Origin of the sequence: Halorussus lipolyticus, from assembly GCF_029338375.1 — an archaeon.
Classification (GTDB): Archaea; Halobacteriota; Halobacteria; order Halobacteriales; family Haladaptataceae; genus Halorussus; species Halorussus lipolyticus.
This window is the reverse complement of record NZ_CP119804.1, coordinates 1,942,354-2,839,453: the sequence shown is the minus strand read 5'-3', so window position 1 is coordinate 2,839,453 and position 897,100 is coordinate 1,942,354. Positions and strand designations below refer to the sequence as shown.

Annotated in this window: 862 protein-coding genes, 14 tRNA genes, 3 rRNA genes, 1 other RNA gene, 3 pseudogenes and 1 CRISPR repeat array (2 of these 884 running past the window's edge); of the genes and pseudogenes, 461 read left to right on the top strand and 422 right to left on the bottom strand. The window is 63.4% G+C overall.

Annotated features, from left to right (window positions below; all coding sequences use genetic code 11):
- Together P2T57_RS14275 and P2T57_RS14270 are read left to right on the top strand one after the other, a co-directional pair.
- Positions 1-504 carry the 3' end of a PGF-CTERM sorting domain-containing protein gene (locus P2T57_RS14275; protein WP_276299884.1) on the top strand. The gene continues 813 nt to the left of window position 1, outside the view, so the window shows 504 of its 1,317 coding nt (coding positions 814-1,317); its start codon lies beyond the left edge, outside the window; its stop codon occupies positions 502-504.
- A gap of 92 nt (positions 505-596) precedes the next feature.
- Complete coding sequence (locus tag P2T57_RS14270; protein WP_276299883.1) at positions 597-2,006, top strand: dihydrolipoyl dehydrogenase family protein; 1,410 nt, start codon at positions 597-599, stop codon at positions 2,004-2,006.
- Here P2T57_RS14270 and P2T57_RS14265 read toward each other — a convergent pair.
- Positions 2,003-2,176, bottom strand: coding sequence for a YHS domain-containing protein (locus tag P2T57_RS14265; protein ID WP_276299882.1), 174 nt, complete (start codon positions 2,174-2,176; stop codon positions 2,003-2,005). The genes P2T57_RS14270 and P2T57_RS14265 overlap by 4 nt on opposite strands.
- Before the next feature lie 479 nt (positions 2,177-2,655).
- Here P2T57_RS14265 and P2T57_RS14260 point away from each other — a divergent pair, with 479 nt between their 5' ends.
- From P2T57_RS14260 to P2T57_RS14250, 3 genes are all read left to right on the top strand, one after another.
- Entirely contained in the window at positions 2,656-3,021 is a 366-nt protein-coding gene (locus P2T57_RS14260; RefSeq protein ID WP_276299881.1) for a hypothetical protein, read from the top strand.
- Positions 3,022-3,616: 595 nt separating this feature from the next.
- The gene (locus P2T57_RS14255; protein ID WP_276299880.1) at positions 3,617-4,099 is read left to right on the top strand and encodes a FlaD/FlaE family flagellar protein; all 483 of its coding nucleotides are present in this window, start codon (positions 3,617-3,619) and stop codon (positions 4,097-4,099) included.
- Between the two features lie 81 nt (positions 4,100-4,180).
- On the top strand, positions 4,181-6,925 hold the full coding sequence (locus tag P2T57_RS14250) for a PAS domain S-box protein (protein ID WP_276299879.1): 2,745 nt from the start codon (positions 4,181-4,183) through the stop codon (positions 6,923-6,925).
- A 71-nt stretch (positions 6,926-6,996) separates the two neighbouring features.
- Here P2T57_RS14250 and P2T57_RS14245 read toward each other — a convergent pair whose 3' ends face one another.
- Genes P2T57_RS14245 through P2T57_RS14235 form a run of 3 tightly spaced genes read right to left on the bottom strand, consistent with a single transcriptional unit; the run spans position 6,997 to position 10,634 of the window.
- Positions 6,997-9,540: a heavy metal translocating P-type ATPase gene (locus P2T57_RS14245; protein ID WP_276299878.1), complete on the bottom strand. Its 2,544-nt coding sequence runs from the start codon at positions 9,538-9,540 to the stop codon at positions 6,997-6,999.
- A gap of 3 nt (positions 9,541-9,543) precedes the next feature.
- Positions 9,544-10,344, bottom strand: a complete 801-nt coding sequence (locus tag P2T57_RS14240) for a sulfite exporter TauE/SafE family protein (RefSeq protein WP_276299877.1) — start codon at positions 10,342-10,344, stop codon at positions 9,544-9,546.
- Positions 10,345-10,349: 5 nt separating this feature from the next.
- Complete coding sequence (locus P2T57_RS14235; RefSeq protein WP_474198308.1) at positions 10,350-10,634, bottom strand: DUF8131 family protein; 285 nt, start codon at positions 10,632-10,634, stop codon at positions 10,350-10,352.
- A 100-nt stretch (positions 10,635-10,734) separates the two neighbouring features.
- Here P2T57_RS14235 and P2T57_RS14230 point away from each other — a divergent pair, with 100 nt between their 5' ends.
- The 5 genes from P2T57_RS14230 to P2T57_RS14210 are packed head-to-tail and all read left to right on the top strand — an operon-like array spanning position 10,735 to position 14,090.
- Positions 10,735-10,968 (top strand): hypothetical protein, encoded by a 234-nt coding sequence (locus P2T57_RS14230; protein WP_420028502.1) that lies wholly within the window; start codon positions 10,735-10,737, stop codon positions 10,966-10,968.
- Positions 10,969-10,983: 15 nt separating this feature from the next.
- Positions 10,984-11,505 (top strand): cytochrome c oxidase subunit II, encoded by a 522-nt coding sequence (locus P2T57_RS14225; protein ID WP_276299874.1) that lies wholly within the window; start codon positions 10,984-10,986, stop codon positions 11,503-11,505.
- 1 nt (position 11,506) lies between these two features.
- Positions 11,507-13,234 carry a b(o/a)3-type cytochrome-c oxidase subunit 1 gene (locus tag P2T57_RS14220; protein WP_276299873.1) on the top strand — a complete coding sequence of 576 codons (1,728 nt, stop codon included), beginning with the start codon at positions 11,507-11,509 and terminating at the stop codon, positions 13,232-13,234.
- Positions 13,231-13,428 (top strand): CbaC protein, encoded by a 198-nt coding sequence (locus P2T57_RS14215; protein ID WP_276299872.1) that lies wholly within the window; start codon positions 13,231-13,233, stop codon positions 13,426-13,428. The genes P2T57_RS14220 and P2T57_RS14215 overlap by 4 nt, the downstream gene beginning before the upstream one ends.
- Positions 13,428-14,090, top strand: coding sequence for a DUF7546 family protein (locus P2T57_RS14210; RefSeq protein WP_276299871.1), 663 nt, complete (start codon positions 13,428-13,430; stop codon positions 14,088-14,090). Before P2T57_RS14215 ends, P2T57_RS14210 begins: the two co-directional genes overlap by 1 nt.
- 72 nt (positions 14,091-14,162) lie before the next feature.
- Here P2T57_RS14210 and P2T57_RS14205 read toward each other — a convergent pair whose 3' ends face one another.
- The 3 genes from P2T57_RS14205 to P2T57_RS14195 form a co-directional block, all read right to left on the bottom strand.
- A complete protein-coding gene (locus tag P2T57_RS14205) occupies positions 14,163-14,402 on the bottom strand; it encodes a hypothetical protein (protein WP_276299870.1) in 240 nt (79 codons plus the stop codon).
- A gap of 100 nt (positions 14,403-14,502) precedes the next feature.
- Positions 14,503-14,577 (bottom strand) — tRNA-Ile (locus P2T57_RS14200).
- A gap of 310 nt (positions 14,578-14,887) precedes the next feature.
- Positions 14,888-14,960 (bottom strand) — tRNA-Asn (locus P2T57_RS14195).
- Between the two features lie 124 nt (positions 14,961-15,084).
- Here P2T57_RS14195 and cca point away from each other — a divergent pair.
- Both cca and P2T57_RS14185 read left to right on the top strand, forming a co-directional pair.
- On the top strand, positions 15,085-16,449 hold the full coding sequence (gene cca / locus P2T57_RS14190) for a CCA tRNA nucleotidyltransferase (protein WP_276299869.1): 1,365 nt from the start codon (positions 15,085-15,087) through the stop codon (positions 16,447-16,449).
- Between the two features lie 762 nt (positions 16,450-17,211).
- Positions 17,212-18,234, top strand: coding sequence for a matrixin family metalloprotease (locus tag P2T57_RS14185; protein WP_276299868.1), 1,023 nt, complete (start codon positions 17,212-17,214; stop codon positions 18,232-18,234).
- Positions 18,235-18,807: 573 nt separating this feature from the next.
- On the opposite strand, the gene P2T57_RS14180 is transcribed toward P2T57_RS14185, so the two are convergent.
- From P2T57_RS14180 to P2T57_RS14170, 3 genes are all read right to left on the bottom strand, one after another.
- Positions 18,808-19,905, bottom strand: coding sequence for an aminopeptidase (locus P2T57_RS14180; RefSeq protein ID WP_276299867.1), 1,098 nt, complete (start codon positions 19,903-19,905; stop codon positions 18,808-18,810).
- 171 nt (positions 19,906-20,076) lie between these two features.
- Positions 20,077-20,595, bottom strand: a complete 519-nt coding sequence (locus tag P2T57_RS14175; protein WP_276299866.1) for a twin-arginine translocation signal domain-containing protein — start codon at positions 20,593-20,595, stop codon at positions 20,077-20,079.
- A 320-nt stretch (positions 20,596-20,915) separates the two neighbouring features.
- Positions 20,916-21,995, bottom strand: coding sequence for a CNNM domain-containing protein (locus P2T57_RS14170; RefSeq protein ID WP_276302116.1), 1,080 nt, complete (start codon positions 21,993-21,995; stop codon positions 20,916-20,918).
- 172 nt (positions 21,996-22,167) lie between these two features.
- Here P2T57_RS14170 and P2T57_RS14165 point away from each other — a divergent pair, with 172 nt between their 5' ends.
- Positions 22,168-22,638 carry an Lrp/AsnC family transcriptional regulator gene (locus P2T57_RS14165; RefSeq protein WP_276299865.1) on the top strand — a complete coding sequence of 157 codons (471 nt, stop codon included), beginning with the start codon at positions 22,168-22,170 and terminating at the stop codon, positions 22,636-22,638.
- 42 nt (positions 22,639-22,680) lie between these two features.
- Here P2T57_RS14165 and P2T57_RS14160 read toward each other — a convergent pair whose 3' ends face one another.
- Together P2T57_RS14160 and P2T57_RS14155 are read right to left on the bottom strand one after the other, a co-directional pair.
- Entirely contained in the window at positions 22,681-25,311 is a 2,631-nt protein-coding gene (locus tag P2T57_RS14160) for a valine--tRNA ligase (protein WP_276299864.1), read from the bottom strand.
- 196 nt (positions 25,312-25,507) lie between these two features.
- Positions 25,508-25,843, bottom strand: a complete 336-nt coding sequence (locus P2T57_RS14155; protein WP_276299863.1) for a hypothetical protein — start codon at positions 25,841-25,843, stop codon at positions 25,508-25,510.
- 230 nt (positions 25,844-26,073) lie between these two features.
- On the opposite strand from P2T57_RS14155, the gene P2T57_RS14150 reads away from it, so the two are divergent.
- Both P2T57_RS14150 and gnd read left to right on the top strand, forming a co-directional pair.
- Positions 26,074-26,781, top strand: coding sequence for an endonuclease/exonuclease/phosphatase family protein (locus P2T57_RS14150; protein ID WP_276299862.1), 708 nt, complete (start codon positions 26,074-26,076; stop codon positions 26,779-26,781).
- A gap of 72 nt (positions 26,782-26,853) precedes the next feature.
- Positions 26,854-27,759: a phosphogluconate dehydrogenase (NAD(+)-dependent, decarboxylating) gene (gene gnd / locus P2T57_RS14145; protein WP_276299861.1), complete on the top strand. Its 906-nt coding sequence runs from the start codon at positions 26,854-26,856 to the stop codon at positions 27,757-27,759.
- 587 nt (positions 27,760-28,346) lie between these two features.
- On the opposite strand, the gene P2T57_RS14140 is transcribed toward gnd, so the two are convergent.
- Positions 28,347-28,964 (bottom strand): DJ-1/PfpI family protein, encoded by a 618-nt coding sequence (locus P2T57_RS14140; RefSeq protein ID WP_276299860.1) that lies wholly within the window; start codon positions 28,962-28,964, stop codon positions 28,347-28,349.
- 581 nt (positions 28,965-29,545) lie between these two features.
- Here P2T57_RS14140 and P2T57_RS14135 point away from each other — a divergent pair.
- The 3 genes from P2T57_RS14135 (at position 29,546) to P2T57_RS14125 (ending at position 31,820) form a co-directional block, all read left to right on the top strand.
- Positions 29,546-30,124, top strand: a complete 579-nt coding sequence (locus P2T57_RS14135) for a 2Fe-2S iron-sulfur cluster-binding protein (protein ID WP_276299859.1) — start codon at positions 29,546-29,548, stop codon at positions 30,122-30,124.
- 91 nt (positions 30,125-30,215) lie between these two features.
- Complete coding sequence (locus P2T57_RS14130; protein ID WP_420028544.1) at positions 30,216-31,697, top strand: MATE family efflux transporter; 1,482 nt, start codon at positions 30,216-30,218, stop codon at positions 31,695-31,697.
- A 50-nt stretch (positions 31,698-31,747) separates the two neighbouring features.
- A tRNA-Arg gene (locus tag P2T57_RS14125) sits at positions 31,748-31,820 on the top strand.
- 310 nt (positions 31,821-32,130) lie between these two features.
- Here the strand turns inward: P2T57_RS14125 and P2T57_RS14120 are convergent.
- From P2T57_RS14120 to P2T57_RS14095, 6 genes are all read right to left on the bottom strand, one after another.
- A complete protein-coding gene (locus P2T57_RS14120; RefSeq protein ID WP_276299857.1) occupies positions 32,131-32,613 on the bottom strand; it encodes a DUF8154 family protein in 483 nt (160 codons plus the stop codon).
- On the bottom strand, positions 32,610-33,269 hold the full coding sequence (locus tag P2T57_RS14115) for a nucleotidyltransferase domain-containing protein (protein ID WP_276299856.1): 660 nt from the start codon (positions 33,267-33,269) through the stop codon (positions 32,610-32,612). Before P2T57_RS14115 ends, P2T57_RS14120 begins: the two co-directional genes overlap by 4 nt.
- A gap of 172 nt (positions 33,270-33,441) precedes the next feature.
- On the bottom strand, positions 33,442-34,572 hold the full coding sequence (locus P2T57_RS14110) for a FecCD family ABC transporter permease (protein WP_276299855.1): 1,131 nt from the start codon (positions 34,570-34,572) through the stop codon (positions 33,442-33,444).
- Positions 34,565-35,521, bottom strand: a complete 957-nt coding sequence (locus tag P2T57_RS14105; protein WP_276299854.1) for an FAD-dependent monooxygenase — start codon at positions 35,519-35,521, stop codon at positions 34,565-34,567. Before P2T57_RS14105 ends, P2T57_RS14110 begins: the two co-directional genes overlap by 8 nt.
- A gap of 2 nt (positions 35,522-35,523) precedes the next feature.
- On the bottom strand, positions 35,524-36,714 hold the full coding sequence (locus P2T57_RS14100) for an ABC transporter substrate-binding protein (RefSeq protein ID WP_276299853.1): 1,191 nt from the start codon (positions 36,712-36,714) through the stop codon (positions 35,524-35,526).
- Between the two features lie 159 nt (positions 36,715-36,873).
- On the bottom strand, positions 36,874-38,145 hold the full coding sequence (locus tag P2T57_RS14095) for an ABC transporter substrate-binding protein (RefSeq protein WP_276299852.1): 1,272 nt from the start codon (positions 38,143-38,145) through the stop codon (positions 36,874-36,876).
- A 198-nt stretch (positions 38,146-38,343) separates the two neighbouring features.
- Here P2T57_RS14095 and P2T57_RS14090 point away from each other — a divergent pair, with 198 nt between their 5' ends.
- Positions 38,344-39,216, top strand: a complete 873-nt coding sequence (locus P2T57_RS14090) for an ABC transporter ATP-binding protein (protein ID WP_276299851.1) — start codon at positions 38,344-38,346, stop codon at positions 39,214-39,216.
- 39 nt (positions 39,217-39,255) lie between these two features.
- Here P2T57_RS14090 and P2T57_RS14085 read toward each other — a convergent pair whose 3' ends face one another.
- From P2T57_RS14085 to P2T57_RS14050, 8 genes are all read right to left on the bottom strand, one after another.
- Complete coding sequence (locus P2T57_RS14085) at positions 39,256-40,077, bottom strand: HpcH/HpaI aldolase family protein (protein WP_276299850.1); 822 nt, start codon at positions 40,075-40,077, stop codon at positions 39,256-39,258.
- A 15-nt stretch (positions 40,078-40,092) separates the two neighbouring features.
- Positions 40,093-41,910 (bottom strand): IucA/IucC family protein, encoded by a 1,818-nt coding sequence (locus P2T57_RS14080; RefSeq protein ID WP_276299849.1) that lies wholly within the window; start codon positions 41,908-41,910, stop codon positions 40,093-40,095.
- Positions 41,911-42,077: 167 nt separating this feature from the next.
- Entirely contained in the window at positions 42,078-43,415 is a 1,338-nt protein-coding gene (gene glnA2 / locus P2T57_RS14075) for a gamma-glutamylputrescine synthetase (protein WP_276299848.1), read from the bottom strand.
- Positions 43,416-43,439: 24 nt separating this feature from the next.
- Positions 43,440-44,867, bottom strand: coding sequence for a lysine N(6)-hydroxylase/L-ornithine N(5)-oxygenase family protein (locus tag P2T57_RS14070; protein WP_276299847.1), 1,428 nt, complete (start codon positions 44,865-44,867; stop codon positions 43,440-43,442).
- Positions 44,864-45,451 (bottom strand): GNAT family N-acetyltransferase, encoded by a 588-nt coding sequence (locus P2T57_RS14065; RefSeq protein ID WP_276299846.1) that lies wholly within the window; start codon positions 45,449-45,451, stop codon positions 44,864-44,866. Before P2T57_RS14065 ends, P2T57_RS14070 begins: the two co-directional genes overlap by 4 nt.
- Complete coding sequence (locus P2T57_RS14060; RefSeq protein ID WP_276299845.1) at positions 45,448-47,289, bottom strand: IucA/IucC family protein; 1,842 nt, start codon at positions 47,287-47,289, stop codon at positions 45,448-45,450. The genes P2T57_RS14065 and P2T57_RS14060 overlap by 4 nt, the downstream gene beginning before the upstream one ends.
- Before the next feature lie 11 nt (positions 47,290-47,300).
- On the bottom strand, positions 47,301-48,791 hold the full coding sequence (locus P2T57_RS14055; protein ID WP_276299844.1) for a pyridoxal phosphate-dependent decarboxylase family protein: 1,491 nt from the start codon (positions 48,789-48,791) through the stop codon (positions 47,301-47,303).
- The gene (locus P2T57_RS14050) at positions 48,788-50,167 is read right to left on the bottom strand and encodes a diaminobutyrate--2-oxoglutarate transaminase (protein WP_276299843.1); all 1,380 of its coding nucleotides are present in this window, start codon (positions 50,165-50,167) and stop codon (positions 48,788-48,790) included. The genes P2T57_RS14055 and P2T57_RS14050 overlap by 4 nt, the downstream gene beginning before the upstream one ends.
- A 416-nt stretch (positions 50,168-50,583) precedes the next feature.
- Between P2T57_RS14050 and P2T57_RS14045 the strand changes: the two genes are divergently transcribed.
- On the top strand, positions 50,584-52,104 hold the full coding sequence (locus tag P2T57_RS14045) for an MATE family efflux transporter (RefSeq protein ID WP_303657549.1): 1,521 nt from the start codon (positions 50,584-50,586) through the stop codon (positions 52,102-52,104).
- An 81-nt stretch (positions 52,105-52,185) separates the two neighbouring features.
- On the opposite strand, the gene P2T57_RS14040 is transcribed toward P2T57_RS14045, so the two are convergent.
- From P2T57_RS14040 to P2T57_RS14030, 3 genes are all read right to left on the bottom strand, one after another.
- On the bottom strand, positions 52,186-53,184 hold the full coding sequence (locus P2T57_RS14040; RefSeq protein ID WP_276299842.1) for an ornithine cyclodeaminase family protein: 999 nt from the start codon (positions 53,182-53,184) through the stop codon (positions 52,186-52,188).
- Positions 53,185-53,420: 236 nt separating this feature from the next.
- Entirely contained in the window at positions 53,421-53,735 is a 315-nt protein-coding gene (locus P2T57_RS14035) for a DUF5789 family protein (protein WP_276299841.1), read from the bottom strand.
- 236 nt (positions 53,736-53,971) lie between these two features.
- A complete protein-coding gene (locus P2T57_RS14030) occupies positions 53,972-54,376 on the bottom strand; it encodes a CBS domain-containing protein (protein WP_276299840.1) in 405 nt (134 codons plus the stop codon).
- A gap of 225 nt (positions 54,377-54,601) precedes the next feature.
- Here P2T57_RS14030 and P2T57_RS14025 point away from each other — a divergent pair, with 225 nt between their 5' ends.
- Entirely contained in the window at positions 54,602-55,093 is a 492-nt protein-coding gene (locus P2T57_RS14025; RefSeq protein ID WP_276299839.1) for a DUF5790 family protein, read from the top strand.
- Positions 55,094-55,123: 30 nt separating this feature from the next.
- Here the strand turns inward: P2T57_RS14025 and P2T57_RS14020 are convergent, their stop codons facing one another.
- Both P2T57_RS14020 and P2T57_RS14015 read right to left on the bottom strand, forming a co-directional pair.
- Positions 55,124-55,861, bottom strand: coding sequence for a creatininase family protein (locus tag P2T57_RS14020; protein WP_276299838.1), 738 nt, complete (start codon positions 55,859-55,861; stop codon positions 55,124-55,126).
- 350 nt (positions 55,862-56,211) lie between these two features.
- A complete protein-coding gene (locus P2T57_RS14015) occupies positions 56,212-56,562 on the bottom strand; it encodes a dihydroneopterin aldolase family protein (RefSeq protein ID WP_276299837.1) in 351 nt (116 codons plus the stop codon).
- 138 nt (positions 56,563-56,700) lie between these two features.
- On the opposite strand from P2T57_RS14015, the gene P2T57_RS14010 reads away from it, so the two are divergent.
- Positions 56,701-57,309, top strand: coding sequence for a translation initiation factor IF-2 subunit beta (locus P2T57_RS14010; protein ID WP_276299836.1), 609 nt, complete (start codon positions 56,701-56,703; stop codon positions 57,307-57,309).
- A 125-nt stretch (positions 57,310-57,434) separates the two neighbouring features.
- Complete coding sequence (azf, locus tag P2T57_RS14005; protein WP_276299835.1) at positions 57,435-58,217, top strand: NAD-dependent glucose-6-phosphate dehydrogenase Azf; 783 nt, start codon at positions 57,435-57,437, stop codon at positions 58,215-58,217.
- Between the two features lie 3 nt (positions 58,218-58,220).
- On the opposite strand, the gene P2T57_RS14000 is transcribed toward azf, so the two are convergent.
- Together P2T57_RS14000 and P2T57_RS13995 are read right to left on the bottom strand one after the other, a co-directional pair.
- Complete coding sequence (locus P2T57_RS14000; RefSeq protein ID WP_276299834.1) at positions 58,221-58,838, bottom strand: DUF309 domain-containing protein; 618 nt, start codon at positions 58,836-58,838, stop codon at positions 58,221-58,223.
- A gap of 221 nt (positions 58,839-59,059) precedes the next feature.
- Positions 59,060-59,132, bottom strand: a tRNA-Arg gene (locus tag P2T57_RS13995).
- A 129-nt stretch (positions 59,133-59,261) separates the two neighbouring features.
- Between P2T57_RS13995 and P2T57_RS13990 the strand changes: the two genes are divergently transcribed.
- Entirely contained in the window at positions 59,262-59,819 is a 558-nt protein-coding gene (locus P2T57_RS13990; protein ID WP_276299833.1) for a hypothetical protein, read from the top strand.
- 110 nt (positions 59,820-59,929) lie between these two features.
- Positions 59,930-61,366: a single-stranded DNA binding protein gene (locus tag P2T57_RS13985; RefSeq protein WP_276299832.1), complete on the top strand. Its 1,437-nt coding sequence runs from the start codon at positions 59,930-59,932 to the stop codon at positions 61,364-61,366.
- Positions 61,367-61,382: 16 nt separating this feature from the next.
- On the opposite strand, the gene P2T57_RS13980 is transcribed toward P2T57_RS13985, so the two are convergent.
- Positions 61,383-61,607: a hypothetical protein gene (locus P2T57_RS13980; protein WP_276299831.1), complete on the bottom strand. Its 225-nt coding sequence runs from the start codon at positions 61,605-61,607 to the stop codon at positions 61,383-61,385.
- A 449-nt stretch (positions 61,608-62,056) separates the two neighbouring features.
- Here P2T57_RS13980 and P2T57_RS13975 point away from each other — a divergent pair, with 449 nt between their 5' ends.
- The 4 genes from P2T57_RS13975 to P2T57_RS13960 all read left to right on the top strand — a co-directional run bounded on the left by P2T57_RS13975 (position 62,057) and on the right by P2T57_RS13960 (position 64,418).
- Complete coding sequence (locus P2T57_RS13975; RefSeq protein ID WP_276299830.1) at positions 62,057-62,488, top strand: histone family protein; 432 nt, start codon at positions 62,057-62,059, stop codon at positions 62,486-62,488.
- A gap of 136 nt (positions 62,489-62,624) precedes the next feature.
- A complete protein-coding gene (locus P2T57_RS13970; RefSeq protein WP_276299829.1) occupies positions 62,625-63,644 on the top strand; it encodes a histone deacetylase family protein in 1,020 nt (339 codons plus the stop codon).
- A 61-nt stretch (positions 63,645-63,705) separates the two neighbouring features.
- Entirely contained in the window at positions 63,706-64,215 is a 510-nt protein-coding gene (locus P2T57_RS13965; RefSeq protein WP_276299828.1) for a hypothetical protein, read from the top strand.
- 17 nt (positions 64,216-64,232) lie between these two features.
- Positions 64,233-64,418, top strand: a complete 186-nt coding sequence (locus P2T57_RS13960; protein ID WP_276299827.1) for a hypothetical protein — start codon at positions 64,233-64,235, stop codon at positions 64,416-64,418.
- A gap of 17 nt (positions 64,419-64,435) precedes the next feature.
- Here P2T57_RS13960 and P2T57_RS13955 read toward each other — a convergent pair whose 3' ends face one another.
- Positions 64,436-66,949: a heavy metal translocating P-type ATPase gene (locus P2T57_RS13955; RefSeq protein ID WP_276299826.1), complete on the bottom strand. Its 2,514-nt coding sequence runs from the start codon at positions 66,947-66,949 to the stop codon at positions 64,436-64,438.
- Positions 66,950-67,400: 451 nt separating this feature from the next.
- Positions 67,401-67,788, bottom strand: an RNA gene (rnpB, locus tag P2T57_RS13950) — RNase P RNA component.
- Between the two features lie 194 nt (positions 67,789-67,982).
- Between rnpB and P2T57_RS13945 the strand changes: the two genes are divergently transcribed.
- Entirely contained in the window at positions 67,983-68,585 is a 603-nt protein-coding gene (locus P2T57_RS13945; protein WP_276299825.1) for a TIGR00296 family protein, read from the top strand.
- Between the two features lie 51 nt (positions 68,586-68,636).
- Here P2T57_RS13945 and P2T57_RS13940 read toward each other — a convergent pair whose 3' ends face one another.
- A complete protein-coding gene (locus P2T57_RS13940) occupies positions 68,637-69,788 on the bottom strand; it encodes a nicotinate phosphoribosyltransferase (protein ID WP_276299824.1) in 1,152 nt (383 codons plus the stop codon).
- 249 nt (positions 69,789-70,037) lie between these two features.
- The gene (locus P2T57_RS13935; protein ID WP_276299823.1) at positions 70,038-71,558 is read right to left on the bottom strand and encodes an Hvo_1808 family surface protein; all 1,521 of its coding nucleotides are present in this window, start codon (positions 71,556-71,558) and stop codon (positions 70,038-70,040) included.
- Positions 71,559-71,718: 160 nt separating this feature from the next.
- Between P2T57_RS13935 and P2T57_RS13930 the strand changes: the two genes are divergently transcribed.
- Together P2T57_RS13930 and P2T57_RS13925 are read left to right on the top strand one after the other, a co-directional pair.
- The gene (locus P2T57_RS13930) at positions 71,719-72,291 is read left to right on the top strand and encodes a cysteine hydrolase family protein (protein ID WP_276299822.1); all 573 of its coding nucleotides are present in this window, start codon (positions 71,719-71,721) and stop codon (positions 72,289-72,291) included.
- A gap of 21 nt (positions 72,292-72,312) precedes the next feature.
- Entirely contained in the window at positions 72,313-72,831 is a 519-nt protein-coding gene (locus P2T57_RS13925) for a DUF4385 domain-containing protein (RefSeq protein ID WP_276299821.1), read from the top strand.
- A 9-nt stretch (positions 72,832-72,840) separates the two neighbouring features.
- On the opposite strand, the gene P2T57_RS13920 is transcribed toward P2T57_RS13925, so the two are convergent.
- The gene (locus tag P2T57_RS13920; protein WP_276299820.1) at positions 72,841-73,719 is read right to left on the bottom strand and encodes a DUF8155 domain-containing protein; all 879 of its coding nucleotides are present in this window, start codon (positions 73,717-73,719) and stop codon (positions 72,841-72,843) included.
- A 55-nt stretch (positions 73,720-73,774) separates the two neighbouring features.
- On the opposite strand from P2T57_RS13920, the gene P2T57_RS13915 reads away from it, so the two are divergent.
- Complete coding sequence (locus P2T57_RS13915; RefSeq protein ID WP_276299818.1) at positions 73,775-74,482, top strand: lipoate--protein ligase family protein; 708 nt, start codon at positions 73,775-73,777, stop codon at positions 74,480-74,482.
- A 168-nt stretch (positions 74,483-74,650) separates the two neighbouring features.
- Positions 74,651-75,952, top strand: a complete 1,302-nt coding sequence (locus P2T57_RS13910; RefSeq protein ID WP_276299817.1) for a dihydroorotase — start codon at positions 74,651-74,653, stop codon at positions 75,950-75,952.
- A 437-nt stretch (positions 75,953-76,389) separates the two neighbouring features.
- Here the strand turns inward: P2T57_RS13910 and P2T57_RS13905 are convergent, their stop codons facing one another.
- From P2T57_RS13905 to P2T57_RS13875, 7 genes are all read right to left on the bottom strand, one after another.
- A complete protein-coding gene (locus P2T57_RS13905) occupies positions 76,390-76,548 on the bottom strand; it encodes a hypothetical protein (RefSeq protein WP_276299816.1) in 159 nt (52 codons plus the stop codon).
- A gap of 37 nt (positions 76,549-76,585) precedes the next feature.
- Positions 76,586-77,011, bottom strand: coding sequence for a DUF7268 family protein (locus P2T57_RS13900; RefSeq protein WP_276299815.1), 426 nt, complete (start codon positions 77,009-77,011; stop codon positions 76,586-76,588).
- Between the two features lie 3 nt (positions 77,012-77,014).
- Positions 77,015-77,971: an ABC transporter permease gene (locus P2T57_RS13895; protein WP_276299814.1), complete on the bottom strand. Its 957-nt coding sequence runs from the start codon at positions 77,969-77,971 to the stop codon at positions 77,015-77,017.
- Positions 77,968-78,981, bottom strand: coding sequence for an ABC transporter permease (locus P2T57_RS13890; protein WP_276299813.1), 1,014 nt, complete (start codon positions 78,979-78,981; stop codon positions 77,968-77,970). The genes P2T57_RS13895 and P2T57_RS13890 overlap by 4 nt, the downstream gene beginning before the upstream one ends.
- Positions 78,982-79,090: 109 nt before the next feature.
- Positions 79,091-80,827: an ABC transporter substrate-binding protein gene (locus P2T57_RS13885; RefSeq protein ID WP_276299812.1), complete on the bottom strand. Its 1,737-nt coding sequence runs from the start codon at positions 80,825-80,827 to the stop codon at positions 79,091-79,093.
- A 115-nt stretch (positions 80,828-80,942) separates the two neighbouring features.
- Positions 80,943-82,613 carry an ABC transporter substrate-binding protein gene (locus tag P2T57_RS13880; protein WP_276299811.1) on the bottom strand — a complete coding sequence of 557 codons (1,671 nt, stop codon included), beginning with the start codon at positions 82,611-82,613 and terminating at the stop codon, positions 80,943-80,945.
- 116 nt (positions 82,614-82,729) lie between these two features.
- Entirely contained in the window at positions 82,730-85,231 is a 2,502-nt protein-coding gene (locus tag P2T57_RS13875) for an ABC transporter ATP-binding protein (protein ID WP_276299810.1), read from the bottom strand.
- A 623-nt stretch (positions 85,232-85,854) separates the two neighbouring features.
- Here P2T57_RS13875 and P2T57_RS13870 point away from each other — a divergent pair.
- From P2T57_RS13870 to P2T57_RS13860, 3 genes are all read left to right on the top strand, one after another.
- Entirely contained in the window at positions 85,855-86,286 is a 432-nt protein-coding gene (locus tag P2T57_RS13870) for a universal stress protein (protein ID WP_276299809.1), read from the top strand.
- A 380-nt stretch (positions 86,287-86,666) separates the two neighbouring features.
- Positions 86,667-87,815, top strand: coding sequence for a DHH family phosphoesterase (locus P2T57_RS13865; RefSeq protein WP_276299808.1), 1,149 nt, complete (start codon positions 86,667-86,669; stop codon positions 87,813-87,815).
- Positions 87,812-88,627 carry a BtpA family protein gene (locus P2T57_RS13860; protein ID WP_276299807.1) on the top strand — a complete coding sequence of 272 codons (816 nt, stop codon included), beginning with the start codon at positions 87,812-87,814 and terminating at the stop codon, positions 88,625-88,627. The genes P2T57_RS13865 and P2T57_RS13860 overlap by 4 nt, the downstream gene beginning before the upstream one ends.
- On the opposite strand, the gene P2T57_RS13855 is transcribed toward P2T57_RS13860, so the two are convergent.
- The 3 genes from P2T57_RS13855 to P2T57_RS13845 all read right to left on the bottom strand — a co-directional run bounded on the left by P2T57_RS13855 (position 88,624) and on the right by P2T57_RS13845 (position 90,718).
- Entirely contained in the window at positions 88,624-89,622 is a 999-nt protein-coding gene (locus tag P2T57_RS13855; protein WP_276299806.1) for a carbohydrate kinase family protein, read from the bottom strand. The two genes, P2T57_RS13860 and P2T57_RS13855, sit on opposite strands and share 4 nt — an antisense overlap.
- A 65-nt stretch (positions 89,623-89,687) precedes the next feature.
- Entirely contained in the window at positions 89,688-89,966 is a 279-nt protein-coding gene (locus P2T57_RS13850) for a hypothetical protein (RefSeq protein ID WP_276299805.1), read from the bottom strand.
- 326 nt (positions 89,967-90,292) lie between these two features.
- Positions 90,293-90,718: a DUF5807 family protein gene (locus P2T57_RS13845; protein WP_276299804.1), complete on the bottom strand. Its 426-nt coding sequence runs from the start codon at positions 90,716-90,718 to the stop codon at positions 90,293-90,295.
- Positions 90,719-91,225: 507 nt separating this feature from the next.
- Here P2T57_RS13845 and P2T57_RS13840 point away from each other — a divergent pair.
- Both P2T57_RS13840 and P2T57_RS13835 read left to right on the top strand, forming a co-directional pair.
- Positions 91,226-91,807: a DUF1684 domain-containing protein gene (locus P2T57_RS13840; RefSeq protein WP_276299803.1), complete on the top strand. Its 582-nt coding sequence runs from the start codon at positions 91,226-91,228 to the stop codon at positions 91,805-91,807.
- A 3-nt stretch (positions 91,808-91,810) separates the two neighbouring features.
- Positions 91,811-92,017 (top strand): hypothetical protein, encoded by a 207-nt coding sequence (locus tag P2T57_RS13835; protein WP_276299802.1) that lies wholly within the window; start codon positions 91,811-91,813, stop codon positions 92,015-92,017.
- A gap of 3 nt (positions 92,018-92,020) precedes the next feature.
- Here the strand turns inward: P2T57_RS13835 and P2T57_RS13830 are convergent, their stop codons facing one another.
- Positions 92,021-92,701: a class I SAM-dependent methyltransferase gene (locus P2T57_RS13830; protein ID WP_276299801.1), complete on the bottom strand. Its 681-nt coding sequence runs from the start codon at positions 92,699-92,701 to the stop codon at positions 92,021-92,023.
- Positions 92,702-92,780: 79 nt separating this feature from the next.
- On the opposite strand from P2T57_RS13830, the gene P2T57_RS13825 reads away from it, so the two are divergent.
- The 3 genes from P2T57_RS13825 to P2T57_RS13815 all read left to right on the top strand — a co-directional run bounded on the left by P2T57_RS13825 (position 92,781) and on the right by P2T57_RS13815 (position 95,415).
- Entirely contained in the window at positions 92,781-94,259 is a 1,479-nt protein-coding gene (locus P2T57_RS13825) for a hydroxysqualene dehydroxylase (RefSeq protein ID WP_276299800.1), read from the top strand.
- Positions 94,260-94,318: 59 nt separating this feature from the next.
- Positions 94,319-94,759 (top strand): DUF2391 family protein, encoded by a 441-nt coding sequence (locus P2T57_RS13820; protein ID WP_276299799.1) that lies wholly within the window; start codon positions 94,319-94,321, stop codon positions 94,757-94,759.
- A 68-nt stretch (positions 94,760-94,827) separates the two neighbouring features.
- Positions 94,828-95,415: a DUF7090 family protein gene (locus P2T57_RS13815; RefSeq protein ID WP_276299798.1), complete on the top strand. Its 588-nt coding sequence runs from the start codon at positions 94,828-94,830 to the stop codon at positions 95,413-95,415.
- Between the two features lie 504 nt (positions 95,416-95,919).
- Here P2T57_RS13815 and P2T57_RS13810 read toward each other — a convergent pair.
- Positions 95,920-96,032 (bottom strand) — tRNA-Lys (locus P2T57_RS13810).
- A gap of 260 nt (positions 96,033-96,292) precedes the next feature.
- Here P2T57_RS13810 and P2T57_RS13805 point away from each other — a divergent pair.
- The gene (locus tag P2T57_RS13805) at positions 96,293-97,585 is read left to right on the top strand and encodes a M20/M25/M40 family metallo-hydrolase (protein ID WP_276299796.1); all 1,293 of its coding nucleotides are present in this window, start codon (positions 96,293-96,295) and stop codon (positions 97,583-97,585) included.
- A gap of 48 nt (positions 97,586-97,633) precedes the next feature.
- Complete coding sequence (locus tag P2T57_RS13800) at positions 97,634-98,500, top strand: hypothetical protein (RefSeq protein WP_276299795.1); 867 nt, start codon at positions 97,634-97,636, stop codon at positions 98,498-98,500.
- A 6-nt stretch (positions 98,501-98,506) separates the two neighbouring features.
- Here P2T57_RS13800 and P2T57_RS13795 read toward each other — a convergent pair whose 3' ends face one another.
- Complete coding sequence (locus tag P2T57_RS13795) at positions 98,507-99,175, bottom strand: DUF7119 family protein (RefSeq protein WP_276299794.1); 669 nt, start codon at positions 99,173-99,175, stop codon at positions 98,507-98,509.
- Positions 99,176-99,241: 66 nt separating this feature from the next.
- On the opposite strand from P2T57_RS13795, the gene P2T57_RS13790 reads away from it, so the two are divergent.
- The 4 genes from P2T57_RS13790 to P2T57_RS13775 all read left to right on the top strand — a co-directional run bounded on the left by P2T57_RS13790 (position 99,242) and on the right by P2T57_RS13775 (position 103,363).
- Positions 99,242-99,499: a hypothetical protein gene (locus P2T57_RS13790; protein WP_276299793.1), complete on the top strand. Its 258-nt coding sequence runs from the start codon at positions 99,242-99,244 to the stop codon at positions 99,497-99,499.
- 102 nt (positions 99,500-99,601) lie between these two features.
- Positions 99,602-100,540 carry an oxidoreductase gene (locus tag P2T57_RS13785; protein ID WP_276302114.1) on the top strand — a complete coding sequence of 313 codons (939 nt, stop codon included), beginning with the start codon at positions 99,602-99,604 and terminating at the stop codon, positions 100,538-100,540.
- Between the two features lie 344 nt (positions 100,541-100,884).
- Positions 100,885-101,709 (top strand): DUF7983 family protein, encoded by an 825-nt coding sequence (locus P2T57_RS13780; protein ID WP_276299792.1) that lies wholly within the window; start codon positions 100,885-100,887, stop codon positions 101,707-101,709.
- 352 nt (positions 101,710-102,061) lie between these two features.
- The gene (locus P2T57_RS13775; RefSeq protein WP_276299791.1) at positions 102,062-103,363 is read left to right on the top strand and encodes a 5'-deoxyadenosine deaminase; all 1,302 of its coding nucleotides are present in this window, start codon (positions 102,062-102,064) and stop codon (positions 103,361-103,363) included.
- Between the two features lie 18 nt (positions 103,364-103,381).
- Here P2T57_RS13775 and P2T57_RS13770 read toward each other — a convergent pair whose 3' ends face one another.
- Positions 103,382-104,614, bottom strand: a complete 1,233-nt coding sequence (locus P2T57_RS13770; RefSeq protein WP_276299790.1) for an MBL fold metallo-hydrolase — start codon at positions 104,612-104,614, stop codon at positions 103,382-103,384.
- 122 nt (positions 104,615-104,736) lie between these two features.
- Between P2T57_RS13770 and P2T57_RS13765 the strand changes: the two genes are divergently transcribed.
- Positions 104,737-105,126: a hypothetical protein gene (locus tag P2T57_RS13765; protein WP_276299789.1), complete on the top strand. Its 390-nt coding sequence runs from the start codon at positions 104,737-104,739 to the stop codon at positions 105,124-105,126.
- Here the strand turns inward: P2T57_RS13765 and P2T57_RS13760 are convergent.
- The 4 genes from P2T57_RS13760 to P2T57_RS13745 all read right to left on the bottom strand — a co-directional run bounded on the left by P2T57_RS13760 (position 105,123) and on the right by P2T57_RS13745 (position 108,648).
- A complete protein-coding gene (locus P2T57_RS13760) occupies positions 105,123-105,959 on the bottom strand; it encodes an RNA ligase family protein (RefSeq protein WP_276299788.1) in 837 nt (278 codons plus the stop codon). The genes P2T57_RS13765 and P2T57_RS13760 overlap by 4 nt on opposite strands.
- Before the next feature lie 425 nt (positions 105,960-106,384).
- The gene (locus P2T57_RS13755; RefSeq protein WP_276299787.1) at positions 106,385-106,729 is read right to left on the bottom strand and encodes an AzlD domain-containing protein; all 345 of its coding nucleotides are present in this window, start codon (positions 106,727-106,729) and stop codon (positions 106,385-106,387) included.
- A complete protein-coding gene (locus tag P2T57_RS13750; protein ID WP_276299786.1) occupies positions 106,726-107,454 on the bottom strand; it encodes an AzlC family ABC transporter permease in 729 nt (242 codons plus the stop codon). Before P2T57_RS13750 ends, P2T57_RS13755 begins: the two co-directional genes overlap by 4 nt.
- 456 nt (positions 107,455-107,910) lie before the next feature.
- Entirely contained in the window at positions 107,911-108,648 is a 738-nt protein-coding gene (locus P2T57_RS13745) for a sporulation protein (protein ID WP_276299785.1), read from the bottom strand.
- A gap of 194 nt (positions 108,649-108,842) precedes the next feature.
- Here P2T57_RS13745 and P2T57_RS13740 point away from each other — a divergent pair, with 194 nt between their 5' ends.
- Positions 108,843-108,980 (top strand): hypothetical protein, encoded by a 138-nt coding sequence (locus tag P2T57_RS13740; RefSeq protein ID WP_276299784.1) that lies wholly within the window; start codon positions 108,843-108,845, stop codon positions 108,978-108,980.
- Between the two features lies 1 nt (position 108,981).
- Here P2T57_RS13740 and P2T57_RS13735 read toward each other — a convergent pair whose 3' ends face one another.
- Together P2T57_RS13735 and P2T57_RS13730 are read right to left on the bottom strand one after the other, a co-directional pair.
- Positions 108,982-111,087, bottom strand: a complete 2,106-nt coding sequence (locus P2T57_RS13735) for a CHAT domain-containing protein (protein ID WP_276299783.1) — start codon at positions 111,085-111,087, stop codon at positions 108,982-108,984.
- Positions 111,088-111,174: 87 nt separating this feature from the next.
- The gene (locus tag P2T57_RS13730; RefSeq protein ID WP_276299782.1) at positions 111,175-112,014 is read right to left on the bottom strand and encodes a DUF7504 family protein; all 840 of its coding nucleotides are present in this window, start codon (positions 112,012-112,014) and stop codon (positions 111,175-111,177) included.
- A 171-nt stretch (positions 112,015-112,185) separates the two neighbouring features.
- Here P2T57_RS13730 and P2T57_RS13725 point away from each other — a divergent pair, with 171 nt between their 5' ends.
- Both P2T57_RS13725 and P2T57_RS13720 read left to right on the top strand, forming a co-directional pair.
- Positions 112,186-113,658, top strand: a complete 1,473-nt coding sequence (locus P2T57_RS13725; RefSeq protein ID WP_276299781.1) for an aldehyde dehydrogenase family protein — start codon at positions 112,186-112,188, stop codon at positions 113,656-113,658.
- A 532-nt stretch (positions 113,659-114,190) separates the two neighbouring features.
- Entirely contained in the window at positions 114,191-115,318 is a 1,128-nt protein-coding gene (locus tag P2T57_RS13720; RefSeq protein WP_276299780.1) for a hypothetical protein, read from the top strand.
- 560 nt (positions 115,319-115,878) lie between these two features.
- On the opposite strand, the gene P2T57_RS13715 is transcribed toward P2T57_RS13720, so the two are convergent.
- On the bottom strand, positions 115,879-116,418 hold the full coding sequence (locus P2T57_RS13715; protein ID WP_276299779.1) for a hypothetical protein: 540 nt from the start codon (positions 116,416-116,418) through the stop codon (positions 115,879-115,881).
- Positions 116,419-116,616: 198 nt separating this feature from the next.
- On the opposite strand from P2T57_RS13715, the gene P2T57_RS13710 reads away from it, so the two are divergent.
- The gene (locus tag P2T57_RS13710; RefSeq protein WP_276299778.1) at positions 116,617-117,360 is read left to right on the top strand and encodes a DUF8081 domain-containing protein; all 744 of its coding nucleotides are present in this window, start codon (positions 116,617-116,619) and stop codon (positions 117,358-117,360) included.
- A gap of 25 nt (positions 117,361-117,385) precedes the next feature.
- On the opposite strand, the gene P2T57_RS13705 is transcribed toward P2T57_RS13710, so the two are convergent.
- Genes P2T57_RS13705 through P2T57_RS13695 form a run of 3 tightly spaced genes read right to left on the bottom strand, consistent with a single transcriptional unit; the run spans position 117,386 to position 121,007 of the window.
- Positions 117,386-118,207: an ABC transporter permease gene (locus P2T57_RS13705; RefSeq protein ID WP_276299777.1), complete on the bottom strand. Its 822-nt coding sequence runs from the start codon at positions 118,205-118,207 to the stop codon at positions 117,386-117,388.
- Complete coding sequence (locus P2T57_RS13700; protein WP_276299776.1) at positions 118,204-119,064, bottom strand: ABC transporter ATP-binding protein; 861 nt, start codon at positions 119,062-119,064, stop codon at positions 118,204-118,206. Before P2T57_RS13700 ends, P2T57_RS13705 begins: the two co-directional genes overlap by 4 nt.
- Positions 119,061-121,007: a NosD domain-containing protein gene (locus tag P2T57_RS13695; protein WP_276299775.1), complete on the bottom strand. Its 1,947-nt coding sequence runs from the start codon at positions 121,005-121,007 to the stop codon at positions 119,061-119,063. The genes P2T57_RS13700 and P2T57_RS13695 overlap by 4 nt, the downstream gene beginning before the upstream one ends.
- Before the next feature lie 138 nt (positions 121,008-121,145).
- Here P2T57_RS13695 and P2T57_RS13690 point away from each other — a divergent pair, with 138 nt between their 5' ends.
- Complete coding sequence (locus P2T57_RS13690; protein ID WP_276299774.1) at positions 121,146-121,814, top strand: nitrous oxide reductase accessory protein NosL; 669 nt, start codon at positions 121,146-121,148, stop codon at positions 121,812-121,814.
- A gap of 27 nt (positions 121,815-121,841) precedes the next feature.
- Here the strand turns inward: P2T57_RS13690 and P2T57_RS13685 are convergent, their stop codons facing one another.
- Positions 121,842-122,540, bottom strand: coding sequence for an SOUL family heme-binding protein (locus tag P2T57_RS13685; protein ID WP_276299773.1), 699 nt, complete (start codon positions 122,538-122,540; stop codon positions 121,842-121,844).
- A 308-nt stretch (positions 122,541-122,848) separates the two neighbouring features.
- Between P2T57_RS13685 and P2T57_RS13680 the strand changes: the two genes are divergently transcribed.
- From P2T57_RS13680 to P2T57_RS13670, 3 genes are all read left to right on the top strand, one after another.
- Complete coding sequence (locus P2T57_RS13680) at positions 122,849-123,376, top strand: hypothetical protein (RefSeq protein WP_276299772.1); 528 nt, start codon at positions 122,849-122,851, stop codon at positions 123,374-123,376.
- Between the two features lie 76 nt (positions 123,377-123,452).
- Positions 123,453-123,851 carry a 30S ribosomal protein S6e gene (locus P2T57_RS13675; protein ID WP_276299771.1) on the top strand — a complete coding sequence of 133 codons (399 nt, stop codon included), beginning with the start codon at positions 123,453-123,455 and terminating at the stop codon, positions 123,849-123,851.
- A gap of 54 nt (positions 123,852-123,905) precedes the next feature.
- Positions 123,906-124,346: a DUF7112 family protein gene (locus tag P2T57_RS13670; protein ID WP_276299770.1), complete on the top strand. Its 441-nt coding sequence runs from the start codon at positions 123,906-123,908 to the stop codon at positions 124,344-124,346.
- 285 nt (positions 124,347-124,631) lie between these two features.
- On the opposite strand, the gene P2T57_RS13665 is transcribed toward P2T57_RS13670, so the two are convergent.
- A complete protein-coding gene (locus P2T57_RS13665; protein WP_276299769.1) occupies positions 124,632-125,681 on the bottom strand; it encodes an RNA-guided endonuclease InsQ/TnpB family protein in 1,050 nt (349 codons plus the stop codon).
- A 206-nt stretch (positions 125,682-125,887) separates the two neighbouring features.
- Between P2T57_RS13665 and P2T57_RS13660 the strand changes: the two genes are divergently transcribed.
- Entirely contained in the window at positions 125,888-126,946 is a 1,059-nt protein-coding gene (locus P2T57_RS13660; protein WP_276299768.1) for a YhjD/YihY/BrkB family envelope integrity protein, read from the top strand.
- 53 nt (positions 126,947-126,999) lie between these two features.
- Here P2T57_RS13660 and P2T57_RS13655 read toward each other — a convergent pair whose 3' ends face one another.
- From P2T57_RS13655 to P2T57_RS13635, 5 genes are all read right to left on the bottom strand, one after another.
- Complete coding sequence (locus tag P2T57_RS13655; protein WP_276299767.1) at positions 127,000-127,140, bottom strand: hypothetical protein; 141 nt, start codon at positions 127,138-127,140, stop codon at positions 127,000-127,002.
- A gap of 129 nt (positions 127,141-127,269) precedes the next feature.
- The gene (alaS, locus tag P2T57_RS13650; protein ID WP_276299766.1) at positions 127,270-130,068 is read right to left on the bottom strand and encodes an alanine--tRNA ligase; all 2,799 of its coding nucleotides are present in this window, start codon (positions 130,066-130,068) and stop codon (positions 127,270-127,272) included.
- A 179-nt stretch (positions 130,069-130,247) separates the two neighbouring features.
- Positions 130,248-131,963 (bottom strand): hypothetical protein, encoded by a 1,716-nt coding sequence (locus tag P2T57_RS13645; RefSeq protein ID WP_276299765.1) that lies wholly within the window; start codon positions 131,961-131,963, stop codon positions 130,248-130,250.
- Entirely contained in the window at positions 131,960-132,763 is an 804-nt protein-coding gene (locus P2T57_RS13640) for an ABC transporter ATP-binding protein (protein WP_276299764.1), read from the bottom strand. Before P2T57_RS13640 ends, P2T57_RS13645 begins: the two co-directional genes overlap by 4 nt.
- A 478-nt stretch (positions 132,764-133,241) precedes the next feature.
- On the bottom strand, positions 133,242-134,273 hold the full coding sequence (locus P2T57_RS13635; RefSeq protein ID WP_276299763.1) for a replication factor C small subunit: 1,032 nt from the start codon (positions 134,271-134,273) through the stop codon (positions 133,242-133,244).
- Between the two features lie 169 nt (positions 134,274-134,442).
- Here P2T57_RS13635 and P2T57_RS13630 point away from each other — a divergent pair, with 169 nt between their 5' ends.
- From P2T57_RS13630 to P2T57_RS13605, 6 genes and pseudogenes are all read left to right on the top strand, one after another.
- A complete protein-coding gene (locus tag P2T57_RS13630) occupies positions 134,443-135,507 on the top strand; it encodes a bactofilin family protein (protein ID WP_276299762.1) in 1,065 nt (354 codons plus the stop codon).
- A gap of 42 nt (positions 135,508-135,549) precedes the next feature.
- A pseudogene (samp2, locus tag P2T57_RS13625) lies at positions 135,550-135,744 on the top strand (ubiquitin-like small modifier protein SAMP2); the annotation flags it as partial.
- Positions 135,745-135,831: 87 nt separating this feature from the next.
- A complete protein-coding gene (locus P2T57_RS13620; RefSeq protein WP_276302113.1) occupies positions 135,832-136,380 on the top strand; it encodes a peroxiredoxin family protein in 549 nt (182 codons plus the stop codon).
- Positions 136,380-136,796 (top strand): GNAT family N-acetyltransferase, encoded by a 417-nt coding sequence (locus P2T57_RS13615; RefSeq protein ID WP_276299761.1) that lies wholly within the window; start codon positions 136,380-136,382, stop codon positions 136,794-136,796. Before P2T57_RS13620 ends, P2T57_RS13615 begins: the two co-directional genes overlap by 1 nt.
- 465 nt (positions 136,797-137,261) lie before the next feature.
- Entirely contained in the window at positions 137,262-137,462 is a 201-nt protein-coding gene (locus P2T57_RS13610; protein WP_276299760.1) for a hypothetical protein, read from the top strand.
- Positions 137,463-137,520: 58 nt separating this feature from the next.
- Positions 137,521-138,138, top strand: a complete 618-nt coding sequence (locus tag P2T57_RS13605; RefSeq protein ID WP_276299759.1) for a hypothetical protein — start codon at positions 137,521-137,523, stop codon at positions 138,136-138,138.
- A 308-nt stretch (positions 138,139-138,446) separates the two neighbouring features.
- Here P2T57_RS13605 and P2T57_RS13600 read toward each other — a convergent pair whose 3' ends face one another.
- A complete protein-coding gene (locus P2T57_RS13600) occupies positions 138,447-139,847 on the bottom strand; it encodes a phosphoglucomutase/phosphomannomutase family protein (protein ID WP_276299757.1) in 1,401 nt (466 codons plus the stop codon).
- 124 nt (positions 139,848-139,971) lie between these two features.
- Here P2T57_RS13600 and P2T57_RS13595 point away from each other — a divergent pair, with 124 nt between their 5' ends.
- From P2T57_RS13595 to P2T57_RS13585, 3 genes are all read left to right on the top strand, one after another.
- The gene (locus tag P2T57_RS13595) at positions 139,972-141,222 is read left to right on the top strand and encodes an MFS transporter (protein ID WP_276299756.1); all 1,251 of its coding nucleotides are present in this window, start codon (positions 139,972-139,974) and stop codon (positions 141,220-141,222) included.
- Positions 141,223-141,307: 85 nt separating this feature from the next.
- Positions 141,308-141,913, top strand: a complete 606-nt coding sequence (locus P2T57_RS13590) for an NADPH-dependent FMN reductase (protein WP_276299755.1) — start codon at positions 141,308-141,310, stop codon at positions 141,911-141,913.
- Between the two features lie 24 nt (positions 141,914-141,937).
- Positions 141,938-142,855, top strand: coding sequence for an SDR family oxidoreductase (locus P2T57_RS13585; RefSeq protein WP_276299754.1), 918 nt, complete (start codon positions 141,938-141,940; stop codon positions 142,853-142,855).
- A gap of 107 nt (positions 142,856-142,962) precedes the next feature.
- Here the strand turns inward: P2T57_RS13585 and P2T57_RS13580 are convergent, their stop codons facing one another.
- From P2T57_RS13580 to larB, 3 genes are all read right to left on the bottom strand, one after another.
- Positions 142,963-143,211: a GIY-YIG nuclease family protein gene (locus P2T57_RS13580; RefSeq protein WP_276299753.1), complete on the bottom strand. Its 249-nt coding sequence runs from the start codon at positions 143,209-143,211 to the stop codon at positions 142,963-142,965.
- Positions 143,212-143,268: 57 nt separating this feature from the next.
- Complete coding sequence (locus P2T57_RS13575; protein ID WP_276299752.1) at positions 143,269-143,424, bottom strand: DUF7563 family protein; 156 nt, start codon at positions 143,422-143,424, stop codon at positions 143,269-143,271.
- A 207-nt stretch (positions 143,425-143,631) separates the two neighbouring features.
- Positions 143,632-144,423 carry a nickel pincer cofactor biosynthesis protein LarB gene (larB, locus tag P2T57_RS13570; RefSeq protein ID WP_276299751.1) on the bottom strand — a complete coding sequence of 264 codons (792 nt, stop codon included), beginning with the start codon at positions 144,421-144,423 and terminating at the stop codon, positions 143,632-143,634.
- Positions 144,424-144,603: 180 nt separating this feature from the next.
- Here larB and P2T57_RS13565 point away from each other — a divergent pair, with 180 nt between their 5' ends.
- The gene (locus P2T57_RS13565) at positions 144,604-144,771 is read left to right on the top strand and encodes a DUF1931 family protein (RefSeq protein ID WP_135823380.1); all 168 of its coding nucleotides are present in this window, start codon (positions 144,604-144,606) and stop codon (positions 144,769-144,771) included.
- 174 nt (positions 144,772-144,945) lie between these two features.
- Here P2T57_RS13565 and rpiA read toward each other — a convergent pair whose 3' ends face one another.
- Positions 144,946-145,632 carry a ribose-5-phosphate isomerase RpiA gene (rpiA, locus tag P2T57_RS13560; protein WP_276299750.1) on the bottom strand — a complete coding sequence of 229 codons (687 nt, stop codon included), beginning with the start codon at positions 145,630-145,632 and terminating at the stop codon, positions 144,946-144,948.
- A gap of 120 nt (positions 145,633-145,752) precedes the next feature.
- On the opposite strand from rpiA, the gene P2T57_RS13555 reads away from it, so the two are divergent.
- Together P2T57_RS13555 and P2T57_RS13550 are read left to right on the top strand one after the other, a co-directional pair.
- The gene (locus P2T57_RS13555; protein WP_276299749.1) at positions 145,753-146,556 is read left to right on the top strand and encodes an ABC transporter ATP-binding protein; all 804 of its coding nucleotides are present in this window, start codon (positions 145,753-145,755) and stop codon (positions 146,554-146,556) included.
- Positions 146,556-147,797 carry an ABC transporter permease gene (locus P2T57_RS13550; protein ID WP_276299748.1) on the top strand — a complete coding sequence of 414 codons (1,242 nt, stop codon included), beginning with the start codon at positions 146,556-146,558 and terminating at the stop codon, positions 147,795-147,797. The genes P2T57_RS13555 and P2T57_RS13550 overlap by 1 nt, the downstream gene beginning before the upstream one ends.
- A gap of 3 nt (positions 147,798-147,800) precedes the next feature.
- Here the strand turns inward: P2T57_RS13550 and P2T57_RS13545 are convergent, their stop codons facing one another.
- Positions 147,801-148,103, bottom strand: a complete 303-nt coding sequence (locus P2T57_RS13545) for an amphi-Trp domain-containing protein (protein WP_276299747.1) — start codon at positions 148,101-148,103, stop codon at positions 147,801-147,803.
- Between the two features lie 250 nt (positions 148,104-148,353).
- Between P2T57_RS13545 and P2T57_RS13540 the strand changes: the two genes are divergently transcribed.
- The gene (locus P2T57_RS13540) at positions 148,354-148,662 is read left to right on the top strand and encodes an ArsR/SmtB family transcription factor (RefSeq protein ID WP_276299746.1); all 309 of its coding nucleotides are present in this window, start codon (positions 148,354-148,356) and stop codon (positions 148,660-148,662) included.
- A gap of 279 nt (positions 148,663-148,941) precedes the next feature.
- Entirely contained in the window at positions 148,942-149,913 is a 972-nt protein-coding gene (locus P2T57_RS13535) for a hypothetical protein (protein ID WP_276299745.1), read from the top strand.
- A gap of 50 nt (positions 149,914-149,963) precedes the next feature.
- Here P2T57_RS13535 and P2T57_RS13530 read toward each other — a convergent pair whose 3' ends face one another.
- A complete protein-coding gene (locus P2T57_RS13530; protein WP_276299744.1) occupies positions 149,964-151,097 on the bottom strand; it encodes an ORC1-type DNA replication protein in 1,134 nt (377 codons plus the stop codon).
- Between the two features lie 217 nt (positions 151,098-151,314).
- Here P2T57_RS13530 and P2T57_RS13525 point away from each other — a divergent pair, with 217 nt between their 5' ends.
- Together P2T57_RS13525 and P2T57_RS13520 are read left to right on the top strand one after the other, a co-directional pair.
- On the top strand, positions 151,315-152,136 hold the full coding sequence (locus P2T57_RS13525; RefSeq protein ID WP_276299743.1) for a hypothetical protein: 822 nt from the start codon (positions 151,315-151,317) through the stop codon (positions 152,134-152,136).
- A gap of 122 nt (positions 152,137-152,258) precedes the next feature.
- Positions 152,259-152,771, top strand: a complete 513-nt coding sequence (locus P2T57_RS13520) for a hypothetical protein (protein WP_276299742.1) — start codon at positions 152,259-152,261, stop codon at positions 152,769-152,771.
- 102 nt (positions 152,772-152,873) lie between these two features.
- On the opposite strand, the gene P2T57_RS13515 is transcribed toward P2T57_RS13520, so the two are convergent.
- Together P2T57_RS13515 and P2T57_RS13510 are read right to left on the bottom strand one after the other, a co-directional pair.
- Positions 152,874-154,865, bottom strand: coding sequence for a MutS-related protein (locus P2T57_RS13515; protein WP_276299741.1), 1,992 nt, complete (start codon positions 154,863-154,865; stop codon positions 152,874-152,876).
- Positions 154,866-154,962: 97 nt separating this feature from the next.
- On the bottom strand, positions 154,963-155,544 hold the full coding sequence (locus tag P2T57_RS13510; protein WP_276299740.1) for a hypothetical protein: 582 nt from the start codon (positions 155,542-155,544) through the stop codon (positions 154,963-154,965).
- A gap of 229 nt (positions 155,545-155,773) precedes the next feature.
- Between P2T57_RS13510 and P2T57_RS13505 the strand changes: the two genes are divergently transcribed.
- Entirely contained in the window at positions 155,774-156,106 is a 333-nt protein-coding gene (locus P2T57_RS13505) for a winged helix-turn-helix domain-containing protein (RefSeq protein ID WP_276299739.1), read from the top strand.
- Between the two features lie 53 nt (positions 156,107-156,159).
- Here P2T57_RS13505 and P2T57_RS13500 read toward each other — a convergent pair whose 3' ends face one another.
- The gene (locus P2T57_RS13500) at positions 156,160-156,792 is read right to left on the bottom strand and encodes a hypothetical protein (protein WP_276299738.1); all 633 of its coding nucleotides are present in this window, start codon (positions 156,790-156,792) and stop codon (positions 156,160-156,162) included.
- A 140-nt stretch (positions 156,793-156,932) separates the two neighbouring features.
- Here P2T57_RS13500 and larE point away from each other — a divergent pair, with 140 nt between their 5' ends.
- Positions 156,933-157,814, top strand: a complete 882-nt coding sequence (larE, locus tag P2T57_RS13495; protein ID WP_276299737.1) for an ATP-dependent sacrificial sulfur transferase LarE — start codon at positions 156,933-156,935, stop codon at positions 157,812-157,814.
- Between the two features lie 232 nt (positions 157,815-158,046).
- On the opposite strand, the gene tatC is transcribed toward larE, so the two are convergent.
- Entirely contained in the window at positions 158,047-158,880 is an 834-nt protein-coding gene (gene tatC, locus P2T57_RS13490) for a twin-arginine translocase subunit TatC (RefSeq protein WP_276299736.1), read from the bottom strand.
- A 93-nt stretch (positions 158,881-158,973) separates the two neighbouring features.
- Between tatC and P2T57_RS13485 the strand changes: the two genes are divergently transcribed.
- From P2T57_RS13485 to P2T57_RS13460, 6 genes are all read left to right on the top strand, one after another.
- On the top strand, positions 158,974-161,229 hold the full coding sequence (locus tag P2T57_RS13485) for a twin-arginine translocase subunit TatC (protein ID WP_276299735.1): 2,256 nt from the start codon (positions 158,974-158,976) through the stop codon (positions 161,227-161,229).
- 206 nt (positions 161,230-161,435) lie between these two features.
- Positions 161,436-161,609, top strand: a complete 174-nt coding sequence (locus tag P2T57_RS13480) for a ribbon-helix-helix domain-containing protein (RefSeq protein ID WP_276299734.1) — start codon at positions 161,436-161,438, stop codon at positions 161,607-161,609.
- A complete protein-coding gene (locus P2T57_RS13475) occupies positions 161,602-162,345 on the top strand; it encodes a queuosine precursor transporter (protein ID WP_276299733.1) in 744 nt (247 codons plus the stop codon). Before P2T57_RS13480 ends, P2T57_RS13475 begins: the two co-directional genes overlap by 8 nt.
- A 72-nt stretch (positions 162,346-162,417) precedes the next feature.
- Entirely contained in the window at positions 162,418-163,191 is a 774-nt protein-coding gene (locus tag P2T57_RS13470) for a DUF7537 family lipoprotein (RefSeq protein ID WP_276299732.1), read from the top strand.
- Positions 163,192-163,283: 92 nt separating this feature from the next.
- Positions 163,284-163,490: a DUF8132 family protein gene (locus P2T57_RS13465; protein ID WP_276299731.1), complete on the top strand. Its 207-nt coding sequence runs from the start codon at positions 163,284-163,286 to the stop codon at positions 163,488-163,490.
- Positions 163,491-163,621: 131 nt separating this feature from the next.
- A complete protein-coding gene (locus tag P2T57_RS13460; protein WP_276299730.1) occupies positions 163,622-163,831 on the top strand; it encodes a hypothetical protein in 210 nt (69 codons plus the stop codon).
- Positions 163,832-163,849: 18 nt separating this feature from the next.
- Here P2T57_RS13460 and P2T57_RS13455 read toward each other — a convergent pair whose 3' ends face one another.
- The 9 genes from P2T57_RS13455 to P2T57_RS13415 all read right to left on the bottom strand — a co-directional run bounded on the left by P2T57_RS13455 (position 163,850) and on the right by P2T57_RS13415 (position 172,939).
- The gene (locus tag P2T57_RS13455) at positions 163,850-164,605 is read right to left on the bottom strand and encodes an SAM-dependent methyltransferase (RefSeq protein ID WP_276299729.1); all 756 of its coding nucleotides are present in this window, start codon (positions 164,603-164,605) and stop codon (positions 163,850-163,852) included.
- A gap of 143 nt (positions 164,606-164,748) precedes the next feature.
- Entirely contained in the window at positions 164,749-166,905 is a 2,157-nt protein-coding gene (locus tag P2T57_RS13450; RefSeq protein WP_276299728.1) for a universal stress protein, read from the bottom strand.
- On the bottom strand, positions 166,905-167,063 hold the full coding sequence (locus P2T57_RS13445) for a hypothetical protein (protein WP_276299727.1): 159 nt from the start codon (positions 167,061-167,063) through the stop codon (positions 166,905-166,907). The genes P2T57_RS13450 and P2T57_RS13445 overlap by 1 nt, the downstream gene beginning before the upstream one ends.
- A gap of 458 nt (positions 167,064-167,521) precedes the next feature.
- Positions 167,522-168,382, bottom strand: a complete 861-nt coding sequence (locus tag P2T57_RS13440; RefSeq protein ID WP_276299726.1) for an aminotransferase class IV — start codon at positions 168,380-168,382, stop codon at positions 167,522-167,524.
- A gap of 51 nt (positions 168,383-168,433) precedes the next feature.
- Positions 168,434-169,351 (bottom strand): ferritin family protein, encoded by a 918-nt coding sequence (locus P2T57_RS13435; RefSeq protein ID WP_276299725.1) that lies wholly within the window; start codon positions 169,349-169,351, stop codon positions 168,434-168,436.
- Positions 169,352-169,379: 28 nt separating this feature from the next.
- The gene (locus tag P2T57_RS13430; protein WP_276299724.1) at positions 169,380-170,369 is read right to left on the bottom strand and encodes a hypothetical protein; all 990 of its coding nucleotides are present in this window, start codon (positions 170,367-170,369) and stop codon (positions 169,380-169,382) included.
- A 73-nt stretch (positions 170,370-170,442) separates the two neighbouring features.
- On the bottom strand, positions 170,443-172,104 hold the full coding sequence (locus tag P2T57_RS13425) for an NADH-quinone oxidoreductase subunit D (RefSeq protein WP_276299723.1): 1,662 nt from the start codon (positions 172,102-172,104) through the stop codon (positions 170,443-170,445).
- The gene (locus tag P2T57_RS13420; RefSeq protein ID WP_420028501.1) at positions 172,101-172,805 is read right to left on the bottom strand and encodes an NADH-quinone oxidoreductase subunit B; all 705 of its coding nucleotides are present in this window, start codon (positions 172,803-172,805) and stop codon (positions 172,101-172,103) included. The genes P2T57_RS13425 and P2T57_RS13420 overlap by 4 nt, the downstream gene beginning before the upstream one ends.
- Entirely contained in the window at positions 172,802-172,939 is a 138-nt protein-coding gene (locus P2T57_RS13415; RefSeq protein WP_276299722.1) for a hypothetical protein, read from the bottom strand. The genes P2T57_RS13420 and P2T57_RS13415 overlap by 4 nt, the downstream gene beginning before the upstream one ends.
- Positions 172,940-173,152: 213 nt before the next feature.
- Between P2T57_RS13415 and P2T57_RS13410 the strand changes: the two genes are divergently transcribed.
- Complete coding sequence (locus P2T57_RS13410; protein ID WP_276299721.1) at positions 173,153-174,307, top strand: acyl-CoA dehydrogenase family protein; 1,155 nt, start codon at positions 173,153-173,155, stop codon at positions 174,305-174,307.
- A gap of 21 nt (positions 174,308-174,328) precedes the next feature.
- Here the strand turns inward: P2T57_RS13410 and P2T57_RS13405 are convergent, their stop codons facing one another.
- Both P2T57_RS13405 and P2T57_RS13400 read right to left on the bottom strand, forming a co-directional pair.
- A complete protein-coding gene (locus tag P2T57_RS13405) occupies positions 174,329-176,140 on the bottom strand; it encodes an AMP-dependent synthetase/ligase (RefSeq protein WP_276299720.1) in 1,812 nt (603 codons plus the stop codon).
- Between the two features lie 244 nt (positions 176,141-176,384).
- A complete protein-coding gene (locus P2T57_RS13400) occupies positions 176,385-177,233 on the bottom strand; it encodes a class I SAM-dependent methyltransferase (RefSeq protein WP_276299719.1) in 849 nt (282 codons plus the stop codon).
- 500 nt (positions 177,234-177,733) lie between these two features.
- On the opposite strand from P2T57_RS13400, the gene P2T57_RS13395 reads away from it, so the two are divergent.
- The 5 genes from P2T57_RS13395 to P2T57_RS13375 all read left to right on the top strand — a co-directional run bounded on the left by P2T57_RS13395 (position 177,734) and on the right by P2T57_RS13375 (position 181,931).
- Complete coding sequence (locus P2T57_RS13395) at positions 177,734-179,152, top strand: sodium:solute symporter family protein (RefSeq protein WP_276299718.1); 1,419 nt, start codon at positions 177,734-177,736, stop codon at positions 179,150-179,152.
- 46 nt (positions 179,153-179,198) lie between these two features.
- Positions 179,199-180,224: a methyltransferase gene (locus P2T57_RS13390; RefSeq protein ID WP_276299717.1), complete on the top strand. Its 1,026-nt coding sequence runs from the start codon at positions 179,199-179,201 to the stop codon at positions 180,222-180,224.
- Positions 180,225-180,369: 145 nt separating this feature from the next.
- Positions 180,370-181,113, top strand: a complete 744-nt coding sequence (locus P2T57_RS13385; protein ID WP_276299716.1) for a DNA polymerase sliding clamp — start codon at positions 180,370-180,372, stop codon at positions 181,111-181,113.
- A gap of 73 nt (positions 181,114-181,186) precedes the next feature.
- On the top strand, positions 181,187-181,414 hold the full coding sequence (locus P2T57_RS13380; protein WP_276299715.1) for a UPF0175 family protein: 228 nt from the start codon (positions 181,187-181,189) through the stop codon (positions 181,412-181,414).
- On the top strand, positions 181,389-181,931 hold the full coding sequence (locus P2T57_RS13375; protein WP_276299713.1) for a PIN domain-containing protein: 543 nt from the start codon (positions 181,389-181,391) through the stop codon (positions 181,929-181,931). The genes P2T57_RS13380 and P2T57_RS13375 overlap by 26 nt, the downstream gene beginning before the upstream one ends.
- Here P2T57_RS13375 and P2T57_RS13370 read toward each other — a convergent pair.
- Complete coding sequence (locus P2T57_RS13370) at positions 181,928-182,518, bottom strand: DUF7474 family protein (RefSeq protein WP_276299711.1); 591 nt, start codon at positions 182,516-182,518, stop codon at positions 181,928-181,930. The genes P2T57_RS13375 and P2T57_RS13370 overlap by 4 nt on opposite strands.
- A gap of 297 nt (positions 182,519-182,815) precedes the next feature.
- Between P2T57_RS13370 and P2T57_RS13365 the strand changes: the two genes are divergently transcribed.
- Positions 182,816-183,262, top strand: coding sequence for an MOSC domain-containing protein (locus tag P2T57_RS13365; RefSeq protein WP_276299710.1), 447 nt, complete (start codon positions 182,816-182,818; stop codon positions 183,260-183,262).
- Between the two features lie 21 nt (positions 183,263-183,283).
- Here P2T57_RS13365 and P2T57_RS13360 read toward each other — a convergent pair whose 3' ends face one another.
- Positions 183,284-184,075, bottom strand: coding sequence for an aldo/keto reductase (locus tag P2T57_RS13360; protein WP_276299709.1), 792 nt, complete (start codon positions 184,073-184,075; stop codon positions 183,284-183,286).
- 94 nt (positions 184,076-184,169) lie between these two features.
- Between P2T57_RS13360 and P2T57_RS13355 the strand changes: the two genes are divergently transcribed.
- Positions 184,170-184,391, top strand: a complete 222-nt coding sequence (locus P2T57_RS13355; RefSeq protein ID WP_276299708.1) for a hypothetical protein — start codon at positions 184,170-184,172, stop codon at positions 184,389-184,391.
- Here P2T57_RS13355 and P2T57_RS13350 read toward each other — a convergent pair.
- On the bottom strand, positions 184,388-184,858 hold the full coding sequence (locus tag P2T57_RS13350; protein ID WP_276299707.1) for a cupin domain-containing protein: 471 nt from the start codon (positions 184,856-184,858) through the stop codon (positions 184,388-184,390). The two genes, P2T57_RS13355 and P2T57_RS13350, sit on opposite strands and share 4 nt — an antisense overlap.
- Before the next feature lie 181 nt (positions 184,859-185,039).
- On the opposite strand from P2T57_RS13350, the gene P2T57_RS13345 reads away from it, so the two are divergent.
- Positions 185,040-185,360: a 4Fe-4S dicluster domain-containing protein gene (locus P2T57_RS13345; protein WP_276299706.1), complete on the top strand. Its 321-nt coding sequence runs from the start codon at positions 185,040-185,042 to the stop codon at positions 185,358-185,360.
- 40 nt (positions 185,361-185,400) lie between these two features.
- Here P2T57_RS13345 and P2T57_RS13340 read toward each other — a convergent pair whose 3' ends face one another.
- Together P2T57_RS13340 and P2T57_RS13335 are read right to left on the bottom strand one after the other, a co-directional pair.
- Positions 185,401-185,565, bottom strand: coding sequence for a DUF6757 family protein (locus P2T57_RS13340; RefSeq protein WP_276299705.1), 165 nt, complete (start codon positions 185,563-185,565; stop codon positions 185,401-185,403).
- A gap of 426 nt (positions 185,566-185,991) precedes the next feature.
- Positions 185,992-186,783 carry a PHP domain-containing protein gene (locus P2T57_RS13335; RefSeq protein WP_276299704.1) on the bottom strand — a complete coding sequence of 264 codons (792 nt, stop codon included), beginning with the start codon at positions 186,781-186,783 and terminating at the stop codon, positions 185,992-185,994.
- Between the two features lie 123 nt (positions 186,784-186,906).
- On the opposite strand from P2T57_RS13335, the gene P2T57_RS13330 reads away from it, so the two are divergent.
- Positions 186,907-187,191, top strand: a complete 285-nt coding sequence (locus P2T57_RS13330) for a DUF5789 family protein (protein ID WP_276299703.1) — start codon at positions 186,907-186,909, stop codon at positions 187,189-187,191.
- 231 nt (positions 187,192-187,422) lie between these two features.
- On the opposite strand, the gene P2T57_RS13325 is transcribed toward P2T57_RS13330, so the two are convergent.
- Positions 187,423-188,439, bottom strand: coding sequence for a DUF5784 family protein (locus tag P2T57_RS13325; RefSeq protein WP_276299702.1), 1,017 nt, complete (start codon positions 188,437-188,439; stop codon positions 187,423-187,425).
- Positions 188,440-188,628: 189 nt separating this feature from the next.
- On the opposite strand from P2T57_RS13325, the gene P2T57_RS13320 reads away from it, so the two are divergent.
- Complete coding sequence (locus P2T57_RS13320; protein WP_276302111.1) at positions 188,629-188,805, top strand: DUF5786 family protein; 177 nt, start codon at positions 188,629-188,631, stop codon at positions 188,803-188,805.
- A gap of 62 nt (positions 188,806-188,867) precedes the next feature.
- Here the strand turns inward: P2T57_RS13320 and P2T57_RS13315 are convergent, their stop codons facing one another.
- Positions 188,868-189,731, bottom strand: coding sequence for a YkgJ family cysteine cluster protein (locus P2T57_RS13315; protein WP_276299701.1), 864 nt, complete (start codon positions 189,729-189,731; stop codon positions 188,868-188,870).
- A gap of 77 nt (positions 189,732-189,808) precedes the next feature.
- Here P2T57_RS13315 and P2T57_RS13310 point away from each other — a divergent pair, with 77 nt between their 5' ends.
- Complete coding sequence (locus P2T57_RS13310; protein ID WP_276299700.1) at positions 189,809-190,126, top strand: DUF7967 family protein; 318 nt, start codon at positions 189,809-189,811, stop codon at positions 190,124-190,126.
- Between the two features lie 119 nt (positions 190,127-190,245).
- Here the strand turns inward: P2T57_RS13310 and P2T57_RS13305 are convergent, their stop codons facing one another.
- Positions 190,246-190,569 (bottom strand): HalOD1 output domain-containing protein, encoded by a 324-nt coding sequence (locus P2T57_RS13305; RefSeq protein WP_276299699.1) that lies wholly within the window; start codon positions 190,567-190,569, stop codon positions 190,246-190,248.
- Positions 190,570-190,685: 116 nt separating this feature from the next.
- Between P2T57_RS13305 and P2T57_RS13300 the strand changes: the two genes are divergently transcribed.
- Positions 190,686-190,895, top strand: a complete 210-nt coding sequence (locus P2T57_RS13300; protein WP_276299698.1) for a DUF7561 family protein — start codon at positions 190,686-190,688, stop codon at positions 190,893-190,895.
- Between the two features lie 89 nt (positions 190,896-190,984).
- Entirely contained in the window at positions 190,985-192,850 is a 1,866-nt protein-coding gene (locus tag P2T57_RS13295) for a helicase C-terminal domain-containing protein (protein WP_276299697.1), read from the top strand.
- Between the two features lie 226 nt (positions 192,851-193,076).
- On the opposite strand, the gene P2T57_RS13290 is transcribed toward P2T57_RS13295, so the two are convergent.
- From P2T57_RS13290 to P2T57_RS13250, 9 genes are all read right to left on the bottom strand, one after another.
- A complete protein-coding gene (locus P2T57_RS13290) occupies positions 193,077-194,291 on the bottom strand; it encodes a mechanosensitive ion channel family protein (RefSeq protein WP_276299696.1) in 1,215 nt (404 codons plus the stop codon).
- 210 nt (positions 194,292-194,501) lie between these two features.
- Positions 194,502-194,681 carry a hypothetical protein gene (locus P2T57_RS13285; RefSeq protein ID WP_276299695.1) on the bottom strand — a complete coding sequence of 60 codons (180 nt, stop codon included), beginning with the start codon at positions 194,679-194,681 and terminating at the stop codon, positions 194,502-194,504.
- Between the two features lie 83 nt (positions 194,682-194,764).
- Positions 194,765-195,784 carry a class I SAM-dependent methyltransferase gene (locus tag P2T57_RS13280; RefSeq protein WP_276299694.1) on the bottom strand — a complete coding sequence of 340 codons (1,020 nt, stop codon included), beginning with the start codon at positions 195,782-195,784 and terminating at the stop codon, positions 194,765-194,767.
- Positions 195,774-196,907: a 60S ribosomal export protein NMD3 gene (locus tag P2T57_RS13275; protein WP_276299693.1), complete on the bottom strand. Its 1,134-nt coding sequence runs from the start codon at positions 196,905-196,907 to the stop codon at positions 195,774-195,776. Before P2T57_RS13275 ends, P2T57_RS13280 begins: the two co-directional genes overlap by 11 nt.
- A 255-nt stretch (positions 196,908-197,162) precedes the next feature.
- Positions 197,163-198,062 carry an NAD-dependent epimerase/dehydratase family protein gene (locus P2T57_RS13270; protein ID WP_276299692.1) on the bottom strand — a complete coding sequence of 300 codons (900 nt, stop codon included), beginning with the start codon at positions 198,060-198,062 and terminating at the stop codon, positions 197,163-197,165.
- A gap of 177 nt (positions 198,063-198,239) precedes the next feature.
- On the bottom strand, positions 198,240-198,782 hold the full coding sequence (locus P2T57_RS13265; RefSeq protein WP_276299691.1) for a hypothetical protein: 543 nt from the start codon (positions 198,780-198,782) through the stop codon (positions 198,240-198,242).
- A gap of 318 nt (positions 198,783-199,100) precedes the next feature.
- Positions 199,101-200,435, bottom strand: a complete 1,335-nt coding sequence (locus P2T57_RS13260) for an aminotransferase family protein (protein ID WP_276299690.1) — start codon at positions 200,433-200,435, stop codon at positions 199,101-199,103.
- Between the two features lie 63 nt (positions 200,436-200,498).
- The gene (locus P2T57_RS13255) at positions 200,499-201,287 is read right to left on the bottom strand and encodes a CPBP family intramembrane glutamic endopeptidase (protein WP_276299689.1); all 789 of its coding nucleotides are present in this window, start codon (positions 201,285-201,287) and stop codon (positions 200,499-200,501) included.
- Positions 201,288-201,460: 173 nt separating this feature from the next.
- Complete coding sequence (locus P2T57_RS13250; RefSeq protein WP_276299688.1) at positions 201,461-202,288, bottom strand: hypothetical protein; 828 nt, start codon at positions 202,286-202,288, stop codon at positions 201,461-201,463.
- 91 nt (positions 202,289-202,379) lie between these two features.
- On the opposite strand from P2T57_RS13250, the gene htpX reads away from it, so the two are divergent.
- From htpX to pspAB, 3 genes are all read left to right on the top strand, one after another.
- Entirely contained in the window at positions 202,380-203,243 is an 864-nt protein-coding gene (htpX, locus tag P2T57_RS13245; RefSeq protein ID WP_276299687.1) for a zinc metalloprotease HtpX, read from the top strand.
- A 71-nt stretch (positions 203,244-203,314) separates the two neighbouring features.
- On the top strand, positions 203,315-204,262 hold the full coding sequence (locus P2T57_RS13240) for a hypothetical protein (RefSeq protein ID WP_276299686.1): 948 nt from the start codon (positions 203,315-203,317) through the stop codon (positions 204,260-204,262).
- 87 nt (positions 204,263-204,349) lie between these two features.
- Entirely contained in the window at positions 204,350-204,955 is a 606-nt protein-coding gene (pspAB, locus tag P2T57_RS13235; RefSeq protein ID WP_276299685.1) for a PspA-associated protein PspAB, read from the top strand.
- Positions 204,956-205,023: 68 nt separating this feature from the next.
- On the opposite strand, the gene P2T57_RS13230 is transcribed toward pspAB, so the two are convergent.
- Positions 205,024-206,106 carry a hypothetical protein gene (locus tag P2T57_RS13230; RefSeq protein WP_276299684.1) on the bottom strand — a complete coding sequence of 361 codons (1,083 nt, stop codon included), beginning with the start codon at positions 206,104-206,106 and terminating at the stop codon, positions 205,024-205,026.
- Positions 206,107-206,406: 300 nt separating this feature from the next.
- Here P2T57_RS13230 and P2T57_RS13225 point away from each other — a divergent pair, with 300 nt between their 5' ends.
- The 3 genes from P2T57_RS13225 (at position 206,407) to P2T57_RS13215 (ending at position 210,195) form a co-directional block, all read left to right on the top strand.
- On the top strand, positions 206,407-207,672 hold the full coding sequence (locus P2T57_RS13225; RefSeq protein ID WP_276299683.1) for an outer membrane protein assembly factor BamB family protein: 1,266 nt from the start codon (positions 206,407-206,409) through the stop codon (positions 207,670-207,672).
- Positions 207,673-207,951: 279 nt separating this feature from the next.
- Positions 207,952-208,986 (top strand): DNA repair and recombination protein RadA, encoded by a 1,035-nt coding sequence (gene radA, locus P2T57_RS13220; protein WP_276299682.1) that lies wholly within the window; start codon positions 207,952-207,954, stop codon positions 208,984-208,986.
- 219 nt (positions 208,987-209,205) lie between these two features.
- Positions 209,206-210,195 carry an AI-2E family transporter gene (locus tag P2T57_RS13215; protein ID WP_276299681.1) on the top strand — a complete coding sequence of 330 codons (990 nt, stop codon included), beginning with the start codon at positions 209,206-209,208 and terminating at the stop codon, positions 210,193-210,195.
- Positions 210,196-210,354: 159 nt separating this feature from the next.
- Here P2T57_RS13215 and sufU read toward each other — a convergent pair whose 3' ends face one another.
- From sufU to P2T57_RS13200, 3 genes are all read right to left on the bottom strand, one after another.
- Complete coding sequence (gene sufU, locus P2T57_RS13210) at positions 210,355-210,783, bottom strand: Fe-S cluster assembly sulfur transfer protein SufU (protein WP_276299680.1); 429 nt, start codon at positions 210,781-210,783, stop codon at positions 210,355-210,357.
- A 60-nt stretch (positions 210,784-210,843) separates the two neighbouring features.
- Entirely contained in the window at positions 210,844-211,290 is a 447-nt protein-coding gene (locus tag P2T57_RS13205) for a hypothetical protein (protein WP_276299679.1), read from the bottom strand.
- A gap of 61 nt (positions 211,291-211,351) precedes the next feature.
- Positions 211,352-212,596 (bottom strand): aminotransferase class V-fold PLP-dependent enzyme, encoded by a 1,245-nt coding sequence (locus tag P2T57_RS13200; protein WP_276299678.1) that lies wholly within the window; start codon positions 212,594-212,596, stop codon positions 211,352-211,354.
- Positions 212,597-212,729: 133 nt separating this feature from the next.
- Between P2T57_RS13200 and P2T57_RS13195 the strand changes: the two genes are divergently transcribed.
- Positions 212,730-212,951, top strand: coding sequence for a hypothetical protein (locus P2T57_RS13195; RefSeq protein WP_276299677.1), 222 nt, complete (start codon positions 212,730-212,732; stop codon positions 212,949-212,951).
- Between the two features lie 111 nt (positions 212,952-213,062).
- On the opposite strand, the gene P2T57_RS13190 is transcribed toward P2T57_RS13195, so the two are convergent.
- Both P2T57_RS13190 and P2T57_RS13185 read right to left on the bottom strand, forming a co-directional pair.
- Positions 213,063-213,353 carry a DUF424 domain-containing protein gene (locus tag P2T57_RS13190; protein ID WP_276299676.1) on the bottom strand — a complete coding sequence of 97 codons (291 nt, stop codon included), beginning with the start codon at positions 213,351-213,353 and terminating at the stop codon, positions 213,063-213,065.
- Entirely contained in the window at positions 213,350-214,102 is a 753-nt protein-coding gene (locus tag P2T57_RS13185; protein WP_276299675.1) for a tetratricopeptide repeat protein, read from the bottom strand. Before P2T57_RS13185 ends, P2T57_RS13190 begins: the two co-directional genes overlap by 4 nt.
- Before the next feature lie 90 nt (positions 214,103-214,192).
- On the opposite strand from P2T57_RS13185, the gene thpR reads away from it, so the two are divergent.
- From thpR to P2T57_RS13165, 4 genes are all read left to right on the top strand, one after another.
- Entirely contained in the window at positions 214,193-214,750 is a 558-nt protein-coding gene (gene thpR, locus P2T57_RS13180) for an RNA 2',3'-cyclic phosphodiesterase (protein WP_276299674.1), read from the top strand.
- A gap of 73 nt (positions 214,751-214,823) precedes the next feature.
- Positions 214,824-214,976, top strand: coding sequence for a 50S ribosomal protein L39e (locus tag P2T57_RS13175; protein ID WP_276299673.1), 153 nt, complete (start codon positions 214,824-214,826; stop codon positions 214,974-214,976).
- Positions 214,976-215,254 (top strand): 50S ribosomal protein L31e, encoded by a 279-nt coding sequence (locus P2T57_RS13170; protein WP_276299672.1) that lies wholly within the window; start codon positions 214,976-214,978, stop codon positions 215,252-215,254. The genes P2T57_RS13175 and P2T57_RS13170 overlap by 1 nt, the downstream gene beginning before the upstream one ends.
- 4 nt (positions 215,255-215,258) lie before the next feature.
- Positions 215,259-215,924 carry a translation initiation factor IF-6 gene (locus P2T57_RS13165; RefSeq protein ID WP_276299671.1) on the top strand — a complete coding sequence of 222 codons (666 nt, stop codon included), beginning with the start codon at positions 215,259-215,261 and terminating at the stop codon, positions 215,922-215,924.
- Positions 215,925-216,137: 213 nt separating this feature from the next.
- Here the strand turns inward: P2T57_RS13165 and P2T57_RS13160 are convergent, their stop codons facing one another.
- Positions 216,138-216,302 (bottom strand): hypothetical protein, encoded by a 165-nt coding sequence (locus P2T57_RS13160; RefSeq protein WP_276299670.1) that lies wholly within the window; start codon positions 216,300-216,302, stop codon positions 216,138-216,140.
- Between the two features lie 248 nt (positions 216,303-216,550).
- Here P2T57_RS13160 and P2T57_RS13155 point away from each other — a divergent pair, with 248 nt between their 5' ends.
- From P2T57_RS13155 to ftsY, 11 genes are all read left to right on the top strand, one after another.
- Positions 216,551-216,865, top strand: a complete 315-nt coding sequence (locus tag P2T57_RS13155) for a DUF8134 family protein (protein ID WP_276299669.1) — start codon at positions 216,551-216,553, stop codon at positions 216,863-216,865.
- Between the two features lie 105 nt (positions 216,866-216,970).
- Positions 216,971-218,746 (top strand): nitrite/sulfite reductase, encoded by a 1,776-nt coding sequence (locus P2T57_RS13150; RefSeq protein ID WP_276299668.1) that lies wholly within the window; start codon positions 216,971-216,973, stop codon positions 218,744-218,746.
- A gap of 2 nt (positions 218,747-218,748) precedes the next feature.
- On the top strand, positions 218,749-219,066 hold the full coding sequence (locus P2T57_RS13145; protein ID WP_276299667.1) for a DUF6360 family protein: 318 nt from the start codon (positions 218,749-218,751) through the stop codon (positions 219,064-219,066).
- A complete protein-coding gene (locus P2T57_RS13140) occupies positions 219,059-220,666 on the top strand; it encodes a CbiX/SirB N-terminal domain-containing protein (RefSeq protein ID WP_276299666.1) in 1,608 nt (535 codons plus the stop codon). Before P2T57_RS13145 ends, P2T57_RS13140 begins: the two co-directional genes overlap by 8 nt.
- Complete coding sequence (cobA, locus tag P2T57_RS13135; protein WP_276299665.1) at positions 220,663-221,532, top strand: uroporphyrinogen-III C-methyltransferase; 870 nt, start codon at positions 220,663-220,665, stop codon at positions 221,530-221,532. The genes P2T57_RS13140 and cobA overlap by 4 nt, the downstream gene beginning before the upstream one ends.
- Positions 221,529-222,620, top strand: a complete 1,092-nt coding sequence (locus P2T57_RS13130) for an anthranilate phosphoribosyltransferase (RefSeq protein WP_276299664.1) — start codon at positions 221,529-221,531, stop codon at positions 222,618-222,620. Before cobA ends, P2T57_RS13130 begins: the two co-directional genes overlap by 4 nt.
- Positions 222,621-222,893: 273 nt before the next feature.
- Positions 222,894-223,334 (top strand): ArsR/SmtB family transcription factor, encoded by a 441-nt coding sequence (locus P2T57_RS13125; RefSeq protein ID WP_276299663.1) that lies wholly within the window; start codon positions 222,894-222,896, stop codon positions 223,332-223,334.
- Entirely contained in the window at positions 223,327-223,758 is a 432-nt protein-coding gene (locus P2T57_RS13120; RefSeq protein ID WP_276299662.1) for an arsenate-mycothiol transferase ArsC, read from the top strand. Before P2T57_RS13125 ends, P2T57_RS13120 begins: the two co-directional genes overlap by 8 nt.
- A 199-nt stretch (positions 223,759-223,957) precedes the next feature.
- On the top strand, positions 223,958-224,134 hold the full coding sequence (gene rpl18a, locus P2T57_RS13115; protein ID WP_276299661.1) for a 50S ribosomal protein L18Ae: 177 nt from the start codon (positions 223,958-223,960) through the stop codon (positions 224,132-224,134).
- Positions 224,134-224,598 carry a prefoldin subunit alpha gene (gene pfdA / locus P2T57_RS13110; RefSeq protein WP_420028543.1) on the top strand — a complete coding sequence of 155 codons (465 nt, stop codon included), beginning with the start codon at positions 224,134-224,136 and terminating at the stop codon, positions 224,596-224,598. Before rpl18a ends, pfdA begins: the two co-directional genes overlap by 1 nt.
- A gap of 6 nt (positions 224,599-224,604) precedes the next feature.
- Positions 224,605-225,690, top strand: coding sequence for a signal recognition particle-docking protein FtsY (gene ftsY / locus P2T57_RS13105; RefSeq protein ID WP_276299659.1), 1,086 nt, complete (start codon positions 224,605-224,607; stop codon positions 225,688-225,690).
- Between the two features lie 44 nt (positions 225,691-225,734).
- Here ftsY and P2T57_RS13100 read toward each other — a convergent pair whose 3' ends face one another.
- Positions 225,735-226,004 carry a hypothetical protein gene (locus tag P2T57_RS13100; protein ID WP_276299658.1) on the bottom strand — a complete coding sequence of 90 codons (270 nt, stop codon included), beginning with the start codon at positions 226,002-226,004 and terminating at the stop codon, positions 225,735-225,737.
- Positions 226,005-226,396: 392 nt separating this feature from the next.
- Here P2T57_RS13100 and P2T57_RS13095 point away from each other — a divergent pair, with 392 nt between their 5' ends.
- The 5 genes from P2T57_RS13095 (at position 226,397) to P2T57_RS13075 (ending at position 230,220) form a co-directional block, all read left to right on the top strand.
- Complete coding sequence (locus P2T57_RS13095) at positions 226,397-226,549, top strand: hypothetical protein (protein WP_276299657.1); 153 nt, start codon at positions 226,397-226,399, stop codon at positions 226,547-226,549.
- A gap of 119 nt (positions 226,550-226,668) precedes the next feature.
- The gene (locus P2T57_RS13090) at positions 226,669-228,069 is read left to right on the top strand and encodes a signal recognition particle protein Srp54 (protein ID WP_276299656.1); all 1,401 of its coding nucleotides are present in this window, start codon (positions 226,669-226,671) and stop codon (positions 228,067-228,069) included.
- Positions 228,070-228,319: 250 nt separating this feature from the next.
- Positions 228,320-228,919: a magnesium transporter gene (locus P2T57_RS13085; protein ID WP_276299655.1), complete on the top strand. Its 600-nt coding sequence runs from the start codon at positions 228,320-228,322 to the stop codon at positions 228,917-228,919.
- A complete protein-coding gene (locus P2T57_RS13080; protein WP_276299654.1) occupies positions 228,920-229,477 on the top strand; it encodes a magnesium transporter in 558 nt (185 codons plus the stop codon).
- 59 nt (positions 229,478-229,536) lie between these two features.
- Positions 229,537-230,220: a hypothetical protein gene (locus P2T57_RS13075; RefSeq protein WP_276299653.1), complete on the top strand. Its 684-nt coding sequence runs from the start codon at positions 229,537-229,539 to the stop codon at positions 230,218-230,220.
- Between the two features lie 15 nt (positions 230,221-230,235).
- Here the strand turns inward: P2T57_RS13075 and kynU are convergent, their stop codons facing one another.
- Together kynU and P2T57_RS13065 are read right to left on the bottom strand one after the other, a co-directional pair.
- Positions 230,236-231,546, bottom strand: coding sequence for a kynureninase (kynU, locus tag P2T57_RS13070; RefSeq protein ID WP_276299652.1), 1,311 nt, complete (start codon positions 231,544-231,546; stop codon positions 230,236-230,238).
- A 339-nt stretch (positions 231,547-231,885) separates the two neighbouring features.
- Positions 231,886-232,785 carry a DUF6544 family protein gene (locus P2T57_RS13065; RefSeq protein ID WP_276299651.1) on the bottom strand — a complete coding sequence of 300 codons (900 nt, stop codon included), beginning with the start codon at positions 232,783-232,785 and terminating at the stop codon, positions 231,886-231,888.
- Positions 232,786-233,003: 218 nt separating this feature from the next.
- On the opposite strand from P2T57_RS13065, the gene P2T57_RS13060 reads away from it, so the two are divergent.
- Positions 233,004-233,993: an alpha/beta hydrolase gene (locus tag P2T57_RS13060; protein WP_276299650.1), complete on the top strand. Its 990-nt coding sequence runs from the start codon at positions 233,004-233,006 to the stop codon at positions 233,991-233,993.
- Positions 233,994-234,061: 68 nt separating this feature from the next.
- On the opposite strand, the gene P2T57_RS13055 is transcribed toward P2T57_RS13060, so the two are convergent.
- The 3 genes from P2T57_RS13055 to P2T57_RS13045 form a co-directional block, all read right to left on the bottom strand.
- Positions 234,062-245,077, bottom strand: coding sequence for an OmpL47-type beta-barrel domain-containing protein (locus tag P2T57_RS13055; RefSeq protein WP_276299649.1), 11,016 nt, complete (start codon positions 245,075-245,077; stop codon positions 234,062-234,064).
- Positions 245,078-245,350: 273 nt separating this feature from the next.
- Positions 245,351-245,767: an RNA-binding domain-containing protein gene (locus P2T57_RS13050; RefSeq protein WP_276299648.1), complete on the bottom strand. Its 417-nt coding sequence runs from the start codon at positions 245,765-245,767 to the stop codon at positions 245,351-245,353.
- Positions 245,764-246,348: an AAA family ATPase gene (locus P2T57_RS13045; RefSeq protein WP_276299647.1), complete on the bottom strand. Its 585-nt coding sequence runs from the start codon at positions 246,346-246,348 to the stop codon at positions 245,764-245,766. The genes P2T57_RS13050 and P2T57_RS13045 overlap by 4 nt, the downstream gene beginning before the upstream one ends.
- A gap of 261 nt (positions 246,349-246,609) precedes the next feature.
- On the opposite strand from P2T57_RS13045, the gene P2T57_RS13040 reads away from it, so the two are divergent.
- Positions 246,610-246,762, top strand: a tRNA-Arg gene (locus P2T57_RS13040).
- A gap of 995 nt (positions 246,763-247,757) precedes the next feature.
- Here P2T57_RS13040 and P2T57_RS13035 read toward each other — a convergent pair.
- Positions 247,758-248,852 (bottom strand): aminopeptidase, encoded by a 1,095-nt coding sequence (locus tag P2T57_RS13035; protein WP_276299646.1) that lies wholly within the window; start codon positions 248,850-248,852, stop codon positions 247,758-247,760.
- 124 nt (positions 248,853-248,976) lie between these two features.
- Here P2T57_RS13035 and P2T57_RS13030 point away from each other — a divergent pair, with 124 nt between their 5' ends.
- On the top strand, positions 248,977-250,005 hold the full coding sequence (locus P2T57_RS13030) for a threonine aldolase family protein (protein WP_276299645.1): 1,029 nt from the start codon (positions 248,977-248,979) through the stop codon (positions 250,003-250,005).
- A 132-nt stretch (positions 250,006-250,137) separates the two neighbouring features.
- Here the strand turns inward: P2T57_RS13030 and P2T57_RS13025 are convergent, their stop codons facing one another.
- Complete coding sequence (locus P2T57_RS13025) at positions 250,138-250,272, bottom strand: DUF7859 family protein (RefSeq protein WP_276299644.1); 135 nt, start codon at positions 250,270-250,272, stop codon at positions 250,138-250,140.
- Between the two features lie 95 nt (positions 250,273-250,367).
- Between P2T57_RS13025 and P2T57_RS13020 the strand changes: the two genes are divergently transcribed.
- The gene (locus tag P2T57_RS13020; protein ID WP_276299643.1) at positions 250,368-251,015 is read left to right on the top strand and encodes an ArsR/SmtB family transcription factor; all 648 of its coding nucleotides are present in this window, start codon (positions 250,368-250,370) and stop codon (positions 251,013-251,015) included.
- A gap of 211 nt (positions 251,016-251,226) precedes the next feature.
- On the opposite strand, the gene P2T57_RS13015 is transcribed toward P2T57_RS13020, so the two are convergent.
- Positions 251,227-251,736 carry a metallophosphoesterase gene (locus P2T57_RS13015; RefSeq protein WP_276299642.1) on the bottom strand — a complete coding sequence of 170 codons (510 nt, stop codon included), beginning with the start codon at positions 251,734-251,736 and terminating at the stop codon, positions 251,227-251,229.
- 260 nt (positions 251,737-251,996) lie between these two features.
- Here P2T57_RS13015 and P2T57_RS13010 point away from each other — a divergent pair, with 260 nt between their 5' ends.
- Positions 251,997-252,971: a cation diffusion facilitator family transporter gene (locus P2T57_RS13010; protein WP_276299641.1), complete on the top strand. Its 975-nt coding sequence runs from the start codon at positions 251,997-251,999 to the stop codon at positions 252,969-252,971.
- On the opposite strand, the gene P2T57_RS13005 is transcribed toward P2T57_RS13010, so the two are convergent.
- Entirely contained in the window at positions 252,972-253,289 is a 318-nt protein-coding gene (locus tag P2T57_RS13005) for a winged helix-turn-helix domain-containing protein (protein ID WP_420028542.1), read from the bottom strand.
- 101 nt (positions 253,290-253,390) lie between these two features.
- Between P2T57_RS13005 and P2T57_RS13000 the strand changes: the two genes are divergently transcribed.
- Positions 253,391-255,571: an ATP-dependent DNA helicase gene (locus tag P2T57_RS13000; RefSeq protein WP_276299639.1), complete on the top strand. Its 2,181-nt coding sequence runs from the start codon at positions 253,391-253,393 to the stop codon at positions 255,569-255,571.
- A gap of 184 nt (positions 255,572-255,755) precedes the next feature.
- Here P2T57_RS13000 and P2T57_RS12995 read toward each other — a convergent pair whose 3' ends face one another.
- From P2T57_RS12995 to P2T57_RS12985, 3 genes are all read right to left on the bottom strand, one after another.
- On the bottom strand, positions 255,756-259,481 hold the full coding sequence (locus P2T57_RS12995; protein WP_276299638.1) for a PAS domain S-box protein: 3,726 nt from the start codon (positions 259,479-259,481) through the stop codon (positions 255,756-255,758).
- A 220-nt stretch (positions 259,482-259,701) separates the two neighbouring features.
- Complete coding sequence (locus P2T57_RS12990) at positions 259,702-260,208, bottom strand: 2'-5' RNA ligase family protein (RefSeq protein WP_276299637.1); 507 nt, start codon at positions 260,206-260,208, stop codon at positions 259,702-259,704.
- A 109-nt stretch (positions 260,209-260,317) separates the two neighbouring features.
- Positions 260,318-260,749 carry a hypothetical protein gene (locus P2T57_RS12985; RefSeq protein ID WP_276299636.1) on the bottom strand — a complete coding sequence of 144 codons (432 nt, stop codon included), beginning with the start codon at positions 260,747-260,749 and terminating at the stop codon, positions 260,318-260,320.
- A 438-nt stretch (positions 260,750-261,187) separates the two neighbouring features.
- On the opposite strand from P2T57_RS12985, the gene P2T57_RS12980 reads away from it, so the two are divergent.
- The 10 genes from P2T57_RS12980 to P2T57_RS12935 all read left to right on the top strand — a co-directional run bounded on the left by P2T57_RS12980 (position 261,188) and on the right by P2T57_RS12935 (position 271,485).
- Positions 261,188-262,432 carry an argininosuccinate synthase gene (locus tag P2T57_RS12980; protein WP_276299635.1) on the top strand — a complete coding sequence of 415 codons (1,245 nt, stop codon included), beginning with the start codon at positions 261,188-261,190 and terminating at the stop codon, positions 262,430-262,432.
- 3 nt (positions 262,433-262,435) lie between these two features.
- Positions 262,436-263,932, top strand: coding sequence for an argininosuccinate lyase (argH, locus tag P2T57_RS12975; RefSeq protein ID WP_276299634.1), 1,497 nt, complete (start codon positions 262,436-262,438; stop codon positions 263,930-263,932).
- A gap of 172 nt (positions 263,933-264,104) precedes the next feature.
- Complete coding sequence (lysW, locus tag P2T57_RS12970) at positions 264,105-264,269, top strand: lysine biosynthesis protein LysW (RefSeq protein WP_276299633.1); 165 nt, start codon at positions 264,105-264,107, stop codon at positions 264,267-264,269.
- A 1-nt stretch (position 264,270) separates the two neighbouring features.
- Positions 264,271-265,164: a lysine biosynthesis protein LysX gene (gene lysX / locus P2T57_RS12965; protein WP_276299632.1), complete on the top strand. Its 894-nt coding sequence runs from the start codon at positions 264,271-264,273 to the stop codon at positions 265,162-265,164.
- Positions 265,164-266,243, top strand: coding sequence for an N-acetyl-gamma-glutamyl-phosphate reductase (gene argC / locus P2T57_RS12960; protein WP_276299631.1), 1,080 nt, complete (start codon positions 265,164-265,166; stop codon positions 266,241-266,243). The genes lysX and argC overlap by 1 nt, the downstream gene beginning before the upstream one ends.
- Positions 266,240-267,205 carry an acetylglutamate/acetylaminoadipate kinase gene (locus P2T57_RS12955; protein ID WP_276299630.1) on the top strand — a complete coding sequence of 322 codons (966 nt, stop codon included), beginning with the start codon at positions 266,240-266,242 and terminating at the stop codon, positions 267,203-267,205. Before argC ends, P2T57_RS12955 begins: the two co-directional genes overlap by 4 nt.
- The gene (locus P2T57_RS12950; protein ID WP_276299629.1) at positions 267,202-268,341 is read left to right on the top strand and encodes an aspartate aminotransferase family protein; all 1,140 of its coding nucleotides are present in this window, start codon (positions 267,202-267,204) and stop codon (positions 268,339-268,341) included. The genes P2T57_RS12955 and P2T57_RS12950 overlap by 4 nt, the downstream gene beginning before the upstream one ends.
- On the top strand, positions 268,338-269,453 hold the full coding sequence (locus P2T57_RS12945) for a [LysW]-lysine hydrolase (RefSeq protein WP_276299628.1): 1,116 nt from the start codon (positions 268,338-268,340) through the stop codon (positions 269,451-269,453). Before P2T57_RS12950 ends, P2T57_RS12945 begins: the two co-directional genes overlap by 4 nt.
- Positions 269,450-270,409, top strand: a complete 960-nt coding sequence (gene argF / locus P2T57_RS12940) for an ornithine carbamoyltransferase (RefSeq protein ID WP_276299627.1) — start codon at positions 269,450-269,452, stop codon at positions 270,407-270,409. Before P2T57_RS12945 ends, argF begins: the two co-directional genes overlap by 4 nt.
- Positions 270,410-270,657: 248 nt before the next feature.
- Entirely contained in the window at positions 270,658-271,485 is an 828-nt protein-coding gene (locus P2T57_RS12935) for a manganese catalase family protein (protein WP_276299626.1), read from the top strand.
- A gap of 25 nt (positions 271,486-271,510) precedes the next feature.
- Here the strand turns inward: P2T57_RS12935 and P2T57_RS12930 are convergent, their stop codons facing one another.
- Together P2T57_RS12930 and P2T57_RS12925 are read right to left on the bottom strand one after the other, a co-directional pair.
- Positions 271,511-271,975, bottom strand: a complete 465-nt coding sequence (locus P2T57_RS12930) for a hypothetical protein (protein WP_276299625.1) — start codon at positions 271,973-271,975, stop codon at positions 271,511-271,513.
- Between the two features lie 184 nt (positions 271,976-272,159).
- Positions 272,160-272,648, bottom strand: a complete 489-nt coding sequence (locus tag P2T57_RS12925) for a hypothetical protein (RefSeq protein ID WP_276299624.1) — start codon at positions 272,646-272,648, stop codon at positions 272,160-272,162.
- Positions 272,649-273,450: 802 nt separating this feature from the next.
- On the opposite strand from P2T57_RS12925, the gene P2T57_RS12920 reads away from it, so the two are divergent.
- Entirely contained in the window at positions 273,451-274,410 is a 960-nt protein-coding gene (locus P2T57_RS12920; RefSeq protein WP_276299623.1) for an alpha/beta hydrolase, read from the top strand.
- Positions 274,411-274,429: 19 nt separating this feature from the next.
- On the opposite strand, the gene P2T57_RS12915 is transcribed toward P2T57_RS12920, so the two are convergent.
- On the bottom strand, positions 274,430-274,897 hold the full coding sequence (locus P2T57_RS12915) for a histidine kinase (protein WP_276299622.1): 468 nt from the start codon (positions 274,895-274,897) through the stop codon (positions 274,430-274,432).
- 146 nt (positions 274,898-275,043) lie between these two features.
- On the opposite strand from P2T57_RS12915, the gene P2T57_RS12910 reads away from it, so the two are divergent.
- The 3 genes from P2T57_RS12910 to P2T57_RS12900 all read left to right on the top strand — a co-directional run bounded on the left by P2T57_RS12910 (position 275,044) and on the right by P2T57_RS12900 (position 277,213).
- Entirely contained in the window at positions 275,044-275,193 is a 150-nt protein-coding gene (locus P2T57_RS12910) for a hypothetical protein (RefSeq protein WP_276299621.1), read from the top strand.
- Positions 275,194-275,344: 151 nt separating this feature from the next.
- Entirely contained in the window at positions 275,345-276,619 is a 1,275-nt protein-coding gene (gene thrC / locus P2T57_RS12905) for a threonine synthase (protein ID WP_276299620.1), read from the top strand.
- A gap of 93 nt (positions 276,620-276,712) precedes the next feature.
- Entirely contained in the window at positions 276,713-277,213 is a 501-nt protein-coding gene (locus tag P2T57_RS12900; protein WP_276299619.1) for a hypothetical protein, read from the top strand.
- A gap of 1 nt (position 277,214) precedes the next feature.
- Here the strand turns inward: P2T57_RS12900 and P2T57_RS12895 are convergent, their stop codons facing one another.
- From P2T57_RS12895 to serA, 6 genes are all read right to left on the bottom strand, one after another.
- Positions 277,215-278,450, bottom strand: coding sequence for an MFS transporter (locus P2T57_RS12895; RefSeq protein ID WP_276299618.1), 1,236 nt, complete (start codon positions 278,448-278,450; stop codon positions 277,215-277,217).
- 96 nt (positions 278,451-278,546) lie between these two features.
- Positions 278,547-279,794, bottom strand: a complete 1,248-nt coding sequence (locus P2T57_RS12890; RefSeq protein ID WP_276299617.1) for an ABC transporter substrate-binding protein — start codon at positions 279,792-279,794, stop codon at positions 278,547-278,549.
- A gap of 270 nt (positions 279,795-280,064) precedes the next feature.
- Positions 280,065-280,292: a hypothetical protein gene (locus P2T57_RS12885; protein WP_276299616.1), complete on the bottom strand. Its 228-nt coding sequence runs from the start codon at positions 280,290-280,292 to the stop codon at positions 280,065-280,067.
- 16 nt (positions 280,293-280,308) lie between these two features.
- A complete protein-coding gene (locus tag P2T57_RS12880) occupies positions 280,309-281,133 on the bottom strand; it encodes a M48 family metallopeptidase (RefSeq protein WP_276299615.1) in 825 nt (274 codons plus the stop codon).
- A 102-nt stretch (positions 281,134-281,235) separates the two neighbouring features.
- Positions 281,236-281,391 carry a hypothetical protein gene (locus P2T57_RS12875; RefSeq protein ID WP_276299614.1) on the bottom strand — a complete coding sequence of 52 codons (156 nt, stop codon included), beginning with the start codon at positions 281,389-281,391 and terminating at the stop codon, positions 281,236-281,238.
- Positions 281,392-281,714: 323 nt separating this feature from the next.
- Positions 281,715-283,301 carry a phosphoglycerate dehydrogenase gene (gene serA, locus P2T57_RS12870; protein ID WP_276299613.1) on the bottom strand — a complete coding sequence of 529 codons (1,587 nt, stop codon included), beginning with the start codon at positions 283,299-283,301 and terminating at the stop codon, positions 281,715-281,717.
- A gap of 644 nt (positions 283,302-283,945) precedes the next feature.
- Here serA and P2T57_RS12865 point away from each other — a divergent pair.
- The 3 genes from P2T57_RS12865 to fer all read left to right on the top strand — a co-directional run bounded on the left by P2T57_RS12865 (position 283,946) and on the right by fer (position 286,911).
- Positions 283,946-285,091, top strand: a complete 1,146-nt coding sequence (locus P2T57_RS12865; RefSeq protein ID WP_276302110.1) for an inorganic phosphate transporter — start codon at positions 283,946-283,948, stop codon at positions 285,089-285,091.
- A gap of 165 nt (positions 285,092-285,256) precedes the next feature.
- Positions 285,257-286,459 carry an inorganic phosphate transporter gene (locus P2T57_RS12860; protein WP_276299612.1) on the top strand — a complete coding sequence of 401 codons (1,203 nt, stop codon included), beginning with the start codon at positions 285,257-285,259 and terminating at the stop codon, positions 286,457-286,459.
- A 62-nt stretch (positions 286,460-286,521) separates the two neighbouring features.
- Positions 286,522-286,911: a ferredoxin Fer gene (fer, locus tag P2T57_RS12855; RefSeq protein ID WP_276299611.1), complete on the top strand. Its 390-nt coding sequence runs from the start codon at positions 286,522-286,524 to the stop codon at positions 286,909-286,911.
- A gap of 300 nt (positions 286,912-287,211) precedes the next feature.
- Here fer and P2T57_RS12850 read toward each other — a convergent pair whose 3' ends face one another.
- Positions 287,212-287,697 (bottom strand): hypothetical protein, encoded by a 486-nt coding sequence (locus tag P2T57_RS12850; RefSeq protein ID WP_276299610.1) that lies wholly within the window; start codon positions 287,695-287,697, stop codon positions 287,212-287,214.
- 294 nt (positions 287,698-287,991) lie between these two features.
- On the opposite strand from P2T57_RS12850, the gene P2T57_RS12845 reads away from it, so the two are divergent.
- Complete coding sequence (locus tag P2T57_RS12845; RefSeq protein ID WP_420028500.1) at positions 287,992-288,978, top strand: A24 family peptidase; 987 nt, start codon at positions 287,992-287,994, stop codon at positions 288,976-288,978.
- Positions 288,979-289,235: 257 nt separating this feature from the next.
- Here P2T57_RS12845 and P2T57_RS12840 read toward each other — a convergent pair whose 3' ends face one another.
- The 3 genes from P2T57_RS12840 to P2T57_RS12830 are packed head-to-tail and all read right to left on the bottom strand — an operon-like array spanning position 289,236 to position 292,242.
- Positions 289,236-290,153: an ABC transporter permease gene (locus tag P2T57_RS12840; RefSeq protein WP_276299609.1), complete on the bottom strand. Its 918-nt coding sequence runs from the start codon at positions 290,151-290,153 to the stop codon at positions 289,236-289,238.
- A gap of 1 nt (position 290,154) precedes the next feature.
- The gene (locus P2T57_RS12835; protein WP_276299608.1) at positions 290,155-291,090 is read right to left on the bottom strand and encodes an ABC transporter permease; all 936 of its coding nucleotides are present in this window, start codon (positions 291,088-291,090) and stop codon (positions 290,155-290,157) included.
- Positions 291,091-291,093: 3 nt separating this feature from the next.
- Positions 291,094-292,242, bottom strand: coding sequence for an ABC transporter substrate-binding protein (locus P2T57_RS12830; protein WP_276299607.1), 1,149 nt, complete (start codon positions 292,240-292,242; stop codon positions 291,094-291,096).
- A 286-nt stretch (positions 292,243-292,528) separates the two neighbouring features.
- On the opposite strand from P2T57_RS12830, the gene P2T57_RS12825 reads away from it, so the two are divergent.
- From P2T57_RS12825 to P2T57_RS12815, 3 genes are all read left to right on the top strand, one after another.
- Entirely contained in the window at positions 292,529-293,644 is a 1,116-nt protein-coding gene (locus tag P2T57_RS12825) for an ABC transporter ATP-binding protein (RefSeq protein ID WP_276299606.1), read from the top strand.
- A 106-nt stretch (positions 293,645-293,750) separates the two neighbouring features.
- Positions 293,751-294,416 (top strand): hypothetical protein, encoded by a 666-nt coding sequence (locus P2T57_RS12820; RefSeq protein ID WP_276299605.1) that lies wholly within the window; start codon positions 293,751-293,753, stop codon positions 294,414-294,416.
- Between the two features lie 62 nt (positions 294,417-294,478).
- On the top strand, positions 294,479-296,590 hold the full coding sequence (locus P2T57_RS12815) for a S9 family peptidase (RefSeq protein WP_276299604.1): 2,112 nt from the start codon (positions 294,479-294,481) through the stop codon (positions 296,588-296,590).
- A 495-nt stretch (positions 296,591-297,085) separates the two neighbouring features.
- On the opposite strand, the gene P2T57_RS12810 is transcribed toward P2T57_RS12815, so the two are convergent.
- Entirely contained in the window at positions 297,086-297,313 is a 228-nt protein-coding gene (locus P2T57_RS12810; protein ID WP_276299603.1) for a DUF7569 family protein, read from the bottom strand.
- Between the two features lie 261 nt (positions 297,314-297,574).
- Here P2T57_RS12810 and P2T57_RS12805 point away from each other — a divergent pair, with 261 nt between their 5' ends.
- Positions 297,575-298,432, top strand: a complete 858-nt coding sequence (locus tag P2T57_RS12805) for a universal stress protein (RefSeq protein WP_276299602.1) — start codon at positions 297,575-297,577, stop codon at positions 298,430-298,432.
- Positions 298,433-298,447: 15 nt separating this feature from the next.
- Here P2T57_RS12805 and upp read toward each other — a convergent pair whose 3' ends face one another.
- Positions 298,448-299,125, bottom strand: a complete 678-nt coding sequence (upp, locus tag P2T57_RS12800) for a uracil phosphoribosyltransferase (RefSeq protein ID WP_276299601.1) — start codon at positions 299,123-299,125, stop codon at positions 298,448-298,450.
- A 41-nt stretch (positions 299,126-299,166) separates the two neighbouring features.
- Between upp and P2T57_RS12795 the strand changes: the two genes are divergently transcribed.
- The 3 genes from P2T57_RS12795 (at position 299,167) to P2T57_RS12785 (ending at position 301,369) form a co-directional block, all read left to right on the top strand.
- A complete protein-coding gene (locus P2T57_RS12795) occupies positions 299,167-299,343 on the top strand; it encodes a hypothetical protein (protein ID WP_276299600.1) in 177 nt (58 codons plus the stop codon).
- Positions 299,344-299,415: 72 nt separating this feature from the next.
- A complete protein-coding gene (locus tag P2T57_RS12790) occupies positions 299,416-300,102 on the top strand; it encodes a DUF5828 family protein (protein ID WP_276299599.1) in 687 nt (228 codons plus the stop codon).
- Positions 300,103-300,178: 76 nt separating this feature from the next.
- Positions 300,179-301,369: an inorganic phosphate transporter gene (locus P2T57_RS12785; protein ID WP_276299598.1), complete on the top strand. Its 1,191-nt coding sequence runs from the start codon at positions 300,179-300,181 to the stop codon at positions 301,367-301,369.
- Positions 301,370-301,514: 145 nt separating this feature from the next.
- Here the strand turns inward: P2T57_RS12785 and P2T57_RS12780 are convergent, their stop codons facing one another.
- Positions 301,515-302,918: a hemolysin family protein gene (locus tag P2T57_RS12780; RefSeq protein WP_420028499.1), complete on the bottom strand. Its 1,404-nt coding sequence runs from the start codon at positions 302,916-302,918 to the stop codon at positions 301,515-301,517.
- Between the two features lie 113 nt (positions 302,919-303,031).
- Between P2T57_RS12780 and P2T57_RS12775 the strand changes: the two genes are divergently transcribed.
- The 5 genes from P2T57_RS12775 (at position 303,032) to P2T57_RS12755 (ending at position 306,152) form a co-directional block, all read left to right on the top strand.
- Entirely contained in the window at positions 303,032-303,355 is a 324-nt protein-coding gene (locus tag P2T57_RS12775) for a glutathione S-transferase N-terminal domain-containing protein (RefSeq protein WP_276299597.1), read from the top strand.
- Position 303,356: 1 nt separating this feature from the next.
- Positions 303,357-303,875 (top strand): redoxin domain-containing protein, encoded by a 519-nt coding sequence (locus P2T57_RS12770; protein WP_276299596.1) that lies wholly within the window; start codon positions 303,357-303,359, stop codon positions 303,873-303,875.
- 64 nt (positions 303,876-303,939) lie between these two features.
- Entirely contained in the window at positions 303,940-304,653 is a 714-nt protein-coding gene (locus P2T57_RS12765; protein WP_276299595.1) for a M23 family metallopeptidase, read from the top strand.
- Between the two features lie 110 nt (positions 304,654-304,763).
- Entirely contained in the window at positions 304,764-305,507 is a 744-nt protein-coding gene (locus P2T57_RS12760) for a peptidoglycan DD-metalloendopeptidase family protein (RefSeq protein WP_276299594.1), read from the top strand.
- A gap of 48 nt (positions 305,508-305,555) precedes the next feature.
- Positions 305,556-306,152, top strand: coding sequence for an L-threonylcarbamoyladenylate synthase (locus tag P2T57_RS12755; protein WP_276299593.1), 597 nt, complete (start codon positions 305,556-305,558; stop codon positions 306,150-306,152).
- A 212-nt stretch (positions 306,153-306,364) separates the two neighbouring features.
- Here P2T57_RS12755 and P2T57_RS12750 read toward each other — a convergent pair whose 3' ends face one another.
- Together P2T57_RS12750 and P2T57_RS12745 are read right to left on the bottom strand one after the other, a co-directional pair.
- Complete coding sequence (locus P2T57_RS12750) at positions 306,365-307,033, bottom strand: CRISPR-associated protein Cas4 (protein ID WP_276299592.1); 669 nt, start codon at positions 307,031-307,033, stop codon at positions 306,365-306,367.
- Positions 307,034-307,431: 398 nt separating this feature from the next.
- Positions 307,432-308,034: a conditioned medium-induced protein 4 gene (locus P2T57_RS12745; RefSeq protein ID WP_276299591.1), complete on the bottom strand. Its 603-nt coding sequence runs from the start codon at positions 308,032-308,034 to the stop codon at positions 307,432-307,434.
- A gap of 116 nt (positions 308,035-308,150) precedes the next feature.
- On the opposite strand from P2T57_RS12745, the gene P2T57_RS12740 reads away from it, so the two are divergent.
- The 4 genes from P2T57_RS12740 (at position 308,151) to P2T57_RS12725 (ending at position 312,403) form a co-directional block, all read left to right on the top strand.
- Positions 308,151-308,732, top strand: a complete 582-nt coding sequence (locus tag P2T57_RS12740) for a biotin transporter BioY (protein ID WP_276299590.1) — start codon at positions 308,151-308,153, stop codon at positions 308,730-308,732.
- A 13-nt stretch (positions 308,733-308,745) separates the two neighbouring features.
- Positions 308,746-309,468, top strand: a complete 723-nt coding sequence (locus P2T57_RS12735) for an energy-coupling factor ABC transporter ATP-binding protein (protein WP_276299589.1) — start codon at positions 308,746-308,748, stop codon at positions 309,466-309,468.
- Positions 309,465-310,199 (top strand): energy-coupling factor transporter transmembrane component T family protein, encoded by a 735-nt coding sequence (locus tag P2T57_RS12730; protein WP_276299588.1) that lies wholly within the window; start codon positions 309,465-309,467, stop codon positions 310,197-310,199. The genes P2T57_RS12735 and P2T57_RS12730 overlap by 4 nt, the downstream gene beginning before the upstream one ends.
- An 83-nt stretch (positions 310,200-310,282) precedes the next feature.
- Complete coding sequence (locus P2T57_RS12725) at positions 310,283-312,403, top strand: (Fe-S)-binding protein (RefSeq protein WP_276299587.1); 2,121 nt, start codon at positions 310,283-310,285, stop codon at positions 312,401-312,403.
- 32 nt (positions 312,404-312,435) lie between these two features.
- On the opposite strand, the gene P2T57_RS12720 is transcribed toward P2T57_RS12725, so the two are convergent.
- Both P2T57_RS12720 and P2T57_RS12715 read right to left on the bottom strand, forming a co-directional pair.
- The gene (locus tag P2T57_RS12720; protein ID WP_276299586.1) at positions 312,436-312,837 is read right to left on the bottom strand and encodes a hypothetical protein; all 402 of its coding nucleotides are present in this window, start codon (positions 312,835-312,837) and stop codon (positions 312,436-312,438) included.
- A 281-nt stretch (positions 312,838-313,118) separates the two neighbouring features.
- Complete coding sequence (locus tag P2T57_RS12715) at positions 313,119-313,694, bottom strand: DedA family protein (RefSeq protein ID WP_276302107.1); 576 nt, start codon at positions 313,692-313,694, stop codon at positions 313,119-313,121.
- A gap of 262 nt (positions 313,695-313,956) precedes the next feature.
- Between P2T57_RS12715 and hemB the strand changes: the two genes are divergently transcribed.
- The 5 genes from hemB (at position 313,957) to P2T57_RS12690 (ending at position 318,501) form a co-directional block, all read left to right on the top strand.
- A complete protein-coding gene (gene hemB, locus P2T57_RS12710) occupies positions 313,957-314,937 on the top strand; it encodes a porphobilinogen synthase (protein WP_276299585.1) in 981 nt (326 codons plus the stop codon).
- Positions 314,938-315,355: 418 nt separating this feature from the next.
- Positions 315,356-317,023 (top strand): ammonium transporter, encoded by a 1,668-nt coding sequence (locus P2T57_RS12705; protein ID WP_276299584.1) that lies wholly within the window; start codon positions 315,356-315,358, stop codon positions 317,021-317,023.
- Complete coding sequence (locus P2T57_RS12700) at positions 317,020-317,145, top strand: hypothetical protein (RefSeq protein WP_276299583.1); 126 nt, start codon at positions 317,020-317,022, stop codon at positions 317,143-317,145. Before P2T57_RS12705 ends, P2T57_RS12700 begins: the two co-directional genes overlap by 4 nt.
- A gap of 142 nt (positions 317,146-317,287) precedes the next feature.
- Positions 317,288-317,698 (top strand): DUF5518 domain-containing protein, encoded by a 411-nt coding sequence (locus P2T57_RS12695; protein ID WP_276299582.1) that lies wholly within the window; start codon positions 317,288-317,290, stop codon positions 317,696-317,698.
- A 152-nt stretch (positions 317,699-317,850) separates the two neighbouring features.
- On the top strand, positions 317,851-318,501 hold the full coding sequence (locus P2T57_RS12690; RefSeq protein WP_276299581.1) for a DUF7504 family protein: 651 nt from the start codon (positions 317,851-317,853) through the stop codon (positions 318,499-318,501).
- Between the two features lies 1 nt (position 318,502).
- On the opposite strand, the gene P2T57_RS12685 is transcribed toward P2T57_RS12690, so the two are convergent.
- Positions 318,503-318,943: a DUF7522 family protein gene (locus tag P2T57_RS12685; RefSeq protein WP_276299580.1), complete on the bottom strand. Its 441-nt coding sequence runs from the start codon at positions 318,941-318,943 to the stop codon at positions 318,503-318,505.
- Between the two features lie 117 nt (positions 318,944-319,060).
- Here P2T57_RS12685 and hemL point away from each other — a divergent pair, with 117 nt between their 5' ends.
- The 4 genes from hemL to P2T57_RS12665 all read left to right on the top strand — a co-directional run bounded on the left by hemL (position 319,061) and on the right by P2T57_RS12665 (position 322,896).
- Positions 319,061-320,401 (top strand): glutamate-1-semialdehyde 2,1-aminomutase, encoded by a 1,341-nt coding sequence (gene hemL / locus P2T57_RS12680; protein ID WP_276299579.1) that lies wholly within the window; start codon positions 319,061-319,063, stop codon positions 320,399-320,401.
- A 66-nt stretch (positions 320,402-320,467) separates the two neighbouring features.
- Positions 320,468-320,938: a hypothetical protein gene (locus tag P2T57_RS12675; RefSeq protein WP_276299578.1), complete on the top strand. Its 471-nt coding sequence runs from the start codon at positions 320,468-320,470 to the stop codon at positions 320,936-320,938.
- Between the two features lie 60 nt (positions 320,939-320,998).
- Positions 320,999-322,156, top strand: a complete 1,158-nt coding sequence (gene hemC, locus P2T57_RS12670; RefSeq protein ID WP_276299577.1) for a hydroxymethylbilane synthase — start codon at positions 320,999-321,001, stop codon at positions 322,154-322,156.
- Positions 322,153-322,896, top strand: coding sequence for a uroporphyrinogen-III synthase (locus tag P2T57_RS12665; RefSeq protein ID WP_276299575.1), 744 nt, complete (start codon positions 322,153-322,155; stop codon positions 322,894-322,896). Before hemC ends, P2T57_RS12665 begins: the two co-directional genes overlap by 4 nt.
- Before the next feature lie 305 nt (positions 322,897-323,201).
- Here the strand turns inward: P2T57_RS12665 and P2T57_RS12660 are convergent, their stop codons facing one another.
- On the bottom strand, positions 323,202-323,855 hold the full coding sequence (locus tag P2T57_RS12660) for an RNA 2'-phosphotransferase (protein WP_276299574.1): 654 nt from the start codon (positions 323,853-323,855) through the stop codon (positions 323,202-323,204).
- A gap of 351 nt (positions 323,856-324,206) precedes the next feature.
- Here P2T57_RS12660 and P2T57_RS12655 point away from each other — a divergent pair, with 351 nt between their 5' ends.
- Positions 324,207-325,676 (top strand): RecJ family nuclease, encoded by a 1,470-nt coding sequence (locus P2T57_RS12655; protein WP_276299573.1) that lies wholly within the window; start codon positions 324,207-324,209, stop codon positions 325,674-325,676.
- 818 nt (positions 325,677-326,494) lie between these two features.
- Complete coding sequence (locus tag P2T57_RS12650) at positions 326,495-326,815, top strand: DUF5783 family protein (RefSeq protein WP_276299572.1); 321 nt, start codon at positions 326,495-326,497, stop codon at positions 326,813-326,815.
- A 357-nt stretch (positions 326,816-327,172) separates the two neighbouring features.
- Here P2T57_RS12650 and P2T57_RS12645 read toward each other — a convergent pair whose 3' ends face one another.
- Positions 327,173-328,312, bottom strand: a complete 1,140-nt coding sequence (locus P2T57_RS12645) for an AMP-binding protein (protein WP_276299571.1) — start codon at positions 328,310-328,312, stop codon at positions 327,173-327,175.
- 305 nt (positions 328,313-328,617) lie between these two features.
- Between P2T57_RS12645 and P2T57_RS12640 the strand changes: the two genes are divergently transcribed.
- From P2T57_RS12640 to P2T57_RS12630, 3 genes are all read left to right on the top strand, one after another.
- The gene (locus P2T57_RS12640; protein WP_276299570.1) at positions 328,618-329,850 is read left to right on the top strand and encodes a cytochrome P450; all 1,233 of its coding nucleotides are present in this window, start codon (positions 328,618-328,620) and stop codon (positions 329,848-329,850) included.
- Between the two features lie 93 nt (positions 329,851-329,943).
- Positions 329,944-330,303, top strand: a complete 360-nt coding sequence (locus tag P2T57_RS12635) for a NifU family protein (RefSeq protein ID WP_276299569.1) — start codon at positions 329,944-329,946, stop codon at positions 330,301-330,303.
- Positions 330,304-330,397: 94 nt separating this feature from the next.
- Positions 330,398-331,903 carry a sulfatase gene (locus tag P2T57_RS12630; RefSeq protein ID WP_276299568.1) on the top strand — a complete coding sequence of 502 codons (1,506 nt, stop codon included), beginning with the start codon at positions 330,398-330,400 and terminating at the stop codon, positions 331,901-331,903.
- Between the two features lie 214 nt (positions 331,904-332,117).
- Here the strand turns inward: P2T57_RS12630 and P2T57_RS12625 are convergent, their stop codons facing one another.
- The 7 genes from P2T57_RS12625 to P2T57_RS12595 form a co-directional block, all read right to left on the bottom strand.
- The gene (locus tag P2T57_RS12625; RefSeq protein ID WP_276299567.1) at positions 332,118-333,143 is read right to left on the bottom strand and encodes a lysylphosphatidylglycerol synthase transmembrane domain-containing protein; all 1,026 of its coding nucleotides are present in this window, start codon (positions 333,141-333,143) and stop codon (positions 332,118-332,120) included.
- Positions 333,144-333,254: 111 nt separating this feature from the next.
- Positions 333,255-334,175, bottom strand: coding sequence for a ketopantoate reductase family protein (locus P2T57_RS12620; RefSeq protein ID WP_276299566.1), 921 nt, complete (start codon positions 334,173-334,175; stop codon positions 333,255-333,257).
- Between the two features lie 74 nt (positions 334,176-334,249).
- Positions 334,250-335,794 (bottom strand): hypothetical protein, encoded by a 1,545-nt coding sequence (locus P2T57_RS12615; RefSeq protein ID WP_276299565.1) that lies wholly within the window; start codon positions 335,792-335,794, stop codon positions 334,250-334,252.
- A 101-nt stretch (positions 335,795-335,895) separates the two neighbouring features.
- Positions 335,896-336,234 carry a DUF7130 family rubredoxin-like protein gene (locus tag P2T57_RS12610; protein ID WP_420028498.1) on the bottom strand — a complete coding sequence of 113 codons (339 nt, stop codon included), beginning with the start codon at positions 336,232-336,234 and terminating at the stop codon, positions 335,896-335,898.
- A 476-nt stretch (positions 336,235-336,710) separates the two neighbouring features.
- Positions 336,711-341,846 carry a DNA polymerase II large subunit gene (locus P2T57_RS12605; RefSeq protein ID WP_276299564.1) on the bottom strand — a complete coding sequence of 1,712 codons (5,136 nt, stop codon included), beginning with the start codon at positions 341,844-341,846 and terminating at the stop codon, positions 336,711-336,713.
- Entirely contained in the window at positions 341,847-342,266 is a 420-nt protein-coding gene (locus tag P2T57_RS12600) for a PPC domain-containing DNA-binding protein (protein WP_276299563.1), read from the bottom strand.
- 103 nt (positions 342,267-342,369) lie between these two features.
- Complete coding sequence (locus tag P2T57_RS12595; protein ID WP_276299562.1) at positions 342,370-342,540, bottom strand: DUF7556 family protein; 171 nt, start codon at positions 342,538-342,540, stop codon at positions 342,370-342,372.
- Positions 342,541-342,833: 293 nt separating this feature from the next.
- Between P2T57_RS12595 and P2T57_RS12590 the strand changes: the two genes are divergently transcribed.
- The 12 genes from P2T57_RS12590 (at position 342,834) to P2T57_RS12535 (ending at position 357,648) form a co-directional block, all read left to right on the top strand.
- Positions 342,834-344,675: an ABC transporter substrate-binding protein gene (locus P2T57_RS12590; RefSeq protein ID WP_276299561.1), complete on the top strand. Its 1,842-nt coding sequence runs from the start codon at positions 342,834-342,836 to the stop codon at positions 344,673-344,675.
- Positions 344,676-344,888: 213 nt separating this feature from the next.
- Entirely contained in the window at positions 344,889-345,905 is a 1,017-nt protein-coding gene (locus P2T57_RS12585) for an ABC transporter permease (protein WP_276299560.1), read from the top strand.
- A 1-nt stretch (position 345,906) separates the two neighbouring features.
- On the top strand, positions 345,907-347,298 hold the full coding sequence (locus P2T57_RS12580) for an ABC transporter permease (protein ID WP_276299559.1): 1,392 nt from the start codon (positions 345,907-345,909) through the stop codon (positions 347,296-347,298).
- Positions 347,298-348,380, top strand: a complete 1,083-nt coding sequence (locus tag P2T57_RS12575) for an ABC transporter ATP-binding protein (RefSeq protein ID WP_276299558.1) — start codon at positions 347,298-347,300, stop codon at positions 348,378-348,380. The genes P2T57_RS12580 and P2T57_RS12575 overlap by 1 nt, the downstream gene beginning before the upstream one ends.
- Positions 348,377-349,708 (top strand): ABC transporter ATP-binding protein, encoded by a 1,332-nt coding sequence (locus tag P2T57_RS12570; RefSeq protein WP_276299557.1) that lies wholly within the window; start codon positions 348,377-348,379, stop codon positions 349,706-349,708. The genes P2T57_RS12575 and P2T57_RS12570 overlap by 4 nt, the downstream gene beginning before the upstream one ends.
- Positions 349,709-350,158, top strand: coding sequence for a DUF7555 family protein (locus tag P2T57_RS12565; protein WP_276299556.1), 450 nt, complete (start codon positions 349,709-349,711; stop codon positions 350,156-350,158). It begins immediately after the preceding gene.
- 215 nt (positions 350,159-350,373) lie between these two features.
- Positions 350,374-350,958, top strand: coding sequence for a DUF7529 family protein (locus tag P2T57_RS12560; protein WP_276299555.1), 585 nt, complete (start codon positions 350,374-350,376; stop codon positions 350,956-350,958).
- A gap of 464 nt (positions 350,959-351,422) precedes the next feature.
- Positions 351,423-352,271 (top strand): CBS domain-containing protein, encoded by an 849-nt coding sequence (locus P2T57_RS12555; protein ID WP_276299554.1) that lies wholly within the window; start codon positions 351,423-351,425, stop codon positions 352,269-352,271.
- Positions 352,268-354,019 carry a glycine--tRNA ligase gene (glyS, locus tag P2T57_RS12550; protein ID WP_276299553.1) on the top strand — a complete coding sequence of 584 codons (1,752 nt, stop codon included), beginning with the start codon at positions 352,268-352,270 and terminating at the stop codon, positions 354,017-354,019. Before P2T57_RS12555 ends, glyS begins: the two co-directional genes overlap by 4 nt.
- Before the next feature lie 2 nt (positions 354,020-354,021).
- The gene (locus P2T57_RS12545; protein WP_276299552.1) at positions 354,022-354,606 is read left to right on the top strand and encodes a dolichol kinase; all 585 of its coding nucleotides are present in this window, start codon (positions 354,022-354,024) and stop codon (positions 354,604-354,606) included.
- 141 nt (positions 354,607-354,747) lie between these two features.
- Positions 354,748-357,141: a DEAD/DEAH box helicase gene (locus tag P2T57_RS12540; RefSeq protein ID WP_276299551.1), complete on the top strand. Its 2,394-nt coding sequence runs from the start codon at positions 354,748-354,750 to the stop codon at positions 357,139-357,141.
- Positions 357,142-357,339: 198 nt separating this feature from the next.
- On the top strand, positions 357,340-357,648 hold the full coding sequence (locus tag P2T57_RS12535) for a hypothetical protein (protein ID WP_276299550.1): 309 nt from the start codon (positions 357,340-357,342) through the stop codon (positions 357,646-357,648).
- Here P2T57_RS12535 and P2T57_RS12530 read toward each other — a convergent pair.
- Together P2T57_RS12530 and P2T57_RS12525 are read right to left on the bottom strand one after the other, a co-directional pair.
- Positions 357,635-358,027, bottom strand: a complete 393-nt coding sequence (locus P2T57_RS12530; protein ID WP_276299549.1) for a universal stress protein — start codon at positions 358,025-358,027, stop codon at positions 357,635-357,637. The genes P2T57_RS12535 and P2T57_RS12530 overlap by 14 nt on opposite strands.
- A 24-nt stretch (positions 358,028-358,051) precedes the next feature.
- Positions 358,052-358,867, bottom strand: a complete 816-nt coding sequence (locus tag P2T57_RS12525) for an Sjogren's syndrome/scleroderma autoantigen 1 family protein (RefSeq protein ID WP_276299548.1) — start codon at positions 358,865-358,867, stop codon at positions 358,052-358,054.
- A 209-nt stretch (positions 358,868-359,076) separates the two neighbouring features.
- Here P2T57_RS12525 and mdh point away from each other — a divergent pair, with 209 nt between their 5' ends.
- Positions 359,077-359,991: a malate dehydrogenase gene (gene mdh, locus P2T57_RS12520; protein ID WP_276299547.1), complete on the top strand. Its 915-nt coding sequence runs from the start codon at positions 359,077-359,079 to the stop codon at positions 359,989-359,991.
- 146 nt (positions 359,992-360,137) lie between these two features.
- On the opposite strand, the gene P2T57_RS12515 is transcribed toward mdh, so the two are convergent.
- Both P2T57_RS12515 and P2T57_RS12510 read right to left on the bottom strand, forming a co-directional pair.
- Positions 360,138-360,797: a metallophosphoesterase family protein gene (locus tag P2T57_RS12515; protein WP_276299546.1), complete on the bottom strand. Its 660-nt coding sequence runs from the start codon at positions 360,795-360,797 to the stop codon at positions 360,138-360,140.
- 69 nt (positions 360,798-360,866) lie between these two features.
- Positions 360,867-361,454 carry an IMP cyclohydrolase gene (locus P2T57_RS12510; RefSeq protein ID WP_276299545.1) on the bottom strand — a complete coding sequence of 196 codons (588 nt, stop codon included), beginning with the start codon at positions 361,452-361,454 and terminating at the stop codon, positions 360,867-360,869.
- Positions 361,455-361,617: 163 nt separating this feature from the next.
- Between P2T57_RS12510 and P2T57_RS12505 the strand changes: the two genes are divergently transcribed.
- Positions 361,618-361,690: transfer RNA gene (locus P2T57_RS12505), tRNA-Gln, on the top strand.
- Between the two features lie 125 nt (positions 361,691-361,815).
- Here P2T57_RS12505 and P2T57_RS12500 read toward each other — a convergent pair.
- From P2T57_RS12500 to P2T57_RS12480, 5 genes are all read right to left on the bottom strand, one after another.
- Entirely contained in the window at positions 361,816-361,965 is a 150-nt protein-coding gene (locus tag P2T57_RS12500; protein WP_276299544.1) for a hypothetical protein, read from the bottom strand.
- A gap of 105 nt (positions 361,966-362,070) precedes the next feature.
- Positions 362,071-363,366 (bottom strand): sulfatase-like hydrolase/transferase, encoded by a 1,296-nt coding sequence (locus tag P2T57_RS12495; protein ID WP_276299543.1) that lies wholly within the window; start codon positions 363,364-363,366, stop codon positions 362,071-362,073.
- 253 nt (positions 363,367-363,619) lie between these two features.
- The gene (locus tag P2T57_RS12490; RefSeq protein ID WP_276299542.1) at positions 363,620-363,817 is read right to left on the bottom strand and encodes a hypothetical protein; all 198 of its coding nucleotides are present in this window, start codon (positions 363,815-363,817) and stop codon (positions 363,620-363,622) included.
- 288 nt (positions 363,818-364,105) lie between these two features.
- Positions 364,106-364,621 (bottom strand): KEOPS complex subunit Cgi121, encoded by a 516-nt coding sequence (gene cgi121 / locus P2T57_RS12485; RefSeq protein ID WP_276299541.1) that lies wholly within the window; start codon positions 364,619-364,621, stop codon positions 364,106-364,108.
- Positions 364,618-366,870, bottom strand: a complete 2,253-nt coding sequence (locus P2T57_RS12480) for an ATP-dependent DNA helicase (RefSeq protein WP_276299540.1) — start codon at positions 366,868-366,870, stop codon at positions 364,618-364,620. The genes cgi121 and P2T57_RS12480 overlap by 4 nt, the downstream gene beginning before the upstream one ends.
- A gap of 714 nt (positions 366,871-367,584) precedes the next feature.
- Here P2T57_RS12480 and P2T57_RS12475 point away from each other — a divergent pair.
- From P2T57_RS12475 to P2T57_RS12465, 3 genes are all read left to right on the top strand, one after another.
- Entirely contained in the window at positions 367,585-368,535 is a 951-nt protein-coding gene (locus P2T57_RS12475) for an ATP-grasp domain-containing protein (RefSeq protein WP_276299539.1), read from the top strand.
- A 235-nt stretch (positions 368,536-368,770) separates the two neighbouring features.
- Complete coding sequence (locus P2T57_RS12470; RefSeq protein WP_276299538.1) at positions 368,771-369,685, top strand: hypothetical protein; 915 nt, start codon at positions 368,771-368,773, stop codon at positions 369,683-369,685.
- Between the two features lie 53 nt (positions 369,686-369,738).
- Entirely contained in the window at positions 369,739-369,984 is a 246-nt protein-coding gene (locus P2T57_RS12465; protein ID WP_276302105.1) for a ferredoxin, read from the top strand.
- A 402-nt stretch (positions 369,985-370,386) separates the two neighbouring features.
- On the opposite strand, the gene P2T57_RS12460 is transcribed toward P2T57_RS12465, so the two are convergent.
- The 6 genes from P2T57_RS12460 to P2T57_RS12440 form a co-directional block, all read right to left on the bottom strand.
- Positions 370,387-371,172, bottom strand: coding sequence for a DUF7089 family protein (locus tag P2T57_RS12460; protein ID WP_276299537.1), 786 nt, complete (start codon positions 371,170-371,172; stop codon positions 370,387-370,389).
- Entirely contained in the window at positions 371,172-371,264 is a 93-nt protein-coding gene (locus P2T57_RS20370; protein ID WP_420028497.1) for a hypothetical protein, read from the bottom strand. Before P2T57_RS20370 ends, P2T57_RS12460 begins: the two co-directional genes overlap by 1 nt.
- Positions 371,265-371,308: 44 nt before the next feature.
- Positions 371,309-372,787 (bottom strand): MATE family efflux transporter, encoded by a 1,479-nt coding sequence (locus P2T57_RS12455; RefSeq protein ID WP_276299536.1) that lies wholly within the window; start codon positions 372,785-372,787, stop codon positions 371,309-371,311.
- A 99-nt stretch (positions 372,788-372,886) separates the two neighbouring features.
- On the bottom strand, positions 372,887-373,693 hold the full coding sequence (locus P2T57_RS12450; protein ID WP_276299535.1) for an OapC/ArvC family zinc-ribbon domain-containing protein: 807 nt from the start codon (positions 373,691-373,693) through the stop codon (positions 372,887-372,889).
- Entirely contained in the window at positions 373,693-374,082 is a 390-nt protein-coding gene (locus P2T57_RS12445) for a DUF2073 domain-containing protein (protein ID WP_276299534.1), read from the bottom strand. The genes P2T57_RS12450 and P2T57_RS12445 overlap by 1 nt, the downstream gene beginning before the upstream one ends.
- Positions 374,083-374,086: 4 nt before the next feature.
- Complete coding sequence (locus P2T57_RS12440; RefSeq protein WP_276299533.1) at positions 374,087-374,728, bottom strand: Era-like GTP-binding protein; 642 nt, start codon at positions 374,726-374,728, stop codon at positions 374,087-374,089.
- Between the two features lie 1,539 nt (positions 374,729-376,267).
- Between P2T57_RS12440 and P2T57_RS12435 the strand changes: the two genes are divergently transcribed.
- Entirely contained in the window at positions 376,268-377,791 is a 1,524-nt protein-coding gene (locus P2T57_RS12435; protein WP_276299532.1) for a Cdc6/Cdc18 family protein, read from the top strand.
- A 246-nt stretch (positions 377,792-378,037) separates the two neighbouring features.
- Here the strand turns inward: P2T57_RS12435 and P2T57_RS12430 are convergent, their stop codons facing one another.
- Entirely contained in the window at positions 378,038-378,898 is an 861-nt protein-coding gene (locus P2T57_RS12430) for a S26 family signal peptidase (RefSeq protein WP_276299531.1), read from the bottom strand.
- A 246-nt stretch (positions 378,899-379,144) separates the two neighbouring features.
- On the opposite strand from P2T57_RS12430, the gene P2T57_RS12425 reads away from it, so the two are divergent.
- Positions 379,145-380,809, top strand: coding sequence for a DNA-directed DNA polymerase II small subunit (locus tag P2T57_RS12425; protein ID WP_276299530.1), 1,665 nt, complete (start codon positions 379,145-379,147; stop codon positions 380,807-380,809).
- Positions 380,810-380,911: 102 nt separating this feature from the next.
- Here P2T57_RS12425 and P2T57_RS12420 read toward each other — a convergent pair whose 3' ends face one another.
- Positions 380,912-381,337, bottom strand: coding sequence for a GNAT family N-acetyltransferase (locus tag P2T57_RS12420; protein WP_276299529.1), 426 nt, complete (start codon positions 381,335-381,337; stop codon positions 380,912-380,914).
- A 115-nt stretch (positions 381,338-381,452) separates the two neighbouring features.
- On the opposite strand from P2T57_RS12420, the gene P2T57_RS12415 reads away from it, so the two are divergent.
- From P2T57_RS12415 to pheT, 4 genes are all read left to right on the top strand, one after another.
- The gene (locus tag P2T57_RS12415; RefSeq protein WP_276299528.1) at positions 381,453-382,538 is read left to right on the top strand and encodes an RAD55 family ATPase; all 1,086 of its coding nucleotides are present in this window, start codon (positions 381,453-381,455) and stop codon (positions 382,536-382,538) included.
- 121 nt (positions 382,539-382,659) lie between these two features.
- Positions 382,660-383,838, top strand: a complete 1,179-nt coding sequence (locus P2T57_RS12410; protein WP_276299527.1) for an aspartate kinase — start codon at positions 382,660-382,662, stop codon at positions 383,836-383,838.
- 373 nt (positions 383,839-384,211) lie between these two features.
- Positions 384,212-385,720: a phenylalanine--tRNA ligase subunit alpha gene (pheS, locus tag P2T57_RS12405; protein ID WP_276299526.1), complete on the top strand. Its 1,509-nt coding sequence runs from the start codon at positions 384,212-384,214 to the stop codon at positions 385,718-385,720.
- Positions 385,720-387,444 (top strand): phenylalanine--tRNA ligase subunit beta, encoded by a 1,725-nt coding sequence (gene pheT, locus P2T57_RS12400; protein WP_276299525.1) that lies wholly within the window; start codon positions 385,720-385,722, stop codon positions 387,442-387,444. The genes pheS and pheT overlap by 1 nt, the downstream gene beginning before the upstream one ends.
- A gap of 76 nt (positions 387,445-387,520) precedes the next feature.
- Here the strand turns inward: pheT and P2T57_RS12395 are convergent, their stop codons facing one another.
- Positions 387,521-388,576, bottom strand: a complete 1,056-nt coding sequence (locus P2T57_RS12395; RefSeq protein WP_276299524.1) for a quinone-dependent dihydroorotate dehydrogenase — start codon at positions 388,574-388,576, stop codon at positions 387,521-387,523.
- A gap of 45 nt (positions 388,577-388,621) precedes the next feature.
- Complete coding sequence (locus P2T57_RS12390; protein WP_115798291.1) at positions 388,622-388,819, bottom strand: hypothetical protein; 198 nt, start codon at positions 388,817-388,819, stop codon at positions 388,622-388,624.
- Between the two features lie 251 nt (positions 388,820-389,070).
- On the opposite strand from P2T57_RS12390, the gene P2T57_RS12385 reads away from it, so the two are divergent.
- The 8 genes from P2T57_RS12385 (at position 389,071) to P2T57_RS12350 (ending at position 398,234) form a co-directional block, all read left to right on the top strand.
- Positions 389,071-389,379: a non-histone chromosomal MC1 family protein gene (locus tag P2T57_RS12385; RefSeq protein WP_276299523.1), complete on the top strand. Its 309-nt coding sequence runs from the start codon at positions 389,071-389,073 to the stop codon at positions 389,377-389,379.
- Positions 389,380-390,328: 949 nt separating this feature from the next.
- Positions 390,329-391,800, top strand: a 16S ribosomal RNA gene (locus tag P2T57_RS12380).
- Positions 391,801-391,950: 150 nt separating this feature from the next.
- Positions 391,951-392,022 (top strand) — tRNA-Ala (locus P2T57_RS12375).
- Between the two features lie 229 nt (positions 392,023-392,251).
- Positions 392,252-395,166 (top strand): 23S ribosomal RNA (locus P2T57_RS12370).
- 138 nt (positions 395,167-395,304) lie between these two features.
- Positions 395,305-395,426 (top strand): 5S ribosomal RNA (gene rrf / locus P2T57_RS12365).
- Together the 16S, 23S and 5S rRNA genes with 2 tRNA genes alongside form the textbook arrangement of a ribosomal RNA operon.
- A 130-nt stretch (positions 395,427-395,556) precedes the next feature.
- Positions 395,557-395,632 (top strand) — tRNA-Cys (locus P2T57_RS12360).
- 197 nt (positions 395,633-395,829) lie between these two features.
- Positions 395,830-396,249 carry a hypothetical protein gene (locus tag P2T57_RS12355; protein WP_276299522.1) on the top strand — a complete coding sequence of 140 codons (420 nt, stop codon included), beginning with the start codon at positions 395,830-395,832 and terminating at the stop codon, positions 396,247-396,249.
- Between the two features lie 2 nt (positions 396,250-396,251).
- Positions 396,252-398,234, top strand: a complete 1,983-nt coding sequence (locus tag P2T57_RS12350) for a right-handed parallel beta-helix repeat-containing protein (RefSeq protein WP_276299521.1) — start codon at positions 396,252-396,254, stop codon at positions 398,232-398,234.
- 14 nt (positions 398,235-398,248) lie between these two features.
- Here P2T57_RS12350 and P2T57_RS12345 read toward each other — a convergent pair whose 3' ends face one another.
- The 3 genes from P2T57_RS12345 to P2T57_RS12335 are packed head-to-tail and all read right to left on the bottom strand — an operon-like array spanning position 398,249 to position 401,522.
- Positions 398,249-398,959: a 5-formyltetrahydrofolate cyclo-ligase gene (locus P2T57_RS12345; RefSeq protein ID WP_276299520.1), complete on the bottom strand. Its 711-nt coding sequence runs from the start codon at positions 398,957-398,959 to the stop codon at positions 398,249-398,251.
- Between the two features lies 1 nt (position 398,960).
- Complete coding sequence (locus tag P2T57_RS12340; RefSeq protein WP_276299519.1) at positions 398,961-399,962, bottom strand: Gfo/Idh/MocA family protein; 1,002 nt, start codon at positions 399,960-399,962, stop codon at positions 398,961-398,963.
- A 30-nt stretch (positions 399,963-399,992) separates the two neighbouring features.
- A complete protein-coding gene (locus P2T57_RS12335; RefSeq protein WP_276299518.1) occupies positions 399,993-401,522 on the bottom strand; it encodes a molybdopterin-dependent oxidoreductase in 1,530 nt (509 codons plus the stop codon).
- Between the two features lie 157 nt (positions 401,523-401,679).
- Here P2T57_RS12335 and P2T57_RS12330 point away from each other — a divergent pair, with 157 nt between their 5' ends.
- Complete coding sequence (locus P2T57_RS12330) at positions 401,680-402,489, top strand: hypothetical protein (protein WP_276299517.1); 810 nt, start codon at positions 401,680-401,682, stop codon at positions 402,487-402,489.
- A 163-nt stretch (positions 402,490-402,652) separates the two neighbouring features.
- Here P2T57_RS12330 and P2T57_RS12325 read toward each other — a convergent pair whose 3' ends face one another.
- The 3 genes from P2T57_RS12325 to P2T57_RS12315 form a co-directional block, all read right to left on the bottom strand.
- Entirely contained in the window at positions 402,653-402,853 is a 201-nt protein-coding gene (locus P2T57_RS12325) for a DUF8123 family protein (protein ID WP_276299516.1), read from the bottom strand.
- A 119-nt stretch (positions 402,854-402,972) separates the two neighbouring features.
- Entirely contained in the window at positions 402,973-404,031 is a 1,059-nt protein-coding gene (gene endA, locus P2T57_RS12320) for a tRNA-intron lyase (RefSeq protein ID WP_276299515.1), read from the bottom strand.
- A 44-nt stretch (positions 404,032-404,075) separates the two neighbouring features.
- Entirely contained in the window at positions 404,076-404,858 is a 783-nt protein-coding gene (locus P2T57_RS12315; RefSeq protein WP_276299514.1) for an endonuclease NucS domain-containing protein, read from the bottom strand.
- Between the two features lie 107 nt (positions 404,859-404,965).
- Here P2T57_RS12315 and P2T57_RS12310 point away from each other — a divergent pair, with 107 nt between their 5' ends.
- Together P2T57_RS12310 and P2T57_RS12305 are read left to right on the top strand one after the other, a co-directional pair.
- The gene (locus P2T57_RS12310; protein ID WP_276299513.1) at positions 404,966-405,496 is read left to right on the top strand and encodes a DUF7342 family protein; all 531 of its coding nucleotides are present in this window, start codon (positions 404,966-404,968) and stop codon (positions 405,494-405,496) included.
- 2 nt (positions 405,497-405,498) lie between these two features.
- Entirely contained in the window at positions 405,499-405,930 is a 432-nt protein-coding gene (locus P2T57_RS12305) for a toxin-antitoxin system TumE family protein (protein ID WP_276299512.1), read from the top strand.
- Between the two features lie 28 nt (positions 405,931-405,958).
- Here the strand turns inward: P2T57_RS12305 and P2T57_RS12300 are convergent, their stop codons facing one another.
- Positions 405,959-406,876 (bottom strand): spondin domain-containing protein, encoded by a 918-nt coding sequence (locus tag P2T57_RS12300; protein WP_276299511.1) that lies wholly within the window; start codon positions 406,874-406,876, stop codon positions 405,959-405,961.
- 203 nt (positions 406,877-407,079) lie between these two features.
- On the opposite strand from P2T57_RS12300, the gene P2T57_RS12295 reads away from it, so the two are divergent.
- Together P2T57_RS12295 and P2T57_RS12290 are read left to right on the top strand one after the other, a co-directional pair.
- Complete coding sequence (locus P2T57_RS12295; RefSeq protein WP_276299510.1) at positions 407,080-407,727, top strand: HAD family hydrolase; 648 nt, start codon at positions 407,080-407,082, stop codon at positions 407,725-407,727.
- 429 nt (positions 407,728-408,156) lie between these two features.
- Complete coding sequence (locus P2T57_RS12290; RefSeq protein WP_276299509.1) at positions 408,157-410,511, top strand: DEAD/DEAH box helicase; 2,355 nt, start codon at positions 408,157-408,159, stop codon at positions 410,509-410,511.
- A gap of 15 nt (positions 410,512-410,526) precedes the next feature.
- Here P2T57_RS12290 and P2T57_RS12285 read toward each other — a convergent pair whose 3' ends face one another.
- On the bottom strand, positions 410,527-411,930 hold the full coding sequence (locus P2T57_RS12285) for an MATE family efflux transporter (RefSeq protein WP_276299508.1): 1,404 nt from the start codon (positions 411,928-411,930) through the stop codon (positions 410,527-410,529).
- 162 nt (positions 411,931-412,092) lie between these two features.
- Between P2T57_RS12285 and P2T57_RS12280 the strand changes: the two genes are divergently transcribed.
- Positions 412,093-412,728, top strand: a complete 636-nt coding sequence (locus tag P2T57_RS12280; RefSeq protein WP_276299507.1) for a class II aldolase/adducin family protein — start codon at positions 412,093-412,095, stop codon at positions 412,726-412,728.
- Between the two features lie 91 nt (positions 412,729-412,819).
- Here P2T57_RS12280 and P2T57_RS12275 read toward each other — a convergent pair whose 3' ends face one another.
- The 3 genes and pseudogenes from P2T57_RS12275 to P2T57_RS20365 form a co-directional block, all read right to left on the bottom strand.
- On the bottom strand, positions 412,820-413,161 hold the full coding sequence (locus P2T57_RS12275; RefSeq protein WP_276299506.1) for a DUF378 domain-containing protein: 342 nt from the start codon (positions 413,159-413,161) through the stop codon (positions 412,820-412,822).
- A gap of 153 nt (positions 413,162-413,314) precedes the next feature.
- On the bottom strand, positions 413,315-413,758 hold the full coding sequence (locus tag P2T57_RS12270; protein ID WP_276299505.1) for a potassium channel family protein: 444 nt from the start codon (positions 413,756-413,758) through the stop codon (positions 413,315-413,317).
- 219 nt (positions 413,759-413,977) lie between these two features.
- A pseudogene (locus P2T57_RS20365) lies at positions 413,978-414,904 on the bottom strand (pentapeptide repeat-containing protein); the annotation flags it as partial.
- Between the two features lie 121 nt (positions 414,905-415,025).
- Between P2T57_RS20365 and lipA the strand changes: the two are divergent.
- The 13 genes from lipA to P2T57_RS12205 all read left to right on the top strand — a co-directional run bounded on the left by lipA (position 415,026) and on the right by P2T57_RS12205 (position 427,535).
- Positions 415,026-415,973, top strand: a complete 948-nt coding sequence (gene lipA, locus P2T57_RS12265) for a lipoyl synthase (RefSeq protein ID WP_276299504.1) — start codon at positions 415,026-415,028, stop codon at positions 415,971-415,973.
- Positions 415,974-416,265: 292 nt separating this feature from the next.
- Positions 416,266-417,387 carry a pyruvate dehydrogenase (acetyl-transferring) E1 component subunit alpha gene (gene pdhA, locus P2T57_RS12260; protein ID WP_420028496.1) on the top strand — a complete coding sequence of 374 codons (1,122 nt, stop codon included), beginning with the start codon at positions 416,266-416,268 and terminating at the stop codon, positions 417,385-417,387.
- Positions 417,388-417,390: 3 nt separating this feature from the next.
- A complete protein-coding gene (locus P2T57_RS12255; protein ID WP_276299502.1) occupies positions 417,391-418,392 on the top strand; it encodes an alpha-ketoacid dehydrogenase subunit beta in 1,002 nt (333 codons plus the stop codon).
- Positions 418,393-418,395: 3 nt separating this feature from the next.
- The gene (locus P2T57_RS12250; protein WP_276299501.1) at positions 418,396-419,913 is read left to right on the top strand and encodes a dihydrolipoamide acetyltransferase family protein; all 1,518 of its coding nucleotides are present in this window, start codon (positions 418,396-418,398) and stop codon (positions 419,911-419,913) included.
- Positions 419,914-419,993: 80 nt separating this feature from the next.
- Positions 419,994-421,022 (top strand): LLM class flavin-dependent oxidoreductase, encoded by a 1,029-nt coding sequence (locus tag P2T57_RS12245; RefSeq protein ID WP_276299500.1) that lies wholly within the window; start codon positions 419,994-419,996, stop codon positions 421,020-421,022.
- A 75-nt stretch (positions 421,023-421,097) separates the two neighbouring features.
- Positions 421,098-422,315 carry a threonine ammonia-lyase gene (ilvA, locus tag P2T57_RS12240; RefSeq protein ID WP_276299499.1) on the top strand — a complete coding sequence of 406 codons (1,218 nt, stop codon included), beginning with the start codon at positions 421,098-421,100 and terminating at the stop codon, positions 422,313-422,315.
- Between the two features lie 95 nt (positions 422,316-422,410).
- Positions 422,411-423,835: a dihydrolipoyl dehydrogenase gene (gene lpdA, locus P2T57_RS12235; RefSeq protein WP_276299498.1), complete on the top strand. Its 1,425-nt coding sequence runs from the start codon at positions 422,411-422,413 to the stop codon at positions 423,833-423,835.
- A 469-nt stretch (positions 423,836-424,304) separates the two neighbouring features.
- Positions 424,305-424,514 carry an HVO_0649 family zinc finger protein gene (locus P2T57_RS12230; protein ID WP_276299497.1) on the top strand — a complete coding sequence of 70 codons (210 nt, stop codon included), beginning with the start codon at positions 424,305-424,307 and terminating at the stop codon, positions 424,512-424,514.
- Between the two features lie 92 nt (positions 424,515-424,606).
- Positions 424,607-424,828, top strand: a complete 222-nt coding sequence (locus P2T57_RS12225; protein WP_276299496.1) for a hypothetical protein — start codon at positions 424,607-424,609, stop codon at positions 424,826-424,828.
- A 386-nt stretch (positions 424,829-425,214) separates the two neighbouring features.
- Positions 425,215-426,027: a prephenate dehydratase gene (pheA, locus tag P2T57_RS12220; protein ID WP_276299495.1), complete on the top strand. Its 813-nt coding sequence runs from the start codon at positions 425,215-425,217 to the stop codon at positions 426,025-426,027.
- A gap of 68 nt (positions 426,028-426,095) precedes the next feature.
- Positions 426,096-426,548, top strand: coding sequence for an archaeal heat shock protein Hsp14 (gene hsp14 / locus P2T57_RS12215; protein WP_276299494.1), 453 nt, complete (start codon positions 426,096-426,098; stop codon positions 426,546-426,548).
- A gap of 38 nt (positions 426,549-426,586) precedes the next feature.
- Positions 426,587-427,039, top strand: a complete 453-nt coding sequence (locus P2T57_RS12210) for a peroxiredoxin (RefSeq protein ID WP_276299493.1) — start codon at positions 426,587-426,589, stop codon at positions 427,037-427,039.
- A gap of 52 nt (positions 427,040-427,091) precedes the next feature.
- Complete coding sequence (locus P2T57_RS12205; RefSeq protein WP_276299492.1) at positions 427,092-427,535, top strand: hypothetical protein; 444 nt, start codon at positions 427,092-427,094, stop codon at positions 427,533-427,535.
- A 24-nt stretch (positions 427,536-427,559) separates the two neighbouring features.
- On the opposite strand, the gene P2T57_RS12200 is transcribed toward P2T57_RS12205, so the two are convergent.
- On the bottom strand, positions 427,560-428,027 hold the full coding sequence (locus P2T57_RS12200) for a hypothetical protein (RefSeq protein ID WP_276299491.1): 468 nt from the start codon (positions 428,025-428,027) through the stop codon (positions 427,560-427,562).
- Positions 428,028-428,328: 301 nt separating this feature from the next.
- On the opposite strand from P2T57_RS12200, the gene P2T57_RS12195 reads away from it, so the two are divergent.
- The 3 genes from P2T57_RS12195 to P2T57_RS12185 all read left to right on the top strand — a co-directional run bounded on the left by P2T57_RS12195 (position 428,329) and on the right by P2T57_RS12185 (position 432,343).
- Positions 428,329-428,937 (top strand): OsmC family protein, encoded by a 609-nt coding sequence (locus P2T57_RS12195; protein WP_276299490.1) that lies wholly within the window; start codon positions 428,329-428,331, stop codon positions 428,935-428,937.
- 196 nt (positions 428,938-429,133) lie between these two features.
- Entirely contained in the window at positions 429,134-432,025 is a 2,892-nt protein-coding gene (gene leuS / locus P2T57_RS12190; protein ID WP_276299489.1) for a leucine--tRNA ligase, read from the top strand.
- Positions 432,026-432,082: 57 nt separating this feature from the next.
- On the top strand, positions 432,083-432,343 hold the full coding sequence (locus P2T57_RS12185) for a DUF7535 family protein (protein ID WP_276299488.1): 261 nt from the start codon (positions 432,083-432,085) through the stop codon (positions 432,341-432,343).
- 165 nt (positions 432,344-432,508) lie between these two features.
- On the opposite strand, the gene P2T57_RS12180 is transcribed toward P2T57_RS12185, so the two are convergent.
- From P2T57_RS12180 to citZ, 7 genes are all read right to left on the bottom strand, one after another.
- Positions 432,509-433,504 carry an ornithine cyclodeaminase family protein gene (locus P2T57_RS12180; RefSeq protein ID WP_276299487.1) on the bottom strand — a complete coding sequence of 332 codons (996 nt, stop codon included), beginning with the start codon at positions 433,502-433,504 and terminating at the stop codon, positions 432,509-432,511.
- 233 nt (positions 433,505-433,737) lie between these two features.
- The gene (gene thsB / locus P2T57_RS12175; RefSeq protein ID WP_420028495.1) at positions 433,738-435,396 is read right to left on the bottom strand and encodes a thermosome subunit beta; all 1,659 of its coding nucleotides are present in this window, start codon (positions 435,394-435,396) and stop codon (positions 433,738-433,740) included.
- A gap of 313 nt (positions 435,397-435,709) precedes the next feature.
- Positions 435,710-435,791: transfer RNA gene (locus P2T57_RS12170), tRNA-Ser, on the bottom strand.
- Positions 435,792-435,977: 186 nt separating this feature from the next.
- Positions 435,978-436,187, bottom strand: a complete 210-nt coding sequence (locus tag P2T57_RS12165) for a DUF7981 family protein (protein WP_276299486.1) — start codon at positions 436,185-436,187, stop codon at positions 435,978-435,980.
- Between the two features lies 1 nt (position 436,188).
- Entirely contained in the window at positions 436,189-436,569 is a 381-nt protein-coding gene (locus P2T57_RS12160; protein WP_276299485.1) for a Rid family detoxifying hydrolase, read from the bottom strand.
- 358 nt (positions 436,570-436,927) lie between these two features.
- A complete protein-coding gene (gene ilvA, locus P2T57_RS12155) occupies positions 436,928-438,139 on the bottom strand; it encodes a threonine ammonia-lyase (protein ID WP_276299484.1) in 1,212 nt (403 codons plus the stop codon).
- 467 nt (positions 438,140-438,606) lie between these two features.
- On the bottom strand, positions 438,607-439,746 hold the full coding sequence (citZ, locus tag P2T57_RS12150; RefSeq protein WP_276299483.1) for a citrate synthase: 1,140 nt from the start codon (positions 439,744-439,746) through the stop codon (positions 438,607-438,609).
- Positions 439,747-439,857: 111 nt separating this feature from the next.
- On the opposite strand from citZ, the gene P2T57_RS12145 reads away from it, so the two are divergent.
- Positions 439,858-441,075: a potassium channel family protein gene (locus tag P2T57_RS12145; protein ID WP_276299482.1), complete on the top strand. Its 1,218-nt coding sequence runs from the start codon at positions 439,858-439,860 to the stop codon at positions 441,073-441,075.
- A 26-nt stretch (positions 441,076-441,101) separates the two neighbouring features.
- On the opposite strand, the gene P2T57_RS12140 is transcribed toward P2T57_RS12145, so the two are convergent.
- From P2T57_RS12140 to P2T57_RS12125, 4 genes are all read right to left on the bottom strand, one after another.
- Positions 441,102-441,440 carry a DMT family transporter gene (locus tag P2T57_RS12140; RefSeq protein WP_276299481.1) on the bottom strand — a complete coding sequence of 113 codons (339 nt, stop codon included), beginning with the start codon at positions 441,438-441,440 and terminating at the stop codon, positions 441,102-441,104.
- A 112-nt stretch (positions 441,441-441,552) separates the two neighbouring features.
- Positions 441,553-441,840, bottom strand: coding sequence for a DUF7536 family protein (locus P2T57_RS12135; RefSeq protein WP_276299480.1), 288 nt, complete (start codon positions 441,838-441,840; stop codon positions 441,553-441,555).
- Between the two features lie 377 nt (positions 441,841-442,217).
- Entirely contained in the window at positions 442,218-443,102 is an 885-nt protein-coding gene (locus P2T57_RS12130) for a metallophosphoesterase family protein (RefSeq protein WP_276299479.1), read from the bottom strand.
- Between the two features lie 66 nt (positions 443,103-443,168).
- The gene (locus tag P2T57_RS12125) at positions 443,169-444,497 is read right to left on the bottom strand and encodes an MFS transporter (protein ID WP_276299478.1); all 1,329 of its coding nucleotides are present in this window, start codon (positions 444,495-444,497) and stop codon (positions 443,169-443,171) included.
- A gap of 299 nt (positions 444,498-444,796) precedes the next feature.
- On the opposite strand from P2T57_RS12125, the gene P2T57_RS12120 reads away from it, so the two are divergent.
- The 5 genes from P2T57_RS12120 (at position 444,797) to P2T57_RS12100 (ending at position 451,424) form a co-directional block, all read left to right on the top strand.
- Positions 444,797-446,839, top strand: a complete 2,043-nt coding sequence (locus P2T57_RS12120) for a hypothetical protein (RefSeq protein WP_276299477.1) — start codon at positions 444,797-444,799, stop codon at positions 446,837-446,839.
- 280 nt (positions 446,840-447,119) lie between these two features.
- Entirely contained in the window at positions 447,120-447,797 is a 678-nt protein-coding gene (locus P2T57_RS12115; RefSeq protein WP_276299476.1) for a hypothetical protein, read from the top strand.
- Between the two features lie 714 nt (positions 447,798-448,511).
- A complete protein-coding gene (locus P2T57_RS12110) occupies positions 448,512-449,192 on the top strand; it encodes a DUF7504 family protein (protein WP_276299475.1) in 681 nt (226 codons plus the stop codon).
- Positions 449,193-449,324: 132 nt separating this feature from the next.
- Complete coding sequence (locus tag P2T57_RS12105; RefSeq protein ID WP_276299474.1) at positions 449,325-450,281, top strand: succinylglutamate desuccinylase/aspartoacylase family protein; 957 nt, start codon at positions 449,325-449,327, stop codon at positions 450,279-450,281.
- Positions 450,282-450,284: 3 nt separating this feature from the next.
- Positions 450,285-451,424 (top strand): pyridoxal-phosphate dependent enzyme, encoded by a 1,140-nt coding sequence (locus P2T57_RS12100; protein ID WP_276299473.1) that lies wholly within the window; start codon positions 450,285-450,287, stop codon positions 451,422-451,424.
- A 120-nt stretch (positions 451,425-451,544) separates the two neighbouring features.
- Here P2T57_RS12100 and P2T57_RS12095 read toward each other — a convergent pair whose 3' ends face one another.
- A complete protein-coding gene (locus P2T57_RS12095; protein WP_276299472.1) occupies positions 451,545-452,876 on the bottom strand; it encodes a tRNA(Ile)(2)-agmatinylcytidine synthase in 1,332 nt (443 codons plus the stop codon).
- Positions 452,877-453,026: 150 nt separating this feature from the next.
- Between P2T57_RS12095 and P2T57_RS12090 the strand changes: the two genes are divergently transcribed.
- Positions 453,027-453,989 carry a transcriptional regulator gene (locus tag P2T57_RS12090; protein ID WP_276299471.1) on the top strand — a complete coding sequence of 321 codons (963 nt, stop codon included), beginning with the start codon at positions 453,027-453,029 and terminating at the stop codon, positions 453,987-453,989.
- A gap of 118 nt (positions 453,990-454,107) precedes the next feature.
- Here P2T57_RS12090 and P2T57_RS12085 read toward each other — a convergent pair whose 3' ends face one another.
- From P2T57_RS12085 to P2T57_RS12050, 8 genes are all read right to left on the bottom strand, one after another.
- Positions 454,108-454,365: a glutathione S-transferase N-terminal domain-containing protein gene (locus P2T57_RS12085; protein ID WP_276299470.1), complete on the bottom strand. Its 258-nt coding sequence runs from the start codon at positions 454,363-454,365 to the stop codon at positions 454,108-454,110.
- Between the two features lie 329 nt (positions 454,366-454,694).
- On the bottom strand, positions 454,695-456,110 hold the full coding sequence (locus tag P2T57_RS12080; protein WP_276299469.1) for an arylsulfotransferase family protein: 1,416 nt from the start codon (positions 456,108-456,110) through the stop codon (positions 454,695-454,697).
- Positions 456,111-456,149: 39 nt separating this feature from the next.
- Positions 456,150-456,443, bottom strand: coding sequence for a hypothetical protein (locus P2T57_RS12075; RefSeq protein WP_276299468.1), 294 nt, complete (start codon positions 456,441-456,443; stop codon positions 456,150-456,152).
- A 97-nt stretch (positions 456,444-456,540) separates the two neighbouring features.
- On the bottom strand, positions 456,541-457,962 hold the full coding sequence (locus tag P2T57_RS12070; RefSeq protein WP_276299467.1) for an NCS2 family permease: 1,422 nt from the start codon (positions 457,960-457,962) through the stop codon (positions 456,541-456,543).
- 179 nt (positions 457,963-458,141) lie between these two features.
- Complete coding sequence (locus P2T57_RS12065) at positions 458,142-458,858, bottom strand: phosphoribosyltransferase family protein (RefSeq protein WP_276299466.1); 717 nt, start codon at positions 458,856-458,858, stop codon at positions 458,142-458,144.
- Positions 458,859-458,988: 130 nt separating this feature from the next.
- Complete coding sequence (gene pyrE, locus P2T57_RS12060; RefSeq protein WP_276299465.1) at positions 458,989-459,510, bottom strand: orotate phosphoribosyltransferase; 522 nt, start codon at positions 459,508-459,510, stop codon at positions 458,989-458,991.
- Between the two features lie 77 nt (positions 459,511-459,587).
- Entirely contained in the window at positions 459,588-459,944 is a 357-nt protein-coding gene (locus tag P2T57_RS12055) for a winged helix-turn-helix transcriptional regulator (RefSeq protein ID WP_276299464.1), read from the bottom strand.
- Positions 459,945-460,429: 485 nt separating this feature from the next.
- On the bottom strand, positions 460,430-460,975 hold the full coding sequence (locus P2T57_RS12050; protein WP_276299463.1) for a CDP-2,3-bis-(O-geranylgeranyl)-sn-glycerol synthase: 546 nt from the start codon (positions 460,973-460,975) through the stop codon (positions 460,430-460,432).
- A gap of 216 nt (positions 460,976-461,191) precedes the next feature.
- On the opposite strand from P2T57_RS12050, the gene P2T57_RS12045 reads away from it, so the two are divergent.
- Together P2T57_RS12045 and P2T57_RS12040 are read left to right on the top strand one after the other, a co-directional pair.
- Entirely contained in the window at positions 461,192-462,028 is an 837-nt protein-coding gene (locus P2T57_RS12045) for a proline dehydrogenase family protein (RefSeq protein ID WP_276299462.1), read from the top strand.
- Between the two features lie 354 nt (positions 462,029-462,382).
- On the top strand, positions 462,383-462,994 hold the full coding sequence (locus tag P2T57_RS12040; protein WP_276299461.1) for a DUF502 domain-containing protein: 612 nt from the start codon (positions 462,383-462,385) through the stop codon (positions 462,992-462,994).
- Positions 462,995-463,090: 96 nt separating this feature from the next.
- On the opposite strand, the gene P2T57_RS12035 is transcribed toward P2T57_RS12040, so the two are convergent.
- On the bottom strand, positions 463,091-464,026 hold the full coding sequence (locus P2T57_RS12035) for a branched-chain amino acid transaminase (protein WP_276299460.1): 936 nt from the start codon (positions 464,024-464,026) through the stop codon (positions 463,091-463,093).
- Positions 464,027-464,181: 155 nt separating this feature from the next.
- Here P2T57_RS12035 and P2T57_RS12030 point away from each other — a divergent pair, with 155 nt between their 5' ends.
- Positions 464,182-465,537 (top strand): aspartate aminotransferase family protein, encoded by a 1,356-nt coding sequence (locus tag P2T57_RS12030; RefSeq protein ID WP_276299459.1) that lies wholly within the window; start codon positions 464,182-464,184, stop codon positions 465,535-465,537.
- A gap of 993 nt (positions 465,538-466,530) precedes the next feature.
- On the opposite strand, the gene ribB is transcribed toward P2T57_RS12030, so the two are convergent.
- Both ribB and P2T57_RS12020 read right to left on the bottom strand, forming a co-directional pair.
- Positions 466,531-467,187, bottom strand: a complete 657-nt coding sequence (gene ribB / locus P2T57_RS12025) for a 3,4-dihydroxy-2-butanone-4-phosphate synthase (RefSeq protein WP_276299458.1) — start codon at positions 467,185-467,187, stop codon at positions 466,531-466,533.
- On the bottom strand, positions 467,184-467,891 hold the full coding sequence (locus P2T57_RS12020; RefSeq protein WP_276299457.1) for a CTP-dependent riboflavin kinase: 708 nt from the start codon (positions 467,889-467,891) through the stop codon (positions 467,184-467,186). Before P2T57_RS12020 ends, ribB begins: the two co-directional genes overlap by 4 nt.
- Before the next feature lie 185 nt (positions 467,892-468,076).
- Between P2T57_RS12020 and P2T57_RS12015 the strand changes: the two genes are divergently transcribed.
- Both P2T57_RS12015 and P2T57_RS12010 read left to right on the top strand, forming a co-directional pair.
- Positions 468,077-468,439, top strand: a complete 363-nt coding sequence (locus tag P2T57_RS12015; protein ID WP_276299456.1) for a cupin domain-containing protein — start codon at positions 468,077-468,079, stop codon at positions 468,437-468,439.
- 57 nt (positions 468,440-468,496) lie between these two features.
- Positions 468,497-468,940: an ArsR family transcriptional regulator gene (locus P2T57_RS12010; protein WP_276299455.1), complete on the top strand. Its 444-nt coding sequence runs from the start codon at positions 468,497-468,499 to the stop codon at positions 468,938-468,940.
- Positions 468,941-468,958: 18 nt separating this feature from the next.
- Here P2T57_RS12010 and twy1 read toward each other — a convergent pair whose 3' ends face one another.
- A complete protein-coding gene (gene twy1, locus P2T57_RS12005; protein ID WP_276299454.1) occupies positions 468,959-469,936 on the bottom strand; it encodes a 4-demethylwyosine synthase TYW1 in 978 nt (325 codons plus the stop codon).
- Positions 469,937-470,133: 197 nt separating this feature from the next.
- Between twy1 and P2T57_RS12000 the strand changes: the two genes are divergently transcribed.
- The 5 genes from P2T57_RS12000 to argS all read left to right on the top strand — a co-directional run bounded on the left by P2T57_RS12000 (position 470,134) and on the right by argS (position 479,531).
- Positions 470,134-471,696: a Na+/H+ antiporter NhaC family protein gene (locus P2T57_RS12000; RefSeq protein ID WP_276299453.1), complete on the top strand. Its 1,563-nt coding sequence runs from the start codon at positions 470,134-470,136 to the stop codon at positions 471,694-471,696.
- Positions 471,697-471,879: 183 nt separating this feature from the next.
- Positions 471,880-474,747, top strand: coding sequence for a transglutaminase-like domain-containing protein (locus P2T57_RS11995; RefSeq protein ID WP_276299452.1), 2,868 nt, complete (start codon positions 471,880-471,882; stop codon positions 474,745-474,747).
- A 185-nt stretch (positions 474,748-474,932) separates the two neighbouring features.
- On the top strand, positions 474,933-475,655 hold the full coding sequence (locus tag P2T57_RS11990; protein ID WP_276299451.1) for a hypothetical protein: 723 nt from the start codon (positions 474,933-474,935) through the stop codon (positions 475,653-475,655).
- 265 nt (positions 475,656-475,920) lie between these two features.
- On the top strand, positions 475,921-477,690 hold the full coding sequence (locus tag P2T57_RS11985) for an outer membrane protein assembly factor BamB family protein (protein ID WP_337250801.1): 1,770 nt from the start codon (positions 475,921-475,923) through the stop codon (positions 477,688-477,690).
- 80 nt (positions 477,691-477,770) lie between these two features.
- Positions 477,771-479,531: an arginine--tRNA ligase gene (argS, locus tag P2T57_RS11980; RefSeq protein WP_276299449.1), complete on the top strand. Its 1,761-nt coding sequence runs from the start codon at positions 477,771-477,773 to the stop codon at positions 479,529-479,531.
- A 174-nt stretch (positions 479,532-479,705) separates the two neighbouring features.
- Here the strand turns inward: argS and P2T57_RS11975 are convergent, their stop codons facing one another.
- Positions 479,706-479,840, bottom strand: coding sequence for a hypothetical protein (locus P2T57_RS11975; RefSeq protein ID WP_276299448.1), 135 nt, complete (start codon positions 479,838-479,840; stop codon positions 479,706-479,708).
- Positions 479,841-479,882: 42 nt separating this feature from the next.
- Positions 479,883-481,706, bottom strand: coding sequence for a cell division ATPase MinD (minD, locus tag P2T57_RS11970; RefSeq protein WP_276299447.1), 1,824 nt, complete (start codon positions 481,704-481,706; stop codon positions 479,883-479,885).
- Between the two features lie 191 nt (positions 481,707-481,897).
- Between minD and prf1 the strand changes: the two genes are divergently transcribed.
- Together prf1 and P2T57_RS11960 are read left to right on the top strand one after the other, a co-directional pair.
- Entirely contained in the window at positions 481,898-483,139 is a 1,242-nt protein-coding gene (gene prf1 / locus P2T57_RS11965) for a peptide chain release factor aRF-1 (RefSeq protein WP_276299446.1), read from the top strand.
- A 128-nt stretch (positions 483,140-483,267) separates the two neighbouring features.
- Positions 483,268-484,425, top strand: coding sequence for a tryptophan--tRNA ligase (locus P2T57_RS11960; protein ID WP_276299445.1), 1,158 nt, complete (start codon positions 483,268-483,270; stop codon positions 484,423-484,425).
- A gap of 143 nt (positions 484,426-484,568) precedes the next feature.
- On the opposite strand, the gene P2T57_RS11955 is transcribed toward P2T57_RS11960, so the two are convergent.
- Entirely contained in the window at positions 484,569-485,561 is a 993-nt protein-coding gene (locus P2T57_RS11955) for a radical SAM protein (protein ID WP_276299444.1), read from the bottom strand.
- A gap of 122 nt (positions 485,562-485,683) precedes the next feature.
- Here P2T57_RS11955 and P2T57_RS11950 point away from each other — a divergent pair, with 122 nt between their 5' ends.
- Positions 485,684-486,775 carry a DUF373 family protein gene (locus P2T57_RS11950; protein ID WP_276299443.1) on the top strand — a complete coding sequence of 364 codons (1,092 nt, stop codon included), beginning with the start codon at positions 485,684-485,686 and terminating at the stop codon, positions 486,773-486,775.
- Between the two features lie 33 nt (positions 486,776-486,808).
- Here P2T57_RS11950 and P2T57_RS11945 read toward each other — a convergent pair whose 3' ends face one another.
- Positions 486,809-487,651, bottom strand: a complete 843-nt coding sequence (locus tag P2T57_RS11945; protein WP_276299442.1) for a polyprenyl synthetase family protein — start codon at positions 487,649-487,651, stop codon at positions 486,809-486,811.
- A 312-nt stretch (positions 487,652-487,963) separates the two neighbouring features.
- On the opposite strand from P2T57_RS11945, the gene P2T57_RS11940 reads away from it, so the two are divergent.
- Positions 487,964-488,548: a BGTF surface domain-containing protein gene (locus tag P2T57_RS11940; protein ID WP_276299441.1), complete on the top strand. Its 585-nt coding sequence runs from the start codon at positions 487,964-487,966 to the stop codon at positions 488,546-488,548.
- A gap of 30 nt (positions 488,549-488,578) precedes the next feature.
- Here P2T57_RS11940 and P2T57_RS11935 read toward each other — a convergent pair whose 3' ends face one another.
- The 5 genes from P2T57_RS11935 to P2T57_RS11915 form a co-directional block, all read right to left on the bottom strand.
- Entirely contained in the window at positions 488,579-489,193 is a 615-nt protein-coding gene (locus P2T57_RS11935; RefSeq protein ID WP_276299440.1) for an ArsR/SmtB family transcription factor, read from the bottom strand.
- Between the two features lie 63 nt (positions 489,194-489,256).
- Positions 489,257-490,549, bottom strand: a complete 1,293-nt coding sequence (locus tag P2T57_RS11930) for a S8 family serine peptidase (RefSeq protein ID WP_276299439.1) — start codon at positions 490,547-490,549, stop codon at positions 489,257-489,259.
- 237 nt (positions 490,550-490,786) lie between these two features.
- Entirely contained in the window at positions 490,787-491,737 is a 951-nt protein-coding gene (locus P2T57_RS11925; protein WP_276299438.1) for an electron transfer flavoprotein subunit alpha/FixB family protein, read from the bottom strand.
- A complete protein-coding gene (locus P2T57_RS11920; RefSeq protein WP_276299437.1) occupies positions 491,734-492,525 on the bottom strand; it encodes an electron transfer flavoprotein subunit beta/FixA family protein in 792 nt (263 codons plus the stop codon). Before P2T57_RS11920 ends, P2T57_RS11925 begins: the two co-directional genes overlap by 4 nt.
- Before the next feature lie 98 nt (positions 492,526-492,623).
- Complete coding sequence (locus tag P2T57_RS11915) at positions 492,624-493,808, bottom strand: helix-turn-helix transcriptional regulator (RefSeq protein WP_276299436.1); 1,185 nt, start codon at positions 493,806-493,808, stop codon at positions 492,624-492,626.
- 155 nt (positions 493,809-493,963) lie between these two features.
- Between P2T57_RS11915 and P2T57_RS11910 the strand changes: the two genes are divergently transcribed.
- The gene (locus tag P2T57_RS11910; protein ID WP_276299435.1) at positions 493,964-495,193 is read left to right on the top strand and encodes a DUF7096 domain-containing protein; all 1,230 of its coding nucleotides are present in this window, start codon (positions 493,964-493,966) and stop codon (positions 495,191-495,193) included.
- 124 nt (positions 495,194-495,317) lie between these two features.
- Positions 495,318-495,779 carry a type IV pilin N-terminal domain-containing protein gene (locus tag P2T57_RS11905; RefSeq protein WP_276299434.1) on the top strand — a complete coding sequence of 154 codons (462 nt, stop codon included), beginning with the start codon at positions 495,318-495,320 and terminating at the stop codon, positions 495,777-495,779.
- 229 nt (positions 495,780-496,008) lie between these two features.
- Here the strand turns inward: P2T57_RS11905 and P2T57_RS11900 are convergent, their stop codons facing one another.
- Positions 496,009-496,635 carry a methyltransferase domain-containing protein gene (locus tag P2T57_RS11900; RefSeq protein WP_276299433.1) on the bottom strand — a complete coding sequence of 209 codons (627 nt, stop codon included), beginning with the start codon at positions 496,633-496,635 and terminating at the stop codon, positions 496,009-496,011.
- Positions 496,636-496,805: 170 nt separating this feature from the next.
- Here P2T57_RS11900 and ahaH point away from each other — a divergent pair, with 170 nt between their 5' ends.
- The 8 genes from ahaH (at position 496,806) to P2T57_RS11860 (ending at position 504,997) form a co-directional block, all read left to right on the top strand.
- Positions 496,806-497,138, top strand: coding sequence for an ATP synthase archaeal subunit H (gene ahaH, locus P2T57_RS11895; RefSeq protein WP_276299432.1), 333 nt, complete (start codon positions 496,806-496,808; stop codon positions 497,136-497,138).
- Positions 497,125-499,326, top strand: coding sequence for a V-type ATP synthase subunit I (locus P2T57_RS11890; RefSeq protein WP_276299431.1), 2,202 nt, complete (start codon positions 497,125-497,127; stop codon positions 499,324-499,326). Before ahaH ends, P2T57_RS11890 begins: the two co-directional genes overlap by 14 nt.
- 223 nt (positions 499,327-499,549) lie before the next feature.
- The gene (locus P2T57_RS11885) at positions 499,550-499,813 is read left to right on the top strand and encodes a F0F1 ATP synthase subunit C (protein WP_420028541.1); all 264 of its coding nucleotides are present in this window, start codon (positions 499,550-499,552) and stop codon (positions 499,811-499,813) included.
- Between the two features lie 23 nt (positions 499,814-499,836).
- Positions 499,837-500,418 (top strand): V-type ATP synthase subunit E, encoded by a 582-nt coding sequence (locus P2T57_RS11880; protein WP_276299429.1) that lies wholly within the window; start codon positions 499,837-499,839, stop codon positions 500,416-500,418.
- Entirely contained in the window at positions 500,415-501,476 is a 1,062-nt protein-coding gene (locus P2T57_RS11875; RefSeq protein WP_276299428.1) for a V-type ATP synthase subunit C, read from the top strand. Before P2T57_RS11880 ends, P2T57_RS11875 begins: the two co-directional genes overlap by 4 nt.
- Positions 501,473-501,814, top strand: coding sequence for a V-type ATP synthase subunit F (locus P2T57_RS11870; RefSeq protein WP_276299427.1), 342 nt, complete (start codon positions 501,473-501,475; stop codon positions 501,812-501,814). Before P2T57_RS11875 ends, P2T57_RS11870 begins: the two co-directional genes overlap by 4 nt.
- On the top strand, positions 501,811-503,577 hold the full coding sequence (locus P2T57_RS11865; RefSeq protein WP_276299426.1) for an ATP synthase subunit A: 1,767 nt from the start codon (positions 501,811-501,813) through the stop codon (positions 503,575-503,577). The genes P2T57_RS11870 and P2T57_RS11865 overlap by 4 nt, the downstream gene beginning before the upstream one ends.
- A gap of 4 nt (positions 503,578-503,581) precedes the next feature.
- Positions 503,582-504,997: an ATP synthase subunit B gene (locus P2T57_RS11860; protein ID WP_276299425.1), complete on the top strand. Its 1,416-nt coding sequence runs from the start codon at positions 503,582-503,584 to the stop codon at positions 504,995-504,997.
- Between the two features lie 207 nt (positions 504,998-505,204).
- Here the strand turns inward: P2T57_RS11860 and P2T57_RS11855 are convergent, their stop codons facing one another.
- Positions 505,205-505,498, bottom strand: coding sequence for a hypothetical protein (locus P2T57_RS11855; RefSeq protein WP_276299424.1), 294 nt, complete (start codon positions 505,496-505,498; stop codon positions 505,205-505,207).
- Positions 505,499-505,623: 125 nt separating this feature from the next.
- On the opposite strand from P2T57_RS11855, the gene P2T57_RS11850 reads away from it, so the two are divergent.
- The 6 genes from P2T57_RS11850 (at position 505,624) to P2T57_RS11825 (ending at position 509,464) form a co-directional block, all read left to right on the top strand.
- Complete coding sequence (locus tag P2T57_RS11850; RefSeq protein WP_276299423.1) at positions 505,624-506,322, top strand: V-type ATP synthase subunit D; 699 nt, start codon at positions 505,624-505,626, stop codon at positions 506,320-506,322.
- A 66-nt stretch (positions 506,323-506,388) separates the two neighbouring features.
- Positions 506,389-506,796: a DUF6276 family protein gene (locus P2T57_RS11845; RefSeq protein ID WP_276299422.1), complete on the top strand. Its 408-nt coding sequence runs from the start codon at positions 506,389-506,391 to the stop codon at positions 506,794-506,796.
- Positions 506,797-506,893: 97 nt separating this feature from the next.
- A complete protein-coding gene (locus P2T57_RS11840) occupies positions 506,894-507,109 on the top strand; it encodes a DUF6684 family protein (RefSeq protein ID WP_276299421.1) in 216 nt (71 codons plus the stop codon).
- Positions 507,110-507,255: 146 nt separating this feature from the next.
- Positions 507,256-507,729 carry a TRAM domain-containing protein gene (locus tag P2T57_RS11835; protein ID WP_276299420.1) on the top strand — a complete coding sequence of 158 codons (474 nt, stop codon included), beginning with the start codon at positions 507,256-507,258 and terminating at the stop codon, positions 507,727-507,729.
- Between the two features lie 85 nt (positions 507,730-507,814).
- On the top strand, positions 507,815-508,336 hold the full coding sequence (locus P2T57_RS11830; RefSeq protein ID WP_276299419.1) for a Tfx family DNA-binding protein: 522 nt from the start codon (positions 507,815-507,817) through the stop codon (positions 508,334-508,336).
- 342 nt (positions 508,337-508,678) lie between these two features.
- Entirely contained in the window at positions 508,679-509,464 is a 786-nt protein-coding gene (locus tag P2T57_RS11825) for an SDR family oxidoreductase (protein ID WP_276299418.1), read from the top strand.
- 56 nt (positions 509,465-509,520) lie between these two features.
- Here the strand turns inward: P2T57_RS11825 and P2T57_RS11820 are convergent, their stop codons facing one another.
- Positions 509,521-509,649 (bottom strand): hypothetical protein, encoded by a 129-nt coding sequence (locus tag P2T57_RS11820; protein WP_276299417.1) that lies wholly within the window; start codon positions 509,647-509,649, stop codon positions 509,521-509,523.
- A gap of 225 nt (positions 509,650-509,874) precedes the next feature.
- On the opposite strand from P2T57_RS11820, the gene P2T57_RS11815 reads away from it, so the two are divergent.
- Both P2T57_RS11815 and P2T57_RS11810 read left to right on the top strand, forming a co-directional pair.
- Entirely contained in the window at positions 509,875-510,801 is a 927-nt protein-coding gene (locus tag P2T57_RS11815) for a hypothetical protein (RefSeq protein ID WP_276299416.1), read from the top strand.
- Between the two features lie 45 nt (positions 510,802-510,846).
- The gene (locus P2T57_RS11810) at positions 510,847-511,359 is read left to right on the top strand and encodes a hypothetical protein (protein ID WP_276299415.1); all 513 of its coding nucleotides are present in this window, start codon (positions 510,847-510,849) and stop codon (positions 511,357-511,359) included.
- Between the two features lie 30 nt (positions 511,360-511,389).
- Here P2T57_RS11810 and P2T57_RS11805 read toward each other — a convergent pair whose 3' ends face one another.
- The 3 genes from P2T57_RS11805 to P2T57_RS11795 are packed head-to-tail and all read right to left on the bottom strand — an operon-like array spanning position 511,390 to position 513,027.
- Positions 511,390-512,436: a mannose-1-phosphate guanylyltransferase gene (locus tag P2T57_RS11805; protein WP_276299414.1), complete on the bottom strand. Its 1,047-nt coding sequence runs from the start codon at positions 512,434-512,436 to the stop codon at positions 511,390-511,392.
- 2 nt (positions 512,437-512,438) lie between these two features.
- Entirely contained in the window at positions 512,439-512,717 is a 279-nt protein-coding gene (locus P2T57_RS11800) for a DUF7091 family protein (protein WP_276299413.1), read from the bottom strand.
- Between the two features lie 40 nt (positions 512,718-512,757).
- A complete protein-coding gene (locus tag P2T57_RS11795; RefSeq protein ID WP_276299412.1) occupies positions 512,758-513,027 on the bottom strand; it encodes a DUF7322 domain-containing protein in 270 nt (89 codons plus the stop codon).
- 223 nt (positions 513,028-513,250) lie between these two features.
- Between P2T57_RS11795 and P2T57_RS11790 the strand changes: the two genes are divergently transcribed.
- From P2T57_RS11790 to P2T57_RS11775, 4 genes are all read left to right on the top strand, one after another.
- Entirely contained in the window at positions 513,251-514,189 is a 939-nt protein-coding gene (locus P2T57_RS11790; protein ID WP_276299411.1) for a replication factor A, read from the top strand.
- Position 514,190: 1 nt separating this feature from the next.
- Positions 514,191-514,868 (top strand): RPA family protein, encoded by a 678-nt coding sequence (locus P2T57_RS11785; protein ID WP_276299410.1) that lies wholly within the window; start codon positions 514,191-514,193, stop codon positions 514,866-514,868.
- 201 nt (positions 514,869-515,069) lie between these two features.
- Positions 515,070-515,306 carry a DUF8118 domain-containing protein gene (locus tag P2T57_RS11780; protein ID WP_276299409.1) on the top strand — a complete coding sequence of 79 codons (237 nt, stop codon included), beginning with the start codon at positions 515,070-515,072 and terminating at the stop codon, positions 515,304-515,306.
- Positions 515,299-515,592 (top strand): hypothetical protein, encoded by a 294-nt coding sequence (locus P2T57_RS11775; protein ID WP_276299408.1) that lies wholly within the window; start codon positions 515,299-515,301, stop codon positions 515,590-515,592. Before P2T57_RS11780 ends, P2T57_RS11775 begins: the two co-directional genes overlap by 8 nt.
- A gap of 124 nt (positions 515,593-515,716) precedes the next feature.
- Here P2T57_RS11775 and P2T57_RS11770 read toward each other — a convergent pair whose 3' ends face one another.
- Positions 515,717-516,121 (bottom strand): universal stress protein, encoded by a 405-nt coding sequence (locus P2T57_RS11770; RefSeq protein ID WP_276299407.1) that lies wholly within the window; start codon positions 516,119-516,121, stop codon positions 515,717-515,719.
- 116 nt (positions 516,122-516,237) lie between these two features.
- Between P2T57_RS11770 and P2T57_RS11765 the strand changes: the two genes are divergently transcribed.
- Positions 516,238-516,768: a DoxX family membrane protein gene (locus P2T57_RS11765; protein WP_276299406.1), complete on the top strand. Its 531-nt coding sequence runs from the start codon at positions 516,238-516,240 to the stop codon at positions 516,766-516,768.
- Positions 516,769-516,833: 65 nt separating this feature from the next.
- On the opposite strand, the gene hutH is transcribed toward P2T57_RS11765, so the two are convergent.
- Genes hutH through hutU form a run of 4 tightly spaced genes read right to left on the bottom strand, consistent with a single transcriptional unit; the run spans position 516,834 to position 522,493 of the window.
- Positions 516,834-518,468, bottom strand: a complete 1,635-nt coding sequence (hutH, locus tag P2T57_RS11760; RefSeq protein ID WP_276299405.1) for a histidine ammonia-lyase — start codon at positions 518,466-518,468, stop codon at positions 516,834-516,836.
- Entirely contained in the window at positions 518,461-519,705 is a 1,245-nt protein-coding gene (gene hutI / locus P2T57_RS11755) for an imidazolonepropionase (RefSeq protein WP_276299404.1), read from the bottom strand. Before hutI ends, hutH begins: the two co-directional genes overlap by 8 nt.
- Positions 519,702-520,676: a formimidoylglutamase gene (hutG, locus tag P2T57_RS11750; RefSeq protein WP_276299402.1), complete on the bottom strand. Its 975-nt coding sequence runs from the start codon at positions 520,674-520,676 to the stop codon at positions 519,702-519,704. The genes hutI and hutG overlap by 4 nt, the downstream gene beginning before the upstream one ends.
- A complete protein-coding gene (hutU, locus tag P2T57_RS11745; RefSeq protein WP_276299401.1) occupies positions 520,673-522,493 on the bottom strand; it encodes a urocanate hydratase in 1,821 nt (606 codons plus the stop codon). Before hutU ends, hutG begins: the two co-directional genes overlap by 4 nt.
- An 87-nt stretch (positions 522,494-522,580) precedes the next feature.
- Here hutU and P2T57_RS11740 point away from each other — a divergent pair, with 87 nt between their 5' ends.
- The gene (locus P2T57_RS11740) at positions 522,581-523,225 is read left to right on the top strand and encodes a helix-turn-helix domain-containing protein (RefSeq protein WP_276299400.1); all 645 of its coding nucleotides are present in this window, start codon (positions 522,581-522,583) and stop codon (positions 523,223-523,225) included.
- Here the strand turns inward: P2T57_RS11740 and P2T57_RS11735 are convergent, their stop codons facing one another.
- The 3 genes from P2T57_RS11735 to P2T57_RS11725 all read right to left on the bottom strand — a co-directional run bounded on the left by P2T57_RS11735 (position 523,226) and on the right by P2T57_RS11725 (position 526,675).
- Entirely contained in the window at positions 523,226-524,056 is an 831-nt protein-coding gene (locus P2T57_RS11735; RefSeq protein ID WP_276299399.1) for a mechanosensitive ion channel family protein, read from the bottom strand.
- 161 nt (positions 524,057-524,217) lie between these two features.
- Positions 524,218-525,252 (bottom strand): cytochrome d ubiquinol oxidase subunit II, encoded by a 1,035-nt coding sequence (locus P2T57_RS11730; RefSeq protein WP_276299398.1) that lies wholly within the window; start codon positions 525,250-525,252, stop codon positions 524,218-524,220.
- Entirely contained in the window at positions 525,245-526,675 is a 1,431-nt protein-coding gene (locus P2T57_RS11725; RefSeq protein ID WP_276299397.1) for a cytochrome ubiquinol oxidase subunit I, read from the bottom strand. Before P2T57_RS11725 ends, P2T57_RS11730 begins: the two co-directional genes overlap by 8 nt.
- A 261-nt stretch (positions 526,676-526,936) precedes the next feature.
- Here P2T57_RS11725 and P2T57_RS11720 point away from each other — a divergent pair, with 261 nt between their 5' ends.
- Entirely contained in the window at positions 526,937-527,347 is a 411-nt protein-coding gene (locus P2T57_RS11720) for a DUF8146 domain-containing protein (RefSeq protein WP_276299396.1), read from the top strand.
- Between the two features lie 4 nt (positions 527,348-527,351).
- On the opposite strand, the gene P2T57_RS11715 is transcribed toward P2T57_RS11720, so the two are convergent.
- Positions 527,352-527,807: a DUF5814 domain-containing protein gene (locus P2T57_RS11715; protein WP_276299394.1), complete on the bottom strand. Its 456-nt coding sequence runs from the start codon at positions 527,805-527,807 to the stop codon at positions 527,352-527,354.
- A 182-nt stretch (positions 527,808-527,989) separates the two neighbouring features.
- Here P2T57_RS11715 and P2T57_RS11710 point away from each other — a divergent pair.
- Positions 527,990-528,062 (top strand) — tRNA-His (locus P2T57_RS11710).
- A 435-nt stretch (positions 528,063-528,497) separates the two neighbouring features.
- Here the strand turns inward: P2T57_RS11710 and P2T57_RS11705 are convergent.
- Positions 528,498-529,178 (bottom strand): SOS response-associated peptidase, encoded by a 681-nt coding sequence (locus tag P2T57_RS11705; RefSeq protein ID WP_276299393.1) that lies wholly within the window; start codon positions 529,176-529,178, stop codon positions 528,498-528,500.
- Complete coding sequence (locus P2T57_RS11700) at positions 529,178-530,365, bottom strand: CBS domain-containing protein (protein WP_276299392.1); 1,188 nt, start codon at positions 530,363-530,365, stop codon at positions 529,178-529,180. Before P2T57_RS11700 ends, P2T57_RS11705 begins: the two co-directional genes overlap by 1 nt.
- 193 nt (positions 530,366-530,558) lie before the next feature.
- Here P2T57_RS11700 and P2T57_RS11695 point away from each other — a divergent pair, with 193 nt between their 5' ends.
- A complete protein-coding gene (locus P2T57_RS11695) occupies positions 530,559-531,722 on the top strand; it encodes an RNA-guided endonuclease InsQ/TnpB family protein (protein WP_420028494.1) in 1,164 nt (387 codons plus the stop codon).
- Between the two features lie 88 nt (positions 531,723-531,810).
- On the opposite strand, the gene P2T57_RS11690 is transcribed toward P2T57_RS11695, so the two are convergent.
- A complete protein-coding gene (locus P2T57_RS11690) occupies positions 531,811-532,257 on the bottom strand; it encodes a hypothetical protein (protein ID WP_276299390.1) in 447 nt (148 codons plus the stop codon).
- 87 nt (positions 532,258-532,344) lie between these two features.
- Entirely contained in the window at positions 532,345-532,797 is a 453-nt protein-coding gene (locus tag P2T57_RS11685) for a winged helix-turn-helix domain-containing protein (protein WP_276299389.1), read from the bottom strand.
- Between the two features lie 359 nt (positions 532,798-533,156).
- On the opposite strand from P2T57_RS11685, the gene P2T57_RS11680 reads away from it, so the two are divergent.
- Complete coding sequence (locus P2T57_RS11680) at positions 533,157-533,531, top strand: cupin domain-containing protein (protein WP_276299388.1); 375 nt, start codon at positions 533,157-533,159, stop codon at positions 533,529-533,531.
- Between the two features lie 6 nt (positions 533,532-533,537).
- Here the strand turns inward: P2T57_RS11680 and P2T57_RS11675 are convergent, their stop codons facing one another.
- Entirely contained in the window at positions 533,538-533,714 is a 177-nt protein-coding gene (locus tag P2T57_RS11675; RefSeq protein ID WP_168215847.1) for a hypothetical protein, read from the bottom strand.
- 216 nt (positions 533,715-533,930) lie between these two features.
- On the opposite strand from P2T57_RS11675, the gene P2T57_RS11670 reads away from it, so the two are divergent.
- The 8 genes from P2T57_RS11670 to P2T57_RS11635 all read left to right on the top strand — a co-directional run bounded on the left by P2T57_RS11670 (position 533,931) and on the right by P2T57_RS11635 (position 545,945).
- Positions 533,931-535,985, top strand: coding sequence for a DEAD/DEAH box helicase (locus P2T57_RS11670; protein ID WP_276299387.1), 2,055 nt, complete (start codon positions 533,931-533,933; stop codon positions 535,983-535,985).
- A gap of 89 nt (positions 535,986-536,074) precedes the next feature.
- Positions 536,075-536,371, top strand: a complete 297-nt coding sequence (locus P2T57_RS11665) for a HalOD1 output domain-containing protein (protein WP_276299386.1) — start codon at positions 536,075-536,077, stop codon at positions 536,369-536,371.
- 80 nt (positions 536,372-536,451) lie between these two features.
- Positions 536,452-538,278 carry an SLC13 family permease gene (locus tag P2T57_RS11660; RefSeq protein WP_420028493.1) on the top strand — a complete coding sequence of 609 codons (1,827 nt, stop codon included), beginning with the start codon at positions 536,452-536,454 and terminating at the stop codon, positions 538,276-538,278.
- A gap of 138 nt (positions 538,279-538,416) precedes the next feature.
- A tRNA-Pro gene (locus tag P2T57_RS11655) sits at positions 538,417-538,489 on the top strand.
- Between the two features lie 684 nt (positions 538,490-539,173).
- Positions 539,174-539,833, top strand: coding sequence for a hypothetical protein (locus P2T57_RS11650; protein ID WP_276299385.1), 660 nt, complete (start codon positions 539,174-539,176; stop codon positions 539,831-539,833).
- Positions 539,830-540,996, top strand: a complete 1,167-nt coding sequence (locus tag P2T57_RS11645) for an AAA family ATPase (RefSeq protein ID WP_276299384.1) — start codon at positions 539,830-539,832, stop codon at positions 540,994-540,996. The genes P2T57_RS11650 and P2T57_RS11645 overlap by 4 nt, the downstream gene beginning before the upstream one ends.
- Before the next feature lie 6 nt (positions 540,997-541,002).
- Positions 541,003-542,274, top strand: coding sequence for an McrC family protein (locus tag P2T57_RS11640; protein WP_276299383.1), 1,272 nt, complete (start codon positions 541,003-541,005; stop codon positions 542,272-542,274).
- Positions 542,275-542,492: 218 nt separating this feature from the next.
- Positions 542,493-545,945 (top strand): Eco57I restriction-modification methylase domain-containing protein, encoded by a 3,453-nt coding sequence (locus P2T57_RS11635; RefSeq protein ID WP_276299382.1) that lies wholly within the window; start codon positions 542,493-542,495, stop codon positions 545,943-545,945.
- Between the two features lie 426 nt (positions 545,946-546,371).
- Here the strand turns inward: P2T57_RS11635 and P2T57_RS11630 are convergent, their stop codons facing one another.
- Positions 546,372-546,614: a winged helix-turn-helix transcriptional regulator gene (locus tag P2T57_RS11630; protein WP_276299381.1), complete on the bottom strand. Its 243-nt coding sequence runs from the start codon at positions 546,612-546,614 to the stop codon at positions 546,372-546,374.
- Between the two features lie 175 nt (positions 546,615-546,789).
- On the opposite strand from P2T57_RS11630, the gene P2T57_RS20360 reads away from it, so the two are divergent.
- From P2T57_RS20360 to P2T57_RS11590, 9 genes are all read left to right on the top strand, one after another.
- Positions 546,790-547,209, top strand: a complete 420-nt coding sequence (locus tag P2T57_RS20360; protein WP_420028492.1) for a DUF7344 domain-containing protein — start codon at positions 546,790-546,792, stop codon at positions 547,207-547,209.
- 74 nt (positions 547,210-547,283) lie between these two features.
- Complete coding sequence (locus P2T57_RS11625) at positions 547,284-548,408, top strand: CRISPR-associated protein Cas4 (protein ID WP_276299380.1); 1,125 nt, start codon at positions 547,284-547,286, stop codon at positions 548,406-548,408.
- Positions 548,395-548,964, top strand: a complete 570-nt coding sequence (locus tag P2T57_RS11620) for a hypothetical protein (protein WP_276299379.1) — start codon at positions 548,395-548,397, stop codon at positions 548,962-548,964. The genes P2T57_RS11625 and P2T57_RS11620 overlap by 14 nt, the downstream gene beginning before the upstream one ends.
- On the top strand, positions 548,961-549,491 hold the full coding sequence (locus P2T57_RS11615; RefSeq protein ID WP_276299378.1) for a hypothetical protein: 531 nt from the start codon (positions 548,961-548,963) through the stop codon (positions 549,489-549,491). The genes P2T57_RS11620 and P2T57_RS11615 overlap by 4 nt, the downstream gene beginning before the upstream one ends.
- On the top strand, positions 549,488-550,498 hold the full coding sequence (locus P2T57_RS11610; RefSeq protein WP_276299377.1) for a tyrosine-type recombinase/integrase: 1,011 nt from the start codon (positions 549,488-549,490) through the stop codon (positions 550,496-550,498). Before P2T57_RS11615 ends, P2T57_RS11610 begins: the two co-directional genes overlap by 4 nt.
- Positions 550,499-551,162: 664 nt before the next feature.
- Positions 551,163-551,732: a helix-turn-helix domain-containing protein gene (locus P2T57_RS11605; RefSeq protein ID WP_276299376.1), complete on the top strand. Its 570-nt coding sequence runs from the start codon at positions 551,163-551,165 to the stop codon at positions 551,730-551,732.
- 12 nt (positions 551,733-551,744) lie between these two features.
- On the top strand, positions 551,745-553,013 hold the full coding sequence (locus P2T57_RS11600; protein ID WP_276299375.1) for a tyrosine-type recombinase/integrase: 1,269 nt from the start codon (positions 551,745-551,747) through the stop codon (positions 553,011-553,013).
- 186 nt (positions 553,014-553,199) lie between these two features.
- Positions 553,200-554,099, top strand: coding sequence for a site-specific integrase (locus tag P2T57_RS11595; RefSeq protein WP_276299374.1), 900 nt, complete (start codon positions 553,200-553,202; stop codon positions 554,097-554,099).
- Positions 554,096-555,223, top strand: coding sequence for a tyrosine-type recombinase/integrase (locus P2T57_RS11590; protein ID WP_276299373.1), 1,128 nt, complete (start codon positions 554,096-554,098; stop codon positions 555,221-555,223). Before P2T57_RS11595 ends, P2T57_RS11590 begins: the two co-directional genes overlap by 4 nt.
- Before the next feature lie 355 nt (positions 555,224-555,578).
- Here the strand turns inward: P2T57_RS11590 and P2T57_RS11585 are convergent, their stop codons facing one another.
- Together P2T57_RS11585 and P2T57_RS11580 are read right to left on the bottom strand one after the other, a co-directional pair.
- Positions 555,579-557,123, bottom strand: a complete 1,545-nt coding sequence (locus tag P2T57_RS11585) for a pentapeptide repeat-containing protein (RefSeq protein WP_276299372.1) — start codon at positions 557,121-557,123, stop codon at positions 555,579-555,581.
- Between the two features lie 91 nt (positions 557,124-557,214).
- Complete coding sequence (locus P2T57_RS11580; protein WP_276299371.1) at positions 557,215-558,579, bottom strand: pentapeptide repeat-containing protein; 1,365 nt, start codon at positions 558,577-558,579, stop codon at positions 557,215-557,217.
- Between the two features lie 342 nt (positions 558,580-558,921).
- Here P2T57_RS11580 and P2T57_RS11575 point away from each other — a divergent pair, with 342 nt between their 5' ends.
- Positions 558,922-560,268 (top strand): hypothetical protein, encoded by a 1,347-nt coding sequence (locus tag P2T57_RS11575; protein ID WP_276299370.1) that lies wholly within the window; start codon positions 558,922-558,924, stop codon positions 560,266-560,268.
- A gap of 362 nt (positions 560,269-560,630) precedes the next feature.
- Here the strand turns inward: P2T57_RS11575 and P2T57_RS11570 are convergent, their stop codons facing one another.
- The 3 genes from P2T57_RS11570 to P2T57_RS11560 form a co-directional block, all read right to left on the bottom strand.
- The gene (locus tag P2T57_RS11570) at positions 560,631-561,557 is read right to left on the bottom strand and encodes a DUF8159 domain-containing protein (RefSeq protein ID WP_276299369.1); all 927 of its coding nucleotides are present in this window, start codon (positions 561,555-561,557) and stop codon (positions 560,631-560,633) included.
- Between the two features lie 45 nt (positions 561,558-561,602).
- Positions 561,603-562,145 (bottom strand): hypothetical protein, encoded by a 543-nt coding sequence (locus tag P2T57_RS11565; protein WP_276299368.1) that lies wholly within the window; start codon positions 562,143-562,145, stop codon positions 561,603-561,605.
- A 271-nt stretch (positions 562,146-562,416) separates the two neighbouring features.
- Positions 562,417-563,430 (bottom strand): tyrosine-type recombinase/integrase, encoded by a 1,014-nt coding sequence (locus tag P2T57_RS11560; protein ID WP_276299367.1) that lies wholly within the window; start codon positions 563,428-563,430, stop codon positions 562,417-562,419.
- A gap of 1,138 nt (positions 563,431-564,568) precedes the next feature.
- Between P2T57_RS11560 and P2T57_RS11555 the strand changes: the two genes are divergently transcribed.
- The 8 genes from P2T57_RS11555 (at position 564,569) to P2T57_RS11520 (ending at position 573,690) form a co-directional block, all read left to right on the top strand.
- A complete protein-coding gene (locus P2T57_RS11555) occupies positions 564,569-564,970 on the top strand; it encodes a hypothetical protein (protein WP_276299366.1) in 402 nt (133 codons plus the stop codon).
- Between the two features lie 918 nt (positions 564,971-565,888).
- Positions 565,889-569,572: an LAGLIDADG family homing endonuclease gene (locus P2T57_RS11550; RefSeq protein WP_276299365.1), complete on the top strand. Its 3,684-nt coding sequence runs from the start codon at positions 565,889-565,891 to the stop codon at positions 569,570-569,572.
- 95 nt (positions 569,573-569,667) lie between these two features.
- A complete protein-coding gene (locus P2T57_RS11545; protein ID WP_276299364.1) occupies positions 569,668-569,952 on the top strand; it encodes a DUF7854 family protein in 285 nt (94 codons plus the stop codon).
- A gap of 113 nt (positions 569,953-570,065) precedes the next feature.
- Positions 570,066-570,698 (top strand): DUF7504 family protein, encoded by a 633-nt coding sequence (locus P2T57_RS11540; RefSeq protein WP_276299363.1) that lies wholly within the window; start codon positions 570,066-570,068, stop codon positions 570,696-570,698.
- A gap of 48 nt (positions 570,699-570,746) precedes the next feature.
- Positions 570,747-571,103 carry a DUF7855 family protein gene (locus P2T57_RS11535; RefSeq protein WP_276299362.1) on the top strand — a complete coding sequence of 119 codons (357 nt, stop codon included), beginning with the start codon at positions 570,747-570,749 and terminating at the stop codon, positions 571,101-571,103.
- Complete coding sequence (locus tag P2T57_RS11530; protein ID WP_276299361.1) at positions 571,100-571,933, top strand: DUF7856 family protein; 834 nt, start codon at positions 571,100-571,102, stop codon at positions 571,931-571,933. The genes P2T57_RS11535 and P2T57_RS11530 overlap by 4 nt, the downstream gene beginning before the upstream one ends.
- A 168-nt stretch (positions 571,934-572,101) precedes the next feature.
- The gene (gene hisI / locus P2T57_RS11525) at positions 572,102-572,542 is read left to right on the top strand and encodes a phosphoribosyl-AMP cyclohydrolase (protein WP_276299360.1); all 441 of its coding nucleotides are present in this window, start codon (positions 572,102-572,104) and stop codon (positions 572,540-572,542) included.
- 2 nt (positions 572,543-572,544) lie between these two features.
- Positions 572,545-573,690: a DUF7118 family protein gene (locus P2T57_RS11520; RefSeq protein WP_276299359.1), complete on the top strand. Its 1,146-nt coding sequence runs from the start codon at positions 572,545-572,547 to the stop codon at positions 573,688-573,690.
- Between the two features lie 15 nt (positions 573,691-573,705).
- Here the strand turns inward: P2T57_RS11520 and glmM are convergent, their stop codons facing one another.
- Positions 573,706-575,070, bottom strand: a complete 1,365-nt coding sequence (gene glmM, locus P2T57_RS11515; RefSeq protein ID WP_276299358.1) for a phosphoglucosamine mutase — start codon at positions 575,068-575,070, stop codon at positions 573,706-573,708.
- A 282-nt stretch (positions 575,071-575,352) separates the two neighbouring features.
- On the opposite strand from glmM, the gene P2T57_RS11510 reads away from it, so the two are divergent.
- Together P2T57_RS11510 and P2T57_RS11505 are read left to right on the top strand one after the other, a co-directional pair.
- Entirely contained in the window at positions 575,353-576,204 is an 852-nt protein-coding gene (locus tag P2T57_RS11510) for an HVO_0234 family beta-propeller protein (protein ID WP_276299357.1), read from the top strand.
- Between the two features lie 156 nt (positions 576,205-576,360).
- Entirely contained in the window at positions 576,361-577,218 is an 858-nt protein-coding gene (locus P2T57_RS11505; protein ID WP_276299356.1) for a ribose-phosphate diphosphokinase, read from the top strand.
- 20 nt (positions 577,219-577,238) lie between these two features.
- Here the strand turns inward: P2T57_RS11505 and ileS are convergent, their stop codons facing one another.
- Positions 577,239-580,436 carry an isoleucine--tRNA ligase gene (gene ileS, locus P2T57_RS11500; RefSeq protein ID WP_276299355.1) on the bottom strand — a complete coding sequence of 1,066 codons (3,198 nt, stop codon included), beginning with the start codon at positions 580,434-580,436 and terminating at the stop codon, positions 577,239-577,241.
- A gap of 395 nt (positions 580,437-580,831) precedes the next feature.
- On the opposite strand from ileS, the gene P2T57_RS11495 reads away from it, so the two are divergent.
- The 4 genes from P2T57_RS11495 to P2T57_RS11480 all read left to right on the top strand — a co-directional run bounded on the left by P2T57_RS11495 (position 580,832) and on the right by P2T57_RS11480 (position 583,855).
- Complete coding sequence (locus P2T57_RS11495) at positions 580,832-581,260, top strand: HIT family protein (protein WP_276299353.1); 429 nt, start codon at positions 580,832-580,834, stop codon at positions 581,258-581,260.
- A 345-nt stretch (positions 581,261-581,605) separates the two neighbouring features.
- Entirely contained in the window at positions 581,606-582,394 is a 789-nt protein-coding gene (locus P2T57_RS11490) for an AAA family ATPase (RefSeq protein ID WP_276299351.1), read from the top strand.
- Between the two features lie 104 nt (positions 582,395-582,498).
- Positions 582,499-583,347, top strand: a complete 849-nt coding sequence (locus tag P2T57_RS11485) for a hypothetical protein (RefSeq protein WP_276299350.1) — start codon at positions 582,499-582,501, stop codon at positions 583,345-583,347.
- Between the two features lie 82 nt (positions 583,348-583,429).
- The gene (locus tag P2T57_RS11480) at positions 583,430-583,855 is read left to right on the top strand and encodes a hypothetical protein (RefSeq protein WP_276299348.1); all 426 of its coding nucleotides are present in this window, start codon (positions 583,430-583,432) and stop codon (positions 583,853-583,855) included.
- 195 nt (positions 583,856-584,050) lie between these two features.
- Here the strand turns inward: P2T57_RS11480 and P2T57_RS11475 are convergent, their stop codons facing one another.
- The gene (locus P2T57_RS11475) at positions 584,051-584,572 is read right to left on the bottom strand and encodes a DUF7858 family protein (RefSeq protein WP_276299347.1); all 522 of its coding nucleotides are present in this window, start codon (positions 584,570-584,572) and stop codon (positions 584,051-584,053) included.
- A gap of 172 nt (positions 584,573-584,744) precedes the next feature.
- Between P2T57_RS11475 and P2T57_RS11470 the strand changes: the two genes are divergently transcribed.
- On the top strand, positions 584,745-585,620 hold the full coding sequence (locus P2T57_RS11470; RefSeq protein ID WP_276299346.1) for a transcription initiation factor IIB: 876 nt from the start codon (positions 584,745-584,747) through the stop codon (positions 585,618-585,620).
- Here the strand turns inward: P2T57_RS11470 and P2T57_RS11465 are convergent.
- The 4 genes from P2T57_RS11465 to P2T57_RS11450 form a co-directional block, all read right to left on the bottom strand.
- A complete protein-coding gene (locus tag P2T57_RS11465) occupies positions 585,602-586,294 on the bottom strand; it encodes a P-loop NTPase (RefSeq protein ID WP_276299345.1) in 693 nt (230 codons plus the stop codon). The two genes, P2T57_RS11470 and P2T57_RS11465, sit on opposite strands and share 19 nt — an antisense overlap.
- Positions 586,291-586,737, bottom strand: a complete 447-nt coding sequence (locus P2T57_RS11460; protein WP_276299344.1) for a DUF7857 domain-containing protein — start codon at positions 586,735-586,737, stop codon at positions 586,291-586,293. Before P2T57_RS11460 ends, P2T57_RS11465 begins: the two co-directional genes overlap by 4 nt.
- A gap of 66 nt (positions 586,738-586,803) precedes the next feature.
- On the bottom strand, positions 586,804-587,424 hold the full coding sequence (locus P2T57_RS11455; protein WP_276299343.1) for an IMPACT family protein: 621 nt from the start codon (positions 587,422-587,424) through the stop codon (positions 586,804-586,806).
- 55 nt (positions 587,425-587,479) lie between these two features.
- Entirely contained in the window at positions 587,480-588,694 is a 1,215-nt protein-coding gene (locus tag P2T57_RS11450) for an AI-2E family transporter (RefSeq protein WP_276299342.1), read from the bottom strand.
- Between the two features lie 517 nt (positions 588,695-589,211).
- Between P2T57_RS11450 and P2T57_RS11445 the strand changes: the two genes are divergently transcribed.
- Complete coding sequence (locus P2T57_RS11445; RefSeq protein WP_276299341.1) at positions 589,212-589,712, top strand: DUF7384 family protein; 501 nt, start codon at positions 589,212-589,214, stop codon at positions 589,710-589,712.
- 193 nt (positions 589,713-589,905) lie between these two features.
- Entirely contained in the window at positions 589,906-590,187 is a 282-nt protein-coding gene (locus P2T57_RS11440) for a hypothetical protein (protein WP_276299340.1), read from the top strand.
- Between the two features lie 356 nt (positions 590,188-590,543).
- Here the strand turns inward: P2T57_RS11440 and P2T57_RS11435 are convergent, their stop codons facing one another.
- From P2T57_RS11435 to P2T57_RS11420, 4 genes are all read right to left on the bottom strand, one after another.
- Positions 590,544-592,445 carry an LEA/WHy family protein gene (locus P2T57_RS11435; RefSeq protein WP_276299339.1) on the bottom strand — a complete coding sequence of 634 codons (1,902 nt, stop codon included), beginning with the start codon at positions 592,443-592,445 and terminating at the stop codon, positions 590,544-590,546.
- Between the two features lie 141 nt (positions 592,446-592,586).
- On the bottom strand, positions 592,587-593,579 hold the full coding sequence (locus P2T57_RS11430) for an ABC transporter ATP-binding protein (RefSeq protein WP_276299338.1): 993 nt from the start codon (positions 593,577-593,579) through the stop codon (positions 592,587-592,589).
- 55 nt (positions 593,580-593,634) lie between these two features.
- The gene (locus P2T57_RS11425; protein WP_276299337.1) at positions 593,635-594,696 is read right to left on the bottom strand and encodes an ABC transporter permease; all 1,062 of its coding nucleotides are present in this window, start codon (positions 594,694-594,696) and stop codon (positions 593,635-593,637) included.
- 4 nt (positions 594,697-594,700) lie between these two features.
- Positions 594,701-595,795 (bottom strand): substrate-binding domain-containing protein, encoded by a 1,095-nt coding sequence (locus tag P2T57_RS11420; RefSeq protein WP_276299336.1) that lies wholly within the window; start codon positions 595,793-595,795, stop codon positions 594,701-594,703.
- A 61-nt stretch (positions 595,796-595,856) separates the two neighbouring features.
- Here P2T57_RS11420 and P2T57_RS11415 point away from each other — a divergent pair, with 61 nt between their 5' ends.
- Positions 595,857-596,546, top strand: a complete 690-nt coding sequence (locus tag P2T57_RS11415; protein ID WP_276299335.1) for a TOBE domain-containing protein — start codon at positions 595,857-595,859, stop codon at positions 596,544-596,546.
- 107 nt (positions 596,547-596,653) lie between these two features.
- Here the strand turns inward: P2T57_RS11415 and P2T57_RS11410 are convergent, their stop codons facing one another.
- The 4 genes from P2T57_RS11410 to P2T57_RS11395 form a co-directional block, all read right to left on the bottom strand.
- Positions 596,654-597,520: a dihydrodipicolinate synthase family protein gene (locus P2T57_RS11410; protein WP_276299334.1), complete on the bottom strand. Its 867-nt coding sequence runs from the start codon at positions 597,518-597,520 to the stop codon at positions 596,654-596,656.
- A 757-nt stretch (positions 597,521-598,277) separates the two neighbouring features.
- Positions 598,278-598,448, bottom strand: a complete 171-nt coding sequence (locus P2T57_RS11405; RefSeq protein ID WP_276299333.1) for a hypothetical protein — start codon at positions 598,446-598,448, stop codon at positions 598,278-598,280.
- Between the two features lie 202 nt (positions 598,449-598,650).
- On the bottom strand, positions 598,651-599,304 hold the full coding sequence (locus P2T57_RS11400) for a potassium channel family protein (RefSeq protein ID WP_276299332.1): 654 nt from the start codon (positions 599,302-599,304) through the stop codon (positions 598,651-598,653).
- Positions 599,305-599,353: 49 nt separating this feature from the next.
- Positions 599,354-599,713, bottom strand: coding sequence for a response regulator (locus tag P2T57_RS11395; protein ID WP_276299331.1), 360 nt, complete (start codon positions 599,711-599,713; stop codon positions 599,354-599,356).
- A 131-nt stretch (positions 599,714-599,844) separates the two neighbouring features.
- Between P2T57_RS11395 and P2T57_RS11390 the strand changes: the two genes are divergently transcribed.
- Together P2T57_RS11390 and P2T57_RS11385 are read left to right on the top strand one after the other, a co-directional pair.
- Entirely contained in the window at positions 599,845-600,222 is a 378-nt protein-coding gene (locus tag P2T57_RS11390; RefSeq protein ID WP_276299330.1) for a winged helix-turn-helix domain-containing protein, read from the top strand.
- A 1-nt stretch (position 600,223) separates the two neighbouring features.
- Positions 600,224-600,499 (top strand): DUF7521 family protein, encoded by a 276-nt coding sequence (locus tag P2T57_RS11385; RefSeq protein ID WP_276299329.1) that lies wholly within the window; start codon positions 600,224-600,226, stop codon positions 600,497-600,499.
- A 103-nt stretch (positions 600,500-600,602) separates the two neighbouring features.
- Here the strand turns inward: P2T57_RS11385 and P2T57_RS11380 are convergent, their stop codons facing one another.
- Together P2T57_RS11380 and P2T57_RS11375 are read right to left on the bottom strand one after the other, a co-directional pair.
- On the bottom strand, positions 600,603-601,175 hold the full coding sequence (locus tag P2T57_RS11380; protein ID WP_276299328.1) for a DoxX family protein: 573 nt from the start codon (positions 601,173-601,175) through the stop codon (positions 600,603-600,605).
- A gap of 109 nt (positions 601,176-601,284) precedes the next feature.
- Positions 601,285-601,758 carry a universal stress protein gene (locus tag P2T57_RS11375; protein WP_276299327.1) on the bottom strand — a complete coding sequence of 158 codons (474 nt, stop codon included), beginning with the start codon at positions 601,756-601,758 and terminating at the stop codon, positions 601,285-601,287.
- Between the two features lie 195 nt (positions 601,759-601,953).
- Between P2T57_RS11375 and P2T57_RS11370 the strand changes: the two genes are divergently transcribed.
- Together P2T57_RS11370 and P2T57_RS11365 are read left to right on the top strand one after the other, a co-directional pair.
- A complete protein-coding gene (locus P2T57_RS11370; RefSeq protein ID WP_276299326.1) occupies positions 601,954-602,430 on the top strand; it encodes a universal stress protein in 477 nt (158 codons plus the stop codon).
- A 29-nt stretch (positions 602,431-602,459) separates the two neighbouring features.
- A complete protein-coding gene (locus P2T57_RS11365) occupies positions 602,460-602,693 on the top strand; it encodes a DUF7511 domain-containing protein (protein ID WP_276299325.1) in 234 nt (77 codons plus the stop codon).
- Positions 602,694-602,709: 16 nt separating this feature from the next.
- On the opposite strand, the gene P2T57_RS11360 is transcribed toward P2T57_RS11365, so the two are convergent.
- Positions 602,710-603,009, bottom strand: coding sequence for a DUF2249 domain-containing protein (locus P2T57_RS11360; protein ID WP_276299324.1), 300 nt, complete (start codon positions 603,007-603,009; stop codon positions 602,710-602,712).
- A gap of 135 nt (positions 603,010-603,144) precedes the next feature.
- Here P2T57_RS11360 and P2T57_RS11355 point away from each other — a divergent pair, with 135 nt between their 5' ends.
- Together P2T57_RS11355 and P2T57_RS11350 are read left to right on the top strand one after the other, a co-directional pair.
- Positions 603,145-603,768 (top strand): helix-turn-helix domain-containing protein, encoded by a 624-nt coding sequence (locus tag P2T57_RS11355; protein ID WP_276299323.1) that lies wholly within the window; start codon positions 603,145-603,147, stop codon positions 603,766-603,768.
- A gap of 268 nt (positions 603,769-604,036) precedes the next feature.
- Entirely contained in the window at positions 604,037-604,162 is a 126-nt protein-coding gene (locus P2T57_RS11350) for a hypothetical protein (protein ID WP_276299322.1), read from the top strand.
- Positions 604,163-604,329: 167 nt separating this feature from the next.
- Here the strand turns inward: P2T57_RS11350 and hemG are convergent, their stop codons facing one another.
- Entirely contained in the window at positions 604,330-605,634 is a 1,305-nt protein-coding gene (gene hemG, locus P2T57_RS11345; protein WP_276299321.1) for a protoporphyrinogen oxidase, read from the bottom strand.
- An 82-nt stretch (positions 605,635-605,716) separates the two neighbouring features.
- Positions 605,717-606,118: a hypothetical protein gene (locus P2T57_RS11340; RefSeq protein WP_276299320.1), complete on the bottom strand. Its 402-nt coding sequence runs from the start codon at positions 606,116-606,118 to the stop codon at positions 605,717-605,719.
- Here P2T57_RS11340 and mobA point away from each other — a divergent pair.
- Positions 606,117-606,824, top strand: coding sequence for a molybdenum cofactor guanylyltransferase (gene mobA / locus P2T57_RS11335; RefSeq protein WP_276299319.1), 708 nt, complete (start codon positions 606,117-606,119; stop codon positions 606,822-606,824). The genes P2T57_RS11340 and mobA overlap by 2 nt on opposite strands.
- Before the next feature lie 98 nt (positions 606,825-606,922).
- On the opposite strand, the gene P2T57_RS11330 is transcribed toward mobA, so the two are convergent.
- From P2T57_RS11330 to P2T57_RS11320, 3 genes are read right to left on the bottom strand one after another with little or no spacing between them, the layout of a single operon-like run.
- Positions 606,923-607,426: a molybdopterin-dependent oxidoreductase gene (locus P2T57_RS11330; RefSeq protein WP_276299318.1), complete on the bottom strand. Its 504-nt coding sequence runs from the start codon at positions 607,424-607,426 to the stop codon at positions 606,923-606,925.
- Positions 607,427-607,451: 25 nt separating this feature from the next.
- Complete coding sequence (locus P2T57_RS11325; RefSeq protein WP_276299317.1) at positions 607,452-608,642, bottom strand: radical SAM protein; 1,191 nt, start codon at positions 608,640-608,642, stop codon at positions 607,452-607,454.
- A gap of 7 nt (positions 608,643-608,649) precedes the next feature.
- On the bottom strand, positions 608,650-609,180 hold the full coding sequence (locus tag P2T57_RS11320; protein WP_276299316.1) for a halocyanin domain-containing protein: 531 nt from the start codon (positions 609,178-609,180) through the stop codon (positions 608,650-608,652).
- A 119-nt stretch (positions 609,181-609,299) separates the two neighbouring features.
- Here P2T57_RS11320 and P2T57_RS11315 point away from each other — a divergent pair, with 119 nt between their 5' ends.
- The 3 genes from P2T57_RS11315 (at position 609,300) to P2T57_RS11305 (ending at position 611,536) form a co-directional block, all read left to right on the top strand.
- The gene (locus P2T57_RS11315) at positions 609,300-609,905 is read left to right on the top strand and encodes a DUF7998 family protein (protein ID WP_276302102.1); all 606 of its coding nucleotides are present in this window, start codon (positions 609,300-609,302) and stop codon (positions 609,903-609,905) included.
- Positions 609,906-609,985: 80 nt separating this feature from the next.
- Positions 609,986-610,342 carry an ArsR/SmtB family transcription factor gene (locus tag P2T57_RS11310; protein ID WP_276299315.1) on the top strand — a complete coding sequence of 119 codons (357 nt, stop codon included), beginning with the start codon at positions 609,986-609,988 and terminating at the stop codon, positions 610,340-610,342.
- Between the two features lie 231 nt (positions 610,343-610,573).
- On the top strand, positions 610,574-611,536 hold the full coding sequence (locus P2T57_RS11305) for a DUF5787 family protein (protein ID WP_276299314.1): 963 nt from the start codon (positions 610,574-610,576) through the stop codon (positions 611,534-611,536).
- 25 nt (positions 611,537-611,561) lie between these two features.
- On the opposite strand, the gene P2T57_RS11300 is transcribed toward P2T57_RS11305, so the two are convergent.
- A complete protein-coding gene (locus P2T57_RS11300) occupies positions 611,562-612,179 on the bottom strand; it encodes a type IV pilin domain-containing protein (protein ID WP_276299313.1) in 618 nt (205 codons plus the stop codon).
- Positions 612,180-612,511: 332 nt separating this feature from the next.
- On the opposite strand from P2T57_RS11300, the gene P2T57_RS11295 reads away from it, so the two are divergent.
- Together P2T57_RS11295 and P2T57_RS11290 are read left to right on the top strand one after the other, a co-directional pair.
- The gene (locus P2T57_RS11295) at positions 612,512-613,153 is read left to right on the top strand and encodes a universal stress protein (protein WP_276299312.1); all 642 of its coding nucleotides are present in this window, start codon (positions 612,512-612,514) and stop codon (positions 613,151-613,153) included.
- A gap of 112 nt (positions 613,154-613,265) precedes the next feature.
- Positions 613,266-613,922 carry a molybdenum cofactor guanylyltransferase gene (locus P2T57_RS11290; RefSeq protein ID WP_276299311.1) on the top strand — a complete coding sequence of 219 codons (657 nt, stop codon included), beginning with the start codon at positions 613,266-613,268 and terminating at the stop codon, positions 613,920-613,922.
- A gap of 337 nt (positions 613,923-614,259) precedes the next feature.
- On the opposite strand, the gene yqeC is transcribed toward P2T57_RS11290, so the two are convergent.
- The gene (yqeC, locus tag P2T57_RS11285) at positions 614,260-615,018 is read right to left on the bottom strand and encodes a selenium cofactor biosynthesis protein YqeC (RefSeq protein WP_276299310.1); all 759 of its coding nucleotides are present in this window, start codon (positions 615,016-615,018) and stop codon (positions 614,260-614,262) included.
- A gap of 138 nt (positions 615,019-615,156) precedes the next feature.
- Between yqeC and P2T57_RS11280 the strand changes: the two genes are divergently transcribed.
- Positions 615,157-616,593, top strand: a complete 1,437-nt coding sequence (locus P2T57_RS11280) for an arylsulfotransferase family protein (RefSeq protein WP_276299308.1) — start codon at positions 615,157-615,159, stop codon at positions 616,591-616,593.
- A gap of 14 nt (positions 616,594-616,607) precedes the next feature.
- Here the strand turns inward: P2T57_RS11280 and P2T57_RS11275 are convergent, their stop codons facing one another.
- A complete protein-coding gene (locus P2T57_RS11275) occupies positions 616,608-617,432 on the bottom strand; it encodes an MBL fold metallo-hydrolase (RefSeq protein WP_276299307.1) in 825 nt (274 codons plus the stop codon).
- Between the two features lie 613 nt (positions 617,433-618,045).
- On the opposite strand from P2T57_RS11275, the gene P2T57_RS11270 reads away from it, so the two are divergent.
- Positions 618,046-618,711 carry a chymotrypsin family serine protease gene (locus tag P2T57_RS11270; protein WP_276299306.1) on the top strand — a complete coding sequence of 222 codons (666 nt, stop codon included), beginning with the start codon at positions 618,046-618,048 and terminating at the stop codon, positions 618,709-618,711.
- A gap of 14 nt (positions 618,712-618,725) precedes the next feature.
- Here P2T57_RS11270 and P2T57_RS11265 read toward each other — a convergent pair whose 3' ends face one another.
- The 3 genes from P2T57_RS11265 to P2T57_RS11255 all read right to left on the bottom strand — a co-directional run bounded on the left by P2T57_RS11265 (position 618,726) and on the right by P2T57_RS11255 (position 623,035).
- On the bottom strand, positions 618,726-619,025 hold the full coding sequence (locus P2T57_RS11265; RefSeq protein ID WP_276299305.1) for a hypothetical protein: 300 nt from the start codon (positions 619,023-619,025) through the stop codon (positions 618,726-618,728).
- Between the two features lie 719 nt (positions 619,026-619,744).
- On the bottom strand, positions 619,745-621,139 hold the full coding sequence (locus P2T57_RS11260; protein WP_276299304.1) for an ATP-binding protein: 1,395 nt from the start codon (positions 621,137-621,139) through the stop codon (positions 619,745-619,747).
- Positions 621,140-621,244: 105 nt separating this feature from the next.
- Positions 621,245-623,035 carry a flippase activity-associated protein Agl23 gene (locus tag P2T57_RS11255; RefSeq protein ID WP_276299303.1) on the bottom strand — a complete coding sequence of 597 codons (1,791 nt, stop codon included), beginning with the start codon at positions 623,033-623,035 and terminating at the stop codon, positions 621,245-621,247.
- A gap of 631 nt (positions 623,036-623,666) precedes the next feature.
- Here P2T57_RS11255 and P2T57_RS11250 point away from each other — a divergent pair.
- Entirely contained in the window at positions 623,667-624,812 is a 1,146-nt protein-coding gene (locus P2T57_RS11250) for a thiolase family protein (protein WP_276299302.1), read from the top strand.
- 27 nt (positions 624,813-624,839) lie between these two features.
- Positions 624,840-625,478: direct repeats of the CRISPR family, unit length 38 nt; unit sequence GTTTCAATCCCGATGTGGGTTTTCTGGGTTCTGCGACA.
- Between the two features lie 153 nt (positions 625,479-625,631).
- Here P2T57_RS11250 and P2T57_RS11245 read toward each other — a convergent pair.
- Positions 625,632-627,500 (bottom strand): NAD-binding protein, encoded by a 1,869-nt coding sequence (locus P2T57_RS11245; protein ID WP_276299301.1) that lies wholly within the window; start codon positions 627,498-627,500, stop codon positions 625,632-625,634.
- Between the two features lie 143 nt (positions 627,501-627,643).
- On the opposite strand from P2T57_RS11245, the gene P2T57_RS11240 reads away from it, so the two are divergent.
- The gene (locus tag P2T57_RS11240; RefSeq protein ID WP_276299300.1) at positions 627,644-629,884 is read left to right on the top strand and encodes an N-6 DNA methylase; all 2,241 of its coding nucleotides are present in this window, start codon (positions 627,644-627,646) and stop codon (positions 629,882-629,884) included.
- A gap of 17 nt (positions 629,885-629,901) precedes the next feature.
- Here P2T57_RS11240 and P2T57_RS11235 read toward each other — a convergent pair whose 3' ends face one another.
- The 4 genes from P2T57_RS11235 to P2T57_RS11220 all read right to left on the bottom strand — a co-directional run bounded on the left by P2T57_RS11235 (position 629,902) and on the right by P2T57_RS11220 (position 634,954).
- Positions 629,902-631,884: an AMP-dependent synthetase/ligase gene (locus tag P2T57_RS11235; protein WP_276299299.1), complete on the bottom strand. Its 1,983-nt coding sequence runs from the start codon at positions 631,882-631,884 to the stop codon at positions 629,902-629,904.
- Between the two features lie 63 nt (positions 631,885-631,947).
- Positions 631,948-633,189, bottom strand: a complete 1,242-nt coding sequence (locus P2T57_RS11230) for a Gfo/Idh/MocA family protein (RefSeq protein ID WP_276299298.1) — start codon at positions 633,187-633,189, stop codon at positions 631,948-631,950.
- 91 nt (positions 633,190-633,280) lie between these two features.
- Positions 633,281-633,904, bottom strand: a complete 624-nt coding sequence (locus P2T57_RS11225) for a hypothetical protein (protein ID WP_276299297.1) — start codon at positions 633,902-633,904, stop codon at positions 633,281-633,283.
- Between the two features lie 135 nt (positions 633,905-634,039).
- Positions 634,040-634,954 carry an MBL fold metallo-hydrolase gene (locus P2T57_RS11220; RefSeq protein WP_276299296.1) on the bottom strand — a complete coding sequence of 305 codons (915 nt, stop codon included), beginning with the start codon at positions 634,952-634,954 and terminating at the stop codon, positions 634,040-634,042.
- Between the two features lie 416 nt (positions 634,955-635,370).
- On the opposite strand from P2T57_RS11220, the gene serS reads away from it, so the two are divergent.
- Positions 635,371-636,753, top strand: coding sequence for a serine--tRNA ligase (serS, locus tag P2T57_RS11215; RefSeq protein WP_276299295.1), 1,383 nt, complete (start codon positions 635,371-635,373; stop codon positions 636,751-636,753).
- Here the strand turns inward: serS and P2T57_RS11210 are convergent.
- A complete protein-coding gene (locus P2T57_RS11210) occupies positions 636,750-637,163 on the bottom strand; it encodes an EamA family transporter (RefSeq protein ID WP_276299294.1) in 414 nt (137 codons plus the stop codon). The genes serS and P2T57_RS11210 overlap by 4 nt on opposite strands.
- A gap of 141 nt (positions 637,164-637,304) precedes the next feature.
- Here P2T57_RS11210 and P2T57_RS11205 point away from each other — a divergent pair, with 141 nt between their 5' ends.
- Complete coding sequence (locus P2T57_RS11205; protein WP_276299293.1) at positions 637,305-638,732, top strand: FAD-dependent oxidoreductase; 1,428 nt, start codon at positions 637,305-637,307, stop codon at positions 638,730-638,732.
- A 5-nt stretch (positions 638,733-638,737) separates the two neighbouring features.
- On the opposite strand, the gene P2T57_RS11200 is transcribed toward P2T57_RS11205, so the two are convergent.
- Positions 638,738-639,109 (bottom strand): nuclear transport factor 2 family protein, encoded by a 372-nt coding sequence (locus P2T57_RS11200; RefSeq protein WP_276299292.1) that lies wholly within the window; start codon positions 639,107-639,109, stop codon positions 638,738-638,740.
- Between the two features lie 78 nt (positions 639,110-639,187).
- Here P2T57_RS11200 and P2T57_RS11195 point away from each other — a divergent pair, with 78 nt between their 5' ends.
- Positions 639,188-640,267 carry a DNA primase large subunit PriL gene (locus tag P2T57_RS11195; RefSeq protein ID WP_276299291.1) on the top strand — a complete coding sequence of 360 codons (1,080 nt, stop codon included), beginning with the start codon at positions 639,188-639,190 and terminating at the stop codon, positions 640,265-640,267.
- 376 nt (positions 640,268-640,643) lie between these two features.
- Here the strand turns inward: P2T57_RS11195 and P2T57_RS11190 are convergent, their stop codons facing one another.
- Complete coding sequence (locus tag P2T57_RS11190) at positions 640,644-640,844, bottom strand: DUF7472 family protein (protein WP_276299290.1); 201 nt, start codon at positions 640,842-640,844, stop codon at positions 640,644-640,646.
- 458 nt (positions 640,845-641,302) lie between these two features.
- On the opposite strand from P2T57_RS11190, the gene P2T57_RS11185 reads away from it, so the two are divergent.
- The gene (locus P2T57_RS11185) at positions 641,303-642,022 is read left to right on the top strand and encodes an SWIM zinc finger family protein (RefSeq protein WP_276299289.1); all 720 of its coding nucleotides are present in this window, start codon (positions 641,303-641,305) and stop codon (positions 642,020-642,022) included.
- Between the two features lie 267 nt (positions 642,023-642,289).
- Here the strand turns inward: P2T57_RS11185 and hjc are convergent, their stop codons facing one another.
- Entirely contained in the window at positions 642,290-642,781 is a 492-nt protein-coding gene (hjc, locus tag P2T57_RS11180) for a Holliday junction resolvase Hjc (protein WP_276299288.1), read from the bottom strand.
- A gap of 139 nt (positions 642,782-642,920) precedes the next feature.
- On the opposite strand from hjc, the gene P2T57_RS11175 reads away from it, so the two are divergent.
- The gene (locus tag P2T57_RS11175; protein ID WP_276299287.1) at positions 642,921-643,751 is read left to right on the top strand and encodes a formate/nitrite transporter family protein; all 831 of its coding nucleotides are present in this window, start codon (positions 642,921-642,923) and stop codon (positions 643,749-643,751) included.
- 4 nt (positions 643,752-643,755) lie between these two features.
- Here the strand turns inward: P2T57_RS11175 and P2T57_RS11170 are convergent, their stop codons facing one another.
- From P2T57_RS11170 to P2T57_RS11150, 5 genes are all read right to left on the bottom strand, one after another.
- A complete protein-coding gene (locus P2T57_RS11170; RefSeq protein WP_276299286.1) occupies positions 643,756-644,706 on the bottom strand; it encodes an alpha/beta fold hydrolase in 951 nt (316 codons plus the stop codon).
- 193 nt (positions 644,707-644,899) lie between these two features.
- Positions 644,900-646,183, bottom strand: coding sequence for an adenosylhomocysteinase (locus P2T57_RS11165; RefSeq protein WP_276299285.1), 1,284 nt, complete (start codon positions 646,181-646,183; stop codon positions 644,900-644,902).
- 232 nt (positions 646,184-646,415) lie between these two features.
- The gene (locus P2T57_RS11160) at positions 646,416-647,189 is read right to left on the bottom strand and encodes a hypothetical protein (protein ID WP_276299284.1); all 774 of its coding nucleotides are present in this window, start codon (positions 647,187-647,189) and stop codon (positions 646,416-646,418) included.
- 186 nt (positions 647,190-647,375) lie between these two features.
- Complete coding sequence (locus P2T57_RS11155; protein ID WP_276299283.1) at positions 647,376-648,674, bottom strand: amidohydrolase; 1,299 nt, start codon at positions 648,672-648,674, stop codon at positions 647,376-647,378.
- Positions 648,675-648,719: 45 nt separating this feature from the next.
- Positions 648,720-649,994, bottom strand: coding sequence for a threonine synthase (locus P2T57_RS11150; RefSeq protein WP_276299282.1), 1,275 nt, complete (start codon positions 649,992-649,994; stop codon positions 648,720-648,722).
- A gap of 592 nt (positions 649,995-650,586) precedes the next feature.
- Between P2T57_RS11150 and hisG the strand changes: the two genes are divergently transcribed.
- The 3 genes from hisG to P2T57_RS11135 are packed head-to-tail and all read left to right on the top strand — an operon-like array spanning position 650,587 to position 652,210.
- A complete protein-coding gene (gene hisG, locus P2T57_RS11145) occupies positions 650,587-651,453 on the top strand; it encodes an ATP phosphoribosyltransferase (protein ID WP_276299281.1) in 867 nt (288 codons plus the stop codon).
- A 53-nt stretch (positions 651,454-651,506) separates the two neighbouring features.
- A complete protein-coding gene (locus P2T57_RS11140; RefSeq protein ID WP_276299280.1) occupies positions 651,507-651,764 on the top strand; it encodes an AbrB/MazE/SpoVT family DNA-binding domain-containing protein in 258 nt (85 codons plus the stop codon).
- Positions 651,764-652,210 carry a type II toxin-antitoxin system VapC family toxin gene (locus P2T57_RS11135; RefSeq protein ID WP_276299279.1) on the top strand — a complete coding sequence of 149 codons (447 nt, stop codon included), beginning with the start codon at positions 651,764-651,766 and terminating at the stop codon, positions 652,208-652,210. The genes P2T57_RS11140 and P2T57_RS11135 overlap by 1 nt, the downstream gene beginning before the upstream one ends.
- Positions 652,211-652,292: 82 nt before the next feature.
- On the opposite strand, the gene P2T57_RS11130 is transcribed toward P2T57_RS11135, so the two are convergent.
- Positions 652,293-652,637 (bottom strand): DUF7473 family protein, encoded by a 345-nt coding sequence (locus P2T57_RS11130; RefSeq protein ID WP_276299278.1) that lies wholly within the window; start codon positions 652,635-652,637, stop codon positions 652,293-652,295.
- Between the two features lie 106 nt (positions 652,638-652,743).
- Here P2T57_RS11130 and P2T57_RS11125 point away from each other — a divergent pair, with 106 nt between their 5' ends.
- Positions 652,744-653,613 (top strand): DUF8172 family protein, encoded by an 870-nt coding sequence (locus tag P2T57_RS11125; RefSeq protein WP_276299277.1) that lies wholly within the window; start codon positions 652,744-652,746, stop codon positions 653,611-653,613.
- 210 nt (positions 653,614-653,823) lie between these two features.
- Here P2T57_RS11125 and P2T57_RS11120 read toward each other — a convergent pair whose 3' ends face one another.
- Positions 653,824-654,384 carry a TATA-box-binding protein gene (locus P2T57_RS11120; RefSeq protein WP_115797963.1) on the bottom strand — a complete coding sequence of 187 codons (561 nt, stop codon included), beginning with the start codon at positions 654,382-654,384 and terminating at the stop codon, positions 653,824-653,826.
- A 198-nt stretch (positions 654,385-654,582) separates the two neighbouring features.
- Here P2T57_RS11120 and P2T57_RS11115 point away from each other — a divergent pair, with 198 nt between their 5' ends.
- Positions 654,583-655,605 (top strand): methyltransferase domain-containing protein, encoded by a 1,023-nt coding sequence (locus P2T57_RS11115; RefSeq protein ID WP_276299276.1) that lies wholly within the window; start codon positions 654,583-654,585, stop codon positions 655,603-655,605.
- A 1-nt stretch (position 655,606) separates the two neighbouring features.
- On the opposite strand, the gene P2T57_RS11110 is transcribed toward P2T57_RS11115, so the two are convergent.
- The 6 genes from P2T57_RS11110 to P2T57_RS11085 form a co-directional block, all read right to left on the bottom strand.
- A complete protein-coding gene (locus tag P2T57_RS11110) occupies positions 655,607-656,044 on the bottom strand; it encodes an acyl-CoA thioesterase (RefSeq protein ID WP_276299275.1) in 438 nt (145 codons plus the stop codon).
- A 29-nt stretch (positions 656,045-656,073) separates the two neighbouring features.
- The gene (locus P2T57_RS11105) at positions 656,074-656,457 is read right to left on the bottom strand and encodes a hypothetical protein (protein ID WP_276299274.1); all 384 of its coding nucleotides are present in this window, start codon (positions 656,455-656,457) and stop codon (positions 656,074-656,076) included.
- A 48-nt stretch (positions 656,458-656,505) separates the two neighbouring features.
- Complete coding sequence (locus tag P2T57_RS11100) at positions 656,506-657,162, bottom strand: DUF7504 family protein (protein WP_276299273.1); 657 nt, start codon at positions 657,160-657,162, stop codon at positions 656,506-656,508.
- Positions 657,159-658,055 carry a GAF domain-containing protein gene (locus tag P2T57_RS11095; RefSeq protein ID WP_276299272.1) on the bottom strand — a complete coding sequence of 299 codons (897 nt, stop codon included), beginning with the start codon at positions 658,053-658,055 and terminating at the stop codon, positions 657,159-657,161. Before P2T57_RS11095 ends, P2T57_RS11100 begins: the two co-directional genes overlap by 4 nt.
- A gap of 77 nt (positions 658,056-658,132) precedes the next feature.
- Entirely contained in the window at positions 658,133-659,158 is a 1,026-nt protein-coding gene (locus tag P2T57_RS11090) for an AAA family ATPase (RefSeq protein ID WP_276299271.1), read from the bottom strand.
- A gap of 588 nt (positions 659,159-659,746) precedes the next feature.
- Positions 659,747-661,837: a DUF7282 domain-containing protein gene (locus P2T57_RS11085; RefSeq protein ID WP_276299270.1), complete on the bottom strand. Its 2,091-nt coding sequence runs from the start codon at positions 661,835-661,837 to the stop codon at positions 659,747-659,749.
- A 224-nt stretch (positions 661,838-662,061) separates the two neighbouring features.
- On the opposite strand from P2T57_RS11085, the gene rnz reads away from it, so the two are divergent.
- Positions 662,062-662,988: a ribonuclease Z gene (rnz, locus tag P2T57_RS11080; protein WP_276299269.1), complete on the top strand. Its 927-nt coding sequence runs from the start codon at positions 662,062-662,064 to the stop codon at positions 662,986-662,988.
- A 96-nt stretch (positions 662,989-663,084) separates the two neighbouring features.
- On the top strand, positions 663,085-664,293 hold the full coding sequence (locus P2T57_RS11075) for a hypothetical protein (RefSeq protein ID WP_276299268.1): 1,209 nt from the start codon (positions 663,085-663,087) through the stop codon (positions 664,291-664,293).
- A 50-nt stretch (positions 664,294-664,343) separates the two neighbouring features.
- Here P2T57_RS11075 and P2T57_RS11070 read toward each other — a convergent pair whose 3' ends face one another.
- Positions 664,344-664,541, bottom strand: a complete 198-nt coding sequence (locus tag P2T57_RS11070; RefSeq protein ID WP_276299267.1) for a hypothetical protein — start codon at positions 664,539-664,541, stop codon at positions 664,344-664,346.
- 345 nt (positions 664,542-664,886) lie between these two features.
- On the opposite strand from P2T57_RS11070, the gene P2T57_RS11065 reads away from it, so the two are divergent.
- The 4 genes from P2T57_RS11065 to P2T57_RS11050 all read left to right on the top strand — a co-directional run bounded on the left by P2T57_RS11065 (position 664,887) and on the right by P2T57_RS11050 (position 670,981).
- Positions 664,887-666,971, top strand: a complete 2,085-nt coding sequence (locus P2T57_RS11065; protein ID WP_276299266.1) for a bifunctional metallophosphatase/5'-nucleotidase — start codon at positions 664,887-664,889, stop codon at positions 666,969-666,971.
- 99 nt (positions 666,972-667,070) lie between these two features.
- Positions 667,071-669,080 (top strand): DUF460 domain-containing protein, encoded by a 2,010-nt coding sequence (locus P2T57_RS11060; protein ID WP_276299265.1) that lies wholly within the window; start codon positions 667,071-667,073, stop codon positions 669,078-669,080.
- Positions 669,081-669,148: 68 nt separating this feature from the next.
- A complete protein-coding gene (locus P2T57_RS11055) occupies positions 669,149-669,517 on the top strand; it encodes a MarR family transcriptional regulator (RefSeq protein WP_276299264.1) in 369 nt (122 codons plus the stop codon).
- A 483-nt stretch (positions 669,518-670,000) separates the two neighbouring features.
- Positions 670,001-670,981, top strand: a complete 981-nt coding sequence (locus tag P2T57_RS11050) for a tyrosine--tRNA ligase (RefSeq protein WP_276299263.1) — start codon at positions 670,001-670,003, stop codon at positions 670,979-670,981.
- Positions 670,982-671,104: 123 nt separating this feature from the next.
- Here P2T57_RS11050 and P2T57_RS11045 read toward each other — a convergent pair whose 3' ends face one another.
- Entirely contained in the window at positions 671,105-671,308 is a 204-nt protein-coding gene (locus tag P2T57_RS11045; protein WP_276299262.1) for a DUF7470 family protein, read from the bottom strand.
- Between the two features lie 97 nt (positions 671,309-671,405).
- Here P2T57_RS11045 and eif1A point away from each other — a divergent pair, with 97 nt between their 5' ends.
- From eif1A to thsA, 5 genes are all read left to right on the top strand, one after another.
- Entirely contained in the window at positions 671,406-671,696 is a 291-nt protein-coding gene (eif1A, locus tag P2T57_RS11040) for a translation initiation factor eIF-1A (RefSeq protein ID WP_128477100.1), read from the top strand.
- A 419-nt stretch (positions 671,697-672,115) separates the two neighbouring features.
- Positions 672,116-672,784, top strand: a complete 669-nt coding sequence (locus tag P2T57_RS11035) for a nitroreductase family protein (RefSeq protein ID WP_276299261.1) — start codon at positions 672,116-672,118, stop codon at positions 672,782-672,784.
- Positions 672,785-672,832: 48 nt separating this feature from the next.
- Complete coding sequence (gene rio1 / locus P2T57_RS11030; RefSeq protein WP_276299260.1) at positions 672,833-673,696, top strand: serine/threonine-protein kinase Rio1; 864 nt, start codon at positions 672,833-672,835, stop codon at positions 673,694-673,696.
- A 57-nt stretch (positions 673,697-673,753) separates the two neighbouring features.
- On the top strand, positions 673,754-674,302 hold the full coding sequence (locus P2T57_RS11025) for a KH domain-containing protein (RefSeq protein ID WP_276299259.1): 549 nt from the start codon (positions 673,754-673,756) through the stop codon (positions 674,300-674,302).
- A gap of 423 nt (positions 674,303-674,725) precedes the next feature.
- Positions 674,726-676,417, top strand: a complete 1,692-nt coding sequence (gene thsA, locus P2T57_RS11020; protein WP_420028491.1) for a thermosome subunit alpha — start codon at positions 674,726-674,728, stop codon at positions 676,415-676,417.
- 27 nt (positions 676,418-676,444) lie between these two features.
- On the opposite strand, the gene P2T57_RS11015 is transcribed toward thsA, so the two are convergent.
- The 3 genes from P2T57_RS11015 to lrp form a co-directional block, all read right to left on the bottom strand.
- Complete coding sequence (locus P2T57_RS11015) at positions 676,445-676,621, bottom strand: hypothetical protein (RefSeq protein WP_276299258.1); 177 nt, start codon at positions 676,619-676,621, stop codon at positions 676,445-676,447.
- A 122-nt stretch (positions 676,622-676,743) separates the two neighbouring features.
- Positions 676,744-677,409 (bottom strand): helix-turn-helix domain-containing protein, encoded by a 666-nt coding sequence (locus P2T57_RS11010; RefSeq protein WP_276299257.1) that lies wholly within the window; start codon positions 677,407-677,409, stop codon positions 676,744-676,746.
- Positions 677,410-677,482: 73 nt separating this feature from the next.
- Positions 677,483-677,944, bottom strand: a complete 462-nt coding sequence (lrp, locus tag P2T57_RS11005) for an HTH-type transcriptional regulator Lrp (RefSeq protein WP_276299256.1) — start codon at positions 677,942-677,944, stop codon at positions 677,483-677,485.
- A gap of 125 nt (positions 677,945-678,069) precedes the next feature.
- Between lrp and glnA the strand changes: the two genes are divergently transcribed.
- Complete coding sequence (gene glnA / locus P2T57_RS11000; RefSeq protein WP_276299255.1) at positions 678,070-679,440, top strand: type I glutamate--ammonia ligase; 1,371 nt, start codon at positions 678,070-678,072, stop codon at positions 679,438-679,440.
- 48 nt (positions 679,441-679,488) lie between these two features.
- Here glnA and P2T57_RS10995 read toward each other — a convergent pair whose 3' ends face one another.
- From P2T57_RS10995 to P2T57_RS10985, 3 genes are all read right to left on the bottom strand, one after another.
- Positions 679,489-680,316 (bottom strand): phosphatase PAP2 family protein, encoded by an 828-nt coding sequence (locus tag P2T57_RS10995; RefSeq protein WP_276299254.1) that lies wholly within the window; start codon positions 680,314-680,316, stop codon positions 679,489-679,491.
- Positions 680,317-680,349: 33 nt separating this feature from the next.
- Entirely contained in the window at positions 680,350-681,597 is a 1,248-nt protein-coding gene (locus P2T57_RS10990) for a YihY/virulence factor BrkB family protein (protein WP_276299253.1), read from the bottom strand.
- Between the two features lie 62 nt (positions 681,598-681,659).
- A complete protein-coding gene (locus P2T57_RS10985; protein ID WP_276299252.1) occupies positions 681,660-682,769 on the bottom strand; it encodes a tRNA (guanine(26)-N(2))-dimethyltransferase in 1,110 nt (369 codons plus the stop codon).
- Between the two features lie 514 nt (positions 682,770-683,283).
- Here P2T57_RS10985 and P2T57_RS10980 point away from each other — a divergent pair.
- The gene (locus tag P2T57_RS10980; RefSeq protein ID WP_276299251.1) at positions 683,284-683,631 is read left to right on the top strand and encodes a hypothetical protein; all 348 of its coding nucleotides are present in this window, start codon (positions 683,284-683,286) and stop codon (positions 683,629-683,631) included.
- 294 nt (positions 683,632-683,925) lie between these two features.
- Here the strand turns inward: P2T57_RS10980 and P2T57_RS10975 are convergent, their stop codons facing one another.
- Together P2T57_RS10975 and hisH are read right to left on the bottom strand one after the other, a co-directional pair.
- Positions 683,926-684,192 carry a hypothetical protein gene (locus P2T57_RS10975; protein ID WP_276299250.1) on the bottom strand — a complete coding sequence of 89 codons (267 nt, stop codon included), beginning with the start codon at positions 684,190-684,192 and terminating at the stop codon, positions 683,926-683,928.
- A gap of 298 nt (positions 684,193-684,490) precedes the next feature.
- Complete coding sequence (gene hisH / locus P2T57_RS10970; RefSeq protein WP_276299249.1) at positions 684,491-685,153, bottom strand: imidazole glycerol phosphate synthase subunit HisH; 663 nt, start codon at positions 685,151-685,153, stop codon at positions 684,491-684,493.
- A gap of 233 nt (positions 685,154-685,386) precedes the next feature.
- Between hisH and P2T57_RS10965 the strand changes: the two genes are divergently transcribed.
- The 6 genes from P2T57_RS10965 to P2T57_RS10940 all read left to right on the top strand — a co-directional run bounded on the left by P2T57_RS10965 (position 685,387) and on the right by P2T57_RS10940 (position 694,650).
- Positions 685,387-686,700: a thermonuclease family protein gene (locus tag P2T57_RS10965; RefSeq protein ID WP_276299248.1), complete on the top strand. Its 1,314-nt coding sequence runs from the start codon at positions 685,387-685,389 to the stop codon at positions 686,698-686,700.
- A 244-nt stretch (positions 686,701-686,944) separates the two neighbouring features.
- Positions 686,945-689,041, top strand: a complete 2,097-nt coding sequence (locus P2T57_RS10960) for a thermonuclease family protein (protein ID WP_276299247.1) — start codon at positions 686,945-686,947, stop codon at positions 689,039-689,041.
- A gap of 285 nt (positions 689,042-689,326) precedes the next feature.
- On the top strand, positions 689,327-690,283 hold the full coding sequence (locus P2T57_RS10955) for a PhnD/SsuA/transferrin family substrate-binding protein (RefSeq protein WP_276299246.1): 957 nt from the start codon (positions 689,327-689,329) through the stop codon (positions 690,281-690,283).
- Positions 690,284-690,332: 49 nt separating this feature from the next.
- The gene (gene phnC / locus P2T57_RS10950; protein ID WP_276299245.1) at positions 690,333-691,115 is read left to right on the top strand and encodes a phosphonate ABC transporter ATP-binding protein; all 783 of its coding nucleotides are present in this window, start codon (positions 690,333-690,335) and stop codon (positions 691,113-691,115) included.
- Complete coding sequence (gene phnE / locus P2T57_RS10945) at positions 691,108-692,103, top strand: phosphonate ABC transporter, permease protein PhnE (protein ID WP_276299244.1); 996 nt, start codon at positions 691,108-691,110, stop codon at positions 692,101-692,103. The genes phnC and phnE overlap by 8 nt, the downstream gene beginning before the upstream one ends.
- A 327-nt stretch (positions 692,104-692,430) precedes the next feature.
- Positions 692,431-694,650 (top strand): outer membrane protein assembly factor BamB family protein, encoded by a 2,220-nt coding sequence (locus tag P2T57_RS10940; protein ID WP_276299243.1) that lies wholly within the window; start codon positions 692,431-692,433, stop codon positions 694,648-694,650.
- On the opposite strand, the gene P2T57_RS10935 is transcribed toward P2T57_RS10940, so the two are convergent.
- The 4 genes from P2T57_RS10935 to P2T57_RS10920 form a co-directional block, all read right to left on the bottom strand.
- On the bottom strand, positions 694,647-694,901 hold the full coding sequence (locus P2T57_RS10935; RefSeq protein ID WP_276299242.1) for a hypothetical protein: 255 nt from the start codon (positions 694,899-694,901) through the stop codon (positions 694,647-694,649). The genes P2T57_RS10940 and P2T57_RS10935 overlap by 4 nt on opposite strands.
- Before the next feature lie 78 nt (positions 694,902-694,979).
- Positions 694,980-695,570: a uracil-DNA glycosylase gene (locus P2T57_RS10930; RefSeq protein WP_276299241.1), complete on the bottom strand. Its 591-nt coding sequence runs from the start codon at positions 695,568-695,570 to the stop codon at positions 694,980-694,982.
- Between the two features lie 52 nt (positions 695,571-695,622).
- Positions 695,623-696,183 carry an endonuclease dU gene (locus tag P2T57_RS10925; protein WP_276299240.1) on the bottom strand — a complete coding sequence of 187 codons (561 nt, stop codon included), beginning with the start codon at positions 696,181-696,183 and terminating at the stop codon, positions 695,623-695,625.
- Between the two features lies 1 nt (position 696,184).
- Complete coding sequence (locus tag P2T57_RS10920; protein ID WP_276299239.1) at positions 696,185-696,367, bottom strand: DUF5786 family protein; 183 nt, start codon at positions 696,365-696,367, stop codon at positions 696,185-696,187.
- An 83-nt stretch (positions 696,368-696,450) separates the two neighbouring features.
- Here P2T57_RS10920 and P2T57_RS10915 point away from each other — a divergent pair, with 83 nt between their 5' ends.
- Positions 696,451-697,062, top strand: a complete 612-nt coding sequence (locus P2T57_RS10915; protein ID WP_276299238.1) for an MBL fold metallo-hydrolase — start codon at positions 696,451-696,453, stop codon at positions 697,060-697,062.
- 54 nt (positions 697,063-697,116) lie between these two features.
- The gene (locus tag P2T57_RS10910) at positions 697,117-697,422 is read left to right on the top strand and encodes a MazG-like family protein (RefSeq protein ID WP_276299237.1); all 306 of its coding nucleotides are present in this window, start codon (positions 697,117-697,119) and stop codon (positions 697,420-697,422) included.
- A 4-nt stretch (positions 697,423-697,426) separates the two neighbouring features.
- Here P2T57_RS10910 and P2T57_RS10905 read toward each other — a convergent pair whose 3' ends face one another.
- Together P2T57_RS10905 and P2T57_RS10900 are read right to left on the bottom strand one after the other, a co-directional pair.
- Entirely contained in the window at positions 697,427-697,609 is a 183-nt protein-coding gene (locus P2T57_RS10905; RefSeq protein ID WP_276299236.1) for a hypothetical protein, read from the bottom strand.
- Between the two features lie 131 nt (positions 697,610-697,740).
- Positions 697,741-697,890, bottom strand: coding sequence for a 50S ribosomal protein L40e (locus tag P2T57_RS10900; protein WP_276299235.1), 150 nt, complete (start codon positions 697,888-697,890; stop codon positions 697,741-697,743).
- Between the two features lie 226 nt (positions 697,891-698,116).
- On the opposite strand from P2T57_RS10900, the gene P2T57_RS10895 reads away from it, so the two are divergent.
- Positions 698,117-699,337: a right-handed parallel beta-helix repeat-containing protein gene (locus P2T57_RS10895; protein WP_276299234.1), complete on the top strand. Its 1,221-nt coding sequence runs from the start codon at positions 698,117-698,119 to the stop codon at positions 699,335-699,337.
- On the opposite strand, the gene P2T57_RS10890 is transcribed toward P2T57_RS10895, so the two are convergent.
- The 3 genes from P2T57_RS10890 to P2T57_RS10880 form a co-directional block, all read right to left on the bottom strand.
- Entirely contained in the window at positions 699,338-699,850 is a 513-nt protein-coding gene (locus P2T57_RS10890) for a DUF367 family protein (RefSeq protein ID WP_276299233.1), read from the bottom strand.
- A gap of 636 nt (positions 699,851-700,486) precedes the next feature.
- Positions 700,487-701,650: an acyl-CoA dehydrogenase family protein gene (locus P2T57_RS10885; RefSeq protein WP_276299232.1), complete on the bottom strand. Its 1,164-nt coding sequence runs from the start codon at positions 701,648-701,650 to the stop codon at positions 700,487-700,489.
- An 81-nt stretch (positions 701,651-701,731) separates the two neighbouring features.
- Positions 701,732-702,148, bottom strand: a complete 417-nt coding sequence (locus P2T57_RS10880) for a DUF7344 domain-containing protein (RefSeq protein ID WP_276299231.1) — start codon at positions 702,146-702,148, stop codon at positions 701,732-701,734.
- 165 nt (positions 702,149-702,313) lie between these two features.
- Here P2T57_RS10880 and P2T57_RS10875 point away from each other — a divergent pair, with 165 nt between their 5' ends.
- Positions 702,314-702,823: an HPP family protein gene (locus tag P2T57_RS10875; RefSeq protein WP_276299230.1), complete on the top strand. Its 510-nt coding sequence runs from the start codon at positions 702,314-702,316 to the stop codon at positions 702,821-702,823.
- A gap of 23 nt (positions 702,824-702,846) precedes the next feature.
- Here P2T57_RS10875 and P2T57_RS10870 read toward each other — a convergent pair whose 3' ends face one another.
- From P2T57_RS10870 to P2T57_RS10850, 5 genes are all read right to left on the bottom strand, one after another.
- Positions 702,847-704,412: a DUF7537 family lipoprotein gene (locus tag P2T57_RS10870; protein WP_276299229.1), complete on the bottom strand. Its 1,566-nt coding sequence runs from the start codon at positions 704,410-704,412 to the stop codon at positions 702,847-702,849.
- Between the two features lie 343 nt (positions 704,413-704,755).
- The gene (locus P2T57_RS10865) at positions 704,756-705,472 is read right to left on the bottom strand and encodes a type 1 glutamine amidotransferase (protein WP_276299228.1); all 717 of its coding nucleotides are present in this window, start codon (positions 705,470-705,472) and stop codon (positions 704,756-704,758) included.
- Positions 705,473-705,589: 117 nt separating this feature from the next.
- A complete protein-coding gene (locus P2T57_RS10860; RefSeq protein ID WP_276299226.1) occupies positions 705,590-706,255 on the bottom strand; it encodes a DUF8127 domain-containing protein in 666 nt (221 codons plus the stop codon).
- 26 nt (positions 706,256-706,281) lie between these two features.
- Positions 706,282-707,451 (bottom strand): class I adenylate-forming enzyme family protein, encoded by a 1,170-nt coding sequence (locus tag P2T57_RS10855; RefSeq protein ID WP_276299225.1) that lies wholly within the window; start codon positions 707,449-707,451, stop codon positions 706,282-706,284.
- Positions 707,452-707,513: 62 nt separating this feature from the next.
- Positions 707,514-708,314 carry an alpha/beta fold hydrolase gene (locus P2T57_RS10850; RefSeq protein WP_276299223.1) on the bottom strand — a complete coding sequence of 267 codons (801 nt, stop codon included), beginning with the start codon at positions 708,312-708,314 and terminating at the stop codon, positions 707,514-707,516.
- 534 nt (positions 708,315-708,848) lie between these two features.
- Here P2T57_RS10850 and P2T57_RS10845 point away from each other — a divergent pair.
- From P2T57_RS10845 to P2T57_RS10830, 4 genes are all read left to right on the top strand, one after another.
- A complete protein-coding gene (locus tag P2T57_RS10845) occupies positions 708,849-709,784 on the top strand; it encodes a twin-arginine translocation signal domain-containing protein (protein ID WP_276299222.1) in 936 nt (311 codons plus the stop codon).
- A 2-nt stretch (positions 709,785-709,786) separates the two neighbouring features.
- Positions 709,787-711,484, top strand: coding sequence for a pyrroloquinoline quinone-dependent dehydrogenase (locus tag P2T57_RS10840; RefSeq protein WP_276299221.1), 1,698 nt, complete (start codon positions 709,787-709,789; stop codon positions 711,482-711,484).
- Positions 711,485-711,487: 3 nt separating this feature from the next.
- Positions 711,488-712,750, top strand: a complete 1,263-nt coding sequence (locus P2T57_RS10835; RefSeq protein ID WP_276299220.1) for a cupredoxin domain-containing protein — start codon at positions 711,488-711,490, stop codon at positions 712,748-712,750.
- A gap of 109 nt (positions 712,751-712,859) precedes the next feature.
- Entirely contained in the window at positions 712,860-714,023 is a 1,164-nt protein-coding gene (locus P2T57_RS10830) for an HD domain-containing protein (protein WP_276299219.1), read from the top strand.
- A gap of 45 nt (positions 714,024-714,068) precedes the next feature.
- On the opposite strand, the gene P2T57_RS10825 is transcribed toward P2T57_RS10830, so the two are convergent.
- Both P2T57_RS10825 and dps read right to left on the bottom strand, forming a co-directional pair.
- A complete protein-coding gene (locus tag P2T57_RS10825) occupies positions 714,069-714,746 on the bottom strand; it encodes a hypothetical protein (protein ID WP_276299218.1) in 678 nt (225 codons plus the stop codon).
- A gap of 326 nt (positions 714,747-715,072) precedes the next feature.
- A complete protein-coding gene (gene dps / locus P2T57_RS10820) occupies positions 715,073-715,825 on the bottom strand; it encodes a DNA starvation/stationary phase protection protein Dps (RefSeq protein ID WP_276299217.1) in 753 nt (250 codons plus the stop codon).
- Positions 715,826-716,054: 229 nt separating this feature from the next.
- Between dps and P2T57_RS10815 the strand changes: the two genes are divergently transcribed.
- The 4 genes from P2T57_RS10815 (at position 716,055) to P2T57_RS10800 (ending at position 718,646) form a co-directional block, all read left to right on the top strand.
- Positions 716,055-716,669, top strand: a complete 615-nt coding sequence (locus tag P2T57_RS10815; protein WP_276299216.1) for a DUF7529 family protein — start codon at positions 716,055-716,057, stop codon at positions 716,667-716,669.
- Positions 716,670-716,783: 114 nt separating this feature from the next.
- Positions 716,784-717,833: a DUF7972 family membrane protein gene (locus tag P2T57_RS10810; protein WP_276299215.1), complete on the top strand. Its 1,050-nt coding sequence runs from the start codon at positions 716,784-716,786 to the stop codon at positions 717,831-717,833.
- A gap of 61 nt (positions 717,834-717,894) precedes the next feature.
- Complete coding sequence (locus P2T57_RS10805; protein ID WP_276299214.1) at positions 717,895-718,239, top strand: toxin-antitoxin system TumE family protein; 345 nt, start codon at positions 717,895-717,897, stop codon at positions 718,237-718,239.
- Positions 718,240-718,244: 5 nt separating this feature from the next.
- The gene (locus P2T57_RS10800; protein ID WP_276299213.1) at positions 718,245-718,646 is read left to right on the top strand and encodes an HVO_A0114 family putative DNA-binding protein; all 402 of its coding nucleotides are present in this window, start codon (positions 718,245-718,247) and stop codon (positions 718,644-718,646) included.
- A gap of 23 nt (positions 718,647-718,669) precedes the next feature.
- Here the strand turns inward: P2T57_RS10800 and P2T57_RS10795 are convergent, their stop codons facing one another.
- Entirely contained in the window at positions 718,670-719,404 is a 735-nt protein-coding gene (locus tag P2T57_RS10795; RefSeq protein ID WP_276299212.1) for a DUF5806 family protein, read from the bottom strand.
- A 106-nt stretch (positions 719,405-719,510) separates the two neighbouring features.
- Here P2T57_RS10795 and P2T57_RS10790 point away from each other — a divergent pair, with 106 nt between their 5' ends.
- Both P2T57_RS10790 and P2T57_RS10785 read left to right on the top strand, forming a co-directional pair.
- Entirely contained in the window at positions 719,511-719,879 is a 369-nt protein-coding gene (locus tag P2T57_RS10790) for a universal stress protein (protein WP_276299211.1), read from the top strand.
- Positions 719,876-720,394, top strand: coding sequence for a GNAT family N-acetyltransferase (locus P2T57_RS10785; RefSeq protein ID WP_276299210.1), 519 nt, complete (start codon positions 719,876-719,878; stop codon positions 720,392-720,394). The genes P2T57_RS10790 and P2T57_RS10785 overlap by 4 nt, the downstream gene beginning before the upstream one ends.
- A 156-nt stretch (positions 720,395-720,550) precedes the next feature.
- Here the strand turns inward: P2T57_RS10785 and P2T57_RS10780 are convergent, their stop codons facing one another.
- From P2T57_RS10780 to P2T57_RS10755, 6 genes are all read right to left on the bottom strand, one after another.
- Positions 720,551-721,006 carry a universal stress protein gene (locus P2T57_RS10780; RefSeq protein ID WP_276299209.1) on the bottom strand — a complete coding sequence of 152 codons (456 nt, stop codon included), beginning with the start codon at positions 721,004-721,006 and terminating at the stop codon, positions 720,551-720,553.
- Positions 721,007-721,191: 185 nt separating this feature from the next.
- Positions 721,192-721,326 carry a hypothetical protein gene (locus P2T57_RS10775; RefSeq protein ID WP_276299208.1) on the bottom strand — a complete coding sequence of 45 codons (135 nt, stop codon included), beginning with the start codon at positions 721,324-721,326 and terminating at the stop codon, positions 721,192-721,194.
- Between the two features lie 90 nt (positions 721,327-721,416).
- Positions 721,417-723,834, bottom strand: coding sequence for an ATP-dependent DNA helicase (locus tag P2T57_RS10770; protein WP_276299207.1), 2,418 nt, complete (start codon positions 723,832-723,834; stop codon positions 721,417-721,419).
- Positions 723,835-724,187: 353 nt separating this feature from the next.
- Entirely contained in the window at positions 724,188-725,261 is a 1,074-nt protein-coding gene (locus P2T57_RS10765) for an ABC transporter ATP-binding protein (RefSeq protein ID WP_276299206.1), read from the bottom strand.
- On the bottom strand, positions 725,258-727,063 hold the full coding sequence (locus tag P2T57_RS10760) for an ABC transporter permease (RefSeq protein ID WP_276299205.1): 1,806 nt from the start codon (positions 727,061-727,063) through the stop codon (positions 725,258-725,260). The genes P2T57_RS10765 and P2T57_RS10760 overlap by 4 nt, the downstream gene beginning before the upstream one ends.
- Position 727,064: 1 nt before the next feature.
- The gene (locus P2T57_RS10755) at positions 727,065-728,222 is read right to left on the bottom strand and encodes a thiamine ABC transporter substrate-binding protein (RefSeq protein ID WP_276299204.1); all 1,158 of its coding nucleotides are present in this window, start codon (positions 728,220-728,222) and stop codon (positions 727,065-727,067) included.
- Between the two features lie 214 nt (positions 728,223-728,436).
- Here P2T57_RS10755 and P2T57_RS10750 point away from each other — a divergent pair, with 214 nt between their 5' ends.
- Positions 728,437-729,426: an AI-2E family transporter gene (locus P2T57_RS10750; RefSeq protein WP_276299203.1), complete on the top strand. Its 990-nt coding sequence runs from the start codon at positions 728,437-728,439 to the stop codon at positions 729,424-729,426.
- Between the two features lie 14 nt (positions 729,427-729,440).
- Here the strand turns inward: P2T57_RS10750 and P2T57_RS10745 are convergent, their stop codons facing one another.
- Positions 729,441-732,764, bottom strand: coding sequence for a right-handed parallel beta-helix repeat-containing protein (locus P2T57_RS10745; RefSeq protein ID WP_276299202.1), 3,324 nt, complete (start codon positions 732,762-732,764; stop codon positions 729,441-729,443).
- A 484-nt stretch (positions 732,765-733,248) separates the two neighbouring features.
- Positions 733,249-734,034, bottom strand: coding sequence for a sulfurtransferase (locus tag P2T57_RS10740; RefSeq protein ID WP_276299201.1), 786 nt, complete (start codon positions 734,032-734,034; stop codon positions 733,249-733,251).
- A gap of 234 nt (positions 734,035-734,268) precedes the next feature.
- Between P2T57_RS10740 and P2T57_RS10735 the strand changes: the two genes are divergently transcribed.
- Positions 734,269-735,135 (top strand): sulfurtransferase, encoded by an 867-nt coding sequence (locus tag P2T57_RS10735; RefSeq protein WP_276299200.1) that lies wholly within the window; start codon positions 734,269-734,271, stop codon positions 735,133-735,135.
- 21 nt (positions 735,136-735,156) lie between these two features.
- Here P2T57_RS10735 and P2T57_RS10730 read toward each other — a convergent pair whose 3' ends face one another.
- Complete coding sequence (locus P2T57_RS10730) at positions 735,157-736,023, bottom strand: SDR family oxidoreductase (RefSeq protein WP_276299199.1); 867 nt, start codon at positions 736,021-736,023, stop codon at positions 735,157-735,159.
- 110 nt (positions 736,024-736,133) lie between these two features.
- On the opposite strand from P2T57_RS10730, the gene P2T57_RS10725 reads away from it, so the two are divergent.
- The 8 genes from P2T57_RS10725 to P2T57_RS10690 all read left to right on the top strand — a co-directional run bounded on the left by P2T57_RS10725 (position 736,134) and on the right by P2T57_RS10690 (position 743,702).
- The gene (locus tag P2T57_RS10725; RefSeq protein WP_276299198.1) at positions 736,134-736,937 is read left to right on the top strand and encodes an acetoacetate decarboxylase family protein; all 804 of its coding nucleotides are present in this window, start codon (positions 736,134-736,136) and stop codon (positions 736,935-736,937) included.
- Between the two features lie 51 nt (positions 736,938-736,988).
- Positions 736,989-738,101: a sensor histidine kinase gene (locus P2T57_RS10720; protein ID WP_276299197.1), complete on the top strand. Its 1,113-nt coding sequence runs from the start codon at positions 736,989-736,991 to the stop codon at positions 738,099-738,101.
- Positions 738,102-738,184: 83 nt separating this feature from the next.
- Entirely contained in the window at positions 738,185-738,829 is a 645-nt protein-coding gene (locus P2T57_RS10715) for a rubrerythrin family protein (protein ID WP_276299196.1), read from the top strand.
- Positions 738,830-738,962: 133 nt separating this feature from the next.
- Positions 738,963-739,124: a hypothetical protein gene (locus P2T57_RS10710; RefSeq protein WP_276299195.1), complete on the top strand. Its 162-nt coding sequence runs from the start codon at positions 738,963-738,965 to the stop codon at positions 739,122-739,124.
- A 163-nt stretch (positions 739,125-739,287) separates the two neighbouring features.
- A complete protein-coding gene (locus P2T57_RS10705) occupies positions 739,288-739,656 on the top strand; it encodes a hypothetical protein (RefSeq protein WP_276299194.1) in 369 nt (122 codons plus the stop codon).
- 74 nt (positions 739,657-739,730) lie between these two features.
- Entirely contained in the window at positions 739,731-741,791 is a 2,061-nt protein-coding gene (uvrB, locus tag P2T57_RS10700) for an excinuclease ABC subunit UvrB (RefSeq protein WP_276299193.1), read from the top strand.
- Positions 741,792-742,162: 371 nt separating this feature from the next.
- Positions 742,163-743,263 (top strand): sulfite exporter TauE/SafE family protein, encoded by a 1,101-nt coding sequence (locus P2T57_RS10695; RefSeq protein ID WP_276299192.1) that lies wholly within the window; start codon positions 742,163-742,165, stop codon positions 743,261-743,263.
- A 1-nt stretch (position 743,264) separates the two neighbouring features.
- Entirely contained in the window at positions 743,265-743,702 is a 438-nt protein-coding gene (locus P2T57_RS10690; protein ID WP_276299191.1) for a universal stress protein, read from the top strand.
- A gap of 22 nt (positions 743,703-743,724) precedes the next feature.
- Here P2T57_RS10690 and P2T57_RS10685 read toward each other — a convergent pair whose 3' ends face one another.
- Positions 743,725-743,925, bottom strand: coding sequence for a hypothetical protein (locus P2T57_RS10685; protein WP_276299190.1), 201 nt, complete (start codon positions 743,923-743,925; stop codon positions 743,725-743,727).
- A gap of 172 nt (positions 743,926-744,097) precedes the next feature.
- Complete coding sequence (locus P2T57_RS10680; protein ID WP_276302100.1) at positions 744,098-745,159, bottom strand: SPFH domain-containing protein; 1,062 nt, start codon at positions 745,157-745,159, stop codon at positions 744,098-744,100.
- Positions 745,160-745,356: 197 nt separating this feature from the next.
- Here P2T57_RS10680 and P2T57_RS10675 point away from each other — a divergent pair, with 197 nt between their 5' ends.
- The gene (locus P2T57_RS10675; RefSeq protein ID WP_276299189.1) at positions 745,357-745,692 is read left to right on the top strand and encodes a hypothetical protein; all 336 of its coding nucleotides are present in this window, start codon (positions 745,357-745,359) and stop codon (positions 745,690-745,692) included.
- Between the two features lie 114 nt (positions 745,693-745,806).
- Entirely contained in the window at positions 745,807-745,941 is a 135-nt protein-coding gene (locus tag P2T57_RS10670) for a hypothetical protein (RefSeq protein WP_276299188.1), read from the top strand.
- A gap of 73 nt (positions 745,942-746,014) precedes the next feature.
- On the opposite strand, the gene P2T57_RS10665 is transcribed toward P2T57_RS10670, so the two are convergent.
- From P2T57_RS10665 to P2T57_RS10655, 3 genes are read right to left on the bottom strand one after another with little or no spacing between them, the layout of a single operon-like run.
- On the bottom strand, positions 746,015-747,325 hold the full coding sequence (locus P2T57_RS10665) for a YcaO-like family protein (RefSeq protein WP_276299187.1): 1,311 nt from the start codon (positions 747,323-747,325) through the stop codon (positions 746,015-746,017).
- Positions 747,285-748,403 carry a TOMM precursor leader peptide-binding protein gene (locus P2T57_RS10660; RefSeq protein WP_276299186.1) on the bottom strand — a complete coding sequence of 373 codons (1,119 nt, stop codon included), beginning with the start codon at positions 748,401-748,403 and terminating at the stop codon, positions 747,285-747,287. The genes P2T57_RS10665 and P2T57_RS10660 overlap by 41 nt, the downstream gene beginning before the upstream one ends.
- On the bottom strand, positions 748,400-749,344 hold the full coding sequence (locus P2T57_RS10655) for a SagB/ThcOx family dehydrogenase (RefSeq protein WP_276299184.1): 945 nt from the start codon (positions 749,342-749,344) through the stop codon (positions 748,400-748,402). The genes P2T57_RS10660 and P2T57_RS10655 overlap by 4 nt, the downstream gene beginning before the upstream one ends.
- 155 nt (positions 749,345-749,499) lie before the next feature.
- On the opposite strand from P2T57_RS10655, the gene P2T57_RS10650 reads away from it, so the two are divergent.
- Positions 749,500-750,120 (top strand): CPBP family intramembrane glutamic endopeptidase, encoded by a 621-nt coding sequence (locus P2T57_RS10650; protein ID WP_276299183.1) that lies wholly within the window; start codon positions 749,500-749,502, stop codon positions 750,118-750,120.
- A 124-nt stretch (positions 750,121-750,244) separates the two neighbouring features.
- Entirely contained in the window at positions 750,245-750,373 is a 129-nt protein-coding gene (locus P2T57_RS10645) for a hypothetical protein (protein WP_276299182.1), read from the top strand.
- A gap of 67 nt (positions 750,374-750,440) precedes the next feature.
- On the opposite strand, the gene P2T57_RS10640 is transcribed toward P2T57_RS10645, so the two are convergent.
- Both P2T57_RS10640 and P2T57_RS10635 read right to left on the bottom strand, forming a co-directional pair.
- Positions 750,441-752,225, bottom strand: a complete 1,785-nt coding sequence (locus P2T57_RS10640; protein WP_276299181.1) for an excinuclease ABC subunit C — start codon at positions 752,223-752,225, stop codon at positions 750,441-750,443.
- A gap of 9 nt (positions 752,226-752,234) precedes the next feature.
- Complete coding sequence (locus tag P2T57_RS10635) at positions 752,235-752,843, bottom strand: hypothetical protein (protein ID WP_276299180.1); 609 nt, start codon at positions 752,841-752,843, stop codon at positions 752,235-752,237.
- A 214-nt stretch (positions 752,844-753,057) separates the two neighbouring features.
- Between P2T57_RS10635 and P2T57_RS10630 the strand changes: the two genes are divergently transcribed.
- The 5 genes from P2T57_RS10630 to P2T57_RS10610 all read left to right on the top strand — a co-directional run bounded on the left by P2T57_RS10630 (position 753,058) and on the right by P2T57_RS10610 (position 756,426).
- The gene (locus P2T57_RS10630) at positions 753,058-753,321 is read left to right on the top strand and encodes a DUF7967 family protein (protein ID WP_276299179.1); all 264 of its coding nucleotides are present in this window, start codon (positions 753,058-753,060) and stop codon (positions 753,319-753,321) included.
- A 137-nt stretch (positions 753,322-753,458) separates the two neighbouring features.
- Positions 753,459-754,382: an ABC transporter ATP-binding protein gene (locus P2T57_RS10625; protein WP_276299178.1), complete on the top strand. Its 924-nt coding sequence runs from the start codon at positions 753,459-753,461 to the stop codon at positions 754,380-754,382.
- A complete protein-coding gene (locus tag P2T57_RS10620) occupies positions 754,379-755,263 on the top strand; it encodes an ABC transporter permease subunit (protein ID WP_276299177.1) in 885 nt (294 codons plus the stop codon). The genes P2T57_RS10625 and P2T57_RS10620 overlap by 4 nt, the downstream gene beginning before the upstream one ends.
- Before the next feature lie 76 nt (positions 755,264-755,339).
- On the top strand, positions 755,340-755,957 hold the full coding sequence (locus P2T57_RS10615) for a winged helix-turn-helix domain-containing protein (protein ID WP_276299176.1): 618 nt from the start codon (positions 755,340-755,342) through the stop codon (positions 755,955-755,957).
- The gene (locus P2T57_RS10610; RefSeq protein WP_276299175.1) at positions 755,950-756,426 is read left to right on the top strand and encodes a toxin-antitoxin system TumE family protein; all 477 of its coding nucleotides are present in this window, start codon (positions 755,950-755,952) and stop codon (positions 756,424-756,426) included. The genes P2T57_RS10615 and P2T57_RS10610 overlap by 8 nt, the downstream gene beginning before the upstream one ends.
- A gap of 8 nt (positions 756,427-756,434) precedes the next feature.
- Here the strand turns inward: P2T57_RS10610 and ligA are convergent, their stop codons facing one another.
- Positions 756,435-758,513: an NAD-dependent DNA ligase LigA gene (gene ligA / locus P2T57_RS10605; protein ID WP_276299174.1), complete on the bottom strand. Its 2,079-nt coding sequence runs from the start codon at positions 758,511-758,513 to the stop codon at positions 756,435-756,437.
- Positions 758,514-758,727: 214 nt separating this feature from the next.
- On the opposite strand from ligA, the gene P2T57_RS10600 reads away from it, so the two are divergent.
- A complete protein-coding gene (locus P2T57_RS10600; RefSeq protein WP_276299173.1) occupies positions 758,728-759,552 on the top strand; it encodes a hypothetical protein in 825 nt (274 codons plus the stop codon).
- 2 nt (positions 759,553-759,554) lie between these two features.
- Here P2T57_RS10600 and P2T57_RS10595 read toward each other — a convergent pair whose 3' ends face one another.
- From P2T57_RS10595 to P2T57_RS10585, 3 genes are all read right to left on the bottom strand, one after another.
- Entirely contained in the window at positions 759,555-761,000 is a 1,446-nt protein-coding gene (locus tag P2T57_RS10595; protein WP_276299172.1) for a methyl-accepting chemotaxis protein, read from the bottom strand.
- On the bottom strand, positions 761,000-761,548 hold the full coding sequence (locus tag P2T57_RS10590; RefSeq protein ID WP_276299171.1) for a hypothetical protein: 549 nt from the start codon (positions 761,546-761,548) through the stop codon (positions 761,000-761,002). Before P2T57_RS10590 ends, P2T57_RS10595 begins: the two co-directional genes overlap by 1 nt.
- Before the next feature lie 151 nt (positions 761,549-761,699).
- Positions 761,700-761,936: a PRC-barrel domain containing protein gene (locus tag P2T57_RS10585; protein ID WP_276299170.1), complete on the bottom strand. Its 237-nt coding sequence runs from the start codon at positions 761,934-761,936 to the stop codon at positions 761,700-761,702.
- A gap of 170 nt (positions 761,937-762,106) precedes the next feature.
- Between P2T57_RS10585 and P2T57_RS10580 the strand changes: the two genes are divergently transcribed.
- The gene (locus P2T57_RS10580; protein WP_276299169.1) at positions 762,107-763,294 is read left to right on the top strand and encodes a pyridoxal-phosphate-dependent aminotransferase family protein; all 1,188 of its coding nucleotides are present in this window, start codon (positions 762,107-762,109) and stop codon (positions 763,292-763,294) included.
- A gap of 153 nt (positions 763,295-763,447) precedes the next feature.
- Positions 763,448-763,621: a hypothetical protein gene (locus tag P2T57_RS10575; RefSeq protein ID WP_276299168.1), complete on the top strand. Its 174-nt coding sequence runs from the start codon at positions 763,448-763,450 to the stop codon at positions 763,619-763,621.
- Between the two features lie 269 nt (positions 763,622-763,890).
- Here P2T57_RS10575 and P2T57_RS10570 read toward each other — a convergent pair whose 3' ends face one another.
- Complete coding sequence (locus P2T57_RS10570) at positions 763,891-765,147, bottom strand: C39 family peptidase (RefSeq protein ID WP_276299167.1); 1,257 nt, start codon at positions 765,145-765,147, stop codon at positions 763,891-763,893.
- Between the two features lie 246 nt (positions 765,148-765,393).
- Here P2T57_RS10570 and P2T57_RS10565 point away from each other — a divergent pair, with 246 nt between their 5' ends.
- The gene (locus P2T57_RS10565) at positions 765,394-765,930 is read left to right on the top strand and encodes a hypothetical protein (RefSeq protein WP_276299166.1); all 537 of its coding nucleotides are present in this window, start codon (positions 765,394-765,396) and stop codon (positions 765,928-765,930) included.
- Between the two features lie 496 nt (positions 765,931-766,426).
- Here P2T57_RS10565 and P2T57_RS10560 read toward each other — a convergent pair whose 3' ends face one another.
- Together P2T57_RS10560 and P2T57_RS10555 are read right to left on the bottom strand one after the other, a co-directional pair.
- Entirely contained in the window at positions 766,427-767,644 is a 1,218-nt protein-coding gene (locus P2T57_RS10560; protein WP_276299165.1) for an MFS transporter, read from the bottom strand.
- Between the two features lie 54 nt (positions 767,645-767,698).
- On the bottom strand, positions 767,699-768,784 hold the full coding sequence (locus tag P2T57_RS10555) for a S66 family peptidase (RefSeq protein WP_276299164.1): 1,086 nt from the start codon (positions 768,782-768,784) through the stop codon (positions 767,699-767,701).
- Between the two features lie 114 nt (positions 768,785-768,898).
- Between P2T57_RS10555 and P2T57_RS10550 the strand changes: the two genes are divergently transcribed.
- From P2T57_RS10550 to P2T57_RS10535, 4 genes are all read left to right on the top strand, one after another.
- Positions 768,899-769,096, top strand: a complete 198-nt coding sequence (locus P2T57_RS10550; RefSeq protein WP_276299163.1) for a hypothetical protein — start codon at positions 768,899-768,901, stop codon at positions 769,094-769,096.
- Positions 769,097-769,213: 117 nt separating this feature from the next.
- Positions 769,214-770,554 carry an O-acetylhomoserine aminocarboxypropyltransferase/cysteine synthase family protein gene (locus P2T57_RS10545; RefSeq protein ID WP_276299162.1) on the top strand — a complete coding sequence of 447 codons (1,341 nt, stop codon included), beginning with the start codon at positions 769,214-769,216 and terminating at the stop codon, positions 770,552-770,554.
- The gene (gene metX, locus P2T57_RS10540; protein ID WP_276299161.1) at positions 770,551-771,795 is read left to right on the top strand and encodes a homoserine O-acetyltransferase MetX; all 1,245 of its coding nucleotides are present in this window, start codon (positions 770,551-770,553) and stop codon (positions 771,793-771,795) included. Before P2T57_RS10545 ends, metX begins: the two co-directional genes overlap by 4 nt.
- A gap of 394 nt (positions 771,796-772,189) precedes the next feature.
- Positions 772,190-774,748 (top strand): Hvo_1808 family surface protein, encoded by a 2,559-nt coding sequence (locus tag P2T57_RS10535; protein ID WP_276299160.1) that lies wholly within the window; start codon positions 772,190-772,192, stop codon positions 774,746-774,748.
- On the opposite strand, the gene P2T57_RS10530 is transcribed toward P2T57_RS10535, so the two are convergent.
- Positions 774,749-775,051 (bottom strand): DUF7964 domain-containing protein, encoded by a 303-nt coding sequence (locus tag P2T57_RS10530; protein WP_276299159.1) that lies wholly within the window; start codon positions 775,049-775,051, stop codon positions 774,749-774,751. It lies immediately after the preceding gene.
- Positions 775,052-775,161: 110 nt separating this feature from the next.
- Between P2T57_RS10530 and P2T57_RS10525 the strand changes: the two genes are divergently transcribed.
- The 5 genes from P2T57_RS10525 (at position 775,162) to P2T57_RS10505 (ending at position 778,725) form a co-directional block, all read left to right on the top strand.
- Positions 775,162-776,247: a S1C family serine protease gene (locus tag P2T57_RS10525; RefSeq protein ID WP_276299158.1), complete on the top strand. Its 1,086-nt coding sequence runs from the start codon at positions 775,162-775,164 to the stop codon at positions 776,245-776,247.
- Positions 776,248-776,464: 217 nt separating this feature from the next.
- A complete protein-coding gene (locus P2T57_RS10520) occupies positions 776,465-776,734 on the top strand; it encodes a type II toxin-antitoxin system HicB family antitoxin (protein ID WP_276299157.1) in 270 nt (89 codons plus the stop codon).
- 5 nt (positions 776,735-776,739) lie between these two features.
- Positions 776,740-776,991, top strand: a complete 252-nt coding sequence (locus P2T57_RS10515) for a type II toxin-antitoxin system HicA family toxin (RefSeq protein WP_276299156.1) — start codon at positions 776,740-776,742, stop codon at positions 776,989-776,991.
- A 73-nt stretch (positions 776,992-777,064) separates the two neighbouring features.
- A complete protein-coding gene (locus P2T57_RS10510; protein WP_276299155.1) occupies positions 777,065-777,970 on the top strand; it encodes an NAD(P)H-binding protein in 906 nt (301 codons plus the stop codon).
- Positions 777,967-778,725: a DUF7530 family protein gene (locus P2T57_RS10505; RefSeq protein ID WP_276299154.1), complete on the top strand. Its 759-nt coding sequence runs from the start codon at positions 777,967-777,969 to the stop codon at positions 778,723-778,725. Before P2T57_RS10510 ends, P2T57_RS10505 begins: the two co-directional genes overlap by 4 nt.
- Here P2T57_RS10505 and P2T57_RS10500 read toward each other — a convergent pair.
- The 3 genes from P2T57_RS10500 to serB all read right to left on the bottom strand — a co-directional run bounded on the left by P2T57_RS10500 (position 778,722) and on the right by serB (position 781,437).
- A complete protein-coding gene (locus tag P2T57_RS10500; RefSeq protein ID WP_276299153.1) occupies positions 778,722-779,750 on the bottom strand; it encodes an NAD(P)/FAD-dependent oxidoreductase in 1,029 nt (342 codons plus the stop codon). The genes P2T57_RS10505 and P2T57_RS10500 overlap by 4 nt on opposite strands.
- A 409-nt stretch (positions 779,751-780,159) precedes the next feature.
- Positions 780,160-780,708 carry an Hsp20/alpha crystallin family protein gene (locus tag P2T57_RS10495; RefSeq protein WP_276299152.1) on the bottom strand — a complete coding sequence of 183 codons (549 nt, stop codon included), beginning with the start codon at positions 780,706-780,708 and terminating at the stop codon, positions 780,160-780,162.
- A 90-nt stretch (positions 780,709-780,798) separates the two neighbouring features.
- Positions 780,799-781,437 carry a phosphoserine phosphatase SerB gene (serB, locus tag P2T57_RS10490; RefSeq protein WP_276299151.1) on the bottom strand — a complete coding sequence of 213 codons (639 nt, stop codon included), beginning with the start codon at positions 781,435-781,437 and terminating at the stop codon, positions 780,799-780,801.
- 105 nt (positions 781,438-781,542) lie between these two features.
- On the opposite strand from serB, the gene hisA reads away from it, so the two are divergent.
- A complete protein-coding gene (gene hisA / locus P2T57_RS10485; RefSeq protein WP_276299150.1) occupies positions 781,543-782,271 on the top strand; it encodes a 1-(5-phosphoribosyl)-5-[(5-phosphoribosylamino)methylideneamino]imidazole-4-carboxamide isomerase in 729 nt (242 codons plus the stop codon).
- On the opposite strand, the gene P2T57_RS10480 is transcribed toward hisA, so the two are convergent.
- Positions 782,268-782,477 carry a hypothetical protein gene (locus tag P2T57_RS10480; RefSeq protein WP_276299149.1) on the bottom strand — a complete coding sequence of 70 codons (210 nt, stop codon included), beginning with the start codon at positions 782,475-782,477 and terminating at the stop codon, positions 782,268-782,270. The two genes, hisA and P2T57_RS10480, sit on opposite strands and share 4 nt — an antisense overlap.
- A 132-nt stretch (positions 782,478-782,609) precedes the next feature.
- Between P2T57_RS10480 and hisB the strand changes: the two genes are divergently transcribed.
- Positions 782,610-783,197: an imidazoleglycerol-phosphate dehydratase HisB gene (gene hisB / locus P2T57_RS10475; protein WP_276299148.1), complete on the top strand. Its 588-nt coding sequence runs from the start codon at positions 782,610-782,612 to the stop codon at positions 783,195-783,197.
- Between the two features lie 173 nt (positions 783,198-783,370).
- On the opposite strand, the gene P2T57_RS10470 is transcribed toward hisB, so the two are convergent.
- Positions 783,371-783,979: a hypothetical protein gene (locus P2T57_RS10470; protein WP_276299147.1), complete on the bottom strand. Its 609-nt coding sequence runs from the start codon at positions 783,977-783,979 to the stop codon at positions 783,371-783,373.
- A gap of 251 nt (positions 783,980-784,230) precedes the next feature.
- Between P2T57_RS10470 and P2T57_RS10465 the strand changes: the two genes are divergently transcribed.
- Positions 784,231-784,734, top strand: a complete 504-nt coding sequence (locus P2T57_RS10465) for a TrpY family transcription regulator (RefSeq protein WP_276299146.1) — start codon at positions 784,231-784,233, stop codon at positions 784,732-784,734.
- Between the two features lie 36 nt (positions 784,735-784,770).
- On the opposite strand, the gene P2T57_RS10460 is transcribed toward P2T57_RS10465, so the two are convergent.
- The 7 genes from P2T57_RS10460 to P2T57_RS10430 form a co-directional block, all read right to left on the bottom strand.
- Positions 784,771-786,132 carry a P-loop NTPase gene (locus P2T57_RS10460; RefSeq protein WP_276299145.1) on the bottom strand — a complete coding sequence of 454 codons (1,362 nt, stop codon included), beginning with the start codon at positions 786,130-786,132 and terminating at the stop codon, positions 784,771-784,773.
- Between the two features lies 1 nt (position 786,133).
- On the bottom strand, positions 786,134-786,718 hold the full coding sequence (locus P2T57_RS10455; RefSeq protein WP_276299144.1) for a hypothetical protein: 585 nt from the start codon (positions 786,716-786,718) through the stop codon (positions 786,134-786,136).
- Positions 786,719-786,724: 6 nt separating this feature from the next.
- Positions 786,725-787,603 carry a HEAT repeat domain-containing protein gene (locus tag P2T57_RS10450; protein ID WP_276299143.1) on the bottom strand — a complete coding sequence of 293 codons (879 nt, stop codon included), beginning with the start codon at positions 787,601-787,603 and terminating at the stop codon, positions 786,725-786,727.
- Complete coding sequence (locus tag P2T57_RS10445) at positions 787,600-788,607, bottom strand: ethylbenzene dehydrogenase-related protein (protein WP_276299142.1); 1,008 nt, start codon at positions 788,605-788,607, stop codon at positions 787,600-787,602. Before P2T57_RS10445 ends, P2T57_RS10450 begins: the two co-directional genes overlap by 4 nt.
- Positions 788,600-789,352, bottom strand: a complete 753-nt coding sequence (locus P2T57_RS10440; protein WP_276299141.1) for a TorD/DmsD family molecular chaperone — start codon at positions 789,350-789,352, stop codon at positions 788,600-788,602. The genes P2T57_RS10445 and P2T57_RS10440 overlap by 8 nt, the downstream gene beginning before the upstream one ends.
- A gap of 93 nt (positions 789,353-789,445) precedes the next feature.
- On the bottom strand, positions 789,446-790,627 hold the full coding sequence (locus P2T57_RS10435; protein WP_276299140.1) for a 4Fe-4S dicluster domain-containing protein: 1,182 nt from the start codon (positions 790,625-790,627) through the stop codon (positions 789,446-789,448).
- Entirely contained in the window at positions 790,627-793,809 is a 3,183-nt protein-coding gene (locus P2T57_RS10430) for a molybdopterin-dependent oxidoreductase (protein WP_276299139.1), read from the bottom strand. Before P2T57_RS10430 ends, P2T57_RS10435 begins: the two co-directional genes overlap by 1 nt.
- A 523-nt stretch (positions 793,810-794,332) precedes the next feature.
- On the opposite strand from P2T57_RS10430, the gene P2T57_RS10425 reads away from it, so the two are divergent.
- The 8 genes from P2T57_RS10425 to nirK all read left to right on the top strand — a co-directional run bounded on the left by P2T57_RS10425 (position 794,333) and on the right by nirK (position 801,951).
- Positions 794,333-795,181: an extracellular solute-binding protein gene (locus P2T57_RS10425; protein WP_276299138.1), complete on the top strand. Its 849-nt coding sequence runs from the start codon at positions 794,333-794,335 to the stop codon at positions 795,179-795,181.
- Between the two features lie 25 nt (positions 795,182-795,206).
- Positions 795,207-795,434, top strand: a complete 228-nt coding sequence (locus tag P2T57_RS10420; protein WP_276299137.1) for a DUF2249 domain-containing protein — start codon at positions 795,207-795,209, stop codon at positions 795,432-795,434.
- Positions 795,431-796,804, top strand: a complete 1,374-nt coding sequence (locus P2T57_RS10415; protein WP_276299136.1) for a hypothetical protein — start codon at positions 795,431-795,433, stop codon at positions 796,802-796,804. Before P2T57_RS10420 ends, P2T57_RS10415 begins: the two co-directional genes overlap by 4 nt.
- A gap of 194 nt (positions 796,805-796,998) precedes the next feature.
- Positions 796,999-797,391: a cupin domain-containing protein gene (locus P2T57_RS10410; RefSeq protein ID WP_276299135.1), complete on the top strand. Its 393-nt coding sequence runs from the start codon at positions 796,999-797,001 to the stop codon at positions 797,389-797,391.
- Positions 797,392-797,477: 86 nt separating this feature from the next.
- Positions 797,478-797,705 (top strand): DUF2249 domain-containing protein, encoded by a 228-nt coding sequence (locus tag P2T57_RS10405; protein ID WP_276299134.1) that lies wholly within the window; start codon positions 797,478-797,480, stop codon positions 797,703-797,705.
- Positions 797,706-797,724: 19 nt separating this feature from the next.
- On the top strand, positions 797,725-798,030 hold the full coding sequence (locus P2T57_RS10400; RefSeq protein ID WP_276299133.1) for a cupin domain-containing protein: 306 nt from the start codon (positions 797,725-797,727) through the stop codon (positions 798,028-798,030).
- 366 nt (positions 798,031-798,396) lie between these two features.
- Positions 798,397-800,691, top strand: a complete 2,295-nt coding sequence (locus P2T57_RS10395) for a nitric-oxide reductase large subunit (protein WP_276299132.1) — start codon at positions 798,397-798,399, stop codon at positions 800,689-800,691.
- A 195-nt stretch (positions 800,692-800,886) separates the two neighbouring features.
- Positions 800,887-801,951: a copper-containing nitrite reductase gene (gene nirK, locus P2T57_RS10390; RefSeq protein WP_276299131.1), complete on the top strand. Its 1,065-nt coding sequence runs from the start codon at positions 800,887-800,889 to the stop codon at positions 801,949-801,951.
- A gap of 235 nt (positions 801,952-802,186) precedes the next feature.
- Here nirK and P2T57_RS10385 read toward each other — a convergent pair whose 3' ends face one another.
- On the bottom strand, positions 802,187-803,335 hold the full coding sequence (locus P2T57_RS10385; protein WP_276299130.1) for an SMP-30/gluconolactonase/LRE family protein: 1,149 nt from the start codon (positions 803,333-803,335) through the stop codon (positions 802,187-802,189).
- A gap of 288 nt (positions 803,336-803,623) precedes the next feature.
- Here P2T57_RS10385 and P2T57_RS10380 point away from each other — a divergent pair, with 288 nt between their 5' ends.
- A complete protein-coding gene (locus tag P2T57_RS10380; protein ID WP_276299129.1) occupies positions 803,624-804,805 on the top strand; it encodes a sodium:calcium antiporter in 1,182 nt (393 codons plus the stop codon).
- Positions 804,806-804,872: 67 nt separating this feature from the next.
- On the opposite strand, the gene P2T57_RS10375 is transcribed toward P2T57_RS10380, so the two are convergent.
- Positions 804,873-804,944 (bottom strand) — tRNA-Thr (locus tag P2T57_RS10375).
- 65 nt (positions 804,945-805,009) lie between these two features.
- Positions 805,010-805,708 carry a DUF7114 family protein gene (locus P2T57_RS10370; RefSeq protein ID WP_276299128.1) on the bottom strand — a complete coding sequence of 233 codons (699 nt, stop codon included), beginning with the start codon at positions 805,706-805,708 and terminating at the stop codon, positions 805,010-805,012.
- Between the two features lie 60 nt (positions 805,709-805,768).
- Between P2T57_RS10370 and P2T57_RS10365 the strand changes: the two genes are divergently transcribed.
- Both P2T57_RS10365 and P2T57_RS10360 read left to right on the top strand, forming a co-directional pair.
- Positions 805,769-806,470 carry an enoyl-CoA hydratase/isomerase family protein gene (locus tag P2T57_RS10365; protein WP_276299127.1) on the top strand — a complete coding sequence of 234 codons (702 nt, stop codon included), beginning with the start codon at positions 805,769-805,771 and terminating at the stop codon, positions 806,468-806,470.
- A gap of 394 nt (positions 806,471-806,864) precedes the next feature.
- Entirely contained in the window at positions 806,865-807,149 is a 285-nt protein-coding gene (locus P2T57_RS10360) for a DUF5808 domain-containing protein (protein WP_276299126.1), read from the top strand.
- Positions 807,150-807,587: 438 nt separating this feature from the next.
- Here the strand turns inward: P2T57_RS10360 and pan2 are convergent, their stop codons facing one another.
- The 3 genes from pan2 to pepF form a co-directional block, all read right to left on the bottom strand.
- Positions 807,588-808,823: a proteasome-activating nucleotidase Pan2 gene (gene pan2 / locus P2T57_RS10355; protein ID WP_276299125.1), complete on the bottom strand. Its 1,236-nt coding sequence runs from the start codon at positions 808,821-808,823 to the stop codon at positions 807,588-807,590.
- Between the two features lie 108 nt (positions 808,824-808,931).
- A complete protein-coding gene (locus P2T57_RS10350) occupies positions 808,932-810,659 on the bottom strand; it encodes a methyl-accepting chemotaxis protein (RefSeq protein ID WP_276299124.1) in 1,728 nt (575 codons plus the stop codon).
- Between the two features lie 162 nt (positions 810,660-810,821).
- Entirely contained in the window at positions 810,822-812,615 is a 1,794-nt protein-coding gene (gene pepF / locus P2T57_RS10345) for an oligoendopeptidase F (RefSeq protein ID WP_276299123.1), read from the bottom strand.
- 112 nt (positions 812,616-812,727) lie between these two features.
- Between pepF and P2T57_RS10340 the strand changes: the two genes are divergently transcribed.
- Positions 812,728-814,056: a M28 family peptidase gene (locus tag P2T57_RS10340; protein WP_420028540.1), complete on the top strand. Its 1,329-nt coding sequence runs from the start codon at positions 812,728-812,730 to the stop codon at positions 814,054-814,056.
- A gap of 221 nt (positions 814,057-814,277) precedes the next feature.
- On the opposite strand, the gene truA is transcribed toward P2T57_RS10340, so the two are convergent.
- The 7 genes and pseudogenes from truA to P2T57_RS10305 form a co-directional block, all read right to left on the bottom strand.
- On the bottom strand, positions 814,278-815,081 hold the full coding sequence (gene truA, locus P2T57_RS10335; RefSeq protein WP_276299121.1) for a tRNA pseudouridine(38-40) synthase TruA: 804 nt from the start codon (positions 815,079-815,081) through the stop codon (positions 814,278-814,280).
- 443 nt (positions 815,082-815,524) lie between these two features.
- Positions 815,525-815,911: an SHOCT domain-containing protein gene (locus P2T57_RS10330; protein ID WP_276299120.1), complete on the bottom strand. Its 387-nt coding sequence runs from the start codon at positions 815,909-815,911 to the stop codon at positions 815,525-815,527.
- A gap of 45 nt (positions 815,912-815,956) precedes the next feature.
- On the bottom strand, positions 815,957-817,264 hold the full coding sequence (hisS, locus tag P2T57_RS10325) for a histidine--tRNA ligase (RefSeq protein WP_276299119.1): 1,308 nt from the start codon (positions 817,262-817,264) through the stop codon (positions 815,957-815,959).
- A 112-nt stretch (positions 817,265-817,376) separates the two neighbouring features.
- Positions 817,377-817,958, bottom strand: a pseudogene (locus P2T57_RS10320) (DUF7411 family protein); the annotation flags it as partial.
- A 1-nt stretch (position 817,959) separates the two neighbouring features.
- Complete coding sequence (locus P2T57_RS10315) at positions 817,960-818,301, bottom strand: DNA-binding protein (protein ID WP_135824657.1); 342 nt, start codon at positions 818,299-818,301, stop codon at positions 817,960-817,962.
- Positions 818,302-818,426: 125 nt separating this feature from the next.
- A complete protein-coding gene (locus tag P2T57_RS10310; RefSeq protein ID WP_276299117.1) occupies positions 818,427-818,882 on the bottom strand; it encodes a 30S ribosomal protein S19e in 456 nt (151 codons plus the stop codon).
- A gap of 65 nt (positions 818,883-818,947) precedes the next feature.
- Positions 818,948-819,991 (bottom strand): lysylphosphatidylglycerol synthase transmembrane domain-containing protein, encoded by a 1,044-nt coding sequence (locus P2T57_RS10305; RefSeq protein ID WP_276299116.1) that lies wholly within the window; start codon positions 819,989-819,991, stop codon positions 818,948-818,950.
- Between the two features lie 374 nt (positions 819,992-820,365).
- On the opposite strand from P2T57_RS10305, the gene thiL reads away from it, so the two are divergent.
- On the top strand, positions 820,366-821,244 hold the full coding sequence (thiL, locus tag P2T57_RS10300) for a thiamine-phosphate kinase (RefSeq protein WP_276299115.1): 879 nt from the start codon (positions 820,366-820,368) through the stop codon (positions 821,242-821,244).
- Positions 821,245-821,300: 56 nt separating this feature from the next.
- Here the strand turns inward: thiL and P2T57_RS10295 are convergent, their stop codons facing one another.
- From P2T57_RS10295 to P2T57_RS10285, 3 genes are all read right to left on the bottom strand, one after another.
- On the bottom strand, positions 821,301-821,588 hold the full coding sequence (locus P2T57_RS10295; RefSeq protein WP_276299114.1) for a type II toxin-antitoxin system RelE family toxin: 288 nt from the start codon (positions 821,586-821,588) through the stop codon (positions 821,301-821,303).
- Positions 821,563-821,772, bottom strand: a complete 210-nt coding sequence (locus tag P2T57_RS10290) for a hypothetical protein (protein ID WP_276299113.1) — start codon at positions 821,770-821,772, stop codon at positions 821,563-821,565. Before P2T57_RS10290 ends, P2T57_RS10295 begins: the two co-directional genes overlap by 26 nt.
- Before the next feature lie 239 nt (positions 821,773-822,011).
- The gene (locus P2T57_RS10285) at positions 822,012-823,127 is read right to left on the bottom strand and encodes a site-2 protease family protein (protein ID WP_276299112.1); all 1,116 of its coding nucleotides are present in this window, start codon (positions 823,125-823,127) and stop codon (positions 822,012-822,014) included.
- A 123-nt stretch (positions 823,128-823,250) separates the two neighbouring features.
- Between P2T57_RS10285 and P2T57_RS10280 the strand changes: the two genes are divergently transcribed.
- Positions 823,251-823,871, top strand: a complete 621-nt coding sequence (locus tag P2T57_RS10280) for a C2H2-type zinc finger protein (RefSeq protein WP_276299111.1) — start codon at positions 823,251-823,253, stop codon at positions 823,869-823,871.
- 10 nt (positions 823,872-823,881) lie between these two features.
- Here the strand turns inward: P2T57_RS10280 and P2T57_RS10275 are convergent, their stop codons facing one another.
- Positions 823,882-824,679, bottom strand: coding sequence for an NAD+ synthase (locus P2T57_RS10275; RefSeq protein WP_276299110.1), 798 nt, complete (start codon positions 824,677-824,679; stop codon positions 823,882-823,884).
- A gap of 269 nt (positions 824,680-824,948) precedes the next feature.
- Between P2T57_RS10275 and P2T57_RS10270 the strand changes: the two genes are divergently transcribed.
- Positions 824,949-825,019 (top strand) — tRNA-Gly (locus P2T57_RS10270).
- 208 nt (positions 825,020-825,227) lie between these two features.
- On the opposite strand, the gene P2T57_RS10265 is transcribed toward P2T57_RS10270, so the two are convergent.
- Together P2T57_RS10265 and P2T57_RS10260 are read right to left on the bottom strand one after the other, a co-directional pair.
- Positions 825,228-826,565 (bottom strand): cytochrome P450, encoded by a 1,338-nt coding sequence (locus P2T57_RS10265; RefSeq protein WP_276299109.1) that lies wholly within the window; start codon positions 826,563-826,565, stop codon positions 825,228-825,230.
- 4 nt (positions 826,566-826,569) lie between these two features.
- A complete protein-coding gene (locus P2T57_RS10260) occupies positions 826,570-827,319 on the bottom strand; it encodes a UbiA prenyltransferase family protein (protein ID WP_276299108.1) in 750 nt (249 codons plus the stop codon).
- Positions 827,320-827,559: 240 nt separating this feature from the next.
- Between P2T57_RS10260 and P2T57_RS10255 the strand changes: the two genes are divergently transcribed.
- Both P2T57_RS10255 and P2T57_RS10250 read left to right on the top strand, forming a co-directional pair.
- On the top strand, positions 827,560-828,897 hold the full coding sequence (locus P2T57_RS10255; RefSeq protein ID WP_276299107.1) for a cytochrome P450: 1,338 nt from the start codon (positions 827,560-827,562) through the stop codon (positions 828,895-828,897).
- A gap of 159 nt (positions 828,898-829,056) precedes the next feature.
- Positions 829,057-830,205, top strand: coding sequence for a PrnB family protein (locus tag P2T57_RS10250; protein ID WP_276299106.1), 1,149 nt, complete (start codon positions 829,057-829,059; stop codon positions 830,203-830,205).
- A gap of 9 nt (positions 830,206-830,214) precedes the next feature.
- Here the strand turns inward: P2T57_RS10250 and P2T57_RS10245 are convergent, their stop codons facing one another.
- Entirely contained in the window at positions 830,215-831,132 is a 918-nt protein-coding gene (locus P2T57_RS10245) for an alpha/beta fold hydrolase (RefSeq protein WP_276299105.1), read from the bottom strand.
- A 203-nt stretch (positions 831,133-831,335) separates the two neighbouring features.
- Here P2T57_RS10245 and P2T57_RS10240 point away from each other — a divergent pair, with 203 nt between their 5' ends.
- The 3 genes from P2T57_RS10240 to P2T57_RS10230 all read left to right on the top strand — a co-directional run bounded on the left by P2T57_RS10240 (position 831,336) and on the right by P2T57_RS10230 (position 834,009).
- Positions 831,336-831,764: an ester cyclase gene (locus P2T57_RS10240; protein ID WP_276299104.1), complete on the top strand. Its 429-nt coding sequence runs from the start codon at positions 831,336-831,338 to the stop codon at positions 831,762-831,764.
- Between the two features lie 2 nt (positions 831,765-831,766).
- Positions 831,767-833,092 (top strand): cytochrome P450, encoded by a 1,326-nt coding sequence (locus tag P2T57_RS10235; RefSeq protein WP_276299103.1) that lies wholly within the window; start codon positions 831,767-831,769, stop codon positions 833,090-833,092.
- 95 nt (positions 833,093-833,187) lie between these two features.
- Positions 833,188-834,009 carry a fumarylacetoacetate hydrolase family protein gene (locus P2T57_RS10230; RefSeq protein WP_276299102.1) on the top strand — a complete coding sequence of 274 codons (822 nt, stop codon included), beginning with the start codon at positions 833,188-833,190 and terminating at the stop codon, positions 834,007-834,009.
- On the opposite strand, the gene P2T57_RS10225 is transcribed toward P2T57_RS10230, so the two are convergent.
- The 5 genes from P2T57_RS10225 to P2T57_RS10205 form a co-directional block, all read right to left on the bottom strand.
- The gene (locus P2T57_RS10225; protein ID WP_276299100.1) at positions 834,006-835,175 is read right to left on the bottom strand and encodes a pyridoxal phosphate-dependent aminotransferase; all 1,170 of its coding nucleotides are present in this window, start codon (positions 835,173-835,175) and stop codon (positions 834,006-834,008) included. The two genes, P2T57_RS10230 and P2T57_RS10225, sit on opposite strands and share 4 nt — an antisense overlap.
- On the bottom strand, positions 835,172-836,152 hold the full coding sequence (locus P2T57_RS10220; protein WP_276299099.1) for an amidohydrolase family protein: 981 nt from the start codon (positions 836,150-836,152) through the stop codon (positions 835,172-835,174). The genes P2T57_RS10225 and P2T57_RS10220 overlap by 4 nt, the downstream gene beginning before the upstream one ends.
- Before the next feature lie 30 nt (positions 836,153-836,182).
- Positions 836,183-837,691 (bottom strand): aldehyde dehydrogenase family protein, encoded by a 1,509-nt coding sequence (locus tag P2T57_RS10215; RefSeq protein WP_276299098.1) that lies wholly within the window; start codon positions 837,689-837,691, stop codon positions 836,183-836,185.
- A gap of 9 nt (positions 837,692-837,700) precedes the next feature.
- Positions 837,701-839,446: a thiamine pyrophosphate-binding protein gene (locus P2T57_RS10210; RefSeq protein WP_276299097.1), complete on the bottom strand. Its 1,746-nt coding sequence runs from the start codon at positions 839,444-839,446 to the stop codon at positions 837,701-837,703.
- A 211-nt stretch (positions 839,447-839,657) separates the two neighbouring features.
- Complete coding sequence (locus P2T57_RS10205) at positions 839,658-840,353, bottom strand: helix-turn-helix domain-containing protein (protein ID WP_276299096.1); 696 nt, start codon at positions 840,351-840,353, stop codon at positions 839,658-839,660.
- A 138-nt stretch (positions 840,354-840,491) separates the two neighbouring features.
- Between P2T57_RS10205 and P2T57_RS10200 the strand changes: the two genes are divergently transcribed.
- Positions 840,492-842,150, top strand: a complete 1,659-nt coding sequence (locus P2T57_RS10200; protein ID WP_276299095.1) for an NADH-quinone oxidoreductase subunit D — start codon at positions 840,492-840,494, stop codon at positions 842,148-842,150.
- Positions 842,151-842,225: 75 nt separating this feature from the next.
- On the opposite strand, the gene P2T57_RS10195 is transcribed toward P2T57_RS10200, so the two are convergent.
- Positions 842,226-842,948, bottom strand: coding sequence for an Ig-like domain-containing protein (locus P2T57_RS10195; RefSeq protein ID WP_276299094.1), 723 nt, complete (start codon positions 842,946-842,948; stop codon positions 842,226-842,228).
- A 281-nt stretch (positions 842,949-843,229) separates the two neighbouring features.
- Positions 843,230-843,928: an Nmad3 family putative nucleotide modification protein gene (locus tag P2T57_RS10190; protein WP_276299093.1), complete on the bottom strand. Its 699-nt coding sequence runs from the start codon at positions 843,926-843,928 to the stop codon at positions 843,230-843,232.
- A 201-nt stretch (positions 843,929-844,129) separates the two neighbouring features.
- On the opposite strand from P2T57_RS10190, the gene P2T57_RS10185 reads away from it, so the two are divergent.
- Positions 844,130-845,290 (top strand): Fic family protein, encoded by a 1,161-nt coding sequence (locus P2T57_RS10185; protein WP_276299092.1) that lies wholly within the window; start codon positions 844,130-844,132, stop codon positions 845,288-845,290.
- A 28-nt stretch (positions 845,291-845,318) separates the two neighbouring features.
- Here P2T57_RS10185 and P2T57_RS10180 read toward each other — a convergent pair whose 3' ends face one another.
- Positions 845,319-845,591 carry a DUF7577 domain-containing protein gene (locus P2T57_RS10180; RefSeq protein WP_276299091.1) on the bottom strand — a complete coding sequence of 91 codons (273 nt, stop codon included), beginning with the start codon at positions 845,589-845,591 and terminating at the stop codon, positions 845,319-845,321.
- An 89-nt stretch (positions 845,592-845,680) separates the two neighbouring features.
- Here P2T57_RS10180 and P2T57_RS10175 point away from each other — a divergent pair, with 89 nt between their 5' ends.
- Positions 845,681-846,949 (top strand): aryl-sulfate sulfotransferase, encoded by a 1,269-nt coding sequence (locus P2T57_RS10175; RefSeq protein WP_276299090.1) that lies wholly within the window; start codon positions 845,681-845,683, stop codon positions 846,947-846,949.
- A gap of 3 nt (positions 846,950-846,952) precedes the next feature.
- On the opposite strand, the gene P2T57_RS10170 is transcribed toward P2T57_RS10175, so the two are convergent.
- From P2T57_RS10170 to P2T57_RS10160, 3 genes are all read right to left on the bottom strand, one after another.
- Positions 846,953-848,047: a PQQ-dependent sugar dehydrogenase gene (locus tag P2T57_RS10170; protein ID WP_276299089.1), complete on the bottom strand. Its 1,095-nt coding sequence runs from the start codon at positions 848,045-848,047 to the stop codon at positions 846,953-846,955.
- A 152-nt stretch (positions 848,048-848,199) separates the two neighbouring features.
- The gene (locus tag P2T57_RS10165; RefSeq protein WP_135824642.1) at positions 848,200-848,451 is read right to left on the bottom strand and encodes a DUF7123 family protein; all 252 of its coding nucleotides are present in this window, start codon (positions 848,449-848,451) and stop codon (positions 848,200-848,202) included.
- Between the two features lie 300 nt (positions 848,452-848,751).
- On the bottom strand, positions 848,752-849,549 hold the full coding sequence (locus P2T57_RS10160; RefSeq protein WP_276299088.1) for a molybdopterin synthase: 798 nt from the start codon (positions 849,547-849,549) through the stop codon (positions 848,752-848,754).
- A 460-nt stretch (positions 849,550-850,009) separates the two neighbouring features.
- Here P2T57_RS10160 and pyrH point away from each other — a divergent pair, with 460 nt between their 5' ends.
- The 4 genes from pyrH to P2T57_RS10140 all read left to right on the top strand — a co-directional run bounded on the left by pyrH (position 850,010) and on the right by P2T57_RS10140 (position 854,875).
- Positions 850,010-850,738, top strand: coding sequence for a UMP kinase (gene pyrH, locus P2T57_RS10155; RefSeq protein WP_276299087.1), 729 nt, complete (start codon positions 850,010-850,012; stop codon positions 850,736-850,738).
- Positions 850,735-852,534 carry a lysine--tRNA ligase gene (lysS, locus tag P2T57_RS10150; RefSeq protein WP_420028490.1) on the top strand — a complete coding sequence of 600 codons (1,800 nt, stop codon included), beginning with the start codon at positions 850,735-850,737 and terminating at the stop codon, positions 852,532-852,534. The genes pyrH and lysS overlap by 4 nt, the downstream gene beginning before the upstream one ends.
- A gap of 110 nt (positions 852,535-852,644) precedes the next feature.
- Positions 852,645-852,974 (top strand): hypothetical protein, encoded by a 330-nt coding sequence (locus P2T57_RS10145; protein ID WP_276299086.1) that lies wholly within the window; start codon positions 852,645-852,647, stop codon positions 852,972-852,974.
- Between the two features lie 86 nt (positions 852,975-853,060).
- Positions 853,061-854,875, top strand: coding sequence for a site-2 protease family protein (locus P2T57_RS10140; protein ID WP_276299085.1), 1,815 nt, complete (start codon positions 853,061-853,063; stop codon positions 854,873-854,875).
- Positions 854,876-854,962: 87 nt separating this feature from the next.
- On the opposite strand, the gene P2T57_RS10135 is transcribed toward P2T57_RS10140, so the two are convergent.
- On the bottom strand, positions 854,963-855,484 hold the full coding sequence (locus P2T57_RS10135; protein ID WP_276299084.1) for a PadR family transcriptional regulator: 522 nt from the start codon (positions 855,482-855,484) through the stop codon (positions 854,963-854,965).
- A 184-nt stretch (positions 855,485-855,668) separates the two neighbouring features.
- Between P2T57_RS10135 and P2T57_RS10130 the strand changes: the two genes are divergently transcribed.
- The 4 genes from P2T57_RS10130 to P2T57_RS10115 all read left to right on the top strand — a co-directional run bounded on the left by P2T57_RS10130 (position 855,669) and on the right by P2T57_RS10115 (position 861,034).
- Positions 855,669-857,204 carry a heme-binding protein gene (locus tag P2T57_RS10130; protein ID WP_276299083.1) on the top strand — a complete coding sequence of 512 codons (1,536 nt, stop codon included), beginning with the start codon at positions 855,669-855,671 and terminating at the stop codon, positions 857,202-857,204.
- Positions 857,205-857,348: 144 nt separating this feature from the next.
- Entirely contained in the window at positions 857,349-858,254 is a 906-nt protein-coding gene (locus P2T57_RS10125) for an acyltransferase (protein ID WP_276299082.1), read from the top strand.
- A gap of 101 nt (positions 858,255-858,355) precedes the next feature.
- Entirely contained in the window at positions 858,356-860,050 is a 1,695-nt protein-coding gene (locus P2T57_RS10120; protein ID WP_276299081.1) for a sensor histidine kinase, read from the top strand.
- A gap of 24 nt (positions 860,051-860,074) precedes the next feature.
- Positions 860,075-861,034, top strand: a complete 960-nt coding sequence (locus P2T57_RS10115; RefSeq protein ID WP_276299080.1) for an AEC family transporter — start codon at positions 860,075-860,077, stop codon at positions 861,032-861,034.
- Between the two features lie 20 nt (positions 861,035-861,054).
- Here P2T57_RS10115 and P2T57_RS10110 read toward each other — a convergent pair whose 3' ends face one another.
- Genes P2T57_RS10110 through P2T57_RS10100 form a run of 3 tightly spaced genes read right to left on the bottom strand, consistent with a single transcriptional unit; the run spans position 861,055 to position 863,148 of the window.
- On the bottom strand, positions 861,055-862,692 hold the full coding sequence (locus P2T57_RS10110; protein ID WP_276299079.1) for a bifunctional N(6)-L-threonylcarbamoyladenine synthase/serine/threonine protein kinase: 1,638 nt from the start codon (positions 862,690-862,692) through the stop codon (positions 861,055-861,057).
- Between the two features lie 4 nt (positions 862,693-862,696).
- A complete protein-coding gene (locus P2T57_RS10105; protein WP_276299078.1) occupies positions 862,697-862,831 on the bottom strand; it encodes a 30S ribosomal protein S27ae in 135 nt (44 codons plus the stop codon).
- Positions 862,831-863,148, bottom strand: coding sequence for a 30S ribosomal protein S24e (locus P2T57_RS10100; RefSeq protein ID WP_276299077.1), 318 nt, complete (start codon positions 863,146-863,148; stop codon positions 862,831-862,833). Before P2T57_RS10100 ends, P2T57_RS10105 begins: the two co-directional genes overlap by 1 nt.
- A 188-nt stretch (positions 863,149-863,336) precedes the next feature.
- On the opposite strand from P2T57_RS10100, the gene P2T57_RS10095 reads away from it, so the two are divergent.
- Both P2T57_RS10095 and P2T57_RS10090 read left to right on the top strand, forming a co-directional pair.
- Positions 863,337-863,720: a hypothetical protein gene (locus tag P2T57_RS10095; RefSeq protein WP_276299076.1), complete on the top strand. Its 384-nt coding sequence runs from the start codon at positions 863,337-863,339 to the stop codon at positions 863,718-863,720.
- A gap of 310 nt (positions 863,721-864,030) precedes the next feature.
- Entirely contained in the window at positions 864,031-864,780 is a 750-nt protein-coding gene (locus P2T57_RS10090) for a hypothetical protein (RefSeq protein ID WP_276299075.1), read from the top strand.
- On the opposite strand, the gene P2T57_RS10085 is transcribed toward P2T57_RS10090, so the two are convergent.
- The 6 genes from P2T57_RS10085 to P2T57_RS10060 form a co-directional block, all read right to left on the bottom strand.
- Positions 864,772-865,323, bottom strand: a complete 552-nt coding sequence (locus tag P2T57_RS10085) for a GTP-dependent dephospho-CoA kinase family protein (protein WP_276299074.1) — start codon at positions 865,321-865,323, stop codon at positions 864,772-864,774. The two genes, P2T57_RS10090 and P2T57_RS10085, sit on opposite strands and share 9 nt — an antisense overlap.
- 7 nt (positions 865,324-865,330) lie before the next feature.
- Complete coding sequence (spt4, locus tag P2T57_RS10080) at positions 865,331-865,528, bottom strand: transcription elongation factor subunit Spt4 (RefSeq protein WP_276299073.1); 198 nt, start codon at positions 865,526-865,528, stop codon at positions 865,331-865,333.
- Positions 865,529-865,530: 2 nt separating this feature from the next.
- On the bottom strand, positions 865,531-866,103 hold the full coding sequence (locus P2T57_RS10075; protein ID WP_276299072.1) for a DNA-directed RNA polymerase: 573 nt from the start codon (positions 866,101-866,103) through the stop codon (positions 865,531-865,533).
- A 1-nt stretch (position 866,104) separates the two neighbouring features.
- Positions 866,105-866,485 carry a DUF188 domain-containing protein gene (locus tag P2T57_RS10070; RefSeq protein ID WP_276299071.1) on the bottom strand — a complete coding sequence of 127 codons (381 nt, stop codon included), beginning with the start codon at positions 866,483-866,485 and terminating at the stop codon, positions 866,105-866,107.
- Position 866,486: 1 nt separating this feature from the next.
- Complete coding sequence (locus P2T57_RS10065) at positions 866,487-867,719, bottom strand: translation initiation factor IF-2 subunit gamma (RefSeq protein ID WP_276299070.1); 1,233 nt, start codon at positions 867,717-867,719, stop codon at positions 866,487-866,489.
- A 116-nt stretch (positions 867,720-867,835) separates the two neighbouring features.
- Positions 867,836-867,991: a hypothetical protein gene (locus tag P2T57_RS10060; RefSeq protein WP_276299069.1), complete on the bottom strand. Its 156-nt coding sequence runs from the start codon at positions 867,989-867,991 to the stop codon at positions 867,836-867,838.
- Positions 867,992-868,161: 170 nt separating this feature from the next.
- On the opposite strand from P2T57_RS10060, the gene P2T57_RS10055 reads away from it, so the two are divergent.
- On the top strand, positions 868,162-869,106 hold the full coding sequence (locus tag P2T57_RS10055; protein ID WP_276299068.1) for a winged helix-turn-helix domain-containing protein: 945 nt from the start codon (positions 868,162-868,164) through the stop codon (positions 869,104-869,106).
- 25 nt (positions 869,107-869,131) lie between these two features.
- On the opposite strand, the gene P2T57_RS10050 is transcribed toward P2T57_RS10055, so the two are convergent.
- From P2T57_RS10050 to P2T57_RS10040, 3 genes are all read right to left on the bottom strand, one after another.
- A complete protein-coding gene (locus P2T57_RS10050; protein WP_276299067.1) occupies positions 869,132-869,389 on the bottom strand; it encodes a hypothetical protein in 258 nt (85 codons plus the stop codon).
- Positions 869,390-870,877, bottom strand: a complete 1,488-nt coding sequence (locus P2T57_RS10045; protein ID WP_276299066.1) for a response regulator — start codon at positions 870,875-870,877, stop codon at positions 869,390-869,392.
- An 89-nt stretch (positions 870,878-870,966) separates the two neighbouring features.
- A complete protein-coding gene (locus tag P2T57_RS10040) occupies positions 870,967-871,506 on the bottom strand; it encodes an XTP/dITP diphosphatase (RefSeq protein WP_276299065.1) in 540 nt (179 codons plus the stop codon).
- Positions 871,507-871,641: 135 nt separating this feature from the next.
- Between P2T57_RS10040 and P2T57_RS10035 the strand changes: the two genes are divergently transcribed.
- Positions 871,642-872,160, top strand: coding sequence for a pyruvoyl-dependent arginine decarboxylase (locus P2T57_RS10035; protein ID WP_276299064.1), 519 nt, complete (start codon positions 871,642-871,644; stop codon positions 872,158-872,160).
- A gap of 81 nt (positions 872,161-872,241) precedes the next feature.
- Entirely contained in the window at positions 872,242-872,634 is a 393-nt protein-coding gene (locus P2T57_RS10030) for a DUF5811 family protein (RefSeq protein ID WP_276299063.1), read from the top strand.
- A 12-nt stretch (positions 872,635-872,646) separates the two neighbouring features.
- Here P2T57_RS10030 and P2T57_RS10025 read toward each other — a convergent pair whose 3' ends face one another.
- From P2T57_RS10025 to infB, 3 genes are all read right to left on the bottom strand, one after another.
- Positions 872,647-872,919, bottom strand: a complete 273-nt coding sequence (locus P2T57_RS10025) for a DUF8015 family protein (RefSeq protein WP_276299062.1) — start codon at positions 872,917-872,919, stop codon at positions 872,647-872,649.
- 292 nt (positions 872,920-873,211) lie between these two features.
- Positions 873,212-874,207 (bottom strand): WD40/YVTN/BNR-like repeat-containing protein, encoded by a 996-nt coding sequence (locus P2T57_RS10020; RefSeq protein ID WP_276299061.1) that lies wholly within the window; start codon positions 874,205-874,207, stop codon positions 873,212-873,214.
- 288 nt (positions 874,208-874,495) lie between these two features.
- Positions 874,496-876,298, bottom strand: a complete 1,803-nt coding sequence (gene infB, locus P2T57_RS10015; RefSeq protein WP_276299060.1) for a translation initiation factor IF-2 — start codon at positions 876,296-876,298, stop codon at positions 874,496-874,498.
- A gap of 540 nt (positions 876,299-876,838) precedes the next feature.
- Between infB and P2T57_RS10010 the strand changes: the two genes are divergently transcribed.
- Entirely contained in the window at positions 876,839-877,084 is a 246-nt protein-coding gene (locus P2T57_RS10010) for a PRC-barrel domain-containing protein (protein ID WP_276299059.1), read from the top strand.
- Complete coding sequence (locus P2T57_RS10005; protein ID WP_276299058.1) at positions 877,085-877,549, top strand: NOB1 family endonuclease; 465 nt, start codon at positions 877,085-877,087, stop codon at positions 877,547-877,549.
- Between the two features lie 36 nt (positions 877,550-877,585).
- Here the strand turns inward: P2T57_RS10005 and P2T57_RS10000 are convergent, their stop codons facing one another.
- From P2T57_RS10000 to P2T57_RS09985, 4 genes are all read right to left on the bottom strand, one after another.
- The gene (locus tag P2T57_RS10000; protein WP_276299057.1) at positions 877,586-877,729 is read right to left on the bottom strand and encodes a CopG family transcriptional regulator; all 144 of its coding nucleotides are present in this window, start codon (positions 877,727-877,729) and stop codon (positions 877,586-877,588) included.
- A gap of 170 nt (positions 877,730-877,899) precedes the next feature.
- On the bottom strand, positions 877,900-878,997 hold the full coding sequence (locus P2T57_RS09995) for a CPBP family intramembrane glutamic endopeptidase (protein ID WP_276299056.1): 1,098 nt from the start codon (positions 878,995-878,997) through the stop codon (positions 877,900-877,902).
- 82 nt (positions 878,998-879,079) lie between these two features.
- Positions 879,080-879,985: a BGTF surface domain-containing protein gene (locus tag P2T57_RS09990; RefSeq protein WP_276299055.1), complete on the bottom strand. Its 906-nt coding sequence runs from the start codon at positions 879,983-879,985 to the stop codon at positions 879,080-879,082.
- 66 nt (positions 879,986-880,051) lie between these two features.
- Positions 880,052-881,344 carry a glucose-6-phosphate isomerase gene (locus tag P2T57_RS09985; RefSeq protein WP_276299054.1) on the bottom strand — a complete coding sequence of 431 codons (1,293 nt, stop codon included), beginning with the start codon at positions 881,342-881,344 and terminating at the stop codon, positions 880,052-880,054.
- 188 nt (positions 881,345-881,532) lie between these two features.
- On the opposite strand from P2T57_RS09985, the gene P2T57_RS09980 reads away from it, so the two are divergent.
- Positions 881,533-882,078 (top strand): DUF8056 family protein, encoded by a 546-nt coding sequence (locus P2T57_RS09980; protein ID WP_276299053.1) that lies wholly within the window; start codon positions 881,533-881,535, stop codon positions 882,076-882,078.
- 78 nt (positions 882,079-882,156) lie between these two features.
- Positions 882,157-882,636, top strand: coding sequence for a DUF5812 family protein (locus P2T57_RS09975; RefSeq protein WP_276299052.1), 480 nt, complete (start codon positions 882,157-882,159; stop codon positions 882,634-882,636).
- Positions 882,637-882,666: 30 nt separating this feature from the next.
- Here the strand turns inward: P2T57_RS09975 and P2T57_RS09970 are convergent, their stop codons facing one another.
- Both P2T57_RS09970 and P2T57_RS09965 read right to left on the bottom strand, forming a co-directional pair.
- Positions 882,667-883,032 (bottom strand): DUF7968 family protein, encoded by a 366-nt coding sequence (locus tag P2T57_RS09970; protein WP_276299051.1) that lies wholly within the window; start codon positions 883,030-883,032, stop codon positions 882,667-882,669.
- A gap of 100 nt (positions 883,033-883,132) precedes the next feature.
- Complete coding sequence (locus P2T57_RS09965; protein ID WP_276299050.1) at positions 883,133-883,798, bottom strand: hypothetical protein; 666 nt, start codon at positions 883,796-883,798, stop codon at positions 883,133-883,135.
- 173 nt (positions 883,799-883,971) lie between these two features.
- Here P2T57_RS09965 and secF point away from each other — a divergent pair, with 173 nt between their 5' ends.
- From secF to P2T57_RS09940, 5 genes are all read left to right on the top strand, one after another.
- Positions 883,972-884,853, top strand: coding sequence for a protein translocase subunit SecF (gene secF, locus P2T57_RS09960; RefSeq protein WP_276299049.1), 882 nt, complete (start codon positions 883,972-883,974; stop codon positions 884,851-884,853).
- On the top strand, positions 884,850-886,436 hold the full coding sequence (locus P2T57_RS09955; protein WP_420028489.1) for a preprotein translocase subunit SecD: 1,587 nt from the start codon (positions 884,850-884,852) through the stop codon (positions 886,434-886,436). The genes secF and P2T57_RS09955 overlap by 4 nt, the downstream gene beginning before the upstream one ends.
- 79 nt (positions 886,437-886,515) lie before the next feature.
- Positions 886,516-886,782, top strand: coding sequence for an AbrB/MazE/SpoVT family DNA-binding domain-containing protein (locus P2T57_RS09950; protein WP_420028539.1), 267 nt, complete (start codon positions 886,516-886,518; stop codon positions 886,780-886,782).
- A 3-nt stretch (positions 886,783-886,785) separates the two neighbouring features.
- Positions 886,786-887,139, top strand: coding sequence for a type II toxin-antitoxin system PemK/MazF family toxin (locus P2T57_RS09945; protein WP_276299046.1), 354 nt, complete (start codon positions 886,786-886,788; stop codon positions 887,137-887,139).
- Between the two features lie 54 nt (positions 887,140-887,193).
- Entirely contained in the window at positions 887,194-887,475 is a 282-nt protein-coding gene (locus P2T57_RS09940; protein WP_276299045.1) for a hypothetical protein, read from the top strand.
- Between the two features lie 107 nt (positions 887,476-887,582).
- On the opposite strand, the gene P2T57_RS09935 is transcribed toward P2T57_RS09940, so the two are convergent.
- From P2T57_RS09935 to P2T57_RS09920, 4 genes are all read right to left on the bottom strand, one after another.
- A complete protein-coding gene (locus tag P2T57_RS09935; RefSeq protein WP_420028538.1) occupies positions 887,583-888,215 on the bottom strand; it encodes a ribonuclease H family protein in 633 nt (210 codons plus the stop codon).
- A 157-nt stretch (positions 888,216-888,372) separates the two neighbouring features.
- Entirely contained in the window at positions 888,373-888,648 is a 276-nt protein-coding gene (locus tag P2T57_RS09930; protein WP_276299043.1) for a MarR family transcriptional regulator, read from the bottom strand.
- A 253-nt stretch (positions 888,649-888,901) separates the two neighbouring features.
- On the bottom strand, positions 888,902-889,291 hold the full coding sequence (locus P2T57_RS09925) for a DUF7383 domain-containing protein (RefSeq protein ID WP_276299042.1): 390 nt from the start codon (positions 889,289-889,291) through the stop codon (positions 888,902-888,904).
- 94 nt (positions 889,292-889,385) lie between these two features.
- Entirely contained in the window at positions 889,386-889,721 is a 336-nt protein-coding gene (locus tag P2T57_RS09920) for a DsrE family protein (RefSeq protein WP_276299041.1), read from the bottom strand.
- 97 nt (positions 889,722-889,818) lie between these two features.
- On the opposite strand from P2T57_RS09920, the gene P2T57_RS09915 reads away from it, so the two are divergent.
- The 4 genes from P2T57_RS09915 to P2T57_RS09900 are packed head-to-tail and all read left to right on the top strand — an operon-like array spanning position 889,819 to position 892,816.
- The gene (locus tag P2T57_RS09915) at positions 889,819-890,109 is read left to right on the top strand and encodes a hypothetical protein (protein ID WP_276299040.1); all 291 of its coding nucleotides are present in this window, start codon (positions 889,819-889,821) and stop codon (positions 890,107-890,109) included.
- Positions 890,106-890,624, top strand: a complete 519-nt coding sequence (locus P2T57_RS09910) for a DUF3368 domain-containing protein (protein WP_276299039.1) — start codon at positions 890,106-890,108, stop codon at positions 890,622-890,624. Before P2T57_RS09915 ends, P2T57_RS09910 begins: the two co-directional genes overlap by 4 nt.
- 36 nt (positions 890,625-890,660) lie before the next feature.
- Positions 890,661-891,986: a tRNA pseudouridine(54/55) synthase Pus10 gene (locus P2T57_RS09905; RefSeq protein ID WP_276299038.1), complete on the top strand. Its 1,326-nt coding sequence runs from the start codon at positions 890,661-890,663 to the stop codon at positions 891,984-891,986.
- Positions 891,987-892,042: 56 nt separating this feature from the next.
- Complete coding sequence (locus tag P2T57_RS09900) at positions 892,043-892,816, top strand: DUF2270 domain-containing protein (RefSeq protein ID WP_276299037.1); 774 nt, start codon at positions 892,043-892,045, stop codon at positions 892,814-892,816.
- A 19-nt stretch (positions 892,817-892,835) separates the two neighbouring features.
- Here P2T57_RS09900 and P2T57_RS09895 read toward each other — a convergent pair whose 3' ends face one another.
- Positions 892,836-894,284 carry an MATE family efflux transporter gene (locus tag P2T57_RS09895; protein ID WP_276299036.1) on the bottom strand — a complete coding sequence of 483 codons (1,449 nt, stop codon included), beginning with the start codon at positions 894,282-894,284 and terminating at the stop codon, positions 892,836-892,838.
- A 630-nt stretch (positions 894,285-894,914) separates the two neighbouring features.
- Between P2T57_RS09895 and P2T57_RS09890 the strand changes: the two genes are divergently transcribed.
- From P2T57_RS09890 to P2T57_RS09880, 3 genes are all read left to right on the top strand, one after another.
- Positions 894,915-895,553: a class I SAM-dependent methyltransferase gene (locus P2T57_RS09890; RefSeq protein ID WP_276299035.1), complete on the top strand. Its 639-nt coding sequence runs from the start codon at positions 894,915-894,917 to the stop codon at positions 895,551-895,553.
- Between the two features lie 51 nt (positions 895,554-895,604).
- The gene (locus P2T57_RS09885; RefSeq protein WP_276299034.1) at positions 895,605-896,489 is read left to right on the top strand and encodes an undecaprenyl-diphosphate phosphatase; all 885 of its coding nucleotides are present in this window, start codon (positions 895,605-895,607) and stop codon (positions 896,487-896,489) included.
- A gap of 182 nt (positions 896,490-896,671) precedes the next feature.
- Positions 896,672-897,100 carry the 5' end (the start) of a sugar phosphate nucleotidyltransferase gene (locus P2T57_RS09880; RefSeq protein ID WP_276299033.1) on the top strand. It continues 831 nt past the right edge of the window, so only the first 429 of its 1,260 coding nucleotides appear in the window; it begins with the start codon at positions 896,672-896,674; the stop codon falls past the right edge of the window.

The window sequence follows — 897,100 nt, the reverse complement described above, 5'->3', positions numbered from 1 at the left end:
AACCGGACGACCCACGAGGGGACGATTCTCGTCACCAGCGTCTCCGAACAGGCCCTGAACGCGACCGAGGGCCTCGAAGTCGCTGTTGACGGCGAGTCTGCGGTCGAGGCCCGAACGTACAGCCAACTCCGGAGCGCGGTCGGAAGCGACCAGTCGCGCTACGTCGTCGAGAGCGCGGGGAGCGCCTCGGCGAGTGCGAGCGCCGACGTGCTGATTGCGGTCAACCACTTCTCCGAGCGCACGGTTTCGATGCGGTCGGCGTCCGCGAGCGAGACGACGACGCAGGCCGACGACACGACCGCGGGCGAGTCCGACCAGACGACCCAATCGGGAGCGAGCAGTGAGACGACGCAGGCCGGAGCGAGCGACGAGACCACGAGCGAGAGCGCCGAGACCAGCGTCGTGGACGACGAGACCGACAACGGCGCTGGCGTCCCCGGTTTCACTGTCACGGCGACTGTCGTGGCGCTCCTCGGGGCGGCCCTGCTGGCGCGGCGTCGATAGCCGGATTCCGTTTTCGATTCGTCGCCGATTTTCTCCCGGCCGGGCGTGCCGGGGCCGAACGCCTAAATCCGTCGGGCGTCGTGTCTCAGAACATGACAGCTCACGTCGTTATCGTCGGGGCCTACGGGAGCGCCGGCGTTGCTGTAGCGCAGGAACTGGCCGAGGAGGACGATGTGAAACTGACCCTCGTGGACGACGGGGAACCCGGTGGGGGCCTCTGCATCCTCAAGGGGTGCATGCCCTCGAAAGAGATTCTCTCGGCCGGGGAGGCCCGATTCAAGGCCCGCCACGACCACCGAATCGAGGGGGTTCCGGAGGTGGACCTCGAATCGGTCGTGGCGACCAAGGACGAACACATCCACAACTTCGCGGACCACCGCCGGTCCGCGGTCCACGACCTCGCCGAGCGAGAGAACGTCGAGTTTCTCCACCGGACTGCCCGGTTCGTGGACGACCACACCGTCGCGGTCGGCGACCGAGAAATCGAGGCCGACTACGTGGTGGTCGCCACGGGGTCGTCGGTCAACGTGCCGGACCTGAACGGGATGGACGAGGTGGACTACTCGACCAGCGCCGACGTGCTGGACCGGACCGAGTTCCCGGACTCGGGGGTCGTGATGGGATTCGGCTACATCGGACTGGAGATGGTGCCCTACCTCTCGGAGGCCGCCGAGATGGACCTCACCGTCGTCGAACACGACGACTACCCGCTGGACGAGGCCGACGACGAGTTTCAGGAGACGATACTCGACATCTACCGCGAGGAGTTCGACGTGGACGTGCTGACCAACACGTACGAGCAGTCGATAGAGAAGACCGCAGACGGCGGAGTGCGCCTCCACGTCGAGCGCCGGGACCAGCGCGAGACCGTCGAGGCCGACGAGTTATTCCTGTTCACCGGGCGGCGGCCCGCCGTGGACCGCCTCGGACTGGAGAACACCGCACTCGAACCCGGAGCGGGGTGGGTCGCCGACACGATGCAGGCCCGCGACGACGACCGGATTTTCGTCGCCGGCGACGCCAACGGCCACGAACCCATCCTGCACGTCGCCAAGGAGCAGGGCTTCCTGACGGCCGAGAACGTTCTCCGGCACCGCGAGGACGCGGAGTTGAAGCCCTACCGGAACACCCACCACCACGTCGTCTTCTCGGGCCTCGGGGTCTACCCCTTCGCTCGGGTCGGCGTCTCCGAGAGCGAACTGGTCCGGGAGGGACGCGAGGACACCGACTACGTGGCCGTCACCCGCGAGGCCAGCAGTGACGGCGTGTTCAAGACCAAGGCGGTCCCCCGCGGACTGGCGAAACTCGTCGTGGACGCCGACGACGGGACCGTGTTGGGGTATCAGGGCCTGCACTACCACGCCGACGTGATGGCGAAGACGATGCAGGTCGCGGTGGAGATGGGGTTAGACGTGCGCGAGATTCCCGACCGGGCGTATCATCCGACGACGCCCGAGATTCTGGACGGCCTGATTCGAGAAGCTAGCAAACGACTCGACTAAGCGTACTCGTCTGGGTCGTCCTCGAACTCCCGGCGGTGTTCCTCCGAGCAGAAGACGTAGGTTTCGCCCTCGTATTCGACCTGCGCGATAGCGAACTCGTCGTCTCGGTAATCGGTCTCCTCGGGATTCGACGCCTCCACGTCGGCACTACAGACAGTGCACTGGGCCATCGTCGGACCTGCGACGGCCAGCGCGGAAAGGATTGGGGCCGGAGCGATTCGACGTGCCTAACACATCTATTTATTTCTTTAAATTGCAAATATATTTTCTAAACACGTATATAGGAGTGTCTGAACAACCACCCCGGCGCGCGCTGGGCGGCGCTCTCGTGCGCCGCCCGAACCGCGCGAGGGATGAGTAGCGCAGGCCGGAGCGAAGCGGAGGCCGAGCAACGCAATCGGTTGGGGAGGGTGTGGCCCGCGGTTGCGGTGCGGGGCGGTTGCGGGAGACGGCGTTGCTCACGCCTGAAGCTAGCTCTTTCTCTCTTTCATTCCTCCGGCACGCTCTCACTACTCACCACCTCCGGCACACTTCCCCGAATTCGCTATCCCATCAAGTCTCATTCAGCCACCTCTCCGGGAAAACCCAAACAAACTAAAAATCCGAGGTAGCCGCAACCTATTCGTAGCCGAGCGGCGAACTATCTCCCATGGCAATTCTGGAAATCAATCTCGAAAAACCCGCGCTCGTAGAGGAGTACCAGTATCCCGCGAGGACCACCGCGGAGTCCGAGACGCCGACCGAGGAGTCCGCCGAAACAGACTCCTCGGGCGGGAGCAAGGCCAAGGTCCTCGGCCTGCTGGGCGTGCTGGCCGGGGTCGGCCTGCTGGTCTGGAAACTCAAGACCCGCGGCGGGAGCGAACAGACCGACTTCGAGGACTTCGACGACCCCGAGTTCGACGACGAGGAGTTCACCTCCGACGAGGGTGGGTCGAAGGGGAAGGTCGCGGGCCTCCTCGGTCTCGTGGTGGGTGTCGGGGGTCTCCTCGTGGCGGTGCAGAAGCGCCGAAGCTGAGAAGTCCGTTTTCTCTCGGGTTTTGGTTCGTTTTCGACACCACACAGCACCGGGACCGTACTGCGTGTGTTCCGTGACGGCTAGTTCTGAGAGGTCGTGACGATTACCGCTAAGAGGTAAGAGACAGAGAAGCTAGCTTCAGGCGTGAGCAACGCCGTCTCCCGCAACCGCACCGCGACGGCGGACCACACCCTCCCCAACCGATTGCGTTGTCTGCGAACCACGTTCGCAGATCAGCGAGACGCGGAGCGTCTCGCAAGCCTCGTCGTGGTCCGAGAGAGCGAAGCTCTCTCGTCATCACGAAAATCGAAGATTTTCGAAGACTGCACTCGCTTCGCTCGCGCAGACCTCGCGCGATTCGGCGCAGTCACGACACCGGCGGACAATCCGCGTCCGCCGAGCAGTCACTCGCTTCGCTCGTGACGACCGCGCCAGCACGCGCCGAGACGGAAGTTCAGCCAGCGAGTTACCGCCAGATACCCATCTCTCACCCACTCGGAAGTCCACAACCAACCCCGACCTGCGTTTGGTCCGTCAGCAAAATGGCAAGAAAATTTAAATGGACAGTGCGAGATACCCGAACGTACCCGCATCCATGCCGCCGACGACTGGAGACTACGACCTGCGCGAACTGCGCCGCCTCGCGGACCCCGACCGGGAGACCCCCGACGAGTTCGCCGACGAGGGCGAAGCACTACCGGCCGCGCCCGACGAGGTTCTGCGCCACAGCGAGCGCAACGAACTCGTCCGCCTCCAGAGCCAGTTCTCGGCGGCGGGGGCGCTCCCCGAGAAGCCGTATCTCGAACGCATGCCCGACCAGTACAGCACTGAGGTCGTCGTCTTCGAGTGGCTCGATTTCCTCATCAACAAGGCCGGATTCGAGAACACCGGCAACGCGCTGGAGTACTACGCCGAAATCGGCTGGATAACCGAGGCGGTCCGCGAGGAACTGCGCGAATACATGCGCGGATTCTCCGAAGTCGAGAGCTTCGACCCCGACGTGCCCGGTCCGGCCGACCTCAACATGGACGACCACGTGCTGAGTCTGGTCTACATCGCGCGACTCGCGTCGGTCTGAGGCCGCCATCGCTCCGAACGGAGGCGTGACACTATTGGCGCGTCAGTTGCTACAGGAGGTAATGGGAGTCGAGGGTCTACCATGAGGGGTCCCGAGGAGCACTCGTCGGACGGCGAACAGGCAGGTCCTCCGGCGCTCGGTGAGGGGTTTTTCGAGGAGTTAGTCGCTCGGTCCAGTGATGCCGTGATTACGGCCGACGCCGACGGGCGAATCGTCTACGCCAACGACGAGGTTGAGCGACTCCTCGGCTACGCGCCCGAGGACCTCCACGGCCGGGAGTTCGTGGAGTTCGTGCCGGACCGACTTCGGGACCGCTACGACGGGTGGTTCGACCGCTACGCCGAGGGCGACGCCGGAACCCCCATCGGCAGGGAGTCGTTCGAGGTGACGTGGCTGACCGCCGACGGCGACGAGATGCGCCTCTCGGTGTCGGCGTTCGTCCACGGCGACGACGAAGCCTTCTTCACCGGATTCGTCAGGGAAGCGCCGACCCACAGCCACTCGGTCGAACGCCTCCGCGAGGAGGAGGCCCTCATCGAGGAGATTTTCGACACTAGTCCGGTCGCCTTCGCGGTCAGAGACGCCGAGGGGAATCTCCTCAGGGCGAACGAGCGGGCGGCCGAACTGGTCGGCGTCGGGTCGGACGAGTTGGTCTCGGACGGCGACGACGACTGGACCGTCTACGACACCGACGGCGAACCCCTGTCTGACGACGAGTATCCCGTCGAGCAGGTCCTCGAAACCGGCGACCCGGTGTACAACGAGGAGGTGCTGGTCGAGCAACCCAACGGCAAGCGCGTCCACCTCTCGGTCAGCGCCGCGCCGGTCCACGACGACGGTGAGGTTCGGCGGGTGGTCAGTGCGGCCGAGGACATCACGGAACTCAAACAGACCCAGTTCGAACTCGAACAGCGGCGCGACGAACTCGAAACCGAACTTTCCGAGGTGTTCAGCCGGGTCACGGACGCCTTCTTCGCGCTCGACACCGACTGGAATTTCACGTACGTTAACGACGAGGCCGAGCAACTCCTCCGGCGTAGCGAGGAGGACCTGCTGGGCGAGAGCGTCTGGGAGAAGTTCTCCGCGGCGGTGGGCACGACCTTCCAGCGCGAATACGAACGCGCCATGGACGACCAAGAGCCGGTGTCGTTTGCCGAGTACTACCCGCCGCTCTCGACGTGGTTCGAGGTCCGGGCCTACCCCTCCCAGACCGGTCTCTCGGTGTACTTTCAGGACGTGACCGAGCGCAAGGAGCGAGAGCGGGAACTCGAACGCTACGAGACCATCGTGGAGACGGTCGAGGACGGCATCTACGTCGTGGACTCGGACAACGAGTTCTCGATGGTGAACTCGGCGTTCGCCGAGTTGGTCGGCTACGACGAGGCGGAACTGGTCGGCACCGACCCCTCACGGCTCTACGACGACGAGACTCGGGAGACTGCGGTGAGACTCATGCGGGAGATAATCGACGGCGAGCGGTCGTCGGCGACCATCGAGCATCCCCTCCGGACCGCGGACGGCGGGTCGTTCTCGGCCGAGACCACCTTCGTCGTGCGAGAGACCGAGGAGAACGAGTACGAGCGCGTCGGGGTGACCCGCGACATCACCGAGCGCAAGGAGCGAGAGCGGGAGCTACAGAACCGCGTCGAGCAACAGCGCGTCCTCTCGGAGTTCTCCCAGTACGCCCTCCAAGCCCGGTCGCTGGACGATTTGTTCGACCGGGCGGTCGAACTCGTCGCCGACGTGTTGGGCCACGACTACTGCAAGGTGCTGGAACTCTATCCCGAACAGAACGAACTCCTGCTTCGGAACGGCGTCGGGTGGCGCGAGGGCATCGTCGGCGAGGCCACGGTCGCCAACGACCGCGGGTCGCAGGCGGGCTACACCCTGCTGGCCGAGGAGCCAGTCGTGGTCGAGGACTTGGACGCCGAGGACCGATTCTCGGGGCCGGAACTGCTGACCTCCCACGGCGTCGAGAGCGGTATCAGCACGATAATCGGCACCCCGGACGACATCTGGGGCATCCTCGGGACCCACCACACCGAGTCGCGGACCTACGCCGACCACGACGTGCAGTTCGTCCAGAGCATCGCCCACATCCTGCTGACCTCCATCCAGCGCCAGCGACACGAGGAGGCGCTCCGCGAGCGCAACGAGCGCCTCGACGCCTTCGCCAGCATGCTGGCCCACGAACTCCGCAACCCCCTCGAAATCGCCCAGATTTACCTCGACATGGGCATCGAAAGCGTCGGCAGGCGTGAGGTCGAGGGAGAGGACGACGACGACGCCACGTCGGCCTTCCGAGAGGTCGAACGCGCGCTGGACCGCATCGAGGAGATGATAGACACCCTGCTGGTCGTGACCCGGCGGGGCGGCGACGTGGACAGCACTGAACCGGTCGCGCTCGGCGAGATGGCCGCCGAGTGGTGGGACGAGGTGGACCCCGACGGGAGCCTCGAAGCCGAGGCCGACCGGGAGATTCTGGCCGACCCCTCGCGCCTGCGCCAACTCCTCGAAAACCTCTACCGGAACGCGGCGGAACACGGCGGCCCGGACGTGACGGTCACGGTCGGCGATTTGGGCGACACATCGGGCGATGGGTCGGGGACCACCGGGTTCTACGTCGCCGACGACGGGCCGGGTGTCCCCGCCGAGGACCGCGACCGGATATTCGACCCCGGCTACTCGACCAGCAACGTGGGCATCGGGTTCGGTCTCGCGGTGGTCCAGCAGTTGGTCGAGGCCCACGACTGGGAGTGCAAAGTCACCGAGAGCGAGGACGGCGGCGCGAGATTCGAGTTCCGGGGCGTCGAGACGCCGGAGTAGAGAAATAAAACGCTGTCTTTAAGAATTTAAATTCAATAGAAAGCGAAGAAAATCATTTCTTTCTGGGGTTCCTACCGCAAGGACCGCGCCGAGTTCGCCACGACGACGAGACTGCTGGTGCCCATCGCCACCGCCGCAAAGAGCGGGTTCAGCAGTCCCAGAATCGCCAGCGGGACGGCCACGGCGTTGTAGAGGAAGGCCCACCCGAGGTTGGTCCGGATGCGCCGGTTGGTCCCCTTCGCCACGGCGAACACCGAGGCCACGGCGTCGAGGCCGCCGTCCACGACCACCGCGTCGGCGGCGTCGCCCGCGAGGTCGGTCCCGGTTCCGAGCGCGATGCCGATGTCGGCGACGGCCAGCGCGGGGGCGTCGTTGCTTCCGTCGCCGACCATCGCCACCGTGCCGCGGGACCGGAGGCGCTCGACCGTCTCGGCCTTGGCCTCCGGGGGCACCCCGGCGAAGACCTCCGAGACGTTCGGGTCGGCGCGGAACTGCCCCACGGCGCGCTCGTGGTCGCCGGTGAGGACCACCACATCGCGCCCGGCGTCGGCCCCAGCGATGTCGGCGACGGCCTCGCGCCACCCCTCTCGGGGGCTATCGCCGACTGCCACGACGCCCCGGACCCGGCCGTCCCACCCGACTGCGACGGGAACCCGCCCGTCCTCGCGGGCCGATTCGACCGCGCACCGGAGGTCCGAGGAGAACGCGAATCCCCGCTCGGCAAGCAGGTCAGGGTGGCCGACCGCCGTCTCGACCCCCGCGAGTTCACCGGTGAACTGGCCCGTGACTCCTCGGTCGTGGACCGCGACGCTCTCGGGGTCGATTGCGACCGCCGGAGTCCCGGTTTCTGCAGACCCGGTGGTGTCGGCGGTTCCGGTCTCCTCGCTACCGGCCTCCGCGATGGCATCCGCAATCGGGTGCGCCGAGTAGCGTTCGAGCGCCGCGGCGCGGGCCAGCACGTCGTCGGCATCGACTTCCGCGCCCGCCGAGGAGACGGCCACGTCCTGCACCGCCATCTGGCCGTCGGTCAGTGTCCCGGTCTTGTCGAGGACCACCACGTCGGTCTCCGGGGCGGACTCGAACACCGCGTCCGAGGCCACCACGACGCCCTCGTCGGCGGCCTCGCGGATGCCGGAAGCCACGGCCAGCGGCGTGGCGAGACCGAGTGCGCAGGGACACGAGACGATGAGGACCGTCAGGCCCGCCAGCAGGGCGTCGGCGACCGGCGCGCCGGAGACGAGTCGCCACCCGGTCGCGGCCACCGCGAGGAGGGCGACGGTCGGGACGAACAGGGTCGCCAGTTTGTCGGCGAGGCGCTGGACGCCCGACCGGGAACTCTGAATCTCCCAGAGGAGGTCCACGAGTCTGTCGAGCGTGCTTTCGGCTGACTCGCCGACTTCGACCACGAGCGGTTCGTCGGTGACGACGGTGCCCCCGACGACCGAATCGCCGGGCCTGCGGGTCTCCGGGAGGGATTCGCCGGTCACGAGCGATTCGTCCACCGCCGCGGTGCCGGAGACGACTTCGCCGTCAACCGGGATGCGCTCGCCGGGGCGGACCAGTACCTCCTCGCCGGGCGCGAGGTCGGCGACCGGGACTGCCTCCTGTTCGCCGTCGCCGGTCACGCGAGTCGCTTCCGAGACTCTGGCGCTCGTGAGTTCCGAGAGGCCGCTGGCGGCCTTGCGCTTGATGCGGTCCTCGTAGTAGTTGCCCAGCGTCACGACCAGCACGATGGCGACCGACACGTCGAAGTAGACGTGGGTGCGGCCGACGAGGACCGCCACGGCGCTGTAGAGGTAGGAACTCACCGCCGCCAGCGAGACCAGCAGGTCCATGTTGGGTTGGCCCGCCCGAAGGCTGACGACTGCGCCCCGCAGGATGGGATAGCCGGTGTAGAACAGCACGATGGACGACATCAACCAGACGTTGCCGAACAGGTAGAGACCGTCGAACCCGCCCAAATCGACCAGCGGGTCGTAACCGAGGTAGGTCGGGTAGAGAAACAGAAGGTACCACACCATCACCATCATGCCGAAGATGCCGCCCCCGAGCAGGAACCGGACGATTTGGGTGTCGGTCCGGTCGTCGTCGCCGGAATCGCTCTCGGGGTCGCCGACCGCGTAGCCGTACCGGCCGAGTTTCCGGGTGAGGCCGTCGAGGTCGGTCTCGTCGTCGTAGGCGACCCGGAGCATGTCGGTGGCGTAACTGGCCTCGGCGGCGTGGACGCCCTCGGCGTCGGCCGCCGCCGACTCGATGAACGTCTCGCAGGTCGCGCAGTGCATCCCCTCGACCGAGAGGTAGGTCTGGTCGGCGTCGTCGGGGGCCTCCTCGACCCCGCCTGTGTCGGTCGCGCGGTCCTCGCGGACCTCCTCGGGGTCGGCCGACTCCACGTCGTCAAGCGTCCGAGCGATTTCCAGACACCCCCGACAACAGTAGCCACCGGGGGAATCACGGTCTGTCACCGGGGAATCGCCGGTCGGCAGGCCACACAGAGTACACTCGCCGGGGGTATCCACGGGACTCGAGTCGGCGGTTAGCGACTCGTCATGGACCGCTCCGGACGTTTCGACACACTCCTCGTTTGTCTCTAGGCCGTCGTTAGTTGTCTCACTCATGGGCTATCCTATCGGCTGGTACTTCGGCGCGGGGAGCGGAAGCGACACCCGCGGCACGTCGATTCCCAACAGCACCAGTCCGTGCGCGACCATCAGGTAGCCCAGCACGACGAACGCGACTCCGAGGAGTCGGTGCAGTCGCTTGCTGGCCGACAGCGACCCGAAGACGGTTCCGTACACCAGCAGGGTCGGGAAGGTCCCGAGACCGACCAGCGACAGCAGGAAGGCCCCTCGAACCGGGTCGCCGAGCGCGAAGGCGTAGACGTAGGCTGGGTAGGTGATGGGACACGGCAGGAGCGCGTGGACCAGTCCGAGGCCCGCGATGCGAGCGTCGCCGACGAAGGCGTCTACCCGCCGGGTCAAGACCCCGCTCACTTTGCCGAACAGGCTATCGACCGGGCCGAGCGAGGGGTGGGCCGCCGACCCGCCGACGTAGGTGACGCCAGTGGCGGCGATGAACGTCCCCGCGAGGACCGCCGTCGTCGCCTGCACGCCGGTTCCGGCCGCGAGAACTCGGTCCATCGCGCCGACCGTCACCCCGCCGACGAGCGCCAACACCGCCCCGACAATCGCGTAGCCAGCGGTCCGCCCCAGATTGAACAGGACGTGCTGGCGGACCTGCCGGAGCGTCAGGGTGTCGTCGGCAGTCTCCTCCTGCGCCCGGAGTCGGTCGGCGTAGACGCTCACCAGCGGTCCGCACATGCCGAGGCAGTGGGCACCGCCGAGGAATCCGACGACGAGGAACACTGCGGCGTCGAGGGTTCCGGTCGGGAGCGCCGGTCCGTGGCCGTGCAGGGGGAACATGAGAGTCAGGTCGAGTCGGTCGTTTCGGCAGTGCGCTTCTCGCGGGCGCGTTCGTCGTCAGTGCGCTCGCCGTGGTCGTGACCGTGGTCCTCCTCGGTGGGCGACGTGAGGAGGTAGAGACTGCCGAAGATGAGGACGACGTTGACGACGGCGACAACCGCCAGCAGGCTCCGACCCAGCGCGAACAGCGCGACCGGGGCGAGCGCCAGCAGTGTCACCACAGTTAAACTCCGAGGCGAACGGTTCGACACGACCCTTTTTATGCCAAATCGACTCTGAGACGACTCCATACGAACCGGTAGCAGTACCAGTACTAATCCCATTTCGCCGGTTTTCAGGGTCTGGGAATCGGCTTCTTTCGTTAAATATCCCGTGTTCGTATCGACGCTTATGTCGATGGAATCGGAGACAGAGAGTGCAATACGCGAGGAGGTGCCCGACCAACCTCGCGGCTACGTGGTCGGGTCAGCGCCCGACAGCATCGAACGCGAAATCGGACACGACGAGTTCGACCCGGTTGGTACGCTCGTCCTCATCTTCGGCTACTTCGTGATTCTGGTCGTGATGTGGCTGTTCATGTACTTCGTGGAGTTCCTCGGCCGGGGAATGACGGTGGTCGGATAACCGAGGTGAACAACGATGGAGATACACGCTTACGAGAAACTCTGGCTCGGCGCGGCGCTGTTGCTCATCGTCGGCTTCATCGCCACCGTCTCCTACGGGGCAATCGGGGCCGGCGTCGAGATGATAGACGACGAGGGCGGGACGGTGGACCCGCAGGCCCTCGACGAACACCCCCAGTTTAGCGAACCCGGCGTCTACCAGTCCGGACCGAACGAGTACGAGGTGTACGTCATCGCCCGGCAGTTCGCGTTCCAACCCGGTACGGGCGAGCCGATTCGGGTCCCGGCCGACAGCACCGTGACCTTCCACGTGACCTCGGCCGACGTGATTCACGGCTTCGAGGTCGTCGGCACCAACGCCAACACCATGGCCGTCCCCGGACAGATTTCGACGTTCACAGTCGAAGTCGAGGGACCGAAGGAGTACGGTCTCCTCTGTAACGAGTACTGCGGGTCGGCCCACCACGCGATGGAGGGCACGATGAAGGTCGTCCCGGAAGACGAGTTCAACGCCAGCGCCACGGCGGGGGGTGCCTGAGATGGCGACGTTCGTAGACCGGTACCCCGACGAGGCCGCGGTCGTGAAGGCCTGCCTGACCGTCTCGTTCACCGCGCTGGCCATCGGCGCGTTCTTCGGACTGGTGCAGGCGCTTCACCGGACGGACTACTTCCGGTTCATCAGTTCGGTGGACTACTACACCGTGCTGACGGGCCACGGCGTCCTGCTGGCGCTGGTGTTCACCATCTTCTTCCTCGTCGGGTTGTTCACGTGGGCAGTCGTCCAGAGCCTCGAACGCCCGATGCCGGACATCAGGCTGACGTGGGCGTGGTTCGGACTGACCACGACCGGTGCCGTCTTCGCGGCAGTCGCAATCCTCGCAGGCCTGATTCCGAGCATCGACATGAGCGCCGACGTGCTGTACACGTTCTACGCTCCCCTGCAAGCCCATCCCCTGTTCTACATCGGACTGGCGATGTTCATCGTCGGGACGTGGCTGGCGGGGGCCGACTGGTTCCTCGCGTACCGCGACTGGCGCGGTGACAACCCCGACGAGCGCATCCCGCTCCAGACGTTCATGGTGCTGACGACCATGCTGATGTGGTACCTCTCGACGCTCGGCGTGGCGGTGTCGGTCGTCGTCTTCCTCATCCCGTGGTCGTTCGGTCTCGTGGAGACGGTCAACCCCCTGCTGACTCGGACGCTGTTCTGGTACTTCGGCCACCCCGTGGTGTACTTCTGGCTGATGCCGGCCTACCTGATGTGGTACACCGTCCTGCCGAAGTTGGCGGGCGGTCGGCTATTCAGCGACCCCCTCGCTCGGGTCGTGTTCGTGCTGTTCCTGCTCCTCTCGACGCCGGTCGGCATCCACCACCAGTATCTGGACCCCGGCATCGCGGAGGGCTTCAAGTTCATCGCCATGACCAACACCATGTTCCTCCTCCTGCCGAGTCTGCTGACCGCGTTCACCGTGGTCGCGTCGGTCGAACACGGTGCCCGCCAGCGCGGCGGCAAGGGGTACATCAAGTGGCTCGGCGCGCTCCCGTGGCGCGACCCGGCTTTCACTGGGATGGCGCTCGCCGGGGCGATGTTCGCGGCTGGCGGCTTCTCCGGCATGATTAACGCCGGGATGAACATCAACTACCTCATCCACAACACGCTGTGGGTGCCGGGCCACTTCCACCTGACCGTGGGTACCGCGGTGGCGCTCACGATGATGGCCGGGTCCTACTGGCTCGTCCCCCAACTCACGGGCAAGCGCCTCTACAGTCGGCCAATCGGTCTCCTGCAGGTCGTCATGTGGTTCGTCGGCATGGTGTTCATGTCGAACGCGATGCACCGGGCCGGACTGGTCGGCATCCCGCGCCGGACCGCCGAACCCCAGTACCAGAGCTTCGACTTCAACGCGGTCATCGGGACTGTCGGCGAACTACAGGCCCAAATCGCGCTCGGCGGGACGCTGTTGTTCCTGTCGGTCGTGCTGTTCGTCTTCAACATCCTGCTGTCGGCCATCGAGGACCCCATCGAGAACCCGGTGGACGACAGTCTGCCCGCTCCCCTCTCGGGTGCCAGCGGGAGTCCGCGGGTCCTCGACGACCTCCGACTGTGGACCGCCATCGCGGTCGTGCTGGTGATTCTGGCCTACACGCTCCCGCTGGCCAGCATCGTCGGCGACGCCGGGTGGTTCGGAAACGTGCCGGGCGTCCCGGTCTGGGTGTCGGCGAACGTCGAGGCGCTGGGCGACCTTCTCAGGGAGGTGGTGGCATGACGCTCTCGCGCGCCCAACTCCTCGTGCTGGTGGCGTTCAGCATCCCGGTCGCAATCGAGCTTCGGGTGCTGTTCGGCTTCTTCGGCATCGACCTACCGCTGGTGGCGGTCGTCGCCTTCGAGGCCGTCTTCCTGCTACTCATCGCCGTGGCGTACATGGTCGGCGCAGAACCGAAGTCGGCAACCAAGCACTGATGGCCACCGACACCGCCTCGAATCCCGACCGGGCGCTCCGGACCCCGGCGCGGGCCGCCCGCCTCCTCGTCGCGCTCACGGTCGCCGAGGCGGCGGTTCTGGGCGGGTATCTCGCGGTGTCCGAGACCGAGGTCCTGTCGCTCCGGTACCTCGCCTATCCAGCGATTTGGACCAACGCCGCGGTTCTGGCGGTGACCTACGCCGAGATTCCGCGACCCACCGACCGCCGGACCTACGCGGCGCTCGCCACCGGGGTCGGCTACTTCGTCCTTCTCTGCGCCGCGGGCGGACTGGCCTCGGCGGGCCACGGGTCGGGCCTCGGGTCGGTTTCGCTCCTCGGGGCGATGCCCGGATGGGGACCGCTGGTGGTCGTCTCGGGCGGGGCAGTTCACCTCACGCTCGTCCCCTTCAAACTGGTCGGCTACGCCGGACTGGCGACGCTGGCCTACGGGGCACTGGCCCGAGCGAGTCGAGGAGTACTGGGGAGCGCGCTGGGCCTCGTGACCTGCGTGAGTTGCACCGGGTCGGTCCTCGGCACGCTTCTGGCGGGTATCGGGGGGTCCTCGGTGGCCGTCTCGGCGATGTTGGCTCGGTCCTACGACCTTTCGACCGCCGTGTTTCTCCTCGCGGTCGGCGGGCTATGGGTCGGGTTGAAGCGATAGCCTCGGTTTCGGATTTCGATTTTCGTCCCGAGAGAATGACAACCGGCAGGAACTCGCCGCGAAGAAACAGTCTCAGACGCTCCGCCGCGGCCGCCGACCCATCTGGTTGCGGAGCCACATCGTCAGCACGACTGCGAACGCCGCCAGCGAGACCCCAGATAGCACCGACACCGCGAGGTCGGCCGAGATGGTGAGGCCAGTAGGAGCAAGCACGGCGTATCCGGCGACGGCAGTCAACACGACGCCGAGGACGACGAACAAGCCGATGGCGACGCGAAGCGGGTCGAATCGCTCGGTGAATTTGGTGGTCATGATTCATCCGATACTACGCGAGAGAACGTCATCAAAGGGGAATCCAATTCTCAGGTTCTGAAAATCGGGGCGGGTGTCGGAGCGTAGAATCACCGGGGGATGGGCCCTGACGGATTCGAACCATCGACCACTCGGTTATGAGCCGAGCGCTCTAACCAGACTGAGCTAAGGGCCCGACACATCTACGTATCCCGTGGCACCCTTTTAGCCTATCGCTTCAGGTGATACGGCAGAGGAATTTGCCCCGGACGAAGAACGCAATTAGCGAGGAGGCTATCTGTCGAGATGAGACTGCTCGAAGTTGTGAGCGAGAGAACAGCGCCGTCGCCGGGGCTCGAACTCGCCGAGATGTTCCGGGCGTGCGGCGCTTCGCGCCGGTCCGGGCGTGCAACTCGTCTGCTCGAGCCTGTCGATGAAACGCGATTACTCGCGGACAGCAGTTGCTCGGAGATAAAACTCCTCGCTCGATGTCCGCGAGAAAGTAGCGCCGTCGCCAGGGCTCGAACCTGGGACCACCACGTTAACAGCGTGGCGCTCTACCAACTGAGCTACGACGGCTTCCTGCTACATTTCTGCTTATGCGCGAGTCATTAAATAGGGCTTTCGCTTTCGCCCGAGGGAAGGCATTAGTTAACGCACCAAGACGACACGTTTTCGGCGGGGGGTAGCGAATCCACCGGTAATGACCGGCGAGGACGATTTCGAGGAGGTAGTCGCTGAGGTGGGCGAGCGAATCGACCCGGACGAGGCCGAACGCGGCCGGATGACCGAGGCAGTCGCAGACCTGACCGAGCGAGCAGACGACGCCATCGCGGACCTGCCAGTCTCGGGTGACGTGATTCAGGTGGGGAGTACCGCCCGCGGGACGTGGATTAGCGGCGACCGGGACATCGACCTGTTCGTGCGGTTCCCCGCCGACGTGGCGCGCGAGGAGTTGGAGTCCTACGGGTTGGAAGTCGGCCACGCGGTCCTGCCCGAGGGCCGCGAGGAGTTCGCCGAGCATCCCTACGTCACCGGCGAGTACGACGGCTTCGACGTGGACCTCGTGCCCTGTTACCGCCTCGACTCGGCGACCGAGATTCAGTCCGCGGTCGATAGGACGCCCTTCCACAACCAGTACCTCGACGCGCGCATCGACGCCGACCTCGCGGGCGAGGTCCGCCTGCTCAAGCAGTTCCTCAAGGGCATCGGGGCTTACGGGAGCGACCTCCGGACGCGGGGATTCTCGGGGTATCTGACCGAACTCCTCGTGCTGGAGTACGGCGGCTTTCGGGAGGTAATCGAGGCTACTGCGGACGACTGGCACCCGCCGGTCCGGTTCGACCCCGAGGACCACGGGACCGCCGAGTTCGACGACCCGCTCGTGGTCATCGACCCGACCGACCCCGAGCGCAACGTCGCGGCGGTCTGTTCGGCCGAGAACGTCGCGCGCCTTCAGCACTACGCTCGGGAACTGCTGGCCGACCCCCGCGAGGAGCTATTCTTCCCCGAGTCGGGCGACCTCCTCGGTCCCGAGGCGGTCCGCGACGAAATCGCGGTCCGCGGGACCACCCCGATTGCGGTCCGGTTCGAGGCCCCCGACGTGGTGGAAGACCAGTTGTACCCGCAACTCCGGAAGTCGCTGGCCGGGGTTCGGGACGAGTTGGGCCGGCGGGGGTTCGATCCGCTCCGAGCGACCGCGTTCGCAGACGACGACGCGGTGCTATTCGTGGAGTTGGAAGTGGCCGAGCGCCCCGCGGTCGAGCGCCACGAGGGGCCGCCGGTCCACGTCCGCCAGCACGCAGAAGGATTCTACGGCAAGTACGCCGACGACCCGGACTGCTACGGTCCGTTCATCGACGGCGACCGCTACGTCGTGGAGCGCCGACGCGAGTTCGAGACCGCCGAGGAGTTCTTGGCCAGCGAGGCCATCTTCGACGTGGCGCTAGGGGTTCACGTCGAGTCGGCCTTAGACGACGGCTACGACGTGCTGGTCGGCGAGGCGGTCGGCGAGTTGGCCGAGAAGTTCGGCGCAGAGTTGGCCGCGTTCTTCGACCCGAAACCGTAGTCAGAAATTATTTTTGCGACAAACGGAACTGCGGTTTTGAGAGTTCTCGCGTTCGGAACCGCAGGAATCGACAGGAAAGCAGGAACCAGCAGGACAGCAGTATCCTCGAAAGCCCTCGCGCGGTTCGCGGTCGTTCAGCGACATATCTGCGCCTCTCCGCGCCGGAAGACAAACCGCGTCTTCCGAGCCATCGTCGTCCGAAAATCGGAGATTTTCGTGATCACGAAAGGCTTCGCCTTTCGAACGACCTCACTCCGTTCGGCGAGACACTGCCCGGCGCAGATAGAGGTCGCTGAGACGACCACGGGCCGTCGGCCCGCGAACCCCGCTCGCCCTTTCAGTCCGCCGAGGACAGCAATCGGTCGGCCGAGCGTTTGCTGGCAGTTGGTCGGGCAAGTCGCTACGAGTAGGAAATAAAATAGATTCTTAAAGAACCAATTTTATGTTTAAAAGAAATAAGAGGTCACTTCTTGCCCGTGATAACCTCGGTCTCCCTCTCGTCGTCGGGACTCTCGGCCTCGATTTCGATTTCCACGAGGACGCCGGTATCGAGCAGACTGGCGACCCGGCCGTCGTACTCGCCGGGATGTGCAGTCGGTCGAAAGCGTCGCCGCGGGCCTCACCGACCCAGTTAAGCCCGTCTTTCGCCACCGGTCGGGGACCCTTAGCAACCGGCCGAGAACCTTAGCCCCCTACTGCGGATTCCGCCCGGCGTGAAACGCACGCCAAGTTTGATACGTGGTAGCGTTGTCGTAGGTTTCGATGTGGCGAACACTGTTCGTCGCGGGCCTCCTCGTCCTCGCGGGTTGCGCCACCGAGGCCCCGAGTTCCGCGACGGACGACCGCACCGGAGGCGAGCGGGCGCTAACTGCCGACGAGACGCCGGACCGTCCGAACCCGTGGGGTGACGACGAGTTAACGGTCGCTATCAACAACACCGCGAACTCCTCGCGGAACTTCCGGCCGCTGGTGGCCGACGCGCTGGATTTCTGGGCGAACAACAGCACGCGCTGGGCCGGATTTGCCATCGACTACGAACTGAGACCCAACGCATCCAATCCCGACATCATCGTCGAATTCGTGGACAGCATCGAGTCCTGCGCCAACGTCTCCGACCCGGCCGGATGCGCGCCCTACGTCAATTACGGCGGCGGAGTCTCCCGACCGGTGACCATCGAAGTCGTCGGGTCGTATTCCAACGACTCGACCCTGCTCATCCTCAAGCACGAACTCGGCCACACCCTCGGGCTGAACCACACCGCCGACCCGCAGTCGGTGATGGCTCCCTCCTCGCAGTTGCGGACCCTGCCCCGGCCCAACGCCACCGAGCGCAGACTGCCGTGGAACGACGCCAACTTCAGTGTCTACCTCGCTGACGAGAACGCCACCAACCCCGGCACGGTCCGCGAGCAGGTCCGCCACGCCCTCGACTACTACGCCCGAGGAGCAGACGGAACTGTCCCGGCGAACGTCTCCTTCGAGTTCGTAGACAACAGAACCGAGGCCGAAGTGGTCGTGGAGTTAGGCGACCAGTTACCCTGCCGGACCGGCGACAGCGGTTCGTGCGGCCGAGTCCGCGGCACCGACCCCGACGGCGACGGCGCGCTCGAACGCTACGACCACCTCCGAGTGACCGTCAGCGGCCTCGACACCGAGGCAGTCGGCTGGCACGTCGGCTACTGGCTCGGCTACGGGTTCGGCTTCGAGGACGACGCCGAGTGGCCCGACCCCTTCCGGAACGCGAGTTACGACGAGCGCAGAAGCGAGTGGTGGACCGACGAGTAGTCTCGAAGCTCTGGGTTCACTTCCGAACGACCGACAGGGGAAGGGGAAAGGGAGGAGAATCGTCCGTGGCGTCCCGGTTCCGTGGACCGGGGCCGACCCACCGCCACCGGACCCGACGGCAGGGGGAGTCGTCGCGTCGTTCCGTGTGGTTTGGTGGCGATTGGGTCTACCGCTTCGGGGAGCGTGTGCCTCGTTGGGCTTCTGCCGGGACCGTTCGCTCCGTCGGGGCGTGCGTGTAAAGAACGTCGGGAACCGGCAGAAAGGGTAACTATTTTTATAAAAACTACTTCAGGCGAAATCGCTCGCTACGCCTCGAACCCGTCTTCCCACCGGAAGGTGCCAGTTCGACCTTTTTCCTCGTCGGGCCGCCTCCGGCGACCGCTCTCTGCTCACGGCTTCGCCGTTCGCACGGTACGAGGGACTCCGTCCCTCGCTCCTCGCAAAAACGCCGATGAAAAACCGCGATTACTCCTCAAACCCGTCTTCCCACCGGAAGGTGCCAGTTCGACCTTTTTCCTCGTCGGGCCGCCTCCGGCGACCACTCCTCGCAAAAACGTCGATGAAAAACCGCGATTACTCCTCAAACCCGTCTTCCCATCGGAAGGTGCCGTTGCGCTGAACAACTTCGCCGTCGATTTCCATCCGGGAGTCGTCGCTCATGTCGGTAATCATGTCCACGTGGACCGCGCTCTCGTTGCCCTCCTCGCCCTCCGGCAGGCAAGAGGAATAGGCCCGACCGACCGCGAGGTGGATGGTGTCGCCCATCTTCTCGTCGAACAGGATGCTGTCGGTGAAGCGATTGATGCCGCGGTTCATCCCAATTCCGAGTTCGCCCAGTCGCTTCGCGCCCTCGTCGGTTTCGAGGATGTCGGTCAGCGCCTGCTCGCCCGTCTCGGCCGACCAGTCTACGACCGCGCCCTCCTCGAAGGTGAGGTGGACGCCCTGAATGCGCTCGCCGTTGTGGGTCATCGGCACGTCGAAGTAGACCTCGCCCTCGGGGTTCTCCGGGGCGGTGAACACCTCGCCGCTGGGCAGGTTGTGCGAGTCGTAGGCCACCGACGCCGCGCTGTTGACCGCGGTTCTGCCTTCGATGGACATCGTGAGGTCCGTGTCCTCCTTGACGATGCGGACCTCGCTCCCCTCGTCCAGCAGGTCCTTCATGTTCGCCATCTGGTCGGCGAGTGCCTCCCAGTCGCGGAGGACGGCATCGTACACGAAGTCCTGATACTCCCGGTAGTCCATCCCGGCCTGCTGGGCCAGCGCGCGAGTCGGGTGGATGGTCGAGACCCAATCGCTGTCCATCCGAACCTCTCGGATACCCGACCGGGACTTTCGGTAGGCAGACCGCTTCTCGCCCGGAATGGCGGCCTTGGCGGCCGTGTTGCGCTTCGCCCGGAGCGACAGCACCGAGTCGGCCCGTTCGAGCATCTCGGTTTCGAAGTCGGGGTCTTGGTCGAAGTCGCCGTCGTGACTCCGGACGAACGCCGACTGCACCTCGTCGGAGACGTAGGTCGTCAGGTAGTTAGCACCTCGCTCGCCGAGTTTCTCGGCCACCGCGACCGCGAGGTCGTGGGCACCTTCGTCCACTCGGACGACGACGTTGTCGCCCTCCTCGACGCGGGCGCTCCAATCGACTAAGACCTCTGCGTGGTCGTAGATTCGCTGGTCCATGTCGTCGCAGTAGGGCGTCGAGGTGATAACGGCGATGATTCTCGGCGTGAGTTCCCACGTATCGCGCTCGGCGAGGTCGGTGTTCTCTCCGCGAATAAAAAGAGTGTATTCGGCGTGTGCGATTGATAGTCAGTTTGGAGACGGCAGTCTCCGGAGTCGGCGACTGCTCGCTTAGAAGCAGTTACAGCGACCGTAGAAGGTGTCGCCGTTCTGATAGCACTTCTGGTAGTCGTAGGACGAACTACAGGACTCGTCACTACACCAGCAGTTGTGGCTCATCGTATCGACGTCCTCGGTGGTCACGCCGTCTTCCGGGTCGTAGAACGTCACGGTGTCCTCGGACCAGAGAACACCGAAGGCGCGCTCCGAGTCGGGTTCGACGTGGGTCACGAGGAAACCGTCGTCAACCTGCGTCTCGCCGACGACCTGCGTGGTGCCGTCTTCGGTCTGACTCCGGCGGGGGTTCGAGAGGTCGTCCATGGCGACATCGACGCCCTCCGACTGGAGGAGACCGAGCAGGTCGCTACCGTGGGTACGGACCTCGGTCTTGAGCGCGTCTTGCTCGATTTGCTCGACGTTCGCGGTCTTCTTCGCGGTGACGTTGGCGGTCGCACCGACCGCGAGGGCACCGGTCGCGGACGTTCGCTTGAGGAATCGTCGTCGGTTCAGGATGGGTTCTTTGTCGCTCATATTGCATTACAAACTATACCCACCCTATACTTATTGATTTCTAACTAATTAATATATAATACTTTATTGCTAGATAGAAGGGTCAATATTGTTAGAAATCTAATTATTTACTAGGTTCGAGTGGTGAGACCGGCACAGCACGGTGCCCCGAAACCGTTCGCATCGTCCATCGAACGAGAAAATCACTCCCAATCCGCACGCAATTATTTAGTGGTTCTTAAAATACCAAAATATAGTATAGAGACACCCACAGACAACTGAGCGCCGAGGAGCAACGAGACAACTCCGAGGACCCGTCGTTAACTGGTGGCCGAAGGCCCTCAACTCGGGACTGCGCCGGGGCGACCCCGCTCGTCGAGCGGGTCCTCGATTTCGCCCATCACGGCTTCGAGCGCGTCGGTCGCCGTCAGCAGGCCGACGACCTCACCCTCCGCGAGGACCAGCGCCAACTCTTGGCTCTCGGCTTGGAACTGGTCGATGGCGTCGCTGACGGTCGTGGAGGCCGAAACCGTCATCGGCGGTGCGGCAACGTCCTCCAGTCCGAGTTCGCCGTCGCGTAGCTCGTCTATCCGGTCGAGGACGACCGGCACGTAGACGATACCCCGGAAGTCCTCCTCGTCCTCTCCGACGAGGGGGTAGCGGGTGTGGGGCGAGGAGGACATCCGACTGAGGTTCTCCTCCATCGAGTTCTCCGTCGAGAGGAACACCACGTCCTCGGAATCGACCATCACCGACTCGACGGCCTTGTCCCCGGCGGCGAGCGCGCTCAGGACCTCCTCGTGGCGCTCGTCGGAGAGTTCGCCCCGTTCCAGCACCGAGTTGAGTCGGTTGTGGAGTTGCGCGCGAGTCTCTATGGCGTCCTCCTCGGTTTCGAGCCACGCGCCCGTCATCTCGATGCCGAACAGTTTGAGCGTCCACTTCGCAACGTAGTCGCCGAGCGTGATGAGCGGCGAGATAATCTTGTAGAACCAGTAGAGCGGCGTGGCACCGTATCGGCAGACCATCCGCGAGCGTTCGACGCCGAGGTAGGTCGGTGCCTGTTCGCCGTGGGTCAGGTGGATGAGATTGATGATGGCGTAGGCGATAATCGCGCCCGCTCCAATCGTCGCAAGCGTCGTGCCGGCGAACAGTGGCGCGAACAGCGCCGCCAGCGCGGGTTCGGCGACGATACCGACCGCGATGCTGGACGCCGTGATGCCGACTTGACAGGTTGTCAGGTAGAGTTCGAGGTTCTGGGTCATCTCCCACGCTCGTTCGAGGCGGGAGTCGCCGTCCACGAACTCGCTTTCGGTGAACTGGCGAGCGCGCGTGAGCGCGAACTCGATGGCGACGAAGAAGCCGTTCGCCAGAATGAGCAACAGTCCCGCGATTAGCCGGAGGCCGATTTGAGCCGTACCCATCGACGCTGACATTGGCCGGGTGTTAGGGAGCCAGCGGTTAGTGTTTTTTGGGTTTCCGCCAACGCCTTTAAATATAAGAATCTCGTTCTGACATCGAGACGCTGAATAGATGTCAGTCCGGGCGACTCCAGTGAATCACCGTTATTACGCTCCAGTCACAATCCACGTCGAAATGGGAGTTCGAGAACTCGACGGCTTGGACAAGCAAATCGTCTACGCGCTACAGGAAGACGCCCGCCGCACTTCGTCGAGCGACATCGCCGAGAAACTCGACGTATCCCCGAGTACCGTCCGGAATCGAATCCAACAACTCGAAGCGGACGGCGTTATCCGCGGCTACCACGCCGACGTGGACTACGAGGAAACCGGCTTTCAACTGTTCACGCTCATCGTCTGCACCGCGCCGATTCCCGAGCGCGAGGAGTTAGCCGAGAAGGCGGTCGATGTCTCTGGCGTGGTCGAGGTCCAAGAGGTGATGAAGGGCGAGGGCAACGTCCTCGTTCGGGCGGTGGGCACCGACGGCGACGACCTGAGTCGCATCGGCGAGGAGTTAGACGAACTCGGTCTGAAGGTCACGGACGAGGACATCATCCGGGACACCCATCGCCACCCCTACCATCAGTTCGAGAACGGCGGCGAGTGAGAAATCGACGCCGGAGAACTCAGCGACCGGGAAACGGCGGAGTTAGGGGAAGACCAGAATCGTCGCGCGCTCGGTCTCCAGCACTTCGACCTCCTCGCCGCTCTCGGCGCGGTACTCCTCTTCGATGCCGACGGCGTCGCCCTCGATGGTGACCTCCTCGCCATCGACGGTGAGGGTAATCTCGCCCTCGATTTCCTTCTGGTTCTTGAGTTGGGTCAGGTCGGCGGATTCGAGCGCGCCGATGACCTGTCCGGCCTTGTCGCGGAACTGCGGACCGATGGTGCTGTGGTCGGGGTCGATGCCGACCGGGACGAGTTCGACGTTGGGTTCGCCCTCCTCGGGGTAGACCGGCGCGTTGACGGCCTCGCTCAGGTCGTAGGTGTCCCACTCTCTGCCGTACTCGGAGTAGATTTCCACGCGGTCGAGGTCGGCGTTGAGCGCCATCCCCTCGTCGGACTTCCACGCGCGAATCTCGCTGGCAACTTCCGCGATGAGGTCGCCCTTCTTGGCGGCCTCGTCGTCGGCGAACTCGATTTCGGGCCACGCGGCCTCGTGGACGCTCCCGTCAGTACCGGGGAGATAGTGGTACACCTCGTCGGCGAAGTGGGGCGAGAACGGCGCGAGCATCCGGACCGAGGCCGAAACCGCGGTGTAGAGTGCCTTCCGGCCAGCGTCTCGCTCGCCGGGCCGACCCTCGTAGAGGCGGCCCTTGACCAGTTCGAGGTAGTCGTCGGCGAGGTCGTTCCAGACGAACTCCCGGAGTTTGCGGAGCGCAGAATCGAACCGGTAGGACTCCATGTCGTCGCGGACGGCCTCGGCGGTTCGGGAGAGTTTGGTCAGAATCCACTTGTCGGCGTCCCGATAGGCCGGCGCGTCGATTTCGGGGGTGTCGTCGTCGAAGTGGTCGGCCGAGAACTGGAAGATGTTCCAGAACTTGGTGAGGAACCGCGAGGCGGACTTGACCTCCTTCCACTGGAACTGGATGTCGCTACCGGGTTGCCCGCCCAGCGCGAGGGCCTGTCGAACCGAGTCGGCGCTGTACTCGTCGATGGCCTCCTCGGGACCGACCGCGTTCCCTCGGGACTTGCTCATCTTGTTGCCGTCCTCGCCGAAGACCATCCCGTTGACCAGCGACTCGTCCCACGGAATCTCGTCTTCGAGCGCGGTGACCCGAAGCAGGGTGTAGAACGCCCACGTCCGGATGATGTCGTGACCCTGCTCGCGGAGCGTGGTCGGCGTGAACTCGTCGTCCGGCCAGCCCTGAACGTGCATCGGCGAAATCGAGGAGTCCATCCACGTGTCCATCACGTCGGTCTCGCCCTCCCAGTCGCTCCCGCCGCACTCCGGGCAAGCGTCAAGTTCGGGGTCGGTCTCGGTCGGGTCCAGCGGGAGTTCGCCGATTTCGGCGATGTGGATGTACTCGCAGTCGTCGTTCCCGCAGAACCACGCCGGGATGGGCGTGGCGAAGACGCGCTGTCGGGAGATAACCCAGTCCCACTCCATCCCCTCGGTCCAGTCTTCGAGGCGGTCGTACATGTGGTCCGGAATCCACTCGACCTGCTCGGCCTTCTCCAAAATTTCGTCTTGGCGGACCTCCACGAACCACTGTTCCTTCGAGAGGATTTCGATGGGGGTGTCACACCGCCAGCAGGACCCGACCGACTGCTCGGTGGGTTCGGTGTCTTGGAGGTACCCCTCGGCTTCGAGGTCGTCAGCGATGAGTCCCTTGGCCTCATCGACACTCAGACCCTCGTAATCGCCCGCGAGGTGGTTGAGGTGGCCGTCCTCGGTGAAGACCGAGCGCAGGTCTAAGTCGTGTTCGGCCCACCAGTCAACGTCCTGCTTGTCACCGAACGTACAAATCATGACCGCGCCGGTCCCGAAGTCGCCGTCAACGTCGTCGTCGGCCAGCAGTTCGACCTCGTGACCGAACAGCGGGACCTCGAAGGTGTCGCCGATGCGGTCCTCGTATCGCTCGTCGTCGGGACTGACCGCCATGCCGACGCAGGCTGAAAGCAGTTCGGGCCGGGTGGTCGCAATCTCGATGTCGTCGTTGCCGACGCCGGGGAAGGTGACGTAGTGGAGCGTCCCCTCGCGGTCGATGTTCTCGACTTCCGCGTCCGCGATTGCGGTCTCACACCGCGGGCACCAGTTGACGGGATGCTCGTCGCGGTAGATGTAGTCGTTCTCGTCGGCCTCACTGGACATCTCGACGAACGACCGCTGGGTCTTCTCCCAGTAGTCTTCGTCCATCGTGCGGTACTCGGCCGACCAGTCCTGCGAGAAGCCCAGCGACTGCATCGTCTCTTTCATCCCGTCGATGCGACGCTCGGTGTACTCGATACAGAGGTCCCGGAACTCCTCGCGGGGCACGTCGGTCCGGTGGATGTCCTCCTCCTCTTCGACCTTCACCTCGGTCGGCAGGCCGTGACAGTCCCAGCCCTGCGGGAACAGCACGTCGTCGCCCAACAGGCGATGGAACCGCGCCGCGAAGTCCATGTAACTCCAGCCCAGCGCGTGGCCGAGGTGGAGCTGACCGGTCGGGTACGGCGGCGGGGTGTCGATGACGTAATCCGGTTCGCCCTCGGGGTTGTAGATTTCGGAGCCTCGCCACTCCTCTTGCCACTTCGGTTCGACTTGCTCGGGGTCGTAGCTGTCGGGAACGTCAGTCATGGTGTAGCTGTAGCTGACTCTGTCGGGTCGTCAGTTCGGCGAGAAGACGCGCCGCTGGATTATACTGTTCGACGTACTACCGACACAGTCAGCCTCATACGTTATCGGAGTAGATGGGTACTGATAAAGGTTCTCGTCTGCGTGTGGGTTGTTCGGCGCGATAGCCGTGCTGGCGTGGTTCTCGTGACGCGACTCGTCACTCGACGGATTGATTCGTGACGGTACTCACGAACCCAGTCGCCTGCTCCTCGGAATCGAATTGGTGTATATCGAACGCCACAACCGCTTGCTCACCACCGTACAGTTGCATAGTGACACCGATATCCTCTCCCTCGAATTCGCCAACCTCGCCAACGTTTACTTCCTCGAACGACTCCTGTTCGGAGAGTCTGTATTCGATGGTGTAGGTGCTTTTCTGGATTTCCCACTCGTCCTCGATTAATCGGGCACTGCCCATCGCCGCGAACGTTGCTTTTTCATTCTTGCTCTCCCGGAAACTAGGAATATTCTCGTATTCACGTTCGAATACCACCTCGCCATTGCGAAGGACGCGAATATCGACCCGTTGCTCGCTAGCAGTTCCGTTGTGAATTCGAACGAACCAGAGACGATACTGCTGAAGCCCGGATATAAATCGAGTACACCCGGTACTACCGACAACACCGGACGTTACTGCGAATAGAACTGACCGACGTTTCATAATCTCTACTGCCTAACACCGCTGTCGAACGATTTATTTAAAAATGTTGTTTTCGGTATTACATGACGGCGCTGGCGACGTGGAACTGCAACATGGCATTCCGGAAGAAGCGAGACCAGATACTCAGGTACGACCCCGACCTACTCGTGATTCAGGAGTGTGAAAACCCAGAGACAAAAGGCGATTGGTCGGAATTTTCCGACTGGGTTTGGGTCGGTGAGAACGCGAACAAAGGCCTCGGTGTCTTCGCCAGAAACGGAATCACACTCGAACTCACGGACGACGAGAAGACAGAGAGTCGATACGTTATCCCAGTGAAAGTAGACGGAGCGAGAGACCTACTTGCGGTGTGGGCGATGAACGACGAGACGAATCCGAGAAAACGCTACATCGGACAGGTATATACTGCCCTCGAACAGTATCACGAGTTCGTTGCATCCGGTGCAATTGTCGCTGGTGACTTCAATTGGAACGTTATCTGGGACGAGTCGCCGAAAAGCCCACTCCGCGGAAACTTCGCCGAGACAGTCGAACTCCTTAACGACCTCGGACTTCGGAGCGTCTACCATCACCACACGGACGCCGAATTTGGAGACGAGGAGGACCCGACTTTCGTCATGCACAAGAAGCGCGAGAAGTCGTACCACATCGACTACATCTTTGCTCCGGAGGGAGCGGTAACCGGGATGCGGAACTATAGCATCGGTACTTACGACGACTGGATCGACGCTAGCGACCACGTACCGACCGTGGTGGAATTCGAGGACTGACGATTCGGATACTCGATTTCCGAACGGAGCAGAACCGCAATCCCTACCTCCTACCCCCGACCATTCTCCCGCATGCAACTGGGCGTCATCGGACTGGGCCGGATGGGCCGCATCGTCGTGGACCGAGTACTCGACGCCGGCCACGACGTAGTAGCGTTCGACTTGGACGAGGAGGCCGTCGCCTCTGCCGCCGACGCAGGAGCGACCCCCGCCAACTCCGTCACCGACCTCGCCGAGCGACTGGGCGACGAGAAGCGAATCTGGTTGATGGTCCCCGCGGGCGAGGCGGTGGACGCCGCGCTGGACGACCTCGAATCGCACCTGACCGACGAGGACATCGTGGTGGACGGCGGTAACTCCTACTTCGAGGACTCGACGCGCCGGGCCGAACAGACCCCGGCGGCGTACCTCGACTGCGGGACCTCCGGCGGTCCCGCCGGGGCCGAACTCGGCTTCTCGCTGATGGTCGGCGGACCGGAGTGGGCTTACGACGAGATGACCCCAGTCTTCGACGCGGTGGCGACCGGACCCGAGGGTCACGACCGGATGGGTCCCGCGGGGTCGGGCCACTACGTCAAGATGGTCCACAACGGCGTCGAATACGCCCTGATGCAGGCCTACGGCGAGGGCTTCGAACTCCTCGCGGAGGGCCGGTACGACCTCGATTTGGAGGCCGTCGCCCGGACGTGGAACAACGGCGCAGTCATTCGCTCGTGGTTGCTCGAACTCTGCGAGGAGGCCTTCCGCGAGGAGGGCACCGACCTCGGCGACGTGGACGACTACGTGGCCGGAGGTTCGACCGGGACGTGGACCGTCCAAGAGGCCCTCGAACAGGAGGTTCCGGTGCCGCTCATCTATCAGGCGCTCGGCGAGCGATTCGGGTCGAGAGCGCGAGACGACGGGCGATTCTCCCGGCGACTGGCGAATCGGCTTCGCTACGGATTCGGGCGGCACGAGGTCGCACGCCGCGAGGAGTGACGCGGCGAAGTAGCGAGCGCGCACCGTCCGGAACGAGCGGGTCGAGCGAGCGACGTTGAAAATTCCAGTTTTTTTAGTATGGAAATTATGAGTATAATAGTTTGAAGTTAGATTTATTTAGAAAAATATTAGGTATGTGTATCGGTAACGGGCAACTGGAGGTGAAAAACGATGATTAGCATCTTCCCCCAGAACCCGTACATCTGCATCAGCCCCTGCATGTAAGTAGGGCCACACGAACCGCACCATAATTTCGTCTCGGACGTTTTTGCGCTCGCCACGTGATAGACACATGTGTCTAATGTGTTAGCATTCCTAAATACGTCTAATAGACAGCTATTTCATTTCCCAGACAAGCGCGGACGCGCAGACTAACTACTGGACCCGCCATTATACCGGACCCGCCTTTACCGACCTCACCCCCGATGGCTCGGCGTCCAGTACCGGAAACGACCTTCGTGGCGCTCGAAGCGACCGACGACGGCTCTCGGTCGAACACCGGAATGCTGACCTTCATGGACGACCGCACTCCCCAGCGAGCGTTCATCCGGACTCAGTGCCAGACCGCCACGGTCGGCGGGGCGCTTTCAGCCCTCGTACACGTCACCCCGCGGTTCGTACTCGATGGTTTCTGCAACGTCCTCGGAAACGTCCTCGCCGCAGAGCCGTGCGACGAGGTGGAGCGCCAAGTCGAGACCCGACGTGACGCCCCCGGCGGTCAGCACGTCGCCGTCGTCCACGACGCGGGCGTCCACGGTTTCGGCGTCAGTTCGGGCATCGGTCTCTCTGAGGTCCGCAAGCGCGCTGGCGTGGGTGACGGCGGGCCGACCATCCAGCACTCCGGCCTCCGCGAGGAGCATCCCGCCGGTACAGACCGCCGCTAGTTCGACGCCCCGCTCGTGCAGGTCCGCGATGGCGTCGGGCAGGTCGCCTTGCTGGGCCTCGGCCCACGCGCTCGCGTCCGCACGGTCGTTCCACCCTCCTCCGGGTACGAGAACGAGGTCCGGGTCGGCGTCGGCGAGGAGGCCGTCGGTCCCAATTCGGAGACCGTGGCTGGCCGTGATTTCGTCTCGGGGGTCGAGAGTTCGCAGGCTCACTTCGAGGTCACACCCCCGGTCGGCGGCGTTGGAGAAAACCTCGTAGGGCGCTATCGCGTCGAGTTCGTCGAAGCCCTCGTAGACCACGATGACGATTTGGGTTGTCATACTCGTTTCTCGGGAGTGTGTGAGTAAAAGGGTAGGTGCTTGTTTGCCTCGGCGTGATTTTGGTTGCGAACAGTAGAGCCAGTGGTTTTGTCTTCTTGAAGCCCTGCCCGCTACGAAACAGTTCCGTATCGAGAGCTACCGCGGGAACCGTCAAGATGAACACTTCTTGAAGCCCCCGCCCGGTCGCGGTCTCTCCGGCGGATATTCGGCGCTCTCCACACCGCCTGCGCCGAATAGGGCCGCCGGAGACGACCACGGCCTTCGGCCGCGACCGAGCGGCCCCTTCATCCACCCGTGGTGGTTCGTCTAACCGGGAGTTTGCCGGTGGAAAGTGCCACTGAGCGCAGGCCTCACACCTCCCCAACCTCTTGCGTTGCTCGGCTTCGCCTGCGCTACTCATCCCTCGCGTGACGACGGCGCGGCATGAACGCCGCGCCAGCACGCGCCGGAGTGATGGTCGAGTCGCAGGTTTCGCTGGGACCCCATTCACCCGGCGAATCGACGCCCGAGGCCGAACACCCTCGGGCTAATTCCGGCGGTCAATCACAATGCTGTTAAACCACCCTTCCGTAGTCCCGCGCATGGTAGACGCACTGGGTCTGGGACTCGGGCTAACGCTCGTCCTCATCGCGGTAGCCCTTCACTACTCGGAGGGCACCGAGTGGCGAACCCCCGACGACATCTCCCAAGAGGTGCTCGAACGGCGGGCCGAGACCGTGGCGGAGACTGACTTCCCCGAGCCGATGAACCGCTCCATCGGCGGCGGTGGCGGCGCGGTCGCCGTCGGCGGCGGCGGTGCCGAGGGTGAACTCGAAGGCGAGGACGGCGAGGACGAAGGCTTCGACCCCGCCTCCATCTCGGACGACGAGGTCGAGTACTTCGAGGTCGAATACGTCAACGAGGGCGAAACCATCGAAGTCGCCAACAACGAGACGGTGCTGGAAGCCGGCGAGGACGAGGGCTGGGACCTGCCCTACGCCTGTCGGCAGGGTCAGTGTCTCTCGTGCGGTGGCAAGGTGCAGGACGGCGACGCCAGCGAGTACGTCCGACACAGCAACAACGAGACGCTCGGCGAAGACGAGGTCGGAAAAGGGTACATCCTGACGTGTACCGCCTACCCGACCGACGACTTCAGCCTCGAAACGAACGAGACGCCCTGACGATTTCCGCCGACTAATCCGGTCTCTTTTCCCGACGACGGGTGTCAATTTCAACCCAAAGCATTGAAATCCTAAGCGGTTCTGAAGACGGATAGTGACATCCACGCAGTCTGACGGAATTACGGACGGGGGGCTGGTGCGTCCGTTGTTCCATCTCGCGTGGCCAATCGTGGTCACGCAACTGTTGCAGGTCGCCTACAACGTCGCCGACGCGTTCTGGCTCGGTCGCTACTCGGCCAACGCGGTCGGCGCGATTAGCCTCGCGTTTCCGCTCATCTTCTTCCTCATCGCGTTCGGTGGGGGATTCAACGTCGCGGGCAGTACCTTGGTCGCCCAGTACATGGGCGCGGACAGCGACGGGTCGGCCGGGAAAGTCGGCGGCCAGACGCTCGGGTTCGTCGTCACCATCGGCGTCGTCCTGAGCGTCGTGGGCCACTTCGGCGCGGGACCGATGCTCTCGCTGTTCCCCAGCAACGTCGCCACCGCCACCGATGTCGTTCCGCTGGCCGAGCAGTACATGGAAATCTTCTTCCTCGGCCTGCCGTTCATGTTCGGCTTCCTCGCGTTCTCGGCGCTCCTGCGGGGCTACGGCGACACCCGGACGCCGATGCGCGTGATGGCGATTACGGTGGTCCTCAACGTCGTCTTGGACCCAATTCTCGTCTTCGGCGTCGGGTCGGTCCCCGCGCTCGGCATCGAAGGCCAACTCGTCCCGGAGATGGGCATCGAGGGCGCGGCGGTAGCGACGCTGGTCGCCCGCGCCGTCGGCGGCCTCGTCGGGGTGTACGTCCTGTTCTTCACCGACACCGGCCCCGACGTGCGACTCGCCCACCTCGCGCCGGACCTTGACTATATCGAGGACATCGTTCGCATCGGGGTTCCGTCGGCGCTCGAACAGTCGGCGGGCGCGCTGGCGATGGTGATGCTGACCGTGATGATAGTCACCTTCGAACCGGCCGTCATCGCGGCCTACGGACTCGGGAACCGACTCATCTCGCTGGTCTTCCTCCCGGCGGTCGGCCTCGGCAAGGCGACCAACACGATGGTCGGCCAGAACCTCGGCGCGGGCAAGGCCGACCGGGCCGAACGCGCGGTCAAACTCGCGGCCAAAGTCGGTGCCGGCGTGATGCTCGCGTTGGCAGTCCTCGCCGCGCTCTTTCCGAAACCCATCGTGGAAGTCTTCATGGCCACCGGCACGGCCGAGGCCACCCGGACCGTCGAGTACGCCTCCGAGTATCTCCGCATCCGGACCATCGAGTTCGCCTTCATCGGCGTCTTTCAGGTCCTCGTCGGGGCCTACCGCGGCGCTGGCAACACCAAAATCGCCATGGCCCTCTCGATGATTACCCTGTGGCTCATCCGTGTACCCGCCGTCTACCTGCTGGCGTTCGAGACCTCTCTCGGCCCGACCGGAATCTGGATTGGCGTCGCTCTCGGTCACATCGTCGGTGCAATCGCGGCCGCAGTCTGGTTCACCCGCGGCACGTGGAAGGAGGCCGTCATCGACAGCGACCAGACCAATAGCTCGGTTGGGTCCGAACCGGAGGCCGACCGCGCCGTGGCCGAGGACTGAGTTGCGGCGACCCCAATGGTTAAGCCCGCGAGCGAAGTATATCCGTCTGAGGGCGGCTAGTTCAGCGGACAGAACGCTTGGTTCCGGACCAAGAGGTCATGGGTTCAAATCCCATGCCGCCCGTGATTCTGCCGCGAGTACTACGGCGAGCAGTTCATCTGCTCGTCATTCACGAGCAGTGAATCACGATGCTGGATTTGAACCTCTGCCAGTCGCACGCCTGCGAAGCGACCGCAGGGAGCGAGCAGGACCGTCTGGCTCCGGGTTCAAATCCCATGCCGCGCGCGTACACTCTATTTCACGTTTCTCAGGATCTATTTCGATAAATTCTTATTCTAGTGATCTTCCTCCTCGTTCGATAATCGAACGGAATCACCGACGAGAGTTATCTATCGTGGCTCGACAGAGGACTAGATACAAATCGTGTCCTCGGTCACTCACAGAGGCAGTCCTGCGTTCGCGTCAACGCGACCACCTCCTCGTGGAGCGTTTCGGCGAGCGAAAAGACCGTCTCGGCGCGATACTCGCCAGCGATGCCCGTGCGATAGTACGATTCTGACCGATTCTCGACCCAGAGCTTTTCGAGTCGGTCGGCGACGTCCTGCGAGAACAGTCCTGCACGGACGCCCTCGTCATAGACCTCGGTGTGTCGCTGACCGGCAACGTCGTATCCCTTCTCCTCGACGTAGAACTGTATCGACCGCTCGATGGCGACGAACGACGCTTCGATGATCACCGTGAAGTGCCCATTGCGTTCAAGGAGAAAGCCCGCGGCGTCGAGGAGTCGGCACGCCTTCCGTAACTGGAGGACCGACGAATCGGAGACGTACTCCAATCCGACCTCCGGATTCTCGGGCCTGCGCTGGAAGGCGTCCTCCGCATCGCCGAGTGCTTCCGCCAGTTCGTTCGAGGTCATTCTCCATCACCGCCGAACACGTCGCGCTTCACTCGGTCGAGTGTCTCGGTCTCGTGTAAGGCAATCCCCTCTTTCAGAATCGGTCGGAGGTCTTCGCCCCGATTGCGGGCACTTTCGACCGACTCGACGAACATTTCGAACTCGTAACGCTGGCCGTCGATGGGTTCCGCTTCGAGGTCGCGCTTCACGTCCGAAATCGTCCGACGCGCGGTTACCAGTTCGTCGTCGTTCTCGACCAGCACGAACACGTCGATGTCGCTCACGCGGTCGGCCTCGCCGCGAGTCACGCTTCCGAAGCAGACGATTCCCGCGACGGAGGGAACCGCGTTGACGACTTGCTCCACGAACGCGCGAAGCGGTTTCCGGAACTCGGCCTGCGGAATCTCCAGAAACGGGTCGTCGGCCTCGCGGAGTCGCGTCTCCTCGATTCGATAGAGAGTCTTCCGGCCGCTGTCGCGCCGGACGATTAGCCCGAGCGCTTCGAGCAGTGAGAGCGCCTTCGAGACGCTCGGCCCGCCGAATCCGGTGAGTTCCTGTAGCTCGCTGTTCGTGAACTCGTCGGTCGGGTTCTGCGCCGCTATTTCGAGGATGTCGTCCATCGCCTCGTACCTGAAAATCTGGTCGTCGGGGAGCGGGAGTCGTATCTCGACGCGCATCTTTGTTATATCTGATGTAATAGTTTACATCTCATATAATAGTTTACTCCCACTGCGAGCGGGATATTGACTGAAAGACGGTCAGCACTTCGATTGGGATAGGTATCGAGAAGCCCCCTCCGCCAGAAATGAAGTCGTCGTTCTCGGTCCGAACGAACGCCCATGCCGCCCGTTATATCTCGCCCAGTTGTTCCTGCTTGCGCATCAGGTAGAGGAAGTACGGGCCGCCGATGAGGCCGGTCACGATGCCGACCGGCATCTGGGCGTTCGCGCCGAGGAGGACCTGCATCCCCAACCGGGCACCCACATCGGCGGAGACCATCAGCGCCGGGCCGGCGAACACGCACCCGAGGACGAGTTTCTTGTAGTCGCTTCCGACGATGTTCCGGACCATGTGGGGGACAATGAGGCCGACGAACCCGACGATGCCGGCCACTGCGATGCTGGCGGCCGCCGCGAGGACCGCAACGCCCGAGAGCGCGAACCGGACCTTCTCGACGCTCATGCCGAGCGATTTCGCGGTGCGTTCGCCCAATAGCAGAACGTTGAGTTGGCGGGAACTCACGAGGGCCAGACCCATTGCCACGAGACTCCACGGGACGACCATCCGAACCTGCTCCCAGTCGGTGCCGGTCAGCGACCCGGTGGTCCACGCGATTGCGGATTGGACGACGCCGATGTCCTGCGCGAAGAAGAACAGCGCCGTCTGGAGCGACTGGAAGACGGTGCCGACGATGACGCCCGCAAGCACCAGTCGGACCGGGGACGTGCCGTTCTGCCACGCAATCGCGTAGACGATGAGGAAGGCGATTGCACCGCCGAGAGAAGCGATGAGGGGCAGGAATGCCGCCAGTCCGGAGAATATCACGAGCGTCAGCAAGATTAACAGTCCGGCCCCCGACGAGACACCGAGGATGAACGGACTGGCGAGTTCGTTCCGGGTGACGGCTTGGAAGATGGCACCCGAAACGGCGAGGTTCATGCCGACGAAGATGGCGACGAACACGCGGGGCAGGCGGATGTTCCAGACCACGAGGCTTCGCTTGCTTATCTCGGGGATTTCCCCGCCGAGGAGGAAGGCGTTCCACGCTCGGGGGTCGAGAATCACGTTCGGGTTGAACACGGCCTGCCACGCCTCCACGAGCGACATGGAGAACGCGCCGAAACTCACCTGTACGAGGGCGCTGACGACCGTGACGGCGAGGCTTCCGAGACAGAGGACGGCGAGCGAGCGGTCGAACCAACTCGTGGCCCCGTCAGATGCGGATTGGCGTACTCGTCCCAACCAAGATTGTTCACTCATGGTTCGATTCGATTGGTCGCTCGTCACCTGATTCTGTCGGTTCCCCGACGTGTTCGTGGATGGTCCCGTCGTCGATGGCGTCCAGCACTCGCTTTGGGCCGATTACCTCGACCAGTCGCTCCAGACCGCGTTCCGACAGGTCTGCGACCTCGGCCTCGGTGCGGGCGGTGTCGAACGCCCGGTCGATGTACTCCTCGCGGAGGTCGGCGAGGCCTTCGTCGTCCGCGTCGTAGTCGTCGCCGACTTCGTTTGCGAACCACTCGCGCCATCGGTCCCGGTCTTCCCACTCGCCCGAGAACTCCGCGTCCGGGCGGAGCCAATCGTAGTGGGCGGCGACGCCCTCGGGGTAGCCCCGATTGCGCCGGTAGTCTTCGATGAGGCATCGAGCGACGTGGGCACCGTTACCGGCGGCGACGATGGCCTGCGCGCTTCGGGCATCGGCGGGCGAGGCGACGTACAGTCCCTCGATAGGGGTCCGGCCGTCGTCGTCGGGGTAGTCGGGGTCGAAGCGTTCTTCGAGTTCGCCGTGATGTTCGTGCATCTCGAACATGGCTTCGTCACCGAGGTCACGGAGGTACGAACCGTCGTACCACGCCGCGACCACGACGTACTCCGCCTCGACTCGCCGACCTTCTTGGGTCTCGACCACGAAGCCCGATTCGTCGTCCCGACTGACCGAGACGACCATCTCGGGGACGAGTTCGCACCCGACCTCCTCGGCGTGGGCGTGCATCAACTCGTGGAAGGTGTCGATGTCGATGCCCGCCGGGAAACCGAGGTAGTTCTCCAAGTAGGCGCACCGTTGTAACGCCGCGTTCCCGCGGTCGAAGACGACGGTATCGAAGCCGTACCGGGCGGTAAAGACGCCTGCCGAACAGCCAGCGGGTCCGCCGCCGACGACGACCACGGTGTCGTCGGGCGAGGAGTTCGCGGGCGATTCAGTACTCATGTTCAGAGGTTCCCGTTAACGATGTCGGCGACTCGCTGGCGGTCGAACAGTTGGTCCTCGTAGTCGTACAACTGCTTCGCAGTGCGCTCGGTCAGCACGAGGTTCGTAATCGGGCCTTGGTAGAGGCCGCCCGCCCGGTAGACGTCACCGTTCTCGACGGCGGTGAGTGCGCTCGCCGTCCCGTGGTTCTGCAGGAACTGGACGACGGTGTTTTGGAACTTCTTCCGGGACATCGACTCGTAGCCCCGGAGCATCAGCACTTCGGGGTCCACTTCGAGGAGCGTTTCGAGGTCGATGGACGCTCTGCTTCCGTGGAAGTCCTTGATGTTCGTCTCCGCGAGGGCGTCGTTGACTTTGAGGTCCCGCAGGTGCTTGAACCCGGTCCCGCCACCGATGATGTACGGGTAGAACTTCTCGGGGTTGTCGCCCACGCCCCAGAGGACGGCGACGGACGGTCGCTCGCCCTGTTCGGGCACGACCGGAGCGAGGTTCGCCAAGAAGTCGTCGTGGAGTTTCTCGAAGGCGTCGTATCGGTCGGTGCGCTGGAAGACCTGCGCGAGTTTCTCGAAGGCCTCGTAGAGGGTGTAGTACCGGTACTCGGAGTGCCACGGGTAGTGCTGGGCGTAGATGCAGTTCCCGAAGAACGGGCCGACGTTCTCTCGGAGTTCGTCGACGTCGGCCTGCTCCCACCCTTTGAACCGATTCATCAGGAAGTTCGGGTCGATGACGTGAACGTCGCCGTCGAGTTCGTAGAACAGTTCCTTGCTAACGCCGTCTTGGTACAGCGACACCATGTCGCTCTTGTCCACCGAGACGCCCGGAATCTCGTCGTAGTACTGGGTGTGGTACCGACCGGTGAGCCAGACGGCCTTCGGCGGTTCGCGTCCCAGCGCGATGCCCATGTCCGCCCAACTCCCGTTGTTCGCTACCCACGTCTCGGGGACCGAATCGAACGTAACGTCGCCCATCGGCTCTATCGACACCGTATAGGACTCGTCTTCCGCAGTCGTCGTTTCGGTCTCCTCGGCTGTGGTCGTCGTTTGGGTGTCGGTCGTCGTCGCGGTGGTCGATGTCCCGTCTGCTCCGTCTCCGCCGGTACACCCCGCGAGGAGGCCGCCGGTCACGACCGCTCCGCCGTACTTGATGTAGTCTCTGCGTGTCGGTGTATGCTCCCCACCAGCGTTCTTCACCATGTGTTTTAGGCCACCCTAAAACTTGAAAGTGGTTTCGATTTCACCGGGCCTGCCAACCGAGGACTCGTCGGCGTCCGGATGGCGGGTGAGCGCCGGGTTTCGGGTACCGGGTTACTGCTAATTGCCTAAAGAAACGTATTTGATTTGTTAAGCAACTTTTCAGTTGCCCGTGACGATTCCCGCAAGCTCCTCACGGTCGAATAACTGTTCGTCGGCGGGGATGTCGGGAAGCGTGTCGTCGGTCACGTCGCCCGGCCACTCGCCGAACTCGTCGGGGTAGAGTTGCTTGCCCAGCATCTCCGTCTGGAACAGGTTGATGATGGGACCCTGATAGGGCGTGCCGCCGATGTAGAGGTTGTCTTCTTGGACCGCGGTGAGTTCCTGTCCCAGCGAACTGCTTCGCAACTCCTCGACGGTCGCCTGCGTGGCGTCCTTGCCCTTCCAGTCGCGGTAGTTGACCGCGAAGTGGAGGACGATGATGTCGGGGTCAACCTCCAGCAGGCCTTCGTACCCGAGGGTCACGCTCGACTGGCCGCCGTACTCTCCCTCGAACGCGTCCCGGACCTCCATGTCCCGGTACTGCTTCTTGCCGTAGGTCTTCTCCAGACCCGTGTGGGGATTGTAGACGGTGAACCCGTCCGCCGTCTCGGGGTTGTTCCGGGCGTTCAGCACGCCGACGGTCGGTTTGTCGGACTGGGAGGGGACCCGCGAACGCATCTCGTCCATGGCGGTTCGGTAGAACTCGTTGAGCGCCGTCGCCCGGTCGGACACCTGAAACACGTCGCCGTAGCTACTGACGAACTCCGGGATGGAGTAGTAGGGATACGACTCCCCGTCGGGCCAGTTGGGCCACCCCTCACCGCGCTGACGACGGCTTACGTTCCCGAAGAATGGGGCGATGTTGTCGTGAATCTCCTCGACTTCGCTCTCGTCGCTTCCGTAGTAGGAGATGTACCGGTTCGGGTCGCTCGCCAACAGGTCCGGGTCGAGTTCGTACAGGAACTCCTTTCGCACCGACCAGTCCTCGGTCAGCACCCGGTCGAGCGAGTCCGGGTCGGGGGCGGAGACGCCGGGGAGTTTGTCGTAGAATCCGGTAAACCAGAACTCCGGGCCTTCGGCCGCGACGATTTTGTCGCTCTGGCCGAGGGCGGTCATGACGTCCGCCGTGAAGCCCCATCCACCGACGAAGTTCTCGGGAACGGATTCGAGTTCGAGCGTCCCGACCGGTTCCATCGTCGCCGAGTAGGTGGACTCCTCGGTGGTCGTCTGGGTTTCGGCCTCGGTGGTGGTTGTGGTGGTGTCGGCCGCGTCCGTCGTGGTCGATTCGGAACCGCGGTCTCCCGAACAACCGGCCAACAGACCGCCGCCGATGACTGCTCCGCCGTACGTTACGTAGTCGCGTCGTGTCAGTCCGTCCGCTTCGTCGGCCATGGTTTTAGGTCAGCCTAAACATTATATATGGTTTGCGGAACATATCCTAATTAAAGAAGATTGTATTGGTCGCGTACCGAAGCTCACGCGCCGGTTTCGAAAGCTGGCCGTCGCCGCGAATACGAACCTTTTTCTTTAGGGATGCCTAAAATCTCCGCCAGCAATAGCTCGCGGGGCGAGGAGACACGGTGATACTTGATGTCCACGTACTCTGATTCGGAAGACACGGCCGAGGAGCAAGCGAGCAGACAGGTGTTCGACGGCGGAGACGCCGACCACGAGTCGAAGCAAGCGAGCGTCCTCCACGCCGAGGACCTCGCGCTCGGGTATCCCACCACCGAGGAGCCGGTGGTGGAGTGCAACCGCATCGACGTGCCCGAGGGCGAGATTACCGCGCTGGTCGGACCGAACGGGTCGGGCAAGTCCACGCTGTTGAAGGCGCTCTCGGACCACCTCGAACCCGACGAGGGGTCGGTCGTCCTCGACGGGCGGTCGATTCAGGAGTACGACGACAAGGAGTTAGCCCGCGAACTCGGCCTGCTCTCCCAAGAGAACGACGCGCCGGGGAGCATCACGGTCGAGGACTTGGTGTATCACGGTCGCTACCCGTATCGGGGTTTCTTCGACTCGGCGACCGACGACGACCGCGAGGCTGTCGAGCGCGCTATCGACCTCGCGGGCGTCGAGGACATCCGCGACGAGGAGGTCGGCAACCTCAGCGGCGGCCAGAAGCAACTGGCGTGGATTGCGATGGTCCTCGCACAGGACACCGACGTTCTCCTGCTGGACGAACCGACCACCTTCCTCGACTTGCACCACCAACTGCGGGTGATGGAGGTCGTCAGGAAACTCAACGAGGAGGAGGGCGTCACGGTCGCCGTCGTCCTCCACGACATCGCGCAGGCGGCGCGGTTCGCCGACTACCTCGTCGCGCTGGACGACGGCGAACCCTACGACTGGGGACCGCCCCGAGAGGTCGTGACCGAGCAACTGCTCGCCGACGTGTTCAACGTGGACGCCGCGGTCACCTACACTCCCGACCCCGAAATCATCCCGAAGCAGTCGCTGTAGCCGGTCGCACTGGTTTTTCAGCGGCCCGAAGACCGGGCGTCACGGACCGCCGGACTCGTCGACCCAACCGATTCGCTCCTCGACCGCTTCCGCGACGAACGTGAATTCGTCGCCCAGACTCACGAGTCGATACCCGCGGTCGGTCGCCTCGCGGACCTCCTCAGGTCCCGCGAAGTTACTGTTCTGGAACCCCAGCAGGGGGACGCCGTGTTCGACGCACGTCTCTCTGACACGCTCGACCAGCGCCCGCACCTCGGGGTCGTCGTACTCGTGGGTTCGGCCCATCGAGACGCCGAGGTCGCCCGGTCCCGGAAAGACGAACCCGAGTTCCGGAACGGCGGCAATCTCCTCGACGTTCTCGACCGCGGTCCGGTTCTCCACGAGGACGCCGACTTGCACGTTCTCGTCCTCGACCTCGTGATACGGCCGGTCGCCGCCGAACGCCGCCCCGTAGCCGCTGGCTCGTCCCTGCGAGAGTCCTCGGTCTCCGGGTTCGCCGTCGTACTCGAACCGGGCCGCGCGGACGGCGCGCTCGACTTCGCCGGCCGTCTCGACTCGCGGGACGACGACGTTTCGGACCCCTGTGTCGAGGACCTTCCGTATCGTGGACGGTTCCCCGTTCGGAAGCCGGACGACGAGTTCGGTCCCGCCGCACTGGGCGGACCGGACCAGTCGCTCCAAGTCGGGCGCGTCGAGCGGACTCCCGTTCTTGTGTTCCAAGTCCACCCACACCCAGTCGAGACCGAGCTTTCCGTACACCTCTATCAGGCGTTCCGAGGCGGTTTCGACTCCCGCGCCCAGATACACCTCGTCGGTCGCTCGGAGGTCCGCGAGTCGGTTGCGCTGTTCCGGTATGGTCACGGTCGGGTCCCTCCGTCACTCCCCGCGCTCGGCGGGTTCGAGGTCCGCCAGCGCGTTCGAGACAGTCCCGTGGGCGTTGACCTCGGGCGGTTCGTGGTCGATGTCGTAGCCGTACTCGACCATCCGGTTGCGGTTGAGACACACCTTGTCGAACTCCGGCTTGAACAGGTCGAACAACTCGAAGCGTTCTTCGAGTTCCGGGAACTGGGACTGGTAGCGTTCGATGCTGGCCCGGACCTGCCGCCAGAGGCGCTGTTCGTCGTAGCCCTCCTCGCGGTTCAACAGGTCGGCGACGTACCGGAGGACGCAGACGAACAGCGTCCCGACGATGTGCTGGCACAGCCCCTCGGGCGGTCGCTGGTGGATGATTTCGTCGTGTTCGTACAGGCCGTCGGGGAGTCGGTCGAGTTCCGGAAGCCACTCGTCGCTGACCGCGATTTCGTCCACGTAGTCCTTGATTGCGAGGCGGGTCGGCTGGCCGTCCCGCAGGACGAGCATCGTGTTCGTCCCGTGGGGCATGAACACCATTCCGTAGCGATAGAGGTAGTGGAGCAGGGGCGGGAGGAGCACGTCGAAACAGTCGGCCAGCCACTCGTCGATGGACGACCCGGCCCGGTCGGCGAGTTTCGAGACGACGGGCGTCCCGTCGGTGTCTCGGTGCATGAGCGCCGAGAGGGTCAGGACCTCCTCGTCGTCGTCCACGAGGGCCTCGACGCTCTCGCGCCACACCGACCCGAGGAGTTCGTGGTACTGGTAGGGCGCGTCGTCAATCTGCGAGAACTCGGGGTGGTCGTAGTTGAGGCTGGCAATCTCGCCCGGCAGTACGAGATTGCAGTCGTCCCGGAGGAAAGCGTCGTCGTCACGAATCGACTTGACGTACTCCGTGACGCGGGGCGCAGACAGTGCCTGCTCGCCCGGCAGGCCGCGGTAGACGATGGTGTTCAGCACCCGAATCGGGACCTTGACGTGGGGCTTCTCGGGGTCGTCGATGTTGGTGAGCGTCCGAATCGACTGCTGTGGGAGGTAGGTGTTCGGGCCGGTCCCGAGGGGAACGATGTCGTCGGCGGCGATGTCCTTGGCGAACAGTTGGGCGACGGTGTTGTCCCACTGCCACTGGTGGACCGGCAGGAAGTAGTAGTCGTCGGGATTGTGGCCCTCGGTCCGGAGGGTGTCCTCGAACGACGCCGCGGCGTCGCCCAACTGCTCGTGCATCAGCGACTCGTAGTCCAGTCCTTCGATGCTCCGGAAGTCGGCGCGCTCCCGATTGACAGCGACCCAGACCAGCGACTGGGTTTCCTTGAGTTCCGGCGCGTACGACCGGTAGTCGTCGTAGCCGAAGCCGATGCGACCCTTGTTGATGGTGAACCACGGGTGGCCCTCCATCTCTCCCTCCACGGCCGCGTAGTCCATGTCGAGGAGGCTCTCGGTCGCGTCTTCCTTCCGAGCGTCGATGTGGGCGTCCGCGACCAGCGTGTTGTTGTACTCTCGGATGAGGTGGCTCGCCGTCTCGGGGGCCACGCCGAGGGCCTCTCTGGCGTCGAGGAGGTACTGAACCGGGTCGGTCGCGGGAGTCCAGTCGTCGTCCTCTCGGCGCTCGATGCTGTCGGCATCGACGCGGTAGCTATCGAACGGTCGGGACTGGGCTGTGAACCGGTAGGCCACGTCGCCGTAGTCGAGTCGGTACCGGGTCCACTCGCCGTCGGTTCCCGCCTCGGTGGGGTCGAGTAACTCCTCGTAGAGGAACTCCTCGAACATCTTTGCGAGGAGGTCGTGGCTCACGTCGGTCCATCGCTCCGTTTCGAGTGCGGTCGTCAGCGTCTCTCTCCCGTTCATGCTTCGTCCTCTGTCGTGGCCGCGTTCGCGGTGTCGGTCCTCGCTCGCATACAATTTTTAGGCCGACCTAAAAACACAAAAGCGTTACTATGGAACGACGGCGAGCTACATTTATCGACCCGGTGAGAGGGAATCTACCGCGAGACGATGGTCCGGCCGACGTTCGTTCAGAACGTCTGTCGGAACATCTCTCGTTGCCACGTCGCCGCGCTGTCCGTGAATAGCTCCCACTCTTTCCGCTTGACTGTCATGTACGACTCGAACAGGCGGTCCCCGAGCGCGTCTCTGAGAACGTCGTCGTCAGCGAGCGCGTCGAGGGCCTCCCCGAGCGTCGTCGGCAACCGCCGAACTCCTCGTTCTTCCAGCAGTTCGTCGTCGCAGTTCGCGGGGTCGGCGTCGAGTGACGGTCCGGGTTCGGTCTCGTTCCGAATCCCGTCCCGACCCGCGGCCAGAATACCCAGTACTGCCAGATACGGGTTCGCGGTGTTGTCCGCGGGGCGGAACTCGATTCGGGTCGCCGTCTCGCGCTGGTCGGACGCCACCTCGGGCACGCGAACCGCCGCCTCCCGATTGCCGACACCCCAGCAACTGTACGCCGCCGCCCCGGCCTGTGGTTGGAGGCGCGCATAGGAGTTGACGGTCGGCGAGGTGAGCGCGAGCAGGCCCCGCATGTGGTCGAGAATCCCGCCGACGAAGTGGCGTCCCGTCGGACTCAATGGCTCGTCGGCGTCGGTCGGTGCGAACCAGTTGGTGTCGCCCCACAGCGAGAGGTGGACGTGGCAACCGTTCGTCGTCGCGTCGAAGGGGTACGGGAGGAAGGTCGTTTCGATGTCATGAGACGCCGCGACGCTCGGAATCGTCTCCCGGAGGAAGACGTAATCGTCCACCGCTTCGAGGCCCTCGCGGTGGTCGGTGACGAGTTCGTGCTTGCCGGCCGCGTACTCCGCGACGTGCTTTTTGACCTCGATGCCCTGCGCTTCGAGGGCGTCGATGGCGTCGATAATGACCTCGTGGAAGTCCCGGATGCTGTCGGTGGTGTAGAGACCTCTGTGTCCGACTCGCTCGTCCTCGTCGCCCGACGAGTAAAAGAGGAATTCGGTCTCCAGCGCGAGGGACGGCACCATGTCGTCGGCCTCGAACTCCGAGACGAGTTCCGCTAGCGCCGAGCGCGGGTCCGCCGTCCACGGCGTCTCGTCGCCTATCTCGCGCATCGAACAGCAGACCGCGGCGACGTTCTCCTCGTGGTCGAGGACCCGGAAGGTCGAACGGTCGGGCACCAGTCGAACCTCGCCCACGGCGTCGAAGCCGGCGTCCTTGCTTCGGTGGCCGAGCGCGTTGAACGACTGGACCAGTTCGGGCAGTGCGATGCCTGATTCGAGCGCGTCCGCTAACTGGGACCGCGTGACCGTGTGGCCGTGAACCACGCCGTCGTTGGCGACGTACAGCAGTCGAACGAGCTTCACGTCGTCTTCCCTACACTTCTCCGTGATAGTCTGTGTGTCCATGTTCGAGTCTCCTGCGTGGCGGTGTCAGTCGTCCTGCGTCGGCGTCGGGGTCGATTCGCTCTCGCGCTGGCCGGAACGGGAGGAGTGACGAGACGAGTTCGGCGCGCGCTCGGTGAACCGCTCGACCGAGAAGTCCTGATACACCGTGTCGTCGTCCTCTGGGTAGACCTCGCGGCCGAACAACCGGTTGACGAACTTGGTGTTGCGATAGCAACCGAGTCCGAGGTCGGGGACGCCGACCCCGTGGGTGTGGAGTTCGGCGTTCTGGAGGAACACGTCGCCCGCCACGTCGAGAGCGAGGCGGTGGTCCTCGGTCACGCCGAACCGACCCTGTTCGTCCCAAGCGATGGCGTCCTCGATTGGGTCGAGGAAGTCGGGAATCGGGCGCTGGTAGCCCGTGCCGAGAATCACGACGTCGCTCTCGTGGACGAAGGACTCGTCGGCCTGCCACTGGTGGCAGTCGAGGGCGTAGGCGTCACCCACCGGTTCGATGTCCCGGACCTCGGTCATGGCGAACAGGCCCACGTCGGGATTTCGGTCGCCGATGGAGCGCCGGTAGAGGAGGTCGTAAATTTCCGCACTCGTCTCGGGGTCCACGCCCTTGTAGAGCAGGTCCTGATTCGGAATCAGGTCGTCTTTGACCTCCTGCGGAAGGTCGTAGACGTACTGCTCGTACTCGGGAGTGAAGTGCTGAAGCCCGAGTTTGGAGTACTCCATCGGGAAGAACCCGTCGGAGCGCGTGAGCCAATCGAGTCGGTAGTCGCCCTCTGGTTGGTTGGCAAGCAGGTCCTGAAAGACCTCGGCCGCGCTCTGGCCCGACCCGACCACCGTGACGGAGTCGGCGTCGAGACACCGCTCGCGCCGGGACCGATAACCGGAGGTGTGGAACACGTCCTGCTCGGGGTGGCCTCGCAGGTCCTCGGGGACGTGAGGCTGACTGCCGATGCCGAGCGCGAGGTTCCGGGCGCGATAGGTTAGCTTTTCGTCGGTGTCGAGGTTCCGGGCGGTGACCGTGAAACAGGAGTCCTCGTCGTCCCACTCGACCTCCTCGACCCGGCGACTGAACCGACAGGAATCGAGTCGCTCGGCGACCCACCGGAGGTAGTCGTCGTACTCCCGGCGGGGAATCTGGAAGGTCTCGTAGAAGTAAAACTCGTAGAGGCGGTCCCGCTCCCGGAGGTAGTTGAGATAGCTGTGGGGGTTGGTCGGGTCCGCCATCGTCACGAGGTCCGCGAGGAAGGGGACTTCGAGGGTGGTCCCCTCGATTAGCATTCCCTCGTGCCACGCGAACTCCTCGTCCTGTTCGAGGAACACCGCGTCTACCTCGGTGTCCGTCTCGGTATTCCCATCTCGATTCGCGCCGTCGAGGAGCGCCGCCAGACCGAGGTTGAACGGGCCGAGACCGACCCCCAGAACGTCGTGAATCGTCTCGGTCTCGTCTCGGTCGCTCATGCTAATACCTCCTGCTCGAACCGCTCGCGCTCACAGACCATCAGCAGGGCCGTCTTCTCGTCCATCTCTATCTCACAGCGAGGCTCGAAACCGACTCGTTTCAGGATGCTGTGGACCGTCTCGTTACGCACGTCCGGTTCGCCCACCACGCGGTCGGTCTCGGGGTGGCGGAACTGCATCTGGAGCATCGCCCGCATGAGCGACTCGGCATAGCCGTGGCCCAGATACTCCGGCGGACCGAGGAGCATGTGGAATCCTTGGTCGGCCGGGTCGGCGTCGTAGTAGTCGGCGATTACGTCGTCGATGGCCCAGTAGGCCTCGAAGTAGCTCATCGGCACGTGGTCGAGGTGGCCGATGTACGGCGTCATGTGGTCGTCGGCCAGTTTCCCTTCGAGGGTGTTTTGGAACTTGGGGAGCGGGTCGTTGAGCGACCAGTCGGGCAGGACGTGTTCCTCGTTGAGCCACGAGTGAAGCATCCCGAGGTCCGACATCTCGACCGGCCGGAACGATACCGTCTTGTCTATCTCGTCGTCGTAGGTCTGGAAGTCGTAGGGTTCGGCGACGACGCCGCCGGGGCCTTTCATCGCTGAGTCACCTCCGGCTTGGTCTCGGTGACGATGGCGTTGTTCACGTCGGCGTAGACCGACTGGTTCTCCAGTTCGCCCTCCAGTTCGTCCATGTCGTGGAACCGCGTGAGGAGGTTCGCCTTACAGGGCAGGGCCTCGTCTTCGAGCAGGCCGTCGAGGAGCGACGACCACTCGGCGTCGAATCTGCGGCAGTACTCTAGCTCGTCGCGCAGGAGTTCGAGCAGGTCGCGCTCGTCCACGAGGCCCGCCGTCCCGAAGGCGTTGATGACGCCGAACATGTTGTTCAGCACGACGTAGTACCGCAGGCGCTCGTCGGAAATCCAGTCGGGGACGATGTTCTCGCCCCGGTCGCCGAGGCCCGGCACGCGTTCGTCGTGTTCGTCGTACTTGGCCTCGGGGAGGTAGAAGCCCTGATTGTCCCGGTAGTAGAACTCGTCGGGGTAGCCATCCGCCAGTTTGACGACGCTGTTCTGCTGGTGGGCCTCGACGCCCAGTCCGCGTTCGAGGAACAGCCACATGAACGGCCGGAGCGAGATTTCGAGGTACTGGCGGAACCAGTCTCGACTGACGGCGTCGGTGCTTCGGTCCTCGCGCTCGGCGAGGGTCTCGATTATCTCGCTCAGTCGGGAGCCGTCTCCGGCGATTTTGTCCTGACAGAGGCCGACGACCGGCGTGGCATTCCGGCCCTCGTCACCCCGGAAGGCGTTCTCGCGCAGGACGACCTCGAAGCCGGATTCGTCACCCTCGCCGATGTCGAGCGTGATTGCGGCGGGGTCGCGCACGACATCGAAACTCGGGAACTTCGAGTCGAGTTCGTCGCCGAGGTCGGTGTTCAGCAGGTCGGTGATGCCGACCGCGCGGTCGAGTTCCGGGCGCTTGTTCGTCCGCTTGGAGTTGGTAATCTTGACGTTCAGCGACCCCTTGACCATGAACGGCGAGTCGGGCGCGTAGAGGGTCCGAACCGAGGAGGTCGGCGAGAACTCCCGGCCGACCTGCCCGAGCGATTCGAGGCCGTCGCCCAACTGCTCCTGCACGTGGTCCTGTCCGAGGAGGTAGTCGGCCTGCCACGGGTGGAGGGGAATCAGCACGTCGTCGCTCTCGACGTGCTTCTCGACGAACTCGTCGGAGACGGTGGGGTCGTCGCGGAGCGACTGTTTTATCCACTCGCTGGTGGACGCCACGTCGCCCGTGTCGATTTTCACGGTGCCGTCGAGCGACGAGTCCTGCCACACGAGGTCGGGGTCGGCCCGGAAGTAGTGCAGGGAGAACGACCCTTCCATCTCGGGGGCGTAGGTCGGCGACTCGTGGGGCGCGATGCCCTGTCGGCTCTTGGGGGTCGGGTGCAGAAGGTGGCCGAAGACCAGCGACTGCTCGGCGTCCCGGAAAGTGGTGTCGAAGCCGTAGAGTTGCTCCTCGTCGTCCCGGCGGGCGTCCACGAACCGGGCAACGTTCTTGCAACTCTTGATGACCCGCAGGAGGAGTTCGTCGCGGTTCCCGGTATCGTCGCGCGCGGTGGAGAGTTCCTTGGTCACCAGCGAGGCCAGCGTCACGTAGTCGAGTTCGAGCGTCTCGTCGCCCTGCTGGTAGTACGCCGGCAGGTCGAACAGGTGACGGTCGGTCGGCGACTCGTAGCGAAGCGGGGCGTAGACGGTCGTGTCCTGCTCTGGCAGGGGGACCCGAGCCACCTCGTCCCGGCCGTGGGTCGGGACCGGAACCGCGTCGTCGTCCACGACTTCGTAGTCGCCGGTCTCCCGGAGGTAGCAGTTGAGGAAGCTGTGCAGGGTCGCCGATTCTGCGATTTCGGTCGCGGTCTGGGTGGTGTCGTTCTGGGTCATGGGTTAGGTGATTATCGTCGGAGCGTCTGGTCCGCCGCAGTGATGGTTCGCGCACGGTTCCGCACGGCGTCGAGAACGTCAGCCACGTCCTCGACGGTCGTCTTGGGGTTCAGCAGGGTGAACTTGAGGCTGGTCGTGCCATCGACCTCGGTCCGGCCGACTACAGCGTCGCCGTTCCGGAGGAGGGCCTCCCGAAGCGCGGCGTTAAGCCGACCCACCCGGTCGTCGCCGATGTCCTCGGGGCGGTACCGGAACACGACCGCGTTGAGCGTCGGGTCGTTGACGAGTTCGAAGTCGGGGGCGTCGGCCAGCAGGCCCGCCACCTCGTCGGCGAGGACCAGCGTGGACTCGACCAGTTCGGCCAGTCCCTCCCGGCCGAGAGTCCGGAAGGTGACGTAGGGTTTCAGCGCGTCGAAGCGCCGGGTGGTCTGGACCGACTTCGAGACCAAATCGGGCGCGTCGAGACCGCCCTCCTCGGGGTTGAGGTAGGCCGCCGACCGGCGAATCAGGTCGAAGCGGTCGTCGTCGCCCACGAGGAGCGCCCCGCAACTGATTGGCTGGTAGAACAACTTGTGGAAGTCCACCGCCAGCGAGTCCGCCCGGTCGATTCCGGCCAGTTTCTCGCGGTGGTCCTCGGAGAGCGCGAGCGCCCCGCCGTAGGCCGCGTCCACGTGGAACCAGAGGTCGTGGTCGTCGGCTCTGTCGGCCAGTTCGCCGAGCGGGTCGATGCTCCCGAAGTCGGTGGTGCCCACGGTGCCGACCAGCGCGAACGGTTTCCGGCCGCGGTCTTCGAGGTCCGCGAGCGTGGCGTCGAGTGCATCGGGGTCCATCCGGTAGTCGTCGTCGGTCGGCACGGTCACAACCGCGTTCTCGCCGAGACCGAGGTGGGCCGCCGACTGCCGGGCGGTGAAGTGAGCCGCCTCCGAACAAAGAATTCGCATTGCTTTAGCATTGTGTGGAAGGCCCGACTCCTTGACCCGGCGGCCGAACCGCTCGCGGGCGAACCAGTTGCGCGCCAGCAGGAGGGCTTGGAAGTTCGACTGGGTGCCCCCGCTGGTGAACACGCCGTCTCCCGACGACCCGTAGCCGAACAGGTCGCAGAGTTCACCAATCATCTCGCGCTCAACGTGGGTCGCGGAGGGACTCTGGTCCCACGAGTCCAGCGACTGGTTCGTCGCCGAGATGGCGGTCTCCGCGGCGAGACCGGGCACCAGCGGCGGGCAGTGGAGGTGGGCGATGCACGACGAGTCCGAGACGCCGACCGAATCGGCCAGCACCTCGTCGCCGACCTCCGCGATGGTCTCGGCGAGGGGTTGGCCCTCGTCGGGCAGGCAGTCGCGCTCGGCGAAGCGGTCGGCGAGTCGGTCGGAGTCAGCACCCGAGTAGGGCGTCGCGCTCTCTCCGAAAGCCCCGGTGACGGCCTCGCTGGCCTGCGAGACCGCTTTCCGGTAGGCCTCGTTCCCGGCCTCGGTGCCGAGAAAGAGGTCGTCGGCGCTCGTCATGGCGACACGTGACCTCCCTCCGGCCCGCCGTTCCGCTCCGCAATCGCCTCAGCGACCGCCTCGCGGAAGATTCGGCCGATGTCCTCGATTTGGCCCTTCGAGACGATGAGCGGCGGGAGGAACCTGACCGTCGCACCCTCTCTGCCGCCTCGCTCCACGATGAGACCGCGGTCGAAGCACTCGGACTGGACGGTCTCGGCGAGGTCGGCGTCCGGCGGGTGCGCGCCGAGACTATCGGGGTCGGCCGACGCATCGACCATCTCGGCCCCGAGCATCAGGCCCTTGCCTCGCACGTCGCCGACCTCCGGGAATCGGTCGGCCGCGGCGTCGAGGTGGGTCCGGAGGACCGCGCCCATCTCGTCGGCGTGACTCGGCAGGTCCTCCTCCACGATGTACTCGATTGTGGCCTTCCCGGCGGCCATCGCCAACTGGTTGCCCCGGAAGGTGCCGGCGTGCGCTCCCGACTCCCAGTCGTCGTACTCCTCGTCGTAGAGGACGACCGAGAGGGGCAGGCCGCCGCCGACTGCCTTCGAGAGAGTCACCACGTCGGGGGTGATGCCGGCGCGCTGGAAGTCGTAGAGGTCGCCGGTCCGGCCGAGTCCCGACTGAATCTCGTCCACGACGAGGGGCACGTCGTGTCTCCGAGTAATCCGGCGCATCTCCCGAAGCCACTCGGCGGGCGGAGCGATGGACCCCCCTTCGCCCTGCACGGGTTCGAGGACCATCGCGGCGGGGTCGGTGAATCCGCGCTCGGAGTCGGCCAGCAGTCGCTCGACGTACTCGCTGGCGACTTCGTGGCCCTCCTCGCCGATGCCGAAGGGACACCGGTAGGGATAGGGGTAGGGCAGGTGATGGACGTTCTCCATCGCGCCGCCGATGTCCTCCTTCGGTTCGGTGTCGCCCATCAGGCCGAGCGCGCCGTGGGTCATGCCGTGGTAGCCCCCGCGGAAGGAGAGGACCGACCGGTTGCCGGTCGCGGTCTTGGTGAGTTTCAAGGCGGCCTCGATGGCGTCGGTGCCCGCGGGACTACAGAACTGAATCTTGGCGGTGTCGGCGAACTCGTCGGGGAGACTGTCGTAGAGGGTGTCCACGAACGCCTCCTTGATTGGCGTCGTCACGTCGAGGGTGTGCATCGGCCGGTCGGCCGCCATCGCGTCCTCGATGGCCTCGACCACGACCGGGTGGTTGTGCCCGAGGTGGAGCGTCCCCGCGCCAGCCAGACAGTCGTAGTAGGTGTTACCGTCGGCGTCGGTGACTTCGACGCCGTTAGCCTCCCGAATCGCCATCGGGAGATACCGGGGGTAGCTCCTCGCGTTCGACTCCCGGTCGGCCTGCTTGGCGAGGAGTCTGTCGTTCGACGCGTCCGCGTAGGTCATCTCAGACCGCCTCCTCGGCGTCGGCGGGTCGCTTCGTCACCTGTACGACTCGGGGTGGGGTTCGTCGCTTCACAGTTTTTAGGCCGACCTAAAAATTCAAAAGTATTTCCATCCGCTCTAATTCTTGTAATTTAGGTTAACCTAAAAGTTATAAAGACGACACGCATCTCTCCGACTGGGCGTCCTGAGCGAGTTCACGACTCGGAATTTTTTAGGCGTGCCTAAAACAGTTTCGCAGTACGGGAGTCGTGGTAATCGGAGTCCAATCTCACACTGGTTGTGCCCCAAGGTACCATACCTCGGAAACCTCTTTGTCGTTCACCTTACTTGTGCAAGATACGCCGCGTCGTCCGCAGTGAACCGCGCTTCCGACCAACACGCAACCTTCAAACCCACCCGTTTCGTTTCGAAGTATCATGAACGCCACAGGCTCCGACGATACGATTACCGAGGGTGGCCTCCTCGGCCCGATGTTCCGGCTTGCATGGCCCATCGTCGTCATCCAACTGCTACAGGTGACGTACAACATCGCCGACACGTTCTGGCTCGGACGACTGTCGGCCGACGCGGTGGGCGCGCTGAGCCTCGCGTTCCCGCTCATCTTCCTCCTCATCTCCATCGCGGGCGGGTTCACCACCGCCGGGTCGATTCTGGTGGCCCAGTACACCGGCGCGGACAGCGAGGGGTCGGCGGGCAAAGTTGCGGGCCAAATCCTCTCGTTCGTCACGATTCTGGCGCTCGGGTTGAGCGTCCTCGGCTACTTCGCCACAGAGCCGATGCTGGCGGCGCTCCCGAGTCAGGGCGCGACCACCGAGCAGGTCGTCCCGCTGGCGGGCGACTACATGGAAGTGTTCTTCCTCGGCCTGCCCTTCCTGTTCGGCTTTTTCGTGTTCACGTCCCTGATGCGAGGCTACGGCGACACCCGAACCCCGATGCGCGTGATGATTGTCAGCGTGGCGCTCAACGTCGTGTTGGACCCCCTCCTCATCTTCGGTCTCGGGCCGATTCCCGCGCTCGGCATCGACAGCGCGGTCATCTCGGGGATGGGCATCGAAGGCGCGGCGCTGGCGACCATCCTCTCGCGGGGCGTCGCCAGCGCACTCGGGTTCTACGTCCTGTTCGTCGCCGGGGCCGGACCCGACGTGGAGGTCGGGTATCTGATGCCCGACCTCGGGTACATCTGGGACATCGTTCGCATCGGCGTTCCCTCGGCGCTCGAACAGTCGATGAGCGCGCTGGCGATGATTACCCTGACCGCGATGGTAGTCCAGTTCGCGCCGCCGGTGGTCTCGGCCTACGGGTTAGGTAATCGGTTGGCCTCGCTCGTCTTCCTGCCCGCGATGGGTCTGGGCCGGGCGACCAACACGATGGTCGGTCAGAACCTCGGGGCCGGCAAGTCCGACCGGGCCGAGCGCGCGGTCTGGATAGCCGCCAAGGTCGGCGCAGGGGTCATGTTCGTGGTCGCAATCATCGCCGCGCTGTTTCCCGAACCCATCGTCTCGGTGTTCATGGCCACCGGCACGGAGGCCGCCCAAGAGACGGTCCGGCAGGGTTCGACCTACCTCCGGATTCGGTCGGTCGAGTTCACCTTCATGGCCGTCTTGCAGGTCATGCTCGGGGCCTACCGGGGCGCTGGCAACACCAAGACCGCGATGGGATTCTCGATGGTCGCACTCTGGATAGGCCGGGTGCCGACGGTCTACTATCTGGCGTTCGTCGCCGGGATGGGTTCGACCGGCATCTGGATAGGCATGGCGCTGGGCAACACCCTCGGGGCCATCGCGGCCGCGCTCTGGTTCACCCGCGGGACGTGGAAGGAAACGGTCATCGACGACGAGGAGGCGGGGATACCCGACGCCGACGAGACCCCCGCCGGACCGACATCTGAGACGGCCGACCCGGACCTCTCGGAGACCGCGAGAACCGACGGGAAGTGACGATTCGGCCGGCGGCAAATAATTATATTCTCTAGAGAAATAATATTATTTCCAGAACATATAATTGGGTGTGTGGAACCACTACAACTCCACTTGCTCGCCAACACCCTGCTCCTCGGCCTCCTCGAAAACGTACTCTCCGGTTGCCGCGTCCAGCACCGCGGTCCCGACGCTCTCGACCACGATGATTTCGCCCTCGGAGTCGCGGCCGGCGCGGTCCTCGAAAACCTCCGAGAGCGGAACGAGGTCGTCCGCCCCGATTTCGGCCGCCAGCGTGTCGCCGATTTCGGCGGCCTCCTCGGGCACGTCCGCGAAAATCTGACTCGCTCGCTCGAAGGTTTCGGTGTCCAACTCACGCATCTCGGCGGTGTAGGCTCCGACCGCGACCACGAGCGTTCCGGGTTCGAGTGCGTCGCCGGGAAAGACCGGTTCGGTCGCAGTGGTTGTGGTGACGACCACGTTCGCGCCCGAGACGGCCGACTCCGGGGATTCGACCGCCTCGGCGTCTACGCCCAACTCCGACCGCAGGTCGTCGGCGCACGCTTCCTTCGAGTCGCTGGGCGAGTAGACTCGGACCGATTCGAGGACAGTCGCGGCGTCGATGGCGCGGGCCTGCCAGCGTGCTTGGGTGCCAGCGCCGAGGAGACCGAGGGTGACTGGCTCCTCGGCCAACTCGCGCGCCGCCAACCCGCCGATGCACCCCGTGCGGGCGTTGGTGATTCTGGTCCCGGCGAAGTAGCCCGCGGGGAGGCCGGTGTCGGCCTCGGTCAGCGCGAGTTGGGCGTTGACGGTCGGGAGACCTCGGTCGGCGTTGTCCTCGTGGACGCCGACCAACTTCGTGGCGTAGAACCGCGCGCCGTGGAGATAGGCGGGCATCACGAGGCCGGTGCCCTTGGGTTCGGAACCGTCGCCGTCGCCAGCGTCGGACGCGCTGAGTCCCGCGCCGACAGGGAAGTGGGGGCGTTCCGGGCGTTCAACTTCGCCCCGGCCCTGTTTGACGAAGGCCTCGTGGACGACCGGAAGCAGGTCCTCAAGGTCGAGACAGTCCGCCACGTCGGAATCGGAGAGGACGCGAACCATGCCCGGCGATTCGGCCGCCGGGGCGTTAGCGGTTTCCCCTGCGTTGGATATTTCGGTCAGCGACCGTCACGCGAACGAAATGAGCGTGACCTCGGCAGTCACAGCCCGCGCAGGCCGCAGGCCGAGCAGGAATGTCTGCCGGTGGCGAGCGAACTGGGGGCTTTCGAAAACGTATCCGCGGCTATACTGCCGAAACCGCCCGGATTGAGTATAGCCACACAAAACAAGACGTTTTCCTAGAACGATTCGTCCGTGTTCTCGCCCTCGTTGCCGGCCCCGCGGTCGGAGTAGCCCTCGCGGCCCACGGCGTCGGCACTGACCCGGTTCAGGATGGCCTGCTCCACCTCGTCGGCCGACTGGAAGGTCTCGTCGCCGCCCGTGACCATGACCTCCCGAAAGCTCTCCTCGCCGTCCGGGAGGCCGATTTCGTAGTCGCCGTACTGTTCCATTAGCTCCTCGGCGTCGAGGGGGTAGTCGGCGTCTCGCAGGTCGTCTTTCAGGTCGCCGAGTTCGAGTCCCATCTCGCGGCTATCGTCGCCAGATTCGGTCATGACGGGGCTACGCCGTGAAATCGAATAAGGCGTATGGCCCCTTTGAAGTAGGGCATTCGGGAAAGTTGTTGGAATCGTAATCGAGGTCTCGAAAGTCCTCGCGCGCAGTGTCCTCGAAAGCCCTCGCACTTTCAGTCCGCCAAGGCGGGTGGTTGGGTCGCCGAGCGAAACCTGTCGGTAGTCGAGGAGTGCGCTACGTCGAAAATTGCTCGCTGTGGGTCGAAAAACCGAGGAGGCTACGACGGACTCGGTGTCTGGACGTGGGACATGTAGGCCGTGATGTCGGTCGTGGTGACGATGCCGACGACGCCCTCGTCGTCGTCCACGACCGGGACGTGGTGGAAGCCCTCCTCTATCATCAGGTCGGCGATGTCCCGGACCTCGGCGTTGGCGTCGGTGGTCGTCACGTCAGTCGTCATGTAGGCCTCGACCGTCGCGTCGGTAGCCCACCGCTGTTCGGCCGCGATGTGAACGAAGTCGGTGGCGGTGAGGATGCCCGCGAGGACGCCCTCGTCGTCGGTGACGATGACCGACCCGATGCCTTCGTCTATCATCCGCTCGGCGGCGACGTGGGCCTCCGTGTCCGGGGAGACTGTCTCGACTGGCGAGGACATGAGTCGTCCGACGAAAATGTCTTCCATATCGTTACATTTCCTCTCGTCGCTGATAAGTATTCGCCCCGAGGCGAATCCCGTCGCGGGCGTCGCCGGGGTTCCCGATTGGATGCTTCCCGGTGAGCGTTTTCGGTCCGGACTGCCAATCGGGTCGTTGCTTTCGATTTGGCTCGGGTGGTCCCCGGCGAGTAGCGGGGTTTCACTTCCGGTTTCGGGCATGGTTTTAAAAGGTCCGGCACCAAACGGAAACGTATGAGCCAATCGACACTCGACGAGGACGAGCTATTCGGCGAGGCCGCAAGCGAGGTCCGCGAGGACGTGGAGGCCAGCCTTCAGCAGGCGAGCGAGGCCCTACCCGACACCGACGACATCTGGAACGTCGAGGCCGACAACACCCTCGGCGCGCTCAACGCGCTCCGGTCGGCCCTCGACGCTGGGGACGCCGCCGACCACCTCCGGGACGCCAAGAAGTGGTACATGATGGGCGAGCGCGCCGACGCCTTCGAGGAGGCCGACGACCTCGAAGCCGAAATCGGCCGGGTCGAGGAGGCCATCGCCGACATCGAGGACGCCAAGGAACAGGTCGGGGACCTCGCCAGTACGGTGCCGGGTCTCAAGAACACCCTCGAAGAACTGCAGGCCGAAGCGGACGAGAGCGAGGCCGACGAGGCCGAAACCGACGAATCCGAAGGCGACGGGGACGCCGACGACGCGGACGCCGAAGAAGCCGAACCGGCCGAGTAAGTCCACCGAGACGGAATCGCTCGTCCGCCGCTACTTGTGGGGCGGGAGCGTCACGTCACGCGATTCGACCGCCTCCAACAGCGACACCAGCGCCTCGCCGGCTAGCGCCAGCAAGTCCTCGCCGCGCTCTTTTGACCCCTCCGCGGGGTCGCCCACGACGCCGTTTTCGGTGAACTCGGCCGAGTCGTAGGCCAGATTCGCGTAGCTCACCCACTCACCCCACCCGTCGCTTGCGCCCTCGCGGGCCTCCTCGATGCGGTCCTCGCGCACCAACTCGGGGGCGACGTGCCGGAGCATCGCGGTTTCGAGCGGGCCGCCGTGGCCCATGTCTCCGCTGTGGTCGCCGACGGCCTCGAACCACGTGAACGGGACGGCGTAGGCTGTGTCGTGGCGGACGATGGTTCCCGCGACTTCCCGGAGCGCGCCGACGTTGCCCCCGTGGCCGTTGACCAGTACCACCCGGTCCCAGCCGTGATGAGCGAGGCTGGCGACGGTCTCGCGGACGTAATCGCGGAAGGTGTCGGGGCTGACCCAGAGCGTGCCGGTGAACTGGCGATGCTCCTCGGCGACGCCGACCGGGATTGGGGGCGCGACGACGACCTCGCCATCGTAGGTGGAGGCGGCCTCCTCGGCGACCTCCTCGGCGGTCACCACGTCGGTTCCGAGCGGCGCGTGGGGACCGTGCTGTTCGGTGCTTCCGACCGGGAGGAGCGCGAGGTCGGTTTCGGCGGCGTCGGCCTCAGTCCACGTCGATTCACGGAGGTTCATACTCGACGAGACGGTGGGTTCGGACTTGTAGGCGGTGGATTTGGGTTTCGAGAGCGTCGTGTTTGAAGCCGAAGCCGGAACTGGGGTCTCGAACGTCGTCGCTCGATTCGACAATCCACGGGACGCGCCCGACGAGCGCCGACAGGTGCGAGTCGGGCGGGGAGGTACGGGGCGCGGTGCGGTTGCGGTCTGCGGTGCTGTGCGGGGCGGTTTGCGGTGACTCCTTCGCTCAAGCAGTAGCTAGCTTCGTGACGGCTACTGACAGGGAAACTCTGACTGTAGCGTGATTGTGGGGTCCACAGAGAACGAAATACAATTCCTAAATATAGAAATTGGATTTTTTAGGAACTCTATTTCTCGCTCACGGACTCGACTTTCATCAGCGGATAGCCGTCCTCCATCTCCATCCGGGTGCGGACTTCGACGTCCTCGTGGTCCACGACGATTTCGACCTCCATGAACCGGCCCGTGAGTTCGGTGTACCCATGGTCTATCTCCGCTTCCAACTTCTCGGTCAGAATATCGACGGTCACGGACTCGCAGAAGGGTTGGTTCTCGATGGACTCCTCGATGGCGGTTTCGAGACTCGGCGCGGAGTCGGGACTGACCGGCGTGCCCGCGAACTGGTGGTAGAGCGCGCCGAACTTGATTCCGGCCTCGAAACAGGCCGAATCGCGGTCGGTGGGGTCGGTGGCAGTCATGACCGAGACGACGCGCGCCGGGGAAAAAAGCCGCCCGGTCGGGCATCGTCGTCCGTGTCCCGCCGTGGGACCCCTCCGACCGGGCCGTGTCTCTCCCAAACACGGAACGCCTTTTAATGTCCAACACCTGATTCGCCTATGGACTACACATCTAACCTCGACCGAGCGATGGACGCGACACCGGACTTCGAAGGCGAAGGCGACCGATTCAGTTACCCGGACTCCAACGCACAGAAGGACGGCGCGTTCACGCGACTCACCAACCTCGGCGACATCGCCGACGCACTCGGCCGCGACATCGAACACGTCCACAGCGCGCTCCAGCGCGAACTCGGTACCAACGGGAAACTCGAAGACGGCCGCGCCCGGTACAACGGGACCTTCTCCGGTTCGGACTTCGACGCCGCCTTGGATAGCTACGTGCAGGAGTTCGTCCTCTGTTCGGAGTGTGGCCTGCCGGACACCCGCCTCGTCCGCGAGAACCGCAACCTGATGCTCCGGTGTGACGCGTGTGGTGCCTTCCGGCCCGTGACTAAGCGTTCGACCTCCAGCCAGAACCAGAACCGCGAGGCCGTCGAGGAGGGAAGCACCTACGAGGTCAAAATCACCGGCACGGGTCGCAAGGGCGACGGCGTGGCCGAGAAGGGCAAGTACACAATCTTCGTGCCCGGTGCCCAAGAGGGCGACGTGGTGCAGGTCTACATCAAGAACATCAGCGGCAATCTGGCGTTCGCGCGACTGGCATAACTCCCGGTCTGTCGTCCCGTTCTTCTTCATCTCGATTTTTCACGCGACCGAGAGCGACGACTCTGCGGACCGGCCTTCGGACGAATCGTACCTTACTTATCATCCCATTCCCTCTCTCAACCTGAATGGACGACCCAGTCCTGCTTACGGGCGCGGAAGGCCGCGTCGGGCAGGCCATCCTCTCGGACCTCTCGGGCGAGTACGACTGGCGACTGCTCGACCGAGACCCGCCGACCCGCGACACCGACCACGAGTTCGTGGTCGCCGACATTACCGACGAGGAGGCCGTCCGCGAGGCCGTCGAGGGCGTCGGTGCCATCGTCCACCTCGCTGGCGACCCGCGCCCAGAGGCCCCGTGGAACAGCGTCTTGAACAACAACATCGACGGCACCCGGAACGTCTTGGAGGCCGCCAAAGACGAGGGCGTCGAGAAGATTGCGTTCGCCTCGTCGAACCACGCGGTCGGGAACTACGAGACCGACGAGCGCACTCCCGAGATGTATCGGCCCCACGACGAGTTCAAACTCGACGGCGAGGAACTCCCGCGGCCGAGCAACCTCTACGGCGTGAGCAAGGCGACCGGCGAGATTCTGGGTCGGTACTACCACGACGAACACGGCCTGAGCGTCGTCTGCGTCCGCATCGGCAACCTGACCAAGAACCACCCGCCGAAGGACTACGAGCGAGGACAGGCCATGTGGCTCTCCCACCGAGACTGCGCCCACCTGTTCGACCGGTGTCTCAAGGCCGACTACGACTACGAAATCGTCTACGGTATCTCGGACAACGACCGGAAATACTACTCCATCGAGCGCGCCAAGGAAGTGCTGGGCTACGACCCGCAGGACAACTCCGCGGAGTTCCCCAACGCTGAGTACGACGAGCATCCGCCCGAGAGCAAGCCCTAATCGTCAGTCGAACAGTCCGTCTACGTCCTCTTCTTTGTGGTCGCGTTTTCCCACCGCACCCTCCATTCGCTGAAAGATGATTCCGCGATTAGCGGCGTCGCGCGCGAAGTCCATGACGAACGTGACGAACTGGCTAGTTGCCTGTTCGGAATCGAGGTCGTCGCGGGCGTAGTCGATTGCCTTCTCGATGATTTCCTCGTCGTAGCCGTACTCCTCGGCCAGTACCTCGGCGACGACCGCGCTGGCCTCGAATCGCAGGTCCTCGGCGAGGAGCGCGGTGTCCTCGTAGGTCAGTTTCGGCGGTGCAACGCGCTCGACGTGTTCGGGGTCTGCGGCGACTGCTCGGAGGTAGGCCCGGACCTCGCCGACGTTGACCGCGCGGTAGTCCGCCGGGAGGCCAGCGAGGTAGTCTGCACCGCTCTCGGCGAGACCCCGGACGCCCTCCCAGTTGGCGTGCTGGGCGTGGTGGACCGCCGCGGTGAACTGGATGAGGCCGTGGAGGAACCGCTCGTCGTCGGTCTCAGGTTCGAGGCCGAGCCAATACTCCTCCCACGCGTCGTGGGCCGCGTGGAACTCGCCGTCGTTGTAGATGGCGATACCGGCCCGGAGGTGGTCTCTCATCTGTTCGGAGGTTCGGGGTCGGCGGGGAAGGGTCCTTCGGGATTAGAGAAATACCCGTCGCTCGTCGGTTGGTTACAGCAGAAACGTCCTGACGGAGATTTGAACTCGCCGAGACGGTCCGGGCGTGCGACTCGTCTGCTCAAATCTCCGCGATGGAGTTTCCGCGACGCAGAGTTGCGAGAGCCATGGAAGGCTCTCGCGGTGTTGCGTCGCGGCAGAAACGTCCTGACGGAGATTTGAACTCCGGTCCCTGGCTCCGCAAGCCAAGAGGATAGTCCACTACCCTATCAGGACTCATCTCTACGTATGCCGGTTCCATTAATAGGGGTTACGGTCTGATTACGCAGTGGCACAGCGACGCAAGGACAAATAACAATTTTTCCATCCGCGATATATTTGAAACTGCGCGTCGTGGCGCTCTGTATGGAGCGACGAAAACTACTCGCAAACTTCGGTGCGATACTCGGTACCGCGTCTCTCGGTGGGTGTCTGAGTCAGTACGAGGAGGCCGCCGGCGGCGTGGACGAGACCACCACCGGGACCACTGCAAAGCGAGAGACGACGACAACGACACGGCCGCCGACGCTCGCGGGCACGACGTTCGAACTCACCGACGCCGGGTGCGGTCAGCCGACCAACGAGGCCGAGGTCGGTTTCGACGCGGAGAGCGGGTCCGTCAGCGTCACCGGGACGATTTCGGGGTCGAACGCCTGCTACGTGGCCGAACTCGCCGACGCGGGCTACGACCCCGAGACCGGGACGCTGGAACTGACCGTGGCCTCGATGCAGAAAGACGAGGCCGGGGCCTGCGCCCAGTGTATCGTGGAAATCGACTACGAGGCCACCGCCTCGTTCGAGGACGGACTGCCAGCAGAGGTTCGCGTGGTCCACCAAGCGATGGGCGAGGCCGAGACCGTCACGACCGCGGCAACCGCGACAGCAACGACGGCCGGGGCGACCACGACCGCCGACTCCGAGTAGAACCAGATAGCGGCCGAGCGTTTATATCCGAAGACGGGACGAAACCTCCTCACGATGGCGTACCGACACAGACATACACCAGCACCCACAACCAGTTTTCGAGAAAAACAATGGGCGCGATAGAGGACGTTTACGCCGACCTCGACGCCGACGTGTCGCTGGAGGAGTTCCGCGAGGCGGTCGAGGAGAAGGTAGAGCAGATGGGCGGTCTCGCCGACGAGGAGACGGCCGCGATGCTCATCGCCCACGAGTTAGACGAGGAAGGTGGGGAAGTCGAGAGCATCGCCGACATCGAACCCGGAATGGAGGAAGTCAAGTTCGTCGCCAAGGTCGTCGGCGTCGGCGACGTGCGGACCTTCGAGCGCGACGACGAGGACCGCGACGACGGCCGAGTCCTCAACGTCGAGGTCGCAGACGAAACCGGGTCGATTCGAATCACGTTCTGGGACAAGCAGGCCGACGCTGGCGAGGAAGAACTGGAAGTCGGCGACGTACTCCGAATCGCGGGCCGACCCAAGGAGGGGTACAACGGCGTCGAGGTCAACGTCAACGACGCCGAACCCGACGCCGAGACCGACATCGACGTACAGGTACAGGACACCTACAACGTCGAGGACCTCTCGCTGGGTCTCTCCGACGTGAACCTCCGCGGGAAGGTACTGGACACCGACGAGATTCGGACCTTCGACCGCGACGACGGGTCCGAGGGCAAGGTCGCCAACCTCAAACTCGGCGATTCGACCGGTCGCATCCGGGTGACCCTCTGGGACGAGCGCACCGAACACGCCGACGAGTTCGACCCCGGCGTCTCGGTCGAAGTCGTGGACGGCTACGTCCGGGAGCGCGACGGGAGTCTGGAACTCCACGTGGGCAACCGCGGTGCAGTCGAAGAAATCGACGAGGACGTCGAGTACGTCCCCGAGACGGCGGACATCGACGGCCTCGAAATCGGCGACGAGGTGGACATCGGCGGCGTCGTGCGCGAGACCCAAGACAAGCGCACCTTCGACCGCGACGATGGCTCGGAGGGCCAAGTCCGGAACATCCGCGTGCAGGACGACACCGGGGACATCCGAGTGGCGCTGTGGGGCGAGAAAGCCGACAAGGACATCGCGCCGGGCGACGAGGTGCAACTGGCCGACGTCGAGATTCAGGACGGGTGGAAAGACGACATCGAAGGCTCTGCGGGGTGGCAGTCCACCGTGACCGTCCTCGGCGAGGCCGACCCCTCGGCGGGGTCGAACGCCAGCGGAGGCGACGACGCCGCGAGCGCCGGAAGCGACAGCACGGGCCTCGGTTCCTTCGGTGGCGACGGCGGCGGGGCCGCGGCCAGCACTGCCGAGACCGCAAGCAACGGCGGGACGGAAGCGACCGGCGAGCAAGTCGAGTTCACGGGCACCGTCGTTCAGGCGGGCGACCCGATTATTCTGGACGACGGCGACGAGACCGTCAGCGTCGAGTCCAGCGCCGACGTGACCCTCGGCGAGAAAGTGACCGCGCGCGGCGAACTGCGCGACGGGACGCTCGACGCCGACGACGTGTTCTGACCTCTCGGCGGTTGTTTCAGCTCTCGAACGGTTCTTCGTCGCGGTGATTGTCCGCGTTCTCCTGCTCGCCAGCGGCGTCCTCGCGCTCCTCGTCCTGCTCGACGCGGGTCTCGTCTTCGAGTTCGTCCTCGCGGGCCTGTTCGGCTTCGGCCTCGTCTTCGTCGGTCTCCTCTTCCTCGCCGGGCGCTCGCTTCTCCTCGGCCATCTCGGTGTCTCGCTCGTGAGGATTGTCGTCCGACATGGCGTGGTATTGGGTAGCGAGACGGTTATGTCTGCTGGCAGTTCGGGGCGGATTAGTGCCGTAAAGGAATATTTAGATATATTTGGGAATTATTTGTGTATCTCTTAGAAACACCCTCATTTCTAAACCCAGTTTAGATGGTCCAGAGGAGTTTTCTGCGAACCGAGGTGTTTGCAGAGAGGAGGTAGGTGGGTAGTCCTCCCTCTGTGGAATCTACCGCGCGCGACCGTAACCAGCACCATGACCGCCCCGCAACTATCAGACAACCGCCTCACGCCGGTGCGGCGAATCAGGATTCGGAGTCGAGTAGACGAGGACCGGCGTACACTCCGACGACAGACCCCAGTGACCGAGTTTGCGGAGAAGCGGCAAAACCGTCCGAAACGGGAGCAGGTGCCTCGAAAGACGCTTCGGAAAGAACTAAGGGCGCGAGATTCGCGGGTTGGAACATGAGCGTCGAGTTGCCGTTTGCTCCGGTAGACACGATTATCAGGCGGAATGCAGACGAACTTCGAGTCAGCGCGGACGCCGCAGAGGAGTTAGCGCGCCGGATTCAGAACCACGGCGCGGACCTCGCCAAGGACGCCGCCGAACACGCGACGGCCGACGGGCGAAAGACCCTGATGAGCGAGGACTTCGGCGTCGAGCAGGTCGTGGACAAGAGCGACCTCGAACTCCCCGTCGCGCCCGTGGACCGCATCGCGCGACTGGAAATCGACGACAGCTATCGGGTGGCGATGGACGCCCGCATCGCGCTGGCGGACATCCTCGAGGACTACGCCGACAACGTGGCCAAAGCCGCGGCCACCCTCGCGCGCCACGCCGACCGGCGAACGGTCAAGGCCGAGGACATCGAGACGTACTTCAAGTTGTTCGAGTGACTCCCGGTTCGGGTCGGAGACGCCGGCACCGCCCCCGACGGGAGCGAAGCGATTAAATTCCGTTACGTTCCAATGATAGACGTGCTATCGACTCCCGAATCTCCCCCGCAGTCGAGAGCCACCTACGCTTAAATACATGAACTTCGGCTACAGCGAGGAGTGTCTCGCCCACGATACCGGCGAGCGCCATCCCGAGAACCCCGACCGACTCCGCGCCATCAGGGAAGGACTGGCGCGAAAGCACGGCGTCGAATACGTCGATGGCGACCCAGCGACCGCTGACTGCGTGAAAGCGGTCCACGACACCGACTACGTCGCGGAGTTCCGCGAGTTCTGCGAGTCGGGTGGCGGGAACTGGGACCCCGACACCGTGGCGGTCCGAGCGACGTGGGAGGCCGCGCTCCAGTCGGCCGGGTTGGCCTGCTGGGCCGCCGAGGCCGCCCTCGACGGCGAGGACGGTCGGAACACCCCCTTCTCGCTCGGCCGACCGCCGGGCCACCACGCCGTCGAAGACGACGCGATGGGTTTTTGCTTCTTCAACAACGCCGCAGTCGCGGCCCGCCACGTCATCGAGGCCGACGACCGGGATGCCGAGTCGGTCGCCATCTTCGACTGGGACGTGCATCACGGCAACGGGACCCAAGACATCTTCTACGACGCCGGCGACGTGTTCTACGCCTCGCTTCACGAGGAGGGCCTCTATCCCGGCACGGGCGACATCGGAGAGACCGGCGAGGGCGAGGGCGCGGGCACCACCCTCAACGTCCCGCTCCCGGCGGGCGCTGGCGACCCCGAGTACCGCGACACCTTCGACGAGTTGATTCGACCCGCCCTCCGGGACTTCGACCCGGACCTCCTGCTCGTCAGCGCGGGGTTCGACGCCCACCGCCACGACCCCATCTCCCGGATGCGGGTCTCGACGGAGGGTTACGGCATGCTGACCGACCGCGTGCGGGACCTCGCCGACGAGATGGGTTCGGCGCTCGCGTTCGTCCTCGAAGGCGGGTACGGTCTCGACACCCTCTCGTCCAGCGTGGCCGAGGTCCACGAGACCTTCGACGGCAAGCGTCCGCTGACGCCCGACGACGAAGCTGACGACGACGTGACGGAGTTAATTGCAGAAGTTCAGGAGTCACATCCGATTTTTGAGGAATAAGGTTCCTCTTTCCATCTAAGATTCGATATGTTTTTCAGCAGGAAATGAGTCGAAATAGCTGATGTCGGACATCGACTTCGACGACCCATTGGTATTTCCCTCTCACTCGGGGGAAACCGAGGAACTACTCTACTGCTACTATGGAGTTGATAATTGGAAACGTCCCACTAAGTTTACCGTCCGACTTCAGCAGGCAAGCCACCGAAGAGAAGATGGAAAGCTCGTACTCAAAGACGTTGCTCGATTTGACCACAACGGACACAGCGCTTTTGAGTGGAATCCAGCAACGGGAGATGGATTTCACATTGACGTGTATCCAAACGGTGAGAAAGAGAAAGTTTGGCTCGCAACACCGCCAGCGGGTGTCAACTACGATGTGCTGAACGAGAGATACCCGCCGTCAGAACGCATTCACGCGACGATGGAATACTGCCGAGATGTTTTTGTAGACGATTCGAATCGAGCATATCTTCTCCAAGTTCGACAGGGGCAAGTAGAGTTCGAGCACCATAAGGTAGGGCTTGCCCCACCGTCGTCAATAGTAGAGTCGTCCGAACGCTTATTTGGATAGGTTAAGTAATGATACGTATGAATCACCACGTCGTTGACCCACCGGAAGACCCCCATCACAGCCAAGAAGAAGTCCTCGAATCCGTAGCAAACCGTCGTGGTATCACAGTCGAAGAACTAAAAGAACGCCGTAAAGCGGCTGGCCTTGACTCCGAGGTGGAAAACGACGGCGAGGGGTCCGAAGAGGTAAGAGTCGAAGGTTAGTTCGGCAATTTCTTGCGCTATTCTTCGGGTTCGACTCTCGCCAGTCGCATCGCGTTGCCGGTCACGCCCAGACTCATGCCCATGTCGCCGACCAGAATCGCCATCGCCACCGAGACCAGTCCAAGAGGAGCGCCGACCGCAAGCACGGCCTTGACTGCGAGACTGGCCCAGATGTTCTGGCGGATGACCGCGTTGGCCTTCCGCGAGAGGCGATAGAGGTAAGGCACCTTCCGGAGGTCGTCGCCCAACAGCGCGATGTCTGCCGTCTCGATGGCGGTGTCGGTCCCTGCCGCGCCCATCGCCACGCCGACCGTGGCGGCGGCCAGCGCCGGGGCGTCGTTCACGCCGTCGCCGACCATGGCGACGGTGCCGTGTCGCTCGGTGAGGTCTTCGACCGCTTCGACCTTCTGCTCGGGGAGGAGTTCCGCCCGGTAGTCGTCCACGCCGACCTCCTCGGCGACGGCGCGGGCCGTGCCCTCGTTGTCGCCGGTGAGCATGACGCACTCGACGCCCCAGTCCTGCAATCGGGAGACCGTCTCGCGCGCGGACGGCCGAACCTCGTCGGCGATGGCCAGCACGCCCTCCAACTGGTCTTCGGTGCCGACGAGGACGACCGTTTTGCCCTCGCGCTGGAACCGGGGCACCACGTCGGCCAGCAGGTCGAGGCAGTCCTCGCGGTCGTCGCACTTGCTCTCGGCGGCGTCGGCGACGACCTGCCCGCCGTCGGTACTCAGGTGGACGTGTTCAAGGTCGAAGCCCAACTCCGCGAACAGCGCGGGCTTGCCGGCGTAGTGGGTCACGCCGCCGAGGTCCGCGCGGACGCCCTTCCCGGTCAGACTCTCGAAGTTCTCGATGGGGCGGTCCTCCCCGTGTTCGTCGTGGGGGTTGCTGGTGCCGTGAGCATGCTCTACAATTGCTTGCGCAATCGGATGTTCGCTCCGACGTTCGAGGTCGTGGGCGCATCCCAGTAAATCCTCCTCGTCGTTGCCGTTCAGCGGGACCGCGTCGGTCACGGCCAACTCGCCCTCGGTCAGCGTCCCGGTCTTGTCGAAGGCGACTGCTTCGACCGCGCCCATGGATTCGAGGTGCGGGCCGCCCTTCACGAGGACGCCGTTCCGGGCCGCGCTGGTGACCCCCGAGACCACCGAGACGGGCGTCGAGATGACGAACGCGCAGGGGCAAGCCACCACCAGCAGGGTCAGGCCGCGGACGAACCACTCGCGGAACTCGCCGCCCAACAGCAGAGGCGGGCCGAACGCGGTCACGAGTGCGCCAGCCACGATGATGGGCGTGTAGTAGGCCGCGAACTTCTCGATGAACTGCTCGCGGTCGGTCCGGTCGCGCTGGGCGTCCCCGACCAACTCGATGACCTGCGAGAGCGTTGTCTCGTCGGCCTCGGCGGTGGCCTCGACTTCGAGGTAGCCCTCCTCGTTGATAGTCCCGGCGTACACCTCGTCGTCCTCGGACTTGTCCACAGGGACGCTCTCGCCCGTGATTGGGGCCTGATTCACCGCGCTGGTTCCCTCCAGCACCCGGCCGTCCACCGGAATCTTCTCGCCGGGCCGGACGACCACGGTTTCGCCGACGCCGACCTCCTCGACCGGGACGGTCTCCTCAGTCGTCGCCCCGTCGGCGTCCGTGCGCCTGACGGTCGCGGTGTCGGGCGAGAGGTCCATCAACTCCCGGACCGAGTTGCGCGCGCGGTCCATCGAGAAGCGTTCGAGGAGTTCCGCGATACTGAACAGCACCGCGAGCGTCGCGGCCTCGAAGTAGAGACCGACCGCGACCGCAGAGACGACGCCGGTCCCCATCAGCAGGTCGATGTCCAGACTCAAGTTCTTCGCCGAGTAGTAGCCGTTCCGGAGAATCTCTTGTCCGGCGATTCCGGCCGACAGCAGAAGTAGGACCGCCGAGAGGTGGAACTCGCGCCCGACCGCCGAGAACAGGAGCGCGTCGGCGCTCGTCAGGAAGAACTCCAGCAGGAGACCGACGACCATGAACCCGGCCCCGGCCCACGTCTTGAGCGCCCGAGGACTCGTCCAGACGTCGCTCGGCCCGGCCACGTCCGGACCGCCCTCGTCTCCGGTCGCACTCTCGACTTCGTAGCCTGCGCTCTCGATGGCCGCGACGACTCGCTCGCGGTCGGCGTCGCCGGCCACGCGGACCTCGCCGGTCGCCGGGCGCGTCTCGAAGGACGCGACGCCCTCGACACCTTCGAGGGCGTTCTCGACTTTCCCGGCGCAGGACGGACAGTCCATCTCGGGGACCGACAGGCCGAGTTCGTCCTCGCCGTCGCTCGACTCGACTGCGTACCCGGCGGCCTCGACGCGCTCTCGGATGTCGCCAGCGTCGGTCTCCTCGGCGTCGTAGGTAACTGCGAGCGTGCCAGTCGTCGGGGCAGGGTCGGTCTCGCGCACGCCGTCGAGTCGTTCGACGCTCCCGGTTACTTTTCCTGCGCAAGAGGGACAGTCCATCTCGGGGACCGAGAGTCGAACCGTCCGCTCGCGCTCGTCGCGCTCTGCTGTCGTCATTAGCTGTAGATAGTCACTCAGTAGTTATTAATTGCACTGTCAGAGAAACCGCTTCAGGTAAGAGTTATTAATAACTTACTCCGATTCAGTTGTTAAGGTCGGCGAAAGTGGCCCTTTCTCTCCGAGAAAGCTCACGTTTCCGGTTTCGTGAAACGGTTCACGAGCGTTCATTGCGTTACGAACCGGTCGTAACCGCGAACAATGTCTAACTGTGTGTCCGACTTATTGTGAAAGACCCCCAAATCACGCTCAATGAGCGCCTTCGAGACCGGGCCGAAAACGAACGCCGTCAAAATCGGGGCCGCAGTGACGGTCCTCGCGGCAGAGATACTGGTCGGACTCGGACTGCTGGTCGTCGTGTTGGGGTAGCACGCGGGAACCGCACCGAGGAGACGAGCGAAGCGACACAGACGACGAAAGCGCGAGAGCGTCCGCTAGTCGGGTAGAATGTGGCTGAGGGGAGTAAGCCCCCTTCTGTTCTTCCGAGTATTCGGCTGAGCGTCCGCGCAGTCGTCCGGGCTACCTAATCCGCACGGACTTGCACCAGCGAGGATTCGCCGTTCCATCCGTTCTCTCCGTTCGCGTGGCGTAGCCACAAGCGTGGCCTTGCCACGTCGTCCTCGGTGGGTTAGCTCCCCGTTCCTTTACTCGGCGTGAGCCGTTGTCGGTTCGGGTTCGCGCACCTCATCGGTCCCGGAGAGGGGTCTCGTTTCTGTTCCAGAGCCAGCGGTCTCCCGCTCCGGACTTGCGTCCGGTCGCCTGCCCGGACGGTGGGGGGACTTTCCTCACGTGCCCGCCGGCGTCGCCGACAGGCTCGCGGGAACCCGGCTCCCTCTGCCAACCGACTGTAGCGCCCCGCCGGGTTTAAGCGGTTCGGTGAGGCGGGGCCAAAAGTGGCGAAATCCGAGATTACGCGGGCGAGAGGCCCTCGTTACCCCGTGATAATCTCTCCCACGTGAAACGTAGTGGGACATTTCCGTGTTTAGTATTGAAGGGAAGACTTGAAGGTACTTCCGGGCTTAGGGGATTGTGTATGGCACAGGCTCAGGCAGTAACTCTTTCCTACGAGGATGGTACGCGGGCCGTAGAACTCGCACGCGAATCCGTCGAATCCTACGTCATCAACGGGCAACGCGAACAGCCCGGTAGCATGCGCGAGGCCTTCTACGCGCGAACCGGTGTGTTCGTCCGGCTCGCGTCCACCCGAGGACGCGGCCGACTCCGGGGGTGTGACGGGGCGTACGAAGGTACGGACCAACTCGGCCACCTCATCGTAGACTCGGCCATCAGCGCCGCCAGCGACACCTCGTGTGGCTCCGAGGTCGAGGAGGCCGAACTTCCAAACCTGAAAATCTCGGTCTGCGTCGTCCGTGACACCGAGTTCTCGGAGAATCCGGTAGACGACATCGAACTCGGTACCCACGGCGTCGCCATCGAGGGCCGAGGAGAACAGGCGTGGATGTACCCGACGGTTCCCATCGAGAACAACTGGAGCGTCTTCGAGTACCTCGACCGAACCTGCCGAAAGGCCAACCTTCCCAAGGGCGCGTGGGAGGACGACGACGTGATGGTGACGCTGTTCGACGGGCAGGTCTTCAGCGAGCGCGAACCTGAGGGCACGGTCGAAGAACTCTAACGCAGGATTTTTCCGTACTTTCCGAAAACGCCACGACCGACAGCGAAACAGCTACGCTTCCTCTCGGAACCCGACCGCCTCGGCGTCGTCCAGCGCGCGCTCGGCGGCCTCGTCGATGTCGAACTCCCGGACGATTTCGCCGTCCCGGATGAGGGGTTCGAGGAGGGCCTCGCCACCTTCGGGGTCGGCGCGGTCCGCGAGGCCCACATGGTGGCCCCCATCGGGCGTCCGGAAGACCTGCTTCTTGCCCGAGAGTTTGCCGCGCTTGGCGACGAGTTCGCCGTCGAGTTCCACGATGTCGAGCGCGAAGTCAAGCGGGTCGGCGTTGCTGACGTGGCCGCCGACGCCGAACCCGTCGGCGAGGTCCCGGAGTTCACGGAGGTTTTCGGGACCGAGGCCACCGCTGACGAAGATTTCCACGTCCTCGTAGCCGCGGGCGTCGAGTTCCCAGCGGACTTCGCGGATGATGTGGCGGAAGTCGCCGCGGCGGGAACTCGTGGTATCGAGACGAACCCCGTCGAGGGCGTCGCCAAGAGCTTCTGCGGCGCGGATGCTCTCGTCCTTCTCGTCGGAGTAGGTGTCGCAGATGGCGATGCGGGGGACCTCGGGCGCGACTGCCTCGTCAAAGGCCTTCCACGCCTCCTCTTGGTCGCCGAAGGCGATGACCAGCGCGTGGGGCATGGTCCCGCTGGCCTCTCTGCCCAGCACTTCGCCCGCCGCGACGTGCGAGAAGCCGTCGAGGCCCGCGATGAGCGCGCCGCGCTCCACCATCGGCGCGATTGACGGGTGGACGTGGCGCGCGCCGAAACTCAGGACCGACGAGTCGGGTGCCGACCGCCGCGTTTCGAGGCCAGCGGTGGCGACCCCGCTCTGGTGGGAGAGGAATCCCAACAGCGAGGTCTCGTACCGGGCGAAATCGAGGTAATCGCCCTCGATTCGCATCACCGGCCCGCCGTCGAACAACTGGCCCTCGCGCATCGCGTCGGCGTCGATGGGGAGGCCTTCGAGGAGTCGGGCGGTGTCTTTCAGGCCCGCCAGCAGGTCGAACTCGCCGGTCGGGAACTGGTCCTGCGTAATCTCGGCGACCACGCGCGGGTTCCGGTCGGCCGCAGAGAGGGTCTCCTCGGTCCGCAGAAAGTAGGCGTCGGTGGCCGTTCCGTCGCCGATGGCCTCCTCCGACAGTACGTCGAATCGGTCGCTCACCGCCACCACCTCGGGAGAGTCATGACGGGACGTTCTCTCGCTGGAGCGAAAAAGTTCCCGCTTGCAGGTCGAACGAGAGAGCCGAGGGAACGCTTCGAGCGGGCGGAGTTTCGAAAGCCGTCCGTCGAGTTACTAGACGGGAACAAAAATATTCGTCTCGGAATTGTATAGAAGTGTCTAAGAAACAGTTACGTTTCTCGTCGCGTCGAAGCGCACCAAAAAACGAGAACCGCGAAACGGGAACCGCGATTACTGCTCCGGTGCCGCGCCCTCGCGGACGTTCGAGAGTTCCGAGACGGACGGTGCGTTCACGATGACCACCGTGTCGCCCTTCTGCTCGACGTAGAAGGCGTCGTTGAACTCCTTGTCCGCCGGAATCTTCCACGTGTTCGTGCGACCGTCAACCTTCTTCGCACCGTTGTACTTCAGGACTTTGCGGTAGCCCTCCACGAACTCCTCGGCGTCCTGCTGGGAGTCCCAGACCGACTTCCAGACGTAGCCGGTCTCGTTAGTCGCGGCGTCGTCGTTGGTGTAGACCGCGAGTTTGTCGCCGTCCCAACCGGTCGAGTAACTGCTGTTGTAGTTCAGCGGGTCGAACTCCTGTAACTGGTTGGACCCCTGCTTCATGTTGAAGAAGTCCCGAGCGGGGATGATTTGCTCCTGACCCTGACTCGGGTAGTAGGGGTACATGAACATCGCAAGCATGCCGGCTTCGCCCACGCTCCCGTAGTTCGGCCGACCATCGAGTTTGAGGCGCTCCCAGCCGTTGGTGGCCTTGTTCTCGATGGAGAAGTTGGCGGGGGTGTCCTCGCCGTACTTGTCGGGGTGGATGACCTGCTCGGTGCTGGCCGGCGGGTTCTGGTAGACCTCGTTGACCGCTTCCCAGCCGCCCTGCTGGTGAATCTGCTTGACGAACGCCGGGCCGTCACTGTAGGGCTGGAACTTGATGAGGTACGGTCCGATGTTGGCGAGACCACTGCTCGAACCCGAACCGGAGTCGGGGGTCAGACAGTCGCCGTTCCACTCGTTGTTGCACTTCTGGGAGTAGAGATAATCGACGTAGTTACCGTCGCCCTCGATGATGCCGTCCTTGGCGTTGTGGAGTTCGCGCGTGGACTGGTCGTAGCTCGAGAGGTTGAACTGCTGGTCCTGAAGCGCGTGGAACAGCTCCTGAGAGAGCGTAATCTCGTCGAGTTTCGGCGTCGAAACGTTCTCGGAGACGACGACGATTTTCTGCTGAGACGGACTGTAGTAGCCGCCGACCGACGACCCGGAGTTCTGGCCCTGCACCGCGATGGAGTCGGTCGATTCGTTTATCATGAACAGCGATTCGTACTTCACGTTGTCGAACAGTTGCCTGTCCTCGGGCGTCGAGCGATTCGACCGACTCTCCCGGAACTCGTCGCGCGTCTGGATTTCGACCGGAACGCGCTCCTCGAATTCGAGTTGCCGGACCTGCTCGACGCGGGCCATCGAGCGAGCGACGACCTTATCGAGTTCCGAGTCGTTCAGCCCGTCGTTGGGGTTCACGGCGATGGTCTCGTTGTACCAGTAGCCCGCTTCCCAACCCAGAACGTCGGTCTTCGGGTCGTCGGGCTTGACGACTCGTTCCGACTGGGTGGTGTCCGACCCCGACTGGGTGGTCTCGGCCCCAGCGTCCGGAGTCGTCGTGTTAACGTCCGTATCGGTCGTCGTCCCCGCGCCGGGGGCCTGCGAACAGCCCGCGACGACGAGCATGAGAACGACCGCGATTGCGATTGTCGTGCGCATTTCCTGTGACCGTTACGTAGGCCTACACGCTCAAAAAGCTCTTGATGGACGGGTGAAATTAACCGGCTCTCGGCGTGATTCACGGCGAGAGGACCGCTCGGCCGGTTGTGCGCGACTGGCCTCGAAAAGCGTTTTTGGCCGTGCGTCGCTACGACAAGATATGAGCTTCGACCCAGCATCGACCGCAGTCGTCGTCGTGGACATGCAAAACGGCTTCTGCCACCCCGAAGGGAGCCTCTACGCACCTGCCAGCCAGCAAGTCCTCGCGGACGTGACCGAAGTCGTCTCGACGGCGCGCGAGGAGGGCGCGTCGGTCGTCTACACCCGAGACGTGCATCCCCCAGAGCAGTTCGAGGACGCCCACTACTACGACGAGTTCGACCGCTGGGGCGAACACGTCGTGGAGGGGTCGTGGGACGCGAAACTCCACGACGACTTGGACGTGCGCGACGAGGACCACGTGGTCGAAAAGCACACTTACGACGCTTTCTACCGGACGAACCTCGAAGGCTACCTCGACACGCACGGCATCGACGACCTGCTCCTCTGTGGGACGCTGGCGAACGTCTGTGTCCTCCACACCGCCGGGAGCGCCGGCCTCCGGGACTACCGGCCCGTCATCGTGGAGGACGCGCTGGGCTACATCGAGGAGGACCACAAGGAGTACGCGGTCGAACACTCGGACTTCCTGTTCGGCGAGGTGACGACGAAGGAGGCCATCGAATTCGAGTGAGTCGAGCACGTCGGTCTACCCGTGACCGACCCCGACGCCGGTTCCGGCGACACCGAGACTGACGACCCCGAGTACGACGTGAACTTTCGAGAGAATCCCGAGGAGTACGAGGTCGGCCGGGGCGAGCAGGGCGCGTTCAAGGTCCAACCTTACAAGAGCGAACTCCTGCCGAACTGGACCATCAAGACCCTCGACGCTGGCGAGGAGTCCGCCGAGACCATCTTCGAGCAGTTCCAGCAGTACAAACGGGACGGCGACTTCGTGGGGATGGACATGGCTCGGAAGTACCTCCAGATGGGGTACACGAGAGCGATGCGCTACGCCAAGTATCCCGGCGGACAAAAATACGAGGACAACGAGGCGCACCGCGCCTCGAACGGGAGCGGTGAAACCGCGAACCGCGAGGAGCGCGAACCCCAAGAGTGGTACGACGAGGAAAAACGCGAGATAGCCCTCCGATTCGAGACCAAGTGGGAGCAGGTCCGCGAGGACGACAAGTACCAGCGACTGAGGGACGAACACCGCGAGAAGCACGGATAGGCCGCCGACTTACTCGAACGAGATTTCGACCTCGACCGTCTCGCCGACCTCGAAATCTACCTCGGGACAGACCAATTTCGCGCCCAGCGCCTCGCGCGCGAAGAAGAACGAGAGGCCGGTAATCGGCGTTCCGTTCGCCAGCACCGTCAGGTCGTCCCACGAAATCGTCCGGTCGGCGGCGGCGGCAGTGGCGACCTGCTGGCCCGCGAGCGCGACTGACTCCGGAACGTCGTCCGAATCGGCACCGACGAGGCCCCCGCCGTCGTAGTGGGGAAGGCCGCCGTCGAGGACGCCATCGCCATCTGCTGAAATCCCCGCAAACTGCGTTCCGGGCGCGGGGTGGTCCGGCGCGTCGAGAATCGCGTAGGTCTCGCCCGCTGTGACCACTTCGCCCCGGCCGTCCCACGGGACGCCCGAAATTTCGAGGTCGTCCGCGAGTTCGAGTGGGAGCGACCCCGAGGCCCGGAAGGGGTTGGCGTCCGGGTCCCGGAATCCGAGGTGGATGTGGTTGTCCACCCACGGCGCGAAGAACCCCGAGCGCACCATCTCGCCCAGCGAGTCGCCGCGGGCGATTTCGTCGCCGGGTTCGACCGCCGGGTCCACGTGGAGGATTCGGGCGAGGAGGTCGCCGGTTTCGACCACGATGAGGTGGTCCTGTTCCACGGCGTAGGGTTTCGGCGGCGCGGAGACCGACCGCGTGGCGACGACCTCGCCCGAGACGGGACTCGGCGCGGCGGTTTCACGGGCGTCGTTGGACTGCGCTTTCCGCCAGTCGCCTTCGTGGGGATAGAGGTCGATAGCGCACCCCTCGTCGTGGGCGGCGTAGGGCGAGTTGTACAGCGAGAATCTGGGGAAGCGTTCGAGGAGTTCGGGGCCGACCCTGACCATCGTCGTCCTCTCGGAGACGCGAGGGTTTAGGTACTCCGAATGTGAAAGGTTCGGCATGCGCGTACTTCGCGGCCGGGCGGCGAGTCGGGACGCCGACCGGGAGGTCGTCGCCGGGATGCTCGAACGGGCCGCCGAGACCGGCGAGGGGTCGGTCCGGGTCTGGCGGCCCCACCGGCAACTCGCGTTCGGGCGGCGGGACGCTCGGGCCGACGATTACGAGGTAGCAACGAAGGTCGCCGACGCCTGCGGGTTCACGCCGGTCCAGCGGTCGGTCGGCGGTCGGGCGGTTGCCTACACCGGTAGCACCATCGCGTTCGCCAAGGTGGTCGCGCTGGACGACATGCGGGTCGGCATGGACGAACGCTACGAGGACACCACCCGAGCCATCCAGCGTGCGCTCTGGCGACTCGGTGTGCCCGTCGCCCGAGGAGAACCCGAGGCGAGTTTCTGTCCGGGCGACTACTCGCTCCAGCGCGACGGGAAAATCGTCGGCATCGCCCAGCGCGTCCGGAAGAACGCGGCGCTGGTCTCGGGCGTCGCGGTGGTCAGGGACCACGCCGAAATCGCCGACGTGCTGGAACCGGTCTACGCCGCGCTCGACGTGCCCTTCGAGGCGAAATCGGTCGGGAGCGTCGCCAAGGCCGGCGGGAGCGACGACCCCGAGGAGGTCGCCCGGACCATCGAGGAACTGCTGGTGGGCAACCAACCGGAAATCGTCTCGATTGCGGACATCGCCGACGTGGAACCCGACAGCGACTACTGACGCGGTTCTGGGAGGCGACTGCCGCCCGAACCGGGGGTTTCTAAAACACGTTTTCGGCAACTATCCGGCCTTCAGAACTACCAGAAGTAACGCCCGTAACCGCACAGTCCCATTTTCGGAGAAACCATATCGGGAGGCTTAGGACGCCCACCCTCCAACCGACGACCAATGCTCACCATCCGGAACGCGACGCTCGCCGACGGCCGAGAAGTGGACGTGCGAATCGACACGTCCGCGGGCAGAATCGCGGGCGTCGGTTCGACCCTGACCCACTCGGGCGAGTCCATCGACGCAACCGGGAAACTCCTCTTGCCGGGGATGATAGACACCCACGTTCACTTCCGACAGCCCGGTTTCCCCCACAAGGAGACGTGGGAAACGGGGAGCAAGTCGGCCGCCGCGGGCGGCGTGACGACCGTCGTGGACCAACCGAACACCGACCCGCCGACCGTGGACGGCGAGGCCTTCGACCGGAAGGCGGACCTCGCAGAAGCGTCCTACGTCGATTACGGCATCAACGGCGGCGTCACCGAGGACTGGAACCCGGACGAACTGTTCGACCGGCCGCTGTTGGCGCTCGGCGAGGTCTTCCTCGCGGACTCGACCGGCGACATGGGTATCGAGGAGGACCTCTTTCACGAAGCAGTCGAGCGCGCGACTGACGAGTACCGGGTCGTGACGGTCCACGCCGAGGACGCCGACCTGTTCGACGACGAGGCCAAAGCGCGCGCGGACGACGACTACGATGCGTGGAGCGCCTACCGGACCGCCGAGGCCGAGGCCGCGGCGGTCGAGCGCGCGGTCGAAATCGGCGACGAGGCCGACGCGAACGTCCACATCGCCCACACCAGCACGCCGGAGGGCGTAGACGCCGCGAAAGCGGGCGGTGCGACCTGCGAGGTTACGCCGCATCACCTGTTCCGCTCGCGCGACGACTACGACGAGTTGGGCACCTTCGGTCGGATGAACCCGCCGCTCCGGAGCGAACAGCGCCGGGAAGCCATGTTCGAGCGCCTCGCGGACGGCACCATCGACATGGTGGCGACCGACCACGCGCCCCACACCCGCGAGGAGAAGGACGCGGGCATCTGGGACGCCCCCAGTGGCGTCCCCGGCGTCGAAACCGCCCTGCCACTCCTGCTCGAACAGGCCCGCAAGGACAACCTGAGCTACGAGCGCGTTCGGGACCTGACCGCGGCCAACCCCGCCGACGTGTTCGGACTGACTCGCAAGGGGAAGGTCGAGCAGGGCCTGATGGCCGACCTCGTGCTGGTCAATCCCGACGCGACCCGCGAGATTCGGGGCGAAAATCTCCACTCGAAGTGCGGGTGGACGCCATTCGAGGGGATGCAGGGCGTGTTCCCCGAGCTGACGATGGTTCGCGGAAACGTGGTCTACGACGCGGGCGAATACGACGAAGTGGCCGACGGCGAGTTCGGCGACCCGGTCGGTGAGAACGTCCGCGGGTGAGGAACCCGACCGGCCACGACCGAGGGAAGTCAACGATTGCCAACCGAGCAGAGACTAGACGTGGAGAATTTAGCGAGTCTGGAAACGAATCCGTTTTCTTGCGGACAACCGACCAATTCGAACGCGCAGAGACGAAAGAGTTGCCCAAAAAGCCGCCATTATGTTCGTATCTGCCGTATCGAGTATCGTCGGCGCACTCCCGCCGACTGGCGCACCGCTACGAACGACCATCAACCACTTGGGTACTCGTCCGCCGACGGAATCCGGGAGGCCTTGGAACGGCCTCCTAAATCCGGGAGGCCTTGGAAAGGACTCCGCCGACGGGGCCTTGCTCGGACCCCGTCGTTGCTACGGAACTAAAGACAACTAGAGGCGCGGCTAGCAAATAATTATACGCCTCAAAGAAATAATTAGACACGTCTCCGTTCGTACTTCGATTACACTACCCCGTCGCGGACGATTGGCGCGACGGCGTAGGCGAGCGCGCTGACCGCCAGAACCGCGGCGAACGCGCGGCCGGGTTCCTGCGAGGCCTGCCAGAGGACGAACGCCAGTCCGAGGCCGACGGCGACGGCTTGGCGAGTGGTCTCGTTCATGTCGGGAAGTACGGTAGCCGTGACTTAAAACAGGGTTCTACACCACGCTTCCGACGACCCACGTCGCCAGACTCGCACCCATCATCCCGCCGACGCCGACGCTTCCCAGCACCGTCATCGCGCGCCGGGAGTCGGCCTCCGACCAGTCCGAGCGCCCGCCGATGTAACGCTGGAAATTCTCCATCCCTCTGCCCGCGAACACCGACCCCGACCAGCCTAACAGCGAGAAGCCGAAAACGAGCGCGCCGACTGCAAACACCTTCTCGCTGGCGAATCGGACCGTCTCGCCCGAGAGGACCACGACCGGCACGGCAATTCCGGCTAGCACCGCGCCGAGGAGAAGCGCGCGGCCGAGTTGCCGGACGCGCTCACGAGGAGTCGGCGAATCGTCGCGGGTTCCGTCCCCGCCGGTCGCCCGGTCGGAGTGCGGTCGGCCGGAGTCGGTCGATTCGCCCGAGTGCATCGGTCAGTCCACGGTTTCGCGCATCCGGGGGTCGAGCGCGTCGCGCATCCCGTCGCCCAGCAGGTTGAACCCGAGGACGGTGATGGCGAGGAACAGACCGGGGAAGAACGACCACCACCAGTCGCCGGTCAGCAGGCCGTTCTTCACGCCGTTCGACAGCATCAGCCCCCACGAGGGCGTCCCAGCCTCGGCACCGAACCCGAGGAACGAGAGCGCCGCGAGGTCGATGATGGCCAGACCGAAGTTGAGCGTGGACTGGACCGTGATGGGCGCGAGGCAGTTGGGCAGGATGTGGCGGACGATGACCCGCGGGTCCTTCGCGCCGAGGGCCTCGGTGGCCTCGATGTACTCGTCTTCCAGCACCTTCAGCGCCGCGCCGCGGACGACGCGGGCGAACCGCGGCGTGTACACCAGCGTCAGCGCGATGACGACCTTCCAGAGGCCGGTGCCGAAGATGGCGACCAGCGCCAGCGCCAGCAGGAGACTCGGGAAGGCCAACAGCACGTCCATCGTCCGCATGATGATGTTGTCGGTGATGTCACCGTAGTAGGCCGCCAGAATGCCGAGGCCGACCCCCAGCACCGTCGAAGCGCCGACCGTGATGGTGCCGTACTTCATCGCCAGCCACGTCCCGTAGAGGACCCGCGAGAAGATGTCCCGCGACTGGATGTCGGTCCCGAACAGGTAGGCGAACGTGCCGTACTCGCCGGTGATTGCGGTCTTCTTGCTCAGCCAACTCGGCGGCGCGAGGTTCGGGTTGGTCCCGATTTGGCTCTGTGTCACCGCCCCGAGGTCGATGAAGACTCGGGAGTAGACCGCGATGGCCACCATCGAGAAGATGATGGCGAGTCCGGCGACGGCGAGGCGATTCGACAGGAGTTCGGAGAGGAACGGGGAGGCGCGGAGTCGCTCGACGACGCCGCGCTGGCCCACGTCCTCGGTTTGGGTTTCGGTACTCATTGTTCAATCCGTGGGTCGAGATACGAGTAGGTCACGTCCACGAGCAGGTTCACCAGCGTGAACAGGCCCGCGAACATCAGGACGGTGCCCTGCACGACCGGGTAGTCGCCCACCTGAATCGCGTCCACCAGCAGGGTGCCGATGCCCGCAATCCCGAAGACTGTCTCGGTCAGGACCGCGCCACCCAGCAGGGTGCCGAACTGGATGCCGATGACGGTCACGACCGGGATGAGCGCGTTCCGGAAGCCGTGCTTGAGGATGGTAATCTTCGAGCCTTGGCCCTTGGCGCGGGCGGTCCGCATGTAGTCCTGCCGGATGACCTCCAGCATCGACGAGCGCATCATCCGGGAGATGAGCGCCATCGAGTAGATGCCGATGACTGCGGCGGGCAGGAACAGGTGCATCGCCGCAGACTGGAAGGCCGCGAAGTTACCCCTGACGAGCGTGTCGAACGTGATGACGCCCGTGATGGGGTTGATGTCGAACTGCGAGGCGATACGGCCACTCGCCGGGAACCAGTTCAGCACCTGCGCGAACAGCAGGATGAGGAGCGGACCGCTCCAGTAAATCGGGACGCTGATACCGGCCAGCGCGCCGATTCGGGTGGCGTGGTCGCTGAATGCGTCCTGTTTGATGGCTCCGAGCAGTCCCACCGGAATACCGAACAAGATGCCGAGGAACTGGCCGTAGAGGGCCATCTCCAGCGTGACCGGGAGCTTGAATCGCAGAATCTGCTTGACCGGCGTGCCCTTCTGAATCTGGTAGGAGTCGCCGAAGTCCAACTGGACTGCCTCCAACAGGAACCGGCCGTACTGTACCCAGATGGGGTCGTTCAGTCCGAGTTGTGTCCGGACCTGCCGGACGAATTCCTCGGACGCCCGCTGACCCGCGATGACCCGCGCAGGGTCGCCCGGCGCGAGGTGCAGGATGGCGAACACGAACGTCGCCACCCCGAACAGCACCGGGACGAGGAGCAGGAGTCGTTTGATAACGAACCGCTTGGAAATCATTCACTCGGTGAATTGACCGCAGGGGTCAAAAAAGGCTCGTTACTCCGGTACCGTCGTGGCGCGACTTCCCCGAAGGGAAGGGTGTTCGGAAGTCAGTCGGCGTGCGTTACTACTCGAGCGAGACGAGGTTGAGGAAGGGACCGCCGATGGGCGGAACCTTGTACCCGTTCACGCGGTTGGCGACGCCGCGGAGTTCCTTCGCGTGGTTGAGGGCCACCCACGGGCACTCCTCGTGGAAGATTTCGCCGGCCTTCTGGTACTTGGGCTTACGCTCGCCCGTCTTGTAGGTCGATTGGCCGTCCTCGGTGAGCTTCATGAACTCGGTGTTGGCCCACGCGGCGGCGTCGAGGGTGTTGACGCTATCGTGGTTGTCCGGGTTGATCCAGTCCTGCCCGTCCGGGACCTCGCTTCGGTCCACGCCGGGGTGGAGCAGAGCGTAGTAGAAGTTGTCCGGGTCGCCGTTGTCGGTGTTCCAGCCGAGGAAACAGGCGTCGTGCTTGTAGCTGTCGGTGTAGTCGAGGAAGGGGTTGAACGGCTGGGTCTTGATGTTGACCGTGATGCCGACCTTCCCGAGGTTCGACTTGACGACCTGTGCGGCCTGATTCGGCGAGGGGTTGTAGGGACGCGGGTTCTTGAACGTCGCTAGCTCGAATTCGAGACCGTCACCGTGTCCGGCCTCCTTCAGGAGCGATTCGGCCTTTTCGAGGTCCTGCGGATAGGGGTCGAGGTCCTTGTTGTACCCCATCACGCTGGACGGGATGGGCTGGCTGGCCTCCGAGGCGATACCCTTGAAGATGGTATCCACGATGGACTTCGTGTCGATGGCGTAGTTGATGGCCTGCCGGACCTTCTTCTTCCGGAAGGGCTTGAACTTCGACATGTTGAACGCCATGTAACCGACGTTGATGCCGGGTCGTTCGAGCAGTTCGGCCTTGTCAGAGCTATCGACGACCTGCGAGGCCTGTGCCCCGAGGCCGTCGATGATGTCGGCACCGCCCGAGACCAGCGTCTGGGCGCGGGAGGTGTTCTGGCCGACCGCGGTGAACACAACTTCGTCCACCTTGGCCTTCTCGTCGCCCCAGTAGTCCTCGTTTTTGGTCAGACGAATCCGGGCGTTGCCGGTGTCCCAACTGTCGAACTTGAAGGGGCCGGTCCCGACCGGGTTGTTCTTGAGTTCCGTGCCGTACTCCTCGATGGCCTTCAGCGAGTGGACCTTCGAGCAGAACATTGCGAAGTTCTTCAGGATGGGCGCGTAGGGCTTTTTGAGGGTAACGGTGACCTCGTAGTCGCCCGACTTCTCGACCGAATCAATCCAGTTGCCCAGCGCGTAGGGACCGTAGGACGAGGCGTACTCCTGACCGGGGTAGTGCTTGTAGTCCTTGTCCACGAAGCGTCGGTAGGTCGCCACGTAGTCGTCGGCGGTGAACTCCTCGCCGTTGTGGAACATGACGCCCTCGCGGAGGGTCATGCTGACCGTCTTGCCGTCCACACTCCAGTCGGTCGCCAGACCGGCCTTGAGCGAGGTCTTGCCCGGTTCGAACTCAATGAGACCGTCGTAAATCTGGTTCGTGACCTTGGCGTCCTCGCCGCTGGTCGTGTTCTGGAAGTCGAGGGTGCCCGAGTCGTTCCCGCGGGCGAAGGTGAGGGTGCCGCCCGAACTCTGGGACTCCTCGGTGGTCTCCTCGTCCTCCTCGGTCGTACCACCCATCGACTCGGTGGTCTCGTCGGTGGTCGTGCCGTCGCCTTCGTCGTCGCCGCCGGTACACCCGGCGAGCGTGGCGGCGGCCGTCGCACCGCCGGCCGCTTTCAGGAAACTGCGCCGCTTCAGACTGTCATCTGTCGCCATAGACCACCATGCACACACCTCCCACATAAGTATGCCGGACCTGAAGAAAGCAAAAATAAAAACCTAACTCGGCATTGAGTGTTGTTTCACCGTCTCTCGAAAAAGAAGCCGGCGATTAGTTAGAAAGACGGACCTGTTTGAGGAACGGCCCGCCGATGGGCGCGACCACGAAGTTCTCGACGTTGTTGCCGATGCCCCGCAGTTCCTTCGCGTGGTCGATGAACACCCACGGAGCCTCGTCGTGAGCGATTTGGGCCGCCTGCTTGTAGAGGTCGGCGCGCTCCTGCTGTTCGTAGGTCTGCTGGGCCTGCTCGGTGACCTCCATGAAGTCGGTGTTGGCCCACGCCGCCACGTCGAGGGTGTTGAAGCCCTCGGTGTCCCAGCTAACCCAGTCCTGTCCGTCAGGCACGTCGTCCTGCGAGACGCCGGGGTGAAGCAGGGCGTAGTAGAAGTTGTCGGGGTCGGCGTTGTCGGTCATCCACCCGAGGAAACAGGCGTCGTGCTTCCCGGTACTGGTGTAGTTCAGGAAGGGGTTGAACGGCTGTTGGTTGATGTTGACCGTGATGCCGACCTCGCTGAGGTTCGACTTGACCGTCTGGGCCGCCTGAACCGGCGAGGGGTTGTACGCCCGCGGGTTCTGGAACGTCGCCAACTCGAACGTGAAGCCGTCACCGTACCCCGCGTCGTTCAGGAGTTGCTGGGCCTGCTCGGGGTCGTGCGGGTAAGGGTCTAGCTCCTCGTTGTAGCCGAACAGGTTCGACGGAATCGGTTGACTCGCCTGCACCGCGATGCCCCGGAAGATGGTGTTGACGATGGCCTCGGTGTTGATAGCGTAGCTGATTGCCTGCCGGACCTGCTTATTCCGGAAGGCCTCGACGCGGGCCATGTTGAACGCCATGTAGCCGATGTTGATACCGCTCGTTTCCAGCAACTCCGCCTGCTCCGCCCCGTCGACGATTTGGGCCGCCTGTGCCCCGAGGCCGTCGATGATGTCCGCGCCGCCCGAGATGAGCGTCTGGGCGCGGGTGGTGTTCTGGCCGATCGCGGTGAACACGACTTCGTCCACGTTGGGTCCCTCGCCCCAGTAGTTCTCGTTGGCCGAGAGTCGGATGCGCTGGTTGCCTTGGTCCCAGTTCTCGAAGACGAACGGGCCGGTCCCCATCGGATTCTGGCTGAGGTCGGTCCCCCGCTCCTGAATCGCCTGCTCGGACAGGACGCTGGAGGCGAACATGGCGAGGTTCCGGAGGAAGGGCGCGTACCGCTGTTGCAACTGGATGGTCATCTCGTAGTCGCCGTTCTTCTCGATGCTCTCGACCCAGTTGCCCAGCGTGAACGGCCCGTACGACGAGACGTAATCGTCGCCGGGATAGTACTCGTAGTCCGAGTCGGTGAACCGGCGATACGTAGCGATGAAGTCGTCGGCGGTGAACTCGTTGCCGTTGTGGAAAGTCACGCCCTCACGGAGCGTCACCGTCGTCTGCTGACCTTCGAGTTCCCACTCGGTCGCCAGACCGGCGATAAGTTCGGACGTTCCCGGCTCGAACTCGATGAGTCGGTCGTATATCTGGTTCGTGACCTTCACGTCCTCGCCACTGGTGGTGTTCTGCGGGTCGAGCGTGCCCGAGTCGTTCCCCCGAGCGAAGGTGAGGGTTCCGCCGCCCCCTTCTTGTTGGACCTCCTCGGCTCCTCCGGTGTCTACGTACCCGGCGACCGAGGCGCTCGCCGCCGCTCCTCCTGCCGCTTTCAGTAGGCTCCGTCTTGAAACGGATGTGTCGTTTGAAGTCATCCAATCCTATCAATCAATCATTTTGGATAAAAGCGTACGGGAGGGGATTGGCGGGCGATTCGGTTAGTTCAAAACTCGTATCGGTCCGGAACCATCGAAAAAAGGGCCGAATCAACCTACGCCGAATCGGGTTGGTCGTAGAGGTGGCAGGCCGAAGGATGAGCCTCGTCTTGCAGAACCGGGTCCTTACGCTCACAGACGCTCTCGAAGTGTTCGCGCAGGAGCGACGCCGCGCCCTCCCAATCGCCGTCAGCCAGATGGCCGAACGACTCGGAGACGATTTCTCGCGGTCGGCCCTCGGGTTCCGTCTCGAAGAAGTGGTCCCAGAGGACGTTCTCGAACGCCTGTTCGGAGGCCGCGGGTCGCCCGCCGTCCGCGACAGTCGCTGTCTCGGCCTGCGCGCCCTCGCTCTCGGCGGCCTCGTCCCACATGGCGTCGAGGTCGATGGCCTCGTCCTCGACGCGCTCGCGGTAGTCCATCACTTCGCGGTAGGCCTCCTGTTCGATGTCGAGGTTCTCGGGCGGGATAATCTGGGGGCACCGCGTCCGGAAGTGACACCCCGAGGGCGGGTCGATGGGCGAGGGCACGTCGCCTTCGAGGATGATGCGGTCGTCGGTGTCGATACGGGGGTCGGGTTCCGGAATCGCCGACAGCAGGGCCTGCGTGTAGGGATGCTTGGGGTCGGCGAACAGTTCGTCGGTCTCGGCGACCTCCACGATTTCTCCCAGATACATCACCGCGATGCGGTCGGAGATGTGCCGGACCACCGAGAGGTCGTGGGCGATGAACAAGTAGGTCAGGCCGAACTCGTCCTGCAAGTCCTCCAGCAGGTTGAGAATCTGGGCCTGCACCGACACGTCCAGCGCCGAGACCGGTTCGTCAGCCACGATGAAATCGGGGTCCACGGCGAGGGCGCGGGCGATGCCGACGCGCTGGCGCTGACCGCCGGAAATCTCGTGGGGATAGCGGTCGAACTGACCGGGTTCGAGACCGACCGCCTCCATGAGTTCCGCAACCCGGTCCCGGCGCTGTTGCTTGCGCGAAGTCCCCTCCGGCGGGGCCTCGTCGGGCAAGCCGTGGATTTTCAGCGGTTCCATGATGATTTGCCCGACTGTCATTCGGGGGTCGAGGCTCGACAGCGGGTCTTGGAAAATCATCTGCATGTCCTTGCGCTTGTCGCGCAGTTCCTCGCGGTCGAGCGCCGAGAGGTCGGTGCCTTGGAAGACGATTTTGCCTTCGGTCGGGTCTTCGAGGTGAAGCAGGGTCCGACCCGCGGTGGACTTGCCGCACCCGGACTCGCCGACGAGGCCGACCGTCTCGCCCTCGTAGATGTCGAAGCTCACGCCGTCCACGGCTTTGACGCTCTCTATTTCGTCGGCCAGCCACTCGTCTATCATGCCATCGGCCCGCGAGAAGTGCTTTTTCATGCCATCGACTTCGAGGATTCGCTCGCCGATGTCGTGGTCGTCGGTGGTGATGGCGTCTAAGTCCTCGCCGTACTCGTCCCTGTCGAAGTCTTCGAGGACGCACTTGGCGCGGTGGTCCACTTCTTCGGGACCGTGCTGGAGCTTCGGAATCTCGCCCTGCGTACACTCGGGTTGTGCCCACGGACACCGGTCGGCGAAGTGACAGCCTTCCGGCATGTCGATGAGGTCCGGGACGTTGCCCTCGATGGGGGTCAGGCGTTGTTTGTCCTCGCGCGGGATGGATTCGAGAAGCGCGTAGGTGTAGGGGTGACTCGGGTTGTGGAAGATTTCGTCCACCGGACCGACCTCCACGATGTCACCGGCGTACATCACCGCCACCCGGTCGCAGGTCTCGGCGACCACGCCGAGGTCGTGGGTGATGAACAGGACGGACATGCCGAGTTCGTCCTGCAAATCGTTGATGAGGTCGAGAATCTGGGCCTGAATCGTCACGTCGAGGGCGGTGGTGGGTTCGTCCGCCACGAGGAGTTTCGGCTGACAGGCCAGTGCGATAGCGATGAGGACGCGCTGGCGCATCCCGCCCGAGAACTCGTGGGGGTACTCGTCCACGCGCTCGGTCGGTTCCGGGATGCCGACCTCCTCGAGCATGTCGATGGTGTCCTGCAGGACCTCCTCGTCGATGTCCTTCCCGCCGAGACTCGGCGCGATTTCCCGGACCGCGTTCCACCACGAGTCCTTCCTGCGACCGCCGTACTGGTGGAGTCGCAGGCTCTCGGCGACCTGCTCGCCCACGGTCAGCGCCGGGTTGAGCGAGGTCATCGGGTCTTGGAAAATCATGCTCATCTCTCCGCCCCGAATCTCGCGCATCGCGTTCTCGGGGGCCGAGAGGAGGTCGAGGTACCCCTCGTCGGGGAAGACAAACTCGCCGACGCCCTTGGGGTAGCGCTCGGCGAAGTCGGCCGTTAGCTCCTCGTGGTAGAACTCGGCTTCCCCGCTCGCAATCCGACCGGGGTCGTCCACCAGTTGCATCAGCGACAGCGCGCTCACGCTCTTACCGGACCCCGACTCGCCCACGAGACCGACCGTCTCGCCCTCCCGAATCGTCAGGTCGAAGTCGTCTACCGCCTCGACCACACCGCGCTCGGTGTTGAACTGCGTCCGCAGATTCGAGATTGACAGTAAGTCACTCACAATTAGTCGGAAGTGGTAGGTCCGCGGGCAAATACCTTTCCACTTTTGCGGGGGCCGCGACGCCGAGACGGCGAGCGGCCAGCAGTCGAGAACTCGGACCGAGAGGCGAGTTCGTCCCGTCTCTCGATTCCGTGGTCGTTCGCTCGATTCGTTGGCCCGTGTGTCGTGTCCTCTGGCGGGGTGTTCTGTTCTCTCTGCCGGGTTGTTTTCTTCTACTCTACGTTTTCTCCGGCGCGCGCTGGCGCGGTCGCTTGTGACCGCGCCGAACCGCGCGAGGGACGAGCAACGGACCGAAGGGAGTAGCGCAGGAGGTTGGGGAGGTTCGAGGGCCGTGCTGTACGGTGCGGTTGCGGTAGACGGCGATGCTCAAGCCTGAAGTTAGCTTCCCCGTCACTTCCCATGCTCCCTGCCTATCATTTCTCCCACGTCTCTACCCCGACGCTTCTATCGCGTCTCGGCGGCGGTACCATCCCACTGACTGACGAAAGCAATCTAAACCAATTCTAAAGCAATAATATTTGATTTTAGGAAAGCGTTAAGAAATCTTCGGCCCGATAGGCCACGAATCATCCACGAAGCGTCCGGCACCGAAGTTTAAGAGGCCCCCGACAGTAGGACCGGCCATGATAGATTCCGTCGTCATCGCCACGGACGGGTCCGAGAGCGTCACCCGCGCCGTCAAGGTCGCGCTCGACCTCGCCCGGCGGTTCGACGCCTCGGTCCACGCGCTCTACGTGGTGGATACTGGTGAGGTGGACTCCTCGCCCGAGGAGCTACGCGACGAACTCCGCAACGCGCTCGAATCCCAAGGCGAGGACGCCCTCGATGCGGTCCGGAACCACGCAGAGCGCGAGGTCACGACCGCGGTCCGCGAGGGTCGCCCGGCGGCCGAAATCACCGAGTACGCCCGCGAGCAGGACGCCGACGTGGTGGCGACCGGGACCCGCGGTCGGCACGGCGAGAATCGCTTCCTCATCGGGAGCGTGGCCGAGCGGGTGGTGCGGTCGTGTCCGGTGCCGGTGCTGACTGTGCGGCAACTTGAGGACGAAGGGTAGGGCGTCGATTCTGGTTCTGGAAACGACGGGACTGCGACCGTCAAAAGTAGAACCGAGACGAACAGCAGAATCAGCGTAAGCCGCAGAATCGGTGTGGTGGTGTCTTCTGAAGCCCCCGGCCGCTCGCGGTCGCTCCACGACATATCCTCGGCTCTCAACACGGCCCGCCTCGGATAGGGGTCGTGGACCGACTAAAGTGAACGCGACCGACCGGCCCCTTCACCCCACCACGGTGGTTCTCCGGTCAAGCGTTCGCTCGTGGTTCGCGTCACCGAGCGCGTCCGCCGCGGCGGGCGGTCTCCTCGGGCTGTTACCCTGTCACACACTCTGTGCCGGTCCACAACCGAGGATTCTTCCCCGCTCCGCCCGGATGGAAACCCATGAAAGACTACGTTATCGACGACGACAACCTCTCTCTCGAACGCAAATCCATCCTGCCGGGCGAGGGCTTCTTCGTCCCGGATTCGGTCGAGGAGGCCAAAGAGGAGGCCGAGGCCGAGGACACCCTGACCGGTGCCGAGGTCGCAATCGTTGCCGACCCCGACGCCGACGGACTGGCCTGCACCGCGCTGGTCCGGGAGGCCTACGGCGAGGGCGCGCTCATCGACGCCGGCCCTCACGACCTCGAAGACGCCCTCGAACGAGTCGTAGAGTACAGCGAACCCGGCGCGACCGTCTTCGTCTGCGACCTCTGCCCCGACACCTACGACGAAGTGGGCGAGTCGCTGGAGGTCCTCGTGGAGCAGGCGGGCGAAGTCGTCTGGTACGACCACCACCAGTGGACCGACACAGTGGCCGAGGCGGTCCGCGACGCGGGCGTCGAGTTGGTCGTCGGCGACAGCGACGAGGAGTGTACCGCCGACGTGGCCGTCCGCTCGCTCAACTACGACTTCCCGGACTACCTCGTGGAACTCGCGGCGGTCACCCGCGACCACGACCTCTGGATTCGGGACGACGAGCGAAGCGACGACCTCGCGGACTTCTCCTACTGGGCCGAACCCGAGGAGTACATCGAAACTGTCGCCGAACACGGCGCTGACCTCCCCGAGGACGTAGCGGAGTTCCTCGCCGAGATGCGCGTCGAGAAGGACGCCCTCATCGAGAAGGCCGTCGCCCGCGCCGACATCGAGGAAATCGGCCCGTGGACAGTCGGCGTGACCTACGGCCGATGCTCCCAGAACGAGGTCGCCGAGGCCCTCCGCCAGCAGGGAACCGACGCCGCCGTAATCGTCAAACCCTCCGGAAGCGCCTCCATCCGCGGCACCGACGAGTTCGAGCGCGCCCACGAAGTCGCCCGGCAGGTCAACGGCGGCGGCCACCCCAAGGCGGCGGGGTGCAAGCCCCGAATCTACGACGACATGCTCGACTACGCCCACCACTGGACGACCCGCGGTGCGACGGCCAAGCAGGTCATCATCGAGGCTTTCTACAATCTCGACTGGGACGACGAGGGCGAAGGCGGAGAGGCCAAAGACGCCGAGACCGAAGACGGAGACACCGAAGACAGCGAGGCGGAAGCCGAGGAATGACGACAGCGAACCTCGCAGACGCCGAGAAGCCACTCGTCGGCATGGTCCACCTACCCGCCCTGCCCGGCGCGCCCGAGTTCTCGGGCGACTTCGAAGGAGTCCGGCAGGCCGCCCTGCGGGACGCCCGGCGACTCGAAGCGGGCGGCGTTGACGCGCTGATGCTCGAAAACTTCGGGGACGCGCCCTTCTACCCCGACGACGTGCCCAAACACGTGGTCGCCTCGATGACCCGCGTCGCCGCGGAAATCGCTGAGGAGGTAGACCTCCCCATCGGAATCAACGTCCTCCGGAACGACGCCGAGGCCGCGCTCTCGGTCGCGTCGGCAGTCGGAGCCGAGTTTGTCCGAGTAAACGTCCACGTCGGAGCGCGAGTCACCGACCAAGGAATCGTGGAGGGGAAGGCCCACGAGACGGTCCGCCTCCGAGAACAACTGAACGCCGAGGCCGCCATCTTCGCGGACTTGGACGTGAAACACTCGGCCCCCCTCGCCGACCGGCCCCTCGATGCCGAGGCCGTGGCCGAACCAATCGAACGAGGACTGGCCGAGGGCGTGGTCGTCTCCGGCGCGGGCACCGGTCACGAGGTCCCGGCGGACCACCTCGCCGCGGTCGCAGAGGCGCGGGACGAAGCGGGACTGGACGCCCCCGTTTTCATCGGAAGCGGGGTGACGCCCGAGAACGCGGCCGACTTGCTCGAAGTCGCCGACGGGGCTATCGTCGGCACCGCGCTGAAGGAGGGCGGCGAGACGACCAACCCCGTCTCGGTCGAGCGAGTCGAGGAGTTGGTCGCGGCCGCAGACGAAGTGCGCTAACTTCCGAGGAACTGCGCTACTTCTTCCGCGGTCGGCAGGCCGCCGCGGGCGTTCTCGGCGGTACAGTTGAGCGCGGCGGTGCCAGCGGCGAATCGCCCGGCGTCTTCCGGGGCGCGATTTCCGAGAAGCCACCCGTGGAGCAGGCCCGCGGTAAAAGCGTCACCGGCACCAGTGGTGTCGGCGGTCTCGACCTCGAACGCGGGGATTTCGATGATTTCGTCTTTCTCGGTTAGCAGGAGCGCGCCGTCGGTCCCGCGAGTGAGGGCGGCCCGGCGGACTCCTCGGTCCCGGAGGAGTTCGATTGCTTCGCGGGGGTCCTCGCCGAGGTACGACCGGGCAGAGACCTCGTTGGCGACGAACAGGTCGCAGACCGGCAGGAGGGCGTCGATGGTCTCCGGACGGGTGGCGCGATTCTGGAGTTCCGAGAGCGGACCCGCGAGGTCGAAGGCCAGCGGCGGAAAATCGTCGTCGGGGCCGGTATTTGCGGCGGCGTCGGCGAGAGCAGAGACCACCGGGTCCGGGGCGTAGGCGCTGGTGAACACGAGGTCCGCGTTTCGGAGGTAGTCACGGTCGGCGGCGTCGAGTCGGAGGTTCGGGACGCTCTCGCCGCCCGCGATTATCATGCGCTCGCCGTCGGGGCCCCGGAGGACCAGCGAGTAGGAGGTCTGCTCGTCGGGGTTTCCGCGGCGGACGCGCCGGGCGTCGATGCCCCGATTTCGGAGGTCGGCCAGCACGCGGTCGGCGGCCTCGTCGTCGCCGAGTCGGGCCACGACGCCGGTGTCCCGGCCCAAGCGAGTGAGTGCAGACGCGACGTTCGCAGAGACGCCGCCGACTGCGGTCTCCTCGTCGCGGACGAACGCGCCGCCGTCGGGTTCCGGGAGGTTGGTCAGCGCGTACATTCGGTCCACGAGGGCGCTCCCGACCGCGGCGACCTCGGGGGCGGGTTCGCTGGCGTCCGTCGGCGGAGTTTCCCCGGTCTCCTCGGAATCGGTCATCGGCGAAGTCGAGGCACCGCGGGATGAAACCGCTTACGACGACAGGCCGGCGGGTCGAGGGTGCCTCAGGGTTTCCGGAACTCGTAGGAGAGGTCCCCGCCCTCGACGCGGATGGCCTCGGCGTCGTGGTCGAAGTAGAGGGCCTCGACGCCGCCGTCCTCGAAGTCGTGGAGGGGCATTCCGGCAGAGACCCGGCCGTCCTTGGTGACCGAGAAGGTGGCGCTTCCGACCGCAATCTCGATGCCCTCGCCGCTCTCGGAGATGTCGCCGCCCGCCGCGAACTCGCGGAGGTGGCTGACGATGCCGTTCCAGTCCTCGATTGCGACTCGCTCGTAGTCCCCCATGGCGGTCCTGCGGCAGAGAGCGGGAAAACGGCTTGGGCTAGAATCGACGCGCTCCTCGGGGACGCTCCAAGTCTCCGACTGACGGAAAACAGAGGCGATACTGACCACCGGCAACGCTCGGTGGCACGGCTGACCGTCTGGGTGGACTGAAAGGGGCCGCCCGGTCGCGGGCCGGAGGCCCGTGGTCGTCTCTGCGGGCCACTATTTCGCGCCGGGCGGTGCGGAGAGGCGCGAAATATCCCGCAGAGCGACCGTGACCGGGCGGGGGCTTTCTAAAATGTCTTCGCGTTACCGATTACAAACGAGACCGAAACTATCGAAGAACGCTACTCCTCGTCGCCCGCGACCCACTTGTCCGAATACGCCGTGCCGCACTCGCAGTAGGAGTAGGCGTGGATGACATCGCCCTCACCGTAGAGGCCGCCGACCTCCTCGTTTTGCTCCTCGGCGAAGGCGAAGACGAACTCGCTGTCACCGTCGCAGTCGGGACAGTCGCCACCTGCGAGGTCCCGCGCTATTTCGCCGCCCTCGGTGCCCATCGCCTGCTTTGCGAACCCCATCGCGTCCATGCCGGTGGCAGTCTTGAACACGCTTCGGCCTTGGTCGCCCTCGACGACGAGGACCACGCCGTCTTCGACCTCCTCGCCGTGCTTCGCCAGTCCGTCGCCCTCGCCGTCGACGAACGAGTCCGCGAGGAACACCGCTACGTCCTCGGGTCGCTCGCCGGCGAGGAACTGCTCGCGCTTGTCCATACCGCTGGTAGGGAGTAGGACGGGAAAAGACCCGCGTTCTCGTCGGCGACTGCTGGAAAACGTGACTGGAATCTTGCAACCCCACCAAGGCGGATTTCCTTCGCCCCTACTCAGGGTCGTCGATACTCTTCGCCGACACAGTCAGACCCCAAGGCCTGACTTTCAAGTCAACACAGTCCCAACGGCTCGGCACCAACCGAAGACCGAGGAGACACGACAACATCAGCGCAACCAACAGTAGAGAGATAATCCAGACTTTCATTTGTACCGCGCGGTGTTGCCGCACCGTGCGGGTTTTCATACCACAGATTGTCAGAGCGTCTAGTCGGTCCTATCTCTTCGAGAATTGTAGAGGTGATTTTAGCATATCTATATGTTTATCTAAGCAATCTAAATATTTCTTTGCGGCGGGTTAATGACGGTTGGTCTGTACGTCGTTCGACTCACGGCGAATTCACGGACAGCATGATGAGAAACATTACCCGGCGCGAACGACTACGGCCGACCATGACCGACGGCGCGAACAACGCAGAGTCCGACGACTTCGACCCCGAGGAGTGGCGCGAACAACTCCAGTCCCACCGCCAACAGAAAGACGACTTCTTCGCCGAGCATCGCCAGTCGCCCATCCCGCCCGAGGACCGCGACGACTTCGACGGCCTCGACTACTTCGACCCCGACCCCGACTATCGCGTCACCGCGAGCGTCGAGGCCCACGACCAACCCGAACCGGTCGAGATGGAGGTCAGCGCGGGCGCTCCGCAACGATACCTCCGAGTCGCCACGCTCCACTTCGAACTCGGCGAGGGCGACGACGCCGAGTCGCTCGAACTCTCAGCCTACCAGCAGGAGGGCCAAGACGGCCTGTTCGTCCCCTTCCGCGACAAGACCACCGGCCAGCAGACCCACCAAGACGGCCGATACATGGAGTTCGAAATCGAGGGCGACCTCTCGGACACCGACGAACTCCCGCTGGACTTCAACCTCGCGTACTCGCCCTTTTGCGCCTACAGCGAGACGTTCGCCTGCCCGCTTCCGCCCGAGGAGAACTGGCTCGAAGTCGAGATTCGCGCGGGAGAGAAGGCCTGAATCATGTCCGACCTGAAGACCCGAATCCGGCGCGTCCTCGCCGACCAACGGGAGGAGCGCGGGACCGACACCGTGAGCAAGGCGACGCTGGATGTCGTGCTAGCCGGTCCCGACGTGGAACCGGGTGACGTGGAGCGCGCGCTGACCGAGATGGTCGAAGACGGAGCAGTGAATCGAGACGGCGACAGGTACGAGTTAGCCGGCGAGTAGCGTTCAGGGAGCGACGCCGACCGTCAGCAGGGTCCCGAACTCCCGATAGCGTTCAACCATGTCCTCGCGCGAGTCCCAACTGTCGGTGGGGAACTCGCTTTCGTCCGGAATCTCGGTGTCGCGGTCCGGGATATTGTCCTGTTCGGCGACGTAGAGGCCCGCATCGCGGAAGGCCTCGCGGTACTCGTCTGCCGACCAGCGCGTCATCTCCACCTCGATGTTGTCCTGCCACGAGTGGGAATGGACGTTCTCGTCGTAGTAGTTCACGGCGCAGAAGAAGGTCCCGCCGGGCCGGAGGACGCGGGCGACCTCCCGAAGGGTCTGGTGGGGGTCGTTGGCGTAGTAGAACGCCTCCATCGTGAACACGTGGTCGATGCTGTCGTCGGCGAAGGGCAGGTGGTCGAAGTCGCCGACCAGAAAGCCGACCTGCGAGTCGTCGGTGTAGTCGGTCGCGTTGCGCGCCATCTCGGGCGACCCGTCGAGACCGTAGGCCCGGCCCGCAGACTGGGTGTCTCGAAGCGCGCGGACAGCGTACCCGCTTCCGGTTCCGAGGTCGAGGACCGTCTCGCCCTCCTCGACCGGCATCCGAGCGAGTACGTACTTCGCGGTGTTCCAGTGGCGGTCCTCCATCCCCTTGTCGCGGCCGTCGGCCGCCCAATCGTCGAACTCCTCGCGGACGCTCATGGAAGGGTGGAGTCGGTTCATCCACAAAACGGGTTCGGTTCTCGAAAATCTTTTACCGTCACTAAGTAACTAAATTATTATGAATTCGGGCAACGAGGAGGACGTACTGGTCGTCGGCGGTGGCCTCGCCGGGATGACCGCGGCCTACGAACTCCAACGACGCGGGTGCGACACGACCATCGTGGAAGCCACCGACCGACTCGGCGGGAAGGCCGGGGCTTCGATGGTAGACGGCAACGTCGAGGAACACGGCTATCATATCTTCCCGGAGTGGTACGAGAACGTCTGGCGCATCGTGGACGAACTGGGGATTCGGGACAACTTCGAGGGCGTCTCTGACTTCCACCAGTTGCGCGACGGCGACCATCCCAACTACCGCACTTTCCGGAATCTCACCTCGGCGCGGTACCTCTTTCACAACCTCCGGGCCGGCGTCATGTCGCCTACGGACATGTTCCTGTTCTTCTACGCCTCGCTCGACCTGATGTCCCAACCCTACCGCCGCCGGGACGCGCTCGACCAAATCACCATCAATGGGTTTCTCAAGTCCAGATTCTACGGGAAAGAGTCGGTCGCCAAGCGATTTCAGGACTTGATTCTCAAGGGCATCTCGGTACCGACCTACGACGTGAGCGCGATGACGATGCGGAACATGATGCGCTACTGGGCACGCAACCCCCTACCGATGCACAGCATCCTGCGGACCGACCTCCAGTCCGGCCTCATCGACCCCTTCGAGGAGCGCCTCCGAGAACTCGGATGCGACATCGAGAAGGAGACTCCGGTGGTCGAACTCGTGCCGGGCGAGGAGGGCATCGAATCGGTGGTCGTGGAGACCGAGGACGACGGTCGAGTCGAGCGGTCGGCCGAGTCGGTGGTGCTGGCCGTCCCCGTCGAGAAGGCCGTGGACCTCGTTGACGACGACCTTCACGAGGCGGCACCCGAACTGTCGAACCTCAAGTACCTCGACTCGCGCCCGATGGCGGCGCTCCACGTTCACTTCGACCGGAAACTGCCCGAGATTCCCCGCGACCACGTGAACCTGCTGGGTTCGGAGTACGGTCTCTCTTACGTCGATGTCTCCCAGTGGTGGAACGACGAGGACGACGATGGGACTGTCCTCAACCTCATCGCCTCGGACTACGAGACGCTTCGAGGACTGGACGACGAGACGGCGACCAGCGAACTGCTGGACGACCTGCGGCCCTATCTCCCCGACTTCGACGACGACGAGGTTCGCACAACGTACCTGCAACCCCACGACGACGAACCGCTGTTCATGAACGAGGTCGGCATCTGGAAGTACCGGCCCGGTCCCACGACCAGTCTCTCGAACCTCTATCTGGCGGGCGACTACTGTCGCTCGCACGCCGACCTCGTGTCGATGGAGGGCGCGGTCACGACCGGACTGCACGCCGCGAACGCGGTTCGAGCGGACCGACGACTGGACCGACCGGTGAACGTCCGCAAGCCCGATACCTACCCCCGCGAGTTGCTCGTCCTCGGGCGACTCCTGCTGGCACCGCTGGCGCTGGTGGCCCGCCTCGTCTCGGACTGACCGGCGCATCCGGTGAGGCAGGCAAGAGTCTTTTATCCGAGCGGTGTGTCACGGCGCGTATGGTCGGACGAAAGAAGCGATACGCGCTCGCCGACTCGGCCCAGCAGATAGTCGGCGGGTTCCTCCTCGCGGGTCCGTTCGTCGTCACCGAGGAGGTCTGGGTACTCGCCACCGACATGACGCCCTTGCAGGCGCTCCTGACGGTTCTCATCGTGTTTCTCATCGGCTACGGCGCGCTCTACAAGGCCGACGACGACCGGGACCCCGACCGCGAGTCCGAAGTCGCGGGTATCCCGACGCGGTTCGTCTCGCTGATGGTGGTCTCGTTCGGGTCGGTGGCCATCCTCTCGGTGGCGTTCGGCGCGCCCGGCACCTTCCTCGGCGAAACGTTCGTGGACGGCCAACCCTCGATGGAGACGGTCCGCATCACCCTGCAGGCGGTCAGCGTCGGCGCGGTGTTCAGCGTGGTCGGCGCGGCGACCGCAGACAGCGTGTTCTGAGCCGATTCCCCTCCCGAATCGCCGGTTGACCCGCATTCTTAAGTCGCCGCGACGTATTATCCGTGGATATGGATTATCAGCTCGCCATCGAAAACACCCCCGAGACGATACCCGGCGGCACCGGCGTCCTCCTCCTGCACCCGAGTACCGGCGAAACCGACCGCATCGACACCGACTTCCTGAAAGCCGACACGGACCACTTCCTCGTCATCTCGACACGAACCACCGCGCGCGAAGTCAAACAGAAACTCGACCACTACGACGTGGACGAGAGCAAAGCCGAGATTCTGGACACGCTGAGCATCGAACGCGGCTACTCCCGGCGAAGTACTGAGAACGTCCACTACGTGTCCTCGCCCGACGACTTGGAGGGCATTCTGGAGATTACCCGCGAGTTCCTCGAAAAGACCGACGGCAAGCGCAGAATCAGTCTGGACTCCATCACCGAGATGGCGTACTACGCCGACGAATCTCAGGTTCGGGACGTGATTCGCCAGATTCTGGGCCTCCTCCGCGAACACGACGCGGTCGGCCTGTTCCACCTCTCGAAGGGCGTCCACGACGAGGAGCACGTCGAGAAGTTCATGGGGCTTTTCGACGCCATCATCGACCTCGACCGGGACGGCGAGGTCAACAGCGACTTCGAGAAGGTCTGAGAGGCTGAGACGCCGGTTTGATTTCGGCGGAGAGCGTTCTGAGTTGATTCTCTCTCGAACCGGACTCCTCGTTTGGTTGTCCTTTTCGGGGCATTCCAGTCTGGCCTATTTTCGTTCCGGCGCGCGGGAGTGCGCGCAGAACTGCGCGCACTCCTCGTGCGAGGGACGAGCGAATGACCGCAGGGAGTGAGCGAGGAGGCTGGGGAGGACGAGGTGCGGTGGTGGTGTGGGCGCTGTAGACTCCTGTGTTCAAGTCTAAAGCTAGTTTCCTGTCGCTAACTCTTTCCGCTTGAACCTGAAAAAGAAATCACAGTCTAGGATTGGAACGACGGAAAAGCGGGCTGGAAGGGATTTGAACTACGTCAAGACGTTCCGGGATGCTCGCTTCGCTACGCTTCCGGGCATGCGACTTGCCTCATTCAAATCCGTCCAGTATCGCACTTTGCGACTCGCGGAATGACGAGCGCACAAGGCGCTCGCCGTGTTGCTCGTCGCAAAAGGTAGCGGGCTGGAAGGGATTTGAACCCCTGGCCGTCTGGTGTCTTCCACGACCATCCGGAATATCCGGGTGTGCCGTGTTAAAAGCCAGACGCTCTGCCTAACTGAGCTACCAGCCCTCAATTCACCGATAGCACCGGGCGCAGTTAAACGTTTACTATTTCTTGGAGGGCGCTTCGGTGCTACGCTCTCGCCGGTGAGAGATAACGCCGACTCCACAGAACCCCGGCGAAAACAATATTCTGCCTTTCAGCAAACAGAACAATTCCTAAAAATAGGAATATATGTCCTAAACACGTCTAATTATCCCTCTCATAGAAGCCAAGTACAACCCCGGCGAGTAACAACCTTTACCCCCGCTTGCTCAGTCGAAACACGCATGAACGACTTCGCCGCCGAGTGCGAGGCCGACCTCCGAGAGTTGACCGAGGACCTCCTGCGGTTCGACACCACCGAGGAGAACGAAGCCCCGGCCCAAGCCCATTTCCGGGACCGACTCGCCGACCTCGGGTTCGAGACCTACGAGTGGACCGCAGACGCCGACCTCCTCGCCGACCACGACTCGTTTCCGGACGACCCCGGCGAGATTCCGGTCGCAAATCGGCCGAGCGTGGGCGGGGTCCTCGAATTCGGAAACCCCGATGCCGGGCCGACGCTGCTGTTGAACGGGCACATCGACGTGGTGCCGGTCGCCCGCGAGTCGTGGTCGAGTAATCCCTTCGAACCGACGTGGCGCAAAGACGACGAGACCGGCACAGAGACCCTGACCGCCCGAGGAGCGGCCGACATGAAGTCCGGCCTCGCAACCTGCGTCTTCGCCGCGAAGCATCTCGAAGCGGCCTCCTCGGGCCTCGACGGCCGCCTCGTGGTCGAGAGCGTGGTCGGCGAGGAGGCTGGCGGCGTCGGCGCGGCCGCGGCGGCCCTGTCGAACCCCTACCCCTTCGAGCGCGACGCCGCGGTCATCGCCGAACCGACCGACTTGCGGCCCGTGACGGCCGCCGAGGGGAGCCTGATGAAGCGCCTCCGCCTCACCGGGCGGTCGGCCCACGCCGCGACTCGGTGGCGCGGGGTTGACGTGCTTCCGTACTTCGAGGAGATTCGCCGGGCTTTCCGCGAGTTGGAAACCGAGCGCGGCGAGTCGGTGACCCACCCCCTCTACGAACGATTCCCGGTGCCGTGGCCGGTCGTGGTCGGGCGCGTCGAGGCCGGCGACTGGGCCTCGTCGGTCCCGGCGGAGTTGACCGCCGAGTTCCGAATCGGCGTCGCGCCGGGCGAGACAGTCGCCGAGGTCGAGGACGCCTTCGACCAGCGACTCGCCGAAATCGTGGCGAACGACGACTGGTTAGCCGACCATCCCCCGGCATTCGAGCGATTCTCGGTCCAGTTCGAACCCTCGGAAATCGACGCCGACGAACCGGTCGTCACCGCGGTCCAGCGCGCCATGCAACGAAACGGACTGCCCGAATCGGACACCGACCCCCGCGGCGCGACCTACGGCGCGGACGCCCGCCACTACATCGACGCCGGCATCCCGACCGTGATGTTCGGACCGGGAAGCATCGAGCAGGCCCACTTCCCCGACGAGACGATTGTCTGGGACGACGTACTGACGGCAGGGCAAGTTCTTTCAGAGACAGTAAAGGAATTCTTAGAAAATAAAAATTCGAAATAACCTCTTATGATAGGTGGATTTATATGATGAATAGAAAACCATTCTAACATGGTTGGGAAAGGCAAGGATGTGAATAATATAATAGGTGAGAAAGAAGATATTCGAACTTTAGTTGAGTGGCAACAACAAAGATACCACCAATTAAAAAACAGTTCATTGGCACTATTGAGTGGCTTTCTCACTTTACTAGCGATTATAGCAACAATAATATCACCAATAGACCCGGATCTGATATTATCTTTCCCTACTTCAAAGGCGATTAGGCAATCAGCAAGCGGATTTATATTTGGATTTGCTACTGTTTCTGCTGTCATCATACTAAATTATTTGATTGCAATGTTCACGTTCTTATTATCGTCTATATTCGCGGTATTTGGAATGTATAAGCTCTACAATATCGTATCAAACCCACCATTAGAACCAAATTTAAGCGAAGAAAATTTATTTACATCAAAAACAAAGAGGGTAGAAACCGGCGGATTATCTAACTATATTCCAATAGAAGAAAAGTTACGGTCTTCCTTCTATGAAAATCAGCATCTCATTAGTTCTACTCGCCGTGACTTTAAAATGGCACTTCTGAGGCTACCTGCGGCCCTTGGTGTTGGTCACTATGCTACCCAGATCTATTTCCATACTGTTTCTTTGAATCTTGCCGACTTGCTTTATTATGATACAATTCTTCTCTTACCTGCATCAATTTCAACTCTATTTTTAAGTAAGATACTTAGCGCGGAAGAAAGCCAAGACTCCAAACCGGACTCAATGGTTCAAGAGATTATTAAAGACGAATCAGGTAGATTTCCTAATGACTTTATTAATGCTGAGAGATGGACTGCTGGAATAAATAATCTGCTGACCTTTCTTCTTCTTCTTACGATAATTCTCGAAATGGGATGGAAATACGTAATCTGATATTCGTCATGAGAGTTTCTCGTCCAGCGCCTCGGCGACCACCTCGTCGGGGTCTTTGCCCTCCAGCGCGGCGGTCCGGCGGAGTTCCCGGTAGGTGTCGGCCGGGAGCGACAGCGAGAGTTCGCCGGGGGCGACCCCGTGGTCGCGCAGGGCGTCCTCGACCGGTGTGCCGCCGTTGACCGAACTGGCGACCGACCGGACCTCCCGAACCGTCAGGTCGCCGTCGAGGACGGCCCACGCGAGGTCGAATCGCTCCTCGCCGCCGACCCGAGCGATGTGCTTGGCCGCTGTCGGCGCGATGTGACCCATGGCGACGTACCGCCGGATGGACTGGGGCAGGTCGTGAACTCGCGCCCACTTCCGGATGAACGCGACGGTCACGTCGCCGCCCGCGCGTTCGGCGGCGTTTTTGTACGAACCTTCGCCACGGACGAGTGCGGCGCAGGCCGCCGCGCCCCGGAGCATAAACACGTTGTCGTCTCCTCCGGCGGTGTTGTCGGCGAACTGGCCCACCGTCTCGGCGGCCTCGGCCACGCTCTCGGGGTCGTTCGGGTCGAAGGCCTTGGCCTGCTCGGCGTCCTGTCCGGTGACTGTCTCGTCGCCCCGGACCACTGGCTGGCCGACCGGCGACTCCCGGTCGGTCGGCGGTCCCTCGTCGGGTCGCTCGTCGCTCATCGGTCGAACGATGGGTCCGGTCGGTCAAAAGCCCGCGGGTCGGGACAACGTTCGCAGGTTGGGACGATGCCCGCAGGTGCCGGAATCGGGGTCGGCGACGAGCGACGAATCGCCAGCGGGCGGACAGGTCATCGCTCGGCAGAAATCGCTTTCCGCGTCCGGAGCGTCTTTGACGCGATGAGGATTCTCACCCGACTTGCAGGGAGGCGTCGCGCCGACGACGGCCGGAAGTACGTCTGCACGCTCTGCGGCGCGACCTACGACGAGCGCTCGGTGGTGGTCTGTCCGAAGTGCCGTGGGTTCGTCGTCGCGCGCGAGAAGTAGGTCGGCGAAAGCGGGCGATGGCTTTCAGTGGTCCGCGCTCTTAGTCGGAGTATGGCACAGACTGGGAGCGAATCGCGGACCGGAAACGAGTCGATAGCCGGGATGCCGGAGATGGACGACCGAACCGTGGTCGTCACGGGCGCGAACAGCGGACTCGGCTACGAGGCCACCCGAGCGTTCGCCCAGAAGGGAGCGCACGTCGTGATGGCCTGCCGGAGCGAGGAGCGCGGCGAGGACGCCACGCACAAAATCCGGCGGGCGGACTCCCGGCGGATTCGCGGGTCGCTCGAAGTGGCCGAACTCGATTTGGCGGACCTCGACTCGGTTCGGTCGTTCGCCGACGAGTTCCGGGACGCTCACGACGACCTGCACGTCCTCTGTAACAACGCCGGGGTGATGGCGATTCCCCGGAGCGAGACCGCAGACGGCTTCGAGATGCAATTCGGCGTCAACCACCTCGGCCACTTCGCGCTGACCGGGCACCTGCTGGACCGACTGCGGGAGACTTCGGGCGAGACGCGAGTCGTGACCCAGAGCAGTGGGGTCCACGAGCGCGGGGACATCGACTTTTCGGACCTCCAGAGTGAGCGAGAGTACGACAAGTGGGACGCCTACGCCCAGAGCAAACTGGCCAACGTGCTGTTCGCCTACGAACTCGACCGCAGACTCAACGAGTCGGGCGTCGAGGACGTGGTGAGCGTGGCGTGCCATCCGGGGTACGCCGACACGAACCTCCAGCGCAGAGGCCCCGAGATGGCCGGTTCGACGGTGCGGCTCTGGGCGATGAAGGCCGCGAACGCGCTCCTCGCACAATCCCAAGAGCAAGGCGCGCTCCCGATGCTGTTCGCCGCCACGGCCGGGGGCATCGACGGCGGCGAGTACGTCGGTCCCGGCGGGTTCATGAACATGCGCGGCAAGCCCGAGGTCCAGCGGTCCAGCACAATCTCTTACGACCGAGACCGGGCCGAGCGCCTCTGGGAGGTCTCCGAGGAGTTGACCGGCGTGACCTACGACCTCGAACGCGAAGCGACGGCGGAGTAGAACGACCGTATCATCACGGATGTCCCACACTTCGGCGCGTGCTGGCGCGGCCTCTGGTGGCCGCGCCGAACCGCGCGAGGGACGAACGACTGAGCAACGCGAAGGAGTGAGGAGGTTGGGGAGGCGTGAGGCACGCGCTCGTGCCGCTTTCCACGAGTTACAGCCTGCGCAACAAGCCTCCGTCTGGGTGGACTGAAAGGGGCCGCCCGGTCGCGGACTTTCTAAACCATCGTCACGACAGTTTAAGCCACCGTCACGACAGTTCCGGCGCGACTCCAGATAGCTCGAACTGGCCTTCCTAGCCGACGAAAGTTTATCCCGAATCACGACCCAACCCCTACCAAATGACCGAGGAGACCGACTACGACCCGATTCCGTGCCCGGTCGGCGACTGCACCTACCGCGACAGGATTCGCTCGGTCGCCGGACACGTCAGCAGACGCAACGACGACGCCCACTCGTGGGACCGCTTCGACTACGACGGTGCCCGCGACTTCGTGATGACCGAGAAGCGCCGCCAGCGCGGCGAACTCGACGGCGACCGGGCGAGTGGCGAAGCCTCCGAGAAGACCACCGGAGACTCCTCGACCGATTCCACGGCCACCGACTCCGGGCGGTCCCCCGGCACGCCCCACGACTCGGCCGAAATCGAGGCGACCGACATCGAGGAGGACGACTTCGAACTCGGCTTCGAGCGCGACGCACTGGTCCTGCTGGAACTCGCCCGGAAGTACGACCTCTCGTCGCTGGACGACCTCGGGACCTTCCAGTTGGCTGACCTCTACTCCCTGCTGGCGGACTTGAAGAACTCCGCCGACGACGCCCGGAAGGAGGTTCGTGACGAACTCCTTGAGCAGGTCCGCGAGGACAGAAGTATCTCGGCCGACCTCGGGAGCGTCAACCGCACGACCTACCAGTATCGCCGGGTTCGGGACGAGCAAGCGGTCCGCGACGCGCTCGCCGACGCCGACGTGGACCCCGAGGAGGTCCGAGGCTTCGACAAATCGAAGCTCAAGGACGCTATCGAGGACGCAGATTTGGACGAGGACGCGGTGTTCGACATCGAGAAGCGTCCTCAGATTCGCATCTCCGACTCGAACGACGACCGGCGACGGGAGCGATTCGAGCGGTTGGACGACGAGATTCGGTCGCTAGCAGACGAGAGATGAGAAGGAGGCTAAGAGAGATTAAAATATTTGTTTAGCAATTCTATATATGTCTCTAACTGTTGTATAGGTGGTCCATCTCGGACAACTTGCAATAGCCCGTCGCTTCTGGACAGGAGGTGGTTGAGAGAAACCGGGAAAACAGCGGCGATGGTTTCGAAAGCCTTCGCGGGCCTCGCCCTTTCAGTCCACCGTCGGAGACAAGCTCCGACGAGTCTGCACTCGCTTCGCTCGCGCAGACGCCGAGGAGGTGTCTGTGACACCGAGTAAAGCATGTAGATGCCAGTCCGTATCTGAATGTCCTCGACTCCGAATCAACAGCTATTTCCCGAATTCAGTTCCTACACGTTCTGGGATGTTACTTCAGGGAACGGTCGTCGCGGACGCCGAGACGGTGTACGAGGAGGGCGCAGTCGTCGTCGAAGGCAGTGAAATCGTCGCCGTCGGCGACCGCGAGGAGCTAATCGAGACCTACCCCGACCACGAGCGAAAGAAGTACGACCTCCTCGCGCCGGGCGTGGTCGGCGGGCACGTCCACTCGGTCCAGTCGCTCGGTCGGGGTATCGCCGACGATACCTCGCTCCTCGACTGGCTGTTCGACTACGTGCTTCCGATGGAGGCCGGTCTCGACGCCGAGGGGATGCGAATCGCGGCGGAGTTGGGCTACCTCGAACTCCTCGAATCGGGCGTCACGACCGCCATCGACCACCTCTCGGTCCGCCACGCAGACGAGGCCTTCGAGGCGGCGGGCGAGTTGGGCATCCGCGCCAGAATGGGCAAGGTCCTGATGGACACCGAATCGCCCGACGGCCTGCTCGAAGACACCCAGAAAGGGCTGGACGAGACCGAGCGCCTGATTCGCAAGTATCACGACACTCACGACGGGCGCATCCAGTACGCCGTCACCCCGCGCTTCGCCGTGAGTTGCACCGAGGAGTGCCTCCGAGGCTCCCGCGAACTCGCCGACAAGTACGACGGCGTTCGAATCCACACCCACGCCAGCGAGAACCAAGACGAAATCGAGACCGTCGAGGACCGGACCGGCAGACGGAACATCGAGTGGCTTCACGAGGTCGGTCTGACCGGCGACGACGTGGTGCTGGCCCACTGCATCTGGACCGACGACGAGGAGCGCGAACTGCTGGCCGAGACCGGCACGCACGTCACCTACTGCCCCTCGTCGAACATGAAACTCGCCTCCGGCATCGCGCCAATCGTGGACTACGTGGACCGGGACATCAACGTCGCGCTGGGCAACGACGGCCCGCCGTGCAACAACACGCTGGACCCCTTCACCGAGATGCGACAGGCGAGTCTCCTCCAGAAGGTCGAACACCTCGACCCGACGACCACGCCCGCCGAACTCGTCTTCGAGATGGCGACAGAGAACGGCGCGAAGGCCGCTGGCTTCGAGAACGTCGGAAAACTCCGACCCGGATGGAAGGCCGACATCGTGGGCCTAACCACCGACATCACTCGCGCCGTGCCACTCCACGACGTGTTCTCGCATCTGGTCTTCTCGGCCCACGGCGACGACGTGGAGTTCACGATGGTCGATGGGCAAGTCGTCTACGAGGACGGCGACCTGACGACCGGCGACGCCGACGAGATTCGGCGAAGGGCGAGGGAGTACGAACTGCCCTTCGGCGTGGAGTAGACGGGGTGAGCCGAGAAGTCAGGCTTCGACCGTCTCGCCTAACTCCGGCGCGCTGGCCTCGAAGTCTGCTTCTCGGAGTTCCCCCGCGAACTCCTCGCACCGGTCGCCGTGGTTCACCAGCACCTCGGCGTCCCGGTAGGAGTCGAGGAAGGCCAACAGGCCCTCGCGGTCGGCGTGGGCCGAGAAGTCGTAGGCCTCGACTTGTGCGCTGACCGGCATGACCCGACCGTCGATTTCGGCGCGTCCGGAGTCCAGCAGTTCCCGGCCGGGCGTCCCCTCGACCTGATACCCTGTGAACGCGATTTTGTTCGTCGGACTCCCGCGGATTTCGGGCACGTAGGTCATCGCCGGGCCGCCCGAGAGCATCCCCGAAGTCGTCACGATGACCGTGTTCTTCTCGGCGATTCGCTTGCGCTGACCATCCCGGCCAGTAACGAACCGAGCGTTGGACTTTGCCCGCTGGAGGGCATCTGAATCCCGGATGAACTCGGGGTACTGGCGCGCGATTCTGGTGACTTGCTGGCCCATGCCATCGACGTAGCAGTCGAGGCCGTGGGCCTCGCAGACCATCAGTATCTCCTGCGTTCTGCCGATGGCGAACGCCGGGACGACGACAGTTCCACCCTCCCAGATGGTCGTTCGGACGCTCTCGGCGAACGAGTCCTCAACCTCGCTTCGGGGGTCGTGGTCCACGTCGGAGTAGGTCGATTCGGTAATCACGATGTCGGCCTCAGGCCGGGCGGTGGTTCCCGACAGCAGTTGCGTGTCCTCGGTGTGAAAGTCGCCGGTGTAGAGGAGTCTGGTCTCGCCGTCGTCCACGAGGACGTGGGCACTCCCCGGAATGTGGCCCGCGTCGAAAAACGTAATCTCGTAGCCTGCGGCCTCGAACTGCTCGCGGTAGCCGTGGGTCTGTGAAACTTGGCTCATTCGCTTGACCTCGGTGTGGGTAAACGGGCAGTCGTAGCTCCCGCCGTGGAGTTTGAGGGTGTCCTCGGCCAGCACGCGCGTCAGGTCGCGGGTCGGCGGAGTCCAGTGAATCGGCGGCCGGGCATCGCCTGATAAGAGGGAAGGGACTGCTCCAACGTGGTCTAAGTGGCCGTGGCTCACCACCACGGCGTCCGGGTCGTGGTCGCCGACCGGGAAGGAGGGCGGATTGCCGGTGGCCATCCCGTAGTCCAGCAGAAGCGAATCGTCGACCAGAATCGCGCTCCGGCCGATTTCTCGCGCTCCGCCGAGAAATTCGACGTTCATTGACGGCCAGTAGTCGGCCGAGGCCTTTTCGTTCGTCGGTTCCCCAGAGGAGTCGCCAGTGACCCCCAGTCGGTCCTCGACAGAATCCTCAAAAGTCCCCGGACCGTAGCCTCCCACAGCAGATGGACAGGACACTCGAACTTCCAAACGGGGATGTCGTCACCCCCGAAGACGTGTTCCTCTACAACAACTACCCGTATCGCGTCCGGTTCCCGGACGCCGAGGAGGACGCCGACGGGACCCGAGCGAGCGAGTACGAATTCGAGTTCTCGCCCCTCTACTGGGGCGGCGGCGAGATGGACATCCCTTTCCGGGAGCGCGAGGCGCTGGTCGAGCAGTGGGGCGAGGACTCGCGGGGCACCATGACCGCCGACGAGTGGGGCCAGTGGCTCGCCGAGGCCCGCAGTGACGACCGGTTCGGCGACGACGAACTCGACGCGCTGGCCCGCGAACTCCCCGGTTCTGCGAGCGGTAGTCTCGTGGACCGACTACGAGACGCGCTCTCGTTCTAAGTTTCGAGAAACTCTTGGGTCCGTCCTGCGAATGCCGACCGAAAGGCGCTCCACTCGACCGAGGAGCCATCGTGGAAAAACCGGTGGGACTCCTCGCGGGCGATGGCTTCGACCGCGCGCTCGAAAACCGCGTCGAAGGTGACGGGCCGGTCGCGGGTTTCCAATCTGCGAACGACCTCCTCGACGCGCTGGCGAGTCGCGTACCGGTCGGCGAGGTCGTCGGCCGAGGCCGAGAGCGGTTCGGCGTCGTCCGACTCGAAATCGGGATTGGGAATCACCGCGCGCCCGCCGGTCTTGTTCCGGACCACGACGCCTTCAGCGGGACCGTCGTACCACTCCGAGTCGGGAATTTCGTAGCTCTCGGGGTCGAAGTCGGTAGCCCGGACCTCCTTCTGGACGGCGTTGACTGGGGCGAGACCGAGGCGGTCGTAGACCTGTTCGACCGAATCCGGCGGAAGGAAGCGGTCGTCCGACGAGTTCCACACGTCGAAGCCCAGCACCGCGGGCGTCCGGTCCCAGTCGTAGTCGATAGCCTGTCGGACCGTGGCCTCGGCGAAGAAGACGACCGAGGAGGGCGCTTCGACCGAGGCCCGGAGCGCGTCCCGGTCGAACTCCTCGCGGACGTGCCGGACCGCGTGGTGGTACGGCGGGGGCACGTCGTCAGCGTCCGAACCGTAGACCCGTTCCCGGCCGCCGAATTCGAGGACGCCCGACTCCCGGAGGCGAAACCGGAGGTGGAGGCCGTCGATTCGCTCTTGAATCCAGAGGTGCCCGGAGTCGAACAGGTCGGCGGGAGCGTCCTCGGCGCGGGGAACCGGCGGGAACTGTTTCATGCGAGCGAGTTGTCCGCGGTCCGAGGTAAGGGTTGGCGTTCGGAAATGATATTGATTCCTTTAGAATTAAATATGTATTTTAAAGATGTGTAATTGTTTCTCTGAGCTGGTCGAGGAGGCTCCTCCGAAACCCGAAAGCCAGCGTTCGGGTTCCACGAGAGAGCGCCGGGACGGACCAGCACGCAACGACACAGCACCGTAACGACACAGCACCGCGCCCCGTGCCTCCCCGCACCGCGAGCGCCAACTGGCGCTCGCGGTGCGCGTCCCGTGGACTGGACGGTCGGCGCGTCACGTGGATTGAACAGTCGGCGCGTCACGTGGATTGAACAGTCGTCCTGTCTTGCGGATGAACAGTCGGCGCGTCCTTCGGTTCCGGCATCGAGCGCCTTCGACGCCGAGGCCGTCGGAAAAGCACTGCTGGCTCAGAGCGGAAGCCACTCCAGCGTCCAGAGCGCACCCATCCCGACCACGATGGTCCAGAGCATGCTCTCGGTCCGCCACGCGACCACCGCCGCCAGCGACCCCGCCAGCAGTCTCGTGTTATCCACGCCCAGCGCGAGCGCACCGTCGAGGTAGACCAGTCGCGGGACCACGAGGGCGGTCAGGACCGCGGCGGGGACGAACTTCAGCGCGCGTTCCAGCCACGGCGGGACCTCGCCGAGGCGACCGAACAGCGCGATGAACGAGAGTCGAATGGCGAAGGTGCCGACGCTGGCCCCGACGACAACCAGCCAGATTGACACACCGCCGAGCGGTTGGGCGGTCACGACTGCTCTTGCACCTCCCTCGCCCCCGTGCCGACGCCTTCGGCCACCACGCCGGCGACGATGCCCCCGAGTGCGGCGACCAGAATCCCGACGTTGAACGGGAGGCCGACCCCCGCGACGGCGAGGACCCCCGCCACGACGCCCGCGAGGTACGAGGGCGCGCCGTCAAGCGCCGGAAAGAGCAGGCCCATGAACAGCAGGGGGATGGCGAAGTCGAGTTGCCAGCTTTGGGGGACGCGCGCGCCGAAGACGATGCCGACGACGCTCGACCCGACCCACGCCGTCCAGAGCGGAACCGCGGTCCCGAGGTAGTACCACCGGCCCGCGCCGGTCGGGTCCGGAGCGTTCGGCCCCTCGAACTTGGCGACCGACAGCGCGTAGGTCACGTCGAGCAGGAAAAACGAGACCACCAGTTTCCACCGCGCCGAGAGGTCCCGGAAGTGCGCTCCGAGAGAAGCACTGTACATCAGGTACCGCAGGTTGACCACCAGCGCGGTCAGCACGACCACCGCCAGCGGTGCGCGCTCGCCGACCAACTCGACCGCCGCGACCTGTGCGGCCCCGGCGAACAGCATCCCCGCGAACGCCGCGGCCTGCACCGGGTCGAAGCCCGCGCCGACCGTCGCCACGCCCGCGATGACGCCGAACGGGATGTTGGCGGGGAGCGCCGGAAGCACGTCCCGGACGCCGGAGCGAAACGCCGAGCGAGCGTCGGACCCGGACATGCCCGTAGCTACGGACGAGCGCCGGCAAGAAGATTGGTAAAGCGGTCAGACGTGCGAGGCAGGTTCGAGTGCGCGACTGCCGACCGACAACCACGTTTCGGCCGGACAATCAAACCACCGAGGAGGCGACCAGCCGACCAGACCACCGTGGGTGGTCCTCGTGAGCGGAGCGAACGAGTGGCTCGGAAGTCACAGCCCGCGCAGGCCGCAGGCCGAGCAGGAATGTCTTCCGGTGGATGAAGGGGCCGGCCGGTCGCGGGCCGTCAGGCCCGTGGTCGCTTGCTCGGCCACTATCTGCGCCGGGCGTTGCTGAGAGGCGCAGATATGCCGAGCAACGACCGCGACCGGCCGGGGGCTTCAAGAAGCGTTCACGGCGGCGATTCTGTTCCGACTACGATTTTCATCGAATTCGTAGCGATACGCTTCGACTCGGGTAAAAAAAGGGATACGAGTCTCTCAGGCGAATTTCGAAATCGTCCGCTCCAAGTCGTCACGAATCGCATCCACGTCTGCGTCCCGGACCGTCAGACTCGTCTTCGACTCGTCGGTCTCGGCCAACTCGCTGAGGAGGCCGCCCCGGCGGTCGATTTCCACGAACAGCGTTAGCTTCTCGGGAGTCTCGGCGACGACCAGTTCCACCTCGTCCAAGTCGCCCCGGAAGGGACCCGCCTGCGGGCGGAACTCGAATTCTTGGACGAACCGGTTGCCGGTTCCGTACCGGTCGTAGGGGTCGGCCTCGCACTCGGCGCTCCGGAAGGAAAAGCCGAGGTCCTCCATCGCCTCGAAGACCGCCTGCAAGCGTGGAGTCGGTTGCACGTCGAGGGAGTCCTTGTCCTCGGGGTCTACCGCCCAGTCGATGTCGAGTTCGGTCTCGACCCACACGTCCACGTTACCGAGTGTGACTGGCGTCCCGTAGGGAATCTCGATTTCGACCGCGCGGGTCTCCTCGTGGTCGGGTTCGATGGTCAGGTCCTCGGTCAGGGTGAACCGGTCGATGTCGGCCTCCTCGTAGCCGTCCTCGGTGGCGTACCGGGTCTCCAACTCGAATCGAATCGCGCCGACCTCCTGCTCGGCGGACCCGCCGCTGACGTTGACTTCTGCATCGACGGTTTCACCGGGCGTTACGGTCGCGGAGGACAGGACGGTATCGACGGACGCGTTGCCGATGCCGACGGAAGCGAGAACTTTCTTCATGGCTTCGGGCTACTCCTCGTAGCCGAGGGTCGTGTATCTTTGGGCGACGAACGAATCTCTCACCCGGAGCAGATTGCTCGAACCGTCTCTAGCCTTTATCCAGCCACAAGCTTGAAGTAGATATGATAACCTAGGTAAGTATTTGAGAGAATATCGAAAAATAAACTAAACACCCCCGACTGATTTTTTATTACATGTCCGTTATCGAGAATGCGGTCGAACGCGTCACAGGTAGCGAAAAAGTAGTTCACCTCGCGTGGTTGCTCGTCCTGCTCCTCGTGGAGACCGGTCACGTCGTGGCCGGCGGCGGTACCGGAAGCAGTGGTCCGTAAATTAGCTCTGATTTAGCCATTCGTGAACGAGGACTAATTCATCATCGACTATCAACGGCGCGTAGGGTTGGTCGCTGTGGAGGTCTGCGATACGCTCTCGTGTCGTCTCGAAGCGGTACGGCCCGGTAGAAAGGAAGTGCGGACCGTCGTCAAGATACGTCGTCGAAATGCTTCCGATACCGTGGTCTCTGGTCGGGTATCCGTATCCTGTTAGCGAAAATCTATCTCCGTCGCCGGGTTCGACCGTGTACATTAGCGGAATCACGTCGTCGCTCTGAGTCAGCGTAAAACCGGGGTCCCCGACCGCGATGTATCGGGACCCGACGAACGTGGATTCGCGGGTGATGGCGAGTGCGCTTCCGATACTGAAACCTGCCTGAAACAGTTTTGCCAACGTCTCGCCAAGTTCAACCGCGGCGGGGTTTCCTACGTTACCGAGGCTTACGATGCCGCCGTGACATCCGGCCTCAACGAGCGCCACACCTTGATTGTGCGACCGGCATGCGTTGAGAAGGAAGGCTTTCATTCCGGCCTCGTCGAGGGTCTGTGCGTCTACTACCCCGTCAGAACACTCGAACCCACGGCCGTCGATATGGCCGACGTAGTGAAACAGGTCGGTCGGTGTCTGTAACAACTCTCGGAGTTCGTCGGCCGCCACGTCGAAGTGGACGCTCGGGTCGAACGAAATCGCCTCACGTGGGCCGTACACTTCCGCAATCGCGTCCCACTCCTCGCGCATCTGCTCGTCGTTGCAGACGACAGTGATGTCGATGACTCCCTCGCTTGCGTCCTCGGATTCGTGCCCGAACGCCTCCGGAAGCACTTTCGTCCCGCGTATCGGCGTCCCATCACCGACCCACGCCTGTTCAAGTGCATCTGTGTCAGGCATCTGGACGTACTCCTCGAGGGGCGGGACTCCTTGTCTCGACGGTGGACTGGCGTTTCTCTCAGGACTCCGCACCGCACTCGTACCCGAAGTCTCCCCCCGCTTGAAATCGTCTATCGCATCTCGCGTCTCGCGCATCTCCTCCGACTCGTCGTAGGTCGGTTGGGGCGGCGTCCGGAGAATCGGAAAATCGTTGACTAAGTATGGAAGCACTTCGATATTTTCGGCGGACGGTCGGACGTAAGTGACTCTGTGCCACTTCGGCATCGCTTCGGCCAGCACCGAGTATGGAATCGAAAAGTACGTCTGTAACTGCTCCTCGATTGTTGCGTCATAGAGCGTCTCGAAGTCGATATCGACAGACGAATCGAACTGCTGGCGATTAGCCAACTCAATAGGATAAAAGCCCTCGGTACGAGTGAGGCAGTCGAGGAGGAACGTCCGTTTCAGGGCACGAACGACCTCGTCTTGGAAACTCTCACCGCCCTCAAAACGGTGTTCGAACTCGCCGGCGGTCAATCGTGGCGTCTCGCCCGGAACGACTTCCGCGCCGAAGTAGTACGCCAGCGGCGCGACCGGGTAAATCGCGTCGAGTCTCGGCGGAACCTCGATAGTGACGCCGGTCTCGGACGTCGCAAGTTCGTCGGGAATCGCCAACTCGTCGCCGCGCTCGACGCGGGGCGGATGGCCGCGCAGAGTCGGCCACGACCGCTCGCACGTCGTGGTCTTGAGCGCCGACCCGAACGTCGAAACGGCGGCCATCACGTCCTCCGGGTCGTCTGTCGTAGTCACAGTCGCCTCGGGCGATTCGTGGAAGGACCGCGCACCGACTTCGACCGTCGTCTCGCGGTCGAACTCGATTCGCATCGACTCGGTGTCCGATTCGACGCTGATACCGGCCTCGACCCGGAGATATAGCTTGATAGGTGCGTTGAGTTCGAGGAGGTACTCACCGGGCGGGAACTCGGCCGACGCATCGTGAGCGAGGTCGTCGAGAACTTCGTCGGCGGGTTGGCGAACGTAGGTCAGCGCCATGTACGGAAGCCGTAGAATTTTCGTCTCGACAGTCGCCGCTGACGTGACCGGAAACTCGAACGCCTCCGGGTCGGCAGGCGCGAGTTCGACCGGCGTCGGCGTCGAAAAGATAAACCGGCGGGTCTCGATTGGGTCTACGACCTCGAATCCGGTAGTATCGTCGAGCGTGTCGAACCTCGGTGGCATCTGAGTCCTCCTGAAGTACAACCGTTTCAGTAGTCCGCGGGTAGGCTACGAAACATCTCGGCCGGGGGTACTCGAACTTTTCGCCTCTCAGAGGGAAACCCACGGCATGGTCACGTCCGAGTCCGGAAGGTGCCAGCGCTCCTCCGGGCGGTGCAGTCGGGGCGAGTCGTCTGCCGAGGAGTCGTCGCCAGCGGCGCAGTCGCCCGGTCGCTCGGTCGTCGTCCGGAGTTCCACGATAGCGTCGAACTCGTCGGCGAGGACCCGCCGCGGGTCGCTGTCGTAGGCCACCGGCAGGACGTAGTGGGCCATCGCGTTCCGGGCGTGAACTCGGTCGCCGACTGCCCGGAGGAACTCGCGGATGGCCTCCAAATCGTAGTGGTCGAACAGCGGCCCGAGCGAGTCGATTGCCAGACGGACCTCGGCGGGCCGGTGGCTTCGAGCGCCGAACTCCTCGACGGCCGAGACGAGTTCCCGGCGGAATGCGGTGAGGTCGCCGTCGCTCACGTCCACCGCGGGAGGAGTCGGCGTCGTCTCGTGACGAGCGTCGTTCGTCCCGGTTCCGGGGGTGAAGACAGTATCAGCAGTCGCCGCGGTCGGGGCAGTATCGGCGGTGCGCTGGGACCCGACCGAGTGGGAGACGAGTTTGGTCGTCTCCGACCGGGGACGAGGAGCAACGTCGTCCGGTGGAATCCTGTCGCGGACGCTCTCGGGAGTCGCGTCGGTGAGGCCGAACACGCGCCATCGGCGGGCGTCGGCGTCGCCGACCATGCTCTCGCTCGCGCGGGTGAACAGTTCGCGGGGAACGTCGCCGACGACAAGCAGGTTACAGCCCTCGCGCTTGAGTCGCCGGAGTCGAGACTGGAAGGCGACGATGTCTTCGCCGGGCGAATCGGTCCCGCGTTCGTTTCTGGAGCCGCCGTCACTCATTTAAGGGGAGTTTTCCCCCGACGTGTTATAAACTTTCGTTCACTGGCCGAGTGTGTTCGAGTAATCAAATTGGGCGGTGTACGAACCCCGCCGGCACTCGTTGGTGGTGGAGGTGAGTCCGACCGGCGGCACTCGGTTGGGTTTTTGCCTCTCCAACACCAAGCCAGAGTCGTGACGGAACGAGGCTTCACCACCGACGACAGTTGGAACGCACTGTATCTGGACGGCGAGTGGGTCGAGGACGAGGACCGAGACACCATCGCAGTCGAGAACCCGGCCACCCGCGAGCAACTCACCGAGGTACCTGCGGGGACCGAGGAGGACGTAGACCTCGCCTACGAGTCTGCGGCCGAGGCCCAAGACGACTGGGCGGACAAGTCGGCCGACGAGCGCAACGAGGTCATCGAGAACGCCATCGGGATTCTGGACGAGAAGCGCGACGAGATTCTCGAATCGCTGGCGGTCGAATCCGGCAGTGCCAACGCCAAGGCGTTCGCCGAGTGGCAGACCGCCAAGGGGATGGCCCACCACGCCACCGGGTTCGGCGAGAAGATGGGCACCGAAGAACACGACTCGATGATTCCCGGCAAGGAGAACGAAGTCGAGCGCGTCCCCGAGGGCGTCGTCGGCGTCATCTCGCCGTGGAACTTCCCGTTCAACCTCTCGCTCCGGGCAGTCGTCCCGGCGCTGGCGACGGGCAACAGCGTCGTGCTGAAGCCCGCGTCCTCGACGCCCGTGGTTGGGGGTCTCCTCATCGCGCGCATCTTCGAGGAGGCCGGCCTGCCCGACGGCGTGCTGAACGTCGTGACCGGCAAGGGGTCGGACATCGGCGACCGGATGGCCTCCCACCCGGAACTCGACGTGATGGCGTTCACCGGTTCGACCGAGGTCGGCAAGCGCGTGGCCTCGCTGGCGGGCGAGACGCTGGCGCTCCCCGCGATGGAACTCGGCGGCAACAACCCCTACGTCGTCACCGAGGACGCCGACGTGGACGCCGCGGTCGATAGCGCGGTGTTCGGGTCGTTCCTCCATCAGGGCCAGATTTGCATCTCCATCAACCGCCACCTCGTTCACGAATCCGTCTACGACGAGTACGTCGAGAAACTCGCCGAGCGCGCCGAATCGCTCCCCATCGGCGACCCGCGAGAGCGCGAGAACGTCATCGGGCCGGTCATCGACGAGGGCCAGCGCGACGACCTCATCGACTACATCGAGGAGACCGTCGAGGCGGGCGCGACCCTCGAAACCGGCGGCGAGGCCGACGGCCTGTTCGTGGAACCGACCGTCCTCTCGGACGCGGAAAACGACATGCCCGCGGCCTGCAACGAACACTTCGGCCCCATCGCGCCGGTCATCCCCTTCTCGGACGAGGACGAAGCGGTCGAACTCGCCAACGACACCGAGTACGGTCTCGCCGGAGCGGTCCACACCACCGACCTCGACCGAGGACGCGACCTCGCGGACCGCATCGACGCCGGTATGGTCCACGTCAACGACCAACCCATCAACGAGGAGCCAGCCATCCCGTTCGGCGGCATGAAGGCCTCGGGCATCGGCCGCTACGACGGCGACGAAATCTTCCACGAGTTCACCCAGACCAAGTGGATTTCGGTCCAGAACGAACCGCGGGAGTACCCCTTCTAAACGGCCTTTTCGGGAGTAGTCGCCGCTGGCGACTGCTTTTCGATTTTTCTCGGGCGCGCGCGTTGCCCGCGCACGCATGAGAGATAGTCGTTACTCTCCTCGGCACGCCAACCACGGACATAACAGATAATTGCTTTAAGCAACCGGAATATTTCCCCGACGTTTCGGCCCGGATTTGTCGAGTCGAGTTCGTGACGAGTACGGCCCAGACGAATGCCGCATAAGTATAATTTTTGTTATATTTATCCGCCGGTCAGCGGAACGAATCGCCGGTCGCGCGGCCTCGGTTGGGAGGCGGTTCGACGGCGCGCCGGAGCGCGCGCGAGAAAATCCCGCTCTTTTCGACCGAAGTACCGTATATTACCCTCTGAGGGTCTGTCGGACCGAATCTTTTCTTGCAAGGTAGTACTTTTATACATCAACCTAAGTAACTTAGCCCGAAGCGGCGAAATAGCATCATAATCCCATTTTCTACCGAGGTAATCTTTAATTTAGCAAAATCTTTATTAGTAATAGATATATACGGACTGATATGGCAAACAAGTTCGCAGGCGAAATCGAACGGATGCAAAGCGACAAAACGCTCACGACTGTACCCGAAACCGGTGGCCAGCAGACCGGGGAAAAGGTAACTGTCCCGACAATGTCTGCAGTGGACGACACCGCGACTGTCGGAGACTTAGATATCCCGTTCGACAAGCGAGTGCGGAAGCAGATACTCAACGACGTCGAAGCGACGAAACTTTCGTCTGACATCAAGGAAATCGTTCAAGACGACGGCGTCCTCGGCGACCGAGAACTGTTTACGTGGAAGTGGCTTCGATACATTTTCGGCGAACCGATGACGCTAGAGTGTGTCGGAGACGAGTACGAGCAGACGGCATACGAGGCCAAGACGCTCATTAGCATCTACATTACACTAATCGACGACGTCGGCGAGCAACTCGACGACAAGACGACCTTCTGGGAACTGGCCAAGACTGCCTATCCCGAAGTCGAACCCGACTGGGAGCGGGACGACATCAACTCCAACTACGCTCGAAGTATCAAGCGGGTCTGGACCGCACTCATGGACCGTCTCCGCTCGTCTCCTCGTTTCGAGGAGTTCCGAGAGACGTTCATGTTCAACCTCCGGCACAACGTCCAAGCGATGGAATACGCCCAGCAGTCGTCCAACTCCCGTGCGCTCATGAACCCCGAAGAGACGTGGCACTACGACACGCAGGCCATCGGCCTGTACCTGTTCTGGGGTATCGACCTGATGTTCTCACCCTCGTTCGAGAGGAGCGATTTCCGAGAGTTCCGGCGAGTCGTGTACAACCTCCAGCCGATGTGGCGACTCGGGAACTGGATCATCACGTGGGAGCGAGAGGTCTACGAACACGACTACAGCGCCGGTATTTTCGTCGAGGCCATCAATCAGGGAGTCATCGACGAAACCGACCTCGTGCGCCTCGAAGAGGGCGAACTGGACCCCGAGGAGGTAATCACCCGTATCAAATCGTCGGGCATCGTCGAGCAGTTCATCGCCGACTGGAAGCGCCGTCGTGACGAACTCTACGAGCGCGATTTCGGAATGACCTCGCTCGACAGCGACAAGATGGTTGCGATGATGGAGTGGCTGATGCAGAGCCACTTTGCGACCGAAGGCTACCGCTAGTGAGACTCAGAAGCGAAAAACGGCTCTGTCGAAGAACTCGGCGCTATTGAAAAGTTGCGGGCGAGATGGCTCTTCAGGCGAGAGCTAACTGTTTCGACCAGTAGAGGATTCTCCACATACTTAAGTCAGTAATTTAACTTCTGCGTGGCCACGTCCTTGTTCTCACGGAACAATAGAGGCCAAAGGCCGAGTGGCGCACTCAGGCGGGAATACAGCCGACACTTATTTTCAGCCTTTACCAGATGGAGGGATAGCAGACAATCGGTGACTGTCCAACCTTCGAGGACGCAGTCGACAAATGAAGGGCGGAACGATACGCAAACACGCTATCCCGATTCGGGGCCATCGTGGACTGGCCCACGAACCGTACCCACCGCCTTCCCTGCAACCCGAAGGTTCGCTCGTTGAGGGCAGTGCACTAGCAAATAAGTATCCTCGCTCGAGAAGAATCGGTTCGACTCCAACGCGGTATGGGAGTAGAATTTGTCGTGATTTCGATATTTGTCCGGAAACCCGTACACGCCCCCTAAGCGTTGAGCGCTGACTCGATTACCGGAACTCTACCAAGTTACGTCCCACGCGAAGCGTTCGTCACCTTCTGGTTCCGCCTCTTCGAACGCAGGCATGGCATCGCTCGGTCCGTACTCCTCAATGAGGCCCTTATACACACCCTGTACGAACGACTTCGGAAGCGGGTACGCTTCGTCGACTCCGAGACGCCCAGTTCGTCCGTCGATATCATGCAGATACCTGCCGCCGGGATACTCCCTATCCGAGTTTTGGAACTGTCTGTTGTGTTCCTCCAAGAGTACGTCGAACGCCTCGCCGAGGTCCGTGTCGTCCGGAATCGGGACCGTTTTCGCCGACGCCTCGCCACCCCGTTTCATCGTATTATCGCCGACTTCTTCTTGAATTTTCAAGTACCCCTCGACAACGTTGCCGAATTCGTACATTTCTTCGGGCTTCACTTCTCCACCGAGGGCTTTCTCGAACATCTCACGAGTCTTCTTCTCGAACACGGACGATACTTCCCCTGCCGCTTGGATGAATGCGAGACTGTACTTGCCAGCTATCTCTGCATTTTCGTCGTAGTTAGCCATATAATGCTAAATCGACCGCATAATAATAAATATATTGAAAAAGTAGATATTTTTGACATATGATGCCTTCTATCCAGTATTATGCTACGATTTGACATCAAGTGCAGGTTGAAAAGCCTCCGTACCCGATTCAGAAATCCAGTTCTCGCCGCACCGCCATCTTCAGATTCAAATGCCCTCCCCGACCAGACACCGACAATGAATCCCGGTTCCGACCCGTTTCTCGTCGCCGTCAAGGACAGCGCGAGAGAGGCCAACAGACCAGTCAGACAACTCGTGCGCGAGGAGGGCGACCGACTCGAATTCGACTCGAAGGCCGAGGCCCACCGTCGCGCCAGAGACCTCTCGGCCGACAGCGAGACGGTGAAAGTCCAGCGGGCCGCACCGCAGGACCCCGAGGAGGTCGATGGCTATCTCGTGGCGTGGCCCGAGCGAAAGCGGTGGGACCCCGAGGGGTCGCCGACCGAGGGACTGACCTTCGACACCGAGGCCAACCAGTACGGCGCGCTCGGCGAGGCGGTGGTCTGCTCGCCCGAGGTCAACCCGCCCTTGCTGACCCACTTCGCGCGGGTGGACGCCGACCTCGCCGACCGCGAGGCCGACGACGTGCGCGTCGAACTCGACCGTGACCCCGAACCCGTCACCGTCGGCACGAGCAAGCGGTGGGAACCCGACTGTCGAGCAGTCGTCCGCCTCGGCCCGAACCGGCCGGTCCTGACCGAGTACTGGTGCGAGGTCAAGGCCGGAGACGGGTCGTTCGAGCGAAGCCAGCGCGAGGCGATGGCTGTCAAGGCCCGCGAATCGACGGTCCTCAAGATTCGCGTCGAGTTGGACGACCTGCCCGAGAGTTACACCGCGTGGGTCCGGAAGGTCGAACCCGGAGAGGGCGGCAGTGAGGACGATTCGTACCGCATCAACGCCAGTCTCGGCGACTTCTCGTAGGAAGAACCCCGTTTCCGAGCCTCGACTACCGCCGCGTCCCAGACCAGACCGTCACGACCGCCACCGCGAGCGCGCCGACCAACCACGCCAGCAAACCGAGGACGCTCGCTGTGGGAGACGCCGCGGGTGCGCCCGACGCGACGCCGCCGACAACTATCTCCAGCACGAGGCCGCGGAAGGCGCTGTTCGGACTCAGCGCGAGGACGACATCAAGTCCGCCCTCGGGAACGACCCCGCCCGCGAGGCCCGCGACGATGCTCGCGTCGAACCCGACCACCAGCGCGACGCCGAGGGCAATGGCCACGACGAGACCCGAGCGCGTCGTTCCGGCAGTGGTGGACACCGCCAGCGCGGCCGCCATCAGAACCAGCGCGAACAGCGAGGTGAGCGCGACGAACCGCAGGTAGACCAGCGGCGAGTCGGTCGCGGCGTGGGAGGCGATGACCTGCGTCCCGACGCCGCCGAACGCGGGCACGAGGAGCGCCACCGCCAACAGGGGCGCGACCACCGCGACCAGCAGGGCGGCCGCGCGCCCCAGATACACCCCGAGGACGAACGTCGCCCGCGAGACGGGGTAGGTCCGAATCACGTCGAGTTCGCCCCGCTCCTCGTCGCCGAGGACCGACCGGTAGCCGAAGGCCAGCGCCAGCGCGGGCACCAGCACCTCGACCGGCGTGAGCAGGTCGAGGACGAGGGGAACGTAGCCGATTGGGTCCGCGGTCCACGCCAGCACCGCCACGACGAGCGCGAACCCGCCGGCCAGCGCGAGGAAGGCCCGCGTCCGGACGACGGTACTCAGTTCCCGACCGACGACCGCGAACGCCCGGTCGAGCGACCGACGATTCACTCGTCGTCACCTCCGGTGGACCGAACGCTCGCCGAGGGTGCGGTCGAGTCGGCCGCGTCCTCGGCATCCGCTTCTTCCGTGCGCTTCGCGCTCCCGACGCTGACCGCGCCCTCCTCGCCGCCCGTGAGTTCGAGGAAGGCCCCGCGGAAGTCGTCGGTCTCGGTCCGGGCCACGAAGTCCGCTGGCGACCCGGACATCACCACGTCGCCGTGGTCGAGGAGCAACACGTCGTCGGCCTTCCCCGCGCCGGTCAGGTTGTGGGTCGCCAGCAGAATCGCCATCCCGTCGTCCGCGAGGTCAGCCACCACGTCGAAGACGTACTCGGTCATCCGGGGGTCTAGGTCGCCGGTGGGTTCGTCCAGCACGACCAGTCCGGGGTCGCCCAGTATCGCCTGTCCGACTCCGAGGAGTCTGGTCATCCCGCCCGAGAGGGCGTCCACCCGGCGGTCGGGCACCGACGACAGGCCAACACGGTCGAGGACGGCCGAGACGTTCACCTCCTTGTCCAGCAGGTCGGCGTAGAACTGAAGGGTCTCCTCGACGGTGAACGTCGGTCGAAAGGCGGGACTCTGTGGCAGATAGCCGATTCGACGCCCGCTGTCGGGCGACCGGTTAATCGCCACCCGGCCCTCGTCGGGGGCGAGCAGACCGAGGACCGCCCGCAGGAGCGTGGTCTTGCCCGACCCGTTCGGCCCGACCAGCGCGGTGACGCTCCCCTCAGCGACCGAAAACGAGAGGTCAGCGAACACGTCCACGTCGCCGAACGAGTGGCCGAGGTCCGCGACTTCGAGGACCTGCGTCTGGTTGCCTCCCTCCGCTACCTCCCGTTCGCCGTCGGACTGAGTGGGGTCTGTCATTGCGTTCCTCCCGTCTGATTCGCGCCAGTCGCGTTTGCCGCGCCGGTCTCCTCGGCCACGATTTCCGGCCGAACCGGGTCAGCCAGCGGTGCCTCGTCCACGACCCCGTTGGGTCGGAGGCCGGGGACGACGCCCTGAAGCGCCCGGAGCGCGGACAGCGCGGGCGAGTCCGCCAGCGTCTTCGCGCCGGACACCTCGTCTACCCGGCTATCGACCGGGCCGGTCGGGTGGAAGGACCGCTCCAGCACGCCGTCGCCGTCGGTGTCGCCGCCGGGCGCGCCCGACCAGTAGTTCCCCCGGCCGTCGGCGGTCCAGACCCGGAGCGGACCGAGCATCGAGGAGACGTACTCGTCGTTGTCAACGAAGTCGTTCTCGGTGACTAGGTTGGTCGGGATGAGCGACGACGCCCGGAACCCAACGTCGTTGTCGACGACGACGTTGCGCTCGTAGATGGAGGTTTTCGAGGGCGCTTCGATGCCGTAGTGGTTGTTCACGACCACGTTATCGGCGACGTAGGACGCCCGCCCGCCGACGTTGACGCCCGAGTAACTGTCTCGGACCTCGTTGCCGACGATGAGGTTGCCCTCGGGTCGCGTCATCACGACCACGCCCATGCTCGCCCCCGAGGCGGTGTTGTTCGCCACCAGCGCGTCGGATGTGTACATCTCGTGGACGCCGAATCGCATCCCGCCCTCGCCGACCATCCGGTTGTTCCGAATCACGATGCCGTCCGCGAGGTGGGTGTAAACCCCGTCTCGCCCGCCGACGAACGTCGAGTTCTGGACGACGAGTTCCGAGCGCATCACCATCACGCCCATGAAGCCCTCCTGCCAGTCGTCGCTCCCGTTGACTCGCACGTCGTCTACGACGGTGTGCTGGCTCCAGCGCACGACGACACCGTTCGCCGGGGTGTCCACCGTCACGTTTCGGACCAGCGACTCGTTCGCCGAGTCGAGGGTGATGCCCGCGTCCCCGTACCCGTAGCCGAGTTGGACGCGGTAGTCCCACTGGTCCGAGCGATTCGTCGAGAGGTTTTCGGCCGAGAGGGTGGTGCCGACGCCCGAAATCCGGAGGTCGGCGACTGCCACGCGCGAGGAGATTGCGGTCACGACAGTTCCGTTTCCGTTCCCCCGGAGGAGCGTCGCGTCGCCCGCACCGCGGAGCGTCAGGGGCTTGTCGATGGTGACGTTCGCGTCGTAGGTCCCCGGCGGGACGCGGACGGTCGTATTTGGCGGGGCAGTTTCGACCGCTGTCGAGAGCGTCGGGGCGTCATCGCCGACCACGACAGAGACCGGCCGGTCGAGGAGCGACTCGGTGTCAGCGACCCGGCGGTCGGCCCACGAGTGGCGATTGCGGACCTCCTGCTGGAAGGCCTCTCGGGTCGCGGCCCCGGTGCCGAACGACAGCGAGCGAATCTCGTCCCAGCGCCGGATTTCGCCGCCGTACTGGTCGGCGAACTCCTCGGCAGACGCCTTCGAGGAGTATGGTACAATTGTTTCCCCTGCGGGCGTTCGGGCGCGACTCCCGACGACGAAGTACGCCTCGTCGGCAGGCACCCACCCGACATAGGTCGAAGGGTTGTCGGGTCGCCGGAGGAGTCCGTCGTCGCCGACCCGCAGTTTGGCCTCGGCGTAGTCGCTGACGTAAATCGTGAGCGGGACGCCGAACTGGCGGGTGTGGCCCTCGCGGCCGAGTTCGTCCACCAGCGAGGTGACGCCGTGGTAGCCGACGACGTATCGATATTGAGAGTAGAACACTTCTGCGCGCGGGATTTCGATGTCCCGCTCGTGTGCCTGAACGGTCGCGGCCGCCGTCATCCCCATGTCGATGGTGTCGGAGAACGGAACGGGGTCGGGGCGCTGTGCGCCCACGTCAACGGCGAACGAGGCGCTACTCACCAGCAGGAAGGCGAACAGGACGGCGAGGACGTGTTTCGGGTTCATCTCGGAACTGGGCGACGGTCCGCAGGGGAACGCGTCTCGGGAGCGTATAGACACCGCTCACTTTTACCCCCTTCTCTCGATTATCGGTTTCCGAGAAACACGCAAGGCGTATTGTGCCGCTGGTTCAAACCTACGCGCATGGACTCTCGGGACGGAGGCGGACCTCGCCGCCACCACACGCTCGACCACGGCCACGACTGCGGAGATAGCCACGGCGAAGACGGGACCCACACCGATGGCACCGACCAACGACGCCGGAGCGTCCTCCGGGCCAGCGCACTCGGCGTCACGGCCTCGCTCGCGGGGTGTCTCGGCGGTCTGACTGGTGACGGTGGCCAAGCACCGGCGGCAGTTCCGCTCGCCGGAGACCTCGCCTGCGACGTCTGCGGGATGGTCATCGGGAAGCATCCCGGCCCGAACGGCCAGATTTTCTACGGGGACAACAGTCCGGAGGGCCACGACAACCCGGCGCGCTTCGACTCGCTGAAGCGGTGTTTCTTCCCGTACAAACTCGAACACGAGCAGATGGGCTGGAACATCGACGCCGCCTACGTCACCGACTACTCGTCGGTCGAGTACGACGTTTCGACACAAGGCAGTGCGACGACCATCTCGTCGTTCACGGACCCCGAGTCGTTCGCCCGCGCCGAGGACCTCAACTACGTCGTGGACAGTGAGGTCGAAGGGGCGATGGGTCCGGACTTCGTACCCTTCTCGAACGACGAGGACGCCGCCTCCTTCGCCGACGAGTACGGCGGTGAAGTCGTCGAGTACGGCGACATCGGCGAGGCCCTCGTCGGGAAGTAGCGTCGGGCGTTCGGAGTTCGGTTTCGGCTACGTTTTCTCGACGGCCTCGTGGTCCACCTCGACCGCGACCTCGTTCCGGCGCATGAACGGCGGCGTCCACGGGTCGTCGTACTGGAGGAGCGTCGGTCGGGTCCGGGGTTCGATACCGCGCGCGTCGAGGGCGTCGAAGAGCGCGTCTCGATGCCGGCGAACCCGGTCCTCGGTGGCGTACCACGAGAAGGACTCGACGGCGAGCGTCCGGGCCGGTTCGACCGCGAGTCGGACCGCGGTGTCGGTCGGAATCGGCGCATCGCCCGGCCCGTAGTCGGCCGGAAGGTAGAACGCCATCGTGACCTCGCCCGAACCGGACTCGGTGCGGACCGGCGTCGTCATCGAAATCTCCTCGCCCTCGGATTCGACGGTCTCGCTTCGCCGGGTTCGGACCGGCGCGGTCATCGGGAGTTTCGCGCCCTTGCTCGCCACTGGGGCGGTCATCGCCACCTCGTCGCCCGATTCGTTCTCGCCCGAGATGTACCGGAACAGTCGGTTGAACGCGGTGGCTTCGTCCTCGGCGGTGGTCTCGGCGAGGACGAGTCTCGGGTAGCGCCGGAGTTCCACGCCGTCGAACTCGGCGACGGTTTCGGAGGGGACCTCCTCAGTCGAGCGGTCAACGTAGGCACCCCACCCGACCCACGCTGTGAGGAGGCCGCCAGCGCCGGCCAGCAGTGCCTTGGTTCGAGTTCGCATAGGTCAGGTACGGCACGGACAGGGAAAAGTTTCCACGCTAAATTGAACGGCCGGAGCCGAGCGACCCCCGTCGTGACGACCGGGCTGAACAGCAGAATCGGACCGGAGTGTAGTAGATTCTGCACGTCGCAACCCGGTAAGAGAAATCGATACAATTGTAACAGAACCATATATAGAGTTTAAAGAAATGTATAGTTGTTCGAGGGTCGGGTCTGCGACGACGGAGGGCTACGTCTCCCGCTATCGGTCCGGCGCGGCCGAAGCGGGCCGCAGACCGAACTAAGTCGCTTCGGGTCGAACCATCGTCCATGAAGGTGACACGATTAGCCCTCCCGCTCGCGCTCGTCGCGCTGGCCGTTCTGGCCGGGTGTGCGACCGTTTCGACCGACGAGACCGAGACGACGCCGATACCCACCGGGAGCCAGACGTTCACGGTCGAGATGACGGGCGACTCGTCGGCGACCTACGTGGTGACCGCGCGCCTCGTCGCCGACCCCAACGAGGCCGTCGCCGTGACCTACGCCAACGGGACGAACCGGACCGTCTCGGTGCCGCCGGGGCAGGGCGCGGTCACGTTCGGCCCCGAATCGGGCGCGACCCGCGTCGAACCGCGAAACGAGACGGTCGGGGGCGTCTTCTTCGAGGGGACGGCCAACTTCTCCGTGACGGACGAGGACGTGCCGGCGACCGGAAACGCGGTCTTCACCGTCCGGCGGAAGGGCGAGGAGGTCCTCACAGCGTGGGGGTTCGTCAGGTGCGACGGCCACGTCGCCGACCTCTCGCTGAGCGTCACCGCGTCGGGCGTCTCCGGCGTCGGCCTCGGGTGCGAGTTGTGACGAGGAGTCTTCCGGAACCGCTGGGGTGCCGGGGCACTTCGACGTATTTTTAGGGAGCGTCCTCTTTTTCTTCCGTATGGCAGACTTTCAGGTCGTCGTCGCGGACCCCGACTCCGGGGCGACTTACCAGCGCGACGTGGACGGACAGGACGCGAACCGATTCCTCGGCAAATCCATCGGCGAGGAAGTAGACGGCGATGCGCTCGGTCTCGACGGCTACACGGTCGAGATTACCGGCGGTTCCGACTTCGCGGGTCGCCCGATGCGCGGCGACGTGTCCGGACCGAACCTCAAAGAAGTCCTCCTCGACGGCGGCGTCGGCTACGAACCGTCCCGCGACGGCGAGCGAAAGCGCGTGACCGTCCGCGGCGGCGAGGTCAGCGACGCTGTTGCTCAGCTTAACGTCAAAATCACCGAGGCCGGCGAGGGGTCCGTAGAGGACCTCCTCGGCGACGGCGACGGCGACGACGAGTAGATTTCGACCGCAGGCGTTTTCTCTCTCACCCTCTTAGGCCCGATAGCATCCGCTATGGCCGACCGTATCCCGAGCGACCACTCCTCGCTGACGACAGTCCGGGCGACCCTCGCCCAGAGCGGCGGACTCGACCGCCCGAAGATAGAGATTCCCGACGACGACGCAGACCAGTTTCCCGACGGCGAACTCGTCCGGGTTGTCGCCGACGACACCGAGTACCGCGCCCACATCGAGACGCCTCTGACCGCCGACGGCAGAGAGATTCGGGGCCTCTACGACTCGCCGAGCGTGGCCCGCGACCCCGAAAGCGGCGACAACCGACTCGGCGACTGGGCCGACAACACCGGCGTCGAGTTCGGCCAGTCGGTCCTCGTGGACGTCATCGAGGCCGGATTCAAGTACGGCCTGCGCGAACCCGGCGAGCGGGCCTTCTACGAGGCCACCGAGTCGCCCGACGACAATCTGGCCGACATCGCCCAGCAACTCGACGGTTGACATCCTCCCCGCCCTAAAGGGCGAGGATTCCCCGAAGGGGATATTCAGGTTGCGCGTTTCCTCGGGCCTCAAGTACGCTTTCGCGTGGGCCGTCAACAGTCGCCACCGAGTTGTGACCAACGGTGTGCTTTCCAGCGCGTGTAGCCCTGTCAATGGGGCCTTCCTCCCCGCATACAGCGAGCGTCAACAGCGTGGGACAACGTCCCACGAGCAATCGGGCATAGCCCGATGACGACGGCTGGCTATTCAACCAGCGAGGTAGCACGGTTCGCCTCACCCGAAGTGTTAGGCCGTGCATGGTTCTCCCTCCCGTTGTGCGATGTTCTCCGACGCGTTCAGGTCGGCGTGGCGTCCACGGTTGCACTCCGAACACGAAAAGTGGTCGCCATCACGGGTCCCCATCGAACCACACGCCGAACATCGCTGGCTGGTATGGTAGGCGTCAACCTTCTCGACGCGAATACCAGCGCGTTCGGCCTTGTACGTGATGAACTGTTGGAGTTGGTGGAAATGCCACGAGTGGACGCCCGACCACGAACTGTTCTCGCGGATACCTTCGAGGTCTTCTATCCGAATGACGGGGTTCTCGAACTGTTCCGCGAACGTGATGAGACGACGGGAGAGTTTGTGGTTCAAGTCCTTGATTCGACGCTGTTCTTTGTCACCCACACGGTTCCGTGCGCGAAGCGCACCCGCTTCCGAAAGCGAATCGCGTAGGGAACGATATTTGCGCCGAACGTACTTCGCCTCACCACCAGACACCAGCAGTGACTCATCTTCGCCGTAGGCCGTCACAGCGAGGATGTGCCGTTCACCAATATCGACACCAATGGGCGTCTCGCCCGACGTGTCGGCGTCGTAATTGATGTTGAACGTACAGTACCAGTCGTCGCCACGGCGGTACACTTGTAGGCGTGTCTTCTTGGCGTCCCCTTCGACCAGTCGGTCTACGGGGTCAGCAATGTCGTCGTACACTTCTATCGGGGTGTACCACCATTGGGAGACGCATGGGAAGCCGACGACGACCGTTCCGTTCTCGGTCGTGTCAATCTCCCAGTTCTGATTGTTGACGGCGAACGGCTGACTCTCTCGGTAGCGAACCTCTCCGTCCTTGTTGTGGTCGGACTTCGCCTCTCGAATGGCTTGATTCTGAATGGCCGAGTAGAGTCCGTTGTTGATGCTGGCCGTGGTCACGGATTTGTCGAAGTCGCCGTTCTTCCATCCGTCGATGCAGAACTGTTTGATGTCCCGGTAGAGACGAGAGGCGTGTTGCCACTCTTTCCGCCGTGAGAGGGATGGATTGTGGAACTTCGTGGTGATAGTCACCGTGACCATTACGTTTATAATTAGTCACAATTTCCTAAATATCTGTTGGAATATCAGGTCGTACTATTGTTGGTAGATTGTGTAGCCGATTGTCGGATTCATCCCCGCCCTGAAGCGCGGGGCTTTCTCCTCGTACTTCCGTAAGTCGGGGCCTCCGTCGTACGTCCGCCTGCCGAGGCAGAGACGTTTTGTTGTGTGCCATCTTGTAGCAAGGCATGGGGGTGCGCGACGACGCGGAGCGAGTCGTGCGGAACTCGTGGCGGGAGGTCCAAGCCGAGGACATCACGTTCATGGCCGGGAGCATCGCGTACCACGCCTTCGTCTCGATGCTCCCGCTCCTCGTGTTCCTCCTCGTGGTCCTCTCTGCGGTCGGCAACGAGGCGTTCACCGCCGAACTGGCCGCGGTCACCGAGCAGTTTCTGACCCCCTACGCTCGGGACCTGCTGGTCGAATCGCTCGACGTGACCTCCGCGAGGACCGGCGTGTCGCTCGTCGGGGCCGTGACCCTGCTGTGGGGCATGTCGAAGATTTTCCGAAGCCTCGACGTGGCGTTCTCGAAGATTTACGACTCCCAGCGCGAGAAGACGCTCCTCGGCAAGGTCGAGAACGCGCTGGTCGTCTTCTTCGGACTCGGGGTCGCGGTCCTCGCGTTCCTCGCTGTCGGAGCGGTGTCCGCGCTGGTCCCAACCCTGCCGTATCCGGCCGTGCTGAATCCCCTCCTGCTCGTCGTCGGCCTCGCCGTCGCCTTCCTGCCGATTTACTACGTCTTCCCCGACGTGGACGTGACGCTCCGAGAGGTCGTCCCCGGCGTGGTCGTCGCCGCGCTCGGGTGGACCGTCTTGGAGAGCGCGTTTCAGGCCTACGTCGCCTACGCCGGCCGGTACGAGGCCGTCTACGGCACGCTCGGGAGCGCCTTCCTCCTGCTCATCTGGCTCTACTTCAGTGGTCTGATTCTGCTTCTCGGCGGCGTCGTCAACGCTGTCCTCGCGGGCCGGACCGGCGACCGGAACGCCCTCGACGGAACCGACGACACCGGGACCGAGGCAGTCGGAACCGAACCCCGCCACATCGGAGGAGACACCGCCGAGGCCGACGGCGGAACTGGGGGCGACGAGCGACCCGACGCCGACACGCGGGACCTCGAACGACGAGTTCAGCGACTTGCCGCCGAAAACGAACGCCTCAAGCGTGAGAACGCCGACCTGACCCGGAAACTGACTCGACGTCGCGGGTCGATTCTGATGCGAGCGAAACAGTGGCTGTTCGGCGAGTGACGAGGCGGCGGCAACCGGAGCGTCGAAAACGAGGAGCGCGGGGGAAGCGGGGGTCAGTCGGCGTAGAAGTCGGTTAGCAACTGCTCTAACTCGTAGTCACCGTCGCTCTCGTCAGAGACTACACGGGGATTGTCGTCGTCGTCGTCCGAGAGCGCGTCCACAGAATCGGGTGCCGAAGGCTGGTCGGTTGTCACGTTTGTACTCCATCCGAGTGTAGGGACGCTGGTAACTTGAGTATGTTGTGGGACTCAGTACGTGGGAATTACTGCCACCATATATAGAAAAATAGCAAAAAGAGGGTGAAAAGAGGTTCTACGGGCGTTTCAGGCGTTCAATACCTGCTTCAGCACTTCGGGGGCCTCGTCGAGGGCCTCGTCCAGTTTCTCGGCGTCGGGACCGCCGCCCTGCGCGAAGTCCGGCGGGCCGCCACCGCCGCCGCCGACCTTCTGGGCGAGTTCGCCGACGACTTCGCCGGCGTTGACACCCACGCCGTCGGGCACTGCGACCACGAACGTCGCGCCGTCTGCACCGCTTCCGATGACCGCGATTTTGCCCTCGTCCACGAGAGCGTTGGCAGTCGCCCGGAGTTCGTCCATGTCGGCGTCGAGGCGCTGGACGACTGCGGTCGCCTCGCCGACTTCGACCTCCTCGCCGCCTCCGCCGCCGGAGGCCCGCGCCTCGGCGAGTTGTTCCTTGAGGTCCTCGATTTGCTTGCCCCGGTCCTTCCACTCGTCGAAGAACCGCTGAGCGGTCTCGGGGACCTCCTCGGTGGCCACGTCGAGGATGTCCGCGGCCTCGGCGAGCGCGGTTTCGGTGCGCTGGGTGGCCTCGATGGCGGCGTCGCCGGCCGCGAAGGTGAGTCGCTCCACGCCGTCTTGGACGCGCTCGGTGTTCAGAATCTTGATGGTGCCCACGTCGCCGGTCCGCCGAACGTGGGTCCCGCCGCAGGCCTGCACGTCCTCGGAGACGTGGATGAGGCGGATGTTCTGGCCGGCCGGAATGCCGCCCTGATAGAGGTCGAAGCCGTACTCCTCCTCGGCCTCGTGGCGGTTGGGCCACTCCTGTTGAACCGTGGTGTTCTCCATCACGAGTTCGTTGGCCACCATCTCGATTTCCTCTTTGGTCTCGCGGTCGATGCGCTCGTAGTGGCGCACGTCGATGCGAGAACTGTCGATTCCCTTCTGGGCACCCGCCTGCCGGACGTGTTCGCCCAGTACCTCGCGGGCCGCGTGGACGACGAGGTGGGTCGCGGTGTGGTGGCGCATCAGGCGACGACGGCGCTCGCGGTCGATTTTCCCGCGAACGATGTCACCCTTGCCGACCTCGGCGTCGGTCCGGTGGAGGACCACGCCGTTTTCGATTTGCACGTCGCTGACTTTGACGCTCGCGTCGTCGGTGGTGAGCGTCCCGCGGTCGGCGGGTTGGCCGCCGCCCTCGGGGTAGAACATGGTCTGGTCCAGCACCACGTCGTACATCGTCTCGCCGTCTTCGCCCTCGCCTTCTCGCTCGAACACGTCGAGGACGACGGCCTCGAAGTCGGTGCCGTACTGGTCCTCGTAGTACTGGCGCTCGGTCTTGGGCAGGTCGGCGAGTCGGTCGTCCTCGTCTTCTTCGTCCTCGAAGGCTTGGCCGCCGTCGTGGCGCGAGGCCACGACGCTGTAGAAGTCGTCGGGCACGTTGACCGCGGTGCCGAAGTCGCTGGCTATCTCCTCGACCATATCGGGTTGGATGCCGTGGGAGTCGTAGAGTTCGACCAGTTCGTCGGTCGGGATGGGTTGGCCCTTCTCGGCGTACTCCTTGGCGAGGCGTTCGACCCGACGACCGCCCTGTTCGAGCGTCTCGCGGTACTTCTCGACCTCGGTGCGAACGATGTCGCGGATGGTGTCGCGGTTCTCGTAGTCGAGGCGCTCGGCCTGCATGTCCACGAGTTCGTCAAGCGGGGCGTCCACGCCCACGTTGTCGCAGAGGCGCTTGGTCCGGCGCAGAACCATCCGGGCGAGATAGCCCGTGCTGACGTTGCTCGGGACGATGCCGTCGCCGAGCATGTACGCCAGCGTCCGGCAGTGGTCGGCGATGGCGTAGATGTCTTCGAGGGGTTCGAGGAGACTTTCGAGTTCCGCGGTCGAAACGTCCAGTTCGCGGGCGATGTTGTCGCGGGCGGCCTCCATGTCCTCGGCCTCGTCGATGTCCATGTGGCCGGCGAGTTTGGACGCGCGGTGGACGAGGGTCTCCTCGTCGTCGGTGTGGTCGATGCCCGCGTTGTCCTTGAGGAACGAAATCATCTCGGGATAGACGGCCTCGTAGACGGTCGGGGTGCCTTGGCTGACCCACGTCCAGCGTTCCAGCCCGTAGCCGGTGTCCACGACGTAGGTGTCCATCTTGGAGTACCGGTTACCGTCCTTCATCTCGTACTCGCCGTCGGGGTCCTGCTCCATCGACATGAAGACCAGCGTGGCGAGTTCCGCGCCCTTGTAGATGACCTCGATTGCGGGTCCGGCGTTGCCTCCGCCGACCCACGGGTCCTCGATGTAGGTGATGTCCTCCAAGTCGGCCCCCATCGACTCGAAGAACTCGTCGCAATACTGGACCGTCTCGTCCTTCCAGTAGACCTCGCCCGAGTAGGCGTACTGGTCGGGGTCCTCGATGTCGTCTCGGGCGTTGAACGCGTGGTGGGCCATCATCTCGAAGGCCATCGTGTGACGCCCGGTCTTGCCCACGTTGTCGATGTCCTGCATCCGGATGCAGGGTTGGCTAATCGTAAGGGGGTTGGCGGGCGGCGGGGTCTGGCCCGAGGTGACGAGCGGCTGGAAGTCGTAGATGGACGCTTGGGTCAACAGTACGTCGTCGCGCCACCGGTTGGCCGCGACCGGGTAGGGGTCGATTCGCTCGTGGTCGTTGTCCTCGAAGAACGAGAGGAAGGCCTCTCGCATCTCCTCTAAGGTGTGTTGTTCCGGGAATCCGGGGTCGTCGATGAACTGGTAGTTCTCGCAGGGCGGTTCGCCGCAAGTCGTGCGGTCGGTGTCGCGCGTCCAGAAGAAGTCACCGCAGTCGGTACACTCCTTCCTGACGAAGCCCTCGTCCTCGAAATAATCGAGGCGGTACTCCTCCTCGAGTTCGCTCATATTATGCGTAAGTCGCCAACGAACGGGTAAAACAGTTCCGCAACGTGTGAGCGCGTCCCGCGTCCCGACCGCAGTCACGTCTGACGAGGACAGCCGGTCGAAAAGCAGTGGAGAAATAATCACAGTTGTTTAAGAAATATTCTATTGTGTTAAAAGAGTATATATAATCCCCCAGATACTCAGTCCACGGTGAACTCCTCGAACTCCCGCGTCGCGTACCGGTAGGCCGCCGCCGGTCCGAGGAGGCCGACCGACACCCCGAGGCCGGCCCCGAGTCCGGTCACGACCACCTGCGGGAACCCGACCAACCCGCCGACGAATCCCGCAATCGGCGGCACCAGAACGACTACCGCGCCCACCGCGCCGCCCAGCAACGCAATGGAGTAGGCCGCGAACGCGCCCTTGCTCGGCATCGTAATCTCCCTGCTCCGGAACACCTCGACTGTGCCGAACCGCGGAAAGAGGACGCCCACGCCGACCGCGAGTGTCGCCCCGGCGACGACGAGGAGCGCGCTCACGCCGGCCAACGCAATCCACCGCGCGGGGTCGAGCGGACTCAGCGCGCCGGCAACAGCGACTGCCGCGGTCACGACCGGAACCCCGACCAGCGTCGCCGAGACGACGTGCCCGACGACGAACTGCCGACCCGAGACGCCCGACAGCAGGGTGGCGGGCAGGACCGCGCCCTCGTCGCCGAGGGGGTTCAGGACCATCGCGCCGACCGCCCACGCGCCGTAGAGCGCGACCAGCGCGGGCAGGGAGGTCGGGACGCCGCTCTCGAACGCAGACCGGAGCGGCGCGTAGAGGAAAAAGAGGGGATAGGCGACGTAGAGGAGTCGAATCGGCGTGCGCTTGGCCCGCCGCCACGCGGACAGCGTGACGGTGCGAGTCGGTCGGGCTAGCACGCCGTCGAACGCCGAGAGTGCGCGCTCGCCGATGCTCGCGCTCTCTGCTCCCGATTTCGCCGAGGTCGGCGCTCCAGTGTCGGTCGTCCCGCCGGGCGCGACCCGTCCGTTCCGGTCGGCGTGGGCCTCCGCCGACGGTTCGTCGCGCTCTACCTGCGCCCGGTCGGCGTACCACAGCGTCGTCGCCGAGCGAATCCCGACTCCTGCGAACGTCGGGAGCAAAATCCCGGCCAGCGCCCCCGCGCCGAGGACGTGGACCGGAACGGCCTCGATGCCCGGCAGACCCAACAGAACGGCGTCGCCGAACCACGCCAGCGGCGTGTTCCGGAGCGTGCGCTGGAGGAGCGAAATCACGTCGTTGAACGCTTGGGACGTGACCCCGAGGAAGTAGAGGCCGAACGCGACCACCAGCAGGGCGGTCTTGTGCCGGGCCAACCACGGCGAGCGCATCGTGGCCCACTTGACGCCGATGCCGACCGGAAAGCCGATGGACAGCGCCACAGCGAGCAGAATCCCGGCGGTCGCGGGGACGGCGACGAGGGGTGTAACCACGCCAGCGCCGACCGCGAGCGCGGTGGCAATCGTCACGACCGGAATCGCCGCGACCAGCGCCATCCGGGCGTACTCCGCCAGCAGGAGGCCGAGCGCGGCGTCCCGCGCCGGAACGGTCGTCAGAATCCCCTCGGGCGAGTCGAGTTCGCCCTTCTTGCCCGCGGTCCGGGCGGCGGACAGCACCGCGAGGCCGACCCACCCGACCGCAGTCGCGCCGCGAACCGCGTCGAGGACCGGAAACTCGAAGGGAATCGCAGGGAGCGACTGGCCGAGTCGGTAGGCCAGAAACCCGCCGCCGACGGTCGGCAGGGCGACCCAGAACAACAGCGCGACCCCGAACGCCGCGGTCCGGGTGGTGCTGGACCGGACCGCCCGGACGCTCCGGCGAACTTCCACCCGCGCGATTCGGACCGCGTGCGAGAGGTCGGGCGTCCTCATCGCGCGAACCCCGAGCGTTCCGCGGCGTCCTCGGTCGGGCGCTCGCTAGTCACTTCGAGGAAGACCTCTTCGAGCGTGGACTCCTCGCCGGATTCGGCCCGGTGGGTCAGCGACTCGGGCGACCCCTCGGCCACGAGTCGGCCCTCGTGGAGGACGCCCACCCGGTCGGCCAACTCCTCGACCACCGGGAGGATGTGCGTCGAGAGGAAGACGGTCATCCCCTCCTCGCGGAGTTCCGAAATCAGGTTCCGAACAGTCCGGGCCGCGCGGGGGTCCAACCCCGAGGTGGGTTCGTCCAGAAACAGCACGTCGGGGTCGTGCAGGACGGCCTGAATCAGCGCGGTCTTCTGTTTCATCCCCTTCGAGTAGGTCGAGATGCGGTCGTCGGCGTCGTCCGCGAGGTCGAATCTCGCCAGCAAATCGCGGATTCGCTCGTCGGCCACCGATTCGGGCAGGTCCCGGAGTCCCGCGATGTACGCCAACTGCTCGCGGCCGGTCAGTTCCTCGTAAATCGGTGGCTCCTCGGGCAGGTAGCCCAGATGCCCGACCACCGCGTCCCGGTCGGTGATGGGTTCTCCAGCGACCCACGCCTCGCCCGACGAGGGCCGGGTCAGCGTCGTCAGCATCTGCATCGTGGTGGTCTTGCCCGCGCCGTTCGGCCCGAGGAAGCCGAAGACCTCGCCCCGAGCGACCGAAAACGTGAGGTCCCGAACCGCGGCGTCGTCGCCGTATCGCTTGGTCAACTCGTCGGTTCGGATTGGTGGCTCGGCAGAATCGGGAGCGTTCGACCCGTGGCTCATGCTGACCGATTCACCGACGAGCGACAAAAAACTGATTCGCCGCGGTTCGGTCGGCCGTCGGTCGTTCGCCTGTCAGTCGTCTGCTACCGACGACGCTGTGTCCTTGACTGTGGACGCAGGCGAATCCGACCGCGCGCTGAGCGGTTCGGACCCGCAGTTCACGCAGGCGAAACTGTCATCGACGGTTTTGACGACGGGCGCGTTGCATTCGATGCACTTGAGCCTCGCGTCCCGTACCTGTCGCGGATAGCGTCCCATGATGTACTCCCGAACAGGTACACCGGTCCGGAGTATAAGCCAGACGGCCGTTCGAAACCGTTCGCCGGGATAATGCGGCGTTTCCCGGACCGAGCGCGGATTTCGAATCGCGGAACGTTCCGGAAGTATCGCGGAGAAACTGCGGTCTCACCGAAACGGCCGATTGTGACGAATCAGTCCCGCGCTAACGCCTCGCCGCGACGCCGGCCAATCGCGACCCTCACCGGTCTTCCAGCGACAGCGACGCCAGCAGGGCCTCCAACTGGACGCGCTCGTTCGCCCCTTCACTGATTCGGTAATCGACTTCGCCCACCCGGTCCATCAGGCGGACGGTGGCCTCGTCGTCCAAGTCGAACTCCCAGACCGACCGATGGAGTTGGTCGATGATGTCGCCGCCGGCCATCCCCTTCTCGGTCAGCATCTCGTCCAACTTCTTGCGGGCCTTGCTGAACTCGCCGTCGATGGCGCGGCGGACCATCTCCTCGATTTCCTCGGGCCGGGCGGTGCTGGTGATGGAGAAGACAGCCTCCTCGTCCACGACTTCGCCCATCACGGCCGCGGCCTGCAAGGCGTTGATTGCCTTGCGCATGTCGCCGTCGGCGGCGTAGACCAGCGCCTCGACGCCCTCCTCGGTCGTCTCGATGTCCTCCTGCTCGGCGACTTTCCGAATCTGCTCGGTGACGCCCTCGTCGGAAATCGGGCCGAACCGGAAGGTCGCACACCGCGACTGGATGGGGTCGATGATTTTGCTGGAGTAGTTACACGAGAGGATGAACCGGGTGTTCGACGAGAACTGCTCCATCGTCCGGCGAAGCGCCGATTGTGCGTCGGAGGTAAGCGAGTCGGCCTCGTCCAAGAAGATGATGCGGTAGTTGTACCCGCCGAACGACGACCGCGCGAAGTTCTTGATGCGGTCCCGAACCACGTCGATGCCGCGCTGGTCGGAGGCGTTGAGTTCGAGGAAGTTGCTCTCCCAGTCGTCGCCGTAGAGTTCCTTGGCGATGGCTACCGCCGAGGTCGTCTTGCCGACGCCCGCCGGTCCCGAGAACAGTAAGTTCGGCAGGTCGTCGCGTTCTACGTAGCGACTCAGGCGCGCCGTGATGTCGTCGTGGCCGGCCACCTCGTCCAGTCGCTGGGGCCGGTACTTCTCGATCCAGATTTCGTCCCGCCCGGCGTCGGGGGCCGGTTCGTCACTCCCGGTTGCCTCCTCGGCGTCACCCGCCTCGTCGGCCTCGTTCTCGACCTCGGTCATGTGACAGAGCAAGGGCTTGCCGGTCTTAAACTCCCCGAGGTCGCGGCAGGTCGAAATCTCGGTTACGGGTCGAGCGTCGGCCCGGCGGGACGGCGGTAGGAGGCACTTAACCCACCAGCGGAGCGAAAACCGGGCAATTACTATTTGTCGGGAAATGGACAGAGGAGATATGGACAAGCGACTCGTGGCGCTGTTCGCTGTGCTGGTGGTCCTCGCCGCAGTGCCAGCGCCCGCCGCGGCCGAAGTGACGCGGACCGGCGGCACCGTGGTCGTCGAGGAGGACGAGACGATAGACGACGACCTGACCGCGTTCGCCGGGACGGTCATCGTCCGAGGCACCGTCGATGGCGACTTGACCGCCTTCGCCGGTGACGTGTTCGTGGAGGGTCGGGTGACCGGCGACATGACCGCGCTCGGCGGCAACGTCAGAATCGCCGGGGAAGTGACGGGCGACGTGGATGCGGTCGGGGGCAACGTCGTCGTCAGCGAGGACGCCCTCGTCGGCGGGCAACTCGAAGGCGCGGCCGGGAACGTCGTCGTGGAGGGCGAGGTCCAGCAGGGCGTTCGGGTCGGCGCGGGAACCATCACGCTCGGGCCGAACGCGGTCGTCGGCGGGGATTTCGTCTACGACGGCGACTTGAACCGGGCGGAGGGCGCGCAGGTCGCTGGCGAGATTCGCCAAGAGTCCGACATCGGTCTCGACCTCGGGTTCACCGGGCCGCTGGTGCCCAACTGGGTCGGGTGGGTGTACGGCTTCCTCGTCAACCTCGTCCTCGGCGCGGTGGTCCTGCTCGTCTTCCCGCGGTTCTCCGGGGGTATCGCTGACAGAGCGACCGCAGACCCCCTGAAGTCCGGCGGAGTCGGTCTCCTGCTGTTCGTCGGGATTCCCGTCCTGATGGTGATTCTGTTCGTCTCGCTGGTCGGGATTCCGTTGGGCCTCATCTTGGCGCTGGTCTACGCGCTGGTGTTATGGCTGGGGTACGTCTACGGCGCGTTCGCGGTCGGAACGTGGCTCCTCGGGATGGCGGATACGGGCGGGCGATGGCTGGCGCTGTTCATCGGCCTCCTGCTGGCCGCGATTGTCGGATTCGTGCCGATTCTCGGGGGTCTCGTCCAGTTCCTCGTCCTGCTACTGGGACTGGGCGCGCTGGGTCTGGGCGGTCGGAGTCAGTACCAGCGACGACGGGCGGACCGCGACCGGGAGTCGGATGTCGGCTCTGAGCCGATGTCGTAGCACCCCGACACGCTTACCACCCGCGCCGCGGAAGAACCGGGCATGAACGTGACAGTCGAGGTCGTCGGCGAGGAGAGCCACGACCTCGAAGTCGAGGACGCGACCTACGCCGACCTGCTGGCCGAAGTGGGCCTCAGTCCCCACGAGGTCTCGGTGATGGTGGACGGTCGGCCGGTGCCCGAGGACCAACCCGTCGAGGCCGACCACGTGAAGGTCCTGCGACTCATCAAGGGCGGGAGCGGGCCAGAAGACGCTGAGGGCGGTCTCGGGCCGGAGTCCGAAACCGCCGGGTCGGCGTTCGACCGCGAGCGCGACGAGTTGGGCGTGAGCGAACTCGATTTCGAGTTGCCCAACGCCGGGGCGGGACCGGACCCCCTCCGACTATCGGCGCTCGCCGAGCGCAAGGGCGACCGGACCGTCGAGAGGAGTCCGGCGAGTCGCCTGCCGGGGGAAAACGACGCCGTAGTCCTGTTCTTCCAGCGCGACTACCACTGCCGGAACTGCCGCGAGCAGGTGCAGGCAGTCGCCGACCGCTACGACGAGTTCCGCGACCGGCGGGCCGCGGTGGTCTCGGTCCTGCCCGAGTCGCGGAAGAAAGCCGAGAAGTGGCAGAAGAAACTCCACCTGCCCTTCGCGCTGGTGGCCGACGAGGAGAAGACGGCGGGCGACCAGTACGGCCAACCCACCCGGTTTGGCAAGTTGGGAAAGCTCTCGGACCTCGTGGGTCGGATGCCGGAAGTCGCGGTGCTGGACGCCCGCGACGGGAATCTGCGACTCCACGCGGTCCACCGCGGCGACAGTCCGGGCGACCGGCCCTCGGTGGACGACGTGCTGGCGATGGTCGATAGGATGCTCGAAGACGACTCGGAGTGATGGCCCGCGAGACGAGCGCCGGGAGCGCCACGGTCCGAGAGGCCGATTCGGGCGACCGACTCGGCGTGCGCCGAGTCCTCGACGCCGCGATGCTGGACGTTCGGGACGACCTCGGCGAGCGAATCGACGCCGAGGACGTACTGGTCGCAGACGAGGGCGAGAGCGATTCGATTCTGGGCGCGCTGGTCCTCGTGCCCCGGAATCGGGGCGCGCACATCGACGCCGTGGCGGTCCGGCGAGCGCGCCGGGCACAAGGCGTCGGAAGCGCGCTGGTCCGGACTGCGGCCGAGCGCCGCGCCCCGCTGACCGCCGAGTTCGACCCCGGCGTGCGACCGTTCTACGAGTCACTCGGCTTCGAGATTGCGCCGGTCGAGGACGACGGGAATCGGCTACGAGGTCGGTACGACGGGGAGTGACGTGAGAATAGGGTAGATTCTGACCGGCGTGCGCGAGCAACGCGCGCGAGGGACGAGGACCGCAGGGTGTGAGCGAATGCGAACCCCGAGGCTGGCGAGACGCGCCGCGTCTCGCTGATCTGCGAACGTGGTTCGCAGAGACCGCAGGAGGGTGGGGAGGACGAGGTGCGGTGCTGTGCGGGAGACGGCAATGCTCAAGCCTGAAGTTAGCCTCGTTTTCACTTCACCGTTGGCCCGCTTCGTTTCCAATCTACTGCTGGTCCACGCGAAGCGCAGGGATGCGGCGACTCGCAGAACCACTCGACGGCCAGAAGAATATTTATGGTTTGTAAAGAAATAATTTTCTTTCCTAAAGCCCCATATACAATTCTCTATCGCCTCTCATCTGCCTGAACTTGCGCCAACGCTGAATCACGAGACCCAGAATCCAACAGAGCCAACTGTCCGGACTCCGGTCTCAATCGCATGGACGAAACGCGACGCCGACGATTGGCGGTCATCTGGGCCGCGTTCTCGGTCGTAATGGCCTACGTCACGCTCGCGGATGGTGTGGAGATGGGGACTAGTGACCTCCTCGGCGGGGTCGCGGTGGCGATAGGCCTCGGGTTGGCGTACCTCTACTACGCGAATCCCAGCGGGATGTTAGACTTCGGGGAATCGGAGTAGGATGTTAGACTAAAATCCGAAGTGTTATTGTTCCAGTTTAATCATAGTCGAACAATCCGTGAGCGACGACGAAGAGAAACTGACAGTAGAGTCTTCACTGTACGCCCTTCGGTTGAGTCACGACAAATTGAACGAAACACTCGAAGGTCAAATCGACGAGGCAGAACACATTGATACAAAGGCCATGTCGCTCCTTCGGGTATCGTTCACATTTTCTGGAGTTGTGGCCGCAATCGCCTATTATATCGCTCGACAACGAACTGATACGACCCTCGGGACCGTCGATAATCCCTTTACGTATGCTGGAGTTCTATTCGGCGTTCTGAGTGTCTTCGCGGCATTTGGGACTGTCTACCATACGAAGTTAGAAACCGAAATTACGGTCGATGATATTACCAAACAGGCAACATTCGGCCGAAAGGAAATGTTCGTAACGTTTGTTCAAACCTATCCAAAATACATCGCCAGAAATGACGAGAGACTAAACAAAGACAGGGCATTACTCTCTATTTCACAAGCGTTACTGGCTATTTCCGTCGTTTCCACTATTATTAGTGGTGTAGTTTACGTGAACAACCGTTCCTTCGAGTTTTACGGAATTCTCGCAGTCACGTTCGTCGTCGGGTGTATAGTAGGTCTTTTTGTCGCGCTTCTGCTGGCTATTGTCAAACTGTGAGCGATGGAAAGGAAGACTGGGAGAAAATGACACACGTTTTGTCAGGACTAGGTATCAGTTGAACATTCCTTCCAGCATCGTCCTAACATATATATGGAATAGCGTCTTAGCTACCAATATGACCGAAGCCGAACGCCACCGAGAGGAGGTCAAAAACTCCGAGGGCCGCGTCCTGACGAATCGACCGGACTGGTCTGCCCTGTTAGCACGTGCGTTCGACCGGTAATCTCGGCTTTTCTCTTACCGTTTGCGAGTCGGTTAGGTGTTTTCTGGGCGCTTTCTACGTGACTTCCGTCGAACCGACGAAATTACACCAGCGGTTCGACCAGTCCGCGCCCGGCGTCCAGTAACTCCGACACTCTGTCCTCGCTATCAGCCTCGGCGTAGACCCGCATCTTGGGTTCGGTCCCGCTCGGCCGGACCAACAGCCACGACCCGTCTTCGAGGAGAATCTTGAACCCGTCGGTGTCGTTGACCGTCTCGACGCGCTCGCCGGCCACCTCGTCGGGGAGTTCGGCCTCCAAGTCGGCCAGCACGTCCTCCTTGCGGTCGTCGGGGCAGTCCACGCTGACTTTCGACTGGTGAATCTCGCCGAACTCGTCCAGCAGGGCGTCCACTCGGTCGTCGTAGGACCGCTCGTTCTCGACCGCACCCGCCAGCAAGGCCATCAGCACGCCGTCCTTCTCGCGGACGTGGCCCCGGATGGAGAACCCGCCGGACTCCTCGCCGCCGATGAGGGCGTCTGACTCCTGCATCGCCTCGGCGACCCACTTGTAGCCGACTGCGGTCTCCACTACGTCCTCGCCGTGGGCCTCGGCCACCCGGTCCACGAGGAAGGTGGTCGAGACGGTCCGGACCGCGGGACCCGAGTCGTCTTCGAGGAGGTAGTCGTAGGTCCCAGCGAAAAAGAGGTTCTCGTCCAAGAAGCCTCGGTCGGGGGTCACGATAGCGATGCGGTCCGAGTCGCCGTCGTTGGCGATGCCGAGGTCGGCGTCCTTCTCGCGGACCGCCTCGACCAACCCCTGCAAGTTCTCGGCGCTCGGTTCGGGGTTCGTCCCGCCGAACTCGGCGTCCTGCTCACAGCGCCGCCGGTGGACGGTCGCCCCGGCGCGTTCCAGCAGTTCGTCGGTGAACCCTCTGCCCGACCCGTGCATCGCGTCGTAGACGACTTCGAGACCCTCCAAATCCGCGTCGGCGTCGGGACCGACGCCCACGAGGTCGAAGACGTGTTCGGCGTAGGGTTCGAGGAGGTCCTCCTCGCTGACCGTTCCGTGGTCCTCCTCGGGGAGCGCGCGGGGTTCCGCGATGCGAGCCATGATTTCGTCCGTGACCTCGGGGAGCGCGGGCGCGGCGTCGTGGGGGAAGAACTTCACGCCGTTGTAGTTCGGCGGGTTGTGAGAGGCCGAGACCACCAGCGCGCCCGCCAAGTCGCGGTCGGCGATGGTCCAGACCGCCAGCGGCGTCGGGCAGTCACGGGGCGGAATCAAGGCGTCGAAACCGTTGACAGCCAGCACGCGGCACAACTCCTCGGCGAATCCCCGCGAGGTCTCGCGGGCGTCGTACCCGACGGCGACGGTTCCCTCGTCGCGGTCTTCGACCTCGCGCAGGTAGTCGGCGACTGCCTGCCCGACCATCCGGACGCGAGGAGCGGTGAACTCGTCCAACGTGGCTCGCCAGCCGTCGGTTCCGAACGAAATCGGCGTCTCCATATCCGGAAGGACTGCGCCCGCGCCGAAAAAACCACCGCGTGGCTCTCTGCCACGAATACCTCAGCTAGAATACAAAAATGCGCTTCCGCGAGTAGTTTTGTGGGTCGCCTCTGTATCGCCGGGTGTGAGACCGACCGCGAGGAGTTGGCGGCCGACCCTCCCCGAGGGACCCGTCGCCAAGTACTACCTCTACCGGGCGTCGATGGCCGCGGGGTTCACCACGCCCATCTGGTACTACTACGTCAAACTCAACGTCGAGTCCTACGCGCTCGTCGGGGCCGTGGACGCCATCTGGTGGGCCGGTCTCCTCCTGTTCGAGATTCCGACCGGGGTCGTCGGCGACCGAATCGGTCGGCGAAACAGCCTGTTGGTCGCCAGCGCGATGATAACCGTGGCCCAGTTGGCGATGGTGGTCTCCAGCGAGTTCGCGCACTTCGCGGTCGTGTTCGCGTTCTGGGCGCTGGCCTCGACGTTCGAGTCCGGGACCGCCGATGCGTGGCTCTACGACACCCTGAAGGCCCGGATGGACGAAGGCGACTTCGCGCAGGTCCGAGGCCGAGGCAACGCCGTGATGTACGTCGTGATGGGCACGACGGGTGTCGTCGGGGGCTACATCGCCGACGTGTGGATGCCCGCCGCCTATCTGGCCTCGGCGGCCGTGACAGTGCTGAGCATCCCGGTTCTGCTCTCGTTCCCCGAGTCCGCGCCCGGCCGAAGCGACTCAGATACCGGCGAAGGGGACTCCGACGACCACTTTACCGTCGTGGACGCTCTGCCGGTCATCCGCGAGGAGTTCTCGAAGCCACCGCTCCGGTCGTTCGTCCCGTACCTCGGTCTGTTCTTCGGGGTCTACTGGGGCGTCAACTTCTTCGTCCAACCGTTCAGCATCGAGACGCTCGGTCTCTCGGTCAGCGAAGTCGGGTGGATGTTCGGCGGGTTCACCGCCGTCGCGGCCGCGGTCAGCTACAACACCGACCGAATCGAGGAGGTCGTCGGTCTCCGGCGGTGGTTCGCGCTCGCGCCGCCGGTCCTCGGCGCGCTGTTCGTCGGCGTCGCCCTCGCACCCATCGCGGCGATTCCGGTCTTCTTCGTGATGCGGGCCACCCGCGGCGTGATGACGCCCTTGGCGAACCAGTACATCAACGACCGGGTTGGGTCGGTCGGCCGCGCGACGGTCCTCAGCACCGCCGGGATGATTTACCACGTCGTCACCATCCCCTTCGAACTCGGGGCCGGGAGACTCGCCGACGCGCTGGGAATCGTCCCGACCATCGGCCTGTTCGGCGGGATTCTGGTCGCGGGGTCCGCCGTTTTTCTCGGGGTCTCCTCGGCGTTCGGCGCGTCGAGCGTCGCGGACGAGTCGGCCGCGGACTGACGAACCCCGGAACAAAGGTTCTTGTTCTTACAAAAATCGGGTTCCGGAAACTGTTTTCCCTTTCAGGCCCCTGCTTTCGAACAAGATGAACGAGAACCCTGTCGTCGTCGCGCTGGCCGGAAGCATGCGCGACGGGAGTTACACCCGGACCGCCCTGAAACACGCCCTCGCCGCCGCCGAAAAGCGCGGTGCCGAGACCGAACTGCTGGACGTGCGCGAGTACGACCTGCCGATTTTCGACCCCGACGAGGACGAACCCCCCGAGGCCACCGAACTCAAGCGCAAGATTCGGGAGGCCGATACGGTCCTCTGGGGAAGCCCGGTCTACCACGGGTCCTACTCGTCGGCCTTCCGGAACGTCCACGACTACTGTAGCTTCGACGAGTACGAGGACACCACGGTCGGCCTGCTGGCCGCCGCGGGCGGTGGGTCGTTCGCCAGCACCCTAGACCACATGCGAGTCACGGCCCGAGGAGTTCACGCGTGGGTCCTGCCCCATCAGGTCGGCATCCGGAGCGCCCGGAACAAAATCGAGGACGGCGAAATCGTGGACGACGACATCAAAGAGCGCGTCGAGAAACTCGGCCAGCAGGCAGTCGAGTACGCCTACATCCACCCCGACGTGACCGCGCCCGACGCCGGCGTGGCCGAGGACGCCGACGGCGGCCAGCAGGCCACAGACGACGACTGAATTCCGAACCCCAACCGAGAGCCAATGACGAGCAAGGTCGTCCTCGTGACGGGCGGAACCAGCGGTATCGGCTGTGAGGCCGCCCTGCGACTCGCCGAGGAGGGCGCAATCGTCCTGTTCACGGGCCGGGACCGCGAGGCGGGGCAGGAAGTCCTGTCCGCGGTCCGGGACGCCCACCCCGAGAGCGAGGGCGACTTCTACCCGGCCGACTTCGCGGACTTCGCGGCGGTTCGGGAGTTGGCCCGCGAGGTCCGGGCCGACTACGACCGCCTCGACGCGCTGGTGAACAACGCCGGGACCTCCCAGAGCCACCGCCGGACCACTGACGAGGGCGTCGAACTCACCTTCGCGGTCAACCACCTCGCGCCGTTCCTGTTGACGAATCTCCTCGCGCCGCGCCTGCGCGAGAGCGCCCCCGCACGAACCGTTAATACGACGAGCGCACTCCACGAGGACGGGTCGCTGTCGGACGTGGAGGCGGTCGTCCGGGGCGAGCGGGGAGACGGCGGAGCGTTCGACGGTCTGGACGCCTACGCCGACTCGAAACTGGCGAACGTGCTGTTCACGGTGGAACTGGCAGACCGACTCGCGGGGACCGGCGTGACCGCCAACTGCGTGCATCCGGGGTGGCTTCCACAGACCGGCCTCGTCAGGAACGCGACCGGCTTTTCGCGGGTGTTCACCGGCGCGGCCGCGTTCGTGGCCGGGATTGCGCCGGTCGGCCCCTTCGAGAGTGTCGCGGACGCCGGCGACACGCTGGCCTATCTGGCGACGAGTGACGAGGTGGCCGACGTGTCGGGCGCGTACTTCGACCGGCGCGAGCGGACCTCGCCTGCGGAAATTGCTGGTGATGAGGCGCTACGGCGTCTCGTCTGGGAGCGGAGCGCGGAGTTGGTCGGGCTACCGGCGTCGGTGCCCGAGGACGACCCACTGGCGGAGTAAAGCCGTCGCCGGTTTCGTTTACTCACGCCGGGGAAGCGGCGTCTGAGTAAACGAAATCGAGGAATCGTTTACTCGTGCTGGTGGAGTAAACGCATCGGGTAGTTGCTTTACTCACTTCTGACCAACTGCTCTTTCTGCCGACGCGACAACTGTTTGATTTCGTACTCGCGGGACATGGCCGCCGACTGCGAGTCGAACTCCTCGGTGTGGACGAGTTCGACCGGGGTGCGTCCGCGGGTGTACTTCGCGCCCTCGCCCCGGTCGTGTTCGCGGACGCGGCGCTCTACGTCGGTGGTGTAGCCCGTGTAAAAACTGCCGTCGTCGCATTCGAGGATGTAGACCCAGTGGACCGGCACGCCTTACAGGCTTCGCGTGGTGGTTCTTAGCTTTTCGATTCCCGCCCGTTTGACGGGCTATGCGTTCGCCTCTCTGGCGCGTTGGCGCGCGACTTCCGCGATTCCGGCGTTCGCCGAGCAAGAGACGCATGCGCGGACCGCACCGTTCTCGTCGGCGAACACCCGAGCGAAACGCTCCGAGATGTGCGCGCCACAGTGGTCACACTTTGGCATTGGGTTTCATCTGGCAGGGTCACTGCCAGCGAGTAAATCTTTGTCCCCCTACACCAAAAACCCTTCCCAGACACCAACCTCTTTTTCGGAAACGCAAAGAACGTTTCCCGAAATTGTGTTCCGGTCGGGCGAACGCAACCGAGACACCGAGATTGTAAGAGTGCGTTGTATCGGGGTAAGGCGGCGTGTCGGTGCGGGGTGGGGAGGCTACTGGTCGTCTTCCGTCTCGTCGGCATCCGGTCCCGCGCCGTCTACGGCTCTGGCGACGAGGCCGGCCTGCGCGCCCGCGACGAACCCGGCGTCGGTGTTCACGACCGAGAGGACCGAGCAGGACTGGAGCATCCCCGAGAGCGCGGCCTCGCCCTCGCCGCCGTAGCCGTACCCGGTCGAGACGGGGAGACCGATGACCGGCGTGTTCACGAGGCCGGCGACCACGGTGGGGAGCGCGCCCTCCCGGCCCGCCGCGACGACCAGTACGTCGGCAGACCGCAGGCGGTCGAGTTGGTCCACGATGCGGGTGAGCGCGGCGACGCCCACGTCCTCGATTCGCTCGACTGTCGCGCCCATCTCGTCGGCGAGGACGGCGGCCTCGCCCGCGGGAATCGCGTCGCTCGTGCCGCCGGTAACGACGGTTACGGTCGCGTCGAGGTCCGGCGCGTCGAAGTCCTCGGCGTGGGCGACGACCACGCCCGACCGACCGTGGACCGTGACCTCGGCCTCGGGATGGTCGTCGGCGAGACGCTTTCGGATGGCCCGGCGCTGGTCGTCGTCGGTCCTCGTCACGATTGCTCGTCCGGTGGTCTCGACTGCCGTTTCCGCGAGCGAGGCGGTTTCTTCCGGTGTCTTGCCGTCACCCAAGATTGCTTCGGGGACTCCTCTGCGGGTCTCGCGCGCCGCGTCGAAGCGCCCGGCGTCGTCGGTGGCGTACCCCGAGAGTCTTGCTTCGGCCTCGGCGGGACTGACCTCGCCGTCGGCCACCGCGTCGAGTATTTCGCGCATGTCCGACTCTGGGCGCTCTGCGTACTCGTATCCTCCGACCTGCCGAATCGAGGGCACACAACTCGCTAGTATTTATAAGTTTTGGCCTCCGTGACAGATGACCGTGAAATCAGCTACATGGGCCGGTTAGCCCGAGAATTTGAGAAGCTTTATTAGGGGTGGCAGGAAACAAAAGGCCGTATGGCAGACCTCATCGTCAAAGCCGCTGTCAAGGACGCACTGGACGACAAGAACGTGGCGTCGGACTTCTACGACGCCCTCGACGAGCGCGTCGACGAACTCCTCGACGAGGCTGCCCGCCGCGCCGAGGCCAACGACCGAAAGACGGTCCAGCCCCGCGACCTGTAACTCGGGAGCCTAACCTCGTTTCTTTTATCGGCGGTTACGTCCCATAGCTATGCTTTTCATCGTTTAGGAAATAATTAAGATTGTTAGACACAGAGATAGTTAGTTCGGAGCGTAACGGCGACAGCAAAGCGCCACTTCGTGATTTCGCCTTCGTGAATCCCCGCCCGCTCGCGGTCAGAACGTTTTGACGTTCACGCCGTCCTCTTTGCCGACGTGAACCTCGTCGGCCATCCCGACGAACAGGCCGTGTTCGACAGCGCCGGGAATTTCCGCGAGGTCCTCTGCGAGGTCGGCCGGGTTCGGGATTTTGCCGAAATCGCAGTCGAGCAGGAGGTTCCCGTTGTCGGTCACGACCGGGCCGTCCTTGCGCTCGGCGGTCCGGAGCGAGGCCGACCCACCGAGCGTTCGGACCTCTTTGGCGGCGGTGGTCCGGGCGTCGGGCAGGACCTCGACCGGCACCGAATGGTCGAGTTGCTTGACGGACTTGCTCGGGTCGGCGACCACCAGCAGGCGGTCGGCGGCTGAATCCACGATTTTCTCCCGCGCGTGGGCACCGCCGCCGCCCTTGACGAGGTGGGGACCGGAGAACTGGTCGGCCCCGTCGATGGCGACGTGGACCTGCCGAACTTGGTCGAGGTCCGTGAGGGGGACGCCGACCTCCTTGGCGAGTTCCCGCGACTGGAAGGAGGTCGGAATCCCGCGAACGTCGAGACCGCTATCGACCCTCCGGCCGAGCGCCCGGATGGCGTGGGCCGCGGTCGAACCCGTGCCGAGGCCGACCACCATGCCGTCCTCGACTTCCTCGGCCGCGCTCTCGCCCGCTTTGCGCTTCTCCTCGTCGCTTCCGCCGGTCGTCTTCATGGTCGCAGATGGGCCTTCCGCAGTGAAAAGTGTGGCCGAACGCCAAGACGAGATAACGAGTCGTTTCCCGGCGGAACGGGCGCTAGTGTTTTGGCGATTCCGCCCGTACTAAGAGAGACGATGGCTGCCAGCGACTCGGACGCCGAGTCCGATGCGGAGACCGGGCAGGGGGACGCGAAGGGAACAGGTGGCGGGGACGCCGGAGCGGGCGGCAGAAACGCCGTGTCGCTCCGCGGCGTGCGCAAGACCTACTTCCTCGGGGAACCCGTCCACGCGCTCGACGGGGTAGACATCTCGATTCCGCGAGGGTCCTACACCGCCGTGATGGGTCCCAGCGGGTCGGGCAAGAGTACCCTGCTCAACCTCATCGGGTGCCTCGACACGCCGACCGAGGGCGAGGTCTGGGTCAACGACCGCGAGGTGTCGGACATGTCCCAGCGCGACCGGACCAAGGTCCGGGGCGAGGAGGTCGGTTTCGTCTTCCAGACGTTCAACCTGATGCCGAAACTCACCGCCGCCGAGAACGTGGCGCTCCCGCTGGTCTTTCAGGGCGTGGACAAGAGCGAGCGCATCGACCGGGCGAACGACCTGCTGGAACAGGTCGGTCTGGGCGACCGGGGCGACCACCGACCCAACGAACTTTCGGGCGGCCAGCGCCAGCGCGTCGCCATCGCTCGGGCGCTGGCGGCCGACCCCTCCATCATCCTCGCCGACGAACCGACCGGGAACTTGGACCAAGAGACCGGCCAGCAGATTATGGGCCTGTTCCAGCGACTCCACGACGAGGGCAACACCATCCTGATGGTGACCCACGAGCGACCCATCGCCGAACACGCCCAGCGCGTGATTCACGTCCTCGACGGCACGGTCGAGCGAGTGGAGGAAATCGAGTCTCCTCGGCGCGTCGAAACTGACCTGCCCTGATGGAGTTTCTACAGAGCCTCCGACTCAGTTGGCGAGCGATTCGGAGCCACAAGCTACGCTCGACGCTGACCACGCTCGGAGTCATCATCGGCGTCGCCGCGGTCATCACTTTCGTCACGCTCGGGACAAGCCTCCGGGCCGACGTGCTGGGACAGGTGGGGGCCGACCGAACCCCGAACGTCTACGTCTGGGCGAGTCCGGCGGGCGAGGAGGGCGGGCCGGGGTCGGGTGCCCAACCCGCCTTCACCTCCGGCGACATCGACGCGCTCAGAAATCTCTCCGGTGTCGAGTCGGTCGTGCCTCGGGGGGTGGTACCCACCGCGGCCGTCTCGGCGGGCGGTCAGACTGTCGCCCAGCGACAGGTAATCGCCACCTCGCCGAGTTACTTCGACCCCGGCAGTTTCGCTGAGGGCCGGGCCTTCCGGGAGGGGTCCCGCGAGGTCGTCCTGAACGAGCAGGCCGCCGGACTGTTCGACCCGACCGTCGAAGTCGGCCAGAACGTCACGCTCAGACTGGCCTCGGGCGATTCGGTCGAGGCCGAGGTCGTCGGGATGCTTAACGGGTCGTCGGGCGGTGGGGCCTTCGAGGGACTCAGCGAGGGCCAACCGCTGGTGTTCGTGCCGACCGACCCCTTCTACCGGACGACGCTGGAGACGCCGGACGGCGAGAGCCAGCGCGTCTACCCCACGCTGACGGTGGTCGCCGACGACTTCGCGGCGGTCCCCGAGACCAAAGAGCGAGTGCGGGCGTACCTCGAAAACGAGTCCGACGCGGCCCAACTCGTCCCCGGCAACTACGGGTTCTCGGTCGAGACCGACCAAGACCTCGTGGACCAACTCAAGGACCTGCTCAACACCCTCACGAACTTCGTGACCGGCATCGCGGTCATCTCGCTGGTGGTCGGGTCTATCGGCATCGCCAACATCATGCTGGTCAGCGTCACCGAGCGCACCAAGGAAATCGGTATCATGAAAGCCGTCGGCGCGCAGAACCGCGACGTGCTTCAGTTGTTCCTGCTTGAGGCCGCGATGCTGGGGCTGTTCGGCGCGATTCTGGGCACCCCTGTCGGCGTGCTTGGGGCCTACGCCGCGGCCCAGTACATCGGCCTGAGTCTGGTCCTGCCCTACGAGTGGTTCGCCATCGCGGTGGCAGTCGGGGTCCTCGTAGGGATTCTCGCTGGACTGTATCCGGCGTGGAACGCGGCCAAGACCGACCCTATCGACGCGCTCCGGTACGAATGAAAGTCACTCCACGCTCAGGTCGTCGCCTCCTCGGGGTTCGGTAAACTCGAATTCCACTTCGAGTTCGGCCTCGCGCCCGCCGGCGAACTCGACTTCGACCTCGACCGGTTCGCGGTACTCGAAGGGAATCTCCCACTCCTGCGACGAGAGCGTCAGGTTCGTGTCGTTCTCTACTTGGTCGGCCAACTCCCGGAGAAACGAGGCCGTGGCCTCGCGCGAGAGGTGGATTTCGCGCTCGAAGAAGCCGTCAGTGACGGTGGTGCGTTGCTGGTCTCTGTCGTCGGGCAAATTAACCCGGTCCCCCATGGCCCGGAGTTCGACCCGCGGGCTAATAACACTCGGCCCGCGATACCGACCGACCTGCCGCGTTCGCGGTCCGAGCGCCGACGGCGCTTCCAGCAATATTCCGAATCGGGAGGAAAATATCCCTGATTCTTTAATGATTGTATAGGCGTCTCCGATGCGGCGGGGAGTTGCGTCCGGCGCGCGCTCTGCCCGACCAGTCCGCTCGGCCCGCCTAGTCACTTTTGGGGTGAGAAGCCGTACCAGTGATACCGTGTCGCTCATCGACCTGCTGGGAAGCAAATCCAGAATCGAAATCCTCCGGGAACTCTCGCGGGAACCCCGATACGTCTCGGAACTCGCCGAGGAGGTCGGCGTGGACGGCAAATCGGCCGTGCATCACCTCTCGAAGATGGAGGACGCCGGATTGGTCGGCCACTACGAGCAGGGCAACCGGAAGTACTACTACCTCGCCAAGACCGTCGAACTCCGGGCCGCGCCACCGCCCGAGCGCACCTTCGTCCTCCAGACCGGCGAGCGCCGCGACGACCCGACCGGCCTCGAATCGGCGACCGACGACTGAATGGCGTGACGACTGAGCGACGACCCACGACCGAACCCTCGGCGCGGGCGGAGAGTCGTCGGCAGTGTGACCGCTCACGGCCACCCTAACGACACGCTCCCGACTGTAACAGTCTCTTATCGACCGCCTGCGAACGGCCGGCCCGAGCGCCCCTCGACAGGACCCCCGCCAGCGTCGGGGCAGTTGTCAACCGAGAAAACCGGGCTTAATTCGATAAACGGTTCAAACGGTATCTGCTATTTATCGCAGTTACCGGGTTAGCTACCCCGCGTGAGAGACATGAAACGGCGTCAGTTCGGCGCGATGCTCGCAACCGCAACGTTCTCGCTCGGGGGACTGGGGACCACGGCGGCCGACGCATCCGCACAGGAGACAGCACCGTTGGAGATACAAGACGTGTCGGTGGATTTGGGCGGCGTGACTGCATCCGTCTCGCAGGCCACGTTCGAGTTCCAAGACAGCACGATGCGGTTGGAGCTTCGAGGCTGGTCGATGGAGGACACCGACCAGTCGCTGGCCATCGACCGAACGCGAGTGGCCGTCAGCGACGTGAGCGCCGAGACGTTCGCCGCCGTCCGCTCGGCGATGGTCGAGGCGTTCAGCGGGCGCTCGGTGTCGCCCCTGCTCGGCCTGCTGGCCGACGGGACCGTCCCCGCGAGCGCACCGGCCGAGGTGTCTCTCGGACCGATTCAGGCGAACGGCGGGACTGTCGCCGACCGAGTTGTCGCCAGCGGGACCGTCGGCGACATCGTTCCCGACGGCACTCAGCAGTTGGCTCAAGAGGGCGTCTCGCTTCAGGGACTCCTCGGTCTCGGCTCCTCGTCGTGGAGTCGCCTGAGCATCCAGCGCGGGACCTCCCAGCTTTCGCTCAACGACGTGATGATGCAACGCGAGGGGTCCTCGTTCGTCATCTCCGCGCCGGGCGGAGAGGCCCAACTCTCGGACCGGACGCTCCAGTTGTCGGACGTTTCGATGAATCTGTTGCCGCCCGAGACGATTCCCGAGGAGCACGTCGCGTTCGCCTCGGAGGTCCGGCAGTTGGCCGCCGAGGGGTCGCTCTCCTCGTCGGCGGTCGAGTCGGCCGCGGCCGAGTCGGGCGTGACCGTCGCTAACACGACCGAAGCCGCCCGAAACGCTCGGTTTAGCCTCTCGCTCGGCGAGGTGACCGAGGACGGCGAGGCGCTGGTCTCGAACTTCCAGACCAGCGGGACGCTCGCCGAACTGATGGCAGTCCTTCAGTCTCGACTGTAAGTCGGCGGAAACCTACTGAACTCCGTTCTTTCCGTGCCGGTCTCGTTTCGCTAACTGTCTTCCAACCGGTTCAGCACGGCGTCGGGGTCGTAGCGGAGCGAAAGCTGGCGCGAGCGGCCCCGACCCTCGACGTTCGTGTAGGTGGCGTCGATGATGTCGAGTTGGTCGAGTTTGTTGATAATCTCGGAGTAGCGCGTGTAGCCCAGACCGGTCTGGTCGTGGAAGGCGTCGTACACGTCGCCGGCGCGCTCGCCGTCGTTCTCGGCGATGACCTGCAAAAGCTCTATCTCGCTGTCCGAGAGGGCTTGCAGGCTGTGGCTGAGGTGGACGTATTTCGACTTCTCGTAGGCTTCCTCCACATCTTCGAGGTTGACCGTCCGACTGGCGCGCATCTCGGCGTTGAGGCCGGCGCGTCGAAGCAGGTCGATGCCGACCCGCAAATCGCCGCTCTCGGCCGTGAGTTCCGCCACTCTGTCCAGCACGTCGGCCGAGATGACGCCCTCGTGGAAGCCCCTATCGACGCGCTCCTGTAGGATGTCTACTATCTCCTCGCGGTCGTAGACCGGGAAGTAGACCTCCTCGGGGCGGAAGACGCTCTGGACCCGGCCGTCCAAGTCCTCGATGACATCGAGGTTCAGGTCCGAGGACACCACGATGACGCCGATTTTCGCGCCGGAGTGGGCCTCGTGAGCGCGGAGGAGCGAGTAGAGCGTGTCGGAGGCCTCGCCCTCGTAGAACAGGTAGTTCACGTCGTCGAGTGCGACGACCAGCACCTCGTCCTCCTCGACCAGTTTCTCGGTAATCTGGCGAAAGAGTTTCTTGAACGAAATGCCCGACGAGGGCGGTTCGTACTCGAAGATGCCCTCGAAGACGCGGGAGAACACCGAGTAGCGGGTCGAATCGACCTGACAGTTGACCCGGACAGTCCGCACGTCGGTCTGGGCACCCAACTCGCCGAACACCTTCTGGACGGCGGTGGTCTTGCCGGTGCCGGGCGGACCGCGGGCGATGACGTTCAGGGGTCGGGACCCACGCGCGGCGGGGCGGAGCGCGTACTTCAGACTCCGCATCTCGCTTTCGCGGTGGGCGAACGTCTCGGGAACGTAGTCGATTTCGAAGACGTGTTCGTCCCGGAACACGGATTCGTCCCACGAGAGCATCCCCTCCTCGGGGTCGTCTGCCATCACTTTCACCTCGCTGTCCCAGCTACTTAACGTTTCGGCAGACGAGAATATTATCGCCGGAAGAAGCCATCACTCCCCGAATTCTCTTATTTAAGATACGGTAAACGCAATATAGGCCTTTTATAATAAATAAAACATGTAATTTATACTAATATAATATAATTTATATTTAAAACAACTAGAAGAATATGAGTAGTAGTAAAATATCTATAATACTGTGACAGAAAATAAAAAGAAGTCAAGAAGAAAAATTCTCAAACAACTCGGAGTCGCTACAACGGTGACCGGGTTCGCGGGGGTCGGGTCCGCTAAAGGAAAAAGCGGCCGTTCCCAACCGGAAATCTTCGACCACTCTGTCGAACTCAAAGGCAAAAATGGTTGGAACGCTTCGGAGTGGGGTGAGTACTTAAAACAGCACGGGATTACGCACGAAAGCAGCTCGACGACGGTGTCGATCCCGAAAAAGACGACCGATGGTGACGTCGGAACTCAGAAGTTCGATAGGAACGACGTCACGTTTGAGATTTCTCGTGGAGACGTAACAAAGAACAGGGATTTCTGTTACGAGTATATTCATCTCGGATGGAACCATAGCGCAGGGGACGTCGCGGAGTGGGGGGAAGCCCCGCCCGATACCGCTGCAATCGGCTTCCACAACGACCACTACGACCGGTCGTACTGCGATAGCGAGTGGGTTTACTACACCGACGACTCCGGTAACGTGAGCGATGTGGACGGCGTGGATTCGAAGAATCCGAATTCCGGTGCGGTGTGTGAATGGGCAGACGGCGGGTACCTAAACGGAGACACGGAAGCCGGTTTCGGTGTGAAACTGAACCCGAAAGATGGCTACTCCCCGTCGGAAAGAGAGTTAGAGTTCGATTACTACCATACCTACAGCGATGTCGAACTACAGGGCATTTCGTTCTCGTTCCCTGCCGGTGTTGGCGTGACGTACGGGGACACGACGAAAGTCTGGGATGTCGAACGGAGCTTTACCGCATCGCAAATCGGGAACCAGAAAACGTTCTCGCCGTAGCGCGGACGCTCATCAACCGAATAAGTGAATCGAACTCGTTGATTCCGTTTTCGTTGGAAGGATACCCGTGAACATATGACTAAGCGGAACACTTTAGCTTTCCTCGGCCGACGGTCGATACGATGGATATCCGTGAACACATGACTGAGCGAAGGAAGGTACTGAAATATCTTCTCGGTAGTGCAGGGGTACTTACAGGTATCTGTGTCCATGACGAATTAGATATCCGGCCCTTCAAATTCGGCTCCTCGGTTGCACCGATCCCTACGAGGAAAAAATACGTCCGAGGACAACCCTCCCTCTCTGCGGGAAGCGAAACGACATACGGGAGAATAATACCGAACGAAGATGCGGTTGAGGATAGCTTTTATACGGTCCCGGATAGCGTATCGTCTGAGTTAGGTACGGGGTTCGACTCGGGCTTTTGGGTAGCTACTCTAGCGATTCTTCCGAACGATTCGACTTTTAATCCTGGGCCGGTGAAGTTCAGAGGCGAGTCTTTGAAATATTATAACGCTGAGATAACTGACAGCGGAAATCAGAATAGAGATTTAGTGTTTCACTACGTATTTCATCATTGGATCAGAACCCTCCCTATCTATAGTCAGCCTTCCTCCGTTTGCATAGATTTATGAGCATCTGCCATATTCACTCCCCTTTAGGCCTTATATTTTGACTTAATATCATAAATGTATTTTATACTTACTTTATCCAGTAGATGATGACTAGATAAGAATTTAAAACTTCTTTAGTAGTCTATCGTAGAACTCCCCGTCCGAGTCCCCGGCCAGTTTCTCGACAATCAACTCCGGCGTCGAGCGCGCTAAGTGATTCTTCACCGGCGAGCGGTTCACGACCAACTCGCCGTCCTCCAGTCCCTTGGCCTCGATGCCGTCCACCGGCACGTCGTAGTCGGCCATCTCCCGAATCTCCGCGGCGAGGTGGGAGACGAACACGCCGGTCACGTCCCGGCCGCGCAGTTCTTCGAGGATGCCCGCGATAATCTTGGCGCTCGCGCCGGGTTCGGTGATGCTCTCCAACTCGTCCACGAGGACCAACCTGTCTGCTCTCCCCTCAGTTAGCCCCGCGAACTCCCTCAGCGTGGACTCGAAGGCCCCGGCGTCCAGCGTCCCCTGCGTCTTGGCGTGGTAGTGGAGTTCGCCGAACTGCTCGATGCGGACCGCCTCGGCGGGCACCGGCAGGCCCATGTGGGCCAGAATCGTGACCAGCGCGACCAAATCCAGCGTCGAGGTCTTCCCGCCGCTGTTGACTCCCGAGAGGAGGGCCACGCCGGACACGTCGTAGTCCACAGGTTCGACTGCCCCGAAATCCACGTCCAGCAGGGGCGAGCGCCCGCCGACGATTTCGAATCCGGATGCAGACGCCGCCGAGTCCTCCCCGACGAACTCGGGCATCACGCAGTCGAAGTCCCGAGCGAAGCGGGCGACGGCCAGTTCCACGTCCAACTCCAGCGCGGTCCGAACCAGTTCTTCGGCGTCCTCGCGCCGGTCTGCGAGGTCCGCCGCGAGTTCGCGCTTCCGACTGGTCGCCCGGCGGTCCTTGGCGGCCTGTAGGTCCTCGCGGAGGCGCGAGACCACTTCCTCGTCGCGTTCGACCGGGAAACTCGGCTCCTCGGGGAAGGCCCGGCGGGCCACTTCGGCCTCGCCGGAGTCCAAATCGAGCGAGTCGATTAGCTCCTCGCGGGCCCGTTCGACCGCGGCGTCGTACTCGTCGCTCAACTCCCGAGACAGCAGGGAATCGACGCCAGCGCCCTGTTCGACCAGCGAGAGGAGGTCCGACCCCTCGACGGTCACGTCCTGCTCCTCGATGGCGTCCCGGAGCGCGTCGTTGGCGACGCTCTCGGCGGTCGAAACCGCGGCGTCCAAGTCGTCGATGGCCCGCGAGAGTCGGTCTAATTCGTCGTCGCCGACCACGGTGCCGTCCGAGGCCACCCGATTAAGGGCGTCCTCCAGCGCGTCGATGTCCAGCGGCGGGTCGATGCCCGCAGTCCGGTGGACTCGCGCGGCGGCCTGCAAGCAGTCGCGGTTCGCGGCGTAGAACGCCAGCACGCGCTCCGGCACGATTTCGGCCGGGCGCTCCAAGGCGTCGGGTTCGACTCGCACGTCGCCCTCAATCGTGACCCCGGCGAACTCCTCGTCCAGCGCGACCACCGTCGAGTAGCCTCGCGCGAGGTCCGCCAAGTCGCGGGCGTCCTCGACCACCTCGACTGTCAACTCGGGAATCGCCTGCTGGGCCTCGCTGTATCGCTCGGCGTCGGCGGTCGCCAGACATCGGTCGCGGACCGTCACGTCCCGCGGCGAGGACAACGGTTCCACCTCAGCCAGCGCGTCCAGCACCTCGGGGTCGGGCGTCCGGCCGAGGGCCTTCTGGGCGAACTCCCGGACCTCCTCGATGCGCGACCGGACGCCGCTGGGATAGAGGGTTTCGAGGCGCTTCTCGCCGTATCCCGTCACCGTCCGGTCTTTGAGCAGGCCGAGCGCGTCCCGGTAAATCTCCTTGGCCCGGTCGGTCGCCAGAAAGCCGCCGGGGTCGCCGTGGCGCTCCCGGATGGCTCCTCGGGCGATGGCCGCCGCCCGGCCCTCGGTGATGCCCGGCGCGCTGGCGATTTCGGCCACGTCGCCCGTCTTCAGCGCCCGCTCTGGGTCGTCCAACTCCGAGAGCGCCGACGCCGTCTTCGACCCGACGCCCGGTATCGCCTCCAACTCCATTCGGGCGGGAGTACCGACCGCTCCGTTAAAAAGTATTGGTAGTAGGGGTGTTAGCCCCTACGACAGGTGCTGTCGTTGCTCCGGTCGTCGCCAGTCGTCAGAGACAACAACCGTCCTGTTCCCACGAACTACAGTCGGTTCCGTCGGTGTACTCACAGCAGTGGCGCTTGAGGTAGACGGCCTCGTTGCTGGTAGACGAACACGGGTAGTTCGTGCAGTCGTACTCGTAGTAGCAGTGGTCCTCGGTACTCACGCCGTCGTCGCCCGCCGCCGAGCGGAGCGTAAACGGCGACTCGTCGCCCGTCGGTTTGACGGACGCACCGCTTTCGGACTTGTCGGGGAGGACTTCGACCGTGACCTCGTGAGCGTCGGTCTCTTTCGTCGCCACGATTTTCGCGCCCTCGTCGCTCACCGAGAGCGTGGCGTCCGAGAGGTCGAACGCGGCCGCCGACGCGCTCCGGATGACGCCTCGGTCCGCGAGTTCGGCGAGGACCGGCGCGGCGTGGGCGTCGAAGGCCTCCTCGATAGCGTCGGACGCTTCGAACTGGGCGCGCACTTCGTCGGCCCGAGTGGTCGAGACGCTCGCGCTTGCGACGCCGGTCGCGCCGAGTGCGAGACTGGTCGCGCCGATGCTCTTGAGCAGTCGTCGTCGGGTCGTATCGGTCTGGTCTGGTGCCATACCGGATATACATGAACGTGCGTTCAGTATTAAATCTAGTTAGCTAGCTGAAAGAAAAACCGTTGCGGCGAAGTCCGATTCGAGTATTGTAACTATTTCTTAAGCAAATTAAAATCAATGTTTAAAATAAATCTCTAATCGTTAGGTTGCTCCGGCAAGCGTAAACTCGTCTCTATCACGCCGACTCCGGCGTTCGAATCGACCGATTTTAGTCTAGATAGTCATGAATATGGCCGATGAAACCGGCAAAACAACTACCGAACCGCCAGCCGAGAACACCGTCCTCACTGACGTTCTCGGCCCGCACGCGAAGGTGAAAATCCTCGTCGCGCTACTCGGAGAAAACGACCGCGACCTCAATCCCACCGACATCTCCCGACTGGCGGGCATCGACCGAAGCACCTTCTACGAACACATCGACGACCTCGTTGCCTACGGCGTGGTCGAGGAGACCCGAACTGTCGGCAATAGCCAGATGTACCAAATCAACCGCGACAACCCCGCCGCCGAGGACTTGGCCCAGTTGGAGTGGGACCTGCTGGACTGCATCCCCGAGGAGTAGACGGGTCGCAGTCCGGACGCCGCCCGACGCCGGAGGTGGACTCCCGGCCGCGTTCAGCTACAGCACGCGCCGCAACAGCCCGAATCGGACCACGAACCGCAGTCCACGCCGTCACTGAGGCCGTCACAGCAGGTGCGCTCCTCGTAGACGCACGAGTTGAGGTCGCAGGGGTCGCACGTGCAACGCGATTCGGTCCAACAGCCGGAGGTGGACACGTCGCCGCCCTCGTCCCGGACGGTGATGGGGTCGCCGCCGTCGAGCGGTTTCGCCGTGGCGTAGCTCTCGTCGAGGTGGGGCCGAACGACGAGGCGAATCTCGTGGGTCGCCGTCTCGCGGACCGTTTCGATTTGCGCGGTGGCCTCGCCGTCGAGCCAGACGCCCATCACCGACGCGTCCTCGCGGTCGGTGCCGACCGCCGACAGGTCGAACGCCGACGGGTCGGCGGTGTCGAGGTAGCCCCGGTCTGCGAGTTCCGCCACCACGGTCCCGGCGTGTTCCGCGACGGCCCAGCCGGCGCGGTGCGAACTGGCGAACGACCGTTCGAAGCGGTCGAGGTCCGCGACTGCGCTCTCCGCGCTCGCATTTCCGGCGGCCGCGACCCCGGCGACTGCACTCGCACCGACGGCTTTGAGTATCGAGCGTCGATTCGGTCCGGTGCTACCGCGATTCGAATCGTTTCGTGGCATACGGTAACATGTCTAGGCAACTCCGCATTAAGTTCCATGCCTAAACAGATAGAACGTTATCACTTTCGGCGGTTGGTCCCCCGCTAACGCGGTCGCCGCGTTCAACGCACTTTTCTCCCGGAGACGCCAAGTCCCGAGACATGGCTACCGTAGCGGAGAAAGCGCGGGCGCTTCGAGACGACCTCGCCGAGCGCGAGGGCGTGCTTATCGCCTTCTCGGGCGGGGTGGATTCGAGCGTGGTCGCGGCGCTGGCCCACGACGCGCTGGGCGAGGACGCCGTGGCCTGCACCGCCAAGAGCGAGACCCTGCCGGAGGCCGAACTGGACGACGCCAAGCGAGTCGCCGACGAAATCGGGATTCGCCACGAAATCGTCTCCTTCTCGGAGTTGGACGACCCCGACTTCGTGGCCAACGACGGCGACCGGTGTTACCACTGCCGGACGATGCGTCTGGGCAAGATGTTCGAGACGGCCGACGAGTTGGGGATTCCGGTGGTCTGCGACGGCACGAACGCCAGCGACGCCGACAGCGGCCACCGGCCCGGAATGCAGGCGGTCGAGGAGTTAGACGCCTACTCCCCCTTACTAGCCCACGGCATCGACAAGGACGAGGTTCGGCAAATCGCCGACGAGCGTGACCTCTCGGTCGCCGACAAGCCCTCGATGGCGTGTCTCTCGTCGCGGATTCCCACCGGTCTGGAAGTCACCGAGGAGAAACTCTCCCGAGTCGAGCAGGCCGAATCTCTGCTTCGCCAGTGGGGGTTCTCGCAGTTCCGCGTCCGGGACCACGACGGTCTGGCCCGCATCGAAGTCGCCGAGGACGAACTGGAGACCGCCCTGAATCCCGATTTCGTCGAGTCCGCCCGTGACCACATGACCGGTCTCGGGTTCGACCACGTGACGCTGGACCTCCACGGCTACCAGACCGGGAGCGTCAGCCCCGAGGGCGACGACGAGGAGGGAGAGTCGGACGAACCGCTGGTCGAAGACGTGTTCTCCTCGGAGTATCCGACCGCCGAGTAGCGCGAGTGACAGCGCGGTCGCTCGCCAGTCAGGTTCGAGAAAGTGGCATGGGCGTTCGCACCAAGGGTGGCAGTTTGCTGGCACGCGAACTGCGATTTGTAGCTGCTGGCACGCGAGCTATATTTGGCAGGCGCGAACGCTACCTATCCATAGCGAGTCCGGGACCTTAGTTATACGCCGATTACGCAGTCAGAAACGAGTCGTTGGTGCGGTCGAAAACGGAAGCCAGCGGTCAGTTGCCGGTCCACTTCAACAGCATCAGGGTCCCCTCGAACAGGGTAATCATCGTGAGCGTCACGAGGATGGGTGCCATCCCGGTCGGGTCCGGCGTGAACAGGAACGAGATGCCGAGGAAACCGCCCCAGAACAGCAGACGGCGGTCGGCCAGCCACTGCCGGGTGGTCAGCCCCATCATGATGGCGAGCATGATGAACAGCGGAATCTGGAACACGACCGCCAGATAGCCCATCAGCATCAGGATGAGGTTGAACGTCTTGGTCAGGCCGAACGCGAGCGCCGCCGCGTCCTCGGTGTAGGTGATGAAGTAGGTGAACACCGCCGGGAGGACGAGGAAGTACGCGAAACTCACGCCGACGAACGCCAGCACGAGGCTGGTCGGGACCGCCGAGAGGTAGTACCGGCGCTCGTGGGGGTAGAGTCCCGGCCGCATGAACAGGTACGTCTGATAGACAAACACCGGAAGCGCGAGGATGACGCCCGCGAGACTGGCGACCTTGAGTCTGGTCAGCACCAGCGCGAGGGGATGGTAGAGCCGTGGTCGGGCCTGCTCGCCCAACTGCTCGAACGGCATGATGTTGTACCAGAGGAAGTTGATGACTTGCTCGGAGAACGGGAGCGCGATTGCGGTCACGCCCCCCGCGATTACGATGACGACCGCTAGCCGCTTTATCATCTCCTCGATGTGGTCGGCCAGCGGCATCTCCTCGTCTTCGAGCGGCTCGTCCGGCGCTGTGGGCGGGTTGTTCAGCGCTTCCGTCTCTCTCGGACCACCGGTGTCCTCCGTGGGCGAGAGATTGCTGGCCGTCGCCTCCGATTCGTCAGCCATTCAGTCGCTCTAAGCGGTCCTGTCATTATAGGCTTTCTTCTCTTGGAAGGACGAGAAGATTGATAACTAAGACACGGCTACCCTTCCCAAAGAATGTCCGGGACTGGAAGTAGTATCGTCGACGAGGACACCGCGAACGCAGTCAATAGCGGCCGCGAGACCATCGGAGCGATGCTCTCGACGGCTCAGACACACCTGCAAAAAGTCTTCATCGTCTTCCTCGTCGGCTTCGTCGCTTCTTTCTACGCGCTCCGCACGGCCGGGTGGCCCTTCCTGAAGGCAGTCACCAAGGCCCAGATGCCACCGTCACTGGCCGAATCCGTCACCGTCATCGCGGTGACTCCCTTCGACGTGATTCTGTTACAGGCCAAAATCGGTGCCATCGCGGGCGGTGTCGTGGCACTCCCCGTCTTGCTCTACTACTCGCGCGACTCGCTCCGCCAGCGGTCGTGGTACCCCGGCGCGCCCATCGCTCGCTGGAAAATCGCCCTCCTCGTCCTGCTAGCCATCGGCCTGTTCTTCGGCGGCATGGTCTACGGCTACGGCGTATTCTTCCCGCTGATGTTCAAGTTCCTCGCCGAGAACGCCATCACCGCGGGCTTCGAGACGCGCTACTCCATCGTGAAGTGGACCGAGTTCATCGCCTTCCTCTCACTGTCGTTCGGCCTCGCCGCCGAACTCCCGCTGGTGATGAGCGGTCTGGGCTACACCGGCATCGTCCCCTACGAAACCTTCCGCGACAAGTGGCGCTACGCCATCATGGGCATCTTCGTGTTCGGCGCAGTCGCCTCGCCCCCGGACCCCTTCACGCAGGTCATGTGGGCGACGCCGCTCATCCTGCTGTACGCCTTCAGCCTCTATCTCACGAAAATCGTCGTGACGCTCAAGCGCGGGAGCGACCAACTCAGCTTCGCTGGCGTCGTTCGAGACAACGCGATACGGGTTCTCGGCGCACCCGCGCTGGTCTTCCTGCTGGTCCGCATGTTCTTCACGCAGGCGGGCGTCGAGGCGGTCAACGCCCAACTCCCCTCCCAGTACGCGCTTCCGACGGTGGATGCCGTCTTCGGCCTGCCGCGAACTGAGTCGGTCCTCCTCGTGTCGGGCATCGTCGCGCTCGTCGCGTTCGTGGTGGCCTTCCTCTACTACCTGACCCAAGAACTCAACGAGGTCCAGACCGCGGTGCAGGCCACCGCACCGCCGGCGGGCGACCCCGCCGACATCGACCTCGAAAACCTCGACGCCGGTGCAGTCCGGGCCGCTCCTCCGGAGGTCTTCGAGGAGATGACCGAGGACGAGGCCGTCGGCCACGCTGGCGAGGCCATGGAGGCCGACGACGCCGAGAAGGCCCAAGCCATCCTCGACCGGTACGACGAACTCCACCCCGAAGAGGAGGAAGGCGACGACGCCGCCGACGAGACCATCCCGACGGAAGACGAGGTGAAGGACGACGACGAGGACCTCAACGAGGCCACCTTCCCGCGCGAACCCGACAGGCCCGAGTCCGCGAGCGACCTGATGGAGAGTACGGCCGCGGGCATGGCCGACGCCTTCACCGAGGACGAGACCACCGAGGACGACATCGGCGGGTGGGCCTACGACATCCGGTTCATCTTGGAGAGTCTGACCTCGAAGATGTTCCGCATCGTGGGCGTGTTCATGGCCGTCCTCGCTGGCGTGTTCATGTTCCTCTACCGGGGCGGTATCGGCCTCATCCGCGAGGACTTCCTCTCGCGGCTTCCGGCCGAGGTTCGGCCCGAAACGGGGTCGGGCGAGACGGTGCTGAACATCGTGACGCTCCACCCGGTCGAGGCCCTCGTCTTCGAGGTCAAGATTGCGACCCTACTGGGTGCCGTGGCGGTCCTTCCGTTGGTCCTCTACTACGCGTGGCCCGCGCTGAAGGAGCGCGGACTCGCCTCGGGGAGTCGTAACGTGTTCGGTCTCTGGTCGGGCACCATCGCGGTCGGTCTCATCGCCGGAAGCGCGCTGGGCTACGCCGTCGTCGCGCCGAGCATCATCTCGTGGCTGGTCGCCGACGCGGTTCGCGCCGAGATGATTATCTCCTACCGGGTCAACAACTTCTTCTGGCTGGTGTTCTTCACCACCGCCGGAATCGGCCTGCTGGCCGACATCCCCCTGACGATGTGGCTGTTCGAGCGCGGCGGCATCGTCTCGTTCGACGCGATGAAAGACCGCTGGCGCGAGGTGACGATTGCGGTGTTCGCCGCCGCGGGTCTGCTCACGCCCGACAGCCTCTACACGATGTTCCTCATCGCCATCCCGATTTCCATCGCGTACCTCATCGGGCTTGGCGGATTGTGGGTCATCACGCTCGGCGGTCGGCGGTCGTAGGAGTTCGTTCGCGGGTTCGTTTTTTCGAGTTTCGAGCGGCAGACGGATTCTACGTCGTCTTTACTCTCGCAGAGCTAAGAACAACTATACAATTCCTTCAGCAATAAATATATTTTCTAGACACGTAATTAGATACCCAAATCCCACCTAACCCATTTCCGTCGAAACCTCGAACGCTTTAACACATCGAGCGATAATATCCCAGTATGAGCAAGATAAGCGTGGAAGTGCCCGACGAGCTCCTCGAAGACCTCGATTCCCACGTCGGCGAGGAGGGCAAGTTCGTCAACCGGAGCGAGGCCGTCCGGGCGTCGGTCCGGAAGATGCTGGACGTGCTGGACGAAATCGACGAGCGTCACGGACGGTTGGAAGATGAGTGACGGCCCGCGAGAGGGCGCGTATCGAGACACCGCGCCGCTCCCCACCGGCCGCATCGCGCTGGTCGCGCTGTTCGTTACCGCGCTGGTGACCGCACAGCTTACGGCGTCGAAACTCCTCGGGTTCTCGATTCCGTTCTCGCTCCCGTTCACCGAGAGCCTGCTGGTGATGCCCGGCGCGGCGCTGGCCTACGCCGTCACCTTCTTCGCCTCGGACTGCTACTCGGAACTCTACGGTCCCGACGAGGCCCACAAGGTCGTCAACGTCGGGTTCGCCATGAACTTCGTCCTGCTGGCGCTGGTCTGGTCCACCATCTTCGCGCCCACTGCGCCGTTCAGTCCCATCGACCCCGCGACGTTCGAGAGCGTCCTCGGCGCGAGCCTCAACATCGTCGTCGCCAGCCTGCTCGCCTATCTCGTGAGCCAGCACTGGGACGTGCGCGTGTTCCACGCCATCCGCGAGGCCACCGACGGCGACCACCTCTGGATTCGCAACGTGGGTTCGACAGCGACCAGCCAACTGCTCGACACCCTCATCTTCGTCTCCGTCGGGTTCGCAGTCGTGCCCGCGCTCCGCGGCGGCGACGTGCAGACGGTCAACCAACTGCTGGGCCTCGCGTTGGGCCAGTACCTCCTCAAACTCACCATCGCGGTGGCCGACACCCCCTTCGTCTACGTCGTGGTGGGCTACCTCCGGTCTCGTGGGTCGGCCGCGCCTGCGCCGCGGACCGCAGACTGACGACACAGATTTCGGACACATTGCCGGGCGACACCGCCACTCCTTTCACTCTGCCCCGGAAGACTGAATCCGATGCAACGCAGTGCCCTCCAGTTGATAGCAGTCAGTTGTCTCGTCGCGCTCGCCGGGTGTTCCGGCGCGCTCCCCGGCGGGGCGAACGGCGCGGACGGACAGTCCCCCGACGACGTGTCGAACCCGCCGGGCGTCTCGGCGAACGGGACCGACCTCGCAAAGCTGTCGAGCGCCCACACCGAGGCCCTGAACGGGAGTAGCTTCACCCTCGCCTTCGAGGTATCCCAGAACAGTTCGGCGTCGAACCGGTCGATGAGTGCGACCGCCGCGGTCGGCCCCGACCGCGAGAACGTCCACGTGAACGTCTCGGGTGCGGCCCAGTCGATGGCCACCTACTCGACTGCAGAGAAGCGATACCTCCGAGTCGCCACCGCCGAGCGCGTGGACTACCGAGTGGCCGACCGGAGCGCCGACGGCCTGAAACTCCTCCCGTCGTCCTACGCGGGCACCGCCTACCTCAATCGGTTCGCCGGGCAGGTCGGCGCGAACTTCACGCCCGACGGCGTTCGGGAGGACAACGGGACGACGCTGGTGGTCCTCCGGGCCGACGGAAGCGACGTGTCGGCACCCAACGGGACGAACGTCACCGACTACGACGCGACCCTTCTGGTGGACGAGCAGGGCATCATCCACCGCTTCGAGGCCTCGGCCCGGACCGAGCGCGGCGACCAGTGGGTCCGGAGTTCGGTCACGATGACGATTTCGGACGTGAACGAGACGACTGTCGCGGAACCGGCGTGGGTGGACGAGGCCCGAAATCAGACGCAGAGCTGAATCTGCCATAACGGAACCAGAACTTACTATTTTTAGACATAGGCACTCGGCCAAAAACGTTTCTTAGGTGGGGTAGAGTGAGCCACACGGATATGCGAAAATTACTCGGTGGAATCACTGCCCTGTTCGGTCTCGGCGTAACGACGTTCGGCGGGTGGATGCTGATTCGGGGGCCGTTCTTCGGCGGCCCGGCGCTCGAAGCGGTGCCGATGGTCGCGGCGCTGACCGCGTTTCTGGTCGGCGTCGTCATCTTCTTTCGCGGATTGGTCCGGTGGGCGGGCGTCGGAGCCCGCATCTAAAGCGGGCGCTCGACCCCCGCCTTAAAACAGGGCGGGCGTCGGCGCGCGAATCTAGCCTGCCAAACACTGTTCGCACTCCGGAGTTCTGCGCGCCCATCCGGCTTTTCCGCCCCCGACACGATTGAGTAGGCATGGGAAGCGACGGTCTCATCGAACTCGACGAGTCGTGCTGGTCGGCACTGGCGAAGTACAACCTCGTGCTGGCGACGGTGTTCGCGGTCCTCCTGTTGGTCGTCCGGCAGGTGGACCCGGCGCAGGCGCAACTGTTTCTGCTGGTCGAAAACGGCGTGCTGGCGCTGTTGTTCGGGGCGATTCAGACCTACTGCTGGATTTCGCGGTGAGTGGAGATGCCCGAAAAATCAGACCACTTCGCCGAATCCGAACCGCGGTTTGACCTCGGTGATTTCGACCTCCACCACCTCGCCCTCGTCGGCACCGGGGACGAAGACGGTGTAGCTCTCGACTTTGGCCACGCCGTCGCCCTCTGAGCCTTCGTCTACGATTTCGACTTCCAGCACGTCGCCCTCCTCGACCGGCGCAGTCATCCGGCCCTTGGCGACCAGATAGACCTCCGAGGAGGAATCCCGCGAAGCGTCGGGTCGGAGCGTCCGGACGTACTCGAACTCGTCGTCCATTTCGTCGCGCAAATCGTCTAAGTCCTGCCCTTCGAAGACCTTCACCGCGAAGTCCCCGCCGGTGTCCAGCACGTCGAGTGCCGTCTCGAACGCCTGCCGGGCGAGGTGGACCGACCGGGCGTGGTCCACGCTGTACTCGCCGGTCATGTTGGGTGCCATGTCAGAGACGACCACATCCACCGCGTCGCCCGCGATGTCCCGTACTTCCTCCTTGGTGGACTCCTCGGTCATGTCGCCCCGGACCGTCTCCACGCCGTCTACGTCCTTGATGCGCTGGAGGTCCACGCCGACGACGGTGCCGGTTCCGACCTCCTCGCTGGCGACCTGCAACCACCCGCCGGGTGCGGCCCCGAGGTCCACCACGGTCTTGCCCTCGTGGAGGAGGTCCTCGGCTCTGTCGATTTGCTTGAGTTTGTAGGCGGCGCGAGAGCGATAGCCTTCTTGCTTAGATTTGTTGTAGTATTTGTCTTTGTGGCTCATTCGATTACGGGAGAGTAGTTCAGCGAGGGGTTTACGCGCTTCGCTTGCCCCGTATTTCACGCCACAGTCGAGTCAGACGCCGACGGCGATACGACCGGCAGGCCGGTCAGGACCGAAACGTCGGTTCGGACCGAAACGCCCGGTCAGAACGTGAGCCGTGCCAGTAGCCGTCGGAGGCGACTCGGCCGGTTTCGGTCGTGGAGGTGGACCGTGAGTACCGGCTCGGACCGGCCTTCGTCGAGCGGGTCGGCGGCACTGACGAGCGTGAGGTCGGGGGCGGTGACGCGCCCGCCGTCGGGACGCGCGACCATCGTCTGCCCCGAACTCTCGACCACCTCGCGGATGTCGCCGTGGTAGGCGTCGATGGCGTCCGTGCGGCGGTCGGTCGTGTGGCGACCGACGCGGTACTCCAGATGCATGCGGGCGTCGTTGACGCTGGCGAACGCATCGCCCAGCGCCAGTTTGACGGGGTCGTAGGGACCGCTGTCGGTGACGACGCAGAGGTCCGTCAGGTCGCCGAGTTCGCCGCCCGAGAGCGTCCCGACGTCGCACGGCGCGTGGTCGCGGACCCACTGAATGTCGTCTCGCAGTAGCCCGCCTTCGAAGCCGGAGTCGTCCTCGGACAGCACGAGGAGGTCGGCGTCGTGTTCGTCGGCGACGTTGACGACAGCGTGGGCGGCGTCGTGAGTGACGACTTCCCCGAAGCTCACCGGAACGTCCGCCTCGGCGGCCAACTGTGCGGTGAACTCCTCGAAAGCCTCGTCGCCCGGCGACTGGTCCTCGGCGGCGTACGCGAGGGGCACTTGGTCGGGTTCGATGTCGAATCGGACGACGGAGACCCCGCCGTCGTGTGCCTGCGCGGCGTCAGCGGCGATGCGGACCAGTTTGCGTTCGCGTTCCGGGGACGTCTGCTCGCCGACGCCGACCAGCACCTCGTAGCCGGGTTGCGAGAGCGCCTCGCGGGTTTCCTCGGCGAGGTCTTCGCCGACTCGTCGGCGGACCTCCTCGATGGCGGCACCCTCGCGCTCGACCTGCTGGCGGGCGTAGGCGAGGTACCACGCAACGCCGACGGCGATGATGGCCACCGCGCCGACCAGCGGGACCGTGCCCATCTGCGTCAGCAGGGCTACCCCCGTCACGACGCCGAACACCTGCGTCCACGGGTAGAGCGGCGCTCGAAAGCTCGGTTCGTACTCGGCGTGGCCCTCGCGGAACGCGACGACGGCGGCGTTGATAAGGACGAACACGAGGATTTGGAAGGCGCTTGCGAGCTTTGCGATTTCCATGATGGGGACGAACGCGATGAACACGAGCAGAACAAGGCCCGTGAGCGAGATTGCGGTCGCTGGCGTCCCGAGGTCGTCGTGGACGGCCCCCAGTTTCGCGGGCACGAGTCGGTCTCGCGCCATCGCAAAGGGGTAGCGCGACGACGACAGGATGCCCGCGTTGGCCGTCGAGACCAGCGCGAGGACGGCCGCGACGACGACCGCACCGACGCCGAGCGGACCGAGCGTGACCTCGGCCACGTCCGCCATCGGCGTGAGCGTCTGTCCGATGGTCGAGAGGTCGGCGACGCCGACCATCACGGCGACGATGAGGACGTACAGCAGGGTGGTGAACGCGAGCGACCCGAGAATCCCCAGCGGGATGTTCCGGTCGGGGTTCTCGATTTCTTCGGCGACGCTGGCGACCTTCGTGACGCCGGCGTAGGAGACGAACACGAGGCCCGTCGCGGCGACGAGACCGCCCGGTCCTTCACCGAAGAACCCCGCGAAGTTGGCGCTCTGCACGTCGAAAGCGCCGCCGCCGACGAACCAGACCATCACCGCGAGCATGACGGCGACGATGGCGACCTGAAGCCGACCGGTGAGTTTGGCACCGACCAGATTGACCGCAACCAAGGCGACAGCGAGGCCGAGCGTCAGCGGGAGTATCCACCCGTCGGGCACCGAGACGAGCAGGAGGAGGTAGGGCACGCCGCCGACGAGCGCGAGTGCGCCCTTGAACGACAGCGAGAACCACGTGCCGAGTCCGGCGATAGTGCCCAGAAGCGGACCCATCCCGCGCTCGATGTAGACGTAGGAACCGCCGGATTCCGGCATGGCCGTCGCCATCTCCGCCTTCGAGAGCGCCGCGGGAAGGACGAGAATCCCGGCGACGAGGTAGGCGAGGACGACCGCCGGACCGGCGATGCCGACCGCCAGCGCGGGCAGGATGAAGATACCGCTCCCGACCATGGCACCGATGCTGATGGCGACGACGCTGGCGAGTCCGAGGTCGCGCTCTAATCCTTTCGCCATTATCCGCTGAACCTCACTCGGTCGTCGGCCTCGGTCGTTCGGTCTGCGGATGTCGGCTCCTCGGCGGTGACACCGACGGAGCGGTTCTGTACCGCGAGTTCGGTTGCGATTTCGAGACCGGTCGGTCCGCCCCCGAGTTCGAGTGTTTTGTGGGTCATATGGTATGGCCCCGAGCCACCCCTCCGAGGGCGACGACCGGTGGCTACTCTTCCGTAATCTCCCGAACGCCATAAAGTCTCCGATAAAATCTGAGAGTTTCAAATTATCTCGCCGAGAAAATCCCGTGTTTGGCAAATACACCCTATAATTAGATATTGGTAGTTTTTTCAGATTCGGAGACGCACCGCTGGTCGCTTCAAACGGGCACAATCCGGCGATACGGGGAACGCGTTCGGCGTTTCGTTCGGCGTCCGGCAGAGAAGTGCGCTTACAGAAAGAAATGCCCACCCCTAACCAAACTAGTCCTTTCTTTAACACAGGATAAATTGTCTCAGGTCGGCGCACGCCAGCGTCTCACGAGGGAATTCGAAAATTTCCAATTTTCGGGTCTCGAATTCGACTCGCACCGCGCAGTCGTCCGCCGTGTAATTCGGGACCGCGATGCCCGCGACGGGCGTCAGTAGTGGCGTTCCTCGACGCGGGCGTCGAACGCCTCGACCAGTCGCTCCGTTATCGGACCGACGCCAAACTCGGTCTCGCCGACCCGCGAGAGCGGGCGAACCTCCCACGTCGAGTTCGTCAGGAAGGCCTCGTCCGCCCGGCGGAGGTCTTCGGCGGTGTACCGTCCAGTTTCGACCGGAATATCTTCCGCCTCGGCGAGTTCGAGGACGACTTCTCTGGTGATGCCCGGCAGAATCGGTCCCTCGAGCGAGGGCGTCTTCAGCGCGCCGTCGGCGACGAAAAACAGGTTGCTGGTCGCGCCCTCGGTCAGGAAGCCCTCGGAATCGAGCATGAGCGCCTCGTCGGCGTCGGCCTCGCGTCGGGCCAAGACTCCCTGTAGGTAGTTGTGCGTCTTGGCGGCCGAGGGAAGCGACTCGTCGGAGATTCGGACGCGCTCGACCAGTTCGGCGGTTGCCGGGGCGTCCCAGACCTCGGTCCCGTCGCGTCCTCCTCGGGGCAACTCCGAGACGAGGACGACCACGGTGGGGTCGGGGTCTGAGGGCGGTGCCAACTTGCCGGTGTGGACTCCGCGAGTGACCGAGAGTCTGACGTAGGCGTCCGCGAAGTCGTTGGCAGAGAGCGTGTCGTCCACGATAGCCCGGAGTTCCGAGGCCTCGAATCCGTGGTCGAACCCGAGCAGGTCGCAGGTCCGTGTCAGGCGCTCGGCGTGGCGGTCCCACTCGAAGGGGTCGCCGCCGTAGGCCCGGAGCGTCTCGAACGCGGCGTCTCCGTACTTGAACCCCCGGTCTTGGACCGAGACGGTCGCCTCGCTTTCGGGCCGGAGGTCGCCATCGACGTAGAAAATCGGGTCGCCCATGCGAGTCGCCTTCGGGCCGAGTGCGCAAAACTGTGGTCGTTCCGAACCGCGCTACTTCTCGACCTGCACCAACTCCTCGACCGGCGGGAGTTCGCGGTCATCGTCAGTGATGGTGTCCATCCGGTGGTCGAACTTGTCGCTGGCGTAGTCCACCAGCGCGTCGGCCTTGAACAGGAGTTCGAAAGGCTCGAAGGTGCCGAACACGTCGGGCAGGAGGTCGGTCATCGTCTCGTGGATGACCGTCTCGTCCACGCCGTCTTCGAGGAGTTCCTGAATCTTGAACATCCCGAACCCGACGTGGCGGCCCTCGTCCGACCGGACGTAGGAGGTGCCCTCGATGAGACCTTCGAGGTTGGGGTACTCGCGGGCGGAGATGTCGTCGGCCCGCGGGCTAAACGCCGACTCGAAACCGTAGTAGGCGGTCTGGGCCACCACGCCCTCGACGGTCAGGTGGTAGTGACAGTAGGCCTCGGCGCGGGTCTCGGGGGTGTCTTCTTCGAGGAGGCGCTCCATCGCAGACTCGTTCTTGTCGAACAGCGAGACGTAGCCGTCCATGAAGAATCGCTGGTCGGTGGGGTAGACCTTCTCGAAGCCGAGTTCCTCGGCCACCGGGAAGACGACTTCCCGCCAGTAGCGGTCGAAAAACTGGGTGTGTTTGGCCTCCTCGTAAATCTGGGAGGAGATGTACATCTGGTCGTTCACGTCATCCAGCACCGACATCAGTGGCGCGAGGTCCTCGGTGACGGCCTCCTCGCCAGCGCCGAACAGCGCCAGCGCGTTCATGAACTCCTCGAACTCGTCGTCGGTCAGGCCGTGGTCGATGAGTTTCTCGCGGTCGTCTACCAGCAACTCTTGGGGGATGTCGTCGTAGGGGTCCCAGTGATTGTAGACTGCGTGCTTGAAGAACTTCTGTGGTTGGTATTCTTGACTGAGCCTGAAATCTCGGCTAGTATCGTTTATTTGAGTCATGAGTAGTATTAATTTCTTTTAATAGACTCTATTTATAACCTTTGCTTGCCATGTGGTACTCTCGGACCGTCGAGACGCCCTCGATGAAATCGGTCAGGTCTACGGAGTCGGCCTCCGGAACCTCGGACTGGAGTGTCGAGTATTTCAAATCCCACTGGTCCAGCAGTTCGCTTTCCAGTCCGTGTCGCTTGAACCGGGCGACGAAGGTCTCGGGGTCGAGACTCTCGTCGCCCTCCCGGAGTCCTTCGAGTTCCGCCTGCGAGAGGAGTCCTCGGGCGATGGCCTTGGTGAAGATGGCGGAGGTGAAATCCCCCTCCGCGATTTCGCGCTCCCACGTCGAGGTCCAGTTGCTGATGCGGACGAGTTGCTGGCCGCGGTAGACCGACTCCCGAATCTGGGGCAACTCGTCGCGGTCCGCAGACGGCGAGTTCATCAGGTCGATGTCGGCCGCCGCCAGCATCACCATGTTGTGGGGCGTGTACTGCATCATCTCCATGGTGTTCATCATCTCGGGGTGGTCGTTGGCGAGTCGCTCGTAGTCCATCGCGTTCAGCGACTGGCGGAGGTCGAACTCGAAGAAGGGGCGAAACTCCGACTCCCGGTCGGTCGCTTCGAGCAGTGACTCGGTGGTGTCCCAGACCTCTTGGAGAAATCGCAGGTAGTCGGTCCGCACGTCGTCACGCTCGAAATCGGTGTACTCCTGCTCGAAGGGAATCTTGGTGGCCTCTCGAAACGACTCGGCGTCACGAAAGTTGTCTGCCAAGTCGTCCACGAGCGTAACGTACATCGAGAGAATCGTCTTGTGGGTACAGACGTGTTCGACTCGCTCGTCGGGCACGCTATCGAGCGTGACGAACGGAAAACTCCGCGAGAGCCACTTCCAGAGGTATTCGTCTCGTATGCCGATTCTCTCGTTGTACTCCTCGACGAGTCTATCGAGGGGTGGACTGAGCGTCTGATTTTGAACTTCCGTAACGATTTGCTGAGAATCCGGAGCCAATTCCTGATTGTTGGCCATTACGCAGTCTAATCATACGGGGAGTGCTTAATACTTTTCCAAAAATTAGAAGTAAAATAAACTGTCAGAGGGGTTATCGGTCCACTTCGCCCATGATGACGTCGAGGCTTCCCAACGACGCGATGAGGTCGGGGACCGTCCCGCCTTCGGCCATCTCTGGCAGTGCCTGCAGGTTCGAGAAGCACGGCGAGCGAATCTTGAACCGGCCGGGCTTGTCGGTACCGTCAGACCGGATGTAGATGCCGAGTTCGCCCTTCGCGGCCTCGACCGACCGATAGATTTCGGTGTCGGCGTCGGGCTTGAGCGTCCGAGGAACGTTGGCCTGAATGTTGCGCTCGTCTTCCGGCCAGTCTTCGAGCAGGTCGATACACTGGCTGATGATTTTCGCGGACTCCTCGACTTCCCGCATCCGAACGAGGAGGCGCGAGAAGTTGTCGCACCCGTCCTCGGTGACGACTTCCCAGTCGAGTTCGTCGTAGTAGCCGTAGGGGTCGTCACGCCGGACGTCGTAGTCGATGCCAGAGCCACGGGCGACCGGACCGGTCACGCCGTAGTTCTTGGCAACCTCGGGTTCGAGGACGCCCGTGTCGATGGTCCGGACCTGCAGAATCTCGTTGCCCGTAACGAGGTCGTGGTACTCCTCGAGCGATTCGGGGATGTCGTCGAGCAGGTCGCGGGTCTTCTCGAAGAACTCCTCGCGGGGTTCGGGTAGGTCCCAGACCACGCCGCCCAGACGGAAGTAGTTGAACATCAGGCGCTGGCCGGTGAGGTCTTCGAGGACGTTGAGAACTTTCTCGCGGTCCCGCATCGCGTACATGAAGATGGCAGTGAAGTCGCCGTACACGTCGAGCGCGTAGGTTCCCAGCGCCAGCAGGTGCGAGGCGATTCGGCACAACTCGGCACCCATCGTCCGGATAATCTGGGCGTACTCGGGCACCTCGATGTCGTTCAGGTCCTCGGCCGCGCGGGCGTAGGACCACTCGTTGAGGAGGCCCGAGGAAGCGTAGTCCCACCGGTCGGGGTAGGGCATAATCTGGTGGCGGTACGTGCCCTGTTGGGCCATCTGCTCCTCACACCGATGGAGGTAGCCGATGTCGGGGTCAACGTCCGCGACCTGCTCGCCGTCCAGCACCGTCTTCAGGTGGAGGACGCCGTGGGTCGCCGGGTGGTTGGGACCGACGTTGAGGAGCATCGTGTCCGACTCGTCGTCGTGGTAGTCCTCGGCAATGGGGTTGGCGTGTTCGGCGAAGGAGACCACCTGCGGTTGCTCCTGATTGTAGTCCTTCGAGAGGGGATGACCCTGCCACGTCTCCGGGAGGAGGATGCGGCGCGGGTCGGGGTGGTCCTCGTATTCGATGCCGAGGAGGTCGTAGGCCTCTCGCTCGTGCCAGTCGGCGGTCCGAAAGACCTCGTTGGCGGACTCGCTAACCGGGTCGTCGGTGGTGGTCGGGACCACGACGCTGACCTCTTGGGTCGCGTCGTCGTACTTTCGGAGGTGGTAGATGGTCTCGTACCGGTCCTCGTACTCTTGGGCGGTGACGTTCGACAGATGGTCGAATCCGGCCTCGTTTCGGAGTTTTCCGAGGACGTCCGTCACCTCGTCGGGTCGAACGACGAACCCCGGCGCGTTGAGATGGTCGTCGCGTTCGATGACGTGTTCGCTCAGCAGGTCCGCTATCTCCTCGGTGGACTGTATCGCGGAACTGCTGTCCGGTTGGAGTTTTTCGCTACTCATTGGCTTTCGGTCCAGTCGTACCGCATGACGAGGTCGTCTTGGTCGATTTGGTCGGCGAGACTATCGACCAACTCGTCTCGCTCGAGGTCGTTGAACTGTTCGAGTTCGTAGGGCTTGACCGTGACGCGGGTACTCTCGCCGTTTGCGATGCGCTCCTGAAGCTTCACGATGCCGTACAGGAGGGCCTCGGGCCGGGGCGGACAGCCGGGGACGTGGATGTCCACGGGGAGAATCTGCTCCGCGCCCTTGATGACGTTGTACCCCTCTTGGAAGGGACCGCCCGAAATCGTACACGAACCCATGCTGACGACGAACTTGGGTTCGGGCATCTGGTCGTAGAGTCGCTTGAGACGCGGGCCGAGTTTAGAGACGATAGTGCCCGGAATGACCATCAGGTCTGCCTGTCGCGGGGAGGCACGAGGCACACCGGAACCGAACCGGTCGAGGTCGTGCTTGGTTGCGAACGAGTGCATCATCTCGATGCTACAGCACGCGATACCGAACTGGAAGAGGAACATCGACGAGCCTCGTACCCAGTTCATGAACTTGTTGAACTTGGTGAGGATGAACGGCGTCGAGCCGAACATCTCGGTGAGTTTCGAGTTGAATCGGGCGTCTTGGCCCGCTTTTCGTCGGTCCTCCCACGTGTCGCTCCGTCCGGCCGTTGCTCGCGGTGAGTTCGGTGGTGTGTTCTTACTCATGTGGTGAACTCCTGCATCGTGTAGTTGCCACGCTGTGCGGAAAGGCTACGTGACCCGGTGGAATCGGGGACTGCTCGGTCGTCGGAGTCGATGTGTGACGCCCCAGCCTCGGTGCCCGATACCTCCGGTGCCATACTCTCGCTAGCCCAATCTAGGTAGCCAGCGAGGTATATACTTACTGTTATCGGAGAAGGTTCTTAATGATTAAAAATAGAGAAAAATGAACCCCGGCGAGACGGCGTGTCCGCCGATTATTTTGCGTATTCGTCTACTAATCGAAATATCTATTCGGAAAGATATATTTCGCTCATAGGCATATTTTTATATCTCGAATCGGGAGGTGGCGTATGGACTTCGCCTTATCCGAGGAGCAAAAGCAACTCAAAAGCGAGATTCGACGCTTCGCCGAGGAGGAAATCAAACCGGTCGCCACCGAGTACGACACCGACGAGAAGTACCCGTGGGAAGTCGTCGAGAAAGCGGCCGAGATGGGCCTGCTGGCCCCGCAAGTCCCGATGGAGTACGGCGGTGCCGGGTACGGCGCGCTCGAGATGGCGCTCATCATCGAAGAACTGTTCGCGGCCGACGCCGGAATCGGGGGAAGCGTCATCTCTACCTCCTACGGGAGCGAGGCCCTCGTCCGGTTCGGCACCGACGAGCAGTGCGAGGAGTACCTTCCGGACATCGCCTCGGGCGACTCGATTTGCGGTATCGCCATCTCGGAACCCCACGCTGGGTCGGACGTGTCCTCGATTTCGACTCGCGCCGAGAAGGACGGCGACGAATGGGTGATTAACGGGAACAAGATGTGGATTTCGAACGGAACGGTCGGGGACTTCTTCGTCATGCTCTGTAAGACCGACCCCGACGCCGAGGGGCGGTACAACGGCTTCTCCCAAATCATCGTGGAGTCGGACCGCGACGGTTTCGAGGCCGAGAAGATTACCGGGAAGATGGGCGTCCGAGCGGGCGACACCGCCGAACTGATTCTGGACGACGTTCGCGTTCCGGAGGACAACCTCGTCGGCACGCGAGGCATGGGCTTCCTCCAACAGATGCAGTTTTTCGACAAACTCCGAGTCGGCGGTGCGGCCCAAGGGTTGGGCATCGCCAAGGGCGCGGCAGACAGGGCGCTGGAGTACGCCCAAGAGCGCGAGCAGTTCGACCGGCCCATCTCGGAGTTCCAAGCGATTCAGCACAAAATCGCCGAGATGTACACCCAAATCGAGGCCGCCCGGAGTCTGACCCACAAGGCGGCGTGGGCCGTCGACAACGGGAAAGACGACAACACCAAACTCGTCTCGATGGCGAAAGAGTTCGCCTCCCGCGTGGCGGTGGACGTGACCCAAGAGGCGGTCCAAATCTTCGGCGGCGCTGGCTACGTCAACGACTTCGACGTGGAACGGTTCTACCGGGACGCCAAAATTACCCAAATCTACGAGGGCACCACCGAGATTCAGAAGAACATCATCGCCCGCGAACTGCTCGGCAAGGGCTTTTGAACCCTCTGGCGCGATAGCGACTCAGGTTCCCTCGTACATCGCAGAAATCTTCTCGGCGAATCGCTCCTCGATTTCGGACTGGCGCTTTTTCAGCGTCGGCGTGAGTTCGCCCTTCTCGACGCTGAACTCGCGGGAAACGAGTCGGAACTCCCCAATCGTCTCGGACTTGGCCAGCGACTCGTTTGCGTCCTCGATTTCTCGCTCGTAGAGATTTCGGACCGCCTCGTGTTGGACGAGTTCCTCTGGGACCGCAACCGGCGTTCCCTCCTCGTCTCGGGTCGGGTCGGCGTCGATGCCTTCCGACTCGGCGAAGTCCGCGAGGGCCTCGAAGTTGGGTTGGACGAGCGCGGTCACGAACTTCCGACCGTCGGCGATAGCCATCGCGTCCCCGACGTAGCGACTCCGGGTCAGGACCGACTCGATTCGGGTGGGCGCAATCGTCTTGCCGGTGTCGAGGACCGCGATGCGCTTCTTACGGTCCACGATTTGCAGGAATCCCGCGTCGTCGAACTCGCCGATGTCGCCGGTGTGGTACCACCCGTCGGTGAGCGATTCGTCGGTGGCCTCGTCGTTGCCCCAGTAGCGGTCCATCACGTTCGGCCCGCGGTAGAGGATTTCGCCGTCGTCGGCCAGTCGGACCTCGCCCTCGCCGATGGGTTGGCCCACCGTACCCGCCCGGAAGTGGTCGCGGTAGTTCGCGGCCACCGGGCCGGTGGTTTCAGTCGCGCCGTAGACCTCACAGAGCGGGACACCCATCCCCCAGAAGAAGTGAAGCAGGTCGGCGTCGATGCTCGCCGCGCCGGTTATCGCGTGACGGACGTTGGTTAGCCCCAGTTCGGCCCGGAGTTTCGAGAAGACGAGTCTGTCCGCGAGAGCGTGCTTGGCCCGGAGGACCGAACCGGGAGTGCCATCACCGCTGAGGGCCGCGCCGTACTCGTGGGCCACGCCGTCGGCCCATTCGAGGAGTTTGCGCTTCGCGCCGGACATGCCGGCGATGCGGTTCTGGAGGCGGTCGTAGATGCGCCGGTAGACCCGCGGGACCGTGATGAGGACCGAGGGTTCGACAGCGCAGAGTTCCCCTTTGATGTCGTCGGGGTGCATGTAGGCCACGCTCGCCCCGGCGCTCCAGAACAGGTAGGTGCCGACGCGCTGGAAGACGTGGGAAAGCGGCAGGAAGCAGGTGCCCACGTCGTCGGCCTCGACCGGCAGGCGAGTGGCTATCATTCCGGTGCCGGCGAGGAGATTGCGGTGGGTGATGGCGCATCCCTTCGGGTCGCCGGTGGTTCCGCTGGTGTAGATGATGGTCGCCACGTCGTCGGGAGCAGAAGTCGGGTCCGGCAGGTCGTCGGGATTCCCTCGCGGGAGGTCATCCAAGTGGTAGACTGCATCGACGGCCTCGGCGACCTGTGGGTCGGGGTCCTCGGCCACGAACAGCGCGTCGATGCCCGCGTCGTCGATGACGTAGGTGGCCTGTTCGGGGCTGAAATCGGGGAACACCGGGACCAGCACGACGCCAGCGAGGTAGGCGGCGATGTCCACGACCGACCATTCGTAGCACGTGCCGGCCCGAATCCCCACACGGTCGCCGGGTTCGACACCCGATTCGAGGAGGGCCGACGCCACCCCGGCGGCGCGCTCGTAGTGGTCGCCGAAGGTGCGCTCCTCGAAGGCGAATCCCGAAGCGGTTTCGCGCCGGACCAGCGCCAGCGTGCGGTCGGCGTACTCGTCGGCGACGCCGGTGAACCACTCGGCCATCGTCTGGTCGTCGGCCGTGGTTTCGTCTGCGGTCGTTTCGCCACCGGTCGTCTCGTCTCCGTGGACAGTCTCAGACATGTGTGTCACCTGTGAACCCTGTCGCCGGGAGCGCGAGGCGTCGAACCGGCGGGCGTGGAACCGCGGGCGTTCGTGTTCGATTAAAAACACGATGGCGACAGCGCCAAATCGCCGTCGAAAAACCGATTTTCGCCCACATTACGTAATGAATCCCAAAGTAAGATATTTAAGTTTTTATTATTTCGGTACCGCAGTTAGTCAGTCGGGGCACGGCGGCAGAAAATCGGGAGTCGAAACGAATCGACTACGCTCGCAGGACCAGCGTGTAGACGCTCAGGAGTTCGTCGTCGTCCACCGACTCGGGGTCGTCCTGAAACCGCTGGGTCCGGTCGCGCCACTCGTCGAGTTCCTCGGCGTAGTTGAAGAAGTCCATGAAGTAGGTGATAGCGGCGGGGTTGCAGACCAGCGAGTCGGTCTCGGCGATTTCGAATCCGGCCTCACAGCAGAAGCGTTCGACCGTCTCCGGTTCGATGGTGTACTGACTGAGGACCAGCGACTCGTCGCCCTCGTCGGGGGTCGCGTAGAGTTTCTGCTCGATGAGTTCGTCGCCGTAGTGGACTTCGCCCCGGACGTACCCCAAGTCGTTGACGAGGTGGTCGTCGTACTCGGTCAGTTCCGTGTGGGGGTACTTGGGCGAAGGGTCTACAAACAGGTCCTCGGTGCCGGTGGTCGGGGCGGTGACGATGGCCTCGCCGCCCTCGCGGAGGGTATCGTGAATCTGCTCGATGACCTCGGCGGGGTCGGGCGTGTCCTGCACCATGTTGATGGCGTAAACGAGGTCCGCCTCGTGAACCTCGGGGTCGAGGTAGGCCTCCTCGACGGTGGCGTTGTCGAGGCCCGCGACTTTCTCCTCGGCCTCTGCGATGTCCTCGGCGACGGGGTCCACGCCGTGGACCTCGATGTCGGGGTATCGCTCGGCGAGTTTGGCCGTCAGCGTCCCGTCACCGCACCCCGCGTCGATGATGCTGTCGATGTCGTCTCTGCCTTCGGGATAGGAAAGCAACTGTTCGAGCGAAGATTCGACGCCCAGCGGACTAATCCACGAGAAGTCGGCGTCGCGTTCCGCTTGGAAACCAGTCTCGAAATCTGCCATTGGCACCCGTTTTGCACCCACCCATCATTAGTTCATAGGTTCTGCGCGAGACCAAAATAGTTTTGTTCCGTTCTACCGATTCACACACTGATTTCGTCGGGTGCGTGGCCTCCTCGACTTCGGTGTCACCAGTAGCGTGATTCACGACGAGGAGGCCCGGTTTCCGCAAATCTGTAGTTAATCTGTTAGTAATTACCAATGATATAAAGATTAATGGTATTTGAATCTTGATTCGTTTCCGATGAGTTCACACAGCGGCTTACAGCGGTTTTTCACGGCTTCACGGGCCGGAACACTCGCCGACGCCGACGAACGCACTACCGCGGGCCAACCAACTCCCCAATTTCTTAGCAAATAAATATGAGTCCTACAACAATATTTGGGATGCCTGACGCGACCGCGGCCGCGTTCGGCGTGACGGCGATGGCCGGGTGTGCCGCCGCGGTCCACTACCTCGTCGTCCACATTCTGCTCGGCAAGCCGATTCGGGAGGAGCCGCGATGACGATGAACACCTTCTACACCGGCGCGTTCGCCGTCTACCTGCTGGGCGTGCTGGCGCTGGGCGCGTGGGGGAACAAGCAGAGCGAGTCGCTCGAGGACTTCTGGCTCTACGGGCGTGACCTCGGCCCGACGCTGGCCACGTGGTCGCTGGTCGCCAACTTCGTCAGTACCGTCGCCATCATCGGTCTGGTCGGCGCGATTTACACCGACGGCTACTCGGTGATGCTCAACATCCAGTTCGGCCTCATGCTGGGTCTCAGCGGGATGTACTTCGTCGCCCACAAGGTCCGAAGCTTCGAGTACACCACCCTGCCCGACATCATCGTGGACGTGACGGGCTACGAGGGCGCGAAGCCGATTTCCGCCGTGGTCCTGCTCCTGAACGGCTGGCTCTACGTCCTGATGCAGTTGGTCGGCGCGAGTCTGCTGGTGACGACGATTACCGGCATCGACTACAAATACATCGTCTGGGTCGTGGCCGTCGTCTTCATCGCCTACACCGTGATGGGTGGTCTCGTCAGCGTGGCGTGGACCGACCTCGTGCAGGGGACCGTTATGGTCGCGTCCGTCTTCTTCGTCTCGGTCTACCTCGTGACCGACCTCGGCGGCCTCGCGTCGGTCAACACCCAACTGGCGAACATCGACCCCGAACTGCTCACGCCGCTCCGGCCCGACCAGACGATTATCGGGGTCCTCGGCACCGCGACGGCGTTCTTCGGCACGCTGTTCACCAGCCAGAGCGCCATCATCCACCTGAACGCGACCCGTGACCTCAAGACCGCCAAGTCCCACATCGCGGTCAGCGGGGTCATCCTCACGGCGTTCTCCTTTGCGATGGTCTTCCTCGGCGGGGCCGCAGTCGTCGCGCTCAACAACGCGGGCATCCCGGTTGACAACCCGGACGCCGCCTTCCCGCTGTTGCTCACTCAGTACCTGCCCCAAGAAATCGGCGCGCTCCTGATTCTGGCGGCGATGGGCGCGATTCTCTCGACCACCGACACGATGCTCCACGGCACCGGCGTCACCGCCGCCCACGACATCTTCTCGTACTTCCGGCCCGACGCCGACGACGAGACGAAGCTTCGGGTGTTCCGGTTCTCGGCCGTCACCGCGGGACTCGCGGCCGCCGGGGTCGCCATCGACCCGCCGGGGACCATCATCGTCATCTACTACCTGCGAGCAGTTCTGCTGACCTGCGCCTTCCTCGTGCCGGTCTACGCCGCGCTCCGGTGGGACTGGCTTTCGGGCCGACCGGTGCTGGCGGGCATCGTCGTCGGCGTCGTCACGGGGGTCGGCTGGACGATTGCCGGCCCGAGTTCGCTCCCCGGCACCTTCGTCGGCATCGGCTCCTCGGCGGTCACGATGCTGGTCACGACGCTGGCTGGCAAGTGGACGCCCGACTCGCTGGCGAGCTAATCAAGGCTTAAATAACCGTACTCGCATTGTTTTTCCACGGTAACCCATGACAGAAAACGCGGATTCGGGAGCGAACGCCGTCCGGAACGTGATGGATTTGACCTACGGCCTCTGGCGAAGCCAGACCCTCTACGCCGGGGTCGAGTTGGGCGTCTTCGACGCGGTGGGCGAGGAGCCGACCCCCGCCGACGACATCGCCGAGGGACTGGAGTTGGACCCCGACCAATCGTACAGGCTCCTCCGGGCACTGGCCTCGCTTGACCTACTGGACGAACACGAAGGGCGGACCTTCACCCTGACTCCCGAGGGCGCGCTCCTGCGCTCTGACCACCCGGCCTCGCTGAGCGGCGTGGTCGAAATCATCAACTCGCCCGATTTCGTCACCCCGTGGAACCAGATTCCGGACTTCGTTCGAGAGGGCGAACCGACTCCCTTCGAGCGCGAACACGGACAGGGCCTGTTCGAGCGCACCAGCGAGGACCCCGCGTTCGCCGAGTTGTTCAACGAGGGGATGAGCAGTCTCACGCAGGTCCAGTCCGAGGCCATCCTGAAGGTCCTCGCGGGCTACGACTTCGAGTCGGTCTCGCACGTCTGCGACGTTGCCGGCGGCCGGGGCTACATGCTGTGTAAGCTCCTCGCGGAGTTCCCCCACCTCGAAGGCACGGTCCTCGACCTGCCGAGTACCGAGGAACTGGTCGCGCCGAAACTGGGCGTCGAGGACCGATGCTCGCTCGTCGGCGGCGACATGTTCGAGTCGGTGCCCGAGGCCGACCGCTACACCCTCAAACACGTACTCCACGACTGGGGCGACGACGAGTACGTCCAAATCCTCTCGACCATCCGCGAGAGCGCTCCCGACGACGCCCGCGTCCTCATCGTGGAACCGGTCGTCGGACCCAACGGCGGCGACTTCCCGAAGCTCTACGACATGTACATGATGAGTAGCGTCGAGGGCCGGGTCCGGACCGACGACGAACACGCCGACCTGCTGGCGGAAGCGGGGTGGGAGCGCGTCTCGACCCGCGCCGACGACAGCGGCATGGTGACGGTCCTCGAAGTCGAGAAAGCCTGACCGAGAAACCGCCGGCCCGAACGACCGATTTTTACGATAACTTCTCTCCGCGCCGAACACCGTGAGAGTCGTTGCCGTGTTCTTCTCACGCGTGCGCGCCCGAACGGGTGTTTTTTTATGCCGGGGGTTCGTACCACTTTCCAAGATGTTTAAGGCTATTGTGAGCGCCGACACGCTCAAGGACACTATCGACTCGGTGAGCGTGCTGGTGGACGAGTGTAAAATCCATCTCGAAGAAGACGGTCTGGCTATTCGCGCGGTAGACCCCGCCAACGTGGGGATGGTGGACCTCGAACTCGACGCGACGGCCTTCGAGTCCTACGAGGCCGACGGCGGTATCATCGGCGTGAATCTCGACCGACTCGAAGACATCGCCGGCATGGCCAGCGGCGACCAGCCGGTTCACCTCGAACTCGACGAGGAGACCCGCAAACTTCACATCCAAATCGACGGCCTCGAATACACCCTCGCGCTCATCGACCCCGACTCGATTCGCCAAGAACCCGACATCCCGGACCTCGACCTGCCCGCCGAAATCGTCGTGGAGGGCAAGGACATCGACCGGTCGGTCACGGCCGCCGACATGGTTTCGGACCACATCGCGCTGGCGGTGGACCCCGACGAGGAGACCTTCATCGTGGAAGCGGAGGGCGACACCGACGACGTGCGCCTCGAACTCGACAAAGAGGACCTCGTACACCTGCAGGCCGGTGACGCCCGGTCGCTGTTCAGCCTCGACTACCTCAAGGACATGAACAAGGCCATCCCCGGCGACGCCGAGGTCCGCGTCGAGTTGGGCGAGGAGTTCCCGGTCAAGATGCACTTCGACATCGCCGAGGGCAAGGGCAACGTCACGTTCATGCTTGCTCCTCGGATTCAGAGCGACTAACGACGACTGTCGGTTTTCCGGCGACTCCGTTCTCTCCCTCAGATTCATACCGGAAGAAGCACTACGTTCTCGTATGTCGCTGGATTCGCGCGGCGGGTCCGACGACGTGGAACTTGCCACTGTCGTCGGACGCTACGCGCTCGGAGAGTTGACGCTCGGGGAGGCCGCCGAACGCGCCGACGTGTCCAAGATTCGGATGCAAGAGATTCTAAACGAGGCGGGTGTGGAGCTACGACTTGGGCCGGAGACGAGAGAAGATGCGCGGAGCGAGATAGATGTTGCCCGACGAGCAAACGAGTGAGGGGCCGACGCCAATCGTCTTCGACACGACTGTCCTCTCGAACTTCGCTCGAAGCCGCTCCATCAACTGGTTAGTGAGCGCGACTGCGATTCCAGTCACGGTTCCCGAAGTCGAGCGAGAACTCCAGCGAGGACGAGACGAAGGATACGATTACTTGCAACCAGCACTCGACTGGCTGAAGCCCGGTGAATCGGCACCGGAAGACTCCGTTACCGAGATTCGCGTTCTCGAACCGACGCCGGTAGACGGCGAACCAGACCCGATAGCGAGGTTAGACCGGGGAGAGGCCCACGCCTTCCGGAAGACATGGCCCGACTGGGTTCTGGCAACTGACGACTTAGACGCGAGACGACTCGCCAAGGAACACGAGGTCGGCATAACAGGCTCTGTCGGAATTCTTGCCGACGGTGTTGCACGAGACGAGTTAACGGTAGAAACGGCCGACGATTGGCTCGAAACGTGGGAGCGAGCGGGTTATCGTTCGCCAGTCGAAAGCATCGAGGAGCTTCTCGATTAGAGACTCCGGTCGATGACAGATTTGGCGGCCTCGGCCTTCTCCTTCCACCCGTAGCCCGACTCGTAGACGTGGCGCTTCTTGTTGACGAGTTCTTGGGGCGAGGACTCCTCGAAGCCCCCGCGAGTCCACGTCCCGGTGTCTCGAAGCCAGTTGACCACGCGCTCGCGGGTCTCGTCCCACGAGAGACCGACCATCTCGTACCACGCTATCATGGCGAAGACCGCGTTGTCGTGGGCACCCGGCACCGACCCCTTCCGGGCGACGGTCTTGATGGGTTCGATGGTGGGTTCGGTGACGTGTTCCTTGTACTCCTCGGCGGTCAGCAGTTCGAGGTGTCCCTGCTCGTCTTCCATCACGCGCTGTTCGCGCTGGAGGCGGTCCAAGGCGGCCTGATGGAGGTTGCTCCACCGGCCGTGGACCGCGTTCCGGAGCGCGTCGTCGGGGAGCGGGTCGGCCGACAGCACCGCCACGATGTCGGTGTAGGCCTTCTCGATGTCGGCCCACGCCGCGCCCTCGAACTCGCAGTCGGGGCCGTGGAGGTTGCTCGTCGTCCGGCAGTCTGGGCAGGGGTAGTCGAACCGCGGCACGACTCGGACTGTTGCTTCGGGGGTACAAAATTGGACTGATTCCGTTCTGCGGTGTCGCTCGGTTTCGGGCGTGTTGGGGTCGTCGCTCGCCGAGAGTTGAGGATTGCCGACTCACAAGCGTCACCGCACCGCGCCAGCGCGCGCCGGAGATTGTGGATTCGGTAGTTAATCCGAATAAGGACGCCTATACAATTGTTAAGAAAACATCCTACAGTGTATGCCAAACAAGAATGTTTCTTGCCGTCCGGCTCTGCCCTCGTCACGGAGATTTAAGCCCCACCGCTCCGAGACCCGACTATGGACGGAACCGGAACAGTCGAAGCCATCCACCTCGCGCCCGAATCCGGCGCGGACACCGAGGAGCGCGAGTCGGTCGAAGTCGTCGCTGGCGAGGGCGTGCGTGAGGACCGCCATTTCGGCACGGACAAGGCCGACCTGACGCTCATCGAGGCCGAAGCACTGAAATCTGCCGCGGAAGGTGACGGCGACGGAATCGACCTCCGCGACGGGGAGCATCGCCGGAACCTCACCACCAGCGATGCCGCGCTCAACCACCTCGTCGGCGAGCGTTTCCGAGTGGGTGAGGTCGTCTGCGAGGGCACCGCGCTCTGCGAACCCTGCGGGCACCTCGAATCGCTGACCGACGACGGTGCCGTCTCGGCGCTGGTCCACCGCGGCGGCCTCGAAGCCGATGTAGTTGAGGGCGGCGTCATCGAATCGGGCGACGAAATCGAACCGGTCTGAGACGGGGCGAGCGGGGTCTCGTCAGTTCCACGCCGCGTCGTCGGGGTCCACCAGTCGCTCGCGCTCCTCGATGGCGTCGATTCGCGCGATTTCGTCGTCCGAGAGCGTCGGGGCCTCGAAGTTGGCCCGAAGGTGGTCCTCGCCGGTGGCCTTCGGAATCGGGACCACGCCCTCGCGCTGGGTTAGCCACGCCAAACTGACCGCCTCGGGCGTCACGTCATGAGCGTCTGCAATCTCGGCCAGCACGTCCACGTCGCCGGCCTCGCCCTGCATCAGCGGCGAGTAGGCGACCACGGTGATGTCGCGCTGACGGCAGTAGTCGAGCAGGTCGTCTTGGGGGAGCAGGGGGTGCATCTCGACCTGATTCGCCGCGATGGGACTGTCCAGAATCTCGCGGGCCTCGTCCAGCAGTTCGGTCGTGAAGTTGCTGACCGCGACGTGTTCGGTCTTGCCGGCCTCGCGCAACTCGTCGAGGACGGGGAGGGTTTTCTTGGCGTCGTAGGCCTTCATCGGCCAGTGGACGTAGAGCAGGTCCACCGCATCCACGCCGAGGCGGTCCAGACTCTCGTCGGTGGTCTCACGCACGTCCTCCGGGGCGAGGTTCGCGGGCAGGACCTTGGTGGCGAGAAAGACCTCCTCGCGGGGGACCTCGCTTGTCGAGATGCCATCGCCGACGGCCTCCTCGTTCTCGTACATCTGAGCGGTGTCTACGTGTCGATAGCCGATTTCGAGGGCCTTCCGGACGGTCTCGGCGCAGGTCTCGGGATTGTCGTTCCCGGACGTGCCGAGGCCGGGACTCGGGATGGTCGTCATGGTCGATGCGTGTTCGTCCGGCGGCAAAAAGCTACGCGCGTCGGCAAACCCGAGCGAGCAAAAGAGCGAAGGGATACCACTGCGACCATCGAGTATGGCCGAACGCACTCCGTGGGGACTGCTGGGAATCGGCGGACTGGCGAGTCTCTGCTGTATCGGCGGGTCGGCGGTCGGCGGGGCCGCGCTGGCCGGCGGTGCCGTCGCCGGCGGCCTCGGCGCGAGCGTGGCGCAGGTGCTGGTGACGGTGCTGACGGTCGGCGTGCTGGGACTGGCGTGGACCCGGTTCGGCCCGGACCCGAAGTGCGAGCGAGACTAATCGAACCGGCCGGTCTCCGCGCCGCAGTCCTCGCAAATCGTCACGAGGACATCGCGCTCCTCGGCGCGCTGGATACTGTTCGAGGTCCGTTCTCCGCAGTCGGGGCATTCCCGGCGGAGGTCGAGGTCGCCGCTCTCCTTCGGGGCACCCAAAGCGAGGGCGACGGCGCGTCGGTCGGCCTCGTTGACTCCTCGCTGGTACTCACCGGGCGCGAACCGCACGAGTTCGCCGGGACCGACCTCGACCGGGGTGTCCTCGGTTTCGAACGTGACCGTGCCGGACTGGACGTAGAACACTTCTTCTTGGTCTGAGTGGGCGTGATAGCCGAACGCGAAGCTATCGCCCGGCGCGAGTTCGTAGTAGTTCACCGCGAGTCCGGTCGCACCGAGCGCGGCGGTGAGTGGGCGTTTTATCTCGGCGGGACCGCTGGCGCGGGCCTCGACCTCCTCGATTCGGACCTTCTCCATGTCGGTGCATTCTACCCGGCCCTATTTAAACTGTCACGGAGGTTCGTAGGTAGGTCCGCGAGCGTACCCGCTCCGTATGGTGGTTTTAGCCCGGCCTAAACCCGAAATTCGCTCGATAAGCTTAATACGAGAACGTTGTTTTAAGTACCCTCGTGCTGTGGCTGGATACAGGTGGACAGCAATGGCCATTGACCCGCAATTTCACGAAAACCGCGAGAAGGTAGACGACCACGAGGGCCACGACGTGTGGGGTCCCGTAGACGAACCGGAGAAACTGGGCATCCACGGCACCCACGTCGCCGTGGACTTCGACCTCTGCATCGCCGACGGCGCGTGTCTGGAGGACTGCCCGGTGGACGTGTTCGAGTGGGTGGACTCCCCCGACCACCCCGAGAGCGAGAAGAAAGCCGACCCCGCCAACGAAGCCCAGTGCATCGACTGCATGCTCTGCGTGGACGTTTGCCCCGTGGACGCCATCGACGTGGACGCGGGCCGGGCCTAATCGGGCACTTTTCTTTCGGAGAACGCGGGTTCCGGAGTCGCTACTCCGGCCGGTCTACGTCCAGTTCCTGTCGGAGGTACGCCAGCGCGTCGGTCTCCGCGAGGTATTCGAACTGGTCGCGGAAGTGCGCGTCGCAGAGACCCACCTGCACGCCGTTCAGTTCGGGGGCGAACGACGCTTCCCGGTCGCAGTAGTGACACCGCATGTCATGAACTACTTCCTCACGGAATTTAACGTCTGCGTTCGACGCGCCGAGCGTGTCCGATTTCCGAAGGAACGGCCCGATACCCCGCCGTAACACCCCAATCTGTCGTTCCGGAGTCGTCGCCGACCACCGGACGCACTCGATGTCACAATCCGCGGGACGCGCCGGAAGACACCGCGTCTTCTGAGCCTTACCTCGCTTCGCCCGCTGAGCCGCCGCCCGTGCGCAGTTCTGCGCACGGGCGACGGGGAGGCACAGGGCGCGATGACGGTGGCAGAGCCGAGTCGTGCGGTTGCAGTACGGTCACGGTGCCGTCACCGTCTCCGTCGCTCAAGGAGTCAGGCCGTCGCTCGACTGCTGACTTCTCCGCGGAAATAAAGACACTATTACCCACAATAAGGGAATATATACCTGTCCGAAAGCAATCTACAGATTGACCGACGACCGGAAGTGACGGTACTCCGGTTTCGACAGGCCCGCCTTCCCCAACTCGTGGCCGTGGGCGTCGGTCCCGCCGGTCGGAATCAGGTCGTATTCGGCGATGGCGCGCTCGACCGGGCGAGCGTCTACCTCGTCGCCGTAGGGGTAGTATCGCTCCACGGCGTCGAGGTAGCGGGTCAGTTTCAGGGCCTCCTCGGGGTCGTCGTAGCGGTAGGGGTGGGCCAGTCCGACGAGTCCGCAGGCGTCTTGCAGGAGTTCGACGCCGCGCTCGAAGGGCGTCACGTCGCGGGCCACGAAGCAGGGACCGTCGTTGCCGATGAGGTCGTCGAACACGTCGCCGGGTTCGTCGTAGTCGGTCTCGGGGTGGTCCACGACGGCGCGGGCGACGTGGGGCCGACCCAGACCCTCGCGCGCTTCGAGGCCGAGGTCCACGCCGAGGGACTCCTCGACGTTTGCGATTATCTTCCGGCCGCGCTCCTTGCGGTCGGCCTGAATGCGGTCGAGTTCGTCCACGAGGTCCGGCGTCGGCGTGACGCCGTAGCCCAGCAGGTCCACGCGCTCGCCGTCCTCGGGTTCGACGCGCAGTTCGATGCCGTGGACGACCGTGACGCCCTCGAACGCCGTGACCGGCGTCGGGAGTTCGGGGTGAAGTCGGTCGTGGTCGGTGATGGCCACGACCGAGACGCCCGCATCGCGGGCGGCCTCGGGCACCTCCGACAGTTCCATCTCGCCGTCGGAGTTCGTAGTGTGGACGTGTAGGTCCGCGAAGACGCTCATATCCCCAGAATGTCGCGGGTCCCCGAAAACGCTTCGTTATCGCGGTCCGGCCTTAATGACCTTAAATTCGTCATTACTCATGCCCAGCAAGATTTATCATTAACTTTGATGTAGAAGTTGTCGATGACGCTCCAACAGGCGACCGAACTGCTCCGCGAACACGACTACCCCGCGACGACTGACCAACTCACCGACTCCTACGGCGACTACGAACTCGACCTGCCGAACGGGACCGAGACCATCGGCGAGGTGTTCGCCCGCGTCGAGTCCGAGACCTGCGGCACCTCCAGCGAGGCCGAGGAGCTACTCTACTCGGCAGTCAGCGGGAAGGCCATCGGCCGGAAGGGGTACAGCGACCGGGACCCGACGACGCTCGGCACGGCGGGGCCGGGAGAAGTCTCGTTCTAAACGACCTTTCATTGCGAGCGAGGCCGCCGCTGGCGGCCTCGCTCGATAAAAAGCTCGACCAAAAACACTTCGTCACCTCCTCAAGCGCGCCGGTGGCGCGCTTTCAAGGGATTCCTCGGTCCGCTCGCTCACTTCGTTCGCTCGCGGTAGGATTGCTGGTACGCTACAGTACCGCGACTACACCGAAACAGCACCACTACTGCACCGCCACCGCGACCAGTTCGCTATCTCTCAAACCCAGTCGATAGCGCCGTCGAGGTCCAGCGGGAGCGTTCCCTCGCTGTAGGCCTCAATTCTGCCCGAGGGCCGGGCGCGGAAGACCACCGCTGGCCGGTGGCCCACACTCGGTTTCTCGCCCTTGACCGCGGCCCACTCGTCCTCGCGGAATCCCGAGCAGTCCACGAACAGGACCGCGCCGCCGCCGTGCTTCTGGAGTTGGCCGGAGGTCTTGGTCTCGGCCGTCTCGCGGACCGCGGCGGTCGGCGTGTCGGCGTGTCGCCTCGTGGGTGGTCGGGGTCGAGTGACTTCGACCAGCGGGGCCTCGCTATCGTTGCCCTCCTCGGGGTGAGCCTGAAAGTCCAGCGAGTGGCCGGTCGTGACCTCGATTTCGGGCGTAATCCCGTAGTCGGCGTCGGTCAGGACCTTGGCCGCGGTGAACTCGCTCATCGCCGAGGCCATCCGCACGGGGTCAACTTGCGGGCTAGTGCCGATTTTCGACGCCATTTCGTAGCGGTGGTCGTCCAAGACGCCGGTACTCAGGAATCGTTCGTAGAACGCCAGCGCGTCGTCGCGGGAGGAGTCGGGGAATCCCATCGCGTGTTCCCGGAAGAACGTCCGGGTCGAGTGTCGGCCGTCCTTCGAGAACAGGACCGGGAGGAAGAACCACGAGAGGTGGTCGTACTCGGCCAGCCACGGGTCCTCGACTGTCAAATCAGCCAGTAGTTCGCGCTGTGCCCACCGGGCGACGGAGTAGGGAATCTCCTCGAAGGTGTACTTCTCGGTGCGCCAGAGCGCGGAGGGCGTCTCGGTGTTGCCGAGCCAGAAGGCCTCGTCGTCGTTCCAGCAGAACAGCGCCAAATCGCCGTTGCCCATCTCGATGCGGCGCGTGCGGTAGCTAGACGGCCCGGCGTAGTGGGGTGTCAGCAACTGCGCGCCGAACTTCCCGTCCAGCGGTTCGTAGATGTCGCGTTCGATTCTATCGTCAGTCCACCGCTCCGTGGAGCGGCGAAAGCGGAGCGGACTCGCCACGTTCACTTCTTGCCACGCGAGGAATTTACCTCTTGTGACGAACGCCCCAGATTCCTTCCCCGAGGACCACCGACCGGGCGCTGTCCCCGAGACAGCCGTCGCTGTATCGACCTGTTTTCGAGGAGGGAAAAGAACGTAATTGTCCGTTACATTCATTACTAACCCACGCCAACTATGAGTGTGGTTGCCATGTCAATGGGTGCCTATGACGAAGACGAACACGAACGCCGCGAACGCAAGAACAACACCGTCGATGTCAGCGAGGACGACGACCGGACGACCTATCATGGCTCCGTAGAGTACGACTCCGGTGACTCCGCCGAGGCGCTCCTCGACCAGTTCGAGGAGATAAAGTCGGGTAAATAGCGCATTACTGATTTGCTCGGTGTCCGTACTGCGTAGCGACTGCGCTCTCCTGTCGGTCTGTCCTACTCGTCCCAACCGGGAGTTTCGGGAGCGCCGCGTTCCTCCTCGACGCGCCGGGCCAGTTCCGAGTCTGGGGCTTCGGTCCCCGCCTCACCGGCGCGCTCCTCCCAGTCGGCGATGGCCCGGCCCGCCCACGAATCGGTCTCGCGGGCCTCGGGGAGCGCCAACTCGAACTTGTCTTCGGCAACTCTCGTCGTGCCGGGTGCAGACGACACCGCGACTGCGACGAACAGCGCGCGGTCGTCGGCGGTGAGTTCGCCGGCCTCGGCGCGGGCGACGACGCCCGACAGGCGTTCCGGGTCGGGGAAGACGAACACCTTCTGACCCACGGCTTGCGGGCCGAACAGGAACCCCGAGAGGTCCTCTGGCGGGTCGTCGTCCAGCAGGCGGTTCCCGCCAAACGACTCCTCGACGCGCTCACATTCGGTTTCGTGGTCCAGTTTCAGATTGTGTCCGGGATACTCGGCGCACTCGGTGGGGTAGGTCTCCTCGTCGTGAATCCGACACTGGAGCGTCGTCGGGTCGAGGAAGACGCAGGTCGGGAGCCACGAGGAGTCCGTCCCGAAGGGGCCGACCGGCTTCCGAGGCTTGCGAAGGCCGAGGAAGAACGCGGGCTTGCCGTCGATGGTCGAGAGGGGCACGCCGTCGATTTCGACGCCGTCCTCGTCGCGCCAGAGTCGGGGCGTCAGCGCGTCGGCCAGTCCGGCGTCGAGGAGCGCCCGAGCGTCGTCCCGAGTCAGCGCCACGAGATTGTAGGTGTCGTCCAAGGGCTCGCGCGGCCCCCGACGCTCGTGGTCGCTGGGTTCGGGTGCGATTGCGCGCCAGTCGATGCAACACCCGGCGCACTCCTCGCAGTTCACTTCCATGACCCTCTCTGGTATGGTTCCCGGTGGCATAAATCGTCGGGCACACCGTTATCTCCGGCGAGCGCCTACGAATCGATATGGAGACCGAATCGACCACAGGAGACGCCAGCAACGAGGACACCGCCGACGAGACAGTCCGGGTTTGGTTGGTCCAGCGCACCTACTCGGACGACGAGCAGAACATCGTCATCCTCGTCTACGCGACCCCGGACGGACGCCGATACCTCCGAAAGGAGCGGGCGCTGACCAGTTTCGGCGACGACCGACCGACCACCGCCGCCGTCGAGGCCTCGTCCGACAGTCTCGGCACCGTGGACGACCCCGAGACCCGCGAGCGGTACGCCGAGGAGGCCGCCCGCGTGGCCGACGAACACGCCCCCGACGACCGACTGTAGCGCGCCGGACTCCTCGGAGCGGGCCGCGAAGCCGCGACGGCGGTAAGCAACCTTTACCTATTCTAAAGACGCCACTACTGGTGTAAAAGAAACAAATTACTGTTTGTATTGGCTCGCATTCAGTTCATCGGCCGGACGAAGACGTGGCCGCTGGCGTGAACGTCAACCGCGAACTCGGCGATGGAGAACGAGACTCGACCCTCGTCCCGGTTCGACCCGGCGCGGGTCGGTTCGAAAAGGTCGTCGAGCGCGTCCGGGTCGATAGCGTCGTAGAGGCGGACGTTCATCTCGGTGGCCGGGCGGTCCGACGCCGCCTCCAGCGTCTCCAATATCGTCTCGGCGAGGCTACCGCCATCTACAGGGTCGTAGTAACTATGAGATACGTTCGGCGAGCTATTCCCGAGGTCCACCGCAGTCGCAACTAATGATTCTGGTTCGTGCATCCTCTTTCCCCACATCGGCCCGTGCCGACTCTGATACTCACTCTCACTACGAACTCGGATATATACGATTCGAAATCCGTCGGCAGGGCTTTGTCGTTCGGGCGACGAGTTGGGCCATGGCCACCGACACCTGCGACGGTTGTGGCGAGGAGGTCAAAATCGCGGGCGGCATCGCCAACCTCTGGACCCTCGAAAACGACTCGACCGGCGGGATGACCCTCGAATTCGACGCCGACGGGACCGAACACTTCCTGTGTTTCGAGTGCATCGAGCGACTGCCCGACGACCCGAGTGGTGAGGACGTGGCGGCGCTCGGAAAATCCTGATTCGGTCTGTCTCGTTCGGCGTCTGTCTCACGATACTCGAACCACCGAGACCGACAGGCTTTATCCCGAATCGCGCCTGAATTAGAACAGTGAACCCCGACCGGATATTCGAGGAGTTCCCCGCGCCCTCCTATCGGGGCAACCAGCGTGACGCCCTCGGAGACATCGAATCCGCCTTCGCCGAGGGCAACGACGTGGTTCTGGTCCGCGCGCCGACCGGGAGCGGCAAGTCCCTGCTGGCGCGCGCTATCGCCGGGTGCGCCCGCCAACCCGACGAGGCCGCGCCGAGCGACGCCACCGGGGCGTACTACACCACGCCGCAGGTCTCCCAGTTGGACGACGTGGCCGAGGACGACCTGTTGGACGACCTCAAAATCATCCGGGGCAAGCGCAACTACAACTGCATACTCCCCGGAGAAACCGATACCCCGGTGGACAGGGCACCCTGCGCTCGGGAGAAGGGATACGACTGCTCGGTCAAACATCGGTGTCCCTACTTCTCGGACCGAGCGATTGCGAGCAACCGCGAAATCGCGGCCATGACGCTGGCGTACTTCATGCGGACTGCTGGGTCAGAGGTGTTCCGCAAACGCGACGTGGTGGTGATAGACGAGGCCCACGGACTCGCAGAGTGGGCCGAGATGTACGCCGCCATCGACCTCAACCCCCGAACCGTGCCCATCTGGGACGACCTGAAGATTCCCGACTTGGAGAGCGCCGGGGTTGACCGGGCGGTCGAGTACGCCGACCGGATTCAGAACGCCTGCGAGCGCCGGAAAGACGAGTTGGTCGCAAAGCAGGAGTTGACCCCCGACGAGGCCGGGAAGCGCGACAGACTCCAAGAACTCATCGGCGAGTTGGACTGGTTCGTAGAGGACTACCGCGACACCCAGAGCGCGACGACGTGGGTGGTGGACCAACCCGGCGGTGCCGGCGGAGCAATCACCATCAAGCCGATGAACCCCGAGCGGTATCTGAGCCACACCGTCTGGGAGCGGGGCAACAAGTTCGCCCTGCTGTCGGCGACGATTCTGAACAAGCAGGCGTTCTGTCGGCAGGTCGGCCTCGACCCCGAGAACGTTGCGCTGGTGGACGTGGGCCACACCTTCCCGGTCGAGAACCGGCCGCTCTACGACGTGACGCAGGGCAAGATGACCTACGAACACCGCGACGACACCCTGCCAGCCATCGCCCGGACCGTGGTGCAGGTGATGCAGGAACACCGCGGCGAGAAGGGAATCGTTCACTGCCACTCCTACGCGATTCAAGAGCGATTGGCCGACAGCCTCGACCAGATGGGCGTCGGCGACCGCATCCGGACCCACGACAAGGAAACCAGAGACGCCCAGTTAGACTCGTGGAAGGCTACCGACGGCGAGGAGGTCTTTCTCTCGGTCAAGATGGAGGAGGCCCTCGACCTGAAGGGCGATTTAGCGCGCTGGCAGGTCATCTGCAAGGCCCCGTTCCTCAACACCAACGACTCCCGAGTCGCCCACCGCCTCGAGGAGGGCCAGTGGGCGTGGTACTACCGGTCTGCGCTCCGGACCGTGATTCAGGCCTGCGGCCGGGTCGTCCGGTCGCCCGACGACTACGGCGCGACGTATCTCGCGGATTCGAGTCTCTTGCAGGTCTTCGACCGGGCCGAGGGAGACACCCCCGACTGGTTCCGCGAGCAAGTCGAGTGCATGAGTCGCCCCGACCTGCCGGAGTTCGACCCCCAGAGCGCGAGCAAGTCGGCAGAGGGGGCGACTGCGGAGGTGGCCAGCGCGGGGAACCGGGGCCGGTCCCGGAACAGCACTCGGACCGACTCGCACTCGTCGGACAGTCGCGGGCGACAGTCGTCGAGCGCACAGTCGGCCAGCGAGGAGTCCGGCGGGTCGTCCTCGGGCGGAACCTCGTCCGGCGGGACCCGCGAGCGAAAGAGTCCGATGGCGGACGTCTGGGACGTGGAGTAGTCGTCTCCGACGAGCGCGGGGTGACCTGCGACGCCCTGACGGTGGGAAACTCGACCGGGCGATTTCGCACCGACCGAGACTTAGATGAGCGAAATCGTGTAGGCGACGCCCGAACTGAGCATCAGCAGTACGAAGAATATCGAAATCAGTTTCTGGCGCGTGTCGTCGTCCATACGAAACGCGAGTAATTCGAGTGAAATAATTTTTTGGGTCGCGGACCAGCGACCTACTGGGATTCGAGTGGCGGACGCCTCTCGTTGGCGTCTGCCGGAGCGTTCCCCGGCGGTTCGTGACGCACCTGAAAGCCGCGGGTCTCCTCGCGGCCGGCGAGTTCGCGCTGAGGATACGGAATCTTGACGCCCTCGCGGTCGAATGCCGACTTGACCTCGCGGACGACGGCGGCGATAGCGCGGGTCTTACGCCGGGCGCTGGGCTTGTCTATCCAGAACCGGAGTTCGACGACGACCGCCGAATCGCCGAACTGCTTGGGGTGGGCCTCCGGCGAGGGGACGACCATCACCGGATCGACTTCCTTCATCGCGTCCTTGGCGAGGCCGACGGCCTCCTCCACGTCGGCCTCGTAATCGATGCCAACGTCGAGGCGAAGCCTGAGTCTGCCCTTCTTGGTCCGGTTGATGACCGTACTGTCGCCCACCTTGTCGTTCGGGATGATGACGAACTCGCCGTCGAAGTTCTCGACTCGCGTGTTAGTAATCGTGATGTCGGTGACGATACCCTCGTACTCGCCGATTTCGACCCAATCGCCGATTTCGAACGGGCGGGCGAACATCAACACGAATCCGGCGATGAGTGACCCGAGCGTCTGGCGGGCCGCCATACCGATGACGATACCGAGGAACCCGGCCCCGACCAGCAGACCGCTCAAATCCACGTTCCAAATCGACAGCACGACCAGTCCGACGGCCGTGAACGTCACGAGTTGGAGGACCCGGACCGAAATCTCCTCCTGATGGCTGGTCAGTCTATCGGACCGCTCGGTGAACCGCGCCAACCAGTCTTCGAGAAAGTCCGTGCCGACGTAGGCCCCCAACACGAGGCCGGCAGTCAAACCGACCTGTATCAACACCGGAATCGACTGCTGGAACAGCGCGAACAGCGTCAACAGGAGTTCGAACTGTCCCCAGACGGCCAGCAGTGCCAGCGTCGTGAGCGAGACGACGACGCCCTGTAACAGGCGGACGAACAACCACGCCGGAACCCGCCACGGGACGTACTCGGCGACCAACGCTAGGCCGCGTTCGACTCGTCCGCGGACGAGCGTCTCCGTAATCTTTCTTCGAGCGAATTTCACGCCGAGCGGAGCGAACAACCGAGTCGTAGCGACGCCAGCGACGAGGAGAACTGCGCTTGCGGCCAACTGCATCTCGGTGGTCGAAACACCTTCGAGAAAAGAGAGGAGTTGGCGCGGTCGTGTACCCATCTTTTCGTTCTGTACCTCGATTACACTTGAAATTACCGAGATAGAGACACGTCTTCGGCGGTCGGGGGTCGGCACAGCGCGAGGAGTGTCCTCCGAGAAGCTAGCCAACTGTCAAAGACAACTAAACACCCATAATAAAAATATTTGTAATTCTTTTAGCAACGTATAGTTTGCTGTTCGGCCGGCAGATGGTCGAACTCTACCGGAGGCCTACTGGCGTCCCTCGACGGTGCCGAGGACCACCTCGCAGTTCGGACACAGCACCATCCAGTACTGCTGGCCGGTCGTGGCGGTGACGGTCACGCCGCCGCGGTCGGTCTTGGGTTCGACGGTCTGTTTGCGGTAGTTCGGGTCGGCGACGTCGCCGCCGCAGGACGGGCACTTGGGCATACGCCGACGTGCGAGCGACGGGGCTTAAAGCTGGCCGAGAACGGAGAACGGCCGGATTGTGTTATCCAGCGCGCTCTGCCGGATTACTCCACTCGGGCGTCCACGACGACGTGCCAGACGCCCTCGCTGTGGCTCTTGACCTTCCGGCGGTCGAGGACTTCTATTTCTCTGCCGACCTCCTCGGCGGCGTCCCGGAGGCGAGAGACCGGGCGGTCCCAGAGGAGGTCCTCGGGCGTCGCCTCGTGCATGTGGACCACGCCGCCGGGTTTCAGCGCCGAGAGGCCCGAATCGAGGTAGTCCGCGGCCTCGTAGTAGCCCATCACCACGCGGTCGGCCTCGGGGTCCATCTCCACGTCGCGGCAGTCCGCCCGGAAGGCCGACACGCGGTCTGAAACGTCGTTGAGCATCGCGTTCTCCACGAGGAACTGGAAGGACTCGGGGTTCTTCTCGACCGCAGTCACCTCGGCCCCGGCGCGGGCCATCGGCAGGGTGAAGTAGCCGATGCCCGCGAACATGTCGAAGACGCGCTCGCCCGGTTCGACCGCCTCGCCCATCCGGGCGCGTTCGGCCTTGTTGCCCGGCGAGAACATAACTTTCGAGAGGTCCAGCGCGTACCGGGTCCCGTGTTCGGTGTGGACCGTCTCGGTGTCGCCCGCACCAGCCACGACCGAGACCGAGGGTTCGCGGTGTTCACCCGAGACGCCCTCGTGGGCCAGCACCGTGTCGGCCTCGCCGTGGAGCGAAAGGAGCGCCTCGGCGACCTCCTCGCGGTCGGGACAGTCCTCGAACGTCACCAAAACGATGCTCCCGACGACCGCCCACGACCCCGGCGCGCGAGCGATTTCGGCCTCGGACCACCCCATCTCCCGGAGGTGCGAATCGAGGTCCGGCAGTCTGCGCTCGGGGTCCACCTGCTCCACCACGTCCAGCACGTCGGTCTCGGTCGGCGGGTCGATGACAGGCAGTTCCACGAACTCGTCGCTGTGTTCCCGGACCCGTCGGGTCGCGTCGTAGACGCCTTCGTCTTGCAGGGCCGCGATGGCGGCCTCGCTCTCGGGTTTGCGGACCAGCGCGGCGAGCGGGGTTTCAGCGCTACTCGTCATCCTGCTCGGGCACGACGTGGAGGCCAGCGCGACTCTTGAGGACCGGCACCTCGTCGGCGTCGGTGTCCATGTAGTCGGGCCGGGCGATGGTCTCGGTCCGGTAGGTCTCGGGGTCCAGCACTTGGACCGCGCGCTCGTCTTCGACCGCCACGAGCGTTGTCGTCTCGGCGTCGTCGAGGTCACCGAGTCGCCGGGCCTCGGGCGCGTCGCCCTCCTCGAAGGTGGCCTCGTAGTCCTCGCCGGTGGTGAGTCGGGTTCCCTTCAGGTTCCCGCGGACGCTCCGGACGAGGACCGGGCCGTCGTCGTCCTTCGGGTCGATAATCTCGCCGGGCGAGTACGGCGGCAGGCGCACGGCGTAGGTCACGCGGTACACTTCCTCGCCGTCCTCGTCCTCGGTCACGAGGGTTTCGGCGTCCGAGAAACTGCCGCCGAACTCCTCGACCACCTTGGCGGAAATCTTCTTGCCGATGTTGGTGGTCGAGACCTTGATGTTCACGCCGTCGTCGGTCTCGCTGACCTCGGTCACGAAGGCGTTGCGGTCGCCGGTCTCCTCCATCTCGGCGACGATTTCGTGGGCGATTTCCTCGGCGCGCTCGATTTCTTCGGTCGTGGGAGTGCGGTCCTCGGCCCGAATCTGGACCGTGCTGGCGTAGTAGTCGCCGGCGATGCGACCGCACCGGGTGCAGGTCTGGCGCGAGATTTTGACCGGGACGACGACCTCCTCCTCGACGAACGTCTCGCGGACGATGCCCGAGAAGTGACAGTGCATCCGGATGGTGTTCTGGTCCACCTGTTCGGGGTCCACCTGCCACGACACGTCGTAGGCGTCGAGGTGGACGCCGAGGGCTTGGCTAACCTCGTCGATGGCGACGTCGGTGTAGTCTCGGGCGTCAACGTCCACCCACCGCTTGCCGCGGTGGACCGCCCCGCACTGCGAGCAGACCAGCACCTCGATGCGGTCCGGCGCGTCTACGAGGTCGAATCGGTCGAAATAGCAAGAGTCGCAGAGCTTCTGCTCCTTGCCGCGCTTGCCGACAGCGTCGGGGAGGGGCGTCCGCTCGGCAGGGTCCACTTCGATGGGGTCCCCGCAGTTGGGACAGAACTCGCGGGCTTCGGTAGTCATGAATCGTGGTAGGAGTTTGGAGGGTTTAAGTCTGAAGAAGGGGACGCACCGGCGGACCGGATTCCCACAAGTCCGTGCATTCGAGGAGAGAGACGAATCTGTTCGGAAATAGCTTCGGAAAGGTATGCGTTCTGACTCGGACTCCCCACTGCGGTACGCAGTGAGTCGCCCCTGCCAGTGTTGGCATCCAGCACTTCCGAACCGGAGGCGGAATAGTGTCGATTGTAGACAATACGTCGTCGAGGTGCTGTCCCCTCAATTCCGGACCAACTCGGGTCCCGCAACTTCCGCGTCGGCCGCCTCGCGCCACGAGTACTCGGGGTGCCAGTCCAGCACCTCGTCGGCCTTCGCCACCGAGAGGGCCGAATCGTCGCCCGAGACGTTGCAGTCGTCGGGCAGACCGCCGAAGAACTCCGCCAGCGCGTCCTCGATGGGCATTTCGAGGTAGTTGTCTCCTGCGGCGGCGTGGAAGGGTTCGTGGCCCGAGAAATCTGCGTCCAGCGCCCGCGAGACGATGCTCGCCACGTCGCGGACATCGACGTAGGACCAGAAATTACCCGCGCCGTTGGCGAGATTTTCGCGGGCCTCGACGCACTCGTACTCGCCGGGGTACTGAATCCACGAGGGGCGAATCGAGGCGACCGGGACGCCGAACCGCCGCGTCACCATCTTAGCGACCTCCTCGCCGACGACTTTGGAGGTTCCGTAGGGGTCTTCGGGCCGCACGGCGTGGGCCTCCCGAATCGGCAGGCGCTCGGGGAGGCGCTTCTCCTCGGCGAAGGCGAACCCGTAGGCGCTCTCGCTGGAGGCCCACGCGATTCGTGCGTCTGCTCGGCCCGCGCCGACGAGGACGTTGTACGCAGACAGCACGTTCGTCTCGAAGACCCGACCCCCGGCGTGGCGCGTCGGCGACGGGAGCGCGGCCCAGTGGACCACGGCGTCGGGATTGAGGTCGGCGAGCAAGTCGAGGGCCTCGCCCCGGTTCGTCAGGTCCGCAGACCGGAAATCGAGGTTCTCGCGGGCGTCGATTTCCCACCCCGGATGGGTGGTATCGACGCAGACGACGCGCCAGTCCTCCTCGGCGAGGAGGTCGGCTATCCAGCGCCCGGAGCGTCCGAGACCACCGGTGACGACGACCGTTCGATTTGGTGGCATGGACCGTGATACGACGAACCGGCGGTAAATCGTTGGGGCGGTCGGCGAGGTGCAGGCGGTTCGTAGGTCGTGAATAAAGAAATAAAAATATTTCTTAAGACATATTAATTATTTGTTTAGAACAGACGCAGAGGGGTATATCAGTGACGATAAAAAGCGGAACGACGAATCGAGACGCTATCCCTCCGGTCGCTGGCCATCGCCGACCGCGTCGGCATCCGGTGGTTCGCTACTATTGGTTCCGGCGTCCGCTCGCTCGCTGGTTTCGACATCAACCTCGTCGCCGCGCTCTCGCCGGAGTCCAAGCGCGTCCTGGATTCGTTTCCGGCCAAAGAAGGCGATGAGGAGGCTGAGAATCCCGATTATTATACCTAAGTTCTCCCAGATTCCGGTCCCAATCAGCATCATCCAACATTCGACCGAACAGAAAATTCGGAGGTCGAACGTGTCGCTATCGACCCTCGCGGCCGACCGCGAAATCGAATCGGCCTGAATCTCGTGGCTACCCGTCGAAAATTCGTTGTCTGGCGAAATTTCCACTGGGATATTTTCTACCGCGTCGGCGTGTTCTGCTGGAATGTACCCGAGGGCGTCGTACTCTCCGTATATCAGCGGAAACGCCATCGGTTTGACCTCAGGATGCTGAAATTCGATAGATAGCGACCTTTCGAGGTCAGTTTTGATACCGAATAAGATTCCATCCGACTCGTCGGAAATCACCTGAACCACGAAATCGTCGGATTCGTCCTGTAAGATGTGATGCCCCGACGAAAGAATCTCCACGCTAACCGACCCGGTCTCTCCGGTCTGTGCCGCGATTTGCGCCGACGGTTTCGCCGCGTCCCGAGACACGTCCCCGAGCGCGAACGAGGCCGAACTACCGACGAGTATCAAAAGCGCGCAAACCGCGGCGAACGTCCTGATTCGATTCATGCTCCCTCTGCCGGGGGCGCGCCCCGACTAGTTAGGAGTCTGCAACCTCAGAGAGCATCAAAACTCTGTAGCCCGCCAGACAGGTCCCGTTCCGAGGAGCGTGCCTCAGTCGAACACCTCCCCAATCGCCTCGTCCAGCACCGCCACGCCCTCCCGGAGGTCCGACTCGTCGGCGCAGAGCGGCGGCGCGACGATGACCTGAAAGTTCGGTCGTCCGCCGCCGACCAGCACCCCCTGCTCCGCCGCAGACTCGACCACTTCCACGACCGGGTTCTCGCCCTCGTCGCCGGCCCACGGGTCCACGAAGGCCTCGCCGGAGTCTGGGTCGGCGAACTCGACGGCCCAGAGGAACCCGCGTCCTCGCACGTCGGTCACGGCATCGTGGTCGTCGGCCATCTCCCGGAGTTCGGCCTCCAGCGAGGACGCGAGATTGCGGACGTTTTCGAGGAGACCCCCGGCGTAGGCGTCCATCGCCGCGACTCCGCCAGCGCAGGCGACCGGGTGCCCGGCGAAGGTCTGGCCCACGTCGATGCCCTCCTCGCGGAGGCTTTCGCCCAACTCCTCGTTGACCAGCACGCCCGCCAGCGGCGCGTAGGCGCTGGTCACCCCCTTGGCGAAGGTGATGAGGTCCGGCGATACGTCCTCGGTCTGAATCCCGAACCAGTCGCCGCACCGCCCGAACCCGGCGATTACTTCGTCCGAGATGAGGAGGATGTCGTACTCGTCGCAGAGGTCCCGGACGCGCTCGAAGTACCCCGGCGGCGCGGGGAAGGCCCCGCTGGTCCCGCCGACCGGTTCGGTCAGCACCGCCGAGATGGAGTCCGGACCCTCGTTGCGAATCACGAATTCGAGGTGGTCGGCGGCCTTTTCGGCCAACTCCTCGCCTGTCGCGCCGTCGAACGCCCGCGGAATCGGCGGCAGGAATTTGGCGGACCCGGATGTCGCGGCGTACCGCTCGACGGTGGCGCGAGTCGAGGGGTCGCCCGTCAGCGCCCCAGCACCGTAGGTCCCGCCGTGGTACGACCGCCAGCGCGTCAGCACCTTCGGGGCGTCCTGCTCGGCGCGGGCGAACTGGACCGCCGCCTCGTTGGCCTCGCTCCCCGAAACCGCGAAGTACACGTCCGAGAGGCCCTCGGGGGCGACTTCGGCGAGTCGGTCCGCGAGTTCCGAGCGCGCGTCGTTGTGCTTCGACGACGAGACGTAGGGAATCGCGCTCGCCTGTTCGGTCATCGCTTCCACGATGGTCTCCTCGCTGTGGCCCGCGTTGACGCAGTAGAGTTGCGAGGCGAAATCGAGGTACTCGGTGCCTTCGTCGTCGTAGACTCGGACGCCTTCTCCTCGAACCAGATTCGGCACGTCGCCGTCGGGGTCCGACCAGTGGGGAAGCGGCCTGCTCCGAGGAGTCGCGTCGGGAGAAGTGGGTTGCTGACCGTCTGCCATGGTCGGACCACGACCTACCGAATGATAAGGGTTCACGCCCGAACAGTCGCGTCTGGCAGATGCTCAGCGTGCGCCGACCGCCACGGCCTCGTTCAGCACGTCCGACGACAGCGCCACGTAGGCGATGGCGAACAACAGCGCGTCGTAGAGACCGTGAATCAGAATCGGCACGACCAGATTCTCGGTCCAGACGAAGAAGTAGCCCAGAAGCACCGAGAGGCCGAACAGGATGGCCAGCGTCACCGCCACCGCCACGGGGTCGGGCGTAGCGACCCACGTCGTCGGCAGGTGGACCAGCGCGAACAGGACGCTCGTAAGAACCACCGCAGGCGCACGGGAGAACGCCCCGTCGAGGTACGACTGGATGACGCCCCGAAAGAGCAACTCCTCGGCCGGTCCGATGACGAGGACCGAGAGCGGAATCAGCAAGACGAGCGTCGTCAGAAAGCCCTCCTCGGCGAGTTGCGTCACCGAGTTGCCCGCCAGCGGGAGACCGAACTGCTGTGCCATCGAGATAGCGACCAGTCGGTAGACGAACAGCGCGACAGTCCCCCCGATGACGATGCCGAGCGCGCGCCGACTCGGCGTCCGAATCCGGAGGTAGTCCACCCCGTTGCCGGTCGCCCGGAGGAAGACGAGCGCAGACCCGACGAATCCCAGTTCCGAGAGAACCAGCGCGACCACGAACTCCGCGGTCGGGGCGAGCGAGACCACGAGGGTCGGAATCGACAGCAGGACGCTGAGGACGACCCCGAGGAGGGTGAGACCGGTGGCGACGCCGACCCGGCGGGCGGGGTTCGGCGACTGGTCCGGGGCAGGGGACTGGTCGGGGTCGGCCGACTGGTGAGACATCGCGGGTAACTGACAACGGCGAGAACCAAGTAGGTTTGCTGGGGATTCAGTGCAGTTTCACAATAGGGATGACCAAATCTCAAAATCCACCTATTGGACGAACCACTCAAAAAGTCGTAGTAGTCTGCTGTGACGGTCAGGTGAACCAGAAAACTGGAGTTAATAGGACTGATTTAACGCATCTGGTTCTCGTAGTAGATACCTGTGTTGTAACCCCATTCGTTACCAGTATCACTACACCACCAGATAACCTCCCAATCCATTTCGCCGTTTGGCTTGCCGGTAAGGTTTACCCTATGGTCAATCGTGGTGTTGAGAACAGATTGGGAGTAGTTGCCCGCTACGCGCGAGAGAACGGTATCGCCGCTCCAATCGATACCGTTGAGTTCGGTCTGGCCACTCCATTCTGCTCCGGTCTCGTATCGATGCCCTCGCCAAATCCAGTCCACTTCGCCGTTGGATTGCTCCCAACTGATGTGCTGTTCGGACTTCGCCAGCGTCATCGTCCCGTGCATATCGTGATGAGTCACGAACGCACCACCTTCGTAATCGTTCGTCGGGTCGGTCCCCGTTTTCGATCCAGATCCGACTCCACTGGTAGTGACTTCTTCAGTAGTGCCATCGGAAGTCGCACTACTTGTACCGATTTCGGGAGTAGTATCTACCTTGCTCACTGTCGCTGAGACAGAATCGGACAGACTACTTTCTTTATTTTCGGTGGCGTCCACCGAATAGACTGCACCTGTTGCATTACCGGCCCGCATTGAAGGCGTCACGGTGCCACGCATCACCGTCTTCCGTTGGTCGCCAGAAGCGATTACGTATGCCTCATCGATACCACCGACTTCGCCTGTGTCAATCGGAACACGTTCGCGCTCGGAATCTGTACCTGTCGCGGAGACGCCCCCAACTCCAAGAGAAAGCGAAGCAATTCCACCAATCGATGCTAGCATCGTCCTCCTTGATTTCTTTGTCATCCATTCAACCATTTTATCTGTCATACATATATAATTTATGGCTATCCAACCATATTGATATAGATGGATGATCATTACCGGACGAGTTTAAGTCAGTCAATTCCTATGTACGAACATGAAGTGGAAAGCAGACTGGGGACTTCGCGGGCGGATGGCCCTGACGATGTTCCTGTTGTTCGCACTCTACATTGTCTTCATCGGTATCCTCTCCCAGTACGCGAGTCTGCTGGGTATCGTGCTGATAATGGGTACGTTTTCGCTCGGCCAGTTCTTCTTCAGCGACAGGCTGACGCTGTGGAGCATGGGGGCCAAGGAGGTCAGCGAGGACGAGTACCCGGACCTCCATCGGATGCTCGGCCGACTCTCCCAGCAGGCCGACCTGCCCAAGCCGAAGGTCGCGGTCGTTGACAGTCGCGTCCCGAACGCCTTCGCCACCGGGCGCTCCCAGAAGAACGCCGCAGTCGCGGTCACGACCGGCCTGCTGAAGACCCTCGACCAAGACGAGTTGGAGGGCGTGCTGGCCCACGAACTCGCCCACGTCAAGAACCGCGACATGATGGTGATGACCATCGCGTCGTTCCTCTCGACCATCGCCTTCCTCGTCGTCCGGTGGGGCTGGCTGTTCGGCGGCGGCGACCGAGAGCGCGGCCAACCGCAAGTTTGGGTCGCCATCGTCGCCTCGCTGGTGGTCTGGATAGTGAGCTTTCTCCTCATCCGCGCCCTGTCGCGCTACCGCGAGTTCGCCGCGGACCGAGGAGGCGCGACCATCACGGGCAAGCCCTCGGCGCTGGCCTCGGCGCTGATGACCATCGACGGGAACATGAGCAAGGTGCCCAAAGAGGACATCCGCGAGCAGTCCGAGATGAACGCCTTCTTCATCATCCCCATCAGGGGCGACTTCATCGGTAAGGTGTTCAGCACCCACCCCAGCACCGAGGCCCGCGTCGAGCGACTCCGGCAACTCGAACGCGAGATGTAGCCCCACCCGAGACGGGGAGACGCCAGCCGAAACCCCAAACTATTCTTCGCTTTGCTGAACATTCCTCCCGCATGGACAGACGGCGGTTCGTCGCTGGCGTCGGGGCCGCGCTCCCGTGGGTTGCCGGGTGTGCCCGACTGCGGTCGGACTCCCAGTCTCGGCCAGCATCCGGGTCTCGGTCCCAGTCAGAAACCGAGGAGGCCGGACCTCGATACACGCTGGAGGCGTACCCCATCGGCGAGGACGGGATTCGCGTCACGTTCGCCGCGCAGGCCGGGAAACTCCCGGACGAGGCGCTGAACGTCTTCTTGGCGACTCTCGACGGGAGTAACAACCCCCGAACCGACGGGCGCAGGGAGTTCGAGTACGTCGATTTCGTGGAGTACCATGGGCGGTTCTACCGCGTCACCGTCGAGGAGACCGGAGAGACAACAAACGAGCGCCCGGTACTGCTGGCCGAACCCGTCGAGACCGAGGCCGCCCGACAAAAAGCGGTCAACTGGTCTACCTACTCGGGCGACGACGACACCGCGCTCCGACGCGCTGTGTCGAAGGCCGACTCCGGGGGCGGAAGTGCGACCGGAAACCGGAGCGAGTGTGACTGCTACGTCCTGCGACACCGCGACCCCGACGACAGCGACCTCCTGCCCGAACCGCGATACGAGTACGTCAGATACGACGGGCGCGTCCTGCGCCTCTCGGTCGAGCGCCGCCGAGTCACCGAGACCGGATACGTCTACGAGACGACGAAAGTGGCAGACTCCACGACCGCCTTCCGGGAGTTCGTCCGCGAGGAGGTCGTAGACGTGTGGCTCGGCGACTCGAACCTCTCGGGGCGTCAGCGAACCATCTTCGAGGCGGCCAGAGCCGGGGAGTACGCCGAGTCGGGCGTCCTCTCGGCAGAGTATCGGGGTCTCCTCGAACGCATCTTCGGCAGTCTCCCGGCGGAGACGACCGGCGCGCGAATCGGGTACGACGGTCGCACCCACAAGGTCCACGTCCACGTCTCGGAGTCGTAGTCCGGGTACCCGGCGCGACGCCGACCGGAGAACGCCCCCTTCGGCGCGGAACCACCCCTTTTTGTCCGGGAGTGCGTAGGACGCGCCATGGGACTGTTCGACGGACTGCGGGAAGTGCTGGGCATCCGGGCCGAGGCCGACGCCACGCGAAAGGCCGACCCCGAGGACCTGTTCGGGATGAGTACGGCCTACATCACGATGGAGGCCGAACTGGGCTACGAGGCGGTGGGCGAGGCGGCGCTCTGTTTCTCGGAAGTCGATAGCGCCGACTTCGCCGACGTGATGGACGAAGTACACGAGATTCTGGAGGTCGGCGCGGAGGAGACCGGCACCGAAACCGAGGCCCGGACCGACGACTACGGCTACTCGTGGGTGATTCTGCGGGACTCGGACTTCGAGGACCTCGTAACTAGCCTCAACTTCGCGGCGGACACCCTGATGGAGCGGGGGTACGGGTCCAGACTCCTCGCCGCCCTCTTTGCTTTCGAGCGCGACGGACAGAAGGCCTACTGGGTCTACTCCTTCCGGCGGGGCGCGTACTACCCCCTCGTGCCGAAGGGGACCAGCGACCGGGATTCGAGCGCCGAGTTCAAACTGGAGAGCAACCTCGACGGCGAGTTGGATTTAGAGGAGAACAAGGAGTACTGGTACGCGCTCTTGCCAAGTAGCCCCGGTAAGCATCCGTGGGAGTAATAGGAGAAATATTTTACAAACAGTTTATTTTAGAAACTATCTGCTTTCGTAATTAGTACTTATGGATTTTAAACCCACTCCACCTTAATCTCCTTATTTACGTACTCTCTGCCACCGGGGGAATTGAACACTCCCTGAAGATCTTGGTCACAGTAGGTAACTGTCCCAGATGGATCAGTACCTGCGGTCACAGCCGACTGGTTCACTCGGACAGTATTGGTCGTAAGATCTCCACTAATATCGTACCAGTGGTAGACGTAGTTGGCATCTGTATCACTCTTATTGTCAATGTCTATGTTTGAACTCGTCGTTGAGCTAGAGATTCCGACTTGGACAACGGAGTCAGACGAGACCGCCAAATTGAACGTATCCGTGTTTGTTCCGATGGAATTGCCGGGACCGTAGTCTGCGATTTCTTTAAATGTAGAGCCATTGTAATCGAAATCAATTTCGCAGTCCACGTTTTCCCAAGGATTAAGGCCTTGATCATACGGTCGCATGATCAGTTCTGTATTGAGGCCCTGCTGTGAAGTGTCCGACGGGTCGTGCTTCCACTTTGACTCCCAACTTAGGTCATTTCCATTATCGGAAGTGATGTAATTGTCACTCTCGGCTTTCTTTGTCCAGTCAGACCAGCTATCGGTCGTAGTGGAAGTAGATACAGAAGACTGTGTCACTGAGTCGTCTGTCGTATTGTTTTTCCGCTCCCGCTTCTCTTGTGCGTCTGCTGCTGCCTTATTGAAGACTCTCTGTTTTGCTGCTTCCCTTCGTTCTTTTTTACTTACCTCTGCAGTAGAGGCGGAAGCCATTTTAGCGTCCGGAATCGATTTATACGTTCCAGTCCACTCAGTTGGGACTCCATTGATAATGTCAAAGTTATACGCTAGGATTTTCTCATTTTCAGAGAATCCTTTTGCTTGCATGCTAGGGACAGGGCTGCTCTTCTCGTATAAGGAAGAATTCCTTATGACGGCCTCCTTTTGTTCGTAGATTTCTGGGATCGACAGTGGGTTCGACGGGTTCGCTCGAAGCCGCAATTTCTGTTTTCCAGCACTACTGCTACTCGATGCAGTTCCAGTGCCGGAGGTAATTAGTGTAGTCGCTGCAATTCCACTTGCTTGAAGCATTTCTCGCCGTCCAATTTTCCGCATGAAACTGTAGTAAAAACACTAACACTTAATTATTGTTGTATGACTATAAGTTACACCTATATAATATATTCTTAAATTGATTCTTCTATATTTGTGGAATCACTCCCAGAATCGGCTCAATGTCCAAAATACACACGCAATCATTGGGAAAATTATCAGATCTATATAAGAATAGATGCAGACATTAATGACTCCCATATTTTGGTTTATTACTGTGACTACCCTCGACCGGTTCTTTTCCCCCACGTATATGTGTATTCTGAAACAAGTGATTTATGCTCTCATTTTCTAATAGACAGCATGGCAACTAAACAAAGCCGTCGAAGCTTCATGAAAGCGACGGGCACCATTTTTGTAGGAACATTCGAGACAAAGCCTTCTGGGCACTCAAGTTCTAGTTTAGATCAGCAAAAGTGGCGAGAATTTGGATATGATTCTTCAAACACAGGTCATATTCATACAACCGCGACCCCAAAATCGAATCTCAGAACGGATTGGTCATTCGAGACTAAGGGACCTGTACGAAGCTCACCAGTCATCGGTAAGGAGACAGTCTATGTAGGTAGTGACGATAGAAACGTCTACGCTACAAGCAAGAGTACTGGAGAGAAAAAATGGGCTTTTAATACAGAAGCAAAAGTATCTGCTACTCCGACGGTTGTGAATGGAACTCTGTTTGCAGCCGCGAAAGATGGACATATCTACGCCCTTAATGCGACTGACGGCACTAAACAGTGGCAAATACAACCGTGGAACAAGGGTACTACTGATGTTTCGGCTCTTACCGTCGTTAATAACTACCTATACGTTACAATCGGTAATAGCGGCATATACGCATTCGATAGCACAGATGGAACTCAAATTTGGCGACAAAGCAAAGTACCAACCGAAACAACGCCAGCAGTTGAGAAAGGGACTGTTTATGTGGGGGGTGCCGACAATAAATTATACGCACTTGATTCATCGGACGGCAGTCAAATCTGGTCATTCGAAACAGGAGAAACCATAGAATCCGCGCCGACAGTACGAGACGGCACGGTTTACTTTGGGAGTAACGACGGCAAAGTATATGCTGTAAATACAGAAAATGGTGAGGAAGAGTGGTCTTTCAAGACAGGCCACTGGGTTACAGCATCACCCGCAGTAACAGCAGATACTGTCTTTGCTGGAAGTCATGACCGGAAAATATACGCATTATCAAACAACGACGGTGAGAAAAGGTGGTCATTTGAGACAGGACTGTATATTTCTGCGGCACCAGCGGTCACCAACAATACGGTATATGTTGGAAGTGAGGATGGCAATCTGTATGCACTTGATGCAACGACGGGGGACAAACACTCCCAAATATCTCTTGGCCGCCGGATAAAATCATCACCCGCGATAGCAAACGGATCAATCTATGTTGGTAGCAGTAATACACTGTGTGCCGTCTCCGAGGGAGAGACTAGTGATGGCCTAAATTTACCACTCCCTGTGACAATAATAGGTGGCGGCGGAAGCCTGCTTGGAATTACATACTTAATCAAACGAAACATAGGCCAAACAGATAAAGCACACACGTAGCCGTAACAATCCGATGGAATTCATTGAATTATAATTCTAGTAATAAATTCGCCCGCCACCAATCCCATTATTAACGATTCAGATATTTATATAATTATAATTCGGTACAATAGTGCCCACTATCACTACTGACTACCGTTCATTGCTTCATAAGCAGGCCATTTATTCCGGTTATACGTTTGGTCTCAAGGCGAATTGACTACGTCATGTCCCACCGTTTCACTTTCAGTACGGTGTTAACGGGGGTTTATATGAGGAGGGGCACAAGGCAGGCATACGATGGCAGCAGACGTAGACCTCGAAGAACTGCCGGGCGTCGGTCCGGCGACCGCAGAAAAGCTCCGAGACGCAGGCTTCGACTCCTACGAGGGCCTCGCAGTAGCCAGCCCCAGCGAACTCTCGAACACTGCCGACGTGGGCGACTCCACCGCCGCGGACATCGTGCAGGCGGCCCGCGAGGCCGCCGACGTTGGCGGGTTCGAGACCGGCGCGGCCGTGCTGGAGCGCAGAGAGAAAATCGGCAAACTCAAGTGGAAAATCGACGAGGTGGACGACCTGCTGGGCGGCGGCGTCGAAACCCAGTCGATTACCGAAGTGTACGGCGAATTCGGTGCCGGTAAGTCGCAGGTCACGCACCAGCTCGCGGTCAACGTCCAACTCCCCCGCGAACACGGCGGCCTCGGCGGGAGCGCCATGTTCGTGGACAGCGAGGACACCTTCCGACCCGAGCGTATCGACGACATGGTGAAGGGACTCCCAGACGAGGCCATTCAGGCCGCGATGGACGACCGAGAAATCGAGGGCACGCCCGACGACGACGAGGCCATGGAGGCGCTGGTCGAGGACTTCCTCGACAAGATTCACGTCGCCAAGGCGTTCAACTCCAACCACCAGATGTTGCTGGCCGAGAAGGCCCAAGAACTCGCCAACGAGACCCAAGACGACGAGTACCCCGTCCGCCTGCTCTGTGTTGACTCGCTCACCGCTCACTTCCGCGCGGAGTACGTCGGTCGTGGCGAACTCGCCGAGCGCCAGCAGAAACTCAACAAGCACCTCCACGACCTCGACAAGGTGGGCAACCTCCACAACACCGCGGTCGTCGTGACGAATCAGGTCGCGTCTAACCCCGACTCGTTCTTCGGCGACCCGACTCAGCCCATCGGTGGTAACATCCTCGGCCACAAGTCCACCTTCCGCATCTACCTCCGCAAGTCGAAGGGCGACAAGCGTATCGTCCGCCTCGTGGACGCGCCCAACCTCGCCGACGGCGAGGCCGTGATGCGCGTCGAGGACGCCGGTCTCAAACCCGAGTAAGTCGGACTCCTCGGTTCTTCTGCGGTTTCACAGCGGACGCCGCACACGAACACGAATTGCGGTACTTTGGCCAACTATGCAATTGTTTTAGAAATGAATAGTTAGTCTTAGTGCGAGGGAGCAGACCGCAAGCGGTCGGCGGCCACCGACGCGGACGCCCCGAAAAGCCACCGAATCGGCCGCGTGGCCTTTAGGCCGGGATAGCATCTAGGGCGATACATGAAGGCCCGAACCGGGTTCGCGGCCATTCTGGTCGGCGTCCTCGCACTCCTCTCGTTTCTCGTCGTGAGACCCTTCCTCACCTACGTCCTCGCGGCGATGTTGCTGGCGTTCGTCCTCACGCCGGCCCAGCGCCGCCTCGAACCGGAAGTCGGTCCCCGAATCGCGGCGTTCGCGCTCGTCACGCTGACCATCTTCCTGTTCGTCGGGCCAATCGGTCTCTTTCTACAGGTCGCGCTCGGTGACATCGGCGACCTACCGAGTAGCGTGGACGACCTCCCGACGTATCAGTCGGTCGAGCGAGTGGTCGAACGAGTCATCGGCGTCCAAATCGGCGCGCGGTTCGACCAACTGCTCGGTAACTTCACCTCGGCGCTCGCCGAGCGGAGTTCCGGACTGGCGAGCGCGGGCGTCCACTTCACGCTCGGCGTCCTCCTCTTGCTGTTTCTACTCTACTACTTGCTCAAGGACGGCGACACGTTGGTCGAGTGGGCCAAGAGCGTCACCCCGCTCCCGCTGGCGGTCCAGAACGAACTCTACGCCGAGGCCGAGGAGGCCACGTGGGCGGTCCTCAAGGGTCACGTCTTCGTCGCCACCGTGCAGGGGTTCGTCTCGGGCCTCGCCCTGTTCGCGCTCGGCGTCCCGAACGCGGCGTTCTGGACCGTGGTGATGATGTTTCTGGCGATGGTTCCCATCGTCGGCGTCGCACCGGTGTTAGGCGGTGCGACTATCTATCTGGTCGTGAACGGCCGACTCGTCGAGGCCGCGCTCCTCGTGGTCTACGGCATGACGGTGGTCGCAATCACCGACGACTACCTCCGGGCGCTGGTCATCGACAAGGAGTCGTCGCTCCACTCGGGAGTCATCCTGTTGGGGGTGTTCGGCGCGGCCTACTTCCTCGGGGCTATCGGCATCTTCGTCGGACCCATCATCCTCGCGCTGTTCAAAGCGACCGTCGAGGTCTTCAGCGACTACTACGACCTCGTTTGAACCGCCGGATTGCATTCGGGAGAGCAGTCCACCGGCAAACGCCCGGCGAATCAACCGACCGTGGCGCGCTGGCCGACCAACCGGTTCTGCGGTTCGCGCTGTTCACCCAGAAAACTCGAATCGAGAATTCGCTACAGCCGCAAAAACGGATTCGGAGCGTTAGTCGTCGTCTTCTTCGGTCGTCGTCTTCTCCAGTTCCTTCTCGCCCTCGTAGATGTCCGCGCCGTCCTGCACGACCTTCTCTGCGAGGACCGCGCACTTGACCCGCATCGGGCTAATATCGACGCCGAGGAGGTCGATAACGTCGTCCCGGTCTAGCTCCTGCATCTCCTCGACGGCCATGCCCTTCAGTTCCTTGCTCAGCATGCTCGCGCTGGCTTGGCTGATAGCGCATCCGTCGCCGCGGAAGGCGACTCGTTCGATGACCTCCTCGTCGTCGTCTAACTGTACGTCTATCGTGATTTCGTCACCGCACATCGGGTTCTCGCCAGCGTGGGAGAAGGTGGCCTCCTCCAGTTCCCCGTAGTTGCGGGGATTCTTGTAGTGGTCGAGAATCTGCTGGCGGTACATGTCCGAGCCCATGCCCATTGTTACTGCGAAGTACGGGAGTCCGGCCTAAAAGGGTTGCGCAGAGGGAATTCCGGCGTCTCAGACCACGTACCCGATGAGCGCGGCGTCGATGACAAGCAGGGTAGCGACCAGCGAGTTCGTCCGGAAGGACATCTTGAGTCGGGTGGGGAGTTCCCTGACGTTCTCCTCGCGGGCACTCTTGGTCTCGTACCACGACCAGATGCTGGTCAGCGCGAAGATGCCGTAGAGGGTCATCATGGCGATGAGCGCGGTGCCCCGCGTCCCTTCCGGCAGTTCGTTGTCGTAGAGGAACAACAGCGCCGCGCCGCCGGAGGCACCCATCACCGCGATGCCGCCGAACGCGAAGTACTTCAGCGAGTCCAACACGTCCAGCGCCAACTCGGGGGACCCGTTCCGCTGGGCCGCCGGGATGACCAACATCCCGGTCACGAGGTAGCCGCCAGTCCAGAGGACGGCCATCAGTACGTGAATCGCCATCACGGCCGCAATCGTCAAGTCTACCATGTCCGGAGGGTGTGACGGAACCGCCAAAAAGCGGCCGGTTCGGACCGGCGGTCGAGACGACCTACGCGAACAACTGCCGGGCGTCGTCCACGGCCTCGACCAGTTTGTCGATTTCCTCGGTCGTGTTGTAGACGTAGAACGACGCTCGCGCCGTCGCGGCCACGCCGAGTTTGTCGTGGAGCGGTTGCGTGCAGTGGTCACCCGCCCGGATTGCGACCGCCGAGTCGTTCAGGATGGAGGTCAGGTCGTGGGCGTGAACGCTATCGAGGTTGAACGAGACCAGTCCGCTCCGGTCGGTCGGGTCGGTCGGCCCGTAGACCTCGATGTCGTCGAACTCGGCCATCCGGTCCAAGGCGTACTCGGCGAGGGTCTCCTCGTGGCGCTGAATCTCGTCCATCCCGAGGTCTTCGAGGTACTCGACCGCCTCGGCGAACCCGACGCCCTGCGCGATGAGCGGCGTCCCGGCCTCGAACTTCCACGGCACGTCGTGCCACGTGGTCTCATCGAACGAGACTTTGCGAATCATGCCGCCGCCGTACTGGAACGGTTCCATCTCGTCCAGCAGGTCGGCCTTGCCGTAGAGGCCGCCGATGCCGGTCGGTCCGAGCATCTTGTGGGCCGAGAAGGCGTAGAAGTCCGCGTCGATGTCCTTCACGTCAACCGGGCGGTTGGGCACGGCCTGCGCGCCGTCCACGAAGATGTACGAGTCGTGGTCGTGGGCGATGTCCGCGAGTTCCGAGACGGGGTTGACCGTTCCGAGCGTGTTCGAGACGTGGAGGACGCTTACCATCTCGGTGTCGTCGGTGATGAGGTCGGCGGCGGCGTCCATGTCGAGGTAGCCCTCGTCGGTGACGGGGATGAACTTCACGTCCGCACCGGTGCGCTCGCCGATTTGTTGCCACGTGACCAGCGAAGCGTGGTGTTCCATCTCGCTCAGGACGATTTCGTCGCCCGGCCCGAGTTCGTTCAGGCCCCACGCGTAAGCCACCAGATTCTCGGCCTCGGTGGTGTTTTTGGTGAAGACCATCTCCTCGCGCCCCTCGGCACCGACGAATTCCGCGACGGTATCGTGGGCCTCCTCGTAGGCTTCAGAGGCCTCTTGGCTCAACTGGTGGATGCCCCGGTGGACGTTAGCATTGTACGTCCGGTAGTAATCGGCGATGGCGTCGATAACCTGATTCGGCGTCTGACTCGTCGCGCCGTTGTCGAGGTAGACCACCTGCTCGCCGTCGAACTCCCGCTGAAGGATGGGGAAGTCCTCTCGTATGCGCTCCGGACTGAGCGCGTCCGATTTTTGCAGTCCCATTGCTCGCAAGTAGGGTTTCGAGAAAGAACATTCCTTCGGTCCCGGCGACGTTCTGTAACCGAAAGTGGTTTCGCTCACCGCCGAAGTCGGCGCACGGGAGTGGGGTTAAGACCCTGCAACCCGATGCCACCGTATGGTCTCGAAACGACGACTCGGCGCGAGTATGCTCCTGCTGGGCCTCGCGTTCGTCGGCGCATTCCACGCCGTCGCGGCCATCGCGTTCGACACCGGACTGGCCTCGGTGGGCGCTGGTCTGACCGGACTCTCGGTGGTCGCTCTGATGGTGGTCAACCTCCCGGCGCTCGGCGAGGGCGATAGCTCCGGCGACGAGACGGCCGAATCAGACGACGAGTGAGCCGTTCGAAACGATAAACCATTCCTTTGAAATTATATAGATATATCTAGAGCTTATTTTGAATGCCGAGAGAGTCGTCCGGAGACCGGAGCGCGACCAGCGACCAGCGAGCTACATTCGCAAAAACTGCGCGTGACAGGTCGTCTCCACGTCGAGGACGTTGGCCTCGTCAACGAACCCTTCTCGAATCGCCAACTCGACGGCCTCTGTCCCGACGAGGTTAGCGACCGAAGCGCGAGCGAGGCTATTCACGACGGTCTGCTCGTCGGCCTCGTCGCCGCCGTAAAACTCCTCGGTGACAGTGAGCGAGACGCCGTCGTCCTCGAACGTCTCGCCAAGCACGTCGTCGTCGCAGACCGTCACGAGGAGTCCTTCGTCGGTCTCGCGCTCGTTGAGAATCATCGCTCTTGTTCTTTCTGCTGGCGCTGTTCGATGAGTTCCTGCTCGGCCTGCTCGCGCATCTGTTCGGCCTCCTCGGCGATTTCTTCGGCCTCGTCGTACTCGCCGAGTTCTTCGAGCGCCCGAGCCTTCTCGTCCAGCACCTGCGAGTTGCGCAGACCGAGGCGAATCGCGTTCTCGATGCTGTTGAGGGCGTCCTCGGCCAGTCCGCGCTCCAGCAGGAAGAACCCGCGGTTGAACCACGCTTCGGCGAATCGCTCGTCGATTTCGACCGCCTTCTCGGCGTGTTCGAGCGCCTGCTCGCTCCGGCCCGACTCCCAGAGCGCGTAGGCCAGATTCGTCTCGGCGGTGGCGGCGTGTTCGCTGTCGTCGTCGATTCGGAGGGCCTCGCGGTAGTCGCCGATGGCGGCGTCCCACTCCTCGAGTTCGGCGTGGGCCGCACCCTTGTTGGTCCACGCTTCCTGTTCGAGTTTGCTGTCGTCGGGCGCGAACTGGGCGGCGCGCTCGAAGGTATCGGCGGCCTGTTCGTACCGGTTGATGTTCATGTAGTTCAGCGCCACGTCGATGAGTTCCTCCACGTCTACCTCGTCGCCGACGTTCTGGTCGTCCAGCAGGTCCGCGACGACGCGCGAGTCCACGGGGTCAACCTTGTCCGGGTTCACGTCGAGTTCGGGCGGGTCGAGGTCGAACTCCTCGTAGGATTCGTCGAATCCGTCGCCCTCGGAGAAGTCGTGGTCCTCTGGGTCAGTCATGTCCCGGTGTTTGGCGTTCGGCGGGGTTAAGAACTACGCTATCGAAATTCGATGCCCACCTTCAAGCCAGTTCAGGACCACGTATCGACCATGAGACTTTTCGTCAGCATCGACCTGCCCGACGAGTTCACCCCGGAAGTCGAGGCCGTCCAAGACGAGTTCGCCGAGGCCTCTGGACTCAACTTCACCGACCCCGAACAGGCCCACGTCACGCTCAAGTTCCTCGGCGACGTGAGTCAGGGGAAACTCCCGCGAGTCAAGAACGCTATCCGACGCGCGGTCGATTCGTCGGGCGTCGAACCCTTCGAGGCCACCTACGAGGACCTCGGCGTCTTCCCGGACCTCGGGTACATTCAGGTCGTCTGGCTCGGGGTCGGCGAGGGGAGCGACGAGATGGGAGTCCTCCACGAAAACATCGAGCGCGAGGTGACGCGACTCGGCTTCGACCCCGAGGACCACGAGTTCACGCCACACGCCACTCTCGCCCGGATGGAACACGCTGGCGGCAAGGAGTTGGTCCAAGAGAAGGTCGAAGAACTCTCGCCGACAGTCGGCACGACCGAGGTCACGGAGGTCCGACTGACCGAGAGCGTGCTGACCGACGACGGGCCGGAATATTCGACCGTCGAGTCGTTCCCCTTGGAGTGACCGAGCGACTCGCGGGGCGGACCGGCCGCAAAGGAACAAGATTTTAAGCCACGGTAGGGAAGTACGTGGTACCATGAGTAAAAAGTCGAAGGCGCAGAAAAAGCGCCTGTCCAAGCTCGACCGACAGAACAGTCGCGTTCCGGCGTGGGTCATCATGAAGACCAACCGCGAGACGCAACGCAACCCCAAGCGCCGAAACTGGCGGCGTAACGACACGGACGAATAATGAGCGCGAACGACTTCGAGGAGCGCGTCATCACGGTACCGCTCCGAGACGCCAAGGCCGAAGCCAAGCACAAGCGCGCCGACAAGGCCATGACCATCGTCCGCGAACACCTCGCCCAGCATCTCAAGGTCGAGGAGGACGAGGTTCGACTGGACCCCTCCATCAACGAGGCCGTCTGGTCGCGCGGTCGCAAAAAGCCCCCGAGCAAGCTTCGCGTTCGCGCCGCCCGATTCGAGGAAGAGGGCGAGACCATCGTCGAAGCGGAACACGCAGAGTAGAGCTTTGCTCCGCGCCGCCTTTTTCGGGTCGTCGTACGTCGGGGTTTTCGCTCGCGCGACTGACGAGTACCTGCTGGCCCGGCCGGACTTGGACGACGATGTGGTCGCTGACGTGACCGACGAACTCGACGTCGAAGTCGTCCGGACCAACGTCGGAGGCTCCTCGACCGTCGGCGCGCTCGCCGTCGGGAACGAGAACGGCCTGCTGGTCAGCAGTCGCGTCACCGACCGCGAGCGCGACCGCATCGAGGACGCCGTGGACGCCGACGTGACGGAACTCCCCGGCAAAATCAACGCCGCGGGGAACGTGGTCCTCGCCAACGACAACGGGGCCTACGTCCACCCGGACCTCCCGCGCGACGCCGTGCAGGCGGTCAAAGACGGGCTAGAGGTCGAGGTGGAACGCGGCGAACTCGCCGACGTGCGCACCGTCGGCACCGCCGCCGTCGCCACGAACGAGGGCGTCCTCTGTCACCCCAAAACCACCGACGCGCAACTCGACCGACTCGAAGACGTACTCGACGTGCCCGCCGACATCGGCACCATCAACTACGGTGCCCCGCTGGTCGGGTCGGGCTTGCTGGCCAACGAGAACGGCTACGTCGTCGGACAGGAGACGACCGGGCCGGAACTCGGACGCATCGACCAAGCGCTCGGCTACATCGAGTAGTCCGTTTTCGCTCGGGACGCGAAACTCGACGTTTTCTCCGTCTTTCTTCTTCGTAGTCCGCGATGGTTCTGTAAGCCCGTCGATTGTTCGAAAAAGGAATTATATGTGTTTTCTTGAGACTCCTCTCTAATTGTATCGGAATCTTCTATATTTGTATCAGGTAGAGAAACGTAGCCGAAGATTCGAGCGCGGAGGACACTCCCGGCCATCCCCCTACTCCTCGTCGTTCTCGCGGCGCTCGCTCAGGTGTTCCCAAATCTCGGTACACCCCGACCCGTCTTCGAGGCCGTCCAAGTGACTCCGGTCGTCGTCGGCGGGGGCGTCCTCGGGCGACTCGTCGCTGTCGGACCGCTCTGTCAGTTCCTCGTCGGCAGTCATCGTCTCGGCGTAGGGGAACGCCGGGTAAAAGGCCGCGCTCGCCCGTAATCGCTACCGATGCTCGCACGCCGCGGTGGTTTTGTCCGGTTCCCGCGACGGGCCGGGATTCGGCCGAGGACCCCGGAACCGGCCGGACACGAACCCTACCGGTCGGTTCGGCACCGAGAGCGCGTCACCGAGTTCCGCGACAGTCGGCAAGCGTCGCGGGCGACGACACGCTTACCGCCGGTCTGGCCCTCGACGCTGGCATGGTCGTCTCTATCCACCAGTTGGACGACGGCGCGTGGCTCAGCGTCAACGACGAGCGGTCGGTCCCCGTCAGCGAGTTGTGGCTCCTCGGACAGCACGACTTCTGTGACTGCGACCTCGCCGATTTCCTCGCCGAGGGGTTCGTGGAGGTCGGCGTCGAGTGGCCCGCGGTCGAGGCCCGCGTCGCCGGTCAGTGCGTCGCCTGCGGCGCGAGCGGCGTCACCGATTGGCTGACGCTCGGACGAGTGGACCGCGACACAGGACGGCTTCGACGGGTCGCCTTCTCGGCGGTCCAGTTGCCGAGGAGGACCTGACCGGGCGGCGTCCTCGACGCCGGCAACACCCGCCGATTGGCGGGAGCGTCGGGGAAGTTTGACGGGGGAACCGGCGCTTTAGGGGTGGGTCGCATTCTCTCGCCCATGCCGAGTAAGGTCGAAGGCTGGAAGGACGAAGCGTACGGGACGGAGGTCCGAGACAGCCTCTACGAGTTCGCCGACGAGGGCTGGGACGCCATTCCCGACGACGAGCAGGACGCGTGGTTCGAGCGGTTCAAGTGGTGGGGACTGTACCACCAGCGGAAGGGCCAAGAGTCGTACTTCATGATGCGCGTCGGGGTGCCGATGGGCCGACTCACGCCCGAACAGCTACGGACCATCGGTGAAGTCGCTCGGGAGTACGCCATCGGTCCGGTCGAGAATCCCGAGTTCGGCGCGGCCTACGCCGACTTCACGACGCGCCAGTCGGTCCAACTCCACTGGATAAAAATCGAGGACGTGCCCGACATCTTCGAGAAGTTGGAGGCGGTCGGTCTCGGGACGATGCAGGCCTGCGGCGACTCGTGGCGCAACATCGTCGGGTCGCCGGTCGCGGGGCGGGACGCCGACGAACTCCTCGACGTGTGGCCCATCGTGCAGGACCTCCACGACGAGTTCAAGGGCAACGACCTCTACGCCAACCTGCCTCGCAAGTGGAAGGTCGCCGTCACGGGCGACACCCGCGGCGCGGGACAGGGCGACATCAACGACCTCGCCTTCGAACCCGCCGTGAAAAATATCGACGGCGAAGAAGTCGCGGGCTTCAACGTCCGAGTCGGGGGCGGTCTCGCCCGGAAAGAGCCGCGATTCGCCCGCGACATCGACGTGTTCTGCCGGCCCGAGAACGCCAGCGAGGTCGCGGCGGGCCTCTCGGGACTGTTCCGCGACCACGGCGACCGCGAGGACCGATTCAACGCCCGGATGAAGTTCCTCGTGGACGAGTGGGGTCCCGAGGAGGTCCGCGAAGTCCTGCAAGACGACTACGTGGACTACGAACTCCCGACCGCCGGCGAAAATCGGCGCGACCAGTACGACTACAACGCCGGACGCGCCGACGCGCCGGGCGATTACGTGGGCGTCCACGACCAACACGACGGGAACCACTTCGTCGGTCTCTCGGTATTGGTCGGTCGGATGGGCGCGCAAGAAGTCATCGAACTCGCCGACCTCGCCGACGAGTACGGCTCGGAGATGATTGGCCTGACTCAGCGCCAGAACGTCATCGTCGGCGACATCGCCTCCGAAGACCTCGGTTCCTTCCTCGACGAGCAACTGCTCGACTCCTACTCGCCCGACCCCCATCCCTTCCTCCGTGGGTCCATCGCCTGCACCGGCACCGAGTACTGCTCGCTGTCCATCGTGGAGACCAAAAACCGGATGGTCAGGTACGCCCGCTGGCTGAAAGCGAACGTCCCGGTGCCGGAAGGCGTCGAGGACTTCCACATCCACCTCTCCGGGTGTACCGCCTCCTGCGCCCAGCCCCAAATCGCGGACATCTCGCTCCGGGGAATGAAAGCCCGCAAGGACGGCGAACCGGTCGAGGCCTTCGACGTGGGTCTGGGCGGCGGCCTCGGCGAGAACCCCGAGTTCGCCGACTGGGTGGAGATGCGCGTCCCGGCCGACGAGATTCCCGGCTACGTCCGAAATCTGCTGTCCGCCTACGAGGACCAGCGCGAGGAGGGCCAGAGCTTCCGCGATTTCGTCCGAGAGCGCGACGAGGACGAGATGCAGGCCCTCGCCGACCCCGAGGAGACCGACTACGACGACCCCTACATGCACAACACGAAGATGACGTGGTACCCCTACGCCGACGAAGACGACATGACCGACTCGCCCGCGCCGACCGACGCCCGAGGCGACCCCATCACGAGCGACGATTGAGCATGGTAGACCGCCTACTCAAAGTCAACGCCTACACGACCCTCGACCTCGTGGACGCCAGCGCCGAGGGCCACGACTTCGCCGAATCGGCCCGCGCCGTCCTGAACGTGACCGCGCCCCGGAACGACCCCGAGAAGGTGGAACTCCAGTTGGAACTCGACAACACCCAACTCGACCGCCTGCCGGCCCACGCCGACAGCGTGGACCTCTCGGCCGAACAGGCCCGGAAAGTCGCCGCAGACCTCGAAAAGTACGCCGCGAAAGTCGAGCAGGCTCAGCGAAACGCCGCCGAAAATCGCGCGGAGGAGACCGATGACTGAGCAGGCCCTCGTCGTCGCGGGCCACGGTTCGCACCGAAATCCGGACTCCTCGACGCCGGTCCACCGCGCCGTCGAAGCCATCCGCGAGCGAGGCAGTTTCGCCGAGGTCCGCCCGGCGTTCTGGAAGGAGGCCCCCTCGATTCGGAACGTCCTGCACACCGTGGACGCCGACGAGGCCATCGTGGTCCCCCTGTTCGTCAGCGAGGGCTACTTCGTGGACCAAGTGCTTCCGCGGGAGTTCGCCCTCGGCGAGGCGGACCGGGCGGGCGGCAACCTGCTGGGCGACGAACCGCCGAGCGACGACCCCCTGAGGGTCCGGTACGCCGACCCAATCGGCACCCATCCCGCGATGACGGACGTAATCTCGGCCCGCGCCCGCCGGATGCTGGACGACGACCCCGCGGAACCCGGAGAGACCGCGCTCGCGGTAATCGGCCACGGCACCGAGCGCAACCCCAACAGCGCCGACGCAATCTACAGTCACGTCGAAGCCCTGCGGGACCGCGGCACCTTCGCCGAAGTCGGCGCGCTGTTCATGGACGAAGCGCCCTCCGTCGAGGACGCCCGCGAGCAGTTCGACGCCGACGAGTTGGCGGTCGTCCCGCTGTTCGCCGCCGACGGGTTTCACACGCAGGACGAGATTCCGGAACTACTGGGCCTGACCGACGAACCCAGAGCAGACTACCCCGTTCCGGGCACGGTCGGGGACCGCCGAATCTGGTACTCCTCGGCGGTCGGCACCGACCCGCTCGTGGTCGATGTCGTGCTGGAACGCGCCGAGGAGGCCGGGGCGAATCTCGACGCCGCGGGGGCGTCCTCCCGACCGGTCCGCGAGGAGGCCGGCGAGGCCTTCGTCTCGTGGGTCGAGAGCGAGGGAGCGACCGTCTGGGGCGAACTCGCAGTCACGCAGACCGAGAGCAACGAGTACGAACTGCGCCACCGCGAGGACCGAGACGCCCCGACAGACCACCTCGACGCGCTCGCTCTCGGCGACCTGCGCGAGACGGTCCGGGACGCCGACGACGGACGCTACCGACCCTTCGCCGGCGAGGAGACGCTTCCGACGGGGTGGGTCTGCTCGGGCCTCGACCGGGGTGGTCTCCTCGGGGCGGTTTCGACTGTCTACCCCGCCGGAGTCGAGCATTGGGCCACCGAGCGCGCTGGGAACCTCGAACCGGTCCCCTTCCGCGCCGTCGCCGACCGCCAGACGGGCATCTACGACTGCGTGGCCGACCTCTCCCGCGAGGAACTCGAACGAACCGTCGAGGCCTGCTGTGGCAACTGCGCGAAGCGCCGCGAGTGGGCCGAGAGCGAAGGCGAGGACCCCGAATCGCTCGGCGACGACGCCGCATCAGATTCCGAGGGCGGGGACCTTCCCTGCTGTGAACCGTGTTCGTTCCTCGTCGCCGCTGGCCGCGAATTTCTCCAGCACGAGCGCGACGGAACTGAGACCGCCACCGACGAATCGCATTCCGACCGACCCGACGCCGCCGTCCCGCGGGGCGACCTGACCGACCCGGCGAACGTCTACCGGGTGCGCTACCGGCGGGCCAGCGGCGTCTCCGACACCCCAAATCACGACCGCCGACCAGAACCATGAGCCACGCGACAGATACCACCGGAACCGTCTACCTCGTCGGCGCAGGCCCCGGCGACCCCGAACTGCTGACCGTGAAGGCCCGGCGACTGCTGGACGAGGCCGAGGTGGTCCTCCGCGACAACCTCGTCGGAGAGGCCATCGTGGAATCGCTCCCCGACCGAACCGCCGTCGAGAACGTGGGCAAGCGCCCCGGCGGCGACAGGACGCCCCAAGCCGAAATCAACGACCGACTCGTCCGCCACGCCAGAGCGGGCCGGGACGTGGTGCGACTCAAGGGCGGCGACCCGACCCTGTTCGGGCGCGGCGGCGAGGAGGCCGAACACCTCGCCCACCACGGCGTCCCCTTCGAGTTCGTGCCCGGCGTGACGAGTGCGATTGCCGGGCCGAGCGCCGGCGGGATTCCGGCGACCCACCGAGACCACGCCTCTGCTCTCGCGGTCGTCACGGGCCACGAGGACCCGACCAAGCCCGACAGCGCGATAGACTGGGAATCACTCGCAAACATCGTCTCGGCCGGCGGGACCCTCGTCGTCCTGATGGGCGTGGGGCGACTGCCCGACAACGTGTCGGCGCTGAAATCCCACGGCGTCGGCGACGAGACTCCGGTGGCGATGGTCGAGCGCGCCACGCTGGACGACGAGCGAACCGTCATCGGGACGCTGGATACCATCGTGGACCGGGCGCGGCGGGTCGGCATCGAACCGCCCGCCGTCACCGTGGTCGGCGAGGTCGTGAACGTCCGCGAGACAGTCGCGCACTGCCTCGGCAGTGGAGCGGCGGGCGAGAGTGGAGCGCCGGGCGAGTGGAGTCCCGCCGCGAGCGCGGCGAGTCCCGCCGAGGAGGAAATCGAGGTGAACCAGCAGTGAGCGGGAAAGAGGTCGGCGAGCGTCCCGTCTCCGGCGAGTGGCCGCTGAAGCGCCTCCTGACCGAGGTAATCGGCTCCGGGCCGAAGACCGCCGACGACATGAGCTACGAGCAGGCCAGAGAGTCCTTCGAGCGCGTGCTGGTCGGCAATCCGGCCTCGGCGACACTCGGGGCCTTCCTGCTGGCGAATCGCTGGAAGGAGAGTACGCCCGAGGAGTTGGCCGGGTTCGCCGACGCGATGCGAGACCGGTCGGTCGAATCAGTTGCGCCCGAGGCCGACCCGGTGGACTGCGGCGCGAACTACGACGGCAAGCGGAAGACCGCGATTCTGGGGGTCGCGGCCGGGTTGGTCTCCGCCGAGGCCGGGGTGCCAGTCGTGGTCCACAGCGGTCCCGACCTGCCCGCCAAGCACGGCACGACCTACCGGGACGTGCTGGACGCGCTGGGGGTCGCCACCGGCCTCGAACCCGAAGCGAGCGCGGAGATGGTGGACGAGGTGGGATTCGGATTCTACGCCCAGTCGAAGTTCAACCCGCGAGTCCACGACCTGCGACCGACCCGCGAGGAGGTCGGAGTCCGGACCTCCATCAACACCGTCGAGACGCTGGCGAACCCCGCCGACGCGCCGGTCCACTTCGGAAGCTTCTACCACCTCTCCTACGCCGAGCGCATCGCCGGGACGGTTCGGGAGAGCAGGGAGTTGCCCTTCGAGCGCGTCGTGATGGCACAGGGCATGGAGGGCTACGACGACGTGCGCCCCGGCACGACCCGCATCGCCGAGTGGGACGAGTCGGTGGGGGGCGAAATCGAGGACGGCGCGGTCGAGACGGCCGACTTCGGCGCGGACTTCGAGCGCGAGGCCCTCCGGGTCGCGGACCTCGCGGAGGATTCCGCCAGTGTTACTGAGGAGGTCCTCGCCGGCGAGCGAGACGGTCCGTTCGCCGACGCAGTGGTCCTCAACGCCGGGTTCCGAATCTACGCCGGCGGCGGCGCAGAGTCGGTCGGCGATGGCGTCGAGCAGGCGCGAGACGTGCTGGCCGACGGAGCGGTCCGCAATCGACTCGACGCACTCCGGAACTTCGAGCCGTGAGGACGAGGGCGCTCGGTGACACTTTCCACGAGGACGCGCCCGGTAGAACAGGCGACGGGTGGGATGAAGCGGCCGGGGCTTCGATAAACAAACACCACACCGGTTCTGCTGTTCAGCCTCACGACAACATCTGATTACTCGACAGGAGCATTCTCACACAGACCCGACGTTCTCACCATCAGTTCTCGCTCTACTGCCGATTCAGAACGCAACGAAGTCGAATACGGAGAAGACACCGAACACTTATCTGAACACCTGTGCAATCGTTTGCCAATGGCTCAAGCCAACGACCGCCTCCGGCGACTCCTCGCCGACGAACTCGAGGAGTGCTGTGAGGCCGACGTGGAAGCCCGACTCGCCGACCTGCGCGAACTCGACGCCGCGACCGCTGACGAGGAGGTCGCCGAGCGCGTCCGGGTGCTGTCCGCGCTCGCCAGCGACACCCGGTATCGAATCGTGCGACTCCTCGCAGAGGCCGACGACGACCTCTGCGTCTGCGAGTTATCGCCGCTGTTGGACGTGAGCGACAGCGCGATTAGCCACGCGCTGTCGGAGTTGACCGACGCCGGACTGGTGGCCCGCCGCAAGGAGGGCAAGTGGCGCTACTACCGACCGACTGGGAAAGCCGAGCGGGTCCTCGGGGCGCTCGGGGCGGACAGCGAGGAGGACCGAGACAAGAAAGGAGAGGGCAAGGAGGACCGGGACGATGAGTGAGGGAACGCGAGTCGCGTTCGTCTGCGTCCAGAACGCCGGGCGGAGCCAGATGGCGACCGCCCTCGCGGAGCGTGAAGCCCGCCAGCGAGGACTGGAGTGGCTGGAAATCACCACCGGCGGGACCGACCCAGCGGACCACGTTCACGACGAAGTGGTCGAGGTCATGGCCGAGCGCGACTTCGACCTCGCCGACCGAACGCCCCGCGAGGTGACCCACGAGGACCTACAGAACTGCGATTACGTCATCACCATGGGGTGTTCGGCCAAGGACGTGTGCCCGGCGACGTGGTCGGGCGAGAACCGCGACTGGGGGCTGGACGACCCCGACGGGCAGGGCCTCGACGCCGTGCGCGAGATTCGAGACGAAATCGAGGAGCGCGTCGCCGACCTGTTCGCGGAGCTACAGCGCGACCACGAGAACTAACTATTTAATTGTTTAGAGATTATTTTTCTATATTTGAGAATCATTTTCGAACTTCTCGGTGGGAGGGACGCCCGGCGTCCTCCGAGAATCGCCGCCGTCTGAAACCGCCACCGACCGGAACCGCCGTCCCCGCGACCGGATTGGATTTCTCCGTCCCCGAGTAGGAAGATTCTTCCCTCCGCGCGTCCCAGATTGCCCCATGAGTGAGTTTACTGTTCGCGGCAAGTTCCAAGCCCGTGACGGCTGGCAGGAGTTCGAGACGAGCATCGACGCAGACAACGAGGACGTAGCCGAGGAGCGCACCTACACCAACTTCGGTAGCTACCACGGTGTAAAGCGTACCCAGATTGAGGTCGAGGAGGTCGAAGCACAATGATGGGCGGTGGCGGAAACCCCGAGCTTCAGGAGCTGTCCCAGCAACTGCAGGAACTCGAAGAACAGCAGGAAGCCCTCGAAGACGAGGTTGATGACCTCCAAGACGAGAAGGACGACATCGGCGAGGCCATCGACACCATCGACGCCCTCGAAACCGGTTCGACGGTGCAGGTCCCGCTCGGCGGCGGCGCGCACGTCCGCGCAGAGGTGCAGGACCTCGACGAAATCGTCGTGGAACTCGGCGGCGGCTACGCCGCGGAGCGCGACGAGGAGAACGCGGTCGAGACCCTCGAAAACAAGCAGGACACCCTCGACCAGCGCATCTCGGAACTCGAAGACGAGATTAGCGACGTCGAGGAGGAGAGCGCGGAACTGGAGCAGAAGGCCCAGCAACTCCAGCAACAGCAGATGCAACAGCAGATGCAACAGATGCAGGGCCAGCAGGAAGAAGGCGAGGACGAGTAACCGGCGATGTTCGATAGCCTGAAGGACAAACTCGGGAGTTTCCGCAAAGACGTAGAGGAGACGACCGAGGAGAAGGCCGAGGAAGCCGAGGCTGAAGCAGAAGCCGAGGCCGACGCCGGGACAGAACCGGCGGAGACCACTGCCGAGTCGTCGGACGCGCCCGACGATTCGGAGTCCGAGGAGGACGATTCGTCGTCCAGCCGTGGGTTCGCGCAGAAGGCCAAGTCGTTCGCCAAGGGCGAAATCGTCATCGAGGAACAGGACGTCGAAGACCCCCTCTGGGAGTTGGAGATGGCCCTGCTGGAGAGCGACGTGGAGATGAACGTCGCCAACGAGATTCTGGAGAACATCCGGGAAGACCTCGTGGGCGCGACCCGGTCGTTCAACTCCGAGACCGCAGACGTGGTCGAGGACGCGCTCGCCGACTCGCTATTGAAGGTCATCTCGGTCGGCCAGTTCGACTTCGACCAGCGAATCGCCGAGGCGGACAAGCCCGTGACCATCATCTTCACGGGCGTCAACGGCGTCGGCAAGACGACCACCATCGCCAAGTTGGCCAAGTACTTCGAGAAGCGCGGCCTCTCGACGGTGCTGGCCAACGGCGACACCTACCGCGCTGGGGCCAACGAGCAGATTCGAGAACACGCTGACAACCTCGACAAGAAGCTCATCGCCCACGAACAGGGCGGCGACCCCGCGGCGGTCATCTACGACGCCGTGGAGTACGCCGACTCCCACGACATCGACGTGGTGCTGGGCGACACGGCCGGTCGGCTACACACCGACGAGGGTCTGATGGACCAGTTGGAGAAAATCAACCGCGTGGTCGGCCCGGACATGACGCTGTTCGTGGACGAGGCCGTGGCCGGACAGGACGCGGTTCAGCGCGCCAAGCAGTTCAACGACGCCGCCGAAATCGATGGCGCAATCTTGACGAAGGCCGACGCCGACTCGCAGGGCGGCGCGGCAATCTCCATCGCCCACGTCACCGGGAAGCCGATTCTTTTCCTCGGCACCGGGCAGGGCTACGACCACATCGAGCAGTTCGACCCGGAGAATCTGGTCGAGCGACTCCTCGGCGACGAGGAGTAGCGACGCCACGCAGGCGACTCACGTTTCGTCGCCCGCGTCCGTTTTCACCCGTACCAGCCTCGGACAGCCACGACGACGTTCACCGCGATGAGCGCCGTCGCCACGAGGCCGAGGGTGAACAGTTCTGCCGGGAGATTCCGAAACAGGACCCAGTAGGCCACCGAGAGAAATCCGATGGCGGCGACGATGTTGTAGGCGTCGGCCGCCAGTTCGCCTGCCAATCCGGTCGTCCCGCCGGTCGAGTCGCCGGCAGAGTTTCGTTCGCCGTTCGTTCCGACCGAGTTATCGCGTGCCTTGTTTAAATCGCGTGCCATGCATTGAAGATATGCGAGCGCAGATTTCTGACGGGACGATATAAGCGTATCGGCCGATTTCGACGTAAGTACAGTTCAATCCGGGAAGTTGCCGACAGACATCGGCGTTGAACCGCAAAAGTCACTCGAAAGCGAGAGATGTCACTATCGGGAATCGCACTTCGTGAGAAATCCGCGCGGTGTCCTAGCACCGCGCAACCGCGATGTGGATACTCTCTGGTTGCGACGACTGAACCGCTCTCAGTCTTCGACTACGTGGTATACTTGCTTACGATAATACTTATACATTCTGATTGCCAAAATAGTCGTGATAGCCTACTTTTGTAATATTTAAAAGAGGACGAGGAGAACAGTTCGTTGCGCGGTGTCCTAGCACCGCGCGTGAGAAACGAATGATGTGGACATCTCTACTGCTGGTTGTGATGATAATCGCCGGTCTCCTCGGTCTTCGGCTCGTGCCGAAGCGTTGGGACAGCGTTGACCTGAAGGTCAGGCCATGGGGTCTGACCGTGTCGGCGGACAGCGACCCCGAGGACCCCGAGTAGAGAGGGGTCCCCGCCTTGGTCGGATTTCGGCATGGGGTGTTCTCGGTCTGATACTCGTCGCTACGCCACGAAGGCTAGAAAAAGCCTTTAACGCCCACGCGGCCTATCGGTAGGTAACAATGGTACTCGACGACCTCGGAAGCTCTCTCCGTGACTCTCTCGGAAAGCTCAGCGGGCAGACCCGCGTGACCGAGGAGGACATCGAAGAAATCGTCAAGGAGATTCAGCGGTCGCTCCTGCAGGCCGACGTCGAAGTCAGCCTCGTGATGGACCTTTCCGACTCCATCAAGGAGCGCGCGCTGGAGGAGGAACCGCCCGGCGGCACCTCGGCGCGCGACCACGTGCTGAGCATCGTCTACGAGGAGATGGTGGACCTCGTGGGCGAGAGTACGGACATCCCGCTGGAGAACCAGACCATCCTGCTGGCCGGCTTGCAGGGGTCCGGGAAGACCACCACGTCAGCGAAGATGGCGTGGTGGTTCTCGAAGAAGGGGCTTCGCCCCGCAATCGTCCAGACCGACACCTTCCGGCCCGGTGCCTACGACCAAGCCAAGGAGATGGCCGGGCGCGCCGAGGTCGATTTCTACGGCGACCCCGACGAGGAGGACCCCGTGAAAATCGCCCGCGACGGCCTCGAAGCGACCAGCGACGCCGACGTTCACATCGTGGACACCGCGGGTCGCCACGCGCTCGAAGACGACCTCATTGACGAAATCGAGGACATCGAGCGCGAGGTCAACCCCGACCGGAACCTGCTGGTCTTGGACGCCGCAATCGGGCAGGGCGCGAAGGACCAAGCCCGCCAGTTCGACGACTCCATCGGTATCGAGGGCGTCATCGTCACCAAACTCGACGGTACCGCGAAAGGTGGCGGGGCGCTGACCGCGGTCAACGAGACCGACTCGTCCATCGCCTTCCTCGGGTCCGGAGAGACGATTCAGGACATCGAGCGATTCGAGCCGTCGGGCTTCATCTCGCGGCTCCTCGGGATGGGCGACCTCAAGCAACTCACCGAGCGCGTCGAGCGCGCGATGCAGGAGACCCAAGACGAGGAGGAAGACTGGGACCCCGAGGACATGCTCAAGGGTGAGTTCACCCTCAAGGACATGCGTCGCCAGATGCAGGCGATGAACAACATGGGGCCGCTCGACCAAGTGATGGACATGATTCCCGGCATGGGCGGCGGTCTGATGGACGAACTCCCCGACGACGCGATGGACGTGACCCAAGACCGGATGCGGAGCTTCGAGGTCATCATGGACTCGATGACCGAGGCCGAACTCGAAAACCCCCGCGCCATCGGCGCGAATCAGGTCGAGCGCATCGCCCGCGGGAGCGGCAAGTCCGAGGAGCGCGTGCAGGAACTCCTCGAACAGCACAAGATGATGTCCCAGACGCTCAAGCAGTTCCAAGGCATGGGCCAAGGCAACATGGAGCGCATGATGAAGAAGATGCAGGGCGGTGGCGGCGGCGGCGGCGGTGGCGGCGGTATGGGCGGTCTGGGTCCGTTCGGCGACTGAATTCGCCTCCACCGGAGACTCGACGTAGCGGAACGAGGTCGTCGGTTCCGGCCGCACCGCCGCCGGAACGCCGACCGAAAACAAATATATTTATTTCTTCTAGATAACTATTTGTTTCTTTCTCGGTTGCAGAGACATACCTCCGCGATGTGGGCGCTCGAACTAGCCATACTTCCGTCGCCGTCGCCTCATGTCCTGCGCACCGACCGACGCACCGCTTTTTTGTCCGGGCGACGTGAGGTGTGAGTAGATGTCCGTCCGCGAAGTCGCCGCGCAGGCGTATCGAGAGGCCCTCCCCGCGCTGGCCACGAGCGTCGTCGGCGGCCTGTTCGCCGGGGTCGTCCTCGGCGGGATGCGCGCCGAACTGCGGGCCGTACCGGGCCTGCTGGTGCTGGTGCCGGCCCTGCTGGCGACTCGCGGGAACGTCTACGGGTCGCTCGGCGCGCGTCTCTCGACCGGTCTCCATCAGGGGTTGGTCGAACCGGCGTTCGACTCCGCGTTCGATTCCGCGCTCAACCTCGACGACCGGGTGACCGCGGCGGTGGCCGCCGCGCTCGGAAACGGGATTCTGGCCAGTCTGTTCGCCTCGGTCGTGGCGTTTCTCGTCCTGCAACTCCTCGGCGAACCGGTCGCGCCGCTGGCGACCCTGCTGGCAATCGCGCTGGTGGCGGGCCTGCTGTCGGGAGTCGCGCTGACTGTCGCCGTCGTCTCGGTCGTGTTCGCCGGGTTCCGGCGGGGCTACAACCCGGACACGCTGGTCGGCCCGCTGGTGACGACGACCGGCGACGTGTTCGGCATCTCGTTTCTCCTGCTCGCGGTCCGGTTCGTCTTGGCACTGGGAGGAGCGTAGATGCAGACCGAGTGGAGCGTCCGAGCGATTACGCGGGCCACCCTGCCGGTCCTGCTGGCGCTCACGGTGGTCGAAATCGGGAGCGGCCTCGTGCTGGGGTCGTTCGAGGCCACCCTGCTGACCTACCCCTCCCTCCTGACGCTGGTGCCCGTGACCATCGGAACCGCCGGGAATTTGGGGAGCGTGCTGGCCGCCCGATTATCGACTGCCTTCCATCTCGGGACGCTCTCGTTCGACCCGACCGACGACCAACTCGCGGGCAACGCGGCGGCCACGATTGCGCTGGCGCTCACGATTTTCCCAGTCGTGGGGGCCGGGGCGTGGCTCCTCTCGCTGGTCCTCGGAAGCGCCCGACTGCCTCTGCTCACGGTCGTCTCGGTGGCGCTGGCCAGCGGCGCGGCCCTCGCTGTGGTCGCCATCGCGGTGACGCTGGTAGCGACCTACACAGCGTACCGGTTCGAGTTGGACCCCGACGACGTGGTGATTCCGGTCGTGACCAACGCCTGCGACGTGCTGGGCATCGTGGTGCTGTTTCTGGTCGTGCAGGTGCTGGTGTGAGTCCCCGAGGACGTGTCGGTGGCACAAGAGGTTTACCGAATCGGGAAGCAGTCTCGGCCATGCGACGCCGAACTGCCCTGAAAGCTCTCGCCAGCGCGTCGGTCGGCCTCTCGGTCGCCGGGTGTCTCGGTGCCGAGGAGGAACCCGGAACAGCGACGAGTCGCACGTCTGCGACGGCGACTCGGACGACCGAGACGGGGGAAATCAACGTGACCGAAACGACGGAAGCCTCGACTGACGACGCCCAGCAGACTCGGACGACGACCCGCGAGTGCCCGCCGAAAGGCCAGCCAGCACCCTCCTGCGGCGACGACTGGGAGCGCCTGAACGCCGGGACCTCTGGCGACGTTTCGCTAGGCACCGTCGGAGGCTTCGAGTTGACCGCCGAACCGACGACGCTCTCGCTCGGCGACTGCGTGACGTTCCGACTCACGAACACGACCGACGAGAAGTTGACGACGGGCGTTCGGGAGAAGTACGACATTCATCGCAAGACCGCCGATGGCTGGCAGTCAGTGCTGTTCACGAAGCACCGCGGCTACATCGACTTCGGCATCATGCAGTCGCCCGGCGAAGGATTCGTCTGGAAGCGCCGACTCTCGCAGGCTGGTCTCTCTGGCCACAGCGACCGCCACGAGGCCCGCGCCTGCGAACCGCTCGAACCCGGCACCTACCGGTTCGTCTACTGGGGCGGCGCGGGGAACTTCGACGCGCTCGGCGTCGAATTCGAGGTCACGGAGTAGACGGGAGGTCGCTCGCTACGTGACGCCACCGCCGCGGGTCTCGAACTGCTCGTACTCGTCGTTCTCGATGACCTGCTTCAACTGCTCGGCGACCGCCCACACGTCCTCGTAACTCGTGTAGAGCGGCGAGGGACAGATTCGGACCACATTCGGCGGCCGGAAGTCCACGACCACACCGCGCTCCTTGAGGGCCTCGCTGACCCGGTAGGCCTCGGGGTGTTCGATTGCGACGTGACCGCCTCGGCGCTCGGGATTTCGGGGCGTGCCGACCTCACAGTCGGGCAGTCGCTCGTCGGCGAGGAACGACAGGTAGTCGGTGAGCGCGAGAGACTTCTCGCGGACCGCTTCGATAGAGGTCTCCTCGAAGATTTCGAGCGACCCCGCCAGCGGCGCAGACGACAGAATCGGAATCGTCCCGATTTGGTAGGCCCCGGCGTCGTCGGCCGACGTGTACGTCGGGTTCATCTCGAACTGGGTGTCCTTGTCGTGGCCCCACCAGCCAGCGAGAGCCGGTCTGGCGTCGAAGTGGTCCTCGTTGACGTAGAGGCCCGCGATGGCTCCCGGCCCGGCGTTGAGGTACTTGTAGCTACACCAGACCGCGAAATCGACGCCGACCGCCGAGAGGTCGTGGGGGACGACGCCGACCGAGTGCGCGAGGTCGAAGCCCGCCAGAATCCCGCGTTCGTGGGCCTCGTCGGTGATTCGCTCGATGTCGAGCAACTGCCCGCTCCGGTAGAGGACCGAGGGCAGGAAGACCAGCGCGGTGTCGTCGTCCATCGCTGAGATGACGTCTTCGGTCTCGATGGTCCGGCCGTCTCTGCTCTCGACCACCGTGAGGGCCTCGTCAGGGTCCACGCCGCGCTGGCGCAACTGGGCGCGGATGGCGTAGTGGTCGGTCGGGAAGTCGAGTTCGTTCACGACGATGTTCGTGCGCTCGGCGTCCCGCTCTCGAACGCGGTCGTAGAAGGTGGCGATGAGCGTGTGGATGTTGACGGTGGTGGAGTTGGCGACGACTACCTCGGACTCGTCGGCACCGACCAGCGGAGCCAATCGGTCGCCCAACTGCTCGCCGTAGTAGAACCACGGCGGGTCGGCGTCGGTCCACCCGCGGATGGCCTGCTCTTTCCACTCGGTGACGGCCCGGTCGAGGGCCTCCTCGGCGTCCTCCGAGAGGAGGCCGAGCGAATTGCCGTCCATGTACCACTCGTCGGCGGGGTCGTAGAACCGGTCGGCGAGGTGACCGAGGGGGTCGGATTCGTCTCGTCGGGTGGCGAAGTCGGCCCCGAGTTCGAAGTCCCGGTCGCGTCCGGACTCGTCGGCGTTCATGTGGTGAGCGAGCGGTGGAATCGGGTTAGTAGTTTGGTCTTCGCAACAGTTTTTTGCGAGTTGAAGGCACGAACCCCAGAATCGCCGTGATAGTGTCTTCTGAAGCCCCTCCCGGTCGCGGTCACGCGAACGAAGTGAGTGTGACCGCGACCGGGCGGCCCCTTCATCCCACCCATGGCAGTTGATTCGCCGAGCGTCTGCCGGTGGTCTGTCGCACCGAGCGCACCGGTGGCGGGCGGCCGTCGGCCGCCCGCCACAGCCATGGATATAGATATATCTATTTTTCATATAGCTATAAGTTATCTAAAGAATGAATTTCGATTCTTTACGTCCGCCAGACTACTCCGTGGGCCAGTATTCCGCGTCGGTAATCGTCGCGCGCCAGTAGGGCAGATTTCCGTCGGGTAGGTTCCACTCGACTTCGCCCTCGGTCGGGACGAGCAGGCCGTCTCTCTCACGATAGTTCCACAGATGGCCGGTCCACGTCGCGCGCTCGAATTCGCCGTCGTCGGTCTCGCGCGGTCGCTCGGCGACGACGCGCTCGACCTCGTTGCGGTCGTTGAAGTGGAACACCGCCGAGACCCGCGTGCCGTCGTGTTCGAGGACCGCCCGAGCGGAGTCGTCGTCTCGGGCCTCCCACTCGACGCCCTCGCCGGGAACCAGCGCGGTCGGGAACCAGACGGCCTCGACCAGATACCGGACGAGTTCGCCCTCGTCCAGTTCCCGACTCGGGTCTGCGTCGGCGACCGGGAACGCCCCGAGGAGCGCGGCCCGAAGCACTCCCTCACCACCGACGTAGGCGTCCACGACTCGGACCGGGACGAACGGGGCCACATCGATGGTCGCGTCCCAGACGAACCCCGGCGGGCGGACGGTGACCTGTTGGGTCGCGCTGAGGGGCTTCCACGCCGATTCCGGGCCGCCGAGGCGGAACTCGCCGCGCTGTTCGAGGCGACCCGCCCGGACGTAGGAGCGACCGTCCCGAATCGCGTTGTCGAGGTAGTCCCGAACCGGGTCGGGCAGGTCGGTCAGGTCGTCGTCCGTGACGGTCCGGTCCGTGTCGGTGACGATTCGACGCTCGCCCCCGACCACGCGGTCCGGCCGGGCGTCGGCCTCCGAGAGGAGTTCCCCCACCAACTCGTCGCTCGCCCGGTCGAACCGACTGCGACCGACAGCGACAGCACCGAGGCCGACCGCGGCGACAGCACCGAGACCCTTCAGAGCGGTTGTGACGCGCATGCTCGACCTTCGCCGCCCGAGGCCAAGAGCGTCGCGGCGGAGGCGGACCTCCTCGTCGGCAGGTCCTACCGAGGAGGTCCGACGAAACCGTGACCGCGGAAAATAGATTCACCGGCAATATTGCAGAATCTAATCCGGACGAGTCGTCGGTCAACCATCCGAAACCGATTCGGCCGTCTGACCACTGCATATTTTCCTGTCGGCCGTGAATGGCACCCATGACCGAACCGCTTCGCACCGACCTCGACCCGGAGGCTGTCGCCGTCGTCGCCGACATCCGGTCGGCGGGCGTCCCCGAGTGGTCGGCCCTCTCCGTCGAATCCGCCCGGCGCGTCGAGGACGAAGCCTTCTCCGGCGACGACCCGCCTGCGGTGGGTTTCGTCCGCGACGTGGCGATTCCCGGCCCGGAACAGGAGATTCCGCTCCGCGTTTACAGGAACGAAGGCCTCGGAGACGCCGACTCCGCGCCGGTCCTCGTCTACTACCACGGCGGCGGGTGGGTGCTGGGCACGCTGGACTCCATCGACGGCGTGTGCCGCAGACTCGCCCGCCGAGGAGACTGCGTGGTCGTCTCGGTGGACTACCGCCTCGCGCCCGAACACCCCTTCCCGTCCGCGGTGGACGACGCGTTCACCGCGCTCCGGTGGGTCGCCGACAACGCCGAGGACTTCGGCGGCGACCCGAATCGCCTCGCCGTCGGCGGGACCAGCGCGGGCGGCAACCTCGCGGCGGTGACCGCGATTCGAGCGCGCAACGCCGCTGAGTCCCGCCAGACGGCGCGCTTGGGCGGCCTCGGCGACGACGCGCCCGAAATCGCCAGACAGGTCCTCTGCTACCCCATCACCGACCACGCTTTCGACACCGACTCCTACGCCGAGAACGCCGATGGGCCGCTCCTGACCGAGGACGACATGCGGTGGTTCTGGGACCACTACCTCCGGAGCGAGGTCGATGGCGCGAATCCCTACGCCTCGCCGCTCCGAGCGCGGGACCTCGCCGGCCTCCCGCCCGCGACGGTCGTGACCTGCGGGCACGACCCCCTCCGCGACGAGGGCGTGGCCTACGCCGAGCGACTGGCCGAGAGCGGCGTCGCGGTCCGCCACGACCACCACCCCGACCAGCCACACGGCTTTCTGAGCATGAGCGAGTCGATTTCGGCGGCGGACAGGGTGTTTGACGAACTCGGCGAGGAGTTACAACACCTCTGAGCCAAATCGGCCGGTGGGTGCTGTATCGGCGATGTGGATGAAAAATCAGCGAGTTTCAGATTCCGGGTCTATTCTAGACGACGAGCGACCAGCAGACCGGCGGCGAGCGCGGCCAGCGTGGCCGAGACGCCGAATCCGGGGATACCGCCGCTACTGCCGGAGTCGCCGTCCGAACCGTCGTCGCCCGACCCGTCGCCGGAGTCGCCGTCGCCGCCTTCCGCGGTCGTTGCGGAGTCACCCGCAACCGAGACCTCGCCCGCAGAGACCCCGTTGACCGCGATTTCGTGGGTTCCGGGGGAATCGAGGGTCACTTCGACCGTGACGGTCTCGGACTCGCCGGGGGAGACAGTCACCTGCTCCTCGGCGACGGTCTCGCCGCCGACGGAAATTTCTGCGGTCGCGGTCCCAGCGCCCTCGCCGACGTTTTCGACGGTCGCAGTCACTTCGACCGTCCCGCCGGCTTGGACCTCCTGCGCGCCGACAGAGGCCTCGGTCACCGAGAGGTCGCCGCCCTGCGCGCCGACCGCGAAGGTGCCGACGCCGGGCGCGTTCGCTCTCAGGACGTACTTGCCACCGCGCTCGGCGACCACGCTGGTCTCGATTTGCGTCCACGACCCGCCGTCGAGTCGGTAGAGCGCGACGTTCTCCGCCACAGCGGCCGATTCGGCGGGCACCGCGAACGTCACGCCGACCTCGGCGAGCGCCGACGACGAGATGTAGGTCGTACTCAGATTCAGGTAGCCCAGTTCGGTCGCGTCGAGCGCGCTGGCACCCTCCGGCAAGGTCTGACTGACTGCGCCGTCAATGAAGAAGCGCGCCTCGGCCTCCTCGCTCTCGGGCGTGACCACGAGGCGCTGGACCGTCACGTCGCCCACGGCGATGCCGCCGTCGAGCGAAACCCGACCGGCCGACCCCGACCGAGCGTTGGCAATCTCGGCGCGGAACCCGGTCTGAGTCAGTTCGACTACCGAGACCTGCACCGCTGGCGGGGGCGCACCGCCCGCGCCGCCTCCGCCACCGCCGCCGCTTCCACCGCTACCGCCACCACTGCCGCCGTTTCCGTCGTCACCGCCCGACGAGCGATTCGCCACGGTGAACGTGATGGCCCGCGACGCGGCGTTGCTCGCGTTGTCCGTCACGGAGAGCGTGGCGTTGTAGGTGCCCGCGGAGAGGTTCCGGGTGAACGCGAGGCCCGAGTCGGTCACGTCGGCCTCGCTCGTCACGTCCTCGGTTCCGCCCGCGTCCTCCAGCGTCAGCGTGACGTTCGCGGGGTCGATACCCGAGTAGCCGTCACCGTAGGACGCCGAGAGCGTCACGTTGCCCGCGACGAGTGAGTCGTTCTGCGGACCGAACGCGGTGATGTTCGGGTCGGCCGACTCGGTGTCGCCAGTCACCGCGTAGGTCGAGAAGTGGGGCGCTTCGATGTCGTAGGTGTAGGTGTCGTCGGTCTGTCCGACTCGCCGAGCGTCCACCTTGGTCCACTCGGATGTCGTCTCGTTCTGGACCCAGAACTTGACCGTGCCGGGCAGAACGTATCGCTGGCGGACCCGCGACTGCTCGACCGTGAGCGTCACCGAGGCGTTCTCGATGTTGTCGTTCGAGACGCTGGTGTTGATTTGCGGGAAGTAGAGCGAGGTCCCGTTTTCGACCGACGAGTTCGTCGGGTTCGACTTCGACGTGCCGACCTTGACGCTGGCGTTTCCGGTCTCGTTCTCGGGGTCGATGGTGACCGCGCCGACGTTGGTGTCGTCGGTCTCGGCCGAGAGCGTCCCGTTGTCGGTCTGGTTCATTTCGACCTCTCGACCGACGCTGTACTCGCCGGCCTCCACGACGCGCTGGTTGCCCGCGAGGTCGGTAATCACGACCTCGAAGGTGTGGTTGCCCAACTTCGGCGAGGCCGGAACCGGCCCCTTCCCGTCCGGCCCGACCGAGACGCCGCCGACGGTCACGTCGGCCACGCCCCGTCCGTCGCGGGCGTCCACGACGACCGAAATCGCGTGTTCGGGCAGAATCTCGTCGGTCCGGTTGAGACCCGGACTCGACCCGAACTCCGGCTTGGTCGTGTCGATGCTGACCGTCCGGGTCCGGTTGGTCTCGACGTTGCCCGCGAGGTCCACGCTGTAGAACTCGACGGTGTGGTTGCCGTCTTCCGTAATCGTGAGGTTGCCCTCGTAGACCGACCAGTTGTCGTCATCGACGCGATAGTACGTCTCGCTCACGCCGCTAGTGGCGTCGTCTGCCGACAGGTTCACCGCCACGTCCGAGTCGTACCACCCGTAGTCGCTCTCGGTCGCGTTGGTGGCGAACTTGGTTTCCGGGTCGGTCGCGTCGATTTCGACCGACGAGGACCCGTTGTCCTCGTGATTCCCGACAGCGTCGATGGCCCGGTACTCGACGGTGTGTCTGCCGTCGTCGGCAATCGTCACGTTCCCGTCGTAGGTGGTCCACTCGCCGTCGTCCACGCGGTACTCGACGCGCTCGACGCCGGTGGTCTCGTCGGTGGCCGTGACGTTGACCGAGACGGCCGAGGTGAACCACCCCGACTCGCCAACGTCGCCCGAGGCCTCGACCGACGAGTTCGGCGCGTGGGTGTCGATGGTGAAGTTCTGGATTGCCCGGCGCTCGGCGTTGCCATCGGCGTCCACGCTGTAGAACTCGACGGTGCGGTTGCCGTCGCCCGAAATCGTGACGTTGCCGTCGTAGGGCACCCAGTCGCCGCTCCCGCCGAGTCGATAGTTGGTCTCGCTGACGCCCGAGAGAGCGTCGCTCACGGTCAGGTTCAGCGTCACGTCGGAGGAGAATCCGGCGTCGGTCTCGGTGCCCGAGAGGGTCGCCGAGGTGTTCGGCGCGCGGGTGTCCACGACCGCCGAAACGGTCCGGTTCCCTGCGCCGTCGTTGCCGTGGGCGTCCACGGCTTCTACGAGTCGCACGGTGTACTCGCCGTCTTCGTCGGCCTCGAGCGTCCACTGATAGGTGTAGTCGCCCGCCGTCTCGTTCTCGGACAGGTCCACCTCGGTCAGTCCCTCGTGAACCAGCGAGATGCCGACCAGCGACTCGTTGCTGTCGAACGTGACGACGACGCTCCGACCGTCTGCGCTCGTCGCCGTGAAGTTCGAGATTTCCGGCGCGTGGGTGTCCACGACAACCGAATCGGTCTGGCCGGTTGCGCCGTCGTTGCCGAACTCGTCCGCGGCGCGCTCGACGGTGACGGTGTACTCGCCGTCAGTAGCAGGCGCGTAGGTCGCGGTGTAGGTTCCGCTGTCGTTGGTGAAGTCGGCCTCCGTCAGGGTCGCACTGTCGGGGCCGGAAACCGAGACTGCGATGTCCCCTAGCGACTCGTTGGCCGAGAAGTTCACCGCAATCGACCCGTCGGCGAGCGAGCGCGCCGAGAAGTCTGCGACTTCGGGGATGGTCGTGTCCACGACGACAGTCCGCGAGAGGTCGGTCCGGTTCAGGGTGCCCGAGTCGTCTGTCACTCGGTCCAGCGTCACGCTGTAGGTCCCGTTTGCGCCGTCTCGGACCGAGTACGTCGCCTCGTAGGTCGTACCCTCGACGTGCGAGAAGCCGATTTGGGACATGAAGATTGGCACGTCGCCGCTCTCGTTGACGATGGAGACGGCGGTGTCGCCCGCCGAGAGTTTCTCGTCCGCCGTGAGCGTCGCCGTGATGGTCCGATTCGCGTAGGCCGCGTCGAAGTCGGTGACGTTCGGCGGAACCGTGTCCACGAACAGGGCTTCGGTCTGGCCGGTCGCACCGTCGTTTCCGTGGGTGTCCTCGGCGAGTCTCAGCCTGACCGTCCAGTTTTCGGTGACGCCCGAATTCACCTCGTAGCGACTCCAGTACTCGTTCTGGCCGGTCTCCTCGAACGACTGGAGGTAATCGACCGCGTGGCCCTCGTCGTTCTCGATGACCACGCTGATTCGGTCGGCGTCCAACGTCTCGTTGGCTGACAATCGAACGTCGATAGTGGTCGCGTCGAGGGTCGCCGAGAAGTTCGAGATTTCCGGCGCGTGGGTGTCCGCCACCGCGGAAGCGGTCTGGCCGGTCGCGCCGTCGTTACCGTAGGCGTCGGAGGCGTTGCCCAACGTTGCCTCGAAAGTCCCGTCGGTCCCGTTCGAGACGTTCGCGCGGTAGGTGTAGGTCCCGCTGTCGTAGGATTCGCCGAAGTCGGCCCGCGAGAGCGTCTCGCTGACCTCGCCGCCGACCGAGGCGTTGATGCCAGTCAAGTCCTCGTCGGCGTCGAGAACGAGGTCAACGTCCTGCCCGTCGGCGACGACCGCGAAGTTCTGGACGGTCGGCGCGAGAGTATCCACTTCGACCGCGACATCGACCGTCGTGTCGTACGTCGCGGGGTTCCCGGCGGGGTCCTCGGCCCGCGTCAACTCGGCCGAGTACCACTGGCGGTGGACCCCCGAGGAGACATCGTAGGTCGCGGTGTAGGTGTCGGTGGACGAGACCGCGAAGGAGTCGAGCGTCACCGCGTTCCCGTCTGCGTCGGCGACTCTCACGGTCGTCGCGCTCTGGTTTAGCTCCTCGTCGGCGTCGAAGGTGACGGTGAGCGTCCCGTTCTCGAACGTCGCGTCGAACGCCGAAATCGTCGGGGCAGTCGCGTCCACGAAGGCCGAGGCCTGCTGGCCCGACGCGCCGTCGAGTCCGTGGTCGTCCTCGGCCCGAACTAGTTCGGCGGTCCACGTCTCGTTGACGCCCGACCCGGCGTCGAAACTCGCAGTGTAGGTTCCACCGGACGCGCTGAACGAGTCGAGCGTCCGAATTTGCGCGCCGGACTCGTTGGTGACGTTTGCGATTACGCTGGAGGAGTTTAGCTCCTCGTCGGCCTCGAACGAGACGGTCACGGTGCCGGCGTCGTTCGCCATCGAGAAGTCGGAGACGTTCGGCGCGTGCGTGTCAACGACGGTTTCGTTGGTCGGTTCGCCCGCGACCCGGTTGCCCGCCGCGTCGGTGGCGTTGACGAGGGTTGCGCGGTAGGTTCCGTCTTTGTTGACGTCGTAATTGACTGTGTACGCGTAGGTTCCGATACGTGTCGCACTGGTCAGATTCGTGAACGTAATAGTATTGCCATTGCTATTATTTAGATTGACTTTACGTGTCTTTAGTTGTTCTTGGGAATGAATTTCAATCTTCAGCGTTGATTCAGAGATACCCGAAGACACGGTAAAGTACGAGATTTCCGGAGGAGCGTTGTCCACTTCTATCGACCCGCTACTGACGTTGGTGTTGCCGGCCGCGTCCGTGGCGGTGACCGGAATCGAGTGAGTGCCGTTGTCGGCGTCGGACACCGTGACCGCGGCGGCGTAGGTGTCGGCGAACCGGTGGGTGAGATTCACGGTGCCAGCGCCGAGTGCGGTCGCGTTGGCGGTCACGTTCGCCACGCTGGTCCGGTTCTCGACGACGGTGGCCTCGATGCGGACCGTCTCGCCGTCCGTGACGAGATTGTCACTGTCGTTTCGGTCGAGTATCGAAGTATACACCGCCGGGGCGTGGGTGTCCACGACCACCGAGGACGACTCTCCGTTCGCGCCGTCGTTACCCGCGAGGTCGCTGGCGTTGACCAGCGTGGCCTCGAAGCGGCCGTCGCGGCCGTCCGAGACGTTCGCGGTGTAGACGAGTTCGGTGTCGTTCCGGACGAGCGTGAAGTTCTCGCGCGTGAGGGTTCCCGAGGCGTCGCCCCCGAGGTCAACCGTGAGGTTGGCTAACTCCTCGTCGGCCCGGACCTCGACGTCGAGATTCTGGCCGGTGGATTCGAGGCCGAACTGGGTGATAGTCGGCGCTGTCTCGTCTCGCTCGGCCAGCGTGACCGAGACTGCGGTGTCGTTCGTCACCGAGAGGACCCGCGAGGAGGTCTCGTTTCGGTAGCCCGTGGCGTTCTCGGGCGGCGTGACCTCGATGGTGACGTTGCCCCGCACCTCGATACCGGGGTTCACAGACGGGTTCGAGATTCGCATCCGACCCTGCTCGTCGGTGGAGAGGCCCGCAATCGCTGTGGTCGCTTCGTCGTGGGTGTGTCTGACCCTGACGGAAGCGTTCTCGACCGGCAGGTCGCTCTCGTTGACGACCGTGACGTTCAGGACGTTTGCCGGGGGAAGCGACACGTTCCCGAGGTCGGTCGATTGGGAGGCGTTCACCGACGCGACGGAGTAGAGGTCAGGCGACCCGTCGCGGGGCATGAACGTCTCGTCCTTGTCGGTGAAGTTGCCCTGATAGTACTGCACGTCGTAGGTGCCGGAGGACTCGCCGACCGTCAGCGAGAAGCTACCACCGGCGTCGGTGTAGGCGAAGCCCTGTCCGCTCACGTCCTCGGCCGGGACGAAAACGAGGTCGTCAGCGGCCGCCTCGCCGGTCTCCTCGGTGATGTTGCCCGAGATGTCGATGGAGTCCCGAAGGACCATCGTGAGGTTCGTGGCGTTCGTGACCGTCAGCGAGGTTTTGGTGGGTTCGTAGGTAGCGTTCTCCGGCGGCTTGACGATGACGTCCACCTCGCCGGTGACCTCGAATCCCGGTCCGTCGCTGGTCGGCGGTTCCATCATCCCCTCGGCGTTGGTCGGCACGCCGTGCATGGCGATGGCGTCGCCCGCGCCGTGGTGGCGAATCTTGACCTCGGCGTTCTCGATTGGCGCGCCAGCGGCCGTCTCGACCGTGACGTTCAGGTCGTAGGCCTCGGGAAGGGCCGCCGAGAGGTTCCGCGTCTCGCTGGAGTTGTACCGACCGAGCGCGTAGAGGTCGGGCGACCCGTCGTCGGGGAACGCGAGGTCCGCGTCGGTAGCGAGGTCGTCTTGATAGTACTCCAGTTGGTACCGCTCGTCTGGCTCGAGTTCGACCGTGAACTCGCCCGACGAGTTGGTGTAGCCCCGCGTTCCGGGCGAGTCGGGGAGTCGCTTGAACCCAACCGTGTCGCCGCTGGCCGCGGTGCCGTCGGACTCGTCGATTCTGGCGGTGAAGTTGACCCGGCGCTCGGTTAGCGAGACGGTGACGTTCCGGTCGCTCGTAACCGTGACATTTCGGACCGTGGTCTCGTTCACGAAGCGCGTGTTGTTCTCGGAAGGACGAACCTCCACCGTGACGTTACCCGTCATCTCGACGCCCCGGCGGTCGTACACCGTGGCGTAGCCTGCGGAGTCGGTCGTGAATCCAGCGAAGCCAGCGGTAGTGTCTAATCTCCGGTGGACGACGGCGGCGTCAGCGCCTTCCACCGGGTCGCCGTCCTCGTCCACGACCCGGACGTTCAGGACCGAGGCGTTCGGCAAGTCGCGGTGCCCGAGGTCCATGTCCTCGGTGACGTTCACCGTATCGACCACGTACACGTCGGGCGAACCGTCGCGCGGGAAGGTCGCCGAATCACTGCCGTAGCTCTGGTAGTAGTTGATGCTGTACCGCTCGCCGGCCGCGAGACCGGTGAGCGAGAAGTTCCCACCGCTGTCGGAGTTAGCGGTCGGGAAGTCGTCTGCCGTGTCGCTGGTAGCCGCCAGCAGGTCGTCCGACGATGGCGTCCCGTCCGCCTCGTCTATCTGTCCGGAGACGTTGACTCTCTCCTGTAGCGTGATGGTGAGATTCTCGTCGCTCGTCAGGTCGGAGAAGTACTGGGTGTACATGTCGTCCACGAACCGTGACGAATCGGGCGCGTAAACCCGAGCGGTCACGGTGCCGACCACCTCGATGCCAGCGGCGTCACCGGGCGAGAGTTTCCCGTTCGCGTCGGTGGTCGAGAAGAGTCCGATGCCGTGACCGATACTGCCCTCCGTGCGGGAGTCACCGACGTAGACGGTCACGTTCGGCACGGGGTCGCCGCTTTCGTCCACGACGGTCACGTTCAGAACGTGGGCCTGCGGCGGGGTGACGGTGCCGACGTCGGTCGCATTTGTCCCGTTTGCGAGGTCGAACGTGTAGAGGTCCGGCGACCCGTCGCGGGGCATGAAGTCGGGACCGCGCTGGTCGCGGTCACCCTGATAGTAGCCCAGCGCGTAGGCGAGGTCGGCCTGTTCGGCCAGCATCGAGAAGTTCCCGTCCGAACCGGTTTCGGTGACGAACTCGTCTTCTCCGGCTCGCTGTCTGGCCACTACATCGACGTTCGATGCGGGGTCGCCATCGGATTCCTTGAGCGTTCCGTTGAACGTAACGGCGTTGTCTTCGAGAACGACAGTGACGTTCTTGTCACCAGTGATGGTCAGGTTCCGGGTGTAGTTCTTGCCGACGAACAGGTCGCTTTCGGGCGGTGTCACCTCCACAGTGACCTCGCCCGTCACCTCGATGCCGCGACCCTCGCCGGGAGTTATCCACCCCTGCGAGTCCATCGAAACGCGGGAGAGGACCGTCGTCGCGTTCTGCCCGTGGTGAGCGACCGAGACGTTGGCCCCCGGCACGGCCTCGCCGCTCTCGTCCACGACTCGGACGTTCATGACCGAGGCGTTCGGCACCTCGAACCGACCGAGGTCGGTGTCGCCGGTGACGTTCACTCGGTCGAGCGCGTAGAGGTCCGCCACCCCATCGCGCGGGAAAACGGTCATGGCGTTCCAGTCCTGATAGTAGCCGACGGTGTAGGGCGCTCCCGTCTCGACGCCGGTCACGGTGAAGTCGCCGGTCGCGTTCGTGTAGGCGGTTTCGAAGTCGCCAGTCACGTCGCTACTGAGGGACACGAGGTCGTCAGACGAGGCGTTGCCCGCCGCGTCCGTGACCAGTCCCGACACCGAAGCGCCCGCCGAGTCGAGCGTGAGTGTGAGGTTGGTGTCGCTCTGCACGTCGATGACCTCGGTATAATTCGAGCCAGCAAACCGGGTGGTTCCGTCCGGCGGGGCGGCCCTCACTCGCACGTCGCCGACGACTTCGATGCCGGGGCGTCCGGCGACGACGAGTCTACCGTCGGCGTCGGTCTCGGCGGTGAAGGGAACGTATCCGCCCTCGCCGTTCCGGATTTGGAAGTCCATGACATCGACCTCGGCGTTCGAGACGGGCGCACCGCTCTCGTCCACGACGGTCACATTCAGGACGTGCGCCTCCGGCAGGGTCACGTCGCCGAGGTCCGAGGAGTTCGTCGCGTTCACGATGCCGAGCGCCTGCAGGTCCGGCGACCCGTCGCGGGCCATGAACTCGGCGCTCGGTTGGTCGAAGTCGCCCTGATAGTAGCCGAGGAGATAGCTGTCGTTGGCCCCCTCGGCCATCATCGAGAAGTTCCCCGTGGCGTCGGTGGTCGTCTCTGCGCTTCGTGACGAATCGAGCGCGTAGGCCACCACGTCGTCGTCAACGGCGGCGTCACCGTCGGCCTCGGTGAGGTCGGCCGAGTAGGTCACTCGGTCCGGGAAAGGCTCCTCGACCGAGGCAATCGCGCCGTCGGCGTCCACGAGGCCGTACCCCGTCTGGCTGTTGGGTTCGGTGCCTCGCAGGGGGACCGCGGAGGATTCGAGGCGCTCCTCGACTTCGGCAGGGGTGAGGCTCTCGTTCGCGTCGAGCATCAGCGCCGCCACGCCAGCGGTGTGCGGGGCGGCCGCCGACGTACCGTAGAAGCCATCAGGATACGCGGATGTCGGCATGCCGTCGGGCGCGACCACATCGGGTTTGACGCGGCCATCGATGGTCGGACCGCGCGAGGAGAACGATTCCAGTCTGTTGTCCTCGTAGTGGGTCGCACCCACGGTGATGACCTCCGGACCGGTCGCCGGCACGGTGAGACTCCGGGCCTTCGTCCAGTACTCGGGGTCGGAGTTGCCGCGGAAGAACACGTCGAAACTCGATGTTCCGTTAGCGCTCCGATTGTAGATTCGCAGGTAGACCGGTTCGTTGACGTACTCGTAGATGTACTCCGTCGGGTTCTGCGTGCCGTTCTGGTAGGTCGCCGAACCGGCCACGATGTCGCCGCTGGCGTTGTAGAGATACGCGTCGTAGTTCTCGTTGCTTCCACCCCAGTCGTTCCAACTGATGGCGATGCTTACCGCGCCAGCACCGCCGGCCGGCGTGACGTTCATCGCGTCGTCGGTGGCGGTGAAGTTGAGCCAGCGGTCCTCACTGCTCTCCCACGTTCCGTTCCAGTGGCTCTGGTCGGCCTCGTTGCCCGCAGAGGTGAGCCACGTCGTGCCGTTCTGGACGGAGGTGTCGATTTCGCGGTTCATCTGAGCGGTGCCGTCGAGCGGGCCGACGTTGTACCAACCCAGTGACATCGTTACCACGTCGGCCGAGGTGTTGGCCTCTATCCAGTCGATGGCCTCGTAGAGTTCTACCTCGGTTCCGACTTTCACCGCGACGATGGACGCGTTGGGTGCAGTGTCAGCAACGAGTTCGGCAGTTCCGGTCCCGTGGAGTCCGGACTCGTTCTGCATCGTGTTCGGACTCCCCGGCGAACTGAAGTTGCGCCAGTCGGTGAGTTGGTCCGAGATTTCGGGATTCGTCACGTCGAAACCCATGTCGATGACCGCGACGGTGACGTTCTCACCGGTGACGCCCGCGTCGTGGACGTTGCCCACGTCCATGTTGCTCAGGCCCTCACTCCGGATTTCGTCGGTTTCGGGAGTCCGGGGTCGGCGGGCGAACTCGACGGCGGGTGATTCCGCGAGCGAGGTGACCGCGGCGGCGGGGATGCGGGCCTGCACGAGGTTTCCGTGGCGGGCCTGCACCTCGCCGTCGTAGTTACCGACGAGTCCGGCGACCTTCTCGCTCTGGCCGGACGAGGAGCGGACCACGACCTGTACGAACTCCGTGCCGCCGGTGGAGTCGGCGGTCGGGCCGGTGGCGGCCAAGTCCACGCGGTCGAGGAGCGCCGACGAGACTTTGGGGTCCGCGGTTCGCGCCGAGGGTCCCGACCGATTCTCGGTCTCGTCCTCGGTCGTGGTCGTCTCGTTGACTGTCGTGGTTTCGGCGACTGTGGTCGTCGTTTCCGTGATTGTGGTCGTCTCGTCGTTGGCAACCGTCGTGGTCGTCGTCAGCGTGGTCGTGGCATCGTTGCCGCCGGTATTGCCGGCCTCGTTGCCCGCCACGCCGAGGCCGCCGTTCGGCGCGAGCGCCGACGCGGGGACTGCGGCGGTAGCGGCCGAAACCACCAGCAGGATGGAGAAGAAGACCGCCGAGAGGCGCTGGCGGGTCACGCCGGGCCTCCCGCACCGTGCGACAGCGCAACAGCGTCACACTCCGAACGTCTCTCAATCGTCTGCGCGAGCGCCGACCGGACGGCGGACCACCCGGCGGTCGCGTGGATAAATGATAACCAGACTACGTGTCTGAATTCACTCATTACCGACGACTCACATCAATCAGTGATAAAATTTTGTGAATTAACGCGATAGTCTATCGAGCCGTCATCGACTACCGAGGGTCGGGTGCAATCCAGTCACCGCTCGCGGGGGGAGAACGATGTCGCCTTACTCGTCGTCGCTCGTAATCGGTTGGCCTTCCTCGGTCGGCGGGGCGATGTGGTCCACGAACTCCTCGACGGCCGGTTCCTCGACCCGGACCCGGACGTGGATGTCGCCGAGTTCGTCGGGGTTGCCGACCGCGAAGTTGACGACGCCTTGGAAGGCGGCCTGCTTCTTTAGGTCGAACGAGAAGGTGTTTCCGCGGCGACTCCCGAAGAACTCCCCGCGCGCGGTGTCGAGTATCTCTTGGCGGTGGAGGAGTTCCGAGAAGTGGTCCAGCGAGTGAACCTCGGCCGAGACCTCGCCGTGTTGCTCCTCGGGTTCCGCGCCGGGGAAGATGTTGGCGATGGCAGTGGCCACTCGGTCCGCGATTTCGGTATCTTTGACTGGTGCGGTAATCTGAACGTCGATGCTGTGAATCATACTTTCTGCTCCTGCTCGTCCTGTTCGCGTTCGAGACCCTCGACGCCTTCGTTCAGGAAGGTGCGAATCTTCTCGTGGAAGGCCTCCAGCGTGGTGGTGTTCTCGACCGACACGTCGGCCCGCGCGATTGCCTCGTCCATGCCGAAGCCCCGCTCGCGCTCGTCTCGCTCGCGGAGGGCCTCGCCGTCGTCGGTGTTGTCCCGACCGCGGGCCTCGACTCGCTCGGCCCTGACCTCGAAGGGCGCTTCGATGCTGACCAGCGTGAACGCCTCGCCGAAGGCCTCCTCGAAGCGCTCGACCTCGACGCCCGCCCGGATGCCGTCCACGAGGACCGTCTCGGCGTCGGCCAATTCGGCCTCGATAATCGGGAGCGAACGCTGAGCGATGGCGTCCGGACCGTTCTCCTCGCGGAGCGCCCCCGCGATTTCGCCGTGGTGTTCGGCCGGGTCGAGACCGCGGTCCCTGCACTCCTGCCGAATCACGTCGCCCATGGTGACGACGGGAATGCCTAACTCCTCGGCGACGGACGCGGCCTCGCTCTTGCCGCTCCCCGGCAGGCCCACGGTTCCGATTACTCTCATTGGATGCTGGTAGTGGTGAGTCGCGCTTAAACGCTGTGTTCCGGAAAGGGAGAGTGAGGCGGGTCCTCGGTCCGCGAGACGCGGGAAGCGGCGAGGACTGAGGAAGTAGAGAATTGAAATTAATTATTTAGGACACAATCTATTGTCTTTAGATATTGTGTAGTTGTCTTTACTGCTACTGAGACCGGGGACGCGGGCATCGAGAACGCCGACGCTAAAATCCTAAGTTCTTTTGCCGACGGCCGATATACGACAGCACGAGGGCACGTAGCTCAGTCTGGAAAGAGCGTCGGACTTCTATCCCGGTCGGTGCGCTCGCGGTTCCACCGCTCGCATCGTTGAGGCACTTCGCGCCTCGCTACGCCGATTGGGGAAGACATCCGACGGTCGTGGGTTCAAATCCCATCGTGCCCGTGCAACGAGGAGCGCCGGAGGCGCGACGAGTGAACCGGTGCGAAAGGGGATTTGAACCCTGCAAGTCGCAGGCCCGGAAGCACAGCGAAGCGAGCATCCCGGACCGTCTTGCTCCGGTTCAAATCCCATCGTGCCCGTGAACCTTTTCCAGCGGTCAGCGCATGAACGCGCCTCCCTTGCAAAACGTTCATGAAAAGCACGGCGTCACCCCCTCACTCGCGCCGAAGGCGCTCGTTCGAGGGATTCCTTGGCCCGCTCGCTTCGCTCGCGGTAGAATTGCTTACAGGGCCGCCACCGTATCACTACCGCAAAGTCGCCGCACCGCCCGGTTCGACTCTCGGAGCCGTCGCTCCGCATTTCCCACTACCGCAAAGAATAATCGAATCCTCAGAACAGGTCGCCAACGTCGTTGATGTCGGACCGGCAGAACGGACACCGATAGCTGGTCTGGAAGTCGTTGCGCTGGGCGACCGTCCGCGTTTCGAGTTCGTGCATTGCGATACTGCGACCACAGTCGGGACACGCTACCTTCGTCACGAAAGATTCGTCTATGGCCCAAACACTTAAATTGCATTGTAAGATGATTAGAGAAATTTTGTGGCCGACCGTGGAGGCCACTCGGGGGTGAGAGCGAACTTCCGGTGTGTAACTACCTCTCCAGATTACACTTTCTGTTTAAACGTGGCAAAAATTGTTGGAACTCCGTGAGAGAGGTTCTACTACTTCCCGAACCGGAAGATATCACTCCTCGCAAAAGCGTCGATGAAAAAGACCGCAGTTACTCCTCGAAGCCGTCCTCGAACCGGAAGATACCAGTCCGACCTTTTTCCTCGTCGGGTCGCCTCCGGCGACCACTCCTCGCAAAAACGTCGATGAAAAAACCGCAGTTACTCCTCGAAACCGTCCTCGAACCGGAAGATACCAGTTCGACCTTTTTCTCGTCGGGTCGCCTCCGGCGACCACTCCTCGCAAAAACGTCGATGAAAAAACCGCAGTTACTCCTCGAAACCGTCCTCGAACCGGAAGATACCGTTGCGCTGAACCACTTCGCCGTCCACCTCGATGAACGAGTCTTCGTCCATGCTCGTAATCATGTCCACGTGGACCGCGCTCTGGTTGCCCTCCTCGCCCTCGGGCAGACAGGTCTCGTAGGCCCGGCCGACCGCGAGGTGGATGGTGTCGCCCATCTTCTCGTCGAACAGCGTGTTGTAGGTGAACCGGTCGATGTCACGGTTCATCCCGATGCCGAGTTCGCCGAGTCGGCGCGCGCCGTCGTCGGTTTCGAGGATGTCGGTCAGGACCTCCTCATTCTTCTCGGCGCTGTGTTCGACCACTTCGCCGCCCTCGAAGCGGAGGTAGGCGTCCTCGACCACGTTGCCCTCGTGGACCAGTGGTTTGTCGAACAGCACTTCGCCCTCGACCGAATCGGCGACTGGTGCGGTGAACACCTCGCCGCCGGGGAGGTTGTTCTTGGCGTGGTCGTTGATGGTGGTCATCCCCTCGATGCTCATCGTGAGGTCGGTGGTGTCGCCCGAGACGATGTGGACTTGTTCGCCCGCATCCAGAATCTCGACCATCTCCTTCTGGTGTTCGCGCTGGGCGTCCCAGTCCTTGTTGACCGCATCGTAGACGAACTCCTCGTACTCCTCGGTACTCATCTCGGCGTTCTGGGCGTCGGCGTCCGCCGGGTACTGCGTGAGGACCCAGCGCGTGTCGAGAATCTCCTCGCGCACGTCGGACTGGGCCTTTCGGAAGGCCGCCATGGTCTCGCCGGAGACGGCGCTCATGTCGGCGATGTTTTGATTGGCTCGAACGTGAATCCACACGTCTGCGGCCTCGGCCAGCGCGAGTTCGTGGTCCGGCGCGTCGAGGTCCTCGGGGTCCACCGCCTTCAGAAAGGCGGCGCGGGTCTTGTCCTGCCGGAAGGAGACATGGAAAGGCGAGCCACCGCGCTCGCCGACCGCCTCGCAGAGCGCGAGGGTGAGGTCTTCGGCGACCGAGGAGGCGCTGACGACGACGTTGTCGTCCGGTCCGACCTCGGTGGAGTGGTCAACGATGAGTTCCGCGTGCTCTCTGACTCGGGGGTCCATGCGAAAAGGTGATTGCGTGAATTGCAAACCGCTTTCGGTCCGTGGCGGCGGTCGGACACCCCGCCAGCGCAAAACGAGTGTCGCCACCGCGGAGTATTTGACCCTCTGCGAGCAAAGACAGCGTATGATAGACCTGCGGAGCGACACCGTGACGAAACCCGACGAGGAGATGCGCGAGGCCGCCCGAGACGCCGACGTGGGCGACGACGTGTACGGCGAGGACCCCACGGTCAACGAGTTGGAAGCGAAAGCGGCCGACCTCGTGGGGTTCGAGGACGCCCTCTACGTCCCGACGGGCACGATGGGCAATCAGGTCGCGGTCCGGACCCACACAGACCGGGGCCAAGAGGTCATGATTGAGCGCGAGAGCCACGTCTACAAGTGGGAACTCGGCGGCCTCGCCCAGTTGTCGAGCCTACAGGTCCGGACCCTCGACGGCGGCGAGCGCGGGATTCCGACCCCCGAGCAGGTCCGGGAGGGCTACGTCGAGGAGGACGCCCACCGGCCCGGAAGCGGTCTCCTCACGCTCGAAAACACCCACAATAGCAAGGGCGGGGTCGCCATCGACCCGGAGAAAATCGACGCCGCGGCGGAGGCCGCCCACGAACTCGGACTGCCGGTCCACCTCGACGGCGCGCGAGTGATGAACGCCGCGGTGGCCCGCGACGTGCCCCCGGAGCGCATGACCGAGAGCGTCGATTCGGTGATGTTCTGCCTCTCGAAGGGACTGGGCGCGCCGGTCGGGTCGATACTGGCCGGGAGCGAGGAGTTCATCTCCCGCGCTCGCCGGAACCGGAAACTGTTCGGCGGCGGGATGCGCCAAGCCGGAATCGTCGCCGGGCCGGGTCTGCTGTCGCTGGAGAACGTCGCGCGCCTCGAAGACGACCACGAGAACGCCCGGATTCTGGCCGAGCAGTTGGCGGGCGTCGAGGGGCTATCGGTCCAAGACCCCGAGACGAACATCGTCCTCGTGAACACTGAGAACGCTGGGATGCCAGCCGACGAGTTCCTCGACGCCTGCGAGGAGGTCGGCGTCCGCGGGACCCAGTTCGACACCCACGTCGCTCGGTTCTGCACCCACTGGGACGTTGACCGCGAGGACGTGGAAGACGCCGCCGAGAAAGTCGGCGAAGTCGTCGATGAGACGCCGTGAGCGCGGCCGCAGTCGGAGAGCGTCGGGCTGAGACTGCTCTCGAAGGCTAAAATCGACGTTTGACTTTCCTCAAAGCGTTTACCGGTGGCGAATCTACGGGGCGGTATGAGCGCCGTCAGTCGGCGTCGGCGACTACCGCCGACCGTTCTCCACGCCCTCTTTGAAACCCGTGAGGGTCCGCCGGACGAACAGATACATGAAGAAGACGAACCCGAGGAGGATGACGAGGAACCCCAGCACGAGCGGGTCGTTGACGATTGATGCCATGTATCGCCATTTCTGTTCACCCAACAAATTCGTTTCGACGTTTCGTCCGACGAGTAGGACCAACCTTCTTGAGACGGGGGTGACAACGCCGAACCATGGCTGACCTCCTGCCCTCCACGTCCGACGCCACCGCCCCGCAGTCCGGCGAACCGCGGGTCATCGGCGTCGATAGCGACGACGCCGACGACTTGCTCGGGGCGCTCTCGTCTGACACCGCCCGCGAGCTGTTGGCGGCGCTCCACGAGGACCCCGCGACCCCCTCCGACCTCGCCGAGACCATCGACACCTCGCTCCAGAACGCCCAGTACCACCTCGGCAAACTGGAGGACGCCGACGTGATTCAGGTGGTAGACACGGTGTACTCCGAGAAGGGCCGCGAGATGAAGGTGTACGCGCCGTCCGACCAACCGCTCGTCGTCTTCGCCGGGCGAGAGGAGAAGACGACCGGACTCAAGTCTGCGCTGTCCCGACTCCTCGGGGCGTTCGGCGCGCTGGGCTTGCTGTCGGTCGCAATCCAGCAGGCGTTCGGCGACGGGTTTGGCGCGCTGTTCGGAACTTCGGGTAGCGGCCGAGAGAGCGTCGAAACCAGCACCGGCGGCGGCATGTCGGCCCAGTCCACCGACGCAGTTCAGCAGACCGCCGATGCGGCAGGGTCCGCGATTCCGCCCGGCGCGCTGTTCTTCGCCGGGGGTGCGCTGGTCCTCGCGCTGGGGTTCGCGTGGTGGTACTCCTCGAATAGGTAGCCCTGAAGCGGTCTCGGTCGGGATTTCTGATTCACGGTCGATAACTAAAACGCGTTTTTGAGCTTACGGGAGCTATTTGATATAGGGGACTGTACGTAGCAGTGTACCGCCCCGCTTCGGCCCTCCACTCGCTTCGGCCCTCCACTCACTTCGGCCCTCCGCCCTCGCTTCGGCCCTCCACCGTTGTCGAACCCGAACGCCTCGCGCGGGGCTACACTTCGATTTCGAATTTTTCGACCACCGACCCGTCACGGTGCCGTATCTCGCCTTCGAGTCCGTCGTCCGTCGGTCGGAGTTCGGCGTGGGTCGGAATTCCGCCCCGAGGACTGGCGTGGCTTCCGGGGTTGAGCAGAAGCACTTCCTCGGCGTCGGTCGCGGCGTGGCGGTGAGAGTGACCGAACACCACCACGTCGGCGGCCTGCTGGCGGCCCAGCAGGGAGAGGCCGGTCGAACTCCGGTCGTCGCCGTGGGTCAGGACGAACCGGACGCCCTCGGCCTCGAAGGTGCGTTCGGGCGGGAGTCGGTCCCGAACCCCCGGCGTGGCATTGTTGCCGTAGACCGCGTAGAGGAGGTCGCTGGCGTCTTGGAAAGCATCGAGAGCCTCCTCGTTCGTGAAGTCGCCCGCGTGGACGACGACCGAGGAGTCCTCGACGGCCTCCTTCGCACGGCCTTCCAGTTCGTGGCCCGACCTGCTGTGGGTGTCGGAGAGAACGGTTATCATGGCTTCGGGTAGGAATCCGAGGCCCCTGAGCGTTTCCGTCTCCGAGAGCGGTCGGCGCGCGCTTCGCGCCGAAGTGAGCGCCGTTCGAAAGAGCCGTTGGAATCATTTGCATTTCTTACGCAACCATTTCTAATTCTTTAGAGCCAGAGATTAATTTTCTTCCGAATAGATATATTTCCGACGCACCGCGTTCCACGACCGCCGAGCGTGGCGCGCGCTCTGCAACCACTTACTTATCCGACGCCCGAGAAAGTACGCCAATGGCGGAAAGCAAGTCTGTCGTTATCGCCGCACTCATCGCTAACGGCGCAATCGCGGTCCTGAAGTTCGCCGGCTTCCTGCTGACCGGGAGCGCGGCGATGCTCTCGGAGACGTATCACTCGGTTTCCGACACCGGCAATCAGGTGTTCCTGCTCATCGGCATCCGGTACGCTGGCAAGGACGCCAGTCGCGGCCACCCCTTTGGCTACGGGAAAGCCGAGTTCTTCTACAGTTTTCTGGTGAGCGTCCTGCTGTTCGGCATCGCCGGGTGGGAGAGCGCCAAGCACGGCTACAACGCCATCATGCACCCCCATCCGGTCGAACCGGGGTCGGCCACTCTGCTCGGGTTCACCTTCCCCGGAGTCTGGGTCAACTACGGCGTGCTGTTGGGCGCTATCGCCTTCGAGTCCTACGCGCTGAAGAAGGCCTACGCCGGGATGCAGAAGGACATCCGCGAACACGAGTGGAGCGGACTGGTCGAGGCGTTCAAAAAGACCAGCAACGTGACGACGCTGACCGCGTTCACCGAGGACACCATTGCGATGGCAGGGGCCGGAATCGCGCTGTTCGGCGTCTACCTCTCCCGGTTCACTGGAAATCCGCTCTACGACGCGGTGGCCGCCCTCCTCATCGGTCTGATGCTGATGGGCTTCGCCATCGCGCTGGCGTGGGAGAACAAACGGTTGCTCCTCGGCGAGAGCCTTCCGAAAAGCGAGGAGCAGGAACTCCGCCGCATCATCGAGGAGTTCGAGGGCGTGGTCAACATCGTGGACTTCCGGACAGTCATCTTCGGCCCCGACGACGTCCTCCTCACCGCCGACATCGCGTTCGAGAAGGGCATCTCCACCGCGGAGATGGACAAGAAGATTACCGACTTGGAGGACGCGCTGACAGCCGCCAACAAGAGCGTTTTCAAGGTCTACATCGAACCCGAGTCCCGACAACGGAGTCGGAAAGGAGAGGCGACAGAGTAGTTACTCCTCGTCCATCTCGAACAGTCGATTCAGCGTCACGCCTTCTAGTCTGACTAATTCCTCCGCAATCTCATTATTTTCGTTCAATTGGTACATCGGGCTTCCGCCGACATCGCGGGTGTGTTCGACGACGCCGAGTTCCTGTAGGTCATCGAGATTGTCGTAGACGGTGCTTCTGGCGACGCCCGCGAGGTCTGCGACATAGCTCACATTCAGGTCTCGACCTCGCTCGCTGACGAACGCGGCGAGAAGTTTGGTCCGGGCCGGTTGCCCGAGAAGGGAGACGAAAGGACTCTCCTCGGTATAGGAACTGACAATCATAATCGAGTCTATTTCGACTACGGATAAATGCCTTCTGCCTATCCGACACTTCCACTTCCAAGCGAGAGTTTAAACCGCAAGCCGAGCAAACTGCTCCCGTGGCAGAGACGAACGGGTACATGCGGTTCTTCCCCTACGACCAGCCCTACGACAACCAGAAGGAGGCCATGGACCGAATCTACAACTCCTTCACCCGCGAGCAGGACGTGCTGTTCGAGGGGGCCTGCGGAACTGGCAAGACTCTCTCGTCGCTCGTCCCGGCACTGGAGTATGCCCGCGAGGAGAACAAGACGGTGGTCATCACGACCAACGTCCACCAGCAGATGCGCCAGTTCGTGGAAGAAGCGCGGGCCATCACCCGCGAGGAGCCGATTCGGGCGGTCGTCTTCCGAGGGAAAGGGTCGATGTGTCACATCGACGTGGGGTTCGAGGAGTGCCAAGTCCTGCGGGACAACACCTACGAGGTCGTAGACGCCGAGCGGGACCTCGAAGAACTGGAGGACCGACAGGAGGAACTCCTCGAAGCAAGCCAAGAGGGCGACGAGCGCGCCGCCGAGGCCCGGAGCGCGGTCATGGACGAGTTAGAGCAGGTCCAAGAGCGCGTCGAAGGGTTAGACGAGCAGAACACCTGCGAGTACTACTACAACAACCTCGTGGGCGACAACGACGAGTTCTACTCGTGGCTCTACGACGACGTTCGCACCCCCGACGACATCTACGAGTACGCCGAACAGCAGACCCTCTGTGGCTACGAACTCCTCAAGGACGGGATGGAGGGCGTCGATTTGGTGGTCTGCAACTACCACCACCTGCTGGACCCGATGATACGCGAGCAGTTCTTCCGGTGGTTGGACCGCGACCCCGAGGACGTAATCACCATCTTCGACGAGGCCCACAACGTCGAGGACACGGCCCGAGAACACGCCACCCGGACCCTGACCGAGAACACCCTCGACTCGGCGCTGGACGAGTTAGAGGATTCGGACGACGCCAGAGCCGAACCCGCCTACAACGTCATTTCGGCCTTCCGCCGGGCGCTCGAAGCGACCTACGAGGACAATTTCGGCTTCGGCGACCGGGAGCGCGTCGGGGGCGATTGGGAGGACATCTCCATCGCCAACGACGACAAGCGCGACGACCTGACGCTCGAATTCCTCCAGCAGTACACCGGCAAGGGCATCGACACCGAACTCGAACTGGCGGTCCACCTCGGCAAGGAACTGGACGACGAGTACGAGGAGGCCTACAAAAACGGCGAATCGACCACTCGACAGGAGTGCCAGACCCTTCAGTCTGCGACGTTCATCCAGTCGTTCATGGACGAGAGCGCCGAACTGGGCCAGTACCCCGTGGTCTCGGTTCGGCGCGACGAGGCAACCGAGGAGGTGTACGGCCGGGCGGAACTCTACACCTGCATCCCCAGAGAGGTCACCCAAGACCTGTTCGAGGAGGTGTACGCCACGGTCCTGATGAGCGCGACCCTCCGGCCCTTCGACGTGATTTCGGACGTGCTGGGACTGGAAGACCCCGTGGAGATGGCCTACGGTCTCCAGTTCCCGGAGGAGAACCGCCGGACGTTCACCGTCGAGACGCCCGCCCTCTTTTCCAGCGAGCGCGACAACCCCGAGACGCAGGAAGCCATCGCGGGCGTCCTCGAAGATACCGTGGAGTTCACCGCCGGGAACACCCTGCTGTTCTTCCCGAGTTACGCCGAGGCCGAACGCTACTACGACCGCCTCTCGCGCGAACTCGACGCAAACCTCCTGATGGACGAACCCGGCACCTCCGTCGAGGACCTGCGCCAGCGATTCGTCGCCAGCGACGACGCCGCGCTGTTCACCTCGTTGTGGGGCACCCTCGCCGAGGGCGTGAGTTTCGACGGCGACGACGCCCGGACCGTCGTCGTGGTCGGCGTGCCCTACCCCCACCTCAACGACCGGATGGAGGCCGTACAGGAGGCCTACGACCGGACGTTCGCCGACCGGTCGGGCCGGGATTCGGGGTGGGAGTACGCCGTCGAGATTCCGACGATTCGCAAGACGCGCCAAGCCCTCGGTCGGGTGATTCGCGCCCCCGAGGACTTCGGGGTCCGCGTGCTGGTTGACAAGCGATACACCGAGGCCGGCGCGAAGGAGATGGGCAAGTACAGCGTCCGAGACACCTTCCCGGTCGAGGAGCGCAGAGAGATGTTAGACGTGGCGGCGGACAAACTCAAGTTCGCCATGCTCAACTTCTACACCGACAACGGCGCGTGGGACGGCGAACCGCCGACGCCGTAGCGGCGGCGAGGAGCGACGATCAGGGGTGTCGATACAGTCCGCCGACGGCGAACGGTTCCGCAAACGCCCTCAAACAATTAGAGGGGTGTCTTTTAGAACAGTATATATTTCTATAGGACTGCTATTCATTTCCGAAACGAGCAGAAAAGCAGTCGTCGTTGGCGAGGAGTTCGGCCGAACGACCCTACGCCGACGCCACGAGGTCCACGTTTCGGAACTCGAAGCGCGCGCCGCCCGCCTCGCTCTCGGTCACGGACACCGACCATTCGTAGACGTCGGCCAACTCCTCGACGAACGCGAGGCCGAGACCGGTCCCGCCCTCGTTCGCCGCGGTGGTGAATCCGGCCTCGAAGACGGTCTCTCGGTCCTCGGGCGGGATTCCACACCCGTCGTCGGCCACGTAGAACCCCGTGGGGAGGTCGCCGATTTCGACGGTCACGTCGTCGCCGCCGTGCTGGACCGCGTTCTCGAACAGATTTCTGAGGAGGTGCTGGATGTAGGTCTCGTCGGCGGGCGTCACGCCGTCGGCGTTGACCTCGATTTCGGCCTCAGGGGCGTCTATCCCGGCCCACGCGTCCCGCGCCATCTCGGAGAGCGAAACCAGCGTACTCTCGCCGACGGCCTCTCTGCCTCTGGTCAGCACCAGCATGACGTTTATCATGTCCTCGATGCGGTCGAACGCCTCGGTGACGTACTCGACCGCTTCGGACGAGTCGCCCTCGGGGAGTTGCTGGCTGTAGATTTGACCGATGGTGACGGGGTTCCGGAGTTCGTGGGCCAGCATGCTGGCGAAACTTTCGAGACGCTCGTTGGACTCCTCGAGTTTCTCGACGGTCTCCTCGAGTTTCTGCTCGCGTTCGATTTGCTCGGTGATGTCGAGCGCGAAGCTCTGTCCCGCCCGAATCTCGCCGTCCGCGTCACGGAGCGGTGTCGCCCACACCCGGTAGGTCCGACCGCCGAGCGTAGAGACGACGCTTCCCGTCTCGCCGTCGAGCGCGGACCGGAACAGCGGTTCCACGTCGTCCCACGTCCCCGGCGGAAGCACATCTTCGGCGTGGTTGCCCTCGATTTCCTCGGCGTCGGGTTCGATGTCGTCCCACATCGTGCCGGTGACGAGCGTGTACGTCAGATTCCGGTCGTAGACGCCGACGCCCCCGTCCGGGAAGTTCTCGGCGAGCGCGCGGTACCGGCGCTCGGAGGCCTCCAGTTGCCTGCGGTACTCACGCCGGTCGGTGATGTCGGTCTGGGTAACCACTCCGCGGACCACCTCGCCCTTCTCGTCTCGGACCGGCATCCCGTGGACCATGATGGTGCGACTCTCGCCGTCGGCCGTCGCTATCTCGTAGATGTCGGGGTCGCTCACCTCCTCGCCGTCGAGGACGCGGGCCATCGTCCACTCGTCGGCGGCGACCGGTTCGCCGGTGTCGGCCCACCAACCCCGGTAGCGGTCGTAGTCGGTGACGCACTCGGCGTCGAACACGTCGCCGCCCCAAATCTCCTTCGCGGCCTCGTTGGCCTCGACGAGTCGCCCGTCTTCGTCCGCGACCACGACGCCGACCGGCAGGACCTCGAACAGGGTTTCGAGTTGTCGGCGGTGTTCTTCGAGTTCCTGCTCGGCGCGCTTTCGCTTGGTGATGTCGGCGAGCGCACCGGGGAAGGTGACGGGGTTGCCCTCGTCGTCGCACTCGACGGTTCCGCGGGCGACGACCCACCGGAGGTTGCCCTCGGCGTCCGTGACGCGGTACTCCTCCTCGTACTCTCCGCAGGTCTCCAGCACGCGGTCGATTTCCTGTTCGACGCGCTCTCGGTCGTCCTCGTGAATCGCGTCGATGAACCTGTCGAGCGACACGCCGTCGCGGGCCGACTCGGGGTCCACGCCGAACGTTCTGGCGAACGAGGCCCCCGTGACCATCTTGTCGTCCTCGATGTGCCACTCCCACGTGCCGACTGCACCGGCCTCGGTCGCCGCTTCGAGTTGGGACTTGGCCTCGCGGAGTTCGCGCTCCTGTCGTTTCTGCTCGGTGATGTCTTGGGCCATCGTCATCCCGGCGAACACCTCCCCGCGTTCGTCGGTGATGGGGACCGCCCGAACCACCCACTCCCGACCGACGTATTCGAGTTCGACCGACCGCTCCTCGCCGTCGAGCGCCGACTCGAACGCCGGTCGGATGTCTTCTGCGGTGGTCTCGTTCCACACGTCTTGGAAGTGTTCGCCTTCGAGGTCGTCGGGTTCGACCGGTATCTCCTCGAACCCTCTCCCCTCTGCGAGGGTGTATCTGAGGTCGCGGTCGAACAGCGTCACGATGCCGTTCGGGAAGTTCTCGACCAACGTCCGATACCGGCGCTCGGAGGCTTCGAGTCGGTTCCGGTACTTCTCGCGCTCGGTCACGTCTTGGGACATGCCGAGGGCGGCGAACACCTCGCCGTCGGCGTCCCTGACCGGGAGGAAGTAAAACTGGTAAATCTTCCCGTCGATGGTCTCCTCGAATGTCGCGGTTTCGCCGTCGAGGGCGGCCTCGTAGTGAGGGGCGACGACATCCGCGAGTTCCTCGGGCAAGCCTTCTCGAAGATGCCGGCCTTCCAGTTCGTCGCTCGTCACGTCGGCGTCTCCCTCGGGCGTGCCACCGAAGGTGACGTAGCGGAAGTCCTCGTCCACGAGGGCGACTGCGCCGTTCGGGAAATTCTCGATGAGGGTGCGATACCGTCGCTCGGACTCCTCGAGTTCGCGCTCTCTGCGCTTGCGGTCGGTGATGTCCCGGAAGTACACCGACAGGCCGGTCTCGGAGGGGTATGCGTGGACCTCGTACCACGCTTCGAGGGGTTCTGGGTAGTAGAACTCGAAGGAAGTCTGTTCTTGGGTCTCCATCGCGGTCCGGTACTCGTCGCCGAGTTTCGAGTCGGTCGCCCACTCGAACACGTCCCAGAAGTTTCGACCCACGAGGCCCTCGTCCTGATAGTCGATGAGGTCCTCGGCGTGTTCGTTGGCGTGGGTAAACTTCCAATCGTCGTCGAGCGCGTAGAAGGCGTCTGTGACCCGGCCAAACACGTCTTCGAGTTCCCCCTTCAGTCGGCGCTCGCGCTCCTTGAGGTCGGTCACGTCCTCGCCGGTGGTGATAACTCGGTCCACTTCGCCGTCGGCGTCGGTGATGGGGACCGCGTTGACCGAAAGCCAGCGGCGCTCGCCGTCCGGGCGCTCGATTTGGAGCGTCCGGTCGTACACCGCTTCGCCGGTCTCGAACGCTCGGGCGGAGGGATACTCGTCGGGTGGAATCGGTCGGCCCTCCTCGTCGTAGGTCGGCCTGTCGGCGGGGGAGAACCCGTCGCGCTCGTCCTCGGAGATTCCGAGGAGTCGCCTGCCGCGTTCGTTGACCCGGACGACCTCGCGGTCGGAATCGACCACCACAATGCCGACGGGACTGGCTTCGAGGATGCGGTCGTTCAGGTCGCTCTCTCGGGCGAGTTGGCGCTCGCGCTCGGTGAGGGTGCGCTCGGTTCGCTTGCGGTCGCTCACGTCGCGGACGACGCCGATACTCCCCCGAAACTCGCCACCCGAGACCAGCAGGTTGAGTCGTAACTCGCAGGGCACCCGGTCGCCGTCGGCGGTCCGAACCGAGAACTCGAACGTCTCGGGCTTGTCGCTCGCGTCGGAGAGGCGGCGCTCGATTTCGCGCTCGATAGCCGAGACGGCCTCGGCGTCGAGGAGCATCGAGACGTGGGACCCGACTAGCTCCTCGCGGTCGTAGCCCGTCGTCTCGGTTATCACGTCGTTGACCGCGACGAATCGTCCGTCGGGGTCGAGTTGGTAGATACCGTCGTCTATCGCGTTTACCAGCGTTCGATAACGTTCGAGGGCCTCCGCGTCGTCGGCGTCCGCCCAGAACGCCGCGCCGGACCTAGCCCGTTCAGCCATACGTCTCGTAACAAACCGAGGCGGAAAAACCTTCACGTCGCTCAGCATTCGGAGCGGTCCGGGATTCGCGGGGCCAGCGGACCGGCGCGAAGCGAGACCTGCGTGGGCAACAAAGGAACGGGATACATCTCCTAAAGGTAACTATTCATGTCTTTAGGGAATGTTTATATTTGTTGCTCGCCGGGGGTTCGCGTTCCCGGCGATTCCCCGGTCGAACCGACTATCCCGGAAGCGAGAACGTTGCGACTTCCTCGTCGTAGTTGGCATCCCAGAGCGCCACCCGCGAGACGGTCCACGTCACGGGGTCTACGTCCCGGTCCGCGAGTCGGCGTGCGGCGGCGACATCGCCGCCGCGCGCCAGCGTGACGTGGGGCACGTAGTCGTCGCCCTCGAACTCCTCGACCACCGAGAACTCCTCGGCGAGGAGTCCGTGCAGTCGCCGAAGTCCGGGACTCTCCACCGCCAGATAGACCACCGGCCCCTCTCCAAGCGGCGGGCGCTCGAAGTAGTCGATGCCCGAGACGCGGGCCTCGAAGGCCGGCGCGCCCGAGAGCGCGGTCCGGACTTGCTCGCGGAGTCTCGGCGTACCGCCGGCGGGCGCGTCGCCGAGACGCTTGCAGACCAGCGTGTGGCGCTCCCGAATCGTCTCGAAGTCGAGCAGGAGGGGTCGAAGCTCCTCGGCGAGGCGGGAGATTTCGCCGGGAACCGGGACGTTGAGGCTGAACACTATCGAAGCGTCGGACTGGGCGGGCAAAGAGGATGGCGGTTCAAGAAATGGTAAACGGGTCTCTAACTGGATTTCTACGATGGATTTGGACAGCTATCCTCTAAAACGACTATTCATCTACCGGTTCTGCGTTCATCAACTGATTCACTTCGTGATTTGCAAGGTCTTCACTCGTAACCCACTCGCCGTCATGCTCGGAAGTCGTGAACTCGGGATGTGGATGAAGTCCGTCTATTTCCGAGGCGTGTAACCAGAACCCTTCTGATTGCTTCTCGTATTCGGGGTTTGACTCGAATTGGTCTGCAAGATTAGGTGCTACGTCGCGGAGGTTTGTACGCCGCCAAACGTGTTCGAAGTCGTCTCGGTCATCTGAGCGAGGGTCACGAACCCAATGATCCATTTCTTCGAGATGTTGCTCAACTCTCCGCATATAGCCGCGAGCAGTCGAGTTCGTTGACATTGGGAATACCCGGAAAAACGACTCTTTCATGTCGTCTTCTGTGATTTTATAGAGACACGTCGTATCGAGGTCGCGTGCCATTCGTTCTATACGGAGATGCGCTGGTCGAGTCACATCATCTTCGACGTAGACGTTACTACTAAAATCCTTAGATTCCCAATATACTGTGTCATCATCATGGTTTTTGGAGTAGTTAGGATATTGGGGACAACTAAGAAAGTCCATAGCCTTTCTACCTGTTCGTTCGCCGACCGCAAACCTTGCCGCCCCGAAAGGGTTTAAAACCCTCGCCGTGTAACCTACTGGCGATGACAGGGACTCGCGGTCAGGGAGCGCTCGCCGCCTCCGCGAGCCGTGAGTCCGTCCTCGTTCTCGCGCGACGACGACCGGGGTCCCTTTAGACCCCACCTTATCCTTACCCCACGATTTCACCGGTTTTGTCGCTGACGACGCCACGCGTATCGTCTGCGAACTGTTTCGCCATTCAGACACGACACCCGACAACACACCACATCCAAAATGACAGACCAATCGAAAGTCGCGCTCGCCTTCTCGGGCGGCCTCGACACCACCGTTTGCGTACCGCTACTCGAAGAGGAGTACGACCACGACGAAGTAATCGGCGTCACGGTAGACGTCGGCCAACCAGAATCCGAGTTCGAGGAGGCCGCGGAGACCGCCGAGGCCCTCGACCTCGAACACTACGTCGTGGACGCCAAGGACGCCTTCGCCGAGCAGTGCCTCGACGCGGTGAAGGCCAACGCGACCTATCAGGGTTACCCCCTCGGAACCGCACTCGCGCGCCCCGTTATCGCCGAGGCCATCCTCGAAGTCGCCGAGGACGAGGACTGCGATGCCATCACACACGGTTGTACCGGCAAAGGAAACGACCAACTGCGCTTCGAGGCGGTCTGGCGCGACTCCGACTTGGAGGTCATCGCCCCGGTCCGCGAACTCGGCCTGACCCGCGAGTGGGAGATGGAGTACGCCGACCAGAAGGACCTGCCCGTCGAGGGCGGCAACGAGGGCGACTGGTCCATCGACACCAACCTCTGGAGTCGCTCGGTCGAGGGCGACGACCTCGAAAACCCCGGCTACGTGCCCCCCGAGGACATCTACGAGTGGACCGAGACGCCCGGACAGAAAGAAATCGAGACTATCGAAATCACCTTCGAGGAGGGCAAACCGGTCGCCATCGACAGCCAAGAGATGCCCGCGGTCCAACTCATCGAGTACCTCAACGACCTCGCGGGGAGCCACGGGATTGGGCGCACCGACATGATGGAAGACCGCATGCTCGGTCTCAAAGTGCGCGAGAACTACGAGCATCCCGCCGCGACCACGCTCCTCAACGCCCACGAGGCCCTCGAAGGTCTCGTCCTGACCGAGGAGGAACGCGCCTTCAAGAAGCAGGTGGACCAGCAGTGGGCCGAGAAGGCCTACGAAGGCCTGCTGTCAGCGCCCCTCGTGGACGCCCTCGATGGGTTCGTGGACACCACCCAAGAGAAGGTCACGGGCACCGTCACCGTCAAATTCGAGGGCGGGCAGGCCCGCCCGGTCGGCAGAGAGAGCGACTACGCGGTCTACTCGGAGTCTGCGGCGTCGTTCAACACCGAATCGGTGGACGGCATCGCCCAGTCGGACGCGACCGGCGTGGCGAAGTACCACGGCTTCCAGTCGCGTCTGGCCAACGAGGTCACCGCGAACGCCGAGGCCAAGAAGGCCGAACTGCTGACCGACGGAAGCGGCGAGAGTGAGGAGTAACGCATGAGCGAGGAGGAACCTCCTTCGGACGTGGTTCGCCGGGACCGCTTCAGCGGCGGCCCCGCCCGCGGGTTCCTTTCCTCGATGGACGACGACGCTCGCATCTTTACAGCGGACCTCGCGGTTGACCGCGCCCACGTCGTGATGCTGGCCGAGCAGGGAATCGTGGGCGAGCAAGAAGCCGCGACTGTCCTCTCGGCGCTGGACGACGTGGAGTCGGCAGGCTTCTCGGCGCTCCCCGACGGCGAGGACGTTCACGCCGCAATCGAAACCGCGGTCATCGAGCGCGTCGGCGACGTGGGCGGGAAGATGCACACCGCCCGGTCGCGCAACGACGAGGTGGCGACCTGCATCCGGTACCGCCTCCGCGAGGACGTGCTTGAGGCAATCGAGGCCACGCTGGGCCTCCGCGGCGCGCTCGCGGAAGTCGCGTCGGACCGCGCCGAGACCGTGATGCCCGGCTACACCCACCTTCAGCCCGCACAACCGACCACCGTCGGCCACTACCTGCTGTCCTACGAGGAGGCGATTTCGCGGGACACCGCGCGTCTGTTCGACGCCTACGGTCGGGTGAATCAGTCTCCCCTCGGGTCCGCGGCGTTCGCCGGCACGCCCTTCGACGTGGACCGCGAGCGCACCGCCGAACTGCTGGGGTTCGACGGACTGGTGGCGAACTCGATGGACGCGGTTTCGACCCGCGACTTCCTCGTCGAGGTCGTCTCCTCGCTCGCCAATCTGGCGACCACGGTATCAGGGTTGGCCGAAGACCTCGTGGTCTTCTCGAACAAGGGCCTCGTGGAACTCGCCGACGACTACTCGTCCACGTCGTCCATCATGCCCCAGAAGAAGAACCCCGACACGCTCGAACTCGTCCGCGCCACCGCCGGAGACGCCGCTTCCGGGGTGAACGGCCTGCTGACGACGTTGAAGGGACTGCCCAGAGCGTACAACCGCGACTTGCAGAACGCGACTCCTCACGCGTGGGAGACCGTAGACGCCGTATCGGAGGCTGTCGCCGTCGCCGCGGGTGCCGCGGGAACCGCCGACTGGAACGAGGAGGTCCTCGCCGACGCCGCGGGCGAGGGGTTCTCGACGGCCACCGGGGTCGCCGACCTGTTGGCGATGGCCGGCGTGCCCTTCCGGAAGGCACACGAGATGGTGGCTGAGAGCAACCAAATCGTTGCGATAGAAAATGAGAACATTTCTCAGAACGAGGTAAAAGAGGCGTACCTCGATGCACTCGACGCGACGGCCGAGGAGATTCTGGGCGATTCCCTCTCGGCCTACGTCGAACGCGAGGCGGTCGCCGCCGCGCTCGACCCCGAAAAGAGCGTCTCAGCGCGCGATTCGACGGGCGGCCCCGCCGCCGAAGCGGTCGCTCAGAACCTGACAACGACTGAAAAGCGCGTCGCAGACGACGAGGACGCGCTGGCGGCCGAGCGCGAGAAACTGGCCGCGGCCGACGACAGACTCCGGCAGGAGGTGAGTCGCGTTGCCTGAACCGCGACCGGTCCCTTTCGGGACCACACTTATATACTCTCGAAGCAATCCAACTGCTTCGTATTGACGCGGTATTTGCCATCTCACGCCTTTAGAGCTAGCTTTAGGCAATGAAAATATTCTGACACGTTCGACGGATTTAAGTACTACACCGGAGTAGGAGAGAGTGAGCATGACTGAGTGCGTACAATGCGGGGCGGACGTGACCCTGCACGACGACGCCGAAGTGGGAGAGATAGTAGACTGCACGACCTGCGGCGCGGAACTAGAAGTCGTCGAGCGAACCCCGCCAGTCCTCGACCGAGCACCTGAGCTCGAAGAGGACTGGGGGGAGTAAGTTGCAGATTGGACTCCTCTACTCCCGAATCCGCAAAGACGAGAAGCTACTGCTGGCGGAACTCCGCGAGCGCGGCCACGAGGTAGTGAAAATCGACGTGCGCGACCTCCAACTCGCGCTGGACGAGGCCCCCGAAATCCTGTCGGGCCTCGACCTCGTGGTGGACCGGTGTCTCGCCACTAGCCGGAGCCTCTACGCCACCAAGTTCTGCGAGGCCTACGGCGTCCCGGTGGTCAACTCTGCCGAGACGGCCCAGACCTGCGCCGACAAGGTGCAAAACAGCCTCGCGCTGGCCCAATCCGGCGTCCCGACGCCCGCGACGGACGTGGCGTTCACCAAGGAGTCGGCCATGGAGAGCATCGAGAGCTTCGGCTACCCCTGCGTCCTCAAGCCCGTCGTCGGGTCGTGGGGTCGCCTGATGGCCAAAATCGACTCCCGGAGCGCCGCAGAAGCGATTCTGGAACACAAGGCCACGCTGGGCCACTACGAACACAAGGTGTTCTACGTCCAAGAGTTCGTGGACAAGCCCGGCAGAGACATCCGCGTGCTGGCCGCCGACGGCGAACCCCTCTCCGCGATGGTCCGGTCGTCGGACCACTGGCTGACCAACGCCGCGAAGGGCGCGGAAACGGACGCATTCGAACTCGACGCCGAGGCCGAGAAGTTAGTCGAACAGGCCAGCGATGCGGTCGGCGGCGGCCTGCTCGGAATCGACCTGATGGAAGTCGGCGGCGAGAGCGAATCCGACTACACCGTCCACGAGGTCAACCACACCGTCGAGTTCAAGGCGCTGAACGAGACCACCGAGACCGACGTGCCCGCCGAAGTGGTCGATTGGCTCGAAGCCAAGGCAGACGAGGCCGACGAGGAGACGAAACACGAGGTGGTCGCCTGATGCCCATCAGCGATTCGGCGGCCGAGGAGAACGAGACCGGCCAAACCCTCACCGCCACCGTGGTCGGCGGGTCTGGCTTCGCCGGCGGCGAACTCTTGCGGCTTCTCGCGGGCCACCCGAACTTCGACCTGACCAGCGCGACCAGCAGGGAGTACGCCGGCAAGTCGGTCGGGTCGGTCCACCCGAACCTCCGGGGCACCGACCTGCGGTTTTCGGACCCCGAGGACCTCGACTCGGTGGACGTGCTGTTCTCTGCGACTCCCCACGGCGTCTCGATGGCCCAAATCGACGAGTTCTCCGACTCTGCGGACACCGTGGTAGACCTCAGCGCGGATTTCCGCCTGAACACCGAGGCGCAGTACGACGAGTGGTACGACGGCCACGACGCCCCCGAGTACCTCGAAACGGCGGTCTACGCCCTGCCTGAACTCCACCGCGACGAGTTACCCGGCGCTGACCTCATCGCTGGGGGCGGATGCAACGCCACCGCGACGATTCTGGGTCTGTATCCGCTTTTCGAGGGCGACCTCCTCTCGGGCGGCGAGCAAATCGTCGCGGACGTGAAGGTCGGGTCCTCGGAAGGCGGCGCGAGCGCCAGCAAGGCGTCCAGCCACGCCGAACGCTCAGGCGTCGTCAGGCCCTACGCGCCGACCGGCCACCGCCACGAGGCCGAAATCGAGCAGGAACTCGGCACCGGCGTCGCCTTCTCGGCCCACGCTGTGGACATGGTTCGCGGGGCCTCTGCGACCTGCCACGTCTTCCCCGACCAACCCGTCTCGACCGGCGACCTCTGGGGTGCTTTCCGCGAGGCCTACGACGACGAACCTTTCGTCCGGATGACAGCGGGCGGGTCGGGGGTCTACCGCTACCCCGAACCCAAGGCGGTCGCGGGGACCAACTACGCCGAAGTCGGCTTCGAGGTAGACGCCGAGAACCGGCGCGTCGTGGTCTTCAGCGCCATCGATAATCTGGTGAAAGGTACGGCCGGGCAGGCGGTTCATGCCGTCAACGTCGCGCTCGGCTTCGAGGAGACCGCGGGACTCGACTTTCAGGGACTCCACCCGGTGGGAAGCCCATGACCCAAGACACGAAATTCGAACTCGAAGACGCCCACGAGAAGCTAATCGACAACGACCTCGGCGACGACGGTCTCCGGACTGATGGCGGAGTCGCCGGCAACGAGGACCAGAGCGCGCCAATCGTCGTCAAAATCGGCGGCGCGCGAGCAGTCGAACCCGAGGGGGCGCTGGCCGACATCGCCCACCTCATCGCAAACGGCGAGGACGTGGTGGTCGTTCACGGCGGTTCGACCGCAGTGGACGACACCCTCTCACGCCTCGGCGAGGAGCCAGAATACGTCGAGACCCCCGGCGGGGTGGTCGGGCGCTTCACCGACGAAACCACGATGGAGGTCTTCGAGATGGTGCTTCCGGGCAAACTCAACACCGACCTCGTGGCGGACCTCCAGAACGAGGGTGTGAACGCGGTCGGTCTCTCTGGAACCGACGGAAAGCTTCTGACTGGCCCGCGCAAGTCGGCGGTGAAGGTCGTCGAAGACGGTCGGAAGAAAATCCGCAGAGGCGACCACTCCGGCAAAATCGAGGCGGTCAACGCTGACTTGCTCTCGACCCTGCTGGCCGGAAGCTACGTCCCGGTCGTCACAGTGCCGATGCTGGCCGAGGAGCACTCCGACGAGGGGACCGCCAGCGAGTTCACGCCGGTCAACGCCGACGCCGACCGGGCGGCCGCCGCTATCGCCGGCGCGCTCGGGGGCGAGTTGGTCGTGCTGACCGACGTGGCGGGAGTCTACGAAAATCCCGAGAATCCCGACTCGCTCATCGAGAGCGCAGAGACCCCCGACGAGTTTTCAGCAGTCGAGGACGCCGCCGAGGGGTTCATGACCAAGAAAATCATGGCGGCCGAGGAGGCCCTGACCGGCGGCGCAGACTCGGTGACGATTGCGGACGCGAACAACCGCGACCCCATCACCGCGGCCCGGACCGGCCACGGGACCACCATCGAACCGGAGGCAGTCAGATGACCGGCGGGTTCGTCTACTCCGAGAAGCCCATCCGAATCGAGTCGGGCGACGGGGTTCACCTCTACGACGACACCGGGGACGAGTATCTCGATTTCGGCGCGAGTTACGGCGTCTCTGCGGTCGGCCACTGCCACCCCGAGGTCGTCTCGGCGGTCCAGAACCAAGTGGAAAAACTGGCCTTCGTGCAGGCCAGCTATCCCAACTCGGCGCGCGACGGCCTCTACGACAAGTTGGCGGCGGTCGCGCCCGGCGACTTGGAGAACGTCTGGCTCTGCAACTCCGGCACCGAGGCCAACGAGGCGGCCCTGAAGTTCGCCCGGAGCGCGACTGGCAACTCGAAAATCGTCGCGGCCCAGCGCGGGTTCCACGGTCGGACGATGGGGTCGCTCTCTGCGACGTGGAAACCCAAGTACAAGACGCCCTTCGAACCGTTGGCGGGAGATTTCGAGTTCGTGCCCTACGGCGACCAGCAAGCCCTCGCCGAGGCGGTAGACGACCAGACCGCCGGGGTCCTGCTGGAACCGATTCAGGGCGAGGGCGGGGTCAACCCCGCGCCGGAGGGCTACCTCCAGTTCGCCCGCGAGATTACGGACGAGACCGGTTCGGCCCTGATTCTGGACGAGATTCAGACCGGGTTGGGCCGGACCGGGGCGCTCTGGGCCTGTGTGAAGCGCGGCGTCGTACCCGACGTGCTGACCTCGGCGAAGGGTCTGGGCGGCGGCCTTCCCGTCGGCGCGACCCTCTGCGCCGATTGGATAGCCGAGAACGCGGGACCGCACGGTTCGACCTTCTCGGGCGGACCGGTGGTCAGCGCGGCGGCCGAGGCTACCCTCTCGGTCATCGCCGACGAGAACCTGCCCGAAAACGCCGCCGAGATTGGGAGCCATCTCCAGTCGAAACTAAGGGGTAGTGAGTTACCAATTCGCACGATTCGCGGCGAGGGACTGCTCGTCGGCGCGGAGGTCAAACGCGGCGCGAACCGCCTGCTGAAGCGTCTGGCGATGGACCACGGGATTCTGGCGCTCCCGGCGGGCCGGACCGTCGTGCGCCTCCTCCCGCCGCTGACCGTCGAGGAGTCCCACGCGAACGAGGTGGTCGCGGCGCTCGAAAGCGTCCTCGGGGAGGTGTCGGCGTGAGCGTCAGCGCCGACCGGAGCGTGAGTAGCGAGTCCGCCCGCGAACTGCTTGTGGGCCTCGTGGAAACCCCTTCGCCGACAGGCGACGAGCAGGAATGCGCCGAACTCCTCGCAGACTTCTTCGAGGAGCGCGGCCGCGAAGTGTGGATAGACGAAGTGGGCAACGTTCGTGCGCCGGGAGACGATTCGGTCCTCCTCACGTCCCACATCGACACCGTGCCGGGCGACATTCCGGTGCGGGTAGAGAACGACGAAAGCAACCGAGACAATCAGAAAGAAAATGAATACGTTGCTGAAAGCAATTCAAAGGAATCCCAGACGCTCTGGGGCCGCGGGAGCGTGGACGCCAAAGGACCGCTCACGGCGATGGCCGTCTCAGCGGTCGAAACCGGCGCGAGTTTCGTCGGCGTCGTCGGCGAGGAGACCGATTCCCGCGGCGCGCGCCACCTGATTGCGGACCGCGAGGCCCCCGACGCCGTGGTCAACGGCGAACCCTCTGGTTGGAACGGCGTGACGCTGGGCTACCGCGGATTTCTGGCCGGTGAGTACGCAGTCGAGACCGATTCGGCCCACTCGTCTCGGCCCGAGGCCAACGCGATTCAGGCGGCGATGGAGTGGTGGCAGTCCGTCGAATCGGCGCTCGCCGATTCGACCGACGAGAAATCCGTCTTCGAGCAGGTCACGGCCAAACCGGTCGCGTTCTCCGGCGGGTCCGCAGACGACGGCCTCTCGGTCGAGGCCAGCGCAAAAGTCCAGTTCCGGATTCCACCCGGCGAGACCGCCGAGGAGATTCGGGAGACCGTCGAGGCAGAATTGGCGTCGGGCGGCATCGACTGGGACGAACCGATTCCCCCCGTGATGGAGACGCCCCGAAGCGAGGTCGGCCGAGCGTTCCGGCGGGCAATCCGACGAGTCGGGGGCGACCCCCGACTCCTCCGCAAAACCGGAACCAGCGACATGAACCTCTACGCCGGAGCGTGGGACTGCCCGATGGCGACCTACGGTCCCGGCAACTCCGAGTTGGACCACGCGCCGAACGAACACCTCGACCTCGGGGAGTTCGACCGCGCAATCGCGGTCCTCGAAACCGTCTCCGAAATCCTGCAAGAATGAGCAAACACGCGACGCACGCCACGACCGACCCGACTACCGAACCGCCAGTCGAACACCTGCTAGAAATCGACGACCTCTCGGACGACGACCTCGCCGAAATCGTCTCGTCCGCCGAGGACCTAAAGCAGGCCCACCACCGGGGCGAACCCCACGCCGTCTTGCCGAACCAGAGCCTCGCCATGCTGTTCGAGAAGCCGAGTACCCGGACCCGCGTCTCCTTCGAGACCGGAATGACTCAACTCGGCGGCCACGCGGTCTACCTCGGCCCGGACACGACCCACTTGGACCACGGCGAACCGGTCGCCGACACCGCCCGCGCCCTCTCTCGGTACGTGGACGCCGTGATGGCCCGCGTCTTCGACCACGACAAACTGGCCGAGATGGCGGCCCACGCCTCGGTCCCGGTCGTCAACGGTCTCTCCGACGCGGCCCATCCCTGTCAGACCCTCGCCGACCTGTTCACCATCTACGAGGAGTTCGACGGCTTCGAGGACGTGTCGGTCGCGTGGGTCGGCGACGGCAACAACGTCGGCCAGTCGTTCGCCGTCGGGTCTGCGATGGCCGGCCTTGACCTCACGATGGCGACGCCGGACGGGTACGAACCCGACGAGGAGGTCCTCGCCCGTGCCGCAGACCGCGGTCCGGCCCCCAAAGTCACTCACGACCCGGAAACCGCCGTCGCAGACGCCGACGTGGTGTACACCGACGTGTGGGTCAGCATGGGCGAGGAGGACGAACGCGAGACCAAACTCGGCGACTTCGAGGGCTTTCAGGTGAACAGCGACCTGCTGGCAACTGCGCCCGACGCCGACGTGATGCACTGCCTGCCCGCCCACCGCGGCGAGGAGATTACCGGCGAGGTGCTGGAAAGCGACCGCGCGCTGGTCTGGCAACAGGCCGAGAACCGGATGCACACCCAGAAGGCGCTGTTGACGCACCTCCTCGGCGAAGAGTAGCACCCGACTGTTCGAGCGAGAATCCCCCGACTGCCGACGAGGTAGCGATTCGTCCTCGAAACCTCTTCTCCCGGTCGGTACCGAAATGAAACCGGGGTGTATTTCGGGCGCGCAGTTCTGCGTGCCCGAAATAGGGTCATGCCGAGACGACCGTAGAACTACCATTACGCTTTCAACTAGCGCGTTATAAATGTCAACAGCCAAAACAGACTACGTGGTCGTCGTGGTGTGTCCGTCCGGGAAAACCCGTGTTTTACCACGACAACGAACTCCAGTACGAAGTCGAGGTCGAGGACCCGGACCCGTACTTCGCCAAGATGCTCCAGCAGGCCATCGGTGGCGTCGAGGGCGAGATGCGTGTCGCGCTTCAGTACATGTTTCAGGCCTTCGGCGTCCCGAAGCAGAAACAGGAGTACCGCAACCTTCTGATGGAAACCGCGGCCGAGGAGTTAGGCCACATCGAGATGCTCGCCACCGCAGTCTCGAAGAACTTGCAGGGAGCGCCCGAGGAGATGCGCGAGGACGCCCGCGAGAACGACGCCGTTATCGACGCGATGCTGAAAGGCGGGCAACCGAGACAGGCCCTCTCGGCCGGACTCCACGCGATGCCGGTGGACGCCAACGGGAACCCCTTCAGCGGGGACTGCATCGTCGCTACCGGAAACCTCGCGGCGAACATGTACGCCAACGTCATGGCCGAGTCCACTGGGCGACTGCTGGCGTCCAGACTCTACGAGATGACCGACGACGAGGGGATGAAGGACATGCTGGCGTACCTCATCGCCCGCGACACGATGCACCAGAACCAGTGGCACGCCGCCCTCGAAGAACTGGGCGAGACGGTCCCCGTTCCGGCGAGTTTTCCCCAAGAGAAGGAGAATCAGGACTTCGACTACGAGTTCATGTCCACCTTCCGCGAGGAGCGCGAGAACCCCGGCGAGCGGTGGACCGAAGGCGAGTCCTTCGACGGGAAGGGCGAGTTCTCCTTCGGCAACCAACCCGGCGGCGGGAACCCGCAACTCGAAAAGACCATCGAGGAGATGTACAACGAGGCCACCAGCGAGTCCGACGACTGAGCAATCGAGAGAGCGACGAACCGACTCACATCTGCCGGACGGCGGCGAAGACACCGCCCAGCACCACGCCGAAAAGGACGTGCCCGGCGAGACTTCCGAGGCTCACGGTCGGAATCGGGAGAATCCAGACCGTGTTCGCCAGCGCCCAGAACGCGACGGCGACGCCGGTTGCGACCGCCCAGAGGCCGACACCGTAGCCAGCGCCCAGCGCCGTTCCGGTCAGCACGCGGTCAGCGTAGCCAGCGAGGGGCGACCAATTCACGAGTCCGGCGTAGACCAGCGCGAAGACCAGACTGTGAAGCAGGTGGACGAGCCAATCGGTCGCCAGCGCACCCACGTCGCCCGCCGCGCCCGTCGGCGGCAGGACGCCCGCGACGAACTGAAGGTAGAGGCCGAAGACGGCCCCGCCAGCGAGTCCCGCGACTGTCGCGTCGAGCCACCGGTTCTCCTCGGGGCGCTCGCGTCGAACCGTGGTCTCCGTTCGGGACATATCGGAGACTCGGGCGTCCCGAACCAAAAGTCGAGACGTTCGTTCGCTACGATTCAGGCCGTCAGCGTCTGCTTACGCCGACCAGACAACAGGTTACTAACAAGTTCGCCGAGGACGATTTCGAGCGGTCGAGGTCGTCGCTCGGTCGAACTCGGGACAAGCACGCGATTCGCGTCAGAAAAAGTCAGCGCTGTCGTGCGACCGCGAACACCGCGCCGAGAACCACGCCGTAGACGAGGTGGCCGACGAGGCTGTTCGCGTCGAGGTTGGGGATGGCGGGCGCGTCCATGCCGAGCGCGCCGAGCCAGAGCGGCATGACGACGGCCGCGGCGACAAGCCAGACGAGGAGACCGTACCCCGCGCCGAGTGCGGTAATCCGTCCGATGCCGGCGTCGCGGTAATCCGTCTGCGTCACTGCGCCAGCGAAGACCAGCGCGAACGCGACGCTGTGGAACAGGTGGGCGGCCCACCCGAAGGCGACGCTCTCCATCCCGTAGAGCGCGGCGATGACTGGCATCATGCCCATCATTTGGAGGAGGACCCCGAAGGCGAGGCCGCCCGTGAGGCCGCCCAGTACCGCGCTCGACCACGTTCGGCGGACGGTTTCACTGCCGACGATGGTCTCGTTCTCGGTCGTTGCATCGACGATGTTCTCTCGAGTCTCTGAAGCCATGAGAGCGTAGACGCGCCCCGAGGAAATATACGTATCTGCTGGAAACGGACAGGACAGGCTTCAAGAGCGACGTTCTCTGCTTCGAAGCGAGCGACGGAGGAGACCGGAGCAGAGACTGGCCCGCGAAGTGGCCGGTCAGCCGATAGCATTGGTAGCACGGAACATCCAGAATAGAAATATTCTTCGTTCTTTTAGAATTGTTTTTATTTGTCTACCGCGCCCACTGGTCCTCGTCGTGGAGTTCCGCCCAAACCGCGGCGATGGCCTGTTCGGAGTTTGGCGTTCTCGAGGAGTTCCCGGATGAGGTCGGATTGATACTGCACCTTCTGGTTGGGCATAGCCCCGTGTGGATAGCCGTTCGTTACGGGAAGTCTCGGCTATATTCACGGTTGGGAGGGGTTTTGAGAAAACGAGTGAACAGCGACGCCGGTCCATCTCCAAGCGAAACGCGGGGTGCGAACAGGTGCCACGACACGGATTCACCCGCGACGTGATACTCGGCCGGAAGGTCGCACTGGCAGGTCGATTCGTTGACAGTCACCGAGAGGAGACGGAGCGCGCGCCAGCGTATTCAGTCTGTGAACCACCCTCATAGAGTCAACTAAGTGACTAATTTCTGTTTTCAGTCAAGGTACCCTTTATCAACACCCAGTTCCAAGAAGAAATGTCTGCATTTCGTTTTCAGCCGAGGTACCGCTTAACATCCAAACTCGTCTTAGAGCCTCTAAAAACTAATTTTGAGTATTTCAGACATTGGAAAGATATGGCAAAGCTTATGTAAGTAAACACTCACCGACAGAATATGTCAGAACCACACGCCGACATCCAAGCGGTCGTCTCCGAAGTGCCCCCGCTCAACCAACTCTCTATCGAGCAGGCCCGGCGAGGCTACGCCGACTACCTCTCGGTTGAGCGAGACATCGGTTCGCTCGCCGACGTACGCGACAGCGTGGTCCCCGGTCCCGACGGGAACACCATCCCGATTCGGGTCTACACCCCGGAAGGAGACGGACCTTTCCCGGTTCTGGTCTGGATGCACGGCGGCGGCTTCATGCTCGGCGACGTGGAGTCCTACGACCCGGTTTGTCGGGTCCTCGCCGACGAACTCGGCTGTGTGGTCGTCTCGCCCGATTACCGGCTCGCCCCCGAACACGAGTTCCCGGCGGGCCTGCGCGACTGCTACGAAGTCGTCGATTGGGCGTCCTCGCGGATGGAGATTCTAAACGGCGACCCCGACCAACTGCTGGTTGGCGGCGACAGCGCGGGCGGCAACCTCGCGGCGGCGGTCACCCTCATGGCCCGCGACAAGGGCGGCCCCGACATCGACTACCAGATTCTGGTCTACCCGACGACGACCTTCTCCTACGAGTTCGCCGACGAACCGAGCGGCGACGGCAACTACTTCATCACCGAACCCGACCTGCAGTGGTCGTGGGACAACTATCTGGAGAACGAAATCGACGGTATGAGTCCCTACGCCTCGCCCCTGCAGGCCAACGACCTGAGCGACCTCCCGCCCGCGACGCTCATCACGGCCGAGTTCGACCCCCTCAAAGACGAGGGCGTCGAGTACGGCGAGCGACTGGAATCGGCGGGCGTCGAGGTCGAACACTCTCACTACGACGAGATGGTACACTCCTTCTTCACCAACGTCGCCGAACCCCGCGTCGAGCAGGCGTGGGACGCCATCGCGGAAATCGACGCGAATCTCGAAGAGGCCTTCGAGGACGAGCGCGAAGAAAAGGAACTCCTCGTTGCGTGAGCGCACCGTGGTTCTGAACCTACAGACGCAGGAGAGATGGGAACGCGAGTCCGAGGACGAGTCCGTAGACGACGTGTCCGACGAGGCTCAGGGGGTTGAAGTTCGGGAGCGGCGGGTCGGCCAGAGAGCCGACAGCACCGAGCCAGACGGGCATGACGAAGGCGGCCAGCAGGACCCAGAGGCCGACCCCGTAGACCAGACCGAGGAGGGCGCTCCGGCCGACCGAATCGACGCCGGACGCGATACTCGCAATCCCGGCGAAGACGATACCCAAGACGACTGAGTGGAAAAGGTGGACTGCCCACCCGGCTGTGAGACCCGAGAGACCGTACATCGAAGGGATGGCGACTTCTATCACGGGACCCATTTGCATCGTGAGCATCGCGCCCATCACGATACCGGCGACGAGACCGGCGAGCGCGCCGCCGCGCCACGCGACTGGTTCTGAAGACGTTTCGACTGCGGTGGTGGTGGTTTCCGACGCCATAGACGGGGATACGCTCACCCCGCAAATAGCGGTTCGTCGGGCGTGCGCTCCGACTGCACAGCTCCGAAAGCGACCGCCGACTCATGATAATTGTTACCTCTTCTAAGTTAATTTTATATTATTAGGGTGTATTTTGCCAGTTAGACATGCAGAAAAGAACTCGATTCGGACTGCTCATGGTCGTGGCCGCAACGCTAATGCTCGTCGCCGCCTCCTCCGGTGCCGTCGCCGGCGGCATGTGTCAGAGTATCGGTGACTTCGCCATGCAGTGCGTGTGCGAGACGACCTGCTACTGAACAGACTCAGCACGCGGGCCTCCTCGGGACCACTCCCACGAGACTGACCGCGACGGGACCGACCCTGAACCTCGACGGGACCGACCACTGAGGGTCCGTAGAACTACCACTAACCAACGGTTTTTATCCGTCGCTTCCCTCCCACAGAACGATGAGTTTGAGCCTCTCCGGGGAGCGACCCGACCCGCCAGCGGACGCTGACGAGGGCGTCTGGTTGGCCTGCATCGAGTGCGGAGCGACCTACGCGCCGTTCGAGGAGATTCGCTACACCTGCGACTCCTGCGACGGTCTGCTGGAGGTCCGGTACGAAGACCTGCCCACACTCGAGGACTTCGCGGGCGACGACCACGACGAGCGCGGCGTCTGGCGCTACGCCGACGCGCTCCCGGTCGAGTCGGGCGTGAGCATCAGCGAGGGCGACACGCCCCTCTACGAGGTCCCGACGATAGAGGCCGACGTCGGCGTCGCGGACCTCCGAATCAAGCACGAGGGGATGAACCCCACGGGGAGTTTCAAGGACCGCGGCATGACGCTGGGCGTCCGCGTCGCCGAGAAATTGGGCGTGGACCGCCTCGCGTGCGCGTCCACGGGCAACACGAGCGCCGCGCTCGCGTGCTACGGCGCACGCGCAGGCACAGAGGTACTTGTATTATTACCCGCAGGGAAGGTCGCGGCCGGAAAGGTCGCTCAGGCCAGCCTTCACGGCGCGCGGATTCTGGAAGTCGAGGGCAACTTCGACGCCTGTCTCGACATCGTGTCGGAACTGGCCGACAGGGGCGAGGCCTACCTGCTGAACTCGCTCAACCCCTTCCGACTGGAGGGCCAGAAGACCATCGGCCTCGAAATTCTGGAGCAGTTTCGGGACCAGACCGGCGACTTCCCCGACCGCATCGTCCTACCGGTCGGCAACGCGGGCAACACCGCGGCGCTCTACAAGGCCTTCCGCGAGTTGGTCAGGGCGGGGTCGCTGTCCCCCGAGGAGGTCCCGACCTTGACTGGCGTGCAGGCCGAGGGCGCGGCCCCGATGGTCGAGGCCGTCGAGGAGGGCAGAGACGAAGTGCGCAGGTGGGAGGAGGTCGAAACTCGCGCAACCGCCATCCGCATCGGGAATCCGGTCAACGCGCCGAAGGCTCTGCCCGGAATCCGAGAGACCGGCGGGACCGCAGTCGCCGTCTCGGACGACGAGATTACCGACGCCCAGCGCGCCTTGGCCCGCGACGGCGTAGGCGTCGAACCCGCCAGCGCGGCCTCGGTGGCCGGTCTCCGCAAACTGCGCGAGTCGGGCGAAATCGGAAGCGACGAGCAGGTCACGTGCCTGACGACCGGCCACCTGCTGAAGGACCCCGACGCCGCCGCCGAGGCCGGGGCCGAACCTGAGCCTGTGCCGGCCGACACCGAGGGCGTGTTGGACCTCCTCGGCGAGTAGTCACCTCCACCCGAAACGCCGTCGTTCGTCCGTCTGACGTGTCATCTTCCCGTCTGACGCGGCTTTTTGGTACTCGATGACGTGTGTTTGTGCGTGAGCATCAAGACCCCCGAACGCGCTCACGACCACGGCGAGGCCCGCGCCTCGGACGACGAGCGGGGACGAACGACCCGCGAGTCCACCCGGCAACCGCCCGCGAACGAGGAGACAGACGACGCATCGGACTGGAGGCCCGATACCGACGACGAACTGGTGGTGGTGGTCTGCCCGCAACGCATCTATGAACAGCTACAACCCGACCTCGACGAGTCGCGCGAGCGCCTCTGTCGAGAGTACGAACGAGAACACGAGGACCTGCTGGCCGAGCGCGCGCAACTCGCCGACGAGGTGGACGCCCTCGAACGACAGTTGGCGCGCAAGGAGTCGCAACTCGACGCGGTAATCACGCGCAACGAGCAGATTCTGGAGGCCCGGACCGAATCGTACCAGAACCGAATCGAGAGACGAGAAAACGGCGAGGACGACGATTTCGAGTGGACCGGCAGTCGGCAGGAGTCGGGACTGTTGGCGCGACTGAAGAACTGGCTTCGGTAATCTACCTCGTCCGCGCCAGTCGAACCACGATGCCGGCGCTCACGAATAGACAGACCAACAAGCCCGCGAACGCCGCTGTGTAGGAGACTCGGCCCGCGACGAACCCGACGTAACTCGGGCCGAGACTCCCGAGACCGATGTAGACGGTCCGAGTCGCGCCGAGGTCGCCGCCCATGCTTCCGTCCGGAAAGGTGTCCATCAACAGCGCCTGCATCACCGGCGGGTAGGCCATCAGTCCGCTGGCGAAGACGACCACGGCGAGGCCCGCGAGGAGCGTCCCGGAGGCCAGAAGCAAACCGGCGAGCGCCCCGGCGGCGACGACCAGCGCGCCCGCCGCCACTCCGGCGCGGGGGAACCGGTCGCCGAGCGACCCCGCGAGGGGTTTGACCGCCGCGCCGACCAGAAACAGGGCCGCGAACCCGCCGCTGGCGAGGCCCGGCGGGAACCCCTTCGAGACCCGGAGGAAGGTCGGCAGGAACCCGGCCGCGCTCTGCCACGTGAAGGCGTAGAGCGCGTAGGCCAGCAGGAGCCACCGAAACCGAGGATTCTTCCAGAGCCGCCGGGCGGTCCGGCGGGCGTCGGCGAGTCCGGCGACCACGGCCTCGTGGGAGAGGTCCGGTCGGTCGTACTCCTCGCGGCCCCAGACGTGGAGCGCCAGCGCGACACCTGCGAGGACGGCCAGAACTGGCGCGTAGGCCGACCGCCAGCCAGCGACTGCCAGCGCCGCGACTGCGAGTCCGGCCGCGGCCGCACCGCCAACGTCGCCGGAAGCCGTGTGGAGGCCGAACGCCTGTCCTCGGCGCTTCACGAACAGGTCCGAGACGAGCGCCCGAGCCGGGGTCGGGTAGAGGCCCGCCCCGGTACCGACGATGGCCGCGCCGACGAGGAAGAAGGGGTAGTCGGGCGCACTCGCCAAGACGCCGAATCCGGCGACCACGAGCGAGAGGCCAGCGACCAGCAGGGATTTGCGCGTGAGGTTGTCCGAGAGCCGACCGCTCGGATACTGACAGAGCGCGTACAGGCCCCACAGGAGCGTAAACGCCAGTCCCGACTGGAACTCGGTGATGGCGAGGTCGTCCATCACCGCCGGGAGCATCGGCGAGAGGACGAGTCGGCCGCCCTGAATCGCCGCCCACCCGAGCGAGACTGCCAGCAGGAGGCGACCGGAGTAGCCGGTCAGCAGGCGCTCTTGCTCGTCGGGGTCGGCGTCGGACTCCTCGGCGCGGCCGCGGGACACACCGGAGCAAGGTCGGGGAGCTATTTGAGTGCGGGCTTTGCGGCAGGGGCGTGGGGAACCCAACGGTGTGCAGGTAGCGACCGAGTTCAACGGCGCTCAGACGTTCCCGGCGACGACATCCGCGACTCGCTGGCGGTCGAACAGTCGTTCCTCCTCGGGGATTTTCGGGTACGCGCCGCCCTCGTAGTCCGGCCACTCGCCGAACTGCTCGGGATACAGTTGTTTGGCCGTCATCTCCAACTGGAAGAGGTTCATTATCGGTCCTTGGACCGGATGCCCCGACGGGTAGACCCGACCGTTCTCGACGGCCGTTATCTGGCTTGCGACGGGGTGGTCGGCCAACGTCTCCGCGATTTGGGAGACGTCGTAGTACGAGTCGATTCCGTACCGGTGCAGGAGAACGTCCGGGTCGAATTCGAGCATCTGCTCGTAGCTATACGTGGTGTCGTAGGTCACGTCGTCGCCAGCGAACACGTCGGTCGCGCCGAACGGCCGGACGTGCGCGGTGGCGAACCCCTTCGCGTTGATATTCGACGGGTAGAACGTGTCCTGCATGAAGATAACCGACCCGACCGTGGGGCGTTCGTCCTCCGGCGGGAGGTTCGAGCGAATTCGGTCGAGGAGGTCGTCGCGGACCGTCTTGAGGGCCTCGTACCGCTGGCGCTCTCGGAACACGTCGGCGACCTTCTCCGCGATTTCCCAGAGCGTGTAATACTGGTAGCGGTCACGACACGCCTCCGGCGGTTGGCCGCGCCTGCGACTGTAGGAGTTTCCGAACCACGGGGCGACGTTCTCCCGAATCTCCTCGATGTCCGACTGCTTCCACCCGTCGAAGGACGTAAAGAGGCACGGATCGACCAAGTGAAGGTCCGAATCCAGTTCGTAGAGGAGTTCCTTGTCCACGGTGACGTTCCTCGAACCGCTGTTGAGTTGGGTCAGGTCGTCGTGGTCGAACGAGACGCCGTCGAGACGCTCGTAGTAGGCGTCCAGCGTGTTGCCCCCGGCGGCGGCGTCGAACCCCAGCGAGTTTATCGAGTCGCCGTACCCGTACGCCACGGTCATGTCGGCGTAGGCCAGTTCGTACACCAGCACGTCCTCGGGGACGCCATCGAACGTGACTTCCCCGACCGGTGCCATCGACACCGAGTAGGAACCGTCTGATTGGGTCGTTCCCGATTCGGTCGCCGTCGATTCGGTCGTCGTCCCCGACTCGGAAGCGGTCGAAGTCGGCGACGAGTTCGACCCACCCGTACACCCGGCCAGCAGTCCACCGCCGACGACCGCCCCACCGTACTTGAGGAACTCGCGGCGCGTCGGTACCGGCTTGCCAGTCTCGTCGTCCATCACGTGTTTTAGGCCCACCTAAAGAATTAAAGCGATTTCGATTCGTGGAATTCCTAAGCGCGTGACAGGCCTTTGGGGCGCTGTCGAACGTCCTCCCGAGAGCGAGTGAAGAAGGGCCGAGCGTAGAAATAATTATAATCCTTTAGAGAGCTTATTTGATTCTTAAAAATACAATATTATTTCTTTCTCGACTGGATGGTCGAAACGCTAGTTAGGCAAGCACCTGCCATCGCATAGTAGCGAACAGCGCGTACTCCGAATCCATTCTTCTCAGAACGCGGTCGTGCCGAAGTACAACCCGACACCGACGAGCGCAATCCCGACGACCTGCACCAGTCGCCGCCAGCGGTCCGCAACCGACTCCTCGCCGTACTCGCCGTCACGGCCGGGCGGCCTTCGACCCGCAGTGTGAATCTGTACGACGGCCTCCGGGGCCGCGAGGAAAAACAGGCCGAGGCCGACGCCGAGGACGCCAGCGAGGAGTGTTCGGATGTCCATACTCGTCGTGGCTCCGTCAGTTACGCAGGCGCTCGATGCGCTTCTCGACCGGCGGGTGGCTGGCGAACAGTCGCGCCAGACCGGTCCCCTCGCCGAAGATGCACAGCGCGCTGACCTCCGAGTCGATTTCGGATTTCTGGGCGCGCTCGCTTCCGCGACTGATTTTCTCCAGCGCGGTAGCGAGGGGTTCGCCGCCGCCGATTTCCGCGGCCGCGTCACGGTCCGCGACGTACTCTCGGTATCGCGAGATGGCGAAGACGAACACCATCACGAGCATCTGGGTGATTTGGCCGACGACCATGGCGAGGAAGAAGTCCGCGAGGTCGTTCTCGCCAGTCAGCAGGACCACCCACTGAGCGACGATGGCGACGATGGAGGCCACGCCCTGCCCGAGGACCATCATCACCACGTCCCGGTTCCGAATGTGAGCGAGTTCGTGAGCGAGGACGCCCTCGACCTCGCGACTGTCGAGCATCTGAAGTAACTCCTCGGAGACGACGACCGTCCCCGCGCCCTTCCGCCCGACTGCGAAGGCGTTGGGCACGCCCATCCGGGCCACCATCAGGCGGGGCTTGTCGATGCCCATGTCCTTCGACAGCGACTCGACCTGTCGGTGGATTTCGGGGAAGCGGTCTTCTGGCATCTCCTCCGCGCCGACGCTCCGGAGCGCGGCCCACTTGCCGATTTTGTACTGGACGCCGACGAAGGCGACGCTCCCGAGCGCGACGAGGACCGGCGAGAAGCCGAAGATTCCCATCGCTACGACCGCCGCGACGGCGTAGAACGCGAACAGCATCGACCCGACGACCGCCATTCGGGCCTTCAATCCGAGATGTCTCATGTTCGGGGGTGGACAGCGACACCACTAATAAGCGGTGGTTGTGCAGAACGTTCGTCGGTGGGTGGAGCGACAGAAACCGACCGGACGGAAGTGCCCGGACTCCTACGAGGAGTCCTCGGGCGAGTCTTCCGCCGACAGGCGCAGGCCGGAAAGCCCGACCTTCAGGTCAACTCGGTCCCAACGCTTCGGCACGAACCGAAGGCTGAGAACGCCGACGATTAGCAACAGAGCTAGTAGTGCCAAGATTTGCCAAACCATAGTTTGCTCCGCGCGGTGTTGTAGCACCGCGCAAAACCAGATTCGAATCTGTTAGGTTTAAATCCCTATACTCCACCTCGTAGACTAAATCGGTGGGTTTATTTTAGCACCGACCTTTGCTGTCGAGTGAAGGCTGGGACGCTCCAGTCAGCAGAGCGAAAAAGATTTGCCAAACCACCGGCCGCGCGGTGTTGTAGCACCGCGCAGGATTTCTATCTTGGAGTAATAGCCTACCGCACCAATCCCAACCAGTAACGGGCAGTTCGAACTGCCGGAACGGAATTTCTGGAAGAAAATCGTCCGGAATCGAGGTAGAGTCCGCGCTACTCCGCGCCGTTCAGTTCGATGTAGCGCGCTTCGATGATTCGGTCGTCGTTCTCCAGCGCCTCCTTGGCCTCGTCGGGGACCTGCGCGTCGAGGGTGTAGACTGTCAGCGCCTCGCCGCCGATGGCCTCGCGGGCGTTGAACATCCCCGCGATGTTGACCTCGTGGTCGCCCAGCACGGTGCCGATGAACCCGATGACGCCCGGCGCGTCCTCGTTGCGGGCAACCAGCATGTGACCGTGGGGGATGGCGTCGATGCGGTAGTCGTCCACCCGGACGATGCGCGGGTCGTCGCCGGCAAACAGAGTGCCTTCGACGCTGATAGACTCGTCGTCGCCCGAGACGGTGACGCGGACGAGGCTCTGGAAGTCCTCGGTCTGGCGGGTCTTGGATTCGGTGACTTCGACGCCGCGGTCCTCGGCGATTTGGGGCGCGTTGACCGCGTTGACCTGCCATTCGAGGGGTTGGAAGACGCCCTTCTGGGCGCTGGCGGTCACGAGTTCAACGTCCTCGTCGGCGATGTCGCCCTCGTAGTGGACCTCGATGGAGGAGATGCGCTCGTCCAGCAGTTGGGTCGCAATCTTGCCCGCGGTCTCGGCCAGTCCGATGTAGGGTTCGACGCGGGGGAAGGCACTCTCGTCGATGGAGGGCGCGTTGAGGGCGTTGACGACCGGTTCTTCGGCGAACGCCGCGACCACTTGGTCGGCGGTACTGGTGGCGACGTTCTCCTGTGCGGCCTCGGTACTCGCGCCGAGGTGGGGCGTGACCACCACGTCGTCCACGCCGAGGAGCGGATTGTCGGGCGAGACGGGTTCGTCGGCGAACACGTCCACCGCGGCACCCGCGAGGACGCCGTCCTCGACTGCGCGGGCAAGGGCGTCTTCGTCCACGACGCCGCCGCGGGCGCAGTTGACCAGATACCCGCCTTCGAGTTCGGCTAGCTCCTCGTCGGAGATGAGGCCCTCGGTTTCGGGGGTCAGGGGCGTGTGGACCGTCAGGAAGTCCGCGCGGTCGAGACACTCGTCTAGGTCCACGAGTTCCGCGCCGAGTTGGTTCGCGCGGTCCTCGCTGATGTAGGGGTCGTAAGCCACGAGGTCCATGCCGAGGGAATTGAGTTTCTTGGCGACCTCTTGGCCGACCCGACCCAGACCCACGATGCCGAGGTTCTTGCCGTTGAGTTCGGTGCCGAGGTAGTCGCCCTTGGCCCACTCGCCGTCGCTGAGTCGGGCGTGGGCCTGCGGGATGGACCGCGCGCTGGCGAACGCCATCGCCACGGTGTGTTCGGCCGCGGCCCGGACGTTGCCCTCCGGCGCGTTGGCGACGATGACGCCGTGTTCGGTCGCGGATTCGATGTCGATGTTGTCCACGCCGATACCCGCCCGCCCGACGATAACGAGGTCTGAGGCGGCCTCGAAGACCTCCTCGGTCACGTCGGTTCCGGAGCGCACGATGAGTCCGTTCGCGTCCGAGACGGCAGACAGTAGCGCGTCCCCTTCTACGTCGTAGGCGGTTTCCACTTCGTGACCGGCCTCACGGAGTCGGTCCAGACCTGCGTCGGCGATGGGGTCCGTTACGAGAACCTTCATGATTGTGGAAAGTCGTGCCGCCGGGATAACCCTTTCTCCGCCTGTACCATTTGCCAGCACTTGATTACCTGATACGCCCTCGTCGCTCTCGGGGAATATTTTTAAATCCGTCAGGGTCGGTTCCCAAAGGTTTAACACGCCATCGTGACACATCTGTTACTATCGGTAGACGACGATACCTCGCTAACCTGAGCCGCGACGGTTATGTGATAATAAAGAGGTTGGTTGGCGAGTTATCCGACTAGCCACATGCCGAAGCCAGCCCCCATCAGGGCCCACCCGACTGGCCTTTCACTTCCAAGCAGGGTGGCACCCCCGATAATGAGGGCGGCTGGCATTTGTGTCATTTCTCGGGCAGACGTTTCTTCAGACGTGACGATGCCCAGCGTCCCGTGCTACGAGAGTAGAAATGTTCCTTCCTGCATAATTTTCACCTTCTATACCGAATGAGACTATATCAACTCTGGAACCCCGATACCTCGGAGACGGTCGGAAGAATGATTCTCGACCACCTCCGAGACCACGAGGTCGATTCGGTGAGCCAACCGGCGGAGAACCCCGCGAAGGTTCACGAACTCGTCGTGGTCGAACCGGGCTACCGAGTGACGGTACCATTTAAATCGGTTTCCGCCGATGTACGTCTCGTGACCAGTCTGCTCCTCGTCGTCGGCATCGCCGTCGCCATCTTCGTCGGCTTCAACATCGGCGGGTCGAACACCGGTGTCGCGTTCGGTCCGGCGGTCGGAAGCGGAACCGTCTCGAAACTCGGCGCGGCCGCGCTGATGAGCGTCTTCTTCTTGCTGGGCGGGTGGACCCTCGGGCGGCGAGTCGTGGACACCCTCCAGCAGGGACTCGTCGCGGGCGACCCCTTCACGATGGAAGTCACTATCTTCGTCCTGCTGTTCATCGGTCTCGCGCTATTTCTCGGGAACGTCTTCGGCGTGCCCGCCTCCACGTCGATGACCGCGGTCGGAGCCATCATCGGACTCGGCCTCGCGCTCGGCCGGCTCAATACCGAGGCAGTCGTGGAAATCGTCGGTTGGTGGCTGGTCGCGCCCATCGTCGGCTTCTGGACGAGCGGGATGATAGGCCGGTACTGGTACGACGACCTCGCCGAGCGCATCGCCATCGACCAGACCGAGGGCCCCTTGCTCGAACTCGACCGGTCCGGTGCAGTCCCCCGGCCAGAACTCGGTCCAAACACGACCCAGCGGGAGTTCGGCGGCACCGCGCTCGTGGTCGGTATCGGCTGTTACATGGCCTTTTCGGCGGGGACGAGCAACGTGGCGAACGCCGTTGCTCCGCTGGTCGGTAACGGTGCGATTTCGATGAATCAGGGTATCCTGCTGGCGTCGGGAGCGACCGCGTTGGGAGCGTTCACTATCGCGCGCCGGACCCTCGACACCGTGGGCAACGATTTGACCGACCTTCCGCTGGTCGCCGCGCTCGTGGTCGCTACCGTGAGTTCGACCATCGTGACCGCGCTGTCGGCGCTCAGCATCCCGGCGAGTTTCGTCGTCATCGCCACGATGAGCGTCGTCGGCCTCGGTTGGGGTCGAGCGACGGTGGCGGATTCGGTCCCCGACGCTCCGGCAGTCCCTGCGTCGAGCGTGGGCGGTGCCGTCGAAACCGAGGACTCGTCTCGGATGGTCGAACCCGATGGCGCACCCGCCGCGGGCGAACTCTACCAACCCGCGACGACGGCGCGAGTCATCCTCCTCCAGAATCTCGTGCCCGGAATTGCGACGGTAGCCGCGTATCTGGTCTTCCGATACGCGCCCATCGGGTGAGAGCGATAGTGACCGATTCTAAGAAACGTTTTTAATTCTAATAGCAATTAAAGATTGTTCTAAAGGCATATATTTATTTCTCCACCGGCGATACCGAGGCGAGGACACGCCGAGCGCACCGTGTGAACCGCCCCATTTAAACGGGTTTCGTGTGTTGTAGATACTGTGATTAGCGTACTCCTACTCGTTGGTCTCGCAGTAGCGGTCTTCGTCGGTTTCAACATCGGTGGGTCGTCTACCGGTGTCGCGTTCGGTCCTGCGGTCGGAAGTGGCGTCCTGTCGAAACTGGGTGCGGCCGCGCTGATGGCGAGTTTCGCGCTGTTGGGCGGTTGGACGGTCGGCCGGAACGTCGTGGAGACGATGGGCGGTAAAATCGTGCCCTCGGTGCTGTTCACGCTCCCCGCGAGCGTCGGGGTCCTGTTCTTCGTCGGCTTAGCCCTGCTGGTCTCGAACCTGTTCGGCGTCCCCGCCTCGACATCCATGACTGCGGTGGGAGCCATCGCCGGCCTCGGCGTCGCGGCGGGCGACATCGACTGGGGCGTGATGGGCCAAATCGTCTCGTGGTGGCTGGTCGCGCCCATCGTCGCCTTCTGGGTCTGCGCGGTCATCGGTCGGTATCTCTACCCCTATCTGGACGTGTGGTTCCGCATCGACCGGTCGGACGGACCGTTATTCGAGTACAACCGCGTGGCCTCGATTCCCTACCCGGTCCCGAGCGCGACGACCAACCGCCGGGAGTTGGTCAGCAGTGTCCTCGTCGTCGTCATCGCCTGTTACATGGCTTTCTCGGCGGGCGCGAGCAACGTGGCGAACGCCGTCGCTCCGCTCGTGGGAAGTGGCGAGTTGGGAATCAATCAGGGCATCCTCCTCGCCGCGGGTGCAATCGGACTCGGAGCGTTCACCATCGCGCGCCGGACCCTCGACACGGTGGGCAACGACCTCACCGACCTGCCGCTGTTGGCGGCGCTCATCGTCGAGGTGGTCTCGGCGTCGCTCATCACCTTCCTGTCGGTGCTGGGTATCCCCGCGAGTCTCGCGGTCAGCGCGACGATGTGTATCATCGGTCTCGGGTGGGGCCGGGCGACTCGGGCCGTCAGAGTCCGGGACGCCGCGGCCGCCGCAGTCCGAGGAGAGGACGAACAGAGAGACGCAAGCAAAGGCGAGTCGAAGATGTCGGTGGACGCGCTGACGGCAGAACCCGACGACGAGGTGCAGAAAATCGGCGAGGAGGACCCCGACGAACTCCAGACCAAGGACCTGTTCGACCCGGCCTCGACCGGTCGCGTCATCATGCTCTGGATTCTGACGCCGAGTATCTCCGCGGTGGCCTCGTTTCTCCTGTTCGAGTTCTTCCCGATTTATCAGTAAGATTGGGGCCGCTCGGGGTGAAACAATAACTACTAACCATGTCGCGGCCGAACCTCCGGGTGATGCCTACCGTAGAATACCTCAACTACGAAGTACTGGACGATCAGGGCTGGGACATGGACGACGACGACCTGTTCGAGAAGGCCGAAGACGCCGGCCTCGGTGACGAGGATTACGGCAGTCTCGACGTCGCCGAAGGCGAATACATCCTCGAAGCCGCCGAGGCGCAGGGCTACGACTGGCCCTTCTCGTGCCGCGCCGGTGCCTGTGCGAACTGCGCCGCCATCGTCAAAGAGGGCGAAATCGACATGGACATGCAGCAAATCCTCAGCGACGAGGAGGTCGAGGACAAGAACGTCCGCCTGACCTGTATCGGTAGCGCGGCGACGGACGAGGTCAAAATCGTCTACAACGCCAAGCACCTCGACTACCTCCAGAACCGCGTCATTTAAGCGCGCTCTCGGACCTCGATTTTTTACGACGACAGTTTCGGTAGTAGCTACTAGCTACATTACGACACGGCGAACTCTCCAGCGAAAGCTACTCGATCTATAACTAACGAGCGAGAAGTTCGACGAAATCAGTCGAGTAGCCGCTTGATAAACCGATAGAGTGATGGAGCGTTCCATTCGCGGACGCCGTTCGATTGGACGTGAGCGTCCTCTGTCTCCGGCGTCGGTTGTTCAGTCGCGGCCATAGGGTATCGAAATATTTCGACATCCAGCGATATAAATGTTTAGTGTACTCTTAGGTCACGAGGAGGACTCAGAGGCCCGACCGCGGACGAAATCATACACCACGTAGGTCGCCAGCGAAGTCCCAACTAGTCCACCGACGTGCCCTAACAAACCGAGGTTGGCGATGGGTCCGACGAAGGCAGTTCCGACCAGAAGATACCCGAGACTAAAGAATATACACATCTTGCAGTTGAAAAGTCTCGTGTGGTCTTTCTCAATCTCCGTCTCGTTGTTCGAGACCCAATTGGGAACTTTTCGATTTACAACTCTTTTCGCTTCTTCGGTATCTTCGGCATCAAGTTCGTCACGGAGGTACCGAGCACTTGGCCCGCTCGCAATTTCGGTCTTGTGGTACGCTAGCACTGCATAGAGAAACCCCGCCGCTAAAAAAAGGATGCTCGAAACGACGTATTCGTTGATAAAGAAGCCAAAATCGACACTAGAAGTCGGACTGAGACTCTGCTTCGCAACGACAAGGAACGCACCGGAGTATACGCTCAAAATGACGCCCAAAAGACGAATCAGATGGGCAGATTTTTGGTTCAAGTCTCGGGATTGCTCTTTTTGTCGGTCAAGGATGTCCTCGTTCGCTCCGTAAACAAAATCGACGACCGTCTCCTCGGAGTCGTCGTCCGAATGCTGGTCACGTCGCTCTCGCCGCCATTTACACTATATATCGTTTCTCGACTACATAGTTAAAATAGCTTGCCGTCTATGACCGAACTTCCTTGCGAGTCTCCTCCTACATTTATATAGAAAGCCGGAACAAACCTCGCTCACGGAGAACTACTCGCCGTGGCTACACCCATCGACGCCTCGATACCCGACCTCCTCAGACTGCTCGTCGTCCCCGTATTCGGCTGGGCCGCGTGGCGCGACGTGAAGACCCGCCGGGTCCCGAACCAGACGTGGTACCCCCTCACCGTGCTGGCGGTGGTCCTGCTGGCAGTCGAGGGCTGGCAGGCGTGGACCGGCACGCCCTACGAGACCCGCGCGTTCGCCATCCGGACCGCGGTTAGCCTCGGGTTCGTCGGCCCGCTGGTCATCGCGTTCTGGTGGTTCCGAGCGTTCGGCGGTGCGGACGCGAAGGCGTTTCTGGTCGTGGCCGCACTGTTTCCGACGTATCCGACCTACGAGGCCCTGAACTGGGCGCTCCCCCACCAACAGACCGCGGTTGGCGTGTTCTCGCTGACCATCCTGACGAACACCGTGCTTCTGGGCGCGCTCTACCCACTGGGAGTTCTGCTCCGAAACGCGGCTACCGGACGGTTCTCCTCGGTTATGTTCGTCGGTAAACCCGTCCAGTGGGACGCGGTGCCCGACGAACACGGCCGACTGCTGGAGACACCTGAGGGCGTGACCCGCAACGGCGTGGACTTGGACGCCCTCCGGATGTACCTCCGGTGGCGCGGTCTGACGCTGGCCGAACTGCGCGAGGAGGCCGACCGATTCCGAAATCCCGCCACTCTGCCCACCGACCCGAACCCGCCGGGTGACGGTTCGACCGTCGAAGTGCAAGCCGACGGCGGAACGGTAGAGACGATTTCGGAGGCCGACGCCCCCGAAGACGACCCGTGGGGCGCGGCGGCCTTCTTGGACGACATCGACCACGGGGCCTACGGCACGACGCCGGAGGGCCTGCGCGACGGACTGGACGTGCTGGCCGAGAAAGACGAGGTGTGGATTTCGCCGGGCATCCCGTTCGTCGTACCGCTGTTCGTCGGGACCGTGATTGCGCTGACCTACGGGGATTTGCTGTTTGGCGCGATGGGACTGCTCTGATTGGGGTAGGTAAAACCGTCTCTTATGGACCGACCCGACAAGTTTCGGAGTAGACGACGAAAGCCACACGTGAGGACAACCACAGACCGAATCCGAGACGTTGCGAAAGGCGAGAACTAGCGAATTACCGCCAGCATCTCTCCGAACCGGACCGTCCTCCAAGCAAACAATGCTGATTTCCTTAGAATTCTCTAGAAATGCTTGACGATTGAGAATCTTTCTTTCGGGTCCCAGAAAAGAACGATATGCAGTGGTCGCTACTCCTCGTCGTTGCCCTCCGTTCCGGCGACCATCCCCGAGACGTTGCCGACGTTCATCGCCACCGCGAGGACGATGGCGATGACGAAGACGATAAACGACGAAATGGCGTTCATCTTCGGCGCGGTCCCGTACTTTATCATCGAGAACATCGAGGTCGTCAGCACGTCCATCGTCCCGCGGACGAAGAACGCACGGATGAAGTCCTCGAACGACCGAATCCACGCGAACAGGAAACCAGCGCCGATGGCTGGCGCGACGATGGGCATCGTGATGTCTCGGAACACCGTCAACGGGTCGGCCCCGAGGTCACGCGCGGCCTCCTCCAGCGACTCGTCGAAGGTGTAGAGACGGGAGGTCACGATGAGCAAGACGAAGGGGTAGCCGTAGACGCTGTGAGTGAGGACGACGGTCCAGAATCCCGGCACGATTTGGATACCGAACAACTGGGGCAGGAGCGTCCGGAAGTAGATGAGCAGGGCGATGCCCAGCACGACCCCCGGAATCACCATCGGGAGGATGCCGAAGGTGCGGTAGAGTTCCTTGAACGGGAAGGAAAACCGGGCCAGTGCAAAGCTCGACAGCACGCCCAGCACCGTGGCGACGCTCGCCGCGATGGTAGCGACTTGGACGCTGTGCCACAGCGAGGTCATCAGCGCGCCGTCGGCGAACGTCGCGGTGTAGTGGGCCAGCGTGAACCCCCGGAAGGGGAAGAACGTGCTGGCGTTGACCGCGAACGAGAGGATAACCATCACCGCGAGCGGAATCCACAGGAACACCAACAGCGCGCCCGCGACGACGTAGAAACCTCTGCTGAGCAACCACTCTTTGGTCTCGTGGTCGAGGACGCGGGTTCCCGTCCCGCGTTCGGTCACGGTGCCGGTTCCGGATTCGGTCTCGCCGGTCTCTGTCGCCATCTCAGACACCTCCGAGGTCTTCGATGCTGACGTATCTGAACGCCACCGCGAACGCGATGACGATGCTCAGGACGATGAACATCGACGCGGCGCTCCCGTAGCCGATGGCGTACAGCGAGTTGATTCGCTCCTCGATGAGTTGGCCTATCATGAGTACCTTCCCCTGCCCGAGGAATCGGGGCGTGATGAACGCGCCCAGACTCGGCACGAACACGAACAGACTCCCGCTGATGATGCCCGGCAGGACCAGCGGCAGGATGATGTCTTTCAGCGTCTCGGTCCGACTCGCTCCGAGGTCACGGGCCGCTTCGGTGAGCGAGAAGTCCAGTCCGTCGAGGCTGGCGTACAGCGACAACAGCATGTACGGGAAGTAGGCGTGAGTCAACCCGATGATGATGGCCGGCACCCCGTAGTTGAACAGGTTGAGCGGACCGTTGACGATACCCAGTCGCATCAGCGTGCTGTTGATGACGCCGCTCGGGCCGAACATCAGGAACCACGAGTAGGCCCGCACGAGGTACATCGTGAAGAACGGCAACAGCACGAGGAAGATGACGACCTTAAAGGTGGTTCCTCCTCGGCGTGCCAGCAGGTACGCCAGCGGAAACGCCAGCACCAGACACAGCACCGTCGTCACCGCCGCGATGAAGTACGACAGCGCCAGCGACTGGAAGAACGCGGTCTGCCAGAACGGTCCCTGCCCGGCGAACAGGCTATCGTAGTTCTCCAGCGTCGGTTCCCAGATAATCTGGTACGTGAACGTATCGACGCTGGTGAAACTCACCGCGACCATGAAAGTCAGGGGCGTGAGCAGGAGGAGGAACAACCAAATCAGCGCCGGACCGGTGGTTATCCCCAGCCTGCTCGCCCGCGAGGTGAACGCGCCGACGAACCGCTCGCGCGCAGACCGACTGCGCTCGGACGTTTCGGTAGCCACGGCTTACGCGACCTTGATTTCTTCCCAAGCCTCTATCCACGAGCGCTCGTTTTCGACCGCTTTGAATGGGATAAAGCTCTCCAGTTTCGCGGGGTCAACCGCGCCGTAGAGTTCGTTTTGCTCGTCGGTCAGGAACTCTTGGGTCGCCGGGTTGACGCTGGGCGAGTAGCCGACTTTCGCCAGCGTCGCGCCCCGCTTGGGCGAGATGTACTCGTTGATGACCTCCCACGCTTTCTCCTTGTTGCTGGAGGCCTTCGAGACGACGGCGGACTCAAACCACGCCAGCGCGCCCTCTTTGGGCACGGCCATCTCGGGCCAATCGTCGCCGTTGTCCCACATCTCCACGATTTCGTTCCGCCCCGACTGACCGACGAGGAAGTTGCCCTGCCGGAAGGACTTGATGTAGGTCGGGTCGGCGGCGATGTACCCCTGAAGCAGGGGTTTCTGGTCTATCATCGTCTGCTTGACCTCCTGAATCTGGTCCTCAGAGAGCGTCACCCGCTGGCCCTCGAAAGCGTCGCGCATCCCGAGGTGGAGCGCCGCACCACTCATCGCCTTGAAGTGGTTGTCGTACATGATGATTTCGCCGCTGAGGTCTACCCCCTCGAACTCGTCGCCGAACAGGATTTCGTAGGTCGGTTCGTGTTCGGGAATCTCCCGCGAGTCGTAGGAGTAACCGTACCAACCGAACCGAATCGGGACGCCGTAGCGCTGGCCGTTCTTGGTGAACTGGCTGTCGGCGAAGCCTTGGAAGGTGTCGTAGATGTTGCTCTGGTTGGTCACTACGTCCTCGTTGACCGGGGCCAACAGGTCGGCGTTCATCATCTTCGGGACGTAGTTGTTGTTCGGAATCGCAATGTCGTACTGCTGATACTGTCCCGCGTTCCACGACGAGAACATCTTGGCCGACGACGTGGACTTCGTGATTTTGAGATTGACGCCGGTCTCGTCCTGAATCGGACCCAGAAGTTGCTCGTCGCCGTACTCCTCCCACGTCAGGACGTTCAGCGTCGGGTTCTGGGCCGTGACTTCGCCGACGTAGCCCGTCAGACCGACGAGGCTGGCGGCCCCCGCCGCGCCGCCGGCCTTGAGGAAGGTCCGACGGGAGTTTCCGCTCGTTTCGGTGCGACTGCCGTCCGAGTTTCGTGTCATTTGGTGTCCCCCACCACATCGAGAGTCGAGATAATCAATCATAAACGTTCGTGTCTTTTGCCAACTCTGCCCGACGAAATTAGGCGAATGCGGCGCGTGCGACCGCTCAACCAAAGGGTCAAAAATCCAACTATATGGCGGAGGAGCCGACGAGGACCCGCCCGCGAGGGAAATAATTACAACATCTAAAGACAACTGTAGATATGTCTAAGGGAGAGTTAGTCGCTTGGGTCGTCCGATTGAACGGCCCCGAGGGGTTTTATATTGTGATGCAGTACCATGCGGTATGGGTGTGGACGGGGAACTGATACGGCTAGACGACGTGCGGAAAGAGTTCGGGGACGTGACCGCAGTAGACGGCATCGACTTCCGCATCGAACGAGGAGAGTTCTTCTCGCTGGTCGGGCCATCGGGATGCGGAAAGACGACGACGCTGAGGATGATTAGCGGGTTCGAGACGCCGACTGACGGTGACGTGGTTATCGACGGCCGGAACATGCAGGGCGTGCCGCCGGACGACCGGGACACGAATCTGGTGTTTCAGCACCTCTCGCTGTTCCCGCACATGAGCGTCGGCGACAACGTTGCCTACGGACTGAAGAAAATCGGCATCGACGACGACGAGATTCCAGACGGCCAGTCGGAGTCGGAGTACCGCCAGCAGAAAGTCGAGCGCTACCTCGAACTCGTGGACTTGGGCGGCTACGAGGACCGCGACCCGACCGAACTCTCGGGCGGCCAGCAACAGCGGGTGGCGCTGGCACGGGCGCTGGTCAACGAACCGAGCGTCCTCTTGCTGGACGAACCGCTGTCCTCGCTCGACCGGAAACTCCGCAAGCAGATGCAGGTCGAACTGCGCAAGATTCACGAGAAGACCCAAGGGGCGTTCTTCTACGTGACTCACGACCAAGAGGTTGCCATGACCCTCTCGGACCGCCTCGCGGTGATGAACGAGGGGAAACTGGAGCAAGTCGGAGCGCCCGAGGAGATTTACCGGAACCCGGCGAGTCCCTTCGTGGCGGACTTCATCGGCGACACGAATCTGCTGGACGGTCAAGCGCGTGCCGAGAACGGCCGGACCGTCGTGGAGGTCGGCGGTCGGGACGGTATCCAGTTCTCACCGAAGAACAGCATCGGGGAAGGCGACGTGACAGTCTCGCTCCGCCCCGAGGACCTCTCGCTTGTAAACGGCGCGAGTGGCACAAGTGCCGGAAGCAACGGTAACACCTTCGAGGGCGACATCGTGGAGCGGTATTTCCAAGGCGACCAGACCAACTACGTGGTCGAGACCGGCGACGACCTCGAACTGGAGGTGGTGATGCAGGGCCGGAGTACGCCGGTCGAGCGGGGCAAACGCGCCGCCTTCCGATTCGAGGACGACGCGCCCGTGGTGTTCGACTGAGGTTCGAAGCCGAGGTCGAACTCGGCTGTTTCTGGCTCCACCGTAATGTAACTTATCTAATTATACTGAAATAAATACTATACGTATGGAGTAATTATTTTGTTATGTGACTAGTGAAAGAAATCGTAGCAGACGAGACGTTCTCAAGCAGTTCGGAACCACGGCCGTCGCCGGTAGCGTCCTCGCAAATGCCGCCGTCGATAACGCGAGCGCCGCCGACCGCCGATACATGTCGATCACCGAGACGAACGGCGTGGAAGTAACGTACACGTTCGAGTTGACGACGTTCCGGACGCCGTACTTCGACAAGGACCTCCAAGGCGAGGGGGACCTCGAAAGCGGCGACCAACTCAACACGCCGAGCGGCGACGCGCTCGGGACGGTCCAGAACGGAACCGACACGTACAGTTTCACGGGGCAGTTAAACTCCTTCGAGTTGGCCGCCGGTCCGGGTGCCGAAGTGAACGTTGACCTGTGGGGCTGGGAAGGCTACTCCGATGTGAACGGCGTCAAGATAAGTAGCGACGGCGAGGATCTTTACTCGAACACCGGAGAACGGTCCAGAACGCAGTTCGACGCGACCGGAAACGTCTCGTGGGGCGGCGACGGAACCACCGAACAGAACGACGAGGTCGGTGACCAGTACGCTATCAGTTACACGCAAGACGGTGGTCAGGACCACTTCAACTTCGACGGGATGCCCTCGTACATCAACATCAAGTCGAGGGGCGACTTCACCATGTTCAACCGCTACATCGGCAGTACGTGGTGAGCCGCCGGATAGCGTAGTTTCGAATCGGAATAATATTGAGCGTTCGTTCGTAGTCGAACCGTATGGAAACGGTTCGTGCGAGCGATTATCACGACATCGCGCAGGTCGAAGAGCCCCGAATCTCGCCGGACGGCGACGAGGTTGCCTTCGTCAGGAAAGTCCCCAAGTCCGACGACGAGTACGAGGAGGTCATCTACGTCGTCCCGGTCGGCGGCGACAAACCCCGGCAGTTCACCGTCGCCGAGGGCGTCGATAGCCAACCCCGGTGGAGTCCGAGCGGCGACCGACTGGCGTTCGTCAGCACTCGCGGCGCGGACGACGACCGACCCCAGTTGTGGGTCATGCCGACCGACGGCGGCGAGGCCCGGCAAGTGACCGACGTGGTGGGCGGCGTCTCCCAAATCGCGTGGTCGCCCGACGGGACCAAGATAGCCTTCGCCCAGCAGGTCACCGACGAGGACCGCCAACAGGAGCGTGACCTCGGCCTCGACGGCGACGAGTACGAACCAGAAGACCCCGACCCGAGAGTCATCGACCGGATGGTCTACCGGGCGGACCAGCAGTACTTCGACGGGCGGCGCTCGCACGTCTACGTCGCGGATTTGGAGGGAGACGACGCCGAAATCGAGAGACTCACCGACGGCGACTACGACCACGCCGAACCCGAGTGGGCCGACGATTCGACGCTCTACTACAGCGCGCGCCGGACCGGCGACCCCGACGACAACATCGTCATCGACATCGCCGAGTACGACCTCGACGCCGATGAGGAGACCGAAGTCGTCACCCAAACCACCGGATGGGCCGCCAGCATGGCGGCGACGAGCGACGGGCGACTGGCCTACGCCTACACCCCCGAGGAGAACGCCACGCTCCGCCAGACCGAAATCGAGGTCTTGGACCGCGAGACTGGCGAAGTCGTGACGCCGACAGAATCGCTCGACCGAACGCTCAGCGTCGATATTTCCTTCCAGTGGGGTCCCGACGAGGACCTCCTCTACTTCGTGACGCCCGACGAGGGCGAGTACGCGGTCTGGCGAGCGCCGGGCGATGCCAGCGACGACCCCGAGCGCGTGGTCGGCGACGGGCAGGTCGATGGCATGTCGGTCGGCGACGACGCCATCGCGTTCACCCGGTCGGAGTGGGACCACCCCGGCGACGTGTTCGTCTCGACGCTCGGCGGTGCCGAGAGTCGGCGACTCACCCGACTCAACAGCGACTATCTGGACGACCGAGCAGTCTGTCAGCCGGAGGAAATCCGGTTCGAGAACGATTCGGGCGACGAGATTCAGGGCTGGGTGCTGACCCCGCCGGACTTCGATGGCGCGGCGTGGAACGCCGCGGAACAGTCGAGCGGCGATGGGCCGCGAGGCACGGACGGCGAGTACCCCCTCGCGGTCGAAATCCACGGCGGACCCCACTCGATGTGGACCACCAGCGGGACGATGTGGCACGAGTTCCAACTGCTGGCGGCGCAGGGCTACGTCGTCTTCTGGTCGAATCCCCGCGGTTCGACCGGGTACGGCGAGGAGTTCATGGCCGAACTCCGCGAGGGCCAGTGGGGACCGCCCGCCTACGAGGACATCATGGCCGGTGTGGACGAGGTGGCGAGTCGGGACTACGTGGACGAAGACAGCATGTTCGTCACGGGCGGGAGTTACGGTGGCTACATGACCACGTGGGTCGTCGGCCACACCGACCGGTTCGAGGGCGCGGTCAGCCAGCGCGGCGTCTACGACCTCAACAGCTTCTACGGTTCGACTGACGCGTTCAAACTCATCGAGTGGGACTTCGACACGACGCCGTGGGAGGATTCGGAATTCCTCTGGGACCAGTCGCCCACCGCCTACGCAGACCAAGTAGAGACCCCGACGCTCCTGATTCACGCCGACGAGGACTACCGCGTCCCGGTGAACAACGCCGAGATGCTCTACCTGATGCTGAAGAAAAACGACGTGGAGACCCGACTGGTCCGGTACCCCCGCGAGGGCCACGAACTCTCCCGGAGCGGCGAACCGGCACACGTCGTGGACCGACTGGAACGCATCGTACGCTGGTTCGACGGCTACTCGGACCACCACGACGCCCCGAAGGCTCTCGAACGCGGCGACGAAGGACTGTCGGCAGACGAAGACGACGAAGCGGACGAGGAAGACGGCGACGGAGACGAATAACCCTCCCGGCGCGCGCGGTTCCTCGCGCGCGAGGTCTTCGTGAGCGAAGCGAACGAAGGCTCGGCAGACGCGGTTTGTCTGCCGGTGGAGTCGGCCGCCTCGCGCGGCCGACGAGGTTGGGGAGGCGTGAGGGCGGTGCTGTGCGGGGCGGTAGACGGCTTCGTTCAAGCCCGAAGCTAGTTCCCTGAATAATCCCGCCACGAAATAATCGACTATCCGCCTCGACACGACTCCCGTGGTCACTTTTCGCACACAAAGGTCGGCTTCGGTAGCGATGCTCACGGCCCACACCCCGGAGCCGTCTTGCGTTCTTGTACCCGAAACGAGGGGGTCGAGTCCGGGTCGATACGGACCGATACGGACCGCTACGGCCGACTCCCCGAACTATTGACCGCGATAGGGGTCGTCTTCGTCAGCAGATATGGTGTGGATAATCGCCAGCAAGCCCGGCGTTCTCCAGTCGAGACGGAGGGGTTCAGTCCGTGACGATTCGAGTCAGTCCACGATGATTTCGGACTCGCCGTCGTCGATGACCTCCGGGCCGTCGTCCACGGGTTGCATCTCGTCCTCGTAGCGGTCTATCCAGTCGGCGAAGCACTCGGGACAGAGCCGCTGGCTGTCGATTTGCGAGCGGTCCACGGTCAACCGAATCGTGCGGGCCAGCGCGTCCGACACGGGATTTCGGCAGTCGTCGCAGGGGTCGGACTCCTCGGCGTCGGTCATGGTTCGGGATGTGTAGCGGGGCTACATAGATTTTGGTTGTCGGTCTGGGTTCGGGGAGATACTGTTTGAGAGCCGAGATTGGAGGAATCTAGAACAGATATAATTATATTTAGGGAATATTTTTCCATATGTAGGTTGTTTAATTCTGTCTTCGTTCGGCGAGTGTGATTTCGGGGGGTCCTCGAATCCGGTCTCCGACGACCGAAGATTACTGCCCGAGGCGGCCGAACGCTTTTGCTCGCGGACGGTGTGTAATCGCTAATGGCGACCGAGGAGTCCTGCATCGCGGTCGCGGTCGGGAACCCGGACAACGCCGAGCAGTTGGTCCGGACCGCGGTGGACGTGGCCCGCGACCGAGGAGCCTCGGTCTTCGTGGTCGGCGTGATTGTGACGCCCCAAGAGTCCCCGCTGGCGCTGTTCACCGACGAGGTTATCACCCGCGAGTTCGGCGGCGAGCGCCGGGCCGTCCTCGACCGGGCCATCGAAGTCGCCTCCGGTACCGGCGTGCCCGTGTCGGGCCGGCTATTCGTGGCTTCGACGCCAGCGCGGGGCGTCCTCCACGCGGTCCGCGAGCGAGGGTGCGACGGACTGGTCGTCGGATGGCAGGACCGGTCCCGCGAGAGCGCGATTCTGGGGACCAACGTGGACCGAATCGTGCGCCGGGCCGACTGCGACGTGCTGGTCGAGAAAATCGGCGCGCTCGCAAACGGCGTCGAAGCGGTCCTCCTGCCGGTTGCTCGGAGTCGAAACGCCGACCTCGCGGCGTCGGTGGCGCGGGCGATTGCAGTCAGCAACGACGCTCGGGTTGATTTGCTTCGAGTAGTGGATTCGCCGAGCGCGGAGGCCGAGTCGTCAGCGCGCGATTTACTGGCCGAGACCGCCGACCACCTCGCGGGCGTGCCGGTCGAGACCGAACTCCGGTCGGGCGAGGTCGCAGACGAAATCGTCACTGCGTCGCAGACCCGAGACGTGACGGTCCTCGGTGCGACTCGGACCGGCGCGATTCGGCGGCGCGTGGTCGGGTCTACTCCTCGGAAAGTGGGGAAGCGTGCGGAGGGAACCGTGATTATGGCGAAGAAGGGCGACGGGTCGCTGTTGTCGCGGGTGTTCAGACTCTAAAGGGGTACGCGAGAGTTACTGGGTCCGGAACGCCCGGTCGCCGGCGTCGCCGAGGCCGGGCACGATGAAGCCCTCGTCGTTGAGTTCGTCGTCGATGGCGACCGTCAGCAGGTCTGCCTCGTCGAACTCGTCGCCGACGCGGAGCAGGCCTTCGGGCGCGCTGACCGCCGAGAGGACGAACAGGTCTTCGGGATTGGATTGCTCCTCCAGCACCTCATCGAGGACCGCGCACATGGTCGAACCGGTGGCGAGCATGGGGTCGGCCACGATAACCGTGTCTTTCTCTCGAATTTCGGGAAGTTTCACGTAGTCGATGGTGATGGGGAAGCTCCCGTCCTCGCCGCGACCGGCCTCCTCGTCTCTGCCAGCGCTGATGACGCCCTGCTTGGCGCGGGGGAAGGCCTTGAGCAGGCCCTCCACGAAGGGGGTCGCGGCCCGGAGGACGTTGATGATTACCACGTCGTCCAGTCCTTTGACGCGCTGGCCGGTCGTCTCGGTCAGCGGCGTCTCGATGGAAACGTACTCCGTCTCCATCGCGCCGTCGATGATTTCGTAGCCGCAGATGCGGCCGAGTTTGACGAGGCCCTTCCGGAATCCGACCTGCTCGGTCTCTACGTCTCGGAGTTTCGAGAGGGTGTCCTGTGCCAAGGCGTGCGTGAGGAGTTTGGCGTCCCCGCGGTCCTCAATGGTCATGTCTATCCCTACTCGGGGCGTGCGGGGGCTTATCTTTTAATATGACCAGCGAGGCCGAGAGTCAGTCCCACGGGCCAACGCGCCAGTTTGACCCCAACGAACCCTCCGAACCGGGTGCGGTGTCGAGTTACCTCGCCGACCGACGGACCGCCGAAGTTTTACTGTTCATCGGTACCAACTACCGCGTGAACCAAAAGCATGGAACGGAACGCGAGTGATACACGGTCGCTAACCGCAAAACGAATAGCACCCGACAAGCGTATATCGGAGCCGAACTAGGTGATTCATCAATGGAAGAGAGCGTTTCGGGCTTCAAGCTCCGCGGCACGTGGGGCGACATCGTCGAACACGGCGAACGCATCACCGAGGCCCTCCGCGAGGCTGGAGCGTCCGGCGACGCCTACGAGGAGTGGGAGGAGTGGCGACCGAAACACCACGAGCGACTCGGCGAGGACGTTTCGGAGAAGACGGCCGAGCAGGCCTCCGTGGACGAGGGCAAGGGCGAACAGAAGGGCAAGGCACCCGACGACGACCTCAAAACCGCGGGCGAGAAAATCAGCGAGTCCTACGAGAAGTTGGAAGACGAGGAGACCGACGAGGCGCTGGACAAGTGGCAGGACTCGGTGAGCTACGTCGCCCGCGCGGCGGACTCGGCGAGTCGGAAGGCGCTCCGAAAAGTCGAGGACACGGTGTACCAGAAAGTGATGACTCGGCTCGCGCCCTACTACTTCGACAACGACCTCATCAGCGCCAACGTCCAGCAGGTCGGCCGCGGAGACGGCGAGGAGCAATTCGTCTTCGAGGTCAACATCAACGACGACGACCTCAAGGACCAAGTGAGCCGGAAACTCGCCGACTACGAGGACGAGGTGAATCGCTGGCACGTCGCCACCGAGAAGCGCACCGACACCGCCGAGGCCGCCGAGGGCGTCGAAGCGCCCCGCGAACCCGAGGAGCCACACTCGAAGACGACCTGACCGGGCGCGAGCGAACCCCGGAAAACGGCCAGCACGAAGCCGGTAGACTATTTTGTCGTCGGCGATAGGTTCCGCTATGGTCGGGACTGGTGTCGTGACGTTGGTAATCGCAGCTATCGCCAGTCTGTTCATGGCGTGGGCCATCGGTGCGGGGTCCTCGGGTTCGACGCCCTACGCGCCCGCCGTCGGCGCGAACGCTATTTCGGTGATGCGGGCCGGGTTCTTCGTCGGTCTGCTCGGATTTCTCGGGGCGGTGATGCAGGGCGCGAACGTCTCGGAAGCAGTTGGCAAGGAACTCATCGTCGGCGTCGAGTTGACAGCAATCGCGGCGACGACCGGACTCATCGTCGCCGCCCTGTTGGTCGCAATCGGCGTGTTCACGGGCTATCCCATCGCCACGGCGTTCACCGTCACCGGGGCCATCGTCGGCGTCGGACTGGCGCTGGGCGGCGATCCGGCGTGGGCGAAGTACCAGCAGATTTCGGCGCTCTGGGTACTGACGCCCTTCGTCGGGAGTTCCATCGCCTACACCACCGCGAAACTCTTGCGCTCGGAGCGCACCGCCGAGGAGAACGTCATTCCCCTGCTGGGCGCGCTCGTCGGCCTCATCATCGCCAACGTCAAGTTCGTCCTGCTGGGGCCGCCGGACGTGAGTCAGTCGGTCGCCGAAGCCGCTGGCGAGGCGCTGGCGCTCCCCGCCTTCGCCGGGTTCGAGACCGGACGGATAGTGGTCTCGCTGGGCATCGCTGTCTTCATCGCCGGACTGCTGGCGTGGGACGTGCGCCGGGACTTGGCCGGCGGACAGCGCCACTTCCTCATCGCGCTGGGAAGCCTCGTCGCCTTCTCGGCCGGCGGGTCGCAGGTCGGCCTCGCCATCGGCCCGCTGGTCCCCTTGCTCGACCCCTTCGAGATTCCGCTCGTGCCCGTCCTCGTCGGCGGGGGTATCGGCTTGCTGGCCGGGTCGTGGACCGGCGCTCCGCGGATGATAAAAGCACTCGCGCAGGACTACTCGGCGCTCGGCCCCCGCAGGTCCATCGCCGCGCTCATCCCCTCGTTCGCCATCGCCCAGACCGCCGTCTTCTTCGGCATCCCGGTCTCGTTCAACGAAATCATCGTGAGCGCAATCGTGGGGAGCGGGTACGCCGCGGAGGGCGGCGGCGTGAGCAGAAAGAAGATGGGCTACACCGTGCTGGCGTGGCTCGGGTCGCTCGTGCTGGCGACTGGCATCGCCTACGGCGTGTTCACGCTCATCGAGATAGTCGGGTAGTCGGACTGTTCGGCTACCGGACCGTCGGCGATGGGACACGGACACCTCTAAACGGTTTAGAGAAACAATATTATTTCTAAAGGAATTATAAAGGTTGTTTGGAGGTTAGGAATCGTTCGAACGACGGGAATTGGTAGCTACCGGTCTACCCTTCGGTCTCGACGCCTTCCTCTAACTCCGTACCCGACTCGCCCGCGCTCTCGGCCAGTTCCTCCTCGTCCAGTTTCGTCACGCGGGCCTTCATGATGCGAGTGTTCTCGACCTGTTCGACGTGGAGGCGCACGCCGTCGTAGGTGATGGTCTCGCCTTCTTCCACGAGACGGCCGGCGCGGTTGAAGATGAACCCGGCGACCGTCTCGAACTCCTCGCCTTCCGGCAGGTCGATGTCGAGGACCTCGTTCACCTCGTCAATGTTGAGTTCGCCCTTGACGATGACCGTATCGTCGTCCACGTACTCGACGGGTTCTTCCTCCTCGCCTTCGAGGATGTCGCCGACGATTTCCTCCACCATGTCCTCCATCGTCACGAGGCCCTCGGTGGTCCCGAACTCGTCGATGACGATGACCATCTGCATCCGGTTCTCGCGCATCTCGGTGAGGAGTTCGTCCACGTTCTTGCTCTCGGGGACGTGGAGGGTCGGTTGAATCACGTCGTCCAGTTCGAGGTCGGGGTTCTCGCCGTAGGTCTGTTCGCGGACCAAATCGCGGATGTGGATGACGCCGATAACGTTGTCGAGGCTTCCCTCGTAGACCGGGACGCGCTCGTGGCCGCTCTGGACCAGCGTCTCGATGGCCTCGTCGATGGTCGCGGTCTTGGCCACCGCGGTCATGTCGAGTCGAGGAGTCATGACCTCCTTGGCGATAGTGTTGTTGAACCGGAAGATGCGCTGGAGCATCTCGCGCTCGTCCTCCTCGATGACGCCCTCGCGCTCGCCGGTCTCTATCATGTTCTGAATCTCGTCGCGGGTCACGTACGAGGTCTCGATGGCCGACCGACCGCCAGTGACCTTGTTGACGACACGCGTCAGGTAGTCGAACAGGACGACAAGCGGGAGGAGCGTGTACTCGGAGTACTTCAGCGGGCGAGCGATGCGGAGCGCCCACGACTCGGTGTTTTCGACCGCGTAGGACTTGGGCGCGCTCTCGCCGAACAGCAAAACGAGTGCCGTAATCCCGAACGTCGCCACGGCCACCGCCTGTCCCTGCGTGAGGTGGAGCGCAAGGACACCAGTGGCAATCGAGGACATCGCAATGTTGACGATGTTGTTGCCGACCAGAATCGTGACGAGCAGACGATGGGGGTCGGATTTGAGTTCGTCCACCGTGTCCGCACCGGGGATGTTATCTTCGACCAACGCATCGACGCGATGGTTGGCCAGCGAGAACATCGCAATCTCCGAGGACGAGAAGAATCCCGAGAGTGCGATGAGAAGGACGATGACGAGCGCACCGCCCCACGTCAGAAGCGACTCGGAGAGTTGAATACCCAGCACTTCCGCGGCGGGCGTTGCCCCTACGGACGCGACGGTAAACATCGGGAATGACACCATTCGACAACCCAACTTGAAAGTGGACGGGATTAACTCTTTATTCTTTTCCTAGTGACCGAGGTGAGACTGCCGCGAGCGAAGACCTTACCATCGTTTCCTTCGAATAACTCACCATGAGCCAGTCAGCGAGCGCCGAATCGGGGATTACGCTGTATCGCTTGCAGGCTTGTCCCTTCTGCGAGCGCGTGGTTCGCAAACTCCACGAGTACGACCTCGACTACAGTTCGCGGTTCGTGGAACCGATGCACAGCGACCGAAACGTCGTCAAGCGAATCTCGGGCAAGCGGACCGTGCCCGCCATCGTGGACGAAAACACCGGCGTCACGATGAGCGAGAGCGCCAACATCGTGGAGTACCTCGAAAACACCTACGGCGACGGCGGCGCGCGAGCAAACGGCGGCGAGGAGCAAGCCGACGACGAGGAGGGAGGTGCCTGAGATGGTAGACTTCGAAGTCGTGGACCTCCCCGAGACCGACCACCTCGAAGCGGGCGACACCGCGCCCGACTTCACCCGGCCGCTGGTCACCGACGAGTACTGGGAGGACACCGCCCTCTCGGAGTTGACCGACGAAGGGCCGGTCCTGCTGGTCTTCTTCACGATGGACGGGGCGTTCCCCGCGACCTACATGTGGAACGAGATTCGGGACCGCAAGTGGGGGAGCGAGGAGGCCGACGACCTCACCGTGGTCGGCCTCTCCATCTCGGACCCCTACGCCCACAAGCAACTGATAGAGGAGCGCGGCATCGACTACCGACTGTTCAGCGACCCCCAGAACGGCGTCGCCGACGAGTACGGCATCGTCAACGACCTCGACGGGATGGCAGGTGTGAGCGAACCCCGTCCCGCCGTCTTCCTGCTGGACGAGGACCGAACCGTCGAGTACGGGTGGGTCGCCGAGGAATGGCCCGACTTCCCGGACTACGACGAAGTGGAGAACGCCATCGCCGACCGCTAGCTGTGTGAAATTTCCTAATTTCTAGAGTTAATTTTTAGTCACTCGCGCAAAGTTATTTTCACGCATGAAATTCGATAGACGAAGTTTCCTGAAGGCGAGTAGTTCGGCAATCGTCGGCGGTGTGGCCCTGAGCGGAACGGCCGCCGCGGGCCACCTGTCGGTCAGCGACCCCGTACTTACCTCGACGGACCTCAACATCCGCGAGAATCCCACGACCAGCGCGAGCGTGAAGGCCACGGCCGACCAGTGGACTGGCGGCCACATCGTAGACGGGCCGACCAGCGCCGACGGCTACACGTGGTGGAAAGTCTCGTTCAACCAAGACAGCGACAACGGCCGCATCACTGGCTGGGTCGCGGAGGGCGATGCGTGGCTCGACGGCCCGACCGACTTCTCGTACCCCTGCTGGGGCTTCATCACTCAGACCTCAGCAGAGGACGGCGGAGCCATCGACATCGGGAACGACTACGGCACGCCGCTAGTCGCCGCGCGCGACGGCACGGCCTACACCGGGTACGGCGACCGATGTGGCTACTACGTCTCCATCGACCATGGCGGCGGATGGACCAGTATCTACTGCCACATGCAGGAGCGATACGTTTCGGACGGCGAGGCCGTGACCGAGGGCCAGCAAATCGGCGAGATGGGTAGCACAGGTAACTCGACCGGCCCGCACGTCCACTTCGCCATCCGGTACAACGGCGCGAATCAGGACATCCCCGGTTTCGATGGACAGGACCTCATCGCCGGGTCCGGCATCCCGAAAAGTTACCTGTAGGTCGATTTCGACTGCCGATAGCCGTCGAGACTGCATCCCGAGACGTTCAAAATTATTTTCTTTATAGTTAATTTTAATACTTAGTATCTTTACTTATGAATAGAAGTAAGATGACTCACGACGAAACTAGCAGACGGGACTTCCTGAAAGCGAGTGGCGTAGCAATTGCGGGCACGGCGGCCCTCTCCGGGACCGCGGCCGCGGCGAAAAACTACAGTTACCTGACGCCGGTGTTCACGACTTCGGACCTCAGCGTCCGAGAGAACCCGACGACGAGCGCGGCGCGAAAGGCGGTCGCCGCCAAGCGAACCGGCGGGCGCGTCTTCGAGGGTCCCGAGTCGGCCGACGGCTACAACTGGTGGAAGGTCCAGTTCTCGGGCGACGGGAACAACGGTCCGGTCACTGGCTGGGTCGCCGAGGACTGGCTATCGGAGGCGAACTTCGCCTGCCCGATGACCGGGACCGTCACCTCGACGTACTGGGACACCCGCGACGGCGGTACCCGCTACCACCGCGCGGTGGACTTCGCGGACGGCGGCGGCACGCCAATCCACGCGGCCGCTGGCGGTACCACCGAACACCGATACGACGACGGTGGCTACGGTAACTGGCTCCTCATCTACCACGGCAACGGGTGGAAGACCGGCTACGGCCACCTCAGTTCGTTCGAGGTCGGCGACGGCGTGTCCGTCTCGCGCGGCGACGTGGTTGCCTACGAGGGCGACACCGGCGCAGGCACCGGCCCGCACCTCGACTTCCAAGTGTGGGACCCCAACTGGGAGAAGAAACGCTCGTACTACGACACGTACGACGAGGCCGTGCAGGGCACCGGCGTCCCGCGCGCCTTCTTCTGACCAGCGATAGACGCTACGCTTTTTTCGACGGCTTCCCGAGGTAGCCCCATGACCGAGGAGTCGATAGCGGCGGCGGCAAACGCGATTCGAGACGGGAACCTCGTGGTCTACCCGACCGAAACGGTGTACGGTCTCGGCGCGGACGCCCTGAACGAGGAGGCCGTAGAGCGCGTTTTCGAGGCCAAGGGCCGGTCGCGCGACAAACCGATTTCGCTGGCGGTGCCCGACGCCGACGCCGCGCTGGAGTACGTTCGAGCGACTGACCGGGAACGGCGGTTCATGCGCGAGTTCCTGCCCGGCCCGGTGACGCTCCTCTGCGAGAAGCGCGAGGAGGTCCCGGACATCCTGACTGCCGGGCGCGAGCGCGTCGGGATTCGAATCCCCGACCACCCAGTCGCGCTGGACCTTCTGAGCGAGTTCGCCCCTGTCACCGCCACCAGCGCGAACGTGAGCGGGAGACCGAGCGCAACCAGAGTCGCGGACTTGGACGAGGAGATTCGGGACGCCGCAGAGGTGGTCCTCGACGGCGGCGAGACCGGCAGTACCGGAAGCACGGTCGTGAACGTCGAGACCGGCGAAATCGTGCGCGAGGGACCGAACGCCGACGAGATTCGGGACTGGTTAGACGCCGAGTCGGCCGAGTAGCTTTCGAGTTCCGACCGCCGAGACCGGCCGACCCGACCACCGAGACCGGCCGACCCGACCACCGAGACTGGCCGACCCGACCACCGGCAGACGCTCGGTGCGACAGACTTTCGGGTGGGCTTTCTACACCTTCTTCCCGGACTTCTCGGCCGTTTCTCGAACGTTTTGACAGATGGTCTCGTTGGTACCGGGGCCTCTCGCTTCGGCTACCGCTACAACCCCAACAGCGACTTCAGCGACCGCGTTTTCACGCCGCACTCGGTCCGGTAGTCGCAGGCCTCGCACTTCGCGTCGTTCGTGAGTCTCGGCGGCGGGCCGTCCAGCGACCGCACCGCTTCCATGGCCCGCCGATACGCCCCCTTCCGGCGGACGTTCAGGCGAATCTCCCGAATCACGCCGTGGGTCGGGTACTCCACGAACGCGCGTTCGACTTGCTCCTCGGTCTCCCACGAGAGGGCCTTCGCCGCCGCGACGGCCCGGACCGATTGGGGTTCCCAGACGCCCTCCTCGGGCGGGGTGCCCGTGAAAACCATCGCGGGCGTGGGCACGCCGAGGTCCAGCACCTTGTGGACGATGCCCCGGCAGTCTTTGCCCTCGGTCAGACGCTTGCGCTCGCTCGGGTCCCGGATGGCGGGCCACTCGTCAGCGAATCGACCGCGAGCGCGGTCGAGGTTCGCGCGAAACTCGTCGGGAGCGACCGCCAGCGGGCGGTCGGAAAGGCCGTCGCGCGAGGACGCCAACAGGTCGCCGTACCGAAAGGCCAACTCCCGGCGCTCGGCCACTTCGTCCGGGATTTCGAGGTCCTCCTCTCGACGCCGGTAGTACAACTTCCGCGGGCAGTACGCCGCGGTCGAGAGGTCGCTGAAAGCTATCTTCGACACGCGATTGGTTCGTCCCGTCCTCGGATATAAACTTAAGCAACCTCTACAATTCCTAAAGCATTCAGAACAATCGTCTCTCGAACGCACGGCCAGCGAGCGACCGAGCGGAGTGAGGGAGCGAGCGCATTAGCAGTCGGCGAACGACTCTCTGAACTGGCGACCGCAGACGCTCGACTGAATCAGCAACGGCGAACACTCGGCGGAACCAACAACCGCAGACGCTCGGCCGAACAAGGAGAGAGAACTAGCATCCGCGCGAGTGAAACGAGCGCGGTTCACCGCGAGCGAACGAAGAGAGCGAGCGGCCCTTTTTTGGTCCAGATTTTTTCGAGGAGCGGTGCCGCAGGGCGAGCGGCTTGCCGCTCGACCGAGGACACCCGACGAAGAAAAAAGGTGGTTTAGAATGAGACGTTCGTCTCCATCCCTTCGGTCGCGTCGTCCAGACCGTCCTCTTGGACGCTCTCGGTCATGCGGTCGGAGAGTTCCCGGTCCCGGAGGACGTTCTCGAACTCGTCGCGGAACTGGTCGTTGACGGTGCGCCGTTCTTGCTGGGTCTCCACGACCCGGCGATAGCGCCGGACGGTCGATTCGCTCACGCCGAGTTCGTCGGCGCACTCGACGGTGGTCGCGTCGCGGTCAAGCAGGTCCCTGAGTTCGTCCATGTCGAACGGTGCATCGGTGTCACTGTCTCGGATGAGGTGGAGGTCGATGCGAGCGCGCGAGACCGTCTTGCCGAGCGAGGCGTCGCCGAGGTTGCGGGCGATTTCGGCGTCGGAGTCGCCGGCGTAGAAGCCCCGGACCACGGTGACGAGTTCGTCGTCGGAGAGCGTCGTACCGAAGTCGTAGCGGTCCCGCATCCGAGCAACCGCGTCTTCGAGACGCTCGTCCACCTCCGTCTCCGAACTCAGCGAGCCGTGAGTCTCCGCTTGCTGTTCGGTGACGGTGGATTCGTCGGTGACATCCATGAAGATGTCACGGAGTTCCTCTGTCTTCTCGTCCATAGGCGATGATGTTGGCGGGACGTGACGGCATTATAAAAATTTGTCGGTAGCGGAAAGCAGAGCGACCTCGGCCGTCAACCGAAGCTATAATCTCGGTTGACGAGCCACGGTGAAACATGAGTACAGATACGGCGTCAGTCGAACTCGTCGGCGAGGAGGCCGCCGGGAACATCGCCCGCGCGGCCCTGCTGGCCGCCATGACCGGCGCGTTCGCTTACGTATCGTTCCCAAATCCTTTCTCGCCCGCACCGGTGAGTCTGCAAGTCCTCGGCGTATTTCTGGCCGGAATCCTGCTGGGTCCGGTCTGGGGCGGCGTCTCGATGGCGCTGTACCTGCTGACCGGCGCGGTCGGTGCCCCCGTCTTCGCCGGTGGGTCGGCCGGAATCGGCGCGCTGTTCGGCCCGACCGGAGGCTACCTCTGGTCGTACCCCGTCTCAGCGTTCGTCATCGGCGCAATCGTCCACGGCGGTTTGGGACTCAAAAACCCCATCCCGCGGGGGATTCCGCGACTCGTCGGCGCGATGGTCGTCGGCACCGTCGTCATCTACGCCTTCGGCGTGGTCGGTTTCGCAGTCGTCCTCGACATGACGCTCACGAAGGCGTTCCTCACCGCCGCGGCGGCGTTCATCCCCGCCGAGGCCTTCAAGATGGTCGCCGCAATCGGCGTCGTCCGGAGCGACCAGATTACCGCCGAGTAGGGTCCCAAATTCGATGATAGAGACCCGCGAACTGGTTCACCGGTACGGCGACACCCCCGCCGTAGACGGCATCTCGCTCTCGATTCCGGACGGCGAGTTCGTCCTGCTGGCCGGTCCCAACGGTTCGGGCAAGTCCACGCTCGTCCGGCACTTCAACGGCCTGCTGGAACCCGACGAGGGCGAGGTGCTGGTCGATGGCACCCCGGTTACGGACGACCTCGTGGCCGCCAGAACTCGCGTCGGGATGGTGTTCCAGCAACCCCGCGACGGGTTCGTCTCGGCCACGGTCGGTGCGGACGTTGCCTTCGGCCCGGAGAATCTGGGTCTCGACCACGACGAAATCGACCGTCGCGTCGAGACGGCCCTCCGAGCGGTGAACATGGAGAAGCGCCGCGACGAGCGCATCGACGAACTCTCCGGCGGCGAGCGCGAGCGAGTGGCGATTGCGGGGGCCTTGGCGATGGAACCCGACCACCTTGTGCTGGACGAACCGTTCACCGGCCTCGACGCCCCGGCCCGCGAGTCGGTGGTCGAACAGCTCCGGAATCTCAAGGAATCGGGCACCGGGGTCGTCCTCGTGACCCACGACCTGCGGGACACGTTCGGCCTCGCGGACCGAATCGTCGCGCTCGCTGACGGAGGGGTCGCCGTGGACGCCGCCCCCGAGGACGCCCGCGACAGACTCCCGGACCTCGGAATTCGGGTACCCCCGCGAGAGGAGACCACTCCCAGATGACGCTGAGCTATCGCCCCGGCGATTCGCTGGCCCACCGACTCGACCCCCGGACCAAACTCGCCTTTCAGGTCGCGTTCGCGCTGGCGGCGTTCGCCCACACCACGCCGAAAGGCCTGTTCGCGCTGACGGGAGTCGCCGGGGTCGTCCTCGGCTTTTCGGACGTGTCGGCCCGCGAGGCCCTCGTGGAGTACCGATTCGTCTTCCCCTTCCTGCTAGCCGGGCCACTGCTCTCGGCCGCGACTCTCGGCCCGCCGTGGATTCGCTGGCAGGCGGGATTCGACACGCTCCTCGCCAGTTACCGGGTCGTCCTCGTGCTATTCGTGAGCGCGGCCTATCTTCGGACCACCCCGGTCAGGGACTCGCGGGCCGCGATTCAGCACCTCGTGCCGGGGAAGACCGGTCGACTGCTGGGAACCGGCGTCGGGTTCGTCTTCCGGTTTCTGCCGGTCTTGCAGTCCGACCTGCGCCGGATTCGGGACGCCTCCTCGGCCCGGTTGGGCGACGAGCGAGGACTGGTCGAGCGGATGAAACTCGTCTCCATCTCGGGGCTGTCTCGGGCGCTCTCGCGGGCCGACAGGTTCGCGCTTGCCCTCCGCGCCCGGTGTTTCGCGTGGAATCCGACGCTCCCCCGACTCGCGTTCTCTCGGGCCGACGTTCCGGCACTCGGAGTGAGCGTCGTCCTCCTCGGGTGGGCACTCCTCGGATGGCTGACCACCGTGACGGTCTTCTAAACTGTAAACTCGAAGTCCGTTTTCGGCCGGGGGAGCGGCTCAAGTCGGTAAAACTTAAGCGAATCCTGTTCCCCGTGTAAAACATGGCAAAATTTGTGTTGGCGCAGGCGGGGAGCGAGGCCACCCGCCCGACCTTCTGGAAGATCGGCCACTTCGGCGAGGCCATCTTCTACTACCTCGCGGCGGTGGCGGTAGCCATCTTCGCGTTCGGGGTCTACGACCGGTTCTCGACCTACGCGGAGGGGTCCGAATCGTGGTTCGACCGCCTCGACAACCTGTCGAGTCGAATCGTCTCAGCGACTAAAATCGTCTTCTCGAACCAGAAACAGTTCGACCGCGACCTCTACGCGGGCCTGATGCACGCCTTCGTCTTCTGGGGCTTTTTGACCCTGTTCATCGGGACCACCATCCTGATGATAGACATGGACATCTGGACGAAGCTCCTCGGACAGGAGTCGTTCTTCGACGGGGCATTCTACCTGTCGTACTCGCTGGTCATGGATGCGATGGGCCTGCTGTTCGTGGTCGGCATCGGCATGGCCATCTACCGGCGCTACTGGGTCCGAGAGGGTCGCCTCTGGGGCAAGCACACCTCAACCGAGGACGACCTGTTCGTCTGGACCCTGTTCCTGCTGGGCGTCGGCGGGTACGTCACCGAGGGCGTCCGCATCCTCGGCACGAGCGCGACCCGAGACGTCTCCTTCGAGACGGTCAGTTTCGTCGGGTGGTTCGTCTACGACGTGCTGGCAGTCGCCGGCGTGACCCCTGAGATGGCGGCCGCGGCTTACCCCGTCATCTGGTGGTCTCATGCGCTCTTGGCGCTGGCGTTCGTCGCCGCAATTCCCTACGCCAAGCCCTTCCACATGATTTCGAGTTTCGCCAACGTCGTCACCCGCGACGAGAAGGCCGGCAAGCGTCTCCCCGGCGTCCCGGACGACGCCAGTCCCGAGGAGATCGGCCACGGTTCAATCGAGGACTTCACGTGGAAGGAACTGCTGGACCACGACGCCTGTACCAAGTGCGGTCGGTGTTCGTCGGTCTGTCCCGCGAAGGCGTCGGGCCGACCGCTCGACCCCCGCGACGTGATTCTCGACCTGAAGCAGTACCGCGAGGACCTCGAAGCGGGCCGAACCGAGGAGAAGGACATCATCGCCGACGGCGGCGCGTCGGTCATCAACAGCGAGACGATGGAGTCGTGCATGTCCTGCATGGCCTGCATGGACGCCTGCCCGGTCGAAATCGAACACGTCGAGCAGTTCACCCAGATGAACCGCCGACTCACCGAATCGGGCCAGATGGACCCCAACGTCCAAGACACGATGATGAACGTGTTCCAGAACGGCAACACGTTCGGCGAACCTCAGCGCAAGCGCCCCGACTGGGCCGACGAACTCGACTTCGAGATTCCCGACGCCCGCGAGGAGTCCGTCGAGTATCTCTGGTACGTCGGCGACTACCCGAGTTTCGACGAGCGGAATCGGTTGGTGGCTCGCTCGCTGGCGACCATCCTCGAGGAGTCCGGCGTCGATTACGGCATCCTCTACGACGACGAGCAGGCCGACGGTAACGACGTGCGCCGGGTCGGCGAGGAGGGCCTCTACGAGATGCTGGTCGAGGACAACGCCGAGGCCATCCAGAACTGCGACTACGACAAAATCGTCTGTACCGACCCGCACAGCTACAACACCTTCAAGAACGAGTATCCGGAGTTCGAGGAGTGTTCGTGGACCGAGGACGACGTGTTCCACTACACGCAGGTCGTCGAAGACCTGTTCCGGGACCTCGGCCTCACCGGGTCGGAACTCGACTACACCGTCACCTACCACGACCCGTGCCACCTCGGCCGGTACAACGACGAGTACGAGGCCCCCCGCGAAATCGTGAAAGCCACGGGCTGTGAACTGGACGAGATGCCCCGCAACCGGGACGACTCGTTCTGTTGCGGCGGTGGCGGCGGCGGCCTCTGGATGGACTTCGAGGAGGACCCCAAGCCGAGCGAGGAGCGCCTGCGCGAAGCCCTCAACGACACCGATGCCGGAAGCCGCGTCGAGAAGTTCGTCGTGGCCTGCCCGATGTGCATGACGATGTACGAGGACGGGCGGAAGACCGGCGGCTACGAGGACGACATCGAAATCGTGGACGTGTCGGAACTGCTGGTGGAAGCCATCGGCGAGAAGGAGCGCGTCGAAGTCGCCGCGGACTAAATCACTTCTAGTCCGGACTTCACTAAATAACCTCAATTGAATCTATGAACTCTTTTCTTATTAGATAGAATAAAATAGAGAGTCCGAGAATCCCGAGGATTAGGCTCGCTATAGATAGTAGAACTAACGGAGAATTCCCAACCCAGAGGAGAAGTCGGATTCCCGCTAGAAGGGCTGAGAATCCAAACAATCCTGCAATTAAGAGGCCCCCCTTTTATAATTCTTGGAGCATTATCCGAAACCCATTCTTCTGTTTCTGTGTCCATGGTATCACGCTCCGATGAACGACCGATTGATACGCGAGTATTTTGGACGGCTTCTTTGGCAAAAGGTTCGTAATACGGTTGAAGTGCTATAAACAAAATCGGTAATAAAAGACCGACTACTTGTAAAATTGAAAATGCAACCGTTACGTCTTTTGGTTGAACTGCCATCAACCGTATCTCATATACGTAGTCCATTTAGAAGTATGGAATTCACCCTATAGAGAGTTTAGAAAATACCAGAGTTGTACTTGAGAAGTACGAAAAACGGCGACTGCCACACCCGGTGTGACAGAGGCACGCCATTCAGAGGTGCGCTCGCGTGGACTTCATAGCATGGCACGCGATGAACTCGGCACGCGAGCGCAGTTTTGGCTACGTTCTGGAACCTGTTAGGTCTGACGCCTACCGGCGCGAAAACCGCTGACGATAGCGAATCGAGTTGTGTCAGCTCACAGGAACCCGAGGAGACCTTGGTCGGCCAGATAGAGCGCGGCCACCGCGAGCCACGTCTGGAAGACGAGCGTTCCCAGTGCCGAGAGGACCACGAACTCCCAGTCGCGCATCTCGGCGAACCCGGCAGGGACCGTGAGCATCCCGCGGGTGAACAGCAGGGCGTTGCTGACCGGGACGACCACTCGGCCCCACCGCTGGAACCACCCGTCGAAGCGGTCGAGTTGCTCCTCGTCGATGCGGAACCACCGCTTTTCGAGCAGGTACTCCCGACCCCCGCGCTTGGCCAGCAGGAACAGGGCGTACTGGCCGATAGTCGCGCCGACGACGGCGACGAGGATGACCGCCGTGATGGTGGCGTAATCGGTCGCGGAGTCGGCCAGCAGGGTCACGCCGAGGGGGACTAGACTCTCGCTCGGCGCGAAGTATAACAGCATCGCGCCCTCCAGAATCAGGATGAGAAAGAGCGCCAGCAGGCCGTACTGGTCGAGCCACGACTTCGCCAGTTGCTTGTTCCCGACGAAAAAGAGGCCGACGCCGACCACCGCCGCGAGGACGATGCCGACCGTCAGCATCAACAGTCCGTTGTCGGCGAAGAACTCCCGAATCTTCCCGGTTCCGACAGCGTTCGACAGCAACACGCCTGCGACGAGTACCGCGGCTCCGAGCGCGAGTGGCGCGTCGGGACCGACGAGCGCGAGCGGGGACAGCATTCGTGACTGTCGTATCGATTGGGTGTGGTAAAGGCGTTATGACCCCGGACCGAGCGCACGCCCTCCCACCGAGTAGATGACCGCGAGCGACGCGGTTTTGGCGGGCGGACTACAAGTGCGGGACATGAACCTCACCGACCGCCCTCGGCGACTCCGACGCGACGGCATCCGCGAGATGGTCAGCGAGACCGACGTGGAGGCCTCGGACCTCATCGCGCCGGTGTTCGTGGACGCGACGACCGACGAGCGAGTCCCCATCGAGACGATGCCGGGCCACGAGCGCGTGCCGATTTCCGACGCGGTGGCCCGCGTCGAGGAGGTCCTCGAAACCGGCGTCGAGGCCGTCATGCTGTTCGGCATCCCCGAATCGAAGGACGAGCGCGGAAGTCGGGCGTGGGCCGAGGACGGCGTGGTACAGGAGGCTACTCGCCGCGTCACGGCCGAAACCGACGCCTACGTGATTACCGACGTGTGCCTCTGCGAGTACACCGACCACGGCCACTGCGGGGTGCTGGAAAATCACGCCGAAGAAGACGCTCGCCTGACTGTGAAGAACGACGAGACGCTCGACTTGCTCGGCAAAATCGCCGTCTCGCACGCTGAAGCCGGTGCCGACATGGTTGCGCCCTCGGGCATGATGGACGGGATGGTCGGCGCGATTCGGGAGTCGCTGGACGACGCGGCGTTTTCCGACGTGCCAATCATGAGCTACGCCGCTAAGTACGAATCGGCCTTCTACGGTCCCTTCCGAGACGCGGCGGACGGCGCACCGGCGTTCGGTGACCGGCGGCACTACCAGATGGACCCCGCGAACCGCCGCGAGGCGATTCGAGAGGTCGAACTCGACGCGGAGCAGGGCGCGGACGTGCTGATGGTCAAGCCCGCGCTCCCCTACCTCGACATCGTGGCCGACCTCCGCGACGAGTTCGACCACCCTATCGCGGCCTACAACGTCTCGGGCGAGTATGCGATGCTCCACGCCGCCAGCGAGAAGGGATGGCTCGACTTGGAGGAGGTCGCACTTGAGTCGTTGGTTTCCATCAAGCGGGCGGGTGCGGACCTGATTCTGACGTACTTCGCCGAGGACATCGCGGACGTGCTTTGAGTCGAAAGTAGATTCTCAGCCGCAGTAGGAAATAATATTCTGTCTTTAATAATTCTATTCCTATTCCTAACGTGCGTGCTTTTGTTTTTTCTCACGCGCACCACCGATTAGGGTGCTTGACAACGACTCACGAATCCCGGTTGACGAACGTCCGAAAACCGGCCAGCCGAACGTCCGGTTTCTGGACGGAATACAACCTTAAATACGTATTATCCGATTGTAAACCGGACGAGCGTCTACCCCAGACAGTATATTTTGAAAATATTCAACGCTTAGCCTTATGTATTGGTTTGCCGTCACAGTAAACCGTGAAACGCAGTACGAACCAAAAAGAATTCGAGGTTTTCCTGAACAGCCGTCCAGATGATTTGGTGGAGGTTCCGAACGACGCCGCAGAGACGCCGACGGAGGAGTCCGAATGATAGAGGCACCCCTCCAAGTAGACCCCAGTTCGTTGGCCAGCGGGGTCAACCACGTCTGGGTCCTGACCGTGACCTTCCTCATCTTCTTCATGCACGCCGGCTTCGCCATGCTCGAAGCGGGGCAGGTCCGGTCGAAGAACGTCGCCAACCAGTTGACCAAGAACATGCTGACGTGGAGCGTCGGCGTCCTCGTTTTCTTCCTCGTCGGCGCGGGCATCTCGTCGCTCGTCGGCGGCGCAGGCGACCCCTTCGGCTACATCTCGGGTGGCTCCGACTCGTGGATTGGCTGGCTGTTCGGCGCGGTGTTCGCCATGACCGCCGCAACCATCGTCTCCGGGGCGGTGGCGGGCCGGGCGAAGCTTCGGGCCTACGTGTCTTACACCGTCCTGCTGGCGGCGGTCATCTACCCGGTCGTGGTCGGGTTCACGTGGGCCGGGGGCTTCCTCAACGACATCGGGCCGGGCTTTCAGGACTTCGCGGGCGGCGTCATCGTCCACGGCATGGGCGGCATCGCAGGCCTGACAGCGGCGTGGATTCTCGGCCCGCGGATGGACCGCTACGACGACGACGGGTCGGTCAACGTCATCCCCGGTCACTCCATCACCTTCGCCGTGTTGGGGACTCTCATCCTCTGTTTCGGCTGGTACGGCTTCAACGTCGGCACCGCCGCGAGCGTCTTCGTGGTCGAGAACGGCGAGTTGGCGCTCGGCGCGTTCGCAGACACGGTGGGCCGGGTCGCGCTGACCACGACGCTGGGCATGGCCGCCGGAGCAATCGGCGCGAGCATGGTCTCGCTGGTCAAGACCAAAAAGGTCGATACCCTCTACGTCGCTAACGGAATGTTGGCCGGACTGGTCGGCATCACCAGCAACACCAACGCCATCACGTGGGTCGGTGCGCTGGTCGTCGGCCTGCTCGCTGGCGGGCAGTTGCCGGTCGTCTTCGAGTTCGTGGAGAAGCGCCTCAAAATCGACGACGTGTGCGCGGTCTTCCCGGTTCACGGCTCGGCGGGCGTCCTCGGTGCGCTGGCCTTCCCCTTCTTCGCCATTCCGGGCTACGAGGTCAGCTTCCTCGCGCAGGCGGCCGGCGTCGGCGTCATCGCAATCTGGACCGTCGGCGCGACCGGTCTCGTCTTCGGCGTGTTGAAGCTCCTCGGGCAGGCCCGCGTCAGCACCGAACACGAGCGCGAGGGCCTCGACATCGCCGAACACGGCGTGGACACCTACCCCGAGTTCGGCGGTCCCGAAGTCGGTGACGGAAGCGCAGTTCGGCCCGATGGCGGCGTTCGCACAGACGGCGCTGGCGACCTGCCCAACGCGGGCCAAATCAAGATGGTCACGGCCGTCGTCCGCCCCGACCGCCTCAGCAACGTCAAGACCGCGCTGGCACAGGTCGGCGCGCCGAGTCTCACGGTCACGAACGTCTCGGGTCGGGGGAGCCAACCGGCCAAGACGGGCCAGTGGCGCGGCGAGGAGTACACCGTTGACCTCCACCAGAAAGTCAAAGTCGAGTGCGTCGTCGCCGACGTGCCCGCCGACGAGGTGGTCGAAGCGATTCGGGAGGCCGCCGACACGGGCGAACCGGGCGACGGGAAAATCTTCGTCCTCCCGGTCGAGGACGCCTGTCAGGTCCGAACCGGCGTCCGCGGCCCGGAGGCGGTGTGACCTCGGGAGAAGCGGATAGCAGACAGAACCACCGGGCGCGCTCGGTGGAACAAACCACCGGAACGGCCGACCAACCGCCAGCAGACGCCCCGCGGACCAACCGCCGGGACGCGCTCAACTGACCGAACCACCGTGGGTGGGGTGAAGGGACGGGGCTTCAGAGGCGTTCTTCCCCTCTCGAACCGGTTCACTACTCGAAGCGACTCAGTTTCTCCGAACTCCTAGCGACCAAAGTATATGCACCTCCCTCGGCAAGCAGAGCGTATGAGCCGCGACAGGACGACTACGACAACGGAGCGACCGCCCGCCACCGAGGAGTACCCCGACGACGACCCGAACACGCTCATGAACGCCCTCGTCGGCGCGGTGGCGACTGTGCTAACTGCGCCGCTCCTCCCGCTGGCGGCCATCTTCGGCGGCGGGGTCGCGGGCTACCTCCAGCGCGGGGACCTCGCCGAGGGCGCGAAAGTCGGGGCGATTTCCGGCGCGATTGCGGCGATTCCGGCCTCGCTACTGGCGTGGGTCGTCGTCGGTCTCGTCCTCCTCGGCGGCGACCCGTTCTTCGCGCTGACGAGTATCTTCGCAGTGTTTATTTTCGTCTTTCTGGTCGGCTACCTCGTCGGTGCCGGGGCGCTCGGCGGCGCGCTCGGGGCGTACCTCCGACGAGAGCTGTGACACGTTCGCAATTGTAGCAGTTTCTTTGAGCAAGATTATAATTCACGTAGAGTGTATATTTGTTTCCGCCACCGCGCTCCGACGCCGGGCGGCCCTCGTCCGGCCCGGACGTGACACCTTTATAAACGAGTGCCGAGACCCTTCTGACAATCGTGCCCGACGCCGAGGACGGTCGAGCGGTGCCCCTGTCCGCCGAGTCGCTCGACCACGGAACGAACGTACTCGTCGCCGGAGAGCCGTTTACCGGGAAGCGCGAGGTCATGCTCGAACTGCTGGACACGCCCGACAGAGGAGCTATCCTCGCCACGACCAAGCGGAGCGCGGCCCGGTTACAGCAGTCGTTCGACCGGCGCTACGACGCCAGCGAGTGGGACCTCCGGTTCGTGGACTGCGTGAGCAAGGGCCGGTCGGTCGAGGACGTGCGAGAAACCGAGACGGTCCGGTACGTGAGCGACCCCGGCGACCTCACCGGCATCGGCATCGAACTCTCGGGGTTCATGCAGGACTTCTACCACCGCGACGACCTCGAACGCGCCAGACTCGGCTTCGACTCGCTGTCGCCGGTGCTGATGTACGCCGACCTGCGCCGGGTCTACCAGTTCCTCCACGTCATCACCGGGCGCATCGCCAGTTCCGGCTTCTCGGGCGTGTTCACCCTCGATACGGTCCGGGGAAACAGAGAATCCGCCCAGCAACTGATGCAGGTGTTCGACGCGCTCGTAGAAGTCAGGGAGACCGACGACGCCGAGGAGCTACGGGTTCGCGGCGGCGACTTCGGGCCGAAGTCGTGGACCGAGTTCTGAGCTACTCGTCCTGAAGGTGCCGTTTCGCCAAGTCCACGATGGGCGACTCCCGGCGGTCGAAGACGAACGCGAGGCCGGACCACTCCCGGTAGGGGAAGTGGGCGACCTGCACGTTCTCGTACCAGCGAATCGTGGCGTCGAGGGTCCCGAAGTCGAACAGGGGTTGCTCGCGGGGCGGGTCGCCCAGCCCCTTCATCACGATGGTCTCGATGCGGTCTTCGAGTTCGGCGTCGGTGTACTGCTCTCGCACGTCCTCCCGGATGAACAGCACGTCCGACTCGTCGCCGCTGAACCGGACCGCGAGGCGGAGCGGCGCGTCGGTCTCGTCGCGGAGTTGGTCGATGAGACCGCGAACGTCCGTCTTCACGTCCTCCAAGTCGTCCGAGATGTCGTCTAGCTCCTCGTCCAGATTCTCCTGTGGCTCCTGTGGCGCATCGACCATCTTGAACCAACCGAGGTGGGGTCACGATATAACAGTTGTTGAAACCGTGGTGGCACTCGCCGAGAGAAAGCCACGCAGACAGAAATCGACTTTACCCACGAACCAGAAGTTGTCGGTATGCACGACGAGAACTCCCGCGAGTTGTACGACCGCGCACTCTCGGTCCTTCCGGGCGGCGTCAACTCTCCGGTCAGAGCCGTCAGACCCTACCCCTTCTTCGTGGAACGGGGCGACGGCGCGCACGTCATCGACGCCGACGGCAACAAGTACGTAGACTACGTGATGGGCTACGGTCCCCTGCTTCTGGGCCACGACCTGCCCCAAGAAGTCGAATCCCGGATTCAGTCCCAACTCGCCGACGGCCCGATGTACGGCGCGCCCGCCGAGGTAGAGGTCGAACTCGCGGAGTTCATCGCCCGTCACGTCCAGAGCGTCGAGATGCTCCGGTTCGTCAACTCCGGCACCGAGGCTACCACCTCCGCGGTCCGACTGGCGCGAGGCTACACCGGTCGGGACAAAATCGTCGTCACGCAGGGCGGCTACCACGGCGCGCAGGAATCGACCCTCGTGGAGGGCAAGACCGGGGGCACCGGGTCGCCCAGTTCCGCGGGGATTCCCGACGCCTTCGCCGAGGAGACCATCACGGTCCCGTTCAACGACGAGCAGGCGGTCCGCGAGGTGTTCGAGGACCGCGGCGACGAAATCGCGGGCGTCCTCACCGAGCCAATTCTCGGTAACTGCGCCTCGATTGGACCGGTCGAGGGCTACCTCGACACCCTCCGAGAGATTACGGAAGACCACGGCGCGCTCCTCATCTTCGACGAGGTGATGACCGGATTCCGCGTCGGCGGCCTCCAGTGCGCGCAAGGCAAGTTCGGCGTCACGCCCGACCTGACGACCTTCGCCAAGGTCATCGGCGGCGGGTTCCCGGTTGGCGCAGTCGGCGGTCCCGCCGAAATCATGGAGTCGTTCACCCCGACCGGCGACGTGTTCCAAGCCGGGACCTACTCGGGCCATCCCCTCTCGCTCACCGCGGGCCTCGAAATGTTGCGCTACGCCGCGGACAACGACGTGTACGACCGCCTCGCCGACCTCGGCGACCAGATGCGCTCAGGGTTGACCGACCTCCTCGAGGACCGCGCGCCGGAGTACACCGTCACGGGCTACGACAGCATGTTCAAGGTCGTGTTCACCCGCGACGGTCCTCGGGACCGAGACGGCCACTGCGAGGCCGGGTGCCGACAGAATCCCGACTGCCCGCGATTCGACTACTGCCCCAAGAACAAGGCCGACGTGAACGCCGCCGAGACCGAGCGATGGGAACGGCTGTTCTGGCCCGCGATGAAAGAACAGGGCGTCTTCCTGACCGCCAACCAGTACGAATCCCAGTTCATCAGCCACGCCCACACCGAGGAGGACGTAGCGGAGACGCTGGAAGCCTACAAGGAAGTGCTGTAGGTCCGTCTCGAAGACCTCCCGCACCGTGACGACACCGGTTTAGGCCCTCGCTCCTAACGAGGCGACATGAGCAGTGAACGAGCGAACAGCGGCCGAATCCGACGCCGACGCTCGCACCACTGGTACTGGGTGGCCGCCATCCCGTCAGCCTTCGTCCTCTGGGTGACGGCGCTGGCGTGGTTAGCGGTGGCCTCCTCGTGGGAGGCGTTCGGGTTCACCGCGAACGTGGTCAACCTCTCGCTGGTCGCGCTCGGCGTGCCCTTCCTCTTTCTGACCGCCTACTTCCCGTTCGCGGTCTACAAGGACGCCGACTACGTGAACCGCACCAGCGGGAACTGGGCACCCAACCCGATGCGACAGGCGCTGAAGGCGGCGTTCGGCGTCGTCGTCCTGCTGGTCGTCGGCGTGCTGGCGGTGTTGCTCGACCTCCCACCGTCGCTTCCGGTGATTCTGGGCTTCGTCGTTAGCGTCCCCTTCGCGGTGTACTACCTCTGGAAGCGCCGCGAGAAGGTCGGGGTTCCCGACGTGCCGTGGTGACTCTTTAAGTTGGCCGCAAAAACGAACAAGTGTTTCAACCCCCGACGCCGACTCTCTCACATGAGCAAACACGGGACCGAAATACGCCTCGCCACGCGGGGGTCGGACCTCGCGCTCCGGCAGGCGGCCGAGGTCAAGGCCGCCCTCGAGGACCGACGCTTCGCGGTCGAACTCGCAGAAGTAGCGACGACGGGCGACGAGATTCAGGACGAACTCATCCACCGCCTCGGCAAGACCGGGGCGTTCGTCCGGAGCCTCGACCAGAAGGTGCTGGACGGCGAGTTAGACGGCGCGATTCACTCGATGAAGGACATGCCGACCGACAGCCCCGACGAGTTGGTCGTCGCGGCCATCCCGGAGCGCGCCAGCGCCAACGACGTGCTGGTGACGCCCGACGGAAAGGAGTTGGACGACCTTCCCGAAGGCGCGACGGTGGGGACCTCTAGCCTCCGGCGGAAGGCCCAACTGCTGAACTACCGCGAGGACCTGAACGTCGAACCCCTTCGCGGGAACGTCGATACGCGGGCCGAGAAGTTGCTGGCTCCCGCCCTCCAGCAGGAACACGAGCGACGCACCGAGGCCGAGAAGGAAAAGCAGTCGGACAAGGCGATGGCCCAGAAGGGCCACAAGAAGGAGTACGAAGGCGAGTTCGACCAGAGCGTCGAGGAGTGGTTTAACGGCCTCGCAGAGGTCGAACGCCGGGCGCTGGAGCGAGAGGTCGAGACCGAATACGACGCCATCGTGCTGGCGCAGGCCGGACTCGAACGCAGTGGTTTGGCGCACAACCTCGAATACGTCGAACTGCCGAGTAGCCAGTTCGTCCCCGCGCCGGGGCAGGGCGCGCTCGCGGTGACGGCGCTGGACAGCGAACTCGCCGAGGACCTGAACACGGTGCTGGACCACCCCCGGACGCGGGTCGAGACCACAGTCGAGCGCACGGTGCTGGCGGAACTCGGCGGCGGGTGCGTCGCGCCCATCGGGGTCCACGGCCTGATTCAGGGCGAGAACGTCCACGTTGACGTGCAGGTCTTCTCGCAGGACGGGTCGGAGGTCATCGAGGCTAGCAGAGACGTGCCAGTCGAAAACCACGTCTCGGCCGCCAAGACCCTCGCAGACGACCTCGCGTCGAAGGGCGCTGACGACCTCATCGAGGCCGCGAAGGCAGATAGCTCCGAGCGAGGAGCCAAGCGCGAACAGGGGGCCTCGGGCGGGAAATGAGCCGAGACGTTCGCGTCGCGATTTTCCGCCCGGACGACGAGCGCCTCGCGGAAGCCGAGGAGCTATTGGATTCGCTCGGTGCCGAGGCCGTCGCCGACCCGATGCTGGAAGTCCGACCGACCGGGGACGCGCCCGACGACGGCGAGTACGTGATTCTGACGAGCAAGACCGGCGTGGAACTGGCCGCCGACGCCGGGTGGGACCCCGAAGGGGCCACCGTCTGCGCCATCGGCGAGAGTACCGCCGACGCGCTTCGGGACGCGGGGTACGAGGTCGATGTCGTGCCGGACGAGTACACGTCGTCCGGACTGGTCGAAGTCCTCGCCGACGAGGTGGCGGGTGCGCGCGTCGAAGTCGCCCGGAGCGACCACGGGAGCGCCGTCCTGACCGACGGCCTCGCCGAGGCCGGCGCAGACGTTCACGAAACGGTGCTGTACGAACTGGTCCGGCCCGAGGGGTCGGGCGAGTCGGCCGTCCTCGCCGCCGAGGGCGAACTGGCGGCCGCGACGTTCACCTCCTCGCTGACGGTGGCCCACTTCCTCGACGCCGCAGAGGAGCGCGGTATCCGCGAGGACGCCATCGCTGGCCTGAACGAGGCCGTCGTGGGCGCAATCGGCGAGCCAACCCGCGAGACGGCCGAATCCGAGGGAATCGAGGTTGACGTGGTTCCGGAGGTCGCGGACTTCGAGAAACTGGCCTGCGAGGTCGTGGAGACCGCCGCGCCGACGTATCACGACTGATTCGGGCGAGAGCGAGTCGATTTCGATTCGTCGCGTTTCGCGCCCGTTCGCCGACCACCGGAAGGTTCGTGAATTTTCACCGACCACGGGACGCGCCGAGCGGTCGCCAGCGGCGACCGCGACGGCGGGGAGGCACGGGGCGCGGTGCTGTGCGGTGGCGGGACGGTGCGGTTACGAGTCGCGCAAGCAGTAGCTAGTTCGACTGTGGTTGTAGTTCCATCGTAGTTGTTTCTACAATTTCTAAACGAAGGATATAGTTTCTTAAAGACAGAAAGAAGCGTGCCTAGAAACGCAGATTATCCCTCTCAGACATCCAGATACTCCGACGGAACTGCCTCGCAGGTGTACGTCGATTCGCCGCGCTTCACAATCGCCACTCCGTCGGCCAGCATCGCGGCGGCGTCGATTTCGAGGACGACCGGGTTCTGGGCGTGTCGGCGGCCGACCTCGCGGGCCTCCTCGGGCGTCCCGGAGAGGTGGACCTGCTGGCGGCCCATCGGTTTCAGACCCTCGGTGCGAATCGAGGCCAGATTCGCCGGGTCGGTGCCGTGGTAGAGTCGGTCCGGGAGTTCGTCGGCAGTGGACGTAACGCCGAGATTCACGTCCACCGAGTGACCGTAAGCCGCGCGGATTCGGTCGGCATCGTCCCCGAATTCGAATCGTCCCTTCGGGTCCGTCTCGGCCACCGCGCCGAGGAGTTCGCGGTCGGCCCAGTCGTATTTATTCGTCACCACGCGCGCGAGGCCGTCGTAGTCGGTCCACCCGCCGCGGTCGAGTTCGAGGCCGGCGTCGTCGGGAAAGTGTCGGAGCACGCCGCTGACGAACTTCGAGAGGCGGCGTCTCCGGTCACCCGAGACGACTTTTCGGGCGTCTGCGCCGCACTCGGGGCACTTCGCGTTCGGTTTCTCGGGTGCGGTCGTGAAGCCGTGGTCTGGACACCGAAAGACGGGTTCTGTCACGCTTTCGGCGGTTGTACGTTGGTTCGCGGGAAAGGTCTCTCGACGGAACTAGACGATAGTGCAACTCGAAAAGCTACAGATATTGAGAGGGTGAAAGACGAGAGGAAGCTAGCTTCAGGCTTGAGCAACGGTGTCTGCCCCACCGCCCTGCGACCGCGGGCCTCACGCCTCCCCAACCTCGTGGCCGCGCAAGGCGGCCACGTCCCTCGCGCGAAATGGCGCGGCCACTTCGGGCCGCGCCAGCGCGCGCCACGATTCTCCCAAATCTACTGGACCCTATCCGAGGCTATTCGTTTCCGCATTTCCGGAGAGCCAGAGGTTTATAAACCATACCGACCTACCTCCGGCCGAATGGCTTCCGCTGGTCCCGTTCCCGCCCTCGCAGAGCGCGCTGATGCGTGCGCCGACCGACTCCGCGACGCCGAGGAGGTTCTCCTCGCCTCGCACATCGACGCCGACGGACTGACGAGCGCCGCGGTCGCCGCCCAAGCCCTCGAACGCGCCGGCATCCCCTTCGAGACCGTCTTCGCCAAGCAGTTAGACGCCGAGGAGGTCTCAGCCATCGCAGAGACCGACTACGAGACGGTCCTGTTCACCGACTTCGGGAGCGGCCAGTTGGACATCATCAGCGAGTACGAGCAGGCGGACGAGTTCACGCCGGTCATCGCCGACCACCACCAGCCGGCGGACCCCGACACCGAGTTCCACCTGAATCCCCTGCTGTTCGACATCGACGGCTCCTCGGAGTTGTCGGGCGCTGGCGCGGCCTACGTCCTCGCTCGGGCGCTGGAACCCGACGGGACCGACAACCGGGACTTGGCGGGCCTCGCCATCGTCGGCGCGGTCGGTGACATGCAGACCACCGACGGCGAACTCGTCGGCGCGAACCAGTCCATCGTCGAGGAGGGCGTCGCCGCGGGCGTGGTCGAGACCACCACCGACCTCTCGATGTACGGCAAGCAGACCCGACCGCTCCCCAAGATGCTCGAATACGCCAGCGACGCCCACATCCCCGGCATCACGAATAACGAGAACGGTACCCTCCGATTTTTGGACGGTCTCGACGTGGACTTGCAGGACGACGAGGGCGAGTGGCGCTGTTGGGTGGACCTGACCGAGGACGAGCGAAGCACCGTCTCGAACGCGCTGTTCCAGCACGCGGTCTCTCGCGGGGTCAGTTCCGACCGCATCGACAGCCTGTTCGGCACGGCCTACACCCTGACCGACGAACCCGAGGGCACCGAACTCCGAGACGTGAGCGAGTTCTCGACCCTGCTGAACGCCACCGCCCGGTACGAGCGCGCCGACGTGGGACTCGCGGTCTGTCTGGGCTACCGCGACGAGGCGCTGGAGGAAGCCCGGAATCTCCTGTCGAACCACCGCCAGAACCTCTCACAGGGCCTCCAATACGTCAAGCGCGAGGGCGTCACCAAAGAGGAGAACGTCCAGTGGTTCCACGCGGGCGACGAAATCCGCGAGACCATCGTAGGCATCATCGCCGGGATGGCGGTCGGCGCGGACGGTATCGACCGGGGGACGCCCATCCTCGCCTTCGCCGACAAGACGGACGACGACGCCAGCGCCGACGCCGGCAAAGATGGCGACGGAGACGACGACAAAGAGGTCAAAGTCTCGGCGCGCGGCACGCCCGGTCTCACCCGGCAGGGACTGGACCTCTCGGTGGTGATGCGCGAGGCCTCCCAAGCGGTCGGCGGCGACGGCGGCGGCCACAACGTCGCGGCGGGTGCGACCGTTCCGAAGGGCGCCGAAGCCGAGTTCGTGGAACTCGCCGACGAACTCGTGGGCGAGCAGTTGGGGTAAGCAGAACGAGCGGTTCCAGTGAGGTGCCGAGAAAACGGGGAAAGGATCGAGTTCGTCAGTTACCGAGCCCGTGGACCAACTTCCCCGAGGGGCCAGCGGGCAGGGAAATCCTACCGTGACCCCGTGGTCAGTCGAGTGCAGCGCGCAGTTGAACTATCGCAACGGCCACACCGATGATGGCCGTAGCCAGTTTGAGTAGGGCCGCTACGAGCCCGATGAAGGCCGCAATCAGCCCTACAATGGCTGTCACGAATTTTACGAAGGCAGTCATCGACGCGAATGCTGACGCCTTCGTAACTGCACTGCAACCGATGATGCTTGGTCCAGAAGCGAGCATCGGTGCGTCACCGAGAAATCGGTGACAGTACTTCGTTTGAGAGACGATAATTTAAAAATTCTTATTCTACAAGTTCAACTTTTCGGCGGAAGGTGTGGTTCATGAAATTATGTTCAGCATCGCCTTTCGATAAGAAAGTGAGCAATTCGATGCATACGACTACGAGATAGTTCGATAGAGAAGGGCATAACGCGCGTCGGATGACGCATCGATGCCCGCTTCTGGACCAGTTAACCCTGCATCGGCCAAGAATAAAAATATTTCGACCTGTAAACCGGTCTCTCCAGTGAATAGGGACCGATATATCGATTTATAAGTCGATTTCCGACTATCGCATTAAGGGAAGACTATGAATGTCGGAACTCGTCATCCCGGATTTTTCATATCGCCATATGTGGTTTATACCCTTTGGGAGTAGATGGTCTACGAATCGCCGGCCGTCACCGCCTGACTTTTATTTACCCTCGCCCAACTCCGGCGTATGGCCGATTTCGACCCCGAGAAGTTCGAGGACAAGTACGTCCACTACTTCAACGAGCTTCAGCGAGCCTACAAGAACGTCTTCAACCGACTCAACGAGGAGTACGACTCGGAACTCATCCACGCAATCGACCAGCAGGTCCTCAACGAGAGCGAACCCTTCTACGAGAGCGACGGCGAGTTCCGCGTCGAACTCCCCGAAAACCCGAGCGACCGAATCAAGGGCGTCCTCGTGAAAGACGAGAAAGTCGAGGAGGTCCTCGACATCTACGTCGAAGAACTCGAAGAAGAGCTAAGTCGGTTGTTCGGCTTCCGAAGCTAAAGCAAGTCGGCCGCGCCCCGATGCGGTTCGAGTGAGTCACGTCTTCGGAGGGTTCGACCATCGATTCGCGGTCCGGCGCTCGGCGCAAAAAATTAACTAGATGTGTTTTAGAGTTTCACATATTGTCTTAGAACATAATATTCGTTCTATTATCGTTGTATGAGTGTCTTCATCTGTTCGTGACGCGGAGACGTTCGGAACGGTGTCCGCGTAGTTCGAAATCTGCGCCCGCAGAGTAATGGTAAATCCCATGCCGCTATACGGAATTGGAGGGTGCGTGGGAAAAGCGACATCGATTGCTCTGCAACGAGACGAGGACTGAGTTAGCGGGAAAGAGAACAGCCAGAGTCCGAGGGCTTAGTCGGCGCGGAACAGCGTCTTCGCGGTGGTCGGCGGACGCGGTTCGAAGTCGTCGTCGGCCCACTCGCAGTCGGCGAGCGAGTCCACGACCGACACGTCGATGTGGTCGATGATGCCGAAGTCGTCCACCGTCGAGACGGCGGAACTCTGCTCGACGAGGGCGGTCCGGAACTCGTCGGAGCGGTTCTCGATGCCGTCGCCGGTCACGTAGACGGTGACGCCGGGTTCGCCTACGTCGTTCACGTCCACGACGGCCCGCCAGTTTTCGACCGATTCACCGTAGGCGGCGTCGAGCGCGCTGACGACTTCGCCCTCGTAGAGGACGATGGCCCCGAACTGGACCGCGTTGTCCGTCCTGCCGAGGATTTCGAGTCGCGGGCCGTCGTCGGTCGGCACGACGCGGGCACCATCGCCGATTTCGTACCGGTCGAAGGAGTAGGCCTCCCGGTTGCCGGTCGAGATGACGAGCGACCCCGTGGTGGGTTCTTCGATGTCCTCGATGGCGACCAGCGACTCGGGGCCGTCGGCGTCGCTCGGCAGGAGTTCGAACTCGTGGTAGTCGCTCATCGGGACGTAGCGGTCGTCCATGTCGGGCCGGACGGCGATACAGCCGAATTCGGTGGAGGCGTAGGCCTCCTGAATCGTGTCGGCACCCCAGAGGCGTCGGAGTTCGGCCTCGACCGGGGGCAGGAGGTTCGCGCCGGTCGAGATGACCTTCTCGACGTTCGGAAAGAGGTCTTTCGCGGAGCGCTCGTCGGTAGTGAGTTCGTCTGCGAGCGACCGAACGAACAACGGTTGGCCGATGACGGTCGTGATTTTCTCGGCGTGGCCCCCTTCGAGGACCTGCTCGTAGTCGGCCAGACTCCGGTTGTAGGTCGAGACGCCGGTCTCCATCGCGGCGATTTCCAGCAGGAGGCCCGAGATGTGGGGTTCGGGCGCGCCGAGGTTGAGAATCGCGTCGTCAGGGCCGAGACCGAGCAGTTCGAAGGCGTCCTCGCCGAGTTGGGCCTGTCGCACCAAGTCGCGGCTGGTGTAGGGCACGCGCTTGGCCTCGCCGGTCGTCCCCGACGTCTCGAAGACGACCGAGCGGTCGAACGTCGCGTCCGCCGTGTCGGCTTCGAGGTCGGAAGGTGTCATGAGTCCGTCGTCGCGGAAACGCTGTTCTCCGTCCATATTCCTAACTCATATCTTTTATATTAATATCTTCTGTTGCACGAGATGTCGGAATTTTAAATGATACGCCCGAAGTTCGCTATCGAGCAGAACTGCGGTCGCCGAGCGAATTCGTTTCAGATATTTTTAACTATTGGAAGATGCAAATGCGTTCGACGGCGAAAAATCGCAATAAGACGAAAGAAAACGACCTCGCGCGACTCATCCACGATTCTATTTTTAAATGAGTATATAAAAACTAATGTAGTGTTAGATGAAATCTCCCCACGATGTCTTCAATCGACACACAAAAAGTCAAGGCTTTTCCCGAAGAACTCAAAGACCCGGAAGCGTGGCTGGAACCGTTCGACTGGTACCGGGAGATGCGCGACGAGAACCCGGTCCGGTACGACGAGGACCGCCAATCGTGGGACGTGTTTCGGTACGACGACGTGAAGGCAATTCTGGACGACGACGGCAACTTCTCGGTGGACCCGAGTAACGCCGACTACTACGATGCCTCGGCCTCGCAGGGACCGGAACTCTTGCAGAGTACGATGCTGTTTCAGGACCCGCCGCGACACGACGAACTCCGGTCGGTCGTGGACGACGCGTTCAAGCCCCAGAACGTCCGGGAGTTGGAACCCCGACTGAACGAACTGGCCGACGACCTCCTCGACCAGATTCTGGCGGAGTCCGACGGCGAGATGGACATCGTGACCTCGCTGGCGTACCCCTACCCGGTCATCACCATCGCGGAACACCTCGGGATTCCGTCCGACGAGCGCGCGCAGTTCAAGCAGTGGTCGAACACCATCGTCGAGACGGCCCGGACCGACGACGAGCAGAGCGAAATCGCCGAGAACCAGCAACAGAAGAACCAAGAGATGGCCCAGTACTTCCTGCGACTCATCAACCAGCGCCGGGAGAATCCGCAGGACGACCTCCTCTCGACCATCGCCACCGCCGAGAGCGACGACGGGACCCGGCTCTCCGACGAGGAGGCCCTCGGGATGTGCGTCCTGCTCCTCGTCGCCGGGAACGTCACGACGACGAATCTCATCACCAACGCCATCCGGTGTTTCGGAAACCATGACCTGTTCGGCGAACTGCGTGGCGACGACGACGCTCTCATGTCGGCCATCGACGAGGCCCTGCGCTACCGGTCGCCGGTCCAGACCATGGCGCGGTTCGCCACCGACGACGTGACCATGCACGGGAAGACCATCGAGGAGGGCGACCGAGTGCAGTTGTGGCTCGGGTCGGCCAACCGCGACGAGCGCAAATTCGAGGACGCCGACACGTTCAAGCCGGACCGGACGCCCAACCAGCACCTCGGATTCGGCTCTGGCACGCACTACTGTCTGGGGTCGTCGCTCGCTCGCTTGGAAGCCAAGACGGTCCTCTCGAAGCTCCTCGACCGACTCGAATCGGTCGAACTGGTCGAGACCGACCTGACCCCGACTCGAAGCACGTTCGTCTACGGCGTCGAATCGCTCCCGGTTCGGTTCGAGCAGGCCTGAAATCGGGTTTCGGTCCGCCTCAGTTGGTATTTTGCTGTCCCGGCGAACACCTACTGCAAAAGGTTGAAGACTGCACGAACCCTACTCGGGCGCATGAGCACCGACACTCAGAACGAGGGCGACGACCTCGAAGAGCGAGTCAGTAACTTCCTGCGACGCAACTTCCCCCAGATTCAGATGCACGGCGGGAGCGCCGCGATTCAGGACATCGACCGAGAGACCGGCGAGGTCCACATCCAACTCGGCGGCGCGTGCAGTGGGTGTGGCATCTCCCCGATGACGATTCAGGCCATCAAGAGCCGGATGGTCAAGGAGATTCCCGAAATCGAGACGGTCCACGCCGACACGGGCATGGACGGCGGCGGCGGCGGTGGCGGCGGCATGAGTCCCTCGTTCCCCGGCGAGACCAGTGACGACGGCGAGGACGACGAAGGTCCGCAGGCCCCCTTCTAAGCCCGTATTTCCGCCCTCGAAACCTCGTAATTCTTCCCTTAGAACGCGGCTAACATCAGGATATTTATCCCGTCGGGGATTGGACGGTACTGGTATGACCAACGACGACGAACCGGGGAACGTCGTGTTCGTGGTCATGGACACGGTTCGAAAGAGCCACCTCTCCGTCTATGGCTACGACCGACCGACGACCCCCGGTCTGGAGCGGTTCGCCGACGAGGCGGCCGTCTTCGAGCAGGCGGTCTCCCCCGCTCCGTGGACGCTCCCGGTTCACGCCTCGCTGTTTACGGGAATGTACCCGAGCCAACACGGCGCGAGCCAAGAGAACCCCTATCTGGAAGGCGCGACCACGCTGGCCGAGACGCTCTCGGGTGCTGGCTACGACACCGCGTGTTACTCCTCGAACGCGTGGATTACGCCCTACACCCACCTGACCGACGGGTTCGACGACCAAGACAACTTCTTCGAGGTCATGCCCGGCGACTTCCTCTCGGGGCCGCTGGCGAAGGCGTGGAAGACGATGAACGACAACGAGACCCTGCGGAAGGTCGCCGACTACCTCGTCAGCGTCGGCAACAAAATTCACGAGTACACGGCCTCCGGAGAGGGTGCCGACTCGAAGACCCCGCAGGTCATCGACCGGACGATGGAGTTCATCGACGACGCCGACGACGACTACTTCGCGTTCATCAACCTGATGGACGCCCACCTGCCCTACCATCCCCCGGAGGAGTACAAACAGGAGTTCGCCCCCGGCGTCGATTCCACGAAAGTCTGTCAGAACTCCAAAGAGTACAACTGCGGCGCGCGGGACATCTCCGACGACGAGTGGGAGGCCATCGAAGGACTCTACGACGCCGAGATTCGCCACATCGACGCCGAACTCCAGCGTCTCTTTTCGTGGATGCAGGAGAACGACGAGTGGGACGACACCATGGTCGTCGTCTGCGCCGACCACGGCGAACTCCACGGCGAACACGACCTGTACGGCCACGAGTTCTGTATCTATGACCCCCTCGTGAACGTCCCGCTGATGGTCAAACACCCCGAGATGGAGTCGGGCAAGCGCGAGGACCAGCAGGTCGAACTCGTGGACCTCTACCACACCGTGCTGGACCACGCGGGCGTCGAGGCCGCAGAGCCGAGCGACCCGACGGAGACGGCCGTCTCGCTCGACCGGACGCGCTCGCTTCTGGACGCCGACTACCGTGACTTCGCGGAAGGCGACTACGCGTTCGTGGAGTACTACCGCCCGGTCGTGGAACTCAAGCAGTTGGAGCAGAAGGCCGCCGACGCCGGTATCGAGTTGGACACGGATTCGCGGTTCTACTCCCGGATGCGCGCTGTGCGCCGCCCCGACGCCAAGTACATCCGCAACGAGCGAATCGGAGACGAGTTCTACCACCTCGATTCGGACCCCGGCGAGACCGAGGACGCCCGCGGCGAGGGAACCGACGAGGAGGTCGAACTCGAAGGCGCGCTGTCGGAGTTCGAGGAGAGCGTCGGCGGCGAGTGGAAGGAAGTCGAGGACGACGACGTGCTGGACGACATGAGTGACGACGCGAAGGACCGACTGCAGGACCTCGGCTACATCGACTGACTCCGCAATCCTTCGGAGTCGTTAGAGAAACAATATTGTTTTCGAAAGCAATACGGAGTTGTCCGAGAGGGTGATGTAGTTCGGAGAGAAGGCGACGGTCTCCTCATACTGTCGGCTGTAATTCTTTGAATGGGCAATTGCGGAAGTGAGAACGGACAGCTACTGAGACGGGTGCTTTTGACCGAAAATCTTCACGTACTTACAGCCGACAGTATCAGACGGAATCCACGCCGACCACGCTCACGACGCCGCCGCCGATGGCGATGGGAACCCAGTAGATAGCGCCGCGGAAGATGATGACCGCGGCGAGCGCGGTTCCCGAGGTGACGCCGGCGCTGGGGAGACTGGACAGGAGCGCGACCAGCACGGCTTCGATACCGCCCGCACCGCCGGGAAGCGGCGTGACCCCCGCAATCGCGCCCACGGGGACGACGAACAGGAGGACCGAGAACGGCACCGGGGAGCCGATAGCGACGAACGCCAGCCACAGCGCGACCATCTGGCAGACCCATCCCGCTGTCGAGGCCGCGAGCGCGAGCGTCAGTCCGCGTCGGTTCGTCGCCACGCGCTCTATCGACTCGAAGAACTCGCCGACTCGGGTTTCCAGTGTCTCACGGCTGAGCGCCACATCGACCGGCGCGACGCGCGTGACGAGTCGGAGGAGAGGCGCGAGGACTCGCGCGATGGCGCGCCGGAGGGCGTTCCGGTTCCGCCAACCGAAGATGCCCGCGATGGGGACGGCCACAGAGAGAACGACGATGGCCGCCGTCGCAAGTCGGAGTCTGCGGCCGAACGAGGTCTGGGTGGCGTAGAACGCCGCGCCGCTCAGTGCGAGGACGATGGACGGGATGAAGTTGAGCGAGTCCACGCTGGCAATCGCCGCCAGTCCGCGTTCGTACTCCGTATCGGCGACTTTCGAGATGAGGAGCGCCGTCACGGGTTCACCGCCTGCCTGCCCGAAGGGCGTGATGTTGTTCGAGAACATCGCGCCGTTCAGCACGAAGAACGATTTGGCGAACGACACGTCAACGCCGAGAACGTCGAGGACGGTCCGGAGACCGAACCCCCACGACGCCAACCATCCGAGCGTGACCACGACGATGAGTGCGACTATCTCGGTGTCGGCCTGCCGGAGTTCCGCGACGAACCCCTCGAAGCCGACGAAATACAACAGGAGTCCGAGAATCGCAAACGTCCCGAGAAATCCCAGAACTGTAGTGCGCAACTGCGCGCCGTTCATGGGCGAAGGTCACTTTCTGCACTAATCAGTATGTCGAAATCCCCACTTCGCGGACGCCCGCCCCCGAGATACGTCGGCATAGCTACGTGTCTACGGCGACGCCGACGCAGTTCAATCCTGTGGGCGATCCGCCTCCCACGCCCGGAGGAGATTCGCCATCGTCCGGTTGACCGGGACCGAGACACCGGATTCTCGCGCACGCGAGGCGACGAATCCGTTGATGGCCTCGACCTCTGTCCGGCGGTCGGCCAGCACGTCCTGTTGCATCGAGGAGGTGTTTGCCGCGGTGGCCTCGGCGACTCGTTCGACCGCCCTGACGGCGGCCTCGTCGCTCAGTTCGACGCCTTCGGTGCGGGCCACGCGAGCAGTCTCGCGGCCAGCATCTGTAGCGACTTCGTGCGCGGGACCGTCGAGGACCGCGCCGTTCTCGACCCGAGCGAGCGCCGTGGTGGCGTTGATGCCCGCGTTGACCGCCAACTTCTCCCAGAGTCTGCGGGGCATGTCGTCGGCGACGGTGGTCCGGAGGCCCGCCGCGTCGAACGCTCGGCCCACGCGGTCGGCAGTCGCGGAGGTCCCCCCGCCACGAGGACCGAGGACGACCTCGCCCTCGCCGGTACAGGCGACCACGCCCGGTTCCCGCAACACCGCGCCGTAGGTCACGGTCCCCGCGAGGACCGGACAGTCGAGGCGGTCGGCCAGCACCTCCTCGTTGCCCATCCCGTTCTGGAGCGAGAGCGCGGCGTCGATTCGGCCGGTGGCGAGGTCCTCGGCAGACTCCTCGGTGTCGAAGGCTTTGACCGTCACCACCGCGAGGTCCGCAGAGAGGCCGGTCCCGTCGGTGGTGGCCTCGGGGTGGGCCTCGAAGTCGAACTGGTTGGCCTCGTTTCCAGTCGCGTCAGCGACGCGGAGGTTCTCCTCGCGGACCGCCGAGACGTGGGGATTGCGCCCGACCAGCGTGACCTCGTGTTCGCTGGCCAGCAGACCGCCGACGAGGGTACCGAGGCTTCCCGCGCCGAACACGACGATTTCCATGTCGAGGCCTTGGAACCGGGGGTAGAAAAGTCGGGGCGTCTCGGCGGCCGGGCCGGCCGAATGGCCGGGTCCGGTCAGACCTCCTCGGGGTGATACTCCGCGACGATGGCGTCGTTATTGGAGAACACGACGACGAAGGCGTCGGACTCCTCGACCGACCGAATTTTCCCGGCGGGTTGGCCGTCAGTGTGGAGGTAGAAGTAGTCCGGCGAGACGCTGGCCTCGGTCATCCGGTCGGTGAGACAGGCCGCGTCGTCGCAGGCGTTGAGCGAGAAGTACAGCGACTTCTGTCGTTGCCACTCGTCGGCACCCTCCCACTCGACGCCCCAGTAGCCCACGAGAAGGTTCCGGTCGGAGAGCAGAGGAAGCCACTCGGCGGTTCGTTCACCGGCGGAGACGAACGTCGCGTCGGGGCGCGTCTCCTGCTGAATCCATTCCATCGCCTCGACGTCGCCGTCGCTGAGATGGCTCGGCATTCGATTGCTCGCGTCGAAGACGGTCTGGTACTGGCTGACCGGGTAGTTCGTCACGAACAGCGCGCCAGCGCCGACGCTGTAGGACAGGAGCAGTCCGACCACCGCGAACGAGACGGCCCGGTCGGGAAGGCTGAACTCCAGATTCTGCCGGACGAGGGGGACGAACGCCTCCATCAACAGTTTCGCGCAGACCAGCGCCACGACGACGAACAGGAACTGGGACTTGTGCGTGACGAACGCCAGCAGGACGAACCACGCCGGGAGGAGCCATTCGCGGCGCGCGACCAGTAGCATCATCCCGAGAAGGAACAGCACGTGCCAGAGCGAGAGCAGTTCGGTCCGGGGCGGCACGACCATCAGGAGTCGCGCCGCAGTCGGGGCGATGGCGGCCAGACCGCCGTGGGTCCCCGAGGCGTTGACGAACGGTTCGAGGCCGAAGCGCGAAATCACGGTCACAAGCCACGGGGAGGCGACCACAATCCCGCCGCCAGCGACCGACGCGCCGAGGACGAGTCCGCGCCGACTCCGGTCCACGAGCGCCCAGAAGATGACGTAACTCGCGCCAAAAAAGAGCGCGTAGCGGACGTGACTCAGGAGCGTGAGACCGAACAGCACGGCACCGGCGAGGACGTAGCGCCGACGATGCTCTCGAAAGAGGCGGACGCCGACGTAGAGGCCGGCGAGCGCGAAGAAGTACGCGCCGCCGCGGACCACGCCGCCTGACGAGAGGTGCCACTTGAAGATTTCCGGCGAAGTTGCGCCGATGACCGCCGCGATGCCGGCCTGCCGGCGCGAACCGAGGAGTTCGTAGGCGAGCAGGTAGAACGGGACGAGATAGCAGACGGCGTAGACCTGCGGGAGGACCCGACTCGCCGTCAGCGGACCCATCCCGAACGTCTCGCGGACCGCCGCCAGCACGTAGAACATCAGCGGCGGGTAGGTGAAGGGAAGGCCGCCTTCGGTGTAGCCCGGAATCGTCCGCGGGAGCGAGTAGTCGTTTACAGCGACTTGATTCGCCATCTCGTTGAACAGACCGGCCGTCAGCGTCGGGTACTCGTAGACCGCGAGGTGCCCGCCGGAGAGAAGCGCCGACGCGAGAATAGCCGGGGCAAGAAAGGGGAGATGCCGTCGAAACGGTTTCATTCAGTTTCTACCCAGATTCTAAAATTACATCTACATAATTGTGGTGATACAAAAAGCGTCTCGGCGGGTCGCTTCGACTCGGCGCTATCCGGGCGTCGGCGTCAGTCCTCGGTCCAGTACATCAGGGCCTCTTTGGGTTCGCCGCAGTTCGGGCACTCGTCCGGGATGCCGTCGTCGATTTGGCCCATCTCGCCGCACTCGGTACACCGCCACATCAGTTCGCCCTCGCCGAACTCGTGGCCCGCGCGAGAGTGTTCGACGCTCATGCTCTCGACGCCCTCGCGGGTCGAGACGAAGAATCCACCCTTCTCCAACCCCCGGACGTTCCCGATTTCGTTGCCGTCCTCGTCGTAGACGGTCTGTCCGAAGCTAACTTCGAGCATTCTCTCCTCTGCTTCCGCGTCGCCGTCCTCGGCGGGTTGCTCCCCGTGTCCACTCATGAGACGAAGTACGGCGTCGTCACTCATAAAGTCCGTCGCCGATTTGAACGAGGAGCGAATCGCGGGAACGGTCACGGTGCGCCAGCGACTCTCCGTAGAGCAAGCGTGAGAGACGACGACGAAAGAGTCCAGTTGCCCGGCGAATCACACTAAAGACGCCAAAATATTGTTTTAACACAGATTTAGAAAACTCAAGTATTTGGGGATAATTCCTAAGCGCCACGATGAACGACAAACCGCCGCGGTTGCGGTGCGGTACGCACCAGTAACTCTACCGCGAGCGAACGAACGTGAGCGAGCGGACCAAGGAATCCCTCGAAGAAGCGCCTCTGGCGCTTCTAAGGGGGTGACGCCGTGTCGTCGGGAGCGTAGCGACCGACTGCTCGGAACGCGCGGTTTGCCTTCCGGTGTTCTTCATGAAAGTTTTACCAGCGAGAAATCGCGGCTCTGCCGCGATTTCTCGCGCAGTAAAAGTTTCACATGAAGTCAGCAATACTGCCTTGTTTATTTTTGTCGTTCTCGAAGATGCTTTCGAGCGACCGGTCGAGGATGTCGAGGCGCTGTTTGGTGTACTCCCGGCAGTCGTACTTCTCGGCCACCTGAATCGCCGTCTCCATGTACTTGTTCACCGACCCTTGGTGGACCGTGAGGTTGACCTGCCCGCCGCACTCCCGGCACTCCTTGGTCAGGGGCATCCGGCGGTACTTCTCGCCGCAGTCGAGACACCGCGTCTCTTGGCGCGAGAACGCCCGGAGGTTCCCGATGAGGTCCGGCAGGAAGTGATACTCGATGACGCGCTCGGCCACGTCGGTTTCGTCCACCGACCGAAGCTTTCGGGAGAGTTCGAGTTGGGCGTCCATCTTGTCCATCATCGACCCGAGGGTCTTGTACGCCGAGAGGTCCGGCCCGAGCGCGATGTTCGAGGTGTCGTGACTGTGGTCAAAGCCGGTGTACTCGCGGTCCGTTCCGAGGGTCTCCTCGGCGATGGTCATGATGTCCTCGACGTCCTCGGGGTCGGCCATCTCGCGGGTCTCCTCGTAGAACTCGCGGGGGTACTGCCGCACGATGTCCATGTTGTGGGCCTCGTCGTCGATTTCCGAGGGGTCGATGCGCGAGGACATGACGAGGGGCGCGTCCATCGAGTTGTGGGCGTAGAGCCAGTTCGCAGTGAATATCGGTTCGCCACCGACTTGAAGGTCGTAGAGGTATCCATCGTAATCGACGCGTTCGATACTTTTCACTCGGAGATACGAGAGGTCTCCATCGACGAGCGGTCGAATCTCTTCGAGTTTTTCTTCGGCTTTGTCGGTAAGTCCCCAACTGTCGAGTTTGGAGATGAGTTCTCGGAGTTTCTCTAGCGAGATGTTGTCCCTTCGCTTGAGATACTTCGGAATAAGTTGTTTGACGCCAGTAATATCCATTCGACGGAGTTCCATCAGCGCGTCCGGAACCGTTACGATGAGACTTTTCGGGAGATACGGGTCGTCTCCTTCGAGAATTTGCTCTAGTGGATTATCTTCGGCACCACCCGAAACGACGACAGTATAGATTGGCTGGCGCGTCTCGTCCCGTTCCCGACGAGAGACGTTCGCAACGAGGCCAAGTCGGTGGAGGAGGAAGACAAACCCGTCCTTGACTGCTTCGCTCGTCGTGTGAAATCGAATGCTACTGTAGTTGTCGTCGCTCGAGTGGCTACCATCGCCTGCAAGGAATCCCTCGATGAACGACAGTACCGTCTCATGTGGAGCCTGAAGAATCTCGTCGGGGATGACCTTCTCGCTCGCATCGTACGAGCTACCGTTTTTGAACCCGAGTTCGTAGAGAATGTCCCGAAATACGGCAGGGAAGGCCACTTCGTAGGCTTTGTTCGACCACCGAACACTTGGTTCACAGTCGAAGACGGCAGTAGCGGTTTCGACTACTTCGTCTACGATAGCTTCTTCCGAATTGTGAATGGTTGGTCTCGTTCCAGAGAGTGAGCCCTCGGCGACAAATAGTCCAAGTAGCCACGCGAAGTCCTCGTCTACTTCGATTGTTCGCGTGATTCCGTCAGAGGACCCTTTGAGGCCAATTTTGGCATCGGACGGAACCTCTTCTGGACGGCCTCGAACGATGTCTTCGAATGTTTCGAGGGACAGCTTCGACTTCGACAATCGATACGACAGACCACCATCGAACGCGGCGCGACGCTCGCTACCCCACTCGGCGTCTTCCCAAATATTTCGAAGTGTCTGTTCGACTTCCTCATCAATGAAGACGTACGGGTTTTCCACGCAGTTTGCTACGTCTATCTCGGTTTCCTCGGGTTCGACACCGAGTTCTCGGGGCGCTAGGATAAGGTCTCCCTCTTCGAGATTCTCTCCTGCGACTTCTTCGATTCCATCGTCATATCTGAACAGGCTGTGATTCTCTGTGATTTCGATATGACGACCAAATTGGGACTCTACCTTGAGAAGTTCCTCGTCTTCGTCTGCTTGGTATCGGATCGCCCTCTCGATGGGTTTCGGGGACGCGCTATGCTCGTCATCGAAGGCGTACGTTGTCCAACCTTCCTGAAGACACGTCTTCTTTCGGAACTTACCATCGTGTTCGACATCGCTTTCGAGTTCGTTCCAGAACTCATCGAACGTCATAAACCGGAGATTTCCATCAGGGTCAAACGCGACGAGACGCGAGTCCTCGGCCACGCTTCCACCCCGCTTGTCCGGCAAGTATTCCTTGCTGAAGTTGAGGAGACCGTCCATGAGGAGCATCACGCAATCTTCATCCCCATCGCAGTTGCGGCGCTTCGAGGCGTGGAAATACGGATGAGCGTAACCCACGGCCGCCGAGGTGAACCCGACGATTCGGCCCACGACCGCCGCGGAGGTGTGAGGAGCCATGCCGAAGACCAACTCGCCGACGAGTTCGTCGCGCTCCTCGACCTCGTAGAACGGTTCCAGTCCGTAGTACTGACTCAGCAGGTCGTCCACGAAATCGGCGGTCTGAAGCAGGTGTTCGGCCGCGCCGTCCGAAAGAACGATGTCCTGCACTTTGAGTTCGATTAGTTGGTCGTCGTGGCGCAGGGGGTCGCCGTGGATGTCCTCGTCGTAGCCCAGCGACCGGAAGTGGTCGGCCGTCACGTCGAGTTCCGAGGGGCGGACACTCGTGACGGGCAGGTCGGTCATGTCGTAGCGGACCGTCCCGTCCTTGAACGCCGACACGTCGTGTTTAGCTCTGAGGATGCCCTTCTCGATGGGTTCGGGCGTCTTGTACGACGACGACAGTCCTTTGACGCCTTTGAGCGTGTCGAAGGCGTTCTCGCGCTCGCCGACCGATTCGAGCGCCGACCGGAACTCGTCGTTGATGTCGAGGGTTCGGTACTCGACCGGCGTGGCCTCGACTTCGCATCGGTCGCAAATCGCGCGGCCCGACTCATCCAGTTCGACTACCGAGTCGCAGTCGGGGCACTTGAAGTGGGCGAAGGTGTTGCCGCCGCACTCGGGGCATTGGCACTTGAAGGTGTGTTCCCCGCAGTCCTCGCACTCCCGGCGACCGACTTGGGCATCGACCAGACCGGGCGTACTCTCCATGTCGGGGGCGTGTTTGGCGGCGGCGGCCACGTCGCGCTGGCTACCGCCGGCCTCGCCGATGGGGAACAGGGTGTGGACCGCGGGCGAGAGTTCGCGCTCCTCGGACTTCTCGGGTCTGCCCATCCGGTTGCCGATTCGGGTCGGGGCGCGCTCGCGGACCTCGAAGGGTGCGACTTCGTTTACCGCTCTGTGGGCGTTGTCGCCGTCCTCGTCCTCGCCCCAGTTGCGGGCCTCCGGAGAGAGGTCGTCCCACGTCTTTTCGAGGACGCCCGACTCATCGGCGGCGACGCCCAGCGACTGGGCGAGGGGTCGCCAGTCGGGGATTTGGATGGTCTCCTCGTACTGGGTGTGGGGGACGAGGATACATTCGAGCGCAGTCCGGACGGCCTCGTCGGTGAACTCGATGCGGAGTTCGTCGCCCGCCTCGCCGTTCCCGTGGTCGGCCACGATGTCGCCGTCTGCGACCGCCTCGGCGAGAGCCTCGAACTGGGAGACGGTGAGGTCGTGCCAGAGGTAGGTGAACTTGGGGTGGAGCGGGCAGTCGTACTCGGTGGCCCACGTCAGGGCCTCGTCGGCGCTCGGGTCCGAGAGGTCCACGCTCGGCGAGTCTCGGAGCGCCTGCACGTCGGCACCGGCCGCCTCGAAGTCCTGCACCCACCACTCGAAGGTGTAGGAGGCCGGCGCGAGCGGATGGTTGTTCTCTACGAACTCGCCGTAGTTGACCAGATACTCGCCCAAATCGAGAATCTTCTCGACGCCGTTGCGGAGTTCGAGCGCCTCGTCGGGGTCGTCGATTCTGCGCACGTCGCCGTTGGCGAGGCGCACCGTGGGACCTTCGATGGAGTCCACCGGGACCACGCCCGCGGCCTTGCCGGGGCGCTCGGTCTTGATTTGGGTTCCGGTTGCGAGGAAGTCGTCAACGAGGTGCATCGTCGCGGGGTGGACACCAGCAGTTGCAAATCCGTGGTTTCGCGCTCTGCCGTACCGGAGGCGGAAGCCACCGGACTCGCTGGGGTGGCCGAAGACGGGCCGTCCGGCGATGAGGTCCCGGAGGAACTTCTTCACGGGGTCGGCGCGGGGCGGACCGTCGGGAATCCCGTCGTCGCCCTCGTCCGCGCCGGTCTCCTCCTCGGCCTCGTCGCCGTCGGATTCGTCCGCGTCCTCGTCGTCCGCCTCGGCCTCGTCGTCGCCGTCGTCCTCGCCGATGGTGCCGTCAATGAGGTCCTGCAACCACGGCCAGTCGATTTCGTCCAGATTCCGGGTGTACCGCTGAATCTTGGGAGCCTTGAGCGCGATTCCCTCTGCGAGGACCAGACACATGCCACCCCGCGGGTTGTTGGTGTCCACCCGTTCGAGGTCCCGGAATCCGGAGACCTCCTCGTCGCCGGTAGACTCCCCGTCGAGCATGATTGGCATATGTTTTGCAATGAATTTCGTTTCTTTGTCCTTGGGGGAGTATTGTAAGCCGGTCTCCTTGTCGTAGAGATTTATCTCCTCGGCGTACCGCTCGATTTCGTCGTCGCGGGCGTCGTACTCCGACATGCCGACGAGAGCGCGGGTGTAGTCGGCCACGAGGACCGACAGGGCTTGGGCGGTCCCGCCCGCCGAGCGAATCGGCCCGGCGTAGTAGACGTTGACGAACTCGGTCCCGTCGTCGTTTTCGAGGAGTTCCACCTTGTCGATGCCCTCGATTGGCGCGGCGACCACGCCCTCGGTCAGGAGAGCGACTGCGGTCCGGACCGCGCCCTCGACTTTCCCGGCCTTCGTCTCGTAGTCACCGACCCGGCCCTCGGCGAAGTCCTCGGCGAGTTCGAGCGCGGCTTCTTCCCTACTCATCTCGCCCTCCAACTCGCGGACGCGCTCTGCGACCCCCTCGATGCCGAGGATGTTCTCCACGCGGTCGGCCATGTCCTTGGCGACCGGAATCTCGACTTCGGGCTTGGGGTCACCGCTGTTCTCGCGGGCCTCGCGGGCCACCGCGAAGGCGTCGTCCAAGTCGTCTTCGAGCGTCTCGAAGTATCGCTCGTCCTCCTCGCGCATCTATAGCCAGAGGTCGAGGTCGGTTGGTTCGTCGTGTGCTCGCTCCAACTCGGTCTCGAAGGTCTTCATGTACAACTCGCCGGCGAAGACGGTTGCCGAGTCGAGGTGGCCCGCGAGCGTCTGGCCGCTCCGACGCGAGAGGACGGCGTGGGTGTGGGCGAACCGCTCGCCGTCTAGCCACGAGACGTTCCCGACGCAGGCGGCGACTTCGAGGGGTTCGTCGAACTCGACGTCGCGGTACTCCTGTTCGGACTGGTCGTAGAACCAGATGGTCGCGTCCTTGACCGCGCCCATGGCGACGAACCACGCCGCGTCCACGTCTTCGTCGTCGGCGAGCGATTCGATTTCGTCGCGCCAGTCCTCGTCGTGTCCGAGTCGCGCTACGAACTCGCGGTCCCCTGAGACCTCCCGGTAGTTCATGTTCCGTGGAAAGAGGAGCGGCGGCAAAAAGGTTCAGTATTGGCTCGTTACCAGTTCGAGCGTTCGCACGAAAATCGAGGAGGAAAGACGGACGGAGAGTCCGTTACTGCCAGTCTTGGAGGGCGACGCTTCCGGAGACGGAGACCGAAAGCCACGCGTCGTCGGCGGTCGTGTCTGCGATGATGAGTCGCTCGTTGCGACCATCATCGTCTAGCGAGGCCATGACCTCGCGCTGTGCGACCGAGTTCGACGGGGTGGCCGTGTTGTGGGCCATATGTGACACATGGTATCACGGGTTGATAAACGCTCCGGAACGGCGAACCCGAATCCAAAATCGAAGGGTTCAAATAATGGTAATAGTTACCACAGACCAATACTATCATATTACGTTCAGAACGGGCGGTGGGGACGTTCGAGAAGTTCAAATTATTTCCCCGAGACTAATTCAGAAATTAGCCCGTTGTCGGGGAAATACGTCTAGAGACGTAGCAATTTGGACGTTAAGCAGGGGTTTCTCGGAGAAATAAGCGGTAAGTTTATCCGGTCCGGTTTACAATGGGCGGTTGGATGACAGATACTGACAACCTGAGCCGCCGTCGTTTCTTGCAGGCGACCGGCGGTGCGGCATCGGCCGCGGCCCTCGCTGGCTGTACGGGGACTAGCGACGACGACGACAGTAGCGGTGAGACCCAGAAGGGTCAGGACGCGCCCGACGTTGGTTCGAACTACCTCCGTCTCATCAACTCGACGATGAGCACGCTCGACCCCGTAAAGGCGACCGACACCGCCTCCGGGGTCGTCATTCAGCAAGTCTTCGACGCCCTGATGAACTACCCGAACGGCACCATCGACGTTAAGGGTCAGATTGCCAAGGGCTACGAAACCTCTGAAGACTTCACGACGTATACTCTCAACCTCAAGGAAGGCGTCAAGTTCCACAACGGCGACGAGGTTACGGCACAGGACTTCGTCTACTCGTGGGAGCGCCTCGCCCAGTCGGATAACTCCCGGCGCGCCTACTTCATCCTCGACTCCATCGGCATCAAACACGAGAAGAAGACCGTCACGAAAGACGGCGAGGAGACCGAGGTCTACAAGCCGAACTCGATGAAGGTCACGGCCAAGGACGACTACACCATCGAGATGCAACTCAAGGAGCCTTTCCACGCCACCGTCGAGATGCTGGCGTACACCTCCTTCGCCGCCGTGCCGGAAGGCATCGTCGGCGACATCAAGGGCTACGAGGGCGAGATGACCCACAAGAAGTTCTCGACCGAGAACCCCGTCGGCGCGGGTCCCTTCAAGTTCGACAAGTGGGAGAGCAACACCGAGGCCAAGGTCTCGAAGTTCGAGGACTACCACGGTAGCGCGGCGAACGTGGACGGCGTTCACTGGAACATCTCGTCCAACTCGGACGCGATTTACAACTACGGTATCGTCAACCAGAACGCCGACATGGTGGCCAACGAACAGCTCCCGACCCCCAAATACAACCCGAACAAGGTCAACGTCGAGGAGACCGACAGTCTCGGTCGGAAGGTCGGTACCTACGGTCCGACCAAGGCGGACATGGAGATGGACTACACCGGGTTCGCAACCATCAACGCCTTCTACATCGGTTTCAACACCGACTCCGTGCCGAAGGCAGTCCGAAAGGCCGCCGCCTACGCGCTCAACCAGCAACAGGCCGTCGACAAGGTGTTCAAGGGCCGCGGTGAGAGTTCGTATCACTTCACCCCGCCGTCCATCTACCCCGGCGGAGCGCCCGAGTACACCAAGCACGCCAAGGAGAACTACCCCTACGGCTACAACGAGGAGCGCATCGACAAGGCCAAGGAAGTCATGGAGGAGGCCGGCTACGGCCCCGACAACAAGGCCAAGGTCACGTTCACCGTCTACGAGTCGTCCAGCACGTGGCCCGAACTGGCGAAGCTCCTGCGTGACAAGCTCACCAGCGCCCACGTCGATATGAGCGTCGAGAAGGCTCCCTTCTCGACCCTCCTCAAGCGCGGTCGGAACGGGAACCTGCAGGCGTACTCGCTCGGTTGGGTTATGGACTGGCCCGCACCGGACAACTTCCTTCAGCTCCTCTACCCGCCGCGAACCGACACCTCGCAGTCCGCCCCGGTCTCGTACCTCAACTGGGCAGACACCGACGCCGCGGAGAAGGCGACCAAAGCGTGGGAGACTGTGCAGGCCAACCCCAAGCCGACCGACAAGGCCGAGAAGGCCCGCAACGACGCATACGTCCAGATGGAGGAGGCCAACTGGGAGGACGTCGCCCTGCTCCCGACCTACCACCGCATGGACGAGCGGTTCAAGTACGACTGGGTCGATGCCCCGCGCTTCGGCGGTGCCGGGTTCGACCGCCAGATGTTCAACAACGTGAAGATCGGCGAGCGCAAGTAACGACTTCGACACGGATTTCTTTTTCTCGGGTGCGCTAACCAGATACGAATCGTGTGTAGAGCCAGTAGCGCGCCTGTAAACCGAATTAGCCGGTTAGTGCCCGAAAGCGCAAGACATAATGAGAGGACCCTCAAATTTATCACCCATGTGCGCGGTCCAGTTTGGGTACGTACAATTCGACGGGAGTAGCCGTAGTCGCGGCGGTGGTTCGCCGTGAGCAGGTGGCAATACTTCGCAAAGCGGGTACTGCTATCGGTGCCAGTACTATTGTTCGGGGCTTCGATCACGTTCCTCGTAATTCGTGCCGGGCCGCTCGACCCGGTATCAGCTATTCTGGGACCGCAAGGTGACCCGCAGGCGTACAACGCTATCAGGGACCAACTCGGTCTCGACCAGCCACTCTGGCAACAGTACATCGACTACATGGTCAACATGTTCACCCTGAATTTGGGTGAATCGTGGGTGCTTCAACCCGACACCAGCGTCTACTCGCTGGTCGTCAGTTACGCGCCCCGAACCATCTGGCTGGGATTCTGGTCGGTCCTCATCGCCATCTTCATCGGTATCCCGCTCGGTTTCTACGCGGGACTGAACCCCAACACGTTCAGCGACTACGTCGCGTCGTTCGGCGGAATCGTCTGGCGTGCCATGCCGAACTTCTGGCTGGCCGTGATTCTGATGAGCGTCCTGTCCCAGTCCGAGAAGTTCTTCTTCGGGTTCAACTGGGAGGGCTTTCTCTACGCGACCAACGTGACGGGTCCGCCACCGCTCGGCGACCTCACGTCGGTAGAGGGCTTCACCAAAGCGTTCAAGAAAATCGCCCCGGCCGCACTCGTCCTCGGTTCCGCGTCGATGGGTAACGAGATGCGTATCGGGCGGACCGCGGTGCTGGAGACGGTCAACTCCAACTTCATCGAGACGGCGAGAGCAAAGGGCGTCCCGCCCCGGTCGCTCGTCTGGAAACACATCTTCCGGAACGCGCTCATCCCGCTCGTCCCGATTATCACGAGCGAGGCGTTCATCCTCCTCGGCGGGTCGGTGCTGGTCGAGAGCGTCTTCGACATCAGCGGAATCGGCTACCTGTTCTTCCAAGCGGTCAAGAACGGCGACATGCCGCTGGTGGGGTCGCTGATGTTCATCTTCATCCTCATCGTCGTCCTCATCAACATCATGCAAGACTTCCTGTACACGATAATCGACCCGCGAGTCGGGTACGACGGAGGTGCCTAAGATGAGTGTAGACCAACAAGACGACGCGCCACTCCGAGAGCGAATTCAAGAGAACCCCGGCCCGGCGCTGAAGTGGTTCGCCGGTGCGCTGTTGCTGTTCTCCTTTGAGGCAGGCGCAGTCATCAACTTCTTGACCGGACTCGTCGGTGCTCCGGTTGACCTGCCGACGCTCCTCACGCGAGACCTCATTGCGAACAACGGCTATCAGACGCCGGGCGGAGCGTGGAAGGAAACCTTCCTGAACCTCGCCCCGGCCTACGCATGGGCGATTCGAGTCGTCCTCGTCTACGCCTACGCGTTCATCTGGATGCTCTGGCTCTGGCGAGGCTATCTCGTCTTCCGAGAGCATTACCGCTACGCCGACTGGACGCCCCGCGACGACATGGTTGACCGCCTTCGCGGCCACCGGTGGGGTCAGTTCGGCGCAGTCATCGTCTTCGGGTTCATCGTCCTCGCGCTGTTCGCTCCGGCGCTGGGTCCGACCACCGTCGAACGGACGATTTCGAACCCCTACTCACACCACATCGAGTACTACAACGACCAAGGCCAGTTGGAGAACATTACGGTCGGGTCGGCCAACCTCGGGTCGCGCTCGCAGGGGACGCCCGACCGGAACGTCGGACCGATGCAGTACGACGATTTCGGCCGGTTCCACCCCTTCGGGACATTACCGACAGGGAAAGACATGTTCACCTTCATGGCGGCCGGTGCGAGGGTATCACTGTTCATCGGTCTCATCTCCATCGGGGTGAGCGGTCTCATCGCGGTGGCGTTCGCGCTGTTGACGGCCTACTACAAGGGGCTGGTAGACCTCGCGGTGGTCATCGTGGGTGACTCAATCATGTCGTTACCCAGACTACTGTTCGTGATGCTGTTATCGGTGGTCCTCGGGGAGACGTGGATAGCCGACATCTACAGCGGCGGGTTCGTACTGGCGCTCATCTTCGCCGGAACGGGATGGCCCTTCCTCTGGCGGTCGGTGCGTGGGCCAGCGATGCAGGTCTCCGAGCAGGAGTGGATCGACGCCGCCAAAAGCTTCGGTCAACGACCCAGAGTCACGATGCAGAAACACATGGCCCCCTACATCTTGGGCTATCTGCTGGTGTACGCCTCGATGACTCTCGGCGGTATCATCGTCGCAGTCGCCGGCCTGTCCTTCCTCGGACTGGGTATCAACCCGCCGACGCCCGAGTGGGGCCGAGCGGTCAACATCGGCCAGTCCTACGTCACCACGTCGTCGTGGCACATCTCGTTCATCCCCGGCGTGATGATTGTGCTGGTCGTGACCGCGTTCAACGCGCTCGGCGACGGTATCCGCGACGCCATCGACCCGCAGAGTGAGGGCGGCGAAAGCGACGGTGCCGAAGTCGCGGCCTCCGGAGGTGGTGCCTGATGGCACAGCAAGAGTCCTCCGCGGTCCGAAGCGAGGAGGACGCCCTCCTCTCGGTAGACAACCTCCAGACCGCGTTCTTCACGGACAAGGAGGTCATCCGCGCGGTGGACGGCATCAGTTTCGACATCCACCGGGGCGAGACGGTCGGTATCGTCGGCGAATCCGGGTCTGGCAAGAGCGTGACCGCGCGGTCCATCATGGGCCTCGTGGACTCGCCGGGCCGAGTGCTGAAAGGGAGCAGTATCACCTTCGACGGCGAGGAGCTAACCGACAAGTCCGAGAAGCAGTATCGGAACCTCCGGGGAAGCGACATCGCAATGGTCTTCCAAGACCCGCTGACCTCGCTCAACCCGGTGTACACGGTGGGCAACCAAATCAAGGAGGCCCTGCGACTCCACCAAGACCTGCGAGGCGCTGAGGCCACCGACGAGGCCATCAACCTGCTCGAAGCGGTCGGAATTCCGGACGCCTCGCGGCGCGTCAAGGAGTACCCCCACGAGTTCTCGGGCGGGATGCGCCAGCGCGCCGTCATCGCCATGGCGCTGGCCTGCGACCCCGAACTCCTCATCTGCGACGAGCCAACGACCGCGCTCGACGTGACGATTCAGGCCCAGATTCTGGAGTTGCTACAGGACCTGCAGGACGAGCGAGACCTCGCCATCATGTTCATCACCCACGACATGGGTGTCATCGCAGAGATTTCCGACCAAGTGAACGTGATGTACGCGGGCGAAATCGTCGAGAGCGCGCCGGTCGAAGAACTGTTCGAGAATCCGCGTCATCCCTACACGCAGGGCCTCCTCCAGTCGATTCCGGGCAACCAGCCAGACGCCGACCGGCTCTCGACCATCGAGGGCGACGTGCCGACGCCCAACGAGGCCGCGACCTACTGTCGGTTCGAACCGCGGTGTCCGAAGGCGTTCGAGGACTGCACGCACGTCCACCCCTCGTCGGTCGAAGTCAACAGCGAGGCCGACGACCACACCGCGGCGTGTCTCCTCTATCCCGAGGACGCCTCCCAACAGGAGGCCGTCGAGTTGCACGAGCAGAGAGAGAGCCAGCGAGAGGTGAGTGAACGATGAGCGAGCAAATCCAACAGGAGTCCGTCAGCGTCGCCACGGGCGAGACGCTCGTAGAGGTCAACGAACTAAAGACCTACTACGACGAGGGCGGAATCGTCGATTCGAATCCCGTCAAAGCCGTCGACGGCGTAGACTTCGAAATCAAGCGCGGGGAGACCCTCGGACTGGTCGGCGAATCCGGGTGTGGCAAGACCACGCTCGGCCGGACGCTCATCCAGTTGGAGGACGCCACCTCTGGCGAAGTGCTGTTCGACGGCACCGACATCACGGAGCTATCCGGGAAGGAACTCAAAGACTGGCGGCGAAACAGCCAGATGGTGTTCCAAGACCCCGAGTCGAGTCTCAACGACCGGATGACCGTCGGCGAAATTATCCGGGAACCGCTCGACGTTCACGACTGGAACACGCCCCAAGAGCGCAGAGAGCGCGTCCGGGAACTGCTGGACGTGGTGGGGCTTCAACCGGAACACTACTACCGGTACCCCCACCAGTTCTCGGGCGGTCAGCGCCAGCGTATCGGCATCGCGCGGGCGCTGGCGCTCGAACCCGAGTTCGTCGTGCTGGACGAACCGGTCTCGGCGCTGGACGTGTCGGTGCAGGCCCAGATTCTCAACCTGCTGGAGGACTTGCAGGACGAGTTCGGCCTGACCTACCTGTTCATCGCCCACGACCTCTCGGTGGTCCGCCACATCTGCGACCGAGTGGCCGTGATGTATCTGGGCAACATCATGGAACTGGGCGACACCTCCGAGTTGTTCGAGAACCCGAAGAACCCCTACACCCACTCGCTGTTGTCGGCGATTCCGGAACCCGACCCGACCTCGCAGAAAGAGCGGGTCACGCTTCGCGGGACGCCGCCGAGTCCGCGCGACCCGCCGAAGGGATGTCCGTTCACGACCCGGTGTCCGATGAAGATTCGGCCCGACAAGTATCAGGACATGGACGCCGACACGTGGGTCGCCATCGAGGTGTTCCGCGAGGTCCTGCGCGAGCGGTCCCGCGCCGACAAGTCCCTGACCGAGCAGGCCAAGGAGATGCTCGGGATGGAAACCCGGTTCTCCGACATCGGCGAAATCAAGCGCGAACTGTTCGAGGACATCGACCTGTCGTCGGACGTCGAGCGCCACATCGACCAAGCCGCCGGGTACGTCGAGGAGAACAAGGAGGACGAGGCCCGCACGGTCCTGCGCGAGGAGTTCGGCAGTATCTGTGACTCCGAGAGTCCGGACCACCACGTCGTCAGCGACACCGGCCGGGTCAGTCACTGTCACCGCCACAAGTCCGAGTACACTGACCCCGACGAGTTCGTCCCCTACACCGAGCGGTAGATGTCTCAGTCCACGACCTCGCGGCGCGCACGCCAAGCCCTCGACGCCGTGACCTACGGCATCGCCGTGGCCGCAGTGGTGTTCGTCCTCGGGGCGCTCCTCGGATTCCTCCTCGGCGGCGGCCTCGTGACCGCGAAGTTCGTGATGTTCGTCGTCGGTATCCTGCTGTTCGGCTACGCGACCTTCCAACTCCGGCCCGACGCGCCGTGGGACACCAAAGAGACCGACGACGGCAAGGTCAAAGTGACCAAAAACGAGCCGTCCGGGTCGGTCATCGGCGGCAGGGACGAGACCACGTTTCAGGCGATAGTTCAGCGGATTCCGCCGCTGTCGCAGTACTCGCTCCCGCCGGAGGAGCGCCTTTCGGTCGGCGCGAAGTTGTTCGTCGCCAGTCTGGCCACGCTCGCGTGGTCGTTCCTGATGGAGACGGTCTTCGGCGTCGTGGCGTAGGGCGACGTAGTTCTTCGTTTTCGAAAACAATCTGTACCATAGTTAGACGCGCTTCTCTATTTTCTAAAGAAGCGTATAGATTGCTCTGAGTCGTGCGGTCGGCGCTCCAGCGAGCGTCGTCTCGACCGATTCGGACGACGGACTCCGTTTCTCGGTCGTCCTTCGTTGGTCCCCAAACAACAGTTTTTACCCGCAGTAGGTCGTCAGGCGGACACATGCCAAAGACTGGGGAAGGTGACGACAAACCCGATTACGCAGAGCAGATTGCCGCGAGTTCCGACGTTCACAAGGGCGCGTGGCAACGCACCCTCGACGACATGGCGGCGATGGCCGAGGACCTCGAAGACGAAGGGTGGGACGTCGTGACCATCGGCGCGGGCCACACCGCGCCGACCAACCCCGATTCGGGCGAGACCGACCGCTGGGGGTTCGTCCACGTCGTCCCCGACAACAAGGCCGAACCGTTCGCTGAGGCCGTCGAGACCGGCAAGTTCCCCGAGTACCGGGTGTTCCGCAACGAGATGCAGGGCCGCATCTTCATGCTCACGCAACTGCTGGACCCCGAGTCGGAGACGGCCATCCTCATCGCGGGCAACTTCGAGGTCCGCCACGCGCCGGGCCTCGTCAAGACCGCGCTGAAAGAGGACATGATGTACACCCACGTCCAGACGTTAGACCAGACCCACCTCGGGTCGTTCCGCCACGACGACGTGGAGAAGTTCTTCCCCGACCCGCACAAGTACGCGGGCTACGACGTAGACTTCGAGGGCGCACTGGACGAGGACGACGAGGCGGAGTAAGACGAAAGTTCGGGCTAGAAGCCGCACTCTGAATTGCCAGTTTCTCCTCGTTCGTCTTGGTCGTCTTCAGAGTCGAACGGAAGGTTCGGTATCACGATTAGCAGTGGGAAGGTTCCGAGAAGCTAGCTTCAGGCGTGAACAACGCCGTCTACCGCAACCGCACCGCGACCGCAGGCCACGTCCTCCCCAACCGATTGCGGTCTCTGCGAACCACGTTCGCAGATCAGCGAGACGCGTCGCGTCTCGCCAGCCTCGGGGTTCGCATTCGCTCACACCCTGCGGTCCTCATCCCTCGCGCGGTTTGGCGCGGCGAGCAAGCCGCCGCGCAAGCGCGCGCCGGAGACAATTATAAATAGGCACGAGACGCTAATCGTCCTCGAATCCCACGAAATCGGTCTCGGCGGCCACCAGAGCGAATGTCCGGTTCGTAGACTACAAGGCGTCCCAACCCGTATCGCGCGAATATGAAAGTCGGCGAAGCCATGACGCCCCGCTCGGAGGTCGTGACCGTGGAGCTTCCGGGCACCCGCGACGACGTGCTAGAGTACCTACAGGAACGCTCGTTCTCGTCCGTGCCGGTCGTGAAGAACACGGGCGGAAGCGAGGAGTTCCGCGGCCTCATCTCTCGGGACGACCTCATCGAGAACCCCGACGAGGACCAACTCGCCATGCTGATGCGCGAGGTCCCGACGACCACCCAAGACACCACCATCGAGGAGGTTGCGGACCTGATGGTCGCCGAGGGAGCGCGCAGAGTGCCGGTCGTGGACGGCGAGTTAGAGGGTATCGTCACCGTGACCGACGTGGTGCGGGCTATCGCCGACGGGGACGCGGACGGCGACGAACAGGTCGGCGACATCGCCTCGCGCGACGTGAACACCACCTACGACGAGGTGCCCCTGACGGTCGCCGAGCGCGAACTCTACTACGCGAATCTGCCCTACGCGGTCGTCCTCGACGAGGAGGGCGAGATGGACGGCGTGCTGACCGAGGTGGACATCATCGAGGTCGCTCGCGTCGTGGAGGGCGAGGACGACACCGGCGACTCCATCGCCGACGAGGACGACGACTGGAAGTGGGAGTCAATCAAGGCAGTCGGCAAGCGCTACCTGCCGACCCGGAACGTCGAGATTCCCGCCGCGCCCGTCGAGGAGTTCATGACCCACGACGTGGTGACGGTCTCTGGCGAGAAGACCGCGAAAGAGGCCGCCCAGATGATGCTCCGCAACGACGTCGAGCAGATTCCGCTGGTGAACGGCGACCGACTCACCGGCATCGTCCGGGACATCAACCTGCTGGAGGCGCTCCGATGAGCAGTTCTGACCTCGTGGAACTGGCCAAGCGCCGGGGCTACTTCTTCCAGTCGGCGGGGGCCTACGGCGGCGTCTCGGGGTTCTACACCTACGGTCCGCAGGGCGCGACCCTCAAGGACAACATCGAGAACTCGTGGCGCGACCGGTTCCAGCGCCGGGAGGGCCACCGCGAAATCGACGCCCCGACCGTGATGCCCGAACCCGTCTTCGAGGCCTCGGGCCACCTCGACACCTTCGACGACATGCTGGTCGAGTGCCCCGAGTGCGGCGAGAGCCATCGGGCCGACCACCTCGTGGAGGACAACACCGACATCGAGGAGGCAGAAAGCATCTCGATTCCGGACATCGAGGACCTCATCGCCGACCACGACCTGCAGTGTCCCAACTGCGGTGCCGAGTTGGCCGGCGAACCCGTGGACGACTTCAACCTGATGTTCGAGACCAACATCGGACCGGGTAGCTCCTCGCCGGGCTATCTACGCCCGGAGACGGCGCAGGGAATCTTCGTGGAGTTCCCGCAACTCGCCGAGTACGCCCGGAATCAGCTACCGTTCGGCATCACCCAAATCGGCAAGGCCTACCGGAACGAGATTTCTCCTCGCAAGTCCATCGTCCGGGTTCGGGAGTTCACGCAGGCCGAGCTGGAACACTTCATCGACCCGACCGAAGACGAACCTGACATCGAGCGCGTGGCGGACGTGGAGCTACCCCTCTACCCCGCGGAACAGCAAGCGGAGGACGGCACCGAGTACGTCCACAAGACGGTGCAGGAAGCGGTAGACGAGGGCCTCGTCAACGAGTGGGTCGCCTACTATCTGGGCGTCGGCAAGCAGTGGTACGAGTCCATCGGCGTGGACATGGACCGATTCCGGTTCCGCCAGCACCTCTCGGGCGAACTCGCCCACTACGCCGCGGACTGTTGGGACGCCGAGGCCGAAGTCGGCGGCGACTGGATAGAGATTACGGGCTACGCCTACCGGAGCGACTACGACCTCTCGAAGCACGACGAGTACTCCGACGACGACTTCACCATCTTCAAGCAGTACGACGAACCGAAGGTGGTCGAACGCGCCACCGTGGACCCCGACATGAGCTACCTCGGCCCGGAGTTCGGCGGCAAGGCGGGCGACATCGCCGACGCCCTCGAACAACTCGCCGAGCGCGACCGGTCCGCCTTCGAGGACGAGGAGGTCACGGTCGAAATCGACGGCGACGAGTACACCCTCCCGACCGAGAAGACCGGATTCGGCGTCGAGGAGCAGAAGGAGACGGGCGAACACGTCATGCCCCACGTCGTGGAACCCTCCATCGGTATCGACCGGGTTATCTACACGGTCCTCGACCACGCCTACGGCGAGGACGAAATCGAGGGCGAGACCCGCAAGCGCCTCTCGCTCGAACCCGAAGTCGCGCCCACCTTCGTCGGCGTCTTCCCGCTGATGGACAAGGACGGCATGGGCGAGTTGGCCCGCGAAATCACCGACGACCTCCGAGCAGAGGGTCTGGACGTGACCTACGACGACTCGGGGAACATCGGTCGGCGCTACCGGCGACAGGACGAGGTTGGCACCCCGTTCTGCGTGACGGTTGACTACGAGGCGCTGGAGGACGATACGGTCACTCTCCGCGAGCGCGACTCGACCGACCAAGTTCGAGTCCCCGTCGCGGACCTGCCCGATGTCCTCGCGGACCTCCGAGCGGGCGAGACAACCTTCGCGGAACTGGACGCGCCGACTGCCGAACAGTAACCGTGTCACTCCACAGCGAGGTCAAGCGCCGACTCGTCCACGTCTCGGGGACGGGCTATCCGGCGCTCTACCTGTTGGGCCTCGCCAACTACGACCAGTTACGACTCTTGCTCGTGGCGAGTTCGGTCGGCGCAGTCGTGTTAGAAGTAATCCGACTGTTCGTCGGCCTCGACTGGCGCATCTTCGACGAGTTGACCCGCGAGTACGAACAGGAGAACCTCGCTGGCTACGCGCTCTACATCTTCGGGATGACGGTGGCGGTGCTGGCGTTCTCGCCCCGCATCTCGATTCCCGCGATGCTGATGCTCACCATCGCCGACCCAATCAGCGGGTTGGCCGGGTCCGGCGAGTTGGGCGTGAAAGCGACACACACGCTCCTGCTGACCTTCGGGGTGTGTCTGCTCATCACCAGTCTGTCGGGGCTTCCGCTGGTCGCCGCGGTCCTCGGGGCGCTGTCCGCCACGCTTGCCGACGGCATGAAGCCCATCATCGCGGGCTACGTGATAGACGACAACATCACGATTCCGGTCGTCTCGGCGGTCGTGATGTACGTCGCACTGCGGTTCCTGCCGACCGTGACGGTGTGAGAACCACCGAAAAGGATTCTTTGGACGTGTTTTTAATTCTTTGAGCAATATTTTCATTCACCTGCGGTGACTCGGCGGCGAGTTTCACTTTCACCCCGATAGGCGAACGCTTTAATCACTTGCCGACCAACCCCGGTGTGAATGGCGACCACCGGGGACCAGCAGTACGTGGACCACGAACTTCTCGCCGGGGAGTTCATCGAGCGGCGGATGTACCAGTTGCAACTCGCGGGGTCGGCCAAGGACGACCACACGCTGGTCTGTCTGCCGACCGGACTGGGCAAGACCACCGTGAGTCTGCTGGTGACCGCCGAGCGACTGGCCGACGTGGGGGGAAAGAGCCTGCTCCTCGCGCCGACGAAACCGCTCGTCCAGCAACACGCCGACTTCTACCGCGAGGCCCTCCAGATTCCTGACGAGGACATCGTGGTGTTCACGGGCGAAGTGTCGCCCGACGACCGAACCGAACTCTGGCAGGACGCCTCGGTGGTCATCGCCACCCCGCAAGTCGTGGAGAACGACCTCGTGGGAAGCAGAATCGACCTCCGCGAGGTCACCCACGTCACCTTCGACGAGTGTCACCGCGCGACCGGCGACTACGCCTACAACTACATCGCCGAGCGGTACCATCAAGACGCCCAGAATCCCCTCGTGACGGGGATGAGCGCCTCGCCCGGCGGCGACGAGGAGGAAATCCTCGAAGTCTGTGAGAACCTCGGCATCGACAACGTGGAGGTGATGACCGAGGAGGACTCCGACGTGGCCGAGTACACCCACGAGACCGACGTGGAGTGGGAGCGCGTCGAACTTCCCGACGACGTACTCGAAATCCGGGACGCGCTGAACGAGGTCGTAGAGGACCGACTGGAGAAGTTGAAGGAACTCGGTATCACCAACAAATCGAGCGCGAACCTCTCGGAGACCGACTTGAAGAAGATGCGGGCGGAACTCCAGCAACTCATCGACAACGACCAGTCGGAGGGGTTCAAGGGGATGTCCGCCCTCGCCGAAATCCGAAAGCTCAGGACCGCAGTCACCTACGTCGAGACCCAGAGCGTCGAGGCCCTCCGGCGGTACTTCGAGCGCCAGCGCAACGCCGCCAAATCGTCGGGCGCGTCGAAGGCAAGCCAGCGGTTCGTCTCCGAACCCAAAGTCAAGGAGGCGATGCGCAGGGCCGAAGAGTACGACGACCTCCACCCGAAATACTCCCGTGCCCGGATGCGAATCGCCGAGACGCTGGGCATCGAGAACGGCGAGCGCGTCATCGTCTTCACCGAGTCGCGCGACACCGCCGAGGCCCTGACCGAGTTCCTCGGCGAACACTTCGACACCCAGCGGTTCGTCGGACAGGGCGACAAGGAGGGGAGCGACGGGATGACCCAGAACCAACAGCAGGAGGTCCTGAATCGCTTCAAAGCCAACGAGTTCGAGGTGCTGGTCTCGACCTCTGTCGCCGAGGAGGGTCTGGACGTGCCCGAGGTGGACCTCGTGCTGTTCTACGAACCGGTTCCGACCGCGATTCGGTCCATCCAGCGCAAGGGCCGGACCGGGCGACAGGCCAAGGGTCGGGTCGCCGTCCTCCTCGCCGAAGACACCCGCGACGAGGCCTACTTCTGGATTTCCAAGCGCAGAGAGGACGAGATGGAGTCGGAGATGCGGAAACTCAAGGGAGTCGCCGACGAGGTTGAAGAAGAACTGGACGACTCCCAGAGACAACTCGGCGACTTCGATACCACCAGTCCCGACAGCGAGACAGACAGCGGGCGCGACGTGGACCCCGGTCTACAGGAGTTCGACGCCGAAGACGGGCGTAGCGAGAACGGCGGAGAAGACGAAAAAGATAGCGACGAGGGCGTCGTCGCCACTGCCGAACCCGACGACGAGACGGTCGAAATCGTGGCCGACCAGCGCGAACTCGACTCGACCATCGCGCGGGACCTCTCGACCCGCGAAGGCATCGAGACTCGCCTCGAAACCCTCTCGGTCGGCGACTACGTGCTGAGCGACCGCGTGGTGGTCGAGCGCAAGTCGGTCGGCGACTTTCTGGACACCCTGACCGGCGGCGACCGGTCGATGTTCGAGCAGGTCGGCGACGCGACCCGCCACTACGCCCGACCGGTCGTAATTTTGGAGGGCGGCGGCCTCTACGAGGAGCGCAACGTCCACCCCAACGCCATCCGGGGCGCGCTCTCGTCGCTCGCGGTGGACTTCGGCGCGAGCGTCCTCCGGACCGAGGACGAAGACGACACCACCGACCTGCTGGAGGTCATCGCCACCCGCGAGCAGGAGGCCGACGACCGGGAGGTGTCGGTCCACGGCGAGAAGGCGAGCAAGACGCTGGCCGAGCAACAGGAGTACGTCGTCTCGTCCATCGCCGACATCGGTCCCGTGACGGCACGCTCCCTGCTGGAGAAGTTCCGGACCGTCGAGGCCGTGATGACCGCCCGCGAGGACGATTTGCTGGAAGTTCAAGGCGTCGGTGAAGTCACCGCCGAGCGCATCCGGGACGTTATCGGGAGCGAGTACGACCGGTAGTGGTACCACTCGGTTGCGAACGATTGTGAACCGTTATCAAAATCGGTGGTTATCGCCCGAGGGTTTCGACTCTCCCGCGTGCGAAACAGTCTATTATGCCGCCGTAGGACCGGATTAATACGGCGTTTTCGTCCCAAACTGAACGAAACGGCCGGGGCGACTTAAGCCCCTAAAGCGTCTTGATTCGATACCGAGTAAATGAGCTTCCAACAGCCTTCCAGCGACGACGGCAGGGCGCGCGTCGATTCACTCTACGGTGAGTCGAGCAACGACACCCGCGAAGCCAGCGACGAGCGGACGCTGTACGGGGAGCCGTGCCACGAAACCGGATCGGAGTACGACGAGCAGACGCTGTACGGCAAGCCCCAGCACGAGACCCGCGACGACGAGCGAGAGCTTCCGGACCTCGAACTCCTGTTCGCCCGGATGCGCGCCGAGTCCGCCGCCGGTCCCGCCGTTCTGCCGCCCCGAGCCGAGTCCACGAGCGCCGAGACTACGGAACTATAGTCACCGGCACCGACTCTTCTTCGACGACCGTGTGCGCCGCGCTACCGAGCATCATCCTCTCGACAGCGCCCGCTCCGTGGTGGCCCATGACCACGTGGTCGTAGCCGCGTTCGGCGACGAGTTCGAGAATGTCCTTGCCGACCTGATTCGCGGGCCGGAAGGAGAGGTCCACGTCGGTCGAGACCTCGGGTTCGTCGGCAACACCCTCCTCGCGGAGTCGCTTCCGAGCGCGCTCCAGAATCTCGGCGGTCGCGTCGGTCTCGCTGTCGGAGACGTGAACGACGTGTAGCGACGCCTCGAATCGACGGGCGAACTCGATGCCGAAGTCGAGCGCGCGGAAGCTACATTCGGAGCCATCTATCGGGACCAGAACGTCCATAGCAGACCAACGGCCGACAGTGAGTTAACGGTTCGCCCGGTCGAGCGCGGCCAGCGCCTCGGCGGCCTCCCGAGTCGCCGAGAGGAGTTCGCGCGAACGCGCCACGTCGTCGGTCTCCTCGGCTTGGCGGGCGAGGTCGGTCAGTTTCCGGACGAGAGCCTCGCGGGCGGGTCCGAGGTCGTCGGCGCTCACAGCGTCGGCAGTGGGGCGTCCCGCACCGGTGCGACTCCGCCCGTCACCGCGGCGCTGGTCGCCGACGCGGTGAGCGCGAGCGCGATTCTGCTGGTCGGCGGACTGATTGGGGCCGGAACGAGTGTGGTCGGAGCGAGTGTGGTCAGACCGCCGGTGGCCGTGAGGGCCGCGCTGGCGGTCAGCGTGATTTTGCGCGCCGCGACCGTCGTCGGACGCTCGCCGGTCGTCGGCCTGCGAGGACGGTCGGCGGACGTTCGAGTGGTCTCCGTGCTGGTCGGCGACACGAACGTCGTTGATTTCGACGCGGGGTTCGTCGTCGGACTGGTCGGCATCACCTGCGGACTCCTCGGCAGAGTCGGCGCGCTGAACCGGGTCGGTCTCGTCGGGAGACTGGCCTTGCGATTCGGCGTTCCGAACCTGCGTCTGCTCGCGGGCCTCGTGCTGGCAGGTCGGGCAGAACTCCTGTCCGTCGTGGCGGAAGATTGGGTCGCCGCAGTTGTCGCAGTGCTTGCCCGTCATGGTCGCGCCCTGAAGCAGGAGTTCGCTCATCCGGCGCGTGTTCTCGCGGTCCTCGTCCTCGTCGCCGTACTTCTCCCGGAGCTTTTCGCGCTCGGCCTCCTTGTCGAATCCCGAATCGTCACTACTCATACCCGACGAAAGGGGTTCACGGCCGAAAAAACTCCTGTCTCGCTCACTGGCGCTCGCCGTCCTCGTCGGCGTCGGTCGGTTGGTCCGCCCGCGACCGACGGGAGGATACGTCGATAGTCGAACGCGGAAACGTCGTCCGACGACTCGTGGTGTCCTTTTTCGGCGGTTCCGAAGCGCTTAACCGAGTAGCGGGCGGCGTTGTAGGTGTCATGACGAAAATCAGCGTGGTCGGCGCGGCAGGCACCGTCGGGGCCGCGGCGGCGTACAACATCGCGCTTCGGGACATCGCGGACGAACTGGTACTGGTAGACATCCCGGACAAAGAAGAGGACACCATCGGGCAGGCCGCCGACGTGAACCACGGCGCGGCCTACGACTCGAACACCACGGTCCGACAGGGCGGCTACGAGGAGACCGAGGGTTCGGACGTGGTCGTCATCACGGCCGGGATTCCGCGCCAGCCCGGTCAGACCCGAATCGACCTCGCGGGCGACAACGCCCCCATCATGGAGGACATCGGCTCCTCGATTGCCGAGTACAACGAGGACTTCGTGACCATCACGACCTCGAACCCGGTTGACCTGCTCAACCGCCACCTCTACGAGACGGGCGACCGCGCTCGGGAGAAGGTCATCGGCTTCGGCGGCCGCCTCGACTCCGCGCGGTTCCGCTACGTCCTGAGCCAGCGCTTCGACGAACCGGTCCAGAACGTCGAGGCCACGATTCTGGGCGAACACGGCGACGCCCAAGTTCCCGTCTTCTCGAAGGTCCGCGCGAACGGCAAGGACCCCGAGTTCAGCGACGACGAGAAAGACGAGATTCTCGAAGAACTCCAGACCAGCGCGATGAACGTCATCGAGAAGAAGGGCGCGACCGAGTGGGGTCCGGCAACCGGCGTCGGCCACATGGTCGAGGCAGTCGTCCGGGACACCGGCGAGGTTCTGCCCGGTTCCATCAAACTCGAAGGCGAGTACGGCCACGACGACGTGGCGCTCGGCGTCCCCGTCAAACTCGGCGAGGGCGGCGTCCAAGAGGTCGTCGAGTGGGACCTGACCGAGTTCGAGCGCGAACAGCTCGGCGAGGCCGCGGACAAGCTCTCCGAGCAGTACGACGAAATCGCGTAGATACGGGTCTCCCCCGAGAATCCGCCTTTTTTCGGCGACGAGTCGAGCGGCGATGTCTCCGTCCGCGTAGCTGACCGCGACGATACGAAGCAATTAGGAGATGTGTTTTGAGGTTATTTAGCTGTTCCAAAGAAATGATTAGTTGTCTATCGTCCCTGAGAGAGACGACTCCCGATGCGACTCGGCAGTCCGGCGTCGCTCACGGCCTCCTGCACCGCGTCGATGTCGTACTCGACCCGGCGCTCCTCGACCGACAGGTCGTCCAAGTCGAGGACCGCGTAGGCCGCGCGGGGGTCGTCGTCTCTGGGTTGGCCGACGCTTCCGGGGTTCATGACGACGCCCTCGGCGTAGACCTCGTGGTGCTGGACGTGGGTGTGGCCCATGACGAGGACCTCCTCGTCGCCCAGAAGCGCGGGCGAGAACTCGCTGGGCATCGTGTAGTGGTCCGGGTCGTCGGGGTGGCCGTGGACGATTTTGACCCGACCGTCGAACTCCCGGCGGGCGTCGGGCAGGTCGGCCAACCAGTCGCGCTGGTCGTCGGAAAGCCGGTCGGTAGAATGTTCGACGCCGGCCTTGGCCATCGCGTTGAACCGGAAGGCCGTGTCCTCGGCCACCGCCCGGTCGTGGTTGCCCATGACGGTCGGAATCTCGCGCTCGCGGACTATCTCGACGCATTCGGCGGGCCACGGGTTGTAGCCAACCACGTCGCCCGCGCAAATCAGCGCGTCTACGTCTGGCATGTCGTCGAGGACCGCCTCGAACGCGACCCTATTCGAGTGGATGTCGGAGAGGACGCCGATTCGCATGCCCGAACCTTGGAACCCCGACAACTTAATTCCAGCACGTAGGTCGAGGGATTCGGTCGGGGCGACCGCTCAGTCGTCGCGTCGATTCTCGATAGCGAACTCGAAGCCAGCGCCGGTGCGGGCGACGCCCGCAGAGCAGACCGCGTGTTCGAAGTCGAGGTCGTAGGCCTCGCTTGCCGCCGCTTCGGCGGTTTCGGCTGTGAAGTCGAAGGCCTCGGGACTGTTCTTCTCGTAGGTCGCCACGAGGGTCGGCTTCGTGACCTCACGGACCAGCAGGGCGTCTTTGCGCACGGTGCCGACGTAGGAACCATCTCGCCCGAGGACCCCCGCGATTCGGGGCGTGTCGTAGTCGTCCTTCTCGTAGTCGAGCGCCAGCAGACTCTCCGCGAGGGCGTCGCGGGCGGGGTAGCCGAGTTGCAGTTTCTCGGTGATGGGGTCCACGTGCGACCCGTTACCCACGACTGCGGCGTCACCGTCTCCGACCGTTCGCACGCAGTTGTAGGAGATGTAGGGGTTGTCCGTTTCGGGGGCCTCCTCGGTCGGTGCGACGGTCAGCGCGCCGTCGCGCTCGATGATGTGTCGATTCGGGAACGACCGCGACGAGACGCGATACGCCGCGATTTCCGGTCCGACGACGACGAAACGTCCGACGTACATACAAGAACGTGCGCACTTCTCGGGCAAGTAGGTGTTGGTTTATGCACGGGCGTAGAACCGCACCGACGGAACTGCGACCTTGAATCGGGAGAGTGCGAACAGTTAGCACTACCGAGCCAACGCGCAACGCTTACATTCCCCCGGCGAGTATCCGAAAGTGCAGAGTCCCATGGGGTAGTGGCCAATCCTGAAGCCTTCTGGGGGCTTCGACGAAGGTTCGAATCCTTCTGGGACTACTCCCGATTTTCACGTCGTCTTACCTCGGCAAATCCGGCTTTCTACCGGGCAACGATTGGTCTTATCGGCTACTTCGAGCCAGTATATAAAAGAAATGCGTGGTGAGTGTGTCGTCGCGCGGTAGTCAGTCCTCGGAGTCGCACGCCGGAACGTCGTAGTCGCTGGACCCGCATTCGGGGCACTCGTCCCGAACCGGTCGCATCTCGCCCTCCTCGGTCTTCCTACCGATACGTAACTCTCCGCACGCAACGCATTCCAACTGGTAAACCACCACGTTCGGTCCGAGACAGCCACCGGACTAAAGCCCCCATTACTGTTGTAACCGTTTCGTTCTCATCAGAACGGATTCATCGAACGACCGACTGGCTGGTACTTTCGGTCAGGCGTACCCGAGGTCTTCGAGTCGGTCCTGCACGTCGTCGGAGACCGACACGTCCTCGGCCACTATCTCTCGGCGGTCGATGGACTCGACCAACTCCGACAGTTTTCGTTCGGGGTCTCCGCCGGTGAACTCCCCGACAGAGCGGAAACCGTCGGGCGTCTGGTAGCCATAGAATCCATCGGGCGCGACGAATCCGTCACGTGGATTCGTCCACTGGTCGCGCTCGGAGGCCGGGACTCCTCGGCGCTCGAACTGCTGGTCGTGGAAGGGGACCAGTCCGTGGTACTCGAACAGTCGCGGGACCGCTTCGGGCGAATCGAGCAGGTTCTGTCCTCGGGATTCGACTTCGACGCCAGCAAGGTCCGCAATCGTCTGGTGAACGTCGAGGAGGCTTACGACCTCCTCGCAGGTGCCCGATTCCACGTCGTCGCCGCCGATGACCAGCGGAACCCGAATTAGCTCCGGGTCGAGGCCCAGCGAGTGATTCCACATGCCGCGCTCGCCGAGGAGTTCGCCGTGGTCCGAGAGGGTAATCACGTAGTCGAAGTCGGCCCGGAGGTCGGCGTAGATGTCCCGGTAGAGGTCCGAGAGGTATTCGACGCCGGCCCGGTAGGCCCGCCGGATTCTACCGGGGTTCGTCACCGAGTCGGTCAGTCCGTCGGCCGCGAGGACGGTCACGGGGTCGCCACCGTCAGGTGGGTAGTAGGGCGTGTGAGCGGTCATCAGGTTGGCCAGCAGAAACTCGTCGTCGCCGAAGTCGGTTCGGCGAACGCGCTTGCGGAGGCCCTCGCCGCCGCCGTAGGCCCGCGACTGGGTGAACAGTCGGTATCCCTCTCGGAGCGAGGGCAGGGTCGCACAGTCGCCGAACAGCACTCGCCGGAGCGCGTCGAGGTAGAGGCTCGCACCCTCTCGCTCGGTGTCGTAACCGAACGTCGCCCAGTCGAAGGCGTCGTCGCTGAGTCCGAGGCTGGCTTGCCCGACGCGCTGGTCGAATCCGCGCTCCCACCCGTCGTACTGGTAGATTTGGGGGTTTCCGGTGAACATCCGGGTTCGGTAACCCTCCTCGGCGAGTCGTTCTGTCAGGACCGGCAACTCGCAGTCGAGGGTCGGGGACCGGCCGTGGACGCCGACCTCGCTGGCGTAGCGCCCAGTCAGCATGGAGGCGTGGGCGGGAATCGTCCAGTGAGACGTCGAGTACGCTTCGGTGAACCACCGACCGTCCAACCAGTCGAACGCCTCTCGGAAGGCGTCGTGCCGGAGCGTGTCTAACACGACGATGGCGATGCCCGTCATCTATTCCACGATGCGACGCCGGCGGTTTTGTTATGCGCTCGTTTCTCCGAGTCCGGACCGATACCGGAACTACTAAACTATCGGATTTCGAACGCCGAACAGCGTCGTCGGACAAAATGGGGTTCTTTTATATCACTTCAGCGGTCCCGGAGCCGTCTTTCCATTTAACCCCTTCGTTTCAACTGGAACTTTTGCGCGGGGGTCGGGGCGCTGTTCCGAATCGTCGGGTGTCTGCGACGGTGCGGACGGCGGGTCAGTTCGCGTTCACGTTCGACTCGTCGTCGGTCACGCTCTCGTCTAACTCGCCGACGTCGCGCTGGTCGCTGGGTACTTGTGTTCGCCGAGCATCTTCCCGGCCTCGCCCAGCATGTCCTCGTACGCGCTCGGTTCGCTCGCGCTGTCTCTCGCGGGCGTGTCGCTGTTCGCGCTCCGGGTCTGGGTCCTCGGTCATATATCGAGGGAGTGTCGTGAAGTCCGTAACCCTACTGGCTGGTACGAACAGACGGCCTTCGTCACTTCGTGAGAGTAAAGATTATTAGTATTCGAATGGTATCTATCGATGGATAGGGCGTGGCATCGTTGTGCCACCGCACAACTGATGCACTTTTGCTGGCAAATTTAGTAGAGGTATCGCGTATCGGCGAATGACCCGCACGGAGTCACAGTAGGCTAGTCCTGCTCCCTGACTCATCGGGAAAGTCGCGGCTAGGGCGACGAAACGTCGGTCATTCCGCTTTTGTCACTTCTTCACGTCAAGCAGGGCTACGCGCTCCCGAACGAGGTCCGCGAGAGTCGCGTCGGTCGCAGACAGTTCGGCCTCGCTCACGTCGAAGAAGTCCGTGACTGCATCGTGGTCGATGCGGTCGGCCGCGAGCGAGTCGGCAGACGAGGACCCGAGGAGGTCCCGAACTGCTTTCGCCGCGGCCTCCTCGGCCTCGTCGTCGCCTTCGGGGCTGTGGACGACGAACACCACGTCCGACTCGCCTTCGCCGACGCCCATCCGGAGCGCGCGGTTGATTTGCCTGCGGCCCGCGGCGTAGAGCAGGATTTCGACCGACCGCTCTCGGGCGACGTTCTCGCCCCGGTCGAAGGCCCGGTCGGCGTGTTCGACCGCTGTCCGGAGGTGGGCCTCGCCGAGAACGTAGTCGGGGTCGAACGCCTGAATCGCGCAGTCGAACTCGGTTTCGAGGTCGCCGATGGTTTCGAGGAAGCTATCGAGGTCCTCGATTTCGGCGCGGCCTTCGACCGTCCTCATTCGAAATCACCGAGGCTCTGCTGGCCGGTTCCATCGTCCGCGCTGGCGTCGCTGGTCGCGCTCTCGGCGGTTTCGCCGTCGGCCTCGACGGCGGTCATGTCGGGGTCCTTGCGACCGACGTTTTCGAGGATAGATTCGGCGGTCTTCCGTCTGCCCCGGACCGCGCCGAGGACGACCGACTTGTCGGCGTCTCGGAGGTCGGCGCGCGACTCGATGCCGGCCTCGTAGAGTCGGCGGGCGCGCTTGCGGCCGACGTTTCGGACGCCAGCGAGGTCCAGTAGCTCCTCGCGGACGCCGTACTCGACGCGCTTTTTGGCCTCGCGGATGGCCGGTCCCCACTCCAAGTCGAGTTCGCCGGCGAGGCGTTCGGCCGCGTTCAGCAACCACTCGGCGGTTTCGACCTTGCCGCGGATGTCGCCGGGTCCGACGCCGTACTGTTCGGCGATTTCGTCCTCGTCAAGTTCGGAGGTCCAGTCTTCCAGCAGGCGGGCGGTCTTGAGCGCCGAGAGCCAGTCTTCGAAGGCGTTGTCCTCGAACTCCGAGGGCATCGACCCGAGGAATTCGGTTTCGCGCTCGTAGGCGAGTTCGGTGTACTCCTCGCGGTCGCCCGACCGCAGGTAGAGTTCGTACATGTCGGGGGTTCGGGCGACGAGGTGGTAGAGACCGAGCGCGGTCGGCCTGTCGTCGGCGTCCCGGAGGCCGTCGATGATTTCGGCCGCGCTCATCGGGTCGATGTAGAGTTGCGAGACGCGGTGGCCCAGACCGGTGGCGCGCAGGTTGCCGTCGTCGCGTTCGAGGAACTCGTTGCGCTCCAGATATTCGAGGACGTTCTGGGTCACGGTCTCCAGTCTCCCAGTCTCGTCGGTCTGGGTCGCGTACAGGGTGCGTTCGAGGAACGAGACCAGTTCGTCCTCGGTGTCGGCGAACCCTGAGGCCACGGTGGCGAGGAGGTGGGTCCGAAGCGCGGGTTCGGCCGCGAGTTTCGACCGGACCGGTTCGGGGTCGGCCCAGACGTAGCGGTCGAACAGTTCGTCCAGTTCGTCGTGGTTGTTGGCGAGGAGGACCGCCTCACCGTAGGGGTCGAGTCCCGGCCGACCGGCCCGGCCGAACATCTGGTGGACCTCCAGCACGTCGAGGGGTTGCATGCCGCCCACGTCGCCGTCGTAGCGCCGCCAGTCGCGGACGATGACTCGTCGGGAGGGCGTGTTGACCCCCGCCGCGAGCGTCGGGGTGGCGGAGATGACCTTGACGAGTCGATTTCGGAAGGCGTCCTCGACGAGTTCCCTGCTCTCGCTGGAGAGGCCCGCGTGGTGGAAGGCTGACCCCTTCTCGACGGCATCGGCGAGGTCGTCGCTGGTCTGGGTGTCGCTGGCGTCCCGGATGTCTCGGGCGATTTCGTGGAGTTGAGTTTGTTCCTCCGGGGTCAGATAGCCGCGGGTCACGTCGCCGAGTCTGCGGGCCGCGGCCTCGGCGTTGCGCCGGGAGTTGACGAAGACGAGCGACGAGCCATCGTCTTCGAGGGTGTCCTCGACCAGCGAGGCGGTAGGTTTCTCGTTCCCTCTGGAAATCTGTTTTTTCGACCCGTCGTCCAGATGGAGGGCTTGGCCGTACAGCACCCCTTTCTGGAGGTCGATGGGTCGCCACGTCGAGTCCACGAGGGTCGCGTCGAGCCAGTCGGCGATTTCGTCGGCGTTGCCGACCGTCGCCGAGAGCGCGACCGTCTGAAGGTTCTCGTTCAACTTGCGGAGTTTGGCGAGGGTGACTTCCAGCGTGGGACCGCGGTTCTTCGAGTCCACGAGGTGAACCTCGTCGGCGACCACGCAGGTCAGGTCGTCTACCCACTGGGCACCGTTGCGGACGAGCGAGTCCACCTTCTCGCTGGTGGCGACGATGATGTCCTTCTGGGCCAACCAGTCGCCGTCGCTGTCGTAGTTGCCGGTCGAGACGCCGACGCTGACGCCGTACTCCTCGAACTCCTCGAACTCGGCCCTTTTTTCGCTGGCCAGCGCACGGAGCGGGACGATGTAGAGCGCCTTGCCGCCGCGGGCGATGCTCGTGAGCATCGCTAACTGGGCGATGAGAGTCTTTCCGCTGGCGGTGGGGACGCTGGCGACCACCGATTCGCCCTCGGCGACCCCGGCCTCGACGGCCTCGCCTTGGGGCGGGTATAGCTCCTCGATGCCCTGCTCGCGGAAGTGTTCGGGCACGCCGTCGGGCAGGTCGGGGATGTCGGCGATTTCGACGGTCACGCCGACCACCGCCGACGGGAGACGAAAGTAGCCATTACCCCGTCTTTGGCGCGTCCTCTGGTTTAAACTGTCGGGTCCGGGGGAGCGCGTCCGCGGGTGGTTTCGAATGGGGTTCGCAGGTGAGTCGAGGAGGACGTTTCGGGGAGATTTCGACGTGACGACACAACCATACACATGTTAGAGACAGGTTATAATTTGTTTAGGAAATGATTTAGTTTCTTATCCGGAGATGACCGAGGACTCCGACGTGGGCACCCGTGACGCCTCGTCACCGAGAAGCTTCTCGTTGTCGGTCTGAGCCGTGGTATCGGGACTGGGCAGGGAAGTAGCGATTCGATACCACGACGGTCCCACGAGTATCCGACTACTGGGAGGATAACGACGGAACGCAGGAAAAGTGCGACCGAACTGGGTCGGTCGAAGACGAGTCAGTTACCAGCCGACAGTTGTCGAATTACGTGTAGGCGAAGCTGGAGCCGGTGTGTTGGATTGCGGTGGTTTCGCGCTCTTCGACTTCTTCGAAGTCGTCTTCGTCGAGGTTTTGGATGAAGTGTTCCATTGTGACCATCCCCGGTATGGGGTATCATACCATTGTGAATAACTGCATAAATACCTAACGATATTGTCTTAAAGATATTAGATTTTATAGATTATATTGAGATTTTATTTACTAGACCGATTGATTTATCCATTTGGTGGGGGAGAACAGGGTACATGGCTGTCGTACTCTGTGGTCCCTCGTGGGACGACGACCTGACGCTCCTCGCCGAGGAGATAGAAGCAAAGGGCGGCGAGCCGATTTTCTGCCACACCGACGATTGGCCGGGGGAAGCGCCGATTCGGTTCCGACCCGACTCCGAGACGGTGTTTTTCGACAGTACTGTCACCTACGACGACGTGACGGGGGCGTACTTCCAGTCGAACCTCCTGTTTCACCCGATGACGGCGATGCAACGCGAACCGTTCAAGGGCCGCGACGACCCCAAGCGGACGTTGGCCCAGATTCGGGACCACCGGAGCGTCTTCGAAAGTTTCGCCCGGCGACTCGAATCTGAGGGTATCCCGGCACTGCCCCGCGTCCGGAATCACTACCTGCAGGGCCAGAAGCCGTGGCAGTTGAGCCAATTTGCGAGCGACGGCGTGCCGGTTCCGGACACCCTGTTCACCAACGACCCGACGGCAGTCGAGGAGTTCTACCGAGACCACGACCGGGTTATCTACAAACCGGCGACTAACGGTGCGCCGCCCGCGGAACTGACCGACGAGGACCTCGCGGGCGACGGCCTCGGCGCGCTCGTGAACGCCCCCGTCCAGTTTCAGGAGTTCGTGCCGGGCGAGGACCTTCGCGTGTACGTCCTCGACGGCGAAGTCGTCGGCGCGATTCAGTACGACAGCGAGAGTTTCTCGTTCAAAATCGACCGACAGCGCGGCCAAGAAATCCAGACCACGGCCGCGTCGGTGTCCGACGACATCGCCGAGAGCGCGGTTCGGGCGATAGCGGCCGCGGGCCTCGTCTTCGGTGCCGCAGACGTTCGACGGCGGCCCGACGGCGACCACGTTGTCTTCGAGGTCAACGAGACGCCGGTGTTCAACGGTGCCGACGCCCGGTGTGACCAGAATGTCGCGGAGCGACTGGCCGAGTATCTCCTCGACGGCGGACGGTAGCACGGCGAGCGACGACGCTCACGGTCCGGCGCGACCCGCCGTGACATCCACGGCCTGCTATGACCCACCGCGGCCCGCTGTGGCTATCTACACACCACGTCAATCGTTAACTATAACAGACGTGATTTAAAATAAAGCCCGTACCATCGGTCGGCTACGCAGTCGTCGGCGCGTCGGGCGACGACGAGTGGGCCGGCGGCGAGTGGGCCGACAGCGACGGACAGCTACTGCAACTATGGTTCGATTGGAAAGAGAAGTGGAGACGACCGACCCGCCGGTCGGGTTCACGTGGGGAGAGTCGGACGGCAATCGTTATCTCACAAGTCCCGACAACGGGCTTAGGCGCATCTCCGACGATGGCTGGAAGCTACTGACCGCGCTCGCCGAGGGCGAAGTATCAAAGGAAGAACTAGAAGGGACGCCCCGGAAAATCGTCGAGGACCTCGAAAGAGAGGGGTATCTCCGGCCGGACGAACCGGTCGTCAAACTTCGGAAGCCCGACGGAATCCGACTGTGGCCCCGGTTAGTGGCGTTCCTCTGTCTGGTCGCCGTCGGCGCAGTCGTCGCGTGGAGGGAGACCCAGACGATGCCGAACGTGGTCGAACTGCTGACGCCGGCGCGAATCGTTCCCTTCCTCGGGTTGGTCGTCGTGACGCTGGCGATTCACGAGGGCGGCCACTACTTCACGAGCAAGCCGTACTTCGACCCGTCGGTCCGGGTCGGACTGGTGAACGGTGCGATTCCCGCCGCTATCACGGACACGACGGAGGCGTGGGTTCTGCCCCGGAACCACCGGCTCTGGATTACGCTGGCGGGACCGTTCGTCCAAATCGTCTGGACGTTGCTGGTCGCGGGGGTCCACCTCGTGTTCTTCCCCGACAGCGTCGTGCTGAGCGCGTTCGTCATCATGACAGTCGCGGAGACGGTAGTCGTACTCAATCCCCTGATTCACGGCGACGGGTATCTCCTGTTGATAGACGCGTTCGACGTGGTTGACCTGCGGACGCAGGGTATCGAACATCTCCGGAACCGAAATCTCACCTTCGCGGCAGTCTACGTCGTCGTCTCGTATGGGTTCGGCGCGGTGATGGGACTGGTGATACTCGGGTCGGTCGCGTCGTTCCTCGGGGCGGACGTGCCGCTGGTGTGAGACCGCGAACAGCCTCCGGCAGGGATTTGACCCTGCTCGTCCAACTCCGGACCATGCGAATCGAGTTCGACCGCGACACCTGCACCGGGATGTTCCAGTGTACCGCCGAGTGGGACGCCTTCGAGGAGAACCGCGACGACGGGAAGGCCGACCTCAGAGACGCCGACGAGGACGCCGAGGACACCTTCGTCCGCGAAATCCCGGACGACGCCGAGTTCGACGCGAAGATGGCCGCCCGAGTCTGTCCGGTGGACGCCATTCGCGTCTACGACGACGACGGCGAGCAGATTATTCCCTGACCGACCGGGCCGGCGTCCGAATCTGTCGTCCGAAGCCGGCAGTTGCTATCAGAATCTCCAGACGAAACGAAGGGGTTGAGAGGAGTCAAACTGGGCGCGAAACGTCCCGGACCGGTCGCTGAGGGGGAAAACGGACGAACTGCTACGCAGTTCGGGTCGGCGACCGCAGAAAATGAACGGCGGACGCAGATTGGGTCCTCACTCGGTCGTCGCGCCCTCGACGCCGTTGTCGTCCTCCTCGGCGTCGGGATATAGCTGTTCCTCCCACCCGGACGTATCGGCGCGTTTGTCGGAGTACTCGGTCATTTACCCACCACGTCTTGGTTCGACGTGAAGGGCTAAAATCATTTTGTAGGCTGTGAGATATGTGGTAAATGGTCGCATTCGGACGCGGCCGGTTTCCTACTCGAAGGTCTTCTCGGCCCACTTGACCGCGTAGGCCGGGCCGTGGTCGCGGTAGGCCTCGGTGTCGAGCGCCGCGAACGGCGCGGGGAGTTCGAGGCCGTGTTTGACTGCGGCGCAGGCGAACTCGGCGGCGTCGGCGAAGTCGGTTTCGTCGCGGGCCATCGAGGCGGGAAGCCCTTCTAACCGGGGTTCGATGCGCTCGCCCGCGTCCTGCCACGCCGAAAAGAGTCGGGGGCGGTGTGCGTCACCCGATTCATTCCCCCAGTCGGCGAAGACCTCTCGCGTGCGGAGTCCGAGGTAGGCGTCGTAGAGCGCCGCCGCGATTTGGTAGACGCTCCCGGCGTCGAAGGGGAGCGCGGCGTCGAGTTCGACGTACTGGTCCTCGAAGAACCCGAGGAACTGCTCGGGGCAGTCCGTGCCGATTTCCACCAGCGCCTCCGCAATCAGGAAGTCCACGAACTCGTCGGGCGACCCCTGCACGCGGGGCTTGACGAACGCAACCGGAGGCTTCGTCTGGCGCGTCCACGCCACGCTCCCGTCGCCGGGCATCCCGACCGTGAAGTCGGTCGAGGCGAACCGCCGGAGGAGTTCCGGCGCGTCCTCTGGAAGCCACTCGTCGGGGTAGGCGATTGGGTCGAGCGAGTCCACCAGCAGGCCGAGGTCCTCGGCGCGCTCGGGTGCCAGCGTCTCGAAGTCCGACCCCGAGTCGAGGACGATTGTCTCGGGCGCGTGGGCCTCGCGGACCGCTTGGACCTCCTCGGACAGCGACCGTTGCTCGAACATCAGGCCGCGAGCCAGAGGTTTGCGAGTAACCCGACTGCGAGGACGCTCACGATGCCGACCGTTCCGACCACGATTTTGGTTGCCGTGCTCATGGTGGTGGCTTCGGGCGCGAGCCTTTAAATTCCTCTACTTTCCGTCAGTCCGCGCCGGTCCCGGCACCCACGTCGGACTCGCGGGCGACGCGCTTCCACTTGCCGGTCCAGAACCGGAAAGTGTTGACCACCGCCCGGAGATACATGTCCCCGAGGATGGAGACGTACACCGCCAGCAGACCCCATCCGAGGCCGGGCGCGAAGCTCCAGCCATCGACCGAGAACAGGGCGACGCCGGGCGCGACGGCGAGGAGCGCCACCGGGAGTTTGAAGAAGTAGGTCCCGGCGAAGGTGCCGTAGAGGGGCCAGCGCGTGTCGCCCGCGCCGCGGAGTCCTCCTCGCATCGTCCGGGAGACGCTGAACGCCGCGACGCCGAGACCGAACACCCGGATGAACTCGACGGTCAAGTCCACGTGGTCGGTACCGAAGGCGGTCGCCAGCGGCCGGGCCGCCGCGAACAGCACCGCCGCGATGAGCAGTTGCGTGACCAGCGCGATTCGGAGCGTCTGCCACCCGTACTGAGTGGCCTCGTCGTCCTCGCCCGCGCCGATGGACTGGCCGACCAGCGTCGAGGAGGCCGTCGAATAACCCCACGCCGGCATCAGCGCCAGCAACATGATTCGCCGACCGATGGCGTAGGCCGCGACCACCGGCGTCCCGAGCGTGGTCAGGACCAGCAGGAAGGGGAATCGCCCGAGGGTCCGAGAAAGGCGAGTCCCCGCGAGGGGCGCACCGACCCGGACGATTTCGCCTGCAATCGACCAGTCCCACTGCTTACCCCCGACCGGTAGCCGGACCGTGTACCGACCGGAGACGAGCGCGGCCGTGAACAGGGTCGCCGCGAGGACGTTGGCGATGGCGGTTCCCCACGCCGCGCCAGCGACGCCCAACTCGGGGAAGGGACCGAACCCGAAGATGAGGACCGCGTTCAGGAAGATGTTGGTCGGGAGCGTGAGCAGTCGGATGTACATCGGGGTCCGAGTGTCGCCGACTCCCGCCAGCGCGCGGGCCGCAATCATGCTCCAGAACCGGAAGGAGACCGAGAGCATGATGATTTTGAGGTAGACGGCCCCGAGTTCGATTGTCCGGGCGTCGTCGGTCAGCACGTCTATCATCGGTTCGGCGTAGACCCACGTGACAGCCGTGATTGGAATCGCCAGCAGGAGCGCCAGCCAGAGCGACTGCTTGATGGCGAAGTTGGCCTTGTCGCGCTCGTCGGCCCCCTCGAATCTGGAGACGACGCTGATGGTCCCGCTGGTCAGCGCAAGCGAGAGGCCGAAGGGGATGAAGAAGTACTGAAAGCCGAGTTCGAGCGCGGCCACCGCCTCGTCGCCGAGTGCCCGCCCGACCATGAAGAAGTCCGCGGCCCGGAGCAGGGTCCGCATCCCACCGGTGACCATCACGGGGACCGCGAGGTCGAAGGCCTCCTCGCCTTTCTCCCTGTCGAGGAGATCGAGGCGGGCCAACGCCGCCGGAAAGAGGAACGCGACGCTTTTCGCTCGGCGCTTGGCGTCGTCGAACATCGGATACTGTTCTTTGCGAGTCGCCCTGTAAACAGTTTTGCCAAGACGCCCCAGTCTGCCGGAACTCGTCGGCCGGTCGTCACTACGAACTAGCGAAAATCAGCGGTCGCTCGCGTCCCACGCGTCGGGGACCTCGATGACGTACTTCCCGTCTTCCTGTAGCGAGATGATGTACTCCTCGCGCTCGTACAGTTCCATCAGATTGAGTTCGTACTGGCCGGGTTCCACGATTCGGATGCTCTCGAACTGACTGTTTAGCTCCTCGCGGAGTTCCTTCAGTCCCGGACTCTCGTCGTCGGGCGCGCTGACGACGTTCCCCTCGGAATTTGCGGCGGGCGCGTCACCGGGTTCCGAGACGCCGGCGCGCTGGGGCGGTTCGTCGGGTAACTCCGACTCGCTCACCACGTCCCGGCGAGCGCTGGCCTGCGCCGAGTCCTCCTCGCTCGGCGGGGTAGCGTCGGTCCGCGGCGCAGTACCGTTTCGCGTCGAGGCCTCGTCTCGCGTCGAATCAGTCCGGTCGTCTCGGGCATCGTCGCGCTTGCCGACCCAATCGCGGACCGTCGCGGCCGCCCGGTTCACCGCGCTTGCTCGGTCGTCACCCCCTGTTTCGGGTGCGGACGCTCCTCGGTCGCCGGCCGTGCCCCCGCGAGTACCCCCTGTTTCGGATGCGTCGGCCGAGGACGACGACCCCCCGGCCGACCGGGCGCTCTCGGGCGTCTTCTTCGGCGCAGTCGCGGCGTTCGCAGGTCCACCGCTTGCGTTCGCTCCGGCGTTTCCGGCACTCTCGCTTACGGCCCCCGCGGGTTGGAACTGAAACTTGTTCCCGCCGCAGTCCGGACAGCCCGAGAGCATATCCTTCGAGCCGTCCTCGAACGTCCGCCCGCAGGTGGTACACTGGTGGGGCATTATTTGCGTGAGACGAGCGCGCTGATGAGGTTCTCGTCTTTGTGAAGCGTCTCGATTTGGTTCGCCGGGCCGATGACGGTGAGCTTTCGCGTCGATTCCTTGCCCATCAGCCTATCGAGGAAGCTCTGGTCTGCGGTCTCGGACCGGGGGTAGGTCTCGATTTCGATACCGTTGAACTCGTCGGGGCTGATTTCGGTCATCGTGACCTCGATGAGTCTACTCTCCTCGTCGGGCGAAAGCCCGGTTTCGAGGATGACGATGTTGCCGTCCCGAACCCCGTCGAGAATCATCCGAATCTTCTCCATCGACGCCATCTCGGCCATCCGGTCGGCACCGATAAGGTCGATTTGCACGCCGTCGTCGGGGTCGTCCCCAGTCACTTCTGGCATGGTATCACGCGAAGTACTCCGCTATCTTGTCGTACACTTCGTCCATGTTGTCGCCTTCGAGCGCCGAGAGCGGGATGGTCTCGTGCTGAGGGAAGGCGTTCCGGATGCGCTGGACGCTCGAATCTTCGAGGTCGGTCTTGTTAGCGAGGATGAGGACTGGGAGGTCTTGACTCTCGATGATACCGATGAGCATAGTGTTGACCTGCGTGAAGGGGTCGGTCGTGCTGTCCAACACGTAGATGACGCCCTCCACGTCCTCCCGGAGCCAGTGCATCGCCTCCGCGACGCCCTCGGTGGCCTCGCGGGAGCGACGCACTGCATCCTCTTTCTCCATGTCGTGGTCGAGGAACTCCTCGTAATCGACTTTGGTCGTCACGCCCGGCGTGTCAACGATGTCGATGGACACCGTCTTGCCGTTGCGCTCGATTTCTACGTTCTCCTTGCTTCTGGCCCGCCGGGTTTCGTGTGGAATGTGACTCTCGGGACCCACCGCGTCGCCAGTCCAATCACGGGCGATGCGGTTGGCGAGGGTCGTCTTTCCGGCGTTTGGCGGGCCGTAGATACCGATACGCTTCGGCTCCTGCGCGGAGAAGAGCTTGTCCGTAACGCGGGCAATGCTGTCTTTCAGGTCGGTAAACAATCCCATCCTTTCCTCCCAGACCCCACTATCGGCGAACGAAACCGTCACGGGGGCTGTTGCGCGTACAACTATATCCCACCCACTTAAACCTACGTCAGACACCCCTCGGAAAAAATGACCAATTCGAGGACATGGAACTAACTCCTCGGCAATTGCGAGAGGACTTCGGAGGTGCCTCTGACGGTTGTTGGCCGATGGGTTGGTCCCGGCGGTTGTTAGTCGGTGGTTCGGTTCCCGGCAGTTGTTGGCCGGTGGGTCGGTCTTGACAGCTGTTGGCGAGGGTTTGGTCTCGATAGCTGTTGGCCGATATGCTGTCCGAGTGTAACCTCAACACGATTCGTTTCGGGTGGAAACGACAAGACGAGATGGGACTTGTGTGACCTAATGAAGGAGAACAGCTCTGATTTCCAGTCGAAATGAAGGGGTCATGTGGACGAGAACCAATCGAAGGTCGAAGCGAAGTCGAGGACACGACGCTTCAGTCGAAGGCCGAAAGCAAGCCGAACACGAGAGATGTGAGGACTAGGAAAGTGAGGAGAGATAACAGGAAAGAGATGACAGAGGAGAGAGGACAAAGGAGAGAGGACAGGAGAAGGTCTACAGAAGAACGACCGCAGGAGCAAGACGAGACGAGGCAAGTCAAGGCAAGGCAAGGCAAGGCGAGACGAGAGACAACACGAGGGACGACGAGGGAAAGTCGGAAGTCCCAGTGGACGAATAGACTCGAAAAGTAGAGGCCGCCAGCGAATTGTCGGGAGATGTCCGACCACCCCCACCCCTTCGTTTCAGGTGGAGCCGTTGGAAGGTGGGGGTGGGGTGAGCGAGCCGCCGTTATTTCAACCAAACCGACTCCAAAAATAACCGTTGCTGTTGGTTTACGGATACTGTTTTCTGCCTGTTGTACTAAAGGTTCCGGTTATTAGAGGCACCCCTCCCCACCCCCTCCTTTCTCCCGTTCCACCCGAAACGAAGGGGTGGGGGAGGTGCCACGATCAGTGGCACCGATTCTCTCCCCCTCGGTCTCATTTTCTTTGGTCTTTCCCGTAGCGACCATCGTCTACTACCCAGCAGTATTCTCCGCCTGATCACTGTCCGCCAAGCCACTGGTGACGCCACGTGCTACTGGTGACGCGACGCCTCCTCGACTCGAAATAGAGGCCATCTTTCTACTTCCCGGAGGAATTCGCCTTCTATGGCTCTATTTGACGGTTTCTCGGCTATCGAACACGGGACTCTCCCGTTCCGAACCAGCGTCCCTGCGACCCGAAACTCCTCGTTTCTCGGCGGTGCTTCTCGATTTCGGCGAACGTGTTCTGTCATTAATTTCGGCTCTGCGGGCTTTTCGCGTCCGATTTCGGGGTTCGATTCGAGCAAGCAGAGAGAAGAAAGAGTTTAATACCCTGCTGGACCTTTGGTTCTCCTGCATCAACTGGACGCGCTCGCAACTTCTCGGCCTCTACATCTCGGCGCTGGCGGTCGATTTCGCCGAAATTGGCCCGCGCGTTGCGCGTCTTCCACCTGAAACGGAGGGGTCGGCACGAACGCATGTCTGACGAAAACACGCAACCGACGGACGAGGGAGTCGAGGTCAGCCCCGACCGGAGCTTCGACAACGTCGATTTAGACGATGTCGTCTTCGAGGAGGAGGACGACGACCAAGGGCTGTTCGACGACCTGCTGTCCGGCGAACCGATATTCGAGAACAAGGAGGTCCTGCGGCCCTCGTACACGCCCCACGAGCTTCCCCACCGGAAGGACCAAATCAACAACATGGCGACGATTCTGGTCGCCGCCCTCCGGGGCGAGACGCCCTCGAACATCCTCATCTACGGCAAGACCGGGACTGGCAAGACCGCCAGCGCGAAGTTCGTCAGCAAGGAACTCGAAAGCACCTCCCAGAAGTACGACGTGCCCTGCAACGTCGAGTACATCAACTGCGAGGTCACCGACACCCAGTACCGGGTGCTGGCCCAACTCGCCAACAAGTTCATCGAGAACAACCAGCAGTTCGTGGACGACCGGATGGACGAACTCGAAACTCTCCGCGAGGAGGCCGCCGCCGCCGACACTGACGCCGCTACCGACACTGACGCCACCGCCTCCCGACTCGCGGACACCGAGTTCGATACGGTCGAGGACATCGACGCGCGCGTAGAAGAACTAGAAGCCGACCGCGAGGAGATGGAGTCGGTGCCCATGACCGGATGGCCGACCGACCGGGTGTACAACACCTTCTTCGAGGCCGTCGATTACGAGGAGCGCGTGGTCGTCATCATGCTGGACGAAATCGACAAACTGGTCGAGAAGTCGGGCGACGACACCCTCTACAACCTCTCGCGGATGAACTCGGAGTTGGAGAACTCGCGGGTCTCCATCATCGGCATCTCCAACGACCTCAAGTTCACCGACTTCCTCGACCCCCGCGTCAAATCCTCTTTGGGCGAGGAGGAAATCGTCTTCCCGCCCTACGACGCCAACCAACTGCGGGACATCCTTCAGCACCGCGCGGAAGTCGCGTTCAAGGCCGACGCGCTGAGCGACGACGTGATTCCGCTCTGCGCCGCGTTCGCCGCGCAGGAACACGGTGACGCCCGGCGCGCGCTGGACCTCCTCCGGACTGCGGGCGAACTCGCCGAGCGCGCCCAAGCCGAGGGGGTCAACGAGGCCCACGTCCGGAAAGCACAGGAGAAAATCGAACTCGACCGGGTAGTCGAGGTGGTTCGCACCCTCCCCACTCAGTCGAAAATCGTGCTGTTCTCCATCATCCTGCTGGAGGACAACGGCGTCCAGAACATCAACACCGGCGAGGTGTACAACATCTACAAGCGCCTCTGTGCGGAAATCGACGCCGACCAACTGACCCAGCGCAGGGTCACCGACCTCATCAGCGAACTCGACATGCTGGGCATCGTCAACGCCGTCGTCGTCAGCAAGGGCAGATACGGCCGGACCAAGGAAATCAGCCTCTCGGTGCCCATCGACGAGACCGAGGCGGTGCTGATGTCCGACTCCCGTCTCGGCGACATCGAGAACGTCCAACCGTTCGTGCAGGCCCGGTTCGACAACTAGCTCCTCGATTTTGGCGGCGGTCCGCCTCGTTCGACACCCTGTCCGGTTCTGAACTTCGACAACTCGCCCGCTTCTGAAAGTTGTTTCACACGAAACGGAGGGCTTGCTCTCCTCGTCGCCTGCTTCTCGTCGGAAAAACGGTGTTTGGTTACGCAGTCAAAACAGCATGGTTACGCAGTCGAAACGCAGTCGAAACAGCGGGCGGGCCGAGTCGAACCGGGGCGAGGGAAACCGCGCCGGGTGAGGCTACACTGGGGAGGCCATACTGGGCGAGGCTACACCGGGAGAGGACACACCGGGAGCGACGAGCGGCGTGGTCGAGAGCGAGGCCGTCGGGAGCGAGGACGGAGCGACGTAGGCCGCGCCCGAGAACTGGAGGCGGACCCAGCCGAGCCACGGGATGCGGACCTCGGCGGTGCCCCGAATCCAACTCGGCTTCACGGGGTCGCTGAGCGCGCCGCCACTCCACGCGGCTTGGTCGTAGAAGCCGTTGGCGTCGCCCTTCGTGATGAATCCGGCGTTGGGGGCCGGGCAGTTGGTCAACTGCTGGCAGTTGTCCGCGTCGATGTACTGCTTGTCGGCCTCGTCGTACCAGTTCTCGCCCTCCTCGACCCAGAAGCGGGCGCGATGGATGATGGGCGTCTGATAGTTCTTCCCGTCGGGTTTGTAGATTATCACGTCGCCGTAGTTGTTGAAACTCTTGTATCCGGAGTCTTGGCCCGTCTTGTACGTCACGACGCCGGTTCCGGACTGCGCGGCGTCGGGCACGAGACGACCCTCGTCCATGATGAACACGAGGTCACCTTTCTGCATCTGGGGTTCCATGCTCCCGCTCTCGATGGCGACCATCGGGGGCCAGACCCCGCTGATGGCAAAGAGGAGAAGCCCGATGGCCAGCACGATACCGGCGCTACTCAACATCTCGCGGACGAACACGACCACCTCGTTGTCGCTCCGACGGAACCGACGGACCAACGCGAGCGGGCCGGTGCCCTCCTCGCGCTCGCCTCCGTCAGTCGCCGCGGCGTCGGCCCGCAGTTCCGACGAGGTAGGTGAACTATCGGGTTCGTCCTCGTCGGACGATGGACCGTCTCGGGAAGCACTCATCGGACCCACCTTACCGTTCTGAGGTTGTCAATTTTCCGGGTGCGAGCCACGTCCGCCTTACACGCCTACACAATCATTAAAGAAATAAGAAGCTATATTTAGAAACTAAAATAATTGCTCGAAAGTGGGTTCACGGCTCTCCGGCCACCTCGGAGTCGAATCGCTGTCTCGGGCCGCGGGTGTCTCGGCGTACCGCACCCACCGCGCTCCGCTATCCTTTTGGCGAACCCCCGAAATTGGAAGAACGTGCCGCTGGAGACGCCCGCTCGTATCGTCAGCGAACTCACCAGTCGCGGCTGGAACGCCGACCGCGAGGCCGTGACCCTGCTGGCGGGGGCAGACGACCCGAACGCCGCGCTCGAAGCGGTGGTCGAACGCGCGCCCGACGAGGCGCTGAAACTCTCGTCCGCCCACGTCGAGGAGGTCCTCGCGGAGTTCGAGGCTGGAAACGGCAACGCCCCAGTTTCGAGTGGACCCGATACCGGAACCAACCCGAAGAACGAGTTAGGTTCTCCAGATGAAACGAAGGGGGTTGACAGTAATGGTGTCGATTCGAGTGGCGACGGCGCTGTCGCAGTCGCCGGTAACGACGGAGAGACCAGTCCGGACGCCGACGGTTCGGAGTTCGGCGACGGCGTGACCGACGTGTCCCGACCCGACGAGTCGGTCCGGGACCCGGACTTCGACGCCCGGTCGCTCGAAATCGAGGGCGACATCACGGGCGAGAGTACCGGCACCGGCGAGTACGACGACTTCGTGTCGGTGTTCAAGGACCGCTTCGAGCGCCTCTCGAAACAGTTGCGCTCGCGGGTCAACGCCCGGCCGACCTCCGCGGTCCAGTCGATGCCCGGCGGCGGAGACACCGCCATCGTCGGGATGGTCAGCGACATCCGCTCGACTGCGAGCGGTCACTGGCTCGTCGAACTGGAAGATACCAGCGGAACCTACCCCTGTCTCATCATGAAAGACCGGGAGTTCGCCGACACGGTGAACGAACTCCTCCACGACGAGGTTATCGCAGTCGAGGGAACGCTCTCGGACGACAACGACGACGGCGACGGCATCCTGTTCGTGGACGACCTCTACTTCCCCGACGTGCCCCGAACCTACAAGCCATCGACCGCCGACCGCCACGTGCAGGCCGCGCTCATCAGCGACGTTCACGTCGGCAGTCAGGAGTTCATGGCCGACGCGTGGTCCCGGTTCGCCGACTGGCTTCACACCGAGGAGGCCGAGCGCGTCGAGTACCTCCTCGTCGCGGGCGACATGGTGGAGGGCGTCGGCGTCTACCCCGACCAAGACGACGAGTTGGACATCATCGACATCTACGAGCAGTACGAGCAGTTCTCGGAGTATCTGAAGGAGGTGCCCGGCGACATGGAGATTCTGATGATTCCGGGCAACCACGACGCGGTTCGACTCGCCGAACCCCAACCCGGATTCGACGAGGAGCTGAGGGACATCATGTCGGTCCACGACGCCCGCATCTCGGGCAACCCCTCCACCGTCACCGTTGAGGGCGTGGACATCCTGATGTACCACGGCGTCTCGCTGGACGAGGTTATCGCCGAACTTCCCGACGACAAGGCGAGTTACGACGACCCCCACAAGGCGATGTACCAACTGCTGAAGAAGCGCCACGTCGCACCCCAGTTCGGCGGCAAGACACGCCTCGCGCCAGAGGAGAAAGATTACCTCGTGATGGACACCGTGCCCGACGTGTTCCACACCGGCCACGTCCACAAACTCGGGTGGGGCAAGTACCACAACGTCCTCGCGGTCAACTCCGGGTGTTGGCAGGCCCAGACTGATTTCCAGAAGTCGGTCAACATCGACCCGGACGCTGGCTACGCGCCGATTCTGGACCTCGACACGCTCGACATGACGGTCCGGCAGTTCAGTCGAGACTGAGAGTTTCCACCCGAAACAGAGGGGTTCGCGTTCGCTGAGGCGATTTTTCTGGCGAGACCCGGCCCGGTTCGAGCGTCGCCGAAGCCACCGGAGACGCCGATTCTACGACGCCGGTTCCAGTCGGTATTCGAGGGTCCGACCGCCGTCGAACCGCGGCCCGGTCCCGATTTGGCGGAACCCTGCTGATTCGACCACTGCCTTCGTCTCCGCCTCGTCTTCGGGCACCAGCGCCTCGACGCTCATCCCCTCCTTGCGGGCGAACCGAACTGGCTCCTCCAGCAGTCGCTCGCGGGCCTCGCGGGTCCCCCGGAGGTAGGTCACGCGGACCGTTCCGGGCATCGCGTCGAACCCGACGAACCCGACCACTTCGGCGTCGTCCTCCCCTTCGCTCCGAGTCTCACCGTCTGCTGGCTCCTCGGCCACTCGAACCGTCCGGTCGTGAACCACGTTGTGCATCACTTCGGCGGGAGCATCGGCGAGTTCGCCGAGTACCGCACCGTCCTCCTCGACCGCATCTCGCACGCGCATTGTTCACGTTTCGTCTCCCGACTAAGTTAAAGTTCGCGGGGCGCTCGGACCGAGGACGTATCGACTGACTCTCGGACGCGCAGGGCTTTTTCGCTCGCACCCCTAGGTCGTGGGTATGGATAGCAGGGACAATTCGGGCGGCGGTCCCGACTCGGACCCCGGCGGCGAGTCCTCGGACGCCGACCGCTGTGACTTCTGTCGGCTTCCGTACTCGACCGACCCGGTGACGATGGAATGCGAGGACGAAACCCGCGAGTTCTGCACCGAGGCCTGTCGGGACGCGATGGCCGAGACCGACCGCGCGTTCACCGAGTACCACGGCTTCCGCCGGATTCGGACCGGTATCTCGGGCCTCGACAAGTTCCTCCCGCAGGGGTTCCCCCGGAACTCGTTCGTCCTGCTGGCCAACGACGAGGGGTCGCGCGACGACGCTCTGCGGGCCGAACTCGTCTGGCGGGCCTTGGAGCGCAACGAACCCGCGGCGTTCGTCACTTTCACCGAACCGCCAATCTCGGTCGTGGAGAATTTCCTCTCGCTGGACTGGAACGTCCTGCCGTATCTGGAATCGGGGCAACTCCACATCGTGGACTGCTTCACCTATCGGATGGAGGGTCGGGACCGCGAACGCATGTTCGACCGGATGGACGAGTGGAACCGCCACATCTACGACATCACGCGGCCAGTGACCCAGACCGTCCGGGACCCCAGCGACGTGAGCGAACTCCACAACAAACTCGACAACTGCCTCGAAGGGTTGGGAATGAGCGACTGCGGGGTCGTGGTCATCGACTCGTTGACCGAGTTCGGCACGCTGGTCCAACCGGTGCGAGCGTACAACTTCGTCAAGGACATCCGGGCCGACATCTGCAAGGGCCGGTTCGTCCCCATCTTCGCCGGCGGGACGATTACGGGCGAGGAGAAGACCTTCCCCCACGACCTCGGCTACGCCATGGACGGCATCGTTGACATGCAGGTGAACCCGGAAATCGTCTCCGACACGCTCATCAAGCGCATCAGAATCCGAAAGATGAACGGCGTGCTGGCGATTCCCGAGTGGGTCGCCTACGAGTTCACCGGCGGGAAGGGACTGGTCACCTTCGACCCCATCGCCGAGATGGACGATGCCTACGAGGAGGGCGAACGCGAGGAGACCGAGCGTGACGACGACCGCGAGTCGGTTCCCGCCGATGCCGACACGTAGCGGACCGAAACTCGGGTCCGGCAAGCCTCTCACACATGGAAGCAATTATCTGCGTTCCTGAGTTAGCCACTCTCATGCACCAGCGTCTCGCGTGGAGTTTCTGTGACTCTCAGGTGATAGTATGCGAGTAGTAGCCAAGTTCGGCGGTACTAGCCTCGGAAGCGGCGACCGAATCAACCGCGCGGCGGACTCGGTGGCCGACGCCGTGGCGCAGGGCCACGAAATCGCGGTGGTCGCCAGCGCGATGGGCGACACCACCGACGAACTCTTGGACGAAATCGAGTTCGAGACCGAGGAGCAAGACCGGGCCGAAATCGTGAGCATGGGCGAGCGCACCAGCGTCCGGATGCTGAAAGCCGCCCTCTCTGCCCGCGGCGTCGAGGCCGTCTTCGTGGAACCGGGAAGCGACCGCTGGCCCGTCTTCACCGACGAGCGCGGCGAACTCGACGCCGAGCGAACCCAGCAGGCCGCAGAGGAACTCACCGCGGAACTCGACGACGTGGTGCCGGTCATCACCGGGTTCCTCGCCGAGGACCCCGAGGGCAACGTCACCACGCTCGGTCGGGGCGGCTCTGACACGACCGCAGTGATGCTCGGCAACTACATGGACGCCGACGAGGTTGTCATCGTAACCGACGTCGAGGGCGTCATGACCGGCGACCCCCACGTTGTGGAGGGTGCGCGGAACGTCGGCGAAATCTCGGTGGACGAACTCCGGAACCTCTCGTTCCGCGGCGCGGAGGTGGTCGCGCCCAGCGCGCTGTCGTACAAAGACGAGAACCTGCGGGTCCGCGTGGTCCACTATCAGCACGGCGACCTGCTGGCCGGCGGGACCGACGTGACCGGCGAGTTCGAGAACCTCGTGGACATGCGCGAGGAGCCACTCGCCTGCCTCACCGTCGCGGGCCGGGCGATTCGGAACCGACCCGGAATCTTACAGGAGCTTTCGAGCGCGCTCGGCGAGAGCGACATCAACATCGACGCCACCTCCAGCGGGATGGATTCGGTGACGTTCTACGTGGACGAGTCGGTGGCCGAGCGCGCCGAGAACATCCTCCACCGAGAGGTCATCGAGGAGGACTCCCTATCGAGCGTCACGGTGGACGACGAGGTGGCGGTCATCCGAGTCGTCGGCGGCGAACTCCCCACCCAGTCGGGAGTCATTCAGGAGTTGGTCAACTCCCTCTCAGAGGACCACATCACCATCCACGACCTCATCACCAGCGCGACCAGCGTGGCGGTGTTCGTGGACTGGGCCGACCGCGAGGACACGCTCGAAATCATCCAGAGCGAGTTTTAGCAACCATAATTATTTCTTTGCCAATTGTTTAGTTGTCTTTGAGCGCAAAGTCTGCTCGGAAAATCCCTACCGGCATCCGTTTCGACCCGGACCTCCCCGGAACGTTTTTCACGGATTACGAACAACTCCCGCGTATGCCATCCGAACCCCAGACCGGTGGTAGCGTTCGCCAGCCACGCCAACAGCGTGCGGGGTTCGGCTTCTTCTTCGCGCCCTGACGAGCGGTGAACTCCCGGTCGGACGAGACTCCGACCGGGACGAAACCGCTCGCGCGAGGCCGGTCCGAGCAGTGGGACCGTCTCCGGATTCGGCCGCGCTTCAGAAACGATAAGCGGGCGCACGGGCACGTAACCACAAAGAGAGCCAACGGACGATGAAACTACCCGAATCACAGGTCGCGGTACTACAGGCCGCGAGCGCGAACGACGCACAGACTTTCGAGCAGTTAGCGGACGAGACCGGTCAGAAACCCGAGACCATCGCGGGCGCGGCCTTCGAGTTGGAGGACGCCGGCCTCGTGACGGTCTCCGAGACCACCGACGAATCGGTCGCAATCACCGAGGAGGGCCGCGAGTACGTCGTGGATGGCTTACCCGAGGTCCTCCTCTACGAGGCCGCACTCGACGCCGGGGCCGACGACGAACCCGCCCAGATGGGTCGGGTCATCGGCCAGTCCGGTCTCGAAGGCCCGCAGGTTGACATCGCCCTGTCGAACTACGCCCGGAAGGGCTACGGGACCATCGAGAGCGGCGAGATTACGGCCGACCCCGACGCCGACCCCGAGAGTGACGCCGAGGCGAAGCTCCTCGCTGACCTCGACGCGGGCGAGTCGGTCGAAGACGCCGGCGTGGTCGAGCAGTTGGAGAGCAGAGGCCTCGTCACCGTCTCCGAATCGACGGTTCGGTCCGTCACCCTCACCGACGAGGGCGTGACCGCGCTGATGGAGGGCGTCGAGACGGCCCAGACCGTGGGCCAACTCACGCCAGAGATGCTGACCTCCGGCGAGTGGCGCGACGTGGAGTTCGCCGAGTACAACGTCGAGGCCGACGCCGAGCGCGTGGACGGCGGCAAGACCCACATCCTGCGCCAGACCGCCAACAGCGTGAAGGACACGCTGGTCGGCATGGGCTTCGAGGAGATGGAAGGCCCGCACGTGGACGCCGACTTCTGGATTAACGACGCGCTGTTCATGCCCCAAGACCACCCGGCCCGGACCCACTGGGACCGGTTCGCGCTGGACAACCCCGAGCAAATCGGCGACCTGCCCGCGGACCTCGTGGAGCGGGTCGAAAACGCCCACCACGAGGGCGTCGGCGACGACGGCGAGGGGTACCACTCGCCGTGGGATGAGGACTTCGCTCGGGCGCTGGCGCTCCGGGGCCACACCACCTCGCTGTCGATGCGGTACCTCTCGGGCCACGCCGAGGGCGAACTGGAGCCTCCCCAACGGTTCTTCAGCGTCGAGAAAGTCTACCGCAACGACACCCTCGACCCGACTCACCTGCTGGAGTTCTACCAAATCGAGGGGTGGGTGATGGCCGAGGACCTGTCGGTCCGGGACCTGATGGGGACCTTCGAGGAGTTCTACGAGCAGTTCGGCATCACGGACATCGAGTTCAAGCCCCACTACAACCCCTACACGGAGCCGAGTTTCGAGTTGTTCGGCACCCACCCGACGACCGGCGAGATGGTCGAAATCGGAAACAGCGGGATGTTCCGCGAGGAGGTCCTCGAACCCCTCGGCGTCGAGTGCGACGTGATGGCGTGGGGCCTCGCGCTGGAACGCCTGCTGATGTTGATGTACGGCTTCGAGGACATCCGCGACGTTCACGGGACGCTGTGTGACCTCGAACTGCTCCGCGAGACGGAGGTGCTACACTGATGCCTGTCGTAGACGTGAATCCCGACGAACTCCGGGAACTGACCGGTCACGACGAGAAATCGGACGACGAACTGCTAGACGACCTGTTCGCGCTCGGATTGGAGTACGAGGGTCGAACAGAGGACGACGACTTCCAACTCGAGTTCGCGCCCGACCGTCTCGACCGACTCTCGGTCGAAGGAGTCGCGCGCTCGCTTCGCTACCAGTACGGCGACGACCGAGGAGTCTACGTCCCCTCGACTAACGACGCCGACTGGACCATCGAAGTCGAGGAGTCGGTTCCCGACGAACGCCCCTACGTCACCGGCGCAGTGATTCGTGACGTGGACTTGGACGACGAGGCGCTGGACTCGCTCATCCAACTGCAGGAGAAACTCCACGCCACGATGGGCAGAAAGCGGGCCAAGGGTGCCATCGGCATCCACGACCTGACGATGCTGAAAGGCACCGCGGTCACCGAGGAGGGCGCGGAACTCGGCAAGTCCATCACCTACCGGGGCATCGACCCCGACGGCGACCGGTTCGTCCCCCTCGACTCGGACGCCGAGATGACGCCCGACGAGGTGCTTCGGTCGCACCCGACCGGAGAGACCTACGCCGACCTCGTGTCGGAGTACGACCGTTACCCCGCGATTTACGACGACATCGGCCTGTTCTCCTTCCCGCCGGTCATCAACGGCCGCCGGACCGAGGTCTCGACCGACTCGCGGGACCTGTTCGTCGAACTGACGGGGACCGACCAGTGGACCATCGACCACATGTGCAGTATCATCTGTTACGCCCTCGACGCCCGCGGTGCGAGGGTCGAGGAGGTCGAGGTCAACTATCCGGACCGGACCCTCGTGCGCCCGGACCTCGAAGTCCGCGAGAAGACGGTGACTCACGAGCGCATCGAGCGCACCCTCGGCATCGACCTGAGCGCCGAGCGCGTCATCGACCTGCTGGAACGCTCTGGTCTCGACGCCGAGACGAAGGAAGTCGGAGACGACGAAGTGGCCTACGAGGTCGAAGTACCGCCCTACCGGGTGGACGTGCTTCACCCCCTCGACATCGTGGACGACGTGGGCAGGGCCTACGGCTTCAACGACCTCGAACCGCGCTACCCCGACGTGGGGACGGTCGGCAGTAGACACGACCGCTCGAAGTTGGAGGACGCCGCCCGCGACGTACTGGTCGGGTTGGGCTTCGAGGACCTGCTCAACTTCCACATGATTAACGAAGCCGAGAACTTCGAGCGCATGCGCCTCTCCGAAGGGGATTCGGTCGTCGGCGCTGACGAACCCGCGACCATCCTCGAACCCTACAGCGAGGACTACACCATGCTCCGGACGTGGGCGCTCCCCTCGCTCATGATGGTGCTGGAAAACAACACCCACCGGGCCTACCCGCAGGACCTCGCCGAAATCGGCTTCACAGCGCACGTGGACGAAAGCGAGAACACGGGCGTCGCCGAGCGCCGGACAGTTGCCGGAGTCCTCGCGCGCCACGACGCCTCCTACGAGGACGCCAAGGCCCGACTGCAGGCCATCGCGCGCAACTTCGACGTGGACCTCGAAACGCCTGCAACTGACCACCCGACGTTCATCGACGGTCGCGCGGCAGAAATCGTGATGGACGGCGAGTCGGTCGGCGTCCTCGGCGAGATTCACCCCGAGGTGCTGGTCGGACACGACCTCGAACTGCCGGTGGCAGGCTTCGAGTTCCGACTCGACGCGCTCGAATAGCTCTCCCCCGATTCTCCGCGCCTTCGCTTTTGCTCTGTGCGACTCTCTCGTTACTTCGAGCTATCTCGACGCGAGGTCAGTCGAGGTCCGCGCCGACGACCTCCTCTACCGAGTCGAAGCCGTCGCGCTCCAGCAGGTCGAGGAGTCCCTCGTTGATGTCCCGCGCGATGGACGGACCCCGGTAGACGAGACCAGTATATAATTGAACAACGTGCGCGCCCGCGCGTAACTTCCGGTAGGCGTCCTCCGCAGTGAAGACGCCGCCGACGCCGACGACCGGCACGTCCACCCGCTCGGCGACGAACCGGACCATCTCCGTGGCTCGGGATTCGATAGGTTTGCCGGAGAGACCGCCCTCCTCGGCGCGATTGTGGCTTTCGAGGGTATCCGGGCGGTCGGTGGTGGTGTTGGTGGCGATGACGCCATCTAGGCCGAGTTCGTTCACGAGGTCCAGCGCGTCCTCGATTGCGGGGTCCGGCAGGTCGGGTGAGAGTTTGACGAGGAGGGGACTCGCGCCCGCGTCTTGGAGCGTCGTGAGGATGGCCTCCATCGAATCGCGGTTCTGGAGGTCACGGAAGCCCTCGGAGTTGGGACACGAGACGTTGACCACGAAGAAATCACCGCCATCGGCGACTCGCTGGTAGGTGTAGCGGTAGTCCTCGGGCGCGTCGTCGATGGCGACGTGTTCGGTCTTGGCGAGGTTGACCCCGACTGGTACGTCCGCGTCGGTCGCCGTGAGGCGTTCGCCCACCACGTCCGCGCCGTGGTTGTTCAGGCCCATCCGGTTGACGATGCCTCGGTCCTCGCGCAGGCGGAACATCCGCGGGCGGAGGTTACCCGACTGGGGGTCGGCCGTGACGCCGCCAACCTCGACGTAGCCGAAGCCGAGAGCCGACAGCATCTCGGGGAGTTGGGCGTTCTTGTCGAACCCGGCGGCGACGCCGACGGGATTGGGGAACTGCTGGTCGAAGGCCTCGACGCGGAGCCGGTCGTCGGAGACGACGTACTGAGACCGGAGCGCGTCGGCTATCGGGGTTCCCTGTGCGAATCGCATCCCTGCGTGGACCGCATCGTGTGCGGTCTCGGCAGGCAGACCGAACAGCAGTGGTTTCACCAACTGGTAGCCGTTCATTGTAGGACTACCCCGCCTCCGGTGGCAAAAAGGCCTCGTTCCGACTTAGAACTCGTGTTCGACCTCGTCTTTGTCGGCCTTCTGGATGATGATTTTGTCTTCCCTGACGCGCACGAACACCTCGTCGCCGATGTCCATGCCGGCGACGGCGAGTTCGTCCTCGTGCAAGTTGATGTGGACGTTGTGATACTCGCCGTCCTCGCCTTTTGCGCCACTAGGGCTGAGCTTCTTTTTCCGTACCATCGCGGTATCGTATTCGTAAGTTCGCCCCAGATTATACTTAAGTGTTTTCTACCGACCGACCCCGTTCCCATTCGCTTCAGTCTACGAACGCCCCTGACTTACGTCTCGTGGTCCGGCTCACGGTGTGCGCGTTTCCGGGGCAAATCGCCGGACGGCGCGAACGCCATATATAAAAGTTCCGCTGAAAATGGCTCATATCGGCGATATATTTATAGTTGGTCCTGTGCTGGGTTGGCATGGAGGAGAAAACCATGGTACGTGAAGACGGTAAGCGGAATTTTGCGCTCCGAGGAACCGACGGTGACGAGAGTAGTGTCTTCTCGGGGAACACTCCTCGGCAGGCCGCACTGAAAGCGGCCCGACGCCTCGACCCGGCGTCGTCGGAAGACGCGGCCAACCGAACCGAGATTCGACTTCGAGAGAAAGGCACCGACAAAGTACACATTTATGAAGGCTGGGCATGGCACGAATCTGCCCCCGACGACAAACCCGACTGGATGCCGGACGAGATCACCGAGGCCAACGTCTCGAAGCAGGGCATCGAACACCTCGATGAGTAGCCCGTCCGGGAACTACTTTTCATCCATTTTCGCCGCTTCGATCATATAGTGTTCTTCGCGTGCGCGAGCGAGATAGATGGGATTATTGGGACGGTCCCTGTAGATACACTTGCGCGGGCACCACCCGCCGCGACGACGCGCACGATGCGCAGAATGACCGGCCCGTTCTCCTCCCGCGCTACATTTCACACGCTGGCTCGACCACAGAACTACGTACTGATTACTCGTCTCAGGATTCCAACTAGTAACAACGTTACTCTGTCGATACCCTGAAACCGCGTGACGTGATTGGCACGTCACTACACCTCTAAGAGATTCGCATTCGACGGCCTTAAGTGTAACCCGGCCATTCGTTTGAATGCGAACGAGGTCCGGTGGTTTGGGCCTCCGAGAAACGGCGAGAATCGACGCCTTTTTAAGGCGTCTTGGCCGTTTCTCGAAACAAATCCCAATCCGTTGCCCTTAAATGTACTGGGGTACTCGGTTTGGGCGTGAGCGCCCTCGTGCGATTTGCGAGGTGCGAAACGCTTCCAATCCGATGCCCTTAAGTGTGATGGGGTACTTGGATTGGATGTGACGAGCCTTCGGGGGTCTTCCCACCGAAGGACGAACGCGGTTCGGTGCCCTTAAGTAGTATGGGTTCCTTGAACCATAACGCAGAGAAAGACTCGACGCGATTCGCGTGGCGTTCAACCCGTCACGCAGTCTCGGACTGCGAACGAACTTCGATGGGTTTATGACCCATCGAAGACAACGTTCAGGTCCGAAGGAAATGAGGATTCCACCCCTGCGGTCCGCCGTACACGATGGGATCTGATGTTAGCCCTGGCAGTTCGGTGACACCCGGCCAACGAAGTGGTTAGGGGTCGTCGAACTGACGGACCATACCATACATTGACACGATAGCGTGTCTCCGCCAGAAACCCACCGAGCCTTGTGCTCGGCAACCATTCCGGTTGATCCTGCCGGAGGCCATTGCTATCGGAGTCCGCTTTAGCCATGCTAGTCGCACGGGTTTAGACCCGTGGCAGATAGCTCAGTAACACGTGGCCAAACTGTCCTATGGATCGAGATAACCTCGGGAAACTGAGGCTAATCTCGAATAAGGTTTCCACTCTGGAGTGAAGGAAACTGGAAACGCTCTGGCGCCATAGGGTGTGGCTGCGGCCGATTAGGTAGACGGTGGGGTAACGGCCCACCGTGCCGATAATCGGTACGGGTTGTGAGAGCAAGAGCCCGGAGACGGAATCTGAGACAAGATTCCGGGCCCTACGGGGCGCAGCAGGCGCGAAAACTTTACACTGCACGATAGTGCGATAAGGGGACTCCGAGTGCGAGGGCATATAGTCCTCGCTTTTGTACACCGTAAGGTGGTGTACGAATAAGGACTGGGCAAGACCGGTGCCAGCCGCCGCGGTAATACCGGCAGTCCAAGTGATGGCCGCTATTATTGGGCCTAAAGCGTCCGTAGCCAGCCAGACAGGTCCGTCGGGAAATCCACGCGCTTAACGCGTGGGCGTCCGGCGGAAACCAGCTGGCTTGGGGCCGGAAGACTCGAGGGGTACGTCCGGGGTAGGAGTGAAATCCCGTAATCCTGGACGGACCACCGGTGGCGAAAGCGCCTCGAGAAGACGGACCCGACGGTGAGGGACGAAAGCTAGGGTCACGAACCGGATTAGATACCCGGGTAGTCCTAGCTGTAAACGATGCTCGCTAGGTGTGGCGTTGGCTACGAGCCAGCGCTGTGCCGTAGGGAAGCCGAGAAGCGAGCCGCCTGGGAAGTACGTCCGCAAGGATGAAACTTAAAGGAATTGGCGGGGGAGCACTACAACCGGAGGAGCCTGCGGTTTAATTGGACTCAACGCCGGACATCTCACCAGCTCCGACTGCAGTAACGACGGTCAGTCTGATGGGCTTACCCGAGCTGCAGAGAGGAGGTGCATGGCCGCCGTCAGCTCGTACCGTGAGGCATCCTGTTAAGTCAGGCAACGAGCGAGACCCGCATCCCTAATTGCCAGCAATACCCTTGTGGTAGTTGGGTACATTAGGGAGACCGCCACGGCTAACGTGGAGGAAGGAACGGGCAACGGTAGGTCAGCATGCCCCGAATGAGCTGGGCTACACGCGGGCTACAATGGCCACGACAACGGGTTCCAACCCCGAAAGAGGACGGTAATCTCTTAAACGTGGTCGTAGTTCGGATTGAGGGCTGAAACCCGCCCTCATGAAGCTGGATTCGGTAGTAATCGCGCTTCAGAAGAGCGCGGTGAATACGTCCCTGCTCCTTGCACACACCGCCCGTCAAAGCACCCGAGTGAGGTCCGGATGAGGCCACCATCCGGTGGTCGAATCTGGGCTTCGCAAGGGGGCTTAAGTCGTAACAAGGTAGCCGTAGGGGAATCTGCGGCTGGATCACCTCCTAACACACGGGACCAGGTCGACACGACCTGGCCCACCACCGTCTGTCATCACGACAGACACACGAGGGTTCCTCGACGACCTCGACCACTTTGCTGGTCGGGCACCTTTGAACTGCCAGGGCTAATTTAACCCTCCCTGTTCTGGGGAGGTGGGCCCATAGCTCAGTGGTAGAGTGCCTCCTTTGCAAGGAGGATGCCCTGGGTTCAAATCCCAGTGGGTCCATGCCGTGGGTTGAATCAAACCGTGTCCCTTAAGTGGGAGACGGCGCAACGATTCAATCCACACTAACCGATGCACTACTCCGTGAAAGCGCGAGTAGGAAGGGTTCGATGCACGCTCCCGTATCACCTATGGGACGTGATGATGACGACCGTATGTACGTGCAATCCAGGCGTCCACTGGATCCGAATGCAGTGTTCCGGGTCAAGTGCGATGCAACACACGATAACCAACAGCGTGGCTACTGTGCCAGCTGGTGGATGGCTCGGCTCGAGCGCCGATGACGGACGTGCCAAGCTGCGATAAGCCTGAGGGAGCCGCACGGAGGCGAAGAACTCAGGATCTCCGAATGGGAATCCCCACAGCAATTGCCTTGCGCAATGGGGAACGCCGGAAATTGAAACATCTCAGTACCGGCAGGAAAAGAAACCGAATGGGATGTCGTTAGTAACCGCGAGTAAACGCGACCCAGTCCAAACCGAAGCCCTTACGGGCAATGTGGTGTTCGGACTAACTCTCAGCGCTCGACCACTCAACCGAAGTCTCCTGGAATGGAGCGCGATACAGGGTGAAAGCCCCGTACGTTGAGTTAGTACAGCGTGCGTTAGTTCCAGAGTAGCAGGGATTGGATATTCCTTGTGAATACCGCGGGCATTAACCGCGAAGACTAAACACGACTCGAGACCGATAGCGAACAAGTAGCGTGAGCGAACGCTGAAAAGCACCCCACAAAGGGAGGTGCAATAGCGCCTGAAATCAGTTGGCGATCGAGCGACGAGGCTCAAAAGGTCCAATGATAAACGACACGACCGCAAGGTCGCAGTAGGACTCATTGGAAGCCGGTGTCTCGTCGTACGTTTTGAAAAACGACCCAGGGAGTGTGTCTGATTGGCAAGTCTAACCGGTGAACCCGGGAGGCATAGGGAAACCAACATGGCCGCAGTCTTTGACGAGGGCCGCCGTCTTCAAGGGCGGGGAGTCAATCGGACACGACCCGAAACCAGATGATCTACGCGTGGGCAAGGTGAAGCGTGCCGAAAGGCACGTGGAGGCCTGTTAGGGATGGTGTCCTACAATACCCTCCCGTGACCTACGTGTAGGGGTGAAAGGCCCATCGAATCTGGCAACAGCTGGTTCCAACCGAAACATGTCGAAGCATGACCTCCGCCGAGGTCGTCCGTGAGGTAGAGCGACCGATTAGGAGAACCACCTCCGAGAGGAGTTGGTCTCCTTGTCAAACTCCAAACTTACGGACACTGTCGACGCGGGGAATCCGGTGTGCGGGGTAAGCCTGTGCACCAGGAGGGGAACAACCCAGAGCCGGGTTAAGGTCCCAAAGTGTAGACTAAGTGCGATTGAAGGTGGTCTCAAGCCCTAGACAGCCGGGAGGTGAGCTTAGAAGCAGCTACCCTCTAAGAAAAGCGTAACAGCTTACCGGCCGAGGTTTGAGGCGCCCAAAATGATCGGGGCTCAAGTCTACCACCGAGACCTGGCCGCACCCATCACAGGGTGATCGAGTAGGTTTGGCATTCCGGTCGGATGGAAGCGCGGGCGAGAGTTCGCGTGGACCGAACGGGAACGAAAATCCTGGTCATAGTAGCAGCGTTAGTCGGGTTAGACCCCCGACGGCCTTACGAGCAAGGGTTCCTCGGCAATGCTGAACAGCCGAGGGTTAGCCGGTCCTAAGTCTCACCGCAACTCGAATGAGACAACAGGGAAACGGGTTAATATTCCCGTGCCGCTATGCAGTGAAACCGACGCCTTGGGAACCATCAAGCCGGGCATTCGCCCGGTCGAATCCGAGAACTTCGTGGAAGCCGTAATGGCACGAAGCGAACGAAGCCGGAGATAGCGCAAGTTGATGTTACCTAGGGCCCGTGAAAAGGGAGCATAGCGTCCGTACCGAGATCCGACACAGGTGCTCAGGCGGAGAAAGCCAAGGTCTGTCGGGAGCAACCGACGTTAGGGAATTCGGCAAGTTAGTCCCGTAAGTTCGCGATAAGGGATGCCTGCCTCGGATAGAGGCAGGTCGCAGTGACTCGGACGCTCCGACTGTCTAGTAACAACATAGGTGACCGCAAATCCGCAAGGACTCGTACGGTCACTGAATCCTGCCCAGTGCAGGTATCTGAACACCCGGTACAACGGGGCGAAGGACCTGTTAACGGCGGGGGTAACTATGACCCTCTTAAGGTAGCGTAGTACCTTGCCGCTTCAGTAGCGGCTTGCATGAATGGATCAACGAGAGCGTCACTGTCCCAACGTTGGGCCCGGTGAACTGCACGTTCCAGTGCGGAGTCTGGAGACCCCCAAGGGGAAGCGAAGACCCTATAGAGCTTTACTGCAGGCTGTCGCTGGGACACGGTCGCTGATGTGCAGCATAGGTAGGAGGCATTACAGAGGTACCCGCGCTAGCGGGCCACCCAGCCATCATTGAAATACTACCGTCAGTGACTGTGACCCTCACTCCGGGAGGAGGACACCGGTAGCCGGGCAGTTTGACTGGGGCGGTACACGCTCGAAAAGATATCGAGCGTGCCCCAAGATTTCCTCATCCGGGTCGGGAACCCGGAACAGAGCGCAAGAGCAAAAGGAAGTCTGACAGTGTCCTACACAACGAGGGACGCTGACGCGAAAGCGTGGTCTAGCGAACCAATCAGCCTGCTTGATGCGGGCGATTGATGACAGAAAAGCTACCTTAGGGATAACAGAGTCGTCACTCGCAAGAGCACATATCGACCGAGTGGCTTGCTACCTCGATGTCGGTTCCCTCCATCCTGCCCGTGCAGAAGCGGGCAAGGGTGAGGTTGTTCGCCTATTAAAGGAGGTCGTGAGCTGGGTTTAGACCGTCGTGAGACAGGTCGGCTGCTATCTATTGGGGGTGTTACGGTGTCTGACAAGAACAATCGTATAGTACGAGAGGAACTACGATTGGTCACCACTGGTGTACCGGTCGTCCGAAAGGGCGCGTGCCGGGCAGCCACGTGACACGGGGTAAGAGCTGAACGCATCTAAGCTCGAAACCCACTTGGAAAAGAGACACCACCGAGACCACTCGTAGAAGACGAGTTCGATAGACTCGGGATGTACGCGCCGAGGCAACGAGGCGTTCAGTCCGCGAGCACTAACAGGTCAAGCCAACACTCATATCAGGTGTTGCAACTCTCGCACTGACTCGAACACGGCGTTCGGGTCCAGGCGCAAACTGGATTGCACGTACATTACGGTCGTAGTCGAACCACCGACACTGGCATACCATCGCGGTTCGATTCCGCGAGTCGGCGTTAAGGCGGCCAGAGCGGCAGGGTGACACCCGTACCCATCCCGAACACGGAAGTTAAGCCTGCCTGCGTTTCGGTTAGTACTGGAGTGCGCGAGCCTCTGGGAACCCCGATTCGCCGCCTCCATTCATACAACCCTCACACAGCACGATGCTGTGTGGGGGTTTTTTCATTTCGAACGACCAGCACCATCTGACGGCGATAACCGCCGTAGACCGCTATATTTAAGCGCGACGAGCATATACCAGAAGATAGCGCCAAGGTGGCAGAGTCCGGCCGAACGCAGCGGCCTGCAGAGCCGCCTACCGCCGGTTCAAATCCGGCCCTTGGCTTTGTTCCGTATTCAACTGGTGAGCATCGTCTCACTGTAAGTGGCAATGTCCGTATATTCTATCTGAAAACCCTGTCGAGTGCGCTCGATACGGACCATCGACGAATAACTAATTAGGTAAAATCACTGATTATTATCAGGGCCAAATCTTGTCTTTTTTGCGTATGATTTAATATATGTCCCGCAGAATCGAAAGATATGCTTGACCGACGGTCGTTGCTTCAAAGTCTTTCTGTCGCTGGTCTCACAGGTCTTGCGGGGTGTGGCGGTGACCTCGACCTCGAAACGGGAGGACCGACCGAAACACGAGGACCGTCCGAGACGACGACTACGACTGTCGGGACGACCACACCGGTCCGAACGACGACGACGACCGTCGGAACCGCGACGGTCGGCGGGACCACCGACGAGGAGGACCCGGAGACACCAGACGCATCGCCGACGACGACGGCTACCTCGACCACGCCGACGGAATCGTCGCCGAGCAACCCCGGAAATGGCGGCGGTGGCTCGAACGGTGGTGGGTCCGAGACGCCGACAACGACGACGACCACATCCGACCCCGAAGTCGATGTGGGTTCAGACGTTCGGGTCGGTAACGAAACGGACGTGAACTAACGATGGCTGATAAAGTCCTGTTCCAGACTGACGACGCACTGAGCGAAACCAACCTCGCCATGTGGCGCGCGCGAGACAACAGTACCGATTACGTCGAGCGTGGCCTCGAAGTGACGCCCGACTGGGCGAACGCCACGTTCGACATCACCGCGGGGCACGCGGTACTCAAGGACGGCGCGAAGGCCTACGACGTGTTCGCCGATGCCCGGTCGGGTCTCTCGCTCGCCGACTCGAAGGGGATGAACTACGTCTTCTTGGTGATGGACTCGGCCAATCAGAACGCCGTTCAGTTCGTGGTCAACGCCGACAAGTCCCAGCCGAGCAAGCCGTCTCTGCTGGTTCAGACACTGGACGCGAACGCCCAGAGTTCGTCGCCGGTGAACCGGCAACCGAAGGCGAAGTTCGATTCGCTCGGCACTGGTGAGTTGAAAACCGATTCGCAGACGGGTGTAGCTGATACCTTCGTCACCGACACGTCGGAACTCGAATCTGCCTTCGCCGGTCTCTCGGCGGGCGAGACTGTCCGTATCGCTCAACCGGACGAGCCGTATCGCCCGAGCGGGTGGCTCGACATCGATACCAGTCGCGTGACGGTCATCGCCGAAACCCCGTTCGCTCGGGACGGTCAGCCGCTCATCAAACCTGCCGACGGAAGCGACGTGGGCGGAATCCGCGTCGGCCACAACGCTTCCGCCGAACACGTCCACGTCGAAGGTATCGGCTTCCACGGCAACACCAACAACATGTCGGACTCGGCCAAGCGCCTCCATGGGTTCGTCGCGGACAACAAAGCTTCTCACGTCACCTTCCGCGACAACGTCGTGACCCGGACCCACCCCTACAGCGAACACGACTCTGGCGGAAGCGGGTTCACCGTCAGGAAGGGAGCGACGAACGTGGAAATCGTGGATAATCTCACCGACGACATCGGTAACCACGGGATTCAGGTCGCTGGCACGGACATTTCCGTCCGGGAGAACGTCCTCACAGACGGGTTCGGACACAGCATCGCGCTCAACGTGACCCATCCCGGCGGCACCTCCTACGTCGCCAAGAACGTGAGCGTGGTGGACAACTTCGGTCGCAACGACCAGGCGTCGCGGAACGCGGAGGGAAGCTTCGTCGGATTCGAGGGGTCGAAACAGCGGAGCGAACGCGGCTATTTCAGCATCCTCGGGAACTTGGCCACAGGACAGCATCGCAAACTCGCTCAGTTGGCGAACACGCGAATGGATATAAAAGCAATCTCGGTCGTGGGTAACGTCGGCGACGGGCAGAACAGTGACCACGCCGGTATCAAGAGCGCGGTCAAGAGCGAGGACTCGTGGGTGAACATCAGCAACAACGTACTGCTCGGATACAGCTACGGGGGCATCCGGGTCACGAAGGGTAACAACGTGAATATCGTGAACAACCTCGTCGCGGATGTCGGTTCGCCCGGAACGACTCACGAGGACGGGATTCGGACGACGGGATACGCGAATCACAACGTCGTCGGAAACATCGTTCAGGGCGCGCAGGGAATCGGCGTCCGCGTCCAGAACCAGTTAGGCTCCGCCACGGTCGCGCAGAATCAGGTCCGGTGGTGTGGAAAGCAGGGCATCGTCGTCAATCAGGGCGGTTCGTCCGGTGACCGCGGTGCGCTCGTCACCGGAAACGCGCTCGCCGAGAACGACCGGGGGAATGGCGGCGTCCCCGAGTTGGACGTGCGGACAGACAACGTCCTCGCGGTCGGAAATCTAGTGTCTATCCGAGGCCAGAGCGCGAGTGCGTCGTTCTCCGACGCCGGGAGCAACAACCTCTGGGTCGGGAACATGGCTCCCGCGGACGGAAGTGCGTGGTCGATAGGTTCCGCGTCGGGCGCTCGGACGATGGCGAATCGGCCCAACCCGGCCGGAAAGGGCGTCGTCCTGACGAGTCCGAACGGCACCGAGTACGAGGTCACGGTGGCCGACGACGGGACGCTGAACACGACTCAGCTCTGAGGCTCGCTCGCGTCTCAGGGTTGGTGCGTTTCTAACACCGGAATCTCGGTGATTCGCTCGTCGTCCAGTGCGTCCCAGAACACGCCCGGTGGTCGCTCGAACTCGGTTGCGGTCCGAATCGTCTCGGTCGGCGTCACCACCAAATCCATCGGCACGTCGTGGGCCTCGACTGCGACCGCTTCCTCGACGACCTGCGAGTCGTGGACTGTCGTCGAAACTGGCGTCTCGTCGTCCACCAGTCCCAACTCCCGGAGGACCGCGTATTCGAGGTCACTGTACCCTTCGCCCTTGCCGACTCTCGCCCCTGCGCTCGTGACCGCGACGCTCCCCGAGACCACGAGGCCGAGCGACGCCACGTCCTCGGGACCGACCTGCCGGGCGTACTCCTCGACGTGCGAGATGGTCGGGGCGCTGTCGTACTCGTCCGCAGAAATCTCCGCGGGGTCGAGTTCGTAGAAGGGCTTCTCGTCCCGGAGTCGGGGCACCGCCATGTAGACAGTCTTGCCTTCCCGGAGCGCGCGCCGCCGAACCGGCAACTGCGGAGCGTCGGGGTTGGCCTTGATGGCCTCGGCGCTCTGCCACGCCTCGGTCTCGGCCAAGCGGTCGGCGGCGTCCTCGGCCCCTGCGAAGTTCGGGATGCGGTCGTGAGGAGGAAACGGAAAGCGCGCGATGCCCTCGTCTTCGAGGAGGTCCCAGATTCGCTCCCGAAGCGCCTGCTTAGTCATCTCACCGACCTCCATCGACCGGAACCGGGTCCCCGCGCTCTGCGCTCTCGTAGAGCGCGTCGATGGTCGCCATGTTCCGGACCGCCTCGTCGGCGTCGGTCCGAGGACCGTCCCCCGACGCGACGCACTCGGCGAAGTGTTCGACCTCCAGTCGGTACTGGTCGGTCGGGTCGAACGATTCGACGACGCGGCGGCCATCGACCTCGTACTCGATTTCGACCCCCTCGTCGCCCCGCGGGACGAACGCCTCGCTCGCCTCCAACCAGCCGTTTTCGGCCTCGACGCGGTAGGATTGGGTGTCCAAAGTCTCGAATCCACAGGAGATTTCGGCGGTCGCGCCCGCTCCGGCCCGACCGTCACCGTCGTACTCCAGCACGCCGGCGAGTTTCGTGTCAACGCCGTAGTCGCCCGCGTCGTGGGTCGTCGCGTAGGCCCGGTCGGGGTCGCCCAAGAAAAGCCGCACAGCGCTGACCGCGTAACAGCCGACGTCCATCAGACTCCCACCCGCGAGGTCCGGATTCAGGCGCACGTTGTCCGGGTCGTCCATCGGGAACTGGAAGGTGGCTCTCACCGACCGGACCTCGCCCAACTCGTCGCGGACGATTTCGGCGGCGCGCTCGGTTCTGGGGTGGTAGCGGTACATGAACGCCTCCATCAGCGTGACTCCCTGCTCGTCGCAGTAGTCGCCGACTTCGCGGGCCGCGTCGGCATCGACCGCGAGAGGTTTCTCGCAGAGGACGTCGAGGCCGGCGTCGGCGGCTTGCTTCGTCCACTCGGCGTGGAGCGCGTTCGGCAGGGGGTTGTACACCGCGTCCAAGTCGTCGTCAGCGAGCAGTTCGTCGTAGGAGCCGTAGGCCCGCGGAATCCCGAACTCGTCGGCGAACTCCTCGGCGCGCTCACGGTCCCGCGAGCAGACTGCCAGCAGTTCGTGGTCGGTGTCTCGAATTGCGGGGGCGACTGCCGCGCGGCCGATGTTGGCGGTGCTGAGAATTCCGAAGTTCATGTCCGACACCTCGCGCGCCCGCGGGAAAAATCATGCTTCGACGGTCCGGGAGACCCACCCGGTCGCGCCGCTCGGGTAGGGTTGGGAGAACGCCCGCGGTTGCAGGTCGCCCTCCCCGTCTGTCGCGCGGACGACCACCTCGTGTTCGCCCGGTTCGGCGTCCCACTCGTAGCGCCACTGTCGCCACACGTCGTCGCCGGGGAGCGGTTCCGAGAGGGTGGCCTCGTCCCACGACTCGCCCCCGTCGGTCGAAACCTCGACTCGCTCGATTCCGCGGGTCCCGGCGTAGGCGTGGCCAGCGACCTGCACTCGCTCGCCGCTCCCGCTGTCCAGCCGATTCACAGCGTGAAGCTTGGCGACGGTGTTCACCGGTCCGGTCCCGTGCCACCCTCGCTTCTCCCAGTAGCCCTTCTGCTCGTCGGCCAGCACTTCGATTTCGTCTATCCACTTGACGTTGATTTCGCCCCAGTGGCCCGGCACGAGGAGCCGCACGGGATACCCATGCCCGCGAGGAAGTCGCCGGCCGTTCATCCCGAACGCGAGGAAGGAATCTTCGAGCGCGGACAGGGGGAACTCCTGATAGTAGCCGTCAACCGCGCGGACCAGCACGCAACAGGCGTCCGAACCCTGCGGGCGCGCTTCGTCTAAGAGTTCACTCGTGGGCACACCGGTCCAGACCGCGGTGTCTATCTTGTGTCCGTTGAGCGACTCGCCGACGCACCGGAGCGTGACCAGTCGGTTCTCGACTGCTTCCATCCCCGATAGCTCCTCGAAATCGACCGAGACCTCCTGCTCGACCTCGCCCGTGACCGAGAGGCCCCACTTGTCGTCGCTGGGGTTCGGGTTCACGTTGTCGATGTCCACCTCGTAGAACTCGTCGGTCGGGGTAACGAGGCCAGAGAGGTCGGCCACGTCGAACGAGCGGTCGTCGGCGCGCGAAAGCAGGCGGTCGGCCTCGGCGTGGGTCTCGTCGTCGGTCACGGTCGAAATCGGTCCCGGTTCGACGCCGGTGATGCTCGCGCCGCGGTAGGCCGCGAACCCGGCGAAACCGACCAGCGACCCGACCGCCCCGAGGACTTTCCGGCGCGAGGACGAGACCCGCGCTCCTCGGCTCTCCCGTCCCACGGCCCACCCGCGTTCGGCGACGGCGAGGGTCGCGGCAATCGGTCCGGCCGTGGCCAGCGACTGCTCCGGTGCGCCGGTCGCTACGACCGCGAGGAGCCAGCTACCGACCCCGCCGACAGCGACCGAGGTGTAGGGGACCTCCGAGCGCGCGCCGAGTCGAATCCCCGCGAACGCGATTCCAGCGAGGACGCCCACCGCGAGGACCGCCGCGACTCCGAGCGCGAGGAGGTGGCCCGCGTCGCCCAGATTCCGGATTGCCGCGGTCATCACCGCACCCGGTGCGAGACCAACGACCAGCGCCGAGACGGGCGCGACGACGAACTCGGGGGTGCGCCCGGCGACGGCGAACGACCCGGAGACGCCCGCAACTCCGGCACTCGCCGCGACCGCAATCTCCGCGCGCGAGACGTTCGGGGCAACGTGGGGGTCGTCCATGGCTCGTGTTACCAGTCGAGCGACAAGGGGATTGGGACGAGTCTCGGTCCCGGACCGAACACCTTCCCCGAGGGAGTGGAAAATCGCCGACCCGGACGCCCCGTCTCCCACCGCAGAAAAGTAATCATTAAACGGCGCGCGTCGAAACGCTTCGAACATGCAACGACGAGCCGCGACGGTGTACGCCGTCCTCTTTCTCGTAATCGCCGCTGGGTCCTACTCGCTCATCGGTGTGGCCCAAGAGCCGGGCATCGACGTACAAGGGGACTCGTACGCCGAAAACGAAACGCTGACCGTCAACGGCATGGAGTACACGGTCGCGTCGGTCGGCGACGGAGAGGGAACGCTGTCGAGAGTCAACGAGTCGGCGCGCTACACCGCGACGCTGGCGAACAACTCGACCATCCAGCGCGACGGTGACACCTACCGGGTCCTCATCCCGAACGAGTCCGACCCCGGACAGTTCACCCTCCAACAGGAGTTCAACCTGAGCGAGAACCTCACCACGGTCATGCAGAACGAGACGGAGTACGTCGTCGTGGACGAGGAGGGTAACAAGTCGCTCGTGCCCGTCGATGAGTACAAGCTCCAGCAGTTCGGCGAACCCGCCACCGAGCAGTACGCCGAGGGCGACACCTACCAGTACGAGGGCAACGAGACCACCGTGAGCAACGTCACCGTCTCGGAGGCCACGCTCGCGTGGAACGCGCCCCGGACGCTCCAAACCTCGGTCGCCGACGGTAGCAACGTCACGCTCGGCCCCGAGGACGACAACCAGACGTTCGTCGCGCACTTCCCTGAGGGACAGGACGGCATCGTCCTCTCGACTCAGACCGCCGAGTACCAGTCGCAGGTCAACGACATCGACGACTTCAACGAGCGCATGGCGGGCCTGTGGGGCATCGTCATCCTGAGCGGCCTCACGGTCGCCCTGCTGTTGGGACTGGCCTTCCTGCCGAACAAGTAACGGTCGGTTCCCGCCCCGATTGCTCCGATTTTTCGCGTAATCGTTTTCCCACTACTCGGTCTGCCGTTATTCGGTCTGCCGTCGCGGCCGTCCCGCAATCACCGATTTGGGACTAGAAATTCTTCCCGAAGAAAACGTTTTCAATTGCGAAAGAAACGAATAATCACTTACGGGCGAGCCACGCCAGTCCCGCGCCGACCGCGATGGCGGCGACTGCGCCGAGCATCTGTCCGACCATCAGGAGCGCGCCGCCGGACTTGTACGCCCACGGCGTCCCAGCGATGGTCATGACGCCGACGAGGACCAGCAGTACGCCGAAACCGATTCCGAGCGGTTCGAGTCTGTCCGCGGTTGCGGTGGCCATGGTTCAGTTCTCCGGCCCCGTCGGGTTAACTGTTGTTGAAGCGAACGAAGCGAGCGATACCGTGGTAGAAGTGGTATTAGATTTCAGTCGGGCGATTTGGTCGCGTTCCGTGTCTCACGTCACGGCGTGAGTCGGCCCACCGAAATCCAATCGGTTATCTCGTCGTCTGGGCCGACGAGCGCGAAGACCATTCGCTTTCGGACCCCGTGGGCCAGTCGCACGTCGAGCGCGAGGTCACGGGGCGAGAAAACGTGGTCGGTCGGCAGTACCCTGACCAGACACTCCGAGTGGCCCAAGTCGTCGGCCGACTCCACGTCGGCGTAGGTCCGGAAGTCCGACCCGAACTTGAACCCGGTCTTGGGCACGACGCCGCGCTCCCGGAGCGCCCGGTAAATCCGTCGTCGTCGGTCGAATCGCTGGCCCTCGACCGCTCGGCCGCGTTCGCGGACCGCCGTCGCCGCGTCAGTTCCCTCGTCGTCGCCACTCAGCGAGATGACGCCCTCGTCGGCGAGATAGGCCGCTTCGACCAGCGACAACTGGAGGGCGTCCGGCCGGTTCCGACCGCCGTCGTGGTCGTCCAGCGACTGGCCGTAGAACCCTCGCTGGTGCAGGACCTCCGGCGGGTCCCAAATCAGCACGCGGTCGTCCAGCAGGTCGGCCGGGACGCCCCGCGGGAGGTCGGTCTCGGAACTGCCCCTGAGGTCGGCCCGGTCGGTTTCGAGGTAGGTGATTTCGCTCTCCTCGTCCACCACCGCCAGCACCACGTCGCCCAACTCGTCGGCGGGCACGTCGGCGCGCTCCCCGACCACCCGGACTTGGTAGAGGACCGCATCGTCCCACGGTCCCTTGCCCCGCGGGTAGACCACGAAGTCGGAGGTGGACCGCGGCCCGTCCACCCACCCGTCTCGGGCGGGCGAGAGGTAGAACCCCCGGTCGCGCAGGTCGGCGTAGACCAGAAACCGCGTCGTAATCTCGTCGTCCGCGTCGGCGAGGAGTTCCCGAAAGTTCATTCCTCCAACCGAGTCCAAGTCGCCCTTGAACAGCAGGTAGGCGGCCTCGACCCGCGACAGCGCGATTTCCTGTCCGCCGAGGGGCCTGCCGTACCCGCTGGAGTCGTAGTAGCGCTGGCGGGCGTCACCGCCGACCACCACTTCGTCGTCTCGCAGGCGTCCGTCCATGCCTCTCGTTCCGGTTCCGTGCGTCAAACGGCTTCCGGTTCGGCCTACCTGTCAGTCTCCGGGGTCCGAGGCGACGACCGGTCCTCGTCGCAGTTCGAGTCGAGACAGCGAGTGGCCTCGTCACTGGCGGACCCGCCACCTCCGACCTCCGGCAGTCCGCACTCGCAGGCCCCGGAGACCGTCTCCCGAGGAAGGGCAAAGGTCTCGTCGCAGTCGGGGTGGTCCTCGCACCGCAGAAACAGGGTGCGCTCGCGGACGACTCGCAGGTCGGCCCCGCAGTCGGGACACGCCCACTCGCGGTCGAATCGCTCGCGCACCGCGGCGTCGAGGTCCTCGCACTCCCGGTCCACGCAGATTTCGAAGCGCGCTCCTCGGACCACGGACATCCGGGGCAGGCCGCAGTCGCACGTCGAGTCGGCCATCCCGGCGTCGCGCGGCAGGGGGTACTCGGCCCGGCAGTCGAGGCAGGTGACTGCCCCGCGAGCGCGGACGAGGGTCCCGTCGCAGTCGGGACAGGTGCCCACCGCCGTTCCTGCCGGGGTCACGTCGTGACTGGCGCGCGCCGAATCGCCCTCGCTCTCGACCCGGAGGCGTTCGCCGTCGTCCACCGCGATGAGGGCGAACTCGCCGTCCTCGGTCTGTTCGAGGTGGACTGCGCTCGACCGGGTGAGCCACGCGACTGGCTGATACCCCTCGGCGTCGTGGACGAGGACGGTCCCGTCGGGCTTGTGGACGACCACGACGCGGCCTCGCTGGATGCGGAGTTCGTCGCTTCCGTGGTAGGTGACGGTACACTCTCCGGCGTAGACGCGAACGGTCTGAGTCACGGACCGGATTCGTCCCGTCTTCGGATTTAAACTCTCGTGCGGCTACAGCAATCCGTAAATATTTCCCGAGAACAAGAACTATATCCGAATACAACAATATCTTAAGCATGACTGGTTCCGACGTTTCGGACGGCCCGCCTCCGTTCGAGGACGCCTTCAGTAGCGACGACGCCGAGCAACAGATTTACGCGGAGATGCTTCAGACTCGGACCCCGACTGCGGCGAGCGCAATCGCGGAAACTGTCGGTTGCGACCCCAAAACTGCCCGGAAGTATCTCCGATGGTTCGCGGAACTCGGAATCGTCACCCGACACGAGGGACACCCGACTACCTACGAGCGCAACGATTCGTACTTCGAGTGGCGGCGCATCAATCGACTCGCGGCCGAACACTCGGCCGAGGAGCTTCGACGCCACGTCCGAGAGCGCTCCGAGAAGATAGCGGCCTACGAATCCGAGTACGACGCATCGACCCCTGACGAGGTCGATGCGCTTCGAGTCGCGGATTCGAGAACGGACAAGAGCATCGACGACGTGTACGACGACCTCGGAGACTGGCAGACGGCCCGCCGCGAGCGTCGGCAGTACGAACGCGCCCGCCAGCGACGTACCGGGTCCACCGAACAGGCTTCCGGATAGCGATGACGCCGCCGACCGGAGACGGGGCGAGTCCGGCCCCAATCGACCGACCCATTCTGGAGTTGCTTCGGGATAGATTGGACACGACCCAGCAGGTCGAGACTGCGACTATCACCGACGAGGGCCACCTCGAACTGCGAGTTGGGCTATCCGACGCCTACTATCCAGAAACCGTGCGAGAGGCCCGCCTCGCGGTTCGCTGGTACGAGAACGACGACTTCAAAATTCACTACCGGGAGGTCCGCGAGGACGGCGACTGGGAGTGCCGGTGGGACCGACACCGAAATCCCCACAACGAACGCGACTACTTCCACCCGCCGCCGGAGGCCCAGTCGCCGGGCGAAGACGCCTCGTGGCCGACAGACTACCGCGAGGTTCTCAGGTTCGTCCTCGACGAAATCGAAGACCGCGTGCAGACGCTCTGGCGTGGCTAGGCCCGAGAGCCACTAGTCTCTCGCCTAACTAATTCGTCGTAGTGGTTGTCCCTCCTGCGCCGGTCGTGGTCTCACCCTCTGCCGTGGTCTGGCCGCCGAGGTCACCGCCCTCGGGCACGACCAGCACCTGAATCGAATCGGAGACGCTGGGGTACTCGTAGCCGTCGTCTACCTCCTCAATGCGCCGGACCGGCGCGTCCTCGTCGGGACCGGTGTCCGGTCCGGACTGGCGCGGGGCCTGATTCGGTCCGGTCCCCGGCTCCTCGTTCTGCTCGGTGCCCGCGTCCCAGAGCGCGACCTGTTCGGTCACCTCCCCGGAGACGGCGTCGCCGTTCCGGAACAGTTCGATGCCCTGCGGTCCGGGCGCGAAGAACAGGTCGTTCGAGGGCACGAACATCGTGGCGAACGAGAGGCGCTCGCCCGGCGCGGCCTCGAACCGGAAGCCGTAGGCAGAACCGGGGCCGATTGGTCCGGGTTCCCCGCCGGCGATGGGCGTGTCGAACGCGCCGCTTTCGAGAATCCCGTCCGCACCCGTAACCTCCTCGCCGAGCGTCGTCGGGTCGCCGTCCTCCGCGAGGGCCTCCAGTCCGGCGCTGGCCGACTCGCCGGGGGCGAACAACTGGACCGCCGGGGTGTGGACCGCGTAGGCACCCGGAGAGAGGACGACCGGTCCCGGTTCGCCGTCCTCCGGCGTCAGCGCGTTCGGTCCCGAGATGTTCACGATTCGGACCTCGAAGGTCCGGGTCTCTCCTCGTTCGGTGGTCGTCTCGGCCTCCGTTGTGGTCTCGTCGCCTGTCGTGGTCTCGCCCTCCTCGGTCGTCGTCTCCTGTGCCCCGACGACGGTTGCGGTCGATAGCGTGGCCGCGATGCCCGTCAGTACCGTTCTGCGACTCGTAAGGGTCGAATTTGTGCGGGTCGAATTAGTGGGGGTCGAATCGTCCGTCATTGTCGGGCGGAGGGTCAACGACGATTGGGATAAACAGCGACCGTCGTTCACGAGGGCAACTGGTCGCTTCGAGTCGGCAACGGGGATTACTGTCCGATAACGCTCTTTCGGTGCGGGAAACGACCGATTGGACGCGCCGACTCCAAACCGGTCCCGAGGAGGACGCCGGAGGGCCTATTTCCGTCGGCCTCGTTTGTTCGCCCGTGCAATCGAAGGCTGTGCTGTTCGACATGGACGGCGTTATCGTGAACTCCGAACGCTACTGGGTCGAAATCGAGGACGAGGAGATTCTCCCCTCGGCGGTCGAAGGGTCGGCCGACACCTCGGAGACGACCGGGATGAACTTCCGGGAAATCTACGACTACCTCGAAGAACGCCACGAGATGACCGCGAGCAAAGACGAGTTCGTGGACCGCTACCAGCAGGCCGCCCGCGACATCTACGGCGAGAAGGTGGACCTACAGGACGGGTTCCGTGACCTCGTGACCGACCTCCGCGAGGAGGGCCGGACCGTCGCGCTGGTGTCCTCCTCGCCCCACGACTGGATAGACCGGATGCTGGAGCGATTCGACCTGCGCGAGGAGTTCGACCGAATCATCAGCGCCGAGGAAATCGACGGCAAGAGCAAGCCCGAACCCGACGTGTACGAGTACGCCGCCGAGGAGGTCGGGGTCGAACCGGCCGAGTGCATCGCGGTGGAGGACTCCACCAACGGCGTAAAGTCGGCGAAAGCGGCGGGGATGCAGGCCGTGGGCTATCGGAACCAGTCGGACGACGAATTGGACCTCTCGGAGGCTGACGCGGTGGCGGAGTCGCCCGAGGAACTGCGCGAGATACTGCTGAGCGAGTGAGCTGATTCGGCTAGTGCGGTTCACTCGGTCGTTCGGTTAGCTTTCGGGGCCGATTCGGGAGAGAGAACGGTCTATTCTGGATGTGGGGTTGGAACAAGCCACTCTGATTTTTGGAAGATAAATCGGGTAGCTACTCCTTGAGCAAAGGAGTCACAGCACCGCGAACCTCACACCTCCCCAACTTCCCGCGCTACTCCCTTCGGTCCGTTGCCTGTGAACTGCGTTCGCAGATCAGCGAGGCCTCGCGCGTTTCTCGCGCGCCGGAGTCGAAACGGTGGCTTTTCCCAACTACACAAATATATACAATGCTAAAAGATTCATTTTTGTATTCTAAAGAAATGTATAACTACCTTTACTCTCTCGACGGCCTCCGACCCCGCCATGCCGATAGAGAAACGCCTTTGCCGACCCAATCCCGTGAACTGAACGATGGAAGTCGCCGAGGTCGTCCCAGAGTTCGCCGAGGCGTTCCCGTTCGAGGAGTTCAACCGGATGCAGAGAGAGGTTCTGCCCGCCCTCCTCGAAAGCGAGGACAACGTGGTCGCCAGCGCGCCGACCGCGAGCGGGAAGACCGCGCTCGCGGAACTCGCCATCTGCCGGACGCTCCAAGCGGGCGGGACCGCCCTGTTCATCGCGCCGATGCGGGCGCTGACCAACGAGAAGGAGAGCGAGTGGGAGCGGTTCGAGGAGTTGGGCTACTCGGTCTACGTCGTCACCGGCGAGCGCGACCTGAACCCGCGCCGCGCCGAGCGCGCCGACATCCTCGTGATGACCCCCGAGAAGACCGACTCGGCGACGCGAAAGCACGACTCGCGGCGCTACGCCTTCATCCGCGAGGTCGATTGCTGTGTCATCGACGAGGTGCATCTCCTCGATTCGGAGAAGCGCGGGAGCGTCCTCGAAGTCACCGTCTCGCGCCTGCGCCGTCTCTCGGACCCCCGAGTCGTTGCACTCTCGGCGACGATGCCGAACGTCTCGGACGTGGCCGATTGGCTCGACGCGCCCCCGGACAACACCTTCGCGTTCGGCGACGACTACCGCCCGGTGGACCTCAACTCGGGCGTCAAGACCTACACCCACGGCGACAACTCTTTCGCCGACAAGTACCGGCGACTCTACCGCGCGCTGGACCTCGCCGAACCACACATCCGCGAGGACGGCCAAGCCCTCGTCTTCGTTTCCTCCCGGCAGGACACCGTGCAGGCCGCCAAGAAGGCCCGCGACGAACTCGCCGAACGCGACGTGCCGGTCGGCGCGCGCGGCGACTACGATTTCCACAACGAGGCCAACGACCTCCAGAACGACACCCTCCGGAAGTCGGTGCTGGACGGCGTTGCCTTCCACCACGCGGGCCTCTCCAAGAGCGACAAGGACAGGGTAGAAGAGTGGTTCAAGCAGGGCAAAATCGAACTCCTCTTTTCGACCTCCACCCTCGCGTGGGGCGTCAACCTGCCCGCCAGATGCGTCGTCTTGCGGGATACCAAACTCCACGACCCCCTCGAAGGGGAAGTAGACATGAGTCCCCTCGACATCCTCCAGATGCTCGGCCGGGCGGGCCGCCCCGAGTACGACGACGTGGGTTACGGGTGGGTGGTCTGCGACCACTCGGAGGCCGACAAGTACCGCAGGCTCCTCCGCGAGGGCAAGGAAATCGAGTCCCGGCTGGCGGAAGACTTAGACGCCCACCTCAACGCCGAAATCGCCATGGGGACCATCCGGGACCTCGGCGACGTAATCGATTGGCTCGAAACCACCTTCTACCACGTCCGGGCTACGTCCAATCCCGACGCCTACGGCTTCGACGACCTGCGAGCGGACCTCCGAAGTCGAGTCCGGGAAGCCCTCGAACGACTCGACCACCGGGGCTTCGTGGACATCGGCGACGACCTCGGCGTCTCGGCCACGCCGCTCGGCAGACTCGCCTCGAAGTTCTACCTCCGACTCGACACCGCCGAGGAGTTCCACACCCTCGCCGACCGGGAGATAATCGAGGCCGAGGACGTCCTCCGAACCGTCGCCGACGCCGCCGAGTTCGACAGCGTGAGCGCCCGGCAATCCGAGCGCGAGGCCGTCGATTCCGTGCTGGTCGGCCACACCGCCGACGACCTCGAACCCGGCGCGCGAAAGATTCTGGCCATCCTGCGCTCGACCATGAGCGGTTCGACCCCCGCCGAACTCCGGAGCGACGCGTGGGTCATCACCCAGAACGCGCTCCGCCTGCTGTCCGCGCTCCGGGCCTTCCTCGAACGCTTCGACCGACCGCACGCCGCCAACCTCGCCCGGCGCGTCGAGGCCCGCATCGAACACGGCGTCAGCGACGACGCGGTGGGCCTCACCGCCATCGACGGCGTGGGGTCTGGCCGCGCGAGCAAACTGGCCAAGGAGAATATCGCCACCCCGGCCGGGGTCCGCGAGGCCGGAGAGGAGGGCCTCGTCTCGGCGGGCCTCAGCGCGGGCGTCGCCGAGGCGGTCCTCGAAAGCGCCCGGAAACTCCCCCGCGTGGCTATCGAGTGGGGCGACTTCCCCGACGCCATCGCCAAGGGCGAGAACGACATGCAGGAAGTCACCGTCGAGAACACCGGACAAGGCGCGCAGGCCGGGATTCGCGTGACGGTCAACGGCGTCGAGATGACCGAGACGACCACCTACTTGGACGGCGAGGAGACCGTTCCGGTCGGCGTCTTCGGCGGCACCGACGACGAGATGCAGTACGTCGTGGAAGTCACGTTCGCAGAACTGCCCCTTCTTCCGGTGACCTCCTCGCGGACCGTGCGGGTCGAATAGCCGAACTTCGCGCTGTTAGTCCGCGCTCGTCCCGGCGCTATCGGCGGCGCGTTTCAGCATGCCGTCGTTGGTGGTGTAGTAGTAGTAGAAACCGGCACCGACCGCCCCGACGACGTTGGAAATCGTGACCGCCCAGAAGACCGCATCGATGCCGTAGTCGAGCCAGAGCGCACCGACCGCCGCGATAGGGAACCGGACTGCCCAGTACTTCAGGAGACCGGCGACCATGCTAACTTTGGTCCGGCCCGCGCCGTTGAATCCGGCGTCGAAGACGTACATCGCGCCGAGACCCCAGTACCCCAGCACGAGAATCTGAAGGTAGTTGACCGCGAGTCGCGTCCCCTCGGCGGTCATGTCGGGGACGAACACTTCGACCAGCAGACTGGGCACGGTCCACTGGACGACGCCGAGGAGAGTCAGTCCGACCGCCGCGATGGCCGCGCCGACCCACGTGGTCCGGCGCGCTCTGTTGGGGTTGCCCGCTCCGAGATTCTGGCCGATGACGCTCTGGGCCGCCCCGGACAGGCCCTGCGCCGGGATGAACGCGAGACTGGCGATGCGCGCGCCGAGGGTGTAGGCCGCGAGTGCAGGTGCCCCGCCGACCGCCGAGACGAGCGCGACGATGAGGACCCGGACCGACTGGGCGACCACGGTCTGTGCGCCGGTCGGAAGTCCGATGTCGAGGATTTCGCGGTACTCCGAGGGGTCGAAGCCGATGGCCTCGCGGGTCAGGACGAACCCGTCCCGGCCTCGCAGGAACATCCCGAGCGCGAGGAGGAACCCGATGCTGTAGCCGATTGCGGTCGCCAGCGCCGCTCCTCGGACGCCCAAGTCGGGGAAGGGACCCCACCCGAGGATGAGGAAGGGGTCGAGTACGATGTTGACCACGACGGCGGTGACGTTGATGTACATCGCGGCCCGCGAGTCGCCCCACCCGACGAACCCGCCTTCGAGCGCGTCGCTCATCATCGAGGTCGGGAGGCCGAACATGTAGGTTCCGAGGTAGGCCGCCGCCAGCGCCGTCACGCTCTCGCCTTTGCCCGTAATCACGACATCGACGATGGTGTCGGACCCGGTGACGAAAATCGCGCCGAGGACGACGCCGACGACGAATGCGAGCGTCAGCGCGTGGAAGGTCGCTTTGCGTCCTCCTTCGAGGTCGTCCGCGCCGGCGCGCTGGGAGACGACGACCTGCGTCCCGGTGAACACCACCACCACGACGCTGTAGATGAGCGCGATGACGGGAAAGTTGAGTCCGACGGCCGCAACCGCGTCCCCGCCGAGTTGCCCGACCCAGAAGGTGTCGATGATTTGCTGGGCGGCTTGGACGAGATTTTGAACGACTAGCGGGGCCGCGAGGAGAAGCAAAGAGCGAACGAGCGAACCGTCGGTAATCTGTTCCCGCGAGACATCTACCATATTTTCCTCTTTATCAGGAGTAATAAAATATTGCTATTCGACATAAAATTTCCGGTGCCCGTCCGCTTCGAGGTCCGAACTGCCATGGGAAATGGTAGTGACTTTACCATTCTTGCGGCCCCGAGGAATAAATACTTACCCCTCCTCGATAGGTACGTATCCATGCTCGGAGCGGAACGCCGCGCCGTCGCCACTCGCGCGCCGGACCTCGCAGAACTCACGCCCGGTCGGACAGGCAACCTGAGCGTCCGCAGGGACGACCACTTCGCGGTCACGCCGACAGGCGTCGCCTACGACCGTATCGTCACCGACGAGGTGCCGGTGGTATCGCTGGACGGCGAGCAGGTCGCCGGACCGACCGCCCCGTCGAGCGAGACGCCTATGCACACCGCCATCTATCGGGAGTTCGAGCCGGGTGCTATCGTTCACACTCACTCGCCGTGGTCCTCGACGCTGGCGATTTTGCACGAACCGATTCCGCCGGTCCACTACATGCTCGCGCTGGCCGGGACGACGGTTCCGGTCGCCGACTACGCCACCTACGGCACGGAAGCACTCGCCAAAAACGCCGTCTCGGCGATGGAGGAGGCCGACGCGAGCGCCTGCCTGCTGGCCAACCACGGCCTGCTGGCGACCGGCGAGGACGCCGACGCCGCGCTCGAAACCGCCGTCAACGTCGAGTACACGGCCCAAATCTACTGTCAGGCCAAGGCCATCGGCGACCCGGTGGAACTCAGCGCCGACGAGATGGCCGACGTGGCCGAGAAGTTCGAGGGCTACGGGCAGGACGAGGACTGAATCCACCGAAATCGGGCCTCGTCCACAGCGTACACCTGTTCACGGTCCGGTCGCGTGAAAAGCTGGCACCCAGAAACCTAATCTACAACGCTCAGGACTCGGTGTTCGTGTTCTCGGTGTCGGTATCCGCGTAGTCCGTCGTGGTGTCGGTCCGGGTCGTCGCGTCGCGCTTGCGGCGCTCTCGCGTCGAGCGGCGACTCGCCCGACCCATCTTGTAGCCGGTGAACAGCAGGTAGACGCCCGCGACGCCGACGAGGACGTAGATGAGGTACTCGACGGTCTGGGCCGGACCGGGCCGGAAGATGGGTTCGAGGAGGACCTCGATGACGTTGACCGGTTCGCCCGTGAGACCGGTGACGCCCAGCAGGCCCCACGTAACTGCGCCAGCGGCGGTGAGGAGGATGGCAACCCAGTCGAAGACGTTGGTGTTCATAAACTAGGGTAGGAGTTTGAGACGTTTTGTTATTTCGGCCTTATGTAGCAGGAAGGGTAGCGTACTCGGGTTTCGGTTCGTTCCGCCGGGTTTCGCACGGTGAACTCGGAGTGAGAGACATCAAAACAATTGCTTAATATTTGTAGAGATTGCTTAGCGTGCGACGCGCTGACCGAGGACGAACACGAACAGCGCCACGAGGAGCGCCCCGGCAAGCGACTCCACCCCGGCGAGCGCCTTCGCTGTGGGACCGACCGGGTGGTAGTCGCCGTAGCCGAGGGTGGTGAACGTGACCGTGCTGAAGTAGAGGCTTCGGCCGAAAACCAGTAGCACGTCCCAAACAGCGGGGTCCGAAAGCGACCAGAGGTTGTGGGTCCCCTCGGCGTTTGCGATACCGCCGAGGAGAGGATAGAGAACCGTGCCAGCGCCGATGGTGATACCCGACCACTTGGCAACCTGCCAGAGGTTTTCGCCGTGTTCCGTCAGGTGGTAGTTCGCGGTGTGGACGCCCCACTTGAACCACTCGCCGTTTTCGCGGTATTCGCGGCGCTTGGCCTCCTCTTTCCGGATGTGGTACTCGCGGGCCTTTTCGGACATGGCGTTCTCCTCGTGGAGGTCTTGGAGACGGCGGTAGACCCACGCCGCGGCCTCGAATCGGGAGGTATCTTCGTAACTATCACTTCCTAATATGTGTCTAGTGTATGCTCTACGCTGGTCCAGATCAACTTCTTGTCTTTCATACGGACACTTTCCACCGAATGTGGTTTTGCTGTTTATACGTGTGTCTGCAAAAATTGTTTGGTAAAGACGAGTATCCGATAAATCTGCATCTCGAAGTTCTGTTCGAAGAAATGTAGCGTCCTCAAGATTTGAACCCTTAAAAATTGCACCCCGAGCATTAGCGTCTGTAAAGTTGCCACCCATTATGTTTGAGTCTGCGAAATTCTCGCCACTCACGTCTGAACCTGACATGTCCACCCCTTTCATTTCCGTCTCCTCGAAATTGCCCCGGTTAATGCTTGAATCAGACAAATCTACACTACTCAAATTTGCTTGCTTAAAAGTTGTAAGTAGGAGAGATGAATCTTCCGTCCTCATCTCTTCTACCCTAGATTTATCGAACCTAACATCCCAAAAACTAGAATCTAAGAATGAGACATCAAGTAAGTCTGACTTTATAAAATCTATGCTATTTAGCCGGGAATCGAAGAAATTCAAATCTATAAATTCTGAATTAGGAAATCCGACTTCCGATAGAGGAGAATTTGTAACAGTAGCATCCCAAAATTCAGAATTAGAGAAATCACTCTGACCAATATTAACCTCCTCACAATCTGTGTTTTGGAAATCAGCACCCACAAAGTTTGATTTACGTATCTCTACTTCTTCAAGAGTCACTCTTTGCATAATAACATCCTCTGCTTCAACTCTCCAGAATAACACATTATAAAAATCACAATCACTCAAATTAGCTTCAGAAATATCCGCATGGGCAAGAGAATAATTTTCTAGACAGAGATTACTTAGATCTACATCTGTAAATACTGCTCCGTCTAACCTCCCCCATCCATCAATACAGGCTCGCTGAAGTCCATTTAGTGGTTTTTCAGAAGTTTCTGTGTGCCAAATGCATTTTTTTGAATCCTCCCAAGTAGGCCGCCAACAGCAAATTCCACCTAAATCCTCCGGCAAATCCTCATCACTCACGTACCCACACCTATCCTCCGGAACGCTCTCACTCATACCACCCAACACAAACACTCCCGTAAAAAATCCACCTCTCCCGTAACCCAAAACTCCACAAACGCCCACCGCAGAGGAGAATACCCCACCCTTTTCACCACCCCAAACCAACACACGCCCAATGAGTCGCCGCCGGAAACCCGACTGGCTGAAGATGCAACCGCCGTCCGGCCAAGAGTTCACGGGCATCAAACAGACCCTGCGGGACCACGACCTCAACACCGTCTGCGAGGAGGCCAACTGTCCCAACCTCGGCGAGTGCTGGAGCGGTCGCAACTCCGACTCGGGCGGGACAGCGACGTTCATGCTGATGGGCGACCAGTGTACCCGCAACTGCGGATTCTGCGACGTGGACACCGGCGGCGGGCAACCCCTCGACCCCGACGAACCCGCCAACGTGGCGAGCGCGGTGGCCGAAATCGGCCTCGACTACGTGGTGCTGACCTCGGTGGACCGCGACGACCTCGAAGGGCAGGGCGCGGCCCACTTCGCCCAGACCATCCGAGAAATCAAGGAACGCGACCCCTCCATCCTCGTGGAGGTTCTCATCCCCGACTTCCGGGGCGACGAGGACCTCATCCAGAAGATAATCGACGCCGACCCCGACGTTATCGCCCACAACGTCGAGACTGTCGAGCGCCTTCAGCAACCCGTCCGGGACCCTCGCGCTGGCTACGAGCAGAGCCTCGGGGTCCTCGAACAGGTCGAGCGCGAGTCCGACATCTACACCAAGACCAGCATCATGCTCGGCGTCGGCGAGTACGACCACGAGGTCTATCAGACCCTCTCGGACCTCCGCGAGGCCGACGTGGACATCGTGACTCTCGGCCAGTACCTCCAACCCTCGCGCACGCACCTCGACGTGGAGACGTACGTCCACCCCTCGAAGTTCGAGACGTGGCGCGAAGTCGCCGAGGAGGAACTGGGCTTCCTCTACTGCGCCAGCGGTGCGATGGTCCGGTCGTCCTACAAGGCGGGCGAACTGTTCGTGGACGCCGTGCTTCGAGATGGCAAGACGGTCCAGCAGGCCCGCAGAGAGGCCAGAGACGGCGTGGCGGCCTCGGACTAATTCTCGCGTCTGGGATTTTCGCCGCTCTCCCGCCGATTCTCTGGCGCTCTCTCGGCAATTCTCACAACCGCGCCTGCGGTTCCCGTAATACTTGCCGTTCGTTCACCTCGCCGGCCAGAAATCGGGTTCTGTAGGACGAACGTCTATTATTACCGGGGAAAATTTAGAAAGACCGTGTTACTTCGGGGAGAAGTGAGTATTTCCGGGGGAAAGTGCCAACAGAATCGTACCTATGGAAAGTTGGTTACGAAAACCCTATAACGCCTGCGGGAGACCTTTTCGATATGTCAGGATGGGTTCGACCGTGAGCATCGTACACCAAGACCCCGAGGACCGCGTACAGGTCCTCGACGAGGACGGTAACGTTGTAGAGGGCGCGGACGTGCCCGACATCTCCGACGAGGAGATGGTGGACATGTACCGCGAGATGAAGCTCGCACGCCGCTTCGACGAGCGCGCGGTCAGCCTTCAGCGACAGGGCCGGATGGGCACCTATCCCCCGCTCTCCGGACAGGAGGGTGCCCAGATTGCGAGTGCCCACGCGCTGGCCGACGACGACTGGATGTTCCCGAGTTACCGGGAACACGGCGCGGCGGTCGTTCGCGGACTCTCGCTGAAGCGCACTCTGCTCTACTGGATGGGTCACGAGCAGGGCAACGCCATCCCCGACGACGCCAACATCTTCACCGTCGCGGTGCCCATCGCCACCCAGATTCCCCACGCGACCGGTGCGTCGTGGGCCTCCCAACTCAAGGGCGAGGACAAAGCCTTCCTCTGTTACTTCGGCGACGGTGCCACCAGTGAGGGCGACTTCCACGAGGGCCTGAACTTCGCGGGCGTCTTCGATACCCCGACCGTCTTCTTCTGTAACAACAACCAGTGGGCCATCTCGGTCCCGCGAGAGCGCCAGACGGCCTCCGAGACCATCGCCCAGAAGGCCCAAGCCTACGGCTTCGAGGGCGTGCAGGTTGACGGTATGGACCCCCTTGCGGTCTACAAGGTCACGAAGGACGCCGTGGAGAAGGCCAAGGACCCCGCCGAGGACGACCTGCGTCCGACCCTCATCGAGGCGGTCCAGTACCGCTTCGGTGCCCACACCACGGCCGACGACCCCTCGGTCTACCGCGACGACGAGGAGGTCGAGCGCTGGAAGCAGAAGGACCCGATTCCGCGCATGGAAGCATTCCTGCGCAATCAGGACATCCTCGACGACGAGAAGGTCGAAGCCATCGAAGAAGACGTAGAGGAGTCGGTCGCCGACGCAATCGACGCCGCGGAGGCAGTCGAGCGACCCGACCCCGAGCAGATGTTTGCCCACGTCTACGAGGGCATGCCCAAGCGACTGCAGGAACAACTCGACTGGTTCGAGCGGATTCGAGACAAGTACGGCGACGAGGCACTTCTGGAGGACTAACACATGAGTCAAGCAGAACAAGAGCAAGAGACGGAGAACCTCACGCTGGTCCAAGCGGTTCGAGACGGACTGTACACCGAAATGCAACAGGACGACGACGTCCTCGTCATGGGCGAGGACGTCGGCAAGAACGGCGGCGTGTTCCGCGCGACCGAAGGCCTCTACGAGGAGTTCGGCGACGACCGCGTTATCGACACGCCCCTCGCCGAGTCCGGCATCATCGGCACCGCGGTCGGCATGGCGGCCTACGGCCTGAAGCCCATCCCGGAAATCCAGTTTATGGGCTTCATCTACCCCGGTTTCGACCAAATCGTGAGCCACGCGGCGCGACTCCGAACTCGTAGCCGAGGCCGGTTCACGTGTCCGATGGTCATCCGCGCGCCCTACGGCGGCGGCATCCGAGCGCCGGAACACCACTCCGAGTCCACCGAGGCGTTCTTCGCCCATCAGCCCGGACTCAAAGTGGTCATCCCCAGCACGCCTTACGACACGAAGGGCCTGCTGATTTCGGCCATCCGCGACCCCGACCCTGTGATGTTCCTCGAACCGAAGCTTATCTACCGGGCCTTCCGCGGCGACGTGCCGACCGAATCCTACGAAGTCCCCATCGGCGAGGCCGCGGTCCGCAAGGAAGGGGCCGACATCTCGGTGTTCACGTGGGGTGCGATGACCCGACCGACCGTCGAGGCCGCAGAGCAGTTGGAGGGCGAAATCGACGTGGAGGTCGTGGACCTCCGAACTGTCTCCCCGCTTGACGAGGAGACCATCATCGAATCCTTCAAGAAGACTGGCCGTGCGGCGGTCGTCCACGAGGCCCCGAAGACCGGCGGCCTCGGCGCGGAAATCTCGTCGCTCATCCAAGAGGAGGCGCTCCTCTATCAGGAGGCCCCCGTCGAGCGCATCACCGGGTTCGACACGCCATTCCCGCTCTACGCGCTGGAAGACTACTACCTGCCCGAACCGGCCCGAATCAAGGAAGGCATCCGAGACGCCGTGAACTTCTGAACAATGGTACGAGAATTCAAACTCCCCGACGTGGGAGAAGGCGTCAGCGAAGGCGAAATCGTGAGCTGGCTGGTCGAGGAGGGCGATACGGTCTCCGAGGACATGCCGGTCGCCGAAGTCGAGACCGACAAGGCAATCGTGGAGGTCCCTTCCCCGGTCAACGGGACAGTCCGAGAAATCATCCCCGACGAGGGTGAGGTCGTCAAGGTCGGGTCGGTCATCATCACCTTCAACGTCGAAGGCGAGGCCGACGACGCAGAGACCGAATCGGCCGCGTCCGACGAGGCCACCGAGTCCCAGACTGAGACCGCCGAAGAACCCGAGGTCTCCGGCGACGAGACGGACGCCGAAGAAGCCTCGACCGGCGAGGGTCGCGTGTTCGCCGCGCCGAGCGCCCGGCGTCTCGCCCGCGAACTCGGCGTCGACATCGCTACCGTCGAAGGTTCCGGCCCGAGCGGTCGCGTGACCGAGCAGGACGTGCGACAGGCCGCCGAGTCCGGCGCTGAAACCGAGGACAGTTCCGGAAGCACAGGTGGCCCCTCGCCCCAGTCCGGCGGTGCCACGAGTGGTCCGTCCCCGAACGCGGGCGGCGGCGGCACCAGCGGTCCCGCACCCACCAACGTCGAATCGGCCGACCGAGACCAGACGCTGGCCGCACCTGCGACCCGGCGCATCGCCGACGAGCAGGGCGTGGACCTGAATAAGGTGCCCGCGACCGAACAGCGCGACGGGCAGGCGTTCGTCACCAGCGAGGCCGTGATGGAGTACGCCGAGGCCCAACAGCGCGCCCAACAGGCCGACGCCGCCGCCACCCCCGAGGGCGAGCGCGTCGAGCGCATCCAGTACAAGGGCGTCCGCAAGACCATCGGCGACGCGATGGTCAACTCGAAGTTCTCCGCGCCCCACGTCACCCACCACGACACCGCGGTCGTGGATAACCTCGTGGAGACCCGCGAGCGCCTCAAGCCCGAGGCCGAGGACCGCGGCATCAGTCTGACCTACATGCCCTTCGTGATGAAGGCGGTCGTCGCGGCGCTCAAACAGCACCCCAAGCTGAACGCCGAACTTGACGAGGAGGCCGGCGAAATCATCCGCAAGAAGTACTACAACATCGGTGTCGCGGCCGCGACCGACGCCGGACTGATGGTCCCGGTCGTTGACGACGTGGACCACAAGGGCCTGCTCCAGATTTCCAGCGAGGTCAACGAAGTCGTCCAGAAGGCCCGCGACCGGTCCATCTCGCGCGACGAGCTACAGGGTTCGACCTTCAGCATCACCAACTTCGGTGCCATCGGCGGCGAGTACGCCACGCCCATCCTCAACGACCCCGAGGTCGGCATTCTGGGCATCGGCGAACTCAAACAGCGCCCCGTCGTGGAGGACGGCGAGGTCGTCGCCAAGCACACCCTGCCCATTTCGCTGTCCATCGACCACCGCATCGTTGACGGCGCGGACGCCGCGGCGTTCGCCAACACGTTCATCGAGTACGTCGAGAACCCCGAACTCCTCCTGCTGGAGTAGCACCGCGCTACTCCTTCGGGTCGCGTTCGCGGAACCGCCGGTAGCCAAACCGTTATTTTTCGCCGTGCCTGAACTCGGGTATGGACCTTTCTGTCGTCGACCTCTCGCCGGTCCCCGACGACGCCACCGCGACCGACGCCTACCGGAACACGGTCGAGACTGCCCAGCAGGCCGAACGCCTCGGCTACTCGCGGTTCTGGGTCGCCGAACACCACGACATGGCCGACACCCTCGCGGGCACGACTCCCGAGGTACTCCTCGGCCACCTCGCCGCCGAGACCGATTCCATCCGAATCGGCTCCGGGGCGGTACTGCTCAACCACTACAGTCCGTTCAAAGTCGCCGAGGAGTTCGGTGCGCTGGACGCGCTCGCTCCCGGTCGCATCGACGCCGGACTGGGGCGTGCGAACGGTTCGCCGGCAGTCGACCGCGCCCTCGGGACGGAACGGCACGTCGAGAACCCCGACGAGGACCACGCCGAGAAGATAGAGGCCGTCGTGAACCACCTCTACGACGACTACCCTGACGACCACCCCTACGGCGACCTGACGATTCCGCGCTCGGGCGAGGCCCCGCCGGTCCCGTGGCTCCTCGGGTCGAGTCCCTCCAGCGCGGCTATCGCGGGCGAACTCGGACTGCGCTACTGCTTCGCGGCGTTCATCCGACCCCAGTTCGCCAACCGGGCCTTCGAGGAGTACCGCGAGCAGTTCCGGTCGTCGCAGTTGGCCGGTAGCACCGACGCCCCCGAGGCGATACTCGCGGTGAACGCGGTCTGCGCAGAGACCGACGAGGAGGCCGCTCGACTCCGGGCGGTCGCCGAGGCGTCCTACCAGCGACTGCGACGCGGCGAGACCGGCCCCAGACCGTCGGTCGAGGAGGCGATAGACGAACTCGGCGGCGTCCCCGACCCGACGCCCGCCACCCTCGACCCCGGCGAGTGGCCGCGAGCTATCTCCGGGAGTCCGGAAACCCTCGCGGGTCTGCTGGAACAACTCGCCGACCGCGTTGGCGTCGATGAGGTGATGATTCAGCACGTCGTCGGTGACCACGAACAGGCGCTTCGCTCCCACGAACTGCTGGCCGAGGGCGTCGGACTGGCTCCTCGCTGATAGGTCTCGGTTCCGACCCCGGCGGTCTCGCCGCCACTGAGAAACTGATATACACCTCCTCACGTACTGGCAAATATGGCCGAAGTCACCCTGCGCGACGTGGCGGCCGCCCGCGAGCGGTTCGACGAGTCGGTGGTCCAGCGGACCGAAATCGAGCGAAGCAGGTCACTCAGCGAGATGACCGGCGCGGAGGTCCACCTCAAGATGGAACACCTCCAGCGCACCGGGTCGTTCAAGACGCGCGGCGCGTACAACAAACTCCAGCAGGTCGCCGACCGAGGAGGCATCGAGCGCGTCGTCGCCGCGAGCGCCGGGAACCACGCGCAGGGCGTGGCGCTGGCGGCGACCGAGACCGGCATCGACTCCACTATCGTCATGCCCGAGAACGCCCCGCAGGCCAAAGTCGATGCCACGCGGGGGTACGGCGCGGACGTGGAACTCCGCGGCGAGGACTTCCAGTCAGCGATGGAGTACGCCCAGTCGCTGACCGAGGCCGACGACACCGCGTTCGTCCACGCCTACGACGACCCGGCCATCGTCGCGGGGCAGGGCACCATCGGCCTCGAAATCCACGAGGAGATGCCCGAGGTAGACACCGTGGTCGTCCCCATCGGCGGGGGCGGCCTCATCGCTGGTACCAGCGCCGCGCTGGCGGAACTCGACCCCGAAATCCGCGTCGTCGGCGTGCAGGCCGAGGAGGCCGCGACCGTTCCCGAGAGCCTCGACAAGGGCATCCCCGCCTCCATCGACTCGCCCAAGACCATCGCCGACGGCATCGCCACCGGGAGCATCTCGGAGTTGACCCTCGGCCTCATCGAGGACCACGTAGACGAGGTAATTACGGTCTCGGACGACGAAATCGCTCGCGCGGAACTCCTCCTTCTGGAACGCGCCAAGCAGTTGGTCGAAGCGGCCGGGGCCTCGTCGGTGGCCGCGGTCCTCTCCGACGACCTCGACGTGACGGGCGAGACGGTCGTGCCGGTCCTCTCTGGCGGGAATATCGACATCTCGATGCTTCAGACCGTCCTCACGCAGGCGCTGACCGAGCGCAGTCAGTTGATGCGCCTCCGCATCCGCATCGAGGACCAACCCGGCGAGATGACGACGCTCTCGGGCATCATCGCCGACACTGGCGCGAACATCCGGACAGTCCGCCACGACCGCGCGATGGACGACCTGCGCGTCAGCGAGGCCTATCTGGTGTTTCAGGTCGTGACGAACGGTAGCGGCCACGCCGAGAAGATTATGGAGAAGGTTCGGGAGGAGGGGTACGAGGTCGAACGGGTGGCGTAGTCGTCAGTCCCGTCCTTCCGAGTCAAACGCTAGCATTCCAAACTCGGCGCAAAATCCACCTGATTTTTCACCACCAAGCCCGACTTGCCAAACATATGGTCGTCGGAGACATCTCGACGGGAACGGACGTGTTGGTAATCGGCGCGGGACCGGGCGGTTACGTCGCCGCGATTCGCGCGGGACAGCTCGATTTGGACGTGACCCTCGTGGAGAAAGACGCCTACGGCGGGACCTGCCTGAACTACGGGTGTATCCCCTCGAAGGCGATGATTACGGGGTCGGACCTCGCCCACGAGGCCGGTCACGCCGAGGAGATGGGCATCTACGCCGACCCCGAGGTCGAACTCTCGGAGATGGTCGATTGGAAGGACGGCGTGGTTGACCAACTCACCGGCGGCGTCGAGAAGCTCTGCAAGGCCAACGGCGTCGAACTCATGGAGGGCCGCGCGGAGTTCGCCGGCGAGGACAAGGCCCGAATCGTCCACGGCGGCGAAGGGCAGGGCGCTGAGACCGTCGAGTTCGAACACGCCATCGTTTCGACTGGAAGTCGCCCGATTCAGGTGCCGGGCTTCGACTTCGGCGACGACCCCGTGCTGGACTCCCGACAGGCCCTCGCGCTGGACGAAGTGCCCGAGAGCCTCGTCATCGTCGGCGCGGGCTACATCGGCATGGAACTCGCGGGCGTCTTCGCCAAACTGGGCACCGACGTGACCGTGGTCGAGATGCTCGATTCCATCCTGCCGGCCTACGAGGACGACCTCGCGCGACCGGTCAAGAAGAAGGCCGACGAGTTGGGCATCGACTTCTACTTCGGCGAGGCCGCCAGCGGTTGGGAGGAGTCCGGCGACGGCATCACCGTCAAGACCGAGGACGAAGACGAGAACGTCTCGGAGTTCGGCGCGGAGAAGGTGCTGGTCGCGGTCGGACGTTCGCCGGTCACCGACACCCTCGAACTCGAAAACGCCGGCATCGAGACCGACGAGAACGGTTTCATCCCGACGGACGACCGAGCGCGAACCAACAAGGACCACATCTACGCCATCGGCGACGTGGCGGGCGAGCCGATGCTCGCGCACAAGGCCAGCAAGGAGGGGCAGGTCGCCGCGGAGGTCATCGCTGGCGAACCCTCGGCGCTGGACTATCAGGCCGTCCCCGCGGCGGTGTTCACCGACCCCGAAATCGGCACGGTCGGCATGACCGAGGAGGAAGCCAAAGAGGACGGTTTCGAGCCTGTCGTCGGCAAGTTCCCGTTCAACGCCTCGGGCCGCGCGCTCACCACGGGCCACGCCGACGGCTTCGTCCGCATCGTGGCCGACGAACCGAGCGGGTTCCTGCTGGGTGCCCAAATCGTCGGGCCGGAGGCCTCTGAGCTAATCGCCGAACTCGGACTGGCCATCGAGATGGGCGCGACGCTGGAGGACGTGGCCGCGACGATTCACACCCACCCGACCCTTAGCGAGGCCGTGATGGAGGCCGCCGAGAACGCGCTGGGCCACGCGATTCACACGCTGAACCGGTAACGTAGCTCGGTTTCTGCTCTCCGCTCTTGTTTTCTGGTTCCTCCACCAGCGAACGCTCGACTGCGCACCCGCGACCGAGGAAATCCAGAAAAGAAATACCGATTCGTCGTGTCCGCCGACGTTACTCCTCGTCGTCGGCGGGCCGGTCTGCCGACAGCTCGGCCTTGAGGATTCGTCCTAATTTCACCGTTAGGTTGAAATGAGACTAATCCGAACTAGCAATGCGTAGCAGGGCTACTGCCAGACAGACGAGACAGATTCCGATTGCAGATTCCCAAATCATCACAGTCTCCGGCGGTGCTCCAACACCGCCGCTGTTTGGTATTTTCCCTCTCTTCAAAAAAGACACGAGTTATAGCTGATAGCGTCGGGTGTGACTATTTCGTGGCGGTCGGATGTCGAACGCGGCGGTCTCTCTGTTCGCTGAACCTAGCGAACTATTATGTCCTTTGCTAACGAACAACACGATATGGCCAGTTCCAGAAACGGCGGTCTGTCCCCATTCGAGCGACTTCGGTCGCGCTTCGAGGACGAGGACCTCGTGTGCCCGAAGTGCGGGTACGACGACGCCGACGGGAAGTGGCTCGCCGAAACCGGCGGCGACAGGATTCAGTACCGCCACCTCTGTCCGAGTTGCGGGTACATCCGACAGCGGACCTTCCGGTTGAGCGAGGAGTAACGTCCCACCCCTCCGAGGAGCGACCTTTCACCCGTTCGATTTCGCGTCCGCGACTGGACAGATTTATCAGACGGTAGTGGTCTCCCCGAGACATGGGATTGTCCGGGTCCGAGGAGCCACCCGCGAACGAACACGGGTGGGAAGTCGTCGAGAACATCGAGGTGGACGAACCGAACCACACCGCGAAGAACACCATCTACCGGTGGGTGGACACCGAGGCCGGCGTCGTGCTGTACTACTTCACCGGGGCCGACAAGGGCGGCCTAACGGCGGTGCCGCTGAGCGAGACGGAACTGGGACCGGACGGCGAGTGAAACGACGTTTGTGGCTCTGATTCGATTTTCGAGGGGTGAGCGATTTTCCGGATGAACTACGAGTCCGTACTACAATTCAGGAGACGCAGAACAGGGAGCTAGCTTCAGGCGTGAGCAACGCCGTCTACCGCAACCGCACCGCTACCGCGGACCTCGCGCCTCCCCAACCTCCTCACTCCCGCGCGGAGCGCGGTCGTTCGTCCCTCGCGCGTTTCTCGCGCGCCGACCGCTTTCCACAGCGAGATACTCCTCGACACAGACAACGAAAACAGTGCTAGAACCATCTAAACAATTCTATAGCTATCGAGAATATTTCTCTGCTCGTTTCACGCGAAAATCTGTCACACCCGACGGGCTTTTGTCGTCAACCGCGAAACAATCGGCGTATGCACGCAGTCACGCTCGGTCCCGCGGGAACCTACTCCCATCGGGCCGCCAGCGCAGTCGCGGACGACGTGGAATTCCGTGAGTCCGTGACGGCCATCGTGGAGGCCGTCGCGGACGACGACTTCGACCGAGGAGTCGTCCCCATCGAGAACAGCATCGAGGGGAGCGTCACCGAGACCCTCGACGCGCTGTCGGACCGCGAGGTCTCTGCGGTCCAAGAAATCGTCACGCCAATCCAGCACGCCCTGCTGGCCCAGTCGCCCGACTTCTCGGTCGTCGCCAGCCACTCCCAAGCGTTGGCCCAGTGTCGGGACTTCCTCGAAGCCGAGTACCCCGACGCTGACCTCGAAGCGGTCGCCAGCACCGCCCGAGGGGTAGAGTACGCCCGCGAGAACCCCGACGTGGCCGCCATCGGCCACCCCGCCAACGCCGAGGAGGTCGGGGGCCTCCACGTCGTCGCCGAGGAGATTCAAGACCGGACCTCGAACGCGACCCGGTTTCTGGTCATCGCGCCCGCAGACGAGCGCTCCGACGCGGGCGGCAAGTCCTCGCTCGTGGTCTACCCCAACGCCAACTACCCCGGACTGCTGTTGGAACTGCTGGAACCCTTCGCCGACCGGGACATCAACCTCACCCGCGTCGAGTCCCGGCCGAGCGGCGAGCGACTCGGGGATTACGTCTTCCACATCGACTTCTCGGCGGGCCTCTACGAGGACCGCGCGCAGGAAGCGGTCGCCGAGTTGGAGCGAATCGCCGAGAACGGGTGGGTCCGCCGACTGGGGTCCTACGACACCGAACACGTCGTCTACTGACCCGACTGAACGTTTAAGACCGATGGCGTCTCAATCCCTCTGGGCGACCGAACGCCCGGTGGGGAACAATGGCAGGACGCAGAAATCCGTTCGAGGAGATAGAGGAGATGATGAACCGCATGAGCCGCCAGTTCGAGGAGTCGATGGGTGGCTCGGACCTGAGCGAGTTAGCCGGCCAGCGCGGCGGGACGTCGGTAGACGTGGCCGAGCGAGACGACGAGTTCGTCGTGACCGCCGACTTGCCGGGGTACGAAAAGGACGACATCGACGTGACGCTCCGGGGCGACCAACTCCGAATCGACGCCGAGCGCGAGCAGGCCAGCGAGGAGGGCGACGAGAGCGAGGAAGGTCGGTACCTGCGAAAGGAGCGCCGCCACCAGTCGGTGAGTCGCTCGATTGACTTGCCCGAGGACGTGGACGACGAGGGCGTCTCCGCCCGGTTCCAAAACGGCGTCCTCACCGTGACCCTGCCGAAGGTGAGCGCGGGCGACGAGGATTCGCGTCAAATCGACATCAGTTAAGCGCAAACGCCTTGCCGGCCCGCCCGCAATTTGCGGGCATGACGCTCGAAACCGGCGCGGACGCACCCGAAATCGAGGCCACGAACCAGCGCGGAGAGACCATCGAACTCGACTTTTCGGAGCCGACGGTCCTCTATTTTTACCCGCGGGACGACACCCCCGGTTGTACCACCGAGGCCGAGCAGTTCGACGCGGAACTGGAGAGCTACCGCGACGCGGGCGTCTCGGTGTTCGGGGTTTCGACCGACGACGTAGAGAGCCACGAGGAGTTCGCCGAGAAGTACGAACTCCGGTTCGACCTGCTGGCCGACCCCGAGGGCGACATCGCCGATGCTTTCGACGTAGACACCTCCCGTGGTGCGGCCGAGCGCACCACCTTCGTCCTCGCGGACGGCGAGATTAAGGCGGTCTACGAGGGCGTCAACCCCGACGGCCACGCCCGCGACGTGCTGGGCGACATGCTGGACGAGGGCTTGGTGGGCTTGGAATAACTCCCGTTTTCGCCGCCGATAGCGTTTTTCGCTGGCACACCGAGGTTCGGATATGGCCCCGCTCCGGGTCAAAGTCGTCGCCGGGCTTCAGTGGGCGATAACCGGTGGGTACGTCTTCCTGCTCGGCTTTCTGCTCGCAGTCTGGTATTTCCATCTCACACGGACCGCGATTTCGCTGGACCTCTCGGTACCGTTCGCCGTCTTCGTCGCCTCGGCGTTCGCCGTCGGCTATCTCCGGGTCGGGGCGCGGGCCTCGACAGCGAGTCCCGACGCGCACGACCAGCGAATCGAGGTGGTCCTCACGATGCTGGTCCTCGGGTTCGTCCTCCCGTTCGGCGTGCCGGGAGCGTTGGACCTCCTCGGCGTCGAACTCGGGGTTCCGCTCGCGGGATTCGGCGTGGCCTACGCCCTGACGCTCGCACTGTCCTACGGACTGGTCTACGGCCTCGGTCTACGATTTTTTCTCGGGCCGACACGCCCCGACCTGCGGGAGTGACTCCTCGCAACGTCACCCACGAGGTCACAGTAGCGACGCGATTTCGTCTGCCGCCTCGTCGGTCCGCGCTCGCCAGTCCTCGGGGCGCTCCCCGCCGCGCTTCGGCGGGTCGATGGGAAGCCCGAGCGGGTGAAACTCGACGCGCTCGACCGACTCGGCCGCCGTCCGGCCGACGAACTCCGCGACTTCCCGCTTCGAGGAGACCCCGCCCGATTCGAGGTCGTAGTAACCCGAGAAAAGCTGGCAGACGACCACCTCGTCGTAGCCGTCCATCTCGTCCTCGTCGGCGTAGTAGAACAGTTTCGCGGTGTTGTTCGCCGGGTCGGCACGCCGCCACTCCAACTCGACCGCGACGAAGCGGTTTTGACCGGTGCCGACGACATCCACGGGCGTCCGCCGGATGCGGTACTCCGTCTGCCAGTCGAGGAGGGGCCGTCGCTCGGCGAGGACATTGCGGAGTCGGTCCCGGACCTCCTCGGCGAACTCGCCCACGAGCTGGCGAACTCGCGGGCCGCACCTCAACGTTTCGACTGGAAGCCGGTTCTTCGACGGACAGATAGAGACCTTTCTTTGAACAATATAGTTATTTCCATTACATATATAATTATTTGTACTTTTTCCAGATGTACTCCGTCCCGAACCAGTCGGCGGCCTGTCGGTCGCCGATTGACTGCCGGGCGCGGGCCGTTCGTCGTGGTATCAAGTTACTCACGCGCGAGGAGAGACGGTTAGCGGGACACCTCCTAGAACATAATGAAAAATCATTAAGAACTAGTTCGGCGTATCTTCGCTCATGGCTCCAGAGACCATACAGCACGGCGTAGACCTAGAACAGTACGGCGCGTTCATTGAGGACGCGACGAAGAACCCGAACGACGTGATGCTCGGCCTCGGCGCGCGCGGCATCGCCGAGGGGCGCGCGATGCACTCGCTGGCGAAACTCGGAGACTACACGTACGGCGGCGACGAGATACACAGCGAGACCCGCGATTACAGCCTCCAACTCGGCGCGTTCAAGCGAGTCGAGGCCGACGCGGGATTCGTGGACCCCGCGGACCGACCGGAACCCATCGAGGTCGCGCTGGCGGCGCTCACCGGGTGCATCAACGCGACCCTCGGACTGGTCGCCATGGAGAACGAAATCGAACTCGACGGCCTCGAAACCGACGTTAACGCGACCTTCGACCCGCGGGCGTTCTTCGGCATCGAGGAGACCGGTGAGGCCGGTGACGTGTACGACGACATCAGCATCGACATCGCAGTAAGTGGTCCGGGCCTCACCGACGAGGACGCCGAGACGCTCCGCGAGGGCGTGGCCCGCTCGCCGGTGTTCAACCTCTTCTCGCACTCCCGCGAGATGTCGCCGGAAGTGAGCCTACAGGACGAGCGAGCGGTCGCGTAGTCCGGGAACCATCGTATTTTATCGGCTAGTGCGTGCTTCGCAGTCGTTTTTTGAACCGGGCGTGAATCGGACGTGAATTTAACCTGTATCGAACCTGTCGTGGTAGTGACTGTCTGTCGCAATTTTTGCCGCTTTCGAACAGCCCCGTCAGTCAGGTATGGCAGTTCTTTTAGTCGGGAGTTCACTACCGTAGGGTATGAGCTACGACCCGCGGGAAATCGAGACGAAGTGGCAGGACCGCTGGGCACAGGAGGGCCGGTACGAGGTGGACCCCGAAGACGAGGAGGCCACCTTCATCACGGTCCCCTATCCCTACCCCAGCGGCGGGATGCACATCGGCCACGCCCGGACCTACACGGTACCGGACGTGTACGCCCGATACCGACGCCTACAGGGCGACAACGTGCTGTTCCCCATCGCGTGGCACGTCACGGGCACCCCCATCATCGGCGCGGTCGAGCGCCTGAAGAAGGGCGAGGAGGACCAACTTTCCGTCCTGAAAGACACTTACGAGGTCCCCGAGGACACCCTGTCGGACCTCGAAACACCCATGGGCTTCGCCCGCTACTTCATCGAGGAACACTACAAGAAGAACATGAAGTCGTTGGGGCTGTCCATCGACTGGCGGCGCGAGTTCACCACCAACGACGACCGCTACTCGAAGTTCATCACGTGGCAGTACCAGACCCTCAAAGACCGCGGCCTGCTGGAGAAGGGCCTGCACCCGGTCAAGTACTGCACCGAGGAGAAGAACCCGGTCACGACCCACGACCTGCTGGAGGGTGAAGAAGCCGAGTTCCAAGAGTACACGCTGGTCAAATTCGGTTGGGATAGCGAGGCGCGAAGCGCCTCGGACGCGAGCGGTGACGAACCGCGAGCGACTGTCACGGTCCCGATGGCGACCCTGCGCCCCGAAACCGTCTACGGTGTCACCAACGCCTACATCGACCCCGACGCCGATTACGTCGAGGCCACCGTGGAGGGCGAACGCTGGTTCGTCTCGGAGTCTGCCGCCGAGAAGTTCCGACTCCAAGAGCGCGACATCGAGGTCCACGACCACTTCGCCGGCGAGGAGTTAGTCGGCGAGCGCGTCACCAATCCCGTCACGGGCGACGACGTGCTGGTCCTGCCCGCCGACTTCGTGGACGCCGACAACGCCACTGGCGTCGTGATGTCCGTCCCGGCCCACAGCCCCGACGACTGGATGGCTCTGCAGGAAGCGAAGCAGGACGACGCTCGGATGGAGGAGTACGGCATCGACCCCGCCGAAGTCGAAGCCATCGAACCCAAGGCCATCATCGACGTCGAGGAGTACGGCGAGTTCCCCGCAAAGGATGCGGTCGAAGAACACGGCATCGACTCGTCGGACGACCCCGCGCTGGAGGACGCCACCCAAGAGGTCTACAACCGCGAGTTCCACGGCGGGCGTCTCAAGGAGATGTACGGCGACTACGCGGGCGAAGTCGTCGAGGACGTGCGCGACGAACTCAAGGCCGACTTCGAGTCCCGCGGGTCGTTCGACTCGATGCAGGAGTTCAGCGAGGAGGTCATCTGTCGGTGCGGCGGCGACGTAGAGGTCGCCAAGCAGGAAACGTGGTTCCTGCGCTACAACGACCAAGACTGGAAGGCCAAGACCAAGCGCGCGGTCGAACAACTCGACGCCATCCCGGAGAACACCCGCGAGCAGTACGACCACACCATCGACTGGTTGAACGAGTGGCCCGCCATCCGGAACTACGGGCTTGGCACCCGCCTGCCGTGGGACGAGGAGTTCGTCATCGAACCCCTGTCGGACTCCACCATCTACATGTCCTACTACACCATCGCCCACCGCCTCGAAGACGTGCCCCCCGAGGAGATGGACCGCCACTTCTTCGACACCCTCTTTTTCGGTCCCGAGGAGGTCGAAAATCCCGACGAAACCGCGCTGGAACTGCGCGAGGAGTGGGACTACTGGTACCCGGTTGACTACCGGTGTTCGGGCAACGACCTCATCAGCAACCACCTGACGTTCTTCCTCTACCACCACGCAGAGCTGTTCGAGGAACCCAAGTGGCCCCAAGGTATCACCGTGATGGGTATGGGCCTGCTGGAGGGACAAAAGATGTCCTCCTCGAAGGGTCACGTCGTCCTACCGAGCGAGGCCATCGAGGAGTACGGGTCCGACACGGTTCGGTTCTTCCTGCTGAACTCCGCGGAACCGTGGCAGGACTACGACTGGCGGGCCGAACAGGTCGAGAGTACGCAGGACCAACTGGGTCGGTTCTGGACTCGCGCCCAAGAAATCATCGAGGGCGACGAGGGAGAGAAGGAACTCAAGCACATCGACAACTGGCTCCTGTCGAAGCTACAGGATACGGTCCGCGACGTGACCGACGCGATGGAGAACTTCGAGACGCGCTCGGCGAGTCAGTCCGCGTTCTACCGCTTCGACGAACACCTGAAGTGGTACCGCAAGCGCGCCGACTTGGACCGCCCCGGTGCGAAGTGGACCCTCCGAGAGGTCCTGCGGACTCGCCTGCGCCTGCTGGCTCCCTTCGTCCCGTTCATGGCGACCGAACTCCACGAGCAGTTGACCGGCGACGCCATCGCCGAGGCCGAGTGGCCCGAACCGGACCCCGAGTTCGAGTACGACCGCGTCGAGTTCGAGGAGACGCTGGTCGAGGACCTGACCGAGGACGTGCGCGACATCGTGGACGTGACCGACACGAATCCCGACACCATCCGGGTCTACGTCGCTGGCGACTGGAAGCGCACCGTGCTGGAAGAAGTGGTCGAGTCCGGTCCCGACGTGGGCGCGGTCATGGGCAAGGTCATGCAACACGAGGGACTCCGCGAGCGCGGCAACGAGGTCAACGACCTCGTGCAGGAACTGGTCGAGTTCGTCCGCGAGCGCCCCGACGACGAGGTTGAGGTCATGGCCGACGTGAGCGACCGCGAGCAGTCGGTCTACGACAACGCTCGGGCCTTCTTCGAACGCGAGTTCGACGCCGAGGTCGAAATCTACACCGAGGGCGAGGACGCCTACGACCCCGCCGACAAGGCCGGGAACGCGGTGCCCTTCCGCCCGGCGATTCATCTGGAGTAGGTCGGTAGCCGTCGCCGCCACAAACGCTTATCTCTCCGGCCGTCGATACGTCTGTGCATGAGTGGGGATTCCGACGACGGAGACGACAGCGTGGTGCCCGAACCGGCGAAGAAGGTCGTGCGGTCGGTGACGCCGGCCTACCGCGGTCGGCCCGACGCCGAGATGACGACCATCGGCATCGCGTACTTTCTCGGACTGGTCATCCTGCTGATTCCGTTCTTGCCGTTCATCGTGGTCGTCTGGGTCATCTCGAAAATCACGGGCTACTTCGCCCGGAAAGCGCCAACCGAGGAGTTGCCGGGCGGCGGGTCTCGGTAGCGCGCTGGCGTCTCGGACAAATACGAACCCTCGTCAAACAATCACTCGTCCTGATAAAAGAAATATATACATATATTTAATATTGGTAAATATTGCTGATGCACGCCGCGACTGGGCGCGGCGGCGCTGACAGTACCCGCTCTCACGATACCTGCGACGGTCGGACTACTGGGTGCCGGTGCCGATGAGGTCGAAGGGGTAGCCGTTGTCGTTCTCGTCGGCGTGTTCGTAGACGACGTGGGCGGCGGCAACGTCCTGAATGGCGAGACCCGTGCTGTCGAAGACGGTGATGCCGTCCTCGTCGGTGCGGCCCTCTAAGTCGGCGACCACGATGTCGCCGACTTCGCCGTAGATGTCGTCGTCGGTCAGGACGCCCTCGTGGTACGGGACGTTGATTTCGCCCGAGTGGGTGGTCTGGGCGTGGTCGTCGATGACCAGTTTGGCGTCCAGCAGAATCTCGTCGGCGAGTTCGTGCTTGCCCTCGGCGTCAGCGCCCATCGCGTTGACGTGGGTGTGTTCGCCGATGGCCTCGCGGGTGACGATGGGGTCCTCGACCGGCGTGACCGTCGAAAGCACGTCACACTGGGCGGCCTCCTCGATGGAACCAGCGCGCACCTCGAAGTCGTCCTCGAAGTACTCGATGAAGTCGGCGACGCGCTCCTCGTCCAAGTCGCTGACGACGACCTCAGAGATGGGTCGGACCTCCGAGATGGCTTCGAGTTGGGTGTACGATTGGACGCCAGCGCCGATGATTCCCATCGTCGTCGCGTCGTCGACTGCGAGGTAGTCGGTGGCGACGGCGGCGGCCGCGCCGGTCCGCTTCATCGTGAGTTCGGTCCCGTCCATGATGGCCAGCGGGAAGGCGGTCTCGGGGTTCGAGTAGACCATCGTACCCATCACGGTCGGCAGGTCGAAGTTCTCGGGGTTGTCGGGGTGGACGTTGACCCACTTGATTCCGGCGGCGTCCCAGTCGTCGGCTTCGAGGTAGGCCGGCATCGACCGGAAGTCCCCGTTGTACTGGGGCAGGTCGATGTAGGACTTGGCTGGCATCTGGGCGTCTCCTCGGGCGTAGGCCGCGAAGGCGTCCTCGACTGCTCGGATTACGTCCGGCATCTGCGTGTTCTCGTCTACGGCGTCCTGATTCAGCAGGAGCGTGTCCATACGTGGCTGGTGGTCCCCGCGGACACTATAAACTATCTAAAACCCGCGAATCGAGCAACGTTCGCCCGTCAGTTGACCAATCGGTCGGCGACTCGAAGGCAAGAAGCAGGAACTCGGAAAAAGCGGATTCGTGGTGTCAGACGACAGCACGCGATTCGACGCAGAGGTCGGTCGGTGCGGCGGCGTTCGGTTCGCCGGTCGGTGGAACGGCGGAGAGAGGCTTAGGGCCTATCTCACATTGCGCCGCCCATGCCACCCATACCGCCCATGCCGCCCATGCCGCCGCCGGGGCCGCCTGCCTCGTCGTCGCCCTTGTCGGTGGACAGGTCACCGGCGGAGATGATGTCGTCGATTTTGAGCACGAGGTTCGCGGCCTCGGTGGCACTGGAGACGGCCTGCTCCTTGGCGTGGGCAGGTTCCACGACGCCCGCGTCGAGGGTGTCCTCGACTTCGCCGCTGTGGACGTTCAGGCCAGCGCGCTCGTCGCCGTTCTCGTGGGCCGAGCGCAGGTCAACGAGGGTGTCGATGGAGTCCAGACCCGCGTTCTCGGCGAGGACGCGCGGGACGAGTTCGAGCGAGTCAGCGAACGCCTCGACGGCCAGCTGTTCGCGGCCGGAGACGGAGTCGGCGTAGTCGCGGAGGCGACTGGCGACTTCGACCTCGATGGCACCGCCGCCGGAGACGACGCGGCCGTCCGAGACGGTCTGGGCCACGACGTCGAGGGCGTCGGTGACGCCACGTTCGAGTTCGTCAACCACGTGGTCGGTCGAACCGCGCAGGAGGAGGGTGACGCCGTGACTGTCCTCGCCTTCGACGTAGAACAGTTCGTCGCCCTCGTCTCGGGTCACGTCGCCCGTGCCGAGGTCGTCGGCCGAGGCGCTGTCGAGGTCCGAGACGACGCTCGCGCCGAGGACTTCCTTGAGGAAGCCGATGTCGGACTTCTTGACGCGGCGGACAGCGAGGATGCCTTCCTTGGCGAGGTAGTGCTGGGCCATGTCGTCGATGCCCTTCTGGCAGAACACCACGTCAGCGCCGGTCTCGACGATTTTGTCGACCTTCTCGCGGAGCTGTTGCTCCTCTTGGTCGAGGAAGTTCTGAAGCTGGTCGGGGTCCTCGATGTTGACGCTGGTGTCAACGTCGGTCTCCTCGATTTCGACGGCCTCGTTGAGCAGGAGGATGTCGGCGTCCTCGGCGCTCTTGGGCATGTTGTCGTGGACGGGGTCCTTGCTGATGACCGCGCCCTTGAGGAGTTCGGACTCGCCCGCGGCGCGACCGGTCTGGGTCTCGGTCTTGACGTATTCGAGGTCGACCGTACCCTCGACAGTGACCTGCTGGACCGCGTTGACGATGATTTCGCTGAGGGCTTCCTTGTTGAGTTCCGCGCCCTTGCCGGTCATGGAGGTCTCGGCGACCTTGCGGAGGAGTTCCTCGTCGTCGGTGTCGATGTCCTCGGCGACGTTGTCGATCTCCTCGCGGGCCTTCTCGCTGGCGAGGTGGAAGCCTTTGATGATGGCAGTCGGGTGGATGTCCTGCTCGAGGAGGTCTTCTGCGTTCTTGAGGAGTTCGCCCGTGACCGCGACGGCCGTGGTGGTGCCGTCGCCGGCCTCGTCTTCCTGCGTTTCGGCGACCTCGATAATCATCTCGGCCGTCGGGTTGTCGATGTCCATCTCCTTGAGGATGGTCACGCCGTCGTTCGTGATGGTCACGTCGCCCATCGAGTCGACGAGCATCTTGTCCATCCCTTTGGGTCCGAGCGTCGAACGAACTGCATCAGCGACCGCACGGGCGGCGCTGATGTTGTGTTCTTGGGCGTCCTTGTCCTTGACGCGCTGGGACTCCTCGGACATTACGATCATCGGCTGGCCTTGCATTCGCTGTCCTCGCTGACTCATAGTACACCTCAAGATATGATTGTGGTTCTATATAAATGTTTGCTTGTAAGCGGTGTGGTAACATGCTGTATCGTCCCACGTCGCCGTGGTGAATCGCGGGTTAGAAACTCGATGGCGGGCGATTCTCTGGGAATCGTTCGCACAGGGTGGGCGTGGGTCCGGTCCTCGGCGACACCGGGATTTATATACTATTACTCCGGCCTTGGAGGCTTCGTGTAAACCATAGCGCGCGTGGCGAGGGGAAAATAACGGTCGGACGAGAGAAACAGCAAGATACCGAAGCGCGGCGCTTTCCGGTTAGCAATCGAAGAAACGCCAGGACAGGGATTTGAACCCTGAATCCCGTAAGGGAACACGCTTTCCAGGCGTGCGCCTTACCGTTCGGCCATCCTGGCTCGTGCGAACGTAGTTCCGTCGTGCGTTTAAAGCCTTCCTTTTTCTTTCGCGCCGGGTGGCGTGTCGAAGCCACGCCGCGGTCCGGCGGCTCTGCTGTCGTCGTCCTCGCCGAAAGACAACTTGCTATATTTCTCCCACTGCGAAGCAATCCTAAAACAAACAATTAGTTGTTCTTCGGGCGCACGCTACCTGACCAGTCGGCCCTCGGCCAGATACGCCAATCCGGACGCGCCGAGGCCCACGGCCAGCGCCGTACCGAACTTGACCCCGACCGGGTAGCGATACCCCGTGGCGAGTTCGTACCCCTGAAGCGCGACCAGAAACGCGAACAGGCCGACCAGTCCCCAGAGGAGACTCGCCTTCACCCGAGGACGCACCGTCACCTCCAGCGCCACGCTACTCGCTGGTGGCGATGGCCTCGATTTCGACGCCGACGCCCTTCGGGAGGTTGCCCGCCTCGACGGCGCTCCGGGCCGGCGGGTTGTCTTGGAAGTACTCCTTGTAGGCCTCGTTCATCTCGTCGAAGTCCTCGATGTCGTCGAGGAAGACGGTGACTTTCAGGACGTTCTGCATCGTCAGGCCCTCCTCTTCGAGGATGGCCTTGACGTTTTCGAGGCTCTGGCGCGTCTGGACCGCAATCTCCTCGTCGTCCAGCAGGTCCCCGTCGGGGGTCATCGGAATCTGGCCCGCGGTGAACACCATGTCGCCGTTGGTCGTCGCCTGACTGTACGCGCCGACCGCTTCCGGCGCATCCTGCGTGCTGATAATTCGCTTCATATTCGTATCATTCGCGCTATGGCACTTAAACGTAGGCGGGACCGACTGAGGGGAGTCGTTCTTGAGTAGAGTGTCGTACAATTTCGTAGAGAAACGTCGGTATCGAAAGCCCTCGCGCGGTTCGCGGTCACGTGAGGGGTGGCGGCGCTCCGCGCTGTGACTGGCGAGCGGTGGAACCGCGAGCGAAGCGAACGTGATTTCGGAAGACGCGGGTTGTCTTCCGGCGGTCGCCCTTTCAGTCCGCCGAGGGAGTTGGTTGATTCACCGAGCGCGCCCTGTCAGTTGATTCGTCGGACGCACCCGAGACCGGCAGTTCTCCCGAGCTGTGGGGGAGGACGATTTAGCCGTCTCAGCTGTTTTACCCAAGCACTTCCACGTCGAAGCCCTCATCGCGGAGCGCAGAGAGGAGTTCCTCCACGTGGTCCTGTCCCCGAGTTTCGAGGTCCAACTCGACTTCCGCGGCGTTCATGGCGATGTCGCGCGAGGTCCGGTCGTGCTGGATGCCGTAGATGTTGGCCTGCTGGGCCGAAATCACGTCCAGCAGGTCGTCCAGCGCGCCGGGCCGGTCCTTGAGGACGGTCCGAATCTTGACGTACCGGCCGGTCTCGACCAGTCCGCGCATCACGACGGTCGTGAGGGTGTTCATGTCGATGTTGCCCCCGCAGAGGGCCGGCACGATTACCTCGTCGTCCTCGTAGTCGAAGGCGTCCGACAGCAGGGCGGCGAGCGCGACTGCACCGGCACCCTCCACCAGCGTCTTGGCGCGTTCGAGCAGGAGCGTCAGCGCGACGGCGATTTCCGAGTCCGAGACGGTGACGATTTCGTCCACGCGCTCTCGGATGACCTCAAACGTCTGCTCGCCGATGCTCCGGGTGGCGATGCCGTCCGCGATAGTGTCCACCGAGTCGAGGGTGTGGACCTCGCCCTTGTCGAGCGAAGTCGCCGCGCTGGAGGCCCCTTCAGCCTGCACGCCGATGACTCGGGCGTCGGGGTTCTGTTCTTTGACTGCGGTTGCGATGCCCGCGATGAGACCGCCCCCGCCGATGGGGACGACCACGGTGTCGAGTTCCGGCAAGTCCTCCATGATTTCGAGGCCGATGGTGCCCTGCCCGGCCATCACCATGTCGTCGTCGAAGGCGTGGACGTAGGTTCGGCCCTCCTCGTCCTCGATTTCGTGGGCCTTCTCCGCCGCTTCGTCGTAGTCGTCGCCGTGGAGGACCACCGTCGCGCCGTAGTCCCGCGTCGCCTTGATTTTCGAGATGGGCGCGTTCTCGGGCATCACGATTTTGGAGTCCACGCCGCTTTTCGTCGCCGCCAGCGCGACGCCTTGGGCGTGGTTGCCCGCACTCGCCGTGACGACGCCGGCAGATTTCTCGTCGTCCGAGAGCGTCTTGATGCGGTTGGTCGCGCCCCGAATCTTGAACGACCCGGTGCGCTGGAAGGTCTCCAGTTTCAGGTGGACCTCCGCGCCGGTCATGTCCGAGAACGTGTGACTGTAATCGAGAGGTGTCCGCCGGGCGGTCTCCTCGACTCGCACCCGCGCGTCGAGAACGTCCGAGAGGTCTATCATACCGAAATCTAACCGCGGTGTCTCTTTAACGCTTTTTCAAACGCAGTCCCGGTCACTGCGTCTCGAATACTTACGACTACCGGGTTCGGAACAGGGGGGAAAGGGGGAAGTGGGCGCGAAGCGTGTGACGCGCATTTGGTTTGTGTCACGGCAGGCACTTAAAGCCACCGTGCATGGGGTGAAAGTAAAAACGCAAGAGGGCGTCGGGGTGCCCTCAATGTCTGACGGATGGCACACGCAGATGTCTGACGTAAAGCTGACGGCCGATTCCTTCGCTATTTCCGACACACGCAAGCAAAATTTATAGATAATTATCACTCTCGACGCTATCGCTTCTCTTGGACCACCAGTTTATTTCCAGCAGTCGATATAGTCGCGGCTATCGAAAATTCGTCTATACAAAATCTCTACCGACCCAAGAAACCTATCGTTGCCTTTCCCAAGGAAAGAGGTTGTTTTCGGGGGTTCTACCGCTCGCTAATCGGCACCCAGTCCTCCTGCTTCGACCCCGTGTACTTGGCCCGAGGCCGAATCAGGCGGTTGTCGTCGTACTGTTCGAGGACGTGGCCAATCCAGCCACCGACGCGGGACATGGCGAAGATGGGGGTGTAGAGGTCGATGGGGATGCCCATCTGGTAGTAGGTCGAGGCCGAGTAGAAGTCCACGTTGGGGGCCAGACCCTTCTCGTTCTGCATGTACTCCTCGATTTCGACCGACATCTCGTACCACTTGGTGTCGCCCGCGGCCTCGCCGAGTTCCTCGCTCTTCTCGCCGAGAATCTTGGCGCGGGGGTCCTTGACGTTGTAGACGCGGTGGCCGAAGCCCATGATGCGCTCGCCGCGGTCCAAGGCGTCGTCAACCCACGTCTTGGCGTCCTTGCCGCTCTCGTCCAGTTCCTTCAGCATCTTCATCACGTTGGCGTTCGCGCCGCCGTGGAGCGGTCCGGCGAGGGTGCCGACTGCGCTCGTGACCGCACTGTGGAGGTCCGAGAGCGTCGAGGAGGTCACCATCGAGGAGAACGTCGAGGCGTTCAGGCCGTGGTCGGCGTGGAGGACCAACGCCATGTCGAACGTCTCGGCCAGCACGTCGTCTGGCTCCTCGTTGTTGAGCATGTAGAGGAAGTTCTCGGCGTGGCCGAGGTCCTCGCGGGGTTCAACCGGGTCGTTCCCGTTTCGGATGCGCTTGAACGCTGACACAATGGTCGGAATCTTCGCGGTGATGCGCTGGCCCTTCCGGAGGTTGACCTCGCGGTCGGTGGGTTCGGCCGACGAGTCGTCGCCGTCGTAGGCCGAGAGCATCGACACCGCGGTCCGGAGCGCGGCCATCGGCTCCTCGTCGGCCTCGGCGAGTTTCCGAACCGTGTCGAGGACATCCTCGTCGAGTTCGCGCTCGCCAGCCATCGACTCGGAGAAGTCGGCGAGTTCGTCTTCTGTGGGCAGTTCGCCGTGCCAGAGCAGGTACAGCACTTCTTCGTAGCTCGCTTTCTGTGCGAGGTCCTCGATTTCGTAGCCGCGGTAGATGAGGCGACCCTCGTCGCCATTGATGAAGCTGAGTGCTGATTCTGCGACGACGACGCCCTCCAACCCTTTCTTGACCTCTTCTGACATACCCTGATACTTCTCGGCAAGACCGGAAAAGGATTATCTTTCCTTTCCGTTCCGGACAGTTCCCATCCAACCCTACGAATGCTTTTGTCGGACGCCACACAAGGTTTCGGTATGGACCTGTCCGGCGGTGAGGTCGAGTACGAACCCGTCAGCGTCAAGGCGGTGCTGGCGGAGATGAAAGACACCGCCGAACTCCTCATCGACTTATCCTTTTCGGCGGTCCTCAACGGGAGCGACGACATCGCCCGCGAGGTGCTGGACCTCGAAGCCCGGATGGACGTGCTACAGATGCAGGCTCGGATGAGCCTCCTGATGGCCGCCAGAAGCCCCGAGGACGCCGAACAGCTGGCTCCCGTGCTGGGCGTGGTCGGCGCGGCGGAGAAAATCAGCGACGCCGCGGGCGACATCGCCAAGGTCGTCTTGGAGGACATCGGCCTGCCCGACGCGATGCGGACGGCACTCCCCGAGGCCGCCGAGACGCTGGTTCGCGCAGAAGTCACAGACGGCTCTGGCCTCGGAAACCGAACCCTCGGCGGCCTGAACGTCGAGACCGAGACCGGCGTGCGCGTCATCGCCATCCGACGCGACGACGACTGGATTACCAACCCCGACCGCGACACCGAACTTCGAGTAGAGGACACGCTTCTCCTCCGGGGTCCCGACGAGGGCATCGCGGACCTCTACCGGCGCGCGACCGGCGAAACCTACGACCCGCCGGACCCACCGGAACCCGGAATCGAGGACTTGGAGCGCGCCGTGGACTCCATCGTGCTGATGAAAAACATCAGCGAACTCGCGGTGGACTTGGCCTACGGGAGCGTCCTGTTCGACAGCAAGGACGTGGCCGAGGAGGTGGTCGAACTCGAAGCTGAGGTCGACGCTCTCCAATCCAGATTCGAGGCGTGGACGCTCCGCGCCGCGGCCCGCGTCGAGGACCCGGTGTCGCTCCGGGGGCTAGTCCACCTCGCCAACGCCACCGAGGTCATCAGCGACGCCGCGGTCGAAATCAGCGAGGGCGTCCTGCGGGGCCTCGGAACCCACCCGGTCGTCGAGCAGGCGGTCAAGGAGAGCGACGAGGTTATCGTCCGTCTGACGGTCGCGCCGGACAGCGAGTTCGACCGCGTGACGCTTGGCGACCGGGCGGTCAAGACCGAGACCGGGATGCGCGTCATCGCGGTCCGGCGCTCGGCCGACGGCGAGCGAGATTGGGTGATTCAACCCGGCCCCGAGACGGAACTCCGCGCTGGCGACGTGTTCATCGCCAAGGGAACCCGGTCGGGCGCGGAGCGGTTGGCCGAGTTGACTGGGGCGGAGTCCTCGGTTGAGTAGGGCGGTCGGTTCGCGGTTCCGTCCCGCTAGTGCGCCGGTGAGTACGACTCCGAGAGAAGGTTCAGAACGAGGACGCCGCCGATGATGAGCGCCATGCCGACGACTCCGGCGAGGTCGATGGTCTCCTCGAAGAACGCGACGCCGACGAGCGCGGCGGCCACGATACCGACCGCGGACCACGTCGCGTACACGAGGCCTATCGGTAGCTCTTGGAGGGTGAGACTCAGGAGGTAGAACGACCCGACGTAGCCGACTACGACCACGAGTGTCGGGAGGACGTTCTCGAATCCGTCCGAAAATTTGAGCGCGGTCGTGCCGGTGACCTCGGCGGCGATAGCCGCGCCCAGATACAGGTACTCTCGCATAGGCGACACGACTTCTAGCATCGATTTAATGTTTACTTTCTGAATATGGGGGAGAACGTATCCGCGTCGGAGTTTTATGCTGACGAATCTCACGCTGAGGCGGTCTCTACTGCTACTCATCCAGCCGCGGTCCGTCACGTAACCCTTCCTCTTTCGCCAACCGGTACGCCGACACGAGCGTCAGCACCGTCGTCGCCAGCGCGCCCAGCGTCGTGAGCAAGACGAACCCCAGACCCAGATAGTAGGGCGTCGGCTGGCGCGTCCCCGGCAGGAAGACGAACAGCGAGAGGACCCCCGCGGTAACGAGGAGAGCGAACGCGAACCCGCGAATCGCGTTCTGGCGGACGTTCAGCGCCGCCGCGAAGTTGGCTCGCGGTCGGTCGGGGACGCTCTCGGACACGTCCGAGGGTTAGGAGCGCCGGATGAAAGGCGCGTCGGTTCTTCGCACTTAGAATTGTTTTGTTGTGCTTAAGAATCAATCGTATTGCTCTAAACGCGCTAGCTCAATCTATAGCCGAGAGAGCTAGCTTCAGGCTCGAACGTCGCCGTCTTCCGCACCGCCTCGAACCTCGTCCTCCCCATCCTCCTCGCTTCGCTCGTCCCTCGCGCGCGTTGCTCGCGCGCGCCGAGAGCAAAATATAACCTGCCAAACTTTCAACCGCCGATTTCGCCACGACTGTTTACCGACAGAGGAGTCTGCCGTTCAAGCACCAGCACGCCGACCTCCAGCAGGAACGGTACGCCGGAACGATGGCGATGACTCGCGGGCGGGAATGGTCACTCACCGTGCCGAGCGTAGCTGAATCCCTCGTCGTAGTCCACGGTCGCCACGCCCTGATAGCCCAGATTCAGGAGGTGGACGGTCTCTCCCTCCTCCTGAAGCGTCTCGTAGACCGGATTGTGCGAGTGCCCCGAGAGGCCGACCGCGGGCCGGTGGACCCGGAGCGCGAGTTTGAGCGCGAGCGACCCGACGTGGAGGTCGTCCAAGTCGGCCTCGCGCTCGCCGAGCGAGTGGTGCCGGTCGAGTTCAGTCCCGTAGGGCGGCACGTGGCTCAGGACCACCGTCGGCGACGAGGCCTCCTCGAACAGGGCGTCGAGTCGGTCGTAGGTCTCGCGCAGTTCCGCCAGTTGCTCCGCGAGCGTCGGGCGCTCGTCTCTCGTAATCCCCAGTTTGTCGGCCACGTCGCGCTCGGTCGCGTCGGTCGTGACGAACTCGTAGGTCGCGGTTTCGAGGCGTCGTGCGTTTCGGTCGGCGGCGTGACGCCGGTCGCCCGAGGAGGTCCGCGGGTCGAGCGCAGAATAGTCCCGGCAGGTGACTTCCGGTCCGGCGTCGAACTCCTCGCATCCCCACCCGAGGAGGTCCACATCGCCAACCGAAACCACCTCGTCGTGGAGGACGCTCGCTCCCGAGACGCCCTCGACCATCGCTCCGTGTTCGCCGGCCGGGTCGTGGTTGCCGGGGACCGTGTAGACCGGGACGCCGAGGTCGGCGAGTTCGCCGAGGAGGTCCCGGCCCGCCCTGAGGTCCTCTCGGCCGGTGCGATGGACGACATCGCCGACCGTCACCACGGCATCGGTCCCGGCCGGTAAGCCGAGTCGGTCGTAGTCCGGCGACTCGCCCGTGGGCTTGACGTGGGTGTCACCGAACGCTAACAGGCGCATCGTAATCGTCTCGACAGAGCGAGGGCATAACTCTTTGCCGGGTTTGTGACACGTCCCCACTGGTTCCTACCGATACGCCGGCAACTCCTTTCCGAAGACGAGGAAGTAGCCCGTTCCGACCAGTCCGATTACGGTCGCCAGTCCGAACGCCAACTGCGGGCCGGCGGGCGAGAGGCCGTAGAGCCACCCGCCGATGGCCGCACTCGGGATGACTACCGCGTTCCGCGCGAGGTAGTACGACCCGACGACGCGGCCCCCGGCGTTCTCCTCGGCGGGGCCGACGATGAGCGCCTTGTGGGCCGGAAGGCCGGCGAACCGGAGACCCGAAATCCCGAACAGAAGCGTGACGAGCGCGGTCTCCGACACCGAGATACCGGCCACGGTCAGGCCGCCTTCGGGCGCGTTGACCAACAGCGCCGGGAAGACGGCGTAGACGACGAACCCGAGCGCGACGACCGGTTTGAGACCGAACCGCCGGGCCGCCTTCGAGACGGGAATCATCACGACCAGCGCGACGGCCATCTCGACCGCCAGCAGGACGCCGAAGAAGGCCTCCGGGCCGAGATAGCCGACCACCGGCAGGGTCGCGCTGACCGCCAGCACGTTCGCCACCACGAGGACGACGAAGACGTAAATCATCCCGTTCGCAAACCTGACCAGCGTGTCGCCGACCAGCAGGGGTCGCAGGACCTCGGGCATCTCCCGGAGGTCGGAAACCACCTGCTCGACGCCCTCGAAGGACGTGCCGAAGGAGTCCTCGCTGGCGTCGTACAGCGTGTGCTGAGCCACGGTCGCCAGCAGGCCGAACCCGGCCGCGACCGCCAGCACGTACCGGAAGCCGACGCCGAACTCGTACATCGCCAGCAGGCCCGCCGCGACGAGCGGACCGAGGAGAAACGCGGTCCGGCGAAAGGTCTCGGTACTGGCGAAGCCAGTGGCTAGCTCCTCGGGCGGGACGCTCTGCTTGACGATGGCGAACGTCGCGCCGAGACCGAACGATTTCCACGCCTGAGCCAGCAGGAGACCGACGAAAATCCACGCCCACGCCGGAACCGGGAGCGCGCCGAAATTCGGCGCGAGGAACCACAGCAGAAACCCGACCGTCGAGGCCAGACCGAACGCGGTCAGCGCAGTCCGGGACCCCACTCGGTCAGAGATGGCTCCGCCGGGGTAGGGGTAGACCGCGCCGATGAGATTGCCCAGACTCCCGTAGAGACCGATGACGAGGCTCCCCGCGCCCAGAAATTCGAGGTACCGACCCATGTACCGACCGGTCATCTGAAACCCGAGGCTGAACGCGAACATCGCCAGCGAGAGGACCAGCACGTCGCGCTCCAAGGCGAGAAACTGCCGGAAGGCTGAGAGAGGGTCCGCTTGCTCTCGGTCGGTGGCCATGTGCGAGTGATTGGCTGGAGATGGCAAAACTCCTCGGGGATGTGGTGTCGAAATCGTGATGAGAGAGCTGTCATGCTTATCGCAAATGAACGGCACTCGACAACCTGTGTATGTACTATAAAATTGAAAATATTTCTTTAGGACTTTTTTGTACGTCTTCAAGGCCATTCGGTGAGTAGTCGTCTTGGTACGACTCAGTATGCGCTCGACTCTCCTCGAAACTCCGGGTCGTTCGCAAATCCGTCAAGCGCGAACGTCTGGGTGGTGTATAAGTATTTTCAATTAATAGTCGTCTGTCAATGAAACCCGAATTCACGACGCTTGTTGACCCAGACGGGATTCGGCTTACGGACCCCATTGAGCGCACGCAGTTCGACCTCCACACATCTTTGGCCGTGTCTCTCGAAACGTCCGATACGGACTCGTTCTATTTCCCAGTTGATACAGCAGTTGCGATTCGGACGGACTCACTGTGGACGACCAAAGGTCTCGACGTGTACGTCCGCGATGCCGACGGTAACATGGTCGGTCAGTCCAGCGGTGGGTCCGAACTTGACCTTTCGACCGACGTGTACAATCTGGAACTCGCCAACACGCAGATGAAGGTCTATCTGGCCGTCGAGAGCGAGGTCAGTATTTCGGGGAGTACCGAATCCGTCGAGATTTCGTTTGGCGGTGAGACGCGCGTCGAGGTCGGTGCGCGCTCGCTTCACGAGACGCCAGCGGGGACAATTACGGTACCTGACGATACTGGTGCGATGATGGACGCGGTGTCCCTGCTCGGCTCTGCGCTCAAGACCACGACGTGCGAACGGTCGTTCCCGACGCTACGTGGTCATCCACCGCTTCTCGAACCCGGCGAGGAGTTCGCCGTCGAGGGGGACATCGTTCGACCGGAGACGGGGGTGACAATCGAGGTTCCGGAGGAGCGCGAGTCGATTTACGCCGTCGCGCCGTTGGCGTTCTACCTCGGGGCCGACGTGGTACCGGGCGAGGACCCCCGACTCGTCACCGACAGTTTCGCTCACTCGCTGGATACGCCCGATGGTCTCGAATCGGGGGTCAAGCGCGTCCTCCAGCAGGTGTTCTTCCTCGACTGCGTGACTCGTACCGAGGGCTACTACGAGGTGGACCTCCACGAGCGCCAGCAAATCGAACCCGACGTTGACCTCGATTTCGAATCGCTCTACGACGCGTCGCTGGCCGAACAGGTCGAGCGCTACCTCGAAATCCCCTTCGAGGTGGTCGAACCCCACCTGCCGAAGTGGAAAGTGACGATGGACGTGTCGCCGACCCACGAGAACGTCGCGGTCCTCTCGTTCGCCGCGGACGAACTCGCGTTCGTCAGATGCCCCGACGAGCCGGACCCCTCGGAAATCGACCCGGAACCGGCAGAAGTAGAGGCCTTCTACCGCTCGGTCGGCGAGGACGCCCCGTCCGTCAACGACGTGGTTCAGCCAGAACCGACCGATACCATCGAACACGTCTGGGTCGGCGACGAGATGCCACTCGGCGCGAGCAAGGTCACGCCGGAGGTGCTGAAGCGCAGACTCGACGTGACGCCGGAACACCACATCTCGGTGGACGTGGTGTGTAACGACGACCGGATGCGCGAGGAGGACGTGGTTGGCGACATCTACGGGACGCGGGACCTCTACGATTTCCGGGTGTCGCTCCACAACGACTTGACGACCGCAGAATTACGCGAACTGCTGGAGTCGGGGACGGACTTTCTGCACTACATCGGACACGTTGACGACTCCGGGATTCGGTGTATCGACGGAATGCTCGATGTCGAGACCATCGAGGAATCCGGTGTTCGCGGGTTCTTCCTCAACGGTTGTCGCTCGTACGAGCAGGGCGAGAAGTTGGTCGAGAAAGGAAGTCAGGTGGGTGTGGTGACGGTGACGAAAGTTGGGAACGAACCAGCTACCGAAGTCGGACGTGGTTTAGCACGCCTACTTAATTATGGGTTCCCAATGCAGAATGCCCTGTCAGTTGTTACAGATGTTCACTTTCCAGATAGACAATATGTCGTAATCGGAGATGGTGGTCAGGAGCTAGTCAAACCGAAGTGTGGAATGCCAACAATTATTAAAACAGAACGAAATGACGAAAAAATCACAACAACAATCGAAATGTCTCCTACGGTCAAGTCCTCGTTAGGCATGCTCACATCCACAAGAATTGATGGAGACGTGATTGAGTTGCTTGGTTCTGCAGTCTTTCAGATTAATCTCGATGAAGAGTCTTTAGATGAGTTTTTCAAACTCGAAACATTCCCGGTAAAATTTGGAGGCGATATTTATTGGGCGGATGAAATCAGCATTGACGATATTTAAGGTCCAGGATTAGCACACGTGGCACAACCTGACTCAACTAGCTCCATCGTGTACAAGCCAAGAGAAAATATAACCCCTATTATCTTCGGATGGAATTTCAATGACCTAAGAATTCGGTTCTTGACCATATTTCAGGGTGTACTGCTGGCCACAAAATATTTTCCTTAAAACACATAGTGAAAGAACCATCTTTGTGGTTTTTGATGAGTGGTACAACTAACTGCGCGAGGAGGACGTAGTTGGCGACATCTACGGGACGCGGAACCTCTACGATTTCCGGGTGTCGCTCCACAACGACCTGACGACCGACGAACTGCGGGACCTGCTGGAGTCGGGGACGGACTTTCTGCACTACATCGGGCACGTTGACGACTCCGGGATTCGGTGTATCGACGGAATGCTCGATGTCGAGACCATCGAGGAATCCGGTGTTCGCGGGTTCTTCCTCAACGGTTGTCGCTCGTACGAACAGGGCGAGAAGTTGGTCGAGAAAGGCAGTCAGGTCGGCGTAGTGACGCTGACGAAAATTGGCAACGAACCGGCGACTGAGGTGGGGAAGAAGTTAGCGAGGTTGTTGAATCACGGCTTCCCAATGCAAAGTGCCCTGTCGGTGGTTACTGATGTGAATGCCCCAAACCGGAAGTACGTTGTTGTTGGCGATGGTAGTCAGGAACTAATTGAATCGCAATGTGGGGCACCCGCGATTATAAGCCCAGAAAAGATTGGAGACGAAATTTCGCTGAAAATTCAGCCGTATCCGACGATTAATGCGACGATAGGGGCACTTCAGACGACACAGATAAATGACTTAAGAATACACTCTATTAACTCTACTATTCTTGAAGAACAACTTAGCCGCGAATCCCTCAATGAGTATTTCGAGAATGTTAAGCATCCAGTACAGTCTGGTGCGGGTGTTCTCTGGCCTGAGGAAGTTTCTGTGGACGAGGATTTCTAGGGGCCGGGATTAGTACACGTCGTACAACTCAACTCAATTAGTTCCATCATGTACAAGCTAAGAGAAAATACACCACCCGTTATTCTCGGATGGCATTTTAACGACCTGAGAATCCGATTCTTAACCATATTTCAGGGTCTATTGCCGACCACAAAATATTTTCCTTAAAACACCTTCGCAGATGAGTCATATATGCGGATTATCGGCCCTACGAGTAGGCCTAACCGTCACGAATCAAATAGGGGGTCTCAGAAAGGCAAAAATCGCTGACGAAGAGATTCATTCTGTCAATTCTACTGTTCTTGAGGAAGAATTCGACAAGGAGTCGTTTACCGAACTTCTTGATGCTTGAGACACCCCCGTATACTTTTATGAAACGATTTTCCGGCCTAATGAGATTTCAGCCGAGAAAATCTACGGTCCCGGAGTTTCGCAATAAAAACAACCTAGTGGCTCAGTCAACTGAAATACGTAAAAATTGAGAGAGAAAACCACTCCAAGGACTCCCGGATGTCGTTCTAACCACTTTCTCGCCCATTTTTTGGCCATATCTCAGAGTGTAGAGCATGGTAAAAAACACTTTCTCTACATATTAGTTTAAGAACCTTTGTAGCTCTGTCCTCCCTTGCCGTGCCGATTTCCTATACTAGACAAATTTAAACCTAGGCTGAAAGTAACAAATTTTAAATTATACTAATTCATCTATAAACGCAAATGAACATGAACGACGCAGATTCCCCCGGCGAGGCCTTCCGCAGGCATCTCTCCGGATTGAAAAACTGCGGTTGCAATCTCTTGGTCACTGGCGATGTCCGCGAGGAGGTCTCCCATCGAATGACCCAAAAACTACTGGGCGCGCCTGAACTACCCCGAACGCGAATTATCGGTCTCACCGACCAAGACCGGGCAGACCTGCCCAACCTTCTACCCGACGACATTGCACCGACAGACGAGGACGTCCTCGTGGTGGACCACGGGTGCGGAACGCGGGCCGCGGACGTGGCGGAGTCGCCGGGCACAGTTGCCGGGAACTGGAACCGCCGGGGAATCGACGACCTCCAACTGACGATTTGCAATACGTTCACGACGGCGAAAAACACCAACTCCGGGTTCGACTCTGCGGAACTTCGCTTCTCGCTGTTCACGCTCTCGTACCTCGTCAGCCAGCACGATATTTCGACGGTCGAGCAATTCGTCAGCGCGGTCGGCGACCACGTGCGGAGCGTCTCGGGCATGGGTCACTACCACCTGCCGCTCGCCGACGACTCCGAGACCGTCCAGCGTCTCGCTCCGCAGTTCGACGCCCGAATCGAACTCCGAGAAAAGCGAGGACTCCCGGAACAACGCTGGCACTTCCCCGAGTTAGACGCGCCGACCGCGTGGACGGGACTGTAGGCAATCGGTCGTTCGGGGTGAATCCTCGCTGTTCACTTTGTGGCTCGTTTCTGTTCTCGCACTCCGGTATCGCTGATTCACGCTTCGCCGAGACCGAACCGCTAAAGGGCGTGTAGGCGTCGGTTATGGGTAATGAAGACGCTCGGAACGGCGAGTTCTGCGCCCGGAGAGATGGACACCGGGCGGTTGCAGGTCGGCGAAACGCGCGACGGCGGCGACTTCGGTCTGCCGGTCGCGGTCATCAACGGCGCGGACGACGGCCCGACGCTGTACGTACAGGCGGTCAGCGACGGCGACGAACTGAACGGTCTCGGGGTCCTCCAGCGTGCCATTCCCCAAATCGACCCCCACCGGCTCTCGGGCACGATTCTCGTGGTCGGCATCGTCAACTACCACGCCTTTCAGGTGGCCGAACACCGCAACCCCATCGACGACACCAAGATGAATCGCACCTACCCCGGCGACGAGTCGGGGACCTCAAGCGAGCGCATCGCGGCGGCCACCTTCGAGGCGGCCTCGCGGGCCGACCTGATTTTGGACCTGCATCAAGGCTCGACCAGCCAGATGCTCAACGAGGTCCGGGTCAGGTGCGGCCAGCGCCACCGACTCCACGACGAGTGCATGGAACTCGCCAAGGTGTTCGGATGCGGCCACATCTTGGACCAGAAGGGACCGGACGGCCAACTCGCCCGCGCCGGACCCGACGAGGGCATCCCGACCATCGACCCCGAACTCGGCGGATGCGTCGGGTGGGACGAGGAGAGCATCCAATACGGCGTCTCGGGCCTGTTCAACGTCCTGCGCTACTACGGCTTCCTCGACGGCGAGGTCACGCTCGACGCCCAAGTCCGGGCCACCGGGTTCGACCGCTACGGGTCGCCCTCGGGCGGCCTCGTCCGGTTCCGCAAGGACCTCGGCGACGTGGTGGAGGCCGGCGACGTGATATTCGAGGTCACCGACCCCTTCGGGAAGTTGAAGGCCGAAGTCACGGCCGACGACCACGGCGTCTTCTGGCGCTCGCGGCGACTGCCCCAAGTTGCGACCGGCGAGTACGTCTGCTCGGTCGGAACCAACGTGGACGAGTTCTGAGCGATGTCTGCGGACGCTCCTCCCTCCGACCTGACCTGCCCGGATTGCGACCGGACCTACGACGCCGGACCGGACGAACCGTGGCGATGCGACTGCGGCCATCCGCTCGAATTCGCCGACCGACCGATTCCCGACCACCCCGCGCCGGAGTTCGCGGCACTCGACACTCGCGCTGGCCTGTGGGCCTTCGAGGACTTCCTCCCTATCTCCCCCGAGGTCACGCTCGGCGAGGGGTTCACGCCCCTGCAAGAACCTGACCCCGATACCCTTGACGCCGACTGGACCGGAACCGTCGAGTTCAAACTCGAATACGTCTTCCCCTCGGGGAGTTTCAAGGACCGCGGCGCGACGGCGACCCTCTCCCGCGCAGACGAGTTGGGCGTCGAGAAGGTTGTCGAGGACTCGTCGGGCAACGCTGGCGCGGCCATCGCCCAGTACGCCGCTCGCGCCGGAATCGACGCCGACATCTACGTCCCGGCAGACGCCAAAGCGTCCAAACTCGCGGCAATCGAGCGCGTCGGCGCGAATCCGATTCGCGTCGAGGGCACTCGGCAGGACGTGACCGACGCCTGCATCGAGGCCGTCGAGTCCGACGACGAGGCCGGGTGGTACGCCAGTCACGCGTGGAACCCCGCGTTCTTCGCTGGCACTTCGACCTTCGCCTTCGAAGTCGCGGCCCAGCGCGACTGGGAAGTCCCCGACGCCGTGGTGACGCCGCTCGGTCACGGTACGCTTTTCCTCGGGGCCTACCGCGGATTCCGCGCGCTGAAGGAGGCCGGGTGGACCGACGAGATGCCGAGGCTCCTCGGGGCGCAGGCCGCCGGGTACGCGCCTATCGCCGACGAACTGCACGGCAACGAGGCCGCCGCGGGCGACAATTCGGTCGCAGACGGCATCCAGATTCTCGACCCCGCTCGGAAGGACCAGATTCTCGACGCCATCGAGGAGACCGGCGGCGACGCTATCGCGCTCGATTCGGAACCGGTCGAGGAGGCCCTCGACCGCCTCCACCGCGGCGGATTCTATACGGAACCGACCTGCGCCGTCGCCCCTGCCGCGCTCGCGGAGTTCCGCGAGCGCGGGGTGCTGGACGACGAGGACGACGTGGTGGTTCCGCTGACCGGAAGCGGACTGAAGTCCTGAGTCCTGCTGGAAGGCAATTTATCTGCTGAAAGGCAACTTATTCGTTCCCAAAGAAACTAGAACAGTTTCTAAAGAAATCTATATATTTCTCTGTCGAGTTCTGCCGCTCCGCACTCCCGTTTACTTCTCCGGGTGAATCGGCGCGTCGAACCCGCCACGAATCAGCGGTTTGGCGATGTGCCTGCGGGCCTCCGGCGGGACCTCGTACCACCCGATTTCTACCTCGCGCTCGACTGTCCGCTCGACTTTCCCCGGCGCGCTCGTCTTGCAGTCCCGGCACCGATACCCCTGATTTGCTCCGGCGCTCTCCATCGACCGGCCGCAGTCGGGACAGTCGGGCGTGACGAGTTCGGTCCTGTTCAGGTCACGCACTGCGAACTTTTCGAGTTTCAGGGTCCCATCCGACACCTCGCCGCAGGCCGTGATGCGGTCGCCGACCCGGAGGTCCCGCACCCGGTCGCGGAACCGCTTGGTTGGTTCGAAGGCGGCGCACTGTAACCGCTCGCCTGCGTCTTCCAGCGAGAAGAAGACGTGTCCGCCGCGTCGATTTTCTGGCTCCTCGGCGACTGTTCCGGTGACGCGGTAGGCCCGGCCGTCCTCGACCTCGGCGAGGAGTCCATCTCGGAGGTGGGCGTCGGTGCCCTGATTCGTCACGAAGACGACCCGGCGCTCGACCGGTTCGCTCTCGATGGCCTCGGCGACCCGTCTGACCACTTCGGGGTCGTCGCCCCGGACGCCGTGGAGAATCGGACCGGGGGTGTGCGGGACGCAGACCAGTTCCCCCGTTTCGCGGTCCACGGTGTCCCACGCCTCGGGATAGGCGGCGTTCGCGGCCTCGAAGACCGATTCGGCGTCTACCTCGCGGGGCGTGCCGACGCGCTCGGGTTCCCGGTAGGAGATGCACTCGTAGGTCCAGTCGGCAGGGACGACCCCGCAGGAGTCGTCCCCGGCGACCGCTTCGCTCTTGCCGACCGCCGCTTGCCCGCCAAATGCGCTCCACGCGCCGACCGCCGCCAGCGCGCCGATTTTTCCCCTGCCCATCTTCCACCCTGCGCTCCGATAGCCGGCGTCCTCGATGATTGCCTCGGCGTCCTCGACCGAGTGGAGGTCTCTGACGGCCTCGCGGGCGAACTCGGCGACCGATTCGGGCACGTCCTCGGGGTCGCCCGGCGCGACGACCAGTCCGGGGTTGGTCCGGGGGTCGTCGGTCTCGGCGACCGCGGAAATCTCCTCGCGGGCGATTTCGAAGGTCCTCTCGGGGTCGGCGTCGGTGTGGACCGCGAGCGCGGCGTTGCCTCGGGTCTTGTGTTCGACCGCCGGGTTGAGTCGCACGAGGAGCAGTCGCTCGACGGTGGCCTCCTCGGCCATCCGGTCGGCGATTCTGGCTGTGAGGTAGGTCGTACACATCCCTCGCTCCCGCGAGTCGGTGTCGTCCACGCCGAGTACCGTCACGCCTCCGAGTTGGTGCGTGTCGGATTAACGACTTTCGGAGCGCACCCGTCTATCATTATCAAGCTACCGCTCGCGTTCCGGCGAATCGCAAGCAGACGCCGGGATACGGCCAGCACAATGCATATATAGGGGAATCACTTACATGCGGATATGTCCCGGTCTGCACTGGTCGGGAACGTGACCGCAATGCTTGAGGATGCGGGATTCGCCGTTAGCGACCGGTGCGCAATTCGACCCAAGAGCTTCGACGTGGCCGCCCGGCGCGGACGCGACCTGCTCTTGCTGAAGGTTTTGGCGAACGTAGACGCATTCGACGACGCGACGGGTCTGGAGATGCGCCGACTCGGCGAGTACCTCAGCGCGACGCCCATCGTCGTCGGCCTCCGGACCCGCGACGAGGAGCTGGAGCCGGGGGTCGTCTACTTCCGGCACGGTGTCCCCGTCCTGAGTCCCGATACCGCGATGGAACTGTTCGTGGAAGGCATGGCCCCGCTGGTCTACGCCGCGCCCGGCGGCCTCTACGTCAACATCGACGGCGACGTTCTGCGCGACGAGCGCGAGGACCGCGACTGGAGTCTCGGCAGACTCGCCAACGAGTTGGGCGTCTCGCGGCGCACCGTCTCGAAGTACGAGGACGGCATGAACGCCAGCGTCGATGTCGCGCTCGAACTCCAAGACCTGTTCGAGGGCGACCTCACTAGCCCCGTGGATGTCCTCGACGGTGCCGACGAGGTTCGAGAGGGCGAACCCACGCCCGAGGACCCCGAACCCGAGGACGACGACGACGAGCGCATCGTCACCGTCCTCACCCGTGCCGGTTTCGAGGTCCACCCGACGGTTCGGGCACCGTTCAAGACGGTCAGCGAGGACAGCGGGAGCGAGCAGAACGTCCTGACGGGCCACTCGGCGTTCACCAAGGCCGCCGAGAAGCGCGCTCGGATTATGTCCTCTATCGGGCAGGTCGCCCGGACGCGCTCGGTCTACTTCGTTGACGAGGCCAAGCGCGAGAGCGTCGATGGGACGGGTATCGTGGAACGCGAGGAGCTAGAGGACATCGACGACCCCGACGAACTGCGGGACCTGATTCGAGAGCGCGGCGAGAAACCGGCCTGAATCGTCCCCTCAATTTTGTGTGCTACGCCATCCGAACAGATGCGACTCCGTGATGACTCGGATACCGCCTAAAAAAGCGCGTCTCGCCGTGCGGTTCGCGCCGGTGGTGCGATGACGATTACGCCGCGCCGTCGCCGTAGGTTTCTTCGAGATACTCCACGATGTCGTCGCTCTCGGGCATCCCTTCGACGCCGTTGTCCGTATCTACCAGCACGGGCACGCCGGTCTGACCGCTGACCTCCTCGACTTCGGTGCGCTGGGAGTGCGAGGAGGGCACCTCGTGACGTTCGTAGTCGAGACCCAACTCGTCGAGTTTGTCTCTGACTTTCGCGCAGAACGGACACCCCGGCAGGTCGTACAATTCAAGGTTCGCCATGTCCGTCCGTAGGGGCTTTGCCGGGAAGAACGTGGTGGTCTCGGAAGCGCGTGACGGGACCTAAGACGGAGCCGAGAGACGTAAATACGTTTGCTAAAGACATAATAATATATATTAAAAGAATATTTTGTTGTTTCTTCGTAATCTCGTTCCACTCGGACTGCTCGCGTCCCGCAACCGGGGACCTCACGCCTCCCCAGCCTCCTCGTTCACGCCCTCACTTCGTTCGGCCGGTCACTCGTCCCTCGCGCGTTGCTCGCGCGCCGAGGAGAACGAACAACGGGAGCGCCCTCGTTTCGATACCCACCGTCGGCCGCTTGCACTGGCGTTCATTCCACCGGTCGCCGTACCCGTCGCACGAGTTCCGAGACGGTCGCTCGAATCCGGTGACGCTGGTAGATTACCTCGCCGAGACCCCACGCCGCTACCACGCCGCCCGCCAGAACCGCGCCGAGGAACTCCCAACTCGTCATCCAGATGGGGCGAATCCACGGCGTGACGTGCGCCCAGAGGCGGGCGAGGTGGTCGGCCTGCGCGGAAATCGGCGTTCCCTCGAAGGTCTCGGCCACCCAGAACGAGACCGTCTTGGTGTCTCTGCCCTGCACCTGCAGACCGCTCCCGCTGAGGTTGTAGCTTCCTGTTTTGCCGAGGTCCTGCATGGTCGGCCCGTCGGGTTCGTCGCCGTAGGTGATGCGCTCCACGTCGTAGGGTGCCCACGGCGCGTGGAACTCCCAGACGACCTCTCCCTCAGGTGTGACCTCGAAGACGCGGTGGTGCATCGTGTCCACGACCATCGTGTTACCGTTCGGGAGTCTGTCGGCGTCTCGCGGCCAGTTGAGGCCCTGCGTGCCGATGGTCCACGTCCGGGTCCACCCGTTTTCGGTGCCGGTCCCCGTCTTGGCGTACTCCACGAGGCGGTCGTTCTCGCTGTCGGCGACCAGCACCGTCGGCGTCCCGTTCTCGCTTTCGAGGTAGGTCGGATTGTGCTGTTCGTACAGCACCGAGTGGTCGTCGTCGCTCCCCAACTGCATCGTGACGTTTCCGGTCGAGCGATTGACCACGATTACTTGGTCGAAGTTCCGAGGAGAGACCAGATACTCGCCCGCGCCGATTTTGTCGATGTCGTTGACGTGGGTCCAGTCCTTGGCCCTCCCGCCGCCCTCCTCGGGGTAGCCGTGGTCACGAAACTCCCACTCCCAGACCGTCTCGTCGGTGGTCATGTTGTAGACGAAGATGCGGTCCTCGTGGTTCGGTTCGCGCATGTTGGCCACCAGCAGTTGGTCGCCGTTGATGCGGTCCACGTCGTGAGTGTCGTGGATGGGCAGGCGCTCGGTCCAGACCCGTTCCTGCGTCTCGGGGTTCAACTCGTAGACAAGCGTGGCGTTGGGCGTCGTCGCGGTTACGAGCAGGTTCCGGTTCTCCAGTGGGTCCACGTCGTAGAACCACCGGGCGTCGAACCCTGACCCGTTGTGGACCCACTTCACGTTCCCCCGAGGACCGACCGCGACCAGTCTCGCGGGCTTGTTGGCGTTGGCCATCCCCTGAAAGTGAAAGCCCTGAATCGAGATTATCGTCGTGCCGTTCGCGGGGTCGTCCACCGAGGCCCGGAGGTTGGTGGGGTCCTCGGCGGTGGCGAAGTACGTCGCTCCGGAGATGCTGGCGGGCGCGACCAGTCCGAGGACGACCAACGCGGTCACAGCGCGGGCCAACCACCGGCGGGGAAGCGGGCGACTGGGGAGATTCATGTCACTGCCCACGAATCCGAGCCGATTAAAATTGGGGGGCTACACCGGAAGTCGGTCGGCGAAGGCCTCGACGCCCTCCTCGCCCACGCCGTAGGCGGTCACTCGCCGCCCGTTCCGCGAGAACGAATCGTACTCCGGGGACTTCACGCCGATTACTTTGTCGGTCGGAATGGAGACGTAATCGTACTCGTCGGTCGCCACTTGGTCGAATCCGACCACCCAGTCCCAGTCCTCGATGATGAACGCCGCATCGACCTGCGTGGCCTCCTCGTCGGCGTAGTAGATTTTCGCTATCGTCTCGTCGCTCGCCTCGGGTTCGTCGTATTCGCTCATTGTCGAAAGGTAAAATCGACAGCCAACGATATAACTGTTTCCCGAAGCGAGAGAACGACTCACAGCCGAAACGAAGTCCCAGCGCAGGCGGGAGCGATTAGACGCTTCCCTGCAACATCCCGCTGGTCCGGACGAAGAAGTAGACCACGAACGCGGCCGCCAGCGCCCAGTGGCCGGGCCGGGTGTCCTCGACTTCGCCCGCGGCGAGTTTGACGATGGGGTACGAGACGATGCCCGCCGCGATGCCGTAGGCGATGGAGAACGCGAAGGGCATCAGTAGGATAGTCATCCCGGCGGGGACGACGTTGGTGATGTCGCTCCAGTCGATGTCCACGACGTTCTGGAACATCACGACGCCGATGACGACCAGCGCGATGTGGGAGGCGTACATCGGAATCGCCGCGGCGAGGGGGATGAACGCCAGCGCCGCCACGAACAGGAAGGCGACGGTTAGCGCGGTCATGCCGGTTCGGCCGCCCTCCTCGACGCCCGAGGCCGACTCGATGTAGGTCGTGACCGTCGAGGTTCCGAGCATCCCGCCGACGGTCGTTCCGATGGCGTCGGCCATCAGTGGCTTGTCGATGTCGGGCAGGTCGCCGTTCTCGTCAAGGAAGCCCGCGATTTGCGAGACGCCCGTCAGGGTGCCCGCGGTGTCGAAGAAGTCCACGAAGAAGAAGGTGAACACGATGAGGGCGAACGAGATGGCCTCGACGTTTCCGAGGCCGGTGACGAAGGCTCCCGCGAGAGGAGCGATGTTGTACGTCGCCTGCGTCGAACTCGGGGTCAGCGTCCCGGCGGGGACGAGGCCGAACCACTCTGCGCCGTAGCCAAGCCCGGAGGTGAACAGGATACCCACAATGATGGACCCCGGAATCCCCCGAGCGTAGAGCGCGAAGGTGACGAACAGACCGACGATGGAGACGATTGCGACCGGACTCTGGCCGATTTGGGCCAGCGCCACGATAGTTCCGGCGTCGCCCGTGATGATGCCCATCGCTTCGAGACCGATGATTGCCAGAAAGAGACCGATACCGGTTCCGACCGCGAGTTTCACCGGTTCGGGGAAGATTCGGATGACGTACTCACGCGCTCCGACTGCGGTGAGCGCGATGAAGATGACGCCTTCGACCACGACGGCCGCCAGCGCGGTCTGCCACGCGACGCCCATCCCGAGGACGACGGTGAACGCGAAGAAGGCGTTCAGGCCGAGACCCGGCGCTTGCGCGAAGGGTCTGTTGGCGTAGAACGCCATCACCAGCGTTGCTACCGCCGCCGAGATGAGCGTCACGACGGCGAGCATCGACTGGGTTTGGCTCGTGGTGTAGCCCTGTAGGTTGATAGCCTGTGCGAGAATCTGGGGGTTGACCACCACGATGTAACTCATCGTCAGGAAGGTGGTCAGGCCCGCCACTATTTCGGTCCGGAGGTCCGTGCCGTGTTCGTCGAAGCCGAAATACGACGAGAGCGCGCCGGCCGAACCGGACTCGGAACGGGAGTCGCTCGTGTCTTCGATCCCCATGTTGGACGAGTAAGCATACTCTCGGAGGCGTACTTAAGAATTCCCATCGAATCTGAGCATGTATGCACAAACATGAATCGAATCGTCGGGAGAAACCGTGAGAAAATCGAAAACTCATCACGGATATGCCTACTCGATTCGACCGTCGAACTCCGCAACGGTCGGGAGACTCCGGCGGGTTACTCCTCGAACGTCGTCAGCGCGCCGACCGGCGCGTCGGTCCGACCCTTCGCGCGGTCCAGTCCCTCGTCGCCGGCCGCGATGAGGGCGAAGACGCCGCCGACGTGGGCGTCGGCGCGGTCCACGATGTCCAACAGGAGTTCTTGGGTCTCGCCCGAGCGAATCAGGTCGTCCACGACCAGCACCGATTCCCCGGCGTCGATGGCCGACGAGGGCAGGTAGTAGGTGAGTTCGATGCCCGACTGGAGGCGCTGGCGAGATTCGATGAACTCCTCGACTGCGGTCTCCTTGGATTTCTTGGCGTAGGCGACCCGAGCGTCGAAGTTCCGTGCCATCGCGGACCCGAGGGTGATGCCGTCGGTCGCGGCGGTCAGCACCACGTCGGGGCGGTCGAACCCGAGGGATTCGGCGGCGACTGGTGCCACGAGGTCGAGGAACGACTGGTCGAAGACGACGCTGGAGTTGTCCACGTAGCCCTCGTCGTCCACCCGAATCCGGGATTCGAGTTCGGTGGCGAGTTCGTCGCGGCCGACGCCGCCGACGATGTTCTCGGCACGGTCCACGCTCGGCAGGACGTGGCCGTTGACGTAGCGATTCAGGTCGCCCGCCGGGAGGTCGGTGACCTCGGCCAACTCGTCGTAGGTTCGCGTCTCCTTCAGCATGCGAAGGACGGCGACCGCCTGTAACTGCAGGGTCGCCTTCTCTGCGCGGTTCATATCCGCGTTCGATGTACCCCACGAACTTGAATACCTCGATAGCAGGGAGCCAGAATTTCAGCAGAAATACGTAACCGTGGTTATACGGAGTTGTGCAAATGTGTCTATCCGGTCCCGCTATTTCCGGAGTCTACTCGGCATCGAGGAGTTCGGTCGCGGTAAGCAGGGAGTCGAGTTCCACGTCGTAGTCGGCCAGATTCTCGGCCGCACCCTCCTCGCGGTCCACCACGACGAGGACCCGGTTCACGGTCGCGCCCGCTTCCCGAAGGGCCTCCACCGCGTCGGCGGCGCTCTGGCCGGTCGTGGCGATGTCTTCGAGGACGACGACCTCCTCGCCCTCCTCCAGTCGGCCCTCCACGAGGTTGGCCGTGCCGTAGTCTTTCTGCTGTTTCCGGGCGATGACGTAGGGGTTGCCCGTCTCGACGCTCGTGACCGCGACGAGTGGGACGCCGCCGAGGGCGACGCCCGCGAGTTTGGTGTCGCCGACCTTCTCGGCGAAGGCCTCGGCGATGCGTTCGAGGCAGTCGGGGTTCGTCTCGAACAGGTACTTGTCCACGTAGTAGTCGCTGGTGCCGCCGTGAGAGAGTTCGAACTCGCCGTACTTGACCGCGTTTGCGTCCCGGAGCGCCGCGATGAGGTCGTCGGTCGCCATTATCCAACCTTCGGGGCGGCGGGAGTGATAAGCAGTTTCGTTTGGCGCGGCGGGTCTCGCCGGGTTCGAGACCGACCTCAGTCGTCGCCCGCCGCGGCCTCGACCCACTCGTCGGCCCACGATTCGAGTTCGCCGAACACCGAGCAGAGGTCTCTGCTCTTTTCGGTCAGACTGTAGTAGGTGGCGATTGGCTTGTCCTCGACGCGACGGTTGACGAGGCCGGTCTCCTCCAAGTCGTCCAGCACGCGCGAGAGGGTCCGGGAACTCGCGCCGGTCGAGCGTTCGAGTTCGTTGAACCGCTTCTCGCTCCCGTGGAGGTCGTGGAGGACGACGAGTCGCCAGCGAGAGCCGATTTGCTCGATGGCTTCCACGACGGGGCAGGCTTCGGGGTTTTTCTCCTCGGGCGCGTCGGTTCGGGACTGAGTAGAGGCCATGGTCGTTACTCCTGCTTCGGCGACTACTGACAAGTAGGTTCTGTTCCGAAGTAGGTAACAAAGTGAAAGCTACTGTCGGAGTGTCAGCACTGAGCCACGTCGGCGTCGAAAGTCGCCCCGGCCCACGCTGGTCACCTGCGTGCAGGCGACCGACGAGCAATTAGAAGCAATACTAGAGACAACTATTAATTTTCTAAAGCAGTATAAATATTCCTAATAAAATCGAGAATGTATTTGCCAGCTACGGAGCATTTTGACAACTGTCGCGGTGCGGTTGCGGAGCGGTGGCGGTTGCGGTTTGCACCAGACACTCACCGGGAGCGAGGAGCGCCAGCGACGAGCGAGCGCCGTGTTGTCGGGAGCAAAGCGACCGACTGCTCGGAAGACGCGGTTTGTCTTCCGGTGTTTTTGGTCGAGCTTTTTATCGAGCGCAGTCGCCAGCGGCGACTGCTCTCGCAATAAAAAGGTCGTTGGAAAAGGTCGTCTCAGTAGGGTTCGTCCTTCAACCCGAGCGCGAAGGCGATGCCGTTGGTCGAGAGGTGCAAGAGCGGCGTGACGACGACCACGACGACCAGCACCGGGAGGGTGAACACGTCCACGAACCAGTCGGGAGCGGCGAGGAACGCAAGCAGGAGGGCGAACACCACGAAGTCCAACTGGTCCACGCCGGGGAAGGCCGCGCCGCGCTGGCGGCCGGTCCGGCGCTTGAGGAACGACGCCGCGATGTCGCCGAGCATCGCTCCGGCGGGGAGCGCGAACACGACCGCCAGCGGAAACGCCGGCAGGGCGACGCCCGCGAGGTTCGACACGCTTCCCCGAACGGCGTTGAGGACCAGCGCGAGCGCCGCGCCGGCCAGAATCCCCATCGCGGTCCCGCGCCACGTCTTGCCGTCGCCCAGAAGGCGGTCGCCGTTCCACGTCCGGCCGCCGTCGATAGGCTGTCCACCGCCGGCCAGCACCGCGGCGTTGTTCGGGACGTAGGCGGGCAACATCGCCCACAGCGCGATTACGACAGTCTCGAAGACACCCATACGATTCACTAACCGGACGCGGGGTTTTAACCCGGATGGTTTCGGGAAGGCGGGTTTTGTCCGGTTTCGGGGATTGGCTCGGTATCGACACCAACCTCGGTGGTGAACGCTTCTCGAAGCCTTGCCGCCGGCCACGGTCGAGCGGTTCGCGGCCGTCGGGAACTGTCAGGCGCAAATCGCCCACGTTAAAGACCCATCGGTGGCAAGCCCTGACCAATGATACCGCCCATCGCCAGCAAGTTCGTCGCCGGAGAGTCACCGGCTGAGGCCCTCGAACACACCCGGAACCTCAACGACCGGAACGTGAAGGCCATCCTGAACCTCCTCGGCGAACACTACCACGAGCGCGCTCCCGCCGACGAGGACGCCGAGGCCTACATCCGCCTGCTGGAGGACATCGAGACCAGCGACGCCGACGCCTGCATCTCGGTCAAGCCCTCGCAGGTCGGTCTCGACGTGGGCGAGGAGGTCTTCCGCGAGAACGTCGAGCGAATCGCGGACGCCGCCGCCGAGCGCGACGTGTTCGTCTGGATAGACATGGAGGACCACGACACCACCGACGCGACCCTCGACATCTTCGAAAAACTCACCCAAAAGCACGAGGGCGGCGTCGGCATCTGCGTGCAGGCCAACCTCAAGCGCACCGAGGACGACCTGAAGCGCCTCGCGGACCTCCCCGGCAAGGTCCGACTCGTCAAGGGTGCCTACGACCCGCCGGCCGAAATCGCGCTCAAGGAGAAGTCGGCGGTCAACGCCGCGTACAAGGAGTACCTCCAGTTCATGTTCGAGGAGTTCGAGGGCGGTATCGCGGTCGGGAGTCACGACCCCGAGATGATAGCCTACGCCGAGGAACTTCACGACGAGTACGGGACCGACTTCGAGGTTCAGATGCTGATGGGGGTCCGCGAGGACGCCCAGACCGACCTCGCCGACGAGTACGAGGTCTGGCAGTACGTCCCCTACGGTGACAAGTGGCTCTCGTACTTCTACCGGCGCGTGATGGAGCGCAAGGAGAACCTGCTGTTCGCGGTCCGGGCGGTCCTCGGGCGCTGACACAAAGAATTTGTACTCATTCTCGGTTCGTCTCCCTCGATAGTAGTGGCCATCCGGGGAGTAATTTTAATTATATAGCTTGGAAAGATATATGTGTGGTGGGTGTTACCAATCTACTGGAGGTGAACACATGCTAGAATTCTTCGCTTGGGGTTGCGGTTACTACGCCGGTACTGGTGAGGTCATTTGCGCCGGGTAACACTGTGGCCACCGAATCGCTATCCAAACAGTCGCGGGTGTCGTCCGCGACCGGACTTCTCGCAGTCTCGGCCTCGCTCGACCAGCGAACGTTCTCACCGCCAGTCGAACCGATAGCATCTAGTTTATGGACCTGCGCTCGGATACTCCCGACAAATGTCCTCGTGGAAACGCGACATCGCAAGCGGACTCATCGTCATCCTGCCCATCCTCGTCTCGGCGTACATCATCGCGTGGCTCTATATGGCCATCGCCGGGGTCCCAATCCTCCAAGAGATTACACCCACCTACTTCCGCGTGCTGACGGTCCTCGTGGTCTTCTCGATGCTCGTCCTGAGCGTCGGCTACATGATGCGGACCGCGGTCGGGTCGCTCGTGGAAGGTGCGATAGACGGCGCGATGAACCAAGTCCCCGGCCTCCGGGTCGTCTACAACGCCTCGAAGATGGCGGCCGAGACGGCGCTCTCGGACACTACCGACCTGCAGGCCCCCGTCAAAGTCGAGGTCTGGGACGGCATGCGGATGACCGCGTTCAAAACCGGCAAGACGACCGAGGACGGCCGCGAACTCTTGTTCCTCCCCACCGCGCCGAACATCACCACCGGGTTCGTCGTTGAAGTTGACCCTGCAGACTTCGAGGAGATAGACGAGAGCGTCGAGGACGCGCTGACTCGCATCCTCAGCGCCGGATTCGGCGAGACCAACGAGTCGGGCATCCCTATCGACGTGGAGGACGAAAAAGAAACGCAGTCGCCGCCGCCCCAGTAAGGCGGTTGCCAGAGGCCACCGCCCAAATAAGGCGGTCGGCAGAAGCCACCGCCCAAATAAGGCGGTTGCCGGTTGTCGGTTGCTACTTCGGGCTACTTATTTCTCGACGTACTCGAACCACTCGTCGTAGTCGTCGGTGCGCCGGTTCACGATGTCGAAGAAGCGACTCTGAATCTCCTCGGTGACGGGACCGCGGCCACCGTTTCCGATTTCGACGTTGTCCACCTTCCGGATGGGCGTGACCTCCGCGGCCGACCCGGTGAAGAACAGTTCGTCGGCGGTGTTGAGTTCGCCGCGGGAGATGGTGGCCTCGTCGTGGACCTCGTAGCCCATCTCCTCGGCGATGGTGATGACCGCGTCGCGGGTGATGCCGTCGAGGATGCTCTCGGCCAGTCCGGGCGTGAAGATTTCGCCGTCCTTGACCATGAATAGGTTCTCGCCGGGACCCTCGGCGACGTTGCCCTCCTTGTTGAGGACCAGCGCCTCGGCGAAGCCGTTCCGGCGGGCCTCCTCGCCAGCGAGCATGCTGTTGACGTAGAGGCCGGTGGTCTTGGCGTTGGTCGGAATCTGGCTGGAGGCGTGCTTGCGCCACGACGAGACCATGACTTCGACGCCGTTTTCGAGCGCCTCGTCGCCGAGGTACGCGCCCCACGGCCACGCCGCGATGGCGGTGCGAGTCGGGCAGTCGCCCGGACTCACGCCGAGGCTCTCGTAGCCGTAGAACGCGATGGGTCGGACGTAACACGAGGCCAAGTCCTGCTCGCGGATGAGCGTCTTGGTGGCCTCGGTAATCTCGTCGGGTTCGTGGTCGATTTCGAGGTCGTAGGGCTTGCAGGAGTCGTAGAACCGCTCTACGTGTTCGTCCCACCGAAAGAGGGCGGGGCCGTTCTCGGTGTCGTAACAGCGGACGCCCTCGAAGACGCCGCTCCCGTAGTGCAGGCCGTGAGTGAGGACGTGGATTTGCGCCTCGTCCCAATCGACGAACTCGCCGTCCATCCAAATCGTGTCCACGTCCATCTCGTCGAAGCTCATACACCAAAACGAACGGAGGCCTCCGTTAAGAGTGTTCCCGGTTCGTCACGGACGATTACCGGGGTAGCCGTCCGATTTCCGGAACGCTTTGCCGCGAAAACGATTATGCTCCTCGGACTCGTGGGTGTGGGAAAACCTCACAGGGTCCGACGAACATGACTAATCCACAACCCGACGACGAGGCCCCGAGAACTGACTCGTCCGACACCGAGGTCGTCTCCCGCGCCAGAGCAGTCGTCCCCGGTGGCGCGCAGACCGGCCTTCGGGCGCAGGCCTACGATTGTGGCGACGTGGCTTTCGAGTCCGCCGACGGCGCGACCCTCACGACGGTCGAAGGCGAGGAGCTAACCGACTACCATCTGGCGTTCGGGCCGATACTCCTCGGTCACGGCCACCCCGAGGTCGATTCCGCGGTGCGAGAGACCATCGACAGGGGCGTCCTCTACGGGGCCGGAACCACCGAACTCGAAGCCGAGGTGGCCGAGCGACTGGCCGACCTCCTCCCCAGCGTCGAGATGGTCAACTTCTGCAACAGCGGGAGCGAGGCCACCTACCACGCGATTCGCCTCGCCAGAGCGCACACCGGCAACGAGAAGCTACTGAAGTTCGAGGGGTGTTACCACGGCTGGCACGACTACGTGGACGTGAGCGTCTACCCGCCGGCGGAAGCACTCGGCGACGTAGACGGCGGTCCGGAGCGCAAGCCCTTCGCCGAGTCCGACGGAATGCTCTCGTCTGCGGTCGAGAACACCGTCGTCGTCCCGTTCAATAATCCCGAGGCCCTCCGCGAGGCGATGGAAATTCACGGCGACGAGTTGGCGGGTGTGATTCTCGAACCTGTCCTCCACTCGGTCGGGTGTCTGCGCCCGACAGACGAGTTCGTGGCGGTCCTCGACGCCGAAACCAGCGAGCGCGACGTGCCCCTCATCTTCGATGAAGTCATCACGGCCTTCCGGCACGCGGCGGGCGGGATGCAGTCGGAGTTAGGGGTGAGTCCGGACCTGACCTGCGTGGCGAAGGCGATGGGTAACGGCTACCCCGTCGCGGCGGTGGGCGGGCGGCGCGAGTTACTCGCACAGGCCGGAGGAGACAACGAGTCGGGCGTCGTCATCAGCGGGACCTACTCGGGCCACCCGGTCGGTCTCTCTGCGGCGAAAGCAACGCTGGACATCGTGGCGTCTGAGGAGGTCCCCGAACTCCTCGCGGACCTCGGCGACAGGTATCGGGCGGGCCTCCGGGACCTGTTGGACGACCACGGTATCGAGGGCCGAGTCGTCGGGTTCCGGAGCATCTTCTCGCTCCAGTTCGGCGTGACCGGCGAACCGCGCGACTACGAGGACGTGGCGGGACTGGACGAGGAGCGGTTTCGGGAGTTCGCGCAGGGGATGCGCGACCGGGGTCACTTCTTCACGCCGAATCCGTACAAGCGCCACCACCTCTCGTTGGCTCACGGGGACGAGGATTTAGCGGCGTATCTGGACGACGCCGACGAAGCCCTAATGGAGATGTAAAATCTAAATTATGTTAGCGTAACTCCGAGGAAGACCCAAGTGTTCTCAAATATATGTCGGAACAACAGGATAGTTGGATTGACGAACACTTTTAACCTTCAAGACGGAATTTAGTGTTAGCGTTTATGAGAAGAAGCCTTGGCACGTCTCTTCGACGAGAAAGACGTTTGACGAAGTTATCGGTACGCGAGTCCTCTAACAACGAGGGCGCATGGAGGGTAGTTCCCTCTATGTCTACTCGAGAAGACGATGGTTTCCAACGTTACTCTCGGCCCCCTTGGTATGGGGGTTCTGGCTGGCGCAGAGATGATAAGAACGGGCCTTCTCAGTGGTAACCTTCTGGTTGCTACTGCAGGCGTGATTATCTGCGGGTTGAGCCTGGTACTCGGCTACGCAGTAGCGCGGCCCCAGCAAAATAAGCCGAACCCTGACAAAGGTGAGAACCGGATTAGGTAAACGGCACCGCCTTTATAGGCGGCTAATCTCATTCCACCACTTGCAACTCTTTTGAGTATTCCCAGATTACTACCTCTATTAGCTGTAGAAATCGGAAGATGATGGTTTCCAACGTCATCGCGGCCGTTGGTAAGGCGACCGCCACTGGCTGGTCAGCCGGTAGTGAAGCGGCTGAGATCAATTATCCCAGTGGATTGACGTTGATCATGGACTCGGTGGTGGCGACATACCTAGTCCATTTTACTCTATTCTCTTTTAGACCCTAAAGGTTACGATGGTTAGAAAAAGAGGTTTTTGAACACCTACAAGGTCTCTATAGCTGATTTCTTCTTTCTTCATGGGTGTGAACCAAAGATCACACCCCTTGATATTAGGGAATTCACGGATGACTCATCGATTAAAAATGTTTTCTACACTCGATAGGTGAATTAATAGTGGGATATGATCTATCCTTCATAAGCACCCTTGATTTGTTGGTCCGTGGGATACTGAAATTTAAGTGGAGGGTGGAAATTTAAACTATAGGGTAGTCCAACTCTATCCTAGTCGCTCAATAACCGCCGACCCTTCCAGATACGGGAACCCGTGGCGCTCGGCGTAGGCCTTGGCGTCCTCGGGCGAGAGCGCACCCCCGGTCTTGTCGTCCAGCATCTCGCAGACCACGACTGCTGGCTCTCGCTCGGCGGCCTCGGCCAGCGCGATGCCCAACTCGGTGTGGCCCTCGCGGTCCCCGAGGAGACCCGGTGCGGCCCGAAGAACGTTCACGTGGCCCGGCGCGCGGAACTCGTCGGCGAAGTCGGTCTCGTCCGGGTTCTGAGCGGCCTCGGCCAACTTCGTAATCGTCGTCGCGCGGTCCTCGTCGGTGATACCGGTGTAGGTATCGCGGTGGTTGACCGGGAGCGAGAACGACGAGCGCTCGTCGTAGCCCAAGTCGTGGGCGGCACTCGCCTCGTGGTCGAGGGCCTCCTCCAAGAACGGGAGGCCGAACTCGTCGGCCACCTCGTCGGCGAGCGCCACGCAGACCAGTCCTCCGGCGTCGTTGCGCATCCGAGACACGTCCTCCGGCGTGACTGCACCTGCCGGGTAAATCAGGTCGGTCTCGCCCTCTCGGTCGGCGGCGTCGTGGACGAGGACCGGCGACCCCTCGCGGAAGGCCTCGATTGCGGCCTCGACGCCCGCGGCAGTCTGACTCATGCGTTCTCCTCGACGTGGACCGTCACGTGGTCGCCGTCTTCGAGCGCCAACTTCTCGCGGAGTTTCTCGGGCGCGATGACCTCCAACTGGTCCTCGTCGTGGTGGGTGCGCTCCGGCGCGATGGTGTGGGCCTCCTCGTAGACTTCGCCGTCCTGCGTTTCCACGACCGCCGGGTAGCACACCGCCGGGCCGTAGGTCCGGTCGTCGTCCTCCCACCCGTCGATTGGCACGGGGTCCAGCGCCTCCATCGCCGACCGCGCCCGCAGGCTCTCGTCGGTCAACTCGACGTTCAGCGTGCCGAGGAATGGCTCGTAGCCCAGTCGCTCCTCGAACTGCTCCATGTACCCCGGCAGGGAGATGTAGTGGCGTCCCTCGCCCATCCCGCTGGTGACGGTGCCCGTCAAATCGACCCCGGCGGGCGTCTCGAAGATGCGCCGGTAGTCCTCGTACTCCCGTTTCAGGGACCACTCGCCGTCCTCGGTAATCGAGACCCACTGGCCGTCGCTGACCATCTCGCGCTCCACGAGGCCGGCGTCGTCCAATCGCTGAAGTCGCCGGGAGGCGGTCTGGTTGGAGGCGTCGAGGCGCTCGGCGAGACCCGAACAAGAGACCTTGACCTCGCCTTCCAATCCGCCGTCGAGCGCGAGGAGTTTGAGCGCGGCGAGTTCGTCGTAGCCGACCGCGCGCGGCCGTGTCGCTGACATGGTTGACATTCGGGTCGCTCGCGGTTTAAGCATAACGGATGCGGTACGGTTCTCAGAATTGGAATGGCTTGGGGGCGAGCCACATGGCGAACCGCTCGGGTATCGAAATCCGGGTCGCCGCCACCTATTCCTTTCGTTCGACGCGTGGCCACAAACCTATCCCGGTCGCCGACGACTGAACGCCCATGGAGAAAGTGGACCTCGATGCGGGCTTCGAATCGTTCGACGAGCAGTGGTCGCCCCGCCTCGCCGCGGAACTCAACGGGCAGGCCGTCAAACTCGCCAAACTCGAAGGCGAGTTCGTCTGGCACCACCACGACGACGCCGACGAACTGTTTCTGGTCCGGAAGGGGCGACTCCGAATCGAATTTCGGGACAGGGAAGACACCGTATTGAACGAGGACGAGATGCTGGTCGTCCCGGCGGGCGTCGAACACCGACCGGTCGCCGACGAAGGTGAGGCCGAGGTCCTGCTGTTCGAACCGACCGAGACGACGAATACGGGGAACGTCGAGAGCGAGGAGACCGAGAAGTTGGAGAAATTGTAAAAATGGGTACGGAATGTAGTCGAAATATGCTACTATCTACAGGCTTAAATCGAACTCGTGACTGACGACTGGTCGAAAAAACAATTACCGGAGGAACAGCGTCGTATTTTCGGACTCCTCTCACAAGAAACACGACACCTCATCGTACAGTTCGTACTCGGTCACCCGGAGCATCTGATGTCGTTAGCGGAACTCGATTACGTGAGTCCGAAATTTCGGGGCGAAATTCGTAATCAACTCGACACGCTCATTGATGCTGGAATCCTTGACCTGTATCGCCACGAACCGAGCGAAAACAAGCGGGATTTACCCTCGAAATTCTACGGGTTGACGGAGTACGGCGTGGACGTTCTCTACGAGTACAACTATCTCCGAGGAGTCCCTGCGGCACAGGCACTCTACAAAAATACCCGAAAGTCAGAGAAAATCCAGCGGCATCAAGAAGCACCGCGCCCTGACCTCCCCCAGTCGGTTCGAGAAGCCCTGACTACTGACGAGTAGTTCCCAGTAGGCCGGTCGTTAGTCCCCGGTCACGGGGTCTCGCTCCCAGAACTCGCTTCCCTTGTTCAACTTCGGAACCCAAGTGTCGTCGGTTTTCGACAGGAGCGCGACCCGCGAGACGGGCACGTCCTTCAGGTAGTTGTGGTCCGGCATGTGCTGTCGAATCTCCTCGGCGAAGTCCACGACGTCCTCGTGGTCGAGCATCGAGTCGCGGGCCACCCGGTCTCTCGACTCGCCGACGTGCATGTAGGATTTGAGTTCCACGAAATCGGGGTCGGCGCGCTGGTAGAATCCCGCGTACCACTCGGGATGGTGGACGTTCTCCCCGCCGACGAGGGTGGTCCGGAGGACCGTCCGTGTCTCGTCTTTCTCGGCCAACACGTCCATCGTCTCGACCAGATTCTCCCACGCGTCGTCCTCCATCGCCTTCACCACCTCGTCGAAGGTGTGGCGCTCGGGGGCGTCCACGCTGACGTAGAGTTGGGTCGGGTCGCACTCCCGGAGGACCTCGGGCCGGGTGCCGTTGCTCACGAGGAAGGTGGTGATGTCCCGGTCGTGGAAGGCGTCGATGAGTTCGGGCAGATACGGATAGAGAGTTGGCTCGCCGTCGAGACTGATGGCGACGTGGCGGGGTTCCATCGACTCCTCGAACACCTCGCGGGGCACCTCGTCGTTGCCGCCGAATCCCGAGAGGAGTTTCTTCTGCAACTCGATACTCGCGTCCACGACGGCCTCGGGGTCGTCCCACTCCACGTCGCCGAGTTCGTAGGCGTGGCCGGCGTGGTCGCGCCAGCAGAAGACGCACCGCTCGTTGCACTTGACGACCGGGGTCATCTGGATGCACCGGTGGGACTCGATGCCGTAGAAGGCGTACTTGTAGCACCGGCCTTCTCCTCTGAGAGCGTTCGCCGTCCACCCGCAGGTCTGGGCCGCCGTGTGGTTCTCGCTGTGGTAGTCCGGACTGTCTACCTGTTTCGGTCCGTCCGAGTCGCTCATTAGCGGACGAATGTCGTCCAAGGGTAAAACGTTCTTTCTTCCGTCGGTCGGGGAGTCGCCCTGTTCCGGTCTGACTCGACATTGTTCAAAAATATGCCCCGTGTCTACGAAATCGTCTCAATTAGTCGGCGGAACTGCGATTCTGTTGGGGTAATTGGGCAGGATTTAAAATCGTGGGTGAGTATGGTGACCACGCAATGGCTTCTGAAACGTATGGTATCATCAGTCTGTTACCGGCGCTCTTTGCCATCGTGCTGACGCTGGTGAGCAGGCAGGTGCTACTCTCGCTGTTCGCGGGGATTTGGATCGGTGCGACCATCTTGATGGGCTGGAATCCGATTACCGGAGCGGCCCACTCCCTTCAGTTGGTCATTGACAATATCACGGCGTCGTTCAACAGCAAACTCCTGTTGTTCACCTTCCTCTCGGGGGCGATGCTGGGGATGATTTTCCTCTCGGGAGGGATGAACGCGCTCGCCAAGCGCATCATCTCACGGGTTCGGACGCGCCGGCAGGCGGAACTCGGGACGAGCATCCTCGGCATGCTCATCTTCGTGGATTCGTACGCCAGTACGATGATTACCGGGTCTGTGATGCGCCCCATCACCGACCAGTTCGACATCAGTCGGGAGAAACTCGCGTACCTGCTGGACTCCACCACGTCGCCGGTCGTCAGCGTGGCGGTGGTCTCGACGTGGGTCGGGTTTGAGGTCGGACTCATCAAAGAGCAGTTCAACGCGCTCGGTATCGACCAGAGCGCGTTCGTGGTGTTTCTCGAAAGCATTCCATTCCGGTTCTACAGCCTTCTGGCGGTGGTGCTGGTCTTCATCGTCGTCGCTACGGGGTGGAACTTCGGCCCGATGAAGCGCGCCGAGAAGCGCGCCAAGGAGACCGGCAAGGTCCTTCGAGACGACGCCGACCCCTTGCTCGAAACCCGCGAGGAGGACATCGAAACGCCCGAACACGTCGATTCGCGCTGGTGGTACTTCGCCGCGCCAATCGTGGTCCTCGTGGCGGTCACGGGCCTCGGACTGCTGACCTCCGGCGGGTGGCCCGGCAAGGCACCGGTCGAGGCGCTGAAGGAGGCCGCGACTGCCGACGCGATTCTCTGGGGCGTCTTCTCGGCGTGCGGCCTGCTGTTGGCGATTCTGGTCGGCCACGCGCGGGTCGAGTTAGAGGACATCAGCGACTCCATCTTCGAGGGGTTCAAGATGGTGATATTCCCCGTCGCGGTCCTCTCGCTGGCGTGGACCATCGGGTCGGTCAGCGAGGCCCTCGGGGTCGGTCCCTACGTCGTCTCGGTCGCCGAGGGCGTCATCACGCCTGAACTCCTGCCAGCGGTCGTCTTCCTCGCGGCCGCTATCATCTCGTTCAGCATCGGGACCTCGTGGGGGACGATGGGCATCATGTTCCCCGTCGCGGTGCCGCTGGCGTTCAACCTCGGGGCACCGCTTCCCGGCGCGATTGGTGCCATCCTCACCGGGTCGCTGTTCGGCGACCACTGCTCGCCCATCAGCGACACCACGGTCCTGTCGTCGATGTTCGCCGGCGCGGACCACGTTGACCACGTGAACACCCAGATTCCCTACGCGGTCCTCTGCGGGACCGTCGCCACGGGACTGTTCCTCGCCAGCGGATACGGCGTCTCGCCGCTCGCGCTCCTCGGGGTGGGCGTGCCCGTCCTCGGCGCGGCCGCTTACGGTCTCTCGGAACACACCACGGTCACGATGCCGCGGGTGTTCGGTTCGGACGCCGACTGACGACCCGCTCGAACCGCCCGAAAATCCGCCGCGTCGGCGCGACGGATTCCCGCTATTGGAATCGTAATTATTTCTTTAGCACGTGTTTGGATATACTAGACAAATACAAATATTTCTCGCCGCTAAAATACGATACCGGGAGACAGGCAAACAATTATCCCAGAGTAATCTATCTACAAATATATGAATGAGAACGGAAACGAATCGGGCGGGAGCGGAATCGACTCGGCGCGGCGTCGGTTCCTGAAGTACGCCGGAGCGGGCGCGATTACCGGGGCGGCCGCGGTCGGCGAGGCCGCCGCCAAAGATTCTGGCAAGACGCTCCCCTCGGGGTCCGGCGCGGACGAGGGCTTCTCAGTCGCCAACGTCGGCATCGACAACGGCACCTACCGCATCGAACTCGGCGAGACCGAAACCGGGACGAAGAACTGGTTCGTCGGCGAGAATCGGACTCTCTACCACGAGTTCTTCGCGCTTCAGGACGGGACCGGGAGCGTCACGCCCTCGTACAACCCGCAGACCGTCGTAGACTCCTTCCCCTCCGGAGGAGACCCCGGTACGACCTACTCGGCCACGATACGGTACGCCGTCGGCGCGACCACGCTCGAAGTCGTCCGGAAAGTGAACCTCGACCCCGAGGAGACCCGCTTCACCGTCACCTACGAGGCCACGAACGTCGGGTCCGCCTCTGTCTCCGACCTCCGACTCTACCAGTACTGCGACTACGACGTCGGGCGCTCGCTGACCGACCAAGCCCGCTACCACGCCGACGCCGGGATGCCCTACGTCCGGGACACCGGCGACGGCCTCGAACTCTACACCGGATTCGCGGGCGAGAAGGCACCCGACGGCCACCACCTGAGCGCCTACTACAACCCGCTCACCCGGCCGATTTTCGGCTACGACGCGGTGCTGAACGGTTCGCTCAACGGCAAGCGCGTCTCCCCCGACAGCGGCGGCGACGACGTGGTGACGGCGGCCCGGTGGTCGCTCGGGTCGCTCCCAGTCGGCGAGACCACCAGTTTCTCGGTCCAGTTCGGTGCCGCCGACTCCCGGACGGCGCTCGCGGACCTCCTCGGAAACACCGGCACCACGCAGGGCGTCGAACTCGGCGACCCGACCGCGGACCAGCCTCAAATCCGTCCACTCGACGACCTCACGCTGGAGTTCCCGGTTTCCATCTCCGGCATTTCGGACGACGTGACTCTCGAATTCCAGAACCCGGACGCTTACGCCAGTCTCCTCCACGAGTCCAAAATCGTCAGCCCTGACGCCGAAACCGTCACCAACCGCCTCGACATCTGGGGACCGGACCACGACCGGATTCGCGCCGACATCATCGACCCCGAGGGCGCGGGTCGGCTTCCGACCGATGGGCCTCTCACCGTCACCGTCACTGCCTACGACAGTTCCGGCGACGAACTCGACACCTTCGACCTCTCGGTCAACAACCTCGGCGGCCCGAACTACGTCGAGTACCCCGATTTCAGCCGCCAGACCGGGATTCCGACCGGCGGCAGAGACCGGTTCTACTTGGACGGCGACGACTACTACCACAACGACCAATCGGTCCTCGTCCGGGAGTGGGCGCTCCGGTCAGCGGCCAACGGCGAGGACACCAGCAGAGCCAGCGACCTCCCGCTCCCTCAGGACCCCCGAGAGGCCGCCAACCGGGCGTGGCGCTTCGTCAAAATCTCGCTGTCGCCCGACGGCGAACCCGACGAGTTCACCCGCGACATCAACCTCGCGCGGTGGATAGACAAGAAGCTCCTCGGCCCGGACCGGTCGTACCTCCCCCTGTCGGTCTACTCCCGACAGAACGGCCACATCTGCATCGAACACACCTACCTGTTCTCGTCGCTCGCCCGGACCATCGGCCTGCCGACCCGCGAGATGACGGTGGGCCTCGCCGCGCCGGGCGGTGGCTACGGCTACGACAGTTACACCTCGTGGTATCAGGAATCCGCCGCGCAGGTGTTCTACGAGGGCGAGTGGCACTTCTACGACAGCTACATCTTCGGCGAGGGGGCGCGAGACCCCGACCGCTACCTCGACGGCTACACCGGCTACAAGCTCTGGGAGACCAACTATCGGGTCAACGAAACGACGATGCCAGACGGCACGACTCGCTGGGGCCACGACTTCGGCATCGACGCCGAGGGCGACCCCCGGACCCCGAGCCAGTGGGAGTTCAACCGGTCGGTGCGCCAGTCGGGCCTGCTGGTCACGAACTACTCGCCGGTCCGGACCGACGTGACCGACGAACAGGGCCGCGGTATCGACACCACGCTCGCCGACGGACCGGGAAGCGAAGTCACCGAAACAGACCCCGACAGCGACATTCCGGGGTCGGTTCACGTCCCGAAGGGCGCGACCGGGTTCACCGACGCCGCAAATCCCGACAGCACCTACGACCTCCGGGAAGGCATCTTCGTGCCCGACGAGGCCGACTCCGAAACCCTGTCGCTCGACTACGAGGGCACCGACGACGGGCAGTACACCACTGTCCTCGCGCAGGTCCAGCGCGACGACGACGGCGAGGTCCGCGTCGAGTCCGAGACCGAACTCACGCTGGAGGTCGCCGAGGGCGAGACCCAGAAGCTAGAACTAGAGCGGTCCTCGGGCGATAGTGGCGGCGACGGGAGCGGAGACGACGGGACCGACTCGGGGTCCGGCGGCTTCCAAATCCGGAAGATTCCGGCCTCCATCGACCTCGACCCCGACGCCATCAACCCGCGAGCGAACGGCGAGTGGGTGACTGCCTACGTCGAACTCGGCGACAACAGCCTCGGGGCCGAGATTGCGGACATCGCGCTCGACACCGTGAGGATGAACGGGGTGCCTGCGGTCACGGACGAGAAGTACGGCTTCGTCAAAAATCCGCCAATCGAGGACCGCGACGGCGACGGGTTCCCCGAACTCGCCGTCAAGTTCCCGCGCGAGGAGGTCGCCGGGACGCTCTCCTCGGGCGAGAGGTCGGCGGAACTCGTCGTCTCCGGCGAGGTCGGCGACCTGATTTTCGAGGGGAGCGATTCGGTCCGGGTCGTCTGAGGGTGGTAAAATCGGCAGTCTCTTTCTTCGTTTTATTCGATAACGAAATTTCGCGCGCTAACGGCCGCGTCGGCCGGAGTTCTCTCCTCGCTATCCAACCGAGTGCAGTAGAGATTCATCAATAAATAATACAATTAGAAAAATTTAAGTATAATAACTAATGAGTATCAGGGGGTGAAAAATACATGAGAAAAAAGACCGTTTTAAACGCCGTTAGCAGTACAATCGATGGTAAGCCAAAACGACGGGGCTTCCTACGCGGAACCCTCGCGGCTATCGGTGGCGGCGTTCCAGTCCTTCGTGGACTGTCCGAGAAGTCCGTCGCCATCGACCGAAAGAATGCCGATGTCGCGCGAAAGGCGGCAAAAGAGTACACCTCTTCTGAGGCGGTCCGAACCGCGGTTCAGACTCACGCCACCGAGTTGCTACAGCGTCTGATCCGTGACAGTCAAGTTAAACAGGAGGTCGTCGGTAACCTTCCGACCGACCAGATTCATCGTTCAGTCGAGTCTCACGTCGATTCGGCGGCGGGCACCTTCGTCTACGCGACTGCCTCGGACGAGGAGGCCACGGTAAAGATTCAAATCAAACGGCCGCTCCCGGACGGACGAGAGCTAATTCTTGTCATCGCTCCCCAGTACGGAAAGAGCCAAGCGTTCTTTGAGGGCGAGGACGAGGAGAACGGCAGTACGTACTACACGTCTACGACCGACGATGGCGGCAACGTCACCGTCCAAAACTGCGACGAGGCCTGTGGGACGCCCACCTACGAGTGCGGATACTCCTGTAACCCGTACAATAACTGCGGGTGTACGAAGTACAAAATACACGACTCGTGCACGGACTTCGACTGTATTGGCTGTTACGCCTACGACTATTCCTGTTGCGGCGACTACGAGTGTAGCTAAAGACCTATCCTCAAAACGCTACGCTACGACCCTTTTTATTCGATGTATGAGAAAATAAATATCCGATATATCCGACGATAGAATCATGGCTGAATGGTCCTCCACTAGACGCGAGTTCCTCGCCTCCAGCGGGGTCGGGAGTCTCACTCGGGCGAACACGACCGATACGGGAGAGGACCTTCCGTCAGCCCCGACAGCGCAGGTAAAGTGGTCCCTCGACACAGGCGAGGAGGCGACGTTTCTTCGGAGGTCCGGGGCCGACGAGATGCTCTACGTCGGGACGCCAACTGGCGTCCACGGCCTCTCTACGGACGGTACCGAGCGATGGCGACGGGCGATAGCAAGTAGAGACTCCGATTTTCCAGTCGAGGTGTACCCTGAACGGGGCGTAGTGTATGCTGAAGCGCAAAGTGGAGTGTACGCGCTCGACTCCTCAGACGGCAGTACACGATGGCGATACACCGGCGAACAGCGTGCCGACATCACGCTTCTAACGGGAGATAGTGTCCTCTTACAGCAACAGGGTCTCGTCGCTGTATCGGCCTCGAACGGGGACGAACAGTGGCGGTTCGAACCAGATGATCCGGTCTGGATACGGCCACACGCTGTGGACGGCTCCATCTACGCTGGGACTATTCATGGTCATCTGTACGCGCTCTCTACTGCGACAGGTCACGTAGATTGGCACGTAGACTATTCCGGAAGTGAGGACCCACCACGATTTTGGATAGCCGGTTCGACCGAGACGACCCTTCTCGCGTGGGATTCCAAAGGTGCAGAACTGTACAGCTTCGACCTCAGCGATGGATCACTCGGATGGCGATTCCCCGCGAACGAATCTTCCGTGGCGTTCAGCGGTGCGGTCCGGAACGATATCGTCTATCTTGCTGATGGGCCACTCCTGCGTGCGATTTCGACTGCTAACGGAACGGAACGCTGGCAGTATAACGTCGGGCACCGTATCGCCCACTCGCCGAAGTTTGCCGGAGGAACAGGCTACCTCGGTACCGCCGGAGGCGTTCACGCTATTTCGATGGCCGACGCCAGTCCCCTGTGGCAGTTCTCTACCGGCGTAGATACGTCGGTGTACGTCGCTAACGCGGACGACGGTACCGTTCTGGTGGACAGTATCGGAGACGCAGTCTATGCCTTAGACGCCGAAAGCGGCTCCCCCAAGTGGCAGTTTAAATACGACGCTCGTTCCAGATGGTTTCCACAGACCGACGACGACGCTGTGTATCTCGCCACTGGTTCCGGTACCGTCTACGCCCTCTCGGCTCCCGATTTGCTGTTCCTTTACGACGCCTATCAGACCCTGAAGTCCCCGGCAGGAATCGCCTTCGGTAGTCTGTTCGGTAGCGCGCTTGCGGCCGAAGCATATCGGCGCTACGTATCCGACGACTCCGACCAGACTAAACCGACGACCTTCGCCGGACTCAAAGTTCGAGACACCATCGGAAAGACCGAGTATTCTTCCGTGTTTGAAGCCCAAACAGCGAGCGGTGAGGAGGTTGCGCTCAAGCGGGTCTGCGAGGACAACATCTCGTCCGAGGAGTTCTCGAAAGCCGTCGAGACGTGGGCGACTCTCGATATTTCCGGTGCCGCCGCCGTTCGGGCGTGGGCGACTGAACCGACGCCGTGGGTCGCTATGAATCTCGCCGATGGTAGTCTCGCTGACCGGGCCGACACTCTCAGTTTCGAGGAACTAGTCCACTCCATCGCCGACGCGACCGAGACTGTTCATCGTGCGCACCGCGAGGGAATCGTCCACGGTCGAGTCACTCCGGAGAATATCTTGTTCGTGGACGGGGAGGTCCGCGTCAGCGACTGGCGACTTGCGGCCGAACTTCACGGCTCGCCAGAAGTCTCAGATACTCGCCAGATAGCGCGGATGGTTGATGGCTTACTCGCTGACGAACAGCAGACCGAAAAACTCGCCGACGTTCTCTCGCATGCGCTCGAACCCAACTCGGGGGATGGTTACGACTCGCTCCTCAAGTTCGCCGACGCACTCCGATGGACCGTGCGTAAGTAGGCCGCTAGCGAGAGACCGGTCGCAACGAGTAACACGGTTCAGAAACCCATTTACCCGCCGGTCGAAAACCAACGGGTAACATGTATCTTCAGTTCCGGGACGACGTGGAGGACGCTTTAATCTCCGCACTCGAAGCGCTCGACCTCCCGACAGACGACCTCGGCGTCGAGGACCCGCCCGAGGGCGTAGACGCCGTGCTGGCCTCCAGCGCGGCCTTCCGACTTGCGGGCGAGGTCGGCGCACCCCCACCACAGGTCGCCGGGAAAATCGCCGACGAAATCGACGCTGGCGAGTACGAACTCATCGAGGACGCCGCGGCCCAAGGCCCCTACGTCAACTTCGTGCCGAGCGATGCCTACTACGAACAGACCGCCGAGGAGGCCCAGCGCGCCGACTTCGGGCACCTCGAACCGACCGGCCAGCAGGTCGTGGTCGAACACACCTCTGCCAATCCGACCGGCCCGGTCCACGTCGGCCGTGCCCGGAACCCCATCGTCGGCGACGCCGTGGCGCGAGTCCTCTCGTTCGCGGGCCACGACGTGGATAAGCACTACTACGTCAACGACGCGGGCAGACAGATGGCGGTGTTCACGTGGGCCTACGAGACCTACGACGAGGAGGACCTCGATTCGGACCCAGAGCGCGACAAGGCTGACTACGACCTTGTGCGCTACTACCGCAAGGGCAACAACTTCCTCGAAAACGGCGACCCCGACGAGGTAGAGGCCGCCGAGGACGAGATTCAGGCCATCATGCAAGGTCTGGAGGAGGGCGACGAGGCGACCTACGAGCGAGTGCAGGAAGTGGTCGATACCGTCCTCGGCGGGATGCGCGAGAGTCTCGACCGCCTGCCCGCCGAGTTCGACGAGTTCGTCAAGGAGACGCGCTTCCTCCGTGACGGGTCGGCAGACGACGTGGTGAGCAGGTTGAAAGAACTGGACGAAGCGGTTTACGAGGAGGACGCGTGGCAACTCGACTTGGACGAGTTCGACATCGAGAAGAACTTCGTCTTCCTGCGGTCTGACGGCACTACCCTCTACGCCACCCGCGACTTGGCCCACCACGAGTGGAAATTCGACAACTACGACCGCGCCGTGACTGTCCTCGGCGAGGACCACAAGCTACAGGCCCGCCAGATGAACGCCACGCTCGACCTGCTGGGCAACGACACCGACCAACTCCGGCAGGTCATCTACTCCTACGTCAACCTCCCGGAGGGCAAGATGTCCACCCGCGCCGGCACCGGAATCGACTTGGACGACCTGCTGGACGAGGCCATCGACCGTGCCCGCGAGGAGGTCGAGACCCGACTGGACGACCGCATCCGCGACGACGACCTGACCGACGAGGACGTAGAGCGCATCGCCGAGCAGGTCGGCATCGGCGCGGTCCGGTACGACATCGTGTCGAAGCAACCCACCAAGGCAATCACCTTCGAGTGGGACCGCGCGCTCGACTTCGAGGCCCAGAGCGCGCCCTACGTCCAGTACGTCCACGCCCGGTGTTGCGGGATTCTGGACGAGGCCGGACTGGAGACCGCTCCCGATTCGTTCGACGCCTCCCTGCTGGAGACCGACGCCGAGCGCGAACTGCTGGAGGTCGTCGCGCGCTTCCCCGCCGTCATCGAGGAGTCCGCCGAGGACCTCGAACCCCACGTTGTCGCCACCTACACCCGCGAAATCGCCGAGACGTTCAACACGTTCTATCGGGAGTGCCCGGTCCTGTCCGACGATGTGGACGACGACCTGCGGGACGCCCGCCTCGCGCTGGTCTCGGCGTCGAAGCACGCGGTCGGGAACGCGCTTCAGGTCCTCGGCGTGGCCGCGCCGCGGTCGATGTAACCGGGTTCCGAAAGTTCACGTTCTTCTCCCGCCTTAACAACCTAAACAATTCTAAAGCAAACAATATCCTGTCTTAAAGATAGCTTTGTGTTTTCGACATCCGACGACTAGTAGCGATGCCGCTCGTCGGGAGGAGTCTCGACGGTCGAAAATCGCCGCGCTACGGTCGGATACTCAGACCGGAAGCACGAACGCGGACGACGCGATGAGGTCCCCGCCGACGAAGAGGACCGCGCCCGCGGCGACAGCGAGCGTGAGCAACACGAACAACAGTACCCACCAGACCGAAACCGAACTATCGTCTGCCATGGTGATAGGTGCGACGGCGAAGGGACTTAGAGGTTGTCGGTTTCACTTGAATATCGACCCGAGACGCCCGAGGACGCCGCCGTTCTCGCTCGATTTCTCGTCGTCGGAACTGTCCGATTCGAGACTGCTGGCGGGCGATTCGTCCTCGTCGCCGCGCTCGCTGGACTCGTCCTCTGCGAGGCCGTCGCTCGGTGCGGCGTCGTTTCCACCGGTCGAATCGCGGTCGGCCTCTGAACCGGCGATTTCGCCGCGATGGGCCTCGCTATCGGTGGATTCGGAACTGGGGGAGTCGCCACCGCCGGCCTCGGAACCGACGGTTTCGCCACCGGCAGACAGCGGGTCGTCCGAGGAGCCACCGGTCTGCAACTCGCCGGTGGTTTGCTGTTCGCCGGGCGTGGCCGGGGCGCTCGCCTGCGAACTGCGGTCGCGGTTCTCGAAGGGGATGCCGCTGTCGCCCGCGTCGGACTGGTCGTCTCCGGTCCACTCGTCGGTCTCGTCGGCCTCGGCGTCGTCGCCCTCGCTCTCGTCGGCGAAGGGGTCCTCGGTGCTGAGGGGGTCGCCCTCGTCGTCGGCGTCGGCGCTCCCGCCGGAGAGACCGGCGTCCATCTCGGCTAAGGGGTCGTCGCCGTCGCCGTCGGTGTCGTCGCGGAGGCGTTCGTCGCTGATGTGTTCGTTGATGAGGTCGTCCACGCTTCGGGCGCTCCCGCCGCCCAGTCCGCCCGAGTCGCCCGTTTCGTCCGCGCCGTCGGTCTCCTCGGATTCGCTCTCGTCGGGGGTCTCGGAGTCAGCTTCGTCGTCCTTGCTCGCAAACAGCGAATCCACGTCGCCGCCGGACTCACTGCCGATGGCGTCCCGGACGTTCTGGGCCGCGTCGGCGCTAAGCGGGTCCTCCGACCCGCCGCCGCTCACGGGTTCGGCGTCGGGTTCGTCGCCTCCGAAGGATTCGGTCGCCGAAGGCTCGGAACGGGGCGATTCCGTCTCGGGCGTCTCGCTGTCGGACGTACTCCGGTCGGCCGTGTCTTCGCCGGCCCCAGTCCCGCCGGAGGACTCCTCGTCGGACATATCGAAGGGAGACTCATCGACGCTCGCGTCGGCCGGCGCTGGTTCGAGTTCGGGGTCCGGGTCGGCGTCGGCGACCGATTCGAGTTCGGGGTCCGGGTCGGCTTCGCCGGTCAGCACCGCAGAGAGGTCGCGGTAGGCCTTCCCGGCGGGCGCGTTCGGTGCGAACGAGGCCAGCGGCCGCCCGGCGTCGATGCCCATCGGGACGGCCTCGTCCTCGGGAATCACCGCCAGTACGTCGGTGCCGAGGGTCTCCTCTACGTCGTCGGCGTTGAGGATGTCGCTACTGCGCTGGGTCAGGACCGCACCCCGGACCTCGGTTTCGACGCGCTCGGCGAGTTCGCCGGTCTTGGCGGTGTCCCGGACCGACGCCACGTCCGGCGTCGCCACCAGTAGCACGCCGTCGGCCAGCGCCAGCGGGACGAGCGTGTCGTAACTGACGCCTGCGCCCGTGTCCAGCAGGACGTAATCGTACTCCTCGCGGAGGTCAGCCACCACGTCTTGCAGGTTCGCCGGGTCGGACTTGACGAACGCCTCGATGTCGGTCGCACTCGGCAGAACGTCGATGTCGCCCGGCGCTCGGTAGATGCCCGCCTCCGGGTCGGCGTCGCCCGCCAGCACCTCGTGGAGCGTCGGCGTCTCGATTTCGAAATCGAGGAAGTCCGCGAGGTTGGCCATCCCGAGGTCGGTGTCCACGACGACCACCGAGTGTCCTCGGTCGGCCAGCATCGCGCCGAGGTTGATGGCAGTCGTCGTCTTCCCGACACCTCCTTTGCCGCTCGCTATCGCATATACCGTGTCGGACATGATACTCGTTGTCCCAACGGAACCATGACACGCATATAAAGTTAGTCCGTCCGAGTCGACATATTCGGGGCACTCGCGGAACGACCGCGGAAATCGTCTGCCCACATATGACGCGGCGGTTCCGTCGTCGTCTGACGCTGTGGCTGTAAGGTCAAAGGTTACTTACCCTCTGGACGGGCTAGAACGTAGTAATGAGCGAGCAGGAAGGCGAGCAGTCCGACAGGAAGAAGTACGAGTTCCAGAAGGTCATCGAGGACCTCAGAGACTACGAGGGCTCCGGGACTCAGCTCGTTACCATCTACATTCCGCCGGACAAGCAAATCAGCGACGTGGTAGCTCACGTCACCCAAGAGCATAGCGAAGCCAGCAACATCAAATCCAAGCAGACCCGGACGAACGTGCAGGACGCGCTCACGTCCATCAAGGACCGCCTGCGCTACTACGACGTCTACCCGCCGGACAACGGCATCGTCATCTTCAGCGGCGCAATCGACAGCGGCGGCGGCCGAACCGACATGGTGACGAAGGTACTGGAGAACCCGCCCGAACCCATCCAGTCCTTCCGCTACCACTGCGACTCGGCGTTCCTGACCGAACCGCTGGAACACATGCTGGCCGACAAGGGCCTCTACGGTCTCGTCGTCCTCGACCGGCGCGAGGCCAACGTCGGATGGCTCAAAGGCAAGCGCGTCGAACCAGTGAAGTCGGCCTCCTCGCTGGTGCCGGGCAAACAGCGCAAAGGTGGTCAGTCCGCCCAGCGTTTCGCCCGCCTGCGCCTCGAAGCCATCGACAACTTCTATCAGGAAGTCGCCGAGATGGCCAACGACCTGTTCGTCCCCGAGCGCGGGGAGTTGGACGGCGTCCTCGTCGGCGGTCCCTCGCCGACCAAAGACGAGTTCTTGGACGGCGACTACCTCCACCACGAGATTCAGGACAAGGTGCTTGGCAAGTTCGACGTGGCCTACACCGACGAGTCGGGCCTCTACGACCTCGTGGACAGCGCCGAGGACGCGCTGGCCGACGCCGAGGTCATGAAGGACAAAAACGAGATGGAGGAGTTCTTCAAGCAACTCCACGACGGCGACAAGGCCACCTACGGGTTCGAGCCGACTCGCAAGAACCTCGTGATGGGGTCGGTTGACCGTCTCCTGCTGTCCGAGGACCTCCGCAAGGACGTGGTGGTCTACGACTGCGGCGACAAGGAGGAGTACGAATTCATCGACCAGCGCCAAGACACGCCGACCCACACCTGCGAGGACGGCACCGAGGTTGAGGCCGACGAGCGCGAGGACGCCATCGAGTTCCTGATGAACATCGCCGACCAGCGCGGCACCGAGACCAAATTCATCTCGACCGACTTCGAGAAGGGCGAGCAGTTGCAGTCGGCGTTCGGCGGCGTCGCCGGGATTCTCCGGTACTCGACCGGCGTGTAAAGTCGCTTATTTCTGTCCCACACCATCTTAATTCTTTTCCGGATAGAATTAAAGTAACGTGCGAGGATTGCGTAAATGAGTTGCGGTGATTCGTCACATTATTATGCACTCCAACGACATCGATTACTATGACTCAGGACGATTTCACCGTCACTCCGTACGCTGTTCGCGGCGACGTCGATTACGACCGCGTACTGGAGCAGTTCGGTGCCGACGAACTGTCCGAACAACAGCGAGACCAGTTCCCGGACCCCGGCCACCCGCTCGTGGACCGCGGCATCTTCTACGGCGGGCGTGACGTAGAGGAGTTCCTCGACGCGATGAACTCGGACGAGCAGGTTTCTATCGTCACCGGTCGCGGTCCGTCCGGTCCGATGCACGTCGGTCACGTCTTCCCGTTCTATCTCGCCAAGTACCTCCAAGAGCAGACCGGCGCGTACGTCTATATCCCGATGTCCGACGACGAGAAGTACTTCGCCAAGGACCAAGACTTCGAGGACATCCAGCACTGGACGCGACAGAACATCCGGGAAATTATGGCGGTCGGGTTCGACCCCGAGCGAACTCGCATCGTGGTCGATACCGCCGACAGCGACGTTATCTACCCGTGGGCCGCGAAGTTCGCAAAGCGTTACACCCAATCGACCGTCGATGCGACCTACGGCGACCCCGAGAACATCGGCCTGTCGTTCTACCCGGCGGTGCAGGCGACTCACCTCCTGCTCCCGCAACTGATTCACGGTCGCCATCGAACGATGGTGCCGATTGCGGTGGACCAAGACCCCCACATCCGACTCTGCAGGGACGTGGCGGCCAAAGAGGACTACGACGTTTACAAGCCCTCCGCGATGCTCAGTCGCTTCTTCCCGCAACTCAAGGGCGACGGCGGGAAGATGAGCAGTTCCGATGACGCGCCGACGCTCTTTCTCTCCGACGACAGAGAGACTGTCCGCGACAAGATTCAGAAGTACGCCTTCTCGGGCGGCCAGACCTCCTTGGACGAACACCGCGAACTCGGCGGCGACCCGGACGTGGACGTGGCCTACCAACTGCTGTACTACTTCTTCGAGGAGGACGACGAGAAGGTCGCGGAACTCGCCGACGACTACCGAAGCGGCGACCTGTTGACCGGCGACCTGAAGAATTACGCCGCCGACAAGGTGGCCGACTTCCTCGAGGCCCACCAAGAGCGCAAGGCGAACCTCGATTCGTTCGAGACCGAGATGGAACGCTACTCGCTGACCGACGAGGAGCGCGAGAAGTTGACCGGCGACCTGCTGTACTGAACGCTTCGAGGAACTCTAGACCGGCGAACTCCGACCCTTCGTTCTCACTCTCGGTAACACGACCCAGCGCGAGAACCACGCCGAGGCCAAAACTGGATACTGTATCTGGAGAAAATAAGCTCGCTGTCGGCGGTTTCAGGCAGTCAGGCCAGCGGCGTCCGCTCGACCACTTGCCCGTCCACGGTCGGGTACTGCTCCACGATTTCTCCCTTCTCCACGTCGCCCTCTTGGACCATCTCCTCCAACAGCCACCACGCGAGTTCGATGTGGTCGGACTTGACGGTGTAGAACTCGTCGGGCACGCCGAGTTCTTCGAGTCGGCGCTCGGGTTCCCACGTCTTGCCGTAGACCAGCGTGCCGTCGTCGGTCACGTCGTCGAACTCCCGGCGGATGTTCTCTGCCATCCGCTTCATCCGATTGCGGTGCTGGGCGGCGTCCTTGAAGACCGAGGTGCAGAAGTAGACTCGCTCGTGGTCGCCCATCGTATCGAGAATCTCTTTCGAGCCTTCGACGGCGCTCATGTGACCGTCTTGGAGTTCGTACCCCTCCTCCTGCATCCGGCGGAAGTTCCCGTCGCTCATCTCGAACTCGTTGACGTTACAGAACTCCGCGGCACCCTCGTCCAAGAATTCGAGGAACTCCTCTTCGGCCCGGATGCCCGGAATCTCGAACGCGGGGGTCAAGCCCTCCTCGCGGGCGATGTAGAGGATGTCCTCCCACTCGGTGCCGTGCATGTCGCCCCACAGGTCGAGGGGCGGATGGAATCGAATCTCGTCCAAGCCCGCTTCCGAGAGTCTGCGCATGTTCTCGCGCCCGCCGGTGATACCGGTGTAGAGGTGCGTGTGGTGGTCCTCGCCGAACTCGTCTTTGAGCAAGGAGAGATACCGACACGTCTTCTCCATCGCCTCTTGGGGTTCGCCGCCCGTGATGGAGGTCCCGAGGGCGTCCATGCGCTTGGCCTCGGCAATTACGTCCTCGTCGGACTCGACTTTCCGCTCGTTGGCGTACACGTCGGTTACGTTCTTGCGGTTTTCGCCGAGGGGGCAGTAGAAGCAGTCCCGCTGGTCGCAGTAGCCGTAGACGAAGAGGACCATCTTGCCTCCCTTGGCGCACTGTTCGCAACCCTTCGAAATCATTCGTTAGTGGTTGTTTATTCGTCCGACGCTGAAAAAGCGTGCGAATCGGGGTTCGGGTATCCTTTCCGACTGTGGGTGTGTTTCCCGAAAGAAGTTAAGCCCCGGACGCATAGCCCCGAGTAATGCTGTTGGTCCTGTGCGTGGACCTCGACGACGACCTCGGCAGAAAGACCGACTTCGACACGCCCGTCATCGGGCGCGACAACGTCGAGGCCGCCGCGGTCTCGCTAGCCACCGCCGACCCCGAGGACAGCGACGTGAACGTCATGTTCGAGGGCGTCCACCTCGCGGACCGAATCGACGACGAGACCGTCGAGGTCGCGGTCGTCACGGGTCTCGAAGGCGGGGACATCGCGGCGAACCGAGCAGTCGGCGACGAGGTTGACGAGGTGCTGGCCAGTCTCTCGACCAGCGAGGAGGTCCAAGCGGTCATCGTCACCGACGGGGCACAGGACGAGAGCGTCATCCCGGTCATCCGCTCCAGAGTCCCAATCGACGGCGTTCGCCGGGTGGTCGTCCGGCAGGCCCAAGACCTCGAATCGATGTACTACACCATCAAGCAGGTCTTGGACGACCCGGAAACTCGCGGGACGATTCTCGTCCCCCTCGGCATCCTCCTGCTCATCTACCCGCTCGCTATCATCTCGGATTCGCTGGGGCTTCCCGGCGCGGCGGTGTTCGGCGTGACCTCGGGCCTGCTGGGTCTCTACGTCCTCGGGAGAGGTCTCGGCGTCGAGCGCCTGCTGGACCGCGCCGCGGACAAGGCCAGAAACAGCCTCTATGCTGGCCGCGTGACGCTCATCACCTACGTCGTCGCGGCGGCCCTGCTGGTCATCGGCGGAGTCCGCGGCGCGGAGACGCTGAACGCGGTCAAGAGCGGTGCGAACAGTCCCGTGGGTCCGGTCCGGGTGCTGGCCGCGCTGGTCTACGGGGCCGTGACGTGGTTCACCGCCGCGGGCATCACGACAAGCCTCGGCCAAATCACCGACGAGTATCTGGCCGACCGCTTCCGGTGGCGCTACCTCAACGCGCCGTTCTACGTCCTCTCCATCGCGGTGGTCCTCCACGCGGTCAGCGCCTACTTCCTCGACAGGGTGCCCCTGACCTACCTCGCCATCTGGCTGACCGCGGGGACTCTGCTGGGACTCACCAGCACGTTGGCGTTCGCTATCGCCGAATCCCGGCGGTCAAGACGTGCAGAACAGGTCAGCTAGCGCGTTTGGCTCCCGACGTTCCCTTTCCGAAAATCAGTGTTCCCGAGTTACCACGAACGCCGCCAAGTCCCGCAGATAGTCGGTTGCGGTCAGGTCGGGCGTCTCGGCTCTGTCGAGGGCGGCCAGCGCGGCGTCGGACTGCTCGTGGGCCAACTCGTCTGCCTCCTCGGCGGTCAGGTCGGTCACGCGGACGATGGAGGGTCGGCCCATCTCGGCGTCGTGGCCGGTTGGCTTGCCAAGGGCGTCGGCGTCGGCGGTGGCGTCTAACACGTCGTCTCGAATCTGGAAGGCGACACCGACCTTCTCGGCGTACTCGCCGAACGCCTCGACCGTGGCGGGATTTGCGTCGGCCGCAATCGCGCCCAACTCGGCCGCCGACCGGAACAGCGCCCCGGTCTTTCTGCGGGCGAGTTCCATGTACTCCTCGCGGTTGGTCGGCCGGGCGACGAGTTCGGTGGCCTCACCCTCGCCGAGTTCGACCATCGCGTCGGCGACCGCTTCCATCGCTCGCGGGTCCGGCGAGAAGAGTTCGAAGGCCTCGCCGATGAGACCGTCACTGGCGACGATGGCCGGCGCGTACCCGTACTCGGCCCACGCGCTGGCGCTCCCTCTGCGGGTGTCCGAATCGTCGATGATGTCGTCCACGACCAGCGAGGCGTCGTGGACGAGTTCGACGCCGACCGCGAAGTCCACGGCGTCGTCGGCGTCACCCCCTGCGGCCTCGCAGGACAGCACGGTGACGGTCGGCCGGACGCGCTTGCCCCCCGACAGCGCGACGTGGCGAACCTCGTCGGCGAGTTCCGACGGTTCGACGCGGTCGAGGACCGTTTCGAGGCGCTCCTCGACCAGCGCCCTCCGGGACTCGGGATAATCCATCGGCCCGTACTCAGGACCGACCGAAAAAGTAGGTGACGATACGCGGCGTCTCGTCGTCGCTGTTCGCTCCGGGATTCGCCGTCGCGTCGATTGCGACACCGGACGCCCGCTCCGGACCCGGCCAGACGGCGACCTCAGTCTCGCTTCGGTCGTCCTCGGGGCGCGAGTCGATAGCTTAAATCGCTCGTTAAGGTAACGTGACACCTTTTTGGGTCGTCGCCGTCGGTCGATGTGTATGTCCCCGACTACTCGGACCTGCGACGTATCGCTCCCCTCCCCGACCAGCGGACGACGGTTGACGGAGGTGGGTAGATGACGGTGCCGCGCTCGACGTTCCTCACCGCCGCCTTCGCGGTACTCCTCGTGAGTGCAGGCGTCCTCGGTTCGGCGGCGCACGCGGTCGAAGCCAGTGCGGACACGACGACCACGACCGACGCCGCTGGCGACGCGACGATTCTGTCCGACGGCGAGACGCTGGTCCTGCAACCCGAGGAGAACCAGACGATTCGAGGCGAGACGACGCTCGAACCCGGAACCAATCTCAGCGTCATGGTCCGCGGTGACGACCCGAAGCTTCTCAAAACGAACGTCGTGACCGTCACCAAGCAGGGCACCTTCTCAGCAAACTTCGACTTCAGTGCCGCAGACGGCGCGCAAATCGAGGTCCGAGTCTACCGAGGAGACGCCCAACTGGCGACGGCCTCCGGAGAGGTGGCCTGTGGCGGTGGGTGTGCGGACGCGACGACGACCGACTCGGCGTCGATGCCGACGACCGAGACCACCGCTGAGAGCGATGGTCTCCTCGACCGGTTCACCAGCGGCGTCGGGATGATAGCACTCGGGAGTGTTCTCGCTATCGCCGGTATCGGCGTCGTCCTCGGCCTGTTCCGGACCTGACGGTCCCCTCCTCGCTTCTATCCCTCGCTTCTATCGGTCCATCACGAACGCGGCGAGCGCGACGACGACCAGACACCCGCAGAAGAAGACGACGCCCGGTTCTGCGAGGTCGAACACGAACCACGCGAGGGCCTTTCCGGGCGTGGTTGGGTCGGCGGTCGGACTCGCCGGACCGACCACGTTCCCCCGACCGACCGCCGGGCTTGCGAGTCGTTCCACGCCCAACTGGACGAGGACGCTCGCCGCCGTGAGGATGCCGAGGCCGCCAACGACGTCCGCCAGCGAGCGCCGGACCTGCGGTCGGATGTCCCGGTCGCCGACCAGCACGAGTGGGTCGGTGGCGGGCGCGTACACCGTCATCTCGTTGCCCTTCTCGGAGTAGCGCGTATCGACTGGCGCGATTAGCCCGGCGTCCTCCAACGTCGAGAGGTGATAATTGAGGTTCTGGACCGAGGTATCGAGGCGCTCGGCGATTTCCGAGGGCGTTCCGGGCGACTCGAACAGCGTCCGGTACACGTCCCGGCGCATCTCGGGTCCGAGCGCGTCGAGTACGTCGTCGGTTTCGTCGCCCGCCACGTTGAGGACGCGCAACTCCTCGTCGCCGCTCGCAGTCCCGTCCTGCAACCGTTCGATGAGTCCCGACATGGAAGTCCTATCGAAGTATCGGCGAACCGACCACTAAGTCCTGTCTATAGCTGAAATCCACGTTTAAGTCGTCGCGTTGCGTTCGACGCCGACCGCTCGGAGGGGACGGAGCAGGCCGTGCCCCGCGACCGAATCGGGACCGGGGTCGCCCGCCTCGACTGCGGTCGTCTCCAGTCGCCGCTCCACTCCTCGCGGTGAGAGTTCCGGTCGTCGGTCCCGGACGAGCGCGGCCACGCCACCGACGTATGCGGTTGACGCCGACGTGCCACCGAAGTGACCGGCGTCTACCACGGCCGGATTGCTCGGTGCGAGGAGGTCGATGCCGTCCCGACCGTCCGGGGTCGGTCCGCGGGAACTGAACGGCGCGACCTGCTCGGCGTCCGAATCGTACGCGCCGACCGCGAGGACCGCCGGGTCGCTCGCCGGGGCGACGATGCTCCCGGCCGGTTCGACGTGCTGGAAGTCGTGGGTCGGCGAGGAGAGTCGCAGGCGGGCACCCGTCGCGTTCGCAGGGCCTTCGACGGTGACGTAGTAGGTCCCCGACTGGACGCGAGCAACGATGCGCTCGTTCGGCACGCCGTCGCCGGAATAGGGGTGTGACCGCGCGACCAGTCTGCTCTCGCTCCCGTCGGTCCAGTAGAGGCGGGCGGTGTAGTCCTCGCTGTGGTGGGCGTCGTCCCACGATAGCCAGACCGTCACGTCCCGCCCACCGTTCCGGAGGTAGTTCCGCGTCCCCTCCTCGAACGCGAGGGTCCCGTTCTCGACGCGGCGATACCGACCGGTCCAGTGGCTCTGCCCGAGGTTTCCGGCCGGCGAGACGAAGACGACTCCCTTCCGGGTGGCGCGCTCGGCGACATCCGCGACGGCCGACGTGCCGTCTCCGGTCATCCCGTAGAACGACACCGGCGCGACAATCACGTCCGCGTCCTCGGCGACCAGCCATTCGACCGCGCGTCGGTACCCCTCGAGCGAGTCGAAGGTCGCCAAATGGAGGCCGGCGCTCGGGGCGACGCGGGCGACGGTCTCGGCAGTTTCGGTCCCGTGGGCGTTGTTGCCGTCGTTGGGGACTGACTCTCCCGGAGCGAACGCTCTGGCGTCGGCGACCCGCCCGTCGAGTATCGCGGACGACGTGTCGAACCCGGTCACGTCGAGAACGCCGACAGTCACGTTCTCGCCGGTCGCGCCCGCGTCGTGGAGCGTCGAGACTGTCGGCCCGACCGACGACACGTCCGCCGCTGTCGCCGGTCTGTCCGTGTCGGCCGACAGAGACGTGGCGAGGAGGCCGAGTCCTCCGGCAAGCGTGACGACGCCGAGGACGGCAATCGCCAGCGCGCGCCGGAATTCGAGAGACGCCATCGACGACTACTCGAAACCGACGGGAAAAGTAGATGTCGGTCGGCGAACATCACCCGTGGGTCGTGGTGCCCCATCCGTCGCCGGCGGTCGGACTGTCCTCGCGTCGAAGAAATCACTCTATATCTTTCTCGAAAAGGATATGCTGTCTATAAGCAACATCTGGATTGCTGTAGCGCCGAACTACGTCACTGATGCCGTCTCGCTCGCGCAAAAATCCGGACCGAAAAACCGGGGACGCTACTCGAACTGCTCGATGAGTTCCGGAACGACCTCGAACAGGTCGCCGACGATACCGTAGTCGGCGATGTCGAAGATGGGGGCGTTCGGGTCGGTGTTGACGGCGATGATGTTGTCAGCGCCCTTCATGCCAGCGACGTGCTGGACCGCGCCGGAGATGCCGATGGCGAGGTAGACCGTCGGCGTGACGACCTTGCCGGACTGGCCGACCTGCCGGTTCTTCGGAAGCCACCCGTTGTCCACGATGGGACGGGACGAGGCCAGCGTCGCGTCGGTCGCTTCCACGAGGTCACGGATGAGGTCTAGGTTCTCCTCCTCCTCGATACCGCGGCCGATGGAGACGATGAAGTCGGCCTCGCTGATGTCCACGTCGCCGCCGCCAACTTCTTCGAAGCCGGTGACGGTCGAACCCGCGTCGGTGTCGATGTCGGCCTCGAACTCCGCGATTTCGGCGTCACCGACGCCCTCCGCGGCGGGCCACTCTGCTCCTCGGATGGTGACGGCCTGCTGGTCGCCGCCAACCTCGATGGTCGTCTCGACCTTGGAACCGTACATCTCGCGGGTGACGGTCAGACCGTCGTCGTAGTCGAGGTCAACCGCGTCGGTCGCCAGCGGCAGGTCGAGGCTGTTTGCCACGGCGGGCGCGTAGTCGAGACCGTTGACGCTGTTGGGCGTCAGCAGGACCTCGGGGTCCACTTCCGCGTGGAGGGCCTCGACGGCTTGGGCGTACACGTCGTGGTTGAACTCCTCTCCCACCGAGACGGTGTGGATGGCGTCCACGCCCTCGCGGTTGAGGCTGTCGGCGAACGCCTCGGTGTCGCCGCCGACGACGGCGAGGTGCAGGTCGCCGCCGGTCGCGTCGGCGAGTTGGCGACCCGCGGTGATGACCTCGAAGCTCACGTCGCGGAGTTCTCCTCGGCGGTGTTCGGTGACGGCCAGCACGTCACTCATTCTGCCACCCCCTTCTCGCGGAGGACTTCGGCAAGTTGCCCGGCCGTCTCGCTCGCGTCACCTTCGAAGATTTCGGCGTCGCTCTCGCTCTCTGGTTCGTACATCGAAGTCACGTCGAGGTCGCTCTCGATGACTCCGGCGTCGAGACCGAGGTCGTCGAGGCTCTTGGGTGCGATTTCCTTGCTCTGGGCCTGCCGGATGCCGCGCAGACTCGCGTACCGGGGTTCGTTGATACCGGTCTGGATGGTGAGGACCGCGGGCAGGTCGATGTCGGTGAGTTCCTCGACGCCGCCCTCCAGTTCGCGGTGGACGTGCGCGACGTTCTCGTCGGCGTCGTAGTCCAGCGCGTTGACGACCGCGCCCCACTGGAAGCCGAGTTCGTCGGCCAGCGAGACGCCAGTCGCACCGAAGGCGTCGTCGCCCGCCTGCACGCCGCTCAGCACGAGGTCGGGGTCCTCCTCCTCGACCACCGACTTCAGCAGGTTCGTCTTGGTCTCGACGTCGAGGAGACCGGCGTCCTCCAGCGCGTCGTCCCAGACGCGGACCGCGCGGTCCGCGCCCTTCGCCAGCGCCATCCGGATGGTTTCTTCGGACCGCTCGGGACCGATGGTGACGGTCACGACCTCGTCGGCCGGGCCGTCCTCTTTCAACTGGACGGCCTCCTCGACGGCGTAGTCGTCCCACTCGTTCAGGTCGTACTCGAGGTAGCGCTCGTCTACCTCGGTCCCCTCTATCTCGAAGTCGTCGGCGACTTCGGCGACCTCTTTTACAGTCACCAGAACCTTCATGCGCGAAGAATTGCCGCCTTGGGGGTAAACGTTTACGAAACGCCGCCTCCGATGTCGGCGGTTGTCACCGACTGCTGGCAAAACGATGGTCGAGGCGGTCAGTTCACGTCCGCAACGTCCTCGTCGGGGAGCGTGATGAGGTTCTCGCGCCCGATTCGGAGTTTGTCCACGTCGTCGTTCTCGTCCATCTTCGACAGGAGTTGAGAGACCTTGGCGTTCGACCAGTTGGTCTCCGTGACGATTTGGCCCTGCTTCATCCGACCGTCGTTCTCCCGGAGGAGGCGCAGGACGCGCTCCTCGTCGCTCAGCAGTTCCACGTCGGCCTCGTCGTCATCGTCCTCGTCGCCGTCGTCCTCGGCGTCGCTTTCCTGCCCCGCCGTGACGGACGCGGTTGCCGAGGGTCCTCGGGGGTCGTCGGACTCCTCGACTGCGCCGGTGCCAGCGGGGTCCGCGCCGCGTCGCTGGGACCACGCATAGACGCCCGAGGCCCCCAGACCGAAGACCAGCAACACGAGGAGGAGTCCGGGCAGACTCGACAGGTCCGGGAAATCGGACTGGTTCGTCGGACCGGTGTTCTTCGGCGAGAAGGTGACAGAGAAGTCGCCGCGCTCGAACTTCCGCGGACCGTGGTAGCTGATTCGGGTTCCGTTGTGGGGGACGTTCGACCGAGTGACGTAGTGGGACGACGGCCCCACGATGGTCAGCGTCTGGTCGTCGGTCAGCGCGGGAAGCCACGTGTTCGACCCCGTCCAGAACGCGTCGTCCAGCAGAATTCGGTCGTCCTCGATGCGCGTGAAGTTTCGCCACGTGAACGAAAGCGAGAGGCGTCCGACAGTTCCGTTCTCACCGAGTCGGGCGGTCCGAGAGACGTTTCGGAGCGCCATCGAACGCTCGCTGTCGGACCGAGCGCGCTCGACTGCCCGCTGGAAGGTCTTCCGGGTGAACCCGACGTCGGCGTTGCCGTTTCGGTACTGTCGGGCGAGTTTCCGGAAGGCCTCGGTTTCGTTCGCGTCGCGCAGGACGAATCTGGCGGTGACGTTCCAGCGAGCGTTTCCGTGCTCGCCGATGGAGACGTACATGTCGGTACCGTCGCGGACCGTGGCATTCGATACCGTACCGTTTACCGCGGTTGCGGCCGTCGCCGGGACTGGGCCTGTGTCCGCCGAGGAGTCCGAGACGGCGTGGGGGGCGCGCGTCTGGTCCTCCGGCGAGAGGCCCGCCGCGACTCCGGCCACGGAGCTAACGACGAGGAGGACGACGAGGAGGGCGGCAGATGACCGCATACCATCGCGTGAATGCGCCGACAAGAAAATACTTTCCATCCGCAGATAAAACGTCACAACGCTCCGTAAAACGTCTCGGCCGTTCTCGGTTGTTCATCGGTCGTTTCACATTTCCATGGATATTTTAATGATGGGTGCCCGAATATCGGAACGTAATGCGACTCACCCCCGTTATGCTGGCATTACTGCTCGCCCTCTCTCCCGGAGCAGTTGCGATGCAGGCGTCGGCCCCGTCTGCGCCAGTGCCCGCCCAAACCCCCGATACCGTCGGGACCGAATCCGACGGCAACGCGACCGACAGGAACACGACCGACGTGATGACGCTCGGGACCGACTCGGACCGGACGGCCTTCCACTCGCCGTCGCTCGCGCTCGGCAGTTCGCTTGCGATGGGCCACGACGGCCTCCGGACCCAACTCAGCGTCAACGCCCTCAACGCCCAGTTGGAGGCCAGCAACACCGCCGAGAAGAAGAAACAGACGCTGAACCGGTACCGCTACCACATCGAGAACCGCATCATCTCGCTGAAGGCAACCGAGCGACAGGCCACGCAGGCGTTCTCGAACGGCACCATCTCCGAGAGTGAGTACCTCCGGACGCTCGGCCGTATCGACGCCGAGGCCGACCAGATTCGGAAAATCATCGAGACGATGCGCGTCCGGGCAGACGACATCTCCCGCTTCAATCTCGGAACCGAGGCCGACACGCTACGGGGGAAACTCACCACCATCGAGGGTCCGGTCAGGGACCGAATCAGCGCGGCGGTACGCGGCGAAACCGCCCCGCGGAAGGTCTACGTCTCGACTGCGGACACGGGCATCGTCCTCTCGACTATCGACGGTGACACCTACATCCGAGAACTCGTCCGCAAGGACAACCGCGACCCCAGCGCCCCACCGAATCTCTCGCCAATTCAGGCCCAGAACGCGGTTCTGGACCGTTACTCGTGGGCCAGCGAACACCTGCGTGGGACGAACACCTTCCGCTACGGTTCGACCAGCATCCTCTCGGTGTCGGTGACTCACCAGCAGGGCGAACTCGTCGCCTACGTCGATGGCGGCACCGAGAAGGTCTTCAAAGAGGTCCAGTACAAGCAACTCACCGGGAACCATGCGCTCCCGCCGGGTCCCGCTGACGTCAACTCGTCGGAGAACGTCACGCTCGCGGTCAACCGCACCTATCCCGGCGGTCCGCTCCGGGTGAAACTCACCAACGCCACGGGCGCACCCCTGCAGGGCCGGATTACGGTCGCTGGCGATTCGGTCGGCCGGACCGACCCGAACGGCGTCCTCTGGACGCTCGGCCCGTCCGAGGAGTTCCGCGTGAGCGCCATCCACGAGGACACGACGGTCAACGTGACCACGACGCCGGTCGAGGCGTCGTAGCTCACGCAATTGTTTATACGTCTTTCCCAAACAAGGACGTTGATCAAATAACTAATATTCTGCTTCTCGCTTCGTCGGCTACCCACCCGAAGGTTCAAATCCGAGGCCGGGACGAACCCTCGGCGTGTCCACTCGCGCTACCTCTCCTGTCCTCGGTATCGTCCTCCTGCTCGCCATCACCGCGGCGCTCGCGGGGACCGTCGGCACCGTCGCGCTGGGAACGCCGGTCCCGTCGGACTCGCCGCGCGCCGCCATCGACGTGCGAATCGACGCCGATGCGAACCGACTGACGTTCGTCCACCGCGGGGGTGATACCCTCGACACGAGCGCGCTCTCGGTCCGGGTGCGCATCGACGGGACGCTCCTTGACGCCCAGCCACCGGTTCCGTTCTTTTCGGCCTCGGGGTTCAGTCCCGGCCCGACCGGGCCGTTCAACACCGCCGACGACGGCCACTGGACCGCGGGCGAGACGGCGAGTTTCGAGATTGCGAGGACGAACGACCCACTGATTTCGGCCGGTTCGACGGTTTCCGTGACGGTTTCGGTCGATGGAGCGGTGGTCACGGAGGTGGAGCAGACGGCCTGAGGAGCAGTCGTCCGGCGGGGTTCGGTCGAGTGAGGTGGTCGGGGAGTCGGGACGAAGCTAGCTTCAGGTTCGAACACCGGCGGACAAACCGGGGCCGCCGAGCAGTCGGTCACGTTGCGATGACTCCGTGCGTCGCGCGGCGCACGCGAGCGACGCGTCTCGCGCGCCGGAAGTAACTAGATAATCCTCGCAGGGCCGCGAAAATCGTCTGCCGGTGTTCGGCACCGACCTACTCGTCTTCGGGGTCTCGCGCGATGGTCACGAGCGCCACGTCGGGGTTGTAGCTCGGTCCCGTCTCGTAGTGGTGGATGTCCGTGTATCCGGCCTCGCGGAACATCCGGTCGGCCTCCTCGGCGTCGTAGAACAGCATGATGGCGTCGGCCACGCTCCGCATCACCGGCGTCTTGGGGTTGTTCGGGCCGACCACCAACACCTGCCCGCCGGGTTTGACCACTCTGCGCATGTCCCGGAGTGCGGCCACCGGGTTGGGCCAGTACTCGATGGACCCTGACGACCACACCACGTCGAAACTGTCGTCCTCGAAGGGCAGACGCTCGGCGTCGCCCCGGTAGAAGCTCACGGGGTCGTGCTTGCCGAGCTTGTCCCACGCCTTCTCCAGTTGGTGGACGCTCTGGTCCAGTCCGTGGACGTTCTGGGTGTGTTCGAGGAGACCCTCGGTGGCGAACCCGGTGCCACACCCAACGTCCAGCACTCGGTCGCCCTCCTCGATGTCGAGCATCGAGAGGGCTTGGTCGCGCATCTCCTCGTTCCAGATGAACGGGTTGATGGTGTCGTACACCTTCGAGAGATACTTGTAAAAGAGCCGAGCGCGGCTCTTGTCTTCGAGGATACCCATTAGGTGACCGTTAGTACCGCCAGCCAAATAATCCTGCTATTCGGACCGGTCGCCCCAACGACCGCCAATTCTCGGTACCTGTTACCAAGCGAGCGCCGTATCGCCCGTGAGCGCACCGGGAGGTTCCGCAAGTAGTTTATAGGCGCTCCCGCAACTTTCGCGTGATTAGTATGCCGAGGCCAGAGGTTCTCGAACGAATCAAGGAGGCCGAGCAAGAGGCCGACGATATTGTCGCCGAGGCCGAGGAGACGCGCGACCAGCGCATCTCCGACGCTCGGAAAGAGGCGGAAGAAATCCGCCGCGAAGCCGAGGACGAGGCGTCCGAACTGCACGACCAACGCCTCGCCGAGGCCCGCGAGGAAATCGAGGCCGAGCGCGAAGAGGTCCTCGCCGAGGGCGAGGACGAGCGTGAGGAACTCGAATCGCGGGCGCGAGAGAACGAAGACGAGGTTACCGACTACGTGGTAGACCTGTTCGAGGAGGCGGTGCATGCTCAGACCTGAGCGAATGAGCAAGGTGTCCGTGACTGGCTCGCGCGCCGTCATGGACGACGTCATCGAGACCGTCCACGAACTGAATCTGGTCCACCTCTCGGACTACGACGGTTCGTGGGAGGGCTTCGAGCAGGGCGACCCCATCGAGGGTGCCGACAAGGCGTCCGAGAAACTCGTCACCGTCCGCTCACTCGAAAGCATCCTCGACATCGACGGCGAGGACGCCGGACCGAGCCGAATCGTCACCGACGAGGCCCTCGAAGAAGAACTCGAATCCGTCCGGACCGAGGTCAACGAACTCGACGACCGCCGGAGCGAGTTGGAGAACGAACTCCGGAACGTCGAGGAGCGCCTCGATTCGGTCAAGCCCTTCGCGGACCTCGGTATCGACCTCGACCTGCTGTCGGGGTACGAGACCCTACAGGTCGCGGTCGGCGAGGCCGACGAGGACGAGGTTCGACAGGCCCTCAAACGCGCCGACGACATCCGCGAGTTCGGCACGTTCTCCGGCGACGATACTGTCGCTGTCTTCGCGTACCCCGCGGACGCGGCCGACGAGGACGCGCTGGACGAGGTGCTGGTCGGCGTGGACTTCGCCACGCTCGACGTGCCGGACGCCGAGGGAAGTCCCGAGGAGTACGTCGAGGAACTCCAGCACGAGCGCCAGAAGCTCGAATCCAAGCTCGAAAGCGTCGAGAACGAGCTTGAGAACGTCAAACTCGACACCGCCGGCTTCCTGCTGGCGGCCGAGGAGAAGCTCACCATCGACGTGCAGAAGTCCGAAGCCCCGCTCAACTTTGCGACGACCGAGAACGCCTTCGTCGCCGAGGGTTGGATTCCGACCGAGCGATACACCGAGCTGACGACCGCGCTCGGTAACGCGGTCGGCGACCGAGTGGAAATCGACGAACTCGAACGCGCGTCCTACGAGGCCAGCCACACGCCCGGTCACGAGGAGCCTGCCGGTCAGGAAGGTCAGTCCGGAGAGGTCGCCGCCGACGGCGGCACCACGATGGACGACGACCAGCCGCCGGTCGTGCAGGACAACCCCGGCGTGTTCAAGCCCTTCGAACTACTGGTCCAGACCATCAACCGGCCCAAGTACTTCGAGTTCGACCCGACGGTCATCCTGTTCCTGACTTTCCCGGCGTTCTTCGGGTTCATGATCGGTGACCTCGGCTACGGGCTCCTGTACATGGGTATCGGCTACTGGCTGTACAGTTCCTTCGACAACGCGGCGTTCAAGAGTCTCGGCGGTATCGCGCTGTGGGCGGGCGGATTCACGGCGCTGTTCGGCGTGCTGTACGGCGAAGTGTTCGGCTTGCACCTCGTCGCAACCCACTTCTGGGAAGGTGCGCTCGGACTCAAGAGCGCGCCCATGAAGAAGGGTCTCCAGCCCGTCAACGCCGACTACGCGCTGTCGTGGATGGTCGTCTCGATACTCGCGGGACTCCTCCACATGACGGTCGGCTACCTGTTCGGCTTCGTGGAGGAGCTGAGCCACGACCCCGTCGACGCAGTCCTCGAGAGCGGTTCGTGGGTCCTGCTGTTCGGCGGTATCTGGACGTGGATTCTCAGCGCGCAGGCGAGTACCGTGAAGCCCGACTTCCTGTACACCATCTTCGCCGGCGAGCCGTTCTCGTTCGGATTCAGCGGCTTCTCGGCCGAAGTCGGTACGCTCGGTCTCGCCATCGGCGTCGTGGGACTCGTACTCTACATCGCCGGTGAGGTCAAGCACCTCGGTGGTGCCGGACTCCTCATCGGCCTGCTGGAGAGCCTGAGCGTCCTGTCCGACGCGCTGTCGTACACCCGGATTGCCGCGGTCCTGCTCGCCAAGGCAGGGATGGCCTTCGTGGTCAATCTCCTGTTCTTCGGCGTCTACGTGACGGGCGAGGGTAGCCACGCCGCGTGGCACTTCGGACTCGGCCACATGCCCGAAGTCGGAACGATGTACCACGGACACGAGGTGACGAGCATCATGTTCGGCGGACTCGCCCACTCGGGCATCGCCGGAATCGTCGGCGGTCTGCTCATCCTCGTCATCGGCCACCTGCTCGTGCTGGCGCTCGGTGTGACCAGTGCCGGTCTGCAGGCGGTCCGTCTCGAGTACGTCGAGTTCTTCGGCAAGTTCTACGAGGGCGGCGGCAAGGAGTACGAACCGTTCGGTCACGACCGGTCGTACACCACGCAGGACTGACGCCCCGCTCTTTTTCTGCCGAACCGATTCGAAGCGCAACTAACCACCTCTGGCCGCGCCGCAATATCCATTTTCGCTTGTCATTTGGTAGCACAAGTTCCCATTTACGGGGTGTGAGGCGGCGTTATATCCAACTCTTTTGGGAAGCTTTATGACCACAGTAGCGGGAAATACGACTGTCCGGTTACGAGAGCTACGGAGATACTAAACAATGATTCCCGAAATGCTGCTTGCGTTCGCGAACACTGTTGGACCGCTCGCTCAAGAAGGTGCCGCCGCCGCCGAACCGGCTATCCCGCCGACGGCCGCCGCCGCACTCGCAGTCGGCCTCGCGGCCCTCGGTGCGGGATACGCCGAGCGCGGTATCGGTAGCGCGGCCATCGGTGCTATCGCCGAGGACGAGTCGCTCTTCGGTACGGGCCTCATCATGACGGTCCTTCCCGAGACGCTCGTCATTCTGGCGCTGGTCGTCGTGTTCCTCGTCTAAACACCCCCTTTCCCTCTTCATCAATGAGTCTGGACACGGTAGTTGAGGATATTCGAAACGAAGCCCGCGAGCGCGCGAAGGAAATTCGTTCGGAGGGCGATGAGCGCGCAGACGAAATCGTCTCCGAGGCCGAGAGCGACGCCGACGAGATTCTCGCGGAGCAAGAACGGGAAACCGAGCAGACAATCGCCCAAGAGCGCGAGCAGAAGCTCTCCAGCGCCAAGCTGGAAGCCAAGCAGAAGCGCCTCGAAGCCCGACGCGACGTCCTACAGGACGTTCGGGCCTCGGTCGAGGAGCAAATCGCCGGTCTGGAAGGCGACGACCGCGAGGAGCTGACCCGCGAACTGCTCGACGCCGCCAGCGAGGAGTTCGACGACGGCGACACCGTCCGCGTTTACGGCAAGCCCGAAGACGACGAACTGCTCACCGACATCGTGGCGGACTACGACGGCTACGAGTACGCCGGCGAGTACGACTGTCTCGGCGGCGTCGTCGTCGAGAGCGAGCAGTCCCGCCTGCGGGTGAACAACACGTTCGACTCCGTGCTGGAGGACGTCTGGGAGGACAACCTTCAGGACATCAGTAAACGCCTCTTCGAGCAATGAGCGTGAAAGAGACGGACGGAACCTCGAACTACGAGTACGTCACCGCGCGGGTCCAAGCCCGGCGGGCGGCGCTGTTCGACGACGAGGACTACCGGAAACTGGTCCGGATGGGTCCCAGCGAGATTGCCCGCTACATGGAGGAGACCGAGTACGAGGAGGAAATCAACGCGCTCGGCTCCCGGTACGACGGCGTGGACCTCATCGAACACGCCCTGAACCGCAATCTCGCCAAGCACTTCAACGACCTCCTCCGGTGGGCCGACGGTCGGCTCTACGAGTTCATCGCTCGGTACCTCCGGAAGTTCGACGCGTGGAACATCAAGACCGTCATCCGCGGCGTCTACTCGGATTCCGAGAGCGAGGCCGTCGAGGAGGACCTCATCTACGCCGGTGAGTTCGACCGGCAGTTCCTCGACCGGTTGGTCGAAGCCGGTTCCATCGAGGAGGTCGTCGAGATGCTCGACCGCACGCGCTACGGCGAAGCGCTCGCCGAGGCCTACGGTACCTACGACGAGACCGGTGTGCTGATTCCGCTCGAAAACGCGGTTGACCGCACGTACTACGAGGGTCTCATCGGCGGCGTCACCGAGACGGACAACCGAGCGACCCAGCTGTACGTCGAGTTCCTGCAGGCGGAAATCGACTTCCGGAATGCGCGCAACGCGCTCCGAATCGCTCGGTCCGGTGCGGACATCGACCCGACCGATTACTTCATCGAGGGCGGCGAGTTGTTCCGCGCGTCGGAACTGTCCCAGATTTCGAACAGCGTGGACGAACTCGTCACGTTCATCCGCGACAGCACCTACGGCGAGGACCTCTCGGAGGCCCTCGACGAGTTGGAGCGTGCCGACAGCCTCATCGGTTTCGAGCATGCACTCGACGCCGCACTCCTCGAGTACTCCGACCACCTCTCGCACGTCTTCCCGCTGTCGATTTGCCCGGTGTTGGCCTACGTGCTGGCGAAGGAGCGCGAAGTTGACAACATCCGCGCAATCGCTCGCGGCCGCGAGGCCGGTCTGAGCGAGGAGGAAATCGAGAACGAACTGGTGATGCTATGAGTCAGGAAATCGCTGTCGTCGGCAGTCCGGAGTTCACCACCGGGTTCCGCCTCGCGGGCGTTCGGAAGTTCGAGAACGTCCCCGACGACGAGAAGGAGACGGAACTCGACGACGCGGTGTCTCGCGTTCTCGAAGACGACAACGTCGGCATCGTCGTGATGCACGACGAGGACCTCGACTACCTGTCCCGGCAGGTCCGACAGGAGGTCGAGACGAGCGTCGAACCGACGATGGTCTCCATCGGCGGCGGCGCGGGAAGCGGCGGACTGCGCGAGAAAATCAAGCGTGCAATCGGTATCGACCTTATGGACGAAGACGAACAAGGTGACAACGTATGAGCCAAGCAACTGATTCCGAAGCCGTTCGAGAGGACGGCGAAATTGAGAGCGTAAGTGGACCGGTCGTGACCGCCACTGACCTCGACGCCCGGATGAACGACGTGGTGTACGTCGGCGAGGAAGGGCTGATGGGCGAGGTCATCGAGATCGAAGGCAACCTGACGACGATTCAGGTCTACGAGGAGACGTCGAACGTCGCACCCGGCGAACCGGTCGAGAACACCGGCGAACCGCTGTCCGTGGACCTCGGTCCGGGCATGCTGGACTCCATCTATGACGGTGTTCAGCGTCCCCTGACGGTTCTCGAAGACAAGATGGGCGCGTTCCTCGACCGTGGTGTTGACGCACCCGGTATCGACCTCGAAAAGACGTGGGAGTTCAACCCCGAAGTCAGCGAGGGCGACGAGGTTGAACCCGGCGACATCCTCGGCATCGTGCCCGAGACCGAGAGCATCGACCACAAAGTGATGGTCCCGCCCGACTCCGAGGGCGGCGAAGTCGTCACTGTCGAGAGCGGCAACTACAGCGTCGAGGAGACGGTTGTCGAACTCGACACTGGCGAAGAAATCTCGATGCGCCAAGAGTGGCCGGTCCGCGAGGCCCGACCTGCGTCGGACAAGAAGACGCCCCGGACGCCCCTCGTCACTGGTCAGCGCGTGCAGGACGGCCTGTTCCCGCTGGCGAAGGGCGGTACCGCGGCGATTCCCGGCCCGTTCGGGTCCGGTAAGACCGTCACTCAGCAACAGCTTGCGAAGTGGGCCGACGCCGACATCGTTGTCTACATCGGTTGCGGCGAGCGTGGCAACGAGATGACCGAGGTCATTGACGACTTCCCGGAACTCGAAGACCCGGTTACCGGCAAGCCCCTGATGTCCCGCACCTGCCTCATCGCAAACACGTCGAACATGCCGGTCGCGGCGCGTGAATCCTGCGTGTACACCGGTATCACCATCGCGGAGTTCTACCGCGACATGGGGTACGACGTGGCGCTGATGGCCGACTCCACCTCGCGGTGGGCAGAGGCCATGCGCGAAATCTCGTCGCGTCTTGAGGAGATGCCCGGCGAGGAGGGCTACCCCGCGTACCTCGCCGCGCGCCTCTCGGAGTTCTACGAGCGCGCCGGATACTTCGACAACATCAACGACACCGAGGGGTCGGTGACTGTGGTCGGCGCAGTCTCGCCGCCCGGCGGTGACTTCTCGGAACCCGTCACCCAGAACACCCTGCGTATCGTCAAGACCTTCTGGGCGCTGGACGCGGACCTCGCCGAGCGTCGCCACTTCCCCTCGATTAACTGGAACGAGTCGTACTCGCTGTACAAGGAACAGCTCGACCCGTGGTTCGAGGACAACGTGGCCGAGGACTGGCCCGAACAGCGCCAGTGGGCGGTTGACGTGCTGGACGAGGAGGACGAACTCCAAGAGATTGTCCAACTCGTCGGTAAGGACGCCCTGCCCGAGGACCAGCAGTTGACGCTGGAAGTCGCGCGCTACATCCGCGAGGCCTTCCTCCAGCAGAACGCGCTTCACGACGTGGACACCAACTGTCCGCCCGAGAAGTCGTATCTCATCATGGGCGCGATTCGGACGTTCAACGACGAGGCCTTCAAGGCGCTCGACGCTGGCGTTCCGGTCGAGGAAATCACCGACATCGACGCCGCGCCTCGCCTGAACCGTATTGCGACGACTCCCGACGACGAAGCCGACGAGTTCGTCGCCGACCTCGAAGACGAGATGAAAGAACAGCTCCGAGACCTCTACTAGAACGATGAAAGAATATCAAACCATCACGGAAATCAGCGGTCCGCTGGTGTTCGCAGAGGTAGACGAACCCATCGGCTACGACGAAATCGTCGAAATCGAGACGCCGAACGGCGACACCAAGCGCGGACAGGTCCTCGAATCGAGCGACGGTCTCGTCTCGATTCAGGTGTTCGAGGGAACCGAGGGTATCGACCGAAAGAGTTCGGTCCGATTCCTCGGCGAGACGATGAAGATGCCCGTTACCGAGGACCTCCTCGGTCGGGTGCTGGACGGTTCCGGCAACCCCATCGACGGCGGTCCGGAAATCGTCCCGGACCGGCGTGACGACATCGTCGGTGCGGCAATCAACCCGACTGCCCGCGAGTACCCCGAGGAGTTCATCCAGACCGGCGTGTCCGCCATCGACGGCATGAACACGCTGGTCCGCGGACAGAAGCTCCCCATCTTCTCCGGTTCCGGGCTTCCGCACAACGAACTCGCGCTTCAGATTGCGCGACAGGCGACGGTGCCGGAAGAGGAGGAAGCGGGCGACGACGACGAAGGCTCCGAGTTCGCAGTGGTCTTCGGTGCGATGGGGATTACGGCCGAGGAGGCCAACGAGTTCATGGAGGACTTCGAGCGCACGGGCGCACTCGAACGCTCCGTGGTCTTCATGAACCTCGCGGACGACCCCGCAGTCGAGCGGACGGTCACGCCGCGCCTCGCCCTGACCACCGCAGAGTACCTCGCGTTCGACAAGGGCTACCACGTGCTGGTCATCCTCACGGACATGACCAACTACTGTGAGGCCCTGCGCGAAATCGGTGCCGCGCGTGAGGAGGTTCCGGGCCGACGTGGCTACCCCGGTTACATGTACACCGACCTCGCGCAACTCTACGAGCGTGCCGGACGTATCGAGGGCAGAGAGGGGTCTGTCACGCAGATTCCCATCCTCACGATGCCCGGCGACGACGACACCCACCCGATTCCGGACCTGACCGGTTACATTACCGAGGGTCAGATTTACATCGACCGGGACCTGAACTCGCAGGGCATCGTCCCGCCCATCAACGTCCTGCCGAGTCTCTCCCGACTCATGGACGACGGGATTGGCGAGGGCCTGACCCGCGAGGACCACGGCGACGTGTCCGACCAGATGTACGCCGCGTACGCGGAGGGTGAGGACCTGCGTGACCTCGTGAACATCGTCGGCCGAGAGGCCCTCTCCGAGCGTGACAACAAGTACCTCGACTTCGCCGACCGGTTCGAAGAGGAGTTCGTGGACCAAGGCTTCGACACGAACCGCGACATCGACGAGACACTCGACATCGGTTGGGACCTCCTGAGCATGCTCCCCAAGGAGGAACTCAACCGCGTGGACGAGGAACTCATCGAACAGCACTACGTCGAGGACGAAGCCGAAGAAGTCGCCGCGGACTGATTTCCGCAACAACGTCTTCGCATTCTTTTTAGCGGTGAACGACTTCGATGCCCTGCATAGCGCAGGCTTTCTCGACTTGTGGGTCGGTTCCAGTACAGACGAGAACGAGAGATTCGACCTCGATATTCCAGTCGTTGCGTAGTAGTTCGCGGTATCCGACGAGTTGTCCCAGTCCCTTCAGGGTTGGGTCGCCGCTCTTGGCTTCGATTATCCTCGCAGTTTCGCTGTTGAACTCGCCGCTCTCCCACAGTCCTCTGTAATGGCGAGGTTGTACGAGTCGGTCACTATTGACGAGTTCAACGCCGGACTCCTCGAAGGCGTACTGCTTCGGCGGGTCTTGTGACCGAGACGTGAGACACAGCGCATCGATTTCCTTTGTCGCCCCATCGTGATTTCCGCATCGGCCTCAAGCGAGAAGCCGACAGGTACGTTGAGGTGCCAGTCGCCGTTCGGAGACGTTGCCGACTGTACGTATTCTTTCAGAACGTCGTCGTGAGCCATACGTTCAGTTCTGATTTCTGATAACATAAATCGTGGCTTAACGCCGACTTCCCGAGGTTCGGCCTTCATCTCGTCGCCGCCGACTGTAAAAGGTTAACCCCCTTGAGCCACAAACTCCCCCTAAGATGGCCAAGGACGTCAAGCCCACTCGGAAGAACTTGATGCAGATTGAGGACCGCATCGAGCTTTCCGAGAGGGGCCACGACACGCTGGAGAAGAAGCGTGACGGTCTCATCATGGAGTTCATGGATATCCTCGACCAAGCCCAAGACGTGCGTTCGGGCCTCGAGGACGACTACGAACTCGCCCAGCAGAAAATCAACATGGCTCGCGCGATGGAGGGCGACGTGGCGGTCCGCGGTGCCGCGGCCGCGCTGAAAGAACACCCCGAAATCACCACCGAGTCCAAGAACATCATGGGCGTCGTCGTGCCCCAAATCGAGTCCAGCAAGGTCCGGAAGGGCTTGGACGAGCGCGGGTACGGCGTCCTCGGGACCAGCGGTCGCATCGACGAGGCCGCCGAGGCCTACGAGGAGCTTCTCGAAAGCATCATCCTCGCCGCAGAGGTTGAGACGGCGATGAAGAAGATGCTGACCGAAATCGAGACGACCAAGCGCCGCGTCAACGCGCTGGAGTTCAAGCTTCTGCCCGAACTCAAGGAGAATCAGGAGTACATCGAGCAGAAACTCGAAGAACAGGAGCGCGAGGAGATTTTCCGCCTCAAGAAAATCAAGGCCAAGAAGGAGGCCGAGGAGAAAGAGGAGCGCGCCGCCGCGGAAGCCGAGGCCGACGAGGCCGCCGAGACGGTTACTGCGGACGACTGAGCGACCGGAATCTGTTCTCCCTTCGACTTCACCTACGCTTTTCGTCGTGCCCGACCAACCGCCGGTATGCCCTGTCCAGAGTGTACAAGTGAACAGGTAGCGTTTCGCGTCCCCGCCGAGTTGCAGGAGTATCTGCCAGAGGAGACCGAAACGGCCGCGATTTGTACCGTCTGTCTGGCGCTCGTCCTCGGCGACGCTTCGGTTGCGGAGTCGCCCCCGGAATCGCCCGACTTCGACCGTATCTCGGACGCATTTCCGGGCGGTGACGCGGGGGTAGCGATGGCGCTCGCGGTCGGTCTGCTGGACTCGCTGGCGCTCTACCGGTCGGAGTTGGCGGGCCTGCTGGAGCGCGTCGAGCGCGCCGGGACCGACCCGCTCCTCGTCTTGGACCGACTGGATGCCGACCCCGAACTGGAACCACACTTCGACGTGGACCGCCGGCGGACGCAGGCCGAGCAGTTGCTCTACGGCTGAGGCGTCGCTCGTCCTCGGGTCAAGCGACCGTTTCGTCGGCGGTAATCCGGCGCTAGCCGGTGACGTTATGCCTATTCGTCCCGTTTCGAATTTCGTCATGGCCAACTCAGTCTTCGACAGGGAAACGATGCTGGACATCACGGTCAACATCGTTCCGCTCGTCATCTTGGGGTTCTTTATCGTCTACACTCTGATTTGGTCGCCGTACCCGACCAACTGGTTCATCGAGGGCATCGCGCTCGGCCTGCACATCATCCCGTTCGTCCTCCTCGCGCTGTTGACCTACATCTCTGCGCGAGCAATCGAGGGCTAAAGTCACGGGAGAGGCGCGACGACCGAGCGGCGGTTTTTCATCAACGCTTTGCGAGCGAGGAAGTTCGCCGCAGGCGAAGTTCCGAGCGCAGTAAAAGGTTGGGTCGGTACGTAAAGATTTAGGCGCACCGGCAAGTAGCCACAGGCATGCCGGACTGTCCACTCGCCGACGATTGCCCGAGTTTTCAGGAGCGTATCGAGGGAATGGGATGCCAACACTACGGTGACCGCGGCGGGGCCGAGTGGTGCGACCACTACAGTCAGCCGATTCGGGACCTCAAGACCGCGCCCGTCAAACCGGGCGAGGAGGTCGTCGTCACGGTCGAAGACATCCACGAGAGCGGTGCGGGCGTGGGTCGAACCGAGGACGGCTTCATCGTCATGGTCGATGGCGTTCTGCCCGACGCTCGCGCGAAGGTCAAAATTACTAACGTCAAGTCCAACCACGCCCGCGCCGAGGAGCTAGAGCGCCTGCCGATGGAGGGCGAAGACGACGACTCCGACGGCGAGGCTGACGCCGAGGCCGACTCCGAGGATGCAGACGCCCCCGAGGACGACGCCGAAGACGACGGCCCCTCGCGGCCCCAACTCGGAAGCCGCGACAACTTCTGGGGGAGCTAACTCGTCGGACGGGGCGTCAGCCGCGTCGTAGGGTGGACAGTCCCAACAGCGTTCAGTTCCGGCGGTCCGGACGGTCCGTAATCGTTTGCAGTCGCGCGGGTTTTTTGCTCACGAGCGCGTAGCCACGACCATGAGCGACGAGTACGACGCCGACGAACTCCTCGACCGGGCGGGGTTCGACGCTGAACAGAGCGTGCTGACCCGCCGACAGGCCGAGGTGCTGGCTCTGCGCGAGCGAGGAGTCGCGCAGGCGGACATCGCCGAGACGCTGGGCACCTCGCGGGCCAACGTCTCCAGCGTCGAGGCCAGCGCCCGCGAGAACGTCCGGAAGGCACGCGAGACGGTGGCGTTCGCCGAGGCCCTGCGCGCGCCGGTCCGGGTCGTGGTCGAGGAGGACACCGACCTCTACGACGTACCCTCGCGGGTCTACGACGCCTGCGACGAGGCGGGCGTGAAGGTCAACCACGCCGCCCCGGAGTTGATGAAGCGCGTGAGCGACGAGGCCGGGGACGCGGTGGAAGGTCGGGAAGTCCACGAGGACCTCCTCATCGGCGTCACGACCGACGGCGAGGTGACGGTGCGGAAATCGCGGGAAGTCCGGCGATAAAGATACCACGGCTCTTTCGCGTGACCCATCCGCGTTTTTCAGAACGAACGCTTTCTGACCAGAACGCAAAGAACCTATAAACCTAAAAATGTATAGCTGTGCGCGAGCGTCGAGACGTGGCGTAATGAGCCTGTTCGACCATGCCCGAGTGGGCGTGGGGACAGGAACTACGTCCTCTGTCTACGGAGTGTACTATTCCATCTAGAACACAATATGATGTCTTGAAATATATATGTATTTCTTAAACAATTGTATTTATTTCTGTTTGGCACTCTATCTCGTATCTTCTGAGCGATTACCGGCACCCCGACACCTTTTATCTCGGCCGTCGAATCCCCGCGCATGGACCTCGGATTAGACGGCAATTCGGCACTCGTAACGGCGAGTTCGAGCGGACTCGGCCGGGCCTCCGCGAAGGCCCTCGCCGAGGAGGGCGCGAACGTCGCCCTCTGCGCTCGCGGCGAGGAGCAACTCCAAGACGCCAAGGCGGAAATCGAGTCGGCGGGCGACGGCGACGTGGTGGCGGTCCAGACCGACATCACCGACCCCGACGAAATCGAGGCGCTGGTTGACGCCACCGTTGACGAGTTCGGCGGACTCGACCATCTCGTGACCTCGGCCGGTGGTCCCCCCAGCGGCACCTTCCTCGACACCACCGAGCGCGACTGGTACGAGGCCTACGACCTGCTGGTGATGAGCGCGGTCTGGTTGAGTAAGGCCGCCCACCCGCACCTCGTGGAGAGCGACGCCGGCACCGTGGTCAACGTGACCTCGACCAGCGTCCGCGAGGCCATCGACGGGTTGGTCCTCTCGAACGCGGTCCGGCGCGGCGTCATCGGCCTGATGAAGACCCAAGCCCGCGAGTGGGCACCCGACGTGCGGGTCAACGCCGTCCTGCCCGGTGCCCACGAGACGCCCCGGATTCAGGAACTCGTGGAGGCCGCCGTCGAGCGCGGCGAGTACGACACCTACGCCGAGGGACTGGCGTCGTGGGCCGACGACATCCCGCTGAATCGAGTGGGCCAACCGAAAGAACTCGGCGACGCGGTGGCCTTCCTCTCCAGCGAACGCGCGAGTTTCGTCAACGGCGTCTCCCTGCCGGTGGACGGCGGCCGCCTCCGAAGCTAATCCCGACGCGACTCCCGCGGTTCGGTTTTCACGATTCGACTCTCACGACTCGATTCTCACGATTCGGTTTTCTCGACTATCTCCTCGGCCTGCCTCTCGGCGGTCTCGTCGTCGGGGTCGCGGAACCGGACGTGGACGTAGTCGTCGGTCTCCTCCACGATTTCGCCGTCGAGTGTCTCGGACATGACGGTCGAATCACGACGTTCAGAATCAAAATTCGGCTGGTCGTCCCGGTCGGTCGATTCGGCCCGAATCGCCGTCCTCGTGTCACGTGAATCGTGCATATAAACTGTGGTTATTTCTGCCTTATTTACAACCTCAAGCTATATATTATACCACTTCGGCCAGATTATTAATATACACGAACAGATAGGATAGTATATATACTATCTCTCGAACCGTTAATTGCGATGAAAAATAAGAAAATCTCGCGGCGGTCGGCCCTCCGTTCGATTGCCGGTGCTGGACTCGCGGTCGGTTCTATCGGAACTGTGAACGCTCGACGACGCTCGGACTCCGAGCAGACCTACATGCAAGCCGTCCGACTCCGGAGTCGCCTCAAGAAGCTTCAGCAACTCCCCGCGGGAAGTCCGGAAGCGAAACGACTCGAAGCCGAAACCCGTCCCGGTTTCCAACAGTATCTCTCACAGGACCCCCGAGAGGCCTTCCGAAACTACCTCACGAACGCTGGCTTCAGCTGGAGCTTCGCCCACGGAGAGCGAGTCTCTGAGGAGGACGAGGAGGTTGGAACGCAGGCCTACGACATCTCGAAACTGAGCATCGACATCACCCTCACCATCGACTGCTACAACGAGAACGAGGTGTTCGTGGACTGCTTCTGGGACTTCGACCCGAAATGTACGACGTATGCGTGGGAGAAGAACGGCGGAAATTCCCCCAACGACGTTATCGGGATGTATTGGCCCTCGACGGACTACAGCCGAATCGACAACTCCGAGTACACGACGAACAAGTACGTGCTGGTCGGCGGAGAGTACGGCGACCTCGACAGTAACGGAATCGCCGCCGAGTTCAACGACGCGGACGCTTGGTACTTCCAGTCCGACGCTACCGAACCAGACTGCTCCGGACTCTCGGCCGGGGTCGGTATCTACGGCGGATACGGCTGTAAGGCAATCCAGAACAACCCCGAGGACCGCCCGGCGACGCGACTCGTCTCCGGCGATTACCGCCACACGCAAGGGAGTTGCGGCATCAACTCGGTCGGTATCGGAACCGGCGGTCTGAGTGTCGGTTACTCCTGTGGCGACCCGCTGGTCTGGGACTACACCCTCGACGAAGGCGAGGACGGGTCTAGCTCGAACTGCGCGCCGTAGGAACCGGTTGCAAGGCTTAATACCCCTCGATTTCAACACAAGCTAATGAATCGCCGTAAATTTTTGTCCGGTATATTCGCGTCTGGCGTGGGGTCGGGAGTCGTTCTCAAGTCGCTGTTCGATGCGAGCGACGGCGCTCTGTCCGACGACCCGTCGGTCGTACACAGATACACGACGGCGGAACCCTCTCGTTCGGTGGTCGATGGCGGACCGAGCGCCAACGGCCGGGGCTACTACGCGACGCTCGTCCGGTCTGCGGACGAGGCCGGTCGTATCTTCTCGCCGTCGCGTCTCCCGACGAACCCGGACGACTGGGCAGACATCGACTACTCGAAGTACTTCGTCGCCTGTTTCGTCTCCCGGTATCGAGTGACCGAAGACGGGCGGGCGGTGGGGGACCGACCGTTGACGCGATTCGCCGACGGGAAACTCCGTTTCGAACTCACCGTCCCCGCTGGTGGATTCGCTCCCGCCGATGGTGTCTACACCGTCGTCGAAAAGTGGGAAAAGAACGGCGTCACGCCGGACGCGGCAGTCGTCACCCTGCGTTTCGAGTAACCTGCCCGCCCGAAAACGCTATTTTCCGAGCTAAAACTCGCCTCGCTCGCGCAGTTTCGCCACAACCTCTCGAACTCGCTGAGCATCCGCTTTCGGCGCGACCAGCACCCGGTCGCCATAGGCCGCGACGACCAGTCCCTCGACGCCGACCGCGCTGATGTGGGTCTCGTCGTCCCCTGCAATCACGTTGTCCGCGGCGTCGATGGCGAGGCCCTCGCCCAGAATCGCGTTCCCGTCCTCGTCGGTTTCGACCACGCGCTCGATTGCGTCCCACGCGCCCACGTCGTCCCACTCGAAGTCGGCGGGCACGACGTAAGCGTCGTCGGTCCGCTCCATCACCGCGTAGTCGATGCTGACCGGTTCGATTTCGCGGAATCCGCGCTCGGGTTCCCCCTCCTCTAAGGTCGTTACGAGCGGACCGAGCGGCGAGTCGCGGGCCTCCCGGAGGAGGGCCTCGGGCGTCCACGCGAACAGTCCCGCGTTCCAGTAGAAACCGTCGTCTACGAACTGGCTGGCGGTCTCGTCGTCGGGCTTCTCGTGGAACTGCTCGATTTCGGCCCATTCACTGCCCGAAGCGCCCGGTTGGATGTACCCGTATCCCGTGGCAGGTCGGGTCGGTTCCACGCCGAACGCGACCAACCCCCGCGTTTCGACTGCACTGCGGACTGCCCGGCGGGCTGTTGACTCGAAGTCGCCCCGAATCAGGTGGTCGCTCGGGACGCACAGCAGGACGCACTCGCCGACCTGCTGGCGGATGCGGTGGGCCGCGTAGACCAGCGCCGGGCCGGTGTCCTTGGCCTCGGGTTCGGCGAGGACGCCCGCCTCGGGGGCCTCCTCGCGCACCCTGTCGGCGTGAGAGTCGGCGGTCGAGACGTAGATTTCGTCGGCGAAGCGCAGGCGCGAGACGGTCTGGGACAAGAGCGACTCGTCGCCGTTCGCCCCGAGCGAGAGGAACTGCTTGGGCCGGTCGGACCTGCTCGCGGGGTAGAGGCGAGTTCCGGTGCCTCCGGCCATCACCAGCGCGACGACGGGCCTGTCGAGCGAATCGCTCGGGTCCTCGGAATCGGACGCCGACATCGCTACCACGTCTCGATTCGGCCGTCGCGCACGTCTCGGACGCATCCCTCGCAGTCGGGGTGGTCGGGGTCGAAGCAGACCGGGCGGGCCTCGGTGTCCAACTCGACGGCCCGGCGCTCGGCGTACCGCCGACAGACGATTCTGGCCCTGCCCTCGTCGTCTTGGGGCAGGTCCGCCAGCGCGGCCTTCCGGGCGTTAGCGTAGGCCCGCTTGGCGTCGGCGTACTGACGCCCCGCGGACCGAATCTTCGAGCGGAGGAAACTTTCGAGGCGGTCGTCCATTTGACAGGGTGTTGGAGGCCGGGAAAGATAGGTTTGTTCGTCAAGTCACGGTCCGACGCTGGAACTGCCGGTAGACCGCTCCCGCGACGCCGAGTCCGAGGAGTCCGGCGAGTATCAGCGAACCACCGACCAGTCGCTGGCCGCGGAACGCGACGAGCATGGTCCCGAGCGCGACTCCGAGGACGGCGGCCTGAAGCAGGACCGCCAGCAGAGCGAACGCTTTGAGCGTCTCCGCCGACCCCTCCCCGAGCGCCCGCCGGATATTTCGGTCGGCCTCCTCGTCCTCTCGGGAGGGCGGTCCGAAGAACATGGTTCCAGTTGGAGGCCGAGGGTGATAGTCGTGTGGTGGATTTTCGGTCGGTGTGGCCGGTTTCGGCGTGGCGCTCGCGTCGGAGACAAGCGAAGAAAACCGGACGGAGCGGCTCTGAGGGTTTCAGTTTCACTTTCACTCCGGAGACACCGAGGTTTTTATACCATAGCGCACAAACCAGTCGCATGTCTCCCGAAGAAAACGACGCGGAGACGGATACACCATGAGCGATGTGCGCCAGCACGCCGAAGAAATACGCGAACAGTTCTCCGAGCATCTCGACCTGACAGCCGACGACATCGAGGAGCGCCTCGACAACCTCGTCAACGAGTACCGGGTGCCTCTCGAGGAGGCCCGCCGGAGCGTCGTCAGCCACTACCTCGACGAAGCCGGATTGGAGCGCGACGACATCCGGAGCGGCGGTGGCGGCGGCACCGAGGAGGTCAACGTCGAGGACGTGACCGAGGACGAGCAGTGGCTCGGCCTCACAGCCAAAGTCGTGGACCTCTGGGAACCCCGGAGCGATGCGGTCGGGCAGGTCGGACTGCTCGGCGACGAAACGGGCACCATCAAGTTCACCAAGTGGGCCGACTCCGACCTCCCCGAACTGGAGGACGGTGCGGTCTACCGCTTCGGAAACCTCGTCTCCGACGAGTATCAGGGCGACTACTCGGTGAAACTCAACCGGACGACCACCATCGAGGAGGTCGATGAAGACATCGAAGTCGGCGACGACTCGGCCGAGGTCGAAGGCGCGCTGGTGGACATCCAGAGTGGGTCCGGACTCATCAAACGCTGTCCGAACGAGGACTGCACCCGCGTCCTCCAGAACGGGCGGTGTTCCGAACACGGCGAAGTCGAAGGCGAGTTCGACCTCCGCATCAAGGGTGTCATCGACGACGGCACCGAGGTCCACAAGGTTATCTTCGACAAGGACGCCACCGAGGAGTTGACCGACATCGGTCTCGAAGAAGCACAGGACATGGCGATGGACGCCCTCGACACCACCGTCGTCGCCGAGGAGATGCGCGAGAAGACCCTCGGTCTCTACTACCGCGTATCCGGGCCGACGATGGGCCGGTATCTGTTGGTCAACGAGATGGAGGAACTCGCCGGGCCGACGGATGCCGAGGAAGTGCTGATTAAAGCGAGGTCGATGTGAAATGTCTGGAACACCCACCCGAGAGGTCGCCCGCCGCGTGTTCGCCGGCGAGTTCAACGACGCGACCCACACGTTCAAGGAATCGGACGAGGAGCGCGCGCCGCTGTACGCCCTACTGCCGACGGGCGAGCGAGCGAATCGAATCTTCATCGTCGGCACGCTGACCGAAACCGAGGACGTCGGCGAGGACAGCGAGTACTGGCAGGGCCGCGTCGTGGACCCGAACGGCGACCCGTTCTTCGTCTACGCCGGCCAGTACCAACCCGAGGCCGCGAGCATGCTCCGAGAACTCGAACCGCCCGCCTACGTGGCGATTACGGGCAAGCCCCGGACCTACGAAACCGACGACGGCAACGTCAATGTCTCCGTGCGGCCCGAGTCCATCACGCAGGTTGACGCCGACACTCGGGACCGCTGGGTAGTCGAGACGGCAGAGCAGACCCTCGACCGCATCGAGTCGTTCGACCCCGAGGTCAACGAGTACGACGGGATGGTCGAGTCGGAGTACGACCGGCCGCTCGAAACCTACCGCCAACTCGTCATCTCGGCGCTCGAAAGCCTCGAAGACATGCCCAGTGGCGACGACGGGTCGGCAGACGACCCCGAATCCGCCGATGCGGCCGAAAACGCTGACGCGGCCGAGGACGCCGCCGACGCCGAACCCGGCCCGCAGGCCTGACCTGCGCGCTCGGACCGAACTGAACCGACCTGCAACCGACTTTCGAGGGGGAACGCGCGAGACTTACCGGGGGTGGCAGAGAGACAGGGGACCAGCGAGATACCGCGAGAATCGTACTCCGAACAGCCCAGCGACCGCGCTTCGAAATGCGCCGGGTGGGACCAGCACCCGAACGCTGGGCGTGCCTAGCGAGCAAGCCCAATGTCCACGAATACGTCACGGTCACAAGAAAGTACCGGGAGCGCCACCGGACCGCACGACGGCCGGGACAGCGACGGCGACGTAGACCACCGCTACTGGCGGTGTGAGCGATGCGGCCTCGAATCGACCGACCCGCGACTCAGCAAGGGGTGTTTTTGGTGCGGGTCGCGGCGCTCGTCCGCCGACGACGGTTCCGCCGAGACGCCCGCCCGCCTCGCCGAGGAGTCCGATGGTTGACGAGCGCGAGTCGCCCAGTGCGGGGTGGCGCGAGGTCTACCATGAGATGGACGCCGACACCCGAATCGAGGACCCGACCGTCCCCTGTCCGGACTGCGGTCGGGCCTGCCAGCACATCGCCCGAGACGTGTACGACTGCGCCGAACACGGTCTGTTCCGCGCGTCCGCCGAGAGCGCCGGACCGAACAGAGACGAGCGCGAGTCGCGGGATTCCGACGAGTCCGAGTCGCCCGAGGCCGGCGACGAGACGACCCGCCGAGCGCGGTGGTCGTCCGGGCCGGTTTGAGCGCCCGGAGTGCCGCGACACCGCTCCGTGCGCGACCGAGTAGAGCAATCAGAGTACTACTCTCGAAAACAATTTCATTTCTTTAAGAATTGTATATGTGTATATTCCTGCGGGCGGTCGCCGGCTACTCGCCCGCGCCGTCTGCGCCGACCACCAGCACCGGCCGGTCGGCCTCCAAAATCACCTGCTGGGTGACGCTCCCGAAGATGGCCTTGCCGGTCGGCGACCGCTTTCGGGGGGCCAGACACAACAGGTCGGCCCCGATGTCGTCGGCGGTTTCGAGGACCGCCCGGACAGCGTCACCGCTCGACTCGGCGTAGTCTACCTCGATGTCCTCGTCTTCGAGGAGTTCCGCGGCCCGGCGCACCGCCGCGACCTGCTGGACCGACGCGCCCTCGGGATTGTCGTCGGCGAAGTCGTGGAACAGCGTCACCGCCACGTCGCCGTTCCGGGGCAGGTCGGCGATGGCTCTGGCTTGCTCTACCGCGCGCTCCTCGTCGGTGCCGATGGCGGCCAAGATTCGGTACATGTCCCACGCTTCGCTGTCGCCGTCGATAAGCCGAGGCCCCGATTTTCAGCTTCTGGGACTCGCGGCCCCGGTTTAAGGGTTTCCCCGAACAAGTACCGCATGTGAGGTGACCACCGATGTCCACTCGTGAACTCGAAGCCGAACTGTTCGGGCGGCGCACCAATTTCACGTACTCCGAGACGTGGGTCGGGTACGCCCTGCTGGCCCTGCGTCTGGTGATGGGGTGGACGCTGTTCTACGCCGGCATCACGAAGGTCCTCGACCCCTCGTGGTCCGCCAAGGGCTTCCTGCTCAACGCGATTCCGGCGGGCAACCCCTTCGGCGGTCTCTGGACCACGCTGGCCAACGACTGGTTGTGGCTCATCGACCCGCTCAACCAGTGGGGCCTGACGCTGGTCGGACTCGCGCTCCTGCTCGGCGCGTTCGTCCGCTGGAGCGCGTTCTGGGGCGCGGTGATGATGGTGTTCTACTGGGCGGCGAGCCTGCCGCTGGCGAACGGCCTCGTCATCGACTCACACATCGTCTACGCGATGCTCCTGTTCGGTCTCGGGGCGTTCGGCGCGGGCCGCATCCTCGGCCTCGACGAGTTCCTCGAAGACGCGGAGTTCGCAAAACGGAACCGTTGGCTCCGGTACCTGATGGGTTGATGGCGCGGCCCTCCCCATCGCCGGAGCAGTTCGACCACGAAACTCGCCGCCGATTCGACTAATTGTCAGGCCAGCGATTCGTCGAGTGCGTCTTCGACTCGCTCCTCGAGCAGTCCCGACCAGACCAGCGCGTCGGCGCTCTCGATGTCGTCGTGAATCGGCCTGTCCTCGACCAGCGGCGGCACTACGTCCCGGACCGCCTGATACGCCGCGCCGGTGCCGACGCCGTGGGCGAGGTCCTCGTCTATGAAGTCCGCGGCCTGCGCGCCGCAGAGCAGTTCGATGCCGACCACCGTACTCGCGTTCTCGACCGCAGACCGAGCGTCGAACGCCGACTGGGCGCTCATGCTCACGTGGTCCTCCTGATTCCCGCTGACCGGCGTGTTGTCCATCGAGGGCCGCCCTGTCGCTCGATTCTCGTTGACCAGCGCCGCCGCGGTGTACTGGGCAATCATGTACCCCGAGCGCAGGCCGCTTCCCTCGGTCAGGAATGGCGGCAAGTGGGGTTCCTGCACGTTCGGGTTCAGCATCCTATCGACCCGGCGCTCGCAGATGGCCGCCAACTCGGTAATCGCGTTCGTGAGGTAGTCCAGCGGGAGCGCGAGCGGGTCGCCGTGGAAGTTCCCGCCCGATAGGACCGCGGCGTTCTCGGTCCCCGAAGCGCGCTCGTCGGCGTCCGCCGCGTCGAAGATGAGCGGGTTGTCGGTCGCGCTGTTCAGTTCGACTTCGACGGCCTCCCGGAGGTGGGCAATCGCGTCCCGGACCGCGCCGTGGACCTGCGGCAGGCACCGAATCGAGTAGGCGTCCTGCACCCGGTCGCAGTTGCGGTGGGACTCCACGATTTCGGACTCGGCGGTCAGTCGCTTGACGTTCCGGGCGCTCTCGGCGTGCCCTTCGTGAGGCCTGACTGCCGCAATCGACTGGTCGCAGGAGGCGGTGGTCCCCATCGTGACCTCGGTGGTGAGCGCCCCGGCCACGTCGCCGGCCCGGACCGCTCGCTCGGCGTCCACGACCGCCAGCGCCGCCAGTCCGACCGACAACTGGGTCCCGTTGATGAGCGCGATGCCCTCCTTCGCCCGGAGCGTGAGGGGTTCGAGACCGACCGCAGAGAGGGCCTCTGCGCCGGCCATGCGCTCGGTTCCCTCGGCCGTCTCGACTTCGGCCTCGCCCTCGCCGACCAGCACCAGCGCGAGGTGAGCGAGGGGTGCGAGGTCCCCGCTTGCGCCCAGACTCCCCCGAGATTTGACCACGGGGTGAACCCCCTCGTTGAGCATCCCGACGAGGAGGTCCACGACGCTCTCCCGAACCCCCGAGTAACCCTTGACTAAGGCGTTGAGTCGCCCCAAAAGCAACGCCCGGACCTCCTCGCGGTCCAACTCCCGGCCCGCCCCGGCGGCGTGGCTTCGGACCAAGTTCAACTGCAACTGCTCTACGTCCTCGCGGGGGATGCGCTGGTCCACGAGTTCGCCGAACCCGGTGTTCACGCCGTACACGGGGTCGCCGCTCTCGACGACCTCCTCGACGCGCTCGCGGGCGGTCCGGACCTCCTCGCGGGCCGACTCGGGCACGACGACTCGGGCGTCCTCTCGGGCGACCAGCGCCACGTCCTCCGGCACTAGACTCTCCCCGTCGGCGCGGACCGGTTCCGGGTCGGCGTTCGGTCCCGAGTCGGGGTCAGCGTCGGAATTCGAATCAGTCACGGTGAACCACCTCCCCGTCCTTCAGGACTGTCTCGACCGCGTTCACGCCGAAGTTGTAGGGCACGTGGACGTGGGTCGGCGCGTCGAGAATCGCCATGTCACCGGGCGACCCCTCCCGCAAGGTCCCGACCGATTCGGGCCGGTCGAGCGCGGCGGCCGCGTTAGTGGTCGAAGCCACGAGGGCCTCGGCGGGGGTCATCCCCATCTCGACGCAGGCCAGCGAGGACGCGAAGCCCATGCTCTGACTGTAGCAGTTGGGGTTGAAGTCGGTCGCTATCGCCACGTCCGCCCCGGCCTCGATGAACTGCCGGGCGTCGGCGTACTCCGCGCCGAGGCCGAAGGCGGTGCCGGGGAGCAGGACCGGCACCACGTCGGATTCGACTAGCGCAGAGATGTCCTCGTCGGTCGAGTGGAGGAGGTGGTCGGCGCTCGTCGCTCCGACTTCGGCCGCCAACTGGGTCCCGCCGATGTGGGCCAACTCCTCGGCGTGGACCTTCGGGGTCAGTCCGGCCTCCTTCCCGGCTTCCAGCACTCTGCGGGACTGGTCCACGTCGAAGACGCCCTCCTCGCAGAACACGTCGCAGAACTGGGCGATGCCCTGCGATTCGACTTCGGGAATCTGGTCGTTCACGACCTCCTCGACGTACTCGTCTGTCTCCCTGTCCTCCGGCACCGCGTGGGCACCCATGAAGGTCGGAACCACGTCCACCGGATGCGAATCGTCCGCTCGGTCGATGATGTCGAGCATCCGGAGTTCGGTCTCGGTGTCGAGACCGTAGCCGGATTTGACTTCGACTGTGGTAGTCCCGTGGGCCAGCATCGTGTCGAGGTGCCCGAGCAGGTTGTCGAGCAGTTGCTCGTCTCCCGCCTCGCGGGTCGCCCTGACGGTCCGGAGGATGCCGCCGCCGTCTTCGAGAATCTCCTGATAGGTCTTGCCCCGCAGTTTGGCCTCGAACTCGTCGGACCGGTCGCCAGCAAAGAGGGCGTGAGTGTGCGGGTCCACGAACCCCGGAATCACCGATTTGCCGGTGGCGTCCACGTCGTGGACCGCGTTCTCCGGCGGGAACTCGCGGGTGACGGGACCGGTCGGGCCGACCCGAGCGACCTTCCCGTCTTCGATTGCGATGGCGGCGTCCTCGTAGATGCCGAGGTCGTAACCGCCCTCCTCACCTTCGGCCTCGGTTTCTTCGAGCGTGACGATTTCGGCGGCGTCGTGGACGACTGCCGTGAGCGTCATCGCTGACCCTCCGAGCGGTGGGACCGACTGGATTCCTTCGGCCGGGCACTCAGCAGGTGGGCGATTGCTCTCGCTCCGGCGGTCGCGGTCAGGTTCGCGGTGCCCGATTCGAGGCCCGGCGCGCACTCCACGACCTCGAACCCGGCGAGTCGGTCCTCGGCACCGAGCAGTCGGAGCATCCGGAACAGTTCGCGGGTCGTGATGCCGCCGGGAGTCGGCGCGCTCACACCGGGTGCGGCCGAGGCCTCCAACACGTCCAAATCCACGCTGACGTAAATCTGGTCCACGTCGCCGAGCGAATCGAGCGCCCGGTCGATTGCCGCCACTTCGTCGTCGCCGACCTCCTCGGCCGTGACCACCTCGCCGCCCTGTCCGCGGACGTACTCGGCGTAGTTGGTCGAGGTCTCGAAGTGCCGGGCACCGACGCAGGCGTAGGCATCGAGACCCTCCTCGTAGAGTTGGCGGTAGGGCGTCCCGCTGGTCGGGTCGTCGCCGACCTCTCGAACGTCGAGGTGGGCGTCGAAGTTGAGGACGCCGAGGGTGTCCTCCTCCAGCAGGGGGACAGCGTTCGGGTAGGTCATCGAGTTGTCGCCCCCGAGGAAGACCGGGAAGGCGTCGGCGTCGTGGACCTGTTCGGTGATGGTCCGGACGCGCTCCTGCAGGTCGGCGACAGAACCAGAGTCCTCCTCTCCGTCGCCGAGGGTCACGTCCCCGAGGTCCGCGATGGACCCCACCGGCCCGGCGTCGAAGTGGTGGGTCTTGGTCCCGGCGAGGTGCTGGCGGAGCGCCGCCGGTCCCTCGCTCGCGCCCTTTCGACCGATGACCGCCCGGTCGAACGGTTCCCCGACCAGCACGGCGTCGAAGCGGTCGGCCTCAGCGATACTCGCCAGTTCGACCACGTGGCCGAACTGCTCGTCGTTCGAATCGTTCGAGGGTCCCATCCAATTGAAGGTGTGTTCGCACTCAGTCATTCGTGGTCCCGCATCGGTACCGCGACGTTCGACTCGTCGGCCTCTGCGAGCGCCTCGTCGTAGCCAGCGTCGGCGTGGCGAATCACGCCCATTCCGGGGTCGGTGGTGAAGACGCGCCGGGCCTTCTCCTCGGCGAGGTCCGACCCGTCCAGCACGACGTGGTTGTTCGTGTGGAGCGCGTTGCCGATGCCGACTCCGCCGCCGTCGTGGACCGACACGATGTCGGCCCCGGCGGCGCAGTTCAGCAGGGCGTTCAGAATCGGCCAGTCCGCGATGGCGTCAGAGCCGTCTTTCATGGCCTCTGTCTCGCGGTTCGGACTCGCCACGCTCCCGGCGTCCAAGTGGTCGCGGGTCACCACGACTGGGGCCGAGATTTCTCCCTCGGCGACGAGTTCGTTGATTCGGAGCGCGAACCGGGCGCGCTCGGTCAGATTGTCCTCGTCGTCTCCGCCGTCTCCGTCATTCCCGTCTCCGCCGTCTGCCTGATAGCCCAACCAGCAGACGCGAGAGGGGAGTCCTTGGAACTCGACCTGCTCTTGGGCGAGGTCTATCCAGCGATGGAGGTGGTCCTTCTCGGGGAACAGTTCCTTGACGGCCTCGTCGGTTCGATGGATGTCCTCGGGGTCGCCCGACAGCGCGGCCCACCGGAAGGGTCCCTTCCCTCTGCAGAACAGCGGTCGGATGTAGGCCGGGACGAATCCGGGGTAGTCGAAGGCCTCCTCCAGATTCCGGTGTTCCTTCACCTGCCCGCGGATGTTGTTGCCGTACTCGAAGGCAATGGCTCCCTCGTCCTGCATGTCGAGGATTCCTTGGACGTGGCGCTCCATCGTGTCGAGGCTTTCTTCGACGTACTTTTCGGGATTTTCGTCTCGGAGTTGGTCGGCCTCGGCCACGGTGTAGCCCGAGGGGTAGTAGCCTTCCAACTCGTCGTGGGCGCTTGTCTGGTCGGTGATTACGTCGGGGACGAAGCCGCGTTCGAGCATCCCTTCCAGCATGTCCGCGGCGTTGATGTGGACGCCGACCGAGTAGGGTTCGCCTTTCTCGGCGGCCTGTTTGGCCTTCTCGATTGCCTCGTCCAAGTCGTCGGTCTTGTCCTGACAGTACCCGGTCTCGATTCTGCGGTCGATGCGCTCCTCGTCTACTTCGGCAGAGATGCAGACGCCGTGGTTCATCGTGACCGCGAGGGGTTGGGCACCGCCCATGCCGCCGAGGCCGCCGGTGACGACGATTTTGCCTTCGAGACCGTTCCGGTCGGGGTAGTGCTGTTCGCCGAGTTCGGCGAGGGTCTCGTAGGTCCCTTGGATGATTCCCTGTGTGCCGATGTAGGCCCACGACCCGGCGGTCATCTGGCCGTACATGATGAGGCCCTTCGCTTCGAGTTCGTGGAAGTGTTCCCAGTCGTCCCACTTGCCCACGAGGTTGGAGTTGGCGATGAGGACTCTGGGGGCTTTCTCGTGCGTCTCGAATCGACCGACCGGTTTGCCCGACTGGACGAGTAAGGTCTCGTCGTCGTCCAGTTCGCGGAGTTCGGCGAGGAGGGCGTCGTAGGCGTCCCACGACCGGGCGGCCCGACCGGTGCCGCCGTAGACCACGAGGTCCTCGGGTTTCTCGGCGACTTCGGGGTCGAGGTTGTTGTTCAGCATTCGGAGGGCGGCCTCCTGTCGCCACCCCTCGCACTCGATGTCGGTGCCGGTCGGCGCACCCTGATACTCGCGCCACTGGTCGCTGGGTTCGCCGACGCTCCACTCGGACTCGCCCGTGGCCTCGTCGGCCTCGCCGTCTTCTTCGGCTTGCTGTTCCGGTTGGCCTTCGCTCATACCATACTGTTCGGGCGCGAGAGGCAAATACCTGAATACCACCTTTTGGAGGGGGATTTAAATACTATCACCGCCGAGTGTGGGTCGATGCACGAAGCGGTCCTCGGAATCGAACACCCCGGCGCGTACTCGTCTGCCACCGCGGGCACCGACACCACGGTCGAACTCTGGTGCAACGACCACTGCGACCTGCTTCACGTCGGCGGGTCGGAGGCCGAATCGGTCGTCGCCCACGTCGAGGACGCGGTGGGCGTCCGGGAGCGAATCGCGGAGGGCGACGAGCGCCTGCTCATCACCGACGCCTGTCTGAAAGAACACGGCGACGACCCAATCGAGGCCACGCTGGCCGAACACGACTGTCTCCTCGTGCCGCCCCTGCGGTACGCCGAGGGCCGGAAGTGGTGCCGGGTGCTGGCGCTCGACGCCGGGAACCTGACCGCGTTCTACCGGGACGTGTCTGCGGAGTTCCCGGTGGTCGTGGACTCGAAGCGCGAGGTGGCGTCGGTCCGGGCCGACCGGCCCCTGCTGACCCTCGACTCGGCCCTGCCGGACCTCTCGCCCCGACAGCACGAGGCCCTGCTGACCGCGGTCGAGATGGGCTACTACCGGATTCCCCGCGACGCGACTACCGCCGAAGTTGCCGGCAAGTTGGGCGTCGAGCGCCGGACCTTCGAGGAGCATCTTCGACGGGCGGAGAACAAAGTCGTCGCCGGGTTGGCACAGTACCTCTGACTACCCGCTTTCGGGCAGTTCGATGCCGTCCTCGTTCAATCGGCGGTTGACCCGCTGGAAGTACTCCGACCGGATGGTCACGAACGCCTCGCGCGAGGGCTTGTCTATCCAGTAGCGGGCCTGCACGCCGGCCAGACCGTTGTCGAGTTCGGTGACTCGGGCCGTCGGCGTCGGGCGGTCTAACACGTCGTCGTGAGCGCGGGCCTCCTCGACGAGGACCTCGGCGACGTGCCCGAGGTCGGCGTCGTCGCTGACGTGGAAGGTGTGCGAGACCCTCCTCGGGGACTTTGCGACCGCGTTGACCACCGCGTTCGTGGCGAGTTGGGAGTTCGGCACGGTCAACAGTTCGTTGTCGAAGGTCCGGACGCGAGTGACGCGGAAACTGATGTCCTCGATGATGCCCTCCTTGCCCTGCCAGCGAATCCAGTCGCCGATGTTGAACTTCGGGTCCGTGACGATGAACACCCCGCCCACGAGGTTGGCCGCGATGTCCCGACTGGCGAACCCGACAGCGACGGTCAGCGCCGCGATTACGGTCGGCGGGATGGACAGCAGGTAGCCGTAGCCCGTGGCGTCGAGCGCGAGGCGGAGCGCCGCCAGAACCACGGCGACGTGGATGGTCTTGACCGCCGCGCTGGCGATGGTCTCTTGGATTCGCTGGATGCCGAGCGCGCGCTCGACTATCGGCAGGACGACTCGCCGACCGATGGCGTACAGGACCCCGAAAAGGACGACGAACAGCGCGAAGTCCCAGAGCAGTTCGAGGTAGCCGCCGATGGGGAGGTCCGAAAACTCCACCTGAAGAACGCGCACAACGTCCGAGACGGTCACTTTGAGCCACGACGACGGGAATCGGCTTAAAATCGGTGACCACCGGTCGGTGTCCCGTTCGTCACGTCCGCGAAGTCGGCTCCCCGCTCGAAGACACAATCAGTCACTCTTAAAAATCTTATACGTTTCTAAAGCAATTGTATAAATTTCTTTACGCCGATTCAGTACGACTCCTCGACGTCGATTGGACCACTGAACGCCGAGTAGAGGACGGCGAAGTAGGTCAACACCAGCGGAATCAGGAGCGCGGCCCCGACGGTCAGCAACTCGACGGCGGGCGCGCCGATGATGGCCTCCTCGACGGTCAGGCCGGTCAGGGGTTCGACGGTGGGGTACAGCAGGACCGCCACGAGCGCGACGAACGCGCCCGTCATGCCGCCCGCGGTTCCGAGCGCGACGTAGGGTCGGTCGCGCCGCGCGGCGACGACGAACCCGACGCCCAATGCCACCGACCCGACGACCAGTGCGACCGGGCCGGGCGCGACCAGCGCGTCCCGAACCGCGGGGCGGAGCGCGAGCAGACCGAGGAGGACTACGACCAGCGCGAGGTAGGCCGCGGCGGCCCGGATTCCGTAGTCGGGCATCTCGTCGGCGAGCGGTCCCGTCGTCTTCAACCGGAGGAAGGCCGCGCCTGAGGCCACGTTGAGCGCGACGAGCGCGAGACCAGCGACCACCGAGGCGGCGGCGATTCCATCGACGCCCAACAGCCAGTTCGCTGTGAAGATGCCCAACAGGAAGGGCGCGCCGACGCTCCCGACGACGAACGCCCGGCCCCACCACGTCTGCCATCCCTCGGTCTCGCGCTGTTCGTAGAACTCCGGGGCCATCCCGCGCAGGATGAGCGCCGCGAGGACGCCGAACAGGAGCAAGTAGTGGCGACTGAACAGCGCGGCGTACACCGCCGGGAAGGCCGCGAACAGCGACCCGCCGAAGACGACCAGCCAGACCTCGTTCCCGTCCCAGAAGGGGCCGATTGCCGCCAGACACTGCTCGCGCTCGTGGTGGTCGTCTCGCAGGGCGAAGATAGCCCCCACGCCGAAATCCCACCCATCGAGGAACAGGAAGATAGCGAGGAAGGCAAACACCACGACGAACCAGAGGTCTCCGAGGGGAACGCCGAACCAGACTGTCTCCAGCGGGACTCCCGTTTCGAGCGAGGCGAGACCGGTCGCACTCGGCGCAATCGCCTCAGTCATCCTCACCCGCCCCGGCGGATGCCGGACTCGGCGCGTCTCGGTCGGCGGCCTCCTCGCGCGGGGCCGGGCCGCGCCGAATCAGTCGGCCGATGACGTAGGTGTACAGCGACAGCAGGACGAGGTAGCCCCCGACGAACCCCGCGAGCGTCAGGGTGGCCTCGGCGGCCGTCAGTCCCGGCGAGACGCCCTCGGTGGTCTTCATCACGCCCTGAATCACCCACGGCTGGCGACCGACCTCGGTGACTATCCACCCCAACTCGACGCCGACGATGCCCAGCACCGACGACGCCATCAGCGCCTTGTGGAGCAGGCGGTCCTCGTAGAGGTCGCCGGTCCACCACCGATAGCCCGCCCAGAACGCCAACAGCATGAACCAGAAGCCCATCGCCACCATCGCCCGGAAGGACCAGAAGACGATGGCGACCGGGGGCGACCCCTCGAACTCGTTCAGGCCGGTAATCTCGGCCTGCGGGTTCCCGCCCGAAGCTAACCACGAGGCTCCTCCGGGAATCCCGATGCCGAAGATGTCTTTCGCCCGCGGGTTCAGCAAGTCGTCCACGCTGGTCGGGAAGGCGATGATGTACTCCGGCACGTAGCTGTCGGTCTCCCAGACCGCCTCCATCGCGGCGAACTTCTGGGGTTGCGTCTCGGCGACGTGCCGACCGTAGGCGTCGCCGTGCAGGACTTGAAGCGGCGCGGTAACGATGAGGACGACCAGCGCGATTTTCAGCGTCGCGCGCCAGAACTCCCCGTCCAAATTGCCCTCGTCCACCACCCCGAGATGCCGCCGCCGGTAGACGTGGTAGGCCGCAATCCCGGCCATGAACAGCGCCACCGAGAGAACCGCGGCGTTCTGCATGTGGACGAACATCCACGGGAATCGGGGATTCGCATACGCCGCGATTGGGTCGGTCAGCAGGATAGTGAGTTGGCCGCTCTCGCGGGCGACCTCGAACCCTCGCGGGGTCTGCATCCACGAGTTCGCAACCAGAATCCACACCGCCGACAGCCACGTCCCCAACCCCACCATCACCGACGACACGAAGTAGAGCCTGTCCGAGACGCGCTCTCTGCCAAAGACGAACACGCCGAGGAAGGTGGCTTCGAGGAAGAACGCCATCATCCCCTCGACCGCCAAGGGACCGCCGAATAGCTCCCCCGCCGCGGCCGAGAACGCCGCGAAGTTGGTGCCGAATTCGAACTCCAGCACAAGCCCCGTCACCGTCCCGACCGCGAAGCTCACGGCGAAAATCTTGGTCCAGAACCGCCGGAGCCGTTCGTAAAGCTCCTCGCCGGTCCGAATCTCCTTCCACGTGAAGTAGACGAGGAAGGGGGCGAGACCCATGCTCATCACCGGGAAGATGATGTGGACGACGGTCGTCACCGCGAACTGGAGTCTGCTCGCGGTCGCCGGGTCTACCATCGTCTCATCACCCGTCTCGGTCGTTCACCGCCGAGGGCCAGTCGTTCAGAAACGTTCACAAGCGCCACTACGATTTCGACGCTCAAGAAGAGCAACCCCGTTCTCGGCCGAACAGAATCGGGACGCAACTCAAGTTCGTGAAGACCCATGGCCCGGCCGAAACGACTCCGGTAATCCGGACCGCCGATGCACCGATTCGCCGACGATTCAGCCCGCGTCTGACGAACCATTAAGTAGTATCGCGCGCGACGTGTCACAAAGATGGGCAACAAGAACAAGACGATTTCCTTCCGGGTCAGCGAGGAGTCCTTCGAGACGCTCCGGGAGATAGCCGAGGAGCGCGACCTCTCGCTCTCGGCGGTGTTCCGCGACTACGTGGACATGCTGGTCGCCCACGACGGCCGGGTCAAAGTCGTCCCCGAAAGCGAGTTCGGCGACGACGCCGAAACTGACGACTTCCCGCCCAAGGTCGAGGTGCCCAAGAGCTTCGTCCGGGAACACGAGCGCCTCGAACTGGAGGCCGACCACCTCCGCGAGCAGTTACAGGAGTACAAGCAGTACGTCAACCACCTCAAAGCCCAACTGGACGACGACGAGGACGTAGACGAAGTTGTCCAGCTAGAGGACTTAGACGAGGAACTGGAGTCCGACGAGACGTATCGACTCGGCTGAGGACCTATCCCGACAGGTTTCGCTTCTTCCGGCGAGCGTTCTCCGTCATCTCGCTGTCGCCCTCCACGTCGGCTAGCTCCTCGACTGCTTCCAGCGTCCGGACCGAGTTGTCGAGGAACGAGAGGATGTCGCCGGGGTAGGCGTAGACCATGTAGTCGTCGGTCATCACGTCCACGATGGTGTCGGGACCCATCCCCTGCTCGCGGAGTTCCAGCAGGTAGCGCATGAATTTCTCCTCGGGGCACCCGCAGTAGGGGTTCGACTGGCAGTCGCAGTCGAGGAAGTCCTCGGCGAAGTCCAGCACGCGCTCTTGGGTTGTGTCGTCCAGTTGGGCGAGGTTGTTCCCCTGAAACAGCATGTCGAGAGTCGCCCCTTTGAACGCTCCCTTGGGGATGTTGGTCTCCAACTGGGACCCGATTTGGCGGTGGTTCTTGACGTAGATTTTGTCGGTGACGGCCACGCTTGGGCGTCGATTGGGCGCTCGCGCTGAAAAGCATGTCGTCGGGGCGGCCCCGATTCGCTCCGACCGGCCCACCGCTTCTGGGCAACCCCTCCGTTTCCATTGGAGACTGTCACCCCGTCCCAGTATCGCGCAGAGTCGTAACGTATTTTAATTCGCGGGCCACTACGTCTACCTGCGTGTCCGGGTTGGGGTAGTGGACTATCCTTCAGCCTTGTGGAGGCTGAGACGCGGGTTCGATTCTCGCACCTGGACTCCCAAATTTTCCACGGTTTCGAGCCTGATTCCTTCTGACTCCGACGAACTGTCGGTTTAGGTTTCCCGTTTTCGCTCGAAGCCCTCGACAGCGACTGTTTCAACCGTTGCAAAACGAGTTCAGACCGCTTCTGACTCGCTCACAGTCGCCTCCTTCCGGCCGGAACACGGCCCATAACAAAGTCCGAACCCGCCAAAGAAGCAGACGCGCCCGACGGCTCGGGCGCAGAGCGTGCAAGCATACGGCCCTCCCCGGCGATGCCGGAGGCTCTGGTGGCGGGCTGGCCTCCCGCCGTCGTGTCACCAACCCTCCCGCGAAAGTTCTCGTCCCGGTGGCCGTCAACTCTCGCTATCTTCCTTTCGGCTTTGCGACACTGCGGTCCTCGATTGCCGTCTTCCGGTTCTTTCTTCCAACTTCCAATTTTTGCGACCGGGCTAAAATTCGTCCAGTCCCGTCTGTACGTCGTCCTCGGCCGGGACCTCCTCGATGACCTCCGGCGAGTCGTTTCCGGGGTCGTTGACCGCCGAGGAGACCGGGTAGGCGCGCATCTCGTCGGCAGGGTAGGGGTCCAGCAGGTCGCCGAGGACCTCCGGGTCGGATTCTCGAAGCCAGCGGTCTTCCTCGTCGCGGTCAAGCATCACCGGCATTCGGTGGTGGACCTCCTCGACCACCGCGTTCGGTTCGGTCGTGACGATGGTGAACGTCGCGTTTCGGGTATCGGTTTCGGGTTCCCAGAGACCGGCGAAGGCGAAGGGATTCCGGTCTTTGCGCTCGATTCGGTAGGGCTGTTTCCCGGTCGGGGTCGGCTTCCAGTCGTAGAAGCCGTCGGCGAGGACCAGACACCGACGCTCGGCGAAGGCCTCGCGGAAACTCGGCTTCTCGGCCAGCGTCTCGGACCGGGCGTTGATGTGGCCCGACGAGGGCGCGTCGTCCGACCACTGCGGAACCAACCCCCACGTCGGGAACTGAATGGCGTCGAGTGCGTCGTTCCGGACGACCGGGTGTTTCTGTCCCGGCGAGACGTTGTATCTGGGTTCGAGGGGTTCGGTCGGTTCGGCGTCGAAACGTTGTGCTACCGCCTCGGCCGGCGCGAACAGCGAGGTTCGCCCGCACATTATCGGGAGAACTGTTCGGTCTCTTTGACTGGCTGTTCGGTCGGCGTAATTCGGTCGGCGCGGCCGCTCTTCTGGATGATGTTGAACGCGGTCATCAGGTCGGTCCGGGAGACCAGACCCGCGAGTTCGCCGTCGGCGTCGATGACCAGCAGGCGGCCGATGCCGTGCTGTTGGAGTTTCTCGAATGCGCTCATGGCGTCGTCGGAGGCCGGAATCGTCTTCAACTCGTCGGACATCACGTCGCCCACCGTGTAGGCCTCGCGCTCGACCTCAGAGACCTGCCGGGCGTCGTCCAGCGTGACCATCCCGACCAACTGGCCGTTCTCCACGACCGGGTAGCCGGTGTGGCGCTGGCGGAACATCGTTTCCATCAGGTCGGCGACCGAGGTATCGGGCGTGACGGTCTTGAGGTCGTCCTCAGCGGTCATCACGTCCCGGACGCGAACGTCCCGGAACGCCGCGTTCATGACCGTCTGCTGGGCCTCGCTGGTCGCGCCGATGTAGATGAAGAAGGCGATGCCGATGAGGATGAAGTTCCCCCCGAACAGGCCGAACAGGCCCAACAGGATGGCGAATATCTTGCCGACCTCGGCCGCGGTCTGGGTGGCCTCGGAGAACGGCCGGTTTCGCGCCAGAAGTGCCCGGAGGACCCGCCCGCCGTCCATCGGGAACCCCGGCAGGAGGTTGAACACCGCGAGCGTGAGGTTCATCAGCGCGAGGTAGCCGAACAGGAACTTGACGGTCGGCAAGCCATCGGGGACCACGAACAGCGCGAGGAACGACCCGACACCGAGCGCGATGCTGACCGCGGGACCAGCGATGGCGATGAGCAACTCCTGCTTCCAGTCCTCGGGTTGCTCGGTGAGTTGGGCGATGCCGCCGAAAATCCAGAGCGTGATGGAGTCGATGGGGAAGCCAAAGCGCATGGCCACCAGCGAGTGGCCGAGTTCGTGGAGGACGACCCCGACGAACAGGCCGATGGCGGCGAGCGCGCCCAGTATCCACTCCAGATTCCCGGCGGTGAGCGCCGCGCGGTCCAAATCGGTGTTCCAGAGGAGATTGAGGTTATCGACCCAGAGACCGACCTGTGAGCCGATGAGCCACGCGAACACCGGCAAGATGAGCAGGAAGGTCAGGTCGAGTTTGATGGGAATTCCGAACGCTCGCCCGACCGTGAAGCTTCTCATACCTATGCGTAGCGGTGGCAGACTATTAACGGTAAGGTCGCCCCGGTTCCGGCCGGTAGTTTTGGCAGTTGGCCAACCCGATTGACTTAGCCCTTGCGGCCAAGCCAAAGTATTCAAGAGGCCCCCTGAGACACAGACGTACAACGTGGCAGACACCGAATATTGCAGACGAACGGCAGTCACCGGACTTTCCGTGTCTCCGACGGACGCCACACGGCTTCGTGAGTTGGTCGAGGAGTGGAAACGCGGTTGCCAACTCGCGGTCAACGAGGCGTGGGGTGTCTGTCACACGAGAAGCGAAGTCCAACAGTTAGCCTACGACCGCCTGCGAGACGAGACCGACCTCGGAAGCCAGCACGCGGTGTTGGCGACCCACCGCGCGGCCGAGGCCATCAAGCGCGCTCGGGACGGCGACGGTTCGAAGCCCCAGTTCACCAGTCCGACCGTCGCGTTCGACACCCGGACGATGACGGTGTTCGACGACCGGTCGGTCAGTCTCACCACGACCGGCGAGCGCGTCCGGTGTGACCTCGAACTCCCCGCCGACGGCGGCTATCAGTCCCGGTATCTGGACGACGACGACTGGGAACCCGCCAAGAGTACCCTCCACTACCGAGACGGCGAGTTCACCTTCCATCTGGGATTCCGGACGCCGAGTCCGGACATCGACCTCCCGACCGAGGGCGCGACGGTGCTTGGCGTCGATTTGGGCGTCGAAAATCTCGCGGTGACGAGTACGGCCGAGTTCTTCTCCGGCGGCGAGTTGACCCACCGCAGAGACGAGTTCGAGGAACTCCGCATGGACCTCGAAGCGACCGGCACCAGAAGCGCGGCCCGGACGCTCCGGCAGGCGGGCAATCGCCTCGACCGGTTCGTCCGCCAGCGCCTCCACGAAGTCGCCAACGACATCGTGGCCGAGGCCGACCAGTACGACTGCGAACTCGTCGCGTTCGGCGAACTGAGTGAGGTCTGCGAACTCACCCCCGAGACTACCGCCTACCACGAATGGCTGTTCGACCGACTGCTGTCGTTCGTGGAGTACCGCGCCGCGGAGCGAGACATCGCGGTCGTGGAAGTGAACCCCGAGTACACCAGCCAGCGGTGCATGGAGTGCGGGTTTACCCACCCGCAGAACCGGAATCTGGAGGACAACCAGTTCGAGTGCCTGAAGTGCGAGGCCTCGGCCCACGACGACTACAACGCCGCGAAGAACATCGCCTTCCGGTGTGTGCGGCGCGGGCCGCTGTCGTCGCGAGGACTGGGGGCGTCGGCGTGCGCGCTTCAGTCGGGGCTAGTGACGCCTGACGATGGCTTTACGCCGTATGCTGAGTTGTCGGAAGCTCCTCGGTCGGATTAGTAACGAGCGAGACGACTGAGGAACTCGAAGGACGTACTGACGTTTCAGCGGCCGAAACTGAGTTTTCCGGTCGTGTGGCTTCTTCCGGTCAACTCTGAGTGGAAATCGGTCTCGGGAGATACGTTCTGGTCTCGTCGGCAATCATCTCCACGAACCACCCAGTCAGCGTTCCGATATACGGGTCGTCGATGCTCTCGTACGTCGGCGGCGGGACGATGTGGGCGTGTGAGAGGGGATATACGCACCACGGAGAGACGTAGGAGTCCTTCGGGATACCTCCTCGTACCCAGTATCTCTCCTTCAGGGGGTGAGAGACGAGCCAATCAGTCGTCGTAATCCCGGCGACGAGATACTGTTTCGGATAAAACGGGTGTCCGCTGTTCGATAGAACCACACATGGGCGGGGCTTGACATCGTCTCCCTCAATTTCCACCGACCCGTTTTCGGCATCGACGGCCTCCTTCGCCCGTTTCGTCGGCCAAAACGGCTCGATACTCCAGACGACATCTCCTCGTTCGTATCGACGTATCGTCATGGTCCTCGTCACATACTAGACAATGTGACTATACGTAAATAGCACAAGTGAGTCGTACGATGAGTGGTCGTCCCCGGTATAGAATCGTCAATTCCACCCTTCGCTGGACCGATTTTGACCGCCATCCGAGTACTCCCGTGCCGAGTTTGCAGATTGGCCAGAACTTTCGCTCTCGGGATATTCTGCGGCGGCGTCAGCCCATTCCTCTGCTTCGTCCTCGTCCTCGATGAAAGGAGTCTCGTCGTCAAACCCTGCCTTTGTGGACTGTCGGATGCTACCCTTATCGGCCAACTCCTCCAATCGCTCCTCGTCTCCGGTGAGCGCCCAGTAGTTACCTCGGTGTTCGACAAAGCCTCGGTTTTTCAACCGTGAGAGGTTCGTGCTGACGGTATTCGGATTCCTGTCGATAGCGTCTGCAATCTCCTGACGAGTAAACGCGAGTTCGTCGTGGTCGGCGAGATGCCGGATTATCGCCTCTGCTGTCGAATATTCGGTGTCGGACGCTTCCGAAGCGTTGAACTCGTCACGAGTGATAGGCATGGCTCTGTCCCGTAAGTCTGTATGGTGTACTCTATGAAAAGTGTACTGGTGAAAACTACTTCGAGGACCAACTCGCATGACGTCCGCACCTCGTCTTCCCCACCCTCCTGTGCTTCTCCCTCGTCGCTTCGCTCCTCGGTGCGATGCTCGTCCACCGGCAGACAACCCACGTCTGCCGAGCAGTCGGTCACCGACGACCTCGCACGCGAGGCGCGACATGGGTTGCGCCCACGCGCGCCAACCGCAAAGCAATCTAGAAGTATGCTAAAGACAATAGAAGGATTCTTAAATAATCCTTTGAATTTCCTTACCTCGCTCGCTGACGCAACTTTTTACGACTCCCGCGCGTAGCCTCGGCCATGAGTCAGCAACCCAAGCCACTGATTCGCCGGAGCGACGACATCGAGTACGAGGAGGTCGGCGCGGCCGACGGCATGCGCAAGGGCGTCCTGATAGACGAGAGTCGCGGCGCGCCCAACTTCGCCATCCGGCGGTTCGAACTTGACCCCGGTGCGGAGGTGCCCGAACACACCAACGAGGTCGAACACGAGCAGTACGTCCTCTCGGGGGAGTACACTGTCGGCATCGATGGCGAGGAGTACACTGTCAGCGAAGGCGATTCGCTCCTCATCCCCGCGGGCGTGGTTCACTGGTACAAAAACGAGGGCGACGACCCCGGCGCGTTCCTCTGCGCCGTGCCGAACGGCGACGACGAGATAGAACTGGTCGAGTAGAACCGCCTACTCGTACTCCGGAAGCGAAACGAGGGCCTGAATGTCAGCGGAAATCCACGCGTCGGCGGCCGACTGGTCCTGCATTCGGACCGTCGGCTTGCCACCCGCGTCGTCCTCCTCGATTTCAAGCGTCACTTGTTCGTCAAACCGCTCGGGTAACCGCTTGTTGTGTCTCCCCCTCATACGTAGTCGTGCTGTGCGCACTCGGCGCTTGCCACGAGACGGCCTTTGTTATTTGCCGGTTGCCGAACCGGTATTACCGGAATAACGCGCCGACTCGGCGGTTATTGCGAGCTTAACCGCGGGTATCGGCGCGTTTCCTCGCGCTTTCCGACGAGTCCGGCGTCTCGAACCTGCGGTTCCGAACCGCTCAAATACCGCGAGCTATTACCCGAGGACGTGTCGAAGCAGGTCCCGCAGGTGGACGCGCTGTTCCTCCACGAGTCGGCCGGCGATTACGTCGCCGTCGTGAATCGGGACGGCGAGCGCGTCTTCCAAGCCAAATTAGATTTGAAGGAGACGAGCGCCGGGCCGCGACCCGGCAGGTTCCGCGTCAAGCGCGGCACGAGCGAGGAGCCTCGTAGCCCCGACCAGTTCGTGGAAATCGCGCGCCGAGCCAACCGCATCCGCATCTCCGAGCAGACCCGGAAACCCGCCCGCGAGGAGCTACAGGAGATGCTCGACGCCTACCAACTCGACTCGAAGGTGGTCCGCACCTGTCGGTTCTGCGCGTCGAGTGGCCACTACACGCCAATCACGAGCGAGACGGCGGTGGACGCGGGCGACGAGTATATCTGCCCCGACTGCGCCAAAGACGAGTTGGAGCGCCAACTCGCCTTCGAGGGCGACATCACCAGCGCGGCCAAGGGCCGACTGGAGGACTTGCTCTTGGAGGTCCAAGATTTAGAGCGCATCACCAACCTGCTCAAGGGGCAACTCGACCCCGACCTCACCAAGTTCGACGAGATAAGCGCCAACGTCGAGGACGTGGACAACATCGCCGTCGAGAGCCTCGACCTCCACCCCGGCATCCAGAACCTGCTGGAACCCCGGTTCGAGGAGTTGCTCCCGGTCCAGAGCCTCGCGGTCCAGAACGGACTGCTCGACGGCGACGACCAACTTGTCGTGAGCGCCACCGCGACCGGAAAGACGCTGGTCGGCGAGATGACCGGCATCGACCGCGTGCTGAACGGGCAGGGCAAGATGCTCTTTCTCGTGCCCCTCGTCGCGCTGGCCAACCAGAAGCACGAGGACTTCGAGGACGAGTACGGTGACCTCGTTGACGTGACCATCCGGGTCGGCGCGAGCAGGGTCCGGGACGACGGTCACGCCTTCGACCCGAGCGCCGACGTTATCGTCGGCACCTACGAGGGCATCGACCACGCGCTCCGGACCGGCAGGGATTTGGGCGACATCGGGACCGTCGTCATCGACGAGGTTCACACTCTCAAGGAACAGGACCGAGGCCACCGCCTCGACGGTCTCATCGCGCGACTCAAACACTACTGCGAACAGCGAGCGAGTCGGCGCGACGAGTACGGCGGTGCCCAGTGGGTCTACCTCTCGGCGACGGTCGGCAACCCCTCGGATTTGGCCCAGTCGCTCGAAGCCAACCTCGTGGAGTTCGAAGAGCGCCCGGTCCCCCTCGAACGCCACGTCACCTTCGCCGACGGCCAAGAGAAACCCGACATCGAGAACAAACTGGTCAAGCGCGAGTACGACACCAAGTCCTCGCAGGGCTACCGAGGCCAGACCATCATCTTCACCAACTCCCGCCGGCGGTGTCACGAGATTTCCCGCCAGTTGGAGTACAGTTCCGCGCCCTACCACGCCGGCCTCGACTACGGCCGCCGGAAGAAGGTCGAACGCATGTTCGCCGACCAAGACCTCGCGGCGGTCGTCACGACTGCGGCGCTCGCCGCGGGGGTTGACTTCCCGGCCTCGCAGGTCATCTTCGACACGCTCGCCATGGGCATCGAGTGGCTCTCCGTACAGGAGTTCCACCAGATGCTCGGGCGGGCGGGTCGCCCCGACTACCACGACCGAGGGAAGGTCTACGTCCTCGTGGAACCCGACGCCTCGTACCACAACAGCATGGAGATGAGCGAGGACGAAGTGGCGTTCAAACTCCTGAAAGACGAGATGGAGGACGTTCAGACCCTCTACGACGAGAGCGCCGCGGTCGAGGAGACCCTCGCCAACATCACGGTCGCTGGCAAGGGGGCCAAGCGCCTCGGCGACCGGATGATAGGCGAGATTCCGACCAAGCACGCGCTCGGCAAACTCCTCGAATACGGCTTCATCGAAGGGTTGGAACCCACCGACCTCGGCCGGGTCGTCACAAGTCACTTCCTCGCGCCCGACGAGGCGTTCAAGATTCTCGACGGGATTCGCAAGGAGAAACATCCCTACGAAATCGTCGCGGAACTCGAACGCCACGGCGAAGACGAGTGACCGACGCCGACGGCCTCTGAATCGGTGTTGCGAGCGTCTGACGCTCGTCTGCCGGGATTTGATATGGAAGTCTATCGAATAGTGTATCAATGTCAACGGTGGAAACCAAGCAATCGCGTGGGAGTTCGATTCCGGTTCACGAGGCCCATCACGACCCTGACGGGGAGGGGGTCGTCAGCGAGACGGTAATCGAGGCCGTCGCCACTGCCGAGGCGGTAGACCCGACCGACTGCGACCTCGGTCTCTACGGGGCGGTGGACCTCGAATCGCTCGACACGCTGTTCGCGCGTCGGTCCGGCGATGGACACTGGCGCTTCGAGTTCTCGGTCGAGAACTGGACGGTCGTCGTGGAAGGAGACGGTCGGGTCGCAGTCTTCGAGGCCTGAGGCGTGGTCGTCGGGTCGTCCCCGGCCTCTCAGACCGCAGTCGTACCCTTTTTGCCCTCCCCGCGGCTTGTAGTCGAAACGTGGCACTCTCGCTGACACCGGCAATCGGCGTCGTCTTCCTCGTCGTCCTCACAGCGCTAGTGCTGTTCGCCACCGAACCGGTCCCCATCGACATCACCGCCATCGGCATCATGGTGGCGCTGATGGTGCTGGAACCGTGGACCGACGTGCAACCGGCGGAGGGCGTCTCGGGGTTCGCCAGCACCGCGACCGTCACCGTGCTGGCGATGTTCATCCTGAGTTACGGGGTCCAGCGCACCGGCGCGGTCCAGATTCTGGGCCGGAAAATCGCGGCGTTCACCCGCGACGACGAGACCCGACAACTCGGCGCGACCATCGGCGTGGTCGGGTCGATTTCGGGGTTCATCAACAACACCGCGGCAGTCGCCATCCTCCTCCCGATGGTGACCGACCTCGCCCACGAGGGCAAGACCTCGCCGTCGAAACTGCTCCTCCCGCTGTCCTACGCTTCGATGTTCGGCGGGACGCTCACACTCATCGGGACCTCGACCAACATTCTGGCCAGCGACCTCTCGGCCCGCCTCGCCGGTGAGTACCCCGACTTACACGCCTTCTCGATGTTCGAGTTCACCTCGCTCGGCATCCTCGTCTCTATCGTCGGCGTGGCCTACCTGATGACGGTCGGCCGATGGCTCACTCCCGCCCGAATCCCGCCCAAAGAGGACATCACCGCGGAGTTCGAGTTAGAGGAGTACCTGACCGAGGTCTCCGTGGACGAGGATTCGCCGCTGGTCGGCCAGACCGTCGCCGATGCGCTCGCCGGCACCGACTTCGACGTGGACCTCGTGCAACTCATCCGCGGGGGTCAGACGTTCGTGGAACCGCTCGGGCCGAAAGAGATTCAGGCCGACGACATCTTCGCGGTCCGGACCGACCGCGACACGCTCTTGGACCTCATCGACACCGAAGGCTTGTCGCTGATTCCGAACGTGGACGTGACCGAGGAGGAACTGGAGAGCGCCGACGCCGACAGCAACCTCGTGGAGGTGGTCATCGCGCCGCGGTCGTCGCTGGTCGGCGAGACGCTGGCGACGGCGAGTTTCCGCGAACGCTACGACGCCACGGTGCTGGCCCTGCGGCGGGGTCCGGAGTACATCCGCAAGCGAATGGACCACGCCGAACTGCAGGTCGGCGACACCCTGCTGATTCAGGCGACCCCCGACAGCATCTCCCGACTCAACGTCAACCGCGACTTCATCGTCGCGCAGGAGGTCGAGCGCCCGGACTACCGCGAGTCGAAGATTCCCCTCGCCATCGGTATTGTCGCGGCGGTAGTCACGGTTGCCGCACTCGACATCTTGCCCATCATGGTCTCGGCGCTCGCCGGCGCGCTCGTGATGGTCCTGACGGGAGTCCTCAAACCGCCGGAAGTCTACGACGCCGTGGAGTGGGACGTGATTTTCCTGCTGGCCGGCGTCATCCCGCTCGGCATCGCCATGGAGCAGACCGGCGCGGCCAGTCTCATCGCGGACCTCGTGGTCCTGTCGGGCGACTTCTTGCCGCCCATCTTGGTTCTGGGCCTGTTCTACGTCGTGACCGCGGTGCTGACCAACATCGTCAGCAACAACGCCAGCGTCGTGCTGATGATTCCGGTCGCCGCGGAGGCCGCTCAGCAGTTGAACGCCAACGCCTTCGCGTTCGTGCTGGCGGTCACGTTCGCGGCCTCGACGGCCTTCATGACGCCCGTTGGCTACCAGACCAACCTGTTCGTCTACGGTCCCGGCGGCTACAAGTTCACCGACTACTTCCGTGTCGGCGCTCCGCTTCAGTTAGTGTTCGCAGTGGTGACGACGGTGGGGATTGCGATGATTTGGGGCGTGGCGTAGGTCCTCGGCGCCACAGAATCTTTTGATGTTGTTAAAGAATCATATAAGTTTGTTTAGCAACGAATATGGATTCTCCAACTTCTATCGTCCGGCACAAACGAAACTCTTTACATGGACTGGCGCGCTACTATCATGTGCGGGACCGTAGGGTAGCTTGGTATCCTTTCGGCCTTGGGTGCCGATAACCCCGGTTCAAATCCGGGCGGTCCCATCCAGTTTCTGCACGGTTCTTAGCCAACACATTTGGTGTTTTGAGCGGCTGTATCGCTTATTTTCTCAGATTCGGGGTTTGGAGCGTGTTTCGTTGAGTGCGCGGCCCATCCAACTGCTGGATGGGGGTCGCTTCTGTCGTGCCTTCTCTAATGGCCGACGGGGGAGAGGCTGAAAATCAATCGGCGGTTGAGCTAGGGGAGTGCTGTAACTTTCGACGTAGACTTAACGCTCAGAGAATGTGTGCTTATAGGCTATTCAGTCATGGTCCAGTCGAAGGAGTCGTCCTGGCCAATTAGGGTCGTATCGTCTGATTCGCTGTCGACTCGGAGGTGAAAGCAGGTAGGAGTTAACGTGGTGAATTCAGGCTACAGGATGAGCCGTGATGCGTTACGCTCTACTACCAAGATATTATAATGATTCAAATCATAAGAAATCATCGACCGAGACAGAATAGTATCTCGATGAATGGGTAATTTCCGACTACAGATTACATCATAGAGTTCCCTGCGGGGTAGTAGCTAAGTTCATCGGGTTGCTAAAATATTGTCTATCTTATAATAATGGTGAAGAGTTGCGCGACCGAGTGGTTAGATAATAGGAAAAGAGTTTACTGGCCCGAATTAATTATCGGCTACAATGGTTGGAAACAGGAATCTGGAATTGTCAACTGAACGGAGTTTTTATGAGTAGTCCGGTTGACGCTCCTCGAGACTGTGAGGAAGTTCTCTCACGGTTTATCACCAAATCTGGATTCAAAGCACTTCGAAATCTGTTCGATGTAGACGGTGGTGGGCAGAGGTGGATCACATTAGGTACAGATGAGCGGATTCTACGTTTCTTCGGTATTACTGATGAAATTGAGGACTTCTGTGATAGTGTAGATGGGAATTACAATGCAGCACTTGACGCAGAACTTGAGGGTTCGGACCAGGATTCTGTATCCTTTAGTGTCGAAATGGAACCCATTGATAGTATTGACCTTCCTAAGTCGGAAATTCAGCTCAAATATACTGTCGCAAGACCATGGCAAATCCCTGTGACATCGCCTCCTGAGTTGTGGGTGGATGATGACTATATGCCGACCGCAGATGATTTTGGAGGATTAGATTTTATAGAGGATGATTACTATACGAACGCTCAGCAAGATCCACCGTTGATTTACTTCATCAGAGACGCTGCTGGGAAGTTCCACACCCGGACTATCAGGAGTGTAACCGAGGATACGATCAAGGCTTATCCAAGCTTGCTTCAGGAGTGTTGGGCTCGTTACATTGACGCAAATGGGAGGGGTGACAATACCGCTTTGGTTAATTTCCGCCAGAACGATGTGAGAACTCTATGACGAGAAATGTCCCTACCTCCGAAGTCCTTCCAGAAGAACTCAAGGTTTTGCGCCGGCTAAACGAGTCACCGAATGTGCTCCTTCGTGGCCCTCCAGGCACAGGCAAGACGTTCACGATGCGTCGGCTCAAAGCGAGACTTGACGCTGGTACTCAATTATTCGATGCATCGAAAGCAGAGAATCCATTTGATCTTGGCATCCCGGACTTTCGGGGCGAGACGCGAACGGAGTGGCTCACGTTCCATCAGAGCACGGAATACGAGGACTTCGTCCTTGGGATGCGACCGCATCCGAGTGGTGGAGGTGGAGTTAAGTTAGAACCGCGGGCTGGAGTGTTACTGTCGTTGGTCAACCATGTTCGGGAAGGGAATAGTGGCGTCATCTTCATTGATGAACTTAACCGGGCGAATGTCTCGAAGGTCTTCGGGGAGTTCATATCAGTGATGGAAGCGGATAAGCGTCTTGACTGGGACGAAAACCCGACAGACAGCTCCATTTCGTTTACGTTACCGCAACTGAGTGAAGGTGACCCTATTGAGGACCCGATGGGTGACGACTCCATAGATGACTTTGAGCGCCCATTTTACCTTCCGCAGCAGCTTTACATCGTGGCCTCAATGAATTCGTTAGATCGGTCGACGGCACCCCTTGATTCGGCACTTGCTCGGCGTTTTAGCCAGATTCCGTTTAAACCGGATTATGACCTGCTCAGCGAATGGGTCGAAGTAAAAGCAGATGACTCCGCGGAGTGGCTCTCTGATTCACCGGATGAAACGAGTGTTGGTGAACTTGCGACAGCACTACTATACCGGGTCAATAGACTGCTTGCAGCAACACTGGGTCAGGACTTCCAACTCGGGCATGGATATCTAGACTCGTTAAAAGAAGATCGAGATGAGGAAGCCCAGCTGCGCAAACTTGCGGAGGAATGGGATGGTCGGATTTTCCCGAAGCTACAGGAACTGTTTCGTGGGCGGGAGAAACAGCTACAGCCGATTTTACGAGTGGAAATAAACGAAATCTTCCAGCCAGACACCCCTTTCGAGTCGGAATTAGATCAGCTCGGTAAGGACGCTGCCATTGCGACCCCGTCGTTGTCTTCTATCGATGACGACGAGCAACTTCGGCGAATCCTCTGGATTTTGGCTGGTGGAAGCCACTGACTCCGTATGGTACTTTTAGTTGAATACTCACCTAACGATATTGAGGAGTTAAGTAAGCAGGCGGTGGACGAACTCCAAGCGTTGAATCCGGAGTGGCAACAGGCGCTTGACCTACGGAAGGAGCCCTTTCGGATTGATCGAGAGGGCTCGTCAACGACCGTCGTTCCTCAGGGCGTCTGCGGACAGCTCGAAGTCGGTAACCAAACCGTTGAGGTCGTTCCGAAGTATCTCGCTAACAGGGATGATGTTCCAGCGGATTGGCGGGAGAATTTCCTCACTATCCTTGCATTTTCAGGAGTTAGTGAGTTTCACATAGAATTTGCAGAAACCATTCATGGAGGAGCATCAGCGTCCTCACTAATGGATATTATGGCAGCGGCATATGCAGACAGACTTTCAACGGCCCTCGCACAAGGGGTCCCAGCAGATTATACTGAACGTGAGGAGAGGCTCTCAAATGCTCGTGGGCGGCTGAGCACAAGGAAACTCTACCCACAACTGCTCAAAAAGCCATCCGAACTGTGGTATCGAACGACAGTCTATACGACTGATATTCCACTCAGCAGGATACTCAAATGGGCCTGTCACCGGTTTTCTGAGTTGGCCACAGCGACCCAAACAGTCAATAGATTGTACGAGTTAGAACAACGATTCCCAAATATTGAACCAGCCGATGTATCTGGGCTTCGGCCAAGCCAAGTTTCTCTATCGTCTCAGCACCGCCGATTCGACGAATCGTTAACGATTGCTAAGTGGCTTTTAGATAATCTTGAAGCCGCATATGCTGGAGAAGACGTTGCCTTACCCGGGATCTTATTCAAAACGGAAGAGATGTATGAAGGCTTCGTCGACGCTGTTCTAGATGCGGTTGATGTTCCGTGGGAGTATACGGGGAAGGACGCAGAAACCTACAAACGTTTGGCTTCTGGACAACCTCATCAAAACATTAATCCGGACCATCTCTTCAGGAGCGATGAGGCGTGTATCCTTGTACTTGATAGTAAGTATACAAAGATGGGCTCAGGAACAGACGTTCACGGCGATAAACCAGAAAGGAATTATTTCTACCAAGTCCTTGCATACGGGAGAGGGTATGAAGCTGATGCTGTTGGGCTTGTGTATCCGCGACTGAGAACCCAAAAACGATGTTGGGAGTTGGAGACGGCAGGCACCCCGTCAACGGTTCATGTTTTTGAAATAGACCCAATGAAGTTTCTAGCTGACCAAGATGCTTTTTTCCAGTCTGTTCAGAAACGTCTAGTCAGGGTCGTCGCCTGAACAGGCTGGAAATCCTAAATGACCCTTTCTCAGAGTATATTGAAATATCTGAAATGGTAGAATAATCATAGTCGGATACTATCTGACAAAACGAATAAAATCAACCTTGTTACTAGGGAAACATGTTTCGGGGGACGGCGGGCGATTTTGAAGACCGAGTCTTGATTCGACTCCTACAGGGAAAGTATGAAGGTACCGTAATCAGACATTCAGATAACGTGACTACAGTTGCCGACCTCCGAGATGTCCTCGTCAATTTTCTTGAGGAACTTGAAGATGAATTCGATGACCCACACGAGATTGAGCGAATACTGAATGGAGAACAGGGTATCACCCAGAGAGACATCGGTGCCGAACCAGAAACGTGGACGGAAGACATTCTTATCAACCCAGTCTTAAATGCAGTCGGTCTCAACAAAGCTCCTGGGCGACCAACCTCACAGCGTAAGACCCCAGATTTCAAACTCGAAGAAGAACACGGCAATCAGGTTCTCGAGATTGTTGGGGAGAACAAATCCCTGAACAAAATCGATGATGCAGAGGATGAACTCGTAGCAGACTACCTGTCGAATATTTCTTTCCCGAACGACGGAATAGCCACGGACGGACTCGACTGGGTTGTTTACCGGACTGAGCGCGGTGGTGACTTCTTTGAGCATGAAGCTGTTCGCCGTCACTCGTTCCGAGATGTTCTCCGGCAGTTGGCACGAGACGAGAACATCATCAGCCAGCAAGCACTCCCCGACTCAGACCTCAATGTCGATAATGAACTTGAAGCGTTTGCGCTGACATTTCAGCCCAATCATCTCGTCCCGTTACTTACGAAAACTGCACCGTCAGAGTTCCGAGACCAACGCCAGAAAGACGTTGACGACTTCTTCGAGGTTTACATTGAAGTGTTGTTTGGGGAGTCTGACGAGCACAATTACGACACCTGTCTTCGAAACGATATTATCGCCCCTGACGGTGCATCAAAGGAGGACAGGGACGTGTTCGCGGTCACGCTAGTGAACCGCTTGATGTTCATTCGGTTTCTTGAGGAACGTGGTGTTCTCTCAGAAGGTTTCCTTCACGATCGTGTTGAGGACTACAGCGACGGTATTCCGACGACGCTCTACGAAACAACCATCAAACCACTATTTTACGAACTCTTCAACAAACCAAAGAAACAGCGTGATTTGCATGGGGACTGGTACGATGAAGTTCCGTATCTGAATGGGGGACTGTTCCGGAAGAATCTCACTCAAGAGGACGACTACGATGTTCGGAACCCTTCAATGGTGCTCGTTATCGACAAGCTGATTGAGGGCAACCATGAGCTAGATCTCGAAATCGATCCCGCTATTCTCGGGAGCGTTTTCGAAATGACCATCAACCACATTAGTGAGTCTGAAGATCGACAAAAGGAGACAGGAGCATACTACACGCCTAACGACGTCACACACCTAATTAATTCGCAGGCTGTTGACGGTGAGGTCAAGGAGACGATTATCGAGGCGTTTGCGGGAACGCTGGATGAGGAAGTTGAAGCTACGTTCCGTAGGCAAGCTGAGACAGAGTCTCTGGAAGATGTTTTGGCTCATATTGAGGACGGTGAAGGGTGGTATGGAAGCACACAAGGACTTGAGAAAGCGCGTGAAGCGATTCTTGATCTTACTGTTCTCGACCCAGCATGCGGATCCGGACACTTCCTAACGGCCGCCATGGAGCAACTGCACCAAGTGCTCCAGTCTATTCATCGGGGACAACATGGAGGCGATGATCCGTCGCCTGAGGAAAAGTACAAGCAGAAACGCGATATCGCGCTGAACTCGATCTATGGGGTTGACGTTGGGCGTGTAGCGACCGAGATTGCAAAACTACGAACGTGGTTGAAAATTCTGGAAGGGAATGACTGGGAGGAGAGCTATGGACGACTCCCAAACATCGACGTGAACATCTTGGAGGGGAACTCATTGATTGGCCTTCCAACCGTCGGGTACGGTGCAACAACGTTGAGTGAGTACAGCGACCGAATGGAAGAGATTCTGACTCAGCGGAAAGAATACAAGCAGGAGAACGAGGGCTCGAAAACGGAAATTGATGAACTGCGAGACGATCTACGGGATGACCTTAACAGGGAGTACATCGGCCGACTAACACAGACGGTTGAGGATGAAATCCGGGATGCAGATATACTGCATGAACTTGCAGAGAAAATCTCGCCCTTTGAACTACGGCAGTACATCGATTCTGTCTCTATCAAGCGTACTGACAAGGAAAAATTCACAGACACTCAGATAGCCGAGCTCGAGGATGCTGGGTTCGATGTCCATTATCTGCACAAGAGCGGTAAGATGGACATTGCAGATTACATAGATGAACTTCGTAGCAGGAAGATTCATAACGGAATTTCCAGTCAAGCTGAAGCCGCTAAGCATATCTTGGAGTCGCTGATTGAATTCGCTGAGAAAGATGAGTTCTACTACAACAAAGTCGAGCGCCGTCCGGTGCATTCCGATTTGAGTCGTATCGAAGGTAGGCCGTTCCATTGGACAGCAGAGTTCCCCGAGGTCCGTGAGGTCGACGAGAACGGGAACTACGAGATGGCGTTCGACATCGTTGTTGGGAACCCACCGTACGGCGATATTCTCTCCGACAATGCCAAATTCCTCGTAGATTCGTATGAGACGGGGGGAATCAACGATATTGCTGCACAGTTTGTTGAGCGAGAACTACAGTTGCTGAAGCTTGGCGGGCACTTCGGTAACATCACGACGCTTCGAATCGCGTACGATCAGCGGGAAGAACCGGCACGGAAGCATCTCACACGACGGTTGGAGAAAACGCGGATGGCTTGTTTTGCACATCGCCCCTCTCGGATTTTCGAGGGCGCGCACGTGAAGCCGGCTATCATCACAGGGAAACTCACCGGCGAGCAGGAGCCGGATATCTATACGAGCCGGTACATCCGATTTACTAGTGAGAACCGGAACGAGACGCTATCGAACATCAGTTACGCGCAGGCGAACGGCCTTGCTCTCGGAGATAAGATCGGTGATGGACAGAACTTGTCTATCCCGAAACTCGGCCACGATACTGCGCACAGCGCACTTCAGAAATTGAAAGAAGCTAGTGACCGAACATTCTCGGACGCACTTCAGGATGACGAGACGGATCATCTTATGTGGCGTCGACGTGGAGCACTGTACTGGATTAACCCATTACTGGTGAATCTGTACGAAGAGCAGGGAAAGGATACGCCGACGAGTATGTACCGGATGTACTTCTCGTCTGATCTTGAGCGGCGGATGAGCTTCATCACGCTCCAGTCCTCGTTGTACTACTGGTATTGGATGGTGTATAAGAACGGACGCAACATTGACTGGTGGGAGATTGAGCCGTTCCCGTTCCCGGACGAGGAGACACTTGAAGCAAACCGAGAAGACATCATCAAGTTGAGCGAGGAGCTGTGGCAGGCGATGGAACAACGGTTCGTCGGCAAGGCCCGGACTGTAATCGAGAACGCAGTGGAACTCAAGCCAATTGTTGACCGTGTGGACGACTTGATCGGCCCGATGTACAAGCTGGATGAGGACGAGATAGAGTACATGAAGAACTTCGACGCTGAATACGGTCGTGAGCCGGAGGAAATTGATTCGGAGACATTGGAGACGTACGCAGACAACTGACCAAACGTTGATTCCAAGCTCTCCCCTATTCTGAAGTGATGGGTACGCCTGTTGGGACGCATGGAGAAGAGTTTTAGGACTTTAGATAGTGAATGTGAGAGTTGGCCCCATTGCTTGATTGTAGAATAATTGAGCGACTTCTGGGGTCGCGCTTAAAAATAGTTGTCACGATTCAACGCCCACGGTCGCGGCGCTAGAGGTAGTGGAGAGCGTGGATCGAGAAGTGCAACCCGACCAGTAGTAGAGTCCGTAGTCGTTGACGACTCGGAATCGTCACAGAGTCAAGTAGCACTCGCCGACGAGGTAATCCGAGCGACCGAGAGCGTCCTACCGCCAGTCCGGTGGCGAGAAAACAAGATTCGGGAGCATCTGGCCGATAGAGAGGATGCGAGCCTAGGGCGATATTGAGTGATGGGATTAGGACTCTCAATCCTCTTCTTCCTCAAGCTCTTCTGCTGGTATATATCCTGACAAGTATCTCCGCCCTTTCTCGGATATTCTGTAGTAGGACCCGTTTGTTTCCTCGATTAATCCTGCACGAACTAACTTGGATACTCGCCGTGATACCCAGTTCCGAGTATAATTCAAGTTGACTGCTATCACGGCTGGCGATAGAATGAGGTCTGATTCATCTAATAACTCGAGGATGCGGTTGTCGGTCTGGTTCATCCACGAGACTCGGGGACGCACACCACTCAGTTAGGCGTTCAAACAAAACCGCTACTGAAGCTATTCTTGTCGTACACGATAGCGTATTTGATACAACACGAATCCGTGTTTCTAAGTGACTTTAGAAAGAAGTCCTCACATACACTGTTCCAGTCGCTCCGGACACCGAGAAGACATGGACGAAAGCCAGACACCCTTCCCGTGGTCGTCATTAGCCGAGGACCCTGACCGAGACCGAACTCTGTCTCTTCTTTTTCACTCTCTCCGAGCCAGTCGAAGAAGACGTGTTATCCAACTCTTGGCTGATGAACATCCTCCACTTCCAACTCGTTGGCTGGCCCGGCAGATAGCAGCACTCGAGAATGGAATACCACCTGAACGAGCAACAGGTGAACCGTATCGGAACGTGTACAACGCTCTTTCTCAGACTCATCTACATACACTAGCCGAGGCAGATATCATCATCTACGACCCAAAGCGTCAGACGGTCACTCCAGGCCCGATTTTCTCTTTAGCGCGTTTACTGGTAGACATCAACGCGCCCACCGTCAGTACGTTCTATTCTCTTCTCGATAGTAGCGATACCACCGAATAGGAACTGCGACAATCGCCGATAGAGTAAGTCGCATCTCCGCTTCTGCGTAGAAAGTCAGGGCCTCGAAAACGGCAATGACGGACAGCAATATGACCGATGAGAATCCCGAGGAGCGACCGACCGCCACCGAACTGATTGAGATACTCTCCGGAGACCGTTTCGAGAAGTGGTATCGAGAGCGGCAGTACAGCGAGAACATCAAGAACGGAACGCCGTACTTCAACGGTAGCGGGTTCACTCCAGAGCCTCACCGCCACAGTCCGAGTAAACTCCTTCAGTGCCACCGAAGAATCGTTTACCAGCAAAACAACACTCCTGAAGAGCAATCCGATCCAGCCGGTATCTTTTGGATTGGGAGGCAGTTCGAGGCGGACATTGCATTTCCCTTTCTGGAGGACGTAGCTACCGAGGCTAGTGCGTACGTCCGAAATACAGTCTGGGTCGATTTTGAGGTCGAAACAGAAGCGGGTGCCCTGAGAATCAAAGGGGCGACAGACCCGCTCATCGTAGACGAGGACGCGATTCCGATTGTCCCGACTGAAATCAAGACCAAGTCTTCAGTCGAGCATCTCTCCTCGCCTAATCGGCATCACCGGGCTCAGTTGCACGCGTACATGGTGGGTCTTTCCCAGAAATACAATATTTCGCTGACCAATGGAGTCATCGTCTATGCCAGTCGGGAATCGCTCAACATGAAGATTTACCACGTCGAATTCGACGAAGCATTTTGGAAGGATGTCGTTCTCGAATGGGCGGACACGCACACACAGTATCGACTCAGAGATGAACTGCCGCCAGCAGACCCGGAAGCAGAATGGGAATGCAAGTTCTGTTCGTACAGGGAACGCTGTGGAAGGGGGGACCGGCACTACAGCGATGTTGCCGTAACCGGATTACTACCCCAATTCACCGGGTACCCTTCCCAGAAATTGTCCGACTATCTTACAGCGTATCCGAGCGCGAAGCTGACGCCCTCACTCGCGTTCCAGTATCCAGAGCTTGCTGACGAACACGGGGTCTACGACTGGGAATGCGCCCGCTGCGAAACCGCTCGTACTTGGAATACTATCGAATGGGATGGTGACGTTACAGCACCGCCGCGATGCCCGGACTGTTTTGCAGAAGGCTCGGTTTCATTCCTCAGTGGCCCTGCTCCAGCGGATCAAGTAGTTGCAGGTGGTGACAATGATGCGGCATAGCTGGCTTGACCTCGACGATCTCCGGGAAAGCTGGTTGTTCCTCATAATCGGGGAAAAGACATCTACTGAGGAGCATTCTGACTCTACAGTAACTGACGAAACTGACCTCGATTACTGGGAACTCGGCACCGGCAACGCTGACGCACTAATCAATACAGCCGCGGCGAGGGTAGGGATTGGCGAGACGGAATCTCAGCGTGACCTCCTCGTAGCCTTGCTTGATGAACTTCGACCGTATCGGTATCAGGGAGGGATGCTCGTCACGCCTGATGAAGAGACGGTCACTACGCTTCGTCGGGCTTTGGTGGAGTCGCAACTGGAAGCGCAGTCACTCCGAGGCTTGGCTCATGCGGATTTAGAAGAACTGCTGAACTCGTATCTCGGTCAAGAATTGAGTGATTATCAGCTCGCGTCAGATTCGCGGAGCCCTCCCCGTATCAACGAGCGAGACCGTGAGCAGGTAGTGAGTACGGGGACGGTCGAACAGTTTTGGGAGACATGGACTCGCGTGTTCCATCTGTTTCCTCCGAGTGAACTGACGGGGGTGCCGTTATGACGGCCGACAAGCCGGTTTTTATCCGGCGGAAGTTCACCATCACCGAATCGCTGGACCGGACATTGCAAGAGCTGGCTACCCGGCATTACCAAGGGAACGTCAGTCTGTGCCTGCGCGCGTCAATCGAGAGCCACCGCGAGATTCTCCAAGGAGATGGTCAGTTCGCAGTAAATCAGATTTCAAGACAGTTGGAGTCGCTTGACCAAGGACAGCATCGACTGGAATCCTTGGTCGATGAACTGACTGAATTGGAGGACGAGAGGTCGGCCACCAGTCAGCAATCGGTAATCGAAGGCGTTAGGGTTTCCTCCGAGACAGCGGCTATTTATAACGTTCTTTGCGAACAGGATACGCCGCTTCGAATCGAGGATATTGTCGAACGGACCGGTGGACACATGGAAGCCTTCCAAGAGGGCTTATCAACCCTTGTCGATCTTGGACTGGTCGGTAGGACGGACGATCCAAGTCCACGGTACCAACTCGTTGGTAAACTCGGCTCTGAAGCAAATCGGGATGATTCTGTATGAGTACGACGGACGAGTACGAATGGCTTCGAGTTCCGGATGAATATGCCCGTGAGTACCTACGACAGGCTGGTGAACTGCGACTCTCTGCAAGTTCGGTGAGAACGTACGATTCTCAACTCTCGGAGTACGTCGTCTTCCTGCATGATGAAGACTTGTCGGTCCTGGATGCGGAGTTTACCAACGTTTTCGGTTTCGTGGAGTCGTGCGTGCGTCGGCAGAATCGACAGTCGACGATTGAGGGAAAGGTATCGACGGTTCGGGAGCTCTATTACTATATTCGACTCCGGACAGAGGCAGGTAGCGACCTCCAATTCGACCCACTTCGATTCCGGGAAATAGACGTAAGCCGGTATAAGATGCCGGAACCAATCCAGCGGGAGGCGTTGTCCCGAGAAGAAATTCGACGCTTGTTCGATGCGTTCGAGAGCTATCGGAATCGGTTAATGGCGGTCGTCGCGGTCGAGACAGGACTTCGGAACTCCGACTTGCGTGAACTCCAAATTGAGTACCTTGATCTTGACGGGCTGGAGATTCACATACCGAAACCAAAGGGGTCGAAGCCGTACGATGTCCCGATTAGTGCTGATTTAGCGTTTGAATTGGACTTCTGGTTTCGCCATCATCGAGGAGGATACAGTAATGCAAGTGAGAGTGATTTCGTATTCCCGAGCCAGTCGGGAGAAAAGCTCGAATCGAATGGGAGTTTGAACCGAATCGTGCGAGAGGCTGCAGAAAGGGCTGAAATCCAGGAAGTTATTGGTGAGTCACGGATTCCAGAAGCGCAGAAGACCGCACTTGGTACCGATAGTGATGTTCGGAAGTGGTATCGAGTGACGCCACATACGCTACGGCATTCGTTCATTACACTCCTGAATCAAGCAGGAGTAGGACTTCCGTACAGGCAGTTGGTGGCAAACCACTCTACTGCTGAAACGACACAGAAGTATACTCACGATAAGGAGGATACGTTTGTTAAGATTCGGAATCGGTTTGACCCGCCAAGATAGGTTACCACTGACCTGATATCTAGAACGTTAACCAACGAAACCACGGACGAAGTTCAAAATATGATAGTCTCTTAGACGCTATCCGATACTCGAAAATTCGCTTTAGAAGTAGTCTGATTTTGGAATTCAGCTTCGCAGTTGGTGGAAATATTCTTTTCTTGAGAAACCGCTATTGTCTGCTGTTTCCAAGCCTAGAACAACCCTTTCATAACTCGGGACCAATCTAACGGGATAATTTAGATTTATGGATTTTAATTGGTTAAGAGTTAACCAACTAGGTAGTTAACGGAATATTATTTTATAATCGGCAGTATTAACTGATAGAGATCAGAATGTACATTTACCGCTCTGAAGATAATTTAGAGCGAAGATGCTCCACCAGTGCACTCCCTGCCAGTAGTTGATTGTCGTTCTACATGAAGGGAAGTGCCCAGGGCGTTGTCGCGCCCTGAGCGTGGAGCGGGCTAACCTTAATGACAAGCCTAAGCTCCAGCCGCAAGTACAAGCAGCATCGAGAAAAGTCCTCGGGAACAACACTCAGGACTTGGTTTAGTAAGAGATTCATCGGAGGTAGTTTCTACCGTGCGACCGCTGGTTCACCTTCGGCGATCTACCGACTGTTGAAATTCGTCATAGACCGGCCAAAGTTTGGCTCTCCGCAACAATGAGCGGGGATTCGTCCTTACCTGATGACTCTGCCGATGATGGAAATGAGTCGGTGAAGCCGAACTGTACGATTACCGAACGTCAGGACCAGATGCTTGACCAGCTAAAAGCTGAGCGGTACGCAAGTCGAAGTGAAGCACTGCGTATTGCAATAGAAGACCTCCATCAGAAGATGGAGAACGACAGCGAACAGCCAATACGGGAACTCCTCACCAAAGCCGAAAGGATTCTTGAGACACTCGAAGAGGTTGCAGAGCAAGTTGGTGAACTCCATCCGAATCGTGCACCATCGAGACAGCAGCCTACTCCTGACAGGAGGTCCGACGGGCAATCCGAGCCGTCAACTCCTGCTGTCTCAGATGCTGATGAAGATGACAGAACCGACGAGCGAGTTTACACGGTGGTTTCGAAGCTCGGCTTAGCATCTGAGTCAAGCATCTCCGAGGAGTGTGAAGTGAGTCAGCTTCGCATTCACGAAAGCCTTCTTCGACTCATCGAGCGAGGTCTGGTCACCACTGTCGAAAATGACCAGACTGTCCAGTATCGTCCAGCACCTGCAACCGAATAACATCTAGAGAAAATGACTACAAATCAGAAACTGAAGCTTAGTGATTTCACAGACAACGAATCAAATAACGAAAGCGACCATGAAGTAAGCAATAAAGCAACTTCTGAAGAAACGAGTAATCCGAGTAAGAGCTCAACACCCTCAGAGCAACCAAACCAGATCCCTGCTCCCGACAGTCAGGAACAGTGTAACGAACCAATCTGTCCGACCTACCACGAGGAGCGAATAGACGAGCGCTGGCAACACATTCTTGACGAGCATCTTAATGGGGAACCAAAGTGCGGCCACGCGATTGACTTCTTAAGAAGGAAAACGGGTACGACACTCACATCCAGCACAGCAAGCGCGTACTGTGACCCGATCCGATTCTACATTAGTTTTCTTCATGATCGCGGTGTCAACGCGTGTGAGGCCGATCTCCGTGATCTCCGAGAATACTTCAATCAAAGGGTTCGTGCCAACCGTTCTGAGAGCACGCTAGAAGGGGACCGAACTGCGTTAGCAAATCTCTACAAACACATCGAACTGTACCGTGACATAGAGCCGACGCTTAGTCGTGCGTTGATTCTAGAGGAGATCGACCCATCCAAATACCAGACAAAAGAGCGAATCGAACGAGAACCACTCACGAAGGAACTGGTCATTCAGTTGTTTGACGCGATGGACCGACTAATGGATCGTCTGATTGTTCAAATCGGAGTTGAGCTTGGACCGCGGAACATCGATATCTGCAAGCTCGAAACTGGTGACGTTGATCTTGACGAAAAGAAGATTACGTTGTCGAACACGAAGGCAGGCGGAAGCTACACGCTCCCTATTTCGGATGGGCTAGCACTCTCACTACGGCGATGGATTGAGGTGGAACGTCCAGCGACCGGCGTAGCTGAGGACAATCCCTACCTTTTCCCAAGTCGGGAAGGTGGCCGGTACAGAAGTGGTTCCCTGCGTAACATTGTGAGACAAGCCGCTGAGCGTGCTGGCATTCAAGAGGTGATTGGTGAAATTCCAATGACGGAGAACCAGAAGGAAATGCTGGGGACTGACAAGGATGTCCGAAATGCATACCGTGTTGATGTACACACTTTTCGGCATACATTTAACTACCTGATGGACGAAGCTGATGTTCCCAGAGACGCTCGCAGTGCTGCATTGGATCACTCGTCAACAGAGGTTACAGAAGAGTTCTATGATCACAACGAGAGCAACTATCAGGAACTCTTAGAGCGACTCTTCTCAGGTCTTTCTGGCTTTGGGTTTGACGACGACGTTAAATCAGATTAGTAAAACGAGGAAAACAAAGGATACTAACCACCAGATATCTTGAATGGGCACTGAATGACCACGCCAGACCTACTAACTCATGTTCTTAGGTCTGGCGTGGTCATTCAGTACCCACTCAGATAGTCATGGCGCTTCTCCTCTTGTTTTCCTCCTAGATAGGATTACAAATAGTGTGGGGTGGTCGGCGTGAAATGCACCCACGAGGAGGCGCACGATTTAGCCACCTCGGAGGGCTTCGAGGAGGCCACCGAAACCTATCTCGATGCACTCTCTACCAATGCTCCCGACAGTACGTTCTACGGTCACCAGACTGCCCTCAATATCTTCGTCCCATGGTGCCGAGACGAAGGTCTCAAAAAAGCAGAGTTGCGGACGACTCACGTCGGACATTTCGCCGATTACCTATTTGCAGAGGCCGGACACAGCACCGCCACCATCTCTGGCCATCTCTCCTCTCTTTCGAACTTCCTTGCTTTTCTCTACCAGTCCGACCCTGCCCTCGTGAAACACCGAATTGCTACTGCACTCCACGAGTACCCCTCAAAGAGATTCACTGAGGTCTGGAGCGAGCTTACCACAAACTGTGAATCCACAATCTTAGACGGAGTTGATTCGTTGCTCTCGTATCTTCGCACGCGCCAGTTCGGCACGCGAACTCACGTCTTCGCCGAACTGGTCTGGGATACGAAAAGCCGTCCGAAACAAATCCGTCAAATCGACATCTCGGCTCTCGATTTAGACGGGGGTATCGTCTTGGTCGGTATCCCCGAGACACATGTCGTATCGGATGTCGGTCTCGTCACGCACCGAACTGCCGACCTCTCCAGTTCAACTGTCGAGGCCATCGAGACCTACCTCAACTACGAACGTAACGAGGTCACACAAAACGACTGCAGGCCGCTTTTCACGACCTCAAACGGCCGAGCAAGTCCATCGACGCTCCGCCGGTCGGTCAAGCGCGCAAACGACTCAGCATCCAACTACGCTTCCTCTCAGAACGAAGTACAGGAGGTGCTGCAAACTCACTCAATCGCCCCGGCTGACATTCGGGACTACGCGATTTCAACAATTACGGATCAAGCATGAACAGTGAACTAGCAGAAGCCCTCGCTGAAATCGACGACCCAGAGACAGTGCAAAAGGTTGTACAGTCCGTAAAGAATCCTACTGCCCCGGATGGTGAGTCTCGCTCGCATGCGGACCTACCGTTGCTTGATGAGTTGTACGAGCGATTCCTGTCTCGAAGGCGGGACCGGGCTCCATCTACGCGTGTCCAGTACAAACGGACGATCCCCGATTTCATCGACTTTGCTGAAGACAACGCTATCGAAACGACGGGCGGTCTCTCTACGGACTTAGTGGACCGGTACGTCGATTCGCTACAGGAACAGTACGACTCGGACTCCACGATCATCACGTACACGAAGAACGTTCGCACTTGGCTACGGTGGCTTAACAAACGAGGACTATGTGGGGAACCTGTCTACCGCATCCTGGATAAGGATGAGCTCGGGCTTACGCCCGAAGCTCGCGATGAGGCTCTTCCAGCTCCAGAAGCTACAAAGATTCTCGACAATCTCCGCAAGCAACGTCGCGGCTCACTAATGCATGCGCTCCTCGAGCTTGCATGGAACTCGGGGATGCGCATCGGTGGCTTGAATTCTCTCGACCTCCGTGACTTCGACCCGAGCAATAACGAGATTCGGCTTCGGCATCGACCGAAAACCGGCACTCGCCTGAAGAATGGTAACGAGGAGAACGGCGTCGGGAACGGAGAACGAAACATTGAGCTTCGAGACTGTGTCATCACAGCACTTGAAGAATACATCAAGGGCGAGCGACCCAATGTTACTGACGACTACGGACGCGAACCACTCTTCGCAACGCAGCACGGTCGAGCGGCCAAATCCACTCTCCGGCGGAAAATCTACGCGGCGACCAGTTGTCGGTGGACAACCGCCGAGCTAGAAGATCAAGACTGCGCCGGTAACTGCCATCCGGATACGAATGTCTGCCCTTACTCGTACTATCCGCACGCGATTCGGCGTGGCGCAATTGTCCACCACCTCAGCGGTGGGCTGCGTCCCGACTTGGCGAGTGAACGATTCAACGTCTCTATTCAGACAATCAAGAAGCACTACGACCCGAGAACGAAACGGAAGCGGAAAGAAGACCGCTCAGATGCTGTTAGGAATGCTTGGTCCTCCTGAGCTATGGTCTGATGTCCCAGAATACCAAATGTTTCGCATAAACTAACGAGGGACCGCCGTTGCCGATCCCGGCGCGGAAGCTCAACGCGAAGCGGTTCGCCGAGGCGTCGGCGCCATCCGGCAGTCCGAGACGGTCAAGCTACAGGACGTTGAGTGCGTCAAGCCGTTCACCAAGCGGTCGCTCGCCGACATCGGGATTGCGCCAACGGCCAACTCTGCCATCGGATCGGCCAGCAGCGTCGTGGATGTCAGCGATGTGGGCGTCTAACCATCTTACCGACGAGAACCACCTCGTCTATCGAGGGCATTTTACCCGCGAAGGGGGACTCGTGGACAGGGATGACAACCTGTGGGTCTACCATGTGGATCGTCTGCCGAGGACGAAAACGAGCAGGGCTATCAAAAGTGCGCCGAGGAACGACTCGATAGTGGCGAGCGCTTGCGCCGCACCGCTGGCTGGCTGAAGGTCGCCGTAGCCCAATGTAGTGAACGTGACCACCGAGAAGTAGAGGCTTATTCCCCACTCGGTAAGCGGTGTAGGCAAGGAGAGCACAGGGAAGAAGTTCTGGCCGATAGTCTCGGAGTCCGGGAACCCCTCGGGGACGTAGATACTCCCGAGCAGGAGGTACAGGACCGACCAGATTCCAATGACGCCACCTGAGACACGAACTACCCGCCAAGGACTCGCCCCGTACCGCATCACTACACTAAGTCCTTTTGAGTAGCCCCAATTTCGGAAGCTGCCCCAGTCCCTATCGTTCCATAGTTTTTGCCATAGCTCGTCGCGGCGGATGTCTTTCCGGCGCTTGAAGGCCTCGCGGGCTTGTTCCGGGAGGGCGTTCCGTCGGGCCAGTTCTTCGAGTTGGCGATACGTCCACGCCGCCTTGTCCCACGGTGTTGCCTCCTCATCGTCAAGGTCCTCGCCATCTATTCCGTCAAGGTCGTCGGCGTAGTGCTCGCCGAACTCCGTTCCGCGATTAATTTTTGTGTCGTCGAACGTTGCTCCGTAGAATCGAGCGCCTATTAGATTGGCATCAAAAAAATCTGTTCGAGTCAACGTTGCTCGCTCGAATTCTGCGTATTTGGCATCTGCATTTGTGATTTTTGTTTCAGTAAGACGAGCTTCGGCGAGAGTGGTATGCCTGAGGTTAGCTTCTCTAAGATCAGCACCAGTAAGGTCGGCTCCGTCAAGGTTAGCGGAAATGAGGTTGGCCCTATGCAGGTAGGTATTGATTAGGTTGGCTTGACTAAGGTCGGCGTTTGTAAAGTAGGCTCCGGGGAGGGAGGCATTAGTGAAGTCAGCTTCTCTGGGAACGGCGCCAATGAGGTTGGCCTCTTGGAGCCGTGCATTAGTGAAGTCAGCTTTGGGGAGGATAGCATCGGCGAGATTAGCCCTATAAAGGTCGGCGTCAGTGAGGATAGCGTCGTCAAGAGAAGCATCGATGAGTTTGGTTTTGCGTAGAGAGGCTTTGGTAAAGTCAGCTTCAGGGAGGTAAGCGTTAGCGAGGTTAGCTCCCGAGAGGTCGGCTTCCGTGAAGTCAGCCCCAAAGAGATCGGCGTTACTGAGATCGGCGTCAGGGAAGTGAGCCTCAGTTAGGTCGGCACGTATCAGTCTGCATCCGGAAAGCCAATCGAATCCTTCAGCCTCTATACTGCGAAGTATCGCGCCATCGAGTTGCTCTATTTGATCTGAGCATGCTTTTCGTAACTCCGTGATGGGTTTATTTTCGACATCGGCATGCCAAATACACTGTTCGCTATCGTTCCAGACCGGCCGCCAACAGCTGACTGCATCGATGATCTCGGGAACATCATCGGTATCGAGGGTGTATCCGCAACGGTCTTTGGGGACACCATTTGGAATCGAACCTGCCTCAGCCCCGGTAGGTGTATCGCTCATATTCCAAGATTCTTATCTATTGTTGATTAACCCTTTCTTCGAGTTCAAAAACAAGATTTTAATCATAGATGATATTTGTTGACTCTGTTTCCTACCACGTCGTCCGGCGACCGAGAACGAACACCAGGAACGCCATCAACAACGCACCAAGGAACGACTCAATGATGGCAATGGTTTCCCCGAACCCAATGGGCTGGATATCTCCGTACCCCAATGTTGTGAAGGTGATGACGCTGAAGTACAGGCTCTTGCCGAGTCCGTATACGAGAGTATCGGGGAGCGAGCCAGACGATACGAGGGTGGAGAGAAGGCTTTCCGTATCGGGGAGATGACTGTAGGAAACGAACTTGCTCGGAAGTTCAACCCCCTCGGAAGCAATCTTCTTGCTGATTACGAAGCCCCAAAGAGGGTAGAGTAACGCAGATAAAACGATAACGAACAGGGAAGTACCAACGACGTGTGTGGGTTTTTCGCCGTAACCAAGCAGCCAGCGATAGACGGCGAGTTTGAACCAAGTCCAGTAATCATTTTCGGCGAGAGCTCGTTTGCGACGGGCGTGCTTCTCTCGGATGGTTAAATCCAGCAACTGACGGAAATCATTTTCTCGGAGCAGTCGTTGAGTTGCCCGATATTGGAGTTCGGCTTGTTCGAGATTGCTTGGATTGGTATAGAGACGTCCGAGAGAACGGAGCGGCCTAACTGACGAAGATAGATACGGGATAGACTGTACTGCCTCTGAATCGGCTTCGACTTCCCACTGTGACCGTCCACCGAAGGTCGTTCCCTCGTCGAATCTAAAGTCATTAATTCCTCTGTATGATATGGCTACGCCAGTAAGGTCTGCCTCAAATAAGCGAACTTCATTGAGTCTGGCATATCGGAGATCGGCATTCGTAAGGTCGGCCTTCACGAGAAAAGAATCGTTAGTGAATTTAGCCATTTTGAGGTCTGCGTTAGTGAGATTAGTTTTAGAGAAATTTGCGGAGGCAAGTGAAGTGCTGGTTAGGCGCGCATCGGTAAGGTTTGACCCCGTTAGATAGGCGTTTGTTAGGTCGGCGAAGCCAAGGTTTACATCAGAAAGATTGGCGTCTAGGAGCCTTACGCCGGAAAGGTCACTTCCCGAAAAATTGGCACTGGATAGATTGGCTCCTCTAAGCATAGTTTCAGACAACGGTAGAGCATCACCAGCACCAACACCGCGAAGAACAGCGCCGTCAAGCCGTTGATCCTGTTCGTAATATTCGGCGAGTAGTGCATCCAGAGGTTTTTCCTCGACATCAGCATGCCAAATACAGTAACCTGCATCCGATTCATCCCAGGACTTACGACAACAGCAGACCGCTTTCGTATCTATATGCCACTCTTCCGTACTGTTGACAGAAATAGAGGGGCGACCAGAAACGTCTTCTGGTCCCAAAGTGAAGCCACAGCATCCCTTGGGCACTTCCTCAAGCATATACCAATTTGTCCAGACTACAGGGAAATTATTTTCTGTTGAAGATAAGGAAACCTAATCTATCCTAGGGTACTTCCGACACCTGACAATTACAACTATGAACAGCGACAGTGACACCGAGAAGCCGACAACCGATACGAACAGCACGCGCCGAGTACGACGATTTACTGGGACAAATGGGCTACCATCCTTCAGGTCACGGTCTACGCCACGACGCTCATCAGCATACTCATCGGCGCGGGAATGTATCTCTGGGGCTAAGTAGCGAAGTGGAAGCGGAGGCTCCATATAAACAGGAGGGCGGCGCAATTTTCTTTACCTAACAGTTTATAGAAGACATTCGTGTCGGGAAAAGCCAAGAAATCTTCTCGTAAGGAGCTAAAAAGGGCTTTTGAAACGGCAGTAGATTTCATCGGGGAAGACTGGCTATCGGCGCAATTTCAGAAGCATTTCAAAAACCGGCAGGATTCCGACCTACGAACTGGTGGTGAAACGCCAGAACTACTGATGCAATATAATTTTGCGGCAACCTACTTAGGCTACAAAGAGAAGAGATTCCCCGAGTTCTTCCCTGAAGGCAAACCTCAGGAACAAGCTCTTCGGTTCATCAATTTCGGTACCTTCCTTCATGAAATAGACTCAGCAGGTATCGTCACAGCAAGTGGCAAGTGGCTTGACGAGTCCCTGGCTGACTTTTCTCGTCCTCGACTCCGAAATCCCGACGAATATCAACAAACCGTTTCCGAAATTCGCGCCGGAAGCATCTACGCCAATATGGATTACGATGTATACTTCATCGAGGAGGGCAACCAGAAGGCCCCTGATCTATGGATTCCCTTTCAAGATTCAGAAATCAAAATCGAGTGCAAACGATGTGGTACGCCAGGGAGCATCAAAGACCGAAAAGGAATTTACGAATCGCTAATTAACAGAATCACCTCAGCAACTCACAACCCCAGCATATTTCTCTTCGATCTCGACCGATTGCCTTCTCCAAAAGAAGCCCAAAATGTAGACCAGTATTTACCGTCAGAGTTGAACCGAAGAACAGAGAAAGACATTGAGGCTCCTTTTGGGGATATTCACATACTTTCCTACATGGAATATACCCGGACAAAGGGTATTCCTTCTTATGGATTGGACTCTGATGAGCAACTTGAATTCCTTTACGACTACTATATCAAACCAGCCATCTACGCCAAGACAGGTGAGGAACTGGACTTGTACGATAGTTTTGAAAGTGCAACGATTGAGCCAGACGGGAACAAAGTAGCCGTTTCTCCGAAGACAACGGAGTATTTCGACCCCATGTTCGTCGGCATCAGGTACGACGGTGATGACGACCTCATAACCCCCGTTGTTCGGCAATTTGATGCAGCAAGGGGAAAATTCGGTAAGGAGGACCCCAATATTCTCCACATCGAGGTTCCGTATCTTGATGAACTATCTCAGGAGCAATTTGAAGAACTTCACCAGAGGCTCCGTGGAAAGCTGAACGTTAACAGTCGAGTTTCTGTTGTCGTGGTTACTAAGGAGTACATGGAGTGGGATGACGAAGATTGTTTAAATTATGCAACTTTTGTAGGTTCCGAGGAGAATTTAGACCCCTACATCAATCTGCCCAGTAGTTTTCATATACCTGGCTATTCGCTGACGGAGATGCGAGAGAATCCTATGTTCGAGACATAGGTTAGTGTCGATAGCAGAATCCCAAACAGGAATCCAGCCGCGTGAGTGATGATACTCGTGAGATTCCCGCCTCCGCCGATGGCTAATGGGAACAGACTCTCAATCACGAACGACAATACCCCGAAGACGAACACGACACCAACCACGTTGAGGAGGATCCACCTATCAAAGAACTGTTCCACGTCGAAGCCTTGCTGCCAGAGGGAGAGGTTCCTATCCGTAGCCCAATCCCGAGGACCACTAATCCGACGACGAGCGGGCGGGACCCCGACCCGCTCGCCCAGCTCGTACTAAGAGTCCTGATATGCTTCTATAATCACAGCCACAAAGCGAAGCTCTACCGTGAGAAGTCTATCCTCAGCTCAAAATACGGACTCGATAGTCTTTCTATCAGGTGCCTTGATAGACACCGTTTGATTCACATTCTGGAGATATTCGTCCGACGAGAGTCCACCACTCAAAACCCCTCGGCACCATTCCGGCTCAATATAGAAATCGATAACGATGTCATCTGAAGTCTCCACGGTGAAATCTGCACGGCTAATAGGGTAGGGTGACCGGTCGATAATCGAACAGAACAAAATAGCGATTTGGTTAATATCTTCTTTCATCGTTTCTCCGTACTCATAGTCAACCTCACAAGCGATTTCGAACAGACCTCCTTCAGCTGGCTCGTAGCTTACACCAGTCGTAGTTATGCCCTCCGCATAGAGCATATACATGAACTTCTCCACAATATCCTGTAACTCGGGGTCTATCTCGGGGATATCTTCATCCATGTGGCTCGCATTTGGCCAGATGTTTTTCAACCCTCCATAGACCACCAGCGCGATAAGAGAGAAGAGTAATACTCCGCCAATGAAATCGATTTCAAACCGGTGTAAATAGAACTCATATACGGCAAATAGATACAGAATGGAAAGAGTACCTTGGAAAAGGGCAAGGATAATTACTAATACACCCCATAGTTTAGAATTGAGTCTGGCCTCCTCAATTATCTCGCTCCAAGACGTAGCAGAATAGCCGTATGGCTTCTTGTCCCTGAATAACAGTGTTCCTATCCGACGTATCTTCTCTTCACGGCTGAGTTCTGCTATTTCCTCTCCTCCGGGACCATAGATTGCCTCTCCTTCAACGTGTCTACTTGCTGCCCCAATCAAAGCAACCAACGAAAGTAACAAATAGGTCTGGTTTCCGAATTGGGAGAACATGTAGACGAAGGAAATGGGAACGAGGTAGTAGAGTTTGAAATTCGTTCCTGACTTTGGAAGTAACGAGATCGGGTTCACTCCTCAAGATTTGGAACAAGAATTATTAAAGGTGAAGAAGTTGGCTTAGAATCCTCTATACCTACCTTCGATATCTTCTTCCAAAGGAATGTATTCCCTTGGGAGAACTGCGAGTTTGGCATCGTTCTCATGGGCGATCTGACAGCGTTCAAGTAGCGATAACACGCGGCCAATTGACTGTGGTAACTCAAAGGGATCACTCTCTACCTCTGCTCGTTTTTCACAATACGAGAGATACAGTTCGAACCTGATATCAGCACCAATTGGCCACCAGACACTATCTGGATCAGACTCCATTTGATCTCGCCACCTCTCCATAATTCCGTCAATATCGGTTCGGTATTCCTCAACTGAGTCTCCCATTGGTATGTCGGATTCCTCTAGTACTTCTCTAATAAGTGGAGACTCAGTTCGTGGAGTATTCTTCTCGACTTCAAGAAGATCATTTACTGCAGAAATATCTTCATCGTAGACGGACACGGCGTACGCTACCCCATACTCGTCTTCAGGAAACCGCTCGTGTTCGGCCAAAGAAGGTTGATTTTCAGTACCGGTTTCATCTCCGAATAAATTATCAAATAGGCTCATACTCTCAAATTAGATGATAGAGTCATCAACTTTGTGTCTGATTCATATCCTAACTGGGTTACCCTCTCTTCGGTCTTAATCCATTTGCAAACATATCTACCGACGGTTCCGGGGGTTGTGGAACGTCAGCATCCTATTTTCAAGAATTCGGAGGATCTGAGTCACTACATCAAGCGTCTGCCCAGAATGGACTTTTCGTTCACCCCCAAAGATTGTTCTAAGAGCTGTTGTTCGTCCTTGTACGTTGGTATCGACGTGTTAATTCGAACTTCTATTCATCGGGCAGATACCGTCGGCGTTGCTGAAGTTTCTCCCACTTCGACCGTTGATCGTAATGCCGGTCAAGCACGTTCATTCCAACGTCCATCCGGTCGCTCACGACTTGCTCCGGCGTATCCTCTTGCAGATGGTATGTAATCGCGCCACGTCGTATCGGATGCGGACTCAGAGATGATGGACACGCGTAAGCCTGTTCCGTCGGCCGGGCTTCGCACGTCTCGATATCGCGGTCGTGCGGACACCTATCCTCGTAGATACACGGCCTCGTGTACTGGTACGCGATAGTCCGCCCTCGATTTCGACTAAGCCGACTGCCTCTCGTCGCAAAGAGCGGACTCCGCCCGTAGTCATCAACGATGCCGGAGTGATTGACCGAGAGCCAGTCATCGAGTACGCGACAAACGCGGTCACTCAACGCTACCAGTCGTTCGCTGGTCTGGCCGTTCTTCAACGACGTTCCCTCATCGGGACGGTGAACGAGGTTGAGATACTGCTTGTCCGCGTCGTAGTCTTCAATGTCGAGTCCGATGGTTGCGCCGATCCGCAACCCGGTGTGCCAGAGAACTTCCAGTAACGCGTGCTCCAACGCTGCGTAGCGGTACTTTTCGAGAAACTCCAGCACCTTTCGCGCTCGTTCTGGTTCAATGAGTTCGTCGCGTGCGTCGTCGTCGGTGATCTTCGGAAGTATGATTTTCTCGTCAAGTCCCGGTCGTACTGCGTGAATGGTCGTGCAGAAGCGAAGGAAGACACGTAGCGTTGCCAACTGCCCTTTCATCGTAGGCGTCGCGAGCTCGTCCTCGTTCCGGCGTTTCACCCGGAAGCGATGCACGTCGCGGCCTGAGAGATCGTTCAGATTGTCGATGCCGTCTTGCTCGCACCATTGTACGAACTGTTTGAGTCGGTAGCCGTGTGACTGGACGGTTGCGTCCGACACTTCGTGGCGGCGTTCGTCGAGGTACATCTGTCTGGCCGTCGCTGGGTCGAGGGGTTCGAGGTCGTTGGACATGGTTCTGTTTGGCGAAGGCAGGAAGTAGCCGTCTCCCATATACTGATTTCAGTCATCAAGGCTACTCACCAACCGACTATTGGTTCGGGTTCTATGGCCAAACTCTGTGACTCTGCCTATGTCCCTACAGCTCTCAGCCAGCAGGACCATGGTTCATCGTGGTCCTAATAGCTGTTCTCTTCAGTTTGAGATTGGTAGACTTGTTTGTCATTGTGCGTGTCTCATCCAACGATTGGATGGGAGTCGCTACCGTCGTGCCTTCTCTCAGAGCCGACGATAGACGAACACGAAATCAATCGCTGATTGGCGTCAAAGGATGCAACCTGAATAGCTCTGTTGAGATTCTTATAGGATGATAAGATTGATGTTCTAAATATTAAGTTTATTTTAATTTTGGTTAACTGTTATTTGAGGGGTGGTTAGCTCCAAGCGGCGGTGAAAGTCATTAGTCAGTACCGACGGGTGCCCCGCGAGTCAACTCCTCGCTACTGCAGTTCTGGCAGTTGTGGTGGTACTCGTTACATTGCCTTTTCGTCCTAAACGACATGATCGATATCCTCACCCCATTTGGTATAGTCAAAAACGGATCCCAATCGCGTAAGGAGTTCATTGCGAAGCGGCCTGATTGTTTCCTTCTTCCTAGTGAGCCCTCGACTCCAGATTGTGTAGCCCTGGAACTACATCTCCAGCCACTTTCCGGCATCGAGAACGGGCCTTTACTTCCGGCCACACGGATCTTTGTGTTCGACGTATTATCGGCGTTGGCTGACAGACTCCCATAAATATGACCGAGGGGTCAGTTACGTAGAGGATTCGCGGAGAGATTCTGTGGTGGTGTGTCGCGCGGCTCTTTGCTACGTCAACATTCCCTAATCATTAAACGCACCACAGAATCGTTAATGCCCTGAAAATGTGCTACTGAAGCCCTAAGAGCTACGTTTCTCCAGATATGAGAATCAAACTTTATCTGAGAAACTAGTGATTGACAACTGTTCCAACGGCCCTTTATATTCTTTCTATAATATTAGAAATATAGATTCAGAGGGTATGAGTAGCTCGATAATAACCAATTAACCAGTCCTCAGTACTGGAACAACCGAAACGTTTTAAGCTTCGTTGACGATTATCGTGGTATCCAATGACGGTGCGCAATCCGCAACAGGCCGCCGACGCCGTGGACAGCTGGGTTCGAAAAGAATTCGGAATAAGACTCACGGATTACGGCGATATCGGCCACGACGAAGAGGAGGGGTTGTGCTTCACCCCAGACTCCGAACTGGACTTAGACGATTTTGCCGAGATAATAAATACGTTCGAGGATTACGAAGCAGAAAAGTCTTCAGGAAGAGTGGTTGTTCATAAGACTGATGAAATTAGTGGTGTCTCCTACAAACACAAGGTCGGGGTCACTTTCCGACGGAATAAGGTTCCTCTTGGAGGGGTTGATGATCCAATCCAGGATGATGGACCCATAGACGAAGCAACTGAGGAGACAATTCAACTTCTCTCCAAGTACTACTCAACTCAGAATAGCATTTAGCAACTTGAATGCGATAATATGTAGCTCCAGCCAGCAACAAGTGGGGCCGCCATAGCAACGAGTAAAATAAAGCCATGGACGAATTTGGCTACTCTTGGATTTTCAATAGGAAGTTCAATCGAAGAGGGAACGACAGTATTTGCCAGAAAGTAGGAAGGAGCTGCCAATGAGATGAGTATCTCACCAATCATATTTAATCAACTACAACAGACACCCAAAAACGTGGGCGTGAGCGAGCTCTATGTTCATCTTTAATCTCAACTTTCATCGACGAATAAAAGGGGAGATTTAGAGTCATCCCTCCATTTCCGTAGTCTTGAAATGAAGATACTAACTTATCTGTCACAATTACTCTGGAATCTAATGTAACCCTAATCCAGTGAGTATCACAGTGCCCTTGGGCAACTCCGATTCCCTGTAACCTTCCACTTGCTCTCTCTTCTTCTTTATCATCTCGAGGTAGTTCAAGTAGTGTTTCCCAACCAGTGCTATCTGCTGCGTTCGATTTCACTATCGGTGCTGTCATCCTATTCAAGCAATATCGAGAAAAGCAAGTAAATCATTTTTGGTTATCTTTTATATTCATGTGTCCAAGATGGTCGCGGAGATCGTAAGACATGTAGTCGGCATCTTTATCGAAGAACTACCAACTATAGAACTGATCCATACAACCCTGCTATTATTCATAATATTAATGTTGGAGTTTATCTGCTCAGTGGCTAAAATGACGATAAACAGCTAGCTGACAGGCCTGCACATTCTGGATACGCCCCGGGCGGTCCCACTACAAATTTTACCGCGCTACATCGCTGGTCTCTACATCTCAAACTGTCGCGTTTATAACTACGCTACCGATGGCTCCACTTTCGCCCCGCTTTACGAAGGTTCTTACCGAAGGAGGAATTACGCTTCTGGTGAATGGCTCGCGCGGAGAATACGGAGCTGATAGACAACTTCGAGCAGTTCTACCGGCGGTACTATAGCGACGAAATCGGGCAACTCGCCCAGAACTACCCCAACGAACAGCGGTCGCTCTACATCGACTGGACCGACCTCTATCGATACGATTCGGACCTCGCCGACGACTACCTCTCGCAACCCGAACAGCTACAGGAGTATGCCGAGGAGGCCCTCCGTCTCTACGACCTCCCGGTAGACGTGAGTCTCGGACAGGCCCACGTTCGCGTCCAGAACCTCGGGGAGACGACCGATATTCGGGAGATTCGGGCGCGACACGTCAACATGCTGGTCAGCGTGCAGGGCATCGTCCGGAAGGCGACCGACGTTCGGCCCAAGATTCAGGAGGCCGCCTTCGAATGCCAGCGGTGCGGCACGCTGACCTACATCCCCCAGAGCGGCGGCGACTTTCAGGAACCCCACGAGTGTCAGGGCTGTGAGCGACAGGGACCCTTCCAAATCAACTTCGACCAGTCCGAGTTCGTAGACTCCCAGAAACTCCGAGTACAGGAGAGTCCCGAGGGGCTTCGCGGCGGCGAGACGCCCCAGAGCATCGACGTTCACATCGAGGACGACATCACCGGCGAGGTCACGCCCGGCGACCACGTGAGAGTCACGGGCGTCCTCCACCTCGAACAGCAGGGGAGCGGACAGGACAAGTCCGCCGTCTTCGACGTGTACATGGACGGCATCTCGGTGACCATCGAGGACGAGCAGTTCGAGGACATGGACATCACCGACGAGGACAAGAAGGAAATCGTCGAACTCTCTCAGGACGAGAACATCTACGAGCAGATGGTCGGGTCGATGGCCCCCGCCATCTACGGCTACGACGAGGAGAAACTGGCGATGATTCTCCAGTTGTTCTCCGGCGTCACGAAGCACCTCCCGGACGAATCCCGGATTCGGGGCGACTTGCACATGCTCCTCATCGGTGACCCCGGTACGGGTAAGTGCGTCAGAGGAGATACGAAAGTCACGCTCGCCGACGGCACGGAAAAACCGATTCGGGAAATTGTCGAAGCCAATTTGGACGACCCGAAACCGGTAGACGACGGTGTGTACCAAGAGGTCGATATTCCGCTTCCGTCGATGCGCGGCGACGGGACACTCGTAGAGAAGCGCGCGACGAAAGTCTGGAAGCGCGAGACCCCGGACGAGATGTACCGGATTCGGACTGCGAGCGGTTCGGAACTCGAAGTTACGCCGTCACATCCGCTTTTCGTCCAGTCTAATGGCGAGTTCGATGCAGTTCGGGCTGAAAAGATCGGAAAAGGTGATTCTATCGCCACTCCCCGAATACTTCCGACTGAGGGAGACGATAGTCTTGATGTCGAGTACAGGGAATCACAATCTTACAACGCTGTCACTCTCGACTTGCCCGACGAATGGACGCCGAAACTCGCTCGATTGCTCGGATACATTATCGCTGAGGGATACGTCGAATCACGCCCGAACGAGACAGGTTACGTTACCGTCACGAACAACGACCGAGAGATTCTGGACGACGTTGCCGAGGCGCTTGCCGGTCTCGGTCTGAACTATACCGAGCGGTCATCACGCTCGGGGAAGGCGGCCAAGGAGATTTCCTGCTCGGCTGGGGAGTTCATAAGTTTCCTCAAGAACCTTGACCCCGCAATTGCTGAAGGCTCGGCCGAACAACGAGTTCCGGATGCTCTCATGCGTGCTAGTTCGGAGACGAAGGCCGAGTTTTTGCGTGCGTACGTCGATTCTGAAGGTCACGTCTCGGCCAAACAACGTGAGATATCCGTCGCATCGATGAGCGAGGAGTTGCTTGAACAAGTTCGGAGCCTGCTACTCTCTGTCGGTATCACGTCACAACTCGCTGAGCGACAAAATGGAAGTTATCGACTCAGGATTAGTGGCAAACAGTTCCAGCGATACGTCGAACGAATCGGCTTCGTCACCGACCGAAAATCGACGAGCGCCGCCGAGGTTGATGACGGAAATCTCAACACAAATCAGGATGTAATTCCTGCTCTCTCGGACGACCTTTATCCTATCAGGGATTCGCTCGGACTCCCACAGTCTAACTGTGGCCTTCCACGCTCAACGTATCAACACTACGAGCGCGGTGACCGTAATCCGAGCCGCGACAGCCTTCGAACGGTGGTAACGACCTTTGAGGACCGACTCAAGATACTCCGTGAACTACGCCAAAAGGTCGAAAACGGTGATTGGGAAGCCGTCGAAAGGGCTCGCCAAGAACTGAACGTTTCCCAGCAGAAGTTAGCCGACGGAATCGGCGTCTGTCAGCGGTCGGTCAGTCTGTACGAGCAGGGCGAAGTCATTCCGGACGGCGGTCGAGTTGCCGACGCAAAAGACGTTGTTCTTGACCAAATTGACGATGCTCTCGACGTGGCAGACGACGTGCAGGCACTTCGGTCACTGGTAGATAGCGATATTACGTGGGACCGGATCGAATCCATCGAAACCGTCGAACCGGACTACGACTGGGTGTACGACCTTGAAGTCGCGGGGACGCACAACTACCTGACGAACAACGTCGTCTCCCACAACTCCCAGATGATTTCCTACGTCGAGAACATCGCTCCGCGCTCCGTCTACACCTCCGGTAAGGGTAGTTCCAGCGCAGGTTTGACCGCGGCGGCTGTGAGGGACGACTTCGGCGACGGCCAGCAGTGGACCCTCGAAGCGGGCGCGCTCGTCCTCGCCGACCAAGGCATCGCGGCGGTGGACGAGTTGGACAAGATGGCTCCGGACGACCGCTCGGCGATGCACGAGGGCCTCGAACAGCAGAAGATTTCGGTCTCGAAGGCCGGCATCAACGCGACGCTCAAGTCCCGGTGTTCCCTGCTCGGTGCCGCGAACCCCAAGTACGGCCGGTTCGACCAGTACGAACCCATCGGCGAGCAAATCGACCTCGAACCCGCCCTGATTTCGCGGTTCGACCTCATCTTCACGGTCACCGACCAACCCGACGAGGAGCACGACAAGCGCCTCGCCGAGCACATCCTCCAGACCAACTACGCGGGGCAGTTGAACACCCAGCGGACGGAGATGAGCGCGCCGAACATCTCCGAGGAGGAGGTCAACAACCAGACCGAGGAGGTTGCTCCGGCAATCGACCCGGACCTCCTCAGAAAGTACATCGCTTACGCCAAGCGCAACTGCTACCCGACGATGACCGACGAGGCCATGGACACCATTCGGGACTTCTACGTGGACCTCCGGACCAAGGGGGCAGACGAGGACGCCCCGGTCCCGGTCACGGCCCGGAAGTTGGAGGCCCTCGTTCGCCTCTCGGAGGCCAGCGCCCGCGTTCGCCTCTCGGACGAGGTGGAGGTGCAGGACGCCGAGCGTGCGGTCGAAATCACGCGCTCGTGCTTGCAGGACATCGGCGTGGACCCCGAGACGGGGCAGTTCGACGCCGACGTGGTGGAGACCGGGACCTCCAAATCCCAGCGCGACCGTATCAAGAACCTCAAGCAACTCATCGCCGAAATCGAGGAGGACTACGAAGAAGGTGCGCCCGTGGACGAAGTGATGGCTCGCGCCGACGAAATCGGCATGGAGCAGTCGAAGGCCGAACACGAGATAGACAAGTTGAAACAGAAGGGCGAGGTCTACGAGCCTTCGACCGACCACCTGCGGACGACCTGACCGGGCCACGCTGGCTCATTCTTCCCGGCGTCCCGGCGGCGGAATCTACTCAGTAGTATTTTATACGGGGCGCGTTATTCCCGAACAACGAACGCATGGACCGCATCTCCGCGCTCCGGAACATCGAGGACGCCCTCGCGGAGTTCGAGTCGGGCGAGGCCGACCTCGGCGCGACCGAAAAGCGCGTCGTGAACGTCCTCCGGACCTACGCCACCGAGTTCGAGGACGAGGAGCTAACGCCCTACCGAGCGTCGGGACCGGACCGGGCGGAGGGCCTCGTCGTCGTCGCAGAGTCGGCGTCGGCGGCCGACGAGCGCGTTCGGGACATCCTCGACGCGCCGTCGCTGAACGTCGAGATAAGTGAGTTGGATGACAAGTAACGATTGAAGCATTTCAGAGGGGAAAATAAATAAGCACGGTTCTCTTAGTCGCAGTTGCTCGGACGTATCAGTACTCCAGAGACGAACTCGGATAGGTTCACACCACAATATCGATGGAAACCAAGGGTCACAGCGAAAGCAGGTCGCTCCACGACGAGGTCGAGTCCGAGGCTTGCATCCTGCTCCTCGCGCCGTCGCTCCACGCGGCGACCGAAGACGCCTGCCTCGACCTCCTCTCGTTCGACGCGCCCGCCGAGGAGAACGTCCTGTGGGTGACGTACACTCGCTCGCCCGACGACTGCGTAGAGGACTGGATGGCACACGTCGATTCCCCGCCTCGGAACGTGCAGTTCGTCAACGTCGGCGAGACGACGCGCGCGGCGGCCCAGTCCGGCGGTTCGACCGCCTCGAACGTGGCCGACCAAGCCGTCGAGTCGCTGTCGAGTCCCGGCGACCTGACCGGCCTCGGAATTACACTCAGCGAGGCCCTCAAGCAGTGGGACGGCAACGGCCACCGGACCGTCGCCTGTTTCGACTCGCTGACCGCCCTCCTCCAGTACGCGGACCTCCAGACCGTCTACAAGTTCCTCCACGTCCTGACGGGTCGATTCGACGCGGCCGACGTGACCGCCCACTTTCACCTAGACCCCGACGCCTGCGACCAGCAGACGGTCAGCACGCTCACGTCGCTGTTCGACACGGTGGTCGAACTCGACGACGGCGAATGGACCGTCCGGAGCAGATAGCGTAATTTTAAACCAGAGGAGACAGCAAATCTACCTCGTGTCTCCGCCGTGTTACTGGTCGTAACCTACTCGCAGGCCGCGCGCCAGACGCTCAGAAACGTCTGTAACGGCCACGACGAGGCCGTGGTTCAGCGGTTCGGCCGCGCTGTCCTGCTGGAGGCGACCGAACTCGGCGCGTTCCTCGCGCTCCGCCTCCGGGAGAAGCACGCGAGCGACGTGCAGATAGAACGGACCGAGGCGTTCAACGAGTTCGAGGACGCCCCCGAGGAGGTCCGGGACGCCGCCACCGCCTACGAGGACCGAGCGCATCCGAGTACGCCCTACACCAAGTTCGCGGTCGGGACCGACCACCCCGCGCCTGATACCATGCGCGATGCGGAGTTAGCAGGCGATACCGACCGATGAGGGTGGAACTCGCGGGGGAGGTCCGAACCGGTCGCGTCGTGGACCTGCGCGATACGTCCGTAGATTTTGATGCGTCGGCGGTCGTCGGCGCGATTCGCGGTGACGGCCCCAGAGCCGGTGATGGGCCTGCCCGTCCGCTCGCCATCGACTGTCCGGTTCCCGGTCCTGCACACGAACACGTCGGCGCGATTCGCACCGGAATGGGTCTCTCGCTCCGGCCAGCACTCGCTGACGCGGCGAGGACCCGCGGTCACACGCCGACGCAGGCCGACGAGCTTGCCGCGGTTCGGGACCGACTCTCTGCGCTCGACCCGCCCGAAATCGACCTCCGGTCTGCCCGCCGCCGGGTCGCCGAGACCAGCGACGACGCCGAGGAGCTACGCGAGCGAGTCGCCGCACTCCGCGGTCGGGTGCAAGCGCTCCGGGACGCCGGTGACGAGTCCGGTCCGGCCGAGGCCGAACTCGCTTCTGCGACCCGCGAACTCTCCGAGGTCGAAACCGAGCGCATCGCGGCCGAGCAGGCGCTCTCTCGCGCTCGAAACCGAGCGGCCGAGAACCGCGAGCGCCGGCGAGAACGCCTCCGACTGGCGGACCGCGCCGACAATCTGTGCCGAGACGCCCGCGAGGAGCTTGCCAGAGCGGTTCGCCCGACCTTCGAGGACGCCCGCCAAGCCGTCCCGACCGACTCCGAATCGCCGGTTTCGACCGCGCTCGCCGTCGCTCACGTCGCCGACCTCGACGCGCCGGTCGTGGTTGGGTCCGGCGTGGACGCCTTCGCGGACGGCGAACGGTTGTCGGAGTGGTTCGACGCGCCGGTAGTTCGGCTTTAGCAAATTTTGTAATTGCTTAAAATATATTTAGTTATGCTAGAGGTTGGAATGGATTTCTTTCGTTCGCAGACGCCGACGGTCCCGGCGACCGTCGGAATCGCCGAACGGTCAGACTCGGCCGTTGCGCGACACACAAAACATATCGCCGGGAAAGCCGAAGTCGGGGCCATGAGCGACGCCCCCACCGCCGAGGCCGACGCCGAGAGCGGTGCCGACGCGGACGACGACCCGGACGCCCGAGCGGACGCCGCCGTCGAACTCGACTTCGGCGAGACCGGTCGCATTCCCGCAATCGCACAGGACGCAGACTCCGGCGAGGTGCTGATGCTGGCCTACGTCACCCCCGAGGCCGTCGCACAGACCCGCGAGACGGGACTGGCCCACTACTACTCCCGTAGCCGCGAGGAGTTGTGGCAGAAGGGCGCGACCAGCGGCCACGTCCAGCACGTCCGGGAGGTCCGGGCCGACTGCGACGGTGACGCTCTGCTGTACCTCGTTGACCAAGAGGGCGGCGCGTGCCACACGGGTTACGAGTCGTGCTTCTACCGGACCCTCGACGGCGAGGAGGTCGGCGAGAAGGTCTTCGACCCCGAGGACGCCTACGAGTAGCGATGAGCGAGTCAACCACCGCGGCCCGGACCGACCTCCCCGCGAAACTCGCCGACGCCGACCAGCGCTACCGCGACGTCGAGGCCCGAATCGAGGAGTACGGCGAGGAGACTGTCGAACAGGTCGCCGACGCCTACCGGCGGGCGATGGACCTGCTGGACCGCTACGAGGGCCAAGCCACCGGGACCGGGCGCGAGAACTTCCAGAAGTTCATCCAGTTTCAGGAGAAGTTCGCCACGCTGGTCGAGAACCTGCCCGACGAGATGCCCGAGCGCGACGCCTTCGAGACTGCCAACGACCGGTTCGACAAGCGCCGACTCAACGAATCGGACTTCGAATACGCCCGCGAAACCCTCGACTCCGCGGGCGACATCGCGGGCCTGCTGGCCGACCGCGAGGCGGCCCTGAACGAATTCCGCGAGGTCCGCCGGGAAATCGGCCACGCCATCGCCGACCTCCGCGAGGAAATCGCCGAGCGCGAGCGACTGGTCGAACTCGGCGCGGCCGACTTGGACGCCCCAATCGAGGACATCCGCGACCCAATCGAGACCTACAACGCGGCGGTCGCCGACGCCTTCGCCGAGTTCAAGTCCGGGGGAAGCGCCCGCGAACTCCTCGATTTCGTCGCCGCGGTAGACGACTACCCCTTGGTCGAGTTCCGCGACGTGCCCGAGAACTTGCGGGAGTACGTCCAGACCCGCGAGGTGGGCACCGAACCCGTCTCGGACCTGCTGAAGTACGCCGACTACTCGAACTCCAAACTCGACCACTACGTCGAGGACCCCACCGAACTCAAGCGCGCCGTGGCGACCAACCAGACCTACCTCGAACGACTCGACGCCGACCCCCTCGAAATCGACTGGCCGCCGAAACCCGCCGCCGACCTCCGGTGGCGCGTCGAGGAGCTAGTCTCGGTCGTCGCCCGGTTCGCCGACGACGAGGTGGTCGCGGACCTCCGGAGCGTGCAGTCGGTCGTCAGAGACGAATCGAGATTCGAGCGCCTGCGGACCGCCGCCGAGGCCGAGACCGAACTCTCGGACGCCGAGCGCCAGAAGGTGGCGAGCGGCGAGGTGGAGTCGGAACTGTCGGATTTGCGGGACCGAAAAGACCGGTTAGAAGACGCACGAGACGAGTATCCCGACCGATAGGGTCGGACCGCAGATTCAGACTTCCGCCTTCGCGGCCCGCAGTTTCTCTTCGAACTCCTCGGCTAACTCCTCGGCTTGGTCCTCGTCGCGGGCCTCGGCGTAGATGCGGACCATCGGTTCGGTGCCGCTGGGTCGGGCCAGCACCCACGAGTCGCCGTAGTCGAGGCGGTAGCCGTCGAGGGTCGTCATGTCGGCGTCCGAATCTTGGGCCTCGCGCTCTGCGGCCGCCAGCAGGGCCTCGCGCTCGGCGTCGCCGTCGTACTCGATGTTGATGCGGACGTTGTGATAGCCGTCGTAGGGCGCGACGACTTCGCTGGCCGAGCGGTCGGCCAGCAGTTCGAGGAACTTGCCGGCGGTGTAGGCACCGTCGCGCGAGAGTCGGTAGTCAGGGAAGAAGATGCCGCCGTTGCCCTCGCCCGCGACCGGCACGTCCTTGCCCTGCTTTTCGAGTTCCCGGATGCGGGTGATGATGTTGGTCGAACCGATGGGGGTGAGTTCGAGGTAGGCGTCCTGCTCGTCGGCCACGTCAACCAGACGCTGGGAGACGTTGACGGCCGAGACCACCGAGTCGCCGGGTTCGAGTTCGGCCGCAGACAGCGCCGCGAGGGTGGCGTCGCCCTCGACGTACTCGCCGTTCTCGTCGTAGAAGATGGCGCGGTCGGCGTCCCCGTCGTGGGCGATTCCCACGTCGGCGTCTGTCGCGGAGACGAGTCGGCCCAAATCCCCGAGGTTCTCCGGGACCGGTTCGGGGTCGCGGCCGGGGAAGTGGCCGTCGGCCTGACTGTTGGCCGTGACGACCCGACACCCGAGTTTCCGGAAGAACTCGGGGCTGGTGAGTGACCCAGCGCCGTGGCCGGGGTCGAGTGCGACCGTGAGGTCGGCGTCGGCGATTTTCTCGCGGTCTATCTCGGCCAGCAGGGCCTCGACGTACTCCCGGCGCGCTCCCTCGACGTTTCGGCTCTCGCCGGTCTGGCTCCACGGAACCGAGTCGAACTTCTCGGCGAGGAACTTCTGTTCGATTCGCTCTAGCTCCTCGACGGCGAGTTCGACCCCATCGTCGCCGATTAGCTTGACGCCGTTGTACTCCGGCGGGTTGTGCGAGGCCGTAATCATCACGACCGGTGTCCCCTCGCGCTCGGCGAAGGCCTGCGCGCCCGGCGTGGGGATGATTCCTAGTCTATCGACGTTCGCGCCGACGCTGGCGAGTCCACTGGCGGCGGCGTCGGCGAGCATCTTCCCGGTGGCACGGGTGTCGCGGGCGACCGCTACTCGGTCGGCCCGCCACACCGTCCCCGCGGCCTTGGCGACTTTGAGTGCGAACTGGGGGGTCAACTCCTCGTTGGCGACCCCGCGAGTCCCGCTCGACCCGAAGACTTTCATATGCGAGGGTGGGAACCCGCGGGCAAAAGTTATTCCGGAGCGCGCCCGGTTGGTGGACCGTTCTCAGACAGCGATTTGACTTGTAAACCCCTCAGAAATAATATTTCAACTCCACCAAATAGCGGATAAAACGGCGGCTTCTCCGAGAGGTCCGAGCGCATCGGCCCTGCCGCGTTCGCGCAGTTCTACGCGGGCGCGGTCGGTCGCCCCTCGAAGGCCCACTCGGTCCTCGGCGGCGAGGCGAACGAGAACGTTTTCACCGTTCTACGACGAGTTTCGACCATGGGCATCAGTATCGACGAGAAGCGGGTGTACGACGCCAGCGAAGGACCGACGCCGGTCTACGTCGTCGGGGACCTCGGCGTGGCGCGGGTCGATACCTCCGACGACCTCGTGGGCGAGTTCGGTCTCGCCCACCGATGCACGGCCCGCGACGCCGCGGGCAGAGACGGCCGCCTCGCAGTCGCTACCGACGAGGACGTGCTGGTCGGCGTCTTCGGCGACAGCGACGAGGAGGCAGTCACCTTCCGACCCCTCGGCGTCGGCCCCACCGTCGCGGTCGGTCTTGGCGAGGGCGGGGTCCTCCTCGTCGCGCGCGAGGAGGGCACCGTCGTTCGCGGGAACGCGGCGGTCGGCGGAGAGAACGAGAGCGACTGGACCGAACTCGGCGAACTGGACGACGTGCGCGCCATCGACGGCGATTTCGTGGCGGCGGAGTCGGGCGTTTATCGGGCCACCGACGACGGCCTCCGACACGTCGGCCTCGACAGTGCGCGGGACGTGTCCACCGACGGGGTGCCACTGGCCGCGACCGACGGCGGCCTCTACAGACTCGGCAACGGGTGGCTTGACGAGCGAGACGGCACGTTCCGGGCCGTCGGCGCGGCGGCGTCTTCCGCCGGGGAACTCGGATGGGCGCACGCCGCAGGTGAGGGGGTCCTCCTCGGCCACGACGACGGCGAGTGGCGCGAAGTCGAACTGCCCGTCAAGGGAGAAATCGTCGCGCTCGACCACGGCGAGGAGGGCGCGTACGCGGTCACTGCGGACGGCACTTTCCTGCTGTCGGTCGGCGACGGGTGGAACCACCAGATTCTCGGGATTCGCGGGGTTCGGGCGGTTGCCGCGCCCCAGTAGCGGGAAGTGGCAGAACAATTCTCTTGAAACGATTAATATTGCTCTTAGCAATAAAAGTAATTCCTGTCCCCGATTCCGCGGTGTCCGACGCTGACGCCGCTGACCGGGACGCGCCAATTGAAAACCGATTTACCCGCCGACGTACACCCCTCGCGTATGATTATCAGCGGGTCCGCCTCGCAGGCCCTCTCTGCGGAACTGGCCGCCCAACTGGACGAACCCCTCGCAAGCGTCGAGTACGAGCGATTCCCCGACGGCGAACTACTGGCGGCCGCGCCCGGATTCGCCGAGGAGGACGCCGACAGAGCCATCGTCGTGGCCTCGACAGTCTCGTCGGACGCCCACGTCGAGTTGCTTCAACTGCAGGACGCCGCCCGCGAGTGGGGTGCCGACGAAATCGTGACCGTCCTGCCCTACATGGGCTACGCCCGCCAAGACGCCGCCTTCGAGGAGGGCCACCCAATTTCGGCCCGCGCCGTCGCTCGGGCGATTTCGTCTGGCACCGACCGCGTGCTGACGGTCAACCCCCACGAGAACGCGGTCTGTGACTTCTTCGACGTGCCCGCCGAACCAATCGACGCCGCGGGCCGACTTGCGGACCCCCTTCCCGAGGGCCTCGAAAATCCCGTCTTCCTCTCGCCCGACGAAGGCGCGCTGGACATCGCTGGGACGGTCCGGGACGCCTACGGCAGAGGCGACACCGACTACTTCGAGAAGGTCCGCCACTCGGGCACCGAGGTCGAACTCACCCCGAGCGACACCGACGTTGCGGGCAGAGATGTGGTCGTGACCGACGACATCATCGCCACCGGGTCCACCATGTCCGGCGCTGTCGAAATCCTGACCGACAAGGGTGCGAGCAGGGTGTTCGTGACCTGCGTCCACCCGATGCTGGCCGCCGACGCCTACACGAAGCTCTCGAAGGCGGGCGTCGAGTCGATTTGCGGGACCGACACCATCGAGCGACCGGTCAGCGACGTCTCCGTCGCGCCTGCAATCGCCGAAAAAATCTGACGACGAACCGCGCTCTCGTCCTACGCTTCTGCTTCCGCGAGGAGAGCGACTGCGATTTCCATCTCGACGCCCTCCACGTCCCACGTCTTGCGGTGGCCGTCTTCGACCGTGCCAACCTCGTCGGCGCGGACCTCCTCTTTCACGAGACCCATGCGCTCGTCCACGAGGCCGGCAACTCGGTCGTCGGCCACGTCGAGTTCGAGGACGATGCGCTCCTCGATGTCTAAGTCCATCTCCTTGCGCATCTCCTGCACTCGGCGGATGACCTCGCGGGCGTAGCCCTCGCTCTCGATGTCCTCGGTGAGTTCGGTATCGACGTAGACGACCCCGCGCTGGTCGCCGTCGATGTCGAAGCCGACGCCAGTGACGCCTTCGGGCGTCTGGGTGACGAACTCGACCATCTCGTCGGTCAGGTCAACGTCCATGCCGGTGTCGTCCTCGACTGCGTTTTCGAGGGCGTCGAGGGTCGGCTCTGCGATGTTGGCGTCGTTGAGCGCCTGCATGACTCGGCCGGCGTCGTCGCCGAACTCCGGACCGAGGAGGCTCATGTCGGCCTCGGCGGAGTAGTGGAGTTCGCCCCAGTCGTCGCCGGGCGCGACGAGTTGGATTTCGCGCGAATTGAGCCGGTCGGCCAGCAGGTCGCGGTGGCGCTCGACCGCTTCGACGGTGCGCTCGTCGTCGGCGTTGACCACGACGCGCGTCACCGGCCAGCGGAGTTTGCGCTCGGCCTGCTGGCGGGCGTTCGACCCGGCCTCCTCGATGGCGCGCAGGAGCGTCACGTCGGTCTCCAGTTGGGTGTCCTGCCAGTACTCGTCGACTTCGGGCCAGTCGAGCATGTGGACCGAATCGTAGCCCGAATCGCCCGTGAGGGTGCCGTAAATCTCCTCGGTGACGAAGGGCGCGTAGGGTGCCAGCAGGGCGACGACCGTCGAGAGGACCTCGTAGAAGGTGGCGTAGGCGGCCTGCTTGCTCGCGCTGTCTTCCTCCTCCCACATTCGCTCGCGGACGACCTGAATGTAGAACCGGGAGACGTCCTCGACCACGAAGTTCAGCAGGGCGTCGAGCGCGAGGTCTTGGCGGTAGTCGTCCCAGTGGTCGGACATCTCGGCGACGACCGACTGGAGGCGGGCCAGCACCCACTCGTCCACGAGTTCGAGGTCCTCGTCAACGTCTTCGAGGGTGGTCTCCTGCGGGTCGAAGTCGTCCAGACGCATGTAGGGCAGGGGGAACCGGAAGACGTTCCAGAGGATGTTGAGGTCTCTCTGCATCTCGCTGGTCTCGTCCCACGAGAAGCGCATGTCCTCGCCCTGCGGGTTCGCCGACAGGAGGAACATCCGCATCGGGTCGGTGCCGTGTTCCTCGATGACCTCGTGGGGGTCCACGAGGATGCCCTTGGACTTGGACATGCCGCGACCGTCCGGCATGTTGGCGTAGCCGTGCATCAGGACCTCCTCGTAGGGAATCTCGCCCATCGCGGCGGTCGCCATGCCGAGTTGCGACCAGAACCACCCGCGGGTCTGGTCGTGGGCCTCCATGATGAGGTCGGCGGGCCAGAGTTCCTCGAAGTCGTCCTCCTCGCTCGGGTAGTCTAGCGTGCCCCACGAGGCGACCGAGGAGTCCAGCCACACGTCGAACACGTCGGGGACGCGGGTGTAGGTGGTCCCGTCTCGGGTGATGGTGAGGTCGTCCACGGTGCCCTTGTGGAGGTCCACCTCGTCGGGGTCCACGTCTTGGTCCACGAGTTCCGCGAGTTCCTCCCGGTCGCCGACGACGATGGCGTTCTCCATACTTCCGTCCCAGTCTTCGGGGAGCCAGATGGGGATGGGGATGCCCCAGTATCGCTGGCGGGAGACGTTCCAGTCGGGGGCCTCCTCCACGAAGTCCCGGAAGCGGTTGTCCCGCGCCCAGTCGGGGTGCCACTCGCTGTCCTCGATGTTGTCCAGCAAGTCGTCTTTGATGTCCGTAATCGTGATGAACCACTGGTCCGTGACGATTTGGATGATGCCGGTGTCACACCGCCAACAGTGGCCGTAACTGTGGTGAGTCGTGCCCGACGAGAGCATCAGACCCTTCGATTCGAGGTCGGCGATGATGTCGTCGTCGGCGTCCTTGACGAACTCGCCGGCGTACTTACCGGCCGAGTCGTCGTACACGCCGTCGCCGCCGACCGGACAGAAGATGTCCAGTCCGAGTTCGGTGCCGCGCTCGAAGTCCTCCTCACCGTGGCCGGGCGCGGAGTGAACGAGGCCAGTCCGGTCCACTTCCACGTAGTCGGCGGTGTAGACCTGAAGCGCGTCCTCGCCCTCGGCGTGGTCGGGGACCTCCTCGTCGAGGGGATGGTCGTACTTCCACCCGACCATCTCGTCGCCGGTGAACTCGCCTTCGACCTCGTAGTCGTCGTAGCGGCCCTTCTTCAGAACGTCCTCGATGCATCCGTCGGCGAGATAGAGGACTTCCTCGTCGCCGTCTTTCTCGGCGCGGACCTGCTGGTAGGTCACGTCGCCGTCCACCGCGACGAAGGTGTTGGCGGGGATGGTCCACGGGGTCGTGGTCCAGATGACGAGGTGGCCCTCGCGGTCCTGCAAGGGGAACTTGACGTAGATGGAGGGGTCCGAAACGTCCTCGTACTCGACCTCGTTGTTGGCGATGGCGGTCTCACACCGAGGACACTGGGAGATGGAGCGCTGGCCCTGCTCCACGAGGCCCTTCTGGTGGGCCTGCTCGAAGCCCCACCACGCGGCCTCCATGTACTCGGGGTTGACCGTCTTGTAGGGGTCGTCCCAGTCCATCCAGACGCCGAAGGACTTGAAGTCGGACTGGAGTCCTTCGAGTTGGTCCTCGGCGAACTCCTTGCACTCTTGGATGAAGTTCTCCTCGCCGAACTCCTCGATGTCCTTCTTGTTCTCGAAGCCCAACTGCTCCTCGACTTTGGTCTCGATGGGCAGGCCGTGCATGTCGTAGCCCGGCCGGTCGGTCACGTCGTAGCCCTGCATCCGCAGATAGCGGATGTAAGCGTCCTTCAGCGTCTTGTTCCACGTCGTGCCCATGTGGGCTGACCCGGAGGTGTACGGTGGCCCGTCCACGAAGAAGAAGGTCTCCTCGTCGGCGCGATGTTCCTTCGTCTTCTCGTAGGCGTTCGTCTCGTCCCAGTAGTCGAACACCCGGTCTTCGACCTCGTGGGGTTCGTACTGGTCGTCTACCTCCTCGAACCTGCTCATACCTGTTCTGTTCTCCTACGGAGTTAAATTGGGTTCGGTTGTGCAGTTTGGTCTGTCCGTGGATGGTGTCTTTCTCAACCCGGCGCGCGCGAGCAACGTGCGCGAGGGACGAGTGAACGACTGCAGGGAGTGACCGAGGAGGCTGGGGAGGCGTGAGGCCCGCGGTAGCGATGCGGTTGCGGTGACGGCTTTGCTCAAGCCTGAAGCTAGCTCCTTTGATGCCCAGAATTATAAATGATTGTCTAAGAAATAAATATAGTGTTTAGGAAATTGTTTAGATGTGTCTTGTATACTCGCCACGACCACGACAGTCTCGCTCGCCTCTCGTCCCGTTCGTCTCCGCCCGGAAGCCTCAAACTTCATACGCCACGCCGTCGAACACACCAAGCACAATCATGAGTGACGACGACTGCATCTTCTGTCAGATAGTCGATGGCAACATCCCGAGTCGCAAAGTCTTCGAGGACGACACCGCGATGGCCTTCCTCGACGCGAACCCGCTCGCGCCGGGCCACACGCTCGTCATCCCGAAGGAACACCACGAGACGCTCGAAGAAACCCCCGAGGACGTGGCGGCCCACGTCTTCGGCGCGCTCCACCGTCTGAACACCGCGGTCGAACACGCGGTAGACGCCGACGGAACCAACGTCGCGTTCAACAACGGCGAGGCCGCCGGCCAAGAGGTCCCGCACGTTCACGGTCACATCATCCCGCGCTTCGACGGCGACGGCGGCAACCCGATTCACGCCGTCGCGGGCCAGCGGCCGGACCTCTCTGACGAGGAGTTAGACGAAATCGCCGAGAAGATTCACAATCAGCGATAAGCGCAGATGGAGTGAGTTTTAGCGTCGGATTCTGGGGAACCGATAAGAAGAACGACGAGACAACTGGAGGGAAGACGACTTCTGAAGCCCCCGCCCGCTCGCGGTCGCTCCGTGACATATCCTCGGCTCTCAGCACCGCCCGCCTCGGATAGGGGTCACGGAGCGACTAAACTGAACGCGACCGGGCGGCCCCTTCATCCCACCCGGAGGTTGCGTCACCGAGCGCATTCTGGTGGAGAGTTTCACCGAGCGTATCCTCCGAGAGCCAGTCGGACAAGCGTCGCACCCAAAACGACCGGAGACCAAGCGTACCCTTTTATATCAGGCCGGGGCAACCCCGAACCAATGGCTTACTCGACTGCCGCGCTCGTCGGCGCGACCGGCGGCGCGGGCACCACCCGACTCGCGGTCGAACTCGGGGCGACGCTCGCCCGCGACGGCCGCGAGGTCGCCGTCCTCGACGCCGCGTTCGCCACCGAAGGCCTCTCGCGCCACGTCTCGGGGCGCATCGACTCCGACCTGACCGCGCTCCTGACCGAGGAGGACCCCCGACCGACTCACCGACTCCTCTCGGCGGGTCTGCGCGAACACTCCGCGACCGCCGACCTCGCGGGGCGACTCGAACTCTGCCCGGCCCACGCGCCCTTCGAGCGGATGGCCCGCGCCAAGAGTATCGAGTCGGCGCGGCGGTTCGAGGACCTCCTCGCCGAGGCTGATGCGGAGTTCGACCACGTGCTGGTCGATACCCCGCCGGTCGCCGCGAACCAGTCTGTCGCCGCGGTCACGTCTGCCGAGCGAGTCGCGGTGGTCGCGCCCGCCGACGACCGCGGTGTGGACGCGGTTCAGCGCGCCAGCGGTCGAATCGCCGACGTCGGGGCGAGTGTGGACGCCCGCCTCGCAAACCGCGCCGACCCCGACCATCCCGTCGAGAACGCCGACGCCGCGATTCCCGAGAGCGAGGCCACCACCGCCGAGGAGGTCCCGGCCAGCGCGCCCGACCCCGAGGCGACCTTCGCGCCCGCCGTCTCACACGCCGCTGAGGTCGTCTTCGACGTGGACCTCGGTCTGGCGTTCGAGGACCCCGGTCTCCTCGATTTCGACGCGGACGAACTCCTGCCCGACGCGCTGTCCTGACCTCGATTTTTCAGTAGTGCTATTACAAATAAAATCAACTCCTAGCTGTATATAGGATTATTATAATATTTTAACAACTGTTCTTCGGAAAAACGAATTGCCGCATGACTCGAAACAGCGATTTCGACCGTGACAGCGACCGTTCGCTCAACCGACGAAACGCACTGAAGGCGCTCGGAACGGCGGGCGCGGCCATCACCGGTACCGGCGTCCTCGGGACCGTCTCGGCCGCCGACCCCCACCGGAAGTACTTCGCCGCTCAGGAGGCCGCCAACGAGATTCGAGAGAAGCAGGGCCGACAGGCCATGCTGAGGTTCCTCGACAAGCAGGGAATCAACTACGAGACTGTCCGCAAGCCGATGGTCGTCGAACGCGAGGGTGACGACGACGTTTCGACAAACGAGTTCGATAACGTCGATGGCTCCTTTAGCGACTGTGACATCTGCCTCGACTTCACGCTGTACACCAACTCCAGCAGTACCATCTACACCATCGACATGGAGTGGACGTATGACCTCGAAGTCGGCGACTACGGCCAGCAACCCAACGACGGTGCCGCGCTCTACTACACCGACTCCTGCTGGGACTACTACTTCCAATCCCTGAGCGACACGACGTACACCAGTAGCTACGTCACGCCGGAAGACGACAACAACAACGACGGCGTCGCCTTCTCCGTGGACGACGTTTCCGCGAGCGACGGCGACACCCTCTACTGTGGCCTGAACATCGAACCCATCGGCGACTGTAGCTACGGCCAGCGCGAGGTCTTCGGCCAGTACCTCCACAACTGGACTGACGTGGACGTTACCTCGTCGTTCGGCGTCTCCTTCCCGGCCGGCATCTCGGTGAGTTACTCGGTCGATACCGAGGTGAATCAGGAGAAGACGGGCACCGAGGGCGACGGCGACACCCTGATGACCCTCGACCAGTCCGAGGCCACGCTCGACTAACTCGACCGCCACTATTTTTCGATGCGGGCACAGTGACTCGACCGCCAAAATGTTATTAGCAAAACAATACCTATCCTAAACCATGAAACGCCGCCGTCTGCTCCAAACCGCGGTAGCCGCCAGTGTCGGGAGCGCAGGTTGCTTGGGCAGTCTCTCCGCCGACGAGCGCACCCCCGCCCACACCGTCACGGTGTATCACGTAGACGAGGAGGTCACCCGAGACGTGACCGTCGTCGTCCAGAACGACGCCGGTGAGACTCTCTTCGAGCAATCTTACACCATGTCGGAGTCCAACGAGGCCGACGAGGACGCCACCTTCCCCGAATCGACCGACCCCTCGACCCTCCTCGTGACCATCGACGGCACGGAGTTCGAGCGGGACTGGCCGAATCCCGACTGTTCGGGAGACAACTGGGCCGGTGCCGAAATCTGGATTCGCGGGAAATCCGACGCGGACCTCAGCGTCGAAATCAAGGACAACTGCCAGCACGTCTACGTGGAATCGTAGCGCGCCGACCCTCGGTATCCGGTCCCAGAACCAATATATCTCCCACCACCTCAGAAAAATTTTATACTTCTCCAGCTCGCATGTTTCTCCCGGAGGTCACGAAAATGTTCTTCGTCATTCCGTTCAGTTGTGGCGCTCACGAGTGCGAAATCAAAGCGTAGTCCACAGCGCTGAACTTCGACGGCCGAATCGCCTTCAGACCAAATCCGTCAGGGCACTCCTCGCTTCTTCGAGGGTGTCCTCGCCCGGACCACTGTACGCCGAGCGATAGCCTTCGACGACCGCTCGGCCACCCGGAAGCGGGTCGTGGGTCTCCACGAACGTCGCCAGCGCGAACTCGGTTTCGCTTGCCCCGGTCAACTCGCGGGCCTCGGTCCGCGAGAGGTCGGCAGAAAGCCAGTCGCGCAGAATCTTGTGCGCCCGAGGAGTCAGCGGCGAAATACCCTCACACCCCAGCAGGTGCAACGTCTTCGAGGCCGTCATCGGCGCGACCCCGGCCTCGTGGGCGGTGTCGCCGACCGACTGGCCCGAGGTGTGCCCGTCGAGTATCGCGGCCCCAGAGGCCGCGTCGCAGGGCAGGTCGTCGGCGAACTCGGCGAGGGTCTCCCGGAGGTCACCGTCACTCTCGGCCTCGGCAGTCGCGTCCACCGAGGCGACTCCTCGGTCGCGTTGCTCGGTGGTCACTTCGAGACCGTCGGCGATGTCCGAGAGCGTCACACTCGAAGGTTCCCGCCTCGCCTACTTAAACCTGCGCGACAGGTATCGAATCTGATACCCCTCGCGCCGCGAGAGCCTACCGGTTACCGGTACCTTCTCTCCCTCGATTTTGGGTATTTCACCCGCCACCGGCCTTCCTTTAAATAGGGTTTCGGGCGAAGATTCGAATGTAATGAGCAAAGCACACGCTCCCTCCCGGACCTGCCCGGAATGCGACGGCCGACTGACTCCCGACGGCGACGAGACCATCTGCGACGAGTGCGGCCTCGTGGTCTCGGAGGACCGCATCGACCGCGGCCCCGAGTGGCGGTCGTTCGCGGACGACGACGGTCGGAAGGAGCGCACCGGCGCGCCACTCACCCGGTCGCGCCACGACAGGGGCCTGACGACCGAAATCGGCCACGACACCGACCTGCGACTGACCGGCCGCAAGCGCCGACAGGTCGCCCGGATGCGAAAGCACCACGAACGCGCCCGAATCGGGTCGAAGACCGAGCGCAATCAGGTCTACGCCTTCACCGAGATTCGGCGACTGGTGAGTTCGCTCGACCTCTCGAAGAACGTCCGGGACCGGTCGTGCGTCCTGTTCGAGTCGGCCCAGTCCGAGGACCTGCTTCAGGGCCGGTCGCTGGAGGGATTCGCGTCCGCCGCGGTGTACGCCACCTGCCGGACCGCCTCGGTCTCGCGCACGCTGGACGAGATTCTGGCGGTCGCCCGAGCGAGCCGGAGCGAACTCAAGACGGCCTACGACGCCCTCAATCGGGAGTTGGGTCTCCCGACCGGTCCCATCGACCCCGCCGAGTACCTGCCGCGGTTCGCCAGCAGACTCGACCTCCCGACCGAAATCGAGCGCGAGGCCGCCCAACTGGTCGAAAAGGGCCACGACGAGAATCTGATTTCGGGGCGCAACCCCGGCGGGTTCGCGGCGGCGTGTCTCTACCTCGCCGCCAGAGAAACCCGCCACCGGATGACTCAGAAGGAGGCCGCCGAAGTCGCCGACGTGACCGCCGTGACTCTGCGGTCGTCGTATCAGGACCTGCGGAACTGACCGACGCGCCGACCGAGACACCGCGAGACTTCTTCTGCGAGTTCCCCGAACCGCCGAGCGGGGTGGCTCTCCGGCGCGATTCCGGCGACCGGAGAACCGTGGCGCTGTGCCCGCCGAACTCGCTCGTCGTCGGGAATCGCCACGACCGGGGCACCGAGGGCGCGGCGGACTCGCTCGGTCGGCGGACTCTCACCGGCGGTTCGATTGAGCGCGACCGCCGACAGTCCGGCGTCGAGTTCGCGGGCCAACTCGCGGGTCCGGAGGGCGTCGGCCAGCGCGAACTCCTCGGGGGCCGCGACCAGCACGACAGCGTCGGCCGCCAGCAGGGGCATCCCGGCGTCGGCGGCCATCCCGGCCGGGCAGTCGATGACCACGTGGTCGTAGGCGGATTCGACCTCCTCGACCGCTCCGACGAGACCTGCCACGTCGCCGGCCCGCGCTCCGGCGAGGGTCCGGCCGCAGGGGAGGAGGACGACCGGGCCGTCCTCACAGACCGCTTCGAGGGGGTCGGCCCGACCGGCCAGCACGTCGTGGAGGTCGGGACCGCGCCGCCCCGAGAGGTCGGCCATGGCGAGGTCGGCGTCCACGACCACGGCGTCGAGTTCCGCGCCGAGGTTGAGCGCGACGGTGGACTTGCCGACGCCGCCCTTCCCGCCCGCGACGGCCAGAATCACGGCGACCTCCGGAAATTCTCGGTCTGCTCCTGCCCAGTCCGAGGAGTCGGCGTCGGCACGGCGTCGGCGGGCGGCCGGTGGTCGCCGAGCGACCGGACGACGGCCTCCGGGGTCGCCTCGGCGGTGAGCGCGTCACTTTTGGCTTCCGACTCCCCGGCGCGCTCGGTCCAGACGAGTTCCGCGGGAGGTTCCGTGGCAGTCGCGTCGTCCGGGACAGGACTGGCGTATCCGAGGACGCGGCGGTCCTCGGGTGCGACGACGCCCTCGAAACCGCCGTCGTCCCAGCCTGCCTCGGGGACGCCTCTACTTCGGGGCGGCCAGAGCGGGCCGTCGAGTCGGTCCCCCACTCGGAACCGGCGGGCGGTGGCTGTCGGGTTCCGGACGACGAGTTCCACGAGGGCGACTCCGGCGCGGATTTCGGCCCGCGAGTCGAGTTCGAGCATGGCCACGGTTGGCCGCCTCCTCGGTGATAAACCTGCGCTCGGGACTGAGGTCGGGGCCGGGGATGCTCACTCGCCGGGGTCGTCGTCGATGTCGGCCCGACCGCTGGTCGCGCTCCGGATGCGGTCTCGGAGACCCTCGCCCTCGGCTTTCGGGACCCGGACCTCGAAGTCAGCGCGCTCGCCGTAGTCGGCCTCGAAGTCGGCGTCCTCGCTCTCCAAAATGCCGCGGACTGTCCCCGAGTCGTCGTACTCCACGGTGATGGCGAATCGCTCGTGGGGTCGCTCCTCGGTGATGCCGGCGTCCTCGATGGCGTCCTTGACGGCGCTGGAGTACGACCGGGCGAGGCCGCCGACCCCGAGGTTGGTCCCGCCGTAGTACCGGGTCACGACCGCGACGACGTTCTCGACCGCCTCCTGCTGGAGGACGTTGAGCGCGGGTTTGCCCGCCGACCCGGAGGGTTCGCCGTCGTCGTCGCCGTACTCGCGCAAAATGTCACCGCCGGTCCGGACCCGGTAGGCGGGCACGTTGTGGGTCGCGTCGTCGTACTCCGCCCGGATGTCGGCGACGAAAGCCTCGGCCTCGTCTCGGTCGGCGGCGGGCGCGGCGTGCCCGATGAACTCCGACCCTTGGACCTCGAAGGTTGCTCGCCCCCGACCCGCGACCGTCCGGTAAGTCTCGTCAGCCATTCGTTTCCGAGTCGTTCGACCTCCTCGGTCTTTCCTCCGTCGGTTGTCGCGCTGTTCACCCGCTCCCCGCGGAGTCGTCGGCGGTGGGGTCGTTGGCCGGGTCGTCCGCGTCGGGGTTCTCGACCGGGGTACCGTCGGTCGCCGGACTCTCAACTATCGAGGAGGGGTCGGACCCGAGCGACTCGGCGGCCACGACCCGCCCGGTGACGGGTTCGCCGTGGACCAGCGGCGGGAGGACGATGCGGGCGAGTTGGACCGCCACGACGACCAGCAGGGGGCCGAGAAAGAGACCGTACCACCCGAACAGCATCGTGCCGCCGATGTAGGCGAACACCATCAGGCCGCCGTGGACGCTCCGCCCGGCGATGTAGGGGCGGAGGACCGCCACCGGCAGGAGGTCCAGCAGGACGAAACAGACCGCGAAGAACACCGCCGGGAACCAAATCGGGCCGGGACCGGGGCCGGGCGCTGTCACGGACAGGTAGGTCAGGTAGAGACCGACCGGGACGTAGACGATTTTCCCGACAACGAGGGGGACGAGGGTGGCGAGACCGGTCAACAGCGCGAGGAGGGTCGGCACCGGGACGGCGATAGCCTCCGGCGAGAGCATATCGAGACCGTTGTAGACTGCGACGCCGAGGACGATGACCGCGAAGACGGTCAGGACGTTGCCGACGAAGACGGTGTGGAGGTCCGCGTCCACGGCCTCGAAGTAGGCGTTGGCGGCCGACCCCTCGGGACCGAACTGGTCGCGGAACCATCCCGCGATGCGGTCGTCCTCGCGCAGGAGGGTGAACGCAAGCAGGAAGGCGAGGACGAGGTGGGCCAGTCCGGCGGTCAGGGTCGTGAACGCCGACACCGCAACCCCGAGTATCTCCTGCATCTGGCCCTGAATCGGCCCGGACCCGACGAGGCCTCGCAGGTTCTCGACCAGCGCGGACGCCTGTTCGGGCGACCCCGGTACGAACCGAGCGTAGGATTCGAGGTCGGTCCCGGTCAGTTGGCTCAACTGGTCCAACCCGACGAAGACGGTGTAGCCCACCAGCGCGAACACCGGAACGAGGACGATGACGAGGGTCAAATCGGCGGCGTGGCCCGACGAGAACTCGGTCCGGAGTCGCCGGTAGAGCGGGCGGGTCCCGTAGTAGATGAACACCCCGAGGACGACGGTGCCGACGAACGCCCAGAGGACGAACGCGAAGGCACCGACGACTGCGAGGGTAAACGCCCACCACGCGAACCGCTCGCGGTCCTCGGGGAGTCCGACCATGCTCGTCTGTTGTCACGCTGGCGGTAAAATTCCGCGGGCCGATACTTCCCCCGACGAACAGATACGCACCGCCAGCCATCCACTTCGCTCGGTGACACAGGCACCCTCACCTCGGCGGACTGAAAGGGCGACCGCCGGAAGACAACCCACGTCTTCCGAAATCACGTTCGCTTCGCTCGCGGTTCCACCGCTCGCCAGTCACAGCGCGGAGCGCCGCCACCCCTCACGTGACCGCGAACCGCGCGAGGGCTTTCGAGGAGGTTGCTGTCCTGTTTGTGCCTGTCGTTTCGAGCATGAGTACTTTCGAGGCCTCTGTCGCCATTTCCACGACGGGTCTAACCAATATCCAAAAACCCAGACGACGACGCCGAGGAGTTCACATTTTTCTTCGCCCGCGACGCATCTCCGACCATGAGTTGGGCCGACCTGTTCGAGCGCGCCGAGGAGTACGAGACCGACGTGGCGACGATACGCCAGCGTCTGGACGCCCACCGACGAGATTCGGCGGAGGCCGACGATGCCTGAGACGCCCGAGACGAACCCGGCCCGCATCGTCGCCGACGCGGACGTGTTGGTGGCGGACCTCCTCGGCGGGGCGAGCGATGTGGGCGACGGAAACCCGGCCCGCGAGGCGATGGACCAGATTCGAAGCCACTCGTGGGTCGAACTGGTCGCCAGCGACCACCTCCTCGACGACGCCGAGGCCGTGATTCGGGAGGTGGCGGACGCGGGCCTCGCAGAGGAGTGGCGCGAGCGAATCGAGGACCTGCGCGTCCCGGTCGAACACCCCGCCGGCGACCACCCCGCGCTCGCCAGCGCCTACCAGTCGCAGGCCGCCCACGTTTTGAGCTACGACGACGACCTGCGGAGCGCCGAGGCCAGCGCGACGTTCGGGTCCCGGATGAACCTGAGCGTCAAGACGCCCGCCGGGTTCGTCGGCCTGTTTGACGCCGAATCGCTGTACGTGGCGGTCGAAGACGGCGAGTATCCCGGCCCGGACCGAAACCCGCGAGAGTGAGTTTGAAGAAACAGAAACAATTTCCTAAAATAAATATATAATTGCTTACGCACCATAGAGATGTCCCCATACCCAAAGGGCCGAAAAGATAGCCCAATTTACAGAACCCCATTCCAGTAACCCCGGCTACAAAAATATAATTCAGATTATGCTTTTGGTGGTGGCATCGCTATCTACTGGTGAGGACAGACCGATGAAATTCCACACCACGCTTCGGCGGGTCGCGCCCGCGACTCGGGCCGAACACGGCCGTATCGCCTCGGGTCTCACCCGCGTCACACTCCCTGTCGCCGCCCTGCTGGCGCTGGTGGTCTCGGCCCTGCTGACCGGCGCGACGTTCGCCACCGCGGCCCAACTCGTCCCGCTGACGGTTCCGACCCTCCTCGCGGGGTGGGTCCTCGCCATCGGCGCGACGTTCGCGCTCCCGCTGTTGGTCGTCCGGGCCGCGGTCACGGCGCTCGAACGACTCCAGTAACGACCGCTCCGCGCCTTTTTGTCCTCCCGACCTGTCGCAGTACGTCGAAAATTCGTACCCCGCCGCTGTCGCAGGCCCGTAGTGGGAGATAGCAGGTGCCACAGGCGCGGCGACTGGTCACGAACGTCCAGCAGAGCCAGCGAACCCGACGAGGACCCCATTCCCGCCGACGACTAGCGCCGATTCTCTCGCGGTCGCTCACTCCTCGTCGTGGTCGTCTCAGCGCGAGTGAGTCGTGATTTCGGGCGCGCAGAACTGTGCGCCTGAAATATCCCACCGAATCGCCGACCATCGGAGCGTTTCGTTTCGGGGTGACGTAGCGCCTCGCGCTGGAAAGCCGAGAGTCGCCGGTCCGCCTACGTGCTACCGAAGGCGCTCGTCTCGATGGTCTTGTCGTAACTCATCGAGTCGAGTTCGACCGTGAACTGCGACCCGCGGTACTCTATCACGGCGTAGTAGGAGACCGAGAGGTCGGACTCCTCGCCGTTGGTCAGATGGCTGGTCCACCAGTCGTCGATTCGCTGGTTGTCGAGCGCCGCCGTGGCGTCGATTTTCCGGGTGGACTTGCCCGGAATCGTGGTCCCGACCGTCGTCTCGTCGTCGGCCAGCACCACGTCGTTGGCCTCGATTCTGTAGCCGAGTTTCTTCACGGTCAGGTCCTGCTTGCGCTTGTTCGTCATCTTCCCGTCGATTGCTATCGGCGTCCGGCGCATCGTCGGGTCGCCCCACTCGGCGCGCACGCCGTGGAGTTTGGCGACTCGCTTCCCCCGGAGCGAAATCTCCTCGCTTCCCTTCCGCACGCCCGAGAGCATGTCGGTCTTGAACGTCTCGTGTTGCTCGGGAAGCGGCATCGGGACCTCGGCGAACCCGAGGTCAGCGAGTGCCCGGCCCTCCGTGACCAACTTCGTCCGCTCGCCGTTCCGGACGTGGCTCATCCACCACCGCTGGATGGCGGCGTCGCTGACGCCCCGCGAGACCGTCAACTCGTTTCGACCGGGCGTGAGCGTCGTCTGCTGGCTATCCTGAATCAGCGCCACGCCGTTGAGCGCCACCCGGTAGGTCCCGTCGAGCGAGACGTTTCCGAGGCGCGAGTCCGCCGAGTTGGGATTGTCCACGACGACCGTCGTCGAGAACTCGGTGCCCGAGTCGGTCGCGGTCCAGTCGCGGTCGATGGAGACGACTCGCGGCGGCGTGACCCCGAGGCCCTTCCCCTTGCCCGGACTGCCGACCGCCCGAGTCGTCGCCTGTCCACCGCCGAGGATGTCGGTCTCGAACGCGACGCGCTTGCTCAGGAAGGACAGGGGAATCCGCCGATTCTGGCCGTCTCGCTCGACCACGGCGAACACCGACACGTTCAGGTCGGTCTGCTCGCCCCGGTTCAGGTGGCTGACCCACCACTCGTCCAGTTTCCGGTTGTCCAGCGTCGAGTTGATTTCGATGGTGCCGGTCGCGTTCGCCGGAATCTCGACGCTCCCGTTCGTCGTTCCCTCGGCGACCGTCACGTCGTTCATCGAGACCTCGTAGCCGATTTTGGCGAACGTGAGGGGCGCGGTGTTGGGGTTGCGGACCGTCCCGGCGAACCGCAGGGGTGTCTCGCTCTCCGTCGCCGTGCCCCACGAGGCCTCGGTTCGCTCGACGGTCAGCAGGGTCTGGTTCCCGGCCTGCACCGACTGGCCGGATTCGCTGTCGAACGCCGAGAGCATGTCGGTCTCGAAGGTGCGGTCGTACGAGGGCAGGCCCTGCGAGACGAACGCCACTTTCGCCGAGGGTTCGACCGAGAGGGTGGTCTCCTCGCCGTTGTTGATGTGGGTGGCCCACCACGCCGGAATCTCGTCGTTGTCGATGTCGGTCCGAAGCGAAATCTCGTTCCGGCCGGGCGACAGCGAGAGGCCGCCGCTCGACCCTTCCGCCATCGTCACGTCGTTCATCGTCACGTCGTAGGTGACGCTGGCGGCCCCCGGAACGCCCACTTTGTTGGGGTTGTCAACCACGATTTGGGTCTGAATCTCGGTCCGGTCGTTCGTCACCTCGCCCCAGTCGTTCTCGACCGATTCGACCGCGGGCGGTTGGAGGCTGACCACGCCGGTCGAAACCGCCGCGCCGACCCCCGCGGCCGAGACGACGAACCCGGCCAGCAGGACCGCGCCGATTTTGCCGAGGGTGCCGCCGACCAGACTCATCGCGTCACCTCCGGCGGTCTCCTCGCTCGATTGGTGGTCCCCGCCGCAGTTCGCTGTTCGCGTGCCATGGCCAGTCATTCCCGAGCCTGCCGTAAGTAATTTTCTCGGTAGGTAGCTGGCACAACTATCCCACTCGAAGGCGGCTACCGGCAGACGAACCGGTCGTCCCGAAAATATATCTCTGTCTTATGAGTGTCTATTTGATTCTGAAAGAAACGATTAGGTATCCGAAAGCAGTGTCACGCGATTCCGAGGGAGCGCGACCGGAATCTCGACGCTCTCGCCGGACTGACTGCCCTCCGGCGGCGACGGCGCGTAGGCGTCGAGTCGCTGGCCCGCAACGTCGAGTGCGAGGAGACACCGGCCGTCCTCCCGAAGCACGCGCTCGACCGACGCCGAGAAGTCGGGCGTCTCGGGGTCCAGTTCGACGTGTTCGGGCCTGACGGCGAGGTGGGTGGCGTCCTCGGCGTCGAAGGCGAGTCGCCCCTCCGGGGTCGCCAGCGCGCTGTCGGCGAGTTCGAGGCAGTTCGCGCCGGTGAACCGGGCAACGAAGGGTGAATCGGGCCGTTCGAATAGCTCCTCTGGCGTGCCGACTTGGACCAGTTTCCCGTCTCGAATCACCGCCACGCGGTCGGCGATGGCCCGCGCCGTGGTCCGGTTGTGGGTGACGTACATCGCCGTCTCGTCGGCCAGCACGTCCGCGAGGACCTCCCGGAGCGTCTGGCGGGTCGGCACGTCGAGCGCCGAGAGCGGTTCGTCCAGCAGGAAGGCGTCGGGCCGGACCGCCAGTGCGCGGGCCAATGCCACGCGCTGGGACTCTCCTCCCGAGAGCGTCGGCGGGTAGCGAGTTGCGAGGTCCGCGACGCCGAACTCCGCCAACAGGTCGTCGGGATTGCGGATGTCGTGGTACTTCCCGCCGAAGGCGACGTTCTCCCGGACCGTCTTGTGGGGGAACAGCGCGTAATCTTGGAAGACGAACCCGAGGCCGCGGTCCTCGGGCGGTTCGTCGGTCAGGTCCCGGCCCGACAGCGCCACTCGGCCCTCGTGGTCGTGGAACCCCGCGACGGTTTCGAGCAGGAGGCTCTTGCCCGACCCGCTGGGTCCGAGGACGACCAGCGTTTCGCCGTCGGCGACCGAGAGGTCGGCCGTGACCTCGAACCGGTCTGCGCCCTCGGCGGTGAACGTCGCGGAGACGTTCACGTCGAGGGTCATGGCCACCCCCGTTTAGGTGGCCTATTCATGGCCACCCTCCGTTTAGGTGGCCTATTCATGGCCACCCTCCGTCGTCGTACGCCGCGGTCCGAACCAGCAGGAAGATGACTGCCGAGAGCGCCAGCAGGAGGGTGGCGACCGCGCCGGACTCCTCGAGACCCGCCGAGAGGTAGGTGTTGTAGATGAATACCGGGGCGTGTTGGGCCGACAGGCTCTCGCCCTCGGGCAGGTAGAAGAACTCGACGCTGTAGGCCACGATGGCGACCGCGCCGAACTCCGAGACCGCTCTCGCCCACGCCAGTACTCCTCCGGTCAGGACGCCGCGCCACGCGAGGGGGCCGGTCACTCGCTTGAACGTCTCCCACCGGTTCGCGCCGAGGGTCCGGGCCGCCCACTCCACGCGGGTCGGGACCGACTCGAAGGCCTCGCGTGCAGAGTTGACCGCGAAGGGGGCCGAGACGAACGTCATCGCCAGCACCATCCCGAGCATGGTCTGGAGGACCGTGAACTTGAACGTGAAGTCGATGACCGGGATGGTGAACTGCACGCCGCCGAACGCGCCGCCCTTGCCGAACCCGAACAGGATTGCGAGGCCGGCGACGCTGTGTGGCACCACGAGGGGCAGGTCAACGAGGCTCTCGACCAGTTCCTGACCGGGGAAGCCCCGAGCGAGGACCAGCGCCAGCGGGACCCCGAGCGCCACGCTGGCGAGGGCCGCGAGGAGCGGCGCGTACACCGACAGGTAGAGCGCCTGCTGGACCGCGGGGTCGGCGGCCATCTCGACCACCATGCCGAGGCGCTGGCGGGCGACCAGCATCAACAGGGGCAGGCCGAGCGCGACCAGCAGGACCGTGCCGAGCGCGGCCGAGAGAATCCCGAAGGCTCCTCGATTCCGCCACGCGGCAATCGCTCCAGCAGAGACGACCGCGAACCCGGCGTAGGCTCCGGGGTAGCCGACCGCGAACGCCACGGCGAACGCGACGAGTTGAACCGAGACCACGGCGAGGACCGCGGTTCCGATGCCGATTCGGCCGTCGAGACGCTCGCCGGGCGAACCGGTCGCTCGCTTGGGGGACGTCGGCTCGCTTTCTCTGCTGGTCTCGGTGTCGGTACTCACGATGTCAGAGTTCGAGCGGACCAACTGAAGTCTTTGCCTCTGCGTGCTTGGCGACTCGCTCGGGCACGTCGCCGTCCTTCGTCACCACGGCGGGCTTCTTGGGGATGAGGCCCTTGTCTTGCAGAATCTGCTGGCCGGGTTCGGTAATCATGTACTCGACCCACCGGGCACCGAGTTCGGGGGCCTCGGCCACGCTCGGGACCGTCATGCCGTAGGCGATGGGAGCGCCGACGTACTCGGTGCCGCCGGCCTCGACTTTCGCCTTGGCGTAGTGTTCGGCGTGCGTCTGGTCGAGTTTCGAGAGGTCTACGTGGGGTTGGAGGTCCACGTAGGGGAGTCCCGACTGCGAGGAGATAGACCGATAGTAGAGCGCGTAGTCGAGTTTACCCGACTTGAGTTGGCCTTCGAGTTTGGTCTCGGTGCCGGTCGGGATGGTCATGTTGTCCCGAATCTTCTGGAAGGTCTGCTCGTCGTAGAGGCGTTCGCCCTCGAACGTCTCCTTGCCCAACTGCATCGCCATCACGGCCCGGTAGCCGCCGGGGTCCACCGCGGGGTCGCTGTGGCCGATGGTCACGTCGTCTCGGCTCAGAATCTCCCACCAGTTGTCGGGGCCGATTTCGTCGGCACCGGGCGAGTCCTCGCGGTACTGGAGCGACATCGCGTTGGTGGCGAAGACGGCGTACCAACTGCCGTAGTCGGGCACTATCATGTCCCGGATAAGCCGGAAGTCAGAGACTCCCAGCACGTCGGCGCTCCGGCCCTGCACCGTGATTTTCTTGGTCGAACCGACCGACCCCTTGGCCTCTCGGCTCACGTCGACGCCGTACTTCTCCTCGAACTCGGGTTCGGCCGCGCTGAACGGCGGCGCGAGGCTTCCCGCGTGGAAGATAGTCGCCGAGTCGGCTGTCGGCGTCCCGGTCGCGTCTTCGGCCTGCTCCGTCGTCCCGCTCGCTGTCGTGGTCTCGTCGCTTTCGGTCGTCGTCGATTGGTCGGTCGTGTTACCACCGGTACAGCCAGCGAGACCGGTGAGTCCGGCGACTCCGAGCGCGCCAGTCGCCTTCAAAATCCCTCTCCGCGAGCGTTGTTCCCTCTCAGACATAACCGTCCGTTCAATCGGCCGAGACATAACGGTTTTGCTCACCTGTCCCGTCTGCCGGGGTATGGACGCCGGATTCGAGGCCCACCTCCGGGCCGACGGGGTGGAGTTCGACGCCGACGACGCCGACCTCCTCCGGGCGGTCGATAGGGAGGGGTCGCTCAATCGGGCCGCAGAGGCGCTCGGCCGGTCGTACTCCCGCGCTCACCAGCGACTCACGGCGCTCGAAGACGCGCTGGGACCGCTCGTGGCCCGCCAGCGCGGTGGTTCTGGCGGCGGCGGGTCGGAACTCACCGACGAGGCCCGCGACGTGCTGGCCCGGTTCGAGCGCCTCCGGACCGAGTTCACCGGCACCGCAGAGGTCGAGGAATCGGTCCTCTCGGGCAGGGTCGTCTCGCGGGAGGGGGAACTCGCCACCGTCGAGACATCTGCCGGGCAGGTCCGGGCGCTGGCCCCGGAGGCCGACACCGACGCGGTGCAGGTCGCGGTCCGGGCCGACGCCGTGACGCTCCACGCGCCCGCCGATGCCCCGGCCGAGGAGGCCACCAGCGCCCGAAACCGGTTCGCGGGCACCATCTCTGCCATCGATTCGGGCGAGCAGGTCGCTCGGGTGCTGGTGGACGTGGACGCCGACGCGCTCCTCGGGGCGCTGGTCACGATGTCGAGCGTCGAGAAACTGGACCTGCGCGAGGACAGCGACGTGGTGGCCTCGTTCAAGGCGACGGCGACGCGGGCGAGTCCTCGGGAGACGTAGGACGAAACGACGGGGTTCCTTCTCGCCGATTCCGTGCGCTTCAAAGAATCCTCTACTTGTGGATAATATAGGAAAACAATTGCTAAGGTAAAATATTTATTTCTTTTCTACGGCTTCATCTGTCCAACCAACGCTTCGATTTCCTCTCGAACCTCGTCGCCGACCTCGCGGTGCGGTTTCCGGGCGTATCCCGCCGAGACGCCCCGATAGCGCATCGCGGCCTTCGCGCCCGGCACGCCGTACTTCGACGTGACCGCGCGGTTGAGTTCGACCAGTTCGGCGTTGAGTTGGCGGGCCTCGCCGTCCTTGCCCATCCGGTGCAGGTCGAAAATCTCGCTGGCGCGGCCCGGCGCGACGTTCGCCAACCCGAGGATGCCGCCGTCGCCGCCCGAAGCAAGTGCGTGAGCGTAGACGCTCCCGCTCCCGACCAGTAGGTCGAAGTCCTCCTCGGCGGTCAGTCTGCGCTCGCGCTGGAAGGTCTCGATGTCGCCGCTGGAGTCTTTCATCCCCGCGATGTTGTCGTGTTCTGCGAGTCTGCCGACGACCTCGGGGTTCAGTTTCACGTCGGTGTAGGCCGGGACGCTGTAGAGGTAGACCGGCAGGTCGCTCTCGTCGGCGACTTCGCGGAAGTAGTCCTCCAGCGCCTCGTCGTCGTGGCCGTAGTAGAACGGGGTCACGACCAGCGCGCCGTCAGCCCCCGCCTCCTCTGCGAGTTCGGTCTGGCGGAGCGTCTCGCTGAGTCCGGGGTGGCCGGTGCCCGCGACGACCGGGACCTCGGCCGTCTCAGCGACGATTTCGACCACGCGAGCGCGCTCCTCGACGCTCATCAGTTCGGCCTCGCTGTTCGACCCGCACGGGACGATGAAGTCCACGCCGCCCTCCTCGACCCACTCGACCATCTCTCGAAGGCCCTCGGCGTCGAGGCCGCCGTCCTCGTCGAAGGGCGTGAGTAGCGGCACGCCTGTTCCGTTCATGCTTGCGCAGTCGATACGGGCGACCTTGAAGGTAGGCGACTCGGCAACCCCGAGGGTATCCCGTTGCGGCGCGTCTCTCGGAACCGCCTCCTCGATTCGACCGAGGAGGGGTTTTCGGCCCGTGATTTCCCGCCGAGCGTCTGACGTAGTTTTAAGTTAATGCCCTCCCCACCCCCGATTGGGCGCGCATTGACGGCCTCTCTTCCCCCATCCTCCCACACCGCGCGCCCGGCACACCACCACACCTCCCCACACCCTCTCCCCATTCCCCCTTCGGACCCGACGCCGATTCGAAACCCCAACTGTGTCCGCGAATCTCGATTAGAGGAGGGTAACCACCGCTTACGTCCGGCACAGGTGGTGGCTGACCGACTCGCTCCTCCGACGAGGCCCGTCCTACCGGCGGGTCAGACGCCACATAACAAAGTCCGAATCCGCCCATGAAAGAAATGCGCCCGACGGCTCGGGCGCGAAGCGTGCAGCAGTCTCCCGGTCGGCACCCCGACGACGCCGGAGGCTCTGGCGGCGGGCTGGCCTCCCGCCACAGTGTCACCAACCCTCCCACGAAAGTTCTCGTCTCGGGTGCCTTCCAAGACCCCGCGCTACCCACTGCCCTCCGCGTTCATTTTTCGGGAGCTTGTACCAAATCGTCGTTTGTCGAGGTCCTTCCTAGCTCTCTCGACTCAACCAGAATCTGTTCAAAAACAGTAGCGTACTGCCGTGATTCGATTAGTTTGGCTATCGTCCGTTAGCTGTTTCACTCGCCGTCGTCCTCGTCGAAGTCACCTTTGAAGACGGTCTGGCCCTCAAAGCTCGGCTTTTCACGGTCGCTCTCGTCGTTCTGCGTTCCGGACCCTGATTCGTCCCCCTCAGTTTTCGTCTCCTCGGCTTGGTCCCCTCGGTTCTCGGTTTCGGCACTTTCCTCCATACCGTCCCGACAACTCAGCCGGTCTCGCCACGCGCTCACCCAACTACGAAATCGGCTCTGGGGTTCTGTTACGCGATACCAGCGGTCTAGTTGGCCCCACAAACCACTGAACTTCGCTATGACGAGAAACAAGACGATGCTCCCGACGTTCGTGTACCACGGGAGTGCGTCCCGATAAAAAATCTATGGATTGGGGAATCGATTAGCCTTGTAATCGCTTCCGGACCTCCGAGAGGGCACCCCGGTCGGCGATGACGGCCAACTGGTCGCCGCCTTCTACCGTCGCGTTCGGCAGGGGAATCGTCATTCGCTCGCGTTTTCTCCCGTGAGCGTAGATTCTGGCGTCGTCCGGGAGTTGGACCGTGCTGACCTGCTGGCCGACAACCGGCGACTCGTCGGGCACGATTACGGTCGTCAACTGTAGCTCCTCGGTCAGGTCGGCGATGACGTTGAAGTTGCCCCCAAGTAGGGCCGTCTTCGCTCCGGCCGCGCCCAGTCGCTCGGGGTAGACCACTTCGTCCACGTCATCGGCGAACTTGTGGTAGATGTCCGCCCGGTAGTCCTCGTCGATTCGCAGGACCGTCCGACAGTCGTAGTGCTTGCCTATCATGCACGCCGCGAAGTTGACGTTCAGGTCGCCGGTCAACCCGGCGACGGCGTCGGTCGCGCCGAGGTCGGTCTGGGTCAGAATCTCCTCGCTCGCGCCGTCGCCTTCGATGACCATGAACCCCTCGCTACGGGCGTGTTCGGCCTTGCCGGCGTCGTCTTCGACCACCGTGACCTCGTGGCCCTCCTCGTGTAAGATGCGGGCGGTGCGCAGGCCGACCCGGCCTGCACCAACGATAACAAATCGCATGGGGCTACGTACTCCGAGGAGGACCAAAAGGATTCGCGTCGAATCGCGCTCAACAGGAGGCGTTCTCGCCGAGGAGGTTCGCCACGGTCTCGCGCACCGCCTCGACGCCCGAGAGGGGTTTGGTGACGTAGGTGTCGCAGTCGAGACTGCCCGAGGGCGGGGTTGCAGAAATGACTGCGACCCGGCAGTCGAACTCGGCGTCCCGTATCTCGCCGAGGAGTTCCTCGCCGGGCGCGTCGGGGAGGCGGCGGTCCAACAGCACCGCGTCGATTCCCTCGTGGAGCGACTCGCGGGCCTCCTCGGCGGTGTAGGCGGTCAGGGTCTCGTATCGCTCGGAGAGGACACTCGCGAACCCGTCGGCCAGTGCTCGATTGTCGTCTACGATGAGGACGGTCGGTGGTTCGGACATGACCGAATCGTTCGGTTCCTCCTTCGGCCCCGAGGCATAACCTTCGGGTGGTTCGTTGCGGACTGTTCCGTCTGTTCCAGTCGGATTAGAAGTCGAATTGCTTATATTGGTCACACGGCCACACCAAGTAGATGGTCCGCGACCCGCTCGGAACCGAGGACCCTGCGGAACTCCAGTCGGTCCTCGACGCGCTGAACGATTCCGATTGCCGGCGAATCGTCCGCCAACTCGACGAACCCATGACTGCCAGCGAAATCTCGACCGAATGTGACATCCCCACTTCGACTACGTATCGCAAACTGGAGCGTCTCACCGACGCCTCGATTCTGACCGAACAGACCGCCATTCGGACCGACGGCCACCACACCTCGGAGTACGCGCTGGCGTTCGAGGAGGTCACGGTGTTCTTGGACGACCATCGCCAGTTCGAGGTGTCGATTTCCCGGCCCACGCAGTCTGCCGAAGAACAACTCGCGGGCCTCTGGGCCGAGGTCCGCAAGGAGACTTGAGATGGTTCACGTCACCTCAACCGTCGTCGCGCTCAAGACGATAACGCTCGTGCTGGGCGGTCTCATCACCTACTTCGCGTTCAAAGCCTACCGCCGGACCGGCGCGCCGGCGCTCAGGGCGCTCGCACTCGGGTTCGGCACGGTCACGCTCGGGTCGCTGTTGGCCGGCGTCGTGGACCGCCTGCTCGACACCGCCGCCACCTCGGCGTTGGTCGTCGAGAGCGCACTGACCGCGGTCGGATTCGCCATCATCCTCTACTCGCTGTACGCCGACTGACGAATATACTTATTTCTCTCACGTAGAATTTCGTTTCTTTTCCGCCCCTATACATTGCTCAGATACGACGACTGGCCGAACGAGGACGGGCGGGTCCCGCGCCTCATCCGAGGAGGTACCGAAGTTTCGGGTAGCGTTCGACCAGTTTCTCGCCGCCGGTCTCGTACTTCTCGATGATGGCGTCGAGACCGACCAGTCGGCCCGCGCCGAACGCCGCGACGGCGAGGAACACCAGCATGTACGCGAGGTCGCCGTTGACCAGTCCGTGCTGGACCTCCCAGTTGCCGAAGTAGAACAGCAACATCATGAACGCGCCGAAGAACGCCGCGAGGCGGGTCACGACGCCCACGAGCAGGGCCATCCCGATGAGGAGTTCGCCCCACGGGACCGCGAGGTTGACGAACTCCACGAACCACCCGGTCTGGCCCATCCAGTGGAACAGGCCCGACAGCGGACTGGCCGCGGTGACGTTGGTCAGGTAGCCGCCGGCGTCGAAGGGTTCGGCGGCCGTAATCTTGGTCCACCCGGCGTGGAGGAAGGCGTAGCCCATCATGAGGCGTAACGCGACGACGAACCACGCGCTCAGGTCGTGGGCCTTACCGCGGACCGTGATGCCCGCGAGGTCGCTTTCGAAGACGTTCGCTTCGGTTCGGAAGTTGGACGTGTCGGTGGCCATAGCGAATCACTCCTACGGGAGAAAGTTGGACGACCAACAGGGTATAACGGGCCACCGATTCCCAGACCCTGAAAATCGAGGACTGGAGTTCCCTCCCGCCCGAATTACTTCACCACCCGGCGGTTTCTTCCGGGCGGTCCTCGGTCGGAATCGGGCGACGAACGATGAGGACGTCGAAGGCCTCGTCGGACGCGACCGTACTCCCGACGCTGTGTATCGACGTGACCATGTGCCCGGCGTTGTCGCTCCCGATGGCGACCAGCGAGGCCCCGGCGTCCTTCGCCGTCTCGCGCAACTGACCGGCGATGGTGCCCGCCGAGGCGTACCGACCGACCGTCTCGTGCTGAAAGTCGGCCTCGGGTGCGACCTCGGCGACTCGCTCGTGGAGTCGGCCGACGATAGTCTGGACGTCGAACTCCTCGTCGGGACCGACCCAGTTTCGCTCGCGGGCGTACTGGAGGTCCCCGTCCGGGACGATGGTGAGCGCCAGAACGCGCTCGCCGAAGGCGTCTCCGAGCGCAGTCGCCCGAACCAGCGCGGCCTCCGAGAGTTCGGAGCCGTCGAACGGAACCACGACTGTCATGTCTAACTTTTAGCGCCGGAGGGGCATATTGATGTATTCTTTTCTCAGAGGGTGGGAATGGTTAATTTTCTTAGATTAGAAAAGCGACGGGAATTCCGACTCGCGTCGGATTCGCACGACGTGACGGCGAACGTTTTCATCGAGTGGGAACGACTGTACGTTTATATAGCCCCTCAGTGCGAAGCACGAAATGTAATGTACGAGACGGTCCTGCTCCCCACGGACGGGAGCGAAGCCATGGAGACTGTGGTCGAACACGCCCGCGACGTCGCCGAACGGCGCAACGCCGACGTTCACGTCCTCTACGTCGTGGACGACCGCGCCTTCTTGACCCTCGACGACGAGCGCGTCCCCGAGGTCACCGACGAACTCCACGAGGAGGGCGAGCGTGCGACCGACGAAACCGCGGCCCAGTTCGAGGACGTTGACGTGACCACCGAGATTCGGCAGGGCAACCCGGCCGACGAGATTCTCTCGGCCGCCGACGACCGGGACGCCGACCTCGTGGTCATGGGCACTCACGGTGCCGACCCGACCCGGAACATGCTCGGAAGCGTCTCCCAGAAGGTCGTGACGCTCTCGTCGGTCCCGGTGTTGACCGTCAACATCGCCGAGAACTTCGACGAGGAGCCGTCAGCCCTCGACGCCGCAATCGAAGCGAACGACGACTGATTCGACCCCCGGCCCCCGCTATTCCAGCTATGACGAATACGACTCCCGCCAACGACGACGATACCGTGCCGCAAACCGACGACCCTCTCGCCGACCCGGCCCCCGCCGACCGGCCGAGTCCGCTCACCGCCGTCGTGGTCGAGCGCGACGACGATGCCGACGAGTGTACGCTCTACCCCGCAGACGCCGACGACGAGGACCTCGTAACCGAGTGGATTACCGCCGAAGAGGACTCCTACGTCGCGCTCGACTCGATGCGATGAACCGATTCGGTTCGCGCTACTCGTCTCTTTTCTCGCCGGTCCAAATCGTCGTGAGGACCGCCTCGCCGTCCTCGACAGTCTCGAACTCGTAGCCCCTGTCTTCGAGTTTCGGATAAAGATGCTGTGGTGCCCGGTCGTTGACCTGCACGACAACAGCGTCGTCCGACTCGTCCGCCAGCGTCTCCAGCGTCTCGGTCAGTGGCTTGGGCGGCCCCAACTCCCGAACGTCCAAGACCTCCCGCGGTCGGTCCGCCGGGGCGTCGGTGCGCTCGACCGCTCGCTCGGCGACATCGGTTTGTTGGGTATCGGTCCGCATGGGTAGACGTTCGTTAGGCGTCCCCACGGCGATTATCCCGAACCTGTTCGGTTCCGTCCTCCGACAGGTCGGGAATGATACCGAACATGTTCGGGAAGACTTATCCGTCCGTGGCGTTCGTCGGTTTACACAGAGATGCCGACAGCCAAACTACACATCACGCTCCCCGACGACGTGTGGATTGCACAGGTCTCGTCGGCCCATCCGGACGCCGAGTTCCGCGTGCTGGCGGCTTTCCCCGCCGACGAGACCGGGGTGGGTCTGCTGGAGATTACCTCCTCGGACCTGCCCTCGGTCGTCGCCGACATGGACGACCGTGAGGACATCGTGCGCCTCGACCTCCAGCAGGCGTCCGAGGAGTCCGCGCTGGTCGAGTTCGAGACTACCGCGCCCCTGCTGTTGTTCTCGGTGCAGGAGTCGGGTCTGCCGCTCGAACTCCCCTTCGTCATCGAGGACGCCACGGCCGAGGTCGAACTGACGGCCTCTCGGGACCGCCTTTCGGCGTTCACCGCCCAACTCGAAGCCTTCGGGATGGACTTCGACGTAGAGTACGTCCGCGAGATGGTCAACTCCGAGAGTCTGCTGACCCAGCGCCAGCAGGAGTTGCTGAACACGGCGGTCGATGAAGGGTACTACGACACCCCGCGCGAGTGTTCGCTGACCGAGTTGGCCGACGAGGCCGGTGTGGCGAAATCGACCGCGAGCGAGACCCTGCATCGGGTGGAGGAGAAAATCGTCAAAGAGTACGTAGGGAGTTGATGAAAGACTCGTTTTTATGGCTAAAACACGTCCGTAGATGTTTATCGGGTGCTTCTGAATTTCTTGGCGTCCGAAAAACAGAACGAAAAAATTTGACTCGCTGACTTTTGATACTGGCTGTCGATTTGGTTAGCTTTCGACTCTGTTCAATAGCTATCGAGACAAAATTGAATAGTTAAAGAAACTCTTATTTGAAAGGCTGACAGGATATTTCTAGTGCGCGCGACGCTGGGCACCGTCGCGTGCAACAACAGTACTGCCCGAAGAAATGAAACGCAAAGGAAACGAAATCCCGGCCACATTCATCCTCGGCGGCTTCACCCTGATTGGCAGTGGCATGCAGTTAGGGTGGGCCGCGGTGATGGCCGGGTTTGCGATGGTGTACGCTGGATAGACATCCAACCAACCTTTCACGATTTTTCGACCGAACTTCGGAACCGATAGCGCCTCCTTCGTCGGCCGTGGTCGGAGTCTACTCGTCGCGTACCGACGTTTCCGTCTACCCCACCCACACTCCTTAAACTTTCGGATAAACCGAATATAATCGAACGCTACTGCATTTTATCCCGATTCTGGAACCACTTCCTCTATTGGCGCTGACCCTCGCTCCCTCAACTCCTCGGCAACCGTCCTCGCCTCCCGAATCCGGCCCGGAATCCCGGCCCGCGCCGTGTAGTTCGTACAGAGTCGAACCCCCTCAGGGGTCGAAACCCGGTCCAGCGCAGACCAACTCCGGTCGTAGGCGGGCATCCCGCGCCGGAGGTGGTGGACCGACAGCGGGCGGGCCGACGCGCCCGTGACCTCCTCGAACTCCGAGACAGCAACCGACGCTAATTCTTCGTCGCTCCACTCGACCGCCTCGGGGTTCTTGGACCCGCCGAGGTAGCAGGTGTAGACGCCGTTCCTGCCGAGGAGACTCGCGTTCCACGTCACGCCGAGCGTTCGGAAGTCCTCGTCGTACTGGACCTGATACCCCGCGCCGGTCAGGTCCGCCTCAGCGTGGAGGTGGACCACCGCCTGCGGGTTGTAGTTCAGGTCCCGGAGTGCAGTCGTGGTCTCCGCGGACGCGACGCCCGAGAGCAGGTCGGCGGTTACGTCCGCCGGGGTGGTCACGACGAGTTCGTCCACGCGAGTCTCGCCGGCGTCGGTTTCGACGGTGAACCCGTCGCCGTCGCGTCGAATCGCCCGAACCGGCGTCCCGAGACGGACGCTCTCGCTGTGGGCCTCAGCGAGCGCCGCGGGCAACCGCTGTAGCCCCGCGTCGAACGAGACGATTGGCGGGGCCTCCCGGCCCGCCAGCACCTTCCGGACCACCGAGGCCAGCACGCTCCCCTCGATTCCGGCCCCGTCGAGGGCCTTCGACAGCGAGTGGGCCATCGGCATCTCGCCGGGGTGCGAGCCGTAAATCCCGGCGTAGAGCGGGCCGAAGTAGTAGCGCGCGACCTCTCGGCCGAACTTCCGGGTCAGGAACTCCTCGACCGTCTCGCCCTCCTTCGCGGGGTCGGTCAGGGGTTCGAGCAAGGCCCGCGCCTTCCCGCGCCACGACAGCAGGTCGGTCGTCACGGCCTCTTGCGGGGTCTGTGGCACTCGGCGGAGTTTCCCGTCGCGGTAGACGTACAGCGGCGGGTCGGCGGCCTCGCGCATCTCGCCCGCCAGTCCCAGCGATTCGACCAGCGCCCGGATGCTCGGCGTGAGCCGAGTTCGCTGAGGGCCGAAATCGAGGACCCGCCTCTCGACCTCCTCGCTCCGGATGACCCCGCCGGGTTCGTCGTCGGCCTCGAAGACGACGCTCTCGACGCCCGACTCCCGGAGGTAGTGGTGTATCGCCAATCCCGTAATCCCGCCACCGACGATGCCGACGCTCATGGTCGATACTCCGGACCCCACCGCGGAACCTCTCACCCCGAACGTGTTCGGCGCTCGGGAAGCCGACTCACCGCTTCTCTCGTCACTCGGAGACGAGCGCGAGCGCGGTTTCGGGGTCCACCTCGCTCTCGTCGGCCACGCTCGTCGCCCACTCCTCGACCAGCGCGTCGGCAAGTCGGACCGAGAGGACGGCCAGAATCCGGCGCTCGGCGGGCGTCACCTCGCCACTCTCCCGGAGTCGCCCGAGCGCGGTTTCGAGTTCCCGGCGGCGAACCTCCTCGGCCCGGTCCCTGATTCGGTCGGCGACCTCCTCGGCGCTGGGGTCGGATTTCGTGTCCGAGTCGGCTTTCTCCTTCCTGCTTGTGTCCAGCGTAGCGACTTGGCTCACGCCAGTCGGTTGGTCCCGGTCCGCCGAATCGACTGTGCCGAACGTGTTCGGCCCAACTCCTACCGCCGAGGCCCGAAAATCGCCCCCTAGAGCCATGACGCGGGATTTCGAGACCGAGGAGCGACGCACCGACGAGCTAACCGGCGTGGTCCTCGCGGGCGGGTACTCCCGGCGATTCGGCGACGAGGACAAGGCGCTGGCCGACCTCGGTGGCCGACCCCTCCTCGGGCGGGTCGTCGCCCGACTCGCCGAGGTCGCCGACAGAGTGGTGGTCAACTGCCGGGCCGACCAGCGCCGTCGATTCGAGCGCGCGCTCGCCCCGGAGTCCGCCGCCGTCTCGGCCTCGGTCGGGTTCGCCGAGGACCCGGTTCCGGACCGCGGGCCACTGTTCGGCTTCCGGACCGCGCTCGCCGAGGTCGAGACCGAGGCCTGCGCGCTCGCGGCGTGTGACGCGCCGTTTCTGGACCCGCGGCTGGTCGCGGACCTCGCCGGGCGACTCGTCGAGGACGAAACCGCCCAAGCAGTCGCGCTCCGGACCGGCGGTCGCCCGCACCCCACGCAGGCAGTCTATCGGACCGCCCCGGCGGAATCGGCCTGTGAGAGTCTCATCGACGCCGGGGAAAGTCGGCTCTCGGCCCTCCTCGACCGTCTCGCCACCCGACCGGTCTCGGCCGAGGAGGTCGCCGGGAACCCCGCCCGGAGCGTCTTCGACGTGGACACGTCCGCGGACCGCGAGCGGGCCGAAGCGATGCTCGACCCGAACTCTGCTATCGGTCTCGGAGAACTCGTCGCGCCGCGGTAGCGTCGGGCGCTCCTCGGTACGATACTCTGGGTCTCGGCGTCCGAAAAAAGTGGGGTGGATGACAGATACTCGGCAGGGATGGGATGGACGACAGGTACTCAGCCAACTCGCGGTTCTTCCCCGGCGTCGAGCGCGACCGCGGCGATTCGCTCGACGCGCTTGACCAGTCGCTCGCCCGCCACGTCCTCGGCGATGAGTCTGGGCAGGCCCTCCTCGTCGCCGTCGCGGCCCGCTCGGCGCTCGAACGCCAGAATCCCGTCGAGCGCCGACCGAATCGGGACCTCGGCTGTGAAGTCGTCGGCTTCGACCCGGAGGTGTGTCGTCTCGCCGGGGAAATCGGTCGCGGCGGCGAGCGCGTCGATGGGAACGCCAGTCCACTCGTCGGTCGCGCGCACGCCCGACGCGCACTCGACCGTGCAGGTCTGGGTCGCGCGTGGGAAACCATCTATTTGAGAGGCCGAGACGACGATTCGGTCTCGCCCCTCGACTGCGACCGCGGGAGAGGTCCCGCAGTCGTCGGGGCCGCGGTCGTTGGGGTCGGCGTCCGGTCTCGCCGCCGAGCGGTCGTCGCCGTCCGCTGATTCTGCGTTCGTCGGAGGCATGTCTGTGGGAACCTGTGTCTCACGGCTACGGTGCGTTCGTGGCGGGATTTTTGCTGGACCCCGCCGGGTCGGCGTCGTCCCACGGGAGCGGGCCGTCGTAGTCCTCGGGGACGAACGAGCAGAGGGGGTCGCTTTCGAGGGGATTCCCGGTCGTGGCGTAGGCTCTGGACCTGCTTCCGCCACAGACGTTCCGGTAGGGGCAGGCCCCGCACTTGCCGCGGAGGGCGTCCTTGTCCCGGAGCGACTCGAACAGGTCTGAGTGCCGGTAGATGTCGGTGATGGGTCGATTGCGGACGTTGCCCGCCGACTCGGGCAGGAACCCCGAGGGGTAGACCTCGCCGGTGTGGCTCACGAAGGCGAAGCCGTCGCCCGCGGTGATGCCCATCTGGCGGTCCGGGGAGGCGTCGGTCTGCTGGACCGCGACCCGGCGGTAGTGGGGCGCTTCGGTCGTCTTGAGACCGAACGGCCAGTCGTCGCTCTCCTCGACCAGCCACTCCATCACGCGCTCGGCGCGGTCCGGCGAGATGGGGTCGAGGGCCGCGCCCCGACCGACCGGGACGAGGAAGAAGACGCTCCAGAGGACCGCGCCGAGGTCGGCCACCAACTCGGCGATGTCGGGCAGGTCCGCGATGGTCTGGCGACAGACCGTGGTGTTGACCTGCAAGGGCAGTCCCTCGTTGGTCGCGGACTGGGCGGCCGACACCGTGTCCTCGAAACTGCCGGCCTCGCCCCGGAAAGCGTCGTGGCGCTCGGCGTTCGCGCCGTCGATGCTGACCGCCATCCGGCGCAGGCCCGCGTCGGCGAGGTCCGCCACCGCGTCGGGCGACAGCGAGGAGGTCCCACTGGGGGTCATCGTGACGCTCAGGCCGATGTCGGTGCCGTACTCCACGAGGTCCACCGCGTCGTCGCGCTTCAGGGGGTCGCCGCCCGAGAAAACCACGAGTTGGTCCTCGCCGAACTCGCGCGTTTGGTCGAGGAGTCGCTTGGCCTCCTCGGTCGTGAGTTCGTCGGGGTGGCGATTTGGTTGGGCGTCGGCCCGGCAGTGTTCGCAGGTCAGGTCGCAGGCTTGGGTCAACTCCCAGATGAGGACGAATGGCCGCTCGTCGGTGTCCACCCGGCGGGGCGGACCGCCCGAGCGACTCGGCTTTCCGGACGGCGGGGGACCGTCCGAGTCATCCGCGGGCGACCTGCCCGAGCGATTCGCGGGGTTCGTCATGGCGGGGTTACTCCACGACGATTGCGCCCTTCATGCCCATCGCCTTGTGGGGCGTGCAGGCGTACTTGTAGGTTCCCGCGCTGTCGAACGTCTGGGAGAAGGTGTGGCCTTCGTCGCCGACCATCTCGGACTCGAAGTCGCCGCTCTCGCTGGCGACGTTGTGCGACCCGCCCTTGCCGGTCCACTCCCAGACGACCTTGGTGCCCTTCGAGACTTTGACCGCAGGGGGCGAGAACGCGAACGCGCCGTTGTTGCCCTCCGTGCCCACCTTTACGGTCACTTCCGATTTTCCGGTCTTGTCCGTCACGCTGTCGTAGTTGGAGGTGTTGTCGAACCACCCGTCGAAGCTCATCGAGTTGCTTCCGTCGCCACTGCTCCCGCCATCGTCACCGCTTCCGCCGTCGTCGCTGGACCCGCCGTCGTCGCCGGAACCGCTTCCGTCGCCGCCGCCGCTGGAACAGCCAGCGATTGCCATCGTCGTCGCTCCCACAGCCATCGTCTTCAACATCGAACGTCGGTCGAGAGTATCTCGGGTCATCTTCACTCCCAGCTTTGGGGGCTACATAAATGGGGGTAGCCCTGATTCCCAGTCGATGAAAATGGCGTCCGAACGTGTTCGGGGCTACCCACTCCGGGCGCGGGAGCGTACTCACGGACATGCCCGGATTCCCGCGCCCCTTCAGCACCGACGACGCCGACGACGAGACGTTCGACGACTACGACGAGTTCCGCCCGGACCACCTGCCCGACCCCGGCCCCTTTCTGGCCGAGGCCGACGTGCTGACCGGCGACGACCACGCCGACTTCCACCAGCGCACGCGCGACATCTTCGAGGAGCGCGGGGTCTACGACGCCACCTTCGGCTACAACCTCGCGCGCCTCAACCTCGACTCCCGGCACCCCGACGCCGGGTGGCGATACGCCGTTGCGCCCGACGACGCCCCGGCCTCGGGAGAATCGGGGGACGGGAAAGGGGTCCTCCTCGCGGAGTTCACGCCGACCACCGAGTTCTGCCCCCAGAGCGACAGTCTCACGGTCGGTGCCTTCCGGGCGTGGAACGGCCTGAGTGACCGTCACGAGTACGTCCTCGTGCGCGTGGCAGTCTCGCCGATGCACCACCAGAGTACCGAAATCAACGAGAAACTGCGCGGGTTGGAGGGCAGTCTCGGTGATGGAGGGGACAATATAGAGATTGAGGAAAGAAGTACAGACGTTGCTGAAGAATTGAAGGACAGTTCCGACGATGACCCGCTTCCGTTCTGAATTGGCAGTTTCGCCCAGTCTGATAAGAAAAGTGTCTTAACAAGCAATAAGTAAAATTATATATAGATTCGGCTATCAATATGCCTGCATCAGAAGACCGGTCTACGGCCAGACGCCGGGTCGAGTCGGAACTCCTGAACGACACCCTCAACTTCGACCGGGAGGTCGAGCGACTGAAAGCAGTCGGCGAGGAGACCCGATTCACCGTCCTCTATCTGTTGAACGCCGAAGACGGACTCCACAGCGGGGAATTAGCCGACCTTCTCGACAGGAAGCAAAACGACCTCTACCACCACCTGAACAGGTTGGAGGACGCCGGACTGGTCGGTAAGCGCCGGGCCGACGACGGCGGCCGAATCTACGAACTGTCACCGCTGGCCGAAGCGATGGTCGAACCGCTGTTCGACTCCATTCAGTCCCGCGCAGAGGCAGTCTGACGAATCGGAATCCGCAGTCGAATCTCCTCAAACCACCTCGCGCTCGGCCTCGATTCGCTCGGCGAGTTCGTCAGTTATCTCGGTCCACGTCCGGTCGGCCAGTCGCACTGATTCGTCTGCTGTCACGTCTCCCGGTTCTGGAACGCCGACCGTAAGCCGACTCCTCGTGTGGAAGGGTATCGCTTCCCATCGAGCGCGAACTTTTTCTTCCCCGCGTCCGGAGGAGTCGTCGTGCGCGAGTACCCCTTCGAGTTGGCGCTGTGTGCCCACCTCGAAGCCAACCACGAGGCCGTCGTCGCCCGCCAACTCGGCGGCGGCGTCCGAAAGCCGGCCAACCGCGTCCTCGACGTGGTGTGCGTCGAACCCGGCCCGGAGATGGACGCCAGAGCCTCGCTGACGCCCGAGACGATTCCGGACGCCGCCATCGAGAGCGAGGTTTCCGTCGGAGAGAGTTGCAACCCCGTGGCGGCCATCGACGCTTCGCCGAAATATTCTCGAAAGGTGGCCGAGCGCGCGGTCGAAATCGGCTTCTTCGAGCGTGCAACTGGGTTTGGCGTCAGACAGACTGCCCGATACCCCGACGACTGGTTCGGGCGAATCGTCGCCATCGAGAACAAACCCGACTTGGGCGACCCCGGTGACCTCGAACTCCAACTTCGGAAGGACGCCGCGCTCGCGCTGGCCGACGAGGTTGTGCTGGCCACCGAGAGCTACGTCACCGGCGCGCATCTCAACCGAATCCCCGAATCGGTCGGCGTCTGGCGGTTCCACCCCGAGTCTGGCGAGCGAGAGGTTGTCCGCGAGGCCGACCCCCTGCCCGCCGACGAGGACGGAACCGAGATTCTTGCCGAACACCTCGTGCAGACCGACGTGGCGCTCGTCTCGGCCGACGAGAAGGCCCGACGGCGCAGGAAAGTGGCCGAACGGGCTTACGGCAAGGGGTGGCGGCCCGACGAGTTCCCGGCCTGCGCCGAAGTCGAAGCGGTCGAACGCGAGGACAGCGCCGGTCTGCCCTACTGTGCGTGGAAGGGTCGGGTCGTCAACCCCGCGACCTGCGGGCCGGACTGCCCCGGTCACGACCCGGCGGACCCGCCCGACGTGGACCGTGAGTCTGCGCGAGACGGTCGGACGCCGTGGGTCGCCGACCCCGAGGGGAAGGCCCGCAGGCAGTCGGGGTTGGACCGGTTCGGGTGAGCGCGGGCGGTAGAGAGAAACGACCTCAGACGGTCTCCTCGTAGACGACCGAGGTCATCCCCCACCCGGACGACTCGTAGACGACCCTGACGGTATCGCCCTCGGCGAGTTCGTCGTCGGCCATCGCGCAGTCGTCGGAGGCGTCGCGGTCGATGAACACGGTTCCACACCCGCCGGAGAATCTCACGTCGAGGTCGCCGTCGGCCACGGGGTAGCCGCCGTAGTTGTTCTCCCACAGCACGACCCGGAAGGACTTGCCGGCCTCGACAGTTCCCACGCCGGCGAGGGGGTCGAGGGTCTCTCCTCGCGTGCCGCCGAATCCGCCGATGTCCCACGCTCGCTGTCCGTTCACCGTGACTCGCAGGTTGTCGGCGTCGATGGTCTCGCCGCCCTCGTGGTGGACAACGACCGCCATCGCGGTGTGGATGCGGCCGCCGTCGAAGACCGTGACGGTCTCGATGGTCGTATCGAACGTCGCTGAGGGCGCTGGTTCGCCGATTTGGGCGGCCGTCCCGAAGACGTACACGCCGACGGTCGCCGCGAGGACGACGACGGCGGCAACCATCAGGACAACGCCGATGACGGAACTAACGCCCCGGTTCTGGTTCGATGCGAGGTCGTGGAGTGGCGATTTCGGTCTCATGAATCGTTCGGTGAGCGTGGGTTGTCGGCAAGCGGGTCGGTCGTGAGGCCGGTCGGGGACGAGCGGACGGGGAACCGGCGAACGTTCGGTTCGATTGATGTATCGAAGGCTGTCTTCGATATTTGGGGTTTATTCGTAGCCGAATAGCGTCTCGAAATACTGGAAATTGAACTGAGTTGGTCTCGTCTGTGATACTTCCTCTCTCCGGGGATAATAAATGTTGGACACTGCTGTCGGCGGTCGGAGTCGGTGGCGTCCGGGCCACGGCGCTCCGGGACCGCGAGTCGGCACCGACAACGGTGTTTTTCTGTCTCAACGTCGAATGGTGGGGTATGTACGACCGGATTCTGGTCCCGACCGACGGCACCGACCAAGCACCCGTAGTCGAACAGGCGCTGAACGTGGCCGAACTCGCCGACGCCACGGTTCACGTCCTCTACGTGGTAGACGAGAAGGCGCTGGACTACCAGCCATCCGAGTCCGGTCGGAAGGAGACCCGAAACGCCCGCAGGGAGGAGGGCCAGCAGGCAACCGATGAAATCGCCGACGAGGCCCGCGACCGAGGCCTCGAAGTGGTCACCACTATCGAGGAGGGAACCCCGGCCGAGACCATCGTCGGCTATGCCGAGGACGAGAAGATGGACATGGTGGTCATGGGGACCCACGGCCGGTCGGGCGTGGACCGTTACGTCCTCGGGAGCGTGACCGAACAGGTCGTCCGCAAGTCTGAGGTCCCGGTGCTGACGGTCAACCTCGCGCGCCAGCGCCGGGCGGTCCGCGACGACGAGACCGCAATCGAGCGCGCCAGACAGGTGCTGGCCGACGAGGGCCACGAAATCGCCGAGATACCGGAAGACCCCTATCGGGAGAGCAACACGTGGCTCGTCCGGACCGAGACCACCGACGGCGAGACGTTCAACGTCCACATCGACGCCGCCTCCGGCGAGGCCCGACTGGCACGCATCGGGAAGTGAGACACCGAAGCAACAATTACAATTCTTACACAAATAAGAAGTTGTGTCTCGGGTGGCGCGAACGGGGCCACCCACCCCGGCGTTCTTTGTCTTGGAAAACCAACACCAGCGCATGCCAGCGGGAGTCGTCCTCGCGGGCGGTCGCTCGACGCGGTTCGGCGAGGCGGACAAGGCCGTCGCCGACCTCGCGGGCGTGCCGATGCTTCGCCGGGTCGCCGACCGCCTCGCAGGGGTCGTGGACGTGTTGGTGGTCAACTGCCGGGCCGACCAGCGCGAGGAGGTCGCCGAGGTCCTCTCGAGCTACGACCGCCCGGTCCGGTTCGCGGTCGATACCGACCCCGACGAGGGACCGATGGCCGGTATCCGGACCGGCCTCCGCGAAGTCGAGGCCACCACCGAGGAGTACGCCTTCGTCACGGCCTGCGACATGCCGTTTCTCGACCCCGGCCTCGTGGACTACCTCCTCGGATGCGCCAAGAATCCAGACGACGAGGCTCCGCAGACCGGAACCGCGGACCGCTACGACGCCGCGGTCCCGCGGCCCACCGAGTGGTTCGAGACCACCCATGCCGTCTACCGGGCCGGGCCGATGGCCGACGCCTGCGACGAGGCCTTGCTGGCGGGCGAGCGCAAAATCATCGAACCCCTGTTCGAGTTGGATTTCGTGGCGGTCGGCGAGGAGGACCTCGCTGACTTCGACGCCGAGAGTTTCGAGAGCGTGGACACACCCGAGGAGTTCACGGCGGCCGAGGAGCGTCTCGGGGACTGATTTCGGGGTGTTTCGGAGTCGCTGGTATCGAGTGAATTCCTGAAGAGGCCAGAGTGGGACGAGTTCCTGAAAGAATTGGAGTTCGGTGAGTCGGTGGTAGAACTGAAGTTGGATGAGTGGCTACCAGAACTGGAGTCGCAGAGAAGCTGGCTTCAGGCTTGAGCAACGCCGTCTACCGCACAGCCCCGAACCGCAACCGCGGACCTCACACCTCCCCAACCTCCTGTGGTCCTCGGCCTTCGGCCTGCGGTCCTCGTCCCTCGCGCGGTTCGGCGCGGTCACAAGAGACCGCGCCAGCACGCGCCGGGTGGATTTCTCAGTAGAAGTGACGCCCGACTCACTCCACGACTGCGACCACGGGGTCGTCGGCGACCATCCGGGCCAGCACGACGCGGGGGACCGAATCGGGGGCGCAGGCCAGAACTTCTCCGGCGATTTCCCGGCCTACGGTCTCCAACTCCGGGGAATCGACCATGTTCACGACCGGAATCGCGGTCGCCGATTCGGGGACGTTTTTCAGTCCTCCTCGGTCGCTGGCGAGGACCGCGGCCACGTCGTCCGGGCCGATTCGCTCGCCGGGGTCGCACCCCGCGATGTCGGCCACTCGGTCCGGGCGATGGACGCGCTCCTCGGTGAGCGGTTCGCCGACCACGCGGGCGCTGGCGACGGGAACCACGGTGTCCGCCGCTTCCGGAATCTGGGGTTCGCGCTCGTTCGGGGCCTTGAGCCACCGGGAGCGCGCACCGTCGGCTTTCACGAGGAGCGCCCCGTCGTGGACCCCTGCGAGGCCACCGACCGTCTCGGGGTCGTAGCCCCGGTAGCGGTCGTCTCGCTCGCGCTCAGGGACCAGACCCACTGGAAAGCGGTCGGCCGCGGCGAGGGCAGTCTCGGGGTCGTCGGTGACGACCACATCTGCGACCTCGGCGTCGAAAATCGGGATGCGGACCGTCGCGGTCACGACCGGACGCCCGGACCCGACCGGCCCATCGAGCAGGTCGGCCAGCGCGTAGAGCGTCGTCTTCTTCCCGCCAGCGCCGACCACGCAGGTCAGGCCGGACTCGGCGTCGAGGACGCTGGCGAGGTCGGGAGGCGACATCCCGACCGAGTACGCCGAGGAGACACAAAGTATTCACGTCAGAACTGCAACCATCCGGGCGTGAATCGCGGTCCTCGTCGGTTCGGGGCCGCCTCGCTACCAGTAGCTAAAAACCGAACAACGTCGATACCCGAATCCATGCGAACGTCCTTCCGGCGGCCACTCGCCGCCACGGTAGCCCTGTTGTGTTGCCTCTCGATGATGACGCCCGTCGTCGCCACGCCCGGCGGAGTCGGGCCTGCAAGCGGTGCGAACGTCTCTGCCCAAGACGGCGCGCCGAACCCCTGCGCGGGAACCGTCACCCAACCCGCGAACGGAACGACCGTCATCAGCGTGCAAGGATTCAAGTTCGGCGATGGCGGCGGCAAGCGCCCCGCCAAACTCGTGGGCGTCGGCCCGACCGGTGAGATTCGGTGGGTCCACCAGAGCGCCGAGAAGTACGGCGTCGTCTGGGGCTACGACGTGGACCCGATGGACAACGGGAACATCTTCGTCACCGCGACGCTGAAGAACCACCGGACGCTGGTCTACGAGTTCAATCCCGAGACCCAAGAGCGCGTCTGGTCGAAGACCTTCGAACTCGGGGATACCCACGACGCCGACCTCATCAACAACGGCACCGAGATTCTGGTGGCGAACATGCGAAACTACAACGCCACCGCCGACCGCAACGACGACCGCATCTTCGTCTACAACCGCACGACCGAGGAAATCGAGTGGGAGTGGCGCTTCGACGACCACTACAATCCCGAGAATCTGGAGGAGAACTACACCGACGACTGGACCCACGTCAACGACGTGGACAAAATCGGCGAGGGTCTGTATCTGGCCTCGCCCCGGAACTTCGACCAAGCCATCGTCGTCAATCGCTCCACGAACGAAATCGTGATGAAACTCGGCGAGGACGGCGACAAGAGCATCCTCGCGGAACAGCACAACCCCGACTACCTCGAAAGCGACAACGGGACGCCGACGCTCATCGTCGGCGACAGCGAGAACAACCGCATCGTGGAGTACGCCAATCCCGACGGCGACCTGACTGACGGCGATGGCTGGCAGAGGACGTGGACGCTGAGAGGCGACCTGAACTGGCCTCGTGACGCCGACCGACTGCCGGGCGGGAACACCTTGGTCACCGACTCGGCCAACCACCGCGTCGCCGAGGTCACGCCCGAGGGCGAGGTCGTTTGGGAGTTCTACGCCCCGTGGCTGGTCTACGACGCGGCCCGCATCCCGGCGGGCGAACACGGCGGCCCGACCATGACCGACCTGAACGCCACCGGCACCTACCGGATTCAGGGCGGCGCGGGCCTCCACGAGAACCAGACGCGACTCAGCGCCTGCCACGACGTGCTGGAGAACGTCACCGGACTGGCCGACGGAAGTTCCGCCACCGACGACGAGGCCACGACCACCGAGGGCGCGATAGCCGACGAGACGACCGAGACCGGCGCTGAATCGACCGACGAGACTGGCGACCCCGCGGACTCGACCGGCGTCCCCGGATTCGGACCGGTCGCGGCGTTCACGGCGCTGGCCCTCGGACTCGGTATCGGAATCGCTCGGCGTCGATAAGTACTTCTCTTTTTTCAGAGGTCGTACTGCTCGCCGTCCACCGCCAGCGGCTCCTCGAAGGCCTCCTCGACGGGGTAGTAGTGAGCGACGTGGACGAGGCGAGTCTCGTCGGCGTTGAGTTCGTCGGCCAGCGCCAGCGCCCCTTCGCGGGTCATGTGCTTGGTGCCGAAGGTGCGGGGCACGCCGTCGGGACCGTGGTGGTCGCCGCCGAGCGGGTGGTGTTCGCAGAGGGCCGCCGGGACGATGCCGTCGGCAAGCAGGAGGTCGGCGTCCGAGAGGAGTTCCCGGCTTTCGTCGGGCACGTCGTAGTTGGTGTCGCCGGTTAGCGCGAGTCTCGCGCCGGTCTCGGGGTCCTCGACCACGACGCCGTAGCAGAGCATCGGCGGGTGTTCGACCGGCACGAGGGTGACTTCGAGGCCGCAGACCTCGAAGGGTTCGAGCGGCGTCTGGTCGTTGACCGTCACCCGGTCGAGGTAGTCGTACTTCGAGCGAATCGTGTCGGCCACGCTCTCGTCGGTCAGGGGGTCGGTCTCGTCGGCGGCGTGGACCGGTAGGTCGTCGAACAACCGGTAGGCGTTGCCGAGGCCGTCCAAGTGGTCGAAGTGGACGTGCGTGATGACGGCCTCGTCGGGGAGTCCGACCTCGTGGGTCAGAAACTGGTGGCGGAAGTCGGGGCTGGCGTCCACGAGGAGGGCCTCGCCGGTCCGGTCGTTGCGGACGTGGACCGAGAACCGCGAGCGCTCGACGCCGCGTCGGCGGGCCTCCTCGCAGGTCTCGCAGTCGCAGTCCGGCGTGGGCGTCCCGGTGGTGTCCCCGGTACCGAGCAACGTAATCTGCATTTACCGGGAGTAGTCGCTTGGGGTACAAAGTTGTCCGGGACATCGCGGAAAGTGAAGGATGCAAGCCTGTTCGTTACTCCTCGTCCGAACCCCGATGGGGTCGCTGGTGAACTCGAAGCGTTCGGGGGTCGAGTTCCGACGTGCAGTAGCGTAGTAGTATATTCTCAGCTCTCTCGCCCGAGTAGTATGATATAAAAAATTTAGAAAACCATTAGTATTCTAAGTATATTTTATATCAAATATATCGGATAAGAATACGGTTTCGCGGCGTGAGTCGTTAAAAGCAGTTGGGACCGGGCTGACACTCAACACTATCCCATTCACAAGTACGGTCTCAAACCAATTTGTTCGCATTACTACTGTTAAACGTGGGAATGAGATCATAGAACGTAAACGCGTTCCAGCAGACTGGTGGAATCAAGTTACCAAAGCTCGGAATATACGTGAGAAAATCGCCCAGAAATTCGCCGGGAGTAGTTTTGTCCAGGATGTTGCAATTGGGGTTGCACCAGAGACTAATTCTGGCCGACGGGAGTTCCAAGTAAATATATACGTAAATAAAGATAAGGGAGCTCCTCACAACCTACCAGAGGAAGTTGATGGGGTAAATGTCGTGACTCAAAAACACGAACCTTCAGAAGAATTGGGATGTCATCAACAGACATACGAGACTGTTCCGGGTGGGGTCATTTGTGGCCCTGAAAGTTCCAAATACGGTACCAGTACCCATCGTGTACTCGGTTCAAATGGAACTGGAAGTTATCTACTAACAGCCGCTCATATTTTTAGCGATATTACTTGTGGAACGGGGGCCAAAGTATATCAATACGGTCAGAAGGTCGGTGAGATTGTAGACTTTTACGGTGGACTTGACGCGGCGATCGTTGATCAAACAGCTGATACGGAGGTGAGTGGATTTAGTAACAAAATCGAAGGCGCAAACTGGGGGCCAGTAAACGGACATGTAACCCGAAATGGAGTTATTGACTTAGCTGGGAATGAAACAGAAATATACAAAATGGGCGTGATAACTTGCAAAACGAGTGGAAGAATAAAGGAAGACGAAAGAAGTCGAGCGGGATCGTGTGGTTCCGGTTCTGGTTACCTTCGATACACCTGCTACGCTGAACAAGGCGATTCTGGGGGTCCAGTATATGCGGAAAAAACGAGCCCTATCGATGGAGATAAATACATTGCAACGATCGGGCTCATAACTACTGCAACAATCTGCTCATCTGCATACTCAATAAATAACAATACTGGATATATTTTCTCGTAGAAGTATTCAACACTTTAGTAAACATAGTAGCTATTTACCTCCCTAATAACATAGATCAAGAAAACTAATGGTTTCAGTATGAGACGCACAGTAATTGCACTTGCTATAATACTTCTCGTGACTGGCTGTACCGCCTTCCAGAATACGCCCAATTTGACGACGGTTTCCCCGTCGGAAACTACGTCGGTCACGTCATCCCCGACTCTAACAGAGAGACCGACCTCAGCATCCACGTCTTCACCGACCCAGACGAATACCAATAAATCGATACCGGAAGTAACGCTTGCAGAGAAAAAGCCAGTCTCCGAGTTCAAGTGGCAACCCCCGCTGAACCGCTCGGTAGCGACGATTTCAGTCGGTGGCTCGACAGCGAAATATGGCGACTCAGCCCACAAATATATAATCTGGAATAATGCATCGACTAATCGGACTATCGCAGTCGTCGTTCGGACACCGGACACAACAGTAGTCAATCGAACTGTCCGGTTGCCTCCAAACACTGTCGTTCTCATCGACGTACGCGAACCGAATAGCTATCGAACGAATATCCGTCTCTACGAGGAGGCAACTACTATCTCAAACCTCACGATCATTGATGACCGCGACAACTTCGATTGCAACACGAAAAACGTTAAGGTCGCACTCCTCGGCGACAGTCGTGTCGGCGTCTCTGTGGATACAACGCTAGTCGCTTGCGGTACGACAACAGGTTAGTTACGGCTACACTCTGGTGAATGATTTCTTTATAGGGCTGACGGTGCTGGTCACGTTTCTCGTTCTCAGGAATATCGCTGTCTACATGCTCTCGAAGGCGTCGAGTTCCGACGTGCAGTAGCGCGGGTCTCGCGTCCCGAAGAAACAATTTCAATTCTTTTTCGGTTATATTTCTATGTCCGAGGGACTATATGCCAAAAGTGAAAGACGCAAGCCCGTTCGGCAGTCCTCGTCCGAACCAGGATGGGGTAGTTACAGTCAGCTGAAAGCTGTGGCCGTCACAAGAAGGCAGGAGAGAAGCGTCGGGGAAAGAGACTCCTTAGTGGTCGTGCGAATGCCCGCCGTCGGCACTCGCACCGCTCGACCCCGAAATGTCCCCGCCGGCCACCAGCGCGTCGTGGTCGCCCTCTATCATGTCCATGTCCTTGAGGTGGTCGCGCTCCTCGAAGTCCTTGATTGCTTCCACGAAGTCCTCCTGAGTGAGGGCGGTGCGCTCCTCGGTCAGGGCGTCGAGGACGGCCTCGCGGAGGACCATCCGGAGGTCGCTCCCGGTCAGGCCCTCGGTCTCCTCGGCCAACTCGTCGGGATTGAAGTCCACGATGTCCATCGGCCGGGTGATGAGTCGCAGGATGTCCGAGCGCATCTGTACGTCCGGCTTGGGGAAGTTGACGATTTCGTCGAATCGCCGCCACGCCGCGGCGTCGAGTTGGTCGGGGTGGTTCGTGGCCCCGATGAGGAGAACGTCGTCCTGAATCAGACTGATGTTGTCGATGGACTTCAGCAGGGTGTTGACCGCGCGCTTGATGGCGGCGTGTTCGTCGCTGGCGCGGGTCTTGGCCACGAAGTCGAACTCGTCCATGAACAGGATGCAGGGCGAGAGCCGTTTCGCCACCTCGAAGACCTTCTCGACGTTCTTGGCGGTCTCGCCGAGGTACTGGCTGGTAATCATCGAGAGTTTGACCTCCACGAACGGCAAATCGAGGTCGTAGGCCAGCGCCCGAGCGGTCGAAGTCTTGCCGGTCCCCGGCGGGCCGACGAACAGGAGTTTCCCGATTTCCCGCAGGCCGATTTGAGCCAGATACTCCCGGTGTTCGATGGCCTTGACGATTTTGTGAATCTCGGCCTCTTGGTCGTCGGTCAGCACGAGGTCGTCCAGCGTGGTCTCGATTTCCTCGGGCGCTCGGATGTCCACGAGGTCCAGCATCTCCTCTTCCTCCTCGTCGGCGAAGTACTCCGAGAGGAGGCCGTCTATCCACGCTCGGTCGGCCTGCACCGGCCGGTTGGCGTTTCTGGCTGACTCGTAGTCCGCGCCATCTACCTCGTCCTCGTAGGCGTAGGCCAGCACGGGATTGTGGATGACGCGCTGTTCACCGCGTTCGAGAAACCACTCCTCGGCCATGTCCGCTTGGGTGAGTTCCAGCGCGCCGGAGAACTCGTCGCGGTCGGAGAACATTAGCCCCGAGATGGCGCTCCACGGGTTCTCGACCCCGGTCGCTCGGCGCGTGGTCTCGATGGTCGGCCGAATCGGTCGTTCGATTCCCAGCGGCGACTCGTCGCTTCCGGGCCGGTCCGGGGCCGACGACTCGCCGGTTCCGTCGGGCCAGAACACCTGTCGGTAGCGCGGGGGAAGGTCGTTCTCGTCTAGTTCTCGGTTGTCGTTGTAGAGGCTCGCGGTGAGCAGAAACTCGACGACGTCCAGTGCCGCGTCGCTCATTCCCCGGAGTTTTGACGCCAAAGGTGCTTAAGCGCGTCGAAGGCGTCGTGACTCCCGACGTTCCGGGTTTCGGGGTTCGAGACGCCGAAATTCGAGGACCGCGGTCTACTCCGTCGTCGCGTTCTCGTCCACGTAGACGACCGCGCTACTGATGACGCACCCGCTGTCGTGGAGGTATCGCTGGACCTCGTGGCGCTCGTAACCGGCCATGTACTCGTCTATGTCCTCGGCGTTGTCGTAGTCCTTCGAACAGGAGTTGGCGTCGCCGAGCGCGATGACGACCGGCGGCTTGTCACCGCCCTGTAATTTTTCGGCCTGCTTCACGCTGTTCGTCTCAGCGCCGAAGGTCTCCATGTACCACGCGAACGGGAGTCTGGCGAACCAGCCATTCCCGGCCGGCGGTGCCGCGTGCGACGACGAGTCCGCGGCGTAGAGGTTGTCGCCGTCGAAGTTGGGGTCGTCACCGTAGTACAGTACGTCGGTGCCGTCGTTCGATTCGACCACCTCCCGGACCTCGCCCAGCAGGGGCTTCATCTCCGAGGACGACTGGGCGTACTGGACCAACTCGTTATCGTCGCTCTGGGAGTTGAGGTAGGAAGTTCCGACCGCGGTCGCACCGACCTGCCCGACCACGACCAGTAGGACCAGCATGGCGGCGGTGGCAGAGATGGCATCACCCTCCGAGATGCTTTCGAGGCCGAGGCGGGCCACCAGCGCGAGGCCGACCGCCGCCGGAACCACGAGCGGGACGATGACGTGGATGACCTCCCACGGGAAGGGGTTGTCCACGATGACGGGGTAGCCGAGGAAGCTGGCGAAGCCCCAGTAGGCCGCGAACGCCACGGCGTCGCGGGGTCGCTCGTCGGTGTAGCGGTCCACGACGAACCCGAGGACGGCGAACGCGAGCAGGACGATTGCGCCCGACTCGAACACCGGCCAGAGCGATTCCAGCGTCGAGAGGTACGAACTCTCGTTGCCGCTTCCCCACTGGCCGAGGAACTTGTCCCACGAACCGAAGGTGGCTTCGTGGGCGACTGCCGGGAGCAGGGTCGGGTCGCCCAGCGCCTCGTAGAGGCCGGGCGTGTCGTTGCCGGGCAGGCGGTCGGTGTTCCGGGGCGCGTAGAAGAACACCACGATGGCGAAAAAGAGGAACACCGACGCCGAGAGGTGTTCGGCCCATCGCCACGCGCCGACGGCAGTCGTCCGAACGCGCTCCCACGCGACGGCCAGCAGGCCCCGCTCGCCCGCTCGCTGGACGAACAGCCGGTGGTCCCACAGCAGGGCCGCGGCCCCGAGCCAACAGACCGGGTAGACCAGCGCGTTCTCCTTCGTAGTGAAGGCCAGCGCGAAAATTGCTGTCCCGGCGTAGAGGTAGGCCGGGCGCTCGCTGTCGTAGGCCCGGACGAACAGGCCGAACGCGACCAGCATCAGGCCCGCCAGCAGGATGTCGTTGCGGTAGAACCGCGAGTAGTAGAGCAGGACTGGGTTGAACGCCAGCAGGAGCGCCATCGTGACGACCTCCGAATCTCGCAGTCGCTGGCGGAACAGCAGGGCGGACAGGGGAAGCAGGCCGCCGATGAGCGCGACGACGAGGCGCATCGTGAAGTCCGAGGCCCCGAACAGGCCGAACAGGTGGCCATCCACGATAGTCAGGAAGGGACCGTGAACGATGGGTCGGTACTCGTAGACTCCGTTCTCCATGAAGCGGTACGCCCAGTAGGCGACGCGGGCCTCGTCTTGGTGGGCGACCCGGTGGCCGAGTTGGACGAACCGGGCCACCAGCGCGACCAGCGTGACCCCGAGGACGACCAACTGGGTCCGTGAGGCGTAACCGGTCAGGGTCTCGCGGGCGTCGGCGGTCGGCCGAGAGGTCTCGGTTTCAGTTTTCGATGCCATGAGTCGGCGAGCGATGGAGGTGAGTCGGTCTGCGGGCGACGCGGGCGGCGGAAATCATTATGGAACTATTGCTGTGGGTTCGGACAAATAGTTTCTGGACCAACGCGTCGATACGCGGTGCATCGGAGAGTCGAGGATGGGTGCGTTCATTTTCTCGGACGAGGGTTCGTCTTCGGGCGCTCGCCGTTTCAGTCCACCGTTGACGGGTGCGCTACTGTCGAAGCCGCTGTTCGGCGTGTGATGGCGCGACGCTCTCGTGCGTCGCGCCGCGCGAGGGAGTCGGCCGCCCTGCGCGGCCGACGAGGTTGGGGAGGTGTGAGGTTCGCGGTAGCGGTGCAGTTGCGGTAAACGCCTCGGCTTCGGCAGTAGCTAGCTTCCACTCGACACCCGCGTTCGTTCCCTGCCAGCAGACTCACCTCTCTCCTCTCTCGGTTCATCGACTTGTCCGTCTCGACCGGACCGCCAAGCCGATACACGACTCGTCTACCGACTGGCAGAGAGAAATAAAAACAAATACGAAGAAAATAACGAAACTGCTTAAAGAATTACGTAGATATTCTTCACGGAAACTCCCCGCCACGGGACGCGAGTTCTACCGTCATTTAAGAGCGTAGAGGCACGACAAGTGAGCATGGGAGACGACACCACTCCAGTCATCGCTAAGGCCATCCGAACGCCGCAGGGCAAGCAGGACGGCGCGTTCGCCGATACCCGAAGCGAGGACCTCTCGATTCCGCTCATCGACACCATCTTGGACGAGACGGGTCTCACCGGCAACCACGTGGACGACCTGATGTGGGGCGTCGCACAACAGCGCGACGAGCAGGACAACAACGTGGCGCGCGTCATCGCTCTGCTGTCGGACCTCGGCGAGGAGGTCCCCGCCGCTTCGATTAACCGGTGGTGTGCCTCCTCGATGCAGGCGGTCATCAGCGCGAGTGACGCCATCCGGGCGGGCCAGCGAGACGTCATCATCGCGGGCGGCGTCGAGAACATGTCCCGCGTGCCGATGGGCGGCGGCTATCAGGGCCGGTCCATCCACCCGCGGATGTCCGAGGAGTACAACCTCCCCGGCCTCCAGATGGGGATGACCGCCGAGAAGGTCGCCGAGGAGTACGAAGTCAGCAGGGAGGCCCAAGACGAGTACGCCGCGCGGAGTCACCACCGCGCCGCCGAGGCTACCGAGTCGGGGCGCTTCGACGACGAAATCGTCCCCATCGAGACCGACGAGGGCGTCGTGGAGACGGACGAGGGCATCCGGCCCGGTACCGACGTAGAGACCCTCGCGGGCCTCCCCTCGGTGTTCGTCGGCGACGGGACGGTCACAGCGGGTAACTCCAGCGGCATCGCAGACGGCGCGGCCGCCACGCTGGTCACGAGCAAGGCGTTCGCCGAGGACCACGGCCTCGACATCATGGCCGAAGTCGGCGACAACAACGTCGCCGGAGTGGACCCGAGCGTGATGGGTATCGGTCCGGTTCCGGCGACCGAGGGCCTGCTCGAACGCACCGGCGAGTCCATTGAGGAGTTCGACCTCGTGGAACTCAACGAGGCGTTCGCAAGCCAGACCGTCTACGCCAAGAACGAACTCGGCGTCCCGGACGAGAAGTTCAACGTCAACGGCGGTGCAATCGCCATCGGCCACCCGCTCGGGGCCTCCGGCGCTCGACTCCCCGTCACGCTGGTCAACGAGATGCAGAAGCGCGACGCCGAGAAGGGCCTCGCCACGCTCTGCGTCGGTTTCGGACAGGGTGCGGCGATTACCTTCGAGCGATAGAGCAAGACCGGTGCGGTTGCGGTTTTTGTTTCAATTCCGGTGTGGGTTTTCTGGGTTCTGCGACTCTCGTTCGGCCGGGGCGACACCGAGGACCCGGACAAGTTTCAATCCCGATGTGGGTTTTCTGGGTTCTGCGACACAGCAGGGCGACTGTCCGCCCGGCTACTCGTGGAGTCCCGGTCATTGGTTTCAATCCCGATGTGGGTTTTCTGGGTTCTGCGACCGCCGTCGGGCGTCATGTCTACCGCTTCGATTGTTTTCGTTTCAATCCCGATGTGGGTTTTCTGGGTTCTGCGACATACTTGTCGGCCCACTCCCGACGGTTATCTGGCCGGAGTTTCAATCCCGATGTGGGTTTTCTGGGTTCTGCGACAACGGTCAATCCGGGGATTGGGAGTTGATTAGGTCGTTTCAATCCCGATGTGGGTTTTCTGGGTTCTGCGACACCGCCTCGATGACGTGGAGCGTGCCGTCGAGGCCGGAGAGTTTCAATCCCGATGTGGGTTTTCTGGGTTCTGCGACAACCCGAAGGCCAACCTTCCGACCCACCGCGTCACACGTTTCAATCCCGATGTGGGTTTTCTGGGTTCTGTGACATGGGGGTTCGGTATCTGTCTCGGCCTCTCGCGTTTCAATCCCGATGTGGGTTTTCTGGGTTCTGTGACAGGGGGTGAAAATCCGCCCACAGACTCAATAAAGTTTTCTCCTGCGGTCGCTCGGCACCCGTGCTTCGTGGACCGGGGCTGTACACGGGCTTTAAAAAGGTCCACGAAGTGGTTTCGGTTCAACCGACCCGGCGGGTCCGAGGAGTCCCCGTCGTCAGGCCCGCGGGTGGCACCGACTGATGGCCTGCCGGACGGCCTCCTTCCGGCCGAGGAAGGTGATGTGGTCGCCGTGCTGGAGGGTGAAGTCCTCCTCGGGGACCTCGGTGTCGCCGTCCCGGCCGACCAGCGCGATGAGGACGCCGTTCGGGAGTTCGGTGTCTAACTCCTCGATGGTCTTGCCCACGAGGTCCTCGGCCGTGACCTCGATTTCCTGCACGTCGCCGGACCGGCCGAGTTCGGTCATCCAGTTCGAGAGCGCCGGGCGTTCGATAACGTTGTCGATGGCCCACGCCGTCGCCATCGACGAGGAGATAGTCCGAACGCCGAGGTCCTCGAAGGCGTCCACGTTGTCGGGGTTGTTGGCCCGTGCGATGATGGTCTCGGCGTCGAACTTCGAGTCGGCGAGTTGCGAGACAAGCAGGTTGGCGTCGTCGTCGCCGGTCGCGGCCACGACGATTTTGGCGTTGTCAGCGCCGGCTTTTCGCAGGACCTCGGTATCGGTCCCGTCGCCTTTGTGAACAGTGAAGCCCTCGTTGCGGGCTAGCTCTACCATCTCGGTGGTCTTCTCGATGATGACCACGTTCTCACCACGGTCTTCGAGGCGTTCGGCGAGCGCACGGCCCACCTTCCCGCCTCCGATTACGAGTACACGCATTGGTATCACGTCCAGATATTCGGCGATGTGTCGGGCGAATCCGCCCTCGAACACCACGGTTGCGAGGATGACGAGGAAGACGGTCCCGACCAGTACGTTCGCGGCGGCGTTCATTCCGGCGTTCTGCAGTTGGACCGCGAACAGGGTGGCGACCGACGCGGGGATGATACCCCGCGGACCGACCGCGCTCATGAAGAATCGCTCGCCGACGGTGTAGCGGTCGCCGGTCGTCGAGAGCAGGACGCCCACCGGTCGGATGAGGACCGCGACGGCGACCACGACTGCCAGACCGCCGAGGCCGAGCGCCAGCAGGTCCTCGAACTCCAACAGCGCCGCCAGCGCGATGAAGACGAACGACAGCACCAGCAGGGTGATGTCGCCCTTGAACGCCTCGATGTCGTCCTTGTAGGGCAGGTCCGCGTTTCCGAGAAGAATGCCCGAGGTCGCAACCGCCGCGATGCCGGCCTCGGTGGCCAGCGTGTTCGCACCGCCGAACGCAACGAGTGCCCCGGCGAGCGTGATGAGGCGGGCGTTCTGTGGCGCGTTGGCCGGCGAAAGGTCCACGTACCGCAACAGGTACCAGACGACCCCAGCGACCACGATGCCGACGAAGACGCCGATGCCGAGTCGCCGGGCGAAGTCGGTGATGACCTTGTTGACCGTCGGGTCTTCGAGGACGACGACCTCGAACGTCACGACCGCCAGAATCGCGGCGGTCACGTCGTTGACGACGCCCTCGGTTTCGAGCGCGATGGCCACCCGGTCTCGGACCGGGACGACCTCCAGAATCGGCGTGATGACCGTCGGACCGGTCGCAACCAGTAGCGACCCGACGAGCATCGACACGTCCCACGGCTGGTTCAGCGCGAACCGGACCACGACTGCGGTCCCGACCAGCGCGATGACGGCACCTAAGGTGATGAGCTTGATCGTCGCCGAGGGGGCCTCGCGCAACTTCTCGATGGTGAGGTGAAACGCGCCCTCGAAGACGATGATGGCGACCGAGAGGCCGACGATGGCCGACAGCGCGCCACCGAACGACTCCGCGGTGATGACCTGTAACCCCTCTGGACCGACGAGGATACCAGCGAAGATGAGAAACAGCACGCTGGGCACTTGAAAGCGGTCGGCTAAGACCTGCGCTCCGACACCGAGGCCAATGATTGCGGCGACTATCGGGACGAGACTTGCGCCACTTCCGGCTGCCACTCTGTGTAACCTCCTATCGGTGTAAAGTGGAGATGGGGGTTTAAACTGGTCGGTACCGTCCGGAGAACAGGGTTTGCGTGGATTTATGCTGAAGGACCGAACCGGCACTTAAATAACCCGACCGACCCACCGTTACAGCCAGCATGAGCGACCGCGGGAATTTCGGGCGTCAGCGCGACGAGCGCCGCGTCTTCGACGAGAACGACGCCTTCGAGGAGTTGGGCCGCGGGAGCGCGACCTACGAGGCCTACACAGAGACTGCGCGCGACCTGCTGGCGGCCGACGCGCGATTCGGGGCGGTCCGCGACGAGTGGGAGCGGTTCTTCGAGACAAGCCACGGCGAGGTTCTCGCCGACGTGGACGCCGAAAATCCGCGGAATCTGCTGTTCGTGGACGCGCTCTACTACGATTTCGTCGTGGACCGACTCGTCGCGTTCGCCGAACGCGAGTTCGATTTCGCGCTCGCCAACCGGGAGACCAACGCGAACACCGACGCCCTGCGGTTCGGCTTTCGGGAGTTGCACGCTCGGGTGGCCGATACAGCAGACCTCGCCGACCCGCTCCCCGACGAACTCACCGCGGCCGACCTCCGGACAGCAGGCACCGATTTCCTCCGGACTCTCTACGAGAGCGTCGTCTCGCGCGAACTCCGACTGGCCCTCGGCGAGTACTACACTCCTCGCGGCGTCGCCGAACTCGCGGTGGACGCCCTTGACGTTGCCCGCCCCGAGCGAGCCACCTTCCTCGACCCCGGATGCGGGTCGGGGGTGTTCCTCTCGGTCTGCATCGACCGAAAAATCGCCGCGATGCGGGGCGACCGCTCGGCCGCCCAAATCGTGGACGCAATCACCGATTCGGTGGTCGGCATCGACCTCAACCCGGTCGCGGTCAAGAGCGCGAAACTGAACTACCTGCTGTCGCTGGCTCCCGCCCTCGAAGCCGCCGACATCGACCGCGTGGAACTCCCGGTGTTTCTCACCGACGCGCTCGGACTGGCCCACGACGACCCCATCTCCTTCGCGGGCGGGACCTTCGACCCGACCGCCGACTACCTCGTCGGGAACCCGCCGTGGATTCCGTGGAGTCGCCTCTCGGAGACCGTCAAATCCCGGTGGCGCGAGACCTACGCCGAGGACGACGACATGAACCTCCTCCCCCACGAGGGATTGGACTCCCGACTCGGCCACGCCAACGACGACATCTCCCTGCCCTTCGTCTGGGTCTGCATCGACCGCTACCTGACCGAGGAGGGCAAAGCGAGTTTCGTCCTCAAGCGCGACGTGACCAAGGGTCCCGCAGGGAAACTCCTCCGGACGCTCGAAGTCGGCGACCGGTCGCTCGCCCTCGAGACGATTCACGACTTCAATCACCTCCGGCCCTTCGGCGAGCAGGTCGGCGCGAACGCCGCGATTTACGCGCTCCGGGCCGACGCCGAGAACTCCTTTCCGGTCGATGCAATGTCGTGGACCACCCGAGGAGACACCGCCGACTTCGCCACCGCCGAGGCCATGCGCGACACCCTCGCCACCGAGGCGGTCGGCGTGGTCCCGGTGGACAGCGACGATGGCTCCTCGGCGTGGATACGCGAGGACGCCGAACGCGCCGCTCTCGGGGAGTGCGCCCACGAGATTCGCCACGGCGTGAAAGACGACGCCCAAGACGTGTTCTCGATTGCCCGCGACGAGGTGGCCGACCTCGAAGACGACCTGATTTTTCCCTACCTCAAGTCGCGCCACATCGTCAAGTACGGCCTGTTCGGTCACGACCGCAGACTGGTGCCCCTCCGGAAGGCAAACGACGACAACGAACGGGAGTTGCAGAATCAGTACCCGAAAACCTACCAGTACCTCGAAAACCACCGCGAGGCCCTCGAAGACCGGTCGTCGTCGTGGCTCGACAAGGGACCGTTCTACAACGTCTTCGGTCTCGGCGAGTACACGTGGCGCGACTACAAGGTGGTGTGGTGCCGACTCGGGTTCAAGCCTCACTTCGCGGTCGTCTCGACCGTCGAGGACGACGATTTGGGCGAGAAACAGGTCGTCCCCGGCGACCACTGCATGTTCGTCGGCACCGACTCGGAGGCCGAGGCCCACTTCCTCTGCGCCCTGCTGAACTCGGCGGTCTACCAGCGGTCGCTCGACGGCGTGGCCTCCGAGGGGAAAGCCAGCCTCTCGAAGACGGTGGTCTCGCGCCTCGAACTCCCCGAATGGGAGGAGTCGGAACGCCAGCGCCGACTCGCCGACCTCTCGATGCAGGCCCACGAAATCGTCCCCGAACACACCGACACCTCGAAACGGGCCTACAACAAGCAGACGATTCCCGAGTTGGAAGCCGTGCAGGCCGAAATCGACAGTCTCGTGGAGAATCTAGTCGCCCGAAATTAGCGCCGGTGGCCGACCGACTACGCGGTCTCGTACTCCCGCTCGTAAATCTCGTCTATCTGGTCGGCGAATCGGTCGAGAATGTTCCGACGCTTCTTTTTCATCGTCGGAGTAAGCAAATTGTTGTCCTCGGTGAACTTCTCGCCGACAACCCGGAACTGCTTGATTTTCTCGTGGGACTCGAATCGCTGGTTGACTTCCGCGACTTCCTCGTCCATCCACTCCCGGACCGTCTCGTGGTTGGTGAGTTCCCGATTACCGTCGGGCAGGTCGATGCCCTCCCGGTCGGCGCGCTTGCGGACTTCCTCGAAGTTCGGGACCACGAGCGCCGAGACAAACTTGTGGCCATCGCCGACCACGACGACCTGCTCGACAAGGTTGCTGGCGGCGAAGGCGTCCTCGATGGGTCCGGGCGCGACGTTCTTCCCGGTCGAGAGGACCAACAACTCCTTGGCGCGCTCCTCGAACGCGATGTAGCCGTCGGGCCGGAGTTCCACGATGTCGCCGGTCCGGAACCACCGCTTGCCGTCCTCCTCGGTGAACGCCTGTTCGGTCTCGTCGGGCATCTCCCAGTAGCCGTCGGTCACTTGGGGTCCCCGCACGAGGAGTTCGCCGACTTCGCCCTCGGTGTCGTCGAAGATTTCCTGCGAGACGGTCGAGCTATCGACTCTGACCTCGGCGTCCGTGACCGGCGGGCCGATGGTGCCGACTTTCGGCTCCTCGGGCGGATTGACCGAGATGACGGGCGAGGTTTCGGTCAGGCCGTAGCCCTCCAGAATCGGCAGGCCCATCCCGTGATAGAGCGCACAGAGGTCGGCCGAGAGGCTCCCGCCGCCCGAGATGAAGAAGTCGATGTTGCCCCCGAGTCCGTCGCGGACCTTCCGGAAGACGAGTTTGTCGGCGACGGCGCGCTTGGCCCGGAGCGCCGCCCCCGGACTCTCGGCCTCGAAGTACTCCCGGCCGACCTCGGTGGCCCACTCGAACAGGCGTTCGGAGACCGGCGACGACTCGGCCTGCTCGCGGATGGCGTCGTACATCCGTTCGTAGACTCGCGGCACGCTGGTTCCCGTCGTCGGTTGGACCTGCTGGAAGTCCTCCTGAATCGTCTCGGGATTTTCGGCGTAGGCCACGGTCGCACCGGCCGCGAACATCAGGAAGTGGCCCGCGAGGCGCTCGAAGACGTGGGCGAGGGGGAGGAACGAGACGGTGCTGGACTCCTCGCTGATGGTCGGCAGGTCGCCCTTGTCGGGCCGAGGACCGAACCGCTTGTAGCACTGGTTGACGTTCGACCGGAAGTTCCAGTGTGTCAGTCTGACGCCCTTGGGTTGCCCGGTGGTGCCCGAGGTGTAGATGAGCGTCGCCAAGTCCTCCGGGTCGCGGGCGTCGAGCCACGACTCGTACGCCTCGCGGTCGAAGGCCTCGCTCCCGCGCTCGTAGAGTTCGCCGAGCGTCAGGACCTCGAAGTCGGCGTCGGCGGCAGTCGCCTCGCCTTCTCCGCCGAGTTCGTCCATCACGACCGCGAATTCGAGGTCGAGCGAGTCCTGTACCGACACCACCCTATCGAGCAGTTCGGCGCTCTCCACCACCACGCCGTCGGCGTCGGGGTCGCCCAGCAGATACTCGACCTGATTCGGCGACGACCCGCGGTAGACCGTCGTTACGACCGCGCCCGCTGACAGCAGGCCGAAGTCCGCCTGCGCCCACTCCATCCGGGTGTCGGCGAAGATACCCACGCGGTCGTCGGCCTCGACGCCCAACTCGCGGAACCCGGCCGAAAGCGACCGAACGATGTCGCGCATCTCGGTGTACGACAGCGCCCGAAACTGGCCGTCGGCCGCCGGGACGAACGCCGACCCCGCGAGCGACCGGTCGTAGACGCCGCCCTTGTACTGCTGGGCCGGCCGGTTCTCGTGGCGGGCCGCGCTCTCCTCGAACAGTCGCGGTATCGTGGACCGACCGACCACCTCGTCTTCGTACGCCCGTTCGGCGTCACGCCATTCCATACCGTCTTATCAGAACCCGACGACATTAAGCTACTGCCGAACTTGCGGGGCGTTCAACCTCGTTTATTCGGTCTCGTCCGAGGTTATCTCCTCGCGCGCGACCTCTCGGCCCAGTTCGGCCGAGCGATAGATTCCCTCGATGACTGCCATCGACTCCAGCGCGAGGTCGGCGGTCGGTAGGGGATTGGCGCGACCCAGCAGGCCCTCGACCCAGTGATAGAGCGGGTCGGCCCAGATGCCGGCTTTGAACGCCTGCCGGCCGCGCTCGCCGTCGAGGTACTGCTGGCGAAACAGGTACTCCTCCAAGTCGGCGCTGGCGCGCATCTCCACGTCGCCCGCCGTCGAGAAGAACTCGAAGGGGTCGAGGCGGACTCCTCCGGCGGTGCCGACCACGGCGCTCGACTCGTCGTCGAGGTAGCGCGACCAACTGGTCTTGACCGAGAGGACCGACCCGTCATCGAAGGTGACGAACGCCGTCGCCACGTCCTCTACGTCGTATCCGGACTCCTCGATTCGGTCGGCGTACTCCGGATTTTCGGCCTCGGCGGCGCGCTCGGGGGCGGTCTGGAAGGTCTGGCCCCGGACGCGCTCGACGGTCGGTGGGCCGGCGGACGAGTCGCCGTCGGCCGAGTCCATCAGGTAGAGGAGTTGCCCAATCGTGTAACTCCCCAAGTCGAGGACCACCCCGCCGCCCGCCGAGTCCTCGCGGACGAAGGCCGGAGCGCCGTACCCGTCGATGTAGGGGGTTCCCCGGCGGCGCGCGCCGAGTCGGACCTCCTCGGGATTTCCGTCGCCCGAGAAGGAGAATCCCGGCGACCGGGCCGCGATGCCGTGGTAGATTTGGCCGAGTTCGCCCGCGTCAGCGAGCGCCTTGGCCGCTCTGGTCTCGGTGGTGTAGAGCAGTTGGTTCTGGACCCCGAGTCGGTTGCCGGTCCGGTCGCCAGCGTCGACCATCCGGCGGGCGTCGGCGTAGCTTCCGGCCATCGGCTTCTCGCAGAAGACGTGCGCGCCGGCCTCCAATGCGTCCACCGCGATGTCGGCGTGGAGGGTCGCGTGGACGCAGACGTTCACCGCGTCGAGGTCGGCCGATTCGAGCATCTCGGCGTGGGTCGGGTAGCTTTCGGCACCGTACTCGTCGGCGAGCGCTCGGGCCTTCGGTTCGTCCACGTCGGCGACCGCTGAGATTTCCGCGCCCGGAATCCGGTCGTAGCGCGCCGCGTGGTTCCGACCGCGGTTGCCAGCGCCCACGAGGCCGATTCGGACTGGTTCGGTGACGTTCGCGTCGGTAGTAGATTCCGCTCCCATCAGAATCAGGGAATTCGACAACCTCCCGTGATAAACCGGTAACGGCTATCGGGAATGGAGGTCCAGCGGTAGTGGTGTGCTGTACGGACGGTTAGTTATCAGCAGGAGTACCCTCGTGACGGGTGGCTGAGTCCGTGGAGAGGAGGTATCCCATCGTGACCAGCGACATAGCGAGTAATTCGACGGTCGGAAGCCAGTCTGGGACTTCTCCGTTTTTCAGACTGACAGCGTATAGCAGTATCCACGTCCCCGAGAAAACAAGTAGCGGAATCCCGACGAAGCGGATGGAACCGTTTTTCCAGAAGAAAGCAAGTCCGAAACACCCAGTTCCCAGCATGTACGGTAGCGGACTGAGCCATAGGAGATACGGTAATTCGGGTAGCGGACGAATTAGAAGAGTGAGGAGACCGCTCACAAAGAAGGTCGGTGTGAGCGCCATCAGAGCGACACCCACAACTGCTAACCGGGGAGTTTCAGAAGTTAGGCGGTGATACAGACCGAACAAAGCGATGAACGGGATTGCCAATCCGATGAGGTCGGGGAGTGCCGCAGAGAAAATAAAGCCGGCCCATTCCGGGAGCCTCTCTGAAACCGCGAATCCGACGAAATCCGGCAGTGTCCTGACCATCGTCTGGAACAACAGGAATCCTCCCGCAATCAAAAGGAGGGCACCGGTCTTTTCTTCGAGGAGTTCTCGTAATTCCAAGCGAACCATCGACAGCAATATCCTACTGTCCGGCATTAAATGTTAATATTATTAATGGAATCGGCGTCTAGCAGTTTCGCCACGGATGGAAAACAGAAAATTACCTATTAAGGATAAGTGTACAGTTGCTAAAGACAGAATTACCTATTCTTCACGATTGTCGATATAGGTCACGACGCCGCGGACGTTTAGCCGGGCCTCCTCGCTGGCCTTGCGCTCGCCCCAGACCTCGACCATCTCGGCGTTCTCCGCGAAGTAGTCCTCGACTTCCTGCGCATCGCCCAGTTCCTCGTACTTCGCTTCGACCGTCTCGACCCACTCCCGGAGGACCTCTGCGTACTCGTCCATGACGCCCTCGTCGTACTCCCGCGGGCCGAAGTGCGGGTAGAGGAGGGCCTTCGGATGCAAGTCCCGAATCGTCTCCAAGTCGGCGATGCACTGCTCCAAGTCGAAGTTCGGCGGCGGCGAGGTCTGGCGAATCTCCTCGGCGGAGGGCACCCAGATGCCCGCCGCGTCGGCGGTGAAAACGGCATCGTCGTCCCGGTCGTGGTAGACCACCTGATGAGGAGCATGCCCCGGCGCGTGGTACACGTCGAGGCGGTGGTCGCCGAGGTTGATTTCGTCGCCCGCGTTGAGTTCGACCACGCGCTCCTCGGGGACTGGTTTGGGTTCGACGTAGAACTCCCACTGGTCGCCGACCGCTTGCTTCGTGCCCGCCACGAGGCGCGAGGGGTCCACGAGGTGCCGGGCACCGATTTCGTGAATCATGACCTCGGCGTTGGGGCAGGCCTCGGCGAGGAACCCAGCGCCGCCAGCGTGGTCGAGGTGGACGTGGGTCGGTGCGATTACTGCGACGTCCTCGCGAGCGATGTCCAACTCGTCCAGCGCGTCCAGAATTAACTCGTGGTGGGTCCCGATGCCGGTGTCGATGATAGCCGGTCGGGCGGTATCGTAGATGTAGACCGCGCCGTACTCCTCGGTGTCGTACATCCCGGTGTCGAGGTAGTAGAGGTCCGAACAGTCGCCGGTGGTGACTTCACGGAGGTCGCCTTGGGGCATGGTTGTTGGTGGGCCTCGGCGGGGTAAAAGGTGTTTGCTCCTCGGAAATTTGGGGATGGCGCTGGTGTTCGATTTGGCCGGCCAGATGGTTATTTGGCATCTATTCTCAGGTGACTCCTGCAGAAGCCGAGAGAAGTAGCGAAGCTAGCTTCAGGCTTGAGCCTCGGCGTGACCGCCCCGCACCGCGACTGCGGGCCTCACACCTCCCCAACCTCCTGCGTTGCTCGTCGCTTCGCTCCTGCGCTACTCGTCCCTCGCGCGGTTCGGCGCGGCGAACGAGACGCCGCGCCAGCACGCGCCGAAACTGAGGGTGACGATGAGAGATACCGGTTCACGCACTCCCGCCACACCCCTTGCCAACCCCTGCCCCACGAACGATACGGTTTTTTGCCGGGAGCGGAATGTGGAGAGTAGGAATGCTAGACCGGAACTACATCCGCGAGAATCCCGACGAGGTCCGCGCCGCGCTCGAACAGAAGGGCGTTACCGACGTGGACTTCGACCGGATTCTCGAACTCGACGAGGAGTGGCGCGACCTCAAAGCCCGCGGCGACGACCTGCGACACGAGCGAAACGAGGTCAGCGACAAAATCGGCGAACTCAAGCAGGCCGGAGAACACGACGAGGCCGACGAGGCCATCGAGCGTTCGCAGGAACTCAAGGCCGAAATCGAAGAAATCGAGGACCGCGCGGCCGAACTCGAAGAAACCCTCGAAAAAGAGATGCTTCGCCTCCCGCAGATTCCGAGCGAGGAGGTCCCGGTCGGCGACAGCGAGGACGAAAACGTCGAGCGCCGACGCGAGGGCTTCGAGGACCTGCGTGACCTGCCAGACGAGGTGACGCCCCACTACGAACTCGGCGAGGAGCTAGACATCATCGACGAGGCCCGTGCCGCCAAAACAAGCGGAAGCGGGTTCTACTTCCTCAAGGGCGAGGGGGCGCAGTTGGAGTACGCCCTCCTCCAGTTCATGCTCGAACTCCACCGCGAGCAGGGGTACATCGACCTGTTCCCGCCGGTCCCGGTCAACAGCAAGTCGATGGAGGGCACCGGCCAGTTCCCCAAGTTCGTGGACGACGCCTACCGACTCGGCGGGGCGAACGACGAACCCTACGACGACGACGACCTCTGGCTCTGTCCGACCGCCGAGGTCCCGGTCACGAACATGTACCGCGACGACATCCTCCTCAAGGACGACCTGCCGCTCAAACATCAGGCCTACACGCCGAACTTCCGGCGCGAGGCGGGCGAACACGGCACCGAGACGCGGGGCATCGTCCGGGTCCACCAGTTCAACAAGGTCGAGATGGTCAACTTCGTGGAACCCGACAATAGCGCCGAGGCCTTCGACCGACTCGTCGGCGAGGCCGAGGAGGTACTGGAGCGCCTTGACCTGCCCTACCGGATTCTGGAGATGTGTACCGCGGACCTCGGGTTCACGCAGGCCAAGAAGTACGACATCGAGGTCTGGGCACCCGGCGACGACATGGACGAGGGTCCCGAACAGGGCGGGCGATGGCTCGAAGTCTCGTCGGTGTCGAACTTCGAGGACTTCCAAGCCCGGCGCGCTGGCCTGCGCTACCGGCCCGAGCGCCACGAGTCGGCCGAGTACCTCCACACGCTCAACGGGTCGGGACTGGCCCTGCCCCGCGTGATGGTGGCCATCCTCGAATACTACCAGAACGACGACGGCACCGTCACCGTGCCCGAACCCCTCCGGCCCTACATGGGCGGCAAGGAGGTTATCGAGGGTCACGAACCGGTTGGCGAGAGCGCCCTCGGCGCGGGCGAGAAGGACTAACTCGTCGTCAGGTAGACCCCGACCGCGGCCAGCACGATGCCGACCGCCTTCTTCGCGGTCAGCGGGTCGTTCAGGAACACCACGCCCAGTAGCGAACTGCCGACGAGGAACATCCCGAAGACGGGGACCACGACGTTGACCGGCCCGGCCCCCAGCGCCTGATAGTACGCGAGGATGCCGACCGTGAGGAAGACCCCCGCGGCGTACATGTACACCGCGTTCTCGCCGGTGAGGTAGGGAACGACCGCTTCGTCTCGGTAGGCGATGACCCCGGCGGCCCCGAGCGCGAGCATGCTGTTTGCGACCAGCGCGACGACGGTACTCGGAATCTGGTCGGTCGCCAGACTCGCCAGCGGCGTGAAGACGGAGTAACCGACGAGCGCGACGACTGCCCACGCGAGGTAGTTCATGCCGATTCGTTGGAAACTGCCGCACCTATCGGTTGGGGTTCCAGCGAACTTCGTCGCCGAGTGTCGCGCATTGGCGAGTCAGTTCTCGTCTTGTGGAAATCGCGCAATTCTATTTTACGTCTCCGGCCCGTAGGTCCGACTATGGCTGATACGTTCGTAGTAATCGGCGGCGACGCGGCGGGGATGAGCGCGGCGAGCAAGGCCAAGCGCGAGGACCCGGACCTCGACGTAATCGTCTTCGAGAAGGGCGAGTGGGTCTCTTACGGTGCCTGCGGGATGCCATACTACGTCAAGGGCGACATCGACGAGTTGGAAGACCTCGTGGCAATCACGCCCGACGAGTTCCGCGAGGAGCGAGACATCGACCTCCGGACTCACAGCGAGGTCGTCAATATCGACCGCGAGGCCCGGACGGTTACAGTCGAAAACGAGGAAGGGACTTACGAGCAGAAGTACGACGACCTCCTCGTGGCGACCGGCGCGCGAGCGATTCGGCCCCCAATCGACGGCATGGACTTGGACGGCGTATTCACTTTTCACTCGATGGACAGCGCCCGAGCGGTCCGGGACGCGGTGGCCGGCGTGGCCGACGACGAGCGGGAAGGGTACGGGTCCGAGGTCGGCGAGTATCTCGACGGCGAGAAACCCGAGTCGGTCGCCATCGTCGGCGGGGGCTACATCGGACTGGAGATGGCCGAGGCCTTCGACGCCCGCGGCCTCGACGTGTCGGTGTTCGAGATGCTCCCGCACGTCCTCGCACCCTTCGGAGAGAGTATCGCCGAGGAGGTCGAGGACCACCTCCGCGAGCAGGGCGTCTCGCTCCACCTCGACACGATGGTCGAGCGAATCGCCGGCGAGGGAGGTGAGGACGGTGAAGACGGCCGGGTCGCCGCAATCGAGACCGGCGACGAGCGCCACCCGGTCGATTCGGTGCTGGTCGCTACCGGGGTCGCGCCCAACGCCGAACTCGCTGTGGAGGCCGGCATCGAGACGGGCGAGACGGGCGCGATTGCCACCGACGAGTTGGGTCGGACCAGCGCCGAGGAGGTCTTCGCCGCGGGCGACTGCGCCGAGGCCCATAACGTCGTGACCGACGCGCCCGATTACGTCCCCCTCGCGCTGACGGCGAACCGGGCCGGCCGGGCCATCGGTTCGACGGTGGCGGGCGACCCCACCGAGGTCGGGGGCATCGTCGGCACGGCGGTCGTGAAGGTCTTCGACCTCGAAGTCGCTCGGACCGGCGTCATCGACTCCGACGAGGCCCAACAGGCCGGCTTCGACCCGGTTTCGCAGGTCATCACCGCCGGGTCGCGCGCTCACTACTACCCCGGCGGCACGCCCATCACCATCGAGATGGTCGCCGACCGGGAAACGGGTCGCTTGCTCGGCGCGGCGATGGTCGGCGAGGAGGGCGTCGCCAAGCGCATCGACACCATTGCCACGGCGCTCCACGCCGAGATGACCGTCGAGGAGGTCCAGAACCTCGACCTCGCCTACGCCCCGCCGTTCAGTCCGGTCTGGGACCCGGTGCTGACCGCGGCGAAGGTGCTGTCCGGAAAGTTGGAGTAGGAATCTCAGCGCGTGTAGGTTCTGATTCTGGCGATTCTCGCCTCGCCGCTCTCGAACTCGAAGGCGTCCACGAACTCGAACATGGGGTTGCCCTCGGCGTCGCGCAGGCGTCCTCTAACTGCGACTTCGGGGGCGTCCTCGCCGGCCTGCTCCTCGGCGAAGACGGCCTCGATTTCGTGGGACGTGTCCTTGTTGGGCCGGTCGTCGCGCATGAACCCGACCAGCGCGTCTCTGTCCTCGATGGTCCGGTCGGGGCGCTCGTGGACCACGCCCGCACCGAGGAGGTCGGCGAACCGGTCGTAGTCGCCCGCGTCGATGGCGTCGTAGTAGGAGCGTGCGAGTTCGGTGGCGTCGGTGGTGTCGGAGGTTTCGGTCATGTCGAAACCGAGGGGTGTCGAACGTATCAACCCGTCCGATTCGCCGCGTTTATCCGGGCCGGTCGAAATTTGGGGAGTATGAATCCGGTTCACGCCCGATACCCCTTCCTCGCGTCTGCGCGCGAGAGCGTCCGAGAGGCCGACATCGGCCTCGCGGCCATCGTCACGGGCGAGGAGCGCCACGCCGCCGTCGAGCGCGGCGTCGAGCGAGTGCGCCGGGCGCTCATCGACGGGACCGTCAGGCCGGACCCCGACGACCAGCGCCGGTGGGACACCCGCGCCGAACTCCTCTCGTATCCCGTCGCGCGGGTGCTGGTCTCGCTGGTGGACGCCCCCGGTGCGGTCGAGAAGTACGCCAGCGCCGAGGCCGACACCGCCTACGAGCAGTTCACCGCTGACTTCGAGAACCCCGACGACGGCCTCAAGTCCACGACCGACGACTCCATCTCGCTGGCGGCGCTGTTGGCGGAGTTCGACCTCTCGGGCGCGGTCCGCGAGACAATCGAGGGCGACGGCTACCGAATCGCGGTCGGCGAGTACCTCCCGCTGTCGTCGAACTTAGACGACGACTCGTGGACGCTGGCGACCCGCCAACTCGCCGACGGGACGGTCAAGATTTCGGAGGACGAGTTGCACGACCTCCTCCGAGAGGCGGTCCGCCAGCGGGTCTCCGCGGGCCTGCCGACCGAGGTCCCCGACGCGATTCGGGAGGGCCTGACCGACGAGGTGGCCGAACTGGAGGACACCTTCTCGGAAATCGACATCTCGCGTAGCATCGACGTGATTGCACCGGAGGCTTTCCCGCCGTGCGTCGAGTCGCTGATGGAGCGCGCTCAGGACGGCGAGGACCTCTCCGCTCCCGCCGAGTTCGCGCTGGTCTCCTTCCTTGCCAGCGCCAACGCCGACACCGACGAACTGCTGGCCCTCTGCGGCGTGGACAGCGACACCCGCGCGAAGTCGGTGCGCTACCGGGCCAACCGCGTCGGCGACGAGTCCGGTGCCCAGTACGCGCCGCCCTCCTGCGAAACGATGGCGGCCTACGGCGAGTGCCCGGTCGCCGACGACGAGGACCCGACTGCCGACGCCCGATGCGAAACCATCTCGCACCCGCTGGCCTACTACGAGGACGCGCTGGCCGAAGCCGAGAAAAGCAATTAAAAGTTAGTTTTGGAAATCATATTTACTATCTAAACATCACATATCGTTTCCTAAGAATGTGTTTTGATTGTCGGCGCGCGCGAGAAACGCGCGCGAGGGAGTCGGCCGCCGGAGGCGGCCGACGAGGTTGGGGAGGCGTGAGGTGCTGTGCGGGTGCCGTGCGGTTGCGGTAGACGGCTTTGCTCACGCCTGAAGCTAGCTTACTGGTTCTTTCCACCCTCAAGATGTTGTGCAGTCGCAGTTCCCATTGCTTGACCACCAGCGACTCTACCGAATCCATCCACGATTATCCCTCACAAATCCGACTCAACTACCCTCCGAAAACCGCCACACCCTCCACTACACAACTCTCGACCTCAGAACCTCCGAAGTGATTTCAGTGCTGTTGTGCCATCCAGTAGCCGACGCCGGTCATCAACAGCACGAAGAAGACGATAACCGCTACGACTGCCAACGCGCCCGTCTGGGTCAGTCCGCCGTTCCCGTAGGTCGTGCCCACCCAGACTAGCAACGCGACGAACAGACCGACGGAACCCACGCCGACGAATATCTCGCGGCGCGTTTCCTTATCTACCATAGCGGTGGCTTCCGAGGGTATCGGCAAAAGGGCTTCGGAACGACCTTTTCCAGCGGGCGCGCCCCGAGAGGCGCGCCCTTGCAAAAGCTCGACCAAAAACACGGCGTCACCCCCTCACGAGCGCCTGCGGCGCTCGTTCGAGGGTTCCTTGGTCCGCTCGCTCGTCGCTTCGCTCCTCGCTCGCGGCGGAATCGCTGGTGCGCGAGCCTTCGGCTCGCTGAAACGTGGTCGGTCAGGCCGAGCGTTCGCTGACCCTGTTTTGTTCTCTCTGCCTGACCTCGGATTTAGCTGTTATTCGGACATTAACGCTCTGGCGCGTTCATCTAGCTGTTCTGGGAGGTGCAAGACTTAGGAGTGTTCGGCCCCTATCAATTCACACGCGGAACCGACCGACGGTCCGACGATGTGGGGGTGATGCTGATTCTGGCGCGTCGGTCGCCGCACGAGGAGGGAAGCCCATGGAAAACACAACAGCTTCCGAACGAACGCGAGCATCGCTCGCTCCCGCGCCGACCGTGACCGACGTCCGGTCCCAGCGGGCGCGCATGGAGCGAATGGCCGTCACACCGCTCGGTGGCGGCGTCTACGAGGTCGAAAGCCAGAGCGGCAACACCTACTCGGTGGACCTACCCGGCGGGCGGTGTACCTGCCCAGACCACAACTTCCGAGGAGTCCGGTGCAAGCACATCCGGCGCGTCGCCATGGAGGTCACGGAGGGACTCGTCCCGCCGCCCGGCCAGCGGACCGTCGCCTGCGCTAACTGTGGCGACGAAACCTTCGTGGACGAGACTAGCGAGGGGCCGCACTTCTGCGACGAATGTGGTCTCGCACCCGGCGAGGCCGTGGTGGACCGCGAGACTGGCGACCTGCTGGTCGTGGTCCGAACCACCGACCGCCGGGCCGACGAGGTAGAAATCGCCAATCACGATTGCACCGTCGCAGAGTACCACAACAATCGGGACTACCGCGCCGACGACGTGGTAGTCGAGGCGATGTACCCCGTCCCGGCGGGCCTCGGCACCGACGACCTGAAGCCCCATCATCTCCGGCGGTACTCCTTCCCGCGGGGCCGACTCGCCCGCCGCGGGGAGAGCAGGGGTGAATCGAGCGTCACTAATCGTTCCGTCGCCGAGCGCGAGGACCAATCTGAACTGGGTGAGTTCGAAGTCCGGGCGTAGCGACGCCGAATCGACTCACGACTCGACAGGGAAAAACGGCGGCGGTCCGGCCCTCCACGACGATGTCGCATCGGACCGCCGCCGGAGTGGAATTGCTCGGATTCTCCTCCAGAGTCGAAGCGCAGGACGCTTCGCGTCGGTGACGGTGCCCGCTGACACGTCGGCCGGTCTTCCTCACGCCACCGACATAGCCTAAATAGTCACAACTGGAAATATATCTTTCCATATACGTCGGCGGAAAAACCCGACGACGCGCAAAAAGTCGCGCTACTCCAGCATCGACGCGGCCTCGTCCGGCGAGAGGACGCCCTGTTCGACCGCAGTCAGCACGTCCCGGATGTCGTGGTCGTCCTCGTCGTCGGCGTCGTCGCTCCCGCGGAGCGCCCCGAGCGGTTCGCCGTCTTCGAGTGCAGTCTCCTTCTTGACCCGGTAGTTGCCCCCGTCGGTCTGATGCACGTCCGCGGGGTGGAAGAAGTACCAGTCCTCGCGGTCGAACCGCACGCCGATTTTGGGCTTCGCGCCGAAGTTCTGCGAGAAGTAGACCAGCGCCTCGACCTCCTCGCCAGTCAGGTAGATTGGGTCGCCCGAACTCGACTTGGCCTCGATAGCGTAGAAAACGTCGCCGTCGCCCGCGAGTACGTCGGGGAGTTCCCGCTCGGTCGCGCTTCCGCTGGCCGGTGCCCGCATGACCGCGAATCCGTCCTCGTCGAGTCGGTTGACGAGTTCGCGCTCCCGGCGGTCTCCCTTCGCGTTGGACATGGTTGGACAGTCTTCCCTTCTGGGTGTTAAGTCCCCCGCAAGCACGGCGGAAGTGAAACTCTCCGCGAGTGGGACAGTTCCCAACCGAAACGTCTCGCGGCCAGACACCTTTTGCCCGCTTGTTCCGACTATTTCTACCGTGGCGAAGGAAGAGCTAGACAAGCGAATCAGGACCGAACCGCCGGGCGAGGGCCAGAAGTCCAAACGGGAGATACTCGCCCAAGAGATTCAACAGGGCCTCGAAGAACTCGAACGCTCGGCGGACGGACTGTTCCTCTCGGGGTTGTCGGCCGGCCTCGACATCGGTTTCGGCCCGCTGTTCATGGCGGTACTGCTGACGCTGGTCGGCGGTTCGTGGGGCGACCCCCTGACCAGAATCGTCGTCGCCAACGCCTACGCCGTCGGGTTCATCTTCGTCATCGGCGGCCGGTCGGAACTGTTCACCGAACACACCGCGCGGGCCAGTCTCCCACTGCTCGACGGGCGAACGAGTCTCGGGCGACTGGCCAGACTCTGGGCGCTCGTCTACGGCGGGAACATCGTCGGCGGAAGCCTGTTCGCCATCGTGATGGTCGAGTTCGCTCCGGCCTACGGCATCGTAGAAGCGTCGGCGTTCACCGAAATTGCGAGGAATCTCGTGGGTCACGAGCCGTGGCTGATACTCTCTGGCGGTATCGTCGCCGGGTGGCTGATGGGCCTGCTCTCGTGGCTCCTCACCGCCGCCCAAGAGAGCATCTCGCGTATGGTCGTCGTGTGGCTGGTCACGACCGGTATCGGTCTGGCCCACCTGCCACACTCCATCGCGGGGAACGTCGAGGTACTGGCTGGCGCACTCGTCACCCCGTCCATCAGCCTCGTCCAGTACGCCAGTTTTCTCGCGCTCGCCACGGTCGGCAACGCCCTCGGTGGGTCGGTTTTCGTCGCCCTGCTGAAGTACGGCCACGTCGTTCGCGGCGACGAGGACGAGTAATCCGCTACACCGAGCGCCCGTCGGTGAGGAACGCCACGGCCGCGTCGGTGGCCTCGTCGCCGGGTTCGAGCCACGGCACGTGGCCGTAGTCGGCGAGCGTCACGAAGTCGGCGTTGGCCATCGCACTTGCCACCGGCCGCCCCACCGAGGGCGGCCAAAAGTAGTCCTCAGTGCCCCAGACGAATCTGGTCGGGACTTGGATTTCCCGGACCGCCTCGCGCAGGTCGAACTCGGGATTCATCCCCCGGACCGTTCCCAGCGTCTCCATCAGCGATAGGAGACTCTCGCGCTGGCCGGGTAGCTTCTCGCCGACGATTCCCGGTTCGAAGAACATGTCGGGAATCGCCGAGTCGTCCTCGACGTTGATGCGCCGGAACTCCGCGCGGGCCTCCTCGACCGTCTCGGCTTGGAAGTAGTCGAACAGCCACCGCCCGACGAGGGGCAGGTCGAACAGTCGAAAGAGGAGCGGAATGTCCCGCGAGAGGCCGGCGGGCGCACCGATGGCGCAGAGCCGAGTCACGCGCTCGGGGTGGTCCACCGTGAGCGCCAGCGACTGGAATCCCCCGAGGGAGTTGCCCATGACGGCGGTCTCCTCGATGCCGACCGAATCGAGGAGGTCGGCGACGTACTCGACGCCGAACTCCCGGAATCCGGTTTCGCGGTAGTCCACTGCGGTCGAGAGTCCTCGGCCGGGGGCGTCGGGAACGTAGACCGTGAAGTGGTCGGTCAGCGCGTCGAGCATCGGGACCCAGTAGGTCGCCGTCGCGCCGAGACCGTGGAGGAGGAGCAAGGGCGGTCCCTCGCCCGCGGTCAGGTAGTGGACCTTACTGGCGGGATTGGGGAGGTCGGCGTACCGTGATTCGGCGTCTACGCCGTAGTGGTCGCAGACTGCCGAGAGGGCTTCCACGTAGGGTTTGGCAGTGGCGCTCGGTTCGGCGGCGTGGTCGAGGGGCATGGGACAAAATTAGAAGGACGAGACGAAAGAGTTGGTGTCGAATCGACCCCCATTCGGCCGGTGGCGCTGGAAGTCTCATACCCCTTCACTGAGGGATCATCGTCTTCCTTGCCACGTGAGTCACAATAGACTCACCGTGTTAATAGAAGTTACGAATTAAAAACCTTCCTGCGGGTCCGGGAGGTTGGTTATTTTATGTCCCGTGTTGCCAGCTATCCATGTACTCTGCCTGCTCGTCGGTCAGGTCGTCGTACTCGACGCCCTCGGCCTCCAACTTGATTTCCGCGATTTCCACGTCGAGTTCGTCGGGCACGTCGTGGACGCCGGCGTCGTACTGGTCGCCGTTATCCACCAGTTCGCGGACGCAGGCGGCCTGCACGCCGAAGCTCTGGTCCATGACCTCGACGGGGTGGCCCAGCGCGATGGGACTTGCGAGGTTGACCAGTCGGCCCTCGGCGAGGACGTTCAGTCGTCGCCCGTCGTCCATCTCGTACTCCCGAACGCCGTCGCGGGCCTCGCGCTCGTTGACGGCGAGGTCCGAGAGTTGATCCAAGTTGATTTCGATGTCGAAGTGGCCGGCGTTGGCCAGCAGAACGCCGTCCTGCATCTTCTCGAAGTGGTCCTGCGTGATTACGTCGCGGTTGCCCGTCGTGGTGAGGAACACGTCGCCGACCTCGGCCGCCTCGGCCATCGGCATCACGTCGTAGCCCTCCATGTGGGCCTCCAGCGCGCGGCGCGGTTCGACCTCGGTCACGATGACGTTGGCGTTCTGGCCCGAGGCCTTCTTGGCGACGCCGCGGCCGCAGTCGCCGTAGCCCGCGACGACGACGTTCTTGCCCGCCCACGAGAGGTTCGTGGTCATGGCGATGTTGGCCAGCGAGGACTCGCCGGTGCCGTGAACGTTGTCGAACAGTCGCTTCATCGGCGTGTCGTTCACGGCGAAGACGGGGTACTTGAGTTCGCCGTCGTCGTCCATCGCGCGGAGTCGGTGGACGCCCGTGGTGGTCTCCTCGGCCCCGCCGACGATGGAGTCGATGAGTTCGGGGTAGTCCTCGTGGATGGCCGCCACGAGGTCCATGCCGTCGTCCACCGTAATCGTCGGTTCGTGGGCGATGACCGACTCGATGGCGGCGTAGTACTCGTCGTCGTCCACGCCGTGCTTGGCGTAGGAGGAGATATTGGGATGCTCGTCCAGCGCGGCGCTCACGTCGTCGTGGGTCGAGAGCGGGTTGCACCCGGTGACGGCGACCTCAGCGCCGCCTTCAGCGAGCGTTTCGACCAGCACGGCGGTCTTGGCCTCGACGTGCATCGCCATCCCGATTCGCTCGCCCTCGAAGGGTTGGTCGGCCTCGAACTCGTCCTGAATCGCCGAGAGAATCGGCATGTGTTCGCGCGCCCAGTCCATCTTGCGATGGCCTTCGGTGCGCGCAGACTCCACGTCGTCTACCTGTTCGGAGATTGTCGGATAGTCTGCCATGGCTGAAAAAAGGGAGACCACGCCCAAAACGCTACCGAAGGTCGGCGCGGCCGCTCGACGCGCTGAACTCGATTGCCGACTGTTCACTGACGCCGACGAGTTCAGTAGCGACTACGCAGTCCCAAAATAACTTTACATTGCTTTAGAAAACGAAATTGTTTGCTTACCGGTTCGGTACGAGTCTCCGCCGAAAGTCCGCGGACCGTCGATTACGTGCCAGCGGTCTCGGGCGTTACCGGCCTTTGCCCTTGCCGTTACCCTTGTTCTTGCCGTTTCCGTTGCCGTTAGAATTGCTGTCGGAGTCGTCGTCGGAGCTATCGGAATCGTCCGAGTCGTCGCCCTTGTCCTTGCCCGCGTTCTCGGGCGGACCCTGCGAGTCGCCGTCGTCGTCGGTCTTGTTCTGCCCGCCAGCGTGGTCAGGCTTCCCCTTGTCCTTGCCGTTCTTACCCGCGTCGTCGGGCTTCCCGGCGTGGTCAGGGCGCTTCTCCGAGGCGTTACCGGGGTTGTTCTCCGTCACGAACTCCGAGATGACCTGTCCGATGGGACCGCCGTCGTCGCCCGCGTTCATCATCTCCTCGACGAACGACGACACGAGGTCGCCGAACGTCTTCTTGTCGTCGCCGTCGTCGGAAGTGTCGCCGTCTTCAGCGGCGTAAATCGTCGCGGTCGTGGAACCGGTCACGTTGCCCTTCGCGGCCGTGACATCGACAGTCACGTTCTCGGCGGGTTCGGGGAGCGACACCCCGCCGGCGTCGCCGGTGGTGTACTCGCCGACGCCCGCGTAGGTCGTGTTGGCCTCGACCGTCACCGAGGCGTTAGCGACCGCGGTGTCGTTCTGCGTGACCGAAACCGTCGCGCCGTCGTTTCCTGCGTTCTCGACCGTCACGGTCAGCGAGTCGTTCGCCGCCGTGTTGCCTGCACTACTCACTGCGCTCGCGGCCGAGACGCTCGACAGGACGAGGAGTCCCGCGAGAGCGACCGCCAGCAGTCGTTTCTTCGAGGTCATTCCACTCGGTCCTATGGGCAACGAGTGATTAAACCCCGCCCGTCGTCCACTCTGTTTTCAGCGTTCAAACATGCAGTTAGAAAGAACGAGAGAGCGTTAGAAAGTTTAGAAACCAATCTAATCGTTCAACTGAATCTTCAATAGCTCGTTTCCGACAGGAACCTCGGGCGGAGGACCGACGCCGACCTACTCCGCGCGCTCGACTGCCTCGGCGGCGCACTTCTCGGCGCGTTCCCGGACCGCCTCGGCGTCGAGGGTCAGGACCTCGCCGTCGCGCATCAGCACCGCGCCGTCACAGACCGTGTGGCGCACGTCCGACCCGCGGACGGCGTAGGCGAGGTGGCTCACGAGGTCGTGGTGGGGCGTGAGGTGCGCAGAGTCGAAGTCCACGACCGCGATGTCGGCGTTCGCGCCTGCCTCGATGCGGCCGCTGTCGAAGCCCAGCGCGTCGGCGCTCCCTCGGGTCGCCATCCGGACGACCGACTCGGCCGGGACCGCGCTGGCGTCCTCCTCGGCGAGTTTGCCCACCATCGCGGCGTCGCGCATCTCGTCGAACATGTCGAGGTCGTTGTTCGAGGCCGCGCCGTCGGTTCCCAGTCCGACCGTCACGCCCGCGTCGAGCATCTTCTGGACCGGGGCCATCCCGCTGGCGAGTTTCATGTTCGAGGCCGGGCAGTGGATGACGCCCAGACCGGTCTCGGCCAGCAGGTCGATTTCCGATTCATCGACGTGGACGCCGTGGGCCACGAAATCCGAGTCGCCGGTCATGTCCAACTCGCGGGCGTATTCGAGGGGTCGCTCGCCCTGTTCGTCTACGATTGGGGCCACTTCGTCCTCGGTCTCGTTGGCGTGGTAGTGAATCGGGATTCCCTCCTCGCGGGCCTCTGAGACGTACTCCCGAAGGTACTCGTCGCCGACCGTGGTGAGGCTGTGGGGCATGAACGCGGTCGTGACTCGGCCGTCGGCCGCGCCGTCGAACTCGCGGGCGACTTCGATGCTGGTGTCGAGGTCCTCCCGCGCGCCCTCCTCGTCCTTGGCGACCGTGACGACGCCGTGGCCGACTCGCGCTCGCAGACCAGCGTCCTCGACCGCATCCACGATTTCGGGCACGTGGAAGTACATGTCGGCGAATCCGGTCGTGCCCGACCGAATCATCTCCAGCAGGCCGAGTTCGGTCCCGGCGCGCACGTCCTCTGCGGTGAGTTCGGCCTCGACCGGCCAGATGTCCTCCTGAAGCCACGCGTCCAACTGCTTGTCGTCGGCGTAGCCCCGCAGGAGCGTCATGGCGACGTGGGTGTGGGCGTTGACCAGCCCCGGCATCACCAGCGAGTCCTCGGCGTCTAAGGTCTCGTCGCCCTCGGGTACCTCGTCGGGGTCGCCCACCGCCACGATGTCTCCGGACTCGGAATCGACCAGTACGTCGGCCTCCTCGACGGTCTCGTCGGGACGGAGGACCTGCCCGCCCGCGATTCGGACTTTCGTCATGTGCCGTGATTCACACTCGGGGAGCGTGAAACCTCCGGCTTCGTGCTACGTCGAATCCACGTCGAACGGGACCGCCTCGCCGATTGCGTCCAGTTCGGGTTCGACGGTCGGCGACTCCCCGACCGCGCCCGCGGTCTTCTCGGGCCACGCGACCCCCGCGCCGGTTCCGACCGCGACCACGGTGTCGTCCGGGCCGAGGAGGCCCTCCTCGACTGCCTGCGAGACCACGGCGGACGCGAGCGCCGAGGCCGGTTCGAGGAACACACCGTCTCGACCCACCGCCCGGATGGCGTCCTCGACCGATTCGCGGGACGCGGCGTAGGCCGCGCCGCCGGAGGCCCGGACCGCGGCGAGGGCGTGGTCGCCTGAGGTCGCCCCCATCGTGGAGGTGCTGAGTGGTTCCGGGCCGTCGTCCCGGCCGACGGATTCGGCGTCGGCGTCGAACGCGGCGGCGAGGGGGTGGCGCTCGTCGCTCTCGGCGCTTATCATCCGGGGTTTGTCCGCGACGATGCCGTTGGCCGAGAGTTCCCGGAAGCCTTTCCAGATACCATATAAACCATCGCCTGCGCCCACGGGAACGACGACCGCATCCGGGACCTCACTGGCTCCCGGCACCTCGCGTAGCTTTTCGACGATTTCGTAGGCGATGGTCTTGTAGCCCTCGTAGACGTAGGGCTGGCCGGTGAAGCGGTCGGCGAGGTTGTAGGCGACGAACCACCCCGAGTCGGCGAGTTGGCGGAGGAGTCGCTTGCGCTCGCCGTAGTCGGTGAGTCGGATGGCTTCGGCCCCGTAGGCCCGAATCTGTCGGTGGTGGGGCGGTTCGCTGGACGGCGAGAGGAAGCCGAGGACGCGCTCGATTCCGGCCCGCGAGGCGTAGGCCGCGATTGCGCTGGCGTGGTTGCCGGTCGAGGAGGTCGCAATTCGGTCCGCACCACCAGCGACGGCGTGGGGGACGACCACCGACGCGAGGCGGTCCTTCCACGACCACGTGGGGTTGGTGGTCTCGTTCTTCAGATAGAGTTCGGGACCCTCGGCGTCGAATCCGGCGGCAGTGGTCTCCGAGAGATGCGGGGCCTTGACCAGCGGGGTCCCACCCTCACCCATCGAGGAGGGCGGCGCACCTTCTGTCCCGAGTTCGAGGCCCGCGGTCGGAAGCCAGTCGGCGTAGCGCCAGAGGTCGGTCCGGCCCGAGTCGGGGAGCGAATCGGGGAGGTCGTCGTGAGCGACTTCGAGCGTCCCGCCGCACTCGGGGCAGTCTGCCGGGCGCTGGTCGGGGTCGATGCTCGCGCCACACGACAGGCACTCGAAGACGTAGGGCATGGTCGAATGGTTAGCTGTCGGGGAGGAAAGTGGTTCGGGAATCGGCTAGGAATGTCCGGAGTTCGCCGAAGGAGAGCGCGTTGTGGAATCGAGACAGCAACAGGAGCGACCAGTTCACCGACGACAGCAGAGTCCTCGAAAGTCCTCGCGCGGTTCGCGGTCACGTGAGGGGTGGCGGCGCTCCGCGCTGTGACTGGCGAGCGGTGGAACCGCGAGCGAAGCGAACGTGATTTCGGAAGACGTGGGTTGTCTTCCGGCGGTCGCCCTTTCAGTCCGCCGAGGAGATGGACTGTTCGGCCCGCCGTTTTCGGTGGAAAAGTCCACCGAGTTCCCGGCGCGCGCTGGCCGCGCGCAGTTCTGCGCGCGGCCAACCGCGCGAGGGAGTCGGCCGCCAGCGGCGGCCGACGAGGCTGGGGCGGTGTGAGGCTGTCGCGGTGCGGAGACTCCTTTGCTCACGCCTGAAACTAGCTTCCTGTCGCCCCTCCGGTCGGCGGTCGGAGGACCATTCCATCAGAACCGAAAACCGAGAATCGGCGAATCTCGCAGGAGGACGAAAGCTAGTTCCCCGACGAACGCGAAACCCAATCCAATCATGAGAATCGCCGTCCCGAACAAGGGCCGACTCCACGACCCGGCGATGGAACTGCTCGAAAGCGCCGGTCTCCACGCCGTAGACGGCGCGGACCGCAAACTCTACGCCGACACCGTAGACCCCGAGGTGACCCTGCTGTTCGCTCGCGCCGCCGACATTCCCGAGTACGTCAGCGACGGCGCGGCCGACGTGGGCATCACCGGACTGGACCAAGTTCGGGAGGCAAATCCCGGCAACGTCGAGGAGATGCTGGACCTCGAATTCGGTCGGTGCAGACTCGTGCTGGCCGCCCCGGAGGACGGCGACATCCAGTCGGTCGCCGACGTGGCGGGCAAAACCGTGGCGACCGAGTTCCCCAACGTCGCCGAGCGGTACTTCGAGGACCAAGACGTGGAAGTGGACGTGGTGGAGGTCAGTGGGGCAACCGAGCTAACTCCTCACGTCGAGATGGCCGACGCCATCATCGACATCACCTCCACGGGAACGACGCTGAAGGTCAACCGCCTCGCCATCGTGGACGAAGTACTGCAAAGCTCCGTCTACCTGTTCGCCCGCGACGACGTGACCGACGACGAGAAGGTCCAGCAGATTTCGATGGCGCTCCAGTCGGTGCTGACCGCCGACGGCAAGCGATACCTGATGATGAACGCCCCGCAGGACCGACTGGACGAGGTTCGGGACGTGATTCCGGGCCTCGGCGGTCCGACCGTGATGAACGTCGAGAGCAACGAGAACGGCGACAAGGACGGGATGGTCGCGGTCCACGCCGTCGTGGACGAGCGCGACGTGTTCGAGACCATCAACGAGTTGAAGTCGGTCGGCGCGAGCGGGATTCTCGTGACCGAAATCGAGCGGTTGGTCGAATAATCCGGGTTCGCTCGTCGCGTAGATATTTAACCGATAGCGAACGAATCCGACGTATGGCCGCAGACGACGCCGAAGACGCCGAGACGACGCTTGACGAAAACTACGGGGTAACGCTTCCCCAGCGGTTCCGAGAGCGACTCGGCCTCGAACCGGGAGACCGCCTCCGGTGGGAACTCGCCGACGACGGCCTCCTCGTTGCGGAAGTCGTCGGCGAGCGATACGGTGCCGCCGAGGACCTCGAACCCATCGACGCTGGAACGGATACCGATGCCGTCGCGGACACTGACGAACTCGCCTACGAGGTCGATTGATGCCGGAGGCCCTCGTAGACGCGAACGTAGTGTACGGATTTCGGATGTCGCGCGACCAGTGGCACCACCGAGCAACCCAAATCGTCACGGGGATGGACGACGGGACGCTCCCCCGAGGCCGAGTGACGAACGTCGCTCTCTCGGAGATTCTGACGCCGATACAGAAACGCGCGGGCCACGACCCGGCAGTCGCTACGCTGGAATTTCTGGAACGAAGCGCAGGATTTCAGGTCCGTTCACTTGACGGGAGCGACTTCGCTCGGGGTCGGAAACTGTTCCGCCAGTCGGAAGGGGTCAAACTCCCGGACGCGACGATGGTAGCACACATGCGCCGAACCGGCGTCGAGTACGTCTATAGTTTCGACGACGACTTCGACCGTTTCGACGGCATCACGCGATTGACTGCGGCGGCGAATCCGTTCGACACGACTCGCTCGACTGACTGATGGTTGGAAATAGCATATTTTATTATTTCTTTAGCAATTATATATGAGTCCTTAACGTGTGAGTAGATTACTCTGACTGTCGCTACGTCGGTGCAGTCCCGAGGAGCCTCACCAAATTGAATATCGTAATCCCGAACAGTGCGCTAATCGTGTAGTGGGCCGCGGTCACGACGCCCGCCGTCTTGTACTTGAGGCGGTAGACCGCCCGAATCGTGAAGAAGTCCGCACCGGCGCTCATCAGGATGACGACCGCCGGGCCGTAGGCCTGAAGCGCGAACGTGATGATTGCGGGGACGACGCCGACCGCGAACGCCCGGACGATGGGTACGTCGCCGAGGACGTACCGCGCGGCGATGTGAGCGGTGATACTGTAGAACAGCACCGTCAGTAGGAACGTGCCGACCAGCGCGACGATGGGGACCGCCATGCGTGTCTCTCGGGAGGCACAGGTCAAGGAAGTAGCGGTTTGGGGAGTCGGAGCCTAGACTACTTTCCCACGATTCATATACGACCCTGAACAAATCCGAGTTGAGATGGCGTCCGCACTCGGCTACTATCACCACCCGGACGACGACCAGTTCTCGCTGGATTTCGTGAATCCTGACCGAGGAGTAATCGAGGACCGACTCGACTCGTACGACGGGGTAACCGAAACGCGAACCACGACCTACGACCTTGACGAGGAGGTCCACACGATTTACACGAGAACGAACGAGGTGGCAGACGCCGAGGAAATCGAGTACGGTTTCGACCGTGCGTTCGCCGAGATGGACCCGGATACGAGAGTACTTGTGCGTGAAATTCTCGAACTGTTCAGAAGAATTCAAGAGCGCAAACACGACGAGGAGGGGGTTCCGTTGGACGCATACAAGGAAATCGAGATTAGACGAATTCCGCGTGCGTTCGAGCAGGTGGACTGGTCAGGACCGGTTCCGAAGACGGGCGGTCAGATAGCTTCTAACTTAGTCCTCTGTCACGCACTCCCAAACGCGAACCATCGAACGGCGTTCGGGGTACTCGAAACGTATCTCAGAGCGGTCGATTCGTCGGTCAAACTTCCCTCGATGGTGACGGACGATTACGAGTGGCAACGATGGGTAGACGAGTATATCGTGGACTCGAAACGGTTGCTGACTATCCGACGAAACATCGACCTCTTTCGGTATCTCGAAAGGTACGGTTGTCGAACCGTTCGTCGGAAAGGCGGAATCGACGTTGTGCTTTCGGAATACGCCTTCGATTTCCGCCAGCACGAAGCACTGAGAGACTACGCGCACAAACACGAGCGAAGAACGACTGATTTCGTGAAAAAGTTGTTACGGAAGATGGACCGCATCGACCTAGTGGAAAACCCGGCCATCAGAAAACCGGCTTTCGCGGCGTTCCTTCGACAGTTGGACTAATCTCGAAGACTGGCGACCGAGTAGCCGATTTCCTTGGCTTGCTCGCTCCCGCTCAAATCGTACTTCGCGTCGATTTCTTCGAGGGCTTCTTCGAGAGTCACGGAGTAGTCACTCGAAGATTTGTTCGCCACGACGAATAAAGCTGTTGTCGGGCGTACTCCTCGCCCGAAAAACGAAAGAAAGGCCGCGTCCGCTCCGCGTTCGACCGCGCTATTCCAGCAGACCGAGTTCTTCGAGGCGCGAGACGATTTTGTCTACTGCCTGCTCTGCGTCCTCGGGTTTCTTGCCGCCCGTGATGACGAGTTTGCCCGAACCGAACAGGAGTGCGACGACCTCGGGTTCGTCGAGTCGGTAGACGAGACCGGGGAACTGCTCGGGTTCGTACTCGATGTTCTCCAGTCCGAGGCCGATGGCGATGGCGTTGAGGTTGAGATTTCGACCGAGGTCCGCGGACGTGACGATGTTCTGAACCACGATTTCGGGGTCCTCGTTCACGTCGATTTGGAGTTCGCGGAGTTTGTCGAAAACGATTTCGAGACTCTCGTGTACGTCAGCCGTGCTCTTGGCACCGGTACAGACAATCTTGCCAGACCGGAAGATGAGTGCGGCGGACTTGGGGTTCTGGGTCCGATAGACGAGACCGGGGAACTGCTCCGGGTCGTAGTCGGCCCCCTCGAGGTCCATCGCCACGCTCTGCAGGTCGAGTTCCTGCCCGATGCCGGTGGAGGCGACCACGTTTTCAATGTTGATGGTCTCCTTTGGGTCAGTCATGCGCGACTTAAATGTCGTATTTAAGGTTTATAAAGGTTGGTACTCCCTCTTGACACGTGCGCTGAGGGTTTTTATGCCCCTGTCGGACCCCAGAACCCCGACTGCGCTTATGAGAGGGGTGAAATCCGGCGCGCTCTCCCGCCGACTGCTCTGACCGCAGACGAAACCCCCAAGAGCCACGGCCGAGTTCGGTACACCGTGTACGCGCTGGAACTCGGCGGAGAGGACGACCGATTTGCGGCCGCAGAGGCGGCGAGCGCCGCGACCGGTGTGGAAGTCGTCGCGCCCGGCCTCGCCACCGCCAACGCGGTCACCGACCGCGTGCGAAACTTAGCTTACACTCGCCGCGCAAGCGAGTTGGTCGGCACAACCGACGCCAGCATCGAGTCGGCCCGCGTCCTGCTGGACGCCGCCGAGTTCGACCGCAGTGAAGGCGACTCGCCACTCGGCACCGTGGCGGTCCGCGCCAGAGATGTGCGAGAGACCGCCGGTATCGACACCCAGCGGGCCGAGCGCGAACTCGGCCAGATTCTCGTGGACCGGGGTTGTGAGGTCGATTTGGACGACCCCGACAGCGAACTTCGGGCGCTGTTCGCCGACGACACCTGTCTTCTGGGATGGCTCGAAACCGAGAGCGTCCGGGACTTCGGCACCCGGAAACCGACCGACCGGCCGTTCTTCCAACCCGGCGGGATGGACCCCCTGCTGGCCCGCGCGCTGGTCAATCTCGCGGGTGCCAAGCCCGGCGCGACCCTGCTCGACCCGATGTGTGGGACCGGCGGCGTCCTCATCGAGGCCGGACTGGTCGGCGCGAACGCACTCGGTGCGGACGCCCAGACGAAGATGGCCCGCGGCGCTGTCGAGAACCTGCGCCACTACTTCGAGGCCGACGACCGGGCGACCGGCGACTGGGCCACCGTGCAGGGCGACGCGACCCACCTGCCCTTCCCGGACGACTCCATCGACGCGGTGGTGTTCGACGCGCCCTACGGCAGACAGTCGAAGATAGCGAATCTGGACTTAGACGACCTCGTAACCGGCGCGCTCTCGGAGGCTCGCCGAGTGGCGAGTCGGGCCGTGGTCGTCGGCGACCAGTCGTGGGCCGAGGAGGCCCGCCAAACCGGCTGGACCGTCGAAGCCGAGTTCGAGCGCCGGGTCCACCGGTCGCTGGTGCGCCACATCACGGTCCTCGACGGCGGCGACTCGCTCGATTGCTCGTAGGTCACGACTCGGCGTTTCGAGCCTTCTCCTGTAGCTCTCGCTCCTCGTCGGTCTCGACCGTTAGCTCCGGGACCGCGACCGGTGCGCCCTCCTCGCCGAGCGCGACGAAGGTGAACGACGAACCGGTCGTGCGCTCGGTCTCGCCGGTCCGGGGGTCCTCGCGCCACGCCCGGAGTCGGACCGTGACGCTGGTCCGCCCGGCGTCGTAGACGTAGGCCTCGATGAGGGCGATTTCGCCGACCGGGACCGGCCGGTGGAAGGAGAAGTCATCGACGCCCGCGGTGACGCAGGTCTCGCCAGCGAAGCGCATGGCCGACATCGCGCCGAGTTCGTCCATCCACTTCATGAGTTCCCCGCCGTGGAGCGTCTCGTAGTTGTTGGCGTCGTTGGGTTGGACCCGATAGCGGTTCTCGATGTGCGTCTCTGCGAGGCTGGGCATGGACCGACTTCGCCGTCGAGCGCCAAGAGTTAGGCGGACGAGTCGCCGGTCGGCCAGAGGAGTTCCCGGAAGCGGACTCGGGCCACGACTGCGCCGAGGACGACCGCCACGAGCCACCACCCGACCGCGAGAGCCAGACGGACAGTCTGTAAGTCGAATACAGCGCCGCCGAGCGATGCGAGGAAGTAACTCGTCAGCGAAAACTTCCAGAGTTGGTGGTAACTGACCGCGAGACGGTCGGTCGCCGCGAGGACCCCGACGACGAGGCCCGGCAGAAGCCAGAGCGCTGGCGGGAATCCCGCTCCCGAACCGAAGCCGTAAACCAGCGACGAGAGCGTACTCGTCGGGAGCGAGAGCAGAAACGTGCTTCCGACGACGATACCGATTCGTTCGAGGGTGTCGGGGAGGGCCACGTCGGAGCGTCGAAGGCGCGTCAAAAATCGGTTGCGGTCGGGACGGACTCAGAGCGACACGTCGATGCTTCGGTCGTCGTCGCCGAGGCCCGAGACGTGCAGGGTCGCCTCGCCCGAACCGGTCGTCTCCACGTCGATGCGGGCGGTGAAGGAGGTTTCCATCCCGGCGATGACGCTACTGGTCTTGCTCCCGATGTCGGTGCTGGTGTCGAGGGCGCAGACGCCGATGGCCTCGTTTCGCCGGAGTTGGCCCAGCAGATTCGAGTTGAGAAACCGGAAGACAGACCGAGTGTCCTCGACTTCCCGGCAGATGCTCGAACAGAACAGGATGCCGGCCCGAACGCGGTCCGTGCTGGCTTGGGCCTGCGTGACGTGCGACGAGAACTGCATCCCGAGGCCGGTCAGGTCGGTCACGTCCTGAACCGTGGTGACGTTCGACTTCGCGTCGGGTCCCTCGCAGGTGAGGACTGTCGAGCGCTCGCTGGCGGTCGGAATCGCATCATCCAGCGCGCGGTTCACGTCGCGGCCGGTGGATTCGGTCGCCAGCACCAGCGAGCGTTCGCCGTCCTCGGCGGCGACGAGGCGGTAGAAGATGGTTTCGAGCGCGTCGCTGTCGTCGCCGGTCAGCAGGATGCTGGTGCCCTCCTCGATGGGGTCCAGCGAGAGGCTCGACACGTCGAACGCGGGATTCTCGGAGAGACTCATGCTTGGCCTCCCGAACTCACGGCGTCGAGAAGCGACTGGCGAAGTTCCAGAATCTCCATCGCTGTCTCGGCGAACTGCTGGAGTTCGGCCTGTTGCTGTTCGGAGTAGGTGCGGGGTTCGTGGTCGATGAGACAGACCTGTCCGATGGTCTGTCCCTCGGGAGTCGTCATGTTCGCGCCGGCGTAGGAGACGATGCCGAGGTCCCGGAGTTGCTGGTTCTCGGCGAATCGCTTGTCCTCGGTCACGTCTTCGACCACCATCACGTCCTCCTGAAGCATGCTGTGCGTGCAGATGGTGTCCTCGCGGGTGAGCGAGTCCCAGTCGGCCCCGGTGCAGGCCAGAAAGTTCTCCTCGTCTTTCTCGATGAGACCGATGAACGCGACTGCGGCGTCGAAGTGGCTTGCAATGAGGTCGGTCAGGCGGTCGAAACTCTCCTCGATGGGGAGTTCATCGACATCGTAGGCGTCGAGGGAGTCGAGTCGGGACTCCTCGTCGTCGGGGACGAGGAAGCCGACCTGCGCGCTGTGAGCGATGAGGTCGTCCACGACGAATCCGAGTCGGTCTTCGGCGTCGGGCAGGTCGCGGTTGAGGTACTCCACGATGACGTCCTCGAACGAGGAGGTGTCGATTTCGGTCGGCGTGACGTCGGTGTAGAGGACGCAGGGGGTCTGGGGTGCCTCCTCACGAATCGTGCCCACCACGTCGAGGCCCGTGCCGTCGGGGAGGTCGTACCCGGTCACGACGCAGGCCACGGATTCGGTTTCGAGGGCTTCGACGGCTTCCGCGACGGACGTGAGCGTCACCGGCGAGAGTTGGGGGTCGTCTTCGAGGGCGTCGGCGATGTCGCCGACCTCGCTCTCGTCGGCGATGCACAGAACGGTCTGTTGTACCATCTAACTATACGTTAGGTTGCTTTAACATAACTATTCGGTTACGTTATTGGGGTTTTCAACGGCAAAATCCGCGTCCGCTACGCTTCGCCCTTCGACCCGAGTTCCGCCAGCAGGTGGCCGAGGTGAACCCGGTCGCTCGACCCCTCGGCGAGGTCCATATCGATTTCGCCTGCGAGTTGGGTGAGTTCGGCGCGCGTCTGTTCTTTCCCAGTGTATCGGTCTTTGTCGTTGACAACGTCGAGGATTTCGTGCAGGACTTCCTCGCCGCTGTAGCCCTCGTCGACGAGTAAATCGTCTAGCGTCTTGCGGGCGTCCTGAAAGTCGCCTGCTTCCGCGTCGTCCAGCATCTCCTCGATACGCTCTCGAATCCCGATTTCCCGAACCAGCGGAATGGTGTCGGTCGTGACCTCGCCCTCCTTCTCGTGGAGCGTCTGGGCACTCAGAATCGCCTCACGGATGTTCATACCGGCGTCTCTAGCCAGAATCTGAAGCGCGAAATAATCGTATTCGGAGCCTTCTTGTTCTAAGATTTCTTTGAGGATTGACGCGACATCTCTCTCGCTCGGCGCGTGCATCGCCACCGGGAAGCACCGCGACTTGATGGGCGGGATGAGTTTGGTCGGTTGACGGGTGGTGATGATGAACTGGGTCGCCTCGTGGTGGCGCTCCATCACCCGGCGCAGGGCCTGCTGGAAGTCCTCGCGGATGGCCTCGGCGTTGTCCAGCACGACCGTCTTGTACGTCCCCGAGACCGGTGAATAGCTCGCAGACTCCTTGAGGACGTGGTTGATGAGGTCGGCCTTCGAGGAGTTCCGCTTGCGCTTGCTGTCGATGAACGACGAGAAGCGCGGGTCGTTGGCGATTTCCTTCTTGGTCATCCCGAAGAAGTCCGCGACGTTGATTTCCACGAGGTCGTTGTCGGGGTCCTCGTGGGCCTCGCGGGCGAGTGCCCTCACGGCGGCGGTCTTACCGGCCCCGGCGGGGCCGTGAATGACGAGGTTAATCGGGTCGTCTACGGCCTTCTGGAGGTACTCGCGGACCTCGGACTGCGGGAGGTCGGCGAGGTCGGGCGCGTACCGTTCGGTCCACAGCGGCGCGTCCATTACTGGCGCGTAGGTGACCGCCGGGTAAGAATCAGTCGGTTGGTCACCGCCGGTCCGCCAATAGGCCGACAGCACGACGACAGGACAACGATAGGCCGACGATAGACCGACAACACGCCCCGATGGGCCGCGGACGGGTCGCCGCTGTGGCACCGACTCACGACGGAAAAAAATAAAATCCGTTGCTTAGAATAACTACACCTGTCCTTTCAAAATACTTTGAATGCCGAAATCGGTCGGCGAGCGCGAGCGCCTACGCAGTCGTCGTCTGGTTCGCGGTCGTTGTCGTCTCGTCGGTGGTCGTTTCCCCATTCGTCGTCATCGTCGTTTCACCGTCGCCCGCGCCCGGCGACGTGGTTGTTCATCCTTGTCCGCCGACACATCCGCCGAGGACGAGCATCACTGCGAGACAGACAGTCGCGTATCGTCGCATCACGGTTCGTCCGGACTCACCAGCCCTTAATAAATCGGCGCTCCCGTTCGTATCCGTTTCTACCTCGGCGCTTGCATGCGATTTAACGGTTCTGAACCGCAAAAAGTAGTAATTCGGAGACGTTCTGTCGAGGCCGGTCCTCGACTGGTGTCCGTCTACGCTTCGGCGGTCGTGGTCGCGTTCGCGGCGGTTGTCGTCGTCTCAGCGCCCGGTTCTTCGATGACGATGACCGCGAGTTCACCGAAGTCGCGGGTGTAGACCCCGTGGATGTACTGTCCAGCGGGCACGCCCTCCGTGTCGATTTCGAACGTCACGGTGGTCTGCTCACCGGCGTCGAGCGTGACGGTCTGGCGGGCGATGACGGTGCCTTCGAGTCGGAAGGCAACCGTCTGGGTGGCCTGCTGGTCGTTGGGGTTACTGACCGACGCCGTCACCGTGACGGTGTCGCCGGCCGACGCGCTTTCGGGTGCGTCCAACTCCGAGACCTCGAAGGAGTTGAGGTCCTCCGCGCCGATGGTCTCCTCGGTCGTGGTAGTCTCCTCGACTGCTTCAGTCGTGGTGGTTTCTTCGACTGCTTCAGTCGTGGTGGTTTCTTCGACTGCTTCAGTCGTGGTGGTTTCTTCGACTGCTTCAGTCGTGGTGGTTTCTTCGACTGCTTCAGTCGTGGTGGTTTCTTCGACTGCTTCAGTCGTGGTGGTTTCTTCGACTGCTTCAGTCGTGGTGGTTTCTTCGACTGCTTCAGTCGTGGTGGTTTCTTCGACTGCTTCAGTCGTGGTGGTTTCTTCGACTGCTTCAGTCGTGGTGGTTTCTTCGACTTCCTCGGTGGTTGTCTCCTCGACCGCCTCAGTCGTGGTGGTTTCTTCGACTGCTTCGGTCGTGGTCGTTTCCTCGACCTCCTCGGTCGTAGTGGTTTCTTCGACTGCTTCAGTCGTGGTCGTTTCCTCGACTGCTTCAGTCGTAGTGGTTTCTTCGACTGCTTCAGTCGTGGTGGTTTCTTCGACTGCTTCGGTCGTGGTAGTCTCCTCGACCTCCTCGGTGGTGGTCGTTTCCTCAACGACTGCTTCAGTCGTGGTGGTCTCCTCGGGCGCTTCCGTCGTGGTCGTCATCGGCGGCTGGGGAAGTTCCATGTCCTCCGGAGCCGTGATGACGAACGTCACGTTCTCGACGTTGACGTTCCGGATGACGAACCGGACTGTCTGGATGTCCTGCGAGAGGTTCTCCTCGAGTTGCTCTTCTATCTGCTCGGGACTCTGCGTGGTGATTTCACCCATCTGGGCCTGACTGGCCGCGCTCTGCTGGAGGACTTCGGTCAGGTTGATGGTAACCCGGCGGTCCTGAATGTTGACGTTGCTGAGCGTCTCGGTCCGGTCGGGCGTTTCCTCATCACCGACGACGAAGGACCACTCGTCGATGCTCATCTGCTCTATCTTGAAGACGAACTGCTCCATCTCGGCCGGTGGCTCCTCGGCTTCTTCGGTCGTGGTTTCTTCCACCACTTCTTCGGTGGTCGTAGTCTCCTCGACTGCTTCAGTGGTCGTTTCTTCGACTGCTTCAGTCGTGGTGTCTTCGGCCTCCTCGGTGGTAGTCTCCACGACTTCTTCGGTCGTGGTTTCTTCGACTGCTTCAGTCGTGGTTTCTTCGGCCTTCTCGGTGGTGGTCTCCTCGACTGCTTCAGTCGTGGTGTCCTCGGTGGTGGTCTCCTCGGGCGCTTCCGTCGTCGTAGTCGTCTCCTGAGCGAGCGTCACGTTCGCTTGGTCGATGACGACGGAACCGTTCGCGGTGTACGGACCGTCGAGTTCCCCGGTCGAGAGGACGAAGTCGTACACCTGATTGTCGTTCGTGTCGAGGTGCGGCATGGCGACCAGCGTCTGGCTCTCGGTGATGGGCCGGGCCAGCGTGACGGTCACGTTCTCGTGGGTCCCGGCTTCGAGGTACACCGAGTTGCCGAGGACGCTCGCAATCGGGGCCTCGGCCACCGACGAGTCGTGGATGGCGATGAAGCCGCCCTCCGGCATCGTCACCGATTCGATGACGACCTGCGCACCCTCAGTCTCCTGCTCGTTTATCGTCACTGACGCCGACTCACCGTCGTCTGCCGCGGTGGTCGTCTCTTGGACCCCCACCGCGTTCGTCCCTCCGTCTGTTGTCGAACTACCTGTTACTGCCAGCGATACGGCTGTCCCGCTCGCTAAAACCAGTAGCACCGCCATGAAGACGGCGCTAATTGTTCTGCTTTCACGTGTCATTTGTAACCCCCAATCTGCAGAATATCAGACGGTGAGACCGCGAATAAACGGGCGCGACTGTTTATCCGCGTAACAGATAGATACGCTCCTTTAGGCCCGGACTATGCCGCAGTTCGTTGCAGGCGCTCGGACTCGTAACCTGCTGTTTCCTGTGGAGTAACTCGGCATATCGTGGTCGGGATTTCGAAGGCGCTTTCCCACGCGCTCCCCGAGTGTCTCTGAGGATGTCGATGCGCGTGACCTTTCTCGGAACCGGCGGGGCAGTGCCGACTACAGAGCGAAACCCGAGTTCGGTGCTGGTCAACCGGGAGGGAGACCGGTTGCTGTTCGACGCGGGCGAGGGGACCCAGCGCCAGATGATGCGCTTCGGGACGGGGTTCACCGTCTCGGACATCTTTATCACGCACCTCCACGGCGACCACGTGCTTGGCTTGCCGGGCCTGATTCAGACCCTCGACTTCAACGACCGCGAGGAGGCCCTGACCATCTACACCCCGACCGGAACCGAGGAGGACATCCACGATTTGATTCACGCCGCCGACAATCACCCCTCTTTCCCGGTCCACATCTACGGCGTCGGTCCCGACGAGGCCGCGGTCCGGCGCGACGACTACGAGGTCCGAACCTTCCGGACCGACCACGACACCAACTCGCTGGGCTACGCCCTCATCGAGGACGACCGGAAGGGCCGGTTCGACCGCGAGAAGGCCGAGGAGCTAGGCGTCCCGGTCGGCCCGAAGTTCTCGCAACTCCACGAGGGCGAACCGGTCGAACTGGACGATGGGACGACCGTCGAACCTGAGCAGGTCGTCGGCGACCCCCGGCCCGGCCGGACGTTCGTCTACACCGGCGACACCCGACCGAGTGCCACCGTCGCCGAAATCGCCGACGAGGCCGACCTCCTTATCCACGACGCCACCTTCGCCGACGACCGGGCCGAGCGCGCTGGCAACACCGCCCACTCGACCGCCCGGCAGGCCGCCGAAATCGCCAAGCGCGCCGACGCGAAGCGTCTCGCGCTGACCCACATCTCCTCGCGCTACGGGGGCAACGTCTCCGACCACCTCGAAGAAGCGCGGGAGGTCTTCGACGGCGAGGCGTTCGTGCCGGACGACGGCGAAATCCGCGAGATTCCGTACCCCGACGAATAGTCGCGTCAGGAGCCTGACTGACCCACTTACTTCGGCCTTCTAACAATTGTATTTTTCGGCATAAATTTTAACGTATTCAAGTAGTCCATCTACTGTGTGGATACAAACAATTCAGCATCTGAAACTACGCGGTCGAACGCCGTAACCAGAACGCCGTCCAGTTCGACTCGCCGGTCGGTCCTGAAGAAGTCCGGAGTCGGTGTCGCTGGTCTCTCGGGACTACTGAGCGAGTTCGGCGTCTCCACGTCCGACTCCTCGACTCGAATCGTCACTGCCCGCGGCGGCCTGAACTCGGAACCGCGGTCCACGAGGAAAGTTCCGCAGAAGTGGCTGGACCACCAGCGCGCGCTGAAAACGGTCACGTCGAAGCTCCGGAATGCTCTGGAGAGCGCGCCGTTCGTCGGGTCCGTCGCCTACGCACCGACCGAGCGGATGGACGGCGGCGTCTACTACTGCCAGCCCGAAATCTCCGTGCGGCCGGAGGCAACCGCGGCCCAGATTTCTTCGCTCCCCGATACGGCCGAGGAGGCGGGTATACGCACTCCCAGCGAACTCGTCGTCTCCGACGTCGCAGTTCGGCGGATGAACGGCGAGTTCACGCCGGCGGATGTCGATTGTTACGACGAAGTGACGGATAGTCCGTTCCCCGGCGGACTTTTCATCAAAGACTCCAGTTCGGGAGGCTACCACTACGGCACGTCCGGGTTCATGGTCTTCGACGACACGGCGGAGTACCTGTACACCGCCAACCACGTCCTCGACGGCGGTAGCGATAGCTGTAAAATCGCCTCGACGGACGTATACGACTATCAAGGCGACTACATCGGAAGCGCCGTGGACGGTCACAAGACTCACGACTGGTGTGTCATCGAACGGAGCGGCGGCGGATACGGTAACACCATCCAGTACGAGGAAAACGAAATCGAACTCAACGGTTGGGTGACCGAGAGCGGTATCGACTCCTTGCAGGGAGACACCGACGCTATTCGGCAACAAGGCGTGATGTCGGGCTATCAGACGGGAACGCTCAAGGGCGACTTAGCTTCGTTCTACGGTGCCAACAGTTGCATCCAGATGTACGGAAGCGCAGTTAAACTCGGGTTCCCCGACCAAGCCCGCGAGGGCGACTCGGGTGGACCGTACTGGTGGCCAAACTCGGACGGAAACTTCGCAATCACGGTCCACACCGGCTTCGAACCGAACGGTTCCTACAGCGGGTGTGGCTTCAGCGGCGAGAAGGGCAATCCGGCCTACGGCTACCCCGTCTGGCGCGTGTTCAACAACACGAACTACGCCATCAGTTAGTCCGACTATTTTTTCGGTTTAATCCAGCCGCCTCGGACTGTCGTCTCGCGTTAGCTTCGACGCCGAACACCGAGTCCGATGGCGATGCCGACGAGCGAGACGGCGAGACCGATAGCGGTCAGCGGGTAGTTCGGCCCGCACGCGCCGAGTCCGGTGCAAATCGGGTTCACGACGGAGTACCCGATTACGAACAGGCCGACGAGGACGAAGACGACACCAGTACCGACGAGGACTCGTAGCGGCTTCATAGCGTATCGGTAGTTTTCTCAAGACCCCAATAAACCTGTTCGAGACTCAAACGGCGACTTGCGTTTCCCCACGCGGAAAGCCGCCGGTCGTGGTAATCGTCCGTGTCGGCGAGCGCGTCGGCTATGGACGGTCGTGACCGCGGCTTGAAGAAATATTTATCTTGCTATTGGAATTAATATAATTACTTTAGGAATTATTTACGAGTGCAAAAATCGCTCTCGGCCGGGGACGCGCGACGGAGTGACGGCGTTCGGCCGATAGATTAATTTCCTGCCGTGCTATGTTTTCACGAATAGTTGGAAAATAGCTGGTTTTATCCAGAAGTTCTGCTATCAAACGGACGTATGCGTCAAGCCGCATCACTGCTATTGATTCTCTGCCTCGTCGTCGCGGGAGCGGTGCCGCCCGCCGCGGCGAGCGTCTCCGACACGCACAGCGCGACGGGAACATCTGCGCCCGCTCCGTCCTCGGCGCAGGCCCCGACGAACAACTCTACGACCCTGACCATCCTGTCGTACAACGACATCCAGACCGCGGCCGCCGAGAACGGCACCCTGCCGCGGATGGTCACGCTCATCGACCAGCGCCGGTCTGCCCACGACAACCCGACCGTCGTGGTCGGCGGCGGTGACGAAGTGAGTCCTCACTCGCTCTCGCCGCTCAGTCAGTGGCGGGTCCCGGTGAAGGCGCTGAACGTCATCGACCCCGCCGGCGAGGGCCTCGGGAACCACGACCTCGACTACGGGTTCGACGGCGTGGGCAACTTCAGCAACGCCTCCGAGTTCCCGTGGCTGATGGCCAACATCGTTGACGCCGAGACCGGCGAACCGATTCCCGGTGCCGAACCCTACACCGTCGTCGAGCGTGACGGCGTGAAGGTCGGCATCGTCGGCGTGGCCGACCAGAAAATCAAAGGGAAGACCGCGGTGGACTTCGACAAGCAAGGCTACGAACTCAAAAACTACTCCGACACCGCCAGCGAGTACGCCACGATGCTCAAAGACGAGGAGAACGTCGATGTGGTCGTCGTCTCGGCCCACCTCGGCGTCCCCGTGGCCAAGAACCTCGCTAACACGACCGAGAACGTCGATGCCATCGTGGTCGGCGACGACGAAGTTGAGTACCCGCCCAAAGAGACCGGCGGCGCGGTCATCATGGAGGCCGAGGCCCGCGCGGAACACGTCGCGGAGGTCAACCTGACCGTCGCCGACGGCGACGTGACGATGCAGGACGGCCGACTCCTCGACGTGACCGAGAACGTCTCGAAGAACGAGACCGTCTCGAAGCTTATCACCGACGCCCGCAAGGACGAACTCAACGAGGTCGCGGGTCGGACCGAGGTCGAACTCGACTCCCGGTTCGCCTCGAACTACCACGACGAGACTGCACTCGGCAACATGATTGGCGACTCCTTCCGCGCCCAGACCGGCGCTGAGGTCGCCATCACCAACGCGGGCGGCATCCGCTCGAACAGCATCTACGGACCGGGCAACCTCACCGTGGGCGACGTGTACAACATCCTGCCCTTCCAGAACACGCTGGTCACCGTCGAGTTGACCGGCGCGCAACTCGAACAACTGCTGGCCAGCCAAATCGTCACGCTCGAAAGCGAGGAGGGCCAGCAGTACGGTGCGGAAGCCAAGCTACAGGTCAGCGGCGTCGAGTACGAGTGGGTCGGCCACAACGACACCGACGACCAGATTCGTGACGTGTGGGTCAACGGCGAACCGCTCGCCGAGGACGAGACCTACAACGTCACCGTCAACTCCTACATGGCTGGCTGGGACGACTCGGTGCTCTCGAACGCCACCGTGACCAGCGAGTCCCACATGCTCTACGGCACGGCTCTGCTGAAGTACGTCCAGCAGAACAGTCCGGTCTCGCCGACCGACGAGAACCGCATCCGGCGAGTGGACGCCGAGGTCGAAACCCAGTCCGTGAGTGTGACTGAGGGCACCGCGACGATTGCACTCACCGCGCCCAACGGCACCCAGAACGTCAGCGACTTCTACGCGACCACCGGCAACGCGAGCGACCTCCTCGCCGCCGAGTCGTCCTCGCTGTCGAACGACACCGTGACAGTCGCGTTCGACCTCGCCGAACTCCGCAAACTCTCGGCGGGCGAGACCGTCCAGATTTACGGCGACTACAACACCTCGGCCTACGAGCGCGTCTACTTCCGGAACTCGATTCTGAACGCCGAACTCTCTGCCAGCGACTTCGGCGCAGAGCCGACGACGACCGAGGCCACCGAAACGACGACTGAGACGACCGAGACCACCCAGTCCACCGAGACGACCGAGAAGGCGGTCAGCGACGAGACCGAGACGACCACCGCCGAGACGACTGGTGACACCCCCGGCTTCACACCGGTTACCGCAGTCGTCGCCCTCGTCGCCGCCGCGCTCCTCGCGTACCGCCGCGACTAATCGCTGTCCCTTCGACCGAACACCAATTTTTCTCCGCGTTCGCGCCGACCAGACGCGTCCCGCGTCGGATTTATATCTGCCCGCCACCTACTCCGGACCGTGAACGCCCGCACGAGTGCCCTCGACACGCTCGTCTTCGGCGTGGACGTCCAGAGCGGGGACGTTCGCGGCGACGCACCCTCCTACGCGCTGGTCGCGTTCGATGGCGAGAACATCGACCGCGACGTGGTGTCACACCGCAAGCTCCGCCGACTCATCGAACGCGAGGAGCCGGCGCTCGTGGCGACCGACAACATGTACGAGTTGGCCGCCGACAAGGACGCCCTCGTCCACTTCCTGCGCGAACTCCCCGACGGAACTCGGCTGGTGCAGGTCACGGGGGCCGAGCGCCCAGAGCCGCTATCGCGGGTCTCCTCGCGCCACGGCGTGCCCTACGACAAGAAGCCGATGAAGGAGGCCGAGGCGTCAGCGCGACTCGCGGCTGGCAACGTCGGTTACGAGGTCTCTGCTTTCACCAACACCACGAAAATCAAGGTCTCCCGCGGTCGCTCGACCGGCAAGGGCGGGTGGAGCGAGGACCGATACACCCGCCGCATCCACGGGTCGGTCAAGACCCGGACCCGAGAGGTCGAGAGTGAACTCGACGGCGCGGGCCTCGACTACGAGCGCGACGCCACCGAGAAGTACGGCGGGTTCTCGAACGCCGTCTTCGAGGTCGAAGGCCGCCCCGAGGACATCCCGGTCTCGAACGAGCGGTCCGGCGACGTTCGGGTCGAAGTCGAGCGCGAACGCCGGGACGGCATCGAGTTCGAACCGCTGGCCAAGCGCCGGGACCACGTGCTGGTCGGTATCGACCCCGGCACGACAACCGCAGTCGCGGTGGCGGACTTGGACGGGGCGCTTCTGGACGTGTTCAGCACCCGGACCGCCGACACCGCCGAGGTCATCGAGTGGATAATCGAGCGCGGACGACCGGTTATCGTCGCCGCCGACGTGGAACCGATGCCCGAGACTGTCGAGAAGATACGCCGTAGCTTCGACGCCGAAGGGTGGATTCCCCAGTCTGACCTGCCGATAGACGAGAAACAGCACCGGACCCGCGACCACGACTACGAAAACGACCACGAGCGAGACGCGATGGCCGCCGCGCTCTACGCCTTCGACGACCACGAAGACCAGTTCGAGCGCATCGCCGACAAGGTGCCTCCGCGAATGGACCGCGGGGAGGTTACTGCCAGAGTGGTCGCTGGCGAGGACTCGGTTGAGACCGCACTCGCGGACCTCTCGGACGACGAGGAGACCGAAGACGACGAGACCGAACACACGCCCCGCGAGTTGACCGACGACGAGAAGCGCATCAAGGAGTTGGAGTCTCAAGTCGAGCGATTGGAGGACCACATCGAAGAACTGGAAGACACCATCGAGCGCAAGGAGGGCCGCATCGGGCAACTGAAGGGTGACCTCGAACAGGCCAGAAGCGAGGAGCGAAAGGAGGTCCGCGAGCGCCGGGAAGTCACCCGACTCGAACGCGAGAACCAGCGCCTCGAACGCGAGTTGGACGAGCGCGACGAGAAAATCGAGGACTTGGAGGGCAAACTCGCCCGCCTCAAGGAACTCTGGAAACTCGACCACTCGAACTTCAGTGACGTCTCCGAGAAGAAGGCCGGACTCACCCCGGTCAAACCGGTCGAGAAGTTCACCAAGGGAGCCATCGAGCGCGCTCACGACAGTTTCGGCCTCGCCACCGACGACGTAGTGTACCTCCGGGACGCCTCCGGCGCGGGTCGTTCGACCGCAGAGCGACTCGCCGAGGTTGACCCGAAGGTCGTGTTGACCGGCGACGGCGGCCTCTCGGACGCCGCCGACGAAGTGCTGTTCGACGAGGAGGTCCCGGTGGGTCCCGCCGCCGACGTGACGATTCAGGAGGTGGACGAGTTGGCCGTGACCCGCGAGAGCGAGGTCGAGGCCGTCATCGAGGACTGGGAGGCCCGCGCCGAGGAGCGCCGGAAAGAGCAGAAGGCAGAGCAACTCGATAGGCTCATCAGCGAACATCGGGCAGACCGGAAATACGACGGGCGCTCGTCAGAGGCAAGCGGGCAGAGTCCGTGAAAACCGAACTTTCGGCGGTATATTAAAACGTCCCGAAGTTTATACCTGAAGACGAACCACAGGGGGCTATGCCCATCACGAAGGACCGTTTCGACCGAATAAGCGAACGGGACGCGCACCTCGATAGCGACGCCGACCGGCTCCTCGACTTTCTGATTCGGCACGAAGACAAAGCGTACACGAAGTCCGAGATTGCCGAGGAAACGAGCGTGGCGAAGGAGAACGTCGGCCCGGTCCTCGACAGACTGCGAGAACGGGGTTCGGTCGAACACAAGTCGGAGTACTGGCGGGTGAGTGACCACGAGTTGGCGGCTCGGGCCGGAACTAGACTGACCGCGGCGACGGCACGTCAGTACGACGACGGCGACGAGTTCGACGTGGAGAAGTGGGCAGAGTACGCGGTCGGTGATGTCGAGTGGCCCGGTGAGACGGAGTGAGAAGCGAACGCGGAGACGTTATCTTCGCACCCGACCCGTTCAAATCGAGCGAGAACCCTCGACCGTGGGTTGTTCTCTCGGCAGAGTCGATGCCGTTTCCGGGGGATTCCCTCTGTGTAGCGGTAACTCACTCGGAGTACCCTATCAACTACGAGTTGAAGGACGAACACTGGACCGAAGGGAGACAGCCGTCGGACGAAGCCTCCTACTGTTCACCGTGACTGTTGAACACACTCAAATCGGGTGAGATTCGATTTCGGCAGGGAAGTCTCACCGAACAGTTCACCGAGGAGATGACCCGAGACGCCATCCGGTATCTCGACGGGACATCACTGGAATAGCCCCACCGGAGACGGCCTAACTCTTGGCCGCTAAATTCCCGGTTCTATCTCGCAGATATTTGGCGTGCGAGACGCCGACGCGCGTTCGACTCGTTGGCACAGTCCCGGAACGCTAAAGCCCCGTGCGGGACACAAACCGCGTATGGACGCCTACGAGTTGATTACGCGGAACGCCGAGGAGGTAGTGACCGACGAGGAGGTCGAAGCACTCGCCGAAAATCCCGAAGGAAAGCGAGTCTACGTCGGATACGAGCCATCGGGAGTCCTCCACATCGGCCACATGCTCACCGCCAACAAACTCATCGACCTGCAAGAGGCCGGGATGGATGTCGTCATCCTGCTGGCGGACGTTCACGCCTACCTCAACGACAAGGGCACCTTCGAGGAAATCGAGGCGACCGCCGAAAAGATGCGCAAGCAGTTCCTCGCCTACGGACTGGACGAGGACAAGACCGAGTTTGTCTACGGCTCTGATTACCAGTTGGACGACGACTACGCGCTGGACCTGCACAAACTCGAACTCGACACGACGCTGAACCGCGCCCAGCGAGCGATGGCCGAGATTCAGGGCGGCGAGACGGCGAAGGTCAGTCACGTCGTCTACCCCCTGATGCAGGCGCTCGACATCGAGTACCTCGACCTCGATTTGGCGGTCGGCGGGATGGACCAGCGCAAGGTCCACATGCTGATGCGCGAGGAGCTACCGGAAATCGGCTACGACGCCCGGCCGTGTCTCCACACCCCCATCCTCGCGGACCTCGGAACCGGCGAGGGCAAGATGTCCAGCAGTTCCGGCGTCACCATCTCGATGGAGGACTCCACCGAGGACATCGAGGAGAAGGTCAACTCGGCGTTCTGTCCGCCGACCCGCGACCCCGAGGACGACCTCGAAAACCCGGTGCTGGAAATCTTCCAGTACCACGTCTTCCCGCGCTTCGAGACGGTCGTGGTCGAACGCCCCGACGAGTACGGCGGCAATCTGGAGTACGACGACTACGAGGCGCTGGCCGACGACCTCGAAAGCGGCGAACTCCACCCCGCCGACGCCAAGGGCGCGCTGGCGGACTACCTCGACAAACTGGTCGCGCCGGGCCGCGAGAAACTGCAAGAGATAGAGCAGTAGTCCGCAACCCGCAAGGACATAACTATTTAATTCTTTGAGAATTGTTCTAAATATCGAGACAACGAGATAGATTGGTTTCGTCTCCTGACCGTCCGGCGAGTGCCGACGCCGGGGAGAGCGGCGCTACTCGAACCCGCCGCCCATCATGCCGCCGAGGCCGAAACTCGACATGAGGCCCGAGACGAGGCCCCACGCGGTCAGGACGAATCCGAGGACGACGAGGCCGATGCCGGCCGCGATGATGAGATTCTGGATGGCGATGACGGCGATACCAGCGAGTAGGAGAACCACTCCGAAGATGCCTTTCGCTCCGAGTTTGTCGAGCATACCTCGGGGTGTGTTCGGGCGTGACTTAAATACCCTTGCTCCCGAAACGGCGGTCCGCGACGGCGGATTTAAACCTCCCCGCATCCAAATCAAAAATATGAGTGACAACGACGGCGGACGGCGGAAGAACCTCCGCATGCCAGACGACGACGAGGTGTTCGCCACCGTCACCAACATGCTCGGCGCGAATCGCGTGAAAGTTCGATGCGCGGACGGCACGGAGCGCACTGCCCGGATTCCCGGCAAGATGCAAAAGCGCATCTGGATTCGAGAGGACGACGTGGTACTGGTCGAACCGTGGGACTGGCAGGACGAGAAGGCCGACATCAAGTGGCGCTACGACAAGCAGGAAGCCGACCAACTTCGGGACGAAGGCCACATCCAGTAGAACGACCTTTTTATTGCGAGCGAGGCCGCCGACGGCGGCCTCGCTCGATAAAAAGCTCGGCCAAAAACACAGTCAGAGACACACTCTGACCCGCCTGCGTTCACTTTGTTCACGCAGACACCGGCAGACAAACCGCGTCTTCCGAGCAGTCGGTCGCTACGCTCCCGACAACACGGCGTCATCCCCTCAGGCCGGGCCTCCGGCCCGGCCTTCGAGGGATTCCTTGGTCCGCTCGCTCACTTCGTTCGCTCGCGGTACAGTAGCTAGCCCATTTTATCTCTGACTGGCTATTGCTGACGACGCGCTCGGCGGTGACACCACTGTAACCTACTCACAGCCGCGCTATCGACAGCGACCCCCAATAGGCAAGAACGCGGGCTTGCGGTTTCGATTTATTCCCCTACCGTCTACACTCTGGCGTGACTCTCCAGCAAGCCGAACTCGAGGAGACCGACGTAGCGCACGACGAGGAGCTACCCGCGGCCATCCGGGCCATCCGGACCCGGCGGTCGGGCCACAACTTCGACCCCGACGCCGAACTGGACGACGAGACGCTCGAAGCCCTGATTCGGGACGCCGCGCTCGCGCCCTCGTCGTACAACCTCCAGCCGTGGGAGTTCGTCGCCGTGCAGGACGACGACCGAATCGACGAGATTGTGGACCTCGCCTACGGCCAAGAACACATCCGAGAGGCCGGCACCGCGATTCTGGTCGTCGGCCACACCGAGGCCGAGACCGCAGACCGCGTGTTTGACGAGTGGGAGGACGCCGGTCGGATGGACGAGGAGACCGCCGACCAGACCAAGGCCCAGACGGTCGAGATGTACGACGACGACCAGATGGGTCGGGACCTCGGCATCCGGAACGCCAGCCTCGCCGCGGAGAACCTCCTGCTCTCCGCGCACGCGAGAGGACTGAAGGCAACGCCGATGATTGGCTTCGACCAAGCGGGCATTAGCGAACTCGTCGGTCTTCCCGAGAACAAGATTCCCGTGATGCTGATTTCGGTCGGCCCGAGCGGCGGCGAGGAACCCGAGCGACTCCCGCGCCGGGACGTTGCGGAAATTCTGCACCGCGAAAGCTACTGAGGATTCGAAGCCCACCCTTTTATCGCTGGATACGTTAGGTCCGACCAGATGCCCGAGGAGTACGGCCTACTCGACCTCGAAAACGCCGAGGAACCCGGCGACGAGTGGGAGGAGATAGACGTATCCGACACCGAAGCCGACAAGGTCCAGCGCCAGCGCGACCGGGAGTTCAACAAGTTCCGCGAGCGCCTGAAGAACACCGAGCAGTTCAAAGTCGAGCAGTCGGTGTTCGACGACGCCACGCTGGCGGCCCTCTACAAACTGGTCCAAGACGGCTACGTGCAGGCGTTCGGTGGCCCTATCTCCTCGGGCAAAGAAGCTAACGTCTACTCGGCACTCGGAAGCGAGGAGCGCGGCGAAGTCGCGGTCAAGGTCTACCGAATCAACGCTTCTGACTTCCGGGACATGCGGGAGTATCTCGTCGGCGACCCCCGATTCGAGGAGTTATCTGGCAACAAGAAGCGGGTCGTCCTCGCGTGGACTCGCAAGGAGTTCGCCAACCTCAAGCGCGCCCGGAAGGCGGGCGTCCGGGTGCCAGAACCCATCGCTGTCCAGCGCAACGTCCTCGTGATGGAGTATCTGGGGACCGACGGAAGCCGCGCGCCGACCTTGGACGACGCCCACCTCGAAAATCCCGAGACGGCTTTCGAAGTAGTACGGGAGTACATGCGCCGACTCTACGACGTGGGACTCGTCCACGGCGACCTGAGCGAGTACAACATCATCGTCCACGACGGCGAACTCGTCATCATCGACCTCGGGCAGGCCGTGACGATTCACCACCCCAACAGCGACGACTTCCTCACTCGGGACTGCGCCAACGTGGCCTCGTTCTTCCAGCGACAGGGCATGGACGTTCGCGGTGACGAGTTGGAGGACTGGATTCGGGAGAACGCCGACCCCGACAAGTGAGTAACGTCCTCGTGCGCGGACGAAGCCTTAAAAGTCCCGGAGCGAGTAGATAATCCCATGCAACACGTGAAGATTCCGCAGGACCGAATCGGTGTTCTCATCGGCGAGGGAGGTGAGACGATGCGCGAAATCGAGAGTCGCGCGGAGGTGCGACTCGACATCGACTCCCAGAACGGCAAGGTCGAAGTCGAGAAGACCGGCGACCCCATTCGCGGCCTGAAGGGGCCGGAAATCGTGAAGGCCATCGGCAGAGGCTTCGCCCCCGACGAGGCCATGATGCTCCTCGAGGACGACATGATGATGTTCGACATCATCGACATCGACGCCGCCGCCCGGAACAAAAACGACCTCGAACGCCAGAAGGGGCGACTTATCGGCGAGAACGGTCGGACCCGCGAACTCATGGAGGAGCTAACCGGCGCGAGCGTCGTCATCTACGGGACCACGATGGGTATCATCGGCAATCCCAAGCAGGTCGATGCGGTCCGGAGCGCGGCCGAGATGATTCTCGACGGTGCGCCCCACGGCTCCGTCTACTCCTTCCTCGAACGCAAGCGTAACGAGATGAAGCGTCAAGGGATGGAGTTCCACCAGTTCCCCGGCTAGGCGTATTTTTCTTTCGTGGAGTCCGTTTATCTGGTGCTTGCAACTCGATTAGCCTCTCTTGGTTTCCGAAAGCCCCCGGTTCGCTCGCGGCAGTCGTTCGCTTCGCTCACGACGACCGCGAGCGAACCGGCCCCTTTCATTCCCGCCCTGTCGGTTGTGTCACTGGCGCGTTCTCGACGGTTGTCTCACCGTGCCGCTTCCGGTGGAAGGGCAATCGGGCAATTCCTGTCGGAAGAACACACCAAGGCTATCGCCGTGGAAAGTTCCGCCGAGCGCGGAAATCGGCGCGAGCGCCCCTTCGTCGTTCCTTATAAATATACTGTGGTAAGTGTTCCCACAACAGGTTTGCGCTCCTGTGCGCCGGGTTCTCATGCTCGCCGGGAAAAGATTTATATAGAATGGCAATCAATCTATCAGGTGAACATGGCTCAGCGAATGGGTAACCAGCCGATGATTGTACTTTCCGAGGACAGCCAGCGTACCTCCGGAAAGGACGCGCAGTCGATGAACATCACCGCCGGAACCGCCGTGGCCGAGGCCGTCCGGACCACGCTCGGTCCCAAGGGCATGGACAAGATGCTCGTGGACTCCACGGGCGAGGTCGTCGTCACGAACGACGGCGTGACCATCCTCAAGGAGATGGACATCGAGCACCCCGCGGCCAACATGGTCGTGGAAGTCTCCGAGACGCAGGAAGACGAGGTTGGCGACGGTACCACGTCCGCCGTCGTCGTCGCCGGTGAACTCCTCGAGAAGGCCGAGGACCTCCTCGAGCAGGACATCCACGCGACCACCCTCGCGCAGGGATACCGACAGGCCGCCGAGGAGGCCAAGAGCATCCTCGAGGAGAAGGCCATCGACGTGAGCGCCGACGACAGCGAGACCCTCCAGAAGATCGCGTCCACCGCGATGACCGGCAAGGGCGCGGAGAACTCCAAGGAGTACCTCGCGGAACTCGTCGTCAACGCGGTCCAGTCGGTCGCCGACGACGAGGGCGTTGACACGGACAACATCAAGGTCGAGACCGTCGTCGGCGGTTCCATCGACCAGTCCGAACTCGTCGAGGGCGTCATCGTGGACAAAGAGCGCGTCCACGAGAACATGCCCTACTTCGTGGAGGACGCCAACGTCGCCCTCCTCGACACGGCCCTCGAAATTCAGGAGACCGAAATCGACGCCGAAGTCAACGTCACCGACCCCGACCAGCTTCAGCAGTTCCTCGACCAAGAGGAGGAACAGCTCCGCGAGATGGTCGACAAGCTCGACGATGTCGGCGCTGATGTCGTCTTCGTGGACGGCGGCATCGACGACATGGCCCAGCACTTCCTCGCCGAGAAGGGCATCATCGCGGTCCGCAGAGCCAAGTCCGACGACCTGAGCAAGCTGGCCCGCTCGACCGGCGCGAACCTCGTCAGCTCCGTTGACGACATCGAGGCCGACGACCTCGGCTTCGCTGGCTCCGTCGCCCAGAAGGACGTCGGCGGCGACCAGCGCATCTTCGTGGAGGACGTCGAGGAGGCCAAGTCGGTCAGCCTCATCCTCCGCGGTGGCACCGAACACGTCGTGGACGAAGTTGAGCGAGCCATCGAGGACAGCCTCGGTGTCGTTCGCGTCACCCTCGAAGACGGCAAGGTCGTCCCCGGCGGCGGCGCACCCGAGACCGAGCTGGCACTCGAACTCCGCGACTACGCCGACTCCGTGGGTGGCCGCGAACAGCTGGCCGTCGAGGCGTTCGCCGACACCCTCGAAGTCATCCCGCGCACCCTCGCCGAGAACGCTGGTCTCGACCCCATCGACTCGCTGGTTGACCTCCGCGCGAAGCACGACGGCGGTAGCTTCGAGTCCGGTCTCGACGCCTACACCGGTGAAGTCGTGAACATGGAGGACGACGGCGTTGTCGAACCCCTCCGAGTCAAGACCCAAGCCATCGAGTCCGCCACCGAGGCGGCCGTCATGCTTCTGCGCATCGACGACGTTATCGCCGCAGGCGACCTGAAAGGCGGTCAGGTTGACGGCGACGACGGCGGCGACGGCGGCGCACCCGGCGGTGCCGGCGGTATGGGCGGCGGCATGGGTGGCATGGGCGGCATGGGCGGTATGGGCGGCGCAATGTGAAATAGGCCCGACGCCTACTTCACCGCCTCACCGCACACCGACCCGACCCACCTGCACCGCACCACCGACCATCCGGTCGAACGCCGTGCCGTCTCCCGACGGCGCGACGGAACTCGCTTCGATTTTTCTTCGCGCTCGATTGCCCGAGATGCCTCTGTCTCGGTCGCCGACCCCGCTTCGATAGCGATTGTCGAACCCACACAAAGCAACCAATATATTTGTTTTAACTATTGGAACAAGTCTAAGAGACAGGATAATATTGTCTCACCGTCGAACTGTAAGTGTTTTCCCCGACTCGACGGATAGCCGGGAAAAATCCGAAATCGCTATTTTCGGCGTTTGAAGTCGCTCAATAGCGTGTTCGAGACGAGTTCCGAGACGCCTCGCCGGATGCGCTCGGAGGCCGACTGGCCGCTGATGTCCAACTCCTCGCCCAACTCCGCGAGCGCCACCTCGCGGGGCACGTCGAAGTAGCCCACGCGCTCGGCGGTGACGAGGGCTTTTCGCTGTTCGGCGCTCAGGCCGAACTTGTCTTCGAGTTCCGAGTCGCCGGGCGTGTAGAGTCGATTGAGCCGAAAGTCAACGTCGTTGTCCGCGCAGAACTGGCGCATCTTGACTACCGAGTCCCGGTCGGGAAACCGAACTCGGCGTTGCCACCCGTCGGCTGACCCCGTGGCCGCCATCGGCGACGCGCCCAGTTTCTGGTAGATGGGATAGATGGCACAAATCTCCTCGCAGTCGAGGCGCGCGCGGTAGAGTTTCCGGTCGCCTAACTCCTCGATGACGGTGTACTCGCTGACTGTCTCGTCGCTGTCGAGTCCCGCCTCCAGTCGCTCGAAGTCGCCGCCGAAGGCCCAGAAGATGAACACCGGTGCGTCGAACTCGGTCGCCATCTGCTGTTCGAGTTCGACTGTTACGTCCGGGGCCGCGTCGAGCGCGGATGCCAACACGAGGTCCGGCGACCGGAGCGAGAACTCCGCGATGAGACTCATTGGGACTAACTACTCTCCGTCGCTTGAAAGCCTGTCGGAACCGGGTCAAATTTATTATCAGAGCCGAACGAAACTATTCGCCGTCAATTTCGAGGTCGAACTGCTCGTGTTCGCTAGCGGCGTTCAACACGACGCTGGTGTTGGACTCCTTGATATCGGGGTCGTTGAGCAGAGTCTTGATTTGGCGGTTCATCCCGTCGGTGTCCGAGAACTTGCCGACCGCGATGATGTCGTAGTCCCCGGTGACCTCGTAGACGCTTATCATCTGGTCGTGGTCCCGCAGTCGCCCGGTCACGTCGGGCAGGGCGTCACCCTCGACTTTGAGTTGGATGATGGCCGTCACGTCGTATCCGAGCGCGTCGTAGTCTACTTTCGGCGTGTAGCCGTCGATGACCCCCGAGTCTTCGAGGTCTTTGAGGTGGTTCGAGACGGTCGTGACCGACACGTCGAGGTCTTCGGCGAGACTCCGGAGACTGGCCCGTCCGTCGCCCAACAGTGCATTCACCAATTTCGCGTCGAGATTTTCGTACGTCATTACGTCCACCAACGTCCGCCGGCCTTTAGAATTTTACGAATATCCAATTCTAGGCCGAAAAGCCAGAATTGGGCGAACCGGTAACGTTTTACTAATGGATGTAGTGGTGTAGAATGCCAACAAAGATGACGGATGGACAAATCGCGGCTTCCAAGGAATCCGAGCTGACCGAGGCCGAACAGGACGTACTGGACCGTATCGACGAGGAGAACGTGGACTTCGTGCGCCTCCAGTTCACGGACATCACGGGGACGGTCAAGAACGTCAGCGTTCCGGCCTCGCAGGTCGAGAAGGCCTTCGAGGAGGGCATCTGGTTCGACGGCTCGTCCATCGAGGGCTTCGTCCGGATTCAGGAGAGCGACATGCGGCTCGAACCCGACCCCGAGACGTTCGCGGTTCTCCCGTGGCGCTCGGACGGCGACACCGCGAGCGCCCGACTTATCTGCGACGTGGTAAACACTGACGGGACGCCCTTCGAGGGTGGTCCCCGCCAAGTTCTCAAGAGCGTCCTCGCCGAGGCCGAGGAGATGGGCTACACGGTCAGCATCGGTCCCGAACCCGAGTTCTTCCTGTTCGAGAAGGACGAGGACGGCCGCGCTACCACCAAGCCCCACGACTCCGGCGGCTACTTCGACCTTGCGCCGAAGGACCTCGCCTCCGACGTGCGCCGCGAAATCATCTTCACGCTCGAACAGATGGGCTTCGAGGTCGAGGCCAGTCACCACGAAGTCGCCGACGGCCAGCACGAAATCAACTTCAAGTACGACGACGCCCTCTCGGCCGCCGACAACATCGCTACCTTCCGCGCCGTCGTCCGCGCCGTCGCCGAGCAGAACGACATCCACGCCACGTTCATGCCCAAGCCTATCAGCGCCATCAACGGGTCGGGCATGCACAGCCACATCAGCCTGTTCGACGACGAGGGCAACGCCTTCGCCGACGAGGACGACGAGTTCAACCTCTCGGAGACCGCCTACAAGTTCATGGGCGGGGTCCTCGACCACGCCGAGGCGTTCACCGCGGTCACGAACCCGACCGTCAACTCCTACAAGCGTCTGGTCCCCGGCTACGAGGCCCCGGTCTACGTCGCGTGGTCCGACGTGAACCGGTCGGCGCTCCTGCGCGTCCCCGACGCCGCCGGTGCGAGTTCCCGCTTCGAGATTCGGAGTCCCGACCCCTCGTGCAACCCCTACCTCGCGCTCGCCGTGGTCATCAAGGCGGGCCTCGACGGCATCGAGAACGACGCCGACCCCGGTGAACCCGTCCGCGAGGACATCTACGAGTTCGACGACGAGAAGCGCGAGGAGTACGGCATCACGACCCTGCCCGGCAACCTCGACACTGCAATCGACGCGCTCGAAGACGACGACGTCATCCGCGAGGCGCTGGGCGACCACGTGACCGAGAAGTTCGCGGAGGCCAAGCGCGCCGACTACGCCGACTACAAGACCCACGTCTCGTCGTGGGAGAAAGAGAAGTACCTCGAAAAGTTCTGAGGACGCCGCGCCATCTGAGGTCGGTAGCGCGACTGCGCCCGACCCGTTTTAGGTCGGGGACGCCGACCGCGCTTTTTTCGCCCGTTCGACCACCAGCGGTAGGGTCAGGATACCGACTGGCACCAGTAGGTTCAGGACGAACACGCCGGCCAGCGGGAGGTCGAATCGGTTGCCCACGTAGCCGAGTGCGCCGAGACCGGCCAATCCCACGACTGCCGCGGGCAGGTGAACCGACCCGCTCGGTCTGGTGTCGAGTAGCACCCACGTCCCCGCCGCGCCGGCGACGCCCGCGACCATCGCTACCGAATCGGGAGTGAGACCGTTCGTGGCGAGCGCGACGACGGTGATTCCGGCCGCGACGGCGAACCCCCGCGTCGGACTCCACTCGGTCACGTACAGCAGTACGGCGAGGTACGTCAGGGCGATGGCGATGCCGACCACCACGTCCACGATGTAGTGGACCCCGATGACCAGCCGTGAGGTCGCCACGACTGCGACGACGGCCCCGGCCCCGATTGCGCGCCAGCGGTGGGACCCGCGTTCGAGGACCAGCGCGAGGAGCGCCCAGAGCGTCGTCGCGCCGATAGCGTGGCCGCTCGGGAAGCCGTACCCCGAGGCGTGACCCACGTGGAGGTCTGCTGGCGGACGCGGGAGTTCGAAGAGTCCCTTCAGTGCGAGGGTCAGCGCCAGCGCGCCGAGTATCGCCGACAGCGCGAACGCGCCGCGCCGTCGGTTGACGAACCAGTAGACCAGCGCGACCGCAGTAAACAGAAACCACGCATCGCCCAACTGCGTGAGGAATGTGAACAGCTCTTGGATAACCGCCGGCAGGGCTTCGTCAAGGGCTTCCGTGATTCCGAGTCCGCGTCCGGGCATTTCCCGGACCTAGTTTCCGGGGAGAGTTATGCGCTACGACCGGAAGTTACCGATGCGGTCGCTGATGCGGGCCGGGAGGCTCAGCGCGCTGGCACCGAAGCCGAACATCACCATCAGGACGTACAGCCCCAGCGTCGAGAGCCAGACGACGCCCATGGCGAAGATGGCCCACGCTCCGCGAAGCCAGTAGAACGCCCCGAGGGTCATCGCGGTCCCGTACAGCAGGACGAGGTACGGACCCCAGCCTCTGGCGTGGCCTCTGCGCATCCGCCTTCGGACGTACTGTTTCAGCTCCGACTCGACTTCCGGCTTCTCGACCGTGCGCGATTCGATGTCCTCTTCGAACGATTCTACGTCTGCTCGCAACTCCCGGAGTTCGTCGCGGAGTTCCACGATGTCGGGAGCGGATTCGTCGTCACTCATGTATTGGGAGAGTAGTTTTCGTTTGCGTTCGATGCGGGTTTCTTCCGGTTGTTTGGTTCGCTTTGCGTAACTGCCGCGGTTGGCGAGAACGATGTTCACCACCGCGCCCAGCAGGACGAGGATGCTGGCGAAGTACAACCACGTCACCAGCAACAGCGCGGTGCCGAGAAACTGGGACGGACTGGTCGAGGAGACCCCGGCGTAGACGCGAAACAGCACCTGTAGTACCGTCCAGCCGAGCGTGACCAGCACGGCTCCGGGGAGCGCCTCCCGAATCGACACGTCCGCGTCGGGGAAGATGACGTACAGCGGGAGGAACACCGGGACGAGTGCTACCAACTGAATCAGCGTCGTGACGACGCCGACGAACGGGAACTGCGGGAAAAGCGCGGTTACCGCGCCCGCCAGTACGACGACGACGACGCCGGCCCCGATAGCGGTCAGCACGAGGAGGGCGTCCTTGACTTGGTCCACGAGTCCGGTTTTCGCGTCGGTCGCGTAGATGGCCGAGAAGGCCTCGTCGAAGCCTCGGAACACCTTGATTGCGCTCCACGCGAGTACGACCAGTCCGATTATCGTCGTCCCGCCGCGACCGCTCGGGTTCGTGATGAACTCCTGCAGTTCCGACTGGCCGGTCGCCGTCAGCAGGCCCGACGCCTGATTGACGACTTCCCGAGCGAACTGGTCGCCAGCGACGAAGGTCACGACGACGAACGCCAGCACTAACAGGGGGATGAGCGAGACGAACGAGTAGTAGGCGGTACTCGCCGCGAGGAAGGTTATCTCCTGCTCTCGGGCCTCCTCGATGACCGAGCGACCGACGTTCGCGGCGGTTCCGAGACTGGGCACGCGACTCATTTCGCCAACGAGATACAAATATTCATTGGCAATACGTCCGGTATCCGGTTTTGCCACCGAAGTTACGAGTCCCGTGTCGCTTCCCTGATGTCTTCGACCGTGGCCCGCGTCTTAAACGTGGTCCCCCCGTAGTGGGTGCGCGAGGCCTCGAATCCGGCGTCGCGCAGGTGGCCGAGGAACTCGTCCATACTCGACGCCGACCGGCCCCACTCCTTGCAGAGGCGGTGCTGGTCGTAGTGGGTCGGCAGGTGGAGTTCGCCTTCGAGAGTGTCGAGGAGGCGCTCGATTTTGGTCTCGGTGCCCATCGACTCGTCCACCTCGTCGCGGACCTCGGCCACGAAGTCGGCGTCGTGGGTCGGTCCGAGCCACAGCGGTCCGGCGGTCAGCATGCGCTCGCCGCCGCACTCCGGGCAGGCGTCGAGGGGGTCGGCAATCAGGCCCTCGTCGTGTTCGCGGTGCAGGCAGTCCTCGCAGTGGTAGACGTGGCCCAACTGGTCGATGGCGGCGTTGGCATCGCTCGCGCTGTGGTCGAGTTCGAGGTAGGTCCGGACGTAGTGGTTGGTCGCGTGGGTCAGGATTGGCGTGACGCCGGCGTCGTAGCGCGCGGCGGTGCGGGCCATCGCCGACAGCAGGATGCGCACGCCCATCTCGGCGTGGTAATCGGTGTTCTGCGGGACGGCGCTGTACTTGCGGACGCCGCTGTGGAAGTGCGCCCCGCAGAGCGGCGCGGTGTCGGTCGCGGTGACACAAACCAAATCCCGAGTGTTGGCGAACGCCGCGTCCGCGAAGGGAATCGGCGTCCCGAACGGGTCGATGTCCACCACGTCGAAGACCTCCTCGTGCATCAGCGCGTTGGCGTCGCGCTGGACGACCTCGCCGTCGAGACCGTTTCGCCGGAGATTTCGCTCACAGAGGTCGATGGCCTCCTCGTCGATGTCCGCGAGGGTGACGTTCCAGTCCTCGGCCGCCGCTCGGACGCCGCGGACGCCGCTGGCGGCCATCGCGTCGAGGTAGTACTCCGCGCGCGGCTCGCGGTCCCGGTAGGCCCGGAGCGTCGCCACGGTCAGGTCGCGGTTCAACTCTTGGACCGGGTTGAAAAACACCTCGTCGCCGATTCCCTCCTCGGGTTGTTCGGGGACCTCGACCTCGACCCCGCCTTCGCTGACGCGCATACCCGTAGGTGATGGCTCCCCGGCGAAAAGCCAACCGATGCGTTTCGACCGTCTGGCACAGCCGTTTCCGGTTAGTCGGACTGGCAGTCACGGGATGGGGTGGCTCCGACACCAGCGAGGCGGTGTTACCGCGCACCGGTCGCGTGACCGCGCGAAACGTCCGAGCAGGGTTGGTCCCGTTCTTGGATTTAAACCCTCGTAGCGCAGAGGACGATGTAGGAGTGACTAATTATGTGCCTTAGAAATATAATTAATGTCTAATAAGTCATGTTCATTTCTTCAACTTCGAAAAGACAGATTGGCTCACCGGCGAACGCTCGGTGGTACTTTCCACCGGAAACGCTCGCTGGCTTCGATTTCGGCGGGACGTGACGAAGCACGGAGGACCGACGAACCATCCCGAAAACGCGACACCGGAACCTGTTTAGGTCCACCGTCCGAACCCGTCTCGCGTGTTCCCGGCCGACGCCGCCGACCCCGAGGAGGCCCCTGCCGTTCGAAGGAGGCCAGCGCCATGAACGAAGTCGAGGAGTGGCAAGACGACCTCTCGGAGGCGGGCGAACTCACCCCGAGCGTCACCAATCGCATCCTGTCGGTCCACGACGACCGAGGAGCGAAGGCCATCGAGGCCGTCTCGGAAAGTCGGGTCAAGGAGTATCGGGATTTCACCGTCGTCGTGGGCTACGACGACGAGTACGTCGTGGAGGGGCATGGCTGTGGCTGTCGGGACAGCGAGTACAACTTAGACCACGACGACCCGACGGACCTCTGCTGGCACGTCATCGCGGTGGCCATCGCGCGCCGCGTCGGCGAGGTGGACGACCACGACATGTGGTACTCGGACGTGCGCGACTTCCTGTAAGAGCGAAATTTTTTGGCTGGCGATGCTTCGCTCACAGCGATTCAGCACCAAATCGGACCGCCGCAACGGTACCGATTAATGACAGGGAGTAGCATGGTTCACCTCCGCAATGACAATCACGTCCCCTAAATAAAAAATTAACGACGCATTTATTAGAGATATTAACTGAATGTGGCCGACCGATTTTCGCCACCACACCTCGGGCGAAATACCGAACGGAGTCGCTACTGGCGCTCGAGGGACGAACTGGCCGAGTTCGCTGTGGTCGATAAAAAATTCGGGAAACGAGCGTCGTTAACTCGTGATGGGCGAGTAGGTAATCGGACCCGTAATCGGCGACTGGGTGATGGGTCGGTCCGCCGTAATCGGGGACTGGGTAATCGGACCGTCGGCCGTAATCGGCGATTGGGTGATGGGCCGGTCAGCAGTAATCGGGCCATCGGCCGTGATGGGCGCGTCGGCGGTACTCGGGCCGGTGATGGGACTCGCTGTCGCACCGCCGGTGAAAGCGATACCTAAGACGACGAATCCGACGAGGACTCCGAAGGTTCGAGTGTTCATAGCAATCACTAACTCCACTCTCTTTTTGAAATCCCCTATTCTAAAAGTTTTCTAAGTATGGTACGAATTTCTATAAATCGTTTGGCCATAAACTATTCATAATAAGAATAATCCATAAGAAAGATGGTAATACTGAGAGGGTGAAATTAGAGCACACTAACCCTCGAACGCTGTTCGAATGCGTCGTCCCCACTCACGTCAGTAACGAAACCCACGGATAGAAACTGAACTACCAGACGAGAGACGGAAGCAGTTCGCGCAACGAGTCGCTCAACGTTTTCTTCTAGTGCTAGTGATTTTACGGCGAGCAGATGTCCACGAAGTTCCGGAGGATTCGCAGTCCGGTCTCGCCGCTCTTTTCGGGGTGGAACTGCGTGCCGAAGATGGTGCCCTCGTCGTTGGCGACGATGGCGGGGAACTCGATTTCGTAGTCAGTCGTCGCTACCACCGCATTCTCGTCGTCCGGCACCGCGTAGTAGGAGTGGACGAAGTACGCGTATTCGCCGTCCACGCCCTCCACCAGCGGGTGGTCGCGCTGTACGTCGAGTTGGTTCCACCCCATGTGGGGGACTTTCTGGCCCTCGTCGAACCGGACGTTGGTGCCCGGAATCAGGTCGAGGCCCTGCACATCGTCTTCCCCCGCGCGCTCGGCCTCCTCGCTGGTCGTCAAGAGCATCTGCATCCCGAGACAGATGCCGAAGACGGGCGTCCCGCTCTCGGCGACGTCGAGGAGCGCCTCGCGGTACGGCCCGGCGTTTTCGACGCCTTCCCGAAACGCGCCCACGCCGGGCAGGACTACGCCGTCGGCGTCCTCGAACGTCTCGGGGTCGTCACTAATTTTGACCTCCGCGCCCGCGCGTTCGAGGCCGCGCGTGACACTTCGGAGATTGCCCAGTCCGTAATCGACCACGACGACCGATGCGCCGGTCGTTTCCGGTTCGTCGCTCTCGATGGTACTCATGCGAGGAGGTTTCGGTGGCACGGCAAAGTCGCTTTCCCTCGGGGCGAAAATCTGTCTCCAGTCGGTTCGGTCGGGTGTGTCCTCTCGGCCTCGGAGAGGTATGGCAGTCGCGCATAATTTCTATACAAATATTTTACAAATGAATCTTGTATGTAGTCGTTTGTTTCCCATGTAGTGGAACTGGTGCCAAATATTTAAATTTAATAACTGGGGGTGCAGGAACCAAATTGCAAATGGACCGACGCAAGTTCCTCGGAACGTTGACGACGGCCGCTGTAGGCGGTCTGTCGGCGACCCAGACGGCTGTAGCGGCTGACACCCAACTCGAACCGGGCACGTGGTACGACGCCACCGTCACCGACGTGACCGACGGCGACACCATCGACGTGACCCTCGACAGCGACGGTACGGAGTACGAGATTCGCGTCCTCGGTCTCGACACGCCCGAGACCCGGCGGAACGGTCGCTACGAGAGCGTCCCCGAGTGGGAAGGCATCGAGGACGACAAGTACCTCTCGAAGTGGGGCGAGAACGCCTCTGACTACGCCAAAAACGAGTTCCCGGACGGAACCTCGGTCAAAATCGCCGTGGACGAACAAGAGGCCGAGATGGACCCCTTCGGTCGCCTGCTGGCGTACATCAAGTACGACAAGAACGGCGACGGGTCGATGGACACCCTCTACAACCGCGATATCATCGAACAGGGCTACGCTCGCGTCTACGGTTCTAGCCTCACCAAGCACGACGACTTCTGGAGCGCCGAGGCCACCGCCCAGTCGAACGGCGTCGGCGTCTGGGGCCGGAGCGACCCCGCCAACACCTCCGAGGTTGACGACGACCCCGTTTCCGAGGTCTTCTTCCCGAACGTCTCCAGCGTCCGCACCGACACCGGCGGCCTCGCCGACTCGCGTGCGCCCGTCTCCGCGCCGAGCGGTTCGACCCAGAGCCTCGACGGCGGCTACAGCTACAGCGGCGACATCCCGCTGGTGGGCGTGGACGAATCGGTCAACACCGCGATGGTCGGCGGCCTGTTCATCAGCGAGGAGCACGACGCGTCCGGTCAGCACTTCGTCTTCCTGACCAACCTCATCGACTCGCTGTCGAGCAAGTCCGGGCAGGTCCTCATCGACGGCGGCCACCACCAGTTCAACGCCGACTACGCGCTGTCGAACGAGGACGCAGTGAACTACCAGCGCTACCTCGAAGGACAGGGCATCGCCTTCGAGCAGGTCAACACCTTCGACGGCGCGGGCGACAACGCGCTCTCGACGGCCCGAGCCATCGTCGTCACCAGCCCCTACGACGCGTTCACCACCGCCGAGAAGGACGCGCTCGGCACCTTCGTCTCCAACGGCGGCGCTGTCATCCTGATGGGGAGCGCAAAGTCCTCGGCCACCGCTCGGTCGAACTTGGACGACGTGGCGTCCTCGCTCGGCTCTGACCTCCGACTCAACGACGACCAAGTGTTCAACGGTTCCGGCGACAGCAACTTCCAGACCCAAAACATCGACACCGCGAACTTCTCGCTCTGGAGTTCCTACACCTAATCGGTGGGTTGTCGGTTTGGACACGTCCAAACCATCCCGAACCAATTCTACACAATTTCTAAACCATTCTTGAGCTGTCTTGAGACGCTTCTCCACCGATTCCGAACCGACCGGTCTCGAGTCTCGCTCTCTCGGCGATTGTCCTTTGGGAACTCCCTACACCATTGTCTACGATTCCCAAACTTTTTCTATTTATTCGTAAATCTTTAAATTTAATAATGGGGTGTGAGAATAGCAAATCGTAATGCAACGACGGAACTTCCTGAAACTCGTAGCGGCCGCCAGTGCGGGCACGGCGGCAGTCGAAGGCACGGGCACCGAGTTCGTCGGAACCGCACGGGCGGCGGTCGGCGCGAACTGTGGTGGCTCCAGCACTATCGCGGACGTCGAATTCGAGTCGGGAAGCAGTCTCCTCGACTCGAACTACGACGCGCTCACCGACGATTCGGTCGTCGCGGTTTGGGCCGAAAGCTCGGCCACGAACGGGGACGCCGACGGCAACAACGACGCCTACTACTACAGCGACTCCACGGACATCCCGGTCGCCGCGGTTGACGGCAACGTCGTCGGGTTCGGCGCGCTGTTGGTCAACGACGGCGACGCCAACTGGGGATACGGCAACGAGGAGTTCGTTCTCAACGTCTGGGACCAGCAACTCGGTGGCTCGGGTACCGTCCTCTACGACGAGGGTCACGGCCAGTACTACACCCTATCTGACTTCTCGGAGTTCGAGTCCTACGCGGAGAACAACGGCTACGACGTGCAGGCGACCTCCTCGCTGTTCTCGAACCTCTCGTCGGCCGACGCCGTGATGATTACCTCGCCCGGCAACTTCAACGAGGGCGAACTCGCGGACCTCTACGACTACGTTAACAACGGCGGAGTCATCTTCCTCCACGACCAGTCTGACTACAACAACTACGACGAGACCGAGAACCTCAACGACATCGCTGGCTACCTCCAGCGCGCCTTCCGGTTCAACGACGACGAGGTCACGGACTCGACCAACAACTCCGGAAGCAACTACGCCATCCTGACGGGCAACTTCAACACGGCCAACTTCGACTACTTCCAAGACCGCTCGGGCCTCGGAAGCGGCGGCGGCTTCGACGGTCCCAAGAACGGTACCGTCTCGACCGTCACCGACGGCGACACCTTCACCGTGGACTTCGACGATGGGACGAGCGAGGAGATTCGCGTCCTCGGCATCGACACGCCCGAGAAGAAGCAAAACCAGCAGTACGAGCTAACCAAAGAGTGGGAAGGCATCGAGAGTCTGAACCACCTCGCCGACTGGGGCAAGAAGGCCACCAACTTCGCCAAGAGCGAACTTGACGGCGTGAGAGTCACGGTCGATACCGACGACGAGGAGGGCGCGTACGACCCGTTCGGCCGCCTGCTGGGCTACGTCTACTACGACGCCGACGGCGACGGCTCGCGCGACGACCTCTACAACCTGAAGGCCATCCAAGACGGCTACGCTCGCATCTACGGCTCCAGCCTCACTAAGCACGAGACCTTCTGGGACGCCGAGGCCACCGCCCAGTCGAACAGCACGGGCGTCTGGAACCAGAGCGACCCGAGCGCCTCCAGCGAGATTCGGGACCGCGACGCCGACGACATCTTCTTCCCGCACACCACCAGCGTCCGGACCTCGGGCGGAGCCATCGCCGACTCGCGGGTCCCGGTCTACGCCGAATCGACCGCGACCCAGACCGGCGGTAGTGTCAGCTACAGCCAGATTCCGCTGGCGGGCGTGGACGAGGACGCCAACGTCGGCGTCGTCGGGTCGCCCCTCATCGACGAGAGCTACGAGTCCGACGAAGGCTTCGGTGCCGACACCTCCGGCTTCGAGAACTTCGTCTTCGTGACGAACCTCGTGGACTACCTCGCAGACACTTCCGGTGACATCCTCATCGACGGCGGCCACGGTCAGTTCAACGCCGACTTCGCGCTGTCGAGCGAGGACGCCGCCTACTACCAGCGCTACCTCGAAGGGCAGGACATCGCGTTCGAGCAGGTCAACACCCTGACCAGCGCGAACCTCTCCCGAGGCCGCGCGCTCATCATCACTTCGCCGACCGAGTGCTTCTCGTCTACCGAGGTCAGCAACATCCAGAACTTCATCAGCAACGGCGGTGCCGTCATCCTGCTGGGTAGCTCGAAGGCCACCGACGCCGCCCACGCGACGACCAACGACCTCGCCAACGCGCTGGGTTCGGACCTCCGACTCAACGACGACGAGATTACGGACTCGTCGTACAACGTCAACAACGACAGCACCATCCCGTACACGACCAACTTCGACACCTCCTTCCCGCTGTTCGGCAAGTACAGCTAAGGAGTTCTCGTCGCAATCGTCGGCCGATTCGCAGTTCAATTTCTTTTGTTCGCTGACATCAAACCGGGAGCGCCCGCCGTCGCCTCACAGGTTTTATTTACCGATTCGCGTGGTGATGAATGGCGTGGTATTCATAGTCATAACATAACAATGTAGATGAATTTAGAGTGAATAGGAAGACTTAACCGACGTGTGTCTGTGAATTAAGACGATTCGGTCATGGCAAACCGACGGAAATTCCTCAAATCGACTGGCGCTGTAGCGACGGTTGGACTCGCAGGTTGTATGGGCGGCAGTTCCGACGACGGAACTACGACCACGGAAGAAACCACCGAGTCGTCCGGTGGCGACACCACCGAAGAGACCGAGACGACCACGACGGAAGAGACGATGGACTTCCAGAACGGCGAAATCAACTTCAACGTCTCTCCCTCGGTCGCTCAGGAGAAGCTTCAGGCGCAGTACCAGCCTATCAAGGAGCATCTCAGCAGTGAGTTCGACGTCCCCGCAAAGCTCAAACTGGCGAACAACTACAGCGCCGTCATTCAGGCGCTGGGCGCTGGCACGTCCGACATGGCCGAGACTGGTCCCTTCGCGGCCGCGCTCGGCGTCAAGGCCGACAAGGCCAACATCGCGCTCCAGCGGAAAGGCTACGGTAGCTGGGAGTACAAGAGCATCATCGTCGCGGCCGACGACGTGGACGTGAGCAACCTCGAGGAGATGAAGACCTACCTCGAGAACAACGACGCCACCATCGCGTTCGCCGACCGACTCTCGGCGAGTGGCTGTCTGTTCCCGCTCTACGACCTCAAGCAGGCCGGCATCTCCATCGGCAGTCTGCCCGAGAGCGGTGGCTCGAACGCGGCGTTCACGCCGAACTTCTCCAGCCACACCGGTGCCTACGAGACGCTCAAGAACGGTCAGGCCGACTTCGCCGGCATGGGCGGCTTCGTCCCCGGTCTGCAGGACGACTTCGACAAGCACGCGACCATCATCAAGGAACACGAGGGCCTGCCCCGCGCACCCATCGTGGTCAGTCCGGAACTCAGCGACGAGGAGCAGACGGCGCTCGTCGAGGCCTTCACCAGCGCGCCGGACAAAATCTACTACGGCAAGGACGAGAAGAAGGACACCGACGACGACCTCTGGTTCAACGGCGTCCGCGAGGTCAGCGTGGACGAGTACCAGTCAGTCATCGACGCCGCCAACGAACTCGGCATCGGTGCTGACTACTTCGAATAGCGACCTAAAATAAGCAGATAAATAAACAGTAACATTCGTTTTTTAATCGATGCCAGCAGTCTCACTCGAAAACGTTAGCAAGATATACGGGGGAGACACGGTCGCCTTAGACGACGTTAGCTTCGAGATTCCCGAAGGCGAGTTCGTGGTTCTCCTCGGTCCGTCCGGAGCGGGCAAATCGACCATGCTCCGCGTCCTCAACGGACTGACAGAGCCGACAGAGGGTGAAGTCCTTATCAACCAACAACCGGTCGGCGGCGAGCGAAGTGAGGTCGGGATGGTGTTCCAGATGCACTACCTCATCGAGAGCATGACTGCCTTCCGGAACGCGCTGACTGGGGCGCTCTCGCGGTCGAACTTCGCCCAGAGCGCGCTCACCATGTATCCGGAAGACGACAAGCGCGCGGCGCTCGAGGCGCTCGATACGGTGGGTCTCTTGGACGAGGCCGGCCAGCGCGCCGGGTCGATGTCCGGCGGGCAGAAACAGCGCGTCGGTATCGCTCGCGCACTGGTCCAGCAACCGGACCTCCTGCTCGCCGACGAACCGGTGTCGAGTCTCGACCCGAAGGCCGCCAAGGACGTGATGCGGTACATGAAGGAGGCCGCGAAAGAGCGCAACCTGACAACGGTCGCCAGCCTCCATCAGGTCAACATCGCCCGCGAGTTCGGCGACCGATTCCTCGGCATCCGGGACGGCGAACTCGTCTTCGACGGCACCCGCGAGGAACTCACGATGGACATCGTAGACCAGATTTACTACGGCGAAGACGGCAAAGAGCAGGCCGAAAACCTCGCCACGACGGCACCCGACCGAGGTGACGACAATGAGTAGTTCGCGCATCGACGAGACCCTCGGCGTGCTGGAGCGTCGGCGGCGCATCCGACAGTTACTGCTCGTGGGCTTCCTCGGCGTCGTCATCGCCGTGACCTACTTCGGTCTCAACTTCATCGGGTTCGCTCCCAAGGAACTCTGGAAGCAGGTTCCCCAAGAAATCGAGTTCATCAAGGGCTTCGTGCCGCCGAACTTCGTGGACTTCACCATCTACACCGAGCAGAACAACATCACTGGCTTGCAGGCGATTCCGGCTAGCTTCCGGAACTTCGGTGCCCCCATCATCGAGAGCATCACGAGCGACAGCGCGTCGCTCGTCCGACTCAGCATGGTGACCATCATCCTCGGGTTCACGGGCACGGTGCTTGGCTTCCCGCTGGCGCTGTTCTTCGGCGTCCTCGGGTCCGAGCAGGTCACGCCCTTCCCGTTCAACTTCATCTTCCGGGGTGCGATGAGCGCGATTCGGGCCATCCCCGCGCTGGTCTGGATTCTCATCTACGTCCCGCTGGCGGGCATCAACGAGGTCAGTGCGGTGCTGGCCATCGCCACCGACACCATCGGGAACCTCGGGCGACTGTTCACCGACGAACTCGAAGAAATCGAGGACGGACCCATCGAGGCCATCCAATCGACCGGGGCCTCCCGGCCGCAGGTCATCGGCTTCGGGATGCTGAGTCAGGTCTCGACATCCTACGTCGCGTGGACGCTCTACATCCTCGAAATCAACACCCGCATCGCCATCAGCCTCGGCGTCGTGGGCGCTGGCGGAATCGGTCGATACATCCGCCTGCGACAGGACCTGTTCAAGTATCAGAAGGCCGCGGCGGGCATCATCATGGTGTTCGTCATCGTGATTTCCGTCGAACTCCTCTCGTCGCGCATCCGCGCGCGACTCCGGCCCGACGAACACGAGAGCAAGTCCCTCTGGGACGCCATCAAGGACCTCGGGGACGGTAGCAAGTGGCTCGGTACCGGTTCCAACCGGTAAGCCGACCACTCGCTCGCGGATTTTTTTGAGACGCCGACCGACGAGTAGCGGAATCTAACTCCTCGTCTCGGAAACAATCTGTTGTCTCTACCAATTGTAATTGTTTCTCGAAGCCCGTCCTCCGGCAGTCGGTCGGCACCGACTGTTGCGGGCGAACGCTCGGCAAGACAACCGACAGGTGGGGTAAAGCGGTCGGGACTTTCAGGAGATAAACCCTCGCCGATTGTGCTGTTCACGCCTTCCGTCGTCTCGGTACCGAAACCCGAGTAGCACTCCCAGTCACGTAGCTTCCCAAATACTGAATAGCGCCGAGCGTCCGTCCCCGATATGGTCCCCAGAGAAACAGGTCGTCGGGGGTTCCTCCTCGGCGCGGCCGGAGCCACTGGGTCCGCCGGGACGGGCCACCAGTCGGGTTTCGGCGCGCCCGCAGTCGGGATTCCGGGCCTCCGCGACGACCACCGCGTCCGGTGGGAGTTTGCGGTCGAGGACGAGGAGGCGCTGGTCTACCCCGCGGCCAGCACCGACGGTGCAGTGTTCACGCTCGTCAACGAGACTCACCCCGACGGCGAGGACGGAAACGCGGTCCACGCCATCGAGATGCAGACCGGCGAGACGCGCTGGAAGAACGGCGAGACCGACTTGCCGGTCGCGGCCTCGGACCGCCACGGACTCGTCTACACCCGCCACCAAGCAAAGGTACAGGCGCTCGACGTGGCCGATGGCTCCGTGGCGTGGGAGTTCGAGTCGGGCGAGAAATACTTCCGGGCGTTCGCCGTCGCCGAGGACACAGCATTCGTCGCCACCGGGCGCGAACTCACCGCGCTCGACGCTGACGACGGCACCGAGCGGTGGCAAATCTCGGTCGGTCCCGACCCCGACGACGGGACGACCGGCATCAGCGCACACATCCGCGGACTGACGGTCACCGACGACACCCTCTACTTCGGAAGCGTCGAGGGGTTCACCGCCGTCTCCGTGGCCGACGGCGAGCGACACTGGCACGTGTCAGTCGCGGGCCCGTCGTGGGTCGCCGACGTGCGAGACGACCTGCTGGTCGGATGGTCGAACGAAGCGGTCTACGGCATCGAGACCGCCGACGGGAACCCGCGATTCCGAACGCCGGTCGGGAACCTCCGGACGCACGGCATCGGCGGCACCGTCGGCGAGCGTGCAGTCTACGTCTGGGGCGACCAACTCACCGCCGTAGACCTCCGGACCGGCGGGAAGCGCTGGACCTACGACGCGACCGACGACGAGGACCCCGGAGCGAGCGACAGGCGCGGCTTCTCGCCTATCGTCGCCGACGGCCGGGTATTCACCTCGACCGGCGACGGGAGCGTGGTCGCGCTCGACGCCGACTCCGGCCGCGAACGCTGGCAGTTCGAGGGCGAGGCCACCTTCGGCACGTGGGGAACGGTCGTCGGCGAACACGTCTACGTCACCGGCGAGCGACACGTCCACGCCTTCGACGCCGAGACCGGCCGCGAAACGTGGTCGCTCGAAGTTCACGACGTGGGCACCCCGATATGGGTCCGGTCGTTCGCCGGCACCGTCTTCGTCGGGACGCGGGTGGGCGAACTCTCCGCAATCGACCCGCCCTCGAAACTCGCCACCGCGCCGGTCGAGACGGCGAGCGAGTTCGCCACCTCCCGGCCCGGCCTCGGCCTGCTCGGTCTCCTCGGTGCGGGCCTGCTGGGCGTGGGCTATCGGCGGGCGAAGCGCCGAGCGAGCGGCGGTGGCCTCGGTACGGGTTCGGAGGTGGAACTCGGCCGCCTCGAACTCCTCGACAGCGGTCCCGTCACCGAGACGCACTTGAAGCGCGTCGAAACGTCCGACGGATTGGGACTCGTCGCCGAGACCCGACTGACCGACTCCGCCAGCGAGAATCCCGACCTCCGGCACGAATTCTCGGAGGCCATCGAGGAGTGGGCCGGCCTCGATACCGACCGACCCGGCTGTGGACTCCTCCCGGTCCTCGACTTCGGTACCGACCCCGACCCGTGGTTCCGGACGCCCTATCTCGCCGGCGGGTCGCTGTCGGACTCGTGGCCGCTCGACTACCGCGAGCGCGTCGAAGTCGCCTCGGGGGTCGCCCGGACGCTCCACGCCGGCCACCGCGAGGAGGTCACCCACGGGTGGCTTGCTCCTCGGCACGTCCTCCGGAAGGCAGGAGACCCGGACCCCGAACGCCGGTTCGGAACCGGGGTCCCCGAGGTCCGCGTCGGCGGGTGGTTCGTCTCGGACGCACTCGCCGAGGCCCGCGACGAGTCGGCACCTGACCCCTACGCGCCGCCGGAGTCTCGGGGTGAGAGCGCCACGCGAGAGCAGTCGGTCTCCGGCGACGTGTATCGGGTCGGCGCGCTGGCCCACCACCTCCTCACGGGCGAGGTGTCTGGCCCCGGTTCCGGCGAGGCGGATTCGACCACCGACCTGCCGAGGGACCTAGAGGCCGTGCTGAGTCGGGCGCTCGCAGACGACCCCGCCGACCGCTACGACTCGGCGCTGGCGTTCGACGACGAGTTCCGGTGGGCCGCGCTGGACCGCTAGCGAAGCGTGACCGCGAGGTAGCACGCCGCGACCACGACGCATCCGACGCCCGAGAAGAACGTCGTCGCGCCCCACGCCAGCGGGGTGAGCGACGCCACGCGCCGATTCCCGGTGGCTCTGCGCCGCCGGGCGTCGAGGTAGACCAGCGTGGCGAGCGAAAGCGGTGCGAGGACCGCCACAGCGACGACGCCGAGCGATTCCGGATTCAACCCGACCAGTTCGAGGGCGGAGACGAGGGCCGAGACCGACATGGGTCTCTTTCTTCCAACCGATACCCTATTGTTATTGACTCGTTACTGGGTTGAGGCTGACAGCGAACCGGAAAAGAATTAGAAATCGCCGAGCTGAGACTGGCCGTTCGAGTCGCTGTCGGCCATCCCGGCGGCCTTATCGAGCGCGGCGTCGAGGGTCTCCTCCTGACTGCTGTCGTAGAGGGTCGCCGCGGGATGGACGCAGATGAGTACGTCCCGGACCGCGCCGCCGAGTTCGACCTGCTCGATGCTCCCGGCCTCCTTGGTGACCGCCACGTCGCGGTCCAGTAGGTTCTGGCTCGGCACCTTCCCGAGGGTGACGATTAGCTGAGGGTCGATTTGCTCGATTTCGCTTTCGAGGTAGGGAAAGCAGTTGTCCAACTCGTCGCTGGTCGGGTCGCGGTTCTCCGGCGGGCGACACCGGACGCAGTTGGTGATGCGAACGTCCTCGCGGGCTAACCCTCTATCGCGCAGTTTGTCGTCCAGAATCGTCCCGCTTCGGCCGACGAAGGGTTCGCCCTGCTGGTCTTCCTGCTCGCCGGGTCCCTCGCCGACGAACACCACGTCGGCGTCGTCGGGGCCGATGCCGTTGACGATTCGACTCCGACAATCGACCAACTCGGGGCACTTCGTGCAGTCGGTCACTTCGAGTCCGTGCATTTCTCCCATGCCGGGTGGGTTCGGGGTGGCGGTATTAAGAATCGGTGGCCTCGACTCGGAGTTATTCGTCCCCGCGCCGCAACTCGTCGCCCGCTCTCGCAGACAGTCTGGCGACGCGGAGGGGTTCTGGCCGACCGCCCTCCGGCGTGAAGGCTCGGACTGCATCGCGGGCCTCGCTGGCGTCGATTCCCACCGAACGCACGAAGACGGTCTGGTCGTTGACTGCGAGGCGCTCGCGGGATGGCTGGCGGTCGAGAATCTCGATTCGGGCGTCGAGGTCCTCGCCGTCGAACTCGGCTTCGAGTGCCGAGGAGAGACCGGGACTCTCCTCGAACGTAACCGAAATTACGGGGCGGTCGATTTCTCGCTGGAGTCGGCGAAGGTCCACGACGTTGTACCACGCCAGCGCGATACCCGCGACGAAGATGTATCTCACGTCCGCCCTGTCGAGCCTCGAAAAAAGGTCAGCGATTGCATCGGTGGCGTCCAGTCCGCCGACAGTGCAGGTCTCGTAGGCGAAGCCATCGGTGACGCGACTGGCACGAGTGACGACGCCTGCGAGCGTGCTACGACGTTCCCGATACGATTCGGCGACTCCGAGCGCGCGGACGCCGGACTTCACGTCAGGCTTCTTCGTCTTTGATGTCCTTCAGGCGGTCGAGGAGTTCGTCGTTCGACGCGCCAATTTCGAAGTCTACGCTTCCCTCGTGGGAGTTTTCTTCGGTTGATACACCGTTGTCGTCGTCCAAATCAGCGTCGTAGTCCTGATTGTCCTGTTCGGACTCGTCGTAGCTCCCAAATCCCATGTGTAGTTGTATATACACGCTTGGCCCACTAAAGTCTCCTGCCGCCCGTCAAAGTTTTGAGGGGTGCGGTCAAATAGCCCGGCATGCAAGTTCACAACGTCACCGCCGACGCGGAGACGTTCACCTGCAACGCCTATCTCGTCGAGGGCGACCGGACAGTGTTAGTAGACGCGGGGAGCATGCCCGGCGTGGTAGACGCCATCTCGAAGCGGGTCGATGACGTGGATGCGGTGGTGTTGACCCACCAGCACGGCGACCACGTGGCCGAACTCGATACCGTGCTGGACGCCTACAACCCCGACCTGTTCTGCTACGACGACCACCCGCGCCGGACCGAGCGAATCGAGGACGGCGACAGTATCCGCATCGGTGACGAGGAGTTCGAGGCCATCTACTCGCCGGGCCACGCCGACGACCACCTCGCGTTCGTCTCCGAGTCGTCCATCTTCAGCGGCGACGTGGTGGTTTACAACGACGGCGCGTTCGACGACGGGAGTTTCGGCCGGACCGACATGGCCGGCCAGTCCCGCGACCGGGAAATCGAGAGCATCCGCGAGATTCTGAATCGGATGCCCGAGAGCGTCGAATCGATGTACGCCGGCCACGGCGACGAGTTCCACGGCGACGTGCGCGAGGTTGTCGAACGCGCGCTGGAGCGGGCCGAGCGCCGCGAACCCAAGTACCCCGACGAGTAGCGCCGGGCAATCGACACTCGTTTCACCCGTCGAGACGCGCTTTCTTCCGGACAGATGAAAGCCCAGCAGAAGGTCGCCGAGTTCTTCGCGGAACACGACATGGAGGGCGAACCGGCCTACCAGATACTCGACTTGGCCTCGGAGGTCGGCGAAATCGCCAAGGACGCCGCCAAATCGACCGACTACGGGGCCGACCCCGACGAGTTGGACGTGAAGGACGACGAACTCGGCGACGCGCTCTTTTCGCTGTTGGCGGTCGCCGAATCGCTCGACGTGGACGCCGACGAGGCCTTAGACGCGGCGCTGGCCAAGTACGAGGCCCGAATCGAGGAGACCGGCGGACCGGGGTCGGGCGAGTAGTCGCTCACCCTTTCAGGTAGACGAGCCACGGAAACAGCAGTGCCAGCCACAGCACGATAGCGACGCCCGATTGGAGCGTCCGGTGGAGCGGCAGAAGCCACCCGACCGAGATTGCGAGGACTGCGGGGAGACCGAACACGACCAGCGCGGAGAGTCGGGAGTCGGCCACGGCGTCTCGTCGGAACATCGCTCACAGCTACTTAGCGGGTCGGGAAAGTATTTGGGTTCCGACGACGACGGGGAGAAAGCAACCGGCACCAAAAGTCAGAGAAGTCACTACGCGGGCGATGCCGAGCGAGGAGGAACCGAACGACGCCGTTAGGCGTTGCGCGGTTCGCTACTCTTGGGTCGGAGGTTACCGTAGCCGCACTTGCGGCAGTTGTCGGCTCCGTGGGGGTTGCGCGCGTTGCACCGCATGCAAATCATCTTGTCGAGGATTCGGGCTTCCGCTTTCTCGAAGCTGGCCATACCGACCGCTTGGCCGTCACCGCATTTAAATCTTGCAGAGTTGCCCGGCGGACAGCGGCCGACCGACCCCGAGTCGAACGCCTCCGAGATGGAGGGGTCCGCAACGCTTAAGAATAGTTAGAGACGTAAAATTATACTCTTAAGACGTATTTATGATTCCGAGGCGCTCGAATCCGACCGCTGGGCGGCGATAAGCCCTAACTCCCCGTCCGGTGACTTCTGGGTCATGCTAGACAGACCCACAGCCAAACTGGTCGAGTCAGTCGCGCTCCTCGTCGTCCTCGGAACGGTCGGCGTCGTCGCCGTGCCCGCGGGAACCGCACTCGGCGCGCAGGGGAACTCGCCCGGACCGACCGAAATCGACCGCTGTACCGCCATCACCGACTCCGGCGAGTACGTCCTCGCGGGCGACGTGGCCAACGGGTCGCCGACGAATCCCCGGACGGGCCTCGGTGCCTGCATCGCCGTCCGGGCCGACGACGTGACCCTCCGGGGTGGGAACCACACCGTCGCCGCCGGACCGACCGGCGCACCCGGCGTCGTCGGCGTGCTGGTCGAAAATCGGGCCGTCAACGTCACTGTCGCCAACCTCACGACGACTCGGTGGGGCGCTGGCGTCGCCGTCGTCGGCGCGAGTCGCGCGGCGCTCCGGAACGTCTCGGCGGTGAACAACCTCGGCGACGGCTTCTTCGTGGAGAACGCGCCGGGCGTCGAAATCCGAGGCGGCGCGGTTCGCGGGAGCAACACCGGCATCTTCCTCCGGAACTCTCCCGACGCCCGAGTGGCGGGGGTGACCGTGACCGACAATCTGGCGGGCGTCTCGGTCCGGCGCTCGGAGGACGCGACCGTCTCGGAAATCGAGGCCGCCGAGAATAGCCAGTTCGGCCTCGCGGTCTCCTCGTCGGCGAACGCGACGGTCGCCGACTCGTCGTTCGCCGGAAACGGCTTCGCGGAGGTGGCGCTCGCTCGGGCCGACGGCGCTCACCTGCGGAACCTCACGATAGCCGGAGAGACGCCCGGATGGGCGCTTTACGTAGCCAACGACTCAACCGCGGTCGGCGAGGAGGTCGGTATCGGGGCGACCCGCCTCTCATTCGAGGCCCGCGACGTGGCGCTCGACTCGGCGACAGGGACTCCGCCGCTCCCGCTGACCGAGCGACAGGTCGTCGGCGACCCAATCGTCGCCACGCCGACCGGGGAGAGCGCGGGCCTCTCGCTCACCGTCAACTACGCCGACGCCGCAGTCGAGCGAGCAAGCACGACCGAGGACACCCTCTCGCTCTGGCGCTTCGACGCTGGTGATGGTTGGAACTCGGTGGCGACGACGGTGGACGCCGAGCGAAACCGGGCGTCGGCGAGGTTCGAGAACCTGCGCCGGAACGGGACGGTCATTGCGCTCGTCGGCGAGGGACTAGCAGAGGCCGAAAACGAGACGGATGCGGAGTGATTAGCTCGACTGCTCGTCGCCGGCGTCCAGATACTCCTGCTGGACTGCGACTACTTCGGTCGAGTCCTCGCAGTCGGCGTAGCGCCGGAGGGGTTCGGCGTTGAGTTCCAGAAAGGTCTCGCCCCACGTGAATTTGGCTAGAATCTCCTCGGCCTGTTCTCGCTCGCCGAGGATGGCGAGGGCACCGGCGAAGGCCTCGACGGTGTTGAGTCGGAAGGGCTTGCCGTAGTTGACGGGGTTGGCCGCCACGAGGAAGGGGAGCGCGCGGTGGACGCCGGGCATCTCGAACAGCGCGCGCTCGGCGGTCTCCCACGAGCAGTCGAGCGCGACCAGATTGTCGGTCTCGGCCCTGTCGGCGGGCGAGAGCGCCTGCTCGGCGTGGGGGTTCAGCACGATTCCGTAGGGTGTCGCCCCGCCGGTCCGGTGGAGTTCGGCGAGGTCGAACCGCGATAGCTTCCTCGCGGTACACTTGTCGGGGTCGTCGTCGCCCTCGTAGCGGACGTGAAGGTTCACTTTACCGGTCCGAGATTGGTCGCAGGGTGTGAAAAGTGACTCGTTCGGGAGGAGCGCGACGGTAGTTCGGAAAAATCGGTCCGAACAGCAGAATCGGCGTGATTTCGTCTTCTGAAGCCCCCGGTCGCTGAACCCGCCGGGACTCGTTGCGCTCCTCGTCGCTTCGCTCCTGCGGTGCTTCCCTCGTCCGGGCGGGATTCAGCGACCGGCCCCTTCACCCCACCCACAGCGGTTTGTGGGCCGAGCGTTCGCCGGTAGATTGGTCAGTCGGGCGTCTGCCGGTGGTTTGTTCCACCCGGCGCGCGGGAGTGCGCGCAGAACTGCGCGCACTCCTCGTGCGAGGGAGTCGGGAGCGGAGCGACCGACGAGGTTGGGGAGGACGAGGCGCGGTGCGGCGGCGGGGCGGCAGACGGCGTTGTTCAAGCCTGAAGTAGCCGTGCCGTTGCGGGGCGGTCGCGGTCTGCTTCGTGTCGGAAGTCGCTACCTCGGTACAACCTCTGAGAGCCGTCTATTGAAGCCAATAAACAACATCTACAATCCCTAAAGAAATATAGAGTTAGTCCTGCCGCGTCACTCGTCGGCGGGAATACCGGTTGCTGACTGGCATCGCCGTGATACTCGGAAGCGCTGGCGCGCTCACTCGTATGCCGCGATGCCAGTCAGGTCCTCGCCCAGAATCAGCGTGTGGATGTCGTGGGTGCCCTCGTAGGTGTACACCGTCTCCATGTTCGCCATGTGGCGCATCGGCGAGTAGTCCGTGGTAATCCCGTTGCCGCCGAGCATCTCCCGAGCGATGCGCGACTGGTCGCGGGCCATCCGGACGTTGTTGCGCTTGGCCATCGAGACGTGTTGGGGCCGCAGGTCGCCCCGTTCCTTCAGGTCCGCGAGGCGGTGAGCCAGCAGTTGACTCGTGGTAATCTGGGTCGCCATCTCGGCGAGTTTCTGCTGTTGCATCTGGAAACGCGCGATGGGACCGCCGAACTGGTCGCGCTCGGTGGCGTACTCGCGGGCCGTCTCGAAGCTATCGCGGGCCGCGCCGATTGCACCCCACGCGATGCCGTATCGGGCCTGCGTGAGACACGACAGCGGTCCCTTCATGCCCTCGACGCCGGGCAGAACCGCGTCCTCGGGGACGTACACGTCGTTGAGGCCGATTTCCCCGGTCACGGAGGCCCGCATCGAGAGCTTCTCGTCTATCTTGTTGGTGGTCACGCCGTCCTTGTCCGTCTCCACGAGGAACCCGCGGACCGGGTTGTCCTCGGCCGAACGGTCTCGCGCCCAGACGACCGCCACGTCCGAGATTGGGGAGTTGGTAATCCACGTCTTCGACCCGTTGAGGACGTACTCGCCGTCGTCCTTCTCGGCGTAGGTCTCCATTCCCGAGGGGTTCGACCCGTGTTCGGGTTCGGTCAGGCCGAAACACCCGACCAACTCGCCGCGGCCGAGGCCCGGAAGCCAGCGTTCCTTCTGCTCGTCGGAACCGAAGGCGTAGATGGGGTACATCACGAGCGCACCCTGCACGCTGGCCATCGAGCGAATCCCGGAATCGCCGGCCTCCAATTCCTGCATCAGCAGGCCGTAGGCCTTCTCGCTGACGTTCGGGAGACCGTACCCCTCCAGATTGGGCGCGTAGAAGCCGAGTTCACCCATCTCCGGGATGAGGTCGGTCGGGAAAGTTCCCTCCTCGAAGTGGTCGGCGATGTCGGGCTTTATCTTGTCTTCGACGAACTCTCGGGCGGTGTCTCGAATCATCCGCTCTTCTTCGCCGAGGTCCTCCTCCAGCGAGACGTAATCGAGCATGACGGGAGTTGGGGCCGGAACCGTGAAAAACGCTCCTACTCGTCTGCAAGTGTTGCCGATACCTCTGCACGGCCGAGAACGTCAGTTCTGAACGCTCTCGTCCCGACTCGCCGCGATGTCGAGGTAGGCGTCGGCCTGCTCGGCGTAGGGGCCTCGCGCGACCACCGACTCGTCCTCGTCGTACTCGACCAGCCCCATCATCGCCAGTTTGGGCAGTTGGGAGTGACGGAGCGAGGTGAACACGCCCTTGCAGTGCTCCTCGGACACGAGGTCGATGGACTTGTCGGTCTCCCACGCGGCCACGGTGTCTACCAACTCCCGGAGGCTGAGCGCGTCGTCGGCCTCTTGGAGCGCGACGAGGACGTACCGGCTTCGCTTCGAGGAGAGCGCGTCGAAGACGTTATCCTGCGAGAGCGGCGGTACGTCGAAGTCGGGTTCGTGGGGGGACGGCGTGGGCGGTGACGAACCTCCGTTACCCTCGGCTAGGTCGTCGTTCATTTCCCTCTAGTAGCCCGCGAGTGGGGGTGTCTCTACTGGTTCACTAGTCAAGGTATTTAAACAGTCCGACCCCGGAAACCGACCGACAGCACCGAGGTTCTTCGGTGTCGCTCCTGCGAGGAGCGTTCGACAGGGCTTTTCTGGGTCGGTCCGCGATGGAGAGACGTGTACGACGAGTTACGCGAGAGTGTCACGGCTGGCGCGCTGTTGGTGGTCGTCTCGGCGCTGGCCGTGGCGACGGGCCGGACCTTCCTGTTCCCGAGTCTCGGCCCCTCGGCCTTCCTGCTGGCGACCAAGCCCGCGGCCCCGGCCAGTCACCCCCGGCGAGTTTTCGGCGGGCACGTCCTCGGCGTGCTAGCCGGACTGGCGGCCTACCACGCGCTGGCGTCGGGAGTCGCGGTGACTGCCCCGCCGCCCGCGATGACGATTGCCAGCGCCTCGCTGGCCGTCAGCGGCGTGCTTTCGGTCGTGCTGACGACTGCCGGAATGGTCCGGTTCGACCTCCGGCACGCCCCGGCCTGCGCGACGACGCTCATCGTCTCGCTCGGTCTCCTCTCGTCGCCGACCGACGCCCTGCTGGTCGTGGCCTCGATTCTCCTCTTGCTGGCGACCCACCGGGTGCTGGTGGCGGCGGAAATCGCGCCGGTGCGGACGGTCGCCGACCGGCCGAGTTGAGCGCCGACCGGCCGGGTTTAGCGCTACTGGCCGGTGGTCTCGCTTTCGGTCTCGTTCTCGGCCTCGTCTACCCACGCCGGGCGCTCGACGGTAGTCTCGCCGAGTGCGGTGAACCGGACGGTTCGCTCGATGCGAGTGGTGTTATCGCCCCGAACCGCGGTGTACTCGATGGCGTACTCGTGGACCAGTCCGGTGTCGCCGACGAGCGCCGAGAAGGAGACGTTCCGGACCGAATCGGCTCTGAGTTGGCTGGCCAGCGCGTCGGGACTGCGGATGCCGGTCGAGTTCACTCGGTAGCGCGCGGTTCCGCCCCGGTCCTCGGTGTCCGCGAGGGTCGTGTTCAGCCCGCTGAACAGGACGAACAGACTGTCACGGCCGGTTCGGGAGGCCAAGGGCGGTCGGCGGTCGTCCCCGGCCCGTTGGTAGGTCGTCCCGTTGGGTCGCTCGATGGCGTACCACGTGTCGTTCTGGCTCGACCAGACCGCCATGTCGTACCGGTAGAGACCGATTCGTCGGGGTTCGCCGGTGACGTTGCTCCGACTGACAACGCTGAGCGGGTCGTGGGCGACTTTCCGAACCCGGTCTGCTCGCGCCCGGACCGCACCGTCGAGGTCCCGAGCGGTCAGGTTCGAGACGACCGTGTAGGACCGATTCCGGAGGTAGTTCGCGTGGGCAGAGGACAGCGCGGCCGCGTCGGTGACGCCCGACTCGTTCAGGCCGGGTGCGAGGCCGTCGGCGAGAGTCTGTCTGGTCTCACCGGTCACTCGCTTGGCCGCCGCGACCCATCCGGGGACGCCGACCTCGGTTGCCCCGATGTCGGAGTAGCGGACCGTCATCGTGCGGTGGCCCGAGACGTTGCCGCGAACGAAGTCGAACTCGTAGGTGACGGTGCGGACGAGGCCGGACGACGCGACCAGTGCGGTGGCGGTGATGTTAGTCGCGTTCAGTTCGACGGTGCCGTTGGGCGCGTTGTAGGTGAACGTCTCGGCGTCGCTGGCGGCCCGGACGCGGTACGAGCCTTCGCCGTCGCGCTCGACCGCCGAGACGGTAGTTTCGGAGGCGTTCAGCACGTCGGCCAGCAGTTGCTCGCTGTTGAACGTGTTTTCCGCGAAGCCCCGGCCGGATTGGCGGCGGTAGCCCCGGTTGTAGACGCTGGCGTTCCAGAACGTGACCGACCCGTTAGTGTAGATTCGGGTGTCGTCGATGGCGACGCCCGCCACGCTGACGCCGGTGCCGGTCTGGGTGTGGTTGAACCGGAGGCGGTCGCTCCCGACCTGCGTGTGCTGGCTCCACCGCCCGAGTTCGGTGCCGTCGTCCGCGACGACGCGAACCTCCCGGTCGTAGGTGTAGGACTGCCCGGCGAGGGCCTCCTCGTGGGCCGCGGCGAACTCGCTGGCGTCGGTCACGCCGGACGCCGAGAGACCCCGCGGAAGCGCGTCCTCGATCGGGGACGGCCCGCCAGTCGTCGTCTCGGGTTGCTCCTCGGTGGTGGCCTCAACCTCGGGTTGCCCGCTTCCGGGGAGGGCGTTGCACCCCGCGAGGACGACGAGAACGCAGACACAAATCGGCAGGACGGCGTTGCGGCGCATGCCTCCGCCTTCGACGTTTTCGCATAAAGGTCTATGGACTGACTGGTTTTCCGGCGCGCTTGGAGGTCGTCGCAGTCGGGCGATTTCGGCCGATTCGACCGCCGAACTGCCGGTGTTCGTCTCGGGACGCGGGACGCTCGCCGGGTTCAGTCCAGTCTACAGGTGGGGCAGGCCGAGTGCCACGGAGGCGTTCGGAACTCGGAGATTTCCGCGACGACGGGAATCGGAGACTCTCGAACCACTTCCCCGAGGCGGTTCACTCGCGCCGCCACGACGGCAAACCAACCAAAGCAACCAAAATGGTAGTAGAGGACAGTAGAATAAATGCTAGGGAAATAAAATCCTATGCCGAAGCCGTCTCGCTTCCGCTCTCGGACTCGACCTCTCGGACCTCGCGGACGTACTCGCAGAAGTTCTCGAAGACGAGTTTGGCCTCGCAGGCCGCCCGGTAGTTCTCGTCGGTGATGCCCGCCAGCACCGCCTCCATCCGGTCGTCGTCCAACTCCTTGCCCTTCGTGACCGACTCGGCCGTCTCGGCGTCGTACTCGGGGTGGAACTGGACGCCGAACACGCGATTCTTCCGGAAGCCGTGGTTTCCGTAGTCGTTGCCCGCGATTTCCTCCGCGCCCGGCGGGAGTTCCATCACGGCGTCGGAGTGGGTAGTGAATACCGTGAACTGCTGGTCGATGCCGTCGAACAGGCGCGAGTCGCCGGTGTGTTCGACCTCCCGGTAGCCGATTTCGTACTCGCCCATGTCATCGACCTCGCCGCCCAGCATGTCCGCGAGGAGTTGGTGGCCCCAACAGACGCCGAGACAGGGGAGGCCGGCGTCGATGGCGTCACCGACCCACTCTTTGGTCGGTGCTATCCAGTCTTCGTCCCAGTAGACCGACGACCGGGACCCCGACACGACCACGCCGTCGAAGTCCAGCGTCTCGGGCAGGTCGCCGCCCGTCGCGTCGAACTCCACGAGGTCGGCGTCCAACTCCCGCCGGAAGTTCCGCCGGGTGTCGGTGGGGTCGTGTGCGGCGTTGACGAACGCGATTCGCAATCGACTCATTGTCGGATACGAAGGACCCCCGGTTCAAAAGGCGTTGTGCTGTGGGGAGTTCTGCCGGTTCCCGTGACGGACTCCCACGGTTTCGGCGCGCCTCGGAAGCAGATTCGTCAGTCCCGCTCAGGCCCGCCGGATGAGTCCGCGCTGGCCCCACAGCACCAGCAAGAGGCCAGCGACCGGCCCCAGAACCGAAACCGCCTCCTCGATTTCCTCTCCCCGGCGCTCGGCCGCGGTCGAGGACCGAACGACCTCCTCGGTCACGACGTAGTAGGTCCCGGACTCCGCGACCAGTTTACCGGAGTCGCCGAGGAGGCTCTGACGCGCGGTGGCCGACCCGGATTCGACCGCCTGTCGGACCGGCGCTCGCACGGCACCGACGGGACTCGCCGAGTGGTAGAGGGCGTCCTCGGTCGGAACCGGTTCGAGGCGCAGGGCGGTCCGCCCGCCGCGCTCGTCGTAGGCGACCCGGTAGAACGTCTCGTTGGCGTAGACGTACTCGTACTGGTAGTGGCCGAACTCGACGCCGTATCTGGTCGAGACGTTCGCGCCGTCCAGCAGATGGCGTTCGAGGACGCAGGGCCGGTCGGTGAGACCGACGCAGATGATGTCGTCGTCCAGTCCCCACGTCGGGTACGGACCGTGGACCTCGAACCCGTCGTCGGTGGGTTCGACCTCGGCCGCCGTGAGGCGATACGTCGGGTCGCCGATGTGGAAGACGCCGACGTACAGCGGACTGAAAACCAACAACACGCCGACCAGAATCGCCAGTTCGGGACTCGGACGCACGACGACCGGTACGCCGCCCTACTTGTTCAATCTTTGTCGGAACGCTCGTCGCCCGAGAGGTAGTACTCGCCCTCGTCGCGGTAGCCCCGGTCCCCCGCCGAGACCCACTCCGGGAACTCGTCGGTGCCGCCCTCCTCGGCGAGATAGCCTCGGGGGGTGACTGGCCCGCGGAACTGGAGTTCGCCGATTTCGGCGTCTGGGGCCTTCTCGGCCTCGCCTTCGCCACCGGCGACTCGGACCTCGCAGTCGGGGAAGGGTCGGCCCACGCGGTCGGCAGTCGCGCTCTCGGCATCGTCATCTCGCTCGGGCGGCACGTAGAGGTTGTTCGGCCCGGTTTCGACCCCGCCGTAGGTTCGGACCACCGGCGCGCGCCGGGCCAACTCGTCGCGGGCGTCGTCGGCGAGCGCCGAGCGACTGGCGACCCACTCGACGCTTCCGAGGCCGGCCTCGCCGAAGTCGTCGCTCTCGACCAGTTCGCGGTACTCTGTCGCGCCGCCGAGGAGGACGGTCGCCTCCTCGTCGGCCACCGAGGCCAGCGCGTCCTCGGGGTCGAACGCTCGGAGGACGACGCTTCGACCGCCGACGTAGAGCAGGGGGAGCGCGAGGCCGAGGAGGCCCCCGGCGTCCGACAAGGGGAGAAGCGTCGGGGCGCAGTCTCCGCGGCCGAGGCCCCACGCCGCCGTCGCGGTGATGCAGTTCCACTCGACCGCCCGCGCCGGGAACTCGACCACGCGCTCGCCCTCGTCGGTGTGGAGGTAGAGCAGGGCGTCCTCCGGGTCGCGCTCGATTCGCTCGTAGTCGCTCCCCTCGTGACGACCCACGTCCTCGAACGAATGGGTTCGCTCGTCGGGGAGACTCCGCACGAGGTCACGCTGGGCCTCCTCGTGGGCCACCACCTCGGGGTCAATGGTCTCCAGCGGTCCCTCGACGGTGGCGGGCGTGAGTCGGTGCGAGATGGGGGCAAAAATCGCGCCGAGTCGCCGGACCGCGAACAACAGCGCCAGCGTCTCGACGCGATTCCGAGACACCACCCCCACGGCGTCGCCCGGTCCGACGCCGAGCGCCGAGAGTCTGCGCGCCATCGCGTCGGCCTCGGATTCGAGGTCGGCGTAACTCACCCGGCGGTCGGCGTCTACGTCCACGACCGCGGTTCGGTCCTCCCAGAGCGCGGCCCGGCGTGAGAGCGAGAGCGTCATAGAACGGGATTCGGTGCGGGCGACCGTAGGCGTTGTTGCGGGATGGGCGTCCCGATTCGGCCTCAGTCGTCGTCGTAATCGGCCAAGAACCCCACGAGCGCGTCGTTGACGGCCTTCGACTGGGCCACGAAGAAGAACCGCTCGCCGGGGAACTCTCGGAACTCGCCCTTCGGGAGGCCCTCGGCCAGCAGACGGCCGTTCTCGGCGGGAATCACCCGGTCGTCCGCGCCGTGGAGGACCAGCGCGGGGACCGTAATCTCGTAGAGGCTATCGCTGAGGTCGAACTCGGCCATCGCCTCGAAGTGACTGCGCTGGGCCTCGGGACCGGCGTCCTCGGCGCGCCGCCAGTTCAGGATTCGCTCGACCAGTTCGTCGGTTTCGAGGAGGTCCCGACCGGCGACCGGTTCGAGCGAGTCGCGGAGCGACGACCGGTCGTCGGGGTCGGCGAGGAGTCGCTCTCGCACGTCGTCGGAAATCGGTTCCGTGCGGGGGCCGCCCGCCGAGGTTCCGAGGAGCGTCAGCGTCCGGGCGCGGGAGTGGTCGAGGGCGTACTGAAGTGCCACCATCCCACCCATCCCCGCGCCGACGAGGTGGGCCGTGCGCGCGCCGTGATTTGAGAGGACCGCTTCGAGGTCTGCGGCCATCTCCGCGATGCTGTACGAATCGGCCGCGTCGGAGTCGCCGGTGGCGCGCGCGCTCGGCACGACGACTTCGTAGGGACCGGCCAGCGCCGGGAACTGCCAACTCCACTGCCACGGGCCGTACCCCGCGTCGCCGAGGAGGACGACCGGGGTGTCGCTCTGAGTCGCGTCGCCGGTGACTTCGTAGTGGATAGAAACGCCGTCGTTGTCCGCGTAGGGCATGGTCTGCGGTTGGGGGTCCCGGCGTTTCACGGTTTCCTTCGACCGGCGCGCGAGTGGCCGTCTCGGCCGAGTCGAGTTGCGGATAGAGACACGAAATCCATTCTTTCGACAAACATATTATTCGCTAAATAAATATATAGTTGTCCGTATCGCCGTATCGACCGGCCGCCCGCCCGCTACGACCGACGTTCGCTCGCGGTATCTCGTCGCGCTATTGGTCGCTAGGGGATGATAGAAGCGATAGATTACGCTGGCGTCCGTCCCGCGCTGTCGCTTTTCGACCGGCCGGATTCGACTCCGATTTCCGAAACTTGATGCCGCGCCCGCGTGGTCTCCTCGGAGTAATAGTCGGATACCCGAAGGTATTCTCCGGCGAATGCGGGAGAAATTCTTTCGCCGTCCCACGTGTTTGGTAAACTGTCCTACGCAAGATGTGAACGTGTCATTGATTGGAAAACGACTACGGGGACCTATTTGACTGATTGATGAACGTTCACACGGTTCACCCATCGCGTTGGCGAACCGGACACAGCAATGACAACAGAACATACGAACTCTCGGCTCTCAGACGACGAGCGCCGCGACTTCCTGAAGGTCCTCGGCGTTACCGGGGCGGCGGCGACCGGCGGGGCGGCGCTCGAAGACGTGACGCTGAGTGACCTTCGAGAGGCCGTCACCGTCGAATCGACCGGGGAATTCGCCCGGCGGGGCGAGGCCATCCGAAACGGTCTCACGGGAGAACTGAACGCCGAACTCGTCGGCGCGGAGATGGCGGGCGTCGCTGACGCAATCGACCGACTGCCCGAGGTCCGGACAGCGGGCATCCCCGAGCGCGGCGAGGAGCTATACGCCGAACTGACGGGCGCGGCGTGGGCCATCGACGACCACCTCGCGGAGGTCGGTTTCTACGCAAGCACTGAGGCCAACCTCCCGCGGTTCGGGTCCTCGCACATCGAAGCGATGGCGCGCCACCTCGTTCGGGCCGAGGCGCTCGAAACCGCGCTCTCGGAGGTCGGTTTCGACGCCCGCGAGCAGACCGAGGCGGTGGCCAACGTCGTTCGCCAGTCCGACCACCTCGCCATGTGGCAACCGACGTGGGGCTACGAGGACGTAGAGGGCGGCGACGAGTTCGAGGTCGAACCCGAGTACGTCCCGCCGCTTCACCGGCGGGCCGCCGCGGGGGCGCTCCTCTGGATAGACGGTCTGGACAAGCACCTCCGACAGAAGCAGGTGTTGATAACCGACCAGATGTTAGACGACGGCATCGCCGACGTTCGGGCGATGCTCGGCGGGTTCTACCTTCTGAGCGACGCCGCGAGTCGCCTCGCCACCGGCGACATCGCCGACGAGGAGCTAACCGCGCTGGTCTCGGGAAGCACCGCGATGCTGATAGCGAGCCAGACAGACCTCCAGTACGACCTCGTTCGAATCACCGACGAGATGCGGGCACCGCGGACGGGGGGTGACTGACGATGGCGGACGACAGAGTTCCCAAACCGGGAACGTCCACGATTCAGCACCCCGGCGACACCGGCGTCATTCCGGAGCGTGATGTGACACAGCAGGACCTCCTCGAAAGCGGTGAGAACCCTGAGGGGTGGTTGCTGTACGGCAACAACTACCGGCGACACCACCACACCACGGCCGACGTGATTACGCCGGAGAACGTCTCGGACCTGACCCGCGAGTGGACGCTCGACGGACTTCCGAACGCCAACGACGCCGCGGGCTTCCAAGGCTCGCCGCTGGTCGTGCCGGGCGACCCGCCCATCATCTATCAGGTCAACGGTCCCGAACAGAACCGGGCCATCAACGCCCGGACCGGCGAGATTCTGTGGTATCACATGTACCACCCGAAGGCACCGGTTCGGTGGGAGACGCCCCCGGCGAACCGAGGAGTCGCGGTCCTCGGCGACACCCTCTACAAGGTGACGCTCGACCACGGCATCCTCGCGCTCGACCGGTACGACGCCAGCGAGAAGTGGTACTACAACGGGGCCTACGAGTACCGCAACGAAATCGCCGAGGGCGACGAGCAGATGGCGATGCACGACGAACTGCAAGCGTGGCCCCGGTGGCGAGGCGTGGCCTCGAACTACCCGTTGGTCGTCCACGACGGCAAACTGATGATGGGAAGCTTCGGCGGCGAGTACGGCGTACAGGGGTGGGCCGAGGCCGTCGATACCGACGGCGAGCAGGTGTGGCATCGGGGGATGACCCCGCCCGACGAGTGGGTCGGCGATGCGTGGAAGCACGGCGGTTCGACCGTCTGGCAGACGCCGGCCCTCGACCCCGAGAGCGGCACCGCGGTCCTGCCGACCGGGAACCCCGGCCCGTGGTTCGGCACGGTTCGGCCGGGCTGGAACCCACACACCGCCGGCAAGGTCGCGCTGAACTCCGAGACCGGCGAGGTCGAGTGGGGCTTTCAGGAGTCGCCCCACGACTGGTGGGACTACGACTCGCCGAGTCCGGCCACCATCTTCGAGGCCGAAGTGGACGGCGAGACCCGAAAGCTGGCCACGTGGCCGGGCAAGACCGCGTGGCTCTACACGGTGGACCTCGAAACCGGCGAACTAGTCGAGCGGAGCGACGAACTCGGCGAACACCTCAACACGTGGACGATGCCCGAACAGGAGTTACAGGAGACGCCGTGGATTCTGCCCAATCTCATCGGCGGGACCAACCCGCAACCATCGGCCTACGACTCCGACCGGAACACGCTGGTCCTGAAGACGACCAACCTCCCGATGAAGCTGACGTGGGAGTACGAGGAGTACGAAATCGGCGAGCAGTACACCGGCATGACCTACATCAGCGCGAGTCCCGGCCAGCGCGAGAGCATCGAGGGGTGGAACCAACCGCCGGGCAACATCACCGCGGTGGACCCGGTGTCCGGCGAAATCAAGTGGCAGGACTGGCTGGCGAGCAACCCGTGGGGCGGCACGCTGACCACTTCGACCGGCATCACCTTCGCGGGGACCGACGGCGGCCTGTTCATCGCCTACGATTCGGAGACCGGCGACAGGCTCTGGACCGACCAGTTCTCGATGGGCATCGAAGGCAACCCGGTGAGTTGGTACGACCCCGAGATGGGCAAGCAGTACGTCTACATTCAGGGCGGTGCCGACGCGGAGGAGAACATGATTACCGTCTACTCTCTGGAGGAGTGACCCATGAAAAACGACAGACACGACCGAACGACACGGCGCGGATTCCTCACGGCGGCGGGAACGACGGGCCTCCTCGTCGGCGTCGGCGGAATCGGTGCGGCCGGGGTCGGACGCCAAGACGGCGCGCCTGCGACCGAGTATCGTTTCGGCGGTCGAATCTCGGGGTGGCAGGGCAGAGAACCCGCGTCCATCGCCGATACGGTCAACCCGACGCTGAACCTGCAAGCGGGCACCGAGTACGCGATTACGTGGGTCAACGTCGATGGTGCGCCCCACAACGTCGCCATCCTCGCGGAGAACGGCGACGTGGTGGAACAGACCGAAATCATCTCCGGGCAGGGCGGGACCCAGACGTTGCAGTTCACCGCCACCGAGGAGATGACGAGTTACATCTGCCAAGTTCACCCGACTTCGATGGTGGGCGACATCGTTATCGGCGGTGGGGATGGCGGACAGCAGACGACCACCGCGACCCAGACCGCGGTGAATCAGACGACGACGCCGGGCCAGACCACGGCGGCAAATCAGACGACAACCCCGGCCAACCAGACCACCACGACGGTTCCGAATCCGACCGAGGCCGAGGTGGAGGAGACGACGAATCCGCTGGCCGACCAGTACGGCGAGCAACCGGTGAAGTTCTTCGCCGCGATGGAACCGCCGCAGGGCGTCCGGACCGAGGCCACCGGGATGACGTGGTTCACCCTGCATCCGCCGAACGGCGTGGTGGCGAAGCTAATGTACTCGACCCACGTCGAGAACGTCGAGAACGTGACGGGCATCGACATCGTTCTCACCGAGCGAACGAATCCGGTCGTGGCGAACCTGTTCCGGCCCAGAACCCCGGTTGACGAGACCAACGGGACGCTGGTGGACGAAATCATGCGCGCCGAGGACCTCGTGGGACCGTTCGAGGGCGAACCCCTCCTGCGACTCACCGAGGCGATTCGCAACGACAACGCCCGCGTCGTGATTCGGACGACGGACCATCCCGACGGCGTGCTGGTGGGGTCGATTCGGGAGGTCGATGGGACGACCGACCGCGCGACCACGATGGCCGACGGGGCGAACCAGACCACCGCCGGCGGGAACGAGAGCGAGGGACAGATTTCGGTCGCCGGGCAGGCGTCGGCCGAGGGCGGCGTCGATACCGACGACATCGTGAGCCAAGCCCAAGCGCCGGGTTTCGGCGGTCTCAGCGCCCTCGGCGGCCTCGCCGGGGCGGTCGGCTACATGCTGAAGCGAGGCGACGGCGACGACGACTGACCGCGCCGAGACTGCTCCGGGACTCCCGGCACTGCTCCGGGACTGCCACACGACTCCGGGGCGACGGGAGACGGACTCTTTTTGTCGGCCGTGGCGCAACCCGGAAGCCATGAAGGCCATCAAGGACAGCGTTCACGACCACATCCCGATTTGTCCGCTTGCCTCCGACCTGCTCGAAACGCCCGCGTTCCAGCGTCTGCGCCACATCAAGCAACTCAGCACGGTCCGGTTGGTCTACCCCTCCGCGAATCACACCCGGTTCGAGCATAGCCTCGGAGTCTACTACCTCGCTCGCGAAGCCTGCTCGCTCCTCGGGGTCGGCGAGGACCGGGCGAAGGCGGTCCGGTCTGCCGCGCTCCTCCACGACGTTGGCCACGGTCCCTACGGTCACCAGACCGAGGGCATCATCGAGCGCCGCCTCGGCAAGCACCACGACGAAGTGGGCGACCTCCTCTCGTCTGGCCGACTCGCCGACGTGCTGGAATCTCACGGCCTCGACCCCGAGGAGGTCGCCGAACTGGTCGAGGGCCGGGGCAGACTCGGCCAACTCGTCGCGGGCGAACTCGACGTGGACCGGATGGACTACCTCGTCCGGGACGCCCACCACACCGGGGTTCCCTACGGCACCATCGACCACTCGCGCCTGCTGGCGGCGCTCCAGTTCCGCGGAGACGAGTTGGTCCTCTCGGAGGGCAACGTCCAGACCGCCGAGGGGACGCTGGTCGCCCGGACGCTGATGAACGCGACGGTCTACCGCCACCACGTCTCGCGCATCGCCGGCGAGATGCTCGAACGGGCAAGCGAGCGTCTGCTCGATTCGACCGACTTGGACGCCGGCCAATTCGCCCGGATGACCGACGCCCGCCTGCTGGGAGCGTTGCGCGACTGCCCCGCCACCGAGGACGCCGCCCGGCGACTCGAACACCGGGACCTCTACAAGCGGGCGGTTTGGGCCAAATTCGACGCGGTGCCCGAGGCGGTCGTCACCGCCGACCACGACCAAGTTCGGGCCTTCGAGCGAGAGGTCGCCGAGGTTGCCGGGGTGTCCCCCGAGGAGGTGCTGGTCGATACCCCCGGCGAACCGAGTATGCCAGAAACCTCGACTCGCGTGGTGGTTGACGGCGAGGTGCGTCGCCTCGCCGACGAGTCGCCGCTGGTCGAGGGCCTGCGGGCCGCCGGACGCGCTCAGTGGCGACTCGGCGTCTACGCTCCCGAGGAGACGGTTCCGGAGGTCCGCGCCGCGGCCGAGCGAGTGTTGGGGCTGGCGACCTGACGACCAAAAAATGAAACCGCGGGCGAAGCGCGGCCGACTACTGGCTCAGTAGAACCCGCAAACGTCCTCGCAGTCGTTGTTGACGCAGTAGTCGCATCCCGAGCAGGTGCCGATGCTCCCGTCGGTGTAGCAGGTGTTGGTCGTGGTGTCACAGCAGACCTCGTACTCGGTGCAGACGCACCCGTCGCCGATACACCCTGCGACCATGTAACACCCGCTCGTCTCGGCGTCTCGGTCGGGGTCGAAGACCGTCGCCGACCCGTCGTCGTTCCGGAGGAGGGCGTACCGACGCCCGGCCTCGGGTTCGACGTTGATGGTGAGTCGGCCCTCGTCGGTCTCGGTCTCGACGTGGAGGTGGGCGCTCGGTTCGCCGCCGACCATGAACGCCGACACGTCCGCGCCCTCCTCGGCGACCAGTTCCGCGGGCGAGGCGTCGAGGAGGTCCTCCTCGGCGAGGCGGTCGAACAGGTCTCGGGCGTGGTCCTCGAACGCGGCGCAAACGGCGCGCTGGGACTGGTAGGCCCGTTTCCGCTCGTGGAGGGCGTACTTGCCCGTCGGGTCGATGGCGCTCGCGGTGCCCGCGAAGCCGAGACTGGCCGCGATGCCGGCCACGCCGGTCACGAACCGACGCCGGGTGGAGGGTGCCGATTCGTCGTCGCCCATCGAGGACAGCAGTTCGATTCGATTCGGTGCGTCGTCGGGGTCGCGTTCGTCCTGAGTCATCGGTATCAGCCAGCGATGCTGGCTCCTCTAGTTAGGAAATTTAAATTAATAAACTACCAGTCTAAAGAAATAGGTACTCGACGTGGCGAGCGCCGGTCGATGCGGACTGCGACCGCTACGCCGTCGTTGATTTAGCGGCCGGTCGGATTGGGTTCAGCGACCGGTCGAACGGGATTCGGCGGTGGCCGAACGGATGCCGGGCGTCGAACCGCCAATGTGTCGTTCGAGCGTGAAGCGATAGCAGACAACTACGAGCGGCTTTCGTAAATATCTGGAATTGTTAAGGAATCATTATTATTGCCTTCCACAGTGCGACGACCGACTCGTCAGTATCGCCATCCGCGGCCGTACCCCTGCTGGTCGGTCCGTCGGGACCGGCTCTGTCTCTGCGCTCGGCCCGACTGTCCGCCCTGCGTCTGGCGCGACTGGCCGCTCCCCTGCATCTGGCCTGACTGCCCGCCGCCCTGCATCTGTCGGGATTGTCCGCTCCCCCGCTCCTCGCGGTACTGGGACGGCCGGCCGCCCTGCGACGGACTGGTGCCTTGCGAACCGCCAGCGTCCTGCATCGACGCGCCCGGACGGTCCGGAATCATGTCCGGGTTGACCGCTTGCAGGTGCGCTTCGAGGAAGTAGAGCTGTTTGTCCACCTCCCGCGAGAGTTCGGTGTACATGTCGGCGGTGTCCTCGTCGTCGCGTTCGACCGCGATTTCGATTTCGCGCCGGAGGTTGTTGGCGTGCATCCCGACCCGCTCGACCAGCGCCGCGACGTACTCGGGGCCGGTGGTCACGTCCGACGGCATCTCCGGAATCCGGGTGTTCGACGCCGCGGACCGGACCGTGCCGGTGGCCTCGCCGCCGAGTGCCGTCGCGCGCTCGGCGATGATGTCGGCGTGGTCTTCGAGCGTCTCGGCTATCTCGTCGAACAGCAGGTGGAGTTGGTAGAAGTTCATCCCCTTGACGTTCCAGTGGGCGAACTTGCATTGGGTCATCAGGTCCGTGGTGTCGGCGAGGCTCTGGTTGAGCATCCCGACGATTTCTTGGCGCGTCTCGCCCGGAATCCCCACCGCCGAGCGGAACATCTGTGGTCGTCGTCGGCCGCCCTGTTGAGACTGTCCTCCGTGTTGTGACTGTCGCGTTTGTCGTTCTGAACTCATCGTTTTCCCCCACGACCAGCACGACGACGCGGGGTAAGAAAGTTCGGGCGAGAAGTATCGGCCGAGGAGCATCGGACGGGAAGCACCCGGCAAGGAGGCCGCCGGTTGCCCACGAGTACCAAGACTTTTAGCCTTTACAGTCGCGTTCGAAACCATGAGCGACGACGCCGAGGAGCGCGACGAGTTGGGAGACGACGCCGAAGTACCCGCCGACGGAGACGAAGCGGACCTCGAAGCACTCGCCGAGGACGACCCGGCCGCCGCCTTCGAGCAGGCGGGCGAGATGCCCGGCACCCACCTCCGGGCGGCGGAGTTCTGGGACGACATCGTTTCGGACATGGAGGCCACCGCCGACGAGTACGAGGCCGACGGGTGGGACACCCTCCAACTCCACCCCGGCGACGTGACCGCGCTGGTCCCCGACGAGGACGACGAGCGATTCGGTATCGACGTGCTGGTCCCCGACGACGAGTTCGGCGAACTCGAAGCCCTGCTGGCGGGCGAGGTGTCCTTCGACGCCTACGAGGCCTTCCGGGCGACGGCCGACGGCCTCGTGCTGTTCGTGGTCGCCATGGAGGACCGCGACCGAGAGGTCGCCGTCCTCTACCCGGCCTACTACGACGCCCAGAACGCCCAACCGATGCTCACGGCCGCCGAGAGCGCCGGAGAGATGCACACCTACGTCCGGACTCTGACTAACCAGCGAGTCGAGTTCACCCACGACGAACCCCAGAACTTCGGGCCGCCGTCCAGCGACGACGACGAATAGCCCGAGTACGGCCGACGGAACAATAGCGTCGGGCGGAAACGGCCGACGGAACAATAGCGTCGGGCGGAAACGGCCGACGGAACAATAGTGCCGGCCGACAAATTCCATCGTCGGATGACTGGTGCGGACATCGACTCGCCGACCGAGATAACCGACACCATCGAGCAACCCGACCGCGGACCGCTCGGTGAGGCCGTCTTCGACTTCAAACGCTGGTTTCTCCTCGACGCGAACCGGTGGTTGGTCGTCGGTCTCCTCGGGGCGGGCACGTTCTTGCTGACCATCGCGGTCGGTACCTTCGGTCCCGTCTCGGCCCAGCGATTTCTCGCGCAGGGCATCTCGCCAGCGTCGGCACTCGTGGAACTGATGAAGACCGTGGTCTCGGTCGTGACCATCGTCCTCTCCATCAACCAACTGGTCCTCTCGCCGGAACTCGGGCCGGTCAGCGACCAGCGCAGTCGGTTAGAGGACACGATGGAACTCCGCAGACAGAGCGAGGGCCTGCTGGACGATACCGTGAGTCCGCTCTCGCCGGGCCAGTACTTAGACGACCTCGTGTCGGCGCTCCGCGAGCGCGCCACCTCGCTCCCCGACACCATCGACGGCGACGCGGACCTCCGGTCGGACGTGAAGGAGTTCGCCCGTGACTTCGACGCCGAGGCCAGAAGCGTCAACGACGACCTCGAAGACGCCAAATTCGGTGACTTCGAGGCGGTCGCGGCGGTGATGAACTTGGACACCTCCGGGAAGATACGGCAACTCCGCCTGATTCGCAAGGAGTACAGCGAGCAACTCGACGACGACGAGAGAGAGGCACTGGTCGAGATGATAAACGCCATCGAGTTGTTCGTCACGGCCAGAGGCTACCTGAAGACGACCTACATCCGAACCGAGTTCATCAACTTCTCGCGGGCGCTCCTCTACATCGGCCTCCCGTCCCTGCTCATCGCGCTCTACGCCACCCAGATTTACGATCCGGGCGTCTTCCCCGGCACGACGCTCGCAGTCGAGAACCGCCTCTGGTTCGTGAGTGGCGCAATCACGATTTCGCTCCTCCCGTTCGTGACCCTCACCTCGTACATCTCGCGGCTTGCGACGGTCTCCCAATCGACGCTGTTCATCGGGCCGTTCGTCGCTGGGAGCGAGAAACACGAGGAGGATTAGCACTCCGTTGGCTACTTGACCAACGGTTTTATGCTGTTGGCTATTCAACCAACATCTGTGGATGGTAGTGACGGACGACGATTTCGACGGATACGAACGGACAAAGGTGTACGAAGACGGAACGCTAGTCCGAATTTCAATTCGTCGGACTGGGGACGATGCGTATCCCTCGGGATGGCGGTACACACTCCATTACGGCGCACTCACACCAGATTCAGAAACACTCGAAGATGGAACTATCCGGCGATACGACAATGCCCACGAAGACACGAAAGGACACGAACTACACGTCGCACCCGACCCGGAACCAAAATACGTAGATTTCCCCGGAATGGTGGAACTCTACGAGAAGTTTTGGGACGAAATACCGATGGCACGGTTCGGACCATCCGACAACAGTAGGTGATTCACATGACTGAACATAAGAACATCCTCTTAGTCACAGTCGGTGGCGGTGAGGAGATGTACGAGGAAGGACTGGAAGCGATTCGACAACTCGAAGACGGCGAATCGGTCGGGAAGCCGACGACCGTGACGTTTGCGAACGAAAAACAACTCGGAGAGGTCTTCGACGAGCGCACTTACACGCTTCTTCGGGTTATCCGAGAGAACAGTCCCGATAGCATCCGTGAAACCGCTCGACTCGTTGAGAGGGACGTGAAGAACGTCCACCAAGAGTTGACGCAACTGGAAGCACTCGGAATCATTCGATTCGACCAAGAGGGTCAGTCGAAGCGACCCGTGTTTCCGTACGACGACCTCTTTATCAATCCGTTTGCTCACGATGCTGGCGACGCCGCCGCGTCGGTCTAACCACCAACTGCATCTCTCGGCAGTCAGTCGTCGGCTTCCGCGCTCGCGTCGGCCTCGGCGGCCTCCATCTCGTGACCGCAGTTCGGGCATTCGAGTTCGTCGTGGCGGAGTTGTTCGCTGGCCGACCGGACCTCGCGCATCACGCCCGAGATTCGGTCCTCGGCCTCCAGTTCCTCCTCGACGGACAAATCGACGCCCTCGACCTCCAGTAGGAACTTGGCGACTTCGGTCACTTCGTACATCATATCGTCTAACTCCTCGGCCGTGAAGAAGCCCGACATCGCGCCGTAGAGGAAGGTCGCGCCCGCCTGCCGAACCTTGTCCTCGAACGAGGAGCGCGCCTGATTGACCGCCTGCGGGGTGTAGGTGTCGGTCATGAACGGGACGAGTTCGGGCAGGTTCTCGCCGATTTTGGTCATCTCGACCCCGGTCTCGGTCCGGAAATCGGCGCAGAGTCTGGCGATGGCCCACTCGCGGGCGGTGATGTAGGTCCGGTCGCGCAGGAACTCGTTAACCCGGTCGTACTCCGCGCCGTCCATCTTCGTGAACCGCTCGTACTTGCGAACTTCGTCGGGGACCTGCTCTACGTCGGATTCAGGTTCTTCCTCAGTGTCGGATTCGGTCTCCGGTTCGGCGTCAGGTGCGGATGGCTCGTCGGCAGGAGGGTTCGACTCGCGGTCGGCATCGGGGGTGCGAGTCGGGTCGGCTTCGGCGTCCTGATTGTCGTTCTCGGAGGGACGCGGTGGTTCGTCTGCCATGAATCGGGGTAGCGGTGGGAGGTGGAAAAGCGTATCGTCTGTCGGAGATTGGCACGGAGGCGGTCGCCACACAACTGTTTTGTCGGAGGGCGCGGTTGGGGGAGATATGAACGTCCTGCTCGGAATCGGCGGAAGCGACGACTCGATACGGGCGCTCGAACAGAGCGTAGAGCGCGCCCAAGCCGCTGGCGACGACCTGACCGTCGTCATCCTCGAAAACCCCGAGAGCGACCGCGAACCGACCGACATCGAGTCGCGGGTGTTCCAGACGCTCGAAGACGCCGAGTTCACAGCCGAGGTCCGGCACCTCTCGGGCGACCCCGGAAGCCAACTCGTGGACCTCGCCGAGCGCGAGGGATTCGACCAAATCGTCCTCGGCGGCGGCCAGCGCAGTCCGATGGGGAAGATAAAACTCGGCCACATCTCGGAGTTCGTCCTGTTGAACTCCCCGGTCAGTGTCAAGCTAGTACGATGAGTCCGAGCGAACGCGGCTACCCCGACGAGGAGGCCGGGTCCTTCCCAGAGCCACCGCTGTCGTTCGACGACAAGGAGGGCCGGGAGATAGCGATTCGGCCCTACGACGGCGAGTTCGAGGCCGTCGTGGAGATGTACACCGATTTCGCGCCCTCGGACCGGGCGCAGGGCATCCCGCCGGCCACCGAGTCGCGGGTCCGCGACTGGTTCGAGAACCTGCTCGACGGACTGAACGTGGTGGCGTGGCACGACGACCGAGCGGTCGGCCACGCCACGCTGGTCCCCGACGAGGACGCCCACGAACTCGCCATCTTCGTGCATCAGGACTACCAGCGCGCCGGAATCGGATCGAAGCTGATGCAGGGTCTCCTCGGCTACGGGCAGGTAAACGGCGTCGAGAAGGTTTGGCTGACGGTCGAACGCTGGAACCACGCCGCGGTCAACCTCTACGAGTCGGTCGGCTTCGAGACCCACGGCACCGAGAGCTTCGAAATCGAGATGGTTCTGCGGCTCTAAGACGACCTTTTGCTGCACTTCGGGCCGCGCTCGGCGCGGCCCTCCGTTGGCAAAACGTCGATGAAAAACACGGCACTCCTCCCGCCGTTCGCTTTGCTCACTTTGGTCGTCGCTTGGTCCGCTCGCTCACTTCGTTCGCTCGCGGTAATCGGAGCTTCACACCGACAACACGGGCTGGCTGGCGTACAACAGCACGTACTCGGCGGCCTTCTCCAGCACTTCGCCGGGTTCCCCGGTGAGGGGTTCGCGCGGAATCACGATGAAGTCGGCGTCGATGTCCTCGGCGGTGTCGAGGACCGCGCTTCCGGGATGTTGGGTCTTTCTGGTGGTCGAGAAGCCGAATGCGTTCGAGGTCGAGACGGTCACGCCGTACTCGTCGGCGAGGTCCCGAACGGTGTCCATGAACGTCTCGGTGTCCGAGAGGACGTCCTCTTTGGCGACGGCTCCGCTCTCGATGCCTCTGACTAGCTCCTCGCCGAGGACGTACATCGCGTGGACGGAGGCCTCGTACTGTTCGGCGACGGCGACGGCGTACTCGACGGCCTCGACCGACTCGTCGCTTCCATCGACGGGGACGAGGACGGTCTCGACTTCGAGCGGCGGCTCGGTCATGTCCCTATCTGTGAGGGCGCTCGGCAAAAATCCTCGCCTCGGAGAAACGGGGTTCGGCCTGTGGAGAATTGTGATAGGTCTCGGTGAGTGGGACACTCACCACCAAAACATGACTGAAGTTGTCTCTAACATATCTATAGTTGTTTGAAGAATACATCAAAATGTCTATTACGAGCGTTCGAGGGCTATTCGCCGACGCCCCACGTGTCGTGGTCGTCTGTCGCGTCCGTTTCCTCGTCGCCCTCGTAGCCGTCAAAGTCGGTGAACGTGCTGGTCTCTTGTCCGACGCCCTTTTCGGACTCTACTTGGTGGTTGCTCATGACCGCGGTTGCACGTCTCCGAATAAAATATGTCGTGGTAGGCACTACGATACGAATCGAAGCCCTTCCTCGAAGCGGCGTCTCGCGGCGCTACTCGTGGCGGTCCCAGAACCGGTTCAGCCCGCGATAGAGCATTTCCATGCCCATCTCGGTGCCGACCGTCTGAAACTCCTCGCGCTCGACCTCGGGGAAGTACTTCCGAACGCTGTCCCACGAGTCCCGAGCGTAGCGTGCATCGACGAGGACCCTGACGCCGACCTCCTCCGGCCCGCGAATCACGCGACCGAGGGCTTGGCGGGCCTTTCGAACCGCTGGAACCGTGAGCGCGTACTCGAACCCCTTGCCGGACGTCCCGCCCGACTGGCCCCCCGAGTGTGACTCGGGGACGTCCCCGAAAGCGCGGTCGTAGGCCGTGCGGACTGCCTTGGTCCGAGGACTGGCGGTGTTGATGATGGGGACGCCACAGACCACCGCGGCGCTGAGTTTGTCGCCCTCGTAATCGACGCCCTCGGTGAGCGTGCCCCGGAGGCTGGTGACGAGGACTTTGCCCTCGCCGCCGAAGAACTCTGCTTTGAGGTCCTCGGTCACGTCGTCGGCGCTACTCTCGTCCAGCAGAACCGGCTTCTCTACTTTGGAGTTCTCTCGCAGGCTCTCGGCGGCCCACTCGGCCTCGGCGTAGTTGGGCATCCCGACGAGGACGTTGCCCGGCGACGACCGGGCCACGTCCCGGAGCGCGTCGGCGTAGACCTGCCGAGCGGGGGTCTCGTCGCCGGGGGCACCCCGGTTGTCGTAGGTGAACTTGGGCGCGTCCACCGCGAAGCTCTCGCGGTTCTTCTCGGGGAAGTTCAGGCCGTAGGTCCGGTCTTCGACCGGGCGACCCTGCTCGGATTCGAGGTGGTTGAGACCGGTGACCTCCTCGAACACGTCGAGGGGTTCGAGGGTCGCGCTCATCAGGACGCCGCCGCCGAACTCCGCGAGTTGTTCGCCGATGGCGTCACTGGGCACGCAGTTCTGCATGGCGAGTCTGGCGTTGTAGGCCCGCCGCCACGACGTGTCGGGTTCCTTCTCGTTCCACGTGCGTTCGAGTTCGATTTCCCGGAAGTAGTGTTCGTGGTCGTTTCGGTACCAGTCGCCCAGCACCCGGCCCGCCGAGGGCGCTGACCGCTCTTTCTCGTCGTCCTCGGCCTCGTTCAGGATGCGGGCGACGACCGACCCGACCGCCTCGGCTTTGACCCAGACGCCGTCGTGGTAGCCTTCCGCTTGTGCCCACTCCGAGATTTCGTCGGATTGGGGTTCGGTCGGGTCCCGGAGGGGGATTTCGTCGTCGGGCAAGTCGTGGAGGTTCGACTTCCAGCCCCGGTGTTCGCGTTCGAGGTGGGCCGTGACCCGGCGGTCCAACTCCTCGCGCAAGTCCCGGAAGAAGTCGCGGGTCGCCTCGATGTCCGAAAGGCTCACCTCGCTGTCTTCGAGTTCGCCCCGGACCAAATCGGCGTCGGTGGTGGTGTGAGTCTCCTTGTCGCCGTCGAATTTGAGGGGTTGGATGACCTGCGTGAGTTCGGATTCGGCGTCTCGGAGCGTCTTGTCGCCCACCGCGTCGCTCACGAGGTCCCGGACGCGGGGTTCGAGCATGTGGGCCTCGTCGCAGACCACGAAGGTCGATTTGTCGAGGAGCGCGCCGGTGAATCCGGAAGTCGTCACGGGGTCGAAAGCGTGGTAGTAGTTGCCGACGACGACCTCGGCGTGGCCCAAGATTGCGCCCATCATCGAGTGGGGGCAGGTGCCGTGCTGGACCGAGAGCGAGACCAGCTCCTCGGGGTCGATGAGACCCATGCCGTCGAAGTCGAAGGGGACCGCTTCCACTGGGTCGCCGTCGTCGGGCGCGTCTTCGAGGAACTGGGCGTAGAACGGGCAGTACTCCAAGTTGTCGTACTCCGGCATCTCCGGCGGGTAGGGCGTCGGTTCGCCCGCAGTTTCGAGATAGCTCGCGGCGGCCCGGCCTTGGGACCCCGAATCGGCGAGACCGGTCTGCTGGCTTCGCGCACGCGAGACGAGATTCTGCGCGGTCGTGGCCCCGGCCTCGCCGGTGACGCCGCGGGTGTCCTCGCGGAGCGATTCGCATCGCTCGTAGACGTTGCTGTCGTCGATGCCGCCCGCGTTCTCCCGGTTGTAGGGGCACACGTCGGCCTTGCCGACGAGGGTGAGGGCGGTCACGGGGTCCCAGTCGGCCGGGAGGTTCGCGTTGATAGTCTGGAGGTCCTCCTCGAACTGCCGCAACTGCTGTTTGACGCTGGTGAGGACGACGACGCGCTCGTAGTCGCTGTCGGGATTCCGAACGAGGTCGATGCCCGCGGTCAGCGCCAGCATGGTCTTGCCGGTCCCGCAGGCACCCTCCACGACCGCGAAGCCACCTTGCTGGGCCGTGTCGATGGCCGTCTCGATGCCGTCTACCTGCTCGTCGTAGGGGTCGTCGTGGCCGAAGACCTCGTGCCACGAATCGCGGGAAGTCACTGGGCCGAAGTTAGCCCGCCATCCGGTTTGAACGTTTGGATACTTCGGGATGTGCGTATTCGGCTATTCTGAAACTCGAGAGTAGAGTGGTAGCGACGAACTCTTCTCGAAGCCCTCGCCTTGTGGTTCGGTCGGCCGCGGCGCGAGAGGTAACGGAACCAGTCCGGCGCGCGGGAGTGCGCGCAGAACTGTGCGCACTCCTCGTGCGAGGAGGTTGGGGAGGAGTGAGGCCATCGCGGTGCGGCGCGGGAGACTCCATCGCGCAAGCCTGAAGCTAGCTTCCTCGACACAGCGACGAAACTACCACCACCGACACAGATACAAAATCCGACCACGACCGCTATACCTTCGACTCACCGCTCCCCTACGACCTCACGCTCCCGACTTTCCGCAGAAACGACGTGAGCGTCCTCCGGCGCGAACCCGACCCGCACCCGCTCCGCATCAGGCCGCTCGGGGACCCGCAACGTCACGTCCCGGCCCTTCCAGTCGAGATGCACCCGGAAGGACTCACCGAGGAACTCGACGGTTTCGACGGTGGCCTCGAACCCGTTTTCGGCCGGGCCGCGGACCAACTTCTCCGGGCGGACGCAGAACGTGACCGTCTCGCCCTCCGGCGCGTCGAGACCTGCAAGTCGGAAGGTCGTTTCACCGACCCGAACCACGTCACCCGACGTGCCTGGTCCCGCCTCGACTTCACCCTCGAAGACGTTGTTCTCGCCGAGGAATTCCGCGACGAAGCGAGTGGTCGGGCGTCGGTACACGTCCTCCGGGCGACCGACCTGCTCGACGCGGCCGTCGTTCATCACCGCCACGCGGTCCGAGACGGCGAGGGCCTCCTCTTGGTCGTGGGTGACGTAAATCGTCGTGATGTCCAACTCCGACTGGATGCGCTTGACCTGCGTCCGAAGGTTCTGGCGGAGTCTGGCGTCGAGCGCGCTCATCGGTTCGTCAAGCAGGAGGACTTCCGGGCCGGGGGCCAGCGCCCGAGCGAGGGCGATTCGCTGTTGCTGGCCGCCCGAGAGTTCGTCCGGACTGCGCTCCTCGAATCCCGGCAGGTCCACCAGTTCCAGCAGGTCGGCCACGCGCTCGGCCTTCGACTGCTTGCCGGGCGTCTCGCGGAACCGCAGGCCGTAGGCGACGTTCTCGCCGACCGTCAGGTGAGGAAAGAGGGCGTAGTTCTGGAAGACGATGCCCACGTCGCGGTCCTCCGGGGGCACCCCGGCCATCTCCCGGTCGCCGAACCGGACCGACCCCGAGTCCGGCGTCTCGAACCCGGCGATGGCCCGGAGTGTGGTGGTCTTCCCGCACCCGGAGGGACCGACCAGCGTGAAGAACTCGCCGTCCGCCACGTCGAGGCTCACGTCCCGCAGGGCGTCCACGCCGTCGAAGGACTTGGAGATGCCCCGAATCGAGAGGTCGGTCACGCTTCCCACCGCCCACCGAGTCGGTCCACGACGACGAAACTCGCGCTGGTCACGGCCAACAGGACGGTCCCCATCGCCGAGGCCGGTCCCAGCGTCCGGTTGCCGATGTATCGCTCGACGGCGACTGGCATCGTGTAGCTACTGCTTCCGGTGGCCAAAATCACCGTCGAATCGAACTCGCCGATGCTGATGGCGAACGCGAAGGCGGCCCCGGCGGCGACCCCCGAGGCGACCAAGGGAAGTTCCACGTCCAACAGGGCGCGAACTCGGGTCGCGCCGAGCGCCCGCGCCGACTCCACGACAGAGCGGTCCACACCACCGAGGAGGGGCGCGACGTTCCGGACCACGAAGGGGTAGGCCGCGACCCCGTGGGCCGCGACGATGGCGACCGGTCCCGTCACCCGGAGGCGAGCGCCGAACAGTTCGACGCCGAAGACGAGTCCCCGCAACATCCCGAGGCCGACGACCACGCCGCTGACCGCGAGCGGAGCCATCGCGGCGGCGTCGGCGAGTCGGCTTCCCCGGCCTCCTCGGGTCGTCAGCACCGAGACGGTCACCCCCATCGGGAGCGCCACCAGCAGGGTCGCTGTGCCGAAAATCAGCGAGTTCTGAACTGCGACCCCCGGTTTCGTCTGGAAGGAGGCCCCCTCGACCTGTCGCTGGACGAGGAACTGGTAGTACTGGAGTGTGAGGCCCTGCGGTCCCGTGATGCTCTCGGCGACCATGCTGGCGATGGGGCCGACGAAGACCACCGCGACAATCGCGGCGTAGGCGACGACGCCGACGCGCTCGATTCCCGCGAGGAGCGTCGGCGATTCGGGAAGGAGTCGCTTTCGCGGCGGCGGGTTCGTAGTTCGACCGCCCGATTCTTGGGCCTCGTACCGGAGGTAGGCGTAGGTCAGCGCGAGCGAGACTGCGGTCTCTGCCACCGCGAGGGTGGCGGCCTCGGCGTACTCCAACTCTTGGACCAGCGAGTAGACCCAGACCTCGACGGTGGCCAACTGAAAGCCGCCGAGCGCGAGGACGATGGGGAACGACATGAACGTGAAGATGAACGTCAGAAGCGCGCCCGTCAGAATCGCGGGGAGGAGTTGCGGAGCGAGTACGTCCCGAAAGGCCCACCACGGGTTCGCGCCGAGCGACCGGGCGGTTTCGACCATTCGGGCGTCCACGCTCTCCCACGCCGCCGTCGTCACTCTCGCCACGAGAGGAGCGTTGTAGAAGGCGTGAGCGACCACGATGGCTTCGAGGGTGAACAGCAGGTTGACCGGACCGAGACCGAGCGAGGTCAGGACGGCGTTCAGCGGGCCGTTGGTCCCGAAGAACGCCACGAAGCCGATGGCGACCATGATGGAGGGCATCACGAACGGCAGGATGGTCAACGACCGAATCGTCCGCCTGCCGGGGAACTCGTAGCGCGAGAGGACGTAGGCTCCGGGCAAGCCGAGCGCGACGCTCGCAATCGTCGAGAGGAGGGCCTGAAACGCGGTGAACCCGAACAGGCCGAGGGGCGTCTCGGCGGCTACCGCCCCGAATCTGGCGAACTCCCCGGCGAAAATCGGGGCCAGCGCGCCGAAGTAGAAGGGGTCGGTGAGGACCTCTGCGACCGTTTCGAGGGTCCACGCGCCGCCGACTCGCACCGCGTCGGCGAAGACGGTGAGGACGGGGTAGTAGAAGACGACCAGCAGGACGAGGACAGTTGCGACTCCGAGGACCCCGAGCGCGTGGCGTTCGAGCCACGCCGACGCGCTGGGGGCGAACTCGTCCCGGCGGGTCTCGGCCGTGGCCCCGTCTCGGGTCACGCTACTTGCCGCCGGCTATCTGGCGCGCCCACGAATCGACCCACGAGTCGAGGTTGCCCTGTAGCTCCTCGTAGGTGAACGTGACCGGGTTCTCGGGCGTCTTGGCGTACTTCTGGAACTCGTCGCTGAGGGGTGCCCACTCGGTCGCGGGGTACTGCACGTTGAGTTGGGCGATTTTGGTCTGGGCGCGCTTGCTGAGCATGAAGTTCATGAACTCGTCGGCGAGTTCGGGGTTGTCGGTGTCGGCGAACTTGGCCATCCCCTCGGGGTTGGCGTAGCCTTGGTCGTTGAGGAAGCCGACCTGATGCTTCGACAGGTCCTTGTCTTGGCGGTTGGCGTACACTTGGTCGGTCGAATAGGAGACCACCATCGGGGCTTCGCCGTTCTCGTAGGCGGTGTAGGCGTCGCTCCACGACCCCAGAATCTTGATGCCGTTGTTCTTCAGGTCCTTCCAGTAGTCGAGGTACTGGTCCTCGCCGAGGGTGTTGACGGTCCAGAGCATGAACGCCCGGCCGGTGATGGAGGTCTTGGCGTTCTGGACGATGAGGTCGCCGTTGTACTGGTCTTTCAGCAGGTCTTGGAAGGTCTCGGGCGCGGGGTCAACGCCGCTCTCGTCGTAGACGAGGCTGATGTAGCCCGTGTCGTAGGGGACCGCGCGGTTCTGCGGGTCGAACTTGAGACCGTCTTTGACCTGTCCGTAGTTCGGAAGGTCGTCGCCCGTGGCGGTGAACAGCTTCTTGTCGCCGAGTTTCTCGTCGATGCGGATGAGGTGGTCCACGTTCAGGCCGACGTAGACGTCGGTGTCGATGTCCACGTTCTGGTCTGCGCGCTGGATGTAGTAGTTGACCTCGTTGTCGGGCGTCTCGTACTTGACCGTCACGTCGGGGTGGCGCTTCTCGAACTCCTTCTTGAGCCATCCGCCCGGCGCGGTGCTGGGCGCGTCGATGAACGAACTGTAGGTGGCGACTTTGAGCGTCCCGCTGAGGCTCTGTTCGGTCGTGGTCTGGGTGGTCTCCTCGGTGGTCGTCGCCTCGGCCTCGGTCGTGGTGTCGCCGGCCGTGGTGGTCGTCTCTTGGCCGCCCTCGTCGCCGCCGATACAGCCAGCGAGGCCGAGTACGCCCGCTGTCGCGCCGTGTTTCAGCAGAGTGCGTCGTCTCATTACCCGGTGGTTACATCCTGTGATACTTAACTGGCCGGATGTAGACCAGTAGCGCACCCCGGCGATAAAAACGGTGAGGCCGCGTTTGAGAAACAGAAGTAATTCTCTCGGATATATAAAATTATCTTAAAGACTGTTATAAATTCCCGTTCCGAAACGGTCCGCCGACGAGTCGGTGCCAAACGTTTTGCCACAGGGGTTCGATGTGGCGGGTATGCCCGCGACGAGACAACGGGTGTTGGCCGGTGTGCTGGCACTTCTGGGTCTACTCGCGGCGGCAGTGCTGTTCGATGTTCTGGGCACCGTCTTCTTCGCCATCACCGTCGCCTACGTGCTGGTTCCCCTCCACGAGCGACTGGTCGAACGAGGAGTCCCCTCGTGGTGGGCCAGCGCCGCCGCGACGACCATCGCGTTCGTCAGCGTCGTCGTGCTGTTCGCGTCGTTCGGCTTTCTGGTCTACCGGCGGCGGACCGAACTGGTCGGGTTCCTGCTGGACCTCCCCGAGAGCGTCACCGTCGAACTCCTCGGGTCGGTCTACACCATCGACGCGGGAATCGTGACCGAAGTCGCCAGCGAGTATCTGGCCGTCGTCGCGCTGGCGTTGGCACGCCTCGCGCCGGTCCTCGCGCTCAAGGGCACCCTGTTCGCCCTGCTGGTGTTCGCGCTCCTGATTCGGCGCGGACAGGCCCGGCGGGCGCTCCTCGGGCCGGTTCCCCGCGAGTACCGGGACCTCGCGTCGGCTTTCCACGAGCGCACCAGAGAAACCCTGTTCGCCATCTACGTCCTACAGGCCGCCACCGCCGTCGGGACCTTTCTCGTCGCGCTCCCCGTGTTCTACCTGCTGGACTACCAGTTCTACCTCACGCTGGCGCTGGTGGCGGGGTTCCTCCAGTTTCTCCCCATCGTCGGCCCGTCGTTTCTGGTCGGCCTGCTCGCGGTTTACCGACTGACTGCGAACGAGATTGCCGCCGCAATCGCGGTCCTCGTCCTCGGGGGCGTCCTCGTCGGGTGGCTTCCCGACGCGGTTATCCGGACCCGACTCGCCCGCGAGACGGCCGACCTGCCGGGAAGCCTCTACTTCGTCGGGTTCACTGGCGGCCTCCTCAGCGTCGGTCCCGTCGGGTTCATCGCCGGACCGCTGGTCGTGGCGCTCCTCGTGGAGGCCAGCGAACTCCTCGCCGGGGAAGTGAACGGTAGCGGGTGAGTCTCCCCGAGCGGTCATCCCAGCACTACCCAGAGGACCGCGACTAACACGGCCCACAGCACGCCGCCCCCGAGGCCCACCGCCAGCAGGCCGCCGGTCCCGAGCAGGCCGAACAGTATCCAGACGAGGACTCCCGCGACTGCGAGGCCGTTGATGACCTTCCCGCTGACGGGGACGCCCGCCCGCCGGAGCGACTGGACCACGCCGTACCCGCCCAGCGCCAGCGCCGTGAGGTAGAGGACCAGTCCGAGGAGACCCCCGAGCGTGGTGAACACCGACAGACTCGGCAGGAGTCCGCCCTCGTCGCTCTCGCCGGTTCCGCCCCCGGTCGAGGACTCGGTGGTCGTCGTCGCGTTCGCCTCGGGCGTCTCGGCGTCAGTCTCGGACGCCGTGGTCGTGGTCGCGCCCTCCTCGCGGACTCGAATCGTCGCGCTCGCCGATTCGGCGCTTTCGACGCCCATCTCGTCGGCCACGACCAGCGAAACGTCGTACCGCCCGGTCTGACCGACCTCGAACGTCGCGTTCGGATTCGCGGAGACGATTGGTGACGGCACGCTCGCGTTCGCCGGTCCCTCGACCACGAACCGGTGGGTTGCGACCCGGCCGTCGCTGTCGCGGTCACTCGACCCTCGCGCCGAGACGACCACCGAATCGCCGACCCTTGCGGCACCGCCGGCGACCGAGACGCTGGCCTCCGGTCGGTGGTAGCGCCGACCGAACGGCGACGATTCGGACGGCACGAAATCGACCCACCCGGCGGGGGTCACGATGCGGTCGCCCTCGCCCTCGGGGTGAATCGAGGCGTGGGTCGGCCCGTCGTCCGCGCCCCAGTAGTTTCGCTCGGCGACCACGGTCCGACTCGCGTTGACGAACAGTCGAGTCGTCGTGTTGGCGTCTACCAGCGTGCTGACGTTGACCGTCATCCCTCGGTCGTGGCCGTACACGTCGTTCTCGCTGACGACGACGCCGCGGCGGCCCTCGTCACCCTTCCGGAGGACGACCCCGGTCGGGATGTCCTCGGACAGCGACCGGACTGTGAGCGCGGCGTGATTCCCGTGCCAGACGTAGCCAGTCCGGTTGGGCCGGAGGACCACGGTGTAGTCGTCTGGATTACGGCCTTCGAGTCGGGCCTCCGCCTGCGGGTCGTCCACGAGTTCGCGGAGGTCCTCGCTCACGTCGCCAGTTCGGAAGATAGCGCCGGCCTCGCCCTCCTCCACGACGATTCCGGTCCCCGGTCGGTAGCCCCGAACCGCCTTCGGCGCGCCGAGACCGTAGGTGTTGAACACGACCCGGTTGTCGAGGATTCGACCGCCGAACGCGCCGGCGAGGCGGATGCCGTAGGCGTTGGCGGCCACGACGTTTCGGGCCACCGTGACCCGACCAGCGTGGGTCAACCGATTGTTCACGTTCACGCCGACCCCGGCGTTGTCGAGGACCCGGTTGTCGGCGATAGAGACGTTGTGAACCAACAGGCTCGTCCGGGCGCTGAAGCCGTGGCCGCGGTTGTCGGCGATGGTGTTGTCCGCGACATCCGAGGTCACGAACCGCTCGGCGAGGAGGCGGATTCCGTCGGCGTTCTCCTCGACCGAGTTGTTCCGCAGGGTCGCTCGCCCCACGAGTTCACCCTCGATGAACAGGCCCGCGCCGCCGTTACCGGTGATTTCGTTCCCGCTGACGGTGCCGGTCAGTCGCGTGGCCTCGGTGACGACCGAGACTCCTCGGCGGTCGTTGTCCGAAATCGCGTTGTCCGCGAGCGTCATCGAGAGGCGAGGAGCGTAGTAGCCGACCCGGTGGCGGACGCGAACCCCGGTCGTACTCGCGGTAACATCGTTTCGGGCGATTCGGATGGCCTCGGCGTTCTCGTTTCTGGCGTAGAGACCGATGCCGGCGTCCGCGCCCGAGATTCGGTTTCCGTCGAGGTCGAGGCCCGAGACACGGCGGGTGGCGATTCGGATTCCGTCGGCGTCGTCACCGACCCTCGAAACTCGGTTTCGGGCCACGGTCACGTCTTCGACTTGCCGGCCTCGGACCGCGATTCCGGACCCCCGAGTTTCGGATACGGTGTTGCCTTCGACCCGAACCTTGCGGGTCACGTCGCCTCCGACGAACACGGCCTGCTCGCCCATCGACTCGAAGGTCGAACCCGTCACGGTAATTCGGGTGGCGCGACTCGGTGGCCGGTTCCGCGGTGCCCGGTTTCGGTCGAAATCGGCACGGGACGAGTAGATTTCGAAGGGGAGGGCCGTCGGCGCGGTCTGGGAGACGCCGTTTCGCCGGAAATCGACCGTGACGGGATACGTGCCGTAGGTCCTCGGGTTCTCGGTGTCGTTGTACGCCACTCGGAGCGTCACGTCGGCGGGAACGGTGACGGGGCGTTCGAGTCGTATCTCGTAGGCGTTCGAACCGGGATTGGTGACAGTCGAAATCCGACCCAACAGCGACCGGTCCACCGTGCCGTTGTTGTTCAGGTCGAGGCCGAATCGCCGGAGCGAGGCGTTCTCGACTCGATGCACCTCGCCGTGCCCGTGGTAGGACACCCGGAAGGCGTCAATCGTCGCGTCGGTTCCGGGCATCACGCCGAGTTGATGCTCGGTCCGATTGCTGGGTTCGGTCGAGTTCGACGTGACGCTGAACCCGCCGACTGCGCCGGTTCCGGGCGTGACGGCGACGCCCCGTCTGCCGATGTCGGCGAACGTCGAGTCCGCGATTCGAATCCGCGGCGTCCCGGTGTCGTTGACCACCCGGACGCCGTTCCGGGTCACCTGCCGGACGGTGGCGTCGGTCACGTCGATGCGACCGACCGTGCTATCGACCGTGATGCCGTTCGTCGCCCGTTCGAGGACGACGTGAGACAACGAGAGGTGCGACTGGGCCGACCCCTCGTAGCGAATCGAGGCCCACCGAACTCGGTCGGGGGCCTGCGGTGCTGGCGCGACGGTAATCGGCGCGTAGGGCGTCCCTTGGGCGGTGAGATTCCCTTCGACGCGTATCGAGATGTCCGAGGCGGGTTGGACGGCGGTTCCCGGTTCCACGACGAGCGTCGCGCCCTCCTCGACGGTCACGTCGGCCGCGATTCGGTAGGGGCCTCCCTCGGCGGTCCACGTGGTGTCCTCGGCGATGTCCTCCTCGATGTAGGTCACGTTGGCAGAGTCGGCGGCCGAGCGCGAGTCTGTCGGGAGCGCGTCGGCGGGGAGTGCGTCGGCGTCGAGTGGGTCGCCAGCGAGCGCGTCCCCCGGAAGCGCGACCGCAGAGGCACCGATAGCAGAGGCTCCGAGCGCCGAGACTCCGAGACAGACGACGAAAAACGCGGCAAGCGTTCGGGTCGTCGCGCGGTTCACGGTGGCCCTTCAGAGATAAACGACATAAATCATCCCCTTCCTGACCTGTCCTCGGTGCGTGACGACCGAACCTCCGACAGACTGCCGGTAGAGGCGTGGGAACTCGTCTCGTATGAGTATGCGTATGATTCTCCGAGAAGTTTCATATGCAATCGGCGTGAATAATATAATCCATGTACGTTGTCTCTCAGACAATGACCGGTCGCACCGCCTCGGACGTGAAAGATGGTCGAACCAAGCGGCGTTCGACCCAGTTCGCGTTCCTGTAGACAGCACCCGATTTTCGCGTCGTCGTACCGCGATTTTCAGAGGTCAGGTCGAACCCGAAGAGACATCACCGCACGGAGGACAGCGGCGGATCGTCCCCGAACGGCGACCCCCGAAGTAATCGTCGCACGGTTGCGGACGCAGAAGCCGAGTTGACCGACTACCGGCCCGGAAACATTCCTCTATATTGCTTTTCCAATTGCAGAGTTATCTCTGCTTACGACTCGCCCGTCTCGATAGCCCCGCCGACGGCCTCCCACTCGGTCAGACTGCCCTCGTAGAATTCGAGGACGTCGTAGCCCAGCGACGAGAGGACGACGTAGGTGTGACTGATGCGCCGCGCGGTGTTACAGTACAGTACCACGCGCTTGTCGGGCGTGACGCCGTAGCGTTCCAGAATCTCCGTCAACTCGGCCCGCGGTTTCAGGCCGCGGGTCTCGTCGTCCACGAGTTCGCGCCAGTCGAGGTTGACCGCGCCGGGGATGTGGCCCTCCGCAAACTCGTCGTCGTCGCGGGTGTCTACGAGGACGGCATCGGGGTCGTCCATCGCCGACTCGACCTCCTCGCGGGTCACGAACGGCGAATCTTCGGATTCCCGAACTTCGTAGGGTACAGGCTCCACTTCGGGGGCCTCGCTCTCTGTCTCGTGTTCGCGCATCCACGAACTGAAGTCGCCGTCGAGGAGGTACAGGTCTCTGTGCCCGTAGGCTTCCGCAGTCACCAGAAACCGCGCGGCGAAGACGCCGTGGGTGTCGTCGTAGGCGACGATGGTGTCGTCTTCCGAGATGCCGGCCTCGCCCAGCAGGTCGGCCCACGCTTGGGCACCGGGGAGCATCCCCTCGTCGTCGTCTCCTCCGCTCCGGAACGTCTCGAAGGGGATACTGACTGCGCCCGGAACGTGGCCGATGCCGTCGTACTCCCACGCTTCTCGCACGTCCACGACTGCCACCTCGCCGAGGCGGTCGGCGAGCCAGTCAGCACCGACTACGACGTTTTCGTTCATCGCGCGAGGGTAGGGCGTCCGGGGCTAAATGCCTCGGGTTCGAGGCGTTCGCTCGCCCGGTCTCATAGCTACCAGCCATACTTGCCGCATCTCGGGAGTCCGAACGGAGCAGGTCCGACCGCCCACCCGCGAACCGAACCGGTCCCGGCAAGAGTTTCCGAGAGAGGCGACATAAGGCGTTACCTACCGTAAGTAAAGAGGATATAACGTGAGACCGTGTAGTCCTAGACGCTTATGAGCGACTCAGACTACGCGAACGACGTTCTCGTCACGGCCGACTGGGTGGCCGACCACCTCGACGAGTTCCAGAGCGACGACCCCGAGTACCGACTCGTGGAGGTAGACGTAGACACCGAGGCCTACGACGAGTCCCACGCGCCGGGCGCAATCGGGTTCAACTGGGAGACCCAACTGCAGGACCAGACCCAGCGCGACATCCTCGAAAAGTCCGATTTCGAGGACCTACTGGGTTCCCACGGAATCACCGAAGACTCCACCGTGGTCCTCTACGGTGACAACGCCAACTGGTTCGCGGCCTACGCCTACTGGCAGTTCAAGTACTACGGCCACGACGACGTGCGCCTGCTGGACGGCGGCCGGGACTACTGGCTAGACAACGACTACCCGACCACCGACGAGGTGCCCGAGTTCTCCGAGCAGACCTACGACGCCGGCGGTCCCCGCGAGTCCATCCGGGCCTACCGCGACGACGTGGAGAAGGCCATCGACCGGGGCGTCCCCCTCGTGGACGTTCGGTCGCCCGAGGAGTACTCCGGCGAAGTCCTCGCGCCGCCGGGACTCCAAGAGACCGCCCAGCGCGGCGGCCACATCCCCGGCGCGAAGAACATCTCGTGGGCCGCCGTCACCGACGACGACGGCACGTTCAAGACCCGCGAGGAACTCGCAGACCTCTACGCCGACGAGGGCATCGACGGCGACGGCACCACTGTCGCCTACTGCCGAATCGGCGAGCGCTCGTCTGTCGCGTGGTTCGCGCTCCACGAACTCCTCGGATACGACGACACCGTGAACTACGACGGGTCGTGGACCGAGTGGGGTAACTTGGTTGACGCGCCCATCGAGACCGGAAGCGGCGAGTAGATAGAACCCGAATCTCTTTCTTCAGAGCAGTCCGAAGCGCCGGAGTTTCGTCCCCAGTTTGCCAATCGCCCATCGGCCCTTGTCCTGCACCGAATCGGGGAGGAACCGCAGGAGGACCAGCCATCGCGCCACGCCGACCGGATACCGGGATTTCGGATTCGTTGCGGTCGCGGCGTGCAGAATCTCGTCGGCGACTGCCTCGGGTTCGACCGCCAGTGGCCCACCGTCGAGGAAGGGTCCCTCCTCGTGGAGTTCGTACACGTCGGCGTACTCCGGCGAGGCATCGATGTCGGCGAACTGCTGGCGGGCCTCGTCGTCGAACCCGGTCCGGACCCATCCGGGTTCGACCGCCACCACGTCGATGTCGGGGCCGGTCTCCATCCGGAGCGCGTCGGTCAGGCCCTCCAGCGCGAACTTGGCGCTCCCGTAGACCCCGAGACCGGGGAAGGTGACGCGGCCGAGGAGACTCGTCACGTTGACGATGGTGCCACCGTGCTGGTCGTGCATCTTCGGCAGGACGGCCCGAGCGAGGCGGTGGGGACCGTGGACCAGCACGTCGAACTGTTCGCGGGCCTTCTCGGTGGACACGTCCGCGACAGCGCCGAGGACGCCGTACCCCGCGTTGTTGACCAGACAGTCGATACTGCCCTCGTCGTCGGCGATGCGCTCGACTACCTCCTCGCACTGGGCCTCGTCGGTCACGTCCAACTCGGCGGTTTCGCACTCGTCTTCCAGCGGTTCCAACAGGTCGGTCCGGAGGTCGGTCGCGTAGACGGTCCACCCCCGCCGGGCGAACTCCCGAGCGGTGGCGCGTCCGATGCCGGACCCGCACCCGGTTATCAGCACGGTTCGGTCGTCGGTGGCGTCGCGTCGCCGATTGTGAGTCATGGTCGAACCTGCACGGACTGTCACCAAAGGTTTCCCGAATGTCCTTTCCGGGACGGGGATGCCCGCCCTCCGGCAGTAACGGTTTCAGGTTACTCTCCATAGTAGCCGGTATGGTCCCAGACGACGGGAGCGCCCCGGACGACGGCGAGCGCCGACCGCCCACTGGTCGCCAGCGCCAACCTTCGGCCGGTCACCAGCGCCGACTCTCGACGGGCCAGACCGTCGAACTCCCGCTGGAATGCGAGTTCACGCTGACCGGCGGCGTCTTTCCGGCGTCGGCCCGGCGACTCTCGGCAGGGCTTCCCGACCGCCTCTCGCCGGTCCGAATCGCGCCCCGGACCGGGGCAGTCACGCTCGCCAGCATCGAATATCACTACGTCGGCGGGTTGGACCCCTACGACGAGTTCGCGGTCATCGTGCCGGTCGTCGCCGATTCGCGGACCGACCTGCCCGGCGCGCAGTTAGTCGGCGGACTCGTCGCCGGAAGCGTCGGTGGCTACGTCAGCTATCTACCCGTCACGACCGAGGCCTCGGTCGCCCTCGGGCGGGAAATCTGGGGCTACCCCAAGGAGGTCGCCGACATCGAAATCCACGACCGAGGAGAACGTCGGCGCACCATCGTCTCCATCGACGGTGAGCGCGTCGTCTCGCTCGACATGCGGAAAGCCGAGACCAGCGAGCGCGGGGCGACGATGCGGAGTTTCACCCGGATGGACGGCCGACTCCTCGGGAGTCGCGTGGCCCTCGGCGGCGAGTTCGCCCTGACGCCCTTGCGACAGCGGGCCTCCTTCTCGCTCGGGGACCACGAGCGCGCCGACGAACTGGGGAAACTGGGACTCCGAGAGCGGCCGCTGGCGACGCTCTACGGCCACCGAATGCGGGCGAGACTGCATCCGAGCAGGGAGTTGAAGTGACGCACGTCGTATCGGTATCGTTACCTGACAGCGATACGTAGCCTCGCGCAGATGTCATCTCTCGGAGATAATATCGCCGGGCCGCTCTCCGCCGGCGAGACGAACGACCGCCGGTCGAAGGACGACCTTCGGCGGGCCGCGGGCAGTGCGGTCATCGCGCTCACTGGGTTCGGTCTGCTCATCCCAACAGTCACCCGACTCATCTCCGGGCCGGAATCGCTGTTCGCGGGCTTGCTGGCGGGTCTGGGAACGCTCGTCTCGATGCTCCTCGTCGGGACGGGGTACCTGATATATCACGCTGACTTCTCGGCGACCAACACCGTCCGCATCGCGGTGTGGAACACGCTCGGGGTCCTCGTCCTCGGGTCGGTCTTCGCGCTGGTGTACCTCTACGACCCGATTGCGGCCCCGCCGTTCGTCGTGGCGACCGTGCTGGGCGTCAGCGCCGCGGCCCACGTCATCATCGGCGTCAACGACGTGCGCCGGATTCGGGCCGAGGAGTTAGCGACCGAACGCGAGAAGACCGCGGTACTGAACCGCCTCATCCGCCACAACCTCCGGAACGACACCCAAGTCCTGAGCGGGTTCGCCGAGCGCCTGACGACCGAAATCGAGGACCCGGAACTGGCCGACATGGCCGAGCGCGTCCACCGCAAGGCCGACGACCTCGGCGGGATGTACGACGAGGTTGCGCAGGTCCAACAGACCATCGAAGGCAAAGAGACCACGACGAGTGCCGTCGAACTCCTCCCGGTCGCCGAGGCGGTCGCCGAGCGACTGCGCGCTGACCACCCCGACGCAGAAATCGAGGTCTCGATTCCGGACCGCCTCTCGGCCAGCGCGGACGACCGACTCGGGCGCGTCCTCGCCAACCTCGCGGAGAACGGTATCGAACACAATCCCGACGTTGCTCCGACCGTCGAGGTCTCGGCCGAGGCGGTCGGCGACCGCGTTGAGATTCGAGTCGCCGACGACGGGCCGGGTATCCCCGACGACGAGGTGGCGGTCCTGACCGGCGAGCGCGCCATCACCCAACTCGACCACGGGAGCGGGTTCGGTCTCTGGCTGGTCAAGTGGGTCGCCGAGGAGTACGGCGGCGAGTTGGCCTTCGAGGAGCGCGAGACCGGCGGCACCGTCGCGGTCCTCAGACTCGACGCGGCGTAGGTGTGTCGCGATTCGGTGCAACCGCGGTGGCCTCGCTTTCCGCGGACGCTACTTACAAGCGACTGGTCTCCGTATCGGGAGGTATGAACCCAGACGAGTTCCTCGACACCGTGCGCGACGACAACGAAACTGCCCTTTCGCGGCTTGGCTCCTCGAAGTCGCTCTACGCCGAAACCGAGGGGGAGATGGAACCGGAGACCGTCTTCCGCGCCGCCGCCGAGGCCGAACACGCCGCCAGCGAGACTTTCCAACAGTGGGCCGACGACGAGGAGGCCGCCGAGTCGGTCCGCGAGACCTTCGCCGACTTCGCCGACGAGGAGCGCGACCACTACGAGCAGGTCCTCGGGAAATTGGACGACGAGTCGCCCGCGGACCACGAACCCAGCGAGGTCCCGGCGATTCACGAGTACCTGCGGGACCTCGAAGGCGACCCGGCCCGCGTCGGCGGGTTCTTGGGTCGGACCCTCGCCAGCGAGAAGTCCAAGGAGCAGATGGTCGGGTTCTTCGTCGGGCAGGCCGACCCCCAGACCGCGCAACTGTTCCGCGACTTGGGTGAGGACTTGGACGGGCAAATCGAGCGCGGGACGGCGTTGCTCGATGAGGTCTGCGAGAGCGACGAGGACTGGAACACTGCGCTGGAGTCAGCGAGCGGCGCGATTCAGGCGGCCTACGACGAGTACACCGAGACGCTGGAGGGGATGGGCGTGAATCCGAAGCCGGTGTGTTAGGGATGGCCTAGGAAACTAGTATTCTTTTCTTCGACTGCTTATTCATTTGTCTAGAAAATGTTTTTATTTCTCTGGGACTTCTCGACTTACGCTCGCGGAATCCTTTTCGCCGAGCATCGCGTACGCTGGTAGCATGCCGCACAAGAAGCACCACCGATGCAACCTCTGCGGAACGGACTTCGAGACGGGCGACGACCTCGAAGAACACGTCGAACGCAGGCACCCCAAGAAGGACGTTCACTGGTGGGTCGTGGCCGAGGACCCGCGAGATTTACCGTTCGAGGTCCACGAGTAGCGATTTGGGACTGACCAGTTCGAGCGCGGGGTCCCGTCTGCTTGCTCGGTTATCGCAACGACCCAGTGCTTCTGAGAGGTCACGGAGCGGACGCCGGTGGCGAACTAGAAGTACCCCGGACAAAATATAAGAATTAATAAATAACCGGCGGCACATTCCGACCATGACCGATTCAGATTGGGAACTGTACGTCGAGGAGAACGTCGTCGTAGCGAGATTCCCCGAAGGCATGCCGGCGGACGAGTCGGAGTTTGCGAAGGTCAACGAGGAGTTCGAGGACCTTGCCACGCAAGAGGACGTGACCGCCCATATCTCGTTCGTGCAGATGGAAGACGCACTCCACGAAGGCGTCTACGAGAAGGCCGCAGAGGCCGCTCGCGTCGGCCGAGAGTACGGCATCGACAAGTGGGCGATGGTCTCGGACGGCATCAAGAAGATGGCCGTGGCGAGTTCCATCAACGACGTGGAGGGCGTCGAGACGACAACCACGTCGAGTTTCGAGGAGGCGATGGACTGGGCACGCGAGGAGTAACCGTTTCGACGCGCCACCGGCGCTGAGAACGCGACGAGGGGGTAAAGTAGCTCCAATCCCTATCTCGCTCTACAATGAGCGACGCCGATTCCGGACCGCTTTCGCCCGACAGACCAGAGGCCGAGAGCGAGTTTCGGGTCGATGCTCCGTTCAATCCCGCGGGCGACCAGCCGGACGCCATCCGGCAGTTGGCCGAGGGATTCGAGTCGGGCATGGACAAACAGACGTTGCTGGGGGTAACGGGGTCCGGGAAGACCAACACCGTCTCGTGGGTGGTCGAAGAAATCCAGAAGCCGACGCTGGTCATCGCGCACAACAAGACGCTCGCGGCGCAACTCTACGAGGAGTTCCGGAACCTCTTCCCCGACAACGCCGTCGAGTACTTCGTCAGTTACTACGACTACTACCAACCCGAGGCCTACGTCGAGCAGACCGACAAGTACATCGAGAAGGACGCCTCCATCAACGAGGAAATCGACAGACTCAGACACTCCGCGACGCGCTCCCTGCTGACTCGGGACGACGTAATCGTGGTGGCCTCGGTGTCGGCGATTTACGGCCTCGGCGACCCGCGGAACTACGAGGACATGAGCTTGCGGCTCGAAGTCGGCGACGAGGTGGGGAGAGACGAACTGCTGGCCCGCCTCGTGGACCTGAACTACGAGCGCAACGACGTGGACTTCACGCAGGGTACCTTCCGCGTGCGCGGGGACACTATCGAAATCTTCCCGATGTACGGTCGGTACGCGGTCCGGGTCGAGTTGTGGGGCGACGAAATCGACCGCATGATGAAGGTGGACCCCTTGGAGGGGGAGGTCCAATCTCAAGAGAGCGCGGTCCTCGTCCACCCCGGCGAACACTACTCCATCCCCGAGCAGACGATGGACGAGGCCGTCGCCGAAATCGAGGACGACTTGGACGACCGAATCCGGTACTTCGAGCGCAACAACGACCTCGTGGCGGCCCAGCGAATCGAGGAGCGCACCACTTTCGACCTCGAAATGATGAAGGAAGCGGGCTACTGCTCGGGCATCGAGAACTACTCGGTCTACCTCTCGGACCGCGAACCCGGCGACGCGCCCTACACCCTGCTGGACTACTTCCCCGACGACTTCCTCACTGTCATCGACGAGTCTCACCAGACCGTCCCGCAAATCAAGGGACAGTTCGCGGGTGACAAATCCAGAAAGGACAGCCTCGTGGAAAACGGCTTCCGCTTGCCGACCGCCTACGACAACCGCCCGCTCCAGTTCGACGAGTTCGAGGAGAAGACCGACAAGACCCTCTACGTCTCGGCGACTCCCGCCGACTACGAGCGTGACCAGAGCGACCAAATCGTCGAGCAAATCGTTCGCCCGACCCACCTCGTGGACCCGAAAGTCGAGGTGTCGGACGCCGAAGGGCAAATCGACGACCTGATGGACCGCATCGAGACGCGGACTGCAAACGACGAGCGCGTCCTCGTCACCACCCTGACCAAGCGCATGGCCGAGGACCTGACCGAGTACCTCGAAGAAGCGGGCGTGGCGGTCGAATACATGCACGACGAGACCGACACCCTCGAACGCCACGAACTCGTCCGGGGCCTGCGCCTCGGCGAGTTCGACGTGCTGGTGGGCATCAACCTCCTCCGGGAGGGACTGGACATCCCCGAGGTCTCGCTGGTGGCCATCCTCGACGCCGACCAGCAGGGTTTCCTGCGTTCGGAGACCTCGCTGGTCCAGACCATGGGTCGCGCCGCGCGGAACGTCAACGGCGAGGTGGTCCTCTACGCCGACGAGACCACCGACGCGATGGAGGCCGCAATCGGCGAGACCCAGCGCCGCAGACGCATCCAGCAGGAGTACAACGAGGAGCGCGGCTTCACCCCGACCACCATCGAGAAGGAAGTCTCGGAGGCCAACCTGCCGGGGAGCGAGACCGACACCTCCGGGGTCAGTTCGGGCGAACCAGAAACCGACGACGAGGCCGAGGCCCGAATCGAGGAGTTGGAGGAGCGCATGAACGAGGCCGCGAGCAACCTCGAATTCGAACTCGCCGCCGACATCCGGGACCGGATTCGAGAGTTGCGCGAGGAGTTCGAAGTGGACGTGGATGTCGAAGGCGGCGTGCCGGAACCGGACGCCGAGTTCTGACGACCGTCGCGGTTTCCGGTCGGCGCCGCGAAACCTCTCTAAACGTAATAATCGAACACCGCATTTATCACCTTCATTAAGACTTTTTTACCGCCACTCTGTTAGACGCGGGCACTATGAAACAGCAGATAGCGGACGCTCGCTCGGACCCCGGACACCCGATTCAGCCGCCGACAGGAGGGTTCACTTAGATGCGACGCGCTTCGGCGTCTCTCCCGGCGGAATCGCCCGTTCGAGAACCACCAGCCATCGACCACCACTCGTTCTCACCGACAGTCACGGCACGCTCGCCAGCGTCACCGACGCGCTCAGCGCAGGGTCAGGTCCCTGCGGTGCGGAAACACAACTAACACGAGAGTCACCAACTACCAATGCCACTCGAAAACGTTAGTGACACGTCCTACAGCCAGATTCAGAAGTCCTTCCTGAAGTATCAGCACCTGTTCGTGTTCACCGCTCCGGTGTTGTTCGTGACTGCGGTGTACTTCTTCGCACCGACCTCGGGCGGTACGGGGGCCGAGTACTGGTTAGAGTACTGGTGGCTGTTCCCGTTCTTCCTGACCGGTGCGACCATCGTGAACACCGTGGGAATCAGCGGGTCGGCGCTGTTCGTGCCCTACCTCATCTTTATCTTCCCGATATTAGCGTTCCCGCTCGAACCCGAGACCATCGTGAAGGTCGGTCTCATCAGCGAGGCCTTCGGCCTGTCGAGTTCGTCGGTCGCATTCATCCAGTACGGACTGGTGGACCGACGACTCGCGCTCACGCTGGTCGGCGGGTCGATTCCCTTCGTCGTCGGCGGCGCGCTCCTGTCGTTCATCATCCCGGAAGTCGTCTTCCACTCGCTTCTGGGCCTCGCGCTCCTCGCGGCGTCGTACCTCCTGTTCAAGGCCGACCTCGGCCACGGAGAGTCCGACAGCGCGTCCGAGGAGTCCGAGGCAGTCGCCGACGGCGGCGAGACGCGGGACCTGCCCAACGACAGCGGGAAACTCGGCCCGGCGGGGGTCCGCACCGACGACGAGGGCACCGTGACCCGAGTGGACCGCGAGGGCGACGATTACGTCTACACCCGCGGTGGCTACCTCCGGCGGTTCGCCAACTACAGCATCGGCGGGACGTTTCAGGGACTGGCCGGGTTCGGCATCGGCGAGTTGGGCATTATCTCGATGCTGGGCACGTCGGTTCCGGTCCGGGTCGCCATCGGGACCAATCACATCGTGGTCGCGCTGACCGCAATCTTGGCTTCGCTCGTCCACGTCTTCGGCGGCGGACTGGTCGGCGGCCACTCGCTCAGTCTCGCCAGCACGCCGTGGAACATGGTGGTGTTCACGGTGCCCGCCACGGTGACGGGCGGCCAAATCGCGCCCTACGTGTCCAACGCGCTCGGGACCGGGACCATCAAGAAGTTCGTCGGCGCGCTGTTCGCCGTCATCTCGGTCGCACTGTTCCTGATGGCTCTCGGGGGTGTCTGAAATGTACGAGGACATCCTCCTCCCGACCGACGGGAGCGACGGGACGATTGCGTCGGTGACCCACGCCGGCGAACTCGCCGAGACTTACGACGCGACGGTTCACGTCCTCTCGGTCGTGGACACCCGCAACCGGTTCGAGAGTCCGTCGAGCGGTATCGCGCCGGAAGCGTGGACCGAGGCCGAGCGCGAACGCGCCGACGAGTCCATCCAGAACGCCAAAACCGCGCTTCCGGACGACGTGGCGGTCGAATCGGTCGTCGCCGAGGGCGTCCCTCAGACCCAGATTCTCGACTACGTGGACGAGGAGGACGTCGATGTCGTCGTGATGGCGACACACGGTCGGACCGGACTCGACCACTACCTCATCGGGAGCGTCACGGAGAAAGTCGTCCGGAAGTCGCCGGCACCGGTCCTGACGGTCAGAATCGACGAGGAGTAGGGTTCTCCTCGCTCCTCGAAAACTACTTTTCGCCCGAGACGGCCGCGGTCCGCATCTCGACGTAGCGCCGAGGCCACGTCGTCAGATGGGTTCCGAGTCGTCTCGGGATGGCTTCAAGCGTGGCTATGCCAGAGACGAACTTGTCCGCTAAGCCGCGTCCTCGTCCACTGTCGTCGGGGGCGTCGTCGCCGTAGCCTCTGGTAGGGTCACTCTCGAAGCTCATGCGTGTCAATGTTGTGCATGGGGGATAGTAAATCCCCGTGTTCTCCCCCGATAATAGCCGAAAACAAGTGTTAGAAACCAATATACATTTCTTAGAAAAATCTGAATGTTGCCGTTAGACATATATAGATTAGTGAGGCGGCGTCACCGACGACGCTACCGTTCCCGCGAACTCACCGCTCGCGCTCGTCCGTGACTTCGACCGCTGGTTCGGCCTCGGGGTCCTCGTCGGTGGTGGGTTCCCCTTCGTCCGGTCCGTCGTCAAGGTCCGTCCCGACTTCGCCCGCCAGCATCTCCTCCACGTCGTCCAGACCGAGGAGTTCGCGGGTCTCGGCGTCGAAGTTGAGGCTATCGAGTTCGCTGTCGCCCGCCTTCACGTCGCTCCCGGTCAGGTGCTTGCCGTACCGACCCACCATCGAGGTGAGTTCTTGGGGCAGGACGAAACTGGTCGAGTCGCCCTGTCCGATGGCGTCCAGCGTCTCGAGGCCCTTGTCGATGACCGCGCGTTCGCCCATCGACTCGGCGGATTTGGCGCGCAGGACCGTCGAGAGCGAGTCGCCTTGGGCCTCCAGAATCTGGCTCTGCTTCTCGCCCTGCGCCCGGATGACGTTCGACGCTTTCTCGCCCTGCGCTCGCTCGATGGCGCTCCGGCGCTCGCCCTGCGCTTCCAGAATCATCGCCCGCCGTCTGCGCTCTGCGGCGGTCTGTTGCTCCATCGCGCTCACGACGGTCGGCGTGGGCATCACCTTCTGGACCTCGACGCTCTCGACTCGGACGCCCCACTCGTCGGTCGGCCTGTCGAGTTCCTCATGAATTCGACTGTTTATCTCCTTCTGGCGACTCAGGGTGTCGTCCAGCGGCATGTCGCCGATGACCGCCCGGAGCGTGGTCTGGGCGAGGTCCGAGACGGCTTTCTCGTAGTCCTCGACCTCCAGATACGCCTTCTCGGCGTCCATCACTCGGATGTAGATGACCGCATCGGCCGTGACCGGCGAGTTGTCCTCGGTGATGGCCTCCTGTTCGGGCACGTCGAGCGTCTGGGTCCGCATGTCGAAGGTGTGGGTCTTGCTCACCAGCGGCGGGACGATGTTGAGGCCCGGCCCGAGGAGTTTCCGGTACTCGCCGAACACCGTCAGCGCGCGCTTCTCGTAGGGTCCCACGATTTCGACCGCGCTGGCTAGCACCGCAATCGCCAGTCCGAGCGCCAGTAGACCCAGAACCGCCACGGGGTCCATGAGCGGCAAGAGAAGGAGGAGGGCGAAGGCCGTGACGACGACCGCCAGTAGACGCGAGACGCTGACACCGGCGGTGAGTCGTCCGAGTTCGTAGAAGGGGTTCATGTTATTCGTTCGATGCTATGTGGGCGTAACGTTTCACGTTTGCGCCGGGGGACATCCTGACGTATTTTGTCGCTGGCCGGACAAAGCAGGGTATGGCGAACACGCGAGTCGCGCTGGCCAAGGGGTTCTCGGTCGCCGTCGTCGTCCTACTGGTCGCTATCGGGGCCTACGTCCTCGTCGTCCTCGGCGGGTTCTCCCAGAACGGTCTCCTCTACTATCTGGTAACGCTCTCGTTCGCCCTCACCGGCACGCGAGGCATCTGGGCCGGACGCTACAAAATCGCGGCCATCGGGGCCGTCGGGATGCTGATATTCGCGGCGATTCAGGGCGCGCAGGGCGCGGTCGCGGTCGGACTGGCGATACTCCTGCTGGTCGCGCTGGTCGTGGGGTACTCGGGCCGGACGCGCGAGCAACTGAGCGAGGGCTAATCGAGGTGAACTAGCGACGAACAATCGTTCTGGACTTTGGCATGCGTGTCTCGGATAGTAGTAGTATATATCACAATAATATTTATTATATCACATTCTATATAAGCTAATTGCATGTCATTCGACATCGAAGACCAGACCGAAGGCAACGACGAATCCACCGAACCCGTCGCACCGGGAACGTCGCTCTCGTGCGGCAACTGGGGTTGCTACGAGGAGCCGAACAGTCTTAGCTTCCTGCCGTTCTGAGCGGCGACAGGACGGTCCGACCGTTCTCCAGTTTTTGGACCGACCCCGAGCGCCCGTCGCGTTCGGCGGTTCGCTACGGATACGGATGGGGCATCTCCGGCACGTCCACGTCGGCCAGTTGCGGGTGTTCCGTTGGCGGGAGCGACGACGGCGGGAACGGGACGAGTTCCGGAACGACGACCCGGACCGCGCGGATGCCGACCTCGCGCACGTCCGGCGTCGTGACCTCGACGGCGACGGGCGTGCAACCGGCGGCGTCGAGACGGTCGAGACACGTCGCCAGTTCGTCCTCGACTCGCTGGGCCTCGGGGAGCGTGGTCTCCTCGCCCGCCACGAAGAAGGAGACGCGGTCGAAGTTCTCCGGGCGGGCGTACAGCAGGGTGTTCTCCGTGAAGTTCCAGATACTGGTGGGGTCGATGGCGTCGAGGTCGTACTCGGCCCGCACGTGTTCGAGGTACGGGAAGGCTTGGGCCGCCTCGACCATCGCGTCGGTGGCGGCCGCGATGGGATTGAAGTCGGCGCTCCCGCCGATGGCGAACTTGGGAAAGCGCTCGCGGTCGTCCACGATGGCGGCCCCGTAGGTCGGCACGTCAACCGTGCCGTCGTACTCGAAGACCGACAGCGAGCGGTGGTCGCCCGGCAACAGGCGGTCGCGGCGGTCGGCGAGTTCCGGCACGGCGTCCGGGTCAACTCGCGGCGGCGGCGTCTGCTCGCACCACGTCGTCACGAACGCGTCCCGCTCTACGACCTCGTACAGCCCCGACAGGAGGGCGGATTCGAGGGTCGGTCCCGCCGCCGCCCCGTTCGAGGTCCCGACGACGGCGCGGGGGTACTCGGTCAGTTTCCCCGCTCGATTCCAGACGAGTTCCGCGGGAACGTACGACTCCTCGCCCGTGAGGAGATTCGTCCCGGCGACCCACGGGAGCGTCGTCTCTCGCGAGAGCGGAGCTAGCCACTCGGGGTCGTCGGGTCCGAGGTCGTCCTGTCCGTACGCGGTCAGGTACTCGAAGTCGGGGACCTCGCCCCGGTCGGCCATCTCGTCGTGGCTTCCCTCTGTGAGCGCCTCCTCTCGGGGCCAGTGGAGACAGTAGCGTTCGGCGAACTCCCCGAGCGTGCCGGTCAGGGTCGCCCGAGCGTCGAGGCCCTTCCCGCCGGCCTCGATGTCGGCTGTGTGCCCCGCGCCGAGCCAGCCGAGGTCGGCGTGGTCTACCGACCCGACTCTCGCGCGGGGACCGCTCCGGTCGAGCGACGAGTGGGCGAGGTTGCTCACGAGGCCCGTCTTGGTGCCGACGAGTCGGTTGTACTCCGGCGGGAGCGGTTCGTCCGGAACCGTGAACTCCATGCTATCGACCCCCGCGCCGGTCCCGCTGTCCACGACTGCCATCGCGGTTGTGCCGTTTGGCCTCCACCACGTCCTCGACGGTGACGAACCGCTTGTCGTCCTCGCCGGGGGACTTCCCGCAGGTTTCGCACCGCGGGAGTCGCAACACGTCGTTGACCTCGACCGAGAGGTCGAGGAAGTTCACGGTGATGGTCTGGCCGACCGTGTAGGCCTGTCCGTACGCCAGCAGGTTGAGGAGGTCAACGGTCGCGTATCCGGCCAGCATCCGCGAGTAGGCGGGCAGACCCACTGACGCGAGGCTTCCCGAGTCGGTCTCGGCGAATCCGTTTCGGAAGGTCGCGTATCCCTCGGGGTTCGAGAGGTTCGAGACGATTCGTCGCTCCATACATCGGTAACATCCTGTTTCGCCGGGGAAGAACACGGGACCGACGAGACCGTCGAACCCTCGCCGCTGGACCAGCATCCACGGCGTCGCCGTCTCGTGAGCGAGTCGGTCGAGTTCGGTGGCGAGCGACGGATACTCGCCATCGACGGCGAACGCGACGTACTCGCTGGCGCGAACCGCGGCCTCGAAGTCGCCGTCCAGCACCGTGACGTTCTCCCGGCCTTCGAGGTGCGAGAGGTCTGCCCGCGCTTGCTCGACCGGTTGGACGACTGCCACCTCGCCGACGCCCGAACGGGCGAGGTCCTCGGCGATTTGGGGGCCGATTTCGCCCGCGTTGACGACCAGAATTTCGGCGTCCTCGAGTCGGCGGTAGTTCTCCTCGGCGAACTTCTTGGAGTGGACTACTTGGGGCCATCCCCGAGACTCCGGACGCTCGGCGGCGTCGTAGACGACGTTCTTCTGGGCCAGTCCTTCGAGGAGCGCCAGCAGGTCGTCGTGGTCGGACTCGTCGAACTCTGCGAGAATCTCCTCGATGGGATTCGTGCCGTCCAGCAGTTCGAACAGGTCGGCGATGGCGTCCTCGTCTTCGGTCTCGCGGATGGCCACCGCCGGTCCGGTCCACGGCCCGGCCCGGACGTGAACGGTGTTCTCGTCGGCCTGCATCGCCACGAACGCGGGATTGAGCTTCGGTTTCGAGAGGACGCGCTCGATTCGCGCTCGCCGGTCGGCGTTCATCGCTGGCCTCCTCCGTCGGAAACGTGACCGGCGCGCTCGCTCTCGGGAACGCCGACGAATCCGGTGTAGATTGCGGCCTCGTCCACACCGTCGATGCCGAGGAAGTCGTTGACCTCGTCCTCGCGGGCCGCGGCGAACGGGGCCGACGCCAACCCCATCGCGGTGGCGACGAGTTGGACGTTCTGGACGATGTGGCCCGACTCCTGAAGCGCGAACCGGTAGCCGCGGGGACCGTACTTGGCCTTGCTCCGCCAGAACGCCGCCGTGAACGCGAACGACAGGGCGGCGTTCGTCGGGTCGAGGACGCCGCCGGTAGCGAACAGTTCGGCAACTTCGTCGGCGAACGACTCGTCGCCGCGCCGGAGGACGCGGAGCGCGTGGTCGTCAGGGACGTAGTAGTAGAGGCCCTCCTCGAGGTCGTCGCCGGCGTTCAGGACGGCGAAGTAGGTCTCGACCGGGTAGAGTCCGCCGCCGGAAGGGTAGGCGCGTCCGAAGTTCTCGACGCCGTCGGGGGCCGAGAGACGCCCGGTCGCGCCGCAACTGTAGTACAGGAGCGTCGAGAGTCGGTCGAGCGAGAGTCCCTCGCCCGAGTACGACCGGACGGTTCGACGGCGGCGAATCGCGTCCGAGAGGTCCACGTCGAAGCTTTCGGCGGGTGTCGGGAGGTCGATTCGCTCGTGGCCCTCGTACTCCGGCGGTGCCTTCGAGAGGGCGTACTGCATCGTCTCGTCGTGGACGAAGTGGGACATCGTGGACTGGTCGCTCCGATTGGTGCGCTCGGTGTACTTGGTGTTCTCGTGGAACACCTCCGCGATGTCGGCCTCGGAGAACTCCTTGCGCCGGAAGGCTTCGAGGTGGGCGTGGGTCGGTGCCGGTCGCGTACTCCGGCGGTCGTACTTACTCGACATGAGTTGGTTCAGTGCGTCGGTGTCGAACTCCATCGTCGGTGGGATTCTCCAGTCCGTCACTAAAATCTATGTTCTCCACGCGGCCGAGAAACTATCTCGCCAGCGCATAGGACGAGAAGCAAGCTTGCGAGCATTAATGCGACTATACAATGATTAATAATACCGTCTTGCGAAGAGAAATCAGACGCATGGCAGAACTACCGTTCGTTTGGATCGCCGCCGTCGCCGGATACCTCGTCGCACAACTCGCGTACATCGCCGCGTTCGCGTCGGCGGCGTCGGCGTATCCCCGCCTGCGGCGCTACAACTTCTGGCTGTACGCGGCGTTTAGCCTCGCCTACGGCGGGGCCTTCTACGCGACCGCTCCTGTGACGTTCGCGTTCGAGTTCCGACCGGCGTACCTCGCGCTCCTGCTCGTCGGATTCGCCATGTACTACGCCGACACCTACGCGGTATCGTACTTGGCGGGCGAGTCGCTCCGACAGAGCGTCAGCCACCCGATTTCGATGCTCCCGGTCGTCCTCGTGGTGGTCCCCGAGGAGATACTGTTTCGGGCGGGTCTCTCTCCTCTCATCGACGCTGTCGGACCGGCGGCGTTCGTCGCGGCGTCCGCCGTGCTGTTCGGCCTCATTCACTTCACCTTCGGCGCGCGCGACGTCCTCGTCAAGACCTTCGACGGCGCGGTCTTCGCGGTCGTGTTCGTGGCAACCGGGTCGCTAACCGCGAGCGTGTTGACTCACCTCGGCTACAATCTCGCGTCCTTCCACGTCTTCGCCGACTACGACCGGGACGTCACGACGCTTCCGTGACGACGGTTCTGCGCCGACAGTTCCGGCCGGCGCGTTCTCCTGATAGTTTATCTCTCCCTCTATGTGAGATAATGTCACTAAGAGCTAGAAAATATTTATTATAACAGTAGTGGTACAGAATACCATGCAGTTCGACATCGAAACCCAAACCGAAGACGAGACCGAATCGACCAAACCCGTCGCGCCCGGCACTAGCTGTTACGACTGCCTCAAGCCCGGCAACTCGCTGAACGTCTTCAGTTTCCTCCTGTAGGTCCGAAGACGACGAACTCCCGAAGAAACGGCTCGAAAGAACTCGACGTTTCCGTCAGAGTAGCGACTCAGAGTCGAGTTTCGATGGTTTCGGCGGTCTTCTGGCCGACACCTTCCACCGCTCGTAGCTCCGCGACCGACGCCGACCGAATCCCCTCGACGCTCCCGAACCGCCGGAGCAGTTTCCGGCGCGTCTCGGGACCGATGCCGGGCACGTTGTCGAGTTCGGTCGAAACGTCGTCACGCAGAGTCTGGTGGTACTGGACCGCGAAGCGGTGGGCCTCGTCGCGGACTCGCTGGAGGACGTGGAGGTGGTCGGCGTCGTTCGGCCAGTCGTGGGTTCCCCCAGACGTGACGACTATCTCCTCGTCCTTGGCAAGCGCGATTGCCGGCACGTCCCACTCGGCGTCTCGGAGGGCCTCGCGGGCGGCCCCGAGTTGGCCCTCGCCCCCGTCGATGAGGAGCAGGCCGGGGTCGGGTCGGTCGTCTCGGTCCTCGATGGCCCGGTCGGCGCGCCACCGAACCAAGTCGTACATGTTGGCGTAGTCGTCGTTTCGGTCGTCTAGCTTCTTCCGGCGGTAGCCCGACTTGTCGGCCGACCCATCGGCGAAGACGACGTTGCTTCCGACCGCGTGCTTTCCTTGGGCGTGGCTCACGTCGAAGCCCTCGATTCGGCGCGGGACCGTATCGAGGCCGAGGGCATCTCGGAGCGCCGAGAGCGCGTCGGGTTCGCTGGCTCCTCGGCGGGCGTTCTTCAGCGCGAGGTCTACGAGAGTGGCCTCACGGCCAGCGCCGGGGACGCGAACAGACACGCCCTCGCTTTCGAGCCAATCGAGGACTTCTCGGTCGTCCGGGCGGTCCGAGAACAGCAGGGCGTCGGGCAGGTCGCGCTCGGTGTAGTACTGGGTTACGAACGCCGAGAGGACCGCTCCCGCCGGCGTCTCCCCGCTCTCGTCGGGAATCGTCACGGCGTGGCGCTCGCGGTCCACGAGTTGGCCCGACTCGCTGTGGAGGCGCGCGACGGTGGCCGAGTCGCCTTCGAGGCCGACTCCCAGCACGTCCACCGCTCGCTCGTCGCTCTCGGTGGCGACGGCTTCGCCAGCGCCGCCGTGGAAGCCCTCTACCGCGTCGAGTTTGTCCCGGAGGTTGGCCGCGCGCTCGAACTCCTGATTGCCGGCGGCCTCCTCCATCTCTCTGCGGAGTGGGTCGGCGAGGACGCCGGTCTCGCCCTCGAAGAATCTGACTACCGACTCCACGTCGGCGACGTACGAATCGCGGTCGATTTCGGCGGTGCAGGGCGCGGTACAGAGGCCGATGTCGTAGTCGAGGCAGGGTCGATTGCGATTGGCGAACTTGTGGTCCGAACAGCCACGGACGCCGTAGGTCTCCCGGAGCGCCTTCACGACCGTCTCGACGCGGGTTTTCTTCGTGAAGGGGCCGAAGACACGTGGGCCGGAAACTGCTGTTGCGCCGCCGTCGCTCCGGGCGCGGGCCTCGGGGTTCGGGTCGCGGGTGATTTCGATGCGGGGAAACTCGTGGTCGGTGAGTTGGACGAGGGGATAGGATTTGTCGTCCTTCAGGCGGACGTTGTACCGCGGTTGGAACCGCTTGATGAGGTTGGCTTCGAGCAGGAGAGCCTGCGTCTCGGTGTCGGTGACTGAGTAGTCGATGCTGTCGGCGCGCTCGACCATCCGGCGGATTCGCTGGCCTCGCGGGTCGGCATAGGACCGCACTCGGTCCCGGATGTCCACGGCCTTGCCGACGTAGACGACCGTCTCGCCGTCCTGAAACTGGTAGACTCCCGGCTGGCGTGGCAACTCATTGGCGCGCTGTCGTACCGCGTCCCCATCCATCGACCGAGGCTAGTCGCTACGCGGCTTTGAACTTGTTCCTACCGCGGTCCGGAGGCGTCTGGCGACCTCCTCGGCGTCGTCGCTCTGGACCGGGACTCGCATCGGGTCCCGGCCCGCCCGCTCGATGACGAGTTCTCGCTCTCGGGAGTTGAAGTAGAGGGCGACAAGTGCGCCAGCCGTGACCGCAAGCAGACCGCCGACGACGAGGAGAACCGTGGTGAGCGCGCCGAGCGCCTCCGGGAGGAGCGAGACCAGTTGGGCGATACCAGCGCCGGGGGCGTCCTCGGGTGGGGTGACACCGCCGAGTTGGTCGAGGATACCGCTGGCCTTCAGGAGGACCCCGCCGCCCAGCAGGACCGCGCCGTAGACGCCCGCTCGGACGCTCCACTCGATGTACGACCCCTGCCCTGTGGTCTCGACGTTGGCGTCGAGGACGTTCGGCCGGTCGGCGTGGTCGAAGCGCCGTCCGTCGCCGTTGGGGGTAAACACGAGGACGCGATGGGTCGTGACGGCGACGCGCGCACCTTCGACGGTGAACTCGTCTTCGACCTCCTCGCCCTGAAAGAGCATCTCGGAGAGCCGGTCGTCGGTCGCCTGAGACAGCGGGGACTGACTCATCGTCATTACGTCGCCGAGTCGCCGTGAAGACGATTACGGCCGATACCCGGTACTCCGTACACCCTGCGCTCATGCCACCCGTGGTCTGTCATTCACATCCGGGTACGTCGCTTCGCTTCTTAATGCTACTGGCGGTATCAACAACTGGAAAGGTCGGTCGGCGGTGGGAGACTCGTCCCGGAGGATTCAACTCACTTCCGGGAAAGGTTCGGATATGGACGACGAGCAACTCTGGTTGGTCGAGCGGACGTACACCGACAAGGGCCTCATCTCGCTGGTGTACGCCACGACGGACGGCGAGCAGAGTCTCCACAAACAACGCTCGATGAACATGCTCCAGCAGGGCGCGGACGTGACCGCGGCCACCGAGGCCGACCCCGACGACCTCGAATCGGTCGAGGACCCCGAGACCCGCGAGCGGTACGCCGCCGAGGCGACGAAGATGGCCGACCAGCACGACCCGGACGAGGCGGTATAAAGACAACTATCTATTTCTTTAGCACAAATATAAGAATACTTAACAACTATTTTTATTTCCCACCCGGTTCACCTTTCCGTTCGACGCCCGACACGATAAGACAAGGGTTTACATAGGGGAGCGCAAAAGGCGCGACTATGGCCGCCATCGAAATTGACGGAGTGACCAAGCGGTACGGCGACGTGGTCGCCGTCCGCGACCTCTCCTTCGAAGTCGAGGAGGGCGAGGTGTTCGGTTTCCTCGGCCCCAACGGCGCGGGGAAGTCCACCACCATCAACATCCTGTTGGACTTCGTGCGCCCGACCGAGGGCGAGGTCCGGGTCTTCGGTCACGACGTTCACGACGAGAGCGTGACGGTCCGGGAACACCTCGGCGTCCTCCCCGAGGGATTCTCGGTGTACGACCGACTGACCGGCAGACAGCACCTCGAATTCGCCATCGAATCGAAGGACGCCGACGACAACCCCGACGAGATTCTGGAGCGCGTCGGCCTCTCGGGCGGTGACGGCGACCGGAAGGCCGGCGGCTACTCCAAAGGGATGGCCCAGCGTCTCGTCCTCGGGATGGCGCTGGTCGGCGACCCCGACCTGCTTGTGCTGGACGAACCATCGACCGGCCTCGACCCGCAGGGTGCCCGCCAGATGCGCGACATCGTGCGCGAGGAGGCCGAGAAGGGAACGACAGTCTTCTTCTCGTCGCACATCCTCGGACAGGTCGAGTCGGTCTGTGACCGCGTGGGTATCCTCCGGGACGGCCAACTCGTCGCCGAGGACTCCATCGAGGGCCTACGCGAGACCACCAGCGCCGACACCGTGCTTCACGTCACGGTCGGCGAGGTTCCCGACGGGGCGCTGGACGAAGTTCGCGGCATCGAGGGCGTCATGGAGGCCAGTCATTCGGGAAGTCGCCTCGAAATCTCCTGCGAGAGCGACGTAAAGACCGGCGTCCTCTCGACGCTCGAAGACGCGGGCGTCGAAGTCGAGGACTTCGAGACCGACGAGGCCTCGCTCGAAGACCTGTTCATGGCCTACACCACCGACAAACAGGAGGTGAAAGCATGACGTGGCAGGCCATCGCCCGGAAGGACTTCCAAGACGCGGTGCGCTCGAAGTGGCTCTGGGCGCTGTCGGCCATCTTCTTCGGCCTGTTCGTCGGGAGCGCGTACCTCATCGGGTCCGGCGTCGAGTCGAGCGGCGGCGGGTCGCTGACCGCCGAGGTGTTCGTCCCGACGCTCGGGAACCGCGTCGTCGCGCTCGTGGTCCCCATCGTCGCCATCGTGGTCGCCTACAGTTCTATCATCGGCGAGCGCGAGTCGGGGTCGCTGAAGCTACTCCTCTCGCTTCCCCACTCCCGACAGGACGTGGTGGCGGGCAAGACCCTCGGGCGTAGCACCGTCCTCGCGCTCCCGATTCTGGTCGGAATGTTGCTGGCCGCGGTGGTGCTGGCGCTCTACGGCATCGACGTGGGGGCGCTGAAGTATCTGGCCTTCGTCGGCCTGACGCTCCTGCTGGGCATCGTGTTCGTCAACGTCGCCGTCGGCGTCTCGGCCGCGGCGTCCACGAACCGCCGGGCGATGCTCGGGACCGTGGGTCTCTACGTCGTCTTCACGATGCTCTGGACGCAGGTCCGGCGCGTCCTGCTGGTGTTCAACGACAAGTTGGGTCTCGGGTGGGAGAACATCACGCTCGTCAAGTACGGCCTGTTCCTCAAGTACTTCAACCCGGTTCGGGCCTACGAGACCCTCGTGACCCGACTCTACGCCGACAGCGTTCTCTCGGCCCGCCTCTACGGCGTCCGCGGCCTCCAGCGCCAGTTCATCTCGAAGGAACTCGGTCAAGCCCCCTTCTACCTCTCGGACTGGGTGGTGCTGGCCCAGTTCCTGCTCTGGTTGCTCGTTCCGGCCGCGCTCGGCTATCTGGTGTTCCGAGACGCGGACCTCTGACGCTGGCCGAACCCTCGCTAATCGAAGAAATATTTCCAACCCAAAATATTTCTTTCTTCTTTGCGTACTTTCGCGTATGCCGACTGACGAGAACGCCGACGGACCTCCATCGATAGCCGACATCGACCCCTTCGACTCGGAGGACCTGTCCGGCGAGACGCCCGACAATCTGGACGAAGCAGTGACCGAGGAGTGGAAGGCGTCTACGACCGCGTTCCAGCGGATTCACACGGTCCTGAAGAACACCTACGAACCGCACACGACCGGAGAAATCGCCGACGCCGCCGCCACCACGAAGCCCACCGTTCGCAAGCACGTCGAACCCCTCGTGGAGGCCGGGATGGTGGTCGAACGGAGACGCGGAAACGCGGTCGAGTACGTCTGGAATCAGACTCAGCGACGTATCAACCGCGTCGCCGAACTCGCCGACGAACACTCGTCAGCCGAACTCGACGGGAAAATCCGACGAGCGAAGGAGCGAATCGCGGCGCTCGAAGACGAGTACGGCGTGGAGTCGCCGAACGAACTCGCAGAAGTTCTCGACCCAGACGACGACGCCGGGTGGGACGATTTGGCGACGTGGCGCAGTCTCGAAGACGACCTGAATCGACTCGAAGCGGCCCAATCGATGGCGGAGTACCTCGTCGGAGCCGATTCGGTAGCTAACGGATACGATGCGTCGAATCATGTGTAGGGAGGACAAGGGGACAGTATCCCGGAGTAAACTCGAAACGGTCGAAACGACGTTCAGAAATCGACTCAACGGTCTCGTGAAGTCGGTAGAGTGGGTTCCCGACTACGATGTCGGTCCGAAAGAACTCCGAATCGAACTCTGGGATGGGATTCGGGCCGACCAGTCGCGTTTCGACGTGGCGTGGTGGACGAAACACGGCTACAGATACCACTACGTCGAGGACGACCGGAGAGATGCGAACGCTGGCGAGCGAGACGGTACGGGCCTCCAGTTTCGCTTCGGTTGGGAGAACCGCCCCGACTACCCGGACAAGCATTTCCACCCGCCGGGAAATCTGGATGCACATCGAGAGTCCTGCATCGAACACGAGGACGTGAAACGAGTCACGCTCGCGGTCATCAAGTGCTGGCACGCCGCGGCGACGACGGGCGACCCTGCAAAAGTGAATGCACTCTCGAATCCGCCGTAAGTCGCCCGCTATAGGACTCCTCTGTCGCTTAGGAACTCCTCGAACGCAACCTGTCCGTCCAGCACCGGCACGTCGTTCTCCTCGGCCGCGTCGAGTTTCGTCTGGCCGGGACTGTCGCCCGCGACGAGGTAGTCCGTGTTGCCCGAGACGCTACTGGTCGCGTTCGCGCCGTGGTCCTCGACCAACTCTTGGGCCTCGCTCCGGGTGTAGTCGGCGAGCGACCCCGTGAACACGAAGGTCAAACCGGCCAACTCGTCGCCAGTCTCGGTCTCGTTCGGTGTTTCGGGGTCGCCGACGGCCTCCTCGTCCAGCAGGTCGTCGATGACGCGCTCGTTCTGCTCGGACTCGAAGAACTCCGCGATTTGCTCGGCGACTTTCGGACCGATGCCAGCGACCGATTCGAGTTCGTCGCGGGTCGCGGTCCGGACGCGTTCGAGGTCCCCGAACTCTCGGGCGAGGTCCGCGGCAGTCGCTGGCCCGACCTTCGGGATGCCAATGGCCGAGAGGAAATCTCGAAGTTGGGGCTGTTTCGAGGCGTCGAGTTCGCGGAGCAGGTTCTCGGCGCTGGTCTCGCCCCAGCCTTCGAGTTCCACGAGGTCGTCCTCCTCGATGCGGTAGAGGTCGGCGAGACTCTCCTCGATTAGTCCGGCGTCGATGAGTTGCTCGACGCGCTCGCCGCCCAGTCCCTCGATGTCCAGACCGTCCTCGCTGGCGTAGTACTCGACGGCGCGCTGGAGTTGCGCGGTGCAGGCCAGTCCGCCGGTGCAGTAGGCCATCGGGCCGTCGAACTCGACTGCGCTGTCGCAGACCGGGCATCGCTCGGGGAACTCGTAGTGGCCCTCGGCGTGCTTCTCGACCACCTCGGCGACGTAGGGAATCACGTCGCCGGCGCGCTCGACTTTCACCTCGTCGCCGACGTTGACGTTCATCTCTGCGATTTCCTCCGGGTTGTGGAGGCTGGCCCGCGAGACGGTGACGCCGCCCACGTCCACCGGTTCGAGGAGCGCGACGGGCGTGAGTCGCCCAGTTCGACCGACTTGCACTGTGATACCAGTAATTTCGGTGACTTCCGACCGGGCGGGGAACTTGTAGGCGAACGCCCACCGGTAGTGGCGCTCGGTGGTCCCGAGTCGGTCGCAGGTCGCCAAGTCGTCCACCTTGATGACCACGCCGTCGATTTCGTAGTCCAAACCGGGCCGGTCGTCCATCAGGCGATTCCGGTAGTCGATGACCGCCTCGATGTCGTCGGTGCGCTCCGACCGGTCGTTGACCTTCAGCCCCCAGTCGGGCAGGGTCTCGTGCTGTTCCCAGTGGGTCTCGAAGTCGTGCGAGGACGCGAGTACGTCGAAGAAGAAGCAATCGAGCGGTCGCCCGGCGGTCACGGCGGGGTCGAGTTGCCGGAGGGTCCCGGCGGCCGCGTTCCGGGGGTTTGCGAAGGGATTTTCGCCGCGTTCGACTCGCTCGCGGTTGAGTTTCTCGAAGGCTTCTTCGGGGATGTGGACCTCGCCCCGGAGGACCAGTCGGTCGGGGTAGTCGCCCCGGAGGCGGTGGGGCACGCTGGCGATGGTCCGGACGTTCTCGGTCACGTCGTCGCCCTCGTAGCCGTCGCCGCGGGTCGCCGCCCGGACGTACTCGCCGTCCTCGTAGACCACTTCGACAGACAGACCGTCGAACTTGGGTTCGCAGACGTAGGTCACGTCGCCGTCGGTCTCTCGCTCCATTCGGTCGGCGAACTCACGCACGTCGTCGGCCTCGCCGCTGGAGTCGATAGAGAGCATCGGCGCGACGTGTTCGACGGTTTCGAGTTCGTCCAAGGGTTCGCCGCCGACGCGCTGGGTCGGGCTATCGTCGGTCTGAAGGCCGAAGGCGTCTTCGAGGTCCTGCAATCGGGTAAAGAGGGCGTCGTAGGTCCGGTCGGCGATAACTGGGTCGTTCTCGACGTAGTACCGGTAGTCGTGGAACCGGATGGCCTCGCGGAGCAGTCGCACCTGCTCGCGGGCTTGCTGGTCGGTCAACTCCTCGACCGGCCGGAAGTCGGTATCCGGGTCCTCGACGTAGGGGTTCTCGTCCGCGCTAACGGTGGCCATTACCGGGTGCTTGGCCCTTCTGTGGTAAAAAGTCGGTCTTCGAGCGAGGCGTTCCGACGAAAGAAAGACCGACGCAAAACAAGGTGTACAACTACGTAGGAAACAATATTAATTTTTTACCACAACTATTTGTTTCTTCAGCTCGGCGAGTACCCCGCGCTCGGACCGAAACCGAACGACCTATGAGGGGTGCGTGATACCGCCACGCAAGCCGATGTCCCTCCCCGCAGACTCCTCCGAATCGCCCGACTCCCTCGAATCGCCCGCCGAACCGTCTCGCTCGGCCGACTCGGCCGCCGAACCCGCCGACTCCGCTGAACTCGCCGACACCTCTGCCGACCCCCGCTTGAACGACGAGTACGTCCGCACTGTCGCCCACCCCGAGGCCGACGTGACGCTGGTCGGCGTCGTCCACGACCACCCGGCGAGCGTCCATCGCGTCCGAACGGTCGTCAACAAGCGCGACCCCGAGGTCGTTGCACTCGAAGCGCCGCCGGTGGCTACGCCGCTGTACGAGGCCTACGCCCGCGACTCCCGCAGTCCGCCGGCGTTCGGCGGCGAGATGAGCGCGGCGGCCCAATCGGCCCGCGAAGCCGACGCCGAGGTAGTCGGCATCGACGCGCCCACGGCCGAGTTCTTCGCGCGACTCGCCAGAAACTGCTGGTCGGAGCGAACGTCGCTCGGGACGCTCCGGCGGGTCGCCTCGGGCGTGGCCTCGGTGACTCGCCACGCGCTGACCTGCCGACTCGCGGCCGAAGTCGCCGACCGGACCTCTCTCCGGGTCGAAGTGGACGACCCGGTTGACCACGACTGCTCGCGGTCGGATTCGCCCGCAGAGCAGGCCCGCGACGAGCGAACCCAAGCCCGGCGCTCCCAGTCGCTCCTCCGGGCGTTCGACCCGCCAGAACCGGTCCGCCTCCGGGACGACACCCGCGAGGAGTGCATGGCAAAAAAACTCGAAGCGTTGCGGTCGAAGGGCGAGACGGTGGCGGTCGTGGGTCTCGACCACCTCGACGCGGTGGCCGAGCAGATAGAATAGCGTTACTCGTCGATTGCGGAATCGACCGCGGCGTCCATGCCGCTGACCAGCGCGGTCAACTCCTCGTTCGAGGCCGTGATGGTCTCCATCCCGCTGGAGACCTCCGACATCTCGTTTGCGGCCTCGTCTATCATGGTGGCGACCTCCTCGGCGCTCTGGGCCTGCTGGTCGGTCGCGTCGGCGACTTCCTCGATGCCGTGGGAGACCTCCGCGATGGCCTCGCCGACCTCTTGGAACATCTCCATGGCGTCCTCGACGCTCTCGGTGCCGCTCTCGACGCGCTGGCTGGTCGTGTCGAGGCTTTCGAGGGTGTCGTCGGTGTACTGCTGAATCTCGCCGATGGTGCCCTCGATTTCGTCGGCGTGGTTCTGGGTCTCCTCGGCCAACTCCTTGACCTCCTCGGCGACGACTGCGAATCCGGACCCGGCCTCGCCGGCGCGGGCGGCCTCGATGGAGGCGTTGAGCGCCAGCACGTTGGTCTGGTCGGCGATGTCGTTGATGACTGCAACCACGTCGTCGATGCGCTCGACTTTCTCCTGTAGGGTCGAGAACTCGGATTCGACGCTGGCACGGGCCTCCTCGACGCGGTGCATCTCCTCGATGGCCTCTTGGGAGTGGTCGATGCCGTCATCAGCGAGTTCCTCTGCCCGGTCGCTGACGGTGTTGACCTGCTCGGCGCTGGCCGCGATTTCTTGGGTGGTCGCGCTCAGGTCGGCGACCTCCTCGTTGAGGTCGCGTATCTTCCGGGACTGGGACGCCGACAGCGAGTTGATTTCGTCGGCGTTCTCGGCGATGTCTGAGGTCGCCATCTGGAGTTCCTCGACGGCGGGTTTCACGTCCTTGGTCAGCGTCTCCCGGAGTTCCTCGGCCTTCTCCACTTCGTCGTCCTCGCCGTCGTCGGCGTCGTAGGCGTCGGCCGCGAGTTGCAGGTCGCGGGTGGTCGCTCGGGTCACGGCCTGCATGCGCTCGGCGGTCTCTCGGACGGCCTCCTCGATTGCTTCGTCGTCCTCCTCGGCGTCACCGAACTCCGCGGTCACCTGCGAGACGATTTCCGGCACGACCGCCTCTTGGAAGGCGGCGTACATGCCGAGGTGGTCCGCCATCGACACGTCGGCCATCTGGTGCAACTGACTGCCTCGGACGCGGTCTCTGAGGAGGTCCTCGGCCTCGGCGTCGTCGCGGCCCAGCGTGGCCAACTGCTCTTTCTGAGCGCGTTTGAGTTCCTCGGCGGTGTAGGAGTCTTCGTCGTCCAGTTCGGGACCGTCGATGTCCTCGTACACCGACTCGACCGCCTCGTCGCCTGCTGTCTCGAAGTCGAGACCTTGGAGTCGGTCGATGTCCTCGTCCGAGACCGACGCGAGCGTCGAGGGACGCTCGATTTCGGCCGGGACAAACTCTCCTTCGAACTCTGCGCCTTCGTCGCCGTGAGCTTCTGTATTTCGGGGCATTACCACGAGACTCTGTAGATACATTCGTCGCCGCCGTCGTCGCGGCAGACGTCGCTTTCTTCTTCGACAGTGACTATCGCGCTGTCCGAACTGAACTCCTCGGCGACGGCCGTGATGAGGCCGACGTCGAGGTCGCAGGGATAGGGGTTCTTGCAGTGGACTACCTTCTCGTTCTCACCTGTGTCCTCGAACTCGTAATATCCACTGTCGCCGCCGCGGTGGTTCATCTCGTAGCCCTTCTCGACCGCTTCGAGGGCCTCGTCCACCGTGTCGATTGCTGGCGGCATCGGCGTCTTCTCCGGCAGTTTCTTGCCGATGTTCCGGAAGGTCTGGGAGCCGATAGAGTCCTCGATGGAGGCAACCGCGTCGAGGTACGCCTCTTGGGGGTACCACTCGCCGGCCTGTGGCTCCCCGATGCCTCTCTCGTCGAGCGTCTCTTGCATGCGTTTCTCGAAGACGCTAGAAAGTTCACCGACGCCCTCCAACATCGACCGTACCGCCCGCCCTTCGACTTCGACATCGTCGTCGAACGCTTCGAGCTGCGTCATGTCACCAACTCTCCGTCGCGCCGACATATATCTTTCCTACATTTAAATTAAAGATTCTATACACCAAACCGGCCAAATGCGACCGGTAACACCGAAATTGGACTCAATCTCAGTTGGTATAAAAAAGCTTAAATAAGTGTTCGGACCGGGATTAGAGGTTGCTTCGAAGCCGGATTTCGTCGTCCGTGATGCTATCGACGGCCTGCTCCTGCAAGGGATAGGTGTCCTCGTCGCGCTCGCCCCAATCGAGTTTGGCCTTGATTTTGTCGGTGATTCCGGGGTCGGGGTCTACGTAAGCGGTCCCGTGTTCGACCTCGGAGACGATTCCCACTTCTTCGCCATCCGCGACGACTGACTTCCCCTCGTCGTCCTCACTGAATTCTGCCATAGCGTCCGAGGTACACCGGGGTCGGGTAAGGAAACTTTGGCCCTCGATTGTCACGACTCGCGGGCGATTCGGGCGGTCAGTCGATTCGCGCAGTCAATCGGTCCCTACGAACTTGGCGGAAATTGCGAAGACCCCGCGTACTTAAGCCGAGGCCGGACCACCATGGGCGTATGCGAGAGGACTTCCTCCTCCTGAACCCCGGACCAGTCCCGACGACGCGGGACGTGCGACAGGCGATGAGTGAGCCGATGGTATCCCACCGGTCGGCCGAGTTCGAGGCCGTCTACGAGCGCGCCCAAGACGCTCTCGACTACGTGTTCACCCAATCTACGCTCGACGCCGAGGAGACCGCCAGCGACGGGACCGCGCTCATCTTCAACGGGACCGCGACGATGGCGATGGAGGCCGCGGTGGCCAACCTCGTCGGCGAACTCAGCGGGCGGGACAAGGACGGGAAGGTCGTCCCGCTGGTCAACGGCAAGTTCGGACGGCGCTTCAAGCGCATCGCGGACCGCTACGCCTCCGTGGACCCGGTAGAGGCGACGTGGGGCCACTCCATCGACCTCGACGCGGTAGCCGAGACGGTGGACGACGACACCGACGTAGTGACGATGGTCCACAACGAGACCTCCACGGGCCTGCTGAACCCGGTCGAGGAGGTCGGTGAAATCGCAGACGAACACGACGCGACGTTCGTCGTGGACGGCGTGACCTCCATCGGCGGCGACGAGTTCCGCATCGACGACTGGAACGTAGACGTGGCCGTGACCGACGCCCAGAAGTGTCTGGCCGCGCCGCCGGGGACCTCGGCGATGTACGCGACTGAAGCCGCACAGGAGCAGTTCGACGGCGATGCCGCGCCGTTCTACGAGGACTTAGACTGGCACCTCCGGAAGGCCGACTCCCACCAGACGCCGTTCACCAGCGCCGTCCCGCTGTTCCGGGGCCTCGCGGTCGCTGTCGAGAACATCGTCGAGGAGGGCATGCCCGAGCGAATCGAGCGCCACCGCGAGCAGTCGGAGGCCTTCCGCGAGGCGTTCACCGCGATGGGACTGGAGTTGTTCGCCGAGCGCAACGACGCCACCGAGTACTCGAACACCCTGACCGGCGTCTCGCTCCCGGCCCACACCCGCGAGAACCCCGAGGACTTCTTCGACGCCGTGGAGGCCCGCGGCGTCTCCATCTCCGGCGGACAGGCCCACCTCGGCGGCGAAATCTTCCGCGTGAGCAACATGGGCAACCTCTCCAGCGAGCAGATTCTGCGCGGGATTCGGACCATCGGCGAGGCGTTCGAGGAGACCGGCGAGGACGTGGACACCGAGGCCGGCGTCGAAGCGGCGCGGGAAGTGCTTCGGTAGGCCGAAGGTCGCTTTGGCGGGAGAGACAATTGTAATTCCACTCCTACAGATTGTATTTCAGTTCTTCAGAATTATAAACGATTGTCTGATTTCGCCGCTGAACCCTGGTCGGAGGAGACCGACCCTTTGAACCGGCCTCCGAAGCGGACGCTAATGCCCCGCGACGACGCCTCCGTCCTCGGCGCGAAACTCGACCGCATCAGCTACCTGCTGACCGCCGTCGTCGTTCTTCAGATAGTGGAACTGCTTGACCTCGACGTGACCAGTCTCGCGTTTCTCGTCGTGGTCGGATTCTTCGTCGGGACGCTCTACAACGCCGACGTGTAAGGACTTCTTGTTGTGAATTTCGGGCTCTGCGACTATCTAGCCGTCAGTCTCGCGGAAGTGCTTGCCGAAGTTCAAATAATATAAATAACCTCACTCATTTCTGCGACGCGGACCAAGACCACATTGCCCTTGAACGGGATGGTGTTCAAGGCAAGGAATCGCTGGATGCGCGCGAGGACGAACATTGCGTGATAGCTAGCAGTCGAGTATCCCTGAGCGGAGCCGGTATCGTCGCTTAAAAAAGATTCAGACGAATTCGGCCGCTACGGTTACGTTCTACTCACGAATGTTGTGTCAGCGTCGTTCCAGTTGCCGTTCGCTATCCAGTGAGGGTCGTTATCGTAGGTATCGTAGATGCCCCAGAAGAGGCCATCAGTACGTTCTTCGTAACCTGCCGCGACGACAGTATGATTGCCGTATGGGTCATATCCGTCTTCCTCGGGCGAACCACCGTCCCACATCGTAAGGAGAGCCGGTTTGAAGTCGTAAATGGACTTCTTCAGGTCGTACTCAGAGAAGTTCGTTTGGGTGTTGGCGGAGTAACTATAGCTACCGTCGGAGTAGGCTTCGATTCCTGGCGCGATGTCTTGCAAATCTGTGTAGACATCATCGCCGGTATTCATGTTCAGGTGCATCTTGTCGATGAGGGTGTTCTTAGTTGACCACGAGGCAGTATTATCAATCCCTTCGTGGTATCCGACGACGATGGCACCGGAGAACGGGGCACAGCCGTCGTAATCTTTCCAAGGGTCATCACCATTACCGACAAAGTCTGAATTCCTGTCACCGCCAGATACATCATCACCTGCATCGTAATTATTGTTGTATCCGGGGACGGAATCTATGAAGACCGTACTCGGGAGGGATGACGTGGAGGCAGAATCTTTGGACTGAATCGAATTAGTCGATGAATCAGACGTAAGGCGCTTCCATCGAGACTTTGAGGTGGCGCTGTCGAAATTGAGCGCAGTTGGCGGAGCGGCTTCGGGTAGTTTCGCCACGTAGTGTCCAGTCAGATGAATGGCGTCTCGACCTTCGAGTTCGTACCCGTAGGATACGCCACCGCGGTAGAGGAACCGTCCAGTCGGGGTTCGACCCTTCATGGTAGCGATTTCCTTCGCATCGTCTACGTTATGGTGTGGCGGGATTCCGCGACTGTATTCAAGAATGGGTCCGTTGATCTTCGTCGCGGATGCAGTGATGTACCCGAGATTTTCACCACTGTTAGTGATAGGGAACACGTAGGCAGATTTTTCGTATTTCGGGACGGGGTTACTTTGCGTTCGTGAATAGAACGTTTTTGCGTTGCCGACCGAAGCATCATTCCAGTCCGCGAATTTGGACCGCTCTGCAATTTCCTGCTTCTTCTGAGTGACGGCCTGTTTTGCGAGACCCTTCGATAGCGTCTGTGAGCCGTTAGATGCACGGGCGCAACTCGCACTACCGAGACTCGCCAGCGTAGAACCAGCGATACCGAATTGCTTAAGAACGGTCCGTCGGTCTACTTCGTGGTAATCATCTGCCATATCATTCCTGTTACCACTCCATCATTTATTCATTTCTAATATAAATTTATATAACTAAAAATATATAAATTAATGTTGATCATCTATCGGCACATAGCTAATCAGCGATAAAACATATAACGGGAGAAATCATAGTCGGTCATAGCTGTGGAATAATTGGCGAATGTGAATATGTTACAACGATATATGACCAATCTTACTGAAAAAGCGAGGTCAATCTATCCGCTCTGGGCAGTCGGACTCCTGATGATTACAGCTATCGTCGGTGTAACAGTCGGATTCGCTCTTAGTACAAGTGGCATCATCCAGCCAGACTCTCCACCCCATCACTCTGCTCCGGATTCCGACGAAGAATTACAAATAGAAGGGGGATACGCGAACGTAACGGCGAACGGGACAGTAGACTATATCAATCTAACTGTCACGAAAGGTGAATCAGAAGTGAATTTCGGAGGGGTCTCGATACTGTGGAGCGGCGTGAATAGATCGGTCTCGCTCGTCGGATATCCGAACGGAACGACTACTCAACAGAACACGGTACAGCCGGGAGAGAGCCAGCGGTTCTACGTCTCGCCAATATACGATACCGACGAATCGTTTCCAGTACTCAACACAGAAAGTGACCGGTTCAGGGTCACGATGAACGTAACTGCTATCGAGGGACACCCGATAGACGCCAGTCAGAGAATAGCACTCAAGTTCACACTCGCTAATCGCAAGCACGTACAGTATGCGTTTAGATTGCCGGACTCGCTACATAATAAATCAGTTGTAGAAATTTGACCGAAGGGTGACCCATTAGAATTGAAAGCGAGATGCAGGTAACGAGACCTGATTCGTCTCTCACGCGGAAAGTTAAAGCACTATTATTCTTATCGGGCAGAACAAGAAACAGTGAGCGGGCGCGTAATCTGAGCAGGTTGCGGCGAAACGTAGGCCGTCTCGCTACCAGTTCAACTCCGGCGTCGAGTGTGTCCCAATCTTCGCACGGAAGCCCCCACATAGGCTGTGCGTCGATGGGACGATAAAGAGTACTATCACACCCACGACAGATGAACTTCAATCTCGTTGGGTTTTTTAGATTCTGCGACCCCCATCTGGCGAAGCCGGGTCGGAAGCGGCGTCGTTTCAATCCCGGTTGGGTTTTCTAGGTCCTGCGATAGAGGGTAAAATCCTCCCACAGACCTAATAAATCTTTTCCCCCTCTCGTTCGGCACCTGTGCTTCGTGGACTGGGGCTGTACAGAGGACTTAAAAATATCCACGAGGACCGACCCGACTCACCCGCCGAACGCGCTCACGCCCTCCGGGTCGATGCGGAGGAAGGCCGGAATCGAGACCAGCGCGATGGCGATTTCCAGCGCGCCCGCCGTCAGGAAGGCCGCGAGGAAGCCAAACTCGTCGGCCACCGTCCCGCCGACGACGATGCCCGCCAGAAAGCCCAAACTCCCGGCGGCGTTGAACCCGGCCATCGCAGTCCCCCTGCCCGACTCCGAGGAGAGGTCGCTCACGAGCGCCATCGTCGCCGGGGCCATCAGCGCGCCGATGACGCCCACGACGACCATCCCGACCGCGGCAATCGGGACCGTGGGCGAAATCCCGACGCCGACCACGGCGAACCCGTAGAGCGCCGACCCCGCGACGATGGGACCAGTCCGGCCCACCCGGTCCGAGAGGACCCCGAAGGGGTACTGGAGGAGCGCGAAGGGGGCGAAGAATAGCCCCAGCATCAGGCCGGTCGCGCCCGCGTCGAGGTCGAACGCCTGCCGGAAGTAGACCGTGCCCACCAGTGCGAAGAATCCCGCCGTGAACCGGTCGATGAACCCGAAGACGTAGGGCAGGCCCAGTACCGGGCGCTCGGTCAGCGTGGTGACTGCGCGGCGAATCCCGCCCTCCTCGCTTCCGTCGGCCTCCTGTTCGTCGCCCGACGACGGAGCGCGGTCGGGTATCGAGAGCGCCACCAGTCCAGCGACGACCAGCAGACAGCCCGCGGCGTAGAGCGGGACCAGTCCGCCCAGACCGTAGAGTCGTCCGCCGAGCGGTGCGCCTACCGCGGTCCCGAGGCCGATGGCGATACCCGCCGCGCCCATGTTCTTGCCGTGGCCGCCGTCCAAGTCCATCAGCATCGTCATCGACAGCGAGAACGCCCCGATGGTGGTCGCGCCTTGCACCGCCCGGAGCGCCAGCACGCCGCCGAACGACAGCGAGAGTGCGCCGGGGAGAACCGCCAGCGCGAAGTAGCCAACTGCACCGCCGAGCGCGCCGGCAACCACCAGCGGCGCGCGCCGACCGAGGCGGTCGCTGATAGCGCCCCAGATGCCCGCGAAGGCGACGAACGCGGCGAACTCGACAGCGAGGAACCACATGCTCGCGTCGAGCGTCGTGGTCGCGCCGACCGCCGCCACGAGGTCCGGCACGCCGGGATAGAGCAGTACCTGCGCGAGGAGGACCGCGAACACGACGGTCGCCAACCGTATCCGGTCGCGTCGAGCGGACATCACGGAAACACTCGATGATGGGAAGCGCGCCGTCTTATAAGCCGTGATAGAACCTCAGTCCCCGAACGCGATGGTCTCACTCTCGGGGTCAAGTTCGACGCGCCCGCCGACCGGAATCGGAGCGATTGGCGCGGTGTGGCCGAACTCCACGTCGAAGACGACCGGCGCGTCGGGGTTGTACTCGCCGACGACCTCAGCGATGGTCTCGCGCTGGTTCCGGCGGTACTCGGCGCGGGCCTCCGGGCCGGGGTCCTCGTGGGGACTTCGGGCCTTGGCCCGACCGACGAGGACGCCCGCGAACTGCTCCAGCAGGCCGCGTTCGCCCATCCCGATGAGAAATTCGCGGACCTCGATGGCGTCGGGCAACTCCTCTGAGGTCTCCAGCAGGAGGATGTTCCCGGCCAACTCGTCGGGATTGGGCAGGTATCTGTCGGCCCGCAACTGCATGTCGAGGGTGCCGACGCACCCGCCCCACGCCCGGCCCGAGACGGCGGTGTCGGCCCCGCGCCACGTCCGGCCCGGATTGGGTTCGGTCTCGCGGTGGCGCTCCAAGTTGTCGGGATTCGCCCACTCTAAGTCCTCGTCGGTGAACTCCCCCGCGGGGCGAATCTCGCCGAAATCAGCGAGGTCGTCGGCGAAGAAGGCCGTTTCGAGGTACTCGACCGTGTAGTCGTGCATCGACCCCTGCATGGCGAGGTCGGTCAGCAGGGTCCCGCCGTAGAACGAGACGATGCCGAGGTTCCAGAGGTAGCACGCGAGGTTGGTGTTGTCGCTGTGGCCGTAGAATCTGGTCGGGTTCTCCCGCAGAACCTCGGGGTCGAGATGGGAGAGAATCCGAACTTGGTCGAACCCGCCGAGGACCGTCACGACGCCCGCAATCTCGGGGTCGGCGAAGGCGTCCATCACGTCCTCGGCGCGCTCCTCGGGGTGGTCGTAGAGGTACTGGGCGTCCTTCTCCGCGGTCGGGTACTCGACCGGTTCGAGGTCGAACACCTCCCGCAGACGCTCCAGTCCGAGTTCGTAGACGTGGGGGTACTCGACGGCGCGGTTGGAGGCCGGTGCGACGATTGCCACCTTGTCACCACGGTCCAGTGCGGGCGGGACGACGAACTCGCCGGACGAGTCCGGAAACTCGCTCATGGCCGGGGCTTCGGTGTCGGGTTTCGTATGGGTTTCGGAGGCGTGGGGTTCGGTCCCACGCTTCGACCGAAGTTCTCCGCCACCTTGATGGGCAACCCCCGACAGCGAACCCGCATGACCGACCCCGAACTCCTCGCTCGGTTGGACCGAATCGCCCTCCTGCTGGTCGCCCTACTGGCGGTCGAACTACTGGAACTGCTGGACGTGGACCTCCTCGCGTTCGTCCTCGTCGGCGTCGGGGTGTTCGTCTTCGGATTTGCCTACCTCTGGGGCAGGTCGGTCGTCGGACTCGTCTCGGGAGAAGGCGTCTGAATCGACCGCTTCGCGCGCAAAGAATTATATTATACCTCGAAAGAACGCCACCCACACCTCAGCAAGCCTTGCCGTAACTACTGGTTATAACTTTACGCAGAAATATGCGTGTAGTACATGACTAACGAGGACGCCCAGCAACGCTTCGACACCCGAAGCCTCCACGCGGGCCACGGGGCAGACCCCGCGACCGGAGCGCGAGCGCCGCCGCTCTACCAGACGACCTCCTACGAGTTCGAGGACGCCGACCACGCCGCGGACCTCTACGCGCTGGACGCCGAGGGCGACATCTACTCGCGCATCTCGAACCCTACGGTCCGCTACCTCGAAGACCGACTGGCCTCGCTGGAAGGCGGCACAGGCGCAGTCGCCACCGCCAGCGGGATGGCCGCGTTCGACTCGCTTCTCCTCGTGCTGGCCGACTCGGGCGACAACGTGGTCTGCTCGACCGACACCTACGGCGGGACCACCGCCCACCTCCGGCACACCGCCAGCAAGCGCGGCGTCGAACCGCGATTCGTAGACACGCTGGACTACGACGCCTACGAGGAGGCGGTGGACGATTCGACCGCCTTCGTCCACGTCGAAACTGTCGGCAACCCCTCGCTGGTGACGCCGGACTTCGACAGGGTGGCCGAGATTGCCCACGAGGCAGGCGCTCCGCTCGTGGTGGACAACACCTTCGCCACCCCGGCGCTCTGTCGCCCCCTCGAACGCGGCGCGGACGTGGTGTGGGAGTCCACGACGAAGTGGCTCCACGGAAGCGGAACCACGGTCGGCGGCGTGGTGGTAGACGGCGGCAGTTTCGACTGGCAGGCCCACGCCGACGACTACTCCGAACTCGCGGGCCAGAACCCGGCCTACCACGACACCGACTTCTCGCGGGATTTCCCCGATGCGCCGCTCTCCGCGGCGGTCCGGTGGCGGGCGCTCCGGAGTCTGGGCAATCAGCAGTCGCCCTTCGATGCGTGGCAGACGCTTCAGGGCTTGGAGTCCTTTCCACTCAGGATGGAGCGCCACTGCGAGAACGCCGCAATCGTGGCCGAATACCTCGCCGACCATCCCGAGGTCGGATGGGTCGCGTATCCCGGCCTCGACACGCACGAGACCCACGACAACGCGAGTCGGTATCTGGACGACGGGTACGGCGGGATGATAGCGTTCGGCCTCGAATCGGGCTTCGAGGCCGGGAAGGCGTTCTGCGAGAGCGTCGAGGTGGCGAGTTTTCTGGCCAACATCGGCGACGCCAAGACGCTGGTCATCCACCCTGCTAGCACTACTCACGCTCAACTCTCGCCCGACGAGCAGACGGCCGCGGGCGTCTCGCCCGACCTGATTCGCCTCTCGGTGGGCATCGAGGACCCCGCGGACCTGCTGGCGGATATAGAGCAGGCCATCGACGCCGCAACCGGGGGAACGGGGCCGGAAGGAGACAGAGCGCCGACGGAATCCACATGAACCGGACGCGAGACACCGCCCTCCTCGGCGAGTTCGAATTCGAGTGCGGTCGGTCGGTCCCGCTGGAAGTCGCCTACGAGACCTACGGCGAGTACGACGGCGACAACGCGGTGCTGGCGTGTCACGCCCTGACCGGAAGCCAGCACGTCACCGGCCCGAAACGGAAGGCCGGCGGGACCGAGAGCGACGAGAGCGGAAACGGCACGAGCGGACAGGCCTCGGCGTGGTGGAGCGACGTGGTGGGACCCGGCAAGGCCGTAGACACCCGCGAGTACTTCGTCGTCTGCGCGAACGTGCCGGGGTCGTGCTACGGGACGACGGGACCTGCCAGCGAGCATCCCGAGACCGGCGACCCCTACGCCACCGACTTCCCGCCAGTCACGGTCGGCGACTGGACCCGAGCGCAGGCCGAACTCCTCGACCACCTCGGAATCGGCCCGCTCCACGCCGTCGTCGGCGGGAGCGTCGGCGGGATGAACGTCTTGGAGTGGGCCAAGCGGTTCCCCGAGCGAGTGGACCGAATCGTCCCGGTGGCCACGTCGGCGCGCCTCGACCCCCAGATGCTCGCCATCGACGCCGTGGCCCGGCGGGCCATCACGACCGACCCGAACTGGAACGGCGGGGAGTACTACGGCACCGACGAGGAGGACCACCCCCTGCCCGAACCGACCGAGGGCCTCGCAGTCGCCCGGCAGTTGGGCCACGTCTCGTACCTCTCGAAGGACTCGATGGACAGAAAATTCGGTCGGCGGTCGGCGGGCCGGGCCGCGATGGCCGATGCCTTCGCTCCCGACGACCCGGCGGGCGAGTTCTTCCCCTACCGCGAGGTCGAATCCTACCTCGACTATCAGGCCGAGACGTTCGTGGAGCGATTCGACGCCAACAGTTATCTCTACCTGACCAGAGCGATGGACGACTACGACCTCGCGGAGGGCTACGACTCGGACGCCGATGCCCTCGCCGGGTTCTCGGGCGAGGCCCTCGTGGTGAGTTTCACCGGCGACTGGCACTTTACCGTCGAGCAGTCGGAGCGACTGGCCGAGGCGTTCGAGACAGCAGGGGTGGACGCGGCCCACCACGTCGTCGAGAGCGACCACGGCCACGACGCCTTCCTCGTGGAACCCGAGGAGGTCGGCCCACCCATTCGGGATTTCCTCTCTGCGGGACTGGACGGGAAGGCGGTGAGCGACGCCGACGAACGGGAGTTCGCGCCGGTCCACGCTAGCTTGTTCGGGGACTGAGAAGCGATAGATGTCTTCGATACGTCGGCACAGGCGGTTCGTGAGCGTGACGTATCTACTATGCACAAGGTATAATTCTATTACTGGCAAACGTCTACGTGGTTCCAAGCACTTGTCGGGTGGTGTCGTTTCCTCACCCGATTTCTCCGACTATCCAGCTATTACTCCCGTATAGATATATCGCGGATTTCTCACTCCGAAAGGAATATAGACGTTTCTCTAATACTCAAATACGAATACTAAAGAAATAATTTTGATGCTCAAGACCGACACACAGTCGGAAAGTCTCCGCGCCGACCTTCCAACCACTCGGCCCCGGCGTTGAATCCGAGGACTCGCGTCCGTAATCCGTCCCCGAGTTTCATGCTCTATCGCGCCGTTTTCGTGACAGAGAATGACGCACAGACGAATCGCGGTGTTTCTCACGGCGATGATGGTGGTGGGAACGATTGCAGGCACAGCAGGGGTCGCGTGGGCGCAGACCGATTCGACGGCGGGCGACCTGACAGCGACCGACCAGTCCGCGGGGGCGGCCCAGACCACAGTCGTCGGCGAGTGTACGACCATCGACGAGTCCGGTCGGTACGTCCTCGTCGGCGACATCGAGGACTCCTCGGCCGACACCTGCATCCGGATTCGGGCCAGCGACGTGGTGCTGGAGGGCAACGGCAACACCATCGACGGCCGGATACGACCGACCCCCGACGAGGCCGCAAATCGGTTCTTCCGGCCCGGCGGACTCCAACCCCGGTCGGGCATCGGCATCGCTGTCGGAGGCGACCGCCCGGTCTCGAACGTGACGGTCCGTGACGTGACCCTCACCGACTGGCGGTGGGCCGCGGTCGCAGAGTCGGTCCGCCGAGGAGGGTTCGCGGGCGTCCGAACCGCGGACAGCGCCTTCGGAATCACCGTCCTGCGGTCGCCCGGATTCGAGGTCACCGACAGCGAGGCCGTCCGGAACGCCGCCTTCGGCGTCGGCCTGTTCGGAAGCGGAGAGAGTCGAGTCGCCGACACCAACGCCTCCGAGAACGGCGTCGTCGGCGTCTATCTGGGCCGAGGACGAAACGCGGTCGTCTCGAACGTCGTCGCCCGCGACAACGACGTGGCGGGGGTCTTGCTGGACAGGACGCAGGGCGCGGCGGTCCGCGGCGGTACCACCTCCGGCAACCGATTCGGCGTCTACCTGTTCGAGACTAGCGACAGCGAGGTCACGGGGGCGACCGCAGTCGGGAACGGACTGGCGGGAATCTACGCGCTCAACGGTTCCGGAGCAAGTGTCGCCGACAGCGTGGCGACGAACAATAGACTCTCGGGCGTCCTGATTCAGGGCACCCGGAACGCCGAGATTACGACCACCAACGCCTCGCGGAACCGATACGGCATCTACCTCTTTTTCGCCGAGGAGTCAACCGTCGCCGATTCGACCTCGAACGACGGCGTGATGGGCGTGTTCGTCCGGAACTCGACCGACAGCGCGGTGGTGAACAACACCGTCCTCGACAACAGTTTCGACGGGGTGTACCTCGAAAACTCGTCCGACGTTCGCGTCGAGGAGAACCGGGACGGCGCGCTGACTATCGAATCGACCGGCGACGACACCATCGGCCGGGAAGGCGGCTACTGGTACAACGACACCATCGACGTGAACCAGTCCGACGGCCTGACCGAGGCGGAACTTCGGGCCTACGTCTACCGGTCCATCGCGCGGGCCGAGTACCTCCGCCAACTGGAGTACGAGGAGTCGCTCTCGCTCGAACTGGTCAGTCAGGCCGAACTGACTCGGCGCAACCAAGCCGAACCGGCCTCGTCGGCGACTGCCGCAGAGTGGCAGAATCAGCTCTGGGAGGCCACCTTCGTCGTCGGCGAGGACCGCAACGCCACGCAGGTCATGGAAAACGAGTCGTCGCGTGTCGCGGGGTTCTACAACTCCTTCGCCGACAAGATGGTCATCGTCTCGGACGACGACCCCCTGACCGCGAGTAGCACCACGCTGGTTCACGAGTTCGTCCACGCCCTGCAGGACCAGCACTTCGACCTGACCGAGGGCATCGACTCGGCCCGGACCGAGGACGGGTCGCGCGCCCGGAGCGGACTGGTCGAAGGAGACGCCAGATACGTCGAGGAGCGATTCGAACAGCTCTGTGGCGTGGTCTGGGACTGCGTGCAGGTCGATTCGAAGGAACCGCCGGGCGGCGAGGTTTCCGACTCGCGGAACTTCGCCCTGCGCCAGATGATTCTGGCCCCCTACTCCGACGGGCCGGGGTACGTCGCCCAGTTGCGCCAGCAGGGCGGTTGGGAGGCGGTCAACGACCAGTACGACGAGATTCCCAACACCACCGAGCAGATTATCCACCCCGACAGGCGCAACGAGTCGCCGGTCGCACTCTCCTTCGAGGACACCGCCCGCGCTGACTGGAACCAGTTCGACCAGTCCAACCTCTCGTTCGGCGGCGTCAACGGCACCACGAGAATGGGTGAGGTCGGCATCTTCACGATGTTCTGGTATCAGGGCTACGAGTACGGCAACGAGATTATCGACGTGAACGAACACCTCTACCCCAACGGCGGGAGCTTCGACTGGTTCAACTACACCAGCAAGCCTTCCGAAGGGTGGGGCAACGACGTGCTGGTTCCCTATCGGAAACAGGTCGGGAACGACACCGAGTACGGCTACGTCTGGCGGACGGCGTGGGACACCCAGACTGACGCCCGGCAGTTCCACCGCGCGTATCTCGACCTCCTCCGCGGGCAGGGGGCCGAGAAGGTCGGCCCGAACACGTGGGTCGTAGAGTCCGGGCCGTTCGCCGACGCCTTCCGGGTCGTCCGGCAGGGGTCGAACGTGACCATCGTGAACGCACCGACGACCGCCGACCTCGCGGACCTCCGGCCGGGACTGCCCGCGCCCGAGAGTACCACCGACGATGGCAACGAAACGACCGCCGAGGCCGCGTAGCTAGAAGTCCAGAATCTCCTCGCCGCGCTCTCGCTTCTCGTCTTCCGACAGGTCCTCGGTGTCGAACGACCCCTGCGAGACCCACCCGTCGAGTTCGTACAGGAGGACGTAGCCGGTCCCGCCGGTCTCCAGAATCCATGCGTGAACCAGTTCCGAGTTCCGCGGCGTGCCGGTCCGGAGCGGTTCGGTCCACTCGACCGCATCGCTGTCGTCTATCTTTTCGACCTCGGACTGCTTCATCGACCGGTCGGGGAGCGACTCCAAGACGTTCGGTTCGGACATGCCCGCCAGTTTCGCGGCCACCACAAAAAGTCCCGCCGGTGTGGTCCCGGCAGGCGGGGCGAGGAGTGGCGTCCCGGCGAGCGTTCGACAGGCCCCCACTTACTTGCCGGTTCGTACCGTCTCGAACGTCGATGCGCGGACAATCTCTGCTCGTAGGGGTACTGGCGCTCGTACTCCTCGGGATGGGACCGGCGGGAGCAGTCGAACACGTGGGGGAACCGAACGCCGAGGCCACGGCGGACCTGCAAGCCTCGTGTAACTATCAGTCGCTGTACGACCGGGCGATAGATTCGGTCGTGACGGTGCAGGTCCTGACCGAGGAGCGTCAGGGCCTCGGGTCGGGGTTCGTCTACGACGACGAGGGTCGCATCGTCACGAACCAGCACGTCGTCGCTAACTCCTCGATGGTCGAAGTCCAGTTCAACCGCGGCGAGTGGCACACTGCCGAGGTCATCGGCACCGACGCCTACAGCGACCTCGCGGTGCTGGAGGTCAACCAGACCCCGGACTACGCCGACCCGCTTGAACTTCAGCCCCGGCAACCCCAACCCGGCCAACCGGTCGGCGCGCTGGGGAGTCCGCTCGGCCTCGAAGCGACCATCACCGACGGCATCGTCAGCGGGACGAATCGGTCGCTTCCCGCCGGCGGACCGCAGGGGCCGCAGTTCACGATTCCCAACACCATCCAGACCACCGCGGCCATCAATCCGGGTAACAGCGGCGGGCCGCTGGTAGACTGCGAAGGACGGGTGCTGGGCGTCAACACCGCGACGCTCTCGGGGAGCGAGAACACCGGATTCGCGGTCCCGGCGAGTCGCGTCGAGCGCGTCGTCCCGTCGCTCATCGAAAACGGCTCGTACGCCAGTTCCTTCGTCGGTATTTCGACCATCGAAGTGTCGCCCATCATCGCCGAGGCCAACGGCCTTGACGTGACGCGGGGTGTGCTGGTCCGGGAGGTGATTTCGGGGTCGCCCGCCGACGGGATTCTACGGGGTAGCCCGGACACCGAGGAGGTCCGAGGCGTCGAGGTCCCGGCCGGCGGCGACGTGATTCTGTCCATCGAGGGCAGACAGATACTCACCGGCGAGGACCTCTCTAGTTACCTCACCACGACGAGTCCGGGCGACACCGTGACGATGACGATTCTGCGCGACGGCGAGCGGATGCAGGTCGAAATCGAGTTGGGCGAACGCCCGCCGCCTGACAGCGAGTCCTGACGGCGAGGCAGTCGGACTCCTCGGCGTTCGCTTTTGACCAGTCGGCGGCAAGCATCCTGTAGGAGTGGAAAAGAAATGAATATGTGCTTGAAACATGGGCAAAGTAGGCTTTGGATGGTCCGGCGGACGTGGCCGGGGGCGTTTGTCGAGTCAGAACCTCCTTGCCGAGGGAAAAAGCAATACGTCAGGGGCCGTTCCTCTACGACAGAGGAGTAGCATGGGAACGAAGAGCGAAAGCGGCCAGACTGATTGCGTCGAGTTCATCTACGAGGACGACGGACGAATCACGGCCAAAGATACAGAAACTGGCGTCGCTTCCTACGGCGAGACCAAAGCCGAAGCACTTGCCATGCTGGCAGAAGCCCTCCATCTCCACGACGGAGGCGGAGAGCCTATCGAGGACACAACGGCGTTCCTCGATGAGGAGATAAACGGCGATTGTGACGAAATCGACGGTGATAAGGAACTGCCAGATTTCATGCAGTAGTGTAGATGGTTCGGACCTCTTTCTCGGGGCAAGACATCGCAAAAGTGCTTACGGACCACGGTTTTGAACCGGCCGACAGAACTGGGAGTCATCTCAAACTTCGTTGGGAGAGTCCCAACACCACGGAGGTTCGAATCGTCACGGTTCCGATGAAAGGGAGTGATAGTATTCCGCACGGCACACTGAAATCGATTGCAGAGCAATCCGGCGCGAACGACTTCAGAGAGTGGTGTCGCTGGATAGATGAGAACCGGTAGCCTCGATTTTCCCCGAAACGCCTCGTTCCTGCCCGCCGACAATTTCTTGTCGTTCGGGCCGAAGTAACGCCAAATGCGCGTACTGGTGACGGGAGCGACGGGATTCGTCGGCGGGAACCTCGTCCCGGCCCTGCTGGAGGCCGGCCACGAGGTCGTCGCGCTGGTTCGTGACGCCGACAGGTACGACGCTCCGGAGAACGTGGCAGTCGTGGAGGCCGACCTGCTCGAGCGCGAGAGTCTGGACGGAATCTTCGAGGACATCGACTCGGCGTACTACCTCGTCCACTCGATGCGGACCGGCGAGGACTTCGCGGAACGCGACCGACTCGCGGCCCGAAACTTCGTGGACGCCGCGAGGGGGTCGGACCTCCAGCGAGTGATTTACCTCGGCGGACTGGGCGAGACGGGCGACGTGCTGTCCGAACACCTCAAGTCCCGGCGCGAGGTCGAGACCATCCTCGCCGACGAGGCCACCTTCGCGTTGACCACGCTCCGGGCGGCCATCGTCATCGGCGACGGGAGCGCGAGTTTCCAGATGATACGCGAGTTGGTCGATAAGTTGCCGGTGATGGTGACGCCCAAGTGGGTCCACAACGAGTGCCAGCCAATCGCCATCTCCGACGTGGTGGCGTATCTGGTCGGGGTCCTCGACGCGCCCGAGACGGCGGGCCAGACCTACGAGGTCGGCGGTCCCGAGGTGCTGACCTACGCCGAGATGATGCGCCGGACCGGCAGGGTGATGGGCAAGGAACCCGCCGTCCTCTCGGTCCCGGTGCTGACGCCGAACCTCTCGGCCTACTGGGTCGATTTGGTGACGGACGTGCCCAAGTCCATCGCCCACCCCCTCATCTCCGGACTCAAGAACCCGGTCGTGGCCGACGACGACCCCATCCGGAGGCTGATAGCTGTCGAGTTGACGCCCTTCGACGAGGCGGTCGAACGCGCGCTGTCGGGACCCGACGAATGGGACGACGAATGAGCGGTCGGGACCCGGCGGGCGAGGACGCCGACTCGCCGACCGGCCCCGACCGAAATCTCACGACTCGGTACGGCGAGGCGTGGGTCTACGAGAGCATCGTCGGCGCGATTCCCGGCCTGTCGCTGTCCCAACCGGTCGCGGTCGGCATCCAGTTTCTGCTGTTCGAGGGACTGATTCTGGCATTCGCGGCGATTTACGACCTCTGGAGCGCGGTGCCCGCCGGAACCGCCGCGGTGGTCGTCGCGGCCGCGGGAAGCTACGTGATGCTCGCGCTCGGCGACGAGATTCGGGAGTTGGACACCCCCGACTCGTACCGACGACTCCTCTTTTCGTCCAGCATCGAGGTCGTGCTGGGCGTGCTGTCGTTCGTCGCGCTCCTCACGTACCTGTTCGCGGTGGACGCCCGGAGCGGGCAGGTCCCGCTGTTGACCTTGCTCCTCGGCGAGACGCCGCCAGCGCCCGCGGTCTACCTGACTCTGCTGGTGCTGTGGGACCTCTGCTACCGCATCGGAACCGGATGGTGGGCCAGCGTGACCGGCCTCTGGCGGACGCTCCAGTACGGCGACCGGTTCGACGCCGAGGACCGCCGGCACCTCCTCCGCATCGAACTCCTGACAATCGGGTTCGCGGTGGTCCAACTCCTGTTGGTGCCGTTCATCTGGGACCGAATTCTGCTGGTCGGGGCCGTCGCCGGCCACGTCACAGCGGTGCTGTTGGTCTCGGGGGCGTCGGTCGTGTCGCTCCGGCGGGGTTAGAGCGACTTCCTGATTTCGTCGCCGGTTTCGAGGCCGCTCCGGAGCGCGGCGTGAATCCGACCCTCCCCGGCAACCCAGTCGCCGGCGAAGTAGAGGGCTTGGTCGGCGGCGCGTTCGAGAACGTCGGCGTCCGCGCCGGCGTCGGGGAGCGCGTCGCGCCACCGAACGACCTCGGCCCAGTCGAACTGGTAGCGGTCGGCGTCGTCGAGCAGTTCCGCGGTCCGGTCGGCCGCCCCGATGGCGATTTGGTCGTCGGGTTCGTCGTAGTGCTGGCGCGACCACTCCGGGGAGGGTTGGACGATGAGCAGGCTCTCGCCTTCGGGGACGTGACCGGGCTTGCACTCCTCGCGGGAAATCCACCCGAGGTCGTGGTCCTTGTCGGCGTTGACCAGCGCGTAGTAGGGCAGGTCGGTGCGGTCGGGGTAGTGGAGCGCGACCGACAGCAGGGTCCGGTAGGGCACGTCGGACGCCGTCTCCACGAGGTCCGAACAGAGCGGGTCGTCCCAGTCGGCCCGGTCGAGGAGGTACGCGGTAGTCGGCGCGGGCGGCGTCAAGACGAGACGGTCGGCGGTCGCTTCGCCGCCCCGGACCCTGAGCCACCACTCGTCGTCCTCGCGGGCGAAGGTCTCGACCTCGGTACCGGTCCGGACCTCGGCGTCTGCGGCGTCGGCGAGTCGGTCGCCGAGGGTCGCCAGTCCCTCGCGGTAGGTCCACTTCGGACTGTCGTCTCCTCGGCCCTCCGAGATTTCCCCGTCAGCGTTGAAGGTCCAAACCGGCTCCTCGGTGTCTACGAGTCCGTCGGCGAGTTCGGTGGTGAGGAGTTCGCTGACGCGCCCGTCCTCGTCGGCCTCCTTGACGTAGTTCGCGCCCACGTCGAAGACGCACTCGTCTCGGCGGTGGGTCGCGGCCCGGCCTCCGACCGTATCGCGGCGCTCGTACACCGTCACGTCTGCGTCGGCGTCTCGGAGCGCGTAGGCGGCGGCGAGTCCGGCCACGCCAGCGCCCACGACGGCGATGCTGGTCATGGGAGAACCGTCGGAGTCCGGCGGGAAAAGGGTAGTGTCCCGGTCGTGGTAGCAGGTGTGACTAGTGTCCCGGTCGTGGTAGCAGGCGAGGACCGTGAATTGGCACCGACTACGGGGCGCGCCGCGTTTGCGCAGTTCCGCGCAAACGCGGCGGGGAGGCACGGGGCGCGGTGTGGTTGTGGTGCTGTGCAGTTGGGCGTGTGCGGTTGTGGTGCTGTGCAGTAGGGTAGCGGTGCAGTTGGACGCGATGCAGTAGCAGAGCGGGACGATTTTCGAGCAACCGGTCGCTCCGTCCGCCCTGCTCTTTCGGGAATTTCCCCGCAGTAGCAAACAAAACAATTGCTTACAGACGAGATACAATACCGAAAGAATCCTCTATCTATCTTCGAGTACGACGCCAAAAGAAACTCTAGTCGATGATGTCGATTCTCGACTCGTCGTCCGCGCTCGCGGGGTCCGCCAGCGGCAGGTGGACCTCCAGCACGCCGTTTCGGTAGGAGGCCAGAATCTCGTCCTCGACGATGGCCTCGGGAATCGTGACGCGCTCTGCGACGCGGCGCGAGCGAGCGAACTGGGTCCGGACCGCGATTTCGTCGGCCTCGGGCCGGGCCTCGTCGGTTCCGGTCTGGTCGGTTCCAGTCCGGCCGCTCGCGGTCCGAGCGTCTCCGCCGATGGTCCGCTCCTCGCTGGTCTCGCTCTCGGCGACGAGGGTCAGCACGCCCTCCGAGAACGTGAGGTCGATGTCCTCGCGCTCGAATCCCGGCAGGTCGGCGGCGAAGACGAATTCGTCGTCGTGCTTCGTGAGGTCCATGCTCACGGCGTCGTCCTTCCGGGCGGGCATGCCGAGGCCGCCGGACGTTCCGCGCCCGCCGCTCAGGGCGTCCTCAGGGGTCCATACGCGGGTTCGGAGTTGTTCAAACATTCGGTCCATCTCCTCGAAGGGGTCGTATCGAGCCATTCTAAGTCACCGACTATACAGAGGCGCGCTGAGGAGATAAAGACAGCAGGATACGTGCTATCACGGGGCCGAAATGGAACGCTCTTTCGGTCAGTCCAGCAGTCCCTCCTCGTCGAACACGTCCCGAAGCCGTTCCATCGTCGCCACCACGATGTCACAGGACGGCCGGACCGCCGACTTGGGGATGAAGCCCACCGAGAGGCCGGCGACTTCCAGCATGGGCAGGTCGTTCGCACCGTCGCCGACCGCGATGGTGTCTCGCATGTCGATTTCCCGCTCGCCGGCGAGACGTTCGAGGGCGTCGTCCTTCGTGCCCTCGATGAGCGGCCCTTCGACCTCGCCCGTGAGTTCGCCCTCCTCGACCGGCAGGCGGTTGGCGACGATGGTGTCCACCGAGACGCCCTCTCGCTCCAGCGCGACTTCGACGCCGCGCTCGAACCCGCCGGTCAGGATGGCGGTGGTCACGCCGGCCTCGTTGAGTTCCCGGATGACCGTCGCGGCGTCGGGTCGGAGGAACACGTCGTCGAAGGCGTCCTCGGCCCGCTCGTTCGAGAGGCCTTCCAGCAGGGCCGCCCGGTCCCGGAGGCTCTTGGCGTAGCTAATCTCGTCGTTCATCGCTCGCTCGGTGATGTCGGCCATCTCATCGGCGACTCCTTGGCGCTCGCCGAGGAGGACCGTCATCTCCGAGTCTGAGAGCGTACCGTCGAAATCGAACGCGACCAGCGTCATGGCCGGGGGTTCGCCCGCCGGGGGCTTGAAACGACCGGAAGGCGCAGGTAGCGCGGAGAGTCGCTTCCGAGGGATTTAGACCGCTACTCTCCCTACCCTTCCCCAATGACACACTTCCCCGAGTTCGAGGTCGTCCCGGCGGTAGACATGCAGGACGGCGAAGTCGTCCAACTCGTCGCCGGCGAGCGCGGTACCGAGAAAACCTACGGTAATCCGGTCGCGGCCGCCGAGCAGTGGGTCGAGCAGGGCGCGGAGACCCTCCACCTCGTGGACCTCGACGGAGCCTTCGAGGGCGAACGTGAGAACGCCCCGGCGGTCGAGGCGGTCCTCGATGCGGTCGGCGAGGACGCAGACGTGCAACTCGGCGGCGGAATTCGGACGGTTGAGGACGCCACGGACCTCCTCGCTCGCGGCGTGGACCGGGTAATCCTCGGCACCGCGGCGGTCGAGAACCCCGAAATCGTCGCGGAGATTTCGGACGAGTACCCCGGTTCTGTGGTGGTCAGCCTCGACGCGAAGGACGGTGAGGTCGTCGTTTCCGGGTGGACCGAGGGCACGGGCCTCGACCCCGCCGAGGCCGCGGCGCGCTACGAGGACCTCGGCGCTGGCGCGATTCTGTTCACCGACGTTGACGTGGAGGGCCAACTCGCCGGCGTTCAGACCGACCGTGTGAGCGAAGTGGTCGAGGCGGTCGAAATCCCGGTCGTGGCCTCGGGCGGGGTCGCCACGCTGGACGACGTTCGGGCACTCCGAGACGCCGGGGCGGCGGCAGTCGTCGTCGGCACGGCACTCTACGAAGGCGAGTTCACGCTCGAAGAAGCGAAGTCGATTTAGCCCGCCAGCGCGGTCACCGTGGCCACTACGGCCGTCAGTCGATTGCGGGTCGCCGTCAGGCGATTCCGAGTCGGGTCGAGTTTCGCTCTCGCCAGCACGTAGGCGCTTGCGGCCAACAGCGGCACTCCCACGACCATCCCGTCACCCAGCGACAGGAGTCCTCCCACGAGCAGGCTGAGCAGGCTCAGCACGTCGATTTTACGCATTGTCTCGCTCAGAGCGACAACGAGGACGTTTATATAACTTTGTCAGACGATCGTCATCTCTGCGGTCGAAGGTTCGCCGAACCCGCTCGCCGGGAGGACAACGACCTTGTGCCTCCGGACGAACTGTCGGGTATGAGCGACAGAACCGCCGCGGTGACCCGAGAGACCGCGGAGACCGAAATCGAGGTCACGCTCGACGTAGACGGCGACGGCGAGGCCACCGTCGAGACGGGCGTGGGCTTTTTCGACCACATGCTCGAAAGCTTCGCCAAGCACGGCCTGTTCGACCTGACGGTCCGGTGCGACGGGGACCTCGAAATCGACGACCACCACACCGTCGAGGACGTGGCCATCACCCTCGGCGAGGCCTTCGCCGACGCGCTGGGCGACAAGCGCGGCATCGAGCGATTTGCGGACCGAAAGGTTCCGCTGGACGAGGCCGTCGCCGATGTCGTCGTGGACGTGAGCGGTCGGCCTCTGTTCGAGTTCGAGGGCGATTTCTCGCAGGCCACCGTCGGCGACATGACCAGCCACATGGCCAAGCACTTCATGCGGTCGCTGGCGATGAATGCGGGGCTTACGTTGCACGTCGGGATTTCCGGCGAGAACGCCCACCACGAAATCGAAGCGATGTTCAAGTCGGTCGCGCGGTCGCTGGACGATGCGACGCGGATTGACGAGCGAAGGGGTGACGTGGCGAGTACGAAGGGGCAGTTGTAGGTCGGCGGTGCGACGAGCAGGTTAGTCGTCGGTTTTTCCGAAGTAACGGACGATACGACCGAAGATTTTCGGCCCTTTCCGACCACGCTGTGGCTCTAACTCTCGGCCTGTTTTCGGCGATTTCCCCATGTGTTGTCTATATTCGCTATTCTACTTAAGAGTGGGGACGTTCACTATGTCGATGCCGCTATTCCGAACTCAGTAATCGCGTCAGTGAAACCGACGATGCCCGATACGACTCCCAGCATCAACAGAACTAATCCCGCTCCGAGTAGGGCTTTGGTGTAAAACAGAACCTGCGCCTCGGCGTTGAGCATCTCGTTCGCTTCCGAAAGCCATTCGCTATACTCCCGTACCATCCACTCGTTCCACTCACGCTCGGTCCACGACGCTCGTTGGAACTCCGCCACGTACTCCTCACTCACACCGGTCGGATAGCCGGTCCCGAGAGTCGTCACGATTGCAACGATGGTCGAGAGTCCAATTGCGACGAATCCCGAGACGGTGAGTTCGTTTACGAGACGGGAAACAGACTGAAACGAAGACGCGACAGTCAGCGAGAGGCCGAGTATCACCAAGTCGATTCGGAGCGTCCGCATCGCGGACTGGTCGATGCGCCGGATGGCGCGAATCGTCTCCGCCAGCGACTCGCGGGCCTCGCTCCGGGCGGCGCGAAGCGCGCCCTCCTCGGAGTCCCACGCCGGAAACCGGTCGCGGTTCCACTCCGGGTCGTCTCGTTCAGCGTCGGTAGTTCGAGTGTCGTCGGGTGGGTCTCGGTCCATTCGTTGGCTCCTCGGGGCGGGTTCCTTCGTCCTCGCATTTGAACGTTGGTCTCGGTAGGTAAGACATACTCTGATTTCTTTAGGACGTATTTATACTACTTTAGCATCGAATTTGATTGCTTGACTCCTGTGGACGGCGCGTGGCCCGCAGTACTGTACGATATACATCTACGAGAATTGGTGAGATTTCTTGTGGCAAGACCGGACAACAACACCACTAAACACTTCCACGCCGCATTACCAGCCAATAGATGTTCGACGAGATTATGCAGAAGTTCGAGGGAAGTCCCTCCCAACAGGCCGTCATCCGCCTGCTCCTCGAACGCGGGTTCTCCGTCAACGACGAGGGCCGGGTCGTCTCCGGCGGCATCGAAATCCCGAACACCCAAATCGCCCGCGAAATCGACGTGGACCGCCGAGTGGTGGACTCGACCACCGACGCCATCCTCGAAGACGAGCAACTCCGGCGCATCTTCCAGAATATCTCCTCGATTCCGAGTCTGATGGACCTCGCGCCGGTGCTGGACCTCTCGGTGCTGACCGTCGAAGTCACCGACGCCGACGAACCCGGAATTGTAGCGACCGTGACCGGCCTCCTCGCCGACGACGGCATCTCGATTCGCCAGACCATCAGCGAGGACCCCGAGTTCACCGACGACCCGCGACTCTACATCATCACCGACGGCGACGTGCCCGGCGACCTGCTGAACGAGCTGAAGAACCTCGACTTCGTGCGGAAAATCGAACTGGAGTGACCGAGCGCCCGCGCTGACCGGAACGTTTCGCGCTTCTCAGACCGCCCGCCGGAGTTCCAGCACCCACTCGTCCGGTCCCTTGCGATGCACGTCGCAGGTGTCGAAGGCCTCGTCCGGCGACTGCTCGGCGTACTCGCCGGCCAGCATCTCGGCCAGCGGCGAGGGGTCGTGGTCGTTCACCACGAACAGGTCTTCGCCCGGTTCGAGCGCCCGGAACTCCTCGCCGACCTGCTCGTGGCGGATGCGCGGCGGAAGACCCCGAATATCGAGCGCCGAGTCGGGGACTGCGACCGGTCCGGTCTCGTCGCTGTCGAGGAACTCGCCGACCGATTCGGCGAGGTCGGCCACGGGATTGGGTCGGTCGGTCCCGTCTCCTTCCTCGGCCGCCGGACGCTGTAACCCGCGGTCGAAGGGGAGTTCGGCCAGCACCTCGACGCCTAATTGCGCTTCCGGGCCTTCCTTGCCGCCGTCCGCACCGTCCTCGCCGCCGTAGAGGTCGTGGTGGTGGCCGCACTCCTCGCAGGCGAATCCGGCCATGTTCACCGCTGTTCCGACGACCGGGACGCCGTTCTCCTCCAACAGCGCGGCGCTCCGGCCCGTATCCGAGAGGCTGGTCGGGAAGGGCGTGGTCACGAGGAGCGCCCCGGAAACCGGGACCTCCTGAAGCATCGTCAGCACCACGTCGCCCGTCCCCGGCGGGAGGTCAACCACCAGCACGTCGCGGTCGGACCACGCGGTGTCTGCCAGTAGTTCGGTCAGCGCGTCGTGGGCCATCGCGCCCCGCCACGCCAGCGGCGCGTCGTTGGCAACGAGGCCGACGCTCATCACTTCCATCCCATCGACTGCGGCGGGTTCGGCCCGGCCGTCATCGGTGGCCTCGACGGGTCCCTCGACGCCGGTCATCTCGGGCACGTTCGGCCCGTGGATGTCGGCGTCGAACAGGCCAACGTCGTACTCCTCGGCCAGCGCCCGAGCGAGGTGGGTCGCCACAGTGGTCTTGCCGACCCCGCCCTTGGCGCTCCCGACCGCAATCACCTGCTCGACGCCGGGAACCGAGACGCCGTGGCCTCCGGTGTTGCTGTGGTCGTGGCTGTGGCCGTTCCCTCCCGAATCGCCGCCGTGGCTGTTGCTGTGCGTCTCGCTCCCGGCCTCGGGCGTCTCGCCCTCGATTCGGACCTGCTCGACGCCAGCGACCTCGAACGCTTCGCGTCGGATGCTCTCGGCGACCTCCTCGGCTTCCGCAGGGTCCGCGCCGGCCAAATCGACCGACACCGTGACGGTGCCATCGGCGACCGACACGTCGGTCACGAGGCCAGCGTCAACCACGCTCGCGCCGAAGTCGGGGTCCTCGACGCTCGCAATCGCTTCCTCGACTCGCTCGGTGATTTCGTCAGTCATGCTACCACGCCTCGAAGTCTTCCAGCGGGTTCTCGTCCTCGTCGCCCTCGCCCTCCTCGTCGTGCATCAGGGTCCCGCCGTAGGGCCGGAAGTCAAGGTCGTAGGCGTTGGCGACCCGTTCGAGTTCGTCCTCGCGCTCGGCGATGACCGCGGTGTCGAAGTCGCTGTCCTCGACTGCGGCCACGAGTTCGTCGTCGCCAACGAGACCGTCGCCGTAGGCCGCGGCCACCGCGTCCCGGAACTGGTCGGCGTTCCGGCGACACCGCATGGCCTCCTCGAACTGCTCGCGGATTTCCGGCGTGGGCGACCCGTGTTGGGTCGAGATTTCGCCGAGGAGTTCGACGGTCTGCTCGTCGTAGTCGGCGGCCGCCGAGAGGACCTCCCTGATTTGGGCGGTCGGTTCGAGGGCGTCCCACGCGCTCCGGGCCTCGTCGGCGACCAGTTCGCCGACGACCTGCTCCCACGTCGTGTCTCGCTCCACGTCCTCGAACACCTCCGCGACGAACGCGCCGACGTGTTCGTCGGGGACCGAGACGCCCAGCGATTCGTTCGATGCCTGTTCGGTCTCTGGATTGGTCTTTGCCATGGCGTGTCACCTCTGGTGGTTTCCGGGTCGCTGTTTCCCGGCCCCCGGACCGGGACCGCCGGGCGTTTCGCCGGGCGATTGGGGGCCGCCGCCGGGCGGTCCGTCGTCGAGTTCGATGTCCAACTGGTCGGGGTCCACGCCGCGGGCTGAGGCCAGCGCGCGCTTGGCGGTCCGCTTCACGTCGTCGCTCCGGTCGGTGACGCCGTGGGTCTCCAGCGCCTGTTCGGCCCGGTCGGTGGCGAGGTCCCCCAGCGACTCGGCGGCCTTCGCCCGGACGAAGGCCTCGGGGTCGCGGGCCAGCACGGCGGCCAGCAGGCGAACCGCGTCTTCCGTCTGGTCGTCGGTAGCGCGCTCGCCGAGGTAGAGCGCGGCGTACTCCCGGACCGCGGGATGGGGGTCGTTCTTGATGCGGTCGGTCAGGTCCGCGAAGGTCGCCCGCTCGGTCTTGCCCAGCGCGATGACCGCGTTGCGCCGGACCCAACCGCTGTCGTCTTCGAGCGCGTCGCAGAGGAGGCCATCTTCCGGGTCCACCCGCGAGAGGGCGACCACGGCCTCGGCCCGGACCCACTCGTCGGCGTCTTCGAGCGCGCCCCGGATGGCGCTCGCTTCTGCGCCAGCGACCCCGAGGACCTCGACAGCGAACTGGCGCACGTCGGCGCTGTCGTCCTCGGCGAGTCGGTCGGCGAGTTTGCTCGTGGTCTCGGCGTCGAGGCCGTCGTCCTCTGCTCGCTCGACCAGCGCGAGGACGGCGTTCCGGCGCTCGTACTCGCAGGCCGAGGCCAGCAGGCTTCGGAGGTCGGCCTCGTCGTCGCGGTCGGTGCTGTCGTCCCGTCCGCGGAGCGGCGACCGAGCGCGGGCGCTCCGGTTGGCGTACTCCTCGGTCATTCTCTGGCCCTCCAGTAGACGACGGTCCACGTGAGCAGGGTCGTAATCACGAGGCCGACGACCCAGTTGCTCACCGACCGAGTAATCCACATGTCCCCGGACTGTCTGCCGGCGGTGGATTCGGACCCTGACGCGGCCGACTGGCCGCCGGATTCGCCGGATTGGCTACTCGCGTCGGTCATGGCCCACTTCTTGGTGTCGAGTTCGGTGAACCGGAGCGTGAGCGACTTCTGGCCGTTAACCTCGTCGGCGCTCCCGTTCCAGACCGCGAAGGCCAGATAGACGTTCTTCGACCCGGCGAGACTCGCGTCGAACTCGCCTTCGGTGTCGTGCTTCCGGGTGAAGACGACCGACCACTGGCCGTCGTCGTACTCGGCGTCGGCCCGGACGTTCTGGCGAGGAGCGTGGGTCAGCGACCCGTAGCCCTCGGCGTAGTAGTTCTGGGCGAACCGGTCGTACTGGGCCTTCGAGAGCGGATTGCCGACAGCACGGCCCGGCATGGTCTCGTTGTTCGGATGGGGGTAGGTGTACATCTCGCCGAACGACTCGCGGTCCTCGAACTGCCAACTCGCCCGCCAGTACCAGATGTCCACGGGCTTGCCGGCCGCGCCCATCGTGATGGGCGGTTTGTCGCCGGTTCGGAGCATCACCGCGGCGGCGTCGCTGTAGTTCTCGGGTGCCCGGATGTTGGCGTCGCGGGTCGGGTCGTCCCACGTCAGTCGGAACGCGGTGTGGGTGTCGTTGTGGACCGTCTGGACCGACATCTCGTCGATGCTCCCGCCGCCGAAGGGCGGGGCCATCTGCTGTTTCGACAGCGAGACGCTTCGGGTCGGTGCATCCTGCCACGTCCCGTCTGCCGGGTCGCTCGGGACCTCCTCGACCGACATCGCAGGTTGGCTTCCGCTCGTGACCGCCGCGGTGACGGCGGTCTGGGCGAGGACGAGCGCGGCCACTACGACCGCCGTGACGACGGTCGCTCGCCGCGCGGCGTCGCGTTCAGGCACCGGAACGCACCTCCGAGGAGGCGTCGAAGTCCAAATCTGGTTCAGGATGACTGGCCGAATCGCGGGTGACGACCGCCTCTGCGAGGTCGGCCGCGGCGCGGTAGACCGCTTTCGCGTCGGCGGACGCTTCGTCGGTCGCGCCCCGAACGTCGTGGGCGAAGGCGGGCACGAAGTCCTCGAGGTGTTCGGAAAGCACCATCGCCTCGGCGCGTTCGAGGTTGGCCGCGGTGTCGGCGTCGTCCCGTTCGTGGGCGACCGCCCGGCGAGCGGACAGGACCTGCATCAGTTCGAGTTCCACGACCACGTGGTCTTGGCGCTCGGTGAACTCGTCGGCGGGTTCGACGCCGAAGGCCTCCAGCAGGCCGACGACCGTCGCAATCCGGCGCTGTTGCCTGCCCACCTCGTCGCCGACCGTGTACTCGGCCTCGTAGGGCACCACGGGGTAGGTGCCGTCGTCGCTCGGCAGGCCGAACAGGTCGTTGTACGCCGGTTCGAGGTCGTCAGTGTCGGCCGAATCGAGCGCCGACAGCAGGGCGTCGGCCTCGGCGGTCAAATCGAGTTTCGCGGCCGCCGACTGGATGCCCTCGGTGGTCTCGTCGTGAGTCAGGTCCGCGACGAGTTCGGCGTCGGGGTAGCAGAGCGCACCCGCCGCCGCGCTGTAGAGCGCAGACCGGGCCGAGTGGCGCTCGGCCGGCGTCACGTCGGTAAACGTGCCTGTGGAATTGCCTTCACTACCTTCTTCCACTGTTACACCTTCGTTCTGTTTGCTTTCCGCTTTCGAGCCGTTTGTTGGCGATGCTCCGTCGTCGGTTCGGGTTGGTTCGTCCATACTATCACCTCACGGCTGATTGGTCCACTGCTCGCCCTCGCGGACCTCGATGTCCTCCTCGATGGGCATATCGACCACTTTCTTGCCTTTCCGGTCCCAGCCCTTCACCCGGTTCTCCTTGACGTTGTACGTCTCGATGAGTCGGGTCGTCGCGCCGAACAACTGGAGGACGCCCAGCAGGTGATGGCTCGGGTTCCGGACTCGTTGCTGGATGATTTTGATGGACTCCTCGTAGGTGCTACCGGGCCAGTCGTTGCGCTTCTGGTCGGTGTTCGGCGTGAACATCTGGGTCAGGAACTCCGGGGGCACGTGGTACGGCGGCATGTAGAACACCTGCGGCCGGGTGCCGAACTGCGGGTACAGCGGGAGACCGACCTTCTCGTCGGACTTGGCGAGGTAGTTGACCGGACTCCGACCCGGCGCGGCCGACTTCTTGCCGTTGGGTCGGCCGCGGTCCGGCCCTCGGTTGATGTTGCCGTGAAGCCGCGTCTTGCCGATGCACGACGAGACGCACCGCGGGACGTTGCCCTCCTCGATTCGGGGGAAGCATCCCACCGGCTTCTCGGAGACGCCGGTCTCGGGGTTGTACATCGGCTTGTGGTAGGGACACGCCTTCACGCACTTGCGGTATCCCCGGCACCGCTCTTGGTCCAGCAGGACGATGCCGTCCTCCGAACGCTTGTAGATGGCCTTCCGGGGGCATCCAGCGAGACACGCCGGGTTCTTGCAGTGGTTGCAGAGGCGGGGCAGGTAGAACTGCCAGATGTCGTGGTACTTGCCCTCCTCGGGGTTGGACTCGACCACCTCGTCCTCGGGGTACTCGCCGTGAACCGAGTCGTCGCCGAGGGCGGGATACTCCCACTCTTCCTTCTGGGCGACGTAGCCGTGGACCTTCTCGCCAGAGTCTGCGGCCTCGAAGATGGTTTCTTCGGGGCCAAGGTCGTCGAGCAGTCGCATGTCCCACCCCATCGGGTAGCCCCCGTAGGGTTCGGTCTCGACGTTCATCCACCACATGTACTCCTCGCCCTTCCCGCTGGTCCACGTGGACTTGCAGGCGAACGAGCAGGTGTTACAGTTGATGCACCGGTTGGTGTTGATTATCATCCCCCAGTGCCAGTCGCGCTCGTCGTCGCGGTGTTCGTAGGGGTAACTCTGCTTCCTGCCGAGTTGTGGGTTGTACACTTCGGGCATCAGTCATCACCGCTTGTCGTCGTGCTACCGCCGCGTTTCGACTGGAGCGACCCGCCGATGTAGTCCTCCACGAGTTCGTCCTTCCGGGCGTCACCCGGCCACCAGTCGGCCTCCTCGTACTTCTCGACGGTCACGAGGTCGTCGCGGTTCACCCCGGTCGGTGCCCAGACGGTCTCCTCGTAGCCGTGTTCGAGTTCCGCGCCGTGCCACGCGATGTCCTCGCCGACCTCCTCGGAGACGTTCGGGTCGCCGAAGACCGCCTTGTGGACCAGTTCGTCAGTCTCTTGGCCGGGGTCGAGCCAGATGTTCGTCGTGGTGTTGAATCCCTTCTCGTCGTCTTCGCCGGCCTCCTCGTCGTCGGGGAAGTGCTGAGGCCACCACCCGTGCCAGACCGTCAACTGGCCCATGTCGCCCGCCTTGCCGGGGCGCTGGCGCTCGCTCAGCATCGCCCGGACCACGGTTCCGCCGCGCTTCCCGGAGATTCGCACGTAGTCGCCGTTCTCGACGCCGATGTCCTCGGCGTCCGAGGGGTGAATCTCCACGAACGCTTCGCCGAGGGGCGGGGCCTCGCTGGTCTCGCCCTCGGCCTCGGGGAACGAGAAGTCGTCAACTAGTCGCTCGGTGCCCTCGGGGTCGGCGCTGGTCGAACCGAAGTCTCTGGCCGACCAGATGAGGTTCCAGTCGGTCATCCCCCACGACGAGTGGGTCCGGTACTTGCTGTGAGGAGTGTTGTAGTAGAACTGGTAGCCCTCGTCGTGATACAAGGGATTCTCCTGCTCGCCGGCCTCGGGCCACTTCTCGTTGACGCCGTAGGGCGTCCCCTCGACGCTCTCGATGTGGTCCAAGTCGTCGCGCCCGAGGTCTACGAATCGGTCCTCCTCTTTGTGGAACTCCATCCGGCCGGTCTTAGTGTAGAACGGCCTGTCGTCGTGAATCTGCGAGTAGAAGGGGATTCGGGGGTAGGTCTTGAGGTCGAGGCGTTCGGGACCGTCTTCCAAGTCCTCGACGTCGATGTCTTTGGTCGTGATGCCGGCGTCGAGGGTCTCCTGAATGTAGTCCCGAACGTCCTTGTCGTCGTCGAGGAAGTTCTCGAAGTACGCCCGGTAGGAATCGACCCGGCGCTCCTCGGGCGGAATCTTCTCGTCCAACTTCTCGGCGACCAGCGCCAGCACCTCGCCGTCCTGTTTGGTGTCGTAGATGGGGTCCATGACCCCGCTGTCCATCGTGACGAAGGGGTTCTCTGGACCGACCGTGATGTCCGGGTAGTCGCACTCAAGCCACGAGGGACAGGGTAACACGATGTCGGCGTGCTGGGCCGAGTAGGTCATGTGCATGTCCGACACGATGAACAGTTCGTTGCTCGTGTCGGGGTGCTTCGTGAAGTTGTTGACGACGTGTTCCTGATGTTTGGTCTGGTTCAGGAGGTTGCAGTTCATCGTCCACAGGATGGTGGGCTTGGACATCGTGTACGTCTCCGCGCCCTTCGGCATCACTGGCTCGTCGGCGTCACCCTGCGGCACGAGGTCCATCTCGCGGTCGAAGTCGCCCCGAATCTCGTGGGGGTCCAACTGCTCGCCGCCGAAGAACGCGAAGGCGTAGCCCGGATACATCCCGTGGGCCGAGTGGCCGTCGGGGTTGACGTAGTGGGGGTAGCCGTCGAGGAGTTCGATTTTGTACTGGCCCGAGTAGTTGTAGTAGCCCTTGCCCGCGTCGCCGACATTGCCCAGCATCGACTGGACGAAGAAGATGGACCGCTGGAGTTCCGAGTTACCGTGGAACCAGTGGTTGATACCCTCGCCCGTGAACCACTGGCCCTTCTCGGCCGCAGAGAACTCTTTGGCAGTCTTCTCGATAGCGTCGGCCGGAACCGTGGTTATCTCCTCGACCTGTTCGGGCGAGTAGTTCTCCATCACGTTCTGCTTCTGGCGGGCGAAGTCCGTCCGGACCGAGACTGTCCCGCCGTCGGCCAGCGACACCTCGGTTTCGGCGTCGAGTTTGGGAGTTACCGGCGTCTCGGTGCCGACCTCCTCGCGGGTGACGGGTTTGGGGTTCCCGTTCTGGTCTACGACCACGAAGTCGCCCCAGTCGTCGCTCTCGTGTTGGTCGTGGCTGTCTTCCGGAGGAGCTTCGTGGTCTTCGAAGACTTCGTGCGCCCGGAGGTACTTGCTGTCGTCCTCGCGGACCAGCAGGGGCAGGCTGGTGAACTGCCGCATGAAGTCGGCGTCGTAGAGTTCGTCCCGGATGATGACGTGGGCGAACCCGAGGGGAATCGCCGGGTCGGAACCGGGTCGGATGGGAAGCCACCGGTCGCACTTCTGGACGGTCGGCGAGTAGTCGGGGTAGATGCCGACCATCTTGCCGTCGCGCTCGCGGGCCTCCTGCAACCAGTGGTTGTCCGCGAGTTTGTTGTGGATGAGGTTCTTGCCCTGAATGATGGTGTAATCGCCCTTCCGCCACGCATTGGCGTCCGAGTCGCTGGTCTGGTAGCCAGTCGTAATGACGTGGCCCGGCGGCAGGTCGGCGTACCAGTCGTACTCGGTCCACTCACAGCCACCGAAGATGGAGGCCAGACGCCGACCCGCGCCGTGGCGAGTGATGAGGCCGTCGGCCTTGATGGCGTTGAAGATGTGGAACCGCTTGTGGTCGTCCAGACTCGCCATCTTCTCGGCGACGAGGTCGATGGCTTTCTCCCACGAGACGCGCTCGAACTCGTCTTCGCCTCGGCCCTCGGGGTTGGGGTCGTCGGGGTCCCACCCCTTCCGGACCATCGGGTACTTGATTCGACTCGGCTCGAAGGTCCGGCGGTGGAGCGTCAGCCCCTTCATGCACCCGCGGGGGTTCCAGTTCTGGCTCACGTCGGCGTCCTCGTAGCCCGAGGGGCCGACGCTCGGCTCCTCGTTGTGATACACCTGTTCGGCCCGAATCGGGACCCCGTTCTTCATATAAAAGTTCAGGGCGCACGACTGGGTGCAGTTGGGGTGACAGACGGTCCAGTCTACCTCGTCGTAGGCGTAGATGTCGTGGTAGACCTGCTCCCAGTCCCGATTCGGGTACGACTTCAGGGGGTTGGCGACGTCGGTGACGGGTTCGACGCTCTGGGTCGCTCCCCAACTGCTGGTCAGGAGCGCGCCGACTGTCCCCGCGCCAGCACCCCGGATGAAGTCGCGTCGGGAGAGACTCATAGCGAGACTCCTCCGTTCGGTCGTCCCGCTGTCGTTACTCGCATCATACACTCCAATCTCGACACGTCGTTTCCTTCAACCGCCGAGGAGATTCCAGACGCCTGAGAACGCCGGCGAACACCTTCGGGCCGGGGGTTTTTGAGTGGGACAATTCGAGGACCGAGGCGGAAGCGCCGGGAGGGGCCTCGAAACGCGCTGGTTTTCGGCGACTCACGGGGATATTTCGCGGGCACAGAACTGCGCCCGCGAAATAGCGGCGTGCTGAGGGGACCACGAACGCCGGCGGACAAACCCCATACTCGTTTCGCCCGCGCGACTGCGAGCGGTATCTGGCGTGCTCGGTGTTCCCACCACTTCGACAAGCAATCTACACAATTACTAAAGAAATAAAAATATAGATGTGGGAAACGTCTCCCAGTCTTTACTCGGCAAACGCACCGCCAAGCCGTACCTGTTCGGTCGAGTTCCCGCCGACTGAAAACGCCCGGTCCGCTTTTTGAGCGTTCGCGGGCCACCTCCGAACATGAGACGACGAACGCTCCTGCTCTCGGGGGGTGCGCTCGCCGCCAGCGCGGTCGGCGTCCGTGTAACCGGGTCGGTCGGCGGTGGAAACGAGGACGACCACGCGACGGCCCTCGTGGCCGGAAGCCTCCAGACCGTCGCCGACGACGTAGCGGGGGCGACGGCCGAGGCCCACGGGAGCCTCTCGGCAGTCCGCCTCGTCCGGTCCGGTGCCAGAAACCCCGACGCCATCGCGCTGGCCGACCCCGACCTCGTGGACGGTCTCGCGGGGTGGCACGCCACGTTCGCCACCAACGCGCTGGTGGTGGTCTACAATCCCGACTCGCCCCACGCCGACGCGATTCGCCGGGATTGGCGGTCGGTCCTCGCGCGCGAAGACGTTTCGGTGGGTCGGACCGACCCCGAGCGCGACCCGCTCGGCTATCGGACCCTGCTGGCGCTCGAACTCGCGGGCCGGGACGCCCCCGGTGACGACGCCCCCGCCGAGGACATCCGGGCGAACGCCGACGTGTTCCCCGAGACCCAACTCCTCCGGGCGCTGGAGACCGGCGGCCTCGACGCCGCGTTCGCCTACCGGAACATGGCAGTGGCCCACGACCTGCCGCGGGTGGACCTCCCGCCGGAAATCGACCTCTCGGACCCCCGACTCGCCGACCGCTACCGGACCGCCGAGGTCACGGTCGGCAGTGAGACGGTTCGCGGCGAACCCATCCGGTACGGCGCGGCCTTCCTGACCGACGAGGGCCGGGAGTTCTACCGGAATCTAACCCGAGACGCCGAGCGACTCCGGAAACTCGGGTTCACGGTCCCCGACTCCTTCCCGGTCGAACATGGTCGGCAGAATCGATAGGCGAACGCGCGTCCCAGTCAGAGACATGACCACGAGCCAGACCACTCGGGAACTCGACGCCCGCGAAATCGACGGCGAACCGTTCGGGGCCATCTCGTCGGCGCTCGCCGAACTCGACGACGGCGAGACGCTGGTCCTGTACAACAGCTTCGAACCCGAACCGCTCTACGGCGTGCTGGACCGGCGAGGCTTCGACTACGACGCCGAGCAGGTCGCGCCCGACGAGTGGCGGGTGGAGATAACGCCGCGATGAGCGTCCCCGCCGGCATCGACGCCGAGCGCGGCCCGCCGATGGCGGTGCCCCTCGCGCATTTCCTCGTCGGGTTCGCCTTCCTGCTCGCGGGGACCGGTCTCGGCGTGCTGGGTCTCGTCGGCGTCACGCCGGGCCTCGCCGGGCCAGCGCACGTTCACCTCCTGCTGGTCGGGTGGGTCTGCGTCACGATTCTGGGCGCGATGACCCAGTTCGTGCCGGTGTGGTCGGGCGTCGAACTCCACTCGCGGCGACTCGCCCTCGCCCAACTCGCGCTGGTCGCCGGGGGCGTCTCCGGCTTCGCGGGCCTGCTGTTGGCGGGGACTCTCGACCTGCTTCCGATTGCGGGCGCGTCGATGCTGGCGGGATTCTGGGTCTTCGTCTACAACGTGGGCCGGACCCTCTGGAGCGTCGAGGAGCGAGACACGACCGAGCGCCACTTCGGCCTCGCGCTGGGCCACGTCCTGCTCGTGACGACCCTCGGACTTCTCCTCGCGGTGGATTTCACCCGACCAATCTTCGCCCTCGCGGGCCTCGCTCGCTCGGAGGTCGTGTCTGCCCACGCCACGCTCGCGGTGTTCGGCGTCGTCCTCACCACCGTCGTCGGCGCGCTCTACCAACTCGTGGCGATGTTCACCCAGACCGAAATCGAGGACGCCGACGCGACCCTCCGCCGAGTCGAGGAGACCACCTATCCGGTCGGCGTCCTCGCGCTCGCCGGGGGTCGATTGGTCGGGAGCGCCCCGGTGGCCCGCGTCGGGGGCGCGCTGGTGCTGGTCGGCCTGCTGGCATTCACAGCGGTGCTGGCCCGAAAGTTGGTCGAGACCAGAGTCGAGCGAACCCCGATGCTCTCGCGGTACGCCCTCGTCGCGGTGGTCCTCCCGGCGTGGGTCGTCTCGACTGCGCCGCCGTGGCTCACCGGCGCGGAGGACCCCGCGACCACTTTCGGCCACCCCGCGGTGGGCCACCTCCTCGCGGCGGGCGCTATCGGGTTCGTCCTCCTCGGGACGCTCTACCACGTCGTGCCCTTCATCGTCTGGATTCGCCGGTACAGCGACCGCGTGGGCCTCGAACCGGTGCCGATGATAGACGACCTCTACGACGCTCGCCTCGCCGCCGCGGACTTCTGGCTCGCGCTGGTCGGGGTCGGACTGGTGGTTCTGGCGGCGGTCTGGCGAAGCGTCGGGATGGGCGAGGCCGAACTCGCCGGTCTCCTCGGGGGCGCGCTGGCGCTGGTTGGCTTCGCGGTCTTCTCGGGGAATCTGGTCGGTGTCGTGGTCCGCCACGGTCCCGAGTCGCTCCGAATCGACGCCCTCGGCTCTGAGACTGGCGGGGACGCCCCTGAACGCGACCCCGACGAGCAGTTCCCGTGACAGCGGGTGTTTCGGCCTCTCTCCGTCCTCTTTTCATCTAGAGGAATGAAATAATTTCTTTGAGAACGAATTTTGTATGCTAAGAACAGTAATAGATGTGGTAAAATAATGGAGATATTTCTCCGGGCATCACCCGAACGAGGCCGAACACGTTCGGCGAAGCCCCCACGACCGACTCGCCCCACGTCTCCCACATGGTCGCAACCGATTTCGACGCCGAACGCGAGTACGACGACGAGCGATTCAGCGCCCGGTCCGTCTTCCGGAGCGACCGGGCGAAGGTCGTCCTCGGCTACTTCGAACCGGGCCAGTTCATTCCGGTCCACGCGCCCGACAGCGACGTGGCGATTACGGTCCAGCGCGGCACCGGCCTCGTCCGCGACGGCGAGGACGACCACCGAGTCGGTCCGGGCGACGTGGTGGTCGTGCCCGCCGGAGCGGACCGCGGCGTGAAAGCCGACGACGGCGAGCGGTTGGAGGCCACGCTCGTCACCGCTCCGCCGCCGACCGACGCCGAACACGACCCCGTGCGAGAGGGGTTGCGGAAAGGCGAGTTCGACGCGCGTGGCCCCGAGCGAACGAAGTGAGTGCGGGTCGCGCTCCGCCGGACTCCCCCGAACCCGAACATGTTCGTCAGAATCGAGAAGGAGCGACCGCGGCAACGTCTTCGTGTATGCCGAGATTAGACGTCCGTGAGATGCCGCCGCCGAAGCGCCATCCGAAGATACACGACGCCTTCGCCGAGTTGGACAGCGGCGAGGTCTTAGAAATCGTCAACGACCACGAACCCAAACCGCTGTTCTACGAGATGCAGGCCGAGGTCGAATCGTTCGACGCCGACAACTACGAGGTCGAACGCGAGGAGGCCGAGAAGTTCGTCGCCAAGTTCCCCAAACAGTAGCGACCGACGATAGCCAATCATGACCGAAACAGTCGCACTCGACGACCTGACCGAGACGCCCCGCGAGGTGGCCTTCCCCGGAAGCGAACCCAAGACGGTCCGCCTCGAACTCGATGCGGGCGACGAGGTTCCGGCCCACCGACATCCGGAGCGCCAAATCGTCGTCCACCTCGTCTCGGGCCGCCTCGACGTTCGGGTCGAGGACGAATCGAACGTCCTCGAACCCGGCGACCTCCTGCGGTTCGACGGCCGAAAGGAGGTGGCACCGAAGGCCGAGGAGGACACCACCGCGCTGTTGGTGTTGGCTCCTCGGGCCGACGAGTAGTTTCGCGCGAACGCCGGTGTGGTTCGACGCGCAGTCGTGACCGAGGCGAGGACTCGTCGTCTCGGTCGTTCGTCTTCCCGCTCTTTTCCCGGAACTTTCGACGCGAGCAACTGCAACCGCCACTGCACCGCGCCCCGGTCCTCCCCGACCGCGTGCGCGCAGAACTACGCGCACGCGGTCGCATCCCGTGGAGTGGTCCGCCTGTCGCATCCCGTGGAGTGGTCCGCCTGTCGCGTCCTTAGTTGGTCCATAGAAGAGGCCTCCTGCTATCGGTGTCGCTCTCGGTCCGAACACGTTCGGCCGGGTTCCCAGCTTTCAGCAATCGCGTCCCGGTTAAAAGCCCCTCGACGGGCAACCTCGACCTGTATGAGAGTCAAACGTAGCACGCTGGCGAAAATACTTGCGACGGTCTTCGTCGTGAATCTGGCCGTGATGGGCATCGGTGCGTGGTACTCCTATCAGGAGGCCCCACCCATCCCCAAAGAGGTCCAAGGACCCGACGGCCAGACCATCGTGACGGCCGAGCAGGTCCGCGAGGGCAAGACCGTCTTCCAGTCGAACGGCATGATGAACCACGGGTCGATTCTGGGTAACGGGGCGTACTACGGCGAGGACTACACCGCCGACACGCTGGATTTGAAGGTGGAGTTCATGCGCCAGTACTACGCCCGAGAGCAGTACGGGACCGACGACTACTCCTCGCTGTCGTCCAGCGAGCAGGCCACTGTGGATGTGGCGGTCGAGGGTGATTTGACCGACGGCAGTCCGGGCGAGCGCATCGAGTACACCGCCGCCGAGGCCTACGCCCACGAGCAGGTCCAGCAGGTCTACGTCGAGCGGTACCACGACGGCGCGGCCGAGCGCGGCGTCCCCGAAGGGATGATAGAATCGGAGGAGGACGCCAAACGCTTCGCCGACTTCTCGCTCTGGACCGCGTGGATTTCCCACACCGACCGGCCGGGGTCGGACCACAGTTACACCAACGAGTGGCCCTACAACCCCACTGCTGGTAACGAGGCCACCGGCGCGGCCATGACGTGGAGCGTCATCGCCATGGTCCTGCTGGTCGCCGGGGCCGGAGCCGGCGTCTGGCTCTACAAGTCCATCGAACTCTCGGAACCTGACACCGAGGGCGTCACGATTCCGAGTCCCGACGAGGTGGACCTGTTCCCCGGACAGGCCGCGGCGCTCCGGTTCGCCGTCGTCGGCGCTGGCCTGTTCCTCGCGCAAGTTCTCCTCGGGGGCCTGCTGGCCCACTACTACATCGAGCGCGACGCCTTCTTCGGTCTCGGCGAGATGCTGGGCATCGACTTCATCTCGTGGCTCCCCTTCGCCATCGCCAAGACGTGGCACATCGACTTGGGGGTCCTCTGGATTGCGACGCTGTGGCTCGGGGCCGGACTGTTCCTCCCGCCCTTGCTGACCAAGCGCGAACCCAAGAATCAGGGGAAGTACGTCAACATGTTGCTGGGCGCGCTGGTGGTCGTCGTGGTCGGCGGCCTGCTGGGCGTCTGGCTCGGGGCGAAGGGTTACTTCGACGACCTCTGGTGGATTCTGGGCAACGAGGGGCTGGAGTATCTCGAAATCGGTCGGCTCTGGCAGGTCGGCATCCTCGTCGGCTTCCTCGCGTGGGCCGGTCTCACCGCCCGCGGTCTCAAGCCCCTGCTGGACCGCGAACCCCGGTACGGTCTCGCCCACATGATTCTGTACGCCGGCGGGTCCATCGCCCTGCTGTTCTGCGCCGGGTTCCTCTACACGCCCCAGACCAACATCGTCGTCACCGAGTTCTGGCGCTGGTGGGTCGTCCACATGTGGGTCGAAGGGGCCTTCGAGTTCTTCATCGTCGCGCTGGTCGGCTTCACGCTGGTCAGCATGAACCTGCTCAAGAAGCGCTCGGCGGAGAAGGCCGTGATGGTCCAAGCCCTGCTGGTCATGGGCACGGGCGTCATCGGCGTCTCTCACCACTACTGGTGGGTCGGCCAACCCGACATGTGGGTTCCCATCGGGAGCGCGTTCTCGACGCTGGAACTCATCCCCCTCGTCTTCATCCTCTACGAGGCCATCGGCCAGTACCGGGCGATGTCCAACAGCGGCGACTCGTTCCCCTACACGCTCCCGTTCATGTTCATCATTGCCTCCGGCGTCTGGAACTTCGTCGGGGCCGGCGTCCTCGGGTTCTTCATCAACCTGCCGTTCATCAACTACTTCGAACACGGCACCTACCTCACGGTGGCCCACGCCCACGCCGCGATGTTCGGCGCGTTCGGACTTCTAGCGCTCGGCATGGTCACCTACATGCTCCGCATCGCGGTGCCCGAGGCCAAGTGGGACCCGACCAACCTCCGGCGCGCGTTCTGGGCGTGGAACGTCGGCCTCGCGCTGATGGTCGGCGTCAGTCTCCTCCCGGTCGGCTTCCTCCAGTTGGAAGTCGCGTTCACCCAGAGCTACGACGCCGCCCGGAGCCTCGCGTTCTACAACGGCGAACTGGTCCAACTGCTGTTCTGGCTCCGGATGCCGGGCGACACGCTGGTCATCATCGGGACCGCCATCTTCTGCTGGGACGTGGCCAAGAAGGTGCTGGCCCGCGGCGAGACCACGCCCGGCGACCAGCCAACCGACGCGCCCGTGACGGCCGGACCTGCGGCCGAGACTGACGACTGAACCGCGGCCGACGACTGAATCCCAGTCGGCGGTCGTTTCTCCGCTTTTCTCTCCGTCGAGCATCGATTTTCGACCGGGCGATTCTCAGAACCTGAGAACACCTCGAACACGTTCGATAGGCTTCCTACGCCCCGAGAATCGGGTTCTCGATTGAAGGGGATAAGGCCACTATTTGCAAGTGTAAGGTGACTCCCAATGCCCGCAACCAATCGTCGCACGGTCCTGCAAGGTATCGGTCTCGGTGGCGCGGCCACCCTAGCCGGGTGTTCCACCCGCTCCACCCCGAAAGCGACCCAGACTCAGAAAGCCATGAACAAACAGAAACAGAAAATCGCCGAGCGCGTCGCTGGGGACCCGACAGACATTCCGGACCCGATTAGCCGGGACAAACCGAAGGAAGTGGACGTGACCCTCCGGACCGAGGAGATGACGGCCGAAATCGAGGACGGCGTTACGTTCAACTACATGACCTACAACGGGCAGGTTCCCGGCCCGATGATTCGGGTCCGGAAGGGAGACACGATTAACCTGACCTTCGAGAACCCGGCCGAGAACGACATGCCCCACAACGTGGACTTCCACGCGGTTGCGGGACCGGGCGGCGGTGCCGAGGCCACCATGACCGCGCCGGGCGAGACCACCCACCTGAAGTTCAAGGCCACCTATCCCGGCGCGTACATCTACCACTGCGCCGTCCCGAACATGGACATGCACATCTCGGCGGGCATGTTCGGCCTCATCCTCGTCGAACCCGAGGAGGGTCTGCCCGAAGTGGACCACGAGTTCTACTTCGGCCAGCACGAGATTTACACCGACAAGCGAGCGGGCGAGAAGGGCCAGCACAACTTCGACATGGAGGCGATGAAGCGCGAGGAGCCGACCTACGTCGTGATGAACGGCGAGAAGTACGCCTGCACGCCCGACAAGTACGGCGCGGGCGAGGTCCAGACCGGCGACACCGCGCGGGTGTTCTTCGTCACGGGCGGGCCGAATCTGACCTCCAGCTTCCACCCCATCGGCAACGTCTTCGAGAAGCTCTGGCCCGAGGGGTCGCTGACGACGCGGCCACAGACCCACATCCAGACAAAGCAGGTCGCGCCGGGTAGCACCGCCATCGCAACGATGAGCTTCCCGGTTCCGGGCGCGTTCAAACTCGTGGACCACTCGCTCAGCCGGGTCGCCCGGAAAGGGTGCATGGCCATCATCGCGGCCGACGGCAAGGAGCGCCCCGACATCTTCGACCCCGAACCGAAGAAGTGACGAGAGCGAGACCCTGTTTTTCGCGCTTTCGTCGAGTCGTCGTCGCTGACCGAACCCTCGCCGCCGCGAATGCAGTCGGCCAATGCGTTATAGAGTATCTCAGTCCCAAAGAAACAAAATAAATTGCTTGCAATTTCTAGTCCATTCCTTAACAAGTATATAGATGTGTCTGAGTCGTTGGCTCGTCTTCGTTGCCGTCGAGTGGAAAGAAATCCCGGATTCCGAGGACACCGGCCTACCCCTCTGTCGTGGTAGTCTCGCCGCCAGCGCCTTCCGTCGTTGTCGTCCCGCCGCCTTCCGTCGTGGTCATTCCGCCGCCCTCCGTCGTCGCCATTCCGCCGCCGAGGACGAGTCGCATCACGCTCGGGTTCGCGGTCCGGTCCTCGGCTTGGAAGGCCGGGAAGGCGAAGTTCGAGACGTAGAGCGTCGATTGGTCGTCGCCGGGACCGAAGTGAACGTCCGAGGGGAAGGCCAGCGCGCCGCCCGAGGCCACCGTCTCGACGCTCCCGTCCGGCGTGACCCGTGACACCTTGTCCGCGGCGTTCACGGCGACGTAGACGTTGCGCTGGTCGTCCACCGCGATGCCGTCCGCGCCGACCAGTTCGTCGCTCTGGACGACGATGCTCGGTTCGCCGGGCGTGCCGTCCTCGACCGGAATCCGGACCACGGCCCCGAAGTTGAGGTTGGCGGCGTAGAGGTCGCCCTCCGGTCCCGCGTCGATTCCGTTGATGCCGATTTGACTGTCAGCGTAGGGATTGGGGTCCAAAAGCGGGTTGTCGAACCACGGTTCCGCACCGCCGTCGGTCGCCCGCCAGATGGCTCCTCGGCCCGAGTCCGAGACGAGGAGGCCGTCTCCGAGTTCGTGGGTAATCCCGTTCGGGAAGGTCCCCTCGGTCGGAATCGACGCCATCAGTTCGGCCTCGCCGTCCGCCGGGACGCGCCAGACGCCGTGAGTCTCGCTCACGCCGGAGTTGAGCGCGGCGTACATCGTCCCCTCGTCGGTCCGCGTCACGCCGAGGAGAATCCCCTCGCCGTCCTCCGGGCCGATGCTGGCGACCGACGAGGGGTCGTCCTCGGGCGGTACCTCCCAAATCTGGCGGGCCGGTGCCATGCTCACGTAGACGCTCTCGGCGTCGGTGGCGATGTTCTCGGGCAGGTTCGGCGGGTCGAACTCCGCGACCACTTCGGCCGTGACGCCCTCTGCGGTCTGGGTCTCGTCCGTCGTGGTCTGGGTCCCCTGCGTCGTCGTGGTCTCCTGTGCGCCGGTTGCACCCGAAGCGAGCGCCACGCCGGTTGCGGCCGCGACGCCCGTCAGGAACCGCCGCCGGGAGGAGGCCGTCTGCGATGTTGGTTCGGTCGTCCGCGATGGTGTGTCGTCTGTCATCTGTGTCACCGCCGGGAGAGAGGTCGGTCGAACCGGTAAACCCGCCGACCGTTTTCGGGCGTAATCCCGGAATAGTTGCGACTCCGCGCGTCTCCGGTCGGCGCTCGGGGCCGAAGAAACGACTCGCTCGCCACGAGAAGTGAGTGGATACGAATCCGGCCGCGCGAGTATTCGGCGATTTCGAGGCGTCGCATTCGTCGGAGTCCCGCCCTTCCGTGTAGCATCGTGCAACGGACTCGGCTACTGGGCACCGCGCATTTATGTGCCATACCGTCGTCGCCCACGGGTATGGGTGGGGTTCGGCTACTCGCGGTTCTGTCCATCGTCCTCGTCGCCGTCTCGCTGACCGCCGCTCCGGCGCTCGCCCAACAGCAGGGCGACGAGGCCGAAGGCGGCATCGAGGGAGCGATAACGGGCTTTGTCGAGGCCCAAAGCACTCTCGGCGCGCTGGCCGTCCTCGTCGGTGGCGTCGCGCTCCTCACCGCGTCCACCGAGAAGCTCATCAGCTATCTCACTCGCGCGTCGCTCGACACGAAACTATCGCTGTTCGCGCTCGCAATCGTCTTCACCGGGTTCGAGTTCGACGACACGATTCTCGCGCTCGTCTTCTCGGCGGGCGAACTGGAGGGTGTGGCCCTCGGAACCGCGCTGGGGACGGGGTTGGCGATTACCGGCATCACGCTCGCGGCGGCGGCCATCGTCCGCCCCTTCCCGGTCGATTTGCCCGCGGACTACATCGCCATCTTCGCAGTGTCGCCGCTCGTCCTCGTCCCGTTCGTCCTCGTCGGCACGCTGACGTTCGTCCACGGACTTCTGCTGACCGCCTTCTTCGTCGCCGCGTTCGCCTACCTGCTCGTCCGGGAACGCCAGCGCGACGTTCCGGTGTTCCGAAACACGGAGTTCGGTCACGAACTCCGTGACCTCCGGACGGACGGCGGCGTGGCCCGACCCGACTCGCTCGAGGACATCCCCGAGGACCGACTCCTCGGCGGACTGGCTGACTCAGGAATCGCGTGGCTTGCCCTCGCTGTCGTCGCACTCGCCGGCATCGTCCTCGCGTCGCTGTTGCTCGAAAGCGGGTCGCAAGTCGTGATAGCGGACTTCGGCATCGACCAGACCGCCTTCGGGGCGACGGTCTTCACGCTGATTCTCACGTTCGAGGACATCATGCTGACCATCGAACCGGTCCGCCGAGGAGTCCCCGAAATCGGGGTCGGCAACGTCATCGGGAGTCTCCTGTTCTCGGTGACCGGAAACGTCGGCGTCGTCATGTTTCTGGGCGAGGTGACGCTCTCGAGGTCCGTCCTGACCTTCCACCTCCCGGCCGTGATTGTCGTGACTGCGCTCGCTGGGTACTTCCTCGCCGGAGGCTATCTGAAGCGGTGGCACGGCTACGTCCTCGGTGGTCTCTACGTGATGTACTGGCTCCTCGCAATCTTCGTGTTCGGCGGCGTTCCGCTCGGTGGCTGATTCGGTCCTGTCGGATTCACGCCAAAATCGCGGAGCTGAAACTCCGCGATGTAACGTTCGCAAAAAGAGCCTAGGCCGGGATTTGAACCCGGGCTCTCGTCCTTACCAAGGACGCGCTTTACCTCTAAGCTACCCAGGCGCACTCCGTCACTTCTGCGCATTTCATCGTATGCCCGGAAGCCTCTTTAGGCGTTTCGATTCGAGTTAGGGATCGGTCGCCGACGACCGGGGGTCGTCGGTCGGGGCAAACTGCCGGGGGTTCGGGGCGTCCGAAACCGCCTGTGCGACCTCCTCGGCCACTGGCTCGGGCGGTTCCGGGTGGTCGCCATCGAGCGATTCGGCCAAATCGGCGGCGTAGGCCAGCAGGGAGTCGGTCGGACTCGCGCCGAACGCGGTCGAACCCGCGACCACGGCGAGTTCGAAAACGTCGGTCTCCAGCGCGTGGGGCGAGGTCGGCCGACCCTGCTGGTCGTCGGTCTCGTTCCGACCGAACGACTGGACCGTCTCGACCGCCTTGTCGGCGGCCTCGGTCCGGGCCAACAGCGAGAACCCCCGCGCGACCATCACGTCCGCCGCGAGGATGTCCATGTTGCTGTCGGTGTGTGGTGGTTCGCGTTCCCACGGCGATTCGTCGGCGAGGGCGCGGGTGAGTCGCAGACCCTCGTAGATGAGTTGGACGCCAGCGGCGCGGTCCTCGACGCTGACGGCGTGGCCGCCGCTGGTCGCTTCGGGGGGTCTGGTCGCCTTCGCACCCTCGACGGCGCGTGCCGACGTGAGCGTCAGTACGCCCGGCACCATCGCCGAGTCGTCCAACAGTCCGTAGATTAGCTCGCGGAGGGGATTGGGCGACACGTCTCGCACCGCCTGTCGTCCCGCTTTTCGTGCCCGGACGGCCGCTTCCATTAGCCGACCCTTACGACGGAATCGCCAAAGACCTTTGGAAACTGGCTCCGAGATGCGAACGTGATTCGAACTGACGACGAGGAGGGCCTGCGGGTGGTCACGCTCGCCCGGCCCGAGCGACGCAACGCGCTCACCCCCGAGGGACTCGACGCGCTCGAAACCGCCGTGACCGAGGCTGACCAGCCAGTCATCTACCTCCGGGGCGAAGGACCGGCGTTCTGCGCCGGCGCGGACTTGGACGTGGTGGCGGCCCTCGACCGCCAGCAGGCGGAAGCCTTCGCCGAACGCGGCCAGCGAGTCGCCGACGCAATCGAGGACGCCGAGGCGGCGGTCGTGGCAGGCATCGAGGGCCCGGCCCGCGGCGGCGGGGTCGAGTTGGCGCTGGCCGCGGACCTCCGGGTCGCCACGCCCGAGGCCACCGTCGCGGAACCCGGCGTGAAACTCGGCCTGTTCGGTGCGTGGGGCGGGACGATTCGACTCCCGCGAATCGTCGGCGAGGGCGAGGCGCTGGACTTGGCGCTCTCCGGGCGCACCATCGACGCCCAGCAGGCCCGCCGGATGGGACTGGTCTCGCGCGTGACCGACGACCCCCGCGCCGTCGCCGAGGACCTCGCGCGCAACGACCCCGAGACCCTCCGGGCGGTCAAGGCTCGGATGCGCGACGACGCGCTGGCCGACGAGCAGGAGCGCCGCGAGGCCGAGGTGTTCGGCCGACTGGTCGAGCGCCACGCCGACGCCATCGCTGAACAGCGGAACTCCTGAGAAGACGATTCTGGAGGGCGGAACGCTCTAATTTTATCCCGGCGCGTGCTGGCGCGCGCGGTTCTGCGCGCGCCAATTCGCGCGAGGGATGAGTAGCGCAGGGTGTGAGCGAACGCGAACCCCGAGCAACGCAATCGGTTGGGGAGGGTGTGGCCCGCGGTAGCGGTGCTGTGCGGAGCGGTGCGGAAGACGGCGAGGCTTCGGCAATAGCTAGCTCTCTGTCCCTTACCGGAGAAACAGGAACAAGTATTTAAGAAATAATTAGGTTGCTAAAGAAAATAATAACATTGCTTGCGGCCAGCCACCAAGCGCCGGAGAACCAACTGCCGATTCACAGACCCGAGTCCCGCCAAGAGCCAAAGCACTTTATTCCTCTCTGACGTACTCGTCGTATATGGCAGACGAAGTAGACAAGCCCAGCACTGGCGAGTTGTTAGGCGTCCCGTACAACTTCGAGCGACCGAGCATCGGTCGGATGCTGTCGTCGTACTGGAAGCCCGACGAGGGGATGCTGGTCGAGAAGCCCTTCGGCATCGGCTACACGCTCAACCTCGCCAACTGGCGGTCGTGGATCGTGCTGGCCGTCGCCGGCGCGCTCCTCTGGCACGAGCGCAAGGGCGAACAGCAGGCGGCCTCGGCCGAGGAGGGTCCGGTCGAAGTGGTCGTAGACGACGACTAGATTCGCGGTTTCGTCACTTTTCGTTTTGGCGTCTTTGTCGAGGAGTTCGATTACGGTGGGACAGTCGTTTCGGCTACGAGGTTGGAATCGTGGCGATGAAGGTTTTTGAAGCCCCCGCCCGGTCGCGGTCGCTGGTCGGCATATCTGTTCCTCTCCGCAACGCCCGTCACAGATAGGGGCCGACCAGCGACCAAGCCTTCGGCGCGACTGGGCGGCCCCTTCACCCCACCCTCTCGGCTGTTTTGCCGGGCGCTTTCTCGTGGACTGTCTCACCGAGCGTTTCCCGGTAGATTGGTCAATTGAGCGTCTGCCGGTGGTCTGTGGCACCGAGTGCATCCGGCGGTCGGCCGCCGGGCTTGCGGAGTCGAGACTCCCCCAGAAGCGCACCGAAAACGTCCGCAAGAGAGAAAGAGTGTCGAAAGCCCGAAAATCCCCGATTCAGTAGGCGTAGCCCGCGAACGACTCGTTGGTGACGACATCCGTCTCGTCGTCCTCTTCGAGTTTGTCGAGGGCATCCTCGAAGTCCGACTGGCGGACCTCGGTCCGGCCGTCGCGGATGGCGAACATCCCGGCCTCGGTGGTCAGACTCTCGATGTCCGCGCCGCTCTTGCCCTCGGTCTCGCCCGCGAGTTCCTCGAAGTCCACGTCGTCGGCGAGAGCCATCTCGCGGGTGTGGATTTCCAGAATCTTCTGTCGGGCCTCCTCGTCGGGGTCGGGGACCTCGATGAGGCGGTCGAACCGGCCGGGCCGGAGGATGGCACGGTCGAGCATGTCGAAGCGATTGGTCGCGGCCATGATGCGGATTTCGCCGCGGTCCTCGAAGCCGTCCATCTCGCTGAGGAGTTGCATCATCGTGCGCTGGACCTCCGCATCGCCCGAGGTCTTCGAGTCGGTACGCTTGGAGGCCACGGCGTCGATTTCGTCGATGAAGACGATTGCCGGCTCGCGCTGGCTGGCCAACTCGAACAGGTCGCGCACCAACTTCGCGCCCTCGCCGATGAACTTCTGAACCAGTTCCGACCCGGCCATCTTGATGAAGGTGGCGTCGGTCTGGTTGGCGACGGCCTTCGCCAGCATCGTCTTGCCGGTGCCCGGCGGGCCGTGAAGCAGGACCCCGCTCGGGGGTTCGATGCCCACCGACTCGAACTGCTCGGGATTTTCGAGGGGTTGCTCGACCGCCTCGCGGACTTCCTGCATCTGGTCTTCGAGGCCGCCGATTTGGTCGTAGGTCACGTCGGGCGACTCGTCCACTTCCATGGCCTGCGCCCGAGCGTCCTTCTCGGACTCCAGCACGGTCTGGACCGTGAAGGAGTCGTTGACCGCCACGCGGTCGCCCGATTCTATCTCCTCGCGGAGCGTGGGCGAGACTTCGGTCAGGACCTCTTGGTTGTTGCCGTGCTGTTTGATGATGATGCCGTCGTCGGTCAACTCCTCGGCGGTGGCGACGTACAGCGAGGTGGTCTTCAGGGTCTCGTTCTCGCGTTCGAGCCTATCGACCTCCTCGTGGAGTTCCGTGCGACGGTTTTGGGCGTCTTCGAGGCGCTCTTCGAGCGTGTCGTTCACCTCGACGATTTCGGCGAAGTGTTCGCGGAGCGCCGCGAGCCGCTCCCGGTCTGTCATTTCGGGGTCGAGTTCGAGTGTCGGTTGGTCGGGGAGGGGTGGGCTACGCGACATCGTTGCTACTCACTCTTAGGCCACCGGCTTAAAAGTGCCTTTGGGTCTCGGTCGTTCTCCCGCAAAAAAGCCTTTCGCCGAACTGGCTCGTAAAATTCCGGTCGGCGGTCAGTCGGCCCGGACCGACCGCCCTGCTGTCCCGCGATTGCCCGCCGATTCGTGCTCGTCGGCCGACTCCGGCAGTCGGAACTCCCCGAGGAGCGCGTCGAGTTCGTCGGCTTTCGAGGACAGCGACGACATCTGCTCGGCGACGCCAGACAGCGAGGACGCCTGTTGTTCGGTCGCTGTGGCCGCAGTCTCGGACTCGGCGGTGGTCTCCTCGCTGATGGCCGCGACCTCCTCGACCATCGCCACCACGTCCTCGGCCGATTCGGCCTGCTGGTCGGTGGCGTCGCTGATTTCCCGGACGCTCTCGTCCACCTCGCCCACCACGTCGGCGATGTCCTCGAAGTCGCCCAGCGCGTCCTCGACTGTCTCGACGCTTCGCGTGACCTGCTCGCGGGTCTCGCGCACGTCGGTCAGGGTCGCCTCGGAGTCGGCCTGAATCCGCTCGATTCGGTCGGTGATTTCGTCTGCGGCCTCGCCGGTCTCCTCGGCGAGGTTTTTCACTTCGTCGGCGACCACGCCGAACCCGTCGCCGCGTTCGCCCGCTCTGGCGGCCTCGACCGAGGCGTTGAGCGCCAGCAGGTTGGTCTGAGTCGCCACCTCGTCGATGAACGAGACCACCTCGTCGATTTCGCCGATGTCGGCCACGAGTTCCTCGACCGCCTCGGCGGTCCGGTCGATGCCGTCCTCCACCCTGTCGAGTTCGTCGGCGGCCTCGCGGGCGGCGTCCCGGCCCGACTTCGCTCGGTCGGTCGCGGTCCCGGCGGTTTTGGCTACCTCGTCTGCCGACGCCGCGATTTCTTCGACCGTCGCGGACAGGGTGTTCATCTCGGCGGCGGCCTCGTTGAGGCGGTCGGTCTGGCGGGCCGCGCCCTCCGAAATTTCGCCGACCGCCGAGGCCACTTCGTCGCTGGCCTCGCTGACTTCCCGGAGGTCGGCGTCGGCCTCCTCGCTTGCGGTCGCCACCTCGTCGGCGAAGTCGGCGAGTTCGCCCACCGCGTCGGCCAGCGTCGAGAGCAGGCCGTTGTAATTCTCCACGACCGCCCCGTGGAGGTCCTCGTCGGCGACGTCGGCGTCGATGGTCGCGGTCAGGTCGCCGGCCTCGGCGTCCTCGGTGGCCTCGCCGAACGCGGTCACGAGTCGCTGGAGGTTCTCCGACCGACGTTCGAGGTCGGCGGTCGTGGCCTCCAACTCGTCGGTCGTGGCCTCCAAGTCGGCGGTGTAGGTCCGGAGGCTCTCGGCCATTCGGTCGAGCGACGCGCCGAACTCGCCGGGGACCTCCTCGTCCATCACGGGGTCGTCGAACTCCTGCCGGGAGAGGGCGGCGGCCTGCTTGGCGACTACTCGGAGGTAGGCCCGCATGTCGGCGAAGGAGGCCACGAGACCACCGATTTCGTCGCGCTGGTCGGTCTCGGGAATCGGCGCACCGAGATTCCCGTCCGCGATGGCGTCGGTCGCCCGGTCGAGCGCCGCGATGGGTTCGGTGATGTCCTGTCGGGCGATGAGGACGGTGTTGGCGAACGCGAGCGCCGCCGCTGTCAGCAGACCGACTGTCAGGGCGACGCGAGTGACCCCGGCGAACAGAAACGGGAGGACCGCTTGGGCGACCGAGATGACGAACTGGATTGCGACCGCGGCCAGCACCTTGCGTTCGACCGATTCGGTCACGCCGAGGCGGTCCATCGACCACCAGAGGGCGTCCTCGTATCTGGCGAGAGGAGAGGGTTTCATATCCCCGTCTTCACACTTGGGCTACATAAACCGGCGCGGGCGTTATCAGAAAATGAAAACGCCTCGTCGGCGTCGAGAGAATCGCGTTCCTGTCCGAAAGAATCAAAATACCGTTTTAAAGAACGACGAAGGTTGCTTACGCGACGAGACCGCGCTCGGCGCTCAGATGAGCGATTCCATCTGGTCGAGGTGGTCGTCGTACACGTCCAGCGCGCGCTGGATGGGTTCCGGCGACGACATATCGACGCCCGCGGTCTGAAGCAGTTCCAGCGGGTACTCGGTCGAACCGCTCTTGAGGAAGTCGAGGTAGCGCTCGGCGGCGGGTTCGCCGGTTTCGAGAATCTCGTCGGCGAGCGCGACGGCCGCGCTGATGCCCGTGCTGTACTGGTAGACGTAGTAGGTGTAGTTGAAGAAGTGGGGAATCCGCGCCCACTCGCGGGCGATTCGGTCGTCCACCACCGCCGGTTCGTAGAACTCCGATTTGAGGTCGCCGTAGATTTCGTCGGCCTTGCCGGGGGTGAGCGCCTCGCCGTCCTCGACCAACTCGTGAATCTGGTGTTCGAAGTCGGCGAACATCGTCTGGCGGTAGAGGGTCGCGCGGAACCGCTCGAGGTACTCGTTGAGGACGTGTCGCCGGAAGGTCGGGTCCTCGACCGTATCCAGCAGGTGGCGGGTCAGCAGGGACTCGTTGACCGTGCTGGCGACCTCTGCCACGAAGATTTCGTAGTCGCCGTAGACGTATGGCTGGTTCTCGCTGGTGAGTTGGCTGTGGAGCGAGTGGCCGAGTTCGTGGGCCAGCGTGAACATCGACGAGATGTCGTCCTGATAGTTCATCAGGATGAACGGCTGGGTGTCGTAGGTGCCGCCGCTGTACGCTCCAGACCGCTTGTTCTCGGTCTCGTAGACGTCAACCCACCGCGAGTCCAGACCTTCCTGCACCCGGCGCTGGTAGTCGTCGCCGAGCGCGCCGACCGCTTCCACGACGTACTCTCGGGCCTGCTCGTACTCCACGTCGGGGGTCTCGGTCTCCGTCATGGGCATGTAGAGGTCCCACATCTGGAGGTCGTCAACGCCGAGGGCGTCGCGCTTGAGTTCGGCGTGTCGGTGGAGTTTGTCGAGGTTGTCCCGGACCGTCCCGACGAGGTTGTCGTACACCTCGACCGGGATGTTGGGACCGTCCATGGCGGCCTCGCGGGCGGTCTCGTAGTCGTGAATCTGCGAGAGTCGCACGTCGCCCTTGACCTTGCTCTTGAGCGCGGTGCCGATGGTGTTGTGGAACTCGCCCAGTTCGTCGTAGAACTCCTCGTGGACCGTCTGACGGAACTCTCGGTCCTGATTCTTCAGGAGGTTGGTGAGGTTGCTCTGGGTGATTTCGACCGCCTCGCCGTCGGGTTTCTCGACGGTCGGGAACTCCATGTCGGAGTTCATCAGCATGCTGTAGAGGTCGCCCGAGGCCCCCGTGACCTCGCTGAGTTCCGCCAGCACGTTCTCGACTTCCGCCGAGCGAGTGTGTTCCGAGAGGCGAAGCACGTCGTGAAGGTAGTGGTCGTACTGCTCCAGACCGTCGGTCTCGGCTATCATCTGGTCGAGTTCGTCCTCGCTCAGGTCCTGAATCTCCGGCCCGACGAAACTGCTCGCGCTCCCGGCCTGCGAGGCCAGCGCCGACCCGCGAGACGACAGCGCCTGATAGTGCTGGTCGGCGGTGTTCTCGTCCTTGCGCATTCGGGCGTAGCCGATGACCATCTCGACCTGTCGCATGACCTCCTCGCGGAGTTCGAGGACTTCCAGCAGGGTCTCGCCGTCCTCGGTGACCCGGCCCTCGTAGGCCTCCAACTCGTCTAAGCGGTCCTCGACTTCCTCGTAGGCCTCCTCCCACTCGTCGTCGGTCGCGTAGATGCTCTCTAAGTCCCACTTGTATTCCGTCTCGATGTCCGACCGCTCGGGAACCGAACTCATATCCTGTGGTTAGGAAACGCCACCTGTAAGCCTTTGTCATTCGGAAGTCGGTTCCGGAAATTGGCTTTTGCGACCCGCACCGGGCGGAGATTTTTGAGCGTTGGCGACCCAAGTGGACCCCATGAACCCGGAGACCGCCGCCGCGCTCGGCGAGGCGTGGCGCGACGACTACCCGTGGGAGTTCATCACCGACCTGACCGAAATCGGCGACCGGATGGGCGGCCACCCCGGCGAGCGCCGGGCCGCCGAACTCGTCGCCGAGGGGTTCGAGCGCGCGGGGGCACGCGAAGTAAATATAAAATCCTTCGAGATGAACCGCTGGACCCGAGGAGACGCCGAACTCGCGGTCACCGACCCAGTAGAACGCTCGTTCGAGACCATCGCGCTCCCCTACTCGCCGCCGGGCGAGGTCCGCGGCGAACTCGTGGACGCGGGCCACGGCACCCCCGAGGAGCTAGACGAACTCGACGTGGAGGGCAAAATCGTGGTCGCGTCTACCACGACGCCCGAGGGGTCGCGGTTCATCCACCGGATGGAGAAGTTCGGCCACGCCGTCGGGGCCGGGGCCGAGGCCTTCATCTTCCGGAACCACAAGCCCGGCCAACTCCCGCCCACCGGGTCGCTCCGGTTCGACCGCGAGGCCGCGGTGCCCGGCGTGGGCGTGAGTCTCGAAACCGGCGACTGGTTGACCGACTACGCCGACCGGGGCGCTCGGGCCGTCCTCCGCGTCGATGCCGAGACGAGTCCCGCGACGAGTCACAACGCCCACGGGCAACTCGGGCCGGACACCGAAGACGAAATTCTCGTCGTCGGCCACCACGACGCTCACGACATCGCGGAGGGCGCGCTCGACAACGGGTGCGGCATCACGGTGGTCGTCTCTGCGGCCCACCTGCTCGCCGAGATGAATCTCGACACTCGGGTCCGGGTCGCGGGAGTCGGATGCGAGGAGGTCGGTCTCCTCGGGGCGGACGCGCTCGCGGAGCGACTCGACCTCGATTCGGTCCGGGCGGTCGTCAACGTGGACGGCGCGGGTCGGTTCCGGGACCTGCGCGCTCACACGCACGGCTCCGAGGCGATGGGCGAAATCGTGGCGTCGGTCGCCGACGAGACCAACCAGCCAATCGGAGTCCGCGAGCAGGTCCATCCCTTCAGCGACCACTGGCCCTTCCTCAAGCGCGGGGTGCCGGCGCTTCAACTCCACAGTGAAAGCGACGAGCGAGGGAGAGGGTGGGGTCACACCCATGCCGACACCCGCGACAAGGTGGACGACCGCAACCTGCGGGAACACGCTATGCTGACGGCCCTGCTGGTCCGCGAGGTTGCCCGGACCGACGAGATTCCCCGGCCGAGCGCCGAGTCGGTGGCCGGAAATCTCCGGTCGGGTGACTACGAGGAGGGCATGAAAGCGGCCGGAATCTGGCCCGACGACTGGGAGTAATCCACTCCCGTCGGTAGCCAGTGGCGAGTCACGGAAAACGACGGTAGGAGTGCGGTATCCGAAATGGTGGTGCCATGGGATAGCACTCGCCACCGTCACCCACACTTTGTGGCTGGGAGATAATAACGCTAACTGCCACCGTGGTATTTTAAAGCTTGCTTATCCAAGGCCGTCGATTCCACGACGGAGCGAATTTCACAGTTCGAATCGGAAATCAATCGTTACTCCGGTTCGATTCGCCCCGCGACCTCTCGTGCGACTCTGGCCCCCGTGGCGCGCTCCTCGCGCAGGGACTCGAAGACCCCGCGGGCGCTCTCGGCGGCCTCGTCGTCCACCGAGAACGCCAGACGCGGATAGACCGCATCGACCAGCACGAGTGGGGAGGCGGGAGCGGGCGGTACGCCCGCCGGACCGTCGATTTTGTCCGGGCCTAACACGCGCTCTACCTTCGCTAACTCGGCGTCACCGGTCGCCACCGCCCGGACCAGCGAGACGACGCGCCGGACCATCTCGCGGACGAACCCGCCGGCCCGGAGTTCGAAGACGAGGTAGTCCGTATCGCGGCGGACCTCGCCGCTGAGGTCCCTGACGGTGTTGTCGTCGTCCGGCGTGAGGTTGTGAAAGTCGTTCTCGCCGTCGCAGAGGCGAGCAAGGGCCTCCTCGGCCCGCCCGAGGTCGGCGTCGGGGGCGTAGCAGTGGTAGACGTAGGCCCGCGACTCGGCGTGGTGGGTCGCGTGGAAGTCGTCGGGGGCCTCGGCGCTGGCCCACGCCCGGACGCTGGCGGGGAGTTCGCTGTTCAGCGCAGACGGGGTGAGCCAGTCGGGGCACTCGAAGGCGACGGTCTGGGCCACCGCCGAGACGCCGGCGTCGGTCCGCCCCGCCGCGGCGTAGCCCTCGGGCTTGCCGTCGGCCGCACCGAGCGCCCGCACCGCGTCGAAAATCGCGTCCTCGACGGTCGGCACGTCGGGTTGGCGCTGGAAGCCGTGGAAGGGCCGACCGTCGTAGGCGACCCGAAATGCGCGCATACCTCGGCCTCGAGCGCGGAGGCACTTAATTCGGCGGAAAGCCCGTTCGTCGGAAGGTGGTAAATCGAACGGAAGCAATCAAAATAACTGTTAAGAAATTCCCTACATTTTCTTAAGGTGCCTATTAGTTGCTTTCACAATATAATATCTGTTCGAAGGCCAATCGGCCGGTACGTGGCTCGCTCCTGCGAGACTTTACGTACGAAGGCGGAACCAACCTCGCTCGTGACCTGAGAACTGCCGCAGAGGAGTCCGCGATTGTACGGCACCCTCCTCTGCGTCTCGCGCGTGCCGTCTGTTCGCCACTTCGCCAGTCGTGACCCTGCCGGTCCGCCACTTCGTCAGTTGTGGCCTCGTCAGTTGTCTCTCCGCCAGCGGTTGCGCCGGACCGCAGTCCGGCACAACCGCCCTGAGGGGACTGGGAACCGTCTCGGAGCGCCCGCTCACTCGCGGTCGAAGACGCGCTCTTTCGACCTGCTGGCCTCGGCGTCCTCGGTCTCCAGCAGTCGTTCGAGGCGTCGCTCGAACTCCGCGTCCGTCAGTTCTCCTCTGGCGTAGCGCGTCCGGAGTTCGTCTATCGGGTCGTCGCCCGACTGCTCGGTCTGTATCGACTCGACTGACACGTCGTCGTCTCCTCCGTCTCGGACCATCGGCAACGAGTCGCCGAGAATCGCTATCAGCGGAATGACGAGGAAGAACCCGAGGACGAAAATCGTCGGCACGAGGAAATCCACGCCGACCACCGCGAAGAACGCGGTCAACCCGAACGTCAGGACCGATAGCACTCCGAGGAGTTTGTCCTTCTCGAACTGTACCGATTGCTTGCGCATGACCGGAGCTATGCGGTATGGTACTAAAAAAGTTGAACAGACCGACTACTCGAAGTCTTCGTAGGTCGGGCGCGGTTCGTCCTCGGGCGGGAAGTCGTCGACTGGCGCTTGCGTCTGGTCGCCCGAGTCCATGTCCTTGACCGTCACGTTGCCGTCCGCGAGGTCCTGCTCGCCGACGATGACCACCGTCTCCGCGCCGATGGAGTCGGCGTAGTCGAGTTGCGCGCCGAAGCTCCGGCCCGACACGTCGGTCTCTACGACGTTGCCCTCACTGCGGAGTTCGCGGGTTATCTCGGCCGCCACGTCGCGGGTGTCGCCGACCTGCAGGACGTAGTAGTCGGTCGAAAGCTCCTCGTCCGGCCAGACGCCGGCGCGCTGGAGCAGGAGCGACAGCGTTGCGTCGCCGACCGCGAACCCGACTGCGGGCGTGGACTGGCCGCCGAACCCCTCGATGAGGTCGTCGTAGCGCCCGCCGCCGAAGATGGAACGGCTCACGTCGCCCGTCGAGTCGAAGCACTCGAAGACGACGCCGGTGTAGTAGTCCAGTCCGCGGGCGGTGTCCAGCGAGAGCGTGCAGTAGTCCCGCGCGCCGAAGTCGTCGGCGGCGTCCAGCACGTCGGTTAGGTTGCCGACCGCATTCTCGACGCGCTCGGTCCCGGCGAACGCCACGAGGTCGTCCAACTCGTCTTCGGGTGTGTCGAGGAGGCCGTCAAACTCACGGGCTTGGTCGTAGGAGAGGCCGGCGTCGTTGAGCAGGCCGTAGAACTCGTCTTGGCCGACCTTCTCGTTCTTGTCCACCGCGCGAATCGCAGACTCGGTGTCCACGTCGGCGTCGAAGGCTTCGAGGAGGCCGCCCAAGATGTCGCGGTGGCTGACCCGGAACTCGAAGTCCTCACTGGTGAGTCCGAGACTCGTAAGCGCGTCGGCGGCGCACGCCAGCAGTTCGGCATCGGCCTCGGGTTCCGACGACCCGAAGATGTCAACGTTGGTCTGGTAGAACTCGCGCTTGCGACCGCTCTGGGGTTCCTCGTAGCGCCAGAAGGGCCGCGTCGAGAACCACTTGATTGGCTTCGATAGCTCCTGCTGTTTCGCCACGACCATCCGGGCGACGGTCGGTGTGAGTTCCGGCGTCAGCGCCACGTCCCGGCCGCCTTGGTCCTCGAAACTGTAGAGTTCCTCGACGATTTCCTCGCCGCTCTTGTCCACGTACATCTCGGTGCGCTCCAGCGCGGGCGTCCCGATTTCTCGGAAGCCGTAGCGGCGCGCGGTCGATTCGAGCGCGTCGAATGTCTCCCTGCGCGCCCCCATCTCGCCGGGGTAGAAGTCGCGGAAGCCCTTGATGCGGTCGTACATGGGAAACCGTTGGACGACCGCGCGCTTGAAACTTTTACTTCGCGTCTGTCTTGCCGGACTCCGGTGTCGGGACTTCAGAGTCGCCTTCCGAACCGTCGTCGGCGCGGGCGAACCCTCGAACGTAGGTCTGGGTGTGGTCCGGGAAGACCTCTTTGACGGCCTCCTCGCCGTGTTCCCGAACGAGGAGGGCGCGGAGTTCGGCCTCGTAGTCGGCCTTCGGAATCTGCTCGCTCGGGCCGGTGGTCACTTCGAGGGTCTCCTCGACCAGCGCGTCCACCGCGCCGCGGCCGAATCCCGACAGCGGGACGATGTACTCGACGCCGTGGCGGTCTTCGAGGCTCTGGGCCTGCGCCCGAGAGACCGATGGCACGCGGTCGTCGCGCCGCGTCCCGTCTGCCACCGCGTCGAAGTCCATGCCGGCGACGACTTCGAGCGCGTGGAGGTGGACCTGCTGGATGCCGTTGCGGGGGTAGCCGTCCTCGACCATCTGCTCGACGGCCTCCTCGGCCACCTCGTCGTCCAACTCGACCGTCTCGAAGTCGAACCCGACCGCGTCGGCGGTCCGGCGGGCGTGGTCCCACGCGTCGGCGACGCCGAAGGTGGCCGTGACGAGCGTCACGTCGTAGAAATCTTCGAGCAGGAGGGCGGCGAGGGTCGAGTCCTTCCCGCCGCTGTAGAGTAGCCCGAGGTCCATCTCACCGACGACGGATGTTGAAGCTCTTGGAATCGGGCTTGAGTTCGCGGAGGAGTTCCTTCATCTTGTCCTCGTCGATTTTGCCGCTGACGCGGCCACTCTGGGCCAGCGCGAGGATTTGGCGCTCAACCTTGTCGGCGAAGTCGGGCTTGCTCATCCGGACGGAGTTGAGTCGCTTGCGCGCGCCGTCGGTGAGGTGCTTGCGGAGCATCGCCTGCTTCTGGGCGTCGGCCTGCTGTTGGGCCTGCTCTTGGGCCTCGCTCTGGTCGCCCTGCTCCTGCATCTCCTGCATCTTCTGCTTGCGGAGTTCTTCAAGTCGCTCGTCGTCGGGCTGGTCGCTCATGTGTTGTGTCGTAGTTAACACCCACAGCCAAAAATGATTACGGAGCGAGGACGGTTTTCGGTGGACCAGACGCTACCGGGAAGCCGTTCGTCGGAAAAATCCGAACCGCTCGTGGTCGGTCGTCGTTAGGCGTAGCGTTCGAGTTCGGGACGGTCGAGGTCTTCCATGACCTCGCCCGCGGTGTCGTCGAGGAGACTGCGACCCTCGCCGGTGGCGATACGGCCCGCGTTGCCCTCGGTGTCCACGAGGTCCTCGTCTTCGAGTTGCTGGAGCATCGTCCGGATGACCTTCTGGCTCCCGTCCGTGCGGTGTTCGGGGGCGACCTGATAGCGGTTCGACCCGTCCTTCTTGTCGCCGTACTCGGTCGAGAGTCGCTCGACGCCGACCGGGCCGTCGGTGGCGACCTTGCGGAGGAGGCTGGCGGCGCGTCGGTGCCAGAAGTTCTCCTGCTGGGGCGGAAGTTCGCGGCTCTCGCCGGTCTTGGCGTACTCGGCCCAATCGGGTTGGTCGAATCGGTCCTCCAGTTTTGCGGCGACCGCGTCGATGAGGTCGTCCGCGGGAACGTCGTAGAGCGTCGTCATACCCACGAATTCCCGTCCGCGGCGTTTAAAGGCATCGTTCGCGTCTCGCCCCCGGCCTGTTTCGGTCAGTCGCTGGGCGACTTCTGCACGTTGTCGGCTTCCAGCATCGCAGTGGCGCTCCCGCCCAGCAGGACGGGGAGCCAGTAGGTTGCGCCCCGGTGGAGGAGCGCGGCGGCGGCCGCGGTCTGGGCATCGACGCCCGTGATGGGGACGATGAGCAGGACCAGTGCGGCCTCCACGCCGCCGAGGCCGCCGGGCAGGGGCGTCACGCCCGCCACGCTCCCGAGGGGGACGATGAACAGCGCGGCCGCGAACGGGACCCAGTGGCCCAGCGCGCCCAGAGAGAGCCACAACGAGACCGACAGCAGGAACCACCCGAGGGCCGAGAACGAGAGCGCGAGCGCCAACTGGTGGTGGTCGCCGCCGACTCGCTCCAGCGCGGTGAAGAAGCCCTCGATTCGGTCCCGGACGCGGGACTCCTCGGGCGGTTCGACGCGGGGCACGACCCGGCCGATTGCTCGCCCGGCAGGGACGCCGACCCGGACCACGAGGTCCGAGACGCGGTGGCGGTTGCGCCACCCGAGGTAGGCCGCAACGGGGACCGAAAGCGCCAGCGCGAGGAGCGCCCCCGCGGCGAGTTCCACTCGGTCGCCCACGGTGAATCGGGTCGCGTAGTAGCCCACCCCGAGGAGGGCGAACGAAATCGAGGGGACGAAGTTGAGCGTGTCCACGCTGGCGACGGCCGCGAGGCCGTTCTCGTACTCGGTCCCCGTCGTGCGCGAGACGAGGAGCGCGCTGAAGGGTTCTCCTCCGGCCTGCCCGAACGGCGTGACGTTGTTGGCGAACGTCGCCCCGGACAGCAGGAGGAACGCGCGCCACGCGGTCACCTCGATTGCGATGACCCCGAGGACGGTCCGGAGCGCCAACCCCCACGCGAACAGCCACGCGACTGCCACAGCGCAGACCGCCCCGACGAGCAGGGGATCGGCCCGTGACAGCGCCGATAGCACGTCCTCCAGTCCGACCACCGAGTACAGCGCCAGCAGGACGACGACGCCAGCGCCGAACCCGACGAGTATCGAGCGTGCGTCCCCGAAATCTACGTCCATCCACTCCCACCGACGACCGGTCGCGGCTTGAAGCCACCGAAGACGAATATCAAGCCGGTGACGGTTGTGCAGATTAGGAACGGACTATAAAACCAGCAGAGCAACATACTTAGTTGTTTAAAATATAAATATAATTTTCTCACAATTACAAAGTTGTCTATCGCTTGGCGCGCGCCGGCGCGGCGTCTCGTCGCCGCGTCGAATCGCGCGAGGGACGAGTGAACGACCGAGGGGAGTGAACGAGGAGGTTGGGGAGGCGTGAGGCCCGCGCTCGGTGGGACTTTCTGAAACGAATTTTTACTCCCCTCTGATACGGAGCGCCCCCACATCTCGTAAACCGCAGACCTTTCACCGCACCCCGTCAACTACCGGCCATGGACGAGCGGGCCGCACTGTCGCTCCTCACCGACCGACTGCCCCACGCCGGCGACGACGCGGCGGTCGTGGACGGACAGGTGCTGACGACCGACATGCTCCACGAGACCACCGACTTCCCCGCCGGAACCACCCGGTACACCGCCGGGTGGCGGGCAGTCGGGGCCTCGCTGTCGGATGTGGCCGCGATGGGTGCCGAGGCCACCGCCGCGGTCGCAGTCTACGCTGTGCCCGAGTTTGACGAGGACCTCCTCGCCAACTTCGTCGCCGGCGCGAGCGACGTGTGCCAGACGGTCGGCGCGGAGTACGTCGGCGGCGACTTGGACGAGAGTCGGGAGTTCACCACCGCCACGACCGTCCTCGGGCAGACCGACGACCCGGTGTACCGCTCCGGCGCGAGTCCGGGCGAGGTCGTCTGCGTCACCGGCACCCTCGGGCGGACCGGCGCGGCGCTCGGACTGTTCGAGAACAACGAAATCGAGCGCGCCAACGACCTGTTCCGCTTCGAGCCACGAATCGCGGCGGGCCGAGCAGTCGCCCCGCACGCCACCGCGATGATGGACTCCAGCGATGGCCTCGCGCGCTCGCTCCACCAACTCGCCGAGGCCAGCGACTGCGGATTCTCCATCTCGTGGGACAGCGTGCCGGTGGACGAGTCGGTCCGCGAAACCTTCGACACCGAGGAGATGGTCCGCGAACGCTCGATATTCTTCGGCGAGGACTTCGAACTCGTGTTCACCGTGCCCGAGGAGCATCTCTCCGAGATTCGGTCCGAATCGCCGACGCCGATTTCGGTGATTGGAGAGGTCACGGCCTCGCAAATCGAGATGGACGGCGAGGAGCTACCGGACCGCGGGTACACCCACGGCGGAGATTAATCAAATCTGTTGCTATCAGTCAGCGACTTTCGAGGAAAAACCGCCAGCGTGGACACCTACCGGCCGTATTCCTTGTGCGCTTTGTCGATGTCCATTAAGTCGGTCACACGTACTTTCTTCTCATCTTCTAAGATGAGATAGAACGCAGTGTACGACCGACCAACGTGTATCCGGTAAATTTCTTCGTCTTTGGCCTTCAATTTCTTCTTGTCGCCCTGCCCGCGGCCCGGATACGGGTTCTCTTCGAGATAATCCAGTGTCTCGAAGCAGATTCGCTGGCTCTTCTCGTCCAATGAAGCAAAGAAGTCTCGTGCTTCTTTACTCCAGAAGATCTCGTAGCTCATCGTGAGGCGTCAGCTCCTCCTCGTCCATTTCGCGGACCTCTCGCGCTCGCTCGGCGAGCTGACGCTCTTGATGCTCCTGAATGAGTTCCGTCAGGAGTTCGTCGAAAGTCTGTCCCGGCTTCTTCAATTCGTGCAACTCTTTCCATGTTTCTTCGGTTGTAGGGATGCGTTTGTCAGCTGACATACGCATCACCTCTGTTCTGCGTATCGCGCGACTTGGAACGTGCCATCGGGATTGCTTTGGTCATGGGTCGATTTGTGGCCTTTCGGCCGTACTCACAGCGGTTTCATGCCGAATACTAGTCATACGACAATTCCAAGCGCTGTAAGCGTACCACGCATTTACAACGCTTACAACATAAACCTTCGGGAGAGAAACATCTCTGAAAGTAGAAGATGTCTAAAAATACCAAGATATGTATTTCACGTGATGATTTCGATGGGAACCGGCGTGAAGCACAGCACGCCCAGCACGAACGTCAGAATCCCGACGGCCTTGCGCTTGGGGTCTAACCCCTCGTCGTCGATGGGATTCGCCGGGCCGACGTAGGCGACGTAGGTGGTCAGCAGGCCCCAGAACACCCACAGCACCGAGGCGTTGCTGACCTCCTCGATGTAGAAGACGTAGGCCGCGAGGCCGAACAGCGCCACCGGAACCAGCGCGGCGACGCGCTCCTGTTGCTCGCCCAGAATCGCCCGGACGATGTGGCCGCCGTCCAACTGACCGACCGGGATGAGGTTCAGGAAGGTGATGAACATCCCGACCCACCCGCCGATGACGACGGGGTTGACCGCCAGTCCCTCGCTGTAGGTCGTCGGTTCGCCCAGCACCCACGCGATGAGTTCGAGCAGGGGCGGATAGCCGAACTCGACCTGAATCGTGTTCGGGTTGTTCATCAGACTCGCCGGGACCTGCTCTGGCGGGAGCGAGAGACCGATTGCCGTGACCGCGATGGTCGCTATCAGGCCCGCTAGCGGTCCCGCCACGCCGATGTCGAACAGGGCTTCCCTATCCGGCATCTGGCCCTTCATCCGGATGACCGCACCCATCGTCCCGATGAGCGTCGGCATCGGGATGAAGTACGGGAGCGTGGCGTCCACGCCGTGATACCGCGTCATGACGTAGTGACCGAGTTCGTGAGTCGCCAGCACCCCCAGCACCGCGGCGGCGAACGGCCACGCCTCGAAGACCGCCAGCGGGTCGTTCGAGAGGTCGATGTGGTACCACGCGGTCCCGGCATAGAGCGTCGAGACGACCGTCAGCAGGAACAGCACGACGTTGGTCCACGGAATCCCGTCGATGCTGTTGTCGGCGGGTTGGGCCACCAGCACGTACTCGCCCGTGTCGGTGGTCAACTCGACCTCGTAGCCGTGTTCCTTGAACAGGGGCCACGCCGTCTCCAGCAGTCGCTCTCGGGGGACCAGCGGTTCGCCGTAGTACACCAACTGGTCGCCGTCGCGGCGGGCCTCGTAGACACGAAATACGGCACTCAGTCGCTCCAGCGACGGACCGTCGGCAGGCGGGTCGGTCGAACCCATTCACCGCACGCTACGGCGCGAATAGTGATAAACCCCCGGACGGCGCGCCCGAAATATACTCCGGTCGGCGAGTCGCTTCGACTCGGCGCAAAGACTGAATGGCTCCGGCGCGTAGCCGACCGCATGGGAACGGGGGAGTGCGACCACTGCGGAGCGTCGTTTGCAGACGAGGAGGACTACCTGCGCCACCTCCGGGACGAACACCCGGACGAACTCGGGCCGATAGAACAGCGCCGGGTGGCCGAACTGGACCCCGACGACGACGGTGCGCCGACCGCCGCGGTGTACGGCGCGGTCCTCGGCGGTCTCTTGCTTGCGGGCCTGCTGGCCTACGTCCTGTTCTCGTCGGGCGGCGGCGGGGCCAGCGACCCGAACACCGCGAGTCTGACCCAACCCCGGAACGTCGGCGCAGTCCACTACCACGGGACTATCGACGCCACCATCGGCGGGCAGGAACTCGACTTCGGCCGCCAGCGGTTCCAACTGCAGGCCGACGCCTTCCACTTCGAGAACGGTGAGGGCGAGCGGTGGCACGTCCACGCCGAACGGGTCACGCTGGCCTACGCGATGCAGACGCTCGGCATTGACGTGACCAACGGCACCGTCGCATACGACGGGACGACCTACGGCGACGACCCCGGAGAGACCGCCATCGTGGAAGTCAACGGCGAATCGGTGACGCCCGGTGAATACGTCCTGCAGAAGGGCGACAGCGTTCAAATCGTCGCCAACGAGTCGAACTAAACGGACCTCGCTACTCCAGCGGTTCGGGTGCCGGCGGCACGCGGCGCTTGTGTTCGCTCCGCTCGTACATCTGGCTGACGCGCTCTACCTGTTCTTCGGTCGTCTCCTCAATCTCGCGGGCGGTCGCTGTCACCGACAGCGGGCCATCGACGTGAAGCGCGAGGACGGCGTCGAGCGTGTCGTAGTCGATTCCCAGTTCCTCCTCGTCCGTCTGGCCCGCCCAGAGTCCGGCGGTCGGGGGCTTTTCGACTAACTCCTCGGGGACGCCGACGTGTCCGGCCAGTTGGCGAACCTGCTGTTTGTAGAGGTTGCCGATGGGGTGGCAATCGACCGCACCGTCGCCGTACTTGGTGTAGTAGCCGACCAGCGCCTCGCTCCGGTTGCCGGTGCCCAACACGAGCGCGTTCTCGTGGTTGGCGACGAGGTAGTTCAGGACCGCTCGGGTCCGCGCTCTGGCGTTCCCGACCGCTAACTGGTCGTCCTCGGCCTCGGGATAGGTGTCGAGGAACTTGTTCACGATGGGGTTTATCTCGAACAGGTCGTAGGGGATTCCCAACTCTTGGGCGACCCACTCGGCGTCGCTCATGTTCTCGTCGTCGCTGACCGCGCCCGGCATGACGAGGCCGTGGAGGTTCTCTTTGCCGAGGGCCTCGACTGCGAGATAGGCCGTGAGCGTGCTGTCGATGCCACCCGAGAGACCGAGGACCGCCCGGTCGGTTCCCGCCGACTCGGCGGTTTCCCGGATGAACTGCACGATGTGGTCCCGTCGCGCTTCGAGTTCCTCCTCGGAGAATCGGAGGTCTATCATGGGTACCTCTACGAAGCGAGGCGACAAAAAGTCGTGTGTCAGGCCGGGATTTCTGGACGAATGGGCAGGCCTGCGCGGGTCGAAGGGGTGGCCTGAAGCGCTACGTTGAAGTGCGGGCAGGGAGAAACGAAAAACGCAATCGAGCGCCGGTGTCTTGCCGAGCGGAGCGAGGCAAGGCTCGGAACACGAGTGAAGCGACGTGTTCCGGTGGTGAGAAAACGCGAAGCGTTTTCGAGCCTCGGCGCATAAGCGAACGAAGCGAGCGAAATGCGCCGGTGGTCTAGTGGTAGGACATGAGCTTCCCAAGCTCATAGCGCGGGTTCAATTCCCGCCCGGCGCACTCTACAGCCCTTCTCCAAAATTTCCGGCTCCTCTCGGGTACCGGCGAAAGCCCGCCTCGGAATTAAAAACAATTCTCTAAGGACTAATTTTGATTCTATAGAAATTACAGAGGTTACTAACTGGCGTCGATACGCGAACCCACCGAACGCCGCCACAGTCGAAACCGTATGCCTCCCGAGAAAAATCTAAAATCGCTCGCCAGACTACTATTCTCGCTTCCGAACCGTCATCTCCACGTCACCAGCAGGTTCGAGGATGTGCGCGACGGAGAACTCCATCGGGTCGTCGGGCACGTAGTCGATTTCGTACTGCTGGAAGATGGTCGGGATGGCCAGCGTCATCTCGGTGAGGGCGAACCGCTTGCCGATGCAGGTGCGCGGACCGGCCCCGAACGGGATGTAGGCGTAGTCGGGCAGTTCCTCCTCGAGGCCACCGTCCCAGCGTTCCGGGCGGAACTCGTCGGGGGCCTCGAAGTAGTCGTCGTTGCGGTGGATGGCCCACGGCGTCATGCTCAGAGGAGTCCCCTCGGGAACGTCGTAGTCGCCGATTTCCACGTCGATTTCGGGTTCTCGGAGGACGCTCCAGACCGGCGGATAGAGTCGGAGCGACTCGTTGATGACCTTCTCGGTGTAGGTCAACTCCGACATGTCCTCCAGCGTGGCGGGGTCGCCGCCGAGGACCTCCTCGGCCTCGTCCAGAAGCTTTCGACTGGCCACGTCGTCTTGGGACAGCAGGTACCACGTGTAGGTCAGTGCGAGGCCGACCGGGCCGCTGGCACCGAGTGCGACCGTCGTGATTTCGTCGCGCAGGACCTCCGGCGTCATCTGGTGGTCCTCGTCGTCGGTGGCCTCGATGAGCGTCGTCAGCAGGTTGTCGGGTCGGTCGTCGAGCGCGCGGTGGTCCTGAATCAGTTGCTCGACCTGTTTGGCGAGTGCGGCCTTGCCCTCTTGGTAGGCCCGGTTGGGTCCGGTGGGTGCCCACGCCGGGAGGTGCGACGAGATGTTCGAGGGCGTGTATCGCTTGTTGATTTGCTTGATGGGCGTGAGGATGTCGGCCTCGTTGCCGTAGAAGTCTACGCCGAACAGCGTCTTCATCACGATTTGGAGCGCGAGGCGGTCCATCTCCCACCGAATGTTGAACGTCTCTTGGTCGTCCCACCCGTCGATGAGTCGTTGGGTGAATTCCGACATCGTGTCGGTGTACGACTGAATCTTCTCGGGGTAGAAGGCGGGGTTGATGGTGTTTCGCTGTTCGCGCCAGAACTCGTTTTCGCTCAGCAGGAGGCCTTGGCCGAACACGCCGACCAACTGGTCGCGCATCTCGGCCGGTTTGATGAAGTGTTCGTCGCCGGTGACGAGGACCTGCTCGATGTAGTCGGGGTCGGTGAGCATGTACATCGTGGTGCCGGCGAGGTTGATGCTGACGATGCCGTCGTCGAAGCTCTGGATGCACTCTTTGCGGAATTCCATCGGGGACCGGATGCTCTCGATGGCGTTGCCGAGGACGGGCACGCCGTCCGGTCCGGGCGGTGTTTCGCTACTCATTGTTTTAGATGACGAAGATGATGACGAGACCGACGGCCATCGCACACATCCCGATGATGTTGAGGTTTGGCTGGACCGCCGCTCGTCGTTGCAGTCGTTCGAAGTCCGGTTCCACGTCGCGTTCGTGTTCGATGCCGAAGTCCTCGTATTTCAGTTCCTTCAGGTCGCTTTCGAGGTAGTGGATGGCGCTACAGACGAACATCGGCCCGGCGGCGAACAGCGCGGCACCGAGAAGGTCCAGATTCACGGTCTGGGCCACGAGGAAGTAGCCGATGAACGTCGGGACCCACGCCGCGGTGAATCCCAGATTCCCGATGCCGGTCTTGTACTCTCGGTCGTGGAGGATGCCGCCGAACCACTCCAGATTGTACGCTAGCGACCCGAACGCCGCGAGGACGACGAGTCCGAGGAACAGCATCGAGGTCAGCGTGGCGAGGTAGACGCCGACGGCGGCGTAGAGGACGAACATCAACCCGCCGACGACGTACTGGACCCGCGAGTCTACGTCTACGGTGAGTTTGCTCGCGGCGAGGTCCATGTTGTTCGAGGCGGCGCTCCAAATCCAGATGAACGCCGTGCCGACACCCCAGAGGTACCAGTCCCACTCGTAGGTAGCGCCGGCGAGCGCCATCCCGAGGGTGAGGTACCCGATTTCGAGGATGTTGAACGGCCAGTAGGGTGTGACCAGCGAGTTCATCACGCTGTGCAACAACCCGTTGCTGTGAGAACTAGTGTTAGCTGTCGGCGAACTCATGTTACGCCTCAAATAGTACCGTGACATTGGTTTATTATTTTTGATGCAATAGTATTTAAAATAATGCGCTATATTTGGGTACTGAATATGGCCTTTATATTTATTTCAGAAATTGAATTATTGATACTTGGGGCGAGAATCCGTATAGGTTGAGTTTAGAGCCAATTCGGTTCTCTACCTTCCGCAAATTTTATTACCGTAATTAGTACATAAAATAACGTATCAACGGATTAGTGAAACATGTCTGATTCACCAAACACCGACGTACCCGGACCGAGCGGACTCCCCTTCCTCGGCAACACCCACCAGTTAGCGGGCGGCCTCCTCGACTCGCTGGAGGAGTGGAGCGACCAGTACGACGAGGACGTGATTCAGTTCTCCTTCCTCGGCGACGAGATGTATCTGCTGACGCACCCGGACCACATTCAGCGAGTCCTCGTGGACGGCCGCGACGACTTCGGCCGGACCAAGTTCGGACAGGAAATCTTCGGCGAAATCGAGGAGGACTCGCTGTCGGTCAGCGAGGGTGCCGAGTGGAAGCGCCAGCGCCAGATTATGCAACCCGCGTTCTACCGGAACCGTCTCCTCCCGTTCGCCGACGACATCTCGGAGTACGCCGACGAGCGCATCTCGAAGTGGGACGAACCCTTCGACATGCAGGAGGAGATGAAGACGCTGGCGATGGACGTGCTGACCAAGGCGCTGTTCGACATGGACACCCGAGGCCGCGAGAGCGTCGCCGAGGAGACGGCGAGCGCGATGGTCGAGAAGTCCGACTTCACCAGCATCAACGCCTACCTTCCCGAGTGGGTCCCGACCCACGCCAACCGGAAATTCAAGCGGACCACGACCGAACTCCACGAGCAAATCGAGGAGATGATAGACGAACGCGGCGATACCGCCGGGTCGGGCGACGACCTGATGGCGATGCTGATGAAGGCGTCCGAGCGGAGCGACGACGCGCTGACCGACAAGGAGATTCGGGACAACATCGCCGGGATGCTGATGAAGGGCCACGACACGACCGCAGTGGCGCTGACGTTCACGTGGTACCTCCTCGCCCGGAATCCCCGCGTCGAGAAGAAACTCCACGACGAACTCGACGAGGTGCTGGGTGACGACCGGCCGACCGCCGACGACTTGGACGACCTGACTTACACCAGCAAAGTCATCAAGGAGTCGATGCGGTACTTCTCGCCGGCCTACGTCATCACCCGGCGGGCCGAAAACGACGTGCTGTTCGACGGGTTCGAGGTCCCCGACGATAGCGTGGTCATGCTCCCCCAGTGGGTCATCCACCGCGACGAGCGATTCTACGACAACCCCGACGAGTTCCGGCCGGAACGCTGGACCGAGGAGTTCGAGGAGGAACTGCCCGAGTACGCTTACTTCCCGTTCGGCGGCGGGCCGCGGGCCTGCATCGCCCAGAACTTCGCGCTACTGGAGATGAAACTCATCGTCGCCACCATCGCCAACCGCGTCTCGGTGTCGCTGGAAGACGACGACCCGATGGAGTTCGCCGTCACCTTCACTGCCCACCCGAAGGACGAAGTGATGATGAGCGTCGAGGAGCGCTGACGCTCTCGCCAGTCGCCGACGCGGTGTCGTTTCGGTTCGGTAGTCCGGTGTTCGAGCGAGGTCCGACGCGCGGTATCGACGTCGCGCTTCGCTCTCACATATAAATTTCATGCCTGATACGACAGAAGTTTTTAGTCACACGCCTGCTTTGTCAGAAATATGAATGTACCGTCTCCGTCACAGGAGTTCGACGCGAGCGAGTTCGGGTCGAAACGGGGGTTCCTTCCGGAGGTCGCCCCGCTGGATTCGTTCCCGTCCGACGCACCGCCGTCGTTCCGCCGAGTAGACGAACTGGCGACCGACCTCCCGGAGTACCTCCGACGAGGAGACCTTCGGTCGTCGGTCCGGGCGCTCGACCCGCCGAGTGCCGGGGCCATCGAAGACTGTTCGCGTCGTGAACTGCTCCGACTCTACGCAGTCACCGGCTTTCTGGCGAGTGCGTACGTCCACCGAGTCGGCGACGAGAACGCCGATTCGCTCCCGGCGGGGGTCGCGGTGCCACTCTACGAGTCGGCGAGTCGCCTCGACCGGTCGCCGATGCTGTCCTACGACGCCTACGTCCTGCACAACTGGACGCTCCGCGACGGGTCGCGCGGCCCCAGTCCCGACAACCTCGACACGCTCCTGCAGTTCACCTCGATGCGCGACGAACGCTGGTTCATCGCCATCCACGTCGCCATCGAGGACTCCGCGGGTCCCGCCGTCTCCGCCGTCACAGACCTCCTCCCGGCGCTCCGCGACGACGACCGGGCGGTCATCGAGCGCCGCCTCGGGGACATCGAGTCGTCGCTCGCCGAAATCGTCGGGCACCTCGACCGGATGCCCGAACAGAACGAACCGGCGGTGTTCAACAGCACCTTCCGCCAGTACCTCCGGCCCTTCGAGGGGGTCACCTACGAGGGCGTGAGCGAACTCGACGGTCCCCAATCGTACCGAGGAGCGTCCGGTGCCCAGACTGCGCTGTTCGCGGCGCTGGACTCGCTTCTGGGCATCGACCACGACGACAACCCGCTCCTGAACCACGTCCGGGACCTGCGCGACGACATCCCGCCGAAACACGCCGAGTTCATCGACGCCATCGACGCCCGCCCCGACGTTCGAAGCTACGTCTCGTCGCTCGGCGACGACGACCTCACGACGGCGTACAACGACTGTCTCACCCAACTCCTGCGGTTCCGCGAGCGCCACACCGAAATCGTCAAGACGTTTCTGGCGGGCGACTTGGACGAGTTCGAGGGGACCGGCGGCACCCCCTACGGCCACTACTTGGACGAACTCAGGGATACGACCGAGAATCACCTGCTGTGAATCTTCGGGCTACTCGTCCACGAACCCGGTGATTTGGTCCACGACTTCTTCGGGGTACTCGGCGGGAAGCCAATGGCTCGCGTCCGGATACGTCTCGATGGTCAACTCCTCGACCCACTCGTCCAACCCGTCGAGCATCTCCGGGTGGTAGTAACTGTCTTGGAGGCCCCACAGCACCAGCGACGGGACCTCGATGTGCATGTCGGTCACGATGGGGTCGTCGTCCATGCCGGGAATCAGCGACCCGAACTTCTCGCTGAGGAGGACCCGGAACAGTCCTCGGTCGTAGTTGATGGCGGCGGAGAACAGGCCGGGGTCGGCCATCATCTCCTTGTAGCGGTCGATTTCGGCCTCGGAGAAGGCGTCGTCGGTCGTGGTGTCCGACCGGAAGGCCGACTCCATGAGCGAGAAGTCGCCCGCCTTCATCAGCAGTTCGGGGACCGCCGGCAGTTGGTAGAAGAAGAAGTACCACGCGGTCGGCAGATTCGAGGGCTTCTGAAGCTCTCGGAGTGAGATGGCGGGATGCGGGCCGTTGACGGTCACGAGGTCCGAGACGAGGTCCGGTCGCTCCGAGGCCACCCGCCACGCCACGATGCCGCCCCAGTCGTGGCCGACCAGAATTACCTCCTCGTCGTCGTCGAAGGACTCGATTAGTTCTATCACGTCGTCGGCCAGCGTCGGCAGGGTGTACGACGAGATGCCCTCGGGCCGGTCGGTCCGGTTGTAGCCCCGCAGGTCGGGCGCGACGACGCGGTAGTCCTCGTCGGCCAGCATCTCCATGTGTTCGGCCCACGCGTACCAGAACTCCGGGAATCCGTGGAGGAGGACGACCAGCGGTCCCGACCCCGCTTCGGCGTAGTGCATCTCGATGCCGTTGACTTCGGTCGTGGCGTGGTCGAACTCGTCGTCTGTCACCGTTTTGTTCATTTGCGTACCGCCAGAAACTCACTTTTGTCACTTTATTGTTTTGTTATCTCTGCGGATGAGGGGATAGAAATATTGCTTAGAAAAATAAATATGCAGTTTAAAGACAGAATAACACGTCTATTCTATTTTGTTTCTAGATATTACAGATAGAATTTATACTAGAAATAGCAGAACTTAAGTGACTTGATTTTATCCTCTCAGGTATGGATTCCAAAGCCGAACTCGTTCACCGTCTCCACGTCGAAGCGTATCAGGAAGGCAACCTCGAAGTCGCCGACGAACTCCTCGCCGACGACTACGAGGAACACAACCCGGTCGGGATGGAGGGCGTCGAGGGGCCGGAAGGCTACAAGCAGGTCGTGGAAGTGTTCCGCGCTGGCTTCCCCGACCTGACGGTAGACATCCACGAGACCATGGTCGACGGCGACCTCACCCTCATCCGGTACACCGTCCGGGGCACCCACGAGGGGCCGCTTCTGGGCATCGACCCGACCGGCAACGAAATCGAAATCGCGGGCATGGACATCGGCCGGGTCGAGGACGGCGAACTACAGGAGTCGTGGGTCCAGTTGAACACCTTCGGCCTCCTCCAGCAAATCGACGTGCTTCCCGACGACTCAGAGCTGTTCTGAGCATGTCGAGCGAAAACGTGCCGCCGGGACCGAGCGGACTGCCGCTGTTGGGGAGTACCCACAAGTACTTCTCCAGTCCGCTCTCGTTCTACGAGGACTGCGCCGACGAGTACGGCGACGTGGTTTCGTTTACGGTCGGCGGCAACGAGATGGTGCTGGTCTCGGACCCCGAACTCGTCGAGACGGTCCTCGTGCGCCGCGAGGACAAGTTGGGCAAGCCAGACTTCTTCCAAGACCTGCTCGAAGGCGTCTTCGGTCGGGGACTGCTCACCAACGAGGGAGAAGACTGGCAGACTCAGCGCCAGATGCTTCAACCGCTGTTCTTCCGCGAGCGCATGGCGGAGTACATCGGCATCATCACCGAGTACGCCGACGACCACATCCGGCGGTGGGACGACGGGTCCGCCCACGAGATTCACGGCGAACTCGGAAGTCTCACCCTGCGCATCATCACCGACATCGTTCTCGGCATCGACCTCGAAGAACACGGCGTGGACCTCCGGGGCGACATCGAGAACCTCTACGACCGGTATCTCCCGCAGAACCAACTCGTCCCCGAGTGGGTGCCGACGCGGGACAACCGCGAGTACAAGTCGTCGCTGTCGCGTCTGAACGAACTCGTCTACGAGCGAATCGAGACCCACCGCGAGCGTGGCACCGACGACAACAGCATGCTCTCGATGGTGATGGACGCCGGGGCCAAGAGCGACCGGGACCTCTCGGACAAGCAGATTCGGGACGAGGTGGTCACGATGATTCTCGGCGGCCACGAGACCACCACGGCCCTCCTCACGTTCGGGTTGTACGCGCTCGCCGACCGCCCCGAACTCCAAGACAGCGTTCGTGACGAGGCCGAGTCCATCCTGAGCGGCGGCCAACCGACGCTCGAAGACGTGTCGGCGTTCGATAAAGTCGAGCGCGCCGTCAAGGAGACGATGCGACTCTACCCGCCCTCGCCGGTCGTTCTGCGGAGTCTGCGCGACGACCTCCGCGTCGGCGGGTACCAACTCCCCGAGGGCGCGACGGCGATGTTCCCCCAGTGGGTCGTCCACCACGACGACCGATTCTACGACGACCCGTGGGAGTTCGACATCGACCGCTGGGGCGGCGAGGCCGAGGAGGACCGTCCTCGCTACGCCTACTTCCCCTTCGGCGGCGGGTCGCGCCGGTGCATCGGCCACAGTTTCGCCAAGGTCGAGGCCAAACTCCTGCTGGCGACCTTCCTCGACCGATGCGAGTTCACGCTGGAGACCGACGACCTCGACCTGCAAGGGTCGATGACGCTCCAACCCGCCAACGACGTGTATCTCGGCATCGAGAAACGCTGAGACGGTCTCACTTCCCGTCCCGATTCACCCCGCGTTTTAATACACTAAAAATTTGTATAGAAATTTTTAATAAACGCATACGTAAATCTTCGGTCATGAAGGTAGTCAGATTTCGGACGCAAGACTCGTCTCGCTCCCGACTCGGCCGACTGACCGACGACGCTGTCCGCGAACTCGATTCGACCGCAATCGCCGTGGACGACGCCCTCGCTGGCGGCGAAGGCTGGGACTCCTTCGAGGCCACCGGCGAGACCTACGACCGCGAGGAAGTCGAACTCCGGTGCCCCCTCGACCGACCTTCGCACGTCCTCGGCGTCGGTCTCAACCACCGCGGCCACGCCGAGGAGGTCGGCCACGAGATTCCCGACGAACCGCTGTTTTTCCCCAAGTCGGTGTCGAGTCTCGCCGGGCCGAACGACCCGGTGGTCTCCCACGAGGGCGTCGATACCCTCCAGTACGAGGCCGAACTCGCCCTTATCATCGGCGACGAGACCCGGAACGTCACGCCCGACGAGGCCGAAAACCACGTCTTCGGCTACACGCTCGGTAACGACGTGACCGCCCACGACCTCCAGATGTCCGACGTGTCGAACTCCTACCCGTGGTTCCGCTCGAAGTGCTTCGACACGTTCACGCCGGTCGGTCCCGCCGTGGTCTCGCCCGACGACATCGACCTCGAATCCGAAGTCGTCCGCGCCCGACTCAACGGCGAGACGGTCCAAGAACTCGCCGTGGCCGACCGCGTGTTCTCGGGCCACGAAATCGTCGCGGAACTCTCCGAGTACTTCACGCTCCAACCCGGCGACGTGATTCTGACCGGCACCGCAGACGGCATCGACGAGATGACGGTCGGCGACGAAATCGAGGTCGTCTCCGACACCCTCGGACGCCTGCAAAACGAGATTACCGCGCCTTAGAGCGAGTTAACGTAGTCTTCTATTTTCGCCACGCCAGCGTCGAGGTCGTCCCGAGACGCCGCGCAACTCACCCGGAGGTGGCCCTCGCCCGAGGACCCGAACCCGATTCCGGGTACCGTGGCCACGCCGTGTTCGGTGAGTAGCTCCTCGGCCGCCGTCGCCGAATCGACGCCGAGTCCTCGGATGTCCACGAACAGGTAGAACGACCCGTCAGGTCGCTCGGCCTCGATGCCCGGCAGTTCGGAAAGCCTGTCGGCGACGTGGTTGCACCGCGACTGGTAGGTCTCTATCATCTCCTCGAACTGGTCCTGCGGTCCCTCCAGCGCCGCCAGTCCGGCCTGCTGTGCCACGCTCGACGGCGAGAGGGTCGTCCCGGCGTGGAGTCGCCGCGCGCCCTCGCTGATCGTCGACTCGCTGGCAAGCCACCCGATTCGCCACCCCGTCATCGCGTACCCCTTCGAGAAGGAGTTGATGGTGACGACCGACTCGGGATGCTCGACCATCCCGGCGATGCCCTCGCGGGACCCTTGGAAAGTCAGGCGCTCGTACACCTCGTCGGCGATGACCACGGCGTCGTGGGCGTGGGCCGTCTCCGCGACCTGCCGAACCGCGTCCGGTTCGTAAATCGTCCCGGTCGGGTTCGAGGGCGAACACAGCAGGACCGCGGCCGTCTCGTCGGTAATCTCTGCACACACTCGGTCGGCGTCGAGCGCGAATCGCTCGTCGGGGTCCATCGGTACCGTAATCGCCTCCCCGCCGACCAGATTCGTCTGAATCGTGTAGGTCGGCCACGCGGGGGTCGGGATGACGACCTGCTGGCCGTCGCCGACGACCGCTTGCAGAGCCAGCAGGAGGGCTTCGGTCCCGCCGTTGGTGACAACGATGTCCTCGGCCTCGACTTCGACCGCGTTCTCCCGGCGCATCTTCTCGGCGATGCCCTCCCTGAGCGGCGGGATGCCCGCCATCGGCGTGTAGTGAGTCGCGCCGTCCCGCGCAGACTCGGCCGCGGAGTCGGTGACGAACTCGGGCGTGTCGAAGTCGGGTTCGCCGACCTCCAACCGGGTCAGGTCGCCCTCGTAGGATTCGGCGAGCGCGAACATCTTGCGAATCTCCGACCCGGTGTCTCCTCGGGCGACTTCCGTCAGCAGGGTCTCGTCGGCGCTCATGGCATCCCGTCCAGCAGGGCGGTCGCGTTCCGCTCGAAAATCTTCTCACGCCGGTCCTCGCCCACGTCGAGCGACCGGACCTGTTCGTCGGTCGTGGCCACCGCGTTCTCCGGGCCGAAGGGGTAGTCGGACCCGAACAGGAGTCGGTCGCCGACCTGACCGAGCGCCAACTCCATCGCCTCGGGGTAGGTCATCGCCGTGTCGTACCAGAAGTCGCCCAGATACTCCGGCGGGTGCTTCTCCAACTCGCCGAACTCGGGGTCCTCGGGGTCGTAGAGGAACTCCAGTCGGCGCTGGAGGTAGGGAAGCGCGCCCCCGAGGTGCGACAGCACGACGTCCAGATTCGGATACTCGTCCATGAATCCGGAGAAGATGAGCTTCGACGCCATCAGCGTCGTGTCGAAGGGGAACCCAATCATGCTCTCGCCGTAGTAGTCTTCCATCCGGTCGGCCCCGGCCGGGTTGTTCGGGTGGACGAATATCGTCGCGCCGCGCTCGTCGGCCCGCTCGAAAAATGGCCGGAACTCGGGGTCCGAGAGGGGCTTGCCGAAGACGTTCGAGTCGAGGGCGACCCCTTGCAGACCGAGGTCGTCCATCGCCCGGTCCAACTCGTCGGCGGCCGCCTCGGGCGCGACCAGCGGGATGCTGGCGAACCCATACAAGCGGTCGGGGTGGCGCTCGCTGGCGTCTGCGAGATGGTCGTTGATGGTTTTCGAGACCTGCGTGAAGACCGCGGGTTTCGACAGGTACTCCTCGTCGATGAAGGCGTCGGGCGCGGGGAACGAGAGGACGCTGGCGTCGAGGCCCCAGTCGTCCATCTTCTCGACTCTGGCGTCCGCGCCCTCCGTCGAGAGGCCGAGGTCGTCCGACTCGTAGAACTGTTCGATGCTGGCCTCGGGACCGACCTCCGAGACCAGCACGTCGTCGATTGCTTCGAGCAGTTCCTCGCCGAAGTAGTGGCAGTGTACGTCTATCATGGTTGGATGGGTCTGATTGGCTGGTTTCGTTCAGAAGGGGTACTCGCGGGACGACTGCTGGACCGACACCCACTTGGTCTCGGTCAGTTCCGAAATCATCCACTGGTCGTTGTACCGGCCGAGACCGGACGACTTGACGCCGCCGAAGGGGGTGTGGGGGTCGTCGTTGACCGGTTGGTCGTTGAGGTGAATCATGCCCGCGTCGATTTCGTCGGCGACCTCCCACGCCCGGCGCTCGCTCTCGGAGTGGACCGACGCCGCCAGTCCGTACTCGGTGTCGTTGGCGAGACGGACGGCCTCCTCGTCGGTCTCGAAGGGAATGACCGGCGCGATGGGACCGAAGTGTTCGCAGTCGGCGATGGGCATGTTGTTGTCCACGCCCGAGAGGACGGTCGGTTCCACGAATCGACCGTCGTGGTCGCCACCGGCGCGGACGACTGCGCCCTCCTCGCGGGACTCCTCGACCAGCGAGACGATGCGGTCGCGCTGGCCGTCGTCGATGATGGGACCGATGACGGTCTCGGGGTCGAGGGGGTCGCCGATGGGAAGGGCCTCTGCGCGCTCGGCCAGTCGCTCGACGTACTCGTCGTACAGGCTTTCGTGAACCAGATGGCGGTTTATGGAGATGCAACCCTGTCCCTGATGGATGAACGACCCGAAGACGCCGGCGTCGATTGCGCGGTCCACGTCGGCGTCCTCCAGCACGACGTGGGGGCAGTTCCCGCCGAGTTCCAGCAGGGGCGGCGTCAGGTTCTCCGCGGCGTTCTCGGCGATGGTGTAGCCGACCTCGGTCGAACCGGTGAACGACACCACCGACGCGTCCTCGTGGCTCGACAGGTGGTCGCCGACCTCCTCGCCCCGGCCCGGCACGACGTTGAACAGGCCGTCCGGCAGTCCGGCCTCCTCGAACAGTCGCGCCAGCGCGAGGCCGCCGACGACGGGGGTTTTCTCGTCGGGCTTCAGGACGACGGCGTTGCCCAGCGCGAGCGCCGGCGCAATCGCCCGAAGCGCCAGATTCAGGGGGTAGTTCCACGGCGTGATGACGCCGACGACGCCGACCGGCTCTCTGAGGACGTTGTTCTGCTTGCCGGGAATCGGCGACCCGGACTGCTCGCCGTTGACCCGGTAGGGAAGGCTCGACGTGAGCGACACCAGTTCTTGGGTGATACCGCACTCGATGGCCGACTTGGCCCGACAGCCACCGGCTTCGAGACCGAGGAGGCGCACCAGTTCGTCCTCGTGTTCCTCCAGCAGGGAGGCCACCTCGCGGAGGACCCCGGCCCGTTCGGCGGGCGTGGCGTCGGCCCACTCCGACTGGGCCTCGTCAGCAGACTCGAAGGCTCGGTCGGTGTCGGCCTCGGTCCCCGCGGGAACCGTCGTCAGTTCGTCGCCGGTCGAGGGGTCCCGAACCGAGAGCGTCCGGTCGTGGTCCGGGCGAACCCACTCGCCGTCGACGTAGAGGACGTTCCAGCCCTCGTCGGGTCGGAGGTCGGAGTTAGCGAGCGATGCCTCGTGTTGCGGTGGGATTTCGACTGTCATCGTAGGTGTTCAACTGCTCTCGTAGGGGTGGGAGTCGATGGTTTGGGGTAGCTCTACGTGCAGTAAGGCCGACGTGCCGTCTCGAACCGTCTCGACGCAGGTCCGGATGGCGTCCTCGGCCTCCGAGGGGTGGGTGACGCGCTCGGCGTGCATCCCCCACGCATCGACCTGCTCGGTGTACTCGGGGGTCGGGTCTATCGGCCCGCCGTACTTCTCGGGGGTCTTCGAGTCGTAGGGGTAGGTCGCCTCGTAGGCGGCCCGCATGGCCTCGTAGCCGCTGTTGTCGTACAGCACAGTCAACAGGGGCAGGTCGTGTTCCTGCACCGCACCGTAGGCGGCCTGCACCGGGTTGTAGTGGAAGGCACCGTCGCCCAGAAGCGTCACCGCCATCCGGTCGGGCAGTGCCAGTTTCGCGCCGAGTGCGAGACCGAGGCCGGTGCCGAGTCCGCCCGCGGTCATTCGCTCGGCCGAGACGAATCGCCGGTCGTCGCCGTCCCGGAGGACGTTCGTGACGCAACTGCCGTGGTCCACGGTCTCGTTAACCACGATTGCGTCGTCGGGCAGGTAGTCGTCGAGATGGCTCGTGAACCGGAAGGGGTCCACCTCGTCGGCGGGCGCGTCCTCGATTCGGGCGGTCCAGAGTTCGTCCCACGTCTCGTGTTTGGCGCGCCAGTCGGTCCCGGACGACGCGGACGCTCCCGGCCCCGACGATTCGGTTCCGTCGAACACCGCGGCGAGTTCGGACAGCGTGGTTGCGGGGTCGCCCTCGGCCACGATGTCGGCGGGGTAGTTCCAGTGGGCGCGCCGGGGGTTCAGCGCGTTCGTCCCGAGGAAAATGATGTCGGCGTCCGGCGCGGCCTTCCCCGGCGGATACCACGGCTTCGAGGACCCGACGACGAACACCAAATCTATCTCCTCGGCGAGGTACGGCGGGGTCTGGTCCCGGACGCCGTAGGCGGTGTTGCCCTGATAGAGCGGGTGGTCCATCGGGAAGGCGTGTCTGACCTTCGGGGCCTCGTAGACGGGTAATTCGAGCGATTCCGCCACGTCGAGGAGGGCCGCCGGTCCCTCCGGGCCAGCGCCGAGGTCCGAGACGACCGCGATGGGGTTCTCGGCCGTTTGGAGTTTCTCGGCGATTTCGGCGGTCACTTCGTTGCTCGGCGTCGAGGGTGCGGGCGCGGTCTTTCGGCCTCGTCCTGCCTCACCGTCGTCCAGCGGGGCGTCCAGCAGGGAGTTGGGCATGTTGACGAACACCGGTCCCTCGGGCGGGGCCTCGGCGACCCGGATGCCGCGCTGGGCGTATTCGGGAACTTGGCTGGGGCTGTCGGCCGAAATCGACCACTTGGTGAACGACCCGGCGACGTCGCTCTGGCCGGTCGGGTGCCGGAAGTCGAGTTTGTACAGGCCCCTGCCCGAGGTGTGGTCCGAGATGTACGACGACAGCACCAGCAGGGGCGTGCCGGAGTAGTACGCCCCCCAAATGCTCAGCGCGCCGTTGAGGGTGCCGAGCGACCCGTGAAGCTTGACGGCTTGGGACTCGCCGGTTATCTGGGCGTAGCCCCGAGCCATGTCCACCGCCAACTGCTCGTGGCGGCACTGGACGTACTCGGGCACGTCGGCGTCGCTCCCGAACGCCTGCCAGTAGTGAACGTCCTCGGAACCGGGCGACCCGAAGACGTAGGAGACGCCCTGCCGGTCCAACGCTTCGAGACAACTCCTCGCTGTCGAATTGGACGGTGACTGCTCCGAGGTCATCGTTCTGGCTCGAAAATGGTGAGTCCGTAGTGAGATACTCCGCAGACGACCGAGTCCGAATCCATTTTTATTTCATCTCCTCTTTTTACGAACCATATACCACCACCATTACAGTGTTACGATATTTACTATATTATACCTATATTAAAAGAACCCTGATTTGTGCGGTTCGGTTAACTGTCTCGAAGCCCGGTCGGGTCGCCGTCGGGAACTACTCGGGACGCTCCGCTCTGCTCGGTCCCGCGATATGTGACCCGATTTCTCGGCACACGAGCGTCGATTCGGCCTTCCGGAGGTGTTCGGCCACGGTACTCAGCGCGCAGTCGAGGCGGTCGGCAACGTCCGCGATGGTGGCCTCGCGCGGCTCCTCGTAGTATCCGGCTTCGAACGCTGCGGTGACGACTTCACGCTGGCGCTCGGTCAGCCCGTTTCCGCGGTGAATTGCTCTGTTGGCTCCGCTCCAGAGGTGCATGACCGACACGTCCACGCTGTCGGGCGTCCGGTCGATTGCGCGCTGGGCCGCGGCCGCCACCCCGACGATGGTGATTTTGATGGTTCCGTCCACGTCGTAGACTATCGGCGGAATCACGACGACGTTCTCGTCGGCGAACGCGCTCACGAGGTCCAGCGCGGCCCCCTCTAACTCCTCCTGCACGTAGAGGTAGAAGCCACCGGTGGCGGTCGCCGGCGAGGGATTCGCTACTTCGGTCGTCTCCGCATCGTCGAGCGTCGAGAGGAACGGCTCTCGGGGACCGTCCACATGAAAGAGGAAGACGGTTGTCCCGTCGTCTTGCGGATTCCACTGTAAGAGTCGCGTCGGGCCGTACTCCGGACGCTCCGCGACGAACTCGTGCATCGGATGGGTCGCGTCCTCGCTGGGGGTGAGTCGGAGGGCGAGCGCTTTCATAGTCGATGCCACCGATTCCACGGTTAAATAACCACAGATATATGGCAAAAGTATTTTCTGTAGAAGATGATAACCTACCAGCTACCAGTAAATACGGCGTCTATCGTCGCACGCCGAGCGACGGATACAATCTCATCCATGAGTTCCCAGACCGAACTAGAACGACCGCAGGTAGAAGCGACCGAGGACCAACTCGCCGACTTGCTCGGTTCGCTCGCACTCGACCGAGACGACCACGTTAACGCCCCGGCGTTCGTGGTACGCCCCGACGACGTACAGGAGGCCCTCGGCCGCCTCCGGAACGAAGCCGGGTTCGACCACTGTTCGTGCGTGACGGCACAAGACTACGACGACCGCTACGAGACCATCTATCACCTCCGGAAGTACGACGACCCGACCCAAGAGGTCAGCGTCGTCGTCCCCACCGACAAGGAGAATCCGGTCTCGGAGTCCGGCAATCCGGTCTACCGCACCGCGGACTGGCACGAACGCGAGGCCTACGACCTCGTGGGCATCGAGTACGACGACCACCCCGACCTCCGCCGCATCCTCCTCCCGGAGACGTGGCAGGGCCATCCCCTCTCGCAGGACTACAATCAGGACCAGCCACAGGTCGTCTCCTTCACCGAAAACAGGAACCCCGTCGCCGAGGACCACCACAACGAGGAGGCCGACACGATGCTCCTCAACATCGGTCCCAACCACCCGGCGACCCACGGCGTCCTCCACCTCGAAACGGTGCTGGACGGCGAGCAGGTCGCGGACGTCGAACCCGACATCGGCTACATCCACCGGTGCGAGGAGCAGATGGCCCAGCAGGGCACCTACCGCCACCAAATCATGCCCTACCCCGACCGGTGGGACTGGAGCGGTGCCGGCCTGCTCAACGAGTGGGCCTACGCTCGTGCGGCCGAGGAGCTAAACGACATCGAAGTACCCGAGTACGCCCAGATTATCCGGACGATGAGCGCCGAACTCTCCCGGATTCTCGCCCACCTGCTGGCGGTGGCGACCTACGCGCTCGACATCATGGGCGACTTCAGCGCGACGTTCATGTACGGCATCATCGAGCGCGAGAAAGTCCAGTCGATTCTCGAAGACCTCACCGGCCAGCGCCTGATGTTCAACTACTTCCGACTCGGCGGCGTGGTCTGGGACATCCCGGAACCCCGCGAGCAGTTCTTCGCCAACGTCCGGTCGTTCCTCGACGACCTGCCCGAGCGACTCGAGGAGTTCCACCGCCTCATCACCTCGAACGAGATTATCCAGATTCGGACCATGGGCAAGGGCGTCCTCGACCCCGAGGTGGCCAAAAACTACGGCGCGACCGGTCCGGTCGCCCGCGGGTCGGGCATCGACTACGACATCCGACGCGACGACCCCTACGGCTACTACGACGAACTCGACTGGAACGTCGTCACCGAGGACGACGGCGACAACTACAGTCGCCTCCTCGTCCGGATGCGGGAAGTCGAGGAGTCCGCGAAGATTATTTCCCAGTGCGTGGACCTGCTCGAAGACTGGCCCGAGGACGAGCGCAACATTCAGGCCAACGTCCCGCGGACGCTCAAACCCGACGCCGACGAGGAGATTTACACCGCTGTCGAGGCCGCGAAGGGCGAACTCGGCATCTACATCCGGTCGGACGGCACGGACAAGCCCGGCCGATTCAAGATTCGCTCGCCGTGCTTCTCGCACCTGCAACTCCTCCCCGAGATGTCCCGAGGCGAACTCATCCCGGACCTCGTGGCCACGCTCGGCAGTCTCGACACCATCATGGGCGAGGCCGACCGCTAAGCCGCGTTCGCGTCGCTGAATCGCGCTGATTCTCGATTTTTCGGTCTGGTCACTCGCGGCCGTGAGACGGTCGGTTCAGATGTCCAGAAAGCCGACGTACACCCGACCGTCGGGCGAGACGTGAACCGAGAGCGCCCGCGCCGGGTCCCGTCCGTCCACGTCCCACGTTCGGGTCGTGACGGTGCCCTCGACTGCCACGCGGGCCTCGTACTCGCCGGCGAACGCGACGGTGAAGTCGAACTCGCGGGTCTCGTTCGGCCCGAGGCGGACCGAGGCCTCGAACGCCGGGGCCGAGTCGTTCGCGGCCGAGACGACGACCGTGATGTCGCGCGAGACCGTGCCGGTGTTCGACAGGCGGACCTCGTAGGGCATGTTCCGGTCGTAGCTCCTCGCCGTGGTCGCGTTTCCGGCGGTCGTGTTTCCGGCGGTCGCGTTTCCAGCAGTCACGTTCCCGACAGTCGCTGGTCCTGCTGTACTCGCAGTCGCGGTGTCGGCGGTCCCATCGCGGGCTACGGCATCGGTCCCAACAGCAGACTCGACCCCGACGGTCCCACTGCTGGCTTCGATTTCGCCGGTCGCGTCTGGGCCTGCCTCGTCGGTCCCGGTCGAGCGAGTCGTGGCCTCGGTCTCTCGGCGCTCGGTGCCGTCAGTCGTCGGGTTCTCCGGGACGGGCGCGGCAATCGCTCTGGTCGCGTTCGCAGTCGTCTCCGCGTCGGTCGTGGCGCTCTCGTCCAGCGGGCCGCCGCATCCGGCGAGGACGAGACAGGCGACCAGCGCCACGGCCGCGAACTTCGCCATGGGAGGTGGTTCGTGGCGGCGCTAAAGTGCCTTGTGGGTGTTTCGGCCGGAATTTCGTTCGTGGCTCGGTTTCGGTGCGACGTGACCGTGAACCACAGAATCGGACGTAAAGATGTCCTCTGAAGCCCGCGACCGGACGGCCCCTTCATCCACCGGAAGACAAACCGCGTCTTCCGAGCCATTCGTTCGCTTTGCTCACGAGGACCACCCGTGGCAGTTGTCTCGCCGAGCGCATCCGATTCGGCTCGAAAGAAACAATTTCGTTTCCTAAGGATAGAATATCAATTCTCCACCAATTCCATAACGTCCTCCGTCGCGCTCGCGTCGAACTTCATCGGCCGTCGCCACCACGGCCCCTTACCGGAGTCGCTGGACAGGTCCGTCACGACCCGGTTGGCCTCGGACCCCTGTTCGGGCGAACTCAGGGGCACCGCCGTCTCGTAGAGGCCCGACCCGTCGTCGTCGCCCCGGAGGAGGACGGCGGCGTCGAACTCCTCACGCTTGCAATGTGCATTACTCCGGAAGCGCGCTCGCTCGTCGGCGGGCAAATCGCGGTACTCGTCGCCGGCCACCGGGTCGCGGGCCAGTCGGAACTGGCCGACGAGGTACGCGCCCCAGTCGGGTGCAATCCAGTCGCGCTCGGGTTCGCTGTGGGTCGTCAGCGTGGCGTAGAACAGCGCGTAGTCGCCCTCGCGGAGGTCGAGCAGAGGTCGGGCTTTCACGCCGTGGGGGTCGCCGTAGGTGTAGGCCTCGCACTCGGGGTACTCGGCGAACTCGGGGTCGAGGTGGACCGGCGAGTCGAGTGCGTCCTCGGGCAGGTCGGTGTCGAGGCCCAAGTCGGCGTAGGTCGGGACCGGTTCGCTGGTCTGGGCCTCCTCGGGGATGGGGACGAACTCGAAGGACCCGTCCGGGTAAATCGGACCGCGGACGCCGGGCGCGTTGGTGTTGGCTCCGACGTTGATGGCGACGGCGCGTGGCATTCGACTGTTGGGTCGGGTGCTATCCAGAAAGGACTGTCGCTACTCTTGTTGAAGTGAACTTCTGTTTGCTTCAATACTGGCGCTCTCACGCGCACTTATTAAACCATATTTGCTATTCGGTTGAATAAGGAAGAGCCATAGCCAGCGTTATTCAAGCTATACGCATAACAGTTTAATATGAAGGCGAATCATACCTGACGTATGGATATAGAGCAGTTTCAGTCTGCTACGACTCCCGGTGAGCTAGTAAATTCGGATGGGAGAATGGCATTCAAGCCTGCTCCGCTCCCTCCGACAATCGATATTGAAGGAGAACTATTCGATGTTTTCACAGAAGCGACGACAAATGTTGGACAATTGAGTGGTATCGGTAGACGGGTCGAAAATCCGAGTATGCTCATCAGTCCGTTCATCTACAAAGAGGCGGTTATTTCTTCGGAAATCGAGGGTACGCGAGTAACATTGTCGGACGTTTACGAGTACGAAGCAGGACGGAACGACCCTGATGGGCCAAACCGAAATGAATTATTGGAGGTCCATAACTACGTCAAAGCCGTCTTTCAGGGAATCAAAGAAATGGAAAACGGTATCGACCTAAATCTCGTCCGCACTCTCCACAACACGCTCATGAGCGGAGTGCGGGGAGAAAACAAGCAACCCGGTGACTTTCGAGATACACAGGTATATATCGGTGGGCGGGGCGAAGATGCCCGGTTCGTGCCGCCACCACCGTCCGTAGTACCGTATGCGATGCAGAACTTGGAAACGTATCTCCAGACTGGCGGCACGTATCATCCACTAGTGGACCTCGGATTGGTTCACTATCAGTTTGAGACAGTTCACCCGTTCCGGGACGGAAACGGGCGAATGGGACGGTTGCTAATCATGCTTATGATGTGCGAACGCGGGTTGCTTCCAGAGCCATATCTGTACCCGAGTTCCTATTTCAATCGTAACCGGGAGGAGTACACCGACCGGTTGTTGGCTGTCAGCCGAGATGGTGCGTGGAAGGCGTGGCTAATCTTCTTCCTCAAGGGTATTTCTCGACAGGCCCAAGAGGCGTTCAGCAGAGCATCTGAACTACTTGACCTTCGAGATGAGTACCGGGACATATATCAAGACGAAGCAAATTCCGTATCGCAACTCGCAGAAGAAGTGTTCACAAAACCGTATCTCACGGTAAACGAAGCTGAGGAAATACTTGACATGAGCTATCAGGCCGCGAATAAGGCGGTTGGTCGCTTGGAGGACGATGGCGTATTAGAAGAAATCACCGGCCGAAGCCGGAACCGTGTGTTTCGGGCGAAAGAAGTTTTCAAGGTGATAGAGAAGCCGGTAGACGAGCTAAAGTACAGCCTCTGACCGTCGCTGGTGAACTTTCTATCCCCCGCTATCGCGCGGTCATCGGACTCACGCAACTCCGACAGTAGGTGTACCCCGTCTGGTTCTCCGTGCCGCACCGCGGACACACCACGACCGCGGGGTCGTCGCTCCGTTGCCGGTCTTCGAGGTCCCGGACCTCCTCGATGGCGGCCGTCTCCCGATTCGGCGGCGTCGAGCGGAACAGCGGCGCGTCCTCGTCGCTCCGGAGGTACCGGTAGATGAGCAACTGGAGCAGGGAGAACAGGAGCACGTAGAGCACTATCCAGCCCCAAACGCCCATATCATGTCATACGGTGTCATGGTACTTTGCTTTTCTGTCGCCCGACCCAGACCAGCAACCCTTAATTCGCCGAGGAGACAGTCACCTGTATGGAGCGACGACGGCGGATGCGGTATCTCGCGTGGGTTGCACTTCTGCTGGGGTTGGTCCTCGGCGCGCAGGGGTTGGCCGCGAATCAGGGGGCCTCGGCCACCTCGTCTGCCGAGGGTCCCTACGAGGGCCACACCCTCGTCAGCGTCCAGAGCTACGGATTGGACGGCAAACTCCTCGAAGTGGACGAGGACAACGAGGTCGTCTGGAAGTACGACCCGCCCAACTCTAGAGTCTTCGACGCCGAGCAGTTGGACGACGGCAACTTTCTGGTCGCGGTGACGACCAAACTCCCGCCCGGCGAGTGCCCCGCCGAACACCTCGTCATCGAGTCCGACCAGTGTATCGAGGCCAAAGTCCTCGAACTCGACTACGAGACCAAGGAGGTCGTCTGGGAGTACTCGTGGCACGACGAGTACATCACCCACCACGAGGTCCACGACGTGGACCGCCTCGACAACGGCAACACCGCCATCGTGGACATGGGCAACGACCGGGCGTTCGTCGTCAACGAGTCGGGCGGCATCGTCTGGGAGTGGCAGGCCGAGGAGTACCTCTCGCAGGGCACCGAGTTCTACGACGAGTACGGCGGCCACCCCGACCCCGGCGGCGAAACCGACTGGACCCACATGAACGACATCGACAAGTTGGACAACGGCAACTTCCAGCTATCGGTCCGGAACTTCGACGTGGTAATCGAAGTTGACCGCGAGACCAAGAACATCACCAACGTCGTGGGCGAACCCGGCAATCACAGTATCCTGAACGAACAGCACAACCCCTACAAACTCCGGAACGGGACGGTGCTGGTCGCCGACTCGGGCAACGACCGAGTGGTCGAATTGAACGCCACGACCAACGAAATGGTCTGGCAGTACGGAGGTCGGGGACTCCTCCACTGGCCCAGAGACGCCGACAGATTGCCAAACGGGAACACTCTCATCGTGGACACGTTCAACAACCGCGTGCTGGAAATCAACGAGCAGGGTCGAGTCGTCTGGTCGTACTCGGGCGTCCAGATGCCCTACACCGCCGACCGACTCTCGCTCCCCGAGGAGGACCACGAGACGGTCCCCGGCACGGAACTGAAAAGTCGGTACCGCAGAACCGGCACCCTCCAGAGTACGCTCAAGCAGGCCGAGGCCTACGCCGCGTTCGTCTTCCCGGCGTGGGTGAAACTGCCGGAACTGCTGACCATCGCGGGGATGGCCCTGTGTGGAATCGTCTTCCTCCTCGAACTGAGCCTAACCGCGATTCGCGGTGAATAGGGTTCAAGCCGGCTGAATCCGAAGCACGCGGTCGTCTTGGGGCGCTGGCGTCCCCCGGCCATCTCGGTTGCTCGTCGTGACGTAGAGGTGGTCGTCCGGCCCGGTGAAGACGGTCCGGAGTCGGCCGTACTTCCCGTCGAGGAGTCGCTCCTGCTCGACCACTTCGTCGTTCTCGCCGATTCGGACTCGGTGGAGGTGGGTCCCGGCGAGCGTGCCGAAGAAGAAGTCGCCCGACCACTCGTCGATGGGGCCGCGGTAGAACGCCGCGCTTCCCGGCGCGATGGTGGGCGTGTAGGCCGCGATTGGGTCGGTGAACTCGTCGGCCTCGCTCTGGCCTTTGACCTCGGGCCACCCGTAGTTGTTCCCCGCTTCGAGGACGTTGATTTCGTCGTCGGTCGCAGGGCCGTGTTCGGTGACGAACAGCGTCCCGTCGCGCCACGCCAACCCCTGCGGGTTCCGGTGGCCGTAGGTGAACACCCTACTGTCGAAGGGGTTGTCGGGATGCGCCTCGCCCTCGGGGGTCAGTCTGAGGACCTTCCCGGCCAGCGATTCCCGGTCTTGGGCGAGTTCGCTCCGACTCGCGTCGCCGGTCGTGACGTAGAGCGCGCCGTCGGGACCGAACGCGATGCGCCCGCCGTTGTGGATGGACGACGCCGGAATCCCGTCGATGACGACCGACTCGCGGTCGAACCCTTCGGACACTCGGTGGCGAACGACCCGGTTGGCGAGGCCGCTGTCGTCCTCGTAGGTCTGGTAGGTGTACGCGAGGTCGGCGTCGTCGGGGTGGAAGGCCAACCCCAGCAGGCCGCCCTCGCCCCGCGGTGCCACGGCGTCGGTGAGGTCGGCGACCTCCTCTTTGCGATTGTTCTCGGCGGTGACGCGCTGGACGCGGCCCGGTCGCTCGGTGAGATAGAGGTCGCCGTCGGGGGTGAACGCGGTTCCCCACGGCACTTCCAGTTCCATCGTGACGGTTTCGATGCGGAACTGGGGACCCTCGTCGGCGGTGGTCGTGGGTTCGCTCCCGGCGGTTCGCAGACACCCCGTGGTCCCGACCACTCCCGCCGACGCCAGCGTCCGGAGGTACGCGCGCCGATTCATGGCCGGGACAACGTGACCGCGAGAGAAAAATAGCGTGGTTCCGACTGGTTGTCAGGAGAATATCGGGATAGGGAAAAGACGACCGTCCGAAAAGGGGACCAATCGGACAGCGTCACGCGACGATTCGACTGGGGCGGGCGACCGTAGCGCGACTACGCCGAGCAGACTCGCCACGTGGTCGCGCTGGTGTACGACCACTTCTCGATTTCGAGGTCGGTGGCCGAATCCTTGAGTTTGACCATCAGCGCGCCGATTTCCTTCGACGAGAGACCGACCTCGTCCGCGATGAACTTGCTCTTGAAGTACATCTCCCCGTCCTCGGCCTTGCGCCGGAGGAACTGCTTCAGGCGCTGTTCCTTGGACTGCGGTTCGGGGGCGTCGGAGGGCTGGGTAGTTGCGCTCATCTTCGTTTCCACGTAGGGGACGAGGGATGATATAAAGGGAAGTCGGTTAGGGTGATTTTCCGAGTATTCGGGTCGCGGAGCCGGCACACAGCCGGAAAATCGGGTGAAAGTCACTTTTTACAACGTTTTCTGCAACTCTTTTATCGTTTAAAGCGGCCGCTGAGTCTTTGTTTCTGGTAGTTTGTGTCGATTCTGAAACGTCATGCGAGCGACTGACATCGGCGGCCGAATCACGGCTTCAGCCCTATGGCAGATATTAACATACCTGTCGAAACCCCCGGTTCGAAAAGAGATAAACGGTTACGAACGCTCGTGGACCCAGAACTGTTCGTCGGTCGTGACCTCCTTCTTGAATATCGGAACCTCGTCTTTGAGTCGATTGATGCCGTCCTCGACGGTCCGGAAGGCCTCGTCTCGATGCCCCGCCAGCACGACGACGAACACGATGTCCTCGCCGTACTCGATGACGCCGGTTCGGTGGTGCATCACCACGTCGTAGACGCCCTCGCGCTCCTCCAACTCGGCGCTGATGGCGTCCATGCGCTGTTCGGCGACGCCCTCGTACTTCTCGAATTCGAGGTACTCGGTGGGGTCGTCGGCGGCGTCGTCCTTGGCCCGGACTCTCCCGGTGAACGTCGCAATCGCACCGGAGTAGGGCGCGTCGTCGGACCGCTTGACCTCGGCCACGAGCGATTCGAGGGTCTCGTAGGGGTCGGTCTCGCCGAGGAGGTCCCGGACCTCGGTGGGGTCCACGTCTCCAGCACTCTCCGCGCGGAGCAGAACCTCCGCGTCGTCCGGGTCGTCGTCGCCGACGACCACCGCGGGCACGTCGGCCTCGGGATAGCCGACCAGAAGCGCGTAGTCGTACTCCGGCGCGAGGTCCGCGAGCAGGTCGCCGACCGACCGGTCGCGCCCGGCGGCCGACCATCCCTCGGCGTCAAGTTCGTACCTCGCGTCCGCGGGGTCGTCGGACGGTTCGACGCTGGTCTCGCGCCGGTGAATCTCCGCGACGCGGGCCTCCTCGGCGAGGTGGTTCGCCAACCGGTCGGCGACCGCTCTCGCTGGCGTCTCGGGGCCGACGACGCTCAGTACGTGCATACCGCGATTTTGGGCCGGGGCGCGCTTGTAGCCTTCGGTGACCGCGAAGCGGACGACTCGTAGCGGTCTACCGCCACGGCAACCGTTACCGCGGGCCTCACTCCTCCCCACCCTCGTCGGTCGCGTTCCGCGACCGACTCCCTCGCGCGCGTCACTCGCGCGCGCCGGAAAGGGTAGTAGAGTAGTCTGTCGTGAGTAGTAGAGTAGAGTAGTCTGTCGTGAGTAGTCCGTCGTGACCGATACGACATTCCTATACAATTCTTTCCAACTACTATATGATTTCTTAACACGTACTTTTAATTCTCTGCGTGACCATGGTGTGCCCGTCCGGTTGCCCGACTGGAATGTGTCGCTCGGCACCGAGACACACTCGAAATGGGGGATTCTCCGAGGAAACCCGCTTCGTTGCTCCGGCCAGTTGGCAATCCTTAAGGCCGCGTCCGGGCTACTCGGCCACAGAATGAAAGTAGTCGTCTCCATCGGCGGGAGCGTACTCGCTCCGGACCTCGGCTCCGAACGCGTACGCGACCACGCCGACGTAATCGAGGACCTCGCCGGCGAAGGTTGTACCATCGGAACGGTCGTCGGCGGCGGCGGCGTCGCGCGGGAGTACATCGGCGCGGCCCGCGACTTGGGAGCTAACGAAATCGAACTTGACGACATCGGCATCGACGTGACGCGACTGAACGCGCGGCTCCTCATCGCGGCGCTGTCCGAGCAGGCCGCGCCGAGTCCGCCCGAGGACTACGAGACCGCGGGCGCGGCGATGCACCGAGGAGACATCGCCGTCATGGGTGGGGTCACGCCGGGCCAGACCACCGACGCCGTGAGCGCGGCGCTGGCCGAGTACGTCAACGCCGACCTGCTGGTCTACGCCACTAGCGTCCCCGGCGTCTTCAGCGACGACCCCAACGAGGTCGAGGACGCCACGAAGTTCGACCACCTCAACGCCGGCGAACTCGTAGATGTCATCGCGGGCATCGAACTCAACGCCGGGAGTTCCGCGCCGGTGGACCTCGTGGCGGCCAAACTCATCGAGCGGTCGGGCGTCCGCACCATCGTCCTCGACGGCACCGAACCCGAGCGCATCGCCGAGGCGGTCCGGTACGGCGAACACGACGGCACCGACATCGTGCCGGAGGGCGCGGACGACCAGATGACCTACTGGGTCCGAGACGAAGAAGAATGAGCGACGACGCGAGTGCCGAAGACGCGGAATCGACCGCCCGCGAGATGCACGCAGATGACGACCCCTACGTGCTTCAGGGGACCCAACCGCACCCGTTCTGGGCCGAGTCGGTCGCCGAGAAGATTCTGGACCGCAATCCCGACGACCCCATCGTCATCAAGGGCGGCATCTCGCCCTCGGGTGTCCCGCACCTCGGAAACATGAACGAAATCGTCCGGGGCTACTTCGTCGCGGAGGCCCTTCGGAACCGGGGCAGAGAGGTCCGACAGGTGTTCACCGCCGACGACCGCGACCCCCTGCGAAAGCTCCCCCGAAAGCTGGCCGACTTGGATGGCAACGTCGTGGACCTCGGCGAGGTCAATGCCGGGGCCTTGGGGCGCAACCTCGGCAAGCCCTACACCGACATCCCCGACCCCTTCGAGTGCTGTGACTCCTACGGCGAACACTTCTCGAACCTCATCGAGCGGAGCGCCGAACTGCTCGGTATCCCGGTCGAGATGGTCTCGAACACCGAACTCTACGAAGACGGGGAGTTCGACGAGGCTACCCGGTACGTCCTCGACAATCAGGACGAGGCCCGCGAGGTCCTCGGCCACTATCAAGACAAGGTGGACGACGAGTACGTCCCCTTCAACCCCATCTGCGACGAGTGCGGCAAAATCACCGAGACCGTCACCGCGGTCCATCCCGACGAGGGCACCGTCGAGTACGTCTGCACCGACATGGAGGCCGGCGACCAGACCATCGAGGGGTGCGGCCACGAGGGCACCGCCACCTTCCGCGAGGGCAAACTCCCGTGGCGCTTCGAGTGGCCCGCCCAGTGGGACGTTCTCGGCGTGGACCACGAACCCTTCGGCAAGGACCACGCCGAAGGCTCGTGGCCCAGCGGTTCCGACGTGGCCCGCAACGTCTTCGAAATCGAGCCACCGGTCCCGATGGCCTACGAGTGGTTCACCCTCGACGGCGAACCGTTCTCGTCGTCGTCGGGTCACGTCATCATGGTCCAAGACACGCTCGAAATGCTCGAACCCGAGGTCCTGCGGTACTTCTTCACCAAGGACCCGAGCAAGGCCCGAGACTTCAGCGTCGAACACTTGGACCAACTCGTGGACGAGTTCGACGCCTTCGAGCGCACTTATTTCGCCGAGGAGTCCGGCGAAATCGACCCCGAAATCGCCGACGCGGCCTACCCGCCGGTCGTCCGACCCACCGTCTCGGCCCGGTTCGAGACCGACGGAATCCCCGTCTCGGACCCCGAAGTCGGCAGTCTGCCGGTCGCCGACGCCGACCGCGAGGCCTACGACGACGTGATAGACGAGACTTTCCAAAATCGCATCCGCCTGCCCTACACCTTCTCAGCGGTCCTCGGGATGACCGACGACCCCGCGCTTCGGGAAGAAATCGCCCGGCGCGAGGGCCACGTCGCCGATGACGCCCCCGAGTGGTCGGTCGAGATGGCGCTGTCCCGCGTCGAACAGGCCCGAGAGTGGGCGCGCCGGACCGGCAACGAGTTCGACTACGAACTCAAGCGCACCGAGATGCCCGACGTGGACCTCGACGCCGACACCGAGTCCGCGCTGGACGAACTCGCGGAGTTCGTGGAGAGCCACGACGACCCCGACGAGATTCAGGGCGAAATCTACGAGACCGCCAAGCGCCACGACATCCCGATTGGCGAGTTCTTCTCGGTCGGCTATCGCCTGTTCTTCGACGACGACCAAGGCCCGAAGTTGGGTCCATTCCTCGCTAAACTCGACCGAGAGTTCGTGCTGGGTCGCCTCCGACGCGAGGAGTAGCGACTGCCTACCCGGTTTTCAGGGCCGACATAACAAAGTGGTCCGCACCCCTTTCTTGTCCCAGAGAGTCGGGCGGGGCAGAGACTCGCACCGACCCAACGGAGATTACTATGGCGATAATCGAACTCAACCTTGAGAAACCAGCACTGAAGCGGGTCGAATCAGTCGAAGGCAAACCAGTCGAAGAAAAAGCGGTCGAAGGAGACAAAATCGAGGCCGAAATCGATACCGACGAGGCCGCCGAGATGGTCGAGATGTCCGACGAGTCCGAAGCGTCCGACCAGTCGGGCGGCAAGAGTCGCATCCGACGATACGGTCGTCGGGCGCTCGTCCTCGGCGGGACTGCCGCAGGCGTCGCCGCGGCGCGAAAGCTTCGCCAGCGCAAAAAGTCCGGGTCCCAGCAACAGGAACTCGAAGAGGACTGGCAGACCGCCGAGTAACCGCTGGCAGTCTCGAAGCGACCGGGCGGCGGTCGATTCAGGCCGTTCCCAAACGCCTTTGACCGGCGCGTCCCTTCTTTCGCCCGATGAACACGCTCGTCTGGGTAGTCGTCGGCATCGCACTCTACTGGTTCGGAGTGCTGGCGCTCGACTCCCAAGGGCTTTTGCCGTCGTACATCGGCCTTCAGGGTCCGATTCTGACGATTCACACCAAGCGCGGGAAGGACCTCCTCGATTGGCTCGCCCGCCCCAAACGCTTCTGGCGCGCGTGGGGCAACTTCGGGTTGGGCATCGCGCTGGTCGTGATGGTCAGTACCTTCCTCCTGCTCATCGTGCAGGCGATTGCGGTCGTCCAGAATCCGCCGCCAGCGACCCCGGCGACCCAGCCGCGGAACGTGCTGGTGATTCCGGGCGTCAACCAGTTCCTCCCGCTGTCGGTCGCACCCGAAATCCTGTTCGGTCTCCTCGTGGGTCTCGTGGTCCACGAGGGCGGCCACGGGGTCATGTGCCGAGTCGAGGACATCGAGGTCAAGTCGATGGGCCTCGCGGCGTTGGCAATCCTGCCGGTCGGCGCGTTCGTGGAACCCGACGAGGAGAGTCGGGCCGACGCCGACCGGGGGAGCCAGAGCCGGATGTTCGCCGCGGGCGTCACCAACAACTTCGCGGTGACGCTGGTGGCGTTCCTCCTGCTGTTCGGTCCGGTCGTCGGGTCAATCGCGGTCGCACCCGGCGCGGCAATCGGCGGGTCGCTCCCCGGTTCGGCCGCCCAGACCGCCGACATCGGCGCGGGCGACCGCATCGTCTCGGTTGACAGCGAGGCGGTCGAGAGCAACGCGGACCTCGATTCGGTCCTCTCGCGCGCCGAGAGTCGAACCGTGACGGTGACGCTCGCCGACGGGACCGAGAAGGAGCTACAGCGGTCCCTGCTCGTCACGGGCGTCCACCCCGACTCGCCGTTCTCGTCGGCGGTTTCGGTCAGCGCAGACGACACCACGACCGTCACCGCGGTCAACGGGACGACCGTCTACACCGAGAAGGAATTCCGGAGCGCGGTCGCCGACAGTCCGGTCGCCACGCTGGAGACCGAGAGCGGTGAGACCGCCACGGCCCCGGTGGGCGTGCTGGTGACGGTCCAGTCGGGCGGTCCCTTGGCGCAGGCCGACGCGCCGGCGGACGAGGCAGTCGTCGTCACGTCGCTCGACGGTCGGCGAATCCTCAACGCCAGCGACCTCCGGACCGCGACCGACCGGTACGAATCCGGCGACACCGTGAACGTCACGGCGTACTCGCTGGGCGAATCCGACAGCCACGAGCGCATCCAGTACGAGGTCACGCTCGGCGAGAACGACGCGGGAGACGCCATCGTCGGCGTCCTCCCCGTGCAGGGCTACAGCGGCGTGACGTTCAGTAGCTTCGGCGTCGAACTCTACCCGGCGGGCCAGTACCTCGACCTGCTGGGCGGTCGGTTCGGCGAACTCGCGGGCGTCGGCGGCCCGATTCTGTCCTTCCTCTCGGGAATCTTCGGCGTCCTCCTGCTCCCGTTCGCCAGCGTCTCGCTCGGGGCGTCGTACAACTTCGCCGGGTTCGTCGCGTGGAACGGCGGATTCTACACCGCGGCGGGCGGGTCGCTCTCGTTCCTCGGCGAGTGGGGACTGTTCTTGCTGGCCAACGTCCTGTTCTGGACCGGGTGGGTCAACCTCAACCTCGGCTTCTTCAACTGCATCCCGGCCTTCCCGCTCGACGGCGGCCACATCCTCCGGATGGGGGCCGAGGCCGTCGTCTCCCGACTCCCGACGAGTCAGGGCCGACAACTCACGACGATGGTCACGACCACCGTCGGACTGGTGATGCTGGTCAGTCTCCTGTTGATGGTGTTCGGCCCGCAGTTGCTGTCGGGGTAGCCCGAGCAATCCACACAATCGTTTCGCAATTCTACGTCGTTCCAAAATAAACAGAAATACGGCTCGACCCCGAATCGCGCCGACCCGCTACTCGTCGTCGTCCAGACCCATCCGCTCGGCGAACTCGTCGGGCGTGTCCGGGATGCGCTCGAAGTCGCCGAAGTCCCGCTCGTAGTGGCGGATGAGTTGCTCGACAATCCACCCGTTGAAGTCCTCGTCGAAGCGCCACTCGTTCGGGCGGTCCTCGACCTCGAACCGGTCGTCGGTGGCGAACGCCGCGAAGACGTGGTAAAAGCCCAAGATTACGTCCGCGAAGTCCCGCGCCTTGCCGCCGGTCTCCTCGCGCTTGTCCTGCAACTCCTCTCTGCCCGCCTCGGTGAGTTCGAAGTACTTCCGGTCGGGTTCGTCCTCGCGCTCGATTCGCTCGGCCCAGCCTTTCTCTTCGAACTTGTACAGAATCGGGTAGACGGAACCGTAGGACGGTTCCCAGTGGCCGCCGCTGATAGACTCGATTTCCTTGAGTATCTCGTAGCCGTACCGGGGCTTCTCGTCCAGCAGTTCGAGTACGAGATACGCGATGAGGCCTTTCGGCGGGCCGCTTTTCCGCATTGGCGGAAGATTCCGACCCTGCTTTTGAAAGGTTTTCGGTCGGGGAAACCGGCGTCGGCGGGGAGTTCGACCGCGCCGAGGCGACTACTTCGGCCCCGAGGAGCATCGCGGTTCGCCGGGACCTCCGGGTCGCTCTCGCTCGCAACTCAAAAACCTATTACCGCCCCGGAACCGAGATGAAGACATGACGAGAGAACCCCCGGCGACGAACGAGGGTTGGTACGCGCTACACGATTTCCGGACCATCGACTGGGACGCGTGGCGCTCCGCGCCCGACCGAGAGCGCGAGACAGCACTCGAAGACGGCATCTCGTTCTTCCGCAATCGCGTGGACGTGACCGACGCCGAGGAGGGCTCCTCGGCCATCTTCTCGATGCTCGGGCACAAGGCCGACCTGCTGGTGATTCACTTCCGGCCGACGATGGCGGACCTCGACACCGCCGAGCGGGCCTTCGAGGACACCGCGTTCGCCGAGTACACCGACCAGTCGAACTCCTACGTCTCGGTGACGGAGGTCGGCGGCTACACCTCCGACGAGATGACCAAGCCCCCCGAGGAAATCGAGGACACCGGTCTCGCGCGCTACGCCGAGAGCAAACTCTACCCCGACATTCCGGACAGCGAGTTCGTCTGTTTCTACCCGATGGACAAGCGCCGCGCGCCCGGCGAGAACTGGTACGACCTGCCATTCGACGAGCGCGCCGAGATGATGGACACCCACGGCGAAATCGGCAAGACCTACGCCGGACAGGTCAAGCAAATCATCACCGGGTCCATCGGCATGGACGACTACGAGTGGGGTGTGGACCTGTTCAGTAACGACCCAAAGCACATCAAGGACCTGCTCTACGAACTCCGGTTCGACGAGAGCAGTTCGAAGTACGCCGAGTTCGGTCCCTTCTACTTCGGTCGGCAGTTCCCGCCCGAGGACCTCCCCCAGTTCATGGCGGGCGAGGAGATTCCTGCGACGGATGCAGACGACGACTCCGGCCACCCCCACGGCGAGGGCGGCCATCCCCACGGCGATTCGGAGGGCCACGGCGACGGCGAGGGCGGCCATCACGACCACGGCGACGACGGTGGCCACCACGGCGGTCACGACCACGGCGGCGACGACGGCGACGACGAGGGCGACATCCGGGGCGAACTCGAGGACCTCGACATCTACGCGGGCCAACCCCACGGCGAGGACGTGTACGCGATGGTCCTCTACTCCGAGGCCGACCCCGACGAGCTATTCGACGAGGTAGACGGTCTCCGGAGCAACTTCGACCACTACGACACCCACGTCAAGACCGCGGTCTACCAGACCCGCGAGACAGCCGAGAGCGGTCGCTCGGCGGTCGTGAGCATCTGGGAGACCCAGAGCGCGGCCGATACCGCGGGCGGGTTCCTCGCCGACCTGCCGGGCATCGTGGCCCGCGCAGGTGAGGAAAGCGGCTTCGGCACGATGGGGATGTTCTACACCGTCAAGCCCGACAAGCGCGAGGACTTCGTGGACAAGTTCGAGACGGTCGGCGAAGTCTTGGAAGACATGGACGGCCACCTCGAATCCAACCTGCTGGCCAACCGCGAGGACGAGAACGACATGTTCATCGCAAGCCAGTGGGAGTCCAAGGACGACGCGATGTCGTTCTTCCGCAGTGACGCCTTCTCGGACACGGTTGACTGGGGCCGGGACGTGCTGGCCGACCGGCCGCGACACGTCTTCTTGGCCTAATCGGTTCTCAGGCCGTCTGAGACGCCACACTTTCTGAAATCGGCGGTCGGGCGTCCGGAGAAGTTTCCACACTCCCCGCCGCAACCAAAACCCCCATCAAGTCAGAATGAGAAGATACGGGTAAGTGACTACGGAGGACCCTGTATGACTAAACGACACGTGACCCTCCCCGACGAGATGGAAGCCTCGTTGGAGGAGTTTATCGCGGAAGTGGACGAGCGACTGGCGAGCGACGAGGACACCTGCGCGGTCGTCGAGGAGGTACTGGTGGACCTCCACGGCGACAGGGACGCCTACGACCGCTGGCAGGACGGCGAGCGCGTCACGCCCGCCGAGAAGGTCCGCCTCCAGAGCTACGACCCCTGTAACGCCACGCTCGAAAGCGAGTACTACGCCGAGAAGGACGAACAGAAGTTCCAACGCTCGAAGCACCTCCAGTGGCTCTGGCGGCAGTTCGACGCCACGCCGATGGCCGACAACGTGGAGTTCGCGCTCCGGTTCCGCGCGATGCTGGCAGACCACTTGTTCGCCGAGTGCGGCGACGACTGCCGATTCTTCAAGGGAATCACGTTCACCTACGGCCACAACATCACGCTCGGCGACAACGTGGTGGTCCACGACGACGTGCATCTGGACGACCGCGGCGAGTTGACCGTCGGCGACCGGGTTTCTATCTCCGACTCTGCGCACGTCTACAGCCACGACCACGACGTGGTGGACCAGACCGAAGTCGAGAACTACCACACCGTCATCGAGGACGACGTGCGAATCACCTACGACGCGATGGTCCGGGCGGGCGTCCGTGTCGGCGAGAACGCCATCGTCGCCGCCAAGTCCATCGTCCAGAGCGACGTGCCGGCCCACCACATCGTGGCCGGGCAACCGGCAAAGAGCATCAAAGTCAAACCCGGTTGGGAGGACGCGGCACAACCGGTGGACTCGGACGCCGAGACCGACAAAGAGGCCCGCAGAATCGAGTACGACCTGCCCGACGACTTGGAGGTCTACGACGAGTTTCAGCGCGACCTGAATCCGCCCGGCGACGAGTGAACGACCGGACCCCCGGCGACCCTTCCTAAAACGGTTTTCAAACCAGTCATTTCGAAAGCCACCCACATGTTTATGATGGGATAGTAAATACGTGCTAATCAATGGCGGTACTCGGAGTCGGCTGGCAGTTCCTTACGTACGTCCTCGGCTACGGACTCGCAACGCTGGGGTGTGGCGTCGCCCTCTTGCGGGCGAGGCGAGTCACTGACCGCGACACCCGCCGGGGCCTCGTCGCGCTCCTCGTCACCAGCGGCGGATGGGCCGGTCTCCAACTCGCTTTCTTGGTCGTTCCGGGTCGAACCGCCCAGTACGCCGCCTACCTCCTCAGCCTCGTCGTCGGCCTGACGACGGTCGGCGCGTGGCTCTACTTCTGTTCGGCGTACACCGGGCGGTCCTTCCACAGAAACGCCGGTTACCGCCGGACTGCGGTGACAGTGTATCTCCTCATCGTCGGAGTGAAACTCACGAACCCGATTCACGGACTCTACTTCACGACCTCGCCCGCGACCGCGCCGTTTCCCCACCTGACGATTCACCACCAGACCTTCCACTGGGTCGTGTCGGGCCTCTCCTACGCGCTCGTCGCGGTCGGATTCTTCATGCTCTACGAGTTGTTCCTCGAAGCGGACTACGACGTGCGGCCCCTCGGAGCGATTGTCGCGACGACCGGTCTCCCGGTCGCGCTCGACATAATCGGGTTTGCCACGCCGCGTCTCATCGACATCAACTACGAACCGCTGGGCGTCGCCGTCTTCGCGCTGGGCGTCCTCTACGTCTTCGAAGGCCGGTTCCTCGCGGTCCAACTCACCGATGGCGTGGATTCAGCCGTGGTGTATCTCGACGCCGACGACCGAATCCGGGACGCCAACGACCGCGCCCGCTCGCTGTTTCCGGCCCTCGCCGACGCGACCGGCGAGTCGCTGGCCACCGCCGCCCCCGAACTCGGCGCGCGAGTCGGGACCGAGGACGCCGTTCTGAAGCGCCGACGCGACGACGAGACCCGGTACTATCTCGTCAGCGACACCGCCTTCTCGCTCGGACAGGCCGACATCGGGCGGATGGTGGTAATCAGCGACGTGACCGAGACCGAACGCCGTCGCCGGGAGTTGGAGCGCCAGAACGACCAACTCGAAGGGTTCGCCGCCGCCATCAGACACGAACTCCTCAACACCCTCCAGATAGTCAGCGGCCGGGTCGCGTTGGCCGGGCAGGCGCTCGACGACGGCGACGTGCAGACCGCCCGCGAGTCGTTGCGGACGGCCTCGGGGGCGGCCGACCGCATGACGACGGTCGTCGGCGACTTGTCCGACCTCGCGCGCCACGGACAGACGCTCGAAGGGACGGCCCGCCTCGACTTCCGGTCGGTCGTGCAGTCAGGGTGGGAGTCGGTTGCGGCCGACGACCTCGCGCTCTCGGTGGTCGGCGACGGCACGATTCGGGCCGACGAGGCCCGGTTGGAGGACCTTTTCAAGAGCGCCTTCTCGTTCGCCGACCACAACGGCGCGACCGAGGTCACGGTTCGATTCCGCGACGATGGTTTCGTCATTCGGGGCGACGGTGAGGCCCCGCCGAGCGACGACACCAAAGCGTTCTTCGAGTACGGCGTCTCGGCCCCGGACGCGGAGGCGGGCATGGCCCTCCCGAACGTCAGGACGCTCGCGCAAGTTCACGGCTGGGCGGTCGAAATCGACGCGACCTACCGCGAGGGCGTCCGCCTCGTCGTCTCCGGCGCGTCGGTCGAGCGCGAGTCGCCCGCCCCGCGTGAGAGCGTTTCGCCGCCTTCGACACCTTTGTAACGCCCAGTCGCCACGCTCCGAGACGTGTCTCTCGTCTCCGCGCTCGGGACAGCCATCCTGCCGGTCCTGTCGGTGGCCGCGGTCGGGTTCCTTCTGGGGAAAGCCCGCGACATCGACGTGGACCCGCTGGGGACCGTCACCATCTACGTCCTGACGCCCGCGCTCATCTTCTACAGCCTCGCTACTTCCGAGATTTCGGGCGGACTGGCCGCGAGGTTGATTGGTGGGGTCGCCCTGTTCACGCTGGCGATGGTCGCGCTGGCCGAGGGCGTCGGTCGCTTGCTCGGCGAGTCCGAACCCGCGCTTGGGGCGCTGGTCCTCTCGTCGTCGTTTCCGAACGCGGGCAACTACGGTATCCCGCTGTCGGCGTTCGCGTTCGGCGCTGTCGGGCGCTCGACCGCGGTGCTGTTCATCGCTGGCCAGTCGGTGCTGATGTACACGGTCGGCGTCTATCTGGCGTCTCGGGGCGACGAGTCGGACCTCCGAGGAGCCTTCGCCGAAGTGTTCCGCCTCCCGCTGGTCTACGCCGTGGTCGCGGCGTGGGCCGCCAGATGGCTCGGGGTCGTGCCCGCCACCGATACCCCAGCGATGGAGACGCTGAAGTTGGTCGGCGACGCCGCCATCCCCGTGATGTTGCTGATGCTCGGCATCCAACTCGCCAACACCCAGCACGGCGCGGCCATCTCGCGGGTCGGGGTCTCGAACGGTCTGAAACTTCTCGTCGCGCCGCTGGTCGGCGTGGTGGTCGCGCTCCTGCTGGGCCTCGGGGCGAACCCCGACGTGGCCCGCGTGTTCGTCTTGGAGTGCGGGATGCCCGCCGCGGTCACGCCCCTCATCCTGACCATCGAGTACGACTCGGGCGCTGGTGACGACGGCCTGACCGGTCCGGAGTACGTCAGCACCGCCATCTTCGCCAGCACCGTCGCCAGCGTTGTGACGCTCACGGGCCTCATCGCGGTGCTGAAAGCCGGGATACTGATTTGAAAACGAGGAGTCCGGCGGTGCTACTGATACCGACCCCGGCCCTCGACCTCTCGGAGTCGGTCGAGGACCGCTTCGTCGCCGACCTCGGCGTAGGTCTCCTCGAACGCCCGCCGGAGCGACTCGGCGTCGTCGGCGGTGCCCGCGAGGCTCTGGGCGAAGACGTGGAGGTCCATCGCGTAGTCCTCGGCGTCGTCGGTGTTGTAGCCCAGTCCGAAGTCGATGAGGTAGGTGCGCTCCGGCCCGACCCTGACGTTTCTGGTCGTCGGGTCGCCGTGGACGAACCCCGCGCCGTGAATCTCTGCGAGGTGGCGAGCCACGTCGCGGACGCGCTCTGTGGTGAGTTCTTCCCGGAGGTCGGTCTCGCCGACGCGCTCGAAGACTAACCGGCCCTCGTCGGGGTCCACGTCGTAGACGACTGGGGTGGGGACGCCGTGCCTGCGGGCCTCGCTGGTGAGGCGCGCTTCGAGGACGGTCCGGTCGCGCCGGAGTTTGGCGTCGAGTTGCGGGTGGCGGTAGCTCTTGGGCAGGCGACGCTTGGTCACGCGCTCGTCGCCGATTTCGACCGTGGCCTCCGCGCCTTTGACTTCCGCGCCCTCGTCGCGCCAGACCCCGACCGGCTCCGACCCGGAACGCCACGTCACGTCCACTTGGTCGGGCCGGAAGTTGGGGTCCACCGCCGAATTTTCGACTTCGATGGTGTCGCCCGCGCGGACCATCTCCGCGCCGAGGACCGCTATCATCCCGGCGTTGTCCCGGAGGAACCGGGGTTCGGGCGCGTAGAAGTCGGCACCGCGCTGGTCGCACATCTCCTGCAACATCTCCCGGAGGCGAGCGTTCTGGCCGACACCGCCGCCGAGGACCAACTCGTCGCTCCCGGTCAGCGACAGCGCGCGCTCGGCGACTTCGGTCAGCATGGCGAAGACGTTCTCTTGGAGCGAGTAGCAGACGTCCTCGACTGGGACGCCGCCCTCCTCGCGCTGTCGCCCGTCGTAGGCGTCCTTGGCGGCGCTCATGATGCCCGAAAAGGAAAAGTCCATTCCCTTGACCACGTAGGGTAACTCGACGTACTCGCCGTCTCTGGCGGCGTCCTCGACCTTCGGGCCGCCGGGGTGGGACCACCCGACGTGTCGGGTGAACTTGTCGATGGCGTTACCGACCCCGGTGTCCATCGTCTCGCCGAGGACGCGGTACCGGCCGTTCCGATACCCGAGGACGTGGGCGTTCGCCCCGGACGCGTTCAGGCAGACCGGCGACGAGAACCCGGATTGCTGGCGGCCGATTTCGAGGTGCGCGACCATGTGGTTGACGCCGACGAGTGGCACGTCGAGAGTCTGGGCCAGCGCCCGCGCCGCGGTCCCGACGGTTCGCAGGCAGGGACCGAGACCGGGGCCGCGCGAGAACGCCACCGCGTCGATGGGACCGTCGGCCTCCGCGAGTGCTGTCTCGATGACCCGCGGAATCGCGTCGCTCATGTGTTCGGCGGCCTCGCGCGGATGAATGCCGCCGCTCTCCGGCTGGTAGGCGTCGGTTTCGATAAAAACTGAGTCGGTGTCGTAGACGCCGTCAGAAGCGAGTTCTGACGAGCCTTCACTCGCTTCGCTCGTGAAGACCGCGGCGCTCGCGGCCCACGCGGTGCCCTCTACTGCGAGGACCCGCATCTCGTTACTTCCACTCGGTGTAACCGCACCGACCGCAGTGGCGGCGGTCGTCGTGTTCCGCGAGGAACGCGTCACCGCACCGGGTACACTGCTCTTTGTCGGTGGTACCGTCGTCGTTGTAGTAGTCGTGTCGTGCCATTATTCAGCCTCCTCCGCCTCGGCCTCGCCTTCGGCGTCCGCGGAAATCTTGTTGCGTTCGAGCATGTAATCCTGCTCGACGTCGCGGGCGTGTTCGGGGCTGTCGTAGACCTTCGCGTAGCCGACGGTCTTTCGCATGCCGAACTTGGTGTTCATCTCGTGAACCACGACTTCGCTCGAATCCTTGTCCAGCTTGGCCGCGAGACTGTCGCGGACCGAGAGCCGGGAGGGCGTGGCTTCGTCGTGGACTATCTGGAACCGCACTTCGGACCGGTGGAGCATCGGATTCTGCTCCTCGGAGAGGATTTCGACTTCCATGTGTATCGCTCAGTTACTGACTACTTGGCCACGTAGACTGTAAAAGAATTTCGAAGTGCCGGGTTCTCCGCTGTGCCTCCGTTTGATGTGAATGTTGGAATCTATTCAGAAGTAAATGAAAATAAGGGGTTAGATTACTACAGAATGGTTGGAAAGATTCTTGTTTACCGCCGCGATATAAACGACGTATGGTACAGATTCATAACAGTTCCATCACTATCCAATTAATTATATCTATACTTGTAGTTAGTTCATTGAGTGGCTGTTTAGGAGGGCCGGGCGAAACAGGGGATACATCGACCACCACAACAGAAGATCAAATTCACGCCACAGGGGAGATGATGGAGATTCTCGATAAAAGTGAGCGTGTAAACGATGTACTGGTAAACAACACGTACACCTACAAAACTGGCAAGTACAATCGCACAAAAGGAACGGCAGTTGCTTATATCGAAACGGGTCAGTCGAATGATTCGGACGGCCAACTATATAGGGTAGAAATGAACATAGATTCTGGAAAAGTCACATCACTCAGAAGAGCCAATAGAGTTAATCTAACCACCTCTGAGTAGATGTATATTTCAGCGCTTAGGAACAAAATATTATGAAAAGACTTATTTTCCACCTCCAAACACCAATATTTGCATGTCGGACAAAGATATGGAATAAGATAGAAGAAGTGTATTAAAAACACTCGGTTCAACTAGTATCGGTCTTGCTGGAGGAGGTTCACTCCTAGATTCGGCCGCGATTGATACTGTTCGTGGTGCAACTGATAGCCCTCAGGAGGAGTGGTCGAAGAGCGCAAAAGTCGAAGACTTGGACTTTGGGAATATCGGTGTCTATCTAGCTACTGACGTTGGCTGGCACGGCGCGACGTGGGTGAGTAGTCGTAGCGCATGGGAACACAATTTCCGGGAAGTCACGACAATATCGTCACGTGACACTAGTGACGGGAGTGACCTCTGCGCGATTCAAAAACACGAAGTGTGGGTAAATCAAGGAACGACTCCCGCGATTGGAGACTATTCTGGCGATAAATACGTCGGAGTAGAACCTGAACAAACCAAAAACGACTACGATCACACTGACCTTGCCGTTGACTTAGCTGAGAAAGCTATCACGACCCTCAGCGTATGGGCAGACTTTGCGATTACGGCGAACAATTTGGTCGGTAAGATGCACGCGGATGGAGGAGATGGGGCGAGTTATCCTGTTCATCATATCTGGGACTACTATAGTGACGACGCCTACGTTTACTGTGACGTGGGACACTACAAGTGGTGGACAGCAGACGTTGGAAGCGGAGATACTGCCCGCTTCGACGTGAAAACAAAGGCATACGGCACGAACAATCACGATTGTAGTGTCACCTTCAACTTCAAAATCAGCGGAGATAATATTCCGTCGGAGGGGAATGTCGGAACGTTATCGACAGCGACGACGACGGAACAAGATGGATGGAAAGTAGAGAAGATTCCGGAAGCAAAAATCGACAAACGAGCAGAAGAACTTCCGATTCCAGACAGTACTGTCGAAGAAATCAAAAGAGAGGGTGGCCCAGCGTATTTCGCACACGAGGCACCGATTGAACTCGTTGACGTAACAGCAGACAGCTCCGAATCAGCCTGAGAGGAGTTCAGCCAAAACCTCTACGGAACCGTCCATCTGCTCCAACAACTCACACATCTCCTGTTCAAGCTCCGCCGTTACCTCGGCGAGGACCATCCCCTCGTCTGGTTGCCCGTAGACGACGCTCGCGCCGAGCGGCGCGGCGACGATGGCGGGCAGGGCTACGAGGTCCTCCTCGCCCTCGACCACGATGACGGTCGGTTCAGGGTCGGCGATGGCCTCGCAAAGGGCTTCGACCATCTCTCGGGAGATAGCTCCTGCGGGGTTCTCGACGTGGACCTCGCGGGCGGTCTCGCCGAGGCGGGCGACGCCCTCGGCTACGTCGTCTTCGACCTCCTCGCGCTTGGTCAGGCCGTCCACCACGGCCACGTCGGGGGTGACGCCAGCGCGTTCGAGGTGGTAAGTCACTACGTCGCCGACGGCGATGAGGGGTCCGTCGCTGGTTTCGGAGAGTAGCGACTCTGCGTCGGTGAAAATCGGTCCCATCGGCTCCTTGAGTTCCCCGCGCAGGTCGGCGGGTAAGGTGACGAGGACGTCGCTCACGGTCGCCTTACCGGACCTTCAGCGCGTACTTGCCGGCCTTGTCCACTTCCATCTCCTCGGCGATTTCGCTCTCGTCGGGGTGGGAGATGATGACGAAGCCACTCCAGTCCTCGGTGAGACTGGTCGAACCGCAGATGGGACAGGTGTCCTCGTCGGGTTCGGCCACGGCGTGACACTCGCGGCAGGCGAGACGGTCACTTGCCATCGTTATTCACTCTCGGTGGTCGCTTGGCGCTTCTCGCGCTCCTCTTTCAGCCAGCCGTGCTTGCCGAGGCCGACCTGCTTGGCGGTGAGGCCGATTTTGCTCTCGCGCGGGTTGCGCTCGTCGATGCTCTTGGTGACGATGCGCGCCCGAACCGAGTCACCGACACCGAGCGTGCGGTTGGACTCGCGGGACGCGAGCATCTGGCCCTCCTCGTCGTAGGCGAGGTACTCGTCCGAAATCTGGGAGACGTGGAGGAGTCCGTCCACCGGACCGATGCCCACGAAGGCACCGAAGTTGACCACTTCCACGATTTCCCCGTCCACGACTTCCTGCATCTTGGGGTCGTACGTGACCGCGTCGAAGTCGGCCTCGTAGTAGACGCCCGGTCGGTTCGGGAGGACCGCGCCGTCACCGATGTCGTTGACGTTCACGACGCTGACGACGCTCCCGACGTCTTCGTCCATTCGACCCTCCAGTTTGTCCTGCAGGAGCTTCTTCACTAGATTCGGCGTCACGTCCGCGAGGTGTTCGGGGGGAACCTCGACTGTATCCTTGAGTCTGACCCGTTTGTACATGCTAAGGTTTGCTGATTGCGAGTTTGTTCCGGCCCCTTATATGAATTACCGGTGCGCCCGCGTCGAGCAGGCGCTGTTTGAGGGGACCGTCGTTCGTGACGACGTAGTCGAACTCGTCGGCGAGTTCGACCAATACGTCGTCGGCGTACGATGCTTCGTGTTCAATCGTCCGACACCGCTCGTCTGCCAAGTCCGCGCCCACGCTGGCCGCGACGGCTTCCTCGCTCGCGCCGTCCGAGAGCTTCGCAAGTTCGTCGCGGACCGCTTCGGGGACCACGCAGTCGAAGTCGCCTACCAGTCGCTGTAGCTCCTCGAAGACCCGCACGTCGCACTCGACCGGCATCATGAGCGCGCTGGTGTCGAAGGCGACCGTGGCGACCATCCTACTCTTGGAGCGTGCCGACGCCGATGAGTCGCCAGCGAGCGCCGATGCGCCGGTTGATGGCGATTTGCGCGCCGGCAGGTGCGCAGACCGGTCGCTTGAGTGCGACCTCACACTCGCCTTCGCGGGCGCTGGTCACGGACCCGACCGTGGTCGCGGTGCCGATGGTGAGCATCAGCGGTTCGCCGGTCGAGATGTCGTCGATGTCTTGGTCGTCGAGACCCACGAGACGTTCGAGCAGGTCCACCTCCATGGTGAACTGCTCCCACGTCGGCGGGAGGGTGCCGGGCGTCCCGGCGACCTGTCCCGCGAGGGCGTCACCCTTCGTGAGGCTCGGGTCCAGTCCCGTACCGACGCCGAGCAGACCGCCCGGCGTCACTTCGTCTACCGTGTCGCCGCCCGCCTGAAGCGAGCGCACGTCGGTCTGGATGGACTCCCAGCGGGTCTCGCCGCCTTCTTCGACCTCTCGGCCGGGGCGGAGTTCGAGGTCGTCGCCCTGCGTTAGCTTGCCCTCGACGAGACTGCCGCCGAGGACGCCGCCGACGAGTCCGTCCCACTCCGTGCCGGGACGGTTGATGTCGAAGCTCCGCGCGACGTGCATCCGGGGGTCGGCGTCCGGGTCGCGCTCGGGCGTCGGAATCTCCTCTTCGACCGCCTGAATCAGGAGGTCGATGTTGACCTCCTGCTGGGCCGAGATGGGGACGACCGGCGCGTCTTCCGCGACGGTCCCCTCCACGAACTCCTGAATCTCCTCGTAGTTACGCTCGGCCTGCTCGCGGTCAACGAGGTCGATTTTGTTCTGGGCGATGACGATGTTGTCGATGCCGATGATGTCCAGCGCCATCAGATGCTCCTCGGTCTGGGCCTGCGGGACGGGTTCGCTGGCCGAGACGACCAGCACCGCGCCGTCCATGATGGCCGCGCCAGAGAGCATCGTCGCCATCAGCGTCTCGTGACCGGGTGCGTCCACGAACGACACCGTGCGAAGCGGTTCGCTCTCGCTCCCGTCGGGACACTCCTCGTCTACCGTGTATCGCTGGGGCGCGTCGAGACCGGGACATTGCCGGAACGTGGCGTCTGCGTACCCGAGCCGGATGGAGATGCCACGTTTCATCTCCTCGGAGTGCTGGTCGGTCCATTCGCCGGAAAGCGCCTGCACGAGCGTCGTCTTTCCGTGGTCTACGTGACCTACCAGTCCGATATTCACCTCCGGTTGGGAGTAATTTCCTGTCAAAGTTGACCTCCTGAAGTAATTCTACTGGAAGATTCGCCCTGAAAGCCTGATAAACCTACTGTTCTCGCTCGGGGGTTGGGCCGAGGTGTCACGTCGTCGGTGCGGGTCACTCGGTGCTATCCACCTCGCGTCTGTCGCCGATACACGTCGTAGAGGACCCCTGTGGTAATCACGACGCCCGCGAGGACGATGAACTGGTCTTCCCGACTCTCGAACAGTCCCGTTCGCTGGGGCGCGGGTTGCGGTCTCTGTTGCTGGTCTTTCAGGGCCATCTCGCTCCCGACGACCCACCACGCGCAGGGTCAAACTAATTTCGGTCGGGAGGGTCCGGCGCAGTCCGGTCCGGTCGGCGACCGTGGTGGACTCGCCGGGCGCATGTGAGAATGGTTACAGAAATGCGCTCAAGGCAACACTTTAGCCGCATGCGGTCGCAGGTCTTCCCATGAGCGGAACAACCGGGCCGAACGCAGACGAGTCCACGATTCGAGACTGTGAGAACTGCGTGGCCCCGGCCGAGGCCTTCTCGGTCATCGCAAACGAGACGCGACTGTCGATTCTGGAGGCGCTCTGGCAGGCCCCGGACCGGCCGGTGAGTTTCTCGGAGCTACGGCGCGAGGTCGGCATGCGAGACAGCGCACAGTTCAACTACCACCTCAAGCAACTCACTGACCACTTCGTGGTCCAGACCGGCGACGGCTACGACTTTCGGCAGGCGGGCAAGAAAGTGGTCCGCGCGATTCTGGCGGGGTCGTTCAACGAACACCCCGAGATGGGACCGTTCGAGGTCACGGGCACCTGCGCCGAGTGCGGGTCGAACTTGCAGGCCTACTACGACGACGAGATGCTGGCCATCGAATGCACCGACTGCGAGCGGAATCACGGCCAGTACCCCTTCCCGCCGGGCGGCCTGAACGACCGGACCCGCGAGGAGATTATGGACGCGTTCAACCAGCGCGTGCGCCACCTCCACTGTCTCGCCGCGGATGGGGTCTGCCCGGAGTGCAACGGTCGGATGGACACTACCGTCACCCGCGACACCGAGGACTACCTCGGCTTGGAGGTCCGCGTGGACCACGAGTGCCAGCAGTGTCGGCACCAGCTATACTCGGCGGTTGGCCTGTCGCTCCTCGACCAGTCCGATGTCGTCACGTTCCACCGCGAACACGGCGTGGACCTCTGCACGACGCCCTACTGGGACCTCGCGTGGTGCGTGAGCGACCAGCACACGACGGTTCTCTCCGACGACCCGTGGAAGCTACTGGTCGAGATTCCGCTGGACGACGAGGTGCTGTCGGTGACCCTCGACGGCGACCTGACCGTTTTGGAGATGGAGCGAACCTGCGAGTCGGCGTCCGCCGAGGAGGGCGCGCAGGCGATTTCTGACTAACTAATCCATTCTTTTAGAGTCTTTCTTATTTTCTTTGGCAACCTGTAGATGTCTTTAGCGGTGAATCGCCGCCGACCGGTGAGACGGCAGATAGGGTCGCCGTATCGACAACTGCATCCTCGATAACCGCGACCGCAACTGCGACTGCTTCTACTGTTGATTCTGTGAGACCTGCCACCGCAACCGCGACCGCAACTGCGACCGCTTCTATCATTGAACCGATGAAAACAGCACCCGCAACCGCCACCGCATCCGCGACAGCATCCGACCGGATTTTAGCCACTCACGTCGCCTTGTAGAGTTCGACGGTGAACACCGACCCTCGCGGGTTGTCGTCGCCATCGTCACCGTTGCCGTCGCCGTCACCGTCGGCATCCAGCGCGTCGGTCGAGAGGCCTTCGACCGGTCGGTTCTCGACCCACACGTCGCCGCCGTACTGCTCTACGAGGGTGTGGACGAGGTAGAGACCGATGCCGGTTCCGGAACTCTCCGGTCCCATCTCTCCCTTGCCGAAGATTTCGTCTCGGCGCTGTTCGGGCACGCCGGGACCGTCGTCGGCGATGCGGACGAGGACCCGACTCTCGCGCTCCTCGACTTCGACCTCGACCGAGGGGTCGGGCGCGTCGTTGTGCCGGACCGCGTTGCTCAGCAAGTTGCCGAACACCGACGAGAGCAACTCGTTGGCCTGCACCGAGACGTTCGGGAGGTCGCCGACCACCGAGATGGTCGCGTCCTCGAACGACCGCCTGTTCTTCTCGACTTCGGTTTCGAGGACCTGCCGGAGGTTCGTCGCTCTGAGTTCGACCCCGGTGTCGTCGCCCATCGACTCCACGAAGTCGCGGGCGATGCTGGTCAACTCGTCGATGTGACTGCACGTGTCTCGAACCCGGTCGAGGTACTCCTCGCCGTCGTCTTCCACGAACCCCGAGAGGGCCTCGGACCACCCGAGGAGCAACTGCACATCGTTGTTGATGTCGTGGCGGACGAGGCGGTTGATGACCGCTAGCTCCTCGGTCCGGTTCTCCAACTCCCGCTCGTGGCGCTTCTGCTGGGTGATGTCCCGCGAGATGAGTTGAAACGAGTCGGTCTCCCCGCCGCGACTCACCGGCACGGCGATGTTGTGAAAGTGCCGGATTCCCACCGTGTCTTGGAAGGTCACCGCCGAATCCGCCGTGATTGCGGTTCGGCCTCGCTCGATACGGCCCTCTGCGGTGTCCTCGGGAAGCACCTCGGAGAGGTGTTGGCCGACCAACTCAGATTGCGTGGCGTTGAACGACGTTTCCATCGCGGCGTTCGCGGCCAAGATGGTCCCGTCGTCCCGGACCTGCGCGATTTCTTCTGGCGTGTTGTCCACCAGCAGTTTGTACTTCTCGCGGGCGGTCCGCTGGGCGACGACGTTCTCGATGCGGTTGGCCAGCAGTTCCAGCGACTCCTGTTCGCTGACCTGATTCTTCCTGAGGTAGTCGTCCACTCCGGCCCCGATGGCCCTGCTCGCGGTCTGTTCGTCGCCCCGCGCCGTCAGCAGGATGAATGGCAAATCGTACTCGTCCTCGACGCGCTCATAGAGTTCGAGGCCCGTCATCTCGGGCATCTCGTAGTCGCTCACGATACAATCGACGGACTCGTCGTCTAGCAGTTCCAGCGCCGCTGTGCCGCCGTCGGCCGTCAGAACGGAGATGTCGTGATTGGACCCGAGTTTGTCGGAGACGACGGTGAGAAAGAAGTCGCTGTCGTCCACGACGAGTACCTCGATTGGCCCCGAACGTAACATGGGCGAGTCTTAATTTGCAACTATTTATCCGTTTGGTAATAGACTCTCGCGGTTCGGAATCTCGACGCATCGACCGGAAAGCGCGCTCCTCAGTTCTCGGCCAACCAGTCCGCGAACTTCGCCAGCGCCCGACCGCGGTGGGAAATCGCGTTCTTGCGCTCGGTACTCATCTCCGCCATCGTCGTCCCCTCGTGTTCGAAGATGGGGTCGTAACCGAACCCGCCGTCTCCGCGGGGCGCGACGATGCGACCCGGCACCGAACCGTCGAATGTTTGGGCCTCCTCGCCGTCGTAGTAAGCCACCACGCACCGGAAGCGCGCTCGCCGGTTCTCCTCCCGCTCTGCCAGTTTCCAGACGCGTTCTACTCCCACAGTATCCTCGACATACGACGAGTACGGCCCCGGAAAGCCACCCAGCGCGTCCACGAACAGGCCAGCGTCGTCCACGACCACGGGGTCCTCGCCGCCGGTGTCCTCGAAGGCTTCCTTCGCCCCGGCGACTGCGATTTCCGCGAGGTCGTCGCTCTGGATTTCGGTGTAGTCGTAGTTGACCTGCTCCACGTCGTCGGTGAGGTACTCGCGGGCCTCCTCGACTTTCCCCTCGTTGCTCGTGACGAACCTGATGGTCATGCTCGTGGCTCTCGCTCGGAGTGGGTCGGGGTTATGGGTGTTGGTTCGGCGGAAGTCGGGAACCCTGTTCCGAATCGCCCGTTTGACAGCTCTGAAATCGCAACCCCTTACCTCCCGCGCCGACTGGTTTCGGACATGAGTACGATTCGGGTCGCGTGGGGCACCGGGACCGGACCCACCGAGATGTCCTCCTACGACGCCGCGCTGGCCGACGCCAACCTCCACAACTACAACCTCGTCGCGGTCTCCTCGGTGATTCCGGCCAACGCCGAGGTCGAGGAGGTCGGCACGGCCCCAAATCTCGGTCCCGCCGGTGAGCGCCTGACGGTCGTGGAGGCCCGCGCCACTCGCGCTGGCCCCGGCACGGTCTCGGCCGGACTCGGGTGGACCACGACCGAGGCCGAATCGGGAGCGGACGCCGAGGACGATTCGGCGGACGAGACCGGCCCCGGCCTGTTCTACGAAAGCGCGGGCGAGGCCGACCCCGAAGCAGTCGCCGAGCGCGTCCGAACCGGTCTCACAGCGGGCCGGGACCTCCGCGATTGGGAGTTTACCGACGAGGAGATTCGGACCGCGACGACCGACGCCGAGTCGGGCACCTACGCCACGGCGGTCGTGCTGGCGGTCTACGGCGACAGCGAGCCGATTTGCTAATCGGGAACCGATTCCGTGACATGCCCTGCCGAAGCCGAGAACTTTTATTACGTCGGGCACTAACTCACGCTCAGCAGATAGATGAACGGAAATACCCCCTACGCGGGCGTTCCCGGAAAGGCCCCGGCCGGTAAGCGTGCCAGCAACGACGTGCCGGACCTCTCCCCCGAGCAGAAGGAGTCGCTCCGCGACAGTATCACCGCGATTGCGACTCTGACCCGCGAGTTTCTCCCCGACGAGTACGTCGTCGGGTCGAAAGTCGCCGACAACGGCAACGGCGCGCAGGCTCAAGTCTCTGTCCAACCGCCGGTCGGCCGCCCGGTCAGCGCCGGGTTCCAACCGGGCCTCGAAGATTTCGACGGTAACGACCTCGAAACTCACGAGGAGGACGAAGTGGCTCGTGGCCTCGCGGCCAGCGCCGCGATGCAGGTCAAGCAGGTGATGGGCGACGACATCACGCCGACCGCTCGGTAGGCAGACCTCGACTCACGCTGACCGTCCGCCGACTCTGCCGCGAGGACCGCCGTTCCCCCTGCGCGGGCCGCGCCGCGTCGGTGGGTCCCGAAAGAGGACGTGGCCGACGCCAATCGCGGACAGCACCGCGCCAGCCGACACGCCCGTCGAGAGCGGAATCCCAGCGAATTTTCCGACGAGCAGGCCGACCACCAGCGGGACCGGCAGAAGCGCGAGAACGAGGTCGTAGTACGACAGCGACGGTACTCCGGCGTTACCACTGGGTAGTAGGTTTTGCCCGAGCATGAAATCACCTTCCAGTGGGAGAATACGGTCCGGTTCGACTAAAAATTATCGCTAGGTGGTAGCGGCGAGTGCCCGAGGGCGTCCGACCGACGGAAGAATCTTTTACATTCGTTAGGGGAAGAATATTACGTGCAAAGAATATACAATTATTTCTTTACGTTCTCAGAGCGGCGAGATAGGGGACGACTCCGAGTCGGCGAGAGGAATGGACAGGGGAGCGTGCTGACGGACGGGTCGCCGTCTTCGCGTCGGTGGCCGTGGAGGCCGACGTGGAAAGCGCGGACTCGCCGACTCAGTTCTCGATGACGGTGCCGCCGGCACCGACCGCGACGTTCACGTCGCCGCGGACGACCGCCTTCAGGTTCTGGCCGGTGGGCGTGGCGTCCTGCGCCCACTTGCCCGACGAGAGGTCGAAGGCCTTCCCGCCGCCGCCGACCGTGAAGCCGTCTTGGTCGTCGTCCGTGACCTCGATGTCCTTCAGACCCGCGTCGCCGAGGTCGGTCGGCGTCCAGTTGGCACCGTCCCAGTGGAAGACCATGCCGCCCCCGCCCGAGACCCACACGTCGTCGGGCGCGTCGCTGTCCACGCCGTAGAAGTTGACGTTGGCGTTGGCGATGCCGATGTTGTCGTAGGAGACGCCGTCGCTGGTCTGGAACACCTTCTGGTTGGTGTCCACGACGTGGCCCGACTTCACGTCGTGGAAGTCGATGGCCGAGAGCCCGGCACCGCTACCGGGCGTGACGTAGTTCCACGTCTGGGACGCGCCGTTCTCGAAGCTGTAGTAGATTTTGCCCGAGTCGCCCGCGACGTAGACGTTGGCCTCGCCGGCCTGCCCGGTCACGGACACGTCGTTGAAGTTGTTCGTGCTACCGGTCGGCTTCGAGTGGTCGTAGAGGGTACCCGTCTCCACGTCGTACTCGCCGACTGCGCCGGACGACCCGACGAACCAGATGCGCTCGCCGTCGTCGGTCACGTCCGCGCCGTAGAGCGAGTTGCCGTTGCCGGTGACGCCGCCGTCGAAGACCTTCCGCCAGCCGTCTGCGGTCCGGCGGATGGCGACGCCACCAGCGCCGACAGCGTACGCCGTGCCGCTCGCGTACTCCACGTCGTAGAGGGTGTTTCCGGTGGGGGTCTTGGCAGTTTGCCAAGGCTCGTCGGACGTGTCCGACGGTGTCTCGGCGACCGTCCATCCTTCCGCGGCGGTCGCAGTCGCGGGAAGGGCGGCGGTTGCGACCGTCGCTGTCGATGCCTTCAGGAATCGTCGTCGCGTCGTACTGCGTTCGGTCATTGCTCCACTCGGCGGTGAGCGACGGATGCCACTTCAAAGGAGAACCCCGTTTACGCCGTTCAGACCGTTTAAAACTACGGTCTCGACGCTCGAACGCGACAAATCCGCTCGCTCGGCGTTTATTTTAACTCCCGTAGTAAACGAACCGACGCGATGAATAAACAATGAGAAATAAGGCTAGGCTTTTATAAGTTCCCCGGCGTTCAGACGCCGAGACGGTCCGGTCGAAGCAGTCGCTTGCAGACTAAATCGCAGAAAAATCAGCTCCGGTCGTCGGCCGCGAGAGCGTTACTTGCCCCAGAAGGGGTCGCGCTTGCGCTGTTTGTCGAGGTACATCTGAAGCGCCTCCAACTCGTCTACCGGAATGTCGTCGGCAAGTTCCTGCTCCAGAATCTTGGCGTGCTTCTCGGGAATCTCTATCCAGAGTTCGTCGCCCTCCTCGATTTGCCTGCCGACCGTCGGCCCGTCGATGGCCACGCTGACCCGGTTGCCGCTCCGGGCCTCGTCCACGTCGTCGCCCTGCTCCTGAATCCCCTTGAGTTGGCCGACGCGAGTGGGGTCGTTGCCCTCGAACTTGACGACGTTGCTGTTCTTCTTGACGGTGCCCGAGAGGATTTCGACGCCGACCACCGCGGGGTCGTTCTGGCGGAAGGTGTGGTCCTGCAGAATTTGGAACCGAGCGGGCCGGGTGATGTTGTCCAGCACCGTCTCCTGCTGTGCCTTCTCCATCTCCTCGACGTACTCCTCGTACTCCTCGATGAGGCGATAGATGACGTCGCTCTCGAAAATCTTCACGTCGTCCTGCTCGGCCTGTTTCTCGGCGTCGGCCAGCACGTCCACGTTGAACGCGAGGATGGTCTCGTGTTTCTCCTCGTTTGCGGTCGAGGCCACGCTGATGTCCCGAGGAGCCACGTCGCCGACTTCGGCGCGCATCACGGGAATCTCGGCCTCCTCCATCGCGTTGGCGATGGCCTCCAGACTCCCGAGGGTGTCAGCTTTGACGACGACGCCCTGCTCTTGGGTGCTGACCTCGATTTCGGAGAGTTCGGCCCGGACCTCGGCGATGACCTCGTCGATGTCCCGGTCGCGGACGACCCGGACCGGCGCGCCGGCCATCGCGTCGTCCAACTCGGGCGCGGCGATTTTGACACCCGCCGCGGCCGCGATTTCGTTCACGTTCTCGAACCGGTCTTCGGTCCGAATCTCGGCGAGCGGTCGCGGCTTCAGCAGGGCGCGCACGTCGGTCACGATGGGGTCGTTCTTTCCGCCGACCACGATGGTCTCGTCCTCCCGGACGGTCCCGTCGTACAGCACCACGTCGAGGGTGGTGCCGAAGCCCTTCTCCTCTTTGACTTCGAGGACGGTCCCAGCGCCGGGACCGGACACGTCGATGGCCATGTCCTCCTTGAGGTATCGCTGGGCCAGACCCATCAGGACGGTCAGCAGGTCCGGGACGCCCTCGCCGGTCTCTGCGCTGACCGGGACCACGCCGATGTTACCTCGGAAGTCCTGCACCCGCCAGTACATGTCCGCCGAGAAGCCTTGGTCCGAGAGTTCGCCGATAATCTCGTATAGCTTCTCGTCCATGTCGCCCTGAACACGGTCGCTCTGTTGCTCTTTGGTCTGCTGGATGGGCATGTCCTCGTTGGGCTTCCACCCCGGCACGGTGTCGATTTTGTTCGCCGCGACGACGAAGGGGGTCTGGGACTGCTTGAGGATGTTGATGGCCTCCAAGGTCTGTGGCTGGAAGCCGTCGTTCACGTCCACGACGAGGATGGCGATGTCGGCCAGCGCGCCGCCCCGCGACCGCAGGGTCGTGAACGAGTGGTGGCCCGGCGTGTCGATGAACAGCAGGCCCGGCAGGTCGAAGTCGTCGGGGTTGACGAGGCTTCCCGCCACCTTCGACACCACGTCGAGCGGGATGGCGGTGGCCCCGATGTGCTGGGTAATCGCACCGGCCTCACCCTCGATAACCGTCGAACCGCGAATCTTGTCCAAAAGGCTAGTCTTGCCGTGGTCTACGTGGCCCAGTACGGCGACGATTGGGGTTCGCAGACCTTGCTCGTTCTCGCGTGCATCTGTATCAGGCATAGGTCTACCACCGGGGAAAGAAGGTTTCTTACTCAAGAGGTACTGCGCGTGGCATTTAACTCCATCGCATGCCCCGGATTGCCCGGTCTGCGCGACCGACGCGCCGGGAAGGGGCAGGGAGGACGACAGACAGACCGAGACGGGCCGACGGAGGAGGCCCACGTTCACGGTCGGCGGACCGAGCGCACGGTGACGCGGACGCTAGCAACGCCGGTCGTCTCGACCACGAGATACATAAATAAACATTGACCATATATTTTTATTTTCTAAACAAACCTATGGTGTTCTTTACCCGCTACGGCAGGCCGACGAGTCCACGACGGGTGGATGAAGGGCCGCTCGATTGCGGTCCGCGAACGAAGCGAGTGTGCGCTTCGATTCGCAACGCTCGGAAGACGCGGTTCGTCTCCGGTACCGAGGAGGACGCCGACCCGCGGACGTGACCGAGTGGGGAGGCGAAACGCCCTTCGGCGCGTCGCTTCAGAATGCTTCACGTCGCTCCCCCTATCCTTTATATAGAAGCATTCAGTAACCCCCGATATGCCAGAAATCCTCGCCGAAAACCTCTCGGGGAAGGCCGTCATGGGGTCAGACGGAACGGAACTCGGCATGTTGTACAACATCACCATGGACCTCAAGACGGGAGAACTCGCGGACCTTCTGGTGGAACCGGACGAACAACTGCAACGCGACGCGGTGGAGTTCAGCGCCGACGAACAGGGTCGGTTTCAAGTCCCCGTCCAGCGTGTGCAGGCAGTAAAAGACTACATCGTCGTTCAGCGGTAAATGTACGTTCTAGACTCCTCAGCCTTCATCAACGAGTATCACACGACAGAAGACACCGCGACCATCCCGATGGTCCGGGAGGAACTCGAAGACGAGAGCGCCTATCGCTTCGACGCCATGGAGGGTTCCGGGATGCACATCCACATCCCCCAAGACGGCGCTGTCGAGCGAGTTCGCCGGGCCGCCGGGGAGACCGGTGACTTAGACGAACTCTCCGACACCGACATTCGCCTCATCGCGGCCGCCTTCGAACTCGACGCCAACCTCGTCACCGACGACTACGCGATGCAGAACGTCGCCGAACACATGAACGTGAGCGTCGAAGTCATCGCCCAAGAGGGTATCGCCGAACAGCGCGACTGGCGATTCCAGTGTCAGGGATGCGGCCGGGAGTTCGACGAGAACAAGGACCGGTGTCCCATCTGCGGGAGCGAACTCACCCGCAAGAACCCGTCGAACGCCTGACTCTCGGACCGCTCCGCGTCCGGCGTTCGACCCTCGCTATTCGTCGTCCTCGATTGCTTCGAGGCCGACCTCGATGAGTTGCTGGATGACTTCTTGGGTCGTGAGGTCGTACTCCCGAGCTAGCTCCTCGATGCGTTTGGCTCGGTCGCGCTCGCAGGGTATCGAGTAGCGGCGCTTCATGAACTTTTCAAAAGTGGTTGAAGCTGTTAAATCTACGTCAGACGCAGAGCAGACGCGAGGCAGACGCCCGGCCGACACTCGTCTCGCTTCGACTCCAAACGTCTCTCTCCTCCGGCCGGTTACGTCACGTTCGTCGCTACGCTATACCGGGCACTACGCTATGCCCGTCACTACGCCATGCCCGCCATCTGGACGTACATCGCGCCGAAGACGACGGCGTCGTAGGTCCCGTGGACCAGCGCCGCGACGGTGGTGTTGGTCGTCAGGTGGTAGGTCGTCCCGAGGACCAGCGAGAGCGAGAGGATGACTCCGAGCGTGCTGACGAGCGCCGCGACGGTGGTCGCCCCGGCGGCGTAGGCCGGAATGTGGGCCAGCGAGAACACGAAACTGCCGACCAGCACCGCGCCCCACCCGCCGAAGGTCCCGTAGAGTTCCTTCTGGATGATGTTGCGATAGAGCAACTCCTCGCCGGGACCGATAATCAGCCACGACGCCGGAATCATGAGGAGAAGCACCTCGGCGTTGCCACCCGACGCGGCCTGCTGGACGCTGTGGCTCGCCGTCTGGACGCCGAGTTGCGAGAAGACGACCGAGATGAGCATCTGGAGGCCGAAGATGGCGACGACGCCGCCGACGATGTAGCCAACGTCTCGCTTGGTCGGCACCCGGAAGTCGAGGTACGCGGCCGTCTTCTCGGTCCACTGGAAGTAGATGAGTGCAATCGACCCGGTACCGAGGCCGAGACCGAGCGCGCCGACCGCGAGTTGCGAGGCCGTGCCGGGATTGCCGGGGAGGAGTCCCGACAACACGCTAATCAGCACGCTCGACCACACCGCGATGGCGAACAGGCCGGCGAATCCGACCGCGAGGCTCCACCCGGTGGCTTTGACGGCCTGCCCGAGCGACTCGGGGAGTCCTCGGCCGTCGCCGTAGGCCGCGATGACGCCGCCGAGACCGCCGACGAGTGCGAGCGTCGGCCCCCAAACCGAGGACATCGACCCACTGCCGCCAGCGAGCGTTCCGGCGGTTGCGATTCCCGTGTAGCTTACGACCCCGAGGCTGGCGATGCCGGCCGCGAGCGACCCGGACCGACGCGCCAGCAGGCCGTGCCGTCGGAGGGAGAACGCGCCGAGTGCGACGCCGGCCAGAACCGCCAGCGCGACGTTCTCGACGGGGCCGACGCCGGGGGTTCCCCAAGGGAGCGCGGCCGCTGTCAGCGCGAATCCGGCCAACACGACGCCCACGTTCGCAACAGAACGGTCTTCCATGCCTGCTGTGTGGGAGGCGCGAGCTAAAATCCCTGTGTTTGCTCGCGGGGACCAAGCTATCGACGAGAAACAGCGAGGAGGCTCAGGTCCGGCGAGCGAGTGCGAGTCCGGCGAGGAGCGCGCAGATTGCACTCGCCACGCCGAATCCGGGCACGTCGGGGCCGGTGGTCTCGGTGGTCTCGGTAGTCTCGGTCGTTTCCGTCGTTTCGGTTGTCTCAGTCGTCGTCACGGTCTGGACCTCGACTGACTCGTTGACCACGATACCCTCGGTTTCGCTGTCGTCGTCTCGGCGGACCGAGGCCTGAAACTCGGTTCCCGACGCCGCGTCGCTGAAGTCGAAGGTGGCGCTCGCGGTACCGTTATCGGCGACGACCACGGGGTGGCTCTTGAGGAACTCGCCGCCGGCTTTTGCGACCACGACGAGTTCCGTGCCGGGAGGAGCGTTCGTCCGGACTCGGATGGTCTGGTTGGCGGCGGAGCGCACGACGAGGCGCTCGCCGGCGGTGACGACGGTGGCCGAGAATTCGGTCACGACGCCGTTCGCTTCCGCGAGGGTTCGCCCGTCGCGGCGAACCGTGACCGAGACGTTGGTCCCCGGTTCCATCGTCCGGAGGTCGAGACCGACCGTCGTGGTGCCGTCCTCGCCGACCGTGACCTGATACTGGTCCACGTAGTTGCCGCGCGCCCAGAGGACGAGGTTCAGTTTCGTCCCGGCGTCGGCGTTCGTTTGGACGGTGACGTTCTGGCCGTCGGCCGGCCGGAACGTGAGTCGGTCGCCGTCGTGGACGATGGTCGCGGAGAGCGACCCGTTCTTGGCCGACTCGTTCGCTGTAGTGGAGAGCGCGCCGGTCGCGGTCGGGGTGGAGGGTGATTCGTCGCTCGATACGTCGGGTTGGGCGACAGCGACGCCGGCCACTGCGCTGGTGACTGCGAGTGCCACCAGCGCCGTGGCGAGCGCTACCTGTCGGTGGGAGGTGGTTCCGAACATCGTTCAGGGCGGTTGTCGGCCCTCCACGCTACTCGACAAGGTGTCAAAAGTTTTGTTCTATCTCCCCTACTCGACCGTCAGCGTGGTCTTCTCGGCCACCGCGTCGGCCTCCTCGAAGTCGCCGCCGCCGAGGAGTCCTCTCGCGGCCCTTTTACCCCACTCGACCGCTGGCTGAGTGAACGTCGAGATTTCGGCGAGTTCGCCGTAGAGAACGCAGGCGGCCTCCATGCCGTAGAGGAGTTCGCCCAGACTGCGCTCGTCCACGCGGTCGATTTCGACTCGAACGTTCGGTTGCCCCGCGGCGGCGAGACTGGCCTCGGTGGCCTCGAACTCGGCGTCCAGCAGGTCGCCGAGCGACGACCCGCCGAGGTACGAGAGGCCCTCAAGGTCGGTGGCGGGGATGTCGCGGTCGGCGCGCGATTCCGGCCGGACGAGCGTGACCATCTTGTCGCGCGGGCCGGCCCGGTAGAGTTGGAGTTGGGAGTGCTGGTCGGTCGCGCCGAGTGCGCGGGCCGGGGTCTGTCCTCTGCCGTCCTTGCCTAAACTTTCGGCCCACAACTGGGCGAACCACTCGGCGAAGGTCTCCAGCGACTCGGCGTAGGGCATCATCGCGTTGACCCCTGCGCCGCGCTCCTCGAGGGCGTAGGAGACTGCACCGTAGGCGTAGGCCGGCGAGTCGTAGAGCGACCCCGAGAGGCGGTCGGCCTCGTCGGCCGCGCCCGCCAGAATCGCGTCGAGGTCGTGGCCGCAAATTTCGGCACACGCCAGTCCCACCGTCGAGAGGACCGAGAACCGTCCGGGGACTCCCTCGGGCACGTCGAGAGCGGGCAGGTCCTCTTTCTCTGCCAGATTCCGGAGATTGCCTTGCTGGCCGGTCGTGACGAACGTCCGGTCGGTCCAATCGACGCCCGCCTGCTCCATCTCCTCGCGCACGACGAGGAAGTTGGCCAGCGTCTCGGCGGTGGTTCCCGACCGAGAGACGACGTTGACCGCGGTCGAATCCAGCGGGAGCGAATCGAGCAATCGGGAGACGTGTTCGGGGTCCACGTTGTCGAGGAAGTAGGCGTCCGTCTCGGAGGGCAGGCCGTGGGCGAGGGTGGCCGCGCCGAGCGCGGACCCGCCGATGCCGACGGTCAGGACGGCCTCGGCGTCGGCGAAGGGTTCGACCGCGGACCGGATTTCGTCGGGGTCCGCCGTCTCGGGCAGGTTCAGCGCGGCGTAACCGTGTTCGGCGTCGGCCATGCCGCGCTCGATGCGCTCGTGGGCGTCGGCGACTCGCTCGTCCAACTCGTCGAGGTCGGTGCGGGAGAGGCCGGGGTCGGCGACCTCCGAGAGTGCGTTACCGAGGTCTACTCGCATGTTGTTCGTATCGGCGGCGGCGCGCAACTAAATGGTTGCTTCTCCCCTCGAACGGCCTCCCTCCTCGGAGAGAAACAAAAAAAGGTCCTAAACAACGAAATACAAATATTTAATAATTGAAAATATTTCCACAGCCGATGTCTCTCATCGCACCCCTTTTGTCCCCTCCTTCCCAACCTCCGAACGAGATGGCCGACGCAGAGACGGGAACCGAACCCGACGCGCCGCGGACCGAGGAGTCCCGTAGCCTCGTCGCGGGGTCGTTCCGCCGGGCCTACGCCGACACTGAGTCCCGACTGCTCAAATCCTACGTGGTCGTGAGCCTTTTTCTTGGCGGCGTGCTGGCGCTCCTGCTCCTGCTGGCGCTCCCGGTCTGGGTGCTGAACACGGCCGGCGGGTCCGAACTCGCCACCTTCTCGCGGGCCTTCCTCATCGTGGGCGGGGTCCTCTTGCTGGTCGCGCTGGCCGCCCCGGTGCTTTCCGCTGGCCAGCGGCACGCCCGCGGAACCGCCACCGCCCGCGCCGACGCCTCGCTCGCGCTGGCGGGGTACCTGTTCGTCCTGTCGCTGTACGTCTCGCTGTTGATTTCCGCGCCGCCCGAGCAACGCGAGGCCCCGCCTGCGCTCCTCGCGCCCGCGGTCGATTTGCTCTACTCGGTCCCGTCCATCTACGCCGTCGCGCCGCCGCTGGTCGCCGCGGCGCTCGTGCTGGTTGTCCATCGGTTCGCCGGGTGAACCGCCTGTTCTCAAGCCAACGCGGTCGTCCCGACCGGGAACGCAACCGAGAAAAGCGCGGGCCTCCTATCCGCGGCCATGTCTGATTCCGACCCCGACGAGAAGACCAGTACCTTCCTCGTCACCCACGCCGAGGGCGACTCGGCGGTCCTGAAGGACGTTCACGACGGGCAGGTCCACACCCTGTCCTCGAACCCCGGCGTCGAGGAGGACGACGCCGTCGAGGCCACCGTCGCGCCCGACCCGCCGATGAACCTCACGTGGTCGGTGCTGGAAGTCGAGGAGCGCCGCCAACTCTCGACCGAGCGGAGCGACGAGCCGCCGACCACCCAAGAGCGGGACCTCGCCGACGAGCAGGACGTGGGCGAAGTCGCCCGGACCGAGCGCGCCGGCGAGGGCGAGATTCACGTCCTGACCGTCCCGCCCGAGGACACCGACGACGCGGTGACCGACGTGCTGGACGACGAGGGCACCCTCTCGCGGGCGGCCCGCCTCGGCGTCTCGCGGGTCGAGGTCCGGTCCGACGAGGGCGTCGTCAGCGTGCGCTACATGCCGTAAACAGGTGACGGAGAGACGGCGCGCGCTCGCTTAGATAGCGTTCGGTCCGCCCTCGCTCTGGACCTGCCAGCCACCCTGAATCCCGCAGGCGTCCCGGACCTCCCACTCGACTCGCGTGTCGGGACCGAGCGTCTCGCCGCCCTCGATTCGCTCGACCCGGAGGGGCACGTCCAAGGTACTGCCACAGCACCCGACGCCGACGAACTCCTCCCACACGTCGCCCTGCCGCACCCTGTCGGTCTTTGTCTTCCGGAGGTAGGCCACGAACGACGGTTTCTCGACTTGGAACCGACCCCACTCGCTCAGGTCCTCGGGGTAGGAGACCACGACTCGCTCGGCCGGCGTGAGGTCGTCGTGTCGCTGACTCAGGTCCTTATCCTTGTTTCCACGTCCCATGACTCGTGGTTCGTGTTCTAGTTATAAAGCCACAACGCTACCCTACCAAAAGTATAGTGTCCTGCTATTAGAGGTTGTTTATTGGGCCAAAATCACAATTTCAACATCCGCAGCCATATTTGACCGTTTGACAATCACCTACCCAGCAATTCGGACAATGTTCATCACAAACCCATGCATCGCCAACACAAGCAGCATCCCACGTACACCAACACCCGTTACAGTGGTCAGAGGTAGAAATTTCCTCCTTATTACCTTTGGCATCATAGAAGACCCGATTTGACCCATCCTTTGGGTGAAATACCGCAAAGGGTGAATGCTCCCCAGTGGGAACATTAAGCGACAATCGGCCTCCCTGATTCGTTTGCTTGTGGAAAATCCGTTGGTCAATTTCCCCAGCTAAAAGCCGTTCCACACCTCCGGCGTATTCTTTATTTGACATTTTGTGGGCGGGGAAGATGTTGGCCGACGGTTCAGAAATGTGCCCATCGGCAACTAAAGCATCTAACAACTGTTGGTTGACTCCTTTTATAGCTTCTTGGGCACGTCTCGGATTAACCTCTAAAGGCTGTGTGTCGAAGTCTTTTTGACCAGTTGCACTTCCCGTATCGGAGACCCCGAGTAACGAGGCTGTAATTCCCAACAGACTCGTCGCAGCTCCCTTTAATATTCCTCGCCGCTCAGTTCCTTCTCCTTGACTCGTTTGTTGAGACTGTCCAACTGCTTGTAGCGCACGCCGTTTGCTCACTTTGTCTTCTTCAGACATATACGTGTAAATTACATACAATAATTTGAACTTTACTATATTTTATATTATAAGTAATATAAAATATAATATATAAAAGGTGAAAGTAACGACTTCTAGTTATTCTCAGATTGGTCTACTGAACAAGATGGATAAGAACACTTATTCACGGCCCCACCTCATTTCTCACCCATATGGTAGCCTTCGAAGTGCCGGAGGTGGACTACACCCAGTACACCAACCGGCAGTTGGTGGCGATACCGCTCGCGGTTCTCGCCGTCGCGCTGTTGGTCATCATTGGGTGGTACGTCTTCACCGGCGCACCGGTACGACTCGGTATGGAGTTTACTGGTGGCACGGAGCTACGAGTTCAGACATCGACATCGCCCTCCGAAATTCCAGCTGCGTTTAGTTCAGAAGCAACAGTTACGCCCGTTCAAACTGCTCAGAACACGTACATCGTGACGTTCGGACCGGAGGCCCAGAGCATCGCCCAACAGGCCAGAAACAACTTACAGCCCGCGCAGGGCCAGTCGCAGGCCGACATCGTGAAGTCCGTGCAGGGCACGTCGGCGAGTTTCGGCGAATCCACTCAGCGCCTCGCGCTGATGGGCGTCGGACTGGCGTTCGTCGGGATGAGCGTCCTCGTCTTCCTGATGTTCCGGACGTTCGTGCCCTCCATCGCGGTGGTCATCTCAGCGTTCAGTGACATCATGATTCCGGTCGCGGTGATGAACCTCGTCGGCATCCCGCTGTCGCTGGGTACCGTCGCGGCCCTGCTGATGCTCATCGGTTACTCGGTGGACTCCGACATCCTACTGAACAACCACATCCTCCGGCGGTCCGGGGGCTTCTACGAGTCCACCCACCGCGCGATGCGGACCGGTGTGACGATGACAGTTACGTCGCTGTCGGCGATGGCGGTGATGTCGTTCGTCGCCTACCTGTTCGGCATCGACCTGCTGGCGTCCATCGGCGTCGTCCTCGTCCTCGGCCTCGCAACTGACCTGATGAACACCTACATGCTCAACCTCAGTCTACTTCGCTGGTACAAGTACGAGGGGGTGGCCAAGTGATGGACATCCGCGACAACTGGCGGGTCATCCTGCTCGCCGTCTTCCTCGTCGTCAGCACGTTCGCAATGTTCTCTCCCGGTGTCGGCGGCGACAGCACCGGCAGTAATGGCGCAGTCGTCGAGGAGGAAAGCGGTGGCCCGACCAACCTCAAGTTCGGTCTCGAACTCTCGGGCGGCACCCGAATCCGAGCGCCGGTAGACGGCGTGACCGCCGAAAACGTCGAGGTACCGTCCCGGACCGCTGGCGGGACCATCGAGAAGCGAGTCGCCGGCAACCTCTCGGACGTGAGTGCGGCCGACGTGACCGTGCGCCTCGCCACCGCGCGCAACGAGACCACGACCGTCGAGGTCTTCAGTAACAACGTCACCGAGGACGAACTCGGCGCGGCGCTCGAAGCGTCCGGATACAGTTACGAGACTATCCGACCCGGCGTCACCGAGCAGACCCGAAACACGGTGGTCCGCATCCTACGCGACAAGATTTCGAAGGCCGGCCTCTCGGGCGGTCGCGTCCAGCAGGTCGAGACCGCTGACGGCCAGCACTTCGTGGTCATCGAGATGCCCAACACCAACCAGAGCGAGGTCGAGGAACTCGTGACCGAGCGCGGACAGGTCCAAGTCGTCGCTGGCTTCCCGGCCCAGAATCAGACCGGGAACGGCACTCAGTACAAGCGCGTGCCGCTCCTCTCGCAGGGCGACTTCAGCAGTATCGGGACCGCCGAGGAGACCCAAGGTCTCGGTCCGAACGTCCCCGTGGTCCTGAATCAGGAGGCCGCCGAGAACTTCTCGAACGCGATGCGAAACTTCGGCTTCGTCACCGAGGGCGTCGGCCAGTGTCGCTGGCGGACCACCCCCGACAACCCCGGCTACTGCCTCTACACGGTGGTTGACGGCGAAACGGTCTACGCCGCGAACATGGGGTCGCGCCTCGCCGGGACCTTCCGCCAAGAGAAGTTCACCCAGAGTCCGCAGTTCGTCATGAGTACGACGAACATGTCCGAGGCCCGTGAGCTTCAGATTCACCTGAACGCCGGTGCGCTCCCGGCCTCGCTCAACATGGAGCAGGGTACCTCCTACTTCCTCGCGCCGAGTCTGGCCGAGGAGTTCAAACTCTACTCGCTCATCACCGGATTGGTCGCGGTCGGCGCGGTCAGCGTGGTGGTGTTCCTCCGGTACGGCGACCCGAAGGTCGCGGCCCCGATGCTGGTGACGGCGCTGTCCGAAGTCGTCATCCTCCTCGGGTTCGCCGCCGCGGTCCAACTCCCGCTGGACCTCAGCCACATCGCCGGGTTCATCGCGGTCATCGGGACCGGGGTGGACGACCTCATCATCATCGCCGACGAGGTGATGTCCGAAGGCGACGTGTCGTCCTCGCGGGTGTTCCAGAGCCGGTTCCGCAAGGCGTTCTGGGTCATCGGTGCGGCCGCCGCGACGACCATCATCGCCATGAGTCCGCTGGCGGTCCTCTCGCTCGGGGACCTGCAGGGCTTCGCCATCATCACCATCCTCGGCGTCCTCATCGGGGTCCTCATCACCCGACCCGCCTACGGTGACATCCTGCGGAGTCTGCTGACGAACAAGTAAAATTCTTGTCCGCTATTTGCTTTGCTCGCTCGATAGGAGTCATCCGACCGCAAGACTAAGGGATATGAATCACATATGAATCTCTATGAGCGAACGCCGAAAGGTCGGGGAGCGGGGCCAAGTAACGCTTCCCAAAAAGCTTCGAGAACAGTTCGGCATCCACGGAGGCGACGAAGTAGTAGTCCACGACGAAGATGATAGAATCGTCATCGAGAAACCCGTAACTCGTGATGAACTCGCAGAGGGCTACCGTCGCCGTGCGGACCGAGACCAGCAAATCGCGGAGTCGTTCGAGGGAGTCTCGCGCGAAGCGAACGAAGAACTAGGCGATGCTCCGGATTGGTAGAGAATGCAGGTTCGTCGTGGCGACATCGTAATCGTGGAACTTGACCCGACTCGTGGGTCTGAACAGCGTGGAACCCGTCCGTGTTTAGTCGTTCAGAACGATGTCGGAAACCAAAATGCACCGACTACAGTTGTGGTCCCGTTTACGACCTCCTTCGGCGAAAAACTGTATCCCTTCGAGGTCCTAATAGCGGCCGAAGAAAGCCCACTACAGGAGGACTCGGTCGCACTCTGTAGTCAAATACGGACCGTCGCTGTCGAGCACCGTGTTCGAGAAAATCTTGGGGCAGTTCCCGAGGACCGGATGTCTGCAGTCGATACTGCTCTCGAATACAGTCTTGGCCTTCGAGACGTGTAGCGACTATCGATTTAGACGCGAACCTTCTTGTACGAACCCGAACAACTCCGGGCCATGCCCTCCGACCGCTCCGACGAAGAACTGGACCGCGTGGTCCGGCGCGCGATTCGCGCAGAACTCGAACTGCTCGCTGGTCGCATCTTCTGGACGCTCGTCGCCGGAGTGGGAATTTTCGCCGGGTCCGGACTGACGATGGCCGGTCTCAACACTGCCGGTGGGACACCCGCCGCGGCGGCGCTCGTCGGTTTCGGCGTCGTGCTGGTCGTCCTCGGGGTTCGGACGCTCCTGCTGAAGTGGGAGCTACCCCCGTACTCTCCGGATGGCAGTCGGTTGTAGCCTCTCACCCTGTGAGTCGGCAATCGGTGACTCCACCAACTCGCCTCGCTCGCCGGTAGCAGGCGCGAACCCCCTCAAACTGCGAACTCGGTGGATTACTCTGGCGCTCAAAAATCGCCGAGTCCGGACTGCTCGGCCTCGGCCAGCACGTCCTCGCAGGTGGACCAACTCCGGCGGGCGCAGTCGGGCAGACACCCCTGTTCGGCCACGAACGACTCCAGAAACTCGCGAGTGGCCGAATCGTGGGGATAGCCCGACCCCAACTCGCCGAATCGCTCACCGAACTCGTCGCGGTACTGGTCGGCGAGTGCTGAAACGTGGGCGTCGCGCTCGACTTTGGCGACCACGCTGGCCGCGCCGACGACCGCGTGGTCCTCGTCCGCGCCGTGTTGTGCGGTCAAATCTATCTCGTCGGGCACCCGGTCGGCGACCCGGTGGGCGAATCGCGCCTCGCTGGTGTCGCCAGCGTCGGCGATGCCCTCCGGCGTGCGGTCAGGCAGGCCGCCTTCCCCGAGGAGGCCCACCACGGCCTCGGCGTGTGCCGCCACGGTGAGGGTGTTCATGTCCTCGTCGCCGTCGATGCGAGCGACCGGAATCTCGGCGATAGCGACCGAGATGCGGTCGTCCTCGCGGAAGCGGGCCGCCATGTCCTCGCGGCGCTCCGCGGTGAGTTTCTTCGAGTCGTCTACGTCGTCGGGCAGGACCTCCTCGTCGGGGACTTGGACCGCGGCGGCGAACATCGACCCCAGCACCGGTCCCTTGCCGGCCTCGTCTACTCCGAACACGCTCCGGAAATCCCCGCGTGACTAATTGGCTCTTACGGTGGCCGGTCGAGAGACTGTCGGTCGGGAGTCGTCGCTCTGGACGGTCTGCAAGACGAAAAACCGCGGGTCGATTTTAGTTGCTCTCGATGTCGCCGGCGTCGAACTCGCCGTCGAGGAACTGCTTACCGAGGTCGGTGATGGCGTAGGTGCCGCCGCCGAGGTTCTCCAGCAGGCCGTAGTCGTCGAGTTCGCGGCATCGCATGCCGATGTGGTTGGCCGAGTAGTCGAGGTCGTCGCCGATTTCGGCGAGTCGGTTCCGAATCGCGGTCGGCGGGTGGTTGCCGTGTTCGCGGATGAATTCGAGGACTCGCTCGTCGGTCTGGGTCAGCCAGCTAGCGTGTTTGCGCATGGTCAAGTCGATTTTCGACATCGAGCAATATATATCTACTTGTTTTAGCAATCCAGCTCTTTGCCTGATGCGTACAGCGATAGGTCTACTGTGTGGGTAGCTATCTTTGCTGACCATCGCTGTAAGTCTCGGAAATTGTCGGCGTTGCCCGAAGAACCGCCGGAATTGCTTGCCACGACCGATTCTGTGTCTCGTCGGCGGGAGACCGACCCGGACCTGACGGATTCATCGCAAAACGAGGAGACGACCCGCCCTATTCGACGGGTTCGCGCCAGTGGACGGTGACGTTGTTCACCGCGAAACTGTCGTCGGCGGACTCGTCGCGCCGGACTCGAAGGGTGTTGGCACCCTCGCTCAGTTCGGCGTCGGTGATGGCGTCCTCCCAGTACTGCCACCCGTCGGCGGGCGGCAGGTCGAACCCGCCGAGCGACTCGCCGTTTATCTGGAGTTCGTGGCCGTATTCGTCCACGCGGAAGGCCTGAATGCCGACGTAGGCGTCGGTTGGTCGGTCGGTGGGAATCGTGAACTCGAAGGCGGGCGTGACGTCGCCGACGTACTCCGCCCACGGCACGTCGAGCGCGTCTCGGTTCGGTCCGAGGAGGGCGCTCACGTTCACCAGCGCGTAGTTGGCGCGGTATGGCATGCGTTCTCTCACGTCGGGGGGCCTCAAATTCGTGGGGGTCTCCGTGGCTGGCCGTGGACTGTCGTACCCAGAACGTGCTGTGGTCGAGAACGACTCAGAGCCGGATGTAGGCGTACCCCGCATCCTGAAGCCGGGTCAGTTCGCCGACGCCTGAGGACACCACCTCGACGCCATCCAGCAGGTCCGTCTCCGAGACGGCAGGGTGCTGTGCCGCGTTGCGACACGCCTTGAGTGCGACACCGTCCCCGAGGAGGCCCCGGAGGTCGTCGGCGAGTTCTGCGCCGGCGTGGAGTTCGGCGATGGCCTCGCCTCGGTCCGAGACCACCGCGACCGATTCCATCTCAACCGTCTCGTCGGCGAGGAGGTTCCGGACCTTGGCGACGACGACGCGCACGTCCTCGGGCGTCGAAACGTGGAAGACCGTCTGCATGGCTGAGGTGTCGCAGGGAGGGGCGAAATGAGTTGTGGTAATGTCGGGTTTCTCAGAAGCCGGAAGTTTTGTATTCATTGCATACATTGCATACATCATGGGTACGATTTCATCTCGCATTCCGGACGACCTCGAAGACGACTTGCAGTCGTACATCGAAGAGGAGAATCTCGACAAGAGTACTGCAGTTCGGAAACTCCTCACCGAAAGACTCGGCGACTGGCGGAAAGAAAAAGCACTAGAGAAGCTCGAAGCGGGTGAAACCACTCTTTCGGGTGCTGCTACAATAGCAGAAATGAACGTTTGGGAGTTTGCCGCACTAGCCAAAGACAGAAACGTAACGTGGGTTTCTGATGACCACTTAGAATCGGATTTAGACGACCTATGACGTTGGTCTTCGACGCGACACCTCTCATCTATCTCGGAAAAGCAGACCGACTAGACGTATTGACGAACGTGAAAGATGATCTCGTCATTCCGGGTCGAGTCTGCAAAGAGGTCGTTGGAGATGGTATGAAGCAAGGATACCCTGATGCAAAACGTATCAACAACCGTCTTCGAGACGGTCTCTTTGAACAGCGAACCTTCGACAAAGACGAACGATTCACCAATCTGGTGCAAAATACGGCGCTTAGTCCTGCAGATACAGCTGTACTTCTACTTGCGGACGACATCGATGGTATTGCTGTCATGGACGAGCAACACGGCCGAGAAATAGCCGAGGTAGAAGGTATCGAAACACGCGGAACAGCCTATCTGTTGCTTTCGCTGGTGAAACGTGGCGACCTCCCTACTGAAGAAGCCCGAGAAACAATCGACAGGATGCTCGATGCTGGCTGGCACTGTTCTCCGAACCTCTATGCCAAGATTGTCCGTAAACTCGACGAACTCGCGCCCGAATGAGAAACCCGTTTACGCCCCGGCCCACTCCTTTCAGACATGACCATCCTCGAAGACGCCCGCCGAGTCGCCGAGAACGGCCCCGTCTGCGATTCCTGTCTGGGCCGGTGCTTCGCCGACCGGAGTTTCGGGCTGACCAACGCCGAGCGAGGACGCTCGCTCCGGGTCGCGTCTGCACTCGAAGACGACGAACCCTTCGAGCAGACCGACCCCGAGACCTGCTGGGTCTGCGAGGGCGAGAGCCAGCGGTTCGACGAGTACGCCGAGACGGTCGCCGAGTCGCTTGCGGACTGGAACTTCGGCACCTATCAGGTCGGGACGCGAACCCCGCCGCTGGTCGAGGAGAACGAGAAACTCCTCCGCGAGTCGGCCGACCTGCCAGACGACGCCGGCGAGTCCTTCAAGTCGGAGTTCAACCGGGAGGTCGGCAAGCGCGTCGGCCAACTCACCGGCGCGGAGGTCGATTTCGGCCGGCCCGACGTGTTGGCCCTCCTCAACGTCAATCCCGAGCGCGACGAACTCTCGGACCACGCCGTCGAGGTCCAAATCAACTCGGCGTTCGTCTACGGTCGGTACAAGAAATTGGAGCGCGACATCCCCCAGACAGAGTGGCCCTGCCGGGAGTGCGGTGGCTCCGGAAAGCAACTCGCGGAGGGCGGCGGCGAGGAGCCGTGTGACCACTGCGGCGGGTCGGGCTACCTCTACGACGAGAGCGTCGAGCAGTTGACCACCCCGCCGGTCTTGGAGGCGATGGACGGCGAGGAGGCCCTCTTCCACGGCGCGGGCAGAGAGGACGTGGACGCCCTGATGCTCGACACCGGACGGCCCTTCGTCATCGAGGTCAAGCGCCCTCGCGTTCGGAACGTGGACACCGACGCGCTCGAAGCCGAAATCAACGAGTTCGGCGACGGGAAGGTCGAAGTGACCGACCTCGCGTTGGCGACTCACGACATGGTAGAGCGCGTCAAGGAACTCGACGCCAGCAAGACCTACCGGATGGACGTGGCTTTCGACGACGACGTGACCGAGCAGGCCCTCGCAGAGGCCATCGAGGAGCTTCGAGGCACTACAATCGAGCAGGATACTCCTCAGCGCGTGGACCACCGCCGGGCCTCGCTCACCCGGACCCGGACCGTCTACGACATCGACGGCCACCTCGAAGACGCCCGCACCGGCGAACTCGAAGTTCACGGCGAGGGCGGCCTCTACGTCAAGGAACTCGTCTCTGGCGACGAGGGCCGGACCACCCCGAGTCTCGCGGGACTGCTGGGCGTCGGCGCTGAGGTCACGGCGCTCGACGTAGTTCGTGTCGAGGGCGAGGACGAGGCCTTCGACGACCCCGAGTACCTGAAAGAAGAAGTCTGAGGAACTGCGCGAGCGCCGCCACAAGCAGTAGATACCGGACCGTCGTATCGCCGAACATGGCGGACTCGAACGACCGACAGCGAGACGACTCGGCGGGAGACGGCGACGAGGACGACCCCGGCCCCGACGAGTTACCCGACGACGACCCCGGTGACGCATTCGGCCGGATTCTCGGCGAAACCGTGGCTGGCGACCCCTCGGCGATGACGGGGATGCTCGGTCACTTCTACCGCGGCCAGATGTCCCGAGTCACCACGTGGCGGAGCAGACTCGACCAGACCTCCTACTGGGCGGTCACCCTGCTGGCCGCCCTGCTGACGTGGGTGTTCTCCAGTCCGAACAATCCCCACTACCTCTTACTGCTCGCCATGGGCGCGATGGTGACGTTTCTCGTGGTCGAAACACGGCGCTACCGGGCCTACGACGTGTGGCGAGAGCGAGTCCGCCTGCTGGAACAGGACCTGTTCGCCCAGATGTTCGACCCCGGCGAGGACCTGCCCCACCCCGATTGGCGGCGGCGACTCGCCGCAGACCTCCGGGACCCGACGGTCAAGACGCCGATGCGGGTGGCGCTGGCCCGCCGGCTTCGCCGAATCTACTTCCCGCTTTTGCTCGTCCTGCTGGCGTCGTGGCTGGTCAGGATTACCGTGTTTCAGCCGAGCGAGACGTGGCGCACGACCGCGAGAATCTTCGGAATTCCGGGAGTCACAGTAGTCGCGGGCGTCGGCCTGTTCTACCTCGCGGCCACGGCGGTCGTGATTTACGGCGTCGTGAGTCAGGGCGAACGCGAGTTTCACGAGCGCGACCGGACCGACCCGTGGCGCGAGTGAGACTCCTCGTACCGGGCGGTCAGTCGTCGGCGGGCGCGCCTTGGTCGGGCCGGAACTCCCGGCTGATAGCCTTCCACTTGCCGGTCGAGAACCGGTAGTAGTTGATGACGGCCGGAATCGTCGTCTCGGCGACGAACGAGAGGTAGAGGCCCCACAGGCCGAGCGAAGTGGTCGCACCGAGGTACGCGATGGGGATGGCGGCCCCGAACATCCCGACGATTTGGCTGTAGAAGGGCCACCGGGTGTCGCCACTGGCGTCGAGCGGGCCGGCGGTCCCGGCTTTGACGCCCTGTCCGACGACTGCCACGCAGGCGGCGTAGACCAGCGCGACGGCGACCGGAACCGTGGCGTCCCCGGAGTCCCCGACGAACAGGCCGACGATTGGCTCGGCGAACGCGCCAACCAGTAGCGCCGCGACGACGTAGGTCGCTACCGAGAACAGCACGATGTCGCGGGCGTACTCCTCGGCGGCCAGTTCGTCGCCGGTGCCGAGTTCTTGGCCGACCAGACTGCTGGAGGCCAGTCCGAAGCCCCAACCGGGCGTGTTCATGATGCCCCAGATTCGGCGGGCGATGACGTAGGCCGCGACCACGCTCGGACCGAACAGGCCAACGATGGCCAGCATCGGGAACTTGGCGACGGTCCAGACGCCGTTGCGCCCGACGACCGGGAGACCGATTCGCACCACGTCCTCGACGGTCTCGCGGTCGAGGTACGTGCCGAAAGCGTCGATTTTCACGGGTAGGTCGCCCACGCCGGGGAGTCGCCCGGCGACGAGTCCGGCCACGAAGGTCCCGGTCACGAGGACGTTCGCCAGCACGGTCCCAATCGCGGCCCCGGTGACGCCCATCCCGAGGCCGAAGATGAGGAGGCCGCTGAACGCGATGTTCGAGAGCGCGCCGCCGCCCCGGACCAGCATCGGGGTCCACGAGTCGTCAGCGCCGATGTAGATGCGACTCCCGACGAGGTTGAGACCCGCGAAGGGGACCCCGAGCGCGAGGATGCGGAGGTACTCCCCGCCGAGTCGGATAGCCTCGGCGTCGTCGGTCATGACCGAGACGAGTTCCGCCGGGAACAGCCAGAAGGCGGCCGCGACCGGAAGCGTAATGGCGACGACCACCGCGGCGCTGGCCCGGACCGCCACGCCGAGTTCGTCGTGGGCGTCCGCGCCGTATCGCTGGGAGACCAGCGCGATGGTCCCACCGGCCATGCCGCCGCCGAGCGAGAAGGCCAGTCCCCAATAGGGGGTGGCGAAGCCGATGCCCGCGATTGCGACGGGACCGACCGCCAACCCGACCATCGCCACGTCCACCGCGTTCTTCGACATGCGAGCGATGCCGGTGACGATGCGGGGCCACGCGAGGTCTGTCGTCCGCCGAACGCGCTCGGCCGAGACCAGACCGGCGCGGGCAAGCGCCTGTCCGACCGCGAGGATGAGCAACCGAACCGGATTCGGGAAGCGTACCACGTTGTACGGAGTATTTCGAATCGAAACTAAAATAGTTTCTATGTGTGTGGGAACTGTTCGGAAATGGCTGAGAAATTACACCTTCAACTCCGGCGCGTGCTGGGCGGCGTCGTCGTGAGCGAAGCGAACGACTGCCCGGCGGACGCGAGTTGTCCGCCGGTGCTCTCGTGCGCCGCCCGAATCGCGCGAGGGATGAGGCTTGCGAGACGCTTCGCGTCTCGCTGATCTGTGAACGCAGTTCACAGACATCGCAGGCCCCCGGCCGAGACGCGCAATCGGTTGGGGAGGGTGTGGCCCGTGGTTGCGGTGTCGTGACGAGCGAAGCGAGTCACGGCTCGTCAGAGCGAAGCTCTGACGGTGCGGTAGACGGGTTTGCTCAAGCCTGAAGCTAGCTTCCTGCTTCCCTCGGTACGGTGCAGATACGCTACAGAGACAGTAGTAAAGGCCTCGAAAGCCCTCGCGCGGTTCGCGGTCGCCCTTTCAGTCCACCGTCACTTCGCTTCGCTCGTGACGAGCCTGCGCTCGCTTCGCTCGCGCAGACGCCGAGGACCGCACTTGTTCCCCGACCGGTTGTGAATCCCTCTCACCCCACGGAAACGTTGAACAACCCCGGTGCAGTACTCGTCGCCAATGGTCGAGAAGGATGCCGTTCGCCGCGGGTACGACGAGTTAGCCGAGGAGTACGCCGAACAGCGCCCGGCGGAGGGTCGCCAGATGGACCTCCTCGGCGAGTTCCTCGAACCTGTTGGGGAGTCGGCGCGGCTCCTCGACGTGGGATGTGGACAGGGGACGCCCGTCCTCTCCCGACTGGCCGAGTTGGGACCCGCCGTCGGCGTCGATTTCTCGCGCTCGCAACTGAATCTGGCCGACGAGGACGTTCCCGAGGCCGACCTCCTACAGGGCGACATGACGAGACTGCCGGTCCGGGACGGCGCGTTCGACGCGCTCACTGCCTACCACTCGCTGATTCACGTCCCGCACGACGAGCATCAGGCGGTCGTAGACGAGTTCGCGCGGGTCCTCCGACCCGGCGGTCGGGTACTGGTCTCGGAAGGCCCGAACGAGTGGTGCGGCGAGAACCCGGATTGGCTCGATACCGGCACCGAGATGCAGTGGCACATCGCCGGCGCGGACGCCACCCGCGACCACCTCCGGAACGCGGGGTTCACCGTCGAGGACGAGTGGGGCACCACCGACGAGTTCGCCGACGAGGAGGAACGCTGGGTGTACTTCTCTGCGCAACTGGCGTCGTCGCCCGACCGCCGCTGAGGCCCGACCGACTTCCGAGTAGTTTTTACCCCGGACGTTCGCCCACCCAGTATGGACCGGTCCGCGCTGATAGCCGTCGTCGCCGGAGCCTTGCAGGGTGTCTTCGAGTGGTTGCCCATCTCCAGCGAGGGCAACATCACCGTCTTTCTGACCGCGTTGGGGTCCTCGCCCGAGGCCGCGGTCCAGTTCTCGCTGTTCCTTCACGCCGGGACCGCGCTCTCGGCGGCGGCGTACTACCGCGACGAACTCCGCGACGTGCTGTCTGCGCTTCCGACGTGGCGGCCTCGGTCGGCGTTCGACCCCGGCGACCCCGCGGTTTCGACTGGCGGCGCGCCGACCGGCGGGGCGTCCGGTCGTTCGCCCGCCGTCAGCGAGCGCCCCACCCTCTCGTTCCTCGGGGTCGCCACGCTGGCCTCCGGCGTCGTCGGCATCGCGGCCTACACCACGCTCGAACACGTCGTCTCGTCACTCACCGGCGGCGCGTTCGTCGCGCTGGTGGGCCTCCTGCTCGTGCTGACGGGCGTCCTCCAGCGAGTCGCCGACGGGTTCCAGTTCGGCGGACGAACCGACCCCGACCTCACGGACGCCGTGCTGGTCGGCGCGCTTCAGGGGTTGGCCATCCTGCCCGGTGTCTCGCGGTCGGGAACCACGGCCTCGGCGCTCCTGTTCCGCGGCCACGACGGGCCGTCCTCGTTCAGACTCTCGTTTCTGCTGTCGATTCCCGCCGCGCTCGGGGCCGGCGTGCTGGTGCTTCTGACCACCGGAATTCCGTCTGTCGCGCCGACCGAGGCCGCGCTGGCGCTCGCCACCGCCGCGGTCGTGGGCTATCTGACCATCGACGCCCTGATGCGAGTCGTCGAGCGCGTGCCCTTCTGGGGCGTCTGTATCGGTCTGGGCGCGCTGGCGATGCTCGGCGGTGCCGCATTGGTGATATAACACTACGATTCTTTGAGACGGGAAGTTCCATCCGAAAAGAACGCTCTAATTGCTCGGAGTCACACAGACCCTGTTCGCTCTCGAACCCCGATTCTGCCGGGATTCGGGACGCGGACGGACGCGGAAGTTCCGTGACCCCTCGAAGCCGAAAGTTGATACCGCGCGTTCACGATGGATTACCCATGACAGTTCGTGCCGCCGTCGTGCTGGCCGCGGGTGAGGGAACCCGACTGCGGCCGTTGACGCGCAACCGCCCGAAACCGATGCTCCCCGCCGCCGACCGGCCGATTCTCGAACACGTCTTCGACGCGCTCATCGGGGCCGGAATCGAGCGTCTCCACGTCGTCGTGGGCTACAAGCGCGACCGGGTGCAGGACCACTTCGGGCCGACCTACCGGAACGTCCCGGTCAACTACGTCGCCCAAGACAAGCAGTTAGGGAGCGGCCACGCTCTCTTGCAGGCCCGCGATGCCGTCTCGCAGGAGGACGGCTTTCTCGTCGTCAACGGCGACCAAGTTATCGAGCGCCAGATGGTCGCCGACGTGCTGGACGCCTTCGAGGAGACCGACGGGAGCGCGACCCTTGCGGTCACGGAGCAGGCGGACGTGTCT

Excerpts from the sequence above, each read along its gene's own strand:
- P2T57_RS14270 (WP_276299883.1), top strand. The coding sequence starts at position 597 with ATGACAGCTCACGTCGTTATCGTCGGGGCCTACGGGAGCGCCGGCGTT.
- P2T57_RS14265 (WP_276299882.1), bottom strand. The coding sequence starts at position 2,176 with ATGGCCCAGTGCACTGTCTGTAGTGCCGACGTGGAGGCGTCGAATCCC.
- P2T57_RS14260 (WP_276299881.1), top strand. The coding sequence starts at position 2,656 with ATGGCAATTCTGGAAATCAATCTCGAAAAACCCGCGCTCGTAGAGGAG.
- P2T57_RS14255 (WP_276299880.1), top strand. The coding sequence starts at position 3,617 with ATGCCGCCGACGACTGGAGACTACGACCTGCGCGAACTGCGCCGCCTC.
- P2T57_RS14250 (WP_276299879.1), top strand. The coding sequence starts at position 4,181 with ATGAGGGGTCCCGAGGAGCACTCGTCGGACGGCGAACAGGCAGGTCCT.
- P2T57_RS14245 (WP_276299878.1), bottom strand. The coding sequence starts at position 9,540 with ATGAGTGAGACAACTAACGACGGCCTAGAGACAAACGAGGAGTGTGTC.
- P2T57_RS14240 (WP_276299877.1), bottom strand. The coding sequence starts at position 10,344 with ATGTTCCCCCTGCACGGCCACGGACCGGCGCTCCCGACCGGAACCCTC.
- P2T57_RS14235 (WP_474198308.1), bottom strand. The coding sequence starts at position 10,634 with ATGGAGTCGTCTCAGAGTCGATTTGGCATAAAAAGGGTCGTGTCGAAC.
- P2T57_RS14230 (WP_420028502.1), top strand. The coding sequence starts at position 10,735 with ATGTCGATGGAATCGGAGACAGAGAGTGCAATACGCGAGGAGGTGCCC.
- P2T57_RS14225 (WP_276299874.1), top strand. The coding sequence starts at position 10,984 with ATGGAGATACACGCTTACGAGAAACTCTGGCTCGGCGCGGCGCTGTTG.
- P2T57_RS14220 (WP_276299873.1), top strand. The coding sequence starts at position 11,507 with ATGGCGACGTTCGTAGACCGGTACCCCGACGAGGCCGCGGTCGTGAAG.
- P2T57_RS14215 (WP_276299872.1), top strand. The coding sequence starts at position 13,231 with ATGACGCTCTCGCGCGCCCAACTCCTCGTGCTGGTGGCGTTCAGCATC.
- P2T57_RS14210 (WP_276299871.1), top strand. The coding sequence starts at position 13,428 with ATGGCCACCGACACCGCCTCGAATCCCGACCGGGCGCTCCGGACCCCG.
- P2T57_RS14205 (WP_276299870.1), bottom strand. The coding sequence starts at position 14,402 with ATGACCACCAAATTCACCGAGCGATTCGACCCGCTTCGCGTCGCCATC.
- cca (WP_276299869.1), top strand. The coding sequence starts at position 15,085 with ATGACCGGCGAGGACGATTTCGAGGAGGTAGTCGCTGAGGTGGGCGAG.
- P2T57_RS14185 (WP_276299868.1), top strand. The coding sequence starts at position 17,212 with ATGTGGCGAACACTGTTCGTCGCGGGCCTCCTCGTCCTCGCGGGTTGC.
- P2T57_RS14180 (WP_276299867.1), bottom strand. The coding sequence starts at position 19,905 with ATGGACCAGCGAATCTACGACCACGCAGAGGTCTTAGTCGATTGGAGC.
- P2T57_RS14175 (WP_276299866.1), bottom strand. The coding sequence starts at position 20,595 with ATGAGCGACAAAGAACCCATCCTGAACCGACGACGATTCCTCAAGCGA.
- P2T57_RS14170 (WP_276302116.1), bottom strand. The coding sequence starts at position 21,995 with ATGGGTACGGCTCAAATCGGCCTCCGGCTAATCGCGGGACTGTTGCTC.
- P2T57_RS14165 (WP_276299865.1), top strand. The coding sequence starts at position 22,168 with ATGGGAGTTCGAGAACTCGACGGCTTGGACAAGCAAATCGTCTACGCG.
- P2T57_RS14160 (WP_276299864.1), bottom strand. The coding sequence starts at position 25,311 with ATGACTGACGTTCCCGACAGCTACGACCCCGAGCAAGTCGAACCGAAG.
- P2T57_RS14150 (WP_276299862.1), top strand. The coding sequence starts at position 26,074 with ATGACGGCGCTGGCGACGTGGAACTGCAACATGGCATTCCGGAAGAAG.
- gnd (WP_276299861.1), top strand. The coding sequence starts at position 26,854 with ATGCAACTGGGCGTCATCGGACTGGGCCGGATGGGCCGCATCGTCGTG.
- P2T57_RS14140 (WP_276299860.1), bottom strand. The coding sequence starts at position 28,964 with ATGACAACCCAAATCGTCATCGTGGTCTACGAGGGCTTCGACGAACTC.
- P2T57_RS14135 (WP_276299859.1), top strand. The coding sequence starts at position 29,546 with ATGGTAGACGCACTGGGTCTGGGACTCGGGCTAACGCTCGTCCTCATC.
- P2T57_RS14120 (WP_276299857.1), bottom strand. The coding sequence starts at position 32,613 with ATGACCTCGAACGAACTGGCGGAAGCACTCGGCGATGCGGAGGACGCC.
- P2T57_RS14115 (WP_276299856.1), bottom strand. The coding sequence starts at position 33,269 with ATGCGCGTCGAGATACGACTCCCGCTCCCCGACGACCAGATTTTCAGG.
- P2T57_RS14110 (WP_276299855.1), bottom strand. The coding sequence starts at position 34,572 with ATGAGTGAACAATCTTGGTTGGGACGAGTACGCCAATCCGCATCTGAC.
- P2T57_RS14105 (WP_276299854.1), bottom strand. The coding sequence starts at position 35,521 with ATGAGTACTGAATCGCCCGCGAACTCCTCGCCCGACGACACCGTGGTC.
- P2T57_RS14100 (WP_276299853.1), bottom strand. The coding sequence starts at position 36,714 with ATGGTGAAGAACGCTGGTGGGGAGCATACACCGACACGCAGAGACTAC.
- P2T57_RS14095 (WP_276299852.1), bottom strand. The coding sequence starts at position 38,145 with ATGGCCGACGAAGCGGACGGACTGACACGACGCGACTACGTAACGTAC.
- P2T57_RS14090 (WP_276299851.1), top strand. The coding sequence starts at position 38,344 with ATGTCCACGTACTCTGATTCGGAAGACACGGCCGAGGAGCAAGCGAGC.
- P2T57_RS14080 (WP_276299849.1), bottom strand. The coding sequence starts at position 41,910 with ATGAACGGGAGAGAGACGCTGACGACCGCACTCGAAACGGAGCGATGG.
- glnA2 (WP_276299848.1), bottom strand. The coding sequence starts at position 43,415 with ATGGACACACAGACTATCACGGAGAAGTGTAGGGAAGACGACGTGAAG.
- P2T57_RS14070 (WP_276299847.1), bottom strand. The coding sequence starts at position 44,867 with ATGAGCGACCGAGACGAGACCGAGACGATTCACGACGTTCTGGGGGTC.
- P2T57_RS14065 (WP_276299846.1), bottom strand. The coding sequence starts at position 45,451 with ATGAAAGGCCCCGGCGGCGTCGTCGCCGAACCCTACGACTTCCAGACC.
- P2T57_RS14060 (WP_276299845.1), bottom strand. The coding sequence starts at position 47,289 with ATGACCCAGAACGACACCACCCAGACCGCGACCGAAATCGCAGAATCG.
- P2T57_RS14055 (WP_276299844.1), bottom strand. The coding sequence starts at position 48,791 with ATGACGAGCGCCGACGACCTCTTTCTCGGCACCGAGGCCGGGAACGAG.
- P2T57_RS14050 (WP_276299843.1), bottom strand. The coding sequence starts at position 50,167 with ATGACCTACGCGGACGCGTCGAACGACAGACTCCTCGCCAAGCAGGCC.
- P2T57_RS14045 (WP_303657549.1), top strand. The coding sequence starts at position 50,584 with ATGAACGCCACAGGCTCCGACGATACGATTACCGAGGGTGGCCTCCTC.
- P2T57_RS14040 (WP_276299842.1), bottom strand. The coding sequence starts at position 53,184 with ATGGTTCGCGTCCTCTCCGATTCCGACGTGGCGGACTGTCTCGACCTT.
- P2T57_RS14035 (WP_276299841.1), bottom strand. The coding sequence starts at position 53,735 with ATGACCGAATCTGGCGACGATAGCCGCGAGATGGGACTCGAACTCGGC.
- P2T57_RS14030 (WP_276299840.1), bottom strand. The coding sequence starts at position 54,376 with ATGGAAGACATTTTCGTCGGACGACTCATGTCCTCGCCAGTCGAGACA.
- P2T57_RS14025 (WP_276299839.1), top strand. The coding sequence starts at position 54,602 with ATGAGCCAATCGACACTCGACGAGGACGAGCTATTCGGCGAGGCCGCA.
- P2T57_RS14020 (WP_276299838.1), bottom strand. The coding sequence starts at position 55,861 with ATGAACCTCCGTGAATCGACGTGGACTGAGGCCGACGCCGCCGAAACC.
- P2T57_RS14015 (WP_276299837.1), bottom strand. The coding sequence starts at position 56,562 with ATGACTGCCACCGACCCCACCGACCGCGATTCGGCCTGTTTCGAGGCC.
- P2T57_RS14010 (WP_276299836.1), top strand. The coding sequence starts at position 56,701 with ATGGACTACACATCTAACCTCGACCGAGCGATGGACGCGACACCGGAC.
- azf (WP_276299835.1), top strand. The coding sequence starts at position 57,435 with ATGGACGACCCAGTCCTGCTTACGGGCGCGGAAGGCCGCGTCGGGCAG.
- P2T57_RS14000 (WP_276299834.1), bottom strand. The coding sequence starts at position 58,838 with ATGAGAGACCACCTCCGGGCCGGTATCGCCATCTACAACGACGGCGAG.
- P2T57_RS13990 (WP_276299833.1), top strand. The coding sequence starts at position 59,262 with ATGGAGCGACGAAAACTACTCGCAAACTTCGGTGCGATACTCGGTACC.
- P2T57_RS13985 (WP_276299832.1), top strand. The coding sequence starts at position 59,930 with ATGGGCGCGATAGAGGACGTTTACGCCGACCTCGACGCCGACGTGTCG.
- P2T57_RS13980 (WP_276299831.1), bottom strand. The coding sequence starts at position 61,607 with ATGTCGGACGACAATCCTCACGAGCGAGACACCGAGATGGCCGAGGAG.
- P2T57_RS13975 (WP_276299830.1), top strand. The coding sequence starts at position 62,057 with ATGAGCGTCGAGTTGCCGTTTGCTCCGGTAGACACGATTATCAGGCGG.
- P2T57_RS13970 (WP_276299829.1), top strand. The coding sequence starts at position 62,625 with ATGAACTTCGGCTACAGCGAGGAGTGTCTCGCCCACGATACCGGCGAG.
- P2T57_RS13965 (WP_276299828.1), top strand. The coding sequence starts at position 63,706 with ATGTCGGACATCGACTTCGACGACCCATTGGTATTTCCCTCTCACTCG.
- P2T57_RS13960 (WP_276299827.1), top strand. The coding sequence starts at position 64,233 with ATGAATCACCACGTCGTTGACCCACCGGAAGACCCCCATCACAGCCAA.
- P2T57_RS13955 (WP_276299826.1), bottom strand. The coding sequence starts at position 66,949 with ATGACGACAGCAGAGCGCGACGAGCGCGAGCGGACGGTTCGACTCTCG.
- P2T57_RS13945 (WP_276299825.1), top strand. The coding sequence starts at position 67,983 with ATGGCACAGGCTCAGGCAGTAACTCTTTCCTACGAGGATGGTACGCGG.
- P2T57_RS13935 (WP_276299823.1), bottom strand. The coding sequence starts at position 71,558 with ATGCGCACGACAATCGCAATCGCGGTCGTTCTCATGCTCGTCGTCGCG.
- P2T57_RS13930 (WP_276299822.1), top strand. The coding sequence starts at position 71,719 with ATGAGCTTCGACCCAGCATCGACCGCAGTCGTCGTCGTGGACATGCAA.
- P2T57_RS13920 (WP_276299820.1), bottom strand. The coding sequence starts at position 73,719 with ATGGTCAGGGTCGGCCCCGAACTCCTCGAACGCTTCCCCAGATTCTCG.
- P2T57_RS13915 (WP_276299818.1), top strand. The coding sequence starts at position 73,775 with ATGCGCGTACTTCGCGGCCGGGCGGCGAGTCGGGACGCCGACCGGGAG.
- P2T57_RS13910 (WP_276299817.1), top strand. The coding sequence starts at position 74,651 with ATGCTCACCATCCGGAACGCGACGCTCGCCGACGGCCGAGAAGTGGAC.
- P2T57_RS13905 (WP_276299816.1), bottom strand. The coding sequence starts at position 76,548 with ATGAACGAGACCACTCGCCAAGCCGTCGCCGTCGGCCTCGGACTGGCG.
- P2T57_RS13900 (WP_276299815.1), bottom strand. The coding sequence starts at position 77,011 with ATGCACTCGGGCGAATCGACCGACTCCGGCCGACCGCACTCCGACCGG.
- P2T57_RS13895 (WP_276299814.1), bottom strand. The coding sequence starts at position 77,971 with ATGAGTACCGAAACCCAAACCGAGGACGTGGGCCAGCGCGGCGTCGTC.
- P2T57_RS13890 (WP_276299813.1), bottom strand. The coding sequence starts at position 78,981 with ATGATTTCCAAGCGGTTCGTTATCAAACGACTCCTGCTCCTCGTCCCG.
- P2T57_RS13885 (WP_276299812.1), bottom strand. The coding sequence starts at position 80,827 with ATGGCGACAGATGACAGTCTGAAGCGGCGCAGTTTCCTGAAAGCGGCC.
- P2T57_RS13880 (WP_276299811.1), bottom strand. The coding sequence starts at position 82,613 with ATGACTTCAAACGACACATCCGTTTCAAGACGGAGCCTACTGAAAGCG.
- P2T57_RS13870 (WP_276299809.1), top strand. The coding sequence starts at position 85,855 with ATGATAGATTCCGTCGTCATCGCCACGGACGGGTCCGAGAGCGTCACC.
- P2T57_RS13865 (WP_276299808.1), top strand. The coding sequence starts at position 86,667 with ATGAAAGACTACGTTATCGACGACGACAACCTCTCTCTCGAACGCAAA.
- P2T57_RS13860 (WP_276299807.1), top strand. The coding sequence starts at position 87,812 with ATGACGACAGCGAACCTCGCAGACGCCGAGAAGCCACTCGTCGGCATG.
- P2T57_RS13855 (WP_276299806.1), bottom strand. The coding sequence starts at position 89,622 with ATGACCGATTCCGAGGAGACCGGGGAAACTCCGCCGACGGACGCCAGC.
- P2T57_RS13850 (WP_276299805.1), bottom strand. The coding sequence starts at position 89,966 with ATGGGGGACTACGAGCGAGTCGCAATCGAGGACTGGAACGGCATCGTC.
- P2T57_RS13845 (WP_276299804.1), bottom strand. The coding sequence starts at position 90,718 with ATGGACAAGCGCGAGCAGTTCCTCGCCGGCGAGCGACCCGAGGACGTA.
- P2T57_RS13840 (WP_276299803.1), top strand. The coding sequence starts at position 91,226 with ATGACCGACGGCGCGAACAACGCAGAGTCCGACGACTTCGACCCCGAG.
- P2T57_RS13835 (WP_276299802.1), top strand. The coding sequence starts at position 91,811 with ATGTCCGACCTGAAGACCCGAATCCGGCGCGTCCTCGCCGACCAACGG.
- P2T57_RS13830 (WP_276299801.1), bottom strand. The coding sequence starts at position 92,701 with ATGAGCGTCCGCGAGGAGTTCGACGATTGGGCGGCCGACGGCCGCGAC.
- P2T57_RS13825 (WP_276299800.1), top strand. The coding sequence starts at position 92,781 with ATGAATTCGGGCAACGAGGAGGACGTACTGGTCGTCGGCGGTGGCCTC.
- P2T57_RS13820 (WP_276299799.1), top strand. The coding sequence starts at position 94,319 with ATGGTCGGACGAAAGAAGCGATACGCGCTCGCCGACTCGGCCCAGCAG.
- P2T57_RS13815 (WP_276299798.1), top strand. The coding sequence starts at position 94,828 with ATGGATTATCAGCTCGCCATCGAAAACACCCCCGAGACGATACCCGGC.
- P2T57_RS13805 (WP_276299796.1), top strand. The coding sequence starts at position 96,293 with ATGAACGACTTCGCCGCCGAGTGCGAGGCCGACCTCCGAGAGTTGACC.
- P2T57_RS13800 (WP_276299795.1), top strand. The coding sequence starts at position 97,634 with ATGGTTGGGAAAGGCAAGGATGTGAATAATATAATAGGTGAGAAAGAA.
- P2T57_RS13795 (WP_276299794.1), bottom strand. The coding sequence starts at position 99,175 with ATGAGCGACGAGCGACCCGACGAGGGACCGCCGACCGACCGGGAGTCG.
- P2T57_RS13790 (WP_276299793.1), top strand. The coding sequence starts at position 99,242 with ATGCCCGCAGGTGCCGGAATCGGGGTCGGCGACGAGCGACGAATCGCC.
- P2T57_RS13785 (WP_276302114.1), top strand. The coding sequence starts at position 99,602 with ATGCCGGAGATGGACGACCGAACCGTGGTCGTCACGGGCGCGAACAGC.
- P2T57_RS13780 (WP_276299792.1), top strand. The coding sequence starts at position 100,885 with ATGACCGAGGAGACCGACTACGACCCGATTCCGTGCCCGGTCGGCGAC.
- P2T57_RS13775 (WP_276299791.1), top strand. The coding sequence starts at position 102,062 with ATGTTACTTCAGGGAACGGTCGTCGCGGACGCCGAGACGGTGTACGAG.
- P2T57_RS13770 (WP_276299790.1), bottom strand. The coding sequence starts at position 104,614 with ATGAACGTCGAATTTCTCGGCGGAGCGCGAGAAATCGGCCGGAGCGCG.
- P2T57_RS13765 (WP_276299789.1), top strand. The coding sequence starts at position 104,737 with ATGGACAGGACACTCGAACTTCCAAACGGGGATGTCGTCACCCCCGAA.
- P2T57_RS13760 (WP_276299788.1), bottom strand. The coding sequence starts at position 105,959 with ATGAAACAGTTCCCGCCGGTTCCCCGCGCCGAGGACGCTCCCGCCGAC.
- P2T57_RS13750 (WP_276299786.1), bottom strand. The coding sequence starts at position 107,454 with ATGTCCGGGTCCGACGCTCGCTCGGCGTTTCGCTCCGGCGTCCGGGAC.
- P2T57_RS13745 (WP_276299785.1), bottom strand. The coding sequence starts at position 108,648 with ATGAAGAAAGTTCTCGCTTCCGTCGGCATCGGCAACGCGTCCGTCGAT.
- P2T57_RS13740 (WP_276299784.1), top strand. The coding sequence starts at position 108,843 with ATGTCCGTTATCGAGAATGCGGTCGAACGCGTCACAGGTAGCGAAAAA.
- P2T57_RS13735 (WP_276299783.1), bottom strand. The coding sequence starts at position 111,087 with ATGCCACCGAGGTTCGACACGCTCGACGATACTACCGGATTCGAGGTC.
- P2T57_RS13730 (WP_276299782.1), bottom strand. The coding sequence starts at position 112,014 with ATGAGTGACGGCGGCTCCAGAAACGAACGCGGGACCGATTCGCCCGGC.
- P2T57_RS13720 (WP_276299780.1), top strand. The coding sequence starts at position 114,191 with ATGGCAAACAAGTTCGCAGGCGAAATCGAACGGATGCAAAGCGACAAA.
- P2T57_RS13715 (WP_276299779.1), bottom strand. The coding sequence starts at position 116,418 with ATGGCTAACTACGACGAAAATGCAGAGATAGCTGGCAAGTACAGTCTC.
- P2T57_RS13710 (WP_276299778.1), top strand. The coding sequence starts at position 116,617 with ATGAATCCCGGTTCCGACCCGTTTCTCGTCGCCGTCAAGGACAGCGCG.
- P2T57_RS13700 (WP_276299776.1), bottom strand. The coding sequence starts at position 119,064 with ATGACAGACCCCACTCAGTCCGACGGCGAACGGGAGGTAGCGGAGGGA.
- P2T57_RS13695 (WP_276299775.1), bottom strand. The coding sequence starts at position 121,007 with ATGAACCCGAAACACGTCCTCGCCGTCCTGTTCGCCTTCCTGCTGGTG.
- P2T57_RS13690 (WP_276299774.1), top strand. The coding sequence starts at position 121,146 with ATGGACTCTCGGGACGGAGGCGGACCTCGCCGCCACCACACGCTCGAC.
- P2T57_RS13685 (WP_276299773.1), bottom strand. The coding sequence starts at position 122,540 with ATGCGAACTCGAACCAAGGCACTGCTGGCCGGCGCTGGCGGCCTCCTC.
- P2T57_RS13680 (WP_276299772.1), top strand. The coding sequence starts at position 122,849 with ATGAAGGTGACACGATTAGCCCTCCCGCTCGCGCTCGTCGCGCTGGCC.
- P2T57_RS13675 (WP_276299771.1), top strand. The coding sequence starts at position 123,453 with ATGGCAGACTTTCAGGTCGTCGTCGCGGACCCCGACTCCGGGGCGACT.
- P2T57_RS13670 (WP_276299770.1), top strand. The coding sequence starts at position 123,906 with ATGGCCGACCGTATCCCGAGCGACCACTCCTCGCTGACGACAGTCCGG.
- P2T57_RS13665 (WP_276299769.1), bottom strand. The coding sequence starts at position 125,681 with ATGGTCACGGTGACTATCACCACGAAGTTCCACAATCCATCCCTCTCA.
- P2T57_RS13660 (WP_276299768.1), top strand. The coding sequence starts at position 125,888 with ATGGGGGTGCGCGACGACGCGGAGCGAGTCGTGCGGAACTCGTGGCGG.
- alaS (WP_276299766.1), bottom strand. The coding sequence starts at position 130,068 with ATGAGCGAACTCGAGGAGGAGTACCGCCTCGATTATTTCGAGGACGAG.
- P2T57_RS13645 (WP_276299765.1), bottom strand. The coding sequence starts at position 131,963 with ATGAGGACGCCCGACCTCTCGCACGCGGTCCGAATCGCGCGGGTGGAA.
- P2T57_RS13640 (WP_276299764.1), bottom strand. The coding sequence starts at position 132,763 with ATGAGCCACGGGTCGAACGCTCCCGATTCTGCCGAGCCACCAATCCGA.
- P2T57_RS13635 (WP_276299763.1), bottom strand. The coding sequence starts at position 134,273 with ATGACCGAGGTCGAGAACGAGGCCGACGAGGCGGGTGACGCCGAGGAG.
- P2T57_RS13630 (WP_276299762.1), top strand. The coding sequence starts at position 134,443 with ATGGACAAGCGACTCGTGGCGCTGTTCGCTGTGCTGGTGGTCCTCGCC.
- P2T57_RS13615 (WP_276299761.1), top strand. The coding sequence starts at position 136,380 with ATGGCCCGCGAGACGAGCGCCGGGAGCGCCACGGTCCGAGAGGCCGAT.
- P2T57_RS13610 (WP_276299760.1), top strand. The coding sequence starts at position 137,262 with ATGGACGAAACGCGACGCCGACGATTGGCGGTCATCTGGGCCGCGTTC.
- P2T57_RS13600 (WP_276299757.1), bottom strand. The coding sequence starts at position 139,847 with ATGGAGACGCCGATTTCGTTCGGAACCGACGGCTGGCGAGCCACGTTG.
- P2T57_RS13590 (WP_276299755.1), top strand. The coding sequence starts at position 141,308 with ATGAACGAGAACCCTGTCGTCGTCGCGCTGGCCGGAAGCATGCGCGAC.
- P2T57_RS13585 (WP_276299754.1), top strand. The coding sequence starts at position 141,938 with ATGACGAGCAAGGTCGTCCTCGTGACGGGCGGAACCAGCGGTATCGGC.
- P2T57_RS13575 (WP_276299752.1), bottom strand. The coding sequence starts at position 143,424 with ATGCCAAAGTGTGACCACTGTGGCGCGCACATCTCGGAGCGTTTCGCT.
- larB (WP_276299751.1), bottom strand. The coding sequence starts at position 144,423 with ATGCGCGAAATACTCGACGCGGTGGCCGACGGCGAGGTCAGTCCCGCC.
- P2T57_RS13565 (WP_135823380.1), top strand. The coding sequence starts at position 144,604 with ATGGCAGACCTCATCGTCAAAGCCGCTGTCAAGGACGCACTGGACGAC.
- rpiA (WP_276299750.1), bottom strand. The coding sequence starts at position 145,632 with ATGAAGACGACCGGCGGAAGCGACGAGGAGAAGCGCAAAGCGGGCGAG.
- P2T57_RS13555 (WP_276299749.1), top strand. The coding sequence starts at position 145,753 with ATGGCTGCCAGCGACTCGGACGCCGAGTCCGATGCGGAGACCGGGCAG.
- P2T57_RS13550 (WP_276299748.1), top strand. The coding sequence starts at position 146,556 with ATGGAGTTTCTACAGAGCCTCCGACTCAGTTGGCGAGCGATTCGGAGC.
- P2T57_RS13545 (WP_276299747.1), bottom strand. The coding sequence starts at position 148,103 with ATGGGGGACCGGGTTAATTTGCCCGACGACAGAGACCAGCAACGCACC.
- P2T57_RS13535 (WP_276299745.1), top strand. The coding sequence starts at position 148,942 with ATGAAACGGCGTCAGTTCGGCGCGATGCTCGCAACCGCAACGTTCTCG.
- P2T57_RS13530 (WP_276299744.1), bottom strand. The coding sequence starts at position 151,097 with ATGGCAGACGACCCCGAGGAGGGGATGCTCTCGTGGGACGAATCCGTG.
- P2T57_RS13520 (WP_276299742.1), top strand. The coding sequence starts at position 152,259 with ATGGATATCCGTGAACACATGACTGAGCGAAGGAAGGTACTGAAATAT.
- P2T57_RS13515 (WP_276299741.1), bottom strand. The coding sequence starts at position 154,865 with ATGGAGTTGGAGGCGATACCGGGCGTCGGGTCGAAGACGGCGTCGGCG.
- P2T57_RS13510 (WP_276299740.1), bottom strand. The coding sequence starts at position 155,544 with ATGGCACCAGACCAGACCGATACGACCCGACGACGACTGCTCAAGAGC.
- P2T57_RS13505 (WP_276299739.1), top strand. The coding sequence starts at position 155,774 with ATGGCCGATGAAACCGGCAAAACAACTACCGAACCGCCAGCCGAGAAC.
- P2T57_RS13500 (WP_276299738.1), bottom strand. The coding sequence starts at position 156,792 with ATGCCACGAAACGATTCGAATCGCGGTAGCACCGGACCGAATCGACGC.
- larE (WP_276299737.1), top strand. The coding sequence starts at position 156,933 with ATGGCTACCGTAGCGGAGAAAGCGCGGGCGCTTCGAGACGACCTCGCC.
- tatC (WP_276299736.1), bottom strand. The coding sequence starts at position 158,880 with ATGGCTGACGAATCGGAGGCGACGGCCAGCAATCTCTCGCCCACGGAG.
- P2T57_RS13485 (WP_276299735.1), top strand. The coding sequence starts at position 158,974 with ATGTCCGGGACTGGAAGTAGTATCGTCGACGAGGACACCGCGAACGCA.
- P2T57_RS13480 (WP_276299734.1), top strand. The coding sequence starts at position 161,436 with ATGAGCAAGATAAGCGTGGAAGTGCCCGACGAGCTCCTCGAAGACCTC.
- P2T57_RS13475 (WP_276299733.1), top strand. The coding sequence starts at position 161,602 with ATGAGTGACGGCCCGCGAGAGGGCGCGTATCGAGACACCGCGCCGCTC.
- P2T57_RS13470 (WP_276299732.1), top strand. The coding sequence starts at position 162,418 with ATGCAACGCAGTGCCCTCCAGTTGATAGCAGTCAGTTGTCTCGTCGCG.
- P2T57_RS13465 (WP_276299731.1), top strand. The coding sequence starts at position 163,284 with ATGCGAAAATTACTCGGTGGAATCACTGCCCTGTTCGGTCTCGGCGTA.
- P2T57_RS13460 (WP_276299730.1), top strand. The coding sequence starts at position 163,622 with ATGGGAAGCGACGGTCTCATCGAACTCGACGAGTCGTGCTGGTCGGCA.
- P2T57_RS13455 (WP_276299729.1), bottom strand. The coding sequence starts at position 164,605 with ATGAGCCACAAAGACAAATACTACAACAAATCTAAGCAAGAAGGCTAT.
- P2T57_RS13450 (WP_276299728.1), bottom strand. The coding sequence starts at position 166,905 with ATGGCGAAAGGATTAGAGCGCGACCTCGGACTCGCCAGCGTCGTCGCC.
- P2T57_RS13445 (WP_276299727.1), bottom strand. The coding sequence starts at position 167,063 with ATGACCCACAAAACACTCGAACTCGGGGGCGGACCGACCGGTCTCGAA.
- P2T57_RS13440 (WP_276299726.1), bottom strand. The coding sequence starts at position 168,382 with ATGGGCGACCCGATTTTCTACGTCGATGGCGACCTCCGGCCCGAAAGC.
- P2T57_RS13435 (WP_276299725.1), bottom strand. The coding sequence starts at position 169,351 with ATGACTCAAATAAACGATACTAGCCGAGATTTCAGGCTCAGTCAAGAA.
- P2T57_RS13430 (WP_276299724.1), bottom strand. The coding sequence starts at position 170,369 with ATGGCCAACAATCAGGAATTGGCTCCGGATTCTCAGCAAATCGTTACG.
- P2T57_RS13425 (WP_276299723.1), bottom strand. The coding sequence starts at position 172,104 with ATGAGTAGCGAAAAACTCCAACCGGACAGCAGTTCCGCGATACAGTCC.
- P2T57_RS13420 (WP_420028501.1), bottom strand. The coding sequence starts at position 172,805 with ATGAGTAAGAACACACCACCGAACTCACCGCGAGCAACGGCCGGACGG.
- P2T57_RS13415 (WP_276299722.1), bottom strand. The coding sequence starts at position 172,939 with ATGGCACCGGAGGTATCGGGCACCGAGGCTGGGGCGTCACACATCGAC.
- P2T57_RS13410 (WP_276299721.1), top strand. The coding sequence starts at position 173,153 with ATGGACTTCGCCTTATCCGAGGAGCAAAAGCAACTCAAAAGCGAGATT.
- P2T57_RS13405 (WP_276299720.1), bottom strand. The coding sequence starts at position 176,140 with ATGTCTGAGACTGTCCACGGAGACGAGACGACCGGTGGCGAAACGACC.
- P2T57_RS13400 (WP_276299719.1), bottom strand. The coding sequence starts at position 177,233 with ATGGCAGATTTCGAGACTGGTTTCCAAGCGGAACGCGACGCCGACTTC.
- P2T57_RS13395 (WP_276299718.1), top strand. The coding sequence starts at position 177,734 with ATGACGATGAACACCTTCTACACCGGCGCGTTCGCCGTCTACCTGCTG.
- P2T57_RS13390 (WP_276299717.1), top strand. The coding sequence starts at position 179,199 with ATGACAGAAAACGCGGATTCGGGAGCGAACGCCGTCCGGAACGTGATG.
- P2T57_RS13385 (WP_276299716.1), top strand. The coding sequence starts at position 180,370 with ATGTTTAAGGCTATTGTGAGCGCCGACACGCTCAAGGACACTATCGAC.
- P2T57_RS13380 (WP_276299715.1), top strand. The coding sequence starts at position 181,187 with ATGTCGCTGGATTCGCGCGGCGGGTCCGACGACGTGGAACTTGCCACT.
- P2T57_RS13375 (WP_276299713.1), top strand. The coding sequence starts at position 181,389 with ATGTTGCCCGACGAGCAAACGAGTGAGGGGCCGACGCCAATCGTCTTC.
- P2T57_RS13365 (WP_276299710.1), top strand. The coding sequence starts at position 182,816 with ATGGACGGAACCGGAACAGTCGAAGCCATCCACCTCGCGCCCGAATCC.
- P2T57_RS13360 (WP_276299709.1), bottom strand. The coding sequence starts at position 184,075 with ATGACGACCATCCCGAGTCCCGGCCTCGGCACGTCCGGGAACGACAAT.
- P2T57_RS13355 (WP_276299708.1), top strand. The coding sequence starts at position 184,170 with ATGGCCGAACGCACTCCGTGGGGACTGCTGGGAATCGGCGGACTGGCG.
- P2T57_RS13350 (WP_276299707.1), bottom strand. The coding sequence starts at position 184,858 with ATGGAGAAGGTCCGAATCGAGGAGGTCGAGGCCCGCGCCAGCGGTCCC.
- P2T57_RS13345 (WP_276299706.1), top strand. The coding sequence starts at position 185,040 with ATGGCCATTGACCCGCAATTTCACGAAAACCGCGAGAAGGTAGACGAC.
- P2T57_RS13340 (WP_276299705.1), bottom strand. The coding sequence starts at position 185,565 with ATGCGGTGTCACTACTGCGACCGGGAAGCGTCGTTCGCCCCCGAACTG.
- P2T57_RS13335 (WP_276299704.1), bottom strand. The coding sequence starts at position 186,783 with ATGAGCGTCTTCGCGGACCTACACGTCCACACTACGAACTCCGACGGC.
- P2T57_RS13330 (WP_276299703.1), top strand. The coding sequence starts at position 186,907 with ATGACGCTCCAACAGGCGACCGAACTGCTCCGCGAACACGACTACCCC.
- P2T57_RS13320 (WP_276302111.1), top strand. The coding sequence starts at position 188,629 with ATGTCAATGGGTGCCTATGACGAAGACGAACACGAACGCCGCGAACGC.
- P2T57_RS13315 (WP_276299701.1), bottom strand. The coding sequence starts at position 189,731 with ATGGAAGTGAACTGCGAGGAGTGCGCCGGGTGTTGCATCGACTGGCGC.
- P2T57_RS13310 (WP_276299700.1), top strand. The coding sequence starts at position 189,809 with ATGGAGACCGAATCGACCACAGGAGACGCCAGCAACGAGGACACCGCC.
- P2T57_RS13305 (WP_276299699.1), bottom strand. The coding sequence starts at position 190,569 with ATGCACGAACCAGAATCATTAGTTGCGACTGCGGTGGACCTCGGGAAT.
- P2T57_RS13300 (WP_276299698.1), top strand. The coding sequence starts at position 190,686 with ATGGCCACCGACACCTGCGACGGTTGTGGCGAGGAGGTCAAAATCGCG.
- P2T57_RS13290 (WP_276299696.1), bottom strand. The coding sequence starts at position 194,291 with ATGGGTACACGACCGCGCCAACTCCTCTCTTTTCTCGAAGGTGTTTCG.
- P2T57_RS13285 (WP_276299695.1), bottom strand. The coding sequence starts at position 194,681 with ATGCCCAAGTGCCCGTCCTGCGGCGGCGACGTCGCCGACCCGAACTAC.
- P2T57_RS13280 (WP_276299694.1), bottom strand. The coding sequence starts at position 195,784 with ATGACGAGTAGCGCTGAAACCCCGCTCGCCGCGCTGGTCCGCAAACCC.
- P2T57_RS13275 (WP_276299693.1), bottom strand. The coding sequence starts at position 196,907 with ATGACTACCGAAGCCCGCGAGTTCTGTCCCAACTGCGGGGACCCCATC.
- P2T57_RS13270 (WP_276299692.1), bottom strand. The coding sequence starts at position 198,062 with ATGCCACCAAATCGAACGGTCGTCGTCACCGGTGGTCTCGGACGCTCC.
- P2T57_RS13260 (WP_276299690.1), bottom strand. The coding sequence starts at position 200,435 with ATGGCAGACGGTCAGCAACCCACTTCTCCCGACGCGACTCCTCGGAGC.
- P2T57_RS13255 (WP_276299689.1), bottom strand. The coding sequence starts at position 201,287 with ATGTCTCACCAGTCGGCCGACCCCGACCAGTCCCCTGCCCCGGACCAG.
- P2T57_RS13250 (WP_276299688.1), bottom strand. The coding sequence starts at position 202,288 with ATGACAGATAAAATGGTTGAATGGATGACAAAGAAATCAAGGAGGACG.
- htpX (WP_276299687.1), top strand. The coding sequence starts at position 202,380 with ATGAAGTGGAAAGCAGACTGGGGACTTCGCGGGCGGATGGCCCTGACG.
- P2T57_RS13240 (WP_276299686.1), top strand. The coding sequence starts at position 203,315 with ATGGACAGACGGCGGTTCGTCGCTGGCGTCGGGGCCGCGCTCCCGTGG.
- pspAB (WP_276299685.1), top strand. The coding sequence starts at position 204,350 with ATGGGACTGTTCGACGGACTGCGGGAAGTGCTGGGCATCCGGGCCGAG.
- P2T57_RS13230 (WP_276299684.1), bottom strand. The coding sequence starts at position 206,106 with ATGCGGAAAATTGGACGGCGAGAAATGCTTCAAGCAAGTGGAATTGCA.
- P2T57_RS13225 (WP_276299683.1), top strand. The coding sequence starts at position 206,407 with ATGGCAACTAAACAAAGCCGTCGAAGCTTCATGAAAGCGACGGGCACC.
- radA (WP_276299682.1), top strand. The coding sequence starts at position 207,952 with ATGGCAGCAGACGTAGACCTCGAAGAACTGCCGGGCGTCGGTCCGGCG.
- P2T57_RS13215 (WP_276299681.1), top strand. The coding sequence starts at position 209,206 with ATGAAGGCCCGAACCGGGTTCGCGGCCATTCTGGTCGGCGTCCTCGCA.
- sufU (WP_276299680.1), bottom strand. The coding sequence starts at position 210,783 with ATGGGCATGGGCTCGGACATGTACCGCCAGCAGATTCTCGACCACTAC.
- P2T57_RS13205 (WP_276299679.1), bottom strand. The coding sequence starts at position 211,290 with ATGGTAGACTTGACGATTGCGGCCGTGATGGCGATTCACGTACTGATG.
- P2T57_RS13200 (WP_276299678.1), bottom strand. The coding sequence starts at position 212,596 with ATGGGACTGCAAAAATCGGACGCGCTCAGTCCGGAGCGCATACGAGAG.
- P2T57_RS13195 (WP_276299677.1), top strand. The coding sequence starts at position 212,730 with ATGGTCTCGAAACGACGACTCGGCGCGAGTATGCTCCTGCTGGGCCTC.
- P2T57_RS13190 (WP_276299676.1), bottom strand. The coding sequence starts at position 213,353 with ATGATTCTCAACGAGCGCGAGACCGACGAAGGACTCCTCGTGACGGTC.
- P2T57_RS13185 (WP_276299675.1), bottom strand. The coding sequence starts at position 214,102 with ATGACTGACCCAGAGGACCACGACTTCTCCGAGGGCGACGGATTCGAC.
- thpR (WP_276299674.1), top strand. The coding sequence starts at position 214,193 with ATGAGACTTTTCGTCAGCATCGACCTGCCCGACGAGTTCACCCCGGAA.
- P2T57_RS13175 (WP_276299673.1), top strand. The coding sequence starts at position 214,824 with ATGAGTAAAAAGTCGAAGGCGCAGAAAAAGCGCCTGTCCAAGCTCGAC.
- P2T57_RS13170 (WP_276299672.1), top strand. The coding sequence starts at position 214,976 with ATGAGCGCGAACGACTTCGAGGAGCGCGTCATCACGGTACCGCTCCGA.
- P2T57_RS13160 (WP_276299670.1), bottom strand. The coding sequence starts at position 216,302 with ATGACTGCCGACGAGGAACTGACAGAGCGGTCCGACAGCGACGAGTCG.
- P2T57_RS13155 (WP_276299669.1), top strand. The coding sequence starts at position 216,551 with ATGGTCGTCTCTATCCACCAGTTGGACGACGGCGCGTGGCTCAGCGTC.
- P2T57_RS13150 (WP_276299668.1), top strand. The coding sequence starts at position 216,971 with ATGCCGAGTAAGGTCGAAGGCTGGAAGGACGAAGCGTACGGGACGGAG.
- P2T57_RS13145 (WP_276299667.1), top strand. The coding sequence starts at position 218,749 with ATGGTAGACCGCCTACTCAAAGTCAACGCCTACACGACCCTCGACCTC.
- P2T57_RS13140 (WP_276299666.1), top strand. The coding sequence starts at position 219,059 with ATGACTGAGCAGGCCCTCGTCGTCGCGGGCCACGGTTCGCACCGAAAT.
- cobA (WP_276299665.1), top strand. The coding sequence starts at position 220,663 with ATGAGCCACGCGACAGATACCACCGGAACCGTCTACCTCGTCGGCGCA.
- P2T57_RS13125 (WP_276299663.1), top strand. The coding sequence starts at position 222,894 with ATGGCTCAAGCCAACGACCGCCTCCGGCGACTCCTCGCCGACGAACTC.
- P2T57_RS13120 (WP_276299662.1), top strand. The coding sequence starts at position 223,327 with ATGAGTGAGGGAACGCGAGTCGCGTTCGTCTGCGTCCAGAACGCCGGG.
- rpl18a (WP_276299661.1), top strand. The coding sequence starts at position 223,958 with ATGAGTGAGTTTACTGTTCGCGGCAAGTTCCAAGCCCGTGACGGCTGG.
- pfdA (WP_420028543.1), top strand. The coding sequence starts at position 224,134 with ATGGGCGGTGGCGGAAACCCCGAGCTTCAGGAGCTGTCCCAGCAACTG.
- ftsY (WP_276299659.1), top strand. The coding sequence starts at position 224,605 with ATGTTCGATAGCCTGAAGGACAAACTCGGGAGTTTCCGCAAAGACGTA.
- P2T57_RS13100 (WP_276299658.1), bottom strand. The coding sequence starts at position 226,004 with ATGGCACGCGATTTAAACAAGGCACGCGATAACTCGGTCGGAACGAAC.
- P2T57_RS13095 (WP_276299657.1), top strand. The coding sequence starts at position 226,397 with ATGATGTGGACATCTCTACTGCTGGTTGTGATGATAATCGCCGGTCTC.
- P2T57_RS13090 (WP_276299656.1), top strand. The coding sequence starts at position 226,669 with ATGGTACTCGACGACCTCGGAAGCTCTCTCCGTGACTCTCTCGGAAAG.
- P2T57_RS13085 (WP_276299655.1), top strand. The coding sequence starts at position 228,320 with ATGTCCGTCCGCGAAGTCGCCGCGCAGGCGTATCGAGAGGCCCTCCCC.
- P2T57_RS13080 (WP_276299654.1), top strand. The coding sequence starts at position 228,920 with ATGCAGACCGAGTGGAGCGTCCGAGCGATTACGCGGGCCACCCTGCCG.
- P2T57_RS13075 (WP_276299653.1), top strand. The coding sequence starts at position 229,537 with ATGCGACGCCGAACTGCCCTGAAAGCTCTCGCCAGCGCGTCGGTCGGC.
- kynU (WP_276299652.1), bottom strand. The coding sequence starts at position 231,546 with ATGAACGCCGACGAGTCCGGACGCGACCGGGACTTCGAACTCGGGGCC.
- P2T57_RS13065 (WP_276299651.1), bottom strand. The coding sequence starts at position 232,785 with ATGCGCGTCACAACCGCTCTGAAGGGTCTCGGTGCTGTCGCCGCGGTC.
- P2T57_RS13060 (WP_276299650.1), top strand. The coding sequence starts at position 233,004 with ATGACCGAACCGCTTCGCACCGACCTCGACCCGGAGGCTGTCGCCGTC.
- P2T57_RS13050 (WP_276299648.1), bottom strand. The coding sequence starts at position 245,767 with ATGATTCACAGCATCGACGTTCAGATTACCGCACCAGTCAAAGATACC.
- P2T57_RS13045 (WP_276299647.1), bottom strand. The coding sequence starts at position 246,348 with ATGAGAGTAATCGGAACCGTGGGCCTGCCGGGGAGCGGCAAGAGCGAG.
- P2T57_RS13035 (WP_276299646.1), bottom strand. The coding sequence starts at position 248,852 with ATGGACCCCCGAGTCAGAGAGCACGCGGAACTCATCGTTGACCACTCC.
- P2T57_RS13030 (WP_276299645.1), top strand. The coding sequence starts at position 248,977 with ATGATAGACCTGCGGAGCGACACCGTGACGAAACCCGACGAGGAGATG.
- P2T57_RS13025 (WP_276299644.1), bottom strand. The coding sequence starts at position 250,272 with ATGGCATCAATCGTCAACGACCCGCTCGTGCTGGGGTTCCTCGTCATC.
- P2T57_RS13020 (WP_276299643.1), top strand. The coding sequence starts at position 250,368 with ATGGCTGACCTCCTGCCCTCCACGTCCGACGCCACCGCCCCGCAGTCC.
- P2T57_RS13015 (WP_276299642.1), bottom strand. The coding sequence starts at position 251,736 with ATGATAACCGTTCTCTCCGACACCCACAGCAGGTCGGGCCACGAACTG.
- P2T57_RS13010 (WP_276299641.1), top strand. The coding sequence starts at position 251,997 with ATGGCGGAAAGCAAGTCTGTCGTTATCGCCGCACTCATCGCTAACGGC.
- P2T57_RS12995 (WP_276299638.1), bottom strand. The coding sequence starts at position 259,481 with ATGGCTGAACGGGCTAGGTCCGGCGCGGCGTTCTGGGCGGACGCCGAC.
- P2T57_RS12985 (WP_276299636.1), bottom strand. The coding sequence starts at position 260,749 with ATGGCACGCGACCTCGATACGACGTGTCTCTATAAAATCACAGAAGAC.
- P2T57_RS12980 (WP_276299635.1), top strand. The coding sequence starts at position 261,188 with ATGACAGACCAATCGAAAGTCGCGCTCGCCTTCTCGGGCGGCCTCGAC.
- argH (WP_276299634.1), top strand. The coding sequence starts at position 262,436 with ATGAGCGAGGAGGAACCTCCTTCGGACGTGGTTCGCCGGGACCGCTTC.
- lysW (WP_276299633.1), top strand. The coding sequence starts at position 264,105 with ATGACTGAGTGCGTACAATGCGGGGCGGACGTGACCCTGCACGACGAC.
- argC (WP_276299631.1), top strand. The coding sequence starts at position 265,164 with ATGCCCATCAGCGATTCGGCGGCCGAGGAGAACGAGACCGGCCAAACC.
- P2T57_RS12955 (WP_276299630.1), top strand. The coding sequence starts at position 266,240 with ATGACCCAAGACACGAAATTCGAACTCGAAGACGCCCACGAGAAGCTA.
- P2T57_RS12950 (WP_276299629.1), top strand. The coding sequence starts at position 267,202 with ATGACCGGCGGGTTCGTCTACTCCGAGAAGCCCATCCGAATCGAGTCG.
- argF (WP_276299627.1), top strand. The coding sequence starts at position 269,450 with ATGAGCAAACACGCGACGCACGCCACGACCGACCCGACTACCGAACCG.
- P2T57_RS12930 (WP_276299625.1), bottom strand. The coding sequence starts at position 271,975 with ATGTCCCGAACGGAGACCACGGTTCGACGCGAGCGCCCCGAGGAGAAC.
- P2T57_RS12925 (WP_276299624.1), bottom strand. The coding sequence starts at position 272,648 with ATGGCTTCAGAGACTCGAGAGAACATCGTCGATGCAACGACCGAGAAC.
- P2T57_RS12920 (WP_276299623.1), top strand. The coding sequence starts at position 273,451 with ATGTCAGAACCACACGCCGACATCCAAGCGGTCGTCTCCGAAGTGCCC.
- P2T57_RS12915 (WP_276299622.1), bottom strand. The coding sequence starts at position 274,897 with ATGGCGTCGGAAACCACCACCACCGCAGTCGAAACGTCTTCAGAACCA.
- P2T57_RS12910 (WP_276299621.1), top strand. The coding sequence starts at position 275,044 with ATGCAGAAAAGAACTCGATTCGGACTGCTCATGGTCGTGGCCGCAACG.
- thrC (WP_276299620.1), top strand. The coding sequence starts at position 275,345 with ATGAGTTTGAGCCTCTCCGGGGAGCGACCCGACCCGCCAGCGGACGCT.
- P2T57_RS12890 (WP_276299617.1), bottom strand. The coding sequence starts at position 279,794 with ATGGACGACGAGACTGGCAAGCCGGTACCGACGCGCCGCGAGTTCCTC.
- P2T57_RS12885 (WP_276299616.1), bottom strand. The coding sequence starts at position 280,292 with ATGGACATCCGAACACTCCTCGCTGGCGTCCTCGGCGTCGGCCTCGGC.
- P2T57_RS12880 (WP_276299615.1), bottom strand. The coding sequence starts at position 281,133 with ATGAGACATCTCGGATTGAAGGCCCGAATGGCGGTCGTCGGGTCGATG.
- P2T57_RS12875 (WP_276299614.1), bottom strand. The coding sequence starts at position 281,391 with ATGGTTTGGCAAATCTTGGCACTACTAGCTCTGTTGCTAATCGTCGGC.
- serA (WP_276299613.1), bottom strand. The coding sequence starts at position 283,301 with ATGAAGGTTCTCGTAACGGACCCCATCGCCGACGCAGGTCTGGACCGA.
- fer (WP_276299611.1), top strand. The coding sequence starts at position 286,522 with ATGCCTACCGTAGAATACCTCAACTACGAAGTACTGGACGATCAGGGC.
- P2T57_RS12840 (WP_276299609.1), bottom strand. The coding sequence starts at position 290,153 with ATGGCGACAGAGACCGGCGAGACCGAATCCGGAACCGGCACCGTGACC.
- P2T57_RS12830 (WP_276299607.1), bottom strand. The coding sequence starts at position 292,242 with ATGACACGAAACTCGGACGGCAGTCGCACCGAAACGAGCGGAAACTCC.
- P2T57_RS12825 (WP_276299606.1), top strand. The coding sequence starts at position 292,529 with ATGGGTGTGGACGGGGAACTGATACGGCTAGACGACGTGCGGAAAGAG.
- P2T57_RS12815 (WP_276299604.1), top strand. The coding sequence starts at position 294,479 with ATGGAAACGGTTCGTGCGAGCGATTATCACGACATCGCGCAGGTCGAA.
- P2T57_RS12810 (WP_276299603.1), bottom strand. The coding sequence starts at position 297,313 with ATGACCGACGCCGAGGAGTCCGACCCCTGCGACGACTGCCGAAATCCC.
- P2T57_RS12805 (WP_276299602.1), top strand. The coding sequence starts at position 297,575 with ATGGCGACCGAGGAGTCCTGCATCGCGGTCGCGGTCGGGAACCCGGAC.
- upp (WP_276299601.1), bottom strand. The coding sequence starts at position 299,125 with ATGACCATTGAGGACCGCGGGGACGCCAAACTCCTCACGCACGCCTTG.
- P2T57_RS12795 (WP_276299600.1), top strand. The coding sequence starts at position 299,167 with ATGACCAGCGAGGCCGAGAGTCAGTCCCACGGGCCAACGCGCCAGTTT.
- P2T57_RS12790 (WP_276299599.1), top strand. The coding sequence starts at position 299,416 with ATGGAAGAGAGCGTTTCGGGCTTCAAGCTCCGCGGCACGTGGGGCGAC.
- P2T57_RS12785 (WP_276299598.1), top strand. The coding sequence starts at position 300,179 with ATGGTCGGGACTGGTGTCGTGACGTTGGTAATCGCAGCTATCGCCAGT.
- P2T57_RS12780 (WP_420028499.1), bottom strand. The coding sequence starts at position 302,918 with ATGGTGTCATTCCCGATGTTTACCGTCGCGTCCGTAGGGGCAACGCCC.
- P2T57_RS12775 (WP_276299597.1), top strand. The coding sequence starts at position 303,032 with ATGAGCCAGTCAGCGAGCGCCGAATCGGGGATTACGCTGTATCGCTTG.
- P2T57_RS12770 (WP_276299596.1), top strand. The coding sequence starts at position 303,357 with ATGGTAGACTTCGAAGTCGTGGACCTCCCCGAGACCGACCACCTCGAA.
- P2T57_RS12765 (WP_276299595.1), top strand. The coding sequence starts at position 303,940 with ATGAAATTCGATAGACGAAGTTTCCTGAAGGCGAGTAGTTCGGCAATC.
- P2T57_RS12760 (WP_276299594.1), top strand. The coding sequence starts at position 304,764 with ATGACTCACGACGAAACTAGCAGACGGGACTTCCTGAAAGCGAGTGGC.
- P2T57_RS12755 (WP_276299593.1), top strand. The coding sequence starts at position 305,556 with ATGACCGAGGAGTCGATAGCGGCGGCGGCAAACGCGATTCGAGACGGG.
- P2T57_RS12745 (WP_276299591.1), bottom strand. The coding sequence starts at position 308,034 with ATGGACGAGAAGACAGAGGAACTCCGTGACATCTTCATGGATGTCACC.
- P2T57_RS12740 (WP_276299590.1), top strand. The coding sequence starts at position 308,151 with ATGAGTACAGATACGGCGTCAGTCGAACTCGTCGGCGAGGAGGCCGCC.
- P2T57_RS12735 (WP_276299589.1), top strand. The coding sequence starts at position 308,746 with ATGATAGAGACCCGCGAACTGGTTCACCGGTACGGCGACACCCCCGCC.
- P2T57_RS12730 (WP_276299588.1), top strand. The coding sequence starts at position 309,465 with ATGACGCTGAGCTATCGCCCCGGCGATTCGCTGGCCCACCGACTCGAC.
- P2T57_RS12725 (WP_276299587.1), top strand. The coding sequence starts at position 310,283 with ATGGCAAAATTTGTGTTGGCGCAGGCGGGGAGCGAGGCCACCCGCCCG.
- P2T57_RS12720 (WP_276299586.1), bottom strand. The coding sequence starts at position 312,837 with ATGGCAGTTCAACCAAAAGACGTAACGGTTGCATTTTCAATTTTACAA.
- P2T57_RS12715 (WP_276302107.1), bottom strand. The coding sequence starts at position 313,694 with ATGCTGACGGTCGGCATCGTCCTCGCGGCGGTGGTCGGCGTCGGCCTC.
- hemB (WP_276299585.1), top strand. The coding sequence starts at position 313,957 with ATGAACCTCACCGACCGCCCTCGGCGACTCCGACGCGACGGCATCCGC.
- P2T57_RS12705 (WP_276299584.1), top strand. The coding sequence starts at position 315,356 with ATGATAGAGGCACCCCTCCAAGTAGACCCCAGTTCGTTGGCCAGCGGG.
- P2T57_RS12695 (WP_276299582.1), top strand. The coding sequence starts at position 317,288 with ATGAGCCGCGACAGGACGACTACGACAACGGAGCGACCGCCCGCCACC.
- P2T57_RS12685 (WP_276299580.1), bottom strand. The coding sequence starts at position 318,943 with ATGGTCGATGCGCCACAGGAGCCACAGGAGAATCTGGACGAGGAGCTA.
- hemL (WP_276299579.1), top strand. The coding sequence starts at position 319,061 with ATGCACGACGAGAACTCCCGCGAGTTGTACGACCGCGCACTCTCGGTC.
- P2T57_RS12675 (WP_276299578.1), top strand. The coding sequence starts at position 320,468 with ATGAGCAGTGAACGAGCGAACAGCGGCCGAATCCGACGCCGACGCTCG.
- hemC (WP_276299577.1), top strand. The coding sequence starts at position 320,999 with ATGAGCAAACACGGGACCGAAATACGCCTCGCCACGCGGGGGTCGGAC.
- P2T57_RS12665 (WP_276299575.1), top strand. The coding sequence starts at position 322,153 with ATGAGCCGAGACGTTCGCGTCGCGATTTTCCGCCCGGACGACGAGCGC.
- P2T57_RS12655 (WP_276299573.1), top strand. The coding sequence starts at position 324,207 with ATGGCTTCCGCTGGTCCCGTTCCCGCCCTCGCAGAGCGCGCTGATGCG.
- P2T57_RS12650 (WP_276299572.1), top strand. The coding sequence starts at position 326,495 with ATGGCCGATTTCGACCCCGAGAAGTTCGAGGACAAGTACGTCCACTAC.
- P2T57_RS12645 (WP_276299571.1), bottom strand. The coding sequence starts at position 328,312 with ATGACACCTTCCGACCTCGAAGCCGACACGGCGGACGCGACGTTCGAC.
- P2T57_RS12640 (WP_276299570.1), top strand. The coding sequence starts at position 328,618 with ATGTCTTCAATCGACACACAAAAAGTCAAGGCTTTTCCCGAAGAACTC.
- P2T57_RS12635 (WP_276299569.1), top strand. The coding sequence starts at position 329,944 with ATGAGCACCGACACTCAGAACGAGGGCGACGACCTCGAAGAGCGAGTC.
- P2T57_RS12630 (WP_276299568.1), top strand. The coding sequence starts at position 330,398 with ATGACCAACGACGACGAACCGGGGAACGTCGTGTTCGTGGTCATGGAC.
- P2T57_RS12625 (WP_276299567.1), bottom strand. The coding sequence starts at position 333,143 with ATGAACGGCGCGCAGTTGCGCACTACAGTTCTGGGATTTCTCGGGACG.
- P2T57_RS12620 (WP_276299566.1), bottom strand. The coding sequence starts at position 334,175 with ATGGAAATCGTCGTGTTCGGCGCGGGAAGCCTCGGTACCCTCGTCGGC.
- P2T57_RS12615 (WP_276299565.1), bottom strand. The coding sequence starts at position 335,794 with ATGAAACCGTTTCGACGGCATCTCCCCTTTCTTGCCCCGGCTATTCTC.
- P2T57_RS12610 (WP_420028498.1), bottom strand. The coding sequence starts at position 336,234 with ATGAGTGGACACGGGGAGCAACCCGCCGAGGACGGCGACGCGGAAGCA.
- P2T57_RS12605 (WP_276299564.1), bottom strand. The coding sequence starts at position 341,846 with ATGCGCGAGGAGGACGAGCGATACTTCGAGACGCTCGAAGACGACTTG.
- P2T57_RS12600 (WP_276299563.1), bottom strand. The coding sequence starts at position 342,266 with ATGAACTACCGGGAGGTCTCAGGGGACCGCGAGTTCGTAGCGCGACTC.
- P2T57_RS12595 (WP_276299562.1), bottom strand. The coding sequence starts at position 342,540 with ATGGCCCACAACACGGCCACCCCGTCGAACTCGGTCGCACAGCGCGAG.
- P2T57_RS12590 (WP_276299561.1), top strand. The coding sequence starts at position 342,834 with ATGACAGATACTGACAACCTGAGCCGCCGTCGTTTCTTGCAGGCGACC.
- P2T57_RS12580 (WP_276299559.1), top strand. The coding sequence starts at position 345,907 with ATGAGTGTAGACCAACAAGACGACGCGCCACTCCGAGAGCGAATTCAA.
- P2T57_RS12575 (WP_276299558.1), top strand. The coding sequence starts at position 347,298 with ATGGCACAGCAAGAGTCCTCCGCGGTCCGAAGCGAGGAGGACGCCCTC.
- P2T57_RS12570 (WP_276299557.1), top strand. The coding sequence starts at position 348,377 with ATGAGCGAGCAAATCCAACAGGAGTCCGTCAGCGTCGCCACGGGCGAG.
- P2T57_RS12565 (WP_276299556.1), top strand. The coding sequence starts at position 349,709 with ATGTCTCAGTCCACGACCTCGCGGCGCGCACGCCAAGCCCTCGACGCC.
- P2T57_RS12560 (WP_276299555.1), top strand. The coding sequence starts at position 350,374 with ATGCCAAAGACTGGGGAAGGTGACGACAAACCCGATTACGCAGAGCAG.
- P2T57_RS12555 (WP_276299554.1), top strand. The coding sequence starts at position 351,423 with ATGAAAGTCGGCGAAGCCATGACGCCCCGCTCGGAGGTCGTGACCGTG.
- glyS (WP_276299553.1), top strand. The coding sequence starts at position 352,268 with ATGAGCAGTTCTGACCTCGTGGAACTGGCCAAGCGCCGGGGCTACTTC.
- P2T57_RS12540 (WP_276299551.1), top strand. The coding sequence starts at position 354,748 with ATGGCGACCACCGGGGACCAGCAGTACGTGGACCACGAACTTCTCGCC.
- P2T57_RS12535 (WP_276299550.1), top strand. The coding sequence starts at position 357,340 with ATGAGCTTCCAACAGCCTTCCAGCGACGACGGCAGGGCGCGCGTCGAT.
- P2T57_RS12530 (WP_276299549.1), bottom strand. The coding sequence starts at position 358,027 with ATGGACGTTCTGGTCCCGATAGATGGCTCCGAATGTAGCTTCCGCGCG.
- P2T57_RS12525 (WP_276299548.1), bottom strand. The coding sequence starts at position 358,867 with ATGAGTAGTGACGATTCGGGATTCGACAAGGAGGCCGAGCGCGAAAAG.
- mdh (WP_276299547.1), top strand. The coding sequence starts at position 359,077 with ATGACGAAAATCAGCGTGGTCGGCGCGGCAGGCACCGTCGGGGCCGCG.
- P2T57_RS12515 (WP_276299546.1), bottom strand. The coding sequence starts at position 360,797 with ATGCGAATCGGCGTCCTCTCCGACATCCACTCGAATAGGGTCGCGTTC.
- P2T57_RS12510 (WP_276299545.1), bottom strand. The coding sequence starts at position 361,454 with ATGTACGTCGGACGTTTCGTCGTCGTCGGACCGGAAATCGCGGCGTAT.
- P2T57_RS12495 (WP_276299543.1), bottom strand. The coding sequence starts at position 363,366 with ATGACGGGCATCGCCATCGTCGTGTTAGACACGCTCCGGCACGACGCC.
- P2T57_RS12490 (WP_276299542.1), bottom strand. The coding sequence starts at position 363,817 with ATGACCGAGGACCCAGACCCGGAGCGCGAACAGCGACACGCCCGCGAG.
- cgi121 (WP_276299541.1), bottom strand. The coding sequence starts at position 364,621 with ATGAGGACGGTCGAAGGCCGCGCCGAAATCGAGGACCTCGATAGCTTC.
- P2T57_RS12475 (WP_276299539.1), top strand. The coding sequence starts at position 367,585 with ATGGCTGTCGTACTCTGTGGTCCCTCGTGGGACGACGACCTGACGCTC.
- P2T57_RS12470 (WP_276299538.1), top strand. The coding sequence starts at position 368,771 with ATGGTTCGATTGGAAAGAGAAGTGGAGACGACCGACCCGCCGGTCGGG.
- P2T57_RS12465 (WP_276302105.1), top strand. The coding sequence starts at position 369,739 with ATGCGAATCGAGTTCGACCGCGACACCTGCACCGGGATGTTCCAGTGT.
- P2T57_RS12460 (WP_276299537.1), bottom strand. The coding sequence starts at position 371,172 with ATGTTCGAGCAACGGTCGCTGTCCGAGGAGGTCCAAGCGGTCCGCGAG.
- P2T57_RS20370 (WP_420028497.1), bottom strand. The coding sequence starts at position 371,264 with ATGAGCACGGCAACCAAAATCGTGGTCGGAACGGTCGGCATCGTGAGC.
- P2T57_RS12455 (WP_276299536.1), bottom strand. The coding sequence starts at position 372,787 with ATGTTCGACGACGCCAAGCGCCGAGCGAAAAGCGTCGCGTTCCTCTTT.
- P2T57_RS12450 (WP_276299535.1), bottom strand. The coding sequence starts at position 373,693 with ATGCCCCACCAGTGTACCACCTGCGGGCGGACGTTCGAGGACGGCTCG.
- P2T57_RS12445 (WP_276299534.1), bottom strand. The coding sequence starts at position 374,082 with ATGCCAGAAGTGACTGGGGACGACCCCGACGACGGCGTGCAAATCGAC.
- P2T57_RS12440 (WP_276299533.1), bottom strand. The coding sequence starts at position 374,728 with ATGGGATTGTTTACCGACCTGAAAGACAGCATTGCCCGCGTTACGGAC.
- P2T57_RS12435 (WP_276299532.1), top strand. The coding sequence starts at position 376,268 with ATGTCTGACGAAAACACGCAACCGACGGACGAGGGAGTCGAGGTCAGC.
- P2T57_RS12430 (WP_276299531.1), bottom strand. The coding sequence starts at position 378,898 with ATGAGTGCTTCCCGAGACGGTCCATCGTCCGACGAGGACGAACCCGAT.
- P2T57_RS12420 (WP_276299529.1), bottom strand. The coding sequence starts at position 381,337 with ATGCGCGTGCGAGATGCGGTCGAGGAGGACGGTGCGGTACTCGGCGAA.
- P2T57_RS12415 (WP_276299528.1), top strand. The coding sequence starts at position 381,453 with ATGGATAGCAGGGACAATTCGGGCGGCGGTCCCGACTCGGACCCCGGC.
- P2T57_RS12410 (WP_276299527.1), top strand. The coding sequence starts at position 382,660 with ATGCGAGTAGTAGCCAAGTTCGGCGGTACTAGCCTCGGAAGCGGCGAC.
- pheS (WP_276299526.1), top strand. The coding sequence starts at position 384,212 with ATGAAACTACCCGAATCACAGGTCGCGGTACTACAGGCCGCGAGCGCG.
- pheT (WP_276299525.1), top strand. The coding sequence starts at position 385,720 with ATGCCTGTCGTAGACGTGAATCCCGACGAACTCCGGGAACTGACCGGT.
- P2T57_RS12395 (WP_276299524.1), bottom strand. The coding sequence starts at position 388,576 with ATGAACGGCTACCAGTTGGTGAAACCACTGCTGTTCGGTCTGCCTGCC.
- P2T57_RS12390 (WP_115798291.1), bottom strand. The coding sequence starts at position 388,819 with ATGGTACGGAAAAAGAAGCTCAGCCCTAGTGGCGCAAAAGGCGAGGAC.
- P2T57_RS12385 (WP_276299523.1), top strand. The coding sequence starts at position 389,071 with ATGGTACGTGAAGACGGTAAGCGGAATTTTGCGCTCCGAGGAACCGAC.
- P2T57_RS12355 (WP_276299522.1), top strand. The coding sequence starts at position 395,830 with ATGCTTGACCGACGGTCGTTGCTTCAAAGTCTTTCTGTCGCTGGTCTC.
- P2T57_RS12350 (WP_276299521.1), top strand. The coding sequence starts at position 396,252 with ATGGCTGATAAAGTCCTGTTCCAGACTGACGACGCACTGAGCGAAACC.
- P2T57_RS12345 (WP_276299520.1), bottom strand. The coding sequence starts at position 398,959 with ATGACTAAGCAGGCGCTTCGGGAGCGAATCTGGGACCTCCTCGAAGAC.
- P2T57_RS12340 (WP_276299519.1), bottom strand. The coding sequence starts at position 399,962 with ATGAACTTCGGAATTCTCAGCACCGCCAACATCGGCCGCGCGGCAGTC.
- P2T57_RS12335 (WP_276299518.1), bottom strand. The coding sequence starts at position 401,522 with ATGGACGACCCCCACGTTGCCCCGAACGTCTCGCGCGCGGAGATTGCG.
- P2T57_RS12330 (WP_276299517.1), top strand. The coding sequence starts at position 401,680 with ATGCAACGACGAGCCGCGACGGTGTACGCCGTCCTCTTTCTCGTAATC.
- P2T57_RS12325 (WP_276299516.1), bottom strand. The coding sequence starts at position 402,853 with ATGGCCACCGCAACCGCGGACAGACTCGAACCGCTCGGAATCGGTTTC.
- endA (WP_276299515.1), bottom strand. The coding sequence starts at position 404,031 with ATGGACGGACGCCTGCGAGACGACGAAGTGGTGGTCGGCGGTGACGCC.
- P2T57_RS12310 (WP_276299513.1), top strand. The coding sequence starts at position 404,966 with ATGACTGGTTCCGACGTTTCGGACGGCCCGCCTCCGTTCGAGGACGCC.
- P2T57_RS12305 (WP_276299512.1), top strand. The coding sequence starts at position 405,499 with ATGACGCCGCCGACCGGAGACGGGGCGAGTCCGGCCCCAATCGACCGA.
- P2T57_RS12300 (WP_276299511.1), bottom strand. The coding sequence starts at position 406,876 with ATGACGGACGATTCGACCCCCACTAATTCGACCCGCACAAATTCGACC.
- P2T57_RS12290 (WP_276299509.1), top strand. The coding sequence starts at position 408,157 with ATGGAAGTCGCCGAGGTCGTCCCAGAGTTCGCCGAGGCGTTCCCGTTC.
- P2T57_RS12285 (WP_276299508.1), bottom strand. The coding sequence starts at position 411,930 with ATGGTAGATGTCTCGCGGGAACAGATTACCGACGGTTCGCTCGTTCGC.
- P2T57_RS12280 (WP_276299507.1), top strand. The coding sequence starts at position 412,093 with ATGCTCGGAGCGGAACGCCGCGCCGTCGCCACTCGCGCGCCGGACCTC.
- P2T57_RS12275 (WP_276299506.1), bottom strand. The coding sequence starts at position 413,161 with ATGAACACCAACGTCTTCGACTGGGTTGCCATCCTCCTCACCGCCGCT.
- P2T57_RS12270 (WP_276299505.1), bottom strand. The coding sequence starts at position 413,758 with ATGTCCGAAAAGGCCCGCGAGTACCACATCCGGAAAGAGGAGGCCAAG.
- lipA (WP_276299504.1), top strand. The coding sequence starts at position 415,026 with ATGAGTCGCCGCCGGAAACCCGACTGGCTGAAGATGCAACCGCCGTCC.
- pdhA (WP_420028496.1), top strand. The coding sequence starts at position 416,266 with ATGGGTTCGACCGTGAGCATCGTACACCAAGACCCCGAGGACCGCGTA.
- P2T57_RS12255 (WP_276299502.1), top strand. The coding sequence starts at position 417,391 with ATGAGTCAAGCAGAACAAGAGCAAGAGACGGAGAACCTCACGCTGGTC.
- P2T57_RS12250 (WP_276299501.1), top strand. The coding sequence starts at position 418,396 with ATGGTACGAGAATTCAAACTCCCCGACGTGGGAGAAGGCGTCAGCGAA.
- P2T57_RS12245 (WP_276299500.1), top strand. The coding sequence starts at position 419,994 with ATGGACCTTTCTGTCGTCGACCTCTCGCCGGTCCCCGACGACGCCACC.
- ilvA (WP_276299499.1), top strand. The coding sequence starts at position 421,098 with ATGGCCGAAGTCACCCTGCGCGACGTGGCGGCCGCCCGCGAGCGGTTC.
- lpdA (WP_276299498.1), top strand. The coding sequence starts at position 422,411 with ATGGTCGTCGGAGACATCTCGACGGGAACGGACGTGTTGGTAATCGGC.
- P2T57_RS12230 (WP_276299497.1), top strand. The coding sequence starts at position 424,305 with ATGGCCAGTTCCAGAAACGGCGGTCTGTCCCCATTCGAGCGACTTCGG.
- P2T57_RS12225 (WP_276299496.1), top strand. The coding sequence starts at position 424,607 with ATGGGATTGTCCGGGTCCGAGGAGCCACCCGCGAACGAACACGGGTGG.
- pheA (WP_276299495.1), top strand. The coding sequence starts at position 425,215 with ATGCACGCAGTCACGCTCGGTCCCGCGGGAACCTACTCCCATCGGGCC.
- hsp14 (WP_276299494.1), top strand. The coding sequence starts at position 426,096 with ATGGCAGGACGCAGAAATCCGTTCGAGGAGATAGAGGAGATGATGAAC.
- P2T57_RS12210 (WP_276299493.1), top strand. The coding sequence starts at position 426,587 with ATGACGCTCGAAACCGGCGCGGACGCACCCGAAATCGAGGCCACGAAC.
- P2T57_RS12205 (WP_276299492.1), top strand. The coding sequence starts at position 427,092 with ATGGCCCCGCTCCGGGTCAAAGTCGTCGCCGGGCTTCAGTGGGCGATA.
- P2T57_RS12195 (WP_276299490.1), top strand. The coding sequence starts at position 428,329 with ATGGCTCCAGAGACCATACAGCACGGCGTAGACCTAGAACAGTACGGC.
- leuS (WP_276299489.1), top strand. The coding sequence starts at position 429,134 with ATGAGCTACGACCCGCGGGAAATCGAGACGAAGTGGCAGGACCGCTGG.
- P2T57_RS12185 (WP_276299488.1), top strand. The coding sequence starts at position 432,083 with ATGAGTGGGGATTCCGACGACGGAGACGACAGCGTGGTGCCCGAACCG.
- P2T57_RS12180 (WP_276299487.1), bottom strand. The coding sequence starts at position 433,504 with ATGGACACGCTCCTGCTGAATCAGGACGCCGTAGACGAGAACACGCAG.
- thsB (WP_420028495.1), bottom strand. The coding sequence starts at position 435,396 with ATGAGTCAGCGAGGACAGCGAATGCAAGGCCAGCCGATGATCGTAATG.
- P2T57_RS12160 (WP_276299485.1), bottom strand. The coding sequence starts at position 436,569 with ATGAAGCGAATTATCAGCACGCAGGATGCGCCGGAAGCGGTCGGCGCG.
- ilvA (WP_276299484.1), bottom strand. The coding sequence starts at position 438,139 with ATGATAGACCTCTCGGACGTTCTCGACGCGCGGGTGCGAGTCGAGGAG.
- citZ (WP_276299483.1), bottom strand. The coding sequence starts at position 439,746 with ATGTCAGAAGAGGTCAAGAAAGGGTTGGAGGGCGTCGTCGTCGCAGAA.
- P2T57_RS12145 (WP_276299482.1), top strand. The coding sequence starts at position 439,858 with ATGGACCTGTCCGGCGGTGAGGTCGAGTACGAACCCGTCAGCGTCAAG.
- P2T57_RS12140 (WP_276299481.1), bottom strand. The coding sequence starts at position 441,440 with ATGCGAGAGTACCTGTATCTGGGCGCGGCTATCGCCGCCGAGGTCACC.
- P2T57_RS12130 (WP_276299479.1), bottom strand. The coding sequence starts at position 443,102 with ATGCGCCTGTTAGCGTTCGGTGACACCCACGTCAAGCCCACGGGCGAG.
- P2T57_RS12125 (WP_276299478.1), bottom strand. The coding sequence starts at position 444,497 with ATGGCCACCGACCGAGAGCAAGCGGACCCTCTCTCAGCCTTCCGGCAG.
- P2T57_RS12120 (WP_276299477.1), top strand. The coding sequence starts at position 444,797 with ATGAAACCCGAATTCACGACGCTTGTTGACCCAGACGGGATTCGGCTT.
- P2T57_RS12110 (WP_276299475.1), top strand. The coding sequence starts at position 448,512 with ATGAACATGAACGACGCAGATTCCCCCGGCGAGGCCTTCCGCAGGCAT.
- P2T57_RS12105 (WP_276299474.1), top strand. The coding sequence starts at position 449,325 with ATGAAGACGCTCGGAACGGCGAGTTCTGCGCCCGGAGAGATGGACACC.
- P2T57_RS12100 (WP_276299473.1), top strand. The coding sequence starts at position 450,285 with ATGTCTGCGGACGCTCCTCCCTCCGACCTGACCTGCCCGGATTGCGAC.
- P2T57_RS12090 (WP_276299471.1), top strand. The coding sequence starts at position 453,027 with ATGTCCCGGTCTGCACTGGTCGGGAACGTGACCGCAATGCTTGAGGAT.
- P2T57_RS12085 (WP_276299470.1), bottom strand. The coding sequence starts at position 454,365 with ATGGCGAACCTTGAATTGTACGACCTGCCGGGGTGTCCGTTCTGCGCG.
- P2T57_RS12080 (WP_276299469.1), bottom strand. The coding sequence starts at position 456,110 with ATGAATCTCCCCAGTCGCCCGCTTCCCCGCCGGTGGTTGGCCCGCGCT.
- P2T57_RS12075 (WP_276299468.1), bottom strand. The coding sequence starts at position 456,443 with ATGAGCGAATACGACGAACCCGAGGCGAGCGACGAGACGATAGCGAAA.
- P2T57_RS12070 (WP_276299467.1), bottom strand. The coding sequence starts at position 457,962 with ATGGGGATCGAAGACACGAGCGACTCCCGTTCCGAGTCCGGTTCGGCC.
- P2T57_RS12065 (WP_276299466.1), bottom strand. The coding sequence starts at position 458,858 with ATGAACCGCGCAGAGAAGGCGACCCTGCAGTTACAGGCGGTCGCCGTC.
- pyrE (WP_276299465.1), bottom strand. The coding sequence starts at position 459,510 with ATGGCGACCGACGACCTCATCGCGGCGCTCCGGGACGCAAACGCGGTC.
- P2T57_RS12055 (WP_276299464.1), bottom strand. The coding sequence starts at position 459,944 with ATGGCCTCTACTCAGTCCCGAACCGACGCGCCCGAGGAGAAAAACCCC.
- P2T57_RS12050 (WP_276299463.1), bottom strand. The coding sequence starts at position 460,975 with ATGGGTGTCTTCGAGACTGTCGTAATCGCGCTGTGGGCGATGTTGCCC.
- P2T57_RS12045 (WP_276299462.1), top strand. The coding sequence starts at position 461,192 with ATGATACCGCCCATCGCCAGCAAGTTCGTCGCCGGAGAGTCACCGGCT.
- P2T57_RS12040 (WP_276299461.1), top strand. The coding sequence starts at position 462,383 with ATGTCCTCGTGGAAACGCGACATCGCAAGCGGACTCATCGTCATCCTG.
- P2T57_RS12035 (WP_276299460.1), bottom strand. The coding sequence starts at position 464,026 with ATGAGCTTCGACGAGATGGACGTGGACACGATTTGGATGGACGGCGAG.
- P2T57_RS12030 (WP_276299459.1), top strand. The coding sequence starts at position 464,182 with ATGACTAATCCACAACCCGACGACGAGGCCCCGAGAACTGACTCGTCC.
- ribB (WP_276299458.1), bottom strand. The coding sequence starts at position 467,187 with ATGAGTCAGACTGCCGCGGGCGTCGAGGCCGCAATCGAGGCCTTCCGC.
- P2T57_RS12020 (WP_276299457.1), bottom strand. The coding sequence starts at position 467,891 with ATGTCAGCGACACGGCCGCGCGCGGTCGGCTACGACGAACTCGCCGCG.
- P2T57_RS12015 (WP_276299456.1), top strand. The coding sequence starts at position 468,077 with ATGGAGAAAGTGGACCTCGATGCGGGCTTCGAATCGTTCGACGAGCAG.
- twy1 (WP_276299454.1), bottom strand. The coding sequence starts at position 469,936 with ATGAGCGACTCGGACGGACCGAAACAGGTAGACAGTCCGGACTACCAC.
- P2T57_RS12000 (WP_276299453.1), top strand. The coding sequence starts at position 470,134 with ATGGCTTCTGAAACGTATGGTATCATCAGTCTGTTACCGGCGCTCTTT.
- P2T57_RS11995 (WP_276299452.1), top strand. The coding sequence starts at position 471,880 with ATGAATGAGAACGGAAACGAATCGGGCGGGAGCGGAATCGACTCGGCG.
- P2T57_RS11990 (WP_276299451.1), top strand. The coding sequence starts at position 474,933 with ATGAGAAAAAAGACCGTTTTAAACGCCGTTAGCAGTACAATCGATGGT.
- P2T57_RS11985 (WP_337250801.1), top strand. The coding sequence starts at position 475,921 with ATGCTCTACGTCGGGACGCCAACTGGCGTCCACGGCCTCTCTACGGAC.
- argS (WP_276299449.1), top strand. The coding sequence starts at position 477,771 with ATGTATCTTCAGTTCCGGGACGACGTGGAGGACGCTTTAATCTCCGCA.
- P2T57_RS11975 (WP_276299448.1), bottom strand. The coding sequence starts at position 479,840 with ATGGCAGACGATAGTTCGGTTTCGGTCTGGTGGGTACTGTTGTTCGTG.
- minD (WP_276299447.1), bottom strand. The coding sequence starts at position 481,706 with ATGTCCGACACGGTATATGCGATAGCGAGCGGCAAAGGAGGTGTCGGG.
- prf1 (WP_276299446.1), top strand. The coding sequence starts at position 481,898 with ATGAGCGAGCAGGAAGGCGAGCAGTCCGACAGGAAGAAGTACGAGTTC.
- P2T57_RS11960 (WP_276299445.1), top strand. The coding sequence starts at position 483,268 with ATGACTCAGGACGATTTCACCGTCACTCCGTACGCTGTTCGCGGCGAC.
- P2T57_RS11955 (WP_276299444.1), bottom strand. The coding sequence starts at position 485,561 with ATGATTTCGAAGGGTTGCGAACAGTGCGCCAAGGGAGGCAAGATGGTC.
- P2T57_RS11950 (WP_276299443.1), top strand. The coding sequence starts at position 485,684 with ATGCTGTTGGTCCTGTGCGTGGACCTCGACGACGACCTCGGCAGAAAG.
- P2T57_RS11945 (WP_276299442.1), bottom strand. The coding sequence starts at position 487,651 with ATGGATTATCCCGAGTCCCGGAGGGCGCTGGTCGAGGAGCGCCTCGAA.
- P2T57_RS11940 (WP_276299441.1), top strand. The coding sequence starts at position 487,964 with ATGACGGTGCCGCGCTCGACGTTCCTCACCGCCGCCTTCGCGGTACTC.
- P2T57_RS11935 (WP_276299440.1), bottom strand. The coding sequence starts at position 489,193 with ATGTCGGGACTCATCGAACGGTTGCAGGACGGGACTGCGAGCGGCGAC.
- P2T57_RS11930 (WP_276299439.1), bottom strand. The coding sequence starts at position 490,549 with ATGGCGTCTCTCGAATTCCGGCGCGCGCTGGCGATTGCCGTCCTCGGC.
- P2T57_RS11925 (WP_276299438.1), bottom strand. The coding sequence starts at position 491,737 with ATGAGTGACGTGCTGGCCGTCACCGAACACCGCCGAGGAGAACTCCGC.
- P2T57_RS11920 (WP_276299437.1), bottom strand. The coding sequence starts at position 492,525 with ATGAAGGTTCTGGTGACTGTAAAAGAGGTCGCCGAAGTCGCCGACGAC.
- P2T57_RS11915 (WP_276299436.1), bottom strand. The coding sequence starts at position 493,808 with ATGCGGTCATCTGCCGCCCTCCTCGTCGTCCTCCTCGTCGTTAGCTCC.
- P2T57_RS11910 (WP_276299435.1), top strand. The coding sequence starts at position 493,964 with ATGCGACTCACCCCCGTTATGCTGGCATTACTGCTCGCCCTCTCTCCC.
- P2T57_RS11900 (WP_276299433.1), bottom strand. The coding sequence starts at position 496,635 with ATGGGTATCCTCGAAGACAAGAGCCGCGCTCGGCTCTTTTACAAGTAT.
- ahaH (WP_276299432.1), top strand. The coding sequence starts at position 496,806 with ATGCCGAGGCCAGAGGTTCTCGAACGAATCAAGGAGGCCGAGCAAGAG.
- P2T57_RS11890 (WP_276299431.1), top strand. The coding sequence starts at position 497,125 with ATGCTCAGACCTGAGCGAATGAGCAAGGTGTCCGTGACTGGCTCGCGC.
- P2T57_RS11885 (WP_420028541.1), top strand. The coding sequence starts at position 499,550 with ATGCTGCTTGCGTTCGCGAACACTGTTGGACCGCTCGCTCAAGAAGGT.
- P2T57_RS11880 (WP_276299429.1), top strand. The coding sequence starts at position 499,837 with ATGAGTCTGGACACGGTAGTTGAGGATATTCGAAACGAAGCCCGCGAG.
- P2T57_RS11875 (WP_276299428.1), top strand. The coding sequence starts at position 500,415 with ATGAGCGTGAAAGAGACGGACGGAACCTCGAACTACGAGTACGTCACC.
- P2T57_RS11870 (WP_276299427.1), top strand. The coding sequence starts at position 501,473 with ATGAGTCAGGAAATCGCTGTCGTCGGCAGTCCGGAGTTCACCACCGGG.
- P2T57_RS11865 (WP_276299426.1), top strand. The coding sequence starts at position 501,811 with ATGAGCCAAGCAACTGATTCCGAAGCCGTTCGAGAGGACGGCGAAATT.
- P2T57_RS11860 (WP_276299425.1), top strand. The coding sequence starts at position 503,582 with ATGAAAGAATATCAAACCATCACGGAAATCAGCGGTCCGCTGGTGTTC.
- P2T57_RS11855 (WP_276299424.1), bottom strand. The coding sequence starts at position 505,498 with ATGGCTCACGACGACGTTCTGAAAGAATACGTACAGTCGGCAACGTCT.
- P2T57_RS11850 (WP_276299423.1), top strand. The coding sequence starts at position 505,624 with ATGGCCAAGGACGTCAAGCCCACTCGGAAGAACTTGATGCAGATTGAG.
- P2T57_RS11845 (WP_276299422.1), top strand. The coding sequence starts at position 506,389 with ATGCCCTGTCCAGAGTGTACAAGTGAACAGGTAGCGTTTCGCGTCCCC.
- P2T57_RS11840 (WP_276299421.1), top strand. The coding sequence starts at position 506,894 with ATGGCCAACTCAGTCTTCGACAGGGAAACGATGCTGGACATCACGGTC.
- P2T57_RS11835 (WP_276299420.1), top strand. The coding sequence starts at position 507,256 with ATGCCGGACTGTCCACTCGCCGACGATTGCCCGAGTTTTCAGGAGCGT.
- P2T57_RS11825 (WP_276299418.1), top strand. The coding sequence starts at position 508,679 with ATGGACCTCGGATTAGACGGCAATTCGGCACTCGTAACGGCGAGTTCG.
- P2T57_RS11820 (WP_276299417.1), bottom strand. The coding sequence starts at position 509,649 with ATGTCCGAGACACTCGACGGCGAAATCGTGGAGGAGACCGACGACTAC.
- P2T57_RS11815 (WP_276299416.1), top strand. The coding sequence starts at position 509,875 with ATGAAAAATAAGAAAATCTCGCGGCGGTCGGCCCTCCGTTCGATTGCC.
- P2T57_RS11810 (WP_276299415.1), top strand. The coding sequence starts at position 510,847 with ATGAATCGCCGTAAATTTTTGTCCGGTATATTCGCGTCTGGCGTGGGG.
- P2T57_RS11805 (WP_276299414.1), bottom strand. The coding sequence starts at position 512,436 with ATGTCGGCGTCCGATTCCGAGGACCCGAGCGATTCGCTCGACAGGCCC.
- P2T57_RS11800 (WP_276299413.1), bottom strand. The coding sequence starts at position 512,717 with ATGGACGACCGCCTCGAAAGTTTCCTCCGCTCGAAGATTCGGTCCGCG.
- P2T57_RS11795 (WP_276299412.1), bottom strand. The coding sequence starts at position 513,027 with ATGTTCTTCGGACCGCCCTCCCGAGAGGACGAGGAGGCCGACCGAAAT.
- P2T57_RS11790 (WP_276299411.1), top strand. The coding sequence starts at position 513,251 with ATGAGCGATGTGCGCCAGCACGCCGAAGAAATACGCGAACAGTTCTCC.
- P2T57_RS11785 (WP_276299410.1), top strand. The coding sequence starts at position 514,191 with ATGTCTGGAACACCCACCCGAGAGGTCGCCCGCCGCGTGTTCGCCGGC.
- P2T57_RS11780 (WP_276299409.1), top strand. The coding sequence starts at position 515,070 with ATGTCCACGAATACGTCACGGTCACAAGAAAGTACCGGGAGCGCCACC.
- P2T57_RS11775 (WP_276299408.1), top strand. The coding sequence starts at position 515,299 with ATGGTTGACGAGCGCGAGTCGCCCAGTGCGGGGTGGCGCGAGGTCTAC.
- P2T57_RS11770 (WP_276299407.1), bottom strand. The coding sequence starts at position 516,121 with ATGTACCGAATCTTGGCCGCCATCGGCACCGACGAGGAGCGCGCGGTA.
- P2T57_RS11765 (WP_276299406.1), top strand. The coding sequence starts at position 516,238 with ATGTCCACTCGTGAACTCGAAGCCGAACTGTTCGGGCGGCGCACCAAT.
- hutI (WP_276299404.1), bottom strand. The coding sequence starts at position 519,705 with ATGACGCTCACGGCAGTCGTCCACGACGCCGCCGAAATCGTCACGCTC.
- hutG (WP_276299402.1), bottom strand. The coding sequence starts at position 520,676 with ATGACTGAGTGCGAACACACCTTCAATTGGATGGGACCCTCGAACGAT.
- hutU (WP_276299401.1), bottom strand. The coding sequence starts at position 522,493 with ATGAGCGAAGGCCAACCGGAACAGCAAGCCGAAGAAGACGGCGAGGCC.
- P2T57_RS11740 (WP_276299400.1), top strand. The coding sequence starts at position 522,581 with ATGCACGAAGCGGTCCTCGGAATCGAACACCCCGGCGCGTACTCGTCT.
- P2T57_RS11730 (WP_276299398.1), bottom strand. The coding sequence starts at position 525,252 with ATGACTGAGGCGATTGCGCCGAGTGCGACCGGTCTCGCCTCGCTCGAA.
- P2T57_RS11725 (WP_276299397.1), bottom strand. The coding sequence starts at position 526,675 with ATGGTAGACCCGGCGACCGCGAGCAGACTCCAGTTCGCGGTGACGACC.
- P2T57_RS11720 (WP_276299396.1), top strand. The coding sequence starts at position 526,937 with ATGGGCAACAAGAACAAGACGATTTCCTTCCGGGTCAGCGAGGAGTCC.
- P2T57_RS11705 (WP_276299393.1), bottom strand. The coding sequence starts at position 529,178 with ATGTGCGGGCGAACCTCGCTGTTCGCGCCGGCCGAGGCGGTAGCACAA.
- P2T57_RS11700 (WP_276299392.1), bottom strand. The coding sequence starts at position 530,365 with ATGAGAAGCTTCACGGTCGGGCGAGCGTTCGGAATTCCCATCAAACTC.
- P2T57_RS11690 (WP_276299390.1), bottom strand. The coding sequence starts at position 532,257 with ATGACGATACGTCGATACGAACGAGGAGATGTCGTCTGGAGTATCGAG.
- P2T57_RS11685 (WP_276299389.1), bottom strand. The coding sequence starts at position 532,797 with ATGCCTATCACTCGTGACGAGTTCAACGCTTCGGAAGCGTCCGACACC.
- P2T57_RS11680 (WP_276299388.1), top strand. The coding sequence starts at position 533,157 with ATGAGTCAGCAACCCAAGCCACTGATTCGCCGGAGCGACGACATCGAG.
- P2T57_RS11675 (WP_168215847.1), bottom strand. The coding sequence starts at position 533,714 with ATGAGGGGGAGACACAACAAGCGGTTACCCGAGCGGTTTGACGAACAA.
- P2T57_RS11665 (WP_276299386.1), top strand. The coding sequence starts at position 536,075 with ATGTCAACGGTGGAAACCAAGCAATCGCGTGGGAGTTCGATTCCGGTT.
- P2T57_RS11650 (WP_276299385.1), top strand. The coding sequence starts at position 539,174 with ATGAGTAGTCCGGTTGACGCTCCTCGAGACTGTGAGGAAGTTCTCTCA.
- P2T57_RS11645 (WP_276299384.1), top strand. The coding sequence starts at position 539,830 with ATGACGAGAAATGTCCCTACCTCCGAAGTCCTTCCAGAAGAACTCAAG.
- P2T57_RS11640 (WP_276299383.1), top strand. The coding sequence starts at position 541,003 with ATGGTACTTTTAGTTGAATACTCACCTAACGATATTGAGGAGTTAAGT.
- P2T57_RS11630 (WP_276299381.1), bottom strand. The coding sequence starts at position 546,614 with ATGAACCAGACCGACAACCGCATCCTCGAGTTATTAGATGAATCAGAC.
- P2T57_RS20360 (WP_420028492.1), top strand. The coding sequence starts at position 546,790 with ATGGACGAAAGCCAGACACCCTTCCCGTGGTCGTCATTAGCCGAGGAC.
- P2T57_RS11625 (WP_276299380.1), top strand. The coding sequence starts at position 547,284 with ATGACGGACAGCAATATGACCGATGAGAATCCCGAGGAGCGACCGACC.
- P2T57_RS11620 (WP_276299379.1), top strand. The coding sequence starts at position 548,395 with ATGATGCGGCATAGCTGGCTTGACCTCGACGATCTCCGGGAAAGCTGG.
- P2T57_RS11615 (WP_276299378.1), top strand. The coding sequence starts at position 548,961 with ATGACGGCCGACAAGCCGGTTTTTATCCGGCGGAAGTTCACCATCACC.
- P2T57_RS11610 (WP_276299377.1), top strand. The coding sequence starts at position 549,488 with ATGAGTACGACGGACGAGTACGAATGGCTTCGAGTTCCGGATGAATAT.
- P2T57_RS11605 (WP_276299376.1), top strand. The coding sequence starts at position 551,163 with ATGAGCGGGGATTCGTCCTTACCTGATGACTCTGCCGATGATGGAAAT.
- P2T57_RS11600 (WP_276299375.1), top strand. The coding sequence starts at position 551,745 with ATGACTACAAATCAGAAACTGAAGCTTAGTGATTTCACAGACAACGAA.
- P2T57_RS11590 (WP_276299373.1), top strand. The coding sequence starts at position 554,096 with ATGAACAGTGAACTAGCAGAAGCCCTCGCTGAAATCGACGACCCAGAG.
- P2T57_RS11585 (WP_276299372.1), bottom strand. The coding sequence starts at position 557,123 with ATGAGCGATACACCTACCGGGGCTGAGGCAGGTTCGATTCCAAATGGT.
- P2T57_RS11580 (WP_276299371.1), bottom strand. The coding sequence starts at position 558,579 with ATGCTTGAGGAAGTGCCCAAGGGATGCTGTGGCTTCACTTTGGGACCA.
- P2T57_RS11565 (WP_276299368.1), bottom strand. The coding sequence starts at position 562,145 with ATGAGCCTATTTGATAATTTATTCGGAGATGAAACCGGTACTGAAAAT.
- P2T57_RS11560 (WP_276299367.1), bottom strand. The coding sequence starts at position 563,430 with ATGTCCAACGACCTCGAACCCCTCGACCCAGCGACGGCCAGACAGATG.
- P2T57_RS11555 (WP_276299366.1), top strand. The coding sequence starts at position 564,569 with ATGACGGTGCGCAATCCGCAACAGGCCGCCGACGCCGTGGACAGCTGG.
- P2T57_RS11550 (WP_276299365.1), top strand. The coding sequence starts at position 565,889 with ATGGCTCGCGCGGAGAATACGGAGCTGATAGACAACTTCGAGCAGTTC.
- P2T57_RS11545 (WP_276299364.1), top strand. The coding sequence starts at position 569,668 with ATGGACCGCATCTCCGCGCTCCGGAACATCGAGGACGCCCTCGCGGAG.
- P2T57_RS11540 (WP_276299363.1), top strand. The coding sequence starts at position 570,066 with ATGGAAACCAAGGGTCACAGCGAAAGCAGGTCGCTCCACGACGAGGTC.
- P2T57_RS11530 (WP_276299361.1), top strand. The coding sequence starts at position 571,100 with ATGAGGGTGGAACTCGCGGGGGAGGTCCGAACCGGTCGCGTCGTGGAC.
- hisI (WP_276299360.1), top strand. The coding sequence starts at position 572,102 with ATGAGCGACGCCCCCACCGCCGAGGCCGACGCCGAGAGCGGTGCCGAC.
- P2T57_RS11520 (WP_276299359.1), top strand. The coding sequence starts at position 572,545 with ATGAGCGAGTCAACCACCGCGGCCCGGACCGACCTCCCCGCGAAACTC.
- glmM (WP_276299358.1), bottom strand. The coding sequence starts at position 575,070 with ATGAAAGTCTTCGGGTCGAGCGGGACTCGCGGGGTCGCCAACGAGGAG.
- P2T57_RS11510 (WP_276299357.1), top strand. The coding sequence starts at position 575,353 with ATGGGCATCAGTATCGACGAGAAGCGGGTGTACGACGCCAGCGAAGGA.
- P2T57_RS11505 (WP_276299356.1), top strand. The coding sequence starts at position 576,361 with ATGATTATCAGCGGGTCCGCCTCGCAGGCCCTCTCTGCGGAACTGGCC.
- ileS (WP_276299355.1), bottom strand. The coding sequence starts at position 580,436 with ATGAGCAGGTTCGAGGAGGTAGACGACCAGTACGAACCCCACGAGGTC.
- P2T57_RS11495 (WP_276299353.1), top strand. The coding sequence starts at position 580,832 with ATGAGTGACGACGACTGCATCTTCTGTCAGATAGTCGATGGCAACATC.
- P2T57_RS11490 (WP_276299351.1), top strand. The coding sequence starts at position 581,606 with ATGGCTTACTCGACTGCCGCGCTCGTCGGCGCGACCGGCGGCGCGGGC.
- P2T57_RS11485 (WP_276299350.1), top strand. The coding sequence starts at position 582,499 with ATGACTCGAAACAGCGATTTCGACCGTGACAGCGACCGTTCGCTCAAC.
- P2T57_RS11480 (WP_276299348.1), top strand. The coding sequence starts at position 583,430 with ATGAAACGCCGCCGTCTGCTCCAAACCGCGGTAGCCGCCAGTGTCGGG.
- P2T57_RS11470 (WP_276299346.1), top strand. The coding sequence starts at position 584,745 with ATGAGCAAAGCACACGCTCCCTCCCGGACCTGCCCGGAATGCGACGGC.
- P2T57_RS11460 (WP_276299344.1), bottom strand. The coding sequence starts at position 586,737 with ATGCTCGAACTCGACTCGCGGGCCGAAATCCGCGCCGGAGTCGCCCTC.
- P2T57_RS11455 (WP_276299343.1), bottom strand. The coding sequence starts at position 587,424 with ATGGCTGACGAGACTTACCGGACGGTCGCGGGTCGGGGGCGAGCAACC.
- P2T57_RS11450 (WP_276299342.1), bottom strand. The coding sequence starts at position 588,694 with ATGGTCGGACTCCCCGAGGACCGCGAGCGGTTCGCGTGGTGGGCGTTT.
- P2T57_RS11445 (WP_276299341.1), top strand. The coding sequence starts at position 589,212 with ATGCCTGAGACGCCCGAGACGAACCCGGCCCGCATCGTCGCCGACGCG.
- P2T57_RS11440 (WP_276299340.1), top strand. The coding sequence starts at position 589,906 with ATGAAATTCCACACCACGCTTCGGCGGGTCGCGCCCGCGACTCGGGCC.
- P2T57_RS11435 (WP_276299339.1), bottom strand. The coding sequence starts at position 592,445 with ATGACTGGCCATGGCACGCGAACAGCGAACTGCGGCGGGGACCACCAA.
- P2T57_RS11430 (WP_276299338.1), bottom strand. The coding sequence starts at position 593,579 with ATGACCCTCGACGTGAACGTCTCCGCGACGTTCACCGCCGAGGGCGCA.
- P2T57_RS11420 (WP_276299336.1), bottom strand. The coding sequence starts at position 595,795 with ATGTCTGAGAGGGAACAACGCTCGCGGAGAGGGATTTTGAAGGCGACT.
- P2T57_RS11415 (WP_276299335.1), top strand. The coding sequence starts at position 595,857 with ATGGACGCCGGATTCGAGGCCCACCTCCGGGCCGACGGGGTGGAGTTC.
- P2T57_RS11410 (WP_276299334.1), bottom strand. The coding sequence starts at position 597,520 with ATGAACGGAACAGGCGTGCCGCTACTCACGCCCTTCGACGAGGACGGC.
- P2T57_RS11405 (WP_276299333.1), bottom strand. The coding sequence starts at position 598,448 with ATGGAGGAAAGTGCCGAAACCGAGAACCGAGGGGACCAAGCCGAGGAG.
- P2T57_RS11400 (WP_276299332.1), bottom strand. The coding sequence starts at position 599,304 with ATGCGATTTGTTATCGTTGGTGCAGGCCGGGTCGGCCTGCGCACCGCC.
- P2T57_RS11395 (WP_276299331.1), bottom strand. The coding sequence starts at position 599,713 with ATGTCCGAACCACCGACCGTCCTCATCGTAGACGACAATCGAGCACTG.
- P2T57_RS11390 (WP_276299330.1), top strand. The coding sequence starts at position 599,845 with ATGGTCCGCGACCCGCTCGGAACCGAGGACCCTGCGGAACTCCAGTCG.
- P2T57_RS11385 (WP_276299329.1), top strand. The coding sequence starts at position 600,224 with ATGGTTCACGTCACCTCAACCGTCGTCGCGCTCAAGACGATAACGCTC.
- P2T57_RS11380 (WP_276299328.1), bottom strand. The coding sequence starts at position 601,175 with ATGGCCACCGACACGTCCAACTTCCGAACCGAAGCGAACGTCTTCGAA.
- P2T57_RS11375 (WP_276299327.1), bottom strand. The coding sequence starts at position 601,758 with ATGACAGTCGTGGTTCCGTTCGACGGCTCCGAACTCTCGGAGGCCGCG.
- P2T57_RS11370 (WP_276299326.1), top strand. The coding sequence starts at position 601,954 with ATGTACGAGACGGTCCTGCTCCCCACGGACGGGAGCGAAGCCATGGAG.
- P2T57_RS11365 (WP_276299325.1), top strand. The coding sequence starts at position 602,460 with ATGACGAATACGACTCCCGCCAACGACGACGATACCGTGCCGCAAACC.
- P2T57_RS11360 (WP_276299324.1), bottom strand. The coding sequence starts at position 603,009 with ATGCGGACCGATACCCAACAAACCGATGTCGCCGAGCGAGCGGTCGAG.
- P2T57_RS11355 (WP_276299323.1), top strand. The coding sequence starts at position 603,145 with ATGCCGACAGCCAAACTACACATCACGCTCCCCGACGACGTGTGGATT.
- P2T57_RS11350 (WP_276299322.1), top strand. The coding sequence starts at position 604,037 with ATGAAACGCAAAGGAAACGAAATCCCGGCCACATTCATCCTCGGCGGC.
- hemG (WP_276299321.1), bottom strand. The coding sequence starts at position 605,634 with ATGAGCGTCGGCATCGTCGGTGGCGGGATTACGGGATTGGCGATACAC.
- mobA (WP_276299319.1), top strand. The coding sequence starts at position 606,117 with ATGACGCGGGATTTCGAGACCGAGGAGCGACGCACCGACGAGCTAACC.
- P2T57_RS11340 (WP_276299320.1), bottom strand. The coding sequence starts at position 606,118 with ATGGCTCTAGGGGGCGATTTTCGGGCCTCGGCGGTAGGAGTTGGGCCG.
- P2T57_RS11330 (WP_276299318.1), bottom strand. The coding sequence starts at position 607,426 with ATGCCTCCGACGAACGCAGAATCAGCGGACGGCGACGACCGCTCGGCG.
- P2T57_RS11325 (WP_276299317.1), bottom strand. The coding sequence starts at position 608,642 with ATGACGAACCCCGCGAATCGCTCGGGCAGGTCGCCCGCGGATGACTCG.
- P2T57_RS11320 (WP_276299316.1), bottom strand. The coding sequence starts at position 609,180 with ATGACCCGAGATACTCTCGACCGACGTTCGATGTTGAAGACGATGGCT.
- P2T57_RS11315 (WP_276302102.1), top strand. The coding sequence starts at position 609,300 with ATGCCCGGATTCCCGCGCCCCTTCAGCACCGACGACGCCGACGACGAG.
- P2T57_RS11310 (WP_276299315.1), top strand. The coding sequence starts at position 609,986 with ATGCCTGCATCAGAAGACCGGTCTACGGCCAGACGCCGGGTCGAGTCG.
- P2T57_RS11300 (WP_276299313.1), bottom strand. The coding sequence starts at position 612,179 with ATGAGACCGAAATCGCCACTCCACGACCTCGCATCGAACCAGAACCGG.
- P2T57_RS11295 (WP_276299312.1), top strand. The coding sequence starts at position 612,512 with ATGTACGACCGGATTCTGGTCCCGACCGACGGCACCGACCAAGCACCC.
- P2T57_RS11290 (WP_276299311.1), top strand. The coding sequence starts at position 613,266 with ATGCCAGCGGGAGTCGTCCTCGCGGGCGGTCGCTCGACGCGGTTCGGC.
- yqeC (WP_276299310.1), bottom strand. The coding sequence starts at position 615,018 with ATGTCGCCTCCCGACCTCGCCAGCGTCCTCGACGCCGAGTCCGGCCTG.
- P2T57_RS11280 (WP_276299308.1), top strand. The coding sequence starts at position 615,157 with ATGCGAACGTCCTTCCGGCGGCCACTCGCCGCCACGGTAGCCCTGTTG.
- P2T57_RS11275 (WP_276299307.1), bottom strand. The coding sequence starts at position 617,432 with ATGCAGATTACGTTGCTCGGTACCGGGGACACCACCGGGACGCCCACG.
- P2T57_RS11260 (WP_276299304.1), bottom strand. The coding sequence starts at position 621,139 with ATGAGCGACGCGGCACTGGACGTCGTCGAGTTTCTGCTCACCGCGAGC.
- P2T57_RS11255 (WP_276299303.1), bottom strand. The coding sequence starts at position 623,035 with ATGGCATCGAAAACTGAAACCGAGACCTCTCGGCCGACCGCCGACGCC.
- P2T57_RS11250 (WP_276299302.1), top strand. The coding sequence starts at position 623,667 with ATGGGAGACGACACCACTCCAGTCATCGCTAAGGCCATCCGAACGCCG.
- P2T57_RS11240 (WP_276299300.1), top strand. The coding sequence starts at position 627,644 with ATGAGCGACCGCGGGAATTTCGGGCGTCAGCGCGACGAGCGCCGCGTC.
- P2T57_RS11235 (WP_276299299.1), bottom strand. The coding sequence starts at position 631,884 with ATGGAATGGCGTGACGCCGAACGGGCGTACGAAGACGAGGTGGTCGGT.
- P2T57_RS11230 (WP_276299298.1), bottom strand. The coding sequence starts at position 633,189 with ATGGGAGCGGAATCTACTACCGACGCGAACGTCACCGAACCAGTCCGA.
- P2T57_RS11225 (WP_276299297.1), bottom strand. The coding sequence starts at position 633,904 with ATGGTTCGCTTGGAATTACGAGAACTCCTCGAAGAAAAGACCGGTGCC.
- P2T57_RS11220 (WP_276299296.1), bottom strand. The coding sequence starts at position 634,954 with ATGCCCCAAGGCGACCTCCGTGAAGTCACCACCGGCGACTGTTCGGAC.
- serS (WP_276299295.1), top strand. The coding sequence starts at position 635,371 with ATGCTAGACCGGAACTACATCCGCGAGAATCCCGACGAGGTCCGCGCC.
- P2T57_RS11210 (WP_276299294.1), bottom strand. The coding sequence starts at position 637,163 with ATGAACTACCTCGCGTGGGCAGTCGTCGCGCTCGTCGGTTACTCCGTC.
- P2T57_RS11205 (WP_276299293.1), top strand. The coding sequence starts at position 637,305 with ATGGCTGATACGTTCGTAGTAATCGGCGGCGACGCGGCGGGGATGAGC.
- P2T57_RS11200 (WP_276299292.1), bottom strand. The coding sequence starts at position 639,109 with ATGACCGAAACCTCCGACACCACCGACGCCACCGAACTCGCACGCTCC.
- P2T57_RS11195 (WP_276299291.1), top strand. The coding sequence starts at position 639,188 with ATGAATCCGGTTCACGCCCGATACCCCTTCCTCGCGTCTGCGCGCGAG.
- P2T57_RS11190 (WP_276299290.1), bottom strand. The coding sequence starts at position 640,844 with ATGGTAGATAAGGAAACGCGCCGCGAGATATTCGTCGGCGTGGGTTCC.
- P2T57_RS11185 (WP_276299289.1), top strand. The coding sequence starts at position 641,303 with ATGGAAAACACAACAGCTTCCGAACGAACGCGAGCATCGCTCGCTCCC.
- hjc (WP_276299288.1), bottom strand. The coding sequence starts at position 642,781 with ATGTCCAACGCGAAGGGAGACCGCCGGGAGCGCGAACTCGTCAACCGA.
- P2T57_RS11170 (WP_276299286.1), bottom strand. The coding sequence starts at position 644,706 with ATGCCCCTCGACCACGCCGCCGAACCGAGCGCCACTGCCAAACCCTAC.
- P2T57_RS11165 (WP_276299285.1), bottom strand. The coding sequence starts at position 646,183 with ATGGCAGACTATCCGACAATCTCCGAACAGGTAGACGACGTGGAGTCT.
- P2T57_RS11160 (WP_276299284.1), bottom strand. The coding sequence starts at position 647,189 with ATGACCTCGAAGAAACGACTGCTGGCGGTCGCTCTCGCGGGACTCCTC.
- P2T57_RS11155 (WP_276299283.1), bottom strand. The coding sequence starts at position 648,674 with ATGACGAAAGTCCGAATCGCGGGCGGGCAGGTCCTCCGTCCCGACGAG.
- P2T57_RS11150 (WP_276299282.1), bottom strand. The coding sequence starts at position 649,994 with ATGCCCTACGTCTTCGAGTGCCTGTCGTGTGGCGCGAGCATCGACCCC.
- hisG (WP_276299281.1), top strand. The coding sequence starts at position 650,587 with ATGAGAATCGCCGTCCCGAACAAGGGCCGACTCCACGACCCGGCGATG.
- P2T57_RS11140 (WP_276299280.1), top strand. The coding sequence starts at position 651,507 with ATGGCCGCAGACGACGCCGAAGACGCCGAGACGACGCTTGACGAAAAC.
- P2T57_RS11135 (WP_276299279.1), top strand. The coding sequence starts at position 651,764 with ATGCCGGAGGCCCTCGTAGACGCGAACGTAGTGTACGGATTTCGGATG.
- P2T57_RS11130 (WP_276299278.1), bottom strand. The coding sequence starts at position 652,637 with ATGGCGGTCCCCATCGTCGCGCTGGTCGGCACGTTCCTACTGACGGTG.
- P2T57_RS11125 (WP_276299277.1), top strand. The coding sequence starts at position 652,744 with ATGGCGTCCGCACTCGGCTACTATCACCACCCGGACGACGACCAGTTC.
- P2T57_RS11120 (WP_115797963.1), bottom strand. The coding sequence starts at position 654,384 with ATGACTGACCCAAAGGAGACCATCAACATTGAAAACGTGGTCGCCTCC.
- P2T57_RS11110 (WP_276299275.1), bottom strand. The coding sequence starts at position 656,044 with ATGCCCAGCCTCGCAGAGACGCACATCGAGAACCGCTATCGGGTCCAA.
- P2T57_RS11100 (WP_276299273.1), bottom strand. The coding sequence starts at position 657,162 with ATGAGTCTCTCCGAGAATCCCGCGTTCGACGTGTCGAGCCTCTCGCTG.
- P2T57_RS11095 (WP_276299272.1), bottom strand. The coding sequence starts at position 658,055 with ATGGTACAACAGACCGTTCTGTGCATCGCCGACGAGAGCGAGGTCGGC.
- P2T57_RS11090 (WP_276299271.1), bottom strand. The coding sequence starts at position 659,158 with ATGGACGCGCCGCTGTGGACCGAACGGTACGCGCCCGACCTCGCCGAC.
- P2T57_RS11085 (WP_276299270.1), bottom strand. The coding sequence starts at position 661,837 with ATGACACGTGAAAGCAGAACAATTAGCGCCGTCTTCATGGCGGTGCTA.
- rnz (WP_276299269.1), top strand. The coding sequence starts at position 662,062 with ATGTCGATGCGCGTGACCTTTCTCGGAACCGGCGGGGCAGTGCCGACT.
- P2T57_RS11070 (WP_276299267.1), bottom strand. The coding sequence starts at position 664,541 with ATGAAGCCGCTACGAGTCCTCGTCGGTACTGGTGTCGTCTTCGTCCTC.
- P2T57_RS11065 (WP_276299266.1), top strand. The coding sequence starts at position 664,887 with ATGCGTCAAGCCGCATCACTGCTATTGATTCTCTGCCTCGTCGTCGCG.
- P2T57_RS11055 (WP_276299264.1), top strand. The coding sequence starts at position 669,149 with ATGCCCATCACGAAGGACCGTTTCGACCGAATAAGCGAACGGGACGCG.
- P2T57_RS11050 (WP_276299263.1), top strand. The coding sequence starts at position 670,001 with ATGGACGCCTACGAGTTGATTACGCGGAACGCCGAGGAGGTAGTGACC.
- P2T57_RS11045 (WP_276299262.1), bottom strand. The coding sequence starts at position 671,308 with ATGCTCGACAAACTCGGAGCGAAAGGCATCTTCGGAGTGGTTCTCCTA.
- eif1A (WP_128477100.1), top strand. The coding sequence starts at position 671,406 with ATGAGTGACAACGACGGCGGACGGCGGAAGAACCTCCGCATGCCAGAC.
- rio1 (WP_276299260.1), top strand. The coding sequence starts at position 672,833 with ATGCCCGAGGAGTACGGCCTACTCGACCTCGAAAACGCCGAGGAACCC.
- P2T57_RS11025 (WP_276299259.1), top strand. The coding sequence starts at position 673,754 with ATGCAACACGTGAAGATTCCGCAGGACCGAATCGGTGTTCTCATCGGC.
- thsA (WP_420028491.1), top strand. The coding sequence starts at position 674,726 with ATGGCTCAGCGAATGGGTAACCAGCCGATGATTGTACTTTCCGAGGAC.
- P2T57_RS11010 (WP_276299257.1), bottom strand. The coding sequence starts at position 677,409 with ATGAGTCTCATCGCGGAGTTCTCGCTCCGGTCGCCGGACCTCGTGTTG.
- lrp (WP_276299256.1), bottom strand. The coding sequence starts at position 677,944 with ATGACGTACGAAAATCTCGACGCGAAATTGGTGAATGCACTGTTGGGC.
- glnA (WP_276299255.1), top strand. The coding sequence starts at position 678,070 with ATGACGGATGGACAAATCGCGGCTTCCAAGGAATCCGAGCTGACCGAG.
- P2T57_RS10995 (WP_276299254.1), bottom strand. The coding sequence starts at position 680,316 with ATGCCCGGACGCGGACTCGGAATCACGGAAGCCCTTGACGAAGCCCTG.
- P2T57_RS10990 (WP_276299253.1), bottom strand. The coding sequence starts at position 681,597 with ATGAGTCGCGTGCCCAGTCTCGGAACCGCCGCGAACGTCGGTCGCTCG.
- P2T57_RS10985 (WP_276299252.1), bottom strand. The coding sequence starts at position 682,769 with ATGCGCGTCAGCGAAGGCGGGGTCGAGGTCGAGGTCCCCGAACAACCC.
- P2T57_RS10980 (WP_276299251.1), top strand. The coding sequence starts at position 683,284 with ATGAACGAAGTCGAGGAGTGGCAAGACGACCTCTCGGAGGCGGGCGAA.
- P2T57_RS10975 (WP_276299250.1), bottom strand. The coding sequence starts at position 684,192 with ATGAACACTCGAACCTTCGGAGTCCTCGTCGGATTCGTCGTCTTAGGT.
- hisH (WP_276299249.1), bottom strand. The coding sequence starts at position 685,153 with ATGAGTACCATCGAGAGCGACGAACCGGAAACGACCGGCGCATCGGTC.
- P2T57_RS10965 (WP_276299248.1), top strand. The coding sequence starts at position 685,387 with ATGGACCGACGCAAGTTCCTCGGAACGTTGACGACGGCCGCTGTAGGC.
- P2T57_RS10960 (WP_276299247.1), top strand. The coding sequence starts at position 686,945 with ATGCAACGACGGAACTTCCTGAAACTCGTAGCGGCCGCCAGTGCGGGC.
- P2T57_RS10955 (WP_276299246.1), top strand. The coding sequence starts at position 689,327 with ATGGGCGGCAGTTCCGACGACGGAACTACGACCACGGAAGAAACCACC.
- phnC (WP_276299245.1), top strand. The coding sequence starts at position 690,333 with ATGCCAGCAGTCTCACTCGAAAACGTTAGCAAGATATACGGGGGAGAC.
- phnE (WP_276299244.1), top strand. The coding sequence starts at position 691,108 with ATGAGTAGTTCGCGCATCGACGAGACCCTCGGCGTGCTGGAGCGTCGG.
- P2T57_RS10940 (WP_276299243.1), top strand. The coding sequence starts at position 692,431 with ATGGTCCCCAGAGAAACAGGTCGTCGGGGGTTCCTCCTCGGCGCGGCC.
- P2T57_RS10935 (WP_276299242.1), bottom strand. The coding sequence starts at position 694,901 with ATGTCGGTCTCGGCCCTCGTCTCCGCCCTCGAACTGGTCGGGTTGAAT.
- P2T57_RS10930 (WP_276299241.1), bottom strand. The coding sequence starts at position 695,570 with ATGGGAGAAATGCACGGACTCGAAGTGACCGACTGCACGAAGTGCCCC.
- P2T57_RS10920 (WP_276299239.1), bottom strand. The coding sequence starts at position 696,367 with ATGGGATTTGGGAGCTACGACGAGTCCGAACAGGACAATCAGGACTAC.
- P2T57_RS10915 (WP_276299238.1), top strand. The coding sequence starts at position 696,451 with ATGCAAGTTCACAACGTCACCGCCGACGCGGAGACGTTCACCTGCAAC.
- P2T57_RS10910 (WP_276299237.1), top strand. The coding sequence starts at position 697,117 with ATGAAAGCCCAGCAGAAGGTCGCCGAGTTCTTCGCGGAACACGACATG.
- P2T57_RS10905 (WP_276299236.1), bottom strand. The coding sequence starts at position 697,609 with ATGTTCCGACGAGACGCCGTGGCCGACTCCCGACTCTCCGCGCTGGTC.
- P2T57_RS10900 (WP_276299235.1), bottom strand. The coding sequence starts at position 697,890 with ATGGCCAGCTTCGAGAAAGCGGAAGCCCGAATCCTCGACAAGATGATT.
- P2T57_RS10895 (WP_276299234.1), top strand. The coding sequence starts at position 698,117 with ATGCTAGACAGACCCACAGCCAAACTGGTCGAGTCAGTCGCGCTCCTC.
- P2T57_RS10885 (WP_276299232.1), bottom strand. The coding sequence starts at position 701,650 with ATGCTCGATTACGTCTCGCTGGAGGAGGACCTCGGCGAAGAAGAGCGG.
- P2T57_RS10880 (WP_276299231.1), bottom strand. The coding sequence starts at position 702,148 with ATGAACGACGACCTAGCCGAGGGTAACGGAGGTTCGTCACCGCCCACG.
- P2T57_RS10870 (WP_276299229.1), bottom strand. The coding sequence starts at position 704,412 with ATGCGCCGCAACGCCGTCCTGCCGATTTGTGTCTGCGTTCTCGTCGTC.
- P2T57_RS10865 (WP_276299228.1), bottom strand. The coding sequence starts at position 705,472 with ATGAGTCGATTGCGAATCGCGTTCGTCAACGCCGCACACGACCCCACC.
- P2T57_RS10855 (WP_276299225.1), bottom strand. The coding sequence starts at position 707,451 with ATGACGCTCTCGCTCTCACGCCGGGCCGCGCTCTGGGAGGACCGAACC.
- P2T57_RS10850 (WP_276299223.1), bottom strand. The coding sequence starts at position 708,314 with ATGCCCTACGCGGACAACGACGGCGTTTCTATCCACTACGAAGTCACC.
- P2T57_RS10845 (WP_276299222.1), top strand. The coding sequence starts at position 708,849 with ATGACAACAGAACATACGAACTCTCGGCTCTCAGACGACGAGCGCCGC.
- P2T57_RS10840 (WP_276299221.1), top strand. The coding sequence starts at position 709,787 with ATGGCGGACGACAGAGTTCCCAAACCGGGAACGTCCACGATTCAGCAC.
- P2T57_RS10835 (WP_276299220.1), top strand. The coding sequence starts at position 711,488 with ATGAAAAACGACAGACACGACCGAACGACACGGCGCGGATTCCTCACG.
- P2T57_RS10830 (WP_276299219.1), top strand. The coding sequence starts at position 712,860 with ATGAAGGCCATCAAGGACAGCGTTCACGACCACATCCCGATTTGTCCG.
- P2T57_RS10825 (WP_276299218.1), bottom strand. The coding sequence starts at position 714,746 with ATGACTCAGGACGAACGCGACCCCGACGACGCACCGAATCGAATCGAA.
- dps (WP_276299217.1), bottom strand. The coding sequence starts at position 715,825 with ATGTTCCGCTCGGCGGTGGGGATTCCGGGCGAGACGCGCCAAGAAATC.
- P2T57_RS10815 (WP_276299216.1), top strand. The coding sequence starts at position 716,055 with ATGAGCGACGACGCCGAGGAGCGCGACGAGTTGGGAGACGACGCCGAA.
- P2T57_RS10810 (WP_276299215.1), top strand. The coding sequence starts at position 716,784 with ATGACTGGTGCGGACATCGACTCGCCGACCGAGATAACCGACACCATC.
- P2T57_RS10805 (WP_276299214.1), top strand. The coding sequence starts at position 717,895 with ATGGTAGTGACGGACGACGATTTCGACGGATACGAACGGACAAAGGTG.
- P2T57_RS10800 (WP_276299213.1), top strand. The coding sequence starts at position 718,245 with ATGACTGAACATAAGAACATCCTCTTAGTCACAGTCGGTGGCGGTGAG.
- P2T57_RS10795 (WP_276299212.1), bottom strand. The coding sequence starts at position 719,404 with ATGGCAGACGAACCACCGCGTCCCTCCGAGAACGACAATCAGGACGCC.
- P2T57_RS10790 (WP_276299211.1), top strand. The coding sequence starts at position 719,511 with ATGAACGTCCTGCTCGGAATCGGCGGAAGCGACGACTCGATACGGGCG.
- P2T57_RS10785 (WP_276299210.1), top strand. The coding sequence starts at position 719,876 with ATGAGTCCGAGCGAACGCGGCTACCCCGACGAGGAGGCCGGGTCCTTC.
- P2T57_RS10780 (WP_276299209.1), bottom strand. The coding sequence starts at position 721,006 with ATGACCGAGCCGCCGCTCGAAGTCGAGACCGTCCTCGTCCCCGTCGAT.
- P2T57_RS10775 (WP_276299208.1), bottom strand. The coding sequence starts at position 721,326 with ATGAGCAACCACCAAGTAGAGTCCGAAAAGGGCGTCGGACAAGAGACC.
- P2T57_RS10755 (WP_276299204.1), bottom strand. The coding sequence starts at position 728,222 with ATGAGACGACGCACTCTGCTGAAACACGGCGCGACAGCGGGCGTACTC.
- P2T57_RS10750 (WP_276299203.1), top strand. The coding sequence starts at position 728,437 with ATGCCCGCGACGAGACAACGGGTGTTGGCCGGTGTGCTGGCACTTCTG.
- P2T57_RS10740 (WP_276299201.1), bottom strand. The coding sequence starts at position 734,034 with ATGAACGAAAACGTCGTAGTCGGTGCTGACTGGCTCGCCGACCGCCTC.
- P2T57_RS10735 (WP_276299200.1), top strand. The coding sequence starts at position 734,269 with ATGAGCGACTCAGACTACGCGAACGACGTTCTCGTCACGGCCGACTGG.
- P2T57_RS10730 (WP_276299199.1), bottom strand. The coding sequence starts at position 736,023 with ATGACTCACAATCGGCGACGCGACGCCACCGACGACCGAACCGTGCTG.
- P2T57_RS10725 (WP_276299198.1), top strand. The coding sequence starts at position 736,134 with ATGGTCCCAGACGACGGGAGCGCCCCGGACGACGGCGAGCGCCGACCG.
- P2T57_RS10720 (WP_276299197.1), top strand. The coding sequence starts at position 736,989 with ATGTCATCTCTCGGAGATAATATCGCCGGGCCGCTCTCCGCCGGCGAG.
- P2T57_RS10715 (WP_276299196.1), top strand. The coding sequence starts at position 738,185 with ATGAACCCAGACGAGTTCCTCGACACCGTGCGCGACGACAACGAAACT.
- P2T57_RS10710 (WP_276299195.1), top strand. The coding sequence starts at position 738,963 with ATGCCGCACAAGAAGCACCACCGATGCAACCTCTGCGGAACGGACTTC.
- P2T57_RS10705 (WP_276299194.1), top strand. The coding sequence starts at position 739,288 with ATGACCGATTCAGATTGGGAACTGTACGTCGAGGAGAACGTCGTCGTA.
- uvrB (WP_276299193.1), top strand. The coding sequence starts at position 739,731 with ATGAGCGACGCCGATTCCGGACCGCTTTCGCCCGACAGACCAGAGGCC.
- P2T57_RS10695 (WP_276299192.1), top strand. The coding sequence starts at position 742,163 with ATGCCACTCGAAAACGTTAGTGACACGTCCTACAGCCAGATTCAGAAG.
- P2T57_RS10690 (WP_276299191.1), top strand. The coding sequence starts at position 743,265 with ATGTACGAGGACATCCTCCTCCCGACCGACGGGAGCGACGGGACGATT.
- P2T57_RS10685 (WP_276299190.1), bottom strand. The coding sequence starts at position 743,925 with ATGAGCTTCGAGAGTGACCCTACCAGAGGCTACGGCGACGACGCCCCC.
- P2T57_RS10680 (WP_276302100.1), bottom strand. The coding sequence starts at position 745,159 with ATGGACCCCGTGGCGGTTCTGGGTCTACTGGCGCTCGGACTGGCGATT.
- P2T57_RS10675 (WP_276299189.1), top strand. The coding sequence starts at position 745,357 with ATGGCGAACACGCGAGTCGCGCTGGCCAAGGGGTTCTCGGTCGCCGTC.
- P2T57_RS10670 (WP_276299188.1), top strand. The coding sequence starts at position 745,807 with ATGTCATTCGACATCGAAGACCAGACCGAAGGCAACGACGAATCCACC.
- P2T57_RS10665 (WP_276299187.1), bottom strand. The coding sequence starts at position 747,325 with ATGGCAGTCGTGGACAGCGGGACCGGCGCGGGGGTCGATAGCATGGAG.
- P2T57_RS10660 (WP_276299186.1), bottom strand. The coding sequence starts at position 748,403 with ATGAACGCCGACCGGCGAGCGCGAATCGAGCGCGTCCTCTCGAAACCG.
- P2T57_RS10655 (WP_276299184.1), bottom strand. The coding sequence starts at position 749,344 with ATGGAGTTCGACACCGACGCACTGAACCAACTCATGTCGAGTAAGTAC.
- P2T57_RS10650 (WP_276299183.1), top strand. The coding sequence starts at position 749,500 with ATGGCAGAACTACCGTTCGTTTGGATCGCCGCCGTCGCCGGATACCTC.
- P2T57_RS10645 (WP_276299182.1), top strand. The coding sequence starts at position 750,245 with ATGCAGTTCGACATCGAAACCCAAACCGAAGACGAGACCGAATCGACC.
- P2T57_RS10640 (WP_276299181.1), bottom strand. The coding sequence starts at position 752,225 with ATGGATGGGGACGCGGTACGACAGCGCGCCAATGAGTTGCCACGCCAG.
- P2T57_RS10635 (WP_276299180.1), bottom strand. The coding sequence starts at position 752,843 with ATGAGTCAGTCCCCGCTGTCTCAGGCGACCGACGACCGGCTCTCCGAG.
- P2T57_RS10630 (WP_276299179.1), top strand. The coding sequence starts at position 753,058 with ATGGACGACGAGCAACTCTGGTTGGTCGAGCGGACGTACACCGACAAG.
- P2T57_RS10625 (WP_276299178.1), top strand. The coding sequence starts at position 753,459 with ATGGCCGCCATCGAAATTGACGGAGTGACCAAGCGGTACGGCGACGTG.
- P2T57_RS10620 (WP_276299177.1), top strand. The coding sequence starts at position 754,379 with ATGACGTGGCAGGCCATCGCCCGGAAGGACTTCCAAGACGCGGTGCGC.
- P2T57_RS10615 (WP_276299176.1), top strand. The coding sequence starts at position 755,340 with ATGCCGACTGACGAGAACGCCGACGGACCTCCATCGATAGCCGACATC.
- P2T57_RS10610 (WP_276299175.1), top strand. The coding sequence starts at position 755,950 with ATGTGTAGGGAGGACAAGGGGACAGTATCCCGGAGTAAACTCGAAACG.
- ligA (WP_276299174.1), bottom strand. The coding sequence starts at position 758,513 with ATGGCCACCGTTAGCGCGGACGAGAACCCCTACGTCGAGGACCCGGAT.
- P2T57_RS10600 (WP_276299173.1), top strand. The coding sequence starts at position 758,728 with ATGTCCCTCCCCGCAGACTCCTCCGAATCGCCCGACTCCCTCGAATCG.
- P2T57_RS10595 (WP_276299172.1), bottom strand. The coding sequence starts at position 761,000 with ATGCCCCGAAATACAGAAGCTCACGGCGACGAAGGCGCAGAGTTCGAA.
- P2T57_RS10590 (WP_276299171.1), bottom strand. The coding sequence starts at position 761,548 with ATGACGCAGCTCGAAGCGTTCGACGACGATGTCGAAGTCGAAGGGCGG.
- P2T57_RS10585 (WP_276299170.1), bottom strand. The coding sequence starts at position 761,936 with ATGGCAGAATTCAGTGAGGACGACGAGGGGAAGTCAGTCGTCGCGGAT.
- P2T57_RS10580 (WP_276299169.1), top strand. The coding sequence starts at position 762,107 with ATGCGAGAGGACTTCCTCCTCCTGAACCCCGGACCAGTCCCGACGACG.
- P2T57_RS10575 (WP_276299168.1), top strand. The coding sequence starts at position 763,448 with ATGCCCCGCGACGACGCCTCCGTCCTCGGCGCGAAACTCGACCGCATC.
- P2T57_RS10570 (WP_276299167.1), bottom strand. The coding sequence starts at position 765,147 with ATGGCAGATGATTACCACGAAGTAGACCGACGGACCGTTCTTAAGCAA.
- P2T57_RS10565 (WP_276299166.1), top strand. The coding sequence starts at position 765,394 with ATGATTACAGCTATCGTCGGTGTAACAGTCGGATTCGCTCTTAGTACA.
- P2T57_RS10560 (WP_276299165.1), bottom strand. The coding sequence starts at position 767,644 with ATGTCCGCTCGACGCGACCGGATACGGTTGGCGACCGTCGTGTTCGCG.
- P2T57_RS10555 (WP_276299164.1), bottom strand. The coding sequence starts at position 768,784 with ATGAGCGAGTTTCCGGACTCGTCCGGCGAGTTCGTCGTCCCGCCCGCA.
- P2T57_RS10550 (WP_276299163.1), top strand. The coding sequence starts at position 768,899 with ATGACCGACCCCGAACTCCTCGCTCGGTTGGACCGAATCGCCCTCCTG.
- P2T57_RS10545 (WP_276299162.1), top strand. The coding sequence starts at position 769,214 with ATGACTAACGAGGACGCCCAGCAACGCTTCGACACCCGAAGCCTCCAC.
- metX (WP_276299161.1), top strand. The coding sequence starts at position 770,551 with ATGAACCGGACGCGAGACACCGCCCTCCTCGGCGAGTTCGAATTCGAG.
- P2T57_RS10535 (WP_276299160.1), top strand. The coding sequence starts at position 772,190 with ATGACGCACAGACGAATCGCGGTGTTTCTCACGGCGATGATGGTGGTG.
- P2T57_RS10525 (WP_276299158.1), top strand. The coding sequence starts at position 775,162 with ATGCGCGGACAATCTCTGCTCGTAGGGGTACTGGCGCTCGTACTCCTC.
- P2T57_RS10520 (WP_276299157.1), top strand. The coding sequence starts at position 776,465 with ATGGGAACGAAGAGCGAAAGCGGCCAGACTGATTGCGTCGAGTTCATC.
- P2T57_RS10515 (WP_276299156.1), top strand. The coding sequence starts at position 776,740 with ATGGTTCGGACCTCTTTCTCGGGGCAAGACATCGCAAAAGTGCTTACG.
- P2T57_RS10510 (WP_276299155.1), top strand. The coding sequence starts at position 777,065 with ATGCGCGTACTGGTGACGGGAGCGACGGGATTCGTCGGCGGGAACCTC.
- P2T57_RS10505 (WP_276299154.1), top strand. The coding sequence starts at position 777,967 with ATGAGCGGTCGGGACCCGGCGGGCGAGGACGCCGACTCGCCGACCGGC.
- P2T57_RS10500 (WP_276299153.1), bottom strand. The coding sequence starts at position 779,750 with ATGACCAGCATCGCCGTCGTGGGCGCTGGCGTGGCCGGACTCGCCGCC.
- P2T57_RS10495 (WP_276299152.1), bottom strand. The coding sequence starts at position 780,708 with ATGGCTCGATACGACCCCTTCGAGGAGATGGACCGAATGTTTGAACAA.
- serB (WP_276299151.1), bottom strand. The coding sequence starts at position 781,437 with ATGACGCTGGTCGCGTTCGATTTCGACGGTACGCTCTCAGACTCGGAG.
- hisA (WP_276299150.1), top strand. The coding sequence starts at position 781,543 with ATGACACACTTCCCCGAGTTCGAGGTCGTCCCGGCGGTAGACATGCAG.
- P2T57_RS10480 (WP_276299149.1), bottom strand. The coding sequence starts at position 782,477 with ATGCGTAAAATCGACGTGCTGAGCCTGCTCAGCCTGCTCGTGGGAGGA.
- hisB (WP_276299148.1), top strand. The coding sequence starts at position 782,610 with ATGAGCGACAGAACCGCCGCGGTGACCCGAGAGACCGCGGAGACCGAA.
- P2T57_RS10470 (WP_276299147.1), bottom strand. The coding sequence starts at position 783,979 with ATGGACCGAGACCCACCCGACGACACTCGAACTACCGACGCTGAACGA.
- P2T57_RS10465 (WP_276299146.1), top strand. The coding sequence starts at position 784,231 with ATGTTCGACGAGATTATGCAGAAGTTCGAGGGAAGTCCCTCCCAACAG.
- P2T57_RS10460 (WP_276299145.1), bottom strand. The coding sequence starts at position 786,132 with ATGACTGACGAAATCACCGAGCGAGTCGAGGAAGCGATTGCGAGCGTC.
- P2T57_RS10455 (WP_276299144.1), bottom strand. The coding sequence starts at position 786,718 with ATGGCAAAGACCAATCCAGAGACCGAACAGGCATCGAACGAATCGCTG.
- P2T57_RS10450 (WP_276299143.1), bottom strand. The coding sequence starts at position 787,603 with ATGACCGAGGAGTACGCCAACCGGAGCGCCCGCGCTCGGTCGCCGCTC.
- P2T57_RS10435 (WP_276299140.1), bottom strand. The coding sequence starts at position 790,627 with ATGCCCGAAGTGTACAACCCACAACTCGGCAGGAAGCAGAGTTACCCC.
- P2T57_RS10430 (WP_276299139.1), bottom strand. The coding sequence starts at position 793,809 with ATGAGTCTCTCCCGACGCGACTTCATCCGGGGTGCTGGCGCGGGGACA.
- P2T57_RS10425 (WP_276299138.1), top strand. The coding sequence starts at position 794,333 with ATGAGACGACGAACGCTCCTGCTCTCGGGGGGTGCGCTCGCCGCCAGC.
- P2T57_RS10420 (WP_276299137.1), top strand. The coding sequence starts at position 795,207 with ATGACCACGAGCCAGACCACTCGGGAACTCGACGCCCGCGAAATCGAC.
- P2T57_RS10415 (WP_276299136.1), top strand. The coding sequence starts at position 795,431 with ATGAGCGTCCCCGCCGGCATCGACGCCGAGCGCGGCCCGCCGATGGCG.
- P2T57_RS10410 (WP_276299135.1), top strand. The coding sequence starts at position 796,999 with ATGGTCGCAACCGATTTCGACGCCGAACGCGAGTACGACGACGAGCGA.
- P2T57_RS10405 (WP_276299134.1), top strand. The coding sequence starts at position 797,478 with ATGCCGAGATTAGACGTCCGTGAGATGCCGCCGCCGAAGCGCCATCCG.
- P2T57_RS10400 (WP_276299133.1), top strand. The coding sequence starts at position 797,725 with ATGACCGAAACAGTCGCACTCGACGACCTGACCGAGACGCCCCGCGAG.
- P2T57_RS10395 (WP_276299132.1), top strand. The coding sequence starts at position 798,397 with ATGAGAGTCAAACGTAGCACGCTGGCGAAAATACTTGCGACGGTCTTC.
- nirK (WP_276299131.1), top strand. The coding sequence starts at position 800,887 with ATGCCCGCAACCAATCGTCGCACGGTCCTGCAAGGTATCGGTCTCGGT.
- P2T57_RS10385 (WP_276299130.1), bottom strand. The coding sequence starts at position 803,335 with ATGACAGACGACACACCATCGCGGACGACCGAACCAACATCGCAGACG.
- P2T57_RS10380 (WP_276299129.1), top strand. The coding sequence starts at position 803,624 with ATGGGTGGGGTTCGGCTACTCGCGGTTCTGTCCATCGTCCTCGTCGCC.
- P2T57_RS10370 (WP_276299128.1), bottom strand. The coding sequence starts at position 805,708 with ATGGAAGCGGCCGTCCGGGCACGAAAAGCGGGACGACAGGCGGTGCGA.
- P2T57_RS10360 (WP_276299126.1), top strand. The coding sequence starts at position 806,865 with ATGGCAGACGAAGTAGACAAGCCCAGCACTGGCGAGTTGTTAGGCGTC.
- pan2 (WP_276299125.1), bottom strand. The coding sequence starts at position 808,823 with ATGTCGCGTAGCCCACCCCTCCCCGACCAACCGACACTCGAACTCGAC.
- P2T57_RS10350 (WP_276299124.1), bottom strand. The coding sequence starts at position 810,659 with ATGAAACCCTCTCCTCTCGCCAGATACGAGGACGCCCTCTGGTGGTCG.
- pepF (WP_276299123.1), bottom strand. The coding sequence starts at position 812,615 with ATGAGTTCGGTTCCCGAGCGGTCGGACATCGAGACGGAATACAAGTGG.
- truA (WP_276299121.1), bottom strand. The coding sequence starts at position 815,081 with ATGCGCGCATTTCGGGTCGCCTACGACGGTCGGCCCTTCCACGGCTTC.
- P2T57_RS10330 (WP_276299120.1), bottom strand. The coding sequence starts at position 815,911 with ATGCGCAAGCAATCGGTACAGTTCGAGAAGGACAAACTCCTCGGAGTG.
- hisS (WP_276299119.1), bottom strand. The coding sequence starts at position 817,264 with ATGTACGACCGCATCAAGGGCTTCCGCGACTTCTACCCCGGCGAGATG.
- P2T57_RS10315 (WP_135824657.1), bottom strand. The coding sequence starts at position 818,301 with ATGAGCGACCAGCCCGACGACGAGCGACTTGAAGAACTCCGCAAGCAG.
- P2T57_RS10310 (WP_276299117.1), bottom strand. The coding sequence starts at position 818,882 with ATGACGACGCTCTACGACGTTCCCGCGGACGACCTCATCGACGCGGTC.
- P2T57_RS10305 (WP_276299116.1), bottom strand. The coding sequence starts at position 819,991 with ATGGACGTAGATTTCGGGGACGCACGCTCGATACTCGTCGGGTTCGGC.
- thiL (WP_276299115.1), top strand. The coding sequence starts at position 820,366 with ATGGACGAGCGGGCCGCACTGTCGCTCCTCACCGACCGACTGCCCCAC.
- P2T57_RS10295 (WP_276299114.1), bottom strand. The coding sequence starts at position 821,588 with ATGAGCTACGAGATCTTCTGGAGTAAAGAAGCACGAGACTTCTTTGCT.
- P2T57_RS10290 (WP_276299113.1), bottom strand. The coding sequence starts at position 821,772 with ATGTCAGCTGACAAACGCATCCCTACAACCGAAGAAACATGGAAAGAG.
- P2T57_RS10285 (WP_276299112.1), bottom strand. The coding sequence starts at position 823,127 with ATGGGTTCGACCGACCCGCCTGCCGACGGTCCGTCGCTGGAGCGACTG.
- P2T57_RS10280 (WP_276299111.1), top strand. The coding sequence starts at position 823,251 with ATGGGAACGGGGGAGTGCGACCACTGCGGAGCGTCGTTTGCAGACGAG.
- P2T57_RS10275 (WP_276299110.1), bottom strand. The coding sequence starts at position 824,679 with ATGATAGACCTCCGATTCTCCGAGGAGGAACTCGAAGCGCGACGGGAC.
- P2T57_RS10265 (WP_276299109.1), bottom strand. The coding sequence starts at position 826,565 with ATGAGTAGCGAAACACCGCCCGGACCGGACGGCGTGCCCGTCCTCGGC.
- P2T57_RS10260 (WP_276299108.1), bottom strand. The coding sequence starts at position 827,319 with ATGAGTTCGCCGACAGCTAACACTAGTTCTCACAGCAACGGGTTGTTG.
- P2T57_RS10255 (WP_276299107.1), top strand. The coding sequence starts at position 827,560 with ATGTCTGATTCACCAAACACCGACGTACCCGGACCGAGCGGACTCCCC.
- P2T57_RS10250 (WP_276299106.1), top strand. The coding sequence starts at position 829,057 with ATGAATGTACCGTCTCCGTCACAGGAGTTCGACGCGAGCGAGTTCGGG.
- P2T57_RS10245 (WP_276299105.1), bottom strand. The coding sequence starts at position 831,132 with ATGAACAAAACGGTGACAGACGACGAGTTCGACCACGCCACGACCGAA.
- P2T57_RS10240 (WP_276299104.1), top strand. The coding sequence starts at position 831,336 with ATGGATTCCAAAGCCGAACTCGTTCACCGTCTCCACGTCGAAGCGTAT.
- P2T57_RS10235 (WP_276299103.1), top strand. The coding sequence starts at position 831,767 with ATGTCGAGCGAAAACGTGCCGCCGGGACCGAGCGGACTGCCGCTGTTG.
- P2T57_RS10230 (WP_276299102.1), top strand. The coding sequence starts at position 833,188 with ATGAAGGTAGTCAGATTTCGGACGCAAGACTCGTCTCGCTCCCGACTC.
- P2T57_RS10225 (WP_276299100.1), bottom strand. The coding sequence starts at position 835,175 with ATGAGCGCCGACGAGACCCTGCTGACGGAAGTCGCCCGAGGAGACACC.
- P2T57_RS10220 (WP_276299099.1), bottom strand. The coding sequence starts at position 836,152 with ATGATAGACGTACACTGCCACTACTTCGGCGAGGAACTGCTCGAAGCA.
- P2T57_RS10215 (WP_276299098.1), bottom strand. The coding sequence starts at position 837,691 with ATGACAGTCGAAATCCCACCGCAACACGAGGCATCGCTCGCTAACTCC.
- P2T57_RS10210 (WP_276299097.1), bottom strand. The coding sequence starts at position 839,446 with ATGACCTCGGAGCAGTCACCGTCCAATTCGACAGCGAGGAGTTGTCTC.
- P2T57_RS10205 (WP_276299096.1), bottom strand. The coding sequence starts at position 840,353 with ATGAAAGCGCTCGCCCTCCGACTCACCCCCAGCGAGGACGCGACCCAT.
- P2T57_RS10200 (WP_276299095.1), top strand. The coding sequence starts at position 840,492 with ATGAGTTCCCAGACCGAACTAGAACGACCGCAGGTAGAAGCGACCGAG.
- P2T57_RS10195 (WP_276299094.1), bottom strand. The coding sequence starts at position 842,948 with ATGGCGAAGTTCGCGGCCGTGGCGCTGGTCGCCTGTCTCGTCCTCGCC.
- P2T57_RS10190 (WP_276299093.1), bottom strand. The coding sequence starts at position 843,928 with ATGCCACGCGCCGTCGCCATCAACGTCGGAGCCAACACCAACGCGCCC.
- P2T57_RS10185 (WP_276299092.1), top strand. The coding sequence starts at position 844,130 with ATGGATATAGAGCAGTTTCAGTCTGCTACGACTCCCGGTGAGCTAGTA.
- P2T57_RS10180 (WP_276299091.1), bottom strand. The coding sequence starts at position 845,591 with ATGGGCGTTTGGGGCTGGATAGTGCTCTACGTGCTCCTGTTCTCCCTG.
- P2T57_RS10175 (WP_276299090.1), top strand. The coding sequence starts at position 845,681 with ATGGAGCGACGACGGCGGATGCGGTATCTCGCGTGGGTTGCACTTCTG.
- P2T57_RS10170 (WP_276299089.1), bottom strand. The coding sequence starts at position 848,047 with ATGAATCGGCGCGCGTACCTCCGGACGCTGGCGTCGGCGGGAGTGGTC.
- P2T57_RS10165 (WP_135824642.1), bottom strand. The coding sequence starts at position 848,451 with ATGAGCGCAACTACCCAGCCCTCCGACGCCCCCGAACCGCAGTCCAAG.
- P2T57_RS10160 (WP_276299088.1), bottom strand. The coding sequence starts at position 849,549 with ATGCACGTACTGAGCGTCGTCGGCCCCGAGACGCCAGCGAGAGCGGTC.
- pyrH (WP_276299087.1), top strand. The coding sequence starts at position 850,010 with ATGAAAGTAGTCGTCTCCATCGGCGGGAGCGTACTCGCTCCGGACCTC.
- lysS (WP_420028490.1), top strand. The coding sequence starts at position 850,735 with ATGAGCGACGACGCGAGTGCCGAAGACGCGGAATCGACCGCCCGCGAG.
- P2T57_RS10145 (WP_276299086.1), top strand. The coding sequence starts at position 852,645 with ATGGCGATAATCGAACTCAACCTTGAGAAACCAGCACTGAAGCGGGTC.
- P2T57_RS10140 (WP_276299085.1), top strand. The coding sequence starts at position 853,061 with ATGAACACGCTCGTCTGGGTAGTCGTCGGCATCGCACTCTACTGGTTC.
- P2T57_RS10135 (WP_276299084.1), bottom strand. The coding sequence starts at position 855,484 with ATGCGGAAAAGCGGCCCGCCGAAAGGCCTCATCGCGTATCTCGTACTC.
- P2T57_RS10130 (WP_276299083.1), top strand. The coding sequence starts at position 855,669 with ATGACGAGAGAACCCCCGGCGACGAACGAGGGTTGGTACGCGCTACAC.
- P2T57_RS10125 (WP_276299082.1), top strand. The coding sequence starts at position 857,349 with ATGACTAAACGACACGTGACCCTCCCCGACGAGATGGAAGCCTCGTTG.
- P2T57_RS10120 (WP_276299081.1), top strand. The coding sequence starts at position 858,356 with ATGGCGGTACTCGGAGTCGGCTGGCAGTTCCTTACGTACGTCCTCGGC.
- P2T57_RS10110 (WP_276299079.1), bottom strand. The coding sequence starts at position 862,692 with ATGCGGGTCCTCGCAGTAGAGGGCACCGCGTGGGCCGCGAGCGCCGCG.
- P2T57_RS10105 (WP_276299078.1), bottom strand. The coding sequence starts at position 862,831 with ATGGCACGACACGACTACTACAACGACGACGGTACCACCGACAAAGAG.
- P2T57_RS10100 (WP_276299077.1), bottom strand. The coding sequence starts at position 863,148 with ATGGAAGTCGAAATCCTCTCCGAGGAGCAGAATCCGATGCTCCACCGG.
- P2T57_RS10095 (WP_276299076.1), top strand. The coding sequence starts at position 863,337 with ATGGTACAGATTCATAACAGTTCCATCACTATCCAATTAATTATATCT.
- spt4 (WP_276299073.1), bottom strand. The coding sequence starts at position 865,528 with ATGGCAAGTGACCGTCTCGCCTGCCGCGAGTGTCACGCCGTGGCCGAA.
- P2T57_RS10075 (WP_276299072.1), bottom strand. The coding sequence starts at position 866,103 with ATGTACAAACGGGTCAGACTCAAGGATACAGTCGAGGTTCCCCCCGAA.
- P2T57_RS10070 (WP_276299071.1), bottom strand. The coding sequence starts at position 866,485 with ATGGTCGCCACGGTCGCCTTCGACACCAGCGCGCTCATGATGCCGGTC.
- P2T57_RS10060 (WP_276299069.1), bottom strand. The coding sequence starts at position 867,991 with ATGGCCCTGAAAGACCAGCAACAGAGACCGCAACCCGCGCCCCAGCGA.
- P2T57_RS10055 (WP_276299068.1), top strand. The coding sequence starts at position 868,162 with ATGAGCGGAACAACCGGGCCGAACGCAGACGAGTCCACGATTCGAGAC.
- P2T57_RS10045 (WP_276299066.1), bottom strand. The coding sequence starts at position 870,877 with ATGTTACGTTCGGGGCCAATCGAGGTACTCGTCGTGGACGACAGCGAC.
- P2T57_RS10040 (WP_276299065.1), bottom strand. The coding sequence starts at position 871,506 with ATGACCATCAGGTTCGTCACGAGCAACGAGGGGAAAGTCGAGGAGGCC.
- P2T57_RS10035 (WP_276299064.1), top strand. The coding sequence starts at position 871,642 with ATGAGTACGATTCGGGTCGCGTGGGGCACCGGGACCGGACCCACCGAG.
- P2T57_RS10030 (WP_276299063.1), top strand. The coding sequence starts at position 872,242 with ATGAACGGAAATACCCCCTACGCGGGCGTTCCCGGAAAGGCCCCGGCC.
- P2T57_RS10025 (WP_276299062.1), bottom strand. The coding sequence starts at position 872,919 with ATGCTCGGGCAAAACCTACTACCCAGTGGTAACGCCGGAGTACCGTCG.
- P2T57_RS10020 (WP_276299061.1), bottom strand. The coding sequence starts at position 874,207 with ATGACCGAACGCAGTACGACGCGACGACGATTCCTGAAGGCATCGACA.
- infB (WP_276299060.1), bottom strand. The coding sequence starts at position 876,298 with ATGCCTGATACAGATGCACGCGAGAACGAGCAAGGTCTGCGAACCCCA.
- P2T57_RS10010 (WP_276299059.1), top strand. The coding sequence starts at position 876,839 with ATGCCAGAAATCCTCGCCGAAAACCTCTCGGGGAAGGCCGTCATGGGG.
- P2T57_RS10005 (WP_276299058.1), top strand. The coding sequence starts at position 877,085 with ATGTACGTTCTAGACTCCTCAGCCTTCATCAACGAGTATCACACGACA.
- P2T57_RS10000 (WP_276299057.1), bottom strand. The coding sequence starts at position 877,729 with ATGAAGCGCCGCTACTCGATACCCTGCGAGCGCGACCGAGCCAAACGC.
- P2T57_RS09995 (WP_276299056.1), bottom strand. The coding sequence starts at position 878,997 with ATGGAAGACCGTTCTGTTGCGAACGTGGGCGTCGTGTTGGCCGGATTC.
- P2T57_RS09990 (WP_276299055.1), bottom strand. The coding sequence starts at position 879,985 with ATGTTCGGAACCACCTCCCACCGACAGGTAGCGCTCGCCACGGCGCTG.
- P2T57_RS09985 (WP_276299054.1), bottom strand. The coding sequence starts at position 881,344 with ATGCGAGTAGACCTCGGTAACGCACTCTCGGAGGTCGCCGACCCCGGC.
- P2T57_RS09980 (WP_276299053.1), top strand. The coding sequence starts at position 881,533 with ATGGCCGACGCAGAGACGGGAACCGAACCCGACGCGCCGCGGACCGAG.
- P2T57_RS09975 (WP_276299052.1), top strand. The coding sequence starts at position 882,157 with ATGTCTGATTCCGACCCCGACGAGAAGACCAGTACCTTCCTCGTCACC.
- P2T57_RS09970 (WP_276299051.1), bottom strand. The coding sequence starts at position 883,032 with ATGGGACGTGGAAACAAGGATAAGGACCTGAGTCAGCGACACGACGAC.
- P2T57_RS09965 (WP_276299050.1), bottom strand. The coding sequence starts at position 883,798 with ATGTCTGAAGAAGACAAAGTGAGCAAACGGCGTGCGCTACAAGCAGTT.
- secF (WP_276299049.1), top strand. The coding sequence starts at position 883,972 with ATGGTAGCCTTCGAAGTGCCGGAGGTGGACTACACCCAGTACACCAAC.
- P2T57_RS09945 (WP_276299046.1), top strand. The coding sequence starts at position 886,786 with ATGCAGGTTCGTCGTGGCGACATCGTAATCGTGGAACTTGACCCGACT.
- P2T57_RS09940 (WP_276299045.1), top strand. The coding sequence starts at position 887,194 with ATGCCCTCCGACCGCTCCGACGAAGAACTGGACCGCGTGGTCCGGCGC.
- P2T57_RS09935 (WP_420028538.1), bottom strand. The coding sequence starts at position 888,215 with ATGTTCGCCGCCGCGGTCCAAGTCCCCGACGAGGAGGTCCTGCCCGAC.
- P2T57_RS09930 (WP_276299043.1), bottom strand. The coding sequence starts at position 888,648 with ATGCGCAAACACGCTAGCTGGCTGACCCAGACCGACGAGCGAGTCCTC.
- P2T57_RS09925 (WP_276299042.1), bottom strand. The coding sequence starts at position 889,291 with ATGCCATACCGCGCCAACTACGCGCTGGTGAACGTGAGCGCCCTCCTC.
- P2T57_RS09920 (WP_276299041.1), bottom strand. The coding sequence starts at position 889,721 with ATGCAGACGGTCTTCCACGTTTCGACGCCCGAGGACGTGCGCGTCGTC.
- P2T57_RS09915 (WP_276299040.1), top strand. The coding sequence starts at position 889,819 with ATGGGTACGATTTCATCTCGCATTCCGGACGACCTCGAAGACGACTTG.
- P2T57_RS09910 (WP_276299039.1), top strand. The coding sequence starts at position 890,106 with ATGACGTTGGTCTTCGACGCGACACCTCTCATCTATCTCGGAAAAGCA.
- P2T57_RS09905 (WP_276299038.1), top strand. The coding sequence starts at position 890,661 with ATGACCATCCTCGAAGACGCCCGCCGAGTCGCCGAGAACGGCCCCGTC.
- P2T57_RS09900 (WP_276299037.1), top strand. The coding sequence starts at position 892,043 with ATGGCGGACTCGAACGACCGACAGCGAGACGACTCGGCGGGAGACGGC.
- P2T57_RS09890 (WP_276299035.1), top strand. The coding sequence starts at position 894,915 with ATGGTCGAGAAGGATGCCGTTCGCCGCGGGTACGACGAGTTAGCCGAG.
- P2T57_RS09885 (WP_276299034.1), top strand. The coding sequence starts at position 895,605 with ATGGACCGGTCCGCGCTGATAGCCGTCGTCGCCGGAGCCTTGCAGGGT.